Here is a 922,746-nt window from a genome sequence, read left to right on the forward strand (position 1 = left end):
GTATTGCGAGGCATATACTGTTGCAATTGAGCCGCCTAAAGAATGTCCTGCCACGTGTAAGTTTTCTTCACAGCCAATTGCTTCAATAAACTGACGCAGTTGTGAGGTTACATTGGGTACTGAATTATCAAAATTGCTTGGGGTTTTGGTGTCACCGCTATTGGGTAAATCTGGAATAATCACATGATAATGCGGTGTTAAAAATTGCGCGACACGGTTCCAATTATCACGTGTGCCTGCCAAACCATGAATCAATAAAATTGTGGGTTTGCTGTGCGAGCCACCTTCGTTATAGCTCCAGACAACATCTCCAACACGAATGCTTTTAGAACTGAGTCCTGCCAGTTTGCGCTGTTGCTGAAAGTGATTTTGTAATAGTTTAAGTTCAGTCGCGTTGCTGCTATTGGTGTTATTGTTTTTTGTGAAGGTATATTGATTAGGCGCAGCACTTTGCACAAGGCAAGAAGTACTTAGTCCCAAAGCTAATATAGTCGTATGTAGATAACGTGATCGAATAAATTTCAACATGAAAACGTCTTTCCCTGACAAACCCAAAACAGGCTCGAATAATGATCGGCATTAGCTCTTAGGTCTAATTGCACAAGTGTATTCTGTCTATTGTAGGCGTTTAAAAATGAAAGTCATCCCTTGCTTTTTTGATCAAAGCTTTGAAATTGGAAGAAAATGTGACATATCTCTATAAAAAGTGAAATATTTATAACAAAAATGAATAGAAAAAAGCGCGGCTACATATTTTTTTGCAAGTGACATTCATAAAGACTGGCTTTAGAATATTGCAACTTCAAAGATCGGTGGTGAATCAAGAATGCTAACAGCTCAAGAAACTTTAGAACGTCTTAAACAAGGAAACCAACGTTTTGTTTCTGGTGATACCAAACATCCGAAGCAATTGTCGCACCAACAGCGTGCAGAAATGGCAGAAGATCAAAATCCATTTGCCATTATTTTAGGATGTTCAGATTCACGTGTCCCTGCAGAAATGGTATTTGACCAAGGATTGGGTGATCTTTTTGTAATTCGTGTTGCGGGCAACGTGGTTGCGCCATCACAGGTGGGTAGTGTTGAGTTTGCGGCAGAGCGTTATGATTGTGCTGTTGTTGTTGTCTTAGGTCATAGTCATTGTGGCGCAATTCAAGCGACAATTGATACTCTAATGTGCCCAGACTGCCCGCCATCGGCAAATTTAATGTCGATTGTGAACCGTGTTCGACCTTCTGTTGAAACTTTAATGCAGACTGAACTAAAAAATGATTTGGCGAAATTGTCTAAGCATGCAGTGCGTTCCAATGTGTTTGCATCGGTAAATCAATTGCGTCATGGTTCAGCGGTTTTAGAAAACCTGATTGAACAAGGTCAGTTGAAAGTGGTCGGTGCAGAATATTCACTTGAAACAGGTGAAGTGTTTTTTTTTGATTTTTAATCCGAACCGCACAGCAATTAGATTTTCCTCAAAGGCGCTTTATAAAGCGCCTTTGATATATGGATAGGCATTATTGAGCAAAATAGGCTGAGCTTTGGCATTTGGGTGAATTAAATCTTTTTGCATCAATTGCTTATTGCCTGCAATACCTTCCATAAAAAACGGCAGCAATTTGACTTTATATTGCTGACTCACCACTTTATAGTTATTTTCAAATGCTTTGCTATACGCCGAGCCGTAATTGGGTGGCATTTTCATCCCAAAAATCACCACTTTCGCTTTGGCTTTCTGGCTATGCTGAATCAGGTTCGCTAAATTTTTTTGAATCATTTGTGGTGGTTGTCCACGCAAGCCATCATTCCCGCCTAACTCAATGACTACAACGTCTGGGCGATGGGTCTGCAGTAATTTAGGCAGACGCGCCAAAGCGCCGCTGGTGGTTTCGCCACTGACACTTGCATTGACCACTTTATGCTGTTTCGGATACTGTTGATCTAAACGTTTTTGCAATAAATGAACCCAACCTTGTTGTGGTTGTATGCCGTAACCGGCACTCAAGCTGTCGCCTACAATCATAATGGTTTTTGCAGATACAACGAATGGGCTGAACCATAGTCCAAGCAGCAACACACGCGGGAAGACACGATTAGTTAGATTGCGATTTTGCATAATGGGAAACGTATGACTCAAAACACTAAAGAATCTAATATCATGCCACAAACGATTATTTCTGCCCAAAATTTGACACAAAAGATACAACTTGCACAAAAACAATTGACCATTTTTGAGAATTTAAACCTCAATATTCAGGCAGGCGAACAAGTTGCTATTACAGGTCGTTCGGGTTCAGGAAAATCGACCTTATTGGGTATTTTGGCAACATTAGATCAGGCCAGTAGTGGAAAATTACTGGTTTGTGGCGAGTCGATTGCAGAATTAAATGAAGAACAACGTGCAGAAGTTCGTTTAAAGCATATTGGTTTTGTGTTTCAGTCATTTCAGTTATTGCCGCATTTGACGGCACTGGAAAATGTGATGTTGCCACTACGTTTGCAGGAAAAATTTAAATATGCAGAGGCAGAACAAAAAGCGCTGAATTTGCTGAAACGTGTCGGTTTAGAGCGTCAGGCACAGCAAACGCCGAAAGTGCTTTCGGGAGGCGAACAACAACGTGTCGCCATTGCACGTGCTTTAATTCGTGAACCTAAAATTATTTTTGCCGATGAGCCGACAGGAAATTTGGATGGTGAAACTGCAACTGAAATTGAGCAACTGTTATTTGAGCTGAACCGCGAGTTGGGCACAACTTTGGTATTGGTCACGCATGATCCGAAATTAGCGGGACAATGTCAGCGCCACTACGCCTTAATTAATGGGCAATTGGTTGAGCAAGTTGCAGCAAAGCCAACCGCTGCCATAACAGGAGGATGAAATGAACGCATTATTTCATCCACTACTAAAGCAGAGCTTTAAAAGCAGTGGTATCTATTTACTGATTATTGCACTGACTTTAGCGATTAGTGCGACCACGGCCTTAAAGTTTAGCAATGAACAAATTCAAAATGCGGTGGCGTTGCAAGCGGCGGAAATGCTGGCGGCCGATTTAGTCCTGAGTGACAATGAACCCATTGCACAAGACTGGCAGGATCAGGCGACTGCACATCAATTACAACAATCGCATGTGACTGTATTTAGTTCGATGGCACATACACAAGACCAATTTGTAATGGTGAATGTCAAAGCGATTGAACACAATTTCCCATTACGTGGTGAGTTACGCGTGAGTCCTGCAGCGGACAAGATTCAATCTGGTGAAATTTGGCTCAGCCAACGTGCCATGGATTTGCTTCACGTTAAACTTGGTGAAACGGTGAATATTGCCGATGCGGCATTTACCGTGACTGCCAAAATTGAACATGATTCCAATCAAGAACTCGGTTTTTCAGGTTTTTCGCCGACAGTGATTATTTCACAGGCCGATGTAGCACGTACCAAAGCCATTCAAGTGGGTAGCCGTATAGATTATCGTTTGTTGTTGGCAGGCAACGCCAAAGATACGCAAAATTTTGAGCAATACTTTAAAACACATACACCACAGCCTGCACAGGCGCAGCAGACGGCTACGGCTAGCTCTGAACAAAACTTTGAACAACAAAGCAGTTTAAGACTACGTAATGCCAGTGAAGGCAATACGCGCTTAATGCGCCCAATTGCCAATTTAGATACCTTTTTACAGTTGGCTAACATCCTGACCATTTTACTGTGCGGAATTGCGATTGGTTTGACCAGTCAGCGCTATGTGCAACAAAATCAGGATCATATCGCCTTATTACGTTGTATTGGTGCGAGTAAACGCCAAATTTTGGCAGCTTATTTGGCGTTGCTGACCTTGGTTTTGTTCGTCGCTATGGGCATTGGCAGTATTTTGGGTGTGACCTTGGGCTATGCATTGTTGCAAATCATGCTGCAACTGATTCCGCACTTGGACATTCAATTTTCAGCCATAGCAATGCTGCTTGGACCATTACCAATCGCCATGCTGACCAGTGCTGTGGTGTTGTTGGGTTTTGTACTGCCTAATTTATTGCAACTGCTGAATACCGCACCGATCCGAGTGATTCGCCAACAAGACAAAAATATGCGCGCTTGGTGGTGGATGTTGCTTACAGGGACGCTAAGTCTGATTGTGTTTTGTGTGGTCTTGACCGAAAGTTTAGTGCTCAGTACATGGGTGATTACCGCGATTATTGCGCTGTGTGTGTTGCTGTATGGGGTGGTGTGGAGTTTATTAAAATTATTACGCCATTTTAAAGGCAGGCTCGCAGCGTATATTCGTGCGCCTGCTGTCACGGCCTTTCAAATTACCGCATTGGCTTTAGGATTAAGTTTGATTACTGTACTTGCAGTGTTGCGTACGGACTTGTTAGATCGTTGGCAACAACAATTGCCCGAAGGAACACCCAATCAGTTCGTTTACGGCTTACCACCGTTTGATATGCCTGAATTTCAACAACAACTCGCGCAGCAGCAGTGGCATAGTACGCCACTTTATCCAAATATACGTGGGCGTTTGGTCGCTAAAAATGACCAACCTTTTGCCGACGCCCTGATTCAGCAGAGCAACACATTAAGACGCGAACTCAACCTGACTCAGTCGGATCGTTATCCTGCCGATAATATCATTGTGAATGGGCAAGCCAATTTTAGTGCAGTGGGGCAAGTCTCAGTAGAAGCAGATACGGCTGCCGAGTTGGACATTAAAATTGGAGATCGACTCAGTTTTAGTCTGCCAGAAGGCATACTTGAAGCCGAAGTGATTAATCTGCGTACAGTGGAATGGGAAAGTTTTAGTCCGAATTTTTTCTTTATTTTTTCACCGCACACCATGGATGAAAATGCAGGCAGTTATTTGGGTAGTTTCTATGTGCCTGAGGCAGATAAACCGAAATTGATTCAATTGATTCAGCAATTTGCCAATACAGTATTTATTGATGTCAGCCTAATTTTGGGGGAAATTAAACGTATTGTGAATGTGTTAGTGCAGATCATTACCATTTTAGCCATTTTGGTGAGTGTGTCTGGGTTGCTGGTTTTGGTCGCGTGTTTAAACTTGTTGATGGATGAGCGCAAACGCGAAGTGGCATTGCTGCGTTCTTTTGGCAGTTCTAAACAAAAACTCAAACGTATGTTGAGTCTAGAAATTGGTTTTATGGGGTTTATTGCAGGAATTGTGGCGTGTTTATTTGCCGAAGTGATTAGTGCTGTTGCCAGTTACCGCATGGATTTAATGCTGCAACCGCATTGGGAAATCTGGCTGATTTTGCCTGTATTTATGACCGTATTGTGTGCCTTGATTGGTCGTTATCGTTTAAGTTATTTGTGCGATATTCCACCACTGCAAAGTTTGAGGGAGATGAATCAGTCCTGATTCATCTCTTATTTGCCATTTCAGATTGCAATGTTGCTTATGTTGAACCTAAGCTGCGCTGCATCATGCTAAGCAACTCTTGCCAAAGTGGTTGAAGCGGGTCAATCAATTGTTGGCAATACCAATAAAAGACAGCACAACCCAGTGGTGCAAGGAGCATCGCAAAACCGTTCACTAAGTTGCTGTGTTTACTGCGTTGTCCAATGTACCAAATGAGTGTCATGGCTGCGCCCATGAGCATGCCACCAATATGTGCAGCGTTATTAATGCCACTGATCATAAAGCCCATGCCTAAATTCAGTGCCATCACTATCACTAAGGTTTTGCCATCCAACAGAAATTTTTGGCGCGGCAATTGGGGCAATAACGCCAATACCGTCAGTGCAGCCCCAAGTCCCATCACTGCACCCGATGCACCTGCACCCACGCTAGGCAACAGCTTCGGATTGACCACACCTTGCTCGAGTAGGGTATAGCTGTCCTGTATGCTGACATAGCCACTGAGTAGGCTGCCCATTAAACCTGCACAAACATATAACACTATAAAATAAGCACGCCCAAACAACTGTTCACTGACGCTACCAAAAATATACAATGCCCACATATTTAACATTAAATGTACTAAACCGAAATGAAAAAACATGCTGCTGAACAGGCGAATGGGTTCCGCCAAAAAGGTTAAAGGTGCATAATCAGCACCCCAGTGTATTGCATCTTGCGGGCTAGGATTGCTAATGTTCATGCCGTTGAGCACTTGCCATGCAAACAAAGCCACATTTATTGCAATCAGGGCTGCGGTAATCCACCACAGGTGAATTTCAACTTGATGGTTGCGCAGGTTTGGGGGATGTTGGGACATATATTTGAATATTGTGTCGTAGTGATCAATCTAAGCTTAACACGAAAAAATAACGCTTCAGGAGCCATGCACCAAGATGAAAGCTTTTTTTATACGAACTTTGTTAATTCTTGTCAGTGTGGTGCTTTTGGTTCAATTGTGGATTTTTAGCAGCTTGGTGTGGTGGCGTACGCAGCCTGTGCAATCGACTATGATGATGCGTTTGGATTATTGGGCTGAACCGAGCAAGCCTATTCAACATCAATGGCGTGACTATGACCAACTCAGTGACAACTTAAAACGCGCTGTAGTGACTGCTGAAGATGGCAAATTTATGCAGCATCATGGCTTTGACTGGGAGGGCATCCAAACCGCTTTAGAACGTAACAAAGATGAAGGCAAAGTTGTTGCAGGTGGTTCCACAATTTCTCAGCAGCTTGTCAAGAATTTGTTTTTATACAATAAGCGCTCTTTTTTGCGTAAAGGGCAAGAAGTTGTGGCAACATGGATGATGGAACGCATGTGGTCAAAGCAGCGTATTTTAGAGGTCTATCTTAACTCGGTAGAATTTGGCGATAATATTTATGGTGCCGAAGCTGCGGCACAGCATTATTTTGGTAAAAGTGCAAAAAGTTTAAGCCGTGACCAAGCTATTTTTTTGGCTGCGATATTAACTAATCCCAAATATTTTCAAGAACACCGTAATGCGGGGGCATTAAAAGCCCGTAAACAGATGGTGCAGCGTTATATGCGTTATGCGGAAATTCCTTAAATTGAGGGAAAACAAACTATAAATGTCAAAACATCCGCAAAGCCTAATTTTTTAGGCTTTTTTTATGAAAATGTCACAAAATTGAAGCATACTTGTAGCAGTGCCAAACATTTTAAAAAGCATAGGTGGGTATGAATACGGCAATAGGCGCGACTCCTGCGCAACCAGAATATACATATAATGATCGCTACATTAACCGCGAACTGTCTATTTTAGATTTCCATTTGCGCGTGCTTGAGCAAGCTGTAGATCCGTTGCATCCTTTGTTGGAACGCATGAACTTCCTGCTGATTTTTTCACGTAATTTGGATGAGTTTTTTGAAATTCGTGTTGCGGGCATGATGGAACAATTGGACTTGGGCAATGAAAGCCGAAGTCCAGATGGTTTAACGCCTAAACAGGTGTTAGATCAAATTTCTAAAACAGCACATGCTGCCATTGAACGCCAGTACCGTATTTTGAATCAGGAAATTTTGCCAAAATTACGTGAAGAAGACATTTGTTTCTTACGTCGCGGTGAATTAACTCCTGCACAATCAGCATGGGTGAAAAAATATTTCCAAGAACAAGTTACCCCTGTATTAACTCCAATTAGCCTAGACCCTGCACATCCATTCCCACGCTTGGTCAATAAAAGTCTGAACTTTATTGTGACTTTGGAAGGTAAAGATGCTTTTGGTCGTCAAATTGATTTGGCGGTTGTTCCAGCACCACGTTCTTTACCACGCGTAGTCCGTTTGCCCGATGAACTTACAGGCGGTAAAGAACACCACGTCATGCTTTCCGCAATTATTCACGAGCATGTGTCAGACTTGTTCCCAGGGATGACCGCAACAGGTTGTTATCAATTCCGTGTGACCCGTAATGCAGATTTGGCGTTAAATGAAGATGTAGAAGATTTGGCTAAAGCCCTAAAAGGCGAATTAAACTCACGCCGTTTTGGTCGTGCGGTTCGTTTGGAAGTCACGCAGAACTGCCCAAAAGCCATTTATCATTATTTGTTAGATGAGTTTGATCTTGAAGAAGAACAACTTTATAAAGTAGATGGCCCGGTGAACTTGGCACGTTTATTGTCTAATTTTAAACGTCCGCATTTACGTTATGATTCACATACACCAGCCATTCCAAAGGTTTTAAAAAAGTCTGAAAATATTTTTTCAGCAATGCAAAAACAAGACATTTTACTGCATCATCCGTTTGAATCTTTTGCACCTGTGATTAATTTGCTGCGTGAAGCTGCACGCGATCCACAAGTCTTGGCGATTAAACAAACTTTGTATCGCAGTGGCGCAGATTCTGAAATTGTGCAAGTGCTTGCAGAAGCTGCACGAAACGGTAAAGAAGTAACTGCGGTGATTGAACTGCGCGCACGTTTTGATGAAGAATCCAACATTGCTGTGGCTAACGTGTTGCAAGAAGCGGGTGCTGTAGTTGTGTACGGTATTGTGGGTTACAAAACCCACGCCAAAATGATTTTGGTGGTGCGCCGTGAAAATAATAAATTAGTGCGTTATGTGCATTTAGGCACAGGTAACTATCACGCTGGCAATGCGCGTATTTACACCGATTATGGTTTACTGACCACAGATAAAGAGCTGTGTGAAGATGTGCATCGTATTTTCCAAGAGTTGACAGGCATGGGGAAAATGGCAAAACTGAAAAAGTTATTGCATGCGCCATTTACCCTGCACGCGCAGTTGGTCAATTATATTGATGAAGAAATTGCCAATGCCAAAGCAGGCAAGCCAGCGCAAATTATTGTGAAAGTGAATGCACTGACTGAAATGCAATTGATCAATAAATTGTATGAGGCTTCTCAGGCAGGTGTGCAAATTGATCTTATTATCCGTTCAATTTGCTGTTTGCGTCCGGGCTTGCCAGGTTTATCGGAAAATATTCGTGTGCGTTCGATAGTCGGGCGTTTCCTTGAGCATACCCGTGTCTATTATTTCTCTAATAATGGTAATCCACGTATTTATTGTTCAAGTGCAGACTGGATGGATCGTAATTTGTTTAACCGCGTTGAAGCGTGTTTCCCAATTGAAGATCCGGCCTTGAAAAAACGTATTTATGAGCAGGGCTTATTGACCTATATGCAAGACAATCAACAGGCATGGCTGTTGCAGGGTGATGGAACTTGGGTGCGTGTAAAAGCGGCTGATGGTGAAGAACCACACAATGCGCAGCGAATCCTTACTGATAGTATTGTTTAGTTTAAAACATTTATAGCAGGAAAAAGAGCGATGCCATACATCGCTCTTTTTTCGTCTCTAATATTTATTAAATACTTATATCTTTGATTTATCTTTTATATTGATCAATTTAAGAAAAACAGCGCATCGCATCATCTGCATTCATAATTTTACGATAAATACTTTTTACATAACCATGCACCAGTTGTTCGGATGCATTTAGGTTGGCTGCTACTTGTTGTGAGGGCAAACCTTGCCCTGAAAGCGACAATATTTCATGTTCAGTTTTAGACAGTGCCAAAGAATGACCCTGAGCGACAATGGATTGTTCGCAGGCTAAGATTTCATTGGCTAAGTTGCCATCTAGCGGTGAGCCACCACGTAAAATAGTACGAATCTGGTTTTGCATGCCTGTAGCAGTTTGGTCGCTAAAGACATAGGCTGAAATGCCTAAATGAATGGCTTGTAGCAATTGTTTTGGCATACTTGATGGCAACACCGCCACAATTAAGGTGTCTCTACGGAAAAGTTTAAGATTTTGAATAAAATCAATCTGTGCTTTGAACCAAGACTGTAAATTGATAAATACCAAATTAGGTAGATGTTGCTGCACCATCGATACTGCATTCGCGAGAGATGAGCTGCATAGCAGAACCTCTTTCGGGTAGCCAAAATTTTGTAAAATGTAGCTTAAATTTTGTGATGCTTCTAGCTGATCATCAATCAGTAGAACGGGCACAGGTAAAATTAGATCTCTGTGTATCATAACAATTACTCCTGTGCTGTTTTATAAATATTTTTGTTAAATAGATTGTGCGTGATATTGCTGTAACTGAATATCCTTAGATGTAGTAGACTTCTTGCGTTAGTCAAAATTTAAACAGCCTAAAGCTACATTGAATAAGGTTTTAGCCAGTTCAAAAATAAAGTAAACGATACTTTCGCAAGAGATACCGTCTGAAACGTCAAGCAAATTATCGAAAATTCATGCTCAATAATCTGCTTGATAAGGCTGTTGGTGTTTGAGTACACCATAACAAAGATGAACCAACTTTCTCATTGCAGCTCCAATCGCCATCATTTTGGTTTTACCATTAGCTAATAATCTTTCATTCATCCCTTTAATATGAGGATTATGCCGAGTTGCGACAATGGCTGCCATATATAAACCGGCACGTATTTTGGAAGAGCCCGCTTTGGATAAATGGCTTCTGCCATGAATGGAGCTACCTGACTGCTTTTGAGTGGGCACCAAGCCAACAAAGGCGGCCGCTTGACTAGCTCTTTCAAAAGTATGACTGCGCAAGAAACTGAGCATTAATAAACTAGTTCGATCTGCAATGGCTGGAATACTGCTGAGCAGTTCTTTATCATTTTTTAAATCAGGATTCTGATCAATGTGATCATCAATTTGTTGGTCGATACCCTGAATATGTTGGTTTAACTGTTCAATACTCTTGTGGAGAGACTGAAGTACAGGTTCCATCGTGAAGGTAGACTCTGCTTTTTCCAAACGATTCTTTTCACGTTGTAAATCTTCACAAAGAACAGCTCTTCTATCCAGTAAAGCATTCAGCAATTGAATATGTTTGGGTAAAGGTTGCCAAAAATGTAGATTGGCAGTCATCGCAAATCGAGCTAGAACCTCACTATCTACCTTGTCTGTTTTATTCAGCTTAGACATACTCTGAGCAAAATATCGAGCTCTGGCAGGATTGGTTACAGAGACTTGATAGCCTTCATCAAATAAATATTTAGCCAAGAGTTCATGATAAATAGATGTTGCTTCCATTAAGATAATGGTCTGCGTAGAAGTTGCAGCATGCTGGTTTAGCCAGATTTGAAGTTGCTCAAAACCTTTTGGTGTATTTGAAAAAGTTTTGGTTTTCTTTTTATTTGCAGAATTTTCTAAAATTAAACAGCAATCAATTTTAGCTTTAGCAACATCAATACCAAGATAAAACATAATCTTTACCTGCTTTAATTATTCAATTATTGTTTTAGCATAACCACCGTCTTTTCTTGTGAATGCAGCATCAAAGTGCTTAGTTACCGTCCAGAGTTGTGCAAGTGGTTAGGGTAAATTGTAGGTTTTATCTCTTGCACAGACTAAAAGTCTTAGGTCTATTACAAACTCTACAATTTGCATATAGTGGAAGCTAATCACTACAACCTCCAAGATACAAGGTCTAGTGATATTTATATAAAAAGGGTAAATATAAGTAATTGTTGCTAGTTATTTTTTTGAAATGTATTGGAAATGTGAGTCATGTAACTTGATACTGATCTTTGGTTTAGTGGTAAGAATGAAATGTTAAATTTGTGCTGAATTGCGCATTTTAAAACTTATTTATATTTATAAATCACTTAAACATATTGAACTGCAAAAATATTAGGAGTTTTTGAACGAAAAATAAAAAAGGAGCCATGTTGGCTCCTTAATGGGATGTTGGATCGTGTGTCTAAATTTTGACTGCGTTTTGAGTGATTTTTTGTAAAATCCGCAGCAAAACATCAAATTCACTTTGTAGTGGTGTACTTTTACGTGTCACCAAAGCCAAAGTTCGGCTTGGTGCAGCCTCAATACTTTTGATCTGTAAATCTGGATTCGATTTGATCAAGGCATTATGAATTGCAATTTCAGGCAATAGGGTAAAGCCTAAATTTGCAGACACCATTTCAACCAAGGTCGGCAAAGAGCTGGCTTTTAAACGTTGATCGTTTTTACGTTCCCCAATTGGGCAGGCACTTAAAGTGTGGTCGCGTAAGCAATGACCTTCTTCAAGCAGCATTAAACGCGATAAATCCAAATCATCTAAAGAGTTGGCCTGCGCCGATTTTTGATCACCTTTGTGATAAACCAAGAACAAATCTTCTTTAGAAATTTCTGCGACTTTCAAACCACGCGTATCGAATGGCAGGGCTAAGACCACCATATCTAAATTGCCGTGTTCCAATTTTTCGACAATTTTTTCACTTTGCGCTTCGTGTAAATGCAATTGAATTTTAGGTAGCTGCTTATGCACTTCATTTAACAGTTGCGCCAAAATAAATGGGGCAATGGTTGGAATCACGCCTAAATGTAAATCACCTGTGAGAGGCTCACTCATTTCACGGCTTAAACGCATTAAATCCTGTGCATCTGCTAACAGAACACGGGCGCGTGCTACGACTTGTTCACCCAATGGGGTTAAACGTACATTCTGTCGATCACGTTCTACCAGTACACCGCCAAGCAGGCGCTCTAGTTCCATGATCCCGCCAGACAAAGTCGACTGAGTTACAAAAGAACGGCGAGCCGCTTCTGTAAAATGTAACGTTTCAGACAGTGTAACGAGGTATGACAGCTGTCTTAAAGATGGTAATGCAGCCATAGTGTCCTAATGATTATGATTTAAAGTGGTGAGCAAACAGTTCACTAAGATGAGGAATAAAGTGTGGAGGCATATCATGCCCCATTCCTTTAATTAATTCAAACTTAGCGCCCGGAATCGCTTTCGCAACAGCCTTACCATGCCCTGGTGGGAGCAAACGATCTTGCGAACCATGTACCACGAGGGTAGGTTGCTGAATTTGTTTGTCCAGTTGTAGCAACGAGCCTGTACATAATATTGCTAAAAACTGTTGAAGTACACCCGCAGGATAATAACTTCGCTGATATAATTTGCGTGCAGTTTGTATCGCGTCGAGCTGATTCACATAGCCTGGTGAGCCTATCACCCTAAAGAGTTTTAAACTATGTTCAACGATGCTATTTTCATCTTGCGATTTCGGTCTTTCTAGCAAGCTGAACAGTTGTTTTGGAAATGGTGGTGGTAAAAATGGCTGGTTATTACTGGTAAATAATAAACCTAAATTATTCACGCGGTCTGCATATTTGGCTGCTAAAATTTGTGCAATCATACCGCCCATAGAAGCACCAATCACTTCGGCTTTTTCAATGCCTAAGCGTTCTAATAGCAATGCAGCATCATCTGCCATATCAAACAAGTTATAAGGGGCACCGTGGTTTTGCAGACCTAAGCTAAAACGCCCCATCATTTTATAAGTGTTTAGACGTGGGCCTTTGTGGCGGATTTTAGATGACAAGCCAATATCGCGGTTGTCATAGCGAATGACTCGATAACCCTGATCAATCAGTGATTTACAAAAGAAATCGGGCCAGTACAACATTTGTGCGCCTAAACCCATAATCAGCAAAATAGGTGGATCTTCAGTTTTTCCACCCACTTCGACATGCAGTTGAATTCCGTTGCCTAAATCGACTTTGGTTTCGTGCATAAATGCCGTATAGGGTGATGTGTGGAACTGAAGTGCACTATTCATGTTGTGATCCTCATGTAAGACAAGAGCGAAATTAATCGCTCTTTATTCTTTTTATTTTATTCCGATACAGGCAATAAGTCTGGCACTAATTTGGTCAAACTCAAGCGTTGTTTGGCCGCCGTTGTACCTAATAGGACAAAGCCACGTAAGGTATCGGTTTGGTCATAGGCTCTAGCAATCATGCCATCGTCAAATTCTTCGGTATGCCAATTGACATCTACCCCTAGTGGTGCAGGTAAAACAGTCAGTGGTGCAGCAGGTGTTTTAACTGCAACAGGCATGGCAGGGTAGTGTACCTGAGTGGTTTCACCATTTAAGGTTTTGGCTAAGGCACGTGCTTGCTGCATGATTGGCATCACATACGGCAATAAAATACCATTCACTTCCGCACAGTCACCCACTGCATAAATATCAGCTTGGCTGGTTTCGAGTTGCGCATTGGTTAAAACACCACGACTGATTTCGATGCCTGCTGTTTTAGCCAAAGCAATGTTCGGCTGTAAACCAATCGCAGACAGTACCACATCGGCAATTAAAGACTGACCGCTGGTAATGGTCACTAAATAGTCGTCATTTTTAATTTTTGAAACTTTTTCAACGGTTGTGCCCAATACAAAATGAATGCCCGTTTCTTCTAGATTTTGTTTAAAAGCACTGGCTACATAATCTGGCAATAAACGACCTAGCGGTTGTGGTGCAAGGTCAATCACCGTGACTTGGTGTCCTGTTTGCTGCAAGTCATTGGCAAATTCACAACCAATCAAACCTGCACCTAAAATTACCACACGTTTATCTTGACGTTTTTCAAGCTGTTGGCGAAATGCAGTGTAATCACTTAAATTATTCACCACATGAATATCATCACTGCCATCGCCCGCAATCGCTAAACGCACAGGATTCGCACCCACTGCCAAAACTAATTTAGAATAAGGTTGTTGGCTGCTCACTCCCTCTTTTTCTAATTCAAGTACATGCGCCTCTGCATCAATCGCTTTCACCCAAGTGTGGGTTTCAATACGCATATTGAGTTGGCTTGCCATTTTAGCCGCATCGCCCAATGTAATTTGAGCAGGGGTTTTATTGCCCGCCAATGCGTTAGATAAAGTTGGTTTGGCATAACTGGCAGCATCATCTGCACAAATCATGACTAACGCTTGTTCTGCATTTAGCTTACGAAACTCGCGTGCAACAGTATAACCTGCCATGCCTGAACCAATAATAACGATAGGATGCATAAGGTGTGCTCCAAATGAGGGCATAGAAATTGGCGTTAAAAAAAGACCATCGGACATGGTCTTTTCATGGTCTTACATTTCAATCATTTCAAAATCAGCTTTTGAAACGCCGCAGTCTGGGCAAGTCCAATCATCAGGAATATCTTCCCATAATGTACCTGCCACAATACCATCTTGAGGCCAGCCTTCTGCTTCGTCATAAATCCATCCACAAACGATGCATTGATACTTTTTCATTCAATTCTCCATAAACCGATCTATAAATTTCCAGATCAGCAAAAAACTTATCTACGACGAGTTGTATGATATATCTATTTGATTAAGTTTTTACGCAGTTATAAGGCTAAAGTAAAGTAAATAAGCGATTTTAATCTGTGTTTTTATATAGTGAATAGATGCATGGGACAAAACTATACAGAAAAGATCTCTTTTGATAAAGATACTGCACTGTAATGAGAGAATGACAACAGGAAAAATAACGTTTGTATGCGTATAAACGCTATTTAAGACCTTGGTCGTAGAGTAAAAATCTTATATTTTTGCTATTTTATTAATGAACAAATATATATAGGACTTACGCATTGACGGATTCAAAAAAGTATTAAAATACCTTATAAAGTATCTGTGATCAGACGAATTAAAAATGCTTCTACAGCAACTTGTACTCTACCCATTTATATGGGCTTTCTCAGGTAGTGTTCAAAAAACTGTGTCATTTCCTTAAACTGTTAAAAACAGGAATGATGCATTATGGCAACTACATTTGATTTTGAAACAGCCTTAAAACAACTCCAGTCAGGACAAGCACTGACTGGAGAAAATGGCATACTCACCCCTTTAATTAAACAACTGACCGAAGCTGCTCTTGAAGCAGAAATCGAGAATTACATTGAAGCGAATCCGAAACAAGGTAATCGCCGCAATGGCTATACTCGCAAGACAGTAAAATCTACATCAGGTTCATTTGAGCTTGAAACCCCTAGAGATCGAAATGGTGAATTTGAGCCACAGTTAGTTAAAAAGAACCAGACCAAATTATCAGAAGAAATTGACAATAAAATCATATCACTCTATGCACTTGGTATGAGCTATCGTGATATTCAAAAGCATGTTGCTGATATGTATGGATTGGAGATTTCAGATGGTGCTATCACCAATATTACAGATAAGCTCCTCCCTCAGTTACAAGCATGGAAACAACGCCCACTCGATACAATTTATCCCTTTGTTTGGTTAGATGCCATACATTACAAAGTGAAGGATAAAGGTGTTTATGTGAGCAAAGCGATCTATACCATTTTAGCTTTAAATGTTGAAGGTAAGAAGGAACTACTCGGCTTGTATTTATCGGAAAGCGAAGGGGCGAACCATTGGCTTAGTGTACTGACAGACCTACAAAATCGTGGTGTTCAGGATATTCTGATTGCCTGTGTAGATGGACTAAAAGGTTTCCCCGAAGCCATAGCAGCGATTTACCCTCAAACAGAAATACAACTGTGTATCGTTCATCAAATTCGTAATTCTTTACGCTATGTTGCCAGTAAAGATCAGAAGGCATTTATGGCTGATTTAAAGCCAATTTACCGTGCTGATACCAAAGGGGCGGCAGAAGTAGCACTGGATGAGCTAGAAGAAAAATGGGGCGAAAAATATGGTGTGGTCATTCAGTCATGGCGTACCAAATGGCATCTACTATCCGCCTATTTCAAATACCCTAAAGCGATTAGGAAGCCGATTTACACCACCAATGCCGTTGAAGCCGTACATCGTCAATTCCGCAAACTAACCAAAACCAAAGGAGCTTTCCCCAATGAGGATAGTCTGATGAAATTACTGTATATTGGTATTCAACAGGCATCAGAAAAATGGACAATGCCTATTCAGGAATGGGGACAAACGATTACTCAATTATCCATTTACTTTGAAGGTCGATTAGATGATATAATTAAAATCTAGTCAAATTTACTGACACAGAATTTTGAACGCCCTCCTTTCTCATGACAGAACCGAACTCTATTAGCTGCACACAACTTGCCGAGACTTATAATATCTCGCATGATAGTGTAAATCGCTTTCTAGAGCGTGAAGACTACACACCTCACGACCTATATCAAGAAGCAATTCAACATATTGATAATAATAAACTTATAGTCAGTATTGATGATACTGTTTTAGATAAACCATATAGTCAACATATGGACTTAGTTAGCTATTTTTGGTCAGGCAAACACCACCGATCCGTCAAGGGTATTAATCTCATTACCTTGTATGCGACAGATCAAAATGGTCAAAATATTCCAATTAATTTCCGAATTTATGACAAATCTGAAAGTAAAACCAAGAATGATTACTTTATGGATATGTTAAGTGAAGTACTCAGTTGGGGTGCAAAGATTCAATTTATTACAGGTGATAGTTGGTATTCATCGACTGGAAATCTAAAAACCATAAGAAAATATGGTATTCGATTTATGTTTGGTATCGACTGTAACCGTAAGGTTTCCCCAGAAAAAGGACAATGGTTTCAACTGCGTTTATTGCCAGATTTCCATCAGGGTCAAGTGGTCTGGCTCAAAGATTTTGGCTTTGTACAATTATTTAAGACTCAGTTAAAAGAACAGCAGAGGTTTTATATTGTGCATCAAGATGAAGATGATTTATTGTCCTTTGATGGTTTTCATGAATTACATTCAAGTCATTGGAAAATAGAACAATATCACCGAGTGATTAAACAGGTTTGTCATATTGAAAAGTTTCAAGTAAGACGATCTAAACTGATTTTGAATCATATTTTTTCAGCCTTGATGGCCTACGTTGAGATACAAAAGAACCAGTTTGAGCGGATCTTTGAAAATGTATATCGTTGGCAGAAGAAATTATTTAGACCAATCATCAAAGACTTCATTGATGACTTTATTCTCGATAAAAATCATCTGCTATCACAGAGAATCTATAAATAATAGTGCGTAAGTCCTAATATATTAATTTTTTAAATATATTTAAGTTTATAAAAATCAAAACCTTAAAACATTGTAGCGCGTAATTGAAGGTGGTCTTGCCGATTCGATCACTAGCCTTGTGTGAAAATAAACAGTAAAATTCCACCATTCTTTAGTCACATTTTTGATCTCCCATGAGCAATTTGTCTACTTTTTTGTGGTCGCATATTCGTACAGTTTCTCATTTCCCAAAACCTGGCGTGGACTTTTATGATTTAACGCCTTTGTTTATGAATAATTTGGATTCATTAACAGATGCTTTAATTGCCAGCATTCCTGCAGAAAAATTAGCTGAAGTTGAAAGCTTTATTGCTGTAGAAGCACGTGGTTTTGTATTGGCGAGCCTTTTGGCGCAGCGTACAGGCAAAGGTTTGGTACTTGTGCGTAAAGCAGGTAAATTACCACCACCAGTTGTGGGTGTAGGTTATAGCTTAGAATACGGTTTAGACCGCTTAGAAATGGCTGCCGATGTGCAAGCGCAAAAAGTCATTATTGTAGATGATGTATTGGCGACTGGCGGCACTTTAAAAGCAGTCAAACAATTGGCTGAAAAATGTGATCACCAAGTTTTGGGTGCTAGCATTTTCCTAGACTTGCCAGATTTACACAAAAATTTAGGTTTAGATATTTGGTCGGTATTGGATAATAAGTCTAAACCAGAACAAGCAGTGGCTTAATCCTTTTAGCTGTTGGAACTGCTGTAAAAAAGCCGGCTCACAATACTTGTGAGCCGGCTTTTTTAATGGCTGATGTTTAATTGATTATTTTACATGGATCGCTTTGGCTTTATTTAGCAAGATAAGCTTGTTCGATTTGTTGAATACAAGAATTAATATTTTCTGGATGTAATAAGCGATGATGCCCAGACTCAAAAGTAGAAGTCTGCATATAGTTTTCTAAAAATGCTTGTGCGGCATGCATATCCAAAATTTCATCGCCCAATTCTAAATAAGCCAATTGTGGAATATCGTGCTGCAAGTCGTCATCTGAAATTGCAGGATAATCACTGCGAAATGTGGGCGCTAAACTTGGATTTGCCACCACGCACGGAATATGATGTGACAAAGACATTTTGAGTGCCCAATAGCCACCTAGACTATGTCCCACCAAAATTTCAGGCTTAATTTTTTGGATGATATTGTGATAAAAATCGGCAACGGTTTGATAATTTAAGTTGCGATAATCGATATTGATACAAAATTTTTGTTTTGCATCTATGGCATGGAATTTAGTCGACTCCCGTGAGGAATCTAATCCATGTAAAAACAAGACTTTTAAAGCACATGTATTCATTGCCAGATTCACATAGTCGATTATTTTCATAGAACAGATTTCATAGTACAGATCGTGATTTTTAACTCGGTTTGGCTGAAACTAAAAATAGCGACCAAAAACGATCTTTTTCATCTATTTTCTGATCAATATTGTAGTGCGCTCGGGCAAAGAAAGAAGTTAGCTTTTGGTCTAAGTCAACAAAAAACTATAAAAGCAAGGGGCAATTAAAAAAATATATAGACCGAGTCAGAGAAGGCATACGAAATCGTGTCTAAATCTGCTATTCTATTGAACTTCTTTTTTAGTAATTATTCGAGGCAGAGATGACGCAACATAACGCTCAATCGACTTCTGAACCCATTATTTCCGAAAACGATTTAATTGCGCAGCGTCATGCCAAGTTAAAGCAAATTCAAGAACAAGCGCAGGCGAAGGGTACTAGTCCTTGGCCAAATACATTCAAGCGTGAGCATTATGCAGAAGACTTACAGGCACAATTTGCAGAAATTTCTAAAGAAGAAATTGAAGCAGGTGAAAAAGTCTATGTGTCTGTAGCGGGTCGTGTGATGCTGAACCGTGGTTCATTCATCGTGATTCAGGACATGACTGGACGTATTCAGTTGTATGTGGCACGTAAAGAACTTAGTGCGGAAACATTAGAGACGATTAAGAGCCTCGACTTGGGCGATATTATTGCAGTCAAAGGCTATATTGGTCGTTCAGGTAAAGGTGATTTATACGTTCATATTGAACATTTGGAATTATTGACCAAATCTTTACGTCCATTACCAGACAAATATCATGGTTTAAGCGATACCGAAGCAAAATACCGTAAGCGTTATTTAGACTTGATCGTGAATGAAGATACACGCAAGACTTTTGAAATTCGTGCCAAAGTGGTTTCGGGTATTCGTGCATTCTTAACCGAACAGCGTTTTATGGAAGTTGAAACGCCAATGATGCATGTGATTCCAGGCGGTGCATCTGCGCGTCCATTTGAAACGCATCATAATGCTTTAGATATGCCGTTATTCTTGCGTATTGCACCTGAATTATATTTAAAGCGTTTAGTGGTTGGTGGTTTTGAACGTGTGTTTGAAATTAACCGTAACTTCCGTAATGAAGGAGTGTCTACACGTCATAACCCTGAATTTACCATGATTGAGTTCTACCAAGCTTATGCCGACTATAAAGATTTAATGGCATTGACTGAGCAAATGCTAGAAAAACTGGCTTTGGATATTTTAGGTACTACTGATGTGCCGTATGGCGATGAAGTGTATAGCTTCAAAGGACCGTTCAAGAAAATTTCTATGTTTGATGCCATTCTTGAGCATAATCCACAATTCACCCCAGAAAATGTCAATGACCGTGATTTCTTGGCTAAATTTGTGCAGGAAGAATTGAAAGAGCAGGTGAAGCCAGGTTTTGGTTTAGGCAAACTACAAACGATTGTGTTTGAAGAAACCGTAGAAACTCAATTGCGTCAGCCGACGTTTATTACAGAATATCCTGCAGAAACGTCGCCTTTGGCACGCCGCAATGACGATAATCCACACATTACTGACCGTTTTGAGTTCTTTATTGGTGGTCGTGAGCTGGCAAACGGCTTCTCGGAGTTAAATGATCCAATTGACCAGGCAGAACGTTTCCAGGCACAGGTGGCTGAGAAAGATGCTGGCGATGATGAAGCAATGCATTACGATGCAGACTTTATTGAAGCCTTGGAATATGGCTTACCGCCAACAGCTGGTGAAGGCATCGGGATTGATCGTTTGGTCATGTTGTTTGCCAACGCTGCGAGTATCCGTGATGTGATTTTATTCCCTCACATGCGTCATAAAAACTAAGTTTTTGTGCATTGTTGACTACATAAAAATAACTTGCAGAAAGCAGGTTATTTTTTATTAAAACTTAAGAATTAAACACTTGCCACTAATTTTTTGATCATAGGTCGATGCTTTGACTCGCAAGCCATCAATCATGCTGCATTTGTAAATTCGGCCAAGCCACTTGTGCACCCCTTGGGTTGGTTTAAATAGCCATGTTTAAGAAATCTAATTTTTCTTGTGCGAATAATTGTGTTTCAATCGACTGATGCAATTCTGTCGTGGTTGTATTTAAGGGAAATCTACCAAATAAAAACCTTAGGATAATTATAAAACGTATTCATTCAATTAAAGGCTTTTTCTTCGGCTTTTAGATGACCCGCGCCAATTTCATAGCTGTGGTCTTGATTGCTATGTTTTACGCCCATTAAAAGAGTTATTGATCACGACGACCTAAGCTAAATTGTAGCCCAATTTGATCTGCACTGAGTTCATGCTGCACAAAAATTTCAGCATTGAAGCATCATCGTTTAAAGGTTCTTGCAGGACGAGTAGTTCAGGACTGTGCTTATACAAAAAACCAGCCAGCTGCGCCTACTCAAGTTTGGATTTGGTCTGTTCAATCTGTGACATGGGAGCATCTTAAAAAAATATTTTTTACTTTAAGTATTTTTTGTTCTGCGCGAAGCGCTAAATTAGATGAATAATCTATTAAGCTATTCACAAAGGAGCAGCTTTTAAGCGTGATTTGTATGTATTAAATTCAGCGAGAAAGACGTTAAACTTTAATGGATGACAGAATAAACTATTGATTAAATAAAACTTATACTACTTATTGGTTTTCTTTTATATGAACTTTTTACATATAAATATAATAAAACAAGCAATAGTCTGCATAACTAAGTCACTATAATGAAATTCAAATTCTATCTGTGTCATTCGTACACAAGTTTAAGTATATCCGGTGTGATCAATGTCAATAAATCAGGAAAGACTTACTCATCTTAAGCAGCTTGAAGCTGAGAGTATTCATATTATTCGTGAAGTTGCAGCCGAATTTGAAAATCCAGTCATGCTGTATTCGATTGGTAAAGATTCAGCGGTAATGTTGCATTTGGCTTTAAAAGCATTCTATCCAGCGAAACTGCCATTTCCACTGCTGCATGTGGATACGGGCTGGAAATTCAAAGACATGATCACTTTCCGTGACAACATGGCAAAACAACACGGTTTTGACTTGATTGTTCATCAGAATAAAGAAGGGGTTGAAGCAGGTATTAACCCGTTCGACCACGGTAGTTCTAAATATACCGACATCATGAAAACCCAAGGTTTAAAACAGGCTTTAGACAAATACGGTTTTGATGCGGCATTTGGTGGCGCGCGCCGTGATGAAGAAAAATCACGTGCCAAAGAGCGTGTTTATTCTTTCCGTGATGCAAAACATCGTTGGGATCCGAAAAATCAGCGTCCTGAGTTGTGGAATTTGTATAACGGCAAGGTCAATAAAGGCGAAAGCATTCGCGTGTTTCCATTGTCTAACTGGACCGAATTGGATATTTGGCAATACATTTACCTCGAAAGTATTCCATTAGTACCGTTGTATTTGGCTGCAGAACGTCCTGTGGTTGAGCGTAGCGGCACTTTAATTATGGTCGATGACGAACGTATGAGATTGCTAGAAGGTGAAGTTCCACAAATGAAATCTGTACGTTTCCGGACTTTAGGGTGTTATCCGCTTACGGGTGCAGTCGAGTCTGAAGCGAATACCTTGCCTGAAATTATTCAGGAAATGCTATTGGCAACCAGTTCAGAGCGTCAGGGTCGTATGATTGACCACGACGAAGCTGGCTCAATGGAAAAGAAAAAGCAAGAAGGTTACTTCTAATCTCTCCCGAAGAATTTCCTTAAACCCTTTTTATAAAGAGGGATTTATAAAAAGCGGAGCAAAGTCTCCCTTTTATAAAGGGAGATTTAGAGAGATTAAAGATTAAAAACCGATTTCTAAAGAATATGTGGAGCTTTGAGCAATGTCTCATCAATCGAATTTAATTAGCCAAGATATTTTGGCGTATTTAAAACAGCACGAAAACAAAGATCTACTGCGCTTTTTAACTTGCGGAAACGTAGATGATGGTAAATCGACATTAATTGGTCGTTTGTTGTATGACTCAAAGTTGATTTATGAAGATCAATTACAAGCCGTGACTCGCGACTCGAAAAAAGTCGGCACTACAGGTGATGCACCTGACTTGGCTTTATTGGTTGATGGTTTGCAAGCTGAGCGTGAGCAGGGTATTACCATTGATGTGGCTTATCGTTATTTCTCTACTGAAAAGCGTAAGTTCATCATCGCGGATACGCCAGGGCATGAGCAATATACACGTAACATGGCCACAGGTGCATCGACCTGTGACTTGGCGATTATTTTGATTGATGCACGTTATGGCGTTCAAACTCAAACCCGTCGTCATACCTTTATTGCGAGTTTGCTTGGGATCAAGAACATCATTGTTGCGATCAACAAGATGGACTTGGTGGAATTCTCTGAAACACGTTTCAATGAAATCCAGGCTGAATATGCGGCATTCGTTGCACAATTGGGTGACCGTAAACCAAGCAATATCATCTTTACGCCTATTTCTGCATTGAATGGCGATAACGTGGTGAACAAGTCGGCAAATACGCCGTGGTACACTGGTGAAACGTTGATGGGTACGCTTGAATCGGTAGAAATTAACCGTAGTTCAGCGAAGCAGGATTTCCGTTTCCCTGTGCAATACGTCAACCGTCCAAACCTCGACTTCCGTGGTTTCTGCGGCACAATTGCTTTGGGCGATATTCATGTGGGCGACCGCATTGTGGCCTTGCCATCTGGAAAAAGTTCGACAGTAAAAGAGATTGTGACTTTTGATGGCAATCTTGAACATGCAATTGCAGGTCAAGCGGTTACCTTAACCTTAAACGATGAAATTGATATTTCACGTGGTAATGTGTTGGTGCGTGAAGATCAGGCGCGTCCCGAAATATCACGTGCAGTAAATGCCACTGTGGTGTGGATGGCTGATCAGCCACTATCTATTGGCAAGTTATATAACTTAAAAATGGGTACGCAAACCGTTCCGGCAAAAGTCACAGCCATTCATTACCGTACCAACGTCAACACATTGGAAAAAGTTCAGGTGGATAAACTTGAGCTAAATGCAATTGCCAATGCCACCATCGAATTTGATGCACCAGTAGTCTTTGACCGTTATCAAGACAGCCGTTTCACCGGTTCGTTTATCTTCATCGATCGTTTGAATAACGTGACGATTGGTGCGGGTATGGTGGAAGAATCAGTTGAATGGTCTGCACATGATGAGCCTGTCACTGCAGAAGCACGTGCAGCACGTTTGGGTCAAAAACCAGCAGCAGTATGTATACCAAGCCAAGCACTTGAACAGGCGCAAGCGCTTGAAAGTTTGCTGATCCAGCAGGGTATTGTAGCGATTGCTAAAGCAGGTTTAGATGCTACACAGGTTGCATTACTCCGCGAAACAGGCATTGTGGTGATTAGTGATGTAAGCAGTGGAGTAGATGCAGAGTTGACTGCGATCAGTGCTGAAGAACTGGCAGAACAAATTATTACCCTCGTTCGTTTATAAAACTAGATTTGTTTGTAAAATAGAATCAACAGACCATAAAAAACCGCTTTCAGTTGAAAGCGGTTTTTTATGCGCGTTCGCTCTATTGGAAAGTTTGTTTTATAGCTAAATTCTAAAAACACTAGCACATGGAAACATCTGTTAAACCTCATTTCCTATGGTTTTAGGTGTGATAATAAATTAAGTATTCAGCTATAAGTCTGCTCTAAAGGGGCGCTATTGAGAAGTTTGAGCATGGGTGTGAAGTGGCCATAACTAATTGTTTGCGGTTGTATTTTAAACCCATTTTTTTCATAAAAATTTAAAGCAGTCTGTGTGCTAAAAATACTCATGTGCGATACATTTTTGCATTGTAAATCGCTTATTGCTTCAAAAAATAAGGCTTGACCAATACCACGTTGTTGTAATTCGGGCGCAACGGCATGTTGTAAAATTTGCCCGCGATCACTGATCATAATAAAGCCGACCACCACATGTTGTAACACATAGACCCAACAATTGTTGTAATGCAGCAGCATTAAAATATTTTCATAGCTTTTATTTTCTAGCCATGCCTGAATTTTGGCTTCATTGCGTTGATGATCTTGAATACAAGAGCGAATACTGGCATGTAATACCGCAACCAAATTGGCGACATCTTGAATTTGTGCAGCTCTAATCATCTAGGCTTATGCTGATAGATAAAAACAAGGCTCTATTGGAAGCGAAAAGCATTTAAAGAAATAGCAGAAAATTGTTATGTTTTGCTGCGTTATACTGTTGCACAAGACCTATTTTTAAGATGATCGGTATCATTGTGTAATTGAAAACTGCACTTTTTAAGCGATGCACGGATGAATCATCCGTTAAAGCCCGAGCGTTGAAGTGTAGAGTGGTGAATAGACGCTAAGTCCTGAAATGGTTATACTTTATTGAAACGCCTGAAATAAGAGCGAAAACCAAGATGGCAAAACTATTGTTATGGATTTTGTTGTTGATTGCTGTTTATGCGGTCTGGAAAGTCTGGTTCAAAATAAAAATAAATCGTACTTTTCAGCAAAGCTGTCAAGATATTGCTAATATTGTCCAAGACCCGATTACCCATAAAGCACCGCGTCCTGTAGAAGAAGTGGTGGAAGAAGTTGCAGAATACGAACAGCAATTATTTGATGATATCGCAGAAATATTTTTGAGCTTAAAAGTATCAAGTCGTGACCCTGAAGATGCCGAAACCATTCAACAAGAAGTGCTGAATAAAATGCCTGCCAAAGCGCATACGCAAATTCGCTATTTAGACTTGGGAGAATGGTCGATTTACTGGTGTTTTTACGAGCAATCACTCGAATATTATGTCGGTAAATATGGTATTTTTATTAGCCATGTAGACCGTTTTGGGCAAGAGCATAAATACAATAATTCAGAGCAATTTTAAGCAGATTAATTTTTATACCTGATTTTCTGTTTATGGTTATACAGGGTTTTCTTGTAAGTTGAATTGCAGCAGCATCTTCTGGTCAGTAACGCGTTTAGTTAAATATTGAGTTTTGCGCTATATTCCAGAAAACAGGTATTATGCCTGTTTCTTTTACATAGGCAGCAACAATGTCAGTTTTAGAAATCATTGCTGTGTTGATTAGTGTTTTAGGTGTGACGCTAACCATCAAACGCCATATTGCTTGTTGGGTGGTGAATTTTATTGCCTGTTTGTTGTATGCCTACTTGTTCTTTGAATATCAATTGTATGGCGAGACGGTATTACAAACACTATTTATGGGCATGGCTGTTTATGGTTTTTTTCAGTGGAAAACAGCACAGCAACAAAAACAACATATCGTCATTCAAAGCTTGCCACTCTCTAAAATGTGGCTGCAAATTGCACTAAGTAGCATACTGGGTTTATTGTTTGGGCTGAGTTTAAAGTGGTGGACGCAAGCTGCACTGCCTTTATTGGATGCTCAACTGGCCGCCATGAGTCTATTAGCAACCTATTGGACCAGTCGTAAATACTTGGCAACATGGGTGTTATGGATTGTGGTTGATCTGGTATATATCGGTATGTTTATTTACAAAGAGTTGCTGTTAACGGCTGTGTTATATGCAGGCTTTGTGGTTCTGGCTTATTTGGGGTGGCGTGAATGGCATAAAATCCGACAACAACATACAGTACATGCTGCGCAGCGATGAGTAATTTAATTGATTTTAAACAGGTGCTGCTTAAACAATTTGATTTATTGGCATTGGATATTTTGGCGTATCCTGAGTGCTATTTACAGTTTGATTCGATTGCAGATTTTTACCAAGTCCAGTGGTTAGATGATTTTCCCAAAGGGACGACATGGTGTGCCACGGGACTTGATGATGGCGCAGAGCATTTTTATGCCAAAATTGAATTTTGTGGGCATTATTTAATTATTTATAGTCACGAAACCTATGCCGCAGAATTTGGCATCATTCACACAGAATAGACAAAATAAAGTCAATGACAGCAGAAGGAAAAAACGCTTTAATAGCCTGAAAATAAAGTTGTATGTAGGATATAAAACAACTTATACCTGTTGAGCATCAGCTAAATTATATTGCACGATGATGCTAAACCTACTCCATCAATAAACAAAATAAAAGGAACTCAAATGGCTCATCAATTTACTGTAAACGCGACGATTCATGGCGTTTCAATTGACGAATTTAAGCGTTTAGTGGCAGATGTTGCTTTGCATGAAGCAGTTTGCAAGCGTATTCCTGGTGAAAATTTGGAAATTTTAGAATCTAAAAAAAATGGTGATATTTACACTTTACGCCGTGCCTATAATTTGGATGTTAATATTCCCGATATGGCTAAAAAATTATTAAAAGATGCATTTCGTTTAAAACGAAATGATGTGACCCATTTAACTACCCTAACTTCAACCGTGGAGCTTGGTGCAAACTTGCCTTTAGAGGCCAAAGGTGAGCGTAGCGTGACGGGCGATCATGAAAAAATTGATATTCAATTAAACTGGACAATTAAGGTTAAAGTGCCATTGATTGGCGGTATGTTGGAAAAACATGCAGAAGGGGAGATTCGTCGTTTCAGTGAGTTGGAAATTGGCATTGTGGAAGACGAGCTTAAGAAAAATTTAGCGGCTTAATTCTTCATTTCTACTAGAAAAGATTGCACATTTTAGGTGTAGGCTTATTCATTTAAAATTATATTGTGGAATAAGCCTTAGAGATAGGTTAGTGCAACAAAGCCTCACTACGGTATAAATAAGCATTCATGATAATGCTCCCTCCTAGCATTATGTAACTTAAACTCATCTTAATCTTTTCAACGCAGCCGACCTAGAGGCGAACAGCAACATGCCGTTCTCATAATTGCAAGATTTGCAGAAGCTTGACATCTTAGCCTTTGATCGTAGCATTAAAAAACCCACGTAAACACGTGGGTCTTTTGCTATTTAAAGCGATCACTGATTATTCAAGGAATTTTACAGTCACGCCAGCACGTACTTTACGACCTAAATCGTTTGCATCCCAGTTGGTTAAACGGATACAACCATGCGACGCCGTTTTTGAAATGGTCGATGGGTTTGGTGTACCGTGAATACCGAAAGATTTTTTACTTAAACCAATCCAGATATTCCCTACAGGGCCGTTAGGACCTGGTGGTAAAGATAGCGGTTTTAAGTTTTTGCCCTGAATAAAGTTACTTGGCGAATAGCTGTACCATGGGTTTGGTGCAACACCTGTCACTTTATAAGTCCCTGTTGGCGATGGTGTATCTGAACTGCCAATGGTTGCAGGGAATGAGCCGACCATTTGGTTTTGTTTGTTGAACAAATACAGTTGTTTTGCACCTTTGTGCGCCACAATCAGGTGAATATCTTCAGGTAAGTCATTGCGAACATTCGTCACCAATAACTTTTCACCCACTTTGTTAAATGTTGCATTCGGATTTAATTTCTTTAAGAAATTTTCATCCATGTGGAATTTTTCACCCAACATTTCACTCACGCGGGTATAGTACAAGCCTTTCATTTTGGCTTGTTCTGCGTAGTCATGTGGAATAGATTTCGCATAAGGACCTTTTAAATCCGCTTCAGTAACCGTGTATTCTATAAATGCAGGGCGGGAACCTTGACGTGCAACCAGCGCATCCCAAGTTTCTTTGGTTAAAATACCCGTTGGACTAATGCCATTCATTTGCTGGAAAGATGCAATCGCTTTTAGGGTGTTCTTACCACTGGTACCATCAATTGCGCCTGGAGAAGCATGTGAATTGTTCAGCATCACATGTGCACGTGCATACACAGGGAACTGACCTTTACCAATATTTTCATACCAAGTGGCGTTATTTAAGCCATCTAACGTCCATGAAGCTTTTGCTGCTGTATTGGTTGTAGCAGCCTGGCTTGCTGAATTTGTGGTTGGTGCAGTGCCTACATCGGCAGTGGTATCTTCAGTTTTGTGAAGATCATCCAAAGTTTTTGATGCTGTATTTAAATCATTTTGTTCTTGTTGCGTTATAGCAGTTTCTGTTCCATTCAGATTATTTTGTGCAGCTGATGCTTCTGTCGCTAAAGGATCAATCGGATCTTCAATAGCGTTATTGTTAATCACTTGTGGATTTAACGGTTGTTCAGCAGTAGATGCAGCAAAAGTAGTTCCTGCAAAAATGCAACTTAAACTCATTGCGAGTATTGTGCGAACTAACATGTAATTCAACCTTGAGAATTATTCATTTACATAGATAAAAACTAGCCAAGTATTACAGAAAAACTAAGGAGATGCAGTAGTTGTTTTGTGTAATTATGCAAGATAACTCCTTTTTTACTATGACTTTTGTTTATGTGATGTATTTCACATAAATATGAATTGAAAAGGCGAGCCAGAAATCAAGTTATTAAAACTTCAACCTTTTTGATATGATGGCTGCAAGATTGAAAATGAGTTGGGAAAGTAAATGACGACCTTAAAAAATGATCGTTTTCTTCGTGCCTTATTACGTGAGCCAGTAGATTGCACCCCCGTCTGGATGATGCGTCAGGCAGGACGTTATTTACCAGAATATCGTGCAACACGTGCGCAGGCAGGAGATTTTCTTTCTCTGTGCAAAAATACTGAATTTGCCTGTGAGGTAACTTTACAGCCTTTGCGTCGTTATGAATTAGATGCTGCTATTTTATTTTCAGATATTTTAACAGTTCCCGATGCACTAGGCTTAGGTCTGTATTTTGAAGCAGGCGAAGGGCCAAAGTTTCGTAAAACGGTACGTACTGAGCAAGACGTTGCCAATTTACCAAAATTTAACGCCAAGTCAGACTTAGACTATGTCATGAATGCGGTATCGACCATTCGTTCTGCTTTGGGTGGACAAGTGCCTTTGATTGGTTTTTCAGGCAGCCCGTGGACTTTGGCAACATACATGGTGGAAGGTGGTTCAAGCAAAGATTTCCGTTTCATCAAACAGATGCTGTATGCACAGCCTGAAGTTTTACATGCACTATTAGACCGTTTAGCCAATGCAGTGACTGAGTATTTAAATGCACAAATTGATGCAGGCGCACAGGCTGTTCAAATTTTTGACAGTTGGGGCGGTGCATTAGCACATCGTGAATATATTGAATTTTCATTGAATTATATGCAAAAGATTGTGTCAGGTCTGCAGCGTGAAAAAGATGGCCGTAAAACTCCTGTTATTTTATTCACCAAAGGCGGTGGTCAATGGCTTGAGCCAATGATTGCAACAGGTGCAGATGCCTTTGGTTTGGACTGGACAACACCACTGAATGTGGCACGTCAAACTGTAAATGGTCGTGCGGCTTTACAAGGAAACTTAGACCCTGCCACTTTATATGGTTCACCTGAAGCGATTGCCAAAGCTACTCGTACAATGCTGGATGATGCTTACGCCAATGGTGAAAAAACTGGTTATGTGGCCAACTTGGGTCATGGTATTACCCAATGGGTTGACCCTGAACGTCCTAAAGTGTTTATCGATACTGTACATGAATACAGCGCTAAATATCTATAATAAAAGCAATCATATAGATCAGTTAGTTGTAGATGGAAATGGGTAACGTGAGCTTCAGTCGGGTCGTCAAATCATGATGTGGCGAACATGGCTGAAGTCAGGATTTGAATTTTCGACTAAGGCAGCTTCGGCTGCCTTATTTGGAATTTTATTGCTGATTGCATTTGCATTTACAGCACCTATGGCCAGTCAGGAATATTTTGGCTTTTTTCGTTATGACTATTTGCTGTTTTATGCCTTAATCATTCAGGTTTGTCTTTTATATTTAAAACTAGAATCTTGGGCTGAAGCCAAAGTCATCGCCTTGTTTCATATTTTAGCGATGATTATGGAAATTTTTTTAACCCATCCACAAATTGCATCGTGGCAATATCCTCAACCTGCTGTCTTTAAAATTACGACCGTACCGCTTTTTGCAGGCTTTATGTATTCTGCAGTTGGCAGTTTCTTTGCGCGTTCTTTGCGTTTGTATCGGGTATCTTTACGGAATTTGCCGACTTTTGGCAATATGCTGGCCTTGGCAGTGTTGTCTTATCTCAACTTCATGAGCAAGTTTTTTATCCCCGATATTCGTTATGGCTTGTTTGCGTGGAGCGTTGTGATTTTCTGGAAAACCAAAATTCGTTTTCAATTACAGCAGTCTCAATTGCAACTGCCGATGTTGCCTGTATTGCTGCTGTTGGCTTTTATTATTTGGGTGGCAGAAAACATTAGCACCTTTTATCAAATTTGGTTGTATCCAAGTCAGGTTGATTCGTGGCACATGGTCGGCTGGGGCAAACTAGGTTCTTGGTACTTGTTGCTGCTATTGAGTCTAGTTTTAGTCATGCAAATACTTGGTATTCGTGATGCTCAAGGACGATGGACACTTAAAGATGAGGCTCCGAAAACAGACTCAATTCAGGGATGATCTTACGCTACAAAAATAATGCATGACTTTGGTATAAATGTTTTGCCTTCTGAGTGACATCTCGCTATCTTAAAGCGGTGTAATAAAAGTTACACAAAGCAATAATAATGATTCGAAGCATAACTTTTCGGATAATAAATTTCTGGAGTACGACTATGATGAAAAAATTAGCATTGGCTGCAGTGTTGGCAGTGGGTTCTACAGCAGCATTTGCAGACCGTGATGCAGGTTGTGGTATCGGTTCACAAGTTTGGGCAGGTCAGTCTGGTAAAGTGGCTAAAATTTTAGCAGCAACCACCAACGGTATTTTTGCTAACCAATTATTTGGTATTACATTTGGTACTTTAGGTTGTAGCGGTACAGGTACAGTAACTGCACAAGTCGTAACTTTTACCAATGAAAATGCTGAATCATTGGCACGTGATATGGCAGTTGGTGAAGGTGAAAGCTTAAACGTATTGGCTGAATTACTAAGCATTAAAGCTGAAGACAAAGCACACTTCTTTACAGTTTCTAAGCAAAACTTTGCTTCAATCTATTCTGCAGAAAATCAAACGTCTTTAGAAGTTCTGGCTTCTTTACAAAACGTAATGGCAAATGATGACGTATTAAAAGCATACGTTTAAGTTTGAATGAAAGCCCTGTGTAATTGCAGGGTTTTTTTATAGCACAAGAATACGTTTAAGCCTAAATATGTATATAAAATTTATAAAATGTCCATGAAATCAATTGTTTTAATTAGTTTGGTTTTTTTATCTCCTACGGTTTTTGCTTTATCTTCTGAAATATCAACCAGCCTGACTCAACAACTTTCTCCAAGTTCTGTGGCACAAAGGGCTGAAACTTTAGCCACATCTGCAAGCAATTATGTGCAAAAAGCCAAAGATTTGCACTTAGCAGAACAGGTGACTTGGCAGCGCTTAATGTATGCGCAGCAAGGCAAAAGTGAAGTGCAATATGCGGGCTATTTTGTGTTGGAACAAGGTGGAAGCAATTTAGACCAAGAGTTACTTCGCAATGTGCAGGCATTATTTGAAACAGCGCCTGCCAATCAATCGGTGCAGTGTAAATTTCCTGCACGCAGTCGTTGGCTGATTGAACAATTAAATATTCCTCAACAGGACTTAGCACAGGTGCAATGCCCTGAATTGGATGAATGGATTGGGCAAATTAAGCCCTATAAAGCAGTGCTGATTTATGCCACAGACTTTATGGGCAATCCAAGCTCTATGTTCGGGCATACTTTGTTGCGATTAGACCCGAAAGATCAAAAACAACTGAATTTAATTTCCTATGCTGTCAATTATGCAGCAACCGTCACTGGCAGTGAAGGTTGGTCTTATGCATGGAAAGGACTTACAGGGCAATATCCAGGTGAATATTCACTGATGCCGTATTACCGCAAAGTAAAAGAATATGGCGATTTAGAAAGCCGTGATTTATGGGAATATGAACTGGCACTGAATGAACAAGAAACCACCTTTTTAGTGCAGCACATTTGGGAAATGAAGCATGTGCAATTCCCTTATTATTTTATTAGTGATAATTGCGCCTATCGTTTACTAGGGTTAATTGATCTGGTACGCCCTGAACTGAATTTACAACAACAATTTAAAGTGGCATCTATCCCAATTGAAACGTTGAAAGCTATAGAACAGGAAAACTTAGTTGCCGATGTAGTTTATCGTCCTGCTTTGGAAACCCAGTTATTGGCACAAGCTCGACAGCATGGTACGGCTTTGGCAAAAACAGCGCATCAAGTGGCTGAAGCAGAACCTGAAAATGTGGCGGCAGTTTTGCAAAATCACAGCCAAATCGATCAAGCTAAAATTCTGGAAATGGCCTATGACGATTTGTATCTAAAACTGATTGGACGCAAAATTGAAGCCAACACCGCGCAACCGCGACTTAGACAAATTTTAAGTTTAAGAAGTCAGATCAATTTAGAAAAACAACGTCAGGATGTCGCACGCCCTCAGGTTGATCCTGTACAGGGGCATCATGCACGCAATTTTGCGGTGCGTACTGGCGAAGTGCAAGGCGAGCATTTTGTAGAGTTGAGTCATCGACAGGCTTACCATGATTTGCTTGATCCGCAAGGTGGTTTTCGTACAGGGACCCAACTCAACTTTTTAGAAGCTTCTGTGCAATATCGTGAAGACCGCTTAAAACTGAATCAGTTAGATTTACTCTCGGTGAATTCTTATAACCCGTTGACCGCATTTAAAACATCACTCAGTTGGGGCTTTAATTTGGGTTGGCAGCAAGAAGCCTTGAATTCACATGGTGCTTTTAGCGAAACAGAACAGCATGGTGTTTTGAGTTTAAAAACACAGTTTGGTTATAGCGTGGCTAATCAAGCGCGTGAGCATTTATGTTATGCACAAATTCAAAATCACGTGCAAGCGGGTAAGGCTTTAGACAAAGGCTGGCGTGTTGGAATTGGCCCAACACTGGGTTGTCAAAATATCTGGTCAGCACGCATGAATAGTTTGGTTCAGCTTGAATTACCGTATTGGGAAGATCGTCACCAATGGCAATTTAAGCTGAACAGCCAGTTGCAATATGTACTCAACCCGCAGCATGTGTTGCGATTGGGTTGGGAATATCAACAACAGGACAAACAGGACTGGAACAAGACCAGTTTAGGCTATGTGCATTTTTTTTAAAGAGCTGTTGAATTTATATTGAATTGTAAAAAACCAGCTAAATTGTAAAAAACCAGCTAAACAAGTTGAGTTGCTGGTGAAACCCGTTAAAATCTAGCAGTTTCTTTTGGCTGGGTTGTTGTGGATGTATCAAGAGTGTACGCATGAGCTTGCAGAGCAATGGAAGTCAATTTGCGAGCAATTTAAGCCAGAAGATTTGCAAGCGACATCCCAGTTTATTCAAGCCCACGCAGAAGATTTTGTGATCGAGTTCTATCAGCAAATGTTGCTTGAAGAACATGCGACAGAGTTTTTGTCTGCAGAGATGGTGAAAAATCGCTTAAAAAACTCTTTATATCAGTGGCTAATTTCCAGTTTTGAAGTTCCGTTTCAACACAATTATAACGAGATTGTAGAAAAGCAATTTAAAGTGGGCGATGTGCATGCACGTGTACAAATTCCATCTTGGCTGATTATTCGATGTGTGCGCGTTATTATAAAAAAGGCTTTTGAGTTTTTTGCAACAGAAGCCAATAGCAACTTAAATCAGTTTAATTATTTAAGCCAAATTTTATGCTTTGCCACAGAAATTATGTGCCGATCTTATGAAATGAAGGTCGAAGTACATAATGATATGAAACATACCTATCGCCTATTTTCTGCCATGCAAGATGTTGCCGTGCAAAAAGACCGACAACGCGGAACTTTGCTGGATTGGGAAAATGAGCTGATGTTTCAGGTGGTGTCTGATCACACCAAAATGACGCAGCCGATTTTATCCAAAACAGAATTTGGTTTATGGTTTATTCATAAAGCGGCTTATGCATTTTCAAGTTCAGAACAAGTACAAACCATTACCGAATTTATTTATCAGGTAGATGAATTAATTCAGAAAATTGGTCAATGTGAGAGCCAGGCACAGGCGATTGAAATGATTCAATCCATTCGTGCCAAGAATCGTAAAATTTTACATCTGGTCGATCAAATTTTTCAGGTGTCTGAATATATTAGTTCGGGCAATGATGCCTTAACCCAACTGCTCAACCGCCGTTATTTAAATACCATCGTATCACGTGAAATTAATTTTTCACGAAAAAATAATTCGCCTTTAACATTGTTGGCGATAGATGCTGATCATTTTAAATCAATCAATGACCGCTATGGACACGCAGCAGGGGATGATGCATTACAGTTTTTAGCTGATGTGATTTTGCAATATGCAAAAGGCAGTGATTATGCTTTCCGATTTGGTGGTGAGGAATTTTTACTGTTACAGATTGATACCACTATTGATCGTGCCTTGGTGGTCGCAGAAAATATTCGTAAACGTGTCGAAAAAGCCACATTAAAAACATCAACAGGTGAATAATTTAACTTTACCGTTAGTATTGGTGTGCATGAGTATGATGGGCATCCAGACTATCAACGTTTTTTTGAAAAAGTGGATAAGGCCTTGTATATGGCAAAAAATAATGGACGAAATAATGTGTCTGTAGGCTAAAGATGAAGATGTATCTAGCTAAATTTTTAATCTAGACCCCAAAAAAACCCGAACATAAATTTCGGGATTTTTTGTTTGACTGTGGAATTTAGCCACAATTTAAAAACTTTCAGGCACCGCACTTAAAAATTCACGACGAGCTTCTTTATCGGTTTTAAAGTCACCTACAAAAGACACGGTACGTGTGGTCGATTCCTGTTTGCCTACTCCGCGCATCATCATGCACATGTGGGCTGAATCAATCACCACAGCAACACCGCGTGCTTTGGTCACTTCAGCCACGGCTTCTGCAATTTGCTGAGTCAGGTTTTCCTGAATTTGCAAACGACGAGCAAACATTTCGGTAATGCGGGCAAATTTAGACAAGCCCAATACATTGCCTTCTGGTAAGTAGGCAATATGCACACGACCATAAAATGGCAATAAATGGTGCTCACATAGTGAGTAAAACTCAATATTTTTCACCAAGACCATTTCACGGTTGTCGGATGGAAATACGGCATTATTGGTTACTTCGGCTAGTGTTTGGCTATAGCCCGAAGTTAAATACGAAAAAGCTTTAGCAGCACGCATCGGCGTATCTTTTAGACCTGGACGATTAAGATCTTCACCAACGGCGGTTAGGATGTTTGCGTAGGATTGCTGCATAGACATAAGACGTGTTCACTTACACTGATATTGAACAAGGACGGCATTGTAACAGAAAACTATTGCAATGCCTTGTTTAAAAGATGAAACCGATTACTGTTTAAACTTTGGGTTTTTTTCGCTGCGTTTGAGCAACACTAAAACTGCGCCAGTGCCACCTTGTTTTTCAGGCGCACTCACAAAAGCCAAAACATCACGATGCTGACGCAGCCAACCATTTACATAAGTTTTTAAAATGGCTTCAGGGCCTTTGCCATGCACAATTTTAATCACGTTCTGGTTTTCATCTTTAGCCATTTGAATAATTTGTAAAACTGCTGCCCGTGCTTCTTCTACCGTACAACCGTGCAGATCCACAGCTTCAAACCAACGTAAGTTGCCTGCTTTTAAATCTTCAAAGACTTTATGCTGCAAGGTTGCAATACGATAGCTCAGCGACGCTTGGCTACCTACAGGGTTGAGCATGGCTTGGGTATCTGACAGAAATGTGTCATCGGTTTGCATAGGCCCTATGGCAGCTGCACGTTTGGCCAGTGTTTGTGCATCAGGTTTTCTTCTGGCAGGTGTTTCAAGTTTAGCAATATTGCCAGCATCCATTTTTTGGACACCTTGCATTTGCTGATGAAACAACGCCAAATCATCTTCCTGCTGTTGCTCAGGCGTCTGAACTTTGGGTTCAGACGATTTGGCAATAGGAGAAGAATGTGGCTGAGTGATTTGCTTTTTAAAAGACTTCAGTAGCTTGTACTGTTTTTTAGAAAGCGAGGAATCATGTTTACTCATGGTACTTTGAATGAATTAAAGATTTTCAGGCTGACCAAACAGTGCCTGAAAGGCAAGGTCTGGACGTTCTTGTTTCATAAAGCTTTCGCCTACCAAGAAACTGTGAATATCGTGTTCCTGCATCATGCGTACATCTTCAGGAGTCGCAATACCACTTTCTGTAACCAAAAGGCGAGAAGGAGGTAAAAGATTTTTTAAACGCAATGAGTTATTTAAATCGACCTGAAAGGTTTTTAAATCGCGGTTATTGACCCCTAAAATACAGCGTTCAGACAGTTTTAGTGCACGTTCGAGTTCGCTTTCATCATGCACTTCTACCAACACATCTAAATGATGTTCAAACGCCGTTTCAGACATTTCTTGCAATTGCTGATCGGACAAACAAGACACAATGAGCAAAATACAGTCCGCATGCAAAGCACGCGCTTCAATCACGCCATAAGGGTCAATTAAAAAGTCTTTACGCAGGGCGGGTAGGCTGCAGTGCGAACGGGCAATTTGAATATTTTCATCTGCACCCTGAAAGAAATCTATATCTGTGAGTACGGATAAGCAGGCTGCTCCTGCGGCTTCATATTGCTGTGCAATTTCGGCAGGATTGAAATTTTCACGAATGATGCCTTTAGATGGAGATGCTTTTTTAATTTCGGCAATTACAGCAGGGCGTTTTCTGTGCAAGGCTTGTGCAAAGCCACGTACAGGTGTTGCTGCACGTGCCAATTCTTCTAAGTCTGCATAACTACGTTGCTTCAGACGCTCGGCAAATTCTTCCTGCTTACGTTCTACAATTTTACCTAAAATTGTATTTGTAATATCAACCATGATGATTCTTCCTAACCTGTCTTAAGCTTCATACTGTTTAAGCGTTTTGGTAAATTCAGACAACACGCCCATTTTTTCCAAAGCTTGTCCACCATAAATAATGTCATGTGCCAAAGCCACACCTTGTTGGTAGCTGTTGGTCAAGCCTGATACATAAATACCTGCACCTGCATTGAGAGCAATCATATTGGCCGCTTTTTCGCCTTTGTCTGATTTGTTTTTGCCTAATGCATCTTTAATCAGATTCAAGCTTTCAGCTGGGTTCTCTACAATCAGCCCTGTTAAAGTTTGAGATTCAATCCCTACGCTTTCTGGCGTAAGTTCCCATTCGGTAATTTCACCCTCTTTAAGTTCTGCAACATAAGTGCTCGAAGCAAGACTAATTTCATCTAAACCATCTTTAGAATGCACCACCATGACATGCTCAGCACCAAGCTGTTTCATCACTTCTGCAATCGGGCGGCATAATTCATTGCTAAATACACCAATCACAAAACGCTTTACACCAGCAGGGTTAGTCAATGGCCCCAGCAAGTTGAAAATACTGCGAATACCCAGCTCTTTACGTGGTGCAACTGCATACTTCATGGCTGTGTGATGATTCGGTGCAAACAAAAAACCTACGCCCATTTCACGAATACAGCGTTCAGTTTGTTGCATATTTAAATCAAGATTAATTCCTGCTTGCTCAAGCAAGTCAGATGAACCCGAATTGGTTGAAACACCACGGTTACCATGTTTGGCAATGGTTGCGCCTGCAGCTGCAATTACAAAAGCAGAGGCGGTAGATACGTTAAATAGGTTTTGACCATCGCCACCTGTACCTACAATATCCACAAGGTACGGAATATCGCTGACATCAATTTTGTTTGCAAACTCACGCATTACACGTGCAGCAGCAGTAATTTCATCAATGCTTTCGCCTTTTAAGCGTAAGCCCATCATCAATGCACCAATTTGAGCGTCTGTTGCTTCGCCCGACATAATCGCGCGCATTACATCTTCCATTTGAGGCTGAGTCAGGTGAATTTGTTTTGTAATATGGTTCAGTGCTTGTTGAATATTCATGTGATTTGACTCGCTCATTATGCGTAAATTTCCAAAAAGTTTTTAAAGATTTGATGTCCGTGTTGGCTCAGGATCGATTCGGGGTGAAATTGCACGCCTTCAACTGGTAGAATTTTATGCTTCAAACCCATAATTTCTTCCATCGAACCATCTGCTTCTTTGGTCCAGCATGTCACATCCAGACAATCTGGCAAGGTTGCTTGATCAATCACCAAAGAGTGGTAACGGGTTGCAGAAAATGGTGAAGGCAGATTGCTAAAAATACCTGTATTGCTGTGGTACATATCGGATAAACGACCATGCATCACGGTTTTAGCGCGCACAATGTTTCCGCCAAAGGCTTGTCCGATACTTTGGTGTCCTAAACACACGCCCAGTAACGGAATTTTGCCTGCAAAATGCTGAATTGTAGGAATGGAAATCCCTGCTTCAGATGGGGAACAAGGGCCTGGGCCAATCACTAAATACTTGGGTTGCCATCGCTCAATATCTTCTAATGTCACGGCATCATTACGAACGACTTTTACTTCCTGATTTAACTCGCCAAAATACTGGACGATGTTGTAGGTAAAAGAGTCATAGTTATCGATCATTAAAAGCATGAGCTAACCTATTGAAAATTAAACACTTTAAGTGCTGAAGAGTCTGGGATAATTTGCTTTATTCCGGCGCCTATAATGAGAAAGGACTTTATTTTTTCTTGTCGAAAAGAAGGTGGAATAAGGAAGCACTGATCATCATAGCAAATAATAAGCATTTTCTGCTGACTATTTATATGATAATCCCTGTTAAAGCTTATCAGCGCATTCATCATTTCAAAGCTTGTTGCGCATTATTCAGGTTTGGTCTGAAAGAAAAGATCATTTGATCAAACTGGGTCATTCAGCAGTCATATTTTAGCTTCACACTTAAGATAGCATTCAAAAATGCGCCAAAAAGTAGCATCCTGACGCATGCTATTGTGGCTCAAGTCGGTTGGTTTGGTTGCAGCGTTTCGATAGAAAATACAAATCCGCAGTATAGGTATTTTTAATCGGGTTGCTCAAAAGAATGCAGATTTAGAATTGTTAAACGATTTTATTATTTTTGCTCAATAAAAAATAAAATGTATTTAATATTGTTGGACCAAGCATAACACCGCAAAAATGGCTGCGTAGTTACAGGTTGAGCTATTTTTTGATCTACAATTCAACAGAAACAAAACATAAATGCACCAAAATAGTGCTATATTTTGCAGTTTTAAATCAAATCAAATGAACAGTGTTTGAATATGGTGCAAATCATATTTCTGACAGTATAATAGCGACAAAGCAATTTTTTAAATGATGTATTCTCATACGGAATTCATGGTTTTAGCTTTGCTTTTAAAAGTTGGTACGCTAATTGCTTTATAACTGCCAACTACTAACACGCACTTTCGGGTGCAACAAAAAACATCGGAGCAAAATGAGCATGGCGAACAAGGTCCTTCAACTCATCCAAGAAAGTGGCGCAAAATGGGTAGACTTCCGTTTTACAGACACTAAAGGTAAAGAGCAACACGTGACTTACCCAGCAGACACTATTGATGAAGATACATTTGAAGACGGTAAAATGTTCGATGGTTCTTCAATTGCTGGCTGGAAAGGAATCGAAGCATCAGACATGATCTTACGCCCAGATGCTGCAACTGGTTTCATTGACCCGTTCTTTGCTGAGCCAACAGTGGTTGTGACTTGTGATGTCATCGAACCATCTACAGGTCAAGGCTATGATCGCGATCCACGCTCTATTGCTCGCCGTGCTGAAGAATATTTAAAATCTACCGGTATTGGTGATACTGCTTTCTTTGGTCCTGAACCAGAATTCTTCGTATTTGACGAAGTAAAATGGGACATCGATATGTCTGGCGCGCGCCACACCTTAATCGCAGAAGAAGCGGCCTGGTCTACAGGTAAAGACTACGAGTCTGGTAACTCTGGCCACCGTCCACGCGTTAAAGGCGGTTACTTCCCGGTTCCTCCAGTTGATTCTCACCACGATATGCGTGCAGATATGTGTGCAAAAATTGAAGAAATCATGGGTCCTGGTCGTGTAGAAGTACATCACCACGAAGTTGCATCTTGCCAGTTAGAAATTGGTGTGAGCTTCAACACAATGGTGCGTAAAGCAGACGAAGTGCAACAGTTCAAATATGCGGTTTGGAACGTAGCACATCAGTATGCAAAAACTGCAACCTTTATGCCTAAACCTATGGTTGGTGATAACGGTTCAGGCATGCACGTACACATGTCAATTTCTAAAGACGGTAAAAACTTATTTGCTGGTGATGAATATGCAGGCCTTTCAGAAATGGCATTGTACTTCATCGGTGGTGTGATCAAACATGCTCGTTCATTGAATGCGATCACTAACCCATCTACAAACTCGTACAAGCGTTTAGTACCGCACTTTGAAGCACCAATTATGTTGGCTTATTCTGCGCGTAACCGTTCTGCTTCTATTCGTATTCCATACGTTTCTAGCCCGAAAGGCAAACGTATCGAAGCACGTTTCCCTGATCCAATGATGAACCCGTACCTAGGTTTCGCTGCATTATTGATGGCTGGTATTGACGGTATCCAGAACAAGATCCATCCAGGTGAAGCTGCAGACAAGAACTTGTATGACCTTCCACCTGAAGAAGAAGCAAAAATCCCAACTGTGGCACACAACCTAGAAATGGCGCTTGATGCTTTGAAGGAAGATCATGACTATTTGTTAAAAGGTGGTGTATTCACCAAAGACATGCTTGATGCTTATATCGAATTGAAAACTGAAGATGTACGCCGTTTGAACACGACAACTCACCCAGTTGAATTTGATATGTACTACAGCTTGTAATACTCGAAAATTTCAAACTTGAAAACCCGCTTCGGCGGGTTTTTTGTTTTAGATTGGGCAATCATGATTTGAATTGGTATGGATTTTATCAAAATATAAGAAATCGCTTAATTTATTATGGATAATTGCAGGAAATTACGCCCTCGGTCACAAAACTTTGCCTAAATTTGGGCTAAACTAGGCTGTCTTGTTAAGGTGGCAGAACATGCGAACACAGCCTATTTTTCCCAAACAGGCAAATCTGCCTGCTGAATTAAAAACATGGCTCTATGCAGCAGGTTCTTTGACCCAACAACTGACTCAGCTCGCAGCTGGACAATTTAAAGTTGAACCACTGCAGCAATCTTTTCAGCGTTTAAATTTACAAGATGCCCAGTGGATGCAAATGCCACATTGGCACATTTCATGGGTACGTGAAAGCTATTTATATGGCTGTGATGAACAGCCGTGGGTCAAAGCCAAAAGTATTTTTCCGATTCTAAGTTTACAAAGCAAAGCCCGTTTATTTCAGCATATTGGCAATAAACCGATTGGCTGGTTTTTGTTTCAGCGCACCAATCCGCTATGTCAAAGGCGTGTGGTTTTGCTCGATGAAGGCTGGACACGGCAAAGTTGCTATACTTGGCATGGCTGTAAGTTTATTGTGCAAGAAACTTTCTTACCGCGTTTTGAGCAATTTATTCAACAACATTAAGATACGAGATTGGTATGGCATTGGCACAGCAGATCACGTGGCGTGAGCGTTTAGAAGCATATTATTATTTGTGTCGTTTCGATAAACCAATTGGCACAGAACTGGTGTTTTGGCCTACAATGTGGGCCTTGTGGATTGCCAATCAGGGCATGCCATCTATCGGGATATTAATCCCTATGATTCTAGGCACAATTTTTATGCGCGCCGCAGGTTGTGCCATTAATGACTTTGCTGACCGTAATGTAGATGGTCATGTGGAACGTACCAAAACACGTCCTTTAGCGACGGGTGTGATTAGTGCCAAAGAAGCCATTTATGTATTCTTAGATTTAGTTGCACTTAGTGCAGCCATGTTGTTGTTCTTACCGATTGAAACGTTTTATTGGTCGTTTGGGGCATTGTTTTTAGCGTTTATTTATCCATTCATGAAACGCTACACCCATTTGCCACAAGTGTTCTTAGGGGCGGCATTTTCATGGTCTATTCCCATGGCTTATACCGCTGTTGGCGCAACGCCTGATCTCACTTGCTGGTTATTGTATTTTGGCAATTTGGCATGGACTGTGGCGTATGACACCCAATACGCAATTACAGACCGTGAATATGATTTAAAAATTGGAGTGAAATCTACCGCAATTTTATTTGGTCGCTACGACATTCCAATTATTTCATTGTTGCAAGCGGGCAGTGTGCTTTTGATTGGTACGGCATTGTGGTTAGAAAATTTACTGATTCCATTTGGTTTGGCAGCGTTGTTGGTGGTGGTGGCAGACTTTATATATCAATGGCGTAAAACCAAAGATAAAGACCCGCTACGCTGTTTTTGGGCATTTCGTCATAACCGTTGGGTTGGGCTGATTATTTTTGTAGGAATTGTATTGGCTTTAATGTAAATATTTTTGTGCGATAAAAAACTGAGTAAAGCATCTGATGGTATTGTGCGGCGGGTGCTTTTTTATTAGATGGCTGATCAATTTTTTCTGTTAAAAAATAAACTGAGCATTAGAACGTACATACCTGATGTACAAAGCACTATCAGCATTATTCTGATATATTGAGCGTCATTTTGAAGTTAGAATTAGGAAAAGATGATGTCACAGTCTGAACAGCAAGCAGCTGCAAAAAAGCCAAGCCTAAAAAAGATGATTTTTTTGGCAAGCTTAGGTTTATTGATTCCTATTTTCTTGGTCAGTATGGCATTTTTAGCAGTTAATAGTGATGCTAAAAATCAGGAAAAATATAAACAACAGCAGGCAGAAATTATTGCGCGTATTGAAGCGCGTAAAGCTGCAGAACAACAAGCAAAGCAGGCCAGTCAGTTACAAGCCGCTTCAGAAGCTACACCTTAATATCGAGTTGAAGATTTTAGCTCAAATCTGATTGCAATTGTCTGATACTTGGAATTTCGGTGTATCGGACAACGCGATAACCTGCCTCGTGAAACATTGCGTCCCGTTCTGCATCTTCCTGTTCTTTGCCAATATGTGAATGATCATCTAACTCTATAATTGCAATAACGTGCATGTCTGCATTTAAGATTACAAAATCAGTCACTTTACGATTAAACAGCGCACGAATTTTGTAGTGGCTATTGGTGATTAATGCGCTAAATGCCACTTGCGCCAAGATGTGATACTCAGGAAAAGCCTGTTTTAAACGCATAAACATTCTGCGTTCAAAAGCCGTCATCATCGGTTTGGGATAAAAATTTTTCTTGGGAAAAAATAATGGCTGAAAAACTAAGATAAACAGGGCAAGGCTCGCCAAGCTGCCAATAAGCAAAAAAGTCGATTGACTGGATTCAAACATAGATGATGCAGTGTCGTTAGACCCTAAGCAGCAGGAATAAAAAACCCACGTCATGCTGCGTGGGTTTTTTTAAGTAATTTGGCTCTCCCACCTGGGCTCGAACCAGGGACCTGCGGATTAACAGTCCGTCGCTCTACCGACTGAGCTATGGGAGAATCTGTCACGCATTCTATGTGGGTATCTGTTTTTGGTCAAGCTGGAATTGAAAAAAAACCGTAATTATTGATTAACTGCTTTAAAAATAATCGTCTAGCTTTGTTGTATAACAGTTTTAGAGTGTTTGAATGGCTTTGATATAATCTTCGCGTGTCGGTTGAGGGTTAGTTTTGCGACATAAATTAATTAATCGCAGCATCTCTTGCTGGGTCAGATCTGATTTCACTTGGCTTTGAATTTGTTTTAATGTTGCTTTTTGCTGCACGTTCAGATCACGACTGCATTGATACAGACGTTCATACATGAGTGTCGCGGCAGTTTTATTGCTTTCAGATTTTTGCGTACATTGAAAAATTGCAAAAATCACCACAATCAGAATTGTCCAAAAAATCAGGGATTTTAACCAAGGCGCTTGCATGGGCTTTCAAGTTTTATTGTTGTTGATGAACTTAAGGTAGCGAAAAAATAGAGGCATCACAAGAAGAGCTCCCCGATCTTCATCGCATTTTTTAATCTTAATTTAAGGGGAGAGTTGGGCATGTTCAATTCGCTTAGAACATCATATCCACTATAAAAACGATAAAAATAGCCAAAAAAATCCCACGTCATGCTGCGTGGGATTTTTTAGAATTTGGCTCTCCCACCTGGGCTCGAACCAGGGACCTGCGGATTAACAGTCCGTCGCTCTACCGACTGAGCTATGGGAGAATAGATTGGCTCTCCAACCTGGGCTCGAACCAGGGACCTGCGGATTAACAGTCCGTCGCTCTACCGACTGAGCTATTGGAGAATCTGTGGGCATTTTAGGGATGAAAGTTTAAGTCGTCAACACGTTCATCATCAGAAATGTATTGTTTGCTTTATAAATATTCATTTCATCTGCAAAAATAAAAAAACTGCCCATAAAGTTATTACTAGTACAGTAATTTATATAAAACATACAAAAAAGATCTCTTAATGAGATCTTTTTTGCTTTAAAAGGAGGAGTTGTAAAAGAATCTTACTAGTTAATAATATACAAATTATAAAAACTGCCCATTACTTCTACGCAATCAAACAATAAATATTAAGACCACTTATTTTGAAAATCAGCACCAGATGAATTAGGTGTAATCGATGGCTTATGAATATTGATAGTTAATGGAATGGGAAAGTCGTTGCCAATAAGAATAGCTTCGCCAGGTTGTAAGCTTGGTAAAAAATTTGAAGCTACTTTATCTATTTCACCACAGGCACGTTCTATGATTTCTCTATCACGATCATTAGTAAGTCTGTGAACAATCAATGTTCCTAATTGACTTAAAACACCCTCTGTAATATCTCTTGGTCGCTGGGTTGCCAAGCAAATATTCAACCCAAATTTTCGACCTTCTTTAGCAATTAATTCAAATGAATCTAATTTAGCAATAGTATCTTCATTTCCAATACTTTTACCGATGAAGTTATGAGCCTCATCTAAGAAAATAACTATTGGTTTATCAGAAAATTTTCGATCCCTCGCCAGGTTCAACAGATGTCTTCCAATTACATTAGCAACAATTTCCCTAGCCTTAAATTCAAAACCTACATCACTTAGATCGATTCTCAAAATTTTTTTATTTGAATTATAAAAACTATCAATTTTTTGCACGAGTGTTGGTAATTCTTTTGGTCTAAAAACAAACTCAAAAGTCTTGGATGTCGTTATCCCATGTATTCTTGAAACTAATGCAAGGCAGTAACTGAAACTTTGCTGATCTTCGCTCCAAAGCCCATCTGCTCTAGGTGGCCAAATACATTCTTCTCTAATTTGCTTACTAAGTTTTAAAGGATCGAACGGTGTTGATGGATGTTCAAGGAGTGTTGTACCACCAATAGAATTTACACAGTCTCTCCAAGATTGCTCTGTTTTTTTAATTTTCCAAAAAATGCCATGTTCAATTTTATCTAAATGTTGTTTCTGTTTATTTAAAATATGAACAAGCCTTAAACTTCTTATAGCATCTCTAAATTTAGGCCCTTGAACTTTTCCAGATGGTTCAAATAATGCAATAAAATCAGCCTCTTGAAAGCATTCAACAGGTAAACTTACTTGACAAGAATCTATTGAAGGGTTGATAGGTTCACCCAAATGAATATTTTCAATATCATCACCAATGAAATCTTTATATTCTCCCGTTGGGTCAAGAATAATAATTTTAGAGTTAAATTTTACACACTCCTCTAAAATTTTTGCTGTCGTATAACTTTTACCTCCACCAGTAGAACCTAGAATTCCTAAATGTCGTCCAAAAAGTTTTTCTGGTGTTACGGTTATATCACAGCCTTGATCTACATCAATAAAACCTATATTAAACTCAACCTTTGATGTTTCTTTATTCATGCGTTTGGGCAGTTGAGCGATAAGCTCATGTGGAGCTGAATAAATAAGATCATTGATATTTGGATAGTATTCGACCCCTGCTGTGACGTGCAGATTATCCATTTGAATTGTTCCTAAGAGTTGAATTCTCCCTGCGATATCCAAATTAGATTTATTTAAATCATCCTTTTTTATTTCTACAATGCGTCCAAGAATTAAGTTGACCTGACTTTCAATTAATATGAATTCACCAACTTCGCCTTTTCCATAGCGTTTGCCGCGAAAGTAGGTAACTAGGTGCTGAAAATTAATATATTCAAAATTGACAGAATTGGCAGTAACAGCGTTTACCTTTCCAAAAAGTAATTCTGGTTTGATTACACCATTATGCATGTGTGCCTCCATTGAACAATTTCTTCATATTTTCATGCAAATTCTCTGCAGGAGATAAAGCTGTAAGGTCAGGAATAAGACTGGAAAATTGTTGAAAATCACAATTTATAAAGAAAATCTCATCATTTCTTCTATCATCAGCAATCTTCTTAAATATTTTCCAATATTTTGAAGTTTCAGATGTAGATTTACTAAAATCTTGTTCAATACTAGGTGAGACAATAATAACTTTTAAATGAGGGTTAGAAAGAATGGCTGATAATATTGGCTCAGATAGATGATCATCATTAAAACCAAATCCAGCAATAATTAAGCATGTATTCGGTTCTCTTAAAGATTGTGAGAAACGAGCAATTAACTCTAGATGTGGCTGTATATATGATTGCTGATATTTCCCTTTTGCAGGAAAGATCATACAACTGTCTTCAGCCGTTACATTTTCCGATTGCTTAATGATATAAGGAATCTCTTTATCACGGCTCCAATTAATAGATCCATGTAGCTTATAAAGTTGGTAGACACCTTCTAAATAATGGATATTTGTTGATGAGCTAGTAGTATTTCTACGGACAATGTCTATATCAAAAAATCTAGCATCATAAATGCGAGGTATTGAAAAGGAAAACCCATCTATTACAGTGATGCCTAATAATCCAGCAGCATCTTCAAAACACGTATCATAGTTAGTCGTAAAAAGTTTAACCCTTGGATCTGTTGACTTTCTTCTAGCTAGTTTTCTAATAAACTCTTTATGACCAATTAGTTGAGTATCTTTATCATTGATAAACCTACATTTTTCTAAAATTAGCTCTTTACATTTATTTGTAAATAGTTCGGTTTTTTCTTTTTCTTCACCAACTTGTAAATAAGCTTCACAATGAGATAGGCATACTTCTATATTCTGATTTTTAGCATCACTAGCACTGTATTTACTTTCACTAAAACAATCTTTAGCAATTTTTTCCATACCCTCTGTAGTACAAGCTACCCATAAATCCCACATTTGAGGGCCGTTAACTACCTTACCTAATGAAGTGCCACTGCCTGCAAGTACCATAATATTAGGCATTTGTAATGAGGATTTGAACTTGCTTTTAATTTCAGTTTCAAAATTTTCATTTTCAGTCCCATCATCTTTTAAAGCGCTAACCCAAGTCTCTTGTGATGGATTGTAATATTTAATAATCATATAGTTATCTAAACCTTCTATTTTACGCCACCGCACTCTCATTAAACGCTTCAACCACATTTAAAATATTATCAGCATCACCACCAGTAAACACACCATCAATCCCCTCAAAATGGATTTGACTAAAAGGTGGTTCATACAGCTGCTCTGGCTGTAGTGTTCCCCGAATGGTTAAGTGTTCAATGACCATTTCAACAAAACGAATCTGTTTTTCATTATAGGTTGTGCCTTGCAAATACTTGGAGAAAGCTGCCTGTACAGCTTGGCGATCCAGTCCAACCAATGAACGAATAAATAAGGGTAAACCTTGCTCTGTTCCAAAGCATTCTTCAAACTTTTCTTTGCTTTCAACCTCTTGAGCTTCAAAAACAAATCGCTCAAGCTCTTTTAAATCAGTTGGGGTTAAAGCTAAACCTCGCTTTAATTTGGCAATAGTAATGTGGTTTTCATTAGCTTTAATAAAGCTCTCCACACGCTTGCGGTATTGCGCAATATTTACCCCACTTGAAACCACTGGAATATCAACTTCAGTTGCTTCACCAATTTCATCATCCAACATGGAATACACAATCGTAGAGGTTGTTTTTTCAATGAGTTTAACCAAGCCACGGATACGTTTACGCATCGACTCAAGCATAGAGACTGTAATTCCTTCCCAATAGGCTTCAGTTTGTATGTCCTGAATTAACTTAATCTGTGCTGCGACAACAGGAATATTCTCTTTGCTTTCCAGTTTAGAAGCGATTTCAATCACTTTATTCGCATAGGCAAGTACCGCTTTGGCATCCTTATTCAGCACAGCAAGTTCGATGTTGTAGCACAACATATCAAACAGCTTGGCTTCTAGTGTTTCTGCTTCTAGTTCATTTGGAAGTTTAGAAATATGTTCTCGTAATGTACCAATAGCTAGATCATCTAAATTGTTCCATGCCTCATCTTTTTGGAATTGCTCAACATACTCAAGCTCATCACGAACAATAAAATTATCTTTGTTCATTGATTTCACTTCAGTTTGCAGGCTTTGTTGTATGTCTTGACGGACGGCTGCCAATTCTTCAGTTTGATATTCTTGAGCATTCAACAAACTCAAAAGATTTAAACGTGCCTTAAATAGTCGTTGCCCCAAGGGTTCAGCAGTAGATACAGGCGCACCATCAGGATTTTCGTTGAAATATTCAAAGTTTGAGCAGTAATCAAAAATATAGAATTCTTTTTTGTCCATTCCTGGGGCAAAGAGGTCTTTGCAAAGCCGTGTACCACGACCAATCATCTGCATAAACTTCACTTTTGAACGTACAGCTTTGAAAAAGACGAGGTTGACCACTTCAGGCACATCAATGCCTGTATCGAGCATATCGACAGAGATAGCAATTTGTGGATCAGCCAGCTCTTTCTTACTAAAGCTATCAATCAGGCTTTGTGCGTACTTGGTTGAATGCGTGATTACACGGGCGAACTTACCATCATATTGCGGATAGTTTTTGTCAAAGCGTTCTGCAATGAAATTGGCGTGGTTCTGATTGACTGCAAAGATGATGGTTTTACCCAACATATCTCCACCTTCAACCTTGATGCCATTTTCCATCAAGTGCTGCAGCATTTTGTCTACTGTGCCTGTATTAAACAGTTCCTTATTAATTTTTGATGCATTTACTTCTTCAGGTGCGTCATCACCGCCCCAATCCAGCTCATTCCAGTGTTCTTTTTCTTCTTCGGACAACTCATTAAATTTCACACCTTCACGCATGAACTTTAAGGGGACTGAAAAGGCTTTAGGTGGAACTAGATAACCATCGGCAATAGCTTGGTCTAAATCGTAATAATCTGTCGGAACACCACTTTCCAAACCAAAAAGTGCATAAGTATCACGGTCTACTTCATCGCGTGGGGTAGCAGTTAAACCAACCAATAAGCTGTCAAAGTATTTAAAAATCTCACCGAATTTTTGGTACACGCTACGATGGGCTTCATCGACAATAATCATGTCAAACATGCCTGTACCGTATTTACGTGTGCCGTCTGCATTCACTTCATCAATCAGTCCCATCATGGTTTGATAGGTAGATAAATACACTCGTCCATTTTGATTTTTACTGTCTACTAAATTAACAGGTGCAGAGTCAGGTAAATTGGCTTTAAAGGCATTGGTGGCTTGTACGACTAATGAGGTACGGTCAGCGAGGAATAAAACCTTCTGAACAGCATTGGCTTTCATCAGCACATCAACCAACGCAATTGCGGTACGGGTTTTACCTGTACCTGTTGCCATAATTAGTAAACCTGCACGTTCTTTACGCTGAAATGCGGCTAAAATCGCTTTGATGGCACGGGTTTGATAATAACGCTCAACGATTTCCGCATTGATCGGAAAGCTACCCAAATCTGGATTATTTTTGCGTCTTTCAATTAGGCGTTTTAGTTCAGCCTGTGTGTAAAAACCATGCACCAAACGTGGTGGGCCACCTTGCACATCATTCCAGATACGGGTTTTATAACCGTTGGTGTAGAACATTACAGGACGTTGACCTGTTTGCTGCTCCAAACAATCTGCATAGAGTTTTGCCTGTTGTTGTCCTACTTCAGGATCAACCGATGTACGTTTAGCCTCTACCAAGGCTAAAGGCAAGCCATTGGCATCATACAGTACATAATCGACAGCACCTTTACCTGATGGGCTTGGCATGCCTGTAACTGGAACTTCCTCTCTTGCAGTTGTACCAATCTCCCAACCAGCTTCTTCTAGTAAAAGATCAATTTTTAGTTTGCGGGTTTCGTCTTCTTTGTAGTCGGTATGATCAGGAATCTGACTATTGGCAAGTTTAGCTTGTTCAACTTCAGCACGTTTTTGAGCACGTTCAGCATCAATATTGGCAAGTAGTTTTTCGCGTTCTTCCAGACTTGCAGATAATTCAAACAGCTGTTGTTCACGTTCACGCAAGGCTTTGTGTTGTTCTGCAAATGCTTTTTCTTTGGCTTCTACTTCTTTTTGCAGTTGTTCCTGATTCGCTGCCATTTGCTGTGTGTGGTCAGCATTTGGTATTAGTTTTGGGTTAAATAAAATCGACTGTGAACGGTCTTTTGAAGGTGAACCATAGTTACGTTCAAACCAGACATAGATCAGGAACAGATGGCTAATGTGTTTAACTGTTTCTTCAGTCGTCAGTTGTTTGAATTTTTTACCGTGTACCGCACTGTTGCCCACCATGCGGATGTTATCCATTTTGTCCCAAATGTAGGGTGGGATAATTTCTTTGAATTTTACATCGGTAATGAGGTTGTAGAGCGATGGGTCATAAGGTTGGGTAAGTTTTTTATCGTATTGATATAGCCAGAGAACAAGGTTTTCTAGTGATGTTCTTGCAGCAGCAAGGGCAAATTGTGGGGAAATATACACGAGCTTTTCAGCTTCTTTAGCAGTGTTTGCCAAGCTGTTAAATTCAGGCTCTAAAAACTGAAAGTTGCTCATGTATCCACCCTCTAATAATTTTATAAATTTCCACTAAATGCTTGGTTTTGTAATGTTTTAAATAGTGAATTAAGACTAGCAGAAGACCGTCTAAATGTCTTAATTTGCTCCCAAAGTTTAGTTGAAGTTTCTGCGAACTTATCTTGTTGCTCTTTTGGGGGAAGTGGCATTAACATTTCATTTAGTTTTCCTTTAGAAATATTTTTCATTGAACCGCTTGTACCGCTAGATAGCTTAGATAACTCATTTCTAAATTCTGTATTTTTAAATAAATCCCATAGATAGAGTTTATTCACTTTTGAATCATCAGATATTGAGAATTTCCATAACTTATCTGGTAAAACAATATTTTCGGGAGTATCCCAAACATAAGCTGTAGCTGCTACTAATTCAGTGGTATTGGCTCGACTGAAAAGTAGATCTCCTTGTTCTACAATTGCTAAAGGATTAGGCTCAAAATTGTTAGGAGCAAATTTACTTTCGTCTGGCTTATAAACTTTTGAAGTTACAGCACTAACTTTTAAAATTTTGTACTTAGATTCACGTTCATCTGGGCATTCAATATTTTTCCCTCCGATAAACTCATCAACAACGTCCCCGACTTTCACTAAATCCCATCCTTTAGGATTGCTCACAGGATCACCAAACATTTCAATAAATGTGGCTTGTAACAGCTGATCTAACTTCTCAATCGCTTGCTGACGCTTTTGGCGTAGCTCATCCGCTTTATCTAGAATTTGAGCAATTCGGCGCTGCTCAGAAAGTGGTGGGAGTGGGATTTCTAAATCATCTAAATGCTCATTCTTTAGATTATTAATGTTTGCACCAGCAGCTAAATTAGAAATAATTTGACGATATTTTTGAGTCTGAAAATAATTAGCAAAATATCTTGGATCAACTAACTCAGTATTTGGGCGAAGTATCTTACAAAATGCACCAAATCCTGCATTAATGTTTTCTTTTGCCGAAGCAGCCTTACCAACTAAACTAATACTCCCACTCGATGCAGCAATAATTACATCACCTGCCAAAATTCTTTGTTTTTCTGAAATTTTACTTTCAGGAACATAAACAAAATCGTCTAAAACTAGGCCTTGTTCTTGAATATTATTAGCTCTTAAAACAGGTAAATAACCATCTTGCATATTCGCAATAACATCACTTTTTGAATAGGAAACGCCACGAATTTGAGTAGAAATATTTCCAATTTTTACAATTTGAGTCATTATTTCAACATCTCCTTAAGCACAGCCATTCCTTTTAAAATATCCTGCTCAAGCACTTCTAAATCTGCCAAAATTTTACTTGGTGTTTCATACTCAACTTGCTCATAGACCACTTCCTTATAACGGTTAATAGACAAGTCGTAACCATTGGCAGCAATATCGGCTTTATCCACCAAGAAACTTTGCTCAGTAGCTTTACGATCTGCTTCAGCATCCAAATTTTTAAAACGGGCAAGAATGTCAGGAATATTATTATTTTCGTGTTTAGAGGCATCTAGCTCATTACGCTTATCATCTAGCGAATAGCCATCTGCCTGCATGTCATAGAACCAGACTTTATCTGTACCACCAGATTCAGTTTTGGTGAAAATCATAATTGCAGTAGAAACACCCGCATACGGCTTGAACACACCAGAAGGCATAGAAATAATCGCCTCAAGCTTTTGTTCTTCTACAATCTTTTTACGCAAATCCTTATGTGCTTTAGATGAGCCGAATAACACCCCATCAGGCACAATAATTGCTGCACGACCACCTGTTTTCAGCAAACGTAGGAACAATGCTAAAAATAGCAATTCAGTCTTTTTGGTTTTAACAATCGCCTGAATATTTTTAGCACAGCTTTCATAGTCCAAACTGCCTGCAAATGGTGGATTGGCAAGAATCAAACTAAACTGACTTTCAATATGTGAATGTGCTTCGCTTAAAGAATCACGGTTTTCAATACTTGGATTTTCAACACCGTGCAGCATCATATTCATAGAACCAATACGAAGCATGGTGCTGTCAAAGTCATAGCCAAAAAAAGTTTCTTCACTAAAACGCTTTGCTGCTTCAGGTGATGCAAAAATTTCTGTGCTGTGATGTTCATTTAAGTATTCACTTGCAGCAACGAGGAAGCCTGCTGTACCGCAAGCAGGGTCGCAAATAGTATCGGTTGGTTTTGGCTGCATCAACTCCACAATCATCTTGATGATATGGCGAGGTGTACGGAATTGACCGTTCTGACCTGCAGATGCAATTTTACCAAGCATGTACTCGTAAATATCACCCTTAGTATCTTTATCATCCATCGGCACTTCAGCCAAGAGATCGACCACTTTCGTTAAAAGTGCAGGTGTAGGAATAGTGAAACGGGCATCCTTCATGTGATGACTGTATGTAGTATCACCTTCATTACCAAGATTTTTAATAAACGGAAAAACTTCATTGGCAATAATATTGTAAAGCTGAGTAGGATCACCCAAGGTAGTGAACTTTGACCAACGCAGATGATCTTGCTCTGGTTTGAACACTGGTTTTTCTATTGTTATTTTTAGACGATTGGCTTTGCGCTCTTTTGTAATCTGGATTTCATCAAGTCGGCGAATAAATAACAAATAGGTCATCTGCTCCATCACTTCGAGTGGGTTAGAAATACCCCCACTCCAAAATGCATTCCAGATTTGGTCAATTTTGCTTTTAATTTCGCCTGTAATCACACTGATGACTCTCAAATTTCTTTGAGGATATTGTGGTAGATATTAATAGAAAAAGCTATTGTAATTAAATGAGATGCGACATGGTTTGGCGTGAGAAAAGTTAAGGCAATAACTCTTTAGCATCAATCTGAAGCACAGAAGCAAGCTCATAGAGTTTTAAGACAGTGATGTTTACTTCACCACGTTCAATACGACCCAAATAACTACGATCAATTCCACATTGTAATGCTAATGCTTCTTGGCTAATTTTTTTCTCCGCTCTTTTTTTTCGTAATAGTCGACCAATTTCAGTAGATAATTCTGACATTTGAAAAATTTCTCAAAAAACAGAAATATCACCAATTGAGGATTAAACATCCACGGCTTATAATCCTCATTTTCATTATGAAAGAGGTCTAAAATGTTGAAATTGAATATTCCCTTAGCCGAAGATTTCGTTGAAATAATAAAAAACAATGAAATTAAAAATTGGGAATCAAAATACTTTTGGTTAATTATTAAACAATCAGATCGACCACGCATTTTAAGTATGAAGAGATTACGTGAGCGCATGTACACAGCAATTCAAGTATTATTGAAAAATGATTTTTTGGTAGCACAAAGATCACTATGTAATAAAAGATTATATTTATATAGTGAAACGCCAAAATTAAAAGAACTGCGAAAAAAACTGATTGATATTGAAGAAAACAACCCACTATTTACCCAAAAAAACACTATAAACAAAGAGTTAAGCTTTCTAAAAAATCAGGTAGATTTTATTAATGAATTGGCAGTTTCTTACCCTGAATTTTGTGATTCAATTCAAAAATATAAAGAAGAAATTGATTATCAGATTAATTTTTGTGAAGTAAAGATTAAAACAATAAATAACATTATAAAAATATATAATGGATGATTATAAAAACCATTATACATAATATTAATATAATAAAAACAATAACTTACAATAAAAAAGTGATTGATTAATCCTGAAAAATATTCTATTTTTTCGTCAACATCATTCAAAATTCACCCGATATGATCAAATCGATTCAGCAAGTTAGAGAAGAGTTTTCAGCAAATGGAATTTCCATTGCTGAATGGGCAAGAGATAATCATTTTTCTCCAGACCTAGTTTATCGAATTTTAAAGAACAATAGAGTTCCGAAACGCGGTGAAAGCCATAAAATTGCAGTGAAATTGGGTATTAAGGAGCAAAAAAATATGAATTAATTTTAACTTTTAATTATTCTTTTTAAGTGCAGAAAGTATAAAGACCCATGCTGTAACATGAGCCTTTATGGATTTGTCTTTTACTTGGCAGTGCAAGACAAATCAATTCTAAAAGACATTGATGCTTTTATCAATGTTTAGGGTGCTTTCTGCTTTTAATTTTTACTTGATTTTCATTTAAGTGAATTAATATGTGCAGTGTAAAAGTAGTTGCAAAAGTTGTTGATGATGATTCAGGTATTCGTACAGAAATACCAATATTACTTGATCACAATAAAGAACCAATAAAGCCTATAGTTGAGTATGCTTTGAAGTTGAAGCGTGATGGCTTGGGGCTATCAGCTATCGATAAGCGTATTAAAGCTGCTCAGCTTCTGCTGGAGTATATGGCTGCCAATACAAGTGGATTTACTTCGCCACAAGCCATGTTTGAGAGTTTTAGCAGTCGATTATATACAGGAACTATTGGAAATGATGGGTTAGATCCTTCAGAGCTGTATTGGTTTCCTTTCCCTAAAAGCGTCGCTCGATCACATATCAATGCATTAACTGAAATTACTGATTGGTTAGCAGAAAAATATGGTGCGATTCCGATGAATCCTTTGGTTAAAGCTGACAGCTTGACACAACGCCTTAATTACGCTGCATGGTTTCGTAGAAACCAACACAATTTTCTTGGTCATATCAAAGACAAGCATGTCAATTCTACCGTTAGAGAAGCTCGTAGTATTAAAGGGAAGCGTCAATTAGGTAAACAATTACAAGTTGCTATTGAATTTCCTGAACGCTATTTTGAAGCATTTTATATAGATGGCTTAGGTGGTGCAGTAGATCACAGGGCTACTTTGCGTGATCAACTAATTTTATTACTCATGCATGGTGGTGGTTTACGAGAATCTGAGACTTTGCACCTATGGCTTGAAGATGTCTTTATTGACCCATTGAATGAGAATAGTGTAAAGATTCGCATCTATCATCCAGAGGATGGTAAAGCCCCGAACAACTGGCGAGGGCGTTCAGGTAAGACAACTCGGGCAGCCTATCTCAAAGAAAAATATGCTTTAAGCCCACGCAATCATCTTATGGGTAAAAAACACATTGGCTGGAAAAGTCGAGTGACTGACAGTAAAGACAATTACTTAGAGGTGTATTGGTTTCCAGAAATTTTTGGAGAAGTGTTTGCAATACTTTGGCGAGTATACATTCGTTTTATGTCAACGATTGAGCGTAATCACCCTTATGCTTTTGTGAATTTTCATCGTGATCATACTGGTAAGCCATACACACTTAATGCATTCAACTATAACTACAGTCAAGGGTTAAAGCGTATTGGACTTAAACCTTGTAAAGCAGATGGATTATCACCTCACTCTCATAGACATAGTTATGCAAGACGTTTACGCAGGGCTGGCGTAGAAGAAATTGTGATTAAGAAATGCTTACATCATGCCTCGTTAGACTCACAAGTCGTCTATACCACACCAACAACAAAAGAAATCACTACCAGTCTTAATGCGGCAACACAGCGACTTTTAAATCCAGCAGAGCCAGTGGAGAAAATAGGTAAACCTAGCTGGGAGGTATTAACTGAGTATGGTTTTAAAGATATTGACCCTGAAGAAATATTTACTGGAAAGTATCCAAAATTAGGAAAGTGTAATGGTTAATAAAACAATAACTAAAAGGAAGAAACAGGACGGTCGTACTGCAGATCTTACTTTGCAATGGCTTGTGAAAGGACACGGTCAGAAATGGGAAATATGGCGTCAATTAGCCGAGGAATGGATAACGAATCAAGATGAGGGAGTAGCAACTAAACTTGAGGCTTTATGTGTTTTTTTCGATATTTACCTGACTAGTTCAGCTCCATTCGCATCTGATGTTACGAGCTTATTTGTAGGCAAAAATGGTTGGCATGCTTCAACCGATGAATTTAAGCGCATTCTACTGGAAAAAACAAATAAAGGTGATAATGCAGATACAGCAAAGTTATTAAATCACGTCACACATTTTATTGATTGGGTGCTGAGTACACATCTAAGTCAGAAAGACGATAATGACAAAACTACTCGTTTGTACGCTAATCCGTTTGAAAAAGTTAAACGTAAAATTAGCAACACCGAAACGATATATAATCCGCTGCCATACCGTTATATTTGTGATTTACGCCATATCTTGTGTCCCAACCCACGAGGATATTTTTCAGATTGGTTGTGGGCGCAACAAAATGCAGCCGATGGTACAACAGGTGGTGATTGGATTGAAGTTGATGAAAGTCTGATTGATAAAAACGACCAAGATTGTGTTTGGCGCAGTAAAGAAATTACACGTAATGATAAGCGCATCACCATTTATCAAATTTGGTCTCCTGTGGCAAGCATGGTGCTGTTTATTAAATTGCACTTGCCATTACGTACCTATCAGATACGCATGCTTGATTCTGGTGAAGCAGACACGCTACGTTATGAAAGTGGAAACTGGATTAAAAATCCACATACTTTTGCCCTTAATCACTACAGTAAAGGCGTGTTTCGTCGATTTAAAGATAATGCGCTAGGACTAGAATCAACAGGGTTATATATCAGTACCAATAAGACTGCAGATCAGAACAAGGGGGAATTTGAGCGTGGTTATGAAATCCCTTGGCAAAATGAAGATGTGCTGTACTGGTTTGAGAAGTTGCGTAACTGGCAAGAGAAGTACAACCCAATTAATAAACCAACGGATTGCCTAACATTAGAAAAAAAGCACACAAAAGAACTGAAATCGAAGGCTTATTTGAGGGCAATGGGGCAAAGTTGTTTTCTTTTTCGAGATGCTGCAGCCAGACAGAAAGAAGATAGAACCAAGCCAATTTTAGAATCGTCCATCGTAACTCTTTGGTATAAGCTACTCCATCAACTTGAAAAAAAACTTTTAACGGCTGGAGATACCCTATCTGACGGTACAGCTCTTCGCTTGGTACATGATTATGGAATCGATCATAATAAAAGAAAGACGAAAACCGAGTTTCCTTTACACAGCCTCCGTGTCTCGCTCATTACCTGTTATATTTTGGATGCCAAACTACCGTTACCTGTGGTGTCAAAGCTGTTAGCAGGTCATTCACGCATTATCATGACTGTGTATTATACTAAGCTCACACCTTCTGTGATGAAAGAGAAAATGATAGAAGCGGAGGGCTTGCTTGATAATAAGTCACAAGAAAGTGTCCGCACCTTCCTAAAAGATGCAGAAATGCGTCAAATTAAATGCAAAATGGCATATCATGATGGTCAAGCCATTGAAATTGCATTAGTTAATCGAAATCCATTAGGTTGGGAAAATCGCCATCATGGTTTGTGTTTAGCTGGTGGTAATACTGTTCGTTCAGATGAATGCAAAACTATAGCAGGTTGTTGGAATGGTGGGATATTACTTAAAGACTCAGTTAATGCGCATCAACGAATTTATGGTTCTGTGCCTCATGGTTTAGAAAACTGTGTACGCTGTCGTTGGTTCATTACTGATGCTCGTTATCTCCCCGCACTTACCGCCCATCTTAACTTTATGAGTTACAAAGCCCATGAGGCTGCTAATTTAGCTGTTAAGTTAGAGGGTGATATTGAAGTAATGGATGACCGTAAGTACGAAGCAGAATGTGAGGGTAAGCCATTTACTCAACATAATGAATTACAAGCACTTCAGCGTAGATATGAAAAGCAATTAGTTGAAGCGGATGAATACACGAAAGATTGGTTTGCAACCTTTAATTTAATTCGTCGTCTTATTGAAATTGAGCAAGGTCGAACGGAAGGCGATACTACGAATAAGCTTGTTGCTGTTGGCTCAGAAAGTGACATTAAAGTTGGCTTTGTAGAAACCGATTCTGAGTTGCTGCAACTTGCGTTGCTTTGTGAGGATGCCGAGTTCTATCCTGATATACTTGATGATGTTAAAAAAACTTCAGTAATTCAAAACAGAACACAAAATCTAAGTCGAATCATGATGCGCAAGGATTTCATGCCACTACTTCTGATGTTAGATCCAGAGCAACAGCTTATTGCAGCAAATGCAATGATGCGTCAAATGGCTTTGCAAGCCAATCCGACAGATAAACTTGATGGATATAAGCAAGTCACAGATTATTTGGAACTTGGTCAATTCATGCAAGATAGTAACTTACTTGAATATGGCATAAAGGCTTTAGAAAACAATATGAATCAGCGGATTTTAAAACTCACAGTGCATGGTTTAAAGCTAAAAGGTGCTGTTAAGGAGTGATCTCATGAATGTTGATGTAAATACTATTTTGGAAGATCTAAAGTCAGACAAAAGTCAGCGAACAAGAGACTCACTAGATAAGCTTAATGCTTTATTAGAAGCTCACTTTAATGCAGGAAAGAAAGATTACTCGATTGCAACTATTGGTCGGATATCAGAAGCCGATGGTGGTGTTGGTACGGTCAGTATTCGCAATAAAACAGGCAAACACTTTCGCTTGTTGATTGATGCTTGGGCAACTAAAGCCAATACCACGATGAAAAAACCTCTAGCACCACAATCAAAACAGCGTGGTATACCGAGGGATATGGATTTACTACAGAGATTAGATGATCCTGCTTTAAGAGCTGTATTTGGTCAAATCATTGCTGAGAGAAACAAGCTAAAAAGAGAAAACCATATTCTTAAAAACAATGCGGAAATCAATATAGATATACGTCCTAATCAAGTCATTCATGCAGAGCAAGTACATCAAGGGGTTGTTGTATTACCAGCACTAAATGGTCTGCTACTACCAAGTGAAATAGAGGCTTTGGAAGATGCGATCAATGAACAAAAAATAATACAACGTGGATGGACAGTATCAAAGTATGGTGCTGTTAAAGATGAACATGAACGGCCATTGTTTAAAAATGGGTTTGTGATTGCTATAAAGAAGGTTTTGGATCAAGTGTGATGTTGGAATAGATTAGATCTTTTTATATATTTATTTTATACATATATAAAAAATAAGATGTAAGATAACAAATTGATATTAAAAGTTAAACTTACATCTTACTTTCATTTTATACACTTTCAACTAGAAAGACCATGCGAGCAGTTTTCCTACAGAAAAATAGAAATTATTTTTCTACACCAGCTTCTTGACCTGCGTATTTCGCATTTGCGTAATCCCAGTTTACAAGGCTTTCTAAGAAAGTTTTGATGTAAGCAGGACGTGCATTACGGAAGTCAATGTAGTAAGCGTGTTCCCAAACGTCAATTGTCAATACTGCAACTTTGCCGTGTGCCATTGGTGTGTCAGCATTTGAAGTTTTCATAATAGAAAGTTTGCCATTTACTTCGTCAGCCACTAACCAAGCCCAACCTGAACCGAATTGAGTGGTTGCTGCAGCAGCAAATTCTTCAGCAAATTTTTCGTAAGAACCAAAATCTTCATCAATTTTAGCAGCCAAAGCACCAGTTGCTTTACCACCACCGTTTTTCGCCATACAGTTCCAGTAGAACGTGTGATTCCAAACTTGCGCTGCGTTGTTGAATACGCCAGCTTTAGCTGCATCACCTGCAGTAGCTTTGATGATTTCGTCTAAAGTTTTACCTTCAAGCTCTGTACCCGCGATCAAGTTATTCAAATTCACAACATAAGTGTTGTGGTGTTTGTCGTGGTGGAATTCTAAAGTTTCTTTGCTGATGTGTGGAGCAAGATCTTCGTAACCGTATGGTAAAGCTGGTAAAGTAATGGTTGTCATGTTTTCAATTCCTTGCATTTTGCTGGGTTTTAACATTAAGTGGCTCTATTGTAATAGATTTCGAGATAAATTGTGCATTAGGTTTAAATAACGATACAGAATTAGACTCGAATGTATACATCTAAAGACGATGTTAAACACAGCTGTCATTTGAGTGAAATGGTAGGTGAAACAGTGTATTAAATTGGGTTATTTAATTCAAAATAACTATACTCAATATTAAACTGTTCTGAAATAGCTTTTGCGAGTCTTTGTACGCCATAACGCTCAGTCGCATGATGTCCGCAGGCATAATAATGCACATCTAACTCTTTGGCTTCATAATAGGTGCGTTCACTGACTTCGCCCGAAATAAAGGCATCACAGCCTTGTTCTGCTGCTTTGCTAATAAAATCTTGTGCTGCACCTGTGCAGAACCCGACTTTTTGAATATGACTTTGTTCAGCAGGAAGGTGAATCGCATTAAAACCTAAACGTGCTGTTAAATAGTCGCGAAATTCTGTTGCACTCATGGCGTGCTTTAAAAAACCAATATTGCCAATAGGATGACGTTCACTTGGGTCTAATGCTTGCAGATTTTCTAATTGTAAAAGTTCTGCAATGGCAGCGTTGTTGCCTAGACTTGGATGTGAATCGAGTGGTAAATGATAACCCACCAAAGAAATATCATGCTGGATTAAACTTTTGATGCGTTTACCGCGCATGCCTGTAATTGGGTAAGGTTCGCCTTTCCAAAAATAACCATGATGCACCAATAATAAGTCTGCATTTTGGGCAATCGCGGCCTCAATAGCCTCTTGGGAGGCGGTTACTGCACAAAGAATTTTTTGAACGTCCGACCTGCCTTCAATTTGTAAACCGTTTGGCGCGTAATCTTTAAATTCATGTGTATTTAAAGTTTCATCACACCATTGAATAATCTCTTTTAATTGCGCCATAATTCTCTCAAATTGCTCGTATTTAGCGAATATCAAAACATATGTTGTATTGTAACTAAAGCAAGACAAAACTCTTGGGCTTTTTTATGTTTCTATTTGTGTTTCGTTTTACAATAGCTCATTCAATGAGTGAATCATCAAAAAAATTTATTTAGAGGTACATAACGTGCGCCGGACCTTTACCTGGTTACCTTGGGTGTTACTCATTCTAGTCATTATTGGCTTTGTGACTTGGCAACAACTGCAAAAACCGAAAGCGCCTGTAGCTGCAGATGGGGTCAAAATGCCTGCCGAAAAAGTTGAACCATTAATTGATTCAACACGCATGGGTGGGGTGGTGTCGTATAGTGCTGCGGTTAAAGTGGCAGCGCCTGCGGTGGTGAATATTTTTACTACACAAAAAGTCAAACAACTGGATCACCCATTGCTGAACGATCCAGCGTTTCGCGAGTTTTTTGGTAACCAGTTGCCAGATCAATTTCAGCAAGGTCCAAATGAAAACAGTTTGGGTTCAGGGGTAATTGTCCGTCCAGATGGTTATATTTTAACAAATAATCACGTGATTGCGCAGGCTGAGCAAATTGTGGTGGCTTTGCATGATGGGCGCCGTGCGGTTGCAAAAGTCGTTGGAACTGACCCAGACACAGACTTGGCGGTAATTAAAATTGACCTAGAAAAACTGCCTGTATTGCCATTTAAACTTAGTAGTAATGAAGTGGGCGATGTCGTGCTTGCGATTGGCAACCCATTTGGTGTGGGACAAACCGTGACTCAAGGTATTATTTCTGCGACAGGACGTTCTGACTTGGGCATTAATACCTATGAAGATTTCATTCAAACCGATGCAGCAATTAACCCAGGTAACTCAGGCGGTGCATTGATTGATGTGGCAGGGAATTTGATTGGGGTAAATACCGCAATTTTCTCGCAATCGGGTGGTTCATTGGGTATCGGCTTTGCAATTTCTGCGCGAGTCTGTCAGCAGGTTTTAAACTCGATTTTAAAAGAGGGACGTGTGGTTCGTGGCTGGTTAGGCATTAGTTTATTGCCTGTGCAACAAGACAATATTTTAGAACCAACACAAGGCGGTGTAGTGGTGGCCGATGTACTACGCGGCGGCCCCGCAGCAGAGGCTGGTTTAAAACGTGGCGATAAAATTTTAAAAGTGAATGATGAAGCGATTACTTCAACCTCGCATTTAATTAATTATGTTGCCGCACAAGCACCGGGTACGACGGTGACTGTTTCAGTTGAACGTGGTGAAGAAGCCTTAGAATTGCAAGTCGTAGTCGGTGAGCGCCAAGTTCAAAATACCGATAAGCAATTTATTCCATTGCCTGAATAATAGAGTCATCCACAACAAAAAAGCCCTGCCCGTTTGCAGGGCTTTTTTGTTGGCTAAGTAAATAAAGGTCGACTGTAAATAACCAAAGTGATATGGATAACGTGAATTGATTCATCTCAGGCTAGATAGAAAGGGGACGTGGCTAATAAACTGTATTGATAAATGATGATACTTTTTGATAGATCTAATCAATCGAGTGCTTGGCGTTGGTGTGGCAGGTGTGGATGTATTCGGTGTTGATGTTATAGAAAAGTTAAACGAGCTGTTTTAAACGGATTGAACTCAACTTAAATAAAGACAAAAAAACAGCAACCGAAGTCGCTGTTTTATTAGATCAACTAAAATCATTGCTCTTGTTGAATGCCTGCTACCAACCAGTCTTGATTAGAACCTGTAAGTTTTACAAAGTGCCAAATTTCTGTAAATGGTTGCGGTAGGCTGTTCAGATCTTCGCTGACTGTACCAGTAAAACGTACGCTTACAATATATTGACCATTTTCAGTTGCAGAATCGATCACCATGGCATTCAAGTTAGAAAACTCAGCTACATCTTGATCTTGGTTCGCCATAATGTCTTGATACATCGACTGATATAAATCAGGGGTTAAATAACGCTGAATTTCTGCGATATTACTGGCGGTGTTCATGGACTGAATATGGTTAAAACGCTGACGCGCTACACGTAAAAATGTTGCAGGCTCTGAACCATCAGGCAATTGATTGCCACTGTTGGTATAAGCTGCACCAAATGGCGCGTTATTATTGGCAGTTTGACCAAAAGGCGCTTGAGTAGAAGCCGCAGAACCCCCAACAGATTGACCAAAAATATTGGTGTTGTCGTTACGTGGTGCTGCAGCAGGTGGTGTTTGCGCAAACGGTGCTTGATTGGCACCGCTATTTGGCGCATACGGATTAGGCGTTACTTTTTTTTTTGCGCCCATCTTACGGAAAATAAAGAAGGCAACAGCAGCAGCGAGTAAAATCCAAATCCAGCTTGGAATACCGCCTTTTTCCTCTTGCGCTTCGGCAGCACTTGCAGCTTGATCATCGGCCAAGGCATTGGCAGCAACCGCACCAATTGCCGCACCTGCAACACCGGCAGCAACCATACCACCTACGCCTGGACCAGATTTTTGCTGTGCTGGTGCAGTTGTTGGTTGTTGCGCTGGCGCTGTTTGACGAGGTTGTTGGTAAGACTGAGTTGGAGCAGCCGAACGACTCACGCCATGGCTTTTACCGCCACCTGCACGTTTTGCTTCTGCTGCTAACGGAGCTACCAATAAAGTCGCTGTGAGCATTGCTGCGATCAAACCACGCTGTCGAACTTCCATCAAATTTTCCTATATTAAAATAAAGTTAAGCTCTATATTTATGCAGGCATTTGCTGCGAATTTCAATATAATTATGATATTTTTTCTTGAAACTGAAAAAATATTATCCAAGCGTTTAGCTTAAGTTTTCACTTAAATTCATGGCTTCGGTTAAGGCCTCATGTAAACGAGCCACCGCAATAATTTGCACATTTGCAATGGCTTTTTGTGGAGCATTGCCACGCGGCACAATAATGTATTTAAATCCGTGTTTAATTGCTTCTTTTAAGCGTTCTTGACCATTCGGCACAGGACGAATTTCACCCGATAAACCGACCTCACCAAATACTGCCAATTGTTGTGGTAGCGCTTTGCCACGCAAGCTAGATGCACAGGCAAGCAGTACTGCAAGGTCTGAACCTGTTTCGGTAATTTTTAAACCACCCACCACATTCACATATACATCTTGCCCTGAAGTTTGCACGCCACCATGCCGATGCATCACTGCCAATAGCATATTCAGACGGTTTTGTTCCAGACCTAAAGCCACACGTCTAGGCTGACCATGTGCATCATCTACCAGTGCTTGTACTTCAACTAAAAGTGGTCGCGTTCCTTCGCGGCTAATCATGACAATAGAACCCGGAATTGCCTCATCATAACGGCTTAAAAATATCGCAGATGGATTGGCAACTTCGCGTATGCCTTTATCGGTCATCCCAAAAACGCCTAGCTCGTTCACTGCACCGAAACGGTTTTTGACTGCTCGAATCATTCGGTAGCGTGAGTCTGACTGTCCTTCAAAATACAAGACGCAATCGACCATGTGTTCAAGGACGCGCGGCCCAGCCAATGCCCCTTCTTTGGTCACATGACCGACAATAAACAGCGCAGTGCCACTATTTTTGGCAAAACGGGTCAGCAAGGCAGCTGATTCACGAATTTGTGAAACACCACCTGGAGCTGACTGTAAGGTTTCGGTATATAAAGTTTGAATTGAGTCAAGAATGGCCACTGCAGGGCGTTCATGTGCCAAAACTTCACAAATTCGTTCAACACAGGTTTCTGCCATGACTTTAAGCTGATCGGTGGGTAAGTCTAAGCGTTGAGCGCGTAACGCCACTTGCGAAAGAGATTCTTCACCTGTGATATATAAAGCGGTGTTATTGGCAGCCGCCATGTGAGTCGCTGTTTGTAGCAAAATGGTCGATTTCCCGATACCAGGATCACCACCAATCAGTACCACAGAGCCCGTAACCAAACCGCCACCCAAAACACGGTCAAACTCCCCAATGCCTGTTGTTAAACGGGTTTCGTGCGATACAGATACTTGATTGAGCGTGGTTATCGCAGCCGCTTGTCCTGCATAGCCACCGCCCATTTTAGGTTGGGCACGATGCGTCACCGTTGGGGCAATACTAACCTCATGGAGTGAGTTCCATTCCCCACATTCTGAACATTGACCTGCCCATTTAGGATGATCTGCACCACATTGTTCACAGCGATAGACACTTTTTACTTTTGCCATAACCCAGTCATTGCATCAATTAAAAATTGACTACAGCATACAGAGGAATGTTCGGGAAATGAATGTTATCTGGATTTTTCATGGAAAATCATACAACCACGTGGGTGATTGTATGATTCACGATTTGAAGGGATTAATTCAATGAATTGGGCTTTTTTTAATACAATTCGCCCGACTTGCGTTTCGCAATAAAGTCTTTGGATTCTTTGGCAATCACACCAGACAGTAACAATAAAGCAATTAAGTTTGGTACAGCCATTAAACCATTAAAGGTGTCGGCAAATAACCAAACTAAATCTAGGGTGGCGATGGTACCAATGAACACCGAAGCAATATAAATTAAGCGGTAAATCAACACGTATTTTTCGCCGAATAAATAAGTACAGCATTTTTCACCATAATAGCTCCAACCGAGAATGGTGGAATAGGCGAAGAAGATGATCCCGAAAGTGACGACCCAACCACCAAAGCCCGGCAATAACTGGTCAAAAACCTGTGTGGTGAGTACTGCGCCTGTTGCACCACCAAAGCTATTGCCTGCCATAATGAAGCCCATCACCAAAACAATCCCCGTGATGCTACAGACAATAATGGTATCAATGAAGGTACCTGTCATAGACACCAAACCTTGACGCGCAGGGTGATCAGTTTTGGCAGCCGCCGCAGCAATTGGGGCAGAACCCATCCCTGCTTCGTTAGAGAATACGCCACGTGCCACCCCGTAACGAATTACTGCACCAATTGCCCCACCTGCAACGGCTTCACCAGTAAAGGCATCACGTAAAATCAGTTCAAATGCAGGAACAACGAGGTGCAGATTGTTTAAAATAATAATCAGGCCGCCTGCGACATACAGAATGGCCATAATTGGAACAATCACCGAAGACGCTTTAGAAATAGAGGTAATTCCACCTAAAATGACGAGCGCTGAAAATACAGTAATCACTATACCTGTCATCCAGGTTTCTACGCCCATACTATTTTGTACAGCCAAAGCTACCGTGTTGGATTGCACCGAACTGCCAATACCAAATGAGGCAACAGTACCAAAGAAAGCAAAGATAATCGCCAGCCATTTCCACTTTAAACCGCGTTCGATGTAATACATCGGGCCACCGTTCATCTCACCTTTTTCGTTTTTAACACGGTATTTGACTGCGAGCACACCTTCACCATACTTGGTGGCCATACCAAATAATGCAGTCATCTACATCCAGAATACGGCGCCTGGGCCACCGAGTACACAGGCTGTTGCAACACCTGCAATGTTACCAGTACCAATGGTGGCTGAAAGTGCAGTCATCAGGGATGCGAAATGTGAAATATCGCCATCGTGTGATTTGGCATGTTCATGTTTACCAAAGACCTGTTTAAAGGCCAAAGGCAACATACGGAACTGCCAAAATAATAAACGGAAGGTAAGGAAGACACCTGTGCCTACAATGAGCACCAACATGTATGGGCCCCAGACCCACAACCACTAAGTGTCTCCATGATTTTATGTAAATTTTCCATAGTATCTTTCTTCTTATTCGCCCTGAGTGAATGAATGCTTCGTTTCAGTAAAATGAAGCAATTGACATGCCATTGTTTAAACTTCCATGATTTATCGAGCATGTTTTTATCGTTTGAGAAATATTTTTTACATGAAATTTAGCTTTTTACAAGCAAAATGTTGTTTTATTGATCAACTGAAAAAACGGTTTTTACTGCTGCTTTATATATAAGAAAAATAAATTAATTTTGTAAACTAATTCGAAAATATAGATGGTGATAAATATTTTTGTATTTTCTTAAATTTTTACGTTAATTTGTCGCCATTGGAACGCGAAGTTGAATTAACAATATGTCTAATGAAATTCATGGATCGCCAGAAACAAGTGGTGATTTGAAACGAAGCTTGTCCAACCGACACCTACAATTAATTGCAATTGGTGGTGCGATTGGTACAGGTTTATTTATGGGGTCAGGAAAGACCATCAGTTTAGCTGGCCCTTCCATTTTAATTATTTACATGATTATTGGTTTCATGGTTTTTCTCGTCATGCGTGCATTGGGGGAGTTATTACTATCAAACCTTGCGTATAAATCATTTATCGATTTTGCGACCGATTTAATTGGTCCTTGGGCTGGTTATTTCGTAGGATGGACCTATTGGTTATGTTGGATCACGATTGGTATCGCAGATTTATCAGCCATTATTTATTACTTACAGTTCTTTAATGGAGGTAACCCGTTCTCGCCAGAAGAAGGGGTGATGATCAGTATTGCTGCCATTGTCTTTATCATGGGCTTGAACCTCGTTACTGTGAAACTCTTTGGTGAGCTTGAGTTCTGGTTTGCCTTAATTAAGATCATTGCGATTGTGGTATTGATTGGCGTCGGATTGTGGATGATTTTCACAGGCTTTACATCAACTGTGGGTGATGTTGCATCATTTAATCATTTATGGTCGCATGGCGGGATTTTCCCAACTGGGGTCACAGGCTTCTTGGCTGGCTTCCAGATTGCCATTTTCGCCTTTGTCGGGGTGGAATTGGTAGGTACAACTGCTGCTGAAACTAAAGACCCAGAACATAACTTGCCTAAAGCAGTGAACTCGATTCCAATTCGTATCATTATTTTCTATGTGCTTGCACTGGTGATTGTAATGTCTGTTACGCCTTGGAATAAGATTGATCCAAGCATTTCACCTTTCGTAAATTTGTTTAGCCAAGCGGGTATTGCTGCAGCAGCCATTATTATGAATTTGGTGGTGTTATCTTCAGTAATGTCATCAATGAATAGTGGTGTGTTCTCTACATCACGTATGTTGTTTGGTTTGTCTCGTGAAGAGCAAGGTCCGAAAGCGTTTGGTCACTTAAATAAACGTGCTGTTCCAGCAAATGCATTGTATTTCTCAGCAGTGTGTTTACTACTTGGTGCTGCATTACAGTACTTTGTACCAAACACAGTTGAAGCATTTACTTTGGCAACCACACTTTCAACGATTTTATTTATCTGTGTGTGGCTCATGATTATCTGGAGCTATATCGTTTACTATAAAACACGCCCAGAATTACATGCCAAATCAAAATTTAAACTTCCTGGCGGTTTGTTTACGTGTTGGATTGTGATTATCTTCTTTATTGGTATGATTTACGTGTTATCCCTTGAAGCGGATACCATGAAAGCATTAATGGTCAGCCCAATTTGGTTTGTTATCTTATTGATTGGTTATTTTTGTTTCTATAAGCCGAAGCATAAATAAGTCCAAATGATATTGATGCAATGAAAAACTGCTCCTTTGGGGGCAGTTTTTTTATGTGATTTTTTTACTACAAGGCTGATTTTTTACATGACCCAATGTGACCTTTATAGGTTGAATCCTTGCCACCAATTTTAATGTTGGATGGATAAAAATAGCTGACATGGATTGGTGTTAGAAAACATTGATTAGGCTGTGAATAGTTTGCAAATTGATAAGCGATGTCAGTAAAATCAATGTTTTTAAGGCACTATTTTAAGATAAATTATTTGAGATGAGCGATAAAAATAAAAAAATGCTTAAAATTAGTGCAGGGTGCAAATAAGCCATCTAGGAATTACAGGGCTTTTCTTTTATCCGCGTGTTGATCACGTTATACTCGGAAAAATCTTTTCATTAGGTACAATTATGTATCGCTTTATGAATTATAAAATGATCGTGCTGATCAGCAGTGTTTTATTGACTGCATGTGGACAGTCTGGTGCCTTACATTTGCCTTCTGATGTCAATGCAGATAAACGTGCAAAATATCTGATTTATCCAGATACGCCTGCACAGCAAAAGCAGAATAAGGAAACGACAACTGCACCTGCTGAAGCGTCTAATTCAAACCCAACACCTTAATGCTTTTTTAGAAAGGATACCTCCATGAGTTTCACCCGTATTAATGGGGTATTGCATGCAGAGCAATGTTCATTACAACAACTTGCGCAGCAATACGGCACACCGCTATATGTTTATTCAAAAGCGACTTTTGAAAAGCATTATTTAGATATGGATCGTGCGTTTCACTTTATCGATCATCAAATTTGTTTTGCGGTAAAGTCTAACTCAAATATTGCGGTGTTAAACGTGCTTGCAAAGCAGGGCGCTGGCTTTGATATTGTAACTGGCGGCGAATTAGCGCGTGTTCTCAAAGCAGGTGGTGATGCCTCGAAAATTGTCTTTTCAGGTTTAGGTAAAACTGAAGCCGATATTCAAAAAGCGTTGGACGTTGGGATTGCCTGCTTTAACGTAGAATCACATGCAGAATTAGACCGTATTCAAAAAGTTGCGGCTCAAATGAATGTGAAAGCGCCAATTTCATTACGCGTTAATCCAGATGTAGATGCCAAAACTCATCCTTATATTTCTACAGGTTTAAAAGAAAATAAATTCGGGATTCCGTCAGATTCTGTGTACAGCACCTATGAATATGCAGCGTCTTTACCGAACTTGGATATCGTCGGGATTGACTGTCACATCGGTTCACAATTGACCGAAACACAACCTTTTGTAGATGCTTTAGATCGTGTCATTGTGATGATTGATACCCTAAAAGAAATGGGTATTCAACTGAAACACATTGATATTGGTGGTGGTTTGGGTGTGACCTATAAAGATGAAACACCACCAAGCGTTGAAGAATATGCCAATGCTTTGCGCCCAGCTTTAGAAAAGTTAGGTCTTAAAGTGTATATGGAGCCAGGCCGTAGTATTTCTGCCAATGCGGGAGTATTGCTGACTAAGGTTGATTTATTGAAACCGACCACACATCGTAACTTCGCGATTATTGATGCTGCGATGAATGACTTAATCCGTCCTGCGTTATATGAAGCATGGATGGATATTCAGCCAGTCACCCCACGTAATGATGTTGAAACGCTAGAGTGGGATGTAGTCGGTGCAATTTGTGAAACAGGTGATTTCTTAGGTAAAGAACGTCAGCTTGCGATCAAAGAAAATGATGTTTTGGCAGTGATGGGTGCGGGCGCATACGGTTTTGTGATGAGTTCTAATTACAACAGTCGTGGTCGTGCAGCTGAAGTCATGGTCGATGCAGATCAAGTACATTTAATTCGTGAACGTGAAAGCATTGAATCGCTGTGGGAAAGAGAACGTTTATTGCCATAAGGGGAATTCGAGATGTTATTAGAATTTACCAAAATGCATGGTTTGGGCAATGATTTCATGGTGGTTGATCTCATCAGCCAGCGTGCTTATTTGGATGCGCTAACTATTCAGCGCCTTGCGGACCGTCACTTCGGGATTGGATTTGACCAACTGCTGATTGTGGAACCACCCGATTTGCCGAATGTCGATTTTAAATATCGCATTTTCAATGCCGATGGTTCTGAAGTGGAGCAGTGCGGCAATGGTGTGCGTTGTTTTGCGCGTTTTGTGCATGAGCGTCAGCTTACGACTAAAACCAAAATCAAGGTGCAAACTAAGGCAGGCATTGTAGAGCCTGAGCTGGGGCAAAACGGTTGGGTGCGAGTGAATATGGGGTATCCAAAATTCTTGCCGCATGAGATTCCATTCATTGCTGATCAGCCTGATAATTTATATGACATCGTGTTGAAAGATGGTGCTACATTAACCATTGATATCGTGAACATGGGTAATCCACATGCCGTGACCATTGTGCCCGATGTACTGACTGCCGATGTTGCAGGAATTGGCCCACAAGTAGAATCACATGAGCGTTTCCCACAGCGTGTCAATGCAGGTTTTATGCAAATCATTGACGAAAAACATGCGCGTTTGCGTGTGTTTGAGCGTGGCGTAGGTGAAACCTTAGCTTGTGGTACAGGTGCATGTGCTGCAGCCGTATCAGGTATGCGCCGTGGCTTATTGTCTAATTCAGTTGAAATTGAACTGGCAGGTGGTAAGTTACAAATCGAATGGCGTGAAGGTGATGTGGTGTGGATGACAGGGCCAACCGCTAACGTCTATCACGGTCGTTTGGATTTAAACTATTTTCAGGGTTGATGCTTCGTTCTAACATGAGCAGCCCTTATCTTACTTAAAAGCACTATTCAAAACGAATGGTGCTTTTTTGTATCTTGTGGCCTGGATCAGGTATGCTGTACCGAACGTCATTCAAAAAATTTCTACTCATTATGCCGCAACTGTTTTTTTTACCTAGCGCTTCAGGCAATACCGCATTTTTTAATCCTCTAATTGAAAAGATTGAAAAACTGCCGTGGCAGAGTGCTGTAAAAATTGTGGCTTATCCTGAATTTAACCATCAACCTGCACACCCACAGGTACATGATTTTCCAAGTTTGCAGGCTTATGTGTTGGCGAATATCCCAGATGATTGCATTATCATTGCACAGTCGATGGGCGGTATTTTTGCAGTTGCTGCCGCGTTGCAATATCCAGAAAAAGTGAAAGGATTAGTATTGGCTGCAACATCAGGTGGCATGGATTTAAGTGGTTTTCAGGTGCAAGATTGGCGACAAGACTATCAAGCAAGTGATTCAAATTATCCTGACTGGTTTGTAGCGGCAAAGGCCAATTACACAGCAGACTTCGCTAAAATCAACATGCCTATTTTGTTGTTATGGGGCGATCAAGACCCGATAAGTCCACTGGCTGTAGGTGAGTTTTTACAACAACAATTTCCACACGCCGTATTAAAAATTGTGCATGGTGGTGATCATTTGTTTTTAGATACACATGCAGATCGGGCAGCTGAATACATTGCTACTTATTTAGAGCAGTTTTCAGCAGTTCAGCAATCGGAGCGTGACTAATGTACGATCCGCAACAATTATTAAAGATGTGGCTCAAAGAACGCGAAATACAACAGCAATCACCACATACGTTAAAAGCCTACGCGCGCGATTTAAATGATTTTTTTAGCTTTTGCGAGCAACAACAACTTGCCTTATATGATGTAGAAGCGGCAGATTTACGCCATTATTTGGCACAGAAAGTAGAACAACAACAATTAAATAGCAGTAGTTTACAGCGCATGCTGTCAGCGATTCGTCAGTTTATGAAATGGGCTGAGCAAGGGCAGTATTTACAATTTAATCCAATTGATAATTTTCAGTTAAAACGTCAGCCACGACCTTTGCCTGGTTTGATTGATATTGAAACGATTCATCAAATTTTGGATCAGTCTGAACCAGAAACTGAAGTACAACAACAAATGTGGCGACGTGATAAAGCGATTTTAGAATTGTTATATTCGAGTGGTTTACGTCTAGCAGAAGTACAAAATTTGCGTATCCGCGATTTAGATTTTAATCGACAATTGCTGCGCATTACGGGTAAAGGCAATAAAACCCGTATTGTGCCCTTTGGTCGTAAAGCCAAAGATGCAGTGATGCAATGGTTACAGATTTATCCTCTATGGCAGGGCGATTTTGTACCCGATGCAGCATTGTTTATTACTCAAAAAGGTGAACCTTTAAAAGCACGCCAAATTGAAAATCGGGTGAAGTTTCAGGCACAACGCGCAGGAGTGAATGTCGATTTGCATCCGCACTTATTGCGACATTGTTTTGCCACTCACATGCTGTCGAATAGTGGCGATATACGAGCGGTCCAAGAAATGCTTGGGCATAGCAATTTAAGTACCACGCAAATTTATACCCATGTCGATTTTGATCAGTTAGCGCGGGTTTATGATCAGGCACATCCACGTGCGAGTAAAAAGTAAAGCTTTTGCTTAAAGTAGGCATTATTTTTGCTAGTTAAAATATAGCTATTTCATACTGCAAATATTTTTTCACAGTCAATTGCAAAGTCTTGGTGCAGTACTTAATGTTTTAAGCAAAGCGCTTTCACTTAGATGTCATTGCAACTATTGTAGAATAATAAAAATGTGAGTTATGCAGTATAAAGATGCAGAAAGAGTGGGTCACACGAATAATAGACATGGAAGACATTATTTTTTGTTCCACTGCATAACACTTTGGATATCAAATGATAGGCAAAACCATGATTTCAAATCTTCAAGATAAATATGAACAATTAAGCCCAAGCCAAAAAGAAATTTTTGCAGGTTATGGCTTGCGTCAAGTGAAACATTTTGTCGAAATAAGCTTGCCGATGATTGAGCAAGAATTACCTGCCGATTGTGTGGTGCAGGGCATTAATGCCGAAGGTAAAATGCAGGCGATTCATCTACAAACACAACAAAGCTATGTGTGGATTTCAGATCAACAGTGGCAAGCACACCCAAATGCAAGCAGTAAAATAGATTTGAAAAAAGATTTTATTGCAGTCTGGGAAATTTTTAATTTACAGGCGTATGAATTGATTGATCTGAGTCATATCCACCGTGACTTCTTAGAAACTCAGCAAGTTTAAGCTGAGTTTTTTATCTCCCTTACCAGGAAGATGGTGTAGTGAATGTACATAAATATCCATCAAAATAAAATAGATTGTTTAATTCATACCCAATCAATTGCTACATACGGATTTGTGAACCAACAGTCACATTTTAAAAGCGCATTTATATCTAAAAAAACCGTAAAAAATAAAGTTTTCTATCTTAAATGACAGTCAGATTATAGGGTTTTATGTAAGGAAATTTACCTAAGTTGTAGAGGGAACTGAATTTAAATTGCATTTCAATTAATCTTGTTGATGATGTGGATAAATAAAAAAACATAATATAAATCAAAGTTTAAAATTGATTATATAATCGTTGCTTGGTTTGTTAATTTTTAAAAATAAAAAAGTATGAACGCATCGTTCAGTTAATTTTTGGCATTTTTAGCCTTGTTTAGACAATTCTGACTTGACCGAAATGCCGATCACATAGCAAGATAGGACACCTAAAAAATTTAAAGCGAAGAGTTATTATTAACTTTTCTCAATATTTACTTTTGCTAAAACAGCCGAGGATTACATGAAGGCTCTTGTTGCTGTAAAACGTGTGGTAGATGCCAACGTTAAAGTTCGCGTTAAGCCGGATAATAGTGGAGTTGACCTGACTAACGTTAAGATGTCAATTAACCCATTCTGTGAAATCGCAGTGGAAGAAGCGGTTCGTTTAAAAGAAAAAGGAACTGTTTCAGAAATCGTGGTGGTATCCATTGGTCCTAAAGAAGCGCAGGAACAAATCCGTTCTGCAATGGCGCTTGGTGCAGACCGTGGTATTTTGGTTGAAACAGCCGATGAGATTGGTGCACTTGAAGTGGCTAAAATCTTAAAAGGTGTTGTTGAACAAGAACAACCACAACTTATTCTATTGGGTAAACAAGCCATTGATGACGACTCTAACCAAGTTGGTCAAATGCTAGGCGCTTTACTTGGTGCAGGTCAGGGTACTTTTGCTTCAGAAGTAAAAGTAGAGGGCGATAAAGTTCAGGTTACACGTGAAATTGACGGTGGTTTACAAACTGTTGAGCTTACACTTCCTGCAATCATCACCACTGACTTACGTTTGAATGAGCCACGTTATGCGGCACTTCCAAACATTATGAAAGCACGTAAAAAACCGCTAGACATTAAATCTCCTGCAGATTATGGCGTTGCAACAGGTTCTAAGTTGAAAACTATAAAAGTTGAAGCACCTGCTGAGCGTAAAGCGGGCGTACAAGTGAAATCTGTAGACGAACTTGTAGAAAAATTGAAAAACGAAGCGAAAGTGATCTAATACAGAAGGATAAAAATCATGAGTATTTTAGTTATCGCTGAGCACGACAATAAAGCACTTAATGGTGCAACATTAAACGTTGTTGCTGCAGCTCAAAAAATCGGTGGTGATATCACTGTATTGGTTGCGGGTTCTGGTGCGCAAGCAGTTGCAGACCAAGCAGCTAAAGTTGCAGGCGTAAGTAAAGTATTACTTGCTGACGATGCGGCTTATGCAAACCAATTGGCTGAAAACGTAGCAAAACTTGTTGCAGAATTAGGTAAAGGTTATAGCCATATCCTTGCTGCTTCTACAACCACAGGCAAAAACATTCTGCCACGTGTGGCGGCTCTTCTTGATGTGAGCATGATTACAGACATCATTGCTGTTGAATCTGCGAATACGTTCAAGCGTCCAATCTATGCAGGTAACGCGATTGCAACAGTTCAGTCTGATGAAGCAATCATTGTTGGTACTGTACGTGGTACAGCATTTGACCCTGTCGCTGCTGAAGGTGGTTCTGCTGCGGTTGAAGCTGTAAGTGAAGCAAAAGATGCTGGTATTTCTAAGTTTGTTTCTGAAGAAATTGTGAAATCAGAGCGTCCGGAATTAACAGCTGCACGTATTGTGGTTTCTGGTGGTCGTGGTGTAGGTTCTGGTGAGAATTATCACAAAGTACTTGACCCATTAGCAGACAAACTTGGTGCAGCACAAGGTGCATCTCGTGCAGCAGTTGATGCGGGCTTCGTGCCAAACGACATGCAAGTTGGTCAAACAGGTAAAATTGTTGCACCTGATTTGTATATCGCTGTGGGTATCTCGGGTGCGATTCAACACTTGGCAGGTATGAAAGACTCTAAAGTGATCGTTGCGATCAACAAAGATGAAGAAGCGCCAATCAATGCAGTCGCTGACTACTGGTTAGTCGGTGACCTGAACACTGTAATTCCAGAATTGGTTTCTAAAATCTAATTTCTGAATCGGGTTCAAAATACGCTCTTGTGCAAGCAGTGAAAGCAATGCTTTACTGTTTTGTCCAAGGGCGTTTTTTTTATGCAAAAATTTTAAAAATACTCTACAGTCGAAACTAGAGTATTTCATTTGCATGAAAAGTGATAAAATCCCGGTTTGCTTTTTCTCCTGTTTTTAATCATGTCCTTTTCCAAAGCCGCCCATATCCTGTTTATTAGTTTTTTGCTGATTGCGCTTTATCTGGGTATTTGTATTCATACTGCCCTGAATGCACCAGCTTCGGTAACTCAGTATTTATTTAGTGAATCAGGCGCTTTTCAAGTCATGAGTCCATGGTTATGGTACTTGCTGGCAGTGCTGTGTTTGCTTAATGTTGAAATCAAACCTAATACCCGAGTGTTTACGGCTATAGCAGCGACATTGTTGGGATTACGGGAAATGGATTTCCATAAGCAGGTGTTTGAAATGAGTTTTATCAAAACTAATTTCTATCGCAGTGCTGAAATTCCGCTCATGGATAAGCTGCTCGGATTTATTTTATTGCTCGGCATTATTTTTGTCTTTCTGGTACTGGCGAAAAAGCTGGTTCAAACCATACGAAGCATGAAGAATTCTTTGAATATTGCACATTTTTTTATCTTCCTCACCATTGCCTGTGGCGGACTAAGCAAGGTGCTGGATCGCACGACCTCAACCCTGAAAGATGAATTCGGCATCCAGTTGGTGCCGCATACTCAAATCATGATTATGACCATTGAGGAAGGGGTGGAGATGTTATTGCCAGTTTTATTGATTGTGGCTGTGCTGAGCTATCGTAAAGTACTGAACCAGGCACAATAAAAATATAGAAAAAACGATGAAGATGCGCCAGTTGATTGGCGCATTTTGTTTTTGTACTCCTGTATTTCTCAAAATTTTGAGTATTGAAAAATCCTGTCTGGATGCACTGATTTTCTGTTTTGAAATAACAAGAAAATGATCACTAAAATGAAGATAATTAACAAGGTTAAGCTGAATATTTCGACACAAAAATACAAGTGTTTATGCTATAATTTAGGGCTGTATTTTAGTTTTTAACTCAGTCGTTTGAGTTAATGATTTTGCTAGTTTTACGACATATAAATACAAGCCAAAATTGGCTTGTAGAATAAGGAGTATGCATGAGCGTATCGGAAATTAGACCGATTGCCATTGAGGATGAACTTAAAAGCTCATATCTCGATTATGCGATGAGCGTGATTGTGTCACGTGCATTGCCCGATGTACGAGATGGTTTAAAACCTGTTCATCGTCGTGTGCTTTTCGCAATGCACGAATTAGGCAATGACTATAACAAAGCTTATAAAAAGTCTGCACGTGTAGTCGGTGACGTCATCGGTAAATATCACCCGCATGGTGATTCTGCCGTATACGAAACCATTGTACGTATGGCGCAAGATTTCAGCTTGCGTTACCAATTGGTTGATGGTCAAGGTAACTTCGGTTCGGTCGATGGCGATAGCGCAGCAGCCATGCGTTATACCGAAGTGCGTATGCGTAAACTGACCCACGAACTGTTAGCGGATCTTGAAAAAGATACCGTCGAGTGGGAAGACAACTACGATGGCTCTGAGCGTATTCCTCAAGTAATGCCAACTCGTATTCCAAACCTATTGGTCAATGGTGCTGCAGGTATTGCGGTGGGTATGGCGACCAATATGGCACCGCATAACATGACTGAAGTGGTGCATGCATGTTTGGCTTATGCAGACAACCCAAATATTTCAATTGAAGGGCTAATGGAACATATTACTGGTCCAGACTTCCCTACAGGTGGCATCATCTACGGTAAATCAGGCATTGTCGATGCTTACCGTACAGGTAAAGGCCGTTTGCATATTCGTGGCAAGTATCATTTTGAAGAAGATCAAAAGTCTGGTCGTACCACCATCGTCTTTACTGAAATCCCTTATCAGGTCAATAAAGCCAAAACTATTGAGCGTATTGCTGAACTGGTAAAAGAGAAGAAACTCGAAGGTATTTCAGAACTACGTGATGAGTCTGATAAAGAAGGGATGCGTATTGCAATTGATCTGAAGCGTGGTGAAAACGCTGAAGTGATTGTGAATAACCTATTCTTGAATACACAATTAGAAAACTCATTCAGCATCAACATGGTTTGCCTAGACAATGGTCAGCCAAAATTGATGAATCTGAAGGATATTATTGCGGCATTTATTCGTCACCGCCAAGAAGTGGTGACCCGCCGTACCATGTTCGAGTTGCGTAAAGCACGTGAACGTGGGCACATTTTAGAAGGCTTAACCGTCGCGTTGGCCAATATTGATGCCATCATCGAAACCATTAAATCTTCTGCCAACCCAGCCGAAGCGCGTGAGCGTTTACAGGTAGGCGAATGGGCAGCAGGCGGTGTAGTCGCATTATTAGAAAAAGCTGGTTCAGTTTCTGTACGTCCAGACGAAATTGAAGGTGAAGATCCTAACCGCCCATTTGGTTTAGATGGTCAGGTGTATCGTTTATCACCTGCGCAAGTGACCGCAATTTTAGAATTACGTTTGCATCGTTTAACAGGTCTAGAACAAGACAAATTACATGCAGAATATTCTGAAATTTTGGCACAAATTGCTGAATTAACTGCAATTTTGAATGACTTTAATTTATTGATGGGCGTGATTCGTGAAGAATTGGCGCAAGTTTTACAGCAATATGGCGATGCACGTCGTACTGAAATTGTAGAATCTCGCATTGATTTCTCGCGTGAAGATTTAATCCCAGAAGAACAAGTGGTACTGACAGTATCACAAACAGGTTATGCAAAAACCCAACCATTGTCAGATTACGCAGCACAGCGTCGTGGTGGTCGTGGTAAATCTGCAACGTCGATGAAAGAAGACGATTATGTGCAGCATTTAATTGTGACTTCTAACCACGCAACGGTGTTGTGCTTTACCGATGTGGGTAAAGTGTACCGTCTGAAAGTGTTTGAAGTGCCGCAAGCATCGCGTGGTGCTAAAGGTCGTCCAATGGTGAACTTGTTGCCGTTAGAAGCTAATGAAACCATCACTGCAATTTTACCTGTCATTGATGCACCGAAGAAATTTACTGAGCGTTTGGCAGACTTCCGTAGCTATGTGAAAGCCAATGCGGCACATCTGCAAACTAATGCTATCATTGCCGCACATTATGCAGAATTAGAAGCAGCATTTGCTGAATTAGCAGATGGTGATGATTTATCTGACGCATTACGTGTGCAATTGAAACAATTGGGTGTAGAGCTTTCTGCAACCGATTTAGATGATGAGATCATTGCAGAGTTTGCATCACAAGCTGAAGCCTTGCGTAAAAATTTCTATGTCTTTATGGCAACGGCATCAGGTACAGTGAAACGTGTTGAATTGGAGCAATTCAGTAATGTGCGCTCGAATGGTTTACGTGCTATTGAATTGAATGAAGAAGATACTTTAATTGGTGTGGCGATTACCGATGGCGAACAGCAAATTATGTTGTTCTCCAATGAAGGTAAAGCGATTCGTTTTGCTGAAACCGATGTACGTTCAATGGGTCGTGCAGCCAAAGGTGTACGCGGTATGCGTGTTAGCTTCGGTTCAGCGCAAGTCGAAGATGTTGAAGATGCAGAAGTAGATAGTGATGATGAAGACAGTTCAGATTCAGCATTGATCAGCCGTATTGTATCACTAGTCGTAGTACCAGAAACAGGCGAAGTTTTGTGTGCTTCGGCGAATGGTTATGGTAAGCGTACACCTGTAGATGACTTCCCAACCAAAAAACGTGGTGGTAAAGGTGTGATTGCCATTAAGACCTCTGAACGTAACGGTGAATTGGTCGGTGCAGTTGCGATTGATGAAAGCAAAGAGCTGATGTTGATCTCTGATGGCGGTACATTAGTACGTACTCGCGCTTCTGAAGTGGCACAAACAGGTCGTAATGCACAAGGTGTACGTTTAATCCGCTTGGGTGAAAACGAAACACTGGTGGGTGTAGAAGCGATTGAAGCTGTGGAAGAAGAGGATGATTTACTGGACGAAGAGCTAAATGCAGAATCTTCAGAAACTCCTGCCGCGGCTGATGTGCAAGCCGAAGATGCACCAATAGAAGATAATCAAACTGATGCTGCTTCAGGTGATCAAAATTCAACTGACTAAAGTGTGAGTGCAAGATACTCGCATTGCATGAATTAAGGACGCTTCGGCGTCCTTCTTCTTATACTGCATAAATGGAAGTAAACATGACCATGAAAATACAATGTGCAATATGCGCTACAATTTTAAGTTTAGCAGGCTGTAGTCGGGTACAAGACAATGTACCTGAACCGACAGCAGCACAACAACAGGTTGCATTTGCAGCATATACCGAGCTGAAAGAGGGGCAATACGAGCAATTTTTGACGCATTTAGAACCTGAGTTACAACAGTATTTTCAGGATAATCAGCGGGTCATGAAAAAATTCTCCAGTGCAATTCCTAAAGATGCAGAGCGTTCCCGCACTTTGATGACCAAGAAAATTGAGCAGCAAGCGAATCACAGACAGCAATACAAAGTCAGCTATGAAATTGCCTATCCTAAAAACTTGGTGCAATACGATGTCAGTTTTGATGAGGGAACAAATGCGCTAACCGCAACGAATCAACCTAAAATTCGGAATTTAAATATTCAGGTATTTGGTGAGTAAGCTAGCTCATTCTGCATAACTGATGTCGAAATGCACATTGTGCAAAAAATGATTAAAGATTGATTTTATGACTGCATCTGCCACTTGGCATTGAAATAATTTTATGCAAGTCAGGTCAAGATGTGGTTAAATGCCATCATTTTATTGTGTTTCACATAGATAAGGAAAAATCATGCGCGCGTACAATTTCTGTGCTGGTCCTGCTGCATTACCTACAGCCGTTTTAGAAAAAGCCCAAGCTGAAATGCTAGATTGGCATGGCAAGGGACTTTCCATTATGGAAATGAGCCATCGTAGCAAAGACTATGTGGCAGTTGCAGAAAAGGCAGAAGCAGATTTACGCACTTTAATGAATATTCCTGATAATTACAAAGTATTGTTCTTGCAAGGTGGTGCATCGCTACAATTTTCTGCAATTCCATTGAATTTATTGGGTAAAAACAATAAGGCAGATTATATTCATACTGGTATTTGGTCTGAAAAAGCTTTAAAAGAAGCACAGCGCTATGGCGATATTCATGTCGTTGAAGCAGGTATTCAGATTGAAGGTAAGCATGCCATTAGTGAACAAAGCCAATGGAACTTATCTCGCGATGCTGCCTATGTGCATTATGCAGATAATGAAACCATTGGTGGTTTACAGTTTGCCAATATTCCTGAAACGGACAAGCCGTTGGTATGTGATTTCTCGTCAAGCATTTTATCTGCGCCTTTAGATGTCTCTAAATTTGGTCTGATTTATGCAGGTGCGCAAAAAAATATTGGCCCAGCAGGCTTAACCATCGTGATTGTACGCGAAGATTTACTTGATCAAGCCAAGCCTGAAATTCCAAGCATTTTGAAATATTCAGCACAGGCGAAAAACGATTCAATGGTGAATACGCCTGCAACTTATGCATGGTATTTGTCTGGTTTAGTATTTGAGTGGTTATTGCAAAATGGTGGTGTAGATGCGATTCATCAAGCTAACCTAGATAAAGCGAAACTGTTATACGGTTATATCGATTCAAGCGATTTCTACGCGAATCCAATTTATAGCGCAAACCGTTCAATTATGAACGTTCCGTTTACTTTGGCTGATGCTGCACTGGAAAAACTATTCTTGCAAGAAGCTGAGGACAATCGTTTGTTGAACTTGGCAGGCCACCGTTCTGTAGGCGGTATGCGCGCAAGTATTTATAATGCAGTGCCATTAGAAGGCGTACAAGCTTTGGTTAACTTTATGGATGACTTTGCAAAACGTCACGGTTAATCGAAAGTAGTGAAAGCAAAAACCCAGCTGAATTAGCTGGGTTTTTTATAGAAATCGGTGAGACGACATAGAGGCTTGCGAATGAGTAAAACTCAGAACACAAAATAGTGTAAGCCGTAGGCGGAGAGCAGCATGCCTAATGCAAAAAATAGACAAGACATCGGCTCGAGCTGATAGCGTTGTTCAAGTTGATGTTCAACATGTTGTAAGTTTTCTTCTTGCACGATTTTCATAGATATTATTTTCCGATGATCTATTTATCGTTAAATATTTAAATAAGGCTATATTTTTAGCATAAAAAATTGATTAAATAAAGTACTAATTTTATTTTAAATATAATATCAAGCAATAATAAATTAATTTTGTGCTGATTTTCAAAATCTGCGCCATTCAAGGCTTTCAGATTATCTACGGTATTGGGCTGAGATGTTTAGTTTTTAAAAACTTATCCACATATTCGATTTAAAATATGGCTGATTTTGAATTTATAATAAATTTAAAACTGTGGGTAACTGCGTTTTTTGAATTTAAAATGCTTAAATAACCATCAATATATCCACAATATCAATAGTCGTGTTTCATAAACAAAAAACTGATCATAAGCCATCAGTAAAATAAGTGTTGAAAGTTCCTTCTCCCTAGGGAGAAGGTTAGGATGAGGGGGGTGAATATAAGTTTATTCGTTTGATAGCATTTTTAATATTTTTTTATAAACTACTGTTTTATATTATGAATGTTGGCTTGTATCCAAATGTTGCCACGAATGTATTGTCCAATTTCAAAGTTTTGATGCGCAGGATTTCTAGTTGCAAGACGAATTAAAATCGCAGGCTGATTTTCATCATGAATTAGGGTGACATCATAAACGGAATAGGCTTGGTTCATGAATTCAAAACTGGTTTTACCAACAACATTGCCTTGAAACCATGCTTCATCTTCCTGACCGATATTTTCACCGTATAAATATGCGACCATTTTAGAAAAATCCACCGTTACGGGTGCTTTATCATCTTCAGACTTAGGTTGCCATGCATCAATTTGTTCTTGCAGGTTGGCAGGAGCAACACCATCATTGGCCGCTAAAATATCATTCAGCGCACGGTGATGTTTAATTGAAGCAGGATCATCGACTACCAATTGCTCACCTTCAGTGACAGCTTCTAGTTCATACGCCCATGCGTTTAAGTTCATCCAATAGCTTTGATCTTTTTGGTAATGTTGATGGTTGACACTGTATAAACTATCAAAAGCATAGACAATGCTATTGTTACCTAAATTGAGTCGAAGCACCGCTTGAGTATTAGATTTGCAACTAATGATACGTTCAATTTTAGCTTCAACTTTGTAAGGGCTTTCAAAACAAGGGAAGGCAGTTTTTACAGCTTGCGGTTTGTTATTTTCAACTGCAATCACTTGCGTCAATTGAATAGATTGTTTGCTTGGGCCTTGAATTAGCCAGGTGCTTTGATCCATTTCTGCTTCATGACGGCATAAACCCATTGGCATAATTGGTGCATCTAGAGCCAGCCCTAACCATTTTGGAACTTCGGTGCAGGGTTCATCCGTGAGTAAATTCCAATGTTCAACATGGCTGCCGAAGTTCTGATCTTCAATGTGGATGATTTCTGGTCTATTCTGATTGTTCATAAGCACTTTGAGATGTTAGGTTCTTTTGTTTACTCTTAGATCGAGGGTTATTTCGATTTTTCAAGTCTTTGGCTAAAATTTCATGTTTTGCCATTGCATTTGCACAAGTTGTGCATAGCGATACAGCAGAAACAAAATCACATTCATCTACACTTTAACATGCAATTCTGAGCATTTTAAACATACTGCAATTTAATGAGTTTGATACACTAGTCGCATATTATTATCAGGGTTGCACAGTGCTGCCATTTAAACTTTGGGTTGATGCTGATGCATTGCCTAAAATTCTAAGAGAAGTCATTTTACGTGCTTCAGATCGTTATCAACTTGAAGTCACTTTTGTTGCCAATCAATCCGTGGGGATTACGCCTTCGGTACGGATTAACTCTATTCAAGTCATGCATGGTGCCGATGCTGCTGATCAGGAAATTGTAGATCGCATGAAGGAACACGATATTGTGATCACGCAGGATATTCCATTGGCAGCACAAGTGATTGAAAAGGGTGGAATTGCGATTCATCCGCGTGGTGAAATTTATACAGTTGCCAATGTGAAAGCGCGTCTGCATTTGCGTGATTTTATGGATACGTTGCGTGGCGCAGGCGTACAAACAGGCGGGCCAGCGCCTATTTCAGAACGTGATAAACGCGAATTTTCAAGTAGCTTAGACCAAACCATTCAAAAGCAAAAACGTAAAACCGTTTAATACGAGTCGTGTATGCCTTCTAAAACCAATATTATGATGACTTATGCCTTATTGGTTTTCATTTGGGCAACGACGCCTTTAGCAATTGTTTGGAGCGTGTCAGATTTACACATGCTTTGGGCTTTGGTGCTGCGTTTTTTCATTGCTTTGCCTTTAGCTATTATTTTACTGCTGCTGTTAAAAGTGAAATTTCCAAATCATCTACAAGCGTGGCATAGTTATTTGGCAGGTTCATTTAGTTTGATTGGGTCGCAAATTTTCACCTACATTGCCACCGCTTATTTAAGTTCAGGTATTATCGCCCTGATGTTTGGTCTAACTCCTATTATGGCGGGGTTGATTGGTCGTTTTGTGTTTCAGTTGCATTTGGCACGTATTCAATGGATCGGGATGACAGTGTCCATTTTGGGGCTTGGTATTATCTGCTTTGGCGGCGAAACTCAGCACGTGCACCCTCTGGGTATTATTTTAATGTTGTTTAGTGTACTGACCTACACCATGTCTATTTTCTGGGTGAAAAAAGTCAATACACAGGTTGAACCTGTAGCACAGGCAACTGGCTCAATTTTGGTGTCGACCATTGCGGCTTTATGTATTGTGCCATTTATTTGGTCATATGTGCCGACTAGCTTGCCAAGTCTTAAATCTATCGCAGCTTTGCTCTATACCGTGATCATGGCTTCTTTGATTGCGATGTTCTGTTATTTTAAATTGGTACAGAATATTCAGGCGACCACTTTATCTTTAACCACCGTGATGACGCCGATGATTGCCTTGTTGATTGGTGCGCTACTAAATCAAGAGGCTTTGTCGGTCATGGTCTTTGTGGGCGCTTTGGTTTTATTGTTAGGCTTGGTGCTGTATTTTTATCGTGATCTTAAAGCGAGTCGGACATTGGCACAAAAAATCAAAACACCACCTTAACGTGATGCAAAGATGTTGTTATCCATGTGATTTCACATGCGCAAGCGAGCTGAATAGTTTGATTCTATCTAGATTACGCTTGTTTTATAGCAACGGCTTCTGCAAGTTTGACGCGGTCTTGTGGGTGTAAAGTAATAAAATATGCCCCGGTACGATACTGCCCATTTTCTTCTTCACGGCTATAAACCACTTGCGCGGTTGCAGCGATGTGAAAAAAGTTTTCAGGATGGCTGATCGTGACATGAATATAACTGCCAGTGTTTAATTCATGTACACTATAAAAACTTAAACCACTTTCTGAAAAATTGACCTGTTCAGGGATAGGTAACATGCTTTGTACAATTGCATCATATAAAGACCCTGTAATAAGGTTTAATTTTTGGTTGAATAAGGATAAGATTCGAGCAATTTGTTGATCTTTTTCAGTTAATTGTTCTAATTCGTAGTTTAATGCATGATCAAATTGATCTAATTCTGCAAGTAGTAGAAAATAACGCGGTAAAACAAAATTAGCATCGTAAGGGTCGTTCAGCGCAACATCGTCAGAAATGATCTGGTAATTGATTCTCAGCGCAGCATCAATTCGTGACATGACACGACGTTCAGACGCGACGCTTTGATGCTGTAAATTTTCCATAATGTATTACCTCGGACTTTGATGGTATGTTTAAACCAATCTCGCTATATATAGGGTTGAGATATACGCGTGCTCGGCGCAGTAACCACTTTATTTCTTTTATTGCCTTAGTTTCGATGATCGGTCTAACTTTGGGTGTTGCCGTCCTCATTACCGTACTTTCGGTGATGAATGGTTTTGATCGCGAATTAAAAAATCGTGTCTTGGGTATGATACCTCAAGCCACTGTTTCATCAACGCAAATTTTAACAAATTGGCCAGAACTTGCAACGAAAGTTGAGCAACATAAGCATGTTGTTGGTGCTGCGCCATTCACGCAATTGCAAGGCATGTTGACCGCACAAGGGCAAGTGTCGGGCATTATGGTCACGGGAATTGAACCCGAATACGAAAAGAAAGTATCGATTATTCAAAACCACATGGTTGCAGGCAGTATCGACAATCTGAAAAAGGGCGAATTTGGTATTGTTTTGGGTAAACAAATGACCGATGCCTTGGGGTTGGGCTTAAATGACAGCATCACCTTGGTTTTACCTGAAGCGACGCCATCACCTGCAGGAGTTGTACCGCGTTTTAAACGCTTTAAAGTAGTTGGTATTTTTAGTATTGGTGCAGAAGTTGATTCAATGATGGGATATATCGCCCTGAATGATGCTTCGACTTTGCTGCGTTTACCCGATGGTGCGCAAGGTGTACGTCTAAAACTGGATGATATTTTTGCTGCACCACAAGTATCTCGAGATATTGTGCAAGAGTTACCTGCTAACTTTTATGCTTCAGACTGGACGTATACTCACGGCAACTTGTTTAGCGCCATCCAAATGGAAAAGGCGATGGTGAGCCTATTGTTATTCCTGATTGTTTTGGTGGCTGCATTTAATATTGTGTCGTCTTTGGTGATGGTCGTGACCGATAAAAAATCAGATATTGCGATTTTAAGAACCTTGGGCGCATCACCAAGCACGATTACCAAAATTTTTATGGTGCAAGGTACGGTCATTGGGGTTATTGGTACAGTTTCAGGTGCAATTTTGGGAATTATTTTTGCGTCCAGTATTAGTGGTTTTATTGCATGGTTGAACAATGCATTAGGGCTAAATTTATTTGATGCTTACTTTATCAACTACTTACCTTCATATTTAAGATGGCAAGATGTGGTGGTGATTGTGAGCTTGTCGTTAATTTTAAGTTTTTTGGCGACCATTTACCCTGCGTTACGTGCCGCGAAAATTCAACCAGCAGAGGCATTGCGTTATGAGTAATATTGTTCTGGAAGCCAAGCAAGTTTCTAAACACTTTACCGATGGCAAAACCACTGTTGAAGTGATTCGAGGTTTAGATTTACAAGTTCAGCAAGGACAGTTTGTATCGATTGTTGGAGCAAGTGGTTCGGGTAAAAGTACCTTGTTGCATGTTTTGGGTGGCTTAGACCGCCCAAGTACAGGCGAAGTATTTTTAAATGGGCAGCGTTTTGACAAATTAGGCGAAGCTGAGCGTGGTTATTTGCGTAATCAATACCTCGGTTTTGTTTATCAGTTTCACCATTTATTGCCTGAGTTTAGTGCGCTTGAAAATGTCGCGATGCCGTTAATGTTACGTACGGGCACAAATTATAAAGAAGTGAAGGCACAGGCTGAGTATCTGCTTGAGCGTGTCGGTTTATCGCATCGTTTAACCCACAAACCAGGTGAGCTTTCTGGGGGAGAACGTCAGCGAGTCGCATTGGCACGTGCGTTGGTAGCGAAACCCGCACTCATGCTTGCCGATGAACCGACTGGAAACTTGGACCGTAAAACTGCAGTTAAAATTTTTGAATTGCTGCGTGAATTACGCAGTGAATTTAACATGGCCATGCTGATTGTGACCCATGATGAGGAGTTGGCAAAATCTGCCGATACAATATTGCACATGCAAGATGGTATTTGGGTAGATGCTTAGTGGCAGCGTAGTTTGTAAACACATGCAAAATTGACTGCGTTTACAATAGCAATTGCTGGAATAAGATTGTTTTGTTGAAGCCCACTTCGGTGGGCTTTATGATACATGTTAATAAAAATAATAAGTCTAATATTCATGCTGCAATTGATGGGATTGGCTTGGGTGATTGGGATCGCCTGTGTCGGAATACGTTCTTCTTCTTTTCCAATAGATCTTCTGACTGCCATGCCTAGCGCAATGGTTTTACTAGTTCTATGCTGTGCCGTCGCGCAGTATTTGTTGCAAGCTCGCATATCTTCAATTTATTGGAAATGCTTGAATGTTGGTGTAGCAGGTGTTTTGAGTTTTGCTCTCGGTTTGATCTATGCCGATACGCAGATGCAGCAGCGTTTACAATGGCGCGAGCAAAAACCTGAATTTACCGAAGTTGTAGTTTATGTCAGACAGTTAAATCAACTCAATGACAACGGCATTTCACAAGCGGTTGAAGTGTTAAACCGACATCCTCAAACCGTGACATGGTTAGCGACTTTAGCTCAGACTCAAGTAGATCATGGGCAAAATTTAGAACTTGGACACTATTACAAATTAAGTGGAAAAATCCGCCCTCCACATAGTTATGCCACAGCAGGTGCATTTGATGTAGAGCGATGGTATTTACAACAAAATATCATGAGTGGTTTTCGGGTGGAGCAGGTTCAGCCCATCCCGTCAGAACAAATCTATGCCATGGGCTTTACACAACATTGGCGTGCCCAACAGACGCTATGGGCAAAATTTCGTTTATGGATTGAACAGCAGCGTTATCAAATTCGAGCGTTTATTCAGCAGCAACCTTTGCAGCATCAAGGTTTAATTCTTGCATTACTCACAGGAGACAAAAGCTTATTAGATGCAGAAACCGAAGCGCAGTTTCAGCGTTTTGGAATTAGTCACTTATTGGCAATTTCAGGACCGCATGTGCTGATTTTTGCAGGCATGCTCTGTTGGGCGTTGCATCAGCTGATTAGCCATTACCGTCCGCATTGGTATTTGTGGATGCCTAAACAATACTTGTTGCTGTTGCCATTTTTAAGTTGTGTATTGCTGTATACAGCCTTTGTCGGTTTTGAAATTCCTGCTTTAAGAACCTTGCTCATGTGCAGTCTAGTTACAGCAATGTTGGTGATGAAGCAGAAGCTTCAAGGCTTTGCCTTGCTGATCTATAGTGCTGCCTTATTGCTATGGTTTGATCCTTTAAGTGTGCTGTCTGCTGCTTTTTGGCTGTCGTATGGTGCGTGTTTTATTCTGCTGCGTATTTATCAGAGCTTGGGTGCGCAACCACGCATAGACCTGAATCGTGTGCAGCAACTGAAACATGCCAGCAAAATTCTAATCGAATCGCAATGGAAAATTTTTATTGCCTTATTTCCTTTGGTGATTGTGTTTTTTAAACAAGTGGCGTGGATTGCACCGCTGAGCAATATTATTGCAATTCCATTGATTGGTATGCTGATTGTGCCTTTAGATATTTTGGCAGGAATTTGTTTTTTTATTTTTGAACCCTTGGCTTCAATGCTGTTCCAATTAAATGATCTGGTCTTGGCTTTATTAAGCTTGATTTTTCAGGGGATGGAAACGATTTTTGCACCACGCTTACACACTTTGTCGATGTCTTTAGCGGTATATGGCTGTCTGTGTCTAGGCTTATTTCTGCTATTTTTACCACGAGCGGTATTACCTAAAACTTGGGCTATCTTGTGTTTTGTTCCACTAGTTGTGGTAGATAGCCAACGGCAACCATTTGAATTGACTGTACTGGATGTAGGGCAGGGGCAAGCGCTGTTTTTACGTTCAGGTCATTACAACATGATGATTGATGTGGGTGGTTCTTATAATGAAAGTAAGTTTAGTATAGGACAGCAAATTTTACGCCCATTTTTAGCGGTAAATGGTATCAAGCAACTGGATCAGGTGGTTTTAAGCCATTTAGACCAAGACCACAGCGGAGCATTTCCTTATCTACAAAATGAAATCAAGATTCAGCATGTCTTTGCCAATCAGGCAGTAGATGTGAGTGCAAAGACCAAATTCGATTTGTGTCAGCAAGGGCAGCAGTGGTCTTTACCGCATCAGGTACAGATACAGGTTTTATCTCCCAAATTGAGTCAATTACCCTATGCCGCACATCAACAAAATGAGTTGTCATGTGTACTGTATATTTCAGTGCCATCCGCACAGCCTTATCAGCATTTTTTAGTGATGGGCGATGCAGGTTGGGCAACTGAATATCAGTTATTGCAGCAATACCCTGATTTAAAAGTGGATGTGTTAATTTTGGGGCATCATGGGAGTAAGCACAGCTCTGCCTACGATTTTTTAGCACATTTTAAACCTAAATTAGCCGTGGCATCTGCGGGTTTTGATAATCGTTATGGACATCCTAGTCCTTTAGTGCAGCAACGCTTGGCTGCGCTAAATATACCTTTCATCAACACCATACAACAGGGCAGCGTACGTTTTTCTGTAGATGCACAACAGCGTATGCTTATACAGCCGTATCGGCAGCAGAAGTTGTGGTTGCAGCGTTAGCTAGGTTATGTACGTTATGTACTTGAGTGCGTATAGCCTGCACGTCAGCCAAAGCTTCTTGTACAGGTTTATGATAGACCCCGCGTAAATCTGGATGGGCTTTGTAGCGTTTATAACTCCAGTGATAATGCGCAGGATAACGACGGATCAAGTTTTCGATGGCATTGTGAATGATCGCTGTTCCTGCATTGGCATCACACTGATATATCTGTTCATCTACCGCTTCGATATACATATCAAAGCCTTGATCTGTATTTCTTAACGCATATAAGAACAAGGCCTTTGCTTTGGTTTTCTGAATCAGTTTGGCGCTTAAATTACTCGATTCCAACGGAATACCAAAAAAAGGAATCATCTCACCACCTACATTTGGGGTATGGTCTGGCAAAATGACAGTGGTTCCGCCTTGTTTAAGTGCTTTAAAAATTTGACGTACCCCAGATTCATCTGTCGGAACCAAATGTGCCTGTTCACGACTCCGTGCTTGGCGCACAAAATCATCAGCCGCTGGATTTTTTACAGGTTTATACATGATGGTCATTTGCGTATATTGAGCGATCCATGTATTCATAATTTCCCAAGTGCCAAAATGCGGCACAATCAAGACCAAACCCTTTTGCGCAGCCAGTGCTTCTTGTAATAGTTCTAAACCATGTACCTGATGAATTCTTTGAATATTTTTTTGATTGCTTGATCCCCAAATATGAAAAAACTCAAAGTAAGAGGTCAGTTCGTTACGAATTGCTTGTTGGGTAATTTGTTCGCGTTGTTGCGAATTCAGCTCAGGAAGTGCAATTTGTAGATTAAGGTCAATGGTTTGAGAGGTCTTACTCAAATGCAGTGTATTGACCAAAAAAGCTAAAGATTTTGCAAAAAAACGCGCAACAGTTAGAGGTTGTCGACTGACAAAATTCAGCAAGCGCGATAAAGCCGTTGTTGGTGCGGGTTGAGTCATAACGACAGCATCAATGGATAGAAAAGATAAAGATATAAAATATTATAGGAGAAAATACAGGCTTTAGACAGTTTTTGCCAATTCCGTGTATATAATGGAGCAAATTTACTATTTTTTGGATCGTTTCATGTCCGATTGGCCACCAAAACCACAAAATGAATCACATCAAATATCTCCACAAGCCCAGCAGCCAACAGGCAATGAGTGGAAACTATTAGAAAAAGCTGTTTTGGCTTCAGTTGAAGAACAACGTCGTGCACGTCGTTGGGGAATTTTCTTTAAGTTTTTAACTTTTGCTTATGTGTTTTTACTGTTGGTGATTATGGGCAAAGGGTGCAGTACAACGACCACGAATACATCGGCAGCGGGTCCACATATCGCGGTGGTGGATATTGTCGGAACAATTGCATCTGACAAGCAAAGTGTGAATAGTAATGACACCATAAAGTCACTGAAAAAGGCCTATGAAAATAGCAACAGTCAGGCGGTGGTGCTAAATATTAATTCTCCGGGTGGCTCACCTGTGCAGTCCGATGAAATCTGGCAAGAAATTCAATATTTGAAAAAGCAGCATCAGGGTAAGAAACTCTATGCTGTGATTGGTGATACTGGTGCTTCTGGTGCGTATTACATTGCTTCCGCTGCAGATGAAATTATTGTCAATCCATCAAGTTTGGTGGGTTCAATTGGCGTAATTATGCCAAATTATGGTCTGAGCGGTTTAATGCAGAAGATGGGTGTAGAAGATCGCACCATGACTTCAGGTGAAAATAAAGCTTTATTGTCCATGACACAACCGGTTGATCCTGCACAGAGAAAACACGTGCAAGCCGTATTGGATAATGTGCATGGTCACTTTATTCAAGCAGTGAAAGACGGACGTGGTGCAAAACTGAAATCAAAAGACCCTGCGATTTTCTCAGGTCTGTTCTGGACAGGTGAGCAAGCTGTGACTTTAGGCATTGCCGATAAGGTGGGCAGTTTAAATAGCCTGAAGCGTGATCTAAACCTAGATAAAACAGTGAACTATACCATTGAATACAATCCTTTAGACTCTGTGTTAGGTCGTATGGGTGCAGCAGTGGGAGAGGGTTTTGCCACTTCTTTATCTCAATACATTCAGACTGAACAAAACGCGAAATTACAATGAAACCACTTATACATTTTGCGCATGCCAATGGCGTGCCATCGAAGGTTTATCAAAAACTGTTTGATTTACTCAAAGATGACTACGATGTGATTTATGTCCCTATGTTGGGGCCAGATAAGCGTTATCCTATTGATAATCATTGGCATAGCTTAACCCAACAAGTGATTGATAGTATTGTACGTCAAGCACAGGGGCGTAAAGTAATTGCATTGGGGCATTCTTTAGGTGCAGTTTTGTCTTTTAAAGCCTCGTTACAACGCCCTGAATTATTTGAACAGGTGATCATGCTCGATCCACCTTTAATTATGGGCAAAGCATCAGTGTTTTTACATTTTGCTAAAATGTTTAAGCTTAAAGCAGTAGATCAACTGTCGCCTGCGTCTTTGTCTTTGCGCCGTCGTGATCATTGGGAAAGTCGTGAGCAAGCAGCAAACTTACTGCGTCCGAAAGGTTTTTATCAAGATTTTGATGCCGACTGTTTTCAGGCTTATATCGAGCATGCTTTGACAGATGATCATGTGCGAGGCGGAGTACAATTGACGATTCCAAAAATGGACGAAGTTAATATTTTTAGAACCAATCCATCGCTTTGGTGGTTGCCGCAAGCACAATTGCAAGTGCCGACAGAATTGATAATTGCAAAACAAGGGCCGTTCTTAAAAGCAGGTTTCCCACAAATTGCCGCCAAGAAATTCAACATTGTTTATCAGGTGGTTGAGGGAGGACATATGTTCCCTTTAGAAAAGCCTGAAGCTACGGTGCAGCTGATTAAAGATTTGATTCAGGCACAGCAGAGCAAAACTACTTCTGTTTGATTCAGTCTGAACAAATGGATAGAGCATAAAAACGCCTGATCAACAGGCGTTTTTTTTCGTATATATCAAAAGCTATATACTAAAGAATATTTAAAAATGGCAAAACTGCACAGGTTGTTGTATCAGTTGCTGGCGGTACTTCACGCCTTGCGCAGTGTGCTGAATGGTTCCGTTACAAATCCATTCAACCACTTGCGGATAAATCAAATGCTCCAACACATGCACACGGTTCGCCAAGCTTTCGGCATCATCATGGATATTTACTTGCAACACACCTTGTGCAAGTGCCTGACCTGCATCTAATTCAGCAGTAACATAATGCACAGTACAGCCATGTAAGGTATCGCCAGTATTGAGCACACGTTGATGAGTGTGCATGCCTTTATAATGCGGCAAGAGTGAAGGATGAATGTTGAGCATTTTACCTTCCCAAGCTTGTACAAATTGGGCACTTAAAATACGCATAAAGCCCGCAAGCACTACCAAATCAACATCCCAATCAAGTAATTGTTGATGCATGACGTCATCAAATAATTCACGATTCGGATATTGTTTGTGCTCAATCACGGCAGTTTGAATCCCTGCTTGTTGAGCGCGTTGTAAAGCATAGGCATCAGGCTTATTGGAAATAACCCCAACAATTTGCCCTGAAAGATTGGCATCTATCAGGGCTTGTAAGTTACTTCCGCTGCCTGAAACGAGGACAGCTATTTTGATCATCTGAGTCAAATCATGCAAAAATTACGCGAATTTTTTCATCTGCGCCTTCAACAGATTCAGCGTTATCTTGAATACGACCCATCACCCACGCTTTTTCGCCAAGGCTGTTGAGGAGCTCTACTGTTTTGTCTGCATCGTTGGCATCTACAGCGACAACCATACCAACACCACAGTTAAAGGTACGATACATTTCAAACTGTTCTACACCGCCTTCACGTTGTAATAATTTGAACAGTTCTGGCCATTCCCAAGATGATTCGTCAATCACTGCTTGCGCACCATTTGGCAATACACGTGGTAAGTTACCTGGTAAACCGCCACCTGTAATGTGCGCCATAGCATGTACATCAACTTGTTTACACAGTTCAAGCATCGATTTAACATAAATGCGAGTTGGTTCCATCGCAACGTCAGCCAGTGGACGACCATCAACCAGTTGAGTTAAATCAACATTTTTTACGTCTAAAATTTTACGAAGTAAAGAGTAACCATTTGAGTGTGCACCTGAAGATGCTACACCAATTAGAACGTCGCCAGCTTTTACTTTAGAGCCATCAATAATTTTGCTTTGCTCAACCACGCCCACACAGAAGCCTGCAAGATCGTAATCCTCACCTTCATACATGCCTGGCATTTCTGCAGTTTCACCACCAACAAGCGCACAGCCTGCAAGCTCACAGCCTTTACCAATTCCTGTTACAACATTGGCTGCAACGTCTACATTTAAGTGACCTGTTGCATAGTAGTCTAAGAAGAATAAAGGTTCAGCACCGCACACCAGCAAGTCATTTACACACATTGCCACCAAATCTTGACCAATTGTGTCATGGCGGTTTAGGTTCAACGCTAAACGTAATTTAGTTCCTACACCGTCTGTGCCAGATACGAGCACAGGTTCTTCATAACCTTTCGGAATTTTACAAAGTGCGCCAAAGCCGCCTAATCCACCCATCACTTCAGGACGAGTCGTGCGTTTAGCGACAGATTTGATACGATCGACTAACGCGTCGCCCGCTTCAATATCGACACCAGCATCTTTATAGCTTAAACCAGTGGTTGGGTTAGAAGTTGAGTTGCTCATAATGAAGTCTCCGCATTCGCGGGACGATTATACCTGAATATACGAAACTCTTATGTTATTTATGCGCTAAAATGCTATCTTTATTCAAATATTTTAACTTCTATAACGAATAAACTGAAAAAAGGCGAATTTCTATGGTCGATCGTACCTTACGTCGCATTTTTATCCTGTCTGGGATAGTTCTGCTCCTTTGGGTGCTGTACTTATTAAAACCAGTTGTCATTCCTTTTGTCGTTGCATTTTTCATGGCTTATTTATTTAGCCCATTGGTTGAACAATTTTGCAAAGTCGGTTTGCCACGTTGGCTGTCTATCAGTTTAGTTTTTATTGGGATTGGCATCGCGCTGACCTTGGCTGTTTGGTACATCATTCCTTTGGTTTGGAAACAGTTGATTATTGCACGTGACAGCATTCCTGTTGGTATTAATTGGATCAATTCGACCTTCTTGCCGTGGGTATCGGCTACTTTCAATATTGAAGAAATGGAAATTGATACTACGCACATGAGCAGTATAGTCATGGATTATGTGCAAACCAATTATAGCGCTGATAGTATTCAAGCCATGTTATTGCGTGTCGCACAGTCTGGTTTGAATTTTATTCAAATTGGTGGCACCGTGGTGCTGATTCCAATTATTGCTTTCTATTTCCTACTCGACTGGCAGCGTATGCTGGACAGTCTACGTCGCTTAATTCCGCGTCCTTATGAGCAAAGTACTTTGGCTGTGGTACAAGAATGTCACAGTGTTCTAGGTGCTTTCGTTAAAGGTCAGTTTTTGGTGATGATCTTGTTGGGCGTGGTTTATGCGACTGGATTGCAACTGATTGGTTTAGAAGTCGGCTTAATTATTGGAATGATTGCCGGACTTGCCAGTATTATTCCGTATTTAGGTTTTGCTGTAGGGATTGTTGCAGCAATCATTGCCACTTTCTTACAATTTGGCATTGACTGGATGCAATTGGTTTTAGTCTTCGTGGTCTTTATGATTGGACAGGCAGTGGAAGGCTATATTCTACAGCCATTTTTATTGGGTGATAAAATCGGACTTTCTCCAGTCGCAGTGGTGTTTGCAGTTTTAGCGGGTGCACAACTGGCTGGATTCATGGGTATGTTGATTGCTTTACCTGTGGCTGCGGTGATTGTGGTGTTGCTGCGTCATTTGCGTGATTATTACGAAAAAAGCTACTTGTATGGACAGCCTGTGGTGGTGTCTGAAGATGCAATGTCGGGTGACATCAGTATTGATACAGCACAAGTTCATATTGATATTGAGCTTGATCCTCCGTCCGCAAATTCACAGCAACAGACTGAAAACTCAAGTAAGATAAAACCTTCAGATCAGCAAAACTACTAGGTGATTACAATTCTATGCGCCAACTGCAGTTAGATATCGAGCCTCAATTAGATGCACGGATCAGTGATTTTTCTGGGCCAGGTTGGGGGCATGTGATTGATGCAGTTCGACAGCTTCATGCAGGATTGGTTAATCGCTTTTATGTTTATGGTGGTGCGGGCACAGGCAAAAGTCATTTATTGTCCGCGATTTGCGATTCCTATTTAGAAATTGGAAAATCTGCCATTAAAGTATCTTTACTTGAATTATTGGATGCCCCCACTGAAGCGATTACCTCTTTAGATCGTTATGATTTGGTCGCGTTAGATGATATTGAGGCGATTAGTGGTGTCCCGCATTGGCAACGTGCGGTGTTTCACTTAATCAATTACAGCAATGAAGTTGGTGGTCAGTTGGTGTTTTCATCACGTTTTGCACCCATTGAATTAAAGCTCGAATTGCCCGATTTACAATCACGTTTGACGCAGGCAGTGAGTGTCAAAGTGCCTTCAGGCAGTTTGTATGCAGATCGACAAGCTTTAGTGAGTTCCGTGTTAGAGCGTCGCAGTATTATTATCGATCCGCAAATTATCGATTATTTATTGTTGCACGGTCCACAGCAGACCTCGATTTTGCTGCAAAGCCTTGAGCAGTTGGTGCAATTACTTAAAGGAGAGAAAACGAAATTAAGTGGCGCAAACCTGCGTCAGATTTATGCTTTAATTGACGAATATCGGTAAAGATTAAAATTGCTTGAGAATTTGAGCAAGTTATGCCAAATTACACGGAAAATAATTCGAAGTTGCAGGGAATTTGCAACTAAAGAAGAAAAAAAACAAAGAAAATTACAAGGAGTTCGCTTATGCTCAAGCAGAGCATTGGCATTGGTATGCTGTTTATCGCAGGTCATGCATATAGTAGTAATATCATTGTCACCACCACTTCTGACACCAAAGCAGATGATCAACAATGTTCTTTGCGTGAAGCCATCGAGTATATTAATTTAGGCATGCCTGAAGAAGGCTATTTGGGCTGTGGCGGCAAATATGCCTCAAGTGTGATTTTATTAGAAAAGAAAGCCGTCTATCAAATTGATACTCAAATTAAAATTACAGAAAATCTTGAAATTAAAACAACCTATGACAGTAGTCTGAATGATAAAACTGCTCCAGGTTTAAATAACGCCACGATTCAAATGCGCGGTAATGAGCGAATTTTCCACATTGAAGACAGCAAGGATCGTTTCTTAAAAGTTTCTTTAAAAGAATTAACTTTACAGGGTTGCGGTGAGGAACGCTGTCGTCAGCAACAAGGTGGTCTGATTTATAATAACGAACATTTAATTTTAGATTATGTAAAATTGAGTAAGGGGCTAGCCAATCAAGGTGGGGCAATTTATAACCCTGCACAAGTGACTGGCGAAAAGATTCCTGCAGGTTTTATTGAGATCAAAAATAGCTTGCTTGAAGCCAACCAAGCGCAGGAAGGTGGCGTCATTTATACGCAATTTCCGCGCTTTGTGATTACAACTTCAGTATTTAAAGGTAACAAGACTACATCGACCACTTCAGCCAATCTCTATTCTGCAACAAGTTTGGCAGAGGAAGAAATCAAAGCCTTTCCTAGCATGGGGAATATGATCGTGAGCAGTACTTTTACTGCAAATGAAGGCTATGTCATGAATGTGTTGGATGATATTGGTGTCAATAACATTAGCTTGATTGGTAACAGTCGTGGTGTGTATCTCAATGCACCTCTAGGTAAAGCCTATATTGCGAATAGTGTGATTTTAGGCAATCCGCATCCTGTCAGTGTGAGTACTGCAGCGAACTGTGTGCAAGCAGGTTCAGATGCAACAAGATTACAAAATAATTTAGTCGGTGCAGGCTGTGGAGCAGGCGATAGCAACTATCCAAATACTGTATGGACTGCAAATTCGGTACTTGCTGGTAATCTGCTTGAAGGTGCATGCCAAACCCTCAGTCAAGATAAAACGGCATTGTTTTGTCCATATCAAGTTCCTGAAAACTCATTCTTAGGCTTCATGCGCCCACGTGTATTGCTCAGTTACAACAGCCTGAAAGATTCTGTGGTGTTAAACCGTGGGCAATTACAACTGGCGGATCATAAAGTGGTAGGTTGTACTGCTTCAGATCAACGCGGTAAAAACCGTCAGTCAGATATTACCTTATGTGATCGTGGGGCAATTGAGGTGGTGGTTCCTGAAACTATGAGCCTCATTGGTCAAAATATTTTGGCAGGTCAAATTGCTAAGATGTCGGTGGGTGATTTGTTGGGTGATAGTGATTTGGTGCCTAAAGAGTTTTGTGATCAAGTTTATCCAAATAATCCGACAGGCCAAGCATGGCAAGCAGGCTGTGTGCAAATTGAGCAACTTGATACACGCTCTAAAGGAAAATTGACTGTAGATGAGCTGGGTAATTTGGTATATACCCCAGATTCTGCTTGGCATGGTGCAGATGTCTTTAAAATTAAATTAGTCACCAGCACTACACGTTTTAACAGCACGACACCTTATATGGAGGTGAAAGTCCAAGTTATTCAAGAACATGAAAATCGTATGGAAAGCGATAAAATAAATGTTTCTGGCGGTGCATGGGGGGCTTATGGATTAATGGCGTTATTGGGCTTGTTGGGTTTACGCCGTAGAAAAGCATAAAGGATGAATATGAAAAATAATAAAAAAACACTATTAGGGATAATGGTGATGTCTGCAATGTCGCTCATGGCAGCAGATAATTCTATGATTCAGGTGACGACCTTTGAAGATCAAAATGGTGAAGACTTAAGCAAATGTTCATTACGTGAAGCTTTGGTTGCGGCCAAGCAGAATATTGCGTTTGGTGGTTGTAGCGCAGGCAATACCAACCGTGGTGTAACAGATATGATTCAGTTGCAGGCTGGGGAATATATCTTAAACTCAGAATTACGCCCGCAATCTATGGTGCGTATTTATGGGGCGACAGCGGTTGACTATAACCAGGTAGATCCAATTACGCATCGTTATCCTTCAATTGCACCGTTAAAAACCAGTATTAATGCACAGGGTAATAGCCGCATTATCAATACTTCAGATACCCAAGCCAGCGTAGCACTATACGATGTCATCCTAAAAAATGGGAATGCCAATGGCGGTGGTAATGCGAACTCTGCAGATGCAGGCAAAGGTGGCGCATTATTTGTGGCAGGCCCATTGGCTGCGAACAATGTCGAGATTCAAAATTCACATGCAGAACAAGGTGGCGCAATTTATGTTGTTGCTCATCAAGCGGAGCGTCAAGTCAATTTAGAAAATGCTTATATCCATGCGAACCAAGCCAAAGTAGGCAGTGTGTTAGCAATGGATTGTAGTGCCAACTTGGTCAATACACGCTCTATGGTGAAAATTGACCGCAGTAGTATTGTAAAAAACGGTGCTGCAAATAGTCTTAGTACTTTTGATCTTTGTGGTCAACCTGATCTTGAGTTGACCGCCAGTACGATTGCACAAAACCAAGCTGATGCAAGTAAAGGTCATATCTTTAACTTGAGCAATACGGCAAATCATTCCCTTAGCACTTTGTCACAGGTGTATTTGCAAAGTAATACCATTGTTGAAAATAAAGCATGGAGTACTTTGTTTTATGACAATTATCCAAGCATTGTCCTCGCTTTTAATATCTTGGCCTTTAACCAAGGTAAATCTTGTCGTTATGCATTCCCTGCGAGCTTAGAGCAGGCGCGCAACATCAACTCGATTCGTAATGCCTTATTCGCAATGGGATCAGCGACAGAGCAAGGGCAGTGTGATTTACCTGAAACAGCAAATAATTCTTATGACGGAGCCAAAAATTTGGATTTGACAGGGCTTAGCTTTGATCAAGTTTTGCAGCCGTTGCAAGAACCATCTGCTTATAATTTATTCCTGCCGTTGTATTATCCAAAACTGGGTTCAGACCCTGCACAAGATTTGATTGATGTAAACAGCATGGGTTGTAGTGATTATGAACAACGTGGTTTGGCGCGAGTGAGTAATGCAACTTTAACTTTAAATCCTGATGCAAAAAATACCTGTGAAATTGGCTCGGTAGAAGTGATGCGTTTAAACGCAGCCGATATTCAAAGCTTGCGTAATGTCTCTTATGAAAGTTTATTTGCTAATTATCAGCAACAAATTGACCGTATTCAGTCTGCGATAGACCAAAGTAAAGACGCAGCGTCTTCGGTCGTTTCTCAATCGCGTGCTGATTTGAAAACGATGCAAGATTTGTTGGCCAATACTAAAGCCAAGCAGCAATATCGTGCCATTTATGTTGATCCATTTGCGATGGCATTAAAGCAAGATGAACCAACTGCAGATGGGAAATTTGTTCAGTTAAGACAGCTTAATTCTGACAACTTTAGCATTAGCACTGAAGCATTGGGGATTGGTGCAATTTCGGGTTCAGGTACAACATTTAGCACAGATAAATTGACCCAAGACCCACTATTAAAATGTGAATGGGATGCACAGTTGCAACGGATTGTGATGTATCGATTGAATGATAAAGTCACAGAAGCAACCGATTCAGCGTATTGCAAATACACCATTAGGTCAAAATTAGACAGCAATTTGCATTCTTCGGGCTTGCTTGAAGGTAAATTTAGCAATATTGCCCCAATTGCAAAAGATGATCGTGTACGACTTGAATATGGCACAGACCTCAAAGTGAGTTTTAATCCATTATCGAATGATAGCGATGCAGGCGATGGTTCTATCAGCACTCTGAAAGAAAATACCAATAAGCCTGCATTCTATAAAGATAGTACAGGACAAGAACTGGCAATTCGTTTTACGCAAGTGCCTTCAGGTGTGGTGCTTACAGCAGATCGTCAAGCGGCTTGTCCTGGGGATTATGCACGTGAAATTTGTTATGGTGGCAATATTCAGGTTCAAGTACGAAATAGCTTTAGCCCATTTGATTATGAGCTGAAATACACGATTTTCGACCATGAACTGGAATTATCGCCTGAAGCGACCATTACTTTAGAAAACACTGCGAAAAATACCAATTATGAAGCTAGTGGTGGTGGCGGAGGAAGCTTAGGTTTCTGGGGGGTATTGGGTTTACTCGGATTGGCATTTTATCGTCAACGTCCAAGAAAATCATAATTTACCGAGTCGTTATTTCAAAAGCCTCATCGTGTAAAACAGATGAGGCTTTTGTTATTGGTGACTTCAAGCACTTTCTAGATTATCCATGAAGAGATAAAAATTAGTGACTCATTGCAGGCTGCTGATATTTAAGAATGTATTCCTGACGAATCAAGGGGCGTTCTTCAGGTGTTGCTCGTTGCAAGCGTTGTCCTAATTCACGACGTTCCTGTGTACTCATTTTTTGCCAAGTTTCACGCATTTTTTGTTTTTCGCTATCAGGCAATTGAGTAAACCAATCCATCCGCTGCTGTAAAGCCACGCTTTTCTCAGCAGGAATTTCTTTTAAGTTTTGATAGCGCTTAATTAATGCCAATTGTTCTTCTTCAGAAAGGGTTTCCCAAGTTTCTGAAATTTGCGTATCTGCATCTTTGGAAAAAATCCAAAAACGTTCAAACCCTGCAAAACTGGTTTGTAAAAAACTGAGCGCACAACACGCAATCACAATTCGTTTAGCTGCCATGTGGAACTTTGTCCTCACCCAATACCATTAACATTTCTAAATCTTCCACCATTTGTGGAGAAAGTTTAGGAACAGACACTGCCTGATTCTGTGGCTGAGTGGTCATTTCCATTGAGTTTGGTAAGACCACAAAACCTGCAATTGCTGCAGCCAAGGCAAAACCTGACATTTTCCAAAGCCCATAGCGTGATGTTTTCTTGTCTTGAATATTGTCCAAGACATGGTTCATGACTGCGGCTTTGTCTTGATGGTGGCTAGCCAATCTATCAAGTTTGGATGTCACTTGTTTTAAGAAATCATCTTGTTTCATTCTGATGATCCTCCTAGATACGGATTCATATGTGCCAAACTGTTGCGTAAAGCTTGAATAGCACGGTGATAATGCGTTTTTACACTGCCTTCAGTGCAGTTCATAATTTGCGCGGTGGTTTGCGTATCAAAACCTTCCCAAGCACGTAACATAAAAGCTTGTTGTTGCCGAACTGGAAGCCCCGCAATTGCTGCCTGAATTTCTTCTACAGTCACAGCTTGATCTAAAAATTCTGCAGGATTGAGTGCTTGCTCATCGACAATATCGAGTTGTTCAACATCATCATCATCTAAACTGACTTTTTTAAATAATGAAAAGGGTTGAGCGCGGCGGGCTTCTTTACGACGCCAATCTTGTAATTTGTTATTTAAAATGGTGTAAAACAGGGGATACCACTCATCTGTGGCTTTGTCGGCATAAGATTTATGCAAGGAAATAAAGGCTTCTTGCACCAAATCCATTGCTATGCCGTGCTGTCCTTGCGTTGCACTTTCCATCATTACTAAGGCACGCCCCGTTACGTCTTGCATGAAATTCTTCAGACGTTGCTCAGCCGTACTCTTAACAGCACTCAAATTTTCCGAATGTGACGACTTCGGGTTTAAATCCATAGAGATGGAAAATCCTGTCATTGGATACCCACCATTATTTTTAACATCATACTTTTATAACGCTAAAAACAATGGTTTGGTTGACATTGCAAGTTATTATTTTCAGTCTAATCTATTTTTTTTGCAGGGCTAGTCTTTTTAAAATAAATTAACCATTTACAGACGCTGGCGTACCATTTCAAAGAAACAGATAGAACCTGCAATTGCCACATTCAAAGATTCCTGTCCACCCGGTTGTGGAATACTTACCGCTTCTGCATGCTGTAAGGCATAGTCGGACACGCCTTGACCTTCATTGCCTAGAATCCAGACGCAAGCTTTGCGCAGATTTTTGGAATAGAGGCTTTCTGCACGGTGTGAACTGGTCACATATACAGGGATCTGGAATTGTGCCAAGACATCCTCAAGATCAATATTTTCAAAGGTATGCAAGCTAAAGTGTGCACCCATGCCTGCACGTAATACCCGTGGTGACCAAAGCGAGGCAGAACCTTTGGTACAAATAATTTGTTCAATACCTGCTGCTGCTGCAGAGCGCAATAAGGTGCCGACATTACCTGGATCTTGCACATTTTCTAAAATCAGCGTGTCTGCTTTAAAGTCTAAAGCTTGGCTTGAACTTGGCACATCGACAATGGCTAAACAGGCAAGGGAAGTGCCTAAAGTGCTTAAATCTTTATATAAAGATTCGCCAATGACAAAGACCACGCCTGTGTATTTAGCCAAAATGCGTTCATAGTCAGGATGGCTCAGTGCATGTTCAGTGGTAAAAATCGAATTGATTTTTTTATTTTCATGTAACCATGCCAAACACAAATGTGTACCTTCGAGTACCGTTTGTCCCTGTTTTTTGCGATAGTTATTTTGTTCAATTAAACCACGTAAGTGTTTAATTTTCGGGTTATCTTTTGATTCTAAAAAAATCGTAGGCATGCGATAAAATCCACAGCAGTCAGCAAATGTCTGATTGCTGTTGTTAAAAATTATTGATGGTAGCTGCTGACCAAATCGACTTCATTTTTTGAGCCAATAATGACAGGCACACGTTGATGCAGGTCTGTAGGTTGGATATCTAAAATACGCACACGACCAGTGGTTGCCGCGCCGCATGCTTGCTCCATGAGCATGCTCATTGGGTTGGCTTCATACATTAAACGTAAACGACCTGCTTTTTTAGGGTCTTTTAAATCGTACGGATACATGAAAATTCCGCTACGGCAAAGAATACGGTGAATATCCCCCACCATACATGCAACCCAGCGCATGTTAAAGTCTTTTTCACGCGGACCAGTTTTACCAGCTAAAAGTTCATCAATATAGCGTTTTACAGGCGCTTCCCAGTGACGTTGGTTAGATGCATTAATGGCGTATTCTTTGGTGTCTGCTGCAACTTGAATATTATCTGCAGTCACTAAAAATTCTTGGCTTTCCGGATCAAAGGTAAAGAACACCACACCTGCACCAACAGTGAGCGCCATCATGGTAGATGGACCATAAAGAACATAACCTGCAGCGACTTGTTGTGTACCTGCTTGCATAAAGTCTGCAGCCTGAGTCACGGTATTTTTTGCAGGTAAAATTGAGAAAATTGTACCCACACACATATTGATGTCGATGTTGCTTGAACCATCCAGTGGGTCAAATAACACTAAATATTGACCATTTTCCTGAGCAGGGGTGAATTCGTCTAATTCTTCAGATGCCAAACCACCCACATTTGGGTGCTTTTGTAACGCTTCAATTAAATAATCATTTGAAATAACATCTAATTTCTTTTGCTCTTCACCTTGTACGTTTTCATTTTGCGCACTGCCTAATACACCCGCTAAGGCACCTTTTTGTAATGTTTGGTCAATTATCTTGCAAGTATTAGCAATGGTTTCAATTACTTGAGCAAGTTCGGGTGTTAGATTTCCAGTTTGTTGTTGTAAAAATTGGGAAAGGGTGCGGTATGACATGACTGGAAAACTCCGAATGACTGCAAAAATGAGGATAACAATATGCTGCAATAGTTTAGATGAGAACGCGTTAAAAGAAAAATTAAACTCGACTATTTGCTGTGATTTTACCCTTGCAAGTCCTGCAGAAAGTGCTATGTTGATGTAAAGGATTTAATTTGAGATAGGAGCACAGATATGACAACGTTAAAGTTTGATGCGACTCCAACGCCAAGCGAAGGGATTAGTTTAGACGATATTTCTGAGGACAAGATGAAAGCTGCTTGGAAGGATTACGAGTCTAAACCTGAATACAAAAAGTTTAATAAGCATGATTTGATTGAATCTATGCAAACTGCAAAAGCTGATGCCGAGTCAGAATAACTGTAGCAAAGCTGTAATTTTGCGTATGTTTATTAGTTTTTAAAATATTCATCTTTTATTTTTTAGGTCATAAAAAAGCGCCCTTCTAATAAAGAGCGCTTTTTTCGTATTAAGGAACACGTTCTAAACGTATTTTCCCAAAACACAGCAAAAGGTTATTTCAATAATGGCGGAACAGCTTCGTAATTAATTTCTACGCGACGATTTTCTTTCCATGCATTTTCATCATGTCCAGGGTTAACAGGCATTTCTTTACCATAGCTCACTGCTTCAAGCTGACCTGCGTTAACGCCGTTGGTGATTAAAAAGCTTTCAACCGCCTTGGCACGACGCTCGCCTAAAGCCATATTGTATTCACGTGTGCCTCGCTCATCGGTGTGACCTGTAAGCGCCACTTTAGAGTTAGCATTCGCCATTAAAAATTGTGCATGCGCTTGTAGAGTCTGGTAATCATCATTAGATAATTCGCTACTGTCGTAGTCAAAATGTACCACACGCTTTGCCAAGAAAGCTTTGTTGGCTTCGGTTACACCTTTGGCAGATGCACCAGCAAGGTTTTGCGCATTTAAAGCTGCATCTTCACTCAAACCTTGAGTGTTGACTGTCGTTGCACCGTTTGGCGTTTGACCTGCTTGTAAGTCAGTTGTTGGTTTTCGGTTAGCACAACCTGTCATCACTAAAGCCGATGCCAAAACAGGGAGTACCAATAATTTAACTGCGTTCATCCTCATCTCCATGAAGCTTGATTTTTGGTTTTAAAACAGAACTGAAAAAGTATTTTTTGCGGGTGCTCATTATTTTGGTGCCCACGTAGGTTCACGCACTTCACCTTGTTCACTTGGTAAGTTCATGCGGAAGCGACCGTCTAAAGACATAATAGACAATAAACCACGAGTGCCTTCACGTGTCGCATATACCACCATTTGCCCATTTGGTGAGAAGCTTGGCGACTCATCTAAACTGGTTGGGGTTAAAATATTGGTGATATTGGTGTTAATGTCTTGAATTGCGACTTTGTAGTTACTGCCACTTGGACGATGTACCAATGCTAGTTTACGGCCATCGGCACTGAGCGTACCGCGTGCGTTAAATGCGCCGCGGAAGGTTAGGCGTTTGCTGCTGCCTGTAGCAAAGTCATAACGATAAATTTGTGCTGAACCACCACGATCTGAAGTGTAAATAAATGATTTACCATCTGGTGCATAACGTGCTTCGGTATCAATCGCACTATCATTGGTCATGCGTCGCAGTTCACGGGTGCTTAAATTCATTTGATAAATTTCTGGATTGCCATGCATAGATGCGGTAAATAGCATGCTTTGCCCATCTGGCGAGAAGCTTGGAGCACCATTTAAACCACGGAAACTGGCTAATTTTTCACGCTGACCTGTCGCCAAGTCTTGCACATAAATAGCAGGACGTTTGGTTTCAAATGATACATAGGCAATTTTTTTGGCGTCTGGTGTCCACGCAGGCGATAAAATAGGATCACGTGAAGTCAAAATGGTTTTTGGCTGTTCACCATCAGTATCGGCAATTTGCAGGGTATAGCGTTGCTCAGGTGTTGCAGGGTTACGCAGTACATAGGCAATGCGTCCGCTGAAGTCACCTTTAATGCCGGTGAGTGCTTCATAAATTGCATCACTGATCATGTGTGCAGCAGAACGCACTCGTGAAGCAGGCACGCTTAATAATTCATTCAACAAATATTGCTGTTTTTGCACATCATAAAGTTGGTAATGAACTTCATAACCGCCTTCTGCAGTGGCTTTGACATTTCCCGTGACTACATAAGGTACACCTGCAGCTTGCCATGCTGCTGCATTTGGATTGTTCATGCTTGCAGTAGCCGCAAGGTTTTTGGATGAACTGGTAAATTTGCCTGAACGGTTTAAGTCGTTTTCTACAATAGGATAAATACTTTGATCATTGCCAAACGGCACAATGGCAATTTTAGGTGCTTCTTCTGGTGCTTTGGCAATTTCTAAATACAATTGTGCAAAAGATTGTGTGCTTAAAACTGGACTTAGCGCAGTTAAAATAGCAAGACAAAGTAAGTGTTTACGCGTTGTTTCCATCATTCGCTATTTTCTCAAATCAAGATAACTTTTTTGGATGTAATTGTGGTACATAATGACATGCTTTAGCGGGAATGAAAGCATGAATTTATAATAAAACTGTTATAACACTGTGAAAATTTAAATTTATTTTAATTCATGGTTGGATTGCGTGTTGCGTGGTGTTGCTCTAGAAAATAATTTTCTAGAGCAACTTTAATTATTTCGCAGTAAACGTTGATGTAACAACTTTGGCTAAATCTCTAGCCTCTGGATCAGATGGCATAGGAAATGGAGCGGCATCGTTGATAGCAGCTCGAATACTTGCATCAAGGTCACTGTCACCACTAGAACGTGTAATAACCAATGATTGGACTTGTCCTGAGTTGGTCAGCGTAAAACGAACAGTGACTTTTTTACCTGAACTTCCTTGAGGTACTCGCCAAGCAGCAAAAACTTTATTTTCAAAATCACGTTTAGCAGTGGATGCAATGCGTCTTACTTCGGCCTTTTTCTGCGCGGCTTCTTCTGCAGCTTGTTTGGCAGCTGAAGCTTTGGCTTCAGCATCGGCACGCGCCTTCGCTTCGGCATCAGCTTTGGCTTTTTCATCTGCGTCAGCCTTACGTTTTGCATCGGCATCCGCTTTGGCTTTTGCATCTGCAGCAGCTTTACGTTTTGCGTCGGCATCCGCTTTGGCTTTTGCATCTGCGTCAGCTTTACGTTTTGCATCGGTATCTGCCTTGGCTTTTGCATCTGCAGCAGCTTTACGTTTTGCCTCGGCATCAGCTTTGGCTTTTGCGTCTGCAGCAGCTTTACGTTTTGCGTCGGCATCAGCTTTGGCTTTTGCATCAGCTGCAGCTTTACGTTTTGCATCGGCATCTGCCTTGGCTTTTGCATCTGCTTCAACTTTGCGTTTTGCTGCTGCATTGGCTTCGAGTTGACGTCTTTCTGCCGCTTCTGCTTTTTTCAGGGCCTCGGCTTCTTTACGACGTACAGCATCTGCTTCAGCACGTGCTTTGGCATCGGCTTGGGCTTTTGCTTTGGCGTCAGCTTCGCGTTGAGCACGTTCTTCAGCGTGTGCTTGTTGTGCTTTTAAGCGTTCAGCTTCTAATTTTTGTCGCTCGGCAATTTGTTTGGCTTCAGCAGCTTGTCGTTCTACACGTGCTTGAGCCTCTGCTGCTTGTGCAGCTTGTTGTGTATCAACTTGAGGTGCGGGTGGTGTAGGGACTGCTGCAGGTGTCGGAATGACAGGGGCAGGTTCAAGAGCAGGCTCAGCAGTTTGAGTAATTTGCTCTGCTACATTTTCATGTGTGGTTTCAGCCGATTCAGTTTCTAATAAGGGTTTTAAATCTTCTGGTTTAATTAGTACGGTTTTAATGGGCTTAGGTGGCTCAGGTGCTTTACTCATGCCCAAATAAAGCAAGCCAACCACTGCGATAAGGTGGACACCTACGGTGAATCCAATCGCAATGGCTTTTTGTTGAAAAGGTGGCTTTTTAAAATCTTTCATAAATTACTTTAAAGGCTCGGTCAGCAATCCAACTTGGGTTAAACCCGCATCTTGTAAGTCAGACATTAACGCAATCACATCACCATAAGGGCGTGTATTATGACCACGAATAACAACCTGAAACTCTTTATTTTCAGCTTTGGCTTGAATTTGAGCATCGGTCAAGATTTGTTTCAGTTGGGCTAGCTCCAAAGGCTCGGCTTTGTGTTCTTTATATTCTAAAAAATATTGCCCATCTTGATCTAAAGTTACCCGAGCAAAGGCACTTTTTGATTCAATTGGATTGCCATTGGCTTGAGGTAAATCGACTTGAATCCCACTGGTAATCATCGGCGCAGTGACCATAAAAATCACCAATAACACCAACATGACATCAATATAAGGCACTACATTCATGTCACTTTTGAGTGGTTTTTTTATGCGCTCGAAGCGTCCAGAGCGTTGAATAGCCATTAGTCGTGATCCTGAGTATTGCCTAAAGATTGACGTTGTAATAAAGCCACCATTTCTTCGGCAAATAACGCACGATCAGAATAAACCGCTTCACCTTTGGCGGTGTAATGGTTAAAGGCAAGTACCGCAGGAATGGCGGCAAATAAACCAATGGCTGTGGCAATGAGGGCTTCGGCAATCCCTGGGGCGACTGTTGCCAGTGTGACTTGATCGACATCTGCTAACCCAATAAAGGCATTCATAATGCCCCAGACGGTACCAAATAAACCCACGTATGGTGCAACTGAACCAATGCTGGCCAATGCACCTAAGCCTTGTTCAAGTTGAGCTTGGTCACGGCTTAAACCGACACGTAAAATTCGTTCTGTGCCTTCAATAGTTTGTGGAGCAGGCGCTTGGCGCTTTTTCAGTTTTAAAAACTCACCTAAGCCTTGATAGAAAATATCTTCCAAACCGACACGTTTTGAATTGAGCTGTGCGTTGTTGTAAAGCGTATTTAATTCTGCACCAGACCAGAAGATTTTTTGAAAATGCTGATCATCTGCCTGTGCTTTTTTATAGCTCATGTGTAACTTGGCAATTAGATACCAACTGTATAATGATGCTAAAAGCAGCGAGAGCATCACTAGCTGAACAACAGGACTTGCTTGTAAAATAAGATCTGATACTTGAAGAGATGATTCGAGTTGTGTTGCCATAGTTACTACATGTGCCAATTCATTTTTTTAATCTTGTCCTAATTCTTTCAGAATAAGGCTACGAATTTCATCTGGTAGACGGCGTGGTTTCATATCTGAACCCAGACAGGCCAATTCAACCTCACCAGATGCAAGCATGATTTCACCACGATAAATATTTTGTTGCAATACAAATGATGATGCTTTACACGAAACTACACTTGCTGTAACAGTAATTAGGTCATCCATTAAGATTGGACGTGAATATTTCACGTTAATTTTATGCACGACAAAGTTGTAATCTTGTTGATGCCAATAGTGATCAACACCCGATGCACGAAGCCATTCGGTACGGGTACGTTCCATAAAGCGAATATGGTTGGCGTGGTAAACAATGCCGCCTGCATCAGTATCTTCCATATAGATACGAATTTTAAATTCAAATTTATTCGCCATGATGATGTTCCGCTTCAATGTTGCAAAGTTGTTTGATAAGCAATACTTATAGCTTAAGTCATTTCTATGAAATTGACGTGAATCGGGGCTATAAGTCAAGCTGTGTATAGCGTGGCAGTTTATCATTCTCAACGCTCGGTCCAATGGCACAAGATTTCAAACATGCTTTTAAGTTAAAATTAGCTGTTTGCTTTACACATGCAGATGATTCCTCTCAATGAGTAGCACATGAGCCGTTCAGTTAAATTTTTTGTGGTAATTGCCATATTGTATTTGTTGTGGAGGACGCTGTTCCAGTCAGATGGAGGAATTGCGGATAGCACAACCTATCAGTCATCGCAGCAAGTGTATCAGTTTAAAGACTATACCATTCAAGCTTTGGAAACCTATGAAGGTGAGTTTCGGGTATTGTCACGTGAAAATTATAATTTTGGACGTGAAGCCGAACTTAGCCCTGTCGATTTTGCTTTGGGATGGGGCCAAATGGCCAAGCCTGAAGTGTATAAACAGTTGTCTATTCGTCAAAGTAATCGGTGGTATCATTGGCGTTATGAACATGCACCGCCAATTCCTGTGCAAGAGATTGCAAGTTTGAGCGCTAATACGCATTTAATTCCTGCAACGCCCGCGATTGCGACACAGTTAAAGCAGATTGATGAAGATGATTTGATTTATTTGAAAGGTAAATTGGTGGAAGTTACTGCCGCAGATGGGTGGCAGTGGCGCAGTTCTTTAAGCCGTCATGATACAGGAGCGGGCGCGTGTGAGTTAATGCTGGTTGAAGATGTGCGTGTGATTGCAAATTAAATGGTTTAAAACCATTAAACAATGGTGATGAAACTGATATTTCTCTGCAATATCAATTGGATTTGGCTACGACTAATTTTTAAATCTATAAGGCTTAATCCGTATGGCATTTTAAGGGTAGTGCATAACCATATCCCAACAGCACACCTATTTTATTTTGGGTATCAATATTGACTATAAACTTTTCGGATGTTTGCTGAATTCCATTCCATTGTAATTGCTGGGTAGTATAACTGTTTAATGCGCTGTATTGTTGTTGTGATACCTCTCCAGACCAGCATCCAGAGTAGGCACAAATGCTGATATTTTTTTGATTTTCTATATGGATTCGGAATGGCGTGAAGTGTTCGGTTTCAAATTGGCAATGTTCTGCATGGCATGAAATTTCAGCCCAAGTATTTTGACAAGACCATGTCGAGGTATTTCCCGCATAGCTGTTGACGTATAATAAACAGAGGAATAAAGAAAAAATACTTTTCATTCTAATCGAATCTTATTGTGGTAATTAAGCATTATCAGTGGCTTGTACAATATTCAAGCCACGATGAAATGTTGTTTTAACTTTTCGGCTCAGGCGGTGTCATCCCAAATTGCAAATACGCCATATTGGTGGCAATACGTCCGCGCGCGGTTCGCATTACATAACCTTGCTGAATGAGGTATGGCTCAATGACATCTTCCAGTGTGCCTGAATCTTCAGCCATAGCAGCTGCCAGTGCCTCTACGCCTGCAGGGCCACCATCAAAACGCTCTAACAGCATAGACAAATAACGACGGTCTAAGGTGTCTAAACCATCTTTATCCACATTCAGCATATCTAGCGCACGTTGTGCCATCTCTTGCGTGACTTCACCTGTGCCTTTGACCTGTGCATAGTCACGAACGCGACGCAATAAACGGTTGGCAATACGCGGTGTACCACGCGAACGACGAGCGACTTCATTGGCTCCTGCATCGGTCATTGGCACATCCATTAGATTCGCCGAGCGTTTGACAATATGGGTCAAATCTTCAACCGAATAAAATTCTAAACGCTGCACAATGCCAAAACGATCCCGCAATGGAGAGGTCAGTAAACCTGCTCGGGTGGTCGCTGCCACAAGTGTGAATGGTGGTAAATCAAGCTTAATTGAACGTGCTGCAGGTCCTTCACCAATCATGATATCCAGTTGGTAGTCTTCCATTGCAGGGTACAAAATTTCTTCAATCACAGGTGAAAGACGGTGGATTTCATCAATAAATAACACATCGCCTTCTTCAAGATTGGTCAGCATGGCGGCTAAATCACCTGCACGTTCTAATACAGGCCCTGAAGTAGATTTAAGATTGCCGCCCATTTCACGGGCAATAATGTTGGCGAGTGTAGTTTTACCTAAACCGGGTGGTCCAAAAATCAGTGTGTGGTCCAGTGCTTCTGCGCGTCCACGGGCTGCACCAATGAAAATTTCCATTTGTTCACGCACCACAGGTTGCCCAATATAGTCATCGAGTGAAGCGGGGCGAATGGCGCGATCAATTTGATCTTCGGGTTTTTCAGAACCACTGATGAGACGGTCTTGCATAGGTGATCTAAACTTTAAGTAAACTGATTTTAATTAACAATTCCGCAAAACATTTTTGAGGAGTCTTTCCAATAGAACTTTAATACAGGGAATAACCTGTAGTCCGCCTTACCTTGCGAAATATATTTCTCATTCGGCAAAAGTAAGCAAAACCATTGTCATTCGCAAAACTCGTCGAATTTTGATTCGTATCGATAATATCGCACAGACATTTTTGTGCAAATGCCTCCTGCCTAAAACAATTGCGAATGACTTTGTCGCGTATCAGATGAGGTGAATTAGACAATATATGTGCTTACCGATTCATTGACTTTAATGCTGCACGGATAATATCACTAGCTTCAGTAAAATCGGCCTTAACTGCATTAATCAGTTTTTGTGCTTCGGCAGGTTTATAACCTAAAGATTGTAAAGCGGCTTCGGCTTCGGCAACAGCAGAATTGCCCGTAAACTGAATTTGAGTCACTGTGGAATTGCTACTGCTCACTTCATTGGACATGGCTTTAAAGCGATCACGTAATTCAATCATTAAACGTTCAGCAGTTTTTTTGCCCACCCCTGGTACTTTGATTAAGGTATTAATATCTTCATGCTCTACAGTGTGAATCAGTAGTTCGACGCTCAAGGTCGATAAAATACCCAGTGCCATTTTCGGGCCGACACCATTGACTTTAAGTAAGGTACGGAAAATGGCTTTTTCTTGGGCTTCTAAAAAGCCATACAACAATTGAGCATCTTCACGCACGGCTAAATGCGTCCACAGGGTAATTTTTTGCCCTTTTTGTAATTGGCAAAATGTGGTGAGCGGCGTGTCAATTTCATAACCTACACCATTCACATTCAGTAACACGGTTGGTGCTTCTAAAGCCAACACTTCGCCAATAAGACATCCGATCATATTTGTGATTCACTGATTGATTTAAAATAAGTTGCGGTTCGCATAGTAGAGCGCATTTTCACAAAAGGCAAAATCTGCGCTTAAATCCTACGTCTATTTGTATATAAGTTATTGATATACAATTGAGTCATCACAGCAAACCAACCTTATTGCCTTGTAATTCTTGCGATAAGTTATAGGCTTGATGATCTGAAAACTTAGAGATAATGTCCAAGACTTGCATAATATTGTCATAATGATTATGCGCAAAATCTGCCCCAGAGCGTTGCAAGATGGACATTAAACGCTGCTCTTTAAAACTTAGGGTTTTATGTGGTGTGGTGAGCGGAATAAACGCATCCAAAATATTTTGTAAACTTTGATGCGCAATAATTTCCAGACCTGCCTTTTGTGGATGCTCGAAAATTTTTTCACGCGCTAAGTCTTTGGCACGATTAATGCCAATTTCAATATCTGCCGAGCAATATTGTAAAAGGCTGCCTTTGAGCTGTCCCATCAGAATTTCCAAATGGTGTTTGGCAAATGCCGTGGTCACTTCATCGACTAAACGCTTCATGACCCGACCACGCAAAGCGGCAATTTTTTGTTGCCAAGTGGTACGTGCCATCGCTAGTTCTGCAGGAATACCGTAGTCACCAATTAAGTTTAAAAAGATTGGTTCCACTTCTTCATAGCTGAGCATGTTTAAAATAATGCCATCTTCCAAATCAATGAGGGCATAGCAAATATCATCCGCCGCTTCCAATAAATATGTCAGTGGATGACGGCAATAGTGATAATCACCCAATTGAATCAGGCCAAGCTGTTCTGCAATTTGTTTGAGAATTTCTTTTTCAGCTTGGTAACAACCAAATTTATCACGTTGATTGGCAGGCCGGTTGCCTTGTTCGGCAATGGTTTTGGAGAGCCACGGATATTTTAAATAAGCGCCTAAAGTGGCATAGGTTAAACGCATGCCGCCATCATTTGGATGATAGTCAATTTTGGTGAGTAGCCGTAAACCTTGCGCATTGCCCTCAAACTGACGGACGTCAGCTTCTTCTTCATCACTCAGTTTGGCGAGAAAATTGCCGTGTGAAGCATCGTCAAACCATTCACGAATGGCATATTCACCTGCATGTCCGAAAGGTGGATTGCCAATATCATGTGCCAAGCATGCAGCTTGAATAATCGCACCGACATCGGCAGGAGAAATCCACATAGGCAAGTGGTCTTTGATTTTTTCTGCAGCCAACATCCCCAATGAACGTCCAATACAAGACACTTCTAAAGAATGGGTCAGGCGAGTGTGAATACCGTCGTGTTGAGTGAGCGGATGGACTTGGGTTTTTCGGTTTAGTTGTCTAAAACTTTGCGAAAAAATAATACGGTCATAATCTTTGTGAAAAGGGCTGCGCGCCTGTTCTGTACTTTGTTTTTTACTACCAATCCGAACTGTGGAAAGCAGTTCTAACCAACGCATTTGAGTCATTTATCATTATTCACTATGTGCTTGTTTTGCATCATGCCAAAAAAATGACAAAAGCTCTAGGGGCGGGCGACATGGCTTGTCTTTTTAAATCTAAAATCATACAAAATGGGAGATACGTTTATGGCGAAGCGTACTTTAAATTTTTTGGGGGGAGCGCTATAAAGCGAGGATTTGATGATGCGCACAGCTTGCCAAAACAGCAACAGTGCTCAATTTTTATGCTAATTTCTAATTAATTGTGAAATGGATAGCGAAGTTTAATTATGCTTAAACTGATTTACTACGTGCCTCAATCTCATCTTGAAGAAACCAAACAGGCTGTTTTTGCAGCGGGTGCAGGAGGAATTGGCAATTATGAACATTGTGCATGGCAGGTTTTAGGCACAGGGCAATTTAAACCTGTAAAAGGAGCAAATCCGTTTATTGGTGAGTTAGATGTTTTGGAACACGTTGCTGAGTGGCGAGTGGAAACCATTGTGCCTGAGCAAAATGCTCAGGCAGTCGCAAAAGCACTCAAAGCTAGTCATCCTTACGAAGAGCCTGCCTTTGAGTTTATGCAACTTTTAGACCTTGATGATTAAATTTTCTGAATAAATAAGTCACGGTCAAAACGGTATTGCGGGAAAAAGACACCATCTTCAGCACGTTCACCTGCAGCAATCACCATCACTGGAAATTGTTGATCATTCAGTTTTAAGAGTTTGCGTACCATCGGCTCATCAAAACCTTCCATCATACAGCTATCGAAACCGTGTGCGCGAAGGGCCAAGACCATATTTTCACAGGCGAGTGCTGTAGTTTTAGTCGCCCAAAGTTTGGCATCGGCAGGGTTAAATGCAGTTACAGGTAATTGTTTATCTAAACTACGTGCAATTTTGAAAGCGACTTTCTTAAAGTTACCTAAAGCATTTAAGTAGCCAGTCATGTAGTTATAAGGAATAAACTTATAATATTTTTTGACTGCAGCAGGCGCTTCAGGATAAGGAAACTCGCTGATATTCTTTTTTGCCATTTCATCAACACGGTCTGTACGTGCAATACACACAATTAGCTCTGATGCAGTACGAGCAGCAAGCTGTCCTAAGCAGGCTTTAACCAGTTGTTTTTTCTTGGCAGGGTTTTGCACCACCACAAAAGTCCACGGTTGTAAATTAGATGAGTTCGGCGCCAATAAAGCCATATCTAAACAATCATCCAACACTTCGGCAGGAATAGCTTTGTCGGTAAATTTACGCACCGAACGACGGCTTTGAATGACTTTTTTAAAGTTTTCTACATCAATATCTTGTGGTGCGGGTTCAAAATAACGTTCTTTTTTTTCAACTTGAACATCGGCTGGATTTGGATTAGTCATTACAATTTTCCTCAATTTTTAATGATTGACAGCACATCTTAGAATATGGGGCCGAATAAAGAAAAAAACCACATTCAGCCAATATGAATGTGGTTTTAAAAACGGCTAGTTCAGTTGAAATAAGTGCATTCCAGTTAAACAGCACTTAATTAAATTGGCTGAAATCAGGTTTACGTTTTTGCATAAAGGCTTGCACTGCTTCCGTCATTTCTGCTGAACCGACACGTTGCATAAAAATTTCTGCTTCATGGTCAATCCACGCCACAATTTCATCTACATTATGTTTCATAAGGGCTTTAGATTGTTTGAGTGAAGCCAATGGTAAAGCTGCCAATTGCGCTGCTTTTTGTTGTGCTGTTGCATAGACATCGGTTTCAATACTATTAACTAAATTTGCCGATAATGCCGTTTCGCTATTGAATTTCTGTGCAGTCAACAACAGTTCAGCCGCTTTGTGATAGCCAGCTTGTTCTACCAGAAGTTTACTTGATGCGCCTTCTGGCGATAAGCCCAAGCTCACAAATGGAATTTGGAATAGGGCAGTATTGTCGCTATATACTAAATCTGCATGCAATAAAATTGTGACACCAATGCCAATCGCCACCCCACGTACAGCTGCAATTAGCGGTTTAGAAAACTTGGCAGCAGATTTTAATAAGATGAACGGAGGACCTTCGGCAGCAGGTAATTGTCCTTTAAGTGCGGCAGACTTCATAAAGTCCTGCATGTCATTGCCTGCGCTAAAGTCTGCATCTGCGCCGCGTAAAACTACACAACGTACTGCATTGTCTTGATCAGCCTCATCTAAGGCTTGTGCAATCCATAAATATAATTCACCATACAACGCATTTTTTGCTTCTGGTCGGTTGATGGCTAAAGTCAGTACGCCATTGTCTAAATTCGCATTCAAATGTGGGTGAGGTTGTTGAACACAGCTCAGTGTCATCGTACTATCCTTGCTATGATTGGATTGAATTTATGGCTCATTATGTCGCAAATTCGCAGCTTTGGCACAACTCATGAGTTCATAAAAAGTTTGATTTATTATGCAATATACGTTTGATTATTTGGTTTTCATTGGTCGTTTTCAGCCATTTCATTTGGCACATTTGCAAACCATTCAAATTGCATTAGCACGTAGTCATTATGTGATTTTGGCATTAGGTTCTGCACAAAATGAGCGCAATTTAAAAAATCCGTTTTTAGCCAAAGAGCGTGAGCAGATGATTTTGTCTAACTTTTCACCTGAGATGCAGGAACGGATTAAGTTTGTGTATGTTATAGATGTCTACAATGATGAAAAATGGCAAAAATTGGTCAAATCTTTAGTAGGTGAACTGGTTCAATCGCAAGATCGTGTTGGCTTAATTGGGCATTTTAAAGATGACTCGTCTTATTATTTAAAGTTTTTCCCTGAATGGGAGATGGTGGAGTTAGACAGCTTGCAAGATGCGATGTCTGCCACGCCTGCACGTGAAGCTTATTATCGTGGGGAAATTCAGCCCAATTTTTTCCCACAAGGCACAATTGATTTCTTAACCGCATTTCAAAACACGGAAATTTATCGTCAATTACAAGACAAATACCAGCAGCAGGACAGCAGTAATTTGACGCAATCATCCAGTATCTAAATGAAAAAGGATGATCGAAAAGGCATTCAATCATCCATAATATTGTGTCTTTTTTGCTTAGAGACTGAAAAATTAAGCCTGTAAAGCGGTTAAATCCGCAAGCACTTGCTCAGCATGTCCAGCAGCTTTAACTTTACGATATTCTTTTATCAATTGACCTTGATGGAAAATAAAAGTTGAGCGTTCAATACCCATGACTTTTTTGCCATACATATTTTTTTCTTTAATCACATCAAACAACTGACACAATACTTCTTCTTTATCGCTAATCAGGTTAATGCCTAAAGATTGCTTTTCGGTAAAGTTTTGATGCGCTTTGACTGAGTCGCGCGAAATGCCAATGATGGTAGTGTTGAGTGCATCAAATTGTGGCTTTAGCGCAGTAAAATCGACAGCCTGTGTGGTGCAGCCAGGGGTAGAATCTTTCGGGTAAAAATACACCACTAACCAATCTGTACCAAGTTCGGTTAAATTGACTTCGCCTGTGGTTGCAGAAAAAGCTTGATTTGGTAATTGAATTGTCGTGCTCATATTTTTCTCCAAAATCATGCACATAAAAAACTAGCCACATAAAGTGGCTAGTTGAAATTGTTAAGAAAAATTATTTTTTCTCAGCCGCTTTCATTGCTTCTTCAGTTAAGGTTTTTAATTTACCTGTAAGCTGAGGACCAAAACAAGCTTGTAAATCTTTATTTTGTTTTTGTACAAAAGCTAAAGTCGCAGGGCTCTTTTTCTGGTTAATTGCGCTTTGAATTTCCCATTTTTGAGCGTTGGTTAATTTACCATCTGCTTCTACTGCACAAGTACAATATTTGCTTACTTCAGCTGTAGTCAGTTTTTTGCCTTTTGCAGTTTCTTCTTTACAAACATTAATTAAAGCTGCTTTTACATTGGTGCTTTTGTATGCTTGTTGCAACTTGTCATTATTTGCGTGCGTCGTTGTTGCGAATAATGCAGCAACAGACATAATCGCAGAAACCATAATGTTTGATTTTAAATTTTTCATACACTTTACCTTGTTATGACGGTATATAACGTGTCGGGTCAGTAACACCTGCATCGGCAAAACCTTGTTTGCGTAAGCGACAGCTGTCACATTTACCACAAGCACGTCCTTGGTCATCTGCTTGGTAGCAAGAAACCGTTTGACTATAGTCTACGTCATGTTCAATACCTAAGCGAATAATATTTGCTTTGGATAAATGTAACAAAGGTGTCTCAAATTTTAACGGTTTACCTTCTACGCCAACTTTGGTTGCCAAGCGTGCCATATTGGCAAATGCATCAATAAATTCAGGACGACAGTCAGGATAACCCGAATAATCTACCGCATTAATGCCAATCACAATGGCTTCTGCATCAAACACTTCGGCTGCTGCCAAAGCATAAGATAGGAAGATGGTATTACGTGCAGGCACATAAGTCACAGGAATACCTTCTTGCTCATGATCAGGTACTTCAATGCTGTGATCGGTCAAGGCAGAACCGCCCAAGTTGCCTAAATCAATATTAATCACACGATGCTCAATGCCTGCATTTTTAGTCAAGGCACGTGCAGCATCTAGCTCTGTGGTCGAGCGTTGACCATACATAAAACTAAGTGCAATACATTCATAACGCGCTTGTGCCCATGCCAAACACGTGGTTGAGTCTAATCCACCAGATAACAATACAATGGCACGAGGGCGCATAATTGAACTCCAATTTTTAAAATATTGCGTTAGAACTTGAGCAAAACTGTGATGATTGACCTTAGTACGAATGTGTATTCGTGTGGACATTAACGACCTGTTTCATCATTCCAAAGCAATTTATGTAATTGCAATTGGAAACGAACAGGGAGATGGTCGGCTAAAATCCACTGTGCCAAATCACGTGCAAGTTGTGGCAAGGCGACTGCACCTTTTTCGACAGCAAATGCAGGGGAGAACCACACGGTATCGACTTTTTTATGCAATTGATATTGCTCAACCTGCTCCTTCGCCCAAAGATAATCGTCATGATTACAAATCACAAATTTGATTTGATCATGCGGGTTTAAAAAATCTAAATTTGATAATAAATTGCGGGACATTTCACCCGAGGCAGGGGTTTTTAAATCCAGCACTTTAGATACACGATTATCCACTTTAGAAATATCCAAAGCTCCACTGGTTTCCAAAGACACTTCACAACCTAAATCTGCCAAGCGTTGCATGAGTGGCAGCGCATTCGGTTGAGCCAGTGGTTCACCGCCCGTCACACATACATACGGTGTTTTAAAATCTAGCGTGGTTTGGATGATGTCATCTAAAGATTGACGCTCGCCACCTTCAAAAGAATAGGTGGTATCGCAGTAATGACAACGCAATGGACAACCCGTTAAACGAATAAATACGGTTGGCAAGCCTGATGTATTGGCTTCGCCCTGCAATGAATAGAAAATCTCCGTAATGCGTAAACCCGCAGACGGATCAGAAACAGGAATAGCGGAAGATCGGAGGGTACTCATAAAATTCATCACAGTATATAAAAAACAAAAATCTCTACGGTCATTGCTGGCCGTAGAGATGGGGAAAACTAAAAAAAGTTTAGTCTTCGCGTAATAAGTCGTTCAAACTGGTTTTTGCACGGGTTTTTGCATCTACCTTTTTCACAATGATAGCAGCATATAAGCTATAAGTGCCACATTTAGAAGGCAGGCTACCAGAAACGACCACTGAACCTGCAGGTACACGACCATAGTGGATTTCGCCAGTTTCACGATCATAAATTTTGGTCGATTGACCAATATAAACGCCCATAGAAATGACAGAACCTTCTTCGACAATCACGCCTTCAACAATTTCAGAACGTGCGCCAATGAAGCAGTTGTCTTCAATAATCGTGGGGTTTGCTTGAAGTGGCTCAAGTACACCACCAATGCCTACACCACCCGATAAATGCACGTTTTTACCAATTTGTGCACATGAACCTACTGTTGCCCATGTATCGACCATGGTGCCTTCATCTACATAAGCGCCAATATTGACATAAGATGGCATTAACACCACATTTTTGGCTTGGAACGAACCTTTACGTGCAACAGCTGGCGGTACTACACGTACACCTGCCTGTTTAAATTGCTCGTTAGTCCAACCTGTAAATTTCGTGTCTACTTTGTCGTAGAAACGCAAATCGCAAGATTCAATTGGCTTGTTATCATTGAGTTTAAAAGATAACAAAACTGCCTTTTTTAACCATTGGTGAACGATCCACTCACCATTAATTTTTTCAGCAACGCGCAATGTGCCGTTATCTAAACCTGCAATTGCTTGTTCAACTGCTTGGCGAATTTCAGCAGGGCAATCTGCTGCTGTAAAATTAGCACGGTCTTCAAATGCTTGTTCAATAATTGTTGAAAGCTGCGACATCGATGTAAATACCTGAAAAAAACTTTCCAAGATTTTACACTATATTGAGAGAGGAATAGATAAAATTTAGAACAACTTGGAGTTTATCCTTGGCTAGATAAAACAAGTCAAGTTGAGCGTTAAATTGTTGAAGTTTTGAAAATAAATGCTTTTGCAATAAACAATAAAAATAAATTTGTATCAAAAAACAACATAAACCTAGCACATCTTGCATAAATACTGAACGCAATATGTTCTATAGTTTTCTCATAACAAAACGAATGAAAATTCAACAAGTTTTAGTTTGAGGAGAAACACAATGAAAACTTTACACTCAATTTTAGCCGCTTCGGTATTGGCAACAGCTGCAGGTTCTGCAATGGCAGATACAGCTGTGGTAAAAGATGGTTATGCGTTTGATCGTAACCAACTCATTCCAACAGGCGTACGTGCTGAAGTCGGTACAACAGGTTATGGCGGTGCCTTACTTTGGACTGCAAACCCGTATGTGGGCTTAGCTCTTGGTTATAACGGTGGTGATATTTCTTGGTCGGATGACGTAGAAGTTGATGATGTCAATTATGACGTTGATATGGATAATAACTTGACTTACTTAAATGCTGAATTACGTCCTTGGGGCGCAAGTCCAAATAAATGGGCACAAGGTGTTTATGTAGCTGCAGGTGTTGGTTACATCGATCAACAATATGCTCTACAAGCTCGAAACGATGGTGGAACTATTAAAGTTGACGGCAAAGATACAAACTTAGACCAACTTAGCTATGATCTTGACTATAGTAATGATATTGCACCGTATTTAGGTCTAGGTTTTGCACCAAAAATTAATAAAAACTGGGGCGTATTTGGTGAAGTTGGTGCCTATTATACAGGTAATCCAACAGTGACAAATGTGAACTATCATGGTGGTACACCAGATGCTGCTATAGTTGAGGATCACCTTAATGAAGTTCGTAACGATGATAAATACGAATGGATGCCAGTAGCTAAACTAGGTGTAAGCTACCACTGGTAATATCCGTTAGTTTCAGCTAAACCAAAAAAAACGAGCTTCGGCTCGTTTTTTTTGTGTCTTAAAAGCGGTGTGCTAATTTCAAGTGATAAACCCAAGCCTCACGTTGTTCGAGTGAAGAAAAACTTGAAATTTGCGTGATTAACGACTGTGGTTGTACCGTGTCTGGCTTAGTAAAGTGCAAATAATGCAGACCCGCAATCATAAAAGTTTTGGGGTTGAAGTGATAAACCGCGCCCGTACCCACACCAACATAGCCGTCTACAGGGTTTAAGCTTGAGGCAGGATTACCCGCACCAGAATCCCACAATCCTTCCACCGCAGTGATCCACTTGGGTGACCATTGATGGGCAACCCCCAAACGGGTAGACCATTGATTTTTTTGGTAATCAATCAGGTTGAACTGATTACCTAGTCCTTCAGATTGCAGAATTGCAGCAAATTGAGTGGGTTGAATTTTAAAATCTTGCCAATTGACCCATCGCAATGATCCGTACAGAAAATTTTGTGCAGGTAAACCGGTGTGAAAATCTAAATTCACCGATTCTGGGGTCTGAATTTCCGTTGCTTGTTGTGGTGCAATCTCTAAAGGAAATCCCCAAATACTTTCGCTTGCATTGGTACTGTGCTTGATTTTAGAGCGATAAGTAATTGCTGTATTAAATGCATATTCAGGAATTTGGTAGCTTAGACCTGCTAACCAACCCCACGCATGATCTTTGGGAAAATGTGCGTGATAATCAAAAAAGGTATAGTCAGCTTGTGTACCAATTTTCAGATCACCTGAAAATGACTGGTAACTCAGACCTGTAAAGAGGTTCCAATGTGGTGTGGGTTGGTAGCCGATTAGCGCTGTAATATTTCTTGAGTCAAACTTAATATCTGCGTTTTTATAGGTAAGGGTTCACCTGAAAGAATAGGACTATAGTGATAATCCACATCAACAAAATAAGGTTGGTCAAATAATAACGCCACAGAAATTTGTGGATGGGGTTGTAATTTTAATGCAGCTTGGATGAAGTGTTGATGATTGACTAAATTGCCTGTTGAAAAATCTTGAACGCCTAATTCCGCAATATTTTGTTGATGCTGGACCTGACCTGAAATATTGGTATCCACGTGTAGCAAAGCGACTTCCGCATAATTACCTTTTTCAAAGAAAGCTTGAATGGATTGATTGCTGCTTTCTAAAGCTGCAGCAGAGGCATAACTTAGCGGCAGGACATACAGCAATCCGACAAAAATGTGAAATTTCATGTTGCGTCCTTGGTCTAAATTATGGAATCGTTTTTAAAATCAAATTAAGTTTTTTATTGTTGATTATATTTTATTCATTTTTCTTATGAATTAAAATCATTATTTTGATTATTTCTAGGTGTATAGAATAAGCAAGAGTTTTGCTAAAGATCAAAAAAGAGAGCCTAGGCTCTCTTATGTATTGCTGTTTTATTCTTCGGGATAGGCGATACGTTTTAAAGCTTTAATATCGGCATTTGGTGCACATAAAGAAATAAACTCATAGCCATAGCCACGTAGTAAATGTCCTTTGCGAACCGCAATCCATGTGGTGTTTAGCCCAAAAATATCGGTCTGAATTTGTTTTAGTCGGTAATCACGTTCAACGTCATAAGCCACATTGTTGACAATACCAACACCCATGCCTAATTCAACATAGGTTTTAATGACATCGGCATCAAGTGCAGACATCACGATATTGACATCAACGCCTGCATCGATAAATGCTTTGTCAATTTTAGAACGACCCGTAAAGCCACCGTGATACGTAATAATTGGATATTCTGCCAAATCGGTCAGGCTAATCTCAGTTTTACTGGCTAAAGGATGATTTTTAGGGGTAATAATACTGTGGCGCCACTCATAATAAGGCACACTCGCCAAGTTTTCTTCAGTGGTGAGAGATTCAGTTGCAATACCAATATCGGCTTCACCTTGCAGCAGCATTTCGGCAATTTCTACAGGGCTGGCTTGTTGTAAAATCAAATGTACTTTGGGAAATTCTTTTTTAAACAAATTCACAATAGGCGGTAGCACATAACGCGCTTGGGTATGTGTAGTCGCAATGGTGAGCGTGCCTTCATCAACTTTATTAAAGTCATCGGCAAGGCGTTTAATGTTATCTGCATCAATCAACATGCGTTCGACGATACACAGCAAGGCTTGCCCTGGCTCGGTTAAACCCAATAAGCGTTTACCTTTGCGGACAAAAAGCTGCACACCCAGCTCATCTTCAAGGTCTTTAATGTGCTTACTCACGCCCGATTGAGAGGTATATAGTGCCGCAGACGCTTCAGTTAAATTAAAGTTTTGCCGAACGGTTTCTCTAATAATTCTAAGTTGTTGGAAGTTCATAGTGGTGCAACCCTAAAAAGGATGGAGCGGGTTAGGCTCCATCTTGATGTCCTTATGCGACTTGATTTTCAAATAAATGTAAAGTGGTTACACTTAACCAAACCGTTTGATTTGGGCGGAATTGGTGCAGTTTCGCTTCATCTGCAGTGAGTGCAATTTCAATTAAATTCCCTTGGCGATCTTGCAATTCTGCAACTACTTTACCAGCAATCCAAACCTCACGTAAGAAGGTCGCTTGAATGGTATTTTCCTGTGGTTGGGCATGAATATGCAACTCATCTGGACGCGCAAATGCAATGACTTTGCCTTGTGGCGCGTTGGGTTGATTAAGAAGTTGTACACGATCTTCACCAATTTGCACAATTCCTTGATGATGTTGTCCTTCAAAACGGTTGGCTTGACCTAAGAAGTCAAATACAAATGGAGTGGCAGGCTGTTCATACACTTCACGTGGTGAACCAATTTGTTCGACATTACCTTTGTTCATCACAATAATTTGATCGGCAACTTCGAGCGCTTCTTCCTGATCGTGGGTCACAAAAATTGAAGTGATGTGTAATTCATCATGCAAAGTTCTTAACCAACGACGTAATTCTTTACGTACTTTGGCATCGAGCGCACCAAAAGGTTCATCCAATAACAATACGCGTGGTTCAACCGCTAAGGCACGTGCCAAAGCAATACGTTGACGTTGTCCACCCGATAACTGCGCAGGATAACGGTCTGCTAAAAAGCCTAACTGTACTAAGTCAAGTAAACGCATAACGCGTTTTTTAATTTCGGCTTCTGATGGTCGGGTTGCACGCGGACGTACCCGTAAACCAAACGCGATATTGTCAAATACAGTCATGTGGCGGAATAGGGCATAGTGCTGGAAAACGAAACCGACCTGACGCTCACGCACGTGAACATCGGTGGCATCCTGACCTTCCAGAATCACCTGACCGCCATCGGCAGATTCCAAACCGGCAATAATCCGCAGCAGGGTGGTTTTACCACAGCCCGATGGACCTAGGAGGGCCACCAGCTGGCCGTCTGGAAAATCGAGGGAGATGTTGTTCAGTGCATGGAATGCACCAAAGTGTTTTTCAATATTTTTAACTTGAATACTCATGAGGTCATTCCTTAAGAAACTGTTGAATCTTCATTACGTTTGTCCTGCTTTTCCTGACGGATTTCGACCCAGGTTTTCAGGATCAAGGTCACAATTGCCAGTAGGGCCAGCAGGGACGACACCGCAAACGCAGCACTGAAGGTATATTCGTTATAGAGAATCTCAACGTGTAAGGGCAAGGTATTGGTTTCACCGCGAATGTGGCCAGACACGACTGAGACCGCCCCAAACTCACCCATCGCCCGGGCATTACACAGAATGACACCGTAAATCAGGCCCCATTTAATATTCGGCAAGGTGACTTTCCAGAAAGTTTGCCAGCCAGAGGCACCCAGTACAATGGCAGCTTCTTCTTCTTCGGTGCCTTGCGCTTCCATGAGCGGAATCAGTTCACGCGCCACAAACGGTACGGTAATAAAGATGGTGGCAATGACAATCGCTGGCACGGCATACAAAATCTTGATGTCGTTGTCCATTAACCAGTTGCCCATCCAGCCCTGGGTACCAAAAATCAGTACCAGCATCATCCCGGCAATGACCGGAGAAACCGAGAATGGTAAATCAATGATGGTGGTCAGAATTGATTTACCCGGGAAGTTAAACTTGGCTACCGACCAGGCTGCGGCTACACCAAACACCACATTGAGTGGAACGGCAATGGCCGCAGTGAGTAAGGTCAGTTTGACTGCAGATAAGGTATCTGGATGTACAAGCGCCTGGGTATACACGCCCACACCTTGTTTAAAGGCTTCAACGAATACCAGAATTAACGGCAGAATCAGGCAGCTCAGGAAGAAAATCAGGGCAATGGTCAGTAAGGTGTAGCGAACCCAGGTCGGTTCACGGGTGGCATCACGCGATTGCAGCTTGTCGGCCAAAGCATTGCTGTTGGTATTTAAACTCATCGGGCTGTTCTCCCTGTACGACGGCTGGCCCATGCTTGTAACAAGTTAATCAGGAACAGCATCACGAATGAAATCAGCAGCATCACCACCGCAATAGTGGTTGCACCGGCATAATCATATTCTTCTAAACGGGAGATAATCATCAGCGGGGCAATTTCAGTTTCAAAAGGCTGGTTCCCGGCAATGAAGATTACCGAACCATATTCACCCACGCCACGGGCAAAGGCCAGGGCAAAACCAGTAATTAATGCTGGCAGTAAAATCGGGAAAATGACTTTGGTAACAATCTGCAGACGGTTTGCGCCCAGAGCAGATGCCGCTTCTTCCAGCTCGGTTTCCAAATCGCTGAGTACCGGTTGTACGGTACGCACCACAAATGGAATACCAATGAAGATCAGGGCCAGGGTAATCCCGATCGGGGTATAGGCGACTTTAATGCCCAGTGGTTCTAAATATTGTCCAATCCAGCCTGTTGGTGCATATAAAGAAGTCAGGGCAATACCTGCAACTGCGGTAGGTAAGGCGAAAGGTAAGTCGACCAACGCATCTATAATACGTTTGCCCGGAAAGCTGTATCTGACCAAACACCATGCCAATAATAAGCCGAATACGACATTAATAAAGGCTGCAATGAGTGCAGCGCTAAAACTGAGTTGCAAAGATTTTTGGATACGTTCTGAACTTAAAATTTCCCATAAACCATCCCAACCGATACCTAACGATTTAATAAATACAGCCGATAAGGGAATAAGAACAATTAAGGATAAATACGCTAGGGTAAAGCCTAGAGAAAGACCAAATCCTGGCAGCACTTTGGATCGCTGCGACATGATGACTCCTCAAAAGAGAATGAGTGTTTAAAAACAAACAGATAAGTAAAAATAAATTCGGCACAAGCATAAGTTGCGAAGATCAAATTGCAAATTTGAATAAATACTTGCTTTTATCAGAAATATTGATATGTTGTTGCATATTTTCTGCAATCAAATAATCATAAATTTCAGGAAATGCCCCAAAGCCTGATGCAACATTAATATGACCCACTTGTCCTAAATTAATAGTTGTTAATTGCCATGCTTGGGCAAGTGCCTGTGCATCTGCAAAACTGAGCCACGGGTCATTTTCACTAATCAATAAGTGTGTCGGTACAGCCAATTTAAGTTGCTGAAAGTAAGCCGAATAATTGCTTTGGCTGTGTTCTGCAAAACCAGACTCACCAAAACGGGCAGGGTTAGCAGGTGCAACCAAAACCACATTTTTAATTTTCGTCTGTAGCTCAGGGTGCTGTACCAATGCTGCCACCGTGGTTAGACAACCAAAACTGTGCGCCACAATTTGAATATAGTCCTGAATCGGGGCAACTGTTTTGACAAATTCAGTAACCCAGTTTTGTAAAATTGGGCTATTCCAGTCTGACTGTTGTACACGCGAGCAAGACATGAGTTGTCGTTGTAACCAAGATTGCCAGTGCGCATATTCACTGCCACCTACACCTGGAACAATTACGGTATGAATCATGTCGATGCTCCTTCGCATATTTCAGCCTGAAATGATGATCTGAATAACGCTTAAATTTCAATTGAATCCATCATGTTCCAGTATTGGATGTGACCGCCTGGATTCAAAATTCAGTAAGATAATGCTGTAAAATTCATGCTTTAAATAATCTGCAACAAGGATAACTAGAGTTTTTATGCAAAAAAAATAATTAAAAATGAATTTTATATGAATGAAAAAGATATAAGGCTGTATGAAAACACCCGCATTTTCCAATGTGGGTGTTTTTCACTATCCTTTCAGTATGATTTGCCTTTCAGCATTACTTGGTTTGATTGGCTTTGACAATCTGATCGAAAATACCACCATTTTCAAAGTGTTTTTGCTGAACTTTGCTCCATCCACCAAACTCTTGGTCAATGGTCACGAGTTTTAATGGTTTAAATTGCGACATATATTGTGCCAACACCTTAGCATTACGTGGTCGGTAATAATGCTTTGCAGCAATATTTTGACCCGCAGGCGAATAGAGATAGTTTAAATAGGCTTTGGCTAAGTGTTGATTACCATCTTTTAGCACATTTTTCTCTACAATCGCCACTGGGGGTTCAGCCAAGATGGATAAGGAAGGGGTGATGATTTCAAATTTACCTGGTTGTTCACGCACGGCTAAACAGGCTTCATTTTCCCAAGCCAACAAAACATCACCAATGCCACGTTCTGCAAAAGTGGTGGTTGCACCACGGGCACCTGAATCCAATACTTTGGTTTGTTTATAAATTTGACGAACAAATTCTTGGGCTTTGGCATCATTGCCAGCAGGTTGATGTTTAGCCCATGCCCATGCTGCTAAGTAATTCCAGCGTGCGCCCCCTGAGGTTTTAGGATTTGGTGTGATGATTGCAACATTCGGTTTAACTAAATCGCCCCAATCCTTAATATTTTTAGGGTTACCTTGGCGGACTAAGAATACGATGGTTGATGTGTATGGGGTTGAGTTATTCGGTAACTTTTTTTGCCAGTCAGCAGGTAATAGTTTGGCTTTTTCTGCAATAACATCTATATCCGCGGCTAAAGCAAGGGTCACTACATCGGCATTTAAGCCATCAATAACCGCACGTGCCTGTTTACCCGAGCCACCGTGTGATTGCTTGAAATTAATAGTTTGTCCAGTGCGTTTTTTCCAGTAGTTGCCAAAGTGTTGATTGACATCTTCGTATAATTCACGGGTAGGGTCATAAGAAACATTGAGAAAGTCTTTTGCAGATACACCCAGTGCTGTGCTAGAAAGTATGGCAGCCAGTACCCCAATTTTAAATTTTGAAAAGCTCATAATTGACCTCATTGGTTTATGCTTTGTTGTGTGCTGAGTTGAATGAGGCAAGCATATAGTCAGTTCATTTTCTTAAAAAATAATTTAAAATGCGGTGAATATCAGTAAATGATAAATATAAATTTCTTCTTTGATTTCTATACTTAGAGATAAATAACGAGTACTTCTTCTATGCAGTGTTATAAAAATGCCAAGCCTACCGAGCAGATTCAGGTGTTAGATCGTGCTTTTCATTATGGTGATGGATGCTTTAGCACTGCGCGTATTCGCAACAATCAAGTTGAGTTGTGGCATCGCCATTTAGCGCGTTTAGAGCATGCAAAACAAAATATGCATTTAACGGCAAATCTTGAATTTATTAATAAAACACTGGCCGATTTAAAACAAAAACATGGCAAGTTGAATGGTACATTAAAGCTTGTGCTGAGTCGTGGTGAGGGGCAACGTGGCTATAGCTTGCCTGAACATCCTGCCGATGTATGGGTATTCTTTTATCCTCAAGCGCAAGAAACTTTGGGGGCAGAATACCACTACGAAATCATTCAAAGCGGTGTCTTAGAACAGACCATTGGCTTGACGATGCCGCAGTTGGTTGGTGTGAAAAGTTTGAACCGTCTCGAACAGGTTTTATTAAAGCAAGAGGCAGATCAAGCGGGGTGGCTTGAGGCTTTGGTGACCGATGTGCAGGGGCGTGTGGTTGAAGGAGTGAGTAGTAATTGTTTCATTCTTATAAACAATACATGGATTACCCCGCAACTTGGTTATAATGGCGTGCACGGCGTGATGCGGGCAGAAATTTTGTCGCGGATGCAACAGCACAATATTGCGTGTGAACAACGTGATATAGATGCTGCAGAAATTGCGGACATTCAAAGTTTATTTTTTTGCAATGCGCTTAGTCCAATGAAAATTGCCAGCCATTTACAGTCACAGCTTTTGGATGTGCAACCGTGTATTCAATTATTTAAGCAACTTCAACTGAATCAGATACATTCTTATGTCTAAACCTAAACGCCCATCAAAATCTAAAAAGAAAATTAATACAGTACAGTCTATGCGTGCCTTGAAAGGTGGCATCATTTTTATACTGGGGCTATTACTGGTGCTTGGCGTGATTTTATGGTCAAGTCTGTTTAGAGATTATCCTGTTGAAGGTCAAAAACAATTATTGGCGATTAATGAAGGCGACACGTATTCACGCTTTATTGATCGTTTGGCTGAAGATGATCATGTGAACTTTCCAATTGTTTTAAAGTTGTACCAACGGGTGATGATCCATGACAGCATGAAGAAAGGTGTATATGAAGTGCGTCAGGGGATGAGTGTACGACAGGTTATGGAAATGATCGCTAATGCTGAAAATGCACAAATGAACCGAATTTTGGTGATCGAAGGTACGACTTTTAAACAATTGATTGATGCGTTAAAGAAAGATGAGCTAGTCACCAAAGAAGTGTCGCATTTGCCGTATGATCAAATGCTAAAAGCTTTAAATATTCCTTTTGCACATCCCGAAGGTTTGTTTGCACCGAATACTTATTTCTTTGCCAAAGGTGAAACTGATCGTAAAATTTTAACCGATTTATATCAGCGTCAAATGAAAGCATTAGATGATGCTTGGAATAATCGAGCAGCAGATTTACCTTATAAAAATAAATATGAAGCCTTGATTATGGCCTCAATTATTGAAAAAGAAACCAATGTCGATGCTGAGTTGCAGCAAGTGTCTGGGGTATTTGTACGCCGTTTAAAACTGGGCATGCGTTTACAAACCGATCCAACTGTTATTTATGGAATGGGCGATAAATATCAGGGCAATATCACCCGTCAGGATTTACGCACACCAACACCATATAATACTTATACCATGAGTGGCCTACCCCCAACGCCAATTGCTTTGCCGGGTCAAAAAGCCATTCAAGCGGCTATGCATCCAGACCAATCTGACAACATTTATTTTGTGGCGACAGGTAACGGTGGGCATAAATTTAGCACCAATTTGCAAGATCATAACCGTGCCGTGCAGGAATATTTAAACGTACTACGCATGAAAAAATCAGGGGAATAAGCATGTTTATCAGTTTTGAGGGCACCGAAGGGGTAGGCAAAACGACACTCATCCGCCGCATTCACGCTTATTTTACTGCACAAGGTCAGTTGGTGGTTTTAACTCGTGAGCCAGGTGGAACCCCTATGGCAGAGCAAATTCGTGCTTTGTTGCTTAGCGTAAACCATGAGGAAAAAATGTGTTCAGACACTGAGTTATTGTTGATGTATGCAGCGCGCGCTCAGCATTTAGATCAGGTGATTTTACCTGCACTGGCTGCAGGAAAAACCGTGCTATGTGACCGTTTTAGCGATGCCAGTTTTGCTTATCAATGTGCTGGACGTGGTTTAAGTGAAAGCAAGTTGCTGACTTTAAATAATAACTTTGTCGCACGTATGCCTGACTTAACTTTTTGGCTCGATGCACCGATTGAACTGGGTATGACCCGTGCACGTGCGCGTGGAGCGCTTGATCGTTTTGAGCAAGAGAAAGCAACTTTCTTTGAGAAAGTTAAAGGTGGCTATCAAACTTTGTGGCAGCGACATCCTGAGCGAGTGAAGCGCTTAGATGCAACACAAAGTCCAGATCAAGTATTTGCACAAGCGATGCACTATTTGTAAGCGAAGGCATAAAACGCAAAGGCATATACAAAAAGGCATAACAAGCCATTGGGTTGTAGTTAGACATTTGATTGAATGGAAAAATCTTCTATAGTGGAAACGTTTTAAGATTTTTTATTTAACAATAGCGAATATTAAATATGACCAAAGACGAAATTATTGAATTTTTAAAAGTAGAGTTTCCGCAAAGTTTGGAAAAATGTGAAATTGTGTCCATCACGCCACGTGGGGTATTGGTAAATTATCACATTGATGAACGTGATTTACGTCCAGGTGGTACGGTATCGGGGCCGACTATGATGACCGTTGCAGACTATGCACTATATATCGCCATTTTAGGTGAATTGGGTTTGGTGGCTTTGGCAGTGACTAGTAACTTAAACATCAATTTTTTACGCAAACCTGCAGCAGGACGCAATTTACGTGGTGAATGTCGCTTAATGAAAGTAGGGAAAACCCTCGTGGTCGGTGAGGTTTGGGTATATTCCGAAGGTGTAGATGATGCCGTGGCGCATGTAACAGGGACCTACTCGATTCCACAAGTAGGAAAATAATAAGATCAGCATTTGGCTTAAAGTTAATGGTTAAATAGTCTAAGTAAATGTGATTGATCTTTAATCCTTGCGGTCATTGATCGTTTTCATGCATGCAATTGAATAGAAAAATAGCCTAAGAGAGCCAGTTTTTTCACAGTGCAAAACGATTAAAGAGATAGTATTTTATAAAAGAGCAGGGGAATGTTCGTAAAACTTTTGTAGAAATGAGGGGCAAAAAAATAAGTAAAATGAAATTAATAACGATGAATGAAAATATGAAACTTTCAATCACCGTTATTTAACCTACCTTATTCATTCACCAATGGAGTTTCCACTTGGAAATTTGGTGGAATGAGCACAGTTTTACGCAATTCAGGCGCAAGCTCAGGATAATCGAGCGTGAAGTGTAAACCACGTGATTCTTTCCGTTGCATGGCACAGCGCACAATCATTTCAGAAACCAGAACCAAATTACGCAGCTCAATCAAGTTTTTACTGACTTGATAGTCCTGATAATACTCGGTGATTTCACGTTTTAACATTTCAATACGGTGCAAGGCACGCTCTAAACGCTTGGTGGTGCGTACAATGCCGACATAGTTCCACATGGTTGCACGTAGCTCATCCCAGTTTTGTAAAATCACCACATCTTCATCAGGGTTCGTGACTTGAGAATCATCCCAAGCAGGAACTTCAGGTGAGCAATAATCTGTAGTGTGATGTGCTTCAATATGTTTGGCCGCTGCCATTCCATATACAAAACATTCTAAAAGAGAGTTACTTGCCATGCGGTTAGCGCCATGCAAACCTGTATAAGACGTTTCACCAATCGCGTATAAACCAGAAATATCGGTTTGGCTATGTTCATCCACCATCACACCACCACACGTGTAGTGGGCAGCAGGTACAACAGGAATCATATCGGTGGTGATATCAATGCCCAATTCCAGCAAACGTGCATACAGTGTAGGGAAGTGTTCCTTGACAAATTCTGCAGGCTTGTGGGTAATATCTAGCCATACATGACGAATACCCAAACGCTTGATTTCATAGTCAATTGCACGTGCCACAATATCACGCGGAGCGAGTTCTGCTCGTTCATCAAAACGCAGCATAAATCGTTCGCCATCAGGTAAACGTAAATATGCACCTTCACCACGCATGGCTTCAGTAATTAAAAAAGAACGCGCCTGAGGATGATACAAACAGGTTGGATGGAATTGGTTAAATTCCATATTGGCTACACGGCAACCCGCACGGAAAGCCATGGCCATACCATCGCCCGTCGCAATGTCTGGGTTTGAAGTGTAAAGGTAGGCTTTCATTGCACCGCCGCAGGCAAGAGCGGTAAATGGAGCAAGGAAGGTATGTACTTTTTGAGTACTTTCATCTAGTGCATATAAGCCTAATGAACGATTAGCTTCGTTTAAACCAAGCTTTTGTGAGGTAATCAGGTCAATGGCGATATAGTTTTCAAATATAGTGATGTTTTGCTGTTCTTGAGCACGTTGCACCAAAGTCGTGGAAATTGCACGGCCTGTAGCATCGGCAGCGTGAATAATACGGCGCTGAGAATGGCCGCCTTCACGGGTTAAATGCAATTGCTCTTGTTCGTCTAAGGTAAACTGCACGCCATGTTTGAGCAGAAAATCTACCGAAGGTTTGCCGCCTTCCACCGTTTGTTTGACGGCACTTATTTCACATAAATGCGCACCTGCAATCATGGTGTCATCTATATGTTGTTCGATCGAGTCGGTTTCATCAAGGACTGCAGCAACACCACCTTGCGCATAAAAGGTGCTGGCTTCAGTGAGGGTAGATTTTGCCAAAACGGCGATTTTGAAATGCTGGGGTAATGAGAGCGCTAAACTCAAACCTGCACCACCACTTCCCACAATAATCACATCAAATTGATGTGTTGTGTTTAAATTAGACATGTCCATCAGCTAATTTGAAAAAAGTTGGATAATGACACCCCTTTTTGCAGAAAAAGGCAAGTGCGAAGTGGATTTGAATAATGAAAAAAAAGAATAAACCAGCAACTTTTATGGAATATCCCGCTTTTATTTGGATTTGATTCAACGCATTTCATTTATAACACTTTGGTGCGCAATTTTTTGATGAGGTAAATACCTGATGCGATCTCAGTTATCCTCTCACAGTGCCTGCCAAACTGTAATTGAAAAAGATTCAACATTTTATTACGCAAAAGTCTATTATTTTGTGCTAAATAAGGTGAGTCCAAAGTCATAATTATTATTGAGTGAATGCTATTTATGAAAAATCGCAACTTTAAAAAAGGTTTATATGCGGCTGTTTTTACTATGGCAACTGTGCAGACTCAAGCAGCACCACCAGTAGACTTTTCTAATTTGGTTGAGCAGGTGAGTCCTGCTGTCGTGAGTGTCAATGTTGTCAAAAAAATGAGTCAGGAAGAACTCTTACAACAACAAGTTCCAGAAATTTTACGCCGTTTTTTTGGCAATCAAGTGATTATTCCACAACAACAATTGCCACAAGAAAAAACAGGTTATGGCAGTGCCTTTTTTATTAGTAAAGATGGATACCTTTTAACGAACCACCACGTGGTTGAAGATGCTTCAAAAGTCACAATTGTACTGAATGACCGCCGTGAGTTAGATGCAACTGTTGTGGGTAGTGATGAACGTACCGATGTCGCTTTATTAAAAGTGCAAGGTGCGAGTTTCCCAGAGTTGCGTACAGGCAATGTCGATCAATTGCGTGTGGGTGAGCCTGTACTTGCAATTGGGTCTCCATTTGGATTTGACTATTCTGCATCGGCAGGGATTGTCAGTGCCAAAATGCGGAATATGATGGGTGAAACCTCAGTACCCTTTATTCAGACCGATGTAGCTTTAAACCCAGGTAACTCAGGTGGGCCATTGTTCAATCAGCGTGGTGAAGTTGTGGGCGTGAACTCCCGTATTTTTAGTGGTACGGGTGGCTATATGGGCTTGTCATTCTCTATTCCAATTGATGTAGCAATGGATGTTGCCGATCAATTAAAACGAAATGGTAAAGTGACCCGTTCTTATTTAGGGGTGAGTTTGCAGGATATTGACCGTAATTTGGCTGAATCTTATAAACTGAGCAAACCAGAAGGGTCATTGATTACTCAAGTTGCACCAAATTCACCTGCTGCACGTGCAGGCTTACGTGCGGGTGATGTCATTCTTAAATATAATGGTACGCCAATTTCTAGAACTTCGGAATTGTTGAACTATTTAAACCGTTCAGTGCCAAATCAGAGTATTCAGCTTGAAGTATTACGTGATGATAAACGCCGTAATATTACCGCTACAGTGAGCACAGCTCCTGATGACACACCTGCCAAAAACAACCCTGACACAGCAGCCAAAGGTCCTGTTTTAGGGGTGTCGATTCGTGATTTAAGCGTTGCAGAACAACGCCAATTAGATATTAAAGGCGGTGTGCTGATTCAGGAAGTGCGTCGTGGTGGTTCGGCAGCTCAGGCACGTATTATGCCAGGCGATGTGATTGTGCAACTGAATAACACCACCATCCAAAATGCCAACCAATTTGTTGAAACAGTATCTACCTTGAAACAAGGTACAATTGCGCGTGTGGTGATTATCCGTCAAGGACAACGTGCGATTATTGGTATGCGTATTCAATAAGTTGATGCAGCATATAATAGTGAATCTATCTAAAATTTAGAATATTGCTAAACTTTAGATAGTCACTTATTTTAAGAAAGTCGCTCTTAAATTGGGGCGACTTTTTTATGTAAATCGGTATTTTTGTTAGACTAGACCGACATGGCCGTTTTAGTTAAAAGGATGACATGAGCAGCATATTTGATTTAAAAATCACCGTTCAGCCAGAACATATTGATATTTTAGGGCATGTCAATAATGTGGTGTATGTACAGTGGATGCAGGATGTTGCATCGGCACATATTGAAACATTAGGTTTAGGTGTTGAGGAATACTTAAAACTGAAACATGCGATGGTGGCGGTGGAGCATCATGTGCAATACCGTAAAGCGGCACTCGAAGGTGAGGAGCTGATTTTGCGTACATGGTTAAGCGATTTGAATGCTTTATATTCTTTTCGTCAATATGCATTTTATCGCCCTCAAGATAAAAGCCTGCTGTTTATGGGCAATACACAATGGGCCTGCGTGGAAATTAAGACAGGTCGTCCTAAACGAATGTCACCGACATTTACGCAAGCCTATCAACCCCTTGCTGCTGATGTGAATCCGTTGGATTTTAGTGAGTATGATTCTTAAGATGAGTTGAAGCACCCAATACAGCGTCATTAAAAGTTGCTGCTTGTTGATGCTGTAGATGTTGTCAATCAGGTGTTTGCTGTTTTAAACAATATGATGTGGCTTTTAGTGCTCACTTTAATTACGACATACATTTCTGTATAAAAAACTGAAACTCTCGAATAAAAAGAAAAACACGAGCGGCTGCAAAAGGAAGTCATTATTATGGATACATTGAAAAATCCATCTGCTATAATCCATCGCAATTTCTATTCGGCTTTTGCTCTGCATGAATTTTGAGGTGCAGAGCGTGTTATTTTTCAAGGTAACCCATGGCGCAAGCTAAAAAAACTGTTGATATTAAAAACATCCGTAACTTTTCGATCATTGCCCATATTGACCATGGTAAATCGACTCTAGCAGATCGTTTCATTCAAACCTGTGGTGGTTTACAAGATCGTGAGATGCAAGCTCAGGTGTTGGATTCTATGGAGCTTGAGCGTGAGCGTGGGATTACCATTAAAGCCACCTCGGTGACTTTGTACTACACCCATCCAAATGGTCAGGAATACCAATTAAACTTCATTGACACCCCAGGACACGTTGACTTTTCCTATGAAGTCTCACGTTCTTTGGCAGCTTGTGAAGGTGCGTTATTGGTGGTTGATGCGGCACAAGGGGTGGAAGCGCAATCTGTTGCAAACTGCTATACCGCAATCGAGCAAGGCTTAGAAGTTTTACCTGTACTGAATAAAATTGATTTACCGCAGGCAGAACCTGAGCGCGTGATTCATGAAATTGAAGAAATTATTGGTATCGAAGCGCAAGATGCACCCACCTGTTCGGCTAAAACAGGTTTAGGTATCGACAATGTATTAGAAACCTTGGTGAATGTCATTCCTGCACCACAAGGTGACCGCGATGCGCCCTTGCAAGCCTTAATTATTGATTCTTGGTTTGATAACTATCTAGGCGTTGTGTCTTTGGTGCGTATCAAGCATGGTCGTGTGCGTAAAGGCGATAAAATGTTGATGAAATCGACAGGTCAAACGCACATTATTACCTCAGTGGGTATTTTTAATCCAAAACATACCGAAACAGGTATTTTAGAAGCAGGCGAAGTAGGCTTTGTCATTGCCGGTATTAAAGACATTTTTGGTGCACCAGTCGGTGATACCATCACACTTGCAACGACACCAGAAGTAGAAACCTTACCAGGCTTTAAAAAAGTTAAGCCGCAGGTTTATGCGGGTTTATTCCCAATTGATGCTAGCGACTTTGAACCGTTCCGTGAAGCATTGCACAAACTACAAATTAACGACTCAGCTTTGTTCTTTGAACCTGAAAGTTCAGATGCTTTAGGCTTTGGTTTCCGTTGTGGTTTCTTGGGTATGCTACACATGGAAATCGTACAAGAGCGTTTAGAGCGTGAGTACGACTTAGACCTCATTTCATCTGCACCGACTGTAATTTATGAAGCGGTAATGAAAAATGGCGAAACAGTTTATATCGACAGCCCATCAAAAATGCCTGATGGTTCTACTGTAGAAGATTTGCGTGAACCGATTGCCGAATGTCATATTTTAGTGCCACAAGAATACTTGGGTAACGTCATGACCTTGTGTATTGAGCGTCGTGGTGTGCAAAAAGACATGAAATTCTTGGGCAACCAAGTGTCTATTACTTTTGAAATTCCAATGGCAGAAGTGGTGATGGACTTCTTTGATAAATTGAAGTCATGTTCACGTGGTTTTGCATCTTTAGATTATAACTTTGTTCGTTTTGAAAGTTCATCTTTGGTTAAAGTAGATGTACTAATTAACGGTGAAAAAGTCGATGCCTTGGCGATGATTTGTCACCGTCAAGATGCACGTCACCGTGGTATTGCCTTGGTTGAAAAAATGAAAGACTTGATACCGCGTCAAATGTTTGATGTAGCTATTCAGGCTGCCATTGGTGCGCAAATTATTGCGCGTTCAACTGTAAAAGCGATGCGTAAAAACGTACTTGCGAAGTGCTATGGCGGTGACGTTTCTCGTAAGAAGAAACTACTTTCCAAGCAAAAAGAAGGTAAGAAACGTATGAAGCAAGTGGGAAGTGTTGAAATCCCGCAAGAAGCTTTCTTGGCCGTACTTAAAGTCGAACGCTAAAATTATAAGGATAATAAACCCATGGATTTTGATTTTAATTTGATTCTCGTTCCTGCCACATTATTTTTTATTGTGGTGTGGTTGCTCGATAAATTTGTATTTAAGCAAAGAGCAACCAAAGGGAGGGGCAATGAAAACTTCATTATCACATGGGCGTATGATTTTTGGCCTGTTTTGGCAGTGGTGATGGTGCTGCGTTCATTCCTGTATGAACCATTTAATATACCGTCAGATTCTATGGTGCCAACTTTAGAAACGGGTGATTTTATTTTGGTGAACAAATTTGAATACGGTGTGCGTTTGCCAATTATCAACAGTAAAATTATAGATGTGGGTTCGCCTGAACGTGGTGAGGTTGCGGTGTTTCGTTATCCGCCACAACCAAGCATTAGCTATATTAAGCGTATTGTCGGTTTACCAGGTGATCATATTGTTTATGATCATGGTCAGCTAAGCATCAATGGTGAAAAAGTAACGAAAACCCCAATCCAGTTTAGCCGTGAAAAAGATAGTTTAGATACACCTACGGCAATTTACCATCAGGAAACTTTAGGCACGCATACCTTTACCATGCGCGAACTTGAAGGTGTAAACGTTGCGCGTCAGGCACCATTCCTGAACTATGTAGACAACGGTAAGTATTCAGCAGAAAATGGTTTATATTGGGAAGTCAAAGTTCCAGAAGGTCATTACTTCGCGATGGGGGATAATCGCGATCAAAGTGCTGACAGTCGTTTTTGGGGCTTTGTACCAGAGGAAAACCTAACAGGTCGTGCATTCTATATCTGGATGCATAAAGAGCCTGGGTTTAATTTGCCGTCATTTAGTCGTAATGGCAAAATTGATTAATACAGCAGATTAGGAAAATAAAAAATGCGTCATCAACAAGGGGCATCCTATATTGCAATTTTAATTGCAATTATTGGTTTTGCATTTATGGCAAAAGTAGCAGTTGCAGTTTGGGGGCCATATTTCGATGATCGAATGTTGGATAACCAAATTGAAGAACAGTTATTGAACGGGCCAAAAAACCTCACACCACAAAAATTTATTAGTGAGATGGATAGGCGTTTAAGCATGAACAACATTCGCGATATTCAATTTGCAGATGTTGCTCAAGTAACCAATGTCGATGGTCTGCAAGTGAAAAAAGAATATGAGATAAGAAAACCATTCTTATTGAATATTGATATTGTAATGAAGTTCGAGAAAAGTTTTGATCAAAGCTCAGTCCAAGCTAAATGAGACCCGTCTAGCCAACCGAATCGGTTATCAGTTTAAGCAACCTGAATTGCTTAAACTGGCTTTGACTCACCGCTCGGTGAGTCATAAACACAATTATGAACGTCTGGAATTTCTAGGCGATTCGTTGTTGGGAATGATTGTTGCCAATTATTTATATGTGGCTTATCCACATGAAAATGAAGGTCGTTTAACGCGCATGCGGGCAACCTTGGTACGTCAGGAAGCCTTAGGTAAAATCGCCAATGACTTAAAGCTCAGCCAAAATTTAATTCTCAGTACGGGGGAATTGAAATCTGGCGGTCATCATCGTGAGTCTATACTGGCAGATACCGTAGAAGCGATTATTGGCGCCATTTATGTCGATAGCGGTGATTTGAATTTGCTGCAAACGATTGTGTTAAAATGGTACAGCCCTTATTTAGATCATATTGAGCCAACCGATCAACTCAAAGACCCTAAATCACGCTTACAAGAGTATTTACAAGCACGTAAAAAACCTCTCCCAGTTTACGAGGTTGTAGATATTCAGGGCGATGCCCCGAATCAGCATTTCATTGTGGAATGCCGAGTAGATAGCTTGCCTGTAATGAAGGGTGAAGGTTCAAGCCGTCGCTTTGCCGAGCAGGCAGTTGCGGCAGATATTTTAAAATTCTTGGAGCAAAAGTCTGAATGACCATCCATTCCGATCACGTAGATGCTGGTCACGAGTCGAATAACGACGCCAATGACATGATTAACCAATTCTTTAGCGGTCAGGGAACTGAAATTCCATCTGATTTCCGCAGTGGTTTTGTTGCGATTGTTGGTCGCCCGAATGTGGGTAAATCGACGCTCATGAACCATTTATTGGGTCAAAAACTGTCCATTACTTCACGTAAACCGCAAACCACACGTCATAAAATTGTGGGGATTGATTCACGCGAAAAATCTCAGGCTGTATTTGTTGATACCCCAGGGATGCATAAAAAAGAAGTTCGTGCCATCAACAAAATGATGAACCGTGCTGCATCATCTGCTTTGCGCGATGTGAACTTGGTTTTGTTTGTCGTAGATGCACAAAAATGGACACAAAATGATGAGCTGGTGCTGGAAAAACTGAAAAATGCAGAAATGCCAGTGATTCTAGTGATTAACAAACTCGACACCTTTGAAAATAAAAATCAAGCTTTGCCGATTATTCAAGAACGTGCCAAGTTAATGAACTTTGCCGAAATTGTTCCTGTATCAGCATTGCGGGGTGCAAACCTAGATCATTTGCGTGACACGATTGAACGCTATTTGCCATTCCAGCCGCCGTTGTATTCGCTGGATCAAATCACAGATCGTTCTGAGCGTTTCTTAGCATCTGAAATTATTCGTGAAAAGATCATGCGTCAACTAGGTGAAGAACTGCCTTACGATTTAACCGTGCAAATCGAATCATTTAAAACTGAAGATGCAGTTTTAAATGAGAAAACAGGTCGTATGAAAGCGCCATGTACCTATATTGATGCCACTATTTTTGTCGACCGTTCGGGTCAAAAAGCCATTGTGATTGGTGAAAAAGGCGCGAAGCTGAAAAAAATTGGTATGGATGCACGGGTTGACATGGAAAAAATGTTCGAGCAAAAAATCATGCTGACGCTTTGGGTGAAAGTCAAAGGTGGTTGGTCTGATGATGAACGTGCATTAAAAAGCTTAGGGTATAGTGATATCTAAGTTTGACGAAAAGGGAACTGTGATGATGAGAGTGTTGGCCATTGTGGCATGTATGTTGGTCTTGCAAGGTTGTATTCACAAAGTTGTGACAGTTCCCGTAAAAGTCGCCTACAAAACTACAAAAGGAGTGGTGAAAGGCACTGCTGCTGTGGTCGGCGCGGTCATTCCAGATAGCGATGACGAAGAAGAATCAAAACAAAAACATTCTAAAGAACAGGATTAATTAACGCAATCATGCGTAATGAAATCTTGCATGGTTATTTAATCCATCATCGAAAATACCGTGAACGTAGCCATATTGTGCATTTATTTACCCGCGAACATGGGCGGGTCGATGGAGTTTTAAGACAAATGCCACCGCCACAATATCAACCGATTCGCATACAAGCTTCGGGAAAATCGGATCTTAAAAATTTCACTAAACTCGAAATTGTTAATCAACCCGTTTTTTTCTTTGGTGATGCATTTTTTTCAGGCTTTTATTTAAATGAAATTGTGTTGCGTCTATGTTCTGCCGAAGTGGAAATGCCTGAAACCTTTGTGCAATATCATCAGACTCTGGCGCATTTACAACACTTATCTAGTCACGAAAATCCCAATCTATTCTTAAGACAGATTTTGCGTCAGTTTGAACATGCTTTATTGGAAGAATTAGGTTATGCCATTGATTTTTCAGTCGATGCGAGCCAAGAGCCGATTCAGCCAAACATGTATTATCATTTTCAACTGAATGATGGTTTTATCCCTACCGCACAAGCATCACGAGCAAATTTGCTGGGAACACAGATCCTGAGTATGTGTGACTATGAAAAAGGTAGGGATTTTAATCCAGAGCAGTTACAATTACTGTCTCGGCTGTATCGACAAATGATTAGTTCACTGTTGGGTGATCGACCTTTAAAAAGTCGCCAATTGTGGATTCAGAATTCTCAAACCCAAGCGTAATGTAGGAACCTATTATGGCTTTACTCGGTGTCAATATTGACCATGTGGCAACTTTAAGACAAGCGCGTGGCACGAACTATCCAGACCCTGTGAAGGCCGCATTAGTTTGTGAACAGGCTGGTGCAGAAGGAATTACTTTGCATTTGCGTGAAGACCGTCGCCATATTCAGGATGATGACGTGCGTCGTATGCGTCCGTTGCTCAAAACCCGCATGAATTTGGAAATGGCAGTCACTGAAGAAATGATCGAGTTTGCCAAGGAAATTCGTCCACAGCATGTGTGTTTAGTACCTGAACGTCGTGAAGAAGTGACTACTGAAGGTGGTTTGGATGTCGTGGGAAATTTTGCAGCAGTGAAGGCCGCGACACAGGAATTAACTGCTATTGGTTGTGATGTATCACTCTTTATTGATGCAGACCCAGCACAAATTGATGCGGCTGTTGCGTGTGGTGTACCGACCATTGAAATTCATACAGGCGCGTATGCCAATGCAGAAAACGAAGCTGCACAGCAAGCAGAATTGACCCGTATTATTCAGGGCGTAGAATACGCAGCCAGCCGTGGTTTAGTGATTAATGCAGGACATGGTTTGAACTTGGATAATGTAGGTGCAATTGCCGCAATTCCACACATCCATGAGTTAAATATTGGTCATGCTTTAATTGGTGATGCTGTATTTGTCGGATTGGAGCAGGCTGTTAAACGCATGAAAGCCGCGATTGATGCAGTGCGTTAATCTGTATATTTGAAATTGAAAGATAAAATTTGAAACGTTATGTCCAGCATAAATTACGATGAATTGATGCAGCCTGTAATTGGATTTTTAGGCTGCGAAACACCCAAAGAATGGTTGAACGAAGCATTAAACAATTTAGATATTTTGATGCAAGATCATGCCAACTGTGAAAAAAAAGCAGCAGGCACGGCCATGAATCTGATGTTTCGATACAGCTTTTTTACCGACTTACAGGTCAAACTGGCACAGTTGGTACGCGAAGAAATGTTGCATTATGAGCAGGTGTTAGAGTTCATGGCAAAGCGTGGACAAACATGGCAAGGTTTAAGTGCAGGGCGTTATGCAGGTGGTTTACGCAAAGAAATCCGCACTTATGAACCCGAAGCATTGATTGATGTTTTGGTGATTGGTGCCTTTGTAGAAGCGCGTTCATGCGAGCGTTTTTATGCGCTTGCGCCACTGGTAGATGAAGAATTAGGGAAATATTATCGTTATTTGCTTAAATCAGAATCACGTCATTATGAAGATTATTTGGCGCTGGCTTTGGATGTGGCAAAAACGGCAAAACTGAAAAACCCTGAAGAAGATATTCAGGGGCGAATTCAGCATATACGTGAAGTGGAAAAGAAATTAATTATGAGTCCAGATGATCTGTTTCGTTTTCATAGTGGTGTGCCTGTGAAAGCAGTTTAAACTGCGGAACATTTTAAATAGGTAACGGGACTTCGGTTCCGTTTTTTTATCAGCCGATTTGTCGCTTAGATATTTTGATAGTGGCTTGTTGCCTAAGCCACTTAGAAGTGATCAGGGGTGAGATTAGGAATCGCGTTAAAATGCACTGTCATAATAGGTAGCAGCATTCATCTTTTTGAACGATTCAGGCATGAATCGCTACTTAGGTATTTACAGACCACATCATCCATAAATTTTAGGCAATAAAAAGCCCAAGTCATTAAGCTTGGGCTTTTTAGAATTTGGCTCTCCCACCTGGGCTCGAACCAGGGACCTGCGGATTAACAGTCCGTCGCTCTACCGACTGAGCTATGGGAGAATCTGAATGCGATTATAAGCAGATTTAAGCAAGGGTCAAGCAAAAACTGTCATGTTTCTTTCATTTTGACTTTATGTGCTTTTTATTTGAACAAAAAATTTTTTTTAATTAAAAAATCACCCTCAAGACTTGCGTTACATAAAATCGGTTGTTAGTCTGAGTGACAGAACAAAGCGTTTAAGTAGTATCTTAAACAGTGTGGATTTAACCCAACTTGCCAGCACTAAAATGGCTAAATCGGAGTAAGCGAATGAATACGCTCAACATTTCTGATATTTTTTCTCAATTTTCATATTATCAAGAACATTATCTTTCTATCTTGTCTACGCCTGAACAATACTATACAGCTGTAGAAGGTGCATATATTCATGTCTGGCCATTAGCACCTCAAGATTTGTATTTGGGCGATTTATTGCAATTGTGGTTTAGTGAAAAATGGCTCATTCAATCAACCTGCCAATTGCTTTCAGATCATCCAGACAACGGCACCAAAAAACCATTACAGCGTGATCATGATTTGTATTTGTACCAACTGGCAGGCAGCGCACTTTCGGGGAGCAACCGTTCACACGTGTGGTCTGTGTCTGAACAAAAACCATTGCGTGTACAATTAGACTCTGTTTTTCGCTATTTATGTGAATATAAAGCGACATCTCAACCAACAGTGTCTAAGTCAGAGTTGATAGCAGCATTGAAAAATAGTGTTTGATCTAAGATGATTCATTATGGTCAGCCAAATAGATGTGTATTGAGTCGAGCTAAATAACTCGCACTGAAATAGTGTTATCAACTGCGGTACAGATTTACGGACAGCTTGAAAAGGATATTCAGCCGTGTGGATAAAAATAAGCATTGCCATGCTCGCATTTGCTGCAAATTCCTTGCTATGTCGTTTGGCATTGGCTGAGCAGCAAATAGATCCTATGAGTTTTAGTTTGCTCAGGGTTGGCAGTGGGGTAGTGTGTTTAGGACTGTTCTATGCTGTTTTGCAGGTTCAACAACCAATTCAATTCCAATGGAAATCTGCACTAAGCCTTGCTGTATATCTGCTCGGTTTTTCGTTGGCGTATTTGCATATCGATGCAGGTATAGGGGCATTAATTCTATTTGGCGCAGTGCAAATCACCATGATCAGTTATGCCATTTTGCATGGTGAGTGTATGACTTTAGCGCGCTGGGTTGGATTAGGCTGTGCTGTATTAGGGATGGGCTTGCTGCTATTGCCTGAAGCCAGTGCACCAACCTTCAAACATGCGTTGATGATGTTGCTGGCAGGTATTGCATGGGGTTTTTATAGTATCGCTGCAAAGACGATGCAGCATGCTTTAACCAATACTCTGTCTAATTTCATTCTAGCGACACCACTTGTTGCTGTATTTTTTCTTTGGCATTTACCTGAAAGTTTTATCACTTGGCAGGGTGTGGTTTTGGCAGTGTTGTCGGGTGCATTGGCTTCGGCTGGAGCGTATGTGTTGTGGTACAGCATTGTGAAAAAAATTGACCATATTACCGCAAGTACTGTGCAACTTTCTGTGCCGTGTTTGGCGATTTTAGGTGGTGTGATTTTTCTAGGTGAACAATTAACCCTATTGATGGTTATAGCAACCCTGATTGTGTTATGTGGTATTTTGATGGTGATTTTAACTAAGCCGCGGGTTTAACCAGTATTCCTATAATTTGCTCGGAATTTCATCCATGTAATATAAAAAACCCACGATTCAATCGTGGGTTTTGTTCATCTAAACAAATTTAGATTATTTTGCAGCTTTTTCAGCTTCGATTGAAGCAATCGCTTCATCGACACCTTCAATTGATTCTGCAGCTTTTTTGATACGAGCCAACGCATCTACAAGTACTTCGTCTGCAGTTGCATAAGAAATACGCATGAAACCACCTAAACCGAATGCATCACCAGGAACAACGGCAACACCAGTTTCTTCCAATAACCAGGCAGAGAATTCTGTGCAAGATTTTAAGCCTTTGGCACGAATCAATGGTTTGATGTTTGCATACGCATAGAACGCGCCATCTGCAGGTAAGCATGAAATACCTTTGATGTCATTCAAACCGTTTACAACTAAGTCATGACGGCGTTTGAATGCTTCAACCATTGGCTCAAGTACGTCTTGTGGGCCGTTTAATGCAGCTTCTGCAGCAACTTGTGAAATAGAAGTTGGATTAGAAGTCGATTGAGATTGAATTTTCTTCATCGCACCAATTAGTTTGGCAGGGCCCGCTGCATAGCCAATACGCCAGCCAGTCATTGCATAAGCTTTAGACACACCGTTTAACACGATTGTGCGGTCATAAAGGTCTGGTGCAACAGTCGCGATGTTGTAGAACTCATCATCCCAACGGATTGGTTCATACATATCGTCAGAAGCAATAAATACTTCAGGATATTTACGTAGTACTGCAGCTAAAGCTTCTAATTCTGCTTTGGTGTAAATCATACCAGTAGGGTTAGATGGGCTGTTGAGTACCACTAAACGTGTTTTGTCAGTGATCGCAGCTTCTAATTGTTCAGGTGTGATTTTGAAGCGTTGTTCTTCGCCACATTTCACAATCACTGGCACGCCTTCAGCAATAATCACCATATCTGGATAGCTTACCCAGAACGGTGCAGGGATAATCACTTCATCACCCTTGTTTAATAAAGCCAACGCCAAGTTAAAGAATGATTGCTTACCACCGCAAGACACCAAAATTTGGTTCGCTTGGTAGTCAAGATTATTGTCACGTTTTAATTTTGCGATAATGGCTTTTTTAAGACCAGGCGTACCGTCAACAGCAGTATATTTTGTAAAACCGTTATTAATTGCTGCAATAGCTGCATCTTTGATGTGTTGTGGTGTATCGAAATCCGGTTCACCTGCACCCAAACCAATAACGTTATGACCCGCAGCTTTAAGTTCAGCGGCTTTATTGGTGACTGCAAGTGTTGGGGACGGTTTGATGGCATTGACACGATCAGAGAGACGTACGTCCACGGCATATTCCTTCTTATAGGGATAAAAAAATAAAAAGCATATTATCTTAGCCTAAATTCGATGTCTGCGTCGTTTAAAATTGCATCAAAATAATAAAAAATCACCAAATTAGACCAATTTCCTATGAAATCGTGATTAAAACTGCTGTGAGGTGGAAGTTTCTCGCATCGGGCAGCAAAAAACTTTAAAATAGTCCAAATTTTATAAGAGTGATGGTCATGAGTAAGCAGCAGCCTACTTCAAAAAAACCATTGGTGAATCTCCCATTCCCAATGCCAAATGCAGAACAAAGTGCTGACAATGTTGCACATAATCAGGTTCGTCCAAAACCTGAACAGTATGCAGATCGTACTTGGATGCCACCACGTGGCACCCGTCGTTCGATGGGTAAGCGCTAAAAAAATGCCACAATTCGTGGCATTTTTTATGGATGGAGATTACTGTCTGTGACGCTTCGCCTTATGAAATGCCAATCGTCCAAAAAAAATCGTGGAGATTAACGTGCATGCTTTCGGGCTTTGCTTGCAGGCTTCGGTGGTGCAATTACACGCACACCATGCCAAACATCGCTAAAGTCTTGCTCATTGATATTATACAGTTCCAATAAAGCTAAAATGACGGCACCAAACAGCATAGGTCCTTCAGAATTGCTCTGGAATTCAAAGACCTTACCATTTAAGTTGTGCAAAATATCCTGAATTTCAAAGACCCGATCACGACCATTGCTGTCGGTTGGGTACATTTGTGTATTCAGTATAATTTTGGCTAAAGCTTTTTCATTTTCACTCAAAGCCAAGACTTCAATTAATTCATCGGTGGCAGGGGTGAAAATCACAGAATCACGGTAAATGGTGTGTAGTAGTTTTTGCGTCAGTTTAGGCAGTGCTTTTTCAACAAAAGGGCGAAACGACGCAGGAAAAATCACATTATGAGCGATGCCTTTAAACATTGGGGCAATTTCTTCAACGGTATATCCTGCAATACCACAACCAATTGAAGTTAAAAAATACTTCATTTTAGGATGGTTTTTGGCATAGATTTTAAAGTCATCCACATAGTGCTGAATTTGCGAAAGCGGCATTTGTTGTAAATGTTCATTCATGGTAGGAATGGCAAAACTTTGTCCTGCCCAACCGCGCCCGACGCCTTCAACGGCACCAAAAAATTCTTTGGCTGTTCGTGCTGCACCACCTGCATGTTGTCCTGCCATGTTACTGCCAAATACGAAAACAGTATCTTCAGGGAGGCTTTTGATAATTGATTCGTCGTGATATTGGTAAGTCATGAGTGTGTGCTTTTATGGTTGTCATCCTGAAATTTCATGTTGCCTTTGAATAGCCAGTGGGTCAAGACTTAAAGCAGTTTCCCTACGCTCAATTTAGTCGTAGAACATCTTTGTTCTAATAGCGTGCATGACAGAATTAAAACTGAGCGATAGCTTTGCAGAAACGTAACATCGCCGCTACATATTTGAATGCCCTGAGTGTAAGCGAATCTGCTAAAATGTCAGGTCGCATTAAACCTGAGAACTGCATTTGTGAGTGATAAGCAACCTTTCGATTTAGTCACCAACTATCAACCTGCAGGTGACCAACCACAAGCCATTGAAAAATTGGTTCAAGGGATAGAACAGGGCTACCATGATCAGCTATTACTTGGGGTTACAGGTTCAGGCAAGACTTATACCATGGCCAATGTAATTGCCAGAACACAGCGACCGACCATTGTTATGGCACATAACAAAACGCTGGCAGCGCAGTTATATGGCGAGTTTAAAGCGTTCTTTCCGAACAACGCAGTTGAATATTTTGTCAGTTATTATGACTATTACCAGCCTGAAGCCTATGTGCCATCTTCAGATACCTTTATTGAAAAAGATGCGGCCATTAATGATCATATTGATCAAATGCGACTCTCGGCTACTCGTGCATTATTAGAACGTCGTGATGCGATTATTGTCGCATCGGTATCTGCAATTTACGGTTTGGGCGACCCTAATGCTTATATGAGTATGTTGCTGCATGTGGTGCAGGGCGATCGGGTGAATCGTGATGATTTAATCCGTCGTTTGGTCGAAATGCAATATAGCCGCAATGAGTTGGAATTTTTGCGCGGTACTTACCGTATTCGGGGTGAAATTTTAGATGTTTTCCCAGCCGAATCTGATCAGCATGCTATTCGCATAGAATTGTTTGATGATGAAGTTGATTCGATTCGTTGGTTTGATCCACTCACAGGTAAATTGGTACGTAAAGTACCACGTGTGACCATTTATCCTAAAAGTCATTATGTTACGCCTAAAGATAATTTGGAACGCGCGATTGGCACCATTAAAGAAGAACTGAAAGAGCGTTTGGTATTTTTTCGCGAACATGACAAATTACTAGAAGCGCAGCGCATAGAACAACGTACCCGCTATGATTTAGAAATGATGCAGCAATTGGGCTATACCAATGGGATCGAAAACTATTCACGACATTTGTCTGGACGGCCTGCAGGTGAAGCACCGCCAACTTTATTTGATTATGTACCTGATGATGCCTTGCTGATTATTGATGAATCGCACGTGACTGTCCCGCAAATTGGCGCGATGTATAAAGGTGACCGTTCACGTAAAGAAAACTTGGTGAATTATGGTTTCCGTTTGCCAAGTGCGTTAGACAACCGCCCGATGAAATTTGAAGAATGGGAGCGCATTGTGCCATCCACAATTTATGTGAGTGCCACACCTGCAAAATATGAATTGGAAAAATCGCAGCAAATTGTAGAGCAAGTGGTGCGTCCAACTGGGTTGATTGACCCTGAAATTGAAATTCGCCCCGTGTTAACGCAGGTCGATGATGTGCTGTCTGAAATCAATCTGCGTAAAGAATTGAATGAGCGGGTGTTGGTCACCACTTTAACCAAACGCATGGCCGAAGATTTGACCTCATATTTAAAAGAATACGGCATTCAGGTAGCTTATTTACACTCCGATATTGATACCGTAGAACGCGTTAAAATTATTCATGAATTGCGTACAGGCGTGCATGATGTGTTGGTCGGCATTAACTTGTTACGTGAAGGCTTAGACATGCCGGAAGTGTCATTGGTGGCCATTTTAGATGCTGACAAAGAAGGTTTTTTGCGTTCGGAACGTTCGTTGATTCAAACCATTGGGCGTGCGGCGCGTAATTTGAAAGGTAAAGCAATTTTATATGCAGATCGCATTACTGACTCAATGCAAAAGGCGATAGATGAAACGGAACGTCGTCGTGCCAAACAAATTGAATTTAATGAATTACACGGCATTACCCCACGCAGTGCAGTACGTCAGGTGATTAAAGAGATTGACACAGGTGAAGTGCTGAATGATGAGCATATTGATGAAAAAATCAATGCGCAAAGCCGTGCTTTTAGTGACGATGAACAACACATTTTGACTGACCCTAAACTATATGCCAAACATATAGCCAAACTTGAAAAAGAGATGCTAAAAGCCTCTAAAGAACTGCAATTTGAACAGGCGGCACGTTTACGTGATGAAATTTTGCGTTTAAAAGCACAAATGTTGCAATCAGGCTAAATTGCGGGCGAGTTGCATTCTCATTGTATGTGCAACGATCTGAACCAAACGTGTATGTAAAATTTGAGTTGCAAAAATTACATATCCATACAGTAAATTGAAATGCTTGCGGTTATTTTTGAACAAGATAAACAAAATTGACTAAAAATTAGAGTTTAGAGGTTGGGAAAATGGCTAAAAAACTTCCGTTTGCAGGTGCGCGACTTGCCAAAATTGCCCTTGGTGGTGTGGTACTGATTGGTTTGGGTGCTGCAACAATGGCATATTCCAAAACCAATGAACCGATGAAAACGGTAGAAAAAGTTGAGTTAGATAAGTATTTGGGCGTTTGGTATGAAGTGGCGAGAAAACCTCTCTATTTTCAGAATAAATGTGCTTCCAATGTAACCGCAGCCTATACCTTAAATGAAAATGGCAATGTGCATGTGGATAATCGTTGTATTGCAAAAGATGGCAAACAAATGCGTGCTGTTGGCGAAGCTTTTGTACAAAATGCGCCTTTTAACAGCAAGCTCAAAGTTAGCTTTTTACCTGAAGTCATTCGTTGGTTGCCTGTAGGGCGGGGTGATTATTGGGTGTTAAAGCTGGATGATGATTATCAAACGGCCTTGGTGGGTGAGCCACGTCGTAAATATTTATGGGTACTTTCACGTACGCCGCATCCTGATCAGGCTGTTGTGACTGAATATCTGAACTATGCCAAATCACTCGGTTATGATTTAAGTGATATAATTCATACCAAACATACGCAAAATAAAAAGTCAGACTAAGTTGCAACAGCTCCAGAGCTATTTATAGATATAAGCAGATAAACGCATGCAGACCAATTGACCACGCAAAAGCTGCGTGTTTTTTTTATGTCCTGTCATTTTAAATTTTGAACATTCGATCAATTTCTAAAACAACATAGATATGGATATAATGCCGACTGATATAGGAGAGTCGGATGTATAAAGGCGTTGCATTATCGGTTTTAGCATCGGTCACTTTTGGGGTGCTATATTTTTATACCCAATTACTCAAGCCTTTAGACAGCGAAGAAACTTTTGCGTGGCGTATGTTGGCAACTTTGCCATTCCTGACCTTGTTTATGTGGTGGTCGGGAGATTTAAAACATATTTCTGCGATTTTTCAGCGGCTCAAACAACAACCTCAATTCATACTTTGGCTGATTTTTAGTTCGTTTTTATGTACCACGCAATTGTGGCTGTTTTTATGGGGACCGATTAACGGGCGTGGTTTGCAGGTTTCACTGGGTTATTTCCTATTGCCTTTGGTCATGGTTCTGCTGGGCTGTGTGCTATATAAGGAAAAATTATCAACTTGGCAGATGGCAGCAGTTGCCTTAGCCGTGCTAGGTGTCAGTCATGAAATTTGGCGCATTGGCACGGTGGCATGGGAAACCTTATATGTGGCATTTGCCTATCCTTTATATTTCTTTTTACGTCGTGTATTTCAAACCGATCACTTGGGTGGATTTTGGTGGGATTTACTGCTTGTCATTCCTATCGCGGTATATCTAGGCTTTTATTATAGTGACAGTGTAAATGTCATCGCAGCTTTTCCATATTTAATTTGGTCGGTACTTGGACTGGGCTTTTTAAGTGCATTGGGACTTGGCAGTTATATTTTGGCCAGTCGCTATTTGCCTTTTGTGATTTTTGGTTTATTGAGCTATTTAGAACCTGTGCTGTTGGCTTTTGCATCTATGTTGTTAGGTGAACGAGTTGAAGCAGGGGAATGGCTGACTTATATTCCAATTTGGTTGGCGGTTGCATTATTGGTGGTTGAAGGGTGCTTGCATTTAAGAAAGCAAAAAATCAATCAGCAAGATTTACAGCACAAGATTCAACAGTCATCTGGACCATAAAAGCCATGTCGCTGTGATGAGACATTGAAATTTCCAAAAGCTTAGTGGAGTTTGGCATCATCTTACTTTTAATCAAAAAATTGAACTTTTGTTGAAATAAACAAAATCACCCAAAAATCACAACTATTTTATGAATTTATAGTGAATATAGAAAAATAGTCGGGTTAGTACCAGCTTTTTGATTCAATCTTGACGTCAATTCCATTACAATTATCGGGTTTTTAAATTCATGCCTAGATATACAATTAATTAGAGGACGTATCTGTGAGCAAAGAGACTATCATCGCCCTACACGCAGAGCACCAAGGTCGCTGGAAAAACCGTGAAGAAATCGCGGAACGTATGATTGCTTTACTCGGTCAGTTGTACCGTGAAAAAAATATCATGGTTTCAGTATTTGGTCGTTCTTTAGTTAACCGTTCTGTGATTCAAATTTTGAAAGCACACCGTCGTACTCGTATGATGGATGTAGAACTTTCAGTTGTTCATACTTTCCCATTGCTTGAAGCTTTGGCAAAAGTAGACAACATCGGTTCAGCAGAAATCGACTTAGGTAAACTTGCTGTTGAATATAAAGAACAAGGCGGCGATGTAAATGCATTTGTTGCAGACGCTGTGAAATCTTTAGCGGGCAATCCAACAACTGTAGAAAGCAAAGATGTTGTACTTTACGGTTTTGGTCGTATTGGTCGTATTCTTGCGCGTTTAATCATTGGTCAATCTGGTCTTGGTCGTGGCTTAAACCTTAAAGCAATTGTGGTACGTAAATCATCTGATGGCGATTTAGAAAAACGCGCGTCTTTATTGCGCCGTGACTCTATTCACGGTCCATTTGCAGGCACGATTTCTGTAGATGAAGAAAATGAAGCAATTATCGCAAATGGTAACTTCATTAAAGTGATTTATGCATCTAACCCGTCTGAAGTAGACTATACGGCTTATGGCATCAACAATGCATTGGTGATTGATAACACAGGTAAATGGCGTGATGCAGAAGGTCTTGCACAACACCTTCAATGCCCAGGCGCTGCACGTGTAATTTTAACCGCACCTGGTAAAGGTGACATGAAAAATGTGGTGTACGGTGTTAACCAAGCTGACATCCTAGATGAAGATAAAATCATTTCTGCAGCAAGCTGTACAACGAATGCAATCACACCAACTTTAAAAGTGTTGCATGACAAGTACACCGTTGTGAATGGTCATGTTGAAACTGTTCACTCATTTACTAACGACCAAAATTTGATTGATAACTATCACAAGGCTGATCGTCGTGGTCGTGCAGCAACATTGAACATGGTTATTACCGAAACAGGTGCAGCGAAAGCAGTTGCGAAAGCATTGCCTGCATTACAAGGTAAATTAACAGGTAACTCTGTACGTGTTCCAACGCCAAACGTATCACTTGCTATCTTGAACTTAACGCTTGAGAAAGAAGTAGATCGTGAAGAAGTGAACGAATATATTCGTCAAATTTCTATTCACTCTAACCTTCAAGGTCAAATTGGTTATACCAACTCGACTGAAGTGGTTTCAAGTGACTTCATTGGTTCGCGTACTGCAGGTGTGTTTGATGCGCAAGCAACCATCACTTCAGGTAACCGTTTAACTGCTTACGTTTGGTATGACAACGAAGTGGGTTATAGCTGCCAAGTACTACGTATTGCTGAACAAATGGGCGGCGTAAGCTATCCTAAAGTTCCTGCTGAAACAAATGCATAATTTGTGAAAGTTAAAAAAGAGCCTCATTTGAGGCTCTTTTTTTATGCGCTTTAATTCATCATCGAATATAAGAGTGAGTGTTGAAATTTTCACCGAATACGTTATTATAAACTTACTAAAATAAAGTCTATGCTAAAAAGTAAGTTTTATTTTGCTTTCAAGTTTTTAAAGCCTCAACAATAGAAATAAAAGAAGGATACCGTTATGCAATACGCCACTAGTCACATACTTGGACAAGTCCTTGCTAAAGATTGTCCATCTCGGGTTCGTTTGGAGCATCTAGCCAACAAATGGTCAATGTTGGTGTTACATTGTTTAAGCGAGGGTTTACACCGTTTTAGTGAGTTAAGACAGCGCATTGAAGGAGTGAGTGAAAAAATGTTGGCACAAACGCTTAAAACCCTAGAGCAAGATGGGTTAATTTTGCGCACAGTTTATCCGACAGTGCCGCCTAAAGTGGAATATCAGCTCACTTTTGACGGCTCACAAATTGCAGCAAGAGTGAATCAACTGATTGAGTATTTAGAACAGCATTTGCCTGAAACTTCACAGCAATCTTCCAAATAATAGATAGTGTATCTTTGGGGGGAAGTCGTTGTAGAAGTAACTAATGCGAAGCACATTTGGGATGATTAAATAGCACGTTGATGTGAAAAATCATAACGATCAATCAGTAAAATTCCTATGGTAAACACCAAAATACTGGCAACACCATCCATTCAGCGCCCGTGTTATTATGCGAAGACCGCCGTCAATGAATAAAGTGCTGCACTTGAAAACAAATGGTCATATATCGCATGAATACGCGAAAGTGCGGTGCATCAATTCAATATACCAAGTTTTGATTCAACACGTGAAAAACCGTTAAACCCAAATGCTCATCAACACACCGACAGCATAAGCCATAATATTCTGCTGTGCAAAAAAAGAGGAATGCACGCAAACAACCTCAAGCCAATAAATAAAATTGTGACAAAATTTTCACGACCTTTGCCCACCGTTTTACCGGACACACTTGAAGAGAAAATTCCAATCACACCCAATGCACCAAAAAGCCCGATTTGAAAATCACAAAAAATGATAAGACGAATTGGCTAAAACAAAAGTCATGCAAGCAAAACCAAGGACAAAATGGCAAAACCCAATGCACCTGCGCACGCTATGAATTAAATATGGCTGAGTCACAGCCAATTGAATTAAAGAACGATAAATGCCTGCTACAGTCTAGTCTGTGTTGCCAGTCGTAGATGGAAGTTTTATCCATAACAAGCCTGCAAAAAGTAGGGTCATAATGCCGCTGCTGAAATAGACTGCTTCCCAAGATCAATAGGTCGATACAAAACCCACATAAGAAAAAAATGATCTTCTCATTGCTAAAAGCAATGAGTGATTTGAACAATCAGTGATAAAAAGTAGTTCTGTATACGATTGCATAAATATAATTCGAGAAATTTTCTAAAATATGGCAGAATATACGGCTTTTAAAGTTTTTAGAGGATTGGCAAGATGCGCTTTGTTGATGAAGCAGTCATTACCGTAGAGGCTGGCGACGGTGGCAATGGCGTAGCCAGTTTTCGCCGAGAGAAATTTGTACCATTTGGTGGACCAGATGGTGGTGATGGTGGTCGTGGCGGCAGCATTTTTATTCAAGCCGACGACAATGCAAGCACCCTTGTAGATTATCGTTATACCCGTAAATTTCGGGCTGAACGTGGTAAAAACGGTTCAGGCGCAAACTGTGCAGGTCGTGGTGGTGAATCTGTCGTTTTGACCGTTCCAGTGGGCACAACCATTGTTGATACAGACTCTGGCGATATTATTGCAGATTTAGTCGAAAGCGGTCAGAAAGTATTGGTCGCTCAAGGTGGTGATGGTGGTTTAGGGAATACTCACTTTAAATCATCTACTAACCGTACACCGCGTAAATTCACGCATGGTGCCAAAGGTGAGTTCCGTGAAATCCGTCTGGAGTTGAAAGTCCTTGCCGATGTAGGCTTGCTAGGCATGCCTAATGCGGGTAAATCGACCTTTATTCGTGCCGTGTCTGCGGCAAAACCAAAAGTTGCTGACTATCCATTTACTACCATGGTGCCAAATTTAGGCGTGGTGGATGCAGATCGTCATCGTTCTTTTGTCATGGCAGATATTCCAGGACTGATTGAAGGTGCAGCAGAAGGCGCAGGTTTGGGGATTCGCTTCCTGAAACATTTGGCGCGTACTCGTATTTTACTGCATATTGTGGATGTTCAACCTATTGATGGTTCTGATCCTGCGTACAATGCCAAAGCGATTCTGCAAGAGTTGGAAAAATTCTCTCCAACTTTGGCGAAATTACCAATCGTATTGGTGTTGAATAAACTTGATCAAATTCCTGAAGATTCACGCGAAGAATGGTGTAAACACATTCTGGAAGAATTGCAGTGGGATGGTCCTGTGTTCAAAACTTCAGGTTTAATGTCTGAAGGAACACAGCAAGTCGTGTATTACTTGATGGATCAAATTGAGCAACAACGTGAACGCGAAGTTGAAGATCCTGAGTACGCAGCAGAAATGAAAGCATTCCGTGATCAGCTGGAAGCTGAAACACGTGAACAAACCATTGCCGCGAAAGAAACGTATCGTGAGATGCGACGTCAGCAACGTCTTGCAGGTATATTGGGTGATGACGACGAAGACGATGATGGTGAAGATGGCGAAGTAGAAGTGTATTACGTACGCTAAGCGCTACAAAAAGTGACTGAGGACAAGATGATAGAAGTGGTAGATGGGCAACGTCAGCTCAAGGGTTGTAAACGAATCGTTGTTAAAATCGGATCATCTTTACTCACAGCCAATGGGCAAGGTTTAGATTTGGATGCGATCTCGCATTGGGCGAGACAAATTGCAGATCTACACAATGCTGGACACGAAATTATCTTGGTGTCATCGGGTGCTGTGGCTGAAGGTATGGTGCGAATGAAACTTGAGCATCGACCCACCGATCTACCCAGTCTTCAGGCATGCGCTGCTATTGGTCAAATGGGCCTGATTCAGACGTGGTCAAGTGTGCTGGAAAAGCACCAAATTCAAACGGCACAAGTACTTTTAACGCATGATGATCTGGCAGATCGTCGTCGTTATTTAAACTCATGCGATGCCTTGCAAAACCTGATTGAATGGCGCGTGATTCCAGTTATCAATGAAAATGACACGGTTTCTACCGATGAAATTCGTTTTGGCGATAACGACACTCTAGCTGCAATGGTCGCAGGGCAGGTACATGCCGATTTGTTAATCATTTTGACCGATCAGCAAGGCATGTTTGACTCCGACCCACGTTCTAATCCAAATGCGAAACTGTTCCATACTGTACGTGCTTTGGATGAAAGTCTGTTTGATATGGCGGGCGGTGGCGGCAAGTTTGGGCGTGGCGGTATGCTGACTAAAGTTCGTGCGGCACGTTTAGCGGCTAAATCGGGCTGTCCGACGTTGATTGCCAGTGGTGAAAGTGACAACGTACTTGCGCGTTTAATGGCGGGCGAATTGTTGGGTACTTTATTTATTACCGATAATGACCGTATTGCCGCACATCAACAATGGTTGGCAGCACATTTACAAACAGCAGGGCGTTTGGTGATTGATGATGGCGCAGTTAAAGCCATTAAAGAAAACCACCGCAGTTTATTGCCTGTGGGTGTCAAAGCTGTAGAAGGGCATTTTGAACGTGGTGATGTGGTGGAATGTGTAGATACACAAGGCCATCGTGTGGCAGTGGGACGTGTTAATTTTAGTTCGCGTTCTGCAGATTTGATCAAAGGCTTGGCTTCTGACAAAGTGCATCAGGTGTTAGGTGAGGCACGTTCATTAGAGATGATTCACCGTAATCATATGGCGATTTATTAATGTTGTAATATATTGAAATTAAATGAATAAAATAATTCATTTGATTTTTTAACTACTTTTTTAGCTACTTGGTAAAAAGCCTACTCAAGATAAGTAGGCTTTTTACTGTTAAATATATTTAGATATCAAAAACAAGTTTTTGGGTGTCATTTTTACCCGACTTGTAACGTATGTTTCAATTTGGTGGTCTTACATGAACCTAGATAGCTTAAAAGATTTATTATTATTTTTGAATTTCACACAACATCAAAGCGTATTTACCAAAGAATTTACTTCCGGAGATCATAGCCTTTCAATTGATTTTGATAAAAAAGAAATCATTTATCCTGAAGATGCAGGTTTAAAAATCAATGAACGTCAAACCTGTAATTTTTCCAGTAACGAAAATTTTGTGGTGTTTGAATGTGTACACCGTTTACTCGAAAAAGGCTATAAACCTGAGCACATAGAGTTAGAGCCAAAATGGAAACTAGGGCATGGTGCAAGTGGCGGACGTGCGGATATTTTGGTGAAAAACCATCAAAATCAACCCTTTCTAATTATTGAATGTAAAACCTTTGATCGTGAATTTAATAAAGCTTGGAAAGAGACGCTTGAAGATGGTGGACAGCTTTTTAGTTATGTCGAGCAAGAAAAATCAGTTGAATTCGTGTGCTTATATGCATCGCAATGGAATGAAACAGACCAAAAAATTGACGATCAGCAACGTATTATTTCAGTTAAAGATAACCCGATTATTTTAAAAGATTTGCCTGACGCCTTAAATTACAGCAATGCCAAAAACGTCAAAGAGCGTTTTAAGGTATGGAAAGACACCTACCAACTTGAAGCGACTGAAAAAGGGATTTTTGAAGATAATATTCAGGCGTATCAAATTGGTAAAGATAAATACACGCTAGCGATTGATACTCAGCCAATTAATAGTATGAACATTAAAGGCAAGTATCACGAGTTTCGTACTATTTTACGCAAACATAACGTTTCACGCCGTGAAAATGCCTTTGAAGTGTTGGTGAATTTATTTTTATGTAAAATTGTGGATGAAACCCAAAATCCTGAAGATTTGCATTTTTATTGGAAAGGCATGGCATATGACAGTTATTTCGATTTAGTCGATCGCCTGCAAAAGCTGTATAAAATTGGTATGCAACAATTTTTACAGCAAGACATTATTTATGTCAGCCAAGATGATATTGATGGTGCATTTTGGGCAATTAAACAAAAACCGAATGCCACCGAGCAACGAATTAAAGAACTCTTTCAACAACTTAAATTTTATAAAGGCTTAGATTTCGAGTTTATTAAAGTTTCCAACAAAGAAAAGTTTGAGAAAAATGCCAAAATTTTGATTGAAATTATTCAAATGTGGCAAGGTTTACGCCTAACCTCGACCGAAGAAAATCAATTCTTAGGGGATATGTTTGAGTATTTCTTAGATAACGGTATTAAACAAAGTGAAGGGCAGTTCTTTACACCTATTCCTATTTGTAAGTTCATTGTGTCAGCATTGCCATTAGAAAGCATGTTGCAACAACATTCTGAACCGTTAAAAGTGATTGATTATGCGTGTGGTTCAGGGCACTTTCTTAATGAATATGGCTCGCAAGTCAGTAAACTACTTAAGCCAATTAAAGATATTGATGAACCAAATAGTTACTATGCACAAACTTATGGCATTGAAAAAGAAGATCGTTTAGCCAAAGTATCTAAAGTGGCATCGTTTATGTATGGGCGTAATGAAGTTAATATTATTGATGCTGATGCCTTAATCTCCCATGAAAATATCAAACCTGAAAGTTTTGATGTATTGGTGGCAAATCCTCCATTTGCTGTCGAGGATTTTTTACAAACCATTGATGAGGTGGAGCGTGAAAAATTTAAATTATTTAATTTGGTGAATAATCCTAGCAATAATAATATTCAGTGTTTCTTCTTAGAACGTGCGCAACAACTGCTTGCCCCTGATAGCGTGATGGGCGTGATTGTGCCAAGTTCGATTCTAAGCAATAGCGACAGTATTCACATTGCCACCCGTGAAATATTATTACAGCATTTTGATTTTTTAAGTATTGTTGAATTGGGTAGCCAAACCTTTGGTAAAACAGGTACAAATACTGTGGTGTTGTTCTTACGCCGTAAAGCACAGCGTCCTGAACAAGCCGTACAATTTAAAAATCGGGTCAATAATTTCTTTGCTGATTGGGAAAATGAAAAATCAAGTGGCGGCGGTGCATATCAAGATATCAAAGTGGTGGAAAAATATTGTCAGCATACAAAAATTGACTTTGCACTGTATGAAACACTGTTAAAAGGCAAGCTTAATGCAGACTTATTGGCGATAGACATCTTTAAGGATTACCAAACCGATTTTAATAAACAGGCTGAAATTGTGAATTTGAAGAAACAAAAGCAATTTAAAGCCAAAACTGAAGCTGACCAACAAGCTGAGTTAGATAAGCGTTTACTTAATTATTTAACCAACATTGAAAAAGACAAGCTGTATTACTTTATGCTCACCCAATATAACGCAGAGGTAGATAACAAAGCTCGCCCATTGCTAGTAGTAAAAAGCCCAAGCGATAACAAAGAACAGAAAAAGTTTTTAGGTTATGAGTGGAGCAGTGCCAAAGGTAATGAAGGTTTAAGTTATTTGGGGGGTGATACGGTATTTGACATTAATACGCCATTATTTGACCCAAAAAACCGTGAGAATAGTGAAAAAATTAGTTATGTGATTCGGCAGAATTTTAATGGCGAGCAGGTGAATATTCCTGAGCATTTAACGCCGTTTGTGTCGCAAGTGTATTTGCATGATGTGCTGGATTTTAGCCGTAAAGAGTTTAATAAGGCGTTTAATTTATCGGCACAAAGTAAAGTTGAGATTGAAACTAAGTGGGATTTGGTGAAGTTGCCCGATGTTGTTGAAATTAATAAAGTAACTAAAAATCCGGAAAAAGAATTTGGAGAAGAAAGATTTATCTATATTGATATTTCATCAGTCGAAAGTGGTACAGGTAGAGTTAATTTAGAAAATATATTATCACCAAATGAAGCACCAAGTAGAGCCAGAAGAGTTGTTCAAAAAAATGATATTTTATTGGCGACAGTTCGTCCCAATTTAAAAGCGTTTGCATTCCTAAAAAATTTACCTAATCAAAATGTTTTAGCTTCTACAGGGTTTGCTGTATTAACAGCTAAATCAAATATTTTAGCTCAGTATTTATATGTGTGTTTATTTCAGAATTTTATGATTGATCAAATGGTTGCAGTGATGGGGAAAGGGCAATATCCAAGTATTAATGAAACTGATATTTCAAACTTTAAAATCCCACTTCCACCTTTAGACATTCAACAAAAAATTGTTGAAGAATGCGAAGCGATAGATAACCAGAGGGAACAAGCTCAATCATTAATTGCACAGCTTGAGAATAATATTTCATCAATTATTCAAAATGTTAGCGGTGATCGTATTAAAATAGGTTCACTCTATAGTTATTCGAAGATGAGAATTCAGGCTGATTTATTAAATGCTGATACATATGTCGGAGTCGATAACTTATTACCAAATACCAAAGGAAAGAAACCTTCAGAGTTTGTGCCCAATTCTGGAACAGTAACACAATACGGTATTGGTGATGTTTTACTCTCAAATATCAGACCTTACCTAAAGAAAATTTGGTTAGCTGATATAGTTGGTGGTGCTTCAAATGATGTTTTAGTTCTTAAAAGACAATCTGAAAACATCCGTGAAAAATATTTCTTTTACAATTTGAAGCAAGATCAATTTTTTGAGTATTCGATGCTCGGTAAAAAAGGTGTAAAAATGCCAAGAGGAGATAAAAATCAAATTCTAGATTATCGAATCCCTTTACCACCTTTAGCCGAACAAGAAAAAATTGTTGAGCAAATTGAAGCATTAGAAATGCAAATTGCACAAGCGCAACAAGTGATTGATGCAGCACCTCAGCAAAAGCAAGCGATTTTGCAAAAGTATTTGTAAGTAATAAAAAAAGTCCCGCAGCGTACAGCAACTTGCGGGACTTTAATATGTTCAACACACTGACCAAATAGCAAATGCGCATATTGTTATCACTTTGTTGAGGGAAATATCATGCAATTACAATTACGAAAAATCGAGAATAGCTTAGGCATCATTATTCCAGCATCTGTCATGCAACAATTTAATCTTAGGGTAGATACACCTGTAGAGATCGTAGAACAAAATGGAAACATGATGATCAAGCTCATGATTCAGAAGCAATCTAAACTTCCATTCAGTGAGTCTGAATTACTTGCCAAGATTGATGCTGACAGCGCACATAGCGACTTAATTGCAAAGCCTATTGGCAAAGAGTGGTGTGAATAAGCACTTATTGATCGGAGCGACTCATTGGTCTGAGTAGCGTCCCTCAAAATAGTTTATTTCAAGTTTATTTAAACTGAATCGTTCCATTTGCATTGACTGTAATTTTAGATTCACCTGCTGCCATATCTTGATCAGCTACAGCCGTTTCTGCGACTGCAAATTTTGCCATGCTTGCGCGCATAACAGGCTGCGGGAAATAAGAATTGGTGTTTAGGTTCAAGTTAACCAAGTTATAGCCCGATTTATTCCAAGCCTGACTTAACATTTGCGCACGTTGCTGGAAGCTTTTAGACGCTTCGACCATCAACTCATTTTCAACCTTTTTACGTTGTGCATCCGACACACTAAAATTAATAGATTGAGTCTGAAAGTTTTGTTGTAGCTCACTCACCAATTGGCTTGCTGCTTTAAAATCGGTACTTTGCACACGTACTTCTGCACGACCACGCCATTCTTTTAACTTACGACTGTCATTGTCGTAAATTGGATAGGTGGTTTGTGAACCCGTTTCAACTTTCACTTGTGGATACTTACGTGCAGTTGCAATGGCTTGGCTCATTAACTGGTTAATTTGTGATGCAAGTTCAGCAGGCTGTTTGTGACTTTTTTCAATATATAACACAGCATGCATTTGATCATTTGAAACTTCGCGTGTAGCTTCGGCTTGAACATTGACGATATTGTAATTTAAAGATTCATTTTGTTGGGCAAAAGCAGTGCTTGCAGCACCAACAGCCAACAGGGTAGCAGCGAGAGAAAGTAAGCGCATATTTTAACCTATTATTCAGGGGATCAGGATTTATGAAAAGCGTTTGAATTGATTTAAATAGTAACTTTGCTTTGTGAGGATTTTTAGTTGAATTTGTGGTGGCTTTGTAAAATATGCGTTAAAAATTGCAGCAAAAAAGCATTTATAAAATTCAATAAAAATAATGATCTATACTATTTTGAAAATAAATGCTGCATGACTTGAGAGATTGTGCAAAAAAACGTATAAAGGAAGTGGAAAGAGTTAAATTTTCTTTCCTTTGTCACAATATAAGATGATAATTCAATCCAATCATCTGCAAGATATGTTTTTTCGATGAAATTAGGCAATATTTGGGTTAAACCTGTTTATTTTCTAGAAAAATTAGGTATTATCCCGCATCCTAGTCTTGAAGAACAAAACTCTATCTCGCTAGATCAAAAAAGCACCGAGTCAAAGGACCGCAAGTCACCAGACTTATTTCTTTCAACCCATATCAGAGATGGTAATTCGATATGAGCGTTACTTCTGTAAACCCTGCCAACCATTCCACAAACGAATACTACTTGACTCGCCAAAGTCAGATGGAATCGAATGTGCGTAGTTATCCTCGTAAATTACCGTTAGCGATAGCGAAAGCACTGGGTTGTTGGGTTACCGATGTTGAAGGTACTGAGTACCTAGATTGTTTGGCTGGGGCAGGAACCTTGGCATTGGGCCATAACCATCCTGCGGTGGTTCAAAGCATCCAAGACACTTTAGCGAGTGGTTTGCCATTACATACCCTAGATTTAACGACACCTTTGAAAGATGCTTTTACTGAAGCGTTACTTTCACACATGCCTGGTGGTCAAGAAGAATACTGCTTGCAGTTCTGTGGTCCTACAGGTGCAGATGGCACAGAAGCGGCAATCAAACTTGCAAAAACCTATACAGGTCGTAGCTCAGTCATCAGCTTCTCAGGTGGCTATCATGGTATGACTCATGGTTCATTGGCGATGACAGGTAACTTGTCTGCGAAAAACGCAGTCAATGGTTTAATGCCTGGCGTTCAATTTATGCCATATCCGCATGAATACCGTTGCCCACTGGGTATCGGTGGTGAAGCGGGTGTAGATGCTTTAACGTATTATTTTGAAAACTTCATTGAAGATGTAGAAAGCGGTGTAACTAAGCCCGCAGCTGTGATTCTTGAAGCAATTCAAGGTGAAGGCGGTGTAGTCACTGCACCAGTTAAATGGTTGAAAAAAATCCGCGAAGTGACTGAAAAGCACAACATCGTTTTAATTTTAGACGAAGTTCAAGCGGGCTTTGCACGTTCAGGCAAAATGTTTGCATTTGAACATGCAGGTATTGAGCCAGACGTTGTTGTCATGTCTAAAGCTGTTGGTGGTGGTTTGCCATTGGCGGTACTTGCAATTAAACGTAAGTTTGACGCATGGCAGCCAGCAGGTCACACGGGTACTTTCCGTGGAAACCAATTGGCAATGGGTACTGGTCTTGTGGTGCTTAAAACCATTAAAGAACAAAACCTTGCACAAAACGCGCAAGAGCGTGGTGAGTTCTTACAAGCTGAATTGAAAAAATTAGCGGTTGAATTCCCATGTATTGGTAACGTGCGTGGTCGCGGTTTAATGATTGGTATCGAAATTGTAGATGAACGCCAAGAAAAAGACCGTTTAGGTGCTTATCCAGCAGATTCTCAATTGGCTGCTGCTGTTCAAGCTGCATGTTTTGACAACAAATTGTTGCTTGAGAAAGGTGGTCGTGGTGGTACGGTAATCCGTTTACTTTGCCCACTCATCATTACTCAAGAAGAGTGTGTAGAAGTCATCGCTCGCTTCAAGAAAGCAGTTGCTGAAGCGTTAGTCGCAGTTCGAGGCGCATAAGTTTATGGTAGATTTTGCAGAACATCGTAAAGCGTTACTCTGCAATGATGCTCAATCCATTGCTGACTACAGTGCAGCAATGGAACAAGCGACTCAAGCAGTCGCGGCATGGTTGCAAAATGACAAAATGTACACAGGCGGCAGCATTAAAGAATTGCGTGAAGCGATTTCTTTCCAGCCTGCAAAACAAGGCTTGGGTGTACAAAAGTCATTGGAACGCATGGTTGAGCTTTTCTTAAACAAAAGTTTAAAAGTTCATCATCCACATTCTTTGGCACATTTGCATTGCCCAACTATGGTGGCAAGTCAAATTGCAGAAGTGCTCATTAACGCAACCAACCAATCTATGGACTCTTGGGATCAAAGCCCTGCAGGTTCATTGATGGAAGTACAACTGATTGACTGGTTACGTCAAAAAGTTGGCTATGGTGCAGGTCAAGCAGGTGTGTTCACTTCAGGTGGTACACAGTCCAACCTGATGGGTGTGTTATTGGCGCGTGATGCGTGTATTGCAAAGAACTGGAAAGATGAAAACGGTAATCCGTGGTCTGTTCAGCGCGATGGTATTCCAAGCGATGCAATGCGTAATGTGAAAGTCATTTGTTCTGAAAATGCACACTTCTCTGTGCAAAAGAACATGGCGATGATGGGTATGGGTTTCCAGTCAGTTGTGACTGTACCTGTCAATGAAAATGCACAAATGGACGTGGTTGCACTTGAGCAAACCATGGCGCATTTAAAAGCTGAAGGTAAGATCGTTGCGTGTGTGGTTGCGACTGCGGGTACAACCGATGCAGGCGCGATTGATCCACTTAAAAAGATTCGTGACATCACCAATCAATATGGCGCGTGGATGCACATCGACGCAGCTTGGGGTGGTGCATTAATTCTTTCTAACAGTCATCGCGACATGCTTGATGGTATTGAGTTGTCTGATTCTGTGACACTGGATTTCCATAAGCATTATTTCCAAACTATTTCGTGCGGTGCGTTCTTACTGAAAGATGAAGCGAACTATCGTTTCATGCACTATGAAGCAGAATATTTGAACTCTGCTTATGATGAAGAGCATGGCGTACCAAACTTGGTGTCTAAGTCACTACAAACAACACGTCGTTTTGATGCGTTGAAACTTTGGATGACAATTGAAGCCTTGGGTGAAGAGCTTTACGGTTCGATGATTGATCATGGTGTGAAGCTAACACGTGACGTTGCTGATTATATTAAAGCGACTGCTGGTTTAGAATTGTTGGTTGAACCACAATTTGCATCAGTATTGTTCCGTGTTGTACCTGAAGGTTATCCAGCAGAGTTCTTGGATAGCTTGAACCAAAACGTAGCAGATGAGTTATTTGCACGTGGTGAAGCCAATATTGGTGTTACTAAAGTCGGTAATGTTCAATCATTGAAGATGACCACTTTAAGCCCTGTTGCAACATTAGACAACGTGAAAAACTTATTGGGCTTGGTATTGGCAGAAGCAGATCGCATTAAAGATGCGATTGTAGCGGGTACTTATACACCACCAATCGACTAATGTTCTCATTATTCAGATTGTGATGAAACACAATAAAAGAAGTCACTACGGTGGCTTTTTTTTGTGCCTGATTAAAAATATTGCAGTGAAGTGTGGTGGAAGCATTTTACCGTTTTTGCTTGAATGTTGTGATGGATTACGTGGTTTTGGCTTAAGAAATGCACTGCTGATGACATAAAAATTACGCAATTGGTGAATAAACATCAATTTTGGAAGATAAAACCATAAACAATGATGACATTGGCATGAATTATTACATTTGAAAAGCCAATCTAAGAAAAAAACGAGCACAAAAATATTTTATTACATATTGATTTTTAAGGAAATTAAAATAAATCAACGTAGAAAAGGCAAATATAATCAAAGCGTAACAAAGTTGTAACATGCTTGTCATATTATAAAACCAAAATGCAGTTATCGAAATAAGTACAAAACTTAATAACAAGTGACGTACTCCGAACTTGCATAAATGAGAGAGAACAGAATGCGCTTTACTAACATCGCCATTGCTTTAGCCGTATCTGCAGCAGCTGTAGCAACAACTGCAAACGCAGCTCGTGACACCATTCAAATCGCGGGTTCTTCAACCGTTCTACCATACGCTAGTATTGTAGCAGAAGAATTTGGTAATACTTTCCCACAATTCAAAACTCCAGTTGTTGGTTCAGGCGGTTCTTCAGGTGGTTTGAAGCAGTTCTGTACAGGTGTAGGTGATAACACAATCGACATCGCGAACTCTTCTCGTAAAATTAAAAATTCAGAATTAGCAGCTTGTAAAAAAGCTGGTGTTAACCAAGTTTTAGAAATTAAAATTGGTTATGACGGTATCGTATTTGCTTCTAACGCAAACAAAGCAGCTTATAAACTAAAGCCTTACCATGTGTTTGCAGCTATTGCAGCTGAATTACCATCTAAAGGTAAAATGGTTGCTAACCCATATACACGTTGGAACCAAATTGACAAAACACTTCCAAACGAGCCTATTACACTTGTAATTCCAGCGTCAAACCACGGTACACGTGAAGTGTTCCAAGAGAAAATGGTTGATGCAGGCTGTGAGGCTTATGCTGCGATTAAAGCATTAGACAAAGATGCGCAAAAGAAAGCATGTACTACTTTCCGTAAGGATGGTCGTGTAATTGAAATTGCTGGTGACTACACAGAAACACTGGCACGTTTGAAAACATCGCCAAGCGCAGTAGGTGTGTTCGGCTTAGGTTTCTACGACCAAAACCGTGACCGTTTACGTGTTGCAACTGTGAACAACGTAACACCATCTGAAAACACTATTTTAAATGGTTCTTACCCAGTATCACGTCCATTGTTCTTCTACGTGAAAGGTGAGCACCTTAAATCAATCAAAGGCTTACCAGAGTTTACTGAATACTTCTTGAGCAAAAAAGTATCTGGTAAAGGTTCTAAGTTAGACAAAGCAGGCTTAATTTCTATGTCTGACAAAGAACGTGCACAAGTTCTTGCTAACTTCAAAGCTGGTAAAGCGGTTAAGTAATTTGAGTTAAAACAGCTGATGGCAGGGATGACCTGCCATCGGCTTTTTGCTAAGAAATGTTTTTTCAAAAACGAAATTGAAAAAACAGTGGAGAATACATGAATCTGCTACTCATAGGTGTGTTATTGGCCATTATCGCCATAGCCTATCAAATCGGGTTAAGCAAGAGCCGTAACCTAGCAGGTAAGGGAAATAACTCTGCAATGTTACATTCACGCCCAGGATATTATGGTGCGTTGGTAGCATTATGGTGTGGTATCCCTGCTTTTTTAATTTTGATTGTTTGGAACTTGGTTGAACCAAGTATTCTAGAGCAAGTGGTGATTAATAACGTGCCAGCGCACATTGCTGCGAGCTTAGACCCTGCAAGTACAAGTGTTTTGGTTGATCGCGTACAAGCCATTGCATCTGGTTTTGGTGTGAGTGATACACCTGCTGCATATGAAGTTGCAGCGGCAGAGCAATTAGCGAAAATTGAAACCATTGGTTCTTATGCCAAACTTGCGGTGGTGATCTGTGCGGCCTTATTTGGTTTGGTGTGGGCAAAGAAACGTATTTCACAACAATTCCGTGCACGTAACCAAGTTGAAAAAATCATCAACATTTCTTTGGCATTATGTTCTGGTGTCGCAATTCTGACTACAGTCGGTATTGTGATGTCTATGTTCAGTGAAGCAATGCGATTCTTTAGTTTCGTTAACCCACTGGATTTCTTCTTTGGGACGGTCTGGAACCCTGGTTTTAGCACCTCGGGTAGTGCAGATGGCAGTTATGGTTTACTTCCATTACTGTGGGGTACATTGATGGTGAGTGGTATTGCCTTATTGGTTGCAGTACCTATTGGTTTAATGATTGCCATTTACCTTGCAGAATATGCATCGCCTAAATTCCGTGCATGGGCAAAGCCGACCATTGAGGTTTTAGCAGGTATTCCGACCATTGTGTACGGTGTATTTGCCATGATGATCATCGGTCCGTTCCTTAAAACAGCGGGCGCAATCATTGGACTAGATATTAATGCCACGAGTGCATTAACTGCTGGTTTAGTGATGGGTATCATGATCATTCCTTTTGTATCTTCATTGTCTGATGACATTATTACGCAAGTGCCGCGTGCGCTACGTGATGGTTCTTTAGGCTTAGGTGCAACCAAATCTGAAACCATTCGTCGCGTGGTGATGCCAGCTGCATTGCCAGGGGTGATTGGTGCGTTCTTACTTGCTGCGTCACGTGCAATTGGTGAAACCATGATTGTGGTGTTAGCTGCAGGTAATAGTCCTTTACTACACGCAAACCCATTAGAAGCGGTATCTACGGTTACGATTACGATTGTGAACCAGTTAACAGGTGATACAGATTTCGCAAGTCCGCAAGCATTGGTTGCTTTCGCACTTGGTTTGACCCTGTTCGTGATTACCTTAGGTTTGAACATTGTTGCACTATACATCGTGCGTAAATATCGTGAGCAATACGACTAATGAGTACTTCAAATACATCGTCTTTGGATCAGTTAGATCCACAAGCTGCTGCCGAATTACGTGAACAACGTAAAAATACCATTGCCAGTTCATTGGGCAAACGTCACCGTAAGGAAAAAACCTTTCGTTTGATGGGGTTTTCGGCAGTTATTGCAGGTTTATTCTTTGTCGTATTGTTATTCGGCAGTATCTTATCTAAAGGTTTGCCTGCGTTCTGGCAAAGCAGTATGAGCCTTCCAATTTACTTCGATCCAGCGATTGTCAATGTAGGTCCAAAACCTAAGGCGATTTCAGGTGAGTCACCAGCACAATACGAAGAACGTATGATTAAGTGGCAAACCGAAATGGGTATGGTCGATTGGGATGCCCTCATTGTGAACGGCATTATTGCTAAAGATAAAGCGCTAGAAGCTAAGCGTGATGATCTTGGTTACTTATATACCAGTTCAGAAGCGTACCGAGTACGTGACATGGTGTTGGCTGATCCTTCTTTAATTGGTCAAACCAAAGAAGTGAAAGTTCTTGCAGATGCCAACGTTGATGTATGGTTAGAGGGCAAGATTGACCGTAGTTTACCAGATGAGCAGCAACAGCTAAGCCCTGAAGTACGTCAACTGGCAGATCAGCTCGAATCACAAGGTATTATTGAAAGTACTTTCAATACCAATATTTTTGTTAGCCCAGACTCACGTAGTTCTCCAGCGACTTCTGGTTTGGCAGGCGCATTCATGGGTTCGTTATTCATGATGCTGATTGTAATATTTATTTCGATTCCAATTGGTGTTGCGTCGGCAATTTACTTAGAAGAATTTGCACCTAAAAATGCGATTACTGATATTATTGAAGTGAACATCAATAACTTGGCTGCTGTCCCTTCTATTGTATTCGGTTTGCTAGGTGCTGCGATCTTTATTGGCTGGATGCATTTACCATTGTCTGCACCATTGGTCGGTGGTTTGGTACTCAGTTTAATGACTTTACCAACCGTGATTATTACCACGCGTGCATCATTAAAAGCAGTGCCACCGTCGATTCGTCAAGCTGCTTTAGGTTTGGGTGCTTCTCGTTTACAAACTGTGTTCCACCATGTACTCCCACTTGCATTGCCAGGTATTTTAACGGGTGCAATTATTGGTGTCGCACAAGCTTTGGGTGAAACCGCACCATTGTTATTAATTGGTATGAGTGCTTTCGTTGCCAGTGTACCAGCAACTCCACTTGATCAATCTACTGCGTTACCTGTGCAAATTTTCTTATGGCAGGGTAATGAATTGCGTAACTTCTTCGAGGGACGTACCGCTGCAGCCATTATCGTACTTCTTGCGCTAATGATTGGCTTAAACAGCTTTGCAATTTGGTTGCGTAAGAAGTTTGAAGTACGCTGGTAATTGAGGGCAGAATATGAATACTGTAGCAAGCACAGAAAAACCAAATTCCTTAGAACAGGATAAACAAGTGAATCCACATCAAAGCCAATTTACATCTACCGATGTAGAACAGAAGCAATCATCAACTTCGTTTGTTTCACAGTTTGATACACAAGCATCTAGCAAGAAAGAAGCGAAGTCTTCAAATGTGAAATTAAGTACCAATGATGTGCATGTGTACTATGGTGAATCTGAAGCAATCAAAGGCATTGATTTAAATATCTATGAAAATGAAGTGATTGCATTTATTGGACCATCTGGTTGCGGTAAATCTACTTTCTTGCGTACTTTAAACCGTATGAACGACACCATTGATAGCTGTCGTGTAACGGGTAAAGTGATGTTGGATAACCAAGACATTTATGACCCGAACCTTGACGTGGTCTTGTTACGTGCGCAAGTGGGCATGGTGTTTCAGAAGCCAAACCCATTCCCGAAATCAATTTTTGAAAACGTGGCTTACGGTCCTAAACTGCATGGTTTAGCGCGCGATAAATACGATTTGGAAGAAATTGTAGAAAATAGCTTGCGCAAAGCAGGTTTATGGGAAGAAGTCAAAGATCGTTTGAATCAACCGGGTACAGGTCTTTCTGGTGGTCAGCAACAACGTCTTTGTATCGCACGTACCATTGCGGTAAGTCCAGAAGTAATTTTGATGGATGAACCATGTTCGGCACTTGACCCAATTGCAACGGCAAAAGTAGAAGAATTAATTTCTGAACTTTCTACCCAATATACAATTGCGATTGTAACGCACTCAATGCAACAGGCAGCGCGTGTATCTGACCGTACCGCATACTTCCATTTGGGTGATTTGATTGAAGTGAATGCGACTGAAAAAGTATTTACTCAGCCAGACCATCAATTAACAGAAGCGTATATTACAGGTCGTTTTGGTTAATTCTTAAAATCTGTAAAAAGGAACCGCAAATCAAACCGATTTGCGGTTTTTTTATGACGAATGTTTAGTACATAGTATGATTTTGTTTTTGCACAAATTAAACGGTAATGAGATTTAAAATCGATTAAATTAAGCAAATAAACAAGGTGATATTGAATTTTTAAGTTCAGCCCTCATCTTAAGCTAAGCACAAATAAAATTGAGAATTGCGGATCTATGTTATTTCACTTACCTAAACTTCCTGCCGAAATTCGTATTAGCCATTTAAATGCGCGAATTAACGAACAACGAAGAAAAATTGCGCAAACTACGGCATCTAAACTTGAGTTATTACAACTATCTCAACAAATGGCACGTGAAGCACGCGCCCGTAAAAAGAACAATCAAAAAATTTATGTACTTGACTTTAAAGGTGATACTGCCGCGTCTGCTGTAGAGCAATTGCGTGAAGAAATCACCCTAATTTTGGCAACGGCCAAAGCTGGACGTGACCGTGTCGTGGTACGTTTGGAAAGTCCGGGCGGCATGGTGCATGGCTACGGTCTTGCTGCTGCTCAATTGGTGCGTTTACGTGATGCAGGATTTCATTTAACCATTTGTGTCGATAAAGTCGCGGCAAGTGGTGGCTATATGATGGCATGCATTGGTTCAGAAATTGTGTCAGCGCCATTTGCGATTTTGGGTTCTATTGGCGTAGTGGCACAAGTACCGAACTTTAATCGCTTGCTTAAAGAAAAAAATATAGATTTTGAGATGTACACCGCAGGTGAATATAAACGCACTGTGACCATGTTTGGTGAAAATACTGAAGCAGGCAAGGCTAAGTTTGAAGAAGAATTGCAACAAACTCACGTGCTATTTAAACAATTTGTTGAAAAATATCGTCCACAACTAAATGTTGAAAAAGTGGCAACGGGTGAGCATTGGTATGGTCAGGATGCGTTGGATTTAAAGTTAATAGACAAATTACAAACCTCAGATGAATACTTGCTGAGTTTGTTGCCACAGCATGACATCTATGCGATTCAAACTCGTAAAAAGCCTACTTTGGGTGAAAAGCTAGGTTTGCAAGCTGCACAAATGGCAGACAGTTTGATTCCTGCAGTGATGAATAAACTGGTTGATAGCCTAAGCAAAGCCAACAGCAGTTTGTTGCAAATCCGTGATCCTAAACTGTAATAGTGATGATCTAACTTCTAAAATTTATCTAAAAATTGCGCTCAATTGAGCGCAATTTTTTTATTCACTTTTATTCAAAAATATAGGGTCTTTGATTTAAGCATCTTAATTTTCAATTCAGCTTGATGTTATATCTTTGTGATAAGAACAAAACCACCTTGATAGATTGAATATGCAAACAAATAGTGTGCCCGCGAAGCAATCAACATCTACAGATTTAATGATTCGCTTTTTGCATGTGGTGATGCTGCTAAGTTTTACAGGGGCTTACTTAACAGGTGATGCGGAAGAATGGCATCAGTTACATATGGCTTTTGGCTATACGTTGGGGATTAGTTTAGCTTTACGAATCGTATGGCAGGTGTTGAGTATGTTGAACAGCACACAGCCGACAGGAATTTCTAAACGTTTAGGCATGATTCAACAATTTGTAAAACGCGATTGGAAACAGCCACAGCAGTTTTTTTCATTACCGTTTTTAAAGTCAGGCAGTTCCAGTGCGTTTCAATTCAGTATTTTGTTGATTTGGTTGGCATTGCCTTTAACTGTGTTGGTTGGATTTTTCACCGATTATACCCAAAGTCATACTTTAAAAGAGCTACATGAATTTGCAGCAAATTTATTCTTAGCTGCGGTATTGGTGCATTTAGCGAGCTTAACTTTAAGCAGCGTATTGTTTAAAAAATGGCTTGCCAAAACCATGTTTTGGGGGTCGGGTAAACCTGCAGTATTAACGGTGTTGATCTGGATGATTTCAGTCGCAAGTTTAGCTGGCTTCTGGTGGTGGTATTGGCAATAAATTTGGATTTAGTACGAAAGAGGCATCCTGTTAGGGTTTCTTGATCAAGTAGAAGCATCCCATCAGCATTGCTCCTATCGTTGCTAAAAACATATCTTTATGCGCATCCCACATATCACCTTGCTGACCATTATAATTTTCAGCATCTTCTGGTGATAAGCCAAGCGCAATCAGCCATTCCAGCCATTCATAAATCAGGCTGGTTGCCATGACAAATTGAATGACCAAAAGATATAAAACGAACGGTTTGTTTTTAGGAAACCAAACTTCAAATAAACGTAATAAAATAGGGTAGAGCAAAACACCAAAAGCCAGGTGCACAAAACGGTCATACATATTGCGTGACCAGCCCATATTTTGATTTAAATTAAAGCCAAAGCTGTGCAAAATCCAATCATTATAGGGCACATAAGAATACAGATAATGTGCCCCGACAATGTGAATTAGTAAAAATATTAAATACAACACAAAGCTAGAAAAACTTAGTCCTACTTTTTTAAAAGCAATCAGTAAAGCCGCGAGCATAAAAACTGTGCCTGCCTGATGCAGTAAATATGACTCAAATTCCAGTGGTTGAATACTAGCAGCAAACATGGCGAGTATGACCAAGCCCAAAGCGCAGTAATGTTGAATGCGGAATTGATTTTCCATGTGATGTTTAAGTTGGAAGATTTGTTTTATTCTAATAAAAATGCGAAGCAGAAGCTTCGCATTTTTATATTTGGGTTATTGCTTTACAAATTAGATTTTAGCAATTAAATCTTGAATTTGTTTCGCTTGTTCGGCTGCATTACCTGTATAAGTTGCTGGCGTCATGGTTGCTAATCGTGCGCGATCTGCTGCAGGAACGCCTTCCAACTCGTTACCATTCACGAAATCTACCATCATGTCACGTGTCATGGCTTGACCACGTGTAAGGGCTTTTAACTTTTCGTATGGTTTTTCGATGTTATAACGACGCATCACGGTTTGAATTGGTTCAGCCAAGACTTCTTGAGCATTGTCTAAATCTTCAAGAATACGTTGTGCATTCAATTCAAGTTTGCCAATACCTTTAGAGCAAGCTTCAAAAGCGATCAAGCTTTGTGCAAAACCCACACCCATATTACGCAATACAGTCGAGTCAGTTAAGTCACGCTGCCAGCGAGAAATTGGTAATTTTTCGCCCAAGTGAGCCAAGACTGCATTGGCGATACCCAAGTTACCTTCAGAATTTTCAAAGTCAATTGGGTTTACTTTGTGTGGCATGGTTGAAGAACCAACTTCACCTTCTTTTAGTTTTTGCTTGAAGAAACCAAGCGAGATGTAGCCCCAAACGTCACGGTTGAAGTCGATTAGAATGGTGTTGAAACGACGTAATGCATCAAACAATTCTGCCATGTAGTCGTGTGGCTCGATTTGTGTGGTATATGGGTTAAAGCTTAAACCTAAAGACTCTACAAATGCTTGAGAATGTGCAGGCCAGTTAATTTCTGGATATGCAGAAAGGTGAGCGTTGTAGTTACCTACGGCACCATTGATTTTGCCCAAAAGTTCAACTTGCTTGAACTGTTTGATTTGACGTGCAAGACGATAGGCTACATTCGCCATTTCTTTACCCAACGTTGTTGGGCTTGCAGTTTGACCATGAGTGCGTGACAACATTGGTTGATCTGCGTGTTTTTCTGCCAATGCAACAATCGAATCAATGATTTGCTGCATAGCTGCAACCAATACTTCACGACCATTTTTGAGCATTAAAGCATGTGACAAGTTGTTGATGTCTTCTGAAGTACAAGCAAAATGAATGAACTCACCTGCATTTTTTAACTCATCAATGTTGGCAATTTTTTCTTTTAAGAAATATTCAACTGCTTTTACGTCATGGTTGGTGGTGCGTTCAATTTCTTTAATGCGGTTGGCATCATCTTCAGAGAAATCTGCAACAATTGCATCTAATGCAGCATTGGTTGCAGCGCTGAACGCCGGTACTTCGGTAATTTCAGGACGATTGGCAAGCGCTTGTAACCAACGCACTTCAACTGTCACACGAGCATGGATTAAACCAAACTCAGAGAGGAAAGGGCGGAGTGCATCACATTTGCTTGCATAGCGCCCATCTAATGGAGAAAGTGCGGTTAAAGCGTTCATATCGATTCCTTAAACTTTGGAATTAAACCTAAAACAAAAGCGTGTTCAGCATGGTTTAAACCACCTGATACTGTAAACGCGCCAGATCTTGAATATCACGTAATAATTTACGTTTGCTAAATACCATGCCCCATGAACTGCCACCAAGTTGACGCCAAAGGTGTGCCATTTGTAAGCCTGTAAAAAGCGAAGCTCGAATTCGGTTGGTATGTGCAGAATCCTTAAATGCTTCTGCATTGCCGCGTACCATAATGCGCGGGTTAATTTGTCCCGCTGTATCGACATAGGTTTGGGCTAAATTGGCAATAATACTGGGATGCAAATAGTTATGATCAAAAAATGAAAGTTGTTTTAAGATTTTTTGCTGCGATTGCTCAATAATTTCGACGTATTTAGGATTGCGATAAACTTTTTTTTCTAATTGTAAGAGTGCCATCGCATATGACATAGGTAATTTGGTATTGGATAATTTAGGTAAACGCGATTTAGGGGCGGTATTAAAAGGTTGGTTGATGCAACTTTCTAGCGTTTTTAAACCCAAAGAAATATCGGCCAAATGATTAAAAAAATCTAAAGTTTGCACACTGTGATTGCTACTTGGACGGATATTTAAACTGGCTTTAATCATTTGCTCAAAATAAAAGTTACCGCTTTCACCAATACTTTGTCGGCCTGTGAGTGCAGTCATGTGCGTGAGCTGGGTGGCTTGAAACACACCCGCTAACGCCAAGGCACGATTTTGGCGAATATTCAGAGTTGGTGACTGTTGAAACGGTAACTCTGTCATCCGAAACAATCCTTAAATAAAATCGGGTTTAGGTGCATTGGTATGGTGAATCACACCACCACCTAAACACACTTCGCCTGAATAGAATACGACACTTTGACCAGGAGTGACTGCGCGTTGTGGCTCATCAAACTCGACACGTACGCCACCAGGTAAATCAGCATCATTGAAGATCACGCAATCTTGATCATCTTGGCGATAGCGAGTGCGGCAAGTACAACGGAAGCCCGATGCTGGAATTTCTTGTTCACCTGCCACCCAATCAATTGCTTCGCTCCATAAAATAGTGCTTTGCATGAGTGGATGTTCGTGACCTTGACCAATCACTAATCTATTATTTTCAATATCTTTATGCAGGACAAACCATGCTCCTTCGGCAACGCCTTTTAAGCCACCAATGCCAATCCCACCACGCTGACCGAGCGTATAGTACATTAAGCCGTGATGTTCACCAACCTCTTTGCCATCGTCTAAAATAATTTTTCCAGCTTGAGCAGGCAAATATTGTTTTAAGAAATCATTAAAGCGACGTTCACCAATAAAACAAATACCAGTCGAGTCTTTTTTCTTGGCGGTGACTAAATCTAGTTCTTCGGCAATTTTTCGGACTTGCGTTTTTTCAATTTCACCCACTGGGAACAAGGTTTTGTTAATTTCACGACCATGTACGGCATGCAAGAAATAGGTTTGATCTTTATTTTTATCTAAACCACGTAATAGTGGGGCGTAGGCTTCGCCTTTAGAGTTGTACTGCGTTTCACCACGACGAGCGTAGTGACCAGTGGCAATAAAATCTGCACCCAAATTCATGGCGTGATCTAAAAAGGCACGGAATTTAATTTCTTTATTGCATAGAATATCTGGGTTTGGTGTACGTCCTGCAGCATATTCGGCAAGAAAATGCTCAAAGACACGATCCCAATATTCCATAGCAAAGTTGGCTGTATGCAACTTAATACCTAGTTTATCGCACACTGCTTGCGCATCGGCAAGGTCTTCCATCGCGGTGCAATATTCAGTGCCGTCATCTTCTTCCCAGTTTTTCATGAAAAGCCCTTCAACCTGATAACCTTGTTGAAGTAGAAGTGCAGCAGAAACAGATGAATCTACACCACCTGACATACCGACGATGACACGTTGTTGCATAGGATTAGGCATCCAAACTTGAAATTAGGGGAGAATTTTGGTGCTCGTAAATGAGCGATAAAGGATATTTTTGACCTGACAGGGCATCTTGCACGGCTTTAATCACCAATGGACTACGTGCGCGTGCAGATTCAATCAGTTCATCTAAAGTCATCCAAACTGCACCGACAATACCAGTATCAAGCTCGGCATGTAGGTCATGTGCAATAGATTTTGCTAAAAAGCAGAAACGGAAATAGGTACGGTCGGGGAACATCGGTGGGGTATAGGTATACATCCCAAGCACGTTCGTCACTTCAACCGTATGACCTGTTTCTTCCATGGTTTCACGAATGGCTGCTTCAATGATGGTTTCGCCAGCTTCAACATGACCTGCGGGTTGATTAAAGACGGTATGCGTTACGCCTTCTGTATGTTCTTCAACAAACAGGAATTTTCCGTCTTTTTCAACAACGGTGGCAACAGTCACATGCGCAGTCCAAGCGGTCATAAAGCAGCACCATGGATAAGGATGCACTATTGTATAAAATTTTGGGGTGTGTGGCTATGATGGGAGGGGATTTCTTTAATTGATCTTTTCAGATTATAGGTGTTGAATTTAGTGAATTGATAAAAGATTTATTGAATTGCCATGTTAGCGTAAATATTGTTTTCGAAAATTTCAAATAATATATTTATTCGAAAAATAGGAAATTTTTAATAGACTTCTTGCGTTAGTCAAAATTTAAACAGCCTAAAGCTACATTGAATAAGGTTTTAGCCAGTTCAAAAATAAAGTAAACGATACTTTCGCAAGAGATACCGTCTGAAACGTCAAGCAAATTATCGAAAATTCATGCTCAATAATCTGCTTGATAAGGCTGTTGGTGTTTGAGTACACCATAACAAAGATGAACCAACTTTCTCATTGCAGCTCCAATCGCCATCATTTTGGTTTTACCATTAGCTAATAATCTTTCATTCATCCCTTTAATATGAGGATTATGCCGAGTTGCGACAATGGCTGCCATATATAAACCGGCACGTATTTTGGAAGAGCCCGCTTTGGATAAATGGCTTCTGCCATGAATGGAGCTACCTGACTGCTTTTGAGTGGGCACCAAGCCAACAAAGGCGGCCGCTTGACTAGCTCTTTCAAAAGTATGACTGCGCAAGAAACTGAGCATTAATAAACTAGTTCGATCTGCAATGGCTGGAATACTGCTGAGCAGTTCTTTATCATTTTTTAAATCAGGATTCTGATCAATGTGATCATCAATTTGTTGGTCGATACCCTGAATATGTTGGTTTAACTGTTCAATACTCTTGTGGAGAGACTCAAGTACAGGTTCCATCGTGAAGGTAGACTCTGCTTTTTCCAAACGATTCTTTTCACGTTGTAAATCTTCACAAAGAACAGCTCTTCTATCCAGTAAAGCATTCAGCAATTGAATATGTTTGGGTAAAGGTTGCCAAAAATGTAGATTGGCAGTCATCGCAAATCGAGCTAGAACCTCACTATCTACCTTGTCTGTTTTATTCAGCTTAGACATACTCTGAGCAAAATATCGAGCTCTGGCAGGATTGGTTACAGAGACTTGATAGCCCTCATCAAATAAATATTTAGCCAAGAGTTCATGATAAATAGATGTTGCTTCCATTAAGATAATGGTCTGCGTAGAAGTTGCAGCATGCTGGTTTAGCCAGATTTGAAGTTGCTCAAAACCTTTTGGTGTATTTGAAAAAGTTTTGGTTTTCTTTTTATTTGCAGAATTTTCTAAAATTAAACAGCAATCAATTTTAGCTTTAGCAACATCAATACCAAGATAAAACATAATCTTTACCTGCTTTAATTATTCAATTATTGTTTTAGCATAACCACCGTCTTTTCTTGTGAATGCAGCATCAAAGTGCTTAGTTACCGTCCAGAGTTGTGCAAGTGGTTAGGGCAAATTGTAGGTTTTATCTCTTGCACAGACTAAAAGTCTTAGGTCTATTACAAACTCTACAATTTGCATATAGTGGAAGCTAATCACTACAACCTCCAAGATACAAGGTCTATTGTATATTTATGCATATTAAATATAATTTTTATTAAATATTATTAATGAAAGTGCAATATGTACATGGTTTGGAGTTGACTTCTTTCATAAATCATTTTTATGCGGATCTAAATTATACATTCAGCAATTAAATCTCACTGATGCATAAAACATTCTATTTATAGTGGTGTGAGCTATATAGATTACCCTCATGCACAGGAATAACAGTAAAATAAGCAGGCATTATGCCTGCTCTAAATAATGACGGGACACCTTTACATAATTCTGCGCTGAATACGGCAAAAACGCTTTTTCTTTCTCAGTCAGTGGACGCACCTTTTTAACAGGACTACCCATATAAAGGTAACCACTTTCCAAAACTTTATTTGGTGGCACAAGCGAACCTGCACCAATCATCACATCATCTTCAACAACGACATCATCTAAAATAATCGTGCCAATACCCACCAAAACACGGTTGCCAATGGTACAACCATGCAATTTCACATGATGACCAATCGTTACATCTTCACCAATCATTAAAGGCGAACCTTCAGGCTTATCAGCTTTCTTATGGCTAACGTGCAGCATGGCATGATCTTGCACATTGGAATTTTGACCAATCCGAATATGATTGACATCACCACGAATCACGGCAAAAGGCCAAACCGATACATTGGCAGCCAAATGCACATCACCTATCACAATTGACAATTCATCTACATAACAGCTTGCGTCAATTTTTGGAGTGTGCTCTAAATAAGCACGCACATTTTTTTTCATAATGCATAAATCTTTAGTTTATAAATTTGGATTGAAGGCAGTATAAAATAAAAAAGCACACATGCGGGTCATGTGTGCTTTGCGCTTTAGTCTAAGGTATAAATCTTAGAATAAGTTGCTAAAGAATTGTTTGATATGGTCTAACATACGTGCGAAGAAACCAGCTTCTTCCACTTCTTGCAACGCCACCAATGGTTTTTCAGCAATCACTTTACCATCTAAAGTCGCTACATATTTACCAATCACCTGACCTTTTTTCAAAGGCGCAGTCAATTTAGGTTGAACCACCAATTGGGTTTTAATTTGGTTGGCTTTGCCTTTTGGCATGGTCACGTTAAAGTTTTCTGGTAAACCAATTTGTACTTCTTTGCTTTTACCGTACCATACTTTGGCTTTAGCCAAGACTTGGTTGGCAGGCTGTACACGTACAGTTTCGTAGTTTGCATAACCCCAAGCCAGTAATTCACGGGTTTGAGTTGCACGAGCCTGCATGGTAGGCGCACCAAAAATTACCGAAATTAAACGCATTGGGCCACGTTTAGCTGAAGTGGTTAAGCAGAAACCTGCTTCGTTAGTATGACCTGTTTTTAGACCATCTACGCTTGGGTCGGTATATAACAGGGCATTACGGTTGCCTTGTTTAATTCCATTAAAAGAAAATTCTTTTTCAGAATAAATTGGGTAGTATTTTGAGCTGTCATGGATGATGTGCTGCGCCAAAGTTGCCATATCTTTTGCAGTAGAAAAGTGACCTTCGGCAGGCATACCCGTAGAGTTCATAAACTGGGTGTTGCTCATGCCAATACGTTTGGCTTCTTCATTCATCATGTGAACGAACGTGCCTTCATTACCTGCAATGTGCTCAGCCATGGCTTTAGAGGCATCATTGCCTGATTGCACAATAATACCGCGTAGCATTTCAAGTACAGTGGCTGTGCCATTTAAAGGAACGTACATACATGATTCTGTACTGCTACCACGACACCATGCAGATTCATTCATGCGGACTTGTTCATCTTCCGTGAGTTCACCCTTTAATAACTTTTGTTCAATGATGAAACTGGTCATCATTTTAGTCATAGAGGCAGGGGCGAGTTTTTCGTTTTCATTTTTTGAAGCTAAAATTTGTCCCGTCTCATAATCCATCAAAACGTATGATTTGTTATTGAGTTCTGGTGGTGTGGCTAAGACAGTTGCTGCATAAGAAAAGCTTGGTAATAGTAATAATGCAGCAAGGGCGCTTTTTCGGGTCATTCTAAGGGGTTCCAATACTTGATGTATGCACAAAGAGCTAGCATTTTAGGGCAAAGCTCAGCCGACTTCTATGGGAGATATCGGCTTATTGATAAAAGTATTGTAACCAAATTGTATTATCGGCTATATGCTGTCAATTCTTGGCAAATTGCTTTGTTTTTGGCTGTTCCAGCCGCTTTGGCATCTGCACGTGCTTCTTTTAAAATAGGTTGAAAGCTTTTTTGCTTGCTGAGTTTATTTAATGCTGTAACAGCGTCTTTTTCTTTAGGCATATATTCTTGTGCAAGTTGCGCATAACCTTGATTAAACTTGGCTTTATCTGTTACCAATGCAGGGCAAACTTCAGATAATACATAAATAGCCGCTAATTCTTGCTGAGTCACCTGTTGTAATGGTGTGACTTCAATATTTTCTTCTTGTGCCATTGCTGCTTGGCTTAAACCTAAACTCAGTGCAATTGCACCCAAAACTTGAACTGTACGTGATTTTTTAAAGCCAGAAAATGAAGCAGAAAATTGCATATAAATTACCTTAAATATGGTTTGAGCTGAATCATGTGATTCATTTAAGTGTTTATAAGATTAAACATTTATTTTGTAATTGAAAGAGTGAAAATGTATTAAAGCTGTGTGATTCAAACATCAATCATGTAGAAAAGTGGAGCTTTGCTTTGAAATCAGGAAAGTCTGGATGTGTTGTAGGTTATACGTGCGTAACAAGAAAATAAGGCAAACTTGAAAAGTTTGCCTTATTAGAAAAAGATTCAATCGTAATTTAAATCACTTGATTTATAGTGCTAATTCTAAAGCTTCTAGACATACTGCTTTTTGTTCATCGGCACTGGTATCTTTAGCGGCTTGACGTGCTTCGGTTAAAACTGATTGATATTCTGTATCGGCCTGTAATTTTGCAAGTGTCATGCTGCTATCAGAATAATCTTGTAAATAGGTTTGAATCAACGCTTGAATGTTACTGTCTAATTTTGCATTTTTGCCAATCAGCGCAGGGCACATTTCAGTCATGACTTGTGCTGCAGCAACATCTTCCTTAATAATGGTATTGGCTTCTTCAGCAGTTAGATCTTCTGCAATTACAGACTGCGTTAATACAGCAGCAAAACCTAGACTCAATAAACGACGAAATGGCAAAGCTAAAATCATGAGAATCACATATATTTTTGGATGGATGTTAGGCGCTAAATATATATAATCTTTTGTATATTTCAATGAAATGTGCTGATCAGTCATTTTGTTGTCGTGTGCTTATTAAATGTGCTTAGGCATGAATTAGTCACAAACAAGTTTAAGATTGAAGCGACATTGCTATATTTTAGTATATAACCTTTATATTTGTTTTATTTGAGATTTTTCTGTGAATATTTTGATAGCCAATGATGATGGCGTGTTTGCACCCGGTATTCAAGCTTTGGCGCAAGCCCTAAAACCTTTGGGTCGTGTGGTGATTGTCGCACCCGAAAGTGAACGCAGTGGTTTTTCGAGTGCACTGACTTTAGACCGACCATTACGCCCTGTGCAAATTGCTGAAGATGTCTGGGCAGTGAATGGCACACCTGCAGACTGTGTCTATTTGTCCATGAATGGATTGTTCGATTTCGAATTTGATTTAGTGGTCAGCGGCATTAATAGCGGTGCAAATCTGGGTGATGATGTGCTCTACTCAGGAACAGTCGGTGCTGCATTTGAAGGGCGTTTGATGAAACAGCCTGCGATTGCGGTATCGCTTGCAGGGCATAATGTACGTGCTTATCAGCATCCACAAGATTATATGCAGGCCGCACAATGGGTGCATGACTTTATTGCTCAAGGTTTGCCAAGTTTACCTGCGCGACATATTTTTAATGTGAATATTCCAGATGTGCCTGTGTTGCAGGGCATAAAAGTAACGTATCAAGGGCAACGTACCCAGTCCAAACCTATTACCAGTCAGGTCGATCCGCGAGGACGTCAAGTATTTTGGATTGGTTTGTCGGGCGAGGCAGTGGCTGCACCGAAAAAAGGCTTAACGGAAATTGAGTCCGATTTTTTTGCTGTGGCGAATGGCTATGTCAGCGTGACACCAATTCAAATGGATGCGACCAATTATGAGGTTTTACAAAGCTTGCACAGTCAATTTTCCTCTATTGGCTAACTAATGTTATAACTTTGTGAAAAAATAACTTGTAATTCTCATTGCAAGGACTTTTTTGCTACTCTTAGCGCAATAATAGAAATATTTTGAATTTATAGAGAGGAAAGAATGCCCGTGGTGTTTCAATATCGTTTATTTAGTACACCAACAGCATTGTTGAAAACCTTAGTGTTATCAAGTGCTATTGTTGCTATTGTTGTGTTGAGTGGTTGTGCCTCTAAACCTCAAATAAATAATTCTGCACGTTTTGCCACAGCGCCGAATTTTTATACTGTACGTTCAGGTGATACTTTAAGTGGTATTGCGGCACGTTATGGATTGAGCTACCTCAGCATTGCAGAAATGAATGATATTGCACCACCGTATCGTATTTATGTCGGGCAGTCTATTCGCCTGAAAAGCGGTAATGCACCTCGCACCACAACCACGCGCCCTGTAACGCAGGCGGCACCAATTCAGCGTCAGACAGTCACTTTACCAACTACACCCACACCTGCACCTGTGATTTCGTCCACAACAACGACCACGAGCTCTTCATCACCAGCAACTCCTGTACGCAGTAGTAGCCTGCGTTGGGTGAAACCATCGCAAGGTGCAGTAATTGAGCATTTTAATTTAGCAAATAATGTTAAGGGTATTCGTTACGGTGGCAATGTGGGCGATCCAATTTATGCCGCTGCCGATGGCCAAGTGGTTTATGCAGCCGATGGTCTGAAAGAATATGGTAATTTAGTTTTAATTAAACATGTTGATGGTTACATTACTGCTTATGCGCATAACAGTAAGATGAATGTCAGCAGTGGTCAGAATGTGACTGCAGGTCAAAAGATTGCCGAAATGGGTTCTTCAGGTGCAACACGGACCATGCTGGAGTTTCAGGTGCGTTTAGATGGTAAGCCAATCAATCCGACTAATGTTTTACCAATAAATTAAATTTTGCAAATACAAAACATAAATTTCACCGTATAATACAATAAGTTGCTTTTATCGATAGATAAGGGCCACGACTATAATTTTAGAGGGAATTTATGTTAGATCAACTCCGAGCAATGGGTGTATTTGCTTGTGTTGTTGAAAAAAGCTCGTTTAGCGGTGCAGCGCGTGATTTAGGGATCACCACCAGTGCCGTCAGTCAACAAATCCGTTCATTAGAACAAGAAATGGAAGTCACACTCCTGCATCGTTCTACTCGAAAACTGAGTTTGACTGAAGCAGGACAAGCTTTTTTCCACAGCTGTCAAGAAATGCTTGCCGCTGCTGAGCGTGGTAAAATACGCATTAATGAATTAAGAGATGATTTGGTGGGTGATTTAAGAATTGCCACCACGCCAGAATTAGGCGCGAACCATGTGATTCCCGCACTTTCTCATTGGCTATCTGCCCATCGTGGCTTATCTGTGCATTTAGAAACCGACAATCAACACATTGACCTGATTGATGGTCGCATTGATATTGCGCTGCGTATGAGTCCCAAAATTGAAGATCAAAACCAGCATGTGATTCCAATTGTACATGTAGATCAGGTTTTAGTGGCATCTCCAAGTTATTTGAATCAGACCGCGCCGATTTCACGTCCTGAGGATTTAAAAAATCATGATCTAATTCCATTAACGATCATGAAGAATTTTCAGCATTTAAGTTTTCAGCACGTGACTCGTGATGAAAATGTCAGTATTGAAATGGGATCACGGTTATCGACCAATAATGTTTTGGTGTCTAAATCGTTATGTATGCAGGGGCATGGTATTGCTCGTATTTTACATTTAGATATTCAAAAAGAATTATTGAACGGTGGTTTGGTTGAAGTTTTGCCTGAGTGGAAATTACCTGCATTTGCTTTGTATGCAATCATTTCTAAGCATGAGCAACAACCCATGAAAGTACAGCGTTGTTTGGAAGCCTTAAAACAATATTTTTCTCAATTGCCGGGTGGGCGAATGTTTCAAGAAGCATCTTAATTGAATGTTGATAGTGTGCTTGATTATTTAGTTAGCAAAAAGCCGCAGTTTCAACTGCGGCTTTTTCGGTAGGGCATAGAATTTATGCCAAGAATTTTTTAATCATGCTGACCAAGCGCTCAATTAATTGATCTGCCTGAGCTTGAGTAATATTTAATGTTGGCAATAAACGCACCACAGAACCTGCAGTGACGTTAATAATCATTTTGTACTCATCACGGGCAATATCGACCAATTCTGCACATGGTTTTGCTAATTCAATACCAATCATCAAACCAAAGCCACGCACACTTACATTTTGATCTGCAAGTTGTTGACGCAATTGTTCCACAAGATAGTCCCCCATCTTTGCTGCATTTTCTATAAGGTTTTCTTTCTGAATGGTATCAATCACGGTATAAACGACACGTGAACCAAGCGCGCTACCGCTATAGGTAGAGCCATGATTTCCTGCGGTAAGAACGCCTACACCGCGACCTTGCGTCATCACCGCACCAATTGGAAAACCATTGCCCAAACCTTTGGCTGTGGTCAGTACGTCAGGCACAATATTGGTGTGCTGATAAGCAAAGAATTTACCTGTACGACCATTACCTGTTTGTACTTCATCCAGCATCATCAGCCAGTTGTGTTGATTACAAATACGACGGATATCTTCTAGGTAACTAAAACCTTGTGGTGCAGTATTGACTCCACCTTCGCCCTGAATCGGCTCGACTAAAATAGCTACAATATCAGGATACTGAATCGCAGCTTCTTCAATGGCTTCGACATCACCAAAAGGCACACGAATAAAACCTTCAACCAAAGGTGCAAAACCTTCCTGAACTTTTTTATTGCCTGTTGCGGAAAGGGTAGCCAAAGTACGACCATGGAAAGAATGATCGGCAACAATGATTTTAGGGTTAGCAACGCCTTGCATGTGACCAAACTTACGTGCAATTTTAATTGCACCTTCGTTGGATTCTGCACCACTGTTGGAGAAGAACACTTCTTCCATGCCTGCAACTTGAGCCAGTTTTTGTGCAGCAGCAGTCTGCCATGGCACTTCAAACAAGTTACTGGTGTGAATTAAAGTAGCCGCCTGATCGGCAATTGCTTCGGTAATTGCAGGGTGTGCGTGACCTAAACCACATACGGCAATGCCTGTAAGTGCATCTAAATATTCTGTGCCATCTTCAGTATAAAGATAAGAACCTCGACCGCGGACAAAGCTGATCGGCTGACGGCCAAATACAGGCATCAAATGTGATGGTTGATCAGTTTGCACAGGAGCAAGGGTAATGTTATTCATGACTAACTCTTATCTGTTAGGTTGGAAGGAAAAACTTATATAAGCAAAATCTACTGCAGATGGAAAGCCTAATTGTAAATAAAATTGGATTTATTGCTTTAGACGTACTGTTTTGCTCGGTTTTGGGTATAATGCCCCATAGATGAGTTGAGGATTTACCAATGACTGAACAAGTACGCGATACCGAAGCGTTAATTCGTGAACAAATTGCTAAACATGCTGTTCTTCTTTATATGAAAGGCACACCACAATTTCCACAATGCGGTTTTTCTGCGCGCGCAGTAGAAGCACTCAGTCAAATTGGTCGTCCTTTTGCCTATGTGAATATTTTAGAAAACCAAGATATTCGTACCACTTTGCCAAAAATTGCGAACTGGCCAACATTCCCACAATTGTGGATTAATGGCGAGCTCATTGGTGGTAGCGATATTATGTTGGATATGTTCCAAAAAGGTGAGTTAAAGCCTTTAGTTGAGCAATACAGCCCAGCACCTGAAGCTTAAAGTATTGGATTTGAGTCAAATCAGACCCAAGTGATCCATACAAAAAAGTTGATATAAAAAAAGCGCCAAGGCGCTTTTTTTATATCTAGAAATAACTTGAATAACTGACTTGAATCACTACGCTTAGTCTACTACAGAACTTTCTGTTGTAAATTCAGACGTTTCAGCTGACTCTGCAGTGACTTGATCCGAAGGTGCTGCATTAGCTGATTCAGCTGTTTTCTGTTTTTTCTTGGCTTTCTGCGCTTTGTCCTTTTTCTCTGGGTCTTTTTTGTCCTTTTCTTTCTTGGACTTTTTCTTCGGCTCTTCTTCAATTTCAGCGCCATCTTCAATGGCTTGCCAATATTCAAGTTGTTCCATGACTGCAGCGTAAATTGAACCTTTGCTGTAACGTCCTTTTTTAGTGAGTTTACCCACAGGACGTGCCATTAAAATTTCTAAGGCTTGGTCAATGGTATCAATAGCGTGAATGTGGAACTGACCTTGTTCTACAGCTTCAATTACATCTTTACGCAACATGAGGTGCTGCATATTTTGACGTGGAATAATCACACCTTGCTTACCCGTTAAACCTTGTAGCTTACAGGCATCAAAGAACCCTTCAATTTTTGCGTTCACGCCACCAATGGGCTGCACCTGACCAAGTTGGTTCATCGAACCTGTAATGGCCCAAGATTGATCAATAGGTAACTGGCTAATCGCTGAAATTAACGCCGAGAGTTCTGCCACCGTTGCGCTGTCACCATCGACCTGACCATAGCTTTGTTCAAAGGCGAGGGCAGCAGAAAAATGCAAAATTTGTTCACGGCCAAAATGCGCTTTTAAGAAACTGGCCATTAACAATACGCCTTTGGCATGTAATGACCCGCCCAACTCTACACTGCGTTCAATATCTAAAATATCGCCACCACCTTGGTAGACTGAAGCTGTTAAGCGCGAAGGCAAGCCAAATTCGACATCAGCATAGTGAATCACTGACAAGGCATTAATTTGCCCTAAACGATGTCCACGTGTTTCGATTAACTGCGTACCGCGAGATAAATCTTGCCAGTACAGTTCTCTTAAATAGCCTAAGCGATATTTGCGATGATCGAGCGCAGTATTGATATGTTGTTCGGAAACCGTTTTATCGCCAGCCTGTGCTGCATGGTGATGCGATTCACGAATTAAATCCCCTAAGGTGAGGGCATGTAAGGAGAGTGAGCTTTGATCTTCAGCTTGACGGCTTGAGTCAGTAAGTAAAGCTGCCAAAGCAGAACGGTCAAATGGCAATAATTTGTCAGATTGCACATAGTCGGCAATCAATTGCATATATGCCTGCTCGTTTTCGTCATTACGTTGTAATGTATCGGTAAAGTCTGCACGGATTTTAAAAACGCTGCCCAGTTCGGGTTCTAGCTCTAAAATTTCATAATAAATTTCAGGTTCCGCCAGTAAAATCACTTTAATATTCAGTGGAATGGCTTGCGGTTCAATAGAAATGCTACCTGTTAAGGTTAGCATGTGTTCCAAAGATGAAAGTTTCAATTGCCCAGATTTTAAGGCACGTTTCAGTCCTTGCCATGCATAAGGTTGTTCTAGTAATTGCTCTGCTTCAAGCATCAAAAAGCCGCCATTGGCTTTATGTAAGCTACCTGCACGAATTAAGGTAAAGTCAGTGGTAATGGTGCCATTTTGCGTGAGTTGTTCCACATGCCCCAATAAGTTGTAATGGGTTGGAAAATCTTCAAAAATAACAGGTACACCGCTGTTAGGTTTGTGCGTCACAATAATATTGGCTTGGTAGCGCGCAGGAATACGGCTAAAGGTACCTGGACGAAAATCATCCTCTTCCTGTTCTAAAACAAACTCGACATTATTTATGATGTCTTCGGCATAGTATTGTAAATATTCAGTCAAACCTTCGACGCTAGGATATTTATTTTGAATAATATCAATACGTGGCATCACCACTTGTTTGGCAATATCACGGTTCAGGTCTTGCACTTTGTCACGTGCATCATCTTCTAAATCACCTAAATGCAAACCTAAACGCTCCAATTTTTTATTCATATAACGAATATTGGACGCAATTTCTGCTCGGGTTTTACTGTCTAAAGCATTGATATCTTCCTTAGACATTTCTTGCATTTTGTCATTTTTAAGATGCACAGGTACGAAGCAATGTTCATCTTCCTGCGCAATCAGTTTTAAATCGAGTTCTTCACCCTCACTAGTCAGCTCAATCAAGGCTTGTTGTTGTTCATCTCCCGCTTGTTGACGAATCATTTCAATGCGGTTGTGATAGGTTTCTGCTGTAAAACGACGTTCAAGTTGCTTTAAAATAGTTTGCCAAGTTTGATGTAACAAGCTTTGGAATTTAGGCGCTTGACCTGCAGGAAGTTGTAAGGCAATTGGTTGGCGCGGGTGTTTGAAGTTATTGACATAGACCCAGTCATTTGGAGTTGGCATGCTCTTAGCATGTTGCTGTAGCAAACGCTTGACCATGGTGCGTTTGCCTAATCCTGCTGTACCTACTGCAAAAATATTATAGCCAGAATATGGCAGGGCAATACCTGCTTCCACCGAAGCACGTGCCCGATCTTGTCCTAAAAAATTATTCAGTGGTTTAATGCGTCGGGTCGAAGCGGGAATGTTAGCGTAATTTGGAATATGGGTGAGTTGTGTTGCTTTGAGTCGCGTATTTTCTAAGGTAGTTTGTATTTCGCTTTGTTCAAAGGCAGAGCTGAGAAGCGGTTGTTGTGCGTCTGGCACTGCTGTTGTTGTGTTAGTTGTCAATGATGGGTTGATTTGATCAAGTCTTTGGGTCACTGTAGAAATCCAAAACGAAATAGTGCAGTTAGAAGTTTAAAGGTATACAGGTTTAAGCGGAAAATTCAAGCTAAGCCGTAATTTTTACTACAAAATGACAAGGCTGTTGTGCATAATTTCATAAATACTGTTGAAACAGAAGCTATTCCGCGATTGAATAACAACACTTTGACTTGATAGAAAATAATAATCGAATGACCACACAACAGACTGGGCAAACTTCAGCACAAAATACAGGATGGAAAGCAGCATTTACGGCATTTTTAGACCGTCGTGCTCTGATTATGCTGTTTTTGGGCTTCTCTGCTGGTATTCCAATTTTACTGATTTTTTCCAGTCTATCCTTATGGTTGGGCGAAGCAGGCATTGATAAAAGTGCTGTGACTTTCTTTAGCTGGGCCGCTTTGGGTTATTCCTTTAAATTTGTCTGGGCACCATTAATTGATGAATTACCCGTACCCTATTTAACTAAAAAACTGGGGCGTCGTCGGGCATGGCTGCTCATTGCCCAATGTTTAATTGTCAGTGCAATTGCGGTGATGGCATTTTCTGACCCAGCTTTGGGACAGGCGCATTTATATCAAATGGCATTCGGTGCAGTACTGCTGGGTTTTTCTGCTGCTACGCAAGATATTGTGATTGATGCTTACCGTATCGAATTGGCTGAAACTCAAATGCAAACCGTGTTGGCATCGACCTATAATGCGGGTTATCGCATTGGGATGATTGTCGCGGGAGCAGGTGCTTTATTTTTGGCAGCATCATTAGGTACAGCCAAAGGCAACTATATTTATAGCGCATGGAAAATTACTTATTTGGCGATGGCTGCGGTGATGCTGATTGGCATTATCACGACTTTGGTGATTCGTGAGCCGCAAGTGAATCGGGTCAGCAAGCATTATCAACGACGCGACTATTTTCGTCTGGTTACGGTGTTTTTTGTTGCGGTATTCAGTTTTGTTTTGTGTTATGTCTTCTCGGGTAATTTAACCGAAGCCTTAAAACAACAATTCCAACTCAAAGATGCATTTTTATTATTTTCTATAGAAGCCTTACGATTTATTGCATCGGGTGTGGCGGCTGTAGGTGTGGGCACAATTTTAGTCAAATTGGGCGCAGTCAATAAACAGATGGCATTTGAAACATGGGTGTATCCTGTCGCAGATTTCTTTAAACGCTACGGCATGAAACTGGCACTGGTGTTATTACTCTTGATTGGTTTTTATCGAGTTTCAGACATTATTGCAGGTGTAATTTCCAATGTGTTCTATCAGGATTTGAACTTTAGCAAAGAACAAATTGCCGAAGCGGTTAAGGTTTATGGGGTCATTTTCAGTTTAGTGGGTGGCTTCTTGGGCGGTTTACTGGCACAGCGTATGAACATTATGAAATTAATGTTTGTTGGCGCGGTGTTGGCATCATCCACCAACCTTATTTTTATTGGTCTGGTGAAGTCAGGACAGCAACTGAGCGATGTGCAAGTTTCTGTGGGGCAGCAACAATATCAAACCCAGGCCGATGAAGTTGGATATTGGAAAGTGGCTGTGCCTAGTCAGGTTTTAGCAACACAGGATGAAATTCAGGTACGTGCGCAATACCAAACGGGCGATACACCGTCACGTTTAGTGTCGATGCCGTATTTGCACCAAACTGAGATTGAAACTGCACAACTCCAGTTTTTACCACTGACTTCGGATAATCGTATTAGCGAAAATGAAGCCAGCAACAGTATTGTCGTACGTGGGCAATATGCAGGGCCTGCCTTAACCGAACAGCAAAAAATTGTACTGCAGCTAGATGGTCAAAATTTTGATGCAAAACTGGATGCGCAAGGAATTTTTACAGCAGCGATTGCAGGACAGCTTTTAGCAGACTCACCAAGTAAACAATTGCAAGCCGTATTATTGAATGGGCAGAAAACAACACAACAACACAGTCAAACGTATCAGGTCGATTTAAACTCACATGAAGCCAATGCTTTGGATGTAGATATCCAGCCTTTGCCGATCGTTCAATCATCTTCAAATAATATGGTTGAAATTCAGGGCAAGGTGATTAAGCCATATAGTACAGCATGGTTATATTTTGCCATTATTGTCGATAACTTGGCTTCAGGTTTGGCAGGTGCAGCTTTTATCGCTTTTTTATCGAGTTTAACCAGTGTATCATTTACCGCGGTTCAATATGCGATTTTTAGCTCACTTATGACCCTGACCCCTAAGATTTTAGGCGGCTATTCGGGTACTATAGTGACAAATATTGGTTATCCGAACTTTTTCCTTATGACCACTTTAATTGGAATACCTATTCTAATTTTAGTGGTGTGGGTGGCAAAACTGTTGGGTGAGCATCAACATACAAGCAAAACCGATTGAACAAAAGGATGAATGTCATGCGCATGCTACATACTATGTTACGTGTAGGTAATTTAGAGCAATCATTAAAATTTTATACAGAAGTTTTAGGTATGACTTTGCTCCGTAAGCGTGATTACGAAGAAGGTCGTTTTACTCTTGCTTTTGTAGGTTATGGCGATGAAGAAAATCATACCGTTTTGGAGCTGACCCATAACTGGGATACAGACAGCTATGATTTGGGTAATGGCTATGGTCATATTGCAATTGGGGTAGAAGATGCCTACAAAGCATGTGAAGAAATTAAAGCGCGTGGTGGTAATGTGATACGTGAAGCAGGGCCAATGAAAGGTGGCGTGACGGTCATTGCTTTTGTTGAAGACCCAGATGGTTATAAGATTGAACTGATCCAGCAAGATCAGAACGCACGCAATAACTAGGTCTTTATCTGTGCAGCAGTAAAAAAGAAACCTTTATGGCACAATAAATTGAATATCGTTCAGTATTCATTTTAAAAATATTGAACATCACCTGAAAATACTCGCTTTTTGAATAGAGCTCAGTAATATACCTTTATTGAAAGGTAAAAATTACTGGGCTTTTTTTTGCAACAGTAAAAAATATACAGGATGTATTTATGTTGAAGTTATTGGCATTGGACCGTTTTACCATTCTTTTGTTTGTGATGGTGATCCTCGCCAGTGTCGTGCCTGTGTCAGGGCAGGCCGCCGAAGTTTTTAGTGTGATTACGACTGTTGCTATTGCGATTTTGTTCTTTTTGCATGGGGCGAAATTATCACGTGAAGCCGTAATTCAAGGCATGATGCATTGGAAATTGCATGCGTTGGTATTTACTTTCACCTTTGCGTTATTCCCGATTTTAGGTTTGCTAGCAAAGCCAATTTTAGTGCCAATGCTTGGGCAGGAATTGTACTGGGGCTTTTTGTTCATGTGCTTTTTGCCTTCAACCGTGCAATCTTCAATTGCCTTTACTTCAGTGGCAAAAGGCAATGTTGCCAGCGCAGTCTGCAGTGCGTCTTTTTCTAATTTAATTGGGATGTTTATTACCCCAGTTTTAGTAGGAATCTTTATTTTAGGGCAGTCTGCACACGGTTTTGACCCGACAAACTCAATTATTCAAATTACGTTATTGTTATTAGTGCCATTTATCTTGGGGCAATTATTACGTCCTTATGTTTTTCCACAGATGCTGAAATTGCCAAAATTGGTCAAGGTGTTTGATCAGGGTTCGATTTTGATGGTGGTTTATGGCGCATTTAGTGGGGCAGTGGTAGCAGGGTTGTGGCATCAAGTCAGTGGCATGACTTTATTGCTGTTGATTATTGCCTGCTCAGTGTTATTGACCCTTGTGATGTGGTTGGCGTGGGTTGTACCACAATGGTTGGGTTTTGCACGTGAAGATCAAATCGCCGCATTTTTTTGTAGCTCCAAAAAAACCTTGGCCAGTGGTGTACCCATGGCGCAAATTTTATTTATTGGGCAGCCTTTGGGGATGATTGTTTTACCCATCATGATTTTCCATCAAATTCAGTTAATGGTGTGTGGCGTGATTGCCAATTATCTTGAGAAGCAGCCAGATTCGATTGAAACGCAAGAATTAAATAACTAAGAATAATTAGCTTTAAAAAATTTTATTCCGTATAATATTACGCAACTTGTTGTGCTTAGCTCTGACGGTATCCGTCTCGGTGGGCCAAAAGAATGGTCTGTTGTGGTGTTGGTCTGCTTTTAAAGCATGTCCTCGTTTTTATTAATGAGAGTGACCAATTGCGATGACAGCTTAAGCCTTCTTAAATCTTAGGAGTAATCGACGATGCGCGCCGATATTCACCCAAAATATGAAAAATTAGTTGCAACTTGTTCTTGCGGTAACGTAATCGAAACTCGTTCAGCAGTTGGTAAAGAAACTCTTTATCTTGACGTATGTTCTGCATGCCACCCGTTCTACACTGGTAAGCAAAAGAACGTTGACACTGGCGGTCGTATCGACAAGTTCAAACAACGTTTTGCTGGTATGTCACGTTCTATCAAACGTTAATCTCCAGTACAAAAAAACGGGCAATTGCCCGTTTTTTTTTGTCTTAAATTTTTAGGTGTTTTCAAGTATAGATTAATACAAATGCACAAGACCTTATTGGTCTTGCACATCAATTAAATGATCGAGTTTTTTCTGGAAATAATCACCTTGAATAAAGCGTGCATCGACATTCCACGCATTTGCAAACAGGTTCATATCATTTAAGTCACGCAATAACACTTCCACAGGTTTAATTTCACTATAAATGCTCAATTGTTTCTGCAATTCTTGCGTTGAGTCATCAGCAGCCAGTTTTTCAGTCAGTGCGCTGTGCAAAGTCAAGTAGTGGATATCGACTTGTTTTAAGATGGATTCACTATAAATCGAATGACCAAAATCGCGAAGAGATATTTCAGCGCCGTACTGACGTAATAAACTGATTTGTTTCTGTGCATCACCTAAGTTTTGGCTGATATCTTCTTCCGAGAATTGCAAAATTAATGGATGGCTGAGAGGGCTACCAATAATCGTAATCAGTTTGGACACAAATTCAGGGAAGCTACGGTCTTGTAATAAAACAAATTTGTTTAAATTGACAATCAACTTCGCTTCAGGGTATTGGGTAATGAAGTTGTGCAATTGTTTACAGGATTCAACTAAAATCCAACGATCCAGTTTAATGGCTAATTCTGGGTCTTCAGCCAAATCAATTAAGCCTGTCAGTGTTTTCCATTCGCTATTGAAAATAAAGCCGCTGGTCACTTCGTAGGTATATAAATTGGTGTCTTGTTTGTCATAAAGTTGTTGATATTTAAGGTGAATTTCACCGCGATCAAGGCTTTGACGTATAGCAGAAATAATCGTAGATTCACTATAGGATTGTGGTACAGCTGCGGCAGATTCAATCACATTTAAATTAGATTCACCAAAGGACAAGTCTAAGGCTAAACCTGAATTATTTTGATCTTGTGGGTTTGGTAACGCATTGGCAAACCCTTGACTAATTAGCTGTTCAAAATTAGTTTCATCACGAATATCTTGATTTAGCAAGATATAGCCAATTCGTAAATTTAAAGGGTAGGTATGCTGATCTACCGTGAGTAATTGCGGCTTGGTCAGTGAATTCAGGCCAATCAGTTTAGATTCTAAAATCGCAGTAGATTCAGCTTGGAATAGCCCAACAACCAAACCATTACCCACAGTAAATAATGGCACATTGGTCTGTTCTTTTAAAAAGTTTTTAATGTTGGTAAAGTAATTTTTTGTGGTTTGCCACTCGGCTTGGAAAATTGATTCAGGGCAGTTCGCCAAAGAAAACACCACCAAAGCATTAGCACTAGAAGGCTGTTTGGCTAAAGTACGATTCACCAATTGATATGTGCTTGGCTTTACTGCCACTTTGTCTGATGTGGTTTGAGCAGGTACTGTATTTTGTGTCGTATTTTCAATATCTATGGTGATTTGTATGGCGTCGTCAGCTGCTCCAATAAATTCAATTTTGAGTGGGTTTTGTTTTGCTAATAGCGGGTTTTGGCTATGAATATCAAAACGGCCGTGTTCAAATTGTCCTTGACTGACTTTCTTAAAGCGGAATTTAAAATCTGTAATATCTTGCGGTTGCAATAAATCCAATAATGGCAAGCCAATAAGGTCATCTTCACTTTTTAAACCAAATAGCTGTAAATATTCAGCATTGGCTTGTGCATGAATTCCTTCCTGAATAATGGCTACTGCTTTGCTACTGTCTTCGACCAACGCCTGAGCTTGTGATTGTGCATTTTCCAGTTCAGTCATAAGTTGTTCTTGTGACTGCTGTAAGCGACTAAAAGACAGTGCGCGAATTAAGCCAAAATAGAAGCGTTCGGGGTAATCTAAATTGATAATGTCATAGATGCCTTTGCGCACATAACTGGTATATTGTGTGGCATTGTAATCGTCTGGTTTGAGCAAAAGTAGCGGTAAATTTGGTTGCTGTGATGCACGAATTAAAGTGAGTGCCTGATCGACTTTTAGGTCATAAGCACGACCAAAGATCACCAAATCCCAAGTTAAATGTAATTGTTTTTCAAAGTTTTTAATGTCATCTAATAGATAAGCCTGAACACGGTGCTCATTTGCAGTGAGTTGTTCACAAATTTGATTAAAACGTATTTGGTTGTCATCGATTATGAGTAAACGTGTTTCGGTACGTTTGAGCTTTTTAGACAATAATGGATTTCTCACTTTAATGCTTCCCATAAATCGTGATTTTTAACTTCATTCACTTGTTTCTGAATAAAACCATCAAGTAAAGGCTGTTGTTGGTCATTCAACAACTCAAAATCAAAGCGCATAAAGCTTTGGGTAATCAATAACGGCTTAATTAAGAACACTTTTAGTTCTTCTTCACCTAAACGTAGCTGTACGGTTTGTTTGTCACGTAATAATTGCAGACTTGGCAAAATCAACGTGGTATTGACTTCATTGACCTGCGTACTTTGTACCAATAATGCTGGATGATAATGTCCTGTATGTCTATCTGTTTTAATAAAAACAGCACATGGGTAAATATCTTGGGTTAAAATTTCCAAACCAAGTTCTAAACTTTTTTCGGCAGATTGTTTAATCCAACGGATTACACCACCACGCCACGGACTTTGGCTATTTTCCTGAACTAGAATAAATTCACCAGTTTTAAGGTTTTTCGGTGTTTCACCCGTCCATTTAATACGATAGCCATTGACGCTAATATCAATAACTTCGGCATTGTAAATTTGTTTGGCTTGACGGTCTAAGGTTTTAACAGCGCTAATATCTACCGTAGAGTTGGTATGCATGGCATTGATAAACTGGCTTTCATTCTGGAATTGGTAGTTATCGCCCAAAGCCAGCGTTTCATTGAAGTTTTTACCATTAGACAGATAAAAATGTGCCACAGTCAAACCAAAGCAAATTTTAATCCGTGCCGAATATTCATAACGCTCATGCACACGTTCTGCTGTATTGGTCAAAATATTGTGCAAATGGAAATGCAAAGCAGGGGTTAAGAATAGCTTTTCATTGCGTGATAAATGTTCACCTTTACGACCTTGAGCTTCATTTAAATGATCGAGTAGGGGTTGAGTTGCAATAAAAATATTGGCATGAAAACCTTGGCTTTGGTGCGTATTGTAAATAGGTGGATGATCTTTAGTTGCATCGACCACATAACGTGAAAGCGTCGTTTCTTTGGGTAAAACTTGAATCAGTTTTGCCCAGTCAAAGCTACAGAGATATAAGCCTTGAATTTCTGCAGGTCGAATTTGATGGGTGTTGAAAATTTCCAATAAAATCAGCTGCGCATAGGCTTGTGCAATATTAATCAGTTGATGTTGTGTGCCTTGTAGCTGATTAATATTATTTAAATAATAATGTTGTTGAATTGCAGTATCTAAAATTTGGTGTGCAATCAGCCACTGATTTGGCAAGGCGTGGCTATAAAGCATGTGCTGTTGATAGCGCAGTAGAGCTAATTGTTGTAAAGCATAATAGCTAGATAGAACTCGTGCAGTTTGTAAATTCTTTTTTAAATTGAAGGCAAATAAAGAAAACTTTTGTTGAGTAAGTTGTTGGTGACTGCGTCGGCAAATATCAATATACACTTTGGCGAAGTGACTGCGTAATGACAGCGCGAGTTCAATAATATGATCGTTGCGGTCATTACTAATTAAGGCCTGATTGAAAAAATGCTTTTCCAGACTGGTGAGTACATTTTCAAGTGTTGGATGAATAGCTTGAATTAAGTCAAAACGTAATGTTTCCTGACATTTCAGTTCTGAAATTTCTAACAGTGCATTAAACAGGGCTTGGGAAGAATCACCCAATTGTAAAATGGATAAATCCGCTGCCCATGACTGAATGCTTTTAACCGTATTTTGACAAAAACTTAATTGCTCCAGCTTTAGTTCGCTGGGAACTAGAAAAAGATCTGAAGTATCTGTATTCATGATTATTATTTAACTCAATAAGTTGAAACCCCAAAAAGTGGTGTCTTGTTTTTTTCGCCCGCAATTTCCCTAACGAGTTTAGGAACTAAATAGCCTGGTAAGTTCGCCAAAAGCTCTTTATAGATGTGATCAATGTCTTGCGGCATTAAATCAAAATGATGCGCTCCTTTTACTTTATCTAACACGTGTAAATAGTAAGGCATCACCCCCGCATCAAAAAGACGATAGCTTAAATCGACCAAAATCTGGGCAGAATTATTGACCCCATTTAATAAGACTGCTTGATTCAGAACGGTGAAGTTTTGCTCGACTAACTTGGTAAGTTGCGAACACGTAAAGTCATCTAATTCTGCTGCGTGGTTCGAGTGTACCACTAGAATAATACGCAGCCTACTATTTTTTAATAAGGAAATCAGTGATTCATCAATACGGTTGGGAATAACAATCGGAACTCGTGAATGAATTCTCAAAAATTTTATTTGCGGAATAGATGCTAAGCGTTCAATCCAGATACTTAATTTACGATTTGACAAAGTGAGTGGGTCACCACCACTTAAAATCACTTCATTAATATCGGGTTGGCTTTCAATGTAATTACGGATGTTGTCCCAATCTTCAGTTTTTGGCAGGTTTTCTTGATAAGGAAAGTGTCTACGGAAACAATAACGACAATGTACTGCGCAAGCACCAGTCAGGGTTAGCAAAAAGCGTGATTTATATTTGTGTAAGACTCCAGGTTGTTGATTGGCTTGTTCCTCACCCAAAGGGTCAGTGACAAATCCGGGATGATCTTTCAGTTCTAAATGATGCGGCAGAACCTGTAACAGTAAAGGATCGAGTGGATTGCCTTTTTGCATTTTGGCAACAAATGCACGTGGAATGCGCAATTTAAACTGATCGGATGCCAGTAATGCACCTGACAGCAACTGTTGTTCAGACAGCTCTAAAATATTCAACAATTCGCGCGGGTCGGTGATCAAGTCACTGAGTTGAGATTGCCAGTTTTGTTGTTGGTACAGGTAGTTGATCATGCCAAAAAAGATTTAAATATGAGGTGAAATGAACCAAGTACACATCTGTATAGCGTAGATGAATTCTGTGTTCATTGAGCGTGAATGCCGCGAATGATTTGATCGCTTTAAATCAGAATCATCACAAAACAGAAGATTTTACCGATATCTTGAGGCGATCGGTAGTGGATTTTCATTGCTTCGTTAAGGCTTGCTCATTTACAATACGTCCGATGAAAAAAAGATGTTGCAAGATGGCGAGCATCGCAGAGCTGCGTTGGTCATTTACTTTGTAACATAAATAGTTAAGTTAGTCAGTTTGGAGTGTGCCAGTCATGGCCTATTATTCTACGAATGATTTCAAGTCAGGCCTTAAGGTTATGCTTGATGGTAACCCATGTTCAATCATGGAAAATGAATATGTAAAGCCAGGTAAAGGTCAAGCGTTTAACCGCGTAAAACTTCGTAACCTTCGTTCAGGTAAAGTTTTAGAAAAAACATTTAAGTCTGGTGATTCATTAGAAGCTGCTGACATTGTAGAAGTAGAAATGGAATACCTCTACAACGATGGCGAAATGTGGAACTTTATGGATCCTGTATCTTTTGAGCAAATTGCTGCTGATAAAACCGCAATGGGTGATGCTGCAAAATGGTTAAAAGATGATTCAAACGAAAAATGTACCATTATGTTGTTTAACGGTGTGCCTTTAACTGTAAACCCACCAAACTTTGTGGTATTAAAAATTGTTGAAACTGATCCAGGTGTACGTGGTGATACTTCTGGTGGTGGCGGTAAACCAGCGAAATTAGAAACAGGCGCAGTGGTACGTGTTCCTTTATTTGTACAGCAAGAGGATAGCGTTCGTGTCGATACACGTACAGGTGAATACCTAGAACGCGCATAATGATTTATTGATTAATCATAAGAAAAAGAGGGGGATGATTCATGTCATCCCCCTTTTTTGTTACTTTGATTATGTGGTAAAAGAATAAGTGAAAAGTAAAGGAAACTGTTGGTGCTTCATTCAAGTGTGCGGTAGCGCAAAGTGTGGATGCAAAAGCAACAGACATCGAAATAAAAGGAGCAAGATCAACCAAGGATTTAGGAATTAAAGCAAGGGTCTGTAGACATTTCATAAATGGCTTGCGCTGTAGGCTAAAACTGAGCAGATCAGGCATGAAACGCAGGGAATAGCGAGACTATTGCCAAGTTTCATAACGCAATCTGAGAAAGTTTTAGCCACAGCCTGAGCAAAAACAAGCACTGCTTTGTTTGCAGTGCAAGGCGCAGCGAAGGACAAGCATATTTTTCTACTGCTATTTCGTTATGAGTCAGTCATTTAGAATGACTAAATTTCCTGCCTCATGCCTTATATCAGTTAAAAAATATGCGTAGTCGCAAACATAGACGAAGTGTCTACAGCCCCTAAATCTCGACATTAAAAGTAACGCTTAAAAATGTAACAAGAAGAGAGATTGACATGGAAACAGTTCAAAAGAAGTCAGGTCTGACTTCAAAAATTATATGGCTCTTGGTCGCCATTTTAGGTGCAATATCTTTTGGAATATTGGCAGTCAGTAGAGGTGAACACGTCAATGCGATCTGGTTAGTTTTAGCTGCGGTCTGTGTATATAGCATTGCATACCGCTTCTACAGTTTGTTTATTGCCACCAAAGTATTTGAGTTAAATGAGCGCCGCTTAACGCCAGCACATCGTTTGGCTGACGGTTTAGATTATGTTCCCACCAATAAAAGTGTGTTGTTTGGTCATCACTTTGCCGCAATTGCAGGCGCAGGCCCTTTAGTTGGACCTATTCTTGCAGCACAAATGGGCTATTTACCCGGCACCATCTGGCTTTTGGTCGGGGTGGTGTTGGCAGGTGCAGTTCAAGACTTTTTGGTTTTGTTTATTTCTACACGTCGTGATGGGCGTTCTCTGGGAGAAATGGCAAAGCAAGAGCTGGGTTCATTTGCTGGCGTGATTGTCATGCTGGGTGCGCTGGGCGTGATGGTGATCATTCTCGCTGTACTCGCCTTGGTTGTTGTGAAAGCTTTAACCAATAGTCCATGGGGTGTATTTAGTATCGCGGCCACCATACCAATTGCAATTTTCATGGGCATTTATATGCGTTTTATTCGCCCAGGGAAAATTGCTGAGGTTTCCATTATCGGTTTTGTACTGATGATGCTGGGTATTATTTATGGTGAAAATATTGCGCAGCATCCATTCTGGGGACCTTTGTTTACGTTAAGTGGCACAGAATTAACATGGTGTTTAATTGCTTACGGTTTTATTGCTTCAGTTTTGCCAGTGTGGTTGTTATTGGCGCCACGTGATTATTTATCGACATTCTTAAAAATTGGCGTTATTGCTGGTTTGGCTGTCGGGATTGTGTTTGCAATGCCTGAAATGAAGATGCCTGCGGTGACCCATTTTATTGATGGCACAGGGCCAGTATTTGCGGGTTCATTGTTCCCGTTCTTATTTATTACGATTGCCTGCGGTGCGATTTCAGGTTTCCATGCCTTAGTGTCTTCAGGTACGACGCCAAAGCTGGTCAATAATGAAAAAGACATTCGGATGATTGGTTATGGCGGCATGTTGATGGAGTCTTTCGTGGCGATCATGGCGATGATTTGTGCCACTGTGCTAGACCCGGGCGTGTACTTTGCTATTAACGCACCCACTGCAGTTTTAGGTACAACTGTCGAAAGTGCGGCAGAAGCGGTACGAAATTTAGGCTTTGTGGTGAGCCCTGAAACTTTAACCATTTTGGCAAAAGAAGTGGGCGAAAGCTCGATTCTGTCACGTACGGGCGGTGCGCCAACTTTTGCAATTGGGATGGCACATATCATCACCGAGATTTTTAATAACCGCTCGATGATGGCGTTCTGGTATCACTTTGCCATTCTATTTGAAGCATTATTTATTTTAACTGCGGTAGATGCAGGCACACGTGCTTGCCGTTTCATGGTGCAAGATACGGTGGGGATTGTTATTCCTGCGGTGAAAAATTCACATAACTTCTTTGGTAACTTGCTTGGCACGGCAGTCGCAGTGGCAGGTTGGGGCTTTTTCGTCTATCAAGGGGTGGTCGATCCATTAGGCGGTATTAACAGCTTATGGCCATTGTTTGGTATTGGTAACCAAATTTTGGCAGCGATGGCGCTCATTTTAGGTACAGTGATTTTGTTTAAAATGAAAAAAGAAAAATATGTTTGGGTGACGATTATCCCAACAGTATTCTTGTTCATTACTTCCATGACCGCAGGCTGGCAAAAGATTTTCCACGACAATCCAAAAATTGGTTTCTTGGCGCAAGCAGATCGTTTCAATGCCGCAATTCAACGCAATGAAATTTTAGCACCTGCAAAAACAGTCACTGAAATGCAAACCATTGTTATGTCCAATCAAATTAACGCCGTGTTATGTGGTTTCTTTATGATTGTGGCATTTGTGATGTTGTTCGCTGCTATTAGGGTAATTCGCCGTGCATTGGCAAGTCCCACCCCAACTGTACATGAAGCCGAAGCGATTTATCGCGATCCTGAAACTATTCAGCCAAATAGCAGTCATTAGGAGTGAGCACATGATTAAGCTTAAATTTTCCCAACAGGGCAAAACAGTGATTTACAACATCATTAAAATGACCATCATGTCGCAAAAGGATTTGATTTTGAATCCGAAAAACTGGTCACGTATCGGCACTTTATGGCAGCGTTTGCAACAAAGTTTTCGTTTAATGGTCGGTGTACCTGATTATCAGAACTATTTGGAACACATGCGTAAGCATCATCCAGATTTAGAAGCCATGGATCCGAAGACTTTTTATCGTTACTGTGTCGATGCGCGTTATCCATCGGCAAAAGGTGGTTTGAAAAAGTGTCCGTGTTAATCCCGTACCACGATGGAAATGTTTAGAGATATGGGTTGCTTAACCCTCACTGTTTAGGCAGCTTAGAATATCTTTAGGATTTCTTTAGAAATTTAGCAAAACGGTGTATGTTTAAACATGTGCCGTTTTTTTATTGGGTATAAGGGGATTTACTGTGATTTGGGGTACAGAAAAAGTTCAAAAACAACAACTGACGCAAGCGCAGCAACCGCTCAATGCACAGATTGAATCTTATGCTGGCAAAATTCAGGCTTTCTTGACAGAAATTAATACCATTATTTTAGATAAAGAACAGCAGACCAAATTGGCGTTAAGTTGTTTGTTGGCAGGCGGGCATGTGCTTTTTGAAGATTTACCCGGATTAGGTAAAACCACCTTATCGAGTGCTTTATCGCATTTGGCAGGTCTGCAATTTCAGCGCATTCAGTTTACCAATGACATGCTGGCCAGTGATGTGATTGGCGTAAATATGTTCAATCAAAAAGAACATCAATTTGAGTTTAAGCAAGGTCCTATTTTTACCCAAATTTTATTGGCCGATGAAATTAACCGTTGTTCGCCTAAAACTCAAAGTGCCTTGTTAGAAGCGATGGAAGAGGGTGCAGTCACGGTGGATGGTGTGCGTTATAGCTTACCGCAACCTTTTTGGGTAATTGCCACACAAAACCCACTGTTTCAAAGTGGTACTTATGCGCTGCCAGAATCACAGCTTGATCGCTTTTTAATGCGTCTGTCTTTGGGCTATCCATCGCGTTTTGCTGAAAAAATGCTGTTGCAACAAAACTCAAGACATGCGCTGATTGCTAGTTTGGCACATATTTTTACTGAAACAGAAATTTTAAACTTACAGCAATTGGTCACAGAAATTCACGTATCCGATACCGCGCTAGACTACTTACTGGACTTGGCCGCAGAAACCCGTAAAGCACGTCACGGATTATCTACCCGTGGTGTTTTGGCACTAAAAAAAGCAGCGCAAGCACACGCCTTAATCGAGCAACGCAGTTTTGTCACTGCCGATGATATTCAAGCGGTGTTTGTGGCAGTTGCTGCGCATCGTATAGGATTGAGTGAGGCAGAAACTTTGCATGTGATGCAACAGGTTAAAGTGAGTTAGTACACGCATGTTGAAGCAGGCATGGCAAAACTGGATCAAGACACGTTTTCTGTTTGATCGGCACAAAACCTTAAAACAAAAAGACATTTTGGTTTTTATCTACCAACAGGGTTATCTGTATTTAGTGCTGATTTTGATCACGTTTATTGCAGGCGTGAATTATGGCAATAACTTGATTTTAGGCTTTTGCTTTTTGATCAGCGCCATTTTGTGTATCAGTTTTTATTTGACCTTTAAGCAACTGTATGAATTAGAGATTGAAATTGTGACCACCGAAATTGGGCAAGTGGGCGAAGTATTGCAATTACAATTGCATTTCAAACAAGAGCTCGCGCAGGCGCGTTATTTATGGATTAAAGCCAATCATCAATTAGAACAAGTTCTCATTCAAGACAGCCAACAGCAGTATATTTTGACTTTTTTTGCAGCACAACGTGGGCAGTTTCATTACCCTTATTTACAGATTTATTCGGTTTATCCTTTTGGATTAGTACGTGCATGGACTTACTTAAATTTGTCACGTACCGCTTGGGTGGCGCCAAAAGCCGTCATGTATAGCGCAGAAAACAAACAGCATCAACACAGCTTTCAACCTGATTTAGACGAGTTTCGTGAGCTGCGTGATTTTCAATTGGGCGATTCCTTGCAAGCCGTGTCGTGGAAGCAAGCTGCACGCGGTCAGGGCTTATATGTGAAAGTTTTTGAACAATATCAGGATCAACAGAGTATCGATATTTATTATGAACACATGCCTGCACCGACCCACGAAGAAAAATTAAGTTTGATGATGGGTTTGGTCGAACAATGTGAACAACAACAGTTGAATTATGCGATGTTTTTGCCGCATGCAACCCTTGAAAAAGGTCTGGGCGAGCGGCAGTTGAAACAGGCAAAAATTCTTTTGGCACAGGCTTGACAATCATGCACCACTCAATTCAGCAATCTATTCTGCTTAGCCTGATTTTAATTTTGGCTGCTCACATGCTGTTTAGCCCAGTGACATTGAGTGTTATTTTTGCCATCATGTTGTTGCTGTTGTATCGTCACTATAAAAAGAAAACAGCACGTATTTCTAAAGTTTTGACTTATGGATTGACCTGTTGTGCCTTAATCAGTATTTATCTGAGTTATAAAAGCCTGATTGGCATAGAGGCTGGTGTTGCCTTATTATGCACCTTTTTGTTTGCCAAGGCTTTAGAAAGTCATACCCAGCGCGACCTGATTATTTTATTTAATTTTGCACTCTTTGTGAGTGCTAGTTCGTTTTTATACAGCCAAAGCATGTGGATGACCGTGTTGGTCATTCTATGTTTGATCAGTTGTTTAATTGGATTATATCGAATTCAAAAAAGCGCATTTGCAGAGTATGCGCCGCGTCATTCGAGCAGCCAAGATGCAAAGCATGACCTTAAAAATGTAGGCAAGTTTATCGCATACGCTTTGCCATTTTTTTTATTATTGTTTTTATTCTTTCCACGTTTGCCGCCATTATGGCATGTACCGATTCCAGATGCCAAAGGTGTGACAGGAATGAGTGACACGATGTCGCCAGGCGATATAGCTGAATTATCACAATCTTCTGCTTTGGCATTTCGTATTGTGGGGAATATGCAGCAACTGCCGCCACGTTCAAAACTATATTGGCGAGCGATGGTGCTGGATCAATATGATGGTCGCACATGGACGAGCAATTTTAGTAATCAACAATCCGTTGAGGCAGCACAATTACAGCCAGAGCAAGTCGATTTTCAGTATCAATATATTGCAGCAGACCCACGTATTCAGTGGATTATGGCACTGGAAAAATCCGTGCCAAATCAGCAGGGATATATATTGCGCCGTGATTGGAGTATAGTGCCACAGCGTCAAAATGGTCGGATTCAACCCATTGCTTTGCAGTGGGTAGGCGAATCCGCACACATTCAAAAGAATGATGCACAGAGCGAGCGTTATCGACGCTTTATCCAGCGTTTAAATGCTCAGGTACAGACGCAATCTGACCCAAAAGCACAGCAATTTGCGCTGCAGATGTTTGCCCAAAGTCAGCAACAACCAGAACGCTATGTGCAGAATGTATTGCAGTGGTATCGCAATAATGGCTTTAGTTATACCTTAAAACCTGGCACGCTCGGACAAAATCGGGTCGATGAATTTTTGTTTCAGAGTAAGCAAGGTTTTTGTGAACATTATGCCTCAAGTTTTGCCTTATTGATGCGCTATGTCGGGATTCCAGCGCGTGTAGTCGTGGGCTATCAGGGGGGGGGACTTGCACCGGATGGACAAAGCTGGGAAGTGCGACAGCAAGATGCACATGCTTGGACCGAAGTGTTGCTCAATCAACAATGGGTACGCATAGACCCGACAGCCATCATTGCACCTCAACGTATTGATGATGGCATGCAAAACCTTTTGGCAGATGATCGGGCCGTTTTAGGTACTGACACACAAATGTGGCAATACCAGCATTCTAATTTTATTCGTTCTTTACGGGTGTGGAGTGATTATGCGAGTTATCAATGGCAAAGCAAAGTCGTGGGTTATGATGCCGAGTCACAACGTCACTGGTTTGGACGTTTAGGGCTACATTCTAACTATGCTTTGGTCGCAGTGTTAGTTTCAAGTATCCTCATCTTATTGCTGGGTTATTGGGGCTGGATTTTTTGGAAAAAACGTCAGCAAGGTTCTCGTGTGCATCGTGCCTTAGATAAATTTTCTAAAAGATTGCCCGCTCAGTTGCAAAAACATAATGCAGAAACAGTGAGTGTGTGGATGCAGCGTTTAGCAGCGCAGGTAGATGAAAATGAGCAAGAAGCGTTTAAGCGTTTAGGCGTGTCCTATCAACAATATACTTATGCGCCTGAACATGATCATGTTTCACAGCAGGTATTTTTTGAATTGCTTAAAACTTGCTCGGATGTGCTGAAAAAACGCAGAAAGGGGTTGTCTTAAAAATCAAAACTGAATATGATGCGAAACACTTTAGGCGTATAGCTCAGTTGGTTAGAGCGCTACGTTGACATCGTAGAGGTCTCCAGTTCGAGTCTGGATATGCCTACCAATATTTACTGAGTAATCAGTGATTTAAAGCCCATCTTATTAGATGGGCTTTTCATTTTATGGTATTTTTGAGGAGTTAAGTATTTCTACTGTGTTGATTGGTTAGTGATTTAAATTTAAAATTATAACTAAGGGTAGCTAACAGGCGTGTTACATTAATTACACTTCATTTTCTAGGACACGCATTAATTGGGAGTTCAGCTCAGCCGTAATAATGTCTAAAACTTTTTGGTGTAGATACATCTATTTTTTTGATTTATCAAAGCAATACATAGGCTACATTTTTGAACAATTATATTTACACATTTACACTAATCTCAATACATATATATGCCAACAGTGTCTAGATCGATGCCGCAATTCAATTGGTTGATGATGCTTATTATGATTCCCTTGCAAATGCTATCTGGGGCAAGTACACCACGCAAAAGCATGCTAGAAACCATTCAAAATATCATGCTGATTGCACCGACAACGCATTTTGTAACATTGGCTTAAGCAATTTTATATCGAAATGCGGATTGGATGTGAGCAGGCCTTTCGTTTCTATGGTTAATCGAAATTGCAACAACATTTTTCTATGTATCTTGGCAGCGTTTTAAAAATACCATTCATACAATGGCTTAATAGGATCGATTGAGTTTGATGGCTGAAGTACAAATTGTGATTTGGGTGCATTAAGAGTTACACCACGCTTAATTTTTGCTACTATGTATTAAAATTGTTTAATAAAAGTAAATGACATGAAACACATTCTTGTACCAGCTCTGGTGGTGTTGGTCGTTTTATTAGGTTATCTCGTTTACTTGGAAGAGGAAACGAGAAAGCAGGCAGAACTGAACCAAGTTTTGACTGAATCTGCAAATTTATCGCTTGAAAAAACAGAAGCGGCTACACCACAGATTTTGCAAGTCACAGAATAAATGTAGAAATTTCTAACATGATGTTTAGTGATTGTCTTATTTATCACACTTTTGTTTGGTTCACATAAACGTAAAATTTTATCTTTAATTCAAAAAAAACTAGAATTTAAAAAAAATCCCTATGGTATAATTTGCCAATTGAAACTGCTTTATCACAACTCAATTGCATTATTTTTGAGTGTGACTGAAGTGAAAAAAGATGAACAAAGCTGCATAAAAATTTATGCGGCTTTTTTATTTAGCATTCCGAAATTTTGATTTTGATAAAATCAAATGATTGATTGTAAATTAAGTTTATCCTTTTTGTGATTTTACATGCTCATTGGGCAAATCTATTGTTGCAACTGACACAGGTTTTAAGTGCTGACTTAAAATTGAGTCATGCTACAAACTCAGTTTATTTACAGGGGCTAGGTCATGACGACTCCTAATCCATCCTCAGCGGGAATGCTTGAGCGCTTATTCAAATTAAGTGAAAACAAGACCACATTCCGTACCGAGATTTTGGCGGGTGTAACCACATTCTTAACTATGTGTTACATCATTATTGTCAATCCGATGATTTTATCTGAAACAGGAATGGATCATGGAGCTGTCTTTGTCGCCACCTGTTTAGCCGCAGCAATTGGCTGTTTAGTGATGGGGATTGTTGCCAATTACCCAATCGCACTGGCACCGGGCATGGGGCTGAATGCCTATTTTACTTATTCCGTTTGTTTAGGCATGGGTGTGCCTTGGCAAACGGCTTTGGCAGCAGTTTTTGTATCAGGGATGATTTTCATTGCTATTAGCATGTTTAAAATCCGTGAAGCAATTGTGAATGCCATTCCCATGTCATTAAAATTAGCCATTGGCGGTGGTATTGGTTTATTCCTTGCTTTAATCGCCCTTAAAAATGCAGGCGTTATTGTCGATAATCCTGCGACTTTGGTGGGCTTAGGTGACTTAAAACAACCAACAGTACTTTTAGCGCTATTGGGCTTTTTAATGGTGGTGGTGATGCATCACTTTAAAGTGCGTGGTGCAATTATCATCAGTATTTTGGTACTGACTGCTATTTCCACAGCTTTAGGTTTAAGTGAATTTAAAGGTGTGGTTGGAGAAATTCCATCTATTGCACCTACTTTTATGCAAATGGACTTTGAAGGTCTATTTACAGCAAGTTTAATTGGTGTAATTTTCGTATTTTTCTTGGTCGATTTATTTGACTCTACAGGCACTTTAGTGGGTGTTTCACATCGTGCAGGCTTGTTACAAGATGGCAAATTACCACGTTTGAAAAAAGCACTTTTTGCCGATTCTTCTGCAATTGTCGCAGGTGCGGCATTGGGTACATCTTCAACAACGCCATATATTGAATCATCTGCAGGTGTTGCAGCGGGTGGTCGTACAGGTTTAACCGCAGTGATTGTTGGCTTGTTGTTTATTGCTTGTTTATTCTTGGCGCCGCTCGCGCAATCGGTACCTGGTTTTGCAACTGCACCTGCCTTGTTATTTGTGGGCGTGTTGATGATTCAGGGCATTGTGCATATTGATTGGGATGATATTACCGAAGCAGTGCCTGCCTTCTTAACTATCGTGTTCATGCCATTTACCTATTCTATTGCCGATGGCATCGCCATGGGCTTTATTAGTTATGCCTTAATTAAACTACTCACTGGCAAAGCGAAGTCTGTACCTTATATGGTGTGGATAATTGCTGTACTTTGGGCATTAAAATTTGCCATGTTTGGCGGTTAACATTTTTAAACTGAAAAGGGGTGTAAACTCAGTTTGCACCCTTTTTTATTTTGATCAATTTCTAAAATTCTCCCATAAAATACAAAAAGGACAGAACATGAATCAACTTGAGCTAATCCGTGCATTACCTAAAGCAGAACTGCATGTGCATATTGAAGGTACTTTTGAACCTGAATTGATGTTTGCCATTGCACAGCGCAACCAAATAGATATCCCGTATCAGTCTGTAGAAGAAGTCAAACAAGCCTATAACTTTCATAACTTGCAGTCTTTTTTAGATATTTATTATGCAGGCGCACAAGTATTGCTACATGAGCAAGATTTTTACGATTTAGCGTGGGCATATTTTGAAAAATGTGCTGAAGACCGTGTGGTGCATACCGAAATGTTTTTTGACCCGCAAACCCATACCGAGCGTGGTGTGGCATTTGCAACCGTGATTAATGGCTTACAACGTGCTTGCGATGATGCGCAAACAAAATTAGGTATCAGTTCACATTTAATTATGTGTTTCTTGCGTCATTTAAGCGAAGATGCTGCATTTGCTACTTTGGAACAGGCTTTATCTTATAAAGATCAAATTATTGCAGTGGGTTTAGATTCAAGCGAAGTCGGGCATCCCCCTTCAAAGTTTGAACGTGTCTTTACCAAAGCACGTGAAGCAGGCTTTTTAGTCGTGGCACACGCAGGCGAAGAAGGGCCATCCGAATATGTTTGGGAAGCGTTAGATTTACTGAAAGTAAATCGTATTGATCACGGTGTGCGTTCTGAAGAAGATCCTGTATTAATGCAGCGTTTAATCGCAGAAAAAATGCCGCTCACGGTTTGCCCATTGAGTAATTTAAAGCTATGTGTGGTGGATGATATGACACAGCACAACATCCGCCGTTTATTGCAGCAGGGTGTTAAAGTGACCGTCAATTCAGATGACCCATCTTATTTTGGTGGCTATATGAATGATAACTTTGTTGCAATTAGCCAAGCTTTAGACTTAAGCAATGCTGAATTAAAACAATTGGCGATCAATTCTTTTGAAGCTTCATTTATTTCGGTTGAACAAAAGCAAAAATGGATTGAGCAAATTCAAGTATTGGCGTGAGTTAAACTGAATTCAGATTCGCTTAGATTACAAAGCAGCAGCTTAATTTAAGCTGCTGCTTGTGGGAGAACAATTTAAGTCGCTTTAAATTCAAGTTTTTAAAATTATTTACCTTGCTGCGTCATACTACGCAATACATCCTCTTTATCTATATAGTGATGTTTGAGTGCGGCAAATACATGCTCAACCAGCATTGCCCCTGCAAACCAAGACAAATAAGTATGCACAGGTTTAACAATTGTTAATAGTTATGGGTTCTTATCCACCCATGCTGGAATTTCAAATAAATACAGCACATGCACAAGTTTACCCACACTCTCCAACTAAACAGCCCGTAATTGGTAAGCATCCGGCTAACACAGCCTTACCAAGCGATCCTATAAGCCTTAATTTAGTTCCCACCTAAAAACAAGTGGGGACTTAATCCATGAACATGGATATATATTCAGCAACACCTCCTGTTGCTAAAAAACGCAGAACATACAGCAAAGAATTCAAACTCAGTATTGTCAATGCCTGTAAAAATCCTAATACCTCGATCGCTTCGGTCGCACTGCAACATAGTATTAATGCCAACCTTGTCAGTCGTTGGATCAGGATCTTCAGCCATCATGAGGGTGCCGTGCAGGATCCTACTCATGTGAATCCAGCATTTATGCTTTGCCTTACACTGCTGCAATCAGCCAACCTATTGATGAGAGGATCACGTTGTGTATCACCGTGCCTCATACGAATAATGATATTCAGCTAAAATGGCAGACATCAGAAATATCTGCTTTAGCAGAATTACTCAAGGCACTTGCAACATGATCCGCATTGATGAAATCTGGCTTTCTACCCAACCTCTGGATATGCGAGCAGGGATGGATACTGTCATGGCTCAGGTGGTGAGAGCCTTTGGCTACATCAAACCGCATTGTGCTTACCTGTTCTGTAATAAACGTGGCCATCGCATGAAAGTACTGGTACATGATGGATTGGGCATCTGGCTGTGTGCCCGGCGGCTGGAACAGGGCAAATTTCACTGGGCTCAAGTTCACCAAGGTGAAACCGTGGCCCTCAGCCCGGAACAGTTACAGGCACTGATCCAGGGTTTGCCCTGGCAGCGCATTGGACGACAGCAGGTGGTGACGATGCTTTAAACCAGGCTGCTCCATTCTGCTATTCTCCAAACGTTCTATTTCATTCTTCTCATGACCTCAGGCATACTGCGGTCATGAATACGCTGCCTGACTTAAGCCAACTGACCCATGAACAACTGCTGGAATTTACCAGACAGTTGGCGCTGCAGCATCAGTCTCTAGCACAATCAAACCAGCAATTAGATGCCAGAGTTCAACATCTTGAAGTCACCAATCAGCAATTAGATTCTAAAGTTCAACATCTTTCTATTCTCAATCAAAAATACGAGCATGAACTCGCACTATTTAAACAGCACAAATTCGGCAGTAAAAACGAACATCTCACTGCAAAACAAATCCATCTATGGGATGAAGCGGTTGAAGAAGATATTGCCGCGGTTGATCTGGAACTGGAACGGCTGAATGCAGATAAAACCGATGCAGCGACACACAAAGCCAAAGCAAATAAACCTAAACGTCGACTGCTGCCCGATCATCTACACACCATTCGTATTGAGCATGAACCAGCATCAACCCAATGCAGTTGTGGCTGCCAGTTACGTCGTATCGGCGAAGATATCAGTGAAAAACTGCATTTCAGACCGGCACAGTTCTATAAGGAACAGCATGTGCGTGGCAAATGGGTCTGTGATCAGTGTGACACCCTGACTCAGCAAGCGATGCCCGCCTATGTGATTGATAAAGGCATTGCTTCACCTGAACTGCTCAGCCATGTGCTGGTATCGAAGTATGCCGATCATTTGCCGCTGTACCGTCAGCGCCTGATCTATCAGCGGGCGGGCATTGATCTGTCCAGATCTACTTTATCTGACTGGATAGGTCGCTGCGGTGTGGAACTGGAACCTCTGGCCAATGCCTTAAAACAGGTGGTGCTGCAACAGCGGGTGATCCATGCCGATGAAACGCCGGTCACCATCATGCGGATGGGTGATGATGAGAAAAAACCGAAGAAAGGTTATGTCTGGGCCTATGCCACTACACAGTACAATCCAGTTCAAGCGGTGATCTATGACTTTCAGGATAGCCGTTCAGGTCAGCATGCAGAAGAGTTCTTGAAAGGCTGGCAGGGCTATCTAGTCTGTGATGATTACAGTGGTTATAAAGCACGCTTTAAATCAGGCGATGTCATTGAGGTGGGCTGCATGGCGCATGCACGTCGTAAATTCCATGAGCTACATGTGACTGGGAAAAGTCAGATCGCTGAACAGGCATTACTGATGATTCAGAAACTGTATGCGATAGAAGCAGAACTCAGGAAAAAGACCGATGGTACAGCGGAAGACCGCCGCGAATACCGACAACAGCATAGTCAACCAGTGATGCAACAACTATATGAATGGCTCAACCAACATCATCTGACAGTGCCATCGAGTTCTCCCACCGCCAAGGCCATCAATTACACTCTGAAGCGTTGGCCAGCTTTAAGCCGCTATCTGGATGATGGCAATCTACCTATTTGCAATAATTGGGTCGAGAATCAGATGCGTCCCTGGGCGTTGGGGCGCAAGAACTGGCTGTTTGCAGGTTCGCTGCGCAGTGGTCAGCGAGCGGCAAACATCATGACGTTAATCCAGTCAGCAAAGCTGAATGGGCTGGATCCGTATGCCTATTTAAGTGATGTGCTGAAAAGGTTACCGACACATAAAGTGACCCAGATTGAAGAGTTACTGCCACACTGCTGGAAACCTAAATTGAATTAAAAATTGGTATGGGATTCAGCGGACGCTTACCGTAATTGGAATCGCAAGCAGCATAAAAAACAGACCCAAATGTCACAAATGCGCTTATGTTTTCATCAAAGATGACATGCTGTCAGGCAATTGCGGCACAGGGTGGGTATAACGCCAAAATAAGCGAATCACCCATAAACTATAATTGGTGTAGCGATATTTTACGCAGGGTAATCACATCACCTTTGAAGCTGTCATCGGCTTCATCGCTTATAAGGTTGCCACTAAAAAACCGATTGCCCGTGCGGCAATAAAAATAATCGCCATGAGCAAATGTAAAAATTCTGCGGTACGGGTGTAATATGAGTGAGAACTGTTCATGTTGTATTTCAGGCTAATGGATGCTTGCATGCTATACAACCGCATGTGGTAAAAGTATCTACCTGCAACAGAGTGTTGAAAATCTGCAATGCTGAAAAAAATAAAGTTCTTATTAAGACTAGGCACATGAATGTAGAAATTGCAAAAAGCTATTCCTTCGCCAAACAAGTTTAGGCACAATAGCGGCATTGTTTCATCCAAATGACTTGAATATTAAATACAGGAAATATCCATGAAAAAACTACTCGCTGTATTGGCACCTATCGCTTTGGCTTTATCTGCATGTACCACAACTACAGGTACTACTACAGGAACGACAACTGCACCGACAGCAACTCAACAATTGGGTATGACGGCTATTAAAATTGCAATTAATGCCAAGTGTGTGACTGAATTAAATAACATTCCTGCATGGCACACTGCGACACGTGTGATGACAACAACGCAAAAGCAAAATGTTCAAGCTGAAATTTGTGGCTGTGTCAGTGAAAAAGCACCACAAAACGTGACTGCAGTAGATTTAGCCACAGCAGCAATTGACCCTGCTGCCCGTGCAACGATTGTGAGCAACGCGGTATCAAGAACCATTAATGCATGTGTGGCAGAAGCAGTAAGATAAGTTTAGTGACTCTGTACAATTAAAAAAGGGTGCATGATGACGCGCATTGTGAGATAGGCTGAATATTTCAGCCTTTTTTTAGGAAAAAGATGATGAAAATTGCGGGTGTTGATGAAGCAGGCCGTGGGCCTTTAGTAGGTTCTGTTGTTGCCGCGGCAGTTATTTTAGATCCGAATAACCCGATTGAAGGTTTAAATGACTCTAAAAAATTGACAGAAAAAAAGCGTGAAAAGTTGTTTTATGAAATTCAGGAAAAGGCTTTAGCTTGGGCAATTGCAGAAGCATCTGCAGCCGAAATTGATGAAGTGAATATTTTGCAAGCGTCGTTATTGGCGATGCGTCGTGCGGTAGAAGCTTTGTCTATTCAACCTGAGCATGTCTTGGTCGATGGCAATAAAATTCCGCAAGGTTTAGCAATGTCGTGTGATGCAGTTGTGGGGGGAGATGCTTTACATGCAGAGATTTCGGCAGCCAGTATTTTAGCCAAAGTGGCGCGAGATCGTGAAATGGTGTTGCTTGACCAAGCATTTCCACAATTTGGTTTTGCTAAACACAAAGGTTACCCAACCAAAGCACATTTTGAAGCGATTGCACAGCATGGTGTGATTTCGGCACATCGACGAAGTTTTGCACCTGTGCGAAAGGCTTTAGAATTGATGGAAAAATAACATTAATTTTCATGTAAAACTATTGCTGAGTTGTAGGTAAAACATCCTGTACATAATCAGAATCAGCGAGCAACATCGAAATGGGGCAAGTTTTAAAAAAGCATTCAGCAGAAAAATTTAAAGCGGCAAATGAGCCGCTTTATATTCAATTACCTTAAACGTTTAACGATTAAAGTCATTTTGCGAGTAGTTATCTTCTTCAAATGATGGTTGATAATCTTGATCTAAGTGTTGCAAATGCTCATGCATGGCACGCTCGTGTTGAATACGTTGATAGATTTCTTCACGATGAACCGATACTTCTTTTGGCGCATTTACACCAATACGAACCTGGTTACCTTTGACACCAAGCACAGTCACGCTAACTTGGTCCCCAATCATTAATGTTTCTCCGACGCGTCGGGTGAGAATCAGCATGTTTATCTCCTTGCAAAATGCTAAACCTGCATTGATTTTTAAAGCAATTAAAAAGCTACAACCAAATAAAAACCAGTAAATTTTAACGGAACGTATCATTATTTATTATATAAGATACAGCGTTGCCAAAATTTATGAAAGCATGTTGCTCAATATAACAGAGCCACTATAAAAAAAACTATAGTGGCTCTAATTTTTTGTACTTTTTCGCAAAATTTGTCAGACAATTACATTTTCTGACAGGGACGCATTAAGCGCGTGCGCTAGACTCTCCGCTTTCACGATCTAGACCAAATACAGTGTGTAAAGTACGAACTGCAAGCTCTAGGTAGTTTTCTTCAATGATTACTGAAATTTTAATTTCAGAGGTAGAAATCATAAGAATGTTAATGCCTTCATCAGCAAGGGCGGTAAACATTTTGCTTGCAACACCCGCATGTGAACGCATACCTACGCCTACGATGGATACTTTTACAATGTCGTCACGTGTAGCCACTTCACGCGCACCAATTTCTTTTGCAGTTGCTTCAAGAATTGATTTTGCTTTGGCAAGCTCGCCACGGTTTACAGTAAAGGTAAAGTCAGTTGTACCATCTTCTTCTACGTTTTGGATGATCATGTCGACTTCAACATTGGCAGCGCCGATAGGTGACAAGATTTTAGATGCAATACCTGGCTCGTCAGGCACACCTAAAATAGTTAATTTTGCTTCGTCACGGTTAAACGCGATACCTGAGATGATAGGTTGTTCCATGTTGTCTTCCAATTCAGTAGTAATGAGTGTGCCGACATTTTGTTTAAAATCTTCGTCGAATGCGCCATCATCGTCATTATCAAAACTTGATAATACACGTAAAGGTACTTGGTATTTACCTGCAAATTCAACTGCACGAATTTGCAATACTTTAGAACCTAAAGACGCCATTTCTAGCATTTCTTCAAAAGAAATACGATCTACTTTTTTAGATTTTGGTGCGACGCGTGGGTCTGTGGTGTAAACGCCATCTACGTCAGTATAAATTTGACATTCATCAGCTTTCAATGCAGCAGCAAGTGCAACGCCAGAAGTATCAGAACCACCACGACCTAAAGTAGTGGTGTTACCTTCGGCATCAAAACCTTGGAAACCGGCAACCACAATTACACGACCTGCATCTAGGTTTTCAGTCAATACATCGGTATTGATTGATTCAATACGTGCTTTGGTAAATGCGCTGTCAGTTTGAATACCAACTTGGCGACCAGTTAGTGATTTTGCCGCAACGCCAGTAGAATTAAGCGCCATCGCTAACATCGAAATCGTTACCTGTTCGCCTGTAGACACCATTTGGTCTAATTCACGCGGATCAGGGGTTTCGGTAATGGCTTTCGCGAGAGCGAGTAGGCGATTGGTTTCGCCACTCATGGCAGAAACGACAACCACTATTTTGTGGCCATGATCATGCCAGCGCTTCACACGACGAGCAACATTTAAAATGCGCTCGGGAGTACCCATTGAGGTACCGCCATATTTTTGAACGATTAGTGCCATAGTTGTTCCATATAAGCCATGACCCTGAATTTACCTGCTCAGGGTCAGTTACACAAAAAGTGAGATTATTTTGCCGCAAGCCAAGCAGTTAAACCTGCCATCACCGATGCAAAGTTCTCGTTAAGTGGCGCGCCACCTTGTGCCAAATCAGGTTTACCACCACCTTTACCACCTAGTTCTGTAGCTAAGTATTTGATGATGTCTCCTGCTTTAATCGTAGCAGTAAAGTCTGGTGCAACAGAAGCGATTAAGCTGACTTTATCGCCTTCTACACCTGCAAGTACAATCACTGCTTGGTCGAGTTTGGATTTTACACCGTCGTGTAAGTTACGCAGTGATTTTGCATCCATATTTTGTACAGTCGTAATGAGCGTGGTACGTCCAGCAAGTTCTTGTACTTGACTTAAAAGTTCAGCTGCTTGGAAATGCGCTAATTTTTGATTGAGCTGTTCAATCTGCTTTTGAAGGCTAGATGCTGTATTGACCAATGTATGCACTTTTTCTAAAGTCTGGTCTTTTTGTGCTTTCAACAAAGCATTGATACTGTTGATATCACGTTCAGTTTTTTGAACGGCATCAACGGCTTTGCTGCCTGTAATCGCTTCAATACGACGCACGCCAGCTGCAACACCACCTTCAGAGATGATTTTGAATAAGCCAATATCGCCCGTACGTTTTACGTGAATACCACCACACAGTTCAATGGAGAAGTTTTTATCTTCGATCATAGAACCCATAGAAAGTACGCGAACTTCATCACCATACTTTTCGCCAAATAGCATCATCGCACCTTTGGCTTTCGCTGCTTCAATGTCTAATAGTTCAGTAGACACGGCAGTGTTGGCAATGACTTCTGCATTGACCAAGCGCTCAATTTCTTGCAATTGCTCAAATGACACAGGTTGGTCATTGGCAAAGTCAAAACGTAAAATGTCAGAGGCAACCAATGAACCTTTTTGTTGTACATGCGCACCCAAAACTTGACGTAGGGCAGCATGTAACAGGTGTGTTGCAGAGTGATTGCGTGCAGTTGCTTCGCGGATATCTGCTTTTACAATGGCTTCCACCGCTTGCGCAGCTTTTAAACTGCCCATGGTAACAATACCTTGATGAACAAAGGCACCGCCAGATTTTTTGGTGTCTTGAACTTCAAAAATACCGGTTTCGTTTTTGAATAGACCTGTATCGCCAATCTGACCACCGCTTTCTGCATAGAACGGGGTTTGATTGAGTACGATCAAAGCTTCATCGCCTTCAACGACTTCATCAACTTGTTCGCCATCTTTATAAATAGCCACAATTTGACCCTGACCAGTCGTTGCGTCATAGCCATCAAATTGAGTTTCGCCTTCAATTTTTACAATTGAGTTATAATCAACCGCAAATTTACCTGCATCGCGTGCACGTTGACGTTGTGCTGCCATTTCAACTTCAAAGCCTGCTTCGTCAATGGTCAAGTCACGTTCACGTGCAATGTCTGCTGTTAAGTCAGTCGGGAAACCGTAAGTGTCATAAAGTTTAAATACTACTTCGCCTGGAATGACTGACCCTTTAAGCTGTGCCAATTCACCTTCAAGCAATTTCAAACCTTGCTCAAGCGTTTTGGCAAATTGTTCTTCTTCTTTCAGTAATGCTGCCTCAATACGCGCTTGATTTGCTGCAAGTTCAGGATATGCATCACCCATGACTTCAATGAGTGGCTTCAACATTTTATGGAAGAATGAACCTGTTGCGCCTAATTTGTTGCCATGACGTACTGCACGACGAATAATACGACGTAATACATACCCACGACCTTCATTCGATGGATTCACCCCATCAGCAATCAGGAAGCAGCAAGAGCGAGCATGGTCTGCAACCACTTTGAGCGAAGCAGGGTAGTCCACAGGCTTGCCAGTTTGTTGTGCTGTTGCTTCAAGAGCAGTTGTGTCTAAACCAATAATCTGAGCTGCATTTTTGAGTAAGTGCTGGAATAGATCAATTTCGTAGTTTGAGTTAACATGTTGCAATACTGCGGAAATACGTTCCAAACCCATGCCTGTATCGACAGACGGTGCTGGAAGTGGGTGCAGTACACCATCCGCAGTACGGTTGAACTGCATGAATACATTGTTCCAGATTTCAATGAAACGATCACCATCTTCTTCAGGCGTGCCTGGTAAGCCACCCCAGATATGATCGCCATGATCATAGAAAATTTCAGAACAAGGACCACAAGGACCTGTATCACCCATTGCCCAGAAGTTATCTGAAGCATATTGACCGCCTTTGTTGTCGCCAATACGAATAATACGAGAAGCATCTAAACCAATTTCTTTGTTCCAGATGTCAAACGCTTCATTATCGGTGTGATAAACCGTAGCATATAAACGCTCTTTCGGTAGCGCCAACCATTGTTCGCCTGTTAGAAATTCCCAAGCAAATTTAATTGCATCACGTTTGAAATAATCACCAAACGAGAAGTTACCTAACATTTCAAAGAAAGTATGGTGACGTGCGGTATAACCCACATTGTCTAAATCGTTGTGTTTACCGCCTGCGCGTACACATTTTTGTGACGATACAGCGCGCACATAATCACGTTTTTCCAGCCCTAGGAAACAGTCTTTAAACTGGTTCATACCCGCATTGGTAAATAATAAGGTTGGGTCGTTGGCAGGTACTAGAGAACTCGATGCGACACGTGTATGCCCTTGCGATTCAAAGTAACGCAAAAATGCTTCACGAATTTCAGCTGATGTCATAAAACGAGTACTCACAACCAAGTCACTCCATAATTTCCGATTTGGCTAAACACAGGACAGTCTGACAAAAATAATTCTTTTGCTGTCATGCAGGCTTAAAATTTTAAAAACGCCAAATTATAACGGAAAAAGCCATTATCACCAATCATTTTAGTGTGAATAGATGACAATTCTGACACAAACTATGTTGCTATTACGCAGAATAAATCTTTGCAATAGAAGATGATGAACATTTACATTCAAAATAAGCGCTTACTGCAGGTCGTGTAATATGCCGAACTGCCATGAAACGCAATACAGACAAAGTTAAAAAAATTGGTGAGCGATAAAAAGCCGAAGCTGATATTTTAATTTGTCGAATTAAACAACAAATTGCGAAAAAATTCGCAGAATTGATCTGATTTTTTTCAGTAAGGCCTCAAAATCTATTAACATTGTCTGCGCTTAAATTTTGATTTCATTATGAAAGGATCAGTCATGCAACGAGTGGCAATCAATGGCTTTGGTAGAATCGGGCGCAATGTGCTGCGGGCTTGGTTTGAAAATCCCAAAGACTTTCATTTTGAAATTGTCGCGATAAATGACATTGCCGATGTAGAAACCTTAGTTCATCTATTTAAATACGACAGCACCCATGGTCGTTTTAAAGGGCAGGTGGAAATCAGCCTTGAAAATGAACAGATTTTTTTGAATATTTCTGCAGGTTTGGCACAATTAAAAGTTCAGGTGTTGAATCAGTCTCAACCTGCGCTATTGCCGTGGCAATCCTTAAATGTGGATGTGGTACTAGAATGCACAGGGTTGTTCCGTTCCCGTGAGGCAGCAACGCAGCATATTACGGCGGGCGCCAAACGTGTGATTATTGGTGCCGCGCCATTCGATACTGTAGATGCTGCGATTGTTTATGGTGTGAACCATCACGAAGTTAAAAGTACCGACCAAATTATTTCCAGTGTGTCCTGCACTACGCAAGCTTTAGTGCCACTGGTTAAAATCATTGATGATGCTTTTGGAATAGATACCGCATTAATGACTGAAATTCATGCAGTTACAGCCGATCAAACTGTATTGGATCAGGCGCATCGCGATTTACGTCGTGCGCGTGCATCAGGACAAAATATTATTCCGACAACTTCATCTGCCTTGGGTGCTTTAAAACAAGTCATGCCAAAAATGGAAGATCGAATTGATGGTTATTCGATTCGTGTGCCAACCATTAATGTTGCAGCTATTGATCTAACTTTTATTTCGCAGTCACCCATTACGGTGCACAAATTGAATCAGGTGTTATGTGCTTCGGCAGCGCATGATTATGCCGAAATTATGCAAGTGACCGATGAACCTTTGGTATCGAGTGACTTTAACCATTCACCTTATTCGTTAATTGTCGATTTAAGCCAAACCATGGTGGTGGGCCATCAAGCCAAAGTTTTTGCCTGGTATGACAACGAGTGGGGTTATGCCAATCGTTTACTGGATTTGTGCGAATCTTTTAGTCAGCGGGTAGTATAAGAGCTACTTTTAAAGACATATACAAAGTGTAAAAAGCATGCAATAGTGATGAAAGATTTTATAATTCGTATTCACGGTTAATTCACTGATTGATAAAACAAAGTTTGCATAGAAAGTTTGAATAGAGTAGTAGCATGATGATTATTTTATTGTGGGGATTTATTTTTTTGCTGGCACTTGCTGTAATTTTTCTGATTTGGTTGCAGTTTAAAAATCAGGCAGACAGCAGCAGCGATGTGCGGCATCAACAGCAAGTCGAGCAAAAAGTATTACATTTAGAAGAGCATCTGAAAAAGACTTTGGAAATTATGCAAGACTTGGCCAAAAAGATGCAGGTTCAGCAAGATGCGCTAGATAAAACCGTGCAAAAAACAGCACAGCTTGAAATGCAAAATGCCGAGTTGGTCAGTTTATTGGCAAAGGTAGTCAAATCAAATCAGGACTTTTAAATGACGGTTTTGAAAGATGTCGTGTATTCATATTTTTTACCGCATATTTCAGAAAAAGTCAGGTGCATGAGCAAAAGTATCATGCTAAACTAGGAGAAATCGGGTGTGCTCCCGATTTTTTTATGCGGATTCGTTCCGCGCAAACAAGAATTTAGGTTTACAACATGCCCATTTCAGAGACATGGTTATTACCTGATGGTGTAGCTGATGTATTACCAGAACAAGCGCAAGTGATTGAAAACTTGCGTCGTAAGTCACTGGATTTCCTTGCATCTCGAGGTTATCAGTTGGTGTACACGCCATTCATAGAATACATTGAATCTCTATCTTCTCTATCAGAATCGAATCAAGATTTAGACCTTGCCACATTTAAAGTAATTGACCAACTTTCAGGTCGTTTGCTAGGTGTGCGTGCCGATATGACACCCCAAGTAGCACGTATTGATGCGCATGTACATCCTGTAGATGGTATTGCACGTTACTGCTATGCAGGTACGGTTTTACATACTAAACCACAAGGTTTTAATTCTACACGTGCACCATTGCAATTGGGTGCAGAGTTATTTGGTTCAGATAGCATTGATGCCGATGTAGAAATGGTTGATCTTATGATCAGCTTGCTCAAAGAAGCAGGTCTGGCAGAAGGTATGCATTTAGACTTGGGTCATGTCGGTATGTTCCGTAGCTTGGTTAAACAAGCAGAATTAAGCAAAGCCATTGAACGTCAAATGTCAGATTTATATCAGCGTAAAGCATTGCCTGAACTGGCAGAATTTACCCGAGATTTAAACTTCGGTTCAGATTTTTATGCTTTAGGTCGCTATGCCAGCGATTTAAATGCTTTGCAGGCTCATTTAAGTGCTGAAGTGTTGACAAATAGCGAATTTAAGCAAGCGTTTGAAGCGGTTAAAGCAACACAAGCTGAAATTCAGGCGCGTTGGCCAAATCTGCATATTGGTATAGATGTGGTTGAGCTGCGTTCTTATCATTACCATACGGGCTTAATGTATGCGGTATATGCACCGAATCGTGCTGCGCCATTGGCTCAAGGTGGTCGTTATGATGGCATTGGTCAGCATTTTGGACGTGCGCGTCCTGCAACAGGTTTCTCTTGTGACTTGTTTGTATTAAGTGCAGGCCGTTTTGAATCATCGGCTGTTGTTGTTGCGCCTAAAGGCTCACAACCCGATTTAATCGCGGCTATTCAAAATACACGTGCGCAAGGCTTTAGGGTAATTCAATTGTTGGGCAATGATGATTTAAACTCGGTTCCATACGCAACGCACCAATTGGTTCTTGCAAATGGTGAGTGGATAGTCGAAAAAATTTAATCGCCAAGGCATGTTTCATGTTACAAGTCTTGGTTTTCAATTTTAACAGCATGATGTAATGAGGCTATTATGGGCAAGAATGTTGTGGTACTTGGTACCCAATGGGGCGACGAAGGTAAAGGTAAGATCGTCGACCTGCTCACCGATCAGGCGGCGGCAGTCGTTCGTTATCAAGGCGGACACAACGCAGGTCATACTCTCGTGGTTGGTGGTAAGAAAACTGTATTACACCTCATTCCATCAGGTATTTTACGTGAAAACGTACTGTGCCTAATTGGTAATGGTGTTGTGCTTTCTCCTGAAGCACTTATTAAAGAAATGGGTATTTTGGAGCAAGAAGGCGTGCCAGTGAAAGAGCGTTTACGCATTTCACCAAACTGCCCACTTATTTTGCCGAATCACATTGCACTTGATCAAGCACGTGAGAAAAAACGTGGTAATGCCAAAATTGGTACAACAGGTCGTGGTATTGGCCCAGCTTATGAAGATAAGGTTGCACGTCGTGCAATTCGTGTTGCAGACTTGGTGCGTGGTGGTGAGGCGTTACGTACTCAATTGACTGAATTATTGGACTATCACAACTTCCAATTGACACAATACTACGGTGTTGAAGCAGTTCAGTTAGATGAAGTTTTAGCACTATGCGACCAATGGCGTGAAGTGATTGCACCATTAGTGGTTGATGTAACAACCGAAATTCATAATTACCGTAAAAACGGTGACAATATTATGTTTGAAGGTGCACAAGGTTCATTGCTTGATGTTGACCACGGTACTTATCCGTATGTGACTTCATCGAACACGACTGCGGGCGGTGTAAGCTCGGGTTCAGGCTTAGGTCCATTACATTTAGACTACGTTTTAGGGATTACCAAAGCCTATACCACACGTGTAGGTGCAGGTCCATTCCCAACAGAGTTGGTATACGACGCAGCAAATGACGTGGGTGATGCGATTGGTAAACACTTAGGTACTGTGGGTCATGAGTTCGGTGCCTCTACAGGTCGTCAGCGTCGTTGTGGTTGGTTTGATGCCGAAATTTTACGTCGTTCAGTCGATGTAAACTCACTTTCTGGTATTTGCTTGACCAAGTTAGATGTGTTGGATGGTTTAGAAGAAATCAAAATCTGCGTAGGTTATGAAAATGCCGATTCAGGTTGTGTAGGTTCTTCTGATGCGCTTGCATACGAAAACTTAAAGCCAATTTACGAAACTATGCCAGGTTGGTCTGAATCAACTGTGGGCGCGACCAGTGTAGAACAATTGCCTGAAAATGCAGTGAACTACATCAAACGTCTTGAGCAGTTAATTGAATGTCCAATCGACATTATTTCTACAGGCCCAGACCGCGCAGAAACGATAGTATTACGTCATCCATTTGATGCTTAAGTGGTTGTGCTTTGACATAACACAAGTTCAGATGATGTACTCAGCCCTGTCTAAATGATGGGGCTTTTTATTGATGTTGTTTCAGTTTCAATAGCGACTCATTTGGTGAAACATTGCAGATGATGCTGAGTGAGTGGTTTTTTCAAGACTAAAGTTGCAGATGACTGGCACTGTGCAGCGCAGTGTGGCTTGTTACAATGGCTTTAGAAAATTAAATTTAATTAAGGTTATGCAGGATGCATAAAAATATTACCAGTACGATTTTTTATTCTTTGTTGTTCGCGATGGGCGGAGCACCGACCATTGCCATGATGCTGATTTTATCGCAAAAGCATGATCCGAATATTATGTATCAGGCATTTATTGGTTTGAGCGTTATTTTTGCCTGTATTTTGGTGCCACTGATTCTGATTCAAAATGCTTACCTACTCTACAAACGCAAAAATCCAGCAATGGAAGAAAAAGTAGAAGTAGTATCTAAAATTTACTTGGGTTTAAATATCTTCTGTTTAGTGTTTTGGTTGTCTTATCAATTTCTTTACTAAGATAGTTATTGATCGCTTAGACATATAATCTGTACACAGCTTAGGCGTTATTTACATAAATAATATGATTATGAAGTGATTTTAGATTTAAAGCCTTGAATTGATTTTATACAATTGATTGATATGAAGATAGCTCGTAAGGCGGAGATTATTATAATGAACAAAAAACTGATGTTAAGTTTATGTGCCGCAGGCGCAATCACAGTGTCAGGGTGTACCACTGTTGCAGACATGGCAGGTGCAGATACTGCCACCTTAAATGCAACTGCATCTAAAAGTTATAACGAAATGGTACAAGACGCACGCAATAAAAATCAGTTAGACACTAGTTCAACTACGTATAAACGGATTAATACCGTGTTTCAGCGTTTGATTCCATATGCCAACCAAATGAACCAAACAGGACAGCCTTTCCAATGGCAATTGGCGGTGCTTAAGTCTGATCAGGTAAACGCTTTTGTTGCACCTGGCGGTAAAGTGGTGTTCTATACAGGTATTGTCAACAAACTGAATTTGACCGATGCTGAAATTGCCGCAATTATGGGGCACGAAATGGTGCACGCGCTAGAAGAGCATGCCAAAAGTAAAATCGGTGCACAAGCTTTAACAAATTTGGCACTAAATGTTGGCCTAAGTGCAGCGGGTAACAATGTCGGTCAATTGGGTGCTGCTGCAGCACAATTAGGTACTCAAATTGGGATTGGCTTGCCATATTCGCGTAATTTGGAAGGTCGTGCCGATCAGGGTGGCTTAATGCTTATGGCGCGTGCAGGTTATAACCCGCAAGCTGCTATTACCCTTTGGGAAAAAATGAACAAACTTGAAGGTGGCGGTGGTGCATCGTTCTTATCAACGCACCCATCGAACAGTCAGCGTATTGAGGCGATGCGTAAAAACTTACCTGCAGCTCAGGCAATTTATAACAAAAACCGCCGCTAAGATAACATTAGTCAGTAAGACAGATGAATCAAAGAAAGGATGTGCATAGAAATGCGCATCCTTTTTTAAAATTTTTGACTTTAAACAACATAAAAATGGTGCGTTATAGCTGAACTCATGTTTTTAATTTAAACGCCAGCTCACTTGTTTACTTCAATTTTCTAATTTCATTTTAAAGCAGTGCTTAAAATGAAATTAGGGTGCTGGATTGGGTTGTTGACGATGAATGGCTTCAATACCTTGTAAAATTTCATCTGATAAGTTGATGTCAAAAGCATCAATATTTTCTTTGAGTTGTGCCATATTGGTCGCGCCAATAATGGTACTGGTTACAAAAAATTGCTGCTTAATAAATGCCAGAGCCAGTTGCGTCAAACTCAAGTCGTGTTGTTCTGCAAGTTGGGCGTATTGTTCGGTCGCCCATTCGCTTTGTGGATTGCTGTAACGGCCAAAACGTGAATATAGCGTGACACGTGCATTGGCAGGGCGTGCACCATGACGGAATTTACCAGTTAAATAACCAAAAGCCAAAGGTGAGTAGGCGAGTAGTCCAATACCTTCATAATGGGCAATTTCAGACATGCCAATTTCGTAAGTGCGGTTGAGCAAATTATACGGATTTTGTACGCTGACGAACTTGCTTAATCCTAGCTGTTCTGCAAGGTGTAGAAACTTCATGGTGCCCCACGGGGTTTCGTTTGACAAGCCAATATAGCGAATCCGTCCTTTTTGAATTTCTTGTTGCAACGCGGTTAAGGTTTCAGCGAGATCAGTTACTTCTTGCGTATTTTGTGCTTCTTGGTTGCCATAACCGAGTTTGCCAAAAAAGTTGGTCGGACGCTGCGGCCAGTGCAGTTGGTATAAGTCGATATAGTCGGTTTGCAGGCGTTTTAAATTGCCATCCAGCGCAGAATGAATATCCTGTGCATTAAAGCGGGTTTTGCCATCTCGAATATGACTGCCGCCTTGCGAAGGGCCTGCAATTTTAGAGGCTAAAAATAATTTATCACGTCCGCCACGTTGCTGTAACCAATTACCAATGATAGTTTCAGTTGCACCTTGAGTTTCTACTTTTGGCGGTACGGGGTACATTTCTGCGGTATCCCAGAAATACAAACCACGCTCTAAGGCATAATCCAGTTGCTCGAAGGCATCTGATTGCGTGTTTTGTTCACCAAAGGTCATGGTGCCCAAGCAGATTTCTGGAACTAAAATCCCCGTCTTTGCCAATGGTTTAAATTGCATATTGTCTCTCGCTCAAGATTATGTTTATGAAGGGATGTTACAAGAGCCGACACCATTTTGCGCCACTTGTGGCTGAGAAAATTGCTACTGCTTTGTAGTGACAGCAAGAATGGTATTTTGATATTTGAAAATGGTTAACAGTTATATGCCGGTAATAAAAAAGCAAATCCGAAGATTTGCTTTTTTAATTTGCATATGCATGGTTTATTCGTCATCAAAGTCGCCATCAGTGGCTTCATTTTGCTCCAAAGAAGCATCAAAAATCAGAATAGCTTTACCATCAGTTTCAATCATGCCTTGTTCTTCAAGTGTTTTTAGAACACGCCCGACCATTTCACGTGAACAGCCGACAATACGGCCAATTTCTTGGCGTGTAATACGAATTTGACGACCGTTTGGCAAAATCATGGCTTCTGGCTGCGCAGAAAGATCAATCAAGCAACGTGCAATACGACCAGACACATCTATAAAGGCAAGGTCAGTTACTTTACGTGTGGTATTTTTTAAACGGCGTACCAGTTGTGCAAAAACAGCATAGCTTAAATCAGGATATTGTTTGCTGAGTTCGTGGAAATTTTCATAAGTAATTTCTGCGATTTCACATACATCACGAGTACGAACTTCTGCAGTACGTTGCGGATTCGATTCAAATAGACCCATTTCCCCAAAAAAGTCGCCAGGATTCAAATATGCCACAACAATTTCGCGATCATCATCTTCGCGAAGAATAATTGATACTGAACCTTTTAAAATCAAATATAATGATTTAGATTCAGTCCCTGCATCAACAATAGTTGTCCGTTTTGGATAACGGTTGATGTATGCACGTTTTAATAATGCTTTGACTGAGTCAGGCAGTTGTCCTGGGGACAATGCATCAGTACTCAGCTGTGAAAAGTTGGAAGTCATGCTAACGGTTCCGAAAATGGATAAATAATAGATCGCACAAGACCTAGTCTGAACTTGTCACACAGTAGAGATGAAATTCCTTATCAACTCAAGTTATGTTAGTGTACAAATACCCGTGTCAATTTATAGCTTTTTTTAGGTAGTTGCAATGCAAACAAGTGTTCAATGGTTAGAGAACGTTGCTTTTGAAGCCAAATCAGAAAGTGGTCATTCTGTAGTGATGGATGGTTCTGCAGAATATGGTGGTGAAAACCGTGGACCACGTCCTATGGAGTTAATCTTAATGGGACTTGGTGGGTGTGCTTCGTTTGATATTGTGACTATTTTAAAGAAATCACGCCAAGAAGTGACGCATGTTGAATGTCAGTTAACTGCAGAACGTGCCGATAGCATTCCTGCAGTTTTTACTAAAATTCACTTGCATTTTGTGGTCAAAGGCAAGGCAGTCAAGGAAAAGCAGGTCGCGAAGGCGGTTGAGCTTTCAGCAGAAAAGTACTGTTCTGCAAGTAAAATGCTATCTGATGGTGGTGTTGAAATTAGCCATGATTTTGAAATTATTGAACAAGATTAAGCTTTGACTAATAGGTCATACAATGGTTGGTATATTTTGCCAACCATTGTAACCAAATATTTCAAATGACATAAATAATAGACCTTGTATCTTGGAGGTTGTAGTGATTAGCTTCCACTATATGCAAATTGTAGAGTTTGTAATAGACCTAAGACTTTTAGTCTGTGCAAGAGATAAAACCTACAATTTGCCCTAACCACTTGCACAACTCTGGACGGTAACTAAGCACTTTGATGCTGCATTCACAAGAAAAGACGGTGGTTATGCTAAAACAATAATTGAATAATTAAAGCAGGTAAAGATTATGTTTTATCTTGGTATTGATGTTGCTAAAGCTAAAATTGATTGCTGTTTAATTTTAGAAAATTCTGCAAATAAAAAGAAAACCAAAACTTTTTCAAATACACCAAAAGGTTTTGAGCAACTTCAAATCTGGCTAAACCAGCATGCTGCAACTTCTACGCAGACCATTATCTTAATGGAAGCAACATCTATTTATCATGAACTCTTGGCTAAATATTTATTTGATGAGGGCTATCAAGTCTCTGTAACCAATCCTGCCAGAGCTCGATATTTTGCTCAGAGTATGTCTAAGCTGAATAAAACAGACAAGGTAGATAGTGAGGTTCTAGCTCGATTTGCGATGACTGCCAATCTACATTTTTGGCAACCTTTACCCAAACATATTCAATTGCTGAATGCTTTACTGGATAGAAGAGCTGTTCTTTGTGAAGATTTACAACGTGAAAAGAATCGTTTGGAAAAAGCAGAGTCTACCTTCACGATGGAACCTGTACTTGAGTCTCTCCACAAGAGTATTGAACAGTTAAACCAACATATTCAGGGTATCGACCAACAAATTGATGATCACATTGATCAGAATCCTGATTTAAAAAATGATAAAGAACTGCTCAGCAGTATTCCAGCCATTGCAGATCGAACTAGTTTATTAATGCTCAGTTTCTTGCGCAGTCATACTTTTGAAAGAGCTAGTCAAGCGGCCGCCTTTGTTGGCTTGGTGCCCACTCAAAAGCAGTCAGGTAGCTCCATTCATGGCAGAAGCCATTTATCCAAAGCGGGCTCTTCCAAAATACGTGCCGGTTTATATATGGCAGCCATTGTCGCAACTCGGCATAATCCTCATATTAAAGGGATGAATGAAAGATTATTAGCTAATGGTAAAACCAAAATGATGGCGATTGGAGCTGCAATGAGAAAGTTGGTTCATCTTTGTTATGGTGTACTCAAACACCAACAGCCTTATCAAGCAGATTATTGAGCATGAATTTTCGATAATTTGCTTGACGTTTCAGACGGTATCTCTTGCGAAAGTATAGTTTTATCTAATTTTTGAATTGGCTAAAACCTTATAAAATATAGCTTTTGACTGCTTAAAATTTGACTAACGCAAGAAGTCTAATAATCAAAAGCTTTTAATTGATTGATATACAAGTGTATATCAATGATTTAACTAACAATAAAAAAATACCAAACTAAACTTGAAATCTACACTAATCGGTCCAATATTATTACTAATATCTATCTGTTAATTTTAATTAAGAATTTGAAAAATATATCAAAATTTAATTGAAATTTACGCCTGCGTTCCCATATATCTATTAAGTACACAATTTGTTGTGAGGAATAACAAGAATGCGTTTTGAAAAGTTTACCAACCGCCTACAGCAAGCTTTATCTGATGCCCAATCTCTCGCGATAGGGAAAGATCATACTGCCATTGAAGGCATCCACTTATTGGCGACTTTGCTCGAAGAAGCCTCCAATATCAGTTTATTACAGCAAGCAGGCGCCAACCTGCGTGATTTGCAAAGTAAATTACAGCAAGCTTTATCCGATGCGCCGACTTTGGCCAACCCAACAGGCGACATCAATTTAAGTCCAGATGCAGTCAAAGCCCTGAATTTGGCTGACAGTTTTGCCCAAAAAGCAGGTGATGAATTTTTATCGACCGACTGGTTGATGCTTGGTTTGTCCGAAGTGGGCGCGACCAAAACACTACTGAATAGTGTGGGCGTGACATCAAGCAGTTTGCGTAGCGTGATTGACAAAATTAGAGGGGATGAAAAAGTCATGAGCAATAATCACGAAGATCAACGTGACTCACTCAATAAATACACTATCGATTTAACCGAACGTGCATTGGCAGGCAAACTAGACCCTGTTATTGGCCGTGATGATGAAATCCGCCGTACCGTTCAGGTGTTGTCACGCCGTACCAAAAATAACCCAGTACTCATTGGTGAACCAGGTGTGGGTAAAACTGCGATTGTTGAAGGTTTGGCGCAGCGTATTGTCAATGGTGAAGTGCCTGAAAGTTTAAAAGGTAAACGTGTTTTATCTTTAGATTTGGGTTCATTGTTGGCAGGTGCGAAATACCGCGGTGAGTTTGAAGAACGTCTAAAAGCTGTCTTAAAAGACTTGGCGAAACAAGAAGGTGAAGTCATCTTATTTATTGATGAATTACACACGCTTGTGGGTGCAGGTAAAGGCGATGGTGCGATGGATGCAGGCAATATGCTGAAACCTGCATTGGCGCGTGGCGAATTGCGCTGCGTCGGTGCAACTACTTTAGATGAGTATCGTCAATATATTGAAAAAGATGCGGCTTTAGAGCGTCGTTTCCAAAAAGTATTGGTCGATGAGCCAAGTGTAGAAGACACTATTGCAATTTTACGTGGTCTGAAAGAACGCTACGAAGTGCACCATGGGGTAAAAATTTTAGACTCAGCGATTATTGCTGCTGCTAAAATGTCGCATCGGTATATCACCGACCGTCAACTTCCAGACAAGGCAATTGACTTGGTGGATGAGGCAGCGTCACGGATTAAAATGGAGCTTGATTCTAAGCCTGAAGCGTTAGATAAATTAGAGCGCCGTTTAATTCAATTAAAACTGCAACTTGAAGCCGTGAAGAAAGATGAAGATGCAGGCAGCCGTGCTGAAGTTGCGCATCTGGAAAAACAAATTATTGAAGTTCAGAATGAATACAATGATTTGGAAGAAGTTTGGAAAGCGGAAAAAACCTTGGTTGAGGGCACCAAGCAAATTCAAACTCAGTTGGATCAGGCACGTATGGCATTGCAAAAGGCGCAGCGTGAAAATGACTTGGCAGAAATGTCACGTTTGCAATACGGCGTGATTCCTGAGTTGGAAAAACAACTGGCGCAAGATGAGTTGGTTGGAGAGAAAGAAGAACCAAAATTATTGCGTAACAAAGTTACGGATAATGAAATTGCTGAAGTCGTCAGTGCTGCAACGGGTATTCCTGTATCGAAAATGCTGCAGGGTGAACGTGAAAAACTGCTACACATGGAAGAATTTTTGCATAAACGTGTGGTGGGACAAGATGAAGCTGTGATAGCGGTATCGAATGCAGTACGTCGTTCACGCGCTGGTTTGTCTGATCCTAACCGCCCAAGTGGTTCGTTCCTTTTCCTTGGCCCAACAGGGGTGGGTAAAACAGAATTGACCAAAGCGTTAGCAAACTTCTTGTTTGACAGTGATGACGCCATGATTCGGATTGATATGTCTGAATTTATGGAAAAACACTCAGTCAGCCGTTTGGTCGGTGCGCCTCCAGGCTATGTTGGTTATGAAGAAGGTGGTGTATTAACCGAAGCAGTGCGTCGTAAACCGTACAGTGTGGTGTTGTTTGATGAGGTGGAAAAAGCCCATCCAGACGTATTTAACATCTTGTTGCAAGTGTTGGATGATGGTCGCTTAACCGATTCGCAAGGTCGCGTGGTGGACTTTAAAAACACTGTAATTGTGATGACTTCTAACTTGGGTTCTCACGATGTACGTGAACTGGGTGGCAATCCAACACGTGAAGAAGTACGTGCTGTGGTCATGGCGGCAGTTTCGCAACATTTCCGCCCTGAATTTATTAACCGTATTGATGAACTGGTGGTGTTCCATTCATTGGAAAAAGCACAAATTCGAGGCATTGCCGATATTCAATTGGATCGTTTACGTGCACGTTTAAACGAACGCGATTTGCGCTTGTCGATAGACGATACGGCATTTGACCAATTGATTGAAGCAGGTTTTGACCCAGTCTACGGTGCGCGTCCATTGAAACGTGCGATTCAGCAACAAGTGGAAAATACGTTGGCACAAAAAATCTTAGCAGGCGACTTTGTTGCAGGCGATACGATTTTAATTAAAGCTGAAAATGGTCATTTGGTGTTTGAAAAAATGAAACTCAGCTAATTTGCTAGGTGCTAGCAACTTTCAAGAAACCCAGCTTTGGCTGGGTTTTTTGTGACTGACAATTTAGGTCACATTAGTAAAATTTTTGGTCAAAAGTGACAGGTATTTTAAATATTTTATGATGGATATTATATTTAAGTGATTTATTTGCAAAACAATTATCTTTTTTAAAGAAGATTAATTATAATTTTTGTTCAATAAAAATAGATAAATTTTGAGCAAAATCTATGTCAAAAATAGTGTGGGGTGGAATGGGTGTTGCTGTGTTAGCAGGAGCTGCCGCTGCGGGAAATTTATATGCAGATAAGAATCTGCGTGAACATTATCAACAAAATTTAAATCCTTCACCCAATATTAGCGTGCAATATACAGACTACGACCTGGGGACTTTAACAGGTACTGCCAAATGGAAAATGACCATTATTTTAGACCCATGTAATGCCAAAGAAAAATTGGTGTTTCAAGGACAAGATCAAATTCAGCGGACATGGAAAGGGTACCAAATTGATTCTAAAATGAATCTGGAACAAGGGCAGGGACAATTTTCCGAGTTCTTTCAACAGCCTTTAAATGTGACCACGCAAGTGAATTGGTTGGGCGTGTCGACCACAAAATTGAGCATACCTGCTATAGAGAAAAAAGAAGCAGGACTTGAAGCTAAATTTTCTCCTATACAGATTGAGTTTCAGGCGAAACAAAGTCAAGGGCAGCAGAAAATTGTAAATATGATTTTTGATGTGCCTCAGTTGACGGTACGAGATCAATTTGGGCATCTTCAAGTAAAAGGCATGCAGTTTAAAACCAATCAGTCTTTGTATGGGCAGTCTTTAGAGCCTGGCTATTTCCAATTCAGTATCGCAGAAATGCAGCGTCAGGACTCAAAAGCAGTGGGTTCAGGCAAAATGAAAGACTTCAGTTGGCGTATGGATACTCAACTGCATGAGCGTACGGTTGATATTCAATCAAAATTCAAAATTGCTGAATTAGGTTTAGACAATGTGCCCGCAATCCAAGATTTGCAGTTCAATTGGGATGTTAAAGATTTGCAACGCACAAAAATGCAGACCTTCTTTGATATTATTCAAAAACAAAGTAATTCCTGCTTAGAAGCAGAAAACTTTGGGAAAGAAGTTCAACAAGCCTTATTGGCTGTGATTAATGAGGGTTTTCAGTTTGAATCCAAGAAGAATCAGTTGAAATTAGGCACAGGCAGTATTCGGGCAGATTTGGTTGGTAAAGTGATGCCAGGGCATCAAACCACTGTAGAAGGCTTGGCGAAAATGTTCCCAAGTTTGGTAGAAGTGCAAACCGATGTGAGCTTTAACAAGCAAGTGGTCAAAACCATTATGAATAATTATTTGAATGCTGCAGGTAAAAGCATGTCTGATCAAGAGTTGGAACAGATACTCAGTGCGATGCAAAGCAATCATCAAATTCAGCGTGATGGTGATGAATTTAAACTTTCAATGCATTATCAATATGGTGAAAAAAAGTTCTTAACTGGTCAATAATCTAAATATTGTAGGACTTACGCACTATCATTTATAGATTCTCTGTGGTAGCAGATGATTTTTATCGAGAATAAAGTCATCAATGAAGTCTTTGATGATTGGTCTAAATAATTTCTTCTGCCAACGATATACATTTTCAAAGATCCCCTCAAACTGGTTCTTTTGTATCTCGACGTAGGCCATCAAGGCTGAAAAAATATGATTCAAAATCAGTTTAGATCGTCTTACTTGAAACTTTTCAATATGACAAACCTGTTTAATCACTCGGTGATATTGTTCTATTTTCCAATGACTTGAATGTAATTCATGAAAACCATCAAAGGACAATAAATCATCTTCATCTTGATGCACAATATAAAACCTCTGCTGTTCTTTTAACTGAGTCTTAAATAATTGTACAAAGCCAAAATCTTTGAGCCAGACCACTTGACCCTGATGGAAATCTGGCAATAAACGCAGTTGAAACCATTGTCCTTTTTCTGGGGAAACCTTACGGTTACAGTCGATACCAAACATAAATCGAATACCATATTTTCTTATGGTTTTTAGATTTCCAGTCGATGAATACCAACTATCACCTGTAATAAATTGAATCTTTGCACCCCAACTGAGTACTTCACTTAACATATCCATAAAGTAATCATTCTTGGTTTTACTTTCAGATTTGTCATAAATTCGGAAATTAATTGGAATATTTTGACCATTTTGATCTGTCGCATACAAGGTAATGAGATTAATACCCTTGACGGATCGGTGGTGTTTGCCTGACCAAAAATAGCTAACTAAGTCCATATGTTGACTATATGGTTTATCTAAAACAGTATCATCAATACTGACTATAAGTTTATTATTATCAATATGTTGAATTGCTTCTTGATATAGGTCGTGAGGTGTGTAGTCTTCACGCTCTAGAAAGCGATTTACACTATCATGCGAGATATTATAAGTCTCGGCAAGTTGTGTGCAGCTAATAGAGTTCGGTTCTGTCATGAGAAAGCCCATATAAATGGGTAGAGTACAAGTTGCTGTAGAAGCATTTTTAATTCGTCTGATCACAGATACTTTATAAAGTATTTTAATACTTTTTTGAATCCGTCAATGCGTAAGTCCTATATTGATCTACGATAAAAACACAGCCCATTCAATTGAACAGGCTGTGATGTATTACCATGCCGTTTATTTAAACAGGCGGGTGCTGAATTTTCCAAGCACGGTGGATTTTAGTGTTACGTTTGAAATCTGGACCAATGGTTTCATGACTAATTTCCTGCACATCAAACATGGCTTCAATTTCTTCATCCATTTCAAAACCACGGTAGTTGTTAGAGAAGTACAGCGTACCGCCTGTGGTTAAGCGGTTCATTGCACGTTTAATTAAAGAAACGTGGTCGCGTTGTACGTCAAACGTTCCATAGAACTTTTTAGAGTTTGAGAAAGTTGGTGGGTCAATAAAGATCAGATCATACTGTTCATGACCTTCTTTGAGCCATTCAAAACAATCACTGGCAAAGAATTGATGTTGTTCATCGGAATGTTCAACCGTTAAACCATTCAATACAAAGTTTTCTTTAGACCAATTCAAATAAGTATTGGACAAATCAACACTAGTGGTACTTAGTGCACCGCCAAGCGCGGCATGCAAACTTGCAGTTGAGGTATAACTGTATAAATTCAGGAAGTGCTTGCCACGTGCTTCTTTGGCAATGCGTAAACGCATTTGACGATGGTCAAGGAACAAGCCTGTATCAAGGTAGTCGGTGAGGTTGACCAAAATTTTAGCCTGACCTTCTTGCACAATAAAACGCTTCGAGGCTGTACTTTGTTTGGTGTACTGGTTTTTACCCTCCTGACGAGCACGGGTTTTAATAAATACAGCATCACGCCCTAAACCTGTAACGGCACGAATGGCTTGTAAGGCGAGATTAAAACGCTTTTTGGCTTTTTCAGGATCAATTTTTTTCGGTGGTGCATATTCCTGCACGTGCAAACGATCGCCGTATAAATCGACTGCGACATTAAAGTCAGGTAAGTCGGCATCGTATAAACGCAGACAATGCACATTTTCTTTCACCGCCCATTTTTTCAAGCTTTGTGTGTTTTTTTGCAAACGGTTGGTGAAATCTTCCGCACCTTCAATCGGTTCAAATTGCTGAGGTTGCCAGTCAGCTAAGAATGGACGTGCGACTGTTGCAGGTTTGATCGTACCAAAACGAACATAAATTGGCAGTTTGCCGTTCATCAAGCGTAAAATTTGCGGGTCATTGAAAGCCAACACATCGGCTTGTTCAACTTGGGCTGCAATAACGGCTGCTTTTTGATTTGGGAAATGTTTTTGTAAGAGGGCAGACAGGCCCAAATATAAGGCACGGTTCGAGGCTTTATCGCCCAAACGCTCACCGTAAGGCGGGTTGGTTACAATAAAGGCTTTTTTGTCTTCGGATTGAAAGTCTGGCCAGTCAGCCAAAGTACGCTCTTCAATTTGAATCTGATCGAGCAGACTTTCAAAACCTGCCGCAATAATATTTTGCTTGGTGGCTTTGACTGCTTCCCAGTCGGCATCGAAAGCATAGAATTTTGGCAATGGTTGTTGTAATGCAGTTTGGTGGCGTTCTGCCGCTTCTGCTTTAATACTCATCCATAATTCATGGTCATGGCCTTGCCAACCATTAAAACCAAAACGACGTACTAGACCTGGCGCACGGTCAGTCAGCATCATCAATGCTTCAATAATAAACGTACCCGAACCACACATAGGGTCTAAAATAATGTCGGGTTGAATTTGTTGTAATTGACCTTTTTGCAGAATCGCTGCGGCAAGGTTTTCTTTAATTGGGGCATCGGTCATAAAACGACGATAGCCGCGTTTATGCAGTGAATCGCCAGATAAATCTAGGCAGTATGTATGTTCTTTTTTACCTGCCAACACGTATAAGGTAATTTCAGGCTGTTTGATGTCAATGCTTGGACGTTTGCCCACTGCATCCATAAATGAATCGACCACACCATCTTTAACGCGCAAGGTCGCAAATTGGCTGTTCACTTTAATGTCACGCTCTATATGCAAACGCACTGCAAAAGTACTTTGTGGCGCAAAAATCAGTGACCAGTCAAAGCTCAGCGCACCTTCATAAAGCTCTTCGGCTACATCGCGCGCGTCGTGACTAAATTCAATTTCGTGTGTGTGAATTGGTGTAAGGACACGTGAGGCTAAACGTGACCACATGCAGACACGATAGGCATTTTCGAGTGTGCCTTTGAAAATTAAACGACCCGGTAAACGTTCGATATTTTGAATACCTAAACCTTGCATTTCTTCTTGCAATAAGGTTTCAAGTCCATCTGCACAGGTGACCCAATATGTAGAAAGACGGGGTTTCGAATTCATGAAAATTTCCAAAAGCAATTCAGCAATCGGCTATTTTACCGTATTTTGTGCTAGAAAACTTAGTGATTTAGCGTGAATCGTGCAGAATTTTAAAGGTCTAGGTTTGAAGAGCTTCAGGGCATTTTTACTGTTTTTTTCTAAAAAGGCAATGAGGATGTAATGACATCTCTAAAAAATTTTGAGTGATTGTATTGCGGAAAAATAAAAACCTGAATATTCACATGATTGGTATGTATTTTGCTCATACATTGTTGTGATGGTGAACATTTTGCAGATGAGCATCAAACACTGCAAAACAACAATGAAGCGATAAGGGGAATATTTAAATGACCACGGCTACTTTAAACACGGCACAGGCTTTAACAGCAAATAACGAGATTTTTTCAGTTGCCACTTTAATTTATACGCGATTAAGACGGGTCAGTGGACGTGTGATTGATGTCATGTATCTGGTTGAAAATTCAGACTATGCACGTGCTGTGCTGCAATTGGCGCTCGCTACACACGATGAGGAATTGTGCCGTTATGCGCTGCGCTTAAACAGTATATTGGCTAACTTAATGGATGCTGATGCAGAAATAACGTCGCCACAGACTGAAGCGCAGCAATTAGATGCAGTAGAAAATATAGAAAATATAGAAAATATAGAAAATATAGATGACTTGACTGAACCTACAGCTGAAGAAATTTATCGGGCGCAGGTGTCCCATCATTATATAGGGGCATTGCGTTAAACGGTGAATTGTACAGACTATGCCTACATAGCCTGAAGGTTGCGTAGGCAGTTGTAGGCGAAGATTGACCCACCAGATGTTCATCAAGCTCATATCAAGATGATTGGCTAGCAGAGCAGTTAAATATAAATGCCATCCTTTCACATCGCTTTGTAGAGTATTAAGCATGAAAGAAAGTGTAGATGAGTCTGCATGACTTAATTTTTAAAATCATAAGTTTCTTTTGACTAAATCATGCCAAGTTACACTGCTTTGCCAAATCAATTTCTGTATAATGCGTTAACTTAACGTATAAGGAATCTCTCATGCATTTGGCGGCATTGCATACTCCGAGCCAGATTCAATTGAATAAAGATGGGCATTTAAAACACTTTTTAACCATCGAAGGTCTTTCCAAAGAAACCCTCACCCAAATTCTGGACACAGCACAGTCCTTTTTCAATGAACAAAACCAACTGATCACCAATAATTTGCTCGAAGGGCGCACGGTGATGAATTTGTTCTTCGAAAACTCTACTCGTACCCGCACCACATTTGAAGCCGCAGCCAAGCGTCTTTCTGCCAATGTACTCAATATTGATATTGCCCGTTCAAGTACCTCTAAAGGTGAAACTTTGCGTGACACTTTGTGGAACTTAGAGGCGATGGCTGCTGACATTTTTGTGGTGCGTCATTCATCTTCAGGTGCAGCACATTTTATTGCTAAAACGGTTTGCCCAAAGGTTGCCATTATTAATGCGGGTGATGGCCGTCATGCACATCCAACGCAAGCGATGTTGGATATGCTGACCATTCGCCGTGAAACCCAACGACCTTATGAAGAATTAAGTGTTGCGATTATTGGTGATATCAAACATTCACGCGTGGCGCGTTCCGATGTGGCTGCCTTGCAAACACTGGGCTGTAAAGACATTCGCGTGATTGCACCGAACACCTTGTTGCCGTACGGTTTTGATGAATATGGAGCAGGCGTGCGTTTATTTAACAAAATGGAAGAAGGCATAAAAGACTGCGACGTGATTATCACCCTGCGTATTCAGAATGAACGTATTGATTCGCCTGCACTTGCCTCACAAGCTGAATTTTACAAAATGTATGGTTTAAACAAAGAGCGTCTGGCACTTGCCAAACCAAACTGTATTGTGATGCATCCTGGGCCAATGAACCGTGGTGTCGAAATTGATTCGAGCATTGCCGATGGCCCTCAATCGGTAATTTTAAATCAAGTAACCAACGGTATTGCGGTGCGTATGGCGGTATTGGCTTTGGCGATGCAAGGTCAATTGCAAGAACAAGGTTTGATTGACGCGATTGCGGTATAAGGAAAAAGTCATGGCGATTGTAAAAATTGAAAATGTACGTGTGCTTGACCCAATCCAGCAAATTGACCGCGTGCAAACGGTATATCTTAAAAATGGCAAGTTTGTTGCAGAAAGTGCTGAGATTAGCGAAAGTATTGATGCCCAAGGTCAATGGCTCATGCCAACCATGGTGGATTTGTGTGCACGTTTACGTGAACCAGGTCAACAGCAGCACGGCACGCTCAAATCAGAAGGCAAGGCAGCACGTGAAAACGGAATTCTGCACTTATTTACCCCACCTGATTCTAAACCGATCGTGCAAGACAACGGTGCACTCATTCATGGTTTAGTAGAAAAAGCCAAGTTGGATAGTGGTATTTATTTAGAAGTGATTGGTGCACAAACTCAAGGTTTAAACGGCAAACAGCCTGCCAATATGGCGGGACTGAAAAAAGGCGGTTGTAGTGCAGTGTCCAATGCCAATGCACCTTTTGAAGATGATGATGTGGTGATTCGTACTTTGGAATATGCAGCGGGTTTAGACATGACCGTGGTGTTCTATGCTGAAGAACCGCAAATTGCCAAAGATGGCTGTGTGCATGAAGGTTTTATTGCTTCGCGTCAAGGCTTGCCCATGATTCCTACTTTGGCTGAAACCGTAGCGATTGCTAAATATTTGTTAATGATTGAAGCTACAGGTGTACGTGCGCATTTTGGCTTATTGTCTTGTGGTGCCTCAGTTGAGTTGATTCAACAAGCCAAAGCCAAAGGTCTGCCTGTTACTTGTGATGTGGCGATGCATCAATTGCATTTAACCGATCAAATAATTGATGGTTTTAACTCCTTAGCGCACGTGCGTCCGCCACTGCGCTCTGAAGAAGACAAAGCTTTGCTACGTCAAGGTGTAAAAAATGGTGTGATTGATGCGATTTGTACTCATCACGAGCCTTTAAACAGCTCTGCAAAAATGGCACCGTTTGCAGATACCTTGTCAGGTTTTACTGCGTTTGATACTTATATTCCATTTGGGATTCAACTGATTCAGGAAGGTCTGTTCAGTCCATTGGAGTGGGTAGAAAAAGTAACACTTGCACCTGCGCGTGTGGCAAAAATGCAAAGTCGTTGGGAACAGGAAGCGGGTTGGGTCTTGGTTGACCCAGAAGTGGAATGGACGCTGAACAAAGAAACGATTGTGTCGCAAGGCAAAAATACGCCTTTAATTAACCAAGCGGTGAAAGGCAAAGCATTACGCATTTTTACTGCTTAATTTATGCCTCTTGATATTTGAGTTTCGTCTTTCATATTTAGTATTAGTTAAAGTCAGCTTCGGCTGGCTTTTTTTTATGTGATTGAAAATAGAAAGCCAACACTCCGTTGACGCAAATTTCATAACAAAATCAAAACACCACAATTTATTACATTTGTTTAAATTTTAAGCATATACACTAAAAAAAAATTGAAAACAAAGACAAAAAAGAGGGCTGTATATGCAAACAGATTTTATTGACCTACTCAAACAAAGTGTCTCATCTATTGTATTAGAAGGGGAAACTCAGCATTTACTTGAAAAAAATCAGGCACTGAATAGCTTTTATCCTATTTTACTGTCTATTTTAAATTCACGTCCTGAATTAATTGATAATTTGCATCGACAGCTTAACCCTCGTGTGGGCGATGTCTTTGGTTCAAACTTGTCTTTAAAACAGCAGTTTATGGATATGGTGAGTAGCACAGCACCACAAGTCGAAATTGAAAATACACTGAATCGTTCAATTGCACCTAGCTTAAACTTTCTTGAAAATCAGGCAGGCTCATCAGACCCAGTTGCGATTCAACATTTATTGCAAAATAATTTAGATTCAATTCAGGCGGCTTTACCACAATGGGCAACAGCATTATTGGCTGCATTGGGGGTAAATAATGCTGTGGGACAAACCGTACATCAAGCACCTGAAGTCATTGTGACTAAGCCCGTTGAAGAACGCCGTTCGTGGTTATTGCCAATTTTAGCTTTAATTATTTTAATTGGTTTATTGGCATTTTTATTCCGAGCATGTAGTGACCGCAACCAGGCGCCGGCAACTGCGCAGACCCAGGTGGCAGCTAATCAGCCTGCAATGTTACAAGTTAGTACGGGCAGTGATGGTAATTTGGTGACCTGTCAAATTTTGTTGAATAATCCAAGCTATATGGACATTCTACAAAATGAAGTGAAGCAAATTTTTAATCATCCGACAGGTTGTGGTGCAGAAAATTATGCCAACTATCATTCAGAATTTATTGATCAAGATGTGATTCCAAGTGTTTTAAAAATGTTGAAAGGTGTACCGAATGTCAATTTAAATTGGGTGGGCAATCAACTGTCTATTCAAGCAGCGAATCCTACCGATGCAGAGCGTTTAGCCAGTCAAATTCGTCCAATGGCTAAAAACATGACTGTAGTGACTCAGCAACCTGCAGAAACCACAGTAACCGACGTCAATCAGGCTGTAACCAGCAGTATTAGCAATGCCGAGAAGGCCTTGGCTACAATTAATCCTGACAATATCCGCGCGTTAGATGTTGCGACAGCACTCAATATTCAAATCATTAATTTTGATTCTGCATCGACTGAAATTCCAGAAGCCAATAAATCTATTTTAGATCAGGCTGCGGTATTGATGCAGCGTGCGCCACAAGTTCGATTAACCGTGAAAGGGCATACCGATGCCGTAGGTGATGCCAATGCCAACAAGACATTGTCACAACAACGTGCGCAAGCAGTGGTCGATTATTTGGTATCACGTGGAGTAAACCCAGGTCAGTTGCAAGCCATTGGTTTTGGTTCAGAGCAGCCGATTGCGGCAAATGCAACACCGGAAGGCCAATTTAAAAACCGCCGTATTGAGTTCGAAGTCTTGAATGTAGATACAGGCACAGTGCGTAGTGTGGAAGATGCAGGCGTGACAGAGCAAAAGGTGCCTCAATCTTAAACAGGTTAATTTTTTGCAGGATGAAACATTTACGGAGCCCTCACTTTACACACGAGGGTTTTTTTATTGCTAGTCAATCCCGAAGCATCATACAAATATCGAAATGGAAAGATGATTTTTAGATGATCATGAGTTTAACAGAATGGCTTCATAAATCAGTGGATTATTTAATGGGTTAAGTGAAAAAGCATGTAAGGCAAAATAAACCCTCTCCCTTGTATTAAGTTTAAAGCTGTGTATTAAAACCTGCAAAGAAGAGGGGTTTGAATTGAAATAAACTCATCAAGCTGCGGCTTTTTGTAGGACAACACCTGTGACTTTTTGAATTTCATCAAAACTGACATCGGGTGCAAGTTCAATCAACTTGATACCTTGTGGGGTAATATCCAGTACGCCTAAGTCGCTAATGATACGATGCACCACCGCTTTGCCCGTAAGTGGCAAACTGCACTGTGATACAATTTTAGGCGTACCATCTTTTGCACAATGTTCCATCAGCACCACGACTTTTTGTACGCCTGCAACCAAATCCATTGCACCGCCCATGCCTTTAACTTTCTTGCCAGGAATCATCCAGTTGGCAAGATCACCTTGTTCAGAAACTTCCATTGCCCCTAAAATAGCAATATTGATATACCCGCCACGAATCATGGCAAAGGAATCTGCACTGGAAAAAAAAGCTGCCCCTTTACGTGCCGTCACAGTTTGTTTGCCTGCATTGATTAGATCTGCATCTACAGTGTCGGCAGTCGGAAATTCACCAATGCCAAGTAAGCCATTTTCAGACTGCAACCAAACATTGATCTGTTCAGAAATATAATTGGCCACCAGTGTTGGCAAGCCAATGCCTAAATTGACATAAAAGCCATCTTCTAATTCTTGTGCAGCGCGCTGCGCCATTTGATTACGCGTCCAAGCCATGTCTTAAGCCTCCGCCTTTAAAGTCATTTGTTCAATACGTTTTTCTGGGCTTGCATTGAGGACAATGCGGTTCACATAAATACCGGGTAAGTGAATCTCGTCTGGGTCTAAATCACCAATTTCAACAATTTGTTCAACTTCCGCAATGGTGATTTTGCCTGCCATAGCACAGACAGGATTAAAATTTTGTGCTGTTTTACGGAAAACAAGATTACCTGCTTTATCTGATTTGTAGGCTTTGACCAAAGCGACATCTGCAGTCAAAGATTCTTCTAAAATATAATCTTTGCCGTTAAATTCACGGACTTCTTTACCTTCTGCAATAACAGTACCTACACCTGTTGGGGTGAAAAATGCAGGAATACCCGCACCACCTGCGCGTAGTTTTTCTGCAAGTGTGCCTTGCGGAGTGAGTTCAACTTCCAGTTCGCCGCTTAAAAACTGGCGTTCAAATTCTTTATTTTCACCAACATAAGATGAAATCATTTTTTTAATTTGTTTGGTTTCTAGCAATAAGCCTAAGCCAAACCCATCGACCCCTGCGTTGTTGGAAATACAAGTCAGTTGTTTGACGCCTGTATCTTTTAATGCAGCAATCAAGGCTTCTGGAATACCGCATAATCCAAAACCACCCACCGCCAAGGTGTGCCCATCTTGAACCAAACCATTTAATGCAGCTTGTGCGCTGTCATGTACTTTATTGGACATTTATAACCTCTATTTATTCTCTGCACGGCATTCACTTGCCATGTTATGTTGTTGCATACTTGTCGATTATGTTTCAAAGCTATTGAGGATGAAATCGGTTTTAAGCACAGACCTTTTGCCAATACGCATTGGCATAGTTAGATGGATTATCGCGCTGTAAGATATTACTGATGTTGCGACTGGCTTGCATTAACGCGTCTAACTGCACACCTGTTTCAAAACCCATTTTAGACAGTAAATAGTAGAGGTCTTCGGTAGATACATTGCCCGATGCACCTTTGGCATACGGACAGCCACCCAAACCAGCAATAGATGAATCAAATACACGAATACCTTGCAAGAGCGACTGATAAATATTGGCAATCGCCATACCATAAGTATTGTGGAAATGACCTGCTAAAACTTTGGCATCAACCTGTGCTAAACATGCATCCCAAACTTTTTTCACACGGTCAGGGGTTGCTGTACCAATGGTTTCACCCAAAGACACTTCATAGCAGCCCATGTCTAATAATTGCTGTGTGACTTTTGCGACTTGTTTCGGGTCAATCGCACCTTCATAAGGACAGTCCACCATACAAGAAACATAACCACGCACGCGAATGCTGTGCGCTTTAGCTTGACGCATGACCTCACTAAACTTTTCCAGACTTTCCTCAATTGAGCAGTTGATGTTTTTTCGGGTAAAACTTTCAGAAGCTGCGGTAAACACAGCAACTTCTTTGCAACCTACCGCCAAAGCTGATTTAAAACCTTTTAAGTTTGGGGTCAATAAACTGAATTGAATATTGGGATCTTGTGGCAGGTTGGCAAACAGCACATCGCTGTCTGCCATTTGCGGCACCCATTTGGCCGATACGCAAGAACCGACCTCAATGCTGCTTAAACCTGTTTGCATTAAATCCAGAATCAAGTTTTTACGGTCTGCCAAAGTGAGTGGTGTTTTCTCATTTTGTAGACCATCTCGCGGGCCAACTTCTACAATTTTGACAAATTCAGTCATGCAACTTCCTCCGTCAAGGCTTCAAATTCAACCAGTTCATCACCTGCTTTGACCTGATCGCCCGCTTGGAAGTACGAACTTGCCACAATGCCATCGAAAGGTGCACGAATTGAATATTCAATTTTCATGGCTTCCAGTGTCATCAGCACATCATCTTTTTTCACGCGGGCATTGGCTGCCACCAAGACTTGGGTGATCACACCTGGCATAGGTGCAGTCAGGTTGTTGGCATTGTCTTGGTGATCATCGCTGTTAAAGTTTGATTGCACATAGTTAAACAGATGACGCTGACCATTTTGGAATAGGGTGATGCCTTGGGCATGTTGGTTAAATGCTATTTTTTGCTGCTGACCATTAATGCAAAGCTGGAGACGATGTGCATCTAAAAGCTCGCCTTTAACGCTCAGCGTTTGCCCATTGAAGTGTGCTTCAAAACCAGAACTGCATGGTTTTAAATGGATTTTGAATGTTTGGCTATTGTATTGTAATTGCACTGTGTGGACATTTCTCTGATTTAAGCGCCAGAAGAGATCTTTTTGCCAAACCGCGTTGTTTGCCGCTTTGTTTCTCTGAATACGAGAAAGCACATCAATTAACGCAGCTGCAACGACGGTTTCAGTAGCGACTTCAGGTTTTGAATTAAGTAAGAATGCTTCCTCACGTTGAATAAGCCCGGTATCCAAATTGGCATTTTTAAAGGAGTCACACAGTACTAAACGATCCAAGAATGCAATATTGTTAGCTAAACCATCGACATGGAACTGAGTTAAAGCATGGTGCATTTGGGTTAATGCCGCATCACGGTTTTTACCCCAAACAATCAGTTTGGCAATCATTGGGTCATAGTAGGTGCTGATTTCATCGCCTTCGACAATTCCGCTATCGACACGTACTGCGTCATTTTGCTCTGGATAATGTAGATAGCTGATTTGACCAATGGCAGGAATAAAGCCCTTTTCTGGTTCTTCGGCATACACACGTGCTTCAAGGGCATGGCCGTGAATTTGCAATTCATGTTGCTGTTTTGGCAAGGTCTCACCAAAGGCAACCCGTAATTGCCACTCGACCAAGTCTTGTCCTGTAATCATTTCTGTGACTGGGTGTTCTACTTGCAAGCGGGTATTCATTTCCATGAAATAAGCGGTACCGTCTTGCTCGACAATAAACTCTACCGTACCTGCGCCCACGTAATTTACGGCACGCGCGGCATCAATCGCGGCTTGGCGCATGGTTTCGAGTTTATGTGGTGGCATTTTTGGTGCTGGTGCTTCTTCAAGCACTTTTTGGTGACGACGCTGCACCGAGCAATCACGTTCAAATAAATGCACGTAGTTGCCGTGAGTATCTCCAAAAACCTGTACTTCAATATGACGTGGTTGAATCACATAGCGTTCAATCAGCACATCTTCATTGCCAAAGCTAGAGCGTGCTTCACTCTTACATGAAGCCAGCGAGCTGAGAAAGTCTTCACTGCGTTCTACCAAGCGCATGCCTTTACCACCACCGCCTGCACTGGCTTTAATGAGCACAGGATAACCAATGCTGTCGGCTTGTTGTTTTAAGAATGCTGCATCTTGATTGCTGCCATGATAGCCCGGAGTTAGTGGCACACCAGCTTTTTCCATCAGAGCCTTAGAGGTCGCCTTTAGACCCATTGCCAAAATGGCTTCAACTGGTGGGCCAATAAAAACAATATTGTTGTCTTTACAGGCTAGTGCGAACTGGTCATTTTCAGATAAGAAACCATAACCCGGGTGTATGGCTTGCGCCCCAGTACTTTTGGCTGCCTGAATAATACGTTCAACTTGCAAATAACTTTGTGCCGCAAGTGATTCACCAATATAAATGGCTTCATCTGCGAGTTTGACATGCTGTGATTGTGCATCGGCATCTGAATACACCGCAACAGTCGCAATCCCGAGTTTTTTTGCGGTACGAATTACACGGCAGGCAATTTCACCACGGTTGGCAATTAAAATCTTTTCAAACATCGTGCGATCCTTCTTTTATTCTGCCGTGGTCTTGATCCAAGCCGGGCTTTGTTTATTCAAAAATGCATTTAAGCCATTTTTCGCCTCATCTCCTTGGCGAACATGTGCAATATGCTGTGCAGTTTGTTGGAGTAAATCTTCAGTTAAAACTTGATAATTGACCATCTGAATCAGTTGTTTAGAAGCATGTTGCGCTTCTGGGCCACCCAGTAATAAGGCCTGTACAATCTCATCAATTTTGCTATCGAGCTGTTCCGGTGTGGTTACTTCATGTGCCAGACCAATAGCGTGTGCCTGTTCTGCATAAATTCGTTCTGCCGTTAAAAAGTAACGTGATGCCTGACGTGCACCAATCGCACGAATGACATAAGGGCTAATAGTCGAAGGGGCTAGTCCTAAACGTACTTCAGAAGTCGCAAATTTGGCATCGGTGCTAGCAACGCAAATATCACAGGCAGAGGCCAAACCCATACCGCCACCAAAAGCAATGCCATGTACACGGGCAATGGTCGGTTGCTTTAAAGTCGCTAAACTTTGCAGCATTTTCGCCAGTTTCAAGGCATCAGCTTGATTTTCTGTTGCAGAAGCTTGACCTGCTTGTTTCATCCAGTTTAAATCTGCGCCTGCAGAGAAACTTTTGCCGCGCCCTGCCAAAATCACCACTCGAATATCATCGCGGGTATTGAGGGCTTGAAAGCAGGCGTGTAATTCTTCAATCACCTGCGTATTGAAAGCGTTATGCAATTCCGCACGATTAATCCAAACCGTAGCCACTTGGTTGTGCTGTTCGAGTTGTAAAAATTGATAATCCATTTTGTCACCTCTTACATGCGGAACACGCCAAATTTGGTCGGTTGAATAGGTGCATTGAGGGCAGCGGCTAAACTTAATGCCAGGACTTCACGTGACTGTGCTGGGTCAATCACACCATCATCCCATAAACGTGCTGAAGCATAATATGGATGACCCTGACGCTCGTATTGTTCACGAATCGGCTGTTTGAATTGATCTTCTTCTTCTGCAGACCAGCTGCCGCCTTTGGCTTCTAACTGATCACGTTTTAAGGTGGAGAGTACGCTCGATGCTTGTTCGCCACCCATTACCGAAATACGTGAGTTTGGCCATGTCCACATAAAGCGTGGTGAATAAGCACGACCACACATCCCGTAGTTACCTGCACCAAAAGAACCGCCAATCACCAAAGTTAGTTTAGGCACATTAGCAGTGGCAACCGCCATCACCAGTTTGGCACCATTTTTAGCAATGCCTTCATTTTCATATTGGCGTCCAACCATAAAGCCTGTAATGTTTTGAATAAATAACAGGGGAATGTTGCGTTGGGTGCACAGTTCAATAAAGTGTGCACCTTTTTGTGCCGATTCGGAAAACAGAATCCCATTGTTGGCAATAATCCCGATAGGCATACCATATAGTTTGGCAAAACCTGTAATTAATGTGGTGCCAAAGCGTGCTTTAAATTCGTCAAAACGTGAACCATCGATAATGCGGGCAATCACTTCACGCACATCAAATGGTTTACGTGCATCTGTTGGAACAATGCCATACAATTCAGAGGCATCAAATAACGGCGCTTCGACATTTTCTGGCTGTGGATTTGGTTTTTTATTTAAATTGGCGACGATGTTGCGGGCAATTGCCAAAGCATGTTCATCATTTTCTGCCAAATGATCGGCCACACCTGAAAGGCGAGTGTGCACATCGCCACCACCCAAGTCTTCACTGCTGACCACTTCACCAGTTGCGGCTTTAACCAATGGTGGGCCGCCCAAGAAAATCGTGCCCTGATTACGCACAATAATGGTTTCATCCGACATGGCAGGTACATAAGCACCGCCTGCGGTACAGCTTCCCATGACGACAGCAATTTGGGCAATGCCCATGCTCGACATGCGGGCCTGATTATAGAAAATACGTCCGAAGTGATCACGGTCTGGAAAGACTTCATCTTGCAGCGGCAAATATGCACCGCCTGAATCGACCAGATAAATACAGGTCAGGTGATTCTGCTCAGCAATTTCCTGAGCGCGTAAATGCTTTTTCACCGTGAGAGGGTAGTAAGTCCCGCCTTTCACGGTGGCATCGTTGGCAATGATCATGCAGGTCACGCCATTGACCTGCCCCACGCCTGCTACCACGCCTGCAGCAGGGACTTCATCCTGATAAACCTGATAAGCGGCCAACTGACCAATTTCAATAAATGCAGTACCTGGATCAATCAGGTGGTCAATCCGTTCACGCGGCAGCAATTTGCCACGGTCTAAATGTTTTTGGCGTGCAGTTTCGCCGCCACCCAAAGCAATTTTTTGGACTTTTTCTCTGAGGTCATCGACTAGGCTTTGCATCGCAGCTTGGTTGTTTTTAAACTCATCGCTGCGAGTATTAATTTTGCTCTGTAATTGATTCATGCCAACCTCCTTGTCTATTTTTGTGATTTATTTTTAGGCAGTTTCGTTAAACAGTTCACGTCCAATCAACATACGGCGAATTTCTGAAGTACCCGCACCAATTTCATAGAGTTTGGCATCACGCCATAAACGTCCTGCAGGAAACTCATTGATATAGCCATTGCCGCCTAAGGTTTGAATGGTTTCACCGGCCATCCACGTGGCTTTTTCGGCAGCGTATAAAATGGCACTGGCTGCATCTTTACGCAGACTGCGGCTGTGTTCAGCTTTGTCACATTCTGCACCTACGGCATAAACCAACGCCTTACATGCCAACCAAGTCGAATACATATCGGCAATTTTGCCTTGCATAAGTTGGAATTCACCCAATGCCTGACCAAACTGTTTACGCTCATGAATATAAGGAATCACGGTGTCCATGCAGGCATCCATAATGCCGAGTGGGCCTGCACTTAAAACAGCACGTTCATAGTCCAGACCGCTCATCAGCACTTTGGTGCCATTGCCGACACCGCCGAGCACGTTTTCTTTGGGCACTGCGACATTGTCAAAAAATAGTGGATAAGTGTTTGAGCCACGCATGCCGAGTTTGTCTAGGTGCGTACCGTGACTAAACCCCGGCATATTTTTCTCAACCAGAAAAGCGGTCATGCCTTTGGCCCCGGCTTGTAAATCGGTTTTTGCGTAGACCACCAAAACATCTGCATCACCGCCATTGGTAATCCACATTTTTGAGCCATTGAGCAAGTAATGATCGCCTTTATCTTCAGCTTTCAGTTTCATGCTGACTACGTCTGAGCCTGCATTTGGTTCAGACATTGCCAAAGCACCGACGTAATCGCCTGAAATCAGTTTTGGCAAATAGCGTTGCTTCTGTTCTTCTGTCCCATTTCGCTTAATTTGGTTCACACATAGGTTAGAATGAGCACCGTAAGACAAACCAATGGATGCTGATGCACGAGAAATTTCTTGCATGGCAATGATGTGAGCCAAATAGCCTAAGTTGGTGCCGCCGTATTCTTCACTCACGGTTAAGCCAAGTAAGCCCATATCGCCAAATTTTTTCCAAAAATGGGCAGGGAATTCGTTATCACGATCAATCTGTTGTGCAATGGGTGCAATTTCCTTTGCACAAAAAGCAGCGATTGAATCACGCAGTGCGATTAAGGTTTCATCCAAACCGAAGTCTAAGCTTTGTAAATGCATGTATTCATTCATCCTGAGGTTATATTTGTTGTTCCTAAAACAAGCATTTTTGTTGTGCTTAGGTTCTAACATACATCGAAAATTTAAAAAAGTGAACTAAAATTCACAAAATGATTTACAATTCATTTTATCTGGTTGAGAATAAGATATGAGTTATAAAAGATCATCATTGATGCAGGAACGTATGGAACAAAATCGCAACGCGATTTTAGATTCTGCTCGTGAACTTATTGCTCATGGGGGCTTTAAAGAAGCGTCTATACAAGCCATTGCAGAACGCGCTGGTGTTTCTACAGGTTTGGTGTATCGCTACTTTGAAAATAAAAGTCAGATTCTGATTGAAGTTTTATCGGATGCGATTCGTCGTGAGGTCGAAATTTTGGACCACATTGCGAAGTCAGATTTAACGCCAAAACAAAAATTGCAAAAATCTGTTACAACTTTTGTGAAGCGTGCGATGAACAGCCCCCAATTGGCGTATTCGTTAATGTTCGAGCCTGTAGACCCAGAAATGGAACATGAGCGTTTTCGCAGTAAACAACTGATCAAACAGAGCATCAAGGAAATTTTGGCTGAAGGAAAAGTCAATGGTGAGTTTGATTTTGAAGATTTAAACACTGCTGCTTTAGGTGTGGTTGGCTCCATGACATTTGTAGTGATTGAACCTTTAAACCCGTCTCGCAATGTGATGTTTGATCAAAATTATAAAGATTACTTTGTCAAACAAATTGCCGACTTTTGTGTAAATGCAGTGCGAAAACAGCAGGGAGGATAGTAAAAATAACGCACAAAAACAGGCAAAAAGTAATCGTTGTCATAACGGAAAACAGAATTACAAAGAATCAAGGAGATCGATTCAATGACACAAGTACGGTTAAGTTATGCCTATGGCACCAGTAATCAGCCTTTATTAGGGATGACTATTGGTGAAAAGTTTGATCAGGCTTGTCAGCAATATGCAGATCAGGATGCTTTGGTCAGCGTGCATCAAAATGTGCGTCTGACCTATAAGCAACTGCAGCAACAGGTCAATGCCTTTGCCTGTAGCTTATTAAAACTCGGTTTTAAGAAAGGTGACCGCCTTGCCATTTGGTCTCCGAATTGTGTGGAATGGACAATCACTCAATTCGCAGCCTTTAAGGCAGGGGTGATTTTGGTAAATTTAAACCCAGCCTATAAAAGCAATGAACTGGAATTTGTGCTTAACAAAGTTTCCTGCAAAGGTTTGGTGATTGCATCGGAATTTAAAAGCACCAACTATCAGGACATCTTAACCAAAATTGCCCCAGAGCTGTGTCAGGCAGACAATAAAGTTCTTAATTCCAAGCGTTTGCCGCATTTAAAGCATGTAATTAAAATTGATAATCAAGCACATACAGGAATGCATCGTTTTCAGGATTTATTAACCGCTCCAACCACACACATGCTAAAAAAACTGCAACACATTGCCAGTGAGTTGCAGTTCGATGAAACCATTAATATTCAATTTACCTCAGGCACAACGGGCAATCCGAAGGGCACTATGCTGACCCACAATAACATTTTAAATAATGGTTACTTTGTAGGTGAGGCGATTCATTTAAGTCCGCAAGACCGTGTTTGTATTTCAGTGCCGCTGTTCCACTGTTTTGGCATGGTGATGGGTAATTTGGCCTGTATCACACATGGTTCAACTATGGTCTATCCATCAGCCGTATTTAATCCACTCGATACCTTAAAAGCCATTCAGCAAGAAAAATGTACAGCTGCTTATGGTGTACCGACTATGTTTATTGCCATTTTAGAGCATGAGCAGTTTGATGAGTTTGATTTATCTAGCTTGCGTACAGGCATTATGGCAGGCAGCCCGTGTCCGCAAGAAATTATGCAACGTGTGATAGACCGCATGCACATGTCACAAATCACCATTTGTTATGGCATGACCGAAACAGCACCGGTGAGCGCACAAAGTTCGACTGAAGATTCGGTGGAACGTCGTGTCAGTACAGTGGGGCGCGTACATCCACATCTGGAAGTAAAAATTGTCGATGAAGAAGGCAAAGTCGTGCCGCGCGGACAGTTGGGTGAATTGTGTGTGCGTGGTTATTCAGTCATGTTGGGTTACTGGGATGAACATGACAAAACCCAAGAAGTCATTGATGTTGCACGTTGGATGCACACAGGCGACATTGCAGAAATGGACGATGAAGGCTTTGTGAAAATTAAAGGTCGTATTAAAGATGTGGTGATTCGTGGCGGTGAAAACCTGTTCCCGAAAGAAATTGAAGATTTCTTATATACCCACGATGCGGTCTGCGATGTACAAGTAATTGGCGTGCCAGATCATCGTTATGGTGAAGAACTATGTGCCTGCATTATTCTACATGAACACCATGAATGTACCGAAGAGGCAATTCGCCAATACTGTGCAGAACACATTTCACACAATAAAGTCCCACGTTATGTGCGTTTCTTTAGTGAATTTCCAATGACCGCTTCAGGCAAGGCACAGAAATTTAAATTACGTGAATTTATGCGTGAAGAATTAAATTTAAAGGAAATTGCTTAAGGCATTATTTCAGCTATTCATTGCTGTAAGATCGACCTTTTAAATTTGTCAGTACACCCCCTTTATTTCTCACGCAGAGATAAAGGGATACTCTATACAGGAATAATCACACTAAAATATAGCGCATACTCAGCTTGGTAAAAGATGACACCAAGTATAAGCATGATGCGTGATAATCAAGGATGAAAATAATGACTATACGCAATGATTGGACTCGAGAAGAAATTCAGCAGTTATATGAACAGCCTTTTCTGGATTTAGTCTTTGAAGCACAGCGCGTGCATCGCCAACATTTTGCTGCCAATACCGTACAAGTCAGTACCTTATTGTCGATTAAAACAGGTAAATGCCCTGAAGACTGCAAATATTGCTCGCAGTCTGCGCATTATGATTCACAGCTTGAAGCTGAAAAACGTATTGCAGTGGATAAAGTCATTCAGGAGGCTAAAGAAGCCTTAGCATCAGGTTCTTCACGTTTTTGTATGGGTGCTGCATGGCGCAACCCGCATGAACGCGATATGCCGTATGTTTTAGAAATGGTGCGTGAAGTCAAAGCACTCGGCTTAGAAACTTGTATGACTTTGGGGATGTTAAACCAATCTCAGGCAGAACGTTTAAAAGAGGCAGGCTTAGATTATTACAACCACAACCTAGACACGTCGCGTGAATATTATCCCAATGTCATCAGTACCCGCAGCTTTGACGATCGTTTAAATACTTTGGATATTGTGCGTCAAACAGGTATGAAAGTGTGCAGTGGCGGTATTGTCGGTTTAGGTGAAGACACTCAAGACCGTATTGGTTTATTGCATGAATTGGCAACTTTACCGTTACACCCTGAATCTGTGCCAATCAATATGTTAGTTCCAATTGAAGGCACACCACTGGCTGAAGTCGAAAAATTAGATGTGATTGAGTGGATTCGTACCATTGCAGTGGCACGTATTATTATGCCAAACAGTTACATTCGTTTATCTGCAGGGCGTGAATCATTGTCTGATTCAGATCAAGCACTGGCATTTATGGCAGGTGCGAACTCGTTATTCTCAGGTGAAAAGCTTTTAACGACGCCAAACGCAGGCGAAGGCAAAGACAAACAATTGTTCCAAAAATTAGGCTTAGTTCCTGAACGTGCCAAGCCAACGGTTTCGGAATTGTCGGTGGATGCGATGGCTGTGGCTTAAGCAGACTTTGAAAAAGACTCAGATATTTAATGTCCGTAAATTAAATAAGAATCATGTGATATGGCAAAAGATTTTCACAGTGCAACTGTGGTTGCAGGCTATGACAGTCATATTCGGAAACTCATTCCCGGGTATGAATTGGTACATCAACACATCAATGCAATTTTAAGCAGTCATTTGCCTGAAACAGCGCGGATTTTAATCGTAGGGTGTGGCACAGGCTATGAGTTGCAGTATTTATTACAACACCATCCTCAGTGGCAATTTACTGCCATCGACCCATCTTTAAGTATGCTGCAGCAAGCAGAAAAAAATATTCAGTCTGTGACAGGGTATGAGAGAGTACGTTTTATACAAGCAGATACACATCAATTTGCCCAGCAAGCGCAGCTAGAAAACTTGCAGTTTGATGCGGCATTGGCGATTTTGGTGGCGCATTTTGTACCAGTGGCAGAAAAACCTTTATTTTTTCAAGATATTTACCAAACATTAAAACCTGCAGCGATTTTATTAAGCTATGATCTGATGCAGCAGACTGAAAATATAGAATTGCGCTGGATGCAGAATTTGGCTTTGGATTGTGGTTTAACTGCAATACAAGCAGAAAAAATGCTTGCACGAATGGCCGAAGATTTTCATTTAATTACTGCAGATACACAAGCGGCATTGCTGGCTCAAGTCGGTTTTCGTCAGTGTAAAACATATTGTCAACTTATGAATTATTATGGTTTTTTTGCGCAGAAATAGTTTAGCAATCACATCATTACGTCAGCATTATTTGTAGAAAAAACATCAGCACAAGAAAAGTTAGATAAGGGAAAGAGAAAATGTCAGCATATTACACTTTACTTAAACGTGAACAACATGCCGATGGTGGCTGTACGGCGTACTATCGTTGCAACATTCATGCACAAGGCGCGTGGAATCCGCATGAACAACACATGGCACCTGCAACGGGTATTTTGTGTGCAGAACTTGAGCGATTTAAGCCGCGTGATGATATGCGTATTGGTCGGGTCGGTTTAGATATTTTTGGCTTGATTACCTTTGGTGAGTTTAGTATCACCACCCGTATGATCCGACCAGGTAAAACCATTGAGCTGATTGAAGCGGAAATGTGCGCTGAAGGAAAAACCTGTATTGTGGCACGCGCATGGAAAATGAAAACCTCAGATACACGCGCGATTGCAGGACTGGAAGATTTACCAATAGAAAACCCTGAATATTTACCCGATTGGGATGGTATGCGTTGTTGGCCGGGCGGCTATATTCAAAGCATTGAAACCCGTGCGCATCCGGATCGTCGTGCAGGTAAGGGCATCGTTTGGTTAAGAAACCAATTGGATATGGTTGAAAATCAAAGTACATCCAGTTTTGTGCGTTTATTGGGGATGGTGGATACCGCCAATGGCGTAGTGCCACGCTTAGACCCGAATGCGGGTTGGGGTTTTCCAAATTTGGATTTGCAAATGCATTTACACCGTTTACCGCAAGGCGAATGGCTGGGTTTAGAAGTGACACAACAATATGGTGAAGATGGTATTGGCTTAACGAGTGCAGTCTTGCATGATACTCAAGGGCCATTTGGACGCAGTGAGCAAATTTTAACTTTGCGTCAATTCTAAATTGATTCAGAATTAAACAAAAAAATCTTAGGACGAATTGCTTCGTCCTTTTTTTATTGGCATGCTGTGTGCAGATTATTTCATCTTTTTTTATTTGAAAATATTATGCGAATTGGTTTGATTGGTGCAGGGCGAGTTGCACATCATTTGGCTCATGTTTTAAACGCACAGCATCAAATTGTGCAAATTTATAGCCGTAGTCTGGACAAGGCACAGCATTTGGCTGCACAGGTTGGCGCAGAAGCGATTGCAGAAGTAGAACAGCTTCATTCAGACCTAGATTTACTGATTATCGCAGTGAGTGATCAGGCGATTGCACAGGTGATTCAGGAAATTTATCATGACTTAAATCATGTGTTGATAGTGCATACCTCAGGCAGTACCAAATTAGATGTATTGCAACAGCATCATGCACGTTCAGGGGTATTTTATCCCTTACAAACCTTTAGTTTAGAGCGTGAAATTGATTGGTCAGAAACACCTTTATTCATAGAAGCTGCATTTGCTGAAGATCAGCAGCTTTTAGTGACTTTGGCAAATAGCCTAAGCAAAAAAGTCTATGCCTATACTTCAGAGCAGCGTTTGAGTTTGCATTTGGCTGCGGTATTTGCCTGTAATTTTAGTAATTATTGTTATGACATGGCGAAGCAAGTGGTTGATGCCCAGCAAGTAGATTTCAGTTTGCTGTATCCTCTTATGATGGAAACTGCGCATAAAGCGACCCAGAATGATCCGCGTCAAATGCAAACAGGACCTGCTATGCGGGGCGATCGCAATATTTTAAAGATGCATCAAGACTTATTGGCAGCAGGGCAGCAACATGCACTTGCCGAAGTTTATACACTGATGAGCCAACAGATTTTAGAACGTCATCAATCTTAGTCGTTTCTTAATCTTTGGACTTATGCCATAAAACCATCCCAGAAAAAAATGCTTCCGAAGGGAAGCATTTTTTATTGTAGAAACTAGTTAATTTTCTTGAAGATAAAGTCATTAATCTTATGACCTGCTTCAATTCCACGACGTTCAAACTTGGTTTGTGGACGCCATTCAGGACGAGGGTAGCTATTGCCTTTCCCCGCCAAGTTTTCTAAACGTGAACGATTGTCCAATACATCCAGCATCCATTCTGCATACGGCTCCCAGTCAGTTGCTGCATGGAACGTACCGCCTAACACTAATTTTTGCTCTACCAATTCCATGCGTTCATGGGCAACGAAACGGCGTTTGAAGTGACGTTTTTTCTGCCATGGGTCTGGGAAATAGAGTTGAACCGTATCAATGCTGTTGTCTGGCATTTCACGTAGAACTTGAATTGCATCGGCATCTAATACACGTAAATTGCTTAAACCTGCTGTACCTGCTTCATAAACGCACTGTGCAATCCCTGGAATATGGACTTCAATCCCGACAAAGTTACGTTCAGGATTGGCTTGCGCCATCAGTACTAAAGAACGCCCCATCCCAAAACCAATTTCTACGGTGAGCGGGCGTTCAGGGTGTTCAAAATGCTGACGTAAATCGCCAACAGGATATTCCAAAATTAAGTCGCCGTATTGTTGCAAGGCGCTACGTTGTGACGTATTCAATGGTGAAGAACGGCGCATGAACGTTACAATTTCACGATGCTCGTTGAGGTTGTCCAGCTCGACAACGTGCTGGTCTAATTGATCGTTCGACATAATTTTGGCAAATCTAATAAATTCGAATGCGGTATTTTAAGTCCTGAGCCATTGAAGTCAATTTTTTTCGCGGTTTTTCGCAGCGCCGCGCAAGATTGCGATCCATCTGCACCCTTTGAGCATAAAAAATGCTGAATCATTAAGATTCAGCATTTTGGGTCTTTAATGGTGTTTGAATATTTTGCAGCAATTACGAATTGGTGCTGTATTGATCAATTAAGGTATGACTGGCTTCATTCAATCCAATAATATGCACTTTAATTTGTTGGGCTTTAAATTTGTTCACCACGGTATTTAGCATATTTACAGAGGTAATATCCCAAATATGTGCATGCGTTAAGTCGATGGTGACATTGCTGATGTCTTCTGAAAAATCAAAAAATTGATAAAACTTTTCAGAACTGCTAAAGAAAATTTGCCCTGAAATCACATATTGGCGGGTATGTTCGCCCAATAAAAATGAGCTAACTTTAACTTCACTTTCCAGTTTATTCACCAAAAACAAAGCAGAAAGCAGTACCCCAACAAAGACACCCAAAGCAAGGTTATGGGTAGCCAACACCACAATCACCACAGCGAACATAACAATATTGCTTTGTTTAGGATGCTTTTTGAAGTTACGGATGGAATCCCAGTTAAAAGTTGTGAATGACACCATAATCATAATCGCGACCAAGGCTGCCATAGGAATATATGCCAACCAATCTTTGAGAAAAACCACCAAGCACAGTAAAAACACGCCTGCCGTAAGTGTAGATAGACGTGTGCGCGCCCCAGAGCTGACGTTGATAATGGATTGTCCAATCATGGCACAGCCTGCCATACCGCCCATAAAGCCACTGACAATATTGGCATAACCTTGACCACGACATTCCTGATGCCGATCTGCTTCTGTGCCTGTGGCTTCATTGACAATCGTCGTCGTCATCATGGTTTCAAGCAAACCGACTGTGGCTAATGTCATGGCATAAGGGAAAATAATAGATAAAGTTTCAAAATTTAGCGGAATGTCAGGCACTAGAAAAATAGGCAGTGTATCGGGAAATTGTCCTAAGTCGCTTACGGTACGCATATCTGCACCAAGTATTAAAGCAATCACACTCAGCACAATAATGCAGACCAAAGGTGAGGGAATGCTTTTGCCAATTTTAGGGAGGTAAGGAAATAGATAGATCACCGCCAAGCCTAATCCTACAAACAAATAACCTAAGCCATCCATTTTTGATAATTCAGGCAGTTGCGCCACAAAAATTAAAATCGCCAAAGCATTTACAAAGCCATAAACTACCGACTGCGAAACAAAACGCATTAGTTTGGCAACTTTAAAATAGCCTGCCACAACCTGAATCAACCCTGTGAGCACCGTTGCTGCCAATAAATATTGCAAACCATGTTCTTTAACTAGGGTAATCATTAACAATGCCATGGCGCCTGTCGCGGCAGAAATCATGGCAGGACGCCCACCAAAAAATGCAATCGTGACCGCAATACAGAATGAGGCATATAAGCCGACTTGCGGATCGACGCCTGCAATAGCAGAAAAGGCAATTGATTCAGGAATTAATGCCAAACCCACCACTAAACCCGCCAAAACATCTGTTCGGATATTGGAAAACCATTCTTCTTTTTTCAGGCTAATCACAATCTCAATTTCATGAAACTTTAAAGGGCTGTATGTTAAAACATCTTGAGATAAAAAAGCAGGCAAAACAGACTTGAAAAAGCCTGTCTTTTGCAGGATAGTCAAAGCGTAAGGACTTTTTAAGACATTTACGCTTTTTTGCAATTCATAGGTTCAATCACTTGCAAGTTTGTGACAAGCGATTTAAAAAAGAGATAGTTATATAACAAGGATCAAATATGAAGCTTTATTATTCACCAGGCGCATGTTCTTTAGCAGCACATATTATTTTAAATGAAGTGAATGTCGATTTTGATATTGAACGTGTGGATTTAAAAACCCATAAAACAGAAAAGGGTGTCGATTATTACGAAATTAACCCTAAAGGCTATGTACCTGCTATAGAAATTAACCCAGGTTTGATTTTGACGGAAAACGTAGCAATATTGCCATTTTTAGCGCAGCAAGACCCTAAGCAAGACTTAATTCCGCCATCGGGTTTAGGTCGTGCTAAAGTTTTGGAATGGTTGGGTTATTTAAACTCAGAATTACATGATGCTTATGCGGTATTTTTTGCTGGACCATTAGATGCAGATGCAAAAGAAAAAGCTTATGCAGAAATAGATCGTTTGTTGACTTATATTGATCAAGCGATTGCGTCATCAGACCATGAATATTTGGTGGATGATAACTTTGGCCCAGCCGATGCGTATTTGTTTGTCATCACCAACTGGTCAAACCATATTGAGCATGATTTAACCCCATATAGCCATGTGGTTGAAATCCGTAATAAAGTTGCTGCACGTCAGTCGGTACAAATTGCGATGCGTGATGAAGGCTTGATTCCTTAATCAGCTTTTTTTGCCAGAATCAGCTAATAAAAAAGACGTTGAGTTGATACTCAACGTCTTTTTATTTGAGCTGACGAACTTGAAAAAGACCGCACAACTTTTTTATGATTATTTAAAGAAATAACCCGTTTCTGGTGAGCTGGCATTCGCCATACGCTTACGTGGCATACGGCCTGCCAAATAAGCTTCGCGTCCTGCTTCTACTGCTTTGCGCATTGCAGATGCCATGAGTACAGGGTTTTGTGCTGCTGCAATTGCAGTATTCATCAGTACACCATCGCACCCCAACTCCATGGCAATCGCAGCATCACTGGAGGTACCCACACCTGCATCTACCAATACAGGTACTTTGGCATTTTCTTTAATAATCGAAATGGTATGTGGGTTGAGAATACCTAAGCCTGAACCAATCAAGCTACCTAATGGCATAATCGCCACGCAGCCCATACTTTCCAATTCTTGCGCCACAATCGGATCATCTGAAGTATAAACCATGATTTCAAAACCATCGTCAATTAGCGTACGTGCGGCTTTTAAAGTCTCGGTGATATTGGGATAGAGGGTTTTTTCATCGCCTAAAACTTCCAGTTTGACGAGGTTATGACCATCCAGCAATTCACGCGCCAGCATGCAGGTACGCACGGCACTGTTGGCATCAAAACAGCCTGCAGTATTTGGCAAAATGGTGTATTTTTCTGGTGGAATCACGGAAAGTAAGTTGGGTTGATCTGGATGTTGCCCAATGTTTACACGACGAATGGCAACCGTGACAATTTCTGCGCCACTGGCTTGAATTGCCAAATCAGTTTCGGTTAAATCTTTATATTTGCCAGTACCCACCAATAAACGTGAATTAAAGGTACGTGAACCGATTTTAAAAGTATCTTGCATGGGTGCTCCGAGTTTAGCCGCCACCAACGGCATGAATAATTTCAATGCGGTCTTGATCGCAAATAGGGGTTTCGGCAAGTTTGCTTTTGGCAATAATTTTTTCGTTCTGCTCCACGGCAAAACGTTTGCCTTCTAAATCTAATGCCTGAATCAGTTGTAACAGGGTCGTATGAGTGGTCTGTTGTGCTTCGCCATTCAGATAAATTTGCATGACCGAGAATCCATCTTCAAAATTACAAAATACGATTGGGCTTTATTTGGCATATTTCATGGCTTGCCATGCTAAGCTTAGCCAACCCACAATCATGAGTGCACCACCAATTGGGGTAATCATGCCCAAACCGCGGACAATGTCCAAGGCCATGATATAAAGTGAACCGCAGAAAAATAAAATACCCAGTTGGATTAGAATGAAACTTGCTTTAATGGGAAGTTGTGGAATCACTTTAGCCAAGATCCCTAATGCCAAAAGTCCAAGAGCATGATAGAAAAAATAATCTGTTGCAGTTTGCCACCAACCTAATTGAATTTCAGTCGCACGGGCTTTTAAACCATGTGCACCAAATGCACCAAGTAACACCGCAGCCGCTAAATTCAAGGAAGAAATTGCAATCCACATACGCAAATTGACCTATTTAATTTTGCGCTTAACCTTAGCACATTTTTAAGCTAGGGAAAATCCGAGAATTACCTGCCTGTATGTCAGTTGTACGAATCCAAGACAATAAAAAAGGGCAGTTTGCCCAATTTTATTTTTCGATGTGCCAGTATTCACTTGGAAGAATGTCAGATTAGTTTGATGACATCGCCACTTTAATTTTTTCCATAGCATTTTTTTCGAGCTGACGAATACGTTCTGCCGAAACATTATATTCTGCTGCCAGTTCATGCAAGGTCGATTTATCATCATCTAACCAGCGACGCTGCAAAATATTACGTGAACGATCATCCAACTGCTCCATAGCTTCATGCAGGGCAGAAGTGCTTTGTTCTTCGTAGTCTTCGTTTTCGACCAAACGTGCAGGGTCGTAACGGTTATCTTCTAGATACAATGCAGGTGCAACATAAGTTGACCCTTCATCGTCATCATCGCCCTGTGCTTCAAAAGCTGCGTCATAAGCTGTTAAACGACCTTCCATTTCCAAGACTTGTTCAGCGGTCACATTTAAGTCATTGGCAATAGATTGTGCTTCTTCAAGCGTCAGTTTTTTGCTAGATTTTTTGAGGCTACGTAAATTAAAGAATAATTTACGCTGTGCTTTGGTGGTGGCAATTTTAACAATACGCCAGTTACGAATAACATATTCGTGAATTTCAGCTTTAATCCAGTGCACAGCAAATGACACCAAACGCACGCCCATATTGGGGTCAAAGCGTTTCACGGCTTTCATTAAGCCTAAGTTGCCTTCCTGAATTAAATCGCCCTGCGGTAAACCATAGCCCGCGTAACTTCGTGCAATATGCACCACAAAACGTAAATGCGACATGACTAACATTTTAGCCGCGTCTAAATCTTGATCGTAATAATAACGCTCGGCTAACTCTTTTTCTTGTTCAGCCGTTAAAATAGGAATTTGGTTAACAGTACTAATATAAGCCCCGAGGTTTACCCCTGGTGCAGATAATGACAGGGGCATCAACTGATTGCTGCTGTCACTCATGAGATCTCCTTATAGGATTGGGTAGGTAAAATAACCGATGTCTTTATCTTAATGCCAATATTCTACTTAAATAAGTAAAATTGGTGTAGATATGTAAATCTTTATAGCAATAAGCGGCGAATATTAAGTCATTAAAATAAATCAACAATCAAATAGATGTGCTTATTGCGATGCTTTTGGCTTGGCAACATCAATCACATAATGAAACTCTGTTGCCGAAATCTGGCTTGCTTCACAGCTGTATTGATGTAACTGACAATACCGTACCACATCTTGCTGGCTGTGCGGATCAGATGACTTCAGTAAAAACCGAGCAGAATCTGAATGTTTAAGGGCACGTTTCAGCATCAATAAAGGCATAGGACAAGGTTGTCCCATGGCATCAATCACTATGATAGGTTGTTCAGTATCACACAGCATTGAATTAAAAATTCACCTTAAAAACAGTATGATCATACTAGCAAATTCACTTACAAATCCCAAATAAATTTCATCTGAAGCATAGAGACTATTCATTGCGCGACTTACTGCGCATAAGGGCAAGAGAATTGGCTTATTTTGCGAGATATTTGCAATAAAATTTATAGAACAAAATTGTGCTAAGTCACTTAACAGAAATAAAAAATTTTAGATTTGTTTAAATCGCTTCAAACTGAACAAGATAAATTAAAAAAAATCTATTAATTGTCATAAACCCGTGTTAAGCTCGATGCGTATTTAGGATTTTAGATAGACAGTCGTTGTTTGTCGCCCTATTACAAATGGATGTAACCGGGATTTTGTTAATAGTTATACAGAATGATTACAAGCTTAGAAATAAAAATATTTTTAAACTTTGTTTGCTCTGCTGTTTGCAACACCGGGTGGTCCTTCTTTTTAATCAATGAGGATTAACTTATGACAGCTCGTGAACAAGGCGTAGTTAAATGGTTCAACGACACTAAAGGCTTTGGCTTTATCCAACGCAATGGCGGCGACGATGTATTCGTTCACTTCCGTGCGATCCAAGGTGATGGCCACCGTTCGCTTCGTGACGGTCAGCGTGTTGAATTCAGCGTAGTAAAAGGCCAAAAAGGCTTCCAAGCTGAAGAAGTACAGCCACTAGATTAATCACTCGATTATTCTAAAAAAAACGCTCCAATTCTGATTGGGGCGTTTTTTATTTGTATTTCTGTTTATAATAGGTCAGTTTTTTGTCTGTATAAGTTCGAGCATATATTTATGTCATCTGGTTTTGAAACCTTAAATTTACATCCGCAATTGAAACAAGCTATTGATGCTTTGGGTTTCAAGGAAATGACGCCAATTCAGCAAAAGGTTTTAAAATTTACTTTGGCTGGACATGATGCTATTGGTCGTGCGCAAACAGGTACAGGAAAAACTGCTGCCTTTTTAATTAGTGTCATCAATGATTTATTGAACAACCCAATTCAAGGGCAGCGTTATCGAGGTGAACCGCGTGCTTTGGTTTTGGCACCTACGCGTGAATTGGCTTTGCAAATTGAAAGTGACGCAAAAGATCTGACCAAATTTACCGACTTAAATGTGGTGACTTTGTTGGGTGGTGTAGATTTTGATAAGCAAAAGTCACAACTCAATAAAAACTTTGTCGATATTATTGTTGCGACACCAGGGCGCTTAATTGATTTTGTAGAACAAAAAGAAGTTTGGCTCGATCAAATTGAATTTTTAGTGATTGATGAAGCAGACCGTTTACTGGATATGGGCTTTATTCCATCGGTAAAACGTATTGTGCGTTATTCACCGCGTAAAGAGCAGCGTCAGACTTTAATGTTCTCTGCAACTTTTAGTTATGATGTATTGAATTTGGCTCAACAGTGGTTATTCGAACCTGTTACAGTGGAAATTGAACCTGAAAAGAAAACCAATGCCGATGTTGAGCAACGGGTATATATGGTTGCCAAAACTGATAAATATAAATTGCTTGAAGAAATTTTACGTGATGAGCCCATTGAAAAAGTCATGATTTTTGCCAATCGTCGTGATCAGGTGCGTAAGCTTTATGATCATTTAAAGCGAGATGGCTATAAAGTGGTGATGCTATCGGGTGAGATTGCACAAGACAAACGCTTAAAAATGTTGGATCAATTCAAAAACGGTAAACATAACATCATGATTGCAACTGACGTTGCAGGACGTGGTATTCACGTCGATGGTGTGTCGCATGTAGTGAATTTTACTTTGCCTGAACAGTCCGATGATTACGTACACCGTATTGGTCGTACAGGTCGTGCAGGTACACGTGGTGTGAGTATCAGCTTCTTGTCTGAAGATGATGCGTTCTATTTGCCAGAAATTGAAAAGGCGATTGGTCAAAAATTGCCGTTAACACGTTTAGATGGTTATTGCTAATCATTAAATTTTTAAGCTAATTTTAGTTTAAATTTTGCTGCACTTGGTTTAAAAGTCGCTCTCGGTAGAGCGACTTTTTGTATTTGGCTCTTATGTCGTGCTGAAATAATTTACTTTGACTGACATCTAAAGGTCAAAACAGTTTGATAATCATCATCACGAGCAATATCCGTATTACGTCCCGCAATCGTACCTAAAACAGTTGCTGCTGCCTGAATCATTTGTCCCGTTTGCTCATCGACCACACCTTTGAGTGCACCGTTGTAAGATGTTTTTTCATCGACCAAGACTGGAGCGGCACGCGTACCACAGGTTTTATTGGCAGCTGTAATTGCATTATTTTTAGAAATAATATTACTTTTACCTAAACCTGTGACTTCATACAGGTTGTTTTCTTTTTGAATGGCAAGTGAATTATTCGGTGTGGTGGCACATGCTGTTAAAAGTGCAAAAACGGCAAGGCTAGAAAAGGTGACTATTTTTTTCATCTCTACCTCAGGGTTAAAACGCTGTTGTGCGTATCGTTTGTTGATGATATTTCAATTCAAATGAGCAGATTGAAAATAACAATTTGATCTAGTTGAACATAATCTGGCTGCTTTTAAATGTAGACACTGTATATGCTGTGTTGATAATTCGTCATTGATTTATACGCATCAAACCCAATCCATCATGGATTTTTATACTCTTAAGCTATAGATAAATGAGTCCAAGCATTATTTTTTAGGTGTTTTGAGCAGGTTCAACTTAAAAGTTTAGGTACACAGAGTGCCAATAAGAATCTTGCAAATAAGCATACGGAAATAGCGCATTTTTTTGAGTTTATGCTAATCTTAACCGAGATTATTGAAATAGTTATATAAGTTAATGACGGATACAGCGATAGAAATCGTTCATCAGAATATTCATCAACGCCAGTCTATGGGGCAGTTAGTTGAACCTGCACCAAATGCTGTGCAGCTAGAAATGGCTTTTCAGGCAGCTTTAACCGCGCCAGATCATCATCGTTTAAAACCTACGCGCTTTGTGGTAATTACTGCTGAACAGCGTGAAGCATTTGGTGAGTTACTTTCTCAAGCTTTGACAGATATGGGCGAAACTGATGCAGTTCAGTTAGAGCGGGTGAAACAACATCCGTTTCGTGCGCCACTTTTGGTGTTGGCTTTAACGCAATTTCAGGATCATCCAAAAGTACCACGTTTTGAGCAGACTTTAAGTACAGGTGCTGCGGTACAAAACTTTTTATTGTCTTTACAGGCGCAGGGCTTTGCCAGTATGTGGCGCAGTGGAGCAGTCGTTGAGTCGAACTTGCTTAAACAAGCTTTAAACTTAAATGCAGATGATTTAATTTCAGGCATTATTTATGTGGGAACAGCGGTCAAAGCCATTCCTGCACGCGCTGAGTTGAATACGCAAGCTTATGTTCGTTATTGGAACGGATAAGTCTATTTTTTAGGATATAACAATAATGTCAGAGTTAAATTTTGCCGATTTGGTTGAACCTGTTGCAGTAGATCGAAAAACAGCGTTACGCATTACAGTATTGGGTGGTGGTAGTTTTGGCACAGCAATGGCCAATACAGCAGTGCGTAATGGCTGTGACACGATGATTTGGATTCGTGATGAAGCGACTGCCAAAGAAATTAATGAAACGCATATTAATCGACGTTATTTGCCAGATTTTCAGTTGGAACAGGACTTAAGAGCCGTTTCAGATTTAGAAACTGCTGTCCGTGACCGTGACATTATTTTAGTGGCTATTCCAAGTCATTCTTTCCGTGGTGTGTTGCGTCAAATTAAGCCTTTTATTAGTGCACAAGCAGTGGTGTCTTTAACTAAGGGGATTGAAGCCAAAACTTTTAGTTTTATGAGCGATATTATCTGCGAAGAATTACCTGAAGTGCCGTATGGCGTATTGTCTGGCCCGAACCTTGCCAAAGAAATTGTGGCGGGGCAGCCTGCAGGTACAGTCATTGCCAGTCATTCTGAATTGGTGCGTTATGCGGTGCAGCAAGCTTTGCATAGTGCGTTATTCCGTGTTTTTGCCAGTGATGATGTGAATGGCGTGGAATTAGGCGGTGCACTGAAAAATATTTATGCAGTCGCAATGGGGATGGCTGCAGCTTATAACGTGGGTGAAAATACTAAGAGTATGATTTTAACCCGTGCATTGGCAGAAATGAGCCGTTTTGCGGTGAAACTTGGCGCTAATCCATTGACCTTTTTAGGTTTGTCGGGTGTTGGTGACTTGTTTGCAACCTGTAGCAGTCCATTGAGTCGTAACTATCAAGTGGGTTTTGCATTGGGTAAAGGCAAAACGTTGGAACAAGCCACAGAAGAATTAGGGCAAACTGCTGAAGGGATTAATACCATCGTGCAAGTGCGGGCGCGCTCGAATGAGTTAGATGTGTATATGCCAATCACTTGTGCACTTTATGAGGTGATTTTTGAAGGGGCGCCGCCCATGAACATTGCACTGTCTTTAATGAAGAATGGACATCGTAGTGATGTGGAATTTGTCTTGCCACATCATCTAGTTTAGTTTTACATCCATCAAAACAGCGCCACAGCAGGTAAAAACTTGCTTGAAATATGACAGTTTGGTGAACAGAATTGTCATATTCTCAGGTTATACTGAGCGCATAATTTGAGTTAAATTGACACAACTTAATGTGTATCATCGTATAAGGAAATTCTATGCAACTGACTCTTGTTCGTCATGGTGAAGCCGCTCCTGCAGTGATGGGTAATGATCATCAGCGTCCATTGACTGAGCGTGGTCATATACAAGCACAAGAAACAGCGGACTTTTTAAAGAATATTATTCAGCCCGATGTATTTGTGGTCAGTCCTTTACTACGTGCACAAGAAACTTTGGCACATTTGCAGCAATTTTTTAAAGATGTGCCTGTGGTGGTCTGCAATGCCATTAAACCTGAAGATGATGCAAAAGTAGCAGTAGAATGGTTGTCGCAATTACCGTATGAGTCAATTGCAGTGGTATGTCACATGAATGTGGTGGCTTATATGTCTGAGATTTTAACATCAGAATCGTTTAATCCGTATCAATTGGCAGAAGCACGGATTTATGAACAGGCTGTGATTGCTGCGGGACTTTCAACCCAACTCAAAAGTTTTATTCCAAACGCATAAAATAAATGTATAAAGTTAAATACAATTCAACGGTAGAACGATAATAATGCTGTATTTATGGATGCCAGAAGCCAATGGGGTTTGGCAATGGTCAACAGGGGAACATTGGACGCAGGCAGATAATCTTGATGCCTTGATTCAGTCATTGCAGCCTTTTCAAGGGAAAGATGCTGTGGTGTTTTTCCCAAGCCGTGATGTACAAATCATGCAACAAACTTTGCCTAAAGCCCAATATAAACAATTGGGTGCAGAGGGCGTGAAGTATTTATTAGAAGAATATACCGTATTGCCAATTGATGCGATGCGGGTGGCTCATCATTTTGTGCCGCCTGAGCAAATAACCGTGTTGGGAATGGCTAAGCATAGTATTGAAACCTATTTGCATGTATTCAGTTTGTTACCAGTTAAAATTAGTGCATTGTTACCTGACTTTTTAATGTTGCCGCAACCTGAAGCAGGGCAAACGGTGATTGGAAATATTTGCGGACGTTTACTGGTACGTGAAAGTGAATTTTTAGGTTATTCAGTTGATGATTTGGCGCTTTATTTAGATTATCAAACTGCAGAACGCAATTATAAAATCACCAACTTTAGTGCAGAGCAGATGCAAAGTATTGAAGCATTTGTAACCCAAGAGCAGTTAGAAAGTTTTCATTATGTTGTACCTACATTGGCGAAAGCCAAGCAGCATCCATTCAATATGCTACCAAAAGCCAAGCACGACACGGGCGTTTCAGGTTATTGGAAAGCCTGTGCTGCAGTACTCCTTGGGATTTTAATTGTACAATTTAGCTATGATGCACTGCGCTGGAGCAAACTTAAAAAAGTAGCTGATCAAACAGCGGTTCAAGCCATAGAACAGTATCAATATTGGTTTGGCGCAAACAGCCGTATTACCGAACAAAATATTCAAAGCCAGTTTCAAAGTCAGGTACGCATGAGCAAAAATGCAGATACTCAAGCGCTGCAATTGCTTAGTCGCGTTGGCCCTGTGTTGATGCAAAATCAAATTGTGGCCAATCGTGTGAGTTATGACGCGAATATGTTGAACATGGAGTTGAGTGCCAACTCGGCAGCAACCTTGCAAGCACTCACTCAACAATTGAATCAGCAAGGTTTTAAGGTCGAGCTAGGTAATATTCAGCCGAGTGTATCAGGCGCAGTAGGATTGGTGAAAATACAATAATGAAAGCCATGGAAAAAATGTCCACTTTGATCGATCGACGTATTGAACTGATACAAGATTATTTAGATCGTTTAAATACACGTGAACGTGTTTTGGTGGTCTTTACCACAATTTTTGTGATTGTTGCTGCTGTGGGTTCTGCTCTGTGGTATATGCATGCCGCAGCCGAAAAACAGCAAAAGCGGGTGAATGACCTTAAAGACTTGGTGGTGGTGATGCAAAGTCATGCGGTCACCATGAAACCTGCTAATGATGCACAACTCAGTGCAGCTGATAAAATTCAGCGTGTGGCTCAGCAACAGGGCTTATCGGTCGCTTCGCAGCAAAGTGGTGACAAAATGCAACTGGTGGTCAGCCATGCTAGTTATGCTGTGTTGGCAAATTTTTTAACCCAATTGGCGCAAATGGGATTAAGTATCGAAAAAATGGAATTAATTTCTGAGGCAGGGCAGATTAAATTAACTGCGACAGTCCAGTAAAGGCTAAAAATAAAGTCCGAAACTCGGAAAATAAACCCATGTCAAGCATAGCGTTTTGACTGGGCTAAGCCTATAATATGGCGACTTAGAAAGCAGTAGACTTTTGCAGATATGTTGTATTCTCTAGCCCGCCCGTTGTTATTTTCTTTAGCACCAGAGCGTGCGCATGAGCTGACACTATCACTATTGAAATCGAGCCATAAAATGGGTTTGATGCGTCAAAAGACTGTAGTGAAACCTGTGACTTGTATGGGAATTGAATTCCCTAATCCAGTAGGTTTGGCAGCAGGTCTAGACAAAAATGGTGCGTATATTGATGCCTTAGCTGGTTTAGGCTTTGGGTTTATTGAAATTGGCACCATTACGCCACGTCCTCAAGCGGGCAATCCGCATCCACGTTTATTCCGTATTCCACAGGCCAAAGCCATTATTAACCGTATGGGTTTTAATAATGATGGGGTCGATCAGTTGATTGAAAACGTCAAAGCAGCAAAATTTAAAGGCATTTTGGGAATTAATATTGGTAAAAATGCCGATACGCCAGTTGAAAATGCAGTAGATGATTATCTGATTTGTTTAGAAAAAGTCTACAACTATGCCTCCTATATTACTGTAAATATTTCATCACCGAATACCAAAAACTTGCGTAGTTTACAAAGTGGTGATGCGCTCACTGAATTATTGCAAACTCTCAAACAGCGTCAGTTGGAGTTGGCAGAAGAACATCAACATTATGTGCCGCTAGTCTTAAAAGTTGCGCCAGATTTAGACACTGAAGATATTCAGTTTATTGCCAAACAATTATTACAATTCAAAATTGATGGTCTGATTGTGACCAATACTACTTTGTCGCGTGAAGGTGTAGAAAACTTGCCGCATGGCGATGAAGCAGGTGGTTTATCTGGCGCACCTGTATTTGAGAAAAGTACCGCATGTTTGGCAGCATTTTCAGCAGCACTGAAAGGTGAAATTCCGTTAATTGGTGTAGGTGGCATTTTATCGGGCGAACAAGCCGTTGCCAAAAAAAATGCAGGTGCAAGCTTGGTTCAGGTGTATAGTGGTTTAATCTATGCAGGTCCTGAGCTGGTTCAAGATTGTGTGAACGCCTTATAACTTATGAATACCATTGATATCGTTATTCTGATTCTCTTGCTTATTGGAGGGTTGAACGGTTTGCGACAAGGATTTATTAAAGCCTTTGCGAACTTGGTAGGATGGATTTTTGCCCTGATTGTAGCGGCAAAATATGCAGTTGTCCTAGCACCTTCGATGACAGCTCTCAGCAGCGATCCTGTGGTACAAAAAATTGCAGCCTTTGCATTTATTGTCTTGGTCATTGTGGTACTGACCTGGATTGTTACCGCTGTTTTAAATGGTGTGTTAAAGAGCTTGAAGCTTGGCCCATTAAATCGTTTGGCAGGCGGTGCATTTGGTACCTTGAAAGGCTTACTCATTGTCCTTATTACTATTCAAGGAGTTGGTCCTTGGGTAGAAAGCTCGCCTTATTGGAAACAGTCTAAATTTGTGCAAACTTTGTTGCCATATGCACCGTGGGCAACCGAACTGTCTAAAGACGCTGCCAATGAGGCTTTACAGCACATCAAGTCGAAAGATGCCGTGCCATCTTCCGACATCGCATCTGACGCAAAAGAAAATCGCTCTAGTGCAGATGGCTCAACGAATAATCCTTTTTATTAATCCCTAGCTGGTCTGCGAGGTTGCTATGTGTGGAGTTGTTGGTATAGCTGGTAAATCACCTGTTAACCAAATGTTGTTTGATGCATTAACGATGTTACAACATCGTGGACAGGATGCGGCTGGGATCGTAACTTGCCACAATGGACGTTTATTCTTGCGTAAAGACAATGGTATGGTGCGTGATGTATTCCATACGCGTCACATGCGTGCTTTGCAAGGTAATTATGGTATTGGACACGTGCGTTATCCAACTGCAGGTTCATCAAGCAGTGCCGAAGCCCAGCCCTTTTATGTGAACTCGCCGTACGGGATTACTTTGGCACACAATGGGAATTTGACCAATGCCGAAGAAATTCACGAAGATCTGTTTAAAACAGATTTACGTCACATGAACACCGATTCTGACTCTGAAGTGTTATTGAACGTATTTGCACATGAATTGCAAAAACGTGGCAAATTAAACCCGACACCTGAAGATGTTTTCCATGTGATCGGCCGTGTGCATGAGCGCTGTAAAGGGGCTTATGGTGTCGTTGCAATGATTACAGGTCAGGGCTTGGTTGGCTTCCGTGACCCGAATGGTATTCGCCCATTGATTTATGGTTCGCGTGAAACTGAACAGGGTATGGAATATATTATTGCATCAGAATCTGTGGCAATTACTGCACTTGGCTTTAAAGTTGAGCGTGATATTGCGCCAGGTGAAGCGATTTTTATTAATGATGCTGGTGAGTTATTTAGCCAGCAATGTGCCGCTAAACCTCAATATCGCCCATGTATTTTTGAATATGTGTACTTTGCCCGTCCCGATGCGACCATTGATGGCATTTCTGTGTATAAAGCCCGTTTAAAAATGGGTGAAAAACTGGCGCATAAAATTTCCAAAGAGTGGGGCGAGCAGCACGATATTGATGTAGTGATTCCAATTCCAGATACATCGCGTACCTCTGCTTTAGAATTGGCAAATACTTTAGGGGTTAAGTTCCGTGAAGGTTTTATGAAAAACCGCTATATCGGACGTACCTTTATTATGCCAGGTCAGCAATTGCGTAAAAAATCAGTGCGCCAAAAACTGAACCCTGTTGAGCTTGAGTTTAAAGGCAAAAATGTACTGTTAGTGGATGACTCAATTGTCCGTGGCACGACTTGTAACGAAATCATCCAAATGGCACGTGATGCAGGTGCAAAAAAAGTATTCTTTGCTTCTGCAGCGCCAATGGTGAAATATCCAAATGTGTATGGTATCGATATGCCAGCCAAAGATGAGTTAATTGCGTCTAACCGTAATGTCGAAGAAATTCGTGAAATTATTGGTGCAGACCGTTTAATTTTCCAAGATTTAGAAGATTTAAAACAAGCCGTTCGTACCCATAAAGTACCGCATTTGACTGAATTTGAATGTTCAGTATTTGATGGTGTATATGTGGCTGGCGGAATTGATGAAGCTTATCTGAATGATCTTGAGCAAAAGCGTAACGACTTCGCTAAAAAAGGCAAAGATGGTTATATTGATGTCAATATTGATGCTGCGTCAGTAGACTTAACTGGTGTGAAAGAGAGTTAATTTTTTCTGGTCAGCTCAGTGAGAAAAGCGGGAAATTCCCGCTTTTTTCATTTATGATTGTGGCTCAAATACAATGTAATTCAGGATGTTTACATTGAAGTCTGTTGGTACTTACTTGATTAAAAATAAAAATATGATTTGGTCTGCAATTTTATGTTTGGTTGCAGTCGCTTTGACCCTGTTTATCTTAAACACAGTTTTAGGGCTGTTGGTTTTTTATGTCGATTCAAGCCAGTCTATTTATTGGCACAGTCTAAGCCCATACTGGATTACAGTTTTAGTGCTGATTATGACGGTATCCGTCATTTTGGAATTTTACGTTTTTCGTTCAGGCGGTCACTCCTTGGCAAAACAATTGGGTGCGCGTCGTTTAACCCAGTTTGAAAGTACCCCAGAAGAGAATACAGCCCTTAAATTGACCGAACAATTGGCAGATACTTTTCAAATTGAAGTACCCACCGTATATGTATTGCCCGATGAAATTGGAGTAAATGCCTTAACAGCAGGCTTTAGTCATAAAGACATTGTGATTATTTTGACTTGGGGTGCTTTGCAAAACTTGGATGAACAAGAGCTGTATGGACTACTTAGCCATGAGTTTAACCATATTTTAAGTGGTGAAACCATTGATAATACTAAGCTTAAAATCCTCTACAGTAGCCTAACCACGTTTAGTAAGTGGGGTAGTAGCATCGCCAAACTTGGCTTTGGACAACATCGTGATGCACCCCCACACAAACTGGCGACTTTTTTTGTTGCTATGGGGGGTGGCATTTGGTTATTTGGTAGTTTAGGAGTGTTGATTACTCGCTTAATTAAATACATTAGCTTAAGCGGACGTACCTTTAAGAATGATTTAAAAACCAAACGCTTGATTCAAAACAATGCCAATATTCAAACTTTGCTGCGGATTTATGTGCATCATGCGGGTTCGCAAATTCATAGTGAATATTCTGAATCTATCTCGCACATGTGCTTTGCCAATTCACTCAGTCCACAAAGTTGGATGAATATTCATCCAAGTATCGAGGCACGTATTTTTGAACTTGATCCAACCTTGGTACAAGATTTGCAGCTGGAAAATCTGAAGCGTTTACGCAATCAACCTTTGTTTAGCCTATTTCGCTCGCTTGAAGAAATGGATGTGGAATATTATGCGCCTTGGAGTTCTCCACAACCTTTACCTTTGCTGCGCTTATCACCAATTAGCTTTGCAATTAATGATGCAATGAAGCCTCTCAAGCCTGAAATTCGCAATAAAATGCCGCGTCCAGAGTTGATTCAGCGTGCTTTGCAAACGGCAACGGGTTCGCGTGAGGTGATTGTCGCCATTTTGATGATTCGCCAATATCGTGAATTTATTCCTGCTGAAGCAGAAGTAAGCCGTGCAATTGTAGATGCCTTATTAAATTTGGATGGGCGAGTACATATCTCTATTTTCCATGACGCATGTAAAAATATTAGCGGTATGCCGTTGAGTATCGCGCGGCAGTTTTTAACCAAACTGGCAAAAATCATTCAGGAAGATGGTGAGATTGGTTTATTAGATGCTTTGTTGCTAGAGCGAATTAAGTTTGAATTAAATTTGCTGCCGTTACATACGCCTGCAGCGTTACATGAAGTGAAACCGCAAATTGTACGTTTAATTGATGCTTTATTGCATGTGCAGCAAATTAATAGCGTCAATCAGTTAGATGTACGCGAACGTATTTTAGAGCGTGTTTTAACTTCAGATGAACTTATGACTTATGAGGAAATTTCAGATGAACCGATTGATTTATCAGAAATTTTAAATGATATGGCTGGTTTGTTGCTGCGTGATCGACTGATGGTATTAGGCATTGCTGAAATTTGTTTGTGGAATGACCGTATTATCACCCAGGATGAATTGGATGTTTTGGAGTTGCTCTATTGGCGTCTAGGTTTTAAAACCGAAGAAATTGTTGAGCAAATGCAAAAACAAAACAGTTTGATGATTGTGTGACATTTATTGATTAGGTGTGTTTAAACCAGATTTTTATGAAAATACGAATAGGTCAGATTGGGTGAAAGAAAGCACAGCATCGTGCAGTCTTTCTAGGTAGAATAGGTGCTATCTTGCATATTGTTCTCTGATGAAAATGTGCAGCGAAAAATTAGATAGGTGATGATAAACATGATGGGGCATCAGCGTGACATTTTAGCCAGTTTGGGAATCGATATTTGGGTTTCTAGAACGGCTGTGTCTCAAACTTTGCCACAATCATCGGTTTGGCGCGACCAAGCTGCCCCTGAAATACACAGTGACATTATTGTTCCAGCTGCAGTCAATCAGCAATTAAAACAACAACAGCCAATTATTCACGAAGAGCCTAAGCAAGAACCATCTCCGCAACATACAGCAGTTGAAGTGGTTGTGCCAGATGATATTCCTGAAGCACGTGTCATGCTGCAGGTCGAAGCCTTTAGCATTGAAGCTTTACAGTTACCGTATTGTGTTATTTTGGTAGAAAGCACTGCATTGAGTCAGAAACAGCAACAATTGTGGCGTAATATTCAGCATGCGCTGCAGGCTGAATATCATGTATTGCAATGGCCTTTTGCCTTAGAAGTATTACAAGACGGCATAGGGGTAGAGAATTATGTACAAGGTTTTGTTGATGTCTTAAGCGCAGACAAAAACATGCTAATTTTAGGTCAATTACCACATTTTAGATCTGAACAGTGTTTGCATTTAGCCAGTTTGCAAGAAATGCTAGATCAGCCACTGTTGAAAAAAAACCTGTGGGATGCGATACAAGCCACATCGTTACAGCTTAAAGCCTAAGCTAATTCTGATATTTAAAAATTTACCCATTTAAGCAATTGTTGACACGGAACAGGGATAATCATGCGTAAAAAAGTGGTGGTATTTAGTCAAATTGATGCAGAAATTTTAAGTAAGCTAGAGCAAGATTATCTGGTGGTGCAGGTCAACCCTAAAGTGGGTGATGTGAATCAACAGTTGCTTGAGCTTGTGCAAGATGCCGATGGGATGATTGGTGCAGGGCGCTTGCTTAATCAAAGCAATTTACATACTGCGACCAAACTCAAAGTGATTTCGAGTGTAAGTGTAGGTTATGATAACTATGATGTAGATTATTTAACCCAGCAACAGATTAGCCTTTGCCACACACCGCATGTCTTGACTGAAACCACAGCAGATTTAGCCTTTACCTCATTGATGAGTGCAGCACGACAAGTACCATATTTAGACCGGTGGACTAAACAAGGACAATGGAAACGTACCGTTGGCGCAGCGCAGTTTGGACAGGATATTTATGGTAAAACTATCGGTATTGTGGGGCTAGGGCATATTGGTGCTGCTATCGCGCGTCGTGCGTTTCATGGTTTTAATATGAGTGTACTGTACCATAATCGTCGTGAAAAAATGGAAGTGGCGCAGGCGTTTAATGCGGAATATTTGAGTTTAGATGAATTGCTGCAACAGTCAGATTTTGTGGTGCTGGCAGTCGATTTAAATGTACATTCTAAAGCCTTAATTGGTCAGCGTGAACTGGATTTAATGCAGTCACATGCAATTTTGGTCAATATTTCGCGTGGTTCGGTCATTGATGAACAGGCACTTATTCACACCTTGCAAGCAGGCAAAATTTTTGCCGCAGCTTTGGATGTCTATGACAAAGAACCACTGCAAGAATCACCATTATTTGAGTTAGATAATGTCGTCACTTTGCCGCATATTGGTTCGGCAACCGCAGCAACTCGTCAAAAAATGGCAAATTTAGCTTATAACAATTTGGTTGATGCGCTTGAAGGACGTCGTCCGCAATATATGGTCAATCCTGCTTGCTATAAGCCCTAAAGTTAGAAATGACGAGGTAAAAATTGATAACACATCATTGCAAATGCGTTCATTTTTCAATGTTATAGTGAATCATTATGCAAGATATGTATTTGAGATCATCCATTGAAACGTGTATTACTGATCTGCGGTTTGAGTTTTGCCAGTATTGCGACAACCCAAAGTGCTAATTTGACCACCACAGCACAATTTAATGTGCCTGAAATAGGCAGTGGTGTGGGATTAATTGATCAGCAAAAAGAACGCAGTATAGGCGAAAAAGTCTATCGGGAAGTGCAGCGTAAAATGCCTGTCACGCAAAACCCGTGGCTAGAAGATCAATTAATCAATACGTTTTCGCATCTACTCAGCCAAACTCAACTGGGGCAACCTATTGGGTTACTCATTATCAATGATCCACAAATTAATGCTTTTGCCGTGCCAGGCGGTTTATTTGCGTTAAACACAGGTCTTATTAATTCTGCCCGTAATATGGACGAAGTTGCTGGTGTAATGGCGCATGAAATTGCCCATGTATCTCAACGTCATTACAGCCGATCTCAAGAGGCATTTAAAGGGCAGGGCTTGTTAGCTCTAGCTGGAGTTGTGGTTGGGGCATTGGTTGCCTCACAAGCTGATGGTGATGCAGGCGCAGCAGTGATGATGGGTTCTCAAGCCGCTTTAATGGATCAGCAATTGACCTATAGCCGTAATCAGGAACGTGAAGCAGACCGTATAGGCATGCAATATATGTATAGCGCAGGCTATAACCCACAAAGCATGGCAGATTTTTTTGAAGTGATGCACCGTACCACCAGCCGAGTCAGTTTCTTGCCAGATTTTTGGTTTACCCATCCCTTAACCTCAGAGCGGATGAGTGAGGCGCGTTTACGTGCTAATCAATTACCACCTGTGCCAACCTCGCTACGTGATGATGACTTTGAAATTTTAAAGTTATATAGTTTGGTGGTTTCTCATCAGGCGACAGAACAACAGCTTAAAGCATTTGCAAACCGTAATCATTTTGCTGCGCAGTTGGCTTTGGCTTATTTTTATAGTCAGCAAGGCGATTTTGTTTTAGCGCAGCAAAGTATAGATCAGGCTAAAAGTCAAAATCGTCTTCATAATTTATTGACACTTATTCAAACTGACATTTATTTAGGGCAAAATAAAACTGATTTGGCGCTTAAAACAATTAGCTCACCTGCGCGAATTATGCCTGAAAATCGTGCGCTGAATTATAAATGGGCAGAGGTTTTGATTCGCAAAAATCAAATCATACAGGCAGAAAATATTTTGAAAGATTTCTTGCAAAAAAATCCACGTGATTTATCGGCTTGGAATTTAATGCAGCAAGCGGCAAATGCAGACCGAAGTTCTGCCTTGCGCACCGTAAATGTGTTACGGTATCGTGCAGAAGTACAGTATTGGTCGGGTTGGGAAGAAGAGGCAATTAAATCATTACTGCACGCGCAGCGCTTAGCCAAAGACAATCAGGCGATGTCGGCAAATATAAAAAACCGTGTGACTGAAATGCAAAGAGAGCGACAGTTAAAAATATAAGTCAGGCGTACATACGGTGACATAACAATAAAGAAAAGGAGTTTAAGAATGATTGAGGGACAATGTTTATGTGGTGCGGTGTATTACCGTTACCACGCCGAAATTCAAAAAACAATATTATGTTTTTGCCAGCATTGCCGCCGTGCGCAAGGCAGTATTATGGGATGGAATAGTCCAGTTGCACGTGAACATTTTGAAGTGGTGCGTGGCTTAAAATACTTAAAAGAATATTTTCACAGTCCCAATAAAGCACGAGTATTTTGTCAGGAATGTGGCAGCCCGATTTATTCTTATCGGCTAGATTTACCCGATATTATTCGTTTGCGTTTAGGAACTGTGACACAAGGCAAAGTTCCCGAACCATGTGAGCAAGCTTTTGCGCAATACAAACCAAACTTTTTGGCAATTGAGTCCTGTGAATAGTTATTCACTGAATATACAGTGCTAAAATATAACTTGAAATTGAGTTGAAACGACCCTGAATTGAAAATGAAAAAATATATCTATTTATGCCTTATTTTGGGGATGAACTTGCCAAATGTCTATGCTGCGAGTGCAGAGCAGTATGTGTTAGCTGTCGAAGAAATTAATATGCAATATAAACAAGATGCTCGACAGTTTTTACGGGGGTTAAATCCACAACAGCAGGGTTTTAATCCGCAGCAACAGCAGCAGTTTTGCGGCATTGTCAGTCGTTATGTCGATCGCTTATATCAGGCAGCAGATGAAAATCGTGCCTATTTGGATCGTCGTTATCAGAATATTAATAAACAGGATGTGATTCAGCAGGTCAGCGCATCTAAAGAAATGCAATTGCTGAAAAAGTATCAAGTGAACTGCGATTTAAAGTAAAAAGCGTCTAAGGGTGAGTAATAATTTATCTCATCCTTGATCTAGTATTTTACTGAATAGTATTGGAGCGAAAGATTAAACAGGTTTAATCTGACTTTTAAATGAGTGTTTGGAAAAACACAAATTTGGGATGAGTTGATTAGCTTAATTTGCTTTTAATTTTTGCAGATACTTGTGCAGGATCGGCGCGCCCGGCTATGAGCGGACGCAGAGAGTTCATCACCTTACCCATATCTTTCATGCTAGTAGCTTGTTGCGCTTGAATGGTTTGCGCAATCATGGAATCAAGTTCTTCCTCAGTCATAGCTTCTGGTAGAAACTGAGATAACACCTCAATTTCAGCTTGTTCCTTACTAGCTAAATCTTCTCGGCCAGCGCCTTCAAAGGCTTTAACCGATTCTTTACGTTGTTTAATTTGCTTTTCAATGACCGCAAGAACCTGAGCATCGTCAAGCTCTTTGCGCTCATCGACTTCGATTTGCTTAATTGCCGCCTGTAGACTACGAATTACCGTTAACTTACCCATTTCTTTGGCGCGCATTGTCGCTTTCAAAACGTCAGTGATTTGGTTTTTTAAAGTCGTCATCATTTAATCCAGACAGGCAATCACAAATTAATTAGTAAAGGCGAGTAGTACGTACTGATTCACGCGCCAATTTCTTTTGGTAGCGTTTAACAGCAGCAGCTTTTTTGCGCTTACGTTCTTGAGTTGGTTTTTCGTAGAATTCACGTTTACGTACGTCAGCTAAAACACCTGCTTTTTCGCAAGAACGTTTGAAACGACGGATAGCTACGTCTACTGGTTCGCCTTCTTTCAATTTAACTTGTGGCATGAAGAATCCTCATTAAGTTATGGATAAGATCTGGGCGAAATTGCCCACGATCACAAGTGAAGGTCAATATTTTACTCATTTACATCTCATATCACAAGTCTATAATAGATTTCGCAATAGAATTGATACAGGTTATAGGCAATTTAATGATCGTTTTAGGCTTGGAAACATCTTGTGATGAAACGGGACTTGCACTGTATGACAGCGAGTTGGGTTTGCGCGGGCAAGTACTGTATAGCCAAATTAAATTGCATGCAGAGTATGGTGGTGTAGTACCCGAACTGGCTTCACGCGACCATGTGCGTAAACTGATCCCTTTAATCAATCAATTACTTAAGCAGAGTGAAGTCAAAAAATCTGAAATTGATGCAGTAGCTTATACCCGTGGCCCAGGGTTAATGGGTGCACTCATGACAGGTGCTTTATTTGGACGAACTTTGGCATTTGCCTTAAATAAACCTGCGATTGGCGTGCATCACATGGAAGGGCACATGCTTGCACCATTATTGTCTGCAACACCACCAGAATTTCCGTTTGTGGCTTTATTGGTTTCGGGTGGACACACACAGCTCATGGCAGCTTATGGCATTGGTCAATATGAATTGTTAGGTGAGTCGATTGATGATGCTGCGGGCGAAGCTTTTGACAAAGTTGCCAAAATGATGGGTTTACCGTATCCAGGTGGGCCAAATATTGCCAAATTGGCTGAACAAGGTGATGCCACAGCCTTTGAATTCCCACGCCCAATGTTGCACCAAGGCTTAGAATTTTCTTTTAGTGGTTTAAAAACCGCGGTTTCAGTGCAAATGAAAAAGCTGGGTGATGAAAACCGTGATGCAGACATTGCGGCAAGTTTCCAAGAAGCGATTGTTGATACTTTGGTGAAAAAATCGGTAAAAGCTTTAAAGCAAACAGGTTTAAAACGCTTGGTGATTGCGGGTGGCGTGAGCGCAAATACTCGTTTACGTGAGCGTTTAGAAGCAGATTTAGCTAAAATTCGTGCAGCAGTTTATTATGCAGAACCTGCATTGTGTACTGACAATGGCGCAATGATCGCTTTTGCGGGTTATCAGCGTTTAAAAGCAGGGCAGCAGGATGGTTTGTCTGTGACCACGACTCCGCGCTGGCCGATGACGGAATTGACCAATCCAGAGCAAGCATAAAAGATCATGTAAAAGAGGCGAAAGCCTCTTTTTTTAATGCTTATAATGCAATGAATTTAATAATTTTTTATTGAGTTAAAATGAAATCAGTCAGATATAAAGATTTAAATTTGGGTAATGGGATATTTGAAGGTTGGAATGATCAGCAGGGTTTGATGATATGCGGTTATGAATGGGGTAACTCTAAGAAAGATCAGGAGCAGTCACAGGACGCAAAGCCAGTTGATTTTAATATCGCCTGTACCTTTAGTAACAAAGTTCCGAGATATGGGCAGGGTGCTTTATCATGGCCCTATGATAATAGAATTAAACGATGGTTTGCTTTATGGGGGCATCCGCTTGATAGTAATGAATATGGTCAGGATTTTGATAAGTCCATTATACAGACCAATTGGGCCAATACCTGCAATCATCAATTAGCGAATTACTCGCATCTGTTGAGCGAAGAACAGGTCAATAATTTTATAAATCATATCAGTATCTTAAAACCTAAGATTATCCTGTTTATGGGAAGTCAGCTGATACATCTTTTAAGAAATCCTATAGTTAAAGCCCGTTTTGAAGAAATTATAGGTACAGAAATTCTAGATAGTTTTGTAGTGAAGCAAAAGAAAGAGTTTTCAGGAAGAAAATTTAAAATATATTTTTGTGAGTTTGAAAACTGTCAGATTATAGGTTTACCACATCCATCTTCAAGCCGCGGGTTATCTGATCGGTATATTGAATTATTTGAACCTGAAATGAATACGATCATTTCACAATTTAAAAAAGAAAAAGCGATTAATCCTTAAGATAGAAAACCCAATCTCACAAGGTTGGGCTTTTCAACATGATGAGCGAACAGATTGTAGATGAGGATTTTCAATCCACAATCGCTGTTTCTGTCAGGCAAGAAAATAGGCAACTTAAAGTTGCTTTAACTGCGCAGAGCCAATCCAATGTTTTGAAAACTGATAGGCGGCACGACCAGAACGCTGCCCACGTGCCTGACACCAGCGTAAAGCTTCGGCACGCGCTTCAGCGGTGAGTTCCATCTCCGCCTTTTGCAGATAATGCTCGACAATTTCTAAATACAGGTTCTGATCCATTGGATAAAACGACAGCCACATCCCGAAACGATCGGACAATGAAATTTTTTCTTCAATTGCTTCTTGAGGATGCAATTCAGTATATTGCGGTACATCTACCCGCGTTACTGGTGTATTTTCATGCATAAACTCAGGTAATAAATGCCGGCGGTTACTGGTGGCATAAATCACAAAATTACTTGAACCGGACTGTAATGAACCATCTAGCACGCTTTTTAAAGAACGATAATTTTCATCTTCTGCGTTAAAAGCTAAATCATCGCAATAGACAATAAATTTCTCAGGACGATGCTGAATGATCTTCTGAATTTCTGGCAATTCAGACAAATCATCGCGTTCAATTTCAATTAAACGTAATCCCTGATTGGCATACTTAGTCAGTAATGCACGTACAATAGATGATTTGCCTGTACCGCGTGAGCCTGTGAGTAACACATCATTGGCAGGTAAGCCATTTAAAAACTGCAAGGTGTTTTGAATGATCTTTTCTTTTTGCTTTTCGATGCCTTTTAAATCATCCAAATCAATTTTTCTTGGTTGTTGAATCGCAATCAATTGTTGATCTTGCCATTTGAATGCAATAGCAGAAAAGTCGGTTTCTTGTTTTAAAGCAGGTAAACTTTGCTGTAGTTGTTGGAGTACATGCGAAAGTGATATTAAGATGTTGTCGGGTAAATCTAGGTTTGCCATGATAGTTCAGCTTTATAATTGCAGAGCGAAAAGTACAGTTTAAGACTAGCGCAATTGACCTAGGTTTGCCAATTGCGGTACTTACTTAGTCATTGACGCATGTTATTATTTTTAAGATATTGTTGTGTATAGTAGGCATCGGCAAGCGTAGTGCTGCGAATAAACTAACGGATTGAGGAATGCTATGTTATTTAAAGGTTTCACCGAAGATGTTAATCCGCATCAAGCCTATCGCATAAAAAAGCTCAAGCACCAAATTCAAAATGCCGAATCTTATGAAGAATGGAAAAGTATTGCCATTCGTATAGATGAAGAAACTGGTGCGCAAGAATGGAAATATGACAACAGTTCACCATATTTTGACGCGGAAATTATCTCGCACCGTTTAAATTTATTACGCCGCTACCGCACTACCGAACGCAGTCGCGATTTAATTTATATATTGCGTGAAGGTTTAACTTTTGACATTGCCAATATTGCTCATCCTATGTTGTTCACTGCAACTTATGTGGGTACTAAAAAAATTATTGAAGATTATGTTGATGAAGTCAGCAAAAGTTTGGCTTTTGTCGCTTCAGATGAATGTCAGGCTTTCACCAAATCAGAAAAAATAGAGTTTTTTCAGCAATGTCAAACGGCATACGGACAACCTGCATTGATGTTCTCTGGTGGTGCAACGCTAGGTTTGTTTCATACAGGTGTTTGTAAGGCATTGGCTGAACAGGATTTAATGCCTAAAGTGCTGTCGGGTTCGAGTGCAGGCGCAATAATGACTGCAATGTTAGGTATCTCAAAACCTGAAGAAGTACAACATATATTGGGTGGTGAGTCATTTTTCCACGAAGCATTTCAGTTTAGACAAATGCGGGAAATTCTTAAAGGCAATGGTGGGATTGCCGATGTACATTATTTAAAAAAATTCCTGATCAAAAACTTAGGCGATACCACGTTTGAAGAAGCGTTTAAAAAATCAGGTTTACATATTAATGTGGCGGTTGCGCCTTACGATACATCGCAAGACTCACGCATTATGAATAGCTTTACTGCACCAGATTTGTTGGTTTGGAGTGCGGTGTTGGCCTCGTGTGCTGTGCCAATTTTATTTCCACCAGTACGTTTAACCAATAAGCGCTATGATGGCGAATATACTCCATATATGGGCAAAACTCGTTGGGTGGATGGCAGTGTGCGTAGTGATTTCCCGCAGGAAAAGATGGCACGTTTGTATAATATCAATTACACCATTGCCAGTCAGGTGAATCCTCATGTGGTGCCGTTTATGCAGGATGATATTAAGCGTTATCGTAAAGATATGCTGAGTTGGCCAGAACGGATTATTCGTCGTCAGGGTAAAGTGATTAGTCGTGGGGTAATGGATTTTGTACGTGAGCGTGCAGGTGCTGTACCGCCAGTGCGTCGTTTGCTAGATCATGGCTATGGGATTGTCGATCAGCGCTATTATGGTGATGTGAATATTGTAGGAAGTTACAACCTACGTCATTACAGCTACATGTTGCAAAACCCAAAACCACATTTGTTTAAAATTTTACAGCGTGAAGGCGAACGCGCGACTTGGCCTAAAATTTCATCGATAGAAACACATGCACGTGTTGGTAAAACTTTGCAACATTGCTTAGAGTTATTAAATGCACCTCAAATTGCAGTATCTACTGAAGTCGCAGCAGAAATGCGCCCTGGCGTAATTGTTGTTTAATATTGTGAATTTGGATGTTCAACAGTTAAATTCTGCGCAGTTCGAGCTGCGCAGTAAAGCACAAAGTTTGCAACATGGTCGGCATATCTATCGTTTTGAACATCAAGGGCAGTTTTATTGGCTTAAAGTCCAACAACCAGGTGTTCATCCGACAGTAGAGCAGGGCTTTGCACAAGAATGGAACTTCTATAAAAAGTACGCGCAATCATCACATTTATCTTTTTTATTGCCATGTCAATTGATGGATGCTGTACCCATTCATATTCAGTCGCATGGTAATTCACATGACATTTTATCTCATTATTCACAGGTCTATTCACGTGCTTTAATTTTGCCTGAAGCAAAAGCTGTTCTTGCGATGGGTAATTTACCTGAGCATACAGAAGAGATTAAACATATATTTTGGCGTGTCTTTGAAGCAGTAGAAGTATTGCATCAATTGGATTGGATTCATGCCGACTTAAAAGCTGAACATCTTGTACAGTTAGATGGACATATCAAGCTATTAGATTTTGAGCAAGTACAGCAAGTTGCAGATATTCAATCTCAGGGGATAACGATAACAGCTACACCGCGTTATATGGCGCCAGAGTTATTTCACGGGCAGCCTAAAACTACACAAAGTGATATTTATGCGTTAGGCATTATTTTTTATGAATGGTTAACGCAACAACGCTTACAGGCAAATAGTTACCATGATTGGGCGTATTTACACTGTCAAAGATTACATATTCAACTTCCTGCACATCTACAAGCATTTTTACCACTACTGAATCACATGCTAGCGAAGCCCATTTCACAGCGTGCAGCGAGTATTGCAGAGTTGAAATTATGGCTTAGTGGCTGAATATGCTGAAGAAAAAATCAAAAAATAGTTTTTTGTTTTTTATTTAAACAGTCATTGCGCTTTTTTATAAAAAAGGCTTGTCATCAGGAAGTGATCTCTATAATATACACAGCCATCGGGGACGTGGCGAAATTGGTAGACGCACTGGATTTAGGTTCCAGCGCCGCGAGGTGTGAGAGTTCGAGTCTCTCCGTCCCCACCACTTAAATATCAAGCCAGCTTGATTTTAAGTTACAGAGGATTGGTGTAATGGTAGCATGACGGTCTCCAAAACCGTTCGTCAAGGTTCGAATCCTTGATCCTCTGCCAAATTAAAATCCAACAACTCAGTTGGTACCCGATGTTGGGGGACGTGGCGAAATTGGTAGACGCACTGGATTTAGGTTCCAGCGCCGCGAGGTGTGAGAGTTCGAGTCTCTCCGTCCCCACCATGTATTAAAGAGCAAGGCCTTGACCTTGCTTTTTTATTGCCTGTTATTTAGCTTTAAATCATTGCATCTCTTTGACAAAGTTTCGATGTATTTCAAGATTTGAACTTCGTATAAAAAAGCCCACAAACAGGTTATGGGCAAAATTATCTTTAAATATTGATGAAATACGATTTGAATTTTTATTTTTTGCATCCTATCAAGTTCAACCGTTATCGCATAATTATATATGGTATAAGTATTTATGCTTTTAAATGGTCTTCAAATTCCTCGCCTAATTTCATTGCCAAAGCATTACCAGAAAGCTCGCAAGTGACTAAACCATACTCTTTTTGAAAGCTAAACGTGAAACCGTGACCATCCGCCAAATTTTTGACTGAATAACCTAATTTTTCTAGCCAAATACGAAACGCAATTAAATTTTTTGCTTTAACAACTTTTTTCACGAGAGAACTCCTATCCATTCATCTAAATATTAATAGGGATATTTCTTGGTTTTTTAAAGGGCAGAAATGTATTTCTTAGATATTTTTTGCACTGATTTTGCGAAGTCTAAAGTCTTTTTTTGAAAATAGAATATTTTGAAACAATTGTTGAAGAATAAATTTTTGATATTTATTGTTTTTATTGGATTGGTGCCATTGATTTTAAGGTCTTAAATGTATTGCCAAAAGATGACTTAGAAATATTTTGTTAATGATTTTTTGGTTTAGGCTGTATTTATTTCAGCATGTACACATGAAGATTATCCATTTTTTATGCGAAGCTAGGACTTACGCACTATCATTTATAGATTCTCTGTGGTAGCAGATGATTTTTATCGAGAATAAAGTCATCAATGAAGTCTTTGATGATTGGTCTAAATAATTTCTTCTGCCAACGATATACATTTTCAAAGATCCCCTCAAACTGGTTCTTTTGTATCTCGACGTAGGCCATCAAGGCTGAAAAAATATGATTCAAAATCAGTTTAGATCGTCTTACTTGAAACTTTTCAATATGACAAACCTGTTTAATCACTCGGTGATATTGTTCTATTTTCCAATGACTTGAATGTAATTCATGAAAACCATCAAAGGACAATAAATCATCTTCATCTTGATGCACAATATAAAACCTCTGCTGTTCTTTTAACTGAGTCTTAAATAATTGTACAAAGCCAAAATCTTTGAGCCAGACCACTTGACCCTGATGGAAATCTGGCAATAAACGCAGTTGAAACCATTGTCCTTTTTCTGGGGAAACCTTACGGTTACAGTCGATACCAAACATAAATCGAATACCATATTTTCTTATGGTTTTTAGATTTCCAGTCGATGAATACCAACTATCACCTGTAATAAATTGAATCTTTGCACCCCAACTGAGTACTTCACTTAACATATCCATAAAGTAATCATTCTTGGTTTTACTTTCAGATTTGTCATAAATTCGGAAATTAATTGGAATATTTTGACCATTTTGATCTGTCGCATACAAGGTAATGAGATTAATACCCTTGACGGATCGGTGGTGTTTGCCTGACCAAAAATAGCTAACTAAGTCCATATGTTGACTATATGGTTTATCTAAAACAGTATCATCAATACTGACTATAAGTTTATTATTATCAATATGTTGAATTGCTTCTTGATATAGGTCGTGAGGTGTGTAGTCTTCACGCTCTAGAAAGCGATTTACACTATCATGCGAGATATTATAAGTCTCGGCAAGTTGTGTGCAGCTAATAGAGTTCGGTTCTGTCATGAGAAAGCCCATATAAATGGGTAGAGTACAAGTTGCTGTAGAAGCATTTTTAATTCGTCTGATCACAGATACTTTATAAAGTATTTTAATACTTTTTTGAATCCGTCAATGCGTAAGTCCTAGAAGCTTTAATTTAGCGAAATGTGTATCAGTGCGTAGCATGTCAGTACTTAATAGGCATTAGCTTTTACTATTGTTCAATTTGAAGATTTGTGAAATAGCCATGATCGCACAAACAATTCAACAGCAGGTGGAGCACATCGTGAAGCTGATACAAAATCAAGGACTAGAGCCTGTTGCTGTGATGCTCGGGTATGAAGGTTGATTATTGTTTTCCTTCCAATCCGAAGTGGTTTATGCTGCCTTCTGGCAGCGCATGCCGTTATCAGCCTGGATTGTCCAATTTTTGGTACGGGCCGATGAAATGAACGCTGTGCGTGTGGTGACGCAAACTCAATGAGATGAGTTTGCGGCAAGCCATCAAATTTTATAAGCAATCTGTGTTGTGTAATTGAACATCGTGATGACTTATAAATCCATTTAAAAATTATCTTTCAATTCACGTAATTTTTGAAATTCTTGGACGCTTTCTGCTCTTAAAAATGGATTGGTTTCGAGTTCCAATTCAATACTGCTTGGCAAAGTCGATTGATTTAGCATACGTAAGTTTTCAATATGCTGATAACGCTCCTGAATTGCCAAATTTTCGGGTTCTACATGTAGCGCAAATTTTGCATTGGCAAGGGTATATTCGTGGGTGCAATACACTTGGGTTCGCGGTGGCAAAGCAGCTAATCGATTGAGCGATTGGTACATTTGCTGATGTGTACCTTCAAAAACACGGCCACAGCCCATTGCAAATAAAGTATCGCCACAGAACAATACATCCAACGCATCTATAAAATACACAATATGCCCCAAGGTATGTCCCGGAACGGCAATAACATCAACCTGTAAATCATGAAAATTGACATGGTCTTGGTTTAGTAACGGATGCGTGATAAACGGAATTCTACTCAATTCTTCACGTGGCCCATAAACAGGCAAATTACCTTCCGCAATGAGTTCAGGCACACCGCCAATATGATCTTGATGCCAATGCGTCAACCAAATTTGCGCGATCTCTAAACCATGTTTTTGGCAAAAATCTTTAACAGGTTTGGCATCGGTTGGGTCAACCACTACCACTTTTTTACTGGCACAATGCTCAAGCAACCAAATATAGTTTTGTGATGGTTTTTGCGCATCAATAAGATGGACTTGGTAGTGCATGCTCAATTCCTGAAACTTAATCGCTTGTGGCTATTACAGCATGCTTTTGCGGGCGTGTAAAAGTGTATCCCTAAGTGTCAGGGTATTGCTTTGCTGTATTACTGCTTGATGATGAACAAGAGATAAAAGAAAAAATAGAAATAAAAAACCAAATCCATAAAAAATGCCGTGATCCACACGGCATTTTAAAACAGAGATTCGGTTTGGTCTTAGCGGATTTTTGCCAAGAAACGACCTAATCGTGTCATTGCTTCACGTAATTCATTTTCTGCAGGCAAAAACACCACACGGAAATGATCAGACGTTGGCCAGTTAAAACCTGTACCTTGAACCAACAAAACCTTTTCTGCTTTGAGCAAATCGAGCATTAACTTTTCGTCATCTTCAATTGGATAGACATTTGGATCAAGTTTAGGGAAGCAATACATTGCGCCTTCAGGTTTGACACAAGACACACCAGGAATGTCGTTCAACATTTTCCATGCAATGTTACGTTGTTCGTATAAACGACCACCCGGACGAATGAGGTCATTGATAGACTGATAACCACCCAATGCCGTTTGAATCGCGTATTGCGCCTGATGATTGGCACACAAGCGCATAGACGCCAGCATGTCTAAACCTTCAATGTAATCCGCAGCACGAGATTTATCGCCTGTAATTGCCATCCAGCCTGAACGGAAGCCTGCGATGCGATACGATTTAGACAAGCCATTGAAGGAAATACAGAGCTGATCACCCGCTAAAGCTGCAACTGCAACATGCTCAATGCCGTCATAAATAATTTTGTCGTAAATTTCATCGGCAAATAAAATTAAGTCATATTTTTTTGCCAACGCTACAATTTGTTCCAACACATGACGTGGATAAACCGCACCCGTTGGGTTATTTGGGTTAATAATGACAATACCACGCGTATTTTGCGTGATTTTACTTTCCATATCAGCAATGTCTGGATACCAAAAGTTTTCTTCATCACATTTGTAGTGAATGGCAGTACCGCCCGATAAATTTACTGCCGCAGTCCAAAGCGGGTAGTCAGGCATAGGCACCAGCATTTCATCGCCATCGTCCAACAAGCCTTGCATTGCCATAACAATCAGTTCAGACACGCCATTGCCAATATACACATCATTAACATGCATATCGAAAATGCCTTTTTGCTGATAGTATTGACAAATTGCTTTACGTGCACGGAAAATCCCTTTGGAGTCGGTATAACCAACCGCATTGGGTAAGTTCAATGCAACATCATTAATAATTTCTTGTGGCGCTTCAAAACCGAATGGGGCAGGGTTGCCAATATTTAGTTTAATAATTTTATGACCGGCTTCTTCCATTTCATTGGCCGCTCGTAACACAGGTCCGCGAATGTCGTAGCATACATGCTCAAGTTTTGATGATTTTTTTATTTCGCGTGGAGTTGTGTTACCTAGTACGGACATAGTTCCATCCAATCATTAGAAGATAAATAAATTATAGATTACTGAAATATCACAATCTATGCTGAAATTTAGCTAGATATTTTGCAAGCTCTAGCGTAAATATGGAAGTACTGAAGCATGACACTGAATGTCAAAGATTTAAAGGAGTTAGTGATGGGAAAACTCAATAAAACAGACCGAGAATGGCAAAGAGAGTTATCACCAGAGGAATTTCGGATTACACGTCAAAAAGGTACAGAGCCTGCTTTTACGGGGAGATATTGGAATACTAAACAAGAGGGTATTTATACCTGTCGTTGTTGCGGTACAGCACTATTCTCATCAGAAACAAAATATGACAGCGGTAGCGGTTGGCCAAGTTTCTTTCGTCCAATTCAGCCTGGGGTGATTGAGGAGCATCAGGATGACTCGCATGGTATGCAGCGTACCGAGATTGTTTGTCATCATTGTGACGCACATTTAGGGCATGTTTTTGATGATGGCCCACAGCCAACAGGATTGCGCTATTGTGTAAATTCGGCTTCTTTAGAACTCAAAACACAAGAAAAAAATGATGAGGGAAATTATCCATGACCAACATTTATCAGTTTGAAGCTGAGTTATTAGATGGACAAAATAAAGCCTTTAGTGATTATGAAGGGAAGGTCTTGTTGATTGTAAATACAGCCAGTAAATGTGGTTTTACGCCTCAATTTGCAGGTTTAGAAAAGTTATATCAACAATATAAAGATCAAGGTCTGGAAGTTTTGGGCTTTCCGTGCAATCAGTTTGGTGGGCAAGATCCAGGTTCCAACGAGCAAATTGGGAGCTTCTGTCAAAAAAACTATGGTGTCAGTTTTCCAATGTTTAGCAAAATTGATGTCAAAGGTCCTGAAGCACATGCGATTTTTCGTTACCTGACCAACAACAGTAAAGGTATTTTGGGTAACGGAATTAAATGGAATTTTACCAAATTTTTAATTGGTAAAGATGGCAAGGTATTGAACCGTTTTGCTCCCACCACCAAACCTGAGGATTTGCAGGCGGAAATTGAAAAGGCATTAGCTTGAGTGTGGTAAATATTCATAACACAGAATAAGTGGAGCATATTCTTGTTTATTTGTAAGCATCCGGCTAACACAGCCTTACCAAGCGATCCTATAAGCCTTAATTTAGTTCCCACCTAAAAACAAGTGGGGACTTAATCCATGAACATGGATATATATTCAGCAACACCTCCTGTTGCTAAAAAACGCAGAACATACAGCAAAGAATTCAAACTCAGTATTGTCAATGCCTGTAAAAATCCTAATACCTCGATCGCTTCGGTCGCACTGCAACATAGTATTAATGCCAACCTTGTCAGTCGTTGGATCAGGATCTTCAGCCATCATGAGGGTGCCGTGCAGGATCCTACTCATGTGAATCCAGCATTTATGCTTTGCCTTACACTGCTGCAATCAGCCAACCTATTGATGAGAGGATCACGTTGTGTATCACCGTGCCTCATACGAATAATGATATTCAGCTAAAATGGCAGACATCAGAAATATCTGCTTTAGCAGAATTACTCAAGGCACTTGCAACATGATCCGCATTGATGAAATCTGGCTTTCTACCCAACCTCTGGATATGCGAGCAGGGATGGATACTGTCATGGCTCAGGTGGTGAGAGCCTTTGGCTACATCAAACCGCATTGTGCTTACCTGTTCTGTAATAAACGTGGCCATCGCATGAAAGTACTGGTACATGATGGATTGGGCATCTGGCTGTGTGCCCGGCGGCTGGAACAGGGCAAATTTCACTGGGCTCAAGTTCACCAAGGTGAAACCGTGGCCCTCAGCCCGGAACAGTTACAGGCACTGATCCAGGGTTTGCCCTGGCAGCGCATTGGACGACAGCAGGTGGTGACGATGCTTTAAACCAGGCTGCTCCATTCTGCTATTCTCCAAACGTTCTATTTCATTCTTCTCATGACCTCAGGCATACTGCGGTCATGAATACGCTGCCTGACTTAAGCCAACTGACCCATGAACAACTGCTGGAATTTACCAGACAGTTGGCGCTGCAGCATCAGTCTCTAGCACAATCAAACCAGCAATTAGATGCCAGAGTTCAACATCTTGAAGTCACCAATCAGCAATTAGATTCTAAAGTTCAACATCTTTCTATTCTCAATCAAAAATACGAGCATGAACTCGCACTATTTAAACAGCACAAATTCGGCAGTAAAAACGAACATCTCACTGCAAAACAAATCCATCTATGGGATGAAGCGGTTGAAGAAGATATTGCCGCGGTTGATCTGGAACTGGAACGGCTGAATGCAGATAAAACCGATGCAGCGACACACAAAGCCAAAGCAAATAAACCTAAACGTCGACTGCTGCCCGATCATCTACACACCATTCGTATTGAGCATGAACCAGCATCAACCCAATGCAGTTGTGGCTGCCAGTTACGTCGTATCGGCGAAGATATCAGTGAAAAACTGCATTTCAGACCGGCACAGTTCTATAAGGAACAGCATGTGCGTGGCAAATGGGTCTGTGATCAGTGTGACACCCTGACTCAGCAAGCGATGCCCGCCTATGTGATTGATAAAGGCATTGCTTCACCTGAACTGCTCAGCCATGTGCTGGTATCGAAGTATGCCGATCATTTGCCGCTGTACCGTCAGCGCCTGATCTATCAGCGGGCGGGCATTGATCTGTCCAGATCTACTTTATCTGACTGGATAGGTCGCTGCGGTGTGGAACTGGAACCTCTGGCCAATGCCTTAAAACAGGTGGTGCTGCAACAGCGGGTGATCCATGCCGATGAAACGCCGGTCACCATCATGCGGATGGGTGATGATGAGAAAAAACCGAAGAAAGGTTATGTCTGGGCCTATGCCACTACACAGTACAATCCAGTTCAAGCGGTGATCTATGACTTTCAGGATAGCCGTTCAGGTCAGCATGCAGAAGAGTTCTTGAAAGGCTGGCAGGGCTATCTAGTCTGTGATGATTACAGTGGTTATAAAGCACGCTTTAAATCAGGCGATGTCATTGAGGTGGGCTGCATGGCGCATGCACGTCGTAAATTCCATGAGCTACATGTGACTGGGAAAAGTCAGATCGCTGAACAGGCATTACTGATGATTCAGAAACTGTATGCGATAGAAGCAGAACTCAGGAAAAAGACCGATGGTACAGCGGAAGACCGCCGCGAATACCGACAACAGCATAGTCAACCAGTGATGCAACAACTATATGAATGGCTCAACCAACATCATCTGACAGTGCCATCGAGTTCTCCCACCGCCAAGGCCATCAATTACACTCTGAAGCGTTGGCCAGCTTTAAGCCGCTATCTGGATGATGGCAATCTACCTATTTGCAATAATTGGGTCGAGAATCAGATGCGTCCCTGGGCGTTGGGGCGCAAGAACTGGCTGTTTGCAGGTTCGCTGCGCAGTGGTCAGCGAGCGGCAAACATCATGACGTTAATCCAGTCAGCAAAGCTGAATGGGCTGGATCCGTATGCCTATTTAAGTGATGTGCTGAAAAGGTTACCGACACATAAAGTGACCCAGATTGAAGAGTTACTGCCACACTGCTGGAAACCTAAATTGAATTAAAAATTGGTATGGGATTCAGCGGACGCTTACGTTTATTTTGAATGTTTATTGATAAAAAAGATCCTTCGGGATCTTTTTTATCCGAAAGGCTGTGTGGCACAAAGATTTGAAAGTCAAAGCACCACTATTTGAGCCGAATTTAAGGATTAAGTTGTGTAAGTGGTCGCCCTAATTCCGCAAATCTGTTGAGGACTGCTTCACGTGCATGAATCTCATGTACGGGTTGGGAATATACAGATCGTATTACGATTAATATTGATTATTAAAAAAGCACATCTGTGAAGTTTTGTCTAATTGACTATCTTGATATAGCAGCATAAAAACCGACTAAACAATATGCTGTAAGTCGGTTTTCACGGGGTTAATATCTTTAGTCTAAAGCAGTTTTTCGATTCCGATTAATCGCTTGTACATTCATCTAACAACAAGCTTATAAAACCGCTTTAAGACGTTGAATCACTTGTTCACATTGTGCTAAATCTGCGACCAAAGCCAAGCGAACATGGTTTTCACCTGGGTTACCTTGTACAGTTTCACGAGATAAATACCGACCTGGAAGCACTTTAATATGGGCTCTTTCCATCAACATTTTGGCAAAGTTTTCATCATGATCGACTTTGAGCCAGTAATAAAAACCCGCATCTGGTTTTTTTAGTGGCAGTAAATGCCCAAGCTCTGTTTGAAATAATTCAAACTTGGCGCGATATTGTTGGCGGTTATCTTCAACGTGCTGTTCATCATCCCAAGCCGCAATAGAGGCTAATTGATGTTGAACAGGCATTGCCGCACCATGATAGGTACGATATTGCAAATAAGGTTTTAATAAGTTTGCATCGCCCGCAACAAAGCCTGAGCGCATGCCCGGTAAGTTTGAGCGTTTAGACAAAGAGTGGAATACGATGCAGTTTTTGTAGTCATCGCGTCCAAGTTCGGCACAGACTTCCAGTAAACCTGTAGGTGCTTGGTCAAACCATAATTCCGAATAACATTCATCGGATGCAATCACAAAATCATATTGATCTGACAGAGCAATCAGCTTTTTAAATAGTTCTTTTGAAAGGACAGCACCGGTTGGATTTCCTGGTGTACAGACAAACAATAAAGCGGTTTTTTCCCAGACTTCTGCAGGTACGGCATCAAAATCACCCAAGTAATTATTGTCTTCGGTGCAATTGATGAAATAGGGTTGAGCACCTGCCAATAAAGTTGCTCCTTCATAAATTTGATAAAATGGATTGGGCATCACTACATAAGGTGCATCTTCACGTTGAATTAAGGCTTGTACGAAGGAAAAAATCGCTTCACGCGTACCTGAAACGGGGAGAACTTGAGTGTCTGGATTAACTTGCTTTAAATGAAAGCGTTGTGTCAGCCAATTGGCAATGCTGTGACGTAATTCAGGCAGACCTTTGCTGTTCGGATAAGTCGATAAATGCTGAAAATTATCAATAATGGCTTGTTTGACAAATTCAGGTGCAGGATGTTTGGGCTCACCAATAGACAGTGGAATTAACGGCAAATTTGCAGGTTGTACGTCCTGAAATAGTTTGTTTAACTTTTCAAAAGGATAAGGCTGTAATAAGGACAAACTTGAGTTCATGGATGTTCCGTAAATTGAAGTTAATGTTGACTACAGACCTGATTAGAGGCCTCATCTAAAGCAGCTTTAAGCTGGATGGCAAAAGTATCTGCTTCAGATTTTGTCATTGGTTTGCCATCTTTTTTTGTGACAAAGAAAATATCTTCAGCACGTTCGCCCAAGGTGGCAATTTTGGCGGAGTGAATATCTAAGCCTTGCATCATAAACAAGCCGCCAATTTTGGCAAGTAAACCAGGATGATCTAGTGTGGCAATTTCGACCATGTTTTGATTCAGTGCTGCATTGAACGTCACTTCGACTGTGTTTTCAATGTCAAAATGACGCAATTGACGTGGAATACGACGTTGCATCAGACCTGGATATTTATCTGACTGGCTCAAAGCATTGACCAAAGCCTCAATCACCATTTCTTCACGTTCTGGGTCTGTCAAGAGTGTGCCAAAACGGTCTAAAACCACGTAAGTATCTAAACTAAAGGCTTTAGTTGCAGTAATAATTCGTGCATCCTGAACGTCAAGGTTCATGCGGTCTAAAATGGCGACGGTTGTAGCAAATAAGTTAGGTTGGTCTTGAGTGTAAATAAAGATTTGTACTGCATCTTGTGCTGATTTTCGGTGCGCACGCATGAGCACTAATGGTGCGGGATTATCGCCATGCTCCAAAATTGCACGGGTATGCCATGCAATTTCATCGGCAGATTCTTTAATAAAGTATTCATCGCCCAGTTCTTGCCAGACTTTTTCAACGGCACTGAGTTCAAAATTATTGACCAGTAATTCACTAGCGGCAAACTTGGTGTCTTCAATCAGCATTTGATAATCGACTGGACGCCCAAGCCCTGAACGAATGACATCACGCGCTTGTGTGTAAAGTTGGCGCATTAAAGATGCACGCCATGAGTTCCAAAGCGTTGGATTTGTGGCATTAATATCGGCAACTGTTAAGGTATAGAGATAATCTAAATGCTCCATATCTCCCATTTTTTCGGCAAATTCTTTGACCACATCTGGGTCAGAAATGTCTTTTTTCTGTGCTGTGACTGACATCAATAAGTGATTTTTGACTAACCAAGCCACAAGGTTACATTCACGCTCGGTAAATCCATGTTTACGGCAAAAATCGATAGCATCTACTGCACCAAGCTCACTATGATCACCACGACGACCTTTAGCAATATCATGGAAAATCGCAGCCAAATAAATAATGTCACGACGGGCAAGACGTTGAAATACCGAGCTGACCACAGGAAAATCTTTTGCAAATTCAGGTTCTTTGAAGCGGCTTAAATTGCGGAGCAATAGTAAAATATGGGCATCGACTGTATAAATATGGAATAAGTCATATTGCATTAAGCCTGTAATTTGTCCAAAAGCAGGAATGTAATTGCCCAAAACGCCTAAGCGTTTCATGGTCACCAAGGTATTATACAAACGGTGCGGTGAGCGCAAAATCGCCATAAATAGCGCTTGATGTGTTGGATCATCACGGAAACTTTGGTCAATGCGCTTGGCTGCAAGTGTTAGTAGGCGCAGTGTTCGTGCGCGAATTCCTTCAATTTCAGGGCGATTGGCCAATAAATAGAAAATTTCTAAAATTGCACTTGGTTTTTCTGAGAAAATTTTGTGGTGCTGTACGGCAAGTTTGCCATCGACCAGTTTAAAATTTTCATTAATTTCTTCGATGTTACGTTCATAATTAGGCAAACGCGGGGTAATTACCGACTCATTAAAATAGGCCAGCAACATTTCATTTAAAGTGGAAACTTGCTGTGCAGAGCGATAATAACGCTTCATAAATTGTTCAATTGGGTAATTTTGTGGTTTACCTTCTTCTCGAACATAGCCAAAAGATGCTGCAATATCACGTTGATAATCAAACAATAAACGGTTTTCATCACGTTTAGTTAAACGGTGGAGATGATGACGGATTTCCCATAAAAAGCTTTCGGCTTCTTCGAGTACAGCTAATTCAAACTCTGAAATAAAACCTAAATGCACCAAGTCGTAAATACGATTGACCCGAAAATGGCGTTTGGCAATCCATCCAATCTGGTTGATGTCACGAATACCGCCCGGAGCATTTTTAATATCGGGTTCTAAATTACTTTCGGTGTCATTGTGCTGTGCGTAACGCTTACTTTGTTCCTGCATTTTGGCATCAAAAAAGGTTTTATCTGTCCAAGTTTGCGAAACAATACGACGTGGCCATTTGGCAAGTTGCTGATTTCCCGTAATTAAACGTGCTTCAATCAAGGCGGTTGCAACAGTCAAATCACTGGTTGCCTGAATCACGCAGTCTTGAATAGTCCGCACGCTGGTGGCAGGTTTGAAATTGCCAACATCCCATAAAGACGAAATAAAAGTCGAAATAAGTTGTTCTTGTTCTGCTGTGATCGCATCTTCCGACAACACCATAATATCGACATCAGAATAGGGCAGCATTTCTTTGCGCCCATAGCCACCCACTGCAAATAGGCTCAAATCGGTTTGGTCTAATTCGGCATGTTGCCATAAAAAAGTGAGCGCTTCATCAATCAGGTTAGAACGCGCCAAGATCACTTCACGAATGGATTGTCCATTTTCAAAACATTGTTGTAGCTGATTTTCGACATCGGTGCGCCATTGGTTAATGGCCTGAATGTCATGGTTGCTTTTTACATAATTCAGCAAGGGTAATGTAATGATCATGGACAATTCCGTTATGCAATGACGAGCTTAATTTTGATTTTCGTTTAAATGTACGCGAACAGTGTCCGCAGTATGCTGAGCTAGCTCACGTGCTTGCTCTGTTGTTTCTGCACGCGCAGTCGCAACGCCCATACGACGACGTACAAAACCTTCTGGTTTGCCAAATAAACGTAAATCTGTATCGGGATGTGCTAATGCAAGATTTAGGCCAGAAAATGAAAGATTTGTTGCATCGACACCTGCATAAATCACCGCACTGGCTGCAACGCTATGGCGTGTGGTATTGACAGGTAAGCCTAAAATCGCGCGGGCATGTAATTCGAATTCACTTTGGAATTGTGAAGCCAATGTCACCAAACCTGTGTCGTGTGGACGAGGAGAGACTTCACTGAACCAGACTTTATCGCCTTTCACAAACAGTTCTACACCAAAAATGCCGCAACCACCTAAGGCAGTGGTCACTTTATCCGCAATCCGTTTAGCTTCAGTCAAGGCAGCATCGCTCATGGCTTGAGGTTGCCAGCTTTCTACATAGTCGCCTGCCTCTTGACGGTGACCAATTGGGTCGCAATATGAAGTTTCAATTCTACCTGTTTCTGCGTTTTTAGCACGTACGGTTAATAAGGTAATTTCAAAATCGAAGTCAATTTGTGATTCCACAATCACTGTGCCTTGATTGACGCGTCCACCTGTTTGGGCATATTCCCAAGCGGCATCAACTTCATCAAAACAGGTCACACGCGATTGTCCTTTGCCTGAAGATGACATCACAGGTTTCACAAAGTTGGGATAACCAATGTCATCACACGCAGCACGGAAAGATTCGAGTGAATTGGCAAAGCGATAAGCTGATGTTGGTAAACCTAATTCCTCGGCAGCCAAACGACGTATGCCTTCGCGGTTCATGGTCAAATTTACCGCTTTGGCAGATGGAATGACGGTTGCAATATTTTGCGCTTCAACTTCAAGTAAAACTGATGTCGCAATGGCCTCAATTTCAGGCACAATTAAATTGGGTTGAACTTTTTCAATCAGTTGTTTTAATTCTGTGGCATCTGCCATGTTTAAAGTATAAGCATAATGTGCGACTTGCATGGCTGGCGCATGATCGTAGCGATCGGCGGCATGTACTTCTACGCCTAAGCGTTGCAGTGAAATTACCACCTCTTTACCGAGTTCCCCTGAACCCAATAGCAAAACTTTAAAAGCAGAAGATTGAAGGGGAGTACCAATGGTTACGCTCATGTGAATCGTCCTTGCTAAAGTGGGCTTTTAGCATAGCAGAACTGTTCTATGAGTTAAGCCTTGTTTGCAATAAAATCATGATTTTGTCATCAACTTCAATTGCATTGAGTGTTTTAAAGCAGTTAAGGCCGAATTCTGAAATAGATTATTTGAGCGATTCAACCTCTAAACTTCAGACACACTAGAACGAAAATGGCACATAAGTATAAATTAAACCATAGGTGATGGCCGCGGTAAGCGTGGCAGGTACGATTTTCTTAAACTTAAAATACAAACCTGTGAGTACTAAAAAGCCAATCAACATCGCAAAACTTTTATTGGGTGTTTCAAGCAAAGGTGGCAAGGTTGCAACCACGAGCATAGAGCTAATTGCGGCAATGCCAATGCTGCCCAAAGCGATTTTGAGCCATAACGCACCACGTTGCTGTGAGCCTTGATGAAACTTTTGAATTACAAAGAATGGACCAAAACGTGAGGCAAAATTTGCGATACCGACTACAATACCGACCAAAATAATTTCCAAACTCATGATTTTGCTCCTGTATGTTCAGGGTCGGGTTGTTTTAATACATAGTGTTTAAATAATCCCGCCAAAATACCTGAAGCAATCCCAATAAAAATTGCAGCAGATAAGTCAATAAAATAACAAGCTACGGCAGACACTAAAATGGTGATTCCCACCACAAAGGTGTGTTTCTTTTCAAAAGCGGCCAATAAGAAGCTGAGGAATAAAGCGGGCAATAAAAAGTCGAGTGCTGCTTGTAAAAACTGTGGCATTTTAGTGACTTGATCGGCAAATAATCCACCTAACAAGGAGCCTAATGCCCAAGACATCCAACTAAATAAACTCAGTCCAAGCATCCATGATTCAGACCATTCCTGACGGCGTTGCGACAGTTTAATCATGCCTGAGGCAAAAACTTCATCGGTTAGGCCCCATGACCAAATTGCGGTTTTTTTGAGGTTTAAACGATCTTGAATCAGGTTTTGTAAGGCCGGGCCGTAAAGTAAATGTCGAATATCCAAAGCAATCACTGTTAAAGCAGTCATCCAGATTGAAGTTCCACTGCCTAATAATGCAACGACTAAAAATTGACTTGCCCCTGCATACATTGAGCAAGATAAAAATAAGGCTTCCCATGCACTAAATCCGAATTGAGTGGCAGAAACACCAAAAGCAAAAGAAACAGGTAGATAGGTAAAAATGATTGCCTGACTATCTTTTGCACCTTGCCAAAAACTTGCTGCGGGTACAGTTTGAATATTGTGTACGGACACGACACACCTTGTGGGAGAAAGTTGAACAATGGGTCAAATGAAGATTGTGTATTATACTTGAATTCATTAGCATGATGCCGAATTGTTTGTATGGGCGAACCGATATGTTGAAATTGAAAACACCTGTAATCCTGCTTGCTTCAATGTTATGCAGTAGCCTGTTATTGCAAGCGTGTAGCAATGACAACAACCCGAAAAAAACAGTAGCAATTAAGCCTGCGCCAAAACTTACCAATGATGCGACTGTATATGCTCAAGCCGCGTGGGAATTGATGAATGAAGTTGAGCCATACGTGTATCGTAAACAGCGTAATTTAATTGAAGATAAAGTCCGCAAACCTGCCCGTAAATTAAGTACCGACTGGCGTATTAATGTCAAAATGACCGACTCTGTAACTGAAGGGAAATATGCGCTGTGTCGTAAGGCATTGACCAGTCTGGAAATCTGGGCACGTGCGACGATTGACAGTTCAAGCAGTCTTGCGCAAAAACAAGCTGATTATGAACGGGATAAAAAACAATGTGCTGATGCATTGGTACATCCAGAATTGGGCAATACCGACCCGAAACAAAAGGGCAATGTGATTCAGTCTTAGGTGAATTGAGATTATTTGCATTGATCTGATGCAGAATCTTCCATAAAAAAACCTCGATACTTACATCGAGGTTTTTATTGAATCAATACTTGGCTGCATGCATTGTTGTAAAACTAAGCATTAAAACAATTAAACATTAAAGCGGAAGTGTAAAACATCACCGTCTTGTACGATATAAGTTTTACCTTCTAAGCGCCATTTGCCTGCTTCTTTTGCGCCTGCTTCGCCGTTGTATTGTACGAAATCATCATAAGCAATACATTCAGCACGAATAAAGCCTTTTTCAAAGTCAGTGTGAATTACGCCTGCTGCTTGTGGTGCTGTTGCACCTACTTTCACTGTCCATGCACGGACTTCTTGTACGCCTGCAGTAAAGTAAGTTTGCAGACCTAAAAGCGCATAACCTGCACGAATCACTACGTTCAGACCTGGCTCTTCCATACCAAGAGCTTCTAGGAATTCTGCACGGTCTTCATCTTCAAGCAATGAAATTTCAGCTTCAATTTGGTTGCATAATGGCACCACAATCGCATTTTCTTCTGCAGCAAGTTTTTTAACTGCATCTAAGTGCGGGTTGTTTTCAAAGCCGTCCTCTGCCACGTTGGCAATATACATGGTTGGTTTTAAGGTTAATAAACCAAAACCACGAACCAATTTACGTTCATCATCATCTAAATTGGCTGCACGTGCTGGCTTGCCGTCATCTAGTAAAGGTTGAATTTTTTCTAAAACAGCTTTGGTCGCTACGGCGTCTTTATCGCCACCTTTGGCAGATTTTGCTAAGCGTGTAATGGCTTTGCTCACCGTTTCTAAATCGGCCAAAGCAAGTTCTGTATTGATGGTTGCAATGTCATCTAATGGGTCAATTTTACCATTTACATGAATCACATTTTCATCTTCAAAGCAACGAACCACATGCGCAATCGCATCGGTTTCACGAATGTTGGCAAGGAATTGGTTGCCTAAACCTTCACCTTTAGATGCACCTGCAACCAAACCTGCAATATCTACAAATTCCATCGTGGTGGGTAATACACGTTGTGGATTTACGATTTCTGCCAATTTGTCCAAACGCGAATCTGGCACAGGTACAATGCCTGTATTTGGTTCAATGGTACAGAACGGGAAGTTTTCCGCTGCAATTGCAGCTTTGGTTAAAGCATTAAAAAGCGTAGATTTACCAACGTTTGGCAGGCCCACAATACCACAATTAAAACCCATGAATAACTCACAACGTGTTATTTAAAAATTAGGCACGATTTTACATGAAAGGGCAGATAAAGTCAGGTCATCGAACAGATGTTTCTCCACTCCAGTCTGCTTAGCGTTGTTGGTTGAATGTCTAGCAGGAATTGATTTGAATTGCTGACTGTTTCGCCTGACTTTTGAATAAAAAGTACATTGTAATTATAAGAAGCTATGACTAAAGTATGACATGCACAGTATTGATATTGCTTTGGATATCAAAATTTTAAATATGGAGATTTTATGCGCATCTTATACCAGTTTCCTCTGTCTCATTTTTGTGAGAAAGCTCGCTGGTTATTGGATCATAAAGAATTAGATTATGATGCGCAAAACTTAATTCCAGGTGTACATCGCGCTTTTGCACAATTAAAAACAGGGCAAAATAAATTACCTATTTTACGTGATCAAGAGCGTTGGATAGCAGATTCGACTCAAATTGCTTTATATTTGGATGATGTTTATCCCGAACATGCCTTGTTACGCAGTGATGCTGAGCAATATAAACATGCCTTTGCCATAAATACTTTGGCTGACGAATTGGGGCAGCATGTGCGTCGTTGGGGTTTGGCGCATGCACTATCTGAAAGTGAAGAACCTTTGGAAATTTTAATTGGTGAAAAAGGCTATTTGCGTCAGTTTTCTAAATATTCTAAGCCAATTATTAAAGCTTTGGTGTCTAAGGGTTATCAGCTCGATCAAGATAAAGTCACAGAATCCAAACAGCGGATGGATGAATTAATTATCATTTTAAATCAACATTTGATTGATAATTATGGACGTTATTTTGTAGGTGAGCGTTTGGGTTTAGCCGATATTTCAGTATGTTCGATGCTTGCGCCTATTTTAGAAATTTCAGGTACGCCGTGGGAAAAAGAACACGATGAAGTCATTTCTGAAGAATTTAAAGATTATCAAAAGTATTTGCTAGATTTGCCTTTAGGGCAATATGTTTCGCGTATTTATCAAACTGAGCGTAATGCACGTGTAGATTGGCGCGGTATTTAAATGTTATTGCCTTAAATAAACATCCGCGCAATCTGCGCGTATTTTGGGATACAGATCTCTAAAAACCTAGCAACAAAAATTTAATCAAAGAATTTAAGTGATTCAAATCAAAATTCTGTACCAAGTTTGGCGGCGCATTGTGCTTATTGTTGAGTGCATCTGTATTAATACATTTCTATACACTTTCAAAAAATAGATGGTTAGGATTGTGACAATATATGTACGAAGCTGTTATTTATTGGATTTTTGAAAATTTAGATGTTCAAAACTATAAGTTCAATGAAATCCCGTTTGTCTATGGAGTTGCTCCAAACGTTAAGCGGTTATTTTTATAACCATAAAGATTTTGCTTTACTACTGGAATGAATTTTCAATAAAAATACTTAGTCTGCAAAATAATTCAAGTATAATGGCGGTATATGTTTGATTTTTATCTGATTAGATTGAGTGCTTGAAAAATGGAATTAGATCGCTTCGATAAGCATATTTTAGAAATTTTAAGCAACGAAGATGTCAATTTAAATGAACTTTCCGAGCGGATTAATCTGTCGGTTAGTTCCGTGCATCGCCGTATTAAAAGTCTGATCGATCATAAAATTATTTCAGGTTTAAAGCGTGAAATTAATTATCAAAAATTGGGTTTTAGTTTACATGTGTTGTTGCAGGTATCATTAAGCAAACACGATACTGATATTTTTGCCAAATTTTTGGATGAACTGGAAAGTATTCCTGAAGTGATACGCGCATTTTTGGTGACAGGGCAGACTGCAGATTTTATTGTAGAGGTTGTGGCGCGAGATATGGAAAATTACAGTGAAATTTTACTAAAACGGATTGGTAAAATCGAGCATGTGGCAGGTTTGCATTCTAGCTTTGTGATTAAAGAATATGATGTTTTAAACTGTCATGGTTTATTAAATAAAGTTTAATTTATTAGAATTATTTTGCGTGATCTATAAAAAAACGCACGAGAACGTGCGTTTTTATGAATTGCACTTAGACATATTATGCGTCTAATTGTGCTAAAACATCATCGGAGAATTCCACGTTGGTATATACGTTTTGAACATCATCTAAATCTTCAAGCATATCAATCATTTTCATGATTTTTTTCGCTTGGTCGATGTCCGTAATTTCTGCTTTAGTCGATGGACTCATGACCACTTCAGCATTGTCAGATTTCAAACCTGCTGCTGTTAGCGCATCTTGAACTGTACCAAAAGCTTCTGGCGTGGTAATAACCAAAATGCCATCTTCAGACACTTCGATGTCTTCTGCGCCAGCCTCTAAAGCGACCTCCATCACTTGATCTTCTAAAGATGAATCTTCAAATGAAATTTCACCACGTTTTGTGAATAGAAACGCTACAGAACCATTGGTGCCTAAGTTACCGTCAGTTTTAGAGAAACAGTGACGTACATCTGGCACAGTACGGTTTAAGTTGTCTGTCATGGTTTCTACAATAACAGCAACACCACCTACACCATAACCTTCATATGTTACTTCTTTAAGATCGTCGTTATCTTCACCGCCTGCACCGCGCTGGATGGCACGGTTAATAACGTCACGTGTCATATTAACTGAAAGTGCTTTTTCAACAACAGCACGTAAACGAGGGTTACTTGCCGCATCTGGACCGCCGAGCTTTGCAGCAGTTGTTAATTCACGAATAAATTTGGTAAACAACTTACCACGACTAGCATCTTGTTTGGCTTTACGATGCTTAATGTTGGCCCACTTGGAATGACCCGCCATGCGAACTATGCTCCTTACAGATTGGCAGTATGCCTATCAAAATTGCGCCCATTCTAACATAAGCCCTTTTTTTAGATAAAGGGCAGAGTTTTAGGTTTTTTAACCATTGCTTGGCGCTGTTTTTGGCTCAGGGATAACAATATCTAAGCCTACGTGTTCTTTATATAATTGTTTGATAAGTGCCATATCGTGATCTAAATCTGTCGGATAAATTTTTTCAAAAATCCCGCCTTGTTTGGTTTTTGAGTTGGCATACATTAATACGATAGGCACATTGGCTGCTTTGGCAATATGCCAAAAACCTGTACGAATTGGCTTGCGGACTTCACCTGTTTTTGCACGAGTTGCTTCGGGTGCAATGACCAAATTGAAATTTTCATTTTGATCAAAAAGTTCAACCATTTGCGAAACAATATCTTTGCTAGATTTACGGTCTACTGGAATGCCGCCGATTTTTTCTAAAACAGGTTTAAGCGGCCCTTTGAAAAGCTCTTTTTTAATTAAAGTATGAATTTTAATATCATAAATTTGGAACAGAGCAAGTGAGAGGATTGCATCCATCATTGAGGTGTGTTCAAAACCCACGATCACTTGTTTGTTTTCGAGGACGTTAGGGTCTACCTGATATTGCCATCCTGCAAGTTTGAATGCAGACTCGCCTATAAATTTTTTCAACATAAATATAACAGCTGAAGGATCTGTAAATGCATAATTTCTGCTTGTTTTATATAAGAGTCAACAGAAAAATTGTTTGAAATATAGCAACCTAAAATGATGTGGATGATACATTATATCTTTTATTAGTTTTAATGTTAACGGCTTTGTTGTGTAAACATGTAAACATCTGATTTAAAAGAATTTAATTTTAGGTAAAAATAATCGAAACTTTTTTAAAATGATATAGTTATGAAATTCTTGTTCAACAAAGCCGAAGCGCGTAAAGGGAAGCGTTTAAATATGCATTTGGCAATGTTTCGGAAAGTGAAGGTGTAGTTTTTATATTTCAATAATTAAATTTATCTGTTGACTATCTATACAGCAATTTATGAAAATGGCTTGTGTTTTTTAAAAATCTTCGCTAGTATTCTTTGCGCTTGAACTTGTTGAATTATAACAAATTCAATTTTAGGGCCTATAGCTCAGTTGGTTAGAGCAGCGGACTCATAATCCGTTGGTCGACAGTTCAAGTCTGTCTGGGCCCACCATATAAAACAACCACTTACGTGTACTAATCGTAAGTGGTTTTTTTGTTTTTGTATTCTAGTAAGCAAATGGTAAGCAGCTTAAATCAACATTATTCTTAACTGGTTTTGTTGTATAAAGACTTGAAAAATAGAATTTCCTGTAGTTACTCAAATTTAAGTGACAACATGGGTATGGAGGCGATCTAATTCTGGCATGGCTTAATCACAATTTAAGTCAATACTTTGAGATACGAATTATGATGTATATGATCCCATTTTTTAGATCAGTTTATTACAAGTTTCTACGTAAGCGTCCGCTGAACCTCATAGTTATTTTTTAATTAAGTTAGATTTCCAGCAGTGTGGTCGTAATTCATCTAGTCGGGACACTTTATGTGTTGACAGCCTTTTTAGCATATCACTTAAATAGGCATAGGAATCCAATCCATTCAGCTTTGCTGACTGAATGAGGCGTATCATATTAGCCGCTCACTTACAACTGCGCAGCGAGTCAGTAAACAACCAGTTCTTACGTCCCAAGGCCTACGGACACATCTGATTTTCGAACCCTTACGAAGTAATGCTTCTTAGGTTGATTGGTAAGTTACCATCAACCTGATAGCGGTAGAGTGCCTGCCAGCGTTTTAAGCTTTAGTTGATCGTTCGAACAGTTAGAGAACTCGATAGCCGCGTTAGATGGTGTTGGTTGAGCCATTAATACAGTTGTTCCATGAACGGTTGACTAGGTTGTTGACAGTAGTGGCATGAATCCGCTGATTGACAGCGGTTTCATGCAGCCACCGGCCAATAGGGGGCCATTGGTAACAATCAACATCTAACAGTAAACTCGAAGTCTTCAAGCTTGCTTTTAATAACACAATAAAGCTTGATTTGAGGTATCCATTAAAGCGTTCAACTTTATCTTGATTTGTGCAGAGTAGCGCTTACATATGCTGGGGCGAAAGCCATATTTTTTAGCACAGTCGAGCAGTTTAGGGTTTCAGTATGGTGACTGGTTATAATGTTGCAAGATATTCCCTTAAGATCGATCCTGACCTTTCCTAGATATCCAAGCTCTAAAATTTCTTGGTAGAGTACAACGGCAGGAATCCATTCAGGATAAGGAGTATTTACGCGTTCAAGAAAATAAGGTTTATATGAGTCAAGAATACTTATTCTAGGTTGTAAGCCGATACTGTAGTGTGGACTTTTGCTGTAAATATTTACGCACGGTATTTTTAGATTCCGCAAGTTCTCAACTCATTACCTTAAATAAACCTTGTTTATACAGTGTTTAAACTGTAACTTCTTGCTCCAAAGTTAACATATTTGAGCAGTTCCAAATGACTACTATATTAACTTAGTGGCAGTTTTTAAATGCCGTTAGAGGGATATTTTACACTGCCGCTAAAATATTATAACCAAACCCAATTGATATATTAACTTAACCTATTGAGATGTTGTCATAATGGGGTTAATTAATTGTATGATAAATTTTAGGTATAAGCTTATTCATTAGGAAATTGTACTTTTAAATAATCTGGTTTGAGCACCATAGCAAAAAAATTCTCATTACTAAATGATAATTAAAATTATGTGTTTAATATAATAGTTTTTTATAAAATTTCATTTACTCAATAAGATTGTGAATATTTTTTATTAGTTTTTAAAAATTATAAATTTATATATTTTATTGATTGATATTTTAAATTTAATAAGAAAGTGGATAATGAATTGAGATTTATAAGGTGGTTATGTATGGTAATTCTTCGGAATTGAGTGGTGTTGAAGATAGATGTGATTGACTGTCCTTAAGAAGGTACTCGTTTTACTTTTGTTGTTTCATACTTTTTTTAAAAATATCTTATATAAATCAATATTATAATTGTTTTGTTAATTTTTAAAATTTTATTTAGTAGTATAGGATCATAAAAAAATCAGATATATATATATAAATTAATTAAAAAATTTAGTTTTATGTAAATGTATTAAACCAGATATCTTAATCAACATGAAACATAAAGTTAAACAAATTACTCAAGATAGATTATTGCTATCTACTAGTGAGGCTGCTCGTTTATTAGGGTATGCAGAACAAACATTACGTAAATGGGCATTGTATGAAAACGGACCAATAAGTCCTATTAGGCATGGTCGCAGTCTTCGATGGAGTAAAGCAGAAGTCTATAAATTTGCTTGTGTCAAAGAAGAAGTCTAGAAAAATTGAGATAGTTTTTCATGCTATTGGCGTTCACTCTATTTAGAGGTAAAAAGCACACAATAACAAGAAATACTATCTCATCCATAAAATTTATATACCTATTTTTTAAGAAATATCATCAGCTTAAATTGGATTTAGATTTAGGCTCTAGGCTTTGTCATGCTCAAAAAAAGTCTTAATGAAATTTTTATAGGGTAGGATTTGGAGTTAATAATGTCCAAAAAATATTCAAAATCAAAGCAAAAAGTCAAACATCGTAGTACGAGTCACTCGAAGATTGTGGTTGAAAAAACTCAATTGGACATACTTAAGACTGTACTTAATCAAACTGGCTCTAGTGTAACCCTGCAAAAGAAGGTCCAGGGCCAAATACTTACTTCAATTGCTAAACGAATCAGTGACGATCTTGAATGTTTTAAAACAGCATGTGCTTATTTACCGGATTCGATCAAGCAAGATCAGAAGGTTTGGGTTGAGGCTCAAACAAGTTATGTTTTTTGGTTCGAGCTTTTTCATTATTTAAAAAGTGCTTCAATTAAGAAGGAATCAAGAAATTATTTGTTTAACAGGATTTTTGAATATTTAAACCAAAAAGATAAGACGGAAATAAGGTTTTATATTAATAAGGAGGTGTTTAAAAAACGTGGATATTCTAATCATGAAAAATTATATAAAAGTGATTTTGTGAAATTTTTTAAATTGCCTAAGAATTTCAATGAATATTAAGAGTTATTTTGGAGTTAATTAAAATGAGTGAAATTTTAAATCAGGAAGATCTTGAAAATTATTGTAATGATTTTGAGAAAAAAATTTCTGGATATAGTGAAAGAATAGCGGTTTTAAATTTTGAATATGTTCAAGATTTTCATTTGAGTTTTATAGATAAAGATAGTTTTGAAATTCTAATAGATCGCTGTGAGATGTTGTATTTTAATATTTGCAGATATCAGCAAAGAACTAAATATAAGCATATATTGGGGTTTTTGAGTGTCTCGATGCTATGCAATAATTCTAAAAAATTAAATAATGGTACTCGAATTGAGATAAATAATAAAACTTTTGAAATTTTAAATTATGTAATGTTTTTGTCTGGATTGCTTTTGAAGCTTGATGATTCAGAATTAAAAGTCCAAAGAATAAACTATACATTGTACTTATTACTTAGAGTGGTGGGTAAAAACTTTGATAAATGTGTAGATGATGTATTAACCAATCTTGTTTTCTATTTTAGAGCAATTATAGATGTTGATCCATTAAAGCTTTCGAAAAAAGAATTTAGTAATTATGCTAAACATCACAAAGACCGAACAATTGCTACTTGTCTAGTTTTCAATGCACAGAAAAATAATCAGATTGAAAAATCATTAAATCGCTATTTAGATGAATATAGGGTGGCTGTTGAAAATCTCTACTATGATGAAAAAGTACAGGTGAATAGAAAAAAAGCTCAACCCTCACTTGAGGAAACAGAGGTTTCTATTTTAAGTTTCATTGCCCCACCTTTGATCACAGAAGGCTTCTCGGATTATTCGGATGCTCGTGCAAAGGATGATGATGATGAAAATGAAGATATAAAAAAACGTGAATATGATTTTAGTCAAGATGAGAGTACACGCAGAGTATCCTCTTTTGTTGATCATCAAGTATTGCGTCGATACCTCGATCATGTACACGAACCGACTGTGAGTAATGTTTATTATATTGACCCACCTTTTTTGAAAGTTATTTATCAGGTCTTACATGACGAACTACAGAACAATAAAGACATAGAAAAATCTGCCATGGCTGCCTGTTTCTTAATGTCATTATGTACAGGAATGAGTGCTGTTGTCTTTCAATATATTGATTACTTTTTTGAAATTAAGAAATTAAAACATTCTTCTGGTCGTGATTATTATTTATGGACCGTCGATGCCGATGTTAATAAAAAGTTGGAGGGAGAAATTGCAAAAAAAGGAAATAGGCAGAATAAACATTCCAGTTGGACATTCCAAATTCCTGCAATGTGGATTGATCGAATCAAAAAAGCGCAACTAAGTGGCTATACAAACACCGATTTTAATCAGTATTTGAAAGAGTGTTTCTTTGGTTATTGTATTGGAAATCTATCTGTTACTCATATCGCCTCGCAGCTTTCATTTCATTTACATCGAATTTGTGAAGATGATTTACAAAAGAATTTTCTCATTGGTAAACAAGTTTCACATCAACCTGATCTGGCATACGGTGGTTTTTCTTATAAACAGTTAAATGATTCGTATGAGAAATACGTATGGCTTTGGTTTCAGAATAAACATGAGAGTCATGTGCTAGATCGTCCTCAATTCATTCAAGCTAAAAGTGATGAACGTGTAGGAAGTCAGCGAGCTTGGTCATTTAATCAGGCGAAAAAATTCTTAAATTCACTGAACAACCAGGTCATTGAGGTATTGAGGGATAAGAAATCAATTGAAGAACGATTTAATGCTTTCAGTGTCTGGATTTGGATTTGTTGTCTTTTATCCTCAGGAGCACGCCCAGCAATTGCTGCATCGAGTATCAAGGAGAACTATGACTTCATTACAGGCATAGTCTACATTCATGATAAAAATAGCCAATCACGACGTCATGGCCGCTTTTCACCACTGACTGAATTTTATGCTAACGAATTAAAGCTTTATGAAAAATTCATTATAGACCTTATGGATTCAGGGATGTTAACTAAAAGTGAGGATAACTACTATCTTCATTATTGGAAGAAAAATGCAGGATTCATGAATATAAAAATAAGTCCTTTAACTCAGAAAGATGTGGCTTCTTACCTTGCACAGAACTTCCCTGAAATAGGGCCGTTATACCCCAATTGGATTCGACATTTTGTAAGAAATACCCTTGATTTGCCAGATGCAGTTTTCAAGTCATGGTATGCGCATGATCAACAAGGTGAAATTGGATTTTCTAAATCATCATCTTTACAGCCATATGCTTACAAAACTCAAATTCAGGATGCTTTAAGCAAGCTTTTTAAAGATCTTGAACTCATATCTGTGGGGATTTCTTTATGAATAATGAAAAATTAGAGAGATTTTCAAAATTAAAGCAAGAATTGGAATCTATGGCAAAGAGCATATTTGAAAGTATTTCAAATATGCTAGTTGAAGAGGTTGTGGAGCATAATTTAAAGCTTAAGCTTGACGATAAAATTAAAGAGAAGATATATAAGGCGAGAGCCAAAGTTAATAAATACTTCAAATCACTAAAATTGGATGCTGATGAGTTAAAAGCTGGATGGCAATATTGGTCAGATTTATGTGTTCAAAATAAACATGAGGTTGAATCAAAGATACAATGGTTGGCTGGTAATTATGATATACCACTGATTCAAACCAGCTCTTTCCCACCTAATATCAAAGATATTGAATCTACGCAAACTAAACTGCAGAGTGGAAGGGAATTACATGATTTTAAGCTAAAGCTGTATGATTTTTGAGGGCGTTCAAAATTCTGTGTCAGTAAATTTGACTAGATTTTAATTATATCATCTAATCGACCTTCAAAGTAAATGGATAATTGAGTAATCGTTTGTCCCCATTCCTGAATAGGCATTGTCCATTTTTCTGATGCCTGTTGAATACCAATATACAGTAATTTCATCAGACTATCCTCATTGGGGAAAGCTCCTTTGGTTTTGGTTAGTTTGCGGAATTGACGATGTACGGCTTCAACGGCATTGGTGGTGTAAATCGGCTTCCTAATCGCTTTAGGGTATTTGAAATAGGCGAGGGCGTTCAAAATTCTGTGTCAGTAAATTTGACTAGATTTTAATTATATCATCTAATCGACCTTCAAAGTAAATGGATAATTGAGTAATCGTTTGTCCCCATTCCTGAATAGGCATTGTCCATTTTTCTGATGCCTGTTGAATACCAATATACAGTAATTTCATCAGACTATCCTCATTGGGGAAAGCTCCTTTGGTTTTGGTTAGTTTGCGGAATTGACGATGTACGGCTTCAACGGCATTGGTGGTGTAAATCGGCTTCCTAATCGCTTTAGGGTATTTGAAATAGGCGGATAGTAGATGCCATTTGGTACGCCATGACTGAATGACCACACCATATTTTTCGCCCCATTTTTCTTCTAGCTCATCCAGTGCTACTTCTGCCGCCCCTTTGGTATCAGCACGGTAAATTGGCTTTAAATCAGCCATAAATGCCTTCTGATCTTTACTGGCAACATAGCGTAAAGAATTACGAATTTGATGAACGATACACAGTTGTATTTCTGTTTGAGGGTAAATCGCTGCTATGGCTTCGGGGAAACCTTTTAGTCCATCTACACAGGCAATCAGAATATCCTGAACACCACGATTTTGTAGGTCTGTCAGTACACTAAGCCAATGGTTCGCCCCTTCGCTTTCCGATAAATACAAGCCGAGTAGTTCCTTCTTACCTTCAACATTTAAAGCTAAAATGGTATAGATCGCTTTACTCACATAAACACCTTTATCCTTCACTTTGTAATGTATGGCATCTAACCAAACAAAGGGATAAATTGTATCGAGTGGGCGTTGTTTCCATGCTTGTAACTGAGGGAGGAGCTTATCTGTAATATTGGTGATAGCACCATCTGAAATCTCCAATCCATACATATCAGCAACATGCTTTTGAATATCACGATAGCTCATACCAAGTGCATAGAGTGATATGATTTTATTGTCAATTTCTTCTGATAATTTGGTCTGGTTCTTTTTAACTAACTGTGGCTCAAATTCACCATTTCGATCTCTAGGGGTTTCAAGCTCAAATGAACCTGATGTAGATTTTACTGTCTTGCGAGTATAGCCATTGCGGCGATTACCTTGTTTCGGATTCGCTTCAATGTAATTCTCGATTTCTGCTTCAAGAGCAGCTTCGGTCAGTTGTTTAATTAAAGGGGTGAGTATGCCATTTTCTCCAGTCAGTGCTTGTCCTGACTGGAGTTGTTTTAAGGCTGTTTCAAAATCAAATGTAGTTGCCATAATGCATCATTCCTGTTTTTAACAGTTTAAGGAAATGACACAGTTTTTTGAACACTACCAAATAGGCGGATAGTAGATGCCATTTGGTACGCCATGACTGAATGACCACACCATATTTTTCGCCCCATTTTTCTTCTAGCTCATCCAGTGCTACTTCTGCCGCCCCTTTGGTATCAGCACGGTAAATTGGCTTTAAATCAGCCATAAATGCCTTCTGATCTTTACTGGCAACATAGCGTAAAGAATTACGAATTTGATGAACGATACACAGTTGTATTTCTGTTTGAGGGTAAATCGCTGCTATGGCTTCGGGGAAACCTTTTAGTCCATCTACACAGGCAATCAGAATATCCTGAACACCACGATTTTGTAGGTCTGTCAGTACACTAAGCCAATGGTTCGCCCCTTCGCTTTCCGATAAATACAAGCCGAGTAGTTCCTTCTTACCTTCAACATTTAAAGCTAAAATGGTATAGATCGCTTTACTCACATAAACACCTTTATCCTTCACTTTGTAATGTATGGCATCTAACCAAACAAAGGGATAAATTGTATCGAGTGGGCGTTGTTTCCATGCTTGTAACTGAGGGAGGAGCTTATCTGTAATATTGGTGATAGCACCATCTGAAATCTCCAATCCATACATATCAGCAACATGCTTTTGAATATCACGATAGCTCATACCAAGTGCATAGAGTGATATGATTTTATTGTCAATTTCTTCTGATAATTTGGTCTGGTTCTTTTTAACTAACTGTGGCTCAAATTCACCATTTCGATCTCTAGGGGTTTCAAGCTCAAATGAACCTGATGTAGATTTTACTGTCTTGCGAGTATAGCCATTGCGGCGATTACCTTGTTTCGGATTCGCTTCAATGTAATTCTCGATTTCTGCTTCAAGAGCAGCTTCGGTCAGTTGTTTAATTAAAGGGGTGAGTATGCCATTTTCTCCAGTCAGTGCTTGTCCTGACTGGAGTTGTTTTAAGGCTGTTTCAAAATCAAATGTAGTTGCCATAATGCATCATTCCTGTTTTTAACAGTTTAAGGAAATGACACAGTTTTTTGAACACTACCTGATTTTTGGCAAAAGCAATTACCGCATTGGCTTAAGACAAGTAAATTCAATCCGTATGCGACATTCGAACAAAAACAATTTCTACTTCGTCAGTTCTTATTGGCTCTCATTTTTGACTGTGGATGTCGGACACGAGCTGATTTGCTCTCAATTTTAAAATCAGTGAGGGAAACATATTCGAATGATAGAGTTTCCCCATTTGAATTATCTGGTGGTCTTGTATCTGTATATGGTAAAGATATTTCAAAATTTGCTTGCTTATATAGTTATCCTCTAGAAAATTCGTCTTATGCAAATTTAATTTACGATGAAAAATCATACCAAGTTAAACAAATTTATCTGACCCCAATGAGTTTTTTGATGTTGATTCGACTTGTAAACGAGATTGAGTTAGAAACACAACCAGAAAAAAGACAAGTAGATCAAGAATTGGTACAATTGATTGATTCTATAATCAATCTAAATAGGGAAATGTTAGATCAAAAAATCTTATCGGGCTTACAAGATGTAGATCACGAACATGCTGTTATTAAAATTTTTTCAAAGAATAGATATAAGCTTTTTGATCATTTAGATTACGTGCAATATTTTGGAACGAAAAATACATTAGATGGTTTTCTTATTGCTTTATCTAAGGGAGTTTTTAATTACTCGGCGCTTTCTTATTCATCCTTAAAAGCACTGGAAGGAATTGATAAACATCGCAGTACTCAGACGTCTAAAAAAAAGAGCATCAATCAAGCTGTTGTAGATAATTTTTACTATACGGAATTGAAGAAGGCTAAGTTGGAGCAGATTCGAAATTTGAATACTGATTATCACTGTGCCGCAGATATTAAAAAGAGTTTAGTAAGAAACTTGGATGTTAATAACGTGAGTGTGAGTGAAGTTATAGCTGAATTTTCAAAGGATCTTAGCTTGCTTCAAAACAGTTATTCTTCCCAGCAATATAGCTCGTCAAAAGATATCGCTCTTGTTAGTGTTCAGATTGTGGTGATTACTTGGTATTTGGAGTGCCTGAAAGAAATAAAATCGATTGACTCTGGTAAAAATAAAAAAGGTATTAAGCTGAGTTCTTTAGATACCTATAAATCATCATTTATTGACGAACTGTTTCTATATGTTGTGAGTAATGATTTAGACCTTCAAGTCATAGATGAAGAAGAATTTGAAGAGATCTACAGTCATATTTTGGCTGTCAAATCCATTGGCGATCGTAGCAAGAAAAACAGAAAACATTCACAAAATGGGAGGGAGATTAAACATAATAGTTATGGGCATGCGGTAAGTAATCTAAAAAAATTTCACAATAGCTTAATACGTAATTTTGGTGCTCCTCGTGTTAATTATTTAGATCAACTGCAATCAACTGATTTGCAAGTGTGTAGAACGTCCTATGTTACTCCAGTAATGTTTAATCAATTTAAAAATTTAATAGCTATCCAAACTCAGTTGACCAAAGACCAGAAGAATATCCTTAAAGTCATTTGTACCCTTGCGTATAGAACGGGGCTAAGACTCAATGAAATTTTGGGATTAAAGTTAAGTGATTTAGCTATGATAAATTTTAAATATAAAACAATTGGTTATGATCCTCATTATTATTTTATCAATGAAAAACATGAAATTTGCAAAATTTTTATCCACAATAATTATACTCGTCAGATTAAAACCACTAATGCAAAACGGGGAATGTGCCTGGATCAATTACTGACTAAAGCTGAGTTAATGTCAGTTATTCATTTGATTAACAAAAAAATGAAGGTGCCTATTAATCAAAATACATTAGGTGCCAAAGATTGTTTGATTTTCTCTGAAGAGGGTGGGAGTATTTCACCTCGATCTGTGAGTCAATTGATTAAGAAGATATTTGATCAGTTATTGTTGAACCAAGCACACGACTATTCATTTCATAGCTTTAGGCACACTGCTGCGACCAATCTAGCTTTAGTTTTGAAAGGAACAGATTCACTGATCAAATCTTGGACTGATTATTCACCAGAGCAAGTTCGCAAAATTAAAACTTATCTACTTTCGAGCTTAGATAATACTGGTGTTCGTACTGATGTATGGAGGAAACTGGCTCATCTTATGGGGCATTCTTCTATTGAAATGACGGTAAATCATTATTTACATTTTGGACCATTATTGGTTGCTGATGCGCTATGTATAGAAGAGAGTAAAGTATCTGCAAAAATAGTCAGAGCTTTATTGCCGGTTAAATTATTTAGTAAACAGTTAAATACATCGCAAGTGACAGAAAAAATTACTCTAAAAAGTATTGTAGAAAAATTGAATTCAAGCTCGAGAATAATTCAAGAAATGATATTTCCAGATCGTTTTATTACTTATGTCGCAGAGCAAGAGGTGATCGAAGAAGATCAAGACATGATGGTAAGACGTCAGCTTATGGCAAGCTTCAATCATATTTTGAACGCTCTATCAGGTAGAGAGGAGGATACTTTAATCAGTACAATAGGGAGTAAAGTAGCTGTAAAACTCTATGCAAATCGTCACTTTCAACATGATGAAAACTGTAGTCCAAATAACACTTTGGACAAGCTCTTAAAGTATATTGATAAAAATCGAACAGGTAATTTACTAGTTGAAAATAATTATAAAATTTTCAATATATTAATGAGAAATCATTTCATCCTTGACTATTTTGAGCACCGTGTACATCTTATAGATGCACGTATGGAAGTGTATATTCAAAGCAAACAAGATCTTCAGGATTTTGGTAAATTCTGTCGCGAGTTAAAGGTCATTTATAAGCAAGTTTTTCATGAAAAAATAAAAATATCTAAACTTTCATGGAAGGAGATTGAAACTGAGTTGAAATTGGCTAAAAAGAAAAAAGAGATAAGTCTGAAAATTAGTAATAACAATTATAAAGATAATACCTGCCAGAAAATTTTGAGTGATTTATTTTTAGCAGTCGTCTATCGGAGATGGAAGATAAATCAAACTAAGACTTAATTGCAGCGTTAAATAATTTAACGATTATCGAAATTGGATGCCTAGTTAAAAAAATGGAGGAATGCTCAATGAAATGTTTCTATATAGATGCTGATCGTTGTATCCGAGAAGCCTCAAAAGGACATGTTGTACATCTAAAAGATAATTTATATCTTATCAGTACTGAAACAGCTTCACAGCAAAAACTTATACCTGAGAATATTTGTAGTACAGTGCCATTTTGGATTATTGGATATGCAGAACCTGAACCTATTCAAAATGCAGAAAAAATAAATTTTCTATTTTTTTGGAATAATTTTTTTGCTAAATTTTCTGATAATGCTCATGAGTATAAAGATTTTAACCTAAGAGATGAGTGACGGTTTTTGTGTTGAGCTATAAGCTGTAAGTATTTATTGGTTTTTTTTGAATTAATCACAATAATTTCATCTAAATTTTGGTTGAAAAGTTAAGTTTAAGGACGTTTTGTGAGCAGAGGTATCAAGAAGCAACTCAGTTTCTTTTTAATCGTAATTTGCGGCGTTGGTATCTATAACTATATAGCTACTCGTCAAAAGCAAAATAATGAAGTGAATGTTGATGTCCAGCAACGTGAGCGGGACTTTATGGAAAAAAGAGCTGAATATATACATAAACATGGCGATACAAGTACCGCAGATCAAGAAATACAAAAAGAACTGGCTTTAAGACGAGGGCATTCTTTAATTGATAGTTCGTCTTCGATTAAGAATGCTCAAGACACTAAGCAATCGGTAGAGTGAGGTATATATTATGTTAGATCATTTTTTTTCTAATGATAGTGCAAAAATAGCCACTGAATCCTCAAAAAAAGATCAGCAAGATGAAATAAGAAGGGATGAACATATTATGAAGATACTAAAAGCAGCAAATAAACTTCCCATGAAGAAAGTGAGAACTGAGAAAGATATCAATGAGTTTTTTGAGGATTGAGTTTTTAAAACGAGGGCGTTCAAAATTCTGTGTCAGTAAATTTGACTAGATTTTAATTATATCATCTAATCGACCTTCAAAGTAAATGGATAATTGAGTAATCGTTTGTCCCCATTCCTGAATAGGCATTGTCCATTTTTCTGATGCCTGTTGAATACCAATATACAGTAATTTCATCAGACTATCCTCATTGGGGAAAGCTCCTTTGGTTTTGGTTAGTTTGCGGAATTGACGATGTACGGCTTCAACGGCATTGGTGGTGTAAATCGGCTTCCTAATCGCTTTAGGGTATTTGAAATAGGCGGATAGTAGATGCCATTTGGTACGCCATGACTGAATGACCACACCATATTTTTCGCCCCATTTTTCTTCTAGCTCATCCAGTGCTACTTCTGCCGCCCCTTTGGTATCAGCACGGTAAATTGGCTTTAAATCAGCCATAAATGCCTTCTGATCTTTACTGGCAACATAGCGTAAAGAATTACGAATTTGATGAACGATACACAGTTGTATTTCTGTTTGAGGGTAAATCGCTGCTATGGCTTCGGGGAAACCTTTTAGTCCATCTACACAGGCAATCAGAATATCCTGAACACCACGATTTTGTAGGTCTGTCAGTACACTAAGCCAATGGTTCGCCCCTTCGCTTTCCGATAAATACAAGCCGAGTAGTTCCTTCTTACCTTCAACATTTAAAGCTAAAATGGTATAGATCGCTTTACTCACATAAACACCTTTATCCTTCACTTTGTAATGTATGGCATCTAACCAAACAAAGGGATAAATTGTATCGAGTGGGCGTTGTTTCCATGCTTGTAACTGAGGGAGGAGCTTATCTGTAATATTGGTGATAGCACCATCTGAAATCTCCAATCCATACATATCAGCAACATGCTTTTGAATATCACGATAGCTCATACCAAGTGCATAGAGTGATATGATTTTATTGTCAATTTCTTCTGATAATTTGGTCTGGTTCTTTTTAACTAACTGTGGCTCAAATTCACCATTTCGATCTCTAGGGGTTTCAAGCTCAAATGAACCTGATGTAGATTTTACTGTCTTGCGAGTATAGCCATTGCGGCGATTACCTTGTTTCGGATTCGCTTCAATGTAATTCTCGATTTCTGCTTCAAGAGCAGCTTCGGTCAGTTGTTTAATTAAAGGGGTGAGTATGCCATTTTCTCCAGTCAGTGCTTGTCCTGACTGGAGTTGTTTTAAGGCTGTTTCAAAATCAAATGTAGTTGCCATAATGCATCATTCCTGTTTTTAACAGTTTAAGGAAATGACACAGTTTTTTGAACACTACCTTTAAAACTGAACCGTACCGGGTTTGTCGGAGCCTTTTTATTTAAGTTAGGCTACCTGACCTAACGGATTAATTTTATCATAGTACATTGCTTCAAAATCAAAAGGTGACACATAACCAATTGCACTATGTACACGCTCTTTATTGAACCAATCTACCCATTTTAATGTCGCAAGTTGTACATCTGCTAAACCTTGCCAATCTGCTTTTAAATATTCAATCACCTCTGTTTTGTATAAGCCATTCACCGTTTCAGCCAGAGCATTATCGTATGAATCACCAGTTTTACCGACTGATGCTCGTAAATTTTGCAGGACTGGTTTAAAAAATAATCAAGATACTTTCTTTCCTGAAGTTCCTATCATTTTTAAAGTGGATGGAAGTGTCAGCCATTATCATATTCATCTACTTTTAAGTCCTTATGGATATTCGACTTATAGAGGTAACTAAGACTTAAAAGGGCTGGTCTAACTAGCCCTTTTATTTGTGCTGAGTTCGTAAAACTAGAGAAAAATCACAAAAAATTCATGATCGTATTGTTATGCTTTTAGTCATATTAAAGTTAAATCAAGTTATGTAAATGAGTTTATAAGGCTTATTGAAGTTTCATGGTGATTAAAAATGAGAATGGCATGAATCAATTTTCTGAAGAAGACTTATCCAGAATTATCGAAATGGCTTGGGAAGATCGAACCCCATTTGAAGCTATTCAACGTGAATTCGGTTTGAATGAAGCGGCGGTAATCCGCTTGATGCGGCAAAATATGAAACCCAGTAGCTTTAAAATGTGGCGTGCACGTGTGACAGGCCGAAAAACCAAGCATCTGCAGCTGCGTTTACCTGATGTGATACGGGCCTATTGTTCACGCCAATACAAGCGTTTCTAAGTGTTTGATTTTGATTACCGTCTGGACTCACGTTTACATCGTTCAGAACAATATTGTACTTCCTCCCAGCAGCGGTACCATTTCTTGCGCCAAGTAAAAGCGCGCAAACAGTGGATACAGATTTTTTCAGGGAGATGCTGTTTTTTCATCGTTTATAACTCATTGATCTGGCTAAGAAGTTGCTGGGCATGGCTGATAATCTGATGCCGATCTTTAAGTTTATCTAGCTGTCGATAGATCATGCCCATACGTGGATGAGTACGAAATTTAGCCTCATTCCGGATCATGAAATACCAGTACAGGCTATTGAACGGACAGCTATCTAGCTCTGTGCGAGTTTTGACATTGTAGCTACAGTGCTTACAGTAATCGGACATCTTATGGATGTAATTGCCCGAGGCCGCATAGGGTTTACTGGCCATCAAGCCGCTATCGGCATGCATCACCATACCCAGCGTGTTCGGTAGTTCTACCCATTCATAGGCATCGGCATAGACTGCCAGATACCACTCGCTGATCTGCTGCGGGTCTACACCAGTTAATAAGGCAAAATTTCCAGTCACCATCAAACGCTGGATATGATGTGCATAGGCATGCTGAAAAGTATTACGGAAACACTCAGCCATACAGTTCATCCGAGTGCGGCCAGTCCAGTAAAATTGTGGCAATGGTGCTGAGTGCTGCAGTGCATTGCGGCTGGCATATTCTGGCATGTACAGCCAGTAAATTCCGCGAACATATTCGCGCCAGCCGAGAATCTGTCGGATAAAACCTTCCACTGCATTCAGTGGTGCATGACCGGCATGGTATGCAGCTTCTGCCGCATCACAGACTTCTTTAGGTAGTAGCAGACCACAGTTCAGATAAGGTGAGAGCAGGCTGTGAAACAGCCTGTCTGAGTCTTGAACCATGGCATCTTGATAATCGCCAAAATGTGGCAAACTGTGGGTAATGAAATGCTCCAGTGCAAGCAGAGCATTGCTACGTGTGGTGGCCCAGCGGAAGTTGTCAAGGCTGCCAGAGTGGCGGGAAAACTCGCGCTCAACCAGCTTAAGTACATCCAGATCAATCTGATCGTGTACAAAGTGAAGTGGTGCAGGCAAAGGGGGATTGCCAGCCCAGGCCTTACGATTGGCGCTGTCATAGTTCCACTGTTCTCCAAACGGCTGCTGTCCTTGCATCAAGTAACCGGTCTGCTTGCGCATTTCCCGGTAAAAATATTCCATACGCAGTGTCTGGTAGCGGCTGGCCCAGTGCCGGAACTGCTCCAGACTACAGAAAAAACGTTCATCATTCAGGCATTGTACTGGCAATTGCAGCTGCTGGCTCCAATCCTGTTCAATCTGGTGCTGTAAACGATATTCCCCGCAGTGCGTAATGACCAGTTCTGTGACTGGTAAGAGTTGCTGCTGTGACTCTACGAAATCCAGCAGGCTACGAATCGGACTATCAGATTTAAAAGCATGGTAACGTACACGCCAGCCTTCTGCATTGAGTTCTTTGGCAAAATGACGCATGGCGCTAAAAATCAGGGCAATTTTCTGCGGATGATGGGCGACATAAGTGGCTTCCTCAACAACTTCGGCCATCAGGATCACATCCCTGCTACGATCTAGCGCTTTGAGCGTAGCAAGCTGATGATGAAGCTGGTCACCCAGAATTAAACCGAAACGCATAGCCATTCCAGACCCGATGAAAGATAGCCTAGTGTAAAGCCAGCTAGTTCAATTTTTTGTGAAAATAAAGATCAGCCCGCATGTTCAGTCAATTCAGCTCGACCAGATGATCTGCTGACATTGCACAGAAATCATAATTGCTACAATAACAGACTGTTCATCTCTATAATGCTACAGCCAGTTGATGAAACTCGCTTCGCATTATTCCTGAAGGCATAATTGGTGTGAAAATTATGTGATTTTAATCAAAAAGATAAAAATTATTATGGTTGTAATTCAGGCAGCGTGCGCCTAGTATGTTCCATGAAGTTACTCCATGTAAGCTTCCTTAGTTTTGTCCCATACACCCCTCTGTATGGGATTTTTTTTAATCCGGGGATTGTCATGAGCATGCATTCAAAAGCGTATATTTTTAGACAGCAGCAATTGCTGGTGGATGATCATTTCCAGTTGCCGCAGGTGGAAAGACTGCAGCACGACCTGAACCTGTCGGAAAATGGCCAGGTCATTGTACGCGATCTAAAAGAAGATGAACTGGTGCCCGAAGGTTATCAACTGGTCCCGATCCGGCAACTGGTACAGGTCTGGAGCAGGCCGCAGTTTGAACAGGCCAGCCGTGCGGTACAGTTACTGGAATGGCGCCGTAATCACCGCTTTTGCAGTAAATGCGGCCATGCTACCCAGCAGCACGCCAGCCAGTATGCCATGGTCTGTCCATCCTGTGGCTATAACCAGTATCCGCGGGTGAATCCTTGCGTGATTACCATCATCACCCGGGGTACAGATGAAATTCTGCTGGCGAAAAATGCCCGCAATAAAACCCAGATGTACAGCCTGATTGCTGGATTTGTTGAAGTTGGAGAAACCCTAGAAGAGGCAGTGCGCCGTGAAACGCTGGAAGAAGTGGGGCTGCAAATCAAAAATATTCAATATCTAGCCAGTCAGCCGTGGCCGTTTCCTAGCAATCTGATGATGGCCTTCAAGGCAGAATATCACGGAGGGGAAATTCAGATTCAAGAAAATGAACTCAGCGATGCGCAATTTTTCAAATTTGATCAGTTACCCGAGATTCCGTTCAAGGGCAGTATCGCCTATGCCATGATTCAGCATGTGATGCATGGAACACCTGTTGCAGATGACAGCAAAGAATGGCTTTGAAAAAGTAATTCTGTTTGGGTCTCTCAAATAAGCTGCAATAACGCCCTAGATAGTGAATATTCAGGTGGCATTTCCTGATCTGGAAAAACTGAATCGTATCATTTGATCTTCACGCTTTGTTCACATCTAACTGGGTTATCTTAATCCTGAGACCCAACAAGGCTAAAAAATGAAGATGCGATTTAAGTCTGCTTTTGCAGCGATAGCACTGTCTATCATCAGCTTAAGTACAACGACTCAAGCAGAAACTGCTGCGCCTCAGGCAGTTGATCGGGTAGATATCCAGAAGTATGCTGGTAAATGGTATGAAATTGCGCATTTACCGATGTATTTTCAGCGTAAATGTATAGCCAATATCACGGCACAATATAGTGTCAATGCCGATCAAACTATCGGGGTATTGAATAGCTGCCGAATTGCCAATGGCGAAATAATTAGCTCTGAAGGTGTTGCGTATTCGCAAAATCAGGGGAACAGCAAACTGAAGGTCAGCTTTTTGCCTACAGGTTTAAGATGGATACCATTTAGCAAAGGTGATTACTGGGTATTACACGTAGATCCGGAATATAAAGTAGCACTGGTAGGTGGACCGAGTAATAAATATCTGTGGATTTTATCGCGCGAACCGCAACTGGATGAGGCCACCTATCAGTCCTATCTGGAGACTGCAAAACATTATGGTTATGACGTGACAAAACTGATCAAATTGCCGCATTAATCTGTTACCCTTTTGCTGAACTGCCTAGTCTCTCTACAGTTCGGCTTTTTTATTTTCACTTCACATAAAATTCATATCTGACTGATTAAACTCATCAAATAGAATAAAGACAGTCGCTTAAAATTTAGGATGAGTCCATGTTGAAAAGTCTGATGCGATGGATAGACAGCTGGTCTACAACCACACAGTCCGAAACGCTGAATGCTGAAAATAGCAAGATTCAGTGGCTGAGAATTTTGCCCTTTATTCTGTTGCATCTGGCCTGTTTCGCTGTGTTCTGGGTGGGTGTGTCATGGTTTGCGATTGTCTTTATGCTCGCGTTCTACCTGATCCGGATGTTTTCCATCACAGCTTTTTTTCATCGCTATCTGTCACACAAAACTTTTCAGACCTCGCGTCCAGTGCAATTCCTGTTTGTGCTGATTGGCACCATGAGTGCACAGCGTGGTCCGCTATGGTGGGCGGCGCATCACCGTTATCACCACCGCTATACCGATACCTTGCAAGATCCGCATTCCTCGACGCATGGTTTTTGGTACAGCCACGTCGGCTGGTTTTTAAATGAATATAATTTTGCCACACGTAAAGAAGTCATTAAGGACTGGCTGAAATATCCAGAATTAATCTGGCTAGATCGTTTCAGTTTGATTGTGGTGCTGCTGACCGCAGGCGGAATTTATGCATTTGGGGAATGGCTAGCCATCACCTGGCCGCAACTCGGTACATCAGGCCTGCAATTGCTGGTCTGGGGCTTTGTCATCTCTACCGTGTTACTGATCCATGCCACCTTGTGTATCAATTCACTGGCGCATCATTACGGCAGCCGGGATTTTGACACTGAAGATCACAGCCGCAACAACTTATTCCTGTCCATCATTACCTTGGGCGAAGGCTGGCATAACAACCATCATTATTATGCTGGCAGTACCCGGCAAGGCTTTTACTGGTGGCAGATTGATGTGACCTATTACCTGCTGAAACTCATGGCCTTGCTCGGGCTGGTCTGGGGACTCAAGCCAATTCCAGCACGGGTCTATGAAGCCAGTAAAATTAGCCAAGCTCGAAAACAGAAAAAAGCCGCTACGGCAGGCACTCACAAAATTCAATCGAAGGAATCACCATGAAAATTGCGATTATTGGTTCAGGTATTTCCGGTTTGTATGCCGCCTGGAAACTCAGCAAAGTGCATGAGGTCACGCTGTTTGAAAAAAATAATTACTTTGGCGGCCATACCGATACTCATCAGCTCAATATAGATGGCGAACAGATTGCAGTGGACAGTGGCTTTATTGTGTTTAACGAGCATAACTATCCGCTGTTTTGCGCGATGCTAAAAGAACTCGGGATCCAATCGCAAAGCAGTGACATGGGCTTTTCGGTGAATAATCAGGTCAGCGGCTTACAGTACAATCCTTCAAAAAAATTCTCCCTGCTTTTCCGCCCACAAAATTTTCTGAATGCTGATTTTCGCGCGATGTTGTCGGATCTGTTCCGTTTCTATGCCGCCAATAGAGATCTGGATGTCGAGCAGGTTGATGCACAACTCAGTATTGATGAGTATCTGAATCAGCATGGCTATTCCGAAGCCTTCCGTCAGGAACATCTCTATCCGATGTGTGGGGCGCTGTGGTCCTGTCCGGTGGAGCAAGCCGGACAGATTCCCTATAAATTTGTGGTGAGCTTTTTCCAGCACCATCGCATGTTGCAACTGAAAGACCGGCCGTTATGGCTTACGGTCAAGGGTGGATCGGCTCGCTACGTTCGTGCGATTCAGTCCCAGGCCAATATTAGCTTCCGCAAAACGGGTGTTCTCCATGTCTCGCGGAGTGCCAATGATGTGCTGGTTGAAACGACACAGGGCAGCGAACGTTTTGACTGGGTCGTATTTGCCAGCCATGCTGACGATAGCCTGAAGTTACTGAAAGACCCGTCCGCGCAGGAGCTGGATGTGCTCGGCAAGTTCCGCTATCAGGATAACCGCATGGTGGTGCATTCTGATACCCGCATCATGCCAAAATCCAGACGCCAATGGGCCAGCTGGCATGTGCATGTAACCCCGAGTCAGGCCACTGAACAGACGCCATTCCAGCACAGCGGTATGCACTATGGCTTCAGTTACTGGATGAACCAGCTGCAGAACCTGCAATGCAAAACCCAGGTCCTTGCCACCCTGAATCCTAATTTTAACCTCGATCCTAAAAAAGTCTGGGTCGAACGGCATTATCGTCATCCGGTATTTGATGTGCCAGCCATTGAAGCTCAACAACGCTGGAGCGAAGTCAATGCCCAGAACCGCACCTCATACTGTGGCGCCTACTGGGGCTGGGGCTTTCACGAAGATGGGGCACGTAGCGCTGCATGGGTAGTCGATCAGCTATTGCAGCAGACCGAGCAGGCAGCTAGGAGCGCATGATGCAGATGTATCCACTGGCGATCGCCGCTGCCGAAATTCGACATCGCCGTTATTTGCCTAAAGCCCATGCTTTTGAGACTCAGCTGACCTATCTATGGTTTGATCCGGATCAACTCTCAAGTTTTACCCAAAAAACCTGGCTCTGGTCTTCCAAGCACTGGAATTTACTGACCTTAGATGAGCGTGACTTTCTTACTATGGAATGTGGCTCGATTCGGCAAAAGGTCGCACGCCTGCTGATCAAGCGGGAAAACTACCTATTACCGCATGCCGCTTCCATCCGGGTCCTGGCTTTGCCACGCACCCTCGGCTTTCGCTTTAATTCTGTGGTGTTTTATCTGGTCTTTGATGCCACCGACCAACTGATCTTTGTACTGAGTGAAATTACCAATACCCCTTGGAATGAACGTCAGGTCTATATCCACGACTGCCGGCACAATGCAACTGAATATGCGCCGTACCAGAGTCACCAGTTTGACTTCAAGAAGGCCTTTCATGTGTCGCCATTCATGCCGATGGCACTGGATTACCGCTGGCGCTTCAGCTTCTCCGATCAAAACAATGTGATTCATATGCAGTTGTTTCAGCAGGGGATATTGCAATTTGATGCCACCATGCAATTTTCACTGCAAGCCATCACAGTTCCTTCACAGCAGCACCGTTATGCTGTGTTGAAAGTTCTTGAACCTTTCAGGATGGTCAGCGGAATTTATCTACATGCCTGGCGTTTATGGAAAAAGAAAATTCCGTTTTACCGACATCCTAAAAAAGAAAAAGGAAACACATTGCGATGAAAACACTGTTAATGGGAGAGCAAAGCACACTGCCAGTGATATTGCGTCATTTGCTGAAATTGCGGCATGGTCAGCTGATTTTTAAAGGCGTCTGGAACGGGACAGTCGGCGAAAACAGTGATCTGCAGGCCGTGATTCAGGTGCATGATACCCGTCTGATGGAACTGTTGTTCCGTAATGGTGTGCTCGGTGCGGCAGAAGGTTTTATCCGCGGTTACTGGAGCAGTGAAGATCTGGTGGATGTGATCCGCATTCTGGCACGTAACCGCGATGTACTGGACCGGATGAATCAGAATGCAGTGGCCAAGGCCAGCCAGTTGCTGCTAAAGGCCTGGTACAAATCGCGCAAGAATTCGATTGATGGCAGCCGCAAAAATATTGCCGAGCATTACAACCTGAGCAATGACTTTTTCAAGCTGTTCCTGGATAGCAGTATGATGTATTCCAGTGCGGTCTTTAAAGAGCCGGGTATGAGTCTGGAACAGGCTTCGGATTATAAAAAAGAGCTGATCTGCCAGAAACTCAAGCTGAAACCGATGGATCATTTAGTCGAAATTGGCAGTGGCTGGGGCGGTTTTGCCATTTATGCCGCGCAGCAGTATGGCTGTAAAGTCACCACTATCACCATTTCCAAGGCACAGTATGATGAAGCAGTGGCCCGGGTCGCTGCAGCCGGACTATCACATCGCGTCACTGTCCAGCTGAAAGATTACCGACTACTGGAAGGCAAATACGACAAGCTGGTGTCGATTGAAATGATCGAGGCCGTAGGTGAACAGTATTTGCCGACCTATTTCCGCAAATGCCGTGAGCTGCTGAAACCGAACGGTCTGGCCCTGATTCAGGCCATCACCATTGAAGATGCACGCTATGCCAAAGCCCTGAATACTGTGGACTACATCAAGCGCTATATTTTCCCGGGCAGTTTTATTCCCTGTATCAGCGTCATGACCCAGGCCGCGTCCGAACAAAAACTGCGTCTCAAGCATCTGGAAGATATCGGTCTGAGCTATGCCCAAACCTTAAACTGCTGGCGTCAGCGTTTTCTGGAGCAGCGTGATCAGGTACGGGCGCTTGGCTTTGATGAGCGCTTTATCCGCATGTGGGATTTTTATTTGTGTTATTGCGAAGGTGGCTTCCGCGAAGGCGTAATCAGTGATGTGCATCTGCTGTTCGAAGCGAGTGCTTATTAAGCCGAGATAAAACAGGAGGGCTGACATGCTGCTGAATTTACTGGTTCTAAATGTCTTTATCATGTTCTGTAGCTGGCTGCTGGTGACCTATAACCAGCGTGCCGGACTGGTCGATGTCGCCTGGAGCTTTAGTATTGCACTCAACGTCATTATCGCAGCCTGGGTGATGGAAACTGCACCGCTGCTAGTTCGGGTATTTCTGGGCGTGTTTAGCGGCATCTGGTTTTTACGCCTGACCTGGCATCTACTGCGCCGTTATGCCAGTGAAACTGCAGAAGATACCCGCTATGCCAATATGCGCCGAGCCATGGGAGATTATCAGCATCTCGGTTTTCTGGCCTTTTTTATGTTTCAGGCTGGGCTGGTGGCACTGTTTTCCTACCCGATGCTGGAGTTGCTCAATATTCCAATCCAGCAGTGGAATGACTGGACACCCTATACCGTACTGGTGGCTGGCATAATCATGCTGCTGGCGCTGATCGGGGAGAGTACTGCCGACCAGCAGCTCTACCGCTTCAAGCTGGATCCACAGAACAAGGGCAAAACCCTAGATCGGGGCTTGTGGAAATACTCACGTCATCCGAATTATTTTTTTGAATGGTTGCACTGGTTTGCCTATCCGATTCTTGGTCTGGCTGCAGGTGTGTATGGATTATGGGTTTATCCGCTGCTGATGTGGCTGTTTCTGTACTACATCACCGGTATTCCGTTTAGTGAACAACAGGCACTGGCCCATCGCGGCGAAAATTACAAAGCTTATCAACGACGAACTTCAATATTTATTCCGTGGCCACCCAAAGAGTAGGTAAATACATGGACTTTATGATTCAACAATCTTTAAAACTGGTTGAAAAGGGTAAATTGCCCGATGCCGTGATTCGCGCAGGCATTCGCACTTTAAGCAAAAAACGTCTGGCACAAGAAGGGCGCTTTGACCCGGCACTGGCGGCACAGCGTTATATGGATGTGCTGCATATGCTGAAAAACAGCGAGATTGCCATCGAGACCGACAAAGCCAATGAACAGCACTATGAACTGCCCACCGCATTTTTTCAGGCGGTGCTAGGCAAGCGGCTGAAATACAGCGCCAGCCTGTTTGAACATGACCATACCACACTGGATCAGGCGGAAGAAGCCGCACTGGCCAGCTATTGCCAGCGTGCGCAACTACAAGATGGACAGGATATTCTGGAAATTGGCTGTGGCTGGGGCTCACTCAGTCTGTATATGGCCGAGCATTATCCTAACGCCCGGATTACCGTAGTGTCGAACTCCTTAACCCAGCGCCAGTATATTCAGGAACAGGCCAGTCTGAAAAAACTGGATAACCTGACAGTGGTCACCTGTGATGTCAATGTACTACAACTGGAACCGGCTAATTTTGACCGTGTGGTTTCGGTGGAAATGTTTGAGCATGTCCGCAACTACCAGAAACTGTTTGAAAATATCAGCAGCTGGCTGAAAGACGATGGCTTGCTCTGGTGCCATATTTTCTGTCACCGTTTCCTGCATTATCCATTTGAAGTCAAAAATGAATTTGACTGGATGTCGAAATATTTCTTTAGTGGCGGTCTGATGCCGGCAGCTTCAACCTTCCTGCATTTCCAGCAGCATTTGCAGCTGGAACAGCACTGGCAATGGGCCGGTACCCAATATCAACGTACCGCAAATGCCTGGCTGGAGAATATGGATCAAAAGCAGGCCGAGCTGCAGCCCCTATTTGAACAGACCTATGGCGCAGATGCAGCCATCTGGTGGCAGCGTTGGCGGATTTTCTTCATGGCCTGTGCCGAACTGTTTGGTTATGACCATGGACGTGAGTGGGTGATCGGCCACTTTCTGTTTAAAAAGAAAGCCGTATAATTGAAGGGCACATCGGATGGGCCAGCGGGGAATTGATCAATGTTAAAGCTGTTTAGGGAAAAACGCGATCATCCTCTGGGTGAGGTGTTTAACCGCTACTACTGGCTGCAAATCGGATTCATTGCCTTGTCGGTGGTGATTGGTATTGCCTGTAGTGCCTGGGTGATTAAAGGCTTTTTGCTGCGCACCGCCTTGGAACAGGAAATGTCACACTACTGGCAGCGGCTGGAACGCAATCCGGCCGCCGAACTGCCGGATACCAAAAACCTGTATGGTTATCGCTGGTATGATACTCCTCCTGTGCAGTTTCAGCACATGCAGTTCGAGCAGGGCGTCAATCGGCATTTTGTCGATGGTAAAGAGCGCATGACCGTCTACGGTGAAAAAAACCGGCAGCATGTGCTACTGGTCTTTGGCGAAAGTAACGTCAACAAACTGGTCTGGCTGTTTGGTCTGGCACCACTGATGGTCAGTCTGTTCGTGCTGTACAGCGTATTGTGGTGGTGGAACCGTCGTGCCCGGCGTTATTTTTCTCCGATTACCCGGTTGGCCAATGCGCTGGAACATATCGACTGGGAACATCAGAAAAATCAGGCTTCACCTTTTCAGGACATTCGCACTGATTCCAATCTGGAAGCTGAATACCTGAAGCAGGCATTAGAAAAATACCATCAGGTCTTGAGTGCGTTTATTCAGCGTGAACGTGAGTTTACCGGTGATGTCAGTCATGAACTGCGCACCCCATTGACGATTTTAAAAGGCAATGTGCAATTGTGTCAGGCACGCTATGGTAACAACAAATCCTTTACCCGCCTGCACAACACTATTGAAGACATGCAGCTGCTGGTCGATACCTTACTGGCCATCGCCCGAAATACCACCAACACCCTGACAGCCGAGTCCACTATGCTGTCAGAATGTCTGGAGAATCTGGTACAGGATCTGGACAGTGTCAGCCACAACAAAGGCATGCAGATCGACCTGCAAAAAGACCTCGATGAACAGCCACGTAAACTGTATCCGTCAATGACCAAAATGGTGTTTGGCAATATTCTGCGTAATGCGCTGAACTATTCACAAGGCACAGAAATTGATGTGATTCTGCAAAAAAATAAAGTACTGATTGCTGACAATGGAGTCGGTATTCCTTTGCCAAATAATGCAAAAGTCCAGGAGCTATCTGGACAGCAGCTGCAACTGGAAATCAAAGGGCACGGGATTGGTCTGCAACTGGTACAGAAGTTGTGCAAGCAGCTGGGCTGGCGGGTCGAGCTGTTTGACCGGCAGTATTATCTCAGCACCCATCAGGATGTTGATCTGGAGATGACGACCGGCTTAATCGTGGTAGTGTATTTAAACTAGATCTCTGTCTGCCTAAAAAGATTAGGTTTCTAAAGCAATCTTTAAACCGACACCAGATATGGTATGAATCAGTTTTTGCTCAAAAGGCTTGTCGACCATTTTACGCAGATTGTAGATGTGACTACGCAGGGCATCACTTTCCGGCTCTTCATCACCCCAGAGTTCCATCATGATTTCCTGTTTGGTCAGGACTTTAGGCGAATGACGCATCAACAATTTTAACAATTTAAACTGAATCGGAGGCAGTTCAATGCTCTGCCCAGCCCGGGTCAGCTGCTGTCTTGCCGGGTCCAAAATCAGGTCGTGAATTTGCAGACGGCTACTGGACACTTCACCCAGCAAACGCTTGATCAGAGCTTTGACCCGCACCACTAGCTCGTTAAAGTCAAACGGCTTAACCAGATAATCATCCGTGCCGGAATTGAAGCCTTTGAGTTTGTCGTCCAAGGTATCCCGAGCGGTCAGCATCAGCACTGGCAGGTCCAGACCTTCTTCATGACGCAGCCATTCACACAGTTCATAACCGGAACCGTCTGGCAAGTTAATATCCAACAGCAAGATATGATAGCGTTGCTGTTTCAGTAGCTGGCGCGCAGCATTCAGATTGCGGGCATGATCCACCACAAAATCATGCTCTTCCAGAAACTCGCATAAGGTAGAGGCCAGTTCATAATGGTCTTCAACCATGAGGATAAAATGTTTGGACATAGTCGCGGATACTAATTTAATAATTGCTGTTTTAATTTAGCACTAAATGGCTGGGGACCAAGCCATATATTAAAATATTGCTGGGCCAGCGGATGCTGCAGCTGCCCTAAATTTTTCCGGTTGAGGGATAAACTCAGGGTTTGCGTGGCATGGCTGTATTTCAAGCGGTACAGATCACCTGATCTGACCGGACGATACAAATCGCTGATCGGATTGAAAATGGCCTGGATGTTGGGGTCTTTAACATTACGCTTGAGCAGATGTGTAGCTGCACGCTTAAATGCCCATTCAGGAATATTCTGTGTATAGGAAAAGTCCATCTGGATCGTCTGCTCTTTCCAGGATTGGCTACAGTTTTGGGCAAAATAACTGGCCATACCGACCTGTTTTTGGCCCACCATCAGCGGGCCATTGCCACATTGATTCAAGCTTTGCGCCTGCACCCATGGACTGAAGCTACATCCCATCAGTAACGTGGTACTGATGGCTATTTTTTGAAAGGCAGTAGCCATGAATAGGTCCCTCCGACATAAGGTAGGGAACGGTACAGACCATTCGCCGGGTCCCAGAAATCTTGCTGGAAAATAATCTGATGGTTTGGGTTGACCTTTATTTCACTGATTCCAAAAGAATCCATAGTTCGAATCGTGCCAAACATTTTAAAGTCATAGACCATATGCCAATGCACATAGGCAGAGTCTTGGTAATAGGAGGTATTTAATAGTTTGACATTCACGTTACTGACACGCTTGTTCATCCCTTGAAAATGTTGGAGTAGATTTTGACGTGATGAAAATTGCGACAGAGTATCGTTAATAAAAAGCTGATCTGCATACAGTGCTCCAGCATTTTCAACGAATTTAGGTGTGCCCAAGGTATTAAATGCCGAAGTGAAGCGGGTACCGATTTCTAGTGCTTTTGCATCATCTAAGGGTATTCCCTGAATACTCGCTCTGGCATTTGCATAATCAGAGGAATAACGAGGAACACTTTTACATCCTGACAGGAAAAGCACTGGTAAGGATAAGGCAATTGCCATTAACGTTTTGACTTGATTCATATTCACTGTCCATCTTCACAGTTTATCTCCGCACTTTAGAGAGGCTAAAGTGAACAGAATGTGAAGATAGATACTAAAGACAGTACATTGAATAGAATTTTGGTGATCAAGGATTAAATTTCTCTTTCCCTTTTTTTCTCAGCTATTAACCAATCAATGATATTCATAACATCAGGATTTTCGTTATTTTTTCTGACCATTGCATAAAAATTATAGTCACAATAGATAAAACCAAAAGGGGCAATGACCCTTCCATTTAATATTTCTTTTTCTACTAAAATTTGAGGTGCTATCGCAATTCCTAACCCAGACACAGCAGCTTCTATCATTAAATTGAGACTATCAAAATAACGATCATTCGCTTTTGGGGAAAAGTTAATTTTAGACTGATCAAACCATGTATGCCATGCACTTTTATTTGAGTGGGTATGAAGTAATGGATAATTTAAAAGATCATTTTTTGTATGAAGAGGATTTATTTCACGATTACAAACAGGCCCCATGTTATCGGGAAATAAAAGATATTTATTCAAAAAGTTGGGAAGTATATGATTTTCACTGATGCTATTGATAAATATGTCAACTTTCTCTTTTTCTAACAATTTTAAGTCATTACATGTCATTAATTTGATATGGATATTGGGGTAAATGACTTCGAGTTTTTCTAATCGGGAAATCAGCCAATTTGCCATAAAACTATGGGAAGCGCCTATTACCACCTCTACCTCTGATGTTTTATTTGTTAACTCAAAGACACATTGTTCTAAACGATTAAAAAATTGCGTACAAACGAGCGATAATTCTTCTGCATCCGTTGTCTGAGAAATGGTCGAGGAATGTCGAATAAACAATTTTTTATCTAACCATTCTTCTAACTGCTTTATTTGATGACTAATCGCACTATGGGTGACACACAATTCTTCCGCAGCTAAGCTAAAACTTTTATTTCTAGCAACTGCTTCAAATGATTTTAAAGCATTAAGGGGAGGGAGTGTTCTGCGTTTCATGTTGTAAAATTTTCTAACATCATCAGCTCAAAATATATCAATTATCAGAAAAATGAAAATATTTTAAGATGAAAAAAATGGATACAGCAAGAGATATGAGATGACAACCCCTTATACAGGTAATGGTCCTGATGACTTGGGATTTTTTGGTAAATTTGGCGGATGTTATATGCCAGAAAGCTTAATGCCTGCACTTCAAGAATTAGAGCAAGCCTTTAATATTGTTCGGCATAAACCTGAATTTTGGGCTGAATATCAGCAAATTTTAACGGATTTTGTTGGTCGCCCTAGTCCTCTTTTCTATGCAAAAAACTTAACAGCTTATGCGGGAGGTGCTCGAATCTATCTCAAGCGGGAAGATTTGAACCATACGGGTGCGCATAAGATCAATAATTGTGTTGGGCAAATCTTATTAGCCAAATTTATGGGGAAAACCAGAATCATTGCAGAAACGGGTGCTGGACAACATGGTGTTGCTACAGCAACGATTTGCGCGCTTTTTAAGATGAAATGTACCATTTTTATGGGAGAAACAGATATTCAGCGGCAACAAATGAATGTTGAACGCATGAAATTACTCGGTGCTGAAGTCAGAAGTGTTCAAAAAGGTCGTGGGACTTTAAAAGATGCGATGAACGAAGCATTACGTGACTGGATTCGTCATGTGGATACAACCTATTACCTGTTGGGTACTGGCGCAGGCCCTCACCCATATCCGACGATGGTCAGAGAATTTCAGAAAATTATTGGTCTAGAAGCCAGAAACCAAATACTGCTCAAAGAAAATAAATTGCCGGATGCTTTGGTTGCTTGCGTTGGTGGTGGATCAAATGCATTAGGGTTGATGCATCCCTTTCTAGAAGACCTGAATGTCAAAATGTTTGGCGTTGAGGCAGGTGGAAAAGGAACACATACTGGTGAACATGCCGCCTCTATTTGCAAAGGTCAAGTCGGTGTGCTACATGGCAATTTAACCTATTTATTACAAGATTTAGATGGGCAGATTTTAGAGGGGCACTCTATATCAGCCGGCTTAGATTATCCTGGTATTGGTCCTGAGCATGGCATTCTGTTTGAAACAGGACGTGTGACATATACGGCTATAACCGATCAAGAAGCCGTAAATGCATTTCAGCTTTTAAGCCAACAGGAGGGTATTATTCCTGCGCTTGAGAGTTCTCATGCAATTGCGTATGCGATTCAACTTGCTCAAGAAATGCAGCCAGAACAGATTATTATTGTCAATTTAAGCGGCAGAGGTGACAAAGACTTAAACACGGTCAAAAAATATCTTACAGGAGCTACAGCATGAACCGTCTAGATCAAAAATTAGAGCAATTGAAACTGGAAAATCGAAGCGGTCTGGTCTGTTATTTTACTGCTGGAGATCCTAATTTTGCAGAAAGTTGTCGTCTGTTGAGTCAATTAGGTCAAGCTGGGGCTGACATTATTGAAGTTGGCATTCCTTTTTCAGATCCAGTGGCAGATGGAGAGATCATTCAGGCAGCACATCTTAGAGCATTACGTGCAGGTCAAACGGTAAAACAGACCATTGAGTTGGTAAAAGCAATCAGGCTGCATGATGACAAGACACCAATAATTTTTATGACTTATTTAAATCCGATTATGCAATATGGTTTCGAAACACTTGTCGCCGAAACAGAAAATCTTATAGATGGAATATTGATTTTAGATGCTCCATATGGATATCGAGAAAACTTTGAAGTGCAATTAAATGAAAAAAATATGCATTTAATTGCAATGACAGCGCCGACTACCCCAGTTGAAAGGTTAGAGCAAATCTCAGCGCGCGCGACAGGTTTTTTATATCATGTTGCAGAAAATGGCTTAACAGGGGGGCATTTAAATCTAGCCAATATTGAGAAAAAGATTGCTGAAATCAAGCCTATTTTTAATATTCCAGTTGCAATTGGCTTTGGGATCAAAAATGAAAGTCATGTTAAAGCATTAGCCAATAAAGCAGATCTTATTGTTATCGGTTCAGCACTTGTCGATACTTTTTTTAATAAGGGAATGAACGCGACTTTAGAAAAAGTGACGGTTTTTTCACAGATACTGAGAGAAAATAAATAATATCCTTTTTTTAATCAGTATATTTAAAGTTAATTTATCAAGAACCATATGTGATAAAACCCTCTCCCGTAAGGGAGATGGAACTTTGTATGTGGATTTTTTCTGAAAGTGATCACTTTTTAGAAATCACTCTTATCATACAGATGTGACATGCGTTTTTGTTTTGTTTCTAGATAATTCTTATTAAAGCTATTTAAGCCAACTTTTAAAGGAATACGTTCAACAACATTAATTCCTAAATCAGTTAAAGATTTAATTTTAAGTGGATTATTTGTAATGAGTTTTACATTCTTTATTTTTAAATAATCTAACATAATGGTACACATGTCATATTTACGAGCGTCTGCTGGTAAATTTAATAATAAATTGGCGTCAAGAGTATCATGTCCTTGGTCTTGAAGTGCGTAGGCCCGAATTTTATTGGTTAGTCCTATGCCACGGCCTTCTTGGCGCAGGTATAAAATAACACCTTGACCTGCATCATGAATCATCTTCATAGTTGAGTGTAATTGTGGACCACAATCACATTTGAGTGAAGCAAAAGCGTCACCTGTTAAGCATTCCGAATGAATTCTGACAAGTACAGGTTGATTTGGAGCGGCATTCATCCCTTTAGCAAGAGCGATATGTTCTTCACCAGTACTTTGATCTTGAAATGCTATAATTTCAAAATCGCCAAATGCAGTAGGTAACTTTGATTTGGAAACAAATTCTATAGCCACGGAAGAATACACCTATATAAATTTATATTTGATACAATTTACTTAATCTATTTTAAAAGCATCGGCCGAATTTTTTGCAGTTATAAATTTCAGCGTTTTACTTCCAATTAAAGAGTATGTATCTGATAGTGAATTTTATGTGAAATGTTATTTAGAGTATGTGATTGGTGTTCTACTTTGTTGTAAAAACACTCAAAAGCTGAAGCTTGCCTAAAACATCAATATTGAAGATAAGCTGGTTTTTTTCTAGTAAATTGAATTTATTTAATTTATTAAAGAAGTTGATAAAAGTAGGGTTGACTGATTTTAAATGCATTGATCAAATTTTATTTGATCGCTGTGATTTTAAGGGGGGGATTACCAGATAGCTAGATCATTACCCAATTTCAATTTATGTCGTAATTTGTTAATCTTAATTTCAGATAAAAATCAAGGGGACAATTGATGTCGAGAAAAATAATAATGACTACAAATGAAAGGCGTCTTCAAGCTCTAAATCAAATGCGTGCTAGTTACAGAGGTGAGCAACTTTTAAGGCAAGATAGAATTAAACTCATTCAACATGGTGCAGTTGTTCAATCGCACGAAATTTCTATCAATGACAGTGATCATACTCAGTGTGATGATTTAGCAATAGAAATTGATGAATGTGACATGTTAAAACAAACTGCTGAGACTATGTATGCGACTACAGGTGATACAATTTGGTTAAGTTTTTAATACCTTAAAGGTTATGATATTATTTTAATGAGAGAAGCTCAGAGTATCTTGAGGAAGTCCTCGACAGTTACCATTTTTTATTGTGCCTGTCAGGTTAAATTTGAGCTAAATACTTCATCATAACGTCCGAATACAGCTATATTTTTTTGATTTCTACAATATCACTTGATTCAATGAGCGATTGGATATTACCAAATAAACTTTGAATATAATCAGACGCTATATGGATATCTAAATCCTCTCTGCTACGCCATTCTTCTAAGAAGAAATATCTACTCGAGTCATTTTCGCTAATATAAAGCTCATATTTCAAGCATCCTTCTTCGTTAAGCGTAGGCTCTATTACACTTTTTAAAAGCGCTTTTAACGTCTCTTTTTGATCTGATTTTGCCTTAAAGTTCGCAATTACTGAAATAGTCATTATTTCACCTTTAATTTGTTTTAGAAGTTTTCTAGTACAATTTTGCCTTTTGACTTGCCTGATTCAAGCAACTTATGCGCCTTCTCCAAGTTTGCAGCGTTAATATTGCCTAGATTTTGGTTAAGCGTACTTCTAATTTTTTGCTGGTCAACTAATTGTGCAACCTGTTGCAACAGTTCACCTTGCTTTTCGATATCATCGGTTTCAAACATTGAACGGGTGAACATCAACTCCCAATGGATAGAAATAGATTTAGTCTTAAACGGCATAATATCAAATGTTTGTGGATCATCGATCAATCCAAGCTTGCCTTGTGGTGCAATCAGAGAAACTATTTGCTTGATATAGGTTTCTGTATGATTTGTAGAGAATACATACTTTGGTTTTTCAATGCCTAGTGTCTCGATTTGTGCATTTAAATCTTTACTATGATCAATGACATGGTCGGCACCAAGTGATTCCACCCAAGATTTCGTTTCTTCACGTGAAGCAGTTGCTATAACGGTCAGATTTGTTTTTGCTTTTAGGAGTTGGATAGCGATTGATCCTACACCGCCTGCACCACCAATAATTAAAATACTGCCAACTTCTGTTTCTGAAATTTGAAACCGATCAAACAGCATTTCCCATGCGGTTATTGCAGTTAATGGCAATGCTGCTGCTTCTGCATTAGATACTGTAATGGGTTTAAGACTGATAATTCGTTCATCGACTGCTTGAAACTCAGCATTACTACCATCTCGGGTTAAATCGCCAGCATACCAAACAGAATCTCCTACTTTAAACGAGGTAACTTTTGAGCCAACTTCAATAATTTCCCCAACGGCATCCCAACCTAAAATACGATTATTTGCTTCAGACGAATTTTTTCTCACTTTGGTATCAACTGGATTCACAGAGATTGCCTGAACTTTTACCAGTACATCACGCTCCTTAAGCGTAGGCTTCGCTTTTTCAATATCTACCAATGAGTTTTTAAAATCATCATGGTTATTGATAACATATGATACGGCTTTCATAGATTTGTCCTTAACTTTAAAAAATATAGTAAAAATGGGAGCGAGGTGCTCCCATTTTTTGTTATTCAATCATTAAAACTCTTGGCTCGTTGGGCGCAAAACAATTTCATTAATATCTACATCCGCAGGCTGCTCAATTGCATAAGCAATTGCACGAGCGACTGAGTCAGCTGGTATGGCTTGTTTGTAGAAATCGGTAACAAACTCTGAACTTTCTTTATGAGAAGAACCAAATTTTAGTTCTGACTCAACTGCACCAGGCTCAATAGTCGTCGTTCTAATTGTTCCCCCAACTTCATGACGAAGTCCTTCAGAGATGGCTCTTACAGCAAACTTAGTACCGCTATAAACAGTACCTCCTGGACTAAATACTTTTATCCCTGCAACAGATGCGAGATTAATAAAGTGTCCAAAGTTTTGTTTTTGGAAAACAGGTAGGGTAGCTGCTATACCATAAAGAACACCTTTAATATTAATGTCGATCATACGATCCCATTCATCAACTTTTAGTTCACTTAATGGTGCAATAGACATTAATCCAGCATTGTTTACCAATACATCGATTTGACCAAATGCGCTTAATGCCTTTTCAATAAGTGCTTGTACTTCATGTGGTTTGGTTATATCCATAACAATAAATTCAGCTTGACCACCTTCAGCACGAATGTCGTGAACAATAGCCTCTAATTTTTCAGTACGTCTAGCACCAAGTACAACCTTTGCACCTTTTTTAGCAAGTAAGCGAGCAGTAGCTTCACCTAAACCACTACTTGCACCAGTGATAACAATAACTTTATTTTCTATATTATTCATACAAGTGCCCTTCAACCTATCTGTCAATCATATTTGATGGATTAAGTATTACAGCCTTGATAGGTATAATAAATGAATAATATTATCTTTCAGAATTCCTATTTACGGAATAATTACCAGACCACAGGATTGGACATGCAGAACAAATTGGAAATGATGCGTATCTTTTGTGTCGCAGCAGAGTCTCGAAATTTTAAAGAGGCAGCCACTCAGCTGGGGATTTCCCCGCAGGTAGTAACACGGGCAATAAAGGAGCTAGAAGAGCAGCGCGGAGAGATTCTGTTCTACAGGAGTACTCGACAAATTAAAATTACTGCTGATGGTGAGCGTTTGGCAAAGCAAGCACGTTTTGCGGTGGGATCGATTGATGCTTTGTTTGTAAAAGACACCAAGGAAAAACGAGATGAAATGCGTGGGACTGTCCGTCTTACTGTGTCGTCTGTGTTAGGGCGTAAATTGGTAGTACCTGCACTAGCAGAATTTGCCACACGTTATCCAGATATTGTCGTGGATTGTGTGCTAACAGATTCACACTCGGATGTGATCGATGAGCGGATAGATATCGGGATCAGATTTGGATTTTTGCCGGACAATCGATATGTGGCAAGGGAATTGGCTAAAGTGAACTTTTATTCTGTGGGTACGCCAGAGTTAATTGATAAGGTTGGAATGCCTAAAAAAATTATTGACCTTGATAAATACCCTCTAACAGCACTATTCGATCATAAAACAGGGCGTTACTGGCCATGGACATTCACCGAAAGTCGAAGCTTCACGCCATCAAAGCCTCGTTTTATTACAGATGATCTAGAAGCTGAATTTCAAGCTATTCTCGCTGGAGTTGGATTCGGACACATGCCTGGATTTCTAGTTTTGCCGTGGCTTAGGAGTGGTAAGCTCATTCAGATACTTCATGAGGAAACCTCTCCCGTTTGGCGCCTGTATTTATATCGTCCACAGCGGGGCCCGACACCTTTGCGAATCCGAGCATTGTTTGATTACTTAGTGGAAGTGCTGGACCATATAGAAACTTGAATCAGATGTAACTAACCTCTTTTCTAGAAAGTAGAAATCAGATAAGACCATCATGTATTCAGAGTAACTACAATTTTTCCTATTTGCTGATTTGATTCAAGATAGCGCTGAGCGTCATGCATGTCCTCAAAGTTAAAGCAACAGTCGATCACTGGGCGAAGATATCCTGCACCTATACTGCTAAGAATAAATCGTCTGGCTTGCTCCCTTAGAACAGGGTCATGCAGAACCTCGAGGAACAAAAAACCTCGCATGGTTAAGCTCTTGCGTAATGCAACTTTAAGGGGAAATGGTGTGATCTCCGGGCTAAGTGCACCATGCATAACCATAGTTCCTCCCACAGACATCGCTTTTGCAATCTGTTCAATATGTGGCCCTCCTACAGCATCGAAGGCGACATCAAGATGTTCTCCACCTAAACGTAAAACAAGTGCCTCATACAAATCTGGTTCATCTTCACTGGCTATAACATTTTTAACACCGAGATCCAGTAAACGTTGCTTTTTCTCTATCGTCTGTGTACTTGCAATGACCTTAGCACCCGCTGCTTCAGCGATCTGTATCGCAGCTAGTCCTACACTACTTGAAGCTGCTGTAATCAAGATCGTTTTTCCTTTCGAAACTCCACCAGCATGGATTACACCACCCCAAGCCGTCAAATACTGCATCCAGATTGAAGAAGCTTCTTCCCAGCTTAAACTATCGGGTTTGTGAACTAAAAAAGTTTCTGGAATCAGAAGCTTGTCCGCATATGTCCCATATTTGGCTAGATTGTCAGTCGGAAGAATCGATACGGCATCGCCTGGAGAAAATTGGCGTACACCTTCACCTATCGCAAGAACTATGCCTGCTCCCTCGTATCCCAGACGAGAAGGGAATACTGCCTTTTGAATATAATTACCACGCCGAAACATTACATCAGCCCGGTTGAGTCCGATCGTTTTCATCTGGATTAGAACTTCTCCTGCGGCTGGTAAAGCCACAGGAAGTGTTTCTAATGTCAGAACATCTGTATCTCCAATACTATTGAAGCGCCAAGTCTTGGCCTGAAGTGCGTTAAATGACATCAATCACGACCTTAATATTGGCAGAGCGATCTTGAACAGCATCATGAGCCTCAATCGCTTGGTCTAGAGTAAAATGACGAGGATCAACAATAGGACGCAGTTTACCTTCCTCAACGAGACGAGTCGCGATCTTAAGGACATCACCATGATGAGCACGGCGATTGCCTGTTAACATCGGCATTAGGACGAATACGCCAGACACTGTGGCACACCGTAGAGATGAGCTCGCTAAATTATGATGACCAAATGCAGCACAGCTGGTAATGTGGCCATAGTGAGTTGTCATGGAAAGTGAAGCTTCGAGTACTGGACCACCCACAGTGTCGTAAACAATGTTAAAACCTTGACCCTCAGGGCTTGCAGCAATAATGTCATCGGAAGATGCTGTTGTGTAATCGAGAGGTGTTGCACCGAGTTCTGAAATCAGTGATTGATCAGCTGTACGACCAGTCGCCCAAACATTTGCATCAAGTGCTTTTGCAAGCTGAACCACCATATAACCAACGCCACCAGCACCACCCTGAACCAGTACAGTTTGCCCTGGTTGGACCTTCGCATTATCCACTAAACCTTCCCAAGCGGTGAGGAACGTCAATGGTAGTACTGCTGCCTCGCGCATAGAGATATTCCGTGGCTTTAATGCGATCAGATCAGCATCTGCTACAACATATTCTGCTAAAGATCCTTGAAGATTACGAACGCCACCAATCAGACCGTAAACTTCATCTCCGACGTTGAAGTGAGTGACACCTTCACCAACAGCAGTGACAACCCCAGCCATATCTGTTCCCAACACGGCAGGAAGCTCTGGCATAGCATATAGTGCTTCACCAAGACGAATTTTATAATCAATAGGGTTTACCCCACTAGCATGAATACGTACCAGAACTTGCCCAGCCTCAGGGTGAGGTATAGGGAGTTCTACACGTGTAAATTCATGATCACCAAAATTTTCTAAGATAAGCGCATTCATCATCTTATTCATAGTTATTCCTTATTCTTAAGCGGGGGATGACATGCACAGTACCAAAGTAAATTAATCCAATAAATGATATTTATAGGATTTAATAATTCCTAAATAATGAATAATAAATATCATCCGCTCACTAAAAATATTCTAGTACAGTCTGTAAAGGCAGTTTAATCTAAACTGTCGGTAGTATTTTCAAGGCTTGAAACGTTCAAAATATCTACAAAGTGGCTAAAATTTGAAACATAATTCTAAAAGGTCACAGCATTACAAAGAACATGAGACAAAATAAAAAATGGGAGCTAAAAGTCCCATTTTTTTTTGTGACTTTCGCATAAGCTCTATGATGTTAATTTAAAAAAACTAAAAACAGGGATAGAAAATTTTCGCTAAAGACCTTTTTGATTTTTCGATTTATAAAAAATATTGCTTTTTTTATACTATGGGGTACTATAGTATAAAAGCTAGCAAATAAGGAGGTCTGATGCCTAATCAGGTTGAAGACAAAAAAAAGATTCTTCTACGCGTCAGAAGGATCAAAGGTCAGACGCAAGCGATTGAAAAAGCGTTAGAAGACAATGTGGAATGTGGTGCAATTCTGCAACAAATATGCTCTGTGCGTGGTGCTATTAATGGTTTAATGAATGAAATGCTGGAGGTTCATTTAAAGGACACTTTAGTATCAGGTGAAACCACAGAACAACAACGAAAAGAAGAATTGGCTGAAATCGCCAAGATTCTAAAATCATATTTAAAATAGATCTGTATAAGGAGTTATTCCATGAAGTCACGTGCTGCTGTTGCGTTTGGTCCTGGTCAACCTCTTCAAATTGTTGAAGTTGATGTTGCACCACCGAAGAAAGGTGAAGTATTAATCAAGATTTCCCATACTGGTGTGTGTCATACTGACGCATTTACTTTATCTGGCGATGATCCTGAAGGTGTTTTTCCTGCTATTCTCGGGCATGAAGGTGCTGGTGTTGTAGTTGAGGTTGGTGAAGGCGTGACTAGCGTCAAACCAGGTGATCACGTCATTCCACTTTACACTGCTGAATGTGGCGAGTGCCTATTCTGTAAATCTGGAAAATCGAACTTGTGTATTTCCGTTCGCGAAACTCAAGGTAGAGGTGTAATGCCGGATGGTACCACTCGTTTTTCCTACAATGGTCAACCGATTTACCACTATATGGGCTGCTCAACGTTCAGTGAATATACGGTAGTGGCAGAAGTATCATTGGCTAAAATCAATCCTGAAGCCAATCACGAACATGTCTGCTTACTGGGTTGTGGGGTAACAACGGGTATCGGTGCAGTACACAACACGGCTAAAGTACAAGAAGGTGATAGTGTTGCGGTCTTTGGTTTAGGTGGTATTGGTCTGGCAGTCGTACAAGCCGCACGTCAAGCTAAAGCAGGGCGTATTATTGTGGTTGACACGAATCCAGATAAATTTGCGCTGGCAAAAGAGTTTGGTGCAACGGACTTCTTAAACCCTAAAGACTACGATAAACCAATCCAGCAAGTCATTGTTGAAATGACTGGTTGGGGTGTAGATCATTCATTTGAATGTATTGGCAACGTGAATGTGATGCGTGCAGCCCTTGAAAGTGCACACCGTGGCTGGGGACAATCCGTAATTATTGGTGTAGCTGGCGCAGGTCAGGAAATCTCTACCCGTCCATTCCAACTGGTTACTGGTCGTAAATGGTTAGGTTCTGCTTTTGGTGGCGTAAAAGGTCGCACGCAACTTCCAGGAATGGTTGAAGATGCCATGAAAGGTAAAATTCAATTAGAACCATTTGTGACACATACGATGGGCTTGGATCAGATCAATGAAGCCTTTGATCTAATGCATGAAGGTAAGTCAATTCGTACTGTAATTCATTACGATTAATTGCGTCAGACCTTATAGTTTTCCATGCATGTGCATCATGATTGATATGCATGGAATCCTCTAAAACGGCACATTATCTGTAAAACCGATCTATCTGTGTAGGCATCGTGTATAGGTTCAACCAACCAGCCTACATTTTAAATCTTAATCACTATTCTCTGTGGAGAATGTCAGACTCTTTGTTTACTCGATTTCTCATGAAATCTTGCTCAACATAGGTAATTGATTATGGAAATAATTGAGAAACATGCTTCTTTTGGTGGATCGCAAGAAGTGTATCGCCATCAGTCAACAGCATTAAACTGAACCGTACCAGGTTTGTCGGAGACTCAATATTCTGAGAGACTATTCCGATGAAAAAACCAAACTATACCCCCGAAATTAGAGAAAGAGCGGTTCAATTACTAATTGAATCTGAAAAAGATTATCCTTCTACTTGGGCAGCAATCACAGCTATTGCTCCTAAAATCGGTTGTACTCCTGAAACATTGCGTGTTTGGTATTTAAAGCATATGGATCAACTAAATCCTGCCAAAGTACAACAGATATCTGACCAAGAAAAAATGAAGCAAATGGAACGTGAAATTAAAGAATTAAAGCGTGCCAATGAAATTCTACGCAAAGCAGCCGCTTTTTTCGCCCAGGCGGAGCTCGACCGCCCACACAAATAATGGTGGATTTTATCCAGAACAATAAAGATCGATATGGTGTTGAAGCGATTTGTAGAATTTTACCGATTGCAGCTTCGACCTATTATCGGGCTTTAGATCTCGTTGATAACCCAGAACATCGAGCGAAACGTGCTCTGCATGATTTACATCATGCAGAGCAAATCAAACGTATTTGGAAAGAAAGTTTAGGTCGATATGGTGTGCGTAAGGTCTGGCAACAATTGAAACGTGAAGGTTATGTTATCGCACGTTGTACAGTTGCTCGATTGATGCAGAAGCTAGGTATACAAGGTGTTTGGCGTGGTAAGAATAAACAAACCACCCGTAGCCGAGATGATCAAAAACGAGCAGATGACTTAGTAAAACGCAATTTTAATGCAGATCATCCTGACCAGCTGTGGGTCGCTGACTTCACGTATATTCAAACTCATTCAGGCTGGGTCTACACCGCATTTATTATTGATGTGTTCTCGCGAACAATTGTTGGATGGAAAGTATCAACACGGATGAATACAGATATGGTACTTGATGCACTGGAGCAAGCATTGCATGATCGAGGCATGCCAAAGAATGTGATTCATCATTCCGACAGAGGTGTGCAATATCTTTCCATTCGCTATACCAATCGTTTAGAAGCAGCAAATTTACGAGCATCAGTCGGTACAACGGGTGATTCATACGATAATGCTCTGGCTGAAACGGTGAATGGCTTATACAAAACAGAGGTGATTGAATATTTAAAAGCAGATTGGCAAGGTTTAGCGGATGTACAACTTGCGACATTAAATTGGGTAGATTGGTTCAACAAAAAGCGTGTACACAGTGCACTGGGTTATGTATCGCCTTTTGAGTTTGAAGCAATGTACTATGATAAGATTAATCCGTTAGGTCAGGTGGCCTAACTTAAATAAAAAAGTCTCCGATAAACCCGGTACGGTTCACTTCTTCCTCGCCAATAATGTCGCAAAACGCTGTTTAATTCGATTACCATCTGCATCCGTACGGTGCAATTCACCGACATTTTCATTGTATTTCACAATATCCCAATCAGCATAATAAGCACTTAACTCACCCGCTTTAAAACTAAAAGGGAAGTCCTGTTGCACAGGGTAATCTTCAGTATCCATGGCGCAAACAATTAAGTTAAAGCCTAGAGGTTTGGTCGCTTGCTGCATATGCTGAATAAGGAGAGGGATAGTTTCAGGCGCCAAAAACATCATTACTACTATACAGTTGATGAAGTCATATTCACCAGTAATAGTGGCATCCTGATTGAAATCCCGAACAGCAGTTTGAATAGATGAAATCTGTTCTGCAGCAATAATTTCATTTAATTTTTGGATACTCACTGGGTTCACATCCCAAGCATCCACTTGAAAACCATTTTGGCTCAAATACAATGCATTTCGGCCTGTACCACAGCCAACATCCAAAGCTTTACCCACGTTCAACTGCGGAAGCGCCTCTAAAATTTCAGAATGTGTTGGGCTTAATTTGTATTTTTTAACAAAATAATCTTTAGGCAAACAATAAAAACTGAGTTGACATTCAATATCATCACTGGCAGATACAATTTTATGCCAAGCTTTAGGTTCAATAAAAGGTGGTTGATTTTCCACAGAAAAAATATGCTCAGATTGTACTTCGCCAGATTCTTGCAGCATCGAAAAATGCAATTCGCCTTTTAAAATAGTCAATTTTGCCCATGTGCCGACTTGGGTATTGTGTTGTTTTTTGAACCCTTGTGGAATTGAGTCATAATTCCAAATTGGAAGTTGCTTATAACAGATCAATTCTTGTTGCATCATAAACTCCAGTTGAGCCAATTCTGATGAGGTAAAACTTCATATTGATTCGGGTCTTATATAGATGGATAAATATCATCCACATCTCAGCATAACATTGCAGACCTGTTTCAGCTATCTTCTGAATTTTATTCATCTCATTAAAACTAAAATTATTTAAACAACGTAGATGGCTAAAAATACCAAACTGAAAAAATATTCACAATAAATTGCATGATTTTCATGTCTATTCAGTTGTGAATGTTTTACCATAAGCCGTTTAAATTCATTGAATTATTCCGTGTTTATTCAAGCCAATCAGTACGTTATTCCAACACAGCAGCATGATTATCCTGAATGGCATCGTGGGCGTGAGCGTTATGCACTTTGGTACTTGACTGTTCAAAATCTAGCTTTAGAGCGCTATTTACAACAATTAAAACAGCAATTTTCAGACGTGTTATTTCGCCCAAATACACGTCAGTTTCATATCACTTTATATATTTGTGGATTTTATGCAGCAAAAAAATATTGGGAAGATGACTTTCTCGAATCACAGTTTCAACAACAAGTTCAGGCCTTACGGCAGATGCAAATCAAGCCTTTTCAACTAAAAGTGGGCGGCATTAATAGCTTTGATAGTGCTTTATTTGTAAAGGTGCGGGACCAATCACAGCAACTGGCACACATACGTCAGGCACTTGGCGTTGGCGGGGCTGAAATCGCAGCCTTGCAGTATCATCCACATATTACTTTGGGCTTATATCAAACAGCGTGTTCAACCAATCTGATTTTGCAGTGTATTCAAAATCTCCCTGTGCAATATTTCGATTTAGATATCCATCATTTAAATTTTGGTTATTATCAGTCACACACTTTACAAGGTGAGCTATTTAGCACACATCAATTTCCTTTGGAGCAAATGTGATTCAATTTATTTTGGGTGGTGCACGTTCGGGTAAAAGCCGTTTGGCTGAACAAATCGCGCAGCAACTTGGTAAAACTGTCATTTATGTAGCAACCGCGCAAGCGGGCGATGCAGAAATGCAGGCGCGGATTCAGCATCATCGACAACAGCGTCCGAAGACTTGGCAGTTGTGCGAAGAGCCTTTGTATTTAGCGCAGCAATTAAAGGTGTTGGATCATCCTAATGCGGTGATTTTAGTGGATTGCTTAACCTTGTGGATGAGTAATCTATTGATGCAATCTGCAGATAACTTTGCCGAACAACAAATTTCAGCATTGCTCGATGTTTTAACTCACTTACAAGCCGATATTATTTTAGTGAGTAATGAAACAGGCTTGGGTGTTGTCCCTATGGGCGAAATAACCCGAAAATTTGTCGATGAAACAGGGCGATTACATCAACAATTGGGGGAAATTGCAGACAAAGTCCAGTTTTGCGTGGCAGGTTTTCCAATGCTTTTAAAAGGAGAGAATCAATGAACTGGTGGTTTGCAGCGTGTCAAAAGCCGAACGAACACACTAAACAGCAGGCAATTGCACGTCAACTTCATTTGACCAAACCCACAGGTTCATTGGCAGCATTGGAAAATATTGCGATTCAACTAGCGGCTTTGCAAGGGACAACGCAGCCGAATATTGAACGTCCGTGGATTTGTATTTTCGCGGGCGATCATGGCGTGATGGAGGAAAATATTTCTGCCTATCCACAAGCGGTGACTCGGCAAATGCTAAAAAATTTTGCCACGGGTGGTGCTTGTATCAGCGTTATCGCCCGACAATATCAGGCGCACTTGCAAGTGGTTGATTGCGGAACGGTTGGGGTCGCCTACGAATATGCAGGAGTCGAACGGCATTGTATTCGTGCAGGCACAGCGAATTTTGTCAAAGCCCGTGCCATGACTGAACAAGAATGTGCCGATGCCATGGCACTTGGACGTCAAAGTGTGGAAGATGCCATCGCACAGCAGGCCTCGATTTATGTCGCAGGTGAAATGGGCATCGGAAATACCTGTTCGGCATCAGCTTTATCTTGCTTTTTATTACAAGAATCTGCTGAAGCCTTGACTGGAGTAGGTACAGGAATTGACACTGCGCAATTGCAACATAAAAAACAGGTGATTGATGCTGCTTTAGCTCTGCATCAAAATTATGTACAACATGATGCTTTTAAAGCTTTATGTGCAGTGGGTGGATTGGAAATCGCTGCAATGGTAGGTGCGTATATTCGCTGTGCACAGTTGGGCTTGCCGATGGTGGTCGATGGTTTTATCAGCAGTGCTGCTGCATTGGTTGCCGTGCGTTTAAATCCTCAAGTCCGTGAATGGATGTTATTTGGGCATCAATCGGCTGAATTTGGACATCGTCGTTTATTAGAAGCATTAGATGCACAAGCCTTACTACATCTAAATTTACGTTTGGGTGAGGGGAGTGGTGCGGGAGCTGCATTGGGCATCATCCAACTGGCCTGCACCTTGCATAATCAAATGGCGACTTTTGCTGAAGCTGCGGTTATAGGTGAGAAAGTATCTTCATGATCATGCTGGATCTGTTAAGACATGGCGAAACTGAGTTGGGGCATACTTTGCGCGGTTCAACCGATGATGCTTTGACTGTAAAAGGTTGGCAAGATATGCAGCAGACTTTAAACACGGCAATATCTACAGGGCAACGATGGGATACGGTGGCGAGTTCACCTTTACAGCGTTGCGTCCACGTTGCACAGTCCTTTGCTCAAGCACAACAATTACCACTGTATATTGATGCACAATTTCAGGAAATGCATTTTGGTGAATGGGAAGCAATTTCCACCCAAGTTTTATATGAACAATACCCTGAAGATTTAGCTAAATTTTGGATGACACCGACCCAGTTTGCTCCACCACAAGCAGAATCTTTGCTCAATTTTCAGCACCGCGTTTTGCAAGGGTTGAGCGATCTAAACCAATATTTACAACAACTCGAGCAACCACAACCTAAACGTGTGTTGTTGGTCACGCATGGCGGGGTAATTAAACTGCTCAAAGTATTGGCGCAGAAACACCCCTTAGATGATATTTTAACAATGTCTGCAGCGTTGGGTCAATTGAGTTCATTCCAATTACATCCCAATGGCAAGATTGGTATGCAGGGGCAAACATGACGCCTTTTTGGATCGCCTTACAATTCCTGAGTACTTTCCCTGTTTCTTTAAAACAGATGCCAACTGCAGTGCAAAATGCACAATCACTGCTGTTTTATCCGCTCATCGGCATATTAATTGGGGCTGTGCTTTGGGGAATGGCGCATCTGTTGCAATTCCTGCCCTTGGTACTCAGTAGTAGCTTAATTTTAGTGCTTTGGATTTGGCTAACAGGCGGTTTACATTTAGATGGACTGGCGGATACTGCCGATGCGTGGGTCGGCGGTTTTGGCGATCCTGAACGTAGCTTAGACATCATGAAAGACCCAAGCAGCGGCCCGATTGGGGTATTGAGCTTACTGATCTGCTGCTTATTAAAATGGTCTACGCTATATGTATTGCTTGAGCAACAGTATTTAGCATTTTTGCTATTTGTACCCGTATTAGGACGATTAAGTGCTTTGATTTTGTTTTTAAGCACGCCTTATTTGCGAGCCAGCGGTTTAGGCACTTCTATTCAGGTGCATTTACCCAAAACAAGCGCAAAAATTGTGATTGCATTAACCTTGTTTGGTATGGTGCTTTGGGGATGGATGGGCTTGTTGGCTGTTTTGACTTTTATTCTCAGTATTTTGTATTTACGACATAAATTTATGCAACGTTTGGGCGGAATTACAGGCGATACGATTGGTGCGAGTATTGAAATAACAGAAAGCATGATGTTATTGGCTATTGCAATTCTTTGGTTTTTTTTACATTAGCTTTTAAGTATTTTTTTTCAACCCTGTTGAAAATTGGAATAGTGTAAGCGAATGAATTTTAATTAATTTATGTGCCTAATTTCAGTAAGTAGATGAATTTGTCATTTGTCGGAAAGTTCCTAAATTAGATTTGCTATTTTCTTAAAGTATGATAATAGTAGTTTATGTCAATCAGCCTTGATGGCATTTGTATCTCAGGATGAGATTACAAACTTGATGTATAAATATCAAAAGGAATGTCATTTATGATCAAACTGTTAAAGCAAATTTTCTGTATCCATATTTATGAATATGACGCAATGGATGAAATCGGGGCGCATTTAGAGTGTCGTAAGTGTGGGGATTCTAAGACACAATAATGTTAAGTATTGAATCTGTATTAAAATCGAGTGAGTCTTTATGGCTCACTGTTTTATTTTAGGCTGTAACAGTCTGAATATTTTGCTTAACCTTGCCTGTAAGTATCGATTAGACTAAATTTATTCATTTTCAAAACTATATATCAATCCCGCAGCTTTTGTTGGAGATATTCTTCATCCTGTACTAAGTTTGGTTTATCCAGGCCTGATTAAATTTTCTATCCTCTGCCTACTTTATCTCACAAAGTATTCTGCTTAAAATCTTGTAACCAGAAATATTGAACTGATCCTATCTATGACCAAAAACTTTCAAGAAAAAACGTATATTGTAGATGACAATCTGACAGATACTTTGACTTGGTTGCTGCATCATCAGGACTGTTATGATCGGTTTTATTATGATGCGATTCAGCAACAACTGACGGTTGAACATGCCAACGGGATAGATATCATTAAAGCAGGACAGTATTTGAATGCCAATTACGGAATTTTAATCACCTCTTAAAAGCATTGATGAACAGACTTATTTTGCTGCATAGAGATGAAATGCAACACAAAAAAACAAAGTCCCTTGATGGGACTTTGTATATTTGGATGGAAGCCAAGTACTTGAACCCAAGAACTTTAAGCCACAGCCATAGCATCTACCGACAATTCCGAAACCGTTGGCTTGGCACGTTCAGGAACTAAGCCTAATTTTTGGAACAATTGTTTGTCTTTGCCTTCGCCTGCGTTTGGTGTCGTTAAAAGCTTTTCACCTGAGAATAATGAGTTCGCACCTGCCATAAATGCGAGTGCCTGATCTGAGTCAGATAACGATTCACGCCCTGCAGATAAACGAATATAACTGTTTGGCATAATAATACGTGCCACTGCAATGGTACGAATCCACTCAATCACATCTAATTTTTCGACTTCAGCCAGTGGTGTGCCTTCAATTGGAACTAACATATTGATTGGCACAGATTCAGGGTGTAACGGTAAAGTTGCCAATTCATGCAATAAACCAATACGGTCTTGAGTGTCTTCACCTAAACCGACAATACCGCCACTGCACACTTTCATACCTGTTTGACGCACAATATCCAAAGTATTTAAACGATCGTCAAAGCTGCGGGTACTGATGACATTGGGATAATATTCACGCGACGTGTCTAGGTTGTGGTTGTAATAATCTAAGCCTGCCTCTTTTAAACGTTCTGCCTGAGATTGGTTTAACATCCCCAAAGTCATACAAGTTTCTAAGCCGAGTGCTTTGACTTCACGCACCATTTCTAAAACATACGGCATATCGCGTTCATGCGGGTTGCGCCATGCAGCACCCATACAAAAACGTGAAGAACCTGATGCTAAGGCTTCTTTAGCCTCCTGAATGACTTTATCCACTGCAATACGTTTTTCAGCTTCAAGCTGTGAATCATAATGCGCAGACTGCGAGCAATATTTGCAGTCTTCAGGGCATTTACCTGTTTTAATCGACAATAAGGTACTGACTTGTACGGTATTGGCAGCAAAATGTTGGCGATGCACGCGCTGTGCTTCAAAGACTAAATCCAGAAAAGGCTGTTCATATAACTGCTGAATTTCTTCTCGAGTCCAATCATTGCGTACTGACATAAGTAAAAGTCCATCATCCCTATTATTCATAGTCTGTATCATACACAAATTGTTTGAATCAGAAAGGCATAATCTCCCAATTTCATGGCAAATATCCCATAGAATGGAAACAAAATCATGCAGTCGATTTAGTCGCAAACTTAAGCAATTTTACTGCTGTTTCGCTGCAAAATTTATTTTTATGGATTTTTATTTTGTAATGAATTGGTCACTAAAATTCAGTTAATTTCATAAATTGGCAAGTAACCTGCAGTCAAAATATCGCACTATTTTGGGTGTTATTTTTGTTTAAAATTTAGGCTGTTTAAGCAATTGTTCCTGAATTGCCCAATCAATATGGATTTGCACAATTTCATCATGCTGTACTCGCATTTGCTGCAAAGTTTGCAAAATCTGTGCTGAAAATGGGGCATTTCCAAGCCCGATTGCAATATTACGCATAAAACTTTGATAGCCTGTACGACGCAATGGACTACCTTCAGTTTTGGCTAAAAACGTACTTTCATCCCATTGCCATAAATCTAGTAAGCTGACCTGATCTAAGGCATGTCGAGGGTGAAAATCCTCCACCGTGGTGACTTGGGCAAAGCTATTCCACGGGCAAATCAGTTGGCAATCATCACAACCAAACACCCGATTACCAATGCCACGACGTAACTCTTCAGGAATGATACCCTGATATTCAATGGTCAAATAAGCGATACATTTACGCGCATCCAACATATAAGGTTCAACAATGGCCTGCGTTGGACAAATGTCGATGCAGGCTGTGCAAGAACCGCAATGCGATGTTGCAGGTGCATCAAAAGGTAAATCTAGTGAAGTAAACAGCTCACCCAATACAAAAAAAGACCCAGATTTTTGATGAATCAGTAAGGTGTGTTTGCCTGTCCAACCCATGCCTGCACTTTCTGCCAACGACTTTTCAAAAATCGGGGCAGAGTCAGCAAAGGGGCGTGATTCAAACTCTCCTACTTTTTCACGAATCCGAGTCGCAAGGGTTTTTAGGCGTCCGCGCAAGACTTTATGATAATCACGTCCACGTGCATAACGGGCAATAATGGCAGAATTAGGCGCATCGGGAATATGTCTTGGACGTGGTGTTTCCACCAAATAATTCATCCGCACACAAATAATACTTTTGGTATTCGGGACTAACAGTGTAGGGTTGGCACGTTTGTCTAAATTTTCTTCCAGAAACTTCATATCGCCATGATAGCCACGTTTTAAATATTCCTGAAAACGTGCTAATTCTGCTTGAGCATCTGGTTTGGCAATGACACAATCAGCAAAACCAAGCGCCAAAGCTTGCGCTTTAATCCACGCTTTCAAGGCGACTGGATCGTCTTGATACAGAGAAATTTGTGCTGAAGTGGTGGATGTTGCCATAACAAAATAGAGGGTAAGAAAATGCCGCAGCAAGTGTACCATAGCCCTGTTTATCATAGCCAAAGTATTCAAGCGTGGGAGCAACGCTGGTTTGCTCGCCAAAACAGTTCTTACGGTTTAATGCAGCAAGTGGCGTGGACACTGTATTTACAACTTCGCAAAATTTTTGCGGCACAGCCATCTACCATACAAAAAATTGCCGTGTGTTGTGGACAAGGTAATAACGCGGGTGATGGTTATTTAACTGCAAAATATTTAAAACAAGCAGGTTTTCAAGTCGATATTTATGCTACAACGCGCGGTACATCGGCAGATTTACATCAAGCTTTTTTAGAAGCCGAGGCAGAGCAAGTCAATATAATGCAAGGTTTTGCATTCCCACAAAACTATGACTGCTACATTGATGCATTATTTGGTATTGGTTTAGATCGTCCTTTAAATGATGAGTGGCAGTCGATTATTCACGCAATTAATCAACAAGCGGGTTTAAAAATTGCGGTCGATATTCCAAGCGGCTTAAATGCTAATACAGGTCAGCCATTGCCATGCGCGATTAAAGCGGATTACACCTTTACAGCCTTAGGTTTGAAAGCAGGCCTATTTACTGGGCAAGCACAAGAGTACACGGGTCTGGTCGATGTACTAGATTTGATTCCTGCCGATGCAGAACTCAAAGCTTTGGCACAACTCACTCCAACGACGATTCAACTACCCGCACGGCAGGCTTTTGGGCACAAAGGCAGTTATGGGCATGTGTTGATTGTGGGTGGACATGCACAAATGGGGGGCGCTGTAATGATGGCTGCAGAAGCCGCATCGAGCGCAGGTGCGGGGAAAGTAACGGTGGTGTGTCATGCCAGACATCAAGTGGCGATTTTAAGCCGTGCGCCAAATTTAATGTTGCGGGATATAGATACACTGACAGACGCAGAAATTCAACACCTGATCTCACAAGTCGATGCGGTGAGTTTAGGGATGGGACTAGGACGAGATGCTTGGGCAGAACAGCATTATGCAGACTGGTTTGCTGCACTCAATCAGTCCGAGGTAGAAGTAGTTTACGATGCCGATGCCTTATGGTTTATGGCGAAGCAAGCGCACTTATCGAATCATCCAGCTCAACTAAAACCGAACAGTTATGCTACACCACATTCAGGTGAGGCTGCGACCTTGCTGAATACTACGGTGGCAGCCATTGAAGCGGATCGTATTGCTGCGATTCAGCAATTGCAGCAACGCTATGCAGGTGAATGGGTGTTAAAAGGTTCAGGTAGTTTGACTTTGCAGGCTGGATCAACCGTACCGCAAGCAAGTTCATTATGGATTTGTACAGCAGGCAATCCGGGCATGGGGACAGGTGGTATGGGCGATGTGTTGGCAGGTGTGATCGCCAGTTTAAAAGCCCAGTTTCACCATCAAGTTCAATTACATGAAATTGTCATGTTACATGCCTTGGCAGGGGATATGTTGGCAGAACAAGGCATGCGCGGTTTGCAGGCACAGCACATGAGCCAAGCGATTTATAAGGTTGTAAATCAGTAAAATATAAGCGATGACGACGCTGATTTAGCGACGTCTGGAATTTGAGCGACTACGTCCACGTGCCATACCGCCCAAGGCATTGAGCACAGCTAATTTGGTCATGCTACCCGATGCGTGAGCATGACAAATTGCAGCAGCCAAAGCATCGGCAGCATCTTGTTGTGGTTTGATGGATAGATTTAATAATTTCATGACCATCATTTGTACTTGTTCTTTATCGGCAGCGCCATAACCCACGACAGATTGTTTAATTTGGCGTGCGGTATATTCCGCCACTTGTAAATCTAAATTCACCAAAGCGGCAATCGCTGCACCACGTGCCTGTCCCAATTTCAGCGCGGAGTCTGGGTTTTGCGCCATAAACACTTGTTCAACTGCAGCTTCAGTCGGACCGTGAAATTTCACAATCCGTTCAATCCCTGCAAAAATTCGTTTTAAGCGTTCAGGCATTTCACTGGTTTCGGTGCGAATGGTTCCTGCATCTACAAAACGTAATTTAGCACCATCACGTTCAATAATGCCGTAGCCCGTTAGACGAGAACCAGGGTCGATTCCAATAATAAGTGACATGCCAAGCCTTAAAAATTATATCAAGTTGAATTATAGGAGTTTAAATCTCTTTTGTGTGGAGTAATTTCAAAACATTTGGTCAGTAAGATGCCGTTTAAACAATTAGAATGTATCACTCGCTATATTTTTAATTTGAACTTCATTTTATTTAAGCTTTGAGGTGTATATTTTATATACGGTAGCAAATGAGAGCGGCCATGAAGCGGATAAATAGGCTAAAACAGTGGGCGAAGCAAATTAAACGAGATGTTTATGCGGTTTGGTTTGCAGCACGTGATCCTGAAACGCCTTTCATTGCAAAGCTTTTGGCATTGTTAGTCGCTGCTTATGCCATTTCTCCCATTGACTTGATTCCAGATTTTATACCTGTTTTGGGCTATTTGGATGATCTGATTTTAGTGCCATTTGGCATTATATTGGTATTGCGTTTAGTACCTGCAGAGGTAATGCAGCGTTGTCGTTTACAGGCTGATGCGATCAGTCAAAAACCGAGCAGTTATATTGCAGCATCGGTGTTTATTGCGTTGTGGTTACTGTTAGCGTATGCCGCATATTTTTATCTTTATCGTTCAAATATATAGACGTATTAAGTTTGTTATTGGCTGATGATGAAAATATTAATGACAGACCGAACCTTTAAAAATACAATAATGCCCATATTGAAACAACAGCGAATCAAAAAAGCTTGATCCCGATGAAGCACTTGGTTACTGCATTTTATTTATTTTATTGAGATTAGATTAATTTTCATGAAATTATTTCTTATTGTTCTAATTGGCTTAGTTCTTGAAGTCTTCGTCTGGATTGGTGTGGGCGACCTAGTGGGGAGCATGTGGTACGTGTTCTTTTGGTTTGTCGCTGCATTCTTCATTGGTTTGAACCTGATTCGTAAATATTCTGCAGGTGTGATGCCGCAAATGCAGCAAATGCAAATGGGGCAGATGAGCGCCGATCCTGCGCTGAGCAATAATTTACCTAAAATTTTTGCGGGTTTTTTATTGATGATTCCCGGATTAATTAGTGATGTTCTAGCATTGCTGGTGATGATTCCTGCCGTACAAAATGCCTTTAAAGCGGCAATGATGAAAGCCATGATGAAACGTCAGCAAGCCATGATGGATCAAATGATGGGTGGCATGATGGGAGATATGAATGGCATGGGCGGAGCAGGTCAAAACCCATTTGCAGATTTAATGCGCCAAATGCAAGACATGCAAAATCAGCAAAACGGTGGTCGTGATTCTAGTGTTATTGATGGTGAAGCACGTGAAATTACCCCCGATGCGAAAAAAATTGAAATGAAAGATGTCAATCCTCATAAATAGTATTAATGATACTTGATACAAAACCGAATCGCGCTGATTCGGTTTTTTTATGGGTTTTTTTGTGAATATATACGTGAATATTTTAATATTGAGAGGCCTATTTAAAGCTTTACTTATTCTCCTGCTGCACAAGGTATAATCGGACTTTCAATTCTCCTGATCTATTTATGTCTTTGTTATTCACCATTTGTGCACTGCATTTTGTGGCACAGCTTAGTCCAGGCCCCGATGTTTTATTAATTGCCAAAAGTGCAGCCAGCAATACCCGTCGTAATACCTTGCAGATTATTGCGGGTATTTCATCTGGGATTGTGGTGTGGGTGGTACTTACACTATTGGGTTTTACGGTTTTGGTGCAGCAGTTTCCTTGGATTCAGCAAGTCTTAATGCTGATTGGCGGTTTATTTCTTGCCAAAATGGGATGGGGCATGCTGTCGGGTGGTTGGCAAAGCTGGCAGCAACGCAAACAGTTTGATGATGCTCAAGTGCAAATTCCAACCGCAAAAAATTACTTTTTATTGGGGCTATTCACCAATTTATCTAATCCGAAAACCTTAATTTATTTTAGTAGTGTATTCGCTTTGGCGCTGAGTTCATCGGCAAGCGCATCTTTAAAAGCTCAATTGGCAGTGATTATTCCAATTCAAACTTTTGTGACATTTACACTATTTATGTTGCTGCTTTCTACACCAAAAATGAAAAAGTTATATCAGCGTTCAGGTAGTTATATTGATATGGTATCGGGTGCATTATTTTTATTGTTTGCTGTGTGGTTGTGGTTAGATGCGCTGCGTATGTTTTAAAAATAAGTTTTGATGCCAATTAATCAAATGATTTGATGTTGTCTAAAGCCAATTTTGACGATTTTTCATTCCGCATTTCGGTTGCATTCGTGATTTCAGTTTTATCTAAATGATTAGGTTGATAAGTCCGGTTTGATCGCAAAGTTGCTTCAGTATTTTCTGATCCTTGGTATTTACGGCTTCGGTTAGCACGCTCTCGCAAACCGCCTTTTTTGATGAGTTGCACCACTTTAACTTACTCCGTGTGATAAAAATATGCGCTGAAAGCCAAGTTTGAGTCTAAATTTTAGATGATCGAGTATGCAGAATTTTAGCACGGCATACCTATTTTAGATGGATAAAGTGACTGTTTATTCAAAAATACGATTTGCGTGAAGCGCAGAAGTTTGACATGCTAATTTAGAAGCAATTGTGTCGGCTAAATCATCTAAAAAATGTAGGCTACAAAGTGTCACAGCGGCTTAAACAAAATTACACTGCATCACGGTAGATGGTGTAACAATAAAAACAAGAATTACAATGAAGTAGGATAATACCTATGCTGTATCATCAGTATCGTTGCGCATGTTGCAATCGGGTGGTGGAGTCATCAGAAAAAGAATGTGGTACCTGTGGTTCACACAATATTCGTAGCCCTTATAGTTTCTGGTTATTCTGTATTTTGGCATGTTTAGCGGCAGCCGTTATTTTTAAAGTCGTTCATATATATTTGCAAGATCATCAAGAAGTGCCTGTGCAACAATCGGTGCTTGAAGTGATTCGTACACAATAAGTGCTGCATCTAACTTAACGCTTATTTTGGCTATACAAGATTTCAAAAATCCTGAGTCTTTAATTGGCTCAGGATTTTCTTGAACTGCTTTTTTTAATTCATCATTCAAGACACACGCCTTTTTATTTTTCAATCTAGATGAACTATTTAAAAAAATTAGCGACTTAAAAAGTCAGCTTGGTTAATGGCAGACAGGGCTGCATTTACCTCAAAAATCTTGCCATATATTCTTTAAGCCAAAACTTTCTAAACGTGCGTTTTGCATTTTTAAATAGCGTTCAGCATTGGTCACATTATCAAATAGATAGATTCCGCCTGCTTCCTGCGTTTGACTGTTCTATGTCCAAATTTTCCAAAGCATGCCGAATTCCAGATAAATGCTTTCTGCAAGTTCACGGTACACTTGGCTCATGCTTTCGCCAAATGGGTCTTAAGAAGTGAAATCGACTTGAAGAATAACCGCCATGATAAGCTCCTACATCATTATCTTAGATTAGCATTTGAAAAATTCAGGAATGATTCCCTATAACATATTTGTATTTTGTATTTTGTATTTTGTATTTTGTATTTTGTATTTTGTATTTTGTATATTGTGGTTTGGTAGCTAAATTTTATCCAAAAAAAGCCCACCGAAGTGAGCTTGATAATACTGAAAAGTTTTACATTACAGACCCGCAGAAGCTTTTAAGGCCTCAACTTTGTCAGTTTTTTCCCATGTAAATGCAGTGTCGGAACCTTGACGACCGAAGTGACCATAAGCAGCAGTTTGCTTATACATCGGTTGAATGAGGTTAAGCATACGAGTGATCCCGTATGGACGTAAGTCAAAGTGTTCACGTACCAAAGCAATAATCAATTCATCTGCTACTTTTGCAGTGTTAAAAGTGTTAATTGAAATTGAAGTTGGTTCAGCAACACCAATTGCATAAGACACTTGAATTTCACATTTGTCTGCCAAGCCTGCTGCAACAATATTTTTTGCAACATAACGACCTGCATAAGCAGCTGAACGGTCAACTTTAGATGGGTCTTTACCCGAGAAAGCACCACCACCGTGACGCGCCATACCACCGTAAGTATCTACAATAATTTTACGGCCAGTTAAACCACAGTCACCTACAGGGCCACCAATTACAAACATCCCCGTTGGGTTGATGTGAAATTTAGTGTCTGCATGGAACATTTCGGCAGGAATCACTTTTTTCACAATTTCTTCAATCACAGCTTCTTTGAGCTGAATTTGAGAAATTTCAGGATCATGCTGAGTAGATAAAACTACTGCGTCCAAACGTACAGGCACACCATTTTCATACGCAAAAGTTACCTGACTTTTTGCATCTGGGCGTAACCAAGGTAAAGCACCACTGCGACGTAATTCAGCTTGCTTTTCCATTAAGCGGTGTGCGTAAGAAATTGGGGCAGGCATTAATACATCAGTTTCACGGCTGGCATAACCAAACATCAAACCTTGGTCACCCGCACCCTGATCTTCAGGTTTTTGGCGGTCTACACCTTGCGCAATTTCAGGTGATTGTTTACCAATCATATTAATGACCGCACAGGTAGAACCATCAAAGCCAAGATCTGAATGATGATAACCAATACCGTTTACGGTTTGACGAACAATGGCTTCAAAATCAACATTTGCAGTTGTTGTGATTTCTCCTGCCAGTACAACCGCACCCGTTTTTACAAGCGTTTCACAAGCAACCCGCGCATAAGGGTCTTCTTTTAAGATTGCATCCAAAATGGCATCACTGATTTGGTCAGCCATTTTATCTGGATGGCCTTCGCTTACAGATTCCGAGGTAAATACAGCGTACTCGCGCATAAGTCCTATCACAGTTAAATTCAAAAGACGCAATATGTTACATCGAGTTAGACTTTAGGACTAGCGCATTACGACTAAAATGGCTGAATTTATTTCAATTCAATGACTTTTTATCGCATATCTTTTGCTAAAAAATAGATAAAGTATCGGTATGACTATATTTTGACTCAAAAATATTCATGTTGGCTAAAGCATGCCGTCATAATTTTAAACTAAGAAACATTTTATTTTTAAACATTGAATTGTATTTAAAAACAACATCTTATATTGATGTTTTAAAGACGTTGAATTGAGTTTATCTGCATGATTCTGCATTTTTAAAAGCTATTATAAAGTTTTGAAGGATGGCTGTGATTCAATTTATTGTGTGAAAAGTGAATAAAATTCAGGGTGGGGTTAAACTTGTCTATTATTTCAGCATTTAGTCAGGTCAAAATTGGATAATGCATGGAGTTAAACGAGATGAATTTTATCTAAAGTGTGAGTCGGGCATCAAACTTGCTCTTCGTTCATGCGAAATTCTATAAACTGAAATATCTATGTTTTAAAATCTGTAAAGCTGCGGCTTAAAACTTGCTTTGTTGAATGGTTGGCCTCATTTCTCTTAAAACAAATGCTGAAACTGCCCCGAATCTGCACGAAAAGTACGCTGAATGGGAATTAATGCGGAAATATTGTTGCATAGGCTTTACCCCTCAGGCGTTTTTTTGAGAGAATAGCGGCTGTTTTGAATTCTATTCATCTTCTTCTGTTTAACGATTTTTTGTGGACTCTGACCTATGACGACCCCGCTTAACGAACGTCGTATTGCAAACGCAATTCGTGTATTGGCAATGGATGCTGTGCAAAAAGCAAATTCAGGACATCCAGGTGCTCCGATGGGGATGGCAGATATTGCCGATGTGGTGTGGCGTGAATTCTTGAATCACAACCCAACTAATCCACAATGGGCAAACCGCGACCGTTTTGTACTGTCTAATGGTCATGGTTCAATGTTGCAATATGCGTTGTTGCATTTAACAGGTTATGATCTTTCAATCGAAGATTTAAAAGCGTTCCGTCAGTTACATTCTAAAACACCTGGCCACCCAGAATTGGGTTATGCACCAGGGATTGAAACCACTACTGGTCCACTCGGTCAGGGGATTGCAAACGCTGTTGGTTTTGCTTTAGCAGAAAAAACATTGGCTGCACAATTTAATAAAGAAGATATTCAGGTTGTAGACCATTTCACTTACTGTTTCTTGGGTGATGGTTGCTTAATGGAAGGTGTTTCACACGAAGCATGTTCATTGGCAGGTACTTTAGGTTTAGGCAAGCTGGTTGTTTATTATGATGACAACGGCATTTCGATTGATGGTGAAGTAGAAGGCTGGTTCTCTGACGATACCGAACAGCGTTTCTTATCTTACGGCTGGCAAGTTCTAAAAGTTGATGGTCATGATGCTGATGCAATTCGTGCTGCTACAGTTGAAGCAAAAGCTGAAACGCAAAAACCAACCATTATTATTTGTAAAACTGTTATTGGTTTAGGTTCACCAAACAAACAAGGTAAAGAAGACTGTCACGGTGCGCCATTAGGTCATGACGAAATTGCATTGACTCGTGAAGCATTAGGTTGGACAGATGAAGCGTTTGTAATTCCTGAAGATGTATATGCCGCTTGGGATGCGAAAGCTAAAGGTGCAGAATCAGAAGCAGCATGGAATACGACTTTTGAGGCTTATGCAGCAAAATATCCAACTGAAGCTGCTGAACTTAAACGTCGTTTAAGCGGTGAATTGCCAGCAGAATTTGTTGCGCAAGCAGATGCATTTATTGCAGAAACCAATGCTAAAGCAGAAACGATTGCAACCCGTAAAGCCAGCCAAAATACTTTACAGGCATTTGGTCCATTATTGCCTGAATTGTTGGGTGGTTCTGCAGACTTGGCAGGTTCAAACCTAACTCTTTGGAAAGGGTGCCAAGGCGTTCAGGACAATGCAGCAGGCAACTATGTGCATTACGGCGTACGTGAGTTTGGTATGACTGCAATTGCAAACGGTATTGCGCTTCACGGCGGTTTCATTCCTTATGTTGCAACATTCCTTATGTTTATGGAATATGCGCGTAATGCTGTGCGTATGTCTGCATTGATGAAGCAACGCGTAATTCATGTGTATACTCACGACTCAATTGGTTTGGGTGAAGATGGTCCAACACACCAACCTGTTGAACAAATTGCATCTTTACGTGGTACGCCAAACTTAAATACATGGCGTCCATGTGACACGGTTGAAGCAGCTGTGTCTTGGAAGTCTGCACTTGTACGTTCAGAAGGCCCAACTGCGTTGATCTTCTCTCGTCAAAACCTACCATTCCAAACACGTACAGATGCACAAATTGCAAATGTAGCGAAAGGTGCTTATGTATTGGCTGAAGAAAAAGGCGAATTAAAAGCAATTATTATTGCAACAGGTTCAGAAGTGGGCTTGGCAATGGAAGCATACGCACAGCTTGAAGGTGTGCGTGTCGTGTCTATGCCATGTGCGGAAGAATTTGTGAAGCAAGATGCAGCATACCGTGAAGCGGTTCTTCCATCCAACATTCGTGCACGTGTTGCTGTTGAAGCAGCACATGTAGACTACTGGTGGAAGTTTGTAGGTTTAGACGGTCGTGTAATTGGTATGACGACTTATGGTGAATCTGCACCTGCGAAAGACTTATACCAATACTTCGGTATTACCACTGAAGCAGTTGTTGCTGCGGTAAAAGAATTAACAGCTTAATTTTTTAATCCAGTGTTTTTAAAGGCGTTCCTGCAAAGGGACGTCTTTTATTTTTGCATATTTGTTTGGTGTTCAATGTGATGATCCAACAAATTTTGTCAGTGTAAGTCAGGTTTGTGAATAAACCTCTGTGTAATTGAGTGAGATGAGAAATGAGTTTGTACGAGCAAATTAATGATGAAGTCACTTTAATGGATGCGGGTGAGCAAAAGTGGATTGGACAAGATTTACCACTTGAAGCCATGGTGGCGGTAGAGTTGTTATTACAGGATTTAGCTGAAGATCAGCAAATCAAAATTCGCCGTAAGAACCATGAAAAGCAATCAGGCTTAAAGCAGGTTGATCGTATTTTGATTGAGAAGCTTTAATCTATTGCGATGCATACGATGCCTTAGTTGAGGTGTCGTCAAAAACAGCTTTATTCTATGCGTAGGGTAAAGCTTTTTTTATTGCTGAACAATAGTGTGTAAAATAGCCTAAGTACAATATTGTCAACGGCATTTTAAAATTGCCCCCCTTTGATCGCTTATTAAGTTTCAATTAGGGTTGAATCCCAATTCTTTTTTTATATACCTTCCCTGAGTACAGAGGAATAGGAATTTCTCAGCAACCTATTCAGCAGGTGAATCAAACAGCGCAACAGCGTGATCTGATCGGTTATATTGGCTGACCCATGAAGATAATTTACAGGCACGACAGTTGTATGATCGTGTCGCAAAAAAGAACAGGTTCTATTCAATATCATAACCTGTAACAGCGATATAAAACGCACACGCATAATTTTACAAATTTATCGTTTCAGTCATGCAACATATCGTTTTATCTTTAATCCTGTATTTGCAGCAAAAATCTATAAACTAAACTTCATTAAAACGTATCAACACTTTTAGAGATGAACAATATGAACATGAAATCACTTGCTTTAGGTTTGGCTATCGCGTCTGCAGCAACAATGACAATGGCTAAACCAGTGGCTTATCAAATTGACCCAACGCATACTGCTACTGTGTTTACTTGGGATCACTTCGGTTTTTCTACGCCATCAGGGAACTTCTCAAACATTCAAGGTACCATCAACATTGATGAGAAAAAACCAGCTAACTCATCTGTGAATGTGACGATTCCATTAAGCAGCATCAACACCAACGTAAAAGCTTTAGATGAGCACTTAATGGCAGCAGATTGGTTTGATGCAGCAAAATATCCAACCATTACTTTTAAAAGTACCAAAGTTGAAACTCAAGACAAGAAAAACTTTAAAATCACAGGTGATTTAACCGTTAAAGGTGTAACTAAGCCAGTTGTTCTTGATGCGGTATTGAACAAACAAGGCCCACACCCAATGACTCAAGCAGCGACTGTTGGTTTTAATGCAACGACTTCATTCAACCGTTCTGCATTTGGTATTGCAAGCTATGTACCAAACGTGGGTGATAAAATTACTGTAAACATCACTACTGAAGCATCTGTAGCTGCGAAAAAATAAGCAGTCGTGATTTGATCAAAAAGCATCATTTTTAAAATGGTGCTTTTTTATTTTCTTGATTTTATATCTATGATTTAAATGTCAGCAATTTTAGGTCTATGACTTGTAAGTCTATATGGATAAATGAATTTTTCTGTTTTTCTTTTTGTCCCGCTATACATTCTAAATATAAAAAATGCGAACCGAAGTTCGCATTTTTAATTCATCTTGTTGAGGTTGAAAACCCAACTTAGAAGAAGCCAGCAGGTTTGGTTGAGTAACTAACCAACAAGTTCTTGGTTTGTTGATAATGTTCTAACATCATCTTGTGGTTTTCACGGCCAATACCTGATTTTTTATAACCACCGAAAGCTGCATGCGCAGGGTAAATGTGATAACAGTTCGTCCAAACGCGACCCGACTGAATAGCACGACCTGCACGGTAAGAAGTGTGCGCAGAACGTGACCAAACACCTGCACCTAAACCGTAAATGGTGTCATTGGCAATTTTAATGGCTTCATCGAAGTCTTTAAATGTGGTCACAGAAAGCACTGGGCCGAAAATCTCTTCTTGGAAAATTTTCATGTCGTTGGTGCCTTTGAAAATTGTCGGCTCAATATAGAAACCGCTGCCAACTTCATGACGCTCACCACCACCTGTTAACACTTGTGCACCTTCGGCACGACCTGTCGCAATACAACCCAAGATTTTGTCCTGTTGTTCTTGCGATGCTTGCGCACCAATCATCGTTTCAGTATCAAGCGGGTGACCTGTTTTAATACGTTTAACACGTTCAATGGCTTTTTCAAGGAAACGGTCAGCAATACTTTCCTGCACAAGCGCACGCGATGGACAAGTACAAATTTCACCCTGATTCAGCGCGAACATAGCAAAGCCTTCGAGTGCTTTGTCTAGGTAGTCGTCTTCTTGCGCCATAACATCTTCAAAGAAAAGATTTGGAGATTTACCACCAAGCTCCAAAGTCACTGGAATGATGTTTTCAGTGGCGTATTGCATGATCAATTGACCGACCTGAGTCGAACCTGTGAATGCAATTTTGGCAATACGTGGATTGGTTGCCAATGGGCGACCAACTTCTACGCCGTAACCATTGACTACGTTTAGTACGCCTGCAGGCAATAAATCTTGAATGAGTTCGACTAAAACTAAAATGCTGGCAGGGGTTTGTTCTGCAGGTTTAAGTACAATACAGTTACCCGCAGCCAAAGCAGGTGCAAGTTTCCATGTTGCCATTAAAATAGGGAAGTTCCATGGAATAATTTGCCCTACAACGCCCAATGGCTCATGGAAATGATAGGCAATGGTATCTTCATCAATTTCAGAAATTCCGCCTTCTTGGGCACGAATACAGCCTGCAAAATAACGGAAATGGTCAATCGCCAATGGAATGTCGGCAGCCAATGTTTCACGAACAGGCTTACCATTATCCCAAGTTTCGGCAACTGCCAATAATTCTAGATTTTGTTCTAAACGATCTGCAATTTTTAACAAAATGTTAGAACGTGTTGTAGGAGATGAGCTGTTCCATTGTGCTTTGGCTTTATGGGCTGCATCTAAAGCCAGTTCAATGTCTTCTGCCGATGAGCGTGGGACTTTGGTAAATACTTTGCCATCTACAGGAGAGATATTTTCAAAGTATTCGCCTTTTACAGGGGCGACCCACTCGCCACCAATAAAGTTTTCGTATTGTGCTTTAAATTGAACTTTTGAACCGGGTTGATTGGGATCTACGTAACGCATAATTCTCTTCCTTTGATGGTTTTTTATAATCTGCCGTCATCTTTACCTTTTAGCACAATCCTGTGTCTAAAATCAGGTTAAATTTACGGCTAAGGTATAAGGTACTTTGGTACGTTATTTGTTTAGCATACCAATATAAGGTTGGAAAAAGGTTGGAAAGTTGCAGATTTACAAGCAACGAACAAATCCTTACAAAAGTAAGCGGTACAATGGATGTAATGCCCACAGGATTGTGAGAATCAGTCATGATGAAAAAACAAGACCTATTGGAAAAAAGACAGCATATTGAACAGTTTAGACAAAGCAGTAGTTTATCGCCGCTACATGCGCAACAAATTCAGCAGAGTATTTTAAATTCTTGGCAACGCTCTCAAATTGCGGAAATTCCTGTTGATCGGCTGGCAGCCCCGTTAAATTCTCGTTTATCGCATCCGCAAGGCGGTTCGGCTTTACAACGTGCTGTGCAAAACTGTGCAGAGGATTTAAGACATATCGCGCAGCAGTCCGACATGGTGGCAGCCGTGGGCGATGTGGGCAGTACGATTATTTGGACTGCAGCGAGCGCGCAAATGCGTAATGTGGCGGAACAGGTGCATTTTGTAGAGGGTGGGCAGTGGCGTGAAGAGTTGGTGGGTACCAATGCTTTGGCTTTGTCACTCAAAACTCAGCAAGCCAGCTGTGTGTTTTCCAGTGAACACTATATGTCATCCTTACATGACTGGGTTTGTTATGCAGCGCCTATTTTAGACCCTCATTCCAAACAAGTGTTGGGCGTAATTGATTTATCGACTACTTGGAAAAACCATAACAGTTTGGGTTTGTTGGCAGCAGAACGCTGTGCTTCTTTGATTCAAAATGCACTGCTTGATCAGCAAAAACAGCAGCTTTATATTCGCGCGTTTCGCGTGCCACAGGTGTTATTTAATGGCAAAGTGGTGGTGATGACACCGCGTCAAATTGAAATATTGGTGATTTTGGCACTTTGCCCACAAGGCATGAGTTTAGATACTTTACACCAAGCCCTATATGGTGAGCGTAAAGTTAGTATGGGGACGCTAAAAGCTGAAATGTCACAATTACGTGATATTCTAGGCGGGATGCTTGGTTCGCGTCCTTACCGAGTTTTGGCGCATATAGAAGCCGATTTTTTACAAGCCGAGCAGGCTTTAGATGCAGGTTATGTGCAGTCAGCCTTGCAAACGTGTGCAGGGGTATTTTTGGCGAAAACTGAAAGTCCATTTTTATGTGCATGGCGAGATTGCTTAGAATCTCGCCTGAGTGAAGCCATTTTTAATGCACAAGATACCGATGCATTGCTAAAACATTTGGCACGCAGCCCTGAAGCGATTGACGCGGTGGAACGTTTAATTGAATTGATGCCAAAGCATCATCCTGCACATCAAATTTTATTAAAATACAAAGCCTAAAGGACGACTCAAGTCATTTAGGCTTTCATTTCACTGTCCTTTAGTTTTTATAGCCCTTTGCGGTTTAACCAGTCAAACAAGGACTGATACACTTCTGCACGGACTTCGGGCGCAGAAAGTACCAAATCATGCACGCCATTTTCAATTTGGCAAAGCTGAATATCACCATGCATGTGATGCCCATATTTTTGCATATCTGCAACATCTAAAATTACGTCAGTGCGTTGCGCAATCTCATTCCATTTGCGTGGATAACTACTTTGACTCGCATGCATAATTAAGGTGGGTACACCCAAATGCACACTGGCATGAATTTCTTTTTGCGCTTCATGAATTGCACGTACAAAACTTAATCGTACTTTAGGATAGCGTGGCTTTTTCCATTCTAAATTAAATAACCATTCACCATGATATTGCTTGTGTAGACTGGGTACATAAAATGGATTTAGCCGGCTTGGAAATTTCATTTCTGGCAGTAATTTGCCCAATTGGCTTAAACGTGGAATGCCGACTTTTTTCTCAATTTCGCTCATATTGAAATCATAAAAAGGGCTGTTGCACCATAAACCACGAATCAACGGATGATTCGGATGATGTGCCACATATAACGTGGTGATTAATCCACCTGTTGAATGTCCCGCCAAAATTACAGAATCATGTTCTTCTGTGGCAATTTGCTCAAGTGCAGCGGAAATTTCTGCATCATATTCAGACAAGCTGCGCACATTGTACCAATGTTGATGTGACAAATGCGAACGCCCATATTTACGCAAATCTAAGGCATAAAAGTCATAACCGTGCTGATTAAACTGGTGTGCCATTTCAGTTTGAAAAAAATAGTCAATAAAACCATGAATATAAAGTACGGCTTTACGGGTTTCCTGTTCAGCCTTTTTGCGTACCAACGTCGCAATGACTTTGCCTTCATAATCGGATGGAAAATCTAGCGTCATTTGTTGGTAATCTGCACCCAAAATATCGGGTTGATAGCTTGGTGTTGTTTTTTGTTTTTTGCTTAACAGCATAAGGTGCTCGTCATCCATTTTATTTTGTCTATATCCTTGATGAGCTGTGCGCATTTGTCAAATTGAATTATGCAAACCCTCTGCATCTAAATCGGTTTAGTTTTATGCTGTGAGTTCATTTTTATTCTGAACAACAAAAAAAGCAGAACGCATCTGAGATGGTTCTGCCAAAGGGAAGGATAAAAAAATAGCAACAGCGGAAAGTTGAAATAAGGATGGGAGATGCTGAGCAAATCGTGATTCACTCAGCAGGAGATTCAAATTACATCGCGGCTTTAAAAATTTCGACCACTTGTGCATGATTGGCTTTACGTGGGTTGGTGAGCATGCAGGCATCTTTTTGTGCATTTTCAGCCATAATCGCCAAGTCATCTTCTTTAACGCCTAACTCTGCTAAACCTGTTGGAATGCCAATTGAGCTAGATAATTCACGAATCGCATCAATCGCAGCATAGGCAGCTTCGGTGGTAGTTAATCCGTCAGTATTGACTCCCATCAATTTTGCAATGTCTGCATAACGCTCTGGGCAAGCAATCAGGTTAAATTCGCAAACATGCGGTAATAAAATCGCATTACAGACACCGTGCGGCAAGTTGTAGAAACCGCCAAGTTGATGCGCCATGGCATGCACATAGCCTAGAGAGGCATTGTTGAATGCCATACCTGCCAAATATTGCGCATAGCTCATGGCATCACGTGCTTCAATATTTTCACCATTTGCCACAGCAGGGCTAAGCCACTGGCTAATCATACGAATGGCTTTTTCTGCACAGGCATCGGTAATAGGATTGGCTGCAGTTGAAACGTAGGCTTCTACAGCATGGGTTAAGGCATCCATGCCTGTTGCTGCGGTTAAACCTGCAGGTTTGGCAATCATGAGTTTTGGATCATCAATCGCGATGAGTGGTGTGCAGCGCCAATCGACAATTGCCATTTTAACGTGCGTGTCGGTGTTGGTAATAATACAGAAACGGGTCATTTCCGATGCTGTACCTGCAGTGGTGTTAATAGCAATTAGCGGGGTCATTGGCACGGTACTTTTATCAATGCCTTCATAATCACGAATATGCCCACCACCTGCGGTCACTAAGCCAATGCCTTTGGCACAGTCGTGTGAAGAACCACCACCTAAAGACACAATAAAGTCGCAATGATTGGCATTGTAGGCATCGACACCTTTATGCACGTTAATGTCGGTTGGATTTGGCTCTGCACCTGCAAAGATATGGCTGGCAACGCCTGCTTCGGTGAGGTAGCCTGCGATGGTATCGGCAACGCCAAATTTAAACAGTCCTTCATCTGTCACAATTAGGGCTTTTTTAGCGCCTAAATTTTGTGCTCTTACGCCAATTTCTTTGGCACAACCAGGGCCAAAGAGTGACACACAAGGAATATAAAAACCGTTAGTTTGGTCTGCAATATTTTTAAAAGCCATGCTCAGATTCCTTCTTGCATTGGATATTGGAATAATGTGTTGTTATCGCGGTGTTGAACCGTGATTTGAGTATTCAATGCTTTGTTGTGAAATCCTACCTACCAAATACCAACCCTATTTGCTGATGAAAGAGTGAAAAATAATTAATTGAAAATTATGGAGTTTTAATTTGTTTTTTATCTGGAGTTGTGTGCAGTCTATAGGCAAGAGCACAAATCTTGTTTATAGTGTTTTTGTATCTCTCATTTTAAGGTGTGGATACAGCTCACAAATGCTTCAGATGTAATTTATTTAATAAGTGGTTTAATCTAGATTAAAAAACATCAACTGTTTATGATGGAAAATAAAAAAATAGGAATGTATCACCAGATGGATCTAGTCGCTGCAATTAAATAAAAATAAGATGCAACTTAGATAGACCGTACTTAAGCATGAGGAGTGTGTATGCAGCCAAGTCGCCAGCATAGCCAATTGCATGCCGTTGCACAGCAATTGGTACGTATTTCCAGTGTGGCCGCAGAAATATATCAAGATCAAATGCAGCTAGTTGGGCATCTCACTGCACAAAATATGTTCCGTATTGATCCTTTGCAGCATCGGGTTGAATTGCTAAACGGTCTATTTAGCCTTGAATTTTATCCGCCTAAATCTAACTCTAGTTTAATTCAGACGCAGTTTGAGTTTGCGGGGCAGTATCAAGAAGCGTTTGAAGATTTTTTTCTGCATGATTTACAGTTTCATACGGGCGATTTAAAGCCACAACACTCCTTATTTTTACGCAATCAGGCGCAGCAATTAAGACATCTAATTATGCAACAAGCCTATATGTGGGTGGATGGTGCTGCACGTGTTCAACAGTTGCTGCTGCATTTAGATGGTGTACAGGCTCAGATTTTAGATCAAGCCTTGATTCAGTCTGATTATGCCCAACACGCTGTTTTTACAGGTGCTGTACAGCATGGTGCGGTCATTCCAGAGGAAACTTTGACTGCTTTATCTGCATTGTGTGCTTTAGAATTTATTGAGGGTGATACCTTTTTGCCTGTGCAAGCCTTAATGCACAGTTATGATGATTTTTGTTTTAGTGCAGCACAGTTTTTGCCTAAAGCCATGTATCGTATTTTGGCGGTGTCCTTTCCTGAGCGTTTTAATTTACAAGATTTAATTGACCATCAGGATGATATTCAGTTGTTGTATCGGCATGCCGAAGAACATGGTCATTTACTGGGTTTTGCCCGTTTAATGCACCGAGAAGTGTGGCAGCGTTCCGATGCATTGGCAAAACCGCATTTCTTAAAATCCTGTCCTTTAATTTGGCAAAAGAAGGTTGCCAAACTGCCGTTATTTGATTACCCACGAGCGGTGAACTGGCTGTTTAAACAGTCTGCACCAGTGTTGGATTGGCTCAGTTTAAATATGCAGCATACCAGTGTGCGGGTCGCAGTGACTGCGCTCAGTTTTGTCGATTGTAGTCAGGTACATCCACGTATTATTTTAGCGACATTGCAATATTTTCAATATTCTGCGGCGCGTATGTTTATTCAAAGCTGTAATGTGTATGCGACACAGCAGGCGTGGTTTGCGCATGCACATAATGTCAGTCTAATGCCACATGGTGAAAAACAATCTGTAGATGATCCACGAGTTGCGATTAGTCCTTCTATTTTGTATTTGGATGAATGGATGAGTTTGCTTAAAACCGTGGCGCAGCAAGATGAGCATTTGGTGAAGCATGTATTTAGGCGTTTAAGTCGTGTCATGCAAAGTTATATGACTTATTTGCAGCAAATCACACAGGATTTACCACCCGCTTTGTTGGATTATATTCAGCCCGAGAGTCAGCAGCAGCGTGACTTTTATACGGTATTGCAGCGTTATCAGCTTCAACCCGATAATTTTAGGCAGCGTTTTTATTTACGGGCGCAACATACGCGAGTTTCAGTGTTTGACAGTTATGTGCGTGACTATTTACTGGAATATTTTGCAGCACATACGCATATTCCTAAAAGTTTGAGTTGGTTGGGGTTGTTTCATCAGGCGGTGCGTTGGCATCAACAGGTCTACAAAGCAGAGCTGATGGCCAAATTAAAAAAGGAAATTCTGTGCAGTGCATGGCAGGCCAAAAGCCCTATGACGACGCTAAAATTTTCAGGCTGGTGCTTTGAAGAAATGACTCATCTAGACCGTATTATTGAAGAATCACAAAACTTTAAACACTGTTTGGCACTTAGCTATGCCAAGCTAATGAGTGAAGGGCAATATGTGGCGTTTCACATGGCATCGCCACATTATGCGCAGCAATTGACCTTGGGTTGTCATTTTCGGCAAGGACAGCTTGAATTTGATCAGTTGGAATATCCGAATAATCAAATAGCGGAACAGTTACTGGTGACCATTGCAGAGCAGTTTATTGCATGGCTGAATCCACAATTGCCAGCTAAAGCATAAGACAACAGTTGTCGTATTCGCAGACTTGAGCCTTAACTTTTGGGCAAAAACTCGTTAGGCTATAGCCGTTCAGCAATGGTATAGGTCTTATGAAACAGGAAACTGCACTTAAACTTTTAAAAGCAGGTGAAAATGTCTTTTTAACAGGCTCTGCTGGTGCGGGTAAAACCTATACCCTGAATCAATACATCAATTATTTAAAAGCGCGTAAAGTACCTGTAGCGATTACAGCATCTACAGGTATTGCTGCAACGCACATGAATGGCATGACCATTCACACGTGGGCAGGCATTGGCATTAAAGACTTTTTGTCCGATGCCGACCTGAAAAATATGAAAGAGCGCAAATATCTCAAAGAACATTTAGAAAATGCGCAAGTGCTTATTATTGATGAAATTTCGATGCTGCATGCCAAGCAGCTGAATCTGGTCAATCAGGTACTGAAATATTTTAAGGAAAGTGATGAAGCCTTTGGTGGGATTCAGGTGATTGTTGCGGGAGATTTTTTCCAGTTACCGCCTGTGGGGAAAAACGATGAGCGCAATCGTGACAAGTTCTGTTTTATGTCAGAGGCTTGGGTCGAAGCGAAATTTCGGGTTTGTTATTTAACCGAGCAGCATCGTCAGGGCGACGATTATTTAAATGACATTCTCAATGCAATTCGTGCACAAAGAATTGATCATCAACATCTTCAGGCTTTGGAACACACCCGTCATCAAGATATTGGCGACACTTTCACGCGTTTATATACGCACAATATGGATGTGGACAATATCAACTTTAAGCATCTGAATGAAATTGAAACTGAGAGCAAGCAGTTTGATGCCGTGTGTGATGGCAATGAAAAGTTGATTGAAACGCTGAAATCATCGGTACGTGCGCCTGAAATTTTAAATCTAAAAAAACATGCCAAAGTGATGTTTGTTAAAAACAACTTCGATATGGGCTATATCAACGGCAGTTTGGGTGAAGTGATTGGCTTTGAAGAAGATGATGATCACGGCATTTTGCCTAAAGTAAAATTAACCGATGGCACGGTATTACTGGTCGAGCCTGAAACTTGGTCGGTAGATAATGATGCAGGCAAAACCATTGCCAGTTTTCAGCAAATTCCGCTGCGTTTGGCATGGGCAATCACTATCCACAAATCACAAGGCATGACTTTAGAAGCGGCAGAAATCAATCTTAGCCATACTTTTGAAAAAGGGCAGGGTTATGTGGCCCTGTCACGTTTAAAATCGTTAAGCGGTTTGCGTTTATTGGGATTTAATAGCCAAGCTTTGGAACTCGACAGTTTGGCGATTAAGGCAGACCGCCGTTTTCAGGAATTGTCTGAAGAAGCTGAAACGCACTATGCGCTGATAGATTTAACTCCACAACATAATGCATTTATTCGTCACTGTGGTGGCACGTTGAACGAAACCGAAATTTTGCGCAATGAAAAGAAAATTGCCAAAGGTGGAAAAACCAATTATGCGACTGCTACATTGGATGAAACCCGCGTTTTATTTGAAGAAGGTTATGATATTCAAGATATTGCAGTTGAACGTGGTTTAACGCCTGCAACCATTATCAACCACTTGGCACGTTTGCAAAAAGAACAAAATCTGGATATTTCAGTGGCACATCCAGGTGATGAAGTGGTGGAAGAAGTCCGTAAAATTTATAAGCGTTTAATGAAGCGTCAAAATGCCGAGCACTTTAGCGAGGATGGTGCAATTAAACTGCGTCCGATTGTTGAAGCGACTAGTCCACGCATGGGCTATGATCAAGTGCGTTTAGCATTGCTGTTTATTCAGTAATTTATCTATTCAGATGATGACGTATACTGCAATTTTGCATTAAAAATGCCCGCTAAACGTCACATAAAATACTATCGTTTTAAGAAAAACTTCGGTTAAACTGCCATCACTGTAAGCCTTAAATATAATATTCGGTATGGCATTTACACCGTGGTACACCTTACGAAAATTTGTCTATAACAACTTACACGACGATGATTATGAAACATGGTTTAGTCGTTGCATTAACTATTTTTTAATTTTACTGATTTTAGGCAATGCCAGTGCGGTTATTTTAGAGTCAGTGAATGACGTCTATCTTGCCTATCAGGTATTTTTTAACCATTTTGAAAACTTTTCCATTGCAGTGTTTACGCTTGAATATTTGCTGCGGATTTGGAGTATTGCTGAAAAAGACCCATTTATTTCGCCATGGAAACAGCGGGTAAAATGGCTGACTAGTGGTGGAGCAATTATAGATTTATTGGCAATTTTACCTGCTTATATTAACTTCTTTGTACATCTAGATTTACGTTTCCTAAGAATTTTACGTTTACTTCGTTTGTTAAAGCTGACACGTTACTTTGTATCATTGCAAATTTTATTAAGAGTGATCGAGCGAGAAAAAGGGTCATTTCAGGCAGTTATTTTTATTCTCTTTATTATGATTGTGATGTCTGCTGCAGGTGTCTATGTGGTGGAAAGTAAGGCACAGCCTGAAGCCTTTAGCTCGATTCCTGCTTCGATGTGGTGGGCAGTAGTAACCTTAACTACAGTTGGTTATGGCGATGTCACACCCATTACACCTTGGGGTAGAATTTTAGGTGCATTAATTACGGTATTGGGTGTCGGCTTGGCAGCATTGCCCGCAGGTATTTTAGCCACAGGTTTAGCCAACGAACTTGAACAACGCAAGCAGCATTTAGGGCTGAAATTTAGAGAGCTATTGCAAAATAGTGAGATTGATTTGTTAAATGATCAGGAAAAAATTGAAGATTTACGCAAACAAGTCGGTTTAACCACTGAGCAAACCCAAGATATTTTATTGCAGTTAATTCGTGAACGTCGTGAACAAGAGTTGCGTTTAGAACAAGAACCTTATAAATACTGCCCGCATTGCGGAGAGAAGTTGTCGGAGTAAGCTAGGCTTGGGTTAAAAATTTTAAATTCTAGTTTGGCTCTACACATAGGCAGCCTAAAATATGTGTGCTTAAAGCCATACTATTTTTAAGGAATTGTATTGATTTCGTAGTAAATATCATCGAAAAAAATAAAGATGAAGGAAACTCATTATTCACATGATAAGATTAAATTAATTCATTATTAAATTGAATCATGTTTAGCTTTGTTTTTTATTTGGCAAAATAAAAATGCGACCTAGGTCTAAACATACAGTCAATAAGTTGAAAATTAGGAACAAGCAATGCTTGAAATTCGCCACTTAAAAATGCTGTCAGCCCTGCGTGAACATGGCTCTTTGGTTGCTGCTGCCAATGATTTATGTCTGACACCATCCGCCATTTCTCATCAGCTCAAAGAGTTAGATCATTGGTATGGTGTTGAAGTGGTGAACCGCCGTAGCCGTCCTGTGACATTTTCCAATGTCGGGCAGCGTTTACTGAAACTGGCGGATGATGTCCTGCCACAAATTCAAATTACCCAAACCGATATTACCCGCATTGTGCATGGGCAAACGGGGCGGATTATTTTTTCTTCAGAATGTCATAGTTGTTTTGACTGGTTGATGCCGCTACTGAATCAATATCGACAGCAATACCCAGATGTAGATTTAGATTTTGCTTCAGGTTTTGAAGCCAATCCGCATGAATTATTGCAAACTGCAGAATTTGATTTGTTGATTACTGCAGACCCGATTGCTTTAAAAGGTATCGAATATTTTCCAATTTTTGAATATGAATCGCGTTTGGTATTGTCAAATACCCATCCGCTCGTACGAGCTGAGCGCATTACCGTACAGGAGTTGGCAGAAGAAACCCTGATTACTTATCCTGTCGATAAACATCGTTTAGATATTATGTCTAAGCTATTCATTCCAGCCAATATTCAGCCTAAAGCCATTCGTACTACAGATTTAACCCAAATGTTGATTCAATTGGTGGCGAGTGGACGGGGTATTGGCGCATTGCCAGATTGGGTGGTGAATGAATATGAGCAAAAAGGCTGGGTGACTTCACGTCGTTTAGACTGCGTTTCTGCGGGAGGATTACGCCGTACTTTGTATGCGGGTTATCGTAGCGAGGAAAAAGAAAAGAGTTATTTTGAAGGCTTTTTGAAGCAATTAGAGAAATTTTCCCAAAAACGCACGCAGTATTATTCGAGTTAGAAGTCATACGATCCGCATTGTATAGTGGCTGCCAATAAATGCTAAAATCTCAGCTCATCTAAATCTAGAATAAAAACAGTGAGATGTTCTTGCTAAACTTGCCTTGGGACAATTATGGGAGAGCGCAGAGTTCGGTATGTTGGCTGACAAAGAATTTTTGGATTGTTGCTTCTGGTTTTATGGCAGCCATGCATATTGGCAAATTGCCACCGATTTTGCCCATCCTACGTGCTGAGCTTGGAATTAGTCTGGTTCAAGCGGGTTTTTTACTGTGTTTGGTAAAAGCTTCGGGCATGACTTTGGCTTGTTGCTAGGTCGTTATACCGCAAAAATTGGCTTAAAACGCTGTGTACTATTGGGCTTGTTATTATTGGTAGGTGCAAGTTTTATTGGTTGTTTTGTGGATAGATTTTCAGCGTTGTTTAGTCTGCGTGTTATTGAAGGTTTTGGTTTTTCCTGACTACACTCAGTGGCCCTGCATTTTTTGAAATTGGGTGATATAAGATGATTAATCTAAATATAATCATCTAAACTAAACGACCCAAATCAATATTAAGAATAGCCAATAAACAAGGTCAGAATCCCCGCAGCAATTAGTGGGCCGACAGGCACGCCACGTAGCACAGCAACACCAGCGACTGTACCAATCAATAAGCCTGCCACCACATCAGGTTGATTGGTCATGAGTTTTACTCCACGGCCACCCAACCATGCCACAAAAATACCAATTGCAATTGCAAGTAAAGACTTCCAACTTAGAAATGATTTTAGAATTGCTTCACCCGGAAGTTTGCCGCTGGCAATCGGTGTTAGAACACCAATGGTGAGAATGATAATGCCCAGATTTAAGCCATGCTGCTGCAAGAGTGGAAAAAATTCACTGAGCGGCGTAATTCTAAAAACGATGAGTACTGCTGCGGCAATGGTCACAGCTGTATTTTGGCTGAAAATACCACACGCGAGTAGGACGATCAGCACCACCAGGTTAAGGTCTAATTGAGAGAGCATGGTGATCCATAAAAGGGGAAACTGGAAAAGTATAGCTATTGTAGCGGTTTTCAATTGCAAACGGGCAATCTACGTACTGTGGCCAGAATTTACAGTGTATTTGGTTTAGAATAGTTACAGTAAATGTACTTATACTTTTTATTATTAGGTCGCTCATCATGTTGTTGGAAAAAATGTTGCAATCACAAGGCTTTGGATCACGTAAACATTGCCAGCAACTCATTAAAAATGGCGCAGTCACCATTATGGGCCAAACCCAGACCAATCCTAAATTTATATTAAAAATTGCGCCTGAAACGGTTTTGCAATTTTCGGTGTATGGACAAAATTATCAATATCGTGAAAAGGTCTATATTGCCTTACATAAACCACAAGACTATGAGTGTTCGCATCAGGCGACCCATCATTTTAGTGTGTTCGACTTGTTTGATGATGTTTTGCTAAATCGTGGTTTGCAATGTGTTGGACGTTTAGATCAGGACACCACAGGACTGTTATTGCTGACAGATGATGGGCAGTTTTTGCAAGCCTTGACTCATCCAAAAAAACACGTGGCAAAAGTATATGCTATGCACACCGCAGCCCCGATTAATGCGATACAAATCCAGCAACTTGAGCAGGGTGTCGCATTGCGCAATGAATTAGGGTTATTTGCGGCAACAGAGGTGCAGCAATTGGCAGAACATGCGTTACAGATCACCATTCATCAAGGCATTTATCATCAAGTTAAACGTATGCTGGCAGCGGTGGGCAATAAAGTAGAACAATTACATCGTCAGCAAGTTGGTGCATTAAACTTGACTGATTTGGCTTTAGATGTGGGTGAATGGATGTATTTAAGCCCTGAACAAGTCGAATTGGCAAAAAGCCGTATGGAATAAGTGAATTTCTACTGAGTTTTACCAATCGCTTACGCTAGCTAAAATTTATTTTTTGCCTAAAGCTGCACCCGCAAGATCAGGTGACTATTTTAAAAAACAGTGATAAGTCTGGAATTCATCATCTTTGACAAAGCCCATCTTTTCATACAATTGGTGGGATTGGTAATTACTTTTTTGCGTTTCAAGGCTGATGCGCAACGCATTTTCATGGCGTGCAAATAAAATCGCAGTATCAATGAGTTGTTTAGCCGAACCTTGTCGTCTAAAAATAGGGGTAACATAAACATCATCTAAAATATAGTAGGTCGAACAGGCAACTGAAGAAAAGCCTAAATAAAGTAATACAAATCCAGTGATTTTTTGATCTTTAATATGAATGAAAATCACACTTTCTTGATTTTCAAAACGCTGTTTTAAGAATGCTGCAGAAAGGCTTAAATTCGAGGATGCACCATAAAACTGACGATACTCATCGAACAATACAGCAAGTTGGTCTAAGTCTTCTAAAGTGGCGCGTTTTACAATCATTAGGATACTCCATGCTTTTTTATTGTCCTTGCATGAAGCATAGCTAAGTTTTTAAAGTAAATTTTTAAAGAATTGTTTAAAAATGCAACACTGTTAATTTTTGTCAGTTTCACCCAAAATTGCATTGAGTTCATCAAACAAGTCTAAATGTTCATCATCGAGTTCAAAATCTTGCACACTATTATTGCCAATTACAACTGCTTCAGTATTTGGACTTACATCCACTAACGTTGCTTTTTGCTCTTGTTTTAATTTACGTAACTTAATCAATTGTTCCAGATTAATATTCTGATTTTCTATTGAAAAGGGGATTGATTTAGTAAGCACGACTTGCTTAAAGAACAAGCGCACCGCTTGCGCAGGCGTAATCCCTAACTGTTTAAACACAGCAAAGGCCTGTTTTTTCTCTTGAGAGTCCAAGCGAACTTGGTAGACTTCAGTTTTTCTCATAATTTTTAATAGAAGGAAATAGATTTAAATTTTAGCAACATTGTAAACAATTCATTTGTAATTTCAATATGACTACAACGAAAATCCATTATTTTGTAATGACAAATATATTACAATGTCAGTTCTTGCTGTGCGCTAAAGTGGAATTGTTGCAGGCTAATCGGGTCAAAAAAACTTAAATGCTTGGCTAGCAATTGTAGCGGTGCAGAAAAATCATCTGCTTGTTTGTGCTGTAAGATGGGATAAAATGGGTCGTTTTTAATTGCAATGCCTAAGCTGTTTAAATGCACACGTAGTTGGTGTTGCTTGCCTGTTGTCGGCATTAATTCATATTTTGCCCAATTCTGATTATGTTCAAGCAAACGAATTTCTGTTTTGCTGTTTGGTGTTCCTGCCACAACTTGCATCAAATAAAAAGGTTCGCCTTTTTCCATGCGTAATTGCACGGTACAGGGCAGTGGCAAATCAGCTTGATAAGGTGCAATTGCATGGTAGGTTTTTTGCACTTGACGTTCTGCGAATAATTGCTGATACACTGCCCGAGTTTCAGGTTGCTTGGAAAAGAGCACCACACCTGCAGTTTCACGGTCTAAACGATGAATAGGCGTGAGCTGCTCATTCTTTGTTTGTTTTTTTAGGCGTACTAACAGAGTTTCTTGCACATATTGACCCGTAGGGCTCATGGTCAAAAAATGCGGTTTATCTACAACCAATAAGTGTTCATTTTCAAATAAAATTTGATGCAGAAAAGGCACAGCAACTTCATGCGCTAAAAAACGATAATAATAAATATCCTGATGCGCGCTATAAGGTGTGTTTAAATTTAAACGCTTACCTTCTGCATCATAAACTAAACCATCCTTAAAGCGTTGTTGCCATTCCTGTGCAGAAATATGGGCAAACTGGGTACATAAATAATGAAAAATTGAGTCAGGTTGTGTGCTTAATTGGGGTAAATGCAATTTGCTGGCACTCACACCATCTAGCATGGGGGGAACAAAGGTGTTGGAATGAGTCGATGTCATCTAAAAATTGCTCATATTCAGGTGGGGGAGTTTCTTTTTCATCATATTGTAAATAGCCTAAGCAGTTCGGGTGTTAAGCTCAATAATATTAAGCCATAGCCATGTCTCAACGTGTCATAAATTGTCCATATTTACACAGTTTTATCCATCAGTACATAGGCTTTAAAGCAGTGCGATGCTATCATAATTGGTCTTTTGAATCATGTCGTGAGCGTTATGCAGTATTCATTTAATTTGGCTTTAAATAATGAGCAAGATACCCAAAATTTGGCGCAGGTTTTGGCAACGCATTTTCGTTCGGGTGTGATTTATTTAATTGGTGATTTAGGTGCAGGAAAAACCACTTTATCGCGTTATTTTCTACAGCATTTGGGGCATCAAGGCGCGGTTAAAAGCCCGACTTACACTTTGGTAGAACCTTATCAAATTCAGGGGCAAGATATTTTTCATTTTGACTTATATCGTTTAAATGATGCTTATGAATTAGAGCTCATGGGCATCCGTGATTATTTAGAAACCCCAAATGCCTTGTTTTTATTTGAATGGCCATCAAAAGGTGGTGATGAAATTCCACCTGCAGATCTGATCATTGCAATTAAAAAATCGGAAGATGAATTAAGCCGTACCGCAACCCTAAATTCATCTTCAGCTGAATTACAACAAGCTTTGGAGCAACAATTTAATCATGCCTAATGATGTGTTAAATCTACGTCGGATCCACACGCTTGAACCTGCCTTAGCCAACCAAATTGCTGCAGGTGAGGTGATTGAGCGTCCTGCCTCTGTGGTCAAAGAGTTACTCGAAAACTCCATTGACGCAGGTGCAACCGAGCTGATTATTCGTGTGGCACAAGGCGGTAGTACACTCATTGAAATTATTGATAATGGTCGTGGAATTCATGCTGAAGATTTACCTCTGGCGGTGACTCGTCACGCGACCAGTAAAATTCAAACGGCCGATGATTTGCACGCCATTGTTAGTTTAGGCTTCCGTGGTGAGGCGTTGGCTTCCATTGCAGCGGTATCGCGTTTGACTTTGGTCAGTAGCCAAACTGAAGATGGTGTAGGCTATCAGGTTGAAGTCAATGGTACTGCTTTCGATCACCAAGATATTCAAGCTGTCGCCGCACCAAAAGGCACGCATATTCGGGTACAGGATTTATTTTTTAATGTGCCTGCACGTCGTAAGTTCCTGAAAAAACCAGGTACAGAATTCGGGCATATTGAAGAAATTGTCCGTCGTTTGGCATTGACACATTTTGATATTCGTTTTGTGCTAGAGCACAACGACAACATTAAACTGAATCTACCCATAGCAGACAGTGGTGAATTGCGATTTCAGCGCGTGCAGCAACTTTTAGGTCGGAGCTTTGTTGAAAATGCCTATTGGATTGATGCCGATAGTGTCAGTATGCGCTTATCGGGTTGGTTGGGGCACCCTTCCGATGCACGTTCACAAGCCGACTTGCAGTATGTGTATGTAAATGGACGTATTGTAAAAGACAAAACCATCTCGCATGCTTTGCGTATGGCATACGAAGGTATTTTGCATGGACATCAACATGCTGCGTATTTGCTGTTTTTAGAAGTTGAGCCTGAAAATATTGATGTCAATGTGCATCCAACCAAGCATGAAATTCGCTTTTTAAATCAGCGGGAAGTGCATGAGTTTGTACGACATTATGCCAAAGAAACCTTAGCTCAATTTCAAACTGCAACTGCAGATTTAGCCACAGCCATGAAAGCTGATCCTGTAGAACAAGCTGCGCCTTATGTGGTGCAACCGCGTTATCAGGAACAATTTTTACTGCACAAACATGCCGAGGCGAATCCTCACAATTCCGCAAATGATGCAGCAGATGCATACACGATGCAGCCCGATTCACAAGCGGGAAGTGAGTTACTTACCGATTTTAATCAGAGTCAGTCTCAGACAGTTCAATATAACCGACCTGTGCAGAGTAATTATCAAGGTTCACAACAGCTCAACAATGCTATAAAAAGCTATCTCGCGCCTTTACGTGATCTATATCAAGACTCAGCTAATCTTGGGCAAACAACCACAACACCTGCAGTGGATGAGCATCCACTGGGCATCGCAATTGCGCAACTGCATGGAATTTACATTTTGGCGCAAAACAGTGAAGGCTTGATTATTGTAGATATGCATGCCGCACATGAACGAATTGTGTTGCAACAGATGAAAGCCGCTTGGGATAAACCTGAGTTTTGGACTTCGCAGCAATTGCTTATTCCCAAAGTCATTAGTATTAGCCGTATGCAGGCCATGCGAGTGGGCGATTTAAAAGAACAATTGGCGCGATTGGGCTTGGAAATAGACCAATATGGGGATGAACAGGTCATTGTGCGCGGTGTACCTGCAATTTTGCATAAGGCAGATTTTGCTGAATTAATTCCTGAACTACTTGATGATTTAGACCCGAATGATGAAGCGCAAGCCTTGGTACAAAAGCGCGATCATATTTTGGCGGGAATGGCATGCCATAGCGCTGTACGTGCACATCGGATGCTTAGTCTTTCTGAAATGAATGCCTTATTGCGGCAGATGGAACAAACCGAATTTGCTAGCCAATGTAATCATGGTCGCCCGACTTGGCGTGCCTTTCCATTGGCTCAATTAGATAAACTTTTTGCTCGAGGAGAGTAGCGTTACATGTCAAATCAATTGCCGGTCATCAATTTAATGGGACCAACTGCAAGCGGTAAAACTGCTTTGGCATGTGAGTTGTATGAACTGGGGCATTTTGAGCTGATTTCAGTCGATTCTGCGCTAGTTTATCGAGATATGGATATTGGTACAGCCAAACCGACCAAAGCAGAACAGGCGCGCTATCCGCACCACTTGATTGATATTATCACCCCTCTTGAAGTGTATTCTGCTGCACAATTTGTTGAAGATGCCTGCACCTTGATTGACGATATGCATGCGCGAGGCAAAACCCCAATTCTAGTGGGCGGAACCATGCTGTACTTTAAGGCATTGCTTGAAGGTTTATCTTCAAATTTACCCCGTGCCAATTACCAAGTGCGTGCTGAAATTGAAGATAAAGCTGCACGCGAAGGTTGGGAAGCCGTCTATGCAGAATTATGTAGGGTAGATGCATTGGCAGGACAAAAATTCAAAGTGTCCGATAAGCAACGTATTATTCGTGCTTTGGAAGTTTACAAATTAACAGGTACACCGATTACCCAACTTCAAGCGGAACAACCTAAAAATGTACCATATCGTTACACTTTTCATAACCACGCCTTAGTGCCTGATCGGGTAGAATTACATCAGCGTATTGAAAAACGCTTAGAGATTATGTGGGAAATGGGTTTTTTGAATGAGGTGCGCCATCTTATTGAAAAATACGATTTAGATGCAAATTTACCCTCTATGCGCTCTGTCGGTTATCGTCAAGCTTTAGAATTTTTGCAAAAAGGTGATGAAAGTCGCGAAAAAATGCAGGAAATGGAGGATAAGGCGCTATTTGCAACACGACAACTTGCGAAACGTCAATATACTTGGCTCAGATCGTTGCAAGAATCGCATAAATTTCACACATATTTTACGATAAAGCAGGCTCAAGAAGACTTGCGAAACTGCTACGGATAAAGCAAAATTTACACACTGTCTTTTTTATAATTTTTAATTGAAAAATAAAGATAGTTTTTGCGCTGATTTTTAATTATTTTTGGAGTTATAACATGTCTAAAGGTCAAACTTTACAAGATCCGTTCTTAAATTCTCTCCGTAAAGAACGTATTCCTGTTTCCATCTTCCTTGTGAACGGTATCAAACTACAAGGTCATATTGAATCTTTTGACCAGTATGTTGTTTTGTTGAAAAACACAGTAAGCCAAATGGTTTACAAACATGCAATTTCTACAGTTGTTCCTGCACGTAACCCACGTCCAGCAGGTGCACCAGCAGGCGGTCAAGGCGCAGGCTTTGGTGGTCAAGGTGGCGGCTTTGGCGGTCAAGGCGCAGGCTTTGGCGGTCAAGGTGGCTTCGGTGGTCAAGGTGGCGGCTTCGGTGGTCAAGGTGGCTTCGGTGCTCAAGGTGGCGGCTTCGGTGCTCAAGGTGGCTTCGGTGCTCAGGGTGGCTTCGGTGGTCAAGGTGGCTTCGGTGCTCAAGGTGGCTTCGGTGGTCAATCTACAGGCGGTTTTGACAACGATTCTAAATTTGAAGAATCTCAAGAAGACGACAACAATCGTTAATTGATTTTCTGAAAAAAAGCCTCTCATTTTGAGAGGCTTTTTTATGTCTCGCTCTTTTTTCTGATCAATTTACAGACTTTGATTTATAAGCTTGAGTAAGGCTGCGTGTTGCTTAAAGTCGGACGGATGAGGAGATAAGTTTGAGCAACTTCGCTTGAAAATAATAAAACCAGTGCAGTGACACTGGTTTTGATTGTGATCTAAAGATTATAGGCGCTTAGGAGTTCTTTTTACGATCTAAGCTTGGGTCTTTGATTTCCACAAATGCATTGTTACGTGTTTCACGTAACCAACTGTCTAGTTCAGTATCAAATTGACGTTCACCTAAAATTTGACGTGCCATACGCTCTTGGTACTCACGTGTCATATCTTGCTGACGAGTATCGGTGACTTGTAATACATGCCAGCCAAACTGAGTTTGGAATGGGGCGCTAATTTCGCCTTTGGCGGTATTTTTCATTTGGTTTTCAAATTCAGGTACCATCACACCAGGGTTGACCCAACCTAAGCTGCCGCCATCACGTGCAGAGCCTGCATCGTTAGAAAACGTCGCAGCCAAGGTTGCAAAATCTTCACCTGCTTTTAAGCGGTTGTAAATGCTGTCAATCATGTGTTTGGCATTTTCAGGGCTAACCACTTCTGTCGGTTGAATGAGGATGTGGCGAGTTTGATATTGAGGTACCAATGCACGTTGTTCAGTGCTTTTGCGCTCTAAGAGCTTGACCACATGAATGCCATCACGGACTTCAATCAGTTCACTGGTTTGACCCACATTTAACGGTGTAATGCGTGCAGCAAGTTCTGCAGGAATATCTGTTAGGTTGCGTAAACCCATGTCTGCAGACTGTACGGTTACACCATTGCCTGTGTATTTTTTGCTAATGGTTTGAATATCATTGCTTTGTGCCAATTCAGCTTTTACTTTTTGCGCAACTTGTGCGGCATTTTCTGTTCCTGAAATACGCACATGCAAAATATGTACTTGATTGCCTAATGCTGCTTGACCTTGTGGGGTTTTCAGGAAATTATCAACATCTTGGTCGCTAATTTGGATACGTGACATTACGACTTGTTGACGTAAGCGATTGATTGCTAAATCTTCAGCAATACGGTTACGTAAAAAAGCATAACTGCCTGGCGCAGATTTATCTAATTTTTGCTGAAAAGCTTCTAGGCTGTTTGCGCCATTTTGCTGTGCAACTTTTAAAACTGCTTCATTTAAAGATTTTTCATCGGCTTTAATATTATAGCGTTTGACTTGTTCTAATTGTGCTTGGCGTACAATCAGTTGCTCTAAAGCTTGTTGTTCTAAAATGTGTTGCGGTGGAACAGGGCGCTTTTGCATTTCCAGTTGTTGTTTGAGTTCAACCACGCTTTGCGCTAAATCACTTTTTAAAATGACACTATTGTCAACTACAGCTACAATTTGATCATTCGCAGCAAATGCAGGCAGCGCTGCTGTCATGCAAAGTGCTAAGGTTGATGCTTTTAAAAATCGTTTTAACTGTTCTGTCTTCATTAACGTTGTGTCCAAGATTGATTAATTTTATTAAAACCTAAAATACGGTTTTCAAGCAAAGATGCAAGTTTATTATTGAAACCGCCTAAACCTTTCAAATTTAATTCTGCCATAATGGCACGTTTTGGTTTTACACCGACATCGGTAACTTCATCTAAATCATTATAGTAAGAGCGACCATAAACTGAGATGCCCCAGCAGCACGACTCATAGTTCACACCCAGTAAGTATTCACGCGCAACGCTGTTGTCTAGGTCATATTGCGCATGACCTAAAATACGCCAGTTGTTGTGAATAGGCTGAATAAACGATGCCACAACTTGATCATAATGATCTTGACGGTTTGGAATAACACGGCGGTTAATATAACCAAAGCTATACAAGTTGCCTTGATCACCCGTGTAAAGCATATTGACACTGCGCTGTGCATTATCACCATTAGACATCCAAGCTGCATTGGCACCGATGCTGAGGTTTGGGCTTAATTGGCTGGTGAGGCTGACAATTGGCCCTGTACGGCTTTGCGTATCAAAATCATCGCTGGTGTTTTCTAGTGTGACACGACGGTCTTCAAAGTAAAAGCTTTGACCAATTCCTGCTCTAAGGCGTTCTAAGCCAATTTCATCAAACAGGCTATAGCTTAAACCCAAAGACAAAAAGTTGTTATCTTCTAAACGGTCATGACCATAGAAACGGTTTGGACTGAACAACTGGTCATAATTAATCGAAGCCGTTGCAGAGTCAAAGTTCGGGTGGTCGTTTTGATTGCGGTACGGTGCATAGGCATAGAACGCACGAGGGGTGATGGTTTGCAAGTAGCGACCATCTTTTTCAAAGGTAATCCCTGTGTCCAATGTAAATTGTGGCACAGTGACAGATTCACTTTCACTAGATGAGTTGGATTGATTCAACGCATTTCGAGTGTCTTTGTTATAGAAGGTGTTGATGTTACGTAACGATACTTCAGGAATTACAAATGACCACGGGTTGCGGTAGTTATAACGCACTGCAAAGTCGTTATAAATACGGGTGCCGCTTGGTTCGGCTACATCTAATGCACCAATGTCTTTTTTGAAGTAAGCCGTGTCGTTATTAAACTCGACTTGGAAACCTTGAGGGTTGCCTGTTTTATAATTTAATAAAAATTGTGGTAGGCGTGCATAAGGGCGGTTTTCATAGGCAATAGATTGATCCAGCGTTTGGAAATCTTCAACTTTGAGCTGAGCTTTTAAGCCAGGAATACCATTGCGATAGTTAAGTTCCCAAGCACGACGTAAATTAAGATCGGTTTTGGAGTTAGGGTTATTATTTAAATCCGCAAAGTAATCTTTATCTGAAGCATAGTTGTATTCAAGATTGGTCGAAAACTGATTGTTAATTTTCCAGCTGTGTAAAAAGTGCAAGTCTTTACGGTCTTGGTCGTCATATTTGGCATCTGAAGCTAAATAACCACCCCAGATTTGGCCTGAACCAAAATTTTCTGTTAAATAACGGAATTCACCCTCTAGCATTGCACCACGATCGGCAATATAACGCGGGCTAACGGTAGCATCAAAATTCGGTGCAAGGTTTAAATACACAGGAACAGAAAGCTCAACGCCACCATCGTTGGTAAAGCCAAAACTAGGTGTCAAAATACCTGTAGTCCGGCGGTCATCAATTGGGAAATTGAAGTAGGGTACAGCCAAAACAGGAACATTCTTCACATACAATTTGGTGCCACGTGTTTCACCACGTCCCGTTTCCTGATTCAGCTTAATTTCATTGGCTTGAATTTTCCAAGTTGGCGCTTGTTCAGGTGGACAGGTACTATAAGTGGCATTATTTAGCACCATCGTGTTGGTTGAGGTGCGTGCAATTTTTTCTGCCATGCCGTGAGCATGTTGTTCTTCGGCAATATAGAAACTGTTGTTTAAGTCACCTTGCTGGGTTTTCAGGTTGTAATTAATTTCATCACTTTGCGCCAGTAAGCCCGCTTGCGCCATTTGTACCCGACCTTCGGCTTTGGCAAAGGTCTGAGTTTGATCAATGGTAATTTTATCGGCACGAATTTGACGACCCTCTTGGTCAATCACCACATTGCCCTCTAAGACTGAATCGCCATTTGGGTCATAGTGACCATAATCTGCAGTCACTGTAGAAGTTGCATTTTCAGCATCTGCCGCAACAGTACCCGAGCTGATCGGCGTTAGCCACGCACCTTCACAATAGGCAGAACTTTGGCTGTGACCAAATTGTTGTTGTGCTTCAGGTGCAGCTTTATCAACATAATATTGCTCAAAGAACTGCTGCCCAGGATAAGCTTCTTGTATGGTGTGCTTAAGCTGCTGGTTATTGAGATTTGTGACAGATGAAGTCTGATCTGTGGTCTGCGCATAGCTGGAAACAGAGTGACCACATAACAGAGTTAAGACCGCAGTCGCTAAAGGATTAAATTTAAACTGATGCTTCATTTATCTCATCAACCAAGAATGCTTAATCGCAATTAATTATTGTCGCATCATAGAGAAAAAGCGCAGAAGTAGCTACACTTAGCACTTTAAAAACTCAGCCTGTATTAGAATTTATTGCAAATGAATACACAACGCGAACAATTGATACAAACATGGATAACATCTGTACTTGGTTCAGATCAATTTGAAACTCATTTTTTAGCAGGTGATGCAAGTTTTCGTCGTTACGCACGAATCAAGTTGAATAATAAAACATTTATGCTCATGGATGCACCACCAGAAAAAGAAGATTGTGGTCCTTTTGTGACGATTGATGAATTTTTTGCTGCCCATGGCGTGCGCGTGCCAAAAATTGTAGCCAAAGACCTGACACAAGGCTTTTTGTTGCTTGAAGATTTTGGCGATGTTTTGTTATCGACCTTGCTAAATGATCAGACTGTAGATGACTACTATGCGCAGTGTTTTAAACAGTTAATTCAATTGCAAAGTATTGATGGTGCGGCACAATTCCCTGAATATTCCTATGACAAATTGATTAGTGAAATGGAGTTGCTCACTGATTGGTTATTGCCAGCCTTACAAATTCAGCCAAGTGCGGAAGAAAGTGCCTTAATTAAACGCACTTTTGCTATTTTAGCCAATGCTGCCGTGGCACAACCGCAAGTGATTGTGCATCGTGATTTTCATAGTCGTAACTTAATGAAATTAGGCGATGACACAGAGCTTGGTGTGATCGATTTTCAGGATGCGGTCATTGGTGCAGATACATACGACTTAATTTCGATTACCCGCGATGCTTATGTGCAGTGGAATGCAAAGCATGTTTATCGTTGGTTTAAAATGTTCTATGATTTGTTACCAGAAACATCTAAACAAGAACGCGATTTTGAACAATTTAAAAAAGATGCCGATATGATGGCGATTCAGCGTCATATCAAAATTTTAGGTATTTTTGTGCGTTTATATGAGCGTGATGGCAAATCGGGTTATCTCAAAGATTTACCGCGCGTGATGTGGTATTTATTGGAAGAAAGTAAGCCTTATTCAGAATTACAACCATTTATGCACTTTATTCACACGACTGTGATGCCAAAATTTATAGCAAAATATGGTCAGTATGAGGTGGTTGCCTAAATGAAAGCCATGATTCTTGCTGCAGGAATGGGCAATCGCATGCGTCCTTTAACGCTGCATACGCCTAAACCTTTATTGAAAGTCGGTGGAAAGCCTTTAATTGTGTGGCACATCGAAAAATTACAAAAGATTGGTGTGCAGGAAATTGTTATCAATACGGCATGGTTGGGTGAAAAACTCGTAGAAGCTTTGGGTGATGGTTCACAGTTTGGTGTGAAAATTTTGTGGTCGCATGAAGGCCAAGGTTTGGAAACAGCAGGTGGTATCATCAAAGCATTGCCATTATTGGGCAATGAACCTTTTATATTGGTGAATGGCGATGTTTGGACCACCATGGATTTTGCGCCATTATTAAATGTGCAGCTTCAAGATGATTTGGCACATTTGGTTTTAGTGGAAAATCCTGTGCAGCATCCACAAGGTGATTTCACTTTGGCTGCAAACAAGGCCTATACTTTTGAGCAAGCACGCTCAGGTGAAAATCTGACTTATAGTGGCGTAGCAGTGATGCATCCGCAAATGTTTGGCGGTTTGGAATCAGGTAAGCGTCCGCTTGCACCATTGCTTAAACAAGCCATGCAGGAAGAAAAAATTTCTGCACATAAATTGCAGGGTGTTTGGATGGATGTTGGCACTCCTGAACGATTAAATGCGCTAGATCAACAAATTCAGCAGGGTGTGTACGCTTAAGTGCATATTCACTAAGCATTCGCCCCTATGACTGCAACTATAAATCGGTATACTTCCATTAATTTTTTCGAGATGTGAATTGTGATGCATTTGTTTTTTCAGGAACTCAAGCAAGGTAGTCAGGCTTTAGGTTTAGAGCTCAGTGATGAGGCTTTAAATTTATTACTCAAATACCAAGATGCTTTGGTGCTATGGAACAAAGCGTACAACCTCACTGCAATTCGTGACCCGAAAGAAATGCTGGTTAAGCATTTGCTAGACAGTCTGAGCATCCTAAAAGATTTACCTGCTGGTCGTTTACTGGATATTGGGACAGGCGGCGGTATGCCAGGCATGATTATTGCCTTGTGTCAGCCTGAACGCGATTGCGTGTTATTGGATTCAAATGGTAAAAAGATTCGATTCTTAAAACAATTTATTGCCGATTTAAAATTGAAAAACGTAGTGGCGGTTCAAACTCGTGTTGAAAATGAAGACAGCATTCGCGAATTAGGTCAGTTTGATGTGGTGACCAGCCGTGCTTTTGCATCTTTGACGGATTTTGTGGCTGCGTCAAAACCATTTATGCATGAGCAAAGTATTATTGCATCAATGAAAGGTTTGATTCCTGCCGATGAAATAGAAGCATTGAAAGATGAATTTAGCTGTGAAATTATCGAGCTTGAAGTTCCGCGCTTAGACGAACAACGTCATTTACTTTTATTAAAACGTATTTAATTTTCAAAGGACTAGGGTGATCATGGCACAAATTATTGCGATTGCGAACCAAAAAGGTGGTGTCGGAAAAACCACAACCGCAGTAAATTTGGCAGCATCTTTGGCTGTTTTGAAAAAGCGCGTTTTGTTGGTCGATATGGACTCACAAGGCAATGCCACGATGGGTTCAGGCATTCAAAAAAATGATTTGCTGTATTCTGTGACCGATGTATTGTTGGGCGAAGTCCCGATTGAAACCGCAATAAGCAAAGCAGAAGTTGGTTATAAGGTTTTGGGTGCCAACCGTGATTTGGCAGGGGTTGAATTGGTGATTGCTGAGCAAGAAGGACGTGAGTTTATTTTGCGCAATGCTTTGCAGGAAGTCGCCAAAGACTTTGATTATATTATTGTCGATTGTGCGCCAAGTTTAAGCTTAATTACCGTGAATGCTTTGGCAGCAGTGCATAGTGTGATCATTCCAATGCAGTGTGAATATTACGCACTTGAAGGTTTGGCTGACCTGACGCAAACCATTGACCGTATTCAACAAGCACTCAATCCTGATTTAGAAATTATTGGTGTATTACGCACCATGTATGATGCGCGTAATGCCTTAACACGTGACGTGTCTGAAGAATTATCGCACTATTTTGGTAGAAAATTATACGACACCGTGATTCCGCGTAATGTACGTTTGGCAGAAGCACCTGCACACGGTTTACCCGTCATTTATTTTGAAAAAAGCTCAAAGGGCGCAGTTGCTTACTTGAATTTGGCAGCTGAAATGTTGAAAAAAAACAAAGTGAAAAAAGGAAGTAAAGCATGACCACAAAAAAACGCGGATTAGCCAAAGGTCGTGGTTTGGATGCATTGTTGGGGTCAATCCAAAAAGAAAAACTACAACTTGAAGTGCAATCTTTGGATCATGGTCAGCTAAAACAAATTGATGTCAATTTATTAAAACGTGGTGAATATCAACCGCGTCGTTTTATTCAAGAACAAGATTTGCAGGAATTGGCGGCATCTATTGAAAAACATGGTGTAATGCAGCCGATTGTGATTCGTCCGATTGATGACGAGCAACATCCTTATGAAATTATTGCAGGTGAACGTCGCTGGCGTGCTGCACAGTTGGCAGGCTTAACTGAAATTCCTGCGATTGTGCGTGATTTGACCGATCAGGTCGCGATTGCTTTGGCATTAATTGAAAACATTCAGCGTCAAGATCTTAATCCGATTGATCAGGCAATGGCGCTGCAACGCTTTCATGATGAGTTTGGCTTGAGTCATCAAGAAATTGCTGAAACAGTCGGTAAAGCGCGTACTACAGTCAGTAATTTATTGCGTTTACTTACTTTGGCTGAGCCCGTTAAAGAGTTGATGCAGCAAGGCTCGCTAGATATGGGGCATGCACGTGCTATTTTAACTTTGAAAGCTAAAGATCAGCTCAAGGTCGCGCAGCATGTGATTGAAAAGAATTTATCGGTGCGTCAAACCGAACAATTGGTGCGTGACTTTAATGCACCAAAACAAGAAAAGCCGAAAGCGGCTATTGCGCCTGATATTCAACAACTCACGCAACGTCTCTCTGAGCGTTTTAGTGCAGATGTTAAAATTGATTATAACAAGCAAGGTAAGGGCAAATTGACCATCAGCTATCACTCTCTGGAAGAGCTGGATGGTATTTTAAATATTTGCCTGTCCGATTAATTTAATTCGTATTTATTGGGGAAAGCGAATGTGGGAATTGGTAAAAGCGGGTGGTTGGCTGATGCTGCCTTTGGTATTGTGCTCGGTATTTACCGTTGCAATTACCATTGAGCGTTTTATGCGTTTAAAGCGTGCAGGTATTTTGCCTAATGCGTTGTTACTCAACCGCGGGCAAAGTTTAGCGACTGTGTTACAACAACTAAATCAAAGCGCCAACTTAAAAAACAGCACATTAGGCCGTATTTTTGAGGCGGGTGAGCGTAACAAACAACAATCAGAACACTATGCGCGTGCACAAATGGAAGCTACCGCCTCGCAAGAAATTGGTTATTTGGAAAAAAATATCAACTTCTTGGGTACGCTCAGTGCAGTAGCGCCATTATTGGGTTTGTTGGGTACAGTGCTTGGGATTATTGAATCATTTTTAGTGATTGATGTTGGTGCAAGCAATCCCACCTTAATGATTCCGGGGATTTCTAAAGCCTTAATTACCACTGCAGCTGGTATGTTGATTGCAATTCCAGCTTTATTTGCCTATCGTTATTTTCAGCGTTTGGTGCAAGAATATACGGCTGAGCTAGAGCAACAAGCGACTTTGTTTCACGCAGGATTATTTTATCAGCGTCAGCCTCATCAGCTTGATGAAGATGTGCAAGATGTGAAAAAAGTTAGCTAAGGTGAGTTTATGAAGTTCAAACGCTCGCAAGTTGAAGATATTCATATTAACTTGACCCCAATGATTGACTGTTTACTGTTCATCTTGGTGTTTTTGTTGCTTTCGACCACATTTAACCAATTTAGCCGTATGAATTTAACTTTGCCAGATGCGCAAGGTGTACCACCAAAATCTTATGAACATAAAATTGAAGTGGTGGTAGATTCTTCAGGGCATTATTCTGTCAATGGTCAAGCGCTTTCGACTAAGGGGGTGGCAGATTTAAGCACAGCAATTAAACAAATCTCTCCAGATCGGCGCGATTTAATGTTTATCATTGCTGCAGATGCCAAAGCCACTCATCAAGATGTGATTCGAGTGATGGATGTCGCAGGACAACTTGGTTTCGTCAACATCAATATCAGTACGAAAGTCCCAACTCGAGGTTATTAGTGAAGAAGGATTTACAGGTCTATCGCCGTCTTCTGAGATATTTGCTCCCATTTTGGGGCTTGGCAATCTTGGTGATTATCGGTTTCGCCATCAATGCAGCCACAGAGGTATCTGTGGCAAAACTCTTGGAAAAAATTATTAATGCCATTCAGGAGCGCGATCAATCTTTCACCACACTATTTCCGCTATTAGTCATTGCACTGATGTTTTTCCGTGGTTTGGGAACTTTTATTGGCGGTTACTATACAGCAGTGATTTCACGTAATTTGGTATTCAATATCCGTCAGGAAGTCTTTGCTAAATTGCTGCGTTTACCTGCACAGTATTACTTAGATAATACCAGTGGGCACATTACTGCCAAAATTATGTATAACGTAGAGCAGTTGACCGCTGCATCTACAGAATCGCTGCGTACATTGGTACAACAGGGTTTGATTACACTCGGCTTGCTCGGCTATTTGCTATATACCAACTGGCGTTTGACCTTATGTATTTTGGTCTTTGGCCCATTAATTGGCTTGCTGATTCGTAAAGCTGCAAAACGTATGCGTCGTTTATCTATTCAAGTGCAAGACACCATGGGTGATGTAAACCACGTGGTGCAAGAAACTGTAAATGGTAATTTAGTGGTGAAAGGCTTTGGTGGCCAAAGCTATGAACAAACCCGTTTTAAAGAAAATTCTTTAGAAAATTTACGTCGTGGTCTAAAGATGGTGGCTGTGCAACAATTGAACAGCCCAGTCGTACAGTTTATTATGTCGATTGCGTTGGCCATTATTATTTGGATTGCATTACGACCTGAAATTTTGCGTGATATTTCAGCAGGTGAGTTTGTGGCATACATTACTGCAGCAGGCATGTTGAGTAAGCCAATCAAAGCCCTGACCGATATTAATGAAAAATTACAACGCGGTTTGGCAGCAGCGCATTCGGTCTTTGAATTGCTAGATATGCCGGAAGAAGACAATCACGGCACGCTTACACCGGACTTAAAAGGTAATTTGCAATTTAAAAATGTGAATCTAGTGTATTCCGATGGACATCATGCCATTCATGATTTTAATCTGGATGTCAGGGCGGGTGAAACTGTGGCTTTGGTCGGTCGTTCAGGTGCGGGAAAAACCTCATTAGTCAATCTGTTGGTACGTTTTCAAGAAGTATCTTCAGGGCAAATTTTGTTTGATCAGCATGATATTCGTGACATTGAGTTGAATAGTCTGCGCTCCCAAATTGCTATGGTCAATCAGCAAGTGGTATTGTTTAACCGTACGGTACGAGAAAATATTGCCTATGGTCAGCTTGAAGGTGCGAGTGATGACGCGGTGATTGCTGCAGCCAAAGCCGCCTATGCACATGATTTTATTATGGCTTTACCACAAGGCTATGACACACCATTGGGTGCGCAGGGTTTGAATTTGTCAGGTGGTCAACGCCAGCGTATTGCCATTGCCCGTGCTATTTTAAAAAATGCACCAATTTTAATTTTAGATGAAGCCACCAGTGCTTTAGATAATGAATCTGAATATTTTATTCAGCGTGCATTTGATGCAGCCATGCAAGACCGTACGACCATTGTCATTGCACACCGTTTATCTACCATTGAAAATGCTGATCGTATTGTGGTGATGGATCAGGGACGTATTTTAGAGCAAGGCACCCATCAGGAGCTCATAGCCCGAAAAGGTGCGTATTTCCAGTTGCATCAACGTAACTTCGAGGAACATTAATTCATGTCTTTGGCACAATTTATTCAGGACGCTTGGCAGCAACAAGCCAAATGGCTGGTTGTGCTTAGACCCTTGTCTTTATTGTACCGTGGCGTGAGTTTGCTCAATCAAAACTTATATCGTTCAGGGGTTAAAACCGCTTATACCGCTCCCGTACCTGTGATGGTGATTGGTAATATAACCGTAGGGGGGAGTGGCAAAACTCCTTTGTTAATTCACTTGGTGAAATATCTGCAAAGCCTAAATGTCCGTGTTGGTGTGATTAGCCGTGGCTATGGCGGCAAAGGTCCATTTCCAGCCTATGTGGGTATTGATGCCGATGTTGAGGCAGTAGGCGATGAGCCAACCTTGATTGTGCAATCAACAGGTGTGCCGATGGCTGTCGGGCCAAACCGTCAAAAAAGTATTGAGCTATTGCTTGAACAGCATGATTTAGACTTGATTATCAGTGATGATGGTTTGCAGCATTTGGCTTTAAACCGTCAACTGGAATGGATTGTTTTAGATAATAACCGTGGATTGGGTAACGAGAAAATTTTGCCTGAAGGTTATTTGCGAGAACCAAAATCACGTTTGGATGATGCCACCGTGATTGAACATGCAGCACAACCGCACTCGAACTTAAATATGCATCTCGCAGTGGCTGCACCGTATTTGTTGCATCCTCAACAAGAACTGATTTTTGACCGAACCCAAAATTTTTATGCGGTGGTTGGTATTGGTTTTCCTCAACGATTTTACACAACTTTAGAGTCAATGGGAGTAACGCAGTTTCAATGTCACGAATTTCCAGATCACCATGACTATGAAATTACCGATTTGCAGTTTGACGACTCGCAACCGATCATTACCACAGAAAAAGATGCAGTGAAATTATTAGCATTGTTGAAGCAATATCCAGATTTTCAGCGTGAAATTTGGGTCGTGCCTGTAGAGGCAGTATTGTCATCGGCCTGCTATGCCACCTTACATCAACAATTGAAACAATTAGGTTTAAACCTGCCTGAAGGAACATTATGAAGCACATTGTTATCCCTGCACGTTATGCCAGCTCACGTCTACCAGGCAAACCTTTGTTGGAAATTCATGGTCGCGCCATGATTTTACGTGTAGTCGATCAGGCTAAAAAAGTGGCAGGTTTTGATGACTTGTGTGTGGCGACCGATGATGCTCGTATTGCTGAGTTATGTCGTGCCGAAGGAGTTGATGTAGTGCTGACCTCGGCAGATCACCCATCAGGCACAGACCGTTTAAGCGAAGTGGCGCGCATTAAAGGTTGGGATAAACACGATATTATTGTCAATGTGCAGGGTGATGAACCACTTTTGCCTGCACAACTGGTACAACAAGTGGCGCAGTTGCTCGAGGCTCAACCTGAATGTTCGATGTCTACGCTGTGTGAGCCGATTCAGCAACTTGATGAATTTACCCGCGACAGCATTGTTAAAGTGGTCATGTCTAAACACAATCAGGCTTTGTATTTTAGCCGTGCCACAATTCCGTATGACCGCGATGCTGCAAAAGTAGAAACACCAAAATTGCATGCACATGCTTATCGTCATTTAGGTTTGTATGCTTACCGTGTGGAATTACTGCAAGAATATGTGACTTGGGAAATGGGAACATTGGAAAAGTTAGAAAGCTTAGAACAATTGCGTGTCTTGGAAAATGGACACCGTATTGCTATTGCAGTAGCAGAAGCCAATTTACCACCAGGTGTAGATACTCAAGCAGACTTAGACCGTTTAAATGCAATGGATATTGCCCATTTTGAGTAAGTGAACCACCTACCATGCAACGTGATATAATTGGACAAGTGTATCCATGGCAGCAACAAGTTTGGGAAAATCTGACTGGACGATTTCCCAAAATGGGGCATGGTTTATTGTTTTATGGCAAACAGGGTTGCGGTAAAGATACTTTTGCACAGCAATTTGTGGCTTGGATTTTATGCCAGCAGCGTGATGTGCAGTCACAGCCTTGTGGTGAATGTAGTAGTTGTCAATGGTTAAAATCAGATACACATCCGAATTATGTCTATATCAGCACCGATGAAGAGAATAAAAAGCAAAACGCGAAAATTAAGATCGAGAAGATCCGTGATTTATTACCTTTTGTCCAGCAAACGGTAGATGGTTGGCGGGTAGTTGTGATTGAACCTGCCGAAGCCTTAAATATTGCATCTTCCAATGCCTTGCTGAAAACCCTCGAAGAACCGGGTGATCGCATCGTGATTATTTTGCTGGCAGATCATTATCTTAAATTGCCTGCAACCATTCGCAGTCGTTTACAGCACTTCGCTTTAGACCGTATTGATGCAGCACAGGCTGCAGCATATTTACAGCAGCATTTGCCTGATTTAGATGCAAACAAACAGCAATTGTTGATGAATTTGTCCAATCAAATGCCGTTACAGGCTCTGCAGTTAGCACAGGCAGAATGGCTAGAGCAGCGTACAGACTTTATTAAAGACTGGTATAAACTGGTGACGCAAAAAAATATGCCCATGGCAATCGCAACCAAGTGGAACAAGGCGCTGAGCTTTACTGATTTTAGTCAGATGTTTGAATACTTGTTGTGTGATTTAATTTGTGTCAAGCTAAACCAAAGCATTAAAAATTTGGATTTAAGCACCGCTTTGCAGCATTTGGCTGAACAATATGACTTGGAAAGTCTGTTTGGTTTATACGCAGAATTACAGCAAGCCAAGCCACTGCTTGAGCAAAACGTGCAAAGTAATCTGGTGCTTGATCAGCTCTGTATTAAGTTAATGAATATTTAAGGGGAACATGATGCAACCACGTATGGGCGGTATTATTCAGGCCAATATTCCTGATGTCGAAACGCTATATTTAAGTTATATGCCATACGTTGTGGGCGGTGGCTTATTTGTACCCTCTAAACAGCCTGTGAAAATGGGTGAAGAAATCTTTGTGCTCGCAACTTTGCCTGAACAATCACAAAAAATTCCACTCACAGGAAAAGTCATCTGGATTTCGCAAAAACAAAACGGCATTAAATTGCAAGGCTTTGGCATTCAACTGAGCGGTGAAAAAGGCGTTTATTACAAATCTGAAGCCGAAAGAATCCTTGCGGGGCTTAAGTCTGACAACCGTAACAGTTACACTATGTAGGTTGTTTGCTTTTAGGAAAAAATCGTGTTTGTAGATACACATTGTCATTTAACGATGTTGGATTTAAGCCCTTATGATGGTGACTTAGATGCAGCAATTGCACAGTCACGCCAAGCGGGTGTGTCTAAAATTATGGGTATCTCTGTCGATTTAGACGATCATATTGCATTGTCAAAAATTGCAGCACGGCATGCCGATGTCGGTTATAGCGTGGGTGTGCATCCTTGTGAAAACGCTGAAAATATGGCACGCGCCACTACCGAACAACTGATCGCTTTGGCACAAGCAGACAAGGTTTGGGCTTTGGGCGAAACAGGTCTGGACTATTTTCACAGTACCGATTTTGTCTCAGAGCAAAAAGCCTGTTTTGCACGACATATTCATGCGTCACAAGCCGTAAAAAAACCAGTGGTAGTTCATACCCGTGCTGCTAAGCATGATACAGTGGATATTATTCGTGCTGAAAAATCGACGCATGGCATATTACATTGCTTTACAGAGGACTGGGCAACTGCCAAAGCGGTGTTAGATTGCGGTTATTATGTGTCGTTTTCAGGCATTATTTCCTTCAAAAATGCACAAGATTTACGTGATGTGGCCAAGCAAGTGCCTTTAGATCGTGTCTTAATTGAAACTGATAGTCCATATTTGGCACCTGTGCCATATCGCGGTAAGACAAATGAGCCAAAATACGTTCCGTATGTAGCCAAAGCCCTATGTGATGTATATGATAAGTCCTTAGAGGAAATTGCTTTCATAACAACACAAAACTTTGAAAACCTGCTCAAAGGACATTAATTTGAATTGTGGATCGATGTAAATACCGAATGTTGTGGTGGTATATTAAAAATTTCAATTGATTGAATAGTGAAAAGAGAGTTTATCGGGTGAAGATGGATCGTCAGGCTCAGTTTCGAGCAAGAGAAACGTTAATTTTCCAAGTGGCAGAGCAGTTGCTTTTGGAAAATGGTGAAGCAGGAATGACCCTTGATGCTTTGGCAGCAGAACTGGACTTGGCCAAAGGTACTCTATACAAACACTTTCAAAGTAAAGATGAACTCTATATGTTGCTCATTATTCGAAATGAGCGCATGTTGCTAGAAATGATTAAAGACGCGGAAAAACAGTTTCCTGAACATCTAGCATTTTTTATGCTGCATCACTTGCATCATCCAGAGCGTACCGTACTTTTTCACCAAATTGAAGAACGCCTTTCTACAACGGGTGTTGGCATTGGCTTGTTATTTAGTGAACTATACCAAGTCCGCAAAAGCCGATTACGCATCATTATTCGTATGACTGAACAATATTTGAAATCTATTAACAGCCAGATGGAAGTGCGTGATTATTTGGCTTCAATTTGGGCACTTACGCATGGTGCAGCGGCTATTTTAAACTCAAGTTTCTATCAGCGTTATTTAGGCTCGCGGGATACTCTGCGGGTGGCCTATATTGACCAAGCGTTGGCGATGCCCAAACAAGCACAATCTTTCGAGCAATTGAATTAATACGCTATGAACACACCACTGTCTTCGGTTCGCGGTTTTACGCTCATTGAATTGATGGTGGTGATTGTTATTATGGCGATTATGGCATCGCTGGTTTTAATGAATATTGGCGGTGTTGATCAGCGTAAAGCCATGCAGGCGCGTGAAGTGTTTTTATTGGATTTGCGTAAGCTGAATCGTGAAGCCAATGATCAAGCGCGTATTTTTGCACTCAATTTGCATCAATCAACCGATGTTTCACCTGCACGTTATGATGTGTTGGAATATCAGCCTTATGCCACAGAACAACAGTTAAGCCTGCAAAATAATCAAAAATGGCAAAGCTACAGCGAATTTAAAAGCAGAACGTTGCCTGAACAAGTTTCTATCCAAATTTTATCTTTAGAACAAAGCTATCCGAATGCCAACAATAGCGAGTTGCTGCAAGGTAATGCGCCTGCATTGATTTGGCTAGGCAATGGCGAAGCCAAACCTGTGCGTATTCAGTTCTATTTAGAACAGCGTCCTGTGGGTGCGGAAATAGAGGTCGATCATTTAGGAAAAATCCATGAAAGCTAAAGGATTTACACTACTTGAAGTTATGGTGGCTTTGGCAATTTTCGCAACAGCAGCCATGGCAATGACCAAAGTGGCGATGCAATATACCCAATCCACCGCCAATGCGATTTTAAGAACAAAAGCGCAATTTGTGGCTTTGAATGAAGTGGCATTGATGGAAATGAATCGGCAATGGTTAAGTGGTACAGAGTCCAAGCAAGTGACCCAACAGGGTGAATCATGGCAGATTGACAAGTCCACACAGCCGACCATTAGCCCAAATGTGCAGCGTGTTGATCTTCAAATCAGTTTATATAATGAAGATACAGGGCAAGTTGAAGCAGGGGTGACTTCTGTGGTGTTTTTTAATGCCCGCGAGCAGCAGTCATGAACGCAAAGAAAGGCTTTACTTTGGTTGAACTATTAGTCGCCATTGCAATTTTTGCAGTGCTGTCTGCTTTGGGTTGGAAAGTATTTGATTATCTCGCCAAAGTCAAAGACCGCAATGCGATGCACGAGGCTAATTTAGAACAGTTGCAAGAAAGCTATCAACAAATTTTACGTGACACGATGCAGGCTGTTCCATTAACAGCCAATATTAAAGGACAGCAACAACCTGCTTTAGTTTTACAAAACGGACGTTTTAATTTCAGTAAAACTGGTGTGACGGATCCTTTGCAGCAAGGTATTTCACCCCATGAACGCGTAGAATATCAATATCGTGCCGATGAAAAAAAATTGTATCGTTTAAAATATCGTAACTTGCATCAAACGGGCAATGATCAGCCTGAATCGAGCGTAATGTTGGATGAAGTCGAAGCTTTTGAGATTGTGGTATTGAATCCAAATGAATTAAGCAGTTGGCCGGAAAGCAGTGTTGATTCGCAGCAAACTGAACAATTAAGGCTGCTCCCGAAAGGAATAAAAATAAATTTAACCGTGCGCGACGTGCAATATGAATGGATATTTAGCTTATTGCAGACAGATTTTTTAAAGAAGAAAGACAATTAAAGGCGCAATGGCAATGTATGCAAAATCGATTCAGCGCTTAGGTAGCATCACCAAATCACAACAAGGTATCGCCTTGATTACGATTTTGATGCTGGTTGCTTTAGCTACAATTTTGGCCGCAACCATAGCCAAACGGCAAATGTACACCAGTGAAAATACTGCGTATTTGATGCGTCAAAATCAAGCATTGTTATATGCCAAAAGTGCCGAATTATTTTTTGCAGAATTACTGCAAGATGATGCTAAAAATGCAGGCCAAGTTGATCACTTACAAGAAAATTGGGCAAAACCGATGCCGCCATTTCCAGTCGAAGATGGTTATGTATCGGGCGTGTTGCAAGATGAGTCCGGGAAATTTAATTTAAATAGTTTGCTGACAACCGAAGATCAGGTGAACGAAAAAGCAAAAAAATATTTTGAAAAACTGTTACAGCGTGTCGGGCTGCCTGCCCAATTAAGTGAAGCCGTGATTGACTGGCAAGATGCAGATGATGAACCGAGTGGTGCAATGGGTGCAGAGTCGAGTTATTACCAAGGTTTAGCAATTCCTTATTTACCGCCCAATAGCTTATTTCACAGTGCAGAAGAATTAAAACAAGTCCGTGGTTTTGAGGGTGCGAAGTATCAGCAAATTGCGCCTTATGTTAGTGCCTTGCCAAAACGGGATACCACTATCAATATTAACACCGCACCTGCTTTGGTTTTGGCGAGCTTAGATGAAAAGCTGGATGTGGTAGCAGTACAAAATCTACTTGATCGTCGTAATGCCAATTTAGAGCACTTTAGCAATGTAAATGGTTTGTGGGAACTAGAAGGCTTTCAAGCTGTCGATAGCGCGATACGCAATGAATTTACAGGTTTATTGGGTGTGCAATCACAATATTTCAAAGCCAAAATTGAAGTGGTGTTGGGCGAGCGCAAACGTCAATTTAGCAGTAATTTGGTGCGTAGCGAAAAATCTGTCATTGTCAGTGGGCGAAGTCTGGCGCCATTTTAATTTTTATCATTAAATGTTAACTTAGTTGTCATCATTTAAAAGTAATTGCATTGCATGTCTGTACTGAAACCGATCATTATGATTTTTGTCTGGCAATCTGCGGGCTAAAATTGGCTTATTGTTTACGTTTTGCATTATAATTACAAAGAATATCCCCTAAATATTTTGATGACGTTAAGCCCCATGTTAATTCGAAAGTTATTTAAGTTTGAAAATGCGCATATTGTGCGTAATTGCACTTCAGACCGCTGTAAGCGCTCGATTCATGGTCATAGCTACAAAGTAGAATTATTACTGAAAGCTACAAAACTTGATCATGGTCAAATGGTATATGACTTTGGTTTGCTAAAAGGCGTAATCAAAGAATTATTTGATGCCTTTGATCATGCCATTTGTTTTTGGCAGCAGGATGATCCTGCATATATTCAAGCCTGCAAAACATTCAGCGCACGTTGGGTATCTTTACCCGTATCACCATCGGCAGAACAGTTTTCACGTATTTTCTTTTATTTGGCACAGCAAGTTTTGGCATCAACTATCACACAAAATGGGGAAGGTGATGTGGAAGTCTATTCGGTAATTGTGCATGAAACCGATACAGGTTATGCACAAAGCTTTTTGGAAGACATTGAAAATGCACAGATGGGATTGCTAAGTTTGGATCAAATTCATTTCTCTGAGCAAGTACAGACAGAATGGTCAGACCCACAGATGTATGAAAAATTAAAACAGGGGATGACATTCCAAAACCCGAATGTAGAGTTACAAGTTAAACTTTAAATCACATCTTTAGACATCAACAAGGATTGATAGCAGTATGTCTTTTACTGAGCAGCAATATGCGAGCTTAAATAAAGTTCAGTTAGATGAGAGTTGGAAATATAATCTAGCCGAATTTTTATTGAGTCCAAAAATGGATGCGCTACGCGATTTTTTGTTGCAAGAAAAACAACAGAATAAGGTGATTTATCCACCAAGTTCACTGATATTTAATGCGCTAAATACCACGCCTTTAAATCAGGTGAAAGTCGTGATTATTGGGCAAGACCCTTATCACGGACCTAACCAGGCACATGGGCTTAGCTTTTCTGTACAAAGAGGGGTTGCATTGCCACCATCTTTGCGTAATATTTTCCATGAGTTACATACAGATTTAGGTGTGCCTATTCCAAAACACGGTGATTTAACGCACTGGGCAGAGCAAGGGGTATTGCTGCTTAACAGCGTGTTAACGGTAGAAGCAGGACAACCGACCTCGCACCAAAAGCAGGGTTGGGAAGATTTTACAGATCATGTGATTGATGTGTTAAATCAACAACGTGAGCATATTGTGTTTATTTTGTGGGGCGCATATGCACAACGTAAAGGACAACGTATAGATCCAAATAAACATCTGATTTTGAAGGCAGCGCATCCATCGCCATTGGCAGCAAACCGTGGTGGTTTCTTTGGGTGTAAAGTATTTTCAAAATCAAATAATTATCTTAAACAAAATGGCATTGAGCCTATAGACTGGCAGCTGGACGCATGACACATTCTCCCATTTCTAAAGAATATCATCTGGATTTAATTGTCGAAGAAGCAAATAACGGTTGGCGCATTGTTCGTTTGAATCGCCCAAAATCTTTGCATGCTTTAGATGAATCTATTGTTTCTGCATTATTGGCAGTATTTCAAGATTTCCATACAGACGATAGCGTAAAAGCAATTTGGCTAGATTCGACGACACCAAAAGCATTTTGTGCAGGTGGTGATGTACGCAAGTTACGTCAGCTTGTCATTAATGATGAAGTTGCAACTGCAAATAAGTTCTTTGAGCAAGAATATGCGTTGGACTTGTTGCTACATAACTATGCTAAGCCTGTTTTAGTGTGGGGTGAAGGTTATGTCATGGGTGGTGGTTTAGGCCTATTTATGGCTGCACCATTTCGTTTGGTCACACCGTATTCACGTTTAGCTATGCCAGAAATTAACATTGGTTTATACCCAGATGTAGGTGCAACCCGTTTCTTGGCAGACCGTGGTGCGATTGGTTTGTTCACTGGTTTAACAGGTTCAATCATGACTGCAGCGGGTGCTTATGGCATTGGTTGGGCAACGCATATTTGTGATGCACAGCGTGCAGCAGTCTTAGATAAAGTCATTAATATCGACTGGAATCATTACCCTGCAGGTGACTTCCGTGCCATTGATGATACCTTGAACAGCATGCACCGTCCTGTAGGACCAGGTCCGTTACAAAACTCTTTGGATGTCATTCAAAGCGTGTGCCGTGGTGTGAGTTTTGAAAGTGATTATGAGTCGATTATTGGTTTGAGTGATGCGCGTAGTGATTGGCTACGTCAAGCCAGTGAAAACTTACAAAAAGGTTCACCAACCACAGCGGCGTTAACGTGGTTATTATGGCAATGGGGCAAAAAAGTTCACGCTTGGAAAGAAGTATTCGAACTGGAAACGCAAATTTCAGACTGGAAAATTCGCCACCCAGATTTTGTCGAAGGCGTTCGCGCACGTTTGGTTGATAAAGACCTTGCACCAGCTTGGCAGCAAAATGGACCTGTGCAGCTTAAAACCATTTTTGCAGACAATCCACCTGTGACGAGCATTGAAAGCTGGAATGAGTTATTGAAACAATACGAGATTATTTGATTTATATTGATTTTTTACTCATATTTAAATGTCAGAACAAAACTATAGCGATGAAGATTGGATGCAGCTTGCCTATGCGCAGGCTGCTTTGGCCGCAGCACAGGGAGAAATTCCTGTGGGAGCTGTTATTGTCAGTCAAAATCAGGTGATTGGCGCGGGTTATAACGCGCCTATTTCTTTACACGATGCCACTGCACATGCCGAAATTGTGGCAATTCGTGCAGCGTGTGATCATGTTCAAAATTATCGTTTACCTGAAGATGCTACGCTTTATGTAACACTGGAACCTTGTACCATGTGTGTGGGTGCGCTCATTCATGCGCGAATCAAACGGGTGGTGTTTGGCGCAACTGAACCCAAAGCTGGCTCATTGATCAGTGCCAGAAAGCTTTTAGAGTCAGGTTATTACAATCATATTTTTGAGTATCAATCAGGTTGTTTAGGGCAGCAATGTTCAGCCCAATTGAGTGATTTTTTTAAAATGCGCCGTGCGCAAAAGAAACAACAAAAACAGCAACAGTGTATAAATGACCTTCATGATCAAAACCAGTTCTGAGTCTTAGGCTTGATTTGCGTTAAACTAAATCAAACACAATCCAGCATTCATTATCAGGGCAAACCATGCACGCTATTCAAATTAAACAAGAATTTAATGCGCCAGTTGCGCAAGTATTTGAATTACTTTCTAAACATGCAACTTATAATATCGCATTTGCACCAATGCAAGTGGTACGCATTAAAGACTCTACCGATCCTGAACGTCCAGATGGTGTAGGTTCAGTGCGTCGTATGGGAATTGGGCAGATTAAACCTTTACAAGAGCAAATTACCTTACTCGAACCGAATCAGCGGATTGAATATAAAATCATTAAAAATCCATTGGTGAAACATCATTTGGGTACACTTGAATTTCAGCAAGTGGCGGATCACAAAACCTTAGTCACGTATCGCATTGAGTTACAAGCGCGTGTTCCGTTTGTGAGTAAAGCTATTCTCGCGCAGTTGAAAACTGCAATTAAAATTGGTTTATCCAAACTTGCAAAATCTCTTTAATCATTTCGGAAACATCATGACGGTTCAAATTATTACCATTGATGGCCCTAGCGGTTCAGGTAAAGGCACACTCGCGGCAAAATTGGCAGCACATTATCAATTTCATTTGCTTGACTCTGGAGCGTTGTATCGTTTGTTGGGTTTGGCTTTGCATAAGCAGGATTTGCTAGATCAGCTTGATACTCAATTGAATCAATGCGTTGCTATTGCAACACAGCTCAATATTCAATTTGTGACCCAATCAGAGGGCACACAAGTGTTACTTGATGGTGAAGATGTCACGCAAACCATACGTACCGAACGAGTGGGGGAATATGCATCAAAAGTTGCAGCAGTACCTGAATTGCGCACAGCATTACTCGCACGCCAGCATGCCTTTGCTCAAGCACCGGGTTTGGTTGCAGATGGACGCGACATGGCGACCAGTATTTTTCCAGATGCACAGGCTAAAATTTATTTAACTGCTTCGGCAGAGTCGCGTGCACAAAGACGTGTAAAACAGTTGCAGGGTATGGGGCTGGATGCTAAAATAAACGACATTTTAGCGAATATACAGGCTCGCGACAAACGAGATATGGAGCGCACAGTTGCTCCGCTCAAGCCCGCAGAAGATGCTTACATCATTGATAGTTCTGAGTTGAATATTGATGAAGTATTTGTATTAATGACGGCTTATGTCGATCAGAAGCTTGCTATTTGCCGCGCTTAATCGCGTGAAATAAATCTATTCAGCGAACGCATAGCTTGATCAGTTCTATATGGACTATGTAGACGTTTAACTAAACCGGCCTTGTCTGATCCAAGACCGCTGACTTTATCAGGTATATCATGACCGAATCTTTTGCAGCCCTCTTTGAAGAAAGCGAATTAAACCTCAACGTTGAAAAGGGTGCTGTCATCCAAGGCGTTGTAGTAAGCATCGACTCTGACTGGGTAACAGTTGATACTGGCCTTAAATCAGAAGGCGTTGTTGATCGCGCTGAATTCTTAAACGAACAACGCGAACTTGAAGTTCAAGTTGGTGACACCGTTGATGTTGTTGTTGAAGCACTTGACAACGGTATGGGTCAAACTGTTTTATCACGTGAAAAAGCGAAACGTGCTGAAACTTGGACTAAACTTGAAAAAATCTTTGAAGACGGCGAAATCGTTACTGGTGTTATCTCTGGTAAAGTTAAAGGCGGTTTCACTGTAGACATCGGTCCAGTTCGTGCGTTCTTACCAGGTTCTTTGGTAGACACTCGCCCTATCCGTGACACAACTCACCTTGAAGGTAAAGAGTTAGAGTTTAAAGTAATCAAACTTGATGCTAAACGTAACAACGTTGTTGTATCTCGTCGTGCAGTGATGGAAGCTGAATCTTCAGCTGACCGTGAAGCGCTTCTTGCTCAGCTTGAAGAAGGTCAAACTGTTACTGGTACCATTAAGAACCTTACTGACTACGGTGCATTCGTTGACCTTGGTGGTATTGACGGTCTTCTTCACATCACTGACATGGCTTGGAAACGTATCAAGCATCCATCAGAAGTGGTTGAAGTGGGTCAAGAAGTTACTGTTAAAGTACTTAAGTTTGACAAAGAGCGTAACCGCGTATCTTTAGGTCTTAAGCAATTAGGCGAAGATCCATGGTTAGCGATCATGAGCCGTTATCCTAAAGGTTCTATCGTTAAAGCTCGCGTAACGAACTTAACAGACTACGGCTGTTTCGCTGAAATCGCTGAAGGCGTTGAAGGTTTAGTACACGTTTCTGAAATGGACCACACCAACAAAAACATCCACCCATCTAAAGTTGTTCAGATTGGTGACGAAGTTGACGTGATGGTTCTTGAAGTTGACGAAGAGCGTCGTCGTATTTCTCTTGGTATCAAACAAACTCGTGCTAACCCATGGGAAGAGTTTGCTAAGAACCACGACAAAGGTGAAAAAGTTTCAGGTACGATCAAGTCTATCACTGACTTCGGTATCTTCATCGGTTTACCAGGCGGTATCGATGGTCTAGTTCACTTGTCTGACATTTCTTGGAACGAACAAGGCGAAGAAGCAATTCGTCGTTACAAGAAAGGTGACACTGTTGAAGCGGTTATCCTTTCTGTAGACGCTGAAGGTAATCGTATCAGCCTTGGTATCAAGCAACTGAACAGCGATCCATTCAACGATTTCTTAGCTGCTAACGAACGTGGTGCTTTGGTTAAAGGTACTGTAACTGCTGTTGACGCTCGTGGCGCAACTGTTAAGTTAGCTGACGAAGTTGAAGCAACACTGAAAGCATCTGAAATCAACCGTGATCGCGTTGAAGACGCAACTAAGTTCTTAGAAGTTGGTCAAGAAGTTGAAGCGAAAATCATCAACGTAGACCGTAAATCTCGCTCTATCAACTTGTCTATCAAAGCGAAAGACGAAGCTGAAGAGAAAGAAGCTGTTGCTAATTTGAAAACTGCAGCTGGCGGTCAAGACAATGGTCCTAAGACCATTGGTGACTTGATCAAAGCTCAAATGGGCAACTAAGTTGCGGGTAAACTGTATTGTTAATGTAAACTAACACATACTTTTTGCACAAATACTGTAAACGGTAGCGTAGTATTCAATTATTACGCTACCGTTTTGTATTTAAACAGGTTATTATCAGTTTATGTAAAAGTAGCTTGATAATTAAAGAGGTCGCAGATGACTACTGAAGCACTGAACAAGTCTGACTTGATAGAACGAATTGCTTTAAAAAACCCCCATTTGGCTGAGCCATTGGTGGAAGAAGCTGTTAAAATCATGATTGATCAAATGATTGCATCACTATCGGCAGATAACCGAATTGAAATTCGTGGATTCGGTAGTTTTGCATTACATCACCGTGAACCGCGAGTAGGTCGTAACCCAAAAACAGGTAAGTCTGTAGAAGTTGCGGCTAAAGCTGTACCGCACTTTAAACCAGGTAAAGCACTACGTGATGCAGTAAATGAGTCTGTAAACAAATAAAATTCCTAGGGGTGTTTATGCGTTACGTTCTAGTCGCTATTTTAATTATTCTATTTGGATATTCTTTAGCATTGGTTTTGCAAAACGGCACGGAACTTTCGGTTGACCTGTTATTTACTCAAGTGCCTGCAATGCGTTTGGGTTTATTGCTACTGATTACATTGGCACTTGGTTTGGTGCTAGGGTTATTGCTGGGTGTGCAAGTGTTCCGTGTATTCCAAAATAGTTGGGAAATTAAGCGACTGCGTAAAGATATTGAGCATCTGCGTAAAGAGCAAATTCATGCAGCTCAACTTGCTGCTGCTGAAGCTGCTGCGCATACTCGTCATGAAAAAACGGTATTAGATGTGCATACTGAAGATCGTTCTTCTAATGCACTATAAACTATTCTGTTGAGCGAATTTATCATCAACACCTCAAGGTTTTCTTTGGGGTGTTTTTTTATTTGTGTCTTTCAGGAACGGCTGATTATTGTTGCGATGGGGGATAAGCTGTCTTTTTGACTATCTGCTTGGCACGAATCACTTTATAATAGCGGCTCTTTGTCAAATCCATAGGTAATTCTCTTGAGTATCATTGTTGCCCTCGATGCTAAAAGCCAATGTGACGCCTTAACCATTGCAGAACAATTAGACCCTGCATTGTGTCGAGTAAAAGTAGGTAAAGAGTTATTTACCCATGAAGGTCCAACCGTCGTGAAAGCCCTACACGACAAAGGTTTTGAAGTTTTTCTGGATTTGAAATTTCACGATATTCCAAACACAACAGCTCAGGCAGTATGTGCTGCAGCAGATTTAGGCGTGTGGATGGTCAACGTGCACGCTTCAGGTGGTCGTAAAATGATGGAAACCTGTGTGGAGCGTTTAAAAGCAGGAAATTATCAAACTCAATTGATTGCAGTGACTGTTCTAACCTCTATGGGACGTGAAGATTTAAAAGATATAGGTTTAGATATTGAGCCTTTTCAACAAGTTCAGCGTTTAGCTAAACTCACTCAAGAAAGTGGTTTAGATGGTGTGGTGTGTTCTGCACAAGAAGCCAAAATGCTACGCGAAACTTTAGGACAAGATTTTGCCTTAGTAACTCCAGGGATTCGTCCTGACGGTTCAAATGCTGATGATCAAAAACGTATTGTGACCCCAAAACAAGCCATGCTTGATGGTTCTACGCATATGGTCATTGGTCGTCCAATTACAAAATCTGATAACCCGCGTCAGACTTTGAAAGATATTTTAGCGACGCTTTAATCTTAACCTATGTAACTCTTTTTTTTAAGCAAGATAAGCCCTCTCTCTAACTCTCTCCAAGAGGGAGAGAGCACAATTAGCGCAAATCCTCTCTAACTTTCTCTCAGAGAGAAAGAGAACAATTGTTGATTCTTGTTAAATCGCTGCCAACACACTTACAGCAATGGGTGCGAGAATTGACAGTACAAATCCACTGACCATGGCATGTGGAATAAAATCATTGCCACAGGCTTGTTTGACCATGGGCAAAGTGACATCCATGGCAGTTGCGCCTGCGGCAGAAATCGCAGCGCGGGGATAACGCCATCCCAAAATATACATTAACAATATTGCAAAAATTTCTCTAAATAAATCATTCATTAACGCAATGCTACCTAATTCGGCATTGCGAAGCTCAGATACGACTATTCCGCTCATGGAATAAAACCCATAGCCTTGTGAGAGCATGAGCAAGTCTTGTAGAGTGATGGGGAGCCAAAATGAGCAAAGTAGTACACCTGCAATCGAACCTAATATGCAGCCTACGGGCACCATCAAAATTTTCCAATTCAGCCAAGAACGATCTAAAGGCGAATAAGCAAGATCGAGTCCAATCATCCACATAAACAGCAACAGTAAATACCAAGTGTTGATCTGAACTTTCAACTCCATAACACTGAAAACGAGATGCAGTAGGTAGCCTACCAATAGTGCAAAAAAGGCATAGCTGATATTAATGCAAGATTGAATCAATAACTGTAGTGAAACTTTACCTTGTGATGCTTGAAGCCCCAAACTTTTGTAAAGTAAATAGCAACATAGAAATGCACCAATTGAGGTGGCAAGCGCAATTTGTAAAGCTGTAGAGAGAAGATGCGATGGCTGCTGTAGTGAACCGAGCGTTTGTGAAAATTCCATCGCAATTGCAATGAGTAAGATATAGCTAAAATACGGAAGCAGTTGAAACGCAATTTTTTCGATTATAGGAGGAAGGCGTTTTGCCAGTACAAAGCCTAAGCCTAAACAGCAGAGTAATTCGAAAATCAGCCAAAGAGATTGCATGAGATCAACAGGTAGGAGATAGATAAAAACCTCTTGATTATGCCAGTTTACTTTTAAAAGCAGAAATTTATGCCACTTTGCTGATTAATCTGAAATCACTAGGATGTAGCGACTTGGTTTTTAGCCAATATTTCCAAGTATAGGTTGGCCAAAGAGCAAAGTTTTTTCCACCATCTTGTTGATACCAACTTACACAGCCTGATTGCCAAACTGTGTTATTCAGCATATCTTGCACATCGTGGTTAAATTGATCTTGTACTTGATCTTTCACTACAATTGCATTGCTCTGTGATTGTGTTACCAAATCCATCATTTGCAGAATATAATCGACTTGCGCTTCGATCATAAAAATAACTGAGTTGTGCGCCAAAACTGTATTTGGCCCAAGCAACTGAAACAAGTTTGGAAAACCTTTGTGGCTAATGCCATAATAACTCTCAGCGCCATCTTTCCATGCCTGTTTCAGCTCAATGCCATTACGACCGACACAATCAAAATGCTTTAAGTAGATACGTGGATCGGTAATAAAACCTGTACCATAAATCAGGCAGTCAATCTGACGTTCTTTACCATCTTTGGTGATGATGCCATTTGCAGTAATTTCCTGAATAGCATCTGTAACCAGTTCAACGTTTTTACGGTTAAAGGTTGGAAAATATTTGTTGGAAATCAAAATACGCTTACAACCCATGACGAAATCAGGAGTTAGTTTCTTGGCGAGTTCTTTATCTTTCACCTGAAAACGAATAAACGCTTCTGCCAGTTTTTGGGTATATTTCATCACACTAGGTTGCATGATTGGAATCGCGCGTGACTCATTTGACCAATACAAACGCGCACGATGTAATTTTCTAAACCAGTCTGCTTGTTTAAATAGTTTTTTCTCTACATTCAGATATTTGCGTTCATCTCGTGGAATGACCCATGCAGCCGTACGTTGCATCACATATATTTGTTTGACTTGGGGTGCAATTTCAGGAATGTATTGAATTGCGCTGCCGCCAGTACCAATAGATGCCACAACTTTACCATTTAAGTCGTATTGATGATCCCATTGTGAGGAGTGAAAAACCTTGCCCTGAAACTTTTCAATCCCTTTAATGTGAGGGATTTGCGGCACATGTAGTGGACCAGAAGCAAAGATTAAATATTGACAACTCATTTGTCTGCCATCTTTTAATGTAACGTGCCACAGACATTCTTTTTCATGGTATTCCGTATGCACCACTTCGCTGTTAAATTGGCAATATTCACGCAGATTAAACTGTTGCACCACATCTTGAATATACTGAAAAATTTCTGGCGCATCGGCATAACGTTTTGACCAGTCAGTTTTGGGTGCAAAGGACAATGAATATAGATGCGACTGTACATCACAAGCTGCGCCAGGGTATTGATTTTCACGCCAAGTACCACCCACTTCATTAGACTTTTCTAAAATCAAAAAGTTATGAATATTGCGCTGCAGCAAACGAATCGCCATGGCTAATCCACCAAAGCCTGCACCAATAATTGCGACTTGATAATGCGCTGCTGCAGCCTGCATGAAGGTATCCTTATATTTATTTTGTTTGACTTAGGTCTGTTTAACTTGTGTTTGTTTATGTCAGGATAGAATAAGCCAGCATGCGCTAACATGATCGTGCTGACATAAAAATTGATATTTTCGGCAATTTCTATCTGGGGACGAATCGGGTAAAAAGGATATTCCATTTCACATTGTTCAATTTATGAAAAGATCCATACTCGGCTTGATGTATTTAATACAAGGCATGCGTAAAGCAGGCGTTGATGTCGATGCAAAATTGCAAAGTATCGGCTTGTGTGCAGATGCATTGGACACCAGTTCTGTGATTCATCCCAGTCTGGAATGGGATATTTTAAACGTTATAGGCGCAGATGTTGAACCTGAAACGGGGTTGTTTATTGGACAGCATTATGCTTTGGCAGGTTATGGTCCATTATTGATGTTATTGGTAACCAGTCCAGATATTGCAACTGCACTAGAAAAAGGGATTCAATATCAAGGATTGACGCATTTAAGCGGGAAACTGAGTTTACAGCATAGCACGCGACATATTGCTTTGTGTTATCAACCCAATGATTTGCATAGTAATTTAGGTGTATTGCGTGCGCAGTGTGAAATTTCAGGCACATTTAAATTTATTCAAGACCTATATAAAATGATGGGGATGAGTGCGCCACGTATTCGCATAGAATTGCCATTTACACAGCCGCAGCAAAGTGAAGTTTTACAAACTTTTTATGATTATTACGGTCAAGATATTGTTTTTAATCAATCACAAGCAGCATTTTGGTTTGATGATTCAGTCCTCACTGCACGTATTCCATCTGCCGATTCGGTCACTTTTGGTAGTTACGAAGTCAAGTGTGTAATTGAGTTAGAGCGACTTAAACTTGAAGATGATGCGCCTTCGGTGGTACAGCGCGTAAAAGATTATTTGGAATTACAACAGGGTAGTATGCCGAGCATGGCAGAAACAGCACATGCTTTGCAAATTCCTGAACGGACTTTGCGCCATCAACTGCAACAACTTAACACCAGTTATAAACAAATTCGTGAAGATCTCATCAAAGATAAAGCATTACGATTAATTGAATATCAGGAATATTCAATTGAAATGATTGCAGAGTTACTTGGTTATTCAGAACCCGCAGCATTTAATCATGCCTTTAAGCGGTGGTTTGGACAAAGTCCACGCCAATATACGAAGTAGCCTAAGTAATTTGCAAACTATGCCAAAGTGCTATATCTCCCGATTCGATCTTCGTTATAATCTACAAGTCAAAATAAGTACTGATGAATATGTCTGATTTTAATTCGCCACAAGCCACAGCCTTTACTCCATTATCGCCTGCTGAGCGTTATGCACAAGCGTTAGCCTCTGGACAATTTATGCCAGATGATGCGCAGGCGCAGGCTGTACACGAACTTGAGCGTGTGTGGCAGGAATTAATTCAACGCTATAAAGCATCAAAAAAAGCGTTCCGACGTTTCCGCCGCCAAACAGCACCACAGGGTGTTTATATGTGGGGTGGTGTAGGTCGTGGTAAAACATGGCTTATGGATCAGTTTTATGACTCGATTCCATTTAGACGTAAAACACGTATGCACTTTCACCACTTTATGCAGCATGTTCATCGTGAACTGAACAAACTTTCGGGGCAGCGTAATCCGCTCGATTCTGTTGCAGACCAAATTTATAAAGATGCAGTGGTGATTTGTTTTGATGAATTTTTCGTATCTAACGTGACTGATGCGATGATTCTAAGTGACTTATTCCAAAAATTATTCCATAGAGGTATTACCTTAGTGGCAACCTCTAACATCGCGCCAGACGGTTTATATAAAAATGGTATCCATCGAGATCGTTTTATTCCAACCATTGAAATGGTCAAAAAACATTGCCAAGTGCTAAATGTCGATGCTGGTGTAGATTATCGCTTACGTGTTTTGAAACAGGCGCAATTATTTAAATCGCCCTTAACGCAAGATAATCAAAACTGGATGGCACAGCGTTTCAGTGCTTTGACCAATACACAACATCATTCTTCTGAGCCAATTATCATCAACCAACGTGTTGTCGAAACAATTGCGCATACTGAAGATGTGTTGTGGTGTGAATTTTCAGAACTGTGCTTTAAACCGCGTAGTCCTGCAGACTTTATTGAAATTGCAAATATCTACAATACTGTTTTGGTGAGCAATGTACCGCATTTAACCGATTTCTTGTCTGAAGGTACACGTCGTTTTATTTATTTGGTCGATGAATTTTATGATCGTGGTGTTAAATTATTATTGACCTCTGAAGATTCGATTATTGAAATCTATCAGGGCGAAAAGTTAGCATTTGAAATTGAACGCACGCGTTCACGTTTATTGGAAATGCAATCCGATGACTATTTAAATGCAGAACACCGCCAAATACAGGCAACAGAAGCCGAACAGCAAATTAGTTGATTTTAAAGCGCCTAGAATTAGGCGCTTTTTTATGTTAGAAATTCAGTGACTGCTGGTTTTATCGACATTTTGTTATAAACGTGGCTTAATCTTGAAAGGTTGAAATAAGACTGAAGCCGATTTTTACAACAAAATCTGAACTTAAGTCTAATTTCGACATTTAAAAAACTTTATACACTGTAAAAGTATATTTAGATGAGCAATAGTGTCGTGTTTCTGATCAGCATTTATGATGATTGTTGTCATTCATCTTGTAATAAATGATCGTTATTTTGAAATGTGATAATACTATTCAGCTAAATATAAATCAGTATACTAGAATCTCTTGTATAAAAAGTAGCAATATCAGGAAAGACAATGACTGCACGTATTCAAAAAGGCAAGTTAGCGATTGCTAAAGAACTTTACGATTTCATCGAAAATGAAGCATTACCAGGTTCTGGTTTAGACAGTGATACATACTGGAAAAACTTTGAGCAAGTCGTTGTCGATCTTAGCCCTAAGAACAAAACATTACTCGCAAAGCGTGATGAGCTTCAGGCTAAAATTGATGAATGGCACCGCAATAATACATTTGAATTAGAAGCTTACAAAGCTTTCTTGACTGAAATTGGCTACTTGCTACCAGAAGTAGAAGATTTTCAAATTACCACTGAAAATGTCGATGAAGAAATTGCACTACTTGCTGGCCCGCAGCTAGTAGTTCCTGTACGTAATGCGCGTTACTGCCTGAACGCAGCGAATGCACGTTGGGGTTCATTGTATGATGCACTTTATGGTTTCGATGTCATTTCTGAAGAAGGTGGCGCGGAAAAAGGTAAAGGCTATAATCCGAAACGTGGTGAAAAAGTTATCGCATTTGCGAAAAACTTCTTGGACGAAACTTTTCCACTGGCACAAGGCTCACATGCTGATGCCACTCAATATGCAGTTGAAGGCAATGTACTGGTTGTAACGTTAAAGGACGGCACTACTACGACTGTGGCTGATGCATCTAAATTTGTTGGCTATAACGGCGAAGCTGCTGCACCGAATGAAATCGTACTGAAAAATAATGGCTTGCATGCGCTGATCCAAATCGATGCAAATAGCCCGATTGGTCAAACTGATGCAGCTGGCGTTAAAGATGTGGTGCTTGAAGCCGCTGTAACAACAATCCAAGACTTGGAAGACTCTGTTGCAGCAGTAGATGCCGAAGAGAAGGTAGAAGGCTACCGTAACTGGCTAGGCTTAATGCGCGGTACGCTTGAAGAGTCTATCGAGAAAAATGGCAAGACTATTACTCGTAAGCTGAATGCTGACCGTACCTTCAAGAATCTGGAAGGTGGTGAAACTAAAGTTCACGGTCGTTCATTGATGCTTCTTCGTAACGTGGGTCACTTGATGACAAACCCGGCAATCCTGGTGGATGGCGAAGAAATTTATGAAGGCATCATGGATGCATTGGTTACTCCATTGCTTTCTGTAGCTGATATCCGTGGCGAAAACACGATCAAAAACTCTCGTAAAGGGTCTATGTACATCGTGAAGCCGAAAATGCATGGTCCTGAAGAGGTTGCATTTGCAGTAGAGCTGTTTGAGCGTGCTGAACAGGCGCTTGGCTTACCTGCGAAAACCCTGAAAATCGGTATCATGGATGAAGAGCGTCGTACTTCGGTTAACCTGAAAAACTGTATTGCTCAGGCGAAAGACCGTACCATCTTCATTAATACAGGCTTCATGGACCGTACTGGTGACGAAATCCATACCTTAATGGAAGCAGGTCCATTCGTTCGTAAGGGTGAAATCAAAGGCCAAAAATGGTTCCCAGCTTACGAAAACCGTAACGTAATGATCGGTCTGCAAGCAGGTCTGCGTGGTAAGGCACAGATTGGTAAAGGCATGTGGCCAAAACCAGACATGCTGTTAGACATGTACAAAACCAAGACTGAGCATCCGGAAGCGGGTGCAAGCTGTGCATGGGTACCATCTCCAACAGGTGCAGTGATTCACGCGATTCACTACCATCAAATCAATGTAGCAAACCGTCAGCAAGAATTACTTGCAACTGAAGTGCTACCTCTAGATGACCTGTTGACTCCACCATTGGCAACAGACACCAACTGGACCGAAGAAGAGAAACTGAAAGAACTGGAAAATAACTGTCAGGGTATTCTGGGTTATGTGGTTCGTTGGGTTGACCTTGGTGTGGGTTGTTCAAAAGTTCCTGACATCAATGATGTAGGCTTGATGGAAGACCGTGCAACTTTGCGTATTTCTTCACAACACGTTGCAAACTGGTTACGTCACGGTATCGTAACACGTGCACAAGTTGAAGACGTGATGCAGCGCATGGCGAAAATTGTAGATCAACAAAATGCTGATGATCCACTATACACGCCTATGTCTAATGACTTTGCTAACAACATTGCGTTCCAAGCTGCATCTGACTTGATCTTCAAAGGTGGCGAGCAACCTTCTGGTTATACAGAGCCACTTTTACACGCAGCACGTTTAAAATTAAAAGGTTACACAGGTGACTAATCCTCAAGGATTTTGATTTACTGATTATGTAATACAAACAAATGAGCCTCTTCGGAGGCTTTTTTGTGATCTGTAATTGCAGTATTTTTCGTGATAATTTTATCGCTGAATGGGTACAGAATGTACTTTTTCTGTTAGAAAACGCCACTAAACGTCAAATTGAGGAGTAGAGTGAAAGCTAATTTAGAAAGTTGCGAAACGACAAATAAAGCAAAATTCTAAATCACTTGCACAGGAAAATATGTGTAAAAATGCTTCGACTATGGTTTTAGCTGTGATGATAAATTAAGTATTCAGCGATATATGAAATTTGCCGTTTAAAGAGATGGTAGGGTTAAGAAGAAAATGTTTGATCTGCGAATAAGATTAGCATGGATCCCTCTGACCATGTTTCGATGAAGTAATTTCATGTGCATGGGGCTGTTAAACGCACTGTTATTGTTATTCCACTTGCACGTTTAGATGAAGTGCTGACTCTGAAACCACCGCACATACACTCCTTTGTGCAGGTCTTTCCTGTAGATGAGTTTGAGTGTTCGCATATTCAAAAAGCAAAGATCGAAAAGTAAGCCCTCAGCTTAACTTTTTCGATCTTTAAGTGCACTTTGTACTCAAAGTTAGGATAAGAACTGATGTGGAACAATAACGTGATATTTAGCGTGCTAAATTATTAAAAATATGACGTAAACTTTCCATCATTTTTTCAATTTGTAGGGGAGTCAGACCATCAAATGACTGCTCTAAAACAACGCTTGTCAGATCATTAATTTTGTTGGTCATCTCATTGCCTTTTTCTGTGAGCACGACGCGAGTGATACGCGCATCATCATCGCAAGAATAGGTTTCAACCAAACCTTCATCTTTTAAACGATATACAATTTTAGTTGTGGTTGACATTTTTGACACTACCATGTCTGATAAATCGGATACACTCGCATGCGATTTTGACCTTAATGCCAATAAAATACGACGACGAGAATTATCTAAACCATACTTTTTAAGTGCCTGATCGACATTGTGTACATATTGTGCATGTACTTGTGTAACCCAATAATACGGAAACTGTTCAATATCATATTGGTCGGCGGATGGTAGAAATTTTGAATATTTCTTAGACATTGCATATTCCCTGCATTGTTTTAATTGTATTTTTCATATTTCACATTTTATGTGAAAACTCATGTGCTTAGCAAGATGCTTTCAGTGGCTAAAATCTGATTGAAATTTAACGCAATATTATCCATTTCGATTAAAAAGCTAACTTTGCAACTGCTATTTTTCCAAGCATGTCGGTATTTGTTTCAGTTCAATCCAAATTCATGTGTCATATTAATTAATCCTCTAGAATTGTTTTAGTTTGGATTAATAGTGAGTGATCTCGTTTTATAAGTTGAATTATCAATTTAACCATCAACTTAGGGTGCATTTTAATTAAAAAAATATATTTGTACACTTGGCTCTTAGCTGAAAGTGCGGGCTTTTAGGCTGGATTGTATGGAAAACTTATAAACCTTGGTCTAATTTATGATGAATAATCATTGTTTATCAATATGTTAGATTGTGTTAAGGTGTGGATTGGTTTGAAGTTTTAATCTATGACTAATGCGTCTAAAGATAGATATATGACAATTCATTTGACATTTTAATCCATTCTCACGGCTTTTGTTCTGTTGTTGACGATCTTAAAAAAATTAAGAATATGAAAATAAAGTAAAAACCATCTTATAGATCATACTGTTTAGTTTTATTCAAAAAAATTAAAAATTTAATTACAAATGTTCAAGATTGTGCATAATTAAGCAATCTATTGCTAAAAAGGTTACTTTTATGGATCTGTCGCCGTGCGCAGGTCTACTTTATATTTCGATTTCTGCTAACTATCTCGGAGATATGAACTAATGGAGTTTTTATTAGATCCGGGAATATGGGTTGGTTTAATTACACTTATTATTCTAGAAATCGTATTAGGTATTGATAACCTAGTCTTTATTGCAATTCTTGCAGAAAAATTACCCCCAGAACAGCGTGATAAAGCCCGTGTGATTGGCTTATCTTTAGCGTTGTTTATGCGTTTAGGATTGTTATTTGCAATCTCTTGGTTGGTTACTTTAACCGAACCGTTAATTACCCTATTTGAAAAAACCTTTTCAGGGCGTGACCTCATTCTCTTGGGCGGCGGTTTATTCCTCGTCTACAAGGCGGTAGGAGAACTGCATGAGAAGATGGAAGGCAAACCTGAAATCAAAGTCACGACCAATGTGGTTTATGCAAGTTTTGCCGCAGTTGTAGCACAAATTGTTGTTCTAGATGCAGTTTTCTCTTTAGACTCAGTCATTACCGCAATTGGTATGGTCGACAATATCTATGTGATGATGATTGCAATGGTGGTTGCAATGTTGGTGATGTTGCTTGCATCTAAGCCATTAACTGCATTTGTGAACCGTCATCCAACAGTGGTGATTTTGTGTCTAAGCTTCTTACTTTTAATTGGTATCAGCTTAATTGCAGAAGGTTTTGGCTTTCATATCCCTAAAGGTTATATCTATTCAGGTATTGGTGTTGCGATTGCTATTGAAGCATTTAACCAATTTGGTCAGCGCAATGTTGCAAAACATGAAGCAAAAATTCCGTTACGTCATCGTACTGCAGATTCAATTTTAAAATTGATGGGTGGTCGAGTTGAAACCAGTAGCCCTGATTTGCACAATGAAGCGCAAGAAGCGTTTGCAGATGAAGAGCGCTACATGATTGGTGGTGTCTTAACATTGGCTGAGCGTTCAGTTGCTTCGATTATGACACCACGTAGCCAAATTTCATGGGTCAATATTGAAGATTCACCTGAACAAATCCGTGAACAGATTTTATCTGTACCACACAGCTTATTCCCAGTGTGTCGTGGTAGTTTGGATAAAGTCATTAGCATTGTACGTGCCAAAGAGTTATTGGATGTATTGGACGAAGAAGAAGAGCTTAAAGCTTTAATTAAACGTCAGCGCCCAATTTACATTTTTGAAAAAATGAAAGTGATTGATGCGATCAATACCTTGCGTACTTCTAAAGGTTCTTTGGTGTTGGTTAGTGATGAGTTTGGTAATGTCCAAGGTTTGATTTCACCGCTTGATGTGTTTGAAGCGATTGCTGGTGAATTCCCGGATGCTGACGAACAGTTAGATTTGATTAAAATCAATGAAAACGAATGGAAAGCAACAGGTATGCTAGATTTATACCAGCTTGAACTTGAACTGGGCATGATGGATCTGATTGAAGAAGATGCAGGCTACATTAGCGTTGCGGGTCTGATTTTAGATAAAACCCAAGGCGAAGTTCAGGTGGGGACGCAGTTGGATTATCAAGGTGTGCACTTTGAAGTGATAGAACTTGATGGCAACCGTATTAAAACTGTGATGATTCGTTTACGCTAATTGCCAAGCATTAAATTAACTCACTCAAAAAAGCTCTGCCGAAATGGTGGAGCTTTTTTCATGATGCAATAAAAAGATTGTGGTATTCCATTATGAAAATTTGTATTAACAAAAAGTCTGAGTTTTAAATGTTGAACATGAGCAGCGGTTAATATGGAATAGAAAAAAGAAGCAACCAAACAGGATTACAAATTTGGTTGCTTAAACAGGGAAAAGAAAAAGCGAGAAACTAAAACCAGAAAATGTCTAATTTGTAGGTGATGTCATCACTGAAAATTAAACTGCCAATTGATTTGCAATCACATCCCATAAATTTTGATGTGATTTTTTAAACATTGCCATGTGACCAATGGTTTTGTGCTGATAATGCTCAGGTTTGAGTTCTATCATAATGGTCGGGGCTTGAGGATAAAGACGGAGTAAATCTTGTACATTGGCTTCGGTGGCAATTTCATCATCTGAACTCCAAATTGCAGTAATTGGGCAGCGAATATCATCGTGATAATGCTGCGTAACTGTTTTACCAACCGCATTGATCACATAGCCAGGTTTGCTACAAAACTGTGCCCATTGTTGTGCCACATTTTTAGGTAAGTTTTCACCCATGCCAATTGCATTGGTTGGACCATATCCATGAGTAATTCTGGCAAGTGGAAAAATAACATTAAACATCACTGGAGCAAGCAGGCGAGTACGACCTTTTAAACCTTTTGTGTGGCCTGTAGAGCCAGAAACAGCCACGACTTTTGCCACTTTATGATATTCAGGATTAATCCCTAATAATTGTCCGCCTGCACTATGTCCCAATAAAACGACCTGTTCGGCTTGTGTTTTTTGCAGCAAAGTATTTACTGCTGCAGGAATATCTAACTGTCCCCAATCGACAATACTGGCATTACATTGTTTTAATGGTTCATGCAATGAATCACCAATACCACGAAAATCAAAACACAGAACAGCATAGCCTTGTTCATTTAGCCATGTGGCAAAAGCGTGATAAAAACTTTTAGTAATGCCTGTCGCTGGACAAATCAAGACAGGTAGACGTTGTGCTTGTGTATATTGATTTGGATAATAACGGGCAGCTAGAGCATAACCATCTGCACAAATAATATTTAAGCTTTCAAATGTGCTCATAATGTTTTTAAGAATGAAGAGAGTAAATTTACTTTACACGAGTTCTAAAAAGAAACTTGTATTTATTCTGACTCTAAAGTCAAGCAGAGTAGTCTGCGAGTATAGTTAAATAGCCATACGAAAAATAAAAGAGTGTTAAACATGGAAAGTTTATCTTTGGCAGTGCGCCTTGCACTTATCTTCAGTGGAATATTTTTGTGGGTGGGGATGCTTACAGGCGTGTGGAAATATTGGCAAATTCGTGCTTCTGCCCAAGCGCGTGCACACTATTACGTGGATATCGCACATCGCAGTAGCTTGTTATATGCACCTGCGAGTTTAATTTTAGCGGTCTTGGCTTATTTTTGTATTTGGGATGCCACTGTAATTTTAATGTGTGTGATTCTAAATTTAGTATTTTTCAGCTTTTCTATTCTGAGTTATATCTTGCATGGATTGCTTAAAGACACCACCAATCAATTTAAACAACCGCATCAAATTGCAACAAGGACATTACCAAGTTGGTGCATGAGTCAGGCGATGCTGTTATTGATTGTGGCTGAATTGGGCGGGACGAGTGTGTTGTTGCTCGGTGCAATCTATGGGTTGTTGTAATTCTAATTGCTTAGTTTAATTTTTTCATGGTAGTCAGCAGAAGATTTTGAGAAGTTTGTTGTAGATCAGGAGTGATGATTAGAGTCTGTTTTCTGAGTTTGGCGGCAGAGGAGTGATCCATCTGCCGCAAAGTGAAAGCGAAAAAAATAAAATGAGTGTGCATTAGGGTAAAATTAATGAATTTCTACCTTTTTACGCCCACGAAACTTTTGGTCAATCGATGTCCAAATGGCAAAGGCTATACATACCAATAAGGCATATAAAAAATAGGTTGGTTTCAAGTTGCCTTGAATTGAGCCTTGGAGCAATAGGGTGAGCATCAGTGCAAAAGTGGTGCTTAAAAAAGTAACTAGATTTTGGTTAGCCTTCAGAGCGTTAATGAAGACTTGCGTATTGAAATGTGTAAACATCTCCATCCCTCCTTGTTATAAATCACTAAAATCTGAGCATTTTATTCAGATTAGTTTTAATGTTCTACCTTGTTTCTCAAACTATTTCAAGTCCTTATAGTCATATTTTGATAAAAAACATCATTTTTGTAAGAAATACCACTATTTTTTATCATTTATTTACAAAATAATAAAAAGTAGCGTGTTTTTTTAGTTATTTAAATACGATTTCTATCGTACTTGCATATTTTATGCCAGCTAATTTTGAGGGCGACTATACGACTTTAGCGTTAATTTGAGATGTGTTTAAAATGGTTGAATGGTTTATTTTATTTTAGTATTTTATTGAAAATATTTTAATTTCATTTGTTTATTTATACCAAAAAAATATTTGGGTTGCTATCATCATGGCTGGAAAATTGCCTTAAAAAGAGGTAGCTTTAGCACAAGAAACAATAAGTTCGAGTTTGGGTAAAACCTGACAATTATTGTCTAACTTAAACTCGTATTTGGATAAAACACGACTTTAATACAAAGCAGTTTGAAAATAGAGCGTGACTTGAAACCATAGCCTAGCTCGAAGTCCGTACTGGCTATTTTTTCATTCGATCACGTATTGCAGCGAATACAAAAATCAGCAATGCAGGAATCAACCAAGCGAGGTTTTGTTCGCTCAGAGGTAAATTGGTCAGTGAGGTCGGCAAGAATCTAGCTAAGTCAGCAGCCTTCATTGCGTCAATGATGCCAAAGAACAATGCAACTGCCGCAGTAGGTGCAATCACACGAGTTGGAATACGGAACAATCCCCAGAAAAAGCTGAGTAAAATGACGACAATTGCAGGTGGATAAATCGCACTTAAAATGGGCACTGAGACTGCAATCAGCTTGGTAAGTCCAAGATTTGAAATGCCAAATGCAAAGCCTACTAAAATAAATACCCAACGGCGGTAGTGAATTTTAGTTATTTGTTCAAAATATCCTGCACATGCGCATGTTAGTCCAATCGCAGTAACCAAGCAGGCAATAAAGATCATGGCAGCTAAAAATACCGAGCCAAATCCGCCAAAGGCATGTTGTACATAGGCGTGTAAAATTATCGCACCATTACTGGCATTGGCGGCAACATCGTGACTGCCCATCCCCAGTTTAAACAGACTCAGATAAACTAAGGTTAAACCAATCCCTGAAATTAAACTTGCCCATACTGCATAGCGGGTGATGAGTTTTTTGTCAGTCACCCCACGTGAACGAATCGCATTAATGATAACAATCCCAAATACCAATGCACCTAAAGTATCCATGGTGAGATAACCATTAATAAACCCTTCAGATACAGGACTGTTTACATAATTGTGAATGGCGGGAGAAATTGTACCTGTTGGAATAATAAAGGCAGTGATCCCTAAAATTAGTAATGACAAAATTTTAAGCGGGGAAAGTACATAGCCCACTGTGTCTAAAATTTTGTGTGGATACAGTGAAACCAACATCACCAAGGTAAAATAGATGGCGCTATAAATGAATAAGGTACTCGCGGAATCGCCAAAATAGGCCGAAAAACCAATTTCATAAGATACTGTTGCTGTACGTGGCGTGGCGAAAAGCGGGCCGACTGCTAAATAACAGACGACTGTTAAAATTAAGCTCGCGATTTTGCCCAAAGGCGAACTTAAAATTTGTATAGAACCTTCAACACGTGACAAAGCCATAATGGTAATGACGGGTAAGCCAACAGCGGTAATGAGGAAACCGAGCGCAGCAAGCCAGACGTGTTCGCCCGCTTGTTGTGCCACGATAGGCGGGAAGATAATATTACCAGCACCTATAAATAGTGCGAAGGTCATAAAACCCAAGGCAATAATATCCCGTGTGCGTAAATTCGTCATGGGAGAAAAAAATAAGGTGTAAACGAAAGAAAGCGATTTTAGTAGATCGAGCTATAATTTTCTAATTTATTTTATGGGTTGTATTAATATTTTTTATGATATGTGTTTGTATGCTGTTTTAATCCTCAATATAAAAAATTAGATAAATTACTGTTTGTCATATGTATATTTAAAAAATGCTGATCGCACATAATATGGTCGCTGATCTCGTGTGAGTTTTTAATTGGTATTTTAAATGGTTAGTTCTTAAACAAAACTGAAGTTTGCATGACGATGTATACTTGTTCGCCAGCTTGAGCTGATTTTACAAGCTGAAAGGGCTATAATCCTAGACTTCAGGTTAGGAGTTCATCATGCGCGCCCTCAGAGTCAGCATTAAATCAGAGCAAGATATTGAGAAATTACGCATTTCGGGGCGTTTGGCGGCTCAGGTGTTACAGATGATTGGCGAGTATGTCAAACCTGGTGTTACGACAGAATATTTAGATGATTTGTGTCATGATTATATTGTAAATACTCTAAAAGTAGTTCCTGCCAATGTGGGCTATCACGGTTATACCAAAACCACCTGTATTTCACCGAATGAAGTAGTCTGTCATGGTATACCATCACCCAAAACTATCTTAAAAGATGGCGACATCATTAATATTGATGTGGCGGTGATTAAAGATGGTTTTTATGGCGATACTAGTCGTATGTACTTTGTTGGACACGTGAAACCAGAAGCCAAAAAACTGGTGGATACCACTTATGAGGCGATGCGCGCAGGCATTCATGCGGTTAAACCAGGTGCGACTTTGGGTGATATCGGCTATGCCATTCAAAGTGTGGCGCATCGTGAAGGATATAGCATTGTGCGTGAATATTGCGGACATGGTATTGGAAGGATTTATCACGAACAACCAAGTGTGCTGCATTATGGTCAGCCTGGACAAGGTTTGGTGCTTAAAAAAGGTATGGTATTTACCATTGAGCCGATGGTGAATGCGGGCAAAGCACAAGTGAAAGAACTGAAAGACGGCTGGACGGTGGTAACTACTGATCAGTCACTTTCTGCACAATGGGAACACATGGTTGCCGTGACTGATACAGGTTTCGAAGTGTTATCACCGTGGCCAGAAGGTACGGGGAGTTATCCTGAAATTTGATGCGCGAATGCTTTCAAGTTAAGAGTGATAGATAAGACATCTTAGACTTTAGTTTTAAACTCCTTGTTAAAAAATAAACAATTGCTATAATTGAAGTCAAAGATACTTGCTGTAGTTTCTTTGTTTTAACTTTCTTATTTTAGATTGTAGTTTTCAAAGCTTATCTGTCTTAGATAAGCTTTTTTTTGCTGTTGTGTATCTGAAATCCAATAGATGCTTTGTACTAACGAATGGTCAGTTTTTCGACCAAATAGTCGATAAATACACGTAAAGCAGGTAATAAACCCCGGCGTGAAGGATAGACGACGTGGAAAACGCCGTGTGGCGCATGCCAGTCGGATAAAACACGAACTAATTCACCCGATGCAACATAATCTTCGACGATAGTGTCAGGTAATAACACAATGCCACAATTTTGTCGTGCCAATTGTGCCAACATCATTAAATCTGAACCCATAACGGTAGGGTTGACCTTAATTTTTTTTGGTTGCTGTTGTTGATTGTGTACGACCATGAATTGCTCTAAATGCTCATCTGACATGCTTAAAATTTTATGCTGACTTAAATCTTCAGGTTTTTTCAAATCGCCAAATTCGTTTAAATAAGCCTGACTGGCAAATAAATGTTGTTCGATTTTACTGAATTTGCGAATTACCAAACTTGGATCGTCATCTAAATTTGAGCGGACACGCAGGGCAATATCGATCCCTTCGTTGACGATGTCGACACGACGGTTGCTGACAATTAGCTGTACTTTAATTTCAGGGTAGGCTTTCAAAAATTCAGGCAAAATTTTGGCAATTTCATTTTGCGCTATTGAAACAGGTAGGCTGACTTTAATCACACCACGTGGTTGAATGCTTAGGTGGTCGACCAAATTGTGTGCGGCTTGGGCAGCATTCATCATCACTTGCGCATGACGATACACATTCATACCAATTTCTGTGACTGCAAAATGACGTGAACTGCGTTGAATTAAGCGTACGCCTAAGCGTTCTTCTAGGTTGTGTACGCGTCGGCTAAGTTTGGATTTTGGAATATCGGTGGCACGTTCTGCTGCACTAAAACCACCGTGTTCGACCACTTGGGCAAAACAATAAAAATCATCCAAATCTGTAAGCATGACTAAATTCCATTTGTGCAACAATGCTTAAATTAAAGTGTTATCGTTGCATGTTGTCAATCTTTAATCATCCTTTCTTGCTGTGCTTTTTGCAGAATATCTAAAACTTGTCGGTATTCTTCTAAACGGGCTAAATCACGTGCTATAGGATTAGGAATCCGCGCTAAATTCATGTTGTCTTGCACATCTGCAATTTTTACGGCGCAGGCAAGCCGGTTTTGTGCAGTACGCATTGCCGCTTGGGCACGAGTTTCATGTGGCAGTTTGGTGAGCGCCTGAATTGCTTGAATAATATGTGTTTGAAACCCTAAGTTTTGCAGGTCTTGTGTTGTGGTGTGGGTATCTTCAAGAATGTCGTGCAGGACGGCGACAATTTGCTGATCGGTCTGTTGTAATTGCAACATTACACGTAAGGGGTGCAAAATATAAGGCTGACCGCCTTTGTCTACTTGTCCTGCATGTTGCTGTACTGCAAGTGTAATTGCATTTTCTAGAGTTGCCATAAGGATAATTAAAAAATTTTTATGATTATAAGCCGTGCTTAGCGCAAAATATAGAAATTGCTTGTTATGATGCAAAACAGATTTCTTGTTTATCTATTTACTATTGGTGATGCTGCTCTATGCCATATCAACTTATTGAACTGAATACGCCTGCGACTGAAAATTTACTTTGCCCGCATTGCCAACATGCTGTAATTGATTGGGCAGAAGAACAATATATTCAGCCTTGTGAGCATACTTTGTTTGTGGCAATGGATTTGGGTTTTGAATATGCCTCAGATGTGTTTGAGCAAAGTATGCTACGCAGTGTGGATGAAATTCATGCACATGATGATCAATTAGATATGTGGCAAGAACTAACTTCAAGTCGCTATCCGCAATATTTGATTTTTAAAACTGATTTAGGTGTGCAAGGTTTATCACGCTATGTCGGATTTACTGTTGCCTAATTAAACTTCATTTGAGAGTTTAAGATATAAAGAATAGGGAAATTCCACAGTTGAATTTCCCTATATTGTGATGATGAATTGTTAACAAACTTTAGATATTTGATTCGCGCTTAGCTCTCAATATCTTCTTCTATTTCATCGTCAGCACTGTCCATTCCTAACTCTTTGAGTTTTCGCGTCAAAGTATTACGTCCCCAACCCAATAGCTCGGCGGCATGACGTTTACGTCCACGGGTTTGTTGTAGTGCGGCATTAATCAAGGTGCGTTCAAACATTGGAATGGCGATATCTAGAAGTTTCATTTCGCCATTTTTCAGCTTTTGTACTGCCCATTGCCCAAGTAATTCATCCCAATGCTGCATAGATACCCGATCTGCCACATGAAGCGCAGAATGTTCAGCTAACTTTTCAATTGGAATTTGCTTGAGTTCTGTTGGTAAATCTTCAGGATAGACTTCACGTCCTGTAATCATCACTGTAAGCCAGCGACAGGTGTTTTCCAGCTGGCGCACGTTACCTTGCCACGGTAATTGCTGCATATATTCAACTGTTTCAGGACGTAATATTTTTGGACTTACACCTAACTCTTTGCCTGCACGTGCCAAAAAGTGTTGTGCTAACATTGGAATATCTTCACTGCGATGTGCCAGTTTAGGGATATGAATCCGAATGACGTTTAGACGATGATATAAGTCTTCACGAAAGCGCCCATCTTGAACCAGTTTTTCCAAATCCTGATGCGTTGCTGCGACAATTCGTACATCCACTTTGACAGGAATATGCCCACCGACCCGATAAAATTCACCATCTGCCAATACGCGCAATAAACGGGTTTGGGTTTCAAAAGGCATATCGCCAATTTCATCTAAGAATAGGGTGCCACCGTTGGCTTGTTCAAAGCGCCCCTGACGTTGTGTATTGGCACCTGTAAATGCACCTTTTTCATGTCCAAAAAGTTCGGTTTCAATCAAATCTTTCGGAATGGCGGCCATATTTAGTGCAATAAAGGGTTTGCTGCTACGTGGTGAGTGGCGATGCAGTGCATGCGCTACCAACTCTTTGCCAGTCCCTGATTCGCCATTAATGAGCACAGTAATGTGTGACTGAGATAAACGACCAATCGCACGAAACACTTCCTGCATAGCAGGTGATTCACCAATAATTTCTGTAGATTGAATGTGCTGTACTGTCGATTTTGCAGATTCTTGCTGTTGTAATTTGGTGATATGCAAAATTGCACGATTGACTAAAGCGAGTGCTTCATCAATATCAAAAGGCTTAGGTAAGTATTCAAATGCACCTGTTTGATAACTAGATACTGCCGATTCTAAATCGGAGTGTGCTGTCATAATAATTACAGGTAAGTCAGGATAACTGGTTTTGACTTTGCCAAGAAAAGTTAAACCATCAATTCCAGGCATGCGAATGTCGGTCAAAATTACATCAGGTGCATCTTGGTTTAACTCATCTAGCGCAGACTGTGCTTCTTCAAAACTGGTGACTTCAAAACCTTCTTCTCTAAAAGTTTTTTCCAGTACCCAGCGCATTGCACGGTCATCATCAATCACCCAAATTTTATTTCGCGACATGACTCGCCTCCCAAGGTAAATATAAGCTAAATATTGTTTTTCCTGGAATGGATTGGCATTCAATCATTCCGTTATGTTGATGCATAATATTTTGTGCGATGCTCAAACCAAGTCCTGTACCGTTTGCGCGTCCAGTCACCAATGGATAAAACACGGACTCTAAAATGTCTTCAGGTACGCCTGGGCCGTTATCTTCAATATCAACACGTACGGTAGAACGATTCAGCACACCATTAATGGTAACCAAGCGTTGAATACGAGTTCTTAAAATCAATTCAGGTCGATGCTCGGTAAAGAAATCGGGATGTTCGGTCATGGCTTGTACTGCATTGGCGCAAATATTCAGCATGACTTGAATCAATTGATCGCGGTCTGCCATAACTTCGGGTAAAGAAAGGTCATAATCGCGGATAATATTTATTTTGCTTTTCGTTTGATTGACAATCAGGCTGCGTACCCGTTCCAAAGGCTCGTGAATATTGACCAGTTCATAGCTTGGTAGTTGGCGTGAACCGAGCATGGTATCGGCCAAATTTCTTAGACGATCTACTTCGCTAATAATAATGTCGGTAAATTCATCATATTTTGGGTCATTTAAACTTCGCGCTAACAGTTGTGTCGCGCCACGAATTCCTGCAAGCGGGTTTTTAATTTCATGTGCTACACCACGAACTAGCTGACGTGCAACCTGATGCTGTTGAATAAAGTTTTCTTCTTTAGAAATTTTGAGCATCCGATCAATCGGATTTAATTCAATCAGCAAAAGTGGATGATAAGGCTTGCCTGCGTTTAACTGTGATGCAGTGTAATCGACATGAATATCTTTAAAATTGACATTAATGGTTGCTTCACGGCGGGTATAAGGCTGACCTGTGTTGATGGTATTGAGAAACGCCTCTTGAGTATTGAACTCATCATCAGGCGTGTGCAGCAAATTTAAAACAGGTAGCCCCGAAGCCCGAATTAAGCTGATATCAAATAAAGCTTCACAAGATGAGTTTAAATAAAAAATATTCAGGTCACGATCAACCAGTAAAATTGCAGTGCTGAGGTTATCTACCAAAAGACGGTAGTCAATGCGCTCGGTCTGATCCATTCCTGAATGCTTCCTGTAAGAAATATTGTGCAAGGGCATTGTCATGTGTTCAGCCATGTTCCGAATTTGGATCGAATTGAGGCGAATTAAGCAAAATGCACGCCAACTTTTCGTTTTTAGTGCATTCATCACCGAAGAATCGGCAAAATGCGCAGGAACAGGACTGAATTTTCAAGATATAACGGATAATTGAAACACTGTAAATAAAAAGTGCATTAAAATAGTGCAATATTTAAATCATTGAGCCTGAATGGTTGTATTTTGGTGCATTATGCAAAGAGTCGGCTATTTCTCTATTTTTATGCAAAGAAAAGTCATACAATACGCGCATTCTAGTGGAGTGCAGATTCTATGAAATCCCCCAAAGTCGGTTTTGTTTCTTTAGGTTGTCCTAAGGCATTGGTAGATTCCGAACGAATTTTAACTCAGTTAAAAACTGAAGGTTATGATGTCGCGTCTGATTATGAAGGTGCAGACTTAGTTGTTGTCAATACATGTGGTTTTATTGAATCTGCAGTACAAGAGTCCTTAGACGCAATTGGCGAAGCCATGAATGCGAACGGTCGTGTCATTGTGACAGGTTGTTTGGGTAAAGATGAAGATAAAATTCGTCAAATGCATCCGAATGTATTAAAAGTTACTGGTGCAGCGGCTTATCAGGACGTGATGGAAGCAGTGCATCAATATGTTCCTGAGCCCCCAAAGCATAATCCATTTATTGATTTGGTACCTGAGCAAGGCATTCGTTTGACGCCTAAACATTATGCCTATCTTAAAATTTCAGAAGGCTGTAACCATCGCTGTACTTTCTGCATTATTCCAAGTATGCGTGGCGATTTGGTTTCGCGTCCCGTGGGTTCGGTATTAGAAGAAGCTGCGGCACTGAAACGTGCAGGTGTAAAAGAAGTACTGGTAATTTCTCAAGACACTTCTGCTTACGGTGTAGATACCAAATACAAATTGGACTTTTGGAACGGTCAACCTGTTAAAACCAAATTTTACGATATGTGTGAAGCTTTAGGTCAATTGGGTATTTGGGTGCGCTTGCACTATGTCTATCCATATCCACATGTGGATGCTGTAATTGATTTAATGGCGCAAGGCAAAATTCTGCCTTATTTGGATATTCCATTCCAACACGCTAGCCCGAAAGTATTAAAGTTGATGAAGCGACCTGCGCACAGCGAAAACACCTTAGAGCGTTTAAAACTCTGGCGTGAAAAATGCCCTGAGTTGGTGATTCGTTCAACCTTTGTGGTGGGCTTCCCTGGCGAAACAGAAGAAGATTTCCAAATTTTGCTTGATTGGCTAAAAGAAGCGCAATTAGACCGTGTTGGTTGCTTTACTTATTCACCTGTTGAAGGTGCGGCAGCAAACGACTTGCCTGATCATGTGCCAGAAGAAATTAAGCAAGAACGCTATGAGCGTTTTATGCAGGTTCAACAAGAAATATCGGCATCCAAACTGCAAAAACGTATTGGTCAAACTATGACCGTGTTGGTGGATGATTTGGAAGACGAATTTCCAGTCGCAGTGGCACGCTCTTATGCAGACGCGCCAGAAATTGATGGCAACGTCTTTGTAGAAGATGTTGACAAGAGCGTGATTAAAGCAGGTGATTTACTTGAGGTTGAAATCACCGATGCCGATGAATACGACTTATTTGCCAAGCTGATTCAGCTCAAATCTGCATAATGCTTTGCAGATTAGGCTTGCAAGCTATAAGCCATATAGATTGTAAAAAATTAAAGTTTAGAATTTAGAATTGGAGTAATAACAATGTTAGATTCAAAAAAGCCACGTTATGCACGTATCTTGTTGAAACTATCGGGTGAAGCGCTTGCTGGTAATAAAGACATGGGGATTGATGCGCAAGTGCTCGATCAAATGTCTTTGGCAATTGCACACTTGGTTGGTTTAGGTGTGGAAGTTGGTATTGTTGTCGGTGGTGGTAACTTATACCGCGGCAGCCAATTACAAAAAGATGGTTTAGTCGGCCGTGTAACAGGCGACCAAATGGGGATGTTGGCAACGGTGATGAATGGTTTAGCCATGCGTGATGCTTTGGTGCGCCGTAACATCAAAACCCGTTTAATGTCGGCATTGCCTATTGGTACAGTGGTTGAGTCTTATTCAAGCCGTGATGCGATTCGTCACCTGACGCAAGGTGAAGTGTGCGTGTTTGTCGCTGGTACAGGCAATCCATTCTTTACTACAGATACAGCAGCATGTTTACGTGGTATCGAAATTGAAGCCAACCTAATCTTAAAAGCGACCAAAGTAGATGGCGTATATAATAAAGATCCAAGTAAATACGAAGATGCGGTGAAATATGACACGCTTACATTTGACCAAGTTTTAGATGAGAAATTAGGTGTGATGGATTTAACTGCAATCTGCTTATGCCGCGACCACAATGTGCCGCTACAAGTATTTGATATGAATAAAGCAGGTGCGTTGCTTTCTGTGGTTATGGGTGAAAAAGAAGGGACTCACGTTACGAACTAATGTACGTGAGCCTGAAAGCTCTTTATACTACAGACTAATTTAACCCTATATTTTGACTCAAATTTTAGAATACAGTAAGGAAGATCTTATGATTAACGATCTTAAAAAAGACAGCGAAGAACGTATGAGCAAGACTTTAGAGTCTTTAGAACATGGTTTTGCCAAAGTGCGTACAGGTCGTGCACATCCATCTATTTTAAATGGTGTGATGGTTTCTTACTACGGTTCCGATGTGCCATTAAACCAAGTTGCTAACATTGGTGTAGAAGATTCACGTACCTTATTGGTTCAGCCATTTGAGCGTTCAATGGTGTCTGCAATTGATAAAGCCATTCGTGAGTCAGATTTGGGTTTAAACCCAATTACAGCAGATGCAATTCGTGTACCGCTTGCTGCATTGACGGAAGAAACTCGTCGTGACATGCAAAAAGTGGCGCGTTCTGAGGCTGAAAATGCCAAAGTCGCGATTCGTAACATTCGTCGTGATGTATTGGGCGACATTAAAGCATTATTGAAAGAAAAAGAAATTTCTGAAGATGATGAACGTCGCGCAGCAGATGACATCCAAAAAATCACAGATAAATACGTTGCAGAAGTAGATAAGCGTCTTGCTGCAAAAGAAGCTGAGTTGATGAAGGTCTAATCAATGACCACATCTGAAGACTGTTTGTCTTTGCCAAAACATGTTGCCATCATTATGGATGGCAACAATCGTTTTGCAAAAAAAAATCAAATGCAAAAAGGGGAAGGACATCGCTCTGGCAAAGATGTGCTTGACCCGATTGTTGAACACTGTAGAAAAAAACATATTCAAGCTTTAACCGTTTTTGCTTTTTCGAGTGAAAACTGGAACCGTCCACAGTTTGAAGTGGATTTACTCATGCAATTGCTGGAAACCACAATTCATGAGCAACTTCCACGCATGGAAAAATTCAATATTGCCTTACGTTTTATTGGTGACCGTTCACGTTTGTCACCGCATTTGCGCGAGTTAATGTTGCATGCTGAACAAAGGACTGCTAATTTCAATTGCATGACACTCACAATTGCCATTAGTTATGGTGGTATGTGGGATATGGCACAAGCTGCGAAACAAATTGCAGCAGATGTTGTGGCAAATAAAATCGAAATTGAACAGATAGATACACATTTGTTTGGTCAATATGTCAGTCTGGCAGACTTACCACCTGTAGATCTTCTGATTCGTACAGGCGGCGATTTTAGATTGTCTAACTTTTTACTTTGGCAAGCTGCGTATGCTGAATTGTATTTTACCCAAACCTTGTGGCCTGAATTTAGTATAGAAGAATTTGACGATGCACTAGCAGTATTTGGTGGTCGTGAACGCCGTTTTGGTAAAACTTCTGAGCAAATTCAACAAGAGAAAATTGAGAATTAATACATGTTAGAGCGGATTATTACCGCATTAGTATTGGTTGCTGTAGTATTGAGTTGCATGTTTGCAACTCAGTCTCATTATCCAATGTTTATGCTGATGATTGTTGCAGCAGGGGTTGCGGGCTATGAGTGGTTTAAACTCATGCCAAGAAAAACTAAATACGTCCTTAAGCCTGTGGCTTGGGGTTTTGGTGTATTGACTGCCGCTTTGGCAGCAACGGCGCTTTATTTTCGTGATATTGCCTTATTACTTTGGGCAGCCTCTATTTTGACATGGTTACTCAGCATTTATTGGGTCAAGTCTTATCCAGAATACGATGCATGGTATAACCCAAACTTAAGCTTTATTGGTTTTATTTTAATTTCTGCTGCGGTAACTGCAATTTTTTCCGTATGGAACAGTTCACCGTGGTGGTTAATGTACCTGTTCTTGTTGGTTTGGGGTGCAGACTCGGGGGCTTATTTTGTTGGGCGCAAACTAGGCAAGAAAAAACTTGCACCAAATGTCAGTCCAAACAAGTCAGTAGAAGGCTTATATGGCGGTGTGTTTACAGCCATGCTGATTGTGATTGTTGTAGAAGTGGTGTATTTGGACCTAACTTTGGCACAACATATTTTATTTTTGATTCTTTCGTTAATTACGGTATTTAGCTCAGTATTGGGTGATTTATTTGAATCCATGATCAAGCGCCGTGCAGGTATTAAAGACTCTGGGCGAGTCTTGCCAGGTCATGGCGGTGTGCTCGATCGGATTGATTCTTTGCTTGCAGCAGCTCCAATTTTTGCTGCGGGTATGTATGTTTTAAAACTTATTGGCGTAGATTTATAAATGTCACAAGCTGTTTGTATCTTGGGTGTGACAGGTTCAATTGGACAAAGCACCCTAAAAGTACTGCAACAACATCCTGAGCAGTATTCAGTTTTTGCCGTGACGGCACATAGCCGAATTCAAGAACTGGTTCAAATATGCAAACAGTATCATCCAAAAATTGTGGTTGTACCTGCGGTAAAAGTTGATGAATTGCAGCAATTACTTGCACAGCAACACATTTCAGGGATTGAAATTTTAAGCGATGAAGCGGGTCTAATCGCAGTTGCCGAACATCCTGAAGTGGATGTGGTGATGGCAGCTATTGTTGGTGCTGCAGGCTTATTGCCTACACTGGCTGCGGTTAAAGCGGGTAAGCGTGTGTTATTGGCCAATAAAGAAGCCTTGGTGATGTCGGGTGACATCATGATGCAGGCGGCACGTGAACATGGTGCTTTGATATTGCCTGTAGATTCTGAACATAACGCGATTTTTCAATGTTTGCCTGAACATTATTTACAAACCGAAAGAAATGGACAGCCTCGGTTAGGCGTATCACAAATTTTACTGACTGCTTCTGGCGGTCCATTTTTAAACCACAGCCTAGAAGAGTTACAACACGTTACTCCTGCACAAGCCTGCAAACATCCAAATTGGTCTATGGGACAAAAAATATCGGTAGATTCTGCGACCTTAATGAATAAAGGTTTGGAATTAATCGAAGCGTGTCATCTTTTTGCAATTTCAGAACACTTTGTTACAGTTGTGGTTCATCCACAGAGTATTATTCATTCCATGGTTCAATATGTGGATGGTTCAACTTTGGCGCAAATGGGTAATCCTGATATGTGTACGCCAATTGCGCATGCTTTGGCATGGCCGCAGCGTATCCAAACGCATGTTCCGCCTTTAGATTTGTTTGTCAATCATCAGCTTGATTTTCAAGCACCCGATACCACCCTTTTTCCTGCGTTAAGTTTGGCACGTCAAGCCATGCAAGAAGGTGGTTTGGCAGCTACTATATTAAATGCAGCAAACGAAATTGCAGTTGCAGCATTCTTGCAGCAAAAAATTCGTTTCACCGATATTGCGACAGTGGTTGAGCACACCTTGAACCAAATACAAAATTCCGCTGCAGAAAGTATTGAACTGATTTTGCAGGCAGACCAAAATGCCCGTACTGTTGCACAGCATTTTGTATTGAATAAAGGAAGCTAAAGCATGAGTGCCTTATTTATTGTGGTTGCAGCGATTCTTTTGCTAGGACCTTTAATTGCAATTCATGAGTTTGGGCACTACTTTGTTGCACGTAAATTAGGTGTCAAAGTTTTGGTGTATTCCATAGGCTTTGGACCAACCATTTTAAAATGGACGTCAAAAAAATCGGGGATTCAATATCAGCTTTCGGCACTGCCTTTGGGTGGCTATGTCAAAATGCTGGATGAACGCGAAGGAAATGTTGCAGAAGAAGACTTACCTTATGCCTTTAATCGTCAGCCTCCGTGGAAACGTATTGCGATTGTGGCAGCAGGGCCGTTAATTAACCTGATTTTTGCCATTTTGTTGTTCTGGATATTATTTCTACCCGCTCAAGAACAGTTGAATACCCGAGTGGGTAAGGTGCTGGCAGATACACCTGCGGCGGCAGCGCAAATGCAAGTAGGTGATAAGATTACCGCCATTGACGGTACCCCTGTGACAACATGGGAAAAGCTGAACTTTGCCTTGGTGGATCGTGTAGGTGAAACAGACAAAATTCAGGTACAGGCTGAACGTGCAGGTGAAATCAAAACATTTAGCTTACCCATTCAAAATTTCTTAAATGATCAATCTCAATCGCCTTTAGATGTCTTGGGTTTTACACCGTATCGTCCACAAATTCCTGCAATTGTCAGCAAGTTAAGTGAAGATGGTGCGGCCATTCGTCAAGGCATGCAAGTAGGTGATCAAATTATCGCGATTGATGGCGTAAAAATGAATGACTGGTACGATGTGGTACAAGTGGTTCAGGCATCGCCAGAAAAATTACTGAAAGTAGATGTACTGCGTAATAATCAAGTGGTGCAACTGCAAGTAATGCCACAAGGTAAACGCGATAACATGGGTAATGTTTCGGGTGTATTGGGTGTGCAAAGTGATCCTGGAAAAATTGTCATTCCAGAAGATTATAAGCAAACCATTCAATATAGCCCGAGTGAAGCTTTATTTATGGCGGTAGATAAAACAGGTCAGCTGTCTAGCATGATTTTGAACTCTATTGTCAAAATGGTACGTGGTTTAATTGGTTTAGATAACTTATCTGGCCCAATTACGATTGCTAAAGTTGCAGGACAAAGTGCAGAAATGGGGTGGCAAACTTTTATTTCCTTTATGGCACTTATGAGCGTAAGCTTAGGAATTCTAAATTTATTGCCAATTCCAATGTTGGATGGCGGGCATTTAGTTTATTATTTTATCGAGCTGATTCGTGGAAAACCTGTTTCTGAACAAATACAATTAGTTGGTTTAAAAATTGGTATGGTACTGCTTGGAAGTATGATGTTCCTCGCATTATTTAATGACATTATGCGTTTGTAACAACGTAGATACGAAATAAATTTAACACTGGAAAAGACTGGCATGCAGCACACACATTTATTTATGCCCTTGGCACTGGTTAGTGCAATGGCGGCAACACAACAAGTATATGCAGCAGATGAATTTATAGCACGAGATATAAAAATAGATGGTCTTGTTCGTTTAACGCCAGCCAATGTCTATGGAATGATTCCAATCAGTAGTGGTGATCGTGTCAATGAAGCAGTGTTGGCCAATGCGATTCGCTCACTCTATGCTACAGGTTTGTTTGATGACATTCAGGCCAGTCGCGAAGCGGACACTTTAGTGTTTAGAGTGGTTGAGCGCCCAATCATTTCTAAGGTTGAATTTAAAGGCAACAAACTTATTCCAAAAGAAGCATTGGAAGATGGTTTAAAGAAAATGGGGGTTGCTGAAGGTGAAGTGCTGAAAAAGTCTGCACTACAAACTTTAGAATCTGAGCTTGAACAGCAGTATATGCAGCAAGGTCGTTATGATGCAGATGTACGCGTCATTACCACAGCACGTCCAAATAACCGTGTAGATTTAACCGTAGAATTTGTTGAAGGCAAAGCCGCCAAAGTGGTAGATATCAACATCATTGGCAATACGGTATTTAAAGAAAGCGACATTAAGCAAGCGTTTGCAGTTAAAGAAAGTAGCTGGAGTTCGATTGTTACCCGTAATGACCGCTATGCACGCGAAAAAATGGCAGCAAGCTTGGAAGCATTACGTGCGTTATATCTGAATAAAGGTTATATCAACTTCAATATCACTAACTCTAGCTTGAATTTGAGCGAAGATAAAAAGCATATTTTTGTTGAAGTTTCTGTGGATGAGGGCGAGCAATTCAAGTTTGGCGAAAGCAAGTTCTTGGGCGATGCTTTATACAAACCTGAAGAACTTACAGCACTGCAAATTTATAAAGATGGTGAAACCTATTCACAAGAAAAAGTGAATGCGGTGAAACAATTGTTGCTGCGTAAATATGGCAATGCAGGCTATTACTATGCCGAAGTAAATATTGTGCCGCAAATTGACAAAGAAACGAAACTAGTCGATTTAAACTACTACATTAACCCAGGTCAGCAAGTTACAGTGCGTCGTATTAACTTCGCTGGTAACAGTAAAACTGCCGATGAAGTGCTCCGTCGTGAAATGCGTCAAATGGAAGGCGCATTGGCAAGTAATGAAAAAATCGACTTATCTAAAGTCCGTTTAGAACGTACAGGTTTCTTTAAAACGGTTGATGTTAAGCCTGTGCGTATTCCCAACGTGCCCGACCAAATTGACTTAAATGTTAATGTAGAAGAACAGCACTCAGGTACCAGTACTTTGGCCGTAGGTTTCTCGCAAAGTGGTGGTGTGACGTTCCAAGCGGGTTTAAGCCAAACCAACTTCTTGGGTACAGGTAACGCAGTTTCGATTGATTTATCACGTTCTGAAACACAAGACTATTATAACTTGAGTGTGACCGATCCTTACTTCACAATTGATGGTGTGCGTCGTGGTTACAACATGTACTACCGTAAAACCAAACTAGATGATGACTATAACGTTAATAACTATGTGACAGACAGTTTTGGTGGTGGCATTAACTTCGGTTACCCAATTGATGAAAACCAAAGCATTAGTGCAGGTTTAAACATTGACCAGACTGAAGTAACCACAGGTCCTTACGTTTCGACTTATGTTCGAGATTATTTATTGGCGAATGACGGTAAAACAACTAAAAGTGAGCCGTATTGTTTAGATGCTAATTTACCAGTAGGTGCGACTTGTTCAAATTGGTCTGATCCTAAAGGTATTGAGTTTAAAGGTGATTTCTTAACCTATAACTTGAACTTAGGTTGGTCGTATAACACCTTGAACCGTCCGATTTTCCCAACCAATGGTATGTCGCATCGTGTGAATGCTGAAATTGCCTTACCAGGTAGCGATGTAGAATTCCAAAAAGTGACTTATGATGCACAGGCTTATTTCCCTTTAGGCCATGATTTTGTCTTGCGTGGCTACGGTAAGTTGGGTTTTGGTAATGATTTGCCGTTCTATAAAAACTTCTATGCAGGTGGCTACGGTTCGGTACGTGGTTATGATAACAGCACGCTTGGTCCAAAGTACGATGGTGTATATTTTAATGATCGCGGACAAAAAGATCCATCTCCAGAAGAAGTAGGCGGTAATGCATTGGTGCAATTTGGTACAGAATTAGCTTTACCTGTACCGTTTAAAGGAGATTGGACACGCCAAGTCCGTCCAGTAATTTTTGCAGAAGGTGCACAAGTTTTTGATACCCAGTGTGATGTTCAGGCTACTTCAGAAGGACGTCAATATTGTAAAGACAATTACGGCTTCGACTTCGGTGAAATGCGTTATAGCGTGGGTCTAGGCTTTACCTGGATTACCATGATTGGTCCATTGTCACTCAGCTATGCGTATCCGTTGAATGATAAAGATGGCGATGACACTAAAAATATCCAATTCGAAATTGGTCGTACTTTCTAAGTACGACCCGTGTTGGATCGTTTAAACACAGGATGTAGCATATGAAAAAAACAATATTGAGTTTGGCATTGTTTGGTTTATCTACACTGGCTACAGTGACACATGCTGCAGGCTATGGTGTGGTAAGTTTAGAGCGTGTTGTAGAAAATAGCAGTTATCTCAAACAGCAAAATCTGGCTTTGCAGCAGTCGGTCAAACCACAAACCACTAAGCTTGAGCAACTGACAAAAGAATTAGAAACCATGCAGCAACGCGCGCAGCAGGCTACGAATTTATCAGACGCTGAAAAGCAAAAAATGAATACCCAATTCCAAGCTAAGCTAAAAGAATTTAATGGTTTGCAGCAAGTTGTTCAAACCCGTGTTCAGGCAGAGTTGCAGAAAATTAACGATGGTTTTGAAACACGTTTAAAGCAAGTTGCTGAGCAATTGCGTAAAGAAAATGGTTTAGATGTGGTTTTGAATAAAAACTCAGCACTTGCCTATGACCCGAAGCATGATTTAACTGATAAAATGATTCAAAAGGTTAACGCAATTAAATAATCAATGAGTTCTCAATATTATCGCTTAGAAGACATTGCTGCTCTAGTTCAAGGTCAATACATTGGACAGGCCGATTTACGTTTGCGAGGTTTGGCAAGCCTTGAGTGTGCTCAAGCAGACCAACTTACATTCGTAAATGGCGATAAGTATTTAGCACAAGCACGTAACTCCCAAGCGGGGGCTTTTATTGTGACCGCTCAACTGCAAGCTGAGTTAGACAACCATCATAACTTTATTGTGGTGGATAACCCGTATTTGGCTTTTGCAATACTGACTCATGTGTTTGAGCGCAAACATACTCAACGTGGCATTGAAAGCACTGCACAAATTCATCCATCTGCCATGATTGCCGATAGTGCCTATATTGGTCACTATGTGGTGATTGGTGAAAACTGTGTGGTGGGTGATAATACGATTGTGCAATCGCATTGTAAAATTGATGACTTTGTCGAAATTGGTCAACAGTGTTTTATTGATTCACACGTGACATTAACAGGGGAAGCCAAACTTGGGGATCGCGTGCGTATACATGCCAATACTGTAATTGGTAGTGAAGGCTTTGGCTTTGCACCTTATCAAGGCAAATGGCACCGTATTGCGCAATTGGGTTCGGTGATTATTGGTAATGATGTTCGTATTGGCTCGAATTGCAGCGTAGATCGTGGTGCACTAAATGATACCATTTTGGAAGATGGTGTCATTATTGATAACCTTGTGCAAATCGCGCATAACGTCAAATTAGGGGCTCATACGGCCATAGCCGCAAAAACAGCCGTGGCTGGAAGTGTGACAATTGGCAAAAACTGTATCATTGGTGGTGGAAGTGCAATTTCAGGGCACTTAAATATTACCGATAATGTGACTTTGACAGGAATGTCAATGGTCACAAATAATATTTCTGAATCAGGAAAATATTCGTCTGGTATTGGCTTGTTTGAAAATCAAAAGTGGAAACGTACTGTTGTGCGGCTAAGACAATTAGCAGATGTGCCATTGACCCAATTGGTGAAAAGACTTGATGATATGCAATCTCAAATTGAGTCCCTTGAATCAACTTTTAAATTGCGTAAATAATTATGATGACTGAGTCGAATTCTAGCACCTTCACTAAACCTGAATTGCCAATGCACATTCAAACCATTCGTGAATATTTACCCCATCGTTATCCGTTTTTATTGGTTGACCGCATTGTAGAAGTCACTGATAACGGTATCGTGGGCTATAAAAACGTATCAATCAATGAAGAATTCTTGCAAGGACACTTCCCGAATTATCCGATCATGCCGGGTGTTTTAATCGTTGAAGCGATGGCACAAGTGTCGGGCATTCTAGGTTTTATCATGAATAATGAGAAACCTTGCGCAGGGTCTTTGTTCCTTTTTGCAGGCGCAGAAAAAGTTAGATTTAAAAAACAAGTCGTTGCAGGCGATCAACTTGTATTAAAATCTGAATTAGTTATGCAAAAACGAGGCATTTACAAATATAATTGTATCGCCACCGTTGATGGCGTCGTCGCAGCAACCGCGGAAATTATGGTTTCGCATCAGAAAACAGAGTAAGCATGAGCAATAACCCACTCATTCACCCAACCGCTATTATTGACTCATCTGCAGTAATCGCTTCAGATGTCACGATTGGTCCATATTGTATTATTGGACCAAATGTAACGATTGGTGAGGGTACAAAACTTCATTCGCATGTTGTGATTGGTGGTTACACCCGTATTGGTCAGCACAATGAAATTTTCCAGTTCGCTAGCGTAGGTGAGGTCTGTCAGGACTTGAAATATGCAGGTGAGGAAACTTGGCTAGAAATTGGTGATCACAATAAAATTCGTGAACACTGTAGTTTGCATCGTGGTACGGTGCAAGACAATAGCCTGACCAAAATTGGTAGTCACAACTTACTTATGGTCAATACGCATATTGCGCATGACTGTAGGGTGGGCGATCACAATATTTTTGCCAATAATGTGGGTGTGGCAGGTCACGTACAGGTTGGTGATTATGTGGTGGTTGGTGGAAACTCAGGGATTCACCAATTCTGTAAAATTAACTCTTATAGCATGATTGGTGGTGCATCGCTTATTCTTAAAGATGTGCCTGCGTATGTTATGGTTTCTGGCAATCCAGCTCATGCATTTGCAATGAATGTGGAAGGAATGCGTCGCAAAGGCTGGTCGAAGGATGTGATTCAAGGTCTTCGTGAAGCCTTTAAACTTATTTACAAATCTGGATTAACCACTGAGCAAGCCATTGAGCAAATTCGCAGTGATATTTTGCCAAATGTGGCAGAAGCGCAGCGTTTAATTGATTCTTTAGAACAATCTGAACGTGGTATTGTGCGTTAAGGTTTGTGTTTCTAGCATCAGAATATTAAAAGACATCCTCGGATGTCTTTTTTATTGGCTTATTTAAAGAATCTTGCTTCTTCAGATTTTGGGTATTGGCTCAAAATTTTACTTTTGTATTGCGTTGCCAAAGTGGGTTTGCGATCTACATCTTGCGCAATGCTATATAAGCGATACAAAGCGCTTGATGCTTTTGCAGATTGGGGATACTTCATTGCAACAATTTCAAAATTCTTTTTGGCCTCGCTGTAATTGGTTGGTTCAATCGCTAAATTAAACTCAGCTAACCAAAAATACGCATTGCTGATATACACACTGTTTGGATGGTTTTTAATAAAATTTTGCATGGGTGCAATGGCTTTTTTTGCACCACCTTGTTTATAGGCATCCAATGCAACAGTATAGGCTGCTTTGTCTAGTTCAATATTAGTATTTAAACCTTGAGCTGTTGGGCTAACATATGTTGTATTTTGCGCAGATTTCGGGGTATTAGTATTTAATTGGTTATTGCTGGCGCTGGGTGCAGTATCCTTTTGGTTATCCTCCTCAGCGGTAGGAGCAGATTCAGGGTCTATTTTTTGTTGGAGCAGTTCTAAACGTTGATCTAAATCGGTATAGCGATTTTGCAATTCATGTTTGAGCTGCGCAATTTCATTGTCTTGTTCTTCAATTTTGCCACGTAACTGACGGATGTCATTTTCGAGTTGCTGGTTTTTTTGCATCAATTGCCAATTGATATTGGTCGGTACATTAGCTGTTGCCATATTACTCGTTGCAATTGCAGGGCTATTGGCATAGCCAGCACTGCTTTGACTGAGGTTGTGGTTTTCAATTGGAATATTGGCAAATATAGGCGTTGAGCACAGTAGGGCAAGAGCACAAAGTGCATGCTTTTTTAGCATAATTGAATATCCATCTTAATCTTGTGTAGCTGAGACTTTGTAAAGGGTGTTGGACTCAACCTATTGATTTAGTCATTTCCACATTTAAAACGTCCGCGCGTGGAATTGCAATAAGCTTTTACAAACTTATCATCAATCTTAGCGGAATGTGGGTAAATCTAGGATTTATATCTCAAAATAATTTTATGATGGTTTAGTTACACTAAGCTTTAAGTGGCTTTATTCTATAAGTGTCTTCAATTGTTTTTAAAATAATCAATTGGATAGCTTTATAAAAGGAAATACAGCACAACGCTTGCAAGTTTTTTAAAAATCTCTATACTCTGTTTTTGCAATGGTAACCCTGCTGGTTACTTCGCAATTGTACTCTACGAACCCCGTCAGGACCGGAAGGTAGCAGCGGTAGTGGAACTATGATGTGCCGAAGGCTTGCTGGTAGGGTTGCCACCAATTTTAAAATAATAATTCTACCTATTTCGATTTTGTATTCACATTTTAAAAATCCTGCTCTTTTCTACGAATTGCTTTCATAATTGCATCCATATCAAAGCCTCTGTATTGTAAAAAACGAATTTGTTTAGCTTTAACTTTTGGCTCGTTTGCGACTTCTGTACCGAATTTTTTCACTTTCAGTTGATAGGCTTGTTCTGTCCAATCAGTTTCTTTAAGTTCTTCTGAAATTAAACTGCTATCCACTTTTTTGTTTTTAAGTGCCATTTTAATACGATTTGGCCCTTTACCTTGCCGCTTTTGGCTAGCCAGTAACATTTCTGCCAGACGTTGATCACTCTGATAGTTTTCACGTGCCAGTTCATTGACTAACTCAATCACTTCATCACGGTTTTCTGCATATAAAGCCAGTTTTTCAATTAAATCTTTTTTTGAATATTCTTTACGAGTTAAGACAGCAAAGGCGTAGCTGCGTAGACGAGAACCCGTGAGTCCTGGGCGTTTGCTTTGCTGTGCATCTGGGTCTTCATTGTGTTCTTGATCTTCAATAGTTTCTGTATGGGAAGGATATTGTTTATTGGCGTTAGACGTAGAATTTGAGGAAAAATGCAGGGCAGACGTTGTTTCTGAATATGCCTGCTCAGTTTGGTTGCATGATTGCTCATCTTCACCAAATTGTTGTTTTAGCTTAATATAATTAATTAGTTTGGGAAATTTGTCTTCAGACATAGTGGTGCTTCCATATACAATAAAACGCTCCGTAGAGCGTTTTATTTGATTCGGTTTGTTATGTTCATCCTAGCGTATGCTTAAGCATCAAGTAAGTCGAATTCTTCTTCGTCTTTATCTTCTACAGGCGCAGCTTGACCTGTCGTGAGCAGTTGTTCACGAATAATTGCTTCGATACCTTGAGCAAGCTCTGGATGTTCTTCAAGGTGGCGAATGGTGTTGTTTTTACCTTGACCAATTTTATCGCCTTGATAAGAATACCAAGCACCTGCTTTTTGCACGATATTTTGTTGAACAGCTAAATCGACCAGCTCACCTAAATGGTTAACACCTTTACCGTATAGAATCTGGAACAATGCTTCTTTAAATGGAGGTGCCATTTTGTTTTTCACAACTTTGACTTTGGTTTCAGAACCAATAATCTCGTCGCCTTCTTTCACCTGACCAACACGGCGAATATCTAAACGAACAGAAGCATAGAACTTCAATGCGTTACCACCTGTTGTAGTTTCTGGGCTACCAAACATTACACCAATTTTCATACGAATTTGGTTAATGAAGATCACCATACAGTTTGAGCGTTTGGCATTACCCGTGATTTTACGCAATGCTTGACTCATTAAGCGCGCTTGTAAACCCATGTGTGAGTCGCCCATTTCGCCTTCAATTTCGGCACGAGGGGTTAAGGCAGCGACGGAGTCGACCACAATCATGTCAATTGCACCAGAGCGAACTAACATGTCGGCAATTTCAAGGGCTTGTTCACCGTTGTCTGGTTGCGATACCAAAAGATTGTCAATATCTACACCAAGTTTACGTGCATATTGAGGATCAAGCGCGTGTTCGGCATCAATAAAGGCACAAGTTCCACCAGCTTTTTGACATTCTGCAATGGCTTGCAAGGTCATGGTCGTTTTACCTGATGATTCTGGGCCGTAAATTTCAATGATACGACCTTTAGGTAAGCCACCAATACCCAATGCAATATCTAGGGTCAATGAGCCTGTAGATACGGCTTCTACAGCTTGCACAGTGTTGTCACCAAGACGCATGACTGTGTTCTTACCAAATTGTTTTTCAATTTGGCTAAGCGCCGCATTTAACGCCTTGCTTTTATTCTCATCCATCTTACAACCTCAATACGATGTCACGAAACAATATACTCAAGTGGATGCATTTACTTCAATCTTTTCCACATGCAATATAGTGACAGAATTTGTCCTGTAGTTCTATTTATATCACGGGCTGTGCGACAGCCTGTGACGCTCTATTTAATCATCATTATATGACCAAAATTGGTCAAATTGCTGATCATTCTCTTGTTTAAATTTGCTGATGTCACGACGGTCTTTTTTACTTGGTCGATGATCAGGTCGTGCTAGATTATGCAACTTTCTTTGGGTCGCAATCAATTCCCTGCGTGCAATACTCACTTCAGTTTCTTCATAAAGTTGCTGAGCGATGAGCGCAGGGCCACGTACACCCGATAATGCCTTGACCAATACGGTTTTCTTATCAAAACCTTGTTGAATAGTCAGCTCAGTTCCTACACGAATTTCTTTGGAAACTTTAACGCGCTCACCATTGTGATGTACTTTGCCGCCTTCAATGGCAGCTTTTGCAATAGAGCGGGTCTTGAAAAAACGTGCAGCCCATAGCCATTTATCAATTCGGATCGTTTCGATTGCTTCGTGAGACGAAGTTTTAGGCATATTTTTGAGTGTCCTCAAATTGTTCTAAGACAGGAATTAAATCTGTTAATTGGTGCAACATAGGGTAATTACAAGTCTGACGCGCAGGTTTTGCTGAGGATGGCTGGGCAATACTATATAAGTGTCCAATCCCAAAGGCTTTAGCACCATTAAGCACCTTTTCGGTGTCATCAATAAAATAGCAATCTGCAGGATTAAATGCATGTTGTTGTTGTAATGTTTGCCAAAATTCAACGCGCTCTTTGGCGTAACCAATGCTTTCAGAACTAACAATCACTTCAAAATATTTTGCTAAACCTGTATGTGCTAATTTAAAGTCTAAGCCTGCACAATCGGCATTGGTGGTGAGCCAAATGCGATAGCCATTATTTTTTAAATATTCCAGTAACTCGATAGCGTGTGGACGCAACGTGACATGATCTTTATATTCAAGTTGCATAGCAAGCATATCCACACCCACTTTGGCCGTCCAAAAACGTGAGGAATACCAATCTAAGGTGTGGCTATGCGCTTGATAAAAATCGTATAAAATTTCTTTGCTGCGTTCTAAAGAGCAGGCGTGTAATTCTGCATAGCGACTAGGCAGTTGTTCATTCCAAATAAAATCATCATAAGCGAGATCTAACAGCGTTCCGTCCATGTCAAACATGATGATATTTTTGTGCATTTAGACACCTTAAATCAAAAATCAATTGCCAAAAGGCAAGTAAAAACAGGCTCATTTAAACATGCTTGAGGCATAACTCAAAATGCTGTCTGATTATTCGCCAAATTATGTTAGGCTAAACAGATAAGCACTGTGTAAGTGTTACATATAAATAGGTGAGATGGAGCAGTTGTAAAAAGTAACTGTAGCGTTCACAAAAACAATTATTTTGACATATTTCTGTATTTGTTTGTCTGTATAAGCATAGAAATTGAATGGTAAATTTTTTAAATCAGGGAGCTAGTAATGGCTGAACAACAGTATTTAGATTTAAAACACTTAGATAAACAACTCGATGAGTTTGAGAAAAAGAAGAAGAAAATTAAGAAAATGCGGATTGGTTATAAATTATTTGCGCATTTAATGGGAGATGAGAAATTCGCCCATCATGTTTCAGAGTCAGCATTAAACCCAGATAAACGCAGTTATCGTAAAGTTAAAATTAAAATTACCTCAGATGAGGGGGAGTTAACTTTTCTAGAAAAGGATTGATCTAATTTTGATTTTATATCTAGGTTGGTTTTTATTATGTATACAAGTTTGTATACATTTAAATTTAGCCCGATTTATGCAGATCGGGCTTTTTTATGCCTCAACTCTATGAATGATTTATATTTCTTTTTAAGTCAAAATTAGATCATCAATCATTTGTAAAGTTAGTAATGAAAGTGCTTTCTCTTGCGCCATGTATGGCACAGGATGATGAATGATCCGCAAGAGGATGAGGCTGCTGGATGAGGGCTTAAAATAATTTATGAAAGAAGTCTATTACAGAGGAAGCACAGTTATTTCGTTTGTTTTAATAAATTGCATCAAAAAAAATCTTAAGTAAATATGAATTGCGTGGACACTTAAAGTCTTGATTTGATCCTAGCCAAAATAATGGACAGCATGTCCCTCTAAAGATAACGTAACTTTAATCTTTGGAGATTCAAGAAATGGCTATCTTGCGCAGCAATGCTGCTCAAGTCCCGAATTTAAACAGCAAGCGATTGATTATGCACTTTCAAACTCACACGAAGCTATAGCTGCAATCGCCCAGAAATTAGGTGTGGGTTATTCAACTTTAGACAAATGGATTCGTGAAGCCAATCCAGTGGGTTCAAGCAAACGTCAACTTTCACCAGAACAACAGCGGATCGTGGAATTAGAGAAAGAAGTTAAACAGCTCAAGGAAGCCAATGACATCTTAAAAAAAGCGCATGTGTACTTTCTAACAGATCATGCCAAGAAAAGTACACGGTAATTCAAGATCTAGATATGAATGAAGTCACCGTATCTTCTGCCTGTAAATACCTAGGTGTCAGCACTTCAGGCTATTATGCCTGGCGAAAACGTCAAGCCAATACGGCACAGAAATATAATGACTTAAAAGCCGTATATTGGCAGCATCATGCACGATTGGGTGCACCTTCATTAGTACATGACATGCATGATTTAGGTTACAACATGAGCGAACGTACTATTGGAAGGATGCTAAAAAAGCTTGGTTTACGTAGCAGGATTGCACGTAAATACAAGCATACGACTGATTCAAACCATCGTTTGCCTACAGTACCCAACTTGTTGGATCGCCAATTTACAGTTACTCAGCCTAATAAAGGCTGGACAACAGACATTACCTATATCCGCACTAAAGAAGGTTGGTTGTATTTATGTGTGATGCTAGATTTATTTAGCCGTCGTATCGTGGGGTGGCAAACCAGCCATCGAATAGACCGCCAGTTGGTGTGTGATACGTTTAACTATGCAATGGCTCGTCAGGGTTATCCAACTGGTGTTATGGTTCATTCCCTTGCGAAGCAGTGCTTCTCAGGTTCACAGTACTGTAGTCGTGATTTTAGAGCGCTGTTACTGACAAATGATTGTACTTAGAGTATGTCTAGACGTGGAAACTGTTGGGATAATGCAGTGACTGAAAGCTTCTTTCATACATTAAAAGGTCATGTGGTACATGGCAGTGTGTTTTCGACTCGAAAAGAAGCGAATGCTGGGCTTGTTTGACTATATTGAAATTTATTACAATCGGGTCAGAAGACATTCTACAAACGGCTGGTTAAGTCCAGAAGCCTTTGAACAGAAATATTTTAAGAATTTAGAGGGATTTGTTGTCCACGATACTGTCTAGGATCAATTTATCGTATTTAGAAACTGAATTTTATCTACGCATTAGCCGTAGTTTTTATTACAATGTTTTTATGAAAGTAATGAAAAATTAGACCTTTAGATACAGTCTAAAAAGGATAGTTATGTTTATAAAAACAACGGCGCCAACGCATAGTTTAATTTTAAAGTTGTTGCCCATCATGCATCAGGCGTGTGAAATTTTAAATCAGGAATTTCAAGATTATTGTTCAGGTGCTACTTTTGATGTCGAAAAGAAAATTGATGAATCTCCTGTTACGCAAGCTGATTATCGGGTCAATTATTATTTAATGCAGGCTTTGGCAGAAATCTCCAATTTGCCTGTATTGTCAGAAGAAGGTGAACAAGATCAGCGCCTGCAATGGCAGAAGTTTTGGTTGCTGGATCCTTTAGATGGCACGAAAGAGTTTTTACATCAACGACCAGAATTTACCATTAATTTAAGTTTAATTTGTGGAGCGTTAACAACTTTTGCCGTGCTTGCAGTACCCGGTGAGCATACTATTTATTTTTGCCCTGAACAGGGTATGCCATTGAAATATCAAATTTTAAATCAGCAGTGGTATCTCTATCAGCCAGCACCAACAGTAACATCTTCAATTCTAAAAATTGGTTTAAGCCACAGCAGTCAAAAAAAGTCACACTATGCAGACTATTTAAAATGCTTGGCGCAGTTGACCAATTTTGAAGAAGTAAAAGCAGGGAGTGCTTATAAATTCTGCATGATTTTGGAAGATCGTGTCGATGTCTATCCGCGTTTTCATCCGACCTCTGAGTGGGACACCAGTGCAGGACAATGCTTGTTGGAACGAATAGGTGGCGGATTGGTCGATTTGCAGGGGCGGGCATTTGTATACAATCAGCGCGACACATTGCTAAATGGTGGTTTTATCGCCTATAAAAATACACAGATGAAAATGATTGCCTTACAAGCACTTGGACTTATGGCCAAGTCAGATTGAGCAAAGTGCTGAACATGGTATAGTGTCAAGGAACCAAGTTAAAATTTTGGCTAGATCATGGCATTAGAACTACTCCCTGCAAGTATGCTTAAAGCAATTGATTTATTGCCTGATGCTCAGACGCCTGTGACTTTGTTTACCCGTCATTCTATTCGTGAAATTGTCGTGGGTCAGGGTTTGGCTGGCTATAATTTGCAGTTGACCGAGCAAGGCCGTGATTTAGCCGAAGCATGGGGAGGCTACTTGGTTGGAAATACAGATCGAGTGATTCAACACTGTATTTCAAGTCCTATTCAGCGTTGTGTCGATACGGCTGCTTTAATGATTCGTGGAGCAGATGGTATAACCATTGAACCCAATACTCATCACATTGAAATTATAGAACAAGGATTATTGGTTGAACCTGGAAGCTTTGTACTTGATATCAAGCAGGCAGGTCCATACTTTCAGAAGCAGGGTGCTTTAGGCTTTATCAATAGTTTTGTGAACAATGCCTTGCCAGGCATGAAACATCCGATTCATGGTGTAGTGGATGTTCTTGAGTTGATTTATAACACCCATCCAACCAACCAATACGGACTCAGTTTAGCTGTGAGTCACGATACGATTCTTGCCGCAATTATTGCGGTAATTTCTGGACGCAATGAAGTCACGCAAGCCGATTGGCCAGACATGATGGAAGGTTTATTTGTTTGGTTTGAAGGCGATGAGTTTTTAGAATCTAAGTTAAAATGGATTTGGCGCGGTCAGATTCACACTTTAGATATTTCGCAATTTCGTCAGAAAGTTTAAGTAGAGCGTTGAAGGCATAAAGCCCATCAAGCCGAGAAGCTATTATTGACACTGAATATTTCGCAACATAGCGATAGTATTCAACCTGCGGTAAAATTGCTCGTACTCATGGCAAAGAAGCTTTAAGAAAGTTGAAATGCCTAATTTTCAGAAACAGTTGGAAGCGCAAGCGAAATAGCAGGCACAAAAAAAGCCCTAAAGGGCTTCTTTTGTTTAACACTTAGTTAGAAGCTAAAGCTTTAACTTGAGCGTTTAAACGGCTCTTATGACGAGCTGCTTTGTTCTTATGGATGATGCCTTTATCAGCCATACGGTCAATCACTGGAACAGCTTTTTTGTAAGCTTCAGTAGCAACCGCATAATCGCCTGCAGCAATAGCAGCGATTGTGCGTTTTAAATAAGTACGAACCATAGAACGTAAGCTTGCGTTGTGTTTACGTGCTTTAACGTTTTGACGAGCACGTTTTCTAGCTTGAGCAGAGTTTGCCACTCGTGCACTCCTTGAAATAGATTGGTCTGGGCGGGCTGCAATTACTTCCGAAAACCAACATCAGAAGAATTATCACCAGCCCGTAAACAAGTGCCATATTTTGATGAAACTAGACAGTTAAGTCAAGTCTTGACATGCTTTGACAACATTTTAGCTGCAGAAAAATCGGAAAGAAACAGGTAGATTAGCTTTAAGCCTCAGAGATTGTTTAAAAAATGACAAATTTTATTCAAAATGCAATTGTAATTGGTGCGAATGGTTTAGTTGGGCAGCAATTGGTTAAACAGCTGAATCAGCTGTCCGAATGTAAAAACATCACCGTGATTTTGCGCCGACCTTGCCCTGAATTGAATCGCTTAGAAAAAGTCCAGACGTTACTACTCGAAGACTTTTTATTGCTCAATGATGAAGATGTAAGCGGTTATAGCCATGCATTCAGTTGTTTAGGTACGACCTTAAAAAAAGCAGGCTCAAAGCAAGCATTTTATGCCGTGGACTATACTATCAATGCACATTTTGCCGAATTATTACAGGCAAAGGGTACGCATTATCTCTTGATCAGTGCATTAGGTGCCGATGCTAACTCAAAATTGTTTTATAACCGTGTCAAAGGTGAATTAGAGCAATATATTGAAAGCTTAGACATAGAAAAAGTATCAATCTTGCGGCCATCTTTATTATTGGGGGAACGTCATGAACAACGGCGTTTAGAAGATTTAGCTCAAAAGCTATATCTTAAAATATCACGATTTATTCCGGATAATTTTACGTATAAGCCAGTAAGTGCAAGGCAAGTGGCTCATACTATGGTCGAGGCTGCGCAATCGCAAATTCATAAATTCCAAATTTATGATAATTTACAAGGCTCTAGACTAGCAGAATAGATATGTTAGTCTAGAATCATGATAGAAAACAGTAAATTAAGTCACTATAAGATTAAAAAAATTATTCAGTGCTTTTGCATTGATATTCCTGCTTCTAAAACAGCCTTATTGCTTAACTTGAACCGTAATACCATCAACTATTGGTACATGCTTTTTAGAGAAGCAATCTACGATCATCAAACAGATTTAAGAGCAAAGTTTGTAGGTTCTATTGAAGTTGATGAGAGCTATTTTGGAGCAAAAAGACAACGTGGTTTTCATGGGAAATTGAAGCGAGGTCGAGGTACTTTAAAACAACCTGTATTTGGAATATTTGAAAGGAATGGTCGAGTTTATACAGAAATAGTCCCTGATTGTAAAAAGACTACATTACAACAAGTTATCTTAGGTAAAGTTGCACTTGAAAGTGTAATTTATAGTGATGGTTGGCGTGGATACAATGGTTTGGTAGATGTTGGTTACTCAAAGCATTTTAGAGTAAATCATGGAGCGAATGAATTTGCCAGAGGACAATGTCATATAAATGGAATAGAATCATTCTGGAGCTTTTGTAAAAGAAGGCTAGCAAAGTTCAACGGTATATCAAAAGAGTATTTTGATTATCATCTTAAAGAAACAGAATGGCGTTGGATGAGGGAGTCTAATGAGCTAGCAACAGAGTTGTGGGACCTCATTAGGTAAAACTAAGTGCAAATCTGCTAGTCTAGAGCCTTTACAAATACAAAAAACTAAGTAAAAGGGGAACGACGTGTCTACAGTACCATTTGTAACTTGTGACTTATTAGATGACCATCCAGAACATGACCTTCAAGTAGTGATTCCATCTCTGGATGGTAAATTTTTTAAAAGTTACGGTGCACGTAAAACTTTTGGCGGTCAAATTGTGACGGTAAAATGTTTTGAAGATAACTCGCGTGTAAAAGAGTTATTGGCAACCGATGGCACGGGCAAAGTTTTGGTGGTAGATGGTGGGGCATCTATGCGCTGTGCCTTAATGGGCGACTTGATTGCTGAATCTGCAGTCAAAAATCACTGGAATGGCGTGATTATTTACGGTTGTGTGCGCGATGTCGATGCAATAGCAGTACTTGATTTAGGCGTACATGCTTTAGCTTCAATTCCACAAAAAAGTAACCGTAAAGGCGTGGGTGAAGTGGATGTGAGTTTGCATTTCGGACAAGTCACTTTTAATTCGGGCGATTATGTCTATGCCGACAACAACGGTATTATTGTGGCAAAGGAAAAGCTGGTCGATTTATAAGGGCTTTAATGGCACAGTCATTAAATTACTGAGCACATCAAAAGGAAAACAAAATGGTGCATCATCAAATTAAAGTCATTCAGGCAATGGCATCTATGCTTACCGAAGGTGGACGTGGAGTGAATGGGACAGCATTTCCCCTGCAACCCGAAAAAGCTTTAAAGTTATATGAATTTGAAGGTTCACCATTTTGCCGTCGTGTGCGTGAAGTCATGACCTTGTTAAATTTGGATTATGAAGTTTATCCATGTCCCAAAGGTGGTACTAAATATCGACCTTTGGTGAAACAACTAGGGGGTAAAACGCAGTTTCCATTTTTTATTGATGAAAATACCGGTGATAGACTCTATGAATCACAGCAGATCATTCATCATTTATTCAAACATTATGGCAAAACAGGAAAAACGCCAAAAAAATATGCGCATTTTCCTAAAATTCCTTATGTTGCACTTGCGGGCACGTTATTGAATGGTGCGCAGGGGGTGTGGATGAATCAGAAAATTGTAGAGCGCGCTGCACCTGAACAATTGATTGAGCTGTGGGGGTTTGAAGGTAGTCCTTATACACGTGTGGTACGTGGTGTATTGACTGAACTGGAATTACCATTCAAATTTCATAATGTAGCCAAAGAGCGTTGGCAAGATCTGGGCTTGGCAAAATTACGTTTAAAACCAGGGAAATATGTGCCATTAGCAGGTGGTAAGCGTGAACAGGTATTAAAACTCATGGGTGATAATATCCAAGTCCCATTTTTAGTCGATCCCAATACCCAGACTCAGCTTTTTGAATCGACTAAGATTGTGAAGTATTTACAACAAACTTATGGTAATTAAGCATTAAGCAATTTTTTGATTGTGATAAAAGCATCTTCATGATGCATTTTTGCTTTCACCCATACCCACATTTTTTCAATAGGATTAAGGTCGGGACTATAAGGTGGTAACCAAAGTATTTGATGCCCATGTTTGGTTGAAAATAAAGCGACTACCGAGCCATGCAAGCATTTTTGTAACACATGGCTCAGCAATAAATTCGCAATTATGGCTCGTCAATTTCTACAGGATTTAGACTTTGGACAGAACTTACTTTAAAAGGTGCTCCAATTTGCTTTAAATCTGAACCTGATGGGGCTTGATACACTTTTAAGCCGAACTCAGGAATAATTGCCAGCAAATGATCAAAAATATCGGATTGAATACTTTCATATTCTTTCCATGCAGTGGTTTTGGTAAAAGCATAAATCTCTAGCGGTAACCCTTCACTGCTTGGTTGTAGTTGGCGAATAATCAATGATTGAGATTGATTAATACCCGGATGTTGTTTCAAATAAAATTCAACATAAGCCCGGAAAGTCCCTAAATTTGTCAGACGGCGCTGGTTGTATTGTGATTGATTTGCTAACTGCTGATTAAACTGCTCAATTTCTTCATTTTTACTATGTAAATATTGATCCAATAATAAAAACTCTCTGAGTTTGCTTTGTTCATGTTCAGTCATAAAATGCACAGAATTTTGATCAATTAAAATGGCACGTTTAATACGTCGGGCACCTGCTTCCTGCATGCCACGCCAGTTTTTAAAGGTATCGGTAATGAGTTTATTGGTTGGAATGGTAGTTAGGGTTTTATCCCAGTTTTGTACGGTCACGGTATGTAATGACATATCAATGACATCGCCATCGGCATTTAAAGAAGGCATTTCAATCCAGTCACCAATTCGCACCATGTCATAGGAAGAAATTTGTACCGAAGCCACCAAAGATAAAATGGTGTTTTGGAAAACCAACATCAAGACGGCAGCCATCGCACCAAAACCTGCAAGTAAGGTAAACACATCTTTTTTCAGGAAAGTACCTAAAATCATGAGGGCACAGACCACATAAATAATGAGTTTAACTAACTGCAAATAACCCTTAATTGGCTTGTTGCGTGATTTTGGATTGCGTTGATAGAACAGGTTAAAAATATTTAAAAATTCAGAAATTGCCAGAGCAATGGTGAGGAATATAAAGGCTTGTGCAGCCATTTGCACAATGCTTTCTACTTTATCTGATAAGTGCGGGACGGTGGTAATGCCATTCATGATCACCACAGCAGGGACAATATTGGCAATACGACGGATCACGTTATGCTGTGAAATAATTTCACTATTGGCAAAGTGCATTTTAGAAATGAGTTTACGAATACCACGTACCACAATTTGTTTGGCGATAAAGTTGGCTAAAATCGCCAGTAGAATCACAATACTGAGTGAGGTCAGCATTTCTAACCAAGGGTATTGGTTAAACCATTCCTGAATATTTCGAATAAAATTAAATTCTTGCAAAAGATCCTCGCTTTAAGGTTGCTGTTTTTCGTCTGCATGGCATTGTAAATCTTAGCCTGCAATTCACCTTAATTCTTCATTGATATATGAAATTGCTAGATAGTGTATCGACTAAAGTTTAAATTTTAAGTCTGAGTAACTTTTTGCTACATTTTAATCATTTGTTTTTACTGAAAGTTTTTAGTTAATGTACTGTCTTGTCCTGAAATAGATTGACAGTATTCCACTTCAAACCGAGTTAAGCAATTAGCTCGGTTTTAGTTTGTTCATACTTCTGATTCGGGGTGTTCATATTTAAACTTAAATGCGGTCTATAACAATTGTAAATCATGATAGATTCCGCAATTAAGTGATCTAACTCCTTCATGGTTTGACATCGCGTGGTTAAAAACTCCTGCTTTAATATTCCATTAATTCGCTCTGCTAATGCATTCTGATAACAGTCCTTGCCATCTGTCATGGAAGGACATATCCCATAATGGCGCCATGCCGATTGATATAGCTCAGAGCAATATTGAGCACCTCTATCTGAATGATGAATCATCCTAGTCGCTCGATCTGTCGCTTGCTGCATCGCCATATGTAGAGCCTGCACAACATTCTCCGTACGCATATCATTCGATAACTTATAACCTTTAATCTGTCGGGTATAAGCATCTGTCACCAAGGATAAATAATGTACGCCTTCAGCACTCTCAACATAGGTAATATCACTAACAAAGACTTCATTAGCTTGCACTGCTGAATAATCCTTTAATAAATTTGGATGCTTCTTCATCCAATGCTTGCTATCCGTAGTTTTTGTATAGCGACGCTTAGGGCGAATCAATAAGTTATTTTCTTTCAATATTTTAAATAACTGATCCCGTCCACACTTTAAACCACGTTGCAACAATTTGCCTTTAATAAGCCAATACAGCTTACGTGTTCCGATACTTGGCATGAGACAGCGATATTCCATAACCAACTCAAGTATTTGTTCAGTTGCTAGTGCAGTCATTTGAGCACGTTTTTCTGCTTGATAATAAGCTTGTCGGGTGATTCCCAACCACTGACAATAATGTGAAACGCTTAGTCTTCTTTGGCTTTGCCAATCTTTGAAACGTGCTCGGTATACTTTTTTCCAAGATCAGTCCCACATTCTTTATCAATGTGATAAATCACATCCTGAATAAATTTAGTTTTAAGCTTTTCTGCGGCTAACTGCTTTTCTAATTGGCGGATTCGTTGTTGGGGTGTCAATTGGCGTTTAGAAGAAGTCGGCATATTCGAAGTCCAGTCCTGTTGTCCGTGCTTGCGTAACCATACCAGCACAGTTGATCTTCCTTGAATACCATATTTTGCCTGAGCTTGCTTATAAGTAATTTGCCCTTTTTCTACTTCATGTACCACCATCATTTTAAAGGCAAAGCTATAGTCACGTTGTGTACGTTTAACTCGTTGTTCTCGTTTATGTTCCATAAAATAAGTCTCTTAAGGTGTAAACTTATTTCAGGACGGGACATACAGCTATGTTAAAAAAGCCAGTACAGATACTGGCTTTGAATAGATACATAGTATAAGTATTTACATCAATACTATCGTGATCTACCACATTAAATCATCTGGAATCACATAGGCTGCGTATGGATCTTCTTCATCTGTTGTTGCTTCATTTTTCTCGGCATTATTGACAATAATAAAGCCTTCCATTTTGAGATTTATACGTTCAGCCAAAGCTTTCGGTAGGAAGGCATAGCTGTCATTTTCTTTGGCAATCACCAAACTACCTGCCACGAGCGCATTGTAAATTTGTTGATTGATATACACTTTTTTAATTTTACCATCTAAAAATTGATAAACAACTTCACCATCGGTATCACGAATTTTATACTGATGAATCATTTGCATAATTGCAGCTTTCAATTCTTTTTCCTGTAAAGCGGCTTTCTTTTCTTGTTCAATGGCTTGGTCTTTGGCCAGTTTTTCTTGCTGTGCCTGTGCAATTTTGGCTTTTACTTCAGCATCTTTACTTTCACCGGTACGCTGTTCGTGTACGGCTTGTTTAGACAGTTTTTTTGCTTTTTTATTATCGACTAAACCCGCTTTGAGCAATTGAGCCTGTAGTGCATTTTTAACCATGATAATTTCCAAAACTTAATGTTGAAGGTGTCGATAGCGAAAATAAATAATCCAGTACACTAAACTCAAGCTTAGGCTGAGTCCAGCAGGTAACAGAAAAGAATTCAGTTTAAATGTAGGATAAATGGATGCAGCGAGCAATCCACCTACAAAGAAACCTATTAAAATCAGTAAGTGTAAAACAATACGCCTTTTTTCGACTTGTAAGCCTCTGACTCGATAACCCAGAGCTAAGCCTAAATCGGTCAATACCCCAGATAAATGTGTGGTGCGGATGATAGTGCCTTTATAGTAGCTGATCATGGCATTTTGTATGCCCATGGCAACTGATGCCCAAAGCAGGGCATAACGTGGGAAATAAGGTAATAACACCCAGCAAATTAAAATAAAAAATGCCACCAAACTCATGGGTAAGCCATAACGACGCCCTAAGCGAAAATTACTATTTCCTAAAATGACGCCGCTATAAAATGAACCTATGACATAGCACAAAATCACTAGCAACAAGAAAATCATCGCTTCTGGTTTCCAGTCGATTAGCGCCATCGCCAAGATACTGACGTTGCCTGTCATGTGCGAAACAGACTGATGTAATACGGTCACCAATCCGAGTACATTAATAATTCCAGCATTGACAGCTAGAAAAAAAGCACCAAATTGCACCCAAAGTGGTAAAGTTTGAAAAGGCATAATGGATGATTGCGTAAGTTTCCTAACGCATTGTATCTTAACTCAAACCGCGGCCAACCGCAGTAGTAAATAGTACATCGGTAGATGAGTTGAGCGCAGTTTCGGTTGAATCTTGTAACACGCTAATGACCATACCAACCGCAACCACTTGCATGGCGATATCTGAAGAAATACCAAATAAGCCACACGCTACAGGAATGAGCAGTAAGGAGCCGCCAGCAACACCCGAAGCACCACAGGCAGACACCGTTGCAACTACAGATAAAATCAGCATGGTGCTAAAATCGACAGAAATTCCTAGGGTGTTTACTGCAGCTAAGGTCAAAACGGTGATGGTGACCGATGCGCCTGCCATGTTAACTGTTGCGCCTAAAGGGATTGCAACACTCGCCGTTGATTCCTGTACACCTAAGCGCTTGGCTAAGTCTAAGTTGACAGGAATATTGGCTGCAGAACTACGTGTAAAGAATGCGGTAATGCCACTTTCGCGTAAGCATTGAAAAACTAAAGGATAAGGATTGCTACGAGTCACAAATCCCACCATGATTGGGTTGATGACTAAGGCAACAAAGAACATTGTACCTAACAAGACTGCCAATAATTGTGCGTAACTAGCTAAGGTTTTCAAGCCCGCATCGGCAAATGTCACTGCAACCAGGCCAAAAATACCGAAAGGTGCAAAGTTAATCACCAAGCGAATGACGCGATTGACTGCATTGGCAGCATCATTCAGCAGTGCTTTGGTGGTATCTGTAGCATGACGGAATGCAATCCCTAAAGTCACAGCCCAAGCCAAAATACCAATAAAGTTGGCTTCGGCAATCGCAACTACAGGGTTGGCGACAAAACTAAGTAAAAGGTTTTTAAAAATTTCAGAAAGACTGCCTGGTGGGGTTAATTCTGCTTGTGTTGCAACATCTAAAAACAATGTGCTTGGGAAAAGGGTACTTGCAATAACTGCACTGAGTGCAGCTAAGAACATACCAATCGCATACATCAGCATAATTGGTTTGATATAAGCATTGCTGCTTCCAATTTTAAAATTAGCAATTGACGCCATTACCAAAAGAAACACTAAAATTGGGGCAACAGACTTTAGGGCTTTAATAAATAAATCACCCAAAAGGCTTAAATAAGGCGCAGATTCTGGAAATAAAATTGCAACACCCACGCCGAGTACAATTGCAATCATAATTCGCGAGACCAAGCTCAAACGCAAAAAAGCTGAAAACATACGAAAACAAGGTAAAAGAAAAGCGGGTATTTTATACTGAAATCCTCATGTGCTTAAAAATAATTTTGATATAAAAGATAAGTCTATATTTTTAAAAGTTATATTTATTAAACTACTTAAATTTCAGCAAGATAAAAGTACTCTTTGATCAATAAAAAGGATGTGTATTGATCACCCAGTTTGAAAGATAAAATTAAAGACCCATTTCTTGCTCTTTAAGTCAGTTCAGGCGCAAGTTCTTGCATGGCTGAATAATGTGACAAATAAACTTTTCCATTTAAATGCTGTAAAAGTTTTGAATGTTGTAATTTGTCCATTACTGGGCCTTTGATTTCTGAAAAATGCAGACAGATATTCAATTTTTTGAGTTCAAGATTTAAATCTTCAAGCATTTCGAGTGCGCTTAAATCAATACTGCTAATACTCGAACAATTCACCACAACATGCTTTAACTGAGAGTTTTGACTGACTTGATTAATTAAAAAGCCTTTTAAAGTATTAGCATTTAAAAAGGTTAGATTTTCGTCAATTCGTATAGAAAGCACATGTGGCGCGGTACGTACTTGATGACGTTCAATATTACGAAAATGCTGTGTGCCTTCAAGTAAACCAATTTCCGCTATATGTGGTCGGCTAATACGCCACAACATTAGAATAAATGTGGACACTATACCAATAATTAAACCTGTCGAAATATCAATCAACACAACACCAAAGAACGTCACCCACATGGCTAGACCATCGGCTTTAGAATAACGCCAAGTTTCTTTAAAAGACTGGAACTCAACCAGTTTCCAAATTGAAACAATGATGGTTGCAGCCAAAACAGCCAGCGGTAAGTCTTGGAAAAATCCCGTGAAGTATAAACTGACAATAACAATCACAATGGAGGTAAATACACCTGCCATTGGTGTTTTTGCACCTGCATCGGCATTGACGACGGTACGTGACAAACTGCCTGTGACGGGAAAAGAAGAGCTGACACCTGCACCAAAATTGGCTAAACCGAGTGCAATGAGTTCCTGATTGCTATTTAAGTGACTGCGTTTTTGTAAGGCGGTGGCTTGGGCAATAGACAATGACTCTACAAAACTGATCATCGCAATCATGGCTGCGCCGGGAAGAAGCTGCAGAACGAGTTGTGTATTCCATTCAGGGAGTTGAATAGGCGGGAATCCTGCAGGTATTTCTCCCACAGTTTTAATGCCGACCTGTTGTAAATGCAGCGAATAAACCAAAGCAATTGAACCGATCACCAATACCAATGGCAAAGCTTTTAAGATAAAGCCACTGCCTCGAACATGTTCACGAATGGCATTACTGTTGATGAATTTAGGTGCATAAATTAGAAACAAAATGGCAGCAATACCCAAGAGCACGCTATAAACATGTGTTTGTCCCACATATTGCCAAAAGCTGGATAAGAACTCAGGTAAGTTATTGGCTTTAAGGGGGATATCTAAAACAAATTTGAGCTGTCCAATTGCAATCATTAATGCAGAGGCAATAATGAAGCTTTTAATAACAGGATGGCTAATGAGTTGAATTAAAAAACCAAAGCGTAAAATTCCCAACAGTAGGGAAATGATACCGACCAGCACAGCAAGTAAACAGGCTGCTTGAATATAAGCCGCTGAGCCGACTTCAAATAATGGATTGAGCGTAGCAAAGGTCATCATGGAAATAATGGCGACGGGGCCAATCGACAAGGTAGGGCTGCCGCCAACCAAGGCGTACATGATCATAGGGATCACGCTGGCATATAAACCCATGACAGGAGGCAAACCTGCAAGCATGGCATAAGCCATCCCTTGAGGTACCAACATGGCAATGACGATAAATGCAGACAGCAGGTCAGATTTCAATGTTTCTGTATTATATTTTCGAAGCCATTGCCAAGCAGGCAGTACACGGGCCAAACGTGAATTGAAATCTGACATACTGAAATCTAAATCATAAATTTAGATATATTATGAACAAAAATTGCTAAGAAGTCTTTGAGATAGCAGGCGAGTATTAAAATTTTATGGTTACGCCTGATAGACAGGCATCATTATTTAGTCCTGTTGGCAATAAAGTACGTATAGGGTATTAAGTACCTGCACCATTTTGTCATCTTTAATTGAATAAAAAATTTGCTTGCCATCACGACGGGTATTCACTACATCACTTTTACGCAGCATCATTAATTGTTGCGATAACGTAGGCTGATGAATTTGGGTTTTTTCTTCAATTTGCGATACGTTTAATTCTTGCTGAGATAAATGACAAAGAATTAAAAGGCGGTCAGTATTCGCCATAGTTTTTAAAATTCCAACAACGGTATCCGCAGATTCGCGCATTGATGTGATTTCAAGCTCATCGTTCATTGTTTATTCTCTTAATTTACAGCTAACCCAATATATTAGGCGGGAGTGGAAGATAAATGATATAACATAAATCATTGGTTATATATGAGAACAATTATGCTTTTTTAAATCATATCAGCCTATCATAAATAAAGGGCTGATATTCTAATCAAAAAATTGATAAAAAAGTGGCTGAGTTACAATAAAACCTATTTTTTCACCTGTTCAAAATTTTTTAATTCTTTCTCACTAAATTCACTCGATGCAGCTAACAATTCGTGAATTGCTGGGTTGTACCAAGCAAAGCATTCTGACATTTTGGCACTAAAAGTATCATCTAGGCTTATATGTGTAGCATTGTGTTGTAACAAGGCTTGTTGATCTAAAGTGCTAATAAAACTTTTTAGTGTGGCACTATCAAAATAATACGCAGACTTAAATTGTGCAGAATCTGCAGCGCGTTGTAATACGGTTTTGGTCATTTTTTCTAAAACTTTAAGATTTAAAGGAATGTGTGCGCTATAACGCAGCAAAAGTTCTTGAATCAATACGAAATTATTTAAACTTGGTTTCGCCAGTTCCGCTAAGGCATAGAGTTCATGCGGTGTAGCTAGGTTCGGCAGTAATTGGCGATTTGTTTCTGTCATCCAATTTTGTTGGATAAGGTACGCCACAATTTTTTCTATTTCTTGAGCAAGGTCTTGCGGCGCCCATGCCAAGAAAAACTCTTGTTTCAAATATGGATAAATCGCCTGCATTTTTTGCATTAAATCTGCACGTGATAATGCCAAGTTTTGTTCATTAAACTGCTGCACAATTAATGCGACACACGCAGGCAAAATAAAGCAGTGCAAAATATTATTGCTAAAATAGCTCAATAAGATTTTTTGGCTTTCAGCGACTCGAATGCCTTCTACGCCATCTTGGTTATAACGCTGCACTTGTTTAAGTTTCAGCGCATATTCAATAATTTCTTGTGGATTTAACCCCGTAATAATCATACGCGGGTCGTAACATAATTGTTTGAGCAAATGTCGATATTGTTCAATTCGAGTGAGTAGCTCATCTTGAGTCAAGGCATGCTGATCGGCATTTAATAAAATCAGAGAAATAAGCGCAATTGGATTAATCACTACGGCTTTATTGATATTTTCCAAAATCGCATGCGCGGTATGATCTACCGTATGAATTACAGAGGTCGGTAGTTCGTCGTTTATATTTAGTTTGACATCGCGTGCTTGGTTGGCTATTAAAACATCATCTAAAAATACAGGTTCACCAAAGTTGACATAGACCTGACCAAAGACTTTTTCAATTTTACGGGCAGAGTTTAAAATGCCCCATAATGATTCGGCTTCTTTTGGTTTGCCGTTCAATTCATTTAAATAAGATGTACCTTCAATCAGTTTTTCATAACCAAAATACGTTGGAATAAATGCAATAGGTTTGGTTGCTCCGCGTAAATGACTTTGAATAGTCATCGACAACATGCCTTTTTTCGGTGGTAACAATAAACCTGTGCGTGAGCGTCCACCTTCAATAAAGTATTCAAGTGGGGTATTGCGTGACAATAAACTGTGTAGATATTCTTTAAATACTGAGGTGTATAGTTCATTGCCGCTAAAAGTACGGCGAATAAAATATGCACCTGCACCGCGCATGAGTTGACCCACAATCGGTAAATTTAAATTAATACCTGCTGCAATATGCGGCACCATCAAACCACGATTAAAAATTACATAAGACAGTAATAAATAGTCGATGTGGCTGCGATGACAAGGGGTATAGACAATTTCATAATCTTTGGCGAGTTCGCGTACTGTGTCAAAGTGATGCACTTCAATGCCATCGTAGAGCTGTGTCCAAAGCTTGGTCAGTGCCAATTCAGCAAAACGCAAAGTCGAATAAGAAAAGTCCGATACAATTTCAGTTAAATAGCTTTTAGCGCGTTTTTCTGCCTCAAACATACTCACTTTTTTTTCAATACTTTCTTTGCGAATAGCTTGTTGTACCGCTTCACTTTTCATCAAAGCATGAATTACATTACGGCGGTCAGATAAGTCTGGTCCTAAAATTGCTTCTTTGTATTGATTAAAATTGTGTTCTAGATATTGCTCAATAAAGTGTGCAGGCGATAAGTGTGGCTGTTGTTGTGTAGCTTGTGTAATAAGCTGACGTAAAGAAATTGCTTTATGAAACTCGATATAGTTATCACGTGAATAAAGTGAAATATTAATGGTTTGTTTAAGCTTGTTTGGGGTAGACCACGCATCGGCAAATAATGCTTTAAACCAAGAGTCTTCGTATTCGGGTGAGCGTCCCCAAAGTACAGTCACGGGAACGAACAGCACATCATGTTCAGGATATTGCTCTAAGATTTCAATTAAACGAATCAATTTGGCAGAGTAGTGATAAGCACTGTGCTGTGGGTTTTTCTCATGTAAGACCAAAATGGAATCATCTTCCTGATGCTCGGCAATGTTCAAAGGCGCATATACGGAAGGTAAACCCCGAGATTGCGCCTGCTGATCAATCAAGACGGTATTGCTGAGAGAGGCATCTTGCAGCACATAACAAAATTGTGTTTTTTCAGAGCTTTGTGCAATACGATGTTCTAATTCTGCAGTCGAGCCTAATACTTGTGGCGTCACAATCTTATTCAAGATTTTTTTAGTGAAATTACGATAAAGCTGACTGTGACGTTTATTGGACATTGCATTCCCTACATTTTGTTATGTGTTGCTATTGTCAAAAAATAAATAGCGAATTTCAAACCCAAGTGCCGAGAAAATCGACAATTAAACTAAGGTCATCATCTCTTTATTCTAATTCGCATTTTGTTGAAAGCTAATCATATTTTTGTATAAAACAATTTTAGTGAAACATCGGCAAAAAACTTATAAAAAAGTATGATAATTTAAATTTTGTTTATTATAGATATAACTTAGGGAATAATCATGACCACAGATGCAGCTTTTCCAACACCAGCAAACTTAGGGATTGCCGTATATAGCAATAATGCAGAAGCGATTGGTAACACGCCATTGGTACGTATTAACCGTTTAATTTCTAGCGGTGCAACGGTTTTAGCCAAGGTGGAAAGCCGTAACCCTGCATTTTCTGTGAAATGCCGTATTGGAGCAGCTTTAATTGCCGATGCAGAAAAACGTGGCGTGCTAAAAGAGGGTATGCATATTGTAGAACCGACCAGCGGTAATACAGGAATCGCTTTGGCATTTGTAGCTGCAGCAAAAGGTTATGAGATTACACTAACTATGCCTGCAAGCATGAGTATTGAGCGCCGTAAGGTTTTGAAAGCTTTGGGTGCAAATTTGGTGCTGACTGAGCCTGCAAAAGGCATGAAAGGCGCGGTGGATGAAGCAGAGCGTTTGGCAACTGAACATCCAGAAACTTATTTTTTGCCACAGCAATTTAACAACCCTGCCAATCCGCAAATTCATGAAGAAACTACGGGTCCAGAAATTTGGGCAGCAACAGGTGGGAAGGTTGATATTCTTGTTGCAGGTGTAGGTACAGGCGGTACGATTTCTGGTATTTCTCGTTATTTTAAAAAGGTAAAAGGTCAGGCATTGCATAGTGTTGTAGTTGAGCCTGCAGAATCTCCAATTATTGGTCAAACCAAGCGTGGCGAAGCCATTACACCTGCACCACATAAAATTCAGGGGATTGGCGCCAACTTTATTCCAAAAAACCTAGATTTAGATTTGGTGGATGAAGTGATTAGCATTGAAAGTGCTGAAGCAATTGATTGGGCACGCAAAACAGCAACTCAAGAAGGTATTTTAGTCGGCATTTCAAGTGGTGCAGCAATGGCTGCAGCTGCAAAATTGGCGGCACGTCCTGAAAATGCAGGTAAAAATATTGTAGTGATTTTACCTGATAGTGGTGAGCGTTATTTATCTTCAGTTTTGTTTGAAGATATTAGTGCAGAATGATGTGTCTTCAGATTGCTAGAATCCTATAAAAAAATCCCAAAGTTTTAACTTTGGGATTTTTTATTTGGAGAATAAATTTATAAGGTGGATAAAGAGACATTCTGCAAAGCAACTTTCTTTGTATTCAGACTCTAATCTTTAACAGGATCAGCAATGAATCGGTAATCCCCCCTAAAAATAATAGGATCTAAAAGTAGAATTTTCTCTTAAGATACGAGCAGGAGATTCTGCATGAAAACATCTAAATTTACTGACAGTCAGATCATGTCCATCTTGAAACAGGCAGAATCTGGCACACCTGTAGCGACCCTTTGCCGTGAACACGGCATGAGTAATGCTACCTTTTATAAATGGCGTGCCAAATATGGTGGTATGGATACATCATTAATGGATCGACTGAAAGAGCTAGAAGCCGAAAATACCAGACTTAAAAAGATGTATGCGGAAGAGCGATTAAAGGCCGAAATCATCCAGGAAGCGATGGCAATGAGTAGCACTGCTACGCAAGGGTAAAGCCATCTTGCCGGCGTAAGATGGCACAACAGGCAGTTGCCCAGCATGCCATTAGTATTCGTTTGGCTTGTAAAGCATTTGGCATTAGTGAAACCTGCTACCGCTATCAAGCCAATCTCAGCGATGACAATGCACTCATTGCTGAACAGCTCATTGAACTCACTGAGGAAAATTCCGATTGGGGCTTTGGTTTGTGCTTCTCGTATTTACGGCATGTTGGGAGTTGCTGCTGGAATCACAAGCGGGTTTACCGCATTTACTGTGAGTTGGCACTGAATCTGCGTATTAAACCGAGAAGAAGACTAAAACGGCATGCGCCTGAACCATTGAAAGAACCAATCCGAGAAAATCAGGTTTGGTCATTAGATTTTATGCATGATCAGCTTTCCGATGGTCGCAAGTTTCGATTATTGAATGTGATTGATGATTACCGCCGCGAAGGCCTAGCCATTGAAGCAGGGTTCTCATTGCCCACAATCAGGGTTATTCGTACGTTGAATCAATTGCTGGAGTGGAGAGAAAAACCGTTAGTGATCCGATGCGATAATGGTCCCGAATTTATCAGTCACGAATTTGTGCGCTGGGCTACTGAGCACGGTATTCGTATTGAATATATTCAACCGGGTAAGCCACAGCAGAATGCGTATATTGAACGCTATAATCGGACCATACGTTATAGTTGGCTGAGCAAGCATTTATTTGATACTTTGGATGAAGTACAAGATTATGCAACAAACTGGTTGTGGCATTACAACCATGAAAGACCACATCAAGCTAACAAAGGAAAGCCACCTCTAATGGCTGCTTAACCTCTACTTTTAACTTCGGTTATTTATGGGAGGATTACCAATCCAACTCAAATAATCGAAGATACTTTATCTGGCGTCATCAGCGCTTGATTAATATATAACTTGATTAAGCGTTCTCGTGATCCAATGGCTTTTTGATAATGTGTGGAGTTAAGTAATAAGGACGCACCATAAGTTACAGTCCAAATATAAGATAGATAATCACGGATCGACATGGCACTGTTAAAGGACTCCAAATAAGCTTGTGTAATGTCTTTAATTTCTAAAATACGCTGTTCACGGATATCGTATAACTGTTCAAACAACTCATTTAGTTTACGTTCATTATTGGTTAAGCGTTCTTCAATTGAGTGCAGTAAAATCGTACGGTTGGAATTAAGCATGTTATACAGCATGTACTGAGAAACATAAGTTTGAAAATTATGGTGATATTGTTTGGAAATATCCAATAAACGCTGCTCATTTAAAATAATTAACTCTAAATACAGCTGATTTTTACTTTTGAAATATTTATAAATTGTGCCTTTGGCAATATCTAGCTCTGCAGCCAACTCACTTAATGTAATATCATTATGATTTTCCAGTAATAAAACCTCAGCCATTGCCAAAATTTTCTCTTTACGACGTCGGAAATTTTCTTGGCGTAGAGTCGTCATCAATCAATATTCCAAATACAACCAATTAAGCATGTTGGAGTCTAGTGCAGTTTGAGCAACTTGGAAATAGCACCAAGGTCTTGAAACCCGATACAAATGATTGGTTAAAACACGTATGTATTTACGAATGACGGATTACGTGAAAAATAGCACAATCCATAACTGAAATTTGTTGTCAATAAAACTGAACCAAAGAGGTCATTTTGGTGAAATAAAATTGGATTCTATAGCGTTTTATTCTATTTTTCTGGAAGTGACAGTAAAAGTTAAACGCTAATCAACTGCGATATTTTAGCTATTTGCCTGAATATCAGTTGATCTTTTGATTTACATTTAACGTGATTTACTTTGAAACCCACAGAGGGATGTTATTAAAAGCAAATTAAAGTGTGGTTTTTGCGTGAAGAACTTAAAAGACGGTAATAAGGGAATAAAAAATGATTGTCATTGTAGATGCTGTACGTACTGCTATGGGCGGTTTTCAAGGTTCATTGGCCAGTTGTACTGCACCAGATTTAGGCGCGGTTGCGATTCAGCAAGCGGTTGCCCGTTCAGGCTTATGTGCAACAGATATTGATGAAGTAATTTTTGGTTGTGTATTGCCTGCGGGTTTAAAGCAAGGCCCTGCACGTCAGGCGATGCGTCAGGCAGGTTTGCCCGATAGTACAGGTGCAACTACTATCAATAAAATTTGTGGCTCTGGAATGAAAGCCGTTATGCAGGCAGCCGATGCTATTCAGGCGGGTTCAGCGCAAATTGTGGTCGCTGGTGGTATGGAATCTATGTCGAATGCGCCGTATTTGCTAGATAAAGCACGTGCAGGTTTCCGTATGGGACACGGCAAAGTCACAGACCACATGTTTCAGGAAGGTTTAGAGGATGCTGAAACAGGCTTATCGATGGGTGTATTAGCGCAAGATATGGCAGACAAGAAAAACTATACCCGTGAGCAGCAGGATGAATACGCAATTCGCTCTTTAAATCGTGCGGTAGCAGCCATTCAAAACGGTTATTTTAAAAATGAAATCGTGCCTGTTACTGTTCATTCACGTAAAGGTGAGGTGATTGTCGATCAGGATGAACAACCGTTAAATGCTAAAATCGAAAAAATTAGCAGTTTGCGTCCCGCATTTAAAAAAGATGGCACAATTACAGCTGCCAATGCCAGCTCTATTTCAGATGGTGCATCTGCTCTGGTGATTACATCAGATGTAGTTGCTGCAGAGCGTGGCTTAAAACCGCTCGCAACAGTTGTAGCATACGCGACACATTCGCAACATCCTTCAGAGTTTACTCTTGCTCCTGTAGGTGCAATTCAAAAAGTGCTAGATAAAGCAGGATGGTCGGTTACAGATGTAGATTTATGGGAAATTAATGAAGCCTTTGCGATGGTGACTATGCTTGCGATAGATGCTTTTGATTTAGACCCTGCCAAAGTTAATATTCAGGGCGGAGCGTGTGCTTTGGGTCATCCTTTAGGTTCTTCAGGCTCACGTATTATTGTGACGCTCATTCATGCACTTAAACGAATTGGTGCGAAAAAAGGCGTGGCATCTTTATGTATTGGTAGTGGTGAAGCAACCGCAGTTGCTGTGGAGCTAATTTAAGCCCAGGTTGCCTAATGGTGGATTCATCTATAAAAAAAGAGCTCTCGAAAGAGCTCTTTTTTAACTTTTAACAATCAGGTTTATGCTTGGATAAATTGCTTCACCGCTTGGTTAAATTCGTTTGGCAATTCCACGTTAGAAATGTGCGATGCATTGATTTCAAACAATTGGCTATTGGCAATACGTTCAACCATAAATTGAGCATCGGCAACTGTTGTTATAGGGTCTTGCTGACCTGCAACCACTAAAACAGGCACAGTGATGTCTGTGAGTTGTTCACGTACATCCGCTTTAGCCAAAGCTTCGCAACAGCTCGCATAACCTTCGGCGCTGCCAGCTGCCAAGTCGTTTTGAAGATTATTGACCACTGTCGCGTTGCTTTGGATAAAGGGTTCAGTAAACCAGCGTGATGCTGCAGTCGAAGCAATCGGTTGTAAACCTTGTTCACGTACCAATGCGGCACGGTCATTCCAAGCCTGTTCTTGACCAATTTTTGCTGCAGTATTACACACCACCACCTGATTAAAACGTTCAGGACGATGAATCGCTAACCATTGACCTGTTAAACCCCCCATAGAAATACCACAGAATGTTGCTTTTTCAACATTCAAATGATCGAGTAGATTTACAACATCTTGGCCCAATTGATCAATGCTATATGGGCCTTGCGGCGCCGATGATGCACCGTGACCACGTGTGTCGTAGCAAATGACAAAAAAATCCTGCTGGAAAAAATCAATCTGTGCTTGCCACATTTTGAAGTTTGTACCAAGCGAGTTTGAAAAAATTAGTGCAGGTTTTGCAGCATCTCCAAAAGTTTGGTAGTTGATTTGCGCATCATTTGATGTAAATGTTGGCATTTTTTTTAAATCCTTAATCTTATACATCCATCTTAAATCCCCCTTTATGAGAGGGGGGCTTTTAATGAGGATTAAACACGTTCAATCATCAAAGCAATACCTTGACCAACACCAATACACATTGAACATAAACCGTATTTACCGCCAGTTTGTTCAAGTTGGTTCAGTGCTGTTGTTACCAAACGCGCACCAGATGCACCGAGTGGGTGACCCAAAGCAATTGCACCACCATTAGGATTAACTTTCTCTGAGCCATCTTCGATGCCTAAGTCACGAGTACATGCTAAAGCTTGTGCAGCAAAGGCTTCGTTCAGCTCAATCACGTCCATTTGCTCAATGGTCAAACCTGTTTGTGCCAACAATTTTTTGATTGCAGGCGCAGGACCAAACCCCATAATACGTGGTTCAACACCAACAACAGTTGAAGCAATGATTTTGGCACGTGGTTTTAAGCCGTGTTGTGCAACAGCTTCTTCAGAAGCAATTAGTAGGGCAGCCGCACCATCGTTAATACCTGATGCATTACCTGCAGTCACTGTACCGTCTGCTTTTACCACGGGCTTTAATTTTGCCAATACTTCTGCTGTGGTTGATGCACGTGGATGTTCGTCTGCAGCAACAACGACAGGCTCACCTTTGCGTTGTGGAATTTCCACCGCAATAATTTCTTTGTCAAAGTAACCGCGTGCTTGTGCAGCAGCAGTACGTTGTTGGCTAGTCAAAGCAAATAAGTCTTGATCGGTACGGTTAATGTTGAACTGTTCCGCTACATTTTCAGCTGTTTGCGGCATCGTTTCTACGCCGTACATTTCTTTGAGTTTCGGGTTAATGAAACGCCAGCCCATTGTGGTGTCTTCAATTTTTTGACTGCGACCATAAGCAGATTCAGATTTACCCATCACAAATGGCGCACGGCTCATCGATTCAACACCGCCCGCAATAATCAGGTTTGCTTCACCTGCTTTAATTGCACGTGCAGCTATCGCAATTGCGTCTAGCGATGAACCACATAAACGGTTCACAGTGGTTGCAGGCACTTGATACGGTAAGCCTGCTAAAAGTGCAGACATGCGACCGACATTACGGTTATCTTCACCTGCTTGGTTGGCACAGCCGTAAATCACATCATCAACATGTTGCCAGTTTACAGATGGGTTGCGTTGCATAAGTGCTTTGATGGGCAGAGCGCCCAAGTCATCAGCTCGGACTGGAGCTAAACCACCTGCATAACGACCAAATGGGGTACGGATGGCATCGATAATATATGCGTTTTTCATTGTGTATTTGCTCACATATTTAAAAGAAGAAAACTCCTCCCTTTTTAAAGGGAGGTTGGGAGGGATTTAATGAAGTAGTTTTATTCCTCAAATCCTCCCTAAATCCCTGCTTTAATAAAGGAGGGACTTCCCCCTTAATTTGATTGAGTCGCATCAATCAGAGTTGCACCCGTCATCGATTGCAACTCTTCAAATGGCAGACCTTCAACTTTCTCAATGACTTTCATGCCTTCAGGAGTGACATCAATCACACATAAGTCAGTGTAAATGCGGTCTACACATTTTAAGCCTGTAGCAGGATAAGTCAGTTCAGCTACAATTTTAGCTTCGCCTTTTTTTGTGACGTGATCGGTTGTAATAAAGACTTTTTTCGCACCAACGGCCAAATCCATAGCACCACCAACCGCAGGAATCGCGTCAGGAGCGCCAGTATGCCAATTTGCCAAGTCGCCATTTTCAGCCACTTGGAAAGCACCCAATACTGCGATGTCTAAGTGACCGCCACGCATCATGGCAAATGAGTCACCGTGGTGGAAGAATGAACCGCCTGTAAGCATGGTTACGAACTCTTTACCGGCATTGATTAATTCAGGGTCTTCTTCACCTGCTGGAGGAGGTGGGCCGAATGCCAATACACCATTTTCAGAGTGTAAGAATACGTCTTTGTCTGAAGACAGGTAGTTTGAAATTTTAGTTGGTAAGCCAATGCCGAGGTTGACATAAGCACCGTCTGGAATGTCTTGTGCCACACGTTCAGCGATTTGGTCACGTGTTAATTTGGTATAGCTCATGATGTTCTCCTTCACGTGACAGTTATGTAGAAAGTTCAGGTTGTTTTGCGCCTACGGCAACAACGTGTTGAACGAAAATACCCGGAGTGATGATGTGTTCAGGGTCTAATGCACCCAACTCTACCACTTCAGAAACCTGTGCAATTGTCACATCGGCAGCCATCGCCATGATTGGTCCAAAGTTACGTGCAGATTTACGGTACACCAAGTTACCCCAACGGTCGCCTTGCTGTGCTTTAATTAAAGCAAAGTCTGCGCGGATTGGGTTTTCTAGTACGTAGTCTTTACCTTCATAATTTAAGGTTGGTTTGCCTTCTGCAAGTAAAGTACCAAAACCTGTAGGGGTATAGATTGGACCTAGACCCATACCTGCAGCTTGAATACGGCATGCCAAGTTACCTTGTGGCACAAGTTCAAGCTCGATTTTGCCTGTGCGGTAAAGTTCATCAAATACCCAAGAGTCAGACTGACGTGGGAATGAACAGATGATTTTACGTACCGCGCCAGCTTTTAATAGCTTCGCTAAACCGTAGTCACCATTACCTGCGTTGTTGTTTACAATAATTAAATCTTTGATGCCAAGTTCAATCAAACCATCAATGAGTTCCGCTGGCTGACCTGCGGTACCAAAACCACCAATCATGATGGTTGAACCATCTTTAATTTGCGAAAGGACTTCTGTTAAAGAAGTTTGACTTTTATCAATCATAATGTGTCCTAGACAATTGCCTGTCCATTAACTTTTGGAACTTTGAGTTGAAGGTATGGGGGCGGTTGAGCTGTTACGTTTGGTTAATACCCAATGTGCGATCAAACCAATACAGATACCCCAAAATACAGAACTTAGCCCTAAAAACTGCATACCAGAGGCAGTTGCTAAAAAGGTGATGAGGGCCGCATCACGCTGTGATTCTTTACTCATTGCCACTGAAATATTGGTGGCAATTGCACCCAAAAGTGCAAGTCCAGCCAAAGCTGCAATCAGTTCTTTAGGCAATAAACTAAATAGCATGACAATACTGCCGGCAAATAAGCCGCCTAAAATATAAAAAAGCCCATTCGCCACGCCGGCGATATAACGCTTTTCTTTCAGTTCGTGCGCATCTTTACCTAAGCATAATGCGGCGGTAATAGAGGCAAGTACAATGGTAATTCCTCCCACACATGCAACGGCAAGAGAAGCGATACTGGTTGCGCTAATAATAGGCTTAGCAGGCATGTCATAGCCGCTAATTTTAATAATTGCCATACCTGGTAAAAACTGTCCAGACAAGCTGACTAAAATTAAAGGTAATGCCAAGTTTAAGGTTGAATTCCACGTCCATTCAGGAGCAATAAACTGTGGAATTGCTAAACTAAAATTGGTGGTGATTGGGTTAATTTGACCGAGCATTAAGCTCAGTATAATTCCTGCAGCAAGCACCCAAATCATGGCATAACGTGGACTAAAACGCTTTGCCAATAAAAATACCGCCAGCATCCCAAATACAATGTATGGCAGAGTATTGGTTGCAGTAAATAGGCCTAAACCAAATTGAACCAAGATACCCGCCATCATGCCTGCTGCGACTTCTTGCGGAATCCAAGACAACAGCTTGTCAAAATATCCTGTGATTCCAATCAAAAAAATCACCACAGCAGAGGTGATGTAGGCTGCAACTGCTTCATTCAAAGAAATATCTGGAAACAGTGTGACCAGCAATGCGGTACCGGGTGCTGACCAAGCGGTAACCACAGGCACTTTGTATTTAATGGATAAAAAGATACCTGCGACAGCAGCACCAATAGAAATTCCCCAAATCCATGAAATCATCATGTTTGGGGAAACGTGGGCTTGTTGTGCTGCTTGGAAAAAGATGATCAATGGCCCTGAATAGGAGATCAGCACTGCTAAGAATCCTGCAACAGTAGCCGAAATTGACCAGTCATTTTTTAAAGTTTGGAACAGATGACTCATTGACGATTTGCCTCCTTGCGTCATGCAATGATCCTGTTGAAGTTGGTCATGATCTTGGCTTAGCCCTGATCACCACCACCTACAGGTACAACAGTGCCTGTCATGTAGGATGATTCATCAGAAGCAAGGAATAGAATCGCATTCACTTGTTCCTGAATGGTGCCATAACGCCCTAAGAAGGTGCGATCAATGGTTTGATCGACCACTTGTTGCATCCATGCTTTTTCATTTTCAGACAATGGATTGGTATTGCGAGGCACTTTACGTGGTGGTGCTGCTGTACCGCCAGTTGCAATGGCATTGACACGAATACCATCTTTTGCGTGTTCAAAGGCGAGGGAAGCAGTTAAAGCGTTCACACCCCCTTTAGACGCCGAATATGGCACGCGGTGAATACCACGAGTTGCAATAGAAGATACGTTTACAATGGTACCTTTTTGATTTTCAATCATTTCTGGAAGCACTGCACGGCAGCACCACATAGTCGGAAATAATGAACGGTTCACTTCCTTAATGATTTCTTCTTCAGAAAATTCTTCAAAAGGTTTCATCCAAATTGCACCACCTACGTTGTTAATGAGCACATCAACACGACCATAAGTTTCAAGTGCTTTAGCAACCACAGATTCTGCACCTGCAAAAGTTTCAAGGTTGGCTTTTACGGTTACCGCATCGCCACCGTGCTCTTCAATTTCAGCCAACACTTCTTCTACATAGGGAGAGAGGTCAGCCATAACCACTTGAGCACCTTCACTCGCCACTTGTAAAGCCACACCGCGACCAATGCCTTGAGCGGCACCAGTCACGATTACTACTTTGTTTTCAAATCTTTTTGTACGGTCCATTTGATGCTCCAACAGGGGTCAACTTAGTTCGCTGAAAATTTTTCGAACAGGAAGTTTGCCGGTTTAACACCTTCTGTATCTAGCCAACCACGAACCGCTTCTACCATTGGGACAGGACCACACAGGTAAATATCAACATCTCCGCCATTCAGCCATTCATTTTCGATATGACCTGTCACATAACCCTTACGCTCATGTGCAGATTCTGGATTAGCCACGACAGTGCGATACTCGAACCAAGAAAATTGGTCTTGAAGTTCGTTTAATTTTTCAATCGCCACCAAGTCAAAGTCATTGGTTACACCAAATACTAAACGTACTGGATGTTCTGAACCTTTTTCTTCAAGCACTTGTAGCATAGACATGAATGGTGCAATACCTGTACCGCCTGCCAACATCACCACTGGACGTGCTACATTACGCAAGTAGAAGCTACCAAATGGGCCAGTAAAAGTCATTTTGTCGCCCGCTTTGGCATTTTGGCTTAAGAATTCGCTCATTTTGCCGTTTGGTACGTTACGTACCACAAAACTGGTTAAGTGGTTGCCAGGCTTAGAGCTAAAAGAATAAGAACGGGTTTCTAAGGTACCAGGAATACCGACATTCACATATTGACCTGCAAGGAAGTGAATGTCTGGTTGACCTTCATTTAACTGAATGTCAAAAGTAATGGTCGAGTCAGATAGGTTTTCTACACGAGCCAAAGTACCTTCAAATGCATGAATTTCGGTTTTACATACATCAGAAGTTGCTTGAATTTGGAATACTGCGTCAGAAGTTGGTTTACATTGGCATGCAAGAATGTAGCCTTGTTCAGCTTCTTCAGGTGTTAATGCATCTTCAATATAAGTTTCTTCAGGCATGTCATACGAACCTGATTCACAAAACGCCCGGCACGTTCCACATGCACCGTCACGGCAGTCCAAAGGAATATTGATCTTTTGACGGTAAGCTGCGTCTGACAGTGTTTCACCATCTGTAACAGAAATAAAACGTGTAACGCCATCCTCAAATTGAAGTGCAACATTGTGGTTTGACATGGCTGAATATCCTATATAAATCTTTAAAACTTGACCTTTCAGCCAAGATTCCATCTGGCTGAAAGGTTTTAACCTTGCTGTAAATGAATACAGACTTAGAGGTGGTAGATATCGATTACTTGGTTGATGTAATCGTTTTTCAGCACCACGTACTTGCTTAAAATTTGTGGTTTGTCACCAGAAAAGTCGATTTCGTAGCGTGACATACCAAAGTAGCTGTAGTTAGTTTTGTAACGGAAACTCAAGGTGTTCCAGTTAAAACGTACCGTGACTTTATCGCCATCACGTTCAACAATTTCAATGTTGTTGATGTTATGGCTGGTACGTGTGTCTGGCATGGTTGCAGACGAACGTTCAGTTTTGATACGGAACACACGATCTTCTAAACCTTGACGGTCTGGATAGTAAATCAAAGAAATTTCGGACTGTGGATCTTCAGTTAAAGTGTCATTGTCATCCCATGCAGGCATCCAAAAAGATGCAGTAGGGGCATAGCACTGTAGCCAGTCATCCCATTGCTCATCGTCTAAAAAGCGAGCTTCTTGATAAAGGAATTGAGCAATATTTTCTAAAGTAATCGCGCTCATGCGTTTTCTCCTTCAGTAGATGCAGCAATTTCTTTTTCAGTTGCAATACCTTTTTTGATGAGTTCTAACCAGTATTGGTGTTGAGCAAGGTATAAGCCTTCGTCTTCAGTTTTAATACCAGACAATTTTGGTTTTAAGCCAATTTCGTTGGCTGCATCGTCTGGACCTTGGATCCAATGCTTAGAACCACGGCACATATCGTTCCACTCAAGTGCGATACCTGCGTAGCCTGCTTGACATGCACGGAATTCTTCAAGATCATCTGGTGTAGCCATACCTGATGCGTTAAAGAAGTCTTCGTACTGACGAATACGGCGTGTGCGCGCTTCTGGCTCTTCACCGACAGGACCGATACAGTAAATCGTCACTTCAGTTTTATCGACAGATAGTGGACGTAACACACGGATTTGTGAACCGAACTGATCCATGAAGTAAACGTTTGGATAGATACACAGGTTACGTGAACGCTCGATCATCCATTTTGCCATCGCTTCGCCGTATTTCTCGGTGTATTCGTCTTTCTTGGTAAAGTTAGGACGGTCTTCTGGGTTTGCCCATTGCGTCCAAAGGAGCATGTGACCATTTTCAAAGCCATAAGAACCACCGCCTTGTTTGCCCCATGAACCTGCGCTCATTGCACGGATGTTATCGCCAGCTTCTTTTTCTTTACGTTGCTGAGTTGTTGCAGCGTAGTTCCAGTGTACGGCAGAGACGTGATAACCATCGGCACCATTTTCGGCAGTTAACTTCCAATTACCTTCATAAGTGTAAGTCGAAGAACCACGTAAAACTTCCAGACCATGTTCTGACTGACCTACGATCATATCAATAATCTTGGTTGCTTCGCCTAGGTATTCTTCTAATGAAGGAACATCTGGGTTTAAGCTACCAAATAAGAAACCTTTATAGCTTTCAAAGCGGGCAACTTTTTTCAAGTCGTGTGAACCGTCTTTGTTAAAGCAATCTGAATAACCTGCATCTGCTGGGTCTTTTACTTTTAACAACTTACCAGAGTTGTTGAAAGTCCAACCGTGGAATGGGCAAGTATAAGTTGCTTTGTTACCACGCTTGTAACGACATAACTGTGCACCACGGTGTGAGCATGCATTGATCATGGCATTCAATTCTCCATTGCGGTTACGCGCAATGATGATTGGCTGACGACCAATGTAAGTGGTGTAGTAGTCATTGTTGTTTGGAATTTGGCTTTCATGTGCCAAATAAACCCAGTTGCCTTCAAAAATGTATTTCATTTCTAGGTCAAACAAGGCTTGGTCTGTGAATACTGAACGGTGCAGTTTAAACTCACCAGATTCAAAATCATCGACTAGTAATTCATCAATTCGGTCTAAATGGCTGGTGTTAATTACAGGAATACGAGGCATATCCTTTCTCCGGCTGTCCAAGGAGGGGCAGTCAATCGGGAGGTGCCTGATTCAGATTCAAGACACATCCCGCTTTCCTTTTTGGAATTAAGCGCTTGCGCGACGACGTTCAACTTCAGTGCTAGGCGCGTTTTCTTTCTCTTTCACAAGTTCAATATCGAACTGGATGTGTTTGAAAGGACCCTTCAGGCCACGGCGTGCAATTTCAGCTTCATCAGTTACGTCAACAGCGGTTGCAACTAGGCCTTCACGTGTAGCGAATGCAAAGTCATCCCACAGATATTTGTCACCTTCAATGTTGAATTGAGTCGTCAGTTTGCGGTAACCCGGTGCAGATACGAAATAGTGCACATGAGATGGGCGGTTACCATGACGGCCTAATTTGTCCAGTACGAACTGAGTAGTCCCTTCTGGTGGGCAACCATAACCAACTGGCATTGTAGTCAGTGCCACATATTTTCCATCTTGGTCACTGAAAATAGAGCGACGCAGGTTGAAGTCAGACTGTGACTTATCAAAGAATGAGTAGTTACCCAAGCTGTTGGCGTGCCAAACTTCAACTTTAGCGCCTTCAATAATATTGCCTTCGGTATCAGTTACAGTACCTTCGATGATCAGCGTCGGGATTTTACCTTCTTCAGAACCATCATCCATACGTGCAAAGCCAACTGATTCAGGTGCGCCTGCTACATAAAGTGGGCCTTCAATGGTACGTGGTGTACCACCTGTGATGCCTGCTTTAGCATCAGCTTCATCTGCACGCAAGTCTAGGAAGTGCTCTAAACCCAAGCCTGCAGCTAATAGACCTAGCTCATTTGCTTGGCCCGCATCTGTAAAGTATTCCAGACCTTTCCAAAGCTCAGTTTGAGAAATATCAAGATCTTCAATCGCCTGGAACAGGTCACCTAACAAGCGCACAACAATCTGTTGTACACGCTCATCTACCGGACCAGTCGCAGTATCGACGTTCATTTTCTTTACTAACGCATCAATTTCTTGGCGGTTCATACTATTGCTCCTTAAAGTATGTTTTTCATATTTTAGTGGCGCATCTTTAGCTTTATCGGCTGGCTAAATTTGGCTGGCCACAATCCTTGTTGCAGTACTCTCTGTTTGTTTTTTTGGAAGGGGAATCTTTTGATTCCTGATCCGGTACTTAATTAACTGTCATCATCTCGAACTGAAGATGGATGACGGTTTAATGGCATCACTTCAATATTCATGTAAGGGTAGAGCGGAAGACCTTGTAAAATGTTGTGAAGTTCTTCGTTGCTCTCGACATCAAAAATACTGATGTTTGAATACTGGCCAGTAATACGCCAAATATGACGCCATTTACCTTGACGCTGTAATTCCTGTGAATATGCTTTTTCAACGGCTTTAATTTCGTTAGCAGTTTCTGCAGGCATATCCAAAGGAATGTTTACATCCATACGTACGTGGAAAAGCATGGGTTTCTCCTAATTACTGACGACGCAAGTTGTCAATTTTGTCTTCATCCAACTCAATGCCTAAACCCGCACCTGTTGGTAGGTGTAACTCAAAGTCTTGGTACTGAAGTGGCGTTTTTAAAATTTCTTCGGTCAGTAATAACGGACCAAATAATTCTGTGCCATACGCTAAATTCTGGAAGGTCGAGAACACATGCGCAGATGCAATCGTGCCTACAGGACCTTCAAGCATGGTGCCGCCATAAAGGTCGATGCCTGCCAATTGTGCAATTGTTGCTACTTCACAGCCTTCAATCAGACCAGCAGATTGGGCAACTTTCACTGCAAACACAGATGCAGCATGACGTTTTGCCAATTGATAAGCAGTTTGTGGGCCCATCAATGATTCATCTGCCATGATGGCAATATCAAATTTGCGCGTTAAACGCTGCATGGCATCAATGTTGTCAATTGCGCATGGTTGTTCAATTAAGTCGACACCGCCATCTTGTAAAAGCTGGATGCCTTTAATTGCTTCAAGCTCTGACCAAGCACGGTTTACGTCTACACGAATAGAAACGTCTTTGCCTAATGCTTTTTTGATTGCCAGAACGTGTTCAACATCTTGCTCTACTGGGCGTGAACCGATTTTGAGCTTGAATGTGTTGTGACGTTTACTCGCAATCATTTTTTGTGCTTCTGCAATGTCTTTTTCTGTATCGCCAGATGCAAGTACCCATAAAACAGGAACCGAGTTGCGTAGGCGACCACCTAAAATTTCACTTAAAGGTTGGTTTAAGCGTTGTGCTTTGATATCTAACAATGCAGTTTGAATGGCACACTTCGCGAAACGGTTACCATTGATATTCTTTTTAATGATCTGTAGAGTTTGCGCAACATTCAAGCCAGCTAAAGTTTTTAGCAATGGTGCGAAATATTTTTCGATATTGGTTTTTACGCTTTCTGGGCTTTCTTCACCATAGCCCAAGCCACCAATCGTGGTTGCTTCGCCCCAGCCAACAAAACCATCTTCAGTGGTGATTTTGACTAATACCAGAGTTTGGGTTTGCATGGTTGCAACCGCCATCTTGTGTGGACGGATGGTTGGTATTTCCAGCAGCAAAGTTTCTACTGACTTATACATGGTTTGCCCTTCATGTCATTGCTTTATTACATCTTGTGATATACCTTAAAAGAATAAATTAAATTGGTCTAAGATCAAATTTGCATTTTTTTATACTTTAAAGGTATATTTAGCCATGGAACTCAGACATTTACGTTATTTTGTTGCTGTTGTAGAAGAGCAAAGTTTCACCAAGGCAGCAGAAAAACTCTTTATTGCTCAACCACCTTTGAGCAGACAGATCCAAAATTTAGAACAAGAGCTTGGAATTCAACTATTCGAGCGTGGAAGCAGACCGCTTAAGACCACCGAGGCAGGGCAATTCTTTTATCAACATGCCGTTAAACTTTTGTCTAATGCGGAAGAAATTAAGTCGATGACAAAACGTGTCGGTATTGCTGACCGTACCGTGACGATTGGCTTCGTTGGTTCTTTATTGTTCGGATTATTATCAAGAATTGTGTATTTGTTTAAGCAGCAGCATCCGCATTTAAAAATAGAAATGGTGGAAATGACCACCAATGACCAAATTCAAGCACTTAAAGAAGGGCGTATAGATGTTGGTTTTGGACGTTTAAGAATTTCTGATCCTGCAGTTAAACGTATTTTATTACGTGAAGAACGCTTGATGGTTGCAGTCCATTCTAGCCACCCGTTTGCGGCACAAAAAGAAGGTGTGTTTTTGGCAGATGTTGTTGATCAACAACTATTTTTATATCCAAACCACAATAAGCCAAATTTCTCTACACAAATTCGTAGCGTGTTTTCTGAGCATGGTTTAGAGCCTCGAAAAATTCGTGAAGTGCGTGAATTACAATTGGCATTGGGTTTTGTTGCTGCAGGTGAAGGCGTGTGTATCGTCCCAGAAAGCGCTCAAAATATTCATTTGGCACATTTACACTTTATACCTTTATTAGATAATTCGGCTGTAAGTCCTATATTTATGGCAATTCGTAATATGGATGAAAGTGAAGATATTCGATCTTTGTTTGACTGCATTTATCAAGTCTATGATTTGGAAGCAGTCACTTATGATCGCAATGCATTCTAATGAAATTATATAAAACAAATACTTACAACTATATTTTTTTATATAAAAGCACAGATATTTTCAACAAAATACTGTTATGTGAATTGCATGAAAAAACTTTTTTAAGCATCACATCACAGTATTTTTTTTAGTCTTATTATTTTTATTTATTTAAAATCAATATTTTGTAATGCTTTAGACTTTTTGGGTATGTATCCATGCCTATTCAGTTTTGGACAAATTTTAACTTATTATTCATTGTGTGCATCTGAGTTGGAGTAACGGACTTCACAATTAGGAGGTGAAGCAAGATGCAAAGCAATAAAATTAATATTAATACCTTGATTGACGAGGCCAAGTTCACGCCATTCCATTGGGGCGTTTTGTTTTGGTGTTTGATGATCATTATTTTTGACGGTTACGATTTGGTCATTTATGGAGTTGCATTACCACTACTTATGCAAGAGTGGGCGCTCAGTGCGGTTCAAGCCGGTTTACTGGCCAGTACAGCATTATTTGGCATGATGTTTGGTGCCATGACCTTTGGTACGCTTTCGGACAAGTTGGGCCGAAAAAAAACCATTATGATCTGTGTGGCTATTTTTAGTGGTTTTACCTTCCTTGGCGCATTTGCAACTAACCCTGTTGAATTTGGTATTTTACGTTTCTTAGCAGGCTTGGGTATTGGTGGTGTAATGCCAAACGTGGTGGCATTAATGACTGAATATGCGCCAAAGCGTATTCGCAGTACCTTGGTTGCGCTCATGTTTAGTGGTTATGCAATTGGCGGTATGACGTCTGCACTATTGGGAGCATGGTTAGTGCCGCAATTTGGCTGGAAAATCATGTTCTACATCGCGATTATTCCTTTGGTAGCTTTACCGCTCATTTGGAAATTCTTGCCTGAGTCACTCATGTATTTGACCAACAAGAAAGAAATTGAGCAAACCCGCACTATAGTTCAAAAAATTTCACCAAGCCAACAATTAAATGGTGACACTGAGTTTGTACTGAATGAGGTGACTAAAGGCGATGAAGCACCTGTAAAAGCATTGTTTCAGCAAGGCCGTATGTTCAGCACTTTCATGTTCTGGATCGCATTTTTCATGTGCTTGTTGATGGTGTATGCATTGGGCAGTTGGTTACCAAAATTAATGATCCAAGCGGGTTACTCACTTGGTGCAAGTATGATCTTCTTATTCGCCTTGAACATTGGCGGCATGATTGGTGCGATTGGTGGGGGTGCATTGGCTGACCGCTTCCATATCAAAAAAGTAGTGACCATTATGTTTATCTGTGGTGCAGCAGCATTAATCCTGCTTGGCTTTAACAGTCCACAAATTGTGTTGTATACCTTAATTGCAGTTGCAGGTGCAGCAACCATTGGTTCACAAATCTTGCTTTATACTTTTGTCGCACAATATTACCCATCTACTGTTCGTTCTACAGGTATGGGCTGGGCATCAGGTATTGGTCGAATCGGTGCAATCGTTGGGCCAGTATTAACAGGTGCACTGTTAACCATGAATTTACCGCACCAAATGAACTTCTTTGCTATTGCGATTCCAGGTGTAATTGCTGCTTTAGCGATCTTCATGGTGAATTTAAAAACGTCCGTAGAAGCTAAAGCTGCTGTGGAGCCTGTTATAGAAAGCAATCCAGTCGCACAAAAAGCAGCCCAATAATTTCTTTACCTTTTCATTAATCTAAAGTCATCAATGATATAGATCGCCATCGTAAGCGTTGGTGATCTGTTGCTAGAATTTGATGGCACAATAACAAGCGAGTTTAGGATGAACGCGAAAACATTAACCCAATCTTTTAATTTTCAATCTACAACGGTTCGACCAACAATGCAGCGCACGCTCATGATGAGCATGATTGCATTGAGTATGGGCGGTATGAGTGTTGCAGCTCAGGCGCAGACCCAACAGCAAACGGAAATTGAGCAACTTAGACAGGAAGTTCAAGCTTTACGTGGTCTGATAGAACAGCAAAAAGTACAAAATACGCAAACAGCAAATGCAATTGCCAATGTACAACGCAGTTCAGCAAGCCCAAGTCCGATTCTGAAAACAGCCAAAGGTGCTGAGTTTAACTTATATGGTAATGTGCGTTTAGATGCGTCTTATCAGGTTGAAGGTGGTGCTAAAGATATGCCGTATAACCAAATTAACGGCGTACCACTTGAAGGCAATAATGAACAAAGTGATCGTTTAAGATCGACACTTTCTGCAACCCGTTTAGGTTTAGACTTTAAAAGCCCAGTGGGTGAGCAAGACATAAAAGGTAAAATTGAAGTTGACTTCTTAGGTGGAGCAAACCTTGATAACTTACGTATTCGCCATGCTTATTTGAACTACGGCAGTTGGTTAATTGGTCAAACTTGGTCAAACTTTGCGATTCCAGACTATATGCCAGAAACCATTGATGCTTTGGCATTTGTAGGTGGTGCGGTGAAACGTACACCTCAAGTACGTTATACAACCAAGTTTAGCCCACAAACCAATTTAGTGGTTGCAGCTGAAGACCCTAAAGACAGTTCAATCAGCCAGCGTTTACCTGCATTAACTGCGCGTTTAAATCATCAATTTGCAGATAATTTAAATGTCAGCGTACGTGCGATGGGACATGAAAAACGTGTTAATTCTGAAGAGGAAATGGCATGGGGCGTGGGTGTAGGTGCAAAATATGAAGTTGTCCCTGGTACAACCCTAAAAGCAGATTATTACCATGTTAAAGGTGATAGCAGCTTTGTGTCATTTACAAACAAAGGTGTAGTTGCTCAAGCAAATGGTGATCTTATTCAAAGTGAATTTGATTCAATTATGGTGGGTATTACACAAAAATTTAGTGACAAAGTGCACGGTACTTTGGGTTATGGTTATATGAGTTTTGACAAAGACCCTGACTACATTGCAGCTACAGCAGATAAAAGCACGATCAATAAAAACTTATGGCAAGCTTGGGCAAACCTATTCTATAGCCCTCGTAAACCGTTAAGCTTTGGTCTTGAATATGTTTATGGTGAGCGTGAAGCATTTGGTCCTGCTTTAGATAAAGATACTAAGCAACCAATTAGTGGTCGTACAGGTGAAGATAACCGAATCAATGCAGTCGCAATTTATAACTTCTAAAATTGTCCTATAAACCAAAAAAGAGCTGAGCCAAAACTCAGCTCTTTTTTATTGTCGGGTGATTGGCTGAATAATTTTGTGTTTGTATGTGTTGAGTGATGTGCTGCTGAATCACCTGTGCAAGTACAGTAACCGCATGTTCAATCTCTGCTGTCCAAGCAAAAGAGCAGTTTAAACGAATAAAGTTCTGGCTGACCTGTTCAGAACGGAACAACTGACTAGGCGCAATGCCAATCTTTTTTTGAATCAATTGCTCATAAATTGTATAACCATCTATATATGCAGGCAGTTCAATCCATAAAAAGTAACCACTAGAATAGTAGTGAATTTTGCAGGCTGGGTTTAAGCGCTGTTTCAACTGCTGATAAAACACTTTTTTATGTTTTTCCAGTTGTTTGCGTAATTGACGCAAATGTTTTTCATAATGATGGTGTGAAAGAAAATCGACCAAAGTATTTTGCAGTAATGGGCTTGCCGAAACCGTACTCATGAGCTGTAAATGCTGAATAGCATTGGAAAATTGTCCTGCATAAACCCAACCAACGCGCACAGCAGAACCCAAAGTTTTAGAAAAAGAAGCGCAGTGCAGTACGCGTTGTTGTCGGTCAAAATACTTCATGGGTAACGGTTTTTGCGTCCCGTAATACAATTCTTGATAGACATCATCCTCAATTAAATACACTTGATATTCTTCAAGCAAACTGGCAATACGTTGCTTAATTTCATCTCTGACACTAAAGCCAATGGGGTTATGAATATTCAACATCAACCAGCAGACTTTAATCGGGTATTGTTTTAGGGCTTGTTCAAATGACTCTAAATCGAAACCCGAAACAGGGTGTTCTGGAATGGTAATCACCTGTAAACCAAGACGTTCAGCTGCTTGCCATGCACCATAGAAAATAGTTTCTTGTAATAAAATAAAATCTCCGGGTTTGGTCAACGCTTGTAATGATAAATTGAGCGCATCTAATGCGCCTGATGTAATGACAATATCATTTGCATGGGTGGGTATGCCTTGCAAACAGTAGCGATTTGCAATGATAGTTCTTAATTCATAATTGCCCGGTGGCATATGGTCATTGCTCAAATAACTGCTTTTTCGCTTGGCATGCTGCGCTATAATTTGCATGAACTTGGGGTTAAACAGCAATTCTGCATTGGGGAAGGCAGAACCCAAAGGGCTGACATCTGCAGATTGAATTGATTTTAAATAACCAAACACCAAAGAGTTCATTTGGATATGTGCATTTAAACTCAAACTGCTTGGTACAGGTCTCTCAGTTTGATTGAGCCGCTCTGCGACATAAAAGCCTGACTTTTGTTTGGCGTATACCAATCCCTGCGCTTCAAGTTCTTGATAAGCATTTAGCACGGTCATTAAGCTATAACCACTGATTTGTGATTGTTCTCTTAACGAAGGCAACTTGCTATGTGCTTTCCATGCACCATTTTCAATAAGTTGCCTAATGTTTAACGCCAATTGTTCAGATTTATACATGGTACGACTCAAGCATTTTTTGCAGCTGTTAATTATTTTGATCTATTTTTGGATTTAAAGCATTAAATAAACTTAATCTTTATAACAGATTGGCATATATCTAAAATAAACTGTTATAGTTTTTAATGAATATTTTGTATCTACAGCAATGTATTAAAATTTTGCATAATCGGTATATTCCCCAAAATCTGGCTAGATTGGAGTTGATATGCAAGAAGATAACTCACGCAAACCACAGAAATATGCCGATAGCAGTATTTCAGACAAAGCATTTAAGCACATGATTATTTGGTTTACCGTGTACGTGGCTTTATTTTGTATTGGCGTAGCTGTAGTGATAAATTTAGATAAGTTATAACAGTCTTTGCAATAACAACACGTCTAACTCGCCTCATGATATGAAAAGCATTCATTTGAATTTTAATGAATGCTTTTTTGTTGATAAAGCGATCATAAACGTATAACTGAAAAGCAATAAATATCGCAAAAATAACGCAATAGGCGTAAATTATAATTTATTTGTAAAGCATTTGTGGTTGTAATGATTTCGAGTTGGGTACTCTTTACTTTAATGGCTGCATTTATGCAGGCTTGGCGCAACGCCTTTCAAAAACAACTCAGCACAAGTGTCGATGTTTATGGCGTGACTTTGGCACGTTTTATTTTTGCCTTGCCTTTTGCACTGGCGTATTTAAGCATTTTACAATGGCAACAGCCTGTTCAAGCCGAACTACATTTTAGTTCGATGTTTTGGCTGTATATCATCATTGCAGCAGTGTGTCAGATTTTAGCCACGGCTTTAATGGTAAAACTGTTTCAACAAAAAAATTATGCAGTAGGTGTCGGGCTTGCCAAAAGTGAAGCAGTTTTAGCTGCAATTGTGGGCGTGATTTTCCTACAAGAACACTTAAGCGCACTGGCTTGGTTAGGCGTTGCGATTGGCGGCATTGCGGTATTTCTACTGAGTAAAGGCAGCCAACGTAGTGATTTTTCATTCAGGACTTTAGCCATTGGAATCGGCAGCGGACTCAGTTTTGCTGTTACGTCACTTTTAGTACGTGAGGCCAGTTTAGAACTCGAATTCTTACCGTTTATTCACCGTGCTGCATGGGTTTTGGTTTGGGTTATTGGTTTTCAATGCTGTATTTTATTGGCATATTTAGGCATATTTAGACGACATACCTTGTATGCCATGTGGCAGCGGGTGGGATTAACTTTTAAAGTGAGCGTCTGCAGTTTCTTAGCATCACTGGGTTGGTTTAGTGCCATGAGTATGCAAACTGTAGCGATTGTGAAAACACTCGGACAAATTGAAATATTATTCAGCTTACTTATTTCAGCCTATTTCTTTAAAGAAAAACTCGTCCGTACCGATCATTGGGGATTGGCATTGGTCGTGCTTGCAGCAATGCTGGTCATTTGGGCGTAGCGTTATATTTCACAGCTATGTAATTTCAAACTTATGTCATATGCGTTGCGCTTCATTAGAGAATCTCAGAAATATTAAAATAAAGATTCTCTATCCGTACAATCTCGTTAGAATACTCACAGCTTATCTTAGAGAATTGTCATGTCTAAACCACAGCAAAAGCAAAAAAACTCAGCCTTGGCAGAACTGATCGAAGAACAAAAACTGCTCTGTGAAGAGTTTGGTTCAGCCTATATTGCAGTGAGTGGCGATGATGTTATCGCAGTTGCAGTCCAAACCTTAAATAAAGACCCAATTGTGGGGTTGCGTAAAGCGCCAGAAGGTGAAGAAAAAGTCGCATGGTATATTTATGGCGGTGAATTGGGTGAAGATGAAGTGAACTTTGAAACCATGCCTGTGCGTGAGCTGCAAGATATTTTGCCCGATGTGCTTCCATACTTAGCTTTAGAGCAAGGTTACCGCTTTATGATTGATGCAGATGACTACGAAGATGTCTGGAAAGAAGGCGATGCGTCTTAAGCTTATGCGTATGCCAAGCATGGCAAAAATATCGGTGTACATGATGCTTGGACTGCAAGGTCTGAGCGTAATGGCACAAGGTATTCAAGCACAGCAGTTGACACTTGAAGCATCATCTACACCTATTACAATCCAACACGCAGTCAATGGATTGACTCAAACGCAATATCAAGACTTATTAAATCAATACACGCAAATTGTGAATGACAGCAAAACAGTATTGGATGATCCTGCTAGCTCAGCAACAGCACAACAACAAAAACAGGCATTTTGCGCACGCTATCACGCCTATAAAAATATTGCTGAAATTTCCGAACACAATCCAAGTTTGTATCCTGCACCTGTGATGTTAATGGTGGCAAAGCGTTATTTAGCACAGCAGCACAACAGTTTTACGGCTTCAGGGATGACCGAACAAGTTTTTTGTGCAGGTTCTACATCTAAATAGTGTGATCTGCCTGATAAGTAAATAGTAAATCTGAAGATACAGGCATATAAAACCCAAAAAATTGGGATTCCTTTTAAGCGGATTGTGAAGTCATACTTCATTTTTTATTCATTTTCATGCAAAACTGACTTTGCAAAGCCTGTAGAATCTTTTAATTTGAAGGTAGTGAACTGCAGGATAGGCGACATAGATGAAATGGGATGATATTGGCGAGCAGCCTTGTTCGATTGCACGAACTTTGTCTGTGATTGGTGATCGTTGGACGATGCTGATTATTCGTAATGCCTTTATGGGCATGCGTCGCTTTGATGATTTTCAACAACATTTGGGCGTCACGCGGCATGTATTGTCGGATCGTTTAAAGCGTTTGGTGGAACATGAAATTTTAGTCAAAGTACCTTATGTAGATCGTCAAGAACGTTTTGAATATAAATTGACTGAAAAAGGCTTGGAGCTTTATCCCTTAATGCTGTCTATGGCAAATTGGGCAGATAAATGGATGGATCAAGGTTTAGGTAAGCCTGTGGAATACATCCATAAAAATTGCGCTAAAACGTTTCAGCCTGTCGTGGTATGTTCAGAATGTGGCGAAGAACTGCATGCTAAACAGGTGAAGCCACATTTTACCTCAGTGTATTATCAGTACATCCAAGCACAGCAGAATTTAAAACAAGCCTAAATCAGTACCGTATTAACCAGCAACAATTTGTCATAAGCAGTTCGCTGGTTTAGGAATACCCGCTAAACGGCTTAAATGACGCGCCACTAAACCTGTATTAAATTTTTCCTGCAAAACAGCATTGTTAATTTCTGGGCTTACAGTTTTCATTAAAAATTTGATTAAAGGGCGGGTTGCAGGTGAGTGTCCAAATTGCTGATAAAATTGGCGTACAGCGTGCAAAACTTCAAAATGCCAAGCCGTGAGTTCGAGTTCTAAACTTTGCGCCAGTTCTTGTGCCACTTGTTCATTCCAGACAGTGTAATCCAGCAAATGTCCATCTTGATCTAATTCTAGTGTCATCTCTTGTTTCATTCACCGTTAAAAATGCTTTGCATTGGTTTCATATCATCATGGTTTGTTATTTTAAGCTGATACAGCGCTGATGTGCTAAACACAGTGTTGCAAAAGTTGCATAATTAATCGGATGTACGTTTTTTGCCAAATGACCATTGAATATTTCTGCATCATTGTCCAGTACATATATTTTGTCTAGCTGGGCACAGAGTGGATGGTGTTGATGCAATACAGCATCGCCCATCATTACAACGCTATCTTGCGGAGCGTACAGGGCATTTAGCTCAGCTAAAATTGTCGCGGTGCTATCAAAGCTTGCTTGGATTAAATATAAATTTGCGTCAGTCATGCTTTTCTCTTTAAATGTTTAGAGATGGTCAAATGATCAATTAAACTGTTAAACCAGCGATCAGCTTACCAATATAAAACCCGATCAAAGGTTTGAATCAGCTCCCGATTCAGTTCCACCCATTCAATTTCATGTACCGTATTTTTGATAAACGGCGAGTTGACATGTTTATGTTCAATCAAAATTGGGCTGAGGTCGTAAAACTCAAAGCTATCGACCAAGTTGGATGCCACTTTAAAGGCATGTTTAAGTGAATCAAAAGCCAGTTCCGATTGTAATAGGCTTAATGCCGCATCTTGTAATAACACTTTGACTTCACAACCAAAAGTTGCCAGTACCATTGTTGCAGACAAGCTTTCATGCACTTGTAAGCTATTTAAATTGGCCTGACGTAAAACCACGAGTACAGTTTTCACACAATTTACCTTTTAAATGCAACAGATTTACAAAATGAATTGCTTAAAATTGAATCAGGCGTTCTGTGCTTTGCACTGCATCAGCCAGTTCGCCTAAGCCAACTAATTCAAAGCCTGCGGCTAAATTGTGTTGGCTCAGTTGATGGCGTTTGGCATTGTCCGCATCGCTAATACCTCGTGCCAGTGCTGCACTTACACATACGGGTAAACGAATAGACAATTTTTGCCATTCTGTTTTGAGGTTGCGTTGATCATCTGGTACCCATTGCAACTCATTCGCTACAGCAACGCCATCTTGATAAAAAAACACACGAAAAGCTTCACTTTTCTGTTGTAAGGCTTGAGCAAGACCTAGTGCATGCCATGCATGAATAGATGTTGGTGCGGAGGTTATTAATAATAAGGTGCTCATCAAAATTCACTAATGCAATGTGCCAAGGCGCATTTAGACTTTGTAAAAAAGGTAGTATAAATGATTTTAGTGACTGGTGGTTTAGGCTTTATAGGCTCACACATTGCATTAAGCCTAATGGCTCAAGGGCAAGAGGTCATTATTGTAGATAATTTATCCAATTCAAGTATGCAGACCTTAGAGCGACTTGAATATATTACAGGGCGTTATGTGCCTTTTGCCAAACTGGATGTAAGAAATACGCCTGCGCTGAACAAAGTCTTTGAGCAATATTCGATTACTGCAGTGGTGCATTGTGCAGGGTTTAAATCTTTAGAAGAGTCAGTGCTCAAACCGCTCGAATATTATAACGATAACATCAGTTGTATTATGAGTTTATTACGTTCTATGCAACGTACAGGCGTGCGTCGTTTGGTGCATCTTTCAAGTATAGCGGTCTATGGAAAGTCTGGATTGAATCTAGAAGAAAGCCAGAGCTTTAATTACACTTATCCCAATCCCTATGTAAAATCTCAACAGATGGTCGAAGAAATCATCCGCGATACTTTCAGAACTGATCACGAATGGAATATTGCCATTTTACGCTTGAGTAATATTGCAGGGGCTTTTGAACACGGCATTTTAGGCGAAGTCGTTGCACCATTGCCTAAAAATATTATTCCTTTGGCGATGCAAGTTGCAGTACAACAGCGTGAAGCAATTGAATTACGTCAGCAAGCCAATACTGCAGATCAAACCGCTGAACGCAGTTTTGTGCATGTACTAGATGTCTGTGAAGCTGTGATCGCAAGCCTGCATTGGTTATTCGAACAAACACATAGCTGTGAAGCCTTTAATATTGCAGGAGATGTGGTGTCAATTCAGCAGTTACTTTCACGTATCACTGAAGTCACCGATGCGGAAATTGCTACAGTTCCTGCAATTCATTATGAATATCCTGAGTTGGATCAATTAGGTGCAGTCGTAGATAAGGCACAACAGTATTTACACTGGCAGCCAAAACGTAATTTGGAAAAAATGCTAGAGGATGAATGGCGTTTTTATCAAAATACGCTCAAGCATTAAAACTAGCGCGATACAACTCGTTGAAAGTCTATTCACGAAGCCTTATAGCTGAAACAAATACAACGTAACGGAATTATTGATAATAATTATCATTTACTTGATTGTCTGGTTTTTATAAGATCAATATGAGAATACATGACATCATAACGAAATCACGAAGGAATAAGGCTGAACATGCAAACACGTATTGAACATGACACTATGGGTGAAGTTGAAGTTCCGAATAATGCACTTTGGGGCGCGCAAACTCAGCGCAGCTTACAAAATTTTAAAATTGGTAATGAGCGTTTACCACGCGCCATGATTCGCGCGATGGGCTTAGTTAAAAAAGCTGCGGCAATCACTAATGCTAACTTAGGGCAAATCCCTCAAGAACTGGCGCAGTACATTGTTGGTGCGGCAGATGAGGTCATTGCAGGGCAGTGGGATAGTCAATTTCCTCTGGTGGTGTGGCAAACCGGTTCTGGGACGCAAAGTAACATGAACTGTAATGAAGTGATTGCCAATATTGCCAATCAGAAACTAGGTCATCCGTTAGGTGCACAAAAGCCTGTACATCCGAATGATCATGTCAACCGTGCCCAATCGACCAATGATTCTTTTCCAACAGCAATTCATGTTGCAGCGAGTTTGCAAATTAATGAACTGCTTATTCCTGCAGTAAAGGGTTTGCGTGATACGTTGCATGCCAAAAGCGAAGAGTTTTCTGAAATTGTCAAAATTGGACGTACACATTTGCAAGATGCGACACCATTAACTTTAGGGCAGGAATTTAGCGGTTATGTATCGCAGCTAGAGCATGGTTTAAAACGTTTGGAACAGGCTTTAACAGGCTTGTATGAATTGCCGCTTGGCGGTACAGCAGTCGGTACAGGCTTAAATGCACATCCTGATTATGCGGTACAGGCAGCGGAGCAATTGGCACAGCTTACAGGCTTAGCTTTTGTGACTGCACCCAATAAGTTTGAGGCTTTGGCGGGGCGTGATGCTGCAGTATTCGCTTCGGGCGCATTAAAAACTTTGGCGGTGAGTTTAAATAAAATTGCCAATGATATTCGTTGGTTAGCCAGCGGCCCACGTTGTGGTTTGGGTGAATTGAGAATTCCTGAAAATGAACCTGGTTCAAGTATTATGCCGGGCAAGGTTAATCCAACACAAAGCGAAGCAATGACCATGGTAGTTGCACAAGTGTTGGGTAATGACACCACAATTAACGTGGCAGGTGCATCGGGCAATTTTGAGCTAAATGTATTTATGCCAGTGATCGCATATAACTTATTGCAATCTATTCAACTCTTAGGTGATGCTTGCAATAGCTTTAATGAACATTGCGCCGTTGGCATTCAAGCAAACCGTGAAAAAATAGATCACTTTTTGCATGATTCACTCATGTTAGTCACTGCTTTGAATCCTGTAATTGGTTATGAGAATGCAGCGAAGGTAGCTAAAACGGCTTATAAGGAAAATAAAACCTTAAAGCAAGTTGCAGTAGAGCTGAATTTGGTCACAGCAGAGCAGTTTGATGAAGTGGTACGTCCAGAACAGATGATTGCGCCAAACACTAAATAGTCAGTTTAAGCATAGTTAAAGGTCTGTGTTTGTCTGCTTATGATGCGAGATAAACACAGACTTTGTTTATAAAAATCAGCGAAACTGTTGCAGATTAGTAAGGAGTAACCCGAACATTATTGATGTTAAGTCAAATTCATTTTATTTATAAATAGATATCGTGAAATAAGGAAATTAATATGAGCAATAACAATTCATCTAATCAAGAATCTAACCCTCAAAAAGAATCCAATCAGGATAAAGGTAAGCACGATCTTTATAAAAATACCGAGCCACAAAAAAAGCCAAATACAGAACCAGACCATCCGCTTAGGGAGCAAAAGTAAGTAGTTTGGTCTGAGTTTAAAACCAAATCGTAAGATAGTCGCAATTTGGCGGCTGTCTTATTTGTGGGGCTTTAGCTGAAGTACAAGCAACAACACACAGCATTGAATAAATTATGATTATTGATAAAATGCATCTCCCTTGTTGTTTAGGTGTTTGCTTATTACGCCGTAAATAACAATTTTTAGAATTTAAGGTTTTATTCAATGCTCTCAATATATTTAACAGATGTTCAGCAACACGTGCAATTTAAAGATTACCCTAGTGAGCAGCCTGTTAAATTCATCTTGAATTTTAAAAAGATTTTCCCGAGTGTGATGGAGCTTTTACTGCCTGTATTGCCTGAAAATGAAAATCTTGAAGAAATGACGTGGGAATCGACCACTGCAGATTTAGAATTGTTTAAATTACTGCTCAGTGGGTGGGGTGTGATTGAATTACGTTTAAATGCGCTCAGTCAGTTCAAGGGCAAGACATTTGCAGATCAGTTAGTGAAACAAGCCCAACAAAAACGTAAAGACTTCGCCAAAGCACAGCAACAATTACAAACTGTAGAGCTAGATTACTTATTTATGCATGAAACACATGCTTTAATTGATGCTGAATTGGTAGAGGTAGGTGAGAAATTCTATTTGCCAATTTTGCGCGATTTATGGAAAGGCAAAGTATCTACAAAAGTAGTAGAAGCAAAGTTTTAATAACAAACCCATATTAAAAAGCTGCTTCGGCAGCTTTTATTTTTTTATAGAATCATACAAGACGATTAGCATCCACTTGCGAATTTAAGATTAACCCAAAATAGCCTAAGCAAAAATTTTAGAAATTTCCTCTCTTAAGAAATAATGCCTTGAATTTTCCTGTAAATCTTTATGCCAATACATCCCCATATTAATTACAGGCAAGTCTACAGGCACATCAAAAATATTCAATTTTTGGCTCATATTCAAATGCTTTAAAATCATTTTAGGAATAGTTAGTATGGCTTGAGGATGCAGCTGTAAAATCTGTAACGCCGTAGAATAGTGCTGACAACGTAAAAAAACCTGTCGTGATAATTGTTTTTGATGCAAATAAATATCTTCAAGCAACATACCTGTACGGCGCGATGAAACCCCAATGTGCGCAGACGATAAATACAGTTCCGTCGTCATTTCATTTAATTGGCTACACACTACAAATTGATCTTGTACCAAAGATTGATATTGGATTTTATCGCCAAAGTTTTGTTCTAAATCAATGACAAAATCAATTTGCTGGGCAGCCAAATCTGCCAAAACTGTTTTACGCTCTAATTTGTGGCTAAAGAACTGAATATCTAGGTTCAGGTTTTGAAAATGCGCCACCAATTTAGGGAAAATAATCGGTTCAATTTCATCATGCACAGCAATTTTAAGTGATTGCAGCATATTGGGTTCAAACTGCTGTTTTTGTACCGCAATACTTTGAATGGCCAACAAGGCATTTTTTATGGTGGGATAAATTTGTTCGGCAAAAGGAGTAGGCAACATTTTATTGCCATTACGCACCAGTAAATCATCCTGTAAATGCTGTCTTAAACGTTGCAAGGCATGACTGGCAGCAGATTGGCTGATACACAAAATTTGTGCTGCTTTGGAAATACTGCGCTGCTCATAAATTGCAACAAACATCGGGTATAAATTAATGTCTAAGCGATGAAAAGCAGCAAGATCAACTTTCGCATTATTATGAATATGATTCATAGTGTTTTATTGAATTAAATCATTTTGTTCATATTAGTTTTCAAGTTAAGGTGTTGTAAAGCAATGAATACAATATTTTAAGGGATTTGAACCATGTTTGAGCTATCTGCACGCGCCAAAGACTACATAGAACGTACCAAAGCCTTTATTGCCCAAGAAATTGAGCCAATTGAAGCTGAATTTTGGGCAGAAGTCCATGAGCTAAATCAGGGGGGGGATTGGACCAAATGGCAATGGCCATCACAATTAGAACAACTAAAAGCCAAAGCCAAAGCTGCTGGCTTGTGGAATATGTTTTTACCATGTCCAAAATTGGGACAGGGCTTGTCGGTACAAGAATATGCACACATAGCAGAACTCAGTGGTCGCAGTTTAATTGCGCCAACGGTTTTCAACTGTAATGCACCCGACAGCGGCAACATGGAAGTTTTATGGCGCTATGGTTCTGAAGCACAAAAGGCAGAATGGCTGACACCGCTGCTTGAAGGTAAAATTCGTTCTGTGTTTTGTATGACTGAACCTACAGTGGCTTCAAGTGATGCGACCAATATGCAGGCGACAGCTGTGGTAGATGGTGATGAAATTGTCTTAAATGGTCGTAAATGGTGGTCTTCGGGTTTAGGCGATCCAAATGCCAAAATTATTATTTTTATGGCGCATACACCCGATGAAACCAAAGACCGTCATCATCAACACTCTATGGTTTTAGTCCCTGTGGATACTGCGGGCGTTAAAATTCAACGCATGTTACCTGTATTTGGTGATTACGACGCCCCACACGGTCATGGCGAAGTCAGTTTTGATAACGTGCGTGTGCCTGTTGCCAACTTTATTGGCGGTGCAGGACAAGGTTTTGAAATTGCACAAGGTCGTTTAGGTCCGGGGCGTATTCACCATTGTATGCGTTGTATTGGTGCAGCCGAAAAATCTTTAGAATTGATGATCGATCGCGGCATGAGCCGTACCGCATTTGGTAAGGAAATTTTAAAACTTGGTGGTAATTTGGAGCGTGTAGCGGAAGCACGTGTGGCGATTGACCAAGCACGTTTATTAACTCTCTATGCAGCCTATAAAATGGATACTTTAGGCAATATGGCAGCACTTACCGAAATTTCTGCCATTAAAGTGGTTGCACCAAGTGTCTTGGAAAAAGTAGTTGATATGGCGATGCAGATTCATGGTGGGGCAGGCGTGTCTAGAGATACACCGTTGACCGCTTTCTTTGCTCAAGCCCGTAGTTTACGCCTTGCCGATGGGCCAGATGAAGTACACAAAGGCATGATTGCTAAACTTGAGTTGGCAAAACGTGGTTATCGTAGCAGTCGTAAAAATTAAGTGAGTTGCGAAGTTTTATTGTGTCACTTGATCGTGGGTATTGGGCAATATTTTTGATATTGCCAATACACCTTAAGAGAACACAGAAAACTATGCTAGATTAAAAAAAATGGAAAATTAGGGAAAAATAATGTCAGTTATTGATGTAGGCGGCACAGTACGTGAAGGCGAAGAACTCGATATTCAGGCAGTGACAGCATGGTTAAAACAACAAAATGTGGATGTCGTTGAACCTGTACAAGTCACACAATATTCAGGCGGTGCATCGAACTGGACATATCGCCTCAAGTACAGCAATGCTGATTTAATTTTACGTCGTCCGCCTAAAGGTACTAAAGCTAAATCTGCACACGACATGGCACGTGAATATCATGTGCAAAAGAACTTAGCCCCGTTTTATCCTGTATTACCTGAAATGGTAGCGCTGTGTCAGGATGAAGCTGTAATTGGCTGTGATTTTTACGTGATGAAACGTATTGAAGGCATTATCCCTCGTGCAAAATTACCACCTGAGCTTAATTTTAGCGAAGCCCAAGTGCATGAACTTTGTGTGAATGTTATTGATAAACTCATTGAACTGCATCAAGTGCCTTATGTAGGAACTGAGCTGGAAAAATTAGGCAAGGGTGATGGCTATTGCCGACGTCAGGTAGAAGGTTGGGATGCACGCTATGCTAAAGCGCATACCATTAACGTTCCATCTTTTAAATACGTGCGTAAATGGTTGTTAGACCATATTCCTGCAGATTCTAAAACCTGCATTATTCATAATGATTGGCGTTTTGATAATGTGATTTTGGACCCGAAACATCCGACTCAAGTGATTGGCGTTTTGGATTGGGAAATGGCAACACTGGGCGATCCACTCATGGATTTAGGCTCAGCTTTGGCATATTGGGTTGAAGATACCGATAACCAAATTTTTAAAGCGACTCGTCGTCAACCGACGCATTTAAAAGGCATGTTCACACGTCAGCAAGTAGTAGATTATTATTTACAAAAAACAGGCTTGAACACTGATAATTGTACATTCTATGAAGTATTTGGAATTTTCCGTTTAGCGGTGATCGCCCAGCAAATTTACTATCGTTATTTCCATAAACAAACCAATAATCCTGCATTTAAGGATTTTTGGATTGTCATTCATGCTTTGCATATTCGTGCCTTAAAGTTAATTGGCTTGCAAAAATTAGAAGCAAATGAACTGGCGCAAAAATACATCGCTAAATTTAAGGAACTCATGCCGAAATGACCACTATTTATTTAATTCGTCATGGGCAAGCATCTTTTGGGGCTGAAAGTTATGACCAACTTTCGCCCAATGGTGAATTACAAGCCAAATTGCTCGGCCGTTATTTTGATCGTATTTTAAAAGAAGCACCTCATGCAGTAGCTGGTTCAATGCAGCGTCATCAGCAAACTGCTCAACTGGCTTTGGCAGAATGTTTTCCTGAGGTCGAAATTCATACCGACAGTGCATGGAATGAGTTTAATCATCAACAGGTTTTCGCGCAGTATGAACCGCGTTTTAATCAACCTGAATTGATGAAAGAAGATGTCGCCAAAGAGGTTAATCCTCGTGCATATTTGGCAAAAATCTTTGAAGGTGCGATAGAACGCTGGACAGGCGGTGAATATCACCACGAATATGAAGAATCTTGGCCGCATTTTAAACAGCGTGTCGAAGATGCATTGCAGCATTTATGCGATGATTTAGCCCAAAAACAACCACGATATGCTGTGGTATTTACTTCTGGTGGTGTGATTTCTGTGGCTGCAGGTAAAATTTTAGGCTTAACGCCTAATAAAACCTTTGCATTGAACTGGGCAATTACCAACTCAAGTATCACCACTTTACGTTTGGTCGGCAGTGAACCGCAATTGTTAAGCTTGAATGAACATCATTTTATTAAAGCTGAAAACTCAAATTTATTGACTTGGATTTAAGGATCAAACCATGACAAAAACAATTCTAATTACAGGTGCAAGTTCGGGTATTGGTGCGGGTATGGCACGTGAATTTGCTCAAATGGGTTATAACCTTGCAATTTGCGCCCGACGTTTAGAGCGTTTAGAAACACTGAAACAAGAACTGGAAAGCCAGTTTGGTATTCGTGTCATTGCAAAAACGCTAGATGTCACCAATTATGATCAGGTGTTTTTGGTGTTTCGTGAATTTAAACTAGATTTTGGACAGATTGACCGTATTATTGTCAATGCAGGTGTGGGCGAAGGGCGCCGCATTGGTAAAGGTAATTTTGCCATCAATAAAGCCACAGTTGAAACCAACTTTATTTCAGCTTTGGCGCAGTGTGAAGCAGCGGTTGAAATTTTCCGTGAGCAAAACTCAGGGCATTTGGTGATGATTTCATCCATGAGCGCTATTCGTGGGATGCCAAAACATCTTACTGCTTACGGCGCAAGTAAAGCTGCGGTGGCACATTTGGCAGAAGGGATTCGTGCAGAATTAATTGATACACCTATTCAAGTTACGACTATTTTTCCAGGTTATATTCGCACAGAAATCAACGAAGGTGCCAAAAAACTGCCTTTTGAAGTTGATGAAAAAACAGGTTCTCGCTTACTTGCAGCAGAAATTGAAAAAGCGCCAATTAAAGCCTATGTACCCAAATGGCCATGGTTGCCACTAGGATTAGCTATGAAAGTTTTACCATTAAAATTGGTCAATAAGCTCGGCTAAATCGCAGTAATCATAGTATTGAATAGCATCCTGACATTTAAAGCTGATGATGAATGAAAGCACTTTAAATGACAAGATGCTATTTTTTATTTAAGTATCTACTTTTATTTAGGTTTTAAATTTTTTTCGGTTTTTATATTTAAGAGCGAACTGTGATGTGGCTTAGAACAGCAACCCTTGCTTTATTTCCTGCCTTATTGATTCAGGGAAATCGCGTTAAAAAGAACACGATTCGATTGTCAGAAGCCGAAGGAGCACGTGACGGAATTACAGGGCAAGGGCAAACGCTATCATTATTGATTTTAGGTGATTCTGCCGCTGCAGGCGTTGGGGTGGCACATCAAAATGATGCACTATTGGGCGCGGTGGTTTCCGCTTTGCAACATCAGTATCAAGTACATTGGCGGTTAGAAGCACAGTCTGGAGATACGACCTCACAAGTCATTCAAAAGACCCAAAAAATGGTAAATCAAAAATATGATGTCGTGGTTACTTCTGTGGGTGTCAATGATGTGACTCGCTTAATGTCAGCACGGACTTGGATTAAACAACAGCAACAATTTTATCAACTTATACAAGCGAAATTCCAACCTGAATTAATCATCGCTACGGGCGTTCCACCGATGCATTTATTTCCTGCATTACCCAATCCATTGTCTTGGCTATTTGGGCAATATGCGAAACAAATGAACTTACAATTAGAAAAAATAGTTTCAAAACAAAAAGATATGCAATGGATTGAATATGATATTCAAAAATATCAATCCATGAATTTAGAAATGGCAAAAGATGGTTTTCACCCAAGTAAAGAAATTTACCAAATTTGGGGCAAAGAAGTCGCGGACAGGATTTTAGAACGGTTTTAGGTAGAATTATTGTGACCTAAGATGTAAAAACTACTTTTGTTCTCCATTCATTTATTTTTAGTAGGCTATTTTGCTAAACGCAGATTCAAATCACTAATGCCCGCAGCACACCCCAACGAGCTATAGACAGATACAGAGTTAGGATGTGAACCATGATATCGCTCGTTATTTTATTTGGTGAGGTTGTACCCGATTTTGATACTGTACTAAAAAATAGAGCATGGGTTGGGTTTAAATTTGGCTGTAACACATAAAAATACTTCTGCGCAAAAAAATCATATTGTGAAAATTTTGTGAATTGGATTTTTCAGCAAAATAAATAAACCAAGATGATTACACTTTTTAGCTAAAATATAAACGATGATGAACTCACTTTGCAGCAAAGGCTTAATTTATAAATGACTGATTCTGTCATAGAAACCCATCCACTAAAACCCTTTTTACCCACCAATGCTAAGCTGTTAATGCTAGGTAGTTTTCCACCACCTAAAAGCCGCTGGAAAATGGATTTTTATTATCCGAATTATCAAAATGATATGTGGCGAATTTTCGGATTATGTTTTTTTCAGGATAAAAACTACTTTTTAAATGTAGAAGCTAAAAGTTTTCATCTTCATAAAATTATTGATTTTTTAAACACTACAGGTATAGCTATTTCAGATACGGCACAGCAGGTGATTCGCTTAAAAGGCAATGCATCAGACAAATTTTTACAGATTGAAAAACCAATGGATATTGCCGCACTTTTAAGCAATATGCCTTTGTGTCAAAGCATTATAACCACGGGCGACAAGGCAACAGATACACTTATGTTATCCATGCCTGAAACTGCCAAAAAACCTCAAATTGGGCAGGCGACACATTGTTATTTTGCCAACCGTGATTTGCATTTATATCGGATGCCTTCATCTTCACGAGCCTATCCGTTGGCTTTAGAGAAAAAAGCAGAGGCGTATTTTAACTTATTTAAAGAAATAGGCTTACTATAAGAAACATTGAAGTAATTGTAGGGGAAAGAAATATGTTTCAATCAACTCATGCATATCTAATGTCATTACATCATCCATTCAATAGGGAATAATGACACTGTTTTCATTATAAATCGTTGAAATGGTGTAGTTTCAGGATCATGGTGATAGGTTTGAATACTGCGATTAGCCTGATGATCTAACCAAATAATTTGATCGTTGTTATCTAATTTTAGTTCATACGCAATTTGTGGCAAATAACGATCTAAAGACTTGAAAACATCTTCTTGTAATTGTTCAGATTCTAACACCAAGCCAACCTCGGTATTTAAGTAGGCAGAACGAGGATCAAGGTTAAAAGAGCCTACAAAGACCATACCATCTATATCAAAGAATTTGGCATGTAAACTTGAGGAATTTTTGCCTTTTGCGGGAATTACGTTACCCGTTGCAACTTCATACCAAGTACGTTTTTTTCGCTCAATATAAGGCTTAAACTCATATAAACGAATGCCTGATTTAAGTAAATCTACGCGGTACTGCTGATAAAATGCATGTACCAAAGGCACATCATTGGCTAAAAATGAATTGGTTAATACGCGTATCTGTATTCCTTTTTTAGCCAGTTGAGTAAGTGTTTTTAGCCCATCTTCCGTTGGAACAAAATAGGCAGAAACCAGTTCCAAATGTTGTTTTGGTTCACCCATTAACTTTAACATTTGTTTATAAATCAGTTGCTCGCCTTGTGCTGTACCTCGAATTTTATTTGGCGAATCTGCCACAAAATACGCTCGTACCCACTGTACAGGTCTTCGGTCTAATTTGATGCTAATTTCTTCTTGTGCATTAGCCACACGTTCACGAATTTTATCTTTATATTTGTCATTTAAATCATAGCGATGACGTAATTCACGCAATTGCAACGCGTTTCCTGTGCCTAATAATTGCTTTACCGAATAGCTTAGTTCGTCATTCCAAAACTCTAAAAAAACAGCATTAGCTTGGGGAACAGTACTGCCATAGAATAGAATATCCATATCTGTAAATTGAAAATTTTCACTGGCATCGAAATATTCACGGCTAATATTGCGCCCACCTGTCACGGCAATTGCACCATCGGCAATAATTAATTTGTTGTGCATACGGCGATTGATTTGTTTAAAACGAAACAAATAATCCATGACACGAAAATGCCGATATTTGTATGGATTGAAAATTTTTATTTCAAAATTAGGATGTTGGACAAGATGTTTGAATGTTTGATCAAGTTGTGTACCATTTTGATCGTCAATTAATAAACGCACTTTTACACCACGATCTGCAGCTTTAAGCAGTTCAGCCAACATCAACTGACCGATTAAATCATTTTCCCAAATGTAATATTGTAAATCTAAATGGTGCTGTGCTTTTTGAATCAAATATAAACGCGAGGCGATGCTACCAAAGGCATCATTTAGCGAAAGATAAGCCGTTAAATTTTTAGCTAAGTGCGCATCAATTTCCTGACCATTCAGCCAATGATCTACATAAGGTTCAACAGGGCTATCCTTGCTCGCTTGATTCATCGGTAAACTGCATCCTGTCAGTAAAATAGCGTAAAAAGCGAACATTCCAAGCCAGTAATAAAATCTTTGGATTTTCATGATTATTCTTATGTCATTCTGTATTTATACATGGAGATTATCCTCATGTTAATGCTTTAAACTCTGAATATAAAGAGGATATTGTTAGACCTCTATTAATGTGTTTTTTAGGGATAATTTGCTCATGAAATCACGCGCAGCCGTCGCATTCGGCCTACGTTAGCCGCTTGAAAATGTTGAAATAGATGTTGTACCACCGTACGCTGAAGTAGTCTTGGTCAAAATTACCCACATAGGGCTATGCTATACCGATGCATTTATCTTATCGGGTGAAAACCCTGAAGGGGATTGTTCCTGCAGTTCTTGGGTGCAGGTATTATGGTGGAAGTTGGTGAAGCTGTGACCAGTCATGAGTAGTACGCTTAAATAAAGACACAACAAAAACCAAGCTTCTGCTTGGTTTTTTTTTAATCTCAGATTTGCTAAAGACCGTAGATAAATTTTGCTTATTTTTTGATAAATACATTCAATAAAAATTATTTTACAAAAAGGATTGCCAAATGGAACAATACAGCGTATTTTTATTTTAACAGCTCATTTTTTGATGAAAACAAGATGTTAAAGCAACCTTTAATCTCAAACGCTTACTATTACTTTTGGCAGTTTCAATGATTGCCTGAGTCGCGTTCGGGCAAAAGGTTGCCCACCAGTTGATACCTGATCGGCAACCCTGATCAGGTTTTTTTATGTCTGGTGTTTTGAATTTTATAGGTTTCTCGGAGATTTAATCATGTACAACGTTAATTATTCATACTTTAGCGACTTTTATTGGTTTAACTTTAGTCAATCTATGACTCAAGCCTTGCAATCGATTAGCCCCATAACGCTGAAATAAATGACCGGACTGTAAAAAAGAGAAACAGTCCAAAGGAACAGACCAATGAATGCTTTAAATACTGCTTTACAACAACAGACCAACAATACTGAAATTAGTTTAATTTTACCGTATCAACTCAAAGCGCAACTCCCACTTTCATCTGCGCTAAAACAACAAGTCGCACAACATCGACAAATTATCCAGAACATTTTAGCAGGCACAGACCCTCGCTTATTGGTCATTACAGGACCTTGTTCAATTCATGATCCGCAAGCAGCACTCGAATACGCAGAAAAATTAAAACAATTACAAAGCCAAGTTTCAGATCAAATTTTCTTGGTGATGCGCGCCTATATCGAAAAGCCACGTACTACGGTAGGCTGGAAAGGCTTTTTGTATGACCCAGACTTAGATGGCTCTGCAAATATGCAACTTGGCTTAGAAAAATCACGTGAACTGTATCTACAAATTATAGAAATGGGTTTACCGATTGCCTCTGAAATTTTAAGTCCAATGGCAACGGGATATTTTGATGATGTACTGGCTTGGGGTGCAATTGGCGCACGTACCAGTGAATCACAAATTCACCGTGAAATTTCTAGCGCCATGCCGTATAGCATTGGTTTCAAAAACGGAACTGATGGCTCAATTCAAATTGCATTAGATGCAATTCAATCGGCAAGTCATCCACATCAATTCATGGGAATGAGCCAGTCGGGTTTACCTGCTATTTTGTCATCACAAGGTAATCCACACGCGCATTTAATTTTACGTGGCGCAAATTCAGGGCCAAATTATCAATTGGCAGAAATTGAGAAAATTCAGCACAAAGCCAAAGGGCAGTTGCCTGCATTGATTATTGACTGTAGTCACGGTAACAGCCATAAAGACCCACAACAACAACCGCAAGTCTTGCGTACCATTGTGGCAGAACGTGAACAGACGCAAGTCCGTGGCATTATGTTAGAAAGTCATTTAGTGGATGGGAATCAAAAGATTTCTTGTAATATGACCTATGGTCAATCTGTAACTGATGGCTGCTTGGGTTGGGATAAGACTGAGCAACTGCTCATTGAGGTCGCTGAAAGCTTAAATCGTCAGGTTTTAGCTAAAACTGCATAAAAGAAAACTCCAGAAACCCAAAAAACCTGAAATTTCAGGTTTTTTGGGTGAGATATTATTGAAAAATTTAATCTTCTTGAATCGGGTTTTAAATCTAAGCCTGAATGTCTGAATGGGTTTGTTTAGCCACGACAAATTTATAGAAAACTAAACTGATCAATGTCAAAACAGCACAGAGTAAATATGCCACTGTATAGTCATAACCTACAATGACATAACCTAAAACTAAAGCACCCATGGCAATTCCAATGTCATAACAGCAGAAATAAGTTGAAGTGGCGAGTCCAATGCGGTCTTTTGGTGAGCGTTGAATGGAAATGGTTTGTAAACATGGCTGTGCTGAGCCAAAACCTACACCAATCAATACTGCTGCAAACATGAAACCGATCACAGTTTGTACTTGGCTCAAGACAATTAACCCTAAAGCAAATAGCGCAATTGCAGGATAAATCACTACGCTCGGTCCACGACGATCATAAATTTTTCCTGTAATAGGGCGCAAACTCATCATAGAAATTGCAAATACCACAAAGAACAAACTGGCATAAGACAGCATGTGGCGTGATTCTGCAAAAGTAGAAATAAACGACATAATGCTGGCATACGCAAAAGACACCATCATCGCCATCATTGAAACTGGCAGAGCTTTTTTCTCTACAAAATCATGTAGTCCTAATTTACGTTTTGGTGTCGATTCAACTTTTACTTTATTAGCATTTGCCACAAGCGGAATCATCAAACAAAAAGCAAAACCCACCCAAACACTTAAAGACAATAAAGTTGAAATGGCTGAATAGGAAATGGTTTGAGTCAAACCTAAACCAATTAAAGGTCCCAATACAATCCCTAAATTTACCGACATCAAAAAATAGCCCATACCTTCACCTTTTCGACTGTCTGGAATAAAATTATTGGCAATAGGGACGGTAACTGTGGTGACAATGCTGAACCAAATCCCATGTAAAAAACGCAGTACAAGTAAAAACACTAAACTATCTACAAAAATGTATGCCACGCTACACAGACAAAACATGATTTCAGAAACATATAAGGTTTTCTTTACACCAAATTTTTCAATAATCAGCCCGCTAAATGGGCGAATCGCGATTGCAGATAACATAAACAAAGTCATGGCTAAACCTGCCTGGGACAGATTACCCCCAACTCATTTACAATATAAATAGGCAAAATTGTCGTTTGCGCAAAATAAAATATGAATAAGAACAAGTTATTAAATAAGCAGAAAATAAATGACTTATTCCATAAATGTTCAGCATTTATAGCGGGCATAAGTTAGACCTATATATGGTGAGTGAAGCAGCGTGCAATATGTACTTTGTTATACAGATGCTTTGTTATTGGAAATCATCACACCCCTAGATCATGCAAAAATAATAAATCCACTTATGTGAAAAGTGCAACATTTTAATAAAATTATAGTAAAAATAAAATTTTATTGCTCTTTTTTTATTATTTTTATCAAATAAAGATAATTTAATTTATTTTACAAATTAGAATACAAAAAAATCAGCCGAAGCTGATTTCTTTGAATTTGAGCGATTAAACGCTGCAAATTTTAGGCTTATAAGCCAGATTCATATTCCGCACTCGATAAAAGTTGTTCTACATCTGCCATATTGTCTGGTTTGATTTTATAAATCCAGCCTTTGCCATACGGTTCATCATTTACAAAGTCAGGGTCATCATCTAAATTACTATTCACTTCAACGACTTCACCTGAAACAGGTGCGTGAATATCTGAAGCTGTTTTAACAGACTCAACGACACCTGCTTGCTCACCGGCAATTACTTTTTGACCAACTTCAGGCGCTTCTACATAGACCAAATCGCCTAAAGCATCTTGTGCATGGTCTGAAATACCCGTGACGACCAAATCACCTTCAATACGCACCCATTCATGTGTTCTTGCATATTTTAATTCCGCTGGGTGATTCATTTGATAACTCCTTAAATTGTGTCGAATCTTTTTGCCATGTTTTATACATGCTTTTTGCCAAAAACAAAAGTTTATAAATACGGATCTTTACGCCAATTGCTCGGACTGCGTCCACTCCAGCGTTTAAAAGCACGACTAAAATTAGCCACATCGCTATAACCCAATTCATCGGCAATTTGTTCAAGCGTGAAGTCCGTACGGGAAAGCAGGGAAGTTGCATGCCGATAACGGACTTCATCAACCAAGTTTGAAAATGAAGTACCTTCAGCAGCCAGGTGGCGTTTAAGTGTGCGGTCTGACATGTGTAGATGATTGGCAACATTTTCAATGCTTAAATAATGCTGTTCTGCGTGGGTTAAAATATCACGCACCCGCATAGAAATGCGACGACGTTCACCTAGAGCCGAAAGTTCAGCTTCACATCGATTAATTGCAATTTGACTGGCAATAGGATCGGCATTAATCATTTTTAAGCCTAGATATTGCTTGTCAAAACTTAAACCTAAATAAGGCTGATCAAAACGAAATTGATGATAAGGAAATTTAGTAAAATATTGATCAAAACCTGCAGGTTTAGGAAAGTCAAAGTCGACTTCGCCGGTAAAGTGTTGGGTAGCTGTCATGGCTTTACTCATGGTAATCATGCCAATCATTAAAGCAATGGCGATTTCTGTGCGTAAAGGTTCCATGTGAATGTCGCACTGCAATTGCAGATTGGCTTTTTCACCAAAAGTCGAGAAAAACAACTGTAAAAAGGGCATCCGCAGTTGAATAAAACGATTGGCTAAAATCAGTGCATCACTAATTTCATGCGCAGTCATAATTGCATAGCCAATAAAGCCATGAATTGAAATACGCATTTGCGTACCAAGATGATAACCGAGCGTCGATTCGCCTGTGAGTTTTAAAGCGTGTTTGACCAATTCATTGGCAAGAGGCGTAGCAATCCGAAATTCTGGGTCTACCAACATTTCGCTATTGAGTTGAAATGGTGCAAATAAGGTATCTGCGTTATAGCCCCAACGGGATACAACATCTAAAACCAATAAGCCATAGACCCCTGGAACACCTTGTTCCTGACGTGCTGATATTGTTTTCATGCATGTTCCATTGCATTTGCTAATTTTATTTTACCTTAGCGACTGTCATCTATTTTTAACTTAGCTTGCCAAACAACTGCATAACAATGTAGATGACATATTGCATCTTGGCATGAAAATTAAAGAAATTCTATGAAAATTGTTAGACAAAACAGGCTTTGACTACATGCGATAAATCTGCATTTCATCAAAGCCTGAGTAACAGCAAGATTGCTGGATATCTTAATGTTTGTCTGTTGATGGTTTTACAATTTTATCTTGTTCAACTAAAAAACCACCTGTTTGACGCTGCCAAAGTTGTGCATAAATTCCGTTCATAGCAACTAGTTCATCATGCGTACCTTGTTCTGCAATTCGTCCTTGATCGAGCACAATTAAACGATCCATTTGTGCAATGGTGGATAATCGATGTGCAATCGCGATTACAGTTTTACCTTGCATCAGTTCATCGAGGCTCGATTGAATTGCCGCTTCAACTTCAGAGTCAAGCGCGCTGGTGGCTTCATCTAAAATTAAAATAGGTGCATCTTTTAAGAAAACACGGGCAATGGCAATACGTTGACGTTGTCCACCTGAAAGTTTAACACCACGTTCGCCCACGTAGGCTTCATAGCCTTTTTTGCCACGTAAATCGGTCAATTCCGGAATAAATTCTTCGGCTTTGGCTTTGCGTACTGCTTCAAACATTTCTGCATCTGTGGCGTCAGGTCGCCCATATTTAATATTTTCAGCCACAGTTCGATGTAATAGCGAAGTATCTTGAGTCACAAGTGCAATGTTTTTACGCAAACTGTCTTGGGTCACATCTTCAATATTTTGCCCATCAATCATTATTGAGCCATGTTTTAGCTCATAAAAGTGTAAAAGCAATTGAATTAAGGTCGATTTACCTGCACCTGAACGTCCCACAATACCAATTTTTTCGCCTGCACCAATATGCAGATTAAACTGGTCAATCACGTTTTTACTGTTATAAGCAAAACTTACATCTTTAAACTGAATTTCGCCTTGAGCAACTTGTAATGGCTTCGCATCGGCTTTGTCTTTAATCGCAATTGGACGTCCAAGTGTTTTCATACCATCTTGAATGGTGCCGACATTTTCAAACAGGGCAGAGGTCTGCCACATCATAAACTCGGCAATACTGTTCAGTTTAAGAATCATGGCTGTAGTGGCAGCAATAATCCCCAATTCTGCGCGACCATTGAGCCAGAGCCAAATTGCAGTGCCTAAAACGCCCACATACAACACCACGCTCAGTAAATTGATGCTGATTTCATATTGAGCGCCCAAACGCATTTGTTTATAAACCGTCACCATAAATTCTTGCATCGACGCTTTGGCGTATTGGCTTTCACGACCTGCATGCGCAAATAATTTTACGGTTTGAATATTGGTATAAGCATCGGTCACGCGTCCTGTCATCACTGCACGTGCATCGGCTTGTTGATTGGATACTTTGCTCAAACGTGGAATAAAATAAGCTGCGGCAAGAATAAATAAAGCCAACCATAGCAATAACGGCAAAATAAGCATTGGAGAAATTGCGCCCAATACCAGACTAATTGTAATAAAGTAAATGAATACATAGGCAAGCATATCGCCCAAAATGACCCAAAACTCACGTACGGCTAAAGCAGTTTGCATGACTTTGGCAGACAGTCGTCCTGCAAAATCATTATGGAAAAAATCCAGACTTTGTTGCAGCATTAAATTATGGAAACGCCAACGCAAACGCATTGGGAAACCACTGTATAACATTTGATGCTTCACAATCGACTGCGCACTGGCAAAAAAGATATTGGCCAATAAAATACAAAACAGCAAAGTGAGGTTCTGTTGATGTTGTGCAAGGAAAGTATCTGGCTCACTTTGACTAAGCCATGTGACTAAATCGCCAATTTTTGCATATAACAAAGCTTCAAAGCTGGCAGCGCCTGCAGTACATAAAACCAATAACAATAAATATGGCCGCACACCTGATGCTGCTTGCCAAACAAAGGCAAAAAAAGTGGTTGGCAAGGGTTCGGTCAAACCTTTATTTGGATAAGGATCTATAAGTTTCTCGAACCACTTGAGCATACAATGTTACCTTGATGACTAAACTTAAATTTAACGACAGATAAATTTTAAAACAGTAAAAACAATTACTTGAGATGAAATTAAGATCATTCCTGTGAATTTTCTTAACTAATAACGATCCAACTTGCAGCGCTAGTTTACGCGATAACACAGCAAATGTTGAACGAAGAAATATAGATGGTTAATTTGCATACAAACCCAAGTCACAGATTCACTTTTATCTATAGAGTGTTGCCTGAGGCTACGGTTTCTGTTTTGCCTTTTGGCGTAAGACGTATAAATATAAGCTTTCTACTTTTTCTCGTGCCCATGGTGTGGTACGCAAGAATCGCAATGATGATTTAACACTTGAGTCTATACAAAAACATCTAATTTCAATTTTGCGACTTAAGCCTTCATAGCCACCGTAGTAATCCAATAATTCATCCAAAATGTCAGCAAGTTTTTTGCCGTGTAAAGGGTCATAGGAGGTATTCATAATAGATCAATCGTATTTTGGGTGGTCATTATTATAACCTAGGCTAGTTGGAAAACTAGAGAGTTGGAATGTAGTTAATGATGGACTGAATCGTACCGGGTTTGTCGGAGACAAAACTTTCTGAGATGAGAAGCATTGCTTCGCAAGACGTAGCGAAGCGTAGTGATCCGATGAAAAAAGTAAAATATACCCCCTGAAATCAGAGAAAGAGCGGTTCAATTAGAACTAAACCCAACTATCGCAACACTGAGCTCTGGAGAATCTCGTCGTTTCTTAATTGCGTCGTAATGATGATCATCAAGATAAAATCAAAAAATACAGATTTTTGTGTAAATCCTGAGTAGAATTCGACTTACTTTTTTCTGCAGTAAAAAAGGCATGGCTTCTCACTATGCTGCTTTGCAAGGACGCTTTATGCTCGCGCTAGATATACAACATGTTCGAATGAAACAACACGCCACTGATAAAGCACAAGCGTTGCAATGTCTAGTCGATATCTTGGTCGAAGACCAGTTGGTTACCCCTGATTATATTCATGGGTTGACTGGGCGCGAACAACAAAGTGCAACGTATTTAGGGCAAGGAATTGCCATTCCGCATGGGACGCCTCAGTTGTGTGATTCATAGACATCATTTCAATATAATGGGTGTCTATGAACAGAGAAATTCAACAAAGACTCGTATGAGTTAAATTATTTGAAGAGACTAATGATGCTGGCCTAGTTTGTCGGAGATGTGGCATTTCTAGACCAACGTTACGCAAGTGGTGGAAACGATATTCTGAGCAAGGTATTGATGGATTAAGTAGCCAGAGTAGACGTCCCTTAAAATCGCCAAATACTAAAATCAATGCTGAGCTAGAAGCCTTAATATTTGAAATGCGCTCAGCTAGAAATTTTGGTGCTCGACGTTTGCAAACAGAATTGATGAGGCTGCACGGAGTCTCGTTGTCCTTAGCGACTATCCATAAAGTACTATCCACCCATCAAGTCAAACCGATTAAAAAATTCCGTCGTAAAGTAGATTTCATTCGTTATGAACGCCCATTACCAGGCGATAGAATTCAAATGGATACCTGTAAATTGGGTCCTGGGCTATATCAGTACACATCTATCGATGACTGCACACGATATCGCGTTTTAAGGATATATAAACGCCGAACAGCAGCGAATACGCTCGACTTTTTAGACTGCGTAATTGAAGAAATGCCTTTTCCCATACAGCGAATACAGACCGATCGTGGGCGGGAATTTTTTGCTGAAAAAGTACAGAAAAAATTGATGCAGCATGGAATCAAATTTAGGCCAAATAAACCAGGTTCACCTCATTTGAATGGCAAGGTAGAGCGTTCTCAAAAGACTGATAAATCTGAGTTCTACGCTACTGTCGATATTAATTCTGAAGATATCCAAGACAAGCTAGCCGAATGGCAGTATTACTATAACTGGATGAGACCACATTCAGCTTTGAAAGGTAAAACACCGATGGAAAGGTACTTTGAATTATGTGAAGAAACCCCTTTCTCTGATGAGGTCCAGAAGCAATACAACCCATCCAATGAACGGATTCAACACGCCAATTACAAGATGGATTTAGAGATCGCTAAATTGAAACGATCTCTATGAATCACACAACTTAGTTAATGATGATATTCGACTCGATTTGAAATCAAATCCACATATTCAGATTCTCGCGAGCCATCTACCATGTTATGTGGATATTCAACAGAACACGGTGGGCCAGTTATATGGTGAATATACGGCAAATCTTCTGTACCATTTTTTACAGATGCCTGATCTTCCATCTATGCTCTTGCCAGAGTTTGAGAAACTGACTCATCAATATTCAGATGTGAAAAATCTGCCTCAGCCCGAGTCTATTCAGCATATTGATGTCCTTGAGGGAAGTCCCCAGCCAATTTTACGCTTCGGTGTTTTAGATAAATTTGATTGGAAATGGGAAGAGTCTGTTTGTGCCGAAATTGAACTCTCCTATGTAGGCGGACGAATAAAAGCAGGTACATCAGGTGACAGTTTTATTGGTGAGCAGCATGGCAAAATGGTGCGACAGCTTCGGGACTTAGTTCAGGAACAACAGTCAATTCATCGTTTACAGCTATTGGTCGAATCACTGAAGTGGGTGAAAGATCTTAGTTATGACCAGCAATGGCTTTGTTGCACAAACCTATCTGTAAAGGCTTTTTCAGCGATATAATTTTCAAATGAAGAAGCCTACACACAAAATCTACCGCACAACCAATTGGCCCGCATATAACCGAGCACTCATGAGTCGCGGAAATATTGTCATTTGGTTTGATCCTGCTACGCAATGGTATGCTCCATCAAAAGGCAAACAAGGGCGAAATCAAACCTACTCCGACGCAGCTATCCAATGCTGCTTAATGATTAAATCCTTATTCCGTCTATCTTTACGTATGGTCACTGGCTTTGTGCAAAGTCTGATTAAACTTTGCGGATTAAATTGGATAGCTCCAGATTACACCACGCTTTGTAGAAGACAAAAGCATATTGATATTGTAATCAGCTACCAAAAAAGTAGCGATGGGCTGCATCTACTCATAGACTCTACAGGCATGAAGTTTCTAGGTGAGGGCGAATGGAAACGCAAGAAACATGGACCTGAATATCGTCGCCAATGGCGTAAACTTCATATTGGTATAGATGCTAAAACCCTACAAATACGAGCAGTTCAGCTTACAACCAATAATGTCAGTGATTCACAGGTGCTTGGTGATTTACTTAATCAGATTCCACAAGATGAGCGGATTGACTCTGTTTATACTGATGGAGCTTATGACACCAAGCAATGCCGCCAGGTCATTGCAGATCGGCAAGCGCATGCGGTGATTCCACCTAGAAAAAATGCGAAACCATGGAAAGATACAAAGAGTAGCTCGCTAGAGCGAAATGAATTACTTCGAACAATTAAACGTTTAGGCAGGACACTATGGAAAAAATGGTCAGGCTATCATCGGCGAAGTTTGGTTGAAACTAAGATGCATTGCATCAAATTATTAGGAGATAAACTCTGTGCAAGGAGTTTTGATAGCCAAGTGAATGAGATCCATGCACGTGTAGCAGTCCTCAACAGATTTACGGAATTAGGTCGACCACTTACCCAAGTTACGCCTTAAATTTGGCTCAATTAGGGGCGCTTTGCATTTCAAATCTTTGTGCAACAAAGCCTGACCAAGTTATTAAAGTTCTCGACTTTCTCCGCAAGGTTTCCAGTGGTTCACTTCGTAAATCCAAACTCGTTTACGGTTCTACTGTTTATTGGGGTTCTCCAAATTCAAAACGTTTAGCTCGAAAAGCATATTGCAAAGCAATAGAGTTCATGCGCCAGCTAGCAAAATTAAAAAAACAAGCGGCTAAAGGTGAAGCCTTTGCATCACGCGTCATCAAGATCATGGATGACCCTAAATTAATTCAATTTATGACTGGGCTTTTACGTCTTGAAACACGTTTTAAACCAGTTTGGCTTACCGAACACAATATTCCTTTAAATGTATTTGAGTTAATCAAATACCAACATGCACATCCGAATTTTTTAACTGAAATATGGCAACTCGCTAATAAGCCACTATTTGAAGCTTTGGAGGGTCACACAATGAAAGCCCTAGATCATGATACTGTATTTGCAAAAATCTGTTCTCAATTTGACACATTCACAAAGTCTGGTCGTTTATCTCAAACCAAGTCACGCAATATTTTCAACTTTTTCTGTGCGTTAGAAATGCACGGTGCGGATGTTCTTAAAAAGAAATATTCAGAAAGTCAATACTATTCATATATCAAAGATTTGCGCTCATGCTGATTCTCTAAAGCATATCTTCAAAACCTTGATTCTGAATCAAAAAACAACGTCATCCCATTTATTCAACTCGTAAAAATCGACTTCCAAAATCAAGTACCTGATTGGTATGTCGAGCCAATTTCACGTTTCGCTAAGGCAGGTTAATTATGCAACTTTCACTTACTGGAAAATTAGAAAACATATCTCTTTATGAAGATAAAGAGAAAAACGTTAATTATCACAGTCTTGTTTTTACAAAAAATGTTTGGTCAAACAAATTGAATCGTGACACAGAAGAAGTCGTTTCTGTATCAATTCCTCAAAAGCTGAATTGGACTGTTCCAGAGTTTAAAAAAGTTGTTGGTAAAACCATTTCATTCAATGTAACTGAACGTACTTTTAATAAAAATATTGCTGGTCAAACTGTACAGACGTTTGCAGGTTTTGCGCTTGCTGATGATGGTAAGTTTGTTATTCAAGATTAAAACCTTTATAAAACAAAGTCTTATACCATACAATTGCGTATAATGTATATTATGTTAAATGCCATATCCAAGACTGTGACCAACACATAACGCCCACTGGTGTCACAGCTTTGCATTGTAAATCACCTATGAAATTATGATTCACAATGCAAAGTATGACAAATAACATAATATACGTTATGCACAATCCTGCGCTATCTCATGCGCTCTATGTGATGATCAAACTTAATAAAGAATTGCTTTAGCCGATCTATTTCGGCATCTCTATCAAAGCCCGATTCTTGAAGCATTAACAAGTAGCTCTCCAGTAGCTCCCGAACATACAAATAATCATCTTTGGTTAAAACTCCCTTTTTTCTGTCATAACTCAAAGTTGCATACTGGTGTCTGTTTCTATAATTCTTTACTGGCATCTTATTTACGCCTATAAATGCTCAATTTTAGACTTAACAGACTTCGCTAGTTAAGGCTAAAATTCGAGCTCAATATTTGTTATGGGTACATACAATGGAACTGGTTATATTCTTAGTCCTAGTGGTTAGCCTTGCTACAGCATTTTATGCAATCATCAAGATCGAAAAGACACAAAAGCAAGGCTCTAACAGCAAATTACCACTTAAAGAACTTGTGAAAAAAACCTTTCCAAAGTACAAAATTATTGAAAAACATCAAACAGTTATGATCTGTGAAATTAATCATCGGAATGAACCCGAAGAATTAGTATTTATCAGAATCACACCTAATCAGCAAAAATCAATTAAAAAATCAGGTCGTATGCTCATTGCTGACTACCCTTACATACCAACAGCCAAACAGTTAAAACTAGACTTTGGGCAGCATTTAAATTAAGCCCTCTATCTGCGCTTGTTCCAATTTCGCAGCTTGTTGAATATCAGGTTCACTAGGTTGCGTATAACTTGGCGTATTAGGTAATTGAGCATTTTGCACCTGTTGAGGCTGTTTGAAATAGTCGAAAGGTCTATCACCATGTTCGACAACACGCTGACAATCAGATACAAGTATCCAAGTTAAAGAAATAAATGAGCCTAAAAAGAGTTATGGAATGAGATTTCGCAGATAACAATGTAAATTACATTTATTAAAGGAAATATTAGACCTCTTGCGAAAGTAAAAACTGCCTCAATATAGATTCCATGAAATATCAGAAATTAAACCGTTTTTCAGATTCTGAATTCAAGCGCTTGGTTGGCGTACCTCGACCAGTTTTTAGTGAAATGGTCGAAGTTTTAAAAGAAGCAGAATCACTTAAAAAGAAATCTGGGCGTCCTCATACTTTAGCTATAGAGGATCAATTATTATTAACACTCAATTACTTACGGAATTACAGCACTCAATTGGAATTGGCTGCAAATTACCATATCGCTGAAAGTAATGTGAATCGAACCATTAAAAAGGTTGAAGATGCATTAATGAAATCAAGGCGTTTTACCCTGCCAAAACGAAGCATTACCACAGCAGACGAACAATTTAACTGGGTAATTATTGATGCGACAGAATGTTCAATAGAACGCCCGAAAAAAAAATCAGAGTAAGTTCTACAGTGGTAAAAAGAAGAAACATACGTTAAAAGCCCAAGTAATCTATCATCCGAAGAGCAAACAAATCATAGGAGTAGATATATCGTCTGGCAGTCAGCATGATATTAAATTGGCAAGAAAAACAGTTAAGAAATTCAAACATTGTGACTATGTTATGACCGATTTAGGGTACTATGGGTTAGAGCAAGATGGCTTTAAATTATTGATGCCAATAAAGAAAAAGAAGAATTTCCCCTTATTTGATGCTGAGAAAAATTACAATAAAATGATTGGAAAAATACGAGTTGTAATCGAACATATTAATAATCAATTGAAAAGATTTAGAATACTAAGTGAACGCTATCGAAATAGACGAAAAAGATTCGGTTTACGCATTAACTTAATCGCTGCACTGGTAAACCGGATGAACTTGCAATAACGACTTTCGCAAGAGGTCTATTAGTCCCTGTAAATGCTCTCCACCCTCAGGTGCTTCAAAGTAAACCTTGGTAGTAGTGCCATAAAGAGAACCACCAACAACCTGCATTGGTGCCTCGTTATCACGAATTTCTCCTACTTTGATTTTTTGCGCAGCATAATCAAAGCGTTCTATAGTTTGAAAAAGCCAGTTATGCCATTGTAATAAGCGCTCCATTGTTAATGGCGCATTATGATTGCTCACTGCATCCATCATGATATTGGCTAAACCTTCATTTTTATCTTGAATGGGTGCAGGATTTTCTTCTGTTACCCCTAAACGCCGAGCTAATGAGGATTTAAGTGAACGAACATTCAACTTCTCATCTTCAATGAGTGAGGATGCGACTAGATTTGTGAGCAGTGTATCTAATGGTAATGCCTCAGCTTCTGGTGATACTTTGCTCTCTCCGACTAATTGACCTATCTTCTTAAGAATTAAACGTAATTTTACTGTGACAAGTGCTTCATCCCATTTAAATTTAGTCCAGTTTGCTTTTTGCCATACCCATTTTTTCATAAGCATTCCCCCCTACTGCATGAGTCTATTGTAACACCTATTCGGCTCATTTAGTGAGGAGCTATTAATTCAATTATTCAGCTCATTTATGACTATTGACCTAATAAAACCTAGATTGTGAGCCGAATAATTGGCTTAAACAGCTCATATAATGAGCCAAATATACAGGTTATTCGGCTCATTTACTTCTTTTAGCCATTAGGTTGGCTCTGTTAATTTTTTAATGCGATCAGGCTTTGTTGCACAAACCTATGTGTAAAGGCTTTTTCAGCGATATAATTTTCAAATGAAGAAGCCTACACCTAAAATCTATCGTACAACCAATTGGTCCTCGTATAACCAAGCTTTAATCAAGCGAGGAAATATTGCCATTTGGTTTGATCCTGCTACGCAATGGTATGCGCCATCAAAAGACAAAATAAGGGCGAAATCAAACCTACTCCGATGCAGCCATCCAATGCTGCTTAATGATTAAATCCTTACTCCGTCTGTCTTTACGTATGGTCACTGGCTTTGAGCAAAGTCTGATTAAACTTTGCGGATTAAATTGGATAGCTCCAGATTACACCACGCTTTGTAGAAGACAAAAGCATATTGATATTGTAATCAGCTACCAAAAAAGTAGCGATGGGCTGCATCTACTCATAGACTCTACAGGCATGAAGTTTCTAGGTGAGGGCGAATGGAAACGCAAGAAACATGGACCTGAATATCGTCGCCAATGGCGTAAACTTCATATTGGTATAGATGCTAAAACCCTACAAATACGAGCAGTTCAGCTTACAACCAATAATGTCAGTGATTCACAGGTGCTTGGTGATTTACTTAATCAGATTCCACAAGATGAGCGGATTGACTCTGTTTATACCGATGGAGCTTATGACACCAAGCAATGCCGTCAGGTCATTGCAGATCGGCAAGCGCATGCGGTGATTCCACCTAGAAAAAATGCGAAACCATGGAAAGATACAAAGAGTAGCTCGCTAGAGCGAAATGAATTACTTCGAACAATTAAACGTTTAGGCAGGACATTATGGAAAAAATGGTCAGGCTATCATCGGCGAAGTTTGGTTGAAACTAAGATGCATTGCATCAAATTATTAGGAGATAAACTCAGTGCAAGGAGTTTTGATAGCCAAGTGAATGAAATCCATGCACGTGTAGCAGTCCTTAACAGATTTACGGAATTAGGTCGACCACTTACCCAAGTTACGCCTTAAATTTAGCTCAATTAGGGGCGCTTTGCATTTCAAATCTTTGTGCAACAAAGCTGTTTGAATAAAAACTTATCTATGTACCTTCAATTTTAAGCATGGTTTGATCCTATCTTTTCAAATAAATGGCCATGCAATACTCAGTAAAAATAATAGCCCTAATACGGCGCAACTCATTTGCCAAAAACGCAAAGGATCTCGTTCAATGATTGCTGGTGGTTTAGAGTTTAATAATTCTTTGGAAGGATGCATTAGATTATGAATGAGTTCAGATAAGGCCTCAAAACGATGTGTCGGTTCAATACTCAGCGCTTGGCCTAAAATTTTATCTAACCATATAGGTAAATCAGGCCGATATTTCCTGATGGAATAGTATTGAACTTTTTTAAGCTGCTTTAAACTGTTACAGCGAGCTAAATCTGTCCCATAAGGTAATTGTTTGGTCAGTAAATAATAGGCCATTACCGCCAAAGAAAATTGGTCTGAATGTACAGATGGCGAATGATCAATAAAATACTCCGGTGCCATAAATGCTAAGGTTCCGAGTGGTCGATTCGCATTTTTAGGATTAATTTCGACCAGGCCTCTTACTGCTGTTGAACCATAATCAATCAGTTTAATTTTCATGGCACTTTCTGTATTTAAAACAATGATGTTATTTGGCCGTATATCCTGATGCAGCATCTCCAGCCGGTGCATTGCATTTAAAGCCAAAGCTGTTTGTTGCAAAATTGGTAAAATCTCATCGAGATTTAAAGGCTTTTCCTGGCGATGCAGCCATTGAGCCAAAGTTTCACCCTGTAAATATTCATAACATTGGAATAAATACTTTTTCTCAGTGTTATGTGGATAACACTGCATCAGGTTATCATGCTTCAGACGTTTTGATACCCAATCTTCGAGTTGAAATTGCTCTACGGCATACTTATCTTGCTGTAAATCTACCCCCAAAGTTTTTATAACCAAAGGCTGCTGCTGAGTATCGTGTGCCAAATAGAGGCAACTGCGATGATTTTGGTGCAAAATCTTATCAATCACATAGCCTTCAAAAATTTCACCTTTACTGAGCTGTTGTGGAAATACATAATCCTGCTGAATATGAAACTGATTCAGTTCAGGCAACTGTTCTACAAGGATCACCTGGAAACTTAAGTTATCATCACTGCCCTGTTCTAAAGCTTTTTCAACTAATTCTTTGGCAAGTTGATTTAAATCTGCATCTATTAAAGTTAAATCTAATAATTGTTGATCTGTGACAAATTCATAGACCCCATCGGTCATTAGTAAAAAAATATCTTTTTCTTTGAGTTCAATATTTCGATAATCAATTTCAATACGATAATCCGCACCTAAGGCTCGACTAAGATAATGCTCTTTGGAAGACAACCAGACACGATGATCATGGGTTAGTAATTCAATTTCATGATCGCGAATGCGGTAAATACGACTATCACCAACATGAAAAACATGGGCTTGTTGCTGTTTTAAAATCAGTGCAGATAAGGTACAGACATACCCTCGGTCTTTATCAAAACGTCCTTGACTTTGTTGAGTCTGTGCATAAAGCCATGAATTGGTCGCGCGAATCACCCGTGCTGCTGAAGTCTGTGTACTCCAGGCATCTGAAGTAGAATAATAGTCAGATAAAAAACTACCAACGGCTGTTTCTGCTGCAAGATGACTGACATTACTGCTACCGATTCCATCCGCTATAACACATGCAATACCTTTCTGTTTCAGCACATGTCCTTCGGGCAGATATACTCCATGGAAATCCTGGTTCTGTTGTTTAACTCCGGCAGTAGAATATTGCCCAATACTGACTTTTAATGTTTTTTTCATGCTGAAAGCTCAAAAAGGGATCTATATGATCCCTTTATAAAATGATGAATGTTAAAATTCTTTTTTAACACCAGTACGGACATGGGTGGTATAAAGTGCCAGACCTGTTAATGCCAAACCACCCACCAGATTACCTAAAGCAACCGGCAGTTCATTCCATAGGAAGTAGTCAGCAATCGAGAAGTCACCGCCCATCATCATGGCAAATGGGAACAGGAACATGTTCACGACAGAGTGCTCAAAGCCCATGGCAAAGAACAGCATAATTGGCATCCACATGGCAATAAATTTGCCACTCACCGTAGTAGACATCATCGCGCCAATGACACCTAATGACACCATCCAGTTACACAGCATGCCACGGATAAAAATAGTCATCCAGCCGGCGAATCCGTATTCGGCATAACCTAATGTCCGCTCCTCGCCAATATGCGCAATTTTTACGCCGACAGGGTTTGGATCCGCTGCAAAACCCATGGTATAAACCGCTGCCATGAGCACCGCAACGACTAAACAGCCTGTAAAGTTCCCTACAAACACCAAGCCCCAGTTTTTTAGAATACGTCCCCATGTCACCCCTGGGCGTTTATCTAGCCATGCCAGCGGCGTAAGTACAAACACCCCAGTTAATAGGTCATAGCCCAATAAATACAACATACAAAAACCAACTGGAAACAGGAGCGCACCAATCAATGGTGATCCTGTTTGCACGGCTATGGTAATGGCAAATACCGCTGCCAAGGCCAGAATGGCCCCTGCCATAAAGGCACGAATTAAAACATCACGCGTTGCCATATGAAGTTTTGCCTCACCGGCATCGACCACTTTTTTTGCAAACTCTGCAGGAGCAAGATATGCCATGTTGTCGTCCTCTTTTTCAATATACAGACCTGTTTTTCAAAAAAAAGACGCCTAAGATCAATGAAGACCTTAGGCGCCGTTGCCTTAAATGCTTGAACAGTTAATGGTGAATGGCGTCATTGCCATATATCTCAAAGTACAAGCAAAATCTATGCCATAAAAAATTATTAATCTTTTAATTATTCACTGTCTTATTGAGCATAAATTTTAAAATGATAATTGGCATGATATCTGCATCATCTACTCCGCATAACAATTTGTTTAAGAATCATTTGGAGAGGATTATGATTACCCATCGTCAACAAGTAACTGACATGATCATTTCAGCGAAAGTTTTAAAATCAATTAAATGGTCAGATGTCGCCAAAGAAATAGAACTTTCTAAAGAATGGGTAACCGCCGCATGTTTAGGTCAGATGGCTTTTAATAAAGAGCAGGCAGAAAAAATCGGTGAAATATTTGGATTGACTGATGAAGCCATCGCCTGGTTGCAAATCGTACCCTATAAAGGTTCTCTGCCAACTAGCGTGCCGACAGATCCGCTGATTTATCGCTGGTATGAGGTGGTCAGCGTCTATGGTATGACCATTAAAGAACTCATCCATGAAGAATTCGGAGATGGGATTATGAGTGCAATTGATTTCAGTATGGATATTCAACGTGAGAATAATCCAAACGGAGATCGGGTGAATGTCGTTTTATCCGGAAAGTTTTTACCTTATAAAACTTATTAATCCCCCACTATAAGCATAAAAGGGTAGTGTTCAAAAAACTGTGTCATTTCCTTAAACTGTTAAAAACAGGAATGATGCATTATGGCAACTACATTTGATTTTGAAACAGCCTTAAAACAACTCCAGTCAGGACAAGCACTGACTGGAGAAAATGGCATACTCACCCCTTTAATTAAACAACTGACCGAAGCTGCTCTTGAAGCAGAAATCGAGAATTACATTGAAGCGAATCCGAAACAAGGTAATCGCCGCAATGGCTATACTCGCAAGACAGTAAAATCTACATCAGGTTCATTTGAGCTTGAAACCCCTAGAGATCGAAATGGTGAATTTGAGCCACAGTTAGTTAAAAAGAACCAGACCAAATTATCAGAAGAAATTGACAATAAAATCATATCACTCTATGCACTTGGTATGAGCTATCGTGATATTCAAAAGCATGTTGCTGATATGTATGGATTGGAGATTTCAGATGGTGCTATCACCAATATTACAGATAAGCTCCTCCCTCAGTTACAAGCATGGAAACAACGCCCACTCGATACAATTTATCCCTTTGTTTGGTTAGATGCCATACATTACAAAGTGAAGGATAAAGGTGTTTATGTGAGTAAAGCGATCTATACCATTTTAGCTTTAAATGTTGAAGGTAAGAAGGAACTACTCGGCTTGTATTTATCGGAAAGCGAAGGGGCGAACCATTGGCTTAGTGTACTGACAGACCTACAAAATCGTGGTGTTCAGGATATTCTGATTGCCTGTGTAGATGGACTAAAAGGTTTCCCCGAAGCCATAGCAGCGATTTACCCTCAAACAGAAATACAACTGTGTATCGTTCATCAAATTCGTAATTCTTTACGCTATGTTGCCAGTAAAGATCAGAAGGCATTTATGGCTGATTTAAAGCCAATTTACCGTGCTGATACCAAAGGGGCGGCAGAAGTAGCACTGGATGAGCTAGAAGAAAAATGGGGCGAAAAATATGGTGTGGTCATTCAGTCATGGCGTACCAAATGGCATCTACTATCCGCCTATTTCAAATACCCTAAAGCGATTAGGAAGCCGATTTACACCACCAATGCCGTTGAAGCCGTACATCGTCAATTCCGCAAACTAACCAAAACCAAAGGAGCTTTCCCCAATGAGGATAGTCTGATGAAATTACTGTATATTGGTATTCAACAGGCATCAGAAAAATGGACAATGCCTATTCAGGAATGGGGACAAACGATTACTCAATTATCCATTTACTTTGAAGGTCGATTAGATGATATAATTAAAATCTAGTCAAATTTACTGACACAGAATTTTGAACGCCCTCCATAAAAGCCATTATTAAAATGGCTTTTATTTTATATGCACTTATTAAATTTATTTAGAATGATTATTAAAAGACATATAATTTTTTTCATCTCAAATTAAACATATAAACTATAAATGCTTTTTATTTTTATTAGATGAATTCAACCGTCCTGTTCTTTTTAAATAATACTTTTCTATTCTGAATATTGGGTTCATTATTTTATTATTGAGTTAGCAAAAACAACAAAAAGGATAGCAATATCCTTTTTGTTGATTCATTTTAAATCAGGAATGTAGTGTTATTGCTGTGCTTCTGCCAGATGGCGTTCAGTCACGGCCTGTTCATATAAACGCTGTTCTTTTTCTTTATGCTCGACAGAGAAGCGGATCATCAACACACAACTTGCAGCAATCACCACCAAGCCACCCAGTACCATCAGGGTGGTTTGAATATCCAGCATGCCTTTTAACAGGAAACCTGCAGCTACCGCGCCGACATTGCCACCTGCTCCAATAATACCGGCCACACCACCCAAGGCATCACGGTCGATAAAAGGCACCAGTGCATAGGTTGCACCACATGCCATATGAGTAAACAAGGCAAATATAGTCATCGCCATAATAGCCAAGGTCGCGCTATTCATTTGCGAAAACAGAATAAGAAACAGACCTTCCAGCATGATCAAGGCAAACAGAACTTTGGTTCGACCATCCAGACCTTTTTGAATCGCGACTTTGTCTGAAACAATACCTCCCAAGGCACGGGCAAACAATGCCAGTAAACCAAAAATCCCGGCAGCCATGCCTGCTTCTTTTAGGCCAAACTGGAAGTTGTCGACAAAGTACAAGGCAATAATATTATGGATAAAAATTTCAATACCAAAACAGGCAGCATAAGCCCCAAATAGAATCCAGACACGGTAGTTACGTGCGGCATGCATCAAGATGGCAAGGCCGCCTTTTTTATCGCTACCGACAGAAATACCTTGCGCACGAAGTTCTTTAAAATTGCCTTGTGGACAGTCTTGGGTGAATTTCCAGTACAGTACACCGACAATTATCATCAGAATGCCCGGCACCAGAAGCGCAATTCTCCATCCCATCGCCTGTTCTACACCGAACATGACCAAAGCAGCCAGCATTAAAGGCATCAGGGCTTGGGTCGCACCGCCACCGGCATTCCCCCAACCTGCTGTAGTCGCATTTGCCGTTCCCACCACATTCGGCGCAAACATGATACTGGTATGATATTGGGTGATGACAAAACTGGCACCAATTGCGCCAATCAATAAACGGAAAAACAAGAAAGATTCATAACTGTTGGCCGACGCCACACCAAACACCGGAATACTGCCAATAATCAATAAAGCGGTATAGGTTTTACGCGGACCGTATTTATCACACAGCGGCCCCACGATCAGACGCACCAGAATTGTAATGGCGACTGCGGCAATATTGATATTGGCGATCTGCTCTTTGGTCAGGCTGAATTCACCGGCAATCACTGGCATTAACGGTGCACAGGCAAACCACGCAAAGAAACAGACAAAAAAAGCGAGCCAACTCATATGGAAGGCCCGCATCGCTGAACTACTGAAGTTAAATAGACTTATTTTTGTTGCTTTATTGAGACTTGTATTTGAAGACATAGCCATTTCCTTACCAGAACTGAACGTATTTAAGTCACTGTGATGCACAAGGCATATCAGTAACGATCAGAACGGACGTCATTGGCCGTCATACAAATGTAGAGTCTTCTTTGACTTTAATTAGATATATGCATAGGTCATGCCAGATTATTTTTAACATAAAATAAACTATTCTTTTATATAAAATAATTTTTATTTCACTTTCAAATTTAGACTTTTCTTTCTTAAAAATAGAGAGAAAAATAGATATCTTCTGAGAAATTATGAGCAAAACAGCGATAGGATGACCTGCCCGGAGTCATTGCTGGTTTAAATCGGTGCAGGGCTGGATCAAATAATTTTTCCCTTTTCAAAATGCAGCAGTTGTGCCTGTAAATACGCCACTTCATCTACATGATGGGTTACATAAATCATGGGTAAATCTGTTTGATGAATCACAATTTTCAGAAAAGGTAAAATCTGGTTTTTCAGCTTTTGATCCAGTCCATTTAAAGGCTCATCCAAAAGTAATAGGTCGGGAGAAGATAAAAGTGCACGACCGATAGAAACGCGCTGTGCCTGTCCACCAGAAAGCTGATGCGCCCGATGCCGAAGTAGTGGCTTTAATTCGAGTAACTCCACAATGTCTTCAAACGTAAATTTCTGCTGACCTTTATTTTTTATATTTAGCTGTTCTGCATATTTCAAATTCTGCATGACATTCAGATGCGGAAACAGTAGGGCTTGCTGAAAAATCAGGGCAATTTTTCTTTGATGAACAGGAATATTCAGTTTCTGCTGATGATCAAATAATATTTTTTGCTGAAAATGAATAAAGCCTTGTGATGGTTTTAATAGCCCTGCAATATTTTTTAAAAAGGTGCTTTTCCCACTTCCTGAGGCTCCCACAATACCAATCAATTGTGTCTGCATATCCAGACTGGCCTGTAGCTGGAAATTTGCGTAATTAAACTGAAAATCACACTTCAGCATCTTAGCCCTCCAATTTACGTTGATACTTCTGCATGATCCAGTAATTTGCAATCAAGGCTGAAAAAGCCAGAATCAAAGATAAAATGACCAAACGCATAGCCATACTTTCTCCATCAGGCTGTTGTAACAGGCTATAAATGGCGATGGGAATGGTACGGGTTTCTTCTGGAATATTGCCAACAAAGGTAATCGTGGCACCAAATTCTCCCAGACTGCGGCTGAAACATAAAATGCTGCCGATTAAAATTCCAGGCAAAGCCAGAGGCAGGCTAATGCTACAGAATACCCGCCATGGTGTGGCGCCCAAAGATCCTGCCACCTGTTCTAACTGCCGGTTGATCATTTGAAAAGACAAACGAATCGGTTGTACCATTAAAGGAAATGCCACAATGATTGCTGCCAGTACCGCACCTTTCCAGTTAAATATCAGCTGAATTCCCCATGCATGCAGATATTGCCCCAGCATACCCTGATGACCAAATAGCAGGAGCAGAAGATAGCCCAGTACTACCGGCGGTAGCACCATAGGCATCTGCAATATTGCCTCTACGAGAAATTTGGCCCTGAATTCATAACGTGCCAGCAACCATGCCACGGTAATGGCAAATGGCAGGCACACTGCTGTGGCAAAGCCCGCCACTTTGGCTGAAAGCATCAAGGCATTCAATTCTTCTGGTGTAAGCATCATTAGTTATGGAACCTTGAGCTTAAAACCATATTTCTGGAAAATCTGCCTGGCCCTTGGACTCGTCTGGATAAATTCAGAAAATTGGATTGCTGCCTGATTTTTCTGGCCTTTCCGGGTTAAAGCAATCGGATACACAATCGGACGATGTGTACTGGCTGGAAATACTCCCGAAATTCTGACTTTTTTACTCATCAAGGCATCGGTTCTATAGACAATGCCGACCTGACATTCGCCACGTTCTACAAATGCGAGAGTTGAACGAACGCTATCCGTACCGACAATTCTGCCTCGAAGCTGATTCAACCAGCCCAGCCCGGTTAAGCTTTGTTTGGCATATTTTCCAGCAGGCACCGATTCCATTTGTCCGGTACATAAATAACCTTGAAAGGCTTTAGCAAAATTAAAGTCAGCTGACATTTTAAAATGATTTTTTTGCTGAATAGAACTAATCAATACGAGTTCATTCAAAAGCATAGGTCGAATCTGACCGATCTGAATTTTTTGTTTCTTGATCAGATCATTCATCCAGTCCAGGTCTGCAGAGAAAAATAGATCACTGCTGGCTCCCGCCGCAATTTGTTTCGCCAATACCGAAGACGCAGCAAAAACCGGAACGATCTGGATGTCCCGATGCTGTTGCTCATATAGTCTGGAAATATCAGTAATCGCATTGGTCAGGCTGGCTGCGGCATATATTTTAACTGTTTCGGCATACAGCATGGGGCTAGTCAACAGCACGCCAGTGAGTAGAACTTTGAATAAATCCATCTTTCTCATTCTATGTGATTCGAATATTGAAAATTGCGACAGGCATTTCAAATCAGCAAACCCTGTACCACTTGCCCAGCCTGGATTTCTGTTCCTGCCGGAATACGGACCAGACAGTTGGCCTGCATCAGATTAATCAACATATGCGACTGTTGTTTTGCCAGGCTCTTGAGCTTTAAAGTGCCCTGATCAAATTCGGCAGCCATTCTTAAAAAGCGTTCACGTGCATCCGCTTTCAAGTCATGCGTCATTACCGCACTAAGCCATGCAGGTGACTGCTTTTGCCCTTGTAAGGCATTCAGTAAAGTTGCCGTATAGATTTGCATCCCGACATACACGGCAGCCGGATTTCCCGGTAGACCCAAGAGATAACAGTAACCTTGATCATCTCGACGATACTTGGCAAATAACATCGGTTTTCCGGGCTTCTGCTTCACTTTCCAGAAAATCTGCTCAAAACCCTGCTCCAGGGCAACAGGGCGAATGAAATCATAATCACCCACCGAAACCCCGCCTGTGGTCAAGATGACATCGTATTGGTGTTTGAGTCGGTTCAGTAATAATTGCAGTTCGGGCTCACAATCGGGCACATGCAGAATATCTACGTTTTGACCCTGTGACTGAAACCAGGCCTGAATCAGTGGAGCATTGGCGTCAAAGATTTTTCCGGAATTCAGGTCTTCAATGCTGGAAGCGACTTCATCTCCAGTAATCACAATAGCGATTTTAGGATAACGATAGACTAAAGCCTGCTTCACACCTGCCATACTTAAAGCTGCAATTGCACCTACATGCAGTTTTTGTCCTACATCTGCCAGACGTTGTCCTTGTGCGATTTCCTCGCCTGCATCACGTATATCCGTATGAGGTTTTAGGTCTGTTGTGATAATGATTTGATTGGCATGGTATTCGACAATTTCCTGACGGGCGACCGTTGTAGTTCCTGCTGGAATCCTGGCACCGGTAAAAATCCGGACTGCCTGAGCTGGTCGTAGTTCAATTTCAGTGCTTTGCCCTGCCCGAATTTCTCCAATGAGTTCAAAAGTGCTGTGAGTCCTAAGATTTTCTGGACTGCAAAGCGCATAGCCATCTACAGCACTTTGTGAAAACAGCGGCAATGGAATGGCCGAATCAATCGCTTCTGCCAGATAGCGATTCAGAGCCTGAGCAAGCGGCAGGCTTTCAGTTACCAGGATATGCGTCTGCTCAAGTATCATCTGCAGTGCCTGATCAACAGAAATCAGTCCCGGTTCAGCACCGCAGGCTGAATGTGATAGTGCCTGATTCATTGATAACCTCCCGCATGTGGAATGTTTTTTTGCACATCAAATAAGTGCACCAACGCTGGAAGCACCGCGATCAGGGATTCTTTCGCCCCCTGCCGACTTCCCGGCAAGGTCATCACCAGACTGTTCTCAATATAGCCCGCCACGCCACGACTTAATGCCGCATAAGGGGTACGTTTTTGCCCAAAACTACGTGAAGCTTCCATCAAGCCGGGAATTTCCCGTTGCAGCAAAGGTTGCAGGGTTTCAACCGTTAGGTCTTTAGGACCTAAGCCAGTACCGCCCACAGTTAGAATCAGCGGATACTGATTTTTCTGCTGTTCAATCAGGGTCAAGAGCTGTTCTGGGCTATCGGGAATAACCTGATAACTAATAGAATCAAAATTGGCTTCTTTTAAAATTTCCATTACGTTTTGTCCGGCAGTGTCCGGCTTTTTGCCTGCTGCAACCGTATCGGACAGCACAATAACCGAAGCGGACAGACTCTCTTTAAGTATGCGGGTAAAATGTGATTTTCCGCCTTTTTTCTGCTGCAACCTGCATTGATCCAGCGACAAATCTTCCGGTTCACAATGCGGCTTCAGCATGTCATACAAGGTCAGACCTGCCAGACTGACCGCTGTCAAAGCTTCCATTTCCACACCAGTTGGTCCAATGGTTTCAACAGTAGCAATAATTTCGACATGTGCATCACACAGTTCATATTCCACATCGGCACGATAAATCGGTAATGGATGGCACAATGGAATCAGCTCATCGGTCCGTTTGGCACCTAGAATGCCGGCAATGCGTGCTGTTTTCAGGGCATCCCCTTTTTCAGTATTGCCATTACGTAGCAGCTCAATGCAATGTGGCGGTGCATGCAGGATTCCAGTGGCAATTGCTGTACGGTAACTTTCTGCTTTCATCCCTACATTTTTCATGATTCATCCCAGGCTAATTTTTAAAATCTGTTTTAAAGTGATTCATCTTATGCATCCTCATTGGACGCATTTAATTAGATGGTGATTGGCAAGCGTGTTCTGCTACATGGTGATGGTGACAATGTGCTTCTTCTGCATGATGAGAGTGATTAGTTTCAGGTCCATGATCTTTTCGAATACAACAGCCTTCCACATACTGGCTGCTACCATCCAGATAAAACTCTTCTTTCCAGACCGGAACCTCATGCTTCACCCGTTCCACAGCTTCCTCACAGGCAGCGAAGGCCTCACGACGATGGGCCGCATAAGCCATAGCAATAATGGCTGTTTCCCCAACCTCCAGCTCACCAATACGGTGCACTACCCGCACATAAGACACCTGGTATTTGATCTGGATCTGCTGTTCAATTTCACGAATCATTTTTTCAGCCACAGGCGCATAGGCGGTATATTTCAGGGCACGCACAGCTTTCCCCTGATGATGGTTACGTACTGTTCCGACAAAGATGCCGATTCCACCACATTCCGGAAAATGCTGAATATCATCAAAATCCTCCATCCTGAAAGCAGTCTGCTGGATTCGGGCAAATTGTTTTAATGGTTTGAGTTGCATTTCAGCCTCCTGCTACCGGCGATAACAGCACCAGCGTACTGTCCCGATTTAAAACGTTCTGTCTGGAAATGATGTCTTCACCGATTGCACAGGCGCAACGTTCCAGCATGGGCTGTATATCAGGATAAATGGATAGCAACTGGTTCAGGACTGCAGAAACCTGAATTTCAGACTCGCATTGCAAACTCAAATCTGCGGGGATTTGTCGTTCAATCGCACCGAAGGCTTCTATTCTGATATGAATTAATTTTTGCTGAGTGAGTGACATATTTATCCTCCAATGCTGTGCATGCTGATTTTTCGGATCGGCTTTTGTATTGGTGATTGCTGGATCGCATGGAAACCGGCTTCTTTATGCCAGATATAAGCGTGGAGCTTGTGCTGAAATGTCTGTGTGGCGAAATGATCCAGCGCCAGTTGTTCGATATCTGCCTTAAGGTTCAGGCCTTGTCTGGCAAATAAACAGTTATAAAATTCACCTTGGGCATTGAGGCGCAGACGGTCACAATCACTGCAAAATGAATGGGTAATGGTGGAAATAATCCCCAAAGGCTGCCCATTGACCAAATAGCCACGGGCTGTATTGGCGCCTTGTCCTTGAGATACCTGGACATCAAATTCAGTTTTCAGTTGATCCAGGATATCCTGCTCACTGATGACATCAGACGGATTCCATTTCTGATCGCCATCGAGGGGCATAAACTCAATAAAACGCAGTTCTATAGCCTGATGCTGTGCCCATTTCACCAAAGGAATAATCTGATTGTCATTGATGCCTTTGATGAGCACACTATTGATCTTGACGGTCAAACCTGCCTGCTGTGCGGCAGAAATACCTTGAAGTACAGGCTGTAACTGTTTTTGGGTCAGTTGCTGAAACTGCTTTGGATCAAGACTATCCAGACTGATATTCAGATCATCGAGTCCTGCGCGTTTAAGCGGTTGAGCATAATCTGCTAAATAATGGCCATTACTGGTCATGGAAATACGTTTCAGGCCAATAGCTTTCAGCGTCTGTAAGCGGGCAATAAAATGAACAATACCTTGACGCATCAACGGTTCGCCCCCCGTCACCCGGATCTGCTCAATCCCGTGTCGCACCATAAACTCGCAAAAAGCATACAGGGCTTCAAAACTGAGCAAATCTTTTTTATTCATCCATTGCGGATGTTCAGGCATGCAATAGCTGCATTTGAAATTACAGCGGTCAGTCACCGAGATCCGCAACTTACGTTTCTGGCGTCCAAACTGATCCTGAAAGATACTGCGAGGTGCTAAAGCTGTTATGCTATTCATTGCTGCGGTCCATGATGAGATCTGCACGGTTATTTAACAGTCTTGATTTACTGCGCTATTTCTTCACAATGAATCAGCAATAAACGTTCCAACTTTGCACAAATTTATTTTTAATGAATGTTAATGGATGATATTTGTTGTTTTTTAGCCCGAAAGTTTTCTCGAAAAATAAAAAAAGCAATATTTTGGTGAGCCAGAATACGGTAATTCGGCTTTTCACATTTTAAATGCTAGAGAAAGTTAAGTTGCTGATGCTGCTGTAGCTCATCAAATGAATTAATACTGTGAAAAAACAGGGCACGATTTTTAAAACTTGCCAGCTGCATATGCATGTCAGCAAAACAGAGTTTTAAACTGTGCTGATCATTTTCGAGATGTTGGATAAGAGTAGGTAAACTACTGCGTTTCATCAGACAAAATGGAAACAATGCCTTTTCATTGATTTCAACCACCGCTACTTCACATAAAGGATGTCGTTGCAGGGCCTGATGTAAACGTGAAATGACCTTTGTTGGAATATAGGTCACATCACAAGGCACAAACAACACATAATCAGATTGCACATGTAACCAGGCACTCTTCATGCCCATTAATGGTCCCTGAAAGCCGGGTTCATCGTCCTGATAAAAGTCGATCGAAGGAATCATCCGTTTATAAATGGAATGATCCCGATGGCTATTGACCCAAACTTTGCTTGCCCGGGACTTCAGTTGCTGATGGATTTTAATCAGCTGGATTTCATCATCAAATTTGTGCAGCAATTTATTGATGCCATTCATGCGTCGCGCTAAACCTCCGGCCAGAATCACCACGTCGGTTTCCGGATAAGACACCGTCTTCATCACTCTTCTTTTCATTCTATGCACTCCGTCTGGCAGGCCTTAATCAGGCCTCTAATTTCTGGCAAACACGAACCGCAATTTCCTCCGGCTTTTAGACATGCAGTCACCTGTTTTTCATGCGTGATATTTTTATCTTTAATGGTTTGAATAATTCGGTTCTTGCCGACCTTAAAACAGCTACAGACCAATGCTCCTTCACTATTTCCCATCGACATGGCCTGACCTGCCAGCAATGCTTTACGATGCAATGCACTCAGACGTTCACGTCTAAACAGGCCAGCCACCCAGTCACGATCTGGCAATAATGCCGCCGGTGCGATATAAAAACTGGCAATTAACTGGCCATCCTGAAGCACCACACTATGACTGATATGCGCCGTTTGATCTTCGAGATTCAGCCATTCAAAGCTTTCATCATTAAAGTCTAAGAGACTCTTGATCTGCCCGGTGATGTCAGAAAAACGGCGTCGGTCTGCCAATTCATAACGGATGGCCTGAGTGGTTTGAATTTTGCTCCACCACACCGTATTTTTAATCATGGTCTGGATCTGTTGTTCAAAGCCTTCCCGTACATACAGCACGCCCTGCCACTGGGTATAAAATGGCTGGATCATCACTGGAGTATGCTTAAATTCTGGCTCGCCAGAAATCGGGTCAACCACCGGATTTACCACTTTTCCAATCCGCGCATCGGACGCAAACTGGTCGTTCCAGTGAATCGGTGCAAAAATCTGGCCACGTCGCATATTTTGTGAAAATTGCACACGGAGTACACAACTTCCCCAAGCGGATTTCACCTCGACCAGCTCGCCATCTTTCAGACCATATTTCAGCCCGTCTTGCGGATGCAACTCACAATAAGGCTCGGCACGATGCTGGGATAAACTGGCAGATAATCCGGTACGGCTCATGGTGTGCCATTGATCGCGGATCCGTCCGGTATTTAGGATCAGCGGATATTCAGTAGAAATAGCATGTACCGGATCGGCTGCAACTGTTGGCACCAATCTGGCTTTGCCATCTGCATGGCTAAACTGGCCTTGACTAAATAGTTGACCAACCTGATGAACTTCTTGCTTATCCCAGACTGGCCACTGGATCGGTGCCAGATTATGATATTCTGCAAAACTGAGATGAGTTAAACCTTGCAGGTTGAAATAGCGGAAATTTGGCGTATCTGCGCGTTGCGAAAGTGAACCATTCTGATAGGCAGATAAACGGGCATGTTCCAGAAAAATGTCATGGCTATTGTTAAAGTCAAAACCGCGAAAACCTAAGACCTGAGCCACCCGGGAAATGGCCCACCAGTCTGCTTTGGCTTCACCCGGAGCCGGCAAAAAGGCCTTTTGCCGTGAAATACGGCGCTCCGAATTGGTGACTGTGCCATCTTTTTCGCCCCAACCCAGTGCCGGTAACAGTACATCGGCATATTGCGTGGTATCAGTGTCGAGACAAATATCGGAAACCACTACAAATTCACACTTTTCCAGAGCGCGTTTAACCTGATCTGCATTGGGCAAACTCACGATCGGATTGGTGGCCATAATCCAGATGGCCTTGATTTTTCCGCTTTCCACCGCTTGAAATAAATCTACTGCTTTTAATCCGGGCTGCCGCGCGATGACCGGGCTTTGCCAGAAGTCCTGCACCAGTTGCTGATGCTGCGGGTTCTCCAAATCCAGATGACTGGCCAGCATATTGGCCAGCCCCCCGACTTCCCGTCCGCCCATCGCATTCGGCTGTCCGGTCATGGAAAAAGGTGCCGAACCGGGTTTGCCTATTTTTCCTGTCAATAAATGACAGTTGATAATGCTATTGGCTTTGTCTACTCCTTGAGAGGATTGGTTTACGCCCATGGAAAACAGGCTCATGATTTTTTCGTTCTGGGCAAATTTCTGAAAAAATAAGGTTAATTTTTCAATAGCAATACCGGTACGTTTTGCCACGCTTTCAAGCGATGACTCTGTCGAGCTACTGGCAAGCGCCTGCTCCAGACCTTGAGTATGGTGTGTAACAAAATCCAGATCGGCATGACCATTTTGCTGAAGATATTGCAACAAGCCATTAAACAGCGCGACATCCTGACCGGGTAAAATGGGTAAGTGTAAGTCTGCCGCTTCACAGGTTGCGGTAAAGCGTGGATCAATCACTACCACAAATAAATCCCGCTCTTCTTTGGCTTTCATGATGCGCTGATAAAGCACCGGATGGCACCAGGCGGTATTGGATCCGACCAGAACCACCATTTCTGTCTGCTCAAAATCTGTATAGCTGGCCGGTACCAGATCTTCGCCAAAAGCCCGTTTATGCGCTGCCACAGCAGATGACATGCACAGTCTTGAATTGGTATCAATATTGGCAGTACCGAGATAGCCTTTTACAAACTTGTTCACCACATAATAGTCTTCAGTCAAAAGCTGGCCGGAGACATAAAAGGCGATGCTGTCGCGCCCATACTGATCAATACATTGCTGAAATTTATTGGCAATACTTGAAATGGTATGATCCCAAGTACTTATTTGCCGCTGTTCATTTCGACCTGTCATCGGATGTAGAAGCCGGGTTTTTAAGCCAAGTGTATCGGCAAGATGACTGCCTTTAATACACAACTTGCCCAAGTTCGCAGGATGCTGAACATCGCCTTCAATCTGAACCTTTTCACCCATCGAGGTTTGGCTTACGTGCGCGATGACACCACAGCCTACTCCACAATAAGGACAGGTTGTCTGAGTGGTTTTTATTTGGGATTCAGTAGAGCTATGTAGTTCCATAACCGGAATACTATTCATTGCTGCTGTGCTCCTTAATCATCCAAATTCACTTGTTTCACCAAAACGCTGATATCTAGCTTTTACAGGTTTGATTTAAATTTTTTCTATGTCTCAAAAGCTTTAATCCTCACCAACCCTCCTTTAATAAAGGAGAGAGGTTCCCCTCTTGTTTAAAGAGGGGTTGGGAGATTGATCCGATTACCCTGCCTTTTTTAATGCAAAATCCCGACCAAAAAGCAGTTTGCTGCGGATATTACTAATCGGTGTCTGATCTGCAATCAGTTCTGCATACCAAGCTCCATCTTCGGTATCGCCAAATAGCACCGCACCAATGACCTTGTCCTGCTGGATAATGATCCGTTTATAGATTTGACGTTTTTCATCATTCAGCACGATATCTTCAAAATCATCCTGAGGTTCAAAATTTCCGGCCGAGAAGACATCACATCCACTGACCTTGAGTTGGGTCGGAACAGTCGGTGCCTTAAAGGTCAGTCGGCCATGTTCAGCCAGATGCGTCGCACAGATAAAGGCTTGTCCCCATAAGGGTTCAACCAATCCAAAAGTCTGACCACGATGCTCAATACATTCACCCACTGCATAAATACTCGGGTCATAGGTTTGCATGGTGTCATTCACCAGTACTCCACGATTGCAGCGCAAGCCAGCCTGTTCAGCCAGAGTTTTATTTGGTCGAATCCCGACGGCAAAAACTACCAAATCAGCATCCAGCACTGTCCCGTCTTTTAAACGCAGTTGAGTCACGTGGCCGTCTATACCGAGCAGCTCTTCGGTGTTGGCTTCAGTGATGATTCGGATGCCTTTATCTTCAATTGATTTTTTCAGCATTTGACTGGCTTTCATATCCAGTTGACGATCCATAATACGGTCCATCAGATGCAGCACAGTTACATTCATCCCCTGCTGCTTCAGTCCATAAGCTGCTTCTAGACCCAGCAACCCACCTCCAATCACGACGGCATTTTGCTTGGTTTTGCAGTAATCCAGCATGTGGTTAACATCCTGAATATCCCGGAAGCTAATCACGCCTTCAAGTTCAGCACCTGAAATTGGTGGTATAAAGGGTTTGGAACCAGTAGCGAGGATCAGACGATCATAAGCAACGATTTCACCTTTTTCGGTATGAACCTGCTTACGTGAACGGTCGATAGAGCTGGCAGCATCTTCAGCGATGAATCGAATGCCTTTTTCGGCATACCAGTCGGCTGAATGCAGCATAATTTCTGCAAAGCTTTTCTCACCAGACAATACCGGTGACAACATGATCCGGTTGTAATTGCCCCATGGCTCTTCCCCAATCACGGTAATGTCATAACGATCTGGCGCCATATCCAGCAAGTCTTCCAGACAGCGCATGCCCGCCAGCCCATTTCCGACCAGTACCAGTTTTAAACGCTCTGTGTTCTGACCATTACTGGAAATATAGGTCTTTTGTGGAGTCGGACTCACCAGAACTTTGCCATTTTCAATTCGGGTTGGAAATACCAGTAATTTCTGGTCTTGCTCTTCCAGACAACGGCCGGTCACCAGACTGAAATGCTGCTTATAAATTGGGGATGCGACTACACGCTCACCTTGCAGATCACCCAGAATGCCACGTGCCATGACATTGGCCAGACTAAATGGATCTTGATTGCTGAGTGCATACACCCGCTGTTCCTGACCCACGCGAAAAATTGCAATCTGCTGATCTTCAATCAGGGCTGCCACACCGGTATTCGGAGTGATCTCATCCAGATTGCAGACTTCGTACCAGTTCAGTTCGTTCATGTCTTTTAAAATTGTCATTTTCATTCTCCCTGACTGTGGTATTTAGGCTTCAACCACTGGAATACGGTTTAAATCACGTTCAGCTTCTGTCTTTGGACGAATCTGGCCACGTACAGGTGCAAACTGAATATGCGGGTCATTCTGCTCGGCTGCTTTGGCATTAATAAAAGTCTTAAAGCGTTTGCGTACTTCAGGATCTTCAATCGCGGTGCGCCATTCATCCTGATAAGTGCCAATCACATGCTGCATACGGTTTTCCAGTTCAGCAGCAATGCCTAGTGAATCATGCACAATGACATCTTTCAGATAGTCCAGACCGCCTTCCATATTGTCACGCCATACGCTGGTGCGCTGCAGACGGTCCGCCGTCTGGATATAGAACATAAAGAAGCGGTCGATATATTTGATTAGGGTGGAAGTATCCAGATCCGAAGCGAGCAGTTCAGCATGGCGCGGTTTCATGCCGCCATTGCCGCATACATATAGATTCCAGCCTTTTTCGGTGGCAATGACACCGACATCCTTGCTCTGTGCTTCTGCACATTCACGGGTACAGCCGGATACTGCCATTTTGGTTTTATGTGGTGAACGCAGGCCTTTATAACGATTCTCCAGGAAAATCGCCAAGCCGACAGAATCATCGACTCCGAAACGGCACCAGGTACTACCCACACAAGATTTCACCGTACGTAAGGATTTGCCGTAGGCATGTCCGGACTCGAAACCAGCATTGATCAGTTTTTCCCAGATTTCAGGCAGCTGATGTACCTGTGCACCAAACATGTCAATTCGTTGTCCGCCCGTAATTTTGGTATATAGACCATAATCTTTGGCGATCTGACCGATGGTAATCAGGCCATCCGGAGTAATCTCGCCGCCTGCCACACGTGGCACAATCGAATAAGAACCATCTTTCTGGATATTGCCGAGGTAGTAGTCGTTGCTATCCTGCAAACCGGCATGACTTGGTTTCAGAACAAAATCATTCCAGCAGGATGCCAGAATATTGGCTACAGTCGGTTTGCAAATATCACAACCCATGCCGTGCCCATGTTGCTGAATCAGGTCAGAGAATGTCTTGATTTCATGCACGCGTACCAGGTGATACAGTTCCTGACGTGAATAGGCAAAGTGTTCGCACAGGTGATTGTTCACCGTGACACCCTGACGCTGTAATTCAGATTTGAGAACCTGCGTTACCAGTGGTGCACAGCCACCGCACGCCGTTGCAGCCTGTGTGCATTTTTTCAGTGCACCCAATGAAGTTGCACCACCATCAATGGCTGAACAGATATCCGCTTTGGAAACGTTATTACATGAACAGATGGTCGCACTGTCAGGCAATAAATCGACACCACTGCCACCCGATTTGGAAGTTGACTGATCAAAGCCCGGCATGATCAGGCTTTCCGGTTGCTCCGGTACAGCCAGACCATTCAGCATCATTTGTAAAAGATCGCTATATTCTTTGGCACAGCCCACCAGCACCGCACCGAGTAGCTTGGTCTTATCTGCTGACACCACGATTTTTTTATAAACCTGCGCGGCTTCATCAGCATAGAAATAGCTCAAAGCACCTGGGGACATGGCATGTGCATCACCAATAGAAGCAACATCCACGCCCATCAGTTTGAGCTTGGTACTCATGTCCGCACCAGCGAATGCATGACTTTCTTGGCCTAGGACATGTTTTGCCGCGATCCGCGCCATGTCATAGCCTGGTGCAACCAGACCATAAATTTTATTGTCCCAAAGTGCACATTCACCAATGGCATAAATGTCCGGATGTGAGGTCTGGCAATAATCATTAATGATAATGCCGCCACGCTCACCAATCAGTAAACCACTTTGGCGCGCCAGTTCATCACGCGGACGAATGCCGGCCGAGAACAGGATGATATCGGTTTCAAGCACCGAACCATCTCCGAACTTCATTACATGCTGAGCGCTGTCACCATCTTCAATACTCGAGGTGGCCTTTTGAGTATGTACCTTGACACCCAGGTCTTCAATTTTAGAGCGCAGTATCTGGCCGCCCAGATCATCAATCTGCACCGCCATCAGACGCGGAGCAAATTCTACGACATGGGTTTCCAGATTCAGATCTCGCAGGGCTTTCGCTGCTTCCAGCCCTAGCAAGCCGCCGCCAATCACTACGCCAGTTTTGGCATTCAGACTGGCTGCGCGAATGGCATCAAGATCTTCAATGGTACGATAAACAAAGCAATTCTGACGGTCATTGCCCGGGATTGGTGGCACAAAGGCATAAGAACCGGTAGCGAGAATCAACTTGTCAAAACTCAGCACATCACCCTGGCTGGTGGTGACGGTTTTATGGAGCTGATCAATTTCAACCGCTTTAGTATTAAGTCGCAAATCAATGCCATAAGCATCGGCAAAATCACTACGACACAGACTCAGATCCTTGACCGACTTGCCGCTGAAATATTCGGTCAAATGTACCCGGTCATAAGCTAAATGTGGCTCTTCTGCCAAAATGGTCAGCTGAATGTCATCACCGGCCTGTTCCAGTACAGATTCGATGAATTTATGCCCCACCATGCCATGCCCAATCATGAGAATTTTCATATCTGCACTCCAACTATTGTTTTTTTAAAGATGATAAAAAGCCACATATCACGTCTAGGCATTGATATGTCTGCTGATTGAATATGTTGTAAATACCGCGACCCAGCACTTTGTAATGCTGGAGGAAGGGTTGAAACGCTTGTGCGTTTTGTATTGCTGAACAACTGACCATGTCATTTATCCTGTGCTGAACGAAATACCAATCACATTTTTTGAAAATGCAATTACGATCAGAACGGACATCGTTGGCCGTTGTTAGTATTGAAAGTCATCTTTGACGATTTAATAAATGCAGAAACCGTGCCAACTTTTTTAATAGAAAAATGCCTTGTTTCAGGCAGATGATCTACCTAAACGCTTCATTTTGATCAGCCATCAGCTGAAATCCCTAAAGCTGTGCACTAAATTGAACAGAAAAACGAAATTTTATGCACCAATTTAATGGCATGTTTTTTGCTTTAATCCTGCTTGAATATTCCTTAGGCCTTACTTGAAAATATTCCATGTCCAAATTACGAATTGCTCTTATTGATGATGATCTGGAGCGTGCCCAATTCATCCAGGAATCCCTGCTTTTACATGATTTTCAGGTGGTGGCCTGCTTAATCCTGAATGACCTGAATATGGTACATGTCAAAGGCATTCATGCAGATGTGATCCTGTTGAATATGGATCATCCGCATCGGGATATTATTGAAAGTTGTGTCAGCCAATATGAACTCCCGACCGTGCTGTTTACCCAGAACTCCAATAAAGACACCATCAAGAGTGCGATTGATGCCGGAATCACGGCCTATATTGTCGATGGTATTGATCCCACCAAACTAGAAAGCATTCTGGAAATTTCAATTGAACAGTTTCGCAAGCATAAAAAGCTGCTGAATGATTTAAAAGAAACCCAGGACAAGCTGATTGATCGTAAAGATATTGATAAAGCCAAAGCACTGCTCATCCAGCTACATGCCTTAACGGAAGAACAAGCCTTTGCTTTATTGCGTAAAAATGCCATGAGTCACCGGATTACCATTGGTGAAATGGCCAGACGCTTACTGGATGCACAGAAGCTGTTATTGGGCCAATAAGGAAAAGCATATGTCCACATTAGAAAAAACTGAACTCAATATTGGCTATATTCCTTTGCTTGATTGTGTGGCCATTCTCTGGGCCGAAAAACAGGGTTATTTTGCCGAACAGGGATTAACCATCAACTTAATCCGGGAGGCCTCCTGGTCCAGTTTAAGAGACCGTCTGGCCTATGGCTTTCTGGACGCTGCGCATTGTTTGTCCGCCATGCTACCTGCTGCTGCTCTGGGTACAGACCAGTTACAGGTGGCTTTGCAAACCCCGTTGGTACTGAGCATGAATCAGGCTTTTATCAGCCTGCGTCAAGATCTGTGTCATGAATTGGGAATTGATGCAGAAGATGATGAAAAAAGCAGTTCTCAAAAACTGGTGCAGGCCTTGCAACAACAGCAGAAAATGAATCTGGCCTATGTCTATAAGCACTCAATTCATCATTATTGTATAAAAGAATGGTTAGCCCTGACAGATGTCAATATTGCCCACAAGATTCAGCTCATGACCTCACCACCAGCTTCGATGGTAAAAGGAATCTCGGAACAAGTCTTTGATGGCTTTTGTGTGGGAGAACCCTGGAATATTCAGGCCAAGCTTGAAGGCTATAGTTTAATTGTCGCTGCAAGCCAGAATGTCATTCCTAAAGTTGCCGACAAGGTTCTGGCCATGACTCAGGAATGGGCAGAACAGCATCCATTTACCGTAGAGGCAGTGGTCAAGGCTGTACAAAAAGCGCAGGATGATTTAAAGCAGCGCAGCGATTTATCAGACGTATGGAACATGCTGGTGGATTATCAGATTATTCAGTTTGAATGTTCCGCCCAGCGGCATGTCTATGACTTTTACAAAATCAAGAATATTATCCGGAATTTTGTTGGAGAAAGTGCCAAACCGAAAGTCGATGATTTTATCTGGCTTCTGCAGCAGATGGATAAATGGGAAAATATTGAAATGACCGCAGCCAAAAAAAAACAGATTGCGCAATCCTGTATTTATCAGCAAGAAGTGACCGTTGTTTAAAATATTATCTATTCTCATAAAAAAAGACCCAGAAAAATTTTGGGTCTTTTAGATTTAACGTTGGCTCTAGACTAGCAGAATAGATATGTTAGTCTAGAATCATGATAGAAAACAGTAAATTAAGTCACTATAAGATTAAAAAAATTATTCAGTGCTTTTGCATTGATATTCCTGCTTCTAAAACAGCCTTATTGCTTAACTTGAACCGTAATACCATCAACTATTGGTACATGCTTTTTAGAGAAGCAATCTACGATCATCAAACAGATTTAAGAGCAAAGTTTGTAGGTTCTATTGAAGTTGATGAGAGCTATTTTGGAGCAAAAAGACAACGTGGTTTTCATGGGAAATTGAAGCGAGGTCGAGGTACTTTAAAACAACCTGTATTTGGAATATTTGAAAGGAATGGTCGAGTTTATACAGAAATAGTCCCTGATTGTAAAAAGACTACATTACAACAAGTTATCTTAGGTAAAGTTGCACTTGAAAGTGTAATTTATAGTGATGGTTGGCGTGGATACAATGGTTTGGTAGATGTTGGTTACTCAAAGCATTTTAGAGTAAATCATGGAGCGAATGAATTTGCCAGAGGACAATGTCATATAAATGGAATAGAATCATTCTGGAGCTTTTGTAAAAGAAGGCTAGCAAAGTTCAACGGTATATCAAAAGAGTATTTTGATTATCATCTTAAAGAAACAGAATGGCGTTGGATGAGGGAGTCTAATGAGCTAGCAACAGAGTTGTGGGACCTCATTAGGTAAAACTAAGTGCAAATCTGCTAGTCTAGAGCCTAACGTTTTATTTAGCTGAATGCCTGTTGTAAACCCAGTAAGGTTCAGTTAGCATTAACACGTAGGTTGTCAGTGAATTGATGTTGTGTAATAGCCCCCAATTAAAACGGACACTTCTCAATTAAGACCTAGTCAATTGTGGTTGAACTGTGTAATCGCTTGAGATGAAGAATGACGTTCATCCTGCTTTTCAGCAGTTATAGTGATGATTGGCAGTTGAAATATTTCTAAATGTACTCCTGTTCCAGCAGCAGAGCTATGCTGTACATTCAAACCATAAATTAAATTGATCGACAATCGCATCTGCAGTAATAACAGAAATAGAGGCAGGCGCTTTTTGTAAACAATCTGTACGCAAACCCTCAGTCTTTACTGTAAAACTAAAATACGGCGTGGTTTCATTGGCTGTGATGACAATCGTATCAAATTATTGAATACCATTTTCTGCATCAACCCAAGGTTCTCAACACAGCGCTGACAGAATGAAGATTTTTAAAGGCGCAGTGAATATATTCTGTTTGAATTTACAATTGTACATACAAAATCTTGCATTAAAAAAGTGGTGATGCTTGAGGCATTTAGTTGTACAGATTATGACAATTCGCGTTGAAGTAATCGAGTAAAAGTCTGGGTAAATTTCTGTCCTTGCTCTGTAAAAAACCAATTTACATGTCCAACAATCCAATCATAATAAGCAGCATCGGCATGTTTCAGGTTTTGGGTAATCCCGACAAAATATTCAAGTTCTGAAAATGCGAAATCCAAATGCACAATTTTTAGCAGTTCTGGCAGAATACTAAAGTCTTGTTGTGAGTGTATTTCTGCACAATACGCTTGTAAAAACGCGCTTAAACCCGCTTCATCAATACTAATTTGTGACGTATGTTCTAAAGCCAGCCAATCTATAAAGTTACGCTCAATCGTTATCGCAAGGTCATACAGCGCTGAATTTCGATCCGATAAGCCAAAATCAATCACCGCTGTAATATTGGCATCGGCACTTTGCGTAGACCAAAACAAATTGGAAGCATGCAAATCATTATGCGTCCAAATTTTAGTCGCCTGCTGCAATACATGCTTAATTTTACGATGCGTCTGGAATATGCGCTCTAAAAAAACAGCATCTAAGTTTTTATCGGCAAAATAACGATTCAATTCAGGGCTATTATCAATACGTTGCTGAATAGCCGTTACAATATTTTCACTTTCTAAAAGCTGCTGATTCGAGACCAAATAACGAGTCGATCTGCCGTGTAACTCAGGAAAATCCTGCATGGCGGTATGCAGTTTCGCAAGTAAACTACCCACTTTAGCGGCATGTTCCGTATAGAAAAAAGGCGTCCACGATTGCTGATCGATATATAGATCAAAGCCAGCTGCTTTTTCATAAACCTCATAAGTCCAATCACCCAGTTCTAAAGCGGTTTGTCCGCAATTAGAGCTAATTAATGTCGCAACAGGAATGTTTTTACTGGCTAAATGTTGTAAAACAGCATGCTCTTGTAAAATATCTTGGGCACGACGAAATGAACGATGGCTACGCTTAATAAAATAGGGGTAAAGATTTGTTTGGCCTGTACTGGCTAAAGCCTGCATGACTTCAACCAACACTGCCGAAGAAAATGGGCGTGGACTACACCACAGAATCTGAACACTCCCTTGCAAACATGGATAATAAGGTTGCAGGTGGTGTAATTCTGGAACTGTAATATGAACCCAATCTTTATTTTCCCAGTCATTGCCCATGCCATGACCTAAATTAGGTGTGATTGTGGTCATTTTCAATATTCCTTAACCTAATCAGCATTGTGTAAATCTAATCAGCATTGTGTAGTCATATATTCCCCGTCATCCATCTCCAACAATTATTTTTAGATGGATGCAGAGCTATTTAATTAACGGTCTTAGCTTGTCGCAAATGTAAATTCACTTTATCTACAATCTGATCTAAACCCTAAACCAGTGTAATAAGCAGCCTCACTCACAAAAGACACAATATTTTGTGTGACTTGAGGCAAATTATAATCTGCATACCATGATAATGAGTTCACTTGTATTTCACGTTTAGCTTGTAAAATCACGAATCTTTTTGCAACCAAGCCTGCAAATTTTCACCTATATAGGCATCATAAAAAATAGGCTCTAGACTAGCAGAATAGATATGTTAGTCTAGAATCATGATAGAAAACAGTAAATTAAGTCACTATAAGATTAAAAAAATTATTCAGTGCTTTTGCATTGATATTCCTGCTTCTAAAACAGCCTTATTGCTTAACTTGAACCGTAATACCATCAACTATTGGTACATGCTTTTTAGAGAAGCAATCTACGATCATCAAACAGATTTAAGAGCAAAGTTTGTAGGTTCTATTGAAGTTGATGAGAGCTATTTTGGAGCAAAAAGACAACGTGGTTTTCATGGGAAATTGAAGCGAGGTCGAGGTACTTTAAAACAACCTGTATTTGGAATATTTGAAAGGAATGGTCGAGTTTATACAGAAATAGTCCCTGATTGTAAAAAGACTACATTACAACAAGTTATCTTAGGTAAAGTTGCACTTGAAAGTGTAATTTATAGTGATGGTTGGCGTGGATACAATGGTTTGGTAGATGTTGGTTACTCAAAGCATTTTAGAGTAAATCATGGAGCGAATGAATTTGCCAGAGGACAATGTCATATAAATGGAATAGAATCATTCTGGAGCTTTTGTAAAAGAAGGCTAGCAAAGTTCAACGGTATATCAAAAGAGTATTTTGATTATCATCTTAAAGAAACAGAATGGCGTTGGATGAGGGAGTCTAATGAGCTAGCAACAGAGTTGTGGGACCTCATTAGGTAAAACTAAGTGCAAATCTGCTAGTCTAGAGCCAAAAATATTATCGGTCAGATGAAATCTTTTATCATGTAGGAAAATAAGTCACGCTATTTTCTTCTGGCTCATAATTAAAAAAAGCGTCGTGGTCAGATGAAATTCAACCAGAAAATGACGTTTAAACGATGATTTTGATATTCTGCTTTGACTTTAATCGGGCAACTGATTTGCGCAAAGTCAATTTCATGTTCAGTATTTTGCTTAAAACATTCAGCCAAAGACCAGCCCTGATGTTTAATGAAATCCTGCATCAAAAACTCAGGTTCAAGTTGTGCATTGATGAATTCCAACAGCAAAGATTCAACTTTTTCATTCGATAAATAAATATCTTCAACAACATGCACGCCAATCTTTAAATATGCTGCTGCAATAGAAAAATCCTAACCTAAAGGATTGTGTTTGTATAGCTATGCAATCGTAGAGTGTTATCTATATCTAGCAATCAAGCATGCAGGCAGATTGAATCTTATTCACATTTTCAGCTATGCTATCAACACATCAAATTTCACTTCAAACACGCCTCGTTGCGTAGGAGTAATCTCATGTCTAAGAAGTTACCTATTTACTTCTCTGATGCTGCTTGGGCGTCATTACAAAAAATCATGGGTATGGATGGTAAGCCTAGCCTAACCTTGAATGCCATTCTAGAACAGATAGAATTGCTGAAAGAATATGACTTTCAGCCTGTTTGCAAACGTACCGTTTTACCGCTTCCAGTTGCTGTCGAATCCATTCCTGCAGGTTTTCCTTCACCTGCTCAAGACTATATTGATAAAAATATTGATTTGAATGAATATCTCATTTCCAATGAAAATGCGACCTTTTTAAATGTGGTACGCACCACCTCTATGGTAAACGCAGGGCTTGAATACGGCGATATTGTATTGGTAGATCGTAGCAAAGAAGCCAAACACCGCAGCATTGTGGTTGCATTAATCGACCAAAAAGACCTGACTATTAAACGCCTGATGATTACAGCCAAAATGTCCAAAAGTGAATTGGCTGAACATTTTGGTGAAGACTACGACCCTGCCACTTTGCCTGAAGCTTGGCTCAAAGCAGAAAGCCCCGACTATGACAGCATTTACCTGAAAGATGGGCAAACGTTTGAAGTCTTTGCGGTGGTGACGTGGAACTTAAAAAACTTGATGGCTTAAACCAGCACACCATAATAAAAGTCAAATAAGCAGAATATACATGAAACCTTTAAAGCAAATTTTTGCGCTGATTGACATCAATAATTGTTATGTGAGCTGTGAGCGGTTGTTTCAACCACATTTGAATCATCGTCCTGTGGTGGTGCTCTCCAATAACGATGGTTGCGTGGTATCACGTTCCGAAGAGACCAAACAACTTGGCATTAAAATGGCTGTGCCCTTTTACCAAGTTCAAGAATTGATTCAACAACATGATGTTGCTGTCTTTTCAAGTAACTATGCACTCTATGCGGAAATGTCTAGACGTTTTAATAATACGATTCAACAATTTGTTAGTGCAAAAGACATTGAAATTTATTCAATTGATGAAACCTTTATTGAACTGAGTTCATATTCTCAGACCGACTTAAATGAATGGGCGCAAGAAATTAAAGCAACTTTATGGCAATGGCTGGCTCTCCCTGTCTGTGTCGGTATCGGTCACAGTAAAACTGAAGCCAAACTGGCCAATCATCTCGCCAAGAAAAATAGTTATTTCAACGGCGTGTGTAATTTACTCCATATGGACTTATGTAGCAAAGAAGCCTTATTTCAACACATTGATGTCGCTGAAGTCTGGGGGGTGGGCCGAAAACTTGCAAAAAAATTGCACGCTTTAAAGATTCATTCTGTATTTGATTTAGCGATCAGTGATCCTGAGCAAATGCAACGTAAATTTTCAATTTTAATGAAAAAAACCATATTGGAACTAACAGGTACGCCGTGTATTGAACTAGAACAAACCACAGCGAGTAAACAGCAAATCATCAGCTCACGTTCTTTTGGACAACGAGTCACCGACATTCATGCACTTTCGGAAGCACTGAGCGATTATTTACAATCTGCGGTGCAAAGGCTTAGAAAAGAAAAAAGTTTATGTTCCTGTATGATTATTTTTGCGCAATCCAGTCGTTTTGATCAGCGCCAAGCTTTTTACAATCAATCGGTGACTATTGCCTTTAATGAACCAACAGATTCTGCATTAATCATGAACAAAGCCATCATGAAGCATATCTCTACCCTATTTCAAGAAGGCATTGTCTTTAAAAAATGTGGTGTGATTTTAACAGGACTTGAGCCAAAGCAAGGCTATATTCCCGACCTACTTGCAGATACGCACGTCATTGAAAAACAGGAACAATTACAGCAGGTATTAGATACCGTGAAAAATAAATATGGTATGCAAAAACTTGCTATTGGCGCATGTAAATTACAAGACCGCACGTGGGCAATGCAGCGCAGCCATTTAAGCCCTAATTATTTTAGCTGGGAAGGCTTATTGGCACTTGGCGATTAGTGCTTTTTTAGTTGTGATCTGATTCGTCTTTGATTGCGCTTCTATATACTTCAGTTACATCAAGAAAGGATATTTATAAAACCGTTCATCCAAACAACCATCTTCTTGTGATGATTATTTGGATGAACATGATCTGATTTAAGCAAGATCAACCTTCATTTAGTCCGACAAACTTAGCACGTGCTTTATGCAGTTTTTTGTAGCTGTCGATTAAACGTAAGTGACGATCTAAACCTTCAAGCTGCATATTGGTTTCGGTGAGTCCATAGAAACGTACGCTGCCTTCAACAGAACCCATGACCGCATCCATCCGTTCATTGCCAAACATACGGCGGAAATTGACTGCATAATCGGCAATATCCATTTCATCATCTAAAATAACTTCAAGCACAACATTCATACACTGATAGAACAAGCCACGTTCTACGGTATTAGTGTTGTATTGTAAAAATGCTTCGACCAAATCTTTAGCTTCTTCAAACTGTTCTAATGCCAGATAAATCAATAGCTTTAATTCAAGGATGGTCAGTTGTCCCCAAACTGTATTGTCATCAAACTCAATACCAATCAGGGTTTTAATTTCGGTATAGTCATCCAGCTCACATTCTTCCAAACGCTCAACCAAGGCTTCAAGTTGGGCGTCATCCAAACGGTGTAAATTCAAAATATCTTCACGGTAAAGCAAGGCTTTATTGGTATTATCCCAAATCAAGTCCTCCACCAAATACACTTCTGAATAATCGGGCACTAAAATTCGGCAAGCAGTTGCACCTAAGTGTTCATATACCGCCATATAGGATTCTTTGCCCAAATCTTCCAGAATCGTAAATAAAGCCTCGGCTTCTTCTACATTGCTATATTGACCATTGTTGGTGAAATCCCACTCTACAAACTCAAAATCTGCCTGCGCACTAAAGAAACGCCAAGACACTACACCACTAGAATCAATGAAATGTTCAACGTAGTTATTTGGCTCTGTAACTGCATTGCTGCTAAACGTTGGTTGTGGCAAGTCATTCAGACCTTCAAAACTGCGCCCTTGCAATAACTCGGTCAAGCTACGCTCTAAAGCCACTTTAAAATTAGGATGTGCACCAAACGAAGCAAATACACCGCCTGTACGTGGGTTCATTAAGGTCACACACATGACAGGGAATTGACCGCCTAAAGATGCGTCTTTCACCAATACGGGGAAGCCTTGCTCTTCTAAAGCCTGAATACCTGCCACAATACTTGGATATTTCGCCAAAACTTCTTGCGGCACATCAGGTAGGCAGATTTCTTCCTGAATAATTTCGCGCTTGACTGCACGTTCAAAAATTTCAGATAAACACTGCACTTGAGCTTCTGCAAGCGTGTTGCCTGCACTCATCCCATTACTTAAATATAAATTTTCAATTAAATTTGATGGAAAATATACCGTTTCACCATCGGATTGACGTACAAATGGCAATGAACAAATACCACGCTCAGTATTGCCTGAGTTAGTGTCATATAGATGTGTACCAAGCAATTCATCTTCATGGTCATAAATTTCTAGGCAATATTCATCTAAAATTTCTTTAGGCAATTCACCATTTGGGCCAGGCTTAAACCATTTTTCATTTGGATAATGCACAAACTCGGCATTGGCAATTTCTTCGCCCCAAAACTGATCGTTATAGAAGAAGTTACAGTTCAAACGCTCAATGAATTCACCTAAAGCAGATGCCAACGCACTTTCTTTGGTCGCACCTTTACCATTGGTAAAACACATTGGCGATTGCGCATCACGAATATGCAGTGACCAGACATTTGGTACGATATTACGCCATGAGGCAATCTCAATTTTCATGCCCAAATCTGCCAAAATACCCGACATATTGGCAATGGTTTCTTCAAGCGGTAAATCTTTACCCTCAATAAAAGTCGCATGAGATGAAGTCAAGTTTGGCATCAGCAAAGCTTGCGCATCGGCATCAATACTTTCGACTTGCTCAATCACAAACTCAGGGCCAGTCTGTACCACTTTTTTAACAGTACAACGATCAATGGAACGTAAAATACCCTGACGGTCTTTTTCAGAAATATCTGCAGGTAATTCCACCTGAATTTTAAAAATTTGTTTATAACGGTTTTCAGGATCGACAATATTGTTTTGTGATAAACGAATGTTATCAGTCGGAATATCACGTGACTGGCAATAAACCTTCACGAAATATGCAGCACACAATGCTGATGACGCCAGGAAATAATCAAATGGGCCTGGTGCAGAGCCATCACCTTTATAACGGATGGGCTGATCGGCAATGACAGTAAAATCGTCAAATTTAGCTTCAAGACGCAAGTTGTCTAAATAATTGACTTTAATTTCCATGTAGGCACCTATTGTCTGTGCCTACTCAGACACAAAAAATTAGAATATTGATTTATAAGCCGAATCAAGGAGGAGAATTAGACTTAAAAAATAAGGTTTGAAGTTAGCGCAGCGGTAATAACAGCGACTCCAGAATATGCGACAACATTATAAAGTGATTTAGATGAATTGATAATGCTATAAATACAGTTTTACTGAATTTAAGCAAAGTTACCAATTTAATATACATAAATATAATATACTATTATATAAAATATTATCTTCAGGTTCTAATCTGCTTGATGGTGAAACAACATAAAACCTACCGCACTCTTTGCTGCGCATGAACTGCGCACGCCGTTGACTGCTATTAAAACGCATGTACAACTGAGTCAATTGATATTAAATCAAAACACATCTACCCAAGATACAGCCACAGAGAAACAACAGGCTGATTAAGCTTTTCCGAGCGTTAATCGCAATTAAGGCGAGATTCAGAACAAGATCACATAACTTTTGCTAATACCGAACATATAGCTCAACTATACAATAACGCCATTTTAAGGGGATTTTTGAAATAAAAGGTCAATGCCTTATAAACGTTTATCCATGATAGGGATGCTGTGAGTTGTTGTGTAGAAGAACATTGCTAGAAAAAATAGCTGAAACTTTCACCGCCTTTTTTTCAATTCCACTTCATATTTTTAAATGAGGTAGATATCCGTGCAGATCGTGTAGGTGCTTAGTGTTGTGATCAATCTACAACTTAATTGAAGTGTATATAAAACCAACAGCACCCTACACAAAATATAATATGCAGTGTAGGAACACTCATTACAACCTAAAAACATAGATAAATACATCAATTTAAATATTCAACTTAAACTTATGTTTTATTTAAACAAAGTTATATTTTAAAATATCTTATTGGCGAGATCATCTTTCTATACAAACCATCCTCACTTTAACGATGATCACAAAACGTATCAGCTGCTCCGCAGCGATTTATGTATTCATCTACTTTGAATAACCTAAAAAAATGGAATAAGTATTTTTTAAAAACGGAAGCGAAATATCATGCGATAGAGAAATGTGAAATTGATGTTGACTGTTTTTTGGCCTTAATATTCCGAATCAAGCCTCTTCAAGTCACTCGCCGGATCAGTCTTTACAGAAAACAAATGAATAGATTTGTCAGTTGTTTTAAAATATAAAAATCAGCAAAAAAAAATAAAAATGTAATTTTTTAACATTGCGAATTCCCCGCAAAGTTTTCATTATAGAGCCTCATTTTGGCACACTCTTTCTACGTCAAATTAAACAAATTACAAAAAAAATGTGGAATTTTATGCCATAATTAGCAAACTTTGCAGACATCTTGCAAAGTATTATTGCAATTATTTATTGGAGCAAGCGGAATGAGTTCGACCATTTTGGTTATTCATGGACCGAATCTAAATTTGCTAGGAAAGCGTGAACCCGAAGTTTATGGTTACCTCACTCTTGAGGATATAAATCAACAGCTCATTTCACAAGCGCAAAAAACATCAATTTCTATAGATACTTTCCAAAGTAATTGGGAAGGCGCAATTGTAGACCGAATTCATCAAGCCGCGTTAGATGGCACACAATATATCATTATTAATCCAGCTGCATTGACACATACATCTGTTGCGGTACGTGACGCTTTGTTAGGGGTCGCTATTCCATTTATTGAAGTCCATTTGTCGAATGTGCATGCACGTGAGGCGTTTAGACATCATTCATATTTATCAGACAAAGCCATTGGTGTGATTTGCGGTTTAGGCGCAAAAGGCTATGCCGCAGCACTCGACTTTGTTCTTGAAAAAATTCAACCTACTACACAATCTTAAACTAGGAATACTGTCCATGGATATTCGTAAAATCAAGAAACTCATCGACTTGATGATTGAATCTGACTTACAAGCGATTGAAGTTAAAGAAGGCGATCAGTCGATTGCATTAACTCGTCGCAGTCCAGTAGTGGCGGCAGCAGTTCCTGCAATGCCTGCACCTTCTGCAGAAGTACCATCTGCACCTAAATCTTCACCACGTGGTGCAGTTGAAACTTCTCCAATGGTTGGCGTGTTCTATGCAGCACCAAGCCCAGGTGAAGCACCATTCATTAAAGTGGGTCAAACTGTTTCTGCTGGTGAAACGCTTGGTATTATCGAAGCAATGAAAATCATGAACCCAATTGAAGCAACTCAAAGTGGGGTAATTGAAGAAATTCTAGTTAAAAATGGCGAAGTGATTCAATTTGGTCAACCACTCTTTCGCTACCGCGCTTAAGACCTCGGGGATTCACAATGTTGCAAAAAGTTTTAATTGCAAACCGTGGTGAGATTGCCCTGCGCATCACCCGAGCTTGCAAAACTTTAGGGATCAAAACCGTGGGTATCTACTCAGATGCCGATAAAGACCTGATGCACTTACGCTTTTGTGATGAAGCTGTATGTATTGGTCCGGGTGCGAGCAGCGAAAGTTACCTAAATATTCCTGCAATTATTACTGCAGCAGAAATTACAGGTGCAGACGCTATTCACCCTGGTTATGGTTTCCTTGCTGAAAATGCCGAATTTGCTGAAATTGTAGAAAGTTCAGGTTTCATTTTCATTGGTCCACGCCCTGAGCATATTCGCTTAATGGGTAACAAAGTTTCTGCAATTACTGCAATGCGTAAAGCTGGCGTACCGACTGTACCAGGTTCAGCGCATGCCGTTACAACACACAATGCTTTAGCCGAAGCCAAAGAAATTGGTTTTCCGCTCATTGTAAAAGCTGCTGCTGGTGGTGGTGGTCGAGGTATGCGTATTGTAGAACGCGTAGACACCCTGCTTGAATCAGTTCAAGCGGCTCAACGTGATGCAGAAATGTGGTTTGGTGATGACACGGTCTATATGGAGCGTTTCTTACAAAAACCACGCCATGTAGAAGTGCAAGTATTGGGTGATGGTAACGGCCACGCGATTCACCTTTATGACCGCGACTGTTCTTTACAACGCCGTCACCAAAAAGTACTTGAAGAAGCGCCAGCACCTAATTTACCAGAACAAGCACGTGCCGATATTTTAGAAGCTTGTGTTAATGCATGTAAGTTAATGCAATACCGTGGTGCAGGTACTTTTGAATTCTTATTTGAAGATGACGAATACTTCTTCATTGAAATGAATACACGTGTTCAGGTTGAGCACCCTGTAACTGAAATGGTGACAGGTATTGATATCATTGAACAACAATTGTGTATTGCTGCTGGTTTAGGTTTAGACATTGAGCAAGATCAGGTTGAAATTCGTGGTCATGCAATCGAATGTCGTATTAATGCAGAAGACCCAACTACCTTCTTACCTTCACCGGGGAAAATTGAACACTTCTATGCGCCAGGTGGTGCAGGTATTCGTGTAGATTCACACATCTACGAGGGTTATAGCATTCCGCCGTATTACGACTCAATGATTGCTAAACTGATTGCGCATGGTAAAGATCGTGAAACCAGTATTGCGCGTATGCGTCAAGCCTTGGATGAAACTATCTTAACAGGAATTAAAACCAACATTCCTTTGCACAAGGACTTGATTCTGCAAGATGAAAAATTCTGCAAACAAGCAATGGATATTCACTATCTTGAAAAGCATTTACTCAAGCAAATTGCTGGTAATGAAGAAGAAAAAGCATAAGCAATTTAAGTTTGCTCATGTTTAAAATGAAGAGCTGATGACTCAACATCAGCTCTTTTTTATTGCTAAAGATAAAAGCTAAACCGTTTATCTATGCAGATTAGTCCGAATAAAAACCAATACTCCAAATGCAGTAGTGGCTTAAAATTGATTTAAAAAAATCGGGATCTTAGATCATTGAGTACCAAAAACTGCAGGACAAGATTAATCTAAAAACTCAGTCATTAATGCAAGGACTTCTTCGGTTTTTTCAGCATGTAACCAATGCCCTGCATGAGCGATAGTTTCAACTTTTGCATGCGGGAACTGTGCTTGAATGGCAGCATAATGCTCGGGCTTCTCAATATAAGGCGAATTACCACCACGAATAAATAAAGTTTCTACATCACTCTGCACCGTCTGCCATGACAAAATTTCTGCATAATGTTCATATAGCGCATTTAAGTTAAATAACCATTGCCCTTTGCTAAATGACTTCATTAAAAATTGCACAACCATTTCTTCTTGAAGATGCTCACGCATTATTTCCATCCCCACTTGGCGGCTTTCAATTTGTGCTTCTTGCACAGCAAACAAAGCGGTAAAAATTTGATCGTGACGATTTTCAGAATAAGCAAAAGGACAAATATCCAATAAAACCAATTGTTGTAAACGCTCGGCTGCTAGAGGTGCTAAAGTCATTGCAACCTTGCCCCCCATTGAATGCCCAACTACAGAAAACTGTTCGATATTCAAACTGTTCAGCGTTTCTAAAACATCTTGGGCCATTACTGCATAATTCATGTCATCACGGTGTGCAGATTTACCATGATTACGTACATCTAATTGAATCACGGTACGCTGTTCTTGAAATGCACGTGCGATCATGCCTAAATTACTCAAACTACCAAATAAACCATGAATAAAAACCAAAGGTGGCAAGTTAGATTCAGGCTCATTTTGCGTGATTTGATAATTTAACAACATAAAATAAACTCTAAACTTGTATACAAATGATTGATCTATTTAATGAGTTTTGTGTTTATAAATCAAACTTTAAATGTGCTTTTCATTGATAAACTTATAATATTGCTTAGGCTATTCGTATAAGCCAAAGCAATATTATACAAGATGAACCTTTCTTAAAATTTTATTTAAAGTAATTCAAAGGCAACTTCAAATAACGAATACCATTGGCCTCAGGTTGTGGAAACTTACCTGCATCCATATTGATTTGAATAGATGGCAAAATCAATTTAGGCATCGTTAAAGTGGCATCACGTTGGGTTCGCATCTCAATGAATTCAGCTTTGCTTACCCCTGTATGAATATGAATATTCTGTTCTTTTTGAGTTTTAAGCAGTGTTTCATGTTCATATCGTTCACGTGATTCTGGTAAATAATCATGGCATAAAAACACACGTGTTTCTTCAGGCAACTCATATAATGATTGCACCGAATCGTACAACTGCCCTGCACTGCCTTTCGGGAAATCACAACGTGCCGTACCATAATCAGGCATAAACAAGGTATCACCTACAAATACAGCATCACCGATCACATAGCTTAAACAAGCAGGCGTATGTCCTGGTGTAGGGATGTTATAGGCTTGTAATTCACCAATCGTAAAAGTTTCATGATCTGCAAACAGATAATCAAACGATTGATGTGAATTGAAATACTTAATATCCAAGTTATAGATGGCACTGAATGTTTCTTGCACAATCGAAATTTTATGGCTCATGGCAATTTTACCACCCAGCTGCGATTTCAAATATTGAGAAGCTGTCAGGTGGTCGGCATGCACATGCGTTTCTAAAATCCATTCAACCGTTAATTCATTTTTATTGATGTAAGCAATGATTTCATCAGCATGAGTTGTTGTAGTTGTCGCAGATGCAGGGTCATAATCCAACACGCTGTCAATGATGGCACATTGAAGTGTTACAGGATCACTCACCACATAACTGAATGTATTGGTATTTTCATCAAAAAAATGCTGAATGTCTGCGTGCATCTTATGCTCCTGCAACCTTACGATGAAAGAGGATCCCCACCAACATCGCAACAATAAAATAGATTGCTTGATAATAACCTAAACCAATCAAAGTGAGACTTGGCGCAGGACAAATTCCTGCAATACCCCAACCGATACCAAAAATAAAACTACCAGTGATCAGTTTGGAATCAATTTGAGTTTGTTTAGGCAAATCAATTGGTTCATTTAAAATGGTTTTTGGTTCAGCTTGACGCATAGCTCTTTGAAATGGAATAAAGGCAACCGCAATTGCACCCATCATTACAAACGCTAGACTTGCATCCCATGTACCAAAAAGATCGAGAAAATTTAAAACTTTTTCAGGATTCGACATACCAGAAAGAATCAATCCAACTGAAAAAATACCACCAAAAATAAAGGCTAAGAAATTTTTCATTTAGAATGCTCCTGTGATATGACGGATGATATAAACGGTTATAAAGCCAGCTAGCATAAAGGTCCCTGTTGCTACAATTGAGCGCTTAGATAAACGACTCATGCCACATATACCATGACCACTAGTACAACCCGAGCCTAAACGAGTACCGAAGCCCACCAATAATCCCGCCACAATCATCATCAATGGGCTTGCATTCAATTCAACTTTAGGTTGAGCCACGATGCTGTAGAAAAAAGGCACAATGAAAATACCTAACACAAACCACAACGCAGGCGTTTTGAACAGCGTTTGCGGATTTAAAACTTGAGCCAGTAAGCCACTAATGCCTGCAATACGACCATGAACATATAAGTAGCCCACGACGGCAAGACCAAGTAATCCACCACCGATTAATGCTAGAAGATAATCATGCATTTTTAACACCCAAAGAATATATGTTTTTATAATATATTATTATGATTTTTATTCAACTACTCTCTTGTGAGTTTTGTAAATTTGATCTTCTTGTACATTGCATTTTGAATCTGAGTGAGTCAATGCAATATAAAATTCTATTTATCATACATCTACAATATCGACAAAACTGGCATTTAAAACTTTTGCCAAATCACTTGGAGCTAAACCAATATCCAATCCACGCTTCCCTTCACTCACATACATAATTGTAAGCTGTTGAGCGGATGCGTCAATGACCGTTTTCAGTTGTTTCTTCTGCCCGATTGGACTTATGCCTCCAACCAAATAGCCTGTCAAACGCTCAGCATCCTTAGGATCAGCCATGTGCATTTTTTTACACTGAAAAGCAGCCGCAACTTTTTTCAGATTTAATTGGTGATGGACAGGTAATATCGCCACAAAGAAATGTTTATCATCACTGACCAATAATGTTTTAAATACTTCTGTGACATCTAAGCCTAGCTTATCCGCAGCTTCCAAACCAAAACTCTTAGCATTATGATCATGTTCATATTCATGCATAGAAAATTGAATTTTTTTGGCTTTTAAAAGTTTAGCTGCTGGTGTCATTGAAAAAATATTGAAAAAAACGATGCTAAAATTATACACTTGATTAAGATTAAAAAGTGAATTTGCTTAGGCTATTTCTTGGATATTAAAGTAACCATCAAAACAACGGAAAGCTTAAAATAATTAACTTGGTTTACGCGAATTATCGACCAATACGTTGGCTAAGCGCTGTGCATGCGCAATCACGCGATCCAACCAACGCTGCGCCGCCAACAATTCTAAACCTGCCGCAGCATTAAGTTGATTCACAGCAGTATATTGCAACACTTTTTCACGATTTTCGGCACGTTGATCTTCTGTCCACTTTTTCAAATTAGATAATTCAGTATGTAAACTTAGCACGTGACTATGCACGTCAAAATCATCCATTTCTTTTAAATGTTCATCGAGAATTTGCACAAAATCTAAACCAACTTGATAAATCGCTGGTTGGGTGCGTATCACGTTTGCCAACGTAATATTTTCCAAATCACTTCGTAAAACACGTAAATACACCATCAAACGTAGCATCGCCATCAAACGCTGTTGATCGGCTTCATTTTCTGAAATTGACATTTCTTCCAAATAGCGTTGCACTTGAATGAGCACCTCATCGAGCTGCAACAAACGTACTTTTGAAGGCAATCTCCCCTCTTGAATCGCAAGTTTTAGCATCACTAAAACGTCATACAAACTATGGTAAATCACCTTTGATGCAGCATGAATGGCCAAGGCGGGCACAGATAAACTCGCTTGATCGAGATAACATAAAATCGATTGAGTTTGATCTGGAATGATTTTCATAATCAGTTTTTCAAACTGACGAATAAATGGCAAAATAATCAAAGTACCGCAAATACTGAACGCTGTATGGAATGCAGCAACTATCACCACATTGTCCCATGTTGCCATAAGACGTTGATTTTGTGTTAGTTCAAGAAATAGCGGTTTTAAAATAATAAAAGCAAAAATGGCTGAAATGATGTTAAAAATCACATGAACTGCTGCAGTACGTTTGGCATTTGCAGTTGAAGCAATTGCAGCAATAATAGCCGTAGCGACAGTACCAACATTCTGTCCAATCACTAAGCCTAAAGCTTGTTGCAAATCGATTGCACCACTGGCCAAGGCTGCTAAGGTTGCGGTAATTGCAGCACTCGAAGATTGCAACAGAATAGTCATGATAATACCGACCAAAACCAAACTGAATTGCGCAATCATAGATCGACTTGAAAATACAGATAAATCAACACGTTCAGCAAAACCAGACATGGCAACTTGCAACATATCAATACCAAGGAAAATCAGGCTAAAACCTGCCAGAGTCATGCCAAATAGTGCCACTCGCCCCTGACTAAATAATTTAAGCATTGCACCCAAACCAAGCAAAGGTAATGCAAAACTAGTGATGGAAAATTTAACACCTAAAAATGCCACCATCCACCCCGTACTAGTTGTGCCAATATTCGCGCCAATAATGACACCAATTGCCTGAGCAAAAGTAAGAATACCCGCACTAACAAAACCAATCGTGGCTAAAGTCGTTGCTGTAGAAGACTGTACAATTAAGGTTAAACAAATGCCTGAAAGCACAGATTTAATGGGTGAACCTGTAAATTTAGACAACCAAATACGCAAAGTTTCCCCTGCCATATCTTTTAAGCTGTCCGTCATCATGGTCATACCAATCAAAAATAGACCAATACCACCACATAATTGTACAAAGACATCTAACACACTTACTCCCTCTGCATAAGCAATTTTCAAAGTGCTAAAAAACCGATATTGCACATACTTTCATCTTAAAATTGCAGTTTATTTGTTCTATTCCAATAGTTTATATTAAATAAAAAACTTGTCATTAATTTGATATATCATTAAAACCTGAAGATAGATCAGACTCCATTAATTTATTCAATCATTCGATAAAGTCAAAAATTAAATCGCTGAATTATGCTGATACGATACAATTCAAATGTATGAATAACTTAATTGAGTCAATCGCTCACATCAAAATCAGCATATATACCCACATACGCTAGAATGAATAGGCATAGTTTTAATATGATTTTTAATACATTTAGAAAATATCCATATATAAAAATATTCAGTATTGGTTACACTGTTTTAACCTTAGCAGCCTGTTCTCCACTAGGAGGTGGTTCTCTTGCAAAACGCTCAGCTAAACTTTCTACAGGGATTCAAAAGGCCTATACTGTGCATCCTGATACAGCAAATCGTGTAGCACCAATCATTGTAAAAAGCGCAGAACAACATAATGTTGACCCTCTACTTGTCGCCGCAGTTATTCGACAAGAATCGAATTATCGTGCCTATGCTGTTTCACCCTCAGGCGCAATTGGGTTCACACAAATTATCCCACGTTATTGGGAGCAGACGTGTCCTGGCGATTTATTCCATGAACATATCAACATCAACTGTGGTTCATATATTTTAAATCATTATAAAAATCAGTCTGGGAAATGGTCTAAAGCTTTGGCCTATTACAATGTAGGACCTACTGGTTACAATAATAATCGAAAAATGAAAAAACAAGGTAAACGCTACGCAAAACAAGTCAAACAACACCAAAAAAACTTAAAAGATGCGCTTTGATTTTGAATTATTAGCTTAATAAAGTAATCAATTCACTTCAAAATAACACCATCTTCTGATGGTATTATTTTACCTACTTTTTAATATTTCTTTCCCCATAAAAAAACACCCCCAACGTGAGTTGGGGGTGTTTGAATAATGAGCTGGCGATGACTTACTCTCACATGGGTAATCCCACACTACCATCAGCGCGAAGAGGTTTCACTTCTGAGTTCGGGAAGGGATCAGGTGGTTCACTCTTGCTATGGTCGCCAGCACAACTGTTATGGACTTGTTCGGGTCTTAGTTACATTGCTTTTGCATGTAATGCCTTACTTGGTTCCAAATGAGTTATTAACAGGTTGGCTATTGGGTCTGAAGTTTATTGTTTAGCGTTCACTAAATCAAGTTTTTGTTTGATCGTTAGATCAATATGAAATCGATTGATCCTCACTTCTTTCGAAGTTCGTACAACAACTGCTTGGGTGTTGTATAGTCAAGCCTCACGAGCAATTAGTATTGGTCAGCTTCACATATCGCTATGCTTCCACATCCAACCTATCAACGTCGTAGTCTTCAACGGCTCTTTAGGAGGCATAAAGCCTCGGGGAAATCTTATCTTGAGGTAGGCTTCCCGCTTAGATGCTTTCAGCGGTTATCCCTTCCGAACATAGCTACCCGGCGATGCGACTGGCGTCACAACCGGTACACCAGAGGTTCGTCCACTCTGGTCCTCTCGTACTAGGAGCAGATCCTCTCAAATTTCCAGCGCCCACGGTAGATAGGGACCGAACTGTCTCACGACGTTCTAAACCCAGCTCGCGTACCTCTTTAAATGGCGAACAGCCATACCCTTGGGACCTGCTTCAGCCCCAGGATGAGATGAGCCGACATCGAGGTGCCAAACACCGCCGTCGATATGAACTCTTGGGCGGTATCAGCCTGTTATCCCCAGAGTACCTTTTATCCGTTGAGCGATGGCCCTTCCATACAGAACCACCGGATCACTAAGACCTACTTTCGTACCTGCTCGACTTGTGGGTCTCGCAGTTAAGCGCGCTTTTGCCTTTATACTCTACGCGTGATTTCCGACCACGCTGAGCGCACCTTCGTACTCCTCCGTTACTCTTTAGGAGGAGACCGCCCCAGTCAAACTACCCACCAGACATGGTCCTCGTCCCGGATAACGGGACAGAGTTAGAACCTCAACATTACCAGGGTGGTATTTCAAGGACGGCTCCACTCGGACTAGCGTCCAAGTTTCAAAGCCTCCCACCTATCCTACACAAGTAAGGTCAAAGTTCAATGTCAAGCTGCAGTAAAGGTTCACGGGGTCTTTCCGTCTAGCCGCGGGTACACCGCATCTTCACGGCGAATTCGATTTCACTGAGCCTCTGCTGGAGACAGCGCCGCCATCATTATGCCATTCGTGCAGGTCGGAACTTACCCGACAAGGAATTTCGCTACCTTAGGACCGTTATAGTTACGGCCGCCGTTTACTGGGGCTTCGATCAAGAGCTTCGCTTACGCTAACCCCATCAATTAACCTTCCAGCACCGGGCAGGCATCACACCCTATACGTCCACTTTCGTGTTTGCAGAGTGCTATGTTTTTAATAAACAGTTGCAGCGGCCTGGTTTCTGAGGCTGTCGACAGCTCAAGGAGCAAGTCCTATCACCATCAACAGCGTACCTTCTCCCGAAGTTACGGTACCATTTTGCCTAGTTCCTTCAGCAGAGTTCTCTCAAGCGCTTTGGTCTACTCGACCTGACCACCTGTGTCGGTTTCGGGTACGATTCCAGTGTAACTGAAGCTTAGAGACTTTTCCTGGAAGCAGGGTATCAGCCACTTCACTGTACAAGTACAGCTTGATATCAGATCTCAGCATAGAGCACCCCGGATTTGCCTAAGATGCATGCCTACTTCCTTTCACCTGGACTACCAACGCCAGGCTGACTTAACCTTCTCCGTCCTCTCATCGCATTACACTGAAGTATTGGAATATTAACCAATTTCCCATCGACTACGCCTCTCGGCCTCGCCTTAGGGGTCGACTCACCCAGCCCCGATTAACGTTGGACTGGAACCCTTGGTCTTTCAGCGAACGGGTTTTTCACCCGTTTTGTCGTTACTCACGTCAGCATTCGCACTTCTGATACCTCCAGCAGACTTCTCAATCCACCTTCGTCGGCTTACAGAACGCTCCCCTACCACGTATACAATGTATACATCCGCAGCTTCGGCACATAGTTTTAGCCCCGTTACATCTTCCGCGCAGGCCGACTCGACTAGTGAGCTATTACGCTTTCTTTAAAGGGTGGCTGCTTCTAAGCCAACCTCCTAGCTGTCTATGCCTTCCCACATCGTTTCCCACTTAACTATGATTTTGGGGCCTTAGCTGGCGGTCTGGATTGTTTTCCTCTTGACTACGGACGTTAGCACCCGCAGTCTGTCTCCCGGATAGTACTCATTGGTATTCGGAGTTTGCATCGGTTTGGTAAGTCGGGATGACCCCCTAGCCGAAACAGTGCTCTACCCCCAATGGTATTCGTCCGAGGCGCTACCTAAATAGCTTTCGGGGAGAACCAGCTATCACCGAGTTTGATTAGCCTTTCACCCCTATCCACAAGTCATCCCCTGGCTTTTCAACGACAGTGGGTTCGGTCCTCCAGTTAGTGTTACCCAACCTTCAACCTGCTCATGGATAGATCACCCGGTTTCGGGTCTATACCCAGCAACTATACGCCCTATTAAGACTCGATTTCTCTACGGCTCCCCTATGCGGTTAACCTCGCTACTGAATATAAGTCGCTGACCCATTATACAAAAGGTACGCAGTCACCAAACAAGTTGGCTCCCACTGCTTGTATGCATGCGGTTTCAGGATCTATTTCACTCCCCTCACAGGGGTTCTTTTCGCCTTTCCCTCACGGTACTGGTTCACTATCGGTCAGTCAGGAGTATTTAGCCTTGGAGGATGGTCCCCCCATATTCAGACAAGGTTTCACGTGCCTCGCCCTACTCGTCATCATTATGTGTGCCCTTTCGTGTACAGGACTATCACCCACTATGGTTGCACTTCCCAGAGCATTCCACTAAAACACACATAACTTAATGGGCTTTTCCCCTTTCGCTCGCCGCTACTGAGGGAATCTCAATTGATTTCTTTTCCTAAGGGTACTGAGATGTTTCACTTCCCCTCGTTCGCTTCGTATGACTATGTATTCATCATACGATACCTACCTTAAGGTAGGTGGGTTTCCCCATTCAGACATCTCCGGATCAAAGGATATTTGCCGCCTCCCCGGAGCTTTTCGCAGGCTATCACGTCTTTCTTCGCCTCTGACTGCCAAGGCATCCACCACATGCACTTAATTACTTGACTATACAACCCCAAACAGTCGTTAATCCCTACAAGTAGGATTAAGACAATTAAATAAATAATCAATGATCTATTTAATCTACAGTTTGAAGTCCCGTGCTCTTAAGCACCGTACAGCTTCAATCTAAATTCATATACCAAAACGCTTGATTCAGTTAATCGCTAGTAACTCATTTCTTTCACTTCACGTCACAGCAATAAATCACTGTTAGTGTTATGTTAGTCATGAGTATGAACAATTTATTTCAGACTCAATTTTTGCCAATCTGTTAATGATTCACTGCATCCTCGTCGGACTGCAGTCAACTGTGATAAATCACAGAATTTAATAAGCTTATACTTACTAAATTCTGTAATCTTTAGCTTAAAGCTCCAGTATATGTGTGCCTGCGCACAGCATAGCTGTTTGCTTAAATTTCAAGGAAAAGCCTTAAAGCAGTGCTTTAAGTTTTCTAATCTTGAAATTTGGTGGAGACTAGGAGAGTCGAACTCCTGACCTCCTGCGTGCAAAGCAGGCGCTCTACCAACTAAGCTAAGTCCCCAGCTTATCATTTTTGATTCGATGTATCAGATTATAGCCTGCGCACTCACTCACGTTCGTTTGCCTTGCGCTTCGCCTTAAAGCAGTGCTTTAAGTCTTGCTCATGGTGGGTCTGACAAGACTTGAACTTGTGACCCCACGCTTATCAAGCGTGTGCTCTAACCAACTGAGCTACAGACCCTGAGAAAAATCAAAGCATCGCTTTGTATTTTTCGCAAGACAAACGCAGTGCGTAGTATCTGCTACTCAATCCAATTCGAAAACCTCGAATTATCTTTTAAGACACATCGTCATGAAGAACAACTTGTTGTGGATTCTTACCAATCGTCAATCTTTCGTTAAGGAGGTGATCCAGCCGCAGGTTCCCCTACGGCTACCTTGTTACGACTTCACCCCAGTCATCGGCCACACCGTGGTAAGCGTCCTCCTTACGGTTAGACTACCTACTTCTGGTGCAACAAACTCCCATGGTGTGACGGGCGGTGTGTACAAGGCCCGGGAACGTATTCACCGCGGCATTCTGATCCGCGATTACTAGCGATTCCGACTTCACGCAGTCGAGTTGCAGACTGCGATCCGGACTACGATCGGCTTTTTGAGATTAGCATCACATCGCTGTGTAGCAACCCTTTGTACCGACCATTGTAGCACGTGTGTAGCCCTGGCCGTAAGGGCCATGATGACTTGACGTCGTCCCCGCCTTCCTCCAGTTTGTCACTGGCAGTATCCTTAAAGTTCCCATCCGAAATGCTGGCAAGTAAGGAAAAGGGTTGCGCTCGTTGCGGGACTTAACCCAACATCTCACGACACGAGCTGACGACAGCCATGCAGCACCTGTATGTAGATTCCCGAAGGCACCAATCCATCTCTGGAAAGTCTCTACTATGTCAAGGCCAGGTAAGGTTCTTCGCGTTGCATCGAATTAAACCACATGCTCCACCGCTTGTGCGGGCCCCCGTCAATTCATTTGAGTTTTAGTCTTGCGACCGTACTCCCCAGGCGGTCTACTTATCGCGTTAGCTGCGCCACTAAAGGATCAAATCCCCCAACGGCTAGTAGACATCGTTTACGGCATGGACTACCAGGGTATCTAATCCTGTTTGCTCCCCATGCTTTCGCACCTCAGTGTCAGTATTAGGCCAGATGGCTGCCTTCGCCATCGGTATTCCTCCAGATCTCTACGCATTTCACCGCTACACCTGGAATTCTACCATCCTCTCCCATACTCTAGCTAACCAGTATCGAATGCAATTCCCAAGTTAAGCTCGGGGATTTCACATTTGACTTAATTAACCACCTACGCGCGCTTTACGCCCAGTAAATCCGATTAACGCTCGCACCCTCTGTATTACCGCGGCTGCTGGCACAGAGTTAGCCGGTGCTTATTCTGTGGGTAACGTCCACTCTTCTTAGGTATTAACCAAGAGAGCCTCCTCCCCACTTAAAGTGCTTTACAACCAAAAGGCCTTCTTCACACACGCGGCATGGCTGGATCAGGGTTCCCCCCATTGTCCAATATTCCCCACTGCTGCCTCCCGTAGGAGTCTGGGCCGTGTCTCAGTCCCAGTGTGGCGGATCATCCTCTCAGACCCGCTACAGATCGTCGCCTTGGTAGGCCTTTACCCCACCAACTAGCTAATCCGACTTAGGCTCATCTATTAGCGCAAGGCCCGAAGGTCCCCTGCTTTCTCCCGTAGGACGTATGCGGTATTAGCATCCCTTTCGAAATGTTGTCCCCCACTAATAGGCAGATTCCTAAGCTTTACTCACCCGTCCGCCGCTAGCTCAGTTACCGAAGCAACCTCGCCCGCTCGACTTGCATGTGTTAAGCCTGCCGCCAGCGTTCAATCTGAGCCATGATCAAACTCTTCAGTTAAAATCATTTTGTCACTTTATTCGAAGTGACCAAATCTGGCTCATCAATTTTCTGACTTAAATTTCGCTCAAATAAACTTCGAGTAATTTAAACCAATCAATTAATGAAAATAATTTCGATCAATCAACCAGTAAAAATCCACACAAGTTGTTCTTCATAATCTCTTAATGATTTTCTGTTATTTCATCAATAACAGCACCAACTCAATCAACACTGCGTTGGTGTGTTGGGTATTCTATACAGTTTTTGAATAGACGCAATATGTATTTTTAGTTTTTTTTCAAAAAAAGTATCATCCGCCTAAGTTTTAAGCGTATTTCATATTTTTCTTATAATTCGTCTTTTTTTACACTTTATCAGATTAGACCTCTTGCGAAAGTATAGTTTTATCTAATTTTTGAATTGGCTAAAACCTTATAAAATATAGCTTTTGACTGCTTAAAATTTGACTAACGCAAGAAGTCTATTGGTTTTTTGAATAAATCCTTTTTAAACAAAAAAAAACAACCAGCTCAATTGAGCAGGTTGCAAATCTAGATTAGTTGACTTGTTCTGCAAGCCATGACATAAATTTTTGTCGTTCTGCTTTACTGGCTTGTTGCCACAATTGAATCAATTGTTGCTCTTTGCCCTGTGTTTGCTTTTGAGTATGCAATGTTACTGAAGTAGTTTTCTCAGATGGCAACACTGCCGCCGCCGTATAAACTGCCGCTGGCTGATTTACTGTTGCACTGTTTTGAGTTGTATCTACTGTTTTATTGCGTAAGCTACCGATTAACCAACCAGTTGAACTTGCTTTGGCACCTGTTTGTTGTACTAGCAATTGATTCTTTTGATTATATAAGCCAATGCTAGGTTGATCTTTAAATTCTTTTGCAGCATCGAAATCTTTAGGTGGATTTACCAAAGCGAGTCGATAGTTTTCGCCATCTTGAAGAATCGGGGTTTTGAGTGTAATTACGCCCGATTTTAAAATATCGTGAGCACCATTATGATGTTCAAAATATTGTTGATAGCGCAAGTTAATGACATTTTCACCCGCATTAACTTTCACTTGCTGTGCAGAACTGAATAAACCAGAACGAATTTCTTGATCATTTACAGCGAGCAATTTAATTTCTTCTGGCACTGAAATGGTTACTGCTGAAAATGCTGAACTGCTAGCCATTAATGCAATAGCTGCTACGCCTAATTTAAATGCCATATTTCACTCTGTATCATTTATTAAAGTTTGATTGCACTATGCAATGTATAAATGACAGTTTTATGACAGTTTATAGGTTTAAGAATTTTCACATAAATAAGAAAGCCGTAAGACACATCATTACCCCCCTAACAACAAAAAAGTAGGATGAATCATCATCCTACTTTTTTGTCTGTACAGCATGTATTGCTGAAGCTTAGTTAAAGCTTTTGAAACGTTCTGCATCATCCATAAATGTTTTTTCACCAGCAGGTGCTTCAATTGAACCAAACACCAATTGCGCACGTAGTTTCCAGTTTGCTGGAATGTCATAAGTTTGAGCAACTTCTTCATCTACGATTGGGTTATAGTGCTGTAATGATGCTCCTACATTGATTTCAGATAACGCTGTCCACGCTGCGAATTGTGCAATCCCTGTTGAATGCTCTGACCATACTGGGAAGTTGTCTGCATAGAGCGGGAATTGTTCTTGTAAACCTTTTACAACATCCTGATCTTCAAAAAATAATGCTGTACCAAAACCTGCACTAAAGCTGTTAATTTTTGCTTCTGTGTTTGCGAATGCGTCTGCAGGAACCATTTTACGTAAAGTTTCTAAAACGATGTTCCAGAATTGTGTATGCGATGCACCGTATAAAGTCACAACACGCGAAGTTTGTGAGTTAAATGAAGATGGGCTTAAACGAACTGCTTGTTTGATTGTGCTTTCAATAGTTGCCTGATTTACAGGAACATTTTTACCAAGCGCATAGATTGAGCGGCGTTTTTCTAATTGATCCAAAAATGACATTTTTTTAATTCCTCTGCAGAATTTTTAGAAATCGATTTATACAGCGATTTTACGCCTTTTATTCAGCATAAACATTACAAAAAACACGACAGTGTGTTTTATGTATAGAACGATTATAGTTTCATAAGGTGACAAATGTATGTGACTGCATCTATATACTTTTATTCTACGGATAAAGTCTTTTGCAATACAAACATACCGCGATTCACTTTTTGTAGCGCGTAATTAGAAACCTGTTTGTCTAATCTTTTAACGCTTTTATTTAGCCATAAACTTTAAATTGATTTTGATAGTGTGTATGACTCCGTTCGGTTACTTCTTCTTCAATTGATCCAAAAACAAGTTGTGAGCGTAATAGCCATGTATCTGGAATATCAAAATGCTCCGCCACAGCACGATCTATGCTTGGATTATAATGTTGTAAAGATGCACCCACGCCTGAATCTGCCAATGCTGTCCACACCGCAAATTGCGCCATGCCTGAAGTTTGCTCCGACCAAATTGGAAATTCTGCAGCATTAAATGGAATTTTCTTTTGCAATTGACGAATCACTTGTTGATCTTCATAGAACAATACCGTGCCAAAAGCTGCTGCACATTGTTCAATTTTTATTTTCGTACCTGCAAAAACCTGATCTGGTACAAACTGGCGTTGTACTTCCAGTACTAAATTCCAAAATTTTTTATGTGGTTCAGAAAATAAAATAACCACGCGCGTACTTTCTGAATGATGTGCTGATGGACAGCTACGCACAGCTTCCTGAATAAGCTCTGTCTTATACGTTTGGCTAAAATGAGTGCGTTTTCCTAAAGCATAAACACTACGGCGCTTTTTTAATTGATCGATGAAAGTCAGTTCATTTGCATCATGGTTAGACTTTTTCTTAAGCTTAAAGTCTTTCGTGATATCTGCTGTAAGCATATGATTAATTTTATTTAAAATTGACATTTTGACTTGCCCTAAAAATCAATCGAAATCAATTTAATATTTTTCTTATTCTATAGATCTCTTGCGAAAGTATCGTTTACCTAATTTTTGAACTGGCTAAAACCTTATTAAATGTAGCTTTAGGCTGTTTAAATTTTGACTAACGCAAGAAGTCTTATTAGGACTTACGCACTATCATTTATAGATTCTCTGTGGTAGCAGATGATTTTTATCGAGAATAAAGTCATCAATGAAGTCTTTGATGATTGGTCTAAATAATTTCTTCTGCCAACGATATACATTTTCAAAGATCCCCTCAAACTGGTTCTTTTGTATCTCGACGTAGGCCATCAAGGCTGAAAAAATATGATTCAAAATCAGTTTAGATCGTCTTACTTGAAACTTTTCAATATGACAAACCTGTTTAATCACTCGGTGATATTGTTCTATTTTCCAATGACTTGAATGTAATTCATGAAAACCATCAAAGGACAATAAATCATCTTCATCTTGATGCACAATATAAAACCTCTGCTGTTCTTTTAACTGAGTCTTAAATAATTGTACAAAGCCAAAATCTTTGAGCCAGACCACTTGACCCTGATGGAAATCTGGCAATAAACGCAGTTGAAACCATTGTCCTTTTTCTGGGGAAACCTTACGGTTACAGTCGATACCAAACATAAATCGAATACCATATTTTCTTATGGTTTTTAGATTTCCAGTCGATGAATACCAACTATCACCTGTAATAAATTGAATCTTTGCACCCCAACTGAGTACTTCACTTAACATATCCATAAAGTAATCATTCTTGGTTTTACTTTCAGATTTGTCATAAATTCGGAAATTAATTGGAATATTTTGACCATTTTGATCTGTCGCATACAAGGTAATGAGATTAATACCCTTGACGGATCGGTGGTGTTTGCCTGACCAAAAATAGCTAACTAAGTCCATATGTTGACTATATGGTTTATCTAAAACAGTATCATCAATACTGACTATAAGTTTATTATTATCAATATGTTGAATTGCTTCTTGATATAGGTCGTGAGGTGTGTAGTCTTCACGCTCTAGAAAGCGATTTACACTATCATGCGAGATATTATAAGTCTCGGCAAGTTGTGTGCAGCTAATAGAGTTCGGTTCTGTCATGAGAAAGCCCATATAAATGGGTAGAGTACAAGTTGCTGTAGAAGCATTTTTAATTCGTCTGATCACAGATACTTTATAAGGTATTTTAATACTTTTTTGAATCCGTCAATGCGTAAGTCCTATCTATATAAACAGATATGGTTTTATTCGCATTTGTATTTTTAGCTGTTGCTTTTTACAACACTAAAAACAACAAACTCCGCATTTTGCGGAGTTTGTGTGAAACTTACAGCATTTTATATTCTTAGTTAAAAAATCATTTTTCAGTTTCAAACAGTGCTGCAACAAAAGCCTTTGCCGAGAATGGACGTAAATCATCAATTTTTTCACCCACACCAATAAAGCGAATTGGCACGTGGGTACGACTTGCAATGTTAAATAAGACGCCACCTTTTGCAGTACCGTCTAATTTAGTGATAGTGATTCCTGTCAAACCAACAGCCTCATCAAACATTTCAACTTGGTTAATCGCATTTTGACCTGTGCCTGCATCCACCACTAACATCACTTCATGCGGTGCGGTTGCATCAATTTTTTGCATTACACGCTTAACTTTAGTCAACTCTTGCATTAGGTTGCTTTTGTTATGCAAACGTCCTGCTGTATCTGCAATTAGCACATCAATGCCTTTGGCACGCGCACTTTCAAACGCATCAAAAATAACAGAAGCACTGTCTGCACCGTGACCTTGTGCTACAACAGCAACATCGTTACGCTCGCCCCAGATTTGCAATTGTTCTGTCGCTGCAGCACGGAAAGTATCTCCTGCTGCCAGCATGACTTTTTTACCTTCACCCTGTAAGCGTTTTGCTAACTTGCCAATGGTTGTGGTTTTACCTACACCATTCACACCCACGACTAAAATCACATAAGGAGTTTTATTGGCATCAATATGTAAAGGTTTTACGCGTGGCACAAGCAAAGCCACTAATTCTTCTTGCAAAGCCTTATATAAAGAATGCGAATAAATTAAGTCACCACGCGCAGTACGCTCAGTCAAATTAGCAATAATAGTTTTCGTTGCATCTACACCAATATCTGCAACCAAAAGTTGTTCTTCGACTTCTTCTAATAATTCATCATCAATTTCTTTACCGCCAATCAGAATATTCACCATGCCATCGGCAAAGTTTTTACGGGTTTTGGTTAACCCTTCTTTCATGCGACTAAAGAAACCACCTTTCGCAGCTGCGTCTGTGTTTGATGATGTTTCAGCAGCAGGTTCAGACATTTCTGCTTGTTGTAAAGGTGTTGTTTCAACAATCGGAACATTTACCGCTGGTAAATTCGGTAATGTGACATCATCATCTCCGATATCAGCATCAATCAAAAATTTATTTTGCCCATTAGATTGCTGTTGCATGCCGAATCCTTGAAAAGCATTGCGTTAAAAAATCGGATTCTAACATAAACCAATTACTTTTACCTCGTCTTCCAACTACATAGCCGCATACAAAAAATACCCACAGCAATCCTTGCCTTTCCGTTTTAATTTCTAAAAGATAAGCCGATAACGATTGACATCCACTTGCTTATGTTCCAAATTTCAATGAATTCTGTTTATGCGTTGTTTTTAAGTTTAACGGCTTCGATTAGCTATGCAGAAGTTATAGCTATGAATAACACCTATGAAACCACGCTCAGCAATGGTTTAAAAGTCATTATTCGTGAAGACCATCGTTCTCCAATGGTGATGACACAAATTTGGTACAAAGTAGGCAGTAGCGATGAGTCGGGAAATACTCTTGGCATTTCACACGTACTTGAACACATGATGTTCAAAGGCACAGCCAAAGTGCCGAATGATGAGTTTACCCGTTTAAGTCGTATTTATGGTGGCAGTATCAATGCAGCGACCTTTACCAATTACACCAATTATTATCAGCTTTACCCCAAAACTTATTTGCCGCTGGCTTTAGAATTAGAAGCAGACAGAATGAGTAATTTGTTGCTTCGTCAACAAGACTTTGAGCCTGAAATTAAGGTGGTGATGGAAGAACGGCGGCAACGTACCGATGATAATCCGCGGGCTTTGGCTTTTGAACGCTTTAAATGGATTGCCTACCCAAGCAGCCATTATCGACAACCCATTATTGGGCACATGAAAAACCTGCAGAGTATTCAGCTGCAAGATGTACGGACATGGTACAAAAAATGGTATCGCCCGAATAATGCTATTTTAGTGATTGTGGGTGATGTAGATCATCAAGCCGCATTGCTGCAAATCCAAAAATATTTTGGAGATATTCCTAAAGCACCCACACCACCGCGTAATGATGTGTTGGAATTTGAACACTTAGGCTATCGGCACATGGAATTGTCTGCTGCTGTGCAAGTTCCTAATTTATATATGGCTTGGAATGTCGGTTCATTGGCAACAGCTAAAAATCCTCAAGATGCCTTTGCACTCACCATCATCAAACATCTGTTAGATAGTGGAATTACTTCACGTTTAGAACAACGTCTGGTCAGAAACAATAAGATTCTTAGCTCAGTCAGTGTCAGTTATGATCCCTATCAACGTGGGGACAGTTTGTTTAGTATTTCGGCATTGCCTGCAGCTGGTGTAGCATTAAGCGAAGCACAGGCCGCAATTCAAAACGAAGTGGATATGCTGAAACAGGATTTGATCAATGCAAGTGATATTGAACGCGTGGTGACTCAATTTGTTGCCAATTGGATTTATAGTCAGGATGATTTGGCAGAACAAGCCCGAACCATTGGCAATTTGGAAGTCAATGGATTCAGTCACCGTTTAATCGATGTTTTACCACAACACCTGCAAGCCATTACCTCCCAAGACCTTCAACGTGTTGCGCAAAGTTACTTTAACAAAGACAGACTTAGCACCTTGTATTTATTACCTCAAAGCACAACACCTTAAACTGTGATTTCCATGAAAAAACATCTATTCAGCACGCTTATTTTAAGCACGAGTTTTGGCCTATCTTCTCCTGGCTTCACAATGGAAACTGTCACCACAGCAGCCCATAATTTTGCTGAAACAGATGTAAGTACGCCTTTGCAATCTTTGAGCTTGCTACAAAGTTTAAATACTGTAAATGAATTGGTCGATGTTCGCGCTCCACAAGTGCATGAATTAAAAAACCATCAACACGTACGCACTTTATTTGTCGAAAATCCTGCTTTACCAATGGTTGATATTCAACTGACTTTTAATGCAGGTTCTGCCCGCGATGCAGAAATTGAAAAAGGTTTATTTGGCGTTGCTAATATGGCAGCTCAACTCATGGATGAAGGTACTAAACGTTATAAGGCTGAAGAAATTGCCGCAGCTTTTGAAACCACAGGCGCACGTTTTAGTGCCACTGCGTACCGCGATATGTTTGTGGTACGGCTAAGAACACTGTCTGAGCCGCAGAAAATGCAATCTGCAGTCAAAATGATGCTGGAAATATTGAAAAACTCGACTTTTGAGCGTTCCAATATCCAGCGTGTGCAAAGCAATACACAAATCGGACAAAAGCAGCTGCAAGAAAACCCAAGTCGCTTAATGAATATTCGCTTATATCGTGCAATTTACGGACAACATGTCTATGCGGAACCTATTACGGGAACCAATGCCAGCATCAAACGGATTCAACCAGCGCACTTACAACAATTTAGAGATCAGTTTTTGGTCGCGCAAAATATGAATATTGCCATTACAGGAAAATTGACCTTAAAAGAAGCAGAAAAACTTGCCAACAGTATCAGCGCATATATTGCCCAAGGTACTGCTGCAACAGCTTTGCCACAACCTACACCTGCAGCACATTTCAACATCCAACATATTCCCTATCGCTCACACCAGGCGCATGTCAGTATTGCGCAACTTGCGACTACACGCGATGATCCTGATTATTTGGCTTTAGAAATTGCCAATAAAATGCTAGGTGGCAGCAGTTTCAATTCAATTTTGATGAAAGAATTACGAGTAAAACGTGGCTACACTTACGGCGTCAGCAGTTCATTTCGTTTTACTCAAGCAGCGGGATTATTTAGCTTAGGCTATTCTACGCGCCAAGATCAGTTACTCGATAGCATTCAAGTCGCTCACCAAAGCTTAATTCAGTTTGTACAACAACCCATTAATTTGCAGCAATTAAAAGAAACCAAAGCAGGTTTAATTCGTGCTTTTCCGAATCAATACAGCAGCAATGCCAGTATTAATGCCCAGCTTGGACACATCGGTTTTTATCTGCTTCCTGCAAATTATTTAAGTGATTATGCAGAACGCGTGGAGAAAATTACCGCTAAGGATGTGCAACGTGCGATTCGCAAACATTTACACCCAGATCGTTTAACTTTGGTGATTGTGAGCGAACATTTAGATAAAGCGGCATTGGAAAAAATGCTACAGGACAATTTACTTGCGCCAATATCTTTAACTCCGACACCGCGCAATATGAAAACGACGCCAATAGATAAAATTATTCTTGCACCAAGGCAGGAAGTTGTTGAGCCCGATCTTGCTCCATCTGATGTGCCTGCATCAATTTTAAATAATGCACATAACGAATTGGACGTTGATTGAGTAAACGCACTGCCATGTCTTGGGTATTGGCATACATAGATTGTTGCGACAAACGCTCAACATTTTGAAATTGTTGCACCCCAATTGGGCGATAAAGCGCAACACTTGATAAAGTTAAAATAATAAAAATGATACTCAGCACAACAATATTATAAATTTGCTCGAGTTTCAGTTGAGAAATAAATTGAATCGATTTTTGAATTGCGTTGTGCATGACCTACCTCTAATCGCCTTAGTGTAGGATGCCCGTGTGAGTTGTACAAGTTAAACAGCTCAATTTTTACTGTATCGTCACGGTAAAAATTGAGCCTTATTCTACATAGCATTTAGCTTTAGCCAATGGTGCCACGAATGACAGCAAAGTATAAAACCAGTGCAATGACCGCAAGCACCAAGAAAATAGCAAATATACTGACACCACCCTCTGCTTCGGCAGGATGCAGTTCGTCTTCATCGGCGATACGGAGTAATTCACCATCATAATTACGGTAAAATTCAATACGATCGCTTCGCTCTAAAGTCTTGGCAAAATCAGCCACACGTTTACGTTGCGCCAGACAGTATTCACCTAAATGAATATCACGACGGAAAATTGCCTCATCTAGTTTTTTTCGGTGATGATGTGCCAACTCAATAATTTGAGAAGTCAATGGAGGTACATCAAAAGCACATCCGTCTACGGATCTTGTCATGTTGTTCTCCTTTTTTATCATGCTTAGAGCTTTAGTTTAATCAAAATTAAACTTGTTCAATGTTTAATCATGTAAACTTGAAATATGCTCATTAACCCCGATAATTATTTGACAATTCAATCAAATTGTAATATTAGTTTAACAATAAAGCGTTAAATTGATATGAAGCCTAAAAGGTAGGCTTAAATAAGTAATCATAATTACAATAAGGAGTTTAATATGATTCAAACGATCGCTCACCATGACTTAGAGCATGTTTATGCAAATGCGGTAAACACAATTCATTCACAAATGAACTTCCAAGATGCGGTAAAACAACTCGAAGAAGCTGCACGTGCAGGACATGGCAAAGCAGCAATGTTCTTGGCAGAACTGTATTATCAAGGTTTCCGTGTAGAACGTGATTCATTGAAAGCGCAATACTGGCAAAACATGGCCACCATGCAAGCATAATAAAACGTCACTTAGGTGGCGTTTTTTTTGACCCTTAATTTAGATATTTAAACCATAAATACATATTTACTTACGATTTTAAGCAAAGCTTAAACGGTATATTCATCTATTCTTTTTACAATATAGCCAAATTTTACAACCTTGCTTGATTATGAATCAGATTAACCAACTCCACCCTTTACCAAGGGATTTCCTGCTTAAAGTTACACTATTAAAATCAATGATGTACTGCGGTGTACTTTGGGGTTTATATCATCAAGGGTGGGCAATGAGTTCAGATCACGATGATTATATTTTCCCTTTTTGGTTAAATGCTGTACAAGCGCATAAATATGCGGCAAAACACTGGCCACAATACAGTCCTCGTAAAATTTCCGCGCAGGATTTCGAGACTTCTTTATTACCAACGCTCACTCGTTTAAATGTCATACCAACCTTGTATGGTTCGTCAAGTCAAAAAATTAAACTGACCACTTCACAAATGAAGCATTTCTTTTTTAATGAACCTGCGTTAAATATTGCATAAATAGAACCGGAATAGAATTGACGTAAAAATACAATCGTGACGCTAAAGTATTTGCAATTTTTACAATTCACGTTACTTTAAAAGTCAAACAATAAACAACAATCAGGACACAGAATATGACCAAGGTAATTCATGTTTTACAAGATAAAGCACATCACGAAATTTACACAATTCGCCCAGAAGCAACGGTTTTAGAAGCTATTAGTTTAATGGCTGACAAAGGCATTGGTGCGTTGGTGGTTACCGATCAAAACAATCATGTGGTTGGTATTCTGTCTGAGCGTGACTACACCCGTAAAGTTATTTTGATGGAACGAACCTCTAAAAGCACGACAGTCAGTGAAATTATGACTGCTAAAGTACTGACCGTGACCAAAAACACCAGTGTTAAAGAATGCTTGAACTTAATTACTGACCATCATTTACGTCACTTGCCTGTACTTGAAGATGAACAGTTGGTAGGTTTGGTGTCGATTGGTGACTTAGTGAAAGCGACTATGGATGATCAACGCAAACTGATCGAACAATTACAACAATATATTGCAAGCTAAGTAACTGTATTTTCAACCTGAAAAATATAAATAAAGATAAATAAAAACCGCCTAAACTTACACATTTAGGCGTTTTTTCATATTCAGTAAAATTAGTTCAAACCTAATTTTTCTGCTACATAGTCTGAGTCTTTATCACCACGACCTGAAAGATTAACTACAATTTTCACGTCTCTTGCCATTTTTGGTGCTTCACGCAAGGCCCACGCTACCGCATGTGAACTTTCCAAAGCAGGTACAATCCCCTCTACACGTGACAAGGTCATAAAGGCATCTAAACATTCTTGGTCTGTTGCTGTTGAATATTCCACGCGACCAATATCTTTTAAAAAGCTATGTTGTGGCCCTACACCAGGATAATCCAAACCCGAAGCAATTGAATGGACTGGCAATGGCTCACCCTGTTCATCTTCAAGCACATAACACGCCATGCCGTGTAACTGACCAGGTTTACCCAAAGTTAAGGTTGCTGAATGCTGATCTGTATCTAAACCATGCCCTGCAGGTTCTACCCCCACAAGTTTAACTTCAGGATCATTTAAGAAAGCCGTAAATGCACCCACTGCGTTTGAACCACCGCCCACACATGCCACGATGTAATCTGGACTTACCCCAAAACGTTCTTGGCTTTGCATTTTAATTTCATCACCAATAATTGCTTGGAAATCACGTACCATTTTTGGAAATGGATGTGGGCCAACCACTGAACCAATTGCATAAATATAGTTTTTCGGGTCTTTTAAGTATTCTTCAAAAGCACTGTCTACGGCATCTTTTAAAGTCGCTGTACCACGTGTGACTGATATCAGGTTGGCACCTAAAATTTTCATTTTCACGACGTTTGGATGTTCTTTTTCAATATCAACTTGTCCCATGTGAATTTCACATGGAATGCCCACAAGCGCACATGCTGTTGCCAACGCTACACCATGTTGTCCCGCACCTGTTTCTGCAATCACTTTGGTTTTACCCATATATTTGGCGAGCAATGCTTCACCTAAACAGTGATTGATTTTATGCGCACCTGTGTGATTTAAATCTTCACGTTTTAAATAAATTTGCGCACCACCCAACTGCTCAGATAAACGCTTTGCATGAAACAAAGGACTTGGGCGCCCTACATAATTGGCAAATAAATCTTTTAATTCATTTTGAAATTCTGCTGTATGACGAATTTCTTCATAAGCAAGGTTAATTTCATCCATGGCTTCTTTTAAATGCGGTGGAATAAACTGCCCGCCATATTGTCCGAAAAAACCTTCTTCGTTCGGTAATGCGATGCCATTGATTTGATGTTCCATCTCGATCCCCTCAAATTGAAATTCACGTTGCTTATCGTATTGCTATTTCATCAATATGCATGCAATAACTGATATTGATAATAGTTAATGCAAAAAATGGCGCTTATCGCGCCAAATATTTCGTCATATCTTCAATGCCTTTTAAAGTCATTGGGTACATATGATTTTCAAAAATTTGTCGAATTAAACCGATGGTATGTGTGTAATGCCAATAACCTTCCTGTTCTGGATTCAGCCATGCGGTTTTTTCAAAATGCTGACGCAGACGTTGTAGCCACACTTGCCCTGCTTCATCATTCATATATTCCACCGAACCCCCAATCGAATTCAGCTCATAAGGTGCCATACTCGCATCACCGACCACAATTACCCGATAGTCGCGTCCATAGGTATTAAATAAATCCCATGTATTCATGCGGGTACTGCTACGGCGTAAATTGTCTTTCCAAACATAGTCGTATAAACAGTTGTGGAAATAAAAATATTCGAGGGTTTTAAATTCAGTTTTAGCCGCACTAAACAGTTTTTCACATTGGGCGATGTGCGCATCCATTGAGCCACCCACATCAAACAACATCAACACTTTGACGCGATTACGACGTTCTGGCACCAATTGCACATCTAAAATGCCCTGTTTGGCAGTTTCGCGGATAGTGCCATCAACATCTAGTTCTTCAGCTGCGCCTTGACGGGCAAATTTACGCAAACGGCGCAGTGCCAATTGCATTTGTCGCGTACCTAAAATCTGTTCATCGTCTAAATTTCGATACTGACGCTGCTCCCAGACTTTAACGGCAGAACGCTTACGTCCAGGCCCACCAATGCGTACCCCTTCCGTATGATCTCCAAAAGCACCAAAAGGTGATGTGCCACCCGTACCAATCATACGGTTGCCACCTTGATGTTTTTTATGCTGTTCGCGTAAACGTTCTTCCAGCATTTTCATCAATTCTTCTAAAGAACCTGCTTTTTTCAGCTCTTCGCGTTGTTCTGGCGTGAGATTTTTTTCTAGCAGTTCTAAGTCGAACCAGTCTTTAGGCAATTGATGAACTTGCTGGAGTAAATCATCTAAATCTAAAGTGGAAATGCCATCAAAATAGTCTTTCATGGCACGGTCAAACTTGTCAAAAAAACGCTCATCTTTAACCATGACAGTTTTAACAAGTTGATAGAATTCATCTTGATCTGCAAAAACCAGACCCGATGCCACTGCCTGATTTAAGTCAATCAATTCACGTGTGGTGACAGGTACACCGTAGCGTCGCAAGGTATAAAACAAGCGCACAAACATGGCGTTGCCCTCCCTTAACGGCGCGACATAAAGGCTAAACGCTCAAGTAATTGCACATCTTGCTCATTTTTGATTAATGCGCCGTATAACGGCGGAATGGTTTTGCTTTTATCACTATGACGCAAAATATCTTCAGGCATGTCATCTGCCATCAATAGGCTTAACCAATCAATGAGTTCAGACGTAGATGGTGGTTTTTTTAAACCGGGAACTTGGCGCAACTTAAAGAAAACTTGTAAAGCTTCTGAAACCAATGTGCTTGAAATATTCGGGAAATGAACATCGATAATATCGCGCATGGTCGCTTCATCTGGGAAATCAATATAATGGAAGAAACAGCGGCGTAAAAAAGCGTCTGGTAGTTCTTTTTCATTATTTGATGTGATGATTACGATTGGACGTTGTGTTGCAGTAATAGTTTCGCCTGTTTCATAAACATAAAACGACATTTTATCGAGTTCATGCAGCAGGTCATTTGGGAATTCAATATCTGCCTTGTCAATTTCATCAATCAACAACACACAGCGTTCTTCGCTGGTAAATGCTTCCCACAATTTTCCAGGTTTAATATAGTTTTTAATGTCATATACACGGTCATCGCCCAATTGGCTGTCACGCAAACGCGACACCGCATCATATTCATATAAACCTTGCTGCGCTTTGGTGGTGGATTTAATGTGCCATGTAATCAGTTTCAAACCTAAACTTTGAGCCACCTGCTCAGCCAATAAGGTTTTACCTGTACCCGGCTCACCTTTCACCAAAAGTGGTTTTTGCAAAGCACGTGCGGCTTTAACAGCAAGTTTTAGACTATCAGTCGCAATGTACTGATCTGTACCCGAAAATTGTTGCGAATCAACAGACATGATTTTACCTTAATTGTTTTAGTTACAGTGGTGAGGTATTTTTCTTGGCTTTATAAGTCGTTTGTTTATAACGGTATTTTGACCAGAAATAACCGACCAACAAGCCAAGACCGATCACAAATAAAATGGCAGATAAATTAGACCAAACCAATGGCATTTCTTTGGTTAAAACACCAAAAAGAAGTCCAAAGATGGCTGGGGCAAGTGCAGCATTGCTGCCTTCCGATACTGTCGGGGTAAGTAAAATTGCAAACAGCACAATCCAAGTAATACCACCTAATGGATTTGGCAAGCGCTTGGCAATTTCATACCAACACCACAAAATAATGGCACTTCCCAATAAGTAAATAGAAACAGCAATTGCAGTTTCAGGAATTGAATCCAATCCAGTCATCACGCTATTCATTTCTCAACTCCTGAACAAGGGTTATGCACCACGTAAACCTTCTGGTTCCACGGCGTTTGGATTAATTAAACCTTCTGGCGGTACTTGAATAAAGAAACCACGTGTTTGAATAGAATCCATAACGTGCAAAACATTTACACGTGCCAACTTGCGGCTTTCAGACAATTCCAAATCCATTACAAATGTCGCACGACCAAATGCAACTTGCATTGGCTCAGGTAAAACCGCAAGCGGGTTAAACGCTTCTGCTTGATCTTCAGTTTGCTCAGGACGGGCGATGTATAAATACATCTCATCTTTTTTGCTCGACTTATAAATTGAACAGTGCATAAACAACAAAACTCTAAAAACTCAGGCAAAGGATACAATAAAAAAAACCGAGATACATTAACCATTATTAACGCATTGGTCTATGTTTATTCTCAAACAAAGAATGGCGTCAAAATTCATCCATTTTGATGTGAAAAACTGCTGTATTTAAACGTAGATCAGTCTGATTTATTCAGCAGCTCTCATCTGACCTGACAAATAACGCTGATCGGCATGCAAAACTTCAATTAAAGGATGGGTTAATAATTCATAACGCCAACCTAACAAATAGTTGGGTAAATCTTGCTCATCGTTATGAAATACCACATGCTGATAAAGTGCATTCAGCCATTTTTTTCGCAATAAAACTTCTTTTGGAATTTGAGTTTCCTGTACTGCACGCTGAATGACCTGTTCTACATTTTCACCCACTTCTTTTGAAGAATGGCGAATTGGGCGCGCCATACGCAATGGCCATTGTGATTGATCAGGCAGATATTTAATTAAATCTAAAATGGTTTTGCCATGTTCACGCACAATATGCGGGCGTAAATCTTTAATGGTGCTGAGCTGGAACTGATTTTTAGGATTTTTTTCGACTAAATCCAACATGGTAGAATTACGCAAAATAAAACTGCGTGGTTGGTTTAAGGCTTTCACCATTTGCTCACGCCAAACAGCCAACTGTTGTAATTGCATGAGTTGACGGCGTGAATGACGATAATTGCCCACATCCTGATACAACAACTCTAACGGTGTTTCTTCACCAATTTCCTGAGTTAAATTGCGGCAATCTTCATGTGCAAAATCCAGTAAATAATGTTGTTTTAAGTCTGTTTGTACCTTATCTGCCAATTGCATTAAATACAGCACGTCATTGGCAGCATAATTTAACTGTTCATCGGACAACGGACGTGCAAGCCAGTCTGAGCGGGTTTGCCCTTTATCAATATCGACATTGAGCATGGTTTTTAAAGCATTTTGATAGCTGACTTGTAAACCATGCCCTAAAAATGACATCCCTACTTGGGTATCAAAAACGTTATCCAAGTTTTTTTTCTGAGCATAATGATATATTAAATCAATATCTTCGCTGCAGGCATGAAAAATATTTTGCTGCGCTTTAAACAATTTTTCCCAAAATGCACTTAAATTTAACGAAGTCCCATCTAACAAATAAATCTGATCATTGACATTAATCTGGAATACGCCTAATTTTGGCCATAAAGTATCAACTTTAATAAATTCGGTGTCTAAACCATAAGTGCTGTTTTGGCTCATTAATGCCAAGACATTTTCAAAGTCTTTTTGTTGATGAATAAATTGGAACATAGCGAGCAGGTAAAACAGGATTCTCTAGGGCTTCATTTTAAACATTAAATAGTATTTAGCTATAAAAATATGTCCAGTATTTTCAATGTTTATCTAATTTCCAAGTCAATACCGTGAAATATTAAATTTTTTATCGTTTTTTATCTGAATTTGATTTTTTATTGCCTTTGAATGCAAGTAATCCTTTTAGTGAATGATTGATCAGATGACCATTCAAATAAAGCTCACATAAATCATATGAAATAAGCATCTAAATGCTTATTTCATTCGCATCCGATTATGCACCGCCTGACTTAACGTATGACTATCGACATATTCAAGCTCGCCACCTTGCGGCACACCTTGCGCAATACGAGTCATCTGCACAGGCAAATGTTTAGTCGCTTCGACTAAATAGTGTGCTGTCGCCTGACCTTCTACAGTTGCATTGGTCGCCAAAATGACTTCGCTAATGTTGCCATTGCTTAAACGCTGAACCAAGTACGGAATACCAATTTCGTCAGGCCCAATTCCATCTAAAGGTGATAAGTGCCCACCTAAAACATGGTATTTGCCACGGAAACTTCCACTTTGCTCAATCGCCATGACATCGGCTGGAGATTCCACCACGCAAAGTAAGTGTGCGTCACGATCATGTGAGGCGCAAATATCGCAGACCTCATCTTCCGTTAATGAGTGACAAATTGAACATTCATGAATATAGCTTGTGGCTTCGTTCAAAGCATGAGCCAAACCGACTGCACCTTCTCTATTTTTCATAATCAGGTGCAATGCCATGCGTTGAGCCGACTTTGGCCCAACACTTGGCAAAATGCGTAGCGCTTGTACCAGTTGATCAAAACGATCACTAAACATACGCCGTTCCTTAGAATAAACCTGCCAAACCTGGTGGCAAACCCATGCCTGAATTTGCAGACTTCATTTTTTCTTCAGAAATTGCTTCGGCTTGACGGGCTGCATCATTCATTGCAGCGGCAATCAAATCTTCAATCATGTCTGCATCGTCTTGCAATAATTCAGGATTAATTTCAATGCGTTTTACCACATTACGGCAAGTCATGGTCACTTTCACTAAACCACCACCCGCTTCTGCATGCACTTCAGTTTGTGCAAGTTCTTCTTTGGCTTTTTTAATGTTGTTTTCCACTTCTTTTTGCATGCGCTGCGCTTGCTGCATCAACATATTAATGTTCATAAAAATCTCCGAACAAATGATCTATTTAGTTTTAAATGAGGTCTAAACCGCGCTCGATGTCGCGAATAATATCATCAATATCTTCCAAACCAACAGAAACACGAATTAAACCTTCACTGATGCCTGCTGCTTGTTTGGCTTCTGCGGTCATTCTGCCATGCGATGTTGTTGCAGGATGGGTAATGGTTGACTTTACATCTCCCAAGTTACTGGTGATAGATAGGAAGCGCGTGTTGTCAATCACGGTCCACGCGCCTTTACGCTCACCTTTCACCACAAAAGATACAACACCACCAAAGCCAGACTGTTGCTTTTTCGCCAACTCATGCCCTGCGTGATGCGGCAAGCCTGCATAATACACTTTTTCAACTTTTGGATGCGCATCTAGCCACTCGGCAAGTTTTTGTGCACTGGCGCAATGTGCTTTCATCCGCAGGCTTAAAGTTTCTAAGCCTTTTAAGAAGATCCATGCGTTAAATGGACTTAATGAGTTACCCAAAGTACGAATCACACCGTTGATTTCTTCAACCAACTTGTCTTTACCTACCACAGCGCCGCCTAAAGCACGTCCCTGCCCATCAATATATTTGGTCGATGAGTAGATAATCAGGTCTGCACCAAATTTAATCGGTTGTTGTAAAACTGGGGTGCAGAAAGTGTTATCGACTGCAAATAATGCATTATTTGCATGTGCAATATCGGCAATGGCTTGTAAATCGCCCACTTGTGCCAATGGATTTGATGGCGTTTCAATAAATAAAAGACGCGTATTTGGACGAATAGCTTGTTTCCAGCTGTCTAAATCTTCTAAATCAACAAAAGTGACATCAATACCAAACTTCATCACGTATTTTTCAAACAGTGAAATGATCGAGCCAAATACCGCACGTGAACAGACCACATGATCACCCGCTTTAAGATAAGCCAAAGTAATCGCATGAACAGCCGCCATACCCGAACTGGTCGCAACCGCACGTTCCGCACCATCTAATACTGCCAAGCGTTTTTCAAAAGCCTGTACGGTTGGGTTGGTATAACGTGAGTAGGTGTTGCCTTCAATTTCACCTGAGAATTTTGCAGCTGCATCGGCAGCATTTTCACAAACAAATGATGAAGTCAGAAAAATCGGCTCACTGTGTTCGCCTTCAATTGTACGGTTGTGTCCGGTACGAATTGCCAAAGTATCTAATTGATATTCAATGTCGTCGTGTTGACTCATCTTTACTGCTCAGCCCTAAACTTAGTCCTAAGACCTGTTTGTTAATAATTGCCAACATTTTGAGCGCCAAGCGCATTTAAGGTCAAGGTAAAATATATAAATATCGTTTAGACTTCATTCAAATCGGCGCCGTGTGTGATAGAACACTTTATGAATCAGCTACAACGCAAATTTAATCCATACAGAAAAAAGCTAAAAAACCTGAGTATTCGTCTGTTAAAAAGTCGTGATTTGGTGCTTTCACAAACCACGCCATACGACATCGTGGGACGTTATAAATTTGCGCAGATTCGCTATTACGCTTCGCCAGATAAGCAATATAAAGAGCCGCTGGTTTTTATTGCACCTTTAGCAATTACTATGTCGATTTATGATTTGTATCCTTATCGCTCTTTGGTGAAACATTTTCAGCATAGCGGTTTTGATGTGTATTTGGTTGATTGGGGACAATTGACCTATCAACATTGTCATTTAAATTTTATGGCTTTTATTCAAGATGCAATCCCCAATTGCATTCAGCTCATTTTACAACACGCCAAAGTCGAACAAATTTCACTGCATGGTTGGAGTATGGCGGGGGTATTTGCCATGTTGTATGTGGCAGATCAACAACCCGCACATATTAAAAACCTTATGGTTTTAGGCAGCCCTGTAGATAGTTATGCTTCGGGGCGAGTTGGCAAACTCTTTCAACTGACCAATCAGCTGATTTCTAAATACCCTAAATTACAACATGCCTTTTTTTCAGGAAAAATTCCCAAACATTTAATTCATACACCAGGTTTAATCAATGCGATTGGTTTTAAAATTTTAGATCCTAGAGCATGGCTAGAAAGCAATAAACAGATGCTATCGAATCTGCACGACTTACAAACCTTGCACGAAAACGCGACCTTAGCCAATTTTTTAAATAATATGATTGATTATCCAGGTGGGATTAATCAGGACATGGTATTGAATGTATGGCTGCAAAACCCACTCAAACAAGGCGCTATTCAACTGAATCAACATACCATTGAACTTAAAAATATTGATTGTTCACTTTTGGTCGGTGCGGGTGATAGCGATCAAATTGTCACAGCTGAAGCTGCTCACCCATTATGTGAATTGACAAGTAGTAGCGATGTCACGTTTACTCTTATTCCAGGTGGACATTTAGGTTTAATGTCCAGTCAAAAAAGTGCCAATGCGTTTTGGCCTAAACTGACCACATGGTTAGAACAACGATCCAGCAAAATCGGATAAAGAGAGCAAGAACATGATTCAATCTGTTGCATTTATTGGCTTAGGCGCAATGGGCTACCGCATGGCAGCACATTTACCTAAACATTTTGACACGGTCTATGTTTGGAATCGTAACTTTGCCAAAGCCGAGCAACATGCTGCTGAATATGGCACACAAGCGGTTGAATTGGCTCAAGCGGTTCAAGCAGATATTATTTTTTCTTGCTTACCGACCAGTACCGAAGTTGAAAACCTAATTGCACAAATTCAGCTGAAAGCAGGCTCAGTATGGGTCGATTGCACCAGTGGCGTACCTGAGAGTGCTAAAAAATTAGTACAACAACTTGAAGTACAACAGGTCGACTTTTTAGATGCACCTGTAAGTGGGCAAACTATTGGTGCAGAAAATGCGACATTAACAGTCATGATTGGTGGTAAAGCTGCTGCTTTTGAAAAAGCCCTACCTGCAATTCAGGCTTTTGGTAAAGTGATTCAACATGTAGGTGAACCTGGCGCAGGCTTTGCAGTAAAAGCAGTCAATAATATGCTAATGGCTGTGAGTTTATGTGCAGCAGCTGAAGGCTTTACCACCTTAAAAGCACATGGTGTAAACTTAAATCAAGCCTTGCAATGTATTAATGCTTCGAGCGGTAAAAGTGCAGTAACGGAAATGATTTTGCCGCAGCGAGTCCTGAACCGTGCTTTTCCAAATACTTTTGCTTTATCTTTACTAGCTAAAGATACAGGTATCGCATTAGATTTAGTCCATGAAGCAGCTTTGCCTGCACCTGTATTGGCTTTAACCCAAAGCCTGATTCAAGCAGCAAATTTAAGTGCAGAAAAAAACAGTGATTTTTCCACTGCCGTGAAAATGTATGAATTATGGAGTAATATTACCCTAGAGTAAGAACTCGCCATTGAATATACATCTATAAACCCAATAATGTGTATTAAGTGGCTAGTCACACCATCATTAAATAGAGGAAACTCTTATGAACAAGTTTAGCATTGCGATATTTGCAAGCCTTGCAACTTTAATTGGGGCAAGTTCAACTGCTTTTGCATCTGAACAAGAATGTCAAAAACTTAAAAATGACCACGATGTGATTTATGCATCAAAAGGCTTCTGCTTTAAAGATCCTGAAGCTAAAGCACGTTTTGGCAATGACAACTGTTATACAACCAAGCCAAAGTTCTCTGAAAAAGAACAACAACGTCTTGACGCAATCAAAGCACGTCAAAAAGAACTGAACTGTAAATAACCGTTCTAAAATAGCATAGGCTAAATTAAAGGAATCATAATGGCTTACGATGATCAAAATATTTTTGCAAGAATTCTACGTGACGAGCTTCCTGCAATTAAAGTGTATGAAGATGACCAAGTTCTTGCGTTTATGGACATCATGCCACAAGCCGATGGTCACACTCTCGTGATTCCTAAGACACCTGCAGTAACCTTATTGGATTTACCTGCAGATGCAGCAGCTTATACTATTCAAATTGTTCAAAAAATTGCGAAAGCCATTGAAAAAGGCTTAGGTGTGGATGGTATTGTGCTCATGCAGCTGTCTGGTACAAGTGCTGGACAAACTGTACCGCATGTTCATTTCCATTTAATTCCAACTTCAGTTCACGAACTTGGAAAGCATGCTGCACAAATGGGCGATCAGGAAAAAATCCTAGCACAGGCCGAAAAAATAAAAGCAGCGCTTTAAAATATTTCCAAAACTGTATTATAAAAATGAATGGAGCACTCGCTCCATTTTTTTCGCATCATGTTTAATTTCCCGATTAACCACAGCATTGATGACAATAATATGTCACTCCCCTTGCAATTAAGTTATTCATTTCATAAATTTTTTCTAAATTTAAAAAACCTGTTCACTTAAAATTTGCGATTAAAGGTAAGTTTTTGATCTAATTTGTTCTTTTTTAATAATTTTGAAATATTTCCTTAATATTACTGTCGCATTTGTAAGGAATACTTAGCACCAATAGAGAGCAGCGGTAGATCAACCCTACTTCTGAACAATGTTTAGGACTAAAAAACAATAGTCTGTATTGGAGCTACACATGAAAAAAACGCTTTGCGCATTAGCAGTTGGGGCAACCTTATTTACACCAGCACTAGCTATGGCTGCTGATGTTAAAGTTTATGGTCGTGCACACGTATCTTTAGACTATCTTGATGATGGAAAAGACTACAACGAAGTTGGTCTTTCTTCTAACTCATCACGTTTAGGCTTCAAAGCTGAACAAAAATTAGAAAATGGCATGACTGTTTTTGGTCAAGTTGAGCAAGAAATTAACTTTGCTAGTGGCTCTAAAAATGGTGATGATTTAGAGTTTGCTACTCGTGATACCTTTGTTGGTTTAAAAGGTGACTTTGGTCAAGTGCGTGCTGGTCGTTTTGACAGCCCATTTAAAGCAGCACGTGGTCCAGTCAACTTCTTTGGTGACCAAGTTGGTGACATCCGCAACGTAACACGCGTAGGCAACTTACGCTTTGATGAGCGCAATGAAAACACTATTGAATATAAAACACCTAAATTTGGTGGTGGCTTTAATGTAATTGGTGCATTATCTCTACATGAAGATAATAGTCCATCAGCTGATGATTCTAAAAAGCAAGATAATAAAGACAAAGATAAAGCATATGATCTTGCTTTAACCTACAAAGAAGGTAAGGTAGATTTTGCAGCTGCTTATGAACATTATGAAGAAGATGCGGATAAAAAAGAGCGTGATGGTTTCCGTATCGCTGCAGCTTATAAAATCACACCTGAGTTTAATTTAGGTGCGCTATATCAATATCTAACACATGATGATGATAAAGCAAACCCAGATGCACAAGTCTTTGGTGTGGCAGCTGACTATAAAGTTGCACCTAAAACTTATGTACGTGGTCAAGTCTTCCACCGTGACGTAGATGCAACTGACGCAAATGCAACTTTATTAGCACTAGGTGTAGAACATCGTTTAGATAAAGCTGTACGTGTTTACGCAAACCTTGCTACTGTATTAAATGACAAAGAATCATCACTAACACCATGGAAAGAAGGACGTTCTAATAACGTTGATGGTTTTAAAGGTGAAGATGCTCTAGGTCTTTCTCTAGGTTTCCGTTACGACTTCTAAGTCTGAACTAAAACTTTAAATATAAAAAACACGCTTCGGCGTGTTTTTTAATTGCAACAACCTATGGGCAAATAAAAGCCAGCAAATATGCTGGCTTTGTTTATCTACATAAATTTTACAAAGATAATTTTTGTATTAACGCTTTAAAAAGCCAGATACTAAATTCATCACCTGTTGAATATCATCATTGGCTTCTTGTTTACTGGTTTGCTCACCTTGCGGTGTCAATGAGTCAATAATTTGTGGTAAGACTGTAGAAATCGCACTATAAATGTCTTGCTTCGGAGCCTGAGTTTGCTGTGCAACCTGTTCTACATCGGCATCATCAAATAAACTTTGTACTTGTTCAGCACCTACATGTGCATTTTCACCTGGGCCTGTAGACACCCAGTCATCCACCTGACTGGTTAAGCCTTGTCCTTTTAGTTTATCCAAAGCACCTTGTAAACCACCCTGTTTTTGAATCCATGCCAACACCAAAGGCAAGACTGCAATCAATAAACTTTGTGTACCTGAAGCACCTGTAGCAGAACGCTGTTGTTGCCCACCCAACTGACCAAGCACCGAACCAAGAATTCCACCCAAGCCACCTTGCGCAGATTGTTGGTTATTACCACCAAGTTGCCCCAAAACCGAACCTAAAATACCGCCCAAACCACCTTGAGATTGATTAGATTGCTGATTGGCACCCAGTGCCTGCCTTGCTAAAATTTCAACAATATTGCTTAAATTGGTCATTTTATTTTCCTCATCATGCCCTTATGACAGCATACGAAGTTTTGACTGAATTTCGCGCTTGAAATTGTTAAATTTTGCAATACCCTAAATTTATGTTAAGCATTTAACATTATTATGTTTTTGTTAGTTTAATCCTGCACTTACCAACGGAATTTATCCCAATTTTCAGGATTTGCCCAAAACTTTGAGTTAAACCAATCAGGTACGTGCTTATAAGTCAAAATATTAAATTGCCATAAGCATAAATGATGCTCCTCAAAGCGATGTTCAATCAATTGCGTAAAACCAAGCGCTCTAAGCAATTGCTCATCTTGACGCGTAGCAACCACCACAATACGCTTTGCAAATAAGTCACGTAGCTTCACCAAAATTTGCGAGGTGTGTTGCGACGTCTGCGAAGCAAAATCTGAAGCATCCAAAAATACAACTGCCAAATCAAAACGTTGGGTAAAAGGCAGATTTAAAAATGCCAATGCGCTAAAATACTGCCATTGGATAGTTGGCTGCTCATCAGCCGCTTGATTGTTATGCTTCGGGCTTGCTTCAATATTTTGCCCTATACACAATGCAGTCGAAATTGGCTGTTGTTGAGATAAATCATCAATCAATGCTTGAATTAAACGCATTTCAGCCATCACTGCATTCCTTCATTTTTGAGAGAGTATTCTTATGGAACTACAAGGCATTTGCCATAAAATGCACGCAGGTCTTAAGGACCATAGTGTAACTGATGAACATGTACAAAAGGCAAATGTTGAATATAAATTTATTCTAGACCGTTCAGAAATTGACCTACCCTTTCAGCTTGGGCAAGAACTTGAACTGGAATGGACTAGCAATATTTATTGTGTTTCTTGTGGCGTAAAAACCCCAAAATCCTATTCGCAAGGGCATTGCTTTAAGTGTTTTAAAACTAAAGCATCTTGCGATATGTGCATTATGAAACCTGAAACTTGTCACTATCATTTAGGTACCTGTCGTGAAGATAGTTTTGCTCAAGAAGTCTGCTTTCAACCACATATTGTCTATTTAGCTAATTCCAGTGCTTTAAAAGTGGGGATTACACGTCTAGGACAAATGCCAACACGTTGGCTTGATCAGGGCGCAACCCAAGCCTTGCCAATTATGAAAGTTGGTTCACGCCGTTTATCTGGGCAACTCGAAATCATGTTTGGTTCACAAGTGGCAGATAAAACGGACTGGCGTAAACTACTCAAAGGCGAAGCAGAACATCTAAACCTGATTGAAGTTCGGGAGCAGCTAATTGAAGAATTTGCACCTAAAATTCAGACCATTCGCGATGAATTTAGTCAAAACTTAGAATTCAATGAATCCGTTGAATTGTTAGATAAAGAGCCACCACGTGAGTTTGTTTACCCTGTAGAGCGGTATCCTGAGAAAATTAAATCACATAATTTAGATAAAACCCCAATTATTCGCGGTAAGTTACAAGGTATTAAAGGACAATATCTCATATTGGATACAGGCGTGATTAACATCCGCAAATACACAGGTTATGAGCTAAAAATTCGCGCAGAATAAATCTTAAATCTTCTTGCCTAATCTTTTATATGCACCAAAAAAAACCAGCAAATTTGCTGGTTTTTTTGTAGATACACAATCAATTATTTGATTTTCGCTTTGGATTTCAAATATTGCGTATAGTCATCCAACTCTTGTTGAGCACGCAATTGTTGATACAACTGCGCCAACTCTTTCAGTTGCTCAGGCGTTAAAGCATTCGATGTAGTATCGTTTACATTTGAGACAGCCACAACAACCAATTCATTTGGTAAAGATGCTGTTGTCACTGACCACATGCCTTGCTTAGGTGCAGGTACACTAAATGCAGCACGTTCAATTTCACGCTTTAACAAACCATCTGCACGGGTGAATGTGCCTGCATTTTCAAAACGAATTTGGTTTTTCGCCAAAACGGTCGCTGCAGGTTGAGTTTTAAATGCATCCAATGCGGCTTGAATATCTTTTTTCGCTGCATCAAAGGCTTTTTTCTCAATCAGTTTAGCTTTTACGCGTGGTGTTGCTTCTTCTAAAGTTTGCACACCTGCAGCATGGTAATTACGCACTTTAACCCATACCACATCGCCATTGGCTAAAGTAATGTTACTCGATGCGTTGCGATCGCCATTTTTCACATCATCATTAAACAATTTAACTTTGACAGGAGGCTGGCTTAAAACAGGATGCTGCGCCGCTAAAGTTAAACCATTAACAGATTCAACTTTGGCCGTTTTCACTTCTTCTGCCACCACATCTAAAGTATCACTGCTCACCACCAATTCATTTAAGCTGTTGATAGTATCGGTATAGGCATTTTCAATTTTGGCTTTTTGCAATTCTGCCGTTAAACGTGCTTTTTGAGTTTCAAACGTAGGAATTTGAACCGTAGCACCTTCTGTTTGAATCACATGATAACCATATTGAGTTTTAATAGGCTGTGATACTTCACCAGATTTTAAGCTACCCACGGCTTTGTCAAAAGTATCGCCAAATACGCCTGCTTCATAACCTGCAACCTCACCGCCTTTGGCTTTAGACTCAGGATCATCCGAATACTTTTGCGCAACTGCAGCAAAACTTTTACCTTGCTTAATTTCAGCAGCGGCTTGCTCTGCAAGTTTTTTAGCTGCGGCATCATCACGCGCATCGGTAGTGATTAAAATATGTTTCACTGTCGGTACAGCAGCACCTTTTTGAGTTTCGACAAACTTTTGATACGCTTGTTGTAACTCTGCTTCAGTGACAGCCGTATTTGCAGGTGCAATATTGGCTGGAGTTACCACAATGTAATCAACATCAACGCTGGCAACCCGTTTAAAGGCATTAGCGTGCTGTTCATAATACGCCGCAATTTCTTGCGCATTTGTGGTGATATTTTTCTTGTAATCATCTAACTTAATACTAGATAAATGCAAAGTACGTTGCTGGGTTTGCAAGTTGGCAATTTGCTGAATATCAGATGGACTAACTAAAGCATAATCGGTAAAGATAGCACTGAACATTTTTAATGCATGGTCTTGACGTAAGTTTGCTACAAGCGCCTGATTGGTCATGCCTACAGATTGCAGATAGTTTGCATACAAGCTTTCAGAAAACTTGCCATCCTGTTGGAAGTTTGGTTGCTGCGCAATCATTTGTTCGATTTGTGCATCGCTCAAAGAAATCCCTAATTTCTCAGCTTGTTGTAATAACAAGGTGCGTGCAACCAAAGTATCTTTGGCTTTGTTTTGAATATAATTTTGATTCAATAGTGTTTCATCGCCATTGGTATAGGCCAAGTATTGTTCTTTCAGGGAATTGGTCAGATTATCTAGTTCTCGTTTTGAAATTTGCTGACCATTGACCGTTTGTACAGTGTCCTCAGACTGACCTCCACTAAAATATCCTTCAATACCTACAAGCGCTAAAGGGGTCAAAAACAAGACGAGCAAAACTTTGCCCAACCAACCCTTAATAACTTTACGAAAAGATTCCATAAGTATTCCAATATTTTATTTGTGCGAGATTTTAACTGAAAACCCTCAACGAATGAATGCGTTGAAGCCGTTTATTGACATTATTAATAAAAAACGCGCCAATTGGCGCGCTTTCTTGGCATTTTAAAAGATTATGCTACTGAATCTTTTAAACCTTTACCCGCTTTAAAGCTTGGTACTTTGCTTGCTTTAATTTCAAGCGCAGCACCTGTTTGTGGATTACGACCCGTGCGAGCAGCGCGCTCTTTCACATTAAATGTACCAAAACCAACGAGGGTTACAGTATCACCCGCTTTAAGCGCTTCAGTAATAGAAGCAATTGTAGCGTCTAAAGCCTTACCAGCATCAGTCTTAGACAATCCCCCTTTCTCTGCAATTGCATCGATTAATTCTGATTTATTCATGAAAATTACGTCCTCTTAATATCGTTTATTTAAGGTCCAGAGATTTAATTTAAATTACCGTAACGCCTTTATAGCAATGCTTTGAGGGTAAAAGCAATACTCCCTACATGCTTTTATGCAAAATAAATGGTAAAAACGATGGAACCATTAGAAAGTGTTGCATTTTGCCCTAAAATACCTGATGTATAATAAAGCAGCATCTTTTAAGTACAATTTGTAGGGAATTAATTTTTCGCAACAGCTTCTTTTAATTGTTTATTTTCTTCAATCAAAGCATCAACTTTGGTATGCAATTGGAGTACTAATTGCTCCAAATGTTGCAAGTCTTTTGCTGTCACTAAGCCAATTCTATTTAAAGAATGATTCACGCTATGGTCAATTAAACGCTCAACTTTATCTTTAGTGTCAATAACCGACTCTTTGGCTTTTTCAGACACCTTTTCAACTGTTTGATCGGCAATTTCTGTGGTTTTAAATTCTAATTCCTCTCCCACCTTGACCAGAGAGTCAAACAATTTATTGCCTTCTTCTTCTGCACGTGAAAATGCACCTAAACCCGCCAACCAAATTTGCTTGGTATATTTACGAAAGTCGAGTGATGATTTACGTCCTGAACGTAATTTATCTTTATTTTTCAATGTGGTTTCTTGCTCAACCAAATGCTCTTCTACGCTATCCGTCATTTTTTCCATGAACCTCTCCTGCTTATTTTATGCGCACATAAATGTAATAAACCTACAAAATGCTTTCATAATAGCAAATTAAATACTTGATCGTTTTGCTAAACTGTTCTACAAAGCATGATTATTCGCTGTGCTTCTATAAGACTTATTCGCTATGAAGTGCAAAACAAGGAATTCAACTTTAGATTTAGGGACTTGATTTTATGAGTGATTCGCAACAAAGACAAAGTAATCCGCATTTGTTGCTGACCATGCTCATGATTGTGTTAGAAACAATTTTTAGCTTTATTCTGAAACATGATCGTGTGGTCGCTTTGCAGGCTAAAAAATTTGTTAACCAGAAAGTCACTATTAAAATTAATAGCTATATTCCTTATTTCGATATTTACGTGGAATTCAATCCAAATGGCATCCTCTTTGACACCAAAGCACCCGAACAAGCTGTCGATTTAGATGTACGTACCACCCTCATAGATTTATTCAAAATCTTCATTTTAGGTAATCGCCGCAGTATTAAACACATGCGTATAGATGGTGACATTACCCTGAAAGATGAATTTCGTGATCTGATTTTGCATTTTAGTGCGCCCAAAGTTTTAGCCGACTGGAAACAATGGCTGAAAGAAGCACCTCAAGAACAAGAGTTGATCGCTTCTAAAAAGCGCATTGCCCCACTTCTAGACAAAATTGATGAACAACGCTCTAAAATCAACACCTTACAAGTTGAGCTGAAACAACATAAAAACCGCATACGTCGGATTGAACGCCGTCAAAAGCGCATTAACATCGCCTTTGGTGTAATAACGATATTATTAATTACGTTATTAGTGTATAATTTATGGGTCATTTAAACGCATTGAAATATCAAATAAAAACAGCGTAAATCCTCGCGCACAATATCACAATAAAATACTTGACTATTTTAGTCGGGATTCATAGAATACCCATATCTAGTCTAATCATGTGTATCGAATCATGCGCTTAACAACTCGCGGTCGCTACGCAGTGACTGCTCTACTTGATTTAGCTTTGCAGCCAACTGAACAAACGATCACGCTTGCTGAAATTGCAGCCCGTCAAACTATTTCTGTTGCTTATCTTGAGCAGTTATTCGCAAAACTTAAGCGCCACGGCTTAGTGTCTAGTGTTCGCGGTGCTAACGGTGGCTACCATTTAGCACGTAGTGCAAATGAAATCACTGTGCTAGAAATCATTGAAGCCGTAAACGAAACTGTTGATGCAACGCGTTGCGACCATAAAGGCAACTGTCAAAATGGTGCAATGTGCTTGACTCACGACTTATGGCAGGAACTCTCCCATCATATTGCCGACTATCTCGCTAAAATCTCACTTGCTGACTTAATTGCGCGTGACAACGTACAAACTGTTGCCATCCGCCAGAACACAGCACCGTTTGATTCAGCTCTTTTATCGGTTACAGGTATTTGACATGAAACGTCCAATTTATCTTGACTACGCAGCAACCACTCCTGTAGATCCTCAAGTTGCAGAACGCATGATGGAGTGCCTGACTTTTGATGGGACTTTCGGTAATGCCGCTTCTCGTTCGCACGCTTATGGCTGGCAAGCAGAAGAAAAAGTTGAATATGCTCGTGAGCAAGTTGCAAACTTAATCAAAGCAGACCCACGTGAAATCGTATGGACTTCTGGTGCAACAGAATCGGATAACCTTGCACTGAAAGGCGTAGCACAATTCTATGCGTCTAAAGGTAAACACATTATCACCTCTAAAATTGAGCACAAAGCCATTTTAGATACGTGCCGTGAGCTTGAATCTGAAGGTTTTGAAATCACCTACTTAGACCCACAACCACAAACAGGTTTAATTACACCTGAAATGGTCGAAGCGGCAATTCGTCCAGACACCATTTTAGTGTCGTTGATGATGGTAAATAACGAAATTGGTACGATTACCGATGTTGCTGCAATTGGTGAAATCACCCGTGCTAAAAAAATCTTCTTCCATGTCGATGCTGCCCAAGCTGCTGGTAAAGTAGAAATTGATTTATCCACCTTAAAAGTAGATTTAATGAGCTTCTCTGCACACAAAATCTACGGTCCTAAAGGTATTGGTGCACTATTTGTACGTCGTAGTCCACGTGTACGTTTAAAAGCGCAAATGCATGGTGGTGGTCATGAGCGTGGCATGCGTTCAGGCACACTAGCAACCCACCAAATTGTAGGTATGGGTGAAGCATTTGAACTTGCAGGCAAAAACTTGGCTTCTGAGCAAGCCCGTTTACGTGTATTACGTGACAAACTTTGGAATGGCTTGAACAGCATGGAACAAGTATTCCTGAATGGTCATCCAACGCTAAACGTTGCTAACTACTTAAATGTCAGCTTCAACTTTGTTGAAGGTGAATCCTTAATGATGTCTCTTAAAGATGCTGCGGTATCTTCAGGTTCTGCATGTACTTCAGCAACCTTAGAGCCATCTTATGTATTACGTGCATTAGGGCTTTCAGACGAACTTGCACACAGCTCAATTCGTTTTAGTTTTGGTAAATACACCACTGAAGAAGATATTGATCATGTCCTAACTGTGACTAAAGCCGCAGTTGAAAAGTTACGTGAACTTTCACCGCTTTGGGATATGTATAAAGAAGGGATTGACCTTTCTAAAGTCGAATGGACTGAACACTAATTCATCCCAAATCTAATGGCTTTGACAGGAAGCCATTAGATTGATAAAGGTAATTTCACCCCCATATTTATATTAAGGCTGACCCCGAGGTTTGGAGAAGCGACATGGCTTATAGCGATAAAGTAATTGATCATTACGAAAACCCTCGTAATGTTGGCGTTTTAGACAAAAATGCTGAAAACGTTGGTACAGGTATGGTGGGCGCACCTGCATGTGGAGATGTAATGCGTCTGCAAATTCAAGTCAATGACGAAGGCGTGATTGAAGAAGCACGTTTCAAAACTTATGGTTGTGGTTCGGCCATTGCCTCAAGTTCTTTGGTTACTGAATGGCTTAAAGGTAAAACTTTAGATGAAGCACAAGCCATCAAAAACATTGATATTGCAACCGAACTTGCACTTCCACCTGTGAAAGTACACTGTTCTGTATTGGCAGAAGATGCTATTAAAGCTGCTGTAGAAGACTATCGCAGCAAAAAGACCAAAGCTTAATTTACTAAGTTTTGTGGAAAAATAAACGGAGTTTTCATGATCAATTTAACTGAAAATGCTGCAACTCATATCAGCAATTACTTAAAGAATCGCGGTAAGGGTCAAGGTATTCGCGTTGGTGTGAAAACTTCAGGCTGTTCTGGTTTGGCTTATGTACTCGAATTTGTAGATGAAGTCGATACGCATGATCAAATGTTTGAACAGTTTGGTGTTAAAGTTTTCGTTGATCCGAAAAGCCTGGTTTACCTTGATGGCATGGAAATGGACTATGTCAAAAATGGTTTAAACGAAGGTTTCGAGTTTAACAACCCCAATAAAAAAGGTGAATGTGGCTGCGGTGAATCGTTCACGGTATAACAGCCGCTTCCCTCTTTTTAGTTTAAAACAGTGTACAATACACTGTTTTAATTGTATTTATTCAGCCAATTTTGCACACTAATCGCGGATTCCATCTCCCATGAATCATTTTGAGTTGTTTAATCTTCCTGTTGAACTCGATATTGATTTTGCTACTTTAAAAGCTGAATTTTTAAAGCTACAGCAGCAATATCACCCCGACAAAGCCGAAGACAAAGATCAGGCATTGATTAAATCTAGTCAAATTAATCAGGCATTTAAACAACTTTCTGCGGTAGATAGTCGTGCTGCATATTTACTCTCATTGAAAAAGCAAGATTATCATCTCGATCAATCCATTCATGATTTTGAATTTTTACAAGACGCCTTGGAAATTCGTGAGCAATTGGATGATGCCAGTTGTGCCGATGACTTACAGTCTTTGAAAGTTGAAGTACAACAATGGGTTGATGGTTTAGTCCGTGAATTTAAAATTGACTATGCCGAAGAAGATTGGGCAGAAGCACGTGACACTGTGCGTAAATTGCGCTTTTTCACAAAAATCATGGCTGACATAGACAAAGCTGAAGATCGTTTCCTAGATGATGACAGTTTTGATTTAGACGATGATTTTTAATTTTAGTTTGTATTTTAATATTTAACGGGCAAAGGATTTTACATAATGGCGCTCTTGCAAATTGCAGAACCAGGTCAATCAAGTGCACCGCATGAACATCGCATTGCGATTGGCATCGACTTAGGCACCACGCATTCATTGGTTGCCACAGTTCTTTCTGGTAAAGCCAAAGTCTTGCATGATGAGCAAGGTCGCGTGCTACTGCCGTCTATCGTCCATTATGCAGCGCAAAATACACATTATGGCAATGCAGCTGCGCCATTTATCACTACAGACCCTAAAAACACGATTGTTTCAGTCAAGCGTTTTATGGGTCGCTCTAAAGCGGACATCAAGTTTCAACATCCATACACTTTGGTGGGTGAAGACAATCAAATGCCTGCGTTTGAGACAGCTCAAGGTCGCAAAACACCTGTTGAAATTTCTGCAGAATTACTTAAACAACTTAAAGACCGTGCTGAAGCCAGCCTACAAAACCCTGTAAATGGTGCAGTGATTACTGTACCTGCATATTTTGATGAGGCGCAACGTCAAGCTACACGTGATGCTGCCGAGCTTGCAGGTTTAAACGTATTGCGTTTATTAAACGAACCGACTGCGGCAGCTGTAGCTTACGGTTTAGATCAAGACACCAACTTAGCACAAGACCGTAACTATGTGATTTACGACTTGGGCGGTGGTACTTTTGACGTTTCTATTTTACGTTTCTCTCAAGGTGTTTTTGAAGTTTTAGCTACAGGCGGTCACACTGCTTTAGGTGGTGATGACTTAGATCGCCTGATTGTAAAATGGGCAAAAAAACAGCTGAATATTAAAAGCTTGGATGATGCAGAATATGCACACTTTATCGTGTCTGCACGTAAAGCCAAAGAAGCGCTCAGCAATGCAGAAAGTGTTGAATTAAAACTTTTAGAACATACGCTGCATTTAGACCGCACAAATTTTGAAAGTATTATTCAGGTTGCATTAGATAAAACTATTAGTGTGTGCAAACGTGTATTACGTGATGCCAAACTTGACCTAGATGATATCCAAAATGTGGTTTTAGTCGGTGGTTCAACACGCTCTTATGCTGTACAAAAAGCTGTCCGTGAAGTATTTCATCAAGAACCATTATGCACAATTAACCCAGACGAAGTGGTTGCAATTGGTGCGTCAATTACCGCTAATCAACTGATTGGTAATAGTAAAGATGGCTCATTGCTCTTAGATGTTACCCCACTGTCTTTAGGTTTAGAAACCATGGGCGGTTTGGTGGAACGTTTAATTTCACGCAATACTGCAATTCCTGTGGCACGTCGCCAAGAATTTACCACTTATCAAGATGGTCAAACTGCCATGCTCATTCATGTGGTACAAGGTGAACGTGATTTGGTAGAACATTGCCGTAGCCTAGGTCGTTTTGTACTGTATGGTATTCCACCAATGACTGCGGGTCAGGCGCGTATCGAAGTAACCTTCCAAGTCGATGCCGATGGCCTACTTAGTGTTTCAGCCAAAGAAACCACTTCTGGTGTGACTGCAAATATCGACATCAAACCATCTTATGGTTTATCTGAAGCAGATACCGAGCGTTTGCTGCTAGATGGTTTTAAATATGCAGAAGAAGACAAGCAATTGCGTCATTTGCATGAAACAAAAGTTGAAGCGCAACGTGAACTTGAAGCTTTACAACAAGCTTTAAAGGTAGATGCTCAACTTTTAAGCTCAGAACAGTTGCAAGCTTTGAATACTGCCAAAGCGCAGTTAGAAGCCGAATTGACTGGGCAAGACATTAAAGCCATTGAACAGGCTGTTGAACAGCTTAAAATACACAGTGATGCTTTTGCTGCGCTTCGTATGAATCAACATATTGATGCAGCACTTAAAGGCACTAAACTCGATGACTGGTCGAACTCAAACTAATTTAAGGTAAAGATTATGCCACGTATTAAAGTACTTCCACATGCGCAATTCTGCCCAGAAGGTGCTGAGTTTGAAGTCGAACAAAATGCCAACTTATGCGAAAGCTTACTTGAAAATGGCATTAAAATTGAACATGCTTGCGATATGTCTTGTGCATGTACGACCTGTCACGTTGTGGTTCGTAAAGGCTTTGACAGCCTAGAAGAAATGGATGACGTGGAAGCCGACTTATTAGACCGTGCTTGGGGCTTAGAGCCTGATTCACGCTTATCTTGTCAGGTTAAAGTGGTCAATGAAGACTTAGAAGTTGAAATTCCAAAGTACACCATTAACCATGCTTCAGAAAATCATTAATCAGAAAATGATACTAAATCTAAAATACTGCGCTACGGCGCAGTTTTTTCATAACTTCGGATTTAAAAAACTTGAGGATTTAAAGGTTAAACGAGAACCGTGTGATAAGAAAGTTTAGTGACTTTCAGGAATATGAGTTTTGGCAATTTCTTCAACAGGTGGATGTTCAATCACTTCATCTTCAAGATTGAGTTTTACAATACCCTGTGAGTTGGTCAGTTTTTGCTGTGTTTGAATTCTTTTAATCATTTTTTCTAATACGGCAATCAGTTCAGGGTATTCAAAATTCTGCACTTCATCCAAATTCAGCAACAAATGGAAGCCCTTGTATTCGTAGTCAAACCAACGCTGATAATCCGACTTGCTAGCCGCATATTTTTCCATCACTTGCCAAGTTTTTACAGGGCCTTGAATCCCCTTTAAAAAGATCGGTGCTTTTGGTACACACAAATAATCATTTTTAATCAGTTTATACGTATCATCTGAAAGTAAAATTTCATCGACTTCTGCGGCACTTTGCAAACGTGCGGCCAAGTTAGCATCACGTCCAACAATGGTATATGCCATACGATGTGCTGCACCGTAGTTTCCAACGTGGCAGTATCCTGTACTGATACCCATACGAATATGTAAAGGTGGATAACCCATTTTGACCCAACGCTCGCGTAACAATTTCATTTGCTGACGCATTGCGATTGCCATGTCTACACAAGTTTTAGCATCTTGCTCAACGCCTTGTGTATTTGGATCACCAAAGAAAATTAAAATCGCATCCCCCATGAACTTATCTACCGTTGCTTCATATTGCTTGGCAATTTCGGTCATGTGACTTAAATAATCATTGAGTAAGAATGCTAAATCATCTGGAATCAGTGTTTCAGAAAGTTCGGTAAAGCCCTGAATATCTGAAAAGAAAATTGTCATTTTTTTTCGTTTGTATTCGATTTTCGCTTCCGATTCACCCTTCATAATAGATTGCCATAACTGCAAAGGTGCATAGCGACTCAGCTGATTGGCAAATTCCATATATCGATTCATTTGCATATAGTAATGATCTTTTTTTGCCATGGTATAGCCAATACGACGCGCTTGATACGCACTGCCCATTCCAAAATAAAAGATCATACATAAAAAAGCTAAAATCGTAAGTTCGGTACTGCTTTGTTCAAAATACTCGTTAAAACCAAAAATAAAAATATTACAAATATAAAAAACTGTGACCGCCAATAAGGATGCCAATGCAACTAAAAAAAAAGAAACTTTAATATAAATCGCGGTATATAGCAGCGCAAATAAAGCGGCAAAAGTAAGTACCAAATTCAGATGTACCGCAGACAAACATGCTGCGACTACAATAATATCAATAATAAACAGGATATTACGCTTAGCTTGATGACTATATTTATATTGCAGCCAGCGTGAAAATTTAGGAATAATTAGTAATAAAAAAGTGAGAAAAAATGGAAGATAAATTTGATAATTGGTATCGGCATAGGTGTAGTGATAGACCACCATAATCAGGGATAAACTTGCATACCCGACTAATCGATGCAGAAATTCGAATTGTTGAGGATCTCTTTCCATCCAATTGTACATGAATAACGCGGCCTACTCCAATCTAGGATTAAAAAGCCACGCATGCTGCGTGGCAATTCATTTCAATTAATCCATTCGCCAGTCAAATGGCATATCGCCTTGACCACGCAGAGCAAGCATCAAGGTTTGACGCATGTGAGACAAAACTTCATTACTGTATGGTACAGCTGGCGTACCCCAAACAGGTTTAGGCCAAGCTACATCATTTTGATAACGTACGACGTGATGAAAATGCAATTGTGGAACCATATTACCTAAAGCCGCCACATTCATTTTATCGGCACGGAATACACGTGCTAATTGGCTAGATAACCAACTAGATTCACGTAAAAATTGTTCTTGGTCTGCCTGACTTAATTCATATAGTTCTGTAACCCCTGGCACACGTGGAATTAGAATTAACCAAGGGAATTGCATATCATTCATTAAACGACATGTTGACAGAGGAAAGTCGCCTACAAAAAAAGTATCTTGAGCAAGTTGTGGATGCAAACTAAACATATCTTTATAAATGACGCAAATTGTAATGATGGGTAATACTATCACATCCCTAGTGAACTGAGTATGATTCCCATCATGTTTCGATGTAAATAAAGTGCAATTTTAACCAAATTCATCATGAATAATATTCATTATAGAATCAGTGGTTTCTTAGAAAATATTCATAAATTTACCGATGTGATATTTAGGTCAATTTGCATTTTAATCTCAGCTGTGCAAAGTTTTTAGCAGGCTATTTAATAGATCGGCAATAAATTGAATCCGCTTTTCAGCATCTTGCAACATTACCATTACTTTCAAACGCTGCCCACCATCCATACGGAAATAGGTCGGATGTTTTTGCATCATTTGAATGATGCTCATGGCTTGCACAGGCGTATCTGGTGAAAATTCGATATGACCGCCATTTGTACCAATATCAATTTTGGTGATGCCCAACTGCTCTGCTTTTAATCGTAATTGATGCACCGCAAAGAGTTGTTTCACCGCTTGTGGCGGAATACCAAAGCGGTCAATCAATTCCATGCGGATATGATCAAGCTTTTCTTGAGTATCGGTATTACTGATGCGTTTGTAGAACAATAAGCGCTGATGCACATCGCCTAAATAATCATCTGGAATTAAAGCAGGCATGTGTAGATTAATTTCAGCAGTCAGTGACAACGGCGCATCAAAATTCGGCGTCTTACCTTTTTGAATGGCTTTGGTGGCTTTTTCCAACATTTCCATATACAAGCTATAGCCAATAGCTTGCATCGAACCGCTTTGTTGCTCACCCAGTAATTCTCCCGCACCACGAATTTCCAAGTCTTCGGTTGCTAGCATAAAACCAGCCCCTAAAGTAGAGGCTCGCTGAATGGCATCCAAGCGTTTTTCAGCATCACCTTTTAAGCCTTTAATAGATGGTACAAGCAAATACGCATAAGCTTGGTGATGCGAGCGCCCGACACGACCACGTAGTTGGTGCAACTGTGCCAATCCGAGTTTGTCGGCACGTTCAATTAGAATGGTGTTGGCATTTGGAACATCAATCCCTGTTTCAATAATGGTTGAGCACACCAAAACATTGTATTCTTTATGATAAAACTGCTGCATGACCTGCTCTAGTTCACGCTCTCGCATCTGCCCATGTGCCACAGCCACCCGTGCTTCAGGTACTAGCTCACGAATCGTTTCTGCACTACGCTCAATAGTTTCTACTTCATTGTGCAGGAAGTACACCTGACCACCGCGTAATAACTCACGTAAAATCGCTTCTTTTACGGTATCGCCGGTATGTTCCTGCACAAAGGTTTTCACCGCTAAACGGCGTGCAGGCGGTGTGGCAATAATGGATAAATCACGCATACCGCTAAATGCCATATTTAAGGTACGTGGAATTGGTGTTGCGGTTAAAGTCAGCATATCAACATCGGCACGCAACGCTTTAATACGCTCTTTGTCACGTACGCCAAAACGATGTTCTTCATCGACAATCATTAAGCCTAATTGCTTGAACTGAATATTTTCTTGTAGAATTTTGTGCGTTCCAATCACAATATCGACTTTGCCTTCTGCTAAATCTTCAATGGTTTTCTGATGAGATTTGCTAGAACCAAAACGCGACAAGACTTCAATACGCACAGGCCAATCGGCAAAACGGTCTTTAAAAGATTCATAATGCTGTTGTGCCAACAATGTGGTCGGAACCAATACCGCGACTTGTTTATTGTTCTGTACCGCGACAAATGCCGCCCGCATGGCGACTTCAGTTTTACCAAAACCGACATCACCACAGACCAAACGATCCATTGGTTTTGCCATTTGCATGTCATGTAAGGTCGCTTCAATTGCATTGGCTTGGTCTAAGGTTTCTTCATAAGCAAAGCCACTGGCAAATTGCATATAAAGGCTATGATCCAATTCAAAAGCGAAACCTGGTTTAGATTGACGGCGTGCTTGAATATGCAGTAATTCTGCTGCGACATCGTGAATTTGTTCCAACGCTTTGCGTTTGGCTTTATTCCACGCATCTGTGCCTAATTTATGCAAAGGCGCAAGGTCTGGGTCACCACCGCTATAACGGCTAATTAAATGCAAATTGGTAACAGGCACATACACTTTTGCAGCATCGGCATAATCGAGTTGTAAAAACTCATGTTCTTGCTCATCAATGTTTAAAGTAATTAAACCTGCATAACGACCTACACCATAATCAATATGTACCACAGGTGCGCCAATGCTTAACTCGGTCAAACTACGAATTAAAAACTCTTCTGAAACTTCCTGCTGACGTTTACGACGGCGCTGCACCACGCGATGTTCATACAGCTGATTTTCTGAGATCACACTCAATTGATGCTGAATGACCAAGCCGCGGTCTAAAGGCGCATTGGTAATCGCAATGGCTTGTAAAGACTGCTGAAAGGCCTCAAAACTCTCAACTTGTGGAATTTCACCTAAAGCTGCACGTAATGCATCTTTTAACGTTTCACGGCGGCCTGCACTTTCTGCCACCAATAAAACAGGATGATTGGCGGCATCAATATATTGCTTAACAGCATGAAAGGGTTGTTCTTGTTTTGGATCAACCGCTAAACGTGGTGGAGCTAAGGTGCTTAAATTCACCACACCTGCTTTTTGATCAAAAGCTTCAGTCGATGCAATCACCCGTCCAAATTGATTGAGTTGTTCTAATAATTGATTCGGTTGTAGGAATAATTGTTCAGGCGGTAAAATTGGTTGGTCGATATTATGACGTCGGTCTTCATAACGATATAGCACATCTTTCCAAAATAGTGTTAAATCGTCATCGACCGCCTTATCTGTAATGACAATGCAATGCTTTGGTAAGTATGAAAGTAGTGTATTTTGGCCTTCAAGCTGTGCTTGAGTGAAAAATAACGGAAAATAAAACTCTAAACCAGGCGATGCAATGCCATCTAGCACATCCTGATACACAGGGTTCTTCTTCGGATTTGCTGTTGGGAAACTTTCTGCATAGCGGTCACGGAAAATCGCACGACCTTCTTTTAAAGGAAATTCTTTGGCAGGTAAAACCGTAAAATTCTGCAAGCTTTCGGTAGTGCGCTGCGTTTCTGGATCAAAAAACTTTAAGGTTTCAACTTCATCATCAAATAAATCAATACGAATGGGTGCTTCCTGTCCCGAAGCATAAATATCCATAATACTGCCACGCACAGCAAACTCACCATGATCATAGACTGTATCGACCAGATGATAGCCTGCTTGTACCAAACGCTGTTTTTGTTGTTCCAAATCAAACTTTTGCCCAACACGAATATCGAAATGTTCACCTAACACCCATGAGGTTGGTGCAACACGTTGTGCCAAAGTGGTTGCCGAAACCAGCAACACACCTTGCTGCGGCATATTGGATAAAATCGCCAGACGCTCCGACACAATATCTTGATGTGGTGATAAGCGGTCATAAGGCAAAATTTCCCAATCGGGGAAAATGGTCGGTTTTAACCCGTAAAACTCTAATTCACTTTCCAACTGAGCCAAATGTTGTTGATTGCGCGCAACAATCACAAATAAATGCGGATTCTGCTGACCAATTTCTTTAAATAATAATGCTGCGGCAGAACCTTGTAGATTACCAATCCAGCGCTTTTCGCCAGCTTTCAGTTGAGCTAAATTGAGTTGGGAAATTTCGTGTTGGAACATGTATATAGCTTTAGGGTCTAAACAACATAGGGCTTATACTAGCACGATGAATTGACGGTTTTGCGTAATTTTTTCATCCTGCATCGCAGCGTTTTAATTAAAAAATTTTATAAAACAGCATGCTTTAAAGTTTCATACACGCTCCTCTTTACTTTTGATCACGTAAAAACTGTCGATAATAATCATTCAATTTTTTCACAATCGATTTAAATTCCAGTAGGTTATCTTCGGTATTGCCAAGCATTGTGTTAAAACGCTGTTGCGCAATTTCCAGATCAATTTTTTCATTGATAATCATGGCAATAGAATACAATTGCGCTAAATCATCAAACTGCTGCATACGGCGATTGGATAAATAATTTAAACGCTCTGCCAAAACATTGTTAAGAACAATACCATCGACAATATAGCCTTGTTCTGCATCCCATTGAATTTTATGTGCTTCTAAATAGGCAATTTCTTCGAGATTGGCTTTATTTTTAAATAGCCCTGTGAGTATGCTAAACATTCTAAACCTATGTATTGGCGTAAAAACGTGAATGCTGCAGAGTTTAAAGGCTTCACTAAAACGGATGCAACTGATTAGGGTAATGTATGCTCAATTGATGTTATATGAACCGTACCAGGTTTGTCGGAGACTTTTTATTTAAGTTAGGCCACCTGACCTAACGGGTTAATCTTATCATAGTACATTGCTTCAAACTCAAAAGGTGATACATAACCCAGTGCACTGTGTACACGCATTTTGTTGAACCAATCTACCCAGTTTAGTGTCGCAGGTTGTACATCCGCTAAACCTTGCCAATCTGCTTTTAAATATTCAATCACCTCTGTTTTGTATAAGCTATTCACCGTTTCAGCCAGAGCATATTGTATGAATCACCAGTCGTACCGACTGATGCTCGTAAATTTACTGCTTCTAAACGATTAGTATATTGACCAAGGGGGTCAGTTTTTAAATGCCATTAGGGGGTCAGTTTTACATTGCCGCTAACAGTTTTGATGAACATCCAACTCAGAACTCAATTCAGTAAGTGTTTTTTCTTCTTTGATCGCAGCAAGTGCTACCTTAGCCTTAAAGTCGTTTGAAAGATTGCTTCTTGGTCTACGTGCCATAAAATACTCCATATATTGATGCTTATAACATCATTTGGGGAGCAAAATATTACTTATAAGTGTTGTTCAAATTTCCTGATCCACCTCTATTCATAGAGATTGTTTCAATTTAGTGATCTCTATGCATCATAAAATTTGAGTTATTTGTTATCAGCCTACTTTAAAACCTCTTGATTTAAAGGAGTTTTTATTTTTCATAAAAAGTGAGTTTATTTAACATACCAATAAACTTCTTTCATAAGTCAAAAAATGATCATAAGTAATAAGTCAAATTAATATTGAAATTCCTTTCTCTTGCGCTATATCGCTCAGGATGAGCAATACATCCCGCTAGAGGGTGAGGGGTGCGAATTTATAAAAGAGAGCTGATACACGACATAATGAAAAGTTTAAGGCAATACACGGTACAACGTCGCAAAACATTGTTCTGCTTTTTCATTACTACAGAAATTAATGGTATGCGCATTTTTCCATTTTACAAAATATTGTGAAATATCGCCTGTTTGGTCTTCCTGATAACCAGAACAATCCACTTCATTGTTTTCATATTTAACTTGCAAGATCAAAGCAGGTAAGGAATTTGCAGGGTCTTGCGAAGGTTGATAATCATACACACCCGCAGACCATTCTTGACCACTTTTAATCACTACATCGCTATTGCTTTTAAAGTTATAATATTCGATACATTTACGATTATTTGGGATTTGCATGCCCCACAGTCCCACAATTTCTGGGCGGGTGGTCACACGAAATTTATTGATGGTTTCTGATGCTACTGGCGCTAACTTGGCTGAATCTATTATTGTATTTTCATTTGCAATCGCGGACACAGAACATAAGCTTAAAACTGTGGTTAGATATATTTTTTTCATACATTTATTTAAAGATATAAACCGTTTAGACAACTTAACATATTTTCAATCCAAATCTGCAAGCATAAACATAACACAACAATTTTATTTAACGAAAGTGTGACTCAGTTTACATTTAATCGACTTTGTAGGTAATGGTTATTTGATATGATCGCCTTTCTGTTATGAACGTCAAACTCATCAGGTTTTTTTCTTAATTATCAACCCATTGCAAAAGTGAGTTTAGTACTTGCAAAACTTTAGCATGCCCAAAACTGTATCTTCTACTCAAAAGCAAATATTTGCCTTGGTGCTGCTAGCCGTTGTGGTATTTCTTGCTTATATATTGGGTATTTTTACTCGCCCGCTTAGCTACTTTTCATTTTTTTGGCCAACCACTGCCCTCTTGTTAGGTCTACTCATTCGCTTTCCATCTCTAAAAAATTTTGGTGGAATTTTGGGTGCGTTTATCGGTTATATGGGCGCCGATTTAGTCACAAACAACACCTTGCTAATAACGCTGGGTTTAACCCTTTCAAACTTTGTGGCTGTTTTTAGCGGTTTATTTTTCTTTAATTATACCCGCGCCAAACTTCCAGCGAGCAATAATAATGTGTCAGAGCTGTACCCACATATTATTGCAGTGACTTTAGGCTCCTGCTTGGGTGCTTTATTTGCTATTCTTCTGCTGCCAAATTTGCCGCACACCTTTATGTTAAAAGAAAATCGTTGGATTGATTTTTTTACTTGGTGGTCTGGTGAAATTTTAAATGCGGTAATTGTCTTACCTTTAATTTTGGCTGCCCCAGGCTGGTCTAAATTCAAAAAACTTATAAATAATCAATATGCTAAAGAAACTCAAATTCAGGATATCTTGCCCTTTTTTGCATTACTGATCTCTATCGCCTGCACCCATATTTTTTATGGACCAGGTGCATTGTTGTATCCATTGGCTGCATTAATTTGGGCAGCTGCCAGCTATCAACTTTTTAATTTGGCACTGATTAATAGCTTGGTCTGTTTAACTCTGTATCACAGCGTCACAGGCTTGTTTATAGATCAAGTGAATTCGAGTTATTTAACCACCATTATTTCTATTCGTGTGGGTTTGATTATTTTAGGTCTTGCCACGTTAATTTTATGTGTGATTAGCCAAAACCGAAATCAGTTGTATAGAGAAGTATTGTATTTGGCAAATCATGACAGTTTAACCGAAACACTGAACCGCCGTAGTTTTACTCAGTTAAGTGAAAAAGCTTTAAAGCATAAAAACAATCATTCATTGTCTTTAATTATGTTAGATATCGATGATTTTAAAAAATTGAATGATCAATATGGGCATTATGTGGGTGATCGTGCTTTGCAACATCTCTCTAACATCGTTAAAAGCAATTTACGTAATCATGATTTATTTTGTCGCAATGGCGTTGAGGAATTCATTTTTTACTAAACAATAATAACTTAAATGAAACTCAACGCATTGCGGAACGTATTCGCTTGTGTATTGAACATCAGCCTTTACATTTAGAAAACTGTGAACCTATTGGATTTACAGTAAGCATAGGTGTATTACATATTCACTTGCCAACCACTCTCCCTTTACAAGATTTAATTATTCAGGCAGATCAGGCGCTATATCAGGCAAAAATGCAAGGTCGTAATCGGGTCATTCTTGCTTCTTAAACAAAAATAGCATACAACATCAATTTGACAATACAGATTTTCAGGATTGAAATGAAACTTGCAGAATACCTCCAATATGATGCTTTAGGCTTGGCAGAGCTGGTTGCCAAAAAGGATGTTCAGGCCTCAGAATTATTAGATATTGCGTTACAACGTGCTGAACAAACCAATCCACAATTAAATGCCATTATTATTCCTATGCATGAACATGCACGGCAGCGCACACAAACAAAATTAACAGGCCCATTTGCAGGTGTGCCCTTTTTAGTCAAAGACTTATTTCAACAATATGCAGGCTATCCGACTTCATTTGGTTGTCAGGGTTTAAAACGTGCGCATCATCTTGCAGAACAAAATGCAGAAATTGTAAATCGTTGGGAAAATAGCGGAATCGTTACCTTTGGACGTACCAACACGCCTGAATTTGGGATTAAAGGGATAACCGAGCCAGATGCTTGGGGTGCATGTAAAAATCCATGGAATTTGAAACACAATAGTGGTGGTTCTTCTGGTGGTTCTGCGTCTGCAGTTGCGGCAGGTATTGTGCCTATTGCAGGAGCAAGTGATGGCGGTGGTTCAATTCGGATTCCTGCATCTTACTGTGGTTTGTTTGGTTTAAAACCAAGTCGTGGACGCACCCCGTGGGGGCCACAACTCAGTGAAGCCATGCATGGTGCAGCGATGCAACATATCTTAAGTAAAAGTGTACGTGACAGCGCAGCAATGCTAGATGCAACGCATGGCGCGGATGGTCATTCACTGTTTAAAATTCAAGCTCCTGAACGCAGTTATTTAGATGCAATTCAGCAAGCGCCAAAAAAATTAAGAATCGCGTATTCTACCCAATCTCCGATTAGTACAGCTGTTTCACAAGATGCTATCAACGCCATTCAAAAAACAGTACAGCTTTTAGAGTCTTTAGGGCATGAAGTTGTTGAAGACCGACCTTCTATTGATGGCATGCAATTGGCCAAAGATTTTATTACCACATGGTTTAGCCAATTTGCTTATTTAATTAATGAAATTCAAACTCGCCTACCAAATCATTCCGATAATTTTGAGCTAGATTCTTTGGCTTTGGCTGCCTTTGGGGGAAAAACCACGTCAGTAGAGTACATTCGCAATTTGAATAATTGGGGGGTATACGTCGCGCAAATGAATCAATTCTTTGAGCGTTATGATTTATACCTCATCCCTGCAACCGCTTCAGTTGCACCGAAAAATGGCGAAGTGAAAACTCCTGCATGGCAAAAACCAATTTTAAAAACACTAATACATGCGGGTAAAGCACATTGGTTAGCGCAAGGTAAATTGGTCGATCGCATTGTTAGAGAAAACCTAAAATGGGTGCCATTTACTCAACTTGCCAATATTACAGGGCTGCCTGCAATGTCTGTTCCGTTATATTGGAATAAAGATAATTTACCATTGGGTTCACAGTTTGTCGCGCCTTTTGCACGTGAAGATCTACTTTTACAACTGGCTGCACAACTAGAAGCGGCTCAACCGTGGTGGAATCAATACGCTAAAATCCGTATTTGATTTGACAATATGCATGATGCAAGCAAACTATACCGATCCAACATTGCTTGCTTCTATTTCTGAATAAAAGAACGGTATCAACTAACTAAGGTTTGGTATCGTTCGACATTGACTACGACTCTAACTGTTTTGGCAATCCCCAAATAAAACACAGACCAATGAGTGTAGATAATCCTGCAAAAATAAAAATCCATTCACCTGAAACAATATCCCAATAATAGCCTGCCAAAATACTCCCTGCTGCGACACCTAAACCCCACATGGTACTGTAAAGTGCTTGCCCGCGACCTTGTTGCCCTGCTGAAAAGTTTTGAAAAATCACCCGCATGGCAATCATATGAAATAAGCCAAAGCTAAAGGCATGAATGCTTTGTGCAAAAAATTGAGCAAAAAATACTGAGGGAAATAGACCGACAATCACCCAACGTAAACCTGTTAAAATTAAACATACGGTAACCAGTGAACGCCAAGACCAACGCTTTAAAAACAAACTTGCGTAGGCAAACATTATAATTTCAGCAATCACCCCGACAGACCACAATAAGCCAATCTGGCTTGTGCTAAAGCCTGCCTGACTTAAAAAATTACTATAGAAACTATAAAATGGTGCATGCGAAAACAGTAAAATCAATTCAATAATAAAAAATGAATAGACCACTGGGCGCTTTAAAATAGGCAATAAAGGTTCAAGTTGTTTTTGTGCAATGGGTGCCGCGCTTGGTTCTTGAATACTGAACGACCATAGAAATGCCAGTAAAGAAATGCTGAGGAGCAACATCGGTAACATGGAAATTGGTATAATTTCCAAAATAGCACCAATACCAAAAACCCCGACAATGAAGCCAATAGAACCCCATTTACGCACTTTGCCATAAAGTTCTGCACGCTGCTCGCCCAACCAAAACAAAGTCACGCCTTCAAATTGTGCCAAAATTGCGTTTTGGAAAAAGCTAAAAATCAGCATGAGTAATGCAACAGACTGAAAGCTATTCGGAATAATAAAAATCAGCAACCAAATGCTAGCTTCCATCCAAGTTGCGATACGCACCAAAAGCATCCGTTTGCCTGATTTATCAGCAATCCACCCCCAAATAAAGGGAGCAAAAAAGCGCGTTAAAATAGCAATAGAAGATAAAACACCAATTTCTTGATAATTAAAGCCTTGATCTTCTAAATACAGACTCCAAAAAGGCAAAAATGTCCCAACAATTGCATAGTAGAAAAAGTAGAATCCACCTAAGCGTGTCGATATATTCAAGGCTTGCATAAATGTATATTTCCTTGATTTTTCAAACACATAAACAAGTGCATTATCTGACCTGATCTAAAATTTTAAGACTCCGATATATTAACACTGTAGTAATTTAATTTTGAGTCAATGACTGATTAAAGCGGAAAATACCCTAAAAATCACATCAAATTTTCAGAGTAATATGGCTTTGTTGCATAAATATTTTTTAAAATACTGATTTTTAATGTTTTGTGGAAATTTCAACAAAAATAAATTAAATAAAATCATAGTTTAAGGTGTTTGTGCAACAAAGCCGAGTAATATTGAGAAGTTTTGTTAAAATTGTTTAGCCGCAAGATGCTTGCAGAATAATTTTAGTTTTCGGATCGACCAGCACAGTGACGCGATTCATACGATAATCCATGGTGACAGGCTGCCCTGGTGCAACCATTCTCACAATTTCAGCTCGGGTCAGCGCTTTAATTTGTGTTTCAGACAAGCCTGTTATACCGATTAACTGCCCAGTAGATTCTGGGACACAATTTTGCATGGTCTGTGTCCCCTGAGTTTGTTCATTTACAGGTTGATTGCTACACGCAGCTAAAGTTGCCACGCTTAAAACAGTCAGAACACTATATAACTTTTTCATATTTATACTCGTTTTTGCTTTCTTCAAAGGGTAATCCCCCCCCTAAAAATAACATAACTGATTCAATGCATAGTAAATTTTCAGTAAAAACTGCCATGCTAAATTTTTTATTGATCAAAATAGATTAGACGCAAGTTTGAATTAAGTTTAATTCTCAATCACCCTTAAGCTCATTTCAGCCAAAATAGCCTAGTTGACAAATGCTGATCTATAAAAATACCAGTAGAAATGTGTGATATTGTTATCTTTTGATCAATTCTTCAATTCTTCAATTTTTCCTCGTGTGAAAAATTAAAAAATTTGCATCCAATGGCTAAAAAGCACTAACCTCGATACGATCCACTAGTCTGCAGTTATATTGAGTCTCTGTCTAATTTAGATTGATATAACTTTAAATCACTAAAACTCTAACAATGATGGTTTGATATTCTTCATTTTCCTCAATCAGTTGTAAACGCTTTTGTTCTTTACTCACCACCTTAAAACGCAAGTTTTGATATTCAATAATGCTCGGAATTTGGTCAAAATATTGTGCATTGGCATCAAATTCATCTTCAAATAATGATGTGCCAAGTTGATAATCCATGCTTTTTAAAACGATATATTTCACCGTTGTTTTCATCACAGCATCCTTTTATTGCTTTTCGCTTTACTTTTATTTGTATCACCGTTCATTCCACGTTTAAACCCATAATTGTAAATTATGCTGTATTTATAGGCAGTTAAATCATGAACATTCTCTTTCAGTATTTTACTTTTTGATGTTTTTTCGCACAAGTCAGTAAAATTCAGTACACTTGAGCAGCTTATTCTATTCTCTTGTAGATTTATCATGCTCAAACAATGCTGTGCTTTACTTGAACAACGCCAACAGACTGTGGCTTTTATAGAAAGTGCCAGCTCAGGTTACTTATGTAGTCAGTTTTCTATTTATAAAAATAGCGGTGCGAATATTTTACTCGGTGGATTGGTCAGTTACGATCCAAGCATTAAACGTGAAATCCTGAAAGTCAGCGCAGAAATGATTGATACGTATACTGCAGAATCACCCGAAGTTACTCAAGCCATGGCAATTCAGGGGCAAAAGTTATTTAGCCGTGCTGACTTTGTTGTAGCATGCACAGGCTTACTCAAACCAGGTGGCAGTGCCACACCTGAAAAACCTGTCGGGACATTTTTTATCGCTATTCAATATCTGCAGCAGACTTATCATTACCAATATTGTTTAGGAGGTAATCCCTTACAGCGTCTAGAACAACTAACCAATTTGGTTGCCCAAAACCTGATTGATTTAATCCAGCAAGATTCTAATACGCCAACGACATCATGAAATAAACCTAAAGAATAAACTGCATAACTCACACACTTTATTCATGGTTCAGTCGTACACTCATTTTATGTATAAAGTGGATGATCTATGCCATGCGCTACAACGCTATTCTGTTCGTTACTGCCAGTTTATGGCTACCTAGTTTTGCTTTTGCAACTGTTGGTGGTCCGCAAAATATTGAAGTTTTAGGTTTAGATCAAGCAGATCAAAAAGTCTATTTGATGCGACATTATTTAGATGGTCGTGGTCGTTTACCGCAATTGTATTACTATCAACTCAATCGAAAGCAGTCGCCTGCGAAACTCATTGAAGTTAAATCGCTATATATCAATCCAAAAACCAAACGCATTGATTATGATCAGAACAGTCAAAAGTTTGATCGTGAAATTGCTAAAATTAGAAAACGGTTGAAACCTTTGACGCCAATCCGTGCCAGTTCTGCCAAAATTCAAATCCTTTCAAAAAAGACAGCTTACGTCGCATCGTGGTTTGATCCTGAAATTAAAGTTCCCCAATTCAACTACACCTACCGCCTACGTTATGGCAATTTAAAAAGTCCGATTCAACAGGCGGTAGATTATAAAACAGGATTAAGTATTTCTCAGCGCTACCAAATTCCACAGCAGAATAAAGTGTTGATTACGGTAAAATATTTAGGTATCCCTTTTGAAACAGGTTATAGCATTGAAGATCCTGTTCTACTTTCACGCTAATCTTAGCAATGATCCCTCAAAAAAATAAGGTTGCATTGCTCAACAATGAAACCTTATTTTTAGTCTAAATGCAGCATCACTAAACCAAAATTCTAGCTATGCAACTTTTGAGACAACCAATTAAGCTGCTGAACGCTCTGCAATTGGTACAACTTTGCGTAATTCAGGACCAGTATACTCTGCACTTGGACGGATAATACGGTTATCTGCACGCTGTTCCATCACGTGTGCGGCCCAACCTGTTACACGGCTCATCACAAAGATTGGTGTAAATAGTTTGGTCGCAATGCCCATAAAGTGATACGCAGACGCATGGAAGAAGTCAGCATTACAGAACAACTTCTTCTCACGCCACATCACTTCTTCACAACGTACCGATACAGGATAAAGTACGGTATCGCCTACCTCTTGCGCTAAACGCTCAGACCAGATTTTGATGATGCCGTTACGTGGATCATTGTCTTTATAAATCGCGTGACCAAAGCCCATGATTTTTTCTTTACGTTCCAGCTTGCCTAGCATTTCACGCTCAGCTTCTTCTGGCGAGGTCCAGTTTTCAATCATTTCCATCGCAGCTTCATTCGCGCCACCGTGTAATGGGCCACGTAATGAACCAATTGCTCCTGTAATACATGAATGCATGTCAGATAAAGTGGATGCGCAAACACGTGCCGTAAAGGTCGATGCGTTGAACTCATGCTCTGCGTATAAAATTAATGATACGTTCATTACTTGTTCATGCAATTCATTTGGTTTTTCACCACGCAATAAATGCAGGAATTGTGCGCCAATTGAATCATCATCCGTATTTTCTTCAATACGCACACCATCATGGCTATAACGATACCAGTAGCAAATAATAGCAGGCAAAGTCGCCAAAATTCGGTCTGCAACATCTTGTTGCTGTTCAAATGACTGTTCGGTTTCTAGGTTACCTAGCATTGAAACGCCTGTGCGCATCACATCCATAGGGTGTGAATCTGCAGGAATACGCTCTAGCACTTCTTTCAGTGCTTGTGGCAAGGTGCGTAAAGATTTCAATTTTGCTTTATAAGCAGCCAATTGCTCTGAAGTCGGCAATTCACCAAAGAAAATCAGGTATGCAACTTCTTCGAACTGACAGTTTTCTGCCAAATCCTGCACATCATAACCACGGTAAGTTAAGCCTGCACCACTTTTACCAACAGTTGAAAGTGAAGTTTTACCTGCCACTTGTCCGCGCAATCCTGCGCCTGTGAGTACTTTTCCTTCAGCCATTTTTTTAATTCTCCTGTTTGAATAGCTTGTCTAATGTGTTTTCAAAATTATGATAATCAAGGAATTCGTATAATTCTTTGCGTTGCTGCATTTTGTCTAAGACATTGACTTGAGTGCCATCTTTACGAATAGATTGCATCACTTCTAATGCAGCTTTTTGCATGGCACGTGTTGGTGAAAGTGGATACAACACCATACGAATACCCTGCTCTGCCAATTCTTCAGTGGTGTAGTATGGGGTATCGCCAAATTCAGTAATGTTTGCAAGTACTGGTACACCTACTGCATCACATACTGTTTTATACATGGTAATGTCTGTCATCGCTTCAGCAAAAATTGCATCTGCACCCGCTTCCACACATGCACAAGCACGGTCAATCACCGCCTGCAAACCTTCTTTTTGCAAGGCATCTGTACGTGCCATGACAACAAAGTTTGAATCAGTTTTTGCATCAACCGCAGCTTTAATTCGATCGACCATTTCTTGCTGAGTTACAATTTCTTTGTTTGGACGGTGTCCGCAACGCTTTTGTGCAACCTGATCTTCAATGTGTACTGCAGCAGCACCTGCAGCAATCATTTGCTTAATACTGCGGGCAATATTAAATGCACCACCCCAACCTGTATCAATATCCACCAATAATGGAGTATCTACACGCTCAGTAATACGACGTACATCTTCCAAGACGTTGTCTAAACTAGTCATGCCCAAGTCAGGTAAACCGTAAGAGTAATTGGCGACACCTGCGCCAGATAAATAAATGGCTTTATAGCCAACCTGCTTTGCCATCATTGCAGCATAAGCATTTACCGTGCCGATAATTTGTAATGGCTTTTCCACTTCTAAAGCTTGTCTGAATCTAAAGCCCGCAGATGTTTGTTCTGTCATCTTCCTTTCCGCTTTTTTACTATATTTTTCGAGATTTGAGTATATCGAGAATGAGAGATTGCGCCATGGCTTTTTAGAATCTATACTCTAAAACTTTAGTCAAATAATTTTAAAATTTATTGCACAATAAATTTTCGTGATATTGGTTATTCTTTATTTTTGATAAACACAGATTTTTAGTATACTTAAAAAGCAAAATTAAGCTATTTTCTTAAATAATGACTATTTCAGCTCCAATTATGTCATGTCCAAGTACACTTCTACACAGCACCTTGTACATATATTTGCTATAATAACAATCTTCTTTCTATTTAAATGCTGACTTTTTATTCAATATGCATGAACTCGCTCACTTCGCTCCTTTAGCTAAAGATATACCACCAACTAAGCGTGGTCATGAGCGATGTGTGGCATTATTAGTCAGTGCAACCGAGTTATTTTTAGAGCGTGGTTACGATGCCGTATCTTTAGATGATATTGTGCAACACGCAGGTGGTTCTAAAGCGTCGATCTATAAATACTTTGGCAATAAAGAAGGGTTATTCAAGGCCATTTGTGATTATCGCCGTGATAAGTTTTTTCAGGATATTCACATCCCTTTTGAACAAATTGACTCAAATTTACGTGGTTATCTAATTCAGACCTTATTGAATTTTTATCATCATATTCTAGAACCAGAAAATGCAGCCTTTATGCGTCTGGTATTAGAACAAAGCCAGCGCAATCCTGACATTGCCTTACACATACATGAGCGTGGTCCTTTGCATGTACAACTTTGTATTGCCAAAGTATTAGAACATGCCTGTCAGCAGGGTTTAATTTCTTGCGAACAGCCTATTTATTCTGCACAACTTTATTTTGGTATTTTAAGAAATTTTGAGTGGCGCATCAATATGGGTATTCCCAAACAAGAAACGGAACAAGAAACAACCAATTATGTAAGTTATTGTGTAGATCGCTTTTTAGAGGCACATCAAAAAACTTAGAATTTTTGCAATTTCTGCATCCTATAGTATATTAGCCGATTCCCTTTTTCACTTAACCAACCAACAACTAATTGTTGTTTTTCCCATTCAACAATTATTGTGGAGTAACGAATGGCTCTACGTCACTTTCTAACATTACGCGATTTATCGACTTTAGAACTGAATCAAATTTTGCAACGCGCCATTGAGCTCAAGCGTAAACAGCATAACAATGAAGTTTTCCAGCCTTTTCTAGGCAAAGTCATGGGTATGATTTTTGAAAAATCCAGCACCCGAACCCGTGTATCGTTTGAAGCTGGCATGAGTCAGTTTGGTGGTAGCGCAATTTTCTTATCATCACGTGACACGCAATTAGGTCGTGGTGAACCAATTGAAGATTCTGCACGTGTCATTTCAAGCATGCTTGATATTGTGATGATTCGTACCTTTGGTCACGACATTGTAGAACGCTTTGCTTCTTACTCTAAAGTTCCTGTTATCAATGCTTTAACTGACGATCATCACCCTTGTCAACTCCTTGCAGACATGCAAACCTATGTTGAACACCGTGGTTCAATTGAAGGTAAAACTGTGGCATGGATTGGCGATGGCAACAATATGTGTAATTCATATATTGAAGCAGCACACATGTGGGGCTTTAATTTAAAAATTGCTACACCGAAAGGTTACGAGCCAGAGCAGCGTTTCCTTTCCGAATTTGCACACTGCGTAGAATTGGTAGATTCTGCAGAAGATGCAGCAGTTAATGCAGATCTTATTGTGACCGATGTTTGGGCAAGTATGGGCCAAGAACAAGAACAAAAAATCCGTGAAAAAGCATTTGCAGACTATCAAGTAAATGAAGGTTTGATGGATTTGGCACATCCTGATTGTTTATTTATGCACTGCTTGCCTGCGCACCGTGGTGAAGAAATTTCTGAAAATATGCTCGACCATAAAAATGCAGTGGTATGGGATGAGGCAGAAAATCGCTTACATGCACAAAAAGCATTGGTTGAGTTTTTAATCAATGAAAATACCAAGAAAGATTAATTAATTTTTCCAACGAAAAGCACCCAAGGGTGCTTTTTTATACCGCAAAAGCTATAATCGGAACATAATTTTTATAAGCGACACTTTCCATGCATTTCAAAAAAACTGCCCTGTGCCTTGCTACAATTCTAAGCTCTACTTTTATTCAGGTTCAAGCCTCAGAATTTGATGACTATTTACAGTCCAAACAAATTATTGATCAAAATTTTAAAATTCAACAACCAGAAAAATTGAATGAAATATTAACGGTATTAACTGCAGAAGACTCTCGAACTCTCCCAATTGAAATTGATAACAACACCATCATTGAACAATTTAATCTATATGCAGACCGTACCGAGCTTAAAGGCTTGATCATTACCCCTGATTTTGTACAGTTTGAACAGGATTTGGGTGTAAAAGAAATTCAAAAAGTGATTAAAAAGAATGTTGTACAAAACTGCAATATTTTCTTCGAGCATCAATATCAACGCCACAACCCCTACATTGTAAAATTACAGCTCAGCTCTGAGAAAAATAGCTACGATTTAGAACTCAAGCAAAAAGATTGTGGTATCAGATAGTACCTTTTTAGCGATTGGTTCTCTACTTTAGCGAACCAATCCTTGTGGTTGTAAGATAATCATGGCCGCACCAATTAATACCACTGCCCCACCCATTATGTCCCAACGGGTCAAATATACTTGATCGACATAACGTAACCATAGCAATGCGGTAAAAATATAAATTCCGCCATAAGCGGCATAAATACGTCCCGAAGCAGCTGGATGTAAAGTCAACAACCACACAAAAGCACCTAACGCTAAAGCTGTAGGAATCCACAACCAATGGCTTCTTCCCTGATTTAAAATCAAATAAGGGAAATAACAACCTAATATTTCCATCACAGCGGTTACCAAAAACAGTACAAATGTACTTAAAACTTTCGTCAATTGAATATCCATGCAACCTACTATTATTACTTCTAACTGTTAAATACTTTCTTCAATAAAAAACCCGTGCGAACACGGGTTTTTTATTATGTAGCAATCTTTAAGCAGGTTCAGCCGTTTGATCTTCAAACACTTCAAGTTTCAAACCGACGGCCTTACCGTTCTCTTTCTTCACAGAAACAGCCACATTACCGCCCTGTTCTGCAAGTTCACCAAACAGAATCATTTCAGCCAATGGTTTTTTCAAATGCTCTTGAATTAAACGTTGCATTGGCCGTGCGCCCATCAGGCGATCATATCCATGCTCAGCCATCCATTCACGCGCATCTTGATCAACCTCAAGAATGACTTTTTTATCATCCAACTGTGCCTGCAATTCAGTCAAGAATTTATCCACTACATTTTCAATTACAGTAGTAGGTAAAGCTTTAAATTGAATTACTCCATCCAGACGGTTACGGAACTCAGGCGAGAAGGCTTTTTTCATCGCTTCTTGGTTGTCATTACTGTTGTCTTGATCCATAAAACCAATACTCACGCGTGAAAGACTTTCCGCACCGATATTGGTGGTTAGAACCAAAATCACATTACGGAAGTCTGATTTACGACCATTATTATCGGTCAATGAACCATGATCCATAATTTGTAGCAATAGGTTAAATACATCCGGATGCGCTTTCTCAATTTCATCCAATAACAACACACAATGCGGATTTTTATGAATCGCATCAGTGAGTAAGCCACCCTGATCAAAACCTACATAGCCTGGAGGTGCACCAATTAAACGTGAAACCGCATGGCGCTCCATGTACTCAGACATATCAAAGCGAACCAACTCCACACCCAACAGTTTTGCCAACTGTTTAGTAACTTCGGTTTTACCGACGCCTGTCGGGCCAGCAAATACAAAACTACCGACTGGTTTGTCTGGTGTTTTTAAACCAGCACGTGACAGTTTAATCGCTGATGCTAATGCTTCGATAGCTTCATCTTGACCAAAGACCACACGTTTTAAATCACGCTCAAGATTTTCAAGAACGGTCTTGTCATCTTTTGACACAGTTTTTGGTGGAATACGTGCAATTTTAGAGACGATATCTTCAATGTTTTCCACTGTGATTAAAGTATCATCCTGCTCAGCTCTTAAACGACGCTGCGCACCTGCTTCATCAATTACATCAATGGCTTTGTCTGGCAAGAAACGGTCATTAATAAATTTAGCCGATAGCTCTACAGCAGATACCAATGCTTTATCATCATATTTAACATGGTGAAATTCTTCAAATTTCGATTTTAATCCACGTAAAATATCAATCGTTTCTGAAATTGAAGGCTCATTTACATCAATCTTTTGGAAACGGCGTGAAAGTGCATGGTCTTTTTCAAATACCTGACGATACTCTTGAAAAGTGGTCGAGCCAATGCAGCGCAAAGTACCATTTGCCAATGCAGGTTTAATTAAATTCGATGCATCCATAGTGCTGCCCATGCTTGAGCCTGCACCAATAATCATGTGTATTTCATCGATAAATAAAATTGCATCAGGTTTCTTTTTTAAGGCATTTAATAGTTGTTTTAAACGCTTTTCAAAGTCACCACGGTATTTCGTACCCGCGACCAATGCACCGATATCCAAACTATATACTTCGGCATTTTCAAGGGGTTTTGGCGCTTTACCATTCACAATCAACCATGCCAAACCTTCGGCAATAGAAGTTTTACCCACCCCAGGATCGCCCACCAACAATGGGTTATTCTTACGACGACGGCATAGAATTTGTGCAGCACGCTCAATTTCTTTTTCACGCCCAATTAATGGATCAGTTTTACCCTTTTGCGCCTCAGTATTCAAATTTAGCGTGTAAAGCTCTAGCGGGCCTGCATTGGCAGAACTTGAACTTTCGCTATCTAGCTCTTCAGCCTCTTCTTCAGCCTGTGTTTCATCTTTACGCGTACCGTGCGACAAATACTGAGTCAAAGTTAAACGGTTGATTTGATGGCGTTTAAGTAAATAGACCGCAAAAGAATCACGTTCTGAGTACATCGCCACTAAAATATCAGCACCTTCTACAGTGCGGTCACCACCGCTCGATTGCACATGGAAAATGCCACGTTGTAAAATACGGTCAAAACTTTCTGTTGGATGTGGGGCTTGATCGTTATTTTCAGCTAGTTTAGGGGTATGCTGTTCTACATATTCTTCTAGTTCTTTACGCAATACAACTACATCTGCACCACATGCTTTCAACGCATTAACAGCAGAATCATTGTCTAATAAAGCCAATAATAAATGTTCAACCGTTAAGAACTCATGTCTCTTCTGACGAGCCATGCTAACAGCCAAACGTAATGATACTTCTAATTGACGACTGAGCATGTAACCCCCTTAATCTTTAGGCTCAATCTGACAAAGCAATGGATGACCTTGTGATCGAGCGTAATTATTGACTTGGTTCGCTTTGGTTTCCGCAATATCCCGCGGATAGACCCCAGCGGCACCTTTTCCTTCATAATGTACAGTTAGCATTACTTGAGTCGCCTGGTCAAGATTCATTGCAAAGTATTGTTGTAAAATTTCAATTACAAAGTCCATTGGGGTGTAATCATCGTTCATTAAAACGACAACATACAAAGGTGGACGCTTTAATTGAGGCGGTGCTGTTTGTAACGCAATGTCGCCATCCTCTGCATGCCCCGCATCATCTACACTTAAACGTGGACTCACATGCCAATCGACATAGCCAGATTGGTGAAACGTATTTTTTATTTCGTTTAAACAAATTGATCGATTTTGACTTCGCATAAGGTTTACATATCACACATTATTGAGCACTGGCTTCAGCTTGTGGAATTTCAGAAATAAATGCTGAATCGGCTTCCACGGCTTTACCTTTGCTCCAACTGAAACGTTTAATCACAGGAGTTGCACCATTTAAACGGACTTCAATAAAGTCTGGATTAAATCCTTTAGGCATGCTCCAACGCCCCGTTAAACGCTCATAATTATCAAAATTAAAATTGCTGTCTTCCATCGGAACAACCAGCACTTCTGTACCTTGAATTAAACGCAACTCTACCGTACCGCTTGCACGTCGTTTGTTTGGACTCACTTGCAGCAAATCGATCTGATATTCATAAGCATTGTCTGGTAATGGTTTTACCCCAACATTTTGCACAGTCAAACTTAAACCACCACGTTGACGCAAGACTTCACGATAAATCGCGCTCATACCTTCAGTACGCTGCTTATCTTCAGTCGCTTGAGTGAAAGCTTGATACAAGTCATTAGAATTACTGACCGCAACATCACGCTCTTGAACCGCAGCATTTAAGCTCTTATTCAGACTTTCCAAACGCGTTTTTTGTTCTTGCACCACTTCAACCAGTTGCTCTGCATCGGCATCGTAACCAACCACAGTTAAGCCCTGACGATGCCCGACTGAATAGCCCAAAAAACCACTGCCTAAAATTAAAATGGCAGCGCCAATTGCTAAAGGCGCATTGCTTTCAAGAAATGGCTTTTTTTCTGGCGGTGTAGATGAGGGTGTCATGCTTGAACTTGACTGTGACGTGGTTTCTGTATCGGTGTTATGCATCGTCATCTCTTGTTTTGATTCATTCAAAACACACATTTAAATCGAAATCTAAATGTGTGTGAAGTTGAAAAACGTGTTCTTATGGTAATAAACCAATCACCTCAAGTCCTGCATGTTCTGCAAAACCAAACATCAGGTTCATATTTTGTACTGCTTGCCCTGCTGCACCTTTCACCAAATTATCTTGAGCAACCAAAAGTACTAATTTTTTCGGTTGTGGCTTATACAGTGCAATACGCAACTGGTTAGCGCCACGTACCGAGCGCGTTTCTGGTGAACTATTGGCAGGCATAACATCTACAAACTGTTCATTGGCATAAAACTGCTCATACAGGCTTTGTAAATTTGCTGTATCACCTGCATCGGTTAAATCTACATAAATGGTGCTAAGCATACCGCGAATCATAGGCACCAAATGCGGTACAAATACGATGTGATCGAACACATCTTTTTGACCCGAAATATTTTCCAATGCTTCTACAATTTCTGGGTGATGGCGATGTCCTGCAACACCATAAGCCTTGAAGTTGTCTGCATTTTCAGAATAAATCATGCCTAGACTGGCTTTACGACCTGCACCAGATACACCTGATTTTGCATCAATAATAATGCTTTCAGGTTTCACTAAAGCTTCAGCTTGTTTAAATAATGGCGCTAAACCAAGTTGCACAGTAGTCGGATAACAACCCGGGTTACCAATCACTTGTGCTTGTTTAATTTGCTCACGGTTGAGTTCAGACAAACCATAAACTGAATCTTTTAAAATCTCAGGGCAAGCATGTTGCATACCATACCACTTTTCAAACTGTGATAAGTCTTGCAAACGGAAGTCTGCTGCTAAATCGACCACCTTGGTATTGGCTGCTACAAGCTCTGCAGCATGTTGCATTGCAACACCGTGGGGTGTAGCAAAGAAAACCACATCACACTGCTTTAATTCTTCGATGTTTAAATCAGAGTAACACAGATCTGTGTGTCCACGCAGACTTGGGAACATATCATCTACACGGCGACCCGCTTCTGTACGTGAAGTCAATACATTTACTTTTACATTTGGGTGTCGTAGCAAAAGACGCAATAATTCAACGCCTGTATAACCTGTACCACCGACAATACCAACTGAAATCACGTGCATTACCTCAATTCAAAAGCATGTTTAAGCTAACGCTATAGTATGACAGGAAGTTTTAGTTTTCTAAACTGTTTTGCTTGGGTTTTGAGGCTTTTATTCAGCATTTTGACTACAATCATAAATATACTATTTTTTTATGTAATACGCCAAACACCTCTTCATTACAGTCCTCTGATGTAAGTGTTGGCTTTTCTTACCAGAATTTTTCTTTATCCCAGTCAATATAACAACCCATTTGCTGAATATTAACCAATCTGCTTTCTTGTTTTGAAATTCTAAAAATTACTGAACCAAACGACTTCCCTATAATGAGTTTGGGCAAATCACGATGATCAGTAATGACTAATCCTGTTTCCAATATAGAAAGTTACGCTTAAAAAGATTTCCATTCTTTTATTGTTTTAGCTATTTCTGTATTCATACCACCACCAAGGCAAAAGCGTCGTTTTTAACTGTTTGCGATGCTGCAAATAGTGCACATCATGCCGCTGCACTTCAGCCCAAAATGCAGGACTATGATCAAAATGTCGGGTATGTACCAACTCATGCACAGCGACATATCGCACAATCTGTTCGGAAAACAACACCAAAGCGCTATTGAGCATAATATGATGTTGAGCACTACAACTGCCCCAACGGGTTTTCGGTTGACGAATTGCACAGTGTTTAAATGGCAAATCAATTTCACGGCTAACTGTTTGCAAATATATTGGCAACATTTGTTTGGCATAAGCAATAACAAAGGCTTTTAAATATGCTGCAGGTTGACGGTCACTGACCCAAAGGCAATGCTTTTTTAAATCTAAAATAAAACTGTGTTTTTGTGTTTGATAGTAGATATTTAAAGGCTCATCTAAATTAAAAAGTGCCAACTGATTTGGTAATTCACGCTGTACAAATCCTTGCTGTGCCTGCTGTTTATGCCAAGTTTCGATCATCCACTGCTCAGATTGCTGCAAAAAATCCAGAATTTGTCGTTGAGTACAATATTTCGGCACAGTTAAGCGAATTTGATGCGGCTCGACACGTAATCTTAAACGGGTTGCTTTTGCATGTGCTGTGATTTGAATTTCAGGAAGGTCGGATAGCATCATTATTGTTCTTTTTAGAGAATCCGCACCACCCCTTTAATAAAAAAGAAAGATAAAGTCCTTCTTTTTTTAAAGAGGGGTTTGGGGGAGATTAACTCTTAAAGGAGTGGAGTTTAAATTGCAATTCGTTCTTCAATGCCATTATTGGTTGCTACAATTGCAATATCAGCTTTATTGATGGCAAAAATACCGTTGGTCACAACACCTGGAATATCATTCAAGGTTTTTTCTAATTCCAACGCATTTAAAATATTTAAATTATAAACATCTAAAATCACGTTGCCATTATCAGTTACCACACCTTCACGGTAAGCAGGATCGCCACCTAAAGCCACAATTTTACGTGCTACCGCTGAACGAGCCATTGGAATCACTTCAATTGGCAATGGAAACTCACGTCCTAACTGCTCTACCCATTTTGAATCATCGACAATACAAATAAACTTACGCGCAATAGAAGCCACGATTTTTTCACGGGTCAGCGCTGCACCACCGCCTTTAATCATGTGCATGTGACGGTCAATTTCATCGGCACCATCAACATAAGCATCTAAACTGCCTACAGAGTTCATATCGACTACTTCAATACCAAGCTTCTTCAAACGCTCCGCAGTCGCTTCAGAACTTGCCACAGCTGCTTCTAATTGTAATTCAGGCAATAAATCAATCAGGAAATTCACAGTACTGCCCGTACCTACCCCCAAAATCCCGCCTTTAGGCAAATGTTTTAATGCTGCTTTGGCAGCCGCTTGCTTCTTTTCATCTTGGGTAGCATACAGACTCATGACTTCACTCAACTATTTTGACATTTGTTGCCGATTTTACAGCGCAAATGTCTAGGGGTTTGTTACAATACCCGCCTATTTTAAACTGTTAGATGGAAGATTAACATGCTGTCTCGTTTGGTTCGACAAATTTTACAAGCAACGGTCTACGATGTTGCAATCGAAACCCCACTCGACGCAGCGCCACGAATTAGTGAAAAACTGAACAATAACATTCGCTTTAAACGTGAAGACTTACAACCTGTATTCTCTTTTAAATTGCGTGGTGCGTATAATCGTATTAGCCAGTTACCCCAAGACCAACTTGAACGTGGTGTAATTACTGCCTCTGCAGGTAATCACGCCCAAGGTGTAGCACTGTCTGGGCAAAAACTGGGAATTCGTGCCATTATCGTTATGCCTAAAACCACGCCAGATATTAAAGTCCAAGCGGTAAAACGCTTAGGTGGCGAAGTGGTACTACATGGTGACTCATTCGATGTTGCCAATAAATATGCCATTCAACGTGCTCAAGATGAAGGCATGACGTTTATTCCACCGTATGACGATGAATTGGTCATGGCAGGTCAAGGTACAATTGCCAACGAAATTTTGCGTCAATGGCGCGATGTCGAATACGTTTTCGTTGCTGTTGGTGGTGGTGGTTTAATTGCAGGTGTGGCAGCTTACTTGGGCGATGTCGCACCGCATGTCAAAGTCATTCCTGTAGAATATGATGAATCGGCTTGTTTAAAAGCGGCTTTTGAAGCCAATGAGCGAGTCATTTTGCCGCAAGTTGGTTTATTTGCCGATGGTACTGCTGTCGCACAAATTGGTGAGAAGCCGTTTGAAGTCTTACAACTACAAAAATCAGATCAATCAGGCCCAATTGTTGAACGTGATGTGGTTTTGGTGAATACCGATGAAATTTGTGCGGCAATTAAAGACACATTTGATGAAAACCGCAGCATTGTTGAACCTTCAGGTGCTATGGCTTTGGCTGGTATCAAAAAATATGTCGAGCAACACCAACTGCAAAATAAAAACATGGTGTCAATTGTTTGTGGCGCAAACATGAATTTTGACCGTTTACGCTATATCGCGGAACGTACTGAACTCGGTGAACATAAAGAAGCAATTTTTGCCGTGACCATTCCAGAAGAAAAAGGGGCGTTCCTTAACTTCTGCCGTGCGCTGCAAGGTCGCAATATCACTGAGTTCAACTACCGAGCCAGTGATGCCACTGCCGCGCAAGTCTTTGTTGGCATCAGCCTAAAATCAGGTGAAAAAGAGCGCCACGACATTTATGAGTTACTCAAAACTCAATACGATGTTGATGATTTGTCAGATGATGAAGTAGCAAAACTACACATTCGTTATTTGGTCGGCGGTCATGCCGATATTGAAAATGAACGTCTATTTCGTGTGGAATTTCCAGAGCGTCCAGGCGCATTACTCACCTTTTTGGAGCGTTTAGGCCCAACCCATAACATTACTCTGTTCCATTACCGTAACCACGGTGCAGCGGAAGGTCGTGTATTGGTGGGTTTAGAAGCTTCGGATGCTAAACAGAACCCAGATGGTTTAATCGAAACTTTGGAAAAGATCACTTATCCATACCAAGAAATTACCAACAACTTGGGTTATCAGCGTTTCTTAAAATAACCGATCACACATCTCAATAAGTACAAAAAACCGCTGATTCCAGCGGTTTTTAGTCATTTCGCTACAGTATAAATCCATAAAATATTTTAGTATATTGCAAGAATAATATAATTTTTTCAGGATGATGCTATGGCGCAATTTGCTGTCATTGGTTTAGGTAGTTTTGGTGCAACTGTGGCGACACAATTGGTCAAACTCAACCATGATGTCATTGGGATTGATAGCAATAAAAAGTTTGTAGAAAACATTGCCGATCAAATTACCCATGCGGTGATTGCCGATGCAACCGATGAACACGTTTTGGAAGAACTGAATATTCAAAATTGTGATGCAGTGGTGGTCGCCATTGGTGAAGATATTGAAGCCAGTATTTTGTGTGTCTTAAATTTAAAGAATTTAGGTATTTCTAAAATTTACGTTAAAGCCAAAAGCAAAGCGCACACTATGATTTTGACCCATTTGGGCGTAAGTAAAATTATTCACCCTGAAGAAGATATGGGCGTTCGCATCGCGCAATCGCTAAGTTATCCTATGGTGAGTCGTTATATGAGCCTAAACGACAACCACTATATTGTAAAAGTAAAAATTAAAGACAACTTGCATGGCACGCGCATTCATAGTCTGATATCACATGCATCCGAAGTTAAACTTTTACTGTTTAAACGTGCCGAAACGATTTTCTATACGCTTGAATCCAATTTAATGCTACAAACAGATGATATTTTGGTGGTTGAAGGACAACTTGAACCATTAAAACGCTTATCTAAACAATTTAAGTCAGAATGAAAAAAACAGCGAAACAACCAATCAAAACTGTCAATTTAAGCCCACCCAGTCTTTTGGCACTGGGCTTTTTAAGCTTTATTAGCATTGGCACAATCTTGCTGAAACTGCCCATTTCCCATCATGGCGAGATGAGCTGGATCAATGCCTTATTCACTGCTACATCCGCAGTGACCATTACTGGATTGTCAGTGGTGAATATTGGCGATGCTTATACCGTATTTGGACAATTGGTCATTATGTTGTTATTACAATGTGGTGGCTTGGGTTTCATGACCTTTGCAATTTTAGCGGTTTTGAGCTTTTCATCCAAAATTGGTTTAAAACAACAAATTATGGCGCAAGACACCATTGGGCAAACCAACCTATCTAAAGTGTCGATGACCATTAAAGGCGTATTGCTCTACTCATTGTTTTTTGAAGGGATAGGCACAGTTATTTTAACCTTGGCATGGATGCAGGATTATCCATTAAGCGATGCGTTTTTTTATGCGGCTTTCTATAGTGTTTCAGCCTTTAACAATGGTGGATTTTCATTATTTCCAAATAGCTTAATGAGCTTTGCAGATCAATACCTGATTACCTTAACTATTAGTATGCTGTATATCATTGGCGGTATTGGTTTTGTGGTGCTCATGGATATTAAGCGCGCCAAACGCTGGAAAAAACTCTCACCCAACAGCAAACTCATTTTGTCGACCATTGCCAGTTTAAACTTTGTGGCTTTTCTGCTCATTTGGGCGATTGAAGCCAATAATCCACACACCCTTGCAGCCATGAGTATTGGCGACCAAGCCCTCAATGCGTGGTTTCACGCTACCGTTCCTCGCTCTTCAGGTTTTAATAGCCTAGATGTCGCAAGTATGCAAAATAGCTCAACCTTGCTCACCATGCTTCTGATGTTTATTGGTGGTGGCTCACTCAGTACCGCAGGCGGTATTAAAGTTGGTACATTTGTTATTGTCGTTTTAAGCGTGATCAGTTTTTTAAGACGTTCAGATGAGGTGCGTGTGTTTAATCATGCCATATCTGAACATACCACCTTTAAAGCTTTGGCGGTGATCAGCATTACAGGCATGTTAATTTGCATCGGTTTGTTTAGCTTGCTTGCCCTTGAACCGAAACTAAATTTCTTAGACCTGTTGTTTGAGGCTGTATCTGCAGCGTGTACAGTGGGTTTATCACGTGGTGTTACGGGTGAATTACAACCTGGTAGTTTAATTATTTTAATGTTGTTGATGTTTGCAGGTCGTTTAGGGCCGCTGACTTTGGCTTATTTAATCGCCACACCACAAAAAAGCCGAATTAAACATCCAACCGCAGATATTCAAATTGGATAAAAGCTAGATACGATCTGACTTCAAAAACAAACGCCAATCATCAAGATTGGCGTTTTATATTCAGCTAGCAAGGGTAAGAAATCAATCTCAATACGCCTAGAACCAATTCATTAAAGACACACCTAAACCAACATAGGTGGCGCGGTGGTTATAATCAATCAGACTTTCACCATAACCATCAAATAGTTGAAAATGACCGCGTAATTTGCCACTGATTGGGAAAACCCAGTCAAACTGCGCTGCGCCGTGTGAGTCATCACCACCTTTTAAACTATGACGAAGCATCAAAGAAAAGTCATGCTCTTTCCAGCGATAAAATGCCAACATATCGCCACGCCCGATATAATTTTTAATTTCAGGGTTATTGTCATCACTGCGGTCTTCTTCAATGCGATACCACGGACGTAACATCAAGGCAAAATTGTCTTTTTCAAAACCTAAATTAAAAATCACCCGATTCCAACTGCGTGATAACGGATCAGAACGACCATTGGATTGATGGTTCAGCGTCACACCTAATAAACGACCATACAGCCCCAAAAGTGTATAGTTGGTACGGAACATCAAACTGGCTTCAGGCTCATAATTGGTTTCACGAAATGGACGTGATTCATCACCATTATAAACCTGCCAACGTGATGACTGGGTATAACCTAACCACACATCACCATTATCCCCCAACAGATTTTCTACTGCTTTGGTTTTTAAAGACAGTTGAAATTTGGTTTCCGTTGAGGTCAGATTTTGTTCCTTACCCACTTGAACAGTATTTTGCTCATTCAAGCTTTGTGGACGTTCATTTTTATCGGACGTCCAAAAAGCAGGCATCAAATACACAGGTTGATAAGCACGTAAATTCCATGTACCTAATTTACTATCGGATGAAAGCTCCCAGCGTTTATCCAATATAGATACATTCGGATCGAGCTTTGGTACATCAAATGAAAATAAATTACTCACACCTACCGCAATTTTTTCTTTCAGGGTTTCAGGTGCAGGAGCAAGTGCCTGAGCGGCTTGGCGTTCGCTAATTAGTGGTGTTTTTTCTGCTTCAGGAATTTTAAACAATGCATCATAGCACGCCAAACGATCAGCATTTGCCTCTAAAGCCACACAGGCTTCAGGTGTTGCAGGTGCAACTAAGCTAGCTGGGTCTTGTGCATAAATTTTCGACACAAACACAGTGCTGAGTGCAGCAACACTCAGCGACAGTCCTCTGTACTCAAAAAGTTTGAACGCGCTCATAAATCACCCCAAGTTTTAGTTTTTATTTCACGTATCAATTCACTTGTTTAATTTCAAACCCAAGTTCGAGCAATGCTTGACGTTTTGACACAGGTGCGACTACAGCTTTAGATGCTTGCTGCTGACGCAAATATTGCTCTGCAACACGTTTTAAATCATCTAAAGTCACTGCCAATAACCGCTCACGTAATAATGTACGGAATGCAGGTGTACGTGCGTGCAATAATGCATAACATGCAGTAATCGCTTCACCTGCAGGTGAACCTGGTTTATCCATGCTGGCAATTAAACCTAAAATCGCCTCTTCAAGTTGATGCGGCAATTGCTCTGCATTAAATAACCAATCAATACTCGCTTCAAAGTCTGCAAAAGTTTCTGCCAAGCGTGGATCACGGTAACTATAAAAACGGAATGAACATGCATTGCCATCGTAACTTGCACCGCCACCGTAAGCACCGCCCTTTTCACGGATTGCACTGTGTAAGAAACCATTGCGTAAATATGCAGCTAAAACCATTAAAGGTGCAGCATCTGAGTGTGACACTTCCACCGCAGGATATGCTGCCGCACAGAATTGTACATTGGATTGAATCAACCATGCCTGATCTTGCTCTGAATGATCTACAGGAACTTGGGTTAAAGCTGCAGCATTTTCTGCGACAGTGAGTTTATCCCAAACCTCTTGAACTTCTTCGACCAAACGATCAGATTGATGTTCTTCACATACCAACAAAAATTGCTTAGGCGCTTGTAGTAATTTATGGTGAATCAATTGCAATTCTGCAATCAGTTTCTCATATTCCGCTGTATCTTTTTCAATTTTATCAACCAAGTCTGCCAACCAATTTAATGCGCCCAAACCTGTATTGTTGTAATCACGCAGCGCCAAGGCACTGTGATGACGCCCTGCAATTTGCATAGCATAACTGTGACCAGAGCCCGATAAACGTGACTGCCAACGGGTTTTACGCTGTTGTAACAACTCTATAATGCGATCTTTTTCATCAAAACGTAATTGCTCAAATGCCAATTTCAGCAAGCGGATGGCTTCAAAATTATTCACCAAAGACTTGGTAGTTAAGGTGAGCCATGCACTGATCTGATTTTTGTCATCAATTTTAGAACGTAAAGATGCTCCCATACCCAAACCACCACTCACTGCGGTTTGTAGCTGTTGCAATTCTAAATAGCTGTATTCACCCGCACCCACTTCGCCCATTAAAATAGACAGTAAATTAAAGTATGGTGATTGTACAATTTCATCAGGAATTTGAATCAACACTTGCTGATAGTAAATTCCATTGGTACCTGCATGATATAAATTTAAAGGATAATCAATGCGGTTGCAGATAATTTCACGCAACTCACCCTGCACAATATGCAAGGCTGCAGGCACATCTTCAAGACCAATTTTTGGCAATAAATTCAAATCATCGGGCGTATCTTGACGGACTTTTAAAGCTTCCGTTTGCGCGATGATTTCTGCTTTTTGCTCATCTGTGAGTTGTGCGCCTATCTCAGCCAGACGTGCTTTTTCAAGTGCGGCATCTTTGGCCGATTTTTCTGCATCTGGCACCAAAGTCATTTGCACACGGTGCGGGTTATCAATTAAATGTGTCTGAATTAATTGCGATAACCACATTGGGTCTTTAAGTTCTTCTTTGACTTGCTCAATCGCAGTATCTACATCCCACACCTGAATTGGGTCATTGTGGTGAATGGCACTGCTTAAACCATTTAAAATCAAGCTCAACCCGTATGGCATACCATCGCCATTAATTTCACGCTGATGCAATTCAATTTGATGCAAAATTGCATCAACCAATGCAGTATCCACAGGCTGTGCAGCCACATCTTGTAAAACTTTTAAAACACCCGCCTGAAATTCTGCTGCATGTTCAGGGTTAGAACCTTGCACACCACAGAAGAAGGTCATTTCAAAGTTAGAATCATCCACGCCCATCAATGGCCCTGTAGATTGTGCATGCGCCCAAGTTTCCAAATAATGACGCAGTGGTGATGCAGAATTTTCAAGTAAAACACCTTCAACCAAACGCATACCTAAGCGTAATTTAATATCGCTTGCTTCAGGCAATAACCACGCCAAAACATGATACGTTTTATCTTTCAGTTCTTCTGCATCGACTGCATAGCTTTCAGTCACTGCAACGGGCGCAGTTAAACGACGCTCAGGTTTCGAATACAGCGTTTCGCCCTGCTCAAATTTTGCCAAAGCCAATTGTTCAAACTGTTCTTGTAAATCGTATGCAGGCGTATTGCCGAAAGTCATAAATACCGCATTACTTGGGTGATAATGTGACTTATAAAAATCTACCAATTCTTGATAGGTTAAATCTGGAATATCTTTCGGGTCGCCACCTGAATTGTAGTGGTAAGTTGTTTCAGGGAATAAATGATAAGCCAATTGGTGATAAAGCTGATCGGATGGCGAACTCATCGCACCTTTCATTTCATTAAATACCACGCCTTTATAAACAGGCTCACCATTTTCCAGCTCAATACGAATACCTTCCTGAGCAAAATCGAGAGGATTTAAATTGGCTGCAAAAGCCGCATCCATATACACCGCAAGCAGGTTTTGGAAATCTTTTTTGTTTTGTGTCGCAAATGGATAGGCCGTCCAATCCGCCGCAGTAAATGCGTTCATAAAAGTATTCAAAGAACGACGAATCATTAAAAAGAACGGGTCACGTACAGGGAATTTTTCAGAACCACACAACACAGTATGCTCTAAAATATGCGCCTCACCTTTGGAATCCATCGGCTGAGTGCGAAATGCGACTAAAAAAACATTTTCATCATGTTCTGTCGCTAAGTGATAATGCACCGCACCTGTCACTTTATGTTTAAATTCAGACACTAAAATGTCTAAGGCTTCAACATGGTGTTGACGTACCAACTGAAACGCAGGATGTACAGTCTGGGAAATGGTTTCAGTGACATCTACAGTCATGTGATCTCCTAAAATAAGCAAATAAAAAACTAAAGCCATTATAGCTTTAGTTCTTTAAATAATTCACGTTGAAAACCCGACTAAATTGATTGAAATTTGCAAAGTAGCAACAAAATGCTGCGCTGCGATGCTTTCAGCATAAGCAAAACTAGATCAGGTATTTAAAATAACTATAATTTGGATGATTTTCGACATACACATAATTCTGTTTTTGATAAAAATGTGCTGCCGATTTAGTGTCAGTGTTTAAACATAACGCCGAGAAATTTGCACGTGCTTTTTTCTCTAAATGTTGTAGCAGCTGTTTGCCCACGCCATGTTTACGATAATTTGGCAAAACATAAAAACGACGTACCCGTCCAATACGACTTTCAATATCCTGCTCATTCCATTGCTGATTTAAACCTCCACATGCAACCAGTTGATCACCATCGTAAACAAACAATAAAAATTCACCAGGCTGATTAAAGCGGTTTTTGCCACTTTCCCATTCTTCAATTAAACGATGGACAAAATCAAAGCCTTCTTGAGCAGCATGTTTGGCCAAAGTCTGTATTTGCGTTGGTAACTCTTGTGCTTCTTTAATTTCGATGTTCATCTCACCTTCCTGATAACTCTGCTAAACCCCTATTTTTCATCAATAACCTTCAATCAGCTGAATTTTATTCATGAAACTACAGCAATCCTGAGCATTGGTGTAAACTTAGTGTTTTTAATTTTGACTGTGATTTAAAGACATGGCAACTGTAGACCTTTTTGCAATTGGTAATGCATTAATTGACCAAGAATTTCAAGTCTCGGATGACTTCCTCATTCAACATAACTTGCAAAAAGGTACTATGCAATTAACCGATGGTGAAACACAAGCAAGTTTATACAACAACTTAATTAAAACGCAAAGACATAAAGGCCAAGCTTCAGGTGGTTCTGCTGCAAATACCACCGTTGCATTTAGTGCTTTAGGCGGTCAAGCCTTCTATGCTTGCCGTGTGGGTAACGATGATTTGGGTGATATATATCTCAAAGGCTTAAATGAAGCAGGTATTCACACCACAACCAAATCAGTCAGTCAAGGTGTTACAGGGACTTGTATGGTACTAGTGAGTGATGACTCTGAGCGTACCATGCACACTTACTTAGGCATTACCGCGGAACTTTCTGCCACACAAATTGATTTTGAGCCACTTAAAACAGCAAAATGGCTTTATATCGAAGGCTATTTATCTACGAGTGACACTGCACGCGCTGCGGTAAAACAGGCGCGTGAAATTGCCAAAGCCAATCAAGTAAAAATTGCACTGACTTTATCTGATCCTGCCATGGTGCAATATGCCCGTGAAGGTTTGAATGAGTTACTAGACGATGGTGTAGATTTGATCTTCTGTAATCAAGAAGAAGCCATGATGTATACAGGTACAGAAACGGCAGAAAGTGCTTTAGAACAGTTGAAACAAAAAAGCAAATACATTGTCATTACATTGAGCGCACAGGGTGCCTTAATTTTTGATGGACACAACTCTTATAATGTACCAGGTCGTCCAGTCACTGCTGTTGATGCTAATGGTGCCGGAGATGCCTTTGCAGGTTCATTCTTGTATGCACTCAATGCAGGTTTAGGTTTCCAAATAGCAGCTCAACTCGCCATTCTTGTTTCAAGTGAAGTGGTTGCTCAATTCGGCCCTCGTCTTGCTGTAGAGGATTACGCTAAACTTTTGCATAACATTCAAAAGGAATTTGCATAATGAATAAAATTTGTATGATGGAAGACATTCCTGAGCGTGAAGCACGCTCCTACGAAACGCCAAATGGTGATACGATTTTTATCACCCAACGCGATGGCATGTTTTACGCTTACAAAAATGTGTGCCCACATCTACAAGTGGAACTAGAGTTTTTAGAAAACCAGTTCTTAGACCGCGACCAAGAATATATTGAATGCTCAACACATGGCGCATTGTTCATGGTCGAAACGGGCGAATGTATTTCTGGTCCATGTTTAGGTCAGTCACTCGAGAAAATCGAGATCAGCGTTCATTCAGATGGTGGGATTTACTTAATCAACGACTAACTTTTAGCGGCTTTCCCTAAGCTAAAAAAACTCAAAGTTGCAAATCTTAGCTCTATACAAAACCAGATCATTTATCTATTCTCTCTATGTAGAGTTAGATCTATGATCTGCATCTAGTCACATCAACTATAAATATTTCAACAGGCGAGTTTAGCGCATGCATGAGTTTTTATCTGATTTGAACTTAATGCCCTTTCATCTCAGCCTGGTTGTTTTAATGCTAATCAGCACTGCCGAAACGATTGGTTACTATTTTAATTTTCGTCCAAGTCAGTTGCTTGAAAATGTATTTTCACAACGGATTACAGAATCGCCGCTTTTAGATGTTAAATTTTCCAAAGTACTGATTTTTGTTTTTTTACTGATGAATTTCAGTGTTTCAGGATATTTTTTACAGTTCTTCATTTACTCACAAAAACAGCATTTTGTTCCTGCATATTACATTATTTTTCCAGCGTTTATTATTGCTATCTTTTTTACAGTCTTCATGATTCACTGTTTAGACCAAGTTATCAAACCTAAATACAGCGTCCGCCAAGTCGATTTGCTCGGACGTTTGGCCACAATTTCAAGTGGCAATGCCCGTCCTGGTTTTTCTGCACAAGCACGTGTGCGTGATGAGTTTGGACAATTGCATTATGTGCAGGTTGAACCTGAATTTGGTGAACTTGAATTTCAAGCTCAAGTAATTATTGTTCGAAAAAAACAATCTCACTATCTTGCCAAAAAAATTTCAGCTTCAAACAACTTGTTTAGCAATCAATAATTCATTTTTTAATATTTAAAACCAATCATGCTGACCTAAGAAAGTTAAAATTTTCCACTTAACTCAACACAATCTGTTGATTTTTAAATGATACATTTCATGTTATCCGTATAGAGTCTGTCAACAATTTTGTCTATGTTTAGTTTACACTAGACTAAGCCAAAGATAAAACAACACTACACTATACCTCTTGCGCAAGTAAAAATTGTTTATATTAGCCCCACGAAATGTGAAAACTTAACTCGATTTAACGATGGGGAATTTAAACGACTCGTTGGTGTGCCTCATCCATTATTCTTAAAAATGGTATCAGTATTACAACACGCTGAACTTACCAAAGAAAATCTGGAAGACTTCATTCACTGTGTTTAGAGTATCAATTGTTATTAACTTTTAAATACTTACGCTGTGATAGAACTCAAATTGATTTGTCCCTGACTATAACATAGCTGAAAGTAATGTGAATCAAACTATTCCGAATAGTTGAAAATGCTCTGATTCAGTCAAGAATTTTCGCGTTGCCTAAAAGGAATCAAAAGTTTAGCAAGGGAGATTATGTGATTGTTGATGTCACTGAGTCATAGTTTGAGCGTCCCAAAAAATAAGAAAACTCTATAGCGGTAAAGAGAAGAAACATACGCTAAAACAGGTCATTTTATTCCTCGACTAAAGCAAATTGTAAGCATACAGATCGAAAGTGGCAGAAAATATAATCTGACGATTGCGCGTAAATATTTGAAGAAGAAGATTATCCATCTTTGTATTATGGCAGATTTAGCCTATAAAGGATTTCATCAGATTAAGAATAAATTACTCATTCAAATCAATAAAGCTAAGAATTTATCATTACCTCAAATAGCAAAATAGCTCAACCAAGAAATCAATCGGAGTAGGATCACAATAGAACATATCAAAGGTAAACTTAAGTATTTTCGGATATTCACGGAACGCTTTAGAAATAGATGCAAATGATTTGATCTAAGAATGAATTTAATTACTGGAATAGTAAATTGAATGCTCTCAAATTAACTTCGCAAGAAATATATTGTAGGAAAATAAAAAAATATGCGGAATCGTCATCAAGCTTTAACAAATGAATGAGAATAATTATTAGCTGATAATATCTCTAATTTATTGCTATTTTAGATTGATTTTTAATCATAGTATTTTAGTCAGATTTGCTTTTTAAAATATAAGTATTTTAGTCAGATTTTAAATTATTAATTACAAGTGTTTTCGTCAGGTTTATAAATTACTAATTTCTTCCGTTTATTCTTCGCGATAAAATAAGTAAATTATTGTTTTACAACAGATTAATAATATATTTTTATTTTAACTGTTCAAACTATTTTTTTTTGTATGTTTTTGTTTAATAATATAAGACACAGTTTAAAAAATAGGCTTATAAAAGTGAGCTTAGTTCCTAAAGATTTAAATAGAAAAGTAGTTCGTGAACTCACGATCATTTTAATAATTAAGGTCGTGTTGTTAATGGCCATCAAAAATATTTGGTTTGATGCCCCAACTATTCCTCAAAATTTTGATTCACAAGTTGCTGAGCGTATTGCTGGCAGTCCTTCCTCAATCAAGGAGACACGTTGATGATTTCTGAAAGCGTGGTCGATCTCTCGCGGTTCCAATTCGCAATGACCGCGATGTATCACTTTATTTTTGTTCCACTGACTTTGGGTCTGGCTTTTATTCTTGCCATTATGGAAACCACGTATGTGATTTCTGGTAAAGAAATTTATAAAGACATGACTAAATTCTGGGGAAAACTCTTCGGTATTAACTTTGCTTTAGGGGTAACTACTGGTTTAACCATGGAGTTCCAGTTTGGTACAAACTGGGCATATTACTCACACTACGTGGGTGATATTTTTGGTGCACCACTTGCAATTGAAGGTTTAATGGCCTTCTTCTTAGAATCGACCTTCATTGGCTTATTCTTCTTTGGATGGGATCGCCTCACCAAAGTGCAGCACTTATGTGTAACGTGGCTAGTTGCGCTTGGCTCTAATATGTCCGCACTCTGGATTTTAGTTGCCAACGGCTGGATGCAAAACCCAGTGGGTTCTACCTTTAACTACGAAACCATGCGTATGGAATTGGTTGACTTCGGGGCGTTAATTTTTAACCCTGTTGCGCAAGTTAAATTCGTACACACTGTTTCTGCTGGTTATGTCACGGGTGCTATTTTCGTTTTAGCAATTTCAAGTTATTACCTATTGAAAAAGCAAGATTTACCATTTGCACGCCGCTCGTTCGCTATTGCAGCAATTTTCGGTTTAGCTTCTACTTTATCTGTAATTCTACTTGGCGATGAATCAGGTTATGAATTAGGTGATGTTCAAAAAACTAAACTCGCAGCAATTGAAGCAGAATGGGATACTCACCCTGCTCCTGCAGCGTTTACTTTATTTGGTATTCCAAACGAAGAAACGCAAACAACAGATTACGCAGTCAAAATTCCTTATGTTATGGGTATTATCGCAACGCGTTCTGTGACTGAAGAAGTGACTGGTATTAAAGACCTGATCGCGAACCATGAATTGCGTATCCGTAATGGTATGGTTGCTTATCAACAACTTGAGCAATTACGTGCAGGCGATCAATCCCCTGAACTGAAGGCTGCATTTGACCAAACTCAAAAAGACTTGGGTTACGGTTTATTGTTGAAAAAATATACATCAAACGTTGTAGATGCAACTGACGAACAAATTAAAATGGCTGCTGCGGACACTATTCCACACGTACCAAGCCTGTTTTGGGCATTCCGTGCAATGGTTGCTTCTGGTTTCTTAATGCTATTGTTATTCGCTCTTGCAACTTTTGCTGTTGCAAAACGCAATGCTGAAAGCAAACCATGGTTATTAAAATTTGCTTTACTTGCTTTACCATTACCTTGGATTGCTGCGCAAACAGGTTGGTATGTAGCAGAAGTTGGTCGTCAACCATGGACAATTGGTGAAGTACTTCCTACACACCTTTCTGCATCTTCACTCAGCACAGGTGACGTATGGGGCTCAATCATTGCATTAGCTGCGTTCTACACCGTATTACTGATTATTGAAATGTACTTGATGATCAAATTCTCACGTCTAGGCCCAAGCTCGCTTCATACTGGTAAATACCACTTCGAGAAACTTGAAGCTGCGAAAAAAGCCAATGAGGAGGCTTAAGCATGATCGAATATGAATTACTCAAAATCATTTGGTGGGTGCTAGTTGGTGTACTACTAATTGGCTTTGCCCTTACCGATGGCTTCGATATGGGCTCAATGGCAATCATGCCATTTGTAGGTAAAAATGACGAAGAACGCCGTGCTGCAATCAACACGATTGCACCGCACTGGGATGGTAACCAAGTTTGGTTCATTACTGCTGGTGGTGCGTTATTTGCAGCATGGCCTATGGTATATGCAACAGCATTCTCAGGCATGTATTGGGCACTGCTCTTAGTCCTGTTTGCCCTGTTCTTGCGTCCAGTTGGTTTTGACTACCGTTCAAAACTTGAAAACACCAAGTGGCGTACATCTTGGGACTGGGGTTTAGCTGTAGGTGGTGCAGTTCCTGCATTAGTATTCGGTGTTGCGTTTGGTAACATGTTCCTCGGTGTGCCATTTACCCTAGATGAAACTGTACGTTCAACATATACAGGCAGCTTCTTTGCATTATTAAACCCATTTGCTTTAGTTTGTGGTTTAGTCAGCTTGTCTATGCTGTGTGCGCATGGTGGTGCATGGTTAATGCTGCGCACAGATGGTGACTTACGTGCACGCTCTGCTAAGGCAACACAAATCATGGGTATTGTGTTCCTTGTGTGTTTCTTAGGTGCAGGCGCATGGTTATACTTCGGTGGTATCGAAGGTTATACCCTCGTTACTCCATACGACACAAATGGCGTTGCCAATCCATTGGCTAAAGAAGTGCTTACCAATGGTAACCCTGGCTGGATGAACAACTACTCAACTTACCCAATCACCATGATTGCACCAATTATGGGTATCTTGGGCGGTATTTTAATTGTTCTTGCAGCAAGTAAAAATAAAGCGGGTTTAAGTTTCACAGGTTCATCTTTAGCGGTGATCGGTGCGATTTTAACTGCAGGTTTTGCCTTGTTCCCATTCCTAATGCCATCAAGCCTCAACCCAGTTGCTAGCTTGACTATGTGGGATGCGGTATCTAGTCAAAATACGCTAACTGTTATGACTGTAGCAGCATGTATCTTCGTACCAATTATTTTGTTATACACCACTTGGTGTTACTACAAAATGTGGGGCGTTATCACCAACAAGCACATTAAAGAGAATTCACACAGCCTTTACTAAGGCTGTGTCTAAGGAGAATAAATTATGTGGTACTTTGCATGGATTCTCGGTATTCTGATGGCATGCTTTGCAGGTGTCTTGAGTGCCCTGTATATTGAATCTCATCAAGACCTTGACGAGGAATAATTAGATGACAGACACTGCCGTGAACGCTGAAACAACAGTTCAAAAACCGAATAAGATTGCGATGGTTATTTCATGTTTATTGGCATTCCCGCTCGCAGCTGTACTGCTTCTACATCCAGCAGCAATGCTTGATGCCAACGGTGAATATAGCCACCGTGCCATGATGTTTATTATGATTGGTATTTCAGGTGGCTTTGTACATGGTGTTGGTTTTATTCCACGCTTTTGGTTTTGGAAATGGTTATTTAGCCCATTTGTGGCTTGGCCATTGATGATTTGGGGTTATTACACTTGGTTTTTCAATTAAAAAACAAAGTGAATATTCCTTAAAAAGAGCGCGATTTGCGCTCTTTTTTATCAGCTTAATATTTTAGCTACAGATCATTCCTCTATATCTTCATCATATAAAGCAGCGTATGAAATTTTGAAAATTACAATCTAAAAAGACGAACAAGGCTCAAAATTCAGGCAGAAAAAAACCAAACGCTGCGGTTTGGCTTTTTTCTCAACAATATGTTTATACTTGTCGATGACAATACGTCTTGCTTAAAGCATATTGTTATTTTGGCTCAATAGGTGCAAACGGTGCAACCACATCGGCATTCTGTGCACGATGACGCATAAAGTGATCCATCAACACAATCGCAAGCATTGCTTCTGCAATTGGCGTTGCACGCACACCTACGCAAGGATCATGGCGTCCTTTGGTTAATACGTCCGTATCTTCACGGTTTAAATTAATAGTTTTGCCAGGTGTGGTAATACTGGCTGTTGGTTTTAAAGCAATCGCAACACGAATATCTTGACCACTAGAAATACCGCCTAAAATACCGCCTGCATGGTTCGCTAAAAAGCCATCAGTGGTCAGTTCATCACGAGTTTCATGCCCAAACTGCGCCGCTACGGCAAAACCATCCCCAATTTCAACGCCTTTCACAGCATTGATAGACATCATGGCATGGGCAATATCGGCATCTAAACGATCAAAAACAGGTTCGCCCCAACCCACAGGAACTTTTTCAGCCACAATTTCCAGTTTTGCACCACAGCTTGTACCCTGTTCACGTAAAGACGTTACCAAAGCTTCAAAACGTGGCACAGCATCAACATCGCCACAGAAAAATGGATTGTTTGGTACTTCATTCCAATCTAGCTTTTCAGCTTTTTCTGTACCAATTTGCGTGACGTGACCACGAATCACAATTCCAAATTTTTCAAACAGATATTTTTTTGCAATTGCACCTGCAGCCACGCGCATTGCTGTTTCACGTGCGCTAGAACGTCCACCACCACGATAATCGCGGAAACCATACTTTTGCGTATAGGTATAATCTGCATGCCCAGGGCGAAAAGTCTGTGCAATATTGCCGTAGTCTTTCGATTTTTGGTCGGTGTTACGAATGAGTAAACCAATTGAAGTTCCAGTGGTTTTACCTTCAAAGACTCCTGAAATAATTTCAACTTCATCAGGTTCTTTACGCTGTGTTGCGAACTTAGACGTGCCTGGTTTACGGCGATCTAAATCTTTTTGTAAATCTTCTGCAGACAGTTCAATCCCTGGTGGCACGCCATCGACAATCGCCATCAGACCGACGCCATGAGATTCACCACAAGTCGTTACACGGAAAAGTTGCCCTATACTATTACCTGCCACGTCCAACGACTCCTTATGCTTGAACAGATTGAATAAATAAATCGCGATATTCACGGCATTGTGCTGCAGTCAATGCAAAAATACCTGAACCACCTTTTTGGAATTTTAACCAGTGCAAATCAACCGTGTTAAAGTTTTGCTTCATCGCCCATTCAGAATTACCTACTTCAATTACGATCAGACCATCTTCAGTTAGGTAATCTGCCGCCTGTGCCAGCATCTTACGGACTAAATCTAAACCATCTTGCCCTGCCGCCAATGCCAATTCTGGTTCATGGTGGAATTCTTCAGGTAAATCTGCCATATCTTCCGCATCAACATACGGTGGGTTTGATACGATTAAATCATATTGATTTTCGGCTGGGATTTTGTCGAATAAATCAGACTCAAGCAACGCCACTTGATACTGTTTGTTGTGATGTTCACAGTTAATTTGTGCGACTTCCAAAGCATCTTTTGAAATGTCTGTTGCATCGACTTCAGCATCAGGAAAAGCATAAGCCAAAGCAATCGCGATACACCCTGAACCCGTGCACATATCCAAAATACGTTGTGGCGTTTTAGGTGCTGCATTGGCTGGTAAATTGTTATCTGCTCCGCGCATTTGACCTTCTTCATCTAGGCAATATGGCGCAAAACGATTTTCAATTAATTCGGCAATAGGTGAACGTGGAATTAGAACACGCTCATCGACATAAAATGGTTTTCCGAAGAAATACGCCAAGTTTAATAAATAAGAAGTTGGTACTTTTTCATTGATACGACGTTCGAGCAAGCTTAAAAATTCAGCCGCTTCGCTTGGCAATAATTTGGCATCTAAGATTTCAGCGTCTGCATTCCAGTCTAAAGACAAAGTTTGCAACACTAAGGCAGAACTTTCTGCAAAATAATCTTCTGTACCTTGTCCTAAATGTGCATCGTATTGACGTAGTGCTGTAACCCCAAAGCGAATAAAATCACGAATGGTTGATAGGTTTTCAGCAGCTTCCTGCAAATGTTCAGGGCTAATTGTCGGTCGATCCACTTAAGGCGCTCCAAGGTCAAATTTTAAAACGCCTTATGATACCTTGTTTTGCTCGGTTTTATAATGTTTAAGCGCGTTTCAGACAATTATTTTAAGCAGGGATTTTTCTATTTAATGCCTATAAACTGACCTTGATAATAATCAGCGCGCTCTGCTGTCTGTAGCAAAACACATTGCGCACGTTGTAATGCAGCAAAATCGCTTTGAGTCGATAAATAACAGCGTTGTTTTACAAGGTTTTCCCAAAGTTGATGCTGTTGTTGAATATTACTGGCATTGCCCGCGCTGCGTTTTACATAGGCTTTATAGTGTTTTTTGAGTCTTTTGGTTTGTGCTTTTTGCTCAGTTTTAATACATTTTTGCGATTGGGAAATTTTGCCATAACTATTGTTCATACAATGTGTATAGCTCTGTGAAACACCGTTTGCCCAAACTTGAGCTGTGCCCAAAGTCAGCATCCCCAATAATGTAAACGTCCAAACTTTCATATTTTCCCCTGAGCGCAGTCTGTTTTTAAAGCGCAGTAAATTTTCAATATTTTATAATTTTACAAAACCCAAATTGCTGCATTGATGCTACAAGATTCAGGTTAAAAAGCATATAGTCAATCTCCTGCTTTTTATGATTCAGTCTATGATAAATGCACAATAATCATTGAAAAATGTGACAATATCCCAATAATTGAATTACTCATTTTATAGATGAAGCTTTCAGCCTTATGAGCTACAAACACAACAATTTGATGGCCATGCGCCAAAGCTACTGGAACGACAACCACTCCGATGCAGTCTTGATTGAAAAACAATTTTTTCAGAAAATTTTGATTGAAAACGGCATTTTTGAAAATGCGTCATTAGATGATGCCAAATATCTATTTTTTAGTTTGCCCAGCGTGATTATTGTTAAAGGGTATGCGCATGGTTTTTTACACGATTCTGTAAAATTGATGATTCTCAAGTTTATTCAAGACAACAAAGCACAATTGATGAAAAAAACCGAAACCAAAGTGCAATATCGAATGTAAAAATACTTTTAAGCCGTTTTTCATACTTTTTTCACGAAGAAACTCGTCGTTCAGCAAGTTGAACTTTTTTAATACGTTAAGACGCGCTAATATCCGTTACAATCTAATTTTCCTGCGTATTGCTGATTTAAGGATTGATTTTAATGTCAGATCAGAACGATAAGCTTAAACAACTCAAGACTTCCTCTATGGATCGACGCTTATCCATCGCAAAGGCATCTTTACTGGCAGGAACACGATGGGCAGCCTCGAATGCCACTTCTATGTTTTCAAGTGAAGAAGAAAAAGAACGTAAACGCAAAAAAGCCATGAAAGAACAAGCCGACTACCTGGTGGCTGAAATTGGCAAACTCAAAGGCTCTATCGTGAAAATTGGGCAAATGATGGCGCTGTACGGCGAACATTTTTTACCCGAAGAAATTACGCAAGCGCTTAACACGCTGAATAACCAGACTGTTGCGTTGGCATGGCCTGCAATTAAACAGCAATTACAGGTGCAGTTAGGTGCAAAACTTGATGATCTGACCATTGATCATGAGCCATTAGGTACAGCCTCTTTGGCGCAAGTTCACCGCGCGACCCGCAAGTCGGATGGTTTGGAGTTAGTGTTAAAAATCCAATATCCAGGCGTGGCAGATGCAATTGACTCAGACATGAGCCTATTTAGAAATATGCTCAAATTGACTCGCATGGTGCCGCAAACCCGTGAATTTGATCAGTGGTTTGATGAAGTGCGTGAAATGATGCATCGTGAAGTCAACTATCAAATTGAAGCGGAAACAACACGTCGTTTTGCTGCACGCTTAAAAGATGATCCGCGCTACATTGTGCCGCAAATTGTGGATGAATACTGTAGCGACCAAGTACTGTGTATGACCTTTGAACGTGGCGTACCGATCAACAGCCCTGTCATGCTCTCATTACCTCAAGAACGCCGTAACCAATTGGGCGAAGCCTCTTTGGAAATTGCCGTGCGTGAAGTATTTGAATGGGGCGAAATGCAGACTGACCCAAACTTTGGCAACTACTTAGTTCGCTTAGGCAATGGTGAAGATATTCACGATAAAATTGTACTGCTCGACTTTGGCGCTATTCGTCAATTTGACCATCACTTACTGACTGTGGCGCGTAATCTAATTAAGGCTGGCTATTACCACGACCCACAAATGATGGTGAATGCCATGACGGGTTATGAGTTTTTTGACAGCATTCCAGAAAGCATTAAACCTGACATGGCAAAAGTGTTTCTATTGGCCACCGAAGCCTTTAGTCACTTAGACAATAACCCCGATTTACCTGCAGGCGTGATGGATGAACAATCGCGCTATGACTGGAAAAAAAGTCAGCTACATAGCCGTGTCATGCAACAAGCATCTAAGTCGATGGCTTCACGTTACTTTAGTGTGCCGCCTAAAGAATTTATGTTTATTAGCCGTAAATTTATTGGTGCCTACACCTTTATGACCGTGATTGATGCGAAAACCAATGTCCGCAAAATGATTCAAAAGTTTATTTAAGTCCCAACTTTTATTTCTTTGATCAAAGCTGTTAGATAGACCTAAATGATTGTTGCCCACTCGATGCAATTGTCATTTAGGTCAATTTATTTTAAATTCAGGTGGTGTATCAAAAAGTATTCTAAAAAAAAGCAGGTTGAATTTTGATAAAATAGAGAAATGCAAATAACTCTAGAAATCAAATGTCCAACCTGCCTCAGTGACAGTATAAAGAAAAATGGCATCAAAGTAGATGGGAAACAAAACTACCAATGCAAAGACTGCAAACGTCAGTTTATTGGTGACCATGCTCTGAGCTATCTAGGATGTAATTCTGGCATTACTCGTAAAATATTACAGTTAATGGTCAGAGGCAGCGGTATACGAGATATCGCTGAAGTTGAGCGCATTAGTATCGGTAAAGTCTTACGGACTTTAACTGAATCGGCCTATCAAATTCAGCCTAAACAAAGTCATTATGAATCTCTCGAAGTAGATGAATTCTGGACTTTTGTTGCAAATAAAAAATAATAAACAATGGCTTATTTACGCCTACCATCGAGAAACAGGTGAGATTGTTGCTTATGTTTGGGGTAAGAGAGATTTAGCTGCAGTCCAAAGGTTTAAGACAAAGCTTAAACAATTAGGTATTCACTACACCCGAATTGCAAGTGATGATTGGGACAGTTTCATCACTGCTTTTAAAAATTGCAAGCAAAGTATTGGGAAGTTTTTTACTGTAGGAATTGAAGGTAATAATTGCAAAATAAGGCATCGAATAAGGCGTGGTTTTAGAAGAAGTTGTAATTTCTCCCAAAAGCTTGAAAACCATTTTAAAGCCTTCGACTTAACCTTCTTTTACATCAATAAGGGCTTCATTTAATGTCAGCATACTTTTTAAAACACCACCAAATTTGGCACTACAAATCACACACAAGCTGACGACGCATTTATTTTGGTGATTCAATGCCACATGGACACCACCATGGCAAAGCCGCTGTTAAGTGCCCTTGCCGAATATCTGCATATTCCACATATCATGTGCAGTACTGCACCCGAATGGTTACAAATTGGCTTGCAATTTTTAGCAGTGGAAAGTCATCAAATCAGACCGGGACGGGATAAAATTTTAGATCATTTGGTCAGTATTTTACTTATTGAATGTGTGCGTGATTATATTTCTCAGCTTGATGACTCAAATAACTGGCTCGGCGCTTTGGCACATCCTGAACTTTCCAATGCACCCGCAGCCATTCATGGTCGACCTAAACAAGCATGGACGGTAGAAAGTTTGGCAGAACAATGTTGCATGTCACGTTCTAAATTCGCCAATTTATTTAATCAGGTGATTGGTGAACCGCCTTTGGCATACTTACAGCAACATCGGCTACGCTTGGTATCGCATTATTTACAACAAGGGCAATTGTCGATTCAAAAAATTGCCCACCGTGTCGGTTATTCTTCTGAAACTGCCTTTAGTCAAACTTTTAAAAAGCAATTTGATCTAACACCGAGTCAATATCGGCAGCAGTTTCAAAACAGCAAATCAATAAAAACTCAATAACTTCATAAACAGTTTAACGATCTAAAATCGCCAAAATTGCTTGTGCAGGGTCTTCACTGTTATCGGACAATAATTGCTTATGCATTGTGATATGCTGCATCACCTGAATTTGTGCGGTTTCGATATCAATTAACTTTTCAATTTCTGCCGCCAAACGCTCAGGCGTTGCATCATCCTGAATTAATTCCTGAATAACCTTTTTACCTGCAATAATATTTGGCAATGAATAATAAGGAATTTTCACCAACAGTTTCGCAATCCAATACGTGATGCGATTCAGCTTATAAAACGTAACCATTGGACGATGTAATAACATCGCTTCTAGCGTCGCAGTACCCGAAGCCACTGCAATAATATCGGACGCGTTCATCACCTGACGACCAATTTTAGATTCTGTGCTACGATTTTCCATCAATTGCACTTTGTCTTGTAATGCACTCGGATAAGACTGTAATAACGCTTCAATTTGTTGTTTACGTGCATCATTAATTGCAGGAATTAAAAACTTAAACTGCGGATATTTTTGCGTCAAAATATAAGCCGCATCTAAAACTAATGGCCCTAAACGATCAATTTCACCACGTCGGCTACCGGGCAATAACGCAATATGTTGTTGCTGTTGGTCTAGACCCAATTCTTGTTTTGCTGCAGCAATTGGATTTTCCAATGGCAATTGACTCGCCAAAGGATGTCCGACAAAGGCTGCAGGCACATCCCACTTTTTAAAAAAGGCTTTTTCAAACGGAAATAAACATAGCACCAAATCTATACTGGCTTTAATGCCATGTACGCGACCTTGTCGCCATGCCCATACCGAAGGACTAACATATTGCACGGTTTTAATTGGCAAGTTTTTCTGTTTTAAACTTTTAGCAAGACGTAAATTAAAATCAGGTGCATCAACTCCAACAAAGACATCGACAGGATGTTGAGTCCATTTTTCGACCAAGCCATCTCGTACTACAAAGAGTTTTTTCAAATCTTTCAGCACTTCAACAATGCCCATTACCGATAAAATATCCATCGAATAATAACTTTTAAACCCTTCTGCAATCATTTGCGGACCACCAATGCCTTCAAACTCAGCATCAATGCCTTGCTCACGAAAACGTCGCATGAGTTGTGCCCCCAAAGTATCTCCCGATACTTCTCCCACAACGATACCAATTCTAAGTTTCCGATTTTGCAAGCGTTTTATCCTCTAAATTTTAATGGATATTAATTTTCGCATTTTAGCATAGCCACTGTATTTTGTAAGAATACAGAAAGTAAGCCATGGCTTGAATCTGCAATCTTTTACGCTGATTTTCCACATTTCTATATCTGTTTTAAGAATAAGTAAATCATTAATCAAGACAACAGCTTATTCTCAAAAGTCATAATATATTCACGTTTTTTGACTTCGGCATATCTTCATGGTTGGTCCTTTAGAGTTTATTTTGGCAGGTGTATTGGTCGGCTTTTGCGTGGGTGTGACTGGCGTAGGTGGCGGATCACTCATGACTCCCATTCTGATCAGCTTGTTTAAAATTGAACCGCATATCGCCATTGGGACAGACCTGCTCTATGCCGCCATTTCAAAATTCTGTGGTTCATTGGTTCATGCCAAAAAAATGAATATTGTATGGCCCATTGTAATTTGGCTCGCGGTGGGCAGTATTCCTGCTTCATTTGCGACTCATTGGGTTTTAGAGAATTATTTAAGCCAATCAAGCAATTACAAAATGGTACTGACCATGGTGTTGGGCTTTATGTTGACCTTAACTGGCATCTCAATTGTGTTTCGCAGTCAAATTGAAACGTTTTTTAATAAACACCGTAAACAAGAATTGCCCGATATGACCCAAGACCTTGAAAAGGTCAAACTACAGGCTGCAGATAAGCGCGCCCTCATTGTGATTATGGGGATTGTATTGGGTGTGTTTGTCACACTTTCTTCAGTGGGTGCAGGTGCTTTTGGCATCATGGCATTGGTGCTAATGTTCCCCAATTTACCAATGATTCGTATTATCGGCTCAGATGTTGTGCATGCTGTCTTACTCACCCTAGTTGCAGGTTTAGGTCACATGAGTTCAGGCAATGTCGATTTTCACCTGTTGATTTGGTTGTTAGTTGGTTCGATTCCTGCAATTGTGGTGGGGACTTTAGTTAGTTCACGTTTACCTGAAAAAGTGATTCGTAAGGTTTTAGGTATTACCTTATTTATTATTGGGATTAACTTTATGGTCAATCCTGTGAAATCAAAACCTGTCAGTATGCCAGAAACTGCAACTGCAGTTTCCGAGGCACAAGCCAGCCAATAATGAATGTTTTATCTGACATGATTTTGCAAAAACAGACTGTTTAATTTATCTACCCGATTCATCACTTATTTTTTAAAGAGGTATTCATCTTTTTATAACAAAATATAGTGAAATTCATGTTATATTCAGACTATTAAACAATCTTTTGTATGATCAAACCAGTGACGGCAATGAATACTTTACAGTCTAATCCTCTTACACAATCAGACATCGATGACGTGAATATTGAAAGTATTCAGCCTCTCGTGACTCCTGCAGAATTAAAAACTGAGTTACCTTTAACTGAAAATGCTTATCAAACCGTTCTTCGTGGTCGTGAAACAATCCGCAATATTTTAGATGGTAAAGACAAGCGTCTATTTGTTGTGATTGGTCCATGTTCTATTCACGACCCTGCTGCTGCGCACGAATATGCAGATCGTTTAAAAGTATTAAGTGAAAAAGTAAAAGATTCTCTTTACATTGTGATGCGTGTTTATTTTGAAAAACCACGTACTACAGTGGGCTGGAAAGGCTTAATTAACGATCCAGACATGAATGACTCTTTTAACATTGAAAAAGGTTTGCGTATCGGTCGTAAACTTTTACTTGAGTTAAATGAAAAAGGTTTGCCATGTGCGACTGAAGCACTTGATCCAAACTCTCCACAGTATTATCAAGATTTAATTTCTTGGTCTGCAATTGGCGCACGTACTACTGAAAGCCAAACACACCGTGAAATGTCATCTGGTCTTTCTTCTCCAGTCGGCTTTAAAAATGGTACAGATGGCGGCTTAACGGTTGCAACCAATGCTATGCAATCGGTAAAACACGGTCACAGCTTCTTAGGTCTGAATGATCAAGGTCAGGTTTCTGTGATTCGTACTAGTGGTAACCCATATGCACACGTGGTTTTACGTGGTGGTAATGGTAAGCCTAACTACGATGCAGGTTCTGTTGCAGATGCTGAAAATGCATTGAGCAAAGCCAAAGTCAGCACTAAAATCATGATTGACACCAGTCATGCTAATTCAAACAAAGACCCTTACTTACAGCCATTGGTATTAAAAAATATCACTGAGCAAATTTTAGATGGCAATAAGTCTATTGTTGGAATTATGGTCGAAAGTCACCTGAAAGGTGGTCGTCAAGATATTCCTGAAAACTTATCCGATTTAGAATATGGTAAGTCTGTGACTGACGGTTGTATCGATTGGGATACTACTGAAAAATCATTGCTTGAAATGCATGAAGCATTAAAAGACGTTTTAGTGAATCGTTAAGATTTAAAAACGCCATCTTCATGATGGCGTTTCTATTTGTAACATAGGAAATTCTGCGCGCATGAATGACATTGAAACCCAACTTAGCCAAATTAAAAATTTCCAGTTCGTTCATGAGCGTTTGTTTTCTTCAGGTCAGCCTACTGCTGAAGAATTAAAACAAATTAAAGAATATGGTATTGGCACTGTCATTAATTTGGTTGAAAGTGATGCAGAAGAAGCCCTTAACCATGAAGACAAAATTTGTCTGGATATTGGACTGAACTATATCCAACTTCCAATTTCATGGGAAACACCATCTTCTGATCAATGCTTATTATTGCTCGATTTGGTCAATCATTTATTAGAAAGCCAAATGGTTTGGGTACATTGCAGCAATAACAACCACGTCAGTAGTTTGATGTATTTATATCGTCAATATTTTATGGATGTGGATATTGCAACGGCTCAAGACTTTTTACACGACATATGGACACCCAATGAAACTTGGACAGGGTTAATTCACGCCGTTTCTTTGCAGTTGCAAGGTCGTAAAGCCACCCAGGATTTACAACAAGCTTTAGAATCTGCTGAACTTTCTTAATTCAGCAGATTCTAAAGATAAAATTCTAACGCGATTATTTTGTATGAGAAATCAATACCGTCGCTGTTGCTAAAATACCTTCCTGACGACCAGTAAAACCCAATTTTTCAGTAGTTGTCGCCTTAATACTAATTTGTGTGACCTCTACCCCCAATACATCAGCAACACTTTGGCGCATTTCTAGCGTATGTGGTGCAAGTTTAGGACGTTCGCACGCCACAGTAATATCAGCGTTATTCAGTTTGTAGCCACGGTCTAAAATGAGTTGATAAACCTGTTTAAGCAATACCCGACTATCTACACCTTTATAATTAGGATCGGTATCTGGAAAATGCTGCCCAATATCCCCTAGCGACAAAGCACCTAATAATGCATCACATAGTGCATGCAGCACTACATCGCCATCTGAGTGTGCTTTTAAACCTTGTGTATGAGGAATTTGAACACCTGCAAGCGTCACAAAATCTCCCGCTTCAAAGGCATGAACATCTAAACCTTGTCCAATACGAATCTGTGCAACCATGTTCAACTCCTGTAGAAATAAATCATTGAAATCTTGTATTCATACTTTCGATTTCGCTATATTAGACCTAGCGCAACATAGTGAAAGTATAAGCGATCATGCTGTTGAAATTTGAGAATCATCTTATCAAAAACTTAAGTACGCTGCTGTTATTTGGCTGTTTATATTCATCTTTCTCTTATGCACAAGAGATTGATTGTACCTCTACATCCAATAAAAAGTTAGCACAGGTGTGCACAGAGAATTTCTCAGAATTGCGTGGAAAATTAAGTGATCAATATTTAACAGCTTATTTGATGAGTGATGCACCAATCCGCTTATTAGAAGATACCCAGCAATTGTGGATACAGCGCTTACAGCAATGCAAAAGTTTAAATTGTTATACTCAGCAATTTGATTTCAGAATTGATCAACTGAATTTTTTCACTTCTATGAATCAAAGCATGTCCCAACATTATTTAAAATATGAAAATGGTCAATTTGCTGCACAGCCCGTACATTTACAAATTCATCAGCTCAATAAAAATAGCATTAAAATTGAAGGCATTGCGTATCGCAATCCAAATAATCGCCTTGAAACTCAAAGTATCGCCTTTTTAGCTTATACAACGCCTGAGCAAAAAAACAAAATCATCGACAATGAACATGACTGCAGTTATGAGTTTGATTATTCAAAAGCGATCTTAAAAATTCAAACCAAACAAAAAGGTTGTGAACGCTTTGCGGGTATCTATCGTTTATACGATTAATGCTTAACATAGATTGTATTAGACAGATTAAATAAGTAACCACAACACAATTGGCAAAGTTAATGCAGCAAATACCGTTTGTAGACTAATAATTGTTGCCATTAAACGACTATCGCCTCCTAAAACTTGTGTAAGTACATACGCTGCCGATGCAGTAGGTAACGCAAAAAACAAGACTAAAATTTGTGACTCCAGCACGGGAATATTTAGACTTAGACAAATTAGCCATGCCAAAGCAGGCATAAATAACAAACGCCCAAACACATTTAATGCCAATGTAAACACATCTCGTTGCAAGCCATTAAATTGTAATGCAGCGCCCACACACATTAAACCCAACGGCAAACTGCATAATGCCATTTGGCGAATAAAATGCGCTGCACCTTCCCATAAGGTCAAATCCGATAAATTAAATAGACCACCAACAATACAACCTAAAATTAATGGATTTTTCATCAATGACCACAGGATTTGCTTTGCCTGTACAGTTTTGGTATCACTTAAAGCGAGCACTGATAATACATTCACCATTGGGATGCAGAACACCAAAATAATCGCAAACAGTGCCATACCCTGCACCTGAAACAATGCTGCGACTAAAGCCAAACCGATATAAGTATTGAAACGTACCATGCTTTGCATATAGACGCCAAAACGGACGGTGGGTGTCTTAAAATGGCCACGCAAGGCATATAACAGACAACTGACCAAAGCTACAACAATACATACAACCAACAAAATCTGCGTGATTGATTTCGCTTCAATATTTGCTGTGGCGAGGTTTAAAAACAACATGCTGGGAAACAAAATATAGTAATTTAACTTTTCTGCACCCTTCCAAAATGGCTCATCCAGCATACGTGATTGCTTAAGTAGATAACCCATTGCAATTAAGGCAATCAAAGGGAAAAGTGCAATAAAAATTAAATGGGTCATGGGGGTGCTCTGTGTGTTACCGCTAAGTTATTCTTTTTTAATTATTGCTTAATAGGTAAAGAAAATTTATTGGATATTATAGAGATTTTTTGGGTATACCCTATTTTACTCAGGCTATTTAAAACTATAAAAAGTGAAAAGATAATGATAGGCAAGGCTCACCCACACCATCTTTCACATGGATTCTACATTAACGATGGGTATGAATTGACATGACAATCCCCATACTTGCCAACATGGAAATGACTGCTGTTCCACCATAACTCATCAGCGGCAATGGGTCACCTGTTACAGGTAAAATGCCACTCACCATCCCTGAGTTTAGAAACACAAAGAAAAAGAAAGTCAGACCAACCGTTCCTGCATACAAACGCCCGAAATTATGGAAAGAATTCATCCCAATCATCAAACAACGTAAAATAATGGCAGCAAACAAACTGAACAGTAAAAATACGCCAATAAAACCAAACTCTTCAGCATAGGTCGACATAATAAAGTCAGTATGATGTTCAGGCAGATAGCCCAAATGCGATTGTGTTCCCTCTAAATAACCTTTACCCGTAAAGCCGCCTGAACCAATGGCGATTTTGGATTGAATAATATTCCACCCTGCCCCCAAAGCATCCGACTCTGGGTCAAATAAGGTTAATACTCTTTTCTTTTGATATTCCTGGAAAAAGAACATCCAAAGCAATGGTGCTGCAACAGCCAATGCGGTGATCGCCCCTAAAATTAATCGCCATGACATGCCACTTAAAAATAGTGCAAACACCCCAGGAATAATCAAACCAATATTTAAGTCGGGTTGTAATGCCACCAATACAAAAGGAATCATCATAATCACTAAAGCAACAATGATATGGATAAATTTAGGCGGGAAAGCATGACGCGAAAAATACCACGCCATCATCAATGGCATGGCAAATTTCATAAATTCACTGGGCTGCATACTACCAATACCCGGCAAGCTGATCCATCGTTTTGCACCCATGCGGGTTTCACCAATGACCAGAACCAAAGCCAGCATGATCACTGCAAAGATATAAAAATAAGGACTGGCAGCTTGATATACCTTCGGCGGTATTTGCGCCAAAATAATCATAGCGATAAAGCCTAGACCAAAACTGGTGGCTTGTCGCAGCACCATCCCCATATCTTGCGCGGTGGCACTATATACCACCATCAAACCCAAAATCGCATTCAAAATCAGAAAACACAGCAACCATGGATCTAAATGTAATTTAGTCCAGCGTGAGGAATCATTTTTAATGCTTCTACCATCACGTAATGAGTGACGTAAAAAACGATACTGCTGCGATGGGTTCATGCGACTCGAAAGTATTTAAAATAGACAGGATGGACAATTATAGAAGTAAAGCGGCACAGAGTGAATCATTAAAGCTGAATCGTTGAAGATTCAAGCTTAACGCTGTGCTTTATTACACTAGATTTTTATCATCCATGTTGTTGTGAGGCTAAAATTAAACGTGCCAACTCTAAATCATCAGGATAGGTGATTTTAATATTATCCGAACGACCGTGCACAACATTTACTATTTGCCCTGCAGCTTCTAAAGCACTGGCCTCATCGGTAATCGTCAATTGCTGTTTTAATGCAGATTCAATGGCTGTTTTAAGCACATCCAGTTTTGCAATTTGAGGAGTTTGCGCTTGCCAAAGTTGGTCACGGCTTACCGTGGTTTTAATTTTTGTGCCTTGACTTACCTTTTTTAAAGTATCACGCACAGGAATAGCCAAAATTGCACTATGATCTGTTGCCACTGCAGTCTGATACAGTTGCTCAAGGCAAGCAGTTGTCACACAAGGACGCGCTGCATCATGCACCATAACCCAGTCATCTACATGGGCAATTTCAGATAAATAATGCAGTGCATTCAAGACTGAATCCACTCGCTCGGCGCCACCTTCACAAAAAAATGCTTTTTCTTTTTGTGCCAAGTTTAGGTTTTGTGCTACATCATCTGCTTGACCAATCGCCAAGACATAACCTGCTAAAGGCAAATGATTTAAACGTGCAATGCTGTGCTCTAAAACTGTTTGATCTTGAATATACTGATATTGTTTGAGTTCAGTACTAGAAAAACGACTACCAGAACCCGCTGCGGGAATAACCGCCCAAAGTTTAGGGTGTCGGGGCGGTTGCTGCTGCAGGTTGTTGTGATTCATTGGTGCGTAAATCTACTGTGGAATTTGGTTGAATATAAATAGGTTTATATTGTGTACTGATGGTGCTCATTTGCACAAAGGTTTCATGTGGCTTAATTAAGCCTAAATCTAAACGGGCATGCTCTTCTATGGCTTCTACCCCATTTTTTAAATCATAAACTTCTGCTGCAAGTACGCGATTGCGTTCCTTCAGTTCTGTATTTAATTCTATTTGTTGTTGGATTTTTTCTGTCAGTGCAGCATGGTCACGATAACCACCTTCACCAAACCAGTGTAAATATTGAAACCCTGCGATCAAAAAGATCGCAAGGCCCAACAATGCTTTACTCGCTTTGGAGTCAAATACATTTAATAATGACATCTACTGATTTCGCTTAGTTCAAACCTTTGAACTCAGCTTTACCGCGATATGCAGCATTAGTCAATTCTTCTATACGAAGTAATTGGTTATATTTTGCTACACGGTCAGAACGGCAAAGTGAACCTGTCTTGATTTGACCTGCTGCCGTACCCACTGCAAGATCCGCAATTGTAGAGTCTTCAGTTTCACCTGAACGGTGTGAAATAACAGTTGTGTAACCATTCGCTTTTGCAAGGTAAATAGCATCAAGCGTTTCAGTCAAAGTACCAATTTGGTTGTACTTGATCAGGATTGAGTTACCCACTTTTTCATTGATACCACGTTGTAAGATTTTCGGGTTAGTCACGAACAAGTCATCACCGACCAATTGAATCTTGTCACCTAAGATCGAAGTCAGGTAAGACCAACCTTCCCAATCAGATTCATCTAAACCATCTTCAATTGAGATAATTGGATATTGATTTACAAGGCCTGCTAAATAATCAGAGAATTGGTTACTTGTGAATGCTTTGTTGCCTTCACCAGCAAGAATGTACTGACCATTTTTGTAGAATTCTGAAGATGCACAGTCAAGCGCCAACATGATGTCAGAACCAGCTTTGTAGCCTGTCTTCTCAATAGCTTCAAGAATAACTGTGATTGCTTCTTCGTTAGAACGTAAGTTTGGCGCAAAACCACCTTCGTCACCCACTGCTGTGTTCAAACCTTTTTGGTTCAATACAGATTTTAATGAGTGGAAAATTTCTGCACCAGCACGTAATGCTTCAGAGAATGAAGTGAAGCCTACTGGCTCAATCATAAACTCTTGAATATCAACGTTGTTGTCTGCATGTGAACCACCATTTAAGATGTTCATCATCGGTACAGGCATAGTCAAAATGCTGTTGTTACGAAGGTCTGCGATGTATTGGAAAAGAGGAATTTTCTTTTCATCAGCAGCAGCGCGCGCAGCAGCCAAAGACACTGCTAAGGTTGCGTTTGCACCTAATTTTTCTTTGTTTTCGGTACCATCAAGCGCAATCATGGTGTTATCAATGTCTTTTTGTTCAAACACAGACTTACCAAGTAAAGCATCACGAATTAAAGTATTGACGTTGTTTACCGCAGTTTTAACGCCTTTACCTAAATAACGTGCTTTATCGCCATCACGAAGTTCTAGAGCTTCACGAGAACCAGTTGAAGCACCTGATGGTGCACATGCACGGCCAACTACGCCAGATGCTAAGATTACGTCTGCTTCGATGGTTGGGTTACCACGAGAGTCCAAAATTTCACGTGCACGAATGTCAACGATTTGGCTCATGAACAATTCCTCAGTTGATTAATAACGTGATGCTTTAGGCATCAATGAGTCTATAATTTAATATGGGTCTAATTTAGTGGGTGTCTAGCTTTTTGAAACCTTTTACCAAGGTATCCAATTCTTTAAGCTGTGCCAAGAACGGCTCAAGTTGTGATAGACGCAACGCACATGGACCATCACACTTTGCCTGCTCTGGTTCAGGATGTGCTTCTAGAAATAAACCTGCCAACCCAGTTGCCATACCTGCACGTGCCAATGTGGTAATTTGTGCACGACGACCACCTGCCGAATCCGCACGACCACCCGGAGTTTGCAAAGCATGGGTCACATCAAAGAACACGGGTACATTCATTTCTTTCATGATGTCAAAGCCCAGCATATCGACAACCAAGTTGTTGTAACCAAATGCTGAACCACGTTCACAAAGAATCAATTTGTCATTCCCTGCTTCTAAACACTTATGCAAAATATGACGCATTTCATGTGGAGCCAGGAACTGGGCTTTTTTGATATTGATAATAGCTTGAGTTTTTGCCATGGCTTCAACCAAATCGGTTTGGCGGCTTAAAAATGCAGGAAGCTGAATAATATCTGCGACTTCTGCCACAGGCGCAGCCTGATACGGCTCATGCACATCGGTAATGATTGGCACATTAAAATGTTTTTTAATGTCAGCTAGCCACTCAATGCCTTTGTCTAAACCTGGACCACGAAATGAGTTCAGGCTAGAACGGTTGGCTTTGTCAAAACTGGCTTTGAATACATACGGAATATTTAAGCGTGTGCAAATATCCACATAAGTTTCAGCAATTTCAAATGCAAGGTCTTTAGACTCAAGTACATTCATGCCGCCAAACAATACAAATGGCAAATGATTCGCCATTTGTATATCACCCAAACGTACAATTTCTTGTGGTTTTAATTGTGACATTTCAACTTCCTAGTTTATCCCTAAAGCCATCTTATTTGTTTTTTTGATGCTGTTGTTTTGCTGCACCAATAAAGCTAGCAAACAATGGATGTCCATCACGTGGCGAGCTGGTAAATTCTGGGTGGAATTGTACCGCAATAAACCAAGGATGTTGCGGAATTTCAACCGTTTCAACCAAGTGCTGAATAGGTGAATAACCCGAAATTTTAAGACCAGCTTCTTCAAGTACAGGAATATAACGATTATTCATTTCATAGCGATGGCGATGGCGCTCTACAATTTCTGCAGAACCATACACTTCACGAGTTTTCGTACCTTCAACCAATTCAGATTTTTGTGCACCTAAACGCATAGTGCCGCCCAAGTCAGAATCGACTGAACGCTGTTGAACTTCGCCTCGCTCATCTAACCACTCAGTAATCAAACCAATAAGGGGTGATTTAGTCGAACGGTTAAACTCTGTTGAACTTGCATCAGCAATACCTGCCACATTACGTGCATATTCAATCACAGCCAACTGCATACCCAAACAGATTCCTAAGAATGGTACACCGTTTTCACGCGCATATTTAATCGCTTGCATTTTGCCTTCAGTACCGCGCTCACCAAAGCCGCCCGGTACTAAAATTGCATCGGCATCTTTAAGTACGGTATTAACGTCTTGGCTTTCAAGCTCTTCTGCATTGACATAGTCAATTTCAACTTTGACACGGTTTTGAATGCCCGCATGCAACAATGCTTCGTTTACAGATTTATAGGCATCTGGTAGTTCAACATATTTACCCACCATCGCCACACGAACGCTGTATTCTGGGTTCAATAATGCATCGACTACGTTATCCCAATCAGATAAATCTGCTTCTGGAAGATCATTGAAGCCAAAACGTTCACAAATTAAATCATCAACATCTTGCTCATAAAATGTACGTGGAATTTGGTAGATAGTTTTTGCATCTTTACATACCACAACCGCGCGTGCTTCTACGTTGGTAAATAACGCAATTTTACGGGTTGTGTCTGCATCAACATCGTGTTCGGTACGGCAGATGAGAATATCTGGCTGAATACCGATAGATAACAATTCTTTAACTGAGTGTTGAGTTGGCTTGGTTTTTAACTCTGCCGCAGATTTGATATATGGCAATAAAGTTAAGTGCATGAGCATGGTGCGCTTATGCCCTAATTCCACCATTAATTGGCGTACAGATTCCATGAATGGGAGAGATTCAATGTCACCTACTGTACCGCCAATTTCTACGATTGCGACATCATAGCCTTCGCCAGCGCGAAGTACACGTTCTTTAATATTATCGGTAATGTGTGGAATCACCTGAACAGTACCGCCCAAGTAATCACCACGGCGCTCTTTATTTAGAACGTCTTGATACACGCGACCAGATGTAAAGTTATTTAACTTGGTCATTTTCGCACGACGCAAGAAACGTTCGTAATAACCCAAATCTAAGTCAGTTTCGGCACCATCCTCTGTGACAAAAACTTCACCATGTTGGAAAGGACTCATTGTCCCTGGATCGACATTAATGTATGGATCCATTTTGACCATGGTTACTTTCAAACCACGGGCTTCTAAAAGTGCAGCAACTGAAGCAGCTGAAATACCTTTACCTAGTGATGAAACTACACCACCAGTCACGAAAATAAAATGGGTCATTGGGTTTCTCGTACAATCGAGCCTAAACAGGCCTGCAATGTTGCGCAATTTTACTTTACTCTGCACCAATAAAGCAAAGTCATTCCGCATCAATTCATAGAACAATAAACAATTGGCTATTCTACCAGCATTTCCTATAAAAAATTAGAACTTCTTGAGAGGATTTTCATCTGTCATTTTATTGCTATAATACGTCCGTCTATCCAATCTTTTATTTTGTGCAATTATGAATAAGAAACTTTTAATTTGTGGTGCAATTGCAACGGCGTTGTTAGTGACTGCATGTGTAAAAAAAGAACAGCCAAAGCAAGATGAGCAAGAACAAGTAGAAGTTCAAACTGAACAAACTACTGAAACTGCTCAATTTGAACCACTAGAACCTGTGGAAAATATTGAAGATACTGAACCAGAAATGCCTGCACATGTAGAAGTAGAACGTACTGAAACAGCGAACACCACGACTGACATCCGTCGTGAAACACCTACACAACCTACTGCTGTGACTGCACCGAAAGCGGCAGCTCCTATTGCAGAAGATAAACCGACTCAAGCACGTCCAAGCAACAACACAGGCGCTCAATCTGAAGATGATGCTGTTGCGGCTGCAATTGCTGCTGCAACCCCAGCACTTGAGAACTAAGTGCTGACATAAAACTTAGCTTTAAGTTAAAGTCAGTTTTAACCGGTCAGTTCTGATCTTGGATTTGAATTGACGTTAAAAAACCCAGTCATTGAGTACTGGGTTTTTTAATTTGGATAAATCGTCAGTGGGATAATTCGTAAATACATCTGCAATACAGCTACCTATTTCTATATTTCTATATAGGTTTGTGGGATTCACTTTAATTTGCCTGCTGCAACTGCGATTGCACTTTAAAATAATTAGAAATCAAACGTGATGCCCAAGATTTAGTAAAGCCGACACCTTCATAAAAACCACAATGGCTGCCTTTACGGGTCGTCACCACCATAATATTTGGCATTTTTCGTATGGTTTCTTTATAAGGATCAAGGTTTTTGATATGACATACAGGATCATCTTCTGCATTTAAAACCATAAGTGGAATTTTGACATTCTCAAACACATAAATTGGGTTAATAGCTTTTGTGTAGCTGTCATAATCTTCAAAACCCGCCAATTCAAAATATGCCTTTTCAAACTCTGCTAGAGTGGTCGCACTTAACACTTGGGATAAAGATTTTACATTTTGCCAAATGTCCTGATGGGGCTGAATAAAAAACTGGAATAATTTTTTGGTCATCACTTTACTATAAAAAGGATGCACATGCTGAAAGCCTAATTCAGTGTTATAGCCTGGGCACAGTGCAAATGCGGCTTTAATTGGGGTTTGCTCACCCTCTTCTCCCAAATAGCGCACTAATAATCCTGTCCCTGCTGAAGAACCAACAGCATATAATTCAGATTGAGGGAATTGCTGCTGAATAAACTTAATTTGTTCACGTAAATCATGCGTTGAACCAAACAGATTCATTTGTGGTACAGGCATAGGTAAATTGCCATGTCCACGACGTAAACATAAGGCAATACGCCACTGTGTCTGTTGATGTAAATCACGCACCAACTCACGCATACTTTCCAAAGAACCTGTAATGGTGTGCATTAAAACAATTGTAGGGGTATCTGCAGGCAAGTCATAACCCACCCAAGCCACTGCGGTAATACCGCCATCTTGCATGGTGAGTTGATCAACCTGATCATACTGCTGACGAATGGTTTTCTTTTTAATTAAATCAAAATATAAAAGATGCGCATGCGTATTAGACAACCACGGCGTTGGGCGGTATTTTTCTTTGAGCTGTGGCAAATAATCCAATACCCGACGGATTTCCCCATGCGGGTGATAATACAGCGTCGGTAAATCTGCGCCTGTGACCTGATCTAAAACCGCTTGTGTAATTTGCGCTATTTTTTGTAATGTAGACATCATTTTACTCCCAAGCAATCCATGAACTTTAAAGCATGCCTACCCAAAACTGATTTCTATAAAACAACCACATCACCATACACACGCTTTATTTTATTTTTCAGTTGGCATAAAGGCAGCCATACGTTGTCCCATTTGTACAGCCAATGCCTCTAAACTACTCTTCGGGCGAATCATCACTTCAAAGTCCACAATTTGTCCTTGTGTATTGAATTGAATCATATCAATTCCTTTAAGTTTTTTATCTCCCACATTGGCGGAAAACTCAAGTACAACATTGCAACCCTCTTCCGTATAAAACTCACGGTGATAAGTAAAGTTTTCAAAGACCTGAATTACATTGGTCAAAATAAAAAATACCACCTGCTTGCCCACATAAGGTTGATATGCCACAGGTGAGCGAAACACCACATCATTTGCCAATAATTCACTTAGCATAGACATATCGCTGTTTTGCAGCATTGTATGCCAACGCTGAACTGCTGATTTTGTTGTTTCTAAGGTCATGTTCAGTTCCTTTTTTTATTTTTTTCAAGAAGCAGGCAAAGCGCTTCTAAAACACTTTGCCTATGTCTAAAAACTATAATTTTAATGTCTGAAGATTTAGATTGTTGCTGCCAATTCAGCACCCTGACGGATTGCACGTTTGGCATCTAACTCGCCTGCTTCTTTCGCCCCACCAATTAAATGCACATTCTTACCTGCTGTCTGTAATTGCTCATACATGGCTGTGTAAGATTCCTGCCCAGCACAAATCACCACATGATCAACCTCTAGCACTGTGCTTTGACCGTTGACGGTAATGTGCAAGCCTTGATCATCAATCAGGTCATAACTTGCCCCTGCAATCATTTTAACGTCACGGTTTTTTAAACCTGTGCGATGAATCCAGCCTGTTGTTTTACCCAAGCCTGCTCCCACGGACGATGCTTTACGTTGCAATAAATAAATTTTACGTGGCGATTTTTCAACTTTTACAGCTTTTAAACCACCTACATTCGTATAATTGGTATCGATACCCCATTCATCATAGAATTTTTCAGGATTTAGGCTGCCACTTTCTCCTTCATGGCTTAAATATTCTGCAGTATCAAACCCAATACCGCCTGCCCCAATAATCGCAACACGTTGTCCCACAGGCTTGCGCTCTTTTAATACTTCAATATAACTCAGCACTTTAGGATGATCGATACCTGCGATGTCCAGTTTACGCGGGGTTACACCTGTTGCCACAACCACATCATCAAAGTCAGCGTTGAGCAATTGTTCAAAACTAGCCGTATGATTCAGCACCAACTTAATATTCGGTTGCAGCTCAATTTGGCGCTTAAAATAGCGCAAAGTTTCGTAAAACTCTTCTTTACCAGGAATAGTTTTGGCGATATTAAACTGCCCACCAATTTGATTCGAGGCTTCAAAAATCGTCACCTGATGCCCACGTTCTGCAGCATAGGTTGCAAAGCTTAAACCTGCAGGCCCTGCACCAATCACCGCAATATTTTTAGCCTGTGCTGCTTCTTTAAAAATGAGTTCTGTTTCATGACAAGCACGTGGATTAACCAAACATGAAGCAATTTTCATTGAGAAAATATGGTCTAAACAAGCTTGGTTACAACCAATACAGGTATTGATTTCATCACTGCGACCTTGCTCGGCTTTTTGCACAAAGAAAGCATCTGCCAACAATGGTCGTGCCATCGACACCATATCGGCATGGCCTGCAGCCAAAACATGCTCTGCCATTTCAGGGGTATTAATACGGTTTGAAGTAATTAGAGGTACTTTGACCAAACCTTTTAATTTTTCTGTCACCCATGTAAAAGCTGCGCGAGGGACTTTGGTAGCAATGGTTGGAATGCGTGCTTCATGCCATCCAATCCCTGTATTGATGATGGTTGCACCTGCTTTTTCAATCGCTTGTGCCAACTGCACAACTTCTTCAAAGCTTGAACCGCCTTCGACTAAATCGAGCATCGACAAGCGGTAAATAATAATAAAGTTTTCACCGACTTCTGCACGGGTGCGCTTCACAATTTCAATTGGGAAACGAATACGGTTTTCATAGCTGCCGCCCCATTCATCATCGCGATGGTTGGTACGTGCAGCAATAAATTCGTTAATTAAATAACCTTCCGAACCCATGATTTCGACACCATCATAGCCTGCGTATTGTGCCAATTTGGCACAATTCACAAAGTCGGCAATGGTTTGCTGTACTTCTGCCGATGTTAGTGCATGTGGTTTACTTGGGTTAATCGGTGCCTGAATTGCTGACGGTGCGACAATATCGGGCTGATAGGAATAACGTCCCGTATGTAAAATCTGTAAAGCAATTTTGCCGCCTGCATCATGCACAGCCTGAGTCACCACTTTATGTTTTTCTGCTTCTTGACGAGTATCAAGTTTATTGCCGCCCGCAAAGGTTAAGCCTGCATCATTCGGTGAAATACCACCTGTTACAATCAGCCCAACGCCACCTTTGGCACGCTCTGCATAAAAAGCCGCCATACGTTCGTATCCACCCGGTGCTTCTTCTAGTCCAACGTGCATTGAACCCATTAAGACCCGATTTTTTAAAGTGGTAAAGCCTAAATCTAAAGGCGCAAGTAAATGTGGATAGTCAGACATAGAATCTCCCTGCTGGCAAAAATGCTGGCTGTTTTATGCTTAATGCAACTTGTTGCATACTTTTATATTCTAGATTTGATTTTTATGCAACATGTTGCATAATGAAAGCTGAAAAATAATGTTGCTCTGTTTATGTCGCTCGCTCACGTTTTATTGACCAGTCTGATTGAAAAACCCAGTAACGGTATTGAATTGGCACGTCGTTTTGACCGCTCTATGGGGTTTTTCTGGAATGCGACCCATCAACAAATTTACCGTGAACTGAATAGCATGCTAAAAAAAGGCTGGATTTCAACCTTAGAAGATGAAGATTCCAGCAGTCGCAGCAAAACCTATCAGGTAGAAGCGTTGGGACGGCATGAACTGGCAAACTGGATGGTTGAGCAAAGCCCGCCTGCGCAATTACGCGAAGAACTTATGGTACGTTTACGTGCCGAAGCCCAACTTGGCGGCAACAGTGTCTTGCCAGAACTGGAACGACATTTGTTGCTCCATAAAACCAAGTTAGACACCTATCAACAGATTTTTGCCAAAGACTTTAGCCAAGCAACTGCGAACAACCGTACCCTGTATATTCATAAAATGATTTTGCAGCTAGGGATAGATCAGGAAATTGGCTGGATTGAATGGCTAGAAAATGTGATTCCTGAACTGAAAAAGTTTGATGCCGAAGCCTCATCTTAAAAGTATATTTTTAAGTAATAGCAACCACATCAATGTGAAATCAGGGTTGCTCACCATACAGAAATGATCAGGCTATGCTATAAAGAATAACGCATCTTTAATTACAACCATGCAAGGAAATGCTGATGCCTTTTTACCGCATGCCCGATGGCGAAGCTCTATTTGTACGTGAATTTGGTCAAGGTGAGCCTGTGGTTGTGCTTTCAGGTTTAGGCATGCACAGTTGGCAATGGTTGCCATTTCTGTATCAACATAAAAAGCAGTATCGTTTTATTATTCCAGACTGGCGTGGTTTTGGGGGTTCAAACCTGTGTGCCGTTCCAGAACTGGATGCTATTTCGAGCCATTGGCAAGATTTAAACAGTCTGCTTCAACAACAGAACCTGCAACAATTTAAACTGATTGGCTATTCCATGGGGGCAACCACTGCCATGCATGGCATGCAATATGGACAATTGGCTACGTATTTAAGTAGTTATTTACAAATTGACCAAGCACCAAAAATTGGAGTGGATCAAAACTGGCCTTATGGCTTATTTGGCAATCAACATCAACAATTTAAACAGTTATTGATTCATCTGTCCGAGTTTTTACATGATCACGCGCAATATACTGATATTCAACAAATGGATGTGTTGCAGCGTAAAAACTTAGTCGAACTTTGGCTAGAATTTATAGAATTACAAGCCAGCAATAAAATCAGTCCGTTTTTATTTAAACTGGCCGTCAAACGTCCTGCTTTGCAACGCTATATTTTACCTACGCAACGCCTAGATTATTTACGCTGGTATATCGACAATTATTTACACCATCAGGAAGATTATCGCGAGGCTCTGACTCAGCTGAATTGCCCGACAGTCTTTTTTACAGGTGCGCAATCGACCTTGTATGCGGCAGAAGGACAACGCCAAGTAGTAGAAGCCATGCCAAATGCGAAACAAGTGATATTTCACCAATCTGGACATACCCCGTTACTGACTGAACCCCTGAAGTTTAGTCAGGAAATTAGCCAATTTTTAAAACTAAACAGCTCTAAACAACTAAAGTGCTAAAACAAAACGGTGGAAAATGTAGTTTGCAGCCTCTTCCACCATAACATCATCATTAGACCCACGTTTAATTGCCAAAAGCTGCGATACCCGTTTGCGCACGACCTAAAATTAGCGCATGCACATCATGTGTCCCTTCATAGGTGTTCACGACTTCCAAATTGACCAAATGTCGTGCCACACTATATTCATCGCTAATGCCATTACCACCAAGCATATCGCGCGCCATACGGGCAACCTCTAAGGCCTTGCCACAGTTGTTGCGTTTAATCAAAGAAGTACCTTCGAGTGAAGCAATGCCCTCATCTTTCATACGACCAAAACGTAAAGCAATTTGTAAACCCAGCGCGATTTCGGTTTGCATATCGGCAAGTTTCTTTTGAATGAGCTGATTGGCCGCCAAAGGACGTCCGAACTGAATCCGATCCATCGTATATTGATGCGCAGTATGCCAACAAAATTCAGCCGCCCCCATAGCACCCCATGCAATGCCATAGCGCGCACTGTTTAAACAAGTGAATGGCCCTTTTAAACCATGCACGTCAGGTAACATATTTTCTTCAGGCACAAAAACATTGTCCATGACAATTTCACCTGTGATTGAAGCGCGTAAACCGACCTTACCCTGAATGATTGGTGCAGAAAGTCCATCCCAACCTTTTTCTAATATAAAACCCCGAATATCACCCACTCGCCCATCTGCCAAAACTTCTTTTGCCCACACCACAAATACATCGGCAATTGGACTATTGGTAATCCACATTTTGGCACCTTGTAGACGATAACCACCTGCAACTTTGTGCGCTCTACTATTCATAGTGCCAGGGTCGGAGCCAAAATCAGGTTCAGTCAGACCAAAACAACCTATCCATTCACCCGAAGCGAGTTTGGGTAAATATTTTTGTTTTTGCGCCTCACTGCCAAACTCATAGATCGGCACCATCACCAATGAGCCTTGCACACTCGCCATAGAACGATAGCCCGAATCGACCCGCTCAATTTCACGTGAAATTAGGCCATAACTCACATAATTTAAACCTGCACCACCATATTGTTCAGGTATCGTTGGACCTAATAAACCAAGCTCACCCATTTCACTGAAGATACTGCGATCTACCGTTTCATGTCTGAACTGATCACGTACACGTGGCTGTAATTTTTCCTAACAATAAGCATAGGCACTATCGCGAATCATACGTTCAGTTTCAGTCATTTGTTGTTCAAGCAAAAAAGGATCTTGCCAGTCAAATTTCACTTTTTTACTGTGCGTTGCAGGCGTGTGATTTGATGATGGATTGTGTTGTGACATGGCATCCTCTGCGCATTATTATATTAAAGTCAGGTTTATCTATATTTGAATTTGCAGCATCGTGTTACTTTACTTGATCTTCTATCATTAAAATGAAATAACCATCAACAAAAAGTGAACATTTTTCAATTATTAAGCAAAGTTATAGATAATTTTGAGTTTTCACATATTTAGATACTAAAAATTCTGAAAAAATGAGATGTAGATTTGTGTTTCTATTTTCGGCACTTATACTCAAATCTAACCATCCATCATGAGAATAAAACATGCGTAAATTAGTAGTTTTTTCGGGTGCAGGTATGAGTGCAGAAAGCGGAATCAACACCTTTAGAGATAGTGATGGCTTATGGGAAAAACATCGTGTAGAAGATGTCGCAAGTCCTGAAGCATGGGCAAGAAATCCTGAATTAGTGCAGCGCTTTTATAATGAACGCCGAAAAAACATTCTGAGTGCGCAACCTAACTTAGCGCATTGCTTAATTGCTGAACTTGAAGATGATTTTGATGTGCAAGTGATCACCCAAAATATTGATGATTTGCATGAACGTGCAGGCAGTTCTGAAGTTTTACATTTACACGGCAATATTCGTTTAGCTAAAAGCTCAGGGCCTAATGCACAATACACCACTGAATTTTTTCCAATTGAAGGTGACTCGCTGAACTTGCAACAGGATCTTTGCCCTCAAGGCTATCCTTTACGTCCGCATGTGGTTTGGTTTGGCGAAGCAGTTCCTGCCTACGAAGAAGCACTGGATTTGATTCAAGATGCCGATATTTTTATTGTGATTGGGACAAGTTTGGTGGTGTACCCTGTTGCTGGATTAGTACACGAAATTCCTGCAAATTGTCAGGCTTATTATATTGACCCAAAAGCCGCACAAGTCCAACTTCCTGCTCAATTTCAACGCATTTCTAAAACTGCCACTGAGGGCATGCAGCAATTGTTCGATCAATTACATAAAATTTAAAGTAATTTCAGCATCTTGATTTAGCCACTTTCAAGATGTCATGAATATGCTTAGGCTATTTTGACATCTTGCAGGATTGCATCATTTTCATAATAGTTTTAGGTATCTCTTTAAAACTTTGTTACCATCGCTCTTTCTCTGTGTTTGTGATGTTTACTGCATATGACCTCATCTTATCAGCAACAACTTGATGCGAAAGTTGCCCGTATTTCTGCCCAATTTGCCGAATATAATCCGCCTACCTTGCAAGTATTTGCCTCACCAGAACACAACTACCGTATGCGGGCAGAGTTCCGGATTTGGCATATTGAAGATGATCTTTTTTATGCCATGTTTGAACGCAGTGAAGATAAGCAGAAAAAAGTTATTCGTGTAGATGAGTTTCCCATTGCAGACCGCAGCATTAATTTATTAATGCCAAAGCTGTTAGCCGGCTTGAAAGCCAATCCCGTATTATCGGCTCGTTTATTTGAAGTACATTTTTTAGCGACTTTAAGTGGCGAAATGTTGGTTTCGCTACTTTATCATCGCAAACTTGAGCCTGATTGGGAGCCTGCAGCCCAAGCCTTGAGCAAAGCATTAAACATTAAACTGATTGGACGCAGCCGTGGGCAAAAATTTGTGCTTTGCGATGAGTATGTAGTTGAACAATTACAAGTTTTTGATCGTACTTATACCTATAAGCAAATTGAAAGCAGCTTTACTCAGCCAAATGCGCAAGTGTGCCAAAAAATGCTGGAATGGGCATGTTCTGTTGCCGAACATTCTGAGCAAGATTTATTAGAACTTTATTGTGGCAATGGTAACTTTACCCTGCCACTATCGACCCGTTTCCGTCGTGTACTTGCCACAGAACTGGCTAAATCTTCGGTCTATGCAGCGCAGTGGAATATTGAACAAAACCAGATTGAGAATATTCAAGTGGCACGCTTATCGGCTGAAGAATTTACACAAGCTTATAACGGTGAGCGTGAATTCCGCCGCTTGCAAGAAGCAAACATTGATCTCTCAAGTTATGATTTTGATACAGTCTTTGTCGATCCGCCACGTGCAGGAATTGACGATGACACCTTAAAACTCCTACAACGTTTCAAGCGTATTATTTATATTTCGTGCAACCCTGACACCTTGCATGACAATTTAAAAACTTTATGTCAAAGCCATAAACTGACGCAATTTGCACTGTTTGATCAATTCCCATACACCCATCATGTTGAGTCAGGTGTTTTACTGGAAAAGATTTAAATAATTTGTTGCATTAATCTTCAATATTTACAAGTACTCTTTTTGAGCACTTGTAAATATTGTTATATAAATGAATAATTTAAAGCATTACAAGCCCTTTAACTGTCATAATTTCGTTAAAAAAATGCAATATTATCGAAAATTCTGCAACTCGATTGCTGCTTTTATCACTTAGGTCGACTTGATTTATTTTTTATATTGGCTATATTTCGATCTATGTTAGGTTGTGAATGAAGGCTCTATGAGTTTTTGGCAAAAGTTGTTCTCTACAGAACAGCAAAACGAGCATAAAAATCAAATTGCTTGTGTTGAAAATGATTGCTCTTGCAAGACAAATGAACAACTTCTCGAGGCTTTAACCAAAGCCACAGATGAAGATGTTATTATCGGGATTAAGAAGGTTCTCGCTTCGCGAGGTTATAGCCGCAAAGAGTTAAATGAACTCCAGCATCTACCATTCCAGTAATGGAATATGATAAAAAAGGCATTTAGTTGAACTAAGTGCCTTTTTTAATTGTTACAAATATCTTGGCACTTAAAACAATAAATTTTATAAATCTTAATACGTGCTTGGGCTTGCACAAAAATTCTAATCTTTTCAAACGCAGTCAATCATATCTTCACAATCATGCGCTAGTATTTCTAAAAACAATCATCTCACTACCATATTTTAATTATTCAAACAGAGAAAATGACAATGAAAAAAACTAACATTAGCTGTCTTGCCCTACTCAGCCTGAGTTTAACAGCCTGTAGTCCAATGCCGAAAGAATGTGCCGAAACTTGGGAAAAAATGGAAAGTTTTGCTAAAAGCATGGGTATTTCAGACGAACAGCTCAAACAACAAAAAAAGCAATTTGAAAATGAAGTCAAACAAATGAAAAGCGAAGAAGCAGCCAAAATCTGCACGATGCAAGGAACAGCCCTAGGTTTTATTGGACAATAAATTCAGCCAAGCCATAACCAAGTTCCAATGTTAGAGTTTACAACCTTGATGATCTATATAAGCTAAAATTGGCCCTAAATTGCGGTGTGTACGAGTATGACGTTGTAATTGCGGAATATATGCCGTAGAAATCAAGCCATCTAAATATAAAGCATTTGATGTTTTCAGCTCATCTTTAAAAAAGGTGGCGAATTGATGAAAAGTTACAGGTGTGTTACTAATCACAAAGTACAAAACTTGGTCTTTTAACCCAATCCCATTTCTAATTTTATAAGAGGAACTGTCCGCTAAAAAGCGTGAATTGAACTGATGATTAATAACCACATTGGGGCTGACTGCGTGGCATACTGCGCTTTGAGCGACTGATTGACATATTGTTGGGTTGTACTTAAAAACACCCATTGATGATTCCACGCCAGTACACCATTGGGTTGAAAAAAAAATTCCCCCAGCCCTGTTATTAACCGTCCATACGCGAATTTCTGCCTGTGCAGCAGGCGTCCAGAATAAATCACTAAACAATAAATACTTTGACAGAGAACAAAACATTATCATCTCCACACGTGCTATGTTACAAATTGTGCATATAACTGAATGGGTTATCGCATATTTGCGTCAGACGCAGTACACTATAAAACCTGATTTCTTTTCTCTACTCATGTTACTTTATTGGTCAAGCGTACGATGCTCAAGCAGAAAACACGATTTCCTTTAGGGGCACATTTAATTGTCAAACACTTCGGCTATAGCCATCATGGTATTTATGCTGGGCGCGGTCGCGTGATTCACTATTCGGGTTTTGCACATCTTTTCAAAAAACACCCGATTGAAATGACCAGTATTGAAAAGTTTAGTCACGGCAAAAATATTATTGTGCAGTCTTATCATGCACCAAAATATAAAGGACGCAAAGTGGTGCGCCGTATGCGTTCTCGAATGCACGAAAACAATTATCATCTGATTATGAATAACTGTGAGCATTTATGCACTTGGGCAATTACAGGTGTTGAAAGCAGCCCGCAAGTATTTAAGATGGTGGATCGTTTAACCACCATTGGTTATGTCAGTTCATTGATGAGTTATATGAACAGTATGATGCTGACACTGACGACCACTTGCTTTGCTTTGGTGCTTTATATTAAGAAGAAATTACGTGATAAAGCCAAAATGCAATTACCGCAAATCCTAATGAAGCAGGAACAGCATAAAAACCGCTAATTGCTAAAATTTTAGCGACACTGTATATCTCACAAGACATTCAATAAATCTTCAATAGATAAACTAAAAAGCCCAACCTGAATTGATCGAGTTGGGCTTTTGATTTGTAAGTTAAAACTTAGATAAAATTTTACTTACCTGGCTTAAAGCTGTCTTTTAAGTCTAAAATGCGGTTAAACACCGGTGTTTCTGCACTATGATCGTACTGATCTGCAACAAAATAACCTTCACGCTCAAATTGGAAACGGTCTTCAGGCTGTGCTTGCGCCAATGCAGGCTCAATCACCGCTTGTACAATTTTCAATGAATCAGGGTTCAAGTTCGCTAAGAAATCATCACCCACTTCAGGGTCCGACTCTGTGAATAAGCGATCATATAAGCGAACTTCTGCCGCTACCCCTTTACTTGCAGAGACCCAGTGAATTACGCCTTTTACTTTACGACCTTCTGGGTTTTTTCCCAAAGTTTCAGGGTCAATTGAACATTTCAGCTCAATGACTTCGCCGTTGGCATCTTTAAGCACTTCATCACACTTGATTACATAAGCATGACGTAAACGCACTTCTCCTTCAGGCACTAAACGCTTAAAGCCTTTAGGCGGCACTTCTTCGAAGTCTTTACGGTCAATGTAAATTTCAGAAGTCAGCGGAATGATACGCTCGCCCATATCTACATTTGGATGACGTGCATGGACCAAATCTAATGCTTCTGGCAAGTTGGTCAAAGTCACTTTAAGCGGATTTAACACCGCCATACCACGTGCTGCAGTATTTTCCAATGACTGACGGATGCAATACTCAAGCATTGCCACATCCACAATACCGTCTGACTTAGACACACCTACACGCTTACAGAAATCACGTAAACCTTCTGGTGTAAAGCCACGACGACGCATACCCACCACTGTTGGCATACGTGGGTCATCCCAACCATTCACAAAACCGCCTTCAACCAATTTACGCAATTTACGCTTAGATGTGATGGTGTAATCAATATTCAAACGGCTAGATTCATATTGATGTGGTACAGCCTCAGATTTCACTTTTTCTACCACCCAATCATAGAATGGACGATGGTCTTGGAATTCTAATGTACATAGTGAATGGGTGATGCCTTCAATCGCATCGGACAATGGATGCGCATAGTCATACATTGGATACATTTTCCATTTATCGCCCGTTTGGTGATGCGATGAATGTAAAACGCGATACAAAATCGGGTCACGCATGTGTACGTTTGGCGATGCCATATCAATTTTAGCCCGTAAAACTGCCTGACCTTCGCCTAATTCGCCATTGCGCATTTTTTCAAATAAAGCCAAGTTTTCTGCCACTGGCGTATCACGATATGGCGAATTTTTGCCTGGCTCTACAAAAGAACCACGGTTGAGCTTAATTTCATCAGGGGTTTGCAAATCGACATAAGCATCGCCTTGTTCGATCAGCTGTACAGCCCAAGTATATAATTGATCAAAATAGCTTGAAGCATAGCGCGGTTCACCATTCCACTCAAAACCCAGCCATTTCACGTCATTGGCAATACCATCGACATATTCTTGTTCTTCTGCATCTGGGTTGGTGTCATCAAAACGTAAGTTACACACCCCTTGATATTCTTGTGCGATACCAAAGTTCAAGCAAATTGCTTTCACGTGACCAATATGCAAATAACCATTCGGCTCAGGTGGAAAACGTGTCACTACCTGCTTTATGCGGCCAGCCGCAATATCCTCGGTAATGACTTGACGTATAAAGTCCAAGCCTGGCTGTTGTTCTTGCTGCACAGCATCGACAGACGCATTTGAACTTGGTGTCGGGGTGTTTGGCAGAGATGCAACAACATCATTTGGCTTCATAGCAATACAATCACTTCTAAAATAAAATTGGATAAACGAGGTTACAGAAACTTCAAAAGAGAAGCATACATCACCCATTAGAACGCTTTTCCTTGTTTTTAACAAAGAAAATAACGTTTTTACTTGCCTTGTAGTTTACAGTTTGCTTATGCTTCTCTCAACCAAAAAACCCATGGCATTCGTGTCCATGTTTAGGAGATTACACAATGAGTTTTCCTCAAGTCGAATTAAACACCAATAAAGGTCGTATTGTTTTAGAATTGAACGCTGAAAAAGCACCAATTACAGTTGCTAACTTCTTAGAATACGTTCGTGATGGTTTTTATGACGGCGTAATTTTCCACCGTGTTATTGATGGTTTCATGATCCAAGGCGGTGGCATGGATGAAAACTTCAAAGAAAAAGCAACACGTGATGCGATTGAAAACGAAGCAGACAACGGCTTAAGCAACGATGTTGGTACGATTGCAATGGCGCGTACCCAAGCACCTCACTCAGCTTCTGCACAGTTCTTCATTAACGTAAAAAATAACTCTTTCTTGAACCACACTGGCAAAACAGCACAAGGTTGGGGATATGCCGTGTTTGGTAAAGTTGTTGAAGGTATGGACGTTGTAGAGGCTATTAAAGGCGTGCGTACTGGCAACCGTGGTTATCACGCAGATGTTCCACTAGAAAATGTGGTAATTGAATCTGCAAAAATCATTGCTGAATAAGAATCCCCCCAACCTCCCTTACACACATTTTAAAGCAGTGCTTTATAATTCATTCAGGGAGGAGAAATCCCTCTTTTTAAAAGAGGGATTTAGGGAAATTCCAGGGAATAATCCGTGACCTATCTGTTTATCGCAGATTTACACTTGTCACCAGATCACCCTCGACTTGTACGGGGGTTTTTAGATTTGCTAGATGCTTATCAAAATAAACACACCCAACTGTATATTTTAGGCGACTGGTTTAATGCATGGATTGGCGATGATTACACAGCGCCATGGCTCGATGAAGTTGTTGCACATTTAAAGCAGTTTAGCCAAGCTGCCGGTAATCATATTTACTTTATTGTCGGCAATCGTGATTTCGCTTTAGGTCAGAAATTTCTAGATCAGTTTTCCGGGCAACTCCTACCCGATGTGTACACGCTGCACATTGGCTCGCAACGAGTACGTTTAGAACATGGCGATGCCCTGTGTACCGATGATGTGTCATATCAGAAATTCCGTAAAATCATTCGAAACCCCATCATTTTAGGCACTTTAAAGAAAACACCACTGGCTTTTCGACAAAAACTTGCACAAGGTTTCCGAAAAAAAAGCCAGCAAGCCAATCAAGTTAAAAGTTATGACGTCATGGATGTAAATGCTGATGCCGTTGCACAAGCCTTACAACGTGCTGATGTGTTAATTCATGGACATACGCATCGTCCAAATATTCACAATGAACACGGCAAGCCAAGAATTGTGTTGGGAGATTGGCGTAAAGATACGGCACAGATTTTAGAAATTATCCCAGAACAAAACAATGTGGAATTAAAATTAAAGACATGGAGTTACTAGGATAAAAGTTGAGGACATTAACTTCTAAGACTTGATAAAAACGTTTTTAATATATTAATATTTCAACAACTTTATTTTAAAATTTATAATATGAAATTCAATGTTCAAAAAATAAATGCTGTTTTTTCCATTTTTATGCTTTTAATATTTTTTGTATCTGCTATTAATTTAGATGAACACTTATCGTCTTTTGTTCAAAAAAATTTCACTTATCTATTGATTATTTTCTTACTTAGTATCTCACTCATGCTATATGATTTATTATCCAATATCAAAGCGAAGAAGGATCAGGAGTTTTCTTTTTCAAACAAAAATAAAGAATTAATCAATAAACTATCAAAGCTTTCTTATGAAGAAAAAAACATCTTATCTTTATTTATGAATGACAAAGTTCAAGAAAAAGCATTAAATCCAAATGATCAAGCAGTAGTTTGGCTAGAAACAATTAAATTTATTTTTAATACAGGGAAAATCGAAGGGAATAAAAAGATTTTTAGGATAGAACCCACTTTATCAAAACATCTTCTACAAAATCCGAATAGCTTATATTGAAGAAAAGCCCAAGAAATATTGGGCTTTTCTTTATTTTAGTACCCGCCTTCAGACTGAATGACTTCCGCATCCCCTTTATATTTAGCCAGTAATTCACGCAATCAATTCATCAATACACTGGTGTCCACTCCAACTGCTACGAATTCTGTGCCTAAATCCAAATATTTTTGAGTCACTTCATGCTGGTCGATAACATTTCTGCTGCTTTGCCTGGTGCTCATTTCGTCTTAACCATATAAATAGCACATGGGTTCATTTAGCAAGCATAGCAAGGCATGTTAAGCTTTTGGCGCACACCTACCCCAAATATAGCCTTTAAATGGAGATGATTTATGGATTTATTAAATATTGCTCAAACTCGCTACACAACCAAAGCCTATGATGCGAGTCGCAGCATTCCTGCAGCACAATTTGAGCGTTTATTAGAAATTCTGCGTTTAGCGCCATCTTCCATTAATATCCAGCCGTGGCACTTTTTTATTGCAGATCGTCCTGAAGCCAAACAACGTATTGCTAAAGCTTTAGTGGGAAAGTACGCCTATAACGCACCTAAAGTTTTAGATGCTTCGCATACCATTTTATTTTGCACCAAAGCTGACATTAGCGAATTACATTTAGAAAACCTACTTAATCAGGATGCTGCCAGTGGACGCTTTAAAGATGAAGCCGCTAAACAAGGTCAGAAAGACAGCCGCACAGGTTATGTCGATTACTACCGCAATGAAAAAGGCGATATTCAGCGTTGGGCTGAAAATCAAACTTTTATTGCACTTGGGCAAATGCTGTTGGCTGCAGGAATTGAAAGAATTGACACAACGCCAATTGGCGGTTTTGATGAAGCAATTTTAACCCAAGAACTGCAACTGACTGAGCAAGGACTGATTCCTTCGGTTTTATTATGTTTAGGCTATCGTAATGAACAAGATTTTAATTCCAAACTGCCAAAATCACGCCTTGATAAACGCGAGATTTTCACACATCTGTAAAACAAACATGCGATAACACTAGGGACAAAATTTGTCCCTTTTTTTTGGTCTAAATTTTGCTTAGTCTATATTTGCAATCTGTACTCAATCTCTAGCAAAAATAAAAATGAGGTGTATGATGCTCAATTTACTTACTATGCCACTAAAACTAGAATGCCGACGTTGTAAAAAACTGTATTTATATCAAGCTAAACCAACTTATCCGAACATGCGCTGCCCGATTTGCGATAGAACCACAATGCTGCATGGTCTTGCAGAAACTGCAGATGTATTGCGGCATCCTTTTCGCTTTGTATTGAGTTATCTTAAACCGTCATGGCATAAGCGAGGCAAAGCACACTAAGTAATGCCAAGCCTAACCCAATTGTGGTCGTGCTTTTCAGCTTTTCTTTAAAGAACAATACACCGCTGATCACGCCAAATAGCACCACTAAAATATTCATCCCTGCAAATACCACAGCAGGGCTGTCTTTGAGCAGCATGTGAGCTTTGACATACAAGGCAATATTGGCGAAATTCAGTGTACCCAAAATTAAACCTGCACTGATATTTTGCATACTGCCCATGCTTTTATCGCGAATTAAGATATATACCATTGCTAAAACAAAAGCACATACAAACATCAAATTCAGCGCAACCGCAAATTGCAGACCTAAACCTGTAGTGTATTTAAGTAAAACATCAATCAGCGCATAACCCAGCCAAACACAGCCCAAATATATGATGCCTTGTTGCGCTTTAGCAGACTGCCCTGCAGCACGATGCGAATACAAAATACATAAGACCGCGACAATGCCAAGTGCGATTCCCACAATTTTTAATTGGCTAAAATTTTCCTGAAAAATAAAATAAGCAGCAGCCAAAGACAAAACCACTGACAAACGCTGTGCAATTTCAGTTTTTAAAATACCTGCGCTGTCCAACGATTTTGCTAACGCTAAAAAGACACTGGGCAACAACACCCCTAAACTGAGAATAAGCCACCACGGCGTGCGTTGGAGAGAGATCGTGCTCAAGTTGGGTTTAAACCAATAAAAACACAATACACTGGCACTGACATAATTCCAGGTGATCATCTGCATAGGGTTAAAACCCTGCAATTTGCAGACTTTTAATAAAATAGAGACCAGCACACTACAAAAGGCTGCGGCTACAATCAGTTCCATGACACGCTCGAAGATTGCTATTCAATCATTATTTTTGTTGTTGATTGGGGGACGGATTCATCAATAAAAAGCCCACAAGGACTGTGGGCTTTCTAATTCTTCATTAAATTAACAATTATTTGTAACGTTCAACCATTTTCTCTAAAGAAATTGGGCGAATTTTGTCTGCATTGCCTGCAGTACCAAATGCTTCATAACGGTCGATACAAATTTGTTTCATTGCATCTACAGTTTTTGCGAAGAATTTACGAGGGTCAAACTCGCTTGGTTGTTCTGCCATCATACGGCGCATTGCACCTGTAGAAGCTAAACGTAAATCTGTGTCGATGTTAATTTTACGCACACCATGTTTGATGGCTTCAACCAATTGCTCAACAGGTACACCATAAGTTTCTTTGATGTCGCCGCCGTATTGGTTAATCACTGCCAACCATTCTTGTGGTACTGAGCTAGAGCCGTGCATCACAAGATGTGTATTTGGCAATGCTGCATGAATTTCTTTAATGCGGTCAATTGCAAGAATATCGCCTGTAGGTGGACGAGTAAACTTGTACGCACCATGCGAAGTACCCACTGCAATTGCCAAAGCATCCACATTGGTATCTGCAACGAAGCTTCGTGCTTCTTCGACTGAAGTTAACAATTGAGAGTGGTCAAGTACACCTTCTGCACCCACACCATCTTCTTCACCTGCCATACCTGTTTCTAGGCTGCCCAAGCAACCAATTTCACCTTCAACCGATACACCGCACGCATGTGCCATTTGTACAGTACGACGCGTCACTTCTACGTTGTATTCATACGACGTTGGTGTTTTACCGTCTTCACCTAAAGAACCATCCATCATTACTGATGAAAAGCCTAGTTGGATAGAACGCTGACATACGTCAGGGCTTGTACCGTGGTCTTGGTGCATAACCACTGGAATATGTGGCCACTCTTCAATTGCAGCCAAAATCAGGTGACGCAAGAATGGCGCACCTGCGTATTTACGCGCACCTGCCGAAGCCTGAACAATTACAGGTGAATTGGTTGCATCTGCGGCTAACATAATTGCGCGCATTTGTTCTAAGTTGTTGACGTTAAACGCTGGTACGCCGTAAGAATGTTCACCGGCATGATCCAAGAGCTGGCGCAATGAAATAAGAGCCATAATTTCCTCCCAAATAATGTTGGCTATTCTACCCTGTGATTTGTTTCAATTCAGCAACAAATCGCCTTTTTCAAAAAAAAGTCCCTGCAAAAGCAGGGACTTTTAAACAAATTACAACAATTCTTTATTTTTCAGCACTTATTGCGCTTCAGAAGCAGCAACTTCTGTGTCTGCAGTCGCAACATCAGCAGGTGCATTTGCAACATCTTCAGGGATATCGGTGTTACCTTCATCCATGATTGGTTGGTCAATTGCGTCGATTGCAGCTTGTTGTTCTGGTGTAATTTGAGCGTTATCTACAACTGCAGAAGATGCATCAGTTTCAGTCGCAGGTGCGCTTTCTTTTTTTGCACAAGCAGTCAAGGCTAAAGATGCAGCGATTAAAGCAGCAAGTGTTAGTTTTTGAATCATCGTCATATCCTACAGTTAGGTCATTCATTTACTACACTTTATTGCATATTTATGACATTTTGATGACTACAGCATGACATAAATACAAAAAAGTTGACCGAATTCAACTTTTTTATATTATTGATAAATTATCAAGATTTAAGCGCGTTCTAATAAAACCGCAACTGCAGGTAAGGTTTTACCTTCGACAAATTCAAGGAATGCTCCACCACCTGTAGAGATATAACCAATTTTGTCTGCAACTTCATACTTGTCAATTGCAGCTAAAGTGTCACCACCACCTGCAATAGAGAAACCTGCAGATTCTGCAATTGCCAATGAAAGTGCTTTCGTACCTTCACCAAATTGATCAACTTCAAATACACCCACTGGGCCATTCCAAAGAATTGTTTTTGAAGTTTTTAAAATTTCAGCAAATGCTTTTGCAGTTTCTGGGCCTACATCTAAAATCATGTCGTTGTCTGCAACATCTTCAACTTTTTTCACAGTTGCTTTCGCTGCTGCCAATGAACCCAAGAAATCTTCAAAGTTAATTTCAGCGGCATCTGCAACCACAACATCGGTTGGTAGTGGTACAGACACTTTTGCAGCAATTGCTTTGGCAGTGTCAATCAAATCATTTTCACATAATGATTTGCCCACGTTATAGCCTGCTGCAGCAAGGAAAGTATTGGCAATACCACCGCCTACAATGAGTTGATCGCAAATATCAGATAATGAAGTCAATACATCTAACTTAGTTGATACTTTAGAACCTGCAACAATTGCTACCATTGGTTTTTCAGGTGTTTTTAAGGCACGACCCAAGGCATCTAATTCCGCTGCCAATAATGGGCCTGCTGCTGCAACTGGTGCTAAACGCGCAACGCCTTCGGTTGATGCTTCTGCACGGTGTGCCGTACCAAAAGCATCCATCACAAATACGTCGCACAACGCTGCATATTTCGCGGCAAGTTCTGGATTATTTTTCTTTTCGCCATAGTTAAAACGGCAGTTTTCCAATAAAACCACTTGACCAGGAGCAACGTCTACACCCTCTAAATAGTCAGTGATCAATTGGACATCTTGACCCAAAGCTTGGGTTAAATACGCAGCCACAGGTGCTAAAGATTGTTCAGCTTTTGGCTCACCTTCAACAGGACGACCTAAGTGAGAATACACCATCACTGCCGCACCTTTGGCAACAGCAGCTTGAATCGTTGGCAATGCCGCACGTAAACGTGCATCGCTGGTGATCACACCATTTTTAACAGGGACGTTTAAATCTTCACGAATAAGGACACGCTTACCTGCTAAATCGAGGTCAGTCATACGCTGAAAGTTCATGTATAGCTCACTTTATTGATATCAAAACGCCACGATTTTAAATGATTATGCAGAAAAAGGTTAGCAACTTTTGTAGAATTGCTGTTTAAAGCAAAAGTTTTGATTATGATAGAGAAAAGTCACCATCTTTATCGCACTTATGTCTATTCATCCCGATCCAAATATCAATCGTTTAAATGTTTTGGGCGAACCTCTCGCCAGTTGTTGCTTTGATCCTATTACGGGTTATTTTCGTAACGGTTTTTGTCATACCGACCCAACCGATTTAGGTCAGCACACCGTTTGTGCGCAAATGACTTCGGAATTTCTAAACTTTTCGCAAAAAATTGGCAATGATTTAATTACGCCAGTGCCAGAAGTTGGGTTTAACGGTTTACAACCAGGTGATTTCTGGTGTATTTGCGTCACTCGTTGGGTTGAAGCCTATCAGGCAGGTCAAGCGCCACCGATTAAAATTCAAGCCTGTCATCAATCTGTATTGTCTTACGTACCCTTAGATATATTGATGGACTATGCGGTGTGATGATCTGATGCAACATCCTCAAATTATTTTAGCGTCTGGCAGTCAAACCCGTCAGCAATTGATGAATCGCCTGAATTTGGCTTATAAGTCAATCTCACCTGATATTGATGAATCTACTCAGGGTGAATTGCACGCAGATGATTTGGCGCGACGTTTAGCTTTTGAAAAGGCACACTGTATTGCGCTGCAATATCCTAATGCGATTGTGATTGGTTCAGATCAAGTCGCATGGCGTGAACTGCAGCCAGATATTTTTATAGGTAAACCGCTCACTTCAGAAAAAGCCATACAACAATTACAAGCCAATTCAGGTCGAACGGTTTATTTCAGCACTGCACTGAGTGTGCAGCAGCAATCTACAGGCTTTGAACAAACGGTTGTAGAACACTACACAGTTAAATTCCGCAGCTTAACCGACAATGAAATTGCACGCTATGTTGCAAAGGAACAACCGCTACATTGTGCAGGCAGTTTTATGTGCGAAGGTTTGGGCATTAGTCTGTTTGAAGCAATGCAGGGCAACGACCAAACTACTTTGATGGGACTACCCATGATTCAGCTGTGTCGTATTTTAAGAAGGCTGAATATTCAAGTCCCCTAATGTTAACTCATTTGAATCTGCATATCAGCTAGAAATCATCTTGCCCTTTGTAGCGACAAATTAGACAATATTGAGATTATTGATAAAACTTACTTAGGCTATTTTTATGTCGCAACCTTTAGATGTTTTAGGCGGAATTACCGCAGAACAATTCCTAAGTGAATATTGGCAAAAAAAACCATTATTGGTACGCAACGCACTCCCAGAAATTGCACACCTACTCGAACCTAGCGATGTCATGGAGCTGGCACTGGAAGAAGATGTCACTGCCCGTTTAATTAAACAAAAAGATCGTGATCCGAATCAATGGACTGTGAAATCATCACCGCTTATTAAGGCAGATTTTCAAAAAATGCCAAAGTTATGGACGCTGTTGGTACAAGCCGTGGATCATTACTCTTTTGATCTCGCTGAACTTTGGAAAAAATTTCCTTTTATTCCGCAATGGCGACGTGATGACATTATGGTGTCTTATGCGCCTAAAGGTGGTTCTGTAGGTCAGCATTTTGATTTTTATGATGTGTTTTTACTACAAGGCTATGGACATCGCCGTTGGCAGCTTGGGCAAATGTGTGATGCAGAAACTGAGTTTGTAGCAGGACAACCGCTCAAATTATTGCCTGAAATGCAGGTTAATTTTGATGAAGTACTTGCACCGGGTGATTTACTTTATGTTCCACCGGGATTGGCGCATTATGGTGTGGCAGAAGATGATTGTCTGACGTTCTCGTTCGGTTTCCGTATGCCAAATATTAGTGAAATGATGGATCGCGTGAGTGATAAATTCTCTGCTGATGAAATGTTACGCACGCCACTACAAGACATTGTTCGTGAAAAAAGTACACAAATTGGTGAAATGACTACGACAGAACTGAATTATCTAAAAGCAGAATTGTGGGCGCGTTTGCAAAACTCATCGGTGTTGGATGATGCAATTTTAAGCTTAATGTCCGAACCGAAATATCCTGAAAATATTCCTGAAGTAGATGAAATAGGTGTAGGCGATTTAGAAGATGCGTTAGATCAGGGTTATCAAATCATGCTGGAACCTACCTCGCGCCTACTTTATGCAAATCAGGAAGGTGATGTTTTATTTTGGGCAAATGGTGAAGCGCTTTGTGTCGCAGAAGCTTCTATCCCAACGTTGCAAAAAATCGCCAATGGCGAACGAGTGCTGCTCGATGAAAACCTTTACGATGCAGATATTCTGGAAGATTTGGCACAACTGCTCAATGAATCCATTTTAATGTTGTTACCTGCTGAAGCCGCCTAAAATATTCGTTTCAATCCCTCAAGATGATCAATTCATCTTGGGGAATTTAGATGAGCGGGATCTAGAGTTAAAACTGCCTGAATTAATGTATAGCCAGGTGTCGAGTTTAATTTTAATTGTCCACCAGCCCGTTCTAAACGCATTTGCATACTGCGTATCCCAATACTCATGCCATGTTCAAGCACGCTATTGGCTTGAAAACCTACACCATCATCCTGAACTTTAAGTACTAATTGCTTCGGTGGTACAAATTGCATACTGACGGATACATGCTTGGCTTGGCTGTGTTTGATCACATTGGTTAAACTTTCTTCTAGCACCCGCATCAAAGTTAAGCACTGTAACGAATTCGGCTCAATCACCCATTCATTTGGAAAATCCCACTTGGAATGAATATCCATTTCATCCATCAATTGACTAAAACGATGACGTACTGGTGCGACCCAAATTTTAGGATTTTCAGGTACTTTAGAACCAATGGAAGAGCCACTATCAATAATTTGACGTAAATCATCACGCAGTAATTTCAGCATAGATAAAAACTGCTGATTACTCATATTCTGTTCGCTTTGATCGACCATAATCATGGAGCGTACCAAAGATGCGCCCAAACCATCATGCAAATCATGCGATAGATGAATCCGCTCTTGCAAACGCACATTTTCCAATTCTAAATAATGTTTTTCCGACATACTGCGTTTTAAATCATCGCTGACTTCAAAAACTTTAAGCTCTAAATCTTGGTTAAATTTCTCAATTTTTTGAATATTTCTTTTTAGACGCATGCCTAAAATAATCGCAATAAATAAAGTAATTACTGGCGAGGTATACGGTGATAATGGCTGATATAAACTTGCCGTTGCCGCATTACTTAAACGAAATACATCTACACCTGCAAAAAAACCAATCAAGGTTAAACAAAATAGCAGCAGATATACTTCTGTTTTTGGGGATTTATACGCTAAATACGCCAAATAAAAATAAACCACCACCAGTAAACTGGCATAACTTAAAAAGACGATACCAAATACCAGTTTGACATAATCTAAGGGTGTTAAAAATACACAAATGATTACCGCTAAACTCAGAATAAAAATACTTTCTTCCAATATTGGCAAGCGTTGATTCACAAACCTAATTAAATATAGACTAAAAGCCAAAACATAGAGGATAAAAAAACTTAAATTGGCTTGAGATGCCACTAATACGCTTGGGTATGGAAAGGTTTCTGTGGTTAAAAAATGAGAAATAAATAATAACCACAGTACACAACTCAGCGCAAACCAGCCAAAACTCGGATCACGGCGTAAAAATAGCCAAAGAACCAAACATAAAATGCCTAAAGTGGCAGATAAAATCGCATTAATTTCAAATAAAGTACGTTTATTCCATATACTTTGCTGGTACTGTTCAATATTGTTATGCACATTATTAAAACTTATTTTTCCTATACCCGCATTTTGAAATGCATATCCATTTACATAGACCAATATTTGATTTTTACCTTGTTTTAAACCAGCAATAGGTAAAATCCAATAACGTGGCATATTCCAGCTTTTTGATAATGGTTCTTCTAAATGCTGACTTGCCCAAAGTAAATCCTGATTCAGATAAACAGCCCCTGCACTATTTAAAAAATCCAGCGCGAAAACGATGGGTTGATTTAAACGATGTTCACGCTCACAAAACCATTCCCACTCTATTTTGTACCACGCCCCACCATTATAATTTTTCCAGCGCTCATCCCAAACATCAGGCAGTTGTACATTTTCCCAACCCATTTGAGGTTTTTTATTGTGTGAAGCTGTTTTGGCAGAGCTGATTGAAAGTACATGTACATTACAGTACTGATTAATTGGATATACCACTTGCTGCGCATAGCTTTGCCACGCACAGAGCAACAACAACACGCCCAAACCACACTGCCAAAGTCTTTGAATCATAAAAGACCTAAAGTTCTAGCTGTACTGACAGCCTTAGTGCGTTTAGTAACCGACAACTTCCGATAGATATGTTTGATATGGCTTTCAACGGTATAACGCGACACAAATAATTGCTCAGCAATTTCACGGTTACTTAAGCCCTGCGCCACCAAATTTAAAATTTCTAATTCACGATTGGTGAGCTGTTCATACTGTGAATTGAACGTTAGAGTATCTGCTCGACCTGCTAAATCCTCGGTCAACACAGGCACTTTTTGATGTGAAATTTGCGATAAAATTTCACGAGCAATAAATGGGTCTATCGGTGCGCCACCTCTTAAAATGCTGCGAATCGCAATAATTATTTCAGCATCATCACGTTCTTTAAGTACATAGCCTGTTGCACCTGCTTGAATTGCAGAAAATAAACTGTCTTGGGTGCTCCATGCAGAAATCACTAAAATTAATGCGCTCGGATCTCTAAAATGTAATTGTTCAATCAGTTCTTTACCATTTCCATCAGGCAAGCCTAAATCGACCAAAGCCAAAGCAATCGGATGATCTTCTATACACGTCATTGCGGCTTTAAGTTGGCTCACAAAAAATAGCATGTCATCTTGATAACCAATATCATGCAAAATTTTTCTAAGACGTGACTGAATAATAGGCTCATCTTCAACAATTAAAACCGGTACAGGTAATATCGCTTCCATTTCTGCCATCATTCATCCCCTTAATTATATTTGTAAATATATCAATCGTTTTGATGTAAACACTATCCCTAGAATTAAGGAGTTTTTCAAATTTAGCTTATTTTATAGACATGAGCATAGCACTGAAACATGATACTCGAGCATGAAATAAAAAATAAATATGTATTATTATTCTAATTTGAATGGTGCTTCTCACTTTAATGAGCAGCGCAGCATAAATATGCTTTGATGTCGAGAACACCATCAAAGCAAATCTAGAGCCGTATTAAAAGATGCTCGATAAATTAATAATAAATTTTGGAGCTATGCGCATGCAAAAAAGCAGGAATCAGCCCTGTTAAAGCCGCACGAATATCTGCACGTTCATTGATTAATTGATGCGAGCCTTCTTCTAACATGAGTAAGGTTTGTAGACGGAATTTACGCCGAATAAACTCAATGTTATAGCGCCAATCAACGGTTTGATCTTGCGCTCCTTGTGCCAACCAAACAGGTATACGGCAAGCTGGACGTTCTTCCATCTCCAACATCCATTTAGACATGGCTAAAATCCAATCCATGCCCATCATTCTAGGTTGCAGCGGGTCTTTTAAACGCACAAAGCGTAAAAATTCAGGATTATGATTATTACGTCGGAAATGTCGAGGCACTTCACGCTTAATCCGTCGGATAATGCCCAAACCAACGGAGTTATGCCACCATGCCGATTTTGCAGGACGAATCAAAGGTGATAATAACAACACACGCTCTACAAATGGATTTTCACGACGCTGTGCAAACTCCAACAAATGATGCATCCAAATTGCACCGCCCGTACTTTGTCCAATGCCCAACCATGGTTTTGGCAATTGATCGGCATTTTTTACATATTGATAAACCGCATGTAATACTTGCTGATAATGATCAAAATTTTTGATGTTAGCTGGAGAACCATCACTCAAACCATGTCCAGGTAAATCATAAGTCAGAACACTAAAGCCCTGCTCTAATAATTCTTTGACGATAGGTTGATAAATCCCGCTATGTTCCAAATAACCATGTAGCAAAAATACCGTACCCTGTACTTGATCAAATTTGGTTTTGCTTAAATCGGGTTGAAAAATCTGCACATGCAATTTAAATAACGGCATTTGTACATAGCCTTGCCAATGTGCACAGTCCAACAAATGAAAACCATAAAGCTGTCGATAGGCTTGTAACTCAACACTCGGTTCAAAGGTGCGATTCAAATTTAAGGGTTGTAATATTTGTGGCGTGGTTTCCCGACTTGGTACAGGCAAATCTAATTGCTTTAACACACTTGGGTTTAAAAATGGAATATCAGGCATTATGGCACCTCGCGACATGCGCTAGAACCAATCAAGACATCCCGAATGGTGGCAAGCATTTCATAATTGGCTCGGCGGCTGTGATCATAGTTTTGTTCACTTGGACGCCATGCAGTCAGTTGGGTCGGCATGGGAGCTTCGACAGGAATCGTTTCAATGCCATTTAAAGCAAATAATCGCCGAGTGCGTGGCATGTGATAACGGTCTGTAATCAAAATCACTGTCGGCGCTCCCCCCTTTTTTTGTAATAATAAAGAACTAAAACGTGAATTTTCACAAGTATTCATGCTGCGATCTTCTAATAATTTTGCATCGACATCATATTTTTTTAACCAACGCTGCATATATGGTGCTTCGACACCACTCAGTACAATCGGTAATTGATATTGTTTTACCACCGCCAAGGTCGTTTCTAAACGTAAACGTGTGTAATCATTGACCACAATATCTTTGCCATTGTCATCTAAAGTTAAGCCACCACCTAAAACCACAATCGCATAAGGTTTAGAATTTGCGAGTGTTTTTGGCATATTTTGTTGCTGGATTGAGGCAATATCTTTGAAAATTTCTTCATCTACAGGCTCATTTTCGGTTTCGGCAATTTTATGAGTGCTTAAAAATGCCAAGTATTGTTCCATGATTGCCTGATTTTCATGGCTATCCAAATTGAGTAAGGCTTTTACATTTTCGGATGGATCTTCTACAACTGCTTCCGAAGCTACATTAGACACCAACAATGGCACTTGCCGCAACTCTTGTTCAGAGGCTAATTTTTTTTGCGTTTGTTCTTCTATAATAAGCGCTTGTAAGGCTTTATAACGTGCCTGAATTAAAGTTAAATTTTGCGAGTTTTCAGATTGAATCTCTTGCTCCATAAGCTTCAAATAAGCTTGTCGTGCAATCCATAAATCTGAACCAGGTTCCAAACTGTCTTGATCACTAAAAGCCGCCATTTGCTGACTTTTAGCTGCCACTTGATTCACTTCTACAGGCACCAAAGTGTTCAGCGTTTTGACCACCAAAGTAGAATAAAAAGGTGAATAAATAAAAATCATGAACGCTGCAAACAACACAAATAGCACGGCAGCAATTTGTACTAATCTGAGCATCCAATGATGATGTTTCATCTTCACTTAACCTACAGGTTGATGTGCACGAATCAAACCTGTTTCATCGAATAACACAGGTTCAGGTTCGAGTAAAATACCAAAACGGTTTAAAACATCCTGCTGCACAGCACGATAGGTTTGTTGCACATCTGCCAAAGTGGCATCGGCATAATTGACTAAAACTAATGCTTGCTTATGAAACATACCCACCGCACCCAGTTGTTTACCTTTCCAGCCAGCTTGATCAATCAACCAGCCTGCTGCAATTTTAACTTGTGCATTCGGCTGTGGGTAATGGGGTAAATGTGGAAATTGTGCTGCAATTTGTTCAAATTGCTGAGTAGAAATCACAGGATTTTTAAAGAAACTGCCCACGTTTGGATATTCTGCAGGATTCGGCAGTTTATTTTGACGAATTTGAATGACTTGTTGCTGCAAGTTTTCAGCAGTTTGCTCATCGCCTACAGCAGCTTTTAAATCACCATAATTTAATTTTAAAGCTGCCTGTTTCAACAATTTAAAGGTCACATGGGTAATGATGTAACGGTTAGGATGATCTTTAAAAACACTGTGTCGATAAGCAAACTGACAATCTGCTGCGGCAATTGAGCTGAATTGCTGGCGTGCACGATCATAAACCTGCACAGATTCAATAAACTCACCTACTTCAACGCCGTAGGCACCAATATTTTGTACAGGTGAAGCACCGACCAAACCTGGAATTAAAGCCAGATTTTGCAGACCATATAACTTTTGTTCCGTGCTCCATAACACAAAATCATGCCAGACTTGTCCTGCTCCAATTTTTAAGGTAACACTTGCATCATCTTCAGCACATTTTTCGATGCCCTGAATATCCATGTGCATGACCAAGGCACGAATATGCTCAGGCAATAACATATTGCTACCACCCGATAAAATCAGCACATTTAATTGTTCTGTATGCGCAAATGCCAAAGCATCCTGCACATCTTGAATATTTTTAACTTTTACATAATGCGATGCAGTTGCATTTAAGTTGAGCGTATTGAAAGGTTTGAGTTGCATGTTGTATTGAATGTGCATGACTTAAACCTTCAATTCAAATTGTTGTTGTAAAACTTTCACCCATGCGCGACTGCTCGACTCGCATTGATCCAGCACCCGCTCAAAACCATCGGCTTCGCCATAATAGGGATCGGGTAATTCTTGCTGTGTATAATGCGGATCGTGTTCGCTCATTAAGGCAATTTTGGCGCGCAAACTGCCAAATTCAGCTTCGGCACGGCGCATCAAGGCTTGAATGTTGTTTAAGTTTTCAAAATCCATTGCCAAAATCAAATCAAACTCGACAAAGTCTTGAATATTTAACTGACGGGCACGCAAAGTAGATAAATCATAACCACGCTTAAACGCATGTTTTTGACTGCGTAAATCTGGGGCTTTGCCCGGATGATAATTACTGGTTCCAGCAGAATCTACCCACACATTGAGTTGCTGTTCATCACAAAAATGTTGAAGTACAATTTCTGCCGTTGGAGAGCGGCAAATATTTCCCAAACAAACACATAACACCTTATATGGCGTTTTGGATGACATAAACAACCTCAAAGCTACTTTATTTTTAAGAGTCTTATGTTAAGTTATTTATGATATGAATCCTATATCGTGCCCTAACAATAATGTTGATTTAGGTATAAAAATTAGGAATAAAGACAATGCAGCATTTTCAATTTCAAACCGTTGGCAACATTATTTCAGGATTAGGTTCAATTTCTGAACTTAAAACAGTTTTAACTGAAAAAAATTATAAGCGTTTGTTATTGGTCACCGATGCTGGCATTCTACAGCAACAATTGCATCAAACTATTTTAGAAATTTTAGAGCAGCTACAACTGGACTATGCCATTTACTCGAATGTGCAAGCCGATCCCGCAGAACAGATTGTGTTAGAAGCCGTTGATTTTGTTAAACAGAAAAATATTGATGTTGTATTAGGTTTTGGTGGCGGTAGTGCAATGGATGTCGCCAAAATTATTGCCGTGCTGAGTCATCCTGAACAAAGTCAACAATTATCGGACTTATATGGTGTCGGCAATGCGCAAGCCCCTCGTTTACCACTCATTTTAGTTCCCACTACGGCAGGCACAGGCTCAGAAGTCACACCAATTTCCATTGTCACCACAGGTGCAACCAGTAAAACAGGCATTGTTTCTCCTATTTTATATGCCGATGTTGCCATTTTAGATGCCAATTTTACCCGTAATCTTCCAGCACAGATTACCGCAGCGACAGGTATAGATGCGATGGTACATGCTATTGAAGCCTATACTTCTAAAATCAAGAAAAATGCGTATTCAGATTTGCTGGCAAAACATGCGCTGCGTTTACTCGATCAGAACTTAAAATTGGTGCTTGAAGATAGTAACAATATGGAAGCACGGCAAAACATGCTGTTTGGTTCAATGCTTGCAGGACAAGCTTTTGCCAACGCTCCTGTGGCTGCAGTGCATGCACTTGCTTATCCATTAGGTGGGCATTTCCATATTTCACATGGGCATAGCAATGCATTGGTACTGACCGAAGTTTTAAAATTCAATGCACCTGCTGCCAAACAGTATTATGCAGAATTGATGTGTTGGTTAGACCCACGCAGTAAAGGCTGCACAGATGGATTATGTGATTTGTTTATTGATCATTTACAAAATCATTTAGATCAAAGTGGCTTGGTGTTAAAACTCAATGCACTAGGCATAGCAGAAAATATGCTGCCGCAACTGGCAGAAGATGCGATGCTGCAAAGTCGTTTATTACAAAATAACCCAAGAGCAATACAAATTCAGGATGCTTTACAGATTTATCAAGCTATTTATGCCTAACTTTTACGCTTAACTTTTTGCATTTAACTTTATAGAAGTACAGGAAGTAGAGATTAAGCTTGTGCTGAGAAAAAATAAGGCTGGTTTGATCCAACCTAAAAGTTTCGCAAATAAAAGCTAAAAACAGGCTTATTTCAACTGAATGTTGTGTAATTCGCCATCAAAATTTTGCAAAATATCTTTCACAATCGGTTCTTGATGCAGCAAATTTTCAGCACGTTGATAAGCACGTTGTTTACGTTGTTGCTGCAAAATATACGGTGTCGTGTCATCCACATTTTCATATTGCACTTTAAACAGAGTTTTACTCCACTGTTCTTTTAAAGCACTTTCTAAAGCATGTTGCAGTTGAGTCAATAACTGCTGATATTGCTCAGGAATATGAAAAACTGATTCAGCATTAATCAGCCCCGTCATCACACCATGCTGCGCTAATTCTTGCACGGCAGGCGACAACTCACTGTGTCTAAACCAATATTCCCACTTATCTAAAGTCCACTCACCTTCTAAAACTTGCGGTTGTAGACGCAGAATATCCTGCGGCATTAATTGATCATCAGCATTGGATACTACAGTTTGCTGGGGTTGTGCTGTCACATTGGCAACATTCGGCTCAATTTCAGTGGCTTCTAAATCAAATAAAGCGCTTTCTGCATCACTTACACTTGATGTAATTGCCGGTGCAGCATCATTTAATTGTAACGCAGGTGCAACAGGCGATGTTTCTGCTGATTCAGCAAAATTATCTAACGGTGCAACTGCATCAAAACTTTCTAGTAAAAATTCATCATGACTTTGCACATCAGTTGCAGCACTTAGCGATGCAGTTTCTTCATCTAAACCAAACAATTGCGCTTCTGCATGAGGATCAAACACAATCGATTCAGATTGAATAGGCTCAACATGCATTGTTGTTTCTTCGCTTACTGCAGGTTCAGACACAGTGTCTGACAATACGGACGCTGTGGAATGAAGCGCTTGCGGATTCGTTGGTTGCTGAGTCGCCTGTTGACCTTGAGGGGGTGAAGCTTCAGGTTCACCTTCATCTAAAAGATCATCTGAGGAAGATTCTACAATAGGGGTCTGTGCCGTGGTGTGATCTGAGTAAACATCATCTTGATAGTCAAATCCATCAAGATCAGGCACATCTGTATGCTCAGATTGAAGATCAGGTGTTGCAACAGCATTCAATGCAGTCACATGCTGTTCTGTTTGCATTGTATTTGGAGTTGCCACAGCTTGTTGAGCTTGTTCCATCTGGGCAACGGTTTGCGTAGTCGCTGTTTGCGCAGTATTTTGTGGTGCAGCAACCAAAACTTCATTGGCTTGCAAAGGTCGAAATGCAAGTAAACGCAGTACGCACATTTCAAAGCCTTGTTCTTGGGTCACCGCAATTTGTAAATCAGCGCGTCCTTTACAGGCAATTTGATAATATAACTGTAAATCTTGTGCAGAGATTACACCTGCAAGCTGTTGAATTTTTTTATTAATTTCAGCACTGTATTTCAGATTTAAATCTGGCAAATATTGCATGATTGCCAATTCATGCAATGTCGAAATCAACTGATCCAACACCAAAGATACATCTAAAGCTTGTTGTCTAAATTGTAATAAGAGCTGACTTACACGCTGCTGTTGGTTTTGATGGATCGCTAAAATCAAATCATAGATAATGGTGCGGTCAATTAGACCTAACATGTCTTTCACATCTTGATGATGAATTTCGCCCTGACCATAAGCAATGGCTTGGTCTGTCAAAGACATCGCATCACGCAAAGAACCTTGCGCAGATTCAGCAATCTGCCAAATCGCATCTTGCTCTGCCACAATCTGTTCTTTGGCTAAAATATCCGTTAAATGACTGGTAATTTCATCGACCTGCAAAGGACGCAAAGTAAATTGCAAACAGCGAGAAATTACAGTAATAGGGAGTTTTTGTGGGTCTGTGGTCGCAAATAGAAACTTCACATGCTCGGGCGGTTCTTCCAAAGTTTTCAGCAAAGCATTGAATGAATGCGTAGACAGCATGTGCACTTCGTCAATCAGATAGACCTTAAAACGCCCCTGAGTTGGTGCATAAGGTACATTATCGAGTAACTCGCGCGTATCCTCAACCTTGGTACGCGACGCCGCATCAATTTCGATTAAATCAATAAAACGACCATCATTGACCGCGGTACAGGTCGGACACACTTCACACGGGGTAGATGTCACGCCTGTTTCACAGTTCAGGCATTTGGCCAAAATACGCGCAATGGTGGTTTTACCCACACCACGTGTTCCCGTAAAAAGATAAGCATGGTGCAAACGCCCACGTTCTAAAGCACTGCTCAATGCCCGTGATACATGGTTTTGTCCCACCAATTCATTAAAATTCCGAGGACGATATTTACGCGCAAGTACCTGATACATGAATGCTCCTTTTTACAGGTCTAAGCATACTGTTTTTTTGGCAAAGAGTGAACGCACAATCACGCCTAAAACCAGCCTTTACGCCCATACAATTGCCGATCTGCACATCGAATGGCTTCCTGACTCAATCCCCAAAGTCGATAATCACCAATTAAAGAATCTGCAGTAAAATTATGGGTATAAGCAAAACTGAGTTGTCGGTCTGGATCACACCACGCGCCCGAGCCATTAAAACCCATATGGCCAAAACCTTGAGAGCGTTTACCCAAACTCAATACACGGTGATAGCCCAATCGCCAATGCATCGGGATAGGCATGACCCGATCACGCTGCACAAATTGCACTTGGCTTAATTGCTGAAAAACTTCAGGCTGAATCAATTGCCGACCTTGCCATGATCCACCCTGCGCTAACATTGCATAGATACATGCCAAACTTTGAGCAGTAAAAACACCATTGGCAGCAGGAATTACGGCTTGTAAACCTGTATCGCTAAAAAAACTAAAATTTTTCATGCCTTTGGGAATCATGCCATCCTGAAAGTCTTGTGGATTTTGCCCACTCCATGCAATAACTTTATCGACTATTGATACAGGTCGTGTGCGAGTTTTAGCTTGGTTTTGAATTTTAACTGTCTTTTTATTTGCGGGTGATGTATCTGCTGGTGCTGAAGTCACAACAATTTTAAATGGCCGCGCAACACGGGAAAGCTCAGATGCGGGCACACCAAAATACGCCCCATCCAAAGCCAAAGGTTCAACCAAGTATTGCTGCATCAGTTCAGCCAATGTTTGACCCGTCGCTTTTTCTAAAATCCCACCGACTAGCCAGCCAAAAGTTAAAGGTTGATATGCTGCCTCACTCGCTACATCAAAACGTGGCTTGGCTTGAACTAACACATTCAACATGTGCGACCAGTCTGCCATTTCAGTCGCATCGGCAATAATATTACGGATATCATATAAACCACTTTGATGACTCAATACATGCCTTAAGGTCATCAATGCTTTGCCATTTTGGGCAAATTCGGGCCAGTATAGATAAATTGGAGTATCGTAATCGATCAGTCCGTGACTGACTAAAATATGCGCCAGTGTCGCCAATACACCTTTGCCTGTGGAATAACATACAGATAACGTATCGGCTTGCCAGTCTTGATCTGGCGACTTTTTACCTGTGTAAATATCGACGACTTTCTCACCTTGAAAGTACACCGCTAAAGCCGCTCCACCCTGTTGGCTACGTGCATTTTGCAAACGACTAAATTGCATCGCTAAATCATGAAACTCAGGTGCAACCCATCCACGATAATTTTCAGTTTCAGCAAAAATATAATCCTTTAAATGTTGCATCATCCTGTTTATCTCGTTTTTATTGTTAATAAAGATTGAGCGCAAATAAAAAGCCTAAATCTAAAGGATCTAGGCTTTGGATCACTAAATTAAAGTGCTATGACAACACCTGCCACATGCGGTTTTTGGTTTTTACTGTTTCGGATTAAAAAGTCTGTATTTTTAGCGTCCGTTGCAGTTAAAAACTCAACTTTAGAAGGCAAATACATAGGTAACTTAAACCAAACATCCGCTTCATAAGCCTCTGGCAAAGTCAAACTAGATAAAGCTTTGGCTTTACTCCACATGCCGTGCGCAATCGCTTGTTTAAAGCCAAATGCTTTTGCTGTAATTGCGTGAATATGAATTAAGTTAAAATCACCAGAGGTTAAAGCATAACGGCGACCTGTATTTTCAGAAATATACCATTCAGCCTGAACAGCATAGTTTGGCGCTTTGCTTTCTACAGGTTTTGCAGTTGCTTTAGTAGTGGTTTTTTGACGTGCTAAATATGTGGTTAAACCTTCTATCACCACCTCATTACCTACTTTAACAGTAGTAATAAAATCAAACTGTACGCCTTTTTCATGTGGTTGTAATTCACCAAATTTACACGACAAGGTCAGTTGTTCATTCAATCCAACTTTACGGCTTTGTTTAACTTGGTTGCGAATATGCACCAAGCCCAAAATTGCAAATGGAAATGCTTCTTGGGTCATCATGTGCATTTGCAGGCTTTGTGACAATACAGCCAAATAAATGGCGGGAATATAGCCGTTATTTTTAAAACCTGTCACTGCGTTATAAGCTTTTAAGTGCTTTTGGTCGACCTTGAATGAATCCACCACATATTCAACTTGCGGCAGAACTTTTTCACCTTTTGGCTTTTTAAAAATTAAGCCCTGAATCACTTTTGGATAGGCTAAATAGGGTTTTGGAAGTTGACTAAAATGGCGAGTATTCATACTGAACCTTTGAGAATTTTTTCTAATTTATTGAAGGGAGTCGTCTCTCCCTCTGGGAGAGAGCTAGAGAGAGGGTTAATAATATACCCCTTAACCCCCTCTCCTAAATTCCCTCTCATAAAGAGAGGGCTTTAGTGTTAAGCCCCTAACAAGCTTTGACCACAAACACGCACCACATTACCGTTAATACCTGTCGATGCCGATGAAGCGAAGTAAGCAATGGTTTCCGCAACATCTACAGGTAAACCGCCTTGACTCATAGAGTTCATACGACGGCCAGCTTCACGAATAGCAAAAGGAATTGCCGCTGTCATTTGCGTTTCAATAAAGCCTGGTGCAACCGCATTAATGGTGATCCCGTTGTTTAAAACAGGCGCGGTGAATTTCACGACACCAATCACGCCAGCTTTAGATGTTGCATAGTTGGTTTGCCCCAAGTTGCCTGCAATACCTGAAATTGAAGATACGCAAACAATACGACCGTTGGCATTTAAACCATCATTTGCCAATAAGTAATCGTTGACACGCTCAATTGCAGACAAGTTGATGTTAATGACTAAATCCCAAAGCTCTGGTTTCATATTTGCCAAAGTTTTGTCACGGGTAATCCCTGCGTTATGCACAATAATGTCTAAACCGCCTTGAGCAGCGGCAGCTGTTTTAATTTGCTCGCCTGCATCTGCAGCTGTAATGTCAATTGCTAACGTTGAACCACCAATTTCAGCGGCAACACGGTCTAAATCTGCTTGTTGTTGCGGAACGTCTAGGCAAATCACGTGCGCACCATCACGTGCCAATACATGAGCAATCGCTTCACCAATACCGCGGCTTGCACCTGTCACCACTGCAGTTTTTCCTGCCAATGGTTTTGCCCAATCTACATCTACAGTTGCAGCATTCGACACACGAATCACCTGACCTGACACATAAGCAGAACGTGGTGAAATGGCAAAACGTAAAGTAGATTCTAAGTTTGCTGCAGCACCTTGATCGACATAAATTAAGTTAGCCGCAATGCCCTTTTTAAATTCTTTGCCTACCGATTTTACAAAACCTTCCAAAGCACGTTGTGCAATGGCTTTTTTCACACTGCCCGCAGTTTCTGGTGTAGTGCCAACCACGACCACGCGACCAGAAGCCTGAATTTGGCGTGCGATTGGGTTAAAGAAATCATAAAGCGCTTTTAATTGTTCTGAGTTTTCAATGCCTGAAGCATCAAACACCACCACTTTAAATTTAGATTGTTTATCTCCCGAATTGAATGCACCTAAATTTAAACCTACTTTTGCCGCTGCTTGTTGCAATTCTGCATTGTTGCCTGCATAACTGTTGGCATGTACATTGGCTAAAACCTGTGCGATTGCAGCAGATAAATCACTTGCAGGCGCTGCACCTAAAAGTACTGCACCTTTTACCACAGGCGTTGCAGACTCAAAACGATCTAAAAAAGTTGGGGAAGGTAAACCCAAATTTTTAATGACAAATTTACCAATAGGAGATTTTGCAAATGTTTGGTATTGATCAGTCATGATTATTATCTCTCATAAATTCATTTTTTGATGGATTACACGATATCTTTTAACATCAATATGATGCCAAATGCCCACATTTCAATAGCGTTACCCGTTTGTGCTAAATCATACTTGAGTTAATTATCAGATGTCTTGACCTGAATGCATTCTGCAATGTCATTGTAGTCAATTCAGCTGTCATACTATTGTGCTAATGTACGTATCAAGTAGACCTTTAACATGCTTGGAAAAGCCTTATGAGCAAAACAACTCAAGAAAATCCAGCAGTGGAAAATTCTGCAACGGATTCTGTGTCAAATACATCAACTGCTAAACGTACAAGCAAAAGTAGCAACACTGCAACCCGTTCCAACACGAGTACGACAAAAACGACACGTACCCGCACGACCAGCCGTGCTAAAACAACTGCTTCAACGCAAACAAAAGCACCGTCTAATACCAATACCTCTGTTCAACAGGATAAAATTATGAGCCAAAACACTGTTCGCCGCGTAGCTATTATCGGTGGTAACCGTATTCCATTCGCACGTTCTAATGGCGCTTACTTTACTGCATCTAATACAGATATGTTTACAGCAGCATTAAATGGTCTTGTTGAACGCTTCAACTTACAAGGTCAGCGTTTGGGTGAAGTAGTGGCAGGTGCAGTGCTCAAACACAGCCGTGACTTTAACATGACCCGTGAGTGCGTACTTAATACTGCGCTTGCGCCTGAAACACCTGCTTACGATTTACAACAAGCATGTGGTACTGGCTTACAAGCTGCTTTTTTAGTTGCCAATAAAATCGCACTGGGTCAAATTGAAGTAGGTGTTGCTGGTGGTGTAGATACAACTTCTGACGCGCCAATCGCATTTGGTGATGGTTTGCGTAAAGCATTGCTTGAATTGAACATTGCAAAAACAGGTAAAGACCGCTTAAAAGCATTAACCAAAATCAATATTAAAGATTTAATGGATGCGCCACGTAATGGTGAGCCACGCACAGGTTTATCAATGGGCGACCACCAAGCTATTACTACGCTGGAATGGGGTATCTCTCGTGAAGCGCAGGATGAGTTAGCAGCTTCATCGCACCAAAAAATGGCGGCTGCCTATGACGAAGGTTTCTTTGATGATCTCATCACACCATTCTTAGGTTTAGAACGCGACAATAACTTACGTGCAGATTCAACTGTAGAAAAACTAGCGAAGTTAAAACCTGCTTTTGGTAAGGGCGATGCGCGCACTATGACGGCGGGTAACTCTACCCCACTGACCGATGGTGCATCTTGTGTATTACTTGCCTCTGAAGAATGGGCAAAAGCCAATGGTCACGAAGTTTTGGCATATTTGACTTTCCAAGAAACTGCAGCAGTTGATTTTGTAGGTAAAAAAGAAGGTTTGTTGATGGCACCTGCTTACGCTGTTCCACGTATGCTTGAACGTGCAGGTTTAACCTTACAAGACTTCGATTATTACGAAATTCACGAAGCGTTTGCATCTCAAGTATTGTCGACCTTAAAAGCATGGGAAGATCCGAACTTCTGTAAAGAGCGTTTAGGTTTAGATGCACCTTTAGGATCAATTGATCGTAGCAAATTAAACGTTAAAGGTTCATCTTTAGCGGCAGGTCACCCATTTGCAGCAACAGGCGGACGTATTGTTGCCACTGCGGCAAAACTTCTGAATCAAAAAGGTTCAGGTCGCGTATTGGTATCAATCTGTGCGGCAGGCGGTCAAGGTGTAACAGCCATTATTGAAAAATAATTCTACCTAACTATTTTAGATAGAAATAAAAGCCACTTAATTTATTTAAGTGGCTTTTTTATACCTCTTACTTTATAGCAATAAACATTTAATTCATTTCTATCGTTTTATTTACCTGAATGTTGTGGGGCATAGCCCAGTTTTGCTTCAACATGGTCATAACAATATTGAAAAATAAAGGTATAGAGCAAAATGCTGAGCGTCATCAGCAAATCAATCAAAATTGCCTGCATTATTGATTTTTCTAAGGCATATGCCACCATTGGAATAGTAGCGAGCATTAAGCCACCTTCAAAACCAATTGCATGTAAAATACGTATTTTAAAAGTTCTGTGTAATTGGTGCTTTGCTTCAAACTTTTCAAAATAATGATTAAACAACATATTCCACAGCACCGATGTCACTGCCATTGCAATTCCTAGACCACCTGTCACTTGCATTGGCATTTCAAACATATAACTTAATACCAAAGCAATGATGACCAATAAAATCACTTCATAACTCAGAGCATGTACCCATCTTCTTTTGGAAATCAACATCTGCTTACTCAAATACTTATTCTTAACCGCTTATTCTATTTTCATTTAATTGACTGTTCGAGTTAGAATCTATCAATAATATTGAAATATAAAAGCAAATCTCTGTTATGAATATCAATCAAGATCAGCTGATTATTTTTATCACTGTGATGGAAACGGGTTCTTTTTCTGCAGCTGCACGTCAATTGGGTAAAGTACCTTCGGCAATTAGTATGTCAATTGCCAATTTAGAAATTGATGTAGACCTGAAACTGTTTGCACGGGTTGGGCGTGAACCTCTGCCTACCCCACAAGCGCAGAGTTTGTACGAAAAAAGTAAACAACTACTCGTAGAAATGAATCAATGGAAACAACATGCTTTTGCGCTCAGTTCTGGCCTAGAATCACACTTAAATATAGTGGTGGTATCTGAATTACTTCACACTCGCTGGACAGATTATATTGTGCTGCTAGAGCAGCAATTTCCTGAATTGCAGATTAATATTTTCTCTGCGCCACAAGAAGATGCTTTGCATTTAATCATGACTCAAGCAGCAGACTTAGCCTTTATGTTTGAACGCGAGCAATTACAAAGCAGTGAACAATTTGTGGAATTAAAACGTGAAGTTTTAGTGCCTGTCGCTGCCCGACATTCACCGCTGGCTGAATCTGATCAAGTCAGTTTTGAACAGATTTTACAGAATCGGCAAATTGTAGTGGCGAGCCGTGATCGGCAGATTAAACCTGAGTTATTATTTTCCAAGCACTATTGGCGTACCGATAATCATCATTCTGCCTGCAGTATGATTAAGCAAGGTTTAGGCTGGGGTGTCTTGCCCTTAGAAATGCTGAATGAGCATCCTGAGTTACAACACGAATTAAAAATTTTACAGTTACTAGATTTCACTCCTAAATTTGAATATTTTGTCGACTTGGTCTGGAGCCGAGAACATCAATTGGGCGCCGCTGCTCATTTTTTGATTAATCACGTGCGAAATCTGAGAAAAACTAATAAATAATCTGCAAACCCGCTTACTTGGTACTTGGGTTAAAAGCTGTTTGTGATATAACTGAATGTATAAGCAATAACCTAAGAACTAGATCTCGAATGTCACAGACAGCCTTAAATCAATTAAAAAACTTAACCACCATTGTTGCAGACAGTAGTGACTTGGCTGCGATTGAAAAGTTTCGTCCTTTGGATGCGACCACCAACCCATCACTCATTACCGCGGCTGCAAATCAACCTGAAAATAAAGCCTTGATTGAAGCTGCATTTGAGCAAGCTAAAGCTGAAGGTTATACAAATGATCTATTGGTTGAGCGCAGCATTGATATTTTAACGGTCAAATTTGGTGTAGAAATTTTAAAGCTCATCAAAGGACGCGTTTCAACTGAAGTCGATGCTTCTTTGTCTTATGACACTGATGCAACTATTGCCAAAGCCAAAGAACTTTTAGCGCTGTACCAAGCTTATGGTGTTCATTCAGACCGCATTTTGATTAAGATTGCATCGACATGGGAGGGCATTCAAGCGGCTAAAGTGTTGGAAGCTGAAGGCATTCACACCAATTTAACCTTGTTGTTTGGTTTGCATCAGGCACATGCTTGTGCAGATGCCAAAGTGACGTTGATTTCGCCATTTGTGGGTCGTATTTTAGATTGGTTCAAAAAAGCTGAAAATGTCATGTACTACCCAATTGAGAAAGATCCGGGTGTACTTTCGGTGAAGAAGATTTATCAATTCTATAAACAGTACCAAGTACAGACTGAAATTATGGGCGCAAGTTTCCGCAGTATTGATCAGGTTTTGGCTTTAGCTGGTTGTGATTTGCTGACCGTTGCACCAAATTTATTGGCAGAACTTGAAGCTGATGAACGAGAAGTTACTGCAGCGTTATCAACCAATGGCATTCTAGTTCAGGCTGAACCATTGGCAGTAATTGAAAAGGAACAATTCAAAGCGCAACTAGAAGCAGATTTGATGGCGTTCCAATTGTTGCAAGGTGGTATCGACGGCTTTATTAAAGCACGTGAGCAACTTGCTATCCTATTACGCCAGTCTTTCGGCTTAGATGCGCAGATAAAAGTCTAAACATTTGCCTAGCTTTGTAAAAGTCCAAAATTTTTACTAAGCCACAAAACCGATGTTGTTATACTGCTACATCGGTTTTTATTGGGGTGAGTTTGCGTGTTTGGTATTAGTGACCTCGGCACATTTATTATTGGTACAACCTTAATTGTGCTCTTGCCTGGTCCAAACTCACTCTATGTCATGTCAGTGGCTTCACGCTTTGGAATACGCACAGGTTATGCAGCTGCTTTCGGTGTATTTACGGGTGATCTAATTTTAATTGTATGCACCATTTTAGGGGCGGCCTCATTGCTGCATGCTTTTCCTTGGTTATTCACCTTATTAAAAGTGGTTGGTGCGCTCTACTTAGGCTATTTAGGTATTAAACTACTGATTGCAGCCTATAAAACATGGTTTCCACAAGCTAGAACTTCACACGGTAATACAATAGCAACAAGCAATACAACTGAACGAGTTCATCCATACCAAACCGCTTTAATGATTAGCGTTATTAACCCAAAAGCGATTTTGTTTTATTTGTCTTTTTTTCTTCAATTCGTCAATCCTGATTATGCCTACCCGATACTGAGCTTTGCTATTTTAGCAATAGTCCTACAAATCATTAGCATGGGTTATTTGTCTATCTTGATTTTTTCAGGAGTCAAATTAGCCAGTTATTTCAATCGGCGCTATAAAATTGCAGCCATTTGCGTTGCAAGTATTGGTATTTTGTTCTGCGTTTTTAGCTTTAGACTGGCAAGCTCAACGCTATAAAGAAGTATAAAAAACACTTTTGACTAATTGATCAAATGTGTATGATCTGCTCATCAATTATAGAAAGTATGTCTAAGTAAGCATGCAAAAAATTTTAAATGACTTCTCTGTACCTGCAGTATTTGCAGGCTTTATTACCTTCTTGGTCGGTATTAGTGTTTCTGCAGTTTTAGTGATTCAAGCTGCACAAATTTTAGGTGCAAGTGCTGAGCAAATCAGCTCTTGGTTTTGGGCATTAGGTTTCGGTATTGGTCTAAGCGGGCTGATTTTATCTTGGAAATTTAAATATCCTGTGGCGACCTCATGGTCTACCGCTGGCTTGGCACTGATTATCGCCACGGGCAGCGGTTATAGCTTACACGAAGCAATTGGCGCTTTTTTATTTTGTGGCGTACTCACAGCAGTGCTAGGCTTTTTAGGTATTTTTGAAAAGGTACTGACTTATATTCCACAAAGTTTAACCAGCGCCATGCTGGCAGGTGTGCTGCTTAAATTTGGAATTGCCCTATTTACCAGCCTGCAAGAAGAATGGGCGTTTATTTTGTCCTTATTGGCAGCCTATGTCTTGGCAAAACGATTTAGCCCACGTTATAGCATTGTTTTAACTGTATTGATTGGGGTCGCGCTATGCCCAATCTTCTTGCAATTTCAAATGCCGAGTGTGCAATGGAGTATTGCGCAACCAGTTTGGATGCAACCTGAATTAAGTTGGTCTGCCATTTTGGGTTTAGCACTGCCTTTGTTTGTGATTAATATGGCATCGCAATATTTGCCTGGTCTTGCCATGATCAAAAGCTATGGCTTTAACCCGAATGTACGTCACTTAATTGGTTGGACAGGCACAGCACAAGCGATTTTCGCGCCATTTGGATGTTTTAGTGTCAATATTGCATCCATCAGTGCTGCTATTAGTTTAGATGATCAATCACATCCCAATGCAAGTAAACGCTATATTGCGGGAATTAGCTGCGGTTTGTTTTATATCTTGATGGGGATATTTGCAGCAACGCTGACCAGTTTACTGATGTCATTCCCTGCTGTTTTTATTACAGCTTTGGCTGGAATCGCGCTACTTGGTACGATTGGACACAACCTCTCCCTCGCCTTTCAGCACGTTGCAGAACGTGAAGCCGCTTTATTGAGCTTTTTATTTAGTGCTTCTGGGGTGCAATTTTTTGATATTGGCTCTGCGTTTTGGGGACTGATTTTTGGTTGTGTGGTTTTGGCTGTTTTAAAGTTTAAACAAAGTAAAAGCTAAAAAACTGAGCGATTAAAAACAATTTTCCCGAAGCATAGAATTGATTTATTCTACGCGCGATGCATTACTGGGCCGCTGTGTTTCTGATAAATTCCACTGTTTTAGCAAAAGTTTGCTGGCTTTCTTTTTGGTGCATAAAAAATTGATATTCATGAATTAACCATGCTTTAGTATCTGGATAAAATGCTGTCGTCACAGGAATCTTCTGTTGCTGCAAAGCATGCAGCATCGGCAAAGATTGAGTTCCTGTTAAAAAGTCTTTATTACCACCACTAATAAATACCGCAGGATAATTTGCTGTTAAATGGTGAATAGGTGAAATATTTTTCAGGAATTCACTGTCCTGTTTCCGATCTCCCGTATAAGCCTGCACCAAATTATAAACACCCCACTCTACGATATTCATTTCATCTGGCGCAGTTTCAACAAACGCTTTTAAATCATATATCCCGCAGTGTAAAATTAGCCCTTTGAGTTGTTTGTTCTGAATAGTCAGCTGTAAATTAGACTGCTGTGCAAATGCTGGATTACTCAATAATGCAGCATAATGGCTGGCTAAATTCGCACCTGCAGAATCACCTGCTAAATATAATTGTTGTGGATTAAGCTGATACTTTTTTGCATGTTGCGTGATGTAATTTAAAGCCTGATCAATTTGTTGCAACTGAGTAGGATAAGTTGCATGCGGGGCGAATTGATATTGCACTGCAATCACATTAAAACCCTGCTCAGCCAATAATTTAAAATAACCACGTGCATGGGCTTTTGAACCTGCAATCCAGCCACCACCATGAATCCAAACAATGGTCGGGCGAGCGGCTAAATCTTGCAATTGACTGTCTTGATACAAATCAAAACTCAAATTAGGCTGCGTGGCATACACGATATCATGCTGCACTTGTATGTTTTTGGGTGCATAGCGATCCATAATTTTTTGCTGCAAACCTGTGGTGAGATTAAATGCACTAGCAATGATTCGACTGTTCTGCTGCGTGGTTTGGCAAGCACTTAACAACATAAAACACAGCAACATCCAAAATAATTTCAAACCACATTTCCCTCAAGATTCATACGCCTAATTCAACCCCACGTAATTTAAAATATGAGGTCTGTTTATTTTTGCAAATTTACCAGCTTATTTTATCGTATAGCTTTGCTGTTAAGTTAAGCAATTTTATCATTTTCAGCTTATCTTTTCTCTCAGCAAATTTGGCGGGTAATTAAATGAATTATCAATATTTTTTCAGATTTTTAATTGAACCTATATAGACTATATGCTATCAATAAAAGTGTAAAGCGAATAATCATAATTTCTGGAGTTACTCGTATGTCGTACCAAAATATTTTAGTCCCTGTAGATGGTTCACAAATTTCTTTTTCAGCGGTCAAACATGCAGCTGAAATTGCCAAAGTATTTAACAGCAAACTCACCTTAATTAGCCTTGTTGCGGAAGACCCATTTACCGATTCAGACTTTTACTATAATTATTCATCTGCCATTATGAAAGAATACTTTGTACAAGCCACAGCAAACGCACAAAAGGCATTAAAAGAGGCAGATGAAATTGCGAAAGCGTTGGGTGTAAATGCAGAAACTCGCGTGGTTGAGGGCTTAGTATCTGCGGAAGGTGTAATCAAAACCGCGAAAGATTTAAATGCCGATGTGATTGTGATAGGTTCACATGGTCGTAAAGGTTTCCAAAAATTATTATTGGGTAGCTTTGCCACAGACGTATTACGCCATACAGAATTACCTGTGCTTGTAGTTAAAGCTTAATCACAAATTTACGCCATATTTTCATCATAAATTTTAAATCAGGATTTGCCATGACAACTTATAAACACTTACTTGTTCCAGTAGATGAGTCGCCTATGTCTTATGCTGCAGCAGAACAAGCACTTTCATTGGCAAAAGATCTAAATTGCCCTGTCACCATTATGAGTGTAATTGCAGTTGATCCTTTTGTGGGCGTGGACTTCTACAAAGTTGCCCCTGCAATTACCGATTACTTCATGCAGGCTGAACAAAATGCACAAAATCGTTTGGCTGAAATTCAACAATCTTTTAGCCGTGAAGGTATTTCGGTAGATACCAAAATTATTCGTGGTGTTGCAGCTTCAGAAGGGATTGTACAAATTGCCAATGAAATTGGTGCAGACTTGATTATTATGGGTTCGCATGGCCGTACTGGAGTGAAAAAGATGATGCTCGGTAGCGTTGCCCAAAACGTACTGACTCAGTCTCCTGTTCCTGTTTTGATTGTTAAGGTCTAATTTAATACCAACTGTGCTTTGCCCCATTAAAACACAAATTAAAAAAATCCCGTTCACCAATGAACGGGATTTTTCTAGATAAAAACTTTTAAAACTTTTCTCAATTGCATATTTTACGCAATCCAGTTTAGCTAGGTTGAATATTCATTTCAGACTAAAACTGAATTGACCCGATGCGGTAAACGGTACATCTCATGCGTATCGGTATAAAAACTGCGACCATCTAAATTCAGTTCAATTTCCTGACCACATTCCAATAATACATGCTTTCCGACTTCGACCCATTTAAAACCATCACGGGTATTTTGCTTTTTCTTTGATGCCACCAAAGACACCATAATTTCACGACCATTCACTGCTTTCGCAAGCATTGTTTGCATTTTTTTCAATATTTACACCAATTCATTTATAACTTACAAATCAAGCCCAAATTAAAATTTGAGCATAATATTTTTAATACAACAACATCCACCACACTTCATTTGCAGTACACAGGAAATAAATGCAGCACAGCATGATGATGAATAACTACGAGAGAATAGAAATATTTTTATTGTACAAACTACATTATAACATAGATTTAAAATCTTTGCAGTAACAGCTAACAATTTCTAAAGAAATGCTTAATAAAACTAAAGATTGTTAATCAAACCTTAATTATTTTCGTGAGATAACTTATCCCAAACACAATTGATAGTGTTTAATCGCACAAGCCCACTTCGGTGGGTTTCTTATTAGGCTAACTAAATAACGATAACAAACTTTATCTTTCTGACGTTTATCTTCTGATTTTTTATCTACAAATTTCAAAAATAAAAAAGAGTATGGATTTTTTTAACCCATACTCTTTGTGTGCGACTACGCTACTCCATTAGCGCATAGTCACAAATTCTTCTGCAGCAGTTGGATGAATTGCGACAGTATTGTCAAAATCTTGCTTGGTCGCGCCCATTTTGACCGCGACTGCAAAACCTTGCAAAATTTCATCCATGCCATAGCCAATACCATGCACACCCACGACTTTCTGTTCATCACCAACACAGACTAACTTCATTTTAGAAACTTGACGATGCTGAGTTATAGCTGTGTACATTGAGGTAAAAGAAGATTGATAAACTTTGATCTGATCTTGTCCAAACTGTTCAATGGCTTGCGCTTCGCTTAAACCCACCGTACCGATAGGCGGATGACTAAAGACCACCGTGGCAACATTTTGATAATCTAAATATTCATTAGGTTTGTGGTTGAATAAGCGTTCAGACAACTTACGTCCTGCTGCAACAGCAACTGGAGTCAGCTCAATTTTTCCAATAATATCGCCCACCGCATAAATACCCGCTTGGCTGGTATTTTGAAATTGATCTACAGCGATATATCCTTTTTCATCAGTCTGCACATTCGCAGCAGTCAAGTTCAATGCTTGTGTATTTGGTTTACGTCCCACCGCCCAAATCAAGCAATCAACCTCGTGCTGTGAGCCATCTTCAAGATGTAATAACAAAGACTGATCCGCTTGGCGTATGACTTTCTTTGGAATGGCTTGCGTATGCACTTGGATATGTTCATCACGCATACATTGAAGTAGTGTTTCACCTAAAAATTGATCTAAACTACGCAGCGGCAATTGCTTACGAATAAACAAACCGACTTCTGAACCCAAGGCATTTAAAACACCTGCCAACTCTACGGCAATATAACCAGAGCCAATAATTGCTGTGCGTTTTGGCAATTGTTGCAATTCAAAGAAACCGTTTGAATCAATTCCTAGCTCCGCCCCTTCTATATCTGGACGTGTTGGCTCAGTGCCTGTGGCAATTAAAATGTGGTCTGCAGTGTATTGCTGCTGATTTACTTCAACTGTTTTTTCATCTACAAAACGAGCAAAGCCTGGGATTACATCAACATTGTTTTTAACTAAACCTGATTGGTACGATGCGTGGATGCGCTGAATATAAGCTTGACGATTTTGAATTAGCGTATTCCAATCATGCGATTTTAATTCAGTATTAAAACCGTAATCTGGGGCATATTTTTGAATGGCATCAGCAATTTGGGCCGAATACCACATGACTTTTTTAGGCACACAGCCTACGTTTACACAAGTACCACCTAAATCTGCTGATTCAATTAAAGCGCATTTTTTTCCATATTGTGCCGCACGATTCACTGAAGCAATACCGCCACTACCCGCCCCAATAACTAAATAGTCATAATGTTTAGCCATTTTATGCCTCATATTGTGTCATTAATTTAAATACTGATCTGCATCAATTCATTGCATAAAAACAGTCCTTTTCATTCAAACTAACATACAAGTTTGTTTTTCCCAAGTCAGATGAGGTGAGTAAATGTACAACACGCATAAACCCCTTTTTCATGCAAATTGCGTCTCTTATAAAACTGATTACTCACTTAAATTACATGCATTTAAGGCTATAATATAGCTTTGCTTTTTGTATGATTGGGATAAGTGTGAAACCGCTGTTTTTGTTTTAATTTGTGCTTTTATGACTTCTGATTAATCCCACGAATGATAGATTTTACTCAATGATAAATTCAATGATACAATTCTAAAATAGTTGTTCTTCCGATAAATCAGCATCAAGAACAATCAGCTTCGGATGAATTTCCGACCTTTTGTCACTCTGCATGAAATGTTTCATTTTTTCTTTTAATTTCAACAACTACAAAATACGGGGGAATTATGCCTTCCAAAAAAACATCTTGGTTTGATAACGTCAATCCAAATGTATTTTTTAGTACCGTGATTATTATTGCAGTTTTTTTAGCTCTCGTTATATTTATTCCAGATGCGTTCAACTTACTTACCAAACAATTAAACCAATGGATTACTGCCTCTTTTAGCTGGTTCTATGTAATTGCGGTTGCCATTTTTCTAATTGCGCTCACCTGTATTGCCTTATCTAAAATGGGCCGTATTAAATTAGGCCCAGACCATAGTGAACCCGAATACAAAAATAGCTCATGGTTTGCTATGTTGTTTACTGCAGGTATGGGGATTGGGTTAATGTTTTTTGGTGTGGCTGAGCCTGTCATGCACTATGTCAGTCCTCCCACTGGTACTCCTGAAACAATTCAATCTGCACAGCAATCTATGCGCATCACCTTTTTCCACTGGGGTTTACATGCATGGGCTATTTACGCTTTAGTTGGTTTAAGTCTTGCTTATTTTTCTTTTAGACATCACTTGCCTTTAAAAGTACGCTCAGGTTTATATCCAATTATTGGTAAGCGAATTTATGGCCCAATTGGCGATGGGATTGATACTTTTGCAACCATAGGAACAATCTTTGGTATTGCAACCACTTTAGGCTTTGGTGTTACTCAAATTAGCTCAGGACTCAACTATTTATTTGGTCTAGAAAATAGCATTCAAACCCAAATTATTTTAATTGTTTTAGTCAGTGCACTTGCATCATTTTCAGTTTTTCTTGGACTGGATAAAGGCATTAAACGGCTATCAGAACTGAATATTATTTTGGCGGTAATCCTACTCACATTTGTATTTTTCGCTAGTTCTAGCATCTATGTTTTGCAAACCACCATCCAAAATATTGGCCAATATGTTTCTAATTTATTTGCAATGACCTTCAATCTTTATGCTTATCAACCAACAGGTTGGATTGGCGGTTGGACCATCATGTATTGGGCGTGGTGGATTTCTTGGTCGCCTTTTGTAGGAATGTTTATTGCCCGTGTTTCTCGCGGACGTACCATCCGTGAGTTTATTGTTGGCGTATTGCTTATTCCAACTGGGTTCACATTGGTTTGGATGGGGTTTATGGGAAATGCTGCGCTATTCAGCATTCTATTCGAAAACCAAGACAGTTTGGTGGCTGCGGTAGAAAAAGACTCCTCTGTGGCTTTATTCGAGTTTTTAAAGCACTTGCCACTTTCAGGTATTTCAAGCCTACTTGCTACAATTTTAGTTTTTCTATTCTTTGTGACTTCTGCTGATTCTGGGTCTTTAATCACTGATTATTTAACAGCAAAAACAGAATATTCACCTGCATGGCAACGTCTATTTTGGACTGCAACCATTGCTGTACTTTCTATTATTTTATTGATCGCTGGCGGTTTGGAAGCATTACAATCTGCGGTCATTATGAGTGCCCTACCATTCACGTTTATTATGCTGTTGTTGTGCTTTGGGCTTATTAAAGCTTTATGTTTAGATGTGACCAAAGTTCAAGCATTACAAAGTGCTCGAATTACGCCTCGCGCCATACATAATCCAAGAAGCTGGCAACAGCGTTTAAGTTTAATTATGCATTATCCGCATAGCGAGTCTGAGGTTAAAGCATATATTAAACACAATGTGCGCCAAGCATTTCAAAATTTACAACGGGAATTTCAGCGCCGTCAGCTAGATGTATCTATTGTAGAGGTCGATCATGGCTTATTACTCAAGGTCAATCATCACGATGAAATTAATTTTATTTATCAGGTGGTTGCCAATACCACTCGTGCACCAAGTTTCATGCTGCAGGATCAACATGAAGAAAATCAACAATTCTATATTGCTGAAGTGTTCTTACGTGAAGGTGGTAAAAACTACAATGTGATGGAGTGGACGCAAGAAGACTTACTTCAAGATATTCTGGAACAATATGAACGACATTTATATTTCTTAAACGTAGTGCGCAACTAAACAGTGATTCTTTTTCATTGTTTGAGCATTCAAAATAAGAAAAGCCCGCTCTTGCAGCAATGCTGTTCACTTAAGCATTTGAAGCGTGGCGGAGTTTGTTAGAGGATTCGATGTCAGGTTTGGCATCGGATTTTTTATGGTGTTTCAGCAGGATCTTCTCGACCTCAACGGTCTGTTTAACTTCTCGGATCTGAATACATTTACTCACAACATCCCCCCCTTGAGTGGGTTGAATCTGCACTTCAATTGAGCAGTTCGGCTACTATCCGCAGGCGACGCTTGCCCGCAGATCAGATCCTCTGACTGGTTCTCGGAATGGCGATTTTTCGTGATGAGCCTGTCCATGAAGTGGCAAGAAGACTAAATATTTGGCTAGACTCTATCAAGAACGCTGGGAAATCGAATTAGGTTTTCGGGATATTAAAAGCTCGATGCAGCATAATGCCATCACGCTTCACAGCATGACAGTAGAGCTGGATTATCAAGAGTTGTGGGGGGTCTGTTACTGACCTACAATATTATCCGGCGAGAAGCGGCATTTGCAGCGGTGGCCTTTGGACGTTCAGCTTCGAATATCCGTTTCAAGCCTGTATGCCAGTACATAGCCGTTCAGCTGATTGTGATGGCGAATGCCAACCCATTATCAAGAACTGGCAGGCGGCTATCGGAGCTGAGATCAGAGATAAGTAGCCTGTTTCTGGAAAGGTGTTCGAGGCCTACAACACCCCAAACGGTTAAGATGTCAAAAACCCGTTATCCAGTAGATCGAAATGCTGCTCCTCTTAAGTGAACAGCATTGCGCTCTTGCAGGCTTTTCTTATACAACTTAAATGAATTGTGCTTTTATAGACTGATGCTTTTACATCAATCCAAGCTAAACAAATACAATATCAATTAAACATCCAACATCGAATTTAAGGTCTCAACCACATTCTTGGATTTTACCACTGACTGCAACCCAACCAATGCAGCTCGTACTTGACTACGCTGTGGCTCTGCCAAAGTGTACCAACGTGACAACACTTGTAATAAACGTGCACCGACAATTGGGTTTTTCTCGTCTAAATACTTGGCTAAGTCAATAAAATGCTGAACACCGAAACTCCATGTATTCACAGGGTTGCTATTTAAACCACCACTGACTGAACGAATACGGTTAGGTGTACCCAAATCATAATCAGGATGCGCAGTTAAAGCTTGAATGCTTTCAGCTGTCGCTTTTGGATGTGAAGCTTGCACCATAAACCATTGATCAAGTGCTAAAGCTTCATCTTTAAAACGTGTATAAAAATCTTCCAAAGCAGCTTTGGCTTGCGGTGCATCATTCCATACCAAGACACGCAATGCCCCTAAACGCTCAGACATATTTCGAGTTGTTTGATATTGCTGCTGTGCCAGCTCAAACGCTTCGGCATCGCCCTGACGCGCAATTAATGCCAACATGATATTTTTTAACGCACGAACACCCATCGCCTGAGAGAAATCTTGCTGCATGTCTGGGTCAAGACTTAAAAAGGTTTCTTTACAGAATGCACCAAGTTCCCGCGCTAATGTATCTAACAATGCATTGCGTTGTTGCTGAATTTTTTCAGGTTGATAATTTTGATCTATGCGGCTGCCCAAATAGCTTTCAGAAGGTACATCAAAAATACGCGATGCCAACAAAGGATCTTTTTCAATTAAAGCAGGTACTGTATTTTTCATAGCTTGCAAATAAGTATCTGCCGCATGTTCTTCCAATAAAATACGTTCCAATAGCGTCTGAGTCGCCTGCCACTGGTTAAAGCCATTGGTTTCATGCTGCATCAAAAATGCCAATTCATCATTAGAATAGTTAAATTCTAAATTCACAGGTGCAGAAAAATTACGTAATAAAGAAACAACGGGATGCGCTGTTACACCACTAAATTCAATACTTGCTTGCGCCTGATCAAACAAATACACGCCATCTTTCACTGAATTTTCAACCAAAGCTTCAGACTGCAAGATATATTGCTCGCCTGTTTCAGCATTGAACAATGCCAGTGCAACAGGAATAGGCAATGCTTTTAAGTTTGGATATTTGGCATTACTTTTCAGGCTTTGTTTTAAATTTAAGCGATAAACCTGTGTAGTCGCATCGTATTCGCCCTGCACTTCAAGTTTTGGTGTACCAGGTTGATTGTACCAAGTCAGGAAATTAGATAAATCGACACCTGAACCTGCGCTTAAAGCATTGACCCAATCTTCTACCGTAACTGCTTGTCCATCATGACGACGGAAATATTCATCACTGCCTTTACGGAATTTTTCTTTACCAAGTAAAGTCGACATCATGCGGTTAATTTCCGCACCTTTTTCATAGACTGTTGCGGTATAAAAGTTATTAATTTCTACAAAATGATCTGGACGTGGTGGGTGCGATAACGGACCAGAATCTTCAGGGAATTGATGTGCTTTGAGCACCGCCACATCATCAATACGCTGTACAGCAGCAGACTGTAAATCTTCAGAGAAAGATTGGTCACGGAATACCGTTAAACCTTCTTTTAAACATAACTGGAACCAATCGCGGCAAGTTATACGATTACCTGTCCAGTTATGAAAATATTCATGCGCAATCACGGACTGTACACGCATAATCGCAGCATCGGTGGTGTATTCTTCATCAGCCAATACACATGACGTATTGAAAATATTCAGACCTTTATTTTCCATTGCGCCCATATTGAAGGCACTGGTCGCCACAATCATATAATTATCTAAGTCATACGGCAGACCATAATGTTCTTCATCCCAACGCATAGAATGTTTTAACGCTTGCATGGCAATTTTGCATTTTGGAATGTCTTTTTCTTCTGCATAAATTTCCAGTGCAACATTACGTCCTTCAGATGTCACATAGTGGTCTTTCATGACTGCTAAATCGCCAATCACACAGGCAAATAAATAGCTTGGCTTTTTGGTCGGGTCTTTCCAAATCGCATAATGACGACCTTCACCTGCTTCACCTGTTTCTAACAAATTACCGTTCGCCAACAACACAGGATATTTTTTATCAGCTTCGACACGTGTGGTAAATACAGATAATACGTCAGGGCGGTCAGGATAGAAGGTAATTTTACGGAAACCTTCAGGCTCATTTTGAGTAACAAATAAATCAGAACTTGCCTGATATAAGCCTTCGAGTTGCGTATTACTTTCAGGATGAATGATCACGATGGTTTCTAAAGTGACTTGATCGGGTGCATTTGCAATGCGGAGCTGTTCACTATCTAATTGATAGTCAATTTCCGATAATTCGTTACCATTCAAAATAATGGATTTTACTTCTAAATCACGCCCAAATAATATCAAATCGCCTGCTGTCTGACGTTGCATTTTCAATGTTGCACCCACTTGGGTGTAATCCGCATAGACTTGAATATCTAGCTCTACAGCATCTACCAAGAATGAAGGCTTTTTATAGTCTTTTAAATAGATAGTTTGGTTGGCTTCAACCATAGGATTTGCTGCAATATTCATCTTGTCCTCATTCTTTGTGGCGATGCGCTTGTTTTTGTGAAGCTACGATCATCATACGACAACTTTCAGCATCTGTCTGCGCACAATCTATTTCAGTCTTGTTCAACAACGCTGATTTATATGGGCGCTCAACCCAAGCTTTTCAATCCTATCTGGACTAATCCTGTACAAGTAACATAAAAGCAGACGATATAAATCAATACCTATATTTCTATTGCCTGTAAATTTATTATTTTGAAATGCAATTTCTCTTCAAATACGACCAACACATGCTAATTTTGATAATGATCAAAAGCACAGAAGCTTCCACTTTTCAGTACACAAGCCATGTATAATGCCATATCACCATTTACTTGAGCTTCTATTTCACAATGCTACAAATTCTGCAAAAACAATTAGATGAAAGCACATTATGCCCTTTGTGTCAGGCATCTATGTATTGGGTAGAAGCAGAACAATATGAGCAGGAATTAAATTTTCACCAATGTAGCCATTGTGAACATCGCATCTTTCAAAATAGCCAACAACAAAACTGTCATTGCGCAAGCTGCACCCAACAACGCAAAAAAATCATGGCGGAAACCCGCTTGCAAGAACAACAAAAATTAAAAAAACAGGATGCACCTGAACGTGAATTAAATCAGCTGCGTTTTATAGATAAATTATTTTTATTGAGTATCTTAGATCAGCATGCACAGGAACATATTCCACATGAAGAATTTATAGATTGGGAAAAAATCAAGTATTTGAATATTACCCCCAACTATTTTTTTCAGCACGGTATGATCAAACATTTGCTAAAAGAGCACATATTAATTGCCAAAGATTTTGCCGAAAATGCCCAGCAATATTACATCAATGTCCGTTTAGATGGTTATTCTGAACCGAGTTTATTCAGCATAACACAACAATTACGCTATTGGTTTTATGAAAATCTAAGCATGGGTACACCGTTCAAAACGGCAGATGAAGTCAAAGATGCGCTGTATTTATTGCTATATCAAGAAATTGTGCAGTTTATGCAATTTTATTGTCGGACTTGGGGCATACAAATTGCGGGCAACCATAGTTTTCAGAACTTTTGCTACCAACTTTTAGATGTCTTAGCGGTTGGGCAAATTTATTACTTAGTGCAAACAGCTTTGGAATATTTATACCAACAAAAAGCACTCAAACCACGCAATGAAAACTTTATTAATACCAATTTACTGAAAAAGACTGTGCAGCAATACCGAGAACGGTCAGTGGCTGAAAAATGGGAAACCACTACCCTTCCACGCCCGCCGAATTTGCCTTTCAGCTATATGAGCGAAATTTTATTCTTCCACTTTTTGGGTTATGACGAACGGATTTTCTTTCAACCTGTGTGGCGTTCTTGGCGAAAAATTGAAGCACGACTTAAATTTTATTCACTCAAACGCTGTATGCACTGCGGTTCGGATGAACTAACTGTCGATTATGATGCAGAAAATTATGTGTCCTTATTTTGTCGCAACTGTAAACATCAAGATCATTATTTCACCCAATAATTTTTAATGGAAACGATAATTACTCTGTATCACTCCCCAAACCCATCATCTAATACTACATAGATTTAACATGACAGACACAGAAATATGTAACTCACAATTTTTCGATGTGGGAAGCACCTAATCCACTTTACGGTTCAGTGCCAAATTAAGTGCCGTTTCAGATAAAGTTTTACCGTCTAATTTACAAATACACATAATGCCCCAACCATCAAAATAATCAGGTGCGTGTTGCAAAAAGAAGTTGCAATGTACATCCTGTGGAATTCTTAAGTGCGTCAATTGTTCAAAACTTCTTGCTGGAGAATGAGTTTCATGCACATATACGCCTTCACTGCGCTTTTGAATTTCAGGATAACGTGCTGCCATAAGTTGTAAAACTTCGTGATATTCCTTAGGCATGATTTTCCCGACCCTTGGGTAAAAATTTTTAGAACGCGAAGCAAACAAAGAGTAAATCTTCGGTTGATTAATGCTAATCACAAACCACACTAGAATAAATGGATTTTTTAAGCGTTGATTCAATATGGCTTTGACTGTACTCAGAATCGTTAAATTTTGTTTTTGATATTCAGACAAAAAACTCGCACGTAAATTCACGACATACATAGTCTGTTCATTATAATGAATCAGAATAAGAAGAATAATATTTTGCCCAACTAACTGCTCTCGGTCATGAAATTGAATAACCGTGACTGTGATTGCATCAGGGTCATAAACAAAGGCTTTTAATTCTTCTAAACTCGAATTTGGAAAGACTTTTTGATCGAATTGATAAATTTTTTCAAAAAAGTACGATTGCTGCTGCACTGAAAGCGCTTTAAAATCAAAAACTGTTTCTATTAAATTCATAAAACAACCCAGTTTTATATTTTGGCGTCTGAAATCTTAAAAGCTGCGTACAGATGAGAAGTTAACTAAAAATTTCAAAAAACATACAATTTCTTATTTTATTATAGTAAGTTACTAAAAAAATAAACAATTTTTTAAAAAATTAAAAATAAATGTTTAATTTAATTGATTTTTTACCAAAAATTATATTTATTCTTTAATTATATATCAAAATTTATATATTTTGTGAGGTACATCTCATTATTTTAAGATGAGTGGTAATTTTACAAAAAAAATAAGGGCTGAATTATCAGCCCTTACCTTGCTTATTGCTCAACACTCAAGCAAATCATAAATTTGCTCTTGCGTTAAAGCAAAGCTTATTCAGCTTTGCTTTTTCTGACTTAGGTCAACTGAGCAGCAGCAATTTTCTTAGTGTCTACTTTCGCAGCAGCGTCTGTATAGCTTTCCATCTGGTCAAAGTTCAAGTATTTGTAGATGTCAGCAGACATGCTGTCGATTTGAGAAGCGTACTGTTGGTATTCTTCTGGTGTTGGTAACTTACCAAGTACCGCAGCAACAGATGCAAGCTCAGCAGAAGCTAAGTATACGTTAGCACCTTGACCTAAACGGTTCGGGAAGTTACGTGTAGAAGTAGATACTACAGTTGTGTTCGGTGCTACACGCGCTTGGTTACCCATACATAATGAACAACCTGGCATTTCTGTACGTGCACCCGCTTTACCATAAATGTTGTAGAAGCCTTCTTCCATAAGTTGACGCTCGTCCATACGAGTTGGAGGCGCTAACCATAGACGAGTAGATAAAGAACCACCAGGAACTTTGTCTAATAACTTACCAGCAGCACGGAAGTGACCGATGTTTGTCATACAAGAACCGATGAACACTTCATCAATTTTGTCACCTTGAACGTCAGAAAGAAGTTTTGCATCATCTGGGTCGTTCGGGCAGCAAAGGATTGGCTCTTTAATGTCTGCAAGGTCAATTTCATACACTTTAGTGTATTCAGCGTCTGCATCAGCTTTAAGAAGTGATGGGTTCGCTAACCATTTTTCCATGTTCTCAACACGGCGAGCGATAGTGCGCGCATCGCCATAACCTTCAGAAATCATCCACTTCAGCATGGTGATGTTTGAACGAAGGTATTCAGCAACTTTCTCTTCAGAAAGTGTGATCGCACAACCAGCAGCTGAACGCTCAGCAGAAGCATCAGACAATTCAAATGCTTGCTCAACAGTTAAATCAGTTTCCATTTCTGTTAAGTCGATTTCTAAGATACGACCAGAGAAGATGTTTTTCTTACCTTTCTTCTCTACAGTTAAGTCACCTTCTTTAATTGCGTAGTAAGGAATCGCATGTACTAGGTCACGTAGAGTGATACCAGGTTGCATTTTACCTTTGAACTTCACAAGAACAGACTCTGGCATGTCAAGTGGCATAACACCAGTTGCTGCAGCGAACGCTACAAGACCAGAACCCGCTGGGAAAGAAATACCAATTGGGAAACGAGTATGCGAGTCACCACCAGTACCAACTGTATCTGGAAGAAGCATACGGTTTAACCAAGAGTGGATAATACCGTCACCTGGACGTAAAGAAACACCACCACGGTTCATGATGAAGTCAGGAAGCGTGTGTTGCATTTGAACGTCAACTGGTTTTGGATACGCAGCTGTGTGACAGAAAGATTGCATCACTAAGTCTGCAGAGAAACCTAAGCAAGCTAAATCTTTTAATTCGTCACGCGTCATTGGACCTGTTGTATCTTGAGAACCAACGGTCGTCATCTTAGGTTCACAGTAAGTACCTGGACGAACACCTTGACCTTCTGGAAGACCACAAGCGCGACCTACCATTTTTTGAGCCAATGTGAAGCCTTTACCAGAGTCAGTAGGCTGAACTGGAGTACGGAACAATGTAGATGGTGCAAGACCTAAAGCTTCACGCGCTTTAGTTGTCAAACCACGACCAACGATCAAGTTAATACGACCGCCCGCACGTACTTCGTCTAAAAGCACTGGAGTTTTAAGTTCAGATTCAGCGATTAGCGCGCCGTCTTTGAACGCTGTTACTTTAGCAGAGGCGTGATCGATCTTAAGCGTAATTTCATCGCCCATGTTCATGTTAGAAACATCGATCTCTACTGGTAACGCGCCAGCATCTTCCATTGTGTTGAAGAAGATTGGCGCAATTTTACCGCCTAAGCAGTAACCACCTTCTTTTTTGTTTGGAATGTGTGGAATTTCGTCACCGAAGAACCAAAGTACTGAGTTAGTTGCAGACTTACGACTTGAACCCGTACCTACAACGTCACCTACGTAAGCAACTTGGTTGCCTTTCGCGATCAATTCTTTGATTTGACTTAATGGACCAACTTCACCAGGAACTTCTGGGTTGATGCCATCACGTACGTTTTTCAACATTGCATTTGCGTGCAATGGAATGTCTGGACGGCTCCATGCGTCTTGTGCAGGTGACAAGTCGTCAGTGTTGGTTTCGCCAGTAACTTTGAACACTGTAAGTTTGATTTCTTCAGGAACATCTGGACGCGATGTGAACCACTCAGCATCAGCCCAAGATTGTAAAACTGCTTTCGCGTTTTCGTTACCTGCTTTTGCTTTGTCAGCAACGTCATGGAACGCATCAAATACAAGCAAAGTTTTTTTCAATGCTTCAGCTGCTAAGCCACCCAATTCAGCATTGTCTAAAAGCTCTACTAAAGGTGCTACGTTATAACCACCAAGCATTGTGCCTAGTAAGTAAACAGCACGCTCTTTAGAAACGAGTGGAGAGGTTGCTTCACCTTTTGCTACAGCAGCTAAGAAAGCAGCTTTAACGTATGCCGCTTGGTCAACACCTGCAGGTACACGGTTTTCAAGCAAATCAACCAAGTAAGCTTCTTCGCCTGCTGGTGGATTTTTTAATAATTCAACTAATGCAGCAGTTTGAGCATCATCAAGTGGCTTCGGTGGGACTCCGAGTGCGGCACGTTCTTCAACGTGTTGGCGGTAAGCTTCTAGCACGGTGTTATTCCTCTTTTTTAAAAAATTATTTGTGAATTCCTGCTTTTAAAGCATCACAAACAATATGGACTGCAAAATTTTACTAAACTTCCAGTTAAAAGTTAATGCAACTAGAGTGTTTCTTTGTGATGCCCATTATTTTATAACTAAATGATGCGCATATTGTTTAATTTACAGGCAAAACACGAGTTAATTTTAACTTTGTCTGTATGTACACTAACTTTTCGCCTAAAGTTTAACTCGTAAAAAAGGCAACACCCATGTTGCCTGTTCTAATGAATGAATGATATTCCACCTTAGTGTACTGTTATGGCTTGAAGATAGTGCTGTAATTGTTCACGACTACCTTCAAACTTGAGTTGAATTTCATCTTCATGCAGTATGCAATGTTCTGCACTTGTCAACGAAATTTGAACTTGATATATCTTTGTAGGTGTATCAATTTGCTGAAGTAGATACACCCGATCACCTAAACTCAAAACATAATGACTGCCGCCAATCACTGCGACACCTAGTTCATCTTCTAAGAGCAAATCTGCATTATGCAGGTAAGCAACTACTTCCATTATGCGCTCCTACTATTTTTATTATCTTTTTTAATTATTAATGAAAAAGATAAGCTTTACTAGTTTTAAGATTTAGAACTTGTCACAATTTATTTTAGTTTTAGACGCTTGATTTACTTAGGCTATTTTTTAGTAAAAGATAGTAAACTTTAAAGCATGTTTTAGAGTCTGTTGACACTTCGTCTATATATGCGACTACGCATATTTTTAAGCTAATATAAGACATGAAACAGGAAGTTTATTCATCCTAAATGACTGACTCATAACGCAATAGAAAAAATATGCTCGCCTCTTTGCGCAGCAAAAAACACTACTTTGTTTTTGCTCATGTGGCTAAAATTTTCTCAGATTACGTTATGAAACTTCACAATACTCTCGCTATTCCTTTCGTTCCATGCCTGATCTGCTTAGTTTTAGCCTATAGCACAAGTCATTTATGAAATAGTAACAGACTCTCATTTTAATTCATAAAAACCGTTCCTTTAGAACGGTTTGTAATCAGGCATTTTATCATGCGGTGTCGCGATACATTTTTCAGTAAATTGCGCACGGACTTTTTCACGTGCCGCATCAACATCAGCATTAATTTCTTCAATTGGTAATGCATAGACTTGCGCAATAATCTCTAAGATAAAATTACGGGTAATGTCATCTTCAATTTTATTGGCATGTTCAATGGCACGTTCTTTTTCAATCGCATTTTGACGATCTAACATAATGGTACGCGCAGCGTTGCCAACACTTCGACAATAGCCTTGCCATTGTTCTTCAGGGGTTAAGGGTTTCTTTTCTGCACAGCCCATTAATGCAAGCACTGCAGTCATCACCAAAATCTTTTTCATTGAAGCTCTCCTGTTGTGCTTATGATAATCAAAAGTTGGCATAAATACGAAACTATCCATACACAAGTTAAAAAAATGCGCTCTGATTGAACGCATTTTTTAGGTTAGGTTGACCTTAGAAGCGCCAGTTATAGAAAATATCCACAGCACGTTCTAAAGCTTGGCTCGCTTCCAAATACAGTCGTTTATTCATTTGATAGCGCAAAGTCAATTTATTGACAGGTGTGAAAACGCCTACACCGTAACGGATAAACAAGTCTGGGGTAATATAACCCGTCAAACTGACTTGGGTATCATCACCTGTACCCTGAGCATCAAGTGCCAAACCACTTAAACCAAATGTACGTCCAATTTGATTTGTTAAAGCACGTGTACCACCTAAACCCATACTAATACCTGCCGCGGCAATGGTACTGTTGACATCTGACTTAAAGCTTTCAGTCTGACTCAAACCACTGGTACCTTCATTAATACGACCTGTAATCAAGGCATTTAATGCTTCTTGTTCAGATAAGCCTGCATCGTTATAGACCTGAATGTTCGGGCTACTGGCTGTGCCTGTAACCCTAAAGCCGACCATACTGCCTTGTACATTTTTATTGGCATCCATATCTAAAGTTGGGTTAGAAATTGGGCCATTAAAACGCGCAATAGCACGGTTCAAATCCAGACTTTGTCCGTAAGCTTCAATTTTCACACGTTGACTTACCCCAATCGCACCATTGGCACGCATCGCAGTTTCTAAACCACGTTGAGATAAATACAAACGTCCAATCAGTGGAATACGGCTATTAAAGCCTTGGAAAATGACCCGATCACCCAAATTCAGTTCCAGGTCGGCACGAATATCCCACGGACGAGCGGAACGCAACAATGCCAGTTGATCTTGTCCCTCATGCACCACACGCACATCCGAGGACACGTTGACCACAGGAGAAGAAACTTCAGGCATAGAAATTAAAGCCCGAGGTACATCCACACGCCCTTTTAAATTCAGTTTTTTCTGGAAAGGTAAAACATCTAACGATACATCTGGCGTAATCATTGCAGTAATCAGCGGTGCTTGACGAATCAATAAATCTTTACCGTTTAGATTTAACTGAATACGTGGCTCATTCTTCCAATCTACACTGCCCGTTAAACGCCCGGCACCACCACCGCTGTTAAACGCACCATTAATACTGGCCTGATCTTGGCGGATAGATGAATAAAGCTGCACATTGGTCAGATTTACAGGTAAAGAAATCATGCTGATCGCACCATCTTTCAGGCGCATTTCACCTGTGAGCAATGGTGAAGTCAAAGTCCCGTTGACTTTGCCTGCAAAAGACAAAATGCCTGCCATTGAGCGCACATCGGCAATAAACGGTTTAAAGACTTTGAGTTGTACCTGATCAAAGGCAATTTCACCGCGGATTGGCATATTTTTAGCGTAAGGATCAATTAGTACATTGGCATAACCCGTACCAATTTCAGGCGTTTTCACATCTACACGTAATTTCAGCCCTTCGGCAATGCTTTTTGCGACCACAGCCACTTGTTCATAGCGCAAGGTAGAACCTATGTCTTGCGGATCGTCCGCAGCAAGTCCAATGACGCCATCACGCGTTACCAAATGCGCATCAATTTTCGGTTTCTGTCCTTTTGCCCATGCAGCTTTAGCATAACCATTGACCTTACCTGTAATCGCCAAACCTTCAGGCATAAATGCAGAAAAGTCATTTAAGTCTAAGTTTTGAGTCACAAATGATGCATTGGCTTTGGTTTTACTCACGCGAATAGGCTGATCAAAACACAATTGGCTTTGCTGACTCATCCAGCAGTGCGCACCAACATACAGCTCACTGGTTTTGTTTTGATAAATCACGGCTGCGTTTTGGCGCTGTGCCAAGTGGGTTCTTAAAGAGTCAAAATCTCCTTTCTGAATTTGTCCCATCCAATCATTTTGTGCATTTAAACCACCTGCCAATTGCACATAAAACTTACTCAACTTATTTTCAGCTTCAAGTTTTAAAATATGCGCCTGACGTGTGCCTGCTAAAGAAATTTGCCCTTTCTCGATGCCACGGTTGCCACTGCGTAAATTTTCCATGGATGCCGTCATCAGCGTTGGCGTATTTTCAGAGGTTGGCAATTCACCTTGTAGGCGTAATTTACGCACGCTGAAAATATTATTTACACTAAACTGATCAACAGCAATATTGGCAGTGGCTTGTAAGCGTGGCTGTGACTGCACATTGATATAGCCATAGGCACGTCCACGCAAACCTGAATAGATTTCGTATAAAGCAGGCGCATTGACTTTAATACGCAGATTTTGTGCATTTCCTGTTGCTTGTAACTGATTTTTGGCATAAGACAAAAATAGATTATTGGCTTCAAACTGTTGTGGGAAAAAGCCTTTTTGATTGGCATCAATCAACATGGCTAAATTACCCGTACCACGTACAGGTTTATTATTGAGCATGCCTGCCAAATTCAGACGTTCAATGTTGATCCGTTTTTGTGTGTCCGACCAAATACCCTGGGTGCGAATATTGCCCGATAATTCACCACGGACACTGGACACAAAATAGTGCGGCTTAAAGCGAATTAAAGAAGCGTTTAAATTCCAACTCACCCCCTGATTCAAATGCAGCAACCCATTCGCCACAATTTGCCCTGCAACACCATTGTGTCTCAAGTCGCTAATTTTAATTAGTTCAGGCGTACCCGATAACTTTAATTTTAAATGTCCTTTACTGCCTTGAATGGCACTAGCATTTAACCCACCATCATAATTCACAGCAAAACTTTTAAAACCACCGCCTGCTTTGACATCATGGAACAATAAAGCGATGGTGCTTTGCCCAGTTAAATGTACGTTTTCATTTTGATTGACCAAACGCCCTGTTAAATTAATGTCATTCAAATGAATAATTTGCTGATTTGGCAATGCAAAACCATTGGCTTTAAACTGCCCATTCAACACATTAACAGGTGCTGCGGTGCTGATACTTTGCGGATTAAAGTTTTTCGCAGCCAAGACTGTATTCCATTTCAACTGACGTTTATCAGTTGGTAAATCAATGACGGCGCTGCCTGCCAAATGACTATCTGCGGTATCAAATTTAAAATTAGGAATATTTAAGCGATTATTCTTTAAATTCAGTTTGGCTTGGTACATACCTGCAGGTAGCATAGTTTTTTCATGTGTGCTGACTTTAGTCGCCACAAAAATATCTTGCTGGCCTTCTACTAAGGCCAATTTCACATCACCCGATTCACTTTTTAGCCAACCCACATACGGCACTGCACGGTCAATATTATTCCAGCGCACATCCAACAACATTGGATTCGCCGCTTTACCCTGTATAGGATTTTGGTCTAGTTTTAAGTTCCATGTTTCATATCGGTCAAAATCAATTTGTGCAGTTAAATGCGTACCTTTTTCCAAATGACCTTTAGAAGTCAAATTGGCATCTAAACTTGGCGGTAAAAAGTCTTTGACCACTTGAGGAATTATTGGATCTTTAGGATTAATTTTATCCAAACGCCCCGTTAAATCCCAACTCACTTTTTGATCCCAACTGACAATACCCGCTAAATTAGCTGCACCTTGCATGAGTTGTGCATTTAAATTACTGATATTCAGTTGATGAACTAAATCGGTATACATCAAACCTGTATATTGACCTTTAGGAATGTGTTTACCACTCAAATCCGTATTCACATCAATATTTAAACGCTTAATATCGCCTTTAAATTTGGCGACACCCGCGTTAGTAAAAAGTTCCTGCTCGGTCAAAATAGGCCAACGGTAGTCTTTAAATTGTAACTCACCAAACATTGGCACTTCTTTGCGCATGGGGTGCAACACCACCCATCCTGTAAGTAAGTCAGGCGTATTTGTTGCAACACCCGCCTGAATTGTGTCGAGTGTACCTTTGCCGACCACTTTAATATCGTGAATATTTAAGCTGGTATGTAAAGATGGAATATTTAAATCACCCACCACATTAAGCGGATATTTACCTTCAAACTTCATATTGCCTGTGGCATTGCGTACATTCAAATATTCCATATCAATATTAGAATCTTCAAATTTAAGCTCTGTGCCCGACCACAAGGCATTATTTAAATGAATATCGTAAAAATCGACCTGTGTACCAGAAGCGGTTTGAATCAATAAATGATCGACATCAGCAGTATCTAAACGCAAAACAAAAGGTAGGCGAATTTCATTGAATTTGAATGGATCATCACTCGGTGGGCCTTTCGGATAAATCCGCAGATTACGCACATCGGCACGGTTAAGATGGATTTCTTTATCTAAAATGGCACGCCAACCAAGAATGACATCAGCACGGTCAATTTTGACATCAACAGGTTTTAAACTGACGATAATATTGCGCAGAATAATCCCATGCCATAAATTACCACCTTCATATTCATAGTGAATAATTTCTTGGCGCTGCAAAACACTGTCTAATAAGAACTTCGAGCCACGGTCTGTTGAGAACATCACCACCAATGCGGACACCAATAAAACCAGCATCAACAGCAGTGACAGTAAAACACTCCTGAGTATTCGACGCTTTTTAGGTGGCGTTACTGGGGTTTCTGGTTGCTGTTCAACTTCAGCCATAATGTTCTCTAAGTCTTAAATTTATAGTTGAGAGCCAATAAAGAAATGTAAACGGATTGGATGATTGTCATCTGAAATACCAGAAGCCACATCAAACCGAATTGGACCAATCGGTGATGCCCAACGTACCCCCAAACCTACGCTATATTCGGTGTCGTTGCTAAAGTCTTTATCGTAAGCATTACCAAAATCACTAAATACGGCTGCGCGCCAACCCTCTTTAAATTGATAGTTATATTCTAATGAACCAACTGCCAAAGCCTGACCACCAATTTTAAAGCCTTCAATTTGTGGTGTTAATGACTTGTAGTCAAAGCCACGTAAAGACTGATCTCCACCGGTAAAATAACGCAAGTTATACGGCACTTTATTAAAATCTTCGGTATAGATATAACCTAAGTCACTGCGCCCGACAAATTGATGGTCGTCATTTTCACCCAATGAATAAATAAAACGCCAACCTGCATTCAGAATGGCTAAATCTGCATCACTAAGCAGTGACTCACTTCCCAGCTCTATTTTATAAATTTGGCGGAAACCTTTGCTTGGGTTGACACGACGGTTGCTGTCAGTGCGTGAAACTTCATAGCCAAGCAATAACGATTGTTGCTCGACATCACCATTGGCAATAAAGGCATCAGGTACTTTTCCAAAGAATACAGTGCCATCTTCAGTCAAGCGATCTAGTCGATAACGTAAACCAAAAGTATGTTGCCAGCTGCCCATTGGTTTTTTTATCACACGGTCAACACCTGCAACCGCAGATTCAATCATCAAGCCGCCACCTTGTGCGACATCGTCACGTTCTTCACGCTCATAACCACCTACCAACGCAATATTATCATTCAGTGGATGGTTATAAGGAATGTTATAGCGTCCATCAATAGCTTGACGAATTTGTGAAAGCTCCAAGTTGGCATCGAAAGAGTGACCGCGTTTATTAACAATGGCACGGCGATATTGCCCACGCAAACGCACGCCTGTGTCAGTTCCAAAACCCGCACCGACTTCGGCACTATTTAAGCGGTCTGCATTTAAAGTCACAATCACAGGAATTTTTTTATCAATACGTGCCTGTTGTTTTAAGCGTTCTTCTTCCGATTGTTTATCTTCTTGCTGTGCTTGTAACATACGCAGTTTATCGTTGCTTGCAACTTCTTCTGTACCCGCAAACCCAGCTTCGCTCACCACAGATTGTGTCACTTCCTGAGATGACACCACGCGTTTTTGATCGACAACTGTGGGATCGTAAATAGAGAGTTTTTGATGATCGACCAAAGCCTGAATATCAGGCGGCAATTCCAAAGGATGCTCTACAGGATCAGGGCGAATTGTATCCACCAAGGTGTAGTTAAAATAACGCGAGTTGGTGAGATTATTGGCCAAACCATTCACACGCCAAAAAGTATAGTCAGCATTGTCCTGCCAAGTGACCATACTTTGCAGAATATCCATATCCAAAGGGAATTCTTTGTTTGGATCGCTCATACGAAATTCGACGTTACCGAGTTTATAACGCTCGCCCGTTTCGTAACGTAAATTGATATCGGCTGTATTTTGAGGTTGAGCAACTTTAACGTCATGCAGACGCCAGTAACTGTCAAAATAACCGTTATCTGAAGCTGCATCGGTAATACGCTTTTTGGTTTGTTCATACAAACCATGATTAAACACATCATCTACTTCTTGATCTGGCAATACGCCAATGACCTGAAATTGTGCCTCGTATTGTCCTTCGCCTGTAAATTCAATATTTTGCTGTTTAATCGCCACAGGTGGATTTGGCACAACATGCACTCGCACGCGGCTATCGTTGAGTTTTTCAAACTTAAACTCGGCATTATAAAAACCCACCGCCTGCGCAGCCTGATTTGACAACGTACGCAGTTGTGGCAATGCCGATGGAAAATCTGCAAAAGACTCCTGGGTAAAACTTGAAAGTTTGGCCTTAATGTTAGCACTTAAATTATCTACTGCTGTTCGATAAGCTTCTGGTGAAACTTCCCCAATGGCGTTTTGTGTTCCATTTTGAGCGCTGTTTGCACTAATCACCACATCAGCGCTGATGCGCGGCACTTTGGCTGTATTTAGCTCACGCGGTGGACGGACTTTGTAAAGTAAACGTCTAAAAAAACCAGGTTTATCGGCATTTTCATCCTGCGTCATCCAACCCAATTCAGTCATTAAGGTATCTGCAGGATTGGCTTCCACTACAAAATTGCTGTCTGCCTGAATGTTTGTCATGAGCTGATCAACATTTACAGGCGCTTGATCAATTTGTAGCAACTCCTGCTGTGTCGCATCTTGCACCAATGTTTCAGGCACTTGACCATTGCGGTCTAGCATCGCTTCTTGTTTGGCTTGTTCTGCTACCTGAAAAATTTGATTAGCAAGCTCCTGATCTACAGGTGCAATGGGTAAATCTTCTAAGTCTTCAAATTCGATAGGCTGAAATTCAGCAAAAGATGCACCTGCATGTTGTTGCTGTTGCAGCATTTCTAGACTATTAAATTCAGGCGTTTGTGTTTGCTCTAAAGCTTCTTCAATTTTTTGCAGATCTTCGGCACTGTCTTTGCCTTGTGCTGCTGCCAATTGTTTAATTTCTGTAGCTAAATTTTGTGCTTCTTCTGCAGTTGGAGTCTGCAACGGTGTAGGATTTTCAGCAAGCTGAGCGTTTGAATTAGGTACCGTAAGACTTTCTGCAAAACTTGAAGATGCAACTAAACCTAAAAACAGACTCAGTCCGAGCTTTTTCGGCATATTCCAGCATAAAATTGCATGCATACTGGAACACAGTACTGATTTTTTAAAGTTTGTATTTACAAGCATAAAAAACTCTAAACTGATTTAATTTTTATAGAAAAACCCCAATCAACCCGCGTATAAACACTAATTTATTTGATTTTTCATCAGTGAAAAGACTTGAAACATCATACATGATTTTCTGTACAATTATATCAAGCGGTCACATTTCTTAATAAAACTACACGAAGTTAATCACGCATGGAAAAAAATGAACATTTGTTAAAGAGTCGTCGCTTTTTGCCGATGTTTCTCACTCAATTCTTTGGCGCACTCAACGATAACGTATATAAACAAGCGCTGCTTTTGGTCTTTACCTATGGCTTGATTAGTCAGCAATCTGCAAATGTCAGTACCCTGAACAATTTGGCAGCCTTGCTGTTTATTTTGCCCTATTTCATTTTTTCTGCCACCGCAGGACAATTGGCAGACAAGTATGAACGCGCCCAATTGGTACGTGCCATCAAATTGCTGGAAATTATCATCATGCTGATTGCGACTGTAGGTTTCCTGTTAGGAAGTTTGTGGTTGTTGCTGACCGCCCTTTTTTTAATGGGCGCACAATCGACCTTTTTTGGCCCTATTAAATATGCCATTTTGCCTGAAGCGCTAAAACCGCATGAACTGATGTCCGGTAATGCAATTTTCCAGTCAGGTACATCTATTGCGATTTTATTGGGGATGATTTTAGGCGGTGCAGTGATTTCAGTATCTGCAGGAAATTTAGTCTGGATTAGCTTAACTGTAGTGATTATTGCTCTGATTGGTTATGCCTCAAGCCGTTTTGTACTGACGCAACGCGTTACTGCACCCGACATTCAAATTGACTGGAATTTTTTCCGTACCAGTTTTCAGACTTTAAAATATGCCAAAAGCTTACCCATGATTTTTCTAATTTTATTGGGCAATTCTTGGTATTGGTTTTATGGGGCAACTTATTTAACCCAAATTCCGCAGCTCACTCAGCAAAATCTGCATGCCTCTGAAAATGTAGTAAGTTTATTACTGACGCTATTTTCTGTCGGCATTGGTGTAGGTTCTTTGCTCTGCCGTAAAATAGGCGGTACAGAGGTCAATATTAAAATGGTGCCTATTGGTGCAGTCGGTTTAACCATTTTTGCTTTTTATTTAGCGGGCGCATTGGCTTTTGTACCAGAAAAAACGGGCGCACTATTGGGCTTAAGCGAAGTCTTTCAGCAAGGATGGAGCTATTATCATGTCATGTGCGCAGTCACTTTACTAGGTATTAGCGGCGGTTTTTACATTGTACCCTTATATGCCATGATGCAAGCTTATTCCCCTCGTTCGCACCGTGCACGTGTGGTTGCTGCCAATAATATTCTCAACGCCATTTTTATGGTGTCATCTGCCATTTTTTCGATTTTAATTTTAAGTATCTTAAAAATTGATTTAAAAATTTTATTTAGCATTACTGCCGTTTTAAGTGCTGTTTTCACCTTTTGGCTCTTGTTAAAACTCAAGCCAATGTTAGATACTGCACAGGACTCTTTGGAGGATTAATTTCATGCGTCATTACACAGGCATCGACAAGTTTATTCATTCATTTGACCAAGCCTTGCGTAGTTTAGTACCTGGCACAACTTCGGCTCAACGCGAAAACCCAGGCAATACGGTTGAAACTAAATTGGCAGTGAGTGAAGCACGTCATGTTGCTGGCTTAATGCGGGTAAACCATAGTGGTGAAGTCTGTGCACAAGCCCTATATCACGGTCAGGCTTTAACCGCGAAACTGCCCAATGTACGTCGTGAAATGGAACAGGCTGCAATTGAAGAACAAGACCATTTGGCATGGTGCGAAGACCGCTTAAAAGAGTTAGACAGCCACACCAGCTTACTTAATCCTGTATGGTACGGCTTATCTTTTGGGATGGGTGCAATTGCAGGTATTGCAGGCGATAAATACAGCTTGGGCTTTGTGGCGGAAACTGAGCGTCAAGTCAGCCTGCATTTAGAACATCATATTAGCCAGTTACCTGAACAAGATGATCGTTCACGTAAAATTCTAGTGCAAATGAATGAAGATGAATTGCATCATCGTGATACGGCGCTCAAGGCAGGTGGTGTAGATTTGCCAGTGCCTGTGCGTTTAACCATGACTGCAATTTCCAAACTCATGACCAAGACCAGTTATTATATTTAGTGAATTGAAAACACTTAAACGCTCACGATTGTGGGCGTTTTTTATGCCAATAAATAGAAAAACATCTCAATTAAAACGATCAAGACATAACAGATAAAGAGCCAATTTTGAGTTATCCCAAGATTTATCCGCAGATTTTGTGGATAGTTTTTAAGTGCAAAGCCAAATAAATACAGAAAAATATTGTTTTTGATGGTTTTTTATACAAAAATATAAGCAAGAGATGAAACGATGATGTCAGCCGAAACGAGATCACGTATCACCGCCAAAATTTAAAGATGTGTACTACACATCTATCACTTTTACTGACTGATTTACTCTTCACAACTCACAATTGCATTATCATGCGTAGAATGCACAAAAGCCTCATCTTGCCAAATATCCCACATCGGAATTTTCACATCTAAAGCCAGTGGTAGTTTTTTCGGATTGATTTGCATTTGAGCTAAATTTTCACCCCACGCAATAATATCTATATCTAACGGAATATCGTGCGATGGACGCACACGTCCTGCTGCGACTTCCAATTCCTTGAGGATGATATTTAGCTGCTCAAAGCTTAAACGGCTTTTGAGTAAACAAGCAGAATTCCAATAGTCTGCACCAATCCCATCACGGCATGGAATCAGGTAAATCTGTGAAAACTCCACTTCGCCCAAAGCAGCAATTTGCTGATAGGCATTTTTAAACTGACGTGGTGCTTCGCAGTTACTCGCCAGAGCGAGGGCAAAAATCGTTTCGGTGGCGTTCAAGACGAATTCCTACAGAATTGGCTTCTGGAATAATGGCAGGTTTTCGAATGGTGATGCTAATGGATTCAATTGCGGTAAAAGTCGTAAAAAGTGCATCTAAGACCAATTGTGCGGCGTGCTCAATCAATTTGGGAGCAGCGTGCTGAATCACCTGCGTTGAAATGCTGCAAATTTCTGCATAATTGAGCGTGTCTTGCAGCTCATCTGAAGCTGCAGCTTGGCTCAAATTGGTGGCAATGATCAAATCCAACATAAGCGGTTGTTGAATCTGACGCTCCCATGTAAAACAGCCCACGACTGTTTCTACTTTTAAGCCTTCAATGATAATTGCGTCCATGATCACACTCTATATTTCATTTGAAATCCTTCTATCCTCTTCTATTGAAAGAGATATTTGCCGTATTTTAAAGCCACGCAGAACTTATAAAACAAAAGATCAGTGGCTTTAAAATATGCAACCAGAAGGCTTGATTCGACCAATATGGGTAATTAATGCTTTAACAACAAATTCGGATCAATACTTTGTACCATCTGCAATCGTTGATCGGCATAAATATCGGTATAAGGTGCTAAAACGCGCATAAAACGGTCAAAGTACAACATTTGCTTGAACAGTAAAGCAAAGTCACGCGGGAAACGGATTCCGTGACGCTCACCCACAGCAACCATATCGAGCATGATGTCATTTAAATCGGCGGGGTTAGAAGTCAGCAATTCTTGAGGATCGGCCAGCAATACGCCACTAAATAAACGCTCTAAATCTGCTGCTAAAACCTGAGTATCAATTTGCTTGTCGGTCATGCCCATTTTGAGCATATTTTCCGCCATAAGCGTGTAGTTGGTATTTTGCAGAGCATCCATAAAGGCCATACATGCAGTCCACACTTCGGGATTCAGCTGTCCAACAATACCAAAATCAATAAATCCGACACGCCCATCTTCAAGCAACATCAAGTTACCTGCGTGTAAATCGGCATGAAAACTGTTACACATCATCAAGCTACCAAACCATGTGTTCATAGCAATAATCAACACCTGCGATGGGTCGTTGGACACTTGTTTCACCACGTCAAAATCGGTCAAAGGTACGCCATACAAGCGCTGCATGGTCAATACGCGACGGGTGGAATATTGATGATAGACCTTAGGTGCAGTGGCTTTTTTGTTTTGGGTCACATTCAGATAATTAATAAAATCATCTAGGTTACGTGCTTCTTCAATAAAGTCGACTTCACGCACCATACGGGTTTTGATTTCTTCGACAATATCGGCCAAGGATGCAAATTTGACTTTAGGCACAGCTTTTTCAAGCAGTTTGGTTGCCCAGTGCAAAACATTTAAATCGGTATAGAGAATGGTTTCTACACCTGGTTTTTGCACTTTAATCACCACATCTTCGCCACTCACCAATTTTGCAGCATGTACCTGCGCAATGGATGCTGAAGCTAAAGGTTTTTCATCTATTGAGGCAAATATTTCATCTAAATTGCGCCCTGCAAATTCAGATGCCAATACCTGCTGCACATAGCTAAACGGCAAAGTTGGGGTTTGATCTAAACAACCTTGGAATTCTTCGACATATTCACGTGGGAACAATGACGGTGTGCTAGCAATAAATTGTCCAAGTTTAATGTAGGTTGAACCTAAAGATTCAAATGTTTCGCGCATGAGTTTGGCATTACTTGGCTTTTCAGTAGCATATTTAATGCCTGCTTTAGCTGCCACTACGGCAGTTTCACCCATGCGAGCAACTGAACGTAAACCATCTAACCAGATATTATTTTTCATCATGTCTGAGTCATATTAAAGTAATGTGAGTTTATCAAAAAATTGCCAAGTAAAAAGGCTATCTTGCCTGACAAACTGGACAGTTATGGTCTTGATCAAAAGACAATAAGCGTTGTTTCATGCTTAAACCATCCCAAAGCAATAGTTTTTGTTTCAGCGCGGTGTTACCTAAACCCAAGTACAATAAGGCATGATGCGCTTGTAAAGTAGCCATAACATTCGGTGTGGTTGCCAATACGCCACTGTCGGCACAGCGCAAACTTTCATTGACATGTTGTTCTTTCGGGAACAGACATTCATAACATGCTGAGTCCCCTTCAACCATAAACATTTGCCCTTGAAAACCAATGGCAGAGGCACTGAGTAAAGGCACATTTAATTGTCGGCAATATTGATTGACCAAATATCGGGTACTGAAATTATCGCAACCATCTAAAACCAGATCTTGTTGGGCAATTAAAGTGCCTGCATTTTGCGCATCTAACAGCGTGGTTAAACTAACAATTTCGATATAAGGGTTAATTTGCATTAATCGTTTTGCAAGAATTTCAGCTTTATAAAAACCTAAATCAGCGGGGGTATAAGCAATTTGTCGTTGTAAATTACTAGTTTCAATCATATCGGCATCAATTAGGGTGATTTTACCCACGCCTGCACGAGCTAGTAATTCTGCACTTAAACAGCCAATCCCGCCACAACCCACAATCAGTACATTGGCAAGTTTTAATTTTTCTTGTGCTTCAATATCCCAGCCATCCAATAAAATTTGTCGGCTATATAGATGCATTTCTGCATCGCTCAATTCCAACTGAGTATCGAATATGCTTTCCAAGAAAATGCCCTATGCTGCAAAACCAAAACGCCAAGTATAACGGGTATTCAAAGCAAACCGTTATGACGGCGGTTGAATTGTTGTGTATTTAAACAGATACAAGATATGTAGCGACTTGCTCAAATCGGTAATTCCACCATTCCAATTACATGCCATATTCCCGACTTTGTCTGAGGTTGTACCATTTTTTTACAGGTGGTATTCGCGTTGCTGTCGTACAACCATTTATAACCTGCAGTGGCGTAAATATAAAATCAGGAACAAAGTTCAAACCAACTTCTACGCCTACAGGGAAAAAGACAAAACTGACATCGTTAGCAAGCAGCTTTGAACATACGCAGCTACAACCAATATCTGCGTAAGTGTTTAAATAAAAAACATAATAGCTGATGGGTTTAAATGTCCACCCATATTGAATTCGTAATAGCTGCAATAGGCTTTACTTTCAACAGTTGTTGCTTGGATCCAGTTTTGTATAGCTGCTAGCAGACAATAGTAAAACTGCACCCATCCATATCGACTTTGTAAATATCTGCTTTGACGGCTGCATAAAGTTTAAATGTGCTGTTAACATGATATTCCCCAATATGTGTTGCTCTGCCCGCATGCTTTTATCTTAATCGAGGTACATGTCAACTTACCTATCGTGTAAGCTAAGCTTAAAGTTGAAAATATCACATCACAAATATGATGCACACATTTTCGGTCGATTGAGTTTGCACTTGCATTATTAGATGGCTTAAATAAAAAATACTGCTTTAAAAAAACGCCAATCTGCATGATTGGCGTTTTTTTATGGCGTAATAATTAATAAGGTCTGTTGGCTAAATTTAACTCACTTTTTTCAAAGCATCTTGTTTCGCAATTTCTTGTTGCTTCAATAAATTACACTGAATTTTTCCACTGGAGGTTTTAGGCAAGCTGCTAACAAATTCAATTTCTTTAGGATAGGCATGTTTCGATAAGCGTGAACGCACATATTGTTGCAGCTTTTCCTGTAATACAGTGCTTGGTTGATATTGATTTTTTAAGACTACAAAAGCTTTCACCGCTTCAGTTCGTTCAGGGTCAGGCTTACCAATCACTGCGGATTCAAGTACTTCCTCACATTCAAGCAAGGTGCTTTCTACATCAAAAGGCCCCACACGATAACCCGAAGTTGTAATGACATCGTCTGCACGACCAATAAAATCAATTCCACCAAATTCATTTAAACGTACTGTATCACCAGTTAAATAATACTGTCCCACAAATGATTTACGGTCATGTACATCATAACCTTTGAACCACATTAAAGGCGATTGCGATTCATCCAGTGCCAGTGTGCCAATTTCACCGTGAGCAACTTCTTGGTGCTGTGCATTTAAAACCGCAAAACGATGTCCAGGAATGGCATAACCGGCAGAGCCTACTTTTTTCTGATGTTCTAATGCATGATGATTGGCAATCACCATCCCCAATTCGGTTTGTCCATATTGATCATAAATATTGACTTGTAAATCATGCTTAAACCAATGAATTACTTCTGGTGTAAGCGGCTCACCTGCGCTACTGACCACACGCAAATGTCGTTGAATATCGCAATCAAATTTTTCTTTAAAACCAAAGAACATTCTAAATGCGGTTGGTGAACCTGTTAAATTGCTCACCTGATATTTACGTATAATTTCCAGTGCATGATCAACACTAAATGGACGCTCATCCATTATAATGCTATGCCCCAAACTTAGTGGCCCTGTAATACCGTAATACAAGCCATAAGCCCAACCTGGATCGGCTAAATTCCAAAATGAATCTTCTACTCTTAAATCAACGGCATGCTGCATATAACCTTTAAATGCCACAATGGCTTTTAAAGGCACAGGTACAGATTTAGCTAAACCCGTAGTGCCTGACGTGAACATCATCAGAAAATCATCTTCAAAACCACGATATACCGTTTCAAAGTGGCTGTCTTGGGTGGTTAGAACTTGCCAGAAATCTGCATCATGGTTTTGATTTTGATTTGCTGCGTCCACAGTTAAAATTTTCACATCAGACAAGGCATTTAGTTTTGGACGCTGCTGAGTATTAGTTACAATCAGCTGTGTCTTTGCAGTTTGAATACGATGCTCAATCGCTTTAGATTCAAAGGCTGTAAATAAAGGCTGATATACAGCCCCAATACGCCATGTAGCAAGAACCGTAACTAACAACTCAGGCGTACGCGGCAACAATCCTGCAATACAATCACCTGCTTTTAAGCCCAGTTGGGTAAAATAATTTGCCAATTGCCCAGATGCATCTGCAAGTTGATCAAATGTCCAAGTTGCAGATTGCCCTTGTGTACCTTCCCAAATTAAAGCGGTTTGTTGAGTACCGATATAGCGTCCGCAACATTCTTCATAGGCATTGAGTGCCGTTGGCGTTCCTGCCAATTGGGTTTGAATCAATTGCTCAATATCAAACTGTTGATATGCCTCTTGCAAAGTTTTCATTCTTGTAAGCTCCGTCTTAAACTGATGACACTGCAATTCATTTGCAGCAATATGCGTTATTGTTTTAACCGTTTTTTACAAGTTGGGATTGAATCGCTCTTTAAAATTTCATTGGGTTTGATGTGATGAAGTCGATCATGCGATGCAATCACTACATGATCTTCGCGTATTTTTCAATCAAGTTAGCTAAACATGATTTAGACATTTACTCAATTTCCATATCCTGCAATGACATTGCCAGCTTTGGACACCGACTAAAGTGTTGGGTACGCAGCTTTAACGCTTGGTCACTTCACGTGCAATTACCAAACGCTGAATATCGGATGCACCTTCATAAATTTGGCTCACGCGCACATCGCGGTAAATACGTTCAACTGGGAAGTCAGATACATAGCCATATCCGCCATGTATTTGAATCGCATCTGAACAGACACGCTCTGCCATAGTTGAAGCAAAAAGTTTAGCCATAGATGCTTCTTTTAAACACGGCAAGCCTGCGTCTTTAAGACTTGCGGCATGTAAAATAAGCTGTCGTGCTGCTTCAATCTGTGTTGCCATATCAGCCAAACGAAAAGCGACTGCCTGATGTTGCACAATTTCAACCCCAAAGGCTTTGCGTTCATTGGCATAGTCCACGGCTGCATCTAAAGCTGCTCGTGCCATACCCACCGATTGTGCGGCAATGCCAATACGTCCCGATTCCAAATTAGACAGCGCAATTTTGTAACCTTCTCCTTTTTGTCCCAATAAGTTTTCTGCAGGAATACGGCAGTTTTCTAACACAATGGTGGCGGTATCAGAACAATGTTGTCCCATTTTGTCCTCTAAGCGTGCCACGATATAACCTGGGGTGTTCGTCGGAACTAAAAAGCAGGAAATCCCTTTTTTACCCGCAGTTTTGTCCGTGACAGCAAAGACCAAAGCGATATCAGCATATTTACCTGTGGTGATAAACTGTTTGGTGCCATTTAACACCCATACATCGCCATCTTTTTCAGCTTTACATTCAATCGCACTAGCATCGGAGCCGACTTGTGGTTCTGTTAAACAAAAGCAGCCTAACCATTCGCCTGTTGCTAGTTTCGTTAAGTATTTTTGTTTTTGCGCTTCTGTGCCATAGCGTTGTGTAATTCCGCATGGCAATGAATTTTGCACACTCACAATGGTTGAAATTGCGCCATCACCCGCAGCAATTTCTTCTAAGGCTAGAACGAGAGATACATAATCTAAACCTGCACCGCCCCATTCTTCTGCAACGGTCATGCCTAATGCGCCTAGTTCACCGAGTTCTTTTAACTCTTTTGCAGGAAATTCTGCAGTTTTGTCACGTGCCGCTGCAGTAGGTTTTAGCTTTTCCTGAGCATAACTGCGCAGCATATCCTGAATCATTTTTTGTTCATGGCTTAAAATCATGGTGACCCTCTGTGTATATGGTAAATGTTGTTTTTGTCAGGAATGCGCGCAACACCCTTGTTATATATTGCTGCAACGTTTCATATCAAATTTTCAATGCTTAAACGTGTTTACTTAGGCTATTGGTTGAGTGCAGCATCGTCACTGCTTACTTCGGCTGCATACGAATTGCACCATCCAAACGAATCACTTCACCGTTTAAATAGCCATTTTCAAAAATATGTCCTACCAATTGCGCAAATTCTTCAGGCTTTGCCAAACGTGGTGGAAATGGCACCATTTGCCCTAAAGCATCTTGTACTTGCTGTGGCAATGCTTTCAGCATTGGGGTTTCCATAATACCGGGGGCAATCGTCATGACCCGAATGGCTTCACGTGCCAGTTCACGCGCCAAAGGCAATGTCATCCCCACAATTGCGCCTTTTGATGCAGAATACGCACTTTGTCCAATTTGCCCATCAAATGCAGCAACAGAAGCAGTATTCACAATCACGCCACGTTCTTCTTCATCGGCGGCTAAGTCATATTTCGACATAAGTTGTGCCGCAAAACGGATCATATTAAAACTGCCCGTGACATTAATATTCAGCACTTTTTGGAACATCGCCAAATCATGCAAACCATCACGCCCCAAGACTTTTGCAGATGGTGCAATGCCTGCACAATTCACCAAACCATTTAACTGTCCGTATTTTTGCTCAATATGATTAAAAAGCTGCTGTACTTGGTTTTCATCGGTCACATCTACAGCTATAAACTCTGCATTTTCGCCCAATTGCTGTTGAAGTTGCTGCCCAAGCTCTTGATTCATATCAACCAAAATGACTTTTGCACCTTGCGCAACTAAATGTTGTGCAGTCGCAGCGCCTAAACCCGATGCACCACCCGTGACCACACAGACTTTTCCTTGAATTTTCATTTTATTTTCCTTATAAATTTTCAGTTTGAAACAACTTAAGAAGCAGATTAATCACACTCAAGCTAGAGTACAATTTCCAAACCCTGCATCGACTATGATGTATTTGAACACTCAACTTGTAAATGGAATACCGCGCCACCCCATGAATGCAACTCAGCTCGCTTACAGCAAAGGTACTATTTCAATTGCTTTAGTCCATGAAGCTTTGCAGGCTGCACAGCAACGCGGTATGGATACGCATACGATTTTGCAGACGGCGGGTATTCCCGTAGAGCTGTTACATTCCAACAAAGCGCGGGTGTCAATTCTGCAATATGGACAATTGTGGATTGCACTGGCAGATGCCATGGATGATGAATTTTTTGGCATGGACAGCCATGCGATGCGTCGTGGCAGTTATCAGCTCTTGTCGAAATGGGTGTACCAAGCGGAACATTTAAAGGCTGCATTACAGGACATTTTAAATTTCTTTAATTTAATATTGGATGATTTTTCAGGTGAATTAAACGTAGATAGCGAGTATGCAATCTTAACCATTCACGATAAATATCAAGTGAAACCAATGTTTAGTTATGCCACTTATTTAATGCTGATTCATAGCTTAATGTGCTGGCTGACAGGACAACGTATCGCTATTTTAAACATGCAACTCAAATGTGCTGCCCCTCAGGATGATGCTGATTATCGTGTCCGTTTCTGTGATCAAATTGAATATGCATGTACTGCGCATAAAATTTATTTTGAGGCGAAACATCTTGATTTAAAAATCAAACAGGATAAAAAAAGCTGGAAACGCTTTTTAAAACAAACGCCTTTTAACCTTTTAGTGCGTTATAAAAACCCGCATGCACTGAGTCATAAAATTCGCAAACAATTAATGCGATTGCCGCCAAGCGAATGGTTAGAATTGAACGAATTAACCAAACACTTCAATATGTCTGAAGCGACGTTCCAACGACATTTAAAGCAGGAAGGCACTAGTTATCAGCAATTAAAAAATGAGATACGTCGAGATACGGCAATTGAATTATTGAGCAAAACCCAACAATCACTTCAGGAAATTAGCGATCAATTAAATTTCCATGATCCTAGTGCTTTTCATCGTGCTTTTAAAAAATGGACAGGCGTCAATCCTAGTGCATATCGACAATATACTGAAAACTCATAACTGAAAGATCATAATTACATGTATTGTCACCTACTACCAACACACTATTTTATGTATTTTACAAACAACTTAATGATAAAAGAAAACTCATCGCTGTGATTTCAAGGTTTGGCAGTGAACTGAACGTTCATCGGCGCAGCATTGCCAAAGAATTAAATATAGTTTACTTTTCAATCAATTTATAGCATAAGTTTTATGCAATTCGGCTGTCATACTCCCCTGTAATATTAAATGTACGAGCATCTTTGGAGATTTCCCCATGCTTAAGATGATAGATGTACTTGAACACAATCTAGTTCAAAATTTCTCTCACTCCCTCAACCAAGCTTCTGACCAATTAGATGAATTACTCAATCAAAGTATTCTAAATACCTCAGAAGAACAGTTACGCAATGTCATGTCTGCATTTTTCAAACGTGAAGATGCACTTGAAGCAGCGCAAGCCCTAGATATTTGCCAAGAAGATTTACAATCTTTACAAGCTGGTTTAGCACTCAAAGATGAACACCTGTGCGATACTGCTAAAATTGTTGCGCTATGCCTAGCTTTGGAAACAGACAGTTTGGCACAAGTTGAAATTCCTGACTGTTTGCTAGATTATCCGATGTAAACTAATATTTTAAGCATTTAATTGCTGTAAGTATTTAAAAAGTGATGTCTTGATGGCATCACTTTTTTATTGTCGCTGCAATAATGAATAAGAAAAATTGACTTTACGCCGCTTGCTGCTTTTTAAATCAAAAGCTGGTTGTCAACTTGCCAAGTGTTGTTTGTCTATGAAACACTAAGGGTGGATTTAAGGATGGATCAAGATGATTATTCGCAATAAAAACAACAGCCTTTCTCTCCTGTTTGCATGGTATGGGACAATTTTGCCCACGGTCTTACCTGCACTTGCAATTGTGGTCATCCTTTCTACGCTCTTAGTGTATTTGTCTTCTCACCACTTTTTTCAAGTGCCTAGCGTACCTGCTATTGGCTTTACTATTTTCGGGATCATTTTGTCGATTTTCCTCAGTTTTAGAAATAACGCTAGTTATGAACGTTGGTGGGAAGGTCGAAAATTATGGGGAACGTTAATTGCAACATCACGGCATATATCTCGTGACTCATATGTATTGCCAGCTCAGCAACGTCGAGTTTTGATGTATCGGGTCATGCTATTTTGCAATTTATTGCGCAACCGTTTACGCAATCAAAACCAACCCATCGATTTCTACCAAAATAAAGTTAATCTCACACCTGCAGATTATGAAACATTATTTCCTCATATTAATGCCCCACAGTTTATATTGGAAAGTGTTCAAAAAGAGTTAGTCAGCGCACTTAAAACAGGTGAAATTTCCGACATTATTTATCAAGGCTTAAATCAACACATTGTTGAATTAGGTAATGTGCAAGCAGGTTGTGATCGAATTCTCAGCACCCCCTTGCCTTTTTCTTATTCGGTTCTGTTACATCGCACTGTGTATTGCTTCTGCTTTATTTTGCCTTTTAGTTTAGAAGCCAGTTTAGGAATCTGGACACCCATTTTAGTGGGTTTAATTGCCTATTTATTCTTAGGTTTAGATGCACTCAGCGAACAACTTGAAGAACCTTTTGGCTTGCAAGACAATGATTTGCCACTCAACTCTATGGTGCGTTTAATTGAACGAGAAATGCTTAGCTCACTTGGCGAAGAACTACCGCCTGCAATTTTGGCAGTGAAAGGCAACCTAAGCTGACATCAGTTGAGTTGAGGTTCATAAATTAGTCTTCCACCTAGACTCTGCTAGTCATTGGTCTATGTTTGTGAGCAGAGAAATAGATCTCATAATTTTTTAGCTGATTATAAAGTATCAGCCAGTAAGCCATTGTGCCAAAGTCACCCTATCATTGCCTGCATAATCTTTGACTGTACGAATTTCAGAAAAACCGTGTTCTGCAAAAATCGCTTGCACGGCTAAAGCTTGGTCATAGCCATGCTCTAGTGCAATCCAGCCATTTGCTTTCAGCCAGTGCTTACCCTGCGAAATAATCTGCACAATATCTGCCAAACCCTGATCTGCCGCTACCAAAGCACGTTCAGGCTCTGCTGCCAAAGCAGGCATGTGAGCATCATTAGCATCTATATACGGTGGATTAGAGACGATCAAATCAAAACGTGGCTCAACTTCAGAACCTAATGCCTCAAACCATGCACCACAGGCAAATTGCACCTGATTTAAAGCATATTTACTTGCATTTTCTTGGGCAACTGTAAGCGTTGGCGGGTAAATATCGGTTGCTGTGACTTGCCAATCTGGACGTTCAGATGCCAAAGCCAAAGCGACTGCCCCTGTACCTGTGCCTAAATCGACAATTACAGCATGACGTTGTAATGACAAAGCCAATACAGATTCGACCAAAACCTCAGTGTCAGGGCGTGGCACCAAAGTATCGTGCGTGACTTTTAAATCCAGTGTCCAAAAAGGCTGTGAACCTGTGATATACGCCAAAGGCTCGCCTGCTGCTATACGTACCAAAGCCTGCACATACATCTGCTCTTGCGCGGCACTCAATTCCTGATCTACACGGTATTTTAATTCAAGCGCACTCAGTCCTAAAAAATGCTCTAGCAACCAAATATTTTCTTGACGCTCGTAACTATCGACTTCACCACGTAGTGCCAAGGCTTGTGCAATATTCATTAGCCACCGTTTTGCTGTGCAAGCATCGCCAACTGATCTGCCTGATATTCACGATGTAGACTATCTAACAATTCAGTTAAATCGCCATCCATCACCGCATCCAACTTATATAAAGTCAGGTTAATTCGATGATCTGTTATACGTCCTTGCGGATAGTTATAGGTACGAATACGCTCAGAACGGTCACCCGAACCCACCAAATCTCGACGCATTTCCGAAGTCGCTGCATCTGCTGCTGCACGTTTGGCATTTTCCAAACGCGATGCCAACAACGCCATCGCTTTAGCTTTGTTTTTATGCTGTGAACGCTCTTCCTGACATTCCACCACAGTACCCGTCGGAATGTGGGTAATACGCACTGCAGAGTCAGTTTTGTTGACGTGCTGACCACCTGCACCAGACGCGCGATAGGTGTCAATTCGTAAATCGGCAGGATTAATATCTACCGTAGTATCTACATCCACTTCAGGTAAAATTGCAACGGTACATGCAGATGTATGCACACGACCTTGCGATTCAGTCGCAGGAACACGTTGCACCCGATGCGCACCACTTTCAAACTTCAAACGGCCATATACACCTTCGCCATTCACCAAGCAAATGACTTCTTTATATCCGCCGTGTTCGCCTTCATTTTCAGATAAAATTTCGATTCTCCAGCCCTGACTCTCTGCATATTTGCTATACATGCGGAATAAGTCGCCCGAAAAAATCGCGGCTTCATCGCCACCTGTCCCTGCGCGAATCTCCAAATAAGCCGAGTTGGCATCATTCGGGTCTTTGGGAATCATTAAAATATTTAAGTCAGCTTCAAGTTGCTGAATCAGCGCTTTATTGTCTTTAATTTCTTCTTGCGCCATTTCATTAAAATCAGGATCAGACAACATCGCTTCAGCTGTTTCAATATCGGCTTCGGCTTGTCTGTATTGCGACCACACTGCCGTAATTTCTTCTAAATCACTGTGTTCACGTGATAATTGACGAAAACGCTTGTTATCTGAAATCACTTCGACATCTGCCAACAAAGCAGTCAACTCTTCATGCCGGTCAGAAAGCTGATCTAATCGTAAACGTAACGATTCTTTCATTGTATAAAATATCTCAATGTAAAGGCTGTTTCATGCAACACGCAGCACAGCGTAATAAAAATTGCGCATAGTTTACCGATTCTGCCTCTCAAATAACATCATTATTACGTCTGTACAATGTTTGAAATACTCATCCGCTCAGTTCGAATAGCCTTTCTACATTATGCTGTTGTGTGCTATGGCCAATTTATGGTTCAAAAAATGCTGCGGGTTACGCTCTTTTTTGGACATTTTTTTAGCAATATTAATCAAACTCATACAAAGCCCACACCAAAGCACACTAATCTCGTCTGCGCTCTCCACATTTTAAACCTGGCACTTTGTTAAATTGAGCCCATCAAAATTGATCACAAATAAGTCCTATAAATGGACATGGAGTTCAACATGAAACTTAATGCAATGTTAATGACTGCAGCTTTAGCCACAGCGTCAATGCTCAGTGCCAACGTCTATGCAGACAATACCACGCGCGTTGCCGCAGCCAGTGCTTTAGGCAGTGTTGCAGGTACAGCAATTGGTAAAAATATGGGCGGTACTACTGGAGCAACACTAGGTGCTGCATTAGGCGGTGCAGGTGGTGCAGCTGTGGCGAGTAATAAACGTCATCGTACTGAATCTGCAATTGGTGGTGCTTTGGGTGGCGGTGCGGGTTATACCGTAGGTAAAAATATGGGCGGCACTAATGGCGGATATATTGGTTCAGCTTTAGGTGCAGCCGGTGGTGCCGCACTCGGCAATAAAATCTCAAAAGATAAAGAATATGACCGTTACCAAGAACGTAAATGGAAGAAAAAACGCAACCGTCGTTAATCTTGAATAATAGATATAGCCTGCTATAGATCAGCAAAAAAAGCATCAACACAGATTTGATGCTTTTTTTATAAATTTTTTTTTATATCCACTCAAACCCATTCATAATCAATATGAAGAAATTTAGCAGTTCAATTACAAAATCTTTACCAAACATAGCAAATTGACCTCATTACCCTTCACGATCTTTGCCATCTGGTTCTATATATTCATTACATAGCATATCGATAAATATTTGGAGCATCCGCATGAAACTTAATCGTGTTTTATTGGGCAGTGTTATCGCAAGTTCTGCCTTGCTTATGGGTACTGCACATGCCAACGATACGCGTGTTGCTGTAAGCTCCGCCTTGGGCGGTGCTGTCGGCGCTGCGATTGGTCAGCAAATGGGCGGACAAACTGGCGCGATAATTGGTTCAGCCATTGGTGGTGCAGGCGGTGCAGCAGCTTCTGCCAACAAACGTGATCGTAATGGTGCCATGATTGGTGCTGCTTTAGGTGGTGCTGGTGGATACAGTGTCGGACGCAATATGTCAGGCAGCAGTGGTGGCTATATCGGTGCAGGACTCGGTTCCGCAGGTGGGGCTGTATTAGGTCAAAAAGTTAGCGAAGACCGTCGTGATGACCGCTATGACAACAAACGCTACGATGATCGTTATGACCGCCGCTATGATAGCCGTGGATATCGTTACAATGACTACCGTTATAATGACCGTTATCGCAAAGACAATGGCTTACATTTAGGTCATTATAAAAATGGTAAACGACATTAATAACTCGCGATACTTTTAACTTCTTCAGCACCTCCGGGTGCTTTTAATTTACTGGTAGCTTTCTTAGATAAATATCAAAGCATGCTTTTTATATGCATGTCATACACTTTTAATGGCAATATCCCATGACGCACACATATATCGAAAATATTCGATATACAAAACCAGTGCAACATCGTATGATAAAACTCTCTTTATCAAGCTGGAATAAATGATGCGTTCCTTGCAAGACACAAAATTTGCCATTCTTGAGCTCGCACCTGTACGTGATGATCAGTCAGTACAGTTTTCGCTGCATCATGCACTTGAATTAGCACAACACGCAGAACAACTCGGCTATGACCGTTTTTGGTTGGCAGAACATCATAATATGGATGGCATTGCCAGCTCGGCAACAGCTGTGCTTTTGGGTTATTTATTAGCAAATACGCAAAAAATTAAACTCGGTTCTGGTGGTATTATGCTCCCCAACCACGCACCGTTAGTGGTCGCTGAACAGTTTGGAACTTTAGCGACTTTATATCCTAATCGTATTGAACTTGGTTTAGGTCGTGCACCAGGCACAGATCAAGTTACTATGCGCGCGCTGCGTCGTGGTCGCCAGGAAACTGAAGATCAATTTCCGCAAGATGTTTTAGAAATTCTTCATTATTTTAAAGACGCTGAACCACAACAACGTATTGTGGCAACCCCAGGTCAAGGTACTCATGTTCCTGTATGGTTGCTCGGTTCAAGTTTATTTAGCGCACAGCTAGCCGCAAAATTAGGACTACCCTACTCATTTGCCTCGCACTTTGCCCCGCGTATGCTTGGTCAAGCTATTCAATTATATCGGGATAATTTTGAGCCTTCGGAATATTTAGAACGACCTTATGTGTCTATGGGTGTGCCCACCGTGGTTGCAGATACCGACCAAGAAGCAGAATTTTTGGCAACGAGCGCTTATCAGCGTGTTTTAGGTTTAATGCGTGGACAAAGCCTAAAACTCAAAGCTCCAGTTAAAAGTATGGATGGCTTATGGTCGCCTGCAGAAAAAATGTCAGTCGATAGTTTTTATGGCATGGCACAAATTGGCTCTAAGGCGACTGTCAAAGCAGGATTGGAAAACTTATTGGCAAAGTATGATGTCGATGAGTTTATTTTTACCTGCGACATCTATGACACAGAAAAACGCTTACACAACTTTGATTTGCTCATGCAAATGAAGAAAAATATTTAATTGATTCAACACACCTTACAGCCATATCATGGTCTGTAAGGTAACTAAATTCAAAGGATATTATTGGATCATATGTTAATTTTTAAACAGAAGCTTCTACCAGTTTTCTTTGGCACTTTGTTCACAGTGCTAGGCTGTAATGCATCATTTAATAATAAAACAGAAATTATCATACCAAAACTACAATATTCAGGTCATGGGAGTAATGCAAGCTACAGCGAAGCAGTCATTACCCTTGAAGGAAAATGCTTGTATTTCACAGCAAACCAGACGAATTTTCTTCCTATTTTTGCGACTCAACCAGCTTACTGGGATTCGAGAAATGATGTATTAGTCGTAGATAATAAAACGTATAAAAATGGCGATAGAGTTGCCTATGGTGCGGGTGAAGCCGCTAATATTGATTTAGATTCATATTCATGGATCATAAAACCAAACTCCGCTTGTGTTAAAAATAATGCTATTATTATCAACAAATTAATACCCCCCTTACCAACTTTTGACTAAGAGTGTAAATAATTATAATTACAAAAAATTTGTATTTTCTTGTTTTCTTCCCCTCTTAAATCTCAGTCGAATTAATTTTCAATCTTTAGGAATGACTGGCTCGCCTGCACAAAAGACTTTACCAAACAGTATTGCCCCAACAAAATAGAGCAAATGTTCTAATTTATAAAATGAATAAATCAAGAGATTCAGCATGGTCAGTCCTAAACACGACGTTCATAGACACGCTTTTCAAAACTGTTTGACAGATTTTCAAGAGTTCCAAGGCGAATGTATTCCTGCAACTGAAATCAAACAACATGATTTCACGGGTTTACGCGTTGCAGTTATTGGCACAAATCAGGACAGCGTGGCACAACTCGACAGAATTTGTCAGCAGGCAACATCTGTTCAAGTCTTTCAAATTGCACCGCATTTTGTCCTGCCAAGTACTGAGCGTGGTATCCATCGTCTAATTAGCCACCCTTTGGTGTTTAAAAATAGACGTTTGTTTAATAACCGCGTCAAAAATATTTTGGCTTTGCGCTTTTTAGATGCTCAAGTCAAAAACACCTGGCTCAAACGTCAACTCACACCAAACATTGCTGATACCCAGCAACACTATTTCAAATCTGATCATTATTATTTAGCTTTACAACGTGAAAATTGCCATTTGATTACTTGGCCAATTGTCAAAGTCTGCGCGAATAGTGTGCATAGTATTGATGGACAAGAACATATAATTGATACCATTATCACTACATTTTAAGTCACACTAAAAGCATTATCATTTAAATAAATAGCAGCTTGATTTTTATTCTATTTAAATCCAATAAAAAAGAGCCAAAATAAAAATTTTGACTCTTTTAATACATATAGTTTCATTAACCAATACGACGTTTTAAACCTGTCATTTGTAAAACACGTGTGGAAATTTCTTCAATCGACATTTCTGAAACATTTAAATATTTAATCCCTTCTGAAATATAAATACCCTCAATCGCACGCAATTCCATTTGACATTGATTAAAACTTGCATAACGACTATTGGCTTTACGTTCAGAACGAATCGCCACAAGGCGTTCAGCATCAATCATCAAGCCAAATAACTTATGTTTATGCGGCTTTAAGACAGCTGGCAAACGGTTGTCATCTAGATCTTCTTCAGTGAGTGGATAGTTCGCCACACGAATCCCGAACTGTAAAGAAAGGTAGATGGAAGTCGGTGTTTTACCTGAACGCGACACCCCAATCAGAATCAGATCGGCCTTGTCGTAATGACGTGTACGTGCGCCATCATCGTTATCTAAGGCAAAATGCACCGCATCAATACGTGCCTTGTAAGATTCAGAATCTGTTACGGCATGCGTCTGTCCAACTAAAGTGGTTGGCGGTGTTCCTAGCTCTTCAGAAAGCTTACTAATTAAGCCTTCAAATACATCTAAATTAATCGCTTTGGCGGTGTTAATTATGTCACGCACATCTTGGTCAACCAAGGTATCAAACACCAAAGGTAATTGACCATCAATTTGTGCTCTGGCATTAATCTCTGCCACTACATTCATAGCCGCTTCTTCAGACGTAATATAAGGATGAATATGAATATTAAAGTCCACATTTGGAAATTGCGCTAAGAGTGAATGTCCAAGGGTTTCAGCCGTAATTGCAGTTCCATCGGAAATAAAAAAAACACTCCGCTTAATTTGTTTACCATCTGACATTAAAATTCTCCTTAAACATTTGTCTTAGTGCTATATAATCTTTATAGTAAACCGATCTTACATGACTGTCGCTTAGTAAAACCAAATTGCTAAGTAGATTTATTATAATTTCATGACAAGATAGTGATTAATACTGCAAAAGTGGAGTAACAACTTTGGAAGCGCGCGTAATTGGTCTGGAAAAATTAGGGAAACACGATGTTGAGCTTGTGGGTGGGAAAAACTCATCTTTGGGCGAAATGATCAGCCACTTATCTAATGCTGGTGTATCTGTGCCAGGTGGCTTTGCAACAACAGCTGCTGCTTATCGTGAATTTCTCGAGCAGAGTGGCCTAAACGCTAAAATTAAAGCAGAGCTAAAAACACTCAATGTAGATGACGTGAATGCGCTTGCTGAAACTGGTGCAAAAATTCGTCAATGGATTGTCGACACTCCGCTTACTGCATCACTAGAACAAGAAATCCGAGTTGCATTTGAAGCACTCTCTAACGGCAACCCAAATATCGCGGTTGCCGTTCGTTCATCTGCAACTGCAGAAGATCTACCAGACGCATCTTTCGCAGGTCAGCAAGAAACATTCCTCAACATCCGTGGCATCGACAACGTATTAATTGCCATTAAAGAAGTTTTTGCATCTTTGTACAACGACCGCGCAATTTCTTACCGTGTACACCAAAATTTTGACCACGATGTCGTTGCTTTGTCTGCAGGCGTACAACGTATGGTGCGTTCAGAAACTGGCGCTGCAGGGGTCATGTTTACTCTAGACACAGAATCTGGTTTCCGTGATGCCGTATTCATTACATCTTCTTATGGCTTGGGTGAAATGGTGGTTCAGGGTGCGGTCAACCCAGACGAATTCTATATTTCTAAGCCTTTATTAAAAGCAGGCAAACACTCAGTTTTACGTCGTAACCTTGGCTCTAAACACCAAAAAATGATTTATGGTGAAGAAGGTGCAGCTGGTAAATCTGTGGTTGTGGTCGATGTTGAAAAACAAGATCGCCAACAATTCTCTTTAAATGATCACGAACTTCAAGAATTAGCAAAACAAGCATTAATTATTGAAGAACATTATCAAGCGCCTATGGATATTGAATGGGCAAAAGATGGTGATGACGGGCAAATCTACATCGTTCAAGCACGCCCTGAAACTGTAAAAAGCCGTGAAAACGTTGGCACTATGGAACGCTACCTCTTAAAACAAAAAGGTACGGTCATTTGTGAAGGTCGTTCAATTGGTCAACGTATCGGTTCTGGTAAAGTTCGCATTGTTAGTTCTATTAAAGAAATGGACAAAGTTCAGGAAGGTGACGTACTTGTTTCAGACATGACTGACCCAGACTGGGAACCAGTAATGAAACGTGCTGCGGCAATTGTCACTAACCGTGGTGGTCGTACTTGTCACGCTGCAATTATTGCGCGTGAATTAGGCGTACCTGCAATTGTAGGTTGTGGTAATGCAACTGAAGTCTTGACTGATGGTCAGGAAGTTACTGTTTCTTGTGCCGAAGGCGACACAGGTTTCATTTATGAAGGTGCTTTAGATTTTGAAGTTCAAAAGAACTCAATCGAATCTATGCCTAAACTTCCGTTCAAAATCATGATGAACGTAGGTAACCCAGACCGCGCATTTGACTTTGCCCAAATTCCAAACGAAGGGATTGGTCTTGCACGTTTAGAATTCATCATCAACCGTATGATTGGCGTGCATCCAAAAGCATTGCTTAACATTGACAGCTTACCACGTGAAACACGTGCGGCAGTCATGGCGCGAACTGCAGGCTATTCATCTCCAATTGAATTCTATGTAGAAAAATTGGTTGAAGGTATTTCTACCCTTGCCGCTGCATTCGCTGACAAACCAGTGATTGTACGTATGTCTGATTTCAAATCAAACGAATATGCAAACTTAATTGGTGGTAAGTTATACGAGCCTGAAGAAGAAAACCCTATGTTAGGCTTCCGTGGTGCAAGTCGCTATGTGTCTGACAACTTCCGTGACTGCTTCGAGCTTGAATGCCGTGCCTTGAAAAAAGTACGCGACGAAATGGGCTTAACCAATGTACAGATCATGATTCCATTTGTGCGTACTGTGGCTGAAGCAAAACGTGTGATCGAGTTATTGGAATTGAACGGTCTTAAACGTGGTGAAAATGGTCTTAAAGTGATCATGATGTGTGAATTACCAACTAACGCATTGTTGGCTGAACAATTCCTTGAGCACTTCGATGGTTTCTCTATCGGTTCAAACGACTTAACTCAGTTAACACTTGGTTTAGACCGTGACTCGGGCATTGTTTCTCACCTATTTGATGAACGAGACCCAGCCGTGAAAGCATTACTTTCTATGGCAATTCATGCATGCCGTAAAGCAGGTAAATATGTCGGTATCTGTGGTCAAGGTCCTTCAGATCACCCTGACCTAGCACGTTGGTTAATGGAACAAGGTATTGAATCTGTATCTTTAAACCCAGACTCTGTTTTAGACACTTGGTTCTTCCTTTCTGAAGAAAAAGCTCAACAAGCGTAATAAAACGTGTTAAAAGAAACCCATGCACCTGCGTGGGTTTTTTTTCAAATTCATTTTTTGAGATTTTATATTTATGCAAATTTACTTGGCACGAAATAATCAACAAGCTGGGCCATATACCTTAGAGCAGCTCAACCAAATGCTCGCCAGCCAACAAGTGTTGCTGACAGATTTGGCATGGCACCAAGGCATGAGCGAATGGAAAGCTTTAGGTGAACTCACCCAAGGTAAACTTGTATATGAACCACAAAGTTATGTCAGCACGCCACCTGCCCCTGAACACTCACCTTTTCAAAATACAGATTACACGGCTACAAATACATCACGACCAAGTTCAACATCGTCAAATTCAAGAATACAGGCAACAAAAAGTGAATTAGCGAGCATTAACCAACGTGCTTTAGCCAAAATTATAGATATGTTGCTGTGGTTACCTGCAGCAGCACTTCCATCTTTTTTCTTAAATGCCGACCAGTTTGAACAATTGTCTGGCTTGCAACAAAAAATGCAAGCAGCCTCAACGTCTGATCAAGCCATACAATTGCAAGCCGAACTCTTTCAGTTGATTCCAATGCAAGCGTGGCAAGCCATAGCAATTTATTTACTCATTATGCTGGGCATACAAGCCTTCCTATTGGCTAAAACTGGACAAAGTATTGGCAAACGTCTAACCAAAATTAAAATTGTCGATGCCCAAACCGATGAAAAAGTTAGCTTAATGCGTGTTTTTACCATTCGCTCTATCATTTTCATTATTTTGAATATGATGTTTATGCCCTTTATTACAATTTTAGATTATGGCTTTGCATTTACTGCAAAACGACAAGCATTACACGATAAACTCGCCAAAACCAAAGTCGTAAAGCAATAATCTGATTTTTATTTATTGAGGGATGATCGATCATCCCTTTTCATTATAATATTGATTAATACAAATAAATTATAATTAACACAAATAATTCCGAGTGAAAAAATCGGTTTTTATTACAGTCATTTAAAGCTGCTTTTTGAGTAGCTTAGTTTGTCGATATCAGGCATAATGCCCTACAACGTAGCGGTGTATCATGATTGACAAGGATTTTTGCGTCAAAAAAAATACTTATCAATCATGCGACACTATAATCGCTATCCCATAATTAAATTAGGGAATGGGACTCTTCACCGAGGTTGTAAAATGAGACAAACGATTTTAGCTGTATTGTCTTTATCTACGATGGCTGCACTCTTAACCGGGTGTGGTGGTGATATGGTACTTCTAAACTCGCAAGGTCCAGTTGCTGAAGGTCAATCGAACCTGATGATGACTGCGATCTACTTGATGCTATTAGTGGTGATTCCTTCAATCATCATGGCATTATGGTTTGGTTGGAAATATCGCGCATCAAATAAAGATGCAGACTATAAACCAACATGGGCACACTCTACTGCGATTGAAATCGTGGTTTGGGGTATACCTGTTATTATTATTGGTATTTTAGCTTGGTTAACTTGGTGGGGTTCCCACAAGTACGACCCTTACCGTCCGCTAGAATCCGAAAAAGCGCCTTTAACTGTTCAAGTTATTGCTGAACAATTTAAATGGATCTTCATCTACCCAGAACAGAACATTGCGACTGTTAACGAATTACGCTTCCCAGAGCAAACGCCTGTAAGCTTACGTTTAACATCTAACTTCACAATGAACTCGTTCTTTATCCCTGCATTATCTGGTCAGATTTATGCAATGGCGGGTATGCAAACTCACTTGAACATTTTAGCAGACAACACGGGCGAATTCCGTGGTTTCTCGTCTAACTACTCAGGTTATGGTTTCTCGCAAATGCGCTTCCGTGCACATTCTGTGACTGATGCTCAATTTGCTGAATGGGTTTCTGCAGTTCAATCAGGTAACGGTACTTCAGTGAACCCTGTAGCAGTTCAAAAAACTGTTCTAGACCAAGCTGAATTTGCGACCTTACGTGACGGTAACCGTTCACAAAAACAAATTGATGCAATGGTTCGTAATGCAAGAACAGATTTAGAGAAAAAACTTGCTGAAACAGCGCTTAAAGAAGGCCCATATAAGACTCAGCCACATCCTGTGACTTATTACTCTTCTGTAGAGCCTGGCTTGTTTGAATCTGTGATTCACAACTATATGAGTAACTACCATGGTGCTGACCACTCAGCTCCTGTAGAAGCTGCAGCAAGTGATGCTGTTGCTCACGACGAAGCTGCTGCTTCTGAAGCTCATGTAGCTGTTGAACATGCGACTGCTTCTCAAGGAGAATAAGACATGAGCTTCTTAGGTAAGTTAGGTCCAGATGCAATTCCTTACGATCCAATCGTATTGGCAACTGTTGCAATGATGATCTTGGGTGGTATCGCAGTTGTTGCTGGTATTACCTACTTCAAAAAATGGGGCTACCTGTGGAACGAATGGTTCACATCTGTAGACCATAAAAAAATTGGTATCATGTATATCTTCGTATCTGTGATCATGCTGGTGCGTGGTTTCGCCGATGCGATCATGATGCGTCTTCAGCAGTTCCTTGCAAAAGGTGGCGGCGAAGGCTATTTACACCCAGAACACTATGACCAGATTTTCACCGCACACGGTGTAATCATGATCTTCTTCGTGGCAATGGGTCTTGTTGTTGGCTTAATGAACATCTCTGTACCATTACAGATTGGTGCTCGTGACGTAGCCTTCCCATTATTAAACTCATTAAGCTTCTGGTTATTTGCTGGTGCTGCAGGTTTAATGATGGTTTCACTAGCATTAGGTGAGTTCGCTGCGACAGGTTGGATGGCTTATCCTCCTCTATCAGGTATCGAATACTCTCCAGGTGTTGGTGTTGACTACTATATTTGGGCAATTCAGGTTTCTGGTCTAGGTACGCTTCTTACTGGTGTTAACTTCTTCGTTACCATCATCAAAATGCGTGCGCCTGGCATGAAACTTATGGACATGCCTATTTTCACTTGGACAGCATTAGTTACTTCGGTACTTATCATCGCAACTTTCCCAGTTTTAACTGCGACACTTGCGATGTTAACGCTTGACCGTTACTTCGGTTTCCACTTCTTTACCAACGACATGGGTGGTAGCCCAATGTTGTATGTAAACTTGATTTGGACATGGGGTCACCCAGAAGTATATATCTTAGTATTACCAGCATTCGGTATTTACTCAGAAGTAACTGCGACTTTTGCGCGCAAAACGTTGTTCGGTTACAAATCAATGGTGTACGCAACTGTTGCAATTGGTGTGTTATCACTTGTTGTATGGGTTCACCACTTCTTTACCATGGGTGCAGGTGCCAACGTTAACGCGTTCTTCGGTATCATGACCATGATTATTGCGATTCCTACTGGTGTGAAAATCTTCTCTTGGTTATTCACTATGTACAAGGGTCGTATTACCTACACTACCCCAATGCTATGGACACTTGGCTTCCTTGTGACTTTTGGTATCGGTGGTTTAACAGGTGTATTGATGGCAGTTCCACCAGCGGACTTCCTAGTACACAACTCTTTATTCTTGATTGCTCACTTCCATAACGTAATTATTGGTGGTGTTGTATTCGCGATGTTCGCAGGTATCATTTTCTACTGGCCAAAAATGTTTGGTTGGAGACTGAATGAGACTTGGGGTAAAGCAGCATTCTGGTTCTGGTTCTTCGGTTTCTACTTTGCATTCATGCCGTTGTATATCCTTGGTTTCATGGGTATGACACGTCGTTTGAATACCTATGACAACCCTGAGTGGGATCCATACTTAGCAATCGCGTTCTTCGGTTCTGTGTTAATTGCTATCGGTTTATTCTGCTTCGTTATGCAGATCGTGGTTGGTTTCTTACAACGCAACCAACGTTTAGACCTTACAGGCGATCCATGGGATGGTCGTACGCTTGAATGGGCGACTTCTTCTCCAGCACCGTTCTATAACTTTGCTCACCTTCCAAAGATCAATGGTATTGATACTTTCTGGACTGACAAAGAAAATGGTGTTGCATACGCCCGTCCTACGAAGTATGAAGATGTCCATATGCCAACTAACCGTGCAGCAGGTTTCATAATTGCAATGTTTATTACAGTTATGGGCTTCGCATTAATCTGGCATATTTGGTGGCTAGCAATCGTTACGTTCATTGCGGCAATTATCAGCTTCATCGTGAGTTCTTTCACGAAGAAAGTGGACTACTATGTTCCTGCTGCTGAGGTTGAGCGTATTGAAAACGAACGCTATGCGATCCTTGAAAAACACTTGAAGAAGGACTAAGACATGGCTGAAGTACTTCATCACAACAACCACGGACATGATGATCATCACCACGATGATACAGACATCACCGTCTTTGGTTTCTGGACCTATTTGATGAGTGACCTTGTACTTTTCGGTACACTCTTCATCGCGTTCGCTGTATTAAGTAGCCACGTTCCAGTAGGCACTCCAACAGCTAAAGATTTGTTTGGCGAGTCATTAGGCTTCGTTTTAACATCAACTTTTGCCCTGTTGATTTCTTCTGTAACTTTCGGTTTTGCCGTTTTAGCTGCTTACAAGAAAGATGTTGCTAAGGTTTTAACTTGGTTAGGTATTACCTGGATTTTCGGTGCGACCTTTATTGGAATGGAACTTTATGAGTTCAACCATTTAGTTCATGCTGGTCATGGTCCAAGCACAAGTGCGTTCTTATCTGCGTTCTTTACTTTGGTTGGTACGCACGGTATTCACGTAACTTCAGGTTTAGTTTGGATGATCGTGTTAATGGTGCAAATCAAGAAATATGGTTTGACTATTCCGAACATGCGTCGTTTAGCTTGCCTAAGCTTGTTCTGGCACTTCCTTGACATCGTTTGGATCTGTGTATTCAGCGTAGTTTACTTGATGGGAGTTCTGTAATGAGTCACGATCACAACGCTGCTGGCGAATCACACGGTAACGTTAAGCAATATACGATTGGCTTTATCCTTTCTGTCATCCTTACCGTAATTCCATTCGGTATGGTGATGGCAGGCGGTTTTGGCCGTGGTATCTTGATTACTGTCATCGCGATTACTGCGGTTGCTCAGATTCTTGTGCAGTTAATTTACTTCCTGCATATGAACTCTTCTTCAGAGCAACGCTGGAACGTGATTGCATTCGTGTATACCATCTTAACTATCGCTATTCTTTTAGTGGGCTCTGTATGGATCATGAATTACCTACACTACAACATGATGATCTAAACTGGTCGTCATGCTGAAAAAGTATTTATTCCTGACTAAGCCAGGAATTCTCTTCGGTAACTTTGTTACCACTTTGGGTGGCTACTTCGTAGCCACCCAAGGTTCTGTAGATTTCCTTCTCCTGCTGCTTACTCTGCTTGGTACAACACTTGTTGTCGCCTCAGGATGTGTGGTCAACAATATTATTGACCAAGACATCGACCAAAAAATGCAACGCACACAAAACCGTGCTTTAGTGAAAAAAACTGTTTCTGTTCCTATCGCGCTGATGTATTCAGTAGTATTGGGCGTCATTGGTTTTAGCATTTTATGGTTTGCAGTTAACGCATACGCTTTTCTTTTTGCACTGATTGGTTTCGTGGTTTATGTCGGCTTTTACAGTCTATGGACCAAACGCACAACAATTCATCAAACCATTATTGGCAGTATTTCTGGCGCAAGCCCACCTGTCATTGGTTATACTGCTGTTGCAAATCAATTTGACTTAGCTGCACTACTGATCTTTTTAGGTTATGCACTTTGGCAAATGCCCCACTCTTGGGCGATTGCAATTTACCGTTTTGATGATTACAAAAATGCGGGTATTCCAATTTTGCCAGTTGCTCGTTCAATTTTACGAACGAAAATTGAATCACTGGTTTATGTGGTGTTATTTACTATTGCCATGAATGGACTGTTTGTATTTGATTATGCAAACTGGCTATATCTGGTTATTTTAAATGCACTTTGTATTTATTGGTTCTATATTGGCGTCATTGGATTCAAAGCAAAAAATGATCAATTATGGGCAAAACGCTTTTTCCTATTTTCGGTTATTTTAATTACGGTTGTGAGTTTATGTTTTAGCTTTACAGCAACTGCGCCAAGCACGCAAATCATACTTTTTTAAAAGATAGAGTTTAGCTCTATCTTTTAATGGAATACCCTCTGCACATTTCACAATTTCAACAACAATAATTAAACTCACTTCAATTAATTCATTCTGTAATTAACTTCTCAAAAAAACTCACCAAAAGTAAGTAACATTCAAATACATAGTAAAAATATAAATTCCAATCCAAGATTCAAAATACCCTACTCTTTTATCCAAGCCGATCTTTTCTTAGACAAAGCCTTGTATTTACTTGGCAAAAGCTCTAAAATTCACGCTTCGCAATTTTGCGACACAACTTCGGTTGTGACTCCTTGCTTCTGGCTCAATTTAGTCAGGGGCTGCATAAACCGTAAGGAGCTGACAATGCGTCACTACGAAATCGTACTTTTGGTACACCCAGACCAAAGCGATCAAGTTGTGGGTATGGTAGAACGTTACCTAACTCACATCAAAGAAGCTGAAGGTCAAATTCACCGTTTAGAAGATTGGGGCCGTCGTCAATTGGCTTACCCAATTAACAAAATTCACAAAGCGCACTATATTCTTATGAACGTTGAATGTAGTCAAACTACGCTTGACGAGTTAGAAGAATTGTTCCGTTATAACGACGCGATCCTTCGTAGCTTGATCATCCGTCGTGAAAACGCTATCACTGAAGAGTCATTATTGGCTAAGAGTGCTGAAGAAAAACGTGCGCGTAAAGCTCAACGTGAAGAAGCACAACACGCTAACCAAGACTCTGCTGAAGCTTAAGGAGAACATCAATGGCACGTTTTTACCGTCGTCGCAAGTTCTGCCGCTTTACAGCTGAGAACGTTACGTACATCGACTACAAAGATATCGATACACTAAAACAGTACATCACTGAAAATGGCAAGATTGTTCCTAGCCGTATTACAGGTACTAAAGCTCGTTACCAACGTCAATTAGCGCTTGCTATCAAACAAGCTCGCTACTTAGCGTTGATCCCTTACACTGACAATCATAAGTGAGGTTGAGCTGTGGATATTATCTTATTACAACGCATTAAGAACCTTGGTAAATTAGGCGATAAAGTTTCAGTTAAAGCTGGTTACGGCCGTAACTACTTGATCCCTCAAGGTAAAGCAGTTGCTGCAACTGAAGCAAACACTGCTGCATTCGAAGCTCGTCGTGCTGAACTTGAGAAACATGAAGCTGAAATTTTAGCTGCTGCTCAAGCGCGTGCTGACCAATTGAACGAAGTTAACATCGTCATCACAGCTAAAGCTGGTGATGAAGGTAAACTTTTCGGTTCTATCGGTACTCGTGACATCGCAGATGCGTTAACGAACGCTGGTCTTGAAGTTGACCGTGCAGAAGTTCGTTTACCAAATGGTGCGCTTCGTCACACTGGTGAATTCAACATCGCAATCCAATTGCACCATGATGTTGTTGCTGAAGTTCTCGTTACTATCGTATCTGAGTAATTTTCTGCAAAAAGAAAGAGCATGCTTAATCGCATGCTCTTTTTTTGTCTTTAAAATAAACATTTAGTAGAATTTTCCAAATAGTCCTGCACGCTTTGACCTATCCTTCGCCAAAATCTACTCGCTTTTTTTTTTAGAGGGCGTATCATCGGGAAGTGGAAAGAATATGAGTTTAAAATTCTATCCCCTCGTGCATTATTCAGCATTTACTGTTTTAAAAATCAGGGATTTATATGTCACAGGCGACTGCTAGCGCAAAGCAACATACTGCAAAGTCTGATCTAAAACCAAATGAGAACAGCCCGCTCAAAGAGTTTCGTACTCCACCGCATAACTTAGCCATCGAACAAGCTGTTTTGGCTGCATTAATGACTGTGGCAGAATCTTTTGAGCAAGTAGGTGATGTATTACAAGAATCTGATTTTTACGCGACACGCCATAAATATATCTTCCGTGCCATTGATTCTTTGTCTAAAGAAAACTCACCTTATGATGCCGTATTGGTAAATGACTGGCTGATTAAACAAAATTTGCTTGAAGCTGCGGGCGGTGAAGAGTATTTAATGCAGCTCATGGCGGACTCGCCTTCTAGTTTTTATAACCTAGAAACTTATGCCACAAAAATTAAAGAATTCTCGACCCTCAGAAACATGATTAAAGTCAGTTCTGAAATTTTACAAAATGCCTATGACACCAAAGGTCGTAGCGTGAGTGAAATTTTAGACTTAGCTGAAACTAATATTTTCCAAATTGCCGAACAACACAATAACAATGCAAAAGCACAAGGCCCAAAACCCATATCGAGTGTCGTTGCCGATGTATTCGACAAACTTGACGAACTTTCTAAAATGGAAGGTAACATCACAGGCTTAACCACAGGCTTTGTAGAGTTAGATAATAAAACCTCAGGCATGCAAGCAGGTGATTTGATTATTGTCGCTGCGCGTCCATCTATGGGTAAAACCACTTTTGCCATGAACTTGGTCGAAAGTGTTCTGTTTAACAATGACTTGCCTGCCCTTGTCTACTCTATGGAAATGCCTGCAGACTCAATTGCAATGCGTTTGATTTCTGCTTACGGCAAAGTGCATCAGGGGAATTTACGTTCAGGCAAACTCAGTGGCGATGAATGGTCAAAAGTCACAGGCACGATTTTACAACTGCAAGAAAAGCATTTGTATATTGATGACTCATCTGCCCTGCCCCCCACGGAAGTACGTGCACGTGCACGACGAATTGCCAAACAACATGGCGGTAAAATCGGCTGTATCATGGTCGATTACTTGCAATTAATGAAAGTCCCAGGCATGGGCGATAACCGTGTCGGCGAGATTTCAGAAATTTCACGTAGCTTAAAAGCCTTAGCCAAAGAGATGAACTGCCCTGTGATTGCTTTGTCGCAGCTGAACCGTTCCTTAGAGAACCGACCTAATAAACGCCCTGTGATGTCTGACTTGCGTGAATCAGGCGCGATTGAACAGGATGCGGATTTAATCATGTTTATTTACCGTGATGAGGTGTATAACAAAGAATCTAAAGAAGCAGGCACAGCCGAAATTATTATTGGTAAACAGCGTAACGGCCCAATTGGTACGGTACGTCTTGCTTTTGAAGGACAATATACGCGTTTTAGTAACTTATCTCCTGAGTATTATGCTCAGTATGATGATGAAGAGTAATGCTTGCATTGCTCTTTTTTATTAAAACCATGATTTAATCTGACTTATAAACTTTGCCCACCATAGTTTCCAGCTTGAGAGTAAATTCCAATATTGGCTATTTTCTTCCATTTCAAGTGAAGGAAATACTTTATTGAGTTGTTCACATGTTGGATATTTTTGTTGCAGTTGCGCCAAATAATGTGTCTGATCATAGTCTATAAAACCATCTAAAATCCCAACCTCTGCTCTATCGCCTGTAGAACAATTTGATGTCTGCTTATTCCAAGCTAAAAATGGGGCAATCGCTTTAGATATAACAAGCTGATCATTCTTACAGTTTAATGTTGCAAATGAAACTATTTGATATTGTTCAGGTTTAGCACCATCGGGAGTATAAGCTAAACCTATGATCAAACAGAGGTGGTCCCACTTGTTTGAACAACTAAAAGCGTATTTATAAGTGATATTCCGCTCTAGTTAAGCCACCTTGTTTTGTTGGGGTAGCTGATCATAGTAAAACTCATTTAGCCTTGCGAAGCAGTGCTTCTCATGTCTAGACTCGAATGAGGTCGTTTCAAATTATAAAACTCAAAATATGCACTTAATTGCTTTTTCGCATCTGTGACACTGCTATAAGCTTTGAGATACACCTCTTCATATTTAACGCTCCGCCATAATCGTTCAACCATCACATTATCTACCCATCGACCTTTACCATCCATACTGATTTGAATGCCATTTGATTTCAATACATCAATAAATGCATCACTGGTGAACTGACTGCCTTGGTCTGTATTCAATATTTCAGGTGATCCATATTTTTCAATCGCTTCATTTAAAACCGAAATACAAAAATCCACCTCCATACTAATCGATACCCTATGCGCAAGTACCTTGCGGCTATGCCAATCAATCACAGCACATAAATAAACAAAGCCTTTTGCCATAGGGATATACGTTATATCCGTAGACCACACTTGATTACTGCGCTGAATAGCCAACCCTTTGAGCAGATATGGATATTTACGGTGAGCTTGATTAGCCTGGCTTAAATTTGGTTTGCAATATAACGCCTGAATACCCATTTTCTTCATTAAAGTACGTGTATGACGTCGTCCTATATGATGCCCTTGACGATTCAACAAATCACGCATCATACGACTGCCTGCAAAAGGATATTGCATATGTAATTCATCAATACATCGCATCAGCTTCAGATCTGATGAGCTAACAGGTTTTGGGCGATAATAATAACAACCACGGGAGACTTTCAGCAGCTTAGCTTGCTTAGATACTGAAATCTGAAGTGAGTCGTCGATTAACTTTTGTGGTTGAAGCGGCCCAGTTTCTTCAACACACCTTCTAAAAAATCAATTTCTAATGCCTGCTCACCGATTTTTGCATGTAACTTTTTAAGATCAATGGGGGGTTCTGATGGAGCTTTTGATTGATCGAAAGCTTGCGAGGAAGCTGAGATCAATTGATTTTTCCAGTCAATAATTTGGTTTTGATGAACATCAAATTCAGCACTCAATTCAGCAAGTGTTTTTTCTGCTTTAATCGCAGCAAGTGCTACCTTAGCTTTAAAATCATTTGAATGATTTCTTCTTGGTCTACGTGCCATAAAATACTCCATATATTGATGTTTATAACATCATTTGAGGAGCAGAATATCACTTATAGGAGTTGTTCAAATTTACGGATCCATCTCTAACTGCCCTTTTTCAATATTTTGACTAGAAAATGTACTTTTCCATTGTGCAGGTTTTTTATATTTAACTTCATCTAGTTTTGAGCGAAAAATAAATTGACCTGAACTGAGTTGAAAGATGAAGTCTGAACTCTCCTGTACTGGCAGTGAACCGTGGTAACGGGCAATAAATACATCTTTGGGTGAATGTGGCATACACGCCATAACTGACTGACAGAAAAATAATGTACTCCACCCCAGATAACAAAATATTTTCATCGTTTATTCAACATATTCTAGTTCAAAATACATTTTTAAACTCTTTGAGTTTATTTAAATTACAAACCCACGCTCCACAATCATCTGATTCTTGCCCTAACTTGTAAAGTTCAGAATTTTCCTAAGTGGGAGCATCTAACGCCATGATAGCTTTTAGAATGTATAGTTTTATATGGAAAATAAAGCCTGAAACTTTTACAAATGATTTGCAATCAATAACCTAATAGATTTTTCGATCTTAAGTTAATTTATGATCAAAAACTTAGATGTTCGTGTCTATTTGAGGTTGATAAGTCTACAATAGTGAATATTTTTAAATAGAACTATTTTTAGTATTTATTTATCACTCCACAGTGTATCTAACACAAATTACCAATTGTCATTCCCAAGGAGTAATGAGGGTGCGCCAAGCAACAGTTTATATTGACAGTCAGGCACTGCAATATAATTTAAACCGTGTCAAACAACTTGCCCCAACAGCGAAAATTGTTAGCATGGTCAAGGCCAATGCTTACGGACATGGTGTAAAAGACTGCTTAGCAGCCTTAAAAGACAGCGATGCCTTTGGTGTCGCTTGTGTTGAAGAAGCCTTAGAAATCCGCGAATTGGGATATACGCAGCCCATCACCCTGATTGAAGGTGTTTTTTCTGCCAATGAAATGCAAAGCGTATTGGCACACAAATTGGAATGTGTGGTGCATCATCAAGCACAGCTCGATTGGCTACTGCAACATAAAGCTGATTATATCGCACAAGGCTTAAAAGTCTGGGTCAAGCTCAACAGCGGCATGAATCGTTTAGGTTTTAAAATTCCTGAAATTATTGATGTGATTCACATGCTCAAAGCAGAAGGTTTTACCTGTGTGTTGACCATGCATTTTGCCAATGCCGATGGTGACCATGCTTTAAATGATCAACAAGTCGCACAATTTTTGCATGTCAAAGACAATTGCAGCCCTATTCTTGCTTCTTGCTGTAACTCTGCTGCAATCTATCGTTATCCTGAATTGCATTTTGATTATGTACGCCCAGGCATCATGCTTTACGGAGCTACGCCTTTTGCCGCACATAATGTGCATACACTGGACTTGAAGCCTGTGATGACTTTGAGTGCAGAAGTGATTGTATTAAATCAGATTGATGCAGGCGAACACGTGGGCTACGGATCAACCTTTACTGCAGAACAAGCCATGCAAATTGCCATTGTTTCAATTGGTTATGGCGATGGCTATCCACGTACATTTGTGCAGCCGAATTTTGTTGCGATTGGTTCAAAATTAACGCCCGTGCTTGGTCGTGTGTCAATGGATATGATTGCCATTGATGTCACAGGTTTAGACGTTGAATTAGGCACACAAGTTGAACTATGGGGCAAACACCGTTTGGTAGATGATGTCGCCACGGCCAATGGCACCATTGGCTATGAACTGCTATGTCGTTTAAGTTCTCGTCCACAGCGTAAGGTAACCAGCATTTAGTATTCTTTTATGGATCTGTTGCATGTAGCAATTTTGTTGCATGCAATCGTCTAAGCGATTTTCTTTTCTCACTTCGATATTTTCTTTTCACTTTATATTTTCTCAAAGCCTCTGCATTTTCATTGATATTGATAAAAATTCGTGGTCATCCACATTTGTATTTACCGCTTTACAGTCATCCAAATATTAAGCTGAAAATCACACTCAAAATCTCTATGCAGGCGAACAAATCCCTGCCCGTGCCTTGGGTAATGCGCAATATCCACGATTGAAGCAGCACCAGGTCGCTATGTTTTGGTAAATTTATTTTAATCAGTCATATAACAACAGCAATCCACATGCTATATATCATGTGCATCCCTAGAAACGTGAACATAAAATTTAAGGATATAAAATGAAAGATGTTGTCATTGTTGCTGCAAAACGTACTGCAATTGGTAGTTTTTTAGGTAGCCTCGCTTCTTTATCTGCACCACAATTGGGGCAAACAGCAATTCGTGCAGTCTTAGACAGTGCCAAAGTACAGCCTGAACAAGTTGATCAGGTGATTATGGGCAACGTACTTACTACAGGTGTAGGTCAAAACCCAGCTCGTCAAGCCGCAATTGCTGCGGGTATTCCTGTACAAGTACCTGCATCAACGCTAAACGTGGTGTGTGGTTCAGGTTTACGTGCCGTACATTTGGCTGCACAAGCAATTCAGTGTGATGAAGCAGAAATTGTGGTTGCTGGTGGTCAAGAATCAATGTCACAAAGCGCACACTATATGCAATTGCGTAACGGTCAAAAAATGGGGAATGCCCAGTTGATCGACAGCATGGTGGCTGATGGTTTAACCGATGCTTATAATCAATACCACATGGGTATTACTGCAGAAAATATTGTAGAAAAGCTTGGTTTAAACCGCGAAGAACAAGACCAATTGGCACTGACTTCACAACAACGCGCGGCTGCAGCACAAGTGGCTGGTAAATTTAAAGATGAAATTGCAGCTGTAAGCATTCCACAGCGTAAAGGCGACCCAATTGTATTTGCCGAAGATGAATACATCAAAGCCAATACTACGCTTGAAAGCCTGAATAAATTACGCCCTGCGTTCAAAAAAGATGGCAGCGTAACAGCAGGTAATGCTTCTGGTATCAACGATGGTGCAGCAGCAGTGTTAATGATGAGCGCAGACAAAGCTGCAGCCTTAGGTGTACAACCTTTAGCACGTATTAAAGCCTATGCAATGTCGGGTATTGAGCCTGAAGTTATGGGTCTTGGCCCTGTTGAAGCTGTGCAGAAAACCTTAAATAAAGCAGGTTGGAGCTTAGATCAAGTCGATTTGATTGAAGCTAATGAAGCCTTTGCCGCACAAGCTTTAGGTGTTGCCAAAGAACTAAGCTTAGACTTAGATAAAGTAAACGTCAATGGTGGTGCAATTGCCCTCGGTCACCCGATTGGTGCGTCAGGTTGTCGTATCCTTGTGACATTAGTACACGAAATGCAACGCCGTGATGCAAAAAAAGGCATCGCAACGCTTTGCGTAGGCGGTGGTATGGGTGTTGCACTTGCGGTTGAACGAGACTAAGCAATCGAGCCTAAAATGCTGCACGAGTCAAATCTGTAAAATTTGATAGCGACTCAAAGCTAGCAATAAATTTTAGATCTAATGGGAGCTTCGGCTTCCATTATTTTTTCTAACTACGCAGAGTTTATAAATAATATTGTTGTCGATCAGTTTGACATGACAGGTCGCTGGCTTAATCCACTGAAAGTAAGTGCTGAATATGATCACTAAAGTGATAAAAATGCATGGTATCGGGTTGCTGTTTCAGTTGTTGCCATGCGTCTACAAGCGATGTCCAACCTAAATCTTTCAAACATTGTACAATCATTTCCAATTGCGACAAAGTCTTTTCAGTGGATTGTTTTAACCGAATTTGTCGGTCTAATTGTTCAATTTTTTGCCCCAACTGAAAGAATAAAAATATCTGCTGTGGTTCTGCATCTAATAGTGCTTCGCAGTCTTGTACCACATCACAAATATAACTCGCGTTATCGTACGCATTTTGAATACATTGCTGTAATTCAACATAAGTGGTTTTAGTGAAAACCTGTGCCAAGTTTTGAATTTTTGTCCGTGTTTGCTCAAACTGCATCGCAAATGAGGCAGGCTGTTCTTCGTTTAAAATCAATTCATTTAAAGAAGCAGCATCAAATGCAGGCAAACAAAAGGCATGTGCATAAGTCAAAGCAGCATCATTTTGTTTAAATGGAAATTGCTGACAGACATATTGAATACGGGTTAAATAACGGGCTAACCAAAAAATTTCTCGTGCATCGCCGCTAGATAAATTCACGGTTGTTTGTTCCTCCTTATTTCAAGTCAGGTTTTGTCCAAATTGTGTGCTTAATTAAACTACAACACCATAAGACTATATATGTTTTTATTTACATAAACCCGCCTCAAGCATACAAGAAAAAGACTTGACCTTACTTAAAGCATACAGTTTAGTCTTGCTTATCAAAAATACACTTTCAAACCAATAGAAATTCTGAGTCGTCTTTCACCAATCACATACTTTTTCACATAGTTTAATCGAATCTAAAATACGTTAATCCTCTGAACTCACTGCGTAGATGCATGATCTGAATATATACTGCACCGCCTTTTTGAGTAAAAAACTTGATAAACATTCTAAGTTTTCTTATTGTGTTAACACTCAAGCTCTGACTCATTTAAAACGACCAAGCAAATACTGAATATGTCTATACAAGAAAAAGAAACATCGAATAGTTTATATCGCCAATGGCAAATTTTATCGCGCCTTTCTACAGGTAAATGGATGGGCACACGTGAATTACACGATGTCTTGCAACGTGAAGGTATCGATATTAGTTTGCGTACAATTCAACGTGACTTAAATCAAATTTCACAGCGTTTCCCCATTGAAAGTAACGGTACCGTACCGCAGGGTTGGCGCTGGCGTTCAGATGCACCGATTCAAAGTTTACCGCACATGACTAGCTCTCAAGCGGTGACGTTTATGATGGTCGAAGAACATTTAAAACACTTGTTGCCACCAAGCCTGATTGAAGAAATGAACCCTTGGTTTGATTTGGCACGGCGTAGTCTATCCACGCAAAATAATGTTCGCCAATGGATTAACCGTGTGCGGATTGTGCCTGCAACACAACCTTTAATTCCGCCAGTCGTAGACCGCAATGCACAACAGGCGATTTATGAAGGCTTGCTCCAAGACAAACAACTGGAATGTATTTATCAATCACGCAGCAGTTCAGGCGAAGAAAAAACCTATGTGCTGAATCCTTTGGCTTTGGTGCAAAAAGGTGCGGTGATTTATTTAATTTGTACCCGATTTGACAAAACCGACATTCAAACTTTTGCCCTGCATCGTTTTAAAGCGGCCAAAGTTTTAGATTCACGCGCCCTGCATCCTGTTAATTTTGATATTGATGCCTATATTGAATCTGGCGAATTGGGTTTCAGAGTCGATTTCAGCAAAGCTACTGAAAATATTCAGCTCAAACTTACCATGCAAAAAGCTGATGCCATTTACTTTGATGAAAGCCAATTAAGCAAAGATCAAACCATGGAAACACTGGAAAATGGTGATGTGTTGGTGACAGCCACTGTGCCGTTTACCTCGCAATTGGTTTGGTGGTTGCGTAGTTTTGGTAAAAAGCTGATTCAGATTGAACCTATAGAAATTGCCAATGCGGTGCATCAGAATCAGGATTAAAAAAGCCCCAAATATTGGGGCAATAATATTATCATTTTCTTTTAAACTTAGTTATTATGATTGCTGATTGAAGTTAAAATTAAAATTGACTCGGCATTGCACAACATGGTCATGCGAGTTCAGCTGTATTATAACGAATGGTTTTTAAAGTCATATTTTTCCCCCTATCTATGTCGATAAGTATCACTTTAACTGCTCCTGATCTAGCTGTGAAATCATAAGATGTGTGGTCGAAATCAAGTTTTCTCTTATACTTAACTTCTTCTTTACTTAGCATCTGATTTACTTTGGTGCATAAAAAGCCCGCAATTTAAATTTGCGGGCTCCTGCATTACTCTAGCAAATCTTATGCAGATTTACGTGACTGTGCATTTTTACGAATGGTGATCATCACCAATTGAACTGCAGCAGGTGTCACACCCGGAATACGACTGGCTTGTGCCAAAGTTTCAGGCAAAACATGCTTTAACTTCAGCGTAATTTCGCGCGATAAACCTGAAATTGCATCATAATCAAAATCCGCAGGGATTTTGGTTTCTTCCAAGCGTTTTAATTGTGCGACATCTTCATGCTGACGGTTAATATAACCTGCATATTTCACCGCAATTTCAATTTGGTCACCCACTTGTGCAGAAACTTCTGAACCCGTTAATTCTGCAATTTGCGCAAAGCTGATATTTGGACGTTTTAACAGATCAATCGCAGAACATTCTTTAGATAAATCTGCACCTGTCATTTCAACAAATTTTTTGCCCATCGGGTTGTTTGGTGCAGCCCACAAATGCTGTAAACGCCCTGTTTCACGTTCTACTGCTTCCATTTTTTCACAGTAAGCCGCCCAACGGGTGTCATCCACCAAACCAAGTTCACGACCAATTGGGGTCAAACGCTGATCAGCATTGTCTTCACGCAACATCAAACGATATTCCGCACGTGAGGTAAACATGCGGTACGGTTCTTTGGTACCCAGTGTGATCAAATCATCAACCAATACACCAATATAAGCTTCATCACGTTTTGGTGTCCATTGTTCCTGATCCCAAGCGCGACGTGCCGCATTCAAACCAGCCAACACACCTTGCGCACCCGCTTCTTCATAACCAGTCGTGCCATTAATTTGACCTGCAAAATACAAATTATTAATGGCTTTGGTTTCCAAAGTGAATTTCAAGGCTTGTGGATTGAAGTAATCATATTCAATCGCATAACCCGGACGCAAAATATGCGCATTTTCCATACCACGAATTGAACGAACTAATTCGAACTGCACATCAAACGGTAAAGACGTTGAAATTCCGTTTGGATACAATTCATGTGTATCTAAACCTTCAGGCTCCAAAAACACCTGATGCGAGTCTTTGTCAGAAAAACGGTGAATTTTATCTTCAATCGATGGACAGTAACGTGGGCCAACACCTTCAATGACACCTGTATACATAGGTGAACGATCTAAACCACCACGAATAATTTCGTGAGTACGTTCATTGGTATGCGTGATATAGCAGTTCACTTGTTCAGGGTGCATCGACACATCACCCATGAATGACATGGTTGGCGATGGGAAATCACCCGGCTGCGGAATCATGACCGAAAAATCGACTGAACGTGCATCAATACGTGGTGGCGTACCTGTTTTTAAACGACCAACAGGCAAATTTAATTCACGTAAACGCGCCGCCAAAGCAATTGATGGGGGATCGCCTGCACGACCGCCACTCGATTTTTCCAAACCAATATGAATAACGCCACCTAAGAAGGTACCTGTGGTCAATACCACCGTTTTTGCATCAAAGCGAATGCCCATTTGGGTCACAACACCTTTTACAGTATCGCCTTCTACAATCAAGTCATCGGCTGCTTGCTGGAAAATATCTAAATTGGCTTGGTTTTCTAAAGTGGTACGAATCGCAGCTTTAAAACGAACACGGTCTGCCTGCGCACGTGTTGCACGAACCGCAGCACCTTTACGCGAGTTTAAAATACGGAATTGAATCCCACTTTTATCGGCAGCCAATGCCATTGCACCGCCCAAGGCATCAATCTCACGTACCAAATGCGACTTACCAATCCCGCCAATAGCAGGGTTACAGCTCATCTGCCCTAAAGTCTCAATGTTATGAGTTAAGAGTAAGGTTTGACGACCCATACGTGCTGCTGCAAGCGCCGCTTCGGTGCCTGCGTGACCGCCACCAATAACAATGACATCGTAAACTTTAGGATAGTGCATAATGGTCAAGGAGAGATAAAAAATAAAGACGGAATATTATAGCAAAAGTTGTGGCATAAGTTGACAGATTCAGTCGATTTTATTGGCTTAACGGCGCTACAAAATTAATATTTTGTAATCCAAATTTGCATTTTTACTGTATATAAAAACATTTAGACCTAAAAATTAACCAGATCACTGTTGTTTTAATTTGTCCATTTTTTATCCTAATAGCACAGATATGAGAAACAAAGGGAAACATCATGAATAAGAAAATTTTGCTGTCCTCTATGCTTTGTGGCTTATTTTTCAGTCCATTTGCAGTGCAGGCAAATGATAAAGTAGAAACCGTCTATAACGCGCAAAAATTCCAGCAAGTCTGTAAAGGTAAAACTCAGGGCGCACCTGTAAGCTTTGCTTATCGTGGGATTATCTGGAATGGTACCTGTGAACCACAATTCTTTAGTTCATCTAAAGCAGTGCAATTACAAGGCAATGAGCCTGAATTATACCGTTCTTGTATGGCAGATGCGCAAAGTACCGTCATTACAGTCAATGGTACTGAGTTAAAAGGCAAATGTGCCTTAGGCTTTACGCCACCACGCCCTGCTGCCATGTGAGTCCTATCGTAATGAGTCACATCATTTAATTGAATGGATCGGTTTTCATGAAGTGCTTGGGTTACCTTATTAACCTAGACATAAGCATAAAAACCTACGAAAGCAGTCATTGGAAAGAAGTGACTGCTTTGTTTATTGCACATTCAAAAAAAACAATTACACTGCAAAAGAGAAGGAAAACTTACAACCATAAGAAAGAATAAAGGATGTGCTATGGATTCAGGCTTTTTTACCTTTTTTCTACCCCTGACCTTGTCTGTGATGATGATGGGCTTAGGCTTACAACTCACGCCTAAAGACTTTATTCGGGTCAATCAATTTCCTAAAGTCATTTTTTTAACACTTTTTTCACAATTGGTCATTTTGCCTGTTTTAGCATTTTCAATTTGTTTATTTTTAGAATTACCACCGCTGTTGGCAATTGGCTTAATGCTGCTTGCTGCTTCACCAGGGGGGCCTACTGCGAACTTATTTAGCTATGTCTATAAAGGTGACGTTGCCCTAAATATTACCCTAACTGCAATGAATTCTGTGATGGCAACTTTTACTCTGCCTTTTATTGTCAATTTATCTTTTCTGTATTTTATGACTGATCAACAACAAATTGGCATGCCTATTGAAAAAATGGCACAGGTTTTTTTACTGATTATTGTGCCTGTATGTGTAGGAATGGCGGTGCGTAATGCGATGCCACAAATTGCATTACAGTTGGGCAAACCTATGCGTTTGATGTCCATTTATTTCATTTTCGCTTTATTCTTTTATGCACTTTTCCGCGAACGCGCCAATGTCTTTGACTATTTCAGCGCCATTGGTATCGCAACTGCACTATTTTGCTTTTTAAGTTTACTCATTGGTTATCTCGTGCCGTATTTGGCGGGCGTCCCTGATCAACAAGCACGCTCCTGTTGTTTTGAAATTGGTATTCATAACACTGCCGTTTCTTTAACCATTGCACTATCGGTTTTGCAAAGCACTGAAATTGCCATTCCTTCTGCGATCTACACCATTTTTATGTATATGTTCAGTTTTATTTTAGGGAATATCCTGGCTAGACAATCTGCCAAACTTGCTCTTCAACACACACAGGAGCAGAGTTTTAACCACAATAAAAACACAATTTAAGACGTAAGCAAGATTAAATTAACCACATATTAAACAAATAGTTAAATATCAAATATATTATTATAGATGTAAAAACAAAGGAGTGGTTATGGATTCAGGATTAGTCACAATATTTTTGCCTCTGGCTTTGGCCGTGGTCATGGCTGGACTTGGCTTAGAACTCACCCCTAACGACTTTAAACGGGTAAGCAAACACCCCAAAGCAGTCTTTATTGCTTTATTTTGTCAATTGGTTGTTCTGACAACAATTGCATTCTTCATTTGTAAACTGCTGAATTTACCACCTCTGCTTGCAGTCGGAATCATGCTACTGGCAGCCTCTCCTGGCGGGCCAACAGCCAACTTATTTAGCTACTTATATAAAGGCGATATTGCCCTAAACATCACCCTCACTGCCGTCAATTCCGTAATTGCAGCATTTACCTTGCCACTGATTGTCAACTTTGCCATTCATCATTTTATGCAGGATGGACAACAAGTTGGATTACAGTTTGCAAAAGTATTGCAGGTGTTTTTAATTATTATCATCCCTGTCACTTTAGGGATGTCGGTACGCCATTTTAGCCCTCAAACGGCAGACCGCTTAAACAAACCTGTACGTATTTTTGCTGTGGTTTTTCTAATTTTGATTATTATTGGCGCAATTGCCAAAGAGCGAAACAACATCATGCTTTATTTGGCAGATGTAGGACTTGCCACGGCCCTGTTCTGTGCCTGCAGTTTATTGATTGGTTATTTTGTCCCACGTTTCTTTGGCGTGAATAGCCAACAAGCCCGTGCCTGTGCCTTTGAAATTGGTATTCACAACAGCACCCTTGCAATGACTATCGCCCTAACCGTTATGGCAAGCTCAACTATTGCCATGCCTGCTGCTGTTTATTCTATTTTCATGTATATCTTTGCCGCAATTTTAGGCACATTACTAAATAAATTTGTGCCGACACCTGCATCAGAGCAATCTGCATCCTAAAACAAGTCCCTCAATCATCCCCAATCCAGCAATTTGACAGCTTTGGGGATGAGTGAGCGATGATAACTAAAACAAACCATCCACTTATATTTTTAGATTTATATTTTTTTCACTTTATTCGACTATAAGCATAAAGCGAATTTGAAACTTCCAATCGCATAGAGTTTTCCCATTCGCAATCCGAATAAAAAATAACAGCGTCTGCGCCAGTTCAGTTACAATAGTGCTTTCGCATTAAATTTTAGGTTATCTCCGTGAAGTGGTTACAAATACATATTACTGTTGATCAAGCGCAAGTCGATTTTACTGAAACCCTGCTCAGTTCATTGGGTGCTGTCAGCGTAACCTTAGATGATGCGGAAAATCAGGACTTACTTGAGCCACTGCCAGGTGAAACACCACTTTGGAACAAAGTCATTGTGACTGGTATTTATGCACAAGACGAAGGTGAAGAAATTGATGTTGCAGCCTTAGAAACCTTTATTCGTGCGCAAATGCCAGAAGCCCCTTTACGCAGTGAATTTTTGGAAGATCAGGTTTGGGAACGCTCATGGATGGATTACTACGAGCCAATCCAGATTGCAGAGAAATTCTGGATTGTACCTGAATGGTTGGAACCACCTGAGGCAGATGCCGTCAATATAAAACTTGACCCAGGTTTGGCTTTTGGTACAGGTAACCATGCCAGTACATTCTTGTGCCTACAATGGTTAGGTAAAACCGATGTGAAAGATAAAGTCGTGATCGACTACGGTTGTGGTTCAGGCATTTTAGGGGTCGCCGCTTTATTACTCGGTGCAAAAAAAGTCTATGCTACTGATATTGACCCACAAGCAGTTTTAGCAACTAAACAAAATGCTGAACTCAACGGCGTTCTCGAAAACTTATATGTTGGACTTCCAGAAGAGTTCAATCAAACCATTGGAAATGAAAAAGCAGACGTTTTAGTTGCTAATATTTTAGCAGGCCCATTGATGATGCTTGCGCCAGAGTTCGCAACTTTAATTAAATCTGAGGGCGAGTTCGCACTTGCAGGTGTTATTGAAGAGCAAGTTGCTGAAGTTTCTAGTGTTTATTCTGAATTTTTTGATATAGTACAAGTCGAAAAACGTGAAGAAAACTGGTGTCGAATTTCGGGGAAACGCCATCCCCATAACTGTAATTTTTGAGTTATGAGTGACAAGCAAACCAAGTGCCCTGAATGCCAGTCTGTTTATAAAGTATCCGTTGCGCAACTGACCGTTGCGCAAGGCATGGTTTGTTGTCCTAAATGCGACACTACCTTTAATGCTCTTTCGCATTTGGTATTTGCCTATCTACAAAATAAAAATTCAGTCACATCACAGTTACATCACATTCAAAACCACAGTTTTGTACAGGCAACTGCTGAACTTGCGCAAACGCAACATATTTTAGATATTTTTCAGCGTAAAGTTGAACATTCCAATATTGATCTGAAAACCTATCTGAATAACCTCAATTATTTTAGTACCGAACCGATTGGCAACATTCCTGCCATGAACTTATCTGCGCCTGATCTTGAAAATGAAAAAAAGCAAGGCAATGGTTACTACTTACTTTGGGCAATTATTAATCTTTTATTGGTTGGTTTGTTGATCTTTCAAATTTTGTGGTTTAACCCAAAGTTTTTAAACAGCAGCCCTACACTGAATTCTGTGTTTACCCAAGTCTGTCAATTTTTCAACTGTAGTAATCTAGAACAACGCTATAGCTTAATTTCAGCAAATCGCGTGAAGGTGAAACGTGTAGATGCTATAAATACACAATTTACGGGTGAGCTGATCAATTACTATGACAAAAGCTTGGCTTTGCCTCATATCAAAGTCACTTTGAAAGAAAAACAACAAACATTATTTACTTATGTTTATTCTCCACAGGAGTATTTGGTCGAAAGTCTTTCGAGTATTCAACGCATTCCTAAAAACAGTCCATTTAAGTTTGACATTTTAGTTCCAATGTCACGAAACGACTTCGATACCTATACTTTAGAAATTATCAAGCCTTAATTCACAATAAAATAGCGAAAAAATAGCGAAAAAAATTAAAAAAATTGCAGTTTTCTTGCTCACTTTTTCTCATACAATGGTATCATACGCGCCACGAAAGCTTTGTGCTGCAAACTCCTCGCAAGATTCACAACAAATTTAGATCTGTCTAATGCGCTTTATTTTATATATCGCGTACAGAGTAGATTTTTTTGTTTTGATTTTGGTCTGTAACAATTATTAATGTATTGTTACGCTTAAATTTCGACCAATGCGTAGAGTTGTGGCAAGCTAAATGTTCCAGTTTTAGAACTTCCCGTTTTAGGATCTAAAACGGAGTTCATTTAATTTATAGACCACATTGATATATCACTTTATCCCAGTGATATCTGATTTTCGGATTAATTCGCATGAATAGCAAATCTCCTATTTTTACTGCACAATCTGATGTTGCTTTACGTATTCACGTAGATCGCGCAGTTCGCCATTATTTTGCACAACTACAAGGTGAACAACCTTCACAAGTGTATGACATGGTGTTAGCAGAAATGGAGAAACCTCTTTTATCTGTTGTTCTTGAATACACTCGCGGCAACCAAACACGCGCTGCTGAAATTCTTGGACTAAACCGTGGAACTTTACGTAAAAAGTTAAAAGCTCACGGTTTAATGAGTGAATAAGTGATAAAATGCTTGCGGCCTCCGCAGGCATTTTTTTTACCTGCATTTTGCTACTTTGTTTTAATCTGTAATTGAAAACTGTGACGAAGATCATGACTATTAAACGCGCTTTAATCTCTGTTTCTGACAAAACAGGTATTGTTGAATTTGCACAAGAACTTGCTGCTCTTGGGGTAGAAATTTTATCTACTGGCGGTACTTATAAGTTGCTTAAAGACAACAATATAGCTGTCGTAGAAGTATCAGAGCATACTGGTTTCCCAGAAATGATGGATGGTCGTGTAAAAACGTTACACCCAAAAATTCATGGCGGTATCTTGGCTCGTCGTGGTCTAGACGAAGCAGTCATGGCAGAACACAATATTGATGCCATCGACTTGGTAGTAGTTAACCTTTACCCATTTGCAGCAACGGTTGCTAAACCAAACTGTTCACTTGCTGATGCAATTGAGAACATTGACATTGGTGGTCCAACCATGGTTCGTGCTGCAGCGAAAAACCATGCTTCTGTGGGTATTGTGGTTAATGCATCTGACTATGCGACTGTCATTACAGAAATGAAAAACAGCGGTAAATTATCTTACGAAACTCGTTTTGATTTAGCCGTTAAAGCGTTTGAACACACTGCACAATACGACGGCATGATCGCATCTTACTTGGGTGCACGTGTAGGTAAAGAAGAAGGTAAAGCTGACAAGTTTGCACGTACCTTCAATACACAATTGAACAAAGCGCAAGATTTACGTTACGGCGAAAACCCGCATCAGTCAGCAGCATTCTATGTAGAAAGCACAGCAACTGAAGCCTCTGTTTCAACAGCGAAACAACTTCAAGGTAAAGAACTTTCGTATAACAACATTGCAGATACAGATGCCGCACTTGAATGTGTCAAATCATTTGCAAAACCTGCTTGTGTTATCGTTAAACACGCAAACCCATGTGGCGTTGCTGTGTCTTTAGATGGTATTCAAGCGGCATATGACTTGGCTTATGCGACAGATCCTGAATCAGCTTTTGGCGGCATCATTGCATTCAACCGTGAATTAGATGTTGCAACTGCGCAAGCAATTGTAGACCGTCAATTCGTTGAAGTGATCATTGCACCAAGTATTGCAGATGGCGTACTTGAAGTGACTGGTGCAAAGAAAAACGTACGTGTACTTGTTTGTGGCGAGCTTCCAGCAATTGATGCTCGTGCACCGCAAATGGATTACAAACGCGTAAACGGTGGTTTACTGGTTCAAGACCAAGACTTGGGCATGATCACTAAAGATGACTTAAAAGTTGTGACCAAACGTGCACCAACTGAACAAGAAATTGATGACATGATCTTTGCTTGGAAAGTTGCAAAATACGTGAAATCTAATGCAATTGTTTATGCGAAAAACCGTCAAACGATTGGTGTAGGCGCAGGTCAAATGAGCCGTGTAAACTCTGCACGTATTGCTGCAATTAAAGCAGAACATGCAGGTTTAGTGGTTGAGGGTGCAGTTATGGCATCTGACGCATTCTTCCCATTCCGTGATGGTATTGATAACGCTGCTAAGGCTGGTATCAAATGCATTATTCAACCGGGTGGTTCTATGCGTGATGAAGAAACGATTGCTGCAGCAGATGAAGCTGGTATTGCAATGGTCTTCACAGGTATGCGTCATTTCCGTCACTAATTTTTAGACGATCCTCCCTAGCCCTCCTTTATTTATAAAGGAGGGTTTTCTATATTATTGTAGAACGCTGGGAGTTCCCCTTATACAAGGGGGATTATTTTTTAAGGATTTTAATAAATGAACATTTTAGTTTTAGGTAGTGGCGGTCGTGAACATGCATTGGCATGGAAAATCGCACAAGATGAAAAAGTCGCTAAAGTCTTTGTTGCTCCGGGCAACGCAGGTACAGCCACTGAAAATAAATGTGAAAACGTAAATTTAAGCATTTTAGACAATGCTGCAATTATCGATTTTGCCAAAAATAATGCAGTCGATTTAATCATTGTTGGTCCTGAAGCACCATTGGTCAATGGTGTGGTAGATGCCTGCCGTGAAGCAGGTTTAAAAATTTGGGGCCCAACCCAGTTTGCTGCACAGCTTGAAGGTTCTAAAGCCTTTGCCAAGCATTTCTTAAAACGTCACAACATTCCAACTGCTTTCTATGACGTATTCACTGAAGTGGATGCGGCAAAAGCTTTCGTTGAGAAAAATGGCGCGCCAATCGTGATCAAGGCGGATGGTCTTGCTGCGGGTAAAGGGGTGATCGTGGCAATGACAAATGAAGAAGCATTTGCAGCAATTGATGACATGCTGGCAGGCAACAAATTTGGTGATGCAGGTTCTCGTGTTGTGATTGAAGAGTTCCTTGCTGGTGAAGAAGCATCTTTCATTTGTATGATTGATGGCGACAACATCTTACCAATGGCAACATCTCAAGACCATAAACGTATTTTTGAAGGCGATCAAGGTCCAAACACTGGCGGTATGGGTGCTTACTCTCCTGCCCCTGTCGTGACTGCAGACGTATTTGAAAAAACGATGAATGAAGTGATGCGTCCTACTGTTGAAGGTATGAAAAAAGATGGTCATGTTTATACAGGTTTCTTATACGCTGGCTTAATGATTGATGACAAAGGTCAACCCAAAGTGATCGAGTTTAACTGCCGTTTTGGTGACCCAGAAACTCAACCGATTATGATGCGCTTAAAATCATCTTTGGTGGATTTAGTTGAAGCTGGTATTGCAGGTAACTTGCCTGCCGAAGCAGACTGGGATGAACGTAAAACTGTCGGTATCGTACTTGCATCTAAGGGCTACCCAGAAACGTCTAGTAATGGCGATGTGATTTCAGGCTTAGACACTGAAATGACGGATGCCAAAGTATTCCATGCAGGTACGAAAGTTAATGAAAATGGTGAGATCGTGACTGCGGGCGGTCGCGTACTTTGCGTGACTGCTCTAGGCAATACAATTGGTGAAGCTCAAGCCAAAGCATTAGAGCTTTGTGAAAAAGTGACTTTCGATGGCATTCAATATCGTAAAGATATTGGTTACCGTGCAATTGCGCGTGAAAATGCTTAAATTTTTAGTTTACTCTAAAAATCTACGTCCCAAAAAAGCTCGTCACACTACGAGCTTTTTTTTTATTGCTTCAATGAATAAATGAGCCTAGTTGACCCCAAAATCTATTTTCCATATTTATATTTCAGAATAAATTCTATAGCACCTGAATATTTAAACACTTGTTCAAATTCATAATCTTTGCAGAATATATTTATTTATAAGAACTTATTTTGACTTATTCTCTTTATGTTGTAAAAACAGTGATATGCATAACATACGCAGTACTATATAGAATTATTTTTTATTGTTATGATGGGGCATCTTTTGAAAAAGTGAAATGCCCACCCATCTCAAAATTATTGATTGAGCTGTGGGCAGACTTTTTTAATACTCATACAATACCTACAACGTATTTGAGAAACATGCAAAATCATCATGCGATTCCATCCTTCGTGTTGATTTTATTCTTCTCAATCATTGGCAACTTTAGGCACTGCTTAAACTTGCTCAGGATATATTCATGAAAAAGCTCCTTGGTCTTGTACTTGGTCTTTCAGTTGGCTTGGCTGGCTGTGGCAAACAAGAAGCGCCTGCGACTGACGCGGCACAAAAAGATTCTTCTGCTCTACACACTGTCACTATGGCATCAACTGGTTCAGATGCAGATATTTGGCGTTTTATTGCCGACTTACCTGAAACTAAAGCAGCAGGTATTCAACTTGAAGTGAAAAACTTCACCGATTACGTGTCAATGAACACGGCGGTAGCAAATAAAGAAATTGATCTTAATGCATTCCAATCTTATGCCTATATGGTTGCGTTTAATGCCAACAATAAAGATAAAATTGCACCGGTAGCGACAACTTACTTAGAGCCAATGGGTATTTACTCAAGCAAAGTAAAAAAGTTGGATGAGTTCAAAACAGGTGCGACTATCGCCATTCCAAATGATGGTGCCAATGAATCACGTGCGTTGTTATTACTTCAATCGGCTGGTTTGGTTAAACTGAAAGATGGTTTTGACAATGTTCAAGGTACGCCTGCAGACATCGTAGAAAATGCGAAGCAAATTCAAATCAAACCGATTCAAATGGCAACGGCTGTACGTGTAAAAGATGAAGTCGATGCAATTGTCTTGGGCAACACCCTTGCAATGGAAGGTGGTTTGAACGTACTGAAAGATTCAATTTATTATGAGCCAATTGATCAGAGCACAAAAATGAATATCAACATTCTCGCTACTGCTGCAGATCGACAAAATGACCCAATCTTGCAAAAAGTAGGCGCGTTGTATCATACCGAAGCCGTGAAGCAATATATTGATCAGCACTTTGGCGGAACAAAAGTTGCGGTAAATAAACCTGTCAGCTATTTCACTGAAGCAGTAAAATAGTAATATAATGCGTTAAACAAAACAGGCAAAGCGAACTTTGCCTGTTTTTTCATTTATGGACATTTCTTGACGATATGATTGAATTTAAAAATATTTCAAAGCACTATCAGCTCAAAGGTCAAACACTGCGTGCGTTGGATCAAATTAATCTACAAATTCCAACAGGTAGTATTTTTGGCATTATTGGCTATAGTGGTGCAGGTAAAAGTACGTTAATCCGCTTGATTAATTTGTTGGAGCGTCCAAATGCTGGGCAAGTCATCATTCATCAAAAAGATTTTACTGCACTAAATGCTCGTGAATTACGTCAAGAACGTGCCCATATTGGAATGATTTTTCAGCACTTTAATTTATTGCAGACCAAAACTGTGGCTGCCAATATTGAAATGCCGATGAAACTGTTAGGTTGGAACAAAGCCGAACGTGAAAAACGTTTAAATGAATTACTTGAGTTTATTGATTTAAAACATAAAAAAGACGCCTACCCTGATGAACTCTCAGGCGGACAAAAACAACGTGTCGGTATTGCGCGTGCGCTAGCCAATCATCCTAAAATTTTACTTTGCGATGAAGCGACTTCTGCACTTGACCCGCAAACCACCAAGTCTGTACTGGAATTACTGAAAAAGATTAACCGTGAACAAGGCATTACCATTGTGATGGTCACACATGAAATGGATGTGATTGAATCGGTTTGTGATTATGTCGCAGTGATGGAACAAGGCAAAGTGATTGAAACGGGCTCAACCCTAGATATTTTTAGTCAGCCACAGCATCCGACCACCAAAAGCTTTATTCAAACCGTGTTGCAGCAACAGTTGCCTGTCAATATTTTGAATAATCTGGAAAATCAAAATCAGCACAGTATTTATTGTCTGAAATTTTTAGGTAAATCTGCTCAGGAAACCTTGATTCAAGCGGTCATTAAAAAGTTTGATATCAGCCTGAATATTTTATTTGCCAATATGACCGAAATTGATGGCGCTGTGATTGGGCAAATGTTCATTCAATTACTCGGCGATTCAAACGTCATTTTACAGGCGCTTGAGTTTTTAAAAGCCAATGGTGTTGAAATTGAACAGTCAGGAGTACAAGCATGAGAGATTTAATTGTACAGTGGCTGACCTCGGTAACCGCACCTTTTTGGAAAAGCTCTTTATCTATTGACCAGTTTATCACTGCACTACAAGAAACTTTTCACATGGTGTTTTTTGCCATGTTGTTTGGTTGTATCTGGGGCTTTATTCAAGGCATTACCCTAGTCATAACTCGTCCGACAGGTATTTTGCCCAACCGTGTGATTTATCACGGACTCAACCCGATTGTAAATGCACTGCGCTCCCTACCCTTTATTATTTTATTGATTGCAGTGATTCCACTAACTAAATTGTTAGTAGGTACATCCATCGGAACTTGGGCAGCGATTGTACCGCTGACCATTTATGTCGGCCCGTATATTGGTCGTTTGGTAGAAACTTCACTGCTTGAAGTCAATGAAGGGATTGTCGAATCTGCACAGGCAATGGGCGCTACACCCTTACAAATTATCTTCAAATTTATTTTACCTGAAGCGCGTAGCTCGCTCATTTTAAACCTAACCACAGCCACCATTAGCTTAATTGGCGCAACCGCTATGGCAGGTGCAGTCGGTGCAGGCGGCATTGGTGACCTTGCTATTTCTTATGGTTATCAGCGTTTTGACAGTAGTGTTGTCATGCTAACTGTCGTGGTCTTATTAATTTTAGTGCAATTAGTGCAAAGTTTAGGTGACTGGTTATCTAAGCTGAGATAAAACAATCATCACTCAATAGCGAATAACTTAACTTGTTCATCCCACTCGATGAAACGGCAAAAGTTAACGCATAAAATGAAAATTGTGTTCGCGGGTGAAGATCACTTCACCACAGAAAAACACAGCGGCGTGTTTTGTCTTGAGCAGAGCATGCTAAACTAACCCGTGATTTTTAAAGGGACTGATTCATGCGCTTTGTTCATTTAGGTATACATACAGAATTTTCGATTACCGAGTCGATTGTACGCATACCTGACTTGATTAAAGCCGCAGTCAACGAAGAAATGCCCGCTCTGGCATTGACCGATCTATCTAACCTACACGCTGCCGTAAAGTTTTATGGCAAATGTTTGGGGCAAGGCATCAAACCAATTTTAGGTTCAGTGCTGCGTTTAAATGATGCCGATCATCGTGTAACTCTATTATCGATGAACAATCACGGCTGGCGCAACCTGACTGAATTGGTATCCCGTGGCTATATTGAAGGTCAACAACTGAATATCCCTTGCGTCAATAAAGCATGGATTTTAGAACAAGCTGATGACCTGATTCTGTTACTCGGTATTCAAAGTGATGTCGGTAAAATGCTGATCACGTCCAATCCGCAAAAAGCCGAACCATTACTCGAAGAATGGATTGAAAAATTTGGCAATCGGGTTTATTTGGCACTGACCCGTACAGATCGTCCCGATGAAGATGCTTTTATTGCCGAAGCGGTTAAATTAGCTAAAAAATATAATATTGGCGTCGTGGCACATAATGATGTGCACTTTGTCCGCCGTGAAGATTATGAAGCGCATGAAGCACGAGTCTGTATTGCAGATGGTTATGTTTTAGGGGATAACCGTCGTCCTAAAACTTATAGTCCTGAGCAATATTTTAAAACTGCTGTAGAAATGACGGAATTATTTTCCGACATTCCAAGTGCTATTGAAAACAGCTATCAGATTGCCAAACGCTGTAACGTCACGCTGCAATTGGGCAAATACTTCCTTCCAGATTATCCAATTCCAGAAGGACACACCATTGATACCTACTTCGCGCACTTATCCAAACAAGGTTTAGAAGAACGTCTAAATGTGCTCTACCCTGTCGCGCAGCGCGATGAAGACTGGGCAGAAATTCGCAAACCTTATGATGAGCGAATTGAATACGAAATTAATATTATTAATTCAATGGGTTTCCCAGGTTACTTCCTTATCGTCATGGACTTTATTCAATGGTCCAAAAATAATGGCGTACCTGTTGGGCCGGGTCGTGGTTCAGGTGCGGGTTCATTGGTCGCTTATAGCTTAAAAATTACCGACTTAGACCCCCTGCGTTATGAACTACTCTTTGAGCGTTTCTTAAACCCTGAACGCGTATCCATGCCCGACTTTGACGTCGACTTCTGTATTGCGGGACGCGATAAAGTCATTGATTATGTGGCACGTACCTATGGACGTGACGCAGTATCACAAATTGCCACTTTCGGTACTATGGCCGCCAAAGGCGCAATTCGAGATGTCGCGCGGGTTTTAGGCAAATCTTATGGTTTGGCAGATCGTATTTCTAAACTGATTCCAACTAAACCTTTAGGACTCAGTCTGGAAGAATCGATTGAAGCTGAACCACAACTCAAAGATGTGGTGACTAATCCATCTCATCCTGATTATGATGATGCTTCAGAAATTTGGGAAATGGCTTTAAAACTAGAAGGTATTACCCGAAACACTGGCAAACATGCTGGTGGCGTGGTCATTGCACCAACTAAAATCACTGACTTTTCTGCTGTGATGTGTGATGCCGATGGTACCGCTCGTGTTGCGCAATACGATAAAGATGATGTTGAATCTGCAGGTTTAGTCAAATTTGACTTCTTGGGCTTACGTAACCTGACGGTTATTGAAGATGCGGTACAAAACATCAATAAACGTATGCGAGCCGATACACCGCTAGATATTGCCCATATTCCATTGGACGATAAAGACGCCTATTTAGTCTTTGCCAATGCCAACACTACAGCGGTATTCCAGTTTGAATCCGTGGGCATGAAAAAAATGCTGAAAGAAGCACGCCCAAGTAAATTTGAAGAAATTATTGCTTTCGTATCGTTGTATCGTCCTGGCCCGATGGACCTGATTCCAGACTTTATTCACCGTATGCACGGCGGTGAGTTTGAGTATTTACATCCATTGCTAGAAGGTGTGCTTGAGCCAACCTACGGCATTATGGTTTATCAGGAACAGGTCATGCAGGCGGCACAGTATTGTGCAGGCTATACACTGGGTGGTGCGGATTTACTGCGTCGTGCTATGGGTAAGAAAAAACCTGAAGAAATGGTGAAACAGCGCCAAATCTTTATTGAAGGTGCTGCAAAAAAAGACATTGATGCCGCCACAGCCAACCATATTTTTGACTATATGGAAAAGTTTGCTGGCTACGGTTTTAACAAATCTCATGCGGCAGCCTATGCCCTTGTTGCCTATCAAACCGCATGGCTTAAAGCACATTACCCTGCCGAATTCTTGGCAGCGGTCATGTCATCGGAAATGCAAAACACCGACAACGTGGTGTTCCTAATTGATGACTGTCGCCACAATGGTTTGGAAGTTTTACCACCTTCGGTCAATATGTCTTTGTATCATTTCCACGCCAGCGATGAGCGCACCATTGTCTATGGACTTGGTGCAATTAAAGGCGTGGGCGAACAAGCCATGCAATCGGTGATTGATTCACGCCAAAAAGAAGGCCCATACCGCGATTTATTTGACTTCTGTCATCGTATTGATTTGAAGAAAATCAACAAACGAACCCTCGAAGCTTTAATTCGTGCGGGCGCATTAGACTGTTTAGGCATTGAACGCTCCAGCTTAATGGCTCAATTGCCAGAAGCGGTACAAGCAGCTGAACAAGCACGTTCCAATCGTGAAACGGGCATCATGGATTTGTTTGGTGAGGTTGAAGAAGTACAGCGTAAGCCAGCTAAACCTGTGAAACCATGGTCAGATGAAGTCAGACTCAAAGGTGAAAAAGACACGCTTGGACTTTATCTCACTGGTCACCCGATTGATGTCTATCGTAATGAATTAAAAGCCTTTATTCCAGGTAAAATTAATGAGCTGACGCCAACTCGTCGTGGTGTGACCACAGTCTTTGCAGGCTTGGTGGTGGATGTGGCCAACTTCCCCAATCGTATGGTAGTCACTTTGGATGATGGTACGGCACGTATTGAAGTGTCTGCCAACCATGAACGCTTCCAACGCTTTAAAGATATTGTACAAACTGAAAAAGTGGTGGTGATCGAAGGTGAAATTTATGAACGCGAAGGTTTTGATCGCCCAATGGGACGCTTAACCAAAGCATTTAGCCTGAACGAAATTCGCCAAAAACGTGCCAATAGCATTCAAATTCACTTACAACCTGAACATTTAAGCAAGACCCTGAGTCAAGACTTACAAAATATGTTACTGCCGTACTGTAATGTAGATTTATGCACGCATATTCCTGTGTTATTGCATCTTGACTATGCTTATGCCACTGCAGAATTACATTTGGGTATTCAGTGGAAAATCGCTCCCTTAGATGAAGCCTTGGTGAAGCTGCGTGATTATTTTGGTAAAGAAAGTCTACATATTGAGTATCAAGTGAAATCTAAAGCTGCAAAAGCTGTCGATGTGGCAAAACCTGCAACGATTGCACCATCAGCAGCTGACATCAGCATGGACGATGCGATGGATTTATACCATACCGAAGTTGATCAATACTCTTAATTGAAAATTTAACCCATCTGGATTTGTTATGAGTCAAACCGACAATGCAGCTGTTGCCGCACACCTCTCCCACGTGCGTATTGTCATGGTGAATACCACCCTGCCTGCCAACATTGGCAGTGCCTTACGCGCCATGAAAACCATGGGGCTAAACAAATTGGTTTTGGTTGCTCCAAAAACCTATCCACACCCAGATATTGATGCTTTGGCAGCAGGTGCGACCGATTTAATTGAACAGATTGAAGTGGTTGAACAGCTCGAAGACGCCATTGCAGACTGCCATTTGGTCTTTGGCACCAGTGCGCGAAGTCGTACTATACCTTGGCCACTCTTGGATGCACGCCCTGCGGCAGTAAAATCTTTAAATGCTGTGGCGCAGCATGGGCAAAACATTGCAATTATTTTCGGACGTGAAGATCGTGGTTTAACCAATGAAGAACTGGCGTTGGCGAATTATCACGTGACGATTCCTGTCAATGAAGAATATGGTGTATTGAATGTTGCTCAAGCCATTCAAGTGATTTGCTATGAAATGCGTATGGCTGCCATCGATATTGTCGGAAAAATTGCCGATCCCGAAGCGACTATGCAAGTGACAGATTCTGAAGCGATGCAATGGGATGAACCTTTGGTCAACCACGAACAAATGCAACAGTTCTATCCACATTTAGAAAAAATGCTGGCAGAAATTGAATTTATGGACCCAAAAAATCCACGATTATTGCCTTTGCGCTTGCGTCGGCTTTTCGGACGTATACAATTAGATCGCATGGAATACCATTTACTTCGCGGTATTTTTAGCCGCGTACAAGCAATGAATAACGGTTCATGGAAAAAATCTACATCAACACAGGACGAGGATCAAACTAATGCTTAAACAGCTCAAAGAAGACATTCAAGCTGTCTTCGCGCGCGATCCTGCTGCTCGAAATACGCTCGAAGTCTTAACGACTTATCCAGGAATTCACGCTTTACTGATGCATCGCTTGGCACATGAATTATGGAACAAAGACTGTAAGGGATCGGCTCGTCTACTCTCGTCATTTAGCCGTTTTGCTACAGGAATTGAAATTCATCCTGGTGCAAAAATTGGTCGTCGCTTTTTTATTGACCATGGCATGGGCGTAGTGATTGGTGAAACTGCTGAAATTGGCGATGATGTTACCTTATATCATGGCGTTACTTTAGGCGGTACCACGTGGAATAAAGGCAAACGTCATCCAACTTTGGAAGATGGCGTGGTGGTCGGTGCAGGCGCGAAAATTCTAGGCCCATTTACCGTACATAAAAATGCCAAAGTTGGCTCCAATGCGGTGGTGACCAAAGAAGTTCCTGAAGGTGCAACTGCTGTGGGTAACCCTGCGCGCTTTATTATTAAAAATAAACCTGCCGATGATCAGGAAGCACGTCGTCGTGATTATGCTGCCAGCATTGGTTTCCAACCTTATGCGGCAACACAAAATCAGTCCGACCCGATTTTGGATGGTATGCGTGTGTTATTGGATCGTTTAGAACAAAATGAAAAACGTATGAATTTGTTGTGTCAGCGTTTATCTTTACTTGACCCAAGTTTTAAAAACCAACAACAACACGCACAAGCTTATAGTGCAGAAGAATTAAAAATAATTGAAGATGTTAGACGTGAATGTGAAATGCAATACAACTCAACGGACACTTAAAAAAGTTCGTATCACTGTGTAACCAAGCCCCATCATTTATATTGCATGTTCGGAACAGATTTCTTAGACTGACCGACATGCAATATTTTAATCCGACACAATCACCTCTCACTTTTAAAATAAATTGAATGGAAGAACACCATGACTCTTAAGCCTTTGGCACTCAGTATTTTAGCCGCAACGCTCGTTAGCGCCTGTGTTGCACCACCAAAACAAGAAGTAAAACCACCTATCGTATTTACCGAACCAGAATTAAGCGCACCATTCTATGCCTTAAATCCATTTAATTATGATGCCCCACCACCATTTGAAATCAACCTACAGAAAGCAGCAGCACAGCCTGTGACTAAAATGGTGGTCACGAACCCAAATGATCCAAGCAAAAGCATTACCTTAGATCAAAACAAATTGATTATACCTACGGTCAATCACAATACCCGTAGCTTGAAGTTTGCGGTTTTGGCTGGTGAAAACGAAATCGACATCACTGAAATTGATGACTTCTTACAATTGGTCGAAGGCAAAGCACGTCACTATCCGCCACGTTTTAGCGAACGACAGGAACGTCGTGGTTTTGAGGCGAAGCTCAAAGAAGTGACTCAACAATTAGACACTTTAGCAGCCAATGAAAATGCCTCTTTTGATATTTTGATGCGAGCATTTAAAGCCAGTGTTATGGCGCGCAACCTAGACTTAGGCTCTGTTTACACCACACGCTCACTTAACTATGCACAACGTATCTTAAAAATTAATCAGGAAGATGCCGAAGCGAATTTCTGGTTTGGTTTTGGTCTATCTGAAGGTGGCGGTCATCGTGAAGCGATTCCTTATTTAGACAAAGCCATGAAAGCAGGTGTGCAGGAAGCTTATTTGTCTGCGGCAAACAACTATATAGCTATGGAACAAAAGAAAAATGCAATACAAACTTTGAAAAATTATAAAATCAAATACCCGCAAGAAGCCGAAGTGGCTGACCGTTTAATTGCTGAAATTGAAAAGCAAGGTCGTTGGAATGTATGGCAAGTGATCGCGCCACGTACTTGATTCAAGATCGATACAAAAATACCTAAAAATAGACCGTTTCGACGGTCTATTTTGCTTACGACGCAATTGAAAAAGCTTTAAAAAAACGTATGATGGAAAAAAATCTTAAAAAATTAAGCCAAACTCTCCATGAATAAAATTGTGATTGCTGCATTGCTCAGTACAACACTGCTGTCTGGTTGCCAGGTAGTTAGTGTTAAGAATCAGGCATTAAAAGTCAGCATTGCCAATGAGCGCGATAGTATTTTATCACGTAAGAAACTCAGTGAAGCCAGTTTAAATGTCTTGTCGATGACAGGACGTGAAGCCAATATTTGTGCCGAAAAACCTGAAGAATGTGTGACTGCACTAAAACAAATACCACAAATTCAGGATGAACAACTCCTCTCAACCGCCAGTGAATTATATTTAGCAAAAGCGATTGAACTGGAAAACTCATCGTCCTGCAAAATCAGTATTTTGAACAGTAAAAGATCGGAGGAACAACAAAAAATTCATCAGGCCAATTATGAACAATGTTTAGATCAGCAATTGCATATGCTCGATCAAAGTATTCGTTATAGTTACGCCTACATGTTTAAAACCAAACGTGCGCCGCAAGACCGTATTTTTGATAACAGACAGGTCCAAATTCGGGATTTTTATAATCAAGCGATTGCCAAATTGGTCAGCAGCTATGCGCTGCGCTATAAACACAATGAATTACAACAACAAATTCGTGTTGGCAACAGCATTTACGATATTGATTTTGATTACTACCCACAGCTGAAACAACAAAAAATTCAGCAATTGATGTCAACCTATAACCTGAACTTTTCGGGTTTGCGCTCGATCACCCGCCGTGATGGTTTTGGGTCTGAATTTCTAGTGGTACTACCTGAAAATCCAAACGATGATTTGAGCAAAAGCAAATATATTATTGATCCCCTAAAATATGATTATCCTGCAGGAAAAAATCCTAACATTCATCAAGCACGCTATTTAGCCGCGACCATCACTGCAGAACCGCATAGTGCCAATTCCATTGAAGATATTTTAAATCAGCCGCATTTTAAGCTCAAAGCTTATGATCCGTATAAATACGAGTCTGCTCAAATTGCGCAAAAGCAGTATCCACTTGCCGCAAACTTTTCTGCACCTTATGGCTTGTGGTTAGCGCAAAATAATTTAGGTAAATCGGCTTATTTGTCCTTAATTGATCGTGAAGAACGACTCAGTATGCCGCATTTGTACTTACTTGAGCCGTATAATCCGAATAAAAAAGTCATTGTCCTCATTCATGGTTTGGCCAGTAGTCCTGAAGCGTGGATTCGCTTAACCAACGATATTATGGGCGACTCTGTTTTACGAGAAAACTTCCAAGTTTGGCAAGTGTTTTACTCAACGAATATGCCAATTTTAGAAAGCCGTTTCCAAATTTACGCCCTACTTCAACAAGGCTTTAAACAGGTTAGCCCTTCTGCTGCTGCCAAAAAAGATGCTGTGTTGATTGGACACAGCATGGGCGGTATTTTGGCGCGTTTGTTAGTCAGTGATACCGACTTAACTCAACCTGCCATGCAAATGCTCAATAACCGACAGTTTGAACGCTTTCGGTCTGATCCTTTGTTGCAAGCACGTTTGCGTATCAAACCTATTAACAATTTTAACCGTGCAATATTCTTGGCTGCACCGCATAAAGGTACAGAGTTTGCAGACCGCTGGTTTACTCTAGCTGCACGTAAAGTTATTCGCTTACCGACTGCATTTTTAAGTGCCTTTGCTGACGCCTTACAGCAACATGAGGTCGATTTAAAAAACTTGACCAAAGAAATTGGACATGGCGTCATTCAAAACGGTCCGAGTGATTTAAGTAAAAATTCCAAATTTACGCAATTAACTGAAAATATTTTGCCTGTTAAAGGATTTAAATATCACAGTATTATTGGCAATAATACTGACAGCACAGAGCATCAACTGATGAATGATGATGTGGTGCATTACAACAGTGCGCACTTAGATGGTGCTGTTTCAGAAAAAATTATTAAAGGCGGACATTCCATTCAGGAAACACCAGAAGCCGTATTGGAGTTGCGACGTATTCTTAGATTACATTTACAAGATTTAGGTCTGTATAAACCGTAATTTGTCACAGCAAATAAAACCGAAGTCTAAGTGGCTTCGGTTTTTATCTATTAGGCTGTTTATCAGCAGCAGTACATTGGTGCTTGTTCCCAATAAGCTTTTGTCAATAAATCCTCTAATTCAGCATAGTCATATTCGCGTGGATTGTAATATGGACTGCCACTGATAATAAGTGCCACTTCAGCAGGTGCTGTTTCGGGTAATCATAAATCTTTAAGTCGCATTACAATATTAAATTTTTGATTATGCTGATAAATCACTAAACCCAACTGTTCCCGATCTGCACATTTAAAGTTGTTGTCAAATAATTCATTGTAGAAATATCCGCATGTCGATTGTAGTGCACTGAATACGCCAACATAATGGCATAGGTTTACGCATGTGGTAATTGATAGCACCCACCCAAGCTATGGCAAATTTTATGATGAATTGCTATGTCCACCGAACCCAAACACACACCTGCTAACCATCCGCCATATAAAGCGTGTTCAAGTATCTCCATATTTTGAGACGCTTACACAATTGCAGGTAAAGCCTGTGCCAGTTGAGTGATCGCCTCTACCGACATTAAACTTATAATTGGATTTTTATCCTATGCATATAATACCTCAACTGTATTTGCCATAGTATTCATGCCCGAATATGCTGAAATTTCGGTGGGTAAGTTGTTGAGTGTCAATTCAGGTTCATGAATCACTACTTTAGGCAAAACTTAAGCTGCTTTGCCTGTGGTTTTCAACTGATTTTCAGTAATACCATTCACCGCAGTCATTTCACTGCCTGCATAAGTTGTCGGAATTACAATAATCGGCAAATAAGTTTCTAAAGCATTTGCTTTGGCTAAACCAATCGCAGAGCCACCGCCGAGTGCCAAACAGTAATCGACCTTTAATCGCTGCACATCTTGATAAACGCTCGCCTGCGGCTTGTTGCTCTCTAGTGGTAATAATTAAATTACGCTAATAGTCTTAAAATCTCTTGGATTTTTTACAGAAGACCTTCGCCAAAGTGAATATAAATTGGCAACGCCTGATAATGGAATGCCTGCATGTTATTGAGCTTAAATATTGTTGTTAGCTTTGAGTAGTTTAAAACGATGGATAGGCTGGTTGACAGCATAATTCTGCAACGATGCTTGGCAAATATTCAAATAAAATTCAAAACAAACTGTTTCACCATAAAAACAAAAACCCATGATCACATGGGTTTTGGGTCATTAAAATCAAATGCGATAAATCAATCATCTATCAATTTAATTGTAAAGAAAACTTATACTGTTGTACTCAGTCAATTTCTTTTAGGCACACTGCAGACAAAATTGGAATACCAAAACATGGAAGCAACAATAAAATCCAGTATTCCACAACGGTAGCTTCACCACTGATCATATTGATGAATAATCCACCAATGATTAAAACCGCTGCGATTAAACCCAGAAAAATTCCAAAAAATCTTGCAGGCATTTTACGTCCCCTGAACAATCGAACAAAAGTGTTAAATCTAGTATATACCTTATAATTAAATAAGATATTATTTTTTAAACAAAGATTAACAAAGCTAAACCCTCAGCTGCATTAGAGATGTCAACATTGCCCATATTCAAGAATAGTCGCAGTACACTTGTTTATTTGCCCGAGAGGATTCGCATAGCATGTCTTGCTTTAGTTGTAGTTGAGGTTTTTCCAAAGTACGGCTTCTAGCTAGAAATAAGACCATCCACAGCATAATGTTACAACATCTCCTACTTTCCAAATGAATCTCCCAGAAAACAACTGCTAAGCTAATTCATCAAATTTTATTATCCTGCAGATTTTGCACTCGACCCTTCAAGTATTTTTCAATCCAAAGCATTCAAAAATACTCAGTGTTTTGTGGAAGTACACCGAGCAAATTTCGATGCTTTTTACAATGATGAATTACAAGAAAAATCAGTAAAATTAAGCCCAATGAAACAATAATTTTCACTTTTAACTTCGCAAATCATACATTTTCAACGGCTAAACTCTTTGAGCTATGCGATATCATTTTTGAAACTGTAGGTTTGCAGTGTATGGGCGATATTTTTAAGGCTGTGTGCTCACAAACACACCCGATCAATTGAATATTATCCATTTAAACGCTTAAACCACTCTGCATTCGACTCATTTTAGAGAGCGAGCAACAATGACATGCAGGTTCACTAATTTAACCAAGATGGCGTAAAATAAGCTACTCACATACTTACACTTAAATTACGCTTCAAATTAAAGGACTTCAACTGCATGAACATGACAGAAATCATGGCTGACCTATCTTCACACACTCCAATGATGCAGCAATACTTAAGGGTGAAGATGGAACATCCACATTCTTTAATGTTCTATCGCATGGGCGATTTCTACGAATTGTTTTTTGATGATGCACACAAAGCCGCCAAACTTTTAGGCATTACCCTCACCCATCGTGGTAAAACCAGCGGCAAGCCTATTCCAATGGCGGGCGTGCCCTATCATGCTGCCGAAGGCTATCTCGCTCGCTTAGTAAAAAAGGGCGAAACCGTGGTAATTTGTGAACAAATTGGCGAGGTAACAGGCAAAGGGCCTGTAGAACGTGGAGTCGTGCGGATTATCACCCCAGGCACACTCACCGATGATGCCTTGCTCAACAGTCATCAATCTTCCAACTTGGTTTCTTTATGCTTACAGCAAAACCAAATTGGTATCGCATTACTGGATTTAAGCGCAGGGATTTTTAAAGTTCAGCAAATGGATTATCAGCCTGAACAACTCGCGATTGAACTTTCGCGTTTAATGCCAAGCGAAATTGTGGTCGATGAAGATATTGTTGATCCAAATATTATTGAACAGGTTAAAAAGCAGCTTGACTGCCCTGTGACTAAACGCCCGAATGTCGATTTCAACCTAAACAATGCGCAAAAAACGCTTTGTGATCAATTTGCTGTATCGACACTTTCAGGTTTTGGTATTGATCATTTACCCTTAGCCAAAGCAGCAGCGGCAGCGTTAATTCACTACGCTAAAGAAACCCAAAAAACAGCTTTGCCACATATTCGCAGTATTCAATTAGAACAAAGCAGCGATTTTATTGCGCTTGATCCTGTAACTCGACGTAATTTGGAATTAGTTGACCCATTATTTGATCATGGCACTTCTTTATTCCAACTCATCAACGATTGCCAAACTGCCATGGGTAGCCGTTTACTGAGACGTACCTTGATGCAACCTTTGCGTGATACGGCATTGTTAGATGCAAAACTGGATGCAATTCAAGCATTAATACAAGGTTATCATGAATCTCCAGTGCGTTTGGTGCTCAAAGAAATTAGTGATATTGAACGCGTACTAAGTCGCGTCGCGCTCGGTAGCGCACGTCCACGTGATTTAGTACAACTGCGTCAAGCTTGTGCGCAAATTCCCTATTTACGTCATGCCTTACAGCCCATTGTTTCTGTGCAACAATCCACACTTATTCAAAACCTGAATGAAGAACTGGGCGATTTTCACGGGCTACATCAAAGGCTAATGCAGGCAATTGTCGAAAACCCACCTGTACTATTGCGTGATGGCAATGTCATTGCAGAAGGTTTTGACAGTGAACTGGATGAACTCCGTAAAATCCGTGATCATGCAGGGCAATTCCTGATTGACCTAGAAATCAAAGAACGGCAAGAAAGCGGTATCCCAACTTTAAAAATTGGCTACAACCGTGTCAGTGGCTACTACATTGAACTCACTCGCGCCCAAGCCGAGCAAGCACCTGAACACTATATCCGTCGTCAAACTTTAAAAAATGCAGAACGCTACATCACCCCAGAGCTAAAAAGTTTTGAAGATAAAGTCCTGTCTAGCGAGTCCCGTGCTTTAGCGCGTGAAAAAATGCTGTTCGAAATGTTATTGGATGAATTACGCCAAGACATTGCTCAATTACAAATGATGAGCAGCGCGATTGCACAAATTGATTTATTAGCTAACTTTGCCTATCAAGCACGTTTACGCAATTGGGCGCGTCCTGAATACAGCCCTGAAATTGGAATTAAAATTGCAGCAGGACGTCATCCTGTTGTTGAAGCTTTGAGCAAAACGGTATTTACGCCAAACGATACTTTACTCGACTACAATCATCGTTTGGCAATTATTACTGGCCCGAATATGGGCGGTAAATCAACGTATATGCGTCAAACCGCACTGATTGCCCTACTGGGCTATTGTGGCAGTTATGTGCCTGCCAAAACTGCCGTATTAGGCCCTATTGATCGCGTGTTTACCCGTATTGGATCTGCCGATGATTTATCAACAGGCAAATCGACCTTTATGGTTGAAATGACTGAAACTTCACAAATTTTACACCATGCAACCTCACAGTCGTTAGTGCTGATGGATGAAGTTGGACGTGGAACCAGTACCTACGATGGCTTATCTTTGGCATGGGCATGTGTGTTGGATTTAAGCAAACGCATCAAATGTTTATGTCTATTTGCAACGCATTATTTTGAATTGACCGAATTAAGCAAAGAATCAGGGGTCGATAACTATCACGTGACCGCCAAAGAAATGAATGGCAACCTGATTCTATTGCACAAAGTCCAACAAGGCCCAGCCAGCCAAAGTCACGGTTTGCAAGTGGCAAAACTGGCAGGCATTCCAGCCAATGTCATTAAAGAAGCACAAAATCGCTTAAGAATTTTAGAAAAGCAGCAGCATAAAAATGTCAATTTAGCCGTTCAAGATGACCTATTTGCACCAGCAACAAACTCATCTGAACCTGAAGTGATTGAACGTGTAATCGAGGTAGAAAAGCCATCCGCGGCATTAGAGTTATTACGCAGTATAGATGTCGATAATTTGACACCACGACAAGCTTTAGAACAGTTGTATGCTTTAAAGGAACAATTGAATGCTTAGTCTTTATTACTTCAAAAATAATTTAGCCACACAAGGACTCTTAATTGAGAGTCTTTTTCATTTATAAGTTTTTTTGATGATTTTATCCCCCCTTTTATAAAATTTAGCAGCACTGTCTATATCAAATATCAGTAAAAGCGATTGTTAGTTGTGGTGATTTTTGCCTAAAATAGACCATTCTGAATTAGAATCATATTTTTAGGTAGCTGTCGCCATGACATTTGTTGTCACTGAAAACTGTATTAAATGTAAATATCAAGACTGCGTTGAAGTTTGCCCTGTAGACTGCTTCTACGAAGGTCCGAACTTCCTTGTCATTAATCCAGACGAATGTATCGACTGTGCATTATGTGAACCTGAGTGTCCTGCCAACGCTATTTTCTCTGAAGATGAGTTACCCGAAGGTCAGGAAGTATTTATCGAGCTAAATGCCGAGCTTTCACAGATTTGGCCAAACATTACACAAATTGGTGATCAACCTGCTGACCGCGAAGAATGGAATGGCAAACCGGACAAATTACAATACTTAGAAAAGTAAATTGGTCTTGTTGTGAAAAAGATCAGCCCTGTGCTGATCTTTTTTTATACCTAAAACACACATTTGATTGCAATATTTTCAAATTTTAACCCGCATTTTCGATTAGAATACCGACACTTTAAATAAATATCTGATTTGCCTAATGAAGAAATTTTTCAAGGCGCTGTTTTCGTTCAGCATTGTTCCTGTTATTTTGGTTGCCTGTAGTTCAACCCCAAACAGAACAACAACGATTACCACGCCCGATGGAAAACGAATTTTCATTCCTCAAGAAAAAATCACCTACGAGCGTCAGGTAGCACCTAAAATTGTGCCTTATTCGTATAATGCATGGGTAGCGGTGAGTGACAATTTACGCCAAGTCCGTGAGTACGAACGCTTCTTAGAACAAAATGGTGTGGGCAATATTATCCCGAGTTTTGAATTAATGCGTACTGCTCGGGATTGGCAGCGTTGTGGACGCTCACAGTTTATGATTCCAAGTCGTGAATTGTGGAAAAACCAAGTACCGACTCTACGTGTATTTAAATATTTGGTTGCCTCTAAAGTTTTAACCGACTTTGAAGTCACTTCTGTCTATCGAGATTTACCACTAAATCAATGTGCAGGTGGTGCAAACTCTTCACGTCACTTATTTAACTCTGCCATTGATTTTAGAATTGGTCCGCAATTCCCGAATGCCGAAGACTATACGTATATTGAAAGCACCAAATACAGATTATGTCAGTTCTGGCACCAATATGGACAAAGTTTAAACATGGGCTTAGGTTTATACGCTTCAGGACAAATTCATATTGATACACAAGGTTATCGAACTTGGGGGCCAGATTTAAGCCGCCATTCATCTATGTGTAATTTCTAACTTGCTTTGATTAAAAATTAATTCTTAAAAAGGTCAAATCTGACCTTTTTTTATTGCAAAATAAATTATTTGTATATTATCGCCTTCCCCCATTCCGTGAATAAATTGCACTCTGAGCAGAAAAGTTTACAATGCACACATCGCAACAAAGGTGAGCACGCTATGCAACAAATGTGGACGGATATCGATCACTATATCGAATCACATTTAATTCCCCATGACCCAATTTTGACGCAAACTTTAGAGAATACCGATGCCAAAGGTTTTCCAGATCACCTTGCAGTTGCGGCAAATCAGGGCATGTTGCTACAAATGCTCATTCAAATGAATCAATGCAAACGTGTGTTGGAATTGGGCACATTCGCAGCTTATAGCACAATGTGGCTGGCACGTGCGCTGCCTGAAGATGGTTATATACTCACAATTGAAGGACGTGATACCCACGCCGCTTTAGGGCAGGAAAATATCGACCGTGCGCAATTAAAACAAATGATTGAATTAAAAGTTGGTCGTGCTGCAGATATTCTAAAAGCCCTACCTGAAGATACCGAAGCTTTTGATTTTATTTTTATTGATGCCGACAAACAAAGCTATCCTGAATATTTGGAGCTTAGTCTTAAACTTTCGCGCTCAGGCACAATTATCTTTTTAGACAATGTCATTCGTGCAGGTGAAATTTTAAATCCTGACAATCACAAACCAAGTATTGAAGGGATTCGTGATATGTTCAAAGCCATGCAAAACCATCCACGAATTTTATCGTGCACAGCATTGCAAACTGTAGGCAGCAAAGGACATGATGGCTTTGCTTTAGCGATTGTAAAGTAAAGTCAATACAAGGTTAAAAAACAACCTGATGCAATTTTACATTATATATTATAATGTTACATATACTGTCCATACAGTTATCCACAATATATGCGGATAACCATGGACAGTCAGCTAGCATTTACAACAGTTCAACTCAACAGTCTATAAAATGATATTTTTGACTCATAGGAGTTTTACTTAGCCACCAATAAAGGCACAGTTGAGTTACGGAAAATATTTGTAGTAATGCTGCCTAAGAAAAATTGATGAATTTTACTGTGACTAAATGCCCCTAGTACAATCAATTGGATACCATGTTCACGTTGATAATCTAAAATATTTTCAGCTACATCACCATAACGATATTCCACCACTACATCTAAACCCGCTGCTGTTAAAAAATCTGCAGGTTCATTTAAAACTTCAGGATGATCGCCCACATAAAGCAAATGACATTGCAGTAATTTAAGCAAATCACTTTGTGCAATTCGCTTCATCATTTTGATGCAAGTTGGGGAATATTCATAAGCAAAAATAAAGCGGGTTGGTGCTTTAAAATGCTCTCCCACAGTCATCACGGTACAATTTGCACCACGAATAAAGTTTTCAACATTACTCCCTAAAGCCTTGTTCCGTTCAGCAGATTTTTCGCCCACGCGTCCAATCACCACAATATCGTCTTCATTCAACACACTGAAGCTTTGTTCTAGAAAATCGCCTTTTTCTTGAATTTGAGTAGCTACAATTTCATATTTTTCCTGAATCATACTGGAAATGTGCTGCAATAAATTGTTGCTATAATCGAGTGCTAATTCGCTTTGTTTTTGTTCTAACTCGGCTAATTCTTTGAGTAACATGGCATTACTTTCAAAGCCAATTACACCACTAATTTCCCCCAAATGATAACTAGCGGGGTAATAATCCAAAACTTGTAATAACACCAATTCACGTTGAGTTTGTGTTGCAATCCACGCAGCAGCTTCAGCAAGCGCATTAATACAAGGCGAAGAATCAATACAAGCAATTACACGTTTCATTGTTGCCTCTCTTACTGTCTTTTGCAGGCTATTTTTTAGTTGTTATTTTTAACTTAACACAACTCGTGTTGCAGGGACACAAAAAAATGTAATGAAGTTTAAAGATTTAGTCTTGCTGTATAGTACTTATTCACGATAACGAATCAATTTGGCAGGATTTCCCGCCACAATTTCCCGTTCCTGAACATCTTTGGTGACTATGCTGTTCATACCAACGACTGCGTGTGCCGCAATCTTCACCCCATCTTTAACACCAACATGCGCACCTAACCAAACATCCTTCCCAATTTCAATGCCTTGTGAACGTACTGCTTGTTGATAAATGGACTGATCCAAAGCCATGCCATGATCAAACGCATATAAATGACAATAAGCTGCGATACGCACCTGATCATGGAGTTTAATTCCAACTCTGCCACCATCTAAAATACAGTGGTGATTAATCGCAACTTCATTGCCAATTTCTAAAGGGCCATGCAAAGTGCAATCGGCGGCAATAAAGGTATTGTCGCCAATACTGATTTTACGTCCCGGCTCAGCAAAAATATGTGCCAAAGGGGAAATAAAACAGTTTTTGCCAATCTCCACCGTTTCCATTGCCATTAAATAAGCTTGATATTCCTGCTGCCAAGCTTCTGCCCATACACGATGTTTAGGTTTCAATGACCAATATAACCACGGCATGTAATTTAAACGGTGTTTATGCTGCTCACGGTATTTCAGTAAAGGGTCAGGTGAGTTTACTTCAGTCATCTTGATCATCCTCAAGGATTTTGAGTTGTTCACGCCCACGGCTAATATCTTGTAATTTTAGTGTTAAAGGTTCTATTTGATGGACTTGGATGAATGCCTTTACCAACACGCCTTCGGTGGTGTAGTCTTCGGTGTACTCAATCTGCTGACTATTCAGCTCGTATTGTAAAATTGCCCACTCATTAAAATGACAGGCAAATTGCACGGTCTTCTTCTCAATCAGATCTACTTTTTCTGCCAGAGCCAAACATCGTCCTGCACAACCGCCATAGGCACGTACTAAACCGCCTGTGCCTAGTTTAATACCGCCATACCAGCGATTCACCAAAACCAAAATATTGGTCAACTCATTGCCTTCAATCGTGGCTAAAATGGGACGTCCTGCCGTACCAGACGGTTCGCCATCGTCATTAAAACGTAATTGATGCCCAATTTTCCATGCCCAGCATTGATGTGTGGTAGATGGATCACGCTGTTGTTCCAAAAAAGTTTTTACCGCTTGCTCATTATCTACAGGTACGGCAATTGCCTGAAATCGACTTTTTTTAATTTCTTCTTCAAAAGTGATGGGCGAAGCAATGGTAAATGGCATAACACTCCAAATCAATCAACCAGTTCAATGAAAACTTGATCATTATAACGTGTTGAGCGTGATAACGTATTTAGAGTTATAACGTATTTGGACTGATAGTCACTATGAAAAAACCTTCTATACCTTTGAGGGTAGAAGGTTAAAAAAAATCTTTACACAACTTGCTGTTCTGCAACTTATACTACAAGCTGCACAAACCAATAACGATCAGATTATTCAAGCTTTAAACAAAAAAGTCTTCTCCCAAATAAACTTCACGTACAATTTCATTTTCAAGAATTTCTTGCGGTGTACCTTCGGCAATCACTGAACCTTCACTAACAATATAAGCACGTTCACAAATGGCTAAAGTTTCACGGACATTATGGTCGGTAATTAATACGCCAATGCCACGATCTTTTAAGGTGCGAATGATATCTTTAATATCACCGACAGAAATAGGATCGACCCCTGCAAAAGGCTCATCTAACAGCATAAATTTAGGGTCTGCTGCCAAAGCACGGGCAATTTCTGCGCGACGGCGTTCACCACCAGACACACTCATCCCTAATGAATCTTTAATATGCGTGATTTTAAAATCTGCCAGCAATTCTGCCAAACGCTGCTGACGTTGCTGTTTATTTAAATCTCTGCGTGTTTCTAAAATAGCCATGATATTTTCAGAGATGGTCAACTTTCTGAAAATAGAGGCTTCTTGCGGTAAATAGCCAATCCCCTTACGCGCACGTTCATGCATGGCAAGGTCTGACAAATCCAATTGATCTAAGTGGATTTCCCCTTTATCCATGCGCACCAAGCCTACAACCATGTAGAAACTGGTAGTTTTACCCGCACCATTCGGCCCAAGTAATCCGACAATTTCACCACTTTTCATTTCAAATGAAACGTCTTTTACCACCCAGCGTTTATTGTAGTTTTTGGCTAAATGCTTAATACATAAAGTCTGTTGACCGTACTGGACGCTGTCCTGTGCTGCGCTCGTTTGATCCATTAATCACGCGCTCCCGGGAATGATTTTGAACTTGATGGTGGAATCACAATTTTTACACGACCCGCTTCAGAGCCGGTTTTGTTCGGTGTACCAATCGCTTCAACATCACCTTTGTTCATACTATAACGCAAGGTATTACCACGAATACTGGCACCATCTTGTTCTAAAAGTGCACCACCCGATAAGGTAATAATGCCTGTTTCTGCATTGTAAACAATCTTCTGCGCTTGGCCTTTCGCTAGCCCTTTAGCAGGATCGGTTTTTTGCTGAAATTGTGCAGGTCTACCCGTTGCCGTAATGACACTAATTTCTTTTTTACTGTTCAGATTAGCAACAATCGAATCTGCCTGAAGTTTCATGGTGCCTTGTTCAATCACCACATTGCCTGTATACGTGGTGACGCCAGTACGTTCACTAAAGGTCGCACGGTCGGCTAATAAAGTAATAGGCTGACTGCGGTCTGACGGAATTGCCCATGCACCTGCCGATGAAAGCACTACCAAGCCCACAATTACTGCTTGTTTTATCAACGCTTTAGGATCTGTAAGCTTAGATTTATGGTTCATACTTTCCTCGAATATTAAAAAATTCGTATTGCCCGTCATTTAAATTGGCTTTTAAACCCTGACTAATAAAATCAGCCTGTGGAGATTGTACGGTCACTTGTTTGTCGGTACTGATTTCACGTGTTTTAGGAAAAACATTCAACTCGGCAGTTTCAAGCGTTAGTTTGCCTTGAGTGAGTAACTTGGTTGCCAACACTTGATCTGACAACACAACTTTTTCATTGTCATTGAAACCTTGTGCCTGTTTGGCGAAAAAAGTGGCATCCACCTCACCCGTTTTATACATTGATGCGTTTACATTTTCCAGCTTAGAGGTTTTTTGTTGCATGTCTTGCTCTAAACGGTCAATTTGCGCACGCACATATAAATTGCCCTGCTCATCTGTTTGGGTGAGATGAATTTGCTCTGCACTATAAGTCATAGAGCGAGCAGCGTCGGTTTCCAGTTTTTTGCCTTTACCGCTGTAATAGTAATAACCACCACTTACAGCTGCAATTGCAATCGCAGTAACATATAAAACTTTAGTATCCATAAGTGGGGCTGTAACTCAAACCTTTGAATGTATGACTTAATTAATGAGGGAAGCTGAGATATTTTTCAAGTAAGCTTTGGTACACACCTTTTGCGGTTAAAATCATATCGCAGATTTCACGTACAGCTCCGCGACCACCCATGGCTTGCGTAACCAAATCGGCACGACGACGTACCTCAATATGTCCATTTGGCACTGTGACTTTCATTCCTGCAATCGAAAACGCAGAAAGATCAGGCCAGTCATCACCCATGTACATACAATCTTGAGGTAATAAACCCAGTTGTGCACACGCTTCCTGTAAGGCTGTACCTTTGTCTTCACGCCCTTGATAAACCAAGTCTACGCCTAAATCAGACATGCGTTTTTCTACAATATGACTTTTACGCCCTGTGATAATAATGACTTTAACACCTGCTTGTTGCACCAGTTTCATGCCTAAACCATCACGAATATCGAATGATTTAATTTCATCACCGCTGTTGGTTAAGGTGACAAAACCATCACTTAGAATTCCATCGACATCTAAAACCAAAGCTTCAATATGACGCGCTTGCTCTAATAAAATATAAGATGCCATTGTTTAGTTTACCCCTGCTTGAATCAAATCATGCATACTGATCACACCAATGACTTTATTAGCATCATCCACCACCACAAACTGATTAATTTTACGGTCACGTAATTGTTCTAAAGCTTCAACTGCACGCGCTTCTTTTGAAATAGTTGCAGGGTGCTGTGTCATCACTTGCCCGACTTGCAAATTCACATCAAAGCCCTGTTGCTTATCAATTAAACGACGTAAGTCACCATCGGTGAAAATGCCTAATAAGACATCATTTTCATCCACAATTGTGGTTAAACCTAGACGTTTGTTTGAAATTTCGTATAACACTTTGTTCATTGGTGTATCTGGTGCAACTTTTGGTAGCTCGGTACCCGTGTGCATCAAATGCTTTACATGCAATAACAGACGTTTTCCTAATGCTCCCGCAGGATGTGAACGAGCAAAATCATCGGCTGTAAAACCACGCGCCTCAAGCAATGCGACCGCCAAAGCATCCCCCAAAGCCAAGGTTGCTGTAGTACTGGAGGTTGGCGCTAAACCAAGCGGACAAGCTTCCTGAATATTACCCAATGTCAGTGCCACATCGGCATTTTGTGGCATTGGCCCACGATCATCACCGCTAATCGTGATTAGCGGCACTTCTAGATGCTTGATGAGTGGCATCAACATCATGATTTCGTCACTTTTGCCTGAGTTGGAAATGGCAATTAAAACATCGCCACGTACCAGCATCCCTAAGTCACCATGCCCTGCTTCACCCGGATGCATGAAGAAAGACGGCGTACCTGTAGAGGCAAAAGTAGCAGCCATTTTACGACCAATATGACCTGATTTTCCCATACCTGTGACCACAACACGCCCTTTGCAATGCAACATAATTTCGCAGGCACGGCTAAAACGCTGATCAATTTGCGTGGCTAAGACCTGCAATGCTTGCTCTTCTATTTTTAATGTTTCTAAGGCTACAGATTGAAAATCAATGGTATTTGGCATGTTTTCTGTTCAATGTTGGACTTAAATAAAGTATGGTTTGCAGCCTAATAAAACAGGTTTATTAGAGCCACTTAGATTTTCGCAATTTTAGCATATCTATGCAATTCTAAGCTTTGATTCTGAGTGTGTTTTTTGTTTTAACGCATTTTTGTGTGCTGTTTTAGCTAACTCGCTTTTTGACTTGAGCTTCAAGTGAAAAACAATAGATATCTTTCATAATTCAAGAAATGATCGTTATATTCATATTTAAATGGATATTGAAAGTTCCTTCTCCCTCTGGGAGAAGGTTAGGATGAGGGAGGTTCTTAGAAAAAACCTCTCCCTAACCCCCTCCTACAAGGAGAGGGAATTTCCTTTGCAGTGATTCAAAAATTATTTTTGAAAGAATCCTAATCATATTTGAGCTTAGGCTATTTGTTTTTATTTATTCAAAGTTGCAGATAAAGCTAAAGCTAGAACTAGCTCAGAAGCATATTTCAATGCAAATGCTCTAAAAAATTATGGATCAAAACCATCTACAAAGCTGTCTGTAAGCTAACTATAACAAACAACCATAAAAAAACGCTTATCTTTTGATAAGCGTTTTTAAAATTTTGGAGCGGGAAACGAGACTCGAACTCGCGACCCCAACCTTGGCAAGGTTGTGCTCTACCAACTGAGCTATTCCCGCAATATCGAACTGAATTATAGAGAATTTCATACAACTGTCAACTCTCTATGCTTCCAAACGCTCAATTAATCAGCACGACGCCATACCGTACCTTGACGAGTATCTTCCAAGACTACACCATGATCGAGCAAAGATTGACGAATTTCATCGGCACGAGCAAAGTCTTTGGCTTTTTTGGCATCCTGACGTTGCTGAATCAGGTCTGCAATAGCTTGTTCAGATAGACCCAAAGCATCCTGACCAATATCAGACTTCAGGAATTCATCTACATCATGCTGTAACAAACCTAAAATATTGGTCAAATGACGCAAGGTTGAATAATACACAGCCGCCTGTTCTGCCTGCTGCTCTTTTACCGCACGGTTCAGCTCTTTATTGACTTCAAACAGAACTGCTATCGCGTCTGCAGTGTTAAAGTCATCACGCATTGCAGCATTAAAGCGCTCTACCAAAGCCTCATCTAACGGCTCAACAGTTTTCGCACCATAAGCTTGTTGATAAGCTTTAAATGAGTGATAGAAACGTGATAAAGCAGTTTTCGCTTCTTTCAAGGCAACATCTGAGAAGTTTACAGGGCTACGATAATGCGAAGAAACAATAAAGTAACGGATCACTTCAGGATGGAACTTTTCCATTACATCACGGATAGTGAAGAAGTTACCCAATGACTTTGACATTTTTTCGCCATCGACATTAATAAAACCAACGTGCATCCAATAATTTACATATTGCTCACCTGTCGATGCTTCAGACTGAGCAATTTCATTTTCATGATGTGGGAACATTAAGTCTGAACCACCACCATGAATATCAAAATGATTGCCCAAGCAGCAAGTGGACATGGCAGAACATTCAATGTGCCAGCCTGGACGTCCATTGCCCCACGGCGAAGCCCACGAGGGTTCATTTTCTTTGGCATGTTTCCACAAAACAAAGTCAAATGGATGCTTTTTATCAACTTCAACATCAACCCGCTCAGATGCCCCTGCCTGCATGTCTTCTAGCTTGCGACCTGAAAGGCGGCCATATTTGTCAAATTTTTCGACCTGAAAATAAACATCGCCATTTCTTGCAGGATAAGCCGTGCCTTTATTGACCAAATTACCAATCATATTTTGCATTTGATCAATATATTCAGTAGCACGTGGTGCAGCATCAGGTTCTACACAACCTAAGCTTGCCGCATCTTCATTCATGGCTTGAATAAAACGATCTGTTAAAGCTTGAATGCTCTCGCCATTTTCATTGGCACGTTTAATAATTTTGTCGTCAATGTCAGTTATGTTGCGCACATATTTCACATTCCAACCTTGACTGCGTAAAAAGCGAATGATGTAGTCAAATGCAACCATAACCCGCGCATGCCCAATATGACAGTAATCATAAACCGTCATACCACAGACATACATGTCGATATGTCCTTCTTTACGCGGAACAAATTCAACTTTCTTTCGTTGCTCTGAGTTATATAGAACAAATGGTTGCATAGGTTTTCAAAATAGGTCTATTAAAAGATGCTCCATCTTAACCTAAGCATTATTTTTCATAAAGTTTTTCGGTGTTTTTATTATGTATGAGTCTGTGAGAAAAGAATATTGCGGTTGATCCATCCTTTCATCCAAGCCTTCTCCCGAAGGAGAAGGAACTTTTAATAGCTGTAATTAAGTGTTTGCTGATCTTATGCAATTTTGCAAAACTTATGCAGCATCGCGTTTTTGTACCAAGATCGCGCCCACTGAATAACCTGCACCAAATGAACACAAGACACCATATTCACCGTTGTCGACTTCATGTGCAGTACGGTGTAAAGCGATAATTACCCCTGCCGAAGAAGTATTGGCAAACTCATCTAAAATAATAGGCACCAAACCTGGTTGAGCTGCTTCTTTACCGACCACCAATTTCAAAATCAGTTCATTCATGCTGGCATTGGCTTGATGCAACCAGAAACGCTTCACCTCGGTTGGTGCAATCTGATTCTTTTCCAGTTGCGCAGTAATCATTTTGGCTACTAACGGGCAAACTTCTTTAAAGACTTTACGACCATCTTGATGGAAACGTTTGTCGTCAATATCTGCATTTTCACTTAGGTTTAAAAAACCGAAGTTATTGCGGATATTATTCGAAAACTGAGTGAACAGGTTCATGTCCAAAATTTCAAAACCGGCTTTGGTTTCAGTCTCTTCTAAAATGGAAGCCGTTGCTACATCACCAAAAATAAAATGACAGTCGCGTGAACGGAAGTCGTTATGACCTGAGGTAATTTCGACATTTACCAACAACACGCGACGCGCACCTGCTTTAATCGCATCATGCGCTTGTTTAATGCCGAAAGTCGCAGCAGAACATGCCACATTCATGTCATAGGCATAACCCTGAATACCGAGCGCAGTTTGAATTTCAATCGCCACCGCAGGATAAGCACGTTGCAAGTTTGAGCATGACAATATCACCACATCAATATCTTCTGCAGTCACACCTGCATTTTGCATGGCTTGTTTTGCTGCAATTACACCCCATTCCGCTTGTAGCGAAATTTCATCATCCCCACGTTCACGCAAATTAGGACGTAAACGGTTGATGTCTAAAATACCTGTTTTTTCTGCTACATAACGGCGTTTTACACCTGAGGCTTTTTCGATAAAGTCTGCACTTGAGCCACGACGTTCTTCTAGCTCACCTGCTGCAATTTTGCCAGCATTCTGCTGATTGTACTGTTCCACATAAGCATTTAAACTTTCGACCAACTCTTCATTGGTAATAACATCTTCTGGGTGATAAAGACCAGTACCTGTAATGCGAATGCCCATGTAAAACTCCTTCTAGAAATTACTTATATCTTAACTGATTCCGAGCTTTTCCCATACTTTTTGCAGCCGAGTTGCAGAAATTGGCATTTTGGTTTTCATGGGTTGAGAGAACAGCGATATGCGTAATTCTTCTACCATAAAGTACAATTCCTTAAGGCGGGCATCTTGTTTGTGTTTGAACAATTTGTCCATCCAAGGGTCAATTTGGGCGATGGCAGCATCGTCTCTTTGCAAGTTGTTGGGTAAGCGGTCTAAACGTAATAACAACGCTTTCAAATAGCGCGGATATTCGCTCCACACCTCTACAGGCTTGCTATACACAAAGTCTGCCAGATGCATTAAGTCCAGTTGATCTTCAATATCATCTATATTTTTGGCAAAAATTGTTTCATCAAGCATCAATAGCTGACGACGAATATCTTGCCAAGCAATATAAATTTCATTAAAGATACGTAGCGTGGTTTGACCATGACTGAGGAAAGACTTTTTTACCTCAAGCTGCAAATTTTGAAACTCTTTCAGGTTGACTGGCAAGTCACTAATAATGCTTTGCAAGGTTGCATAGATCAACATTTGCTCAAGTTGTGCTTTATCACCCAAAGGTGAATACGCCAAAGCCAACGGTTTGGCAATTTGTTTTTTCAGTTGGCGTGATAAATCACCCAATTGCACATACAGCAAACGAATCACCCCTTCACGGTGCTGACGAATCGCCTCGCTCTGATCATTGAAGGTTTGAATCACCACACCCGATTCATCTTTTGGTAAAAGTTCTGCAAACGCTTTGCTTGGTACCAACGCCTGATATTGCTTAACCACTACGCCCGTAACTTTTTGCGAGGCTTCGAATACAAATCGTTCAGGAAAGGTTTGAAATTCTCCGTGCAACTGCTTTACAGGACTATGCGTCTCGGTATGGCAACGCGCTTTTAATTCAGATAAATCACGACCTTGTTCAATCACCCGCCCTTTTTCATCTAACACTTTAATGAACGGCAATAAATACGCATCTACCCGCTCGAAGCTAAAGTCTTTTTCGCTGATCTGCTCTGCACGTAATTGAAATGCCAAATAGCTAAAAATATGCTCACGTAAATTTACCGCATCGACACGTTGTCGCAATTTTCGGGCTGTGTCTGGAATAGGCACCAAATGACGACGCTTTTCCTTCGGCAAGGTTTTGAGCAAGGCTTCAATTAAATTTTCACGCCAGCCTGGAATGCCCCACGACCAGATATTTTCATCAACTTGTGCCAAGGCTTGCACAGGAATTTTAACGGTTGCACCATCTTCATCATGGCTTGGGTCAAAACGGTAACTGACCGCTAAGCGCAGCTCACCATTACGTAAATAGTCAGGAAATTGCTGCGTGGTCGGGCGATCATTCAACCAAAGGGCATCATCTTCCACAAATAAATAACGTGGATTTTGCGGCTCAACCGTAGCACGCCAATCTTCAAAGGCACGTCGGCTTGCCACTTCTGCTGGTACTTTGGCAGCATAAAATTGATAAATAGTTTCTTCATCGACTACCAAATCACGACGACGTAATTTATCTTCAACCCGTTCAACTTCTTCTAGTTTAAGCAGGTTGTGTTTTAAAAATGGAGGCGCAATACCTAAGTTGCCTGTGGTTAACGCATCGCGCAAGAAAATTTCATGTGCGGCTTGCTGATCGACCTTTTCGTAATTTACAGGACGTTTTGGCTCGATAATCAAACCAAACAGCGAAATCTGATCATAGGCATTCACCACACCTGCTTTTTTAGACCAATGTGGTTCAAAATAATGATGTTTCAGCAAATCACGTGCGGCCAATAAAATCCATTCAGGTTCAATTTTTGCCAAGGTGCGCAGATACACTTGCGAAGTTTCTACCATCTCAAATGCCATAACCCACGGCGTATTAGTTTTATGCAAAGTCGATGCAGGGAAAATACGCGCTTTTTGTTGGCGCACCGCCATGAACACATTGCGTTCATCGGTTTTATTAGCAATAAAAGAGAGCAAACCTGTTAATAACGCCCGATGCAGATTTTCATAACTGGCTTTTTTTTCATTAAAAGACAGATTTAAGCCACGCGCCAAATCCACCAATTGTTCATGGGTTTTCTTCCATTCACGTAAACGTAGCCAACTTAAAAAATGCTGGCGGGCAAAATTACGACGTTTGTTTTCACTCATGCCGTCACGGTTTTCGTGTAAAGTTTCCCAAAGCTTTAGATAAAATAAAAAGTCGGAATCTGCTTCACGGAACAAAGCATGTTTTTGATCGGCTTGCATTTGCTTGTCTGCAGGACGTTCGCGCGGGTCTTGTACGGCCAATGCCGCTACAATAATCAAGACTTCATTTAATACCCCAAAATGCGCACCGCCTAAAATCATGCGTGCCAGTCGTGGATCAATCGGCATTTTTGCCATTTGCTGACCAATTTTGGTTAGGCTGCTGCCTTGAAGCTCGCCTTTATTAGAACTGGATTTAGCGGTAGTGTTGGGGTTTGAATCTTTCTCTTGCGTAGCAGAGCTATTCATTCTTTCTATAATAGGGGCTTTCCCCTTCTCAATCATCGCACCCAGTTCAATCAACAGCTTACGACCATCATTAACCAAACGATGATCTGGCGGCTCAATAAAATCAAAATCTTCGAGCGAGCCCAAGCCCAAACTTTGCATTTGTAAAATGACCGATGCCAAGTTGGTGCGTTTGATTTCAGGTTCGGTAAACTCTGGGCGACTTAAAAAATCTTCTTCGGAATACAGGCGAATACAGACGCCTGGCGCAATACGACCACAACGTCCTTTTCGCTGATTCGCTGCTGCCTGAGATACTGCTTCAATCGGTAAGCGCTGCACCCGTGAGCGGTAGTTATAACGTGAAATACGTGCAAAACCACTATCAATCACATAGCGAATATTGGGTACAGTAAGCGCAGTTTCAGCAACGTTGGTGGCAATAATAATGCGACGTCCACCACCTGAAGGATTAAAGATTTTTTGTTGTTCTGCCAAAGCCAAACGCGCATACAATGGTAAAATTTCAGTATGACGTGGCCCATGTTTGTATAAGGTTTCTTGCAGTTCCCGGATTTCCTGTTCGGTACTGGCAAAAATGAGAATATCGGCATGCTCGGGATGACCTTTTTCCTGTGCATCGGCAAAACATTCTTCTACCGCTTGCACCACTGCGCGTGGCAAGTTTTCTTCAAAGTCATCAAATTCATCATCATCACTCCCACCAATGCTTAATTCAGAAATGGGGCGATAACGCACTTCGACAGGATAGCTGCGACCTTCGACCTCAAAAATTGGGGCGCCATTGAAGTAATTACTGAAACGCTGCACATCTAAAGTTGCAGAAGTGATAATGACTTTTAAATCAGGACGACGCGGCAAGAGCTGCTTTAAATACCCCATGATGAAGTCAATATTTAAAGAACGCTCATGCGCTTCATCTATAATAATGGTGTCGTATTTATTTAAATAACGGTCATTGGCAAGCTCTGCTAACAAAATACCATCGGTCATTAAACGGACAATTGAATCTTGTGAACCCTGTTCATTAAAGCGAACTTTAAAGCTGATGGACTCGCCCAACTTTTCGCCAACTTCTTCAGCAATACGCTGGGATACACTACGTGCAGCAAGACGTCGTGGCTGAGTATGACCAATTAACCCCGTTAAACCACGACCTGCCAGCATGGCAATTTGTGGTAGCTGTGTGGTTTTTCCTGAACCTGTTTCACCCGCCACAATAATGACCTGATGTTGCTGAATTGCAGCAATCAACTGCTCTGCAGATTGAGTCACGGGTAAATCTTGATTCAACTTGATATTGGGAATGCGCTGCGCGCGCGCCAACACTTTTAAATTAGATTTTTCGAATAATTCCTGATATTGCTTTGGATTGGCATCTTTGCCTTTTCGTAGTCGATTTAAACGATGACGATCACGCGCCAAAACGAGGTGGTCTACATTTAAATGACTCTGCACAGAATACGCTTCCTAACCAAAACACAAACGCGTATTTTACGCTGTAATGCCTTTGAGCGAAAGAACAGTGATTTAGAATGCGTATTTAAAAAGTTTTCAATCCATCCTTGAATTTCAAAATTTCATCCCCATATAGATGTATGTTCACCAATTGCTGAAATAGGTTGTATTTGACCCTGAGAAAATAGGTTGTCATTCAATCATCATCATTTTGAGGCCTAATAAAGACTCAATAATGCTGTGATGAAAGTTACGCTTTTTACATACTCATTTGTTTTTCCGATGCTAGTAATGTAAAAATACCATTTCAGCAATAAAACAAAATTAGATACTCTATTGCTAACGAAATACAAACCTTAATCATGGAGACAATGATGAGCTTAATTAATACTGAAGTTAAACCATTTAAAGCAAATGCATACCACAACGGTCAATTCATTGAAGTAACTGAAGCTGACCTTAAAGGCAAATGGTCTGTAGTATTCTTCTACCCTGCGGACTTCACTTTCGTTTGCCCAACCGAGCTTGGTGACCTTGCAGACAACTATGCAGAATTCCAAAAATTAGGCGTTGAAATCTATGCAGTTTCTACTGACACGCACTTCACGCACAAAGCTTGGCATGATTCTTCAGAAGAAATCAAAAAAATTCAATACGTAATGGTTGGCGATCCAACTTGGACGCTTTCTAAAAACTTCGAAGTATTAATTGAATCTGCTGGTCTTGCTGACCGTGGTACTTTTGTGATTGATCCAGAAGGAAAAATCCAAATCATCGAAATCAATGCTGGCGGTATTGGCCGTGATGCTCAAGAACTTCTTCGTAAAGTTAAAGCAGCTCAATACGTTCACGCTCACCCAGGTGAAGTATGCCCAGCTAAATGGAAAGAAGGTGATGCAACTTTAGCACCATCTATCGACCTAGTAGGTAAAATCTAAGTTTTAGATTCAACCACTCAAAAAACCACGCAACCTTGCGTGGTTTTTTTATGCCACAAATCATGAAAAAGTAGCAATAATGAGCAGGCGCACCTCCTCTTTTATATCGCTGAAGATAAAAATAACTTCTGCAACACGCTTCTATTTATCTTTTGTAATTTTGTTCAAAAATGCACAATAATCCAATAAATCTGAGATTTACAATTCTGTAATACTTTTTAGCAAGCACTTCACTTATGTTCAAAATAAGCAGATTTATTCTGTGAAAAATAATATAAAAAGATAAAGGAGTTGCTTATGAGTAAAACACTTGCCGTGACATCCTGGACATACAGTGCATCTTCACGTTATTTAAAAATATTTTACGAAAACGGCTCTGGGGATTTATTCCATCCTGTACCACAATTTATTTATGACAACTTATTAAGACGCAGTGATAAAGCAGCTTTTGTGAGTAAATATTTAGCATACGATTTAAGCTTTAACCGTATTTCCATTCAATAATTTATTTCATTAAACTTTGCGCATCTACACAACGATCCAATCTAAAATAGATTGGATCGTTTTAGATTGGTAAATGACCTCAAATATTTATTGCACTTCCTGAATCAATTTAAAGCGTTCTTGTTCACGGTCGTCATCCAAAGTAATACGCTCTTTGAACATCTCAAGCGGTCTGACCCAAATAGAATAATCGCCATATAAGCATTGATAAACCACCAATTTTTCTTGGGTTTCACTGTGTGTTGCCACATGCAGTACTTGATATAACTGCCCTTTATAATGTTGATATATCCCTTTTTTAAGCATCAAATTCCCCAAATTGCATTTAAAGATTAAAATAAAATCTGTTTGGCATCGCAAAGCCAATATTTAACGTGATACATCTTATTAAAAATTGGCTTTGTTGCACAAACCTATCTCTAAGAGGCTTATTCCACAATATAATTTTCAAATGAATAAACCTACACCTAAAATTTATCGTACAACCCATTGGTGATCACATAACCGAGCTCTCATTCATCGGAGAAATATTGCCATTTGGTTCGATCCTGCTACGCAATGGTATGCTTCAGAAAAAGGTAAACAAGGACGAAATCAAACCTACTCCGACGCAGCCATCCAATGCTGCTTAATGATTAAATCCTTATTCCGTTTATCTTTACCTATGGTCATTGGCTTTGTAAAAGGTCTGATTAAATTTTGCGGATGAGCAGTCCCGAATATCAGTGATATTCGTACACCACGCTTTGTAGAAGACAAAAGCATATTGATAGTGCTATCAACTAAAAAAATTAGCGATGCGCCATATTGCATAAATATTTTGCAAGATACTGATATTTTAAAGGTTCTTTTAAATTTTAATAAAAACAAATATAATAAAATGATCATGTTAGGTATTTGTTCAACAAAGCCAAATCTCGATTTAAGTGCTCAAAATGCAATGATTTGCCAATAAATCCATTACATTATTTGAACAATTTTTAGCATCCAATTGATTATTTTTTGGTTATATTCGCAGTATCCCATCTTAAGTGGATGTAAATAAAGGAAACATGATAATGAATAAACTACTTATTGCTTTAGGTCTTGCTGCTACTGTGGCACTTGTAGGTTGTGCAAAAGAAAAAGCACCAGAAACAGGGGCAACTACGGGTGAACACTTAGAAAACGCTGCAGCTCAAGCGGCACATGATGCTGAAGATGCAACTCATGAAGCTGCTGCCGCTACAGCAACAGCTGTAGATAATGCAGCGCAAGCAACTGAAAACGCCGCACACAATGTTGCAACTGCGACAGAAAATGCAGCTGATGCGACTGTACAAGCCGCTAAAGATGCAACTGCTGCTACTGCAGGTGCAGTTGAACAAGGTGCTGCAAATGTGAAAGAAAAAGCACAACAATAATTGAGTTGTTAAAAAAAAACTCCTGAGCATGCTCTTAGGAGTTTTTTATTTAACACGATTTAAACAATACACCCAAATCCTGCCGAAATTACAATGCAGCTTTTAAATTACAACCATAGCCCATGGTTTGTTGTACTTGGCGGTAACTGGTATAACGATTCAAAATAAAATCATAATAAGATTCGGCATTGGCAAAATTTGCAACCAAATTTTCCTGCTCTGCACGCGCTAATTTTACATCTTTAAGTAAATCTAGATTGTAATGTCCTAAGCGATATAATTCGGCAAAATAACCATTCATCATGTCGCAATAGGCAATTTTAGTCGACTTTAAAGCAGTACTCGCGACCAAGTGCTGACTCAAAGTTTGTAAATTATTCACATCTAAAGGGAATTGATGCGCAAATGCGATATTCTCGGCTTGTTTAAATTGTTTGAAGTCTTGCGCCAATTTGGCATTTAAAGCATCTATACGTTGCTGCAATGCTGCTGCATCCTGTACCTGATATTGCTTTGAGTCAATATTTTCTTGAGTTTTCTGTGGATTGCTACACGCAACTAACCCACACATCACAAGCAAACCACCATAAACGAAAGGCTTCATTAATTTACTCATCAATTCACACATCAGGCTTATTATGCCTGAAAGCATCTGAAATTTTATGATATTGCTCATCTTAATATTTCATAAGAAAATGACGTATATGATTTGCCAATCAATCTAGAGTTGGGCAAAGTAGATAAAAACATGGAGTAAATAATATGACCACAATAGAACAACTGAATATAAAGCATCCTATTTTTCTTGCTCCAATGGCTGGCGTTTCTACCCCCGAACTTGCAGCCGAGGTTTCTAATCAAGGTGGTTTGGGCTCACTCGGTTTAGGTGCACATACCGTCGATGCTGCACGTGAGCAAATTTTACGCACTCAAGAATTGACCGATTTTCCATTTCAAACCAATTTCTTTTGCCATGAAACAAGCCCATTAGATGAAGTCGCTGCACAAGCGTGGATTTCATATTTTGAGCCAATCTTTGAACGCTATGGCGCAACTGCACCAAGTCAACTGAATTGTATTTATCCAAGTTTTAAAGATCATGATGGATATTTAGATCTTGTTCTAGAAACTAAACCGCAAGCGGTCAGTTTTCACTTCGGGATTCCACATGCACATCAAATTCAGGCTTTAAAAGATGCAGGGATCATTACCATGGTTTCAGCAACCAACTTAGCCGAAGCTCAGGCGATTGAAGCAGCTGGAATTGATATTATTATTGCTCAAGGAATTGAAGCTGGTGGACATCGTGGAATTTTTAACCAATCTTTTGATAGTGCAATTAAAACCAGTGATTTAGTACAACTCATTCGTGAAAACAGCACCCTACCATTAGTAGCAGCTGGTGGCATTATGAATGGTCAGCAAGCACAGTTAATGTTGAAATTGGGTGCCTCTGCAGTACAAATGGGTACAGCTTTTGTACAATGTAAAAGCTCTAACGCCAATCCAGCTTATCGACAAGCTTTATTTCAGCAAAATATTACTCAAATTACCGATAGTATTTCTGGACGTCCTGCTCGTGGTTTAATTAATCATTGGCATACACAGGTTGATACTCCAGATCGTTTAACTGTGCCCACCTATCCGTATACCTATGATCTTGCAAAACAGTTGCATGCAGCAGCCGTAACACAAGGTGAACAAGGTTATGCTGCTTTTTGGGCAGGGAGTAATGTGAGTCAGATTCGTGAATTAGAAGCCGCAGATTTAATTAATCAGTTAGTTTTGGAAATGATTCACGCACGCTAAATATAGGCACAGAAAACTCAACTGTGTATCATGCTTGAGTTTATATTTTAGTTTCAAATAAGCTAAAGCATATATTTGCATGCGACTACTTTGTGTCTAACAAATTCACGGTTTCAACCTGCACATCACTCATGATTTCACCATGCGAGAGTAACTGATTAAAGTAATCTTGCACTACTTTATATTGTTCTGCTGTGCTTTCCACTCGATACATATTTTGACGAAATTCATTACTGGAACGTAAACCTTTGGTGTACCACGCAATATGTTTACGTGAAATTCGACAACCTGAATATTCCCCATAAAACTCATAAAGCTCGGCTAAATGCCCCAATAAGACTTTTTGAACTTCTGCAATACTCGGTGCGGCAAGCAACTCCCCTGTTGCTAAATAATGTGCAATTTCCCGAAAAATCCACGGACGTCCCTGTGCTGCACGCCCAATCATAATGGCATCTGCACCTGTAAAGTCCAAGACATATTTGGCTTTTTCAGGACTATCAATATCACCATTGGCAATCACAGGAATATTGAGCATGCTTTTCACTTCTTTAATCAGTGAATAGCGCGCTGTGTTTAGATACATATCTTCGCGAGTACGGCCATGTAATGCTAATGCAGCGATGCCTGCTTGTTCTGCGCGTTTGGCAACCCGTAAAATATTTTCTTGCCCATTCAAAAAACCTAAACGGGTTTTGAGTGTGACAGGCACATCTACCGCTCCAACAACGGTATCTAAAATGCGCGCCACCAAATCTTCATCTTGCAATAAAGCAGAACCTGCCAGTTTATTGCAGACTTTTTTAGCAGGACATCCCATGTTAATGTCAACAATTTGCGCACCATTAGCGACTTGATAACGCGCGGCTTCAGCTAAATCATGCGGGTCCGAACCAGCAATTTGTGCGGAAATTGGCGCCAGTTCGCCATCAAAATTAGCACGGTACAAACTTTTCTTACTCATGCGCAGGGTTTTGTCTGAAGTCATCATTTCACTAACAGCATGCCCAGCACCAAAGTACTTGCACAGGGAACGAAACGGTCTATCTGTGACGCCCGCCATAGGGGCAACAATCAAATTATTTGACAGTTGATAGGGACCAATATACATATATATTCTTAACTTTAACGATTGGCATAGTATACTGCATCTGCCCTTTGGGCTCATCCTTTTGGAACGAGTTTCCCTTATCTATGAAAGACACTGTATTCAATTCTTTGATGAAATCCTTCAGCGTGCTGGTTTTATCACTCAGCTTGGCTGCATGTGGAGATAGCGCTTGGTGGTCTAAGAACAATGAGCCAACCCTTGAAGCAGAACAAATTCGTAAACTTATTCCGAATCGGGTCAGTGAACGCAGTGCTTGGGCAAAAGATATTTACGATATTTCAGAGCAATTAGGCATTCCACAAACCAAAGAAAATATGTGCACCATTATTGCCGTGGTGGATCAGGAGTCCAACTTTGTAGCCGACCCTCAAGTCTATGGCTTGGGCGAAAAAGCAGTTAAAGAAGTACAAGACCGTTTGGATGAGAAGTTTAAAGATAAATTGGGCGACGCCATTGGCGGTACGGTCGCAGGCTATTTTCAGGATGTACTAAAAAACCACCCAAGCCCTGATGATAACTATTTAAGCCAAATGCGTCGGGTAAAAACCGAACGTGAATTAGACGAATTGTATCGTGAAATTTTTGACTATATGGCCAAACATTATCACGTGTCTGCGCTAACAGGTGCTGCCAAACTGTTTGGACAAAATATTGGCGAAAAACTTAATCCAATTACTACTTTAGGCTCGATGCAAGTACATATTAGCTATGCCAAAGAGCATAAACGCCAAAGCGGTAACATCGCAGAGTTACGCAGCGATCTATACACTCAATATGGCGGATTATATTACGGGATTCATCGCTTAATGATGTACCCTGCCGATTACGATCAACCGCTATACCGTTTTGCTGACTATAACTCTGGCATGTATTCGAGCCGCAATGCCGCATTCCAAAGCATGCTAAATGATTTAACTGAAGCAGAATTAGATTTAGATGGTGATTTGCTGCTTTATGCTAAAGATGGTAGTGTGCGTAATGCAAAGAGTGAATCAGAACGTGAATTAATTGCTGTTTTTGCCAAACATAATATTCTAGTCACCCCACGCCAAATTCGTGCCGACTTAAAAAAAGAAAAAGAAAAGAAATTTGAAGACACTGCGACTTATCTGGCTGTCACTAAACTGTATAAAGCTCAAACGGGCAAAGAGCCATTTTATGCCACGATGCCGCAAGTGGTCATTTCAGGGCCTAAACTGAGTCGAGATTACAACACCAATTGGTTCGCAACACGAGTCAATGGACGTTATAAAACATGCATGCAAAAAGCCAAAAATATAAAAATCTAGCCCTATTTGATTTTGATGGAACCCTGTGCAGCAAAGATAGTTTTACAGGGTTTATTTTCTATGCTTTATCTAAGCGGCATATTTTTAAGCAAGGACTTAAAATCTTGCCTTGGATTCAGGCCTATTATTTAAAAGTCTATCCTGCACATGCCATGCGTCCTAAATTGTTTAATGCCATGTTCAAAGATGCAAGTACAGCTGAAATATTAGTGCTTGCACAGCGCTACGCAGTAGATTCAATGCATGACCTTAACCCACAACTATTACAACAATTAAAGCAGCATCAATTCAATGGTGATGATGTGGTGATTGTTTCCGCCAGCGTGGATATTTATTTGCAATATATTTGTCAGCAGTTAAATGTCGATTTGATTTGTACTGAAACAGAAATTGAGAATCTGCAATTTACAGGGCGATATTCAACACCTGATTGCAGTCGGGAACAAAAGCATATACGGATTTTAGAACAATACGATTTAAAAAATTATGCTGCTATTTACGCGTATGGCAATAGTGATGAAGATGAAGCCATGCTGAGTTTAGCGACTTATTCTTATATGGTTGGTGCTGATCATCCATTGCCAGAAATTGTAGCTTATAAAAAACTGGCTTGATTTTAATAAGTGAAATAAAAAACCCACAATTTGAATTGTGGGTTTTTTTAAGTTACATGTAGCGGATGCCTTTAGTAGTAAAAGTATTATTTTTAATAGGTATAACGTTACCACTGGCTTTAGTTTGACCTAATTTGATTGTAACATCACCTTTCATTTCAGTTAAATCCATGTCTTTGGCAACAATTAAATTACCTATGACTTCAATTTGACCAGTACCAGCGAACTTTCCAGAAGCCTTACCTGTATTACCAGCTCCTTTGGAGCCAATTAAATTACCAAATAATTTTGTTTGAGTTTGATTATCTGCATGAACAACAAACCCTTCATCAGCCATTCCAATTAAAGTGAAAAGACTAGTAGGATATTTAGAAGTATCTTTTAAAAATATATTGTCCACCGCTAAAATATCATCATACTTCACAATATCATTTACTTGTTGCTGAGTAAAATCTTTACATAAATTTACAGGACGCTCTGAATTAAGACAAACCTCCGACAACCTTACTTTCATCGTAGCTAATTGAGAAACAAGTAATTCTGCCCTTTTTGCGCCTAACGACGACTTTTGCGCCTCTGTTAGATTATTACCATTTGAATCTTTGCCAGTTTTTAATTGCTTATCTATCACCAAAATCTGTGCTGTAACATCTGTTGCAACGATATAATCATAAGGTGAAAAAACATTTAATTCACCTGAACTACTACTTGCATCTTTTTCAATCGTTAAATTTCCAGTCGTAATGATTGTATTTCTAAAATATTTCGAGCTATCATTTTGTGAGTTTGGTAAGCGTATTACTACATCTCCATCAAACCAAAATATTCCATCAAATTTCTGACCCATTTTAATTTTACTTTTAATCAGTTTATCGACATCTACTACCCAAAAACTCGTATTGCCAGAACTTTCACGTGTGATAGCATATTTAGTTACAAGTGTATCCTTACCTTTGATCTTTTCCAGAACCTGGTCATAATAAGGGCAGTCAATTACTTTAGCAGAGTTTTGCAAATTCGTATTTTGCTTTTCACAACTAATAGTAGTGCCGGTATGCTTAAAAATATAATTTGCATGTGCTTTCATATCAATTGCAGGTATTAAATCCAGCCCACCATCAAATTTATTTACTTTAATCCCATCTGTCTCAGGTTGATAATCAACTACAGTTTTTCCATTACTTAGGTAAATATTACCTGATTGAAGCCCTTCATTTATATTTGCACCAACAGATATTGCTACATTTTCAGTTAATGCTTGAAGCGTTTCTTTCTTTTGAACTTTCAAACCTCCCGCAAAAACTGAACCCTCATGTGCAGATAATCCTTCTCCTTGAACTATAATAAGGTCAGTTCTTAAAATCGCGGTAGCGCCACCACTTTTACCTACAATATCAAAACAGTAGCGACCAGCCCCACAAGAAACTCTTGTAAATTCAATAACCTCTGAACCACCACTTACAGTGCCCGTTTCAATTTTATCAATATTGATTGTACTCTCTTTTTTTAAATATTTGACTAAAGCGTGATAGCCTATCATGGCTTGCATTTGCGCCTGAGTCTGCGCATGGGTCGTGGTTGCACTAGATTGCAAGTTTCGCATTGTCGACATATAACCCACAGTCAATACTGTTAGGGACAAACCCACCAATACAATAAACAGCAGAGAGGAAACGCCTGCTTGTTTTATAAAAGAAATGCTGTTGCTTATATTTCTTTTCATATCTATAACATTTTGCATGACTAATCCTCCCTATTTAAAGTTAAATAGGCATGTAGTATTTTCAATTTTTTGTGCAGCAGTTTCGGTACTTGCCGCATAAGTATTCGTGGTAATAATTATCTGATACTTACCAGGGTCTAAATCAGCATCATTCACAATACCAAATGGCCAACAGTCTTTTTGAATGACCTTAATTGTCATTGCACCAATTTTGTTCCCAGCAGCTTTACTTGCTTCAAACTGAATATTTTGGACAGCATCATTGATTTGGATTAAACGCTCAACTGGATCAGTTGTTACATTCGGTTTTGACAAATTCGTACAGTCATAGCCCGTGCCTTTTCCATAAAGCAACAAACCATTACTTACATTTCGTAATGCTTGACACTTATCCGTCGCAACTTTCCAAACTAGATATTCAGCATTATCTGTACTTGATGCTGTTACGTTATAAGTATCTGAACCATTTTCTTCCAATTTATATGCTTTTAAATTTGTGCCGTAACTAGACGTATCACCAAAACCAATACCTTGCAAAATCCGGTCTGTCGCAATTAAACCCAGCATCATACTGCTATCACTTTGTGCACCCAATGATGCTTCAGCAGTCACTTTACCTGTTGTCACAAATGCGCGTAGCATTGCCAAAATAATGATGATCGAAAGTGTCAAAGCGATCAAAATTTCAATCAAAGTGAAACCACGCTGTGAAAGTTTTAAGCTGTGCATGTTCTTTACTCCTCTCACGGTGCTATTTCAACTGGAATAGGCACATTCCAATGCGTCGTAGAATCAGTTTTTTCAACCACTTTTACAATTGGCGATACAACTGTAACTTCACGATCAACTGGAGTTACAATAACATTATTGCCATTATCCTTAGTGATTACGTTGTAATCCTTTGTTTGCACAATACAATTTACTGTTACTTTTTTTCCTGCCACATCTAAATCAACATTATTGGTACAACCACTGCCAGCAGAGCTTTCAAGGTACTGCCTCATTTGATTCACGGTGTGTAAATGTAAATTTTGATCACGATGCAAAACTGCAGTACGACCAGAAATATAAGCTGCACCCAAACCAATAATTGCCATAAGTAACATAGACACTAACACTTCAATCAGTGTTACGCCTTGTTGATACTTAGATATCGCAGAAGTTTTATAATGTTCCTGATGCATTGTTACCACCTCCGCTTGCAGCTATATTGTAATAAGTGCAACTACCGGTACGTAAATATCCATTATTATTCAATGTTAGTTGCTGATGCCCTGTAGTACAGCCTATTGATAGTGTTACTGTAATGGTAGGAGATATTACTGCTTCCCAAATGACATCATTTTTACTGTTTATAACTTCAATCTTTTTATCTGTATTATTCACTTTTAAAGTGGCTGCAACATCATCCCCTTTCACTGCATTCGGGTTACGCAAAGCTTCATTTTTAGCGCGGGAATAAGCTTCCAAAAACTCTTTTTCCGTTTTGGTAATTTGCTGATTGGCCACCCAAGCCCGACCAAGTGGAAAAATTGCTAAAGCCAATATTGCAAGCAAAGCAATTCCTATCATCAGCTCGATGAGTGTCACACCACGTTGTCTTACCATGACGTTAACCCACCACAACCAGATGATTTTTCAAATTTGCGTTCGTTTTTGTTATCTAAAGTCATCTCACAATTTGCATTACGATCTTTACCCGTAGCTTTTAGCTTGTAGGATGTTGCTGTGACACTTTCAATCGTGTAATCAAAAGTTTCAGTACTCGGAGACCAAGCACCTGCATATGTTTTTGTTGCATTAGTTGTAGTTGTTTTACCACCAGCCAGATCAGGATATTTTAAGTTTCGCTGATACATACTTTCTAAAACCAAACTTAAAGCAACCAAATCTGATTGCGCACTACGTGCCTTAGCTTTGGTAATATAATTTGAATACATTGGCATTGCGATTGCAGCAAGAATGGCTAGAATGACCACAACAATCATGAGTTCGATAAGCGTAAAACCTGATTGTTTAGACTGGCAACCTGAGACACTTTTTTTAGACATTATATTACTCTCTTCACAATCGGTACGTATATATATAATAAAGTAACACAAATAAGCGTATATATAATTTGTCTAAATGCTCATTTCACTTGCATAATCATAGAACCATTCACTACAACTAAAATTCTAGTGCATTTTTAAGTATCACTACAAATCTAAAATAATTAGCCAAAATCGAAAAATATTACGTTATAATATATCAAAATATAAACTATATAATTCAATGTTTTAAAATATTAAAAAATTATGATGTGATATACATCACACTTTTTTTGATATGGAGTGATATTTTGCTTGCCATACCTATACAGAGTATAGGTTTTTATTTTTAAAGTTATTTAAATTCACAATTGCAAAAAATACCAAAACAGCGCTTTTCACATTGTTATTTTTAAATAAAATCCTACAAAAAATTACACAATTTTCCCTACCATTAGTTATGGGTATATCATGTACCAAAGCGGTCTTATCTCTCTTATCAAATTGCAATCATGCATAAAAAAAGCAGCTCATGTTAGAGTTGCTTTTCATGGATTTATCTAAATGCGTTTGTTGCGATTTGATTAATTCACTACAATAACGACCTCAAAAGAATAACACTGTTTACTTCTTAAACGGAAAAGCATATTTCACAATACGTTTAAGCACACTACCGTACTGTTTAACTAAGCTCGCATTGTTGTAGTTCAAGCCATATTTTTCACACACCGCTTGTACTTTTGGTGCCATTTTACGATAGCGACGTGCAGGAATATCTGGGTATAAATGGTGTTCAATTTGGTGGCTCAAATGCCCTGTCAAAATGTGAAATGCTTCAGAACCTGTAAGATTCGATGAACCACGAATTTGACGCATATACCAGTGACCACGACTTTCGTTTTGCATCACAGACTTTGGAAATACTTCTACATCCTTTGTAAAGTGACCGCAGAAAATAATACTGAATGTCCAAATATTACGAATCCCATTCGCAACCAAATTACCTGTAAATACTGGCAGAGCTGATGGGCCAGCAATTAGTGGGAAAAACACATAGTCTTTGAACAATTGTTTGCCAATTTTCTTCTGCATTGGCTGCCATTCTTTTTTAGCTTGGGCTTTGCTTTTACGACCATTCAAAATTTTACCAATTTCTAAATTCTGAATTGCGACACCCCATTGGAACAATAAGCAGAACGGAATACTGTATAAAGGTTGCAATAAATAGCCCGATCTCCAACGCTGTTCTGGAAACAAACGCACTAAACCATAACCAATATCATCATCCATACCTTTAATATTGGTATAAGTATGGTGTTTAAAGTTATGGGTTTGACGCCAGTTATCTGAAGTACCTACCGTATCCCATTCATAACTTGCACCATTGAATTTAGGATCATTCATCCAGTCATACTGACCATGCATGACGTTATGACCTAATTCCATGTTTTCCATAATTTTGGCAAAGCCCAATAAGCCTGTACCCAAAACCCATGCTGGCGGGAACCAACCAGCGAACAATAATGCACGACCCGCGATTGAGCTATAACGAATAGTTGAATAAACACGGCGGATGTATTTGGCATCTTTCTCGCCAATATCATCCAAAACTTCTTGTTTAATAGCGTCTAATTCACGTGCAAGCTCATCTAATTCAAATTGAGTGAGTTCACGGTTTTTAGGATTGCGAAAGTATTCTATTTTCACTGGCATATTCATAATCGGAACTCGCTTATAAATCAATAATTAAATCTGTTTGTGCTGAGTTAACACATATTTTTAACTGGTTATTTGGTTCACTATTTTGAACGCTATCCACCAAGTTTTTTGTTGAGCCTTCAGCTTTGTTACATACGCATTTATGGCAAATACCCATGCGGCAACCATATTTCGGTTTGATATTTTGCTGCTCTAGGCTTTCTAAAATTGATTTTCCTTTTGAAATGGTCACAATCTTTTTAGATTTGGTTAAGGTTACTTGTACCAAGCCCACATCATCCCCTAAAACAGGACTCATGCTAAAAGCTTCAGTTTTCACCACGGCAGCTTGAGTAAACAGTTGCTCTACCTGAGTGGTAAATCCAGATGGACCACATGCAAATACGGTGCTCTGATCCATATTTGCCAAGTCTTGTAGATGTTCCGCATTTAAACGACTGTGTTTCAAACTCGGCTCTTGGGTATAAAATACTTGAAATGTAAAGTTAGGAAATTGCTCTGCCCAAGCTTCGAATTGTGCTTTAAATGCTGCATCTGCAAAGGTTTTAACCCAATATAGCAAATGAATTGAAGTACTATCCAAACGGCCTGACTGCGCCAAATTCTGAATGAAGCTGTACATTGGCGTAATACCACTGCCCGCTGCCAATAAAATTAAAGGCTGCGTTTGAGCAGGCAATTGCATGTCGCCATAAGGTACACCAAATTCTAATGCGTCGCCCAACTTAGCCTGCTCAACCAGCCATGTACTGACTTTACCCTGATCGACCTTTTTCACGGTCAATAAAACATGTTGTGCATCTAACTGAGTCAAACTATAAGTTCGCTCATAGCGTACACCTTGAATGTTTACATAAACTGGATGATGCTGACCTGCTGCACCCATTTGAAACTTTTTATTGACTTGTAGTGTGAGACTCACCACATCTTTTGCGGTTTGCTCTTTTTTTACAATTTTGCCGAGTGACTGATTCACCGACCATAAAGGATTTACTTTTTGCAACCAGAAGTTTGCTGCATAAGGGTCTAACACAGCCGTTGCAAGACTGCTAAGGGGAGATTTTCTTTTTTCAGTTAGCTGCATGATTCAGCACCACCCGATGAAATTTTAATTATTATACATATGTATATATATTTGTATATACACTTGTATTGTTTCTAATCATTTCACAAGTACTAGCGCAGCCGCTATAATGCCTCTAAGCTTATAAATTATTGAAAATATGACTCAACCTGCCATGAAAACAAACCATGATGTGACTTTCCCAGAATCTGAAACGGTTCGTGAGCCTCTTGTCGTGCGTACGGTTGGGCGAAAAGCCACCATTACCAAACAAGAGCTATTTCAGGCAGCATTAAATTTAATTGGCCCACAGAAAAGTATCGCCTCGTTAAGTTTACGTGAAGTTGCACGTGAAGCAGGCATTGCACCAAACAGTTTTTATCGTCATTTTAAAGATATAGATGAACTTGCGATTGAACTGATTGATCGTGCAGGAGTGGTGTTGCGTCAAATTCTGCATGAAGCACGTTTAAAAGCATCAAAACAAAACAGCATTATTCGCAGTTCGGTTGAGGTATTTATTGAACAACTAGATACCGATGAAGGCAATTTAAGTCTGCTATTACGTGAAGGTTATACAGGTTCAACCTCGTATAAACTTGCTGTTGAGCGCCAGTTGAATTATTTCCAGCAAGAATTGCAGGATGATTTAATTCGTTTGGAGCGTCTAAATAACAGTAAATTGGCACATCCCGACATTGCAGCTAAAGCCATTACACAACTAGTATTTAATATGGGCGCTAAAGTCATAGATATGCCGACTGCAGCACGTAAAGAAACCGCCGAACAAACCATGATTATGATTCGTATGATTTTAGAAGGTGCACGTCATTTAGATGAAGCGAAAATCTGATAAATTCTAGTTTATCCCTTCCTATCCAAGCTACTTTGTCCATTTAAAGCTGCTTTTTTTATTTTGGACGCATCTATTTTCATCTGCCACATATTTTTTACAACCAAAAATTGCACGTCACTTTATGACGCTGAAATTCGACAAGTCATGCTGAATTTTTTAAGATGCTATAGCAATAACAACAAATACGAAGGCAAAATAATATGCTATTTCTTGATGATATGGCTCAGACTGAACCACAACGCAAGATTACACTCGATTTATCACAAGATGCCGCCACTATTCAGCAGCAGATCGTCACGCTTAGTCAAAAATATCAACCCGAAGTAATTGTTGCCGAAGGTCTTGAGGCAGATTTTATTTTAGGAAGCTTAACTGAAATTCTGCCTCACTGCGGTGGAATTGCGCTTAAACAACCTACCTTAAACAATGTTTCACTCGAAAAACTGCAACATGCCTATATGCAGCGCGGCAAACAGCGTTTTTATGAGGTGAGAATTATGTTGTTACAGACACATCCTCAGTTTAAGTTATTTAGTGATTTATTTTATATGATGCAACCCGAAGACAATTTTGAGGTAGAAGTTGAATATCTGCTCAACACGTATTTTCTGATAGGCACTAACAACGCTAACTAAATAACCGAATGACAAAATAATTCAACATAGCCATAAAAAAAAGCGCCCGAAGGCGCTTTAGCATAAATACAACATATTCAAATTTAAAATCAATCCGTTATGGCTTTACCACCACCATCACCTGAATCGCTTCAGGCGTGACCGATAAACCATCTAATAATGCCAAACCTTCTTTTTGCAATTTCTGTAAACGTGTAATTTCATCTTCACGAATACTTGGGTTAAATTGTTTCAAATAGCTTAAACGATCGATCTCATATTGCCATTTTTTGCTATATACGTCTTTGGCTTGTTGTTTAAATTCAGGCAAGGCAGCTTTAGCCAATTCCAAAGCCTGTTTATAACGTGCTTCAATCACATCACGGCGTGCTTTCACCACTTGGCGGCAACTGTTACCATCTAAATGATGTAAATAAGGTTTTAAAACTTCAGACGAAATTTTTTGCGATAAATCCTGACCTTTTTCACTCAATAACACACGAATGAGTTGTTGCGGCAAACTGGACGGTAAGTTCAGAGCTTTAGGTGCAATAACATCTACCTTAAACCAGACTTCTAACAATACTGAGCCTTGTGGCAAAGCTGCAGATTTTAATACTGCAACATTGGTGCTACCAAAACCTTGCGTATTGATCATTTCCATCACACTTTCGGTGAATGGATGTTCCAAGGTCAAATACTGAGCATCTTCACGAATTTGTGCCTGATCGCGATAGAAAGTCACAGTCATGCCTTCTTCATCTAAAGTTAAACCTTGAACCTGCATCTGATCGGTTGGTTTAATAATCACCGTACCGTTACTTTGCTCATCAAAGTCGATATTGGTCGATGCCATAAAGCGCTTCATAAACATCGGCAACGTAGTATTGTCATCATACTCTTCAAGTGCCTGCACAATTTCTTGTGCCACTACAGGACGACATGAGTTGTATTCCAATAAACGATCTCGTCCAGCTTGTAATTCGGCTTCCAAAGCTTCGCGCTGTAAGCTGACTGCTTCTAGCAAATCTTCAAACTTTTGTCCTAAATCTGCCAATAAGCAGTCTTTTAAATCAACAATAAAGTTTTCTTGCAAGGTTTGTGCAGTGGGTGAAATATTGCTAAAAATATTGAGTGCTTCGTTATACCAACGGAACATACGCTCTTGTGCAGTCCCCACCAAATACGGCACATGAATTTGAATACGGTTTTCCTGCCCAATACGGTCTAAACGGCCAATACGTTGTTCTAACACGTCGGGATTAGCAGGCAAGTCAAACAAAATTAAGTCTGATGCAAACTGGAAATTACGTCCTTCTGAACCAATTTCTGAACACAATAAAATTTGCGCACCATACGAATCTTCTGCGAAATATGCTGCCGCTTGGTCACGCTCCAACAAGCTCATGCCTTCATGGAACATTGCAGTACGAATACCTGCATGTAGGCGGAGCGCATTTTCAAGGGCTTCTACCACAGGACCACTACGCGCAATTAAAAGCACTTTTTTATGTTTTAAATCGCTACGTAAACGCTCCATTAACCACATTACACGCGGGTCAGTTTCCATCCAACTGCCATCGAGCTGTGCTTCTTCTGGCCACATTTGTTCACGCAGCTTACCATCTTTAGACCAATTTTCTGGTGCAGGTAATGGCGCAGGCTGACAATCACGACCTGGGAAACCTTGAATTGCTTCACGGGTATTACGGAACAAAATACGTCCTGTACCATGACGGTCTAATAATTCGTGGATGGCACGGAAACGCTGCTCTGGGTTATCTTCAATGCGATGTCCCAATAAGCCTTCTAGTGCAGCCAAATGGCTTTCTTCCAATGCGGCATCTGACATTAAGACTTCAGCAATTTTTGCCGTATGCTGATATTGCGCTTCTTCATCCAAGAAACGGTCTAGCGAACTAAAACGCTGCGGGTCAAGTAAACGTAAACGTGCGAAATGGCTTTCTACACCCAATTGCTCAGGCGTTGCTGTGAGCAATAACACTCCTGCAGTTTGTTCGGCTAATTCTTCGACCAAATCATAACGATCATTACCACCTTCTTCTTCGCTCCACATTAAGTGATGCGCTTCATCGACCACCAGCAAATCAAACCCTGCTTCTAAAGCTTGTTCACGTAAGTCATCGTGGTCAATCATTAAATCTACTGAAGCAATAATGCATTGTTCAGTCAGGAATGGATTTAATTCTGGATCGTGTTCTTTAATGGATGCCGTGCGAGTTAAATCGAACAAAGAGAATTGCAGATTGAAACGGCGACGCATTTCAATCATCCATTGATATTGCAGCGAATCAGGTACCAAAATCAGAATTCTTTCCGCACGTCCTGTTTTGAGTTGCTGATGGATGATTAAACCTGCTTCGATGGTTTTACCCAAACCAACTTCATCTGCCAACAAGACACGTGGCGCAAAACGCTTTCCGACTTCATGTGCAATATAAAGTTGATGTGGAATCAAACCTACGCGCGAACCGACCAAGCCACGCAGCGGACTGCTTTGCATATTGGCTTGCATCAACAAGGCTTCAATACGCAGGTCGTACCATTCTTTATAGTCAATTTGACTAGCAAGCAAGCGGTCTAAGGGTTTTGAAAGTTGGATACTGGCGCCAATACGGGTTTCGTTCAGCGATTTCTTTTCTTCACTGCCGTCTTGCAAACGACGCACCACGTTATAACGTAATACACCATGACGGTCTTCAACCGACTCAACCGTCCACACATTGCCTTCTTGGTCTTGAACTTCATCATTTACATTAAAAATGATGCGCGATAAAGGTGCGTTATTGCGTGCATAGACACGGGTTTCATCACTTTTAGGGAATAAAATGCTGACCGATCGCTCATCTACATCAATCAGAACACCTAGTCCTAATTCTGTTTCTGTGTCTGATAACCAACGTTGACCAATAGCAAACTGCTGCAATTTTTCCACCTTTATTTAGAAGTTAGGACGTATAAATTTTTGCGCAAAACTTGATGAGTATTTGAGCAAAAATTCAGGGTGTATAGCAATATATTTTGACATAAAGCGCACTAAAAAGAGAGCCTAAAGCACAGGCTTTACATAATCTTTTTAGCTTAAAATGGGACTGGGCAAACAAACTGCACACGTTGCTCAGTTTGTGGATGTAGAAAACTCAATTCGGCAGCATGTAAACACAAACGTGGCATCAGCTGTTGCTGTTCTGGCGTAGCATATAAGGTATCGCCAATAATCGGATGACCTAAATATTGCATGTGCACTCGCAGTTGATGCGAACGACCTGTAATCGGGTTCAGTTGCACACGAGTCACGATTTGCCCCTGCAATTCAAACTGTTCCAATGCGCGCCAATGCGTTAATGCAGGTTTGTTATGGGTTGCATCGGCAATGTGTAATGGAGGATGTGCAGGATCATAGACCACAGGCACATCTACAGTGCCTTCACCTTGCAGTTGCCCTGCCACCAATGCCTGATAGGTTTTGTCGGTTTGGCGTTCTTGAAACTGACGCGAAATTTGTTTTTGCGCCCATTTCGTGAGTGCAAATACCAAAATACCCGAAGTGTCACGATCTAAACGATGAATCAGCAAAGTGCGCGGTTCAATTTCAACCAAACGACTCATCACACAATCTTGCAAATCTGCTGTTTTACCTGGAACGGTGAGTATGCCAGCGGGTTTATGGATTACCATAAACTCATCGTCACGATGAATCAGGTGTTCGCTTAGAAAATTACTCAATTTCAATTCCAGGCTTGATCGTGAAAATAAGGCGGCAATAATAAAAAGCCTGACACAGAATTACAATGCAAAATTTGCGAATTCCAGATGAATTTTCCAATTTGCTTTGCTGAAACAACTAATCTGCTGAATTTTAAATCAGAGAATTTTTAGAAATGTGTTTTTACAGCGTGGGGCTTTGTTACACAAATATTTTTCAAGATAATGATTTTAAAAGGTTTATTAAAATTTTGATAAAAATAAATATAATAAAACGCAGATTCAAATCATAGTGCTAGGTATTTGTACAACAAAGCCGTTCTGAAGCAATATATTTGATGGCGGGCGTAAATGAAGTAATAGGATTCATATTTAGTTTGACGTGGAAATTGTAGCGTTTGACAAGATTTTTATCTAAGCCTTTGATATTAAATTGAAGAGCATGCTCTTCAATTTAACCTAAAGCATAGGCATTGTTTAGATACCTATGCCTTTTAGGACGGTGTTAAGGAGAGGTCAAATTACGCTTTCATTTCAGCAAAGGTTTCTTTCGCTGCTTGAATAGTGAAAGCAATATCTTCATCACTATGTGCAGATGAAATAAAGCCCGCCTCAAAAGCAGATGGTGCCAAGTTCACACCACGTTGCAACATCCCATGGAAGAATTTACGGAAAGCATCGACATCGCATTTCAGCATAGAATCAAAACTGGTGATGTCATCTTGGTCTGTAAAGTACAAACCAAACATCGCACCGACTTGTTGCGTCTTGAATGGAATACCTGCTTCATCTGCTGCAGCTTGCAAACCTGTTAACAATTTTTTCAGTTGCGCGGTTAAGTTTTCATAAAAACCTTCAGCACGTAAATGTTTAAACATTTCAATGCCCGCACGCATCGCTAACGGGTTACCTGACAAAGTCCCTGCTTGATACACTTTACCCAATGGCGCAATACATTGCATGATTTCGCGTTTACCACCAAATGCGCCCACTGGTAGCCCTGCACCAATAATCTTACCAAGTGTGGTCAAGTCTGGTTTAACATTATAATGCGCCTGAGCACCGCCCAAACCAACACGGAAACCAGTCATTACTTCATCAATAATAAAGACTGAACCGTGTTCATCACACACATCACGAATCGCTTGTAGAAAACCATCAATCGGTTTAACCAAGTTCATGTTGCCCGCAACAGGTTCAACAATCACACCTGCAATTTCAGCACCAAACTTTGCAAAACATTCTTTTAAGGTGGCGATATCGTTATACGGTAAAGTCAATGTATGTTTAGCAAAATCGGCAGGAACACCCGCAGAAGTTGCTTCACCTTCGCCACTGGTTAAAAGTCCTGAGCCTGCTTTCACCAACAGCGAATCTGAGTGTCCATGATAGCAGCCTTCAAATTTGACGATTTTGTCACGACCTGTATAACCACGCGCCAAACGAATTGCAGTCATGGTGGCTTCTGTACCTGAGTTAGTCATACGAACCAATTCAATTGAAGGCATAATTTCGCAAATAATATCGGCCAACGTCGTTTCATGCACAGTTGGCGCACCAAAACTCAAACCATCTTCAGCAGCAGCCTGCACCGCCTGAATGATAGCAGGATGGGCATGACCTAAAATCATTGGTCCCCAAGAACCTACATAGTCGACATAGCGTTTGCCATCGACATCGTACAAATAAGCACCTTTGGCTTTTTCTATAAATACAGGGGTACCGCCTACCCCGTTAAATGCGCGTACAGGTGAATTAACCCCACCTGGAATATGCTTATTGGCTTGTTTAAACAATTGTTCTTGCTTTGGAGATAAGCTCATGAAGGCACTCAACTCAAAAAATAAAATAAAATTAGCTGTCTGCTTTAAGCTTCTGCTTGGAAAAGTACAGACCAATCATAAACACGCTGTGCAACAGTATGCATCGGACGTCCTAATATATCACTAATCACTGCACATAAATCTGCACCTGCATCAATGACGGGCTGACTGTTTTCAACAGTTAAACCACCAATTGCACAAATTGGGACATTGAGTTGTTGCTTCGCTTGTGTGAGCGTGTCTAATGTGAGTCTACTTGCCTCAGGTTTAGTCTCAGTTGCGTAGACTGCGCCAAAAGCCACGTAGTTTGCGCCATCGGCAATGGCTTGTTTTGCCAATTCAATCGAGTTATTACAACTACGACCAATCAATACATCTTGTGGTAAACGTGCAACCGCTTCAACAATAGAGCCATCCTCTTGACCCAAATGTACACCAACACCATATTTCACTGCAGTTTCAAGATCATCATTAATCACAAATGGCACTTTGTATTGATCACACATGGATTTCATATATTCAATTTCGTATGCCTGCTGAGTTTGAGGCACATTTTTACGACGATATTGCAACACCGCGACTTCATAAGTTGCCATCGCCCCTTCTAGTTTTGCCAAAAGCAGTTCGATAGGATCATCATTGGTAATCAGATATAAACCGCGCATAATCTCAGCCACAAATAATACAAGGTCTGCATTATTACATATTCAGGCGACATACGTCAGAACCTCAGGCTCAGCAAGTTTTTTTTATAGGCTCCATAAGCTTCTATTTTGTTTGGGTTTTATTAAGTCAAAAAGTTAAAAATACCAAATTCTAGTGATAGCGTTCTAAGCTAGATTTAGCTTTAATTGAACTGCGCAAAACAAGAACTGTAACCAGTTCAATAAGATATGGATCTTAAAATCCATATGGGTGACTACAGCGAATAACGACATATTTAGGCACCCATTTAGACACATGATCATTTGTGCCAGAGCGCATGTGGGGGTGCGACAAATGATCATGTGTCTATATTTTTTCATGCCGCTCTATCAGTAACCTGCTTGCTCTATATCCTTGCTTAAAGATGAATGACTTCTGATTTAGCGCGATTCTGAATATAAATTTTTCGCATAAAAAAAGCCTAGAGAAAGGTCACTCTAGGCTTGGAAAGTCACAAACTTTTATCAATAAATTTGATGACACATTATTAGAATATTCACTCTATCATTTCAACAAAAAATTAGTTTTATTTGTACATTTTTTATGAAAATAATCACATATCGTTTAGTTTTTGGCTAAACGGTATAACTAAGCACTCAATTCAACTTGAAATTTTATCTTTAGCGCGATCTTGCAAACTTAAATGACCACGCAAAACATCGGCAAACATTCGCCAATCTGAAATAAAACTGTACACAGGCTGTTTAAAACTGGCAGGTTTATTTTTTTCAAAAACAAAGTGCCCGACCCATGCACAGGCATAGCCTGCCAGCAAACCATAGAGTACATATTTGGCTTTTTTCTGGCGTATGGCTTTGCTCACACAATATAAACCGATACTGCTGCCAACAACGTGCAAACGACGACTCATAATGTTGCGGTGTTCAGTTAAATAAAAACGGTAAAATGTTGAATAATCCTGAATTGGCAATTCAAACTTGCGCTCTGGGGTTGGCTCAAATTCGGGGTTTAATGCTGCATTCATGTTCATCCTCCTGATGGTTATAGATTTGAATTATTTTTGATGTTCTCAACACTTTAAACCAAGCAAAATTAAAAACCAAACATTAAAAACCCAAGGTTAAGTCTTACATCTTGGCTTATTTTGGTTACAATCAAACGCACTTTTGCAAAACCTTCGTTCTGCAATTTTCACACATTTATAATACCAATTTGTTTGCCGCTGCTTTGGCGCAACATGCTTTACGTTCAGGATATTTTTCATGGTCGAAGTTGAATTAAAATTTCAAATTCCAGTGGCACGTCGCACTGCACTACTCAAAACTTTAGACCCGAAAAAATCGACCCTAATTCCTTTAAAAGCACGCTATTTTGATACATCTACGCACAGTTTGGCGCATCATGGCATGGCATTAAGACTGCGTTTAGAAGGCGAGCAATGGGTACAAACTTTAAAAGCGGCAGGTCAAAGTCATTTTCATAGTTTTGAACATAATCATCCGCTTGCAGCAATTGAAACTACTGATACTTCACCACAACTTGATCTGCAAATTTATCAAAGCATTCCCGAAGCACAACAATTGCTGAATCATGCTTTGGGACAAAATTGGGATCAGTTGCAACTACAATTTGAAACCGATATTCAACGTACTTCACGACTAATGACCGTTGAAGATACTGACATTGAAATCAGTTTAGATATTGGTCACATTCGTAGCGCAGATGCAGAAGTTGAAGTACATGAGGTTGAGTTTGAACTGAAACAAGGTTCTATTCAGCAATTGCTAGCATTTAGTTTTGAGTGGGTGAAAAAATTTCATTTATGGTTAGATGTACGCAATAAAGCAGAAATTGGACATTTGCTTTCTGTGCAGCAAAAAGTCAGCCCTGCGGCTCAGAGCAAAGAATTTCAATTCAGTAAAAAAGACCATGCAGACCAAAATTTACGTCTGTTAATTGCACAACAATTACAGCATTTATTGCCCAATATTGCTGCAATTTCTGCTCAAGTTGCCGAGCAAAGTCATATTGATCAGGCGCAACTCGCATTGCAGCATTTACAACTAACATTGTCCTTATTTAAAGATTGGTCGAAGCATTTAGGCGATAAATGGGCAATGCAAATTGCAGCATTTAAACAACATTTTGATCACTTGCAGGATTTAGAACACATGCAAGCCACACTCGGCGCGTTTTTACAGAACCCGACGACTGCAGAAAACCTAAAAAAAGATACCTTGTACGCCCAAGAAAAATTGGTCAATTTAGTCCGTTCCACGCAAAATGTGCATCACTATTTAGAATTATTGATGTTTAGTTTAGCCGCGAGCGATCACTCGGGTTTAGACTTAAAAACTGCTGCACAAAACACGTTGCAACAGCAATATAAGCAGTTGCATGAACAATTACAGCACAGTGATATTCACGATTTTGAAAGCTTAGATCAACTGGCTTTGCGTATTCAGGAGCTTAAGTTCAGCTTCCCCATTTTGACGCATATTTATGATGTAAAAAATTTGCAGAAATATAGTAAAGCTTTGAATGATGCCCAGCTTGCAGCTCAGGAATATCAAATATTGGCATCTTCTGCAGCATATATTCAACAAACTGAATTGGAAACGAGCGACTGGTTTGTTTTGGGCTGGCTAACCGCAAAACAGGAAGTGTATGCACAACGTTTATTAGAAGCGACTGAACAATTTATGGTGAGCCGTAAATTCTTAAAATAAGCTCCCTTAATATCCTCACAACAACCGCTAAAAATACTGCAATACAACGGCAGCCTTGTGAATATTCATTCGGCTGCTTTATCTTAAAAACTAAATACAAATTATTTTCTTTTTCAAGCTTTTGTTCACAGTTTCCCCTCTTGTTCATTTATAGATTTACACTATAGTAAAGAGAACTTGTCTTGTTTCATCGAGGGAATTCCCGATGTCTGAAATAGAGTTAAAATTTCAAATTCCACACAACTATCGTGCGGCATTCGAAAAAGCATTTAAAAAGAACAAACTGGTTCAACAACAACGGTTATGGGCTAAATATTATGATAGTCCTGACCAGCACTTAGCCAGGCAACGCATTGCACTGCGTCAGCGTTTAGAGGGCGATATTTGGCGACAAACATTAAAAGCACCTAGTCCACAACATTATGAACGCTTTGAACTTGAGCATGAATTAGGACATGATGCACCTGAATTGTGTGATTTGGCATGTTATGAAAATCATAAACAAGCTCGGAAGATTTTAAAAAAGGCCTTGGGTGGTTCAGAAGTCGACTTAACTCTGCAGTTTGAAACTGATGTTTTACGCTACAGCCAATTGGCACATTACAAAAACAGCCAAATTGAAGTTGCTTTTGATTTAGGTGAAATTCGACAAGGCAAAAATTCGGTTGAAATTTACGAAGTTGAGTTTGAACTGAAACAAGGTGAAATTACAGATTTAATTGCCTATATTCAGCCGTGGATTAAAAAATATCATTTATGGCTTGACACACGCAGTAAATCGCAGCGTGGCAATATGCTGTATAACAATGAAACCATGATTCCTGTTCAACAACAAAGTGCCTTGCCATTGCAACACCCCGAAAATATGCATGAGTTGTTGACGCAAATTACCCAGAATTGTTTGGCACACTTGCTGCCAAATGCAACTGCGATTGCCAGTCAAGATTATGCTAGTGGGCATGTGCATCAAGCGCGTGTTGCAATTCGACGTTTACGAAGTGCCTTAAAAATCTTTGCTGAATATGATGCATTGGCAAATAACAATTGGGAAAGTCAATTGGCTACCCTCTTTCAGCAGTTAAGTTCGACCCGCGATCAAGATGCTTTGCGTGAAAGTCTGATTCCTCAACTTGAAAACGCAGGCTCACCTATTACCGAACTACCACCTGCAGCATCTGAAAATATTGCGATTGATGCAATTTTCCGTTCACCAACCACCACCTTATTACTGTTACAACTCATGAGTTTTGCGCATTCTGTGGCGGTTGCAGATGCAGAATCAAAACCATTGAAAAAAGTATTACGTAACCGCTTGCAGAAAATGCATCAACAAATTTGTGATGATGCAGGTTATTTCCAAACGTTAGATGTGGACTCTAAACACCGCACACGTAAGCGTGTGAAACGCTTACGCTATACCGTGGAATTTGTGAGCAATTTATTTGCAGAAGATGATGTCAAAACATATTTAAAAACCCTAAAACCATTACAGGAAACTTTAGGACATTTTAATGATTTGATGGTGGCACAAGGTCTATATGAAAGCCATGTTCAAACGGAACCGAAAACATGGTTTGTATTGGGGTGGATTGCGTCTGAAGAGCATCATATTTCCATACAGATTGAACAGGATTTACAGCAGTTTGCTGAAAGTCAGCCTTTTTGGTCCTAGTTGAAGTTTGATCATCAATCCATGATCACATTTAAGCTCAACATAAATTCATTTCATGTTGAGCTTATTTTTTATATTTAATCTGCAAATTCCAGAATTTCTAAAAGATTAACGATATTTACCAAATACTTTCCATGTTTGGTTATCCGCCAAAGGATCTTGATAACTGTCACTGCGCTGCTTACGTGGCTTATCGCGGGCATCGACCAGTTCAAAATGTGATTCGACACTTAGCACAATACCATTCACATAAAAACGGGTGCGCGTGTAATCACTTTGTCCATGTTGAAACACGTAAGTACGCAAATCAATAAACTCACGATGTGCCACCAGTGCTGCACTGTCATCGCTGTCTAACCAACGTTGCATAAGCTGAATTTCCTGCGGTGCAAATTGCCCGCATTTTTCGATCAGGCTAGCAATTCCCCGAAAAGTTTTCGATTCTTTGGCGCGAGTTTTATTCACTCGAATCCGATCGACATGAAAATAAAATAAGGGCAAGTTCAAATGACTGGGTAAATGCACCGCATCAATCACTTCATCTTGCATAAAGGGTTGAAATAAATCCTGCGCACGTTCAATCAGCCCTGTCCATTGCTTATAATATTCTGCTACTTCTGACCGTGTACCATAGTAAATAGGCAAGCCTTCAACATGGGCAAGTTGCACGGGTGGCCAAATATTTTGACGTAATAAAGCTATGTCACTTTTTAAACTTTGTACTGCAATTGCATCTTGCATCAACCACTCCAATTTTGCTTAGGCTATTTTTAGATTAAGGCAAAGGTTTTGTTTCTGCAAGGCTTTGCCTATAATGAAACACTCAGATTTTTAGCTTAGGAAAAATTCATGGTTCAAAAGATTGAAGCAACCGATGTAACCGAAGAAGAAGCATTAAATGCGGCTTTTTTTGAACGTGCCGATGAATTTATTAAACAGGCCAATGGCTTCTGTCATTTTGAAAAAGGCTCGACAGTAAAACCTGCCGAAATTCGTGGTCAGGTGAGTGCTGCCATGTTATTTGCTACTGCGCGTTTTAATACTTGGGTGGCAGCCAATAATTTTAAAGATGGCAATGAAATGCGCGATGCCAAAGACCAAGTCATGTCATATATCTTGCAACAATTTCAAATGATGCTTGAAGATAACTATGATGAATATTGTGAACAGTTTGAAAACTATTTGCGCTTCCGCCACAACGAAGAATTCCATACTCATAAACATGATCACGACCACTCACACGATCATTAATTTTTAATATAAACAAAGCCCTACGGGGCTTTTTTGTTGCGGCTATTTTTCAAATGGCATGACCATAAAGGCAAAGACGTAGTCGGTGAAACCGAATTTATAGAAAGTCTGGATTTTAAAAATAATGGTTTAGCTTTGGGCGCGATTGTCGCCACTGCAGACCCGCACGATTCTAATTTTTAAGAAAATTCTCAAATGACATCACAAAGCCTCTCCATATTTTCGTGGAATTCGTAAAATGGCAGCCGTGCATGAAGATCAAGGGATTTTTGCTTGGGCAGACGAACCACACTTATATCGGAACAAAAAGTTTCTAAAAGGTTTTGAAGCTTTAGCGCAATATAATTTAAGTTTTGATGCATGGACGTATTCGACCCAATTGGGTGATGTCTTGGCATTGGCCAAACAATTTCCAGAAACTTCTATTGTGCTTGACCATTTGGGCACACCCGCAGGACTGTTCGGGCAAGTTGGCACACATACAGGCGTGACCAAAACAGCACGAGAAAATATTCTATTTCGTTGGCAAGAAGATATTGCCGAGTTGGCACACTGCCCAAATGTTTACAGCAAAATTTCTGGCTTATTTATGCCTGTTTTAGGTCATCAATTTCACCTGCAAAAACGTGAAGCCTCGAAACAGGAAATTATAGATTTAACTGCACCACTGATTCAGCATGCCTTACAAAGCTTTGGAATATATCGGTTGATGCTTGCCTCAAATTTCCCAATGGATCGGGTGAATACCTCTTTGGTCAATTTAATTGATGCGACCAGTGATATTGTTGCGGCTTATCATCCAAATGCTTTGCAGCAAGTATTTCATCATAATGCCAAACAGTTTTATCGCTTTTAAAGCTTTAGCCAGTTGAGCATGGATAGAAAACTTACAAAAAAAACGCATCGAAATAGATGCATTTTTCTATCTGCGAAAATTAAATCTTTATTTAGAATACGGCTTTAACGGAAGCACTTCAAGATTGGCTTGTCCATACTGATCGGCGGCGACTTCAAGCAAATGTTCTAAGCGTAAATATTTCTGAATCACAGCATCTACATCGGCTTTAGTGAGCTTTGCCAACGCTTGATCACGCCGTTCACGATAGCGCAAATCACGACCTTGTTCTAATTGTGGCACCAACATACGGTGGATAGTGCGTTCATCTTCCAAAGCAGTCACACGTTTTTTCAAAATATCAGCTTTTGCAGCTTCAACTTCTTGCAAACTGACACCATCACGTTGCAAATCCTGGAACACTTTATGCACCGCCTGTGACACTTGAGTCGACTTGCCTGCACTGTATTGTGCAGAAATACTGAGTGCACCCGACTCTTCAAATTCACTTAAACTCAAACCACTACTAAAACCATAAACCAATGCATTTTTTTCACGTAATTCTTGCGCCAAACGTGAAGACAATTGCGATTCGCCCAAAATATAACTCAGCACCATCATGGCAGGTGTATCAGGATGATTCACGCCTAAAGGTAAGGTCAATAAACTTTGATAACTGCCAAACTCACGCTGTTCTGACAATACATGCAGCTTTTTTGCAGGATATGCTGTATAGGTTGAATCTAAGCGTTGATACGCTTCCGTGTTACGTGATTGCCCTAAACGCTGAACTAAAATTTTTTTAATTTGTTTCGGATCAAATTCACCTGTAATAGCAATATGTGCATGATTCATGGCAAAAAATTGACGATATAACTGCTGCACCTGCGCTTGGGTTGCAGCTTTCAGTTGTTGCTTCGCGAATTCAGGCTCAAAGTGATAGCGTAAATCGCCCTGCGGATAAATTTCAATTAAACGCGCCATAGTCAAAGCTGCCACAGTTTCAGGCTCGGTATAAGGTCGCTCTAAACTGGATAAACTTTGAGAACGAATTAAATCAAACTGACTTTGCTCAAAGCTTGGGTTTTGCATGACATCTAAAATAAAGTTAAAAAACGTCTCAAACTTTTCTTTTTTTGCCACAATCTGAATATGAATCGTATTGGCATCGGCTTGTGCAAAAGCTGAACCACCTGCTGCAATTGACTGATCGGCAATGTCTTGCAAGCTATGCTCTTGAGATGCACGCAGCAACAAATACGCAGTTAAATCCAGAATCTCACCCTGTTTAAATAATGATTGTGCCGTACCAAAATTCACTGAAATAGTGGCATAAGTTTTATCATCCCGCGTTGCAGTTGGAAATAATGCATACTTGGCACCATTTTTTAAGCTGCCACGCTGAATCTTTTTTTCATTTTGAATCAAAGCTTGTTTAGATTTTTGCACATAGTCTGTCACTTCTTGCTGATAACTTTGCACATCTTTCAACGGTGCAACAGGTACATCTTGCTGGTCTAAAGTTTTTGCTGTATTTGAATTATTTTTTTCTATAATTGCCTGTTTCTGATCTTCAGGTGTAGGCCGAATATCCCCTATTATGCGATGTTCTGCAGTAAAAAATTTTTTTAAACGCTGATTGAGCGTATCTACATTTAACTGTTGAATATCTTGTAAATCTTGCCAGTATTGTGTCCAGTCGCCCTGGTACGCCACTGCATAATCACTCAAGCGACCACCCAAAGCAACCGCATCATTCATCACACTGTCTGCCTGATTTTGAATCAGGTTTTTAACCCGTTGTAACTCGGCATCATCAAAGTTTTTTGCCTGTTCGATACTTTGATTCAAGCCAATTTGTACTTGCTTTGCATCATGATTGGGCGCATACAAAGCCCCCATCAGCACCAAATTAAAATCTTGATCTAACCATGTGCTGGACTGCACCATGGTACTTTTGCCTGTTTCTACCAGTCCTTGATACAAATGCCCACTCGGTTGCAAAGTATGTAAATAAGGTGACAATACCAAAGCTGTTTTGATCTTTTCGTCATTGCCATTTAAATACAGATTAAATTTGGCCAGTTGACTGCCCTTTTTTACCACGAAATTTCGTTGCTGAATTTTGTTACTCTCTAATCGTGGCACTTGTACTTGTTTGGGAATTTGCCGTGCTGTAATTGGACTAAAATGCTGATCAATTTGCTTGAGCACAGCGGCTTGATCAAACTTACCTGTCATCACCAAAATAGCATTATTCGGTGCATACCAAGTCCGATAAAATTGATTTAACTCCTGCATTTTAATGGATTGCAGTTCGTTTAAATCGCCAATGGGTAAACGTCCAAAATACTGATTGCCATAGGCCGTTTTCCACACCTGATCCAATAAGACTGAAAATGGCTGATCCATACGCACTTCGCGTTCACGCTTTACAATCTCAATTTCTGCAGGCACATATTTTTCCTGCATAACCAATTTATCCATGCGCTCCGCTTCAAGATAAATCATTTCATTGACTGCGCGTGTTTCAGGACGAATGATGTTAGTGTATTTGGTCGAGTAATAATCGGTGCTGGCATTGTGCATTAAACTATATTGATCTAAACGGCGCTGAAACTCTTCGGCAGGTACATTTTCTGTACCTTTAAATGCCAAATGTTCCAACAAGTGTGCCAAACCACCTTTGCCTTGTGGGTCATTGAGTGATCCTGTCAAATACACCATATTCATAAAGACTTTGTTTTCTTTTTGATTAGGTGCAAGAATGACACGCAAACCATTATCTATTTGATATTCTTGTATATCTTGTTTTGATTTAACTAAAACAGGCTGGGCAAAAACCACACCGTTGAATGCCAACACACATAAAGACAAGCTTAAGGTTTTCAAACGTAGCAACATTATTTTTCCGATAAATTTCATTTTATTTTTGACTGCTACAGCGCACAGTCATCACGCATTTTTGCCAAAACAGCTTAACAAGATGTACTTCTTTGAACAGTAAAAATTTGCAAAATTCAGGATTTAAATCAAACAACCAACGCACTGCCAAATTTGAATTAAAGCATAATTTCACCCTGTAGATATAACTGGGCATAACCTGAGATTTCGATGCGATCATTGGGCAAAATCTGGCAATACAGTACGCCACCTCGGGCTGAGGCCTGATATGCCACAAGTTCGGTTTGCTGCAATTTTTCTGCCCAAAGTGGTGCAATTGCAGTGTGAATTGACCCTGTAACAGGATCTTCTGCAATGCCCATAGCAGGAGCGAAATAACGCGATACGCAGTCATACTGTGTATTTGCAGAGGCAGTAATTGATACATCAACACTCGACTGTGCTGTGATAGCTGTACGTAATTGTCCCAATTGTTTTAATAATTCAAGATTCGGCTGTTCATTCAGCACATCTTGTACCGATTCATATTCCACAATATAAGCTTGTGCATTGATATAGACGTTTTTAAATGGTTTAGTCAAAGCTTGTCGTAAAATATCGGGATAATCTTCAACTTGCTGGGCAGCACGAATCGGGAAATTCATGCAAATTTTGCCATCTTGCTGTTGCTGAACTGTAAAAATCCCCAAATTTTTCACATGAAATTGAATTGTCTTTGCCTCGGTAAAATCCTTAAATAAAACAAAGCTGCTGGCAAGTGTCGCATGTCCACAAAAATCGACTTCTGTTGTGGGCGTAAACCAGCGAATTTCAAAGTTTTCCGCATCTATCATTTTGACAAAAGCGGTTTCAGACAGATTATTTTCCAATGCGATATTTTGCATTAAATCATCAGCTAACCATGTTTTGCTAACAAGTACGGCGGCAGGATTGCCTTTAAACAGTTCTTGGCTAAAAGCATCGACTTGATAGATTTTCATTAATGAACTCATGATCCTAAAAATATATACACTGATTTCATCTTAAGTTCTTTTCACTATAAGTGACTAGCCTATTTCTGTACTTTCAATCTACTAAGTGGTTTGATTTTGGATTAATTCGGCATAAAGCGAGCAGTAGTATCAGGTAATTATGTTATTCACTGCGATGCAAAGCTTTAAAATCCCCCTTCTTTATTCCAATATTTGATTAAGTAGAAGATTACTTGTCCAGCGTTTAATACGGCTTGATCTAGGAAAGACTGTCATTTGCATTCATTAGCTTTCATTTCGTAATAGCATCTTTATAGACCTATTAACTGGACTTGTATTAGGTCTTTAAATTGATAATATTGACTGTACATATTGTGGAGTGATGCTAATGAACAACATTATTCACAGTCGATTTGTGGCTAGTATTTCCAAGCTTAAAGAAAACCCAATGAAAGTCGTGAATGGAGGATTCGGTGAAGCTGTAGCTATTCTAGATAGAAATACCCCTGCTTTTTACTGTGTTCATGCTGAGTTGTATGAAGAAATGATGGACTTAATTGAAGATCGAGAGTTTATAAAACTGGCTGAAGAAGTTGATACTACAGAAACAGTAAAGGTATCTATTATTGACCTACGAGCCAGAGTTGGCAGACGCAGCTCTGAAGAAGTCTGATAAACTAAATCCACAAATTTTAGGTAGTGTTCAAAAAACTGTGTCATTTCCTTAAACTGTTAAAAACAGGAATGATGCATTATGGCAACTACATTTGATTTTGAAACAGCCTTAAAACAACTCCAGTCAGGACAAGCACTGACTGGAGAAAATGGCATACTCACCCCTTTAATTAAACAACTGACCGAAGCTGCTCTTGAAGCAGAAATCGAGAATTACATTGAAGCGAATCCGAAACAAGGTAATCGCCGCAATGGCTATACTCGCAAGACAGTAAAATCTACATCAGGTTCATTTGAGCTTGAAACCCCTAGAGATCGAAATGGTGAATTTGAGCCACAGTTAGTTAAAAAGAACCAGACCAAATTATCAGAAGAAATTGACAATAAAATCATATCACTCTATGCACTTGGTATGAGCTATCGTGATATTCAAAAGCATGTTGCTGATATGTATGGATTGGAGATTTCAGATGGTGCTATCACCAATATTACAGATAAGCTCCTCCCTCAGTTACAAGCATGGAAACAACGCCCACTCGATACAATTTATCCCTTTGTTTGGTTAGATGCCATACATTACAAAGTGAAGGATAAAGGTGTTTATGTGAGCAAAGCGATCTATACCATTTTAGCTTTAAATGTTGAAGGTAAGAAGGAACTACTCGGCTTGCATTTATCGGAAAGCGAAGGGGCGAACCATTGGCTTAGTGTACTGACAGACCTACAAAATCGTGGTGTTCAGGATATTCTGATTGCCTGTGTAGATGGACTAAAAGGTTTCCCCGAAGCCATAGCAGCGATTTACCCTCAAACAGAAATACAACTGTGTATCGTTCATCAAATTCGTAATTCTTTACGCTATGTTGCCAGTAAAGATCAGAAGGCATTTATGGCTGATTTAAAGCCAATTTACCGTGCTGATACCAAAGGGGCGGCAGAAGTAGCACTGGATGAGCTAGAAGAAAAATGGGGCGAAAAATATGGTGTGGTCATTCAGTCATGGCGTACCAAATGGCATCTACTATCCGCCTATTTCAAATACCCTAAAGCGATTAGGAAGCCGATTTACACCACCAATGCCGTTGAAGCCGTACATCGTCAATTCCGCAAACTAACCAAAACCAAAGGAGCTTTCCCCAATGAGGATAGTCTGATGAAATTACTGTATATTGGTATTCAACAGGCATCAGAAAAATGGACAATGCCTATTCAGGAATGGGGACAAACGATTACTCAATTATCCATTTACTTTGAAGGTCGATTAGATGATATAATTAAAATCTAGTCAAATTTACTGACACAGAATTTTGAACGCCCTCAAATTTTAGCCCCCCTATCTCAGATTGTGGCTTTATTTTTTGTATTTCTGCGCTTCATGATAAGCATCAATTAGCCTGCTTACCTTACAACTGTGTAGCATAATGCTTTCCGCAATGGTATCAGGAGCAACATGCCTAAAATTATAATCCTCTTTTCCACTCGATGTTCTGACAGTCCCGTCAGGGCTATAAGTGTAGGTTATTAGCGACAAAAGCCTATGTTTTCGGTTTCTGCAGTCATATTCAACTAGAGCCTTAGACTTTATCAATTCACCACCGTTCTTTCTCTTAATGGCTTTTGACCAAGATTGCGCACTACCCTTCTGCGCGTCTGTTGTAATTGTTTCCGAGTCTACAAAAAATTCCTCACCACTACTCGAAGTTGTTACCAACTTCCAGTCCGCAGAATAAGCTACTGATGAGACAAAAAGAAAAGCCAATGGTATTGTTTTTATCATTCCACTCGCCTCAAAAATAGAAAGATGGTAACATGAATATTGATTAATCAGTATCTAATCAATTCGTGATCTGCTGCATTTCTACAGGAGATACCCTACGAGCTTTAGCGCCCTATACCATTTCAGTAGCGCAGCCCTATTGTATTGGCTATTGAAAAGACAAGTTTCACACATTAGTCAATTCAGGCGATATTAAGCAGCCAACACGTCTTTATGACAAAGATATATTTAGTATCCATCTTACATGAAGAATAAAGTTGAAGAACACAAAACAGAATCTGTTATGATAACTCACACTTAGTGGGCTTCTCTTTATCAGCTTTTACCCTTCATCTCCCAAAATGGGTAACTAAACGGGTAACTCGAAAACCACAACAAAATATATTTAATTTTTTAGTAGGTTACAGTGAAAATCGTTATCCTAAATAAACCATATGACGTTCTCTCCCAATTCCGTGAAGATGAAAAACATCTTACCATGTCTGCTTTTGTTGATGATCCAGACTTACGTTTAGCTGGGCGTTTAGATATGGATTCGGAAGGCTTGGTATTCCTAACCGATCATGGCGGCTTAAATCAGTTTATTACCAACCCTGCCAATAAAAAATACAAAACCTACTTGGTACAAGTCGAAGGTGATGTCACAGAAGAAGCCTTGGTACAACTACGCAAAGGTGTAGAGCTTAAAGATGGTATGACCTTACCTGCACAAGCACACAAAGTAGATGAACCAGAATGGTTATGGGAGCGTGATCCACCTGTCCGTTTCCGTGCTTCTGTACCAACCTCTTGGGTTGAAATATCAATTTGCGAAGGACGCAACCGTCAAGTACGCCGCATGACTGCTGCTGTTGGTTTTCCAACATTACGTTTGATTCGTACTAAAATTGGTTCAATCGACTTGGTACAACTTGGCTTGCAACCTGGCGAAACCAAAGAAATTGAACCGTTGTTGTATCCTGACTTTAAAGATATCCCTGCGGCAGAGCCATATCGCTCGCGTTCTTATGTAAAAAAACCAGGTGGTACGGGCGGCAAACCAATGCATCAGAAGAAAAATAAAGATGGTACGCCTAAGAAAAAATCTGGTACGCCACGTATTTGGCAAATGGAAGAAGGTGAAAAACCACGTCGTAAGACCAATGGTACAACACGCCCAAATACCAAAAGTCGTGGACGTCGGGCGCGTTAAGCTTCTATAAGATAAGGTCTTAAGTAATTTAAGGCCTTAACAAACTAAGTATTCTCACTTTCTAAATTACTCAGTTTTAAATGCTCATAAGCTCCTTGCATAAAAGGTTTAAAACTTATGTGCATTTTTTGAATATATTTTGAGTGCCACGCAAAATGACTTTCCCATAAATTTTGATCATAACTATCGACAGCTATTGAGTATTGAATGCGTGATGACTTTTTGCTATCCAATCTTAGCCACTCTAGTGCAGCCCCAAATTGCGCTTCAATTTGTGTCTTGTGCGACTCAAAATAATCAAAAAGCACTTTGTTTTCCCAAGCGCTTCCACGCCCCATAGAAAACTCAACACGTAACATTTTTTGTAAATAAATTAAAGTAAACGCACATCCAGAAATACCAGAACCTGTATTTAGCCAATGATCATCCTTAGGGCTAATATTGGTATACATATTATTGTGGGTTTTTTCAAAATATTCTAAAAGATGAGTCCAATACAAATATTTAATATCATCTTTATTATATTTTTTTTTAATACTTGATACTTCTTCTGCCTCTTTTCTACTTAAACGCACCATATATTCTGAAGCTTCTGGTACAGGAATAATTTGCTGAATCTGAATCAATAGTTGTGAATCCAGTAAATAGGGAACAACTTTGATACACTTTACATCTATACCACGATCTAACATCCAGAGTGCTGTACTTGTGACCTCTTTTCGAAAATCTCCAGCAACTAATATTAAACGCTGACTATTACGAGTATTTAAAGAGATTGGTGACATTTCATCATCCTGATACTCTTCAAGAAATTGATCAATTAATGATTTAGCTGTTAGTTTTAGTTTTTGTAAATCCGAGCCTTCCTCATTTATTTCAGAAAGCAATTTTTTATTTTTTAATAGATAGTTTGCATAAACTTCAATTATATCATCTACTGTAAATGGAGCGACATAAGAAGCATATTTAATTGCCTGCCAAACTACATCCTTACCAGTTTGATCTCTTTTATTTTCAATTAAAACTAAATTACCTTGTGTATCTAATGCTAATAAATCTAGACGTTCACCTGTTCCATCAAAGCCCGAAAACTCTTTTTGTATAATTAATAAAGGTTCACCTAAAGCCTGTGGATGGTGAGCTAACCACTCTTGTAAATCGTATCTTTCAGTAAGTTGTTGCTCACTCAATTTTGTTACAGGTAGTGGTGCTAATTGCTTTTTTTCGGTTTCAACTTTATACAAACGTAAGCGTCCGCTGAACACACCTTATGAATTCATCCTATAAGCCTTAATTTAGTCCCCACTTAAAAACAAGTGGGGACTAAAATTTATGACTACAAATCACCAGACATCCATCGCATCTCTTGCGAAAAAACGAAGAACATACAGTGCTGAATTTAAACAGCAGATCGTTCAGGCTTGTAAAGCACCGGACGTTTCAATTGCTTCGGTCGCTTTGCAACATGGATTGAATACAAATCTTGTATCCAAATGGATTCGCTTAATTGATGGTAAGCCAGGGAATGATCGCTCACCACTACCGAATAAACCTGCATTTATTGCCTTATCTTGCTCTGCACCATTAGATCCTACTCCTACTGACATGTTAAAGGTTCAAATTACTTTACCCCACTCAAAAGCAGAAATTGGCTTGAAATGGCAAGTATCAGAAATACCTGCCTTGGCAGAATTACTCAAGGCACTTGCAATATGATCCGCATTGATGAAATCTGGTTGTCTACTCAGCCCATGGACATGCGTGCAGGTATGGATACGACCATGGCTCAGGTGGTGAGAGCCTTTGGCTACATCAAACCGCATTGTGCTTACCTGTTCTGTAATAAACGTGGCCATCGCATGAAAGTGCTGGTACATGATGGATTGGGCATCTGGCTGTGTGCCCGGCGGCTGGAACAGGGCAAATTTCACTGGGCTCAAGTTCACCAAGGTGAAACCGTGGCCCTCAGCCCGGAACAGTTACAGGCATTAATCCAAGGTTTGCCCTGGCAGCGCATTGGACGACAGCAGGTGGTGACGATGCTTTAAACCAGGCTGTTCCATTCTGCTATTCTCCAAACGTTCTATTTCCTCTGCGTCATGACCTCAGGCATACTGCGGTCATGAATACGCTGCCTGACTTAAGCCAACTGACCCATGAACAACTGCTGGAATTCACCAGGCAGTTGGCGCTGCAGCATCAGTCTCTAGCACAATCAAACCAACAATTGGATGCCAAAGTTCAACATCTTTCTATTCTCAATCAAAAATACGAGCATGAACTGGCGCTGTTTAAAAAGCACAAATTCGCCCAAAGGAATGAACACTTAACGGCAAAACAAATCCATCTGTGGGATGAAGCGGTTGAAGAAGATATTGCCGCGGTTGATCTAGAACTGGAACGGCTAAATGCAGATAAAACCAATGCAGCGACACAGAAAGCCAAAACCAATAAACCTAAACGTCGACCACTGCCAGATCATCTACACACCATCCGTATTGAGCATGAACCTGCATCAACCCAATGTGCTTGTGGCTGCCAACTCCGTCGTATCGGCGAAGATGTCAGTGAAAAACTGCATTTCAGACCGGCACAGTTCTATAAGGAACAGCATGTGCGTGGTAAATGGGTCTGTGATCAGTGTGACACTCTGACTCAGCAAGCGATGCCCGCCTATGTGATTGATAAAGGCATTGCTTCACCTGAATTGCTCAGCCATGTGCTGGTATCGAAGTATGCCGATCATTTGCCGCTGTACCGTCAGCGCCTGATCTATCAGCGGGCTGGCATTGATCTGTCCAGATCCACTTTATCTGACTGGATAGGTCGCTGCGGTGTAGAACTGGAACCTCTGGCCAATGCCTTAAAAGAGGTGGTGCTGCAACAGCGGGTGCTGCATGCAGATGAAACACCGGTCACCATCATGCGGATGGGTGAGAATAATAAAAAACCGAAGAAAGGTTATGTCTGGGCCTATGCCACCACACAGTATAATCCAGTTCAGGCGGTGATCTATGACTTTCAGGATAGTCGTTCAGGCCAGCATGCTGAAGAGTTCTTGAAAGGCTGGCAGGGCTATCTAGTCTGTGATGATTACAGTGGTTATAAAGCACGTTTTAAATCAGGCCAGGTGATTGAGGTAGGGTGCATGGCCCATGCACGTCGTAAATTCCATGAACTGCATGTAACTGGGAAAAGTCAGGTTGCTGAACAGGCCTTAGTGCTGATTCAGAAACTGTATGCGATAGAAGCAGAACTCAGGAAAAAGACCGATGGTACAGCGGAAGACCGCCGCGAATACCGACAACAGCATAGTCAACCAGTGATGCAACAACTATATGAATGGCTCAACCAACATCATCTGACAGTGCCATCGAGTTCTCCCACCGCCAAGGCTATCAATTACACTCTGAAGCGTTGGCCAGCCTTAAGCCGCTATCTGGATGATGGCAATCTACCGATATGCAACAATTGGGTAGAGAATCAGATGCGTCCCTGGGCGTTGGGACGCAAGAACTGGCTGTTTGCAGGTTCGCTGCGCAGTGGTCAGCGAGCGGCAAACATCATGACTTTAATCCAGTCAGCAAAGCTGAATGGCTTGGATCCGTATGCCTATTTAAGTGATGTGCTGAAAAGGTTACCGACACACAAAGTGACCCAAATTGAAGAATTGCTGCCGCACTGCTGGAAACCTAAATCGAATTAAAAAATAGGTATGGGATTCAGCGGACGCTTACATACAAACTCATTTTTCACTCACACAAAATAATCTGATCAGATAAAAATAGATGCCGAAACATCCATTTTTATAGCTAAACCCTAAATCAGCCTTTTAACCACAATTCCACTTTCGCCTGATCTTGCAGTTTTAATTCAACTTCATGTAATTCGGTCTGCGCAGCTTTCACTTCAAAGGTCATCAACTCATCACGACGGAAAGCATGAACAGTATAAGCTGCATCTTGTTTAGCATATTGCTCAAGCGACTTTGTCGTAGCTTTTAAACCATCTATCGCAACAATCACGTCATGTGCAGAAAGCCCTGCTTTTGCAGCAGTACCTTCACGACGCGCAGCTTGTACCAACACCCCTTCAGGTTTATCTGTCACTTTCAGACCAAATGGCAAAGACTTGTCCTGCTTAAGCTGATACTGAATACCAAATTCAGGCAATAACTGATCTAAAGGCAATTCATCTGTCGTGTTGATTAAATGATGGATTTGCTCTGACCAATCATCTCCTGTCAATTCTTTACATAACTCAGAAATTGTACGCTCATGTACTTGAATGCCCTGTTGCGCATTGGCATACAATTTCTGCATTAAGGCATCTAAGCTTGAACCACGTAAGCGCAAGCCTAAATCTAAGCACAAAGCCACCAAACAGCCTTTGTTATAGTAGCTGGTTCCTGCATGATTCGAGTTTTCATCTTGACGATAGAACTTAACCCAAGCATCAAAACTAGATTCTGCCACCGTTTGAATCGCACGACCCGGATTTTGCAAATAACGATCAATTTGTGCTTTAAGCAGCTCCAAATAAGCCGCCTGATCAATCACACCGCTGCGCAGCAATAACAGATCATCGTAATAAGAAGTAAAGCCTTCAAAAATCCACAACAGTGATGTATAACCTTCCTGATTCAGGTCATAATTGACAAAGCTTTCAGGACGAATGAATTTCACCAACCAACTATGAAAATACTCATGGCTACACAGACCTAAAAAGCGCTGATAATCTTTAGAAGGTTGTTCAGGCTCGTTGGCTTTCGGCAAATCATCACGCGGTGTAATTAGACTAGTACTGTTTGGATGCTCTAAACCGCCATAACTATTGCCTGTTGCCATGGTCATAAAGGTATAGTTTTCAAATGGCGCAGAACCAAACATAGCAATTTGTGTAGCGCAGATTTTTTCAATATCTTGCTGCATACGCACAGCGTTCATCGCGTGTTTGCCCGATACCACAAATTCATGTGGAATATCTGCTGCGCTAAAACTAAAACGGGTTTGTTCTGCCAATTCAAACGGTGCATCAATCAGTTCGGCATAGTTTTTGGCTTTTAAGGTATAACGCCCTTTCACCAAACTTTTTGCTGCCAAACCTGTCGCAAGCTGAAAATGCTTCAGCTCGTCTGGTAAAAATAATTCAACTTCAATAGCTTTATCTTCTTGCCCATCTAAGCCCAAACAAGCACAGGCAGGATTGACATATAAACGCGTTTGATCGACATAAGCGCCACGCACCGACAAATCATAAGCGTAGACATCATATTCCACCGTAATCAATTCATGATCGGTATTAAATAAGCGCCATTTATTCTTTGCAAATTTCTGAATTTTGAGGATACGCCCCGCTTCATCATAAGCACGTACCGACTCAAGATGTTTGGAGAATTCACGAATTAAATAGCTGCCTGGAATCCAAGTAGGTAGTGATAAAACCTGAGTAGGATTAGCCAAAAAACGCACGGTGACATGCATAAGATGCTGACGATAATCGTCAAATTCGATTTGATAATGCAACATAATGGGCAATACAAAATGTATAAATAAAAACTTGGTAACAAGCTTAACATTTTTTTAGCAATTGATGCGTCAATGCGAGATTTGTCTGCATTTATGGCTAGCCATCTGAACAAAAAAGGCATAGCATTCCGTAGTCAATTGACATTTTTTTACTGCTTAAAACCATTGTGACACCAATGGATTGGTGTAAATAAGGAACTTCTTTGAAACGTGTTATCTATCTGATTGCGGCACTCTGCTGGCTATGCAGCGCAATCACGCATGCCGCATTATTGAATATTCAAGCTGAAAGTGTCGAAGCCGAAGCATGGGCAATTTTAGACCCACAATCTGGGCAAGTGATTGCAGAGCACAATAGTCACGTACAACGTGCACCTGCTTCACTCACTAAAATGATGGTGGCTTATATTGTGCTGAAAGATATTCAGGCAGGTAAATTAGACCGACATGAAATTTTGACCGCAACACCTGTGGTAGAACAAGTGATGTGGGATGAATCACAAATGTATCTAAAAGCAGGTGAGCAGATTTCGGTAGATCAATTATTGGCAGGCTTAATTATTATGTCTGCTAACGATGCTGCACTCACTTTAGGTGAACGTGTTGCAGGTGGTGTGCCGCAGTTTATTGCCCGAATGAATCAGGAAGCGCAAGCTTTGGGTATGCAAGACACACATTTTCAGAATCCGTCTGGTGTGACCATGCCAAACCATTATTCTTCTGCGGCAGATATGGCACGTTTGGCACAAGCGATTGTGACTGAAACACCCGATTATTTGGCTTATTCAAAACAGACCAGTTTTACCTATAATCAGCACTTTCACCGTGCGACCAATATTTTATTAAAACAAGACCCAAGTGTAGATGGATTAAAAACAGGCTTCACCAAAGCTGCAGGCTACAACCTTGCCCTAACCGCAAACCGCCCAACACTGGACAGTGATGCACCTGAACGTCGTTTGGTGGTGGTGGTGATGGGAACCAAGAGTGCGCAAAAACGCGCTGAGGTGGCACATCAATTATTAAATTTAGCCTATAGCTATACCCGTAATGAAGTCGCGATTAAACCCAAACAAATGATTGCAGAATTGCCTGTGGTGAAATCGACTTTACGCATGTTTAAGATTGAAAGCAGTCAGCCAAAGTTTGTAACGACATCACTGTATGAACAGCCACATGCAATTAACTTGGCGCAGTTTGATCAAAGCACTCAACGTCTACAACTTACGAATGCACAAGGTGGATTAGAAACACTTGAACCTGCACAGCGCACACAAACGCATGTCAATATTGAATTGTCTGAAAAATTGCTGACTGCGCCATTGGCACAGGTCATGAAACTGGCAACCGTACACGTTTATCAAAATAACCAATTGATTAACAGCTTTTCGATTGAAGAACAGGTCAACATTGTTGAAGCCAATATTTTTGAAAGAATCATGATGTGGTTTGGCAGTTTGTTTAATTTCTTTAGCCATCAACCTGTAGAAGATGAGAAAACTTCACTCGGTTAGAAGCCGATGATCCTCAAGAATTAAATATCACCAAGATGGGCAATGTCCCATCTTTTTTATTGTCATCTACACATCATACAAAGGGCTTAAAATGAGCCTGCCATAAAATCTGCAAATTTATAGGTATGACGCATAAATTTGCATTGAAATTATAAAATTTGCCCCGATTAACTAAAAAATGTCATAAAAAACTCGGAAAAGTGAAGAATTTGCAGAAATGTCTATAACAAATTCCACATTTCACTTTATGATGTACCCTTAAAAAATTGAATGGATCAATAACATGACTGCTATTGCAAATGACCTCGTGGTTTCTTTCCACTACACATTGACTAACGCAGAGGGTGAAACTCTCGACAAATCTCAAGGTGAACCACTTGCCTATTTGCATGGTGCAGGTAACATCATCCCTGGTTTAGAAAAAGCGTTAGAAGGTAAAACAGTAGGCGAAAAATTTACTGTAAACGTACCTGCAGCTGAAGGTTATGGCGAATATAACCCTGACTTAGTACAAGAGGTTCCTACACAAATGTTTCAAGGTGTAGACAACATCCAAGCGGGCATGCAGTTCCAAGCGCAAACTGATGATGGCGTTCAAATCGTAACTGTAAAAGCAGTTGAAGGCGACAACGTAATTGTTGATGCAAACTTCCCACTTGCTGGTCAAGATTTAACGTTTGAAGTTGAAATCGTTGAAATCCGTGAAGCTTCTCAAGAAGAATTAGATCACGGTCACGTACACGGTGCGGGTGGTCATCACCACTAAGATCAGTATTGATCGAAGCAAAAGGCAAAGTATTTTTACTTTGCCTTTTTTTGTTTGCCATTCTAAAATCCAGGATAAGCACATTATTGAAATATCTTTACAGGCAGGCTATTGCGGAAAGATCCTTACAGGAAGAATCAACGCAGTGCATTGTCGTTTTCTTGATCAAATAACCCCCTCACATTTAAGACAAGCTACTCAGCCATGCTTATAATGAAGTCACTTTTCCAGCGATCAACGCAAGCATTCTTCCCATGCAAAGCTATAATTTAGTTTGGTTCCGACAAGATTTAAGAATTTCAGATCACACCGCGCTTTGGCATGCCAGCCAAGCAGGACCTTGTATTGGCGTGGTGATTCTTTCGCCTCAGCAATATCGTATGCATCACGATGCACCCATTAAAATTGACTTTTACTTGCGTCAATTAAATGCGCTAAAAGAAGAACTTGCAGAACTCAATATCCCACTGATTATTCAAATTACACCATCTTGGGCTGACATTGCACAAAAGTTGCTCCTACTGTGTCAAACATTAAAGGACACGCATCCAATTCAAAATATTTATGCCAATATTGAATTGGGAGTAAATGAACTGAAACGTGATCTGGATGTTCAACACACCTTGAACCAACATGGTCAGGACTTAATTTTGTACCATGACCGCACGCTTTTTCCTGTGGGTACGGTGCGCAATCAAAGTATGAAACCTTATCAGGTATTTAGCGCATTTAAAAAGTATGCCTATCAACAGTTGAGTATCAGTATTCCGCGCTGCTTTCCTCTGCCACAACCACAAACCTCTATTCAACTTCCCGAGCAATATATCTCCACAGTACCTAGCTTAAAGCACTTAGGTTTTAATCCGCTTCCAACCACACAACAAGATTTATGGGCAGTCACGGAACAACATGCACAGCAATTATTGGATGATTTTACACGCGAGCAAATGCATGATTATCAGCAACAGCGTGACTTTCCTGCGCTGTCTGGTACTAGCCAATTATCTGCGTATTTAAACTGTGGCATACTCTCCATTCGGCAATGTCTTGCAGCAGTTTTTGTCCATTCACAAGGGCATTTCCATCTTGTAAACATAGGGCAACAAACTTGGTTAGATGAATTACTTTGGCGTGAATTTTATCAACATATTTTGTTTGACTATCCCAAAGTTTCAAAGCACAGCCCTTTTAAAGATCAGACCGCACAAGTAGCGTGGCGCAATGATCCTGCAGGTTTAGCGGCATGGCAACACGGGAAAACAGGCATTCCCATTGTGGATGCGGGCATGCAACAACTCTTACAAACGGGCTGGATGCATAATCGGGTCAGAATGATTTGTGCAATGTTTCTGTGCAAAAACTTGTTGATTGATTGGCGCTTGGGCGAACAGTGGTTTATGCAACATTTAATTGATGGTGATTTGGCTGCCAATAACGGTGGCTGGCAATGGTGTGCCTCGACTGGCACAGATGCAGTGCCCTATTTTCGGATTTTCAACCCCGTGAGCCAATCGCAAAAGTTTGATCCCAATGGGGATTATATTCGCAGTTGGCTACCTGAACTGGCACATTTAGATGCCAAAAACATTCATGAACCGTATGCGAAACATCCACATCTAAAACTGGATTATCCCCACCCAATTGTGGATTTAAAACTCAGTCGTTTACGTGCCATTGAAGCCTTTAAACAGCTTTAAGAATACAAACAGGAAATTGGTCAGTCTCTCCCACCTGGCATTCGTTAGCATGATGGGAGATTACACGATTAAAGCAACTTTAGGCGACTTGCTCGTGACGTTTAAAGACCAATTCGCCTTGTAAAGAACTATCTGCATCGAAATAATAACCCTCACTATTGAAGGCTTTTAAGTCTTCTGCACGTTCCAATTTATTTTCGATGATGAAACGCGCCATCAAACCACGGGCTTTTTTAGCATAAAAACTGATGACTTTATACTTGCCATTTTTCTGATCTAAAAACACAGGTTTAATAATTTCAGCCTGAATTTTTGCTTCCTGCACCGACTTATAATATTCATCGGAAGCCAGATTGACCAATAATGCCGACTGGTTGTGTTTTAAATCTTGGTTAATTAAATTGGTGATGATATCGCCCCAAAAACGATACAAATTTTCACCGCGCGCATTATGCAACTTAGTGCCCATTTCCAAACGATACGGCATCATTAAATCTAAAGGACGCAATAAGCCATATAAACCAGAAAGCATACGCAAATGTTGTTGAGCAAATTCAATATCTGCAGCAGACAAACTATAAGCATCTAAGCCTGTATACACATCACCTTTAAAGGCAAACATGGCCTGACGTGCATTAGCAAGATCAAATTCTACTTGCCAGTCACGAAAACGCTCGACATTTAAATTGGCTATTTTTTCACTCACGCTCATTAAACTGGCAATTTCAGTGGCAGAAAGTTTACGCGCCACATCAATTAACTCTTGTGAATGTTCTAGTAATCTAGGTTTAGTATATTCATCGCTTGGTAATGCAGTTTCGTAATCTAAAGTCTTGGCTGGAGAAATTAAAGCGAGCATAAACCACCTAAATAAAAAATACTGCGCTCACTATAGCAGCAGCTTTCAACAAACTCCAATGCATGTTTTTGTTTCACCCTATCGGAAAAACACGTTGCGTTGTGTTTCCTGCCGATGATCTCTTAAATCAATCCAACATGGATGCTGAGGTGCTTTTATTTCAGCACATGCTTAAAAAACATTGAATGGTTCTGATTAGTCAAACGTATTTTTATTGTACTTGCAACTTTTCTCTAGGCAATAAAAACCCACTTAACTCTCCCAAATTAAGCGGGTTAAATAAAAATTATTTTGTTGTATTGTTCTTGCTGCTTAATATACGGTTGCGATGTGTCATTTAGATGACATTTCAATTAAAAAACGAATGATTTTGATTTAAAAATCATGTATAGATTTTAAACATCCAACACATATCGTCCTAGTTTAACCTTTCCACTCAAATTCACTAAAAGATTGGTCTTCTTTCAGAGTATTTTCTACCGCTTGCGCCAATTGATTTAATAAACTTTGCTCGGTAATTCGTTCTAGCCAGTCTTGTTCCTCATTTGGGTATGAAGTAATTTCACAAACAAGATGCCCATCTTCACCACGGCTTTGACAGTTTACTGCCAAAGGCAGCGCATGTTGATCTACACTTACAGCGACTTGTGCACCACTCTGCGGCAACGTTTGAAAGCCATAATGAGATAAGTTTTGTGAAAGTAAATTCGCCACATAATTCTGTGCCAGAGTGCAATCTTGTAACTCTTGTTTATTTTCACAATTCGCCATAAATTTTAATTTGCGCATGCTCGAACCCAAAGGCTTTTTTCTTGTATGGGTTTAGCATAAGCAATAAAACGCAAACAGCCAAGCAAAAGCTTGGCTGTTTCAGCATAAAGTCTAGGCTTTGCGATTTGTCATCGCAGCCCGTATCGTTTTGGCTTATTCTGTCACTTGAATATTCAGACCTGCCACACCTGCAAGCTCAGTAAAGGTAGGGAAACTTGTTGCTACTGTTTCTGTACCTACAATTTTAATTTCACCAGAAGTACGCAAGCCTGCCATAGAGAAACTCATGGCGATACGATGGTCATGATGTGATTCAATCTCGCCGCCTGTAAATATCGCTGACCAGTCGCCTGCTTTGCCTTTACCCTGAATGATGATGCCATCGTCAGTTGGTGTGCAGTCAATGCCCATGGTTTTTAAACCATCTGCCATCACTTGAATACGGTCTGATTCTTTTACGCGCAATTCTGCAGCACCTGTCAGTACAGTTTGACCTTCAGCACAAGCTGCAGCAATGAACAATGCAGGAAATTCATCAATCGCCAATGGCACTTGATCTTCAGGAACATGAATCCCTTTTAAAGTACGTGAACCACGAATACGAATATCTGCAATTGGTTCACCGCCTGCAATACGTTCATTTTCCACGCTCAGGTCTGCACCCATTTGTTTCAGAATTTCAATCACACCTGTACGGGTTGGGTTAATGCCCACCGCTTCTAAGGTTACATCTGAATTTTCTGTAATGGCTGCACCCACCATAAAGAACGCCGCAGATGAAATATCAGAAGGTACTTGAATATCTGCACCCACCAATTTACCGCCACCTTGCAATGAAATGCGATTACCTTCAGTTTTCACTTCATAACCAAATGCACGTAACATACGTTCGGTATGGTCACGCGTTGGTTCAGGCTCAGTCACTGAGGTTTCACCTTCTGCCCAAAGCCCTGCCAATAAAATACCCGATTTCACTTGTGCAGATGCCATTGGCAAATCATAGTGAATGCCTTTTAACGCTTGCGCACCTGTAATAGATACCGGCGGTGTGCCACGTTCACCCGTTGTTTGAATTTGTGCCCCCATTTCACGCAATGGTTTAGCAATACGCTCCATTGGACGCTTGGTCAGTGACGCATCACCTGTCATAACAGAATCAAACTGCTGTGCAGACAACATGCCTGCCAACAAACGCATAGATGTGCCTGAGTTACCCATATAAATTGGGCCTGCAGGTGCTTTTAAACCTTGCATACCTACGCCATAAATGGTGACCTCACCATTTTTAGGGCCTTCAATGCTCACACCCATATCACGGAATGCTTGCAAAGTCGCCAATGCATCCTCACCTTCAAGGAAACCTGTCACATGCGTAGTGCCTTCGGCAATTGCACCAAACATAATGGAACGATGTGACACAGATTTGTCACCCGGTACGGTAAATTTACCTTGGAAAGTCTTAGCACCCGGCAAAATCGTAAATTGTTGTGTCACGTTATTGTTCTCCATAAAAGGTTTCTTGGCGAGCATATGATTAAAATGCTGTCGTGCCGCTTGTGCATGTCCAAGCAAGCCCATTAAAGCATGCGAGTCTTCTTGTTCAATCAGTTGGCGAATAATCGCGAGTTGACTTTCAAAGCCATCCACCGCTTTTAACAATGCAGTTTTATTGGCAAAGAAAATGTCATGCCACATTTGTGGATCGCTAGCAGCAATACGTGAGAAGTCACGAAAGCCACCCGCAGCATAACGGAAAATGTCTAAATTATCTTCCCGATTTGCCAATTGTTCGACCAAATTAAAGGCCATTAAATGTGGAAGATGACTGGTATACGCCAATACCTCATCATGTTTTTCCACATCCATGCAAATTACTTCGGCTTTGGCGCTTTCCCACATTTGAATCAGTTTATTGACTGCCCACGGCGCACTGCTTGGCAATGGTGTCAAAATGACTTTGTGATTGGCAAATAAATCAACCTTGCCTGCATGCACGCCTGTATGCTCTGCCCCAGCAATTGGATGCCCGGGTACAAAACCTGCAGGTAAATGTTCTCCAAAAACCGCTTTGGCTGCAGCCACGACACTGCCTTTGGTGCTGCCTACATCGGTCAGAATTACATTATCTGCCAAATGTGGCTGAATTAATCGCAAGACTTTTTCTGTGGCTTGCACAGGTAGCGCCAACACCACTAAATCTGCGCCTTGTACCGCATCTACAGGATTGTTAAAGCCTTGTTCAATTAATCCTAATTCCAAAGCATCTTGCAGCGTTTTTTCAGAACGGGTCGATGCCACAATATGCCGACTTAAGTTTTCTGCCAGCATTACACGTGCCAAACTCGAGCCTATTAGCCCGAGTCCGATAAATGCAACTTTTTCAAACAATGGTTGCGCCATGTTTTATGCCTTCGCTTCCTTGCCCAATACTTTGGCTAATGCACGCAGGAACTTGGCATTTTCTGCTTCTGTGCCAATTGAAACACGTAAATGGGTCGTAATACCCACAGGACGTACAATTACACCTTCTTTCAATAAGGCATTAAAAGTTTGACCCGGATCGGCTTCTACATCTACCAAAATAAAGTTAGCACGTGAAGGCACATAATTCAGACCCAATGCTTTAAAGCCTGCTTCCAATTGCGCCATGCCTGCTTTGTTGGCAATACGTGATTTTTCGATAAAATCTTCGTCTTTTAATGCCGCAACCGCAGCCACCATTGCCAAGTGATTGACGTTAAATGGTTGACGAATACGGTTTAAATAATCGGTCACTTCTGCAGAAGCTAAAGCAAAACCAACGCGCAGCGCCGCCAAACCATAGCACTTAGATAAAGTACGGCTCACGATTAAGTTTGGATATTGCTCAAGGAATTTAAGGCTATTGAAGTTCTCTGGAAAATATTCCACATAGGCTTCATCTAATACCACAATCACCCGTGCAGGAACTTTTTGCATAAAGGCTTCAAATTCAGCCTCTTCAAACCATGTGCCTGTTGGGTTATTTGGGTTGGCAATAAAGATTAACTTGGTGTTGTCTTGAATTGCTGCCGCCATAGCATCCAAGTCATGTGAAAAACCTTTGGCAGGCACTTCAATCGCTTGAGCATTAATCGCTTGCGTCACCAAAGCATATACTGCAAAGGCGTGTTGGCTATACAACACCGAATCTTGGTCTGAAACGAATGTACGCGCAAACATTTCTAGCAAATCGTTTGAACCATTGCCCAAAGTAATACGATCGTGTGCAAAGCCAAATTGTTTGTGAATTTGGTCTTTTAGAATAAAACCACCACCATCTGGATAACGACCAATTTCAGCAATTGCTGCTGTAACGGCTTCTTTGACTTTGTCTGAACAGCCCAATGGGTTTTCATTTGAAGCAAGTTTGACGATATCTGTAATGCCCAACTCACGCTCAAGTTCACTGATTGGTTTACCTGGTTGATAAGGCTTTAACTTCGAGATGCCTTCATTGGCTGGGACAATCGACATTTTACACTTCCAGTTGAATAGGTGGTGAATGTGGTGCGCATGACAAACATGCGCACCACTGAATTAAATATGGTTATAACACGGCAGCAGGATAAGAACCCAAGACACGAATTTCTTTCACTAATGGACGGATTTCTTCAATCGCTGCACGGACATTGTCTTGCTCGACATGCCCTTCTAGGTCAATAAAGAATACATAGGCCCATTTTTCTGGCAAGGCAGGACGCGTTTCAATACTGGTCAAGCTAATATTATGCTTCGCAAATGGTGCAAGAATTTCGAGCAGCGCCCCTGCACGGTCATGTGCAGATATCAACAATGAAGTTTTGTCGTTGCCACTTGGTGGAACTTTCTCACGACCAATCACCAAGAAACGCGTAGTGTTTTCTGGGTTATCTTCAATATTGCTATGTAAAATTTCGAGTTCGTAAATATTGGCCGCTATTTCAGAGGCAATTGCAGCAGAATGCCATTCATTACGAATACGGCGTGCTGCTTCTGCGTTTGAGCTGAGTGCTACACGCTCCACCCCTGGATAATGCACATCTAACCATTTACGGCATTGTGCCAAAGTTTGCTGATGCGCATAAATTTGTTTAATGCTGTCTTTACGGGTATTTTCAGACACAAGAAATTGGTGATGAATACGCAACTCCACTTCACCAATCACATTTAATGGCGATGATTTAAAACAATCTAAAGTATGGTTCACCACACCTTCAGATGAGTTTTCGACAGGCACTAAACCATAGTTCGCACTGCCAGCTTCCACATCACGGAATACTTCATCAATTGTAGGCAATGGACGTACAATCGCATCTTGACCAAAATGTTTAAGCACTGCGGAATGCGTATAAGTACCAATTGGCCCTAAAAACGCAATACTTTGTGGCGCTTCAAGTGCCAAACATGCCGACATAATTTCACGAAATAAACGTGCCATGGTCACATCGGACAACGGACCTTCGTTGCGTTCCATAACATTACGTAAAACTTGCGCTTCACGTTCAGGACGGTAAAACAACGGGCTCTCTTCTGCTGCAAATTTTGCTTTCGCCACCGCTTCAGCAAGTTGTGCTCGACGGTTAATCAGCTGCTGAATCTGTTGATCTACAGAGTCAATATCTTCACGGATTTTAGCGAGATCAAGAGAAGTCGTTGTGTTCTGATCGTCTTGGATCATTGTTATGTCGCCCTTCATAAACATTTTGCAAATAGTATAACAATAGTTAGCTTTCAAATGTTGCGCAATACAACTTTCAGTGTTTCAGATGTAAAAACATACAGTTGAGCAAAGCATCCTCAATCTATACATTGAAGCCGCAACTTTGCACAATGTAACGCTTAATACTGTGCAACTATACTTTTCTTTTTTGCATCTCTAATTCTATGCGGTGTAATTTTTAAGTGTAATTATCAATCAGCTCATTGTTTTAAGCCTGATCAAACTCATAAAAAAGAGCCAGCACGGGGCTGACTCTGGTGATCATCGTTGATCTTTACTCAATTAGACTTTGAAGCATTGTTTTAACGCCCCAATAAACCACGCGCGACAATTTCTTTCATAATTTCATTTGTTCCGCCGTAAATCTGTTGGATTCGCGCATCGACAAAGAAACGAGAAATTGGATATTCCGTCATATAGCCATAACCGCCAAACAGTTGCAGCAATTGATCGGCAATTTTCATTTGCATATCGGTTGCAAAGCTTTTTAGGGCGGCTGCAGTTTCTACGTCCAGTTTGCCCTGCATATACAATTCGACGTTTTGATTATAAAAAGCAGCGGTTGCCAATTCATCAATTTTTGCCTGTGCTAATACAAAACGGGTATTCTGGAACTGACCAATCGCCTGTCCAAAAGCCTGACGCTCTTGTACATATTGCGTAGTCACATCAATCGAGCCGCGAATTGCTCCTAATGCCGTGGCAGCAATGGCAGTACGTTCACGGGGCAATTCCTGCATTAAATAGGCAAAACCTTGCCCTGCCTGACCCAACAATTGATTTTTCGGCACTTTGACATTGTCAAAGAATAGCTCTGACGTATCTTGTGAATGCAAACCAATTTTTTCCAAATTGGTGCCTTTTTTAAAGCCGTCCAAATGCGTATCGACCAACATAAGCGATACGCCTTTGGCACGTGCTTGTGGATCAGTTTTTACTGCCAAAACCACCAAGTCTGCATGCTGACCATTGGAAATAAAGGTTTTAGAGCCATTTAAAACATAATGATCTTCTTGCAAAATGGCATTGGTCCGCATGGCCTGCAAGTCTGAACCCGCACCTGGCTCGGTCATGCCAATTGCACCGACCACTTCACCCGACACCATTTTAGGCAGCCAGTATTGTTTTTGTTCTTCTGTACCAATGTGCAAAATGTACGGCGCAGCAATTTCAGAGTGGCAGGAAATACCTGTAGACAGTGCACTATAACCAGCACGTGCCGATTCTTCGACCAACATTAAAGAATAATGTGTTGGAACACCATAGCCACCATATTCTTCAGGCACATCAATACATAAAAAACCATTTTCACCGAGCAAATTCCAGACACTGCGCGGCATGATACCTTCGCGTTCCCACGTCGCATAATGCGGTGCAATATGTTCCTGCATAAAACGTCGAAAGTTATCTCTAAATAATTCTAAATCAGCATCATAAGCCAGCATATCCAATCCTTTATGTTTTCAATTGTTGTTTTCAACAATATCCATGCTATGCATTTTTATAATGGCTGTCATGTGTTATCTCTACACTGTGTCTTACTTTAGAGTCAACTTTAGTTGTCATTTCAGCTATGCACTGAAACTTGTGGCAGCGTGTATAAACTGAAGCCGTGAATGATGCTGCAAACTATTGCCAAAGTTTATACACTAGTACACCAATGAAATTAAAATTGATAACGTGTGAACTCGCTTATGCCAAATACAAACCCCAATAAAAGAAATATTTATAAAGATGCTGAACATCCTTTTGCACAATTTATCCGTATTATTGGCAAAGGCAAAACAGGCGCGCGCTCACTGACCTATGATGAAGCCTATCAAGCTTTTTCTATGATTTTGCGCAATGAAGTGTTGGATGTACAAGTGGGCGCTTTTTTAATGCTGCTGCGCGTAAAGGAAGAATCTGTAGCAGAATTGGCGGGTTTTGTGCAAGCCACCCGTGATCAACTGCAATTTAAACCGCTTCAAGTCGATTTAGACTGGTCATCTTATGCAGGTAAACGCAGACATTATCCCTGGTTTTTATTGGCAGCGCTGACTTTAGCAAAACATGGTTATAAAGTGGTGATGCATGGTGCTTCTGGGCATACGATCAACCGTTTATATACCGAACAAGCGCTGCAATATTTAGATTATCCAATTTGTCATAATGACTTAGACGTTGAGCAGCACTTGGTGCAGCGTAATTTCGCTTATTTACCATTGGAGGTTATGTCACCCATTTTGAGTGAGTTGATTAATTTACGCAATGTGATGGGTTTACGCTCTCCCATTCATACCCTTGCCCGTTTAATCAATCCATTTGATGCCAAAGCCACCATGCAGGCAATTTTTCACCCTGCCTATCGCAGCTCACATCAACAAGCCGCATTTCAGTTAGGTTATCAAAACAGTGCGGTGATTAAAGGCGAAGGTGGTGAATTTGAGCGCAATCCCGATGCCAAAACTTTAATTTGTGGCATCAAAAATGGCGCTTTATATGAACATGAACTACCTAAACTGACCGATAATCGTAGCCCTGTAGAAGAAGAACTGGATTTGGCCGTGTTTAAAGCCGTCTGGTTAGGTCAGCAAACGCATGAATATGGTGAAGTTGCCATTACCGAAACCATGGGCATTGCTTTATATACCATGGGCGTTTGTGATGATTATGCAGCAGCAATCCAAAACGCTCAGCAGCTTTGGCAAAATCGTCACAACTAAAACTTATTGAAGACACAAAAAAAGACACCAATCTCAGGTGTCTTTTTTTATCTTTCAACCTTTTCTGAAAGCAGTGGTTTATCATTTAAACAAAGCGAATTGGTTTAAATTCTTCATGCTTGTGATGATCGTCATCACACTGCTCGCCTTCATCTTTAGTACCACGGTCAATGTAGCCACTGCGTTCAGTTTCAGGCAGGTTTTTCATTTCCCACGCATATACTGCTTGCATGCAAATTTGACGTTGCTCTTGGGTCAGCGCAACACCGTTTGGCCACTTGCCAATTTCTATTGCCGTTTTTAAACGTCCAACAATTTCAGGATCGAGTACGGCAAGCATTTGTTCAATATTCATCATTCATCCTGCTGTTGCATTGATTCAAAATCTTGATTCCACCCTAACTTGGTACGACATGCCATATAGAAGTCATAACCTGGTGGATGTAATAAGTTTAATTTATAAGGATGTTTGCGGATATGCAAACTATCTCCAACATTTAATGAAACACTATGTTGACCATCGGCACTGACCATTGGCAACACTCGATTTTCACGAATTTGGATTTTAATTTCGCTGTGTCCACCCACCACAATTGGGCGTGAAGACAAGGTATGTGGATGCATAGGTACCAATGCAATTGCATCCATGCTGGGATGTACAATTGGCCCACCACCCGACAAAGCATAAGCCGTTGAACCTGTTGGGGTCGAAACGATTAAACCATCACTGTGCTGACGATAGACATATTGCCCATCAATATTCAGTTCAAAGTCAATCATGTGAACCGACTTACCCGAATGTAGTACCACATCATTTAGTGCAATTGCTTCATAAATGATTTCGCCTTTAGAACGCACTTCCATTTCAAGTAAAAAACGACGGTCAGACTGGAAATGCCCTTGTAAAACCTGATCAAGTTTAAAAATGACTTCTGTCGGTTTAATATCGGTTAGAAAGCCTAAACGCCCACGGTTCACACCAATCACAGGAGTATTGTATTTGACCAAGGCGCGCGCTGCATGCAGCAAAGAACCATCACCACCCACCACAATCACTAAATCGACCACTTCACCTAATAAAGCACGGCTAACTGTTTGGGTATTGTTATAAGGTACAAGCTGAGCAGTGTCAGAATCAAAAACGGGATGCAAACCCAATCCTAAAATATGGTCGTGAATCAGACATAATGTTTCTACGACAGAATATTTGTCTGGACGCCCAATCAGTCCAATGTTCCGAAAGTTCTTATGTGAAATTTGCACCTGCGATATCGCTCCGCTACGATTCGACGCCTATCATAGCACTAAGCTAGTTGATTTAAGAAAACTTTAAAACTACATTTCTACTCAATTTTATGATGATATTTTCCCTTCAGTCACAGATTAATTATTGCAAATTCAGCAAAAGCTTCGCATGATTAGCAAAATTTATCAGGATCTTATCGCGATATATGAAGTCTGAGCGTGGCATAGGTATAATTGCATTACTATTTTGCATCATCGTTATTGGTGGGTTTATTGCATTTAGTATCTACTTGATTCGTCTGGATAATATTGTCAGAGACAAATTTGAAGGACAGCGTTGGGATATTCCAGCCAAGGTTTTTGCACGCCCATTAGAAGTGTATAGTAATGCACCTGTCAGCCAGACAGACTTTACTCAAGAACTAAAACTGCTTGGCTACAAAAATACAGATAACTATGCTAAATCAGGCAGTTATGTTAGCGATGGCAATACTTTATTTGTACATACTCGTGGTTTTGACTTTGGCGACAGTGTTGAACCTGAACAGGTTTTAAAAGTCAGTTTTGCCAATAATCAAATTAGTGAAGTGAGTGCCACCAAACCTTCTAATACGGGTATCGCACGTTTAGAACCCATGTTGATTGGCGGGATTTATCCGCAGCACAATGAAGATCGAGTACTGATTAAACTGAATAAAGTACCTAAACCACTGATTGAAGCCCTCATCGCTACCGAAGATCGTAATTTCTATCAACACTACGGCGTTTCAATTCGTGGTACTGCACGTGCAATTGTCAGCAACGTCACTGGTGGCAAACGCCAAGGCGGTTCCACTCTTACCCAACAATTGGTGAAAAACTTTTATTTAAGTCCAGAACGCACTTTAAAACGCAAAGCCAATGAGGCGCTCATGGCTATGCTGATTGAGCTACATTACAACAAAGATGAAATTTTAGAAGCCTATTTAAATGAAGTAAATTTAGGACAAAACGGTAACTATTCTATTAATGGTTATGGTTTGGCTTCACAGTTTTATTTTGGTATGCCGTTGCGTGAACTCAACATTGCACAGCAAGCCTTTTTAGTGGGTTTGGTACAAGGCCCATCATTATATAATCCTTGGCGCAACCCAGAAGCTGCCAAAAAACGCCGTAACATTGTGCTAAACAATATGTTAGTGATGGGTTACTTAAACCAAGAACAATATGAAAAAGAAACCGCACGCCCTTTAAATGTCATTGCAAAACCAACCCTCGGTCCTGCCCGCTTCCCCGACTTTTTAGATATTGTCCGCCGTCAATTACGTACTGAATATCAAGAAGGAGATTTGACCAATCAGGGTTTGCGTATCTTCACGACGCTTGATCCTATTGCGCAAACCAACGTACAAAATGCCTTTAAAGCATCAGTTGAGCGTTTAACCAAAGCCAATCCAAAGCGCTTAAAAGATTTACAGGGTGCGGTGCTAATTTCTCATCCTGAAAATGGCGAGTTAGTGGCAGCGGTGGGTTCTACGCAAGATTTTACCGGCTTTAACCGTGCCTTGGATGCCAAACGTCAAGTTGGCTCGCTGCTGAAACCAATTATTTATTTAACTGCGATTGAGTCTGGTCGATATAACTGGGCAAGTCCTGTAGAAGACAGTCAGATCAGCATCCCGATTGATGGTAAATCATGGACACCACGTAATTACAGTGGCATCGATCATGGGGTTGTGCCTATGTTGCAAGCTCTGTCTCAGTCTTATAACTTGTCTGCAGTTCGTTTAGGACAGGAATTTGGACTATCGACCTTCCGTAACCATCTCATTAAATTTGGTATCCCGAGTGATGCCATTCCACAGTATCCGTCTATTTTCTTGGGTGCAGTAGATTTATCGCCTATGCAGGTGATGGATATTTATGGCAACTTTGCCACGGGTGGTTTTAAATATCCGACCAAAGCGATTCGTACAGTGGTCGATGCTAATGGACGTTTACTTGACCGTTATGGTTTAACAGTACAACAAACCATCGATCCTTCTGCCGCCTATATTTTGAATTATGGTTTACAGCAAGTCATGACTTCTGGTACAGGTCGCGCAGCATATAATAGCCTATCGAGAGATTTAAAATTGGCAGGCAAATCAGGTACCACCAATGATACCCGTGATTCATGGTTTGCAGGCTATTCGGGCAATTATTTAGCCGTAGTTTGGCTTGGTTTAGATGATAACAAAGTCACAGGCTTAACAGGCTCGTCTGGTGCTTTGCCTGTGTGGAGCAATGTGATGCAGCAATTGCGTCAAAAACCTGTCAATTTACGTCAGACTGAACAAATTCAATGGCATTGGATTGACCGCAATTCAGGGCATTTATCGGCGCAAGGCTGTGAAGGTGCGATGTACATTCCTGTGAATCGTAATAATGTACCGCGTCAGGCAACCGCATGTGGTTTTTCACACTATCAGGTTGAACCCGTTTACCAGCCCGATACCGAAACTCAGCAGGCAACACCTGAGACCAGTGATAGTATCGAAAATTATATCCGTGAAACTGAACCTGTAACAGACGACAACACCGACGGTCGTATCATCTCAAGCGGCAGTTATATCAATTAATCTTGAGGATATCAGTCAGTTAGGCTTATGAAATTATCTCAAATAAGACAAGTTTTTTTCACCACTTTCGCAGTGGGCGCGATGGCAACAATTGTAGCTTGCCAAAGTTTACCCGAAGCGCCTGCACCTCAGCCTGTGCCTGAAAAACCTAAAACTGTGACGACACCAGAAGGTGTGGTGATTCGTCCTTATGAACGTGAAGAAATTAAGCGTCAATCGTTGCAAGTGGTGGTGCCGCAACAAATCGTGCAACAAAAATTAGAAGATGGTCGTCGTTTGCCTGCTTTTCAAAAGTTGATGCAGCAAACTCAGACCGCGTATAAACAAGGCCAATTCAATCAGGCCGAAACTGCGGCTTTACAAGCGCAGCGACTTGCCCCGCAAGCGTCTGAAACCTATTTATATTTGGCTTTAATTGCCAACCAAAAGAAACAACCTGCCAATGCCGAAGCTTTGGCACGTCGCGGTTTAAGCTATGCACAAAGCAATGCCATGAAACGTCAATTGTGGTTGGTGATTCAAAAAGCAGCACAGCAACAAAATAATGCCAAAAGCCTTACGCAGGCTCAACAGGCTTTGAAAGATTTGTAAGGATGATAATTTAATACACTAAAAATCGCTGAGTTTGATTACATCCGCGATTTTTTTTAGGCTCTAGACTAGCAGATTTGCACTTAGTTTTACCTAATGAGGTCCCACAACTCTGTTGCTAGCTCATTAGGCTCCCTCATCCAACGCCATTCTGTTTCTTTAAGATGATAATCAAAATACTCTTTTGATATACCGTTGAACTTTGCTAGCCTTCTTTTACAAAAGCTCCAGAATGATTCTATTCCATTTATATGACATTGTCCTCTGGCAAATTCATTCGCTCCATGATTTACTCTAAAATGCTTTGAGTAACCAACATCTACCAAACCATTGTATCCACGCCAACCATCACTATAAATTACACTTTCAAGTGCAACTTTACCTAAGATAACTTGTTGTAATGTAGTCTTTTTACAATCAGGGACTATTTCTGTATAAACTCGACCATTCCTTTCAAATATTCCAAATACAGGTTGTTTTAAAGTACCTCGACCTCGCTTCAATTTCCCATGAAAACCACGTTGTCTTTTTGCTCCAAAATAGCTCTCATCAACTTCAATAGAACCTACAAACTTTGCTCTTAAATCTGTTTGATGATCGTAGATTGCTTCTCTAAAAAGCATGTACCAATAGTTGATGGTATTACGGTTCAAGTTAAGCAATAAGGCTGTTTTAGAAGCAGGAATATCAATGCAAAAGCACTGAATAATTTTTTTAATCTTATAGTGACTTAATTTACTGTTTTCTATCATGATTCTAGACTAACATATCTATTCTGCTAGTCTAGAGCCTTTTTTATTTGTGCAGACTAAAAAATCAAATAAAGCGCACGCCTGCAATACCATAGGCATGATGCTGCTCTGCAGTAGCAAAATCATGCTGAGTTAAGCCACCTAAAGCAAACACAGGAATATCGACAAATTCAGCGATCTGCTGGAATTTTTCCCATCCCAAAGGTGTGGCATCCTGATGCGTGGTGGTTGCTAAAACAGGGCTGAGTAAAATTGCTTCACAACCAATTTGCTGTGCATGTTGTGCCGAAACAATGTCATGACACGCTGCAATATAACGCTGCCCGACTTTTAAATCGCCCTTTTGTAATTGCATCAGTTGTGATTGTTTCAAATGAATTGCTGCAATGGCATGTTGTTGAATCGTATTTAATTGCTTCCACAATTCCCAATTGACAATCACTTGTCCCAGTTGCTCAATACAATATTCTGACAATTCAACCTTGCAGGCAGCGTTGGGTTCAACCCGCCAATACAGCAGTTTTTGCTTAGGCAAATTTGCCAAATATTTTAAATCATCACTAACTTTAATTGCCTGTTGCCACGCCAGTCGTTGCACAATTCCACGATTGGCTTGCGGAAAATTCAGTTCTAAAAGTTGCGGGCGGCTAAACCACGTCCAAGGCAGTTGAATATCTTTTAATAAAGCCGCAGGTACAGCAGCCTGAAAAATATGCAGATTGACAATCACATCATCATATTCATGACAAATGATATCAAAGGCATGCCACTGCTGTATGCCAATACCAACTTCTTCAAACACTTCGCGTCGGCATGCATCTGCAGGGGGTTCACCTACTTCCACTTTTCCACCTGGAAATTCGTGCTTATTACCTTGATGTTGTTTGGCTTCGCGCCACCCCACTAACACTTTGTTTTGATGAAATAACAACGCAATCGCCACATGAATATTTGGCTTAGACATGAACCCGATTCCTTTTTTTGCAATGTACGTTTTACTGCAAATTGTAGACTTTTATAAAATCAACAATAATTCGTTGACAGGATTACATGATAATGATTATCATTTAAAACAATTCTTACACACCACGGAGTAACAAAAATGAACGCCCCATTTAACCTATTTTCACGTCATTCAGACACTCAGCATGCCCTACCTATGTTACATTCAAATAACTTGTTTGCGCTAGGACGCGAAATTCGTATTTTGCATGCAGGTGAAGAATATCGTTTACGCTTAACCCGTAACAATCGCCTTATTCTTACAAAATAATCAAAACAATCAATACAATAAAATACGTGGAAACAGCAGTATGAATCAGCGCATACTGCTTTTAAGTTCTGACTTGTTCAATTTTAACTTGCTTTACAACTGAGCTATAGGCAACAAAATGCTCACTTTTAAACCACCTTGTTCAGCACGTGAAAATTCAATCTTTCCTGCATGCAACTCTATAATTTTCTTACAAATCGACAGTCCTAAACCAGAACCTTGAGTTTTACTGCCCAAAGCACGGTAAAAGCGTTCGCCCAATCGTGCCAAAACTTCATCAGTCACCGCTTGACCATTATCGGCGATACAAATTTCCTGCATCAATTCATATGGTTTTGCTTCAATCCAAATACGTCCTTGAGGTGCTGTATAACGCACTGCATTGTCAATCAAATTACGCAGGCAGCTAAATAGCAATTCAGGATTGCCCTGCACTTGTATTTCTTGCACATCTAGATGAATCTGAATGGATTTTTCCTGAATAAATGGCGTCAGACTTTGTAAAACTTCCTGTACCAAGTCTGCAATAGATACCGTACTCTTATTTAACGATACAGCATCGGTCGGGTCTAAACGTGCCAATAACAACAAATTTTCTAATACTTGTGTACCACGGCTGACATCACGCTGAATTTGCTCTAAATCTTGAGCTAATTCAGGTTGATGTTGATATTTACGTTTTAACACCTGCAAACGCAGTTGAATGGCAGATAAAGGTGAACGTAATTCATGCGAAGCATCTGCAGTAAATCGCTGTTCTGCAATTAAAGACTGCTCTACCCGCCCCAACAATTTATTCAATTGCTGCAGCATCGGTTGCAGTTCTTTCAATTCAGGTTGTGTGGGGATAATTGGTGTCAAATCATGTTGATTTTTTTCTGCAATTTGTTGGGAGAGTTGCTGAATCCGCTTAAATTGACGACCAATCATAAAATGCACTATTGCCCATTGCAGCAACCACAGCAGCAATAAAATAGCGGCATAACCTAAACTGGTTGCAGCAATTTCCTTAAAGCGATATTTAAGCGGTTGTACAACTATTACATGCAAGCCATCTTCCTCTGCCACATAGTTACGCCAAATTTGCCCAGCTTGCCAATGAAATGAAAAACCATGCTCAGATGCCACGGCAACCTGAGGCAAGTGAAGCGGAGGTATGTCTTGTTCATCTTCAGAGGTGGTCAGAATCAGATCATCCAAACCCAATTGATAAGCAATATGAAATTGCTCGCTCAACTCATCGACCTGATTACCGGCATGGTCGCGCAAGTCTGCTCGCAGCAACATATCGGCTATTTCATCCATAATCTCGTCATGGACTTGCATGGTTTGGTAACTGGCAACCGCCAATAATAAAATCAGAGCGAAGCCACCCGCCAAGACCGAGCTTAAAACGGAGCTTTTAACCAGTTTGGATTGTAAAGAAATGACCTGTTTAGACATGCTAAGATCAAACTGAATTAGTTATCTTGCTGCATACGATAGCCTAAACCTCGTATGGTTTTAATGCGGCTACTGCCAATTTTTTTACGTAATTGATAAATAAATACTTCAATCGCATTACTTTCAATTTCATCGCCCCATGCATATAAAGACTCTTCAAGCTGTTCACGAGTCACCACATACTGCGGGTTTTGCATCAGTTTATGTAAAATCTGGAATTCTTTGGCCGTTAAATTGACCAGTTGATCATCTACTTTCACTTGTTTGCTTTGTGTGTCTAAAACCAAGTTCGCAAATTCAAGCTGCTGTGTCGGATGACTTTGCGCATTGCGTAACTGACTGCGTACCCGCGCCGATAGTTCTTCAAGGCTAAACGGTTTGACCAAATAATCATTGGCGCCCAAATCAAGTCCCTGTACCCGATCTTGAATACTATCGCGCGCAGTAATAAAAATAACAGGTGTGTCCTGTTGCTGTTGTCGTAAAGCGTGCAGAATTTCATCACCGCTATTTTTAGGCAACCCACGGTCTAACAACACACAATCATAATGATGCTGCTGAATGGCCAAAATGGCGTGATCGCCACGCTCGACCCAATCGACATTATAACCATCCATTTCTAGCCAAGTTTTTATGCTTTCTGCTTGTGATACATCGTCTTCAGCCAAGAGTAGGCGCATATCATCCTCTATTACTTATGCTTCAAAGTTTTATGATTTCAAAATACTTTACACGATAAAACCACATACACCTTACAGCGTATGTGGTTTTTGAGTGAGATCAATTTTGTATAGAAACTAATGCTATTTTACACAGTGTAGATTTAGAAACGAACTTGATCCACATCTATTTCAATACGTTTTGCAGGCTTGTGATCAATATCCACTTCACCAATTAAGGTGACAGGTGTTTTGGCAGAAACTGCTTTGCCATTCCATAAATCATCATCAATATCGACCGTAATGGTGCCTGTGTTGTCCCGGAACTGATATTTTTCATCACCAATGGCTTTGACTACATAGCCTTTTAACTGCACTTTGCTGTCATCTTTCAGGCTTAATGCTTGTTTTACCGTTACATTTTGATGTAGTGCTTGGGTATTGATGCTGTCATTTGCCATGGTGATTGAAGCCGTTGCCATTAAACCTGCCATCAACATTGCTTTCATTGTAAATTTCATTGTTTCACCTTTTTGTGTTGCTCATTTCGCTATGGTGATTAAAACAAAGTAAGATGAGCTGAATCTTAAGATTTCCATTTTTAAACTTCATCGTAAAAAGTTTGAATCTGCTAATTTAATGGCACGACTCGCAACACTTCTTCTAAAGTGGTCATGCCTTCTAAAACTTTGCGTGCGCCTGCAATACGTAACGGTTCAATCCCCTCTTTTTTAGCTTGCTGACGTAATTCATTTAAATTGGCATTGGCGCTGATGAGCTGTTTGGTGTCTAAACTTAACGGCATAAACTCATAAATTCCGACCCGACCTTTATAGCCCGTTTGACGACATTCATCACATCCGACAGGTTTAAACACTTGTGCAGGCATTTCCATAATGTAGTCAAAAGTCAAATGTTCCCAATCTTTTTCATTTATTGAGCCTTCCTGCTTACAATGTGGACACAGCTTACGCACCAAACGCTGTGCCAAGACCCCTAAAATTGTGGCAGCAGTCAAAAATGGCTGCACGCCTAAATCATGCAAGCGAGTCAAACTAGAAGGCGCATCATTGGTATGCAGTGTCGATAAAACCAAATGTCCCGTCAGTGCCGCTTGAATCGCCATATTTGCGGTATCCTGATCACGAATCTCTCCGACCATAATAATGTCAGGGTCTTGACGCATTAACGCACGCACACCATCGGCAAAGCCTAAATCAATTGCAGTATTGACCTGCATTTGGTTAAAACTCGGTTCTAGCATTTCAATTGGGTCTTCAATAGTGCAGACATTAACCTCATCGGTGGCCAATTGCTTTAGAGATGAATACAGCGTGGTGGTTTTACCCGAACCTGTAGGACCTGTAACCAAAATAATGCCGTGACTATGTGCGGTGAGTGCATGCCATTCATTCAACAAACGACTATCAAAACCCAATTGTTGAAAACTGCGTACCAATACTTCTGGGTCAAAAATACGCATGACCATTTTTTCGCCAAACGCCGTTGGCAAGGTCGATAAACGCAGTTCAGTTTCTTGCCCTTTTGGGGTTCGGGTTTTTAGGCGTCCATCTTGTGGTTTACGTTTTTCGGCTACATTCATGCGCCCTAAAATTTTAATCCGTGAGATGACTGCGGTAAGCGTATTGGCAGGCATGTTATAGATGGTGTGCAACACGCCATCAATACGGAAACGCACTTTGCCTGTGTCTTTACGTGGTTCGAGGTGAATATCGCTTGCGCCTTGTTCAAAGGCAAATTGCAGCACCCAATCCACCAACTTCACAATATGTTGATCATTGGCATCTGGGTTTTGGGTATCGCCCAATTGCAATAAAGCTTCGACCCCTTTATTTTCACGGTCATGTGCAGAAGATTTTTGTGATGAATGTACTGCACGACTCACTTGGTAATATTCAATCAAATAGCGCTGCAATTGATCTGGGCTGAGTAAAACCCGCTGAATTTTTTTGGGCAATAAACTATGTTCTAAGTTGACAACCCATTCTTTTTTATAAGGTTGATCTGTCGCAATTAACACCGCACCTGCAGTCACTTCTACCGCTAAAATACGGTTACGCAGCGCAAATTCCTGCGACATCACAGCAGTTAAAGCAGCAACATCGGCTTTTAATGGATCAATAATATAAAATGGCAAGCCTGATTTATCAGCCAGCCATTGGCATAAACGGTTTAAAGTTAAAGTGGTTTGGGGATGACTTTGATCGACCAAATTAAAGTTGGCAATCCATTGTAACGGATGCCATTTTAATTGGTCACGCTGACGATGCGTGGTTTGTACCAAAGCCTGATCACGTTCGGTAATTTTGCCATCTTTGACTAATTGTTCTAAACACCAAGTACTGTCTATTTCAAAATTAAAATTCATTGTTATATGCCCCAAAATCTGGGTTTACTATAGCAGAGTTTGCTTTCAGGGCTGAATGACTTCTTTGACACCGCCATCTTGTTTGGTTCATTTAAGCAATAATTTGAAAGCGAAAATAGATTCATAAATGGCGATAGACACAATTCAAATATATGATGTTTAAATAACACCTCATATTTGGAATGTTGCTGTGGATTTTCTCACTCCTCCATCTTTGGTTACAACCAATTTCCCAGAACTGCTCACCATATTTGCAGCAGCGCTTGGCTGTGGCTTACTGATTGGGTTAGAACGTGAACGCAGTAAAAAAAATGCACAACATCATCACTTTGCGGGAGTCCGTACCTTCGGTATTTGCTCGCTGTTAGGTGCAATCTGCTTTTTATTTGGCACACCGCTCGCTATTGTGGGTGCACTGATTGTTGGTGGAATTGGTTTATTCTCCCTTAAACAACAAACGGAAGATGACCCGGGTGCAACCACCGAATTGGCCTTTGTTATGACCTATTTTATTGGTGCATTGTGTTTATGGAACATTCCACTTGCTGCGGGTCTATCGGTCATTTTGACTGGCTTACTCATGACCAAACACACTATGCATGGCATTATCAGCCAGTGGATTACCGAAGCTGAACTGCGTGATGGCTTGTTCTTATTAGCCTTAGTGCTGATTGCTTTACCACTGACGCCCAATTCAGCATTATGGGGCAATGTGCTTAATCCTTATGTGATTTTAAAATTATTGATTTTAATTTTAAGTGTGCAGGCTTTGGCACATATCGCCAAACGCTTACTCTCAAGCAGCAATGCGCTCATGCTATCTGCGATTGCTTCAGGTTTTGTATCAAGCACCGCGACCATCGCCAGTTTAGGTATGGAAGTACGTGCGGGTCGTGGTGAAGCACGTATCAATGCAGGTGCAGCGCTAATGTCTTGCGTGGCAACTTTAGCGCAAATGTTAATTATAGTGGCAGGTGTCAATCTGGCGTGGTTTAAGTTATTAATTATTCCAAGTTTGCTCGGAATCGCGATTTTGGTTGTAACGGGTGTCTGGTTGCTTAAACGGCATAAAAATACGGCAACGGCAAAGCCAGAAACTGATACCCGTATGTTTAGCCTTAAAGAAGCCGCAATTATTGTGGCGACATTAACGGCAATTCAAGCCATGGTGTACGGCTTGGAACAAACCCTAGGGGATGCAGGTTTAATCATTGGTACTCTGCTCGCCTCGTTATTTGAGGTGCATGGTGCAATTGCAACCGTAGTGATGCAAGGCCCACCAAGCCAGCAAGTGCTTTTATATGCCTTAATTTTAGGTCTGGTGGCGCATGCGATTGCCAAATGCGTCAATGCCGTACTCATTGGTGGTTTGCGATTTGCATTGTATTTCGCTCCTGCCCAAATTCTGCACATGCTGGCTTTGGTGGCTATTTTATATATGATGGTTTAATCGACAGCGATTAAAACAATTTTTAGGATGTGTACTGTGTGCTGATTGACACGGAAACTGACGTCAAAATCTGCAAAATTCATGGTGTAAATTCGTTCAGCATCATCCTGATATGCAGGTCGAGGATCTAAAGACAAGACCTGTTCCAACTCCTGTGCAGTTTGTGGTTGCAATACGCCAGAGCCGAGTAACTGATTTTTTTGTGCTTCTGCTGTGTCCATCCAGATCACTGTTTTTCTTATGGGTTCATCTTGCGCATAACCACATTGTGCCTCAGGCACGGCATCTGAATATTGAATATAAGGCTTAATATCCAAAATAGGCGTGCCATGCAGTAAATCTGCCCCTGTCACATAAACTCGCAATGACTTACCCACTTTTTTGACCTGTTTAAATTGCACTACAGACAAACCAATCGGTGCAGGACGATACATGCTGCGCGTCGCAAACACGCCTATTTTTTGATTGCCACCCAAACGCGGTGGACGAACTTGCGCACGAAAACTAGGGCTTTGCTGCTTCTGTAAAGTTTGATGAGCATCGGTTTGGTTTTTATTGTCGTGAAATTGCCAGATTAACCATAAATGACTAAACGCTTCGATCCCTTCAAATGCCAACACATCGTTATAAGGTGCTTGCATTTCAATATACGATTCGACCTGTACCAGATTGGGTTGACGAGGAATACCAAATTTTTCTCGATAGGGAGAGTGCATAAATCCGATTATTGGCATTTTTAGATCAGTCTTCATCAATTTTTCTGATAAGCTCAATTAAATATATTCAGTTTATAGAGAATGATTTTAGATTAGAATAGCAAGCTGTTCTAATTTGATAATTTATTGAGACCTTTAATGGCTGCTTTCAACGTCGAAAAGATTACTCACGTACACCACTGGAATGACACTTTATTCAGTTTTAAAACGACTCGTGATACTGCACTACGTTTTAAAAACGGTCAATTTGTGATGATTGGTCTGGAAGTCAATGGCAAGCCTTTAATGCGCGCTTACTCGATTGCCAGTGCTAACTATGAAGAAGAGCTAGAATTCTTCTCAATTAAAGTCCCTGATGGCCCTTTAACGTCTATTTTACAAAAAATAAAAGTGGGCGATGAATTACTGGTTTCTAAAAAACCAACAGGAACTTTGGTGCTGGATGATTTAAATCCTGGTAAAAACTTATACTTGCTTTCTTCAGGTACAGGCCTAGCTCCATTTTTGGCAACCATCCGTGATCCTGAAACTTATGAACGTTTTGAAAAAGTGATTGTGGTTCACGGTACACGTTTCATTTCTGAACTGGCTTATCAAGATTTAATTCTAAATGAATTGCCAAATCATGAGTTTTTCCAAGAACTGGGTATTCGTGAAAAACTGATCTATTACCCAACCGTTACACGTGAAGAATATCCAAACCAAGGGCGTGTGACGACGGCAATTGAGTCGGGTGAACTCTTTGAAAAAATTGGTTTACCACGTTTTAACCCTGAAACTGACCGTGCCATGCTATGTGGTAGCCCTGCATTCTTAAAAGATGTTGCAGCATTACTTGACCAACACGGTTTAAAAGAATCACCACGTATGGGTGAATTGGGCGATTACGTGATTGAACGTGCTTTCGTTGAAAAATAAGAGCTATTGAATCTAAAAAAACCGAGTTAATAACTCGGTTTTTTTATTACTTGCATATCATCCACATATTTTAAGAATCGCAAGAGAGTCCATCTTTATATTCACGTCGTTCAGCCAAAGCTTGCTGAATCACTTGATACCCTGCTGATAAGCCCAAACTCGCCATAATCACGGCTACAACAAGGTCTGGAATCAAACTGCCCGTACCAAATACACCTACTGCCGCCAAAATGACTGCACAATTACCAATCGCATCGTTACGGCTACATAACCACACCGATTTCATATTCGAGTCGCCTTCACGAAATGCATATAAAATCAATGCAGTAACCACATTAGCCAACAAGGCAATAATCCCAATAATACCCATGGTGATGGCTTCAGGTGGAATACCCTGTATATAGGCATAGATGACCTTGCCCATCACCACCACACCAAATAATGCCATAGTGATACCTTTGATCAAAGCCACAGTAGCACGCCAATATAAACTCGCACTTAGCACCGCAAGTGAAATCCCGTAATTGACTGAATCACCAAAGAAATCCAGAGAATCTGCCCACAAGGATGATGAATGGGCATAGGCACCACCAATCAACTCGACCAAAAACATGCTGAGATTAATCACCAATGCAATCCATAAAGCGATTCTAAATTTACTATTCGGTTTGATTGGCGCAGGTTCATGACTACACGTACATGCCATAGACACACCTTCTTTCAAAATGAAACTGTTTGGATTATGCTCATTTAAAACTATAGACTTAGTCCAAGGTCAAGCATGGCACAATATTTAATTCATGAATTAGCAAAAAAAGTTGGTGTCAGCACAGATACCATTCGTTTTTATGAAAAGAAACACTTACTCAATCCAAGCTTTCGTGCCGAAAATAATTATCGCTATTACAACGATGATGCTCTCAAGCGTTTGATTTTTATTAAGCGTTGCCGCGCTTTAGATATGAACTTAAAAGAAATTGAAACTTTGATTGAATTAGAAAAGCAGCCGGAACAAAACTGCTGCGCCGTCAATGAATTGATTGATGAACATTTAAGGCACGTAGAAGATAAAATTGCCGAATTTCAGCATTTTCAACTACAACTTCAGCAACTTAGACAAGCCTGCACCACACAAACAACTATTGATGATTGTCAGATTTTAAAACAACTCGAAGCCAAATAATCACGCTCCAAGCTTTTTAAATACGGTTTTGCATATCTAAAATTGAATTATCAAGACTTCTGATTAACACGTTTCGACAACTGCTCGGCAGTTTCCACACGTTCGTTATAACGATCTAAAAAGAATATTTGGATGTGCCATGTGCTTACTCACAATGTGCTGCAATTGTAGGGTTGATGCGCGTCATCGAGCTGACATCTTGCTATGCAATAATATTTATAAAAGCGAGCGCCCAGTCGGGTAAATTTGGGTTAAAACGGTAATGTACCCATTACCCCTGACGTTGATCGAGTAAAATAGATAAATTGCGTAACAGCGCCAAATGACGTGATATTTTTGGTTAATTTAACTGCAATTGTTCTGTCAATTCGCATACACAAATATTGTGGTGAGCCATCACCAATTTCAGAATATCCAGTCGGGTTGGGTCTGACAACCATTTAAAAAAATCAGTTTGATTCATTTTTTCTGTACTTCAATATTAACTATTTCGAATATACGCATATCCAGATATATGCAATATTGAAATTTTACTGACCTAAAAATGAGTCACTACGGATGAGTAACACTATCAAAATTTTTCATAACCCTGCCTGTGGAACATCACGCAACACTTTAGAATTGATTCGCAACACAGGACAAGAACCTGAAATTATTGAATATTTAAAAAACCCACCTACACAAGCTGAACTTACCATCATGATTCAACAAGCAGGTTTGAGTGTGCGCGATGCAATCCGCAAAAATGTAGAACCATACGAACAGTTGCAACTTGAAGGTAGCTCACACAGCGATGCGGAATTAATTGCATTGATGGTCGAGCATCCGATTTTAATTAATCGTCCATTTGTCGTGACCGAGTTAGGTGTGAAACTGGGCCGCCCTTCTGAACTGGTCTTAGACTTGCTGACTCAACCGCAATTAAAAAGTTTCCGTAAAGAAGATGGTGAACTGTTCATCGATGAACATGGGCATCGAGTGCGTTAAAACGCTTTCATCCATCAGAAATTGATTATAAGCAATCTGTCAAATTGGTATTGAAAGTCCCTTCTCGTGCGTTTTGTATAGCTCAGGATGAGGAACTTTCTATATCAAGATTAGCCCCAGCGTTTCAGCACAAGTTTTCTTCTGAATCCCGAGCTATTTACTAGGTTGAATCCTAAATTTAGATTCATACAATAAAGCCATATTTCTGCTATTGCTTTTTGATCATGACCATTTCCCACGTCACCGAACTTCTCTCTCCTGCTGGTTCTTTAAAAAACATGCGCTATGCCTTTGCTTATGGTGCAGATGCAGTCTATGCAGGTCAGCCGCGTTACAGTTTGCGCGTGCGTAATAACGAATTTGATCATGAAAACTTAGCAATTGGTATTCAAGAAGCACATGAATTAGGCAAAAAGTTTTATGTGGTGGTGAACATCCAACCGCATAACAGCAAACTCAAAAACTTTATTCGTGACCTAGAACCTGTGGTTGCCATGCAACCCGATGCGCTGATCATGTCTGACCCAGGTCTGATTATGATGGTGCGTGAAAATTTCCCCGACATGCCTGTACATTTATCGGTACAAGCCAATGCGGTGAACTGGGCAACGGTGAAATTCTGGCAAAATATGGGTTTAACCCGTGTCATTCTTTCGCGTGAATTGTCGATTGATGAAATTGAAGAAATTAAAAACAACGTGCCTGGCATGGAAATTGAAGTATTTGTGCATGGTGCGCTGTGCATGGCCTATTCAGGGCGTTGCATGCTTTCAGGCTATATGAATAAACGTGATGCCAACCAAGGTGCATGTACCAATGCCTGCCGTTGGGAATATAAAATTCACGATGCAAAAGAAGATGAAACAGGCGACGTGATTCCTGTCAAAAATATTTCTGAAACTGCCGATGCAGATGAACAACACATGCAGGCACAGCATCAATTTAACGCGCCTGTGCTATTACAACGTAATGACGAAGATATGTTTGCTGCCGAAGAAGATGAACACGGCACTTACCTTATGAATTCTAAAGATTTACGTGCTGTGCAACACGTTGACCGTTTAACTAAAATGGGCATCCATTCTTTGAAAATTGAAGGTCGCACCAAATCTTATTTCTACTGTGCGCGTACCGCACAAATTTACCGTAAAGCCATTGATGATGCACTCGCAGGCAAACCATTCGACCCTGCTTTAATGACGCAATTAGAAGGCTTAGCCAACCGTGGTTATACCGAAGGTTTCTTGCGTCGGCATATACACAGCGAATACCAAAACTACGAAACAGGTTCTTCCAGTTTTGATCATCAACAATTCTGTGGTGAAGTTTTAGAACGCAATGGCGACTACATTAAAATTGATGTAAAAAATCGTTTTGTGGTGGGTGACTCTTTAGAATTGATGACGCCACAAGGCAATATCTATTTTACTTTAACTGAAATTAAAGATAAAAAAGGCAATTTGATTGAAGCTGCCAAAGGTTCAGGGCATATTGTAGAAATCCCTGTACCCGCCGATGTCGATATGCGTTACGCCCTGCTGATTCGCAACTTGCCCCATTCGACTGCAGATATTTCTGCCTCATCATTGGCTTATCAAGCCAACTAAGTGGCAATAAACTAAGCGAGTATTGCGATGGCACTCCTGATTACCGACCAATGCATCAATTGTGATATGTGCTTACCCGAATGCCCGAATGAAGCGATTTATGAGGGCGATAAGGTGTATGAAATTGATGTGGCGCGTTGTACAGAATGTGTGGGGTTTTATGACTACCAAACCTGCGTTTCAGTCTGCCCAATTGAATGTATTATTCCGCATCCTGAGCATGTCGAAACCAAAGAGCAACTGCAGAAAAAGTTTAATCAGCTAAATTTATTTGGACAAAATAATAAGGTTAATTAGACTGAAATGAATCCAACTACAGTAAATCAAACTGGATGTTAAAAATAAAAAAAGAACTGAATTGTTAGCCGACCCAGTTCTTATAACCAAACATAAAATAAATAGATTTTTAATACTGTGGGATACCGCACTTTACTGAACATAGCGCCTGAGTATTGGGGAACTCAGGCGCTAGCTTTTTAGCAAATACAATTTAAGGATAGTTAATCAGCGTATTCAGATGTATTCGTTCAGACTTATTGACCTGAACGAATAATGTAATCGAATGCTGAAAGTGATGCTTTCGCGCCTTCACCTGTTGCAATGATGATTTGCTTGTACGGTACAGTTGTACAGTCACCTGCGGCAAATACACCTTTTACATTGGTTTCGTTGCGCTCATTAATCATAATCTCACCACGATTGGTCAACTCTACTTTTGACGCTTTTAAGAAATCCGTATTTGGCAATAAACCAATTTGTACGAAAATTCCTGCAAGCTCAACAGTATGCTCAACATCTGTCGCGCGGTCTTTATATTTCAATGCAGTCACTTGCGCACCATCACCAATCACTTCAGTCGATAATGCATTGGTAATTACAGTGATATTTGGCAAGCTGTTCAATTTGTTTTGCAAGACTTGGTCTGCACGTAATTTAGTATCAAACTCGACCAAAGTCACATGCTCTACAATCCCTGCAAGGTCAATCGCTGCTTCTACACCTGAGTTACCACCACCAATCACTGCAACACGTTTGCCTTTAAATAATGGGCCATCACAGTGTGGGCAGTATGCCACGCCACGGGTACGGTATTCTGCTTCACCTGGTACATTCATTTCTCTCCAACGTGCACCTGTAGATAAGATCACCGTTTTCGATTCAAGTGTTGCACCATTTTCCAAAGTCACTTCCACCAAACCATTGGCAGTTTCATCGGCACCTTTAATTGCAGATACTTTTTGTAGATTCATAATATCTACATCGTATTCACGCACATGCGCTTCCATTTCTGCCGCAAACTTTGGACCTTGTGTTTTTTGGATAGAAGTAAAGTTTTCAATATCCATGGTGTCCATGACCTGACCGCCCATGCGCTCAGCCACAATACCTGTACGAATACCTTTACGCGCTGCATAGATTGCAGATGTATTCCCAGCAGGGCCGCCACCAATTACCAAGACATCAAAAGCTTCTTTGGCATTCAGTTTAGCTGCATCTTTGCTTGCAGCATCTGTATCTAATTTAGCTACAATTTCTTCCAAAGTCATACGACCTTGACCGATGTGGTTGCCATCTTGGAATACCATCGGCACAGCCATAATTTTGCGTTGCTCAACTTCTTCTTGGAAGAATGCACCATCAATCATGGTTGCTGTTGTGCCAGGGTTGTAAATCGCAATGAGGTTCAAAGCTTGTACTACATCTGGACAGTTGTGGCAGCTCAGCGATACAAACACATCAAAATGAGATGAAAGATTCAATGCTTTGATTTGCGTTAATACTTCATCCGATACTTTTGGTGCATAGCCAGAAGTTTGCAATAACGCCAAAATTAATGAAGTGAATTCATGCCCCATTGGCAAACCGGCGAAGAATACACGTGGTTGCTCACCTGCTTTTGCGATCCCAAAACTTGGTACACGTGCGTTGTTACCGTCAAAACGTGCAGTAACTTGTGGCGAAAGTGCCGCAATTTCTTCAACTAATTCTTTAATTTTGGCAGATTTATCAGAATCATCTAAAGTCGCCACAAGCTCGATTGGGCTTTCAAGACGTTCTAATAAGGTTTTAAGTTGTGCAGAAGTATTTTGGTCTAACATGGCTAACGTCTCCAAGGGAGTAAATTTATTTGTTGATGTCATCTTACGAGAAATATCTACATAGGGGAAACGGTTTATTTTTATATTTATGATCGTTTTTTCAAATGACAACAGAATTTTAAGCTTTCCATTTCATTTAAAGCACCCAAAGCTATTCAATTTAGACATTAACATAAAAATTTAATCTCTGCTTTAAGCAATTGAGCCTAATCATTTTTTTATTCAAGTTGTTGTTGAATCCGCAGAATACGTTGCTGTAAATGTCGTGATAAAAACCACAGTACCGCAGTCAGTATTAACATAAGCACCATAACCGCCAGATTCATATAATAAGCCAGCATATTTAATTGCTCTGCTTGCTGCACTTGCTTATGTACGCTTTGTGCCATAGGTGTTAAAGCTTTTCCATAAACTTGCTGCTGCATCGTCCACAACTGTTCAGGTTTAAAACCATATTGTAAAAATTGCGGATCTTGCTGCTCGGCTTTGACCAATGCCAAGACTTGCGGAATAGCTGCATCTTTATCTGCAGGATGGTGCATCAATGCCGTTTGCGCCAACAAATAGGCCTTAACAGGCGCTGCCATGTCTGCATTTTGTAAATAACGCGCCAATTCGCTTTCCTGAATGTGCTTTTCATAATGCACAATTTTGGCATATACCTGCTGCGTATCATCTTGTCGCTCATGCTGCACATAACTCAATGCCGACCAGAGTAAGATAAAACTCAGCAACCAAGCTACAAATTTCAAGACAAAGGACTGAAAGCGAATATAAAAAAAACGAATTTTCTTGAGTAGATGAACTAGAACGAATGCACCCATAAACGACACAGACAGTTTTAAAATCAACCAACCAAACCAGCTCAATAAGCTAAAAAAATAATCAGGTTGCTGCCCTAAATTTGCCAAAGTCGCATCGACACTTGCAGGCATGTGAAATTGCTGAACTTCAGTACTTAAACCAAAGAAGCTATAAATCACATCTTGCTGAATAAAAAAGCCAATTGCCGATATAAGCACCATCGTCATAGACAGCACAGACAAAAAACTGAGCTTTTTTTGGCGCTGCTGTAATGCCACAACCCCTGTTTTTAGTTGCTGTGGCTGAATGGCATATTCATCAAGTGCGGGCAAATCCGACTCCTTTTCAGGTAAATTTCAGATTAAATGAAGTCATTGTCAAACACGTTTATTCACCAAACTGTTGGCTTGATCCAATCACCAATTGATTTAGATTCTCTTGCAAGGCTCGTAAACGCGTAGTCGCTTCTGCACGTTTTTGCATTCCTTCTTTTTGTACCTGAATCACATCGTTCACAGTTTTAATGAGGGTATTTTGTACGTGTTCAAGGGTTTCAATATCAATCACCGAACGCTGATTGGCTTTGGCAGTATCCACCGAGTTTTGATGCAATAAATCTGCATTACGGCGCAGTAATTCATTGGTGGCATCATCAATACTGTTGGCCAGTTGCACACTGTTTTTCTGCTCATTTAAAGAAATCGCTAAACTGATCTGATTTTTCCACGCAGGTAAGGTAATGTTTTTAATCGCATAAAATTTATCGACCAACATTAAATTATTGGACTGGATAATCCGAATCATCGGTAAAGTTTGCATGGCAGATTGTTGTAATACCTGCAAATCACTCACTCGCTTTTCTAAATTATTAGCAAGATGATTGAGATCATAAATTTTTTGAGTCGTAGTCTGATCCTGTGGCTGCGCGGCAAATTCAGAAATTTGCTGCTGAATTTCTTGCTGCTTCAACTTACCTGCAGCAATATAAATCCCCAATTGTTTATATTCATCCTGCACACCATGAAACATTTTATCTAGCGTATCTACACGGTTTTTTAAACCATTTTGTGAGCTTTCAATTTCTGTGACTAGACTGTCGATTTGCGCTTTGGTGCTGTTAAAGTTTTGATCGAAACTGTGTTTGGCGCCTTTCAACTTATTGAATAAACCACCTAGAAAGCCACTACTTTTGTTTGGATTTAAAATACTGTTGGTATTTAACTGCTGTGCAACCTGCACCACCTGATTCAGCTTTTGCCCTGTATCATCCAAATCTTTATTTTGCACTAAACCTAAAAGCTCATCGGTATAACTTGCAGTTTGAGTAGCGATATTTTTTCCATATTCTGCAACCGAATGATGGCTCAGATCACTTAATTCTTTACGCGCTGCTAGCACCTCCTGAAAGTCATCAGCCTGTAAGCCAATTTCCTGCAAATTGAGTTGCTGAAATTGTTGCTGAGTCTGTTCATCACTCACTTGCACAGCGACATTGTGTTGTTCAGAAGTTGTCATATTTCGCCTCTATCTAATCAAAACCGAGCCTTATGATTGCGCAGGTTTTTCTAAGGATTTTCTTAACGTCTTAATTAAATGCTCACGACTTTGATCCAGCTTTTCTAGCTGACTGTGTGAGCCACTTTGCTGACTTTGTTTGACATGATATTGCCATGCAGGAATGAGTACCTGCTGTGCTTCTTTAAAGCGATCTAACAAACTAAAAGAGAGTTGCTGTGAAAGTTGCATTTGGGTAATCGCAATATCATTGCTACTTTGCAAAGTCTTTAAACTATAAATTTTCTTGGCTAGGCGTTCGCTAAAATTATCCAAAGGATGCTGATTGCGCACAAATCGTGGATATTCCACTAAAAACTCATCGGCAGCTTGAATGTATTTCGCCATTTGCTCACGCAAACCAACCAACTGCTGAAAACGTGATTGTGATTTCTGAATTTCGATTTGCAGCTTTTGGCTTAAACGATCTGCTTGTCCTAATAAATGATCTAGGTTTTTATAATATTGCACTTGCCCCGCGCCATATTCCAAATCTATGCCTAGCCACTTTTGTAGTGCATTAAACTTACGTTGCTTTAACACTTTTTTAGATTTGCCAAGCGCCTGAATCAACTGCTCAATGGTCACACTCAATTGCTGGGTTAAATGTGGATCCACCCCATCCAATAAAACTGACTGCGCTTGAATCACCTGATCTGCATAATGATTGAGACGATATTGATCATTCAATAACGGAACTAACTCATTGCGTTGAACCGCCAAAAGCTCAGCACGATCCACCGTAATCTCTTGCAAAGGCAGTAACACTTCAAACTGAGCCATAGACCATAGACCATCCAACTCTCTTTTCATGATTTTATAGTACGTGTTTTTCGGCTAAGGTCATGTAATATTTTGCAATTTTTCATGTCGATCTGCTTAAATGCTTTTCTATATTCGGATGACATTAGTCATAAAAGGACTGATTAAAAACATCAGTGCATAAAAAAGCCATGATCAACATGGCTTTTTATGTTCCAGACGCAAGATGATAAGCAGATTACAAATAATCGCCTTCGCGCTCTGGCTGATATAAAATTTTCTCAATTTTGACTTTCATCATATGGCCATCAGGCTGTGGCCATTCAATTTCCTGTCCTTCAGCTAATCCTAAAATGGCAGTTCCGACAGGTGCAACCACATTCACCTGCCCTTTCTCACCTTTAAAGTCATGCGGATAAACCAAGGTAATTTCAGTCGGTTCTTTTGCAGGTGCAATGGTAATCAATGCGCGGGTATTCATGCTCACCACATTGTTTGGTACATCTTGTGGCGCAACTACTTCAGCACGTGCCAATTCATCTTCTAGATGTTGCATCGTTGGCGTCAATTTAGGTTGATGCTCAAGCATCGTTTCCAAACGGTGCAAATCTTGTTCTGAAATAATAATCTTTGGTCTAATCATTTAATTTTATTCCTGTCATTCCGACAATACTGTCATCATCAGCTTGCCTACAATCATATTCAATACGCTTAAGTTATAACAGAAATTCAGCTTATTGAACGCAAAATCAATTTTTTACATTCATAAAAAAAGCCCCTTGAGGGGCTTTTCTCAAGGCTATGCTTATTTTGCGTAAACTGGGAATTTCGCGCAAACAGCTTCAACTTTTGCTTTTACAGTATTAATTACAGCTTCGTCACCTTTGCTGTCAAGAATGTCTGCAATCCAACCCGCAAGATCACGTACTTCTGCTTCACCAAAACCACGTGTAGTTACTGCTGGAGTACCAATACGGATACCAGAAGTTACAAATGGTGAACGTGGATCGTTCGGTACAGAGTTTTTGTTTACAGTAATATGCGCAGCACCTAACCATGCATCTGCATCTTTACCTGTAATATCTTGCTTGATTAAAGAAAGCAAGAACAAGTGGTTTTTCGTACCACCAGATACGACATCATAACCACGTTCGATAAGAACTTCAGCCATCGCTTGCGCATTTTTAACAACTTGTTGTTGATACGCTTTGTATTCAGGCGCCATTGCTTCTTTAAAGCAAATCGCTTTTGCTGCAACTGCGTGTACCAGTGGACCACCTTGGTTACCAGGGAATACAGCAGATTGTAATTTTTTCTCGATCTCTTCGTTTGCTTTCGCAAGAATTAGACCAGAACGTGGACCACGCAATGTTTTATGTGTTGTCGTAGTCGTTACGTCAGCAATTTGTACAGGATTTGGATAAACACCCGCGGCCACGAGACCAGCAACGTGTGCCATATCTACAAATAAATAAGCACCTACTTTGTCTGCGATATCACGGAAACGCTGCCAATCTACAATTTGGCTATACGCAGAGAAACCCGCAACGATCATACGTGGTTTGTGTTCAAGCGCTAAACGCTCAACTTCTTCGTAATCAATCTCGCCAGTTTCTGGGTTTAAACCATATTGGATAGCATTATATGTTTTACCAGAGAAACTTACTTTTGCACCGTGAGTCAAGTGACCACCATGTGCCAAGCTCATACCTAACACAGTGTCGCCTGGGTTAAGTAAAGCTAAGTAAACTGCAGAGTTTGCTTGCGAACCAGCATGTGGTTGAACGTTAGCATAATCTGCACCAAAGAGTTCTTTAGCACGGTCAATCGCCAGTTGTTCAATAATATCTACGTATTCGCAACCGCCGTAGTAGCGTTTGCCAGGGTAGCCCTCAGCATATTTGTTTGTAAGTTTTGAACCTTGAGCTTCCATTACTGCAGGTGAGCAGTAGTTCTCAGAAGCAATTAACTCAATATGAGCTTCTTGGCGCGCATCTTCATTTGTGATCGCTTGAGCTAATTCCGGATCAAATTCGGCAATAGAAATATTGGCAAACATTAGCGAGGTCCTATTAATTTAGGGCTTTTAAGCCGTGCTAAGATTGGCGCGTATTGTAGCATAAAGTTTGTGAACTGAGAGAATGAACTTTGCTCAGTTTTACATAAAAATAGCTCATGTTTCAGATAAAACACGAGCTATTTCAGGTCAAATCAATCTTTATCGTAATTCAATGACTTATTGAATAGGCATTAACGATTGCACATCTTTAACAATCTCATCCATATTATTCACATACACCGAACCATGATCCCATTTTTGCTCTACAGGTAAATCCTGGTCAGTGACGTAATGAATTTTAGTTCCTACCCCTTGAGCCGCCTGAACTAAGTAATCGGTAACTTGTTTCGGGACAGTTGGATCTGCTGTTCCTTGATAAATAAATATAGGCGTGCTGATTTTCACTTTTAACGGCTGTGAGCTATTAGTTAAGAAATCTTTAACTTCAGGGATGGTCGTCATGAAATTTGGTTGAGTACGCGGATAACCATCCAATTTTCCAACCGACGTCACATGCTCTAGCATTGGCTGAGCTATACTCCCACCTAATGTTTCATAACAGAGAGACTCTGCCTGAGCAGCAAGTAGATCTGTTGGCGGTACAAATATTTCAGAATATTGCAAGGTTGGAGCAGTATTTTTTAACCCCGCAGCAATTAGAGCAGTAAACGTATCTAATGGTGCAAGTGTCTGTACTTTCTTTATTACATCTGGCTCTTGAGCTGCTTTTTGTTCACCACCCGCCAATACCAAGGCTAAATTTGATGCAGGTGCGATAGCTAGGGGCACTAAAATTATATTTCGGAACCCCATCATCAATTACTATAACGCTAGTATCGTCATGATCATCATTACAGGCGGTTAAAAACAAGCTGCTGCTGGCCAAAGCCACGCTTAACCATATTTTTTTCATTTGCTTACCCTTGTCTTCATATTGTTATTGATTGCATCCTTCGCAATCTTTATTTGTACGCTTTTTTATAACATCAGGCAAGATTCCAATAATTAATATGCAAGTGTATTTTATTTAAAATTAAACACTTACTGTAAAAACCAGTAAATCGATCACATATACAGTTGTTTATTAAATTTCGATTCAATTGTCATACGCAGGCGCTAATGTTAGATTGCATTTTTATTGAATGACGCAAGCGAATCAGGACATGCAAGCCATTATTCTCGACACTGAAACCCATACTTTAAATGGACAACCTATTGAGATTGCTTACGCCCCCATTCAAGTTGAAGATGGCAAAATCAGTCTGGATAAAAGTCAAATTTTCGATCAACTGTATCAAGTGGATGAGCCGATTTCATTCGCAGCGATGGCGGTACACCATATATTAGAGTCTGACTTAATTGATCAACCACATTACAGTAGTTTTGAATTACCTGCCGAAACCACCTTTATCATTGGACATAATATTGATTACGATATTCGAGCTCTAGAAAAATGTGGTGTAGATACCTCTAAAATTAAAGCCATTTGTACTTTGGCACTTGCTCGTCGCGTATGGCCGAATGCAGAAGCACACAATATTTCAGCTTTAATTTATATGATTACCAAAGGCAGCGAGAAAGCGCGTGACATGATTAAAAAAGCGCATCGTGCCGATATGGATATTATTTTAACGGCTAATATTTTGATGCACGAAGTTCATCAATTACAAATTCAAAGTATTGAAGAACTCTACACAGCCTCAGAAGAAGCACGTATTCCACAAATCATCAATTTTGGTAAACATCGTGGTACAGCAATTGCTGACCTTCCTGCCGATTATGTGCAATGGTTATTAAGGCAAGAAGATTTAGATCCTTACTTACGCAAGGCGCTCGAAAATACCAGTATTTTGACTTTATAAACATTTCAAGTGAACCTTATTGCATTTACCTGTCATAAATTATTCATATTATTGTAATTTTCACAGTCTATGCTTTGCCTCAATTTATTAGGAAAATAAATTAAGGCTCATGTTTAATTATCAAAAAACTCAACACGGTATAGATGCATTACAACAGCGCACACGTGATTTAAATGCACGTCAACGTCGCTTGTTGGTACTCATAGGTACTGAAGATTTTGATTTATTGGGTGATCAGTTCAAGCAACGTATTGCACCACCTGAACTCATTGAGCAGCTTTTAGATATGCAACTCATTGCACCTACTGCGCTTGATGAATCCCCAGACTTAACACTTACGGCAACAATCGAAAATACACATCAACCAGAAACTATTTCTGCCCCACAGGTTTTTCAAACTGAAATTCAAACTCATCTTTCCAGCGCTCCCCAGCCCTCTCATGCAGAAATTTTGGCAGCGCCGATTCAAACACAACATTTACACGTTCCCCCACCACGTGTAAATACAGAAACATACGCCGAAGCTGTAACATCCACAGAAACAGTGGTAGAAGAAAAAACTGCACAGCATGAAGCAGCTCAACTAGAAATTTCAGCCTTAAGTTTTGAAGATGTAAAATTTTTAATGATGGATACTTTGCAGCGCCATTGTGGGCTCATGGCCAAGCAATTAATTCAGCGCATTTTACAATCGCAAGATATTCGCAGTTTAAAACTATGCCAAATGCAGTGGATTACCTCTTTGCAAGAAACGCGTTTGCCACCTAAAGAGTTAAATCGAGTTTTGCAGCAAATTAATTATTCTTTACAGAAACTTAATCCTGCTTAATGCTTAGATTTTTTTAATTCACTCTAAGTCTTTTAAACGATAAAAAAACCATAAAAAACTTAGGCCTATTTTATTTTTTTATTATTTTTCATATAGATTTGAAATCTAAGATAGACTGTACGCACAGTATTCCAGCATAAACTAAGACTTTAGATGCATAGCCCTTAGTAATACAAATCAGCGATATAGGGATTAACCAAAATTGTTGAAACTAGGGTTTAGGCATGGGCAGCGCATTTTTTTTAGAGTTTGATGCTTACGACAATCCAATGCAATTAAGTAAAGTGGGCAATTGGGTTATTACCTTTTTAAGCCCGAAAGACCAAGAGCATCAAATACAACTGGCAATCACCAATGTATTGCCACGTCAAATTTCTGCACAACTGCAACCTCGTCGAATTGTAATTCAACAAAGCGCTGATGCACAGCAATGGCAAATTCAGCAAATTGATTGTTTTGATAGTCAGACGAATCAGGAAATTAGTTTTCAAGCCAGAGATACAATAGGACAAACAGTCATTCAGAGAGTGATTCAAGAATTTGATAAATACGATGTAAGTATTCAGCTGATTGAAAATGGCAAATGATCAAATCGAATCGATTGATATTTTAATAATAAAGTTGGTCAGCATATTGCTGCATTTGCTTCTGTAAAAAATATCGACCCAAAACAAAAGAAGCTCATCAAGGTGAGCTTCTTTAAACGAATCTTGGAATCACAAAAATTTACTCCAAAACACGGAAAATACTGTCAGATTCACGACTTTCAAATAAAAGTTCGATACTTGGCAAAATCACTTCACCCTCTACAATAATATGTTCAATTTTGTGGAAAAGTGCCAAACCCGCGGCCAATGAGCTTTCTGGAATATTACGCAGCAATGCCTTTGCTTCGTAAATATGGCTGAATTGGTCCTTAACTTTAATATCGACTAGTTGCGTCATTGTTGTTCCCTTTTTTTTCTTGACGGAAATTTTTTATACCATAGCTTATAAATTTTTTAAAAAAGTGAGATGTTAAATTGTTTGACAATGTAGTAATTTTTTAAAGAACAATTTAATTATCGTTATATTTCAACATCATATTTTTTAAAATTTTATTTACAACTTACAAAATCACTGTAAAGTTGCTTGGTCTTTATTCTAGCATAGAAAAAGCTCGCATTGCTGCGAGCTTTTTTATGTCGGAAGGCTAGTGCTGATTTATTGTTTGAACCTATGTTGCAAACTCAACGAGCTGTCATTGATCCGTCCAACTTCATCGTAGCGTCTATTATGTTGAATGACCTACTGTAGTTTTAATATAGTGAAACTTATTTATTGCTGCAATAGCTCACTACATTTCAACACATTTACACAGCAAAATTTCAATTGATTTGATTATCAGTAGCCGCATAATTTTATGCAGTTAAAAGCTTCAGCCTTTTAGTATCACCATCAGTGCAAATCGAAGATATTTTTAAAAACGAACCGCAGCTGATTACTCAATTAATTCAATTTTATAATCAACATCTTGCAGCAACTTTTTATTTTTAAAACTTTGCCATTGCTGTAGCCGCAAAAAAATCTTAGAACAGACCTGCTTCCCTTCTGCGACAGCTTTACAGCGAAATTCCGTGGTGCCTATTTCGTTCTGATGTGGAACAAAATAATGGTTTTATGCAAAAAGTTAAACGATATAACCCAGGAAGGTGCTCTCAGATTTTCAGTTTTAAAATATGTGAGTTTTATATGACTTTTAAAATTCAAAGCGCCTTGCACTAGGGTTCTCTCCTAAGCATTGGAGGACATGCAGTATAGTTTCAACCGAACTGCGCCGATAATAGCCAGACTATTTTTCATAGTGTCCTACCTGAGATACCGTCTTGGTAGTTAATCAGGTTTTTAGATTATTCGATTAATAAATAATCTATTTCAAAGGCAGTCTGATGTTTTAAAACACCATAACTCAGATGTATAAGCTTGCGCTTTGCAGCACCTAAAAGTGTGTGATTCAGAGACATCATTTCAATATAATGAGTGTTAGAGAAATTCTACAAAGACTCGTATGGCTTAATTTATTTGAATAGACTAATGATGCTGACCTAGTTTGTCGGAGATGTGGCATTTCTAGACCAATGTTACGCAAGTGGTGGAAACGATATTCTGCACAAGCTATTGATGGATTAAGTAGTCAGAGTAAACGTCCCTTAAAATCGCCAAATACTAAAATCAATGCTGAGCTAGAAGCTTTGATATTAGAAATGCGCTCGGCTAGAAATCTTGGTGCTCTACTTTTGCAAACAGAATGGATGAGGCTGCATGGAATCTCGTTGTCCTTAGCGACTATCTATCAAGTACTATCCACTGGTAATCCTCCCATAAATAACCGAAGTTAAAAGTAGAGGTTAAGCAGCCATTAGAGGTGGCTTTCCTTTGTTAGCTTGATGTGGTCTTTCATGGTTGTAATGCCACAACCAGTTTGTTGCATAATCTTGTACTTCATCCAAAGTATCAAATAAATGCTTGCTCAGCCAACTATAACGTATGGTCCGATTATAGCGTTCAATATACGCATTCTGCTGTGGCTTACCCGGTTGAATATATTCAATACGAATACCGTGCTCAGTAGCCCAGCGCACAAATTCGTGACTGATAAATTCGGGACCATTATCGCATCGGATCACTAACGGTTTTTCTCTCCACTCCAGCAATTGATTCAACGTACGAATAACCCTGATTGTGGGCAATGAGAACCCTGCTTCAATGGCTAGGCCTTCGCGGCGGTAATCATCAATCACATTCAATAATCGAAACTTGCGACCATCGGAAAGCTGATCATGCATAAAATCTAATGACCAAACCTGATTTTCTCGGATTGGTTCTTTCAATGGTTCAGGCGCATGCCGTTTTAGTCTTCTTCTCGGTTTAATACGCAGATTCAGTGCCAACTCACAGTAAATGCGGTAAACCCGCTTGTGATTCCAGCAGCAACTCCCAACATGCCGTAAATACGAGAAGCACAAACCAAAGCCCCAATCGGAATTTTCCTCAGTGAGTTCAATGAGCTGTTCAGCAATGAGTGCATTGTCATCGCTGAGATTGGCTTGATAGCGGTAGCAGGTTTCACTAATGCCAAATGCTTTACAAGCCAAACGAATACTAATGGCATGCTGGGCAACTGCCTGTTGTGCCATCTTACGCCGGCAAGATGGCTTTACCCTTGCGTAGCAGTGCTACTCATTGCCATCGCTTCCTGGATGATTTCGGCCTTTAATCGCTCTTCCGCATACATCTTTTTAAGTCTGGTATTTTCGGCTTCTAGCTCTTTCAGTCGATCCATTAATGATGTATCCATACCACCATATTTGGCACGCCATTTATAAAAGGTAGCATTACTCATGCCGTGTTCACGGCAAAGGGTCGCTACAGGTGTGCCAGATTCTGCCTGTTTCAAGATGGACATGATCTGACTGTCAGTAAATTTAGATGTTTTCATGCAGAATCTCCTGCTTGTATCTTAAGAGAAAATTCTACTTTTAGATCCTATTATTTTTAGGGGGGATTACCATTGCTGCCCAAGTAGAAGGATAATCTTTTTCAGATTCAATTAGTAATTGAACCGCTCTTTCTCTAATTTCGGGGGTATAGTTTGGTTTTTTCATCGGAATAGTCTCTCAGAATATTGAGCCTCCGACAAACCCGGTACGGTTCAAATTATCTTAAAATAAGTGCAGGTCGAAAATCCATGTAAGACTAGTGAAAAATCGAAAGAGGTTGAAACTCACTTTTCCTTCAATAAATATAATTTGCTCTAGACTCTTATTTTGATTAAACAAACAATCGAGTTATCAGTTACAGTGTGGCATCCTTGCTCTCACCATAATGAATCAGCCTTAAATATTGCGCTGATTGACTCGTTTAGACAGTTCTTCAGCCGATTCTTTTCGCTCTGAATAACGGTTGGTCAAATAGGCACTCTGGCCGCGAGTCAGCAAAGTAAACTTGTATAGCTCTTCCATTACATCAACAATACGATCATATAGCGATGAAGGCTTCATCCGCCCTGCCTCATCAAACTCCAAAAAGGCTTTAGGAACAGAAGACTGATTTGGAATCGTGATCATCCGCATCCAGCGCCCAAGAATTCGCATCTGGTTTACACTGTTAAATGACTGTGATCCACCGCTCACTTGCATCAAAGCCAATGTTTTACCCTGCGTAGCACGAATAGCTCCTGCAGCAAGTGGAATCCAATCAATCTGTGCTTTAAAGATTGAGCTCATCGAACCATGCCGCTCAGGCGAACACCAAACCATGCCTTCAGACCAAGCCAACAATTCATGCAGCTCTTTAACCTTTGGATGTTCCAGATCACCATCTTCAGGTAAAGGTAAACCTTTGGGATGAAAGATTTTAACCTCACAACCAAAACGCTCAAGAATTCGCCCAGCTTCCATCACAGCCAGGCGGCTATATGAACGTTCTCTGTTTGAGCCATATAGCAATAAGATACGTGGTGGGTGACTCAGTTCTTTAGCCTGCACTTCCGCAAAAGTTGGTGTCGGTAAAAGATCAGATTCAAGATTAGGGAGTGTCATCTTTGCCTCTTAAGAATTTGGATAATATTTTTTCTTCAGCCATAAAGCTACGCTAACCAATGCAATCAGCACGGGCACTTCAACCAATGGGCCAATAATCGTAGTAAAGGCAATTGGTGAAGCCAAACCAAAGGTAGCAATCGCAACGGCCAACGCTAACTCAAAATTGTTACCTGCTGCGGTAAATGAAATTGCGGTGGTTTTGGGATAGTCATTCCCCATCCACTTACTCATGAAAAAGCTGACAAAGAACATCACGACAAAGTAAAGCGTCAATGGAATTGCAATCCGCAACACATCCATTGGTAAACTCACTACATCACCGCCTTTCAAGCTAAACATGGCTACAATGGTGAATAACAAGGCCAATAAGCTGAGTGGACCAATTTTGGGTAGAAACTGATTCTGATACCAGTCCAGACCTTTGGCTTTCACTAAAGATAGACGCGTCAGGAAGCCCATCAGGAATGGAATCCCCAAGTAGATAAGGACAGCATTGGCAATGGTCCAAAAATCAACATTGATGACATTCCCTTCTATCCCAAAAAGTGGCGGCAGATAGGTCAGGAAGAACCAGGCATAACTACTAAAGAATAGAATCTGAAAAATGCTGTTAAATGCGACCAATGCAGCACCGTATTGATTGTCCCCGCATGCCAGTCCATTCCAAATCAGTACCATGGCAATACAACGCGCCAAGCCAATCAGAATCAGACCTGTCATGTATTCTGGGTAATCACTCAAGAAGACTATCGCCAATACAAACATCAGCACTGGCGCAATCAGCCAGTTCTGAATCAGAGAGAGCGCTAATGTTTTTTTATCCTGAAATACTTTGGGCAAAGCTGCATAATCTACTTTGGCTAATGGTGGATACATCATCAAAATCAAACCAATCGCAATTGGCAAGTTGACTGAATTTACACTCATTGCGTCCAATGCGACGGATGCTTGTGGAAATACCACCCCAATCGCAACACCCAATGCCATGGCCACAAAAATCCATAGCGTCAGGTTGCGATCCAAAAAGGATAATCCTGGTTTAGACATGATCTGCTCGCTTAAAGATGGGAAATTTGATTAATTTCAGCAATAAGCTGAGGACGGCTCATGTGATGGGTATCTAATGCAAAAAGTGCATCTAAGCGTTTGTTGATATGTTCTACAGTACTTAAAAATGCCTGTAATTTTTCTTGTTCAGGCAAATCTAAATGTGATGGATCAGATAGACCCCAATGTGCTTTGATTGCTCCTCCTAAATACAACGGACAAGCTTCTTGTGCTGCCGCATCACACACGGTGATGACGACATCGGGCTGATACTGTTCACAGGCATCAATCGTTTTACTCGACAAACCTTCGGTAGACAAACCCAGGTTCTGTAAAGTCTGAATGGTTAACGAATGAACTTGGCCAGAAGGTTTACTTCCAGCGCTATAAGCTACCCAACCTTCAGGCGCTCGACTATTAAACAGAACTTCAGAAAGAATACTGCGACAACTGTTACCCGTGCACAGAAACAAAAATTTCATAAAAACTTACTCGCAATGGCTCTGAATCGATAGAGCTGAGGGATCAAATAACACGGGAACATTGCTACGTTTAAGTGTATTCAGAATTTCAAAGCACCATTCAGGTAGTTGTGGGTTAAGACTGTAATACACCCACTGCTTTTGCCGACGGTCATTCAGCAAACCACTTGATCTTAACAGGGCTAAATGCCGTGAAATTTTTGGTTGGCTTAACTGGAGTTTATCTGTCAAATCACAAACACATTGCTCTTCGTTTTCTGCGATAAGCATGACAATACTGAGACGTGTTTCATCAGATAAACATTTAAAAAACTGAACGTGGTCCATAACTGCTCCCATTCTATTATGCAAATATACACATATCCATATATTCAGTAAAGAGTACTCATTATAAAAGTATACCCATATCCGTATATGCTTGCCAGAAAGGGAAAAATTTAAAACTTCTTAACATCTCAAGACACAAATAAAAAAGACCCGTGGCTTATGCCACAGGTCTTTTTTACAGTTTTCCACATACACTTATTTATTTCAATCAACTCCACAATGGCTTGTGGTTCCAAAACTTTGCCACTTGAAACGATTTGATTATCTATGATCAGACCTGGCGTACTTAACAACCCTGTTTCAGCAATTTGCATCATATCAGTTACATATTCAATTTCTGCCTGAACACCCGTACTTTTTACAGCTTCTTCAGTTGCAGCCAATAAGGCTTTGCATTTACGACAACCTGTTCCTAAAACTTTAATTTGCATCTTTATTCTCCACACTTTTTATAAAAACCAATAACCCAAAGTATTCAGGCTATAACCAACAATCAAGATTCCCACAAAAACAATCCCTACAAACAGGCTCAATAAACGGGTTTTCACCACTTGTTTTAACAAGATTAGCGATGGCAGAGAAAGTGCGGTGACCGCCATCATAAACGCTAAAACCGTCCCCAAGCCAACGCCTTTAGTCACAAGTGCTTCTGCAATCGGCAAGGTGCCAAAGATATCCGCATACATTGGCATTCCGACAATCGTGGCAATCAGTACGGAATACCAGTGTTCCTGACCAAGTAAGGCGGTAATCCACTGCTCAGGAATCCAGTTATGAATTGCCGCACCAATCCCGACACCTATCAAGACATAAAGCCAGACCTTACTAAAAATGTCTGTCACCTGTTCCCAAGCAAATGTACGCCGCTCTTTTGCAGTCATGCTGAAATCTTCATCATCACCTGAGATTGTTTGATGATGAGTCACAAATTCAGCCACATACTTTTCCATTTTCAAGTAGCTGATTAATGACCCGCCGATGACTGCCAGCACTAATCCAAGTAACACATAGACCAATGCAATTTTCCAGTTAAAGATACTCGCCAATAAAATAATTGAAGCCAAGTCAACAAGTGGTGAACCGTACCGGGTTTGTCGGAGACTCAATATTCTGAGAGACTATTCCGATGAAAAAACCAAACTATACCCCCGAAATTAGAGAAAGAGCGGTTCAATTACTAATTGAATCTGAAAAAGATTATCCTTCTACTTGGGCAGCAATCACAGCTATTGCTCCTAAAATCGGTTGTACTCCTGAAACATTGCGTGTTTGGTATTTAAAGCATATGGATCAACTAAATCCTGCCAAAGTACAACAGATATCTGACCAAGAAAAAATGAAGCAAATGGAACGTGAAATTAAAGAATTAAAGCGTGCCAATGAAATTCTACGCAAAGCAGCCGCTTTTTTCGCCCAGGCGGAGCTCGACCGCCCACACAAATAATGGTGGATTTTATCCAGAACAATAAAGATCGATATGGTGTTGAAGCGATTTGTAGAATTTTACCGATTGCAGCTTCGACCTATTATCGGGCTTTAGATCTCGTTGATAACCCAGAACATCGAGCGAAACGTGCTCTGCATGATTTACATCATGCAGAGCAAATCAAACGTATTTGGAAAGAAAGTTTAGGTCGATATGGTGTGCGTAAGGTCTGGCAACAATTGAAACGTGAAGGTTATGTTATCGCACGTTGTACAGTTGCTCGATTGATGCAGAAGCTAGGTATACAAGGTGTTTGGCGTGGTAAGAATAAACAAACCACCCGTAGCCGAGATGATCAAAAACGAGCAGATGACTTAGTAAAACGCAATTTTAATGCAGATCATCCTGACCAGCTGTGGGTCGCTGACTTCACGTATATTCAAACTCATTCAGGCTGGGTCTACACCGCATTTATTATTGATGTGTTCTCGCGAACAATTGTTGGATGGAAAGTATCAACACGGATGAATACAGATATGGTACTTGATGCACTGGAGCAAGCATTGCATGATCGAGGCATGCCAAAGAATGTGATTCATCATTCCGACAGAGGTGTGCAATATCTTTCCATTCGCTATACCAATCGTTTAGAAGCAGCAAATTTACGAGCATCAGTCGGTACAACGGGTGATTCATACGATAATGCTCTGGCTGAAACGGTGAATGGCTTATACAAAACAGAGGTGATTGAATATTTAAAAGCAGATTGGCAAGGTTTAGCGGATGTACAACTTGCGACATTAAATTGGGTAGATTGGTTCAACAAAAAGCGTGTACACAGTGCACTGGGTTATGTATCGCCTTTTGAGTTTGAAGCAATGTACTATGATAAGATTAATCCGTTAGGTCAGGTGGCCTAACTTAAATAAAAAAGTCTCCGATAAACCCGGTACGGTTCACATAAACACCTTTATCCTTCACTTTGTAATGTATGGCATCTAACCAAACAAAGGGATAAATTGTATCGAGTGGGCGTTGTTTCCATGCTTGTAACTGAGGGAGGAGCTTATCTGTAATATTGGTGATGAGGGCGTTCAAAATTCTGTGTCAGTAAATTTGACTAGATTTTAATTATATCATCTAATCGACCTTCAAAGTAAATGGATAATTGAGTAATCGTTTGTCCCCATTCCTGAATAGGCATTGTCCATTTTTCTGATGCCTGTTGAATACCAATATACAGTAATTTCATCAGACTATCCTCATTGGGGAAAGCTCCTTTGGTTTTGGTTAGTTTGCGGAATTGACGATGTACGGCTTCAACGGCATTGGTGGTGTAAATCGGCTTCCTAATCGCTTTAGGGTATTTGAAATAGGCGGATAGTAGATGCCATTTGGTACGCCATGACTGAATGACCACACCATATTTTTCGCCCCATTTTTCTTCTAGCTCATCCAGTGCTACTTCTGCCGCCCCTTTGGTATCAGCACGGTAAATTGGCTTTAAATCAGCCATAAATGCCTTCTGATCTTTACTGGCAACATAGCGTAAAGAATTACGAATTTGATGAACGATACACAGTTGTATTTCTGTTTGAGGGTAAATCGCTGCTATGGCTTCGGGGAAACCTTTTAGTCCATCTACACAGGCAATCAGAATATCCTGAACACCACGATTTTGTAGGTCTGTCAGTACACTAAGCCAATGGTTCGCCCCTTCGCTTTCCGATAAATACAAGCCGAGTAGTTCCTTCTTACCTTCAACATTTAAAGCTAAAATGGTATAGATCGCTTTGCTCACATAAACACCTTTATCCTTCACTTTGTAATGTATGGCATCTAACCAAACAAAGGGATAAATTGTATCGAGTGGGCGTTGTTTCCATGCTTGTAACTGAGGGAGGAGCTTATCTGTAATATTGGTGATAGCACCATCTGAAATCTCCAATCCATACATATCAGCAACATGCTTTTGAATATCACGATAGCTCATACCAAGTGCATAGAGTGATATGATTTTATTGTCAATTTCTTCTGATAATTTGGTCTGGTTCTTTTTAACTAACTGTGGCTCAAATTCACCATTTCGATCTCTAGGGGTTTCAAGCTCAAATGAACCTGATGTAGATTTTACTGTCTTGCGAGTATAGCCATTGCGGCGATTACCTTGTTTCGGATTCGCTTCAATGTAATTCTCGATTTCTGCTTCAAGAGCAGCTTCGGTCAGTTGTTTAATTAAAGGGGTGAGTATGCCATTTTCTCCAGTCAGTGCTTGTCCTGACTGGAGTTGTTTTAAGGCTGTTTCAAAATCAAATGTAGTTGCCATAATGCATCATTCCTGTTTTTAACAGTTTAAGGAAATGACACAGTTTTTTGAACACTACCTTGGTGATAGCACCATCTGAAATCTCCAATCCATACATATCAGCAACATGCTTTTGAATATCACGATAGCTCATACCAAGTGCATAGAGTGATATGATTTTATTGTCAATTTCTTCTGATAATTTGGTCTGGTTCTTTTTAACTAACTGTGGCTCAAATTCACCATTTCGATCTCTAGGGGTTTCAAGCTCAAATGAACCTGATGTAGATTTTACTGTCTTGCGAGTATAGCCATTGCGGCGATTACCTTGTTTCGGATTCGCTTCAATGTAATTCTCGATTTCTGCTTCAAGAGCAGCTTCGGTCAGTTGTTTAATTAAAGGGGTGAGTATGCCATTTTCTCCAGTCAGTGCTTGTCCTGACTGGAGTTGTTTTAAGGCTGTTTCAAAATCAAATGTAGTTGCCATAATGCATCATTCCTGTTTTTAACAGTTTAAGGAAATGACACAGTTTTTTGAACACTACCGACTATCCTCATTGGGGAAAGCTCCTTTGGTTTTGGTTAGTTTGCGGAATTGACGATGTACGGCTTCAACGGCATTGGTGGTGTAAATCGGCTTCCTAATCGCTTTAGGGTATTTGAAATAGGCGGATAGTAGATGCCATTTGGTACGCCATGACTGAATGACCACACCATATTTTTCGCCCCATTTTTCTTCTAGCTCATCCAGTGCTACTTCTGCCGCCCCTTTGGTATCAGCACGGTAAATTGGCTTTAAATCAGCCATAAATGCCTTCTGATCTTTACTGGCAACATAGCGTAAAGAATTACGAATTTGATGAACGATACACAGTTGTATTTCTGTTTGAGGGTAAATCGCTGCTATGGCTTCGGGGAAACCTTTTAGTCCATCTACACAGGCAATCAGAATATCCTGAACACCACGATTTTGTAGGTCTGTCAGTACACTAAGCCAATGGTTCGCCCCTTCGCTTTCCGATAAATACAAGCCGAGTAGTTCCTTCTTACCTTCAACATTTAAAGCTAAAATGGTATAGATCGCTTTGCTCACATAAACACCTTTATCCTTCACTTTGTAATGTATGGCATCTAACCAAACAAAGGGATAAATTGTATCGAGTGGGCGTTGTTTCCATGCTTGTAACTGAGGGAGGAGCTTATCTGTAATATTGGTGATAGCACCATCTGAAATCTCCAATCCATACATATCAGCAACATGCTTTTGAATATCACGATAGCTCATACCAAGTGCATAGAGTGATATGATTTTATTGTCAATTTCTTCTGATAATTTGGTCTGGTTCTTTTTAACTAACTGTGGCTCAAATTCACCATTTCGATCTCTAGGGGTTTCAAGCTCAAATGAACCTGATGTAGATTTTACTGTCTTGCGAGTATAGCCATTGCGGCGATTACCTTGTTTCGGATTCGCTTCAATGTAATTCTCGATTTCTGCTTCAAGAGCAGCTTCGGTCAGTTGTTTAATTAAAGGGGTGAGTATGCCATTTTCTCCAGTCAGTGCTTGTCCTGACTGGAGTTGTTTTAAGGCTGTTTCAAAATCAAATGTAGTTGCCATAATGCATCATTCCTGTTTTTAACAGTTTAAGGAAATGACACAGTTTTTTGAACACTACCTTTCTTACTCCTCACCATATTTATGGTCAACACTCGAAATACGACAATATTTCATAGAATTATCTTTAACCACACTTTCATCAAATAAAACAATGTTTTTACCATGACCAAATGAGCTATTAAAAACAATTCCATCAAAACCACAAACTGTTTTGAAAAACTCACTAATAAATTGTGTTGGAATATAATCTAAGTGACTTCTATGAGGTAATATGGCTTTGGATAACTCTTGTGCAAAAATCTCTAGTAAATTTATATGTGTAATACTATCCTCTAAACTTTCGCTTTCTTGTAGAAGAAATGAAGCTTTTTTTCTTGGATTTGTTAGATCTAGCAGATCTAGTTCCTTGTTTAAATTGAAAGTTGCAATATTAACTAGGCTACCATTACTTGGGCGAACCTCAGCAATACAGGTTTTCTCATCTTCTGCTAAATAAAGATAAGAAATTCCAGCAGGGTTTGCTCTTCCTGGAGTTACTATATTCGCAGGAGGTGCTCGCATTTGTTTAATATCTAGCTTATTTTCATCAACTCTTGCTCGATAAAAGACTCTGCCCGTAGAATAAGATTTTGTTAAAGAATCGACTAATGATATAAAAGCATTTGTTTGCCCATTATTCATTTCTTTGGTATTAGTGAAAATATTCTTATATAGTTCTGTTTGTGGGAAAAATCGGTTTTTTGTTGTGATTTCATTGCGAAATTCATCCCAACTATCTCTTGTTAGTTGAATGTCTGGAACAGAATATTTCTTAGAAAGTAACTCTTGGTTATCACTTAAAATATTAGAAAGTAAATTTTGTTTATCAAGAACTTTTTCTTCAAAAAAACAAAAATCTTCTTCCAATAAAGCAAATAATGGCTTTCCATCATCCACCTCTTTTAAACCGTAAGCAAACTTTTCTACAAACTGGAATATCTCTTTTGGATTTACAGCTTTAACATTTTCAGATTCACAATATGAGCAACTAGCCCTAAAATCACCGTTATGTGTGATGTACTGAGCAATATTTGTTTCATTAAAACATTGTTGGCAACAAACTCTTTCAATTGACATTATTCACTCAATTATTTATTAAGTAATCATTAATAGTTTCAATGTGATGCATAATTGAAATTTTCTTCACCTGCCCTAGGCCAGGGAAATGCTGTGCATTATAAATTCTCTCAAAATCTTGACACGCTGAGGTTTCTAGAAAATTAATTGTTTTATTTCTTTTTTCAGAAATGAACTTACCTAATGCTTCAATGAACTTTTTACCAGGGTTAGCCGGAGTGTCACTTTCATAATTTGAGGAATAGTGACGAATAAAAGCTTCATCAAATTTTTCAGAATTGATATAAGTGATATGTATCGTAACTACATAAGCAGGGCCACCAGATTCACTATATTCTTCACTTAGAATAGTGTAATCACCAAAACCCTTAACATTTCCAAAGCCATTATAGTAAGTATGTAATGATGAAAATGGAGATTCTATAGGATAGTCAGCATTTCTTTTTTGCTTTTTGAAGAAGTCATCATACAGAACTACATTACTTAGTCGCTTAATTAAATTTGGTGCTGTTGTAGCGCTAATAAAAGTTAGAATAGCTTCAGATGACTCTTCAATAATACTTGCATTTAATCCATCAACTAAAAACAAAGCATATTCATTGAATTGAGAGAATAATGAACGTAGATCATCAACACCATCACTCACTGCGAAAATTGGTATAAAGCGCAAACCTTCTTCTTTACTAAATTCATTGATAATATTTTCACTGCATCCAACTAAATCCCCAACTGTTGGATTCATAAAAACTAAAGGTACGATTTCCTTATCATTTAATTCTTTTATTGTTCTAAAAAGTGGTGCTAGAGAACCTCTTACAGGCTCGATAACGGGACAAAATTTTTTATCAACAGAAAGGTTTGCTAACTCTCTTAATGCTAAAAGCTCATTAAGTTTTCCTCGTAATATTGGATAGTACATTAAGTTTTTCCTCTGTAGCAAAACAGTCTATTAATGAGTGCATCTGAACTTTATTAAATTTATAGCTGATAATAGCATTAACCAAAGAATTTGGCATATGACTTATAAAGTGCTCATTGTTTTTGCGTGACTTCTTTAAAGTTTCAATAAACAACTTATTTAATTTTTTTTCATCTTTGTTTAACTCTAGCCTTTCTAGGCATAAATCAAATAACTGTGTATTTGGAGCCTCTAATACTTGTCCTGTTAAATTTTGAACCAACTCCACATACTCATTCTTACGAAGAGATTGCAATAATAATTTTTTATTCTTTATTTCATTATGATGAGCTTTTCTTATTTCTTGAAAAGTCATTTTTTCTGATAGAAAAATTACACCTATTGATGATTTTGTTTTTTCTAAAACAGACTTTACATGCTTTTGGCTGCAAACAACATATACATCGTCGAAGATTTGAGTATAAGCATCCAATTGGTCATCTAATCTAACCAAAGAGTCGTAATCAGTTTTGATTTCATAGCATGTTGATTTGCCATTCAAAATTACACAATCGGCCTTGTTAGTTCCTACTCTAAACTCAGACAACATAGTAGCTGTGTTTAGAGAGTGACGTCCTAAAAGAATTTTATTGGCTATCAAGTTCTTATAGATATATTCATTAGGATATTGTTTAAGAAGAATTTGATATGTTTTTTCATAAAACTCTTTCAAAGAAAGCTCAGCGTCTTCTTCTGGAAAGAATTTATTTAAAACTTTAAAAATATAAGACAAATCTCCCTCAGCAATGTCAGCTAAGACACCACTATTAAAGATTTTTGACAAAGTCTTATATTCTAAATCCATATCAGAAGCTCAGAAGAATTTCAATACCATTCTACCCATCTTAATGATACTCAATTAAAAGTTGAAAAGTAATCTTGACAGTTTTACTTTTTTTAACTTTACATATACTTTGTATAGTAAAACAACAAAAAGTGTATTATGAAAAAAACAACCATAACCACCCTACTCCTTGCCTTGATCATCACTGGCTGTCAAAAGCAGCCAGCCGCTCTACCTGAAGAAGAACGTGCAGCGATAACAAAGCAGTTTGAAGAATCGGATGAAAAAATTAACGGCTATTTTGATTTATTGGAAAATCCAAGTACTTCACAAGAGGTACGCAAACAGATCCTTTGCAAAGACTGGCCTGATATCTATTACAAGCAGTACGTCCCTGCTTTAAAGCAACTTTCACCAGACTATACCGATGAAGAGTTGAGTCAGGCACTCGACAGAGCCGTGGACTATTACAAAGAAAAATATGTGATTAACTGCAACCTGTAAAAGTTAAATCAAGCTCCAGCAGGAGTGGTTTTAGGTGTTACAGTCAAATTTAAACCCAACGCATGTACCACTTTTAGGACAGTATCAAAATTGGGTACAACCTCACCAGATAACGAGCGATATAATGACTCACGCCCTAATCCTGTATCTTTAGCGAGTTGTGTCATACCACGGGCACGTGCGATCGTTCCCAGTGCTTTGGCAATAAAAGCTGCGTCATCACCTGCTTCTTCAATACAGGCCTGTAAGTAGGCTTGCATATCCTCTTCAGTTTCTAGGTACTCGGCACTGTCCCATTTTGTTGCAACTAAATCAGCTGGATCAATCATGGTGTCTCTCCTTTAATTCCAAATAGGCTGCAGCAAGTTGTACGGCTTTTTTAATATCGTCCTGCTGACTGGTTTTATCGCCACCAATAAGCAGCAAAACAATACTTTCATTTTCCTGTAAATAGTACACACGGTACCCATCGCCAAAGAAAAACCGCATTTCACATACAGGGTGCTCTACCGTCTTTACATCACCAAAGTGTCCTGTTTCCTCTAAACGATCAAGTCGAGCTTGTATGCGAGCTTTGGCCTGTAAATCCTTAAGTTTTTTAAACCATCTATCAAAAGGTGGTAGTTTTTTAATCTGCATCACAGTATATCTGTAGCTTTTATAAAATTGTATCTTTTAAGATACATGAAAGCAAGGTTAAACTTTATTTGAGATTAACTGCAATCCATGAAGTAAAACTACTGTCATATCTAGTGATTATTATCTAATCAAGGTCAAACGCACTCCTGACCTGTAATAACGAAGTAGCGCAAAACTGACCCGCCAATGCCTATCGGTGGGTTTTTCTTATCTAATTTATTGATTTATAATCATAACCCGCTCTAAAAATATAGTAACCAAAACTTATATGCAAATAGACGCTTTCTTGCCTCAAAATTTACGTGACGACTTTCTTATTAGATTACTTTTCAATACAGCAGATGGATTTGAGTATGCGGGGATTCGTAAGGCTTATTTGGACTTTAATCGCACATTAAAAATTAATGATAGAGATTTGCATCCAAGTAATAAGATTAAATGTGAAGATTTTTTAAAAAGCCAACTGCTTGTACTTATTTCAAAAGAGCTTGAATCACAGGAAGATTTCGATTCACTACACCAAGAATTATGTGATTCCTTAATTGGTACTTGGAGCGTCTTAACTTATGGCCAGGCGCAAAAATGGATAAATATGACACTGAAATACTGGCTAGTATTAGGTGAACACAGAATTAAAAATATTGAAAAAAATGCACGTTTTTTTCATATTCCCATAGATAGTTATGTTCAGAAAGGCTGGTTTCAGGAAAAGAAACCTAAAGCTTGGAGCAAAATCAACAACTATGATGACTACATGGAATATCAAAAGAAGCACAGGGCAAGCGCTGATCCTAAAAGCCATCCTCTCCTTGAGGAATTTAAATTTTTTAATAACTATCGCCCTTAAAACACCAACCCACCCTGCGGTGGGTTTTTAATTTAGCAAAAATAACCCACTAAAATTATTGTATGATCCTAGATGCGTAAAAATTTTATTCATACAGGCGATACCTGCTTTAATCGCATTGACTGCTGTATTTTAGGAATTTAACAAAAACTACAACTGCGAACCCGACGCAGTCCTTTGAGCAGATCGGGTGGAGAGAAATATGCCAAGAAACGCCTTACCAACCTTTGATATTGAAACACCATTAGATGGCTCGATTGAGTTAGTCGCCCTAGAGCTAATGAAAATAATTGCAAACGCTGAAACAAAAGAAGCGCAAGGTCAGGAATTTGCGCGTGAATACTACCTAAACCTATACGCCAAGTGCATTAAGACTGTTGTTCTGAGGAATTTTGAGGGGTAAGAAAGGTTCTCGCAATAATATTCAGATACATGCTATTCACCGCATGATTAATTATTTCTGAATCGGTTAAACCCGCTTCTATTAAAGCAAGCGTGAGTTCCATTTTTATGTCTTCTTGACTTCTATTCATAACAAACTCCATCCAACCCACCCCAGCGGTGGGTTTTCTTTTGCCTATTACCGCTTATAGTTTAAAATCTAATAACAATAAAACTTTGACCATACAAAAAATCCTCCTGACCAGCTTACTTTTCACTATCACTCTTAACGGTTCCAAAAGGAACCTGAATATTAGAGGCATCATCTACGGCGCATCATGATTCAAAAATGATTGAATAATTTAAGGCTGCTGATGAAAAGATGAGTAATTTTCTAGATCAATTAGATAGTCCGAACAGATCAATAGAAATCAGTAAGAAAATTATCTGCAAAGACTACCCTGAATACGCAAAAGAATATGTTCCTGTCTTTCTAAAAAATTAATCAAAATATGGGCAATGTAGCACCACTATGTTCTATTAATTCCTGGCTGCCTTCAATTTCCATTTCAAAGCCATTCCACTCATAACCCATCTTAAAAAACAGTTCTTGAGCTTTATCAAATTCTTTATTTGTTGGAGTAGCTGTACATAATCTTTGGATCATCCTTATTTCAATTCTTATTAATAGAAGACTTAAACCAATTTTTATATAAAATCAGTGCAATTGTAGAAATATCAACATAATAGAAAAAAATTTCGGGAATCTTGAAATATTAGCTTACAAAGTGGTGAAATTAATTATGAGTACACAAATGAGTACATAGGATATGATTTTTATTTATATTATTGTTTAAAATCAAATACTTAATATGATTATGTGGTGCGCTCAGCGGGACTCGAACCCACGCCACAGGCTTCGGAGACCTGTACTCTATCCAGTTGAGCTATGAGCGCGCGCTGCACATCATAACAAAAAATTGCTGAAGGTAAAGCAACTATGTAAAAGTTACGCATTTTTATGCTTATGCTTTAAACAATGTTCCAAACTTGGAACATAGAATTCCATGTAACTTACTTGGTTTATTGGCTCAGATCGCTCACAATAGTGGCTCTATTCCTCAAGTGAGAATTTCATGACTGATGCATTGACGTTAAGGGACGTGTCAAAGACCTATCGAAATGGTTTCCAAGCACTGAAAGGAATTAATTTGACCGTTCCTGAAGGTGAGTTTTATGCCCTACTTGGACCCAATGGTGCAGGTAAATCTACAACCATTAGCATCATCAGTTCTCTCACCAAAAAAACGGCAGGTACTGTCGAAATTTTTGGACATAATCTAGATACCCAACCATCTCAAGCCAAGCAATGCTTAGGGGTTGTACCGCAAGAATTTAACTTTGGTCAGTTTGAAAAGACCTTTGATATTTTGGTCACACAAGCAGGCTATTACGGTATTTCTAAGAGAGTTGCCGAACAACGTGCCGAAGAATATTTAGAAAAACTGGGCTTGTGGGATAAGCGGGCCACTCAAGCGCGAATGCTGTCTGGCGGTATGAAACGTCGTTTAATGATCGCACGTGCCATGATGCACGAGCCGAAACTGCTTATTTTAGATGAACCGACTGCAGGTGTAGATATTGAGCTGCGTCGTTCAATGTGGGATTTTTTAACAGAGATGAATGATAAAGGCACTTCAATCATTCTCACCACCCACTATTTAGAAGAAGCCGAAATGTTGTGTCGTCGTATCGCGATTATTGATCGTGGTGTGATTAAAGAAGACACCTCCATGAAAAACTTCTTAAACCAGTTAAGTGAAGAATCTTTTATTTTCGATTTAGCTGAACCTATTCAGCCGATTCACTTAGATATTATTGGTGTACGATTCAACCTAATTGATGCAGTGACACTAGAAGTCACGATGGATAAAGCTCACACATTAAATGATTTATTTCAACTTTTAGAAACACAAGGCATTCGCGTGCGCAGTATGCGCAATAAGT

At 40.3% G+C, this 922,746-nt stretch carries 849 protein-coding genes, 13 tRNA genes, 3 rRNA genes, 1 other RNA gene, 43 pseudogenes and 2 other annotated features (2 of these 911 only partly in view); of the genes and pseudogenes, 484 read left to right on the top strand and 425 right to left on the bottom strand.

The window, feature by feature from the left end; all coding sequences use genetic code 11:
- Nucleotides 1–528: the 5' portion of an alpha/beta fold hydrolase gene (locus AC0T5Z_RS04215; RefSeq protein ID WP_435337507.1), read on the bottom strand. 534 nt of this gene lie to the left of the window's left edge; 528 of the gene's 1,062 nt are visible here — the first part of the coding sequence; its start codon is at nucleotides 526–528; the stop codon falls past the left edge of the window.
- Between the two features lie 298 nt (nucleotides 529–826).
- On the opposite strand from AC0T5Z_RS04215, the gene AC0T5Z_RS04220 reads away from it, so the two are divergent.
- Nucleotides 827–1,441, top strand: coding sequence for a carbonic anhydrase (locus AC0T5Z_RS04220; RefSeq protein ID WP_291333469.1), 615 nt, complete (start codon nucleotides 827–829; stop codon nucleotides 1,439–1,441).
- A gap of 39 nt (nucleotides 1,442–1,480) precedes the next feature.
- On the opposite strand, the gene AC0T5Z_RS04225 is transcribed toward AC0T5Z_RS04220, so the two are convergent.
- Nucleotides 1,481–2,110, bottom strand: coding sequence for an arylesterase (locus AC0T5Z_RS04225; protein WP_435337506.1), 630 nt, complete (start codon nucleotides 2,108–2,110; stop codon nucleotides 1,481–1,483).
- Nucleotides 2,111–2,122: 12 nt separating this feature from the next.
- Here AC0T5Z_RS04225 and AC0T5Z_RS04230 point away from each other — a divergent pair, with 12 nt between their 5' ends.
- Together AC0T5Z_RS04230 and AC0T5Z_RS04235 are read left to right on the top strand one after the other, a co-directional pair.
- The gene (locus AC0T5Z_RS04230) at nucleotides 2,123–2,872 is read left to right on the top strand and encodes an ABC transporter ATP-binding protein (protein ID WP_435337505.1); all 750 of its coding nucleotides are present in this window, start codon (nucleotides 2,123–2,125) and stop codon (nucleotides 2,870–2,872) included.
- A gap of 1 nt (nucleotide 2,873) precedes the next feature.
- Nucleotides 2,874–5,369, top strand: a complete 2,496-nt coding sequence (locus AC0T5Z_RS04235; protein ID WP_435337504.1) for an ABC transporter permease — start codon at nucleotides 2,874–2,876, stop codon at nucleotides 5,367–5,369.
- 37 nt (nucleotides 5,370–5,406) lie between these two features.
- On the opposite strand, the gene AC0T5Z_RS04240 is transcribed toward AC0T5Z_RS04235, so the two are convergent.
- Complete coding sequence (locus tag AC0T5Z_RS04240; RefSeq protein ID WP_435337503.1) at nucleotides 5,407–6,228, bottom strand: rhomboid family intramembrane serine protease; 822 nt, start codon at nucleotides 6,226–6,228, stop codon at nucleotides 5,407–5,409.
- Nucleotides 6,229–6,304: 76 nt separating this feature from the next.
- Here AC0T5Z_RS04240 and mtgA point away from each other — a divergent pair, with 76 nt between their 5' ends.
- Together mtgA and ppk1 are read left to right on the top strand one after the other, a co-directional pair.
- Entirely contained in the window at nucleotides 6,305–6,979 is a 675-nt protein-coding gene (mtgA, locus tag AC0T5Z_RS04245) for a monofunctional biosynthetic peptidoglycan transglycosylase (protein ID WP_236162156.1), read from the top strand.
- Between the two features lie 131 nt (nucleotides 6,980–7,110).
- A complete protein-coding gene (gene ppk1, locus AC0T5Z_RS04250) occupies nucleotides 7,111–9,192 on the top strand; it encodes a polyphosphate kinase 1 (protein ID WP_435337502.1) in 2,082 nt (693 codons plus the stop codon).
- A 109-nt stretch (nucleotides 9,193–9,301) separates the two neighbouring features.
- Here ppk1 and AC0T5Z_RS04255 read toward each other — a convergent pair whose 3' ends face one another.
- The 6 genes from AC0T5Z_RS04255 to rubA all read right to left on the bottom strand — a co-directional run bounded on the left by AC0T5Z_RS04255 (nucleotide 9,302) and on the right by rubA (nucleotide 14,969).
- Nucleotides 9,302–9,937, bottom strand: coding sequence for a LuxR C-terminal-related transcriptional regulator (locus AC0T5Z_RS04255; RefSeq protein WP_291333491.1), 636 nt, complete (start codon nucleotides 9,935–9,937; stop codon nucleotides 9,302–9,304).
- A gap of 225 nt (nucleotides 9,938–10,162) precedes the next feature.
- Nucleotides 10,163–11,137 carry an IS110 family transposase gene (locus AC0T5Z_RS04260; protein WP_153566563.1) on the bottom strand — a complete coding sequence of 325 codons (975 nt, stop codon included), beginning with the start codon at nucleotides 11,135–11,137 and terminating at the stop codon, nucleotides 10,163–10,165.
- Between the two features lie 496 nt (nucleotides 11,138–11,633).
- The gene (gene oxyR / locus AC0T5Z_RS04265) at nucleotides 11,634–12,545 is read right to left on the bottom strand and encodes a LysR family transcriptional regulator OxyR (protein ID WP_435337818.1); all 912 of its coding nucleotides are present in this window, start codon (nucleotides 12,543–12,545) and stop codon (nucleotides 11,634–11,636) included.
- A gap of 13 nt (nucleotides 12,546–12,558) precedes the next feature.
- A complete protein-coding gene (locus AC0T5Z_RS04270) occupies nucleotides 12,559–13,497 on the bottom strand; it encodes an alpha/beta fold hydrolase (RefSeq protein ID WP_291333495.1) in 939 nt (312 codons plus the stop codon).
- A gap of 56 nt (nucleotides 13,498–13,553) precedes the next feature.
- A complete protein-coding gene (locus tag AC0T5Z_RS04275) occupies nucleotides 13,554–14,732 on the bottom strand; it encodes an FAD-dependent oxidoreductase (protein WP_291333497.1) in 1,179 nt (392 codons plus the stop codon).
- Nucleotides 14,733–14,804: 72 nt separating this feature from the next.
- Nucleotides 14,805–14,969, bottom strand: coding sequence for a rubredoxin RubA (rubA, locus tag AC0T5Z_RS04280; protein ID WP_019837454.1), 165 nt, complete (start codon nucleotides 14,967–14,969; stop codon nucleotides 14,805–14,807).
- 513 nt (nucleotides 14,970–15,482) lie between these two features.
- Here rubA and AC0T5Z_RS04285 point away from each other — a divergent pair.
- The 3 genes and pseudogenes from AC0T5Z_RS04285 (at nucleotide 15,483) to AC0T5Z_RS04295 (ending at nucleotide 18,408) form a co-directional block, all read left to right on the top strand.
- Entirely contained in the window at nucleotides 15,483–16,688 is a 1,206-nt protein-coding gene (locus tag AC0T5Z_RS04285; protein WP_160127165.1) for an IS256 family transposase, read from the top strand.
- A gap of 35 nt (nucleotides 16,689–16,723) precedes the next feature.
- Nucleotides 16,724–17,692: pseudogene (locus AC0T5Z_RS04290) on the top strand (IS701-like element ISAba11 family transposase); the annotation flags it as partial.
- 173 nt (nucleotides 17,693–17,865) lie between these two features.
- Entirely contained in the window at nucleotides 17,866–18,408 is a 543-nt protein-coding gene (locus AC0T5Z_RS04295) for an adenine phosphoribosyltransferase (RefSeq protein WP_291335501.1), read from the top strand.
- A gap of 109 nt (nucleotides 18,409–18,517) precedes the next feature.
- Here AC0T5Z_RS04295 and AC0T5Z_RS04300 read toward each other — a convergent pair whose 3' ends face one another.
- A complete protein-coding gene (locus AC0T5Z_RS04300; RefSeq protein ID WP_291335522.1) occupies nucleotides 18,518–19,024 on the bottom strand; it encodes a YqiA/YcfP family alpha/beta fold hydrolase in 507 nt (168 codons plus the stop codon).
- Nucleotides 19,025–19,329: 305 nt separating this feature from the next.
- Here AC0T5Z_RS04300 and lysS point away from each other — a divergent pair, with 305 nt between their 5' ends.
- The 3 genes from lysS to cysN all read left to right on the top strand — a co-directional run bounded on the left by lysS (nucleotide 19,330) and on the right by cysN (nucleotide 24,482).
- Nucleotides 19,330–20,856, top strand: a complete 1,527-nt coding sequence (gene lysS / locus AC0T5Z_RS04305; protein WP_291335499.1) for a lysine--tRNA ligase — start codon at nucleotides 19,330–19,332, stop codon at nucleotides 20,854–20,856.
- A 958-nt stretch (nucleotides 20,857–21,814) separates the two neighbouring features.
- Nucleotides 21,815–22,723 carry a sulfate adenylyltransferase subunit CysD gene (cysD, locus tag AC0T5Z_RS04310; RefSeq protein WP_026438161.1) on the top strand — a complete coding sequence of 303 codons (909 nt, stop codon included), beginning with the start codon at nucleotides 21,815–21,817 and terminating at the stop codon, nucleotides 22,721–22,723.
- 142 nt (nucleotides 22,724–22,865) lie between these two features.
- A complete protein-coding gene (gene cysN, locus AC0T5Z_RS04315) occupies nucleotides 22,866–24,482 on the top strand; it encodes a sulfate adenylyltransferase subunit CysN (RefSeq protein WP_291335497.1) in 1,617 nt (538 codons plus the stop codon).
- Between the two features lie 188 nt (nucleotides 24,483–24,670).
- Here the strand turns inward: cysN and AC0T5Z_RS04320 are convergent, their stop codons facing one another.
- On the bottom strand, nucleotides 24,671–25,144 hold the full coding sequence (locus AC0T5Z_RS04320) for a GNAT family N-acetyltransferase (RefSeq protein WP_291335495.1): 474 nt from the start codon (nucleotides 25,142–25,144) through the stop codon (nucleotides 24,671–24,673).
- 281 nt (nucleotides 25,145–25,425) lie between these two features.
- On the opposite strand from AC0T5Z_RS04320, the gene AC0T5Z_RS04325 reads away from it, so the two are divergent.
- The 4 genes from AC0T5Z_RS04325 (at nucleotide 25,426) to AC0T5Z_RS04340 (ending at nucleotide 27,589) form a co-directional block, all read left to right on the top strand.
- Nucleotides 25,426–25,893 carry a hypothetical protein gene (locus tag AC0T5Z_RS04325; RefSeq protein WP_291335493.1) on the top strand — a complete coding sequence of 156 codons (468 nt, stop codon included), beginning with the start codon at nucleotides 25,426–25,428 and terminating at the stop codon, nucleotides 25,891–25,893.
- Between the two features lie 170 nt (nucleotides 25,894–26,063).
- Entirely contained in the window at nucleotides 26,064–26,645 is a 582-nt protein-coding gene (pnuC, locus tag AC0T5Z_RS04330; protein ID WP_291335492.1) for a nicotinamide riboside transporter PnuC, read from the top strand.
- On the top strand, nucleotides 26,642–26,926 hold the full coding sequence (locus tag AC0T5Z_RS04335) for a hypothetical protein (protein WP_291335490.1): 285 nt from the start codon (nucleotides 26,642–26,644) through the stop codon (nucleotides 26,924–26,926). Before pnuC ends, AC0T5Z_RS04335 begins: the two co-directional genes overlap by 4 nt.
- A gap of 165 nt (nucleotides 26,927–27,091) precedes the next feature.
- Complete coding sequence (locus AC0T5Z_RS04340; protein ID WP_435336746.1) at nucleotides 27,092–27,589, top strand: DUF2505 family protein; 498 nt, start codon at nucleotides 27,092–27,094, stop codon at nucleotides 27,587–27,589.
- Between the two features lie 325 nt (nucleotides 27,590–27,914).
- On the opposite strand, the gene AC0T5Z_RS04345 is transcribed toward AC0T5Z_RS04340, so the two are convergent.
- On the bottom strand, nucleotides 27,915–29,156 hold the full coding sequence (locus AC0T5Z_RS04345; protein ID WP_291335486.1) for a L,D-transpeptidase family protein: 1,242 nt from the start codon (nucleotides 29,154–29,156) through the stop codon (nucleotides 27,915–27,917).
- Nucleotides 29,157–29,403: 247 nt separating this feature from the next.
- Between AC0T5Z_RS04345 and hemE the strand changes: the two genes are divergently transcribed.
- From hemE to AC0T5Z_RS04370, 5 genes and pseudogenes are all read left to right on the top strand, one after another.
- A complete protein-coding gene (hemE, locus tag AC0T5Z_RS04350) occupies nucleotides 29,404–30,474 on the top strand; it encodes a uroporphyrinogen decarboxylase (protein WP_435336747.1) in 1,071 nt (356 codons plus the stop codon).
- 76 nt (nucleotides 30,475–30,550) lie between these two features.
- Complete coding sequence (locus AC0T5Z_RS04355; RefSeq protein ID WP_435336789.1) at nucleotides 30,551–31,384, top strand: DUF817 family protein; 834 nt, start codon at nucleotides 30,551–30,553, stop codon at nucleotides 31,382–31,384.
- Nucleotides 31,385–31,539: 155 nt separating this feature from the next.
- A complete protein-coding gene (locus tag AC0T5Z_RS04360; protein ID WP_168417733.1) occupies nucleotides 31,540–32,010 on the top strand; it encodes a DUF3015 family protein in 471 nt (156 codons plus the stop codon).
- A gap of 93 nt (nucleotides 32,011–32,103) precedes the next feature.
- Entirely contained in the window at nucleotides 32,104–34,053 is a 1,950-nt protein-coding gene (locus tag AC0T5Z_RS04365) for an Lnb N-terminal periplasmic domain-containing protein (protein ID WP_435336748.1), read from the top strand.
- Between the two features lie 124 nt (nucleotides 34,054–34,177).
- A pseudogene (locus AC0T5Z_RS04370) lies at nucleotides 34,178–35,533 on the top strand (diguanylate cyclase).
- A 99-nt stretch (nucleotides 35,534–35,632) separates the two neighbouring features.
- Here AC0T5Z_RS04370 and folE read toward each other — a convergent pair.
- From folE to AC0T5Z_RS04395, 5 genes are all read right to left on the bottom strand, one after another.
- Nucleotides 35,633–36,181, bottom strand: a complete 549-nt coding sequence (gene folE / locus AC0T5Z_RS04375; RefSeq protein WP_171062567.1) for a GTP cyclohydrolase I FolE — start codon at nucleotides 36,179–36,181, stop codon at nucleotides 35,633–35,635.
- Nucleotides 36,182–36,274: 93 nt separating this feature from the next.
- Nucleotides 36,275–36,964 (bottom strand): Smr/MutS family protein, encoded by a 690-nt coding sequence (locus AC0T5Z_RS04380; RefSeq protein ID WP_291335474.1) that lies wholly within the window; start codon nucleotides 36,962–36,964, stop codon nucleotides 36,275–36,277.
- 15 nt (nucleotides 36,965–36,979) lie between these two features.
- On the bottom strand, nucleotides 36,980–37,786 hold the full coding sequence (gene trpC, locus AC0T5Z_RS04385; RefSeq protein ID WP_291335472.1) for an indole-3-glycerol phosphate synthase TrpC: 807 nt from the start codon (nucleotides 37,784–37,786) through the stop codon (nucleotides 36,980–36,982).
- A 21-nt stretch (nucleotides 37,787–37,807) separates the two neighbouring features.
- On the bottom strand, nucleotides 37,808–38,854 hold the full coding sequence (gene trpD, locus AC0T5Z_RS04390) for an anthranilate phosphoribosyltransferase (protein WP_291335470.1): 1,047 nt from the start codon (nucleotides 38,852–38,854) through the stop codon (nucleotides 37,808–37,810).
- Nucleotides 38,855–38,871: 17 nt separating this feature from the next.
- Nucleotides 38,872–39,456, bottom strand: a complete 585-nt coding sequence (locus AC0T5Z_RS04395; RefSeq protein ID WP_435336749.1) for an anthranilate synthase component II — start codon at nucleotides 39,454–39,456, stop codon at nucleotides 38,872–38,874.
- An 844-nt stretch (nucleotides 39,457–40,300) separates the two neighbouring features.
- Here AC0T5Z_RS04395 and glnA point away from each other — a divergent pair.
- The 4 genes from glnA (at nucleotide 40,301) to AC0T5Z_RS04415 (ending at nucleotide 43,759) form a co-directional block, all read left to right on the top strand.
- Nucleotides 40,301–41,716: a type I glutamate--ammonia ligase gene (gene glnA / locus AC0T5Z_RS04400; RefSeq protein ID WP_435336750.1), complete on the top strand. Its 1,416-nt coding sequence runs from the start codon at nucleotides 40,301–40,303 to the stop codon at nucleotides 41,714–41,716.
- A gap of 205 nt (nucleotides 41,717–41,921) precedes the next feature.
- On the top strand, nucleotides 41,922–42,410 hold the full coding sequence (locus AC0T5Z_RS04405) for a chorismate--pyruvate lyase family protein (protein WP_291335464.1): 489 nt from the start codon (nucleotides 41,922–41,924) through the stop codon (nucleotides 42,408–42,410).
- 14 nt (nucleotides 42,411–42,424) lie between these two features.
- Nucleotides 42,425–43,303: a 4-hydroxybenzoate octaprenyltransferase gene (gene ubiA / locus AC0T5Z_RS04410; RefSeq protein ID WP_291335461.1), complete on the top strand. Its 879-nt coding sequence runs from the start codon at nucleotides 42,425–42,427 to the stop codon at nucleotides 43,301–43,303.
- Nucleotides 43,304–43,501: 198 nt separating this feature from the next.
- Nucleotides 43,502–43,759 (top strand): hypothetical protein, encoded by a 258-nt coding sequence (locus AC0T5Z_RS04415; RefSeq protein WP_291335459.1) that lies wholly within the window; start codon nucleotides 43,502–43,504, stop codon nucleotides 43,757–43,759.
- Between the two features lie 16 nt (nucleotides 43,760–43,775).
- Here the strand turns inward: AC0T5Z_RS04415 and AC0T5Z_RS04420 are convergent, their stop codons facing one another.
- From AC0T5Z_RS04420 to AC0T5Z_RS04470, 11 genes are all read right to left on the bottom strand, one after another.
- Entirely contained in the window at nucleotides 43,776–44,219 is a 444-nt protein-coding gene (locus AC0T5Z_RS04420; RefSeq protein ID WP_435336751.1) for a DUF2726 domain-containing protein, read from the bottom strand.
- Between the two features lie 79 nt (nucleotides 44,220–44,298).
- Nucleotides 44,299–44,374: transfer RNA gene (locus AC0T5Z_RS04425), tRNA-Asn, on the bottom strand.
- A gap of 116 nt (nucleotides 44,375–44,490) precedes the next feature.
- Nucleotides 44,491–44,793 carry a hypothetical protein gene (locus AC0T5Z_RS04430; RefSeq protein ID WP_291335455.1) on the bottom strand — a complete coding sequence of 101 codons (303 nt, stop codon included), beginning with the start codon at nucleotides 44,791–44,793 and terminating at the stop codon, nucleotides 44,491–44,493.
- A gap of 214 nt (nucleotides 44,794–45,007) precedes the next feature.
- Nucleotides 45,008–45,083, bottom strand: a tRNA-Asn gene (locus AC0T5Z_RS04435).
- 6 nt (nucleotides 45,084–45,089) lie between these two features.
- Nucleotides 45,090–45,165: transfer RNA gene (locus AC0T5Z_RS04440), tRNA-Asn, on the bottom strand.
- A 276-nt stretch (nucleotides 45,166–45,441) separates the two neighbouring features.
- On the bottom strand, nucleotides 45,442–47,109 hold the full coding sequence (locus AC0T5Z_RS04445; protein WP_179996851.1) for an ATP-binding protein: 1,668 nt from the start codon (nucleotides 47,107–47,109) through the stop codon (nucleotides 45,442–45,444).
- On the bottom strand, nucleotides 47,102–48,298 hold the full coding sequence (locus tag AC0T5Z_RS04450) for an SIR2 family protein (protein WP_179996910.1): 1,197 nt from the start codon (nucleotides 48,296–48,298) through the stop codon (nucleotides 47,102–47,104). Before AC0T5Z_RS04450 ends, AC0T5Z_RS04445 begins: the two co-directional genes overlap by 8 nt.
- A gap of 22 nt (nucleotides 48,299–48,320) precedes the next feature.
- Nucleotides 48,321–51,764, bottom strand: coding sequence for a DEAD/DEAH box helicase family protein (locus AC0T5Z_RS04455; protein WP_225530948.1), 3,444 nt, complete (start codon nucleotides 51,762–51,764; stop codon nucleotides 48,321–48,323).
- A gap of 20 nt (nucleotides 51,765–51,784) precedes the next feature.
- Complete coding sequence (locus AC0T5Z_RS04460) at nucleotides 51,785–52,990, bottom strand: restriction endonuclease subunit S (protein WP_065388219.1); 1,206 nt, start codon at nucleotides 52,988–52,990, stop codon at nucleotides 51,785–51,787.
- Nucleotides 52,990–54,471 (bottom strand): type I restriction-modification system subunit M, encoded by a 1,482-nt coding sequence (locus AC0T5Z_RS04465; protein WP_065388220.1) that lies wholly within the window; start codon nucleotides 54,469–54,471, stop codon nucleotides 52,990–52,992. The genes AC0T5Z_RS04460 and AC0T5Z_RS04465 overlap by 1 nt, the downstream gene beginning before the upstream one ends.
- 100 nt (nucleotides 54,472–54,571) lie before the next feature.
- Nucleotides 54,572–54,778 carry a helix-turn-helix domain-containing protein gene (locus AC0T5Z_RS04470; RefSeq protein ID WP_179990867.1) on the bottom strand — a complete coding sequence of 69 codons (207 nt, stop codon included), beginning with the start codon at nucleotides 54,776–54,778 and terminating at the stop codon, nucleotides 54,572–54,574.
- A 93-nt stretch (nucleotides 54,779–54,871) separates the two neighbouring features.
- Between AC0T5Z_RS04470 and AC0T5Z_RS04475 the strand changes: the two genes are divergently transcribed.
- From AC0T5Z_RS04475 to gmtX, 5 genes are all read left to right on the top strand, one after another.
- Nucleotides 54,872–55,369, top strand: a complete 498-nt coding sequence (locus tag AC0T5Z_RS04475) for a hypothetical protein (protein WP_179996867.1) — start codon at nucleotides 54,872–54,874, stop codon at nucleotides 55,367–55,369.
- 122 nt (nucleotides 55,370–55,491) lie between these two features.
- A complete protein-coding gene (locus tag AC0T5Z_RS04480; RefSeq protein ID WP_179996868.1) occupies nucleotides 55,492–55,686 on the top strand; it encodes a DNA-binding protein in 195 nt (64 codons plus the stop codon).
- Between the two features lie 191 nt (nucleotides 55,687–55,877).
- On the top strand, nucleotides 55,878–57,353 hold the full coding sequence (gmtY, locus tag AC0T5Z_RS04485; RefSeq protein ID WP_179996869.1) for a gamma-mobile-trio recombinase GmtY: 1,476 nt from the start codon (nucleotides 55,878–55,880) through the stop codon (nucleotides 57,351–57,353).
- On the top strand, nucleotides 57,346–59,949 hold the full coding sequence (gene gmtZ, locus AC0T5Z_RS04490) for a gamma-mobile-trio integrase GmtZ (RefSeq protein ID WP_179996870.1): 2,604 nt from the start codon (nucleotides 57,346–57,348) through the stop codon (nucleotides 59,947–59,949). Before gmtY ends, gmtZ begins: the two co-directional genes overlap by 8 nt.
- A gap of 4 nt (nucleotides 59,950–59,953) precedes the next feature.
- Nucleotides 59,954–60,625 (top strand): gamma-mobile-trio protein GmtX, encoded by a 672-nt coding sequence (gene gmtX / locus AC0T5Z_RS04495; RefSeq protein WP_435336752.1) that lies wholly within the window; start codon nucleotides 59,954–59,956, stop codon nucleotides 60,623–60,625.
- Between the two features lie 166 nt (nucleotides 60,626–60,791).
- Here the strand turns inward: gmtX and AC0T5Z_RS04500 are convergent, their stop codons facing one another.
- The gene (locus tag AC0T5Z_RS04500; RefSeq protein ID WP_317097457.1) at nucleotides 60,792–61,418 is read right to left on the bottom strand and encodes a superoxide dismutase; all 627 of its coding nucleotides are present in this window, start codon (nucleotides 61,416–61,418) and stop codon (nucleotides 60,792–60,794) included.
- A 179-nt stretch (nucleotides 61,419–61,597) separates the two neighbouring features.
- Complete coding sequence (locus tag AC0T5Z_RS04505) at nucleotides 61,598–62,356, bottom strand: Nif3-like dinuclear metal center hexameric protein (RefSeq protein WP_435336753.1); 759 nt, start codon at nucleotides 62,354–62,356, stop codon at nucleotides 61,598–61,600.
- A gap of 166 nt (nucleotides 62,357–62,522) precedes the next feature.
- Here AC0T5Z_RS04505 and AC0T5Z_RS04510 point away from each other — a divergent pair, with 166 nt between their 5' ends.
- Nucleotides 62,523–63,701 (top strand): S1C family serine protease, encoded by a 1,179-nt coding sequence (locus AC0T5Z_RS04510; protein ID WP_291335449.1) that lies wholly within the window; start codon nucleotides 62,523–62,525, stop codon nucleotides 63,699–63,701.
- 344 nt (nucleotides 63,702–64,045) lie between these two features.
- Here the strand turns inward: AC0T5Z_RS04510 and AC0T5Z_RS04515 are convergent, their stop codons facing one another.
- From AC0T5Z_RS04515 to AC0T5Z_RS04525, 3 genes and pseudogenes are all read right to left on the bottom strand, one after another.
- Entirely contained in the window at nucleotides 64,046–65,032 is a 987-nt protein-coding gene (locus tag AC0T5Z_RS04515) for a Tim44 domain-containing protein (protein WP_435336754.1), read from the bottom strand.
- A gap of 115 nt (nucleotides 65,033–65,147) precedes the next feature.
- Complete coding sequence (gene radA / locus AC0T5Z_RS04520) at nucleotides 65,148–66,539, bottom strand: DNA repair protein RadA (RefSeq protein ID WP_435336755.1); 1,392 nt, start codon at nucleotides 66,537–66,539, stop codon at nucleotides 65,148–65,150.
- 157 nt (nucleotides 66,540–66,696) lie between these two features.
- Nucleotides 66,697–68,054, bottom strand: a pseudogene (locus tag AC0T5Z_RS04525) (alanine/glycine:cation symporter family protein).
- Between the two features lie 331 nt (nucleotides 68,055–68,385).
- On the opposite strand from AC0T5Z_RS04525, the gene AC0T5Z_RS04530 reads away from it, so the two are divergent.
- From AC0T5Z_RS04530 to serC, 13 genes are all read left to right on the top strand, one after another.
- Nucleotides 68,386–69,789: an amino acid permease gene (locus tag AC0T5Z_RS04530; RefSeq protein WP_291335443.1), complete on the top strand. Its 1,404-nt coding sequence runs from the start codon at nucleotides 68,386–68,388 to the stop codon at nucleotides 69,787–69,789.
- 417 nt (nucleotides 69,790–70,206) lie between these two features.
- Complete coding sequence (gene lptM, locus AC0T5Z_RS04535; protein ID WP_291335441.1) at nucleotides 70,207–70,410, top strand: LPS translocon maturation chaperone LptM; 204 nt, start codon at nucleotides 70,207–70,209, stop codon at nucleotides 70,408–70,410.
- A 24-nt stretch (nucleotides 70,411–70,434) separates the two neighbouring features.
- The gene (lysA, locus tag AC0T5Z_RS04540) at nucleotides 70,435–71,679 is read left to right on the top strand and encodes a diaminopimelate decarboxylase (protein WP_435336756.1); all 1,245 of its coding nucleotides are present in this window, start codon (nucleotides 70,435–70,437) and stop codon (nucleotides 71,677–71,679) included.
- A gap of 12 nt (nucleotides 71,680–71,691) precedes the next feature.
- Entirely contained in the window at nucleotides 71,692–72,537 is an 846-nt protein-coding gene (gene dapF, locus AC0T5Z_RS04545) for a diaminopimelate epimerase (RefSeq protein ID WP_070154088.1), read from the top strand.
- 131 nt (nucleotides 72,538–72,668) lie between these two features.
- Complete coding sequence (locus AC0T5Z_RS04550; RefSeq protein ID WP_435336790.1) at nucleotides 72,669–73,307, top strand: alpha/beta fold hydrolase; 639 nt, start codon at nucleotides 72,669–72,671, stop codon at nucleotides 73,305–73,307.
- A complete protein-coding gene (gene xerA / locus AC0T5Z_RS04555) occupies nucleotides 73,307–74,221 on the top strand; it encodes a site-specific tyrosine recombinase/integron integrase (RefSeq protein ID WP_435336757.1) in 915 nt (304 codons plus the stop codon). The genes AC0T5Z_RS04550 and xerA overlap by 1 nt, the downstream gene beginning before the upstream one ends.
- A 281-nt stretch (nucleotides 74,222–74,502) precedes the next feature.
- Complete coding sequence (locus tag AC0T5Z_RS04560; protein ID WP_291335434.1) at nucleotides 74,503–74,874, top strand: hypothetical protein; 372 nt, start codon at nucleotides 74,503–74,505, stop codon at nucleotides 74,872–74,874.
- Nucleotides 74,875–75,418: 544 nt separating this feature from the next.
- Nucleotides 75,419–76,168 (top strand): electron transfer flavoprotein subunit beta/FixA family protein, encoded by a 750-nt coding sequence (locus AC0T5Z_RS04565; RefSeq protein WP_291335432.1) that lies wholly within the window; start codon nucleotides 75,419–75,421, stop codon nucleotides 76,166–76,168.
- Between the two features lie 18 nt (nucleotides 76,169–76,186).
- Nucleotides 76,187–77,119 carry an electron transfer flavoprotein subunit alpha/FixB family protein gene (locus AC0T5Z_RS04570; RefSeq protein ID WP_435336758.1) on the top strand — a complete coding sequence of 311 codons (933 nt, stop codon included), beginning with the start codon at nucleotides 76,187–76,189 and terminating at the stop codon, nucleotides 77,117–77,119.
- Nucleotides 77,120–77,299: 180 nt separating this feature from the next.
- Nucleotides 77,300–77,959, top strand: a complete 660-nt coding sequence (locus tag AC0T5Z_RS04575) for a hypothetical protein (RefSeq protein WP_435336759.1) — start codon at nucleotides 77,300–77,302, stop codon at nucleotides 77,957–77,959.
- 320 nt (nucleotides 77,960–78,279) lie between these two features.
- Entirely contained in the window at nucleotides 78,280–81,282 is a 3,003-nt protein-coding gene (gene gyrA, locus AC0T5Z_RS04580) for a DNA gyrase subunit A (protein ID WP_435336760.1), read from the top strand.
- Between the two features lie 89 nt (nucleotides 81,283–81,371).
- A complete protein-coding gene (locus AC0T5Z_RS04585; protein ID WP_291335516.1) occupies nucleotides 81,372–81,809 on the top strand; it encodes a DUF3887 domain-containing protein in 438 nt (145 codons plus the stop codon).
- A gap of 172 nt (nucleotides 81,810–81,981) precedes the next feature.
- A complete protein-coding gene (gene serC, locus AC0T5Z_RS04590) occupies nucleotides 81,982–83,061 on the top strand; it encodes a 3-phosphoserine/phosphohydroxythreonine transaminase (protein ID WP_291335426.1) in 1,080 nt (359 codons plus the stop codon).
- A 92-nt stretch (nucleotides 83,062–83,153) separates the two neighbouring features.
- Here the strand turns inward: serC and AC0T5Z_RS04595 are convergent, their stop codons facing one another.
- Nucleotides 83,154–83,294, bottom strand: a complete 141-nt coding sequence (locus tag AC0T5Z_RS04595; RefSeq protein WP_435336761.1) for a hypothetical protein — start codon at nucleotides 83,292–83,294, stop codon at nucleotides 83,154–83,156.
- A 481-nt stretch (nucleotides 83,295–83,775) separates the two neighbouring features.
- The gene (locus tag AC0T5Z_RS04600; RefSeq protein WP_291335423.1) at nucleotides 83,776–84,708 is read right to left on the bottom strand and encodes a hypothetical protein; all 933 of its coding nucleotides are present in this window, start codon (nucleotides 84,706–84,708) and stop codon (nucleotides 83,776–83,778) included.
- Nucleotides 84,709–84,947: 239 nt separating this feature from the next.
- On the opposite strand from AC0T5Z_RS04600, the gene AC0T5Z_RS04605 reads away from it, so the two are divergent.
- Both AC0T5Z_RS04605 and AC0T5Z_RS04610 read left to right on the top strand, forming a co-directional pair.
- Nucleotides 84,948–85,415, top strand: coding sequence for a YaiI/YqxD family protein (locus AC0T5Z_RS04605; RefSeq protein ID WP_291335422.1), 468 nt, complete (start codon nucleotides 84,948–84,950; stop codon nucleotides 85,413–85,415).
- A gap of 12 nt (nucleotides 85,416–85,427) precedes the next feature.
- The gene (locus AC0T5Z_RS04610) at nucleotides 85,428–86,339 is read left to right on the top strand and encodes a DMT family transporter (protein WP_291335420.1); all 912 of its coding nucleotides are present in this window, start codon (nucleotides 85,428–85,430) and stop codon (nucleotides 86,337–86,339) included.
- Between the two features lie 73 nt (nucleotides 86,340–86,412).
- Here the strand turns inward: AC0T5Z_RS04610 and AC0T5Z_RS04615 are convergent, their stop codons facing one another.
- Nucleotides 86,413–86,976: a PilZ domain-containing protein gene (locus AC0T5Z_RS04615; protein WP_291335418.1), complete on the bottom strand. Its 564-nt coding sequence runs from the start codon at nucleotides 86,974–86,976 to the stop codon at nucleotides 86,413–86,415.
- 26 nt (nucleotides 86,977–87,002) lie between these two features.
- Here AC0T5Z_RS04615 and AC0T5Z_RS04620 point away from each other — a divergent pair, with 26 nt between their 5' ends.
- From AC0T5Z_RS04620 to AC0T5Z_RS04630, 3 genes are all read left to right on the top strand, one after another.
- A complete protein-coding gene (locus tag AC0T5Z_RS04620) occupies nucleotides 87,003–88,238 on the top strand; it encodes a lipoprotein-releasing ABC transporter permease subunit (protein ID WP_026438219.1) in 1,236 nt (411 codons plus the stop codon).
- On the top strand, nucleotides 88,231–88,914 hold the full coding sequence (gene lolD / locus AC0T5Z_RS04625; RefSeq protein WP_291335415.1) for a lipoprotein-releasing ABC transporter ATP-binding protein LolD: 684 nt from the start codon (nucleotides 88,231–88,233) through the stop codon (nucleotides 88,912–88,914). Before AC0T5Z_RS04620 ends, lolD begins: the two co-directional genes overlap by 8 nt.
- A gap of 135 nt (nucleotides 88,915–89,049) precedes the next feature.
- Nucleotides 89,050–91,485, top strand: a complete 2,436-nt coding sequence (locus AC0T5Z_RS04630; protein ID WP_317097471.1) for a DNA internalization-related competence protein ComEC/Rec2 — start codon at nucleotides 89,050–89,052, stop codon at nucleotides 91,483–91,485.
- Here AC0T5Z_RS04630 and AC0T5Z_RS04635 read toward each other — a convergent pair.
- The gene (locus tag AC0T5Z_RS04635; RefSeq protein WP_435336762.1) at nucleotides 91,442–92,440 is read right to left on the bottom strand and encodes a lysophospholipid acyltransferase family protein; all 999 of its coding nucleotides are present in this window, start codon (nucleotides 92,438–92,440) and stop codon (nucleotides 91,442–91,444) included. The genes AC0T5Z_RS04630 and AC0T5Z_RS04635 overlap by 44 nt on opposite strands.
- A gap of 127 nt (nucleotides 92,441–92,567) precedes the next feature.
- Here AC0T5Z_RS04635 and sppA point away from each other — a divergent pair, with 127 nt between their 5' ends.
- Both sppA and AC0T5Z_RS04645 read left to right on the top strand, forming a co-directional pair.
- Nucleotides 92,568–93,590 (top strand): signal peptide peptidase SppA, encoded by a 1,023-nt coding sequence (gene sppA, locus AC0T5Z_RS04640; RefSeq protein WP_317097473.1) that lies wholly within the window; start codon nucleotides 92,568–92,570, stop codon nucleotides 93,588–93,590.
- Nucleotides 93,587–94,405 (top strand): alpha/beta fold hydrolase, encoded by an 819-nt coding sequence (locus AC0T5Z_RS04645; RefSeq protein ID WP_435336763.1) that lies wholly within the window; start codon nucleotides 93,587–93,589, stop codon nucleotides 94,403–94,405. The genes sppA and AC0T5Z_RS04645 overlap by 4 nt, the downstream gene beginning before the upstream one ends.
- A 90-nt stretch (nucleotides 94,406–94,495) precedes the next feature.
- On the opposite strand, the gene purN is transcribed toward AC0T5Z_RS04645, so the two are convergent.
- Both purN and purM read right to left on the bottom strand, forming a co-directional pair.
- Nucleotides 94,496–95,125, bottom strand: coding sequence for a phosphoribosylglycinamide formyltransferase (gene purN / locus AC0T5Z_RS04650; RefSeq protein ID WP_435336764.1), 630 nt, complete (start codon nucleotides 95,123–95,125; stop codon nucleotides 94,496–94,498).
- A gap of 10 nt (nucleotides 95,126–95,135) precedes the next feature.
- Nucleotides 95,136–96,206 carry a phosphoribosylformylglycinamidine cyclo-ligase gene (gene purM, locus AC0T5Z_RS04655; RefSeq protein WP_291335404.1) on the bottom strand — a complete coding sequence of 357 codons (1,071 nt, stop codon included), beginning with the start codon at nucleotides 96,204–96,206 and terminating at the stop codon, nucleotides 95,136–95,138.
- Between the two features lie 134 nt (nucleotides 96,207–96,340).
- Between purM and cxpE the strand changes: the two genes are divergently transcribed.
- The 4 genes from cxpE (at nucleotide 96,341) to AC0T5Z_RS04675 (ending at nucleotide 102,692) form a co-directional block, all read left to right on the top strand.
- Nucleotides 96,341–97,561, top strand: a complete 1,221-nt coding sequence (cxpE, locus tag AC0T5Z_RS04660) for a chloramphenicol efflux transporter CxpE (RefSeq protein WP_435336765.1) — start codon at nucleotides 96,341–96,343, stop codon at nucleotides 97,559–97,561.
- A 14-nt stretch (nucleotides 97,562–97,575) separates the two neighbouring features.
- Nucleotides 97,576–98,280 (top strand): DnaA regulatory inactivator Hda, encoded by a 705-nt coding sequence (locus AC0T5Z_RS04665; protein WP_435336766.1) that lies wholly within the window; start codon nucleotides 97,576–97,578, stop codon nucleotides 98,278–98,280.
- 122 nt (nucleotides 98,281–98,402) lie between these two features.
- The gene (rbtA, locus tag AC0T5Z_RS04670; protein WP_435336767.1) at nucleotides 98,403–100,220 is read left to right on the top strand and encodes a rhombotarget A; all 1,818 of its coding nucleotides are present in this window, start codon (nucleotides 98,403–98,405) and stop codon (nucleotides 100,218–100,220) included.
- A 9-nt stretch (nucleotides 100,221–100,229) separates the two neighbouring features.
- Nucleotides 100,230–102,692, top strand: coding sequence for a CSLREA domain-containing protein (locus tag AC0T5Z_RS04675; RefSeq protein ID WP_435336768.1), 2,463 nt, complete (start codon nucleotides 100,230–100,232; stop codon nucleotides 102,690–102,692).
- 103 nt (nucleotides 102,693–102,795) lie between these two features.
- Here AC0T5Z_RS04675 and AC0T5Z_RS04680 read toward each other — a convergent pair whose 3' ends face one another.
- The 5 genes from AC0T5Z_RS04680 to AC0T5Z_RS04700 all read right to left on the bottom strand — a co-directional run bounded on the left by AC0T5Z_RS04680 (nucleotide 102,796) and on the right by AC0T5Z_RS04700 (nucleotide 106,076).
- Nucleotides 102,796–103,197, bottom strand: a complete 402-nt coding sequence (locus AC0T5Z_RS04680; protein ID WP_236162184.1) for a DUF3106 domain-containing protein — start codon at nucleotides 103,195–103,197, stop codon at nucleotides 102,796–102,798.
- Nucleotides 103,187–103,507 carry a hypothetical protein gene (locus AC0T5Z_RS04685; protein ID WP_291335395.1) on the bottom strand — a complete coding sequence of 107 codons (321 nt, stop codon included), beginning with the start codon at nucleotides 103,505–103,507 and terminating at the stop codon, nucleotides 103,187–103,189. Before AC0T5Z_RS04685 ends, AC0T5Z_RS04680 begins: the two co-directional genes overlap by 11 nt.
- The gene (locus AC0T5Z_RS04690; protein WP_236162309.1) at nucleotides 103,504–104,118 is read right to left on the bottom strand and encodes an RNA polymerase sigma factor; all 615 of its coding nucleotides are present in this window, start codon (nucleotides 104,116–104,118) and stop codon (nucleotides 103,504–103,506) included. The genes AC0T5Z_RS04685 and AC0T5Z_RS04690 overlap by 4 nt, the downstream gene beginning before the upstream one ends.
- 156 nt (nucleotides 104,119–104,274) lie before the next feature.
- A complete protein-coding gene (locus AC0T5Z_RS04695) occupies nucleotides 104,275–105,051 on the bottom strand; it encodes a TrmH family RNA methyltransferase (RefSeq protein WP_291335393.1) in 777 nt (258 codons plus the stop codon).
- A 50-nt stretch (nucleotides 105,052–105,101) separates the two neighbouring features.
- Nucleotides 105,102–106,076: a class 1 fructose-bisphosphatase gene (locus tag AC0T5Z_RS04700; protein ID WP_291335391.1), complete on the bottom strand. Its 975-nt coding sequence runs from the start codon at nucleotides 106,074–106,076 to the stop codon at nucleotides 105,102–105,104.
- A gap of 177 nt (nucleotides 106,077–106,253) precedes the next feature.
- Here AC0T5Z_RS04700 and AC0T5Z_RS04705 point away from each other — a divergent pair, with 177 nt between their 5' ends.
- Nucleotides 106,254–106,439 carry an NF038105 family protein gene (locus AC0T5Z_RS04705; RefSeq protein WP_004971800.1) on the top strand — a complete coding sequence of 62 codons (186 nt, stop codon included), beginning with the start codon at nucleotides 106,254–106,256 and terminating at the stop codon, nucleotides 106,437–106,439.
- 155 nt (nucleotides 106,440–106,594) lie between these two features.
- Here the strand turns inward: AC0T5Z_RS04705 and pal are convergent, their stop codons facing one another.
- The 6 genes from pal to ybgC form a co-directional block, all read right to left on the bottom strand.
- Nucleotides 106,595–107,164 (bottom strand): peptidoglycan-associated lipoprotein Pal, encoded by a 570-nt coding sequence (gene pal / locus AC0T5Z_RS04710; protein ID WP_291335388.1) that lies wholly within the window; start codon nucleotides 107,162–107,164, stop codon nucleotides 106,595–106,597.
- 69 nt (nucleotides 107,165–107,233) lie between these two features.
- Complete coding sequence (gene tolB / locus AC0T5Z_RS04715) at nucleotides 107,234–108,517, bottom strand: Tol-Pal system beta propeller repeat protein TolB (RefSeq protein WP_291335513.1); 1,284 nt, start codon at nucleotides 108,515–108,517, stop codon at nucleotides 107,234–107,236.
- A gap of 199 nt (nucleotides 108,518–108,716) precedes the next feature.
- Nucleotides 108,717–110,006 carry a cell envelope integrity protein TolA gene (gene tolA, locus AC0T5Z_RS04720; RefSeq protein ID WP_291335386.1) on the bottom strand — a complete coding sequence of 430 codons (1,290 nt, stop codon included), beginning with the start codon at nucleotides 110,004–110,006 and terminating at the stop codon, nucleotides 108,717–108,719.
- A 3-nt stretch (nucleotides 110,007–110,009) separates the two neighbouring features.
- Complete coding sequence (gene tolR / locus AC0T5Z_RS04725) at nucleotides 110,010–110,459, bottom strand: protein TolR (RefSeq protein WP_291335384.1); 450 nt, start codon at nucleotides 110,457–110,459, stop codon at nucleotides 110,010–110,012.
- Nucleotides 110,459–111,157, bottom strand: a complete 699-nt coding sequence (gene tolQ, locus AC0T5Z_RS04730; RefSeq protein ID WP_230244146.1) for a protein TolQ — start codon at nucleotides 111,155–111,157, stop codon at nucleotides 110,459–110,461. The genes tolR and tolQ overlap by 1 nt, the downstream gene beginning before the upstream one ends.
- Nucleotides 111,158–111,184: 27 nt before the next feature.
- Nucleotides 111,185–111,592, bottom strand: a complete 408-nt coding sequence (ybgC, locus tag AC0T5Z_RS04735; RefSeq protein WP_004971791.1) for a tol-pal system-associated acyl-CoA thioesterase — start codon at nucleotides 111,590–111,592, stop codon at nucleotides 111,185–111,187.
- Nucleotides 111,593–111,820: 228 nt separating this feature from the next.
- Between ybgC and AC0T5Z_RS04740 the strand changes: the two genes are divergently transcribed.
- Complete coding sequence (locus tag AC0T5Z_RS04740) at nucleotides 111,821–112,399, top strand: hypothetical protein (protein ID WP_291335379.1); 579 nt, start codon at nucleotides 111,821–111,823, stop codon at nucleotides 112,397–112,399.
- Nucleotides 112,400–112,493: 94 nt separating this feature from the next.
- Here the strand turns inward: AC0T5Z_RS04740 and AC0T5Z_RS04745 are convergent, their stop codons facing one another.
- The 4 genes from AC0T5Z_RS04745 to AC0T5Z_RS04760 form a co-directional block, all read right to left on the bottom strand.
- The gene (locus AC0T5Z_RS04745) at nucleotides 112,494–112,880 is read right to left on the bottom strand and encodes a hypothetical protein (RefSeq protein WP_168417781.1); all 387 of its coding nucleotides are present in this window, start codon (nucleotides 112,878–112,880) and stop codon (nucleotides 112,494–112,496) included.
- A 76-nt stretch (nucleotides 112,881–112,956) separates the two neighbouring features.
- Nucleotides 112,957–113,961, bottom strand: a complete 1,005-nt coding sequence (gene ruvB, locus AC0T5Z_RS04750; protein ID WP_435336769.1) for a Holliday junction branch migration DNA helicase RuvB — start codon at nucleotides 113,959–113,961, stop codon at nucleotides 112,957–112,959.
- Nucleotides 113,962–114,256: 295 nt separating this feature from the next.
- Nucleotides 114,257–114,859, bottom strand: coding sequence for a Holliday junction branch migration protein RuvA (gene ruvA, locus AC0T5Z_RS04755; protein ID WP_291335371.1), 603 nt, complete (start codon nucleotides 114,857–114,859; stop codon nucleotides 114,257–114,259).
- Nucleotides 114,860–114,989: 130 nt separating this feature from the next.
- Nucleotides 114,990–116,330 carry a deoxyguanosinetriphosphate triphosphohydrolase gene (locus tag AC0T5Z_RS04760; RefSeq protein ID WP_104851741.1) on the bottom strand — a complete coding sequence of 447 codons (1,341 nt, stop codon included), beginning with the start codon at nucleotides 116,328–116,330 and terminating at the stop codon, nucleotides 114,990–114,992.
- A 263-nt stretch (nucleotides 116,331–116,593) separates the two neighbouring features.
- Here AC0T5Z_RS04760 and AC0T5Z_RS04765 point away from each other — a divergent pair, with 263 nt between their 5' ends.
- Nucleotides 116,594–116,911, top strand: a complete 318-nt coding sequence (locus AC0T5Z_RS04765; RefSeq protein ID WP_291335369.1) for a YqfO family protein — start codon at nucleotides 116,594–116,596, stop codon at nucleotides 116,909–116,911.
- Here the strand turns inward: AC0T5Z_RS04765 and AC0T5Z_RS04770 are convergent.
- Both AC0T5Z_RS04770 and AC0T5Z_RS04775 read right to left on the bottom strand, forming a co-directional pair.
- Nucleotides 116,908–117,684, bottom strand: coding sequence for a nitroreductase family protein (locus AC0T5Z_RS04770; RefSeq protein ID WP_291335367.1), 777 nt, complete (start codon nucleotides 117,682–117,684; stop codon nucleotides 116,908–116,910). The two genes, AC0T5Z_RS04765 and AC0T5Z_RS04770, sit on opposite strands and share 4 nt — an antisense overlap.
- A gap of 145 nt (nucleotides 117,685–117,829) precedes the next feature.
- Nucleotides 117,830–118,630 (bottom strand): enoyl-CoA hydratase-related protein, encoded by an 801-nt coding sequence (locus tag AC0T5Z_RS04775; protein ID WP_435336770.1) that lies wholly within the window; start codon nucleotides 118,628–118,630, stop codon nucleotides 117,830–117,832.
- Between the two features lie 100 nt (nucleotides 118,631–118,730).
- Between AC0T5Z_RS04775 and AC0T5Z_RS04780 the strand changes: the two genes are divergently transcribed.
- Entirely contained in the window at nucleotides 118,731–119,315 is a 585-nt protein-coding gene (locus AC0T5Z_RS04780; protein ID WP_291335363.1) for a nicotinate-nicotinamide nucleotide adenylyltransferase, read from the top strand.
- A gap of 72 nt (nucleotides 119,316–119,387) precedes the next feature.
- Here AC0T5Z_RS04780 and AC0T5Z_RS04785 read toward each other — a convergent pair whose 3' ends face one another.
- The 5 genes from AC0T5Z_RS04785 to dapD form a co-directional block, all read right to left on the bottom strand.
- The gene (locus AC0T5Z_RS04785) at nucleotides 119,388–119,846 is read right to left on the bottom strand and encodes a peroxiredoxin (RefSeq protein ID WP_291335361.1); all 459 of its coding nucleotides are present in this window, start codon (nucleotides 119,844–119,846) and stop codon (nucleotides 119,388–119,390) included.
- Nucleotides 119,847–119,916: 70 nt separating this feature from the next.
- A complete protein-coding gene (locus tag AC0T5Z_RS04790; protein WP_168460126.1) occupies nucleotides 119,917–120,321 on the bottom strand; it encodes a hypothetical protein in 405 nt (134 codons plus the stop codon).
- A 13-nt stretch (nucleotides 120,322–120,334) separates the two neighbouring features.
- Nucleotides 120,335–121,006, bottom strand: a complete 672-nt coding sequence (gene queC / locus AC0T5Z_RS04795; RefSeq protein ID WP_236162197.1) for a 7-cyano-7-deazaguanine synthase QueC — start codon at nucleotides 121,004–121,006, stop codon at nucleotides 120,335–120,337.
- A gap of 89 nt (nucleotides 121,007–121,095) precedes the next feature.
- The gene (gene queE, locus AC0T5Z_RS04800) at nucleotides 121,096–121,806 is read right to left on the bottom strand and encodes a 7-carboxy-7-deazaguanine synthase QueE (protein ID WP_236162198.1); all 711 of its coding nucleotides are present in this window, start codon (nucleotides 121,804–121,806) and stop codon (nucleotides 121,096–121,098) included.
- A gap of 79 nt (nucleotides 121,807–121,885) precedes the next feature.
- Nucleotides 121,886–122,707, bottom strand: a complete 822-nt coding sequence (dapD, locus tag AC0T5Z_RS04805) for a 2,3,4,5-tetrahydropyridine-2,6-dicarboxylate N-succinyltransferase (RefSeq protein ID WP_291335356.1) — start codon at nucleotides 122,705–122,707, stop codon at nucleotides 121,886–121,888.
- A gap of 298 nt (nucleotides 122,708–123,005) precedes the next feature.
- Between dapD and carO the strand changes: the two genes are divergently transcribed.
- A complete protein-coding gene (gene carO / locus AC0T5Z_RS04810; RefSeq protein WP_435336771.1) occupies nucleotides 123,006–123,719 on the top strand; it encodes an ornithine uptake porin CarO in 714 nt (237 codons plus the stop codon).
- Between the two features lie 58 nt (nucleotides 123,720–123,777).
- Here the strand turns inward: carO and AC0T5Z_RS04815 are convergent.
- From AC0T5Z_RS04815 to AC0T5Z_RS04845, 7 genes and pseudogenes are all read right to left on the bottom strand, one after another.
- Nucleotides 123,778–124,973: pseudogene (locus tag AC0T5Z_RS04815) on the bottom strand (outer membrane protein transport protein).
- A 189-nt stretch (nucleotides 124,974–125,162) separates the two neighbouring features.
- A complete protein-coding gene (locus AC0T5Z_RS04820) occupies nucleotides 125,163–126,086 on the bottom strand; it encodes a CysB family HTH-type transcriptional regulator (protein ID WP_435336772.1) in 924 nt (307 codons plus the stop codon).
- Between the two features lie 52 nt (nucleotides 126,087–126,138).
- The gene (locus AC0T5Z_RS04825) at nucleotides 126,139–127,200 is read right to left on the bottom strand and encodes a sulfate/molybdate ABC transporter ATP-binding protein (RefSeq protein ID WP_291335348.1); all 1,062 of its coding nucleotides are present in this window, start codon (nucleotides 127,198–127,200) and stop codon (nucleotides 126,139–126,141) included.
- 11 nt (nucleotides 127,201–127,211) lie between these two features.
- Entirely contained in the window at nucleotides 127,212–128,105 is an 894-nt protein-coding gene (gene cysW / locus AC0T5Z_RS04830; RefSeq protein WP_005176653.1) for a sulfate ABC transporter permease subunit CysW, read from the bottom strand.
- On the bottom strand, nucleotides 128,102–128,935 hold the full coding sequence (cysT, locus tag AC0T5Z_RS04835; protein WP_291335344.1) for a sulfate ABC transporter permease subunit CysT: 834 nt from the start codon (nucleotides 128,933–128,935) through the stop codon (nucleotides 128,102–128,104). Before cysT ends, cysW begins: the two co-directional genes overlap by 4 nt.
- Nucleotides 128,936–129,017: 82 nt before the next feature.
- Nucleotides 129,018–129,623 (bottom strand): RBBP9/YdeN family alpha/beta hydrolase, encoded by a 606-nt coding sequence (locus tag AC0T5Z_RS04840; protein WP_435336773.1) that lies wholly within the window; start codon nucleotides 129,621–129,623, stop codon nucleotides 129,018–129,020.
- Between the two features lie 301 nt (nucleotides 129,624–129,924).
- Nucleotides 129,925–130,935, bottom strand: a complete 1,011-nt coding sequence (locus AC0T5Z_RS04845) for a sulfate ABC transporter substrate-binding protein (RefSeq protein WP_435336774.1) — start codon at nucleotides 130,933–130,935, stop codon at nucleotides 129,925–129,927.
- A gap of 171 nt (nucleotides 130,936–131,106) precedes the next feature.
- On the opposite strand from AC0T5Z_RS04845, the gene pabC reads away from it, so the two are divergent.
- The 4 genes from pabC to AC0T5Z_RS04865 all read left to right on the top strand — a co-directional run bounded on the left by pabC (nucleotide 131,107) and on the right by AC0T5Z_RS04865 (nucleotide 134,156).
- Nucleotides 131,107–131,940 carry an aminodeoxychorismate lyase gene (pabC, locus tag AC0T5Z_RS04850; RefSeq protein WP_291335338.1) on the top strand — a complete coding sequence of 278 codons (834 nt, stop codon included), beginning with the start codon at nucleotides 131,107–131,109 and terminating at the stop codon, nucleotides 131,938–131,940.
- A 49-nt stretch (nucleotides 131,941–131,989) separates the two neighbouring features.
- Nucleotides 131,990–133,003 carry an endolytic transglycosylase MltG gene (gene mltG, locus AC0T5Z_RS04855; RefSeq protein ID WP_414630583.1) on the top strand — a complete coding sequence of 338 codons (1,014 nt, stop codon included), beginning with the start codon at nucleotides 131,990–131,992 and terminating at the stop codon, nucleotides 133,001–133,003.
- Between the two features lie 2 nt (nucleotides 133,004–133,005).
- Complete coding sequence (tmk, locus tag AC0T5Z_RS04860; protein WP_291335334.1) at nucleotides 133,006–133,602, top strand: dTMP kinase; 597 nt, start codon at nucleotides 133,006–133,008, stop codon at nucleotides 133,600–133,602.
- A gap of 140 nt (nucleotides 133,603–133,742) precedes the next feature.
- Nucleotides 133,743–134,156, top strand: coding sequence for a PaaI family thioesterase (locus tag AC0T5Z_RS04865; RefSeq protein WP_435336775.1), 414 nt, complete (start codon nucleotides 133,743–133,745; stop codon nucleotides 134,154–134,156).
- Nucleotides 134,157–134,446: 290 nt separating this feature from the next.
- On the opposite strand, the gene nadB is transcribed toward AC0T5Z_RS04865, so the two are convergent.
- Entirely contained in the window at nucleotides 134,447–136,081 is a 1,635-nt protein-coding gene (gene nadB, locus AC0T5Z_RS04870) for an L-aspartate oxidase (protein ID WP_291335331.1), read from the bottom strand.
- 333 nt (nucleotides 136,082–136,414) lie between these two features.
- Here nadB and AC0T5Z_RS04875 point away from each other — a divergent pair, with 333 nt between their 5' ends.
- The 11 genes from AC0T5Z_RS04875 (at nucleotide 136,415) to AC0T5Z_RS04925 (ending at nucleotide 145,861) form a co-directional block, all read left to right on the top strand.
- On the top strand, nucleotides 136,415–137,797 hold the full coding sequence (locus AC0T5Z_RS04875; RefSeq protein WP_291335328.1) for a Do family serine endopeptidase: 1,383 nt from the start codon (nucleotides 136,415–136,417) through the stop codon (nucleotides 137,795–137,797).
- Between the two features lie 167 nt (nucleotides 137,798–137,964).
- Complete coding sequence (locus tag AC0T5Z_RS04880) at nucleotides 137,965–138,414, top strand: acyl-CoA thioesterase (protein WP_291335326.1); 450 nt, start codon at nucleotides 137,965–137,967, stop codon at nucleotides 138,412–138,414.
- A 311-nt stretch (nucleotides 138,415–138,725) separates the two neighbouring features.
- Complete coding sequence (gene lepA / locus AC0T5Z_RS04885) at nucleotides 138,726–140,543, top strand: translation elongation factor 4 (RefSeq protein WP_291335324.1); 1,818 nt, start codon at nucleotides 138,726–138,728, stop codon at nucleotides 140,541–140,543.
- A 21-nt stretch (nucleotides 140,544–140,564) separates the two neighbouring features.
- Complete coding sequence (gene lepB, locus AC0T5Z_RS04890; RefSeq protein ID WP_291335322.1) at nucleotides 140,565–141,392, top strand: signal peptidase I; 828 nt, start codon at nucleotides 140,565–140,567, stop codon at nucleotides 141,390–141,392.
- A gap of 24 nt (nucleotides 141,393–141,416) precedes the next feature.
- Nucleotides 141,417–141,788, top strand: a complete 372-nt coding sequence (locus AC0T5Z_RS04895) for a DUF4845 domain-containing protein (protein WP_291335320.1) — start codon at nucleotides 141,417–141,419, stop codon at nucleotides 141,786–141,788.
- Complete coding sequence (gene rnc, locus AC0T5Z_RS04900; protein ID WP_291335318.1) at nucleotides 141,760–142,461, top strand: ribonuclease III; 702 nt, start codon at nucleotides 141,760–141,762, stop codon at nucleotides 142,459–142,461. Before AC0T5Z_RS04895 ends, rnc begins: the two co-directional genes overlap by 29 nt.
- Nucleotides 142,458–143,486 (top strand): GTPase Era, encoded by a 1,029-nt coding sequence (era, locus tag AC0T5Z_RS04905; protein WP_291335316.1) that lies wholly within the window; start codon nucleotides 142,458–142,460, stop codon nucleotides 143,484–143,486. Before rnc ends, era begins: the two co-directional genes overlap by 4 nt.
- A 22-nt stretch (nucleotides 143,487–143,508) precedes the next feature.
- On the top strand, nucleotides 143,509–143,709 hold the full coding sequence (locus tag AC0T5Z_RS04910) for an NF038104 family lipoprotein (protein ID WP_291335314.1): 201 nt from the start codon (nucleotides 143,509–143,511) through the stop codon (nucleotides 143,707–143,709).
- Nucleotides 143,710–143,717: 8 nt separating this feature from the next.
- Nucleotides 143,718–144,431 carry a DNA repair protein RecO gene (gene recO, locus AC0T5Z_RS04915; RefSeq protein WP_435336791.1) on the top strand — a complete coding sequence of 238 codons (714 nt, stop codon included), beginning with the start codon at nucleotides 143,718–143,720 and terminating at the stop codon, nucleotides 144,429–144,431.
- Nucleotides 144,432–144,442: 11 nt separating this feature from the next.
- On the top strand, nucleotides 144,443–145,168 hold the full coding sequence (gene pdxJ / locus AC0T5Z_RS04920) for a pyridoxine 5'-phosphate synthase (protein WP_435336792.1): 726 nt from the start codon (nucleotides 144,443–144,445) through the stop codon (nucleotides 145,166–145,168).
- A gap of 39 nt (nucleotides 145,169–145,207) precedes the next feature.
- A complete protein-coding gene (locus tag AC0T5Z_RS04925; protein ID WP_435336776.1) occupies nucleotides 145,208–145,861 on the top strand; it encodes a MiaE family protein in 654 nt (217 codons plus the stop codon).
- Nucleotides 145,862–146,143: 282 nt separating this feature from the next.
- Here the strand turns inward: AC0T5Z_RS04925 and AC0T5Z_RS04930 are convergent.
- Nucleotides 146,144–146,219, bottom strand: a tRNA-Asn gene (locus AC0T5Z_RS04930).
- A gap of 250 nt (nucleotides 146,220–146,469) precedes the next feature.
- On the opposite strand from AC0T5Z_RS04930, the gene AC0T5Z_RS04935 reads away from it, so the two are divergent.
- Both AC0T5Z_RS04935 and AC0T5Z_RS04940 read left to right on the top strand, forming a co-directional pair.
- Nucleotides 146,470–146,928 (top strand): hypothetical protein, encoded by a 459-nt coding sequence (locus tag AC0T5Z_RS04935; RefSeq protein ID WP_291335310.1) that lies wholly within the window; start codon nucleotides 146,470–146,472, stop codon nucleotides 146,926–146,928.
- 124 nt (nucleotides 146,929–147,052) lie between these two features.
- On the top strand, nucleotides 147,053–147,880 hold the full coding sequence (locus tag AC0T5Z_RS04940) for a DMT family transporter (protein ID WP_435336777.1): 828 nt from the start codon (nucleotides 147,053–147,055) through the stop codon (nucleotides 147,878–147,880).
- Between the two features lie 93 nt (nucleotides 147,881–147,973).
- Here AC0T5Z_RS04940 and AC0T5Z_RS04945 read toward each other — a convergent pair whose 3' ends face one another.
- A complete protein-coding gene (locus AC0T5Z_RS04945; protein WP_180096181.1) occupies nucleotides 147,974–149,209 on the bottom strand; it encodes a pyridoxal phosphate-dependent aminotransferase in 1,236 nt (411 codons plus the stop codon).
- Between the two features lie 218 nt (nucleotides 149,210–149,427).
- Between AC0T5Z_RS04945 and AC0T5Z_RS04950 the strand changes: the two genes are divergently transcribed.
- Nucleotides 149,428–149,607, top strand: a complete 180-nt coding sequence (locus AC0T5Z_RS04950; RefSeq protein ID WP_236162212.1) for a hypothetical protein — start codon at nucleotides 149,428–149,430, stop codon at nucleotides 149,605–149,607.
- Between the two features lie 98 nt (nucleotides 149,608–149,705).
- Here the strand turns inward: AC0T5Z_RS04950 and AC0T5Z_RS04955 are convergent, their stop codons facing one another.
- On the bottom strand, nucleotides 149,706–150,494 hold the full coding sequence (locus tag AC0T5Z_RS04955) for an A1S_2505 family phage non-structural protein (protein WP_291335303.1): 789 nt from the start codon (nucleotides 150,492–150,494) through the stop codon (nucleotides 149,706–149,708).
- A 252-nt stretch (nucleotides 150,495–150,746) separates the two neighbouring features.
- On the opposite strand from AC0T5Z_RS04955, the gene uvrB reads away from it, so the two are divergent.
- From uvrB to AC0T5Z_RS05000, 9 genes are all read left to right on the top strand, one after another.
- Complete coding sequence (uvrB, locus tag AC0T5Z_RS04960; protein ID WP_291335301.1) at nucleotides 150,747–152,774, top strand: excinuclease ABC subunit UvrB; 2,028 nt, start codon at nucleotides 150,747–150,749, stop codon at nucleotides 152,772–152,774.
- Nucleotides 152,775–152,944: 170 nt separating this feature from the next.
- On the top strand, nucleotides 152,945–153,544 hold the full coding sequence (locus tag AC0T5Z_RS04965; RefSeq protein WP_291335299.1) for a lipocalin family protein: 600 nt from the start codon (nucleotides 152,945–152,947) through the stop codon (nucleotides 153,542–153,544).
- Between the two features lie 176 nt (nucleotides 153,545–153,720).
- A complete protein-coding gene (gene rarD / locus AC0T5Z_RS04970) occupies nucleotides 153,721–154,644 on the top strand; it encodes an EamA family transporter RarD (protein WP_291335297.1) in 924 nt (307 codons plus the stop codon).
- Nucleotides 154,645–154,908: 264 nt separating this feature from the next.
- Entirely contained in the window at nucleotides 154,909–156,366 is a 1,458-nt protein-coding gene (locus AC0T5Z_RS04975) for a glyceraldehyde-3-phosphate dehydrogenase (RefSeq protein WP_291335295.1), read from the top strand.
- A 204-nt stretch (nucleotides 156,367–156,570) separates the two neighbouring features.
- Complete coding sequence (locus tag AC0T5Z_RS04980; protein WP_317097513.1) at nucleotides 156,571–156,933, top strand: winged helix-turn-helix transcriptional regulator; 363 nt, start codon at nucleotides 156,571–156,573, stop codon at nucleotides 156,931–156,933.
- Between the two features lie 939 nt (nucleotides 156,934–157,872).
- Nucleotides 157,873–159,087, top strand: coding sequence for an Obg family GTPase CgtA (gene cgtA, locus AC0T5Z_RS04985; RefSeq protein ID WP_291335291.1), 1,215 nt, complete (start codon nucleotides 157,873–157,875; stop codon nucleotides 159,085–159,087).
- Nucleotides 159,088–159,114: 27 nt separating this feature from the next.
- The gene (gene proB / locus AC0T5Z_RS04990) at nucleotides 159,115–160,248 is read left to right on the top strand and encodes a glutamate 5-kinase (protein WP_317097514.1); all 1,134 of its coding nucleotides are present in this window, start codon (nucleotides 159,115–159,117) and stop codon (nucleotides 160,246–160,248) included.
- A gap of 193 nt (nucleotides 160,249–160,441) precedes the next feature.
- A complete protein-coding gene (locus tag AC0T5Z_RS04995; protein WP_435336778.1) occupies nucleotides 160,442–164,248 on the top strand; it encodes an N-6 DNA methylase in 3,807 nt (1,268 codons plus the stop codon).
- A gap of 111 nt (nucleotides 164,249–164,359) precedes the next feature.
- A complete protein-coding gene (locus tag AC0T5Z_RS05000) occupies nucleotides 164,360–164,614 on the top strand; it encodes an AbrB/MazE/SpoVT family DNA-binding domain-containing protein (protein ID WP_070153098.1) in 255 nt (84 codons plus the stop codon).
- A 64-nt stretch (nucleotides 164,615–164,678) separates the two neighbouring features.
- On the opposite strand, the gene AC0T5Z_RS05005 is transcribed toward AC0T5Z_RS05000, so the two are convergent.
- Nucleotides 164,679–165,383, bottom strand: coding sequence for an SIMPL domain-containing protein (locus tag AC0T5Z_RS05005; RefSeq protein ID WP_435336779.1), 705 nt, complete (start codon nucleotides 165,381–165,383; stop codon nucleotides 164,679–164,681).
- A gap of 494 nt (nucleotides 165,384–165,877) precedes the next feature.
- On the opposite strand from AC0T5Z_RS05005, the gene AC0T5Z_RS05010 reads away from it, so the two are divergent.
- The 8 genes from AC0T5Z_RS05010 (at nucleotide 165,878) to AC0T5Z_RS05045 (ending at nucleotide 176,082) form a co-directional block, all read left to right on the top strand.
- Nucleotides 165,878–167,251, top strand: coding sequence for a diaminobutyrate--2-oxoglutarate transaminase (locus AC0T5Z_RS05010; RefSeq protein ID WP_230244198.1), 1,374 nt, complete (start codon nucleotides 165,878–165,880; stop codon nucleotides 167,249–167,251).
- A gap of 4 nt (nucleotides 167,252–167,255) precedes the next feature.
- On the top strand, nucleotides 167,256–168,788 hold the full coding sequence (locus AC0T5Z_RS05015; RefSeq protein ID WP_435336780.1) for a pyridoxal phosphate-dependent decarboxylase family protein: 1,533 nt from the start codon (nucleotides 167,256–167,258) through the stop codon (nucleotides 168,786–168,788).
- 484 nt (nucleotides 168,789–169,272) lie between these two features.
- Entirely contained in the window at nucleotides 169,273–170,298 is a 1,026-nt protein-coding gene (locus AC0T5Z_RS05020; RefSeq protein WP_435336781.1) for a substrate-binding domain-containing protein, read from the top strand.
- A 98-nt stretch (nucleotides 170,299–170,396) separates the two neighbouring features.
- Entirely contained in the window at nucleotides 170,397–171,776 is a 1,380-nt protein-coding gene (gene pstC / locus AC0T5Z_RS05025) for a phosphate ABC transporter permease subunit PstC (RefSeq protein WP_435336782.1), read from the top strand.
- Nucleotides 171,776–173,164, top strand: a complete 1,389-nt coding sequence (pstA, locus tag AC0T5Z_RS05030; RefSeq protein WP_435336783.1) for a phosphate ABC transporter permease PstA — start codon at nucleotides 171,776–171,778, stop codon at nucleotides 173,162–173,164. The genes pstC and pstA overlap by 1 nt, the downstream gene beginning before the upstream one ends.
- Before the next feature lie 13 nt (nucleotides 173,165–173,177).
- Entirely contained in the window at nucleotides 173,178–174,104 is a 927-nt protein-coding gene (pstB, locus tag AC0T5Z_RS05035) for a phosphate ABC transporter ATP-binding protein PstB (protein WP_317097521.1), read from the top strand.
- 216 nt (nucleotides 174,105–174,320) lie between these two features.
- On the top strand, nucleotides 174,321–175,283 hold the full coding sequence (gene sohB, locus AC0T5Z_RS05040) for a protease SohB (RefSeq protein ID WP_435336784.1): 963 nt from the start codon (nucleotides 174,321–174,323) through the stop codon (nucleotides 175,281–175,283).
- Between the two features lie 172 nt (nucleotides 175,284–175,455).
- A complete protein-coding gene (locus AC0T5Z_RS05045) occupies nucleotides 175,456–176,082 on the top strand; it encodes a cytochrome b/b6 domain-containing protein (RefSeq protein ID WP_004971665.1) in 627 nt (208 codons plus the stop codon).
- A gap of 30 nt (nucleotides 176,083–176,112) precedes the next feature.
- Here the strand turns inward: AC0T5Z_RS05045 and AC0T5Z_RS05050 are convergent, their stop codons facing one another.
- From AC0T5Z_RS05050 to AC0T5Z_RS05095, 10 genes are all read right to left on the bottom strand, one after another.
- Entirely contained in the window at nucleotides 176,113–176,733 is a 621-nt protein-coding gene (locus tag AC0T5Z_RS05050) for a DUF2238 domain-containing protein (RefSeq protein ID WP_435336785.1), read from the bottom strand.
- Between the two features lie 90 nt (nucleotides 176,734–176,823).
- Nucleotides 176,824–178,212, bottom strand: coding sequence for an adenylosuccinate lyase (gene purB / locus AC0T5Z_RS05055; protein ID WP_019837658.1), 1,389 nt, complete (start codon nucleotides 178,210–178,212; stop codon nucleotides 176,824–176,826).
- 55 nt (nucleotides 178,213–178,267) lie between these two features.
- Entirely contained in the window at nucleotides 178,268–178,999 is a 732-nt protein-coding gene (hflD, locus tag AC0T5Z_RS05060; RefSeq protein WP_435336786.1) for a high frequency lysogenization protein HflD, read from the bottom strand.
- 12 nt (nucleotides 179,000–179,011) lie between these two features.
- Nucleotides 179,012–180,145: a tRNA 2-thiouridine(34) synthase MnmA gene (gene mnmA / locus AC0T5Z_RS05065; protein ID WP_435336787.1), complete on the bottom strand. Its 1,134-nt coding sequence runs from the start codon at nucleotides 180,143–180,145 to the stop codon at nucleotides 179,012–179,014.
- Between the two features lie 4 nt (nucleotides 180,146–180,149).
- Nucleotides 180,150–180,635 carry an NUDIX hydrolase gene (locus AC0T5Z_RS05070; RefSeq protein ID WP_435336788.1) on the bottom strand — a complete coding sequence of 162 codons (486 nt, stop codon included), beginning with the start codon at nucleotides 180,633–180,635 and terminating at the stop codon, nucleotides 180,150–180,152.
- A 349-nt stretch (nucleotides 180,636–180,984) separates the two neighbouring features.
- A complete protein-coding gene (locus AC0T5Z_RS05075; protein ID WP_435337577.1) occupies nucleotides 180,985–181,959 on the bottom strand; it encodes an IS110 family transposase in 975 nt (324 codons plus the stop codon).
- A gap of 450 nt (nucleotides 181,960–182,409) precedes the next feature.
- Complete coding sequence (locus AC0T5Z_RS05080) at nucleotides 182,410–182,949, bottom strand: gamma carbonic anhydrase family protein (protein WP_435337428.1); 540 nt, start codon at nucleotides 182,947–182,949, stop codon at nucleotides 182,410–182,412.
- A gap of 105 nt (nucleotides 182,950–183,054) precedes the next feature.
- A complete protein-coding gene (dacC, locus tag AC0T5Z_RS05085) occupies nucleotides 183,055–184,203 on the bottom strand; it encodes a D-alanyl-D-alanine carboxypeptidase PBP5/6 (protein ID WP_435337429.1) in 1,149 nt (382 codons plus the stop codon).
- Between the two features lie 116 nt (nucleotides 184,204–184,319).
- Complete coding sequence (locus tag AC0T5Z_RS05090) at nucleotides 184,320–184,724, bottom strand: MCR_0457 family protein (protein WP_168418188.1); 405 nt, start codon at nucleotides 184,722–184,724, stop codon at nucleotides 184,320–184,322.
- 267 nt (nucleotides 184,725–184,991) lie between these two features.
- A complete protein-coding gene (locus AC0T5Z_RS05095; RefSeq protein WP_291335254.1) occupies nucleotides 184,992–185,363 on the bottom strand; it encodes an MCR_0457 family protein in 372 nt (123 codons plus the stop codon).
- Nucleotides 185,364–185,574: 211 nt separating this feature from the next.
- Here AC0T5Z_RS05095 and surE point away from each other — a divergent pair, with 211 nt between their 5' ends.
- From surE to AC0T5Z_RS05110, 3 genes are all read left to right on the top strand, one after another.
- Nucleotides 185,575–186,351 (top strand): 5'/3'-nucleotidase SurE, encoded by a 777-nt coding sequence (gene surE, locus AC0T5Z_RS05100; protein WP_291335252.1) that lies wholly within the window; start codon nucleotides 185,575–185,577, stop codon nucleotides 186,349–186,351.
- 108 nt (nucleotides 186,352–186,459) lie between these two features.
- Nucleotides 186,460–187,284, top strand: coding sequence for a peptidoglycan DD-metalloendopeptidase family protein (locus AC0T5Z_RS05105; RefSeq protein ID WP_435337430.1), 825 nt, complete (start codon nucleotides 186,460–186,462; stop codon nucleotides 187,282–187,284).
- A 95-nt stretch (nucleotides 187,285–187,379) separates the two neighbouring features.
- On the top strand, nucleotides 187,380–188,309 hold the full coding sequence (locus tag AC0T5Z_RS05110; protein WP_291335248.1) for a LysR family transcriptional regulator: 930 nt from the start codon (nucleotides 187,380–187,382) through the stop codon (nucleotides 188,307–188,309).
- 82 nt (nucleotides 188,310–188,391) lie between these two features.
- On the opposite strand, the gene AC0T5Z_RS05115 is transcribed toward AC0T5Z_RS05110, so the two are convergent.
- A complete protein-coding gene (locus tag AC0T5Z_RS05115; protein ID WP_435337431.1) occupies nucleotides 188,392–189,603 on the bottom strand; it encodes an aspartate aminotransferase family protein in 1,212 nt (403 codons plus the stop codon).
- A gap of 161 nt (nucleotides 189,604–189,764) precedes the next feature.
- Here AC0T5Z_RS05115 and grxD point away from each other — a divergent pair, with 161 nt between their 5' ends.
- A complete protein-coding gene (grxD, locus tag AC0T5Z_RS05120; RefSeq protein WP_019837647.1) occupies nucleotides 189,765–190,106 on the top strand; it encodes a Grx4 family monothiol glutaredoxin in 342 nt (113 codons plus the stop codon).
- 123 nt (nucleotides 190,107–190,229) lie between these two features.
- On the opposite strand, the gene AC0T5Z_RS05125 is transcribed toward grxD, so the two are convergent.
- Nucleotides 190,230–192,917, bottom strand: coding sequence for a Lon protease family protein (locus AC0T5Z_RS05125; protein ID WP_435337432.1), 2,688 nt, complete (start codon nucleotides 192,915–192,917; stop codon nucleotides 190,230–190,232).
- A 194-nt stretch (nucleotides 192,918–193,111) separates the two neighbouring features.
- On the opposite strand from AC0T5Z_RS05125, the gene AC0T5Z_RS05130 reads away from it, so the two are divergent.
- From AC0T5Z_RS05130 to rpmE, 4 genes are all read left to right on the top strand, one after another.
- The gene (locus AC0T5Z_RS05130; protein ID WP_435337433.1) at nucleotides 193,112–195,292 is read left to right on the top strand and encodes an AmpG family muropeptide MFS transporter; all 2,181 of its coding nucleotides are present in this window, start codon (nucleotides 193,112–193,114) and stop codon (nucleotides 195,290–195,292) included.
- Between the two features lie 17 nt (nucleotides 195,293–195,309).
- Entirely contained in the window at nucleotides 195,310–195,711 is a 402-nt protein-coding gene (gene gloA, locus AC0T5Z_RS05135; protein WP_435337434.1) for a lactoylglutathione lyase, read from the top strand.
- A gap of 197 nt (nucleotides 195,712–195,908) precedes the next feature.
- Entirely contained in the window at nucleotides 195,909–196,901 is a 993-nt protein-coding gene (locus AC0T5Z_RS05140) for a bile acid:sodium symporter family protein (protein WP_435337435.1), read from the top strand.
- Nucleotides 196,902–197,105: 204 nt separating this feature from the next.
- Nucleotides 197,106–197,330, top strand: a complete 225-nt coding sequence (gene rpmE / locus AC0T5Z_RS05145; RefSeq protein WP_004971624.1) for a 50S ribosomal protein L31 — start codon at nucleotides 197,106–197,108, stop codon at nucleotides 197,328–197,330.
- 93 nt (nucleotides 197,331–197,423) lie between these two features.
- On the opposite strand, the gene AC0T5Z_RS05150 is transcribed toward rpmE, so the two are convergent.
- Genes AC0T5Z_RS05150 through epmB form a run of 3 tightly spaced genes read right to left on the bottom strand, consistent with a single transcriptional unit; the run spans nucleotide 197,424 to nucleotide 202,305 of the window.
- The gene (locus tag AC0T5Z_RS05150; RefSeq protein WP_435337436.1) at nucleotides 197,424–199,547 is read right to left on the bottom strand and encodes an EAL domain-containing protein; all 2,124 of its coding nucleotides are present in this window, start codon (nucleotides 199,545–199,547) and stop codon (nucleotides 197,424–197,426) included.
- Nucleotides 199,529–201,274 carry a GTPase gene (locus tag AC0T5Z_RS05155; RefSeq protein WP_435337437.1) on the bottom strand — a complete coding sequence of 582 codons (1,746 nt, stop codon included), beginning with the start codon at nucleotides 201,272–201,274 and terminating at the stop codon, nucleotides 199,529–199,531. Before AC0T5Z_RS05155 ends, AC0T5Z_RS05150 begins: the two co-directional genes overlap by 19 nt.
- A gap of 14 nt (nucleotides 201,275–201,288) precedes the next feature.
- The gene (gene epmB / locus AC0T5Z_RS05160; RefSeq protein ID WP_291335228.1) at nucleotides 201,289–202,305 is read right to left on the bottom strand and encodes an EF-P beta-lysylation protein EpmB; all 1,017 of its coding nucleotides are present in this window, start codon (nucleotides 202,303–202,305) and stop codon (nucleotides 201,289–201,291) included.
- Between the two features lie 314 nt (nucleotides 202,306–202,619).
- Here epmB and efp point away from each other — a divergent pair, with 314 nt between their 5' ends.
- From efp to AC0T5Z_RS05210, 10 genes are all read left to right on the top strand, one after another.
- Nucleotides 202,620–203,189, top strand: a complete 570-nt coding sequence (gene efp, locus AC0T5Z_RS05165; RefSeq protein WP_291335226.1) for an elongation factor P — start codon at nucleotides 202,620–202,622, stop codon at nucleotides 203,187–203,189.
- A 576-nt stretch (nucleotides 203,190–203,765) separates the two neighbouring features.
- On the top strand, nucleotides 203,766–205,865 hold the full coding sequence (locus AC0T5Z_RS05170) for a carbon starvation CstA family protein (protein ID WP_435337438.1): 2,100 nt from the start codon (nucleotides 203,766–203,768) through the stop codon (nucleotides 205,863–205,865).
- 10 nt (nucleotides 205,866–205,875) lie between these two features.
- A complete protein-coding gene (locus AC0T5Z_RS05175) occupies nucleotides 205,876–206,181 on the top strand; it encodes a YbdD/YjiX family protein (RefSeq protein WP_291335222.1) in 306 nt (101 codons plus the stop codon).
- 190 nt (nucleotides 206,182–206,371) lie between these two features.
- The gene (locus tag AC0T5Z_RS05180; protein WP_291335505.1) at nucleotides 206,372–207,298 is read left to right on the top strand and encodes an AAA family ATPase; all 927 of its coding nucleotides are present in this window, start codon (nucleotides 206,372–206,374) and stop codon (nucleotides 207,296–207,298) included.
- A gap of 10 nt (nucleotides 207,299–207,308) precedes the next feature.
- Nucleotides 207,309–208,214: a DUF58 domain-containing protein gene (locus AC0T5Z_RS05185; protein WP_291335503.1), complete on the top strand. Its 906-nt coding sequence runs from the start codon at nucleotides 207,309–207,311 to the stop codon at nucleotides 208,212–208,214.
- A 5-nt stretch (nucleotides 208,215–208,219) separates the two neighbouring features.
- Nucleotides 208,220–210,247 carry a transglutaminase TgpA family protein gene (locus AC0T5Z_RS05190; RefSeq protein WP_435337439.1) on the top strand — a complete coding sequence of 676 codons (2,028 nt, stop codon included), beginning with the start codon at nucleotides 208,220–208,222 and terminating at the stop codon, nucleotides 210,245–210,247.
- A gap of 32 nt (nucleotides 210,248–210,279) precedes the next feature.
- Nucleotides 210,280–210,356 (top strand) — tRNA-Val (locus AC0T5Z_RS05195).
- Between the two features lie 742 nt (nucleotides 210,357–211,098).
- Nucleotides 211,099–211,278: a hypothetical protein gene (locus AC0T5Z_RS05200; protein WP_291335218.1), complete on the top strand. Its 180-nt coding sequence runs from the start codon at nucleotides 211,099–211,101 to the stop codon at nucleotides 211,276–211,278.
- 417 nt (nucleotides 211,279–211,695) lie between these two features.
- A complete protein-coding gene (locus AC0T5Z_RS05205; protein WP_291335216.1) occupies nucleotides 211,696–213,018 on the top strand; it encodes an NCS2 family permease in 1,323 nt (440 codons plus the stop codon).
- A gap of 97 nt (nucleotides 213,019–213,115) precedes the next feature.
- Nucleotides 213,116–214,117: an adenosine deaminase gene (locus AC0T5Z_RS05210; protein WP_291335214.1), complete on the top strand. Its 1,002-nt coding sequence runs from the start codon at nucleotides 213,116–213,118 to the stop codon at nucleotides 214,115–214,117.
- Nucleotides 214,118–214,221: 104 nt separating this feature from the next.
- Here AC0T5Z_RS05210 and AC0T5Z_RS05215 read toward each other — a convergent pair whose 3' ends face one another.
- A complete protein-coding gene (locus AC0T5Z_RS05215; RefSeq protein WP_435337440.1) occupies nucleotides 214,222–214,344 on the bottom strand; it encodes a hypothetical protein in 123 nt (40 codons plus the stop codon).
- A 200-nt stretch (nucleotides 214,345–214,544) separates the two neighbouring features.
- Here AC0T5Z_RS05215 and AC0T5Z_RS05220 point away from each other — a divergent pair.
- The 3 genes and pseudogenes from AC0T5Z_RS05220 to tnpC (AC0T5Z_RS05230) all read left to right on the top strand — a co-directional run bounded on the left by AC0T5Z_RS05220 (nucleotide 214,545) and on the right by tnpC (AC0T5Z_RS05230) (nucleotide 216,959).
- Nucleotides 214,545–214,927: pseudogene (locus tag AC0T5Z_RS05220) on the top strand (transposase).
- Nucleotides 214,924–215,259, top strand: coding sequence for an IS66 family insertion sequence element accessory protein TnpB (gene tnpB / locus AC0T5Z_RS05225; protein ID WP_000618087.1), 336 nt, complete (start codon nucleotides 214,924–214,926; stop codon nucleotides 215,257–215,259). Before AC0T5Z_RS05220 ends, tnpB (AC0T5Z_RS05225) begins: the two are co-directional and overlap by 4 nt.
- 74 nt (nucleotides 215,260–215,333) lie before the next feature.
- Entirely contained in the window at nucleotides 215,334–216,959 is a 1,626-nt protein-coding gene (gene tnpC / locus AC0T5Z_RS05230; protein WP_435337624.1) for an IS66 family transposase, read from the top strand.
- 87 nt (nucleotides 216,960–217,046) lie between these two features.
- Here the strand turns inward: tnpC (AC0T5Z_RS05230) and AC0T5Z_RS05235 are convergent.
- Nucleotides 217,047–217,310, bottom strand: a pseudogene (locus tag AC0T5Z_RS05235) (cytochrome b); the annotation flags it as partial.
- Nucleotides 217,311–217,542: 232 nt separating this feature from the next.
- Here AC0T5Z_RS05235 and AC0T5Z_RS05240 point away from each other — a divergent pair.
- Nucleotides 217,543–217,929 (top strand): hypothetical protein, encoded by a 387-nt coding sequence (locus tag AC0T5Z_RS05240; RefSeq protein ID WP_236162293.1) that lies wholly within the window; start codon nucleotides 217,543–217,545, stop codon nucleotides 217,927–217,929.
- A gap of 89 nt (nucleotides 217,930–218,018) precedes the next feature.
- Nucleotides 218,019–218,597, top strand: coding sequence for a ribonuclease HII (gene rnhB / locus AC0T5Z_RS05245; RefSeq protein ID WP_291335212.1), 579 nt, complete (start codon nucleotides 218,019–218,021; stop codon nucleotides 218,595–218,597).
- A 162-nt stretch (nucleotides 218,598–218,759) separates the two neighbouring features.
- Here rnhB and csrA read toward each other — a convergent pair whose 3' ends face one another.
- From csrA to alaS, 3 genes are all read right to left on the bottom strand, one after another.
- Nucleotides 218,760–219,014 carry a carbon storage regulator CsrA gene (csrA, locus tag AC0T5Z_RS05250; RefSeq protein ID WP_004971589.1) on the bottom strand — a complete coding sequence of 85 codons (255 nt, stop codon included), beginning with the start codon at nucleotides 219,012–219,014 and terminating at the stop codon, nucleotides 218,760–218,762.
- A 250-nt stretch (nucleotides 219,015–219,264) separates the two neighbouring features.
- A complete protein-coding gene (locus AC0T5Z_RS05255; RefSeq protein ID WP_435337690.1) occupies nucleotides 219,265–220,545 on the bottom strand; it encodes an aspartate kinase in 1,281 nt (426 codons plus the stop codon).
- A 65-nt stretch (nucleotides 220,546–220,610) separates the two neighbouring features.
- Nucleotides 220,611–223,304 (bottom strand): alanine--tRNA ligase, encoded by a 2,694-nt coding sequence (gene alaS / locus AC0T5Z_RS05260; protein ID WP_435337692.1) that lies wholly within the window; start codon nucleotides 223,302–223,304, stop codon nucleotides 220,611–220,613.
- 462 nt (nucleotides 223,305–223,766) lie between these two features.
- Here alaS and AC0T5Z_RS05265 point away from each other — a divergent pair, with 462 nt between their 5' ends.
- From AC0T5Z_RS05265 to AC0T5Z_RS05290, 6 genes are all read left to right on the top strand, one after another.
- Nucleotides 223,767–224,801 (top strand): type I glyceraldehyde-3-phosphate dehydrogenase, encoded by a 1,035-nt coding sequence (locus tag AC0T5Z_RS05265; protein ID WP_435337694.1) that lies wholly within the window; start codon nucleotides 223,767–223,769, stop codon nucleotides 224,799–224,801.
- Nucleotides 224,802–224,935: 134 nt separating this feature from the next.
- Nucleotides 224,936–225,250, top strand: coding sequence for a hypothetical protein (locus AC0T5Z_RS05270; protein ID WP_236162296.1), 315 nt, complete (start codon nucleotides 224,936–224,938; stop codon nucleotides 225,248–225,250).
- A 164-nt stretch (nucleotides 225,251–225,414) separates the two neighbouring features.
- A complete protein-coding gene (locus AC0T5Z_RS05275) occupies nucleotides 225,415–226,581 on the top strand; it encodes an ATP phosphoribosyltransferase regulatory subunit (RefSeq protein WP_236162297.1) in 1,167 nt (388 codons plus the stop codon).
- 69 nt (nucleotides 226,582–226,650) lie between these two features.
- On the top strand, nucleotides 226,651–227,970 hold the full coding sequence (locus AC0T5Z_RS05280; RefSeq protein ID WP_291335198.1) for an adenylosuccinate synthase: 1,320 nt from the start codon (nucleotides 226,651–226,653) through the stop codon (nucleotides 227,968–227,970).
- A gap of 236 nt (nucleotides 227,971–228,206) precedes the next feature.
- Entirely contained in the window at nucleotides 228,207–228,515 is a 309-nt protein-coding gene (locus AC0T5Z_RS05285) for a hypothetical protein (RefSeq protein WP_435337696.1), read from the top strand.
- A 156-nt stretch (nucleotides 228,516–228,671) separates the two neighbouring features.
- On the top strand, nucleotides 228,672–229,454 hold the full coding sequence (locus AC0T5Z_RS05290) for a M48 family metallopeptidase (protein ID WP_435337697.1): 783 nt from the start codon (nucleotides 228,672–228,674) through the stop codon (nucleotides 229,452–229,454).
- A gap of 195 nt (nucleotides 229,455–229,649) precedes the next feature.
- On the opposite strand, the gene AC0T5Z_RS05295 is transcribed toward AC0T5Z_RS05290, so the two are convergent.
- Together AC0T5Z_RS05295 and crp are read right to left on the bottom strand one after the other, a co-directional pair.
- Nucleotides 229,650–230,699 carry an NADP(H)-dependent aldo-keto reductase gene (locus AC0T5Z_RS05295; RefSeq protein ID WP_291335192.1) on the bottom strand — a complete coding sequence of 350 codons (1,050 nt, stop codon included), beginning with the start codon at nucleotides 230,697–230,699 and terminating at the stop codon, nucleotides 229,650–229,652.
- Nucleotides 230,700–230,903: 204 nt separating this feature from the next.
- On the bottom strand, nucleotides 230,904–231,608 hold the full coding sequence (gene crp / locus AC0T5Z_RS05300) for a cAMP-activated global transcriptional regulator CRP (protein WP_167845925.1): 705 nt from the start codon (nucleotides 231,606–231,608) through the stop codon (nucleotides 230,904–230,906).
- Between the two features lie 148 nt (nucleotides 231,609–231,756).
- On the opposite strand from crp, the gene AC0T5Z_RS05305 reads away from it, so the two are divergent.
- From AC0T5Z_RS05305 to AC0T5Z_RS05320, 4 genes are all read left to right on the top strand, one after another.
- Nucleotides 231,757–232,179 (top strand): OsmC family protein, encoded by a 423-nt coding sequence (locus AC0T5Z_RS05305; RefSeq protein ID WP_070156041.1) that lies wholly within the window; start codon nucleotides 231,757–231,759, stop codon nucleotides 232,177–232,179.
- A 304-nt stretch (nucleotides 232,180–232,483) separates the two neighbouring features.
- The gene (locus AC0T5Z_RS05310) at nucleotides 232,484–233,458 is read left to right on the top strand and encodes an IS110 family transposase (protein ID WP_435337577.1); all 975 of its coding nucleotides are present in this window, start codon (nucleotides 232,484–232,486) and stop codon (nucleotides 233,456–233,458) included.
- A gap of 374 nt (nucleotides 233,459–233,832) precedes the next feature.
- Entirely contained in the window at nucleotides 233,833–236,412 is a 2,580-nt protein-coding gene (gene clpB, locus AC0T5Z_RS05315; RefSeq protein ID WP_435337812.1) for an ATP-dependent chaperone ClpB, read from the top strand.
- A 227-nt stretch (nucleotides 236,413–236,639) separates the two neighbouring features.
- On the top strand, nucleotides 236,640–237,923 hold the full coding sequence (locus tag AC0T5Z_RS05320; protein ID WP_291341435.1) for a DUF945 family protein: 1,284 nt from the start codon (nucleotides 236,640–236,642) through the stop codon (nucleotides 237,921–237,923).
- 27 nt (nucleotides 237,924–237,950) lie between these two features.
- Here AC0T5Z_RS05320 and AC0T5Z_RS05325 read toward each other — a convergent pair whose 3' ends face one another.
- Nucleotides 237,951–238,979, bottom strand: coding sequence for an IS701-like element ISAba11 family transposase (locus AC0T5Z_RS05325; RefSeq protein WP_473786262.1), 1,029 nt, complete (start codon nucleotides 238,977–238,979; stop codon nucleotides 237,951–237,953).
- Between the two features lie 124 nt (nucleotides 238,980–239,103).
- Nucleotides 239,104–241,308 carry a bifunctional 23S rRNA (guanine(2069)-N(7))-methyltransferase RlmK/23S rRNA (guanine(2445)-N(2))-methyltransferase RlmL gene (gene rlmKL / locus AC0T5Z_RS05330; RefSeq protein WP_435337643.1) on the bottom strand — a complete coding sequence of 735 codons (2,205 nt, stop codon included), beginning with the start codon at nucleotides 241,306–241,308 and terminating at the stop codon, nucleotides 239,104–239,106.
- A 326-nt stretch (nucleotides 241,309–241,634) separates the two neighbouring features.
- On the opposite strand from rlmKL, the gene AC0T5Z_RS05335 reads away from it, so the two are divergent.
- From AC0T5Z_RS05335 to AC0T5Z_RS05350, 4 genes are all read left to right on the top strand, one after another.
- Nucleotides 241,635–242,042 (top strand): hypothetical protein, encoded by a 408-nt coding sequence (locus AC0T5Z_RS05335; protein WP_180061953.1) that lies wholly within the window; start codon nucleotides 241,635–241,637, stop codon nucleotides 242,040–242,042.
- A 305-nt stretch (nucleotides 242,043–242,347) separates the two neighbouring features.
- Nucleotides 242,348–243,364, top strand: coding sequence for an aspartate carbamoyltransferase catalytic subunit (locus tag AC0T5Z_RS05340; RefSeq protein WP_004971550.1), 1,017 nt, complete (start codon nucleotides 242,348–242,350; stop codon nucleotides 243,362–243,364).
- Between the two features lie 10 nt (nucleotides 243,365–243,374).
- Nucleotides 243,375–244,610 (top strand): dihydroorotase, encoded by a 1,236-nt coding sequence (locus AC0T5Z_RS05345; protein WP_291341442.1) that lies wholly within the window; start codon nucleotides 243,375–243,377, stop codon nucleotides 244,608–244,610.
- A 220-nt stretch (nucleotides 244,611–244,830) separates the two neighbouring features.
- On the top strand, nucleotides 244,831–246,315 hold the full coding sequence (locus AC0T5Z_RS05350) for an OmpA family protein (RefSeq protein WP_435337644.1): 1,485 nt from the start codon (nucleotides 244,831–244,833) through the stop codon (nucleotides 246,313–246,315).
- A gap of 282 nt (nucleotides 246,316–246,597) precedes the next feature.
- Here the strand turns inward: AC0T5Z_RS05350 and AC0T5Z_RS05355 are convergent, their stop codons facing one another.
- The 7 genes from AC0T5Z_RS05355 to AC0T5Z_RS05385 all read right to left on the bottom strand — a co-directional run bounded on the left by AC0T5Z_RS05355 (nucleotide 246,598) and on the right by AC0T5Z_RS05385 (nucleotide 254,570).
- A complete protein-coding gene (locus tag AC0T5Z_RS05355; RefSeq protein ID WP_435337645.1) occupies nucleotides 246,598–247,236 on the bottom strand; it encodes a CoA transferase subunit B in 639 nt (212 codons plus the stop codon).
- Nucleotides 247,237–247,239: 3 nt separating this feature from the next.
- Nucleotides 247,240–247,944 (bottom strand): CoA transferase subunit A, encoded by a 705-nt coding sequence (locus AC0T5Z_RS05360; RefSeq protein ID WP_291341448.1) that lies wholly within the window; start codon nucleotides 247,942–247,944, stop codon nucleotides 247,240–247,242.
- Between the two features lie 100 nt (nucleotides 247,945–248,044).
- Nucleotides 248,045–248,947 (bottom strand): hydroxymethylglutaryl-CoA lyase, encoded by a 903-nt coding sequence (locus AC0T5Z_RS05365; protein ID WP_291341450.1) that lies wholly within the window; start codon nucleotides 248,945–248,947, stop codon nucleotides 248,045–248,047.
- Complete coding sequence (locus tag AC0T5Z_RS05370; protein ID WP_435337646.1) at nucleotides 248,944–250,938, bottom strand: acetyl/propionyl/methylcrotonyl-CoA carboxylase subunit alpha; 1,995 nt, start codon at nucleotides 250,936–250,938, stop codon at nucleotides 248,944–248,946. Before AC0T5Z_RS05370 ends, AC0T5Z_RS05365 begins: the two co-directional genes overlap by 4 nt.
- Before the next feature lie 15 nt (nucleotides 250,939–250,953).
- A complete protein-coding gene (locus AC0T5Z_RS05375; RefSeq protein WP_291341454.1) occupies nucleotides 250,954–251,751 on the bottom strand; it encodes an enoyl-CoA hydratase/isomerase family protein in 798 nt (265 codons plus the stop codon).
- An 11-nt stretch (nucleotides 251,752–251,762) separates the two neighbouring features.
- Entirely contained in the window at nucleotides 251,763–253,382 is a 1,620-nt protein-coding gene (locus AC0T5Z_RS05380; protein ID WP_414630603.1) for a carboxyl transferase domain-containing protein, read from the bottom strand.
- A gap of 15 nt (nucleotides 253,383–253,397) precedes the next feature.
- Complete coding sequence (locus tag AC0T5Z_RS05385) at nucleotides 253,398–254,570, bottom strand: isovaleryl-CoA dehydrogenase (RefSeq protein ID WP_435337647.1); 1,173 nt, start codon at nucleotides 254,568–254,570, stop codon at nucleotides 253,398–253,400.
- A gap of 148 nt (nucleotides 254,571–254,718) precedes the next feature.
- Between AC0T5Z_RS05385 and AC0T5Z_RS05390 the strand changes: the two genes are divergently transcribed.
- From AC0T5Z_RS05390 to AC0T5Z_RS05415, 6 genes are all read left to right on the top strand, one after another.
- Entirely contained in the window at nucleotides 254,719–255,345 is a 627-nt protein-coding gene (locus AC0T5Z_RS05390; protein ID WP_291341460.1) for a TetR/AcrR family transcriptional regulator, read from the top strand.
- 84 nt (nucleotides 255,346–255,429) lie between these two features.
- Nucleotides 255,430–257,118 carry an AMP-binding protein gene (locus tag AC0T5Z_RS05395; protein WP_291341462.1) on the top strand — a complete coding sequence of 563 codons (1,689 nt, stop codon included), beginning with the start codon at nucleotides 255,430–255,432 and terminating at the stop codon, nucleotides 257,116–257,118.
- A 191-nt stretch (nucleotides 257,119–257,309) separates the two neighbouring features.
- On the top strand, nucleotides 257,310–258,302 hold the full coding sequence (gene bioB / locus AC0T5Z_RS05400; protein ID WP_473786266.1) for a biotin synthase BioB: 993 nt from the start codon (nucleotides 257,310–257,312) through the stop codon (nucleotides 258,300–258,302).
- 60 nt (nucleotides 258,303–258,362) lie between these two features.
- Nucleotides 258,363–259,049, top strand: coding sequence for a class I SAM-dependent methyltransferase (locus AC0T5Z_RS05405; RefSeq protein WP_435337452.1), 687 nt, complete (start codon nucleotides 258,363–258,365; stop codon nucleotides 259,047–259,049).
- Between the two features lie 80 nt (nucleotides 259,050–259,129).
- Nucleotides 259,130–259,927, top strand: coding sequence for a thioesterase family protein (locus AC0T5Z_RS05410; RefSeq protein WP_291340405.1), 798 nt, complete (start codon nucleotides 259,130–259,132; stop codon nucleotides 259,925–259,927).
- A 105-nt stretch (nucleotides 259,928–260,032) separates the two neighbouring features.
- Nucleotides 260,033–260,809: a Rossmann-like and DUF2520 domain-containing protein gene (locus AC0T5Z_RS05415; protein ID WP_291340403.1), complete on the top strand. Its 777-nt coding sequence runs from the start codon at nucleotides 260,033–260,035 to the stop codon at nucleotides 260,807–260,809.
- 83 nt (nucleotides 260,810–260,892) lie between these two features.
- Here AC0T5Z_RS05415 and trmB read toward each other — a convergent pair whose 3' ends face one another.
- Together trmB and AC0T5Z_RS05425 are read right to left on the bottom strand one after the other, a co-directional pair.
- Nucleotides 260,893–261,609 (bottom strand): tRNA (guanosine(46)-N7)-methyltransferase TrmB, encoded by a 717-nt coding sequence (gene trmB / locus AC0T5Z_RS05420; RefSeq protein WP_291340400.1) that lies wholly within the window; start codon nucleotides 261,607–261,609, stop codon nucleotides 260,893–260,895.
- Between the two features lie 190 nt (nucleotides 261,610–261,799).
- Nucleotides 261,800–263,251: a SulP family inorganic anion transporter gene (locus tag AC0T5Z_RS05425; protein ID WP_291340398.1), complete on the bottom strand. Its 1,452-nt coding sequence runs from the start codon at nucleotides 263,249–263,251 to the stop codon at nucleotides 261,800–261,802.
- Between the two features lie 218 nt (nucleotides 263,252–263,469).
- On the opposite strand from AC0T5Z_RS05425, the gene AC0T5Z_RS05430 reads away from it, so the two are divergent.
- On the top strand, nucleotides 263,470–264,081 hold the full coding sequence (locus AC0T5Z_RS05430; protein WP_291340396.1) for a glutathione binding-like protein: 612 nt from the start codon (nucleotides 263,470–263,472) through the stop codon (nucleotides 264,079–264,081).
- Between the two features lie 108 nt (nucleotides 264,082–264,189).
- Here AC0T5Z_RS05430 and AC0T5Z_RS05435 read toward each other — a convergent pair whose 3' ends face one another.
- The 5 genes from AC0T5Z_RS05435 to AC0T5Z_RS05455 form a co-directional block, all read right to left on the bottom strand.
- Nucleotides 264,190–264,972 carry a thiazole synthase gene (locus AC0T5Z_RS05435; protein ID WP_291340394.1) on the bottom strand — a complete coding sequence of 261 codons (783 nt, stop codon included), beginning with the start codon at nucleotides 264,970–264,972 and terminating at the stop codon, nucleotides 264,190–264,192.
- 13 nt (nucleotides 264,973–264,985) lie between these two features.
- On the bottom strand, nucleotides 264,986–265,183 hold the full coding sequence (thiS, locus tag AC0T5Z_RS05440) for a sulfur carrier protein ThiS (protein WP_004971499.1): 198 nt from the start codon (nucleotides 265,181–265,183) through the stop codon (nucleotides 264,986–264,988).
- A 42-nt stretch (nucleotides 265,184–265,225) separates the two neighbouring features.
- Nucleotides 265,226–265,591, bottom strand: coding sequence for a DUF423 domain-containing protein (locus AC0T5Z_RS05445; protein ID WP_291340392.1), 366 nt, complete (start codon nucleotides 265,589–265,591; stop codon nucleotides 265,226–265,228).
- A gap of 172 nt (nucleotides 265,592–265,763) precedes the next feature.
- Nucleotides 265,764–266,633: an RNA polymerase sigma factor RpoH gene (rpoH, locus tag AC0T5Z_RS05450; protein WP_004971496.1), complete on the bottom strand. Its 870-nt coding sequence runs from the start codon at nucleotides 266,631–266,633 to the stop codon at nucleotides 265,764–265,766.
- A gap of 162 nt (nucleotides 266,634–266,795) precedes the next feature.
- On the bottom strand, nucleotides 266,796–267,053 hold the full coding sequence (locus tag AC0T5Z_RS05455) for a sulfurtransferase TusA family protein (RefSeq protein WP_291340389.1): 258 nt from the start codon (nucleotides 267,051–267,053) through the stop codon (nucleotides 266,796–266,798).
- A 477-nt stretch (nucleotides 267,054–267,530) separates the two neighbouring features.
- Between AC0T5Z_RS05455 and AC0T5Z_RS05460 the strand changes: the two genes are divergently transcribed.
- Both AC0T5Z_RS05460 and rhlB read left to right on the top strand, forming a co-directional pair.
- Complete coding sequence (locus AC0T5Z_RS05460) at nucleotides 267,531–267,743, top strand: cold-shock protein (protein WP_004648643.1); 213 nt, start codon at nucleotides 267,531–267,533, stop codon at nucleotides 267,741–267,743.
- Nucleotides 267,744–267,854: 111 nt separating this feature from the next.
- Nucleotides 267,855–269,006, top strand: a complete 1,152-nt coding sequence (rhlB, locus tag AC0T5Z_RS05465; protein ID WP_004971493.1) for an ATP-dependent RNA helicase RhlB — start codon at nucleotides 267,855–267,857, stop codon at nucleotides 269,004–269,006.
- A gap of 110 nt (nucleotides 269,007–269,116) precedes the next feature.
- On the opposite strand, the gene AC0T5Z_RS05470 is transcribed toward rhlB, so the two are convergent.
- A complete protein-coding gene (locus AC0T5Z_RS05470) occupies nucleotides 269,117–269,494 on the bottom strand; it encodes a hypothetical protein (protein WP_435337451.1) in 378 nt (125 codons plus the stop codon).
- A 379-nt stretch (nucleotides 269,495–269,873) separates the two neighbouring features.
- Here AC0T5Z_RS05470 and AC0T5Z_RS05475 point away from each other — a divergent pair, with 379 nt between their 5' ends.
- From AC0T5Z_RS05475 to AC0T5Z_RS05540, 14 genes are all read left to right on the top strand, one after another.
- A complete protein-coding gene (locus AC0T5Z_RS05475) occupies nucleotides 269,874–270,449 on the top strand; it encodes a nitroreductase family protein (RefSeq protein ID WP_291340379.1) in 576 nt (191 codons plus the stop codon).
- Nucleotides 270,450–270,474: 25 nt separating this feature from the next.
- Nucleotides 270,475–271,548, top strand: a complete 1,074-nt coding sequence (locus AC0T5Z_RS05480) for an NAD(P)H-dependent glycerol-3-phosphate dehydrogenase (protein WP_435337450.1) — start codon at nucleotides 270,475–270,477, stop codon at nucleotides 271,546–271,548.
- Nucleotides 271,549–271,703: 155 nt separating this feature from the next.
- Nucleotides 271,704–272,159: a phosphohistidine phosphatase SixA gene (gene sixA / locus AC0T5Z_RS05485; RefSeq protein WP_019837595.1), complete on the top strand. Its 456-nt coding sequence runs from the start codon at nucleotides 271,704–271,706 to the stop codon at nucleotides 272,157–272,159.
- Nucleotides 272,160–272,205: 46 nt separating this feature from the next.
- Nucleotides 272,206–273,345, top strand: coding sequence for a type II secretion system protein GspL (gene gspL, locus AC0T5Z_RS05490; protein WP_435337449.1), 1,140 nt, complete (start codon nucleotides 272,206–272,208; stop codon nucleotides 273,343–273,345).
- Nucleotides 273,345–273,824 carry a type II secretion system protein GspM gene (gene gspM, locus AC0T5Z_RS05495; RefSeq protein ID WP_291340372.1) on the top strand — a complete coding sequence of 160 codons (480 nt, stop codon included), beginning with the start codon at nucleotides 273,345–273,347 and terminating at the stop codon, nucleotides 273,822–273,824. Before gspL ends, gspM begins: the two co-directional genes overlap by 1 nt.
- A gap of 111 nt (nucleotides 273,825–273,935) precedes the next feature.
- A complete protein-coding gene (locus tag AC0T5Z_RS05500) occupies nucleotides 273,936–274,937 on the top strand; it encodes a quinone-dependent dihydroorotate dehydrogenase (RefSeq protein WP_435337448.1) in 1,002 nt (333 codons plus the stop codon).
- A 3-nt stretch (nucleotides 274,938–274,940) separates the two neighbouring features.
- Nucleotides 274,941–275,522 (top strand): CvpA family protein, encoded by a 582-nt coding sequence (locus AC0T5Z_RS05505; protein WP_435337447.1) that lies wholly within the window; start codon nucleotides 274,941–274,943, stop codon nucleotides 275,520–275,522.
- 25 nt (nucleotides 275,523–275,547) lie between these two features.
- Nucleotides 275,548–277,086 carry an amidophosphoribosyltransferase gene (gene purF / locus AC0T5Z_RS05510; protein WP_435337446.1) on the top strand — a complete coding sequence of 513 codons (1,539 nt, stop codon included), beginning with the start codon at nucleotides 275,548–275,550 and terminating at the stop codon, nucleotides 277,084–277,086.
- A 94-nt stretch (nucleotides 277,087–277,180) separates the two neighbouring features.
- A complete protein-coding gene (locus AC0T5Z_RS05515; RefSeq protein ID WP_435337445.1) occupies nucleotides 277,181–279,070 on the top strand; it encodes a M48 family metalloprotease in 1,890 nt (629 codons plus the stop codon).
- Between the two features lie 171 nt (nucleotides 279,071–279,241).
- The gene (locus AC0T5Z_RS05520) at nucleotides 279,242–279,892 is read left to right on the top strand and encodes a hypothetical protein (protein WP_435337444.1); all 651 of its coding nucleotides are present in this window, start codon (nucleotides 279,242–279,244) and stop codon (nucleotides 279,890–279,892) included.
- A gap of 63 nt (nucleotides 279,893–279,955) precedes the next feature.
- On the top strand, nucleotides 279,956–280,930 hold the full coding sequence (locus AC0T5Z_RS05525) for a 2-hydroxyacid dehydrogenase (RefSeq protein WP_435337443.1): 975 nt from the start codon (nucleotides 279,956–279,958) through the stop codon (nucleotides 280,928–280,930).
- A 105-nt stretch (nucleotides 280,931–281,035) separates the two neighbouring features.
- Entirely contained in the window at nucleotides 281,036–282,472 is a 1,437-nt protein-coding gene (locus AC0T5Z_RS05530) for a M48 family metalloprotease (RefSeq protein ID WP_291340360.1), read from the top strand.
- A gap of 48 nt (nucleotides 282,473–282,520) precedes the next feature.
- Complete coding sequence (locus tag AC0T5Z_RS05535) at nucleotides 282,521–282,895, top strand: GFA family protein (protein ID WP_070155993.1); 375 nt, start codon at nucleotides 282,521–282,523, stop codon at nucleotides 282,893–282,895.
- 66 nt (nucleotides 282,896–282,961) lie between these two features.
- On the top strand, nucleotides 282,962–283,324 hold the full coding sequence (locus tag AC0T5Z_RS05540; RefSeq protein ID WP_070155991.1) for a hypothetical protein: 363 nt from the start codon (nucleotides 282,962–282,964) through the stop codon (nucleotides 283,322–283,324).
- A 139-nt stretch (nucleotides 283,325–283,463) separates the two neighbouring features.
- Here the strand turns inward: AC0T5Z_RS05540 and AC0T5Z_RS05545 are convergent, their stop codons facing one another.
- The gene (locus AC0T5Z_RS05545; protein WP_070155989.1) at nucleotides 283,464–283,910 is read right to left on the bottom strand and encodes a GatB/YqeY domain-containing protein; all 447 of its coding nucleotides are present in this window, start codon (nucleotides 283,908–283,910) and stop codon (nucleotides 283,464–283,466) included.
- Nucleotides 283,911–283,941: 31 nt separating this feature from the next.
- Nucleotides 283,942–284,157, bottom strand: coding sequence for a 30S ribosomal protein S21 (gene rpsU, locus AC0T5Z_RS05550; RefSeq protein WP_001136722.1), 216 nt, complete (start codon nucleotides 284,155–284,157; stop codon nucleotides 283,942–283,944).
- A gap of 146 nt (nucleotides 284,158–284,303) precedes the next feature.
- On the opposite strand from rpsU, the gene tsaD reads away from it, so the two are divergent.
- The gene (gene tsaD / locus AC0T5Z_RS05555) at nucleotides 284,304–285,320 is read left to right on the top strand and encodes a tRNA (adenosine(37)-N6)-threonylcarbamoyltransferase complex transferase subunit TsaD (protein ID WP_315277972.1); all 1,017 of its coding nucleotides are present in this window, start codon (nucleotides 284,304–284,306) and stop codon (nucleotides 285,318–285,320) included.
- Between the two features lie 80 nt (nucleotides 285,321–285,400).
- Nucleotides 285,401–286,111, top strand: a complete 711-nt coding sequence (locus AC0T5Z_RS05560) for a hypothetical protein (protein WP_291339644.1) — start codon at nucleotides 285,401–285,403, stop codon at nucleotides 286,109–286,111.
- A gap of 114 nt (nucleotides 286,112–286,225) precedes the next feature.
- Here AC0T5Z_RS05560 and AC0T5Z_RS05565 read toward each other — a convergent pair whose 3' ends face one another.
- Nucleotides 286,226–287,098, bottom strand: a complete 873-nt coding sequence (locus AC0T5Z_RS05565) for an ATP-binding protein (protein WP_435337442.1) — start codon at nucleotides 287,096–287,098, stop codon at nucleotides 286,226–286,228.
- A gap of 184 nt (nucleotides 287,099–287,282) precedes the next feature.
- Between AC0T5Z_RS05565 and AC0T5Z_RS05570 the strand changes: the two genes are divergently transcribed.
- The 5 genes from AC0T5Z_RS05570 to AC0T5Z_RS05590 all read left to right on the top strand — a co-directional run bounded on the left by AC0T5Z_RS05570 (nucleotide 287,283) and on the right by AC0T5Z_RS05590 (nucleotide 290,090).
- Nucleotides 287,283–288,812: a DUF3336 domain-containing protein gene (locus AC0T5Z_RS05570; RefSeq protein ID WP_291339640.1), complete on the top strand. Its 1,530-nt coding sequence runs from the start codon at nucleotides 287,283–287,285 to the stop codon at nucleotides 288,810–288,812.
- Nucleotides 288,805–289,659, top strand: a complete 855-nt coding sequence (locus tag AC0T5Z_RS05575) for a serine/threonine protein kinase (protein ID WP_435337441.1) — start codon at nucleotides 288,805–288,807, stop codon at nucleotides 289,657–289,659. The genes AC0T5Z_RS05570 and AC0T5Z_RS05575 overlap by 8 nt, the downstream gene beginning before the upstream one ends.
- Nucleotides 289,660–289,776: 117 nt before the next feature.
- Nucleotides 289,777–289,861 (top strand) — tRNA-Leu (locus AC0T5Z_RS05580).
- A gap of 33 nt (nucleotides 289,862–289,894) precedes the next feature.
- Nucleotides 289,895–289,968, top strand: a tRNA-Trp gene (locus tag AC0T5Z_RS05585).
- A 37-nt stretch (nucleotides 289,969–290,005) separates the two neighbouring features.
- Nucleotides 290,006–290,090: transfer RNA gene (locus tag AC0T5Z_RS05590), tRNA-Leu, on the top strand.
- Between the two features lie 239 nt (nucleotides 290,091–290,329).
- Here the strand turns inward: AC0T5Z_RS05590 and AC0T5Z_RS05595 are convergent.
- The 4 genes from AC0T5Z_RS05595 to AC0T5Z_RS05610 form a co-directional block, all read right to left on the bottom strand.
- On the bottom strand, nucleotides 290,330–290,533 hold the full coding sequence (locus tag AC0T5Z_RS05595; protein ID WP_004971452.1) for a hypothetical protein: 204 nt from the start codon (nucleotides 290,531–290,533) through the stop codon (nucleotides 290,330–290,332).
- Nucleotides 290,534–290,870: 337 nt separating this feature from the next.
- Nucleotides 290,871–291,899, bottom strand: coding sequence for an IS701-like element ISAba11 family transposase (locus tag AC0T5Z_RS05600; protein WP_473786262.1), 1,029 nt, complete (start codon nucleotides 291,897–291,899; stop codon nucleotides 290,871–290,873).
- A 474-nt stretch (nucleotides 291,900–292,373) separates the two neighbouring features.
- Nucleotides 292,374–293,105 (bottom strand): hydroxyacylglutathione hydrolase, encoded by a 732-nt coding sequence (gene gloB, locus AC0T5Z_RS05605; RefSeq protein ID WP_291339635.1) that lies wholly within the window; start codon nucleotides 293,103–293,105, stop codon nucleotides 292,374–292,376.
- A 209-nt stretch (nucleotides 293,106–293,314) separates the two neighbouring features.
- Complete coding sequence (locus AC0T5Z_RS05610; protein ID WP_473786267.1) at nucleotides 293,315–294,550, bottom strand: pyridoxal phosphate-dependent aminotransferase; 1,236 nt, start codon at nucleotides 294,548–294,550, stop codon at nucleotides 293,315–293,317.
- Between the two features lie 153 nt (nucleotides 294,551–294,703).
- Between AC0T5Z_RS05610 and msrB the strand changes: the two genes are divergently transcribed.
- From msrB to tnpC (AC0T5Z_RS05635), 5 genes and pseudogenes are all read left to right on the top strand, one after another.
- On the top strand, nucleotides 294,704–295,123 hold the full coding sequence (gene msrB / locus AC0T5Z_RS05615) for a peptide-methionine (R)-S-oxide reductase MsrB (protein WP_291340410.1): 420 nt from the start codon (nucleotides 294,704–294,706) through the stop codon (nucleotides 295,121–295,123).
- The gene (locus AC0T5Z_RS05620; RefSeq protein WP_291339631.1) at nucleotides 295,120–295,599 is read left to right on the top strand and encodes a glutathione peroxidase; all 480 of its coding nucleotides are present in this window, start codon (nucleotides 295,120–295,122) and stop codon (nucleotides 295,597–295,599) included. The genes msrB and AC0T5Z_RS05620 overlap by 4 nt, the downstream gene beginning before the upstream one ends.
- Before the next feature lie 138 nt (nucleotides 295,600–295,737).
- Nucleotides 295,738–296,120, top strand: a pseudogene (locus AC0T5Z_RS05625) (transposase).
- The gene (gene tnpB, locus AC0T5Z_RS05630; protein WP_000618087.1) at nucleotides 296,117–296,452 is read left to right on the top strand and encodes an IS66 family insertion sequence element accessory protein TnpB; all 336 of its coding nucleotides are present in this window, start codon (nucleotides 296,117–296,119) and stop codon (nucleotides 296,450–296,452) included. Before AC0T5Z_RS05625 ends, tnpB (AC0T5Z_RS05630) begins: the two are co-directional and overlap by 4 nt.
- A 74-nt stretch (nucleotides 296,453–296,526) precedes the next feature.
- Nucleotides 296,527–298,152, top strand: coding sequence for an IS66 family transposase (tnpC, locus tag AC0T5Z_RS05635; protein ID WP_435337624.1), 1,626 nt, complete (start codon nucleotides 296,527–296,529; stop codon nucleotides 298,150–298,152).
- A gap of 430 nt (nucleotides 298,153–298,582) precedes the next feature.
- Here the strand turns inward: tnpC (AC0T5Z_RS05635) and dapC are convergent, their stop codons facing one another.
- The 5 genes from dapC to AC0T5Z_RS05660 all read right to left on the bottom strand — a co-directional run bounded on the left by dapC (nucleotide 298,583) and on the right by AC0T5Z_RS05660 (nucleotide 304,962).
- Nucleotides 298,583–299,752 (bottom strand): succinyldiaminopimelate transaminase, encoded by a 1,170-nt coding sequence (gene dapC, locus AC0T5Z_RS05640; protein WP_291339629.1) that lies wholly within the window; start codon nucleotides 299,750–299,752, stop codon nucleotides 298,583–298,585.
- Nucleotides 299,753–299,772: 20 nt separating this feature from the next.
- On the bottom strand, nucleotides 299,773–302,439 hold the full coding sequence (glnD, locus tag AC0T5Z_RS05645; protein WP_291339627.1) for a [protein-PII] uridylyltransferase: 2,667 nt from the start codon (nucleotides 302,437–302,439) through the stop codon (nucleotides 299,773–299,775).
- 27 nt (nucleotides 302,440–302,466) lie between these two features.
- Entirely contained in the window at nucleotides 302,467–303,684 is a 1,218-nt protein-coding gene (purT, locus tag AC0T5Z_RS05650) for a formate-dependent phosphoribosylglycinamide formyltransferase (protein WP_435337623.1), read from the bottom strand.
- Between the two features lie 181 nt (nucleotides 303,685–303,865).
- On the bottom strand, nucleotides 303,866–304,213 hold the full coding sequence (ygaH, locus tag AC0T5Z_RS05655; protein ID WP_435337622.1) for an L-valine transporter subunit YgaH: 348 nt from the start codon (nucleotides 304,211–304,213) through the stop codon (nucleotides 303,866–303,868).
- Nucleotides 304,210–304,962 (bottom strand): AzlC family ABC transporter permease, encoded by a 753-nt coding sequence (locus tag AC0T5Z_RS05660; protein WP_414630594.1) that lies wholly within the window; start codon nucleotides 304,960–304,962, stop codon nucleotides 304,210–304,212. The genes ygaH and AC0T5Z_RS05660 overlap by 4 nt, the downstream gene beginning before the upstream one ends.
- Nucleotides 304,963–305,066: 104 nt before the next feature.
- Here AC0T5Z_RS05660 and AC0T5Z_RS05665 point away from each other — a divergent pair, with 104 nt between their 5' ends.
- Nucleotides 305,067–305,558: a hypothetical protein gene (locus AC0T5Z_RS05665; RefSeq protein WP_435337621.1), complete on the top strand. Its 492-nt coding sequence runs from the start codon at nucleotides 305,067–305,069 to the stop codon at nucleotides 305,556–305,558.
- 129 nt (nucleotides 305,559–305,687) lie between these two features.
- Here the strand turns inward: AC0T5Z_RS05665 and ychF are convergent, their stop codons facing one another.
- Nucleotides 305,688–306,779 (bottom strand): redox-regulated ATPase YchF, encoded by a 1,092-nt coding sequence (ychF, locus tag AC0T5Z_RS05670; protein ID WP_291339619.1) that lies wholly within the window; start codon nucleotides 306,777–306,779, stop codon nucleotides 305,688–305,690.
- 267 nt (nucleotides 306,780–307,046) lie between these two features.
- Between ychF and AC0T5Z_RS05675 the strand changes: the two genes are divergently transcribed.
- Nucleotides 307,047–307,811, top strand: coding sequence for a glutathione S-transferase family protein (locus AC0T5Z_RS05675; protein WP_291339617.1), 765 nt, complete (start codon nucleotides 307,047–307,049; stop codon nucleotides 307,809–307,811).
- A gap of 458 nt (nucleotides 307,812–308,269) precedes the next feature.
- Complete coding sequence (locus AC0T5Z_RS05680; RefSeq protein WP_291339615.1) at nucleotides 308,270–308,740, top strand: Lrp/AsnC family transcriptional regulator; 471 nt, start codon at nucleotides 308,270–308,272, stop codon at nucleotides 308,738–308,740.
- Nucleotides 308,741–308,816: 76 nt separating this feature from the next.
- Here the strand turns inward: AC0T5Z_RS05680 and AC0T5Z_RS05685 are convergent, their stop codons facing one another.
- Nucleotides 308,817–309,566 carry a YebC/PmpR family DNA-binding transcriptional regulator gene (locus tag AC0T5Z_RS05685; protein ID WP_291339613.1) on the bottom strand — a complete coding sequence of 250 codons (750 nt, stop codon included), beginning with the start codon at nucleotides 309,564–309,566 and terminating at the stop codon, nucleotides 308,817–308,819.
- Between the two features lie 99 nt (nucleotides 309,567–309,665).
- Nucleotides 309,666–310,244, bottom strand: a complete 579-nt coding sequence (locus AC0T5Z_RS05690) for a 1-acyl-sn-glycerol-3-phosphate acyltransferase (RefSeq protein ID WP_291339611.1) — start codon at nucleotides 310,242–310,244, stop codon at nucleotides 309,666–309,668.
- A 450-nt stretch (nucleotides 310,245–310,694) separates the two neighbouring features.
- Here AC0T5Z_RS05690 and AC0T5Z_RS05695 point away from each other — a divergent pair.
- A tRNA-Ile gene (locus AC0T5Z_RS05695) sits at nucleotides 310,695–310,771 on the top strand.
- A 309-nt stretch (nucleotides 310,772–311,080) separates the two neighbouring features.
- On the opposite strand, the pseudogene AC0T5Z_RS05700 reads toward AC0T5Z_RS05695, so the two are convergent.
- Nucleotides 311,081–311,521, bottom strand: a pseudogene (locus AC0T5Z_RS05700) (transposase domain-containing protein); the annotation flags it as partial.
- Nucleotides 311,506–312,041, bottom strand: a pseudogene (locus AC0T5Z_RS05705) (IS21 family transposase); the annotation flags it as partial. The pseudogenes AC0T5Z_RS05700 and AC0T5Z_RS05705, both read right to left, overlap by 16 nt.
- A 720-nt stretch (nucleotides 312,042–312,761) precedes the next feature.
- Here AC0T5Z_RS05705 and AC0T5Z_RS05710 point away from each other — a divergent pair.
- The 4 genes from AC0T5Z_RS05710 (at nucleotide 312,762) to AC0T5Z_RS05725 (ending at nucleotide 316,440) form a co-directional block, all read left to right on the top strand.
- Nucleotides 312,762–312,968, top strand: coding sequence for a helix-turn-helix domain-containing protein (locus AC0T5Z_RS05710; RefSeq protein WP_010111312.1), 207 nt, complete (start codon nucleotides 312,762–312,764; stop codon nucleotides 312,966–312,968).
- A 216-nt stretch (nucleotides 312,969–313,184) separates the two neighbouring features.
- Nucleotides 313,185–313,697: a hypothetical protein gene (locus AC0T5Z_RS05715; protein WP_131262052.1), complete on the top strand. Its 513-nt coding sequence runs from the start codon at nucleotides 313,185–313,187 to the stop codon at nucleotides 313,695–313,697.
- Between the two features lie 23 nt (nucleotides 313,698–313,720).
- A complete protein-coding gene (locus AC0T5Z_RS05720) occupies nucleotides 313,721–316,015 on the top strand; it encodes a hypothetical protein (RefSeq protein ID WP_435337620.1) in 2,295 nt (764 codons plus the stop codon).
- A complete protein-coding gene (locus AC0T5Z_RS05725; protein ID WP_435337619.1) occupies nucleotides 316,012–316,440 on the top strand; it encodes a hypothetical protein in 429 nt (142 codons plus the stop codon). The genes AC0T5Z_RS05720 and AC0T5Z_RS05725 overlap by 4 nt, the downstream gene beginning before the upstream one ends.
- A 32-nt stretch (nucleotides 316,441–316,472) precedes the next feature.
- On the opposite strand, the pseudogene AC0T5Z_RS05730 reads toward AC0T5Z_RS05725, so the two are convergent.
- The 3 genes and pseudogenes from AC0T5Z_RS05730 to AC0T5Z_RS05740 all read right to left on the bottom strand — a co-directional run.
- Nucleotides 316,473–316,739, bottom strand: a pseudogene (locus tag AC0T5Z_RS05730) (transposase); the annotation flags it as partial.
- 25 nt (nucleotides 316,740–316,764) lie between these two features.
- On the bottom strand, nucleotides 316,765–317,970 hold the full coding sequence (locus AC0T5Z_RS05735; protein WP_160127165.1) for an IS256 family transposase: 1,206 nt from the start codon (nucleotides 317,968–317,970) through the stop codon (nucleotides 316,765–316,767).
- Nucleotides 317,971–317,995: 25 nt separating this feature from the next.
- A pseudogene (locus AC0T5Z_RS05740) lies at nucleotides 317,996–318,985 on the bottom strand (IS256 family transposase); the annotation flags it as partial.
- A 159-nt stretch (nucleotides 318,986–319,144) separates the two neighbouring features.
- Between AC0T5Z_RS05740 and AC0T5Z_RS05745 the strand changes: the two are divergent.
- The 4 genes from AC0T5Z_RS05745 to AC0T5Z_RS05760 all read left to right on the top strand — a co-directional run bounded on the left by AC0T5Z_RS05745 (nucleotide 319,145) and on the right by AC0T5Z_RS05760 (nucleotide 322,975).
- Nucleotides 319,145–322,024: a tyrosine-type recombinase/integrase gene (locus AC0T5Z_RS05745; RefSeq protein ID WP_473786268.1), complete on the top strand. Its 2,880-nt coding sequence runs from the start codon at nucleotides 319,145–319,147 to the stop codon at nucleotides 322,022–322,024.
- Nucleotides 322,025–322,092: 68 nt separating this feature from the next.
- A complete protein-coding gene (locus AC0T5Z_RS05750; RefSeq protein WP_286432383.1) occupies nucleotides 322,093–322,383 on the top strand; it encodes a hypothetical protein in 291 nt (96 codons plus the stop codon).
- Nucleotides 322,384–322,491: 108 nt separating this feature from the next.
- Nucleotides 322,492–322,785: a hypothetical protein gene (locus AC0T5Z_RS05755; RefSeq protein ID WP_010111322.1), complete on the top strand. Its 294-nt coding sequence runs from the start codon at nucleotides 322,492–322,494 to the stop codon at nucleotides 322,783–322,785.
- Nucleotides 322,786–322,795: 10 nt separating this feature from the next.
- The gene (locus AC0T5Z_RS05760) at nucleotides 322,796–322,975 is read left to right on the top strand and encodes a hypothetical protein (RefSeq protein ID WP_029574381.1); all 180 of its coding nucleotides are present in this window, start codon (nucleotides 322,796–322,798) and stop codon (nucleotides 322,973–322,975) included.
- A 45-nt stretch (nucleotides 322,976–323,020) separates the two neighbouring features.
- Here the strand turns inward: AC0T5Z_RS05760 and AC0T5Z_RS05765 are convergent, their stop codons facing one another.
- Nucleotides 323,021–324,226, bottom strand: coding sequence for an IS256 family transposase (locus AC0T5Z_RS05765; protein WP_160127165.1), 1,206 nt, complete (start codon nucleotides 324,224–324,226; stop codon nucleotides 323,021–323,023).
- Between the two features lie 105 nt (nucleotides 324,227–324,331).
- Nucleotides 324,332–324,592 (bottom strand): annotated as a pseudogene (locus AC0T5Z_RS05770) (integrase core domain-containing protein); the annotation flags it as partial.
- A 3-nt stretch (nucleotides 324,593–324,595) separates the two neighbouring features.
- Between AC0T5Z_RS05770 and AC0T5Z_RS05775 the strand changes: the two are divergent.
- A pseudogene (locus AC0T5Z_RS05775) lies at nucleotides 324,596–324,734 on the top strand (hydroxyisourate hydrolase); the annotation flags it as partial.
- A 182-nt stretch (nucleotides 324,735–324,916) separates the two neighbouring features.
- On the top strand, nucleotides 324,917–325,171 hold the full coding sequence (locus tag AC0T5Z_RS05780; protein WP_435337533.1) for a TIGR03643 family protein: 255 nt from the start codon (nucleotides 324,917–324,919) through the stop codon (nucleotides 325,169–325,171).
- Nucleotides 325,172–325,185: 14 nt separating this feature from the next.
- On the opposite strand, the gene AC0T5Z_RS05785 is transcribed toward AC0T5Z_RS05780, so the two are convergent.
- Both AC0T5Z_RS05785 and AC0T5Z_RS05790 read right to left on the bottom strand, forming a co-directional pair.
- Nucleotides 325,186–325,320: a DUF2256 domain-containing protein gene (locus AC0T5Z_RS05785; protein WP_435337534.1), complete on the bottom strand. Its 135-nt coding sequence runs from the start codon at nucleotides 325,318–325,320 to the stop codon at nucleotides 325,186–325,188.
- A 3-nt stretch (nucleotides 325,321–325,323) separates the two neighbouring features.
- Nucleotides 325,324–326,847, bottom strand: a complete 1,524-nt coding sequence (locus AC0T5Z_RS05790) for a cryptochrome/photolyase family protein (RefSeq protein WP_435337535.1) — start codon at nucleotides 326,845–326,847, stop codon at nucleotides 325,324–325,326.
- A gap of 384 nt (nucleotides 326,848–327,231) precedes the next feature.
- On the opposite strand from AC0T5Z_RS05790, the gene nudC reads away from it, so the two are divergent.
- From nudC to AC0T5Z_RS05835, 9 genes are all read left to right on the top strand, one after another.
- A complete protein-coding gene (gene nudC, locus AC0T5Z_RS05795) occupies nucleotides 327,232–328,005 on the top strand; it encodes an NAD(+) diphosphatase (protein WP_265466147.1) in 774 nt (257 codons plus the stop codon).
- A gap of 169 nt (nucleotides 328,006–328,174) precedes the next feature.
- Entirely contained in the window at nucleotides 328,175–328,723 is a 549-nt protein-coding gene (locus AC0T5Z_RS05800; protein WP_265466148.1) for a lipocalin family protein, read from the top strand.
- 137 nt (nucleotides 328,724–328,860) lie between these two features.
- Nucleotides 328,861–329,847: an acyl-CoA desaturase gene (locus AC0T5Z_RS05805; protein ID WP_435337536.1), complete on the top strand. Its 987-nt coding sequence runs from the start codon at nucleotides 328,861–328,863 to the stop codon at nucleotides 329,845–329,847.
- Nucleotides 329,844–331,136: an NAD(P)/FAD-dependent oxidoreductase gene (locus AC0T5Z_RS05810; protein ID WP_435337537.1), complete on the top strand. Its 1,293-nt coding sequence runs from the start codon at nucleotides 329,844–329,846 to the stop codon at nucleotides 331,134–331,136. The genes AC0T5Z_RS05805 and AC0T5Z_RS05810 overlap by 4 nt, the downstream gene beginning before the upstream one ends.
- Complete coding sequence (locus AC0T5Z_RS05815) at nucleotides 331,136–331,930, top strand: DUF1365 domain-containing protein (protein ID WP_265466151.1); 795 nt, start codon at nucleotides 331,136–331,138, stop codon at nucleotides 331,928–331,930. Before AC0T5Z_RS05810 ends, AC0T5Z_RS05815 begins: the two co-directional genes overlap by 1 nt.
- On the top strand, nucleotides 331,927–333,123 hold the full coding sequence (locus tag AC0T5Z_RS05820) for an SAM-dependent methyltransferase (protein WP_265466152.1): 1,197 nt from the start codon (nucleotides 331,927–331,929) through the stop codon (nucleotides 333,121–333,123). Before AC0T5Z_RS05815 ends, AC0T5Z_RS05820 begins: the two co-directional genes overlap by 4 nt.
- Before the next feature lie 25 nt (nucleotides 333,124–333,148).
- Entirely contained in the window at nucleotides 333,149–333,928 is a 780-nt protein-coding gene (locus tag AC0T5Z_RS05825; RefSeq protein ID WP_265466153.1) for a DUF1295 domain-containing protein, read from the top strand.
- Between the two features lie 8 nt (nucleotides 333,929–333,936).
- A complete protein-coding gene (locus AC0T5Z_RS05830; protein ID WP_265466154.1) occupies nucleotides 333,937–334,986 on the top strand; it encodes an SAM-dependent methyltransferase in 1,050 nt (349 codons plus the stop codon).
- 39 nt (nucleotides 334,987–335,025) lie between these two features.
- The gene (locus tag AC0T5Z_RS05835; RefSeq protein WP_265466155.1) at nucleotides 335,026–336,348 is read left to right on the top strand and encodes a sensor histidine kinase; all 1,323 of its coding nucleotides are present in this window, start codon (nucleotides 335,026–335,028) and stop codon (nucleotides 336,346–336,348) included.
- A gap of 21 nt (nucleotides 336,349–336,369) precedes the next feature.
- On the opposite strand, the gene AC0T5Z_RS05840 is transcribed toward AC0T5Z_RS05835, so the two are convergent.
- The 4 genes from AC0T5Z_RS05840 to AC0T5Z_RS05855 all read right to left on the bottom strand — a co-directional run bounded on the left by AC0T5Z_RS05840 (nucleotide 336,370) and on the right by AC0T5Z_RS05855 (nucleotide 339,123).
- Nucleotides 336,370–337,056 carry a response regulator transcription factor gene (locus AC0T5Z_RS05840; protein WP_265466156.1) on the bottom strand — a complete coding sequence of 229 codons (687 nt, stop codon included), beginning with the start codon at nucleotides 337,054–337,056 and terminating at the stop codon, nucleotides 336,370–336,372.
- Nucleotides 337,057–337,067: 11 nt separating this feature from the next.
- Nucleotides 337,068–337,568 carry a chalcone isomerase family protein gene (locus AC0T5Z_RS05845; protein ID WP_265466157.1) on the bottom strand — a complete coding sequence of 167 codons (501 nt, stop codon included), beginning with the start codon at nucleotides 337,566–337,568 and terminating at the stop codon, nucleotides 337,068–337,070.
- On the bottom strand, nucleotides 337,544–338,116 hold the full coding sequence (locus AC0T5Z_RS05850) for a nuclear transport factor 2 family protein (protein ID WP_265466158.1): 573 nt from the start codon (nucleotides 338,114–338,116) through the stop codon (nucleotides 337,544–337,546). The genes AC0T5Z_RS05845 and AC0T5Z_RS05850 overlap by 25 nt, the downstream gene beginning before the upstream one ends.
- Nucleotides 338,117–338,229: 113 nt before the next feature.
- Complete coding sequence (locus tag AC0T5Z_RS05855; protein WP_435337538.1) at nucleotides 338,230–339,123, bottom strand: LysR substrate-binding domain-containing protein; 894 nt, start codon at nucleotides 339,121–339,123, stop codon at nucleotides 338,230–338,232.
- A 100-nt stretch (nucleotides 339,124–339,223) separates the two neighbouring features.
- Here AC0T5Z_RS05855 and trpB (AC0T5Z_RS05860) point away from each other — a divergent pair, with 100 nt between their 5' ends.
- Nucleotides 339,224–340,435, top strand: coding sequence for a tryptophan synthase subunit beta (trpB, locus tag AC0T5Z_RS05860; protein ID WP_435337540.1), 1,212 nt, complete (start codon nucleotides 339,224–339,226; stop codon nucleotides 340,433–340,435).
- Nucleotides 340,432–341,217 (top strand): tryptophan synthase subunit alpha, encoded by a 786-nt coding sequence (trpA, locus tag AC0T5Z_RS05865; protein ID WP_435337541.1) that lies wholly within the window; start codon nucleotides 340,432–340,434, stop codon nucleotides 341,215–341,217. The genes trpB (AC0T5Z_RS05860) and trpA overlap by 4 nt, the downstream gene beginning before the upstream one ends.
- 119 nt (nucleotides 341,218–341,336) lie before the next feature.
- Here the strand turns inward: trpA and ribA are convergent, their stop codons facing one another.
- The gene (ribA, locus tag AC0T5Z_RS05870; protein ID WP_435337542.1) at nucleotides 341,337–341,939 is read right to left on the bottom strand and encodes a GTP cyclohydrolase II; all 603 of its coding nucleotides are present in this window, start codon (nucleotides 341,937–341,939) and stop codon (nucleotides 341,337–341,339) included.
- Between the two features lie 462 nt (nucleotides 341,940–342,401).
- Here ribA and AC0T5Z_RS05875 point away from each other — a divergent pair, with 462 nt between their 5' ends.
- Nucleotides 342,402–342,659 carry a hypothetical protein gene (locus AC0T5Z_RS05875; RefSeq protein WP_473786269.1) on the top strand — a complete coding sequence of 86 codons (258 nt, stop codon included), beginning with the start codon at nucleotides 342,402–342,404 and terminating at the stop codon, nucleotides 342,657–342,659.
- A gap of 136 nt (nucleotides 342,660–342,795) precedes the next feature.
- Here the strand turns inward: AC0T5Z_RS05875 and AC0T5Z_RS05880 are convergent, their stop codons facing one another.
- The 3 genes from AC0T5Z_RS05880 to AC0T5Z_RS05890 all read right to left on the bottom strand — a co-directional run bounded on the left by AC0T5Z_RS05880 (nucleotide 342,796) and on the right by AC0T5Z_RS05890 (nucleotide 344,912).
- Complete coding sequence (locus AC0T5Z_RS05880; RefSeq protein ID WP_473786270.1) at nucleotides 342,796–343,080, bottom strand: putative quinol monooxygenase; 285 nt, start codon at nucleotides 343,078–343,080, stop codon at nucleotides 342,796–342,798.
- A 20-nt stretch (nucleotides 343,081–343,100) separates the two neighbouring features.
- Entirely contained in the window at nucleotides 343,101–344,099 is a 999-nt protein-coding gene (locus tag AC0T5Z_RS05885) for a zinc-binding alcohol dehydrogenase family protein (RefSeq protein WP_435337544.1), read from the bottom strand.
- Nucleotides 344,100–344,171: 72 nt separating this feature from the next.
- Entirely contained in the window at nucleotides 344,172–344,912 is a 741-nt protein-coding gene (locus AC0T5Z_RS05890; RefSeq protein ID WP_435337545.1) for an SDR family oxidoreductase, read from the bottom strand.
- 135 nt (nucleotides 344,913–345,047) lie between these two features.
- Between AC0T5Z_RS05890 and AC0T5Z_RS05895 the strand changes: the two genes are divergently transcribed.
- Nucleotides 345,048–345,947 carry a LysR family transcriptional regulator gene (locus AC0T5Z_RS05895; protein WP_435337548.1) on the top strand — a complete coding sequence of 300 codons (900 nt, stop codon included), beginning with the start codon at nucleotides 345,048–345,050 and terminating at the stop codon, nucleotides 345,945–345,947.
- Nucleotides 345,948–345,997: 50 nt separating this feature from the next.
- On the opposite strand, the gene AC0T5Z_RS05900 is transcribed toward AC0T5Z_RS05895, so the two are convergent.
- Complete coding sequence (locus AC0T5Z_RS05900) at nucleotides 345,998–347,014, bottom strand: zinc-dependent alcohol dehydrogenase family protein (protein ID WP_435337546.1); 1,017 nt, start codon at nucleotides 347,012–347,014, stop codon at nucleotides 345,998–346,000.
- Nucleotides 347,004–347,999, bottom strand: coding sequence for a zinc-dependent alcohol dehydrogenase family protein (locus tag AC0T5Z_RS05905; protein ID WP_435337547.1), 996 nt, complete (start codon nucleotides 347,997–347,999; stop codon nucleotides 347,004–347,006). The genes AC0T5Z_RS05900 and AC0T5Z_RS05905 overlap by 11 nt, the downstream gene beginning before the upstream one ends.
- 469 nt (nucleotides 348,000–348,468) lie before the next feature.
- On the opposite strand from AC0T5Z_RS05905, the gene AC0T5Z_RS05910 reads away from it, so the two are divergent.
- From AC0T5Z_RS05910 to AC0T5Z_RS05925, 4 genes and pseudogenes are all read left to right on the top strand, one after another.
- Nucleotides 348,469–348,744: a metal/formaldehyde-sensitive transcriptional repressor gene (locus tag AC0T5Z_RS05910; protein ID WP_001133625.1), complete on the top strand. Its 276-nt coding sequence runs from the start codon at nucleotides 348,469–348,471 to the stop codon at nucleotides 348,742–348,744.
- A 21-nt stretch (nucleotides 348,745–348,765) separates the two neighbouring features.
- Nucleotides 348,766–349,878 carry an S-(hydroxymethyl)glutathione dehydrogenase/class III alcohol dehydrogenase gene (locus AC0T5Z_RS05915; RefSeq protein WP_286687124.1) on the top strand — a complete coding sequence of 371 codons (1,113 nt, stop codon included), beginning with the start codon at nucleotides 348,766–348,768 and terminating at the stop codon, nucleotides 349,876–349,878.
- A gap of 228 nt (nucleotides 349,879–350,106) precedes the next feature.
- A pseudogene (locus AC0T5Z_RS05920) lies at nucleotides 350,107–350,181 on the top strand (S-formylglutathione hydrolase); the annotation flags it as partial.
- Nucleotides 350,182–350,231: 50 nt separating this feature from the next.
- Nucleotides 350,232–351,451, top strand: a protein-coding gene (locus tag AC0T5Z_RS05925) for an IS3-like element ISAba29 family transposase (protein WP_151826295.1) whose coding sequence is annotated in 2 segments (ribosomal slippage) — nucleotides 350,232–350,508 and nucleotides 350,508–351,451 — 1,221 coding nt in all. Because the reading frame shifts where the segments join, the coding sequence is not laid out codon by codon here.
- Nucleotides 350,507–350,623, top strand: a sequence feature (AL1L pseudoknot). Its footprint overlaps the gene before it by 117 nt.
- A gap of 36 nt (nucleotides 351,452–351,487) precedes the next feature.
- Here the strand turns inward: AC0T5Z_RS05925 and tehB are convergent.
- A complete protein-coding gene (tehB, locus tag AC0T5Z_RS05930; RefSeq protein ID WP_435337800.1) occupies nucleotides 351,488–352,354 on the bottom strand; it encodes an SAM-dependent methyltransferase TehB in 867 nt (288 codons plus the stop codon).
- 280 nt (nucleotides 352,355–352,634) lie between these two features.
- Here tehB and AC0T5Z_RS05935 point away from each other — a divergent pair, with 280 nt between their 5' ends.
- From AC0T5Z_RS05935 to AC0T5Z_RS05960, 6 genes are all read left to right on the top strand, one after another.
- A complete protein-coding gene (locus AC0T5Z_RS05935; RefSeq protein WP_435337797.1) occupies nucleotides 352,635–353,261 on the top strand; it encodes a 2'-5' RNA ligase family protein in 627 nt (208 codons plus the stop codon).
- Nucleotides 353,258–353,779, top strand: coding sequence for a bifunctional adenosylcobinamide kinase/adenosylcobinamide-phosphate guanylyltransferase (cobU, locus tag AC0T5Z_RS05940; RefSeq protein ID WP_435337798.1), 522 nt, complete (start codon nucleotides 353,258–353,260; stop codon nucleotides 353,777–353,779). The genes AC0T5Z_RS05935 and cobU overlap by 4 nt, the downstream gene beginning before the upstream one ends.
- Nucleotides 353,776–354,834, top strand: a complete 1,059-nt coding sequence (gene cobT, locus AC0T5Z_RS05945; protein ID WP_291340608.1) for a nicotinate-nucleotide--dimethylbenzimidazole phosphoribosyltransferase — start codon at nucleotides 353,776–353,778, stop codon at nucleotides 354,832–354,834. The genes cobU and cobT overlap by 4 nt, the downstream gene beginning before the upstream one ends.
- Nucleotides 354,831–355,439, top strand: coding sequence for a histidine phosphatase family protein (locus AC0T5Z_RS05950; protein ID WP_291340610.1), 609 nt, complete (start codon nucleotides 354,831–354,833; stop codon nucleotides 355,437–355,439). The genes cobT and AC0T5Z_RS05950 overlap by 4 nt, the downstream gene beginning before the upstream one ends.
- On the top strand, nucleotides 355,436–356,179 hold the full coding sequence (locus AC0T5Z_RS05955; protein ID WP_435337799.1) for an adenosylcobinamide-GDP ribazoletransferase: 744 nt from the start codon (nucleotides 355,436–355,438) through the stop codon (nucleotides 356,177–356,179). Before AC0T5Z_RS05950 ends, AC0T5Z_RS05955 begins: the two co-directional genes overlap by 4 nt.
- A gap of 654 nt (nucleotides 356,180–356,833) precedes the next feature.
- Complete coding sequence (locus AC0T5Z_RS05960; protein ID WP_291340614.1) at nucleotides 356,834–357,043, top strand: hypothetical protein; 210 nt, start codon at nucleotides 356,834–356,836, stop codon at nucleotides 357,041–357,043.
- A gap of 119 nt (nucleotides 357,044–357,162) precedes the next feature.
- On the opposite strand, the gene bioB (AC0T5Z_RS05965) is transcribed toward AC0T5Z_RS05960, so the two are convergent.
- Both bioB (AC0T5Z_RS05965) and queG read right to left on the bottom strand, forming a co-directional pair.
- Nucleotides 357,163–358,155 carry a biotin synthase BioB gene (gene bioB / locus AC0T5Z_RS05965; protein ID WP_473786271.1) on the bottom strand — a complete coding sequence of 331 codons (993 nt, stop codon included), beginning with the start codon at nucleotides 358,153–358,155 and terminating at the stop codon, nucleotides 357,163–357,165.
- A 288-nt stretch (nucleotides 358,156–358,443) separates the two neighbouring features.
- Nucleotides 358,444–359,544 (bottom strand): tRNA epoxyqueuosine(34) reductase QueG, encoded by a 1,101-nt coding sequence (queG, locus tag AC0T5Z_RS05970; RefSeq protein WP_435336933.1) that lies wholly within the window; start codon nucleotides 359,542–359,544, stop codon nucleotides 358,444–358,446.
- A gap of 21 nt (nucleotides 359,545–359,565) precedes the next feature.
- Here queG and AC0T5Z_RS05975 point away from each other — a divergent pair, with 21 nt between their 5' ends.
- Complete coding sequence (locus AC0T5Z_RS05975) at nucleotides 359,566–361,086, top strand: NAD(P)H-hydrate dehydratase (protein ID WP_435336932.1); 1,521 nt, start codon at nucleotides 359,566–359,568, stop codon at nucleotides 361,084–361,086.
- Nucleotides 361,087–361,110: 24 nt separating this feature from the next.
- Here AC0T5Z_RS05975 and ruvC read toward each other — a convergent pair whose 3' ends face one another.
- Nucleotides 361,111–361,656 (bottom strand): crossover junction endodeoxyribonuclease RuvC, encoded by a 546-nt coding sequence (gene ruvC / locus AC0T5Z_RS05980; protein ID WP_291337683.1) that lies wholly within the window; start codon nucleotides 361,654–361,656, stop codon nucleotides 361,111–361,113.
- Between the two features lie 197 nt (nucleotides 361,657–361,853).
- Between ruvC and AC0T5Z_RS05985 the strand changes: the two genes are divergently transcribed.
- The 3 genes from AC0T5Z_RS05985 (at nucleotide 361,854) to AC0T5Z_RS05995 (ending at nucleotide 363,784) form a co-directional block, all read left to right on the top strand.
- Nucleotides 361,854–362,237 carry a YkvA family protein gene (locus AC0T5Z_RS05985; RefSeq protein ID WP_435336931.1) on the top strand — a complete coding sequence of 128 codons (384 nt, stop codon included), beginning with the start codon at nucleotides 361,854–361,856 and terminating at the stop codon, nucleotides 362,235–362,237.
- Nucleotides 362,238–362,405: 168 nt separating this feature from the next.
- Nucleotides 362,406–362,981 (top strand): FxsA family protein, encoded by a 576-nt coding sequence (locus AC0T5Z_RS05990; protein ID WP_435336930.1) that lies wholly within the window; start codon nucleotides 362,406–362,408, stop codon nucleotides 362,979–362,981.
- Nucleotides 362,982–363,148: 167 nt separating this feature from the next.
- Nucleotides 363,149–363,784, top strand: a complete 636-nt coding sequence (locus tag AC0T5Z_RS05995; protein ID WP_435336929.1) for a LysE family transporter — start codon at nucleotides 363,149–363,151, stop codon at nucleotides 363,782–363,784.
- Between the two features lie 19 nt (nucleotides 363,785–363,803).
- Here the strand turns inward: AC0T5Z_RS05995 and AC0T5Z_RS06000 are convergent, their stop codons facing one another.
- Complete coding sequence (locus AC0T5Z_RS06000; protein ID WP_291337674.1) at nucleotides 363,804–364,013, bottom strand: hypothetical protein; 210 nt, start codon at nucleotides 364,011–364,013, stop codon at nucleotides 363,804–363,806.
- Between the two features lie 312 nt (nucleotides 364,014–364,325).
- Between AC0T5Z_RS06000 and AC0T5Z_RS06005 the strand changes: the two genes are divergently transcribed.
- Nucleotides 364,326–364,556 (top strand): hypothetical protein, encoded by a 231-nt coding sequence (locus AC0T5Z_RS06005; protein WP_414630585.1) that lies wholly within the window; start codon nucleotides 364,326–364,328, stop codon nucleotides 364,554–364,556.
- 208 nt (nucleotides 364,557–364,764) lie between these two features.
- Here the strand turns inward: AC0T5Z_RS06005 and AC0T5Z_RS06010 are convergent.
- Nucleotides 364,765–364,968, bottom strand: a pseudogene (locus AC0T5Z_RS06010) (YdhR family protein).
- Between the two features lie 252 nt (nucleotides 364,969–365,220).
- Nucleotides 365,221–366,387 (bottom strand): methionine adenosyltransferase, encoded by a 1,167-nt coding sequence (gene metK, locus AC0T5Z_RS06015; protein WP_291335645.1) that lies wholly within the window; start codon nucleotides 366,385–366,387, stop codon nucleotides 365,221–365,223.
- A gap of 779 nt (nucleotides 366,388–367,166) precedes the next feature.
- Between metK and tkt the strand changes: the two genes are divergently transcribed.
- The 3 genes from tkt (at nucleotide 367,167) to AC0T5Z_RS06030 (ending at nucleotide 370,641) form a co-directional block, all read left to right on the top strand.
- Nucleotides 367,167–369,155: a transketolase gene (tkt, locus tag AC0T5Z_RS06020; protein ID WP_435336928.1), complete on the top strand. Its 1,989-nt coding sequence runs from the start codon at nucleotides 367,167–367,169 to the stop codon at nucleotides 369,153–369,155.
- Between the two features lie 152 nt (nucleotides 369,156–369,307).
- On the top strand, nucleotides 369,308–369,523 hold the full coding sequence (locus tag AC0T5Z_RS06025; protein ID WP_004976879.1) for a hypothetical protein: 216 nt from the start codon (nucleotides 369,308–369,310) through the stop codon (nucleotides 369,521–369,523).
- Between the two features lie 533 nt (nucleotides 369,524–370,056).
- Nucleotides 370,057–370,641 carry a YceI family protein gene (locus tag AC0T5Z_RS06030; protein ID WP_179990125.1) on the top strand — a complete coding sequence of 195 codons (585 nt, stop codon included), beginning with the start codon at nucleotides 370,057–370,059 and terminating at the stop codon, nucleotides 370,639–370,641.
- Nucleotides 370,642–370,870: 229 nt separating this feature from the next.
- Here AC0T5Z_RS06030 and exaC read toward each other — a convergent pair whose 3' ends face one another.
- On the bottom strand, nucleotides 370,871–372,382 hold the full coding sequence (gene exaC, locus AC0T5Z_RS06035; RefSeq protein ID WP_019837400.1) for an acetaldehyde dehydrogenase ExaC: 1,512 nt from the start codon (nucleotides 372,380–372,382) through the stop codon (nucleotides 370,871–370,873).
- A 245-nt stretch (nucleotides 372,383–372,627) separates the two neighbouring features.
- Between exaC and AC0T5Z_RS06040 the strand changes: the two genes are divergently transcribed.
- Nucleotides 372,628–373,809, top strand: coding sequence for a sigma-54-dependent transcriptional regulator family protein (locus AC0T5Z_RS06040; RefSeq protein ID WP_435336927.1), 1,182 nt, complete (start codon nucleotides 372,628–372,630; stop codon nucleotides 373,807–373,809).
- Nucleotides 373,810–373,856: 47 nt separating this feature from the next.
- On the opposite strand, the gene AC0T5Z_RS06045 is transcribed toward AC0T5Z_RS06040, so the two are convergent.
- Together AC0T5Z_RS06045 and mdh are read right to left on the bottom strand one after the other, a co-directional pair.
- Nucleotides 373,857–374,852 carry an alpha/beta hydrolase gene (locus AC0T5Z_RS06045; RefSeq protein ID WP_435336926.1) on the bottom strand — a complete coding sequence of 332 codons (996 nt, stop codon included), beginning with the start codon at nucleotides 374,850–374,852 and terminating at the stop codon, nucleotides 373,857–373,859.
- A gap of 244 nt (nucleotides 374,853–375,096) precedes the next feature.
- Nucleotides 375,097–376,269, bottom strand: a complete 1,173-nt coding sequence (gene mdh / locus AC0T5Z_RS06050; RefSeq protein WP_291335637.1) for an iron-dependent methanol dehydrogenase — start codon at nucleotides 376,267–376,269, stop codon at nucleotides 375,097–375,099.
- A 444-nt stretch (nucleotides 376,270–376,713) separates the two neighbouring features.
- On the opposite strand from mdh, the gene AC0T5Z_RS06055 reads away from it, so the two are divergent.
- From AC0T5Z_RS06055 to AC0T5Z_RS06075, 5 genes are all read left to right on the top strand, one after another.
- Nucleotides 376,714–378,717 carry a hypothetical protein gene (locus AC0T5Z_RS06055; RefSeq protein WP_435336925.1) on the top strand — a complete coding sequence of 668 codons (2,004 nt, stop codon included), beginning with the start codon at nucleotides 376,714–376,716 and terminating at the stop codon, nucleotides 378,715–378,717.
- A gap of 89 nt (nucleotides 378,718–378,806) precedes the next feature.
- Nucleotides 378,807–380,519 (top strand): AAA family ATPase, encoded by a 1,713-nt coding sequence (locus AC0T5Z_RS06060; protein ID WP_291335634.1) that lies wholly within the window; start codon nucleotides 378,807–378,809, stop codon nucleotides 380,517–380,519.
- Nucleotides 380,520–380,655: 136 nt separating this feature from the next.
- Nucleotides 380,656–381,639: an ion transporter gene (locus AC0T5Z_RS06065; protein WP_291335632.1), complete on the top strand. Its 984-nt coding sequence runs from the start codon at nucleotides 380,656–380,658 to the stop codon at nucleotides 381,637–381,639.
- 282 nt (nucleotides 381,640–381,921) lie between these two features.
- Nucleotides 381,922–382,842: a LysR family transcriptional regulator gene (locus tag AC0T5Z_RS06070; RefSeq protein WP_291335630.1), complete on the top strand. Its 921-nt coding sequence runs from the start codon at nucleotides 381,922–381,924 to the stop codon at nucleotides 382,840–382,842.
- Between the two features lie 271 nt (nucleotides 382,843–383,113).
- Complete coding sequence (locus AC0T5Z_RS06075) at nucleotides 383,114–383,302, top strand: hypothetical protein (protein WP_291335628.1); 189 nt, start codon at nucleotides 383,114–383,116, stop codon at nucleotides 383,300–383,302.
- A 92-nt stretch (nucleotides 383,303–383,394) separates the two neighbouring features.
- Here the strand turns inward: AC0T5Z_RS06075 and AC0T5Z_RS06080 are convergent, their stop codons facing one another.
- Nucleotides 383,395–383,850 carry a DUF441 domain-containing protein gene (locus tag AC0T5Z_RS06080; protein WP_291335626.1) on the bottom strand — a complete coding sequence of 152 codons (456 nt, stop codon included), beginning with the start codon at nucleotides 383,848–383,850 and terminating at the stop codon, nucleotides 383,395–383,397.
- A 158-nt stretch (nucleotides 383,851–384,008) separates the two neighbouring features.
- Here AC0T5Z_RS06080 and AC0T5Z_RS06085 point away from each other — a divergent pair, with 158 nt between their 5' ends.
- Nucleotides 384,009–384,731, top strand: coding sequence for a pseudouridine synthase (locus tag AC0T5Z_RS06085; protein ID WP_291335624.1), 723 nt, complete (start codon nucleotides 384,009–384,011; stop codon nucleotides 384,729–384,731).
- A gap of 84 nt (nucleotides 384,732–384,815) precedes the next feature.
- On the opposite strand, the gene AC0T5Z_RS06090 is transcribed toward AC0T5Z_RS06085, so the two are convergent.
- The 3 genes from AC0T5Z_RS06090 to AC0T5Z_RS06100 form a co-directional block, all read right to left on the bottom strand.
- The gene (locus AC0T5Z_RS06090; protein ID WP_291335622.1) at nucleotides 384,816–385,259 is read right to left on the bottom strand and encodes a GNAT family N-acetyltransferase; all 444 of its coding nucleotides are present in this window, start codon (nucleotides 385,257–385,259) and stop codon (nucleotides 384,816–384,818) included.
- Nucleotides 385,260–385,352: 93 nt separating this feature from the next.
- A complete protein-coding gene (locus tag AC0T5Z_RS06095; protein WP_291335620.1) occupies nucleotides 385,353–385,709 on the bottom strand; it encodes a type II toxin-antitoxin system RelB/DinJ family antitoxin in 357 nt (118 codons plus the stop codon).
- Nucleotides 385,710–385,819: 110 nt separating this feature from the next.
- On the bottom strand, nucleotides 385,820–386,734 hold the full coding sequence (locus AC0T5Z_RS06100; RefSeq protein WP_291335619.1) for a pseudouridine synthase: 915 nt from the start codon (nucleotides 386,732–386,734) through the stop codon (nucleotides 385,820–385,822).
- Between the two features lie 216 nt (nucleotides 386,735–386,950).
- Here AC0T5Z_RS06100 and tsaE point away from each other — a divergent pair, with 216 nt between their 5' ends.
- The 4 genes from tsaE to hfq all read left to right on the top strand — a co-directional run bounded on the left by tsaE (nucleotide 386,951) and on the right by hfq (nucleotide 390,958).
- The gene (gene tsaE / locus AC0T5Z_RS06105) at nucleotides 386,951–387,427 is read left to right on the top strand and encodes a tRNA (adenosine(37)-N6)-threonylcarbamoyltransferase complex ATPase subunit type 1 TsaE (protein WP_435336936.1); all 477 of its coding nucleotides are present in this window, start codon (nucleotides 386,951–386,953) and stop codon (nucleotides 387,425–387,427) included.
- On the top strand, nucleotides 387,420–389,402 hold the full coding sequence (gene mutL, locus AC0T5Z_RS06110) for a DNA mismatch repair endonuclease MutL (RefSeq protein WP_435336924.1): 1,983 nt from the start codon (nucleotides 387,420–387,422) through the stop codon (nucleotides 389,400–389,402). Before tsaE ends, mutL begins: the two co-directional genes overlap by 8 nt.
- Nucleotides 389,403–389,408: 6 nt before the next feature.
- Nucleotides 389,409–390,353 (top strand): tRNA (adenosine(37)-N6)-dimethylallyltransferase MiaA, encoded by a 945-nt coding sequence (miaA, locus tag AC0T5Z_RS06115; protein ID WP_291335615.1) that lies wholly within the window; start codon nucleotides 389,409–389,411, stop codon nucleotides 390,351–390,353.
- Nucleotides 390,354–390,445: 92 nt separating this feature from the next.
- Entirely contained in the window at nucleotides 390,446–390,958 is a 513-nt protein-coding gene (hfq, locus tag AC0T5Z_RS06120; protein ID WP_291335613.1) for an RNA chaperone Hfq, read from the top strand.
- Between the two features lie 217 nt (nucleotides 390,959–391,175).
- On the opposite strand, the gene AC0T5Z_RS06125 is transcribed toward hfq, so the two are convergent.
- Both AC0T5Z_RS06125 and AC0T5Z_RS06130 read right to left on the bottom strand, forming a co-directional pair.
- Nucleotides 391,176–392,477: a peptidylprolyl isomerase gene (locus AC0T5Z_RS06125; protein WP_291335611.1), complete on the bottom strand. Its 1,302-nt coding sequence runs from the start codon at nucleotides 392,475–392,477 to the stop codon at nucleotides 391,176–391,178.
- On the bottom strand, nucleotides 392,477–394,930 hold the full coding sequence (locus tag AC0T5Z_RS06130) for an LPS-assembly protein LptD (protein ID WP_291335609.1): 2,454 nt from the start codon (nucleotides 394,928–394,930) through the stop codon (nucleotides 392,477–392,479). The genes AC0T5Z_RS06125 and AC0T5Z_RS06130 overlap by 1 nt, the downstream gene beginning before the upstream one ends.
- 120 nt (nucleotides 394,931–395,050) lie before the next feature.
- Here AC0T5Z_RS06130 and AC0T5Z_RS06135 point away from each other — a divergent pair, with 120 nt between their 5' ends.
- The 28 genes from AC0T5Z_RS06135 (at nucleotide 395,051) to pyrF (ending at nucleotide 417,101) form a co-directional block, all read left to right on the top strand.
- Nucleotides 395,051–396,064: an aminoglycoside phosphotransferase family protein gene (locus tag AC0T5Z_RS06135; RefSeq protein WP_291335607.1), complete on the top strand. Its 1,014-nt coding sequence runs from the start codon at nucleotides 395,051–395,053 to the stop codon at nucleotides 396,062–396,064.
- Complete coding sequence (murU, locus tag AC0T5Z_RS06140; RefSeq protein ID WP_291335605.1) at nucleotides 396,065–396,754, top strand: N-acetylmuramate alpha-1-phosphate uridylyltransferase MurU; 690 nt, start codon at nucleotides 396,065–396,067, stop codon at nucleotides 396,752–396,754.
- Nucleotides 396,755–396,838: 84 nt separating this feature from the next.
- Complete coding sequence (gene rsmG, locus AC0T5Z_RS06145) at nucleotides 396,839–397,471, top strand: 16S rRNA (guanine(527)-N(7))-methyltransferase RsmG (RefSeq protein ID WP_291335603.1); 633 nt, start codon at nucleotides 396,839–396,841, stop codon at nucleotides 397,469–397,471.
- A 22-nt stretch (nucleotides 397,472–397,493) separates the two neighbouring features.
- Nucleotides 397,494–398,276 carry a ParA family protein gene (locus AC0T5Z_RS06150; RefSeq protein WP_291335601.1) on the top strand — a complete coding sequence of 261 codons (783 nt, stop codon included), beginning with the start codon at nucleotides 397,494–397,496 and terminating at the stop codon, nucleotides 398,274–398,276.
- Nucleotides 398,273–399,160, top strand: coding sequence for a ParB/RepB/Spo0J family partition protein (locus AC0T5Z_RS06155; RefSeq protein WP_291335599.1), 888 nt, complete (start codon nucleotides 398,273–398,275; stop codon nucleotides 399,158–399,160). The genes AC0T5Z_RS06150 and AC0T5Z_RS06155 overlap by 4 nt, the downstream gene beginning before the upstream one ends.
- A 28-nt stretch (nucleotides 399,161–399,188) precedes the next feature.
- A complete protein-coding gene (locus AC0T5Z_RS06160) occupies nucleotides 399,189–399,836 on the top strand; it encodes a MotA/TolQ/ExbB proton channel family protein (RefSeq protein ID WP_291335597.1) in 648 nt (215 codons plus the stop codon).
- Between the two features lie 9 nt (nucleotides 399,837–399,845).
- Nucleotides 399,846–400,268: an ExbD/TolR family protein gene (locus AC0T5Z_RS06165; RefSeq protein ID WP_291335595.1), complete on the top strand. Its 423-nt coding sequence runs from the start codon at nucleotides 399,846–399,848 to the stop codon at nucleotides 400,266–400,268.
- Nucleotides 400,268–401,995: a lipid A export permease/ATP-binding protein MsbA gene (gene msbA, locus AC0T5Z_RS06170; protein ID WP_435336923.1), complete on the top strand. Its 1,728-nt coding sequence runs from the start codon at nucleotides 400,268–400,270 to the stop codon at nucleotides 401,993–401,995. The genes AC0T5Z_RS06165 and msbA overlap by 1 nt, the downstream gene beginning before the upstream one ends.
- Before the next feature lie 3 nt (nucleotides 401,996–401,998).
- The gene (lpxK, locus tag AC0T5Z_RS06175; protein ID WP_435336922.1) at nucleotides 401,999–403,015 is read left to right on the top strand and encodes a tetraacyldisaccharide 4'-kinase; all 1,017 of its coding nucleotides are present in this window, start codon (nucleotides 401,999–402,001) and stop codon (nucleotides 403,013–403,015) included.
- Entirely contained in the window at nucleotides 403,012–403,773 is a 762-nt protein-coding gene (gene kdsB / locus AC0T5Z_RS06180) for a 3-deoxy-manno-octulosonate cytidylyltransferase (protein WP_291335589.1), read from the top strand. Before lpxK ends, kdsB begins: the two co-directional genes overlap by 4 nt.
- Nucleotides 403,774–403,787: 14 nt before the next feature.
- Nucleotides 403,788–404,777 carry a DNA polymerase III subunit delta' C-terminal domain-containing protein gene (locus AC0T5Z_RS06185; protein ID WP_291335565.1) on the top strand — a complete coding sequence of 330 codons (990 nt, stop codon included), beginning with the start codon at nucleotides 403,788–403,790 and terminating at the stop codon, nucleotides 404,775–404,777.
- 10 nt (nucleotides 404,778–404,787) lie between these two features.
- Nucleotides 404,788–405,129 carry a PilZ domain-containing protein gene (locus AC0T5Z_RS06190; RefSeq protein WP_026438361.1) on the top strand — a complete coding sequence of 114 codons (342 nt, stop codon included), beginning with the start codon at nucleotides 404,788–404,790 and terminating at the stop codon, nucleotides 405,127–405,129.
- Nucleotides 405,130–405,153: 24 nt separating this feature from the next.
- Nucleotides 405,154–405,927, top strand: a complete 774-nt coding sequence (locus AC0T5Z_RS06195) for a TatD family hydrolase (protein ID WP_291335564.1) — start codon at nucleotides 405,154–405,156, stop codon at nucleotides 405,925–405,927.
- 95 nt (nucleotides 405,928–406,022) lie between these two features.
- Nucleotides 406,023–406,637 (top strand): TetR/AcrR family transcriptional regulator, encoded by a 615-nt coding sequence (locus AC0T5Z_RS06200; RefSeq protein ID WP_291335647.1) that lies wholly within the window; start codon nucleotides 406,023–406,025, stop codon nucleotides 406,635–406,637.
- A gap of 6 nt (nucleotides 406,638–406,643) precedes the next feature.
- Entirely contained in the window at nucleotides 406,644–407,195 is a 552-nt protein-coding gene (locus AC0T5Z_RS06205) for a prepilin-type N-terminal cleavage/methylation domain-containing protein (RefSeq protein WP_291335562.1), read from the top strand.
- Nucleotides 407,185–407,565: a type II secretion system minor pseudopilin GspI gene (gene gspI, locus AC0T5Z_RS06210; protein WP_291335560.1), complete on the top strand. Its 381-nt coding sequence runs from the start codon at nucleotides 407,185–407,187 to the stop codon at nucleotides 407,563–407,565. The genes AC0T5Z_RS06205 and gspI overlap by 11 nt, the downstream gene beginning before the upstream one ends.
- Entirely contained in the window at nucleotides 407,562–408,185 is a 624-nt protein-coding gene (gspJ, locus tag AC0T5Z_RS06215) for a type II secretion system minor pseudopilin GspJ (protein WP_435336920.1), read from the top strand. The genes gspI and gspJ overlap by 4 nt, the downstream gene beginning before the upstream one ends.
- A gap of 13 nt (nucleotides 408,186–408,198) precedes the next feature.
- Entirely contained in the window at nucleotides 408,199–409,182 is a 984-nt protein-coding gene (gspK, locus tag AC0T5Z_RS06220) for a type II secretion system minor pseudopilin GspK (RefSeq protein ID WP_291335556.1), read from the top strand.
- Between the two features lie 183 nt (nucleotides 409,183–409,365).
- On the top strand, nucleotides 409,366–409,962 hold the full coding sequence (locus AC0T5Z_RS06225; RefSeq protein WP_291335554.1) for a 6-pyruvoyl trahydropterin synthase family protein: 597 nt from the start codon (nucleotides 409,366–409,368) through the stop codon (nucleotides 409,960–409,962).
- A 37-nt stretch (nucleotides 409,963–409,999) separates the two neighbouring features.
- Nucleotides 410,000–410,713 carry a uracil-DNA glycosylase gene (gene ung / locus AC0T5Z_RS06230; protein ID WP_291335552.1) on the top strand — a complete coding sequence of 238 codons (714 nt, stop codon included), beginning with the start codon at nucleotides 410,000–410,002 and terminating at the stop codon, nucleotides 410,711–410,713.
- Entirely contained in the window at nucleotides 410,710–411,831 is a 1,122-nt protein-coding gene (locus tag AC0T5Z_RS06235) for an enoyl-CoA hydratase/isomerase family protein (RefSeq protein ID WP_435336919.1), read from the top strand. Before ung ends, AC0T5Z_RS06235 begins: the two co-directional genes overlap by 4 nt.
- Nucleotides 411,832–411,859: 28 nt before the next feature.
- Nucleotides 411,860–412,387, top strand: coding sequence for a tRNA adenosine(34) deaminase TadA (tadA, locus tag AC0T5Z_RS06240; RefSeq protein WP_435336918.1), 528 nt, complete (start codon nucleotides 411,860–411,862; stop codon nucleotides 412,385–412,387).
- Nucleotides 412,388–412,452: 65 nt separating this feature from the next.
- On the top strand, nucleotides 412,453–412,884 hold the full coding sequence (locus tag AC0T5Z_RS06245; protein WP_435336917.1) for an SRPBCC family protein: 432 nt from the start codon (nucleotides 412,453–412,455) through the stop codon (nucleotides 412,882–412,884).
- 16 nt (nucleotides 412,885–412,900) lie between these two features.
- A complete protein-coding gene (gene cmk, locus AC0T5Z_RS06250; RefSeq protein ID WP_291335544.1) occupies nucleotides 412,901–413,593 on the top strand; it encodes a (d)CMP kinase in 693 nt (230 codons plus the stop codon).
- Nucleotides 413,594–413,712: 119 nt separating this feature from the next.
- Nucleotides 413,713–415,389, top strand: coding sequence for a 30S ribosomal protein S1 (rpsA, locus tag AC0T5Z_RS06255; protein ID WP_291335542.1), 1,677 nt, complete (start codon nucleotides 413,713–413,715; stop codon nucleotides 415,387–415,389).
- A gap of 159 nt (nucleotides 415,390–415,548) precedes the next feature.
- Complete coding sequence (locus tag AC0T5Z_RS06260; protein WP_004976773.1) at nucleotides 415,549–415,854, top strand: integration host factor subunit beta; 306 nt, start codon at nucleotides 415,549–415,551, stop codon at nucleotides 415,852–415,854.
- Nucleotides 415,855–415,871: 17 nt separating this feature from the next.
- The gene (locus AC0T5Z_RS06265) at nucleotides 415,872–416,237 is read left to right on the top strand and encodes a lipopolysaccharide assembly protein LapA domain-containing protein (RefSeq protein ID WP_291335539.1); all 366 of its coding nucleotides are present in this window, start codon (nucleotides 415,872–415,874) and stop codon (nucleotides 416,235–416,237) included.
- Nucleotides 416,238–416,420: 183 nt separating this feature from the next.
- A complete protein-coding gene (gene pyrF, locus AC0T5Z_RS06270; RefSeq protein ID WP_435336916.1) occupies nucleotides 416,421–417,101 on the top strand; it encodes an orotidine-5'-phosphate decarboxylase in 681 nt (226 codons plus the stop codon).
- A 135-nt stretch (nucleotides 417,102–417,236) separates the two neighbouring features.
- On the opposite strand, the gene AC0T5Z_RS06275 is transcribed toward pyrF, so the two are convergent.
- Nucleotides 417,237–418,142 carry a LysO family transporter gene (locus tag AC0T5Z_RS06275; protein WP_291335535.1) on the bottom strand — a complete coding sequence of 302 codons (906 nt, stop codon included), beginning with the start codon at nucleotides 418,140–418,142 and terminating at the stop codon, nucleotides 417,237–417,239.
- A gap of 67 nt (nucleotides 418,143–418,209) precedes the next feature.
- Nucleotides 418,210–419,688, bottom strand: coding sequence for a flavin-containing monooxygenase (locus tag AC0T5Z_RS06280; RefSeq protein WP_291335533.1), 1,479 nt, complete (start codon nucleotides 419,686–419,688; stop codon nucleotides 418,210–418,212).
- A 184-nt stretch (nucleotides 419,689–419,872) separates the two neighbouring features.
- Between AC0T5Z_RS06280 and AC0T5Z_RS06285 the strand changes: the two genes are divergently transcribed.
- From AC0T5Z_RS06285 to AC0T5Z_RS06300, 4 genes and pseudogenes are all read left to right on the top strand, one after another.
- Nucleotides 419,873–420,880 carry a helix-turn-helix transcriptional regulator gene (locus AC0T5Z_RS06285; protein ID WP_291335531.1) on the top strand — a complete coding sequence of 336 codons (1,008 nt, stop codon included), beginning with the start codon at nucleotides 419,873–419,875 and terminating at the stop codon, nucleotides 420,878–420,880.
- Between the two features lie 89 nt (nucleotides 420,881–420,969).
- A complete protein-coding gene (gene zapE, locus AC0T5Z_RS06290) occupies nucleotides 420,970–422,124 on the top strand; it encodes a cell division protein ZapE (protein ID WP_291335529.1) in 1,155 nt (384 codons plus the stop codon).
- Between the two features lie 357 nt (nucleotides 422,125–422,481).
- Nucleotides 422,482–424,647: a malate synthase G gene (locus AC0T5Z_RS06295; protein ID WP_291335527.1), complete on the top strand. Its 2,166-nt coding sequence runs from the start codon at nucleotides 422,482–422,484 to the stop codon at nucleotides 424,645–424,647.
- A gap of 353 nt (nucleotides 424,648–425,000) precedes the next feature.
- A pseudogene (locus AC0T5Z_RS06300) lies at nucleotides 425,001–425,245 on the top strand (DUF159 family protein); the annotation flags it as partial.
- A gap of 56 nt (nucleotides 425,246–425,301) precedes the next feature.
- On the opposite strand, the gene AC0T5Z_RS06305 reads toward AC0T5Z_RS06300, so the two are convergent.
- Nucleotides 425,302–425,766 carry a MarR family winged helix-turn-helix transcriptional regulator gene (locus AC0T5Z_RS06305; RefSeq protein WP_291334101.1) on the bottom strand — a complete coding sequence of 155 codons (465 nt, stop codon included), beginning with the start codon at nucleotides 425,764–425,766 and terminating at the stop codon, nucleotides 425,302–425,304.
- 779 nt (nucleotides 425,767–426,545) lie between these two features.
- Between AC0T5Z_RS06305 and AC0T5Z_RS06310 the strand changes: the two genes are divergently transcribed.
- Complete coding sequence (locus tag AC0T5Z_RS06310) at nucleotides 426,546–428,069, top strand: TerC family protein (protein ID WP_291334103.1); 1,524 nt, start codon at nucleotides 426,546–426,548, stop codon at nucleotides 428,067–428,069.
- 276 nt (nucleotides 428,070–428,345) lie between these two features.
- Here the strand turns inward: AC0T5Z_RS06310 and AC0T5Z_RS06315 are convergent, their stop codons facing one another.
- Complete coding sequence (locus AC0T5Z_RS06315; protein ID WP_291334105.1) at nucleotides 428,346–429,206, bottom strand: alpha/beta hydrolase family protein; 861 nt, start codon at nucleotides 429,204–429,206, stop codon at nucleotides 428,346–428,348.
- 141 nt (nucleotides 429,207–429,347) lie between these two features.
- Here AC0T5Z_RS06315 and AC0T5Z_RS06320 point away from each other — a divergent pair, with 141 nt between their 5' ends.
- A complete protein-coding gene (locus AC0T5Z_RS06320; protein WP_291334107.1) occupies nucleotides 429,348–429,800 on the top strand; it encodes a hypothetical protein in 453 nt (150 codons plus the stop codon).
- 173 nt (nucleotides 429,801–429,973) lie between these two features.
- On the opposite strand, the gene AC0T5Z_RS06325 is transcribed toward AC0T5Z_RS06320, so the two are convergent.
- Nucleotides 429,974–430,210, bottom strand: a complete 237-nt coding sequence (locus tag AC0T5Z_RS06325; RefSeq protein ID WP_291334108.1) for a hypothetical protein — start codon at nucleotides 430,208–430,210, stop codon at nucleotides 429,974–429,976.
- Between the two features lie 572 nt (nucleotides 430,211–430,782).
- Nucleotides 430,783–432,075 (bottom strand): branched-chain amino acid transport system II carrier protein, encoded by a 1,293-nt coding sequence (gene brnQ, locus AC0T5Z_RS06330; protein WP_435336915.1) that lies wholly within the window; start codon nucleotides 432,073–432,075, stop codon nucleotides 430,783–430,785.
- 353 nt (nucleotides 432,076–432,428) lie between these two features.
- On the opposite strand from brnQ, the gene map reads away from it, so the two are divergent.
- Nucleotides 432,429–433,223, top strand: coding sequence for a type I methionyl aminopeptidase (gene map, locus AC0T5Z_RS06335; RefSeq protein WP_435336914.1), 795 nt, complete (start codon nucleotides 432,429–432,431; stop codon nucleotides 433,221–433,223).
- A gap of 223 nt (nucleotides 433,224–433,446) precedes the next feature.
- Here map and AC0T5Z_RS06340 read toward each other — a convergent pair whose 3' ends face one another.
- Both AC0T5Z_RS06340 and AC0T5Z_RS06345 read right to left on the bottom strand, forming a co-directional pair.
- Complete coding sequence (locus AC0T5Z_RS06340) at nucleotides 433,447–434,346, bottom strand: LysR substrate-binding domain-containing protein (protein ID WP_435336913.1); 900 nt, start codon at nucleotides 434,344–434,346, stop codon at nucleotides 433,447–433,449.
- A gap of 56 nt (nucleotides 434,347–434,402) precedes the next feature.
- Nucleotides 434,403–434,849, bottom strand: a complete 447-nt coding sequence (locus AC0T5Z_RS06345) for an HD domain-containing protein (protein ID WP_291334114.1) — start codon at nucleotides 434,847–434,849, stop codon at nucleotides 434,403–434,405.
- Nucleotides 434,850–434,968: 119 nt separating this feature from the next.
- Between AC0T5Z_RS06345 and AC0T5Z_RS06350 the strand changes: the two genes are divergently transcribed.
- Nucleotides 434,969–435,298 carry a hypothetical protein gene (locus AC0T5Z_RS06350; protein WP_291334116.1) on the top strand — a complete coding sequence of 110 codons (330 nt, stop codon included), beginning with the start codon at nucleotides 434,969–434,971 and terminating at the stop codon, nucleotides 435,296–435,298.
- 110 nt (nucleotides 435,299–435,408) lie between these two features.
- Here the strand turns inward: AC0T5Z_RS06350 and glnG are convergent, their stop codons facing one another.
- Together glnG and glnL are read right to left on the bottom strand one after the other, a co-directional pair.
- A complete protein-coding gene (glnG, locus tag AC0T5Z_RS06355) occupies nucleotides 435,409–436,887 on the bottom strand; it encodes a nitrogen regulation protein NR(I) (protein WP_291334118.1) in 1,479 nt (492 codons plus the stop codon).
- Nucleotides 436,874–437,983: a nitrogen regulation protein NR(II) gene (glnL, locus tag AC0T5Z_RS06360; RefSeq protein WP_435336912.1), complete on the bottom strand. Its 1,110-nt coding sequence runs from the start codon at nucleotides 437,981–437,983 to the stop codon at nucleotides 436,874–436,876. The genes glnG and glnL overlap by 14 nt, the downstream gene beginning before the upstream one ends.
- Before the next feature lie 351 nt (nucleotides 437,984–438,334).
- On the opposite strand from glnL, the gene rimO reads away from it, so the two are divergent.
- From rimO to lpxA, 12 genes are all read left to right on the top strand, one after another.
- Nucleotides 438,335–439,678: a 30S ribosomal protein S12 methylthiotransferase RimO gene (gene rimO / locus AC0T5Z_RS06365; RefSeq protein WP_435336911.1), complete on the top strand. Its 1,344-nt coding sequence runs from the start codon at nucleotides 438,335–438,337 to the stop codon at nucleotides 439,676–439,678.
- Nucleotides 439,679–439,762: 84 nt separating this feature from the next.
- Nucleotides 439,763–440,491, top strand: a complete 729-nt coding sequence (pyrH, locus tag AC0T5Z_RS06370; protein ID WP_019836498.1) for a UMP kinase — start codon at nucleotides 439,763–439,765, stop codon at nucleotides 440,489–440,491.
- An 88-nt stretch (nucleotides 440,492–440,579) separates the two neighbouring features.
- Nucleotides 440,580–441,134: a ribosome recycling factor gene (gene frr / locus AC0T5Z_RS06375; protein ID WP_004976711.1), complete on the top strand. Its 555-nt coding sequence runs from the start codon at nucleotides 440,580–440,582 to the stop codon at nucleotides 441,132–441,134.
- Between the two features lie 3 nt (nucleotides 441,135–441,137).
- A complete protein-coding gene (gene uppS / locus AC0T5Z_RS06380) occupies nucleotides 441,138–441,890 on the top strand; it encodes a polyprenyl diphosphate synthase (RefSeq protein WP_291334128.1) in 753 nt (250 codons plus the stop codon).
- Nucleotides 441,891–441,893: 3 nt separating this feature from the next.
- Nucleotides 441,894–442,718, top strand: coding sequence for a phosphatidate cytidylyltransferase (locus AC0T5Z_RS06385; protein ID WP_435336910.1), 825 nt, complete (start codon nucleotides 441,894–441,896; stop codon nucleotides 442,716–442,718).
- Nucleotides 442,719–443,915, top strand: coding sequence for a 1-deoxy-D-xylulose-5-phosphate reductoisomerase (ispC, locus tag AC0T5Z_RS06390; protein WP_435336909.1), 1,197 nt, complete (start codon nucleotides 442,719–442,721; stop codon nucleotides 443,913–443,915).
- Between the two features lie 3 nt (nucleotides 443,916–443,918).
- Nucleotides 443,919–445,274 (top strand): RIP metalloprotease RseP, encoded by a 1,356-nt coding sequence (rseP, locus tag AC0T5Z_RS06395; protein ID WP_435336908.1) that lies wholly within the window; start codon nucleotides 443,919–443,921, stop codon nucleotides 445,272–445,274.
- Between the two features lie 42 nt (nucleotides 445,275–445,316).
- A complete protein-coding gene (gene bamA / locus AC0T5Z_RS06400; RefSeq protein WP_435336907.1) occupies nucleotides 445,317–447,779 on the top strand; it encodes an outer membrane protein assembly factor BamA in 2,463 nt (820 codons plus the stop codon).
- A 41-nt stretch (nucleotides 447,780–447,820) separates the two neighbouring features.
- A complete protein-coding gene (locus AC0T5Z_RS06405) occupies nucleotides 447,821–448,321 on the top strand; it encodes an OmpH/Skp family outer membrane protein (protein WP_435336906.1) in 501 nt (166 codons plus the stop codon).
- Between the two features lie 3 nt (nucleotides 448,322–448,324).
- Nucleotides 448,325–449,395: a UDP-3-O-(3-hydroxymyristoyl)glucosamine N-acyltransferase gene (gene lpxD, locus AC0T5Z_RS06410; protein WP_435336905.1), complete on the top strand. Its 1,071-nt coding sequence runs from the start codon at nucleotides 448,325–448,327 to the stop codon at nucleotides 449,393–449,395.
- 2 nt (nucleotides 449,396–449,397) lie between these two features.
- Complete coding sequence (gene fabZ, locus AC0T5Z_RS06415; RefSeq protein ID WP_414630569.1) at nucleotides 449,398–449,880, top strand: 3-hydroxyacyl-ACP dehydratase FabZ; 483 nt, start codon at nucleotides 449,398–449,400, stop codon at nucleotides 449,878–449,880.
- A 2-nt stretch (nucleotides 449,881–449,882) separates the two neighbouring features.
- Nucleotides 449,883–450,671 carry an acyl-ACP--UDP-N-acetylglucosamine O-acyltransferase gene (gene lpxA, locus AC0T5Z_RS06420; RefSeq protein WP_291334144.1) on the top strand — a complete coding sequence of 263 codons (789 nt, stop codon included), beginning with the start codon at nucleotides 449,883–449,885 and terminating at the stop codon, nucleotides 450,669–450,671.
- A gap of 59 nt (nucleotides 450,672–450,730) precedes the next feature.
- On the opposite strand, the gene AC0T5Z_RS06425 is transcribed toward lpxA, so the two are convergent.
- Complete coding sequence (locus tag AC0T5Z_RS06425) at nucleotides 450,731–451,576, bottom strand: YbgF trimerization domain-containing protein (protein ID WP_291334199.1); 846 nt, start codon at nucleotides 451,574–451,576, stop codon at nucleotides 450,731–450,733.
- Between the two features lie 341 nt (nucleotides 451,577–451,917).
- Here AC0T5Z_RS06425 and ffs point away from each other — a divergent pair.
- Nucleotides 451,918–452,014, top strand: an RNA gene (gene ffs, locus AC0T5Z_RS06430) — signal recognition particle sRNA small type.
- 54 nt (nucleotides 452,015–452,068) lie between these two features.
- Here ffs and AC0T5Z_RS06435 read toward each other — a convergent pair.
- From AC0T5Z_RS06435 to AC0T5Z_RS06450, 4 genes are all read right to left on the bottom strand, one after another.
- Entirely contained in the window at nucleotides 452,069–452,752 is a 684-nt protein-coding gene (locus AC0T5Z_RS06435) for a regulatory protein RecX (RefSeq protein WP_435336904.1), read from the bottom strand.
- A gap of 80 nt (nucleotides 452,753–452,832) precedes the next feature.
- Nucleotides 452,833–453,879, bottom strand: a complete 1,047-nt coding sequence (gene recA, locus AC0T5Z_RS06440) for a recombinase RecA (RefSeq protein WP_435336903.1) — start codon at nucleotides 453,877–453,879, stop codon at nucleotides 452,833–452,835.
- Between the two features lie 144 nt (nucleotides 453,880–454,023).
- A complete protein-coding gene (locus AC0T5Z_RS06445; protein WP_291334149.1) occupies nucleotides 454,024–454,464 on the bottom strand; it encodes an RNA-binding S4 domain-containing protein in 441 nt (146 codons plus the stop codon).
- The gene (locus AC0T5Z_RS06450) at nucleotides 454,457–455,131 is read right to left on the bottom strand and encodes an HAD-IA family hydrolase (protein WP_291334151.1); all 675 of its coding nucleotides are present in this window, start codon (nucleotides 455,129–455,131) and stop codon (nucleotides 454,457–454,459) included. Before AC0T5Z_RS06450 ends, AC0T5Z_RS06445 begins: the two co-directional genes overlap by 8 nt.
- Before the next feature lie 285 nt (nucleotides 455,132–455,416).
- Here AC0T5Z_RS06450 and AC0T5Z_RS06455 point away from each other — a divergent pair, with 285 nt between their 5' ends.
- The 6 genes from AC0T5Z_RS06455 (at nucleotide 455,417) to AC0T5Z_RS06480 (ending at nucleotide 459,069) form a co-directional block, all read left to right on the top strand.
- Nucleotides 455,417–455,662 (top strand): hypothetical protein, encoded by a 246-nt coding sequence (locus AC0T5Z_RS06455; RefSeq protein WP_004976684.1) that lies wholly within the window; start codon nucleotides 455,417–455,419, stop codon nucleotides 455,660–455,662.
- 427 nt (nucleotides 455,663–456,089) lie between these two features.
- On the top strand, nucleotides 456,090–456,416 hold the full coding sequence (locus tag AC0T5Z_RS06460) for a transposase (RefSeq protein ID WP_435336935.1): 327 nt from the start codon (nucleotides 456,090–456,092) through the stop codon (nucleotides 456,414–456,416).
- Nucleotides 456,416–457,045: an IS3 family transposase gene (locus AC0T5Z_RS06465; RefSeq protein WP_435336934.1), complete on the top strand. Its 630-nt coding sequence runs from the start codon at nucleotides 456,416–456,418 to the stop codon at nucleotides 457,043–457,045. Before AC0T5Z_RS06460 ends, AC0T5Z_RS06465 begins: the two co-directional genes overlap by 1 nt.
- Before the next feature lie 79 nt (nucleotides 457,046–457,124).
- Entirely contained in the window at nucleotides 457,125–457,298 is a 174-nt protein-coding gene (locus AC0T5Z_RS06470; RefSeq protein WP_473786288.1) for a hypothetical protein, read from the top strand.
- Between the two features lie 121 nt (nucleotides 457,299–457,419).
- Nucleotides 457,420–458,277 carry a 3'(2'),5'-bisphosphate nucleotidase CysQ family protein gene (locus tag AC0T5Z_RS06475; protein WP_435336901.1) on the top strand — a complete coding sequence of 286 codons (858 nt, stop codon included), beginning with the start codon at nucleotides 457,420–457,422 and terminating at the stop codon, nucleotides 458,275–458,277.
- A gap of 57 nt (nucleotides 458,278–458,334) precedes the next feature.
- Nucleotides 458,335–459,069 (top strand): histidine phosphatase family protein, encoded by a 735-nt coding sequence (locus AC0T5Z_RS06480; protein WP_236162947.1) that lies wholly within the window; start codon nucleotides 458,335–458,337, stop codon nucleotides 459,067–459,069.
- A 220-nt stretch (nucleotides 459,070–459,289) separates the two neighbouring features.
- Here AC0T5Z_RS06480 and rpsT read toward each other — a convergent pair whose 3' ends face one another.
- Nucleotides 459,290–459,559: a 30S ribosomal protein S20 gene (rpsT, locus tag AC0T5Z_RS06485; RefSeq protein WP_004976669.1), complete on the bottom strand. Its 270-nt coding sequence runs from the start codon at nucleotides 459,557–459,559 to the stop codon at nucleotides 459,290–459,292.
- Nucleotides 459,560–459,774: 215 nt separating this feature from the next.
- Between rpsT and AC0T5Z_RS06490 the strand changes: the two genes are divergently transcribed.
- The 4 genes from AC0T5Z_RS06490 (at nucleotide 459,775) to AC0T5Z_RS06505 (ending at nucleotide 462,537) form a co-directional block, all read left to right on the top strand.
- On the top strand, nucleotides 459,775–460,443 hold the full coding sequence (locus AC0T5Z_RS06490; RefSeq protein WP_435336900.1) for a Rossmann-fold NAD(P)-binding domain-containing protein: 669 nt from the start codon (nucleotides 459,775–459,777) through the stop codon (nucleotides 460,441–460,443).
- Nucleotides 460,444–460,461: 18 nt separating this feature from the next.
- Nucleotides 460,462–461,124, top strand: coding sequence for an IS1595 family transposase (locus tag AC0T5Z_RS06495; protein WP_473786247.1), 663 nt, complete (start codon nucleotides 460,462–460,464; stop codon nucleotides 461,122–461,124).
- 67 nt (nucleotides 461,125–461,191) lie between these two features.
- Nucleotides 461,192–461,704, top strand: a complete 513-nt coding sequence (gene rraA / locus AC0T5Z_RS06500) for a ribonuclease E activity regulator RraA (protein WP_435337732.1) — start codon at nucleotides 461,192–461,194, stop codon at nucleotides 461,702–461,704.
- Between the two features lie 53 nt (nucleotides 461,705–461,757).
- The gene (locus tag AC0T5Z_RS06505; protein WP_291333524.1) at nucleotides 461,758–462,537 is read left to right on the top strand and encodes a glutathione S-transferase N-terminal domain-containing protein; all 780 of its coding nucleotides are present in this window, start codon (nucleotides 461,758–461,760) and stop codon (nucleotides 462,535–462,537) included.
- Here AC0T5Z_RS06505 and AC0T5Z_RS06510 read toward each other — a convergent pair.
- The 9 genes from AC0T5Z_RS06510 to plsB all read right to left on the bottom strand — a co-directional run bounded on the left by AC0T5Z_RS06510 (nucleotide 462,534) and on the right by plsB (nucleotide 473,136).
- Nucleotides 462,534–462,719, bottom strand: a complete 186-nt coding sequence (locus tag AC0T5Z_RS06510; RefSeq protein ID WP_291333522.1) for a transposase — start codon at nucleotides 462,717–462,719, stop codon at nucleotides 462,534–462,536. The two genes, AC0T5Z_RS06505 and AC0T5Z_RS06510, sit on opposite strands and share 4 nt — an antisense overlap.
- A 23-nt stretch (nucleotides 462,720–462,742) precedes the next feature.
- A complete protein-coding gene (locus AC0T5Z_RS06515; protein ID WP_291333520.1) occupies nucleotides 462,743–464,029 on the bottom strand; it encodes a mechanosensitive ion channel family protein in 1,287 nt (428 codons plus the stop codon).
- Between the two features lie 238 nt (nucleotides 464,030–464,267).
- A protein-coding gene (locus AC0T5Z_RS06520) for an IS3 family transposase (protein WP_435337731.1) occupies nucleotides 464,268–465,490 on the bottom strand; the annotation gives its coding sequence in 2 pieces (ribosomal slippage) (nucleotides 464,268–465,154 and nucleotides 465,154–465,490; 1,224 coding nt in all).
- Nucleotides 465,491–465,616: 126 nt separating this feature from the next.
- A complete protein-coding gene (locus AC0T5Z_RS06525) occupies nucleotides 465,617–466,150 on the bottom strand; it encodes a DUF2058 domain-containing protein (RefSeq protein ID WP_291333516.1) in 534 nt (177 codons plus the stop codon).
- Nucleotides 466,151–466,165: 15 nt separating this feature from the next.
- A complete protein-coding gene (locus AC0T5Z_RS06530) occupies nucleotides 466,166–466,840 on the bottom strand; it encodes a YoaK family protein (protein ID WP_291333514.1) in 675 nt (224 codons plus the stop codon).
- 37 nt (nucleotides 466,841–466,877) lie between these two features.
- Nucleotides 466,878–468,074 (bottom strand): serine/threonine transporter SstT, encoded by a 1,197-nt coding sequence (sstT, locus tag AC0T5Z_RS06535; protein WP_291333511.1) that lies wholly within the window; start codon nucleotides 468,072–468,074, stop codon nucleotides 466,878–466,880.
- A 215-nt stretch (nucleotides 468,075–468,289) separates the two neighbouring features.
- Entirely contained in the window at nucleotides 468,290–470,014 is a 1,725-nt protein-coding gene (locus AC0T5Z_RS06540) for a SulP family inorganic anion transporter (protein WP_291333509.1), read from the bottom strand.
- Between the two features lie 117 nt (nucleotides 470,015–470,131).
- Nucleotides 470,132–470,443, bottom strand: coding sequence for a metalloregulator ArsR/SmtB family transcription factor (locus AC0T5Z_RS06545; protein WP_435337730.1), 312 nt, complete (start codon nucleotides 470,441–470,443; stop codon nucleotides 470,132–470,134).
- 188 nt (nucleotides 470,444–470,631) lie between these two features.
- Nucleotides 470,632–473,136 (bottom strand): glycerol-3-phosphate 1-O-acyltransferase PlsB, encoded by a 2,505-nt coding sequence (gene plsB, locus AC0T5Z_RS06550; RefSeq protein WP_435337729.1) that lies wholly within the window; start codon nucleotides 473,134–473,136, stop codon nucleotides 470,632–470,634.
- A gap of 243 nt (nucleotides 473,137–473,379) precedes the next feature.
- Here plsB and cysK point away from each other — a divergent pair, with 243 nt between their 5' ends.
- Together cysK and AC0T5Z_RS06560 are read left to right on the top strand one after the other, a co-directional pair.
- A complete protein-coding gene (gene cysK, locus AC0T5Z_RS06555) occupies nucleotides 473,380–474,378 on the top strand; it encodes a cysteine synthase A (RefSeq protein ID WP_435337728.1) in 999 nt (332 codons plus the stop codon).
- A gap of 231 nt (nucleotides 474,379–474,609) precedes the next feature.
- Nucleotides 474,610–475,700 (top strand): annotated as a pseudogene (locus AC0T5Z_RS06560) (IS3 family transposase).
- Between the two features lie 47 nt (nucleotides 475,701–475,747).
- Here the strand turns inward: AC0T5Z_RS06560 and AC0T5Z_RS06565 are convergent.
- Nucleotides 475,748–476,356: a TetR/AcrR family transcriptional regulator gene (locus AC0T5Z_RS06565; protein WP_291337688.1), complete on the bottom strand. Its 609-nt coding sequence runs from the start codon at nucleotides 476,354–476,356 to the stop codon at nucleotides 475,748–475,750.
- Between the two features lie 437 nt (nucleotides 476,357–476,793).
- Between AC0T5Z_RS06565 and AC0T5Z_RS06570 the strand changes: the two genes are divergently transcribed.
- On the top strand, nucleotides 476,794–477,963 hold the full coding sequence (locus tag AC0T5Z_RS06570) for a thiolase family protein (protein WP_435337193.1): 1,170 nt from the start codon (nucleotides 476,794–476,796) through the stop codon (nucleotides 477,961–477,963).
- A gap of 80 nt (nucleotides 477,964–478,043) precedes the next feature.
- Here AC0T5Z_RS06570 and pcaD read toward each other — a convergent pair whose 3' ends face one another.
- The 12 genes from pcaD to AC0T5Z_RS06630 form a co-directional block, all read right to left on the bottom strand.
- Nucleotides 478,044–478,823, bottom strand: coding sequence for a 3-oxoadipate enol-lactonase (gene pcaD, locus AC0T5Z_RS06575; RefSeq protein WP_291337693.1), 780 nt, complete (start codon nucleotides 478,821–478,823; stop codon nucleotides 478,044–478,046).
- A gap of 71 nt (nucleotides 478,824–478,894) precedes the next feature.
- Nucleotides 478,895–480,100, bottom strand: a complete 1,206-nt coding sequence (gene pcaF, locus AC0T5Z_RS06580) for a 3-oxoadipyl-CoA thiolase (RefSeq protein WP_291337695.1) — start codon at nucleotides 480,098–480,100, stop codon at nucleotides 478,895–478,897.
- Between the two features lie 134 nt (nucleotides 480,101–480,234).
- On the bottom strand, nucleotides 480,235–480,891 hold the full coding sequence (locus AC0T5Z_RS06585; protein ID WP_291337697.1) for a 3-oxoacid CoA-transferase subunit B: 657 nt from the start codon (nucleotides 480,889–480,891) through the stop codon (nucleotides 480,235–480,237).
- Nucleotides 480,892–480,913: 22 nt separating this feature from the next.
- Entirely contained in the window at nucleotides 480,914–481,600 is a 687-nt protein-coding gene (locus tag AC0T5Z_RS06590) for a 3-oxoacid CoA-transferase subunit A (RefSeq protein ID WP_291337699.1), read from the bottom strand.
- Nucleotides 481,601–481,627: 27 nt separating this feature from the next.
- Nucleotides 481,628–482,848 (bottom strand): benzoate/H(+) symporter BenE, encoded by a 1,221-nt coding sequence (gene benE / locus AC0T5Z_RS06595; RefSeq protein ID WP_435337209.1) that lies wholly within the window; start codon nucleotides 482,846–482,848, stop codon nucleotides 481,628–481,630.
- A 59-nt stretch (nucleotides 482,849–482,907) separates the two neighbouring features.
- On the bottom strand, nucleotides 482,908–483,693 hold the full coding sequence (gene benD, locus AC0T5Z_RS06600) for a benzoate diol dehydrogenase BenD (RefSeq protein WP_291337701.1): 786 nt from the start codon (nucleotides 483,691–483,693) through the stop codon (nucleotides 482,908–482,910).
- A 23-nt stretch (nucleotides 483,694–483,716) separates the two neighbouring features.
- On the bottom strand, nucleotides 483,717–484,733 hold the full coding sequence (gene benC, locus AC0T5Z_RS06605) for a benzoate 1,2-dioxygenase electron transfer component BenC (protein ID WP_291337703.1): 1,017 nt from the start codon (nucleotides 484,731–484,733) through the stop codon (nucleotides 483,717–483,719).
- A gap of 95 nt (nucleotides 484,734–484,828) precedes the next feature.
- Nucleotides 484,829–485,320, bottom strand: coding sequence for a benzoate 1,2-dioxygenase small subunit (gene benB / locus AC0T5Z_RS06610; RefSeq protein ID WP_291337705.1), 492 nt, complete (start codon nucleotides 485,318–485,320; stop codon nucleotides 484,829–484,831).
- Complete coding sequence (gene benA, locus AC0T5Z_RS06615; protein WP_291337707.1) at nucleotides 485,317–486,705, bottom strand: benzoate 1,2-dioxygenase large subunit; 1,389 nt, start codon at nucleotides 486,703–486,705, stop codon at nucleotides 485,317–485,319. Before benA ends, benB begins: the two co-directional genes overlap by 4 nt.
- 87 nt (nucleotides 486,706–486,792) lie before the next feature.
- On the bottom strand, nucleotides 486,793–487,713 hold the full coding sequence (gene catA, locus AC0T5Z_RS06620) for a catechol 1,2-dioxygenase (protein WP_291337709.1): 921 nt from the start codon (nucleotides 487,711–487,713) through the stop codon (nucleotides 486,793–486,795).
- 152 nt (nucleotides 487,714–487,865) lie between these two features.
- A complete protein-coding gene (gene catC, locus AC0T5Z_RS06625) occupies nucleotides 487,866–488,156 on the bottom strand; it encodes a muconolactone Delta-isomerase (protein WP_435337194.1) in 291 nt (96 codons plus the stop codon).
- A 13-nt stretch (nucleotides 488,157–488,169) separates the two neighbouring features.
- Nucleotides 488,170–489,279: a muconate/chloromuconate family cycloisomerase gene (locus tag AC0T5Z_RS06630; RefSeq protein ID WP_291337714.1), complete on the bottom strand. Its 1,110-nt coding sequence runs from the start codon at nucleotides 489,277–489,279 to the stop codon at nucleotides 488,170–488,172.
- Between the two features lie 115 nt (nucleotides 489,280–489,394).
- On the opposite strand from AC0T5Z_RS06630, the gene AC0T5Z_RS06635 reads away from it, so the two are divergent.
- From AC0T5Z_RS06635 to AC0T5Z_RS06645, 3 genes are all read left to right on the top strand, one after another.
- A complete protein-coding gene (locus AC0T5Z_RS06635; RefSeq protein ID WP_435337195.1) occupies nucleotides 489,395–490,309 on the top strand; it encodes a LysR substrate-binding domain-containing protein in 915 nt (304 codons plus the stop codon).
- Nucleotides 490,310–490,599: 290 nt separating this feature from the next.
- Nucleotides 490,600–491,973 (top strand): MFS transporter, encoded by a 1,374-nt coding sequence (locus tag AC0T5Z_RS06640; protein ID WP_435337196.1) that lies wholly within the window; start codon nucleotides 490,600–490,602, stop codon nucleotides 491,971–491,973.
- A 108-nt stretch (nucleotides 491,974–492,081) separates the two neighbouring features.
- Nucleotides 492,082–493,425, top strand: a complete 1,344-nt coding sequence (locus AC0T5Z_RS06645) for a DcaP family trimeric outer membrane transporter (RefSeq protein WP_435337197.1) — start codon at nucleotides 492,082–492,084, stop codon at nucleotides 493,423–493,425.
- Between the two features lie 37 nt (nucleotides 493,426–493,462).
- On the opposite strand, the gene AC0T5Z_RS06650 is transcribed toward AC0T5Z_RS06645, so the two are convergent.
- Nucleotides 493,463–494,926, bottom strand: coding sequence for an aminotransferase-like domain-containing protein (locus tag AC0T5Z_RS06650; protein WP_435337198.1), 1,464 nt, complete (start codon nucleotides 494,924–494,926; stop codon nucleotides 493,463–493,465).
- A gap of 208 nt (nucleotides 494,927–495,134) precedes the next feature.
- Between AC0T5Z_RS06650 and AC0T5Z_RS06655 the strand changes: the two genes are divergently transcribed.
- The 5 genes from AC0T5Z_RS06655 (at nucleotide 495,135) to AC0T5Z_RS06675 (ending at nucleotide 498,001) form a co-directional block, all read left to right on the top strand.
- Entirely contained in the window at nucleotides 495,135–495,284 is a 150-nt protein-coding gene (locus AC0T5Z_RS06655) for a hypothetical protein (protein WP_019837564.1), read from the top strand.
- A 183-nt stretch (nucleotides 495,285–495,467) separates the two neighbouring features.
- Nucleotides 495,468–496,355 (top strand): DMT family transporter, encoded by an 888-nt coding sequence (locus AC0T5Z_RS06660; RefSeq protein WP_291337727.1) that lies wholly within the window; start codon nucleotides 495,468–495,470, stop codon nucleotides 496,353–496,355.
- Between the two features lie 141 nt (nucleotides 496,356–496,496).
- Entirely contained in the window at nucleotides 496,497–496,874 is a 378-nt protein-coding gene (locus tag AC0T5Z_RS06665) for an immunity protein Imm33 domain-containing protein (protein ID WP_291337729.1), read from the top strand.
- Nucleotides 496,864–497,322, top strand: a complete 459-nt coding sequence (locus tag AC0T5Z_RS06670; protein ID WP_435337199.1) for a hypothetical protein — start codon at nucleotides 496,864–496,866, stop codon at nucleotides 497,320–497,322. Before AC0T5Z_RS06665 ends, AC0T5Z_RS06670 begins: the two co-directional genes overlap by 11 nt.
- A 190-nt stretch (nucleotides 497,323–497,512) precedes the next feature.
- Complete coding sequence (locus AC0T5Z_RS06675) at nucleotides 497,513–498,001, top strand: winged helix-turn-helix transcriptional regulator (RefSeq protein ID WP_435337200.1); 489 nt, start codon at nucleotides 497,513–497,515, stop codon at nucleotides 497,999–498,001.
- Nucleotides 498,002–498,031: 30 nt separating this feature from the next.
- On the opposite strand, the gene AC0T5Z_RS06680 is transcribed toward AC0T5Z_RS06675, so the two are convergent.
- From AC0T5Z_RS06680 to tusD, 4 genes are all read right to left on the bottom strand, one after another.
- Nucleotides 498,032–498,343, bottom strand: a complete 312-nt coding sequence (locus AC0T5Z_RS06680) for a TusE/DsrC/DsvC family sulfur relay protein (protein WP_026438386.1) — start codon at nucleotides 498,341–498,343, stop codon at nucleotides 498,032–498,034.
- Nucleotides 498,344–498,401: 58 nt separating this feature from the next.
- Nucleotides 498,402–498,686 carry a DsrH/TusB family sulfur metabolism protein gene (locus AC0T5Z_RS06685; protein WP_435337201.1) on the bottom strand — a complete coding sequence of 95 codons (285 nt, stop codon included), beginning with the start codon at nucleotides 498,684–498,686 and terminating at the stop codon, nucleotides 498,402–498,404.
- A 65-nt stretch (nucleotides 498,687–498,751) separates the two neighbouring features.
- Entirely contained in the window at nucleotides 498,752–499,102 is a 351-nt protein-coding gene (locus tag AC0T5Z_RS06690; RefSeq protein WP_291337737.1) for a hypothetical protein, read from the bottom strand.
- A 43-nt stretch (nucleotides 499,103–499,145) separates the two neighbouring features.
- The gene (tusD, locus tag AC0T5Z_RS06695; protein WP_291337740.1) at nucleotides 499,146–499,514 is read right to left on the bottom strand and encodes a sulfurtransferase complex subunit TusD; all 369 of its coding nucleotides are present in this window, start codon (nucleotides 499,512–499,514) and stop codon (nucleotides 499,146–499,148) included.
- Nucleotides 499,515–499,574: 60 nt separating this feature from the next.
- On the opposite strand from tusD, the gene AC0T5Z_RS06700 reads away from it, so the two are divergent.
- The 4 genes from AC0T5Z_RS06700 (at nucleotide 499,575) to AC0T5Z_RS06715 (ending at nucleotide 503,170) form a co-directional block, all read left to right on the top strand.
- Nucleotides 499,575–500,579 (top strand): SDR family NAD(P)-dependent oxidoreductase, encoded by a 1,005-nt coding sequence (locus AC0T5Z_RS06700; protein ID WP_435337202.1) that lies wholly within the window; start codon nucleotides 499,575–499,577, stop codon nucleotides 500,577–500,579.
- A gap of 174 nt (nucleotides 500,580–500,753) precedes the next feature.
- Nucleotides 500,754–502,148: a class II fumarate hydratase gene (gene fumC, locus AC0T5Z_RS06705; protein WP_291337744.1), complete on the top strand. Its 1,395-nt coding sequence runs from the start codon at nucleotides 500,754–500,756 to the stop codon at nucleotides 502,146–502,148.
- A 179-nt stretch (nucleotides 502,149–502,327) separates the two neighbouring features.
- Entirely contained in the window at nucleotides 502,328–502,474 is a 147-nt protein-coding gene (locus AC0T5Z_RS06710) for a hypothetical protein (protein WP_291337747.1), read from the top strand.
- A 204-nt stretch (nucleotides 502,475–502,678) separates the two neighbouring features.
- Entirely contained in the window at nucleotides 502,679–503,170 is a 492-nt protein-coding gene (locus AC0T5Z_RS06715) for a hypothetical protein (RefSeq protein WP_435337203.1), read from the top strand.
- A 105-nt stretch (nucleotides 503,171–503,275) separates the two neighbouring features.
- Here the strand turns inward: AC0T5Z_RS06715 and AC0T5Z_RS06720 are convergent, their stop codons facing one another.
- Nucleotides 503,276–504,193 (bottom strand): LysR family transcriptional regulator, encoded by a 918-nt coding sequence (locus tag AC0T5Z_RS06720; RefSeq protein ID WP_291337751.1) that lies wholly within the window; start codon nucleotides 504,191–504,193, stop codon nucleotides 503,276–503,278.
- A gap of 93 nt (nucleotides 504,194–504,286) precedes the next feature.
- On the opposite strand from AC0T5Z_RS06720, the gene AC0T5Z_RS06725 reads away from it, so the two are divergent.
- The 6 genes from AC0T5Z_RS06725 to AC0T5Z_RS06750 all read left to right on the top strand — a co-directional run bounded on the left by AC0T5Z_RS06725 (nucleotide 504,287) and on the right by AC0T5Z_RS06750 (nucleotide 510,084).
- Nucleotides 504,287–505,528 carry an acyl-CoA dehydrogenase family protein gene (locus tag AC0T5Z_RS06725; RefSeq protein WP_291337752.1) on the top strand — a complete coding sequence of 414 codons (1,242 nt, stop codon included), beginning with the start codon at nucleotides 504,287–504,289 and terminating at the stop codon, nucleotides 505,526–505,528.
- Between the two features lie 130 nt (nucleotides 505,529–505,658).
- The gene (locus tag AC0T5Z_RS06730) at nucleotides 505,659–506,780 is read left to right on the top strand and encodes a phosphotransferase family protein (protein ID WP_435337204.1); all 1,122 of its coding nucleotides are present in this window, start codon (nucleotides 505,659–505,661) and stop codon (nucleotides 506,778–506,780) included.
- Nucleotides 506,777–507,475, top strand: a complete 699-nt coding sequence (locus AC0T5Z_RS06735; protein ID WP_291337756.1) for a histidine phosphatase family protein — start codon at nucleotides 506,777–506,779, stop codon at nucleotides 507,473–507,475. The genes AC0T5Z_RS06730 and AC0T5Z_RS06735 overlap by 4 nt, the downstream gene beginning before the upstream one ends.
- A gap of 10 nt (nucleotides 507,476–507,485) precedes the next feature.
- A complete protein-coding gene (locus tag AC0T5Z_RS06740; RefSeq protein WP_291337758.1) occupies nucleotides 507,486–508,229 on the top strand; it encodes an SDR family oxidoreductase in 744 nt (247 codons plus the stop codon).
- A 155-nt stretch (nucleotides 508,230–508,384) separates the two neighbouring features.
- Nucleotides 508,385–509,095 (top strand): SGNH/GDSL hydrolase family protein, encoded by a 711-nt coding sequence (locus AC0T5Z_RS06745; RefSeq protein WP_291337766.1) that lies wholly within the window; start codon nucleotides 508,385–508,387, stop codon nucleotides 509,093–509,095.
- Nucleotides 509,096–509,493: 398 nt separating this feature from the next.
- The gene (locus AC0T5Z_RS06750) at nucleotides 509,494–510,084 is read left to right on the top strand and encodes a uracil-DNA glycosylase family protein (protein WP_435337205.1); all 591 of its coding nucleotides are present in this window, start codon (nucleotides 509,494–509,496) and stop codon (nucleotides 510,082–510,084) included.
- Between the two features lie 65 nt (nucleotides 510,085–510,149).
- Here AC0T5Z_RS06750 and AC0T5Z_RS06755 read toward each other — a convergent pair whose 3' ends face one another.
- Nucleotides 510,150–511,673 (bottom strand): phospholipase D family protein, encoded by a 1,524-nt coding sequence (locus AC0T5Z_RS06755; RefSeq protein ID WP_435337210.1) that lies wholly within the window; start codon nucleotides 511,671–511,673, stop codon nucleotides 510,150–510,152.
- Nucleotides 511,674–511,887: 214 nt separating this feature from the next.
- Here AC0T5Z_RS06755 and AC0T5Z_RS06760 point away from each other — a divergent pair.
- Nucleotides 511,888–512,054 (top strand): annotated as a pseudogene (locus AC0T5Z_RS06760) (S-(hydroxymethyl)glutathione dehydrogenase); the annotation flags it as partial.
- Between the two features lie 532 nt (nucleotides 512,055–512,586).
- A complete protein-coding gene (locus AC0T5Z_RS06765; protein ID WP_435337206.1) occupies nucleotides 512,587–513,645 on the top strand; it encodes a 3-deoxy-7-phosphoheptulonate synthase in 1,059 nt (352 codons plus the stop codon).
- A 94-nt stretch (nucleotides 513,646–513,739) separates the two neighbouring features.
- On the opposite strand, the pseudogene AC0T5Z_RS06770 reads toward AC0T5Z_RS06765, so the two are convergent.
- The 5 genes and pseudogenes from AC0T5Z_RS06770 to AC0T5Z_RS06790 all read right to left on the bottom strand — a co-directional run bounded on the left by AC0T5Z_RS06770 (nucleotide 513,740) and on the right by AC0T5Z_RS06790 (nucleotide 519,262).
- A pseudogene (locus AC0T5Z_RS06770) lies at nucleotides 513,740–514,935 on the bottom strand (MFS transporter).
- Nucleotides 514,936–515,227: 292 nt separating this feature from the next.
- Nucleotides 515,228–515,602: a glycine cleavage system protein GcvH gene (gene gcvH, locus AC0T5Z_RS06775; RefSeq protein ID WP_070155698.1), complete on the bottom strand. Its 375-nt coding sequence runs from the start codon at nucleotides 515,600–515,602 to the stop codon at nucleotides 515,228–515,230.
- A gap of 71 nt (nucleotides 515,603–515,673) precedes the next feature.
- A complete protein-coding gene (locus tag AC0T5Z_RS06780; RefSeq protein ID WP_435337207.1) occupies nucleotides 515,674–516,702 on the bottom strand; it encodes a helix-turn-helix transcriptional regulator in 1,029 nt (342 codons plus the stop codon).
- A gap of 222 nt (nucleotides 516,703–516,924) precedes the next feature.
- Nucleotides 516,925–518,784: an ABC transporter ATP-binding protein gene (locus tag AC0T5Z_RS06785; RefSeq protein WP_291334821.1), complete on the bottom strand. Its 1,860-nt coding sequence runs from the start codon at nucleotides 518,782–518,784 to the stop codon at nucleotides 516,925–516,927.
- Between the two features lie 241 nt (nucleotides 518,785–519,025).
- Entirely contained in the window at nucleotides 519,026–519,262 is a 237-nt protein-coding gene (locus AC0T5Z_RS06790; protein ID WP_435337208.1) for a VF530 family protein, read from the bottom strand.
- Nucleotides 519,263–519,676: 414 nt separating this feature from the next.
- Between AC0T5Z_RS06790 and AC0T5Z_RS06795 the strand changes: the two are divergent.
- The 8 genes and pseudogenes from AC0T5Z_RS06795 to AC0T5Z_RS06830 form a co-directional block, all read left to right on the top strand.
- Nucleotides 519,677–519,874: pseudogene (locus AC0T5Z_RS06795) on the top strand (PTS sugar transporter subunit IIA); the annotation flags it as partial.
- 41 nt (nucleotides 519,875–519,915) lie between these two features.
- Nucleotides 519,916–520,887, top strand: a pseudogene (locus AC0T5Z_RS06800) (IS481 family transposase).
- Between the two features lie 10 nt (nucleotides 520,888–520,897).
- A pseudogene (locus AC0T5Z_RS06805) lies at nucleotides 520,898–521,428 on the top strand (heavy metal resistance protein CzcA); the annotation flags it as partial.
- Nucleotides 521,429–521,483: 55 nt separating this feature from the next.
- Nucleotides 521,484–522,416 (top strand): IS5 family transposase, encoded by a 933-nt coding sequence (locus AC0T5Z_RS06810; protein WP_473786272.1) that lies wholly within the window; start codon nucleotides 521,484–521,486, stop codon nucleotides 522,414–522,416.
- A 53-nt stretch (nucleotides 522,417–522,469) separates the two neighbouring features.
- A pseudogene (locus AC0T5Z_RS06815) lies at nucleotides 522,470–523,243 on the top strand (phage/plasmid replication protein, II/X family); the annotation flags it as partial.
- Nucleotides 523,244–523,245: 2 nt separating this feature from the next.
- Entirely contained in the window at nucleotides 523,246–523,563 is a 318-nt protein-coding gene (locus AC0T5Z_RS06820) for a hypothetical protein (protein ID WP_435337513.1), read from the top strand.
- A gap of 507 nt (nucleotides 523,564–524,070) precedes the next feature.
- A complete protein-coding gene (locus AC0T5Z_RS06825; RefSeq protein ID WP_291334889.1) occupies nucleotides 524,071–524,412 on the top strand; it encodes a hypothetical protein in 342 nt (113 codons plus the stop codon).
- A gap of 305 nt (nucleotides 524,413–524,717) precedes the next feature.
- A protein-coding gene (locus AC0T5Z_RS06830; protein WP_156189619.1) for an IS5 family transposase occupies nucleotides 524,718–525,540 on the top strand; the annotation gives its coding sequence in 2 pieces (ribosomal slippage) (nucleotides 524,718–525,098 and nucleotides 525,100–525,540; 822 coding nt in all).
- On the opposite strand, the gene AC0T5Z_RS06835 is transcribed toward AC0T5Z_RS06830, so the two are convergent.
- Nucleotides 525,502–526,098: a DUF4172 domain-containing protein gene (locus AC0T5Z_RS06835; RefSeq protein ID WP_435337749.1), complete on the bottom strand. Its 597-nt coding sequence runs from the start codon at nucleotides 526,096–526,098 to the stop codon at nucleotides 525,502–525,504. The genes AC0T5Z_RS06830 and AC0T5Z_RS06835 overlap by 39 nt on opposite strands.
- 286 nt (nucleotides 526,099–526,384) lie before the next feature.
- Between AC0T5Z_RS06835 and AC0T5Z_RS06840 the strand changes: the two are divergent.
- Nucleotides 526,385–527,318: pseudogene (locus tag AC0T5Z_RS06840) on the top strand (IS5 family transposase).
- 111 nt (nucleotides 527,319–527,429) lie between these two features.
- Here the strand turns inward: AC0T5Z_RS06840 and AC0T5Z_RS06845 are convergent.
- Together AC0T5Z_RS06845 and AC0T5Z_RS06850 are read right to left on the bottom strand one after the other, a co-directional pair.
- The gene (locus AC0T5Z_RS06845) at nucleotides 527,430–529,154 is read right to left on the bottom strand and encodes a bifunctional protein-serine/threonine kinase/phosphatase (RefSeq protein ID WP_435337825.1); all 1,725 of its coding nucleotides are present in this window, start codon (nucleotides 529,152–529,154) and stop codon (nucleotides 527,430–527,432) included.
- 51 nt (nucleotides 529,155–529,205) lie between these two features.
- A complete protein-coding gene (locus AC0T5Z_RS06850; protein WP_435337826.1) occupies nucleotides 529,206–530,015 on the bottom strand; it encodes a formate/nitrite transporter family protein in 810 nt (269 codons plus the stop codon).
- A 284-nt stretch (nucleotides 530,016–530,299) separates the two neighbouring features.
- Between AC0T5Z_RS06850 and cynS the strand changes: the two genes are divergently transcribed.
- Together cynS and AC0T5Z_RS06860 are read left to right on the top strand one after the other, a co-directional pair.
- Complete coding sequence (gene cynS, locus AC0T5Z_RS06855; protein ID WP_076878497.1) at nucleotides 530,300–530,749, top strand: cyanase; 450 nt, start codon at nucleotides 530,300–530,302, stop codon at nucleotides 530,747–530,749.
- Nucleotides 530,750–530,830: 81 nt separating this feature from the next.
- Nucleotides 530,831–532,036, top strand: coding sequence for an IS256 family transposase (locus tag AC0T5Z_RS06860; protein WP_160127165.1), 1,206 nt, complete (start codon nucleotides 530,831–530,833; stop codon nucleotides 532,034–532,036).
- A gap of 314 nt (nucleotides 532,037–532,350) precedes the next feature.
- Here the strand turns inward: AC0T5Z_RS06860 and AC0T5Z_RS06865 are convergent, their stop codons facing one another.
- The 13 genes from AC0T5Z_RS06865 to nirB form a co-directional block, all read right to left on the bottom strand.
- Nucleotides 532,351–533,700, bottom strand: coding sequence for an MFS transporter (locus AC0T5Z_RS06865; protein ID WP_148335040.1), 1,350 nt, complete (start codon nucleotides 533,698–533,700; stop codon nucleotides 532,351–532,353).
- A 330-nt stretch (nucleotides 533,701–534,030) separates the two neighbouring features.
- Nucleotides 534,031–534,672 carry an ATP-binding cassette domain-containing protein gene (locus AC0T5Z_RS06870; protein WP_005096928.1) on the bottom strand — a complete coding sequence of 214 codons (642 nt, stop codon included), beginning with the start codon at nucleotides 534,670–534,672 and terminating at the stop codon, nucleotides 534,031–534,033.
- Nucleotide 534,673: 1 nt separating this feature from the next.
- Entirely contained in the window at nucleotides 534,674–535,357 is a 684-nt protein-coding gene (gene modB / locus AC0T5Z_RS06875; RefSeq protein ID WP_435337642.1) for a molybdate ABC transporter permease subunit, read from the bottom strand.
- A 6-nt stretch (nucleotides 535,358–535,363) separates the two neighbouring features.
- Nucleotides 535,364–536,128 carry a molybdate ABC transporter substrate-binding protein gene (gene modA, locus AC0T5Z_RS06880; protein ID WP_291333632.1) on the bottom strand — a complete coding sequence of 255 codons (765 nt, stop codon included), beginning with the start codon at nucleotides 536,126–536,128 and terminating at the stop codon, nucleotides 535,364–535,366.
- Nucleotides 536,129–536,175: 47 nt separating this feature from the next.
- Nucleotides 536,176–537,417, bottom strand: a complete 1,242-nt coding sequence (locus AC0T5Z_RS06885) for a molybdopterin molybdotransferase MoeA (RefSeq protein ID WP_435337639.1) — start codon at nucleotides 537,415–537,417, stop codon at nucleotides 536,176–536,178.
- Complete coding sequence (moaCB, locus tag AC0T5Z_RS06890) at nucleotides 537,414–538,337, bottom strand: bifunctional molybdenum cofactor biosynthesis protein MoaC/MoaB (RefSeq protein ID WP_216986047.1); 924 nt, start codon at nucleotides 538,335–538,337, stop codon at nucleotides 537,414–537,416. Before moaCB ends, AC0T5Z_RS06885 begins: the two co-directional genes overlap by 4 nt.
- Nucleotides 538,338–538,407: 70 nt before the next feature.
- Nucleotides 538,408–538,950 (bottom strand): molybdenum cofactor biosynthesis protein MoaE, encoded by a 543-nt coding sequence (locus AC0T5Z_RS06895; protein ID WP_435337638.1) that lies wholly within the window; start codon nucleotides 538,948–538,950, stop codon nucleotides 538,408–538,410.
- A gap of 1 nt (nucleotide 538,951) precedes the next feature.
- Nucleotides 538,952–539,218, bottom strand: a complete 267-nt coding sequence (locus tag AC0T5Z_RS06900) for a MoaD/ThiS family protein (protein ID WP_180086995.1) — start codon at nucleotides 539,216–539,218, stop codon at nucleotides 538,952–538,954.
- A 2-nt stretch (nucleotides 539,219–539,220) separates the two neighbouring features.
- Nucleotides 539,221–540,246 carry a GTP 3',8-cyclase MoaA gene (gene moaA / locus AC0T5Z_RS06905; RefSeq protein ID WP_435337641.1) on the bottom strand — a complete coding sequence of 342 codons (1,026 nt, stop codon included), beginning with the start codon at nucleotides 540,244–540,246 and terminating at the stop codon, nucleotides 539,221–539,223.
- Between the two features lie 230 nt (nucleotides 540,247–540,476).
- Nucleotides 540,477–541,103, bottom strand: coding sequence for a molybdenum cofactor guanylyltransferase (gene mobA / locus AC0T5Z_RS06910; protein ID WP_435337637.1), 627 nt, complete (start codon nucleotides 541,101–541,103; stop codon nucleotides 540,477–540,479).
- On the bottom strand, nucleotides 541,100–543,877 hold the full coding sequence (locus AC0T5Z_RS06915) for a molybdopterin-dependent oxidoreductase (protein WP_435337636.1): 2,778 nt from the start codon (nucleotides 543,875–543,877) through the stop codon (nucleotides 541,100–541,102). The genes mobA and AC0T5Z_RS06915 overlap by 4 nt, the downstream gene beginning before the upstream one ends.
- A gap of 180 nt (nucleotides 543,878–544,057) precedes the next feature.
- The gene (gene nirD, locus AC0T5Z_RS06920; protein ID WP_435337635.1) at nucleotides 544,058–545,668 is read right to left on the bottom strand and encodes a nitrite reductase small subunit NirD; all 1,611 of its coding nucleotides are present in this window, start codon (nucleotides 545,666–545,668) and stop codon (nucleotides 544,058–544,060) included.
- A gap of 24 nt (nucleotides 545,669–545,692) precedes the next feature.
- Nucleotides 545,693–548,239: a nitrite reductase large subunit NirB gene (nirB, locus tag AC0T5Z_RS06925; RefSeq protein ID WP_291333591.1), complete on the bottom strand. Its 2,547-nt coding sequence runs from the start codon at nucleotides 548,237–548,239 to the stop codon at nucleotides 545,693–545,695.
- Nucleotides 548,240–548,742: 503 nt separating this feature from the next.
- Between nirB and AC0T5Z_RS06930 the strand changes: the two genes are divergently transcribed.
- From AC0T5Z_RS06930 to AC0T5Z_RS06940, 3 genes are all read left to right on the top strand, one after another.
- Nucleotides 548,743–549,321 carry an ANTAR domain-containing response regulator gene (locus AC0T5Z_RS06930; RefSeq protein WP_070154220.1) on the top strand — a complete coding sequence of 193 codons (579 nt, stop codon included), beginning with the start codon at nucleotides 548,743–548,745 and terminating at the stop codon, nucleotides 549,319–549,321.
- 10 nt (nucleotides 549,322–549,331) lie between these two features.
- A complete protein-coding gene (locus AC0T5Z_RS06935; protein ID WP_435337640.1) occupies nucleotides 549,332–550,336 on the top strand; it encodes a CmpA/NrtA family ABC transporter substrate-binding protein in 1,005 nt (334 codons plus the stop codon).
- Between the two features lie 101 nt (nucleotides 550,337–550,437).
- Nucleotides 550,438–551,100, top strand: coding sequence for an IS1595 family transposase (locus tag AC0T5Z_RS06940; protein ID WP_473786247.1), 663 nt, complete (start codon nucleotides 550,438–550,440; stop codon nucleotides 551,098–551,100).
- A gap of 162 nt (nucleotides 551,101–551,262) precedes the next feature.
- Here the strand turns inward: AC0T5Z_RS06940 and AC0T5Z_RS06945 are convergent, their stop codons facing one another.
- Both AC0T5Z_RS06945 and AC0T5Z_RS06950 read right to left on the bottom strand, forming a co-directional pair.
- Complete coding sequence (locus AC0T5Z_RS06945) at nucleotides 551,263–551,427, bottom strand: hypothetical protein (protein WP_435337844.1); 165 nt, start codon at nucleotides 551,425–551,427, stop codon at nucleotides 551,263–551,265.
- 294 nt (nucleotides 551,428–551,721) lie between these two features.
- A complete protein-coding gene (locus AC0T5Z_RS06950) occupies nucleotides 551,722–552,909 on the bottom strand; it encodes a phosphotransferase enzyme family protein (protein WP_435337843.1) in 1,188 nt (395 codons plus the stop codon).
- Between the two features lie 398 nt (nucleotides 552,910–553,307).
- Here AC0T5Z_RS06950 and AC0T5Z_RS06955 point away from each other — a divergent pair, with 398 nt between their 5' ends.
- Nucleotides 553,308–553,970: an IS1595 family transposase gene (locus tag AC0T5Z_RS06955; protein WP_473786247.1), complete on the top strand. Its 663-nt coding sequence runs from the start codon at nucleotides 553,308–553,310 to the stop codon at nucleotides 553,968–553,970.
- Between the two features lie 122 nt (nucleotides 553,971–554,092).
- Here AC0T5Z_RS06955 and AC0T5Z_RS06960 read toward each other — a convergent pair whose 3' ends face one another.
- Complete coding sequence (locus AC0T5Z_RS06960; RefSeq protein ID WP_291333581.1) at nucleotides 554,093–554,347, bottom strand: hypothetical protein; 255 nt, start codon at nucleotides 554,345–554,347, stop codon at nucleotides 554,093–554,095.
- Between the two features lie 198 nt (nucleotides 554,348–554,545).
- Here AC0T5Z_RS06960 and umuD point away from each other — a divergent pair, with 198 nt between their 5' ends.
- Nucleotides 554,546–555,160 (top strand): translesion error-prone DNA polymerase V autoproteolytic subunit, encoded by a 615-nt coding sequence (umuD, locus tag AC0T5Z_RS06965; RefSeq protein ID WP_435337713.1) that lies wholly within the window; start codon nucleotides 554,546–554,548, stop codon nucleotides 555,158–555,160.
- Between the two features lie 40 nt (nucleotides 555,161–555,200).
- Entirely contained in the window at nucleotides 555,201–556,496 is a 1,296-nt protein-coding gene (locus AC0T5Z_RS06970; RefSeq protein WP_435337714.1) for a Y-family DNA polymerase, read from the top strand.
- A gap of 148 nt (nucleotides 556,497–556,644) precedes the next feature.
- Here the strand turns inward: AC0T5Z_RS06970 and AC0T5Z_RS06975 are convergent, their stop codons facing one another.
- Nucleotides 556,645–558,852: an OsmC domain/YcaO domain-containing protein gene (locus tag AC0T5Z_RS06975; protein ID WP_291333575.1), complete on the bottom strand. Its 2,208-nt coding sequence runs from the start codon at nucleotides 558,850–558,852 to the stop codon at nucleotides 556,645–556,647.
- Between the two features lie 306 nt (nucleotides 558,853–559,158).
- Between AC0T5Z_RS06975 and AC0T5Z_RS06980 the strand changes: the two are divergent.
- From AC0T5Z_RS06980 to accC, 4 genes and pseudogenes are all read left to right on the top strand, one after another.
- Nucleotides 559,159–559,260, top strand: a pseudogene (locus tag AC0T5Z_RS06980) (histidine kinase dimerization/phospho-acceptor domain-containing protein); the annotation flags it as partial.
- Nucleotides 559,261–560,249: 989 nt separating this feature from the next.
- A complete protein-coding gene (gene aroQ / locus AC0T5Z_RS06985; RefSeq protein WP_435337715.1) occupies nucleotides 560,250–560,705 on the top strand; it encodes a type II 3-dehydroquinate dehydratase in 456 nt (151 codons plus the stop codon).
- Between the two features lie 16 nt (nucleotides 560,706–560,721).
- The gene (accB, locus tag AC0T5Z_RS06990; RefSeq protein WP_004973838.1) at nucleotides 560,722–561,144 is read left to right on the top strand and encodes an acetyl-CoA carboxylase biotin carboxyl carrier protein; all 423 of its coding nucleotides are present in this window, start codon (nucleotides 560,722–560,724) and stop codon (nucleotides 561,142–561,144) included.
- 17 nt (nucleotides 561,145–561,161) lie between these two features.
- Nucleotides 561,162–562,529: an acetyl-CoA carboxylase biotin carboxylase subunit gene (gene accC / locus AC0T5Z_RS06995; protein WP_435337716.1), complete on the top strand. Its 1,368-nt coding sequence runs from the start codon at nucleotides 561,162–561,164 to the stop codon at nucleotides 562,527–562,529.
- A gap of 204 nt (nucleotides 562,530–562,733) precedes the next feature.
- Here accC and AC0T5Z_RS07000 read toward each other — a convergent pair whose 3' ends face one another.
- The 6 genes from AC0T5Z_RS07000 to AC0T5Z_RS07025 all read right to left on the bottom strand — a co-directional run bounded on the left by AC0T5Z_RS07000 (nucleotide 562,734) and on the right by AC0T5Z_RS07025 (nucleotide 567,688).
- Nucleotides 562,734–563,495: an alpha/beta fold hydrolase gene (locus tag AC0T5Z_RS07000; RefSeq protein ID WP_435337717.1), complete on the bottom strand. Its 762-nt coding sequence runs from the start codon at nucleotides 563,493–563,495 to the stop codon at nucleotides 562,734–562,736.
- 163 nt (nucleotides 563,496–563,658) lie between these two features.
- Nucleotides 563,659–564,525 (bottom strand): MBL fold metallo-hydrolase, encoded by an 867-nt coding sequence (locus tag AC0T5Z_RS07005; protein ID WP_291333553.1) that lies wholly within the window; start codon nucleotides 564,523–564,525, stop codon nucleotides 563,659–563,661.
- Between the two features lies 1 nt (nucleotide 564,526).
- Nucleotides 564,527–564,943: a DUF6691 family protein gene (locus AC0T5Z_RS07010; RefSeq protein ID WP_291333551.1), complete on the bottom strand. Its 417-nt coding sequence runs from the start codon at nucleotides 564,941–564,943 to the stop codon at nucleotides 564,527–564,529.
- Nucleotides 564,944–565,360, bottom strand: a complete 417-nt coding sequence (locus tag AC0T5Z_RS07015) for a YeeE/YedE family protein (protein WP_291333549.1) — start codon at nucleotides 565,358–565,360, stop codon at nucleotides 564,944–564,946.
- A gap of 144 nt (nucleotides 565,361–565,504) precedes the next feature.
- On the bottom strand, nucleotides 565,505–565,972 hold the full coding sequence (gene ybaK, locus AC0T5Z_RS07020; RefSeq protein ID WP_435337718.1) for a Cys-tRNA(Pro) deacylase: 468 nt from the start codon (nucleotides 565,970–565,972) through the stop codon (nucleotides 565,505–565,507).
- Nucleotides 565,973–566,095: 123 nt separating this feature from the next.
- Nucleotides 566,096–567,688, bottom strand: coding sequence for a Na/Pi cotransporter family protein (locus AC0T5Z_RS07025; RefSeq protein WP_291333639.1), 1,593 nt, complete (start codon nucleotides 567,686–567,688; stop codon nucleotides 566,096–566,098).
- Nucleotides 567,689–568,015: 327 nt separating this feature from the next.
- On the opposite strand from AC0T5Z_RS07025, the gene AC0T5Z_RS07030 reads away from it, so the two are divergent.
- Entirely contained in the window at nucleotides 568,016–568,567 is a 552-nt protein-coding gene (locus AC0T5Z_RS07030) for a lytic transglycosylase domain-containing protein (RefSeq protein ID WP_291333547.1), read from the top strand.
- A gap of 141 nt (nucleotides 568,568–568,708) precedes the next feature.
- Here the strand turns inward: AC0T5Z_RS07030 and rrf are convergent.
- The 10 genes from rrf to ftsY form a co-directional block, all read right to left on the bottom strand.
- Nucleotides 568,709–568,823, bottom strand: a 5S ribosomal RNA gene (gene rrf, locus AC0T5Z_RS07035).
- A gap of 215 nt (nucleotides 568,824–569,038) precedes the next feature.
- Nucleotides 569,039–571,931, bottom strand: a 23S ribosomal RNA gene (locus AC0T5Z_RS07040).
- 463 nt (nucleotides 571,932–572,394) lie between these two features.
- A tRNA-Ala gene (locus AC0T5Z_RS07045) sits at nucleotides 572,395–572,470 on the bottom strand.
- Between the two features lie 103 nt (nucleotides 572,471–572,573).
- Nucleotides 572,574–572,650: transfer RNA gene (locus AC0T5Z_RS07050), tRNA-Ile, on the bottom strand.
- A gap of 158 nt (nucleotides 572,651–572,808) precedes the next feature.
- Nucleotides 572,809–574,345, bottom strand: a 16S ribosomal RNA gene (locus AC0T5Z_RS07055).
- The 16S, 23S and 5S rRNA genes sit together here with 2 tRNA genes alongside, the layout of an rRNA operon.
- 538 nt (nucleotides 574,346–574,883) lie before the next feature.
- Nucleotides 574,884–575,549, bottom strand: a complete 666-nt coding sequence (locus AC0T5Z_RS07060; RefSeq protein WP_291341611.1) for a DUF2057 domain-containing protein — start codon at nucleotides 575,547–575,549, stop codon at nucleotides 574,884–574,886.
- A gap of 196 nt (nucleotides 575,550–575,745) precedes the next feature.
- On the bottom strand, nucleotides 575,746–576,339 hold the full coding sequence (locus AC0T5Z_RS07065) for a nitroreductase family protein (protein ID WP_435337840.1): 594 nt from the start codon (nucleotides 576,337–576,339) through the stop codon (nucleotides 575,746–575,748).
- Between the two features lie 262 nt (nucleotides 576,340–576,601).
- The gene (locus AC0T5Z_RS07070) at nucleotides 576,602–577,288 is read right to left on the bottom strand and encodes a nitroreductase family protein (RefSeq protein ID WP_291341607.1); all 687 of its coding nucleotides are present in this window, start codon (nucleotides 577,286–577,288) and stop codon (nucleotides 576,602–576,604) included.
- 174 nt (nucleotides 577,289–577,462) lie between these two features.
- Nucleotides 577,463–578,491 (bottom strand): IS701-like element ISAba11 family transposase, encoded by a 1,029-nt coding sequence (locus AC0T5Z_RS07075; RefSeq protein ID WP_473786262.1) that lies wholly within the window; start codon nucleotides 578,489–578,491, stop codon nucleotides 577,463–577,465.
- Nucleotides 578,492–578,681: 190 nt separating this feature from the next.
- Complete coding sequence (gene ftsY / locus AC0T5Z_RS07080) at nucleotides 578,682–579,788, bottom strand: signal recognition particle-docking protein FtsY (RefSeq protein WP_291341605.1); 1,107 nt, start codon at nucleotides 579,786–579,788, stop codon at nucleotides 578,682–578,684.
- A 186-nt stretch (nucleotides 579,789–579,974) separates the two neighbouring features.
- Here ftsY and AC0T5Z_RS07085 point away from each other — a divergent pair, with 186 nt between their 5' ends.
- On the top strand, nucleotides 579,975–581,309 hold the full coding sequence (locus AC0T5Z_RS07085) for a M16 family metallopeptidase (RefSeq protein ID WP_435337406.1): 1,335 nt from the start codon (nucleotides 579,975–579,977) through the stop codon (nucleotides 581,307–581,309).
- Between the two features lie 12 nt (nucleotides 581,310–581,321).
- The gene (locus tag AC0T5Z_RS07090; RefSeq protein WP_435337405.1) at nucleotides 581,322–582,962 is read left to right on the top strand and encodes a M16 family metallopeptidase; all 1,641 of its coding nucleotides are present in this window, start codon (nucleotides 581,322–581,324) and stop codon (nucleotides 582,960–582,962) included.
- Here the strand turns inward: AC0T5Z_RS07090 and AC0T5Z_RS07095 are convergent.
- Both AC0T5Z_RS07095 and AC0T5Z_RS07100 read right to left on the bottom strand, forming a co-directional pair.
- Nucleotides 582,859–583,176, bottom strand: a complete 318-nt coding sequence (locus tag AC0T5Z_RS07095; RefSeq protein WP_435337404.1) for a hypothetical protein — start codon at nucleotides 583,174–583,176, stop codon at nucleotides 582,859–582,861. The genes AC0T5Z_RS07090 and AC0T5Z_RS07095 overlap by 104 nt on opposite strands.
- A 118-nt stretch (nucleotides 583,177–583,294) precedes the next feature.
- Entirely contained in the window at nucleotides 583,295–583,654 is a 360-nt protein-coding gene (locus tag AC0T5Z_RS07100) for a hypothetical protein (protein WP_291341598.1), read from the bottom strand.
- Between the two features lie 219 nt (nucleotides 583,655–583,873).
- Between AC0T5Z_RS07100 and AC0T5Z_RS07105 the strand changes: the two genes are divergently transcribed.
- The 3 genes from AC0T5Z_RS07105 (at nucleotide 583,874) to AC0T5Z_RS07115 (ending at nucleotide 585,184) form a co-directional block, all read left to right on the top strand.
- Nucleotides 583,874–584,107 carry an SEL1-like repeat protein gene (locus AC0T5Z_RS07105; RefSeq protein ID WP_435337403.1) on the top strand — a complete coding sequence of 78 codons (234 nt, stop codon included), beginning with the start codon at nucleotides 583,874–583,876 and terminating at the stop codon, nucleotides 584,105–584,107.
- Nucleotides 584,108–584,258: 151 nt separating this feature from the next.
- Nucleotides 584,259–584,633, top strand: a complete 375-nt coding sequence (locus tag AC0T5Z_RS07110) for a DUF2750 domain-containing protein (protein WP_070154476.1) — start codon at nucleotides 584,259–584,261, stop codon at nucleotides 584,631–584,633.
- A 116-nt stretch (nucleotides 584,634–584,749) separates the two neighbouring features.
- On the top strand, nucleotides 584,750–585,184 hold the full coding sequence (locus tag AC0T5Z_RS07115) for a CBS domain-containing protein (protein ID WP_291341595.1): 435 nt from the start codon (nucleotides 584,750–584,752) through the stop codon (nucleotides 585,182–585,184).
- A gap of 92 nt (nucleotides 585,185–585,276) precedes the next feature.
- On the opposite strand, the gene trpB (AC0T5Z_RS07120) is transcribed toward AC0T5Z_RS07115, so the two are convergent.
- The 9 genes from trpB (AC0T5Z_RS07120) to AC0T5Z_RS07160 all read right to left on the bottom strand — a co-directional run bounded on the left by trpB (AC0T5Z_RS07120) (nucleotide 585,277) and on the right by AC0T5Z_RS07160 (nucleotide 593,103).
- Nucleotides 585,277–586,485 carry a tryptophan synthase subunit beta gene (trpB, locus tag AC0T5Z_RS07120; RefSeq protein WP_435337402.1) on the bottom strand — a complete coding sequence of 403 codons (1,209 nt, stop codon included), beginning with the start codon at nucleotides 586,483–586,485 and terminating at the stop codon, nucleotides 585,277–585,279.
- Between the two features lie 103 nt (nucleotides 586,486–586,588).
- Nucleotides 586,589–587,776: a vWA domain-containing protein gene (locus AC0T5Z_RS07125; RefSeq protein WP_435337401.1), complete on the bottom strand. Its 1,188-nt coding sequence runs from the start codon at nucleotides 587,774–587,776 to the stop codon at nucleotides 586,589–586,591.
- 14 nt (nucleotides 587,777–587,790) lie between these two features.
- A complete protein-coding gene (locus tag AC0T5Z_RS07130; protein WP_435337400.1) occupies nucleotides 587,791–588,642 on the bottom strand; it encodes an AAA family ATPase in 852 nt (283 codons plus the stop codon).
- Between the two features lie 22 nt (nucleotides 588,643–588,664).
- Nucleotides 588,665–589,048: a hypothetical protein gene (locus AC0T5Z_RS07135; RefSeq protein ID WP_435337399.1), complete on the bottom strand. Its 384-nt coding sequence runs from the start codon at nucleotides 589,046–589,048 to the stop codon at nucleotides 588,665–588,667.
- Between the two features lie 21 nt (nucleotides 589,049–589,069).
- Complete coding sequence (locus AC0T5Z_RS07140) at nucleotides 589,070–589,378, bottom strand: YcgL domain-containing protein (RefSeq protein ID WP_435337398.1); 309 nt, start codon at nucleotides 589,376–589,378, stop codon at nucleotides 589,070–589,072.
- Nucleotides 589,379–589,546: 168 nt separating this feature from the next.
- Complete coding sequence (locus tag AC0T5Z_RS07145; protein WP_435337397.1) at nucleotides 589,547–590,689, bottom strand: ribonuclease D; 1,143 nt, start codon at nucleotides 590,687–590,689, stop codon at nucleotides 589,547–589,549.
- Nucleotides 590,690–590,947: 258 nt separating this feature from the next.
- Nucleotides 590,948–591,544, bottom strand: coding sequence for a recombination mediator RecR (gene recR, locus AC0T5Z_RS07150; RefSeq protein ID WP_291341582.1), 597 nt, complete (start codon nucleotides 591,542–591,544; stop codon nucleotides 590,948–590,950).
- A gap of 10 nt (nucleotides 591,545–591,554) precedes the next feature.
- Nucleotides 591,555–591,884, bottom strand: a complete 330-nt coding sequence (locus AC0T5Z_RS07155) for a YbaB/EbfC family nucleoid-associated protein (RefSeq protein WP_004976621.1) — start codon at nucleotides 591,882–591,884, stop codon at nucleotides 591,555–591,557.
- A gap of 31 nt (nucleotides 591,885–591,915) precedes the next feature.
- Nucleotides 591,916–593,103, bottom strand: coding sequence for an O-succinylhomoserine sulfhydrylase (locus AC0T5Z_RS07160; RefSeq protein WP_435337396.1), 1,188 nt, complete (start codon nucleotides 593,101–593,103; stop codon nucleotides 591,916–591,918).
- A 150-nt stretch (nucleotides 593,104–593,253) separates the two neighbouring features.
- Between AC0T5Z_RS07160 and AC0T5Z_RS07165 the strand changes: the two genes are divergently transcribed.
- The 5 genes from AC0T5Z_RS07165 (at nucleotide 593,254) to AC0T5Z_RS07185 (ending at nucleotide 597,465) form a co-directional block, all read left to right on the top strand.
- Entirely contained in the window at nucleotides 593,254–594,348 is a 1,095-nt protein-coding gene (locus tag AC0T5Z_RS07165; protein WP_435337395.1) for an alpha/beta fold hydrolase, read from the top strand.
- Nucleotides 594,349–594,361: 13 nt separating this feature from the next.
- The gene (locus AC0T5Z_RS07170) at nucleotides 594,362–595,234 is read left to right on the top strand and encodes an NAD(P)-dependent oxidoreductase (RefSeq protein ID WP_435337394.1); all 873 of its coding nucleotides are present in this window, start codon (nucleotides 594,362–594,364) and stop codon (nucleotides 595,232–595,234) included.
- An 85-nt stretch (nucleotides 595,235–595,319) separates the two neighbouring features.
- Nucleotides 595,320–595,589 (top strand): YARHG domain-containing protein, encoded by a 270-nt coding sequence (locus AC0T5Z_RS07175; protein ID WP_291341573.1) that lies wholly within the window; start codon nucleotides 595,320–595,322, stop codon nucleotides 595,587–595,589.
- Between the two features lie 39 nt (nucleotides 595,590–595,628).
- Nucleotides 595,629–596,042: an HIT family protein gene (locus AC0T5Z_RS07180; RefSeq protein ID WP_435337393.1), complete on the top strand. Its 414-nt coding sequence runs from the start codon at nucleotides 595,629–595,631 to the stop codon at nucleotides 596,040–596,042.
- Nucleotides 596,043–596,400: 358 nt separating this feature from the next.
- Nucleotides 596,401–597,465, top strand: coding sequence for a porin (locus AC0T5Z_RS07185; protein WP_435337392.1), 1,065 nt, complete (start codon nucleotides 596,401–596,403; stop codon nucleotides 597,463–597,465).
- Between the two features lie 135 nt (nucleotides 597,466–597,600).
- Here the strand turns inward: AC0T5Z_RS07185 and AC0T5Z_RS07190 are convergent, their stop codons facing one another.
- Both AC0T5Z_RS07190 and AC0T5Z_RS07195 read right to left on the bottom strand, forming a co-directional pair.
- Nucleotides 597,601–598,203 carry a YidB family protein gene (locus AC0T5Z_RS07190; protein WP_435337391.1) on the bottom strand — a complete coding sequence of 201 codons (603 nt, stop codon included), beginning with the start codon at nucleotides 598,201–598,203 and terminating at the stop codon, nucleotides 597,601–597,603.
- A 140-nt stretch (nucleotides 598,204–598,343) separates the two neighbouring features.
- Nucleotides 598,344–598,838 (bottom strand): DUF6231 family protein, encoded by a 495-nt coding sequence (locus AC0T5Z_RS07195; RefSeq protein ID WP_234113584.1) that lies wholly within the window; start codon nucleotides 598,836–598,838, stop codon nucleotides 598,344–598,346.
- Between the two features lie 34 nt (nucleotides 598,839–598,872).
- On the opposite strand from AC0T5Z_RS07195, the gene AC0T5Z_RS07200 reads away from it, so the two are divergent.
- Nucleotides 598,873–599,745, top strand: coding sequence for a DUF2797 domain-containing protein (locus tag AC0T5Z_RS07200; protein WP_435337390.1), 873 nt, complete (start codon nucleotides 598,873–598,875; stop codon nucleotides 599,743–599,745).
- Between the two features lie 83 nt (nucleotides 599,746–599,828).
- Here the strand turns inward: AC0T5Z_RS07200 and AC0T5Z_RS07205 are convergent, their stop codons facing one another.
- From AC0T5Z_RS07205 to AC0T5Z_RS07215, 3 genes are all read right to left on the bottom strand, one after another.
- The gene (locus AC0T5Z_RS07205; RefSeq protein WP_435337389.1) at nucleotides 599,829–601,700 is read right to left on the bottom strand and encodes a SurA N-terminal domain-containing protein; all 1,872 of its coding nucleotides are present in this window, start codon (nucleotides 601,698–601,700) and stop codon (nucleotides 599,829–599,831) included.
- A gap of 131 nt (nucleotides 601,701–601,831) precedes the next feature.
- Nucleotides 601,832–602,104: an HU family DNA-binding protein gene (locus AC0T5Z_RS07210; RefSeq protein WP_291341559.1), complete on the bottom strand. Its 273-nt coding sequence runs from the start codon at nucleotides 602,102–602,104 to the stop codon at nucleotides 601,832–601,834.
- 224 nt (nucleotides 602,105–602,328) lie between these two features.
- Nucleotides 602,329–602,796: a phasin family protein gene (locus tag AC0T5Z_RS07215; protein ID WP_435337388.1), complete on the bottom strand. Its 468-nt coding sequence runs from the start codon at nucleotides 602,794–602,796 to the stop codon at nucleotides 602,329–602,331.
- A gap of 194 nt (nucleotides 602,797–602,990) precedes the next feature.
- Between AC0T5Z_RS07215 and AC0T5Z_RS07220 the strand changes: the two genes are divergently transcribed.
- The 8 genes from AC0T5Z_RS07220 to fdx all read left to right on the top strand — a co-directional run bounded on the left by AC0T5Z_RS07220 (nucleotide 602,991) and on the right by fdx (nucleotide 609,178).
- Nucleotides 602,991–603,638: a hypothetical protein gene (locus AC0T5Z_RS07220; protein WP_435337387.1), complete on the top strand. Its 648-nt coding sequence runs from the start codon at nucleotides 602,991–602,993 to the stop codon at nucleotides 603,636–603,638.
- 124 nt (nucleotides 603,639–603,762) lie between these two features.
- Nucleotides 603,763–604,236, top strand: coding sequence for an Rrf2 family transcriptional regulator (locus tag AC0T5Z_RS07225; protein WP_435337386.1), 474 nt, complete (start codon nucleotides 603,763–603,765; stop codon nucleotides 604,234–604,236).
- A gap of 1 nt (nucleotide 604,237) precedes the next feature.
- On the top strand, nucleotides 604,238–605,455 hold the full coding sequence (locus AC0T5Z_RS07230) for an IscS subfamily cysteine desulfurase (RefSeq protein ID WP_291341555.1): 1,218 nt from the start codon (nucleotides 604,238–604,240) through the stop codon (nucleotides 605,453–605,455).
- A gap of 104 nt (nucleotides 605,456–605,559) precedes the next feature.
- On the top strand, nucleotides 605,560–605,946 hold the full coding sequence (gene iscU, locus AC0T5Z_RS07235) for a Fe-S cluster assembly scaffold IscU (protein WP_004976649.1): 387 nt from the start codon (nucleotides 605,560–605,562) through the stop codon (nucleotides 605,944–605,946).
- 36 nt (nucleotides 605,947–605,982) lie between these two features.
- Nucleotides 605,983–606,303 (top strand): iron-sulfur cluster assembly protein IscA, encoded by a 321-nt coding sequence (gene iscA / locus AC0T5Z_RS07240; RefSeq protein ID WP_004976650.1) that lies wholly within the window; start codon nucleotides 605,983–605,985, stop codon nucleotides 606,301–606,303.
- A 100-nt stretch (nucleotides 606,304–606,403) separates the two neighbouring features.
- Nucleotides 606,404–606,919: a Fe-S protein assembly co-chaperone HscB gene (gene hscB, locus AC0T5Z_RS07245; RefSeq protein WP_291341552.1), complete on the top strand. Its 516-nt coding sequence runs from the start codon at nucleotides 606,404–606,406 to the stop codon at nucleotides 606,917–606,919.
- Nucleotides 606,920–606,964: 45 nt separating this feature from the next.
- Nucleotides 606,965–608,824: a Fe-S protein assembly chaperone HscA gene (hscA, locus tag AC0T5Z_RS07250; RefSeq protein WP_291341550.1), complete on the top strand. Its 1,860-nt coding sequence runs from the start codon at nucleotides 606,965–606,967 to the stop codon at nucleotides 608,822–608,824.
- A gap of 15 nt (nucleotides 608,825–608,839) precedes the next feature.
- Nucleotides 608,840–609,178: an ISC system 2Fe-2S type ferredoxin gene (gene fdx / locus AC0T5Z_RS07255; RefSeq protein ID WP_004976656.1), complete on the top strand. Its 339-nt coding sequence runs from the start codon at nucleotides 608,840–608,842 to the stop codon at nucleotides 609,176–609,178.
- Nucleotides 609,179–609,292: 114 nt separating this feature from the next.
- On the opposite strand, the gene AC0T5Z_RS07260 is transcribed toward fdx, so the two are convergent.
- The 7 genes and pseudogenes from AC0T5Z_RS07260 to AC0T5Z_RS07290 all read right to left on the bottom strand — a co-directional run bounded on the left by AC0T5Z_RS07260 (nucleotide 609,293) and on the right by AC0T5Z_RS07290 (nucleotide 616,932).
- Complete coding sequence (locus AC0T5Z_RS07260; protein ID WP_435337385.1) at nucleotides 609,293–610,774, bottom strand: adenylate/guanylate cyclase domain-containing protein; 1,482 nt, start codon at nucleotides 610,772–610,774, stop codon at nucleotides 609,293–609,295.
- Nucleotides 610,775–610,840: 66 nt separating this feature from the next.
- Complete coding sequence (locus AC0T5Z_RS07265; RefSeq protein WP_004680968.1) at nucleotides 610,841–611,275, bottom strand: HIT domain-containing protein; 435 nt, start codon at nucleotides 611,273–611,275, stop codon at nucleotides 610,841–610,843.
- Nucleotides 611,276–611,482: 207 nt separating this feature from the next.
- The gene (gene mfd, locus AC0T5Z_RS07270; RefSeq protein ID WP_435337384.1) at nucleotides 611,483–614,944 is read right to left on the bottom strand and encodes a transcription-repair coupling factor; all 3,462 of its coding nucleotides are present in this window, start codon (nucleotides 614,942–614,944) and stop codon (nucleotides 611,483–611,485) included.
- A gap of 148 nt (nucleotides 614,945–615,092) precedes the next feature.
- Nucleotides 615,093–615,452, bottom strand: a complete 360-nt coding sequence (locus tag AC0T5Z_RS07275; protein WP_315280238.1) for a hypothetical protein — start codon at nucleotides 615,450–615,452, stop codon at nucleotides 615,093–615,095.
- A 143-nt stretch (nucleotides 615,453–615,595) separates the two neighbouring features.
- Nucleotides 615,596–615,882, bottom strand: a pseudogene (locus AC0T5Z_RS07280) (integrase core domain-containing protein); the annotation flags it as partial.
- A 58-nt stretch (nucleotides 615,883–615,940) separates the two neighbouring features.
- Nucleotides 615,941–616,072: pseudogene (locus tag AC0T5Z_RS07285) on the bottom strand (IS3 family transposase); the annotation flags it as partial.
- A gap of 377 nt (nucleotides 616,073–616,449) precedes the next feature.
- Complete coding sequence (locus AC0T5Z_RS07290; RefSeq protein WP_435336841.1) at nucleotides 616,450–616,932, bottom strand: hypothetical protein; 483 nt, start codon at nucleotides 616,930–616,932, stop codon at nucleotides 616,450–616,452.
- 244 nt (nucleotides 616,933–617,176) lie between these two features.
- On the opposite strand from AC0T5Z_RS07290, the pseudogene AC0T5Z_RS07295 reads away from it, so the two are divergent.
- Nucleotides 617,177–618,525: pseudogene (locus tag AC0T5Z_RS07295) on the top strand (sensor domain-containing diguanylate cyclase); the annotation flags it as partial.
- A gap of 120 nt (nucleotides 618,526–618,645) precedes the next feature.
- Entirely contained in the window at nucleotides 618,646–620,136 is a 1,491-nt protein-coding gene (locus AC0T5Z_RS07300) for an amidase (protein ID WP_435336840.1), read from the top strand.
- Between the two features lie 112 nt (nucleotides 620,137–620,248).
- Here the strand turns inward: AC0T5Z_RS07300 and AC0T5Z_RS07305 are convergent, their stop codons facing one another.
- The 3 genes from AC0T5Z_RS07305 to AC0T5Z_RS07315 form a co-directional block, all read right to left on the bottom strand.
- Nucleotides 620,249–621,403, bottom strand: a complete 1,155-nt coding sequence (locus AC0T5Z_RS07305; protein ID WP_435336839.1) for an MFS transporter — start codon at nucleotides 621,401–621,403, stop codon at nucleotides 620,249–620,251.
- A gap of 310 nt (nucleotides 621,404–621,713) precedes the next feature.
- Nucleotides 621,714–622,016: an I78 family peptidase inhibitor gene (locus tag AC0T5Z_RS07310; RefSeq protein ID WP_435336838.1), complete on the bottom strand. Its 303-nt coding sequence runs from the start codon at nucleotides 622,014–622,016 to the stop codon at nucleotides 621,714–621,716.
- Between the two features lie 391 nt (nucleotides 622,017–622,407).
- Entirely contained in the window at nucleotides 622,408–622,638 is a 231-nt protein-coding gene (locus tag AC0T5Z_RS07315; protein ID WP_435336837.1) for a hypothetical protein, read from the bottom strand.
- A 210-nt stretch (nucleotides 622,639–622,848) separates the two neighbouring features.
- On the opposite strand from AC0T5Z_RS07315, the gene AC0T5Z_RS07320 reads away from it, so the two are divergent.
- Together AC0T5Z_RS07320 and AC0T5Z_RS07325 are read left to right on the top strand one after the other, a co-directional pair.
- Nucleotides 622,849–623,346: a CinA family protein gene (locus AC0T5Z_RS07320; RefSeq protein ID WP_291341388.1), complete on the top strand. Its 498-nt coding sequence runs from the start codon at nucleotides 622,849–622,851 to the stop codon at nucleotides 623,344–623,346.
- A gap of 92 nt (nucleotides 623,347–623,438) precedes the next feature.
- Nucleotides 623,439–624,059, top strand: a complete 621-nt coding sequence (locus tag AC0T5Z_RS07325) for an aminotransferase (RefSeq protein ID WP_291341390.1) — start codon at nucleotides 623,439–623,441, stop codon at nucleotides 624,057–624,059.
- Between the two features lie 120 nt (nucleotides 624,060–624,179).
- On the opposite strand, the gene prpC is transcribed toward AC0T5Z_RS07325, so the two are convergent.
- A complete protein-coding gene (gene prpC, locus AC0T5Z_RS07330; protein ID WP_435336836.1) occupies nucleotides 624,180–625,316 on the bottom strand; it encodes a bifunctional 2-methylcitrate synthase/citrate synthase in 1,137 nt (378 codons plus the stop codon).
- Between the two features lie 4 nt (nucleotides 625,317–625,320).
- A complete protein-coding gene (gene prpB / locus AC0T5Z_RS07335; RefSeq protein ID WP_435336835.1) occupies nucleotides 625,321–626,205 on the bottom strand; it encodes a methylisocitrate lyase in 885 nt (294 codons plus the stop codon).
- A 335-nt stretch (nucleotides 626,206–626,540) separates the two neighbouring features.
- Here prpB and AC0T5Z_RS07340 point away from each other — a divergent pair, with 335 nt between their 5' ends.
- The 3 genes from AC0T5Z_RS07340 to AC0T5Z_RS07350 all read left to right on the top strand — a co-directional run bounded on the left by AC0T5Z_RS07340 (nucleotide 626,541) and on the right by AC0T5Z_RS07350 (nucleotide 628,786).
- Nucleotides 626,541–627,191, top strand: a complete 651-nt coding sequence (locus AC0T5Z_RS07340; RefSeq protein WP_435336834.1) for a TetR/AcrR family transcriptional regulator — start codon at nucleotides 626,541–626,543, stop codon at nucleotides 627,189–627,191.
- Nucleotides 627,192–627,302: 111 nt separating this feature from the next.
- On the top strand, nucleotides 627,303–628,223 hold the full coding sequence (argF, locus tag AC0T5Z_RS07345; RefSeq protein ID WP_291341396.1) for an ornithine carbamoyltransferase: 921 nt from the start codon (nucleotides 627,303–627,305) through the stop codon (nucleotides 628,221–628,223).
- 89 nt (nucleotides 628,224–628,312) lie between these two features.
- Nucleotides 628,313–628,786 (top strand): hypothetical protein, encoded by a 474-nt coding sequence (locus AC0T5Z_RS07350; RefSeq protein WP_291341398.1) that lies wholly within the window; start codon nucleotides 628,313–628,315, stop codon nucleotides 628,784–628,786.
- A 27-nt stretch (nucleotides 628,787–628,813) separates the two neighbouring features.
- Here AC0T5Z_RS07350 and AC0T5Z_RS07355 read toward each other — a convergent pair whose 3' ends face one another.
- The 7 genes from AC0T5Z_RS07355 to rpiA form a co-directional block, all read right to left on the bottom strand.
- Nucleotides 628,814–629,167 carry a YnfA family protein gene (locus AC0T5Z_RS07355; RefSeq protein WP_087012416.1) on the bottom strand — a complete coding sequence of 118 codons (354 nt, stop codon included), beginning with the start codon at nucleotides 629,165–629,167 and terminating at the stop codon, nucleotides 628,814–628,816.
- 88 nt (nucleotides 629,168–629,255) lie between these two features.
- On the bottom strand, nucleotides 629,256–631,532 hold the full coding sequence (clpA, locus tag AC0T5Z_RS07360; RefSeq protein ID WP_291341403.1) for an ATP-dependent Clp protease ATP-binding subunit ClpA: 2,277 nt from the start codon (nucleotides 631,530–631,532) through the stop codon (nucleotides 629,256–629,258).
- Nucleotides 631,533–631,541: 9 nt separating this feature from the next.
- A complete protein-coding gene (gene clpS / locus AC0T5Z_RS07365; protein WP_291341405.1) occupies nucleotides 631,542–631,958 on the bottom strand; it encodes an ATP-dependent Clp protease adapter ClpS in 417 nt (138 codons plus the stop codon).
- Nucleotides 631,959–631,977: 19 nt separating this feature from the next.
- Nucleotides 631,978–632,751 carry a DUF6776 family protein gene (locus AC0T5Z_RS07370; RefSeq protein ID WP_435336833.1) on the bottom strand — a complete coding sequence of 258 codons (774 nt, stop codon included), beginning with the start codon at nucleotides 632,749–632,751 and terminating at the stop codon, nucleotides 631,978–631,980.
- Between the two features lie 79 nt (nucleotides 632,752–632,830).
- On the bottom strand, nucleotides 632,831–633,886 hold the full coding sequence (gene argC, locus AC0T5Z_RS07375) for an N-acetyl-gamma-glutamyl-phosphate reductase (RefSeq protein ID WP_291341408.1): 1,056 nt from the start codon (nucleotides 633,884–633,886) through the stop codon (nucleotides 632,831–632,833).
- Between the two features lie 398 nt (nucleotides 633,887–634,284).
- Nucleotides 634,285–634,977 carry a M48 family metallopeptidase gene (locus AC0T5Z_RS07380; protein ID WP_291341410.1) on the bottom strand — a complete coding sequence of 231 codons (693 nt, stop codon included), beginning with the start codon at nucleotides 634,975–634,977 and terminating at the stop codon, nucleotides 634,285–634,287.
- A gap of 110 nt (nucleotides 634,978–635,087) precedes the next feature.
- Nucleotides 635,088–635,759 (bottom strand): ribose-5-phosphate isomerase RpiA, encoded by a 672-nt coding sequence (rpiA, locus tag AC0T5Z_RS07385; protein ID WP_019837303.1) that lies wholly within the window; start codon nucleotides 635,757–635,759, stop codon nucleotides 635,088–635,090.
- A gap of 105 nt (nucleotides 635,760–635,864) precedes the next feature.
- Here rpiA and ilvA point away from each other — a divergent pair, with 105 nt between their 5' ends.
- From ilvA to AC0T5Z_RS07400, 3 genes are all read left to right on the top strand, one after another.
- Nucleotides 635,865–637,403 (top strand): threonine ammonia-lyase, biosynthetic, encoded by a 1,539-nt coding sequence (gene ilvA, locus AC0T5Z_RS07390; RefSeq protein WP_435336832.1) that lies wholly within the window; start codon nucleotides 635,865–635,867, stop codon nucleotides 637,401–637,403.
- A 129-nt stretch (nucleotides 637,404–637,532) separates the two neighbouring features.
- Nucleotides 637,533–638,189, top strand: a complete 657-nt coding sequence (locus AC0T5Z_RS07395; protein ID WP_291341416.1) for a potassium channel family protein — start codon at nucleotides 637,533–637,535, stop codon at nucleotides 638,187–638,189.
- The gene (locus AC0T5Z_RS07400) at nucleotides 638,186–639,526 is read left to right on the top strand and encodes a TrkH family potassium uptake protein (RefSeq protein WP_435336831.1); all 1,341 of its coding nucleotides are present in this window, start codon (nucleotides 638,186–638,188) and stop codon (nucleotides 639,524–639,526) included. Before AC0T5Z_RS07395 ends, AC0T5Z_RS07400 begins: the two co-directional genes overlap by 4 nt.
- Nucleotides 639,527–639,622: 96 nt before the next feature.
- On the opposite strand, the gene AC0T5Z_RS07405 is transcribed toward AC0T5Z_RS07400, so the two are convergent.
- The 3 genes from AC0T5Z_RS07405 to AC0T5Z_RS07415 all read right to left on the bottom strand — a co-directional run bounded on the left by AC0T5Z_RS07405 (nucleotide 639,623) and on the right by AC0T5Z_RS07415 (nucleotide 644,343).
- Nucleotides 639,623–640,771 carry a phospholipase A gene (locus tag AC0T5Z_RS07405; protein ID WP_291341420.1) on the bottom strand — a complete coding sequence of 383 codons (1,149 nt, stop codon included), beginning with the start codon at nucleotides 640,769–640,771 and terminating at the stop codon, nucleotides 639,623–639,625.
- A gap of 34 nt (nucleotides 640,772–640,805) precedes the next feature.
- Complete coding sequence (locus tag AC0T5Z_RS07410) at nucleotides 640,806–643,745, bottom strand: insulinase family protein (RefSeq protein ID WP_435336830.1); 2,940 nt, start codon at nucleotides 643,743–643,745, stop codon at nucleotides 640,806–640,808.
- Between the two features lie 148 nt (nucleotides 643,746–643,893).
- Nucleotides 643,894–644,343, bottom strand: a complete 450-nt coding sequence (locus AC0T5Z_RS07415) for a GNAT family N-acetyltransferase (RefSeq protein WP_004973417.1) — start codon at nucleotides 644,341–644,343, stop codon at nucleotides 643,894–643,896.
- 139 nt (nucleotides 644,344–644,482) lie between these two features.
- On the opposite strand from AC0T5Z_RS07415, the gene AC0T5Z_RS07420 reads away from it, so the two are divergent.
- The 9 genes and pseudogenes from AC0T5Z_RS07420 to AC0T5Z_RS07460 all read left to right on the top strand — a co-directional run bounded on the left by AC0T5Z_RS07420 (nucleotide 644,483) and on the right by AC0T5Z_RS07460 (nucleotide 651,342).
- Nucleotides 644,483–645,487 carry an adenosine kinase gene (locus AC0T5Z_RS07420; RefSeq protein WP_435336829.1) on the top strand — a complete coding sequence of 335 codons (1,005 nt, stop codon included), beginning with the start codon at nucleotides 644,483–644,485 and terminating at the stop codon, nucleotides 645,485–645,487.
- A gap of 14 nt (nucleotides 645,488–645,501) precedes the next feature.
- Entirely contained in the window at nucleotides 645,502–645,813 is a 312-nt protein-coding gene (locus AC0T5Z_RS07425; protein ID WP_171066651.1) for a Rieske (2Fe-2S) protein, read from the top strand.
- A 157-nt stretch (nucleotides 645,814–645,970) separates the two neighbouring features.
- On the top strand, nucleotides 645,971–646,579 hold the full coding sequence (locus tag AC0T5Z_RS07430; protein ID WP_435336828.1) for an OB-fold-containig protein: 609 nt from the start codon (nucleotides 645,971–645,973) through the stop codon (nucleotides 646,577–646,579).
- Nucleotides 646,580–646,792: 213 nt separating this feature from the next.
- Nucleotides 646,793–647,551 (top strand): annotated as a pseudogene (locus tag AC0T5Z_RS07435) (transposase family protein).
- Between the two features lie 438 nt (nucleotides 647,552–647,989).
- A complete protein-coding gene (cydP, locus tag AC0T5Z_RS07440) occupies nucleotides 647,990–648,181 on the top strand; it encodes a cytochrome oxidase putative small subunit CydP (protein ID WP_435336827.1) in 192 nt (63 codons plus the stop codon).
- Nucleotides 648,181–649,761: a cytochrome ubiquinol oxidase subunit I gene (locus AC0T5Z_RS07445; RefSeq protein WP_435336826.1), complete on the top strand. Its 1,581-nt coding sequence runs from the start codon at nucleotides 648,181–648,183 to the stop codon at nucleotides 649,759–649,761. The genes cydP and AC0T5Z_RS07445 overlap by 1 nt, the downstream gene beginning before the upstream one ends.
- Nucleotides 649,762–649,763: 2 nt before the next feature.
- A complete protein-coding gene (gene cydB / locus AC0T5Z_RS07450; protein ID WP_435336825.1) occupies nucleotides 649,764–650,909 on the top strand; it encodes a cytochrome d ubiquinol oxidase subunit II in 1,146 nt (381 codons plus the stop codon).
- Between the two features lie 24 nt (nucleotides 650,910–650,933).
- Nucleotides 650,934–651,035, top strand: coding sequence for a cytochrome bd-I oxidase subunit CydX (cydX, locus tag AC0T5Z_RS07455; protein WP_004860610.1), 102 nt, complete (start codon nucleotides 650,934–650,936; stop codon nucleotides 651,033–651,035).
- Nucleotides 651,036–651,039: 4 nt separating this feature from the next.
- Nucleotides 651,040–651,342, top strand: coding sequence for a cyd operon YbgE family protein (locus tag AC0T5Z_RS07460; protein ID WP_435336824.1), 303 nt, complete (start codon nucleotides 651,040–651,042; stop codon nucleotides 651,340–651,342).
- 252 nt (nucleotides 651,343–651,594) lie between these two features.
- Here AC0T5Z_RS07460 and aroC read toward each other — a convergent pair whose 3' ends face one another.
- The 3 genes from aroC to AC0T5Z_RS07475 form a co-directional block, all read right to left on the bottom strand.
- A complete protein-coding gene (gene aroC / locus AC0T5Z_RS07465; protein WP_230245027.1) occupies nucleotides 651,595–652,689 on the bottom strand; it encodes a chorismate synthase in 1,095 nt (364 codons plus the stop codon).
- A gap of 13 nt (nucleotides 652,690–652,702) precedes the next feature.
- Nucleotides 652,703–653,713 (bottom strand): 50S ribosomal protein L3 N(5)-glutamine methyltransferase, encoded by a 1,011-nt coding sequence (gene prmB, locus AC0T5Z_RS07470; protein ID WP_435336823.1) that lies wholly within the window; start codon nucleotides 653,711–653,713, stop codon nucleotides 652,703–652,705.
- Between the two features lie 107 nt (nucleotides 653,714–653,820).
- Complete coding sequence (locus tag AC0T5Z_RS07475; RefSeq protein WP_435336822.1) at nucleotides 653,821–654,201, bottom strand: lysozyme inhibitor LprI family protein; 381 nt, start codon at nucleotides 654,199–654,201, stop codon at nucleotides 653,821–653,823.
- Nucleotides 654,202–654,431: 230 nt separating this feature from the next.
- Between AC0T5Z_RS07475 and AC0T5Z_RS07480 the strand changes: the two genes are divergently transcribed.
- The 4 genes and pseudogenes from AC0T5Z_RS07480 to AC0T5Z_RS07495 form a co-directional block, all read left to right on the top strand.
- A complete protein-coding gene (locus tag AC0T5Z_RS07480) occupies nucleotides 654,432–654,737 on the top strand; it encodes a hypothetical protein (protein WP_435336821.1) in 306 nt (101 codons plus the stop codon).
- A 143-nt stretch (nucleotides 654,738–654,880) separates the two neighbouring features.
- Nucleotides 654,881–656,254: an ABC1 kinase family protein gene (locus tag AC0T5Z_RS07485; RefSeq protein ID WP_435336820.1), complete on the top strand. Its 1,374-nt coding sequence runs from the start codon at nucleotides 654,881–654,883 to the stop codon at nucleotides 656,252–656,254.
- Between the two features lie 159 nt (nucleotides 656,255–656,413).
- Nucleotides 656,414–657,116, top strand: a protein-coding gene (locus tag AC0T5Z_RS07490) for an IS1 family transposase (RefSeq protein WP_435336819.1) whose coding sequence is annotated in 2 segments (ribosomal slippage) — nucleotides 656,414–656,755 and nucleotides 656,757–657,116 — 702 coding nt in all. Because the reading frame shifts where the segments join, the coding sequence is not laid out codon by codon here.
- A gap of 54 nt (nucleotides 657,117–657,170) precedes the next feature.
- Nucleotides 657,171–657,797: pseudogene (locus tag AC0T5Z_RS07495) on the top strand (helix-turn-helix domain-containing protein); the annotation flags it as partial.
- Between the two features lie 13 nt (nucleotides 657,798–657,810).
- Here AC0T5Z_RS07495 and lpxB read toward each other — a convergent pair.
- On the bottom strand, nucleotides 657,811–658,986 hold the full coding sequence (gene lpxB / locus AC0T5Z_RS07500) for a lipid-A-disaccharide synthase (protein ID WP_435336818.1): 1,176 nt from the start codon (nucleotides 658,984–658,986) through the stop codon (nucleotides 657,811–657,813).
- A 226-nt stretch (nucleotides 658,987–659,212) separates the two neighbouring features.
- Here lpxB and AC0T5Z_RS07505 point away from each other — a divergent pair, with 226 nt between their 5' ends.
- The 3 genes from AC0T5Z_RS07505 to AC0T5Z_RS07515 all read left to right on the top strand — a co-directional run bounded on the left by AC0T5Z_RS07505 (nucleotide 659,213) and on the right by AC0T5Z_RS07515 (nucleotide 661,945).
- Nucleotides 659,213–660,100: a sulfite exporter TauE/SafE family protein gene (locus AC0T5Z_RS07505; protein ID WP_435336817.1), complete on the top strand. Its 888-nt coding sequence runs from the start codon at nucleotides 659,213–659,215 to the stop codon at nucleotides 660,098–660,100.
- A gap of 170 nt (nucleotides 660,101–660,270) precedes the next feature.
- Nucleotides 660,271–661,362: a 3-deoxy-7-phosphoheptulonate synthase gene (locus AC0T5Z_RS07510; RefSeq protein ID WP_435336845.1), complete on the top strand. Its 1,092-nt coding sequence runs from the start codon at nucleotides 660,271–660,273 to the stop codon at nucleotides 661,360–661,362.
- Between the two features lie 61 nt (nucleotides 661,363–661,423).
- Nucleotides 661,424–661,945, top strand: coding sequence for a phosphatase domain-containing putative toxin (locus AC0T5Z_RS07515; protein WP_435336816.1), 522 nt, complete (start codon nucleotides 661,424–661,426; stop codon nucleotides 661,943–661,945).
- A 34-nt stretch (nucleotides 661,946–661,979) separates the two neighbouring features.
- On the opposite strand, the gene ispF is transcribed toward AC0T5Z_RS07515, so the two are convergent.
- Nucleotides 661,980–662,468, bottom strand: coding sequence for a 2-C-methyl-D-erythritol 2,4-cyclodiphosphate synthase (gene ispF, locus AC0T5Z_RS07520; RefSeq protein WP_291334189.1), 489 nt, complete (start codon nucleotides 662,466–662,468; stop codon nucleotides 661,980–661,982).
- Nucleotides 662,469–662,566: 98 nt separating this feature from the next.
- Here ispF and AC0T5Z_RS07525 point away from each other — a divergent pair, with 98 nt between their 5' ends.
- A complete protein-coding gene (locus tag AC0T5Z_RS07525) occupies nucleotides 662,567–663,217 on the top strand; it encodes an A1S_1983 family putative colistin resistance protein (RefSeq protein ID WP_435336815.1) in 651 nt (216 codons plus the stop codon).
- Nucleotides 663,218–663,244: 27 nt separating this feature from the next.
- Here the strand turns inward: AC0T5Z_RS07525 and AC0T5Z_RS07530 are convergent, their stop codons facing one another.
- The 7 genes from AC0T5Z_RS07530 to AC0T5Z_RS07560 all read right to left on the bottom strand — a co-directional run bounded on the left by AC0T5Z_RS07530 (nucleotide 663,245) and on the right by AC0T5Z_RS07560 (nucleotide 670,607).
- The gene (locus AC0T5Z_RS07530; protein ID WP_291334187.1) at nucleotides 663,245–664,153 is read right to left on the bottom strand and encodes an AEC family transporter; all 909 of its coding nucleotides are present in this window, start codon (nucleotides 664,151–664,153) and stop codon (nucleotides 663,245–663,247) included.
- Nucleotides 664,154–664,343: 190 nt separating this feature from the next.
- Nucleotides 664,344–665,480, bottom strand: a complete 1,137-nt coding sequence (rodA, locus tag AC0T5Z_RS07535; protein ID WP_291334186.1) for a rod shape-determining protein RodA — start codon at nucleotides 665,478–665,480, stop codon at nucleotides 664,344–664,346.
- 128 nt (nucleotides 665,481–665,608) lie between these two features.
- Entirely contained in the window at nucleotides 665,609–666,340 is a 732-nt protein-coding gene (ispD, locus tag AC0T5Z_RS07540) for a 2-C-methyl-D-erythritol 4-phosphate cytidylyltransferase (protein WP_291334185.1), read from the bottom strand.
- On the bottom strand, nucleotides 666,297–666,701 hold the full coding sequence (locus tag AC0T5Z_RS07545) for a septum formation initiator family protein (protein WP_167846043.1): 405 nt from the start codon (nucleotides 666,699–666,701) through the stop codon (nucleotides 666,297–666,299). The genes ispD and AC0T5Z_RS07545 overlap by 44 nt, the downstream gene beginning before the upstream one ends.
- Nucleotides 666,702–666,714: 13 nt before the next feature.
- On the bottom strand, nucleotides 666,715–668,004 hold the full coding sequence (gene eno / locus AC0T5Z_RS07550; RefSeq protein ID WP_291334184.1) for a phosphopyruvate hydratase: 1,290 nt from the start codon (nucleotides 668,002–668,004) through the stop codon (nucleotides 666,715–666,717).
- Nucleotides 668,005–668,077: 73 nt separating this feature from the next.
- Nucleotides 668,078–668,935, bottom strand: coding sequence for a 3-deoxy-8-phosphooctulonate synthase (gene kdsA, locus AC0T5Z_RS07555; protein ID WP_291334183.1), 858 nt, complete (start codon nucleotides 668,933–668,935; stop codon nucleotides 668,078–668,080).
- Between the two features lie 31 nt (nucleotides 668,936–668,966).
- Nucleotides 668,967–670,607 carry a CTP synthase gene (locus tag AC0T5Z_RS07560; RefSeq protein WP_291334182.1) on the bottom strand — a complete coding sequence of 547 codons (1,641 nt, stop codon included), beginning with the start codon at nucleotides 670,605–670,607 and terminating at the stop codon, nucleotides 668,967–668,969.
- 226 nt (nucleotides 670,608–670,833) lie between these two features.
- Here AC0T5Z_RS07560 and AC0T5Z_RS07565 point away from each other — a divergent pair, with 226 nt between their 5' ends.
- A complete protein-coding gene (locus tag AC0T5Z_RS07565; RefSeq protein WP_291334181.1) occupies nucleotides 670,834–671,247 on the top strand; it encodes an internalin in 414 nt (137 codons plus the stop codon).
- 202 nt (nucleotides 671,248–671,449) lie between these two features.
- Here the strand turns inward: AC0T5Z_RS07565 and AC0T5Z_RS07570 are convergent, their stop codons facing one another.
- The 3 genes from AC0T5Z_RS07570 to AC0T5Z_RS07580 form a co-directional block, all read right to left on the bottom strand.
- On the bottom strand, nucleotides 671,450–672,556 hold the full coding sequence (locus AC0T5Z_RS07570; protein ID WP_435336814.1) for a YheT family hydrolase: 1,107 nt from the start codon (nucleotides 672,554–672,556) through the stop codon (nucleotides 671,450–671,452).
- A 90-nt stretch (nucleotides 672,557–672,646) separates the two neighbouring features.
- Entirely contained in the window at nucleotides 672,647–673,060 is a 414-nt protein-coding gene (locus tag AC0T5Z_RS07575; protein WP_291334179.1) for a nuclear transport factor 2 family protein, read from the bottom strand.
- Nucleotides 673,061–673,156: 96 nt separating this feature from the next.
- On the bottom strand, nucleotides 673,157–675,181 hold the full coding sequence (locus tag AC0T5Z_RS07580) for an FAD-dependent oxidoreductase (RefSeq protein ID WP_435336813.1): 2,025 nt from the start codon (nucleotides 675,179–675,181) through the stop codon (nucleotides 673,157–673,159).
- Nucleotides 675,182–675,313: 132 nt separating this feature from the next.
- On the opposite strand from AC0T5Z_RS07580, the gene AC0T5Z_RS07585 reads away from it, so the two are divergent.
- Together AC0T5Z_RS07585 and AC0T5Z_RS07590 are read left to right on the top strand one after the other, a co-directional pair.
- Entirely contained in the window at nucleotides 675,314–675,865 is a 552-nt protein-coding gene (locus tag AC0T5Z_RS07585; RefSeq protein ID WP_291334177.1) for a PadR family transcriptional regulator, read from the top strand.
- 125 nt (nucleotides 675,866–675,990) lie between these two features.
- Nucleotides 675,991–676,917 (top strand): alpha/beta fold hydrolase, encoded by a 927-nt coding sequence (locus tag AC0T5Z_RS07590; protein ID WP_291334176.1) that lies wholly within the window; start codon nucleotides 675,991–675,993, stop codon nucleotides 676,915–676,917.
- Between the two features lie 64 nt (nucleotides 676,918–676,981).
- Here AC0T5Z_RS07590 and AC0T5Z_RS07595 read toward each other — a convergent pair.
- Nucleotides 676,982–678,223, bottom strand: a pseudogene (locus AC0T5Z_RS07595) (acyl-CoA dehydrogenase).
- Nucleotides 678,224–678,489: 266 nt separating this feature from the next.
- Here AC0T5Z_RS07595 and AC0T5Z_RS07600 point away from each other — a divergent pair.
- The 4 genes from AC0T5Z_RS07600 to AC0T5Z_RS07615 all read left to right on the top strand — a co-directional run bounded on the left by AC0T5Z_RS07600 (nucleotide 678,490) and on the right by AC0T5Z_RS07615 (nucleotide 681,382).
- Entirely contained in the window at nucleotides 678,490–679,191 is a 702-nt protein-coding gene (locus AC0T5Z_RS07600; protein ID WP_435336812.1) for an SIR2 family NAD-dependent protein deacylase, read from the top strand.
- Between the two features lie 162 nt (nucleotides 679,192–679,353).
- Nucleotides 679,354–680,436, top strand: coding sequence for a tRNA (uridine(54)-C5)-methyltransferase TrmA (gene trmA / locus AC0T5Z_RS07605; protein ID WP_291334174.1), 1,083 nt, complete (start codon nucleotides 679,354–679,356; stop codon nucleotides 680,434–680,436).
- Between the two features lie 241 nt (nucleotides 680,437–680,677).
- Nucleotides 680,678–680,902, top strand: a complete 225-nt coding sequence (locus tag AC0T5Z_RS07610; protein ID WP_004973321.1) for a hypothetical protein — start codon at nucleotides 680,678–680,680, stop codon at nucleotides 680,900–680,902.
- 231 nt (nucleotides 680,903–681,133) lie between these two features.
- Nucleotides 681,134–681,382, top strand: a complete 249-nt coding sequence (locus tag AC0T5Z_RS07615) for a hypothetical protein (protein WP_291334173.1) — start codon at nucleotides 681,134–681,136, stop codon at nucleotides 681,380–681,382.
- Between the two features lie 30 nt (nucleotides 681,383–681,412).
- Here AC0T5Z_RS07615 and AC0T5Z_RS07620 read toward each other — a convergent pair whose 3' ends face one another.
- Complete coding sequence (locus AC0T5Z_RS07620; RefSeq protein ID WP_435336811.1) at nucleotides 681,413–681,931, bottom strand: phosphodiester glycosidase family protein; 519 nt, start codon at nucleotides 681,929–681,931, stop codon at nucleotides 681,413–681,415.
- 135 nt (nucleotides 681,932–682,066) lie between these two features.
- Between AC0T5Z_RS07620 and AC0T5Z_RS07625 the strand changes: the two genes are divergently transcribed.
- Nucleotides 682,067–682,600, top strand: coding sequence for a lecithin retinol acyltransferase family protein (locus AC0T5Z_RS07625; RefSeq protein WP_435336810.1), 534 nt, complete (start codon nucleotides 682,067–682,069; stop codon nucleotides 682,598–682,600).
- 130 nt (nucleotides 682,601–682,730) lie between these two features.
- Here the strand turns inward: AC0T5Z_RS07625 and AC0T5Z_RS07630 are convergent, their stop codons facing one another.
- Complete coding sequence (locus AC0T5Z_RS07630) at nucleotides 682,731–684,455, bottom strand: glutamine--tRNA ligase/YqeY domain fusion protein (RefSeq protein WP_291334170.1); 1,725 nt, start codon at nucleotides 684,453–684,455, stop codon at nucleotides 682,731–682,733.
- Nucleotides 684,456–684,661: 206 nt separating this feature from the next.
- Here AC0T5Z_RS07630 and AC0T5Z_RS07635 point away from each other — a divergent pair, with 206 nt between their 5' ends.
- The 3 genes from AC0T5Z_RS07635 to AC0T5Z_RS07645 all read left to right on the top strand — a co-directional run bounded on the left by AC0T5Z_RS07635 (nucleotide 684,662) and on the right by AC0T5Z_RS07645 (nucleotide 686,560).
- A complete protein-coding gene (locus AC0T5Z_RS07635) occupies nucleotides 684,662–685,171 on the top strand; it encodes a peptidylprolyl isomerase (protein ID WP_291334169.1) in 510 nt (169 codons plus the stop codon).
- Between the two features lie 114 nt (nucleotides 685,172–685,285).
- Nucleotides 685,286–686,008 carry a UDP-2,3-diacylglucosamine diphosphatase gene (locus AC0T5Z_RS07640; RefSeq protein ID WP_435336809.1) on the top strand — a complete coding sequence of 241 codons (723 nt, stop codon included), beginning with the start codon at nucleotides 685,286–685,288 and terminating at the stop codon, nucleotides 686,006–686,008.
- Between the two features lie 90 nt (nucleotides 686,009–686,098).
- The gene (locus tag AC0T5Z_RS07645) at nucleotides 686,099–686,560 is read left to right on the top strand and encodes a super-infection exclusion protein B (protein WP_291334167.1); all 462 of its coding nucleotides are present in this window, start codon (nucleotides 686,099–686,101) and stop codon (nucleotides 686,558–686,560) included.
- Between the two features lie 35 nt (nucleotides 686,561–686,595).
- On the opposite strand, the pseudogene AC0T5Z_RS07650 reads toward AC0T5Z_RS07645, so the two are convergent.
- Nucleotides 686,596–686,771 (bottom strand): annotated as a pseudogene (locus tag AC0T5Z_RS07650) (2-dehydro-3-deoxyglucarate aldolase); the annotation flags it as partial.
- Nucleotides 686,772–686,892: 121 nt separating this feature from the next.
- On the opposite strand from AC0T5Z_RS07650, the gene nfsB reads away from it, so the two are divergent.
- Nucleotides 686,893–687,546 (top strand): oxygen-insensitive NAD(P)H nitroreductase, encoded by a 654-nt coding sequence (nfsB, locus tag AC0T5Z_RS07655; RefSeq protein WP_435336808.1) that lies wholly within the window; start codon nucleotides 686,893–686,895, stop codon nucleotides 687,544–687,546.
- A gap of 115 nt (nucleotides 687,547–687,661) precedes the next feature.
- A complete protein-coding gene (locus tag AC0T5Z_RS07660; RefSeq protein ID WP_473786273.1) occupies nucleotides 687,662–687,889 on the top strand; it encodes a hypothetical protein in 228 nt (75 codons plus the stop codon).
- On the opposite strand, the gene AC0T5Z_RS07665 is transcribed toward AC0T5Z_RS07660, so the two are convergent.
- The 4 genes from AC0T5Z_RS07665 to AC0T5Z_RS07680 form a co-directional block, all read right to left on the bottom strand.
- Nucleotides 687,852–688,712, bottom strand: a complete 861-nt coding sequence (locus AC0T5Z_RS07665; RefSeq protein WP_291334164.1) for a DMT family transporter — start codon at nucleotides 688,710–688,712, stop codon at nucleotides 687,852–687,854. The two genes, AC0T5Z_RS07660 and AC0T5Z_RS07665, sit on opposite strands and share 38 nt — an antisense overlap.
- 115 nt (nucleotides 688,713–688,827) lie before the next feature.
- Nucleotides 688,828–689,865, bottom strand: a complete 1,038-nt coding sequence (gene fba, locus AC0T5Z_RS07670) for a class II fructose-bisphosphate aldolase (RefSeq protein WP_291334163.1) — start codon at nucleotides 689,863–689,865, stop codon at nucleotides 688,828–688,830.
- A gap of 138 nt (nucleotides 689,866–690,003) precedes the next feature.
- Nucleotides 690,004–690,276, bottom strand: coding sequence for a hypothetical protein (locus AC0T5Z_RS07675; protein ID WP_291334162.1), 273 nt, complete (start codon nucleotides 690,274–690,276; stop codon nucleotides 690,004–690,006).
- A gap of 138 nt (nucleotides 690,277–690,414) precedes the next feature.
- Complete coding sequence (locus AC0T5Z_RS07680) at nucleotides 690,415–691,602, bottom strand: phosphoglycerate kinase (RefSeq protein ID WP_291334161.1); 1,188 nt, start codon at nucleotides 691,600–691,602, stop codon at nucleotides 690,415–690,417.
- Nucleotides 691,603–691,741: 139 nt separating this feature from the next.
- On the opposite strand from AC0T5Z_RS07680, the gene AC0T5Z_RS07685 reads away from it, so the two are divergent.
- From AC0T5Z_RS07685 to AC0T5Z_RS07695, 3 genes are all read left to right on the top strand, one after another.
- The gene (locus AC0T5Z_RS07685; protein WP_435336807.1) at nucleotides 691,742–692,125 is read left to right on the top strand and encodes a DUF2237 family protein; all 384 of its coding nucleotides are present in this window, start codon (nucleotides 691,742–691,744) and stop codon (nucleotides 692,123–692,125) included.
- Between the two features lie 7 nt (nucleotides 692,126–692,132).
- Nucleotides 692,133–692,726 (top strand): Maf family protein, encoded by a 594-nt coding sequence (locus tag AC0T5Z_RS07690; protein ID WP_291334200.1) that lies wholly within the window; start codon nucleotides 692,133–692,135, stop codon nucleotides 692,724–692,726.
- 106 nt (nucleotides 692,727–692,832) lie between these two features.
- The gene (locus tag AC0T5Z_RS07695) at nucleotides 692,833–693,999 is read left to right on the top strand and encodes a ribosomal protein uL16 3-hydroxylase (protein ID WP_435336806.1); all 1,167 of its coding nucleotides are present in this window, start codon (nucleotides 692,833–692,835) and stop codon (nucleotides 693,997–693,999) included.
- 32 nt (nucleotides 694,000–694,031) lie between these two features.
- Here the strand turns inward: AC0T5Z_RS07695 and AC0T5Z_RS07700 are convergent, their stop codons facing one another.
- The 6 genes from AC0T5Z_RS07700 to AC0T5Z_RS07725 form a co-directional block, all read right to left on the bottom strand.
- Complete coding sequence (locus AC0T5Z_RS07700; protein ID WP_435336805.1) at nucleotides 694,032–695,942, bottom strand: sensor histidine kinase; 1,911 nt, start codon at nucleotides 695,940–695,942, stop codon at nucleotides 694,032–694,034.
- Nucleotides 695,939–696,643 carry a LuxR C-terminal-related transcriptional regulator gene (locus AC0T5Z_RS07705; protein ID WP_435336844.1) on the bottom strand — a complete coding sequence of 235 codons (705 nt, stop codon included), beginning with the start codon at nucleotides 696,641–696,643 and terminating at the stop codon, nucleotides 695,939–695,941. The genes AC0T5Z_RS07700 and AC0T5Z_RS07705 overlap by 4 nt, the downstream gene beginning before the upstream one ends.
- Nucleotides 696,644–696,918: 275 nt before the next feature.
- Nucleotides 696,919–697,962 carry an alpha/beta hydrolase gene (locus AC0T5Z_RS07710; RefSeq protein WP_291341239.1) on the bottom strand — a complete coding sequence of 348 codons (1,044 nt, stop codon included), beginning with the start codon at nucleotides 697,960–697,962 and terminating at the stop codon, nucleotides 696,919–696,921.
- Nucleotides 697,962–699,089: a YdcF family protein gene (locus AC0T5Z_RS07715; RefSeq protein ID WP_435336804.1), complete on the bottom strand. Its 1,128-nt coding sequence runs from the start codon at nucleotides 699,087–699,089 to the stop codon at nucleotides 697,962–697,964. The genes AC0T5Z_RS07710 and AC0T5Z_RS07715 overlap by 1 nt, the downstream gene beginning before the upstream one ends.
- A 6-nt stretch (nucleotides 699,090–699,095) precedes the next feature.
- Nucleotides 699,096–700,136, bottom strand: a complete 1,041-nt coding sequence (gene murB / locus AC0T5Z_RS07720; RefSeq protein ID WP_435336803.1) for a UDP-N-acetylmuramate dehydrogenase — start codon at nucleotides 700,134–700,136, stop codon at nucleotides 699,096–699,098.
- A gap of 3 nt (nucleotides 700,137–700,139) precedes the next feature.
- Entirely contained in the window at nucleotides 700,140–700,649 is a 510-nt protein-coding gene (locus tag AC0T5Z_RS07725; RefSeq protein WP_291341245.1) for a low molecular weight protein-tyrosine-phosphatase, read from the bottom strand.
- 119 nt (nucleotides 700,650–700,768) lie between these two features.
- On the opposite strand from AC0T5Z_RS07725, the gene AC0T5Z_RS07730 reads away from it, so the two are divergent.
- A complete protein-coding gene (locus AC0T5Z_RS07730) occupies nucleotides 700,769–701,929 on the top strand; it encodes an iron-containing alcohol dehydrogenase (protein WP_435336802.1) in 1,161 nt (386 codons plus the stop codon).
- Nucleotides 701,930–702,058: 129 nt separating this feature from the next.
- Here the strand turns inward: AC0T5Z_RS07730 and dnaX are convergent, their stop codons facing one another.
- The 4 genes from dnaX to AC0T5Z_RS07750 all read right to left on the bottom strand — a co-directional run bounded on the left by dnaX (nucleotide 702,059) and on the right by AC0T5Z_RS07750 (nucleotide 708,166).
- Nucleotides 702,059–704,341: a DNA polymerase III subunit gamma/tau gene (gene dnaX / locus AC0T5Z_RS07735; protein WP_435336801.1), complete on the bottom strand. Its 2,283-nt coding sequence runs from the start codon at nucleotides 704,339–704,341 to the stop codon at nucleotides 702,059–702,061.
- A 65-nt stretch (nucleotides 704,342–704,406) separates the two neighbouring features.
- On the bottom strand, nucleotides 704,407–705,693 hold the full coding sequence (locus tag AC0T5Z_RS07740) for a serine hydrolase domain-containing protein (protein ID WP_435336843.1): 1,287 nt from the start codon (nucleotides 705,691–705,693) through the stop codon (nucleotides 704,407–704,409).
- 89 nt (nucleotides 705,694–705,782) lie between these two features.
- On the bottom strand, nucleotides 705,783–706,637 hold the full coding sequence (locus AC0T5Z_RS07745) for a MaoC family dehydratase (RefSeq protein ID WP_435336800.1): 855 nt from the start codon (nucleotides 706,635–706,637) through the stop codon (nucleotides 705,783–705,785).
- Between the two features lie 137 nt (nucleotides 706,638–706,774).
- Complete coding sequence (locus tag AC0T5Z_RS07750) at nucleotides 706,775–708,166, bottom strand: 3-oxoacyl-ACP reductase (RefSeq protein ID WP_435336799.1); 1,392 nt, start codon at nucleotides 708,164–708,166, stop codon at nucleotides 706,775–706,777.
- A gap of 239 nt (nucleotides 708,167–708,405) precedes the next feature.
- Here AC0T5Z_RS07750 and AC0T5Z_RS07755 point away from each other — a divergent pair, with 239 nt between their 5' ends.
- A complete protein-coding gene (locus AC0T5Z_RS07755; protein WP_435336798.1) occupies nucleotides 708,406–709,917 on the top strand; it encodes an acetyl-CoA C-acetyltransferase in 1,512 nt (503 codons plus the stop codon).
- A 107-nt stretch (nucleotides 709,918–710,024) separates the two neighbouring features.
- Here AC0T5Z_RS07755 and aceI read toward each other — a convergent pair whose 3' ends face one another.
- Complete coding sequence (aceI, locus tag AC0T5Z_RS07760; RefSeq protein WP_435336797.1) at nucleotides 710,025–710,456, bottom strand: chlorhexidine efflux PACE transporter AceI; 432 nt, start codon at nucleotides 710,454–710,456, stop codon at nucleotides 710,025–710,027.
- Between the two features lie 107 nt (nucleotides 710,457–710,563).
- On the opposite strand from aceI, the gene aceR reads away from it, so the two are divergent.
- The 4 genes from aceR (at nucleotide 710,564) to AC0T5Z_RS07780 (ending at nucleotide 714,541) form a co-directional block, all read left to right on the top strand.
- Nucleotides 710,564–711,454 carry an HTH-type transcriptional regulator AceR gene (gene aceR / locus AC0T5Z_RS07765; RefSeq protein WP_291337857.1) on the top strand — a complete coding sequence of 297 codons (891 nt, stop codon included), beginning with the start codon at nucleotides 710,564–710,566 and terminating at the stop codon, nucleotides 711,452–711,454.
- 89 nt (nucleotides 711,455–711,543) lie between these two features.
- Entirely contained in the window at nucleotides 711,544–712,530 is a 987-nt protein-coding gene (gene tal, locus AC0T5Z_RS07770) for a transaldolase (protein ID WP_291337859.1), read from the top strand.
- Nucleotides 712,531–712,626: 96 nt separating this feature from the next.
- Nucleotides 712,627–713,283 carry a leucine efflux protein LeuE gene (leuE, locus tag AC0T5Z_RS07775; RefSeq protein ID WP_291337861.1) on the top strand — a complete coding sequence of 219 codons (657 nt, stop codon included), beginning with the start codon at nucleotides 712,627–712,629 and terminating at the stop codon, nucleotides 713,281–713,283.
- A gap of 82 nt (nucleotides 713,284–713,365) precedes the next feature.
- Nucleotides 713,366–714,541: a benzoate/H(+) symporter BenE family transporter gene (locus AC0T5Z_RS07780; RefSeq protein ID WP_435336796.1), complete on the top strand. Its 1,176-nt coding sequence runs from the start codon at nucleotides 713,366–713,368 to the stop codon at nucleotides 714,539–714,541.
- Nucleotides 714,542–714,605: 64 nt separating this feature from the next.
- Here AC0T5Z_RS07780 and AC0T5Z_RS07785 read toward each other — a convergent pair whose 3' ends face one another.
- Nucleotides 714,606–715,559, bottom strand: coding sequence for an alpha/beta hydrolase (locus AC0T5Z_RS07785; protein ID WP_435336842.1), 954 nt, complete (start codon nucleotides 715,557–715,559; stop codon nucleotides 714,606–714,608).
- A 309-nt stretch (nucleotides 715,560–715,868) separates the two neighbouring features.
- On the opposite strand from AC0T5Z_RS07785, the gene AC0T5Z_RS07790 reads away from it, so the two are divergent.
- Together AC0T5Z_RS07790 and AC0T5Z_RS07795 are read left to right on the top strand one after the other, a co-directional pair.
- The gene (locus AC0T5Z_RS07790) at nucleotides 715,869–716,318 is read left to right on the top strand and encodes a universal stress protein (RefSeq protein ID WP_435336795.1); all 450 of its coding nucleotides are present in this window, start codon (nucleotides 715,869–715,871) and stop codon (nucleotides 716,316–716,318) included.
- Between the two features lie 50 nt (nucleotides 716,319–716,368).
- Nucleotides 716,369–716,815: a universal stress protein gene (locus AC0T5Z_RS07795; RefSeq protein ID WP_004973247.1), complete on the top strand. Its 447-nt coding sequence runs from the start codon at nucleotides 716,369–716,371 to the stop codon at nucleotides 716,813–716,815.
- A 149-nt stretch (nucleotides 716,816–716,964) separates the two neighbouring features.
- Here the strand turns inward: AC0T5Z_RS07795 and AC0T5Z_RS07800 are convergent, their stop codons facing one another.
- Nucleotides 716,965–717,195, bottom strand: coding sequence for a hypothetical protein (locus AC0T5Z_RS07800; protein ID WP_291337868.1), 231 nt, complete (start codon nucleotides 717,193–717,195; stop codon nucleotides 716,965–716,967).
- 491 nt (nucleotides 717,196–717,686) lie between these two features.
- Nucleotides 717,687–719,039 carry a glutathione-disulfide reductase gene (gene gorA / locus AC0T5Z_RS07805; protein WP_435336794.1) on the bottom strand — a complete coding sequence of 451 codons (1,353 nt, stop codon included), beginning with the start codon at nucleotides 719,037–719,039 and terminating at the stop codon, nucleotides 717,687–717,689.
- 480 nt (nucleotides 719,040–719,519) lie between these two features.
- Between gorA and AC0T5Z_RS07810 the strand changes: the two genes are divergently transcribed.
- On the top strand, nucleotides 719,520–721,487 hold the full coding sequence (locus tag AC0T5Z_RS07810) for a BCCT family transporter (protein WP_435336793.1): 1,968 nt from the start codon (nucleotides 719,520–719,522) through the stop codon (nucleotides 721,485–721,487).
- Nucleotides 721,488–721,855: 368 nt separating this feature from the next.
- Nucleotides 721,856–722,277, top strand: a pseudogene (locus AC0T5Z_RS07815) (transposase); the annotation flags it as partial.
- A 104-nt stretch (nucleotides 722,278–722,381) separates the two neighbouring features.
- Here AC0T5Z_RS07815 and pepN read toward each other — a convergent pair.
- Nucleotides 722,382–724,991, bottom strand: coding sequence for an aminopeptidase N (gene pepN, locus AC0T5Z_RS07820; RefSeq protein ID WP_291337873.1), 2,610 nt, complete (start codon nucleotides 724,989–724,991; stop codon nucleotides 722,382–722,384).
- A 371-nt stretch (nucleotides 724,992–725,362) separates the two neighbouring features.
- Between pepN and AC0T5Z_RS07825 the strand changes: the two genes are divergently transcribed.
- Nucleotides 725,363–726,520, top strand: a complete 1,158-nt coding sequence (locus tag AC0T5Z_RS07825; protein ID WP_291337875.1) for a hypothetical protein — start codon at nucleotides 725,363–725,365, stop codon at nucleotides 726,518–726,520.
- 120 nt (nucleotides 726,521–726,640) lie between these two features.
- Here the strand turns inward: AC0T5Z_RS07825 and AC0T5Z_RS07830 are convergent, their stop codons facing one another.
- The 6 genes from AC0T5Z_RS07830 to AC0T5Z_RS07855 form a co-directional block, all read right to left on the bottom strand.
- Nucleotides 726,641–727,372, bottom strand: a complete 732-nt coding sequence (locus AC0T5Z_RS07830) for a hypothetical protein (RefSeq protein ID WP_291337876.1) — start codon at nucleotides 727,370–727,372, stop codon at nucleotides 726,641–726,643.
- Between the two features lie 383 nt (nucleotides 727,373–727,755).
- A complete protein-coding gene (locus AC0T5Z_RS07835) occupies nucleotides 727,756–730,395 on the bottom strand; it encodes a bifunctional aconitate hydratase 2/2-methylisocitrate dehydratase (protein WP_435337230.1) in 2,640 nt (879 codons plus the stop codon).
- A gap of 296 nt (nucleotides 730,396–730,691) precedes the next feature.
- Nucleotides 730,692–730,961, bottom strand: coding sequence for a hypothetical protein (locus AC0T5Z_RS07840; protein ID WP_291337880.1), 270 nt, complete (start codon nucleotides 730,959–730,961; stop codon nucleotides 730,692–730,694).
- A 482-nt stretch (nucleotides 730,962–731,443) separates the two neighbouring features.
- Complete coding sequence (locus tag AC0T5Z_RS07845) at nucleotides 731,444–731,803, bottom strand: hypothetical protein (protein WP_291337883.1); 360 nt, start codon at nucleotides 731,801–731,803, stop codon at nucleotides 731,444–731,446.
- Between the two features lie 115 nt (nucleotides 731,804–731,918).
- Nucleotides 731,919–736,430 carry a translocation/assembly module TamB domain-containing protein gene (locus AC0T5Z_RS07850; protein WP_435337229.1) on the bottom strand — a complete coding sequence of 1,504 codons (4,512 nt, stop codon included), beginning with the start codon at nucleotides 736,428–736,430 and terminating at the stop codon, nucleotides 731,919–731,921.
- A 21-nt stretch (nucleotides 736,431–736,451) separates the two neighbouring features.
- Nucleotides 736,452–739,259 carry an autotransporter assembly complex protein TamA gene (locus AC0T5Z_RS07855; protein WP_435337228.1) on the bottom strand — a complete coding sequence of 936 codons (2,808 nt, stop codon included), beginning with the start codon at nucleotides 739,257–739,259 and terminating at the stop codon, nucleotides 736,452–736,454.
- Nucleotides 739,260–739,433: 174 nt separating this feature from the next.
- Between AC0T5Z_RS07855 and AC0T5Z_RS07860 the strand changes: the two genes are divergently transcribed.
- Nucleotides 739,434–740,753 carry an MFS transporter gene (locus AC0T5Z_RS07860; RefSeq protein ID WP_435337227.1) on the top strand — a complete coding sequence of 440 codons (1,320 nt, stop codon included), beginning with the start codon at nucleotides 739,434–739,436 and terminating at the stop codon, nucleotides 740,751–740,753.
- A gap of 4 nt (nucleotides 740,754–740,757) precedes the next feature.
- Nucleotides 740,758–741,393, top strand: coding sequence for a 2-polyprenyl-3-methyl-6-methoxy-1,4-benzoquinone monooxygenase (coq7, locus tag AC0T5Z_RS07865; protein ID WP_004973212.1), 636 nt, complete (start codon nucleotides 740,758–740,760; stop codon nucleotides 741,391–741,393).
- Nucleotides 741,394–741,707: 314 nt separating this feature from the next.
- Here the strand turns inward: coq7 and AC0T5Z_RS07870 are convergent, their stop codons facing one another.
- The 7 genes from AC0T5Z_RS07870 to AC0T5Z_RS07900 all read right to left on the bottom strand — a co-directional run bounded on the left by AC0T5Z_RS07870 (nucleotide 741,708) and on the right by AC0T5Z_RS07900 (nucleotide 749,574).
- Nucleotides 741,708–742,145: a 2-amino-4-hydroxy-6-hydroxymethyldihydropteridine diphosphokinase gene (locus AC0T5Z_RS07870; protein ID WP_435337226.1), complete on the bottom strand. Its 438-nt coding sequence runs from the start codon at nucleotides 742,143–742,145 to the stop codon at nucleotides 741,708–741,710.
- On the bottom strand, nucleotides 742,102–742,482 hold the full coding sequence (gene folB / locus AC0T5Z_RS07875) for a dihydroneopterin aldolase (RefSeq protein ID WP_435337225.1): 381 nt from the start codon (nucleotides 742,480–742,482) through the stop codon (nucleotides 742,102–742,104). Before folB ends, AC0T5Z_RS07870 begins: the two co-directional genes overlap by 44 nt.
- Nucleotides 742,483–742,634: 152 nt before the next feature.
- Nucleotides 742,635–743,933 (bottom strand): ABC1 kinase family protein, encoded by a 1,299-nt coding sequence (locus AC0T5Z_RS07880; protein ID WP_435337233.1) that lies wholly within the window; start codon nucleotides 743,931–743,933, stop codon nucleotides 742,635–742,637.
- Between the two features lie 58 nt (nucleotides 743,934–743,991).
- Nucleotides 743,992–744,720, bottom strand: coding sequence for a HesA/MoeB/ThiF family protein (locus AC0T5Z_RS07885; RefSeq protein ID WP_435337232.1), 729 nt, complete (start codon nucleotides 744,718–744,720; stop codon nucleotides 743,992–743,994).
- Nucleotides 744,721–745,595: 875 nt separating this feature from the next.
- Entirely contained in the window at nucleotides 745,596–747,242 is a 1,647-nt protein-coding gene (locus AC0T5Z_RS07890) for an AMP-binding protein (RefSeq protein ID WP_435337224.1), read from the bottom strand.
- A 276-nt stretch (nucleotides 747,243–747,518) separates the two neighbouring features.
- Nucleotides 747,519–748,655, bottom strand: a complete 1,137-nt coding sequence (locus AC0T5Z_RS07895) for an acyl-CoA dehydrogenase family protein (RefSeq protein ID WP_291337900.1) — start codon at nucleotides 748,653–748,655, stop codon at nucleotides 747,519–747,521.
- A 148-nt stretch (nucleotides 748,656–748,803) separates the two neighbouring features.
- Nucleotides 748,804–749,574 carry a 3-hydroxyacyl-CoA dehydrogenase gene (locus tag AC0T5Z_RS07900; protein ID WP_435337223.1) on the bottom strand — a complete coding sequence of 257 codons (771 nt, stop codon included), beginning with the start codon at nucleotides 749,572–749,574 and terminating at the stop codon, nucleotides 748,804–748,806.
- 142 nt (nucleotides 749,575–749,716) lie between these two features.
- Between AC0T5Z_RS07900 and AC0T5Z_RS07905 the strand changes: the two genes are divergently transcribed.
- From AC0T5Z_RS07905 to AC0T5Z_RS07915, 3 genes are all read left to right on the top strand, one after another.
- Nucleotides 749,717–750,742: an AraC family transcriptional regulator gene (locus AC0T5Z_RS07905; RefSeq protein WP_435337222.1), complete on the top strand. Its 1,026-nt coding sequence runs from the start codon at nucleotides 749,717–749,719 to the stop codon at nucleotides 750,740–750,742.
- Between the two features lie 259 nt (nucleotides 750,743–751,001).
- Nucleotides 751,002–751,352: a hypothetical protein gene (locus AC0T5Z_RS07910; RefSeq protein ID WP_435337221.1), complete on the top strand. Its 351-nt coding sequence runs from the start codon at nucleotides 751,002–751,004 to the stop codon at nucleotides 751,350–751,352.
- A gap of 202 nt (nucleotides 751,353–751,554) precedes the next feature.
- A complete protein-coding gene (locus AC0T5Z_RS07915) occupies nucleotides 751,555–752,466 on the top strand; it encodes a bestrophin family protein (protein ID WP_435337220.1) in 912 nt (303 codons plus the stop codon).
- Between the two features lie 114 nt (nucleotides 752,467–752,580).
- Here the strand turns inward: AC0T5Z_RS07915 and prmC are convergent, their stop codons facing one another.
- Nucleotides 752,581–753,411, bottom strand: a complete 831-nt coding sequence (prmC, locus tag AC0T5Z_RS07920) for a peptide chain release factor N(5)-glutamine methyltransferase (protein ID WP_435337219.1) — start codon at nucleotides 753,409–753,411, stop codon at nucleotides 752,581–752,583.
- Complete coding sequence (gene prfA, locus AC0T5Z_RS07925) at nucleotides 753,411–754,499, bottom strand: peptide chain release factor 1 (protein ID WP_435337218.1); 1,089 nt, start codon at nucleotides 754,497–754,499, stop codon at nucleotides 753,411–753,413. The genes prmC and prfA overlap by 1 nt, the downstream gene beginning before the upstream one ends.
- A gap of 384 nt (nucleotides 754,500–754,883) precedes the next feature.
- On the opposite strand from prfA, the gene AC0T5Z_RS07930 reads away from it, so the two are divergent.
- From AC0T5Z_RS07930 to AC0T5Z_RS07950, 5 genes are all read left to right on the top strand, one after another.
- Entirely contained in the window at nucleotides 754,884–755,309 is a 426-nt protein-coding gene (locus tag AC0T5Z_RS07930; protein WP_180008509.1) for a glycine zipper domain-containing protein, read from the top strand.
- A 248-nt stretch (nucleotides 755,310–755,557) separates the two neighbouring features.
- On the top strand, nucleotides 755,558–756,082 hold the full coding sequence (locus AC0T5Z_RS07935; RefSeq protein WP_435337217.1) for a hypothetical protein: 525 nt from the start codon (nucleotides 755,558–755,560) through the stop codon (nucleotides 756,080–756,082).
- 214 nt (nucleotides 756,083–756,296) lie between these two features.
- A complete protein-coding gene (locus AC0T5Z_RS07940) occupies nucleotides 756,297–757,301 on the top strand; it encodes an LLM class flavin-dependent oxidoreductase (protein WP_291337911.1) in 1,005 nt (334 codons plus the stop codon).
- Between the two features lie 72 nt (nucleotides 757,302–757,373).
- Complete coding sequence (locus tag AC0T5Z_RS07945; RefSeq protein WP_435337231.1) at nucleotides 757,374–757,808, top strand: hypothetical protein; 435 nt, start codon at nucleotides 757,374–757,376, stop codon at nucleotides 757,806–757,808.
- A 193-nt stretch (nucleotides 757,809–758,001) separates the two neighbouring features.
- Nucleotides 758,002–758,556, top strand: a complete 555-nt coding sequence (locus AC0T5Z_RS07950; protein ID WP_435337216.1) for an NAD(P)/FAD-dependent oxidoreductase — start codon at nucleotides 758,002–758,004, stop codon at nucleotides 758,554–758,556.
- A gap of 115 nt (nucleotides 758,557–758,671) precedes the next feature.
- Here the strand turns inward: AC0T5Z_RS07950 and ppsR are convergent, their stop codons facing one another.
- A complete protein-coding gene (gene ppsR, locus AC0T5Z_RS07955) occupies nucleotides 758,672–759,508 on the bottom strand; it encodes a posphoenolpyruvate synthetase regulatory kinase/phosphorylase PpsR (protein WP_291337916.1) in 837 nt (278 codons plus the stop codon).
- A 155-nt stretch (nucleotides 759,509–759,663) separates the two neighbouring features.
- On the opposite strand from ppsR, the gene ppsA reads away from it, so the two are divergent.
- The 11 genes from ppsA (at nucleotide 759,664) to dnaB (ending at nucleotide 771,254) form a co-directional block, all read left to right on the top strand.
- Nucleotides 759,664–762,042 (top strand): phosphoenolpyruvate synthase, encoded by a 2,379-nt coding sequence (ppsA, locus tag AC0T5Z_RS07960; protein ID WP_435337215.1) that lies wholly within the window; start codon nucleotides 759,664–759,666, stop codon nucleotides 762,040–762,042.
- Between the two features lie 73 nt (nucleotides 762,043–762,115).
- On the top strand, nucleotides 762,116–762,913 hold the full coding sequence (locus AC0T5Z_RS07965; protein ID WP_291337919.1) for an RDD family protein: 798 nt from the start codon (nucleotides 762,116–762,118) through the stop codon (nucleotides 762,911–762,913).
- A gap of 303 nt (nucleotides 762,914–763,216) precedes the next feature.
- A complete protein-coding gene (cyoA, locus tag AC0T5Z_RS07970) occupies nucleotides 763,217–764,314 on the top strand; it encodes a ubiquinol oxidase subunit II (RefSeq protein WP_291337921.1) in 1,098 nt (365 codons plus the stop codon).
- Nucleotides 764,315–764,317: 3 nt separating this feature from the next.
- Entirely contained in the window at nucleotides 764,318–766,306 is a 1,989-nt protein-coding gene (cyoB, locus tag AC0T5Z_RS07975) for a cytochrome o ubiquinol oxidase subunit I (RefSeq protein ID WP_435337214.1), read from the top strand.
- A 3-nt stretch (nucleotides 766,307–766,309) separates the two neighbouring features.
- Nucleotides 766,310–766,927 (top strand): cytochrome o ubiquinol oxidase subunit III, encoded by a 618-nt coding sequence (gene cyoC, locus AC0T5Z_RS07980; RefSeq protein WP_435337213.1) that lies wholly within the window; start codon nucleotides 766,310–766,312, stop codon nucleotides 766,925–766,927.
- Entirely contained in the window at nucleotides 766,927–767,253 is a 327-nt protein-coding gene (locus AC0T5Z_RS07985; RefSeq protein WP_004815696.1) for a cytochrome o ubiquinol oxidase subunit IV, read from the top strand. Before cyoC ends, AC0T5Z_RS07985 begins: the two co-directional genes overlap by 1 nt.
- A gap of 10 nt (nucleotides 767,254–767,263) precedes the next feature.
- Nucleotides 767,264–768,142: a heme o synthase gene (gene cyoE, locus AC0T5Z_RS07990; protein WP_435337212.1), complete on the top strand. Its 879-nt coding sequence runs from the start codon at nucleotides 767,264–767,266 to the stop codon at nucleotides 768,140–768,142.
- 348 nt (nucleotides 768,143–768,490) lie between these two features.
- A complete protein-coding gene (gene rpsF / locus AC0T5Z_RS07995; RefSeq protein WP_291337928.1) occupies nucleotides 768,491–768,880 on the top strand; it encodes a 30S ribosomal protein S6 in 390 nt (129 codons plus the stop codon).
- Between the two features lie 11 nt (nucleotides 768,881–768,891).
- Nucleotides 768,892–769,119, top strand: coding sequence for a 30S ribosomal protein S18 (gene rpsR, locus AC0T5Z_RS08000; protein WP_004719336.1), 228 nt, complete (start codon nucleotides 768,892–768,894; stop codon nucleotides 769,117–769,119).
- A 9-nt stretch (nucleotides 769,120–769,128) separates the two neighbouring features.
- A complete protein-coding gene (gene rplI / locus AC0T5Z_RS08005; protein ID WP_291337952.1) occupies nucleotides 769,129–769,575 on the top strand; it encodes a 50S ribosomal protein L9 in 447 nt (148 codons plus the stop codon).
- A 233-nt stretch (nucleotides 769,576–769,808) separates the two neighbouring features.
- A complete protein-coding gene (gene dnaB / locus AC0T5Z_RS08010) occupies nucleotides 769,809–771,254 on the top strand; it encodes a replicative DNA helicase (RefSeq protein ID WP_291337954.1) in 1,446 nt (481 codons plus the stop codon).
- 21 nt (nucleotides 771,255–771,275) lie between these two features.
- Here the strand turns inward: dnaB and AC0T5Z_RS08015 are convergent, their stop codons facing one another.
- The 3 genes and pseudogenes from AC0T5Z_RS08015 to AC0T5Z_RS08025 all read right to left on the bottom strand — a co-directional run.
- Nucleotides 771,276–771,650, bottom strand: a complete 375-nt coding sequence (locus AC0T5Z_RS08015; RefSeq protein ID WP_435337211.1) for a hypothetical protein — start codon at nucleotides 771,648–771,650, stop codon at nucleotides 771,276–771,278.
- Between the two features lie 63 nt (nucleotides 771,651–771,713).
- Nucleotides 771,714–772,860, bottom strand: a pseudogene (locus tag AC0T5Z_RS08020) (IS3 family transposase).
- An 87-nt stretch (nucleotides 772,861–772,947) separates the two neighbouring features.
- Nucleotides 772,948–773,142, bottom strand: a pseudogene (locus AC0T5Z_RS08025) (hypothetical protein); the annotation flags it as partial.
- A gap of 464 nt (nucleotides 773,143–773,606) precedes the next feature.
- Here AC0T5Z_RS08025 and alr point away from each other — a divergent pair.
- Together alr and AC0T5Z_RS08035 are read left to right on the top strand one after the other, a co-directional pair.
- Nucleotides 773,607–774,683: an alanine racemase gene (gene alr, locus AC0T5Z_RS08030; protein WP_291337956.1), complete on the top strand. Its 1,077-nt coding sequence runs from the start codon at nucleotides 773,607–773,609 to the stop codon at nucleotides 774,681–774,683.
- A 394-nt stretch (nucleotides 774,684–775,077) separates the two neighbouring features.
- On the top strand, nucleotides 775,078–776,256 hold the full coding sequence (locus tag AC0T5Z_RS08035) for an acetyl-CoA C-acetyltransferase (protein WP_435337084.1): 1,179 nt from the start codon (nucleotides 775,078–775,080) through the stop codon (nucleotides 776,254–776,256).
- Between the two features lie 172 nt (nucleotides 776,257–776,428).
- Here the strand turns inward: AC0T5Z_RS08035 and AC0T5Z_RS08040 are convergent, their stop codons facing one another.
- The gene (locus AC0T5Z_RS08040) at nucleotides 776,429–777,028 is read right to left on the bottom strand and encodes a hypothetical protein (protein ID WP_291337958.1); all 600 of its coding nucleotides are present in this window, start codon (nucleotides 777,026–777,028) and stop codon (nucleotides 776,429–776,431) included.
- A gap of 405 nt (nucleotides 777,029–777,433) precedes the next feature.
- On the opposite strand from AC0T5Z_RS08040, the gene AC0T5Z_RS08045 reads away from it, so the two are divergent.
- A complete protein-coding gene (locus tag AC0T5Z_RS08045; RefSeq protein ID WP_291337959.1) occupies nucleotides 777,434–778,432 on the top strand; it encodes a helix-turn-helix transcriptional regulator in 999 nt (332 codons plus the stop codon).
- Between the two features lie 346 nt (nucleotides 778,433–778,778).
- Here the strand turns inward: AC0T5Z_RS08045 and mnmG are convergent, their stop codons facing one another.
- Nucleotides 778,779–780,659: a tRNA uridine-5-carboxymethylaminomethyl(34) synthesis enzyme MnmG gene (gene mnmG / locus AC0T5Z_RS08050; protein WP_291337961.1), complete on the bottom strand. Its 1,881-nt coding sequence runs from the start codon at nucleotides 780,657–780,659 to the stop codon at nucleotides 778,779–778,781.
- Nucleotides 780,660–780,901: 242 nt separating this feature from the next.
- Between mnmG and AC0T5Z_RS08055 the strand changes: the two genes are divergently transcribed.
- The 16 genes from AC0T5Z_RS08055 to AC0T5Z_RS08130 all read left to right on the top strand — a co-directional run bounded on the left by AC0T5Z_RS08055 (nucleotide 780,902) and on the right by AC0T5Z_RS08130 (nucleotide 800,873).
- Nucleotides 780,902–781,258, top strand: a complete 357-nt coding sequence (locus tag AC0T5Z_RS08055) for a hypothetical protein (RefSeq protein WP_004973135.1) — start codon at nucleotides 780,902–780,904, stop codon at nucleotides 781,256–781,258.
- A gap of 213 nt (nucleotides 781,259–781,471) precedes the next feature.
- Nucleotides 781,472–782,383 (top strand): bile acid:sodium symporter family protein, encoded by a 912-nt coding sequence (locus AC0T5Z_RS08060; RefSeq protein ID WP_291337962.1) that lies wholly within the window; start codon nucleotides 781,472–781,474, stop codon nucleotides 782,381–782,383.
- 88 nt (nucleotides 782,384–782,471) lie between these two features.
- On the top strand, nucleotides 782,472–783,353 hold the full coding sequence (locus tag AC0T5Z_RS08065) for a bile acid:sodium symporter family protein (RefSeq protein WP_291337963.1): 882 nt from the start codon (nucleotides 782,472–782,474) through the stop codon (nucleotides 783,351–783,353).
- A 254-nt stretch (nucleotides 783,354–783,607) separates the two neighbouring features.
- A complete protein-coding gene (prmA, locus tag AC0T5Z_RS08070; RefSeq protein ID WP_291337964.1) occupies nucleotides 783,608–784,522 on the top strand; it encodes a 50S ribosomal protein L11 methyltransferase in 915 nt (304 codons plus the stop codon).
- A 3-nt stretch (nucleotides 784,523–784,525) separates the two neighbouring features.
- A complete protein-coding gene (locus AC0T5Z_RS08075; protein WP_291337966.1) occupies nucleotides 784,526–785,380 on the top strand; it encodes a zinc-ribbon and DUF3426 domain-containing protein in 855 nt (284 codons plus the stop codon).
- Between the two features lie 389 nt (nucleotides 785,381–785,769).
- Nucleotides 785,770–786,039, top strand: coding sequence for a DNA-binding transcriptional regulator Fis (fis, locus tag AC0T5Z_RS08080; RefSeq protein WP_001086304.1), 270 nt, complete (start codon nucleotides 785,770–785,772; stop codon nucleotides 786,037–786,039).
- A 92-nt stretch (nucleotides 786,040–786,131) separates the two neighbouring features.
- Entirely contained in the window at nucleotides 786,132–787,706 is a 1,575-nt protein-coding gene (gene purH, locus AC0T5Z_RS08085) for a bifunctional phosphoribosylaminoimidazolecarboxamide formyltransferase/IMP cyclohydrolase (protein WP_435337083.1), read from the top strand.
- A gap of 117 nt (nucleotides 787,707–787,823) precedes the next feature.
- Nucleotides 787,824–789,107, top strand: a complete 1,284-nt coding sequence (gene purD / locus AC0T5Z_RS08090; protein WP_435337082.1) for a phosphoribosylamine--glycine ligase — start codon at nucleotides 787,824–787,826, stop codon at nucleotides 789,105–789,107.
- A 502-nt stretch (nucleotides 789,108–789,609) separates the two neighbouring features.
- The gene (locus tag AC0T5Z_RS08095; protein WP_291338664.1) at nucleotides 789,610–790,482 is read left to right on the top strand and encodes a MetQ/NlpA family ABC transporter substrate-binding protein; all 873 of its coding nucleotides are present in this window, start codon (nucleotides 789,610–789,612) and stop codon (nucleotides 790,480–790,482) included.
- 74 nt (nucleotides 790,483–790,556) lie between these two features.
- On the top strand, nucleotides 790,557–791,582 hold the full coding sequence (locus tag AC0T5Z_RS08100) for a methionine ABC transporter ATP-binding protein (protein WP_435337081.1): 1,026 nt from the start codon (nucleotides 790,557–790,559) through the stop codon (nucleotides 791,580–791,582).
- Nucleotides 791,579–792,274 carry a methionine ABC transporter permease gene (locus tag AC0T5Z_RS08105; protein ID WP_435337080.1) on the top strand — a complete coding sequence of 232 codons (696 nt, stop codon included), beginning with the start codon at nucleotides 791,579–791,581 and terminating at the stop codon, nucleotides 792,272–792,274. The genes AC0T5Z_RS08100 and AC0T5Z_RS08105 overlap by 4 nt, the downstream gene beginning before the upstream one ends.
- Before the next feature lie 188 nt (nucleotides 792,275–792,462).
- On the top strand, nucleotides 792,463–796,026 hold the full coding sequence (gene dnaE, locus AC0T5Z_RS08110) for a DNA polymerase III subunit alpha (protein ID WP_435337079.1): 3,564 nt from the start codon (nucleotides 792,463–792,465) through the stop codon (nucleotides 796,024–796,026).
- A gap of 28 nt (nucleotides 796,027–796,054) precedes the next feature.
- The gene (locus AC0T5Z_RS08115; RefSeq protein WP_435337078.1) at nucleotides 796,055–796,903 is read left to right on the top strand and encodes an RNA methyltransferase; all 849 of its coding nucleotides are present in this window, start codon (nucleotides 796,055–796,057) and stop codon (nucleotides 796,901–796,903) included.
- Complete coding sequence (cysE, locus tag AC0T5Z_RS08120) at nucleotides 796,896–797,705, top strand: serine O-acetyltransferase (protein ID WP_291338668.1); 810 nt, start codon at nucleotides 796,896–796,898, stop codon at nucleotides 797,703–797,705. Before AC0T5Z_RS08115 ends, cysE begins: the two co-directional genes overlap by 8 nt.
- Before the next feature lie 141 nt (nucleotides 797,706–797,846).
- Nucleotides 797,847–798,749 (top strand): ABUW_2363 family tetratricopeptide repeat lipoprotein, encoded by a 903-nt coding sequence (locus AC0T5Z_RS08125; protein WP_435337077.1) that lies wholly within the window; start codon nucleotides 797,847–797,849, stop codon nucleotides 798,747–798,749.
- 129 nt (nucleotides 798,750–798,878) lie between these two features.
- Entirely contained in the window at nucleotides 798,879–800,873 is a 1,995-nt protein-coding gene (locus AC0T5Z_RS08130) for a lipase family alpha/beta hydrolase (protein WP_435337076.1), read from the top strand.
- A 373-nt stretch (nucleotides 800,874–801,246) separates the two neighbouring features.
- On the opposite strand, the gene AC0T5Z_RS08135 is transcribed toward AC0T5Z_RS08130, so the two are convergent.
- The 3 genes from AC0T5Z_RS08135 to AC0T5Z_RS08145 all read right to left on the bottom strand — a co-directional run bounded on the left by AC0T5Z_RS08135 (nucleotide 801,247) and on the right by AC0T5Z_RS08145 (nucleotide 802,336).
- Nucleotides 801,247–801,375 (bottom strand): iron-containing alcohol dehydrogenase, encoded by a 129-nt coding sequence (locus AC0T5Z_RS08135; RefSeq protein WP_291338671.1) that lies wholly within the window; start codon nucleotides 801,373–801,375, stop codon nucleotides 801,247–801,249.
- A 210-nt stretch (nucleotides 801,376–801,585) separates the two neighbouring features.
- Nucleotides 801,586–801,774: an iron-containing alcohol dehydrogenase gene (locus AC0T5Z_RS08140; protein WP_435337075.1), complete on the bottom strand. Its 189-nt coding sequence runs from the start codon at nucleotides 801,772–801,774 to the stop codon at nucleotides 801,586–801,588.
- 382 nt (nucleotides 801,775–802,156) lie between these two features.
- Complete coding sequence (locus AC0T5Z_RS08145) at nucleotides 802,157–802,336, bottom strand: hypothetical protein (RefSeq protein WP_004973110.1); 180 nt, start codon at nucleotides 802,334–802,336, stop codon at nucleotides 802,157–802,159.
- A 798-nt stretch (nucleotides 802,337–803,134) separates the two neighbouring features.
- On the opposite strand from AC0T5Z_RS08145, the gene mutS reads away from it, so the two are divergent.
- From mutS to AC0T5Z_RS08165, 4 genes are all read left to right on the top strand, one after another.
- The gene (gene mutS, locus AC0T5Z_RS08150; protein ID WP_435337074.1) at nucleotides 803,135–805,774 is read left to right on the top strand and encodes a DNA mismatch repair protein MutS; all 2,640 of its coding nucleotides are present in this window, start codon (nucleotides 803,135–803,137) and stop codon (nucleotides 805,772–805,774) included.
- Between the two features lie 214 nt (nucleotides 805,775–805,988).
- Nucleotides 805,989–806,312 carry a ferredoxin FdxA gene (gene fdxA / locus AC0T5Z_RS08155; protein ID WP_291341280.1) on the top strand — a complete coding sequence of 108 codons (324 nt, stop codon included), beginning with the start codon at nucleotides 805,989–805,991 and terminating at the stop codon, nucleotides 806,310–806,312.
- 142 nt (nucleotides 806,313–806,454) lie between these two features.
- Nucleotides 806,455–807,174, top strand: coding sequence for a D-Ala-D-Ala carboxypeptidase family metallohydrolase (locus tag AC0T5Z_RS08160; protein WP_291341278.1), 720 nt, complete (start codon nucleotides 806,455–806,457; stop codon nucleotides 807,172–807,174).
- A gap of 162 nt (nucleotides 807,175–807,336) precedes the next feature.
- On the top strand, nucleotides 807,337–808,002 hold the full coding sequence (locus AC0T5Z_RS08165) for an O-methyltransferase (RefSeq protein WP_291341277.1): 666 nt from the start codon (nucleotides 807,337–807,339) through the stop codon (nucleotides 808,000–808,002).
- 176 nt (nucleotides 808,003–808,178) lie between these two features.
- Here AC0T5Z_RS08165 and AC0T5Z_RS08170 read toward each other — a convergent pair whose 3' ends face one another.
- The 12 genes from AC0T5Z_RS08170 to AC0T5Z_RS08225 form a co-directional block, all read right to left on the bottom strand.
- Nucleotides 808,179–809,021 carry a universal stress protein gene (locus AC0T5Z_RS08170; RefSeq protein WP_435337073.1) on the bottom strand — a complete coding sequence of 281 codons (843 nt, stop codon included), beginning with the start codon at nucleotides 809,019–809,021 and terminating at the stop codon, nucleotides 808,179–808,181.
- Between the two features lie 126 nt (nucleotides 809,022–809,147).
- Nucleotides 809,148–809,774 carry an acyltransferase gene (locus AC0T5Z_RS08175; RefSeq protein WP_435337072.1) on the bottom strand — a complete coding sequence of 209 codons (627 nt, stop codon included), beginning with the start codon at nucleotides 809,772–809,774 and terminating at the stop codon, nucleotides 809,148–809,150.
- The gene (locus tag AC0T5Z_RS08180) at nucleotides 809,767–810,366 is read right to left on the bottom strand and encodes an IMPACT family protein (protein ID WP_291341271.1); all 600 of its coding nucleotides are present in this window, start codon (nucleotides 810,364–810,366) and stop codon (nucleotides 809,767–809,769) included. The genes AC0T5Z_RS08175 and AC0T5Z_RS08180 overlap by 8 nt, the downstream gene beginning before the upstream one ends.
- Before the next feature lie 223 nt (nucleotides 810,367–810,589).
- The gene (gene lptB / locus AC0T5Z_RS08185) at nucleotides 810,590–811,357 is read right to left on the bottom strand and encodes an LPS export ABC transporter ATP-binding protein (protein WP_291341269.1); all 768 of its coding nucleotides are present in this window, start codon (nucleotides 811,355–811,357) and stop codon (nucleotides 810,590–810,592) included.
- Nucleotides 811,357–811,923 (bottom strand): lipopolysaccharide transport periplasmic protein LptA, encoded by a 567-nt coding sequence (gene lptA / locus AC0T5Z_RS08190; RefSeq protein ID WP_291341267.1) that lies wholly within the window; start codon nucleotides 811,921–811,923, stop codon nucleotides 811,357–811,359. Before lptA ends, lptB begins: the two co-directional genes overlap by 1 nt.
- Nucleotides 811,913–812,455 (bottom strand): LPS export ABC transporter periplasmic protein LptC, encoded by a 543-nt coding sequence (gene lptC, locus AC0T5Z_RS08195; RefSeq protein WP_291341265.1) that lies wholly within the window; start codon nucleotides 812,453–812,455, stop codon nucleotides 811,913–811,915. The genes lptA and lptC overlap by 11 nt, the downstream gene beginning before the upstream one ends.
- Nucleotides 812,456–812,495: 40 nt before the next feature.
- Entirely contained in the window at nucleotides 812,496–813,035 is a 540-nt protein-coding gene (locus tag AC0T5Z_RS08200) for a KdsC family phosphatase (protein ID WP_291341264.1), read from the bottom strand.
- Nucleotides 813,036–813,038: 3 nt separating this feature from the next.
- Nucleotides 813,039–814,016, bottom strand: coding sequence for a KpsF/GutQ family sugar-phosphate isomerase (locus AC0T5Z_RS08205; protein ID WP_291341262.1), 978 nt, complete (start codon nucleotides 814,014–814,016; stop codon nucleotides 813,039–813,041).
- Nucleotides 814,017–814,610: 594 nt separating this feature from the next.
- A tRNA-Gly gene (locus AC0T5Z_RS08210) sits at nucleotides 814,611–814,686 on the bottom strand.
- Between the two features lie 65 nt (nucleotides 814,687–814,751).
- Nucleotides 814,752–816,173 carry a cysteine--tRNA ligase gene (gene cysS, locus AC0T5Z_RS08215; RefSeq protein WP_291341259.1) on the bottom strand — a complete coding sequence of 474 codons (1,422 nt, stop codon included), beginning with the start codon at nucleotides 816,171–816,173 and terminating at the stop codon, nucleotides 814,752–814,754.
- Between the two features lie 210 nt (nucleotides 816,174–816,383).
- The gene (locus AC0T5Z_RS08220; RefSeq protein WP_291341257.1) at nucleotides 816,384–817,496 is read right to left on the bottom strand and encodes a beta-ketoacyl-ACP synthase III; all 1,113 of its coding nucleotides are present in this window, start codon (nucleotides 817,494–817,496) and stop codon (nucleotides 816,384–816,386) included.
- Between the two features lie 30 nt (nucleotides 817,497–817,526).
- Nucleotides 817,527–821,486, bottom strand: coding sequence for a DUF3418 domain-containing protein (locus AC0T5Z_RS08225; RefSeq protein WP_435337071.1), 3,960 nt, complete (start codon nucleotides 821,484–821,486; stop codon nucleotides 817,527–817,529).
- A 374-nt stretch (nucleotides 821,487–821,860) separates the two neighbouring features.
- Between AC0T5Z_RS08225 and ahpC the strand changes: the two genes are divergently transcribed.
- Both ahpC and AC0T5Z_RS08235 read left to right on the top strand, forming a co-directional pair.
- Nucleotides 821,861–822,424, top strand: a complete 564-nt coding sequence (ahpC, locus tag AC0T5Z_RS08230) for an alkyl hydroperoxide reductase subunit C (RefSeq protein ID WP_004973058.1) — start codon at nucleotides 821,861–821,863, stop codon at nucleotides 822,422–822,424.
- Nucleotides 822,425–822,721: 297 nt separating this feature from the next.
- Complete coding sequence (locus tag AC0T5Z_RS08235; RefSeq protein WP_291341254.1) at nucleotides 822,722–822,928, top strand: KTSC domain-containing protein; 207 nt, start codon at nucleotides 822,722–822,724, stop codon at nucleotides 822,926–822,928.
- Between the two features lie 87 nt (nucleotides 822,929–823,015).
- Here AC0T5Z_RS08235 and AC0T5Z_RS08240 read toward each other — a convergent pair whose 3' ends face one another.
- Entirely contained in the window at nucleotides 823,016–823,237 is a 222-nt protein-coding gene (locus AC0T5Z_RS08240) for a DUF1653 domain-containing protein (protein WP_291341252.1), read from the bottom strand.
- 142 nt (nucleotides 823,238–823,379) lie between these two features.
- On the opposite strand from AC0T5Z_RS08240, the pseudogene AC0T5Z_RS08245 reads away from it, so the two are divergent.
- Both AC0T5Z_RS08245 and AC0T5Z_RS08250 read left to right on the top strand, forming a co-directional pair.
- Nucleotides 823,380–823,711, top strand: a pseudogene (locus AC0T5Z_RS08245) (transposase); the annotation flags it as partial.
- A 275-nt stretch (nucleotides 823,712–823,986) separates the two neighbouring features.
- Nucleotides 823,987–824,331, top strand: a complete 345-nt coding sequence (locus AC0T5Z_RS08250; protein ID WP_435337070.1) for a hypothetical protein — start codon at nucleotides 823,987–823,989, stop codon at nucleotides 824,329–824,331.
- 88 nt (nucleotides 824,332–824,419) lie between these two features.
- Here the strand turns inward: AC0T5Z_RS08250 and AC0T5Z_RS08255 are convergent, their stop codons facing one another.
- Nucleotides 824,420–824,935: a hypothetical protein gene (locus tag AC0T5Z_RS08255; protein ID WP_291335027.1), complete on the bottom strand. Its 516-nt coding sequence runs from the start codon at nucleotides 824,933–824,935 to the stop codon at nucleotides 824,420–824,422.
- Between the two features lie 158 nt (nucleotides 824,936–825,093).
- Here AC0T5Z_RS08255 and AC0T5Z_RS08260 point away from each other — a divergent pair, with 158 nt between their 5' ends.
- Nucleotides 825,094–826,140, top strand: coding sequence for an NAD(P)H-dependent flavin oxidoreductase (locus AC0T5Z_RS08260; RefSeq protein WP_291334907.1), 1,047 nt, complete (start codon nucleotides 825,094–825,096; stop codon nucleotides 826,138–826,140).
- A gap of 85 nt (nucleotides 826,141–826,225) precedes the next feature.
- Here AC0T5Z_RS08260 and dusB read toward each other — a convergent pair whose 3' ends face one another.
- Entirely contained in the window at nucleotides 826,226–827,251 is a 1,026-nt protein-coding gene (gene dusB, locus AC0T5Z_RS08265; RefSeq protein WP_435337069.1) for a tRNA dihydrouridine synthase DusB, read from the bottom strand.
- A gap of 83 nt (nucleotides 827,252–827,334) precedes the next feature.
- Between dusB and AC0T5Z_RS08270 the strand changes: the two genes are divergently transcribed.
- Both AC0T5Z_RS08270 and AC0T5Z_RS08275 read left to right on the top strand, forming a co-directional pair.
- Complete coding sequence (locus AC0T5Z_RS08270; protein WP_435337068.1) at nucleotides 827,335–828,540, top strand: DUF1615 family protein; 1,206 nt, start codon at nucleotides 827,335–827,337, stop codon at nucleotides 828,538–828,540.
- Nucleotides 828,507–829,154: an HAD-IB family phosphatase gene (locus AC0T5Z_RS08275; protein WP_435337067.1), complete on the top strand. Its 648-nt coding sequence runs from the start codon at nucleotides 828,507–828,509 to the stop codon at nucleotides 829,152–829,154. The genes AC0T5Z_RS08270 and AC0T5Z_RS08275 overlap by 34 nt, the downstream gene beginning before the upstream one ends.
- 52 nt (nucleotides 829,155–829,206) lie before the next feature.
- On the opposite strand, the gene AC0T5Z_RS08280 is transcribed toward AC0T5Z_RS08275, so the two are convergent.
- The 7 genes from AC0T5Z_RS08280 to AC0T5Z_RS08310 form a co-directional block, all read right to left on the bottom strand.
- Nucleotides 829,207–830,895, bottom strand: a complete 1,689-nt coding sequence (locus tag AC0T5Z_RS08280; RefSeq protein WP_435337066.1) for a hypothetical protein — start codon at nucleotides 830,893–830,895, stop codon at nucleotides 829,207–829,209.
- Nucleotides 830,896–830,907: 12 nt separating this feature from the next.
- On the bottom strand, nucleotides 830,908–831,606 hold the full coding sequence (locus AC0T5Z_RS08285) for a PulJ/GspJ family protein (protein WP_435337065.1): 699 nt from the start codon (nucleotides 831,604–831,606) through the stop codon (nucleotides 830,908–830,910).
- A 14-nt stretch (nucleotides 831,607–831,620) separates the two neighbouring features.
- Complete coding sequence (locus AC0T5Z_RS08290; protein ID WP_435337064.1) at nucleotides 831,621–832,061, bottom strand: PulJ/GspJ family protein; 441 nt, start codon at nucleotides 832,059–832,061, stop codon at nucleotides 831,621–831,623.
- Nucleotides 832,042–832,485, bottom strand: a complete 444-nt coding sequence (locus AC0T5Z_RS08295; protein ID WP_435337063.1) for a prepilin-type N-terminal cleavage/methylation domain-containing protein — start codon at nucleotides 832,483–832,485, stop codon at nucleotides 832,042–832,044. The genes AC0T5Z_RS08290 and AC0T5Z_RS08295 overlap by 20 nt, the downstream gene beginning before the upstream one ends.
- Complete coding sequence (locus AC0T5Z_RS08300) at nucleotides 832,479–832,928, bottom strand: type IV pilin protein (RefSeq protein WP_435337062.1); 450 nt, start codon at nucleotides 832,926–832,928, stop codon at nucleotides 832,479–832,481. The genes AC0T5Z_RS08295 and AC0T5Z_RS08300 overlap by 7 nt, the downstream gene beginning before the upstream one ends.
- Nucleotides 832,929–833,531: 603 nt before the next feature.
- Nucleotides 833,532–834,626, bottom strand: coding sequence for a fatty acid desaturase family protein (locus tag AC0T5Z_RS08305; protein ID WP_291334924.1), 1,095 nt, complete (start codon nucleotides 834,624–834,626; stop codon nucleotides 833,532–833,534).
- A 13-nt stretch (nucleotides 834,627–834,639) separates the two neighbouring features.
- Nucleotides 834,640–835,710, bottom strand: a complete 1,071-nt coding sequence (locus AC0T5Z_RS08310) for a ferredoxin reductase (RefSeq protein ID WP_435337061.1) — start codon at nucleotides 835,708–835,710, stop codon at nucleotides 834,640–834,642.
- Between the two features lie 154 nt (nucleotides 835,711–835,864).
- Here AC0T5Z_RS08310 and fabR point away from each other — a divergent pair, with 154 nt between their 5' ends.
- Both fabR and AC0T5Z_RS08320 read left to right on the top strand, forming a co-directional pair.
- Nucleotides 835,865–836,542 carry an HTH-type transcriptional repressor FabR gene (gene fabR, locus AC0T5Z_RS08315; protein ID WP_291334928.1) on the top strand — a complete coding sequence of 226 codons (678 nt, stop codon included), beginning with the start codon at nucleotides 835,865–835,867 and terminating at the stop codon, nucleotides 836,540–836,542.
- Between the two features lie 203 nt (nucleotides 836,543–836,745).
- Nucleotides 836,746–837,180 (top strand): hypothetical protein, encoded by a 435-nt coding sequence (locus AC0T5Z_RS08320; protein ID WP_291334930.1) that lies wholly within the window; start codon nucleotides 836,746–836,748, stop codon nucleotides 837,178–837,180.
- A gap of 97 nt (nucleotides 837,181–837,277) precedes the next feature.
- Here AC0T5Z_RS08320 and rapA read toward each other — a convergent pair whose 3' ends face one another.
- The 5 genes from rapA to AC0T5Z_RS08345 all read right to left on the bottom strand — a co-directional run bounded on the left by rapA (nucleotide 837,278) and on the right by AC0T5Z_RS08345 (nucleotide 844,404).
- Nucleotides 837,278–840,115: an RNA polymerase-associated protein RapA gene (gene rapA / locus AC0T5Z_RS08325; RefSeq protein WP_435337060.1), complete on the bottom strand. Its 2,838-nt coding sequence runs from the start codon at nucleotides 840,113–840,115 to the stop codon at nucleotides 837,278–837,280.
- A 146-nt stretch (nucleotides 840,116–840,261) separates the two neighbouring features.
- Complete coding sequence (locus tag AC0T5Z_RS08330) at nucleotides 840,262–840,948, bottom strand: RluA family pseudouridine synthase (RefSeq protein ID WP_435337085.1); 687 nt, start codon at nucleotides 840,946–840,948, stop codon at nucleotides 840,262–840,264.
- Between the two features lie 458 nt (nucleotides 840,949–841,406).
- Nucleotides 841,407–842,708, bottom strand: a complete 1,302-nt coding sequence (hemL, locus tag AC0T5Z_RS08335; protein WP_435337059.1) for a glutamate-1-semialdehyde 2,1-aminomutase — start codon at nucleotides 842,706–842,708, stop codon at nucleotides 841,407–841,409.
- A gap of 44 nt (nucleotides 842,709–842,752) precedes the next feature.
- Nucleotides 842,753–843,373 carry a thiamine phosphate synthase gene (thiE, locus tag AC0T5Z_RS08340; RefSeq protein ID WP_435337058.1) on the bottom strand — a complete coding sequence of 207 codons (621 nt, stop codon included), beginning with the start codon at nucleotides 843,371–843,373 and terminating at the stop codon, nucleotides 842,753–842,755.
- Nucleotides 843,374–844,014: 641 nt separating this feature from the next.
- A complete protein-coding gene (locus AC0T5Z_RS08345; RefSeq protein ID WP_435337057.1) occupies nucleotides 844,015–844,404 on the bottom strand; it encodes an Mpo1-like protein in 390 nt (129 codons plus the stop codon).
- 232 nt (nucleotides 844,405–844,636) lie between these two features.
- Here AC0T5Z_RS08345 and AC0T5Z_RS08350 point away from each other — a divergent pair, with 232 nt between their 5' ends.
- On the top strand, nucleotides 844,637–846,103 hold the full coding sequence (locus AC0T5Z_RS08350; RefSeq protein WP_291334942.1) for a CYTH domain-containing protein: 1,467 nt from the start codon (nucleotides 844,637–844,639) through the stop codon (nucleotides 846,101–846,103).
- 205 nt (nucleotides 846,104–846,308) lie between these two features.
- Entirely contained in the window at nucleotides 846,309–847,775 is a 1,467-nt protein-coding gene (locus AC0T5Z_RS08355; protein ID WP_291334944.1) for a CYTH and CHAD domain-containing protein, read from the top strand.
- 108 nt (nucleotides 847,776–847,883) lie between these two features.
- Here the strand turns inward: AC0T5Z_RS08355 and AC0T5Z_RS08360 are convergent, their stop codons facing one another.
- On the bottom strand, nucleotides 847,884–848,516 hold the full coding sequence (locus tag AC0T5Z_RS08360) for a hypothetical protein (protein ID WP_435337056.1): 633 nt from the start codon (nucleotides 848,514–848,516) through the stop codon (nucleotides 847,884–847,886).
- Nucleotides 848,517–848,624: 108 nt separating this feature from the next.
- On the opposite strand from AC0T5Z_RS08360, the gene AC0T5Z_RS08365 reads away from it, so the two are divergent.
- Nucleotides 848,625–849,026, top strand: a complete 402-nt coding sequence (locus tag AC0T5Z_RS08365; protein ID WP_004973007.1) for a DUF3144 domain-containing protein — start codon at nucleotides 848,625–848,627, stop codon at nucleotides 849,024–849,026.
- A gap of 54 nt (nucleotides 849,027–849,080) precedes the next feature.
- Nucleotides 849,081–849,882 (top strand): annotated as a pseudogene (locus AC0T5Z_RS08370) (amidohydrolase family protein); the annotation flags it as partial.
- An 87-nt stretch (nucleotides 849,883–849,969) separates the two neighbouring features.
- Here AC0T5Z_RS08370 and AC0T5Z_RS08375 read toward each other — a convergent pair.
- On the bottom strand, nucleotides 849,970–852,765 hold the full coding sequence (locus AC0T5Z_RS08375) for a M16 family metallopeptidase (RefSeq protein ID WP_435337055.1): 2,796 nt from the start codon (nucleotides 852,763–852,765) through the stop codon (nucleotides 849,970–849,972).
- A 158-nt stretch (nucleotides 852,766–852,923) separates the two neighbouring features.
- On the bottom strand, nucleotides 852,924–853,745 hold the full coding sequence (locus AC0T5Z_RS08380; RefSeq protein WP_435337054.1) for a PhzF family phenazine biosynthesis protein: 822 nt from the start codon (nucleotides 853,743–853,745) through the stop codon (nucleotides 852,924–852,926).
- 379 nt (nucleotides 853,746–854,124) lie between these two features.
- On the opposite strand from AC0T5Z_RS08380, the gene AC0T5Z_RS08385 reads away from it, so the two are divergent.
- Nucleotides 854,125–854,409: a type II toxin-antitoxin system Phd/YefM family antitoxin gene (locus AC0T5Z_RS08385; protein WP_435337053.1), complete on the top strand. Its 285-nt coding sequence runs from the start codon at nucleotides 854,125–854,127 to the stop codon at nucleotides 854,407–854,409.
- Nucleotides 854,410–854,490: 81 nt separating this feature from the next.
- The gene (locus AC0T5Z_RS08390; RefSeq protein WP_004973108.1) at nucleotides 854,491–855,696 is read left to right on the top strand and encodes an IS256 family transposase; all 1,206 of its coding nucleotides are present in this window, start codon (nucleotides 854,491–854,493) and stop codon (nucleotides 855,694–855,696) included.
- 66 nt (nucleotides 855,697–855,762) lie between these two features.
- Here AC0T5Z_RS08390 and AC0T5Z_RS08395 read toward each other — a convergent pair whose 3' ends face one another.
- Nucleotides 855,763–856,188 carry a surface-adhesin E family protein gene (locus AC0T5Z_RS08395; protein ID WP_435337837.1) on the bottom strand — a complete coding sequence of 142 codons (426 nt, stop codon included), beginning with the start codon at nucleotides 856,186–856,188 and terminating at the stop codon, nucleotides 855,763–855,765.
- Between the two features lie 406 nt (nucleotides 856,189–856,594).
- On the opposite strand from AC0T5Z_RS08395, the gene AC0T5Z_RS08400 reads away from it, so the two are divergent.
- A complete protein-coding gene (locus tag AC0T5Z_RS08400; RefSeq protein WP_435337838.1) occupies nucleotides 856,595–857,380 on the top strand; it encodes an rRNA large subunit pseudouridine synthase E in 786 nt (261 codons plus the stop codon).
- A gap of 44 nt (nucleotides 857,381–857,424) precedes the next feature.
- Here the strand turns inward: AC0T5Z_RS08400 and AC0T5Z_RS08405 are convergent, their stop codons facing one another.
- Nucleotides 857,425–858,624 carry a DUF4268 domain-containing protein gene (locus AC0T5Z_RS08405; RefSeq protein ID WP_473786274.1) on the bottom strand — a complete coding sequence of 400 codons (1,200 nt, stop codon included), beginning with the start codon at nucleotides 858,622–858,624 and terminating at the stop codon, nucleotides 857,425–857,427.
- An 88-nt stretch (nucleotides 858,625–858,712) separates the two neighbouring features.
- On the opposite strand from AC0T5Z_RS08405, the gene tnpA reads away from it, so the two are divergent.
- From tnpA to AC0T5Z_RS08420, 3 genes are all read left to right on the top strand, one after another.
- Nucleotides 858,713–859,096 carry an IS66-like element accessory protein TnpA gene (gene tnpA, locus AC0T5Z_RS08410; RefSeq protein WP_473786275.1) on the top strand — a complete coding sequence of 128 codons (384 nt, stop codon included), beginning with the start codon at nucleotides 858,713–858,715 and terminating at the stop codon, nucleotides 859,094–859,096.
- Nucleotides 859,093–859,428 carry an IS66 family insertion sequence element accessory protein TnpB gene (gene tnpB, locus AC0T5Z_RS08415; RefSeq protein ID WP_000618091.1) on the top strand — a complete coding sequence of 112 codons (336 nt, stop codon included), beginning with the start codon at nucleotides 859,093–859,095 and terminating at the stop codon, nucleotides 859,426–859,428. The genes tnpA and tnpB (AC0T5Z_RS08415) overlap by 4 nt, the downstream gene beginning before the upstream one ends.
- 74 nt (nucleotides 859,429–859,502) lie before the next feature.
- Nucleotides 859,503–861,086 carry an IS66-like element ISAba25 family transposase gene (locus AC0T5Z_RS08420; protein WP_001094410.1) on the top strand — a complete coding sequence of 528 codons (1,584 nt, stop codon included), beginning with the start codon at nucleotides 859,503–859,505 and terminating at the stop codon, nucleotides 861,084–861,086.
- A 118-nt stretch (nucleotides 861,087–861,204) separates the two neighbouring features.
- On the opposite strand, the gene AC0T5Z_RS08425 is transcribed toward AC0T5Z_RS08420, so the two are convergent.
- A complete protein-coding gene (locus AC0T5Z_RS08425; protein ID WP_435337626.1) occupies nucleotides 861,205–862,908 on the bottom strand; it encodes a M61 family metallopeptidase in 1,704 nt (567 codons plus the stop codon).
- A gap of 203 nt (nucleotides 862,909–863,111) precedes the next feature.
- Between AC0T5Z_RS08425 and AC0T5Z_RS08430 the strand changes: the two genes are divergently transcribed.
- The 3 genes from AC0T5Z_RS08430 to AC0T5Z_RS08440 all read left to right on the top strand — a co-directional run bounded on the left by AC0T5Z_RS08430 (nucleotide 863,112) and on the right by AC0T5Z_RS08440 (nucleotide 866,885).
- A complete protein-coding gene (locus AC0T5Z_RS08430; protein ID WP_435337627.1) occupies nucleotides 863,112–864,422 on the top strand; it encodes a D-alanyl-D-alanine carboxypeptidase family protein in 1,311 nt (436 codons plus the stop codon).
- A gap of 283 nt (nucleotides 864,423–864,705) precedes the next feature.
- A complete protein-coding gene (slyD, locus tag AC0T5Z_RS08435) occupies nucleotides 864,706–865,188 on the top strand; it encodes a peptidylprolyl isomerase (protein ID WP_291334962.1) in 483 nt (160 codons plus the stop codon).
- 254 nt (nucleotides 865,189–865,442) lie between these two features.
- On the top strand, nucleotides 865,443–866,885 hold the full coding sequence (locus AC0T5Z_RS08440) for a cryptochrome/photolyase family protein (protein WP_435337628.1): 1,443 nt from the start codon (nucleotides 865,443–865,445) through the stop codon (nucleotides 866,883–866,885).
- A 79-nt stretch (nucleotides 866,886–866,964) separates the two neighbouring features.
- Here the strand turns inward: AC0T5Z_RS08440 and yaaA are convergent, their stop codons facing one another.
- The 6 genes from yaaA to AC0T5Z_RS08470 all read right to left on the bottom strand — a co-directional run bounded on the left by yaaA (nucleotide 866,965) and on the right by AC0T5Z_RS08470 (nucleotide 874,680).
- The gene (gene yaaA / locus AC0T5Z_RS08445) at nucleotides 866,965–867,744 is read right to left on the bottom strand and encodes a peroxide stress protein YaaA (protein ID WP_435337629.1); all 780 of its coding nucleotides are present in this window, start codon (nucleotides 867,742–867,744) and stop codon (nucleotides 866,965–866,967) included.
- A gap of 423 nt (nucleotides 867,745–868,167) precedes the next feature.
- Nucleotides 868,168–868,533 (bottom strand): hypothetical protein, encoded by a 366-nt coding sequence (locus AC0T5Z_RS08450; protein WP_004972981.1) that lies wholly within the window; start codon nucleotides 868,531–868,533, stop codon nucleotides 868,168–868,170.
- Between the two features lie 135 nt (nucleotides 868,534–868,668).
- On the bottom strand, nucleotides 868,669–870,915 hold the full coding sequence (locus AC0T5Z_RS08455; protein ID WP_180009065.1) for a bifunctional prephenate dehydrogenase/3-phosphoshikimate 1-carboxyvinyltransferase: 2,247 nt from the start codon (nucleotides 870,913–870,915) through the stop codon (nucleotides 868,669–868,671).
- A 3-nt stretch (nucleotides 870,916–870,918) separates the two neighbouring features.
- Nucleotides 870,919–872,010: a histidinol-phosphate transaminase gene (gene hisC, locus AC0T5Z_RS08460; RefSeq protein ID WP_435337630.1), complete on the bottom strand. Its 1,092-nt coding sequence runs from the start codon at nucleotides 872,008–872,010 to the stop codon at nucleotides 870,919–870,921.
- 73 nt (nucleotides 872,011–872,083) lie between these two features.
- Nucleotides 872,084–873,193, bottom strand: a complete 1,110-nt coding sequence (gene pheA / locus AC0T5Z_RS08465; protein WP_435337631.1) for a prephenate dehydratase — start codon at nucleotides 873,191–873,193, stop codon at nucleotides 872,084–872,086.
- A 344-nt stretch (nucleotides 873,194–873,537) separates the two neighbouring features.
- A complete protein-coding gene (locus tag AC0T5Z_RS08470; RefSeq protein WP_291334976.1) occupies nucleotides 873,538–874,680 on the bottom strand; it encodes an acyl-CoA dehydrogenase family protein in 1,143 nt (380 codons plus the stop codon).
- A gap of 249 nt (nucleotides 874,681–874,929) precedes the next feature.
- On the opposite strand from AC0T5Z_RS08470, the gene AC0T5Z_RS08475 reads away from it, so the two are divergent.
- The gene (locus tag AC0T5Z_RS08475; RefSeq protein ID WP_435337632.1) at nucleotides 874,930–875,940 is read left to right on the top strand and encodes a glycosyl transferase family protein; all 1,011 of its coding nucleotides are present in this window, start codon (nucleotides 874,930–874,932) and stop codon (nucleotides 875,938–875,940) included.
- Nucleotides 875,941–876,025: 85 nt separating this feature from the next.
- Here the strand turns inward: AC0T5Z_RS08475 and AC0T5Z_RS08480 are convergent, their stop codons facing one another.
- Together AC0T5Z_RS08480 and AC0T5Z_RS08485 are read right to left on the bottom strand one after the other, a co-directional pair.
- On the bottom strand, nucleotides 876,026–876,295 hold the full coding sequence (locus AC0T5Z_RS08480) for a YeaC family protein (RefSeq protein WP_291334980.1): 270 nt from the start codon (nucleotides 876,293–876,295) through the stop codon (nucleotides 876,026–876,028).
- Nucleotides 876,295–877,212 carry an NAD(+) kinase gene (locus AC0T5Z_RS08485; protein ID WP_286416426.1) on the bottom strand — a complete coding sequence of 306 codons (918 nt, stop codon included), beginning with the start codon at nucleotides 877,210–877,212 and terminating at the stop codon, nucleotides 876,295–876,297. Before AC0T5Z_RS08485 ends, AC0T5Z_RS08480 begins: the two co-directional genes overlap by 1 nt.
- 179 nt (nucleotides 877,213–877,391) lie before the next feature.
- On the opposite strand from AC0T5Z_RS08485, the gene mrcB reads away from it, so the two are divergent.
- Together mrcB and AC0T5Z_RS08495 are read left to right on the top strand one after the other, a co-directional pair.
- Nucleotides 877,392–879,785 (top strand): penicillin-binding protein 1B, encoded by a 2,394-nt coding sequence (gene mrcB / locus AC0T5Z_RS08490; protein WP_435337633.1) that lies wholly within the window; start codon nucleotides 877,392–877,394, stop codon nucleotides 879,783–879,785.
- A gap of 81 nt (nucleotides 879,786–879,866) precedes the next feature.
- Nucleotides 879,867–880,376 carry a tetratricopeptide repeat protein gene (locus AC0T5Z_RS08495; RefSeq protein WP_435337634.1) on the top strand — a complete coding sequence of 170 codons (510 nt, stop codon included), beginning with the start codon at nucleotides 879,867–879,869 and terminating at the stop codon, nucleotides 880,374–880,376.
- An 89-nt stretch (nucleotides 880,377–880,465) separates the two neighbouring features.
- Here the strand turns inward: AC0T5Z_RS08495 and AC0T5Z_RS08500 are convergent, their stop codons facing one another.
- Nucleotides 880,466–881,128: an IS1595 family transposase gene (locus AC0T5Z_RS08500; protein WP_152875444.1), complete on the bottom strand. Its 663-nt coding sequence runs from the start codon at nucleotides 881,126–881,128 to the stop codon at nucleotides 880,466–880,468.
- Nucleotides 881,129–881,192: 64 nt separating this feature from the next.
- Nucleotides 881,193–882,092 carry a thiamine phosphate synthase gene (locus AC0T5Z_RS08505; protein ID WP_291334986.1) on the bottom strand — a complete coding sequence of 300 codons (900 nt, stop codon included), beginning with the start codon at nucleotides 882,090–882,092 and terminating at the stop codon, nucleotides 881,193–881,195.
- A gap of 138 nt (nucleotides 882,093–882,230) precedes the next feature.
- On the opposite strand from AC0T5Z_RS08505, the gene hemP reads away from it, so the two are divergent.
- Nucleotides 882,231–882,401 (top strand): hemin uptake protein HemP, encoded by a 171-nt coding sequence (hemP, locus tag AC0T5Z_RS08510; protein ID WP_004972965.1) that lies wholly within the window; start codon nucleotides 882,231–882,233, stop codon nucleotides 882,399–882,401.
- A gap of 93 nt (nucleotides 882,402–882,494) precedes the next feature.
- On the opposite strand, the gene AC0T5Z_RS08515 is transcribed toward hemP, so the two are convergent.
- From AC0T5Z_RS08515 to tfpB, 4 genes are all read right to left on the bottom strand, one after another.
- A complete protein-coding gene (locus AC0T5Z_RS08515) occupies nucleotides 882,495–883,844 on the bottom strand; it encodes a sensor histidine kinase (protein WP_435337532.1) in 1,350 nt (449 codons plus the stop codon).
- Nucleotides 883,845–883,861: 17 nt separating this feature from the next.
- Nucleotides 883,862–884,524 (bottom strand): response regulator transcription factor, encoded by a 663-nt coding sequence (locus AC0T5Z_RS08520; protein ID WP_435337531.1) that lies wholly within the window; start codon nucleotides 884,522–884,524, stop codon nucleotides 883,862–883,864.
- Between the two features lie 143 nt (nucleotides 884,525–884,667).
- The gene (locus AC0T5Z_RS08525; protein ID WP_435337530.1) at nucleotides 884,668–885,024 is read right to left on the bottom strand and encodes a NirD/YgiW/YdeI family stress tolerance protein; all 357 of its coding nucleotides are present in this window, start codon (nucleotides 885,022–885,024) and stop codon (nucleotides 884,668–884,670) included.
- 110 nt (nucleotides 885,025–885,134) lie between these two features.
- Entirely contained in the window at nucleotides 885,135–886,892 is a 1,758-nt protein-coding gene (gene tfpB, locus AC0T5Z_RS08530; protein ID WP_435337529.1) for a type IV pilus assembly ATPase TfpB, read from the bottom strand.
- 190 nt (nucleotides 886,893–887,082) lie between these two features.
- On the opposite strand from tfpB, the gene AC0T5Z_RS08535 reads away from it, so the two are divergent.
- Nucleotides 887,083–888,342 carry an MgtC/SapB family protein gene (locus AC0T5Z_RS08535; RefSeq protein ID WP_291334996.1) on the top strand — a complete coding sequence of 420 codons (1,260 nt, stop codon included), beginning with the start codon at nucleotides 887,083–887,085 and terminating at the stop codon, nucleotides 888,340–888,342.
- Here AC0T5Z_RS08535 and tsaA read toward each other — a convergent pair.
- On the bottom strand, nucleotides 888,339–889,094 hold the full coding sequence (gene tsaA, locus AC0T5Z_RS08540; protein ID WP_291334998.1) for a tRNA (N6-threonylcarbamoyladenosine(37)-N6)-methyltransferase TrmO: 756 nt from the start codon (nucleotides 889,092–889,094) through the stop codon (nucleotides 888,339–888,341). The two genes, AC0T5Z_RS08535 and tsaA, sit on opposite strands and share 4 nt — an antisense overlap.
- 102 nt (nucleotides 889,095–889,196) lie before the next feature.
- On the opposite strand from tsaA, the gene AC0T5Z_RS08545 reads away from it, so the two are divergent.
- Complete coding sequence (locus tag AC0T5Z_RS08545; RefSeq protein ID WP_315279346.1) at nucleotides 889,197–889,976, top strand: ferredoxin--NADP reductase; 780 nt, start codon at nucleotides 889,197–889,199, stop codon at nucleotides 889,974–889,976.
- A 70-nt stretch (nucleotides 889,977–890,046) separates the two neighbouring features.
- Here AC0T5Z_RS08545 and AC0T5Z_RS08550 read toward each other — a convergent pair whose 3' ends face one another.
- On the bottom strand, nucleotides 890,047–890,682 hold the full coding sequence (locus AC0T5Z_RS08550) for a cation efflux transmembrane domain-containing protein (protein WP_291335002.1): 636 nt from the start codon (nucleotides 890,680–890,682) through the stop codon (nucleotides 890,047–890,049).
- A gap of 75 nt (nucleotides 890,683–890,757) precedes the next feature.
- Between AC0T5Z_RS08550 and cadR the strand changes: the two genes are divergently transcribed.
- Nucleotides 890,758–891,159: a Cd(II)/Pb(II)-responsive transcriptional regulator gene (gene cadR / locus AC0T5Z_RS08555; RefSeq protein WP_291335004.1), complete on the top strand. Its 402-nt coding sequence runs from the start codon at nucleotides 890,758–890,760 to the stop codon at nucleotides 891,157–891,159.
- A 202-nt stretch (nucleotides 891,160–891,361) separates the two neighbouring features.
- Here the strand turns inward: cadR and AC0T5Z_RS08560 are convergent.
- Nucleotides 891,362–891,622: pseudogene (locus AC0T5Z_RS08560) on the bottom strand (metalloregulator ArsR/SmtB family transcription factor).
- 95 nt (nucleotides 891,623–891,717) lie between these two features.
- On the opposite strand from AC0T5Z_RS08560, the gene arsC reads away from it, so the two are divergent.
- From arsC to AC0T5Z_RS08575, 3 genes are all read left to right on the top strand, one after another.
- Entirely contained in the window at nucleotides 891,718–892,146 is a 429-nt protein-coding gene (gene arsC, locus AC0T5Z_RS08565; protein WP_291335006.1) for an arsenate reductase (glutaredoxin), read from the top strand.
- Nucleotides 892,147–892,370: 224 nt separating this feature from the next.
- Nucleotides 892,371–893,753: a prephenate-dependent tRNA uridine(34) hydroxylase TrhP gene (gene trhP / locus AC0T5Z_RS08570; protein ID WP_435337528.1), complete on the top strand. Its 1,383-nt coding sequence runs from the start codon at nucleotides 892,371–892,373 to the stop codon at nucleotides 893,751–893,753.
- A gap of 27 nt (nucleotides 893,754–893,780) precedes the next feature.
- Nucleotides 893,781–894,050 carry a YfhL family 4Fe-4S dicluster ferredoxin gene (locus AC0T5Z_RS08575; RefSeq protein ID WP_291335010.1) on the top strand — a complete coding sequence of 90 codons (270 nt, stop codon included), beginning with the start codon at nucleotides 893,781–893,783 and terminating at the stop codon, nucleotides 894,048–894,050.
- 236 nt (nucleotides 894,051–894,286) lie between these two features.
- Here the strand turns inward: AC0T5Z_RS08575 and ahpF are convergent, their stop codons facing one another.
- The 7 genes from ahpF to AC0T5Z_RS08610 form a co-directional block, all read right to left on the bottom strand.
- Entirely contained in the window at nucleotides 894,287–895,852 is a 1,566-nt protein-coding gene (gene ahpF / locus AC0T5Z_RS08580) for an alkyl hydroperoxide reductase subunit F (protein WP_291335012.1), read from the bottom strand.
- Between the two features lie 218 nt (nucleotides 895,853–896,070).
- On the bottom strand, nucleotides 896,071–896,988 hold the full coding sequence (locus tag AC0T5Z_RS08585) for a hypothetical protein (protein WP_291335014.1): 918 nt from the start codon (nucleotides 896,986–896,988) through the stop codon (nucleotides 896,071–896,073).
- 55 nt (nucleotides 896,989–897,043) lie between these two features.
- Nucleotides 897,044–898,171: a toxic anion resistance protein gene (locus AC0T5Z_RS08590; RefSeq protein ID WP_291335016.1), complete on the bottom strand. Its 1,128-nt coding sequence runs from the start codon at nucleotides 898,169–898,171 to the stop codon at nucleotides 897,044–897,046.
- Nucleotides 898,172–898,201: 30 nt separating this feature from the next.
- The gene (locus AC0T5Z_RS08595; RefSeq protein ID WP_291335031.1) at nucleotides 898,202–898,993 is read right to left on the bottom strand and encodes a tellurium resistance protein; all 792 of its coding nucleotides are present in this window, start codon (nucleotides 898,991–898,993) and stop codon (nucleotides 898,202–898,204) included.
- A 217-nt stretch (nucleotides 898,994–899,210) separates the two neighbouring features.
- Nucleotides 899,211–899,615, bottom strand: a complete 405-nt coding sequence (rnk, locus tag AC0T5Z_RS08600) for a nucleoside diphosphate kinase regulator (RefSeq protein ID WP_291335018.1) — start codon at nucleotides 899,613–899,615, stop codon at nucleotides 899,211–899,213.
- Between the two features lie 162 nt (nucleotides 899,616–899,777).
- The gene (gene glyA, locus AC0T5Z_RS08605; RefSeq protein WP_019836649.1) at nucleotides 899,778–901,031 is read right to left on the bottom strand and encodes a serine hydroxymethyltransferase; all 1,254 of its coding nucleotides are present in this window, start codon (nucleotides 901,029–901,031) and stop codon (nucleotides 899,778–899,780) included.
- A gap of 177 nt (nucleotides 901,032–901,208) precedes the next feature.
- Nucleotides 901,209–901,820: an alpha/beta hydrolase family protein gene (locus tag AC0T5Z_RS08610; RefSeq protein ID WP_291335020.1), complete on the bottom strand. Its 612-nt coding sequence runs from the start codon at nucleotides 901,818–901,820 to the stop codon at nucleotides 901,209–901,211.
- A gap of 374 nt (nucleotides 901,821–902,194) precedes the next feature.
- Between AC0T5Z_RS08610 and AC0T5Z_RS08615 the strand changes: the two genes are divergently transcribed.
- From AC0T5Z_RS08615 to AC0T5Z_RS08625, 3 genes are all read left to right on the top strand, one after another.
- Nucleotides 902,195–902,893 (top strand): exonuclease domain-containing protein, encoded by a 699-nt coding sequence (locus AC0T5Z_RS08615; RefSeq protein ID WP_291335033.1) that lies wholly within the window; start codon nucleotides 902,195–902,197, stop codon nucleotides 902,891–902,893.
- A 109-nt stretch (nucleotides 902,894–903,002) separates the two neighbouring features.
- Nucleotides 903,003–903,722, top strand: coding sequence for a hypothetical protein (locus AC0T5Z_RS08620; protein ID WP_435337527.1), 720 nt, complete (start codon nucleotides 903,003–903,005; stop codon nucleotides 903,720–903,722).
- 224 nt (nucleotides 903,723–903,946) lie between these two features.
- Entirely contained in the window at nucleotides 903,947–904,309 is a 363-nt protein-coding gene (locus AC0T5Z_RS08625; protein ID WP_291335023.1) for a hypothetical protein, read from the top strand.
- A gap of 139 nt (nucleotides 904,310–904,448) precedes the next feature.
- Here the strand turns inward: AC0T5Z_RS08625 and AC0T5Z_RS08630 are convergent, their stop codons facing one another.
- On the bottom strand, nucleotides 904,449–904,667 hold the full coding sequence (locus AC0T5Z_RS08630; RefSeq protein WP_168419226.1) for a hypothetical protein: 219 nt from the start codon (nucleotides 904,665–904,667) through the stop codon (nucleotides 904,449–904,451).
- A gap of 1,070 nt (nucleotides 904,668–905,737) precedes the next feature.
- On the opposite strand from AC0T5Z_RS08630, the pseudogene AC0T5Z_RS08635 reads away from it, so the two are divergent.
- Nucleotides 905,738–906,067 (top strand): annotated as a pseudogene (locus AC0T5Z_RS08635) (helix-turn-helix domain-containing protein); the annotation flags it as partial.
- Nucleotides 906,068–906,109: 42 nt separating this feature from the next.
- Here AC0T5Z_RS08635 and AC0T5Z_RS08640 read toward each other — a convergent pair.
- From AC0T5Z_RS08640 to AC0T5Z_RS08675, 8 genes and pseudogenes are all read right to left on the bottom strand, one after another.
- Nucleotides 906,110–907,200: pseudogene (locus tag AC0T5Z_RS08640) on the bottom strand (IS3 family transposase).
- 40 nt (nucleotides 907,201–907,240) lie between these two features.
- A complete protein-coding gene (locus tag AC0T5Z_RS08645) occupies nucleotides 907,241–907,366 on the bottom strand; it encodes a hypothetical protein (protein ID WP_473786290.1) in 126 nt (41 codons plus the stop codon).
- Nucleotides 907,367–907,597: 231 nt separating this feature from the next.
- Entirely contained in the window at nucleotides 907,598–908,302 is a 705-nt protein-coding gene (arsH, locus tag AC0T5Z_RS08650) for an arsenical resistance protein ArsH (protein ID WP_435337822.1), read from the bottom strand.
- A 9-nt stretch (nucleotides 908,303–908,311) separates the two neighbouring features.
- Nucleotides 908,312–909,352 (bottom strand): ACR3 family arsenite efflux transporter, encoded by a 1,041-nt coding sequence (gene arsB / locus AC0T5Z_RS08655; protein ID WP_419225235.1) that lies wholly within the window; start codon nucleotides 909,350–909,352, stop codon nucleotides 908,312–908,314.
- An 11-nt stretch (nucleotides 909,353–909,363) separates the two neighbouring features.
- Complete coding sequence (locus tag AC0T5Z_RS08660; RefSeq protein WP_435337821.1) at nucleotides 909,364–909,834, bottom strand: arsenate reductase ArsC; 471 nt, start codon at nucleotides 909,832–909,834, stop codon at nucleotides 909,364–909,366.
- A 6-nt stretch (nucleotides 909,835–909,840) separates the two neighbouring features.
- The gene (locus AC0T5Z_RS08665) at nucleotides 909,841–910,161 is read right to left on the bottom strand and encodes a metalloregulator ArsR/SmtB family transcription factor (protein ID WP_004988477.1); all 321 of its coding nucleotides are present in this window, start codon (nucleotides 910,159–910,161) and stop codon (nucleotides 909,841–909,843) included.
- 128 nt (nucleotides 910,162–910,289) lie between these two features.
- Nucleotides 910,290–910,592, bottom strand: coding sequence for a thioredoxin family protein (locus AC0T5Z_RS08670; RefSeq protein ID WP_435337820.1), 303 nt, complete (start codon nucleotides 910,590–910,592; stop codon nucleotides 910,290–910,292).
- An 18-nt stretch (nucleotides 910,593–910,610) separates the two neighbouring features.
- Entirely contained in the window at nucleotides 910,611–911,267 is a 657-nt protein-coding gene (locus AC0T5Z_RS08675) for a permease (RefSeq protein WP_435337819.1), read from the bottom strand.
- A 20-nt stretch (nucleotides 911,268–911,287) separates the two neighbouring features.
- On the opposite strand from AC0T5Z_RS08675, the gene AC0T5Z_RS08680 reads away from it, so the two are divergent.
- Nucleotides 911,288–912,507 (top strand): IS3-like element ISAba29 family transposase gene (locus AC0T5Z_RS08680; protein ID WP_151826295.1). Its coding sequence is split into 2 segments (ribosomal slippage): nucleotides 911,288–911,564 and nucleotides 911,564–912,507, totalling 1,221 coding nucleotides; the frame shifts between segments, so codons are not numbered across the junction.
- Nucleotides 911,563–911,679, top strand: a sequence feature (AL1L pseudoknot). It overlaps the preceding gene by 117 nt.
- A 31-nt stretch (nucleotides 912,508–912,538) precedes the next feature.
- On the opposite strand, the pseudogene AC0T5Z_RS08685 reads toward AC0T5Z_RS08680, so the two are convergent.
- From AC0T5Z_RS08685 to AC0T5Z_RS08715, 7 genes and pseudogenes are all read right to left on the bottom strand, one after another.
- Nucleotides 912,539–912,673, bottom strand: a pseudogene (locus tag AC0T5Z_RS08685) (transposase); the annotation flags it as partial.
- Nucleotides 912,674–912,707: 34 nt separating this feature from the next.
- On the bottom strand, nucleotides 912,708–913,913 hold the full coding sequence (locus AC0T5Z_RS08690) for an IS256 family transposase (protein ID WP_160127165.1): 1,206 nt from the start codon (nucleotides 913,911–913,913) through the stop codon (nucleotides 912,708–912,710).
- A 46-nt stretch (nucleotides 913,914–913,959) separates the two neighbouring features.
- Nucleotides 913,960–914,379, bottom strand: a pseudogene (locus tag AC0T5Z_RS08695) (transposase); the annotation flags it as partial.
- Between the two features lie 60 nt (nucleotides 914,380–914,439).
- Nucleotides 914,440–915,510: pseudogene (locus AC0T5Z_RS08700) on the bottom strand (IS256 family transposase); the annotation flags it as partial.
- A 63-nt stretch (nucleotides 915,511–915,573) separates the two neighbouring features.
- Nucleotides 915,574–916,626, bottom strand: coding sequence for an RES family NAD+ phosphorylase (locus AC0T5Z_RS08705; RefSeq protein WP_179998054.1), 1,053 nt, complete (start codon nucleotides 916,624–916,626; stop codon nucleotides 915,574–915,576).
- 7 nt (nucleotides 916,627–916,633) lie between these two features.
- Nucleotides 916,634–917,545 carry a sce7725 family protein gene (locus AC0T5Z_RS08710; RefSeq protein ID WP_317028541.1) on the bottom strand — a complete coding sequence of 304 codons (912 nt, stop codon included), beginning with the start codon at nucleotides 917,543–917,545 and terminating at the stop codon, nucleotides 916,634–916,636.
- Nucleotides 917,514–918,389 (bottom strand): sce7726 family protein, encoded by an 876-nt coding sequence (locus AC0T5Z_RS08715; protein ID WP_179998056.1) that lies wholly within the window; start codon nucleotides 918,387–918,389, stop codon nucleotides 917,514–917,516. Before AC0T5Z_RS08715 ends, AC0T5Z_RS08710 begins: the two co-directional genes overlap by 32 nt.
- Nucleotides 918,390–918,527: 138 nt before the next feature.
- On the opposite strand from AC0T5Z_RS08715, the gene AC0T5Z_RS08720 reads away from it, so the two are divergent.
- Entirely contained in the window at nucleotides 918,528–918,872 is a 345-nt protein-coding gene (locus AC0T5Z_RS08720) for a hypothetical protein (protein WP_317028540.1), read from the top strand.
- Nucleotides 918,873–918,880: 8 nt separating this feature from the next.
- Here the strand turns inward: AC0T5Z_RS08720 and AC0T5Z_RS08725 are convergent, their stop codons facing one another.
- Complete coding sequence (locus tag AC0T5Z_RS08725) at nucleotides 918,881–919,201, bottom strand: addiction module antidote protein (protein WP_180095561.1); 321 nt, start codon at nucleotides 919,199–919,201, stop codon at nucleotides 918,881–918,883.
- Nucleotides 919,194–919,511 carry a type II toxin-antitoxin system RelE/ParE family toxin gene (locus tag AC0T5Z_RS08730; RefSeq protein ID WP_180158935.1) on the bottom strand — a complete coding sequence of 106 codons (318 nt, stop codon included), beginning with the start codon at nucleotides 919,509–919,511 and terminating at the stop codon, nucleotides 919,194–919,196. Before AC0T5Z_RS08730 ends, AC0T5Z_RS08725 begins: the two co-directional genes overlap by 8 nt.
- 286 nt (nucleotides 919,512–919,797) lie before the next feature.
- On the opposite strand from AC0T5Z_RS08730, the gene AC0T5Z_RS08735 reads away from it, so the two are divergent.
- Together AC0T5Z_RS08735 and AC0T5Z_RS08740 are read left to right on the top strand one after the other, a co-directional pair.
- Complete coding sequence (locus AC0T5Z_RS08735; protein ID WP_317028539.1) at nucleotides 919,798–920,358, top strand: hypothetical protein; 561 nt, start codon at nucleotides 919,798–919,800, stop codon at nucleotides 920,356–920,358.
- A 202-nt stretch (nucleotides 920,359–920,560) separates the two neighbouring features.
- Entirely contained in the window at nucleotides 920,561–920,761 is a 201-nt protein-coding gene (locus AC0T5Z_RS08740; RefSeq protein WP_225543370.1) for a hypothetical protein, read from the top strand.
- Between the two features lie 483 nt (nucleotides 920,762–921,244).
- Here the strand turns inward: AC0T5Z_RS08740 and AC0T5Z_RS08745 are convergent, their stop codons facing one another.
- Both AC0T5Z_RS08745 and AC0T5Z_RS08750 read right to left on the bottom strand, forming a co-directional pair.
- On the bottom strand, nucleotides 921,245–921,406 hold the full coding sequence (locus tag AC0T5Z_RS08745) for a hypothetical protein (protein ID WP_435337317.1): 162 nt from the start codon (nucleotides 921,404–921,406) through the stop codon (nucleotides 921,245–921,247).
- Nucleotides 921,407–921,620: 214 nt separating this feature from the next.
- Nucleotides 921,621–921,696: transfer RNA gene (locus tag AC0T5Z_RS08750), tRNA-Arg, on the bottom strand.
- A 179-nt stretch (nucleotides 921,697–921,875) separates the two neighbouring features.
- Between AC0T5Z_RS08750 and AC0T5Z_RS08755 the strand changes: the two genes are divergently transcribed.
- Nucleotides 921,876–922,746 carry the 5' portion of an ABC transporter ATP-binding protein gene (locus AC0T5Z_RS08755; RefSeq protein WP_291333947.1) on the top strand. The gene runs 65 nt beyond the window's last position, so 871 of the gene's 936 nt are visible here — the first part of the coding sequence; it begins with the start codon at nucleotides 921,876–921,878; its stop codon lies beyond the right edge, outside the window.

Source organism: Acinetobacter pengchengensis, from assembly GCF_982235305.1.

Bases quoted from the DNA above. Each gene is read 5' to 3' on its own strand.
- AC0T5Z_RS04220 (WP_291333469.1), top strand. From the start codon at position 827: ATGCTAACAGCTCAAGAAACTTTAGAACGTCTTAAACAAGGAAACCAA.
- AC0T5Z_RS04225 (WP_435337506.1), bottom strand. From the start codon at position 2,110: ATGCAAAATCGCAATCTAACTAATCGTGTCTTCCCGCGTGTGTTGCTG.
- AC0T5Z_RS04230 (WP_435337505.1), top strand. From the start codon at position 2,123: ATGACTCAAAACACTAAAGAATCTAATATCATGCCACAAACGATTATT.
- AC0T5Z_RS04235 (WP_435337504.1), top strand. From the start codon at position 2,874: ATGAACGCATTATTTCATCCACTACTAAAGCAGAGCTTTAAAAGCAGT.
- AC0T5Z_RS04240 (WP_435337503.1), bottom strand. From the start codon at position 6,228: ATGTCCCAACATCCCCCAAACCTGCGCAACCATCAAGTTGAAATTCAC.
- mtgA (WP_236162156.1), top strand. From the start codon at position 6,305: ATGAAAGCTTTTTTTATACGAACTTTGTTAATTCTTGTCAGTGTGGTG.
- ppk1 (WP_435337502.1), top strand. From the start codon at position 7,111: ATGAATACGGCAATAGGCGCGACTCCTGCGCAACCAGAATATACATAT.
- AC0T5Z_RS04255 (WP_291333491.1), bottom strand. From the start codon at position 9,937: ATGATACACAGAGATCTAATTTTACCTGTGCCCGTTCTACTGATTGAT.
- AC0T5Z_RS04260 (WP_153566563.1), bottom strand. From the start codon at position 11,137: ATGTTTTATCTTGGTATTGATGTTGCTAAAGCTAAAATTGATTGCTGT.
- oxyR (WP_435337818.1), bottom strand. From the start codon at position 12,545: ATGGCTGCATTACCATCTTTAAGACAGCTGTCATACCTCGTTACACTG.
- AC0T5Z_RS04270 (WP_291333495.1), bottom strand. From the start codon at position 13,497: ATGAATAGTGCACTTCAGTTCCACACATCACCCTATACGGCATTTATG.
- AC0T5Z_RS04275 (WP_291333497.1), bottom strand. From the start codon at position 14,732: ATGCATCCTATCGTTATTATTGGTTCAGGCATGGCAGGTTATACTGTT.
- rubA (WP_019837454.1), bottom strand. From the start codon at position 14,969: ATGAAAAAGTATCAATGCATCGTTTGTGGATGGATTTATGACGAAGCA.
- AC0T5Z_RS04285 (WP_160127165.1), top strand. From the start codon at position 15,483: ATGGCAACTACATTTGATTTTGAAACAGCCTTAAAACAACTCCAGTCA.
- AC0T5Z_RS04295 (WP_291335501.1), top strand. From the start codon at position 17,866: ATGAGCAATTTGTCTACTTTTTTGTGGTCGCATATTCGTACAGTTTCT.
- AC0T5Z_RS04300 (WP_291335522.1), bottom strand. From the start codon at position 19,024: ATGAATACATGTGCTTTAAAAGTCTTGTTTTTACATGGATTAGATTCC.
- lysS (WP_291335499.1), top strand. From the start codon at position 19,330: ATGACGCAACATAACGCTCAATCGACTTCTGAACCCATTATTTCCGAA.
- cysN (WP_291335497.1), top strand. From the start codon at position 22,866: ATGTCTCATCAATCGAATTTAATTAGCCAAGATATTTTGGCGTATTTA.
- AC0T5Z_RS04320 (WP_291335495.1), bottom strand. From the start codon at position 25,144: ATGATTAGAGCTGCACAAATTCAAGATGTCGCCAATTTGGTTGCGGTA.
- AC0T5Z_RS04325 (WP_291335493.1), top strand. From the start codon at position 25,426: ATGGCAAAACTATTGTTATGGATTTTGTTGTTGATTGCTGTTTATGCG.
- pnuC (WP_291335492.1), top strand. From the start codon at position 26,064: ATGTCAGTTTTAGAAATCATTGCTGTGTTGATTAGTGTTTTAGGTGTG.
- AC0T5Z_RS04335 (WP_291335490.1), top strand. From the start codon at position 26,642: ATGAGTAATTTAATTGATTTTAAACAGGTGCTGCTTAAACAATTTGAT.
- AC0T5Z_RS04340 (WP_435336746.1), top strand. From the start codon at position 27,092: ATGGCTCATCAATTTACTGTAAACGCGACGATTCATGGCGTTTCAATT.
- AC0T5Z_RS04345 (WP_291335486.1), bottom strand. From the start codon at position 29,156: ATGTTAGTTCGCACAATACTCGCAATGAGTTTAAGTTGCATTTTTGCA.
- hemE (WP_435336747.1), top strand. From the start codon at position 29,404: ATGACGACCTTAAAAAATGATCGTTTTCTTCGTGCCTTATTACGTGAG.
- AC0T5Z_RS04355 (WP_435336789.1), top strand. From the start codon at position 30,551: ATGTGGCGAACATGGCTGAAGTCAGGATTTGAATTTTCGACTAAGGCA.
- AC0T5Z_RS04360 (WP_168417733.1), top strand. From the start codon at position 31,540: ATGATGAAAAAATTAGCATTGGCTGCAGTGTTGGCAGTGGGTTCTACA.
- AC0T5Z_RS04365 (WP_435336748.1), top strand. From the start codon at position 32,104: ATGAAATCAATTGTTTTAATTAGTTTGGTTTTTTTATCTCCTACGGTT.
- folE (WP_171062567.1), bottom strand. From the start codon at position 36,181: ATGCAGCAATCCTACGCAAACATCCTAACCGCCGTTGGTGAAGATCTT.
- AC0T5Z_RS04380 (WP_291335474.1), bottom strand. From the start codon at position 36,964: ATGAGTAAACATGATTCCTCGCTTTCTAAAAAACAGTACAAGCTACTG.
- trpC (WP_291335472.1), bottom strand. From the start codon at position 37,786: ATGGTTGATATTACAAATACAATTTTAGGTAAAATTGTAGAACGTAAG.
- trpD (WP_291335470.1), bottom strand. From the start codon at position 38,854: ATGAATATTCAACAAGCACTGAACCATATTACAAAACAAATTCACCTG.
- AC0T5Z_RS04395 (WP_435336749.1), bottom strand. From the start codon at position 39,456: ATGCTTTTAATGATCGATAACTATGACTCTTTTACCTACAACATCGTC.
- glnA (WP_435336750.1), top strand. From the start codon at position 40,301: ATGAGCATGGCGAACAAGGTCCTTCAACTCATCCAAGAAAGTGGCGCA.
- AC0T5Z_RS04405 (WP_291335464.1), top strand. From the start codon at position 41,922: ATGCGAACACAGCCTATTTTTCCCAAACAGGCAAATCTGCCTGCTGAA.
- ubiA (WP_291335461.1), top strand. From the start codon at position 42,425: ATGGCATTGGCACAGCAGATCACGTGGCGTGAGCGTTTAGAAGCATAT.
- AC0T5Z_RS04415 (WP_291335459.1), top strand. From the start codon at position 43,502: ATGTCACAGTCTGAACAGCAAGCAGCTGCAAAAAAGCCAAGCCTAAAA.
- AC0T5Z_RS04420 (WP_435336751.1), bottom strand. From the start codon at position 44,219: ATGTTTGAATCCAGTCAATCGACTTTTTTGCTTATTGGCAGCTTGGCG.
- AC0T5Z_RS04430 (WP_291335455.1), bottom strand. From the start codon at position 44,793: ATGCAAGCGCCTTGGTTAAAATCCCTGATTTTTTGGACAATTCTGATT.
- AC0T5Z_RS04445 (WP_179996851.1), bottom strand. From the start codon at position 47,109: ATGCATAATGGTGTAATCAAACCAGAATTACTTTTTGGAAAGGTAAAC.
- AC0T5Z_RS04450 (WP_179996910.1), bottom strand. From the start codon at position 48,298: ATGATTATTAAATATTACAATCCATCACAAGAGACTTGGGTTAGCGCT.
- AC0T5Z_RS04455 (WP_225530948.1), bottom strand. From the start codon at position 51,764: ATGAGCAACTTTCAGTTTTTAGAGCCTGAATTTAACAGCTTGGCAAAC.
- AC0T5Z_RS04460 (WP_065388219.1), bottom strand. From the start codon at position 52,990: ATGACTCAAATTGTAAAAATTGGAAATATTTCTACTCAAATTCGTGGC.
- AC0T5Z_RS04470 (WP_179990867.1), bottom strand. From the start codon at position 54,778: ATGTCAGAATTATCTACTGAAATTGGTCGACTATTACGAAAAAAAAGA.
- AC0T5Z_RS04475 (WP_179996867.1), top strand. From the start codon at position 54,872: ATGTTGAAATTGAATATTCCCTTAGCCGAAGATTTCGTTGAAATAATA.
- AC0T5Z_RS04480 (WP_179996868.1), top strand. From the start codon at position 55,492: ATGATCAAATCGATTCAGCAAGTTAGAGAAGAGTTTTCAGCAAATGGA.
- gmtY (WP_179996869.1), top strand. From the start codon at position 55,878: ATGTGCAGTGTAAAAGTAGTTGCAAAAGTTGTTGATGATGATTCAGGT.
- gmtZ (WP_179996870.1), top strand. From the start codon at position 57,346: ATGGTTAATAAAACAATAACTAAAAGGAAGAAACAGGACGGTCGTACT.
- gmtX (WP_435336752.1), top strand. From the start codon at position 59,954: ATGAATGTTGATGTAAATACTATTTTGGAAGATCTAAAGTCAGACAAA.
- AC0T5Z_RS04500 (WP_317097457.1), bottom strand. From the start codon at position 61,418: ATGACAACCATTACTTTACCAGCTTTACCATACGGTTACGAAGATCTT.
- AC0T5Z_RS04505 (WP_435336753.1), bottom strand. From the start codon at position 62,356: ATGGCGCAATTAAAAGAGATTATTCAATGGTGTGATGAAACTTTAAAT.
- AC0T5Z_RS04515 (WP_435336754.1), bottom strand. From the start codon at position 65,032: ATGGAAGTTCGACAGCGTGGTTTGATCGCAGCAATGCTCACAGCGACT.
- radA (WP_435336755.1), bottom strand. From the start codon at position 66,539: ATGGCAAAAGTAAAAAGTGTCTATCGCTGTGAACAATGTGGTGCAGAT.
- AC0T5Z_RS04530 (WP_291335443.1), top strand. From the start codon at position 68,386: ATGTCTAATGAAATTCATGGATCGCCAGAAACAAGTGGTGATTTGAAA.
- lptM (WP_291335441.1), top strand. From the start codon at position 70,207: ATGAATTATAAAATGATCGTGCTGATCAGCAGTGTTTTATTGACTGCA.
- lysA (WP_435336756.1), top strand. From the start codon at position 70,435: ATGAGTTTCACCCGTATTAATGGGGTATTGCATGCAGAGCAATGTTCA.
- dapF (WP_070154088.1), top strand. From the start codon at position 71,692: ATGTTATTAGAATTTACCAAAATGCATGGTTTGGGCAATGATTTCATG.
- AC0T5Z_RS04550 (WP_435336790.1), top strand. From the start codon at position 72,669: ATGCCGCAACTGTTTTTTTTACCTAGCGCTTCAGGCAATACCGCATTT.
- xerA (WP_435336757.1), top strand. From the start codon at position 73,307: ATGTACGATCCGCAACAATTATTAAAGATGTGGCTCAAAGAACGCGAA.
- AC0T5Z_RS04560 (WP_291335434.1), top strand. From the start codon at position 74,503: ATGATTTCAAATCTTCAAGATAAATATGAACAATTAAGCCCAAGCCAA.
- AC0T5Z_RS04565 (WP_291335432.1), top strand. From the start codon at position 75,419: ATGAAGGCTCTTGTTGCTGTAAAACGTGTGGTAGATGCCAACGTTAAA.
- AC0T5Z_RS04570 (WP_435336758.1), top strand. From the start codon at position 76,187: ATGAGTATTTTAGTTATCGCTGAGCACGACAATAAAGCACTTAATGGT.
- AC0T5Z_RS04575 (WP_435336759.1), top strand. From the start codon at position 77,300: ATGTCCTTTTCCAAAGCCGCCCATATCCTGTTTATTAGTTTTTTGCTG.
- gyrA (WP_435336760.1), top strand. From the start codon at position 78,280: ATGAGCGTATCGGAAATTAGACCGATTGCCATTGAGGATGAACTTAAA.
- AC0T5Z_RS04585 (WP_291335516.1), top strand. From the start codon at position 81,372: ATGAAAATACAATGTGCAATATGCGCTACAATTTTAAGTTTAGCAGGC.
- serC (WP_291335426.1), top strand. From the start codon at position 81,982: ATGCGCGCGTACAATTTCTGTGCTGGTCCTGCTGCATTACCTACAGCC.
- AC0T5Z_RS04595 (WP_435336761.1), bottom strand. From the start codon at position 83,294: ATGAAAATCGTGCAAGAAGAAAACTTACAACATGTTGAACATCAACTT.
- AC0T5Z_RS04600 (WP_291335423.1), bottom strand. From the start codon at position 84,708: ATGAACAATCAGAATAGACCAGAAATCATCCACATTGAAGATCAGAAC.
- AC0T5Z_RS04610 (WP_291335420.1), top strand. From the start codon at position 85,428: ATGCCTTCTAAAACCAATATTATGATGACTTATGCCTTATTGGTTTTC.
- AC0T5Z_RS04615 (WP_291335418.1), bottom strand. From the start codon at position 86,976: ATGGAAAATTTACAGCATCAAAGCGTCGCGTCTGAACGTCGTGTCATG.
- AC0T5Z_RS04620 (WP_026438219.1), top strand. From the start codon at position 87,003: ATGTTTAAACCAATCTCGCTATATATAGGGTTGAGATATACGCGTGCT.
- lolD (WP_291335415.1), top strand. From the start codon at position 88,231: ATGAGTAATATTGTTCTGGAAGCCAAGCAAGTTTCTAAACACTTTACC.
- AC0T5Z_RS04630 (WP_317097471.1), top strand. From the start codon at position 89,050: ATGCTGCAATTGATGGGATTGGCTTGGGTGATTGGGATCGCCTGTGTC.
- AC0T5Z_RS04635 (WP_435336762.1), bottom strand. From the start codon at position 92,440: ATGACTCAACCCGCACCAACAACGGCTTTATCGCGCTTGCTGAATTTT.
- sppA (WP_317097473.1), top strand. From the start codon at position 92,568: ATGTCCGATTGGCCACCAAAACCACAAAATGAATCACATCAAATATCT.
- AC0T5Z_RS04645 (WP_435336763.1), top strand. From the start codon at position 93,587: ATGAAACCACTTATACATTTTGCGCATGCCAATGGCGTGCCATCGAAG.
- purN (WP_435336764.1), bottom strand. From the start codon at position 95,125: ATGATCAAAATAGCTGTCCTCGTTTCAGGCAGCGGAAGTAACTTACAA.
- purM (WP_291335404.1), bottom strand. From the start codon at position 96,206: ATGAGCAACTCAACTTCTAACCCAACCACTGGTTTAAGCTATAAAGAT.
- cxpE (WP_435336765.1), top strand. From the start codon at position 96,341: ATGGTCGATCGTACCTTACGTCGCATTTTTATCCTGTCTGGGATAGTT.
- AC0T5Z_RS04665 (WP_435336766.1), top strand. From the start codon at position 97,576: ATGCGCCAACTGCAGTTAGATATCGAGCCTCAATTAGATGCACGGATC.
- rbtA (WP_435336767.1), top strand. From the start codon at position 98,403: ATGCTCAAGCAGAGCATTGGCATTGGTATGCTGTTTATCGCAGGTCAT.
- AC0T5Z_RS04675 (WP_435336768.1), top strand. From the start codon at position 100,230: ATGAAAAATAATAAAAAAACACTATTAGGGATAATGGTGATGTCTGCA.
- AC0T5Z_RS04680 (WP_236162184.1), bottom strand. From the start codon at position 103,197: ATGGCAGCTAAACGAATTGTGATTGCGTGTTGTGCGCTCAGTTTTTTA.
- AC0T5Z_RS04685 (WP_291335395.1), bottom strand. From the start codon at position 103,507: ATGAAACAAGATGATTTCTTAAAACAAGTGACATCCAAACTTGATAGA.
- AC0T5Z_RS04690 (WP_236162309.1), bottom strand. From the start codon at position 104,118: ATGGATTTAAACCCGAAGTCGTCACATTCGGAAAATTTGAGTGCTGTT.
- AC0T5Z_RS04695 (WP_291335393.1), bottom strand. From the start codon at position 105,051: ATGCCTACGATTTTTTTAGAATCAAAAGATAACCCGAAAATTAAACAC.
- AC0T5Z_RS04700 (WP_291335391.1), bottom strand. From the start codon at position 106,076: ATGTCATACCGCACCCTTTCCCAATTTTTACAACAACAAACTGGAAAT.
- AC0T5Z_RS04705 (WP_004971800.1), top strand. From the start codon at position 106,254: ATGACAACGTTAAAGTTTGATGCGACTCCAACGCCAAGCGAAGGGATT.
- pal (WP_291335388.1), bottom strand. From the start codon at position 107,164: ATGAACGCAGTTAAATTATTGGTACTCCCTGTTTTGGCATCGGCTTTA.
- tolB (WP_291335513.1), bottom strand. From the start codon at position 108,517: ATGGAAACAACGCGTAAACACTTACTTTGTCTTGCTATTTTAACTGCG.
- tolA (WP_291335386.1), bottom strand. From the start codon at position 110,006: ATGAAAGATTTTAAAAAGCCACCTTTTCAACAAAAAGCCATTGCGATT.
- tolR (WP_291335384.1), bottom strand. From the start codon at position 110,459: ATGGCTATTCAACGCTCTGGACGCTTCGAGCGCATAAAAAAACCACTC.
- tolQ (WP_230244146.1), bottom strand. From the start codon at position 111,157: ATGGCAACACAACTCGAATCATCTCTTCAAGTATCAGATCTTATTTTA.
- ybgC (WP_004971791.1), bottom strand. From the start codon at position 111,592: ATGGCGAATAAATTTGAATTTAAAATTCGTATCTATATGGAAGATACT.
- AC0T5Z_RS04740 (WP_291335379.1), top strand. From the start codon at position 111,821: ATGAGCCGTTCAGTTAAATTTTTTGTGGTAATTGCCATATTGTATTTG.
- AC0T5Z_RS04745 (WP_168417781.1), bottom strand. From the start codon at position 112,880: ATGAAAAGTATTTTTTCTTTATTCCTCTGTTTATTATACGTCAACAGC.
- ruvB (WP_435336769.1), bottom strand. From the start codon at position 113,961: ATGCAAGACCGTCTCATCAGTGGTTCTGAAAAACCCGAAGATCAAATT.
- ruvA (WP_291335371.1), bottom strand. From the start codon at position 114,859: ATGATCGGATGTCTTATTGGCGAAGTGTTGGCTTTAGAAGCACCAACC.
- AC0T5Z_RS04760 (WP_104851741.1), bottom strand. From the start codon at position 116,330: ATGACTCAAATGCGTTGGTTAGAACTGCTTTCCACAGTTCGGATTGGT.
- AC0T5Z_RS04765 (WP_291335369.1), top strand. From the start codon at position 116,594: ATGCTTAAACTGATTTACTACGTGCCTCAATCTCATCTTGAAGAAACC.
- AC0T5Z_RS04770 (WP_291335367.1), bottom strand. From the start codon at position 117,684: ATGACTAATCCAAATCCAGCCGATGTTCAAGTTGAAAAAAAAGAACGT.
- AC0T5Z_RS04775 (WP_435336770.1), bottom strand. From the start codon at position 118,630: ATGACACTGAGCTGTGTTCAACAACCTCACCCACATTTGAATGCGAAT.
- AC0T5Z_RS04780 (WP_291335363.1), top strand. From the start codon at position 118,731: ATGCAATATACGTTTGATTATTTGGTTTTCATTGGTCGTTTTCAGCCA.
- AC0T5Z_RS04785 (WP_291335361.1), bottom strand. From the start codon at position 119,846: ATGAGCACGACAATTCAATTACCAAATCAAGCTTTTTCTGCAACCACA.
- AC0T5Z_RS04790 (WP_168460126.1), bottom strand. From the start codon at position 120,321: ATGAAAAATTTAAAATCAAACATTATGGTTTCTGCGATTATGTCTGTT.
- queC (WP_236162197.1), bottom strand. From the start codon at position 121,006: ATGCGCCCTCGTGCCATTGTATTGTTATCTGGTGGATTAGACTCAACC.
- queE (WP_236162198.1), bottom strand. From the start codon at position 121,806: ATGAGTACCCTCCGATCTTCCGCTATTCCTGTTTCTGATCCGTCTGCG.
- dapD (WP_291335356.1), bottom strand. From the start codon at position 122,707: ATGTCGCAGCTTTCAACAATTATTGAACAAGCATTTGAAGACCGTGCT.
- carO (WP_435336771.1), top strand. From the start codon at position 123,006: ATGAAAACTTTACACTCAATTTTAGCCGCTTCGGTATTGGCAACAGCT.
- AC0T5Z_RS04820 (WP_435336772.1), bottom strand. From the start codon at position 126,086: ATGAACTTCCAACAACTTAGAATTATTAGAGAAACCGTTCGGCAAAAC.
- AC0T5Z_RS04825 (WP_291335348.1), bottom strand. From the start codon at position 127,200: ATGAGTATTCAAGTTAAAAATATTGAAAAACACTTTGGTGCATTCCAT.
- cysW (WP_005176653.1), bottom strand. From the start codon at position 128,105: ATGAGTTTAAATACCAACAGCAATGCTTTGGCCGACAAGCTGCAATCG.
- cysT (WP_291335344.1), bottom strand. From the start codon at position 128,935: ATGTCGCAGCGATCCAAAGTGCTGCCAGGATTTGGTCTTTCTCTAGGC.
- AC0T5Z_RS04840 (WP_435336773.1), bottom strand. From the start codon at position 129,623: ATGATTCATACCGTAATTGTTCCAGGTGTAGGTGGCAGTGAATATGCG.
- AC0T5Z_RS04845 (WP_435336774.1), bottom strand. From the start codon at position 130,935: ATGAGCTTTTCAAAATTTAAAATTGGGGTACTGGCTGCCATACTTTCT.
- pabC (WP_291335338.1), top strand. From the start codon at position 131,107: ATGCAGTGTTATAAAAATGCCAAGCCTACCGAGCAGATTCAGGTGTTA.
- mltG (WP_414630583.1), top strand. From the start codon at position 131,990: ATGCGTGCCTTGAAAGGTGGCATCATTTTTATACTGGGGCTATTACTG.
- tmk (WP_291335334.1), top strand. From the start codon at position 133,006: ATGTTTATCAGTTTTGAGGGCACCGAAGGGGTAGGCAAAACGACACTC.
- AC0T5Z_RS04865 (WP_435336775.1), top strand. From the start codon at position 133,743: ATGACCAAAGACGAAATTATTGAATTTTTAAAAGTAGAGTTTCCGCAA.
- nadB (WP_291335331.1), bottom strand. From the start codon at position 136,081: ATGGACATGTCTAATTTAAACACAACACATCAATTTGATGTGATTATT.
- AC0T5Z_RS04875 (WP_291335328.1), top strand. From the start codon at position 136,415: ATGAAAAATCGCAACTTTAAAAAAGGTTTATATGCGGCTGTTTTTACT.
- AC0T5Z_RS04880 (WP_291335326.1), top strand. From the start codon at position 137,965: ATGAGCAGCATATTTGATTTAAAAATCACCGTTCAGCCAGAACATATT.
- lepA (WP_291335324.1), top strand. From the start codon at position 138,726: ATGGCGCAAGCTAAAAAAACTGTTGATATTAAAAACATCCGTAACTTT.
- lepB (WP_291335322.1), top strand. From the start codon at position 140,565: ATGGATTTTGATTTTAATTTGATTCTCGTTCCTGCCACATTATTTTTT.
- AC0T5Z_RS04895 (WP_291335320.1), top strand. From the start codon at position 141,417: ATGCGTCATCAACAAGGGGCATCCTATATTGCAATTTTAATTGCAATT.
- era (WP_291335316.1), top strand. From the start codon at position 142,458: ATGACCATCCATTCCGATCACGTAGATGCTGGTCACGAGTCGAATAAC.
- AC0T5Z_RS04910 (WP_291335314.1), top strand. From the start codon at position 143,509: ATGATGAGAGTGTTGGCCATTGTGGCATGTATGTTGGTCTTGCAAGGT.
- AC0T5Z_RS04925 (WP_435336776.1), top strand. From the start codon at position 145,208: ATGTCCAGCATAAATTACGATGAATTGATGCAGCCTGTAATTGGATTT.
- AC0T5Z_RS04935 (WP_291335310.1), top strand. From the start codon at position 146,470: ATGAATACGCTCAACATTTCTGATATTTTTTCTCAATTTTCATATTAT.
- AC0T5Z_RS04950 (WP_236162212.1), top strand. From the start codon at position 149,428: ATGAGTAAGCAGCAGCCTACTTCAAAAAAACCATTGGTGAATCTCCCA.
- AC0T5Z_RS04955 (WP_291335303.1), bottom strand. From the start codon at position 150,494: ATGACTTACCAATATCACGACGAATCAATTATCAAAAGCCTCCCTGAA.
- AC0T5Z_RS04965 (WP_291335299.1), top strand. From the start codon at position 152,945: ATGGCTAAAAAACTTCCGTTTGCAGGTGCGCGACTTGCCAAAATTGCC.
- rarD (WP_291335297.1), top strand. From the start codon at position 153,721: ATGTATAAAGGCGTTGCATTATCGGTTTTAGCATCGGTCACTTTTGGG.
- AC0T5Z_RS04980 (WP_317097513.1), top strand. From the start codon at position 156,571: ATGCAATACGCCACTAGTCACATACTTGGACAAGTCCTTGCTAAAGAT.
- cgtA (WP_291335291.1), top strand. From the start codon at position 157,873: ATGCGCTTTGTTGATGAAGCAGTCATTACCGTAGAGGCTGGCGACGGT.
- proB (WP_317097514.1), top strand. From the start codon at position 159,115: ATGATAGAAGTGGTAGATGGGCAACGTCAGCTCAAGGGTTGTAAACGA.
- AC0T5Z_RS04995 (WP_435336778.1), top strand. From the start codon at position 160,442: ATGAACCTAGATAGCTTAAAAGATTTATTATTATTTTTGAATTTCACA.
- AC0T5Z_RS05000 (WP_070153098.1), top strand. From the start codon at position 164,360: ATGCAATTACAATTACGAAAAATCGAGAATAGCTTAGGCATCATTATT.
- AC0T5Z_RS05005 (WP_435336779.1), bottom strand. From the start codon at position 165,383: ATGCGCTTACTTTCTCTCGCTGCTACCCTGTTGGCTGTTGGTGCTGCA.
- AC0T5Z_RS05010 (WP_230244198.1), top strand. From the start codon at position 165,878: ATGAGCGTTACTTCTGTAAACCCTGCCAACCATTCCACAAACGAATAC.
- AC0T5Z_RS05015 (WP_435336780.1), top strand. From the start codon at position 167,256: ATGGTAGATTTTGCAGAACATCGTAAAGCGTTACTCTGCAATGATGCT.
- AC0T5Z_RS05020 (WP_435336781.1), top strand. From the start codon at position 169,273: ATGCGCTTTACTAACATCGCCATTGCTTTAGCCGTATCTGCAGCAGCT.
- pstC (WP_435336782.1), top strand. From the start codon at position 170,397: ATGAATCTGCTACTCATAGGTGTGTTATTGGCCATTATCGCCATAGCC.
- pstA (WP_435336783.1), top strand. From the start codon at position 171,776: ATGAGTACTTCAAATACATCGTCTTTGGATCAGTTAGATCCACAAGCT.
- pstB (WP_317097521.1), top strand. From the start codon at position 173,178: ATGAATACTGTAGCAAGCACAGAAAAACCAAATTCCTTAGAACAGGAT.
- sohB (WP_435336784.1), top strand. From the start codon at position 174,321: ATGTTATTTCACTTACCTAAACTTCCTGCCGAAATTCGTATTAGCCAT.
- AC0T5Z_RS05045 (WP_004971665.1), top strand. From the start codon at position 175,456: ATGCAAACAAATAGTGTGCCCGCGAAGCAATCAACATCTACAGATTTA.
- AC0T5Z_RS05050 (WP_435336785.1), bottom strand. From the start codon at position 176,733: ATGGAAAATCAATTCCGCATTCAACATTACTGCGCTTTGGGCTTGGTC.
- purB (WP_019837658.1), bottom strand. From the start codon at position 178,212: ATGAACGCTTTAACCGCACTTTCTCCATTAGATGGGCGCTATGCAAGC.
- hflD (WP_435336786.1), bottom strand. From the start codon at position 178,999: ATGACAGAGTTACCGTTTCAACAGTCACCAACTCTGAATATTCGCCAA.
- mnmA (WP_435336787.1), bottom strand. From the start codon at position 180,145: ATGCAACAACGTGTCATCGTCGGTATGTCAGGTGGTGTAGATTCATCT.
- AC0T5Z_RS05070 (WP_435336788.1), bottom strand. From the start codon at position 180,635: ATGACCGCTTGGACTGCGCATGTGACTGTTGCCACCGTTGTTGAAAAA.
- AC0T5Z_RS05075 (WP_435337577.1), bottom strand. From the start codon at position 181,959: ATGTTTTATCTTGGTATTGATGTTGCTAAAGCTAAAATTGATTGCTGT.
- AC0T5Z_RS05080 (WP_435337428.1), bottom strand. From the start codon at position 182,949: ATGAAAAAAAATGTGCGTGCTTATTTAGAGCACACTCCAAAAATTGAC.
- dacC (WP_435337429.1), bottom strand. From the start codon at position 184,203: ATGACCCGAAAAAGCGCCCTTGCTGCATTATTACTATTACCAAGCTTT.
- AC0T5Z_RS05090 (WP_168418188.1), bottom strand. From the start codon at position 184,724: ATGCAATTTTCTGCTTCATTTTCTGGCTTTAAAAAATCACGTACAGTT.
- AC0T5Z_RS05095 (WP_291335254.1), bottom strand. From the start codon at position 185,363: ATGATTTTAGCTTTGCCATTTCGTCGTTTATTGAGTCTAGGTTTTGCT.
- AC0T5Z_RS05105 (WP_435337430.1), top strand. From the start codon at position 186,460: ATGCCCGTGGTGTTTCAATATCGTTTATTTAGTACACCAACAGCATTG.
- AC0T5Z_RS05110 (WP_291335248.1), top strand. From the start codon at position 187,380: ATGTTAGATCAACTCCGAGCAATGGGTGTATTTGCTTGTGTTGTTGAA.
- AC0T5Z_RS05115 (WP_435337431.1), bottom strand. From the start codon at position 189,603: ATGAATAACATTACCCTTGCTCCTGTGCAAACTGATCAACCATCACAT.
- grxD (WP_019837647.1), top strand. From the start codon at position 189,765: ATGACTGAACAAGTACGCGATACCGAAGCGTTAATTCGTGAACAAATT.
- AC0T5Z_RS05130 (WP_435337433.1), top strand. From the start codon at position 193,112: ATGACCACACAACAGACTGGGCAAACTTCAGCACAAAATACAGGATGG.
- gloA (WP_435337434.1), top strand. From the start codon at position 195,310: ATGCGCATGCTACATACTATGTTACGTGTAGGTAATTTAGAGCAATCA.
- AC0T5Z_RS05140 (WP_435337435.1), top strand. From the start codon at position 195,909: ATGTTGAAGTTATTGGCATTGGACCGTTTTACCATTCTTTTGTTTGTG.
- rpmE (WP_004971624.1), top strand. From the start codon at position 197,106: ATGCGCGCCGATATTCACCCAAAATATGAAAAATTAGTTGCAACTTGT.
- AC0T5Z_RS05150 (WP_435337436.1), bottom strand. From the start codon at position 199,547: ATGGGAAGCATTAAAGTGAGAAATCCATTATTGTCTAAAAAGCTCAAA.
- AC0T5Z_RS05155 (WP_435337437.1), bottom strand. From the start codon at position 201,274: ATGAATACAGATACTTCAGATCTTTTTCTAGTTCCCAGCGAACTAAAG.
- epmB (WP_291335228.1), bottom strand. From the start codon at position 202,305: ATGATCAACTACCTGTACCAACAACAAAACTGGCAATCTCAACTCAGT.
- efp (WP_291335226.1), top strand. From the start codon at position 202,620: ATGGCCTATTATTCTACGAATGATTTCAAGTCAGGCCTTAAGGTTATG.
- AC0T5Z_RS05170 (WP_435337438.1), top strand. From the start codon at position 203,766: ATGGAAACAGTTCAAAAGAAGTCAGGTCTGACTTCAAAAATTATATGG.
- AC0T5Z_RS05175 (WP_291335222.1), top strand. From the start codon at position 205,876: ATGATTAAGCTTAAATTTTCCCAACAGGGCAAAACAGTGATTTACAAC.
- AC0T5Z_RS05190 (WP_435337439.1), top strand. From the start codon at position 208,220: ATGCACCACTCAATTCAGCAATCTATTCTGCTTAGCCTGATTTTAATT.
- AC0T5Z_RS05200 (WP_291335218.1), top strand. From the start codon at position 211,099: ATGAAACACATTCTTGTACCAGCTCTGGTGGTGTTGGTCGTTTTATTA.
- AC0T5Z_RS05205 (WP_291335216.1), top strand. From the start codon at position 211,696: ATGACGACTCCTAATCCATCCTCAGCGGGAATGCTTGAGCGCTTATTC.
- AC0T5Z_RS05210 (WP_291335214.1), top strand. From the start codon at position 213,116: ATGAATCAACTTGAGCTAATCCGTGCATTACCTAAAGCAGAACTGCAT.
- tnpB (WP_000618087.1), top strand. From the start codon at position 214,924: ATGATCCGCATTGATGAAATCTGGCTTTCTACCCAACCTCTGGATATG.
- tnpC (WP_435337624.1), top strand. From the start codon at position 215,334: ATGAATACGCTGCCTGACTTAAGCCAACTGACCCATGAACAACTGCTG.
- AC0T5Z_RS05240 (WP_236162293.1), top strand. From the start codon at position 217,543: ATGAAAAAACTACTCGCTGTATTGGCACCTATCGCTTTGGCTTTATCT.
- rnhB (WP_291335212.1), top strand. From the start codon at position 218,019: ATGATGAAAATTGCGGGTGTTGATGAAGCAGGCCGTGGGCCTTTAGTA.
- csrA (WP_004971589.1), bottom strand. From the start codon at position 219,014: ATGCTGATTCTCACCCGACGCGTCGGAGAAACATTAATGATTGGGGAC.
- AC0T5Z_RS05255 (WP_435337690.1), bottom strand. From the start codon at position 220,545: ATGGCACTAATCGTTCAAAAATATGGCGGTACCTCAATGGGTACTCCC.
- AC0T5Z_RS05265 (WP_435337694.1), top strand. From the start codon at position 223,767: ATGCAACGAGTGGCAATCAATGGCTTTGGTAGAATCGGGCGCAATGTG.
- AC0T5Z_RS05270 (WP_236162296.1), top strand. From the start codon at position 224,936: ATGATGATTATTTTATTGTGGGGATTTATTTTTTTGCTGGCACTTGCT.
- AC0T5Z_RS05275 (WP_236162297.1), top strand. From the start codon at position 225,415: ATGCCCATTTCAGAGACATGGTTATTACCTGATGGTGTAGCTGATGTA.
- AC0T5Z_RS05280 (WP_291335198.1), top strand. From the start codon at position 226,651: ATGGGCAAGAATGTTGTGGTACTTGGTACCCAATGGGGCGACGAAGGT.
- AC0T5Z_RS05285 (WP_435337696.1), top strand. From the start codon at position 228,207: ATGCATAAAAATATTACCAGTACGATTTTTTATTCTTTGTTGTTCGCG.
- AC0T5Z_RS05290 (WP_435337697.1), top strand. From the start codon at position 228,672: ATGAACAAAAAACTGATGTTAAGTTTATGTGCCGCAGGCGCAATCACA.
- AC0T5Z_RS05295 (WP_291335192.1), bottom strand. From the start codon at position 230,699: ATGCAATTTAAACCATTGGCAAAGACGGGGATTTTAGTTCCAGAAATC.
- crp (WP_167845925.1), bottom strand. From the start codon at position 231,608: ATGACTTCCAACTTTTCACAGCTGAGTACTGATGCATTGTCCCCAGGA.
- AC0T5Z_RS05305 (WP_070156041.1), top strand. From the start codon at position 231,757: ATGCAAACAAGTGTTCAATGGTTAGAGAACGTTGCTTTTGAAGCCAAA.
- AC0T5Z_RS05310 (WP_435337577.1), top strand. From the start codon at position 232,484: ATGTTTTATCTTGGTATTGATGTTGCTAAAGCTAAAATTGATTGCTGT.
- clpB (WP_435337812.1), top strand. From the start codon at position 233,833: ATGCGTTTTGAAAAGTTTACCAACCGCCTACAGCAAGCTTTATCTGAT.
- AC0T5Z_RS05320 (WP_291341435.1), top strand. From the start codon at position 236,640: ATGTCAAAAATAGTGTGGGGTGGAATGGGTGTTGCTGTGTTAGCAGGA.
- rlmKL (WP_435337643.1), bottom strand. From the start codon at position 241,308: ATGAATTCGAAACCCCGTCTTTCTACATATTGGGTCACCTGTGCAGAT.
- AC0T5Z_RS05335 (WP_180061953.1), top strand. From the start codon at position 241,635: ATGACCACGGCTACTTTAAACACGGCACAGGCTTTAACAGCAAATAAC.
- AC0T5Z_RS05340 (WP_004971550.1), top strand. From the start codon at position 242,348: ATGCATTTGGCGGCATTGCATACTCCGAGCCAGATTCAATTGAATAAA.
- AC0T5Z_RS05345 (WP_291341442.1), top strand. From the start codon at position 243,375: ATGGCGATTGTAAAAATTGAAAATGTACGTGTGCTTGACCCAATCCAG.
- AC0T5Z_RS05350 (WP_435337644.1), top strand. From the start codon at position 244,831: ATGCAAACAGATTTTATTGACCTACTCAAACAAAGTGTCTCATCTATT.
- AC0T5Z_RS05355 (WP_435337645.1), bottom strand. From the start codon at position 247,236: ATGGCTTGGACGCGTAATCAAATGGCGCAGCGCGCTGCACAAGAATTA.
- AC0T5Z_RS05360 (WP_291341448.1), bottom strand. From the start codon at position 247,944: ATGTCCAATAAAGTACATGACAGCGCACAAGCTGCATTAAATGGTTTG.
- AC0T5Z_RS05365 (WP_291341450.1), bottom strand. From the start codon at position 248,947: ATGACTGAATTTGTCAAAATTGTAGAAGTTGGCCCGCGAGATGGTCTA.
- AC0T5Z_RS05370 (WP_435337646.1), bottom strand. From the start codon at position 250,938: ATGTTTGAAAAGATTTTAATTGCCAACCGTGGTGAAATTGCCTGCCGT.
- AC0T5Z_RS05375 (WP_291341454.1), bottom strand. From the start codon at position 251,751: ATGGATTATCAATTTTTACAACTCGAACAGCACAACCAAGTGGCTACG.
- AC0T5Z_RS05385 (WP_435337647.1), bottom strand. From the start codon at position 254,570: ATGCATTTACAAAGCTTAGACTTCGGTTTGGATGAAACCTTAATCGCA.
- AC0T5Z_RS05390 (WP_291341460.1), top strand. From the start codon at position 254,719: ATGAGTTATAAAAGATCATCATTGATGCAGGAACGTATGGAACAAAAT.
- AC0T5Z_RS05395 (WP_291341462.1), top strand. From the start codon at position 255,430: ATGACACAAGTACGGTTAAGTTATGCCTATGGCACCAGTAATCAGCCT.
- bioB (WP_473786266.1), top strand. From the start codon at position 257,310: ATGACTATACGCAATGATTGGACTCGAGAAGAAATTCAGCAGTTATAT.
- AC0T5Z_RS05405 (WP_435337452.1), top strand. From the start codon at position 258,363: ATGGCAAAAGATTTTCACAGTGCAACTGTGGTTGCAGGCTATGACAGT.
- AC0T5Z_RS05410 (WP_291340405.1), top strand. From the start codon at position 259,130: ATGTCAGCATATTACACTTTACTTAAACGTGAACAACATGCCGATGGT.
- AC0T5Z_RS05415 (WP_291340403.1), top strand. From the start codon at position 260,033: ATGCGAATTGGTTTGATTGGTGCAGGGCGAGTTGCACATCATTTGGCT.
- trmB (WP_291340400.1), bottom strand. From the start codon at position 261,609: ATGTCGAACGATCAATTAGACCAGCACGTTGTCGAGCTGGACAACCTC.
- AC0T5Z_RS05430 (WP_291340396.1), top strand. From the start codon at position 263,470: ATGAAGCTTTATTATTCACCAGGCGCATGTTCTTTAGCAGCACATATT.
- AC0T5Z_RS05435 (WP_291340394.1), bottom strand. From the start codon at position 264,972: ATGCAAGATACTTTTAAAATCGGTTCACGTACCTTTAATTCACGTTTA.
- thiS (WP_004971499.1), bottom strand. From the start codon at position 265,183: ATGCAAATTTATCTGAATGGCGAAGCACAACAGACCACTCATACGACC.
- AC0T5Z_RS05445 (WP_291340392.1), bottom strand. From the start codon at position 265,591: ATGTGGATTGCAATTTCTTCCTTGAATTTAGCGGCTGCGGTGTTACTT.
- rpoH (WP_004971496.1), bottom strand. From the start codon at position 266,633: ATGAGTGACAGCAGCAATCAGTTGATGCCCCTGTCATTATCTGCACCA.
- AC0T5Z_RS05455 (WP_291340389.1), bottom strand. From the start codon at position 267,053: ATGCTGTGTGATACTGAACAACCTATCATAGTGATTGATGCCATGGGA.
- AC0T5Z_RS05460 (WP_004648643.1), top strand. From the start codon at position 267,531: ATGACAGCTCGTGAACAAGGCGTAGTTAAATGGTTCAACGACACTAAA.
- rhlB (WP_004971493.1), top strand. From the start codon at position 267,855: ATGTCATCTGGTTTTGAAACCTTAAATTTACATCCGCAATTGAAACAA.
- AC0T5Z_RS05470 (WP_435337451.1), bottom strand. From the start codon at position 269,494: ATGAAAAAAATAGTCACCTTTTCTAGCCTTGCCGTTTTTGCACTTTTA.
- AC0T5Z_RS05475 (WP_291340379.1), top strand. From the start codon at position 269,874: ATGACGGATACAGCGATAGAAATCGTTCATCAGAATATTCATCAACGC.
- AC0T5Z_RS05480 (WP_435337450.1), top strand. From the start codon at position 270,475: ATGTCAGAGTTAAATTTTGCCGATTTGGTTGAACCTGTTGCAGTAGAT.
- sixA (WP_019837595.1), top strand. From the start codon at position 271,704: ATGCAACTGACTCTTGTTCGTCATGGTGAAGCCGCTCCTGCAGTGATG.
- gspL (WP_435337449.1), top strand. From the start codon at position 272,206: ATGCTGTATTTATGGATGCCAGAAGCCAATGGGGTTTGGCAATGGTCA.
- gspM (WP_291340372.1), top strand. From the start codon at position 273,345: ATGAAAGCCATGGAAAAAATGTCCACTTTGATCGATCGACGTATTGAA.
- AC0T5Z_RS05500 (WP_435337448.1), top strand. From the start codon at position 273,936: ATGTTGTATTCTCTAGCCCGCCCGTTGTTATTTTCTTTAGCACCAGAG.
- AC0T5Z_RS05505 (WP_435337447.1), top strand. From the start codon at position 274,941: ATGAATACCATTGATATCGTTATTCTGATTCTCTTGCTTATTGGAGGG.
- purF (WP_435337446.1), top strand. From the start codon at position 275,548: ATGTGTGGAGTTGTTGGTATAGCTGGTAAATCACCTGTTAACCAAATG.
- AC0T5Z_RS05520 (WP_435337444.1), top strand. From the start codon at position 279,242: ATGATGGGGCATCAGCGTGACATTTTAGCCAGTTTGGGAATCGATATT.
- AC0T5Z_RS05525 (WP_435337443.1), top strand. From the start codon at position 279,956: ATGCGTAAAAAAGTGGTGGTATTTAGTCAAATTGATGCAGAAATTTTA.
- AC0T5Z_RS05535 (WP_070155993.1), top strand. From the start codon at position 282,521: ATGATTGAGGGACAATGTTTATGTGGTGCGGTGTATTACCGTTACCAC.
- AC0T5Z_RS05540 (WP_070155991.1), top strand. From the start codon at position 282,962: ATGAAAAAATATATCTATTTATGCCTTATTTTGGGGATGAACTTGCCA.
- AC0T5Z_RS05545 (WP_070155989.1), bottom strand. From the start codon at position 283,910: ATGACGACTTTAAAAAACCAAATCACTGACGTTTTGAAAGCGACAATG.
- rpsU (WP_001136722.1), bottom strand. From the start codon at position 284,157: ATGCCACAAGTTAAATTGAAAGAAGGCGAACCAGTAGACGTAGCTATC.
- tsaD (WP_315277972.1), top strand. From the start codon at position 284,304: ATGATCGTTTTAGGCTTGGAAACATCTTGTGATGAAACGGGACTTGCA.
- AC0T5Z_RS05560 (WP_291339644.1), top strand. From the start codon at position 285,401: ATGAAATCAGTCAGATATAAAGATTTAAATTTGGGTAATGGGATATTT.
- AC0T5Z_RS05565 (WP_435337442.1), bottom strand. From the start codon at position 287,098: ATGGCAAACCTAGATTTACCCGACAACATCTTAATATCACTTTCGCAT.
- AC0T5Z_RS05570 (WP_291339640.1), top strand. From the start codon at position 287,283: ATGTTATTTAAAGGTTTCACCGAAGATGTTAATCCGCATCAAGCCTAT.
- gloB (WP_291339635.1), bottom strand. From the start codon at position 293,105: ATGCACTACCAAGTCCATCTTATTGATGCGCAAAAACCATCACAAAAC.
- AC0T5Z_RS05610 (WP_473786267.1), bottom strand. From the start codon at position 294,550: ATGTCCGTACTAGGTAACACAACTCCACGCGAAATAAAAAAATCATCA.
- msrB (WP_291340410.1), top strand. From the start codon at position 294,704: ATGGGAAAACTCAATAAAACAGACCGAGAATGGCAAAGAGAGTTATCA.
- AC0T5Z_RS05620 (WP_291339631.1), top strand. From the start codon at position 295,120: ATGACCAACATTTATCAGTTTGAAGCTGAGTTATTAGATGGACAAAAT.
- tnpB (WP_000618087.1), top strand. From the start codon at position 296,117: ATGATCCGCATTGATGAAATCTGGCTTTCTACCCAACCTCTGGATATG.
- tnpC (WP_435337624.1), top strand. From the start codon at position 296,527: ATGAATACGCTGCCTGACTTAAGCCAACTGACCCATGAACAACTGCTG.
- dapC (WP_291339629.1), bottom strand. From the start codon at position 299,752: ATGAACTCAAGTTTGTCCTTATTACAGCCTTATCCTTTTGAAAAGTTA.
- glnD (WP_291339627.1), bottom strand. From the start codon at position 302,439: ATGATCATTACATTACCCTTGCTGAATTATGTAAAAAGCAACCATGAC.
- purT (WP_435337623.1), bottom strand. From the start codon at position 303,684: ATGAGCGTAACCATTGGTACTCCCCTTCAATCTTCTGCTTTTAAAGTT.
- ygaH (WP_435337622.1), bottom strand. From the start codon at position 304,213: ATGAGTTTGGAAATTATTTTGGTCGGTATTGTAGTCGGTATCGCAAAT.
- AC0T5Z_RS05665 (WP_435337621.1), top strand. From the start codon at position 305,067: ATGTTGAAATTGAAAACACCTGTAATCCTGCTTGCTTCAATGTTATGC.
- ychF (WP_291339619.1), bottom strand. From the start codon at position 306,779: ATGGGTTTTAATTGTGGTATTGTGGGCCTGCCAAACGTTGGTAAATCT.
- AC0T5Z_RS05675 (WP_291339617.1), top strand. From the start codon at position 307,047: ATGCGCATCTTATACCAGTTTCCTCTGTCTCATTTTTGTGAGAAAGCT.
- AC0T5Z_RS05680 (WP_291339615.1), top strand. From the start codon at position 308,270: ATGGAATTAGATCGCTTCGATAAGCATATTTTAGAAATTTTAAGCAAC.
- AC0T5Z_RS05685 (WP_291339613.1), bottom strand. From the start codon at position 309,566: ATGGCGGGTCATTCCAAGTGGGCCAACATTAAGCATCGTAAAGCCAAA.
- AC0T5Z_RS05690 (WP_291339611.1), bottom strand. From the start codon at position 310,244: ATGTTGAAAAAATTTATAGGCGAGTCTGCATTCAAACTTGCAGGATGG.
- AC0T5Z_RS05710 (WP_010111312.1), top strand. From the start codon at position 312,762: ATGAAACATAAAGTTAAACAAATTACTCAAGATAGATTATTGCTATCT.
- AC0T5Z_RS05715 (WP_131262052.1), top strand. From the start codon at position 313,185: ATGTCCAAAAAATATTCAAAATCAAAGCAAAAAGTCAAACATCGTAGT.
- AC0T5Z_RS05720 (WP_435337620.1), top strand. From the start codon at position 313,721: ATGAGTGAAATTTTAAATCAGGAAGATCTTGAAAATTATTGTAATGAT.
- AC0T5Z_RS05725 (WP_435337619.1), top strand. From the start codon at position 316,012: ATGAATAATGAAAAATTAGAGAGATTTTCAAAATTAAAGCAAGAATTG.
- AC0T5Z_RS05735 (WP_160127165.1), bottom strand. From the start codon at position 317,970: ATGGCAACTACATTTGATTTTGAAACAGCCTTAAAACAACTCCAGTCA.
- AC0T5Z_RS05750 (WP_286432383.1), top strand. From the start codon at position 322,093: ATGAAATGTTTCTATATAGATGCTGATCGTTGTATCCGAGAAGCCTCA.
- AC0T5Z_RS05760 (WP_029574381.1), top strand. From the start codon at position 322,796: ATGTTAGATCATTTTTTTTCTAATGATAGTGCAAAAATAGCCACTGAA.
- AC0T5Z_RS05765 (WP_160127165.1), bottom strand. From the start codon at position 324,226: ATGGCAACTACATTTGATTTTGAAACAGCCTTAAAACAACTCCAGTCA.
- AC0T5Z_RS05780 (WP_435337533.1), top strand. From the start codon at position 324,917: ATGAATCAATTTTCTGAAGAAGACTTATCCAGAATTATCGAAATGGCT.
- AC0T5Z_RS05785 (WP_435337534.1), bottom strand. From the start codon at position 325,320: ATGAAAAAACAGCATCTCCCTGAAAAAATCTGTATCCACTGTTTGCGC.
- AC0T5Z_RS05790 (WP_435337535.1), bottom strand. From the start codon at position 326,847: ATGCGTTTCGGTTTAATTCTGGGTGACCAGCTTCATCATCAGCTTGCT.
- nudC (WP_265466147.1), top strand. From the start codon at position 327,232: ATGAGCATGCATTCAAAAGCGTATATTTTTAGACAGCAGCAATTGCTG.
- AC0T5Z_RS05800 (WP_265466148.1), top strand. From the start codon at position 328,175: ATGAAGATGCGATTTAAGTCTGCTTTTGCAGCGATAGCACTGTCTATC.
- AC0T5Z_RS05805 (WP_435337536.1), top strand. From the start codon at position 328,861: ATGTTGAAAAGTCTGATGCGATGGATAGACAGCTGGTCTACAACCACA.
- AC0T5Z_RS05810 (WP_435337537.1), top strand. From the start codon at position 329,844: ATGAAAATTGCGATTATTGGTTCAGGTATTTCCGGTTTGTATGCCGCC.
- AC0T5Z_RS05815 (WP_265466151.1), top strand. From the start codon at position 331,136: ATGCAGATGTATCCACTGGCGATCGCCGCTGCCGAAATTCGACATCGC.
- AC0T5Z_RS05820 (WP_265466152.1), top strand. From the start codon at position 331,927: ATGAAAACACTGTTAATGGGAGAGCAAAGCACACTGCCAGTGATATTG.
- AC0T5Z_RS05825 (WP_265466153.1), top strand. From the start codon at position 333,149: ATGCTGCTGAATTTACTGGTTCTAAATGTCTTTATCATGTTCTGTAGC.
- AC0T5Z_RS05830 (WP_265466154.1), top strand. From the start codon at position 333,937: ATGGACTTTATGATTCAACAATCTTTAAAACTGGTTGAAAAGGGTAAA.
- AC0T5Z_RS05835 (WP_265466155.1), top strand. From the start codon at position 335,026: ATGTTAAAGCTGTTTAGGGAAAAACGCGATCATCCTCTGGGTGAGGTG.
- AC0T5Z_RS05840 (WP_265466156.1), bottom strand. From the start codon at position 337,056: ATGTCCAAACATTTTATCCTCATGGTTGAAGACCATTATGAACTGGCC.
- AC0T5Z_RS05845 (WP_265466157.1), bottom strand. From the start codon at position 337,568: ATGGCTACTGCCTTTCAAAAAATAGCCATCAGTACCACGTTACTGATG.
- AC0T5Z_RS05850 (WP_265466158.1), bottom strand. From the start codon at position 338,116: ATGAATCAAGTCAAAACGTTAATGGCAATTGCCTTATCCTTACCAGTG.
- AC0T5Z_RS05855 (WP_435337538.1), bottom strand. From the start codon at position 339,123: ATGAAACGCAGAACACTCCCTCCCCTTAATGCTTTAAAATCATTTGAA.
- trpB (WP_435337540.1), top strand. From the start codon at position 339,224: ATGACAACCCCTTATACAGGTAATGGTCCTGATGACTTGGGATTTTTT.
- trpA (WP_435337541.1), top strand. From the start codon at position 340,432: ATGAACCGTCTAGATCAAAAATTAGAGCAATTGAAACTGGAAAATCGA.
- AC0T5Z_RS05875 (WP_473786269.1), top strand. From the start codon at position 342,402: ATGACTACAAATGAAAGGCGTCTTCAAGCTCTAAATCAAATGCGTGCT.
- AC0T5Z_RS05880 (WP_473786270.1), bottom strand. From the start codon at position 343,080: ATGACTATTTCAGTAATTGCGAACTTTAAGGCAAAATCAGATCAAAAA.
- AC0T5Z_RS05885 (WP_435337544.1), bottom strand. From the start codon at position 344,099: ATGAAAGCCGTATCATATGTTATCAATAACCATGATGATTTTAAAAAC.
- AC0T5Z_RS05890 (WP_435337545.1), bottom strand. From the start codon at position 344,912: ATGAATAATATAGAAAATAAAGTTATTGTTATCACTGGTGCAAGTAGT.
- AC0T5Z_RS05895 (WP_435337548.1), top strand. From the start codon at position 345,048: ATGCAGAACAAATTGGAAATGATGCGTATCTTTTGTGTCGCAGCAGAG.
- AC0T5Z_RS05900 (WP_435337546.1), bottom strand. From the start codon at position 347,014: ATGTCATTTAACGCACTTCAGGCCAAGACTTGGCGCTTCAATAGTATT.
- AC0T5Z_RS05905 (WP_435337547.1), bottom strand. From the start codon at position 347,999: ATGAATAAGATGATGAATGCGCTTATCTTAGAAAATTTTGGTGATCAT.
- AC0T5Z_RS05910 (WP_001133625.1), top strand. From the start codon at position 348,469: ATGCCTAATCAGGTTGAAGACAAAAAAAAGATTCTTCTACGCGTCAGA.
- AC0T5Z_RS05915 (WP_286687124.1), top strand. From the start codon at position 348,766: ATGAAGTCACGTGCTGCTGTTGCGTTTGGTCCTGGTCAACCTCTTCAA.
- tehB (WP_435337800.1), bottom strand. From the start codon at position 352,354: ATGCAACAAGAATTGATCTGTTATAAGCAACTTCCAATTTGGAATTAT.
- cobT (WP_291340608.1), top strand. From the start codon at position 353,776: ATGAACTGGTGGTTTGCAGCGTGTCAAAAGCCGAACGAACACACTAAA.
- AC0T5Z_RS05950 (WP_291340610.1), top strand. From the start codon at position 354,831: ATGATCATGCTGGATCTGTTAAGACATGGCGAAACTGAGTTGGGGCAT.
- AC0T5Z_RS05955 (WP_435337799.1), top strand. From the start codon at position 355,436: ATGACGCCTTTTTGGATCGCCTTACAATTCCTGAGTACTTTCCCTGTT.
- AC0T5Z_RS05960 (WP_291340614.1), top strand. From the start codon at position 356,834: ATGACCAAAAACTTTCAAGAAAAAACGTATATTGTAGATGACAATCTG.
- bioB (WP_473786271.1), bottom strand. From the start codon at position 358,155: ATGTCAGTACGCAATGATTGGACTCGAGAAGAAATTCAGCAGTTATAT.
- queG (WP_435336933.1), bottom strand. From the start codon at position 359,544: ATGGCAACATCCACCACTTCAGCACAAATTTCTCTGTATCAAGACGAT.
- AC0T5Z_RS05975 (WP_435336932.1), top strand. From the start codon at position 359,566: ATGCCGCAGCAAGTGTACCATAGCCCTGTTTATCATAGCCAAAGTATT.
- ruvC (WP_291337683.1), bottom strand. From the start codon at position 361,656: ATGTCACTTATTATTGGAATCGACCCTGGTTCTCGTCTAACGGGCTAC.
- AC0T5Z_RS05985 (WP_435336931.1), top strand. From the start codon at position 361,854: ATGAAGCGGATAAATAGGCTAAAACAGTGGGCGAAGCAAATTAAACGA.
- AC0T5Z_RS05990 (WP_435336930.1), top strand. From the start codon at position 362,406: ATGAAATTATTTCTTATTGTTCTAATTGGCTTAGTTCTTGAAGTCTTC.
- AC0T5Z_RS05995 (WP_435336929.1), top strand. From the start codon at position 363,149: ATGTCTTTGTTATTCACCATTTGTGCACTGCATTTTGTGGCACAGCTT.
- metK (WP_291335645.1), bottom strand. From the start codon at position 366,387: ATGCGCGAGTACGCTGTATTTACCTCGGAATCTGTAAGCGAAGGCCAT.
- tkt (WP_435336928.1), top strand. From the start codon at position 367,167: ATGACGACCCCGCTTAACGAACGTCGTATTGCAAACGCAATTCGTGTA.
- AC0T5Z_RS06025 (WP_004976879.1), top strand. From the start codon at position 369,308: ATGAGTTTGTACGAGCAAATTAATGATGAAGTCACTTTAATGGATGCG.
- AC0T5Z_RS06030 (WP_179990125.1), top strand. From the start codon at position 370,057: ATGAACATGAAATCACTTGCTTTAGGTTTGGCTATCGCGTCTGCAGCA.
- exaC (WP_019837400.1), bottom strand. From the start codon at position 372,382: ATGCGTTACGTAGATCCCAATCAACCCGGTTCAAAAGTTCAATTTAAA.
- AC0T5Z_RS06040 (WP_435336927.1), top strand. From the start codon at position 372,628: ATGATGAAAAAACAAGACCTATTGGAAAAAAGACAGCATATTGAACAG.
- AC0T5Z_RS06045 (WP_435336926.1), bottom strand. From the start codon at position 374,852: ATGGATGACGAGCACCTTATGCTGTTAAGCAAAAAACAAAAAACAACA.
- mdh (WP_291335637.1), bottom strand. From the start codon at position 376,269: ATGGCTTTTAAAAATATTGCAGACCAAACTAACGGTTTTTATATTCCT.
- AC0T5Z_RS06055 (WP_435336925.1), top strand. From the start codon at position 376,714: ATGCAGCCAAGTCGCCAGCATAGCCAATTGCATGCCGTTGCACAGCAA.
- AC0T5Z_RS06060 (WP_291335634.1), top strand. From the start codon at position 378,807: ATGAAACAGGAAACTGCACTTAAACTTTTAAAAGCAGGTGAAAATGTC.
- AC0T5Z_RS06065 (WP_291335632.1), top strand. From the start codon at position 380,656: ATGGCATTTACACCGTGGTACACCTTACGAAAATTTGTCTATAACAAC.
- AC0T5Z_RS06070 (WP_291335630.1), top strand. From the start codon at position 381,922: ATGCTTGAAATTCGCCACTTAAAAATGCTGTCAGCCCTGCGTGAACAT.
- AC0T5Z_RS06080 (WP_291335626.1), bottom strand. From the start codon at position 383,850: ATGCTCTCTCAATTAGACCTTAACCTGGTGGTGCTGATCGTCCTACTC.
- AC0T5Z_RS06085 (WP_291335624.1), top strand. From the start codon at position 384,009: ATGTTGTTGGAAAAAATGTTGCAATCACAAGGCTTTGGATCACGTAAA.
- AC0T5Z_RS06090 (WP_291335622.1), bottom strand. From the start codon at position 385,259: ATGATTGTAAAACGCGCCACTTTAGAAGACTTAGACCAACTTGCTGTA.
- AC0T5Z_RS06095 (WP_291335620.1), bottom strand. From the start codon at position 385,709: ATGAGAAAAACTGAAGTCTACCAAGTTCGCTTGGACTCTCAAGAGAAA.
- AC0T5Z_RS06100 (WP_291335619.1), bottom strand. From the start codon at position 386,734: ATGACATCGACTCATTCCAACACCTTTGTTCCCCCCATGCTAGATGGT.
- tsaE (WP_435336936.1), top strand. From the start codon at position 386,951: ATGCAGTATTCATTTAATTTGGCTTTAAATAATGAGCAAGATACCCAA.
- mutL (WP_435336924.1), top strand. From the start codon at position 387,420: ATGCCTAATGATGTGTTAAATCTACGTCGGATCCACACGCTTGAACCT.
- miaA (WP_291335615.1), top strand. From the start codon at position 389,409: ATGTCAAATCAATTGCCGGTCATCAATTTAATGGGACCAACTGCAAGC.
- hfq (WP_291335613.1), top strand. From the start codon at position 390,446: ATGTCTAAAGGTCAAACTTTACAAGATCCGTTCTTAAATTCTCTCCGT.
- AC0T5Z_RS06125 (WP_291335611.1), bottom strand. From the start codon at position 392,477: ATGAAGACAGAACAGTTAAAACGATTTTTAAAAGCATCAACCTTAGCA.
- AC0T5Z_RS06130 (WP_291335609.1), bottom strand. From the start codon at position 394,930: ATGAAGCATCAGTTTAAATTTAATCCTTTAGCGACTGCGGTCTTAACT.
- AC0T5Z_RS06135 (WP_291335607.1), top strand. From the start codon at position 395,051: ATGAATACACAACGCGAACAATTGATACAAACATGGATAACATCTGTA.
- murU (WP_291335605.1), top strand. From the start codon at position 396,065: ATGAAAGCCATGATTCTTGCTGCAGGAATGGGCAATCGCATGCGTCCT.
- rsmG (WP_291335603.1), top strand. From the start codon at position 396,839: ATGCATTTGTTTTTTCAGGAACTCAAGCAAGGTAGTCAGGCTTTAGGT.
- AC0T5Z_RS06150 (WP_291335601.1), top strand. From the start codon at position 397,494: ATGGCACAAATTATTGCGATTGCGAACCAAAAAGGTGGTGTCGGAAAA.
- AC0T5Z_RS06155 (WP_291335599.1), top strand. From the start codon at position 398,273: ATGACCACAAAAAAACGCGGATTAGCCAAAGGTCGTGGTTTGGATGCA.
- AC0T5Z_RS06160 (WP_291335597.1), top strand. From the start codon at position 399,189: ATGTGGGAATTGGTAAAAGCGGGTGGTTGGCTGATGCTGCCTTTGGTA.
- AC0T5Z_RS06165 (WP_291335595.1), top strand. From the start codon at position 399,846: ATGAAGTTCAAACGCTCGCAAGTTGAAGATATTCATATTAACTTGACC.
- lpxK (WP_435336922.1), top strand. From the start codon at position 401,999: ATGTCTTTGGCACAATTTATTCAGGACGCTTGGCAGCAACAAGCCAAA.
- kdsB (WP_291335589.1), top strand. From the start codon at position 403,012: ATGAAGCACATTGTTATCCCTGCACGTTATGCCAGCTCACGTCTACCA.
- AC0T5Z_RS06185 (WP_291335565.1), top strand. From the start codon at position 403,788: ATGCAACGTGATATAATTGGACAAGTGTATCCATGGCAGCAACAAGTT.
- AC0T5Z_RS06190 (WP_026438361.1), top strand. From the start codon at position 404,788: ATGCAACCACGTATGGGCGGTATTATTCAGGCCAATATTCCTGATGTC.
- AC0T5Z_RS06200 (WP_291335647.1), top strand. From the start codon at position 406,023: ATGGATCGTCAGGCTCAGTTTCGAGCAAGAGAAACGTTAATTTTCCAA.
- AC0T5Z_RS06205 (WP_291335562.1), top strand. From the start codon at position 406,644: ATGAACACACCACTGTCTTCGGTTCGCGGTTTTACGCTCATTGAATTG.
- gspI (WP_291335560.1), top strand. From the start codon at position 407,185: ATGAAAGCTAAAGGATTTACACTACTTGAAGTTATGGTGGCTTTGGCA.
- gspJ (WP_435336920.1), top strand. From the start codon at position 407,562: ATGAACGCAAAGAAAGGCTTTACTTTGGTTGAACTATTAGTCGCCATT.
- gspK (WP_291335556.1), top strand. From the start codon at position 408,199: ATGTATGCAAAATCGATTCAGCGCTTAGGTAGCATCACCAAATCACAA.
- AC0T5Z_RS06225 (WP_291335554.1), top strand. From the start codon at position 409,366: ATGTTAATTCGAAAGTTATTTAAGTTTGAAAATGCGCATATTGTGCGT.
- ung (WP_291335552.1), top strand. From the start codon at position 410,000: ATGTCTTTTACTGAGCAGCAATATGCGAGCTTAAATAAAGTTCAGTTA.
- AC0T5Z_RS06235 (WP_435336919.1), top strand. From the start codon at position 410,710: ATGACACATTCTCCCATTTCTAAAGAATATCATCTGGATTTAATTGTC.
- tadA (WP_435336918.1), top strand. From the start codon at position 411,860: ATGTCAGAACAAAACTATAGCGATGAAGATTGGATGCAGCTTGCCTAT.
- AC0T5Z_RS06245 (WP_435336917.1), top strand. From the start codon at position 412,453: ATGCACGCTATTCAAATTAAACAAGAATTTAATGCGCCAGTTGCGCAA.
- cmk (WP_291335544.1), top strand. From the start codon at position 412,901: ATGACGGTTCAAATTATTACCATTGATGGCCCTAGCGGTTCAGGTAAA.
- rpsA (WP_291335542.1), top strand. From the start codon at position 413,713: ATGACCGAATCTTTTGCAGCCCTCTTTGAAGAAAGCGAATTAAACCTC.
- AC0T5Z_RS06260 (WP_004976773.1), top strand. From the start codon at position 415,549: ATGACTACTGAAGCACTGAACAAGTCTGACTTGATAGAACGAATTGCT.
- AC0T5Z_RS06265 (WP_291335539.1), top strand. From the start codon at position 415,872: ATGCGTTACGTTCTAGTCGCTATTTTAATTATTCTATTTGGATATTCT.
- AC0T5Z_RS06275 (WP_291335535.1), bottom strand. From the start codon at position 418,142: ATGCAATCTCTTTGGCTGATTTTCGAATTACTCTGCTGTTTAGGCTTA.
- AC0T5Z_RS06280 (WP_291335533.1), bottom strand. From the start codon at position 419,688: ATGCAGGCTGCAGCAGCGCATTATCAAGTCGCAATTATTGGTGCAGGC.
- AC0T5Z_RS06285 (WP_291335531.1), top strand. From the start codon at position 419,873: ATGAAAAGATCCATACTCGGCTTGATGTATTTAATACAAGGCATGCGT.
- zapE (WP_291335529.1), top strand. From the start codon at position 420,970: ATGTCTGATTTTAATTCGCCACAAGCCACAGCCTTTACTCCATTATCG.
- AC0T5Z_RS06295 (WP_291335527.1), top strand. From the start codon at position 422,482: ATGACTGCACGTATTCAAAAAGGCAAGTTAGCGATTGCTAAAGAACTT.
- AC0T5Z_RS06305 (WP_291334101.1), bottom strand. From the start codon at position 425,766: ATGTCTAAGAAATATTCAAAATTTCTACCATCCGCCGACCAATATGAT.
- AC0T5Z_RS06310 (WP_291334103.1), top strand. From the start codon at position 426,546: ATGGAGTTTTTATTAGATCCGGGAATATGGGTTGGTTTAATTACACTT.
- AC0T5Z_RS06315 (WP_291334105.1), bottom strand. From the start codon at position 429,206: ATGAGCACATTTGAAAGCTTAAATATTATTTGTGCAGATGGTTATGCT.
- AC0T5Z_RS06320 (WP_291334107.1), top strand. From the start codon at position 429,348: ATGGAAAGTTTATCTTTGGCAGTGCGCCTTGCACTTATCTTCAGTGGA.
- AC0T5Z_RS06325 (WP_291334108.1), bottom strand. From the start codon at position 430,210: ATGTTTACACATTTCAATACGCAAGTCTTCATTAACGCTCTGAAGGCT.
- brnQ (WP_435336915.1), bottom strand. From the start codon at position 432,075: ATGACGAATTTACGCACACGGGATATTATTGCCTTGGGTTTTATGACC.
- map (WP_435336914.1), top strand. From the start codon at position 432,429: ATGCGCGCCCTCAGAGTCAGCATTAAATCAGAGCAAGATATTGAGAAA.
- AC0T5Z_RS06340 (WP_435336913.1), bottom strand. From the start codon at position 434,346: ATGCTTACAGATTTGGATGATTTTTATTGTTTTGCCCAAGTGGTCGAA.
- AC0T5Z_RS06345 (WP_291334114.1), bottom strand. From the start codon at position 434,849: ATGGCAACTCTAGAAAATGCAATTACACTTGCAGTACAGCAACATGCA.
- AC0T5Z_RS06350 (WP_291334116.1), top strand. From the start codon at position 434,969: ATGCCATATCAACTTATTGAACTGAATACGCCTGCGACTGAAAATTTA.
- glnG (WP_291334118.1), bottom strand. From the start codon at position 436,887: ATGTCGCGAAATAAAATTTGGGTGATTGATGATGACCGTGCAATGCGC.
- glnL (WP_435336912.1), bottom strand. From the start codon at position 437,983: ATGGATCAGACCGAGCGCATTGACTACCGTCTTTTGGTAGATAACCTC.
- rimO (WP_435336911.1), top strand. From the start codon at position 438,335: ATGAAATCCCCCAAAGTCGGTTTTGTTTCTTTAGGTTGTCCTAAGGCA.
- pyrH (WP_019836498.1), top strand. From the start codon at position 439,763: ATGTTAGATTCAAAAAAGCCACGTTATGCACGTATCTTGTTGAAACTA.
- frr (WP_004976711.1), top strand. From the start codon at position 440,580: ATGATTAACGATCTTAAAAAAGACAGCGAAGAACGTATGAGCAAGACT.
- uppS (WP_291334128.1), top strand. From the start codon at position 441,138: ATGACCACATCTGAAGACTGTTTGTCTTTGCCAAAACATGTTGCCATC.
- AC0T5Z_RS06385 (WP_435336910.1), top strand. From the start codon at position 441,894: ATGTTAGAGCGGATTATTACCGCATTAGTATTGGTTGCTGTAGTATTG.
- ispC (WP_435336909.1), top strand. From the start codon at position 442,719: ATGTCACAAGCTGTTTGTATCTTGGGTGTGACAGGTTCAATTGGACAA.
- rseP (WP_435336908.1), top strand. From the start codon at position 443,919: ATGAGTGCCTTATTTATTGTGGTTGCAGCGATTCTTTTGCTAGGACCT.
- bamA (WP_435336907.1), top strand. From the start codon at position 445,317: ATGCAGCACACACATTTATTTATGCCCTTGGCACTGGTTAGTGCAATG.
- AC0T5Z_RS06405 (WP_435336906.1), top strand. From the start codon at position 447,821: ATGAAAAAAACAATATTGAGTTTGGCATTGTTTGGTTTATCTACACTG.
- lpxD (WP_435336905.1), top strand. From the start codon at position 448,325: ATGAGTTCTCAATATTATCGCTTAGAAGACATTGCTGCTCTAGTTCAA.
- fabZ (WP_414630569.1), top strand. From the start codon at position 449,398: ATGATGACTGAGTCGAATTCTAGCACCTTCACTAAACCTGAATTGCCA.
- lpxA (WP_291334144.1), top strand. From the start codon at position 449,883: ATGAGCAATAACCCACTCATTCACCCAACCGCTATTATTGACTCATCT.
- AC0T5Z_RS06435 (WP_435336904.1), bottom strand. From the start codon at position 452,752: ATGTCTGAAGACAAATTTCCCAAACTAATTAATTATATTAAGCTAAAA.
- recA (WP_435336903.1), bottom strand. From the start codon at position 453,879: ATGGATGAGAATAAAAGCAAGGCGTTAAATGCGGCGCTTAGCCAAATT.
- AC0T5Z_RS06445 (WP_291334149.1), bottom strand. From the start codon at position 454,464: ATGCCTAAAACTTCGTCTCACGAAGCAATCGAAACGATCCGAATTGAT.
- AC0T5Z_RS06450 (WP_291334151.1), bottom strand. From the start codon at position 455,131: ATGCACAAAAATATCATCATGTTTGACATGGACGGAACGCTGTTAGAT.
- AC0T5Z_RS06455 (WP_004976684.1), top strand. From the start codon at position 455,417: ATGGCTGAACAACAGTATTTAGATTTAAAACACTTAGATAAACAACTC.
- AC0T5Z_RS06470 (WP_473786288.1), top strand. From the start codon at position 457,125: ATGGCAGTGTGTTTTCGACTCGAAAAGAAGCGAATGCTGGGCTTGTTT.
- AC0T5Z_RS06475 (WP_435336901.1), top strand. From the start codon at position 457,420: ATGTTTATAAAAACAACGGCGCCAACGCATAGTTTAATTTTAAAGTTG.
- AC0T5Z_RS06480 (WP_236162947.1), top strand. From the start codon at position 458,335: ATGGCATTAGAACTACTCCCTGCAAGTATGCTTAAAGCAATTGATTTA.
- AC0T5Z_RS06490 (WP_435336900.1), top strand. From the start codon at position 459,775: ATGACAAATTTTATTCAAAATGCAATTGTAATTGGTGCGAATGGTTTA.
- AC0T5Z_RS06495 (WP_473786247.1), top strand. From the start codon at position 460,462: ATGATAGAAAACAGTAAATTAAGTCACTATAAGATTAAAAAAATTATT.
- AC0T5Z_RS06505 (WP_291333524.1), top strand. From the start codon at position 461,758: ATGGTGCATCATCAAATTAAAGTCATTCAGGCAATGGCATCTATGCTT.
- AC0T5Z_RS06525 (WP_291333516.1), bottom strand. From the start codon at position 466,150: ATGGTTAAAAATGCACTACAGGCTCAATTGCTCAAAGCGGGTTTAGTC.
- AC0T5Z_RS06530 (WP_291333514.1), bottom strand. From the start codon at position 466,840: ATGCCTTTTCAAACTTTACCACTTTGGGTGCAATTTGGTGCTTTTTTT.
- sstT (WP_291333511.1), bottom strand. From the start codon at position 468,074: ATGTTTTCAGCTTTTTTGCGTTTGAGCTTGGTCTCGCGAATTATGATT.
- AC0T5Z_RS06540 (WP_291333509.1), bottom strand. From the start codon at position 470,014: ATGTCAGATTTCAATTCACGTTTGGCCCGTGTACTGCCTGCTTGGCAA.
- AC0T5Z_RS06545 (WP_435337730.1), bottom strand. From the start codon at position 470,443: ATGAACGATGAGCTTGAAATCACATCAATGCGCGAATCTGCGGATACC.
- plsB (WP_435337729.1), bottom strand. From the start codon at position 473,136: ATGTCCAATAAACGTCACAGTCAGCTTTATCGTAATTTCACTAAAAAA.
- cysK (WP_435337728.1), top strand. From the start codon at position 473,380: ATGACCACAGATGCAGCTTTTCCAACACCAGCAAACTTAGGGATTGCC.
- AC0T5Z_RS06565 (WP_291337688.1), bottom strand. From the start codon at position 476,356: ATGACGACTCTACGCCAAGAAAATTTCCGACGTCGTAAAGAGAAAATT.
- AC0T5Z_RS06570 (WP_435337193.1), top strand. From the start codon at position 476,794: ATGATTGTCATTGTAGATGCTGTACGTACTGCTATGGGCGGTTTTCAA.
- pcaD (WP_291337693.1), bottom strand. From the start codon at position 478,823: ATGCCAACATTTACATCAAATGATGCGCAAATCAACTACCAAACTTTT.
- pcaF (WP_291337695.1), bottom strand. From the start codon at position 480,100: ATGAAAAACGCATATATTATCGATGCCATCCGTACCCCATTTGGTCGT.
- AC0T5Z_RS06585 (WP_291337697.1), bottom strand. From the start codon at position 480,891: ATGAGCTATACCAAATTAACACGTGACCAAATCGCTGAACGTGTGGCA.
- AC0T5Z_RS06590 (WP_291337699.1), bottom strand. From the start codon at position 481,600: ATGATTGATAAAAGTCAAACTTCTTTAACAGAAGTCCTTTCGCAAATT.
- benE (WP_435337209.1), bottom strand. From the start codon at position 482,848: ATGAGTCATCTGTTCCAAACTTTAAAAAATGACTGGTCAATTTCGGCT.
- benD (WP_291337701.1), bottom strand. From the start codon at position 483,693: ATGGACCGTACAAAAAGATTTGAAAACAAAGTAGTAATCGTGACTGGT.
- benC (WP_291337703.1), bottom strand. From the start codon at position 484,733: ATGTCAAACCACAATGTTGCACTTCAATTTGAGGATGGCGTTACACGT.
- benB (WP_291337705.1), bottom strand. From the start codon at position 485,320: ATGAGCGCGATTACTTTAGAAAATATTGCTCAATTCCTTTATCAAGAA.
- benA (WP_291337707.1), bottom strand. From the start codon at position 486,705: ATGCCTCGTATTCCTGTAATTAACACCAGCCATTTAGACCGAATTGAT.
- catA (WP_291337709.1), bottom strand. From the start codon at position 487,713: ATGAACCGCCAAGAAATTGATGCGTTAGTAAAGAAAATGAACGTCGAT.
- catC (WP_435337194.1), bottom strand. From the start codon at position 488,156: ATGCTTTTCCACGTACGTATGGATGTAAACATTCCTTTGGATATGCCT.
- AC0T5Z_RS06630 (WP_291337714.1), bottom strand. From the start codon at position 489,279: ATGTATAAGTCAGTAGAAACTTTGCTGCTGGAAATACCAACCATCCGT.
- AC0T5Z_RS06635 (WP_435337195.1), top strand. From the start codon at position 489,395: ATGGAACTCAGACATTTACGTTATTTTGTTGCTGTTGTAGAAGAGCAA.
- AC0T5Z_RS06640 (WP_435337196.1), top strand. From the start codon at position 490,600: ATGCAAAGCAATAAAATTAATATTAATACCTTGATTGACGAGGCCAAG.
- AC0T5Z_RS06645 (WP_435337197.1), top strand. From the start codon at position 492,082: ATGAACGCGAAAACATTAACCCAATCTTTTAATTTTCAATCTACAACG.
- AC0T5Z_RS06650 (WP_435337198.1), bottom strand. From the start codon at position 494,926: ATGTATAAATCTGAACAATTGGCGTTAAACATTAGGCAACTTATTGAA.
- AC0T5Z_RS06655 (WP_019837564.1), top strand. From the start codon at position 495,135: ATGCAAGAAGATAACTCACGCAAACCACAGAAATATGCCGATAGCAGT.
- AC0T5Z_RS06660 (WP_291337727.1), top strand. From the start codon at position 495,468: ATGATTTCGAGTTGGGTACTCTTTACTTTAATGGCTGCATTTATGCAG.
- AC0T5Z_RS06665 (WP_291337729.1), top strand. From the start codon at position 496,497: ATGTCTAAACCACAGCAAAAGCAAAAAAACTCAGCCTTGGCAGAACTG.
- AC0T5Z_RS06670 (WP_435337199.1), top strand. From the start codon at position 496,864: ATGCGTCTTAAGCTTATGCGTATGCCAAGCATGGCAAAAATATCGGTG.
- AC0T5Z_RS06675 (WP_435337200.1), top strand. From the start codon at position 497,513: ATGAAATGGGATGATATTGGCGAGCAGCCTTGTTCGATTGCACGAACT.
- AC0T5Z_RS06680 (WP_026438386.1), bottom strand. From the start codon at position 498,343: ATGACACTAGAATTAGATCAAGATGGACATTTGCTGGATTACACTGTC.
- AC0T5Z_RS06685 (WP_435337201.1), bottom strand. From the start codon at position 498,686: ATGACTGACGCAAATTTATATTTAATCCAAGCAAGCTTTGATAGCACC.
- tusD (WP_291337740.1), bottom strand. From the start codon at position 499,514: ATGAGCACCTTATTATTAATAACCTCCGCACCAACATCTATTCATGCA.
- AC0T5Z_RS06700 (WP_435337202.1), top strand. From the start codon at position 499,575: ATGATTTTAGTGACTGGTGGTTTAGGCTTTATAGGCTCACACATTGCA.
- fumC (WP_291337744.1), top strand. From the start codon at position 500,754: ATGCAAACACGTATTGAACATGACACTATGGGTGAAGTTGAAGTTCCG.
- AC0T5Z_RS06710 (WP_291337747.1), top strand. From the start codon at position 502,328: ATGAGCAATAACAATTCATCTAATCAAGAATCTAACCCTCAAAAAGAA.
- AC0T5Z_RS06715 (WP_435337203.1), top strand. From the start codon at position 502,679: ATGCTCTCAATATATTTAACAGATGTTCAGCAACACGTGCAATTTAAA.
- AC0T5Z_RS06720 (WP_291337751.1), bottom strand. From the start codon at position 504,193: ATGAATCATATTCATAATAATGCGAAAGTTGATCTTGCTGCTTTTCAT.
- AC0T5Z_RS06725 (WP_291337752.1), top strand. From the start codon at position 504,287: ATGTTTGAGCTATCTGCACGCGCCAAAGACTACATAGAACGTACCAAA.
- AC0T5Z_RS06730 (WP_435337204.1), top strand. From the start codon at position 505,659: ATGTCAGTTATTGATGTAGGCGGCACAGTACGTGAAGGCGAAGAACTC.
- AC0T5Z_RS06735 (WP_291337756.1), top strand. From the start codon at position 506,777: ATGACCACTATTTATTTAATTCGTCATGGGCAAGCATCTTTTGGGGCT.
- AC0T5Z_RS06740 (WP_291337758.1), top strand. From the start codon at position 507,486: ATGACAAAAACAATTCTAATTACAGGTGCAAGTTCGGGTATTGGTGCG.
- AC0T5Z_RS06745 (WP_291337766.1), top strand. From the start codon at position 508,385: ATGTGGCTTAGAACAGCAACCCTTGCTTTATTTCCTGCCTTATTGATT.
- AC0T5Z_RS06750 (WP_435337205.1), top strand. From the start codon at position 509,494: ATGACTGATTCTGTCATAGAAACCCATCCACTAAAACCCTTTTTACCC.
- AC0T5Z_RS06755 (WP_435337210.1), bottom strand. From the start codon at position 511,673: ATGTTCGCTTTTTACGCTATTTTACTGACAGGATGCAGTTTACCGATG.
- AC0T5Z_RS06765 (WP_435337206.1), top strand. From the start codon at position 512,587: ATGAATGCTTTAAATACTGCTTTACAACAACAGACCAACAATACTGAA.
- gcvH (WP_070155698.1), bottom strand. From the start codon at position 515,602: ATGAATCACCCAGCGGAATTAAAATATGCAAGAACACATGAATGGGTG.
- AC0T5Z_RS06780 (WP_435337207.1), bottom strand. From the start codon at position 516,702: ATGAAAACAATATCAGCACGTCAGGAACAAGGTGTTCCAGGGGTCTAT.
- AC0T5Z_RS06785 (WP_291334821.1), bottom strand. From the start codon at position 518,784: ATGCTCAAGTGGTTCGAGAAACTTATAGATCCTTATCCAAATAAAGGT.
- AC0T5Z_RS06790 (WP_435337208.1), bottom strand. From the start codon at position 519,262: ATGAATACCTCCTATGACCCTTTACACGGCAAAAAACTTGCTGACATT.
- AC0T5Z_RS06810 (WP_473786272.1), top strand. From the start codon at position 521,484: ATGAAGAAGCCTACACACAAAATCTACCGCACAACCAATTGGCCCGCA.
- AC0T5Z_RS06820 (WP_435337513.1), top strand. From the start codon at position 523,246: ATGCAACTTTCACTTACTGGAAAATTAGAAAACATATCTCTTTATGAA.
- AC0T5Z_RS06825 (WP_291334889.1), top strand. From the start codon at position 524,071: ATGGAACTGGTTATATTCTTAGTCCTAGTGGTTAGCCTTGCTACAGCA.
- AC0T5Z_RS06835 (WP_435337749.1), bottom strand. From the start codon at position 526,098: ATGAAAAAATGGGTATGGCAAAAAGCAAACTGGACTAAATTTAAATGG.
- AC0T5Z_RS06845 (WP_435337825.1), bottom strand. From the start codon at position 529,154: ATGAAAAAAACATTAAAAGTCAGTATTGGGCAATATTCTACTGCCGGA.
- AC0T5Z_RS06850 (WP_435337826.1), bottom strand. From the start codon at position 530,015: ATGGCATATCTTGCTCCTGCAGAGTTTGCAAAAAAAGTGGTCGATGCC.
- cynS (WP_076878497.1), top strand. From the start codon at position 530,300: ATGATTACCCATCGTCAACAAGTAACTGACATGATCATTTCAGCGAAA.
- AC0T5Z_RS06860 (WP_160127165.1), top strand. From the start codon at position 530,831: ATGGCAACTACATTTGATTTTGAAACAGCCTTAAAACAACTCCAGTCA.
- AC0T5Z_RS06865 (WP_148335040.1), bottom strand. From the start codon at position 533,700: ATGTCTTCAAATACAAGTCTCAATAAAGCAACAAAAATAAGTCTATTT.
- AC0T5Z_RS06870 (WP_005096928.1), bottom strand. From the start codon at position 534,672: ATGCTGAAGTGTGATTTTCAGTTTAATTACGCAAATTTCCAGCTACAG.
- modB (WP_435337642.1), bottom strand. From the start codon at position 535,357: ATGCTTACACCAGAAGAATTGAATGCCTTGATGCTTTCAGCCAAAGTG.
- modA (WP_291333632.1), bottom strand. From the start codon at position 536,128: ATGGATTTATTCAAAGTTCTACTCACTGGCGTGCTGTTGACTAGCCCC.
- AC0T5Z_RS06885 (WP_435337639.1), bottom strand. From the start codon at position 537,417: ATGAATCAGGCACTATCACATTCAGCCTGCGGTGCTGAACCGGGACTG.
- moaCB (WP_216986047.1), bottom strand. From the start codon at position 538,337: ATGAAAAATGTAGGGATGAAAGCAGAAAGTTACCGTACAGCAATTGCC.
- AC0T5Z_RS06895 (WP_435337638.1), bottom strand. From the start codon at position 538,950: ATGCAACTCAAACCATTAAAACAATTTGCCCGAATCCAGCAGACTGCT.
- AC0T5Z_RS06900 (WP_180086995.1), bottom strand. From the start codon at position 539,218: ATGTCACTCACTCAGCAAAAATTAATTCATATCAGAATAGAAGCCTTC.
- moaA (WP_435337641.1), bottom strand. From the start codon at position 540,246: ATGAATAGCATAACAGCTTTAGCACCTCGCAGTATCTTTCAGGATCAG.
- mobA (WP_435337637.1), bottom strand. From the start codon at position 541,103: ATGAAAAGAAGAGTGATGAAGACGGTGTCTTATCCGGAAACCGACGTG.
- AC0T5Z_RS06915 (WP_435337636.1), bottom strand. From the start codon at position 543,877: ATGAATAGTATTCCGGTTATGGAACTACATAGCTCTACTGAATCCCAA.
- nirD (WP_435337635.1), bottom strand. From the start codon at position 545,668: ATGACAATTTTAAAAGACATGAACGAACTGAACTGGTACGAAGTCTGC.
- nirB (WP_291333591.1), bottom strand. From the start codon at position 548,239: ATGAAAATTCTCATGATTGGGCATGGCATGGTGGGGCATAAATTCATC.
- AC0T5Z_RS06930 (WP_070154220.1), top strand. From the start codon at position 548,743: ATGTCCAAATTACGAATTGCTCTTATTGATGATGATCTGGAGCGTGCC.
- AC0T5Z_RS06935 (WP_435337640.1), top strand. From the start codon at position 549,332: ATGTCCACATTAGAAAAAACTGAACTCAATATTGGCTATATTCCTTTG.
- AC0T5Z_RS06940 (WP_473786247.1), top strand. From the start codon at position 550,438: ATGATAGAAAACAGTAAATTAAGTCACTATAAGATTAAAAAAATTATT.
- AC0T5Z_RS06950 (WP_435337843.1), bottom strand. From the start codon at position 552,909: ATGACCACAATCACACCTAATTTAGGTCATGGCATGGGCAATGACTGG.
- AC0T5Z_RS06955 (WP_473786247.1), top strand. From the start codon at position 553,308: ATGATAGAAAACAGTAAATTAAGTCACTATAAGATTAAAAAAATTATT.
- umuD (WP_435337713.1), top strand. From the start codon at position 554,546: ATGTCTAAGAAGTTACCTATTTACTTCTCTGATGCTGCTTGGGCGTCA.
- AC0T5Z_RS06970 (WP_435337714.1), top strand. From the start codon at position 555,201: ATGAAACCTTTAAAGCAAATTTTTGCGCTGATTGACATCAATAATTGT.
- AC0T5Z_RS06975 (WP_291333575.1), bottom strand. From the start codon at position 558,852: ATGGAAATTAAAGTCAATTATTTAGACAACTTGCGTCTTGAAGCTAAA.
- aroQ (WP_435337715.1), top strand. From the start codon at position 560,250: ATGAGTTCGACCATTTTGGTTATTCATGGACCGAATCTAAATTTGCTA.
- accB (WP_004973838.1), top strand. From the start codon at position 560,722: ATGGATATTCGTAAAATCAAGAAACTCATCGACTTGATGATTGAATCT.
- accC (WP_435337716.1), top strand. From the start codon at position 561,162: ATGTTGCAAAAAGTTTTAATTGCAAACCGTGGTGAGATTGCCCTGCGC.
- AC0T5Z_RS07000 (WP_435337717.1), bottom strand. From the start codon at position 563,495: ATGTTGTTAAATTATCAAATCACGCAAAATGAGCCTGAATCTAACTTG.
- AC0T5Z_RS07005 (WP_291333553.1), bottom strand. From the start codon at position 564,525: ATGCACGCAGACATTCAGCATTTTTTTGATGAAAATACCAATACATTC.
- AC0T5Z_RS07010 (WP_291333551.1), bottom strand. From the start codon at position 564,943: ATGAAAAATTTCTTAGCCTTTATTTTTGGTGGTATTTTTTCAGTTGGA.
- AC0T5Z_RS07015 (WP_291333549.1), bottom strand. From the start codon at position 565,360: ATGCATGATTATCTTCTAGCATTAATCGGTGGTGGATTACTTGGTCTT.
- ybaK (WP_435337718.1), bottom strand. From the start codon at position 565,972: ATGACACCAGCAGCTAAACTTTTAAAAGCCAAAAAAATTCAATTTTCT.
- AC0T5Z_RS07030 (WP_291333547.1), top strand. From the start codon at position 568,016: ATGATTTTTAATACATTTAGAAAATATCCATATATAAAAATATTCAGT.
- AC0T5Z_RS07060 (WP_291341611.1), bottom strand. From the start codon at position 575,549: ATGGCATTTAAATTAGGCGTAGCAGCTATTGCATTAATGGCTAGCAGT.
- AC0T5Z_RS07065 (WP_435337840.1), bottom strand. From the start codon at position 576,339: ATGTCATTTTTGGATCAATTAGAAAAACGCCGCTCAATCTATGCGCTT.
- AC0T5Z_RS07070 (WP_291341607.1), bottom strand. From the start codon at position 577,288: ATGTCAATTTTAAATAAAATTAATCATATGCTTACAGCAGATATCACG.
- ftsY (WP_291341605.1), bottom strand. From the start codon at position 579,788: ATGCAACAGCAATCTAATGGGCAAAATAAATTTTTGATTGATGCTGAT.
- AC0T5Z_RS07085 (WP_435337406.1), top strand. From the start codon at position 579,975: ATGAATTCTGTTTATGCGTTGTTTTTAAGTTTAACGGCTTCGATTAGC.
- AC0T5Z_RS07090 (WP_435337405.1), top strand. From the start codon at position 581,322: ATGAAAAAACATCTATTCAGCACGCTTATTTTAAGCACGAGTTTTGGC.
- AC0T5Z_RS07095 (WP_435337404.1), bottom strand. From the start codon at position 583,176: ATGCACAACGCAATTCAAAAATCGATTCAATTTATTTCTCAACTGAAA.
- AC0T5Z_RS07100 (WP_291341598.1), bottom strand. From the start codon at position 583,654: ATGACAAGATCCGTAGACGGATGTGCTTTTGATGTACCTCCATTGACT.
- AC0T5Z_RS07105 (WP_435337403.1), top strand. From the start codon at position 583,874: ATGATTCAAACGATCGCTCACCATGACTTAGAGCATGTTTATGCAAAT.
- AC0T5Z_RS07110 (WP_070154476.1), top strand. From the start codon at position 584,259: ATGAATCAGATTAACCAACTCCACCCTTTACCAAGGGATTTCCTGCTT.
- AC0T5Z_RS07115 (WP_291341595.1), top strand. From the start codon at position 584,750: ATGACCAAGGTAATTCATGTTTTACAAGATAAAGCACATCACGAAATT.
- trpB (WP_435337402.1), bottom strand. From the start codon at position 586,485: ATGGAACATCAAATCAATGGCATCGCATTACCGAACGAAGAAGGTTTT.
- AC0T5Z_RS07125 (WP_435337401.1), bottom strand. From the start codon at position 587,776: ATGTTTGTGCGCTTGTTTTATACCTTGCGACGCTACGGTGTACCTGTC.
- AC0T5Z_RS07130 (WP_435337400.1), bottom strand. From the start codon at position 588,642: ATGTCTGTTGATTCGCAACAATTTTCGGGTACAGATCAGTACATTGCG.
- AC0T5Z_RS07135 (WP_435337399.1), bottom strand. From the start codon at position 589,048: ATGAATAGCGTGATGACTGGATTGGATTCAATTCCTGAAACTGCAATT.
- AC0T5Z_RS07140 (WP_435337398.1), bottom strand. From the start codon at position 589,378: ATGCACTGTTCAATTTATAAGTCGAGCAAAAAAGATGAGATGTATTTA.
- AC0T5Z_RS07145 (WP_435337397.1), bottom strand. From the start codon at position 590,689: ATGTTCCAATTTATTCATCAACAAAAAGACTTTGAAAATGTCTTGGCA.
- recR (WP_291341582.1), bottom strand. From the start codon at position 591,544: ATGTTTAGTGATCGTTTTGATCAACTGGTACAAGCGCTACGCATTTTG.
- AC0T5Z_RS07155 (WP_004976621.1), bottom strand. From the start codon at position 591,884: ATGAACATTAATATGTTGATGCAGCAAGCGCAGCGCATGCAAAAAGAA.
- AC0T5Z_RS07160 (WP_435337396.1), bottom strand. From the start codon at position 593,103: ATGAGTCAACACGACGACATTGAATATCAATTAGATACTTTGGCAATT.
- AC0T5Z_RS07165 (WP_435337395.1), top strand. From the start codon at position 593,254: ATGAATCAGCTACAACGCAAATTTAATCCATACAGAAAAAAGCTAAAA.
- AC0T5Z_RS07170 (WP_435337394.1), top strand. From the start codon at position 594,362: ATGATTCAATCTGTTGCATTTATTGGCTTAGGCGCAATGGGCTACCGC.
- AC0T5Z_RS07175 (WP_291341573.1), top strand. From the start codon at position 595,320: ATGAACAAGTTTAGCATTGCGATATTTGCAAGCCTTGCAACTTTAATT.
- AC0T5Z_RS07180 (WP_435337393.1), top strand. From the start codon at position 595,629: ATGGCTTACGATGATCAAAATATTTTTGCAAGAATTCTACGTGACGAG.
- AC0T5Z_RS07185 (WP_435337392.1), top strand. From the start codon at position 596,401: ATGAAAAAAACGCTTTGCGCATTAGCAGTTGGGGCAACCTTATTTACA.
- AC0T5Z_RS07190 (WP_435337391.1), bottom strand. From the start codon at position 598,203: ATGACCAATTTAAGCAATATTGTTGAAATTTTAGCAAGGCAGGCACTG.
- AC0T5Z_RS07195 (WP_234113584.1), bottom strand. From the start codon at position 598,838: ATGGCTGAAATGCGTTTAATTCAAGCATTGATTGATGATTTATCTCAA.
- AC0T5Z_RS07200 (WP_435337390.1), top strand. From the start codon at position 598,873: ATGGAACTACAAGGCATTTGCCATAAAATGCACGCAGGTCTTAAGGAC.
- AC0T5Z_RS07205 (WP_435337389.1), bottom strand. From the start codon at position 601,700: ATGGAATCTTTTCGTAAAGTTATTAAGGGTTGGTTGGGCAAAGTTTTG.
- AC0T5Z_RS07210 (WP_291341559.1), bottom strand. From the start codon at position 602,104: ATGAATAAATCAGAATTAATCGATGCAATTGCAGAGAAAGGGGGATTG.
- AC0T5Z_RS07215 (WP_435337388.1), bottom strand. From the start codon at position 602,796: ATGGAAAAAATGACGGATAGCGTAGAAGAGCATTTGGTTGAGCAAGAA.
- AC0T5Z_RS07220 (WP_435337387.1), top strand. From the start codon at position 602,991: ATGAGTGATTCGCAACAAAGACAAAGTAATCCGCATTTGTTGCTGACC.
- AC0T5Z_RS07225 (WP_435337386.1), top strand. From the start codon at position 603,763: ATGCGCTTAACAACTCGCGGTCGCTACGCAGTGACTGCTCTACTTGAT.
- AC0T5Z_RS07230 (WP_291341555.1), top strand. From the start codon at position 604,238: ATGAAACGTCCAATTTATCTTGACTACGCAGCAACCACTCCTGTAGAT.
- iscU (WP_004976649.1), top strand. From the start codon at position 605,560: ATGGCTTATAGCGATAAAGTAATTGATCATTACGAAAACCCTCGTAAT.
- iscA (WP_004976650.1), top strand. From the start codon at position 605,983: ATGATCAATTTAACTGAAAATGCTGCAACTCATATCAGCAATTACTTA.
- hscB (WP_291341552.1), top strand. From the start codon at position 606,404: ATGAATCATTTTGAGTTGTTTAATCTTCCTGTTGAACTCGATATTGAT.
- hscA (WP_291341550.1), top strand. From the start codon at position 606,965: ATGGCGCTCTTGCAAATTGCAGAACCAGGTCAATCAAGTGCACCGCAT.
- fdx (WP_004976656.1), top strand. From the start codon at position 608,840: ATGCCACGTATTAAAGTACTTCCACATGCGCAATTCTGCCCAGAAGGT.
- AC0T5Z_RS07260 (WP_435337385.1), bottom strand. From the start codon at position 610,774: ATGTACAATTGGATGGAAAGAGATCCTCAACAATTCGAATTTCTGCAT.
- AC0T5Z_RS07265 (WP_004680968.1), bottom strand. From the start codon at position 611,275: ATGTTTAGTTTGCATCCACAACTTGCTCAAGATACTTTTTTTGTAGGC.
- mfd (WP_435337384.1), bottom strand. From the start codon at position 614,944: ATGTTCCAACACGAAATTTCCCAACTCAATTTAGCTCAACTGAAAGCT.
- AC0T5Z_RS07275 (WP_315280238.1), bottom strand. From the start codon at position 615,452: ATGTTTAGCATACTCACAGGGCTATTTAAAAATAAAGCCAATCTCGAA.
- AC0T5Z_RS07290 (WP_435336841.1), bottom strand. From the start codon at position 616,932: ATGAAAAAAATATATCTAACCACAGTTTTAAGCTTATGTTCTGTGTCC.
- AC0T5Z_RS07300 (WP_435336840.1), top strand. From the start codon at position 618,646: ATGAAACTTGCAGAATACCTCCAATATGATGCTTTAGGCTTGGCAGAG.
- AC0T5Z_RS07305 (WP_435336839.1), bottom strand. From the start codon at position 621,403: ATGCAAGCCTTGAATATATCGACACGCTTAGGTGGATTCTACTTTTTC.
- AC0T5Z_RS07310 (WP_435336838.1), bottom strand. From the start codon at position 622,016: ATGAAAAAGTTATATAGTGTTCTGACTGTTTTAAGCGTGGCAACTTTA.
- AC0T5Z_RS07315 (WP_435336837.1), bottom strand. From the start codon at position 622,638: ATGAAAACAACGGTGAAATATATCGTTTTAAAAAGCATGGATTATCAA.
- AC0T5Z_RS07320 (WP_291341388.1), top strand. From the start codon at position 622,849: ATGCTCAAACAATGCTGTGCTTTACTTGAACAACGCCAACAGACTGTG.
- AC0T5Z_RS07325 (WP_291341390.1), top strand. From the start codon at position 623,439: ATGCGCTACAACGCTATTCTGTTCGTTACTGCCAGTTTATGGCTACCT.
- prpC (WP_435336836.1), bottom strand. From the start codon at position 625,316: ATGGCTGAAGGAAAAGTACTCACAGGCGCAGGATTGCGCGGACAAGTG.
- prpB (WP_435336835.1), bottom strand. From the start codon at position 626,205: ATGACAGAACAAACATCTGCGGGCTTTAGATTCAGACAAGCTTTAGAA.
- AC0T5Z_RS07340 (WP_435336834.1), top strand. From the start codon at position 626,541: ATGCATGAACTCGCTCACTTCGCTCCTTTAGCTAAAGATATACCACCA.
- argF (WP_291341396.1), top strand. From the start codon at position 627,303: ATGGCTCTACGTCACTTTCTAACATTACGCGATTTATCGACTTTAGAA.
- AC0T5Z_RS07350 (WP_291341398.1), top strand. From the start codon at position 628,313: ATGCATTTCAAAAAAACTGCCCTGTGCCTTGCTACAATTCTAAGCTCT.
- AC0T5Z_RS07355 (WP_087012416.1), bottom strand. From the start codon at position 629,167: ATGGATATTCAATTGACGAAAGTTTTAAGTACATTTGTACTGTTTTTG.
- clpA (WP_291341403.1), bottom strand. From the start codon at position 631,532: ATGCTCAGTCGTCAATTAGAAGTATCATTACGTTTGGCTGTTAGCATG.
- clpS (WP_291341405.1), bottom strand. From the start codon at position 631,958: ATGCGAAGTCAAAATCGATCAATTTGTTTAAACGAAATAAAAAATACG.
- AC0T5Z_RS07370 (WP_435336833.1), bottom strand. From the start codon at position 632,751: ATGCATAACACCGATACAGAAACCACGTCACAGTCAAGTTCAAGCATG.
- argC (WP_291341408.1), bottom strand. From the start codon at position 633,886: ATGCACGTGATTTCAGTTGGTATTGTCGGTGGTACAGGTTATACAGGC.
- AC0T5Z_RS07380 (WP_291341410.1), bottom strand. From the start codon at position 634,977: ATGATGCTATCCGACCTTCCTGAAATTCAAATCACAGCACATGCAAAA.
- rpiA (WP_019837303.1), bottom strand. From the start codon at position 635,759: ATGAGTCTGTATGCTACCCAAGATGAAAAGAAGCAAGCGGCTGCCAAA.
- ilvA (WP_435336832.1), top strand. From the start codon at position 635,865: ATGCTGTCTCGTTTGGTTCGACAAATTTTACAAGCAACGGTCTACGAT.
- AC0T5Z_RS07395 (WP_291341416.1), top strand. From the start codon at position 637,533: ATGGCGCAATTTGCTGTCATTGGTTTAGGTAGTTTTGGTGCAACTGTG.
- AC0T5Z_RS07400 (WP_435336831.1), top strand. From the start codon at position 638,186: ATGAAAAAAACAGCGAAACAACCAATCAAAACTGTCAATTTAAGCCCA.
- AC0T5Z_RS07405 (WP_291341420.1), bottom strand. From the start codon at position 640,771: ATGAGCGCGTTCAAACTTTTTGAGTACAGAGGACTGTCGCTGAGTGTT.
- AC0T5Z_RS07410 (WP_435336830.1), bottom strand. From the start codon at position 643,745: ATGACTGTAGATGTCACTGAAACCATTTCCCAGACTGTACATCCTGCG.
- AC0T5Z_RS07415 (WP_004973417.1), bottom strand. From the start codon at position 644,343: ATGAACATCGAAATTAAAGAAGCACAAGAGTTACCAACGCAAATACAG.
- AC0T5Z_RS07420 (WP_435336829.1), top strand. From the start codon at position 644,483: ATGGCAACTGTAGACCTTTTTGCAATTGGTAATGCATTAATTGACCAA.
- AC0T5Z_RS07425 (WP_171066651.1), top strand. From the start codon at position 645,502: ATGATGGAAGACATTCCTGAGCGTGAAGCACGCTCCTACGAAACGCCA.
- AC0T5Z_RS07430 (WP_435336828.1), top strand. From the start codon at position 645,971: ATGCATGAGTTTTTATCTGATTTGAACTTAATGCCCTTTCATCTCAGC.
- AC0T5Z_RS07445 (WP_435336826.1), top strand. From the start codon at position 648,181: ATGATTTCTGAAAGCGTGGTCGATCTCTCGCGGTTCCAATTCGCAATG.
- cydB (WP_435336825.1), top strand. From the start codon at position 649,764: ATGATCGAATATGAATTACTCAAAATCATTTGGTGGGTGCTAGTTGGT.
- cydX (WP_004860610.1), top strand. From the start codon at position 650,934: ATGTGGTACTTTGCATGGATTCTCGGTATTCTGATGGCATGCTTTGCA.
- AC0T5Z_RS07460 (WP_435336824.1), top strand. From the start codon at position 651,040: ATGACAGACACTGCCGTGAACGCTGAAACAACAGTTCAAAAACCGAAT.
- AC0T5Z_RS07475 (WP_435336822.1), bottom strand. From the start codon at position 654,201: ATGAAAGTTTGGACGTTTACATTATTGGGGATGCTGACTTTGGGCACA.
- AC0T5Z_RS07480 (WP_435336821.1), top strand. From the start codon at position 654,432: ATGAGCTACAAACACAACAATTTGATGGCCATGCGCCAAAGCTACTGG.
- AC0T5Z_RS07485 (WP_435336820.1), top strand. From the start codon at position 654,881: ATGTCAGATCAGAACGATAAGCTTAAACAACTCAAGACTTCCTCTATG.
- AC0T5Z_RS07505 (WP_435336817.1), top strand. From the start codon at position 659,213: ATGGTTGGTCCTTTAGAGTTTATTTTGGCAGGTGTATTGGTCGGCTTT.
- AC0T5Z_RS07510 (WP_435336845.1), top strand. From the start codon at position 660,271: ATGAATACTTTACAGTCTAATCCTCTTACACAATCAGACATCGATGAC.
- AC0T5Z_RS07515 (WP_435336816.1), top strand. From the start codon at position 661,424: ATGAATGACATTGAAACCCAACTTAGCCAAATTAAAAATTTCCAGTTC.
- ispF (WP_291334189.1), bottom strand. From the start codon at position 662,468: ATGGTTGCACAGATTCGTATTGGACAAGGTTTAGATGTTCATGCCTTT.
- AC0T5Z_RS07525 (WP_435336815.1), top strand. From the start codon at position 662,567: ATGCTGTTGAAATTTGAGAATCATCTTATCAAAAACTTAAGTACGCTG.
- AC0T5Z_RS07530 (WP_291334187.1), bottom strand. From the start codon at position 664,153: ATGACCCATTTAATTTTTATTGCACTTTTCCCTTTGATTGCCTTAATT.
- rodA (WP_291334186.1), bottom strand. From the start codon at position 665,480: ATGAACCCATCGCAGCAGTATCGTTTTTTACGTCACTCATTACGTGAT.
- ispD (WP_291334185.1), bottom strand. From the start codon at position 666,340: ATGAATCACAACAACCTGCAGCAGCAACCGCCCCGACACCCTAAACTT.
- AC0T5Z_RS07545 (WP_167846043.1), bottom strand. From the start codon at position 666,701: ATGTCATTATTAAATGTATTTGACTCCAAAGCGAGTAAAGCATTGTTG.
- eno (WP_291334184.1), bottom strand. From the start codon at position 668,004: ATGAGCCAAATCGTTGACATTCGTGCACGTGAAATTTTGGACTCTCGT.
- kdsA (WP_291334183.1), bottom strand. From the start codon at position 668,935: ATGTCACAATTAAAACCACAAGAAATTGTACGTTTGGGTGATATACAA.
- AC0T5Z_RS07560 (WP_291334182.1), bottom strand. From the start codon at position 670,607: ATGACCCATTTTATTTTCGTGACTGGTGGTGTAGTTTCATCACTAGGT.
- AC0T5Z_RS07565 (WP_291334181.1), top strand. From the start codon at position 670,834: ATGAATAAGAAACTTTTAATTTGTGGTGCAATTGCAACGGCGTTGTTA.
- AC0T5Z_RS07570 (WP_435336814.1), bottom strand. From the start codon at position 672,556: ATGATGTCTACATTACAAAAAATAGCGCAAATTACACAAGCGGTTTTA.
- AC0T5Z_RS07575 (WP_291334179.1), bottom strand. From the start codon at position 673,060: ATGACCTTAGAAACAACAAAATCAGCAGTTCAGCGTTGGCATACAATG.
- AC0T5Z_RS07580 (WP_435336813.1), bottom strand. From the start codon at position 675,181: ATGTCTGACTATCCACATTTACTTGCGCCTTTAGATTTAGGCTTTACC.
- AC0T5Z_RS07585 (WP_291334177.1), top strand. From the start codon at position 675,314: ATGTCGCTCGCTCACGTTTTATTGACCAGTCTGATTGAAAAACCCAGT.
- AC0T5Z_RS07590 (WP_291334176.1), top strand. From the start codon at position 675,991: ATGCCTTTTTACCGCATGCCCGATGGCGAAGCTCTATTTGTACGTGAA.
- AC0T5Z_RS07600 (WP_435336812.1), top strand. From the start codon at position 678,490: ATGCGTAAATTAGTAGTTTTTTCGGGTGCAGGTATGAGTGCAGAAAGC.
- trmA (WP_291334174.1), top strand. From the start codon at position 679,354: ATGACCTCATCTTATCAGCAACAACTTGATGCGAAAGTTGCCCGTATT.
- AC0T5Z_RS07610 (WP_004973321.1), top strand. From the start codon at position 680,678: ATGAGTTTTTGGCAAAAGTTGTTCTCTACAGAACAGCAAAACGAGCAT.
- AC0T5Z_RS07615 (WP_291334173.1), top strand. From the start codon at position 681,134: ATGAAAAAAACTAACATTAGCTGTCTTGCCCTACTCAGCCTGAGTTTA.
- AC0T5Z_RS07620 (WP_435336811.1), bottom strand. From the start codon at position 681,931: ATGTTTTGTTCTCTGTCAAAGTATTTATTGTTTAGTGATTTATTCTGG.
- AC0T5Z_RS07625 (WP_435336810.1), top strand. From the start codon at position 682,067: ATGCTCAAGCAGAAAACACGATTTCCTTTAGGGGCACATTTAATTGTC.
- AC0T5Z_RS07630 (WP_291334170.1), bottom strand. From the start codon at position 684,455: ATGAAGCCAAATGATGTTGTTGCATCTCTGCCAAACACCCCGACACCA.
- AC0T5Z_RS07635 (WP_291334169.1), top strand. From the start codon at position 684,662: ATGAGTTTTCCTCAAGTCGAATTAAACACCAATAAAGGTCGTATTGTT.
- AC0T5Z_RS07645 (WP_291334167.1), top strand. From the start codon at position 686,099: ATGAAATTCAATGTTCAAAAAATAAATGCTGTTTTTTCCATTTTTATG.
- nfsB (WP_435336808.1), top strand. From the start codon at position 686,893: ATGGATTTATTAAATATTGCTCAAACTCGCTACACAACCAAAGCCTAT.
- AC0T5Z_RS07660 (WP_473786273.1), top strand. From the start codon at position 687,662: ATGATGCTCAATTTACTTACTATGCCACTAAAACTAGAATGCCGACGT.
- AC0T5Z_RS07665 (WP_291334164.1), bottom strand. From the start codon at position 688,712: ATGGAACTGATTGTAGCCGCAGCCTTTTGTAGTGTGCTGGTCTCTATT.
- fba (WP_291334163.1), bottom strand. From the start codon at position 689,865: ATGGCTCTTATTTCATTGCGCCAGCTCTTGGATCATGCCGGTGAACAT.
- AC0T5Z_RS07675 (WP_291334162.1), bottom strand. From the start codon at position 690,276: ATGATTCAAAAACTAACACTTGCTGCTTTAATCGCTGCATCTTTAGCC.
- AC0T5Z_RS07680 (WP_291334161.1), bottom strand. From the start codon at position 691,602: ATGAACTTTCAGCGTATGACTGACCTCGATTTAGCAGGTAAGCGTGTC.
- AC0T5Z_RS07685 (WP_435336807.1), top strand. From the start codon at position 691,742: ATGTCTATTCATCCCGATCCAAATATCAATCGTTTAAATGTTTTGGGC.
- AC0T5Z_RS07690 (WP_291334200.1), top strand. From the start codon at position 692,133: ATGCAACATCCTCAAATTATTTTAGCGTCTGGCAGTCAAACCCGTCAG.
- AC0T5Z_RS07695 (WP_435336806.1), top strand. From the start codon at position 692,833: ATGTCGCAACCTTTAGATGTTTTAGGCGGAATTACCGCAGAACAATTC.
- AC0T5Z_RS07700 (WP_435336805.1), bottom strand. From the start codon at position 695,942: ATGATTCAAAGACTTTGGCAGTGTGGTTTGGGCGTGTTGTTGTTGCTC.
- AC0T5Z_RS07705 (WP_435336844.1), bottom strand. From the start codon at position 696,643: ATGGCAGAAATGGAAGCGATATTACCTGTACCGGTTTTAATTGTTGAA.
- AC0T5Z_RS07710 (WP_291341239.1), bottom strand. From the start codon at position 697,962: ATGCCTGATATTCCATTTTTAAACCCAAGTGTGTTAAAGCAATTAGAT.
- AC0T5Z_RS07715 (WP_435336804.1), bottom strand. From the start codon at position 699,089: ATGAAACATCATCATTGGATGCTCAGATTAGTACAAATTGCTGCCGTG.
- murB (WP_435336803.1), bottom strand. From the start codon at position 700,136: ATGCACATTCAATACAACATGCAACTCAAACCTTTCAATACGCTCAAC.
- AC0T5Z_RS07725 (WP_291341245.1), bottom strand. From the start codon at position 700,649: ATGTCATCCAAAACGCCATATAAGGTGTTATGTGTTTGTTTGGGAAAT.
- AC0T5Z_RS07730 (WP_435336802.1), top strand. From the start codon at position 700,769: ATGCAGCATTTTCAATTTCAAACCGTTGGCAACATTATTTCAGGATTA.
- dnaX (WP_435336801.1), bottom strand. From the start codon at position 704,341: ATGTATCAGGTACTTGCGCGTAAATATCGTCCTCGGAATTTTAATGAA.
- AC0T5Z_RS07740 (WP_435336843.1), bottom strand. From the start codon at position 705,693: ATGCAACATTTAAAGGATTATATTTTTGCTGAAACTGAAAATTATCGT.
- AC0T5Z_RS07745 (WP_435336800.1), bottom strand. From the start codon at position 706,637: ATGAATACTCGCCATTTTAGTCAACTTCCAAAACCCTATTTAGCCTAT.
- AC0T5Z_RS07750 (WP_435336799.1), bottom strand. From the start codon at position 708,166: ATGACTGATCAATACCAAACATTTGCAAAATCTCCTATTGGTAAATTT.
- AC0T5Z_RS07755 (WP_435336798.1), top strand. From the start codon at position 708,406: ATGAGCAAAACAACTCAAGAAAATCCAGCAGTGGAAAATTCTGCAACG.
- aceI (WP_435336797.1), bottom strand. From the start codon at position 710,456: ATGTTGATTTCCAAAAGAAGATGGGTACATGCTCTGAGTTATGAAGTG.
- aceR (WP_291337857.1), top strand. From the start codon at position 710,564: ATGAATATCAATCAAGATCAGCTGATTATTTTTATCACTGTGATGGAA.
- tal (WP_291337859.1), top strand. From the start codon at position 711,544: ATGTCACAGACAGCCTTAAATCAATTAAAAAACTTAACCACCATTGTT.
- AC0T5Z_RS07780 (WP_435336796.1), top strand. From the start codon at position 713,366: ATGCAAAAAATTTTAAATGACTTCTCTGTACCTGCAGTATTTGCAGGC.
- AC0T5Z_RS07785 (WP_435336842.1), bottom strand. From the start codon at position 715,559: ATGTTGTTAAGTGCTTGCCAAACCACGCAGCAGAACAGTCGAATCATT.
- AC0T5Z_RS07790 (WP_435336795.1), top strand. From the start codon at position 715,869: ATGTCGTACCAAAATATTTTAGTCCCTGTAGATGGTTCACAAATTTCT.
- AC0T5Z_RS07795 (WP_004973247.1), top strand. From the start codon at position 716,369: ATGACAACTTATAAACACTTACTTGTTCCAGTAGATGAGTCGCCTATG.
- AC0T5Z_RS07800 (WP_291337868.1), bottom strand. From the start codon at position 717,195: ATGCAAACAATGCTTGCGAAAGCAGTGAATGGTCGTGAAATTATGGTG.
- gorA (WP_435336794.1), bottom strand. From the start codon at position 719,039: ATGGCTAAACATTATGACTATTTAGTTATTGGGGCGGGTAGTGGCGGT.
- AC0T5Z_RS07810 (WP_435336793.1), top strand. From the start codon at position 719,520: ATGCCTTCCAAAAAAACATCTTGGTTTGATAACGTCAATCCAAATGTA.
- pepN (WP_291337873.1), bottom strand. From the start codon at position 724,991: ATGAATATTGCAGCAAATCCTATGGTTGAAGCCAACCAAACTATCTAT.
- AC0T5Z_RS07825 (WP_291337875.1), top strand. From the start codon at position 725,363: ATGCTACAAATTCTGCAAAAACAATTAGATGAAAGCACATTATGCCCT.
- AC0T5Z_RS07830 (WP_291337876.1), bottom strand. From the start codon at position 727,372: ATGAATTTAATAGAAACAGTTTTTGATTTTAAAGCGCTTTCAGTGCAG.
- AC0T5Z_RS07840 (WP_291337880.1), bottom strand. From the start codon at position 730,961: ATGGAAGTAGTTGCTTACCTGCATAATGCAGATTTGCTCTTAGAAGAT.
- AC0T5Z_RS07845 (WP_291337883.1), bottom strand. From the start codon at position 731,803: ATGAAAAAGATTTTGGTGATGACTGCAGTGCTTGCATTAATGGGCTGT.
- AC0T5Z_RS07850 (WP_435337229.1), bottom strand. From the start codon at position 736,430: ATGGCTGAAGTTGAACAGCAACCAGAAACCCCAGTAACGCCACCTAAA.
- AC0T5Z_RS07855 (WP_435337228.1), bottom strand. From the start codon at position 739,259: ATGCTTGTAAATACAAACTTTAAAAAATCAGTACTGTGTTCCAGTATG.
- AC0T5Z_RS07860 (WP_435337227.1), top strand. From the start codon at position 739,434: ATGGAAAAAAATGAACATTTGTTAAAGAGTCGTCGCTTTTTGCCGATG.
- coq7 (WP_004973212.1), top strand. From the start codon at position 740,758: ATGCGTCATTACACAGGCATCGACAAGTTTATTCATTCATTTGACCAA.
- folB (WP_435337225.1), bottom strand. From the start codon at position 742,482: ATGGACGCAATTATCATTGAAGGCTTAAAAGTAGAAACAGTCGTGGGC.
- AC0T5Z_RS07880 (WP_435337233.1), bottom strand. From the start codon at position 743,933: ATGAAAAATAATATCTGGTTAGATGGTTTACGTTCAGTTGCTCGCATG.
- AC0T5Z_RS07885 (WP_435337232.1), bottom strand. From the start codon at position 744,720: ATGCATCTATATAGCCGACAAATTTTATTGGATGGCTGGGATATTGAA.
- AC0T5Z_RS07890 (WP_435337224.1), bottom strand. From the start codon at position 747,242: ATGAAAACTTTGCAAGAGGCATATCAACAGTTTGATATTGAGCAATTG.
- AC0T5Z_RS07895 (WP_291337900.1), bottom strand. From the start codon at position 748,655: ATGATTTTAAGCCATGAACAAAAAATGATTCAGGATATGCTGCGCAGT.
- AC0T5Z_RS07900 (WP_435337223.1), bottom strand. From the start codon at position 749,574: ATGAAAATTCAAGGAAAAGTCTGTGTGGTCACGGGTGGTGCATCGGGT.
- AC0T5Z_RS07905 (WP_435337222.1), top strand. From the start codon at position 749,717: ATGAATGCAACTCAGCTCGCTTACAGCAAAGGTACTATTTCAATTGCT.
- AC0T5Z_RS07910 (WP_435337221.1), top strand. From the start codon at position 751,002: ATGCTTAAGATGATAGATGTACTTGAACACAATCTAGTTCAAAATTTC.
- AC0T5Z_RS07915 (WP_435337220.1), top strand. From the start codon at position 751,555: ATGATTATTCGCAATAAAAACAACAGCCTTTCTCTCCTGTTTGCATGG.
- prmC (WP_435337219.1), bottom strand. From the start codon at position 753,411: ATGAATATTGCACAAGCCTTGGCACTACGTGGTGAAGTCGATAGTTAC.
- prfA (WP_435337218.1), bottom strand. From the start codon at position 754,499: ATGAAAGAATCGTTACGTTTACGATTAGATCAGCTTTCTGACCGGCAT.
- AC0T5Z_RS07930 (WP_180008509.1), top strand. From the start codon at position 754,884: ATGAAACTTAATGCAATGTTAATGACTGCAGCTTTAGCCACAGCGTCA.
- AC0T5Z_RS07935 (WP_435337217.1), top strand. From the start codon at position 755,558: ATGAAACTTAATCGTGTTTTATTGGGCAGTGTTATCGCAAGTTCTGCC.
- AC0T5Z_RS07940 (WP_291337911.1), top strand. From the start codon at position 756,297: ATGCGTTCCTTGCAAGACACAAAATTTGCCATTCTTGAGCTCGCACCT.
- AC0T5Z_RS07945 (WP_435337231.1), top strand. From the start codon at position 757,374: ATGTTAATTTTTAAACAGAAGCTTCTACCAGTTTTCTTTGGCACTTTG.
- AC0T5Z_RS07950 (WP_435337216.1), top strand. From the start codon at position 758,002: ATGGTCAGTCCTAAACACGACGTTCATAGACACGCTTTTCAAAACTGT.
- ppsR (WP_291337916.1), bottom strand. From the start codon at position 759,508: ATGTCAGATGGTAAACAAATTAAGCGGAGTGTTTTTTTTATTTCCGAT.
- AC0T5Z_RS07965 (WP_291337919.1), top strand. From the start codon at position 762,116: ATGCAAATTTACTTGGCACGAAATAATCAACAAGCTGGGCCATATACC.
- cyoA (WP_291337921.1), top strand. From the start codon at position 763,217: ATGAGACAAACGATTTTAGCTGTATTGTCTTTATCTACGATGGCTGCA.
- cyoB (WP_435337214.1), top strand. From the start codon at position 764,318: ATGAGCTTCTTAGGTAAGTTAGGTCCAGATGCAATTCCTTACGATCCA.
- cyoC (WP_435337213.1), top strand. From the start codon at position 766,310: ATGGCTGAAGTACTTCATCACAACAACCACGGACATGATGATCATCAC.
- AC0T5Z_RS07985 (WP_004815696.1), top strand. From the start codon at position 766,927: ATGAGTCACGATCACAACGCTGCTGGCGAATCACACGGTAACGTTAAG.
- cyoE (WP_435337212.1), top strand. From the start codon at position 767,264: ATGCTGAAAAAGTATTTATTCCTGACTAAGCCAGGAATTCTCTTCGGT.
- rpsF (WP_291337928.1), top strand. From the start codon at position 768,491: ATGCGTCACTACGAAATCGTACTTTTGGTACACCCAGACCAAAGCGAT.
- rpsR (WP_004719336.1), top strand. From the start codon at position 768,892: ATGGCACGTTTTTACCGTCGTCGCAAGTTCTGCCGCTTTACAGCTGAG.
- dnaB (WP_291337954.1), top strand. From the start codon at position 769,809: ATGTCACAGGCGACTGCTAGCGCAAAGCAACATACTGCAAAGTCTGAT.
- AC0T5Z_RS08035 (WP_435337084.1), top strand. From the start codon at position 775,078: ATGAAAGATGTTGTCATTGTTGCTGCAAAACGTACTGCAATTGGTAGT.
- AC0T5Z_RS08045 (WP_291337959.1), top strand. From the start codon at position 777,434: ATGTCTATACAAGAAAAAGAAACATCGAATAGTTTATATCGCCAATGG.
- mnmG (WP_291337961.1), bottom strand. From the start codon at position 780,659: ATGCACTATCCTAAAGTTTACGATGTCATTGTTATTGGTGGCGGTCAC.
- AC0T5Z_RS08055 (WP_004973135.1), top strand. From the start codon at position 780,902: ATGAATAAGAAAATTTTGCTGTCCTCTATGCTTTGTGGCTTATTTTTC.
- AC0T5Z_RS08060 (WP_291337962.1), top strand. From the start codon at position 781,472: ATGGATTCAGGCTTTTTTACCTTTTTTCTACCCCTGACCTTGTCTGTG.
- AC0T5Z_RS08065 (WP_291337963.1), top strand. From the start codon at position 782,472: ATGGATTCAGGATTAGTCACAATATTTTTGCCTCTGGCTTTGGCCGTG.
- AC0T5Z_RS08075 (WP_291337966.1), top strand. From the start codon at position 784,526: ATGAGTGACAAGCAAACCAAGTGCCCTGAATGCCAGTCTGTTTATAAA.
- fis (WP_001086304.1), top strand. From the start codon at position 785,770: ATGAATAGCAAATCTCCTATTTTTACTGCACAATCTGATGTTGCTTTA.
- purH (WP_435337083.1), top strand. From the start codon at position 786,132: ATGACTATTAAACGCGCTTTAATCTCTGTTTCTGACAAAACAGGTATT.
- purD (WP_435337082.1), top strand. From the start codon at position 787,824: ATGAACATTTTAGTTTTAGGTAGTGGCGGTCGTGAACATGCATTGGCA.
- AC0T5Z_RS08095 (WP_291338664.1), top strand. From the start codon at position 789,610: ATGAAAAAGCTCCTTGGTCTTGTACTTGGTCTTTCAGTTGGCTTGGCT.
- AC0T5Z_RS08100 (WP_435337081.1), top strand. From the start codon at position 790,557: ATGATTGAATTTAAAAATATTTCAAAGCACTATCAGCTCAAAGGTCAA.
- AC0T5Z_RS08105 (WP_435337080.1), top strand. From the start codon at position 791,579: ATGAGAGATTTAATTGTACAGTGGCTGACCTCGGTAACCGCACCTTTT.
- dnaE (WP_435337079.1), top strand. From the start codon at position 792,463: ATGCGCTTTGTTCATTTAGGTATACATACAGAATTTTCGATTACCGAG.
- AC0T5Z_RS08115 (WP_435337078.1), top strand. From the start codon at position 796,055: ATGAGTCAAACCGACAATGCAGCTGTTGCCGCACACCTCTCCCACGTG.
- cysE (WP_291338668.1), top strand. From the start codon at position 796,896: ATGCTTAAACAGCTCAAAGAAGACATTCAAGCTGTCTTCGCGCGCGAT.
- AC0T5Z_RS08125 (WP_435337077.1), top strand. From the start codon at position 797,847: ATGACTCTTAAGCCTTTGGCACTCAGTATTTTAGCCGCAACGCTCGTT.
- AC0T5Z_RS08130 (WP_435337076.1), top strand. From the start codon at position 798,879: ATGAATAAAATTGTGATTGCTGCATTGCTCAGTACAACACTGCTGTCT.
- AC0T5Z_RS08135 (WP_291338671.1), bottom strand. From the start codon at position 801,375: ATGGAGATACTTGAACACGCTTTATATGGCGGATGGTTAGCAGGTGTG.
- AC0T5Z_RS08145 (WP_004973110.1), bottom strand. From the start codon at position 802,336: ATGCCTGCAAGATTTTTTGGAATTTTTCTGGGTTTAATCGCAGCGGTT.
- mutS (WP_435337074.1), top strand. From the start codon at position 803,135: ATGAACATGACAGAAATCATGGCTGACCTATCTTCACACACTCCAATG.
- fdxA (WP_291341280.1), top strand. From the start codon at position 805,989: ATGACATTTGTTGTCACTGAAAACTGTATTAAATGTAAATATCAAGAC.
- AC0T5Z_RS08160 (WP_291341278.1), top strand. From the start codon at position 806,455: ATGAAGAAATTTTTCAAGGCGCTGTTTTCGTTCAGCATTGTTCCTGTT.
- AC0T5Z_RS08165 (WP_291341277.1), top strand. From the start codon at position 807,337: ATGCAACAAATGTGGACGGATATCGATCACTATATCGAATCACATTTA.
- AC0T5Z_RS08170 (WP_435337073.1), bottom strand. From the start codon at position 809,021: ATGAAACGTGTAATTGCTTGTATTGATTCTTCGCCTTGTATTAATGCG.
- AC0T5Z_RS08175 (WP_435337072.1), bottom strand. From the start codon at position 809,774: ATGACTGAAGTAAACTCACCTGACCCTTTACTGAAATACCGTGAGCAG.
- AC0T5Z_RS08180 (WP_291341271.1), bottom strand. From the start codon at position 810,366: ATGCCATTTACCATTGCTTCGCCCATCACTTTTGAAGAAGAAATTAAA.
- lptB (WP_291341269.1), bottom strand. From the start codon at position 811,357: ATGGATCAAACGAGCGCAGCACAGGACAGCGTCCAGTACGGTCAACAG.
- lptA (WP_291341267.1), bottom strand. From the start codon at position 811,923: ATGAACCATAAATCTAAGCTTACAGATCCTAAAGCGTTGATAAAACAA.
- lptC (WP_291341265.1), bottom strand. From the start codon at position 812,455: ATGGATACTAAAGTTTTATATGTTACTGCGATTGCAATTGCAGCTGTA.
- AC0T5Z_RS08200 (WP_291341264.1), bottom strand. From the start codon at position 813,035: ATGGCATCTTATATTTTATTAGAGCAAGCGCGTCATATTGAAGCTTTG.
- AC0T5Z_RS08205 (WP_291341262.1), bottom strand. From the start codon at position 814,016: ATGCCAAATACCATTGATTTTCAATCTGTAGCCTTAGAAACATTAAAA.
- cysS (WP_291341259.1), bottom strand. From the start codon at position 816,173: ATGCAACCATTTGTTCTATATAACTCAGAGCAACGAAAGAAAGTTGAA.
- AC0T5Z_RS08220 (WP_291341257.1), bottom strand. From the start codon at position 817,496: ATGGGCATTCGCATTACAGGTACTGGTCTTTATCACCCAGAAGATGTT.
- ahpC (WP_004973058.1), top strand. From the start codon at position 821,861: ATGAGCTTAATTAATACTGAAGTTAAACCATTTAAAGCAAATGCATAC.
- AC0T5Z_RS08235 (WP_291341254.1), top strand. From the start codon at position 822,722: ATGAGTAAAACACTTGCCGTGACATCCTGGACATACAGTGCATCTTCA.
- AC0T5Z_RS08250 (WP_435337070.1), top strand. From the start codon at position 823,987: ATGAATAAACTACTTATTGCTTTAGGTCTTGCTGCTACTGTGGCACTT.
- AC0T5Z_RS08255 (WP_291335027.1), bottom strand. From the start codon at position 824,935: ATGAAGCCTTTCGTTTATGGTGGTTTGCTTGTGATGTGTGGGTTAGTT.
- AC0T5Z_RS08260 (WP_291334907.1), top strand. From the start codon at position 825,094: ATGACCACAATAGAACAACTGAATATAAAGCATCCTATTTTTCTTGCT.
- dusB (WP_435337069.1), bottom strand. From the start codon at position 827,251: ATGTATATTGGTCCCTATCAACTGTCAAATAATTTGATTGTTGCCCCT.
- AC0T5Z_RS08270 (WP_435337068.1), top strand. From the start codon at position 827,335: ATGAAAGACACTGTATTCAATTCTTTGATGAAATCCTTCAGCGTGCTG.
- AC0T5Z_RS08275 (WP_435337067.1), top strand. From the start codon at position 828,507: ATGCATGCAAAAAGCCAAAAATATAAAAATCTAGCCCTATTTGATTTT.
- AC0T5Z_RS08280 (WP_435337066.1), bottom strand. From the start codon at position 830,895: ATGCAAAATGTTATAGATATGAAAAGAAATATAAGCAACAGCATTTCT.
- AC0T5Z_RS08285 (WP_435337065.1), bottom strand. From the start codon at position 831,606: ATGCACAGCTTAAAACTTTCACAGCGTGGTTTCACTTTGATTGAAATT.
- AC0T5Z_RS08290 (WP_435337064.1), bottom strand. From the start codon at position 832,061: ATGCATCAGGAACATTATAAAACTTCTGCGATATCTAAGTATCAACAA.
- AC0T5Z_RS08295 (WP_435337063.1), bottom strand. From the start codon at position 832,485: ATGGTAAGACAACGTGGTGTGACACTCATCGAGCTGATGATAGGAATT.
- AC0T5Z_RS08300 (WP_435337062.1), bottom strand. From the start codon at position 832,928: ATGTCTAAAAAAAGTGTCTCAGGTTGCCAGTCTAAACAATCAGGTTTT.
- AC0T5Z_RS08305 (WP_291334924.1), bottom strand. From the start codon at position 834,626: ATGAATATGCCAGTGAAAATAGAATACTTTCGCAATCCTAAAAACCGT.
- AC0T5Z_RS08310 (WP_435337061.1), bottom strand. From the start codon at position 835,710: ATGCAGCTAACTGAAAAAAGAAAATCTCCCCTTAGCAGTCTTGCAACG.
- fabR (WP_291334928.1), top strand. From the start codon at position 835,865: ATGAAAACAAACCATGATGTGACTTTCCCAGAATCTGAAACGGTTCGT.
- AC0T5Z_RS08320 (WP_291334930.1), top strand. From the start codon at position 836,746: ATGCTATTTCTTGATGATATGGCTCAGACTGAACCACAACGCAAGATT.
- hemL (WP_435337059.1), bottom strand. From the start codon at position 842,708: ATGAGCTTATCTCCAAAGCAAGAACAATTGTTTAAACAAGCCAATAAG.
- thiE (WP_435337058.1), bottom strand. From the start codon at position 843,373: ATGCGCGGTTTATATCTGATTACCAATGATGATCCTATCGAACTGCTT.
- AC0T5Z_RS08345 (WP_435337057.1), bottom strand. From the start codon at position 844,404: ATGAACATGAATGCAGCATTAAACCCCGAATTTGAGCCAACCCCAGAG.
- AC0T5Z_RS08350 (WP_291334942.1), top strand. From the start codon at position 844,637: ATGGTCGAAGTTGAATTAAAATTTCAAATTCCAGTGGCACGTCGCACT.
- AC0T5Z_RS08355 (WP_291334944.1), top strand. From the start codon at position 846,309: ATGTCTGAAATAGAGTTAAAATTTCAAATTCCACACAACTATCGTGCG.
- AC0T5Z_RS08360 (WP_435337056.1), bottom strand. From the start codon at position 848,516: ATGCAAGATGCAATTGCAGTACAAAGTTTAAAAAGTGACATAGCTTTA.
- AC0T5Z_RS08365 (WP_004973007.1), top strand. From the start codon at position 848,625: ATGGTTCAAAAGATTGAAGCAACCGATGTAACCGAAGAAGAAGCATTA.
- AC0T5Z_RS08375 (WP_435337055.1), bottom strand. From the start codon at position 852,765: ATGTTGCTACGTTTGAAAACCTTAAGCTTGTCTTTATGTGTGTTGGCA.
- AC0T5Z_RS08380 (WP_435337054.1), bottom strand. From the start codon at position 853,745: ATGAAAATCTATCAAGTCGATGCTTTTAGCCAAGAACTGTTTAAAGGC.
- AC0T5Z_RS08385 (WP_435337053.1), top strand. From the start codon at position 854,125: ATGAACAACATTATTCACAGTCGATTTGTGGCTAGTATTTCCAAGCTT.
- AC0T5Z_RS08390 (WP_004973108.1), top strand. From the start codon at position 854,491: ATGGCAACTACATTTGATTTTGAAACAGCCTTAAAACAACTCCAGTCA.
- AC0T5Z_RS08395 (WP_435337837.1), bottom strand. From the start codon at position 856,188: ATGATAAAAACAATACCATTGGCTTTTCTTTTTGTCTCATCAGTAGCT.
- tnpA (WP_473786275.1), top strand. From the start codon at position 858,713: ATGACTACAAATCACCAGACATCCATCGCATCTCTTGCGAAAAAACGA.
- tnpB (WP_000618091.1), top strand. From the start codon at position 859,093: ATGATCCGCATTGATGAAATCTGGTTGTCTACTCAGCCCATGGACATG.
- AC0T5Z_RS08420 (WP_001094410.1), top strand. From the start codon at position 859,503: ATGAATACGCTGCCTGACTTAAGCCAACTGACCCATGAACAACTGCTG.
- AC0T5Z_RS08425 (WP_435337626.1), bottom strand. From the start codon at position 862,908: ATGTTGCATTATCAAATCGAATTTGACGATTATCGTCAGCATCTTATG.
- slyD (WP_291334962.1), top strand. From the start codon at position 864,706: ATGACTGCTATTGCAAATGACCTCGTGGTTTCTTTCCACTACACATTG.
- AC0T5Z_RS08440 (WP_435337628.1), top strand. From the start codon at position 865,443: ATGCAAAGCTATAATTTAGTTTGGTTCCGACAAGATTTAAGAATTTCA.
- yaaA (WP_435337629.1), bottom strand. From the start codon at position 867,744: ATGCTCGCTTTAATTTCTCCAGCCAAGACTTTAGATTACGAAACTGCA.
- AC0T5Z_RS08450 (WP_004972981.1), bottom strand. From the start codon at position 868,533: ATGCGCAAATTAAAATTTATGGCGAATTGTGAAAATAAACAAGAGTTA.
- AC0T5Z_RS08455 (WP_180009065.1), bottom strand. From the start codon at position 870,915: ATGGCGCAACCATTGTTTGAAAAAGTTGCATTTATCGGACTCGGGCTA.
- hisC (WP_435337630.1), bottom strand. From the start codon at position 872,010: ATGTCGATTGTCCCAGCCAATGAAGGCATCTCGAAGTTAAAGCCTTAT.
- pheA (WP_435337631.1), bottom strand. From the start codon at position 873,193: ATGATCCAAGACGATCAGAACACAACGACTTCTCTTGATCTCGCTAAA.
- AC0T5Z_RS08470 (WP_291334976.1), bottom strand. From the start codon at position 874,680: ATGCTGGCTTATGATGCTGATTTAGAATTATTTAGAGATAACTTTCGA.
- AC0T5Z_RS08475 (WP_435337632.1), top strand. From the start codon at position 874,930: ATGCCAAATACAAACCCCAATAAAAGAAATATTTATAAAGATGCTGAA.
- AC0T5Z_RS08480 (WP_291334980.1), bottom strand. From the start codon at position 876,295: ATGAATATTGAACAAATGCTTGCCGTACTCGATCCTGAAATTGTTGGA.
- mrcB (WP_435337633.1), top strand. From the start codon at position 877,392: ATGAAGTCTGAGCGTGGCATAGGTATAATTGCATTACTATTTTGCATC.
- AC0T5Z_RS08495 (WP_435337634.1), top strand. From the start codon at position 879,867: ATGGCAACAATTGTAGCTTGCCAAAGTTTACCCGAAGCGCCTGCACCT.
- AC0T5Z_RS08500 (WP_152875444.1), bottom strand. From the start codon at position 881,128: ATGATAGAAAACAGTAAATTAAGTCACTATAAGATTAAAAAAATTATT.
- AC0T5Z_RS08505 (WP_291334986.1), bottom strand. From the start codon at position 882,092: ATGTCTAAGCCAAATATTCATGTGGCGATTGCGTTGTTATTTCATCAA.
- hemP (WP_004972965.1), top strand. From the start codon at position 882,231: ATGAACGCCCCATTTAACCTATTTTCACGTCATTCAGACACTCAGCAT.
- AC0T5Z_RS08515 (WP_435337532.1), bottom strand. From the start codon at position 883,844: ATGTCTAAACAGGTCATTTCTTTACAATCCAAACTGGTTAAAAGCTCC.
- AC0T5Z_RS08520 (WP_435337531.1), bottom strand. From the start codon at position 884,524: ATGCGCCTACTCTTGGCTGAAGACGATGTATCACAAGCAGAAAGCATA.
- AC0T5Z_RS08525 (WP_435337530.1), bottom strand. From the start codon at position 885,024: ATGAAATTTACAATGAAAGCAATGTTGATGGCAGGTTTAATGGCAACG.
- tfpB (WP_435337529.1), bottom strand. From the start codon at position 886,892: ATGAATTTTAATTTTGAAATAGACAGTACTTGGTGTTTAGAACAATTA.
- tsaA (WP_291334998.1), bottom strand. From the start codon at position 889,094: ATGAAGACTGATCTAAAAATGCCAATAATCGGATTTATGCACTCTCCC.
- AC0T5Z_RS08545 (WP_315279346.1), top strand. From the start codon at position 889,197: ATGGCTGCTTTCAACGTCGAAAAGATTACTCACGTACACCACTGGAAT.
- AC0T5Z_RS08550 (WP_291335002.1), bottom strand. From the start codon at position 890,682: ATGGCATGTACGTGTAGTCATGAACCTGCGCCAATCAAACCGAATAGT.
- cadR (WP_291335004.1), top strand. From the start codon at position 890,758: ATGGCACAATATTTAATTCATGAATTAGCAAAAAAAGTTGGTGTCAGC.
- arsC (WP_291335006.1), top strand. From the start codon at position 891,718: ATGAGTAACACTATCAAAATTTTTCATAACCCTGCCTGTGGAACATCA.
- trhP (WP_435337528.1), top strand. From the start codon at position 892,371: ATGACCATTTCCCACGTCACCGAACTTCTCTCTCCTGCTGGTTCTTTA.
- AC0T5Z_RS08575 (WP_291335010.1), top strand. From the start codon at position 893,781: ATGGCACTCCTGATTACCGACCAATGCATCAATTGTGATATGTGCTTA.
- ahpF (WP_291335012.1), bottom strand. From the start codon at position 895,852: ATGTTAGACCAAAATACTTCTGCACAACTTAAAACCTTATTAGAACGT.
- AC0T5Z_RS08590 (WP_291335016.1), bottom strand. From the start codon at position 898,171: ATGACAACTTCTGAACAACACAATGTCGCTGTGCAAGTGAGTGATGAA.
- AC0T5Z_RS08595 (WP_291335031.1), bottom strand. From the start codon at position 898,993: ATGGCTCAGTTTGAAGTGTTACTGCCTTTGCAAGAGATTACGGTGGAT.
- rnk (WP_291335018.1), bottom strand. From the start codon at position 899,615: ATGATTAGACCAAAGATTATTATTTCAGAACAAGATTTGCACCGTTTG.
- glyA (WP_019836649.1), bottom strand. From the start codon at position 901,031: ATGTTTGCCAATATTTCTATTGCCGAATTTGATCCGGAATTAGCTCAA.
- AC0T5Z_RS08615 (WP_291335033.1), top strand. From the start codon at position 902,195: ATGCAAGCCATTATTCTCGACACTGAAACCCATACTTTAAATGGACAA.
- AC0T5Z_RS08620 (WP_435337527.1), top strand. From the start codon at position 903,003: ATGTTTAATTATCAAAAAACTCAACACGGTATAGATGCATTACAACAG.
- AC0T5Z_RS08625 (WP_291335023.1), top strand. From the start codon at position 903,947: ATGGGCAGCGCATTTTTTTTAGAGTTTGATGCTTACGACAATCCAATG.
- AC0T5Z_RS08630 (WP_168419226.1), bottom strand. From the start codon at position 904,667: ATGACGCAACTAGTCGATATTAAAGTTAAGGACCAATTCAGCCATATT.
- AC0T5Z_RS08645 (WP_473786290.1), bottom strand. From the start codon at position 907,366: ATGAAAAAACCAAACTATACCCCCGAAATTAGAGAAAGAGCGGTTCAA.
- arsH (WP_435337822.1), bottom strand. From the start codon at position 908,302: ATGACACTCCCTAATCTTGAATCTGATCTTTTACCGACACCAACTTTT.
- arsB (WP_419225235.1), bottom strand. From the start codon at position 909,352: ATGTCTAAACCAGGATTATCCTTTTTGGATCGCAACCTGACGCTATGG.
- AC0T5Z_RS08660 (WP_435337821.1), bottom strand. From the start codon at position 909,834: ATGAAATTTTTGTTTCTGTGCACGGGTAACAGTTGTCGCAGTATTCTT.
- AC0T5Z_RS08665 (WP_004988477.1), bottom strand. From the start codon at position 910,161: ATGGACCACGTTCAGTTTTTTAAATGTTTATCTGATGAAACACGTCTC.
- AC0T5Z_RS08670 (WP_435337820.1), bottom strand. From the start codon at position 910,592: ATGCAAATTAAAGTTTTAGGAACAGGTTGTCGTAAATGCAAAGCCTTA.
- AC0T5Z_RS08690 (WP_160127165.1), bottom strand. From the start codon at position 913,913: ATGGCAACTACATTTGATTTTGAAACAGCCTTAAAACAACTCCAGTCA.
- AC0T5Z_RS08705 (WP_179998054.1), bottom strand. From the start codon at position 916,626: ATGTCAATTGAAAGAGTTTGTTGCCAACAATGTTTTAATGAAACAAAT.
- AC0T5Z_RS08710 (WP_317028541.1), bottom strand. From the start codon at position 917,545: ATGTACTATCCAATATTACGAGGAAAACTTAATGAGCTTTTAGCATTA.
- AC0T5Z_RS08715 (WP_179998056.1), bottom strand. From the start codon at position 918,389: ATGGATTTAGAATATAAGACTTTGTCAAAAATCTTTAATAGTGGTGTC.
- AC0T5Z_RS08720 (WP_317028540.1), top strand. From the start codon at position 918,528: ATGAAAAAAACAACCATAACCACCCTACTCCTTGCCTTGATCATCACT.
- AC0T5Z_RS08725 (WP_180095561.1), bottom strand. From the start codon at position 919,201: ATGATTGATCCAGCTGATTTAGTTGCAACAAAATGGGACAGTGCCGAG.
- AC0T5Z_RS08730 (WP_180158935.1), bottom strand. From the start codon at position 919,511: ATGCAGATTAAAAAACTACCACCTTTTGATAGATGGTTTAAAAAACTT.
- AC0T5Z_RS08740 (WP_225543370.1), top strand. From the start codon at position 920,561: ATGCCAAGAAACGCCTTACCAACCTTTGATATTGAAACACCATTAGAT.
- AC0T5Z_RS08745 (WP_435337317.1), bottom strand. From the start codon at position 921,406: ATGATCCAAAGATTATGTACAGCTACTCCAACAAATAAAGAATTTGAT.